This is a genomic window from Achromobacter veterisilvae (genome assembly GCF_037619525.1).
Lineage (GTDB): Bacteria > Pseudomonadota > Gammaproteobacteria > Burkholderiales > Burkholderiaceae_B > Achromobacter > Achromobacter veterisilvae.
In genome coordinates, this window is sequence record NZ_CP148753.1 from 2,215,374 (window position 1) to 3,114,586 (window position 899,213).

The following is an 899,213-nucleotide window of genomic DNA, read 5'->3' on the forward strand; positions in this document are numbered from 1 at the left end:
GGAGGTTGTCGGGCATGCCTACGGTTCCGTCGAGAATGCCGGCTTCGGAGCGGCAGGATTGGGCGCCTGCTCGGCCAGCAGGCGTCTTTCCATGAGCCAGCGGAATTGGGCCAGGCCGGCGTCCGCCGCGATGGGATTCATCTTCCAATCGGCCGCGAATTCCAGGTTTCGTGCCTGGGCTTCAATCATGACGCGGTCCTCCTCGAACGCCGTGACGATATCCAGGAAGACGGTCTCCGTGACCTCGGTATTGTCTATGGCGAAGTTTCTCGGGACCGCGTAGAAATAATGGGTCGAGGCGGTGGTTTCCGGCGTAACCGCCTGGCAGCTTCTGAACTCGAGCGCTCCGGCAATGCGGCCCTCCGGCGCGCCCGTGCCGGTAGCCTGCACGCCGGAATGCATCACCAGCACGCCGGGCACGTGGAAATCATAGAAATGCCATCGGTCCACTCGTCCGGAAAACTGGGCCACGCGTGTATGGAAAGGAGCCGGCACTTCATCGAGCAACCAGCGTTCCACGCGCACCGAGTTTGCTGCGCGCGTCACCTTGGGCCGGTTCAGCGCGATGTTCTCGGTGCCTCCCAATGTGGTCGGATGCACATACCCGATGTGGGAGAAGTCCAGCAAGTTGTCGCAGATGAGCATGTGCGGCGCGGCGTAGTGGTAGTAGCCCGGCTTGTATGGCCATGCCGCGTGGCCGAGCGGCCAGGTATCGATGATGTCGGCCGCGTCCGCCATTTTCGGGTCGCCCATCCAGATCCAGATCCAGTTGTTGCGTTCGACGGTGGGATAGCTTCGAATGCAGAGCCCGGGCGGTGTTCTCTCCTGCGCTGGAACTTCGACGCAGGCGCCGGACTGGTTGAATTTCAAGCCGTGGTACATGCATCGAACGCTATCGCCCTCGATACGTCCGAGCGACAGGGGCGCGCCTCGATGCGCACAGCGGTCCGCGACGGCGACGAGCGTGCCCTCTGTATTCCGATACATGCATATCGGTTCGCCCAGGATGGTGCGCGTGAAAAGCGAAGTCGTGATTTCGTGACTCCAGGCGGCCACGTACCAGCAATTGCGGACGAAGAGATTAAGCGGGGTCATCTCAGTTCTCCAGTCTGATTCCGCGCTCTTGAATCAGGGCTTGCCAAAGCGCTGTTTCCGATTCAATGAAACGCTGCATGGTTGCCGGCGTGCTGGGCGTGACCTCCAGCCCGAACTCGGTCAGTGCGGCTTTGACGCGGGGATTTTCCAGCGACTTCTGAAGCTCGCTGGCCAGCCTTTCGCGAATGGCCGGCGGAGTTGCCGCGGGAACCACGAGCCCTTGCCAGGCATAGACTTCGACGTCATAGCCGAGCTCCTTCAGGGTGGGGACACCGGGGTAGATCGGCAGGCGTGACGCGGAGGCGACTGCCAGGGGCCTGAGCTTTCCCGCCTGGATGTGGGGCTGGGCGGTGGCGGTATCCAGCATCATGGCGGGAACGCGTCCCGCCAGCACGTCCTGCACGGCAGGCGCCGCGCCTTTGTAAGGGATGTGCTCGGCTTGGAAGTCCGCGCGTGCCTTGAGCAGTTCCATCGCCATGTGGTGGGGGCCGCCGGCACCCGGGGAGGCGAATTGAATCAGCAAGGGATTCTTCCTGGCGGCGTCTATCAGTGCTGCCGCAGTCGCATATGGGCCAGCGCTGTCGGTCACGAGCAGAAGAGGAAACCGGGCCATCAATCCGACGGGCGCAAAGTCGCCGGCTTTGTAAGACAGCCTGGAATGCAGGGCGGGATTCAGGATCAGGGATCCATTGTCCGCGGTGAACAGCGTGTAGCCATCGGCTGGCGCGCGGGCCGCGGCTTGTGCCGCGATGATCGTGGATGCGCCAGGCCTGTTTTCGATGATCACCGGCTGCCCCAGTTGGCTGCCCAATTGCTGCGCCACTTTGCGCGCGAGGAAGTCGGAGCCGCCGCCGGCGGGATACCCCACGATCCAGGTCGGGGGCCGATCCGGATAGGGCTCCGCGGCAAGGGAAGGGGCCGTCAGCCCTGTACAGGCGAATAGTCCCCACGCGACGGCGCTACAGGCTTTCCTGACAATCATATGTATCTCCACGGTCATGTCGTTGTTGTGGTGGGCCATTCTCATGCCGGCTATCGGGGAAGCCAATCTGCATTTACCATTGGTAAATGACGAAGAAAATTCAGCGAGGCGTCGCTTCCGTGGAGGTTGCCGGCGCGATCCTTCAAATCCTGCGTGGCTCGGCTCGCAGCATGGAGTTGCGGGAGCTCGCCCTGATAGGGGGACTGAGCGCTTCGCGGCTGCATCATTATTTGGTGAGCCTGGTCCGCCTGGGGCTGGTCCACCGCGATCCCGCAACCGCACGGTACGAGCTCGGCCCTTTCGCCATGGAGCTGGGCCTGGTGGCCGCGGATGAATTGCCTGCCCAGCATGCCAGCGCGCCCTGGCTGCGCAAGCTGTCCGAGGAGACTGGCGAATCCAGCTTTTTCGCCGTGCCTTCACCGCGTGGCGCCTTGATCGTCCGATGGGAGCAAGGGGCGCACCCTTTGACTGTGCACGCTCGCCTGGGAACGATCATGCCCATCCTGACTTCGGCCACGGGCCTGATCTGGCTCGCTTTTGCTGAACAGCAAAGCAGGGCGGTGTTCGAGGGAGAGCTCAGGCGGGTCTCGCCCGCGGCCCGGAAAAAAGTGCAGCGGGAACGGCTAGCGCAAGCCGATGAGGTGCGCCGCCAGGGCATGGCGGCGGCCAGGGGAACCATGATTGCCAACGTCAATGCCGTTGCATGTCCGGTCATGGGCCGTAGCGGCGCATTGATCGGCATCCTCACCGTGCTGGGACTTGGTCCCGGCTTCGATTCGTCCGCGCAGGGCGATATTGCGAAGCGGCTCCGGCACTGCGCCCTGGCTTTCGGGAGCAGGCAGGCCTAGCGCTTTTCGTTACCCTGCCAGCGCAGATAAGCCGAGCGGGTCGCGGCAGACACCGAATCCAGGACTTTCCGATGATTGACCTGATGCCGCAGCATCAGCCGCGCATCGGCCACGGCGCGGGATTTGCAGAACCAATGGCAACTGTGCTGCAGCAGGTACAACTCCGCCGAGAGATGGTATGCGCGTTTTTTTGCATCCCACTGCGCTTCGTTGTCCACCACATGGCGCAAGCCGGCCGCATGGATATGCAGCAGTTCGCGAAAATCCCGTGTCATTGCAGGAAGGAAACGCTCGATGTACGGCACGCACAACGAAAGCGTGGACATGCGGGCGGCTTGCGGGCTTTCCTTTTGCATGGCGTCGGCGAGCGAGCGCACCTGCGCCGCCACGGCGCGTTCGGTCGGGGCGAAGGTTTCCAGCACTTGTAGCTGGCGCGCTTCGGATTCCTCGCGGATGGCGCGGGTGTAGCCCTGCGTCAGCGTCTCCATGTGGCGCTCGAGCTGCAAGCCGCCCAGATGACGTCCCAGCAAGGCAATGCGGCCGCGCTGGTAGCGCACGCGCAGGGCCTGCCACACCACGACAACCATCAGCAGGGTTAGTGCACTATCCATCGCCTGCGTTCCTTTGCGTTCCTGCCGGCGCAAGCCGGCGCGCAAAACAAAAGGCCCAAACCGAAGTCTGGGCCCTTTTCGAATCTGGAGCGGGAGACGAGTCTCGAACTCGCGACCTCAACCTTGGCAAGGTTGCGCTCTACCAACTGAGCTACTCCCGCATGGGTTCCGTGCTGCATTGCTGCGATTGCCCAGAACCGGTTTCTTATTCACTCCGATCAACTTGGTTATCGATCGGAAGGCGCGCATATTACATGATTTTTTCGAGCTTGTCATTTGGCCTGTGTGGCCCGGCCTTGTTCACTGCATGCAGTTTTCGAACAAACCCGGAAATTCAGGGCAAGCAACTTGGGGAAAAAAGCTCAACCATGCTCAATAAAGTAATATGAGCGAAGACAGAAACTATAGCATACCTAGTTGTACCCATGTCAAATCCACCTGCCGAAGGCGCTGCGCTCCATTCCTTGTCCCCGGCCATCCAGGACCTTACCCGGCTGAATACGCTGGGCCTGGTTTCGCGGGCCGACGCTTTCGTGACACTGACCGATCCGGCGCAGTTGCCAGCGGTATCGCGCCTGGCGAGGGACGCGTCTTCCTTGCTGGTGCTGGGCGGGGGCAGCAATCTGGTGCTGCCCGAGCGGGTGGCGGGGCTGGTGGCGCGGGTTGCGTTCAAGGGCGTGCGGCTGCTGGAGGCCCGGCCCGATGCCTGGTTGGTTGAGGCGGCGGGCGGCGAGACCTGGCATGGTTTCGTCGAAACCTGCGTCGGGCAGGGATGGGACGGGCTGGAGAACCTGGCGTTGATTCCCGGGACGGTCGGCGCGGCGCCGGTGCAGAACATCGGCGCCTATGGCGTCGAGCTGCAGGAACGCTTCCATAGCCTGACCGCATGGGACGTGCGCGAGGGCCGCTACGTCGAAATGAGCGCGGCGGACTGCCGGTTTTCCTATCGTGACAGCGTCTTCAAGCATGGCGAACCGGGGCGCTGGATCATCGTGAGCGTGCGGTTCGCCTTGCCGCGGCCCTGGCGGCCGGTGCTGGGCTATCCCGACCTGCAGCGCCATGCGCGGCTGGCGGCGGGCGCGCCCGCGGCGCGACAGGTCTTCGACGCCGTATGCGAGATCCGCCGAGCCAAACTGCCCGATCCGGCGGTGACGGGCAATGCGGGCAGCTTTTTCAAGAATCCCATCGTCTCGGCCGACACGCGCGATGCGCTGGCCGGCCGCTTTCCCGGCCTGGTGTCCTACGCGCAAGCGGACGGCCGCTGCAAGCTGGCCGCGGGCTGGCTGATCGACCAATGCGGCTGGAAGGGCCGGACGCTGGGCGCCGCGGGCGTTCATGACCGGCAGGCGCTGGTGCTGGTCAACCGCGGCGGCGCCGGCGCGGCCGACATCATGGCCTTGGCGCGCGCCATACAGGACGCGGTGTTCGAGCGCTACGGCGTGAGGCTCGAGCCGGAACCCGTGGTGGTTTGACCCGGCGACGCGCGCCGGGCGCCCAAAAAAAAGGACCCGGTTGGGTCCTTTTCTGTTTCCGGGGCGGCGTCAGAGGCCCAGGACGGATTGCATGTCGTACAGGCCGTTGTGCTTGCCTTCCAGGAAGCGGGCGGCGCGCAGCGCGCCTTCCGCGTAGGTGGCGCGGCTGGAAGAGCGGTGCGTGATCTCGACGCGTTCCCCGATGCCGCAGAAGGACACCGTGTGGTCGCCCACGATGTCGCCGCCGCGCAGGACGGAGAAGCCGATGGTGCCGGGCTTGCGCACGCCGGTGTCGCCGTGGCGGCTCCAGGTGGCGATGTCAGGCAGGGCGACGTCCCAGGCCGATGCGATGGTCTCGCCCATTTTCAGGGCGGTGCCGGAGGGCGCGTCCACCTTGTTGCGGTGGTGCGCTTCGAAGACTTCGACGTCGTAGCCGGCGTTCAGGATGCGCGCGGCCATGTCGAGCAGCTTGAGCGTGGCGTTGACGCCCACGCTCATGTTGGGCGCGAAGACGATGCCGATCTTCTGCGCGGCGACCTCGATCGCGGCGCGGCCGTTGTCGTCGAAGCCGGTGGTGCCGATGACGGCCTTCACGCCATGCTTCACGCAGGCCTGCAGATGTTCGAGCGTGCCTTCCGGGCGGGTGAAGTCGACCAGGCAGTCGGCCTGGGCGAGCGCGTCCAGGTCGTCCGTGATGGCCACGCCGGTCTGCTTGCCCAGCGGCGCGCCGGCGTCCTGGCCCAGCGCGGCCGAATCCTTGCGGTCCAGCGCGACCGCGAGCTGCAGGCCGGTGGCGTTCAGGACGGCGTCGATCAGCATCTGGCCCATACGGCCGCTGGCGCCGGCGATTGCGATACGCATGGCGGAATCCTTGGAATTAATTGAGCGGCTCGGGCGTGTTGCCCGGTTGGCCTGGGTACTGGTTCAGCGGGTTGACGGGGGCGGCGGAGTCGCGCCGGCTTTCGGCGTCTTCTTCCTTCTGGCGGGCTTCGTCCTCGTTCAGGCGTTTTTCCGTCTTTTCGTCGGAAATCGCATTGGGCGTGTTGATCTGGTAGGGCTGGAGGTCGGGCTGCTTGTCGCCTTCCCAGCGGACCAGACGGTCGTTTTCGAACCAGACGGTGAATTTGCGCTCCTGCGCGTCGCCGTAGCCGGGCTTGAAGTAGTAGGGGTAGTCCCAGCGGTTGGCGTGCAGCACGCTGGTCAGCGTGGGGCTGCCGAGCGCGAAGCGCACCTGCTCGCGGGTCATGCCCGGCTGCAGCAGGGCGACCTGTTCCTGGGTGATCCAGTTTCCTTGCTGGACGGGGGCCTTGTACGGGAAACCCCACTTGTCCCCCGTGCATCCGGCCAGGGCGACGGCCAGGGCGGCGACGGCCAAACCGGTCTTGAGCGAGCGGGAGGGAATTCGTGCAATCATGGACACTACGCGCCCCTATTATTTGGAAGCAGACAAAACCGTTATCATAAAGGTTTCATAAGGATAGTTCCGCGTGGCGGCATGAATTCGGTGAGCCGGCTTGCGGTGCACCCATCCTTGCCCATGCCAACGCGGACGGAGAGCGATTACACCATGAGCGACCAAAGCGAACTGAAGAACATGGGTTTGAAGGCGACGTTCCCGCGCCTGAAAATTCTTGATATTTTCCGGAAATCGGACCAGCGGCACCTCAGCGCCGAAGACGTGTACCGCGCCCTGATCGGCGAAAACGTCGAAATCGGCCTGGCTACCGTATACCGCGTCCTTACCCAGTTCGAACAGGCCGGCATCCTTGCCCGCAGCCAGTTCGACAGCGGCAAGGCGGTGTTCGAACTCAATGACGGGGACCACCACGATCACCTGATCTGCACGAATTGCGGCAAGGTGGTCGAGTTTTCGGACCCGGAGATCGAAAAGCGCCAGCAGAAGATCGCCAAGGATAATTCCTTCGCCCTGGAGAGCCACGCCATGGTGCTGTACGGCATCTGCGGCAGTTGCATGAAAGGACGCTGATCCCCGGGCGTTAGCCCCTCGGCCCGCGGCAGCGCTCGCAGCGGGTCCGTAAGATCCAAAGCCCCTTCCATTAGAAGGGGCTTTTTTTGTTGCGCGAGCGGTATCGGGTGTCGGGCACTCGTATCCCCCGCCCCCTGGGCCGAGCGCTATCTTTCGAAGCCTTGCAGCATTTCGCGCGCATGTTCGCGCGTGGTGGCGGTGAGCTTGATGCCGCCCAGCATCCGGGCGATTTCCTCGACGCGGGCCTGGGCATCCAGTTCTTCGATGCTGGAGCGCGTGGTGCCCCGCGATTCGGCCTTGCTGACCAGGAACTGGTTGTTGGCGCAGGCCGCGACCTGGGGCAGGTGGGTCACGCACAGCACCTGGTGGCGTTCGCCGAGTTCGCGCAGCAGCTTGCCCACGACCTCGGCCACCGCGCCGCCCACGCCGCTGTCGACTTCGTCGAAGATCAGGGTGGGCACGCGCGCGGCGCGGCTGGCGATGACGGACAGCGCCAGCGAGATCCGCGACAGTTCGCCGCCCGAGGCCACCTTGGCCAGCGGGCGCGGCGTCGTGCCGGCATGGCCGGCCACCAGGAATTCCACCTGTTCGTTGCCATGGGCGGACGGCGCCGAGGCGCCGAGCACGGGCTCGAACTTGCCGCCCTGCATGGCCAGCGTCTGCATCGCCTGGGTGACCAGCTTGCCCAGGTCCTTGGCGGTCTTGCGGCGCGCCGCCGTGAGTTTCGCGGCGGCCGCGTCGTATTGCGCCTGCGCGGCCAGCGCCTGGGCGCGCAGCGCCTCGACGTCGCCCGCGGCCTGTAGCGCGGAGAGCTGGGCGTGCAGCGTTTCGCGCAGTTCGCACAGGGCGTCGGGGTCGACGCGGAACTTCCGGGCGGTCTCGAACACCAGGCTCAGCCGGATTTCCACGGTGTCCAGCCGCTGCGGGTCGAGCTCGACGCGGCTGACGTAGTTGTTCAGGTCGGACACGGCCTCGGTGATCGCGATGCGCGCGGATTCCAGTTCTTCGTACACGCCCCGCAGTTCGGGGTCGCGGCGCAGCATGTGCTGGATTTGATTGTCGGCCTGGGCGAGGCGGTGGTGCGCGGAGTCGCCTTCCCCGTCCAGCGCTTCCAGGATCCGCGTGGCGCCTTCCAGCAGGGATTGCGCGTGCGACAGGCGCGTGTGCTCGGACTGCAGCGATTCCCATTCGTCGGGGCCCAGGGCCAGTTGGTCCAGTTCGTCGACCTGCCATTGCAGGCGGTCGCGTTCGGTGGCCAGGCTTTCGGCGTCCTTTTCGGCGGATTCGAGCTGGCGCGCCAGCGCGCGCCACTGCTTCCAGGCCTGGCCGACCGCGTGCCGCAGTTCGCCATGGCCGCCATGGGCGTCCAGGAGGTCGCGCTGCGCGTCGGGGCGCATCAGGCTTTGGTGCGCGTGCTGGCCGTGGATGTCGACCAGGCTGTCGCCCAGCTCGCGCAATTGCGCGACGGTGGCGGGCGTGCCGTTGATGTAGGCGCGGCTGCGGCCCTGCGCGTCGATGACGCGGCGCAGGGACAGCTCGGCGTCGGCGTCGATCTCGCGTTCTTCCAGCCAGGCATGCAGCGCCTTGGGCGTGTCGAAGACGGCGGTGATGTCGGCGCGCGCCGCGCCTTCGCGCAGCATGCTGGCGTCGCCCCGTTCGCCGAGCGCCAGCGCCAGCGCGTCCACCAGGATGGATTTGCCCGCGCCGGTCTCGCCGGAGAAGACGGTGAAGCCGGGACCGAAATGGATCTCGGTCTGCTCGACGATGACGAAGTCGCGGATATGCAGGGTGCGCAGCATGTCGGGGCGCTTACTACTCTACGTTGTCGGTGGCCTGGGGCATCAGATTCCAATGCAGCTTGCGGCGCAGGGTGGAGAAGAAACTGTAGCCTTCGGGGTGCACGAAGCGGATGGCATAGGGCGCGCGCTGCACGACGATGCGGTCTCCCGGCTGCAGGTCGGACCAGGTCTGCATGTCGAAATGCACGCTGGCGCCGACTTCCACGCGGCCCATGGCCGTCAGCGTCATGTTGAGCACGCCCGTGTCGGGGATCACGATGGGGCGGTTGGACAGCGTCTGCGGCGCCACGGGCACCAGCACCATGGCGTTCATGCCCGGGTGCAGGATGGGGCCGTTGGCCGACAGCGCGTAGGCGGTGGAGCCGGTAGGGGTGGCGATGATGAGGCCGTCGGCGCGCTGCGTGTACATGAAGGCGCCGTCCAGTTCGACCCGCACTTCGATCATGCCGCCGCGCCCCGCGCGGTTCAGGACCACGTCGTTCAGGGCGGTGGCGGAATACATCTTCTGGTCGCCGCGCCACACGCTGCCTTCGAGCAGCGTGCGTTCTTCGATCTGGAAGCTGCCTTCGAGCACGCGCGCCAGCGCGCCATGCGCGTCCTGCAGCGCGATGTCGGTGATGAAGCCCAGGCGCCCGTGGTTGATGCCGATCAGCGGCACGCCATAGGGCGCCAGGTGGCGGCCCGCGCCCAGCACGGTGCCGTCGCCGCCCATCACGACGGCCAGCGACGCGGTCTTGCCGATTTCCTCCAGCGTGGCGACGGGGTATTCGGTCAGCCCGGTATTGCGCGCCGTGTCCGCATCGATGAGCACGTGCCGGCCCGCCTGCGCCAGCGCGTGGGCAAGTGCTCTCAGCGGTGTATCCAGGCCGGTGTCCTGGTATCTGCCGATCAGGGCGACGGTAGGAAAGTGCATGGCTGCTTGCGAATCCAAAAAAGGCGGGCCCGAGGCCGAAACCCGCCCGGAACGGGCCGTTTAGCCGATTATATGGGGCCGCATATCGGCTTGCGGGACAAAAATCGCCTCAATCGGAAAAGTTTCCCTAAAATACCTGTTATGGATGACCGTGCACGCGCACTACTGAAAGCGTTGATCGAACGCTATATCGCCGATGGGCAGCCAGTCGGCTCGCGGACGCTATCGAAAGTCTTCGACTTGTCCCCGGCCACGATCCGCAATGTGATGGCGGACCTGGAAGAACTGGGCCTGATACACAGTCCGCACACCTCCGCCGGCCGCGTTCCCACGCCGCGGGGCTACCGCATGTTCGTCGATTCCCTGCTGGCGGTGCAGTCCTACCAGCTTGAGCCCCACAACATGGGCGAGATGCTGGCGGCGGCCGAGCCCACCCGGGCCGTCAACGCCGCGGCGGCGCTGTTGTCCAACCTGACCCAGTTCGCCGGGGTGGTGCTGACGCCCAAGCGCGCGCAGGTGTTCCGCCAGATCGAATTCATCCGCCTGTCCGACAAGCGGGTGCTGCTCATCATCGTCACGCCCGACGGCGACGTCCAGAACCGCATTCTTTTCGTCCAGCGCGACTACGCCGAGACGGAATTGCTGGAAGCCGGCAATTTCTTCAACATGCACTTCGCCGGCAAGTCCTTCAACGTCGTGCGGCAAACCCTGTCCACCGAACTGGCCCAGTTGCGGGAAGATATTTCCCGCCTGATGCAGGCGGCCGTCGAGGCCAGCGCGGAAGCGGCCGAGGACGGCGACGCCATGGTGATTTCCGGAGAGCGCAAGCTTCTGGACGTGACCGACATCGCGTCCGACATGGACCGCCTGCGCAAGATGTTCTCGCTGTTCGAGAAAAAGACCGATTTGCTGCAACTGCTGGACGTCTCCAGCCGCGCCCAGGGCGTGCAGATCTACATCGGCGGCGATTCGCAGCTAGTCCCGATGGAGGAAGTCTCCGTCATCACCGCGCCCTACGGCGTGGACGGCAAGGTGGTGGGCACGCTGGGCGTGATCGGTCCGACGCGCATGGCGTACGAGCGCGTGATCCCCATCGTGGACATCACGGCGCGCCTGCTGTCCAACGCCCTCAGCCACAACCAGTAGGTCCATTCAAAGCGACATCCTCCTGTTGGAGGAAGGGGAGTTTTTGTGTTTCTTCGCCTGTTCAAGTACTTGTGGCCTGAACGGTACCTGCCCGAGCCCGAGCAGGACGACCCCTTCGACGAAGATCCGCCGCCGCGCGGGTCCGGCAAGACCGGCGTGCTGCTGGTGAACCTGGGCACGCCGGACACGCCGGGCAAGCAGGACATACGCAAGTACCTGGGTGAATTCCTGTCCGATCCCCGGGTGATCGAGATCCCCCGCTACCTGTGGAAGCCGATCCTGCACGGACTGGTCCTGACGATGCGGCCCAGGAAACTGGAGCCGCGCTACGCCGGCGTCTGGATGAAGGAAGGCTCGCCGCTGATGGTGTACAGCCAGCGCCAGGCCGACGGCGTGCGCGCCGCGCTGCGGGAGGCCGGCATCGACGCCGTGGTCGAACTGGGCATGCGCTACGGCAATCCGTCGATCCCCGACGCCATCGCGAGCCTGCGCCGGCAAGGCTGTGAACGCATCCTGACGGTGCCGCTCTATCCCCAGTACGCCGCCAGCACCACCGCCACGGTGGTGGACGCGGTGACCCGCCACGCGGCCCGCCTGCGCGACCAGCCCGAACTGCGCTTCATCAAGCGCTTCCATGAAGAGCCCGCCTACCTGGACGCGCTGGCGGGCCGCATCGAGCGCTACTGGCAGGAGCACGGCAAGCCGCAGAAACTGGTCATGAGCTTCCATGGCCTGCCGCGGTATTCGATCGAACTGGGCGATCCGTACTACCGCGATTGCATGGATACGGCGCGGCTTTTGTCGCAGCGCCTGTCGTTGCCGCGCGAGCAGATCGAAGTGACCTTCCAGAGCCGTTTCGGCACCGCCCGCTGGCTGGAGCCCTATACCGAGCCCACCTTGAAGGTGCTGGCGGCGGCAGGCACGACGGAGGTCGATGTGGTGTGCCCGGGTTTTGTGGCAGACTGTCTGGAAACCCTGGAAGAGATCAGCCTGGAATGCCGCGACGCCTTCATCGGGGCGGGCGGCCGGCAGTTCCGCTACATTCCGGCGATCAACGACGATCCGGCCTGGATCGCAGGGCTGGCCGGCCTGGTGGAACGGCACTTGCAGGGATGGCCCACGCACATCACGGACTTGAAGGAGAAGGCGCATGCACCATGATCCCAAGACTGGCAAGGTAGTAAAAAAGGGGACGGTAAGCACTCCCGTGCATGAGGATCAGGTCGAGCACGAACTCGACGAGGCGCTTGCCGAGACCTTTCCGGCCAGCGATCCCATCGCGATTAACCCTGAACCGGAAGACGACGACGAGCGCATGGACCGCGCCTTGAAGGAAAGCTTTCCGGCCAGCGATCCGGCCGCCCCCGCGCAACCCAAGAAGAAGTAGGCGGCCGGGCCGGCGGGCGCACCCCCTGGGGGCCTCCAGGGAATATTTCGCTTTCCCGGGCTTGAAATAGGGGTATTGGCCCCCATTCATGTCTGCGAAAGCCATTCTTTTTGGAGGATTCCCCATGACGGCACCGAACGAGCCTGTAGATCAGACGCCCGAGACCGGCGGCAACGCCGGCGCGGCCCCCGCCGCCGAGGACGCCGCGCAGGCCGAGCTGAACGAGTTGCGCGCCCAGCTTGACGCTGCCCAGGCGACCGTCAACGAACAGCATGATCAACTGTTGCGGGCCCATGCCGAAGCCGACAACGTGCGCCGCCGCGCCCAGGAAGACGTGTCCAAGGCCCGCAAATTCGGCATCGAGTCGTTCGCCGAAAGCCTGGTGCCCGTGAAGGACAGCCTGGAGGCGGCCCTGGCGCAGCCCGACCAGACCGTGGAAACGCTGCGCGAAGGCGTGGAAGTGACCCTGAAGCAGCTCACCGCCGCCTTCGAGCGCAACCTGCTCAAGGAAATCGCGCCGGCCCAGGGCGACAAGTTCGATCCCCACCTGCACCAGGCCATTTCGTCCGTCCCGGCCGAACAGCCTGCCAATACCGTGCTGCAACTGCTGCAGAAGGGCTATGCCATCGCCGACCGCACGCTGCGTCCGGCACTGGTGGTGGTGTCCGCCGGCCAGAGCTGAATCCGGCCCTTCGCGCCATGAGCGACCCCCGTTTCGATCCCTCGCAGGTATTCCAGGCGTTCGGCATGCGCCATGTCGATTCCCAGGGTTTCGACGCGGCCGTGGTCCAGGCGCCCGGGGCCGACCTGCGCTGCGTGTTCCTTTGGGGGCAGGATTGCTATAACTGCAATCTCTTCAAGCAGGCGGCCCTGATGCACCGCGAGGCGCTGCTGGAACTGGGCCTGACCTGGTTCGAGGCGGACGTCTACGCCGACGAGCCCCTCGGACGGCGCTTCTCGCTTCATGGCGTCCCCACTTTTGTACTGTACCGGTCCGGGAAGCGGCTGGGCCGTATCACGGGCTGGCCCGGGCTGCCCCAGTTCACGGCCGCGGTCCGGCACCAGCAGGAAATTGCCGAAAATTCCGGCCAGGCGTCTTGAAAAACCCTGCCCACAGCCCCAGTTATGGGGGGACAGGAAATTTCTCTCCAATTTCATAGATTTATTCAAGGTAACCCACCATGAGCAAAATTATCGGCATTGACCTGGGCACGACCAACAGCTGCGTGGCTGTCATGGACGGTGGGCAGGTCAAGATCATCGAAAACGCGGAAGGCGCCCGCACCACCCCCTCCATCGTCGCCTACATGGACGACGGCGAGACCCTGGTCGGCGCGCCCGCCAAGCGCCAGGCCGTGACCAACCCGCGCAACACCCTGTACGCGGTGAAGCGCCTGATCGGCCGCAAGTTCGAAGAAAAGGCGGTGCAGAAGGACATCAACCTGATGCCCTACGCCATCGTCAAGGCCGACAACGGCGACGCCTGGGTGGAAGTGCGCGGCAAGAAGATGGCGCCTCCCCAAGTGTCGGCCGACGTGCTGCGCAAGATGAAGAAGACCGCCGAGGACTACCTGGGCGAAGAAGTGACCGAGGCCGTCATCACCGTGCCCGCCTACTTCAACGACAGCCAGCGCCAGGCCACCAAGGACGCCGGCCGCATCGCGGGCCTGGAAGTCAAGCGCATCATCAACGAACCCACCGCCGCGGCGCTGGCGTTCGGCCTGGACAAGACCGAGAAGGGCGACCGCAAGATCGCCGTCTATGACCTGGGCGGCGGCACGTTCGACGTGTCCATCATCGAAATCGCCGACGTCGACGGCGAAAAGCAGTTCGAAGTGCTGTCGACCAACGGCGACACCTTCCTGGGCGGCGAAGACTTCGACCAGCGCATCATCGACTACATCATCGCCGAGTTCAAGAAGGAACAAGGCGTTGATCTGTCCAAGGACGTGCTGGCCCTGCAGCGCCTGAAGGAAGCGGCCGAAAAGGCCAAGATCGAGCTGTCCTCGGCCCAGCAGACCGAAATCAACCTGCCGTACATCACGGCGGACGCCTCGGGTCCGAAGCACTTGAACCTGAAGATCACGCGCGCCAAGCTGGAAGCGCTGGTCGAAGAACTGATCGAACGCACGATCGAGCCCTGCCGCGTGGCCATCAAGGACGCCGGCGTGAAGGTTTCCGACATCGACGACGTGATCCTGGTCGGCGGCATGACCCGCATGCCCAAGGTCCAGGAAAAGGTGAAGGAATTCTTCGGCAAGGATCCGCGCAAGGACGTGAACCCCGATGAAGCCGTCGCCGCTGGCGCCGCCATTCAAGGTTCCGTGCTGTCGGGCGACCGCAAGGACGTGCTGCTGCTGGACGTGACGCCTCTGTCGCTGGGTATTGAAACCCTGGGCGGCGTGATGACCAAGATGATCCAGAAGAACACGACCATCCCGACCCGGTTCTCGCAGACCTTCTCGACCGCTGACGACAACCAGCCGGCCGTGACGATCAAGGTGTTCCAGGGCGAGCGCGAAATCGCCGCGGGCAACAAGGCCCTGGGCGAGTTCAACCTCGAAGGGATCCCGCCGTCGCCGCGTGGCATGCCGCAGATCGAAGTCACGTTCGACATCGACGCCAACGGCATCCTGCACGTGTCCGCCAAGGACAAGGGCACCGGCAAGGAAAACAAGATCACCATCAAGGCCAACTCGGGTCTGTCGGAAGACGAGATCCAGCGCATGGTCAAGGATGCCGAGGCCAACGCCGAGGAAGATCACCGCGTCGCCGAACTGGCCCAGTCGCGCAACCAGGCCGACGCGCTGGTGCACGCCACCCGCAAGTCGCTGACCGAATATGGCGACAAGCTCGAGGCTTCCGAAAAGGAAAGCATCGAAGCCGCCATCAAGGACCTGGAAGACACGCTGAAGGAAGGCGACAAGGCCGCGATCGACGCCAAGGTGGAAGCCCTGTCCACGGCATCGCAGAAGCTGGGCGAAAAGATGTACGCCGACATGCAGGCGCAGCAAGCCGCCGGCCAGCAGCAAGCGGCCGACAACGCGAAGCCGGTGGACGACAACGTCGTCGACGCCGACTTCAAGGAAGTCAAGCGCGACCAATAATGGCCGGACGCTGACCTGCCTTTGCCGCCCGGTAGCCGGAGAAATCCGCCTACCGGGCGTACTCATTCTGTAGCACTGAAAAGAAGGCTCGTTTTCGAGCCCACGGATCATGGCAAAACGCGACTATTACGAAATCCTGGGCGTTGCAAAGAACGCCTCGGACGACGATCTCAAGAAGGCCTATCGAAAGCTGGCCATGAAGTACCATCCGGACCGCAATCCGGACAGCAAAGAAGCCGAAGAGAAGTTCAAGGAAGCCAAGGAGGCCTACGAGGTCCTGGGCGATGAGCAAAAACGCGCCGCGTATGACCGCTACGGCCATGCGGGCGTGGATCCCAACGCCGCTGGCATGGGCGGCGGCATGGGCGGCGGTTTCGCCGACGCCTTCGGCGATATCTTCGGCGAAATCTTCGGCGGCGGTGGCGGCGGGCGCCGTGGCGGCGGCCCGCAGGTCTACCGCGGCGCCGACCTGAAATACGCGCTGGAAATCACGCTCGAGCAGGCCGCGGCGGGTTTCGACACCGAGATCCGCGTGCCTAGCTGGGAACACTGCGACACCTGCCACGGCTCGGGCGCCAAGCCCGGCACCTCGCCCAAGACCTGCCGCACCTGCGGCGGATCCGGCGCCGTGCGCATGCAGCAGGGCTTTTTCAGCGTGCAGCAGACCTGCCCGACCTGCCATGGCAACGGCAAGGAAATCACCGACCCGTGCCAGGCCTGCGACGGCGTGGGCCGCATCCGCCGCAACAAGACCCTGCAAGTCAAGATTCCGGCCGGCATCGACGACGGCATGCGCATCCGCTCCAGCGGCAACGGCGAGCCGGGCATCAACGGCGGTCCTCCGGGCGACCTGTATGTGGAAATCCACATCAAGCAGCACAAGATCTTCCAGCGCGACGGCGACGACCTGCATTGCGAATTGACCATCCCGTTCACCACCGCGGCCCTGGGTGGCGAACTCCAGGTGCCGACGCTGGGCGGCAAGGCCGAGATCTCGATCCCCGAAGGCACGCAGTCGGGCAAGACCTTCCGCCTGCGCGGCAAGGGCATCCGCGGCGTGCGCGGCAGCTACCCGGGCGACCTCTACTGCCACGTCGTGGTGGAAACGCCGGTGCGCCTGAGCGACGACCAGAAGAGCATCCTGCGCCAGTTCGAGGCTTCGCTGAACGACGGCGGCGACCGCCATTCGCCGCAAAGCAAGTCCTGGACGGACCGGGTGAAGGAATTCTTCAGCTAGACCGCCGCGAGAGGGAACGAAGAAAACCGCGACAGCCGTCGCGGTTTTTTTTCGGCAAACAAAAACCGCGGCTTTCGCCGCGGTCGTACTGCTGCTTCCACTTCTACTGCTATTTCAACTTCAACTTCAACTTCAACTTCGACTTCTACTGCTACTTCAAGTATTGCTACTGCTACTTCAAGCGCCGCTGTCGCCGGAAAAAACCGGCCTCAAGCCATGATGCCGCCCGAGGCCGGCCGGGCCACAGCAAGCAGCTCACCGGGCGATCGGCGGGTATTCCAGTTCGCCGAACGTGTATTGGCCACTGGCCTTGGCTTGCGACAGTTCGGCCTGGACGTCGGCGCGCGATTTGCCGCCGGCCGAAACCGCCGAAACGGGCGGGTATTCGAGTTCGCCGAACGTGTATTGGCCGCTGAACTTGGCCTGTTGCAACTGGGCTTGCACGTCGTGCGAGCTCAGGCTGGCCGCGTGGGGCTGGGCGGGCGGATAGTCCAGTTCGCCGAAGGTGTACTGGCCGCTGGCCTTGGCCTGTTGCAGTTCGGTCGCCACTTGGGCGCTGCTCTTGGCTTGTTCGATGCCGGCCGCCTGGGCGCCGACGCCCGCCAGGGCCAGGGAAAGCAGAAGGGTGGTGGCTAGGGTTTTCATGGTAGACCTCCAATTCGTCTTGAGTGGGGACCGAATCCGGCGGCCCTCCGTCGTGGTTCGTTGTTTGTTCCCGATGACTGAATTGTGATCTCTATCCCACCTGGGATAAACCCGTATTTCTTGAAAACATCTTTCCAAATAGCCGAGTAATTGTATGTTTATCCTCTATTTCTGCTATGGGTGGCATTATTGCGCGATTTTCCGCGTGCCACGGAGGGGAATACGCAGGGGGGAAGTGCCAAAAAAAGCCCCGCCATGGCGGGGCTTGCGGACAATGGCGGGGAGGATCAGGGCGCGGTCTTTTTCTTGAAATCGCCGGCAACCGCCGTGCTGAAGCCATCCGGGCGCAGGTACTTGCGCAGCGCGGCGTTGACCGCCTCGGGCGTCAGCGCGGAGATCTTCTTGTCCATCTCGGCGGACCAGGCGAACGTGCGGCCGCGCTGGATATAGTCCAGCCAGGTGCTGGCCAGGACGTCGTCCTGGGCGCGCGCCAGGTTGCGGTAGTTCAAGAGGGCAGTGATGCCGTCCGAGATTTCCTTGTCCGTGAAACCGTCCTTCAGCACGCGGGCCAGTTCCTCGCCGACCGCCTTTTCGAGGCGTTCGCGGTTCTGCGGCGCATAGATCGCGTACATGGTCCAGTTGGCCGCGGGCTCGAACGAGGACACGGACAGCGAGCTGCGCACGTTGTAGGACAGGCCCTCGGTCTCGCGCACGCGGTTCCACAGGCGCGAGGTTTCCGACGCGCCGAACAGGTAGTTGCCCAGGTACAGCGCCGCGTAGTCGGGGTCCGTGTCCTGCAGTTTCAGCGGCATGCGCGACATATAGAAGGCATTGGCCTTGTCGGGCGTATCGATGTCGAACTGCCTGGCGGGGATGTCGCGGTACGGGTTGGGTACGCGGGTGTAGGCGGGCGCCTTCTTCCAGCCGGCCAGGCCGGTCTTGAGCGCTTTTTCCACCGCCGCGGGCTCGAAGTCGCCGACGGCCGAATACTCGATATTGCCCGCGCCGTAGAACTTGGCGTGGAACTTGGCCAGGGCGTCGCGGTTGAGCCCGCGCGCGCTGGCGAGGGCTTCCTCGAAGGTCGGCACGTAGCGCAAGTCATCGGCGGGCCACGGATTGTCCTGGCGGGCCAGGGCGCGTCCGGCCAGGGCCGAAGGCTCGGTCATGGCGTTCTGGATCGACGTTTCCATCTGGCGCTGGTATTCCTCCAGTTGTTCCTTCGGGAAGTTGGCGTTGCGCACGATATCCAGCGCCAGCTCGGTGAGCGCGGGCAGGTTCTCGCCCTTGGTCGACATGGCGATCTTCAGCGTGGTGCCGCCGCCGCTGAAGCCCAGTTCGGCCTGCAGCGCGTCCAGGCGGTCCTGGATGTCCTGGCGCGACAGCTTGGCCGTGCCGCGCGACAACTGGTCGGCCACGGCGCTGGCGTTCACGCGCTGGCCGCGCAGGTCTTTCTCGTTGCCGAACTGGATCAGCATCTGCGCCTGCACGCGGTTGCCGCGCGTGGCCTTGGGCAGCAGCGCCAACTGGACGGGGCCGTTGGGCAGGTCCAGCTTCTTGCGCTGCGTCAGCTTGTCGATATTTTCAGGAGAGGGGTCGAAGGCGGAAGCGGCCTTGAAGTCGGAGTCGCCCTTGTAGTCCTTGAAGACGGCCGTCAGGTCCACGCGCTGCGCCAGCGGGGCGCGCACGGGTTTTTCCGTGGGGATGTAGCGGCCCTCGATGCGGTTGCTCTGCACCAGGTAGGCCGTCGCGGCGCGCTGCACTTCGGCCAGCGTGGCCTGGCGGGCGCGGTCGCGCTGCAGGAAGAACAGGCGCCAGTCGCCGGCGGCGATGGCCTCGGACAGCGCGACGCCGACTTGTTCGGGATCGCTGTAGGTCTGTTCCCACGAGGTCAGCCACTTGCTGCGCGCGCGGTCCAGTTCCTGCTGGGTGAACGGCTTCTTGCCCAGGGATTCGAGCGTGCCGGTCAGCGCCGTCATCGCGGCGTCCAGGCTCTTGCCGGGGGGCAGTTGCGCGGCGAACATCGCCAGGCCGGGGTCCAGGTTCTCCATGGTGAAGCCGAACACGCCCGAGGCCAGCTTGGTCGGGACCAGGGCATGGTACAGGCGGCCGGAGGGCGTGTCGGCCAGGATGGTGGCGGCCAGATCCAGCGGCACGAAATCGGGGCTGCCGGCCGCGGGAATGTGGTACATCGCGGCCACCAGCGGCGTGCCGCCCGCGCGGCGCAGCGTCACGGCGCGTTCGCCGTCCTGCGCGGGCTCGACGGTGTATTCGGGCGGAAGCTTGCGGTCGGGCCTGGGCAGCTTGCCCAGCGTTTCCTCGATATCGGCCAGCGTCGCCTGCGGGTCGAACTTGCCGGCCACGATCAGCACCGCGTTGTCGGGCTGGTAGTACTCGTGATAGAAGGCGCGCAGTTGGGCGATGTCGACGTTTTCCACGTCGGAGCGGGCGCCGATGGTGTTCTTGCCGTAGCTGTGCCACTGGAACGCCGCGGACTGCATCTTCTGCATCAGGATGCGGAAGGGGCTGTTTTCGCCGCTTTCCATTTCATTGCGGACCACGGTCATTTCCGAATCCAGGTCTTCCTTGGCGATCAGGGAATTGACCATGGCGTCGGCCTGCCAGCCGAGGTACCACTTGAGGGTGTCGGGGTTGGCGGCGAAGCTGGCGAAATAGTTGGTGCGGTCGCTGGAGGTCGAGCCGTTGGCCTGCAGGCCGCGGCGCGAGAATTCGCCCATGGCGTTGCGGGTGGTGGACGTGCCCTTGAACAGCATGTGTTCCAGCAGGTGCGCCATGCCCGTCTGGCCGTAGTTTTCGTTGCGCGAGCCCACCAGGTAGGTCATGTTGACGGTGGTGGAGGGCTTGGATTCGTCGGGAACCAGCAGCACCCGCAGGCCGTTGGCCAGGCGGTATTCGGTGATGCCTTCGATCGAGGCGGCCTCCGAGACGCCGGCCGGCAGGCTGGCGGCCCCGGCCTGGAAGGCCAGGAAGGAGGAAAACAGCAGCGCGCCCAGCGGGCGCGGCAGCTTCGATAGGGACAGGCGCATGGCGGACAATTCCTTTGGCATGGCAGAATCCGTTGGAGTGTATACGTAGGCAATGGTTCAGGGGCCGCCGGGCGATCGTGTCCCGGACGCGTCCTCTGGCCGCAAGGCAAGGAAGCCCGGCATGTCTTTATCCATCGAGGTCGAAACGCCGCGCCTGGTGCTGCGCCAATGGCGGGGGGCCGACCGCCAGCCGTTCGCGGCGCTGAACGCGGACCCCCTCGTCACCGAATACCTGCTGCCCCTGACCGGGCCCGAGAGCGACGCGCTGGCCGACCGGCTGGCCGCGGGCATCGACGAGCACGGCTGGGGGTTCTGGGCGGTGGAGGCGCCGGGCGTCGCGCCCTTCATCGGCTTCGTGGGCATCAAATCCTTGCCGCCCGCGCTGCCGTTCGCGCCGGGCGTGGAGATCGGCTGGCGCCTGGCGCGGCCGCACTGGGGCAAGGGCTATGCCAGCGAGGCGGCCCGGGCCGCGCTGAAAGTGGGGTTCGAGCAAGTGGGGCTGGACGAGATCGTGGCCTTCACCGCGACGGGAAACTTGCGGTCCCGGGCGGTGATGGAGCGCCTGGGCATGGCGGCGGACCCGGATCCCTTCGACCATCCCGCCGTGCCGGAGGGCAGCCCGCTGCGCCTGCACGTGCTCTACCGCATCGGCCGGCAGGACTGGCGCGGGCTAGAAAACGGTGACGCAGCCCCAGGCGGAACGCCGGTTGCAGCCGCGTAGAAGGGCCGATTTGAGGTCTTCCGGCTTGCGGGTGTAAGCTTTTCAGCACGTAGTAGCAGTCCGCCGACGGGATGCGCGATAGCCGCCTACAGGCTTCCCGTCCAACGCCAGGCGCCGCCTCTTGCAAGCGGCGCTGGCGCTTGTCGTTCGCGCCTTCGCTGCTGGCATCCTGCCGGCGCATCTTTCGGAGGAACGACCCATGCTGACCGAGATCGTCACGCGTGCGCTGTCCCAACTGACCGGAGCCCCCCTGAGCGGCGATGGAATCAAAGGGCAGTTTCAGTACGCCTATGCCAGCGATGACGGCCAATTCGTGGCCATACTGACCCACGACATGACCACCTATGTGGTGGACTTGAGCGCACAACGGTATTTTGCGGAATGCGGCGGTTCGCCCAGGGGGTTCGCCGGGCATGTGCTCGAGATGGAGGGCGTCGCGGCGCGCAGCCATCCCTGGCCCGCCGCGAACGACCTCTTCGACCTGGACATGGATGCCGACGAGCTGTCGTGGCGCCAGTGCCCCGGCCTGCGCCAGGCCCCTCCCGCCGACCGATCTGTGGAGAGCCGCGCCGCCTGAGAGTGGCCAGAAGCGGCAGAATCTCACTGAACCGGCGGGCATCGCCGGTTTTTTTTTGGGGTGTCTGACACCCGGGAGAGATTGGCGTCAACTTGCGCGGGCATTTCATGGGGTGTCAGACACCTGGGCACAGGCTGCCGCTACAACCTGGGCAGGCTGTCGCTACAATTTGCGCCATGACTACGCACGCTGAAACCCGCGCCCCGGACGGCGCCATCCTGGTCGAATGCACGCACGAGCGCCATGCGGACCAGATACTGGCCATTTTCAATGACGCGATCGCCACCTCGACCGCGCTGTACGACTACAAGCCGCGGCCGCGCGAGGCGATGGCGGGCTGGTTCCAGGCCAAGCGGCAGGGCGGTTTTCCGGTGGTGGGATTCGAAAACGAGGCGGGCGAGCTGATGGCGTTCGCCAGCTACGGCACGTTCCGCGCATGGCCGGCCTACAAGTATTCGGTCGAGCATTCCGTCTACGTGGACGGGCGCTTTCGCGGACGGGGGCTGGGCGAGGCGCTGATGCGCGAACTGATCGCGCGGGCGCGGGCCAATCAGGTGCACGTGCTGGTCGGCGGCATCGACGCGGCCAACCAGGGCAGCATCCGCCTGCACGAGAAGCTGGGCTTCACGCATGCGGGCACGATCCGCGAGGCGGGCTTCAAGTTCGGGCGCTGGCTGGACCTGGCGTTCTACCAGTTGACGCTGGATACGCCGGAGCGGCCGGTGGATGGTTGAGGGCCGATGCGATGGGTTGCGCGCGCTTGAGATGGGAGTGCTTGCTCAAGAACTCTCGCGCTGCACCCATCCTACTTTGACAGGACGCGCATGGCCTGTTCCAGGCCGGCGACGGTGACCGGGTACATGCGGCCCTGCATGATGTCGCGCAGCAGGGCGATGGACTGGCGGTACTGCCAGGACGCCGTGGGCTCCGGATTGAGCCAGACCGATTTGGGCCAGGCCTCAAGCAGGCGGCGCACCCATTCCGCGCCGGGTTCCTTGTTGTAGTGTTCGACCGAACCGCCAGGCTGCAGGATTTCGTAGGGGCTCATGGTGGCGTCCCCGACGATGATCAGGCGCCAGTCCGGGTTGTACTTGCGCAGCACGTCCCAGGTGTCGAAGCGCTCGTTCTGGCGCCGGCGGTTGCTCTGCCACAGGCTTTCGTACGGGCAGTTGTGGAAGTAATAGACTTCCAGGTGGCGGAATTCGCTGCGGGCCGCCGAGAACAGTTCCTCGACGCGGCCGATGTGATCGTCCATGCTGCCGCCCACGTCCAGCAGCATCAGCACCTTGACCGTGTTGTGGCGCTCGGGGACCATGCGCAGGTCCAGGTGGCCGGCATTGCGCGCGGTGCTGGCGATGGTGTCGTCCAGGTCCAGTTCCATTTCCGCGCCTTGCCGCGCGAAGCGCCGCAGACGGCGCAGGGCGACCTTGAAGTTGCGCGTGCCCAGTTCGACTTGATCGTCGTAGTCCTTGAACTGGCGCATGTCCCAGACCTTGACCGCGCTGCGGTTGCCGGCGGAGTCGCCGCCCACGCGGATGCCCTCGGGGTGGTAGCCGCCATTGCCGAAGGGCGAGGTGCCGCCGGTGCCGATCCACTTGCTGCCGCCGGCATGGCGTTCCTTCTGTTCTTCCATCCGCTCCTTGAAAAGCTCCATCAGCTTGTCCCAGCCGTGCTTTTCGATGGCGGCCTTTTCCTCGGCGGTGAGGCTTTTCTCGAACTGCTTGATGAGCCAGTCCAGCGGGATTTCCTTGCCCGGGGGCAGGGCGGCCGCTATGCCCTTGTAGTACGCGCCGAACGCCTTGTCGTAGCGGTCGTAGAGGGCTTCGTCCTTGACGAGCGTGGCGCGCGCCAGGAAGTAGAAGTCGTCCAGCGTGGGCGCCATGAGGTCCTGGCGCAGGGCGTCCACCAGGGTCAGGTATTCCTTGACCGAGACGGGGAGCTTGTGCGCCCTGAGGTGGTAGAAGAAATCGATCAGCATTTGCAGAGGCCGCCCGTGGATGCCGGATCAGCGGCGCTGGCCGCCGCGCGTCATGGCCGCCAGGCGTTCCAGCAGGTGCACGTCCTGCTCGTTCTTGAGCAGCGCGCCGGCCATCAGCGGCACGGCCGTGGCGGTGTGCGCGTCGATCTCGGCGGCGGTGGCGTTCTCGGCCAGCAGCAGGCGCAGCCAGTCCAGCAGCTCGGAGGTGGAGGGCTTCTTTTTCAGGCCCGGGGCGTCGCGCAGCGCGAAGAAAGTGTCCAGCGCCGCGCGCAGCACGTCCTGCTTCAGGTCCGGATAATGCACGGCCACGATGTCGCGCATCGTCTCGCGGTCGGGGAAGCGGATGTAGTGGAAGAAGCAGCGCCGCAGGAAGGCGTCGGGCAGGTCTTTTTCGTTGTTGGACGTGATGATGACCAGCGGACGGTGCCGCGCCGAGATGGTCTCGCGCGTTTCGTACACGTGGAATTCCATGCGGTCCAGTTCGCGCAGCAGGTCGTTGGGGAATTCGATGTCGGCCTTGTCGATCTCGTCGATCAGCAGCACCGCCGGTTCCGGCGACTGGAACGCCTGCCACAGCGTGCCCTGCACGATGTAGTTGCGGATGTCGCGGACCTTTTCGTCGCCCAGTTGCGAGTCGCGCAGGCGCGACACGGCGTCGTATTCGTACAGGCCCTGGTGCGCCTTGGTGGTGGATTTGATGTGCCACTGCAACAGCGGCCGGCCCAGCGCGCGCGCCACTTCTTCGGCCAGCATGGTTTTCCCGGTGCCGGGTTCTCCCTTGATCAGGAGCGGGCGCTGGAGGATGAGCGCGGCGTTGACGGCGAGTTTGAGGTCATCGGTGGCGACATAGCTGTCGGTCCCGTCGAAGCGGTCGGGCGAGGCGGAAGTGGCGGACTGGGCTGCGGACATGGTCGGATGGCGTCTAGGTTTGATGGTGATCAAATACCGTCTTAAGGTATTAATCCTGAGCAATTATCGTACAATCAGGCGGTTTTGCTTTGGGTTCGACCCGCAACATGTTTGCCGAGGGCCTTTTCTAGCGAGCTGGCCCTAGTCCTTAGCCATACGAAGAAGAGCCACTCCAATGAAGTTGCGAACCTCTCTGAAGTACACGCTATCCGTATTGGCCGCAATCGCATCCTGTGCGATCGCCGGCCAGGCTGTTGCCGCGGATGCAGCAGTGGTCGGTAATGTCCAGAACGCCCGTGACAAGGTTTCCATGTGCATCGGTTGCCACGGCATCGAAGGCTACAAGGCGACGTTTCCCGAGCTATACCACGTTCCGATGATTGCTGGCCAGAACGCCAAGTACATCGAAACGGCCCTGAACGAGTACAAGAAAGGCGCGCGCAGCCATCCCACGATGGACGCCATCGCCGGCAGCCTGTCCGACCAGGACATCGCCGACCTGGCAGCGTACTACTCGAATCTCAAATAAGGGGCAAAACCATGAATCGCATCATGCTTGCCTTCGCGGGCGCGACCCTGGCAATGGCGGGCTCGGCCGCCCAGGCCCAGGATCTGGCGGCCGGCAAGGCCGTCTTCGACAAATTCAATTGCGCGTCCTGCCACGGCGCGGACGCCAAGACGGCCGTGGATCCGGCCTATCCGACGCTGGCCGGCCAGCACGCCGATTACCTCGTCCATGCCCTGAAGGCATACAAGCGCGGCGCTTCCGGCAGCGCGGCCACGGCCAACGTGCGCAAGAACCCCATCATGGGCGCTTTCGCCACGCAGTTGTCGGACCAGGACATTTCCAACGTGGCGGCATGGCTCTCGGCGCAGCCGAGCGACCTGGGCGTGCGCAAGTAGGTTCCGTCCAGCCCGGAAGCAAAAACCCTCGGCATGCCGAGGGTTTTTTTGTCGCCGGGCCGCCCCAAGACAAAATGCCCCCCGAGGGGGCATTTCCTTTCGCCGGGCCACCGAAGGCGCGGCGCTCAGCGTCCGGCGCGCTGGCGGATCAGGTCGATGTAGGTGTCGCTGTCCAGCGGGGTGCCCAGCCGCTGGGCTTCCCAGACCACCTGGCCCAGGCATTCCATGATCTCGTGCGCCGCCTGGTGCGCGTCGGTGCGCGCCACCAGTTGCTGGTAGGCCTTACGGATGCCGGGCGGGTGGTCGATGGACAACTGCTCGGCGATGGCCAGGTGCATGGACAGGTGCAGGAAGGGGTTGGTGCGCCCCTTTTCCACCGAGTATTCCGCCGTCATGGCCTCGGGGCTTTCCAGGTCGCCGTGGTATTCGGGATGCTCGATGATCCAGTCCAGCGCGATGGCTTCGAGCGGCGTCAGGACTTCGGCCGCGCGGTGCTTGCGCCAGGTTTCGATGAAGAATTCGCGGACTTGGTCGCGGGAGGGATTGAACATCTGCGGGGGAGGGAAAGCGGGATATCGACGGATTATTTTACCCGCCCGTCGCGGCCCGCCGGGCCGGGCGGCCTTTTTGCGATATAGAATGGGTTGCTATCCGCCATCCGGTGTGCGGTTCTCGAGGACGGTATTCCCCGCGGAATCGGACGCTTCCCGATGCCGGCGCGTGCAGAATAATCACCCGGAGCAAATGGAGCATTCATGTCCTACCAACATATCAAGGTTCCCGCTGGCGGCCAGAAGATCACGGTCAACGCCGATTTCTCGCTGAATGTGCCCGAGCAGCCCATCGTTCCCTTCATCGAAGGCGATGGCACGGGCGCCGACATCACTCCGGTGATGATCAAGGTCGTTGATGCCGCGGTGCAGAAGGCCTACGGCGGCAAGCGCAAGATCCACTGGATGGAAGTCTATGCCGGCGAAAAGGCCACCAAGGTCTACGGCCCGGACGTGTGGCTGCCCGACGAAACCCTGGAAGTCGTCAAAGACTACGTGGTGTCCATCAAGGGGCCCCTGACCACCCCGGTCGGCGGCGGCATCCGCTCGCTGAACGTGGCGCTGCGCCAGCAACTGGACCTGTACGTCTGCCTGCGCCCGGTGGCCTACTTCAAGGGCGTGCCTTCGCCGGTGCGCGAACCCGAGAAGACCAACATGGTGATCTTCCGCGAGAACTCGGAAGACATCTATGCCGGCATCGAATACATGGCGGAAAGCGAGCAGGCCAAGGAGCTGATCCAGTTCCTGCAGACCAAGCTCGGCGTGAAGAAGATCCGTTTCCCGAACACCTCGTCCATCGGCATCAAGCCCGTGTCGCGCGAAGGCACCGAGCGCCTGGTGCGCAAGGCCGCGCAATACGTCATCGACAACGACCGCACGTCGCTGACCCTGGTGCACAAGGGCAACATCATGAAGTTCACGGAAGGCGGCTTCCGCGACTGGGGCTATGAGCTGCTGCAGAAGGAATTCGGCGCCCAGTTGATCGACGGCGGCCCGTGGTGCAAGTTCAAGAACCCGAAGACGGGCCGCGAAATCATCGTGAAGGACGTCATCGCCGACGCCTTCCTGCAGCAGATCCTGCTGCGTCCGGCCGAATACGACGTGATCGCCACGCTGAACCTGAACGGCGACTACATCTCGGACGCGCTGGCCGCGCAGGTGGGCGGCATCGGCATCGCCCCGGGCGCGAACCTGTCCGATTCGGTCGCCATGTTCGAAGCCACCCACGGCACCGCGCCGAAGTACGCCGGCAAGGACTACGTGAACCCCGGTTCCGAAATCCTGTCGGCCGAAATGATGCTGCGTCACATGGGCTGGACCGAAGCCGCCGACCTGATCATCTCCAGCATGGAGAAATCCATCCTGTCGAAGAAGGTCACGTACGACTTCGCCCGGCTGCTCGAAGGCGCGACCCAGGTGTCGTGCTCGGGTTTCGGCCAGGTCATGATCGAAAACATGTAATTCGCGGCTTACCGCAAGCCAGTCCCGCAAAACCCGCCCGCCGTCATGGCGGGCGGGTTTTGTCTACCTGTCCAGCATGACGCATGCTGCTTTCACTTCGTTTCTTACCAGGTTGATCGTTGTGCCCCGACTGTACGTTTCCTTGGCCACCTGGCTGGTGCTGCTGGTTCCCGCGCTGGCGCTGACCAGCCCCGTAGGGGGACCTGCAATTATTTATCTCACAGGCCTGATCGCGCTGACGGCGATCGCCGCGAATGCGATCCGGCACTATGAGCCGATGGATTTCCGGGCCCTGTGGCCCATGGCGCTGGCGCTGCTGCTGCCGCTGGTCTGTATGGCCGTCACGTCCACCGCGCTAGGCGTGTGGAGCGGTTCGGAACAGGAGAAACTGCTCCGGTTCGCGCTGGCGGTGCCGGTGCTGTGGCTCTTGCTGAGAGCGCCGCAGCGGTGGCTCAAGCAGATCCAGTGGAGCATCCTGGCCGGCGCGCTGGCCGGTTCGGCGATGCTGATCGTCACCATGACGTGGTGGGACCGCGCCATGGTCGCGCAAATCGGCGGGCGCTATAACGCGGTCGCCTTCGCGAATCTGACGCTGCTGTTCGGCATGATGTCGCTGCTGTCGATCGGCTGGGGCGCCAGCACGCGCTGGCCGCGCGCGGAAACCGCGCTCAAGGTGCTGACCGCGGCGCTCAGCATCTGGGCCACCTGGGCGTCCCAGACGCGCAGTAGCTGGATGCTGCTGCCCGTGGTGGCCGTGGTTTTCCTGCTTGGACTGGGCGGCTGGAGCCGGCGCCACAAGATGTATTGCGCGCTGGGGCTCAGCCTCGCGCTGGCCGTCACCGCGGCCGGCATCTGGAACTTCAGCAGCCGCATGCACGCGATCAAGACCGACCTGCAGGGATTCACTACGTCGACCGACCGGGACACCTCGTTCGGTATCCGGCTGCAGTTGTGGCAGGCTTCTCTGATGATGTTCGAAAAAAGCCCCCTCGTGGGCGTGGGGCCGAGCAATTTCCGTGGCGAACTCCTGGAACTCGAGAAGCAGGGAATCGTGTCCCACACGGTCGTCGAAGGCTATGGCGAGCCTCACAATGACCTGCTCGCGGCCCTTTCGGGATACGGGCTGCTGGGCCTGGCGGGCATCCTGGCGCTGTATCTGCTGCCGGCGGCGGTCTTCCTGCGCAGGCTGGCCAGCGACGATCGCGTCATACGCGTCGGCGCGCAGATGGGGCTGCTGTTCTGCCTGGGCTACTGCGCGTTCAGCCTGACGGAAATGATGTTCCGCAATATGCGCAGCGTCCCCACCTATTCGCTGATCGTCGTGGCGCTGATCGCGCTGACGACGCCGCGGCCGGGTCAGTCCGCGAAACGATAGCCCACGCCCACCTCCGTCAGCAGGTGGACGGGCTGCGCGGGATCGGCTTCCAGCTTCTGGCGCAGGTGGCCCATGTAGATCCGAAGGTAGTGCACGCTCTCCACGTGCGCGGGCCCCCACACCGCGCGCAGCAGTTCGCGGTGCGTCATGACTTTGCCGCGATGCGCCAGCAGCGCCGCCAGCAGCCGGTATTCCATGGCGGTCAGGTGCACGTGCCGGCCGCCGCGTTCGACCACGCGCTTCGCGAAGTCGACGCGCACGTCGCCGAAGGCGATTTCGGCCGCATTGCCCGCGCCGCCCCTGGCGTGGCGCCGCAATAGCACGCGCAGCCGCGCCAGCAGTTCGCTGACGCCGAAGGGCTTGGTCAGGTAGTCGTCCGCTCCGGCGTCCAGCGCGGCGACCTTGTCGGCTTCGGCGCCGCGCGCGGACAGCACCAGCACCGGCACTTCGGTCCAGCCGCGCAGTTCGCGGATCAAGGCCATGCCGTCTTCGTCCGGCAGCCCCAGGTCCAGTACGACCGCATCGGGCTGCCGGGTGCCGGCCTCGATCAGGCCGCGCTTGACAGTGTCGGCCTCGTGGACGGCGCAGCCCTCGCTTTCCAGGACCTGGCGGACAAAGCGCCGGATGCTGGCGTCGTCTTCGACGATGAGGATGGTAGGCTGGTAATCGAACATGCTGCGCGGCGGTCAGGGGATTTCGGGCTGGATCGGGGGCGGCGCGCCCAGGGGCAGCGTAAAGACGAATTGCGCGCCGGATTCCCGGCCCGGCGCGTGCTCGACCCAGATTCTCCCATGGTGGGCGGCGACGATGGCCTCGCACACCGCCAGCCCCAGGCCGACGCCGGGAGTGGCGGATTCGCGGTCCCCGCGCGTGAACTTCTCGAAGATGCGGCGCGCTTCGCCGGGAGGGACGCCGGGGCCGTTGTCGCTGACCGCCACGCGCAATTCGCCTTCGTGGACGGCCGCGTGCACGCGCAGCGCGCTGCCCGCGGGCGTGTACTTCGCGGCGTTCTCCAGCAGGTTGCACAGCACGCGCTCGATCAGCACGCCGTCGCATTCCACCAGGGGCAACTGCGACAGGCTGTCCACGGTGACGCTGTGCGCGGCCAGCGGTTCCCGCAAGTCGGCGAGTGACGCGCCCACCAGTTCTTCGATGGATTGCCACTCCAGGCGCAGCGGCGTGTCCCGGCTTTGCAGCCGCGCCATGTCCAGCAGATTGGCGACCAGCGCATGCATGCGCTGGGCCTGGTCGCGCATGGCGCGGATGGTGCCGTGGATGGCCGGCGGCAAGGCCGCCTGCTGGCGCATCAGCGTGTCCGTCATGCCGACCAGGCTGGTCAGCGGGGTGCGCAGGTCGTGCGACACGGCGGCCAGCAGCGAATTGCGCAGCTTCTCGGATTCCATGCTGACCAGCGCCTGCTGCGCCACTTCCACATAGTGCAGGCGCTCCAGCGCGATGGCGATCAGGGTGGCGTAGGCCTCGATCTGGCGGCGCGAATCGGGATTCGAAAACAGGCTGCGGCGCGGAGCGGCCAGCGCCAGCACGCCGCGGGTGCGCATGGGCGCCTTGAGCGGCAGGTACAGCAGGTCGCTGTTGGACAGGGTGGCGGTGCCCGCGCCCGCCGGCTGCCCGTGGTCGTAGACCCACTGGGCCAGCGCCGATTCCAGCGGTGGCATGTCGTCGGCGGCGGGCGAGGCCAGCTTCAGCCTGTCGTCCATGCCCAGCAGGTACAGCGCGCAGCGCGAGCCGAAGGTGGCGTGCACGAACGCGCCGGCCAGGGCGACGATCTGTTCCGGCAGCAGCGCGGAGGACAGCTCGCGCGCGAACTCGTAGAGGCTGCGCGCATCGGCCTCCCGCTTGACCGACGCTTGTGCCTGCAGCCGCAGGCCGGCGGTCAATTGCCCGATGAGCAGGCCCACGGCGAGCAGCACGCCGAAGGTCAGCAGGTATTGCACGTCCGACACGGCGAACGAGGTCAGCGGCTGCACGAAGAAGAAATCGAACAGCCCGACGCTGACGACCGAGGCCAGCGCCGCCGGCCCGCGGCCGTGGCGCAGCGCCACGGCCACCACCGCCAGCAGGAACAGCATGACGATATTGGTCTGGTGCAGCACCGGGAAGGCCAGCATGGACAGCGCCGTGGCGGCCGCGCAATAGCACAGCGCCCAGGCATAGCCCGCAAGCGGCCGCGGGTTGCGTTCGTCGGCGGCGCTGCGCCCCAGCGTGAGCGGATCGCGGCCGGGGGCGGAGCTGGCAGGCAGCGGGGGCGCGCCCAGGCGGATGACGTCGATCTCGGGGCAGCCCGCGGCCAGCATGTCGGCGAAGCTGTGGCGGCGCCACAGCCAGCCCGGCGAGAGGGCCGCTGACAGCGCGGCGGACAGCGACAGGCGCAGGCGTTGCAGGCCGCCGGCGCGGGTCCGGCCGAGGACGGCCTTGGTGATGTTGTGGCGGCGCACATAGCGCACCACGGCGTCCACCATGTCGCCTCCGGCCAAGGTTTCGCTGCGGGCGCCCAGCGAATCCGCCAGGGCCAGGCTGCGCTGCATGCGGTCTTGTTCCGCCTGGGGCGGCGGGGCCGCGCGCGGCGTGTCGATGGTGACTACGTGCAGGTCGCATTCCAGTTGCTGGCTCAGGCGGTGGGCGCTGCGGATGACGTAGTCGGCGTCGACGTCCGGGCCGATGCAGGCGACCACGGCCTCGCGCGTGCGCCACACGGGCTCGATGGCGCGGTCGCGGCGGTAGGCCTGGACGTCGTCGTCCACGTGGTCGGCGGTGCGGCGCAGCGCCAGTTCGCGCAGGGCGATCAGATTGCCCTTGCGGAAGAAGTTGCGGGTGGCGCGGCGGGCCTGCTCGGGCAGATAGACCTTGCCTTCCTTCAGGCGGCGCAGCAGCTCGTCGGCGGACAGGTCGACCAGGATGACTTCGTCGGCCGAATCGAAGACCTCGTCGGGCACGGTCTCCCAGACCCGCACGCCGGTGATGCTGCCCACGGCCTCGTTCAGGCTGTCCAGGTGCTGCACGTTCAGGGTGGTCCAGACGTCGATGCCGGCCGCGAGGAGTTCCTGGATGTCCTGCCAGCGCTTGGCGTGGCGGGAGCCGGGGGCGTTCGAGTGCGCCAGTTCATCGACCAGCACCAGGTCCGGGCGCCGGGACAGCGCGCCGTCCAGGTCGAACTCTTTCAGGGCATGGCCGCGATACGAGACGTCCTTGAGCGGGAGGACGGGCAGGCCCTCCAGCAGCGTCGCGGTCTCGCGCCTGCCGTGGGTTTCGACGATGCCCGCCAGCACGCCGACGCCCTGCGCGGCCTGCGCGCGGGCCGCCACCAGCATGGCGTAGGTCTTGCCCACGCCGGCGGAAGACCCGAAATAGACGCGCAGCCTGCCGCGCACCGCCTGCCGCGCGGCCTCGTCCAGGTTCTTCAAGAGCGCGTCGGGATCGGGACGCTCGCCAGCGATATCAGCCATGGACGCGCAAGAGGGATGGGAGAACCGGTGGCAATACTATACGCCGCGCCATCAGCGCGGCGCTCCCTGCCGGTCCAGCGCCAGGTTCAGCATCAGCACGTTGACCGCGGGAGCCCCCAGCACGCCCAGCCAGGGTTTGTCGGTATGCGCCTGGATCAATGCGTCGATCTGTTCGCGAGGCAGGCCGCGCGCGCGCGCCACGCGCGCGGCCTGGTAGGCCGCCGCGGCGGGGCTGATGTGCGGATCCAGCCCGCTGCCGGACGCCGTGGCCAGATCCACCGGGACGGGCAGGGGGTTGCCCGGATCGGCCGCTTTCAAGGCCGCGATGCGCGCCTGGATGGCTTCGGCCAGCGCCGGATTGCGAGGCCCCAGGTTCGAACCGCCCGAGCCCGCGGCGTTGTACGGCATGGGTGCGGTGGCGGAAGGGCGGCCCCAGAAATAACCGGGCGAGCTGAACGATTGGCCGATCAGTTCCGAGCCGACGAGACGGTCGCCTTGCCTGATGAGCGATCCGGCGGCCTCGTGGGGGAAGACGGCGGCGGCGATGCCGGAAGTCAGGAAGGGATACGCAAGGCCGGTCGCCAGGGACAGGACGGTGAAGACGGCCAGCGCGGGGCGCAGGATGCCGCCCTGGCGCGGCGAGGAGGCGGAGATATTCATGGTGGGTTCCTTTGGTGTCGGCTAGGCCCAGCCCAGCGCGGCGAGCGCCATGTCGATCAGCTTGATGCCGGCAAACGGCACCAGCAGGCCGCCCAGGCCGTAGATGAGCAGGTTGCGGCGCAGGAGCACCGATGCGCCCAGCGGGCGGTAGCGCACGCCCTTGAGCGCCAGCGGGATCAGCGCCACGATGATCAGCGCGTTGAAGATCACGGCCGACAGGATGGCCGAAGCCGGCGTGGCCAGGCCCATGATGTTCAGCACGTTCAGTTGCGGATAGACCGTGGCGAAGGCGGCTGGAATGATGGCGAAGTACTTGGCCACGTCGTTGGCCACGCTGAAGGTCGTGAGCGCGCCGCGGGTCATCAGCATCTGCTTGCCGATCTGGACGATCTCGATCAGCTTGGTGGGGTTGGAATCCAGGTCCACCATGTTGCCCGCCTCCTTGGCGGCCTGGGTGCCCGAATTCATCGCCACCGCCACGTCGGCCTGGGCCAGCGCGGGCGCGTCGTTGGTGCCGTCGCCGGTCATCGCCACCAGCCGGCCCTCGGCCTGGTAGGCGCGGATCAGCTTGAGCTTGGCTTCGGGCGTGGCTTCCGCCAGGAAATCGTCGACGCCGGCTTCGGCGGCGATGGAGGCGGCCGTGAGCTTGTTGTCGCCCGTGATCATCACGGTCTTGATGCCCATGCGGCGCAACTCGGCGAAACGCGACTGGATGTCCGGCTTGACGATGTCCTTCAGTTCGACGACGCCGAGCGCGCGGTTGCCGTCGCTGACCATCAGCGGCGTGCTGCCGCGGCGGGCCACGTCTTCGGCCAGTTGCAGCGCCTGCGCGGGAACCGCCGAGTCCTGCGCGGCCAGCCAGGACTGGACGGCGTCGACCGCGCCCTTGCGGATCGTCCGGCCGTCCAGATCCACGCCGCTCATGCGCGACTGCGCGGTGAAGGGCACGAATTCCGCGCCAGGCATGAGCCCGGCCGGCGCGTGGAGGGCCTTGTCGGCCAATGCGACGATGCTGCGGCCCTCCGGCGTGTCATCGGCCAGCGAAGCCTGGCGCGCGGCATCGGCCAGTTCGCGCGGCGATACGCCCGGCGCGGGCAGGAAGGCCGATGCCTGGCGATTGCCGAAGGTGATGGTGCCCGTCTTGTCCAGCAGCAGCACGTCCACGTCCCCCGCGGCTTCGACGGCGCGACCCGACGTGGCGATGACGTTGGCGCCCATCATGCGGCTCATGCCCGCCACGCCGATGGCCGACAGCAGGCCGCCGATGGTGGTGGGAATCAGGCAGACGAGCAGGGCGACCAGCACCGTCACCGTGACCGCGGCGCCGCCGCCGGCGGCAGCCACCGCGTAGATCGAGAACGGCATCAGGGTCACGACCACCAGCAGGAACACCACCGTCAGTCCCACCAGCAGGATGGTGAGCGCCAGTTCGTTGGGCGTCTTCTGGCGCTTGGCGCCTTCGACCATGGAGATCATGCGGTCCAGGAAGCTCTCGCCCGGATCGGCGGCGATGCGCACGAAGATCCAGTCCGACAGCACGCGGGTGCCGCCGGTGACAGACGAAAAGTCGCCGCCGGATTCGCGGATCACCGGCGCGGATTCGCCCGTGATGGCGCTTTCGTCCACCGAGGCCACGCCGGCCACGACCTGGCCATCGCCGGGGATGGTCTCGCCCGCTTCCACCAGCACCACGTCGCCGCGGCGCAGCAGGCCGGAGGGCTGGCCGACGGCCTGGCCGCGCCAGTCGGCCGGTTGCGCCCGGGCGGCGTCCGCGTCGCGGAAACCCTTGAGCAAGCGGGCTTCTATGGTGGTGCGCAAGCCGCGCAAGGTGGCCGCCTGCTGTTTGCCGCGGCCTTCCGCCAGGGCTTCGGCGAAATTGGCGAACAGCACCGTGAACCAGAGCCAGACGCCGATCGCCAGGATGAACCCGGCGGGAGCCTCGGCCTGGCCGCGCAGGGCCATGACCCACAGCGCGGTCGTCAGGATGCTGCCCACGTAGACCACGAACATCACGGGATTCTTCAGTTGCGCGGCGGGCGACAGTTTGCGCAGGCTGTCCAGCACCGCGGGGCCCGCCAGGGCGCGCGACCACATGCCGAACCGGCGTTCATGGGCGCCGCTGGCCGCGGTGCGGGCGGCGGCGCCCATCGTAGAGGTTTCGATCTTGGCCATTTTCTTTCCTAGCCTTTCGTTTGCAGGTGTTCCGCGACCGGGCCTAGGGCAAGCGCGGGCACGTACGTCAGCGCGCCCACCAGCAGCACCGCGCCAATCAGCAGCGCCACGAAAAGCGGACCGGCCGTGGGCATGCTGCCGGGGCCGGCGGGCAGGCGGCGCTTGGCGGCCAGCGAGCCGGCCATCGCCAGGACGGCGACGATCACCGCGTAGCGGCCGAACCACATCGCGACGCCCAGCAGCACGTTGTAGAAGGGCGTGTTGGCGGACAGCCCGGCGAAGGCGCTGCCGTTGTTGTTGGCGGCGGACGTCAGGGCGTAGAGGATTTCCGAGAATCCGTGGATGCCGGGATTCAGCGCTCCCGCCTGGCCTGCCGGCACCGACACCGCCAGCGCCGTGCCGCCCAGCACCAGCAAGGGCGTCGCCAGGATGACGATGGACACCATCTTCATGTCGTAGGCCTCGATCTTCTTGCCCAGGTATTCGGGGGTGCGGCCGATCATCAGGCCGGCGATGAAGACGCCCAGGATGGCGAAGGCCAGCATGCCGTACAGGCCGGAGCCCACACCGCCGAAGACGACTTCGCCCAGTTGCATCAGCAGCATCGGCGCCAGCCCGCCCATGGCGTTCAGCGAATCGTGCATGCCGTTGACGGCGCCGCAGGACGCCGCCGTGGTGACGGTGGCGAACAGCGAGGTGGCGGCGATGCCGAACCGGGTTTCCTTGCCTTCCATGTTGCCGCCGGGCGAGAAGGCGCTGAGCGCGCTGTCGGCGCCGGCCTGGGCCGCCATCGGATTGGGCTGCTGCTCGAAGTAGGCGGTGGACAGCGCGAATACCGTGAATAGCAGCGTCATCGCCGCCAGGATCGCGATGCCCTGGCGCCGGCTGCCCACCATTTCGCCGAAGGTGAAGCACAGCGCGGCGGGGATCGCCAGGATGGCCAGCATTTCCAGGAAGTTCGCCAGCGGCGTGGGGTTTTCAAAGGGATGCGCCGAATTGGCATTGAAGAAGCCGCCGCCGTTGGTGCCCAGCAGCTTGATCGATTCCTGCGACGCGACCGGGCCCATGGCCAGGACCTGGGTCCGGCCGATGGCGGGATCCGTCACGGCGTGCCCCGTCGCGTCCAGCGCGGGCCGGCCCTGGGCATCCAGGCGCGGCTGGAGATAGCGCACGGGTTCGACCGTCTGGGCCTCCTGGTAGGGACTGAAGTTCTGGATCGTTCCCTGGCTGACCAGCGCAAGCGCCAGCACGAAGGACAGCGGCAGCAGCACATAGAGCGTGCAGCGGACCATGTCGGTCCAGAAATTGCCCACCGTGGCCGAGCAATGGCGCGACAGGCCGCGGATCAGCGCGAACAGCACGGCGATGCCGGTGGCGGCCGAGACGAAGTTCTGCACGGTCAGCGCCAGCATCTGCGTCAGGTAGCTCATCGTCGACTCGCCGCCGTAGCCCTGCCAGTTGGTGTTGGCGGCGAAGCTGATCGCGGTGTTCAGGGCCGAGTCCGGCGGCACCGCGCCCAGGCCCGCGGGGTTGAGGGGCAGCATGCCCTGGACGCGCTGCAGGCCGTAGACCGCCGCGACCCCCACGATGTTGAAGGCCAGCACGGCCAGGGCATACCGCTTCCAGCCCATTTCGGCCCGCGGGTCGATGCCCGCCAGCCGGTAGATGCCGTGTTCCAGCGGGCGGCCCCAGGCGGTCAGCCGGGATTGCCCGTCTTCCATGGCGATGCGGATGTAGCGTCCGAGGAACGGCGCGACCGCGAGCAGGACCGCCAGGTACGCGGCCAGCAAACCGATGAATTCGGCGGTCATCAGAATTTCTCCGGTTTGAACAGCGCGGCCAGCAGGTACGCGAACAGCAGGGCGGCCGTCAGGCCGCTCAGCCAATAGAGCCAGCTCATGGTTGTTCTCTCGAGGACAAGGCCTCGCAGAACCGGAGCAAGGCGAAAGTCAGCCCGGCCATGGCGGCGAAAATGGCGATATAGAGGGCATCCACGTTTTTCCTCCCGGGAGCGGGGCTCCCTTCGAACGACGGCCTGCGCGGCAAAAGCGGATGCGCGCCGGGCAGGGGGGGCGACCAATCAGGACACCGGCAGGTTACGGAGCGGGGGGTAAAAACGGGGTATAGGTTTGGGAGCGGGAGATAAAGGAAACGTAAAAAACGGCCCGGGCGGGGCATGCCCGGATATGGGCATGGCCGCGCTCCCGCCATGCCCGGCTTTGGCGATCGGCCCGCGCACGGGCCTGGGCGAAGGAAAAGTCCGGGCACAAACGCCGGCCAATCCTGGGGAAAATCCCAATATTTAGAACTTCCGACCCAAAATGCACTTATATGGTGCAGGGAATATGTAAATGAATGCTCCGTCTTAGGGCATTCCCCTAGTGTGACGATCCCGCATCTGGTGCAGAATCTCATCCCATGCAGGTGAGGAGACAAAGCCCTGCATGGGCAAATACCGGCGGCACCGGTACATAAAAAAAGTAGGCAGTACCCAGAAAAAAAGCAAAACGCACAGCGGCTGGCACCTGGTAGTGCCAGCCGTTGTCGCATAAAAAGCCGGCATTGCTTCCGCAGGGGCTTTTCAAGCGCCGCGTTTCGCGATATTTAGGTAGGGCCACGCTCATCCTAGCTATGCCGGAATCGCGCCTTTCACATCCCAAACCCGCATCGACTCCCTATTGGCGCCGCAATCTGCGGCTGATCCTGTTGCTGGCCGCCGTCTGGGCGGCGCTGACGTTCGTCCCTTCGTATTTCGCCCGCAGCCTGGTCTTCGACTTCATCGGCTGGCCCTTTGCCTTCTGGATGGCCGCCTACGGCGCGCCGCTGGCCTATCTCATCATCATCGCCGTCTACGCCCGGATCATGAATCGCGCCGATGAGCGCGCCGACGAGGCCGGGGAGAACCGCTGATGCCGTTTTTCAGCGGAGACACACCCCAGCAATTCCGAGTCCGGCTGCGGCGGATCTACGTGCTGTACACGGCGGGCTTCGCGCTGATGATCCTGCTGATGGCGCTGGCCGAGATCCTGGGCATGCCGCGCAACTGGATCGGCTATGTGTTCCTGCTGGTCACGGTGAGCCTGTACGCGGGCATCGGCATCGTCTGCCGCACCTCGGACCAGGAGGAGTACTACGTGGCCGGCCGCCGCGTGCCCGCCGTCTACAACGGCATGGCCACGGCCGCCGACTGGATGTCGGTGGCTTCCTTCATCGGCGTGGCCGGCACGCTGTACCTGACGGGCTATGGCGGGCTCGCCTACATCATGGGCTGGACCGGCGGCTACGTGCTGGTGGCGATGCTGCTGGCGCCCTATCTGCGCCGCTTCGGCCAATACACCATTCCCGACTTCATGGGCGCGCGCTATGGCGGCAACATGCCACGCCTGGCGGGCGTGGCGTGCGCCATCCTCTGCTCCTTCACCTACCTGGTGGCGCAGATCTACGGGGTGGGCATCATCACCACGCGCATGACCGGCATTTCGTTCGAACTGGGCATCTTCGTCGCGCTCGGCGGGATGCTGGTCTGTTCGTTCCTGGGCGGCATGCGCGCCGTCACGTGGACGCAGGTGGGCCAGTACATCATCCTGGTCATCGCCTACCTGGTGCCGGTGATCTGGCTGTCGATCAAGCACACCAACGTGCCGGTGCCGCAGATCTCGGCGGGCGTCGTGCTCCAGCAGGTGACCGAGAAGGAGGTGTACCTGCAGAACGACCCCTCCGAAATCGAGGTGCGCCGGCTGTGGCAGCAGCACGCCGACGAAATGGCGCGCCGGGTGGCGGCCCTGCCCGAATCCTGGGCCCTGGAAAAGGACAAGCTGCGCAGCCGGCTGGCCCAGTTGAACGCCAGCGACGCGCCCATGGTCGAGATCCGGTCCGCCGAGCGCGAACTGGCCGGCTACCCCGTCAACGTGGAAGAAGCGCGCATCGCGTGGTCGCAGTCGAAGGCCTCCTTCGAGGCGCGGGCCGCGCCGCCCACGCCGCACGCGGAGCCCTTTCCCGCCAAGGATCCCGAAGAGCGGCGCAACATGCGCGTCAATTTCCTGGCGCTGGTGCTCTGCCTGATGCTGGGCACCGCGGGCATGCCGCACATCCTCATGCGTTCCTACACCACGCCGTCGGTCATCGAGGCGCGCCGCTCGGTGTGCTGGTCGCTGCTGTTCATCCTGCTGCTGTATTTCATGGCGCCCGCGCTGGCGCTGCTGGTGAAGTACGAGGTCTATACGCAGGTGGTGGGATCCAGCTTCCTCAGCCTGCCCAACTGGGTGCACGCCTGGAGCGCGGTCGACAGCAACCTGCTGGACGTCACCGACGTCAACCGCGACGGCATCGTGCAACTGAGCGAGATCAGCATGGGCGCGGACGTGGTGGTGCTGGCCATGCCGGAGATCGGCGGGCTGCCCTACGTGATCTCCGGCCTGGTGGCGGCGGGCGGGCTGGCCGCGGCGCTGTCCACCGCCGACGGCCTGCTGCTGACCCTGTCCAATTCCCTGTCGCACGACATGTGGTACCGGGTGGTGTCGCCGCGCATGTCGGCGGCGCGCCGCGTGATGGTGTCCAAGATACTGCTGCTGGTGGTCGCGTTCGGGGCGGCCTGGGTGGCGGCGCGCAAGCCCGCGGACATCCTCTTCATGGTGTCGGCGGCGTTTTCCTTCGCCGCCTCGTCGTTCTTCCCGGCGCTGGTCATGGGCGTGTTCTGGCGGCGCGCCAACAAATGGGGGGCGACCCTGGGCATGGCGGCCGGGCTGGCGGTGACGTTCGCCTACATGACGCACACGCATCCGTGGCTGCGCGAATGGGTGCTGGGCGTGTCCCGTACTCAGCCGGTGGACCTGTGGTGGGGCATCCAGCCGATCGCGGCGGGCGTGTTCGGCGCGCCGGTGGCTTTCCTGACCATCATCGTCGTGTCCCTGCTGACGCCCCCGCCCGACCGGGCGACGCTGGCGCTGGTGGACTATCTGCGCAGTCCGGGCGAGGCCCGGCCCCAGGGCGAAAACGCCTAGGGGCGCGCGGCCGCTACGGAAGCGGACAGGCCGCGGCTCAATGCGCGACCGATTTCGAGAACACGTTCATCACCACGACGCCGGCGATGATGAGGCCGACGCCGATCAGCGCCGGCGTATCCAGGTGCTGCTTGAAGAACACCGCGCCGACGATGGAGATCAGCACGATGCCGACGCCGGACCAGATGGCGTACGCGATGCCCACGGGGATCTCGCGCAGCGTCAACGACAGGAAATAGAACGAGATCAGGTAGCCGGACACCGTGACGATGGACGGCACCAGGCGGGTGAAGCCCTCGGACCCCTTGAGCGCGCTGGTCGCGAAGATTTCGGCGACGATCGCCACGCCCAGGTAGAGCCATTTCATTTGCGGGTTCCTTCCGATTGTCGCAGGAGCACCAGCAGGGCGCCCGCGCCGCCTTCGCGTTCGGGCGCCTCGGAAAACGCCAGCACGTCGTTCTTCTGCACGAGCCAGGTGCGCGCCTTGTCTTTCAGCACCGGTTCCAGCCCCTGCGAGCCGTAGCCCTTGCCGTGCACGACGCGCACGCAGCGGATGCCGTGTTCCAGGCACTCGTCCAGGAATGACAGCAGGGCATGGCGGGCCTGTTCCACGCGCAGGCCGTGCAGGTCCAGTTCCGCGCCGGCGCGCCACTGGCCGCGGCGCAGATTGCGCGCGGTGTCGGGCGCCGCGTCGCCGCGCACGAAGGCGGTGCCGCCTTCGGACAGCAGGTGCGTGATTTCGCCGCCGTCGGAGACCCCGGCGTCGGCGCGGCTGGGCGTTTCGCCCAGCGCGTTGGCGCGGCGCAGCGCCGGGGCGGGCTGCGCCGCCGGCTTGTGCTCCACGCGCGCGGCCTGCTTGATCGGCTGCACGGACTTCATGGTGCGCCGGAAGGCGGCCATGTCGTCGGCGGGGTCGGAATCGGGCGCGGGCGCCGTCTTCTTCAGCGCCGCCACCCGCTGGGCGAGGGCGGCGCGCTCTTGCTCGGCCTGAAGGTCTTTCTTCAGGCGTTTCAGGTCGGCCAGGCCGACCTTACTGCCCCGCATTCTCCAGCCACCGTTGTGCGTCCAGCGCCGCCATGCAGCCCGTGCCGGCGCTGGTGATGGCCTGGCGGTAGACGTGGTCCTGGACGTCGCCGGCCGCGAACACGCCCGGGACGGAGGTCATCGTGGCCAGGCCGGACAGGCCGCTCTTGGTGACGATGTAGCCGTCCTTCATTTCCAGTTGGCCCTGGAAGATCTCGGTGTTGGGCTGGTGGCCGATGGCGATGAACGCGCCGGTGACCGGCATGTCCTCGGTGGCGCCGGTGTCCACGTGGCGTACGCGCACGCCGGTAACACCGCTGTCGTCGCCCAGCACTTCGTCGAGCGTGTGGAACAGCTTCAGTTCCATGTTGCCGTTTTCGACCTTGCCCATCAGCTTGTCGACCAGGATGGGTTCGGCGCGGAATTTGTCGCGGCGGTGGATCAGGGTGACCTTGCGGCAGATGTTGGACAGGTACAGCGCTTCTTCCACGGCGGTATTGCCGCCGCCCACCACGACCACGTCCTGGTTGCGGTAGAAGAAGCCGTCGCAGGTGGCGCAGCCCGACACGCCGCGGCCCATGAAGGATTGTTCCGAGGGCAGGCCGAGGTACTTGGCCGAGGCCCCCGTGGCGATGATCAGGGCGTCGCAGGTATAGACCTTGCCGGTGTCTCCCGTGAGGGTGAACGGCCGCTTGGACAAATCAACCTTGGCGATGTGGTCGAAGAGCATTTCGGTGTTGAAGCGTTCGGCATGCTTCTGGAAGCGCTGCATCAGGTCCGGGCCCTGCACGCCATCCGCGTCCGCCGGCCAATTGTCGACGTCCGTGGTGGTCATGAGCTGGCCGCCTTGGGCCAGACCTGTAACAAGAACAGGGCTCAGATTGGCGCGTGCCGCATAGACGGCCGCCGTGTAACCGGCGGGGCCGGAACCGAGTATCAAAACTTTAGCGTGCGTAGGCGTGGACATGGGCGGGTATCTTTAGGTTAACGCCCAATTATAATGAGCCGCATGCCGCGTATCTCGACTGCTTCTCCGCGCGCTTCGCGCAATACCCGAAACGGGCCCTCGCCCCTGCAGACGCGCCTTTCCGCGTTGCTGCGCGAAGCCCGCTGGATCCTCTTCGCCGCCCTGGCGGCGTGGCTTACCCTGGTGCTCGCCACCTGGAGCCCGGCCGATCCAGGCTGGTCGCATTCCGTCCCCGCCGGCGTCATCCACAACCGCGGCGGGACCCTGGGCGCCTATCTGGCGGACATCCTCCTGTATCTCTTCGGTTTTTCGGCCTGGTGGTGGGTCGTCCTGCTGCTGCACCGGGTGCGCGCGGGATATCGCCGCCTGGCCAGCCATCTTCGAGTAACCAATAGTAAACAACCGGAAGTGTTGCCCCGCGTCCACTGGGAAGAGGGCATCGGTTTCTTCCTGCTGCTGGTCGGTTCCCTGGGCATGGAGGCCTTGCGCCTGGCCAGCCGCGGCACGCACCTGCCGGGGGCGTCGGAAACCGCCAGCGGCGCGGGCGGCGTCATCGGCCACACGCTGGCCGATCTCATCGGCCGCAGCATCGGCTTCACCGGCAGCACGCTGGCCTTCCTGGTCATGCTGGCCATCGGGCTGAGCCTGTTCTTCTCGTTCTCGTGGCTGTCCGTCGCCGAACGGGTGGGCGCGTGGCTGGAAGGCCTGGTGCGCCGCGTCCGCAATTCCTACGCCGCCCGCGAAGACCGCAAGGTCGGCGAGGTGGCCAAGGCCGTGCGCACAGAACAGGTCGTGGCCAAGCAGGAAAAGCTGGTCCACGACCAGCCGGTGCGGATCGAACCCGCCATCACCGTCGTTCCCAAGTCCGAACGCGTCGAAAAGGAAAAGCAGCAATCGCTGTTCTTCGCGCCGTCGGGCGGTGCCGAGGGCGACCTGCCGGCCATCAGCCTGCTGGATCCGCCGCTGGCCAACCAGGAAACGGTGTCGGCCGAAACCATCGAATTCACGTCGCGCCTGATCGAAAAGAAACTGGCCGACTTCGGCGTGTCCGTCACGGTGGTGGCGGCGCAGGCCGGCCCGGTCATCACGCGCTACGAAATCGAGCCGGCCACCGGCGTGAAGGGCAGCCAGATCGTCAATCTGGCCAAGGACCTTGCGCGCGCGCTGAGCCTGGTCAGCATCCGGGTGGTGGAAACCATTCCCGGCAAGAACCTGATGGGGCTGGAACTCCCGAACCCGCGCCGCCAGATGGTGCGCCTGTCCGAGATCCTGGGTTCGCAGACCTACCACGCCAGCCATTCCGTCGTGACGATGGCGCTGGGCAAGGACATCGCGGGCAACCCGGTGGTGGCCGACCTGGCCAAGATGCCCCACCTGCTGGTGGCGGGCACGACCGGCTCGGGCAAGTCCGTCGGGATCAACGCCATGATCCTGTCCCTGCTGTACAAGGCGGACGCGTCCCATACCCGCGTGATCCTGATCGATCCGAAGATGCTGGAAATGAGCGTCTACGAAGGCATCCCGCACCTGCTGGCGCCGGTCGTCACCGACATGCGCCAGGCGTCCAACGCGCTGAACTGGTGCGTGGGCGAAATGGAAAAGCGCTACCGCCTGATGAGCAAGATGGGCGTGCGCAACCTGGCCGGCTACAACGCCAAGATCCGCGACGCGATCAAGCGCGAGGAACCGATCCCGAACCCGTTCTCGCTGACCCCCGACCAGCCCGAGCCCCTGGCGCCGCTGCCCACCATCGTGGTGGTCATCGACGAACTGGCCGACCTGATGATGGTCGTGGGCAAGAAGATCGAAGAACTGATCGCCCGCCTGGCGCAGAAGGCGCGCGCCGCCGGCATCCACCTGATCCTGGCCACGCAGCGCCCCAGCGTGGACGTCATCACCGGCCTGATCAAGGCCAACATCCCGACGCGCATCGCGTTCCAGGTGTCGTCCAAGATCGACTCGCGCACCATTCTCGACCAGATGGGCGCGGAAACGCTGCTGGGCCAGGGCGACATGCTCTACATGCCGCCGGGCACCGGCCTGCCGGTGCGCGTGCACGGCGCCTTCGTGGGCGACGATGAAGTGCACCGCGTGGTGGAAAGCCTGAAGGCGCAGGGCGAGCCCAACTACATCGAAGGCCTGCTGGAAGGCGGGCTGGACGGCGACGGCGAAGGCGCCAGCAGCGTCACCGGAATCGGCGGCGACGCCGAGTCCGATCCGATGTACGACCAGGCCTGCGAAGTGGTGCTCAAGCACCGCCGCGCCTCCATTTCGCTGGTGCAGCGCCACCTGCGGATTGGTTACAACCGTGCGGCGCGGTTACTGGAGCAGATGGAGCAATCGGGTATGGTGTCGGCGATGCAGTCCAATGGCAACCGCGATATCCTGGTCCCCGCGGCGGCCGCCCGAGAGGAAGCCTGATGAAGACGTTTCGCCGACTGGCCGCCGTCGCGGCCTTGACCCTGGCGCCCGCCGTGGCGCTGGCCGCCAGCGCGCAGGAGCAATTGCGCGCGTTCGTCGCCACGGTCACGGCCGCCACCGGTTCGTTCTCGCAGTACACGGTGAACAACCAGGGCCGCACGCAGCCGGCCCAGACGGGCGTGTTTTCGTTCCAGCGTCCCGGCAAATTCAAGTGGGCGGTGCAGAAGCCCTATGAACAGCTCGTGGTTTCCGACGGCCGCAAGGTATTCCAGTTCGATCCGGACCTGGCGCAGGTGACGGAACGCAAGGTGGACGCCGCCATCGGCACCTCGCCCGCCGCGATCCTGTTCGGTTCGGGCTCGCTGGAGCAGTCGTTCGAGGTGTCGGCCCTGCCGGCCAAGGACGGGGTCGAATGGCTGCGCGCCAAGCCGCGCACCGCCGACGCGGGTTTCTCGCGGGTCGATATCGGCATGAAGGACAATCTGCCGGTGCGCGTGGAACTGCTGGATTCGTTCGGCCAGACGACCCGGGTGGACCTGTCCGGCATCGCCGCCAACCCGCAGCTTTCCGCGAAGGAATTCGAATTCGTCGCGCCCAAGGGCGTGGATGTGGTGAGGATGTAGGATTTCTCCCGGGGGTGTCTGTGTCTGACACCCGGGGAGATGCGCTGCAATCTGTGCGGGCGGTTCGTGGGGGTGTCAGACACCTGCGCCGCGTCTGTGTCAGTGCCTGCACCCATGCATCGTCTGTGTCTGACACCCGAGGAGAGGCTCTGCAATTTGCAAGGGCGTCTCATGGGGTGTCAGACACGTGAGTTCCCTTTATAAGCGATACAGTCCACTTCGACCTTGGCGTCCACCACCAGCGACGACTGCACGCAGGCGCGGGCTGGGGGATTCTCGCCGAAATATTCCCTGAACACCTTGTTGAACGACGCAAAATCGCGCGCGTCGTCCAGCCATACGCCGCAGCGCACGACGTGTTCGGGCCCGTAGCCCGCTTCCTTCAGGATGGCCAGCACCTGCTCGATGGCCTTGCGGCTCTGGGCGACGATGCCGCCTTCGATGACTTCCCCGTTTTCCATCGGCACCTGGCCGGACACGTGCAGCCAGCCGTCGGCCGCGACCGCGCGGGCGAACGGCATGTGCGAACCGCCCTGGCCCGTGCCGCCTGCGACGCCGTAGCGCGTAATGCCGTTCTTGTCGGGAGTGGGAATGGTGGTCATGGGAGATTCCTTGGAAGAGGGGATGAATTCGGAAGGGGGCCGGTCACAGGAAGTTCTTCCGCAGGTCGCCGTTGCGCGGCAGCCAGCGGCCGGCGCGGTCGCCGGTGGGCTGGCCGTGGCGGTACGACAGCGCGCCATTGACCCACACCGCCTCGATGCCCGCGGCGGTCTGCACCGGGGCGGCGAAGGTGGCGCGGTCGATCACGGTGGCCGGATCGAACAGCACCAGGTCCGCGTGGTAGCCCTCGCGCACCAGGCCGCGTTCGGCCAGGCCGAAGCGGGCGGCGGACAGCCCCGTCATCTTGTGCACGGCCTCGGCCAGCGGGAACAGGCCCACCTCGCGGCTGTAGTGGCCCAGCACGCGCGGGAAGGCGCCCCAGAGGCGGGGATGCGGCATGGGGTCGTTGGGCAGGCCGTCGGAGCCCACCATCGTCAGCCGGTGCGACAGCACGCGGCGCACGTCGTCCTCGTGCATGTTGTGGTACACCGCGCCCGCCGGCTGCAGGCGAGCGGCGGCTTCCATCAGGCTCACTCCCCAGTCGGCGGCGATGGCGGCCAGCTTGCGGCGGGCCTGCTCCGGATGCGGCACGGACCAGGTGATGTCGATGTCGAATTCGTCCGTGACCTGCTTCAGGTCCAGCGTGGAAGAACTGGCGGAGTACGGATAGCAGTCGCAGCCCACGTGCTGCAGGCGGCCCGCGGTCTCCAGCGTGGAAAGCACTTCCCGGGTGCGGCCCCAGTTGCCGGCGCCGGCGCATTTCAGGTGCGACACCACGACCGGCACGCGCGCATGCCGGGCGATGTCGAAGGCTTCCTGCATGGCTTCCAGGATGGTGGCGAATTCCGAGCGCAGGTGCGTGGTGTAGAGCGCGCCGAACTCGTCCAGTGCTTCGGCCAGCAGCTTGACTTCGTCCGTGTCTGCCTCGAAGGCGGAGGCATAGGCCAGCCCGGTGCTCAGGCCGATGGCGCCATGGGCCAGCGCGTCGCGCAATTGGGCGCGCATCGCCAGGACTTCGTCGCGCGTGGCGGGCCGGTCCAGGCGGTCCATGTGGTTGCTGCGCAGCGCGGTGTGGCCCACCAGCGCCGCCACGTTCACCGCCGGCCGCGCCGCCTCGATGGCGCGCGTATAGTCCGCGAACGTGGGGTAGCTGAAGTCTTCCCGCCCGCCCAGCAGGTTCATCGGGTCCGGCGGCTCGCCGCGCAGGGCGACGGGCGATGCGCTGATGCCGCAGTTGCCGACCACCACCGTGGTCACGCCCTGGGACAGCTTGGGCAGCATGCCCGGGGTGCGGATGACGTTGGTGTCGTCGTGGGTGTGCACATCGATGAAGCCGGGCGCCAGCGCCAGGCCGGCGCCGTCGATGGCCTGGCGCGCCGCCGCGCCGGGCAGCTCGCCGATGGCGGCGATGCGGCCGCCGTCCAGCGCGACGCTGGCGCGGTACTCGGCGCCGCCGGTGCCGTCCAGGACCAGCACGTTGCCTATGAGGGTGTCGTACATCTCGTGTTCCAGGTTCAATCGCCCAGCGGCAAGCGGTTCGGGCCGCCGCGGTGTTCGTCCAGCGCCAGCTTGATGCGGCGCAGGCGTTCGCGGTTTTCCTCTTGGTTCAGCATGGCCAGCTCCGTCGAGAGCAGGTCGATCGCAAGCATCATCGCGTAGCGCGATGCCGAGGGTTTGTAGATGAAGTCCGTTTCGTCCGTCCGGATCGGCAGCACCACGTCGGCCAGCTTGGCCAGTTCGGAGGTGGCGTCCGTGATGGCGACGAGGCGCGCGCGGTACTGCTTCACGATGCGCGCCGCGCCCACGATTTCGGGCGTCAGGCCGGAGGCCGACAGCACCAGCACGGCGTCGCGCTCGTCCAGGGTGGCGGCGACCATGCGCAGCAGCACGGCGTCGCTGTACACGGCGATGGGGTAGCCCAGCCGCACCAGGCGGGACTGGACTTCCTGCGCCAGCACGGCGGAGGCGCCGCCCATGCCGAACACATAGATCATGCGGGCGCTGTCCAGGGCGGCGGCGGCGGTCTCGAACAGCGGTTCGGTGAAGACGGGCAGGTGCGCGCGCAGCGTGCTTTCGATGTCGGCGTAGATGCGCGCGTAGAAAGTGCTTTCATCGGCGGACGCGCCCGGGTCCAGGAACCGGCTGCCCACCGTGCTGGCCTGCGCCAGCTTCATCTTCAGGTCCCGCGTGTCGTCGCAGCCGACGGTGCGGGCAAAGCGCGAGATGGTGGCGATGCTGACGCCGGCCTTGGCGGCGAGCTGGTCGACGGTGGCGCTGGCGCTCCAGATGATGTCGTCCAGGATGGCGTCGGCGACCTTGCGTTCGGTCACGCTCAACGCGTCCCGCCGACTGCGTATCTGGAAGACGATGTCGCGGATGATGTTCATGGGGATTCCTGGGTTACTGGGCCAGTTCGGGGTCGTCTAGGCGCGAACAGGCCGCGTAGTGGCCCGGGCCGACGCTGACGGCCTGCGCTACGGTCGTCCCGCAGGCCTCGATCGCATGCGGGCAGCGGGTGCGGAACACGCAGCCGGAGGGCGGATTGACCGGGCTGGGGATGTCGCCCTTGAGCAGGATACGCGAACGCGGGGCGCGCGGATCCGGCACGGGCGCGGCGGACAGCAGCGCGCGGGTATAGGGATGCCTGGGGCGGGCGTATACCTCGCGGGTGGGGCCGCTCTCCATGACGCGGCCCAGGTACATCACCACGACTTCGTCGCACAGGTAGTCCACCACGGCCAGGTCGTGGGCCACGAACAGCATGGTCAGGCCCAGGTCGCGCTGCAGGTCCTGCAGCAGGTTCAGCACCTGCGCCTGCACCGACACGTCCAGCGCGGACACCGGTTCGTCGGCCACGATGAAGTCCGGCTCCACCGCCAGCGCGCGGGCGATGCCGATGCGCTGACGCTGGCCGCCCGAGAACTCGTGCGGATAGCGGCGGGCGTGGTCGGCGTTCAGGCCCACGCGCTCCAGCAGCTCGCCGATGCGGGCCGAGCGCCGGTGCTGCGCCAGCTTGTGGGTGTCCAGCGCCTCGCCCAGAATCTCGGCCACGGTCATGCGCGGATTGAGGCTGGCATAGGGGTCCTGGAACACGATCTGCATGCGGCGGCGCCACGGCAGCATCTGTTTTTCGGACAGCGTGGTGATGTCCTGCCCGTCGAACAGGATGCGGCCGGCGGTCGGGGCGAACAGGCGCAGCAGCGCGCGCCCCGTGGTGGTCTTGCCCGAGCCGGATTCGCCGACCAGGCCGACGATGGTGTTGCGCGGCACATCGAAGCTGATGCCGTCCACCGCCCGCACCACGGGCGCGTTGCGCGACTGCGACGTGGGGAAATGGACTTTCAGGTCCTGGATCCGGACCAGCGGCGCTTCGGCGCGGATGGGGGCGGGTCTGTTCGTCATATCGGGTTCACCTTGATGCAGCGCGCGCGGTGTTCGGCCTGCACCGGCACGAGTTCGGGCACGGCGGCAAGGCAGTCGCTGGCGGCCAGCGGGCAGCGCGGCGCGAAAGTGCAGCCCGCCGGCAGTGACAGCACGCTGGGCACGTTGCCGGGAATGGCGCGCAGGCGCTCGCCCGAGGCCAGCAGGGCGGCGGTGGGGAGACAGGAGAGCAGGCCGCGGGTGTAGGGGTGCGTGGGCTTTTCGAACAGGTCATAGACGCCCGCGTCCTCCACCACGCGCCCCGCGTACATCACCGCCACCCGATGCGCGATCTCGGCCACCACGCCCAGGTTGTGCGTGATGAACAGGATGCTCATGTTCATTTCGGCCTGCAGCCGGCGCAGCAGGTCCAGGATCTGCGCCTGCACGGTCACGTCCAGCGCGGTGGTGGGCTCGTCGGCGATCAGCACGGCCGGGTTGCAGGCCAGCGCCAGCGCGATCATCACGCGCTGCCGCATGCCTCCCGACATCTGGTGCGGGTATTCGTTGACGCGGCGGTCGGCGGCCGGGATCTCCACGCGCTCCAGCATGTCGCGGGCGCGCCGGAGCGCCGCGGCATGGGATCCGCCTTCGTGCTGCAGCACGGCTTCGGCGATCTGGTCGCCCACCGTGTACAGCGGGTTCAGGCTGGTCATGGGCTCCTGGAAGATCATGGCGATCTCGGCGCCCCGGATGCGGCGCAGCGTGGCCGGCGAGGCCTGGGCCAGGTCGTGCTGCGCGCCCTGGCGGTCGCGGAACAGGATCCTGCCGTCTTCGATGCGGCCCGCCGGCTTGGGCAGCAGGCCCATGATGGACAGGCTGGTCACGGACTTGCCGGAGCCGGATTCGCCCACGATGGCCAGCGTTTCGCCGCGGGCCAGGTCGAAGGTGACGCCGTCCACGGACTTGGCGATGCCGTCGCGGCTGTGGAACCAGGTCTTGAGCCCTTCCACGGACAGCACGATGTCTCGGGTGCTTGCGGTCATGATCACAGTTCCTTGCGCAGGCGCGGGTCGAGTACGTCGCGCAGCCCGTCGCCCACCAGTTGCAGCGACAGCACGGACAGCACGATGGCGATGCCGGGGAAGATCATGATCCAGTCGGCCGAGCCCATGTACTGCTGGCCGGCGTTGATCATGGTGCCCCAGGTCGGGATGTCGGGCGACACGCCGACGCCGAGGAATGACAGGCCGGCTTCGGCCAGGATCGCGTAGGCGAAGATGAACGTGCCCTGCACCAGGATGGGCGACACCAGGTTGCGCAGCACGTGCACGGTGACGATGCGCCAGGTGGGCACGCCGAGCGCGCGGGCCGCTTCCACGAAGGGCAGTTCGCGGATCACCAGCGTCGAGGCGCGCACGATGCGGGCCAGGCGCGGCGTGTAGACGATGCCCAGCGCGATCACCACGTTGATCAGCGAGGGCCCCAGCGCCGCCACCAGCGAGATCGCCAGCAGAATGTCGGGGAAGGCCATCATGGCGTCGATCAGCCGCGACACGAACTTGTCCGCCGACCGGAAGAAGCCGGCGACGAGGCCCAGCGCGATGCCCAGCACGCTGGACAGGATCACCACGGAAAAGCCCACCATCAGCGACAGGCGGCCGCCGTAGATGACGCGGCTGAACACGTCGCGCCCAAAGTCGTCGGTGCCGAACCAGTGCGCGGCGCCCGGCGACTTCAACCGGTTCATGATGGACAGCTTGAACGGATCGTAGGGGCTGATCCACGGCGCCAGCAGCGCGGCGGCGACCAGCACGACGATCACGATCAGGCTGATCAGCACCGTCTTGCGCGACACCAGCAGGCGCAGCACCTGCCAGCGGTCGACGCCGGCACTTACAGTCGTTGCGCTTGTCATTTCAGTTGCTCCACTTCCGGTGCATCGAATCGGGGCCGCGTGGAGCCGGCTTTGCCGGGCCGCAGGCGGCGCCTCCTTGAGGGGGAAGCGCCGCAGGCGCTTCGGGGGTGGGCCTCATCATCATCAGTAGCGCACCCGAGGGTCGACCAGCAGATACAGGAGGTCGATGAACAGATTGATCAGGACATAGATGGCCGCGATGATCAGCAGCGCGCCCTGGATGACGGGATAGTCGCGGCGCAGCACCGCCGACACCACCAGGCTGCCCACGCCGGGCAGGCCGAACACCGTTTCCGTGACGACGGCGCCGCTGATCAGCAGGGCGGTTGTCAGGCCCAGCACGGTCAGGATGGGGATCAGCGCGTTGCGCACGGCATGCTTCAGGATCACCTTGCTTTCCGGCAGGCCCTTGGCGCGCGCGGTGCGGACGTAGTCGTCGCGCAGCACGTCCAGCATGCTGGCGCGGATGAAGCGGGTGATCAGCGCCGAATTCACCAGGCCCAGCACCACGGCGGGCAGGATCAGGTGCGACAGGCGGGTGGCCAGCGACGCGTCCGGGCCGCCGTAGCCGGCCACCGGCAGCCATCCCAGCTTCACCGAGAATAGCTGCATCAGCAGCAGCCCCAGCCAGAAGCTCGGCACGCTGGAGGTGAACATCGAGAACGACAGCACGGACTGGTCCAGCGTGGTGCCGCGCTTGACCGCGGAAAGAATGCCCACCGGCAGGGCGATGGCGCTGGCGATCAGGAGCGACATGAGCGTCAGCAGGAGGGTGGGCTCGGCCCGGTCGGCCAGCGCCGCCAGCACGGGCTTGTTCATGAAGATGGACTGGCCCAGGTCGCCCTGGGCGAGCTTGCCCAGCCATGACAGGTACTGCACGGCCAGCGGCCGGTCCAGCCCCAGTTGCGCGCGCAGCGCCGCGATGTCCTGCTGGCTGGCCTGGGGGCCCAGCATCACGGCGGCGGGGTCGCCGGGCGTGACGCGGATGATCACGAACACGATGGTCGCGACGATGAACATCACGGCCACCAGCCCGACCAGCCGGTTCAAGAGATAACGCAACACGATGAGTGTCCTAGAAAATATTCGGGGCGTAGGATGGGTGGAGCGCGGCAGTCCCTAGGTAAGAACCCAGGTGCTGAACGCGCGAAACCCATGCTGCCGCAAGAGCGTGTTTTCCGGCCGCGGCAGGGCACCGTCTGCCCACGGCCGCATGGGTTTCGCGCGCTGGATACCTGAGTTCTTCTTTAAGAACTCTCGCGCTCCACCCATCCTACTTGGCGGACTTCCACGCGTTCCAGAAGAACGGCCACGGCACGGCCTTGGTGCCTTGCAGCGACGGCGAGCGCGCGGCCTGCGCGTTGAAGTCGCCGACCTTGATGAAAGGCACTTCGTCGTACACGGCCTGCTGCACGTCGGCCCAGCGCTTCACGCGCTCTTCCTGGGAGCTGGCCTGGTTGAAGGCGTCCAGCACCTGGTTGCGGCGCGGCGTGTCCCACCAGCCCGGCGCGTCCTTGGACGGGAAATCGATCAGCGCGGGTTCGGGCAGGAAGGGGCTGTGGGTAATGAAGATGTCCCAGACGGCCGGATCCTGGCGGCGCTGGGTCAGGGTGGCCCAGTCCACCACCTGCATGTCGACGGTGAACCCGGCGGCCTTCAGGTATTCGGCGGCCACAAGCGCCATCTTGTAGTGGAATTCGTACTGCTGGCTGGTCAGGATGCGGATCTTGCGGTCCTGGACGTTGGCGCCGTCCACCAGTTTCTTCGCCGCGGCGGCGTCGGCCTTGTTGTAGACCTTGCCGCCCAGGGACGTGGCCCAGGGGTAGCCCTCGGGATACAGGTCGCCGCTGAGCTTGTAGAAGTTCTTGTCGCCGAACGCGGCGTAGAGCATGTCCTCTTCATTGAGCGCCAGTTGCACGGCCTGGCGGACCGCCTGGTTGGACATGATGCCCTGCTTGGTGTTGAGCACCAGCCGCGGCCAGCCGAAAGGCTTGAGCATCACCGGATCGGAGCGGCCGTTCTTGAGCTTGGGCAGGGATTCCACCGGCAGGGAGTCGACATAGTCGAACTGCCCGGCCACCGCGCTTTCGACGCGGGTGTTGGCGTTGCTCACCGGAACGAAACGGATTTCGTCCAGGTACTGCTTGCGCGCGCCGCCGTAGCCGTCCGGCTCGCCTTCGCGCTGCTTGTAGCCTTCGAAGCGGACCAGTTGGATGTACTGGTCGGGCACGCGCGCCTTCAATTGATAGGGCCCGGTGCCGACGAACTCGGCCAGCGTCGGGGCGATCTTGCCCTTGGGCATGATGACGGCGGCGCTATTGTTCATCGCCAGCAGGGCGGTCAGGGGCGCGTAGGGCTGCTTGAGCGTGATGCGGACCGTGTTGGCGTCCGGCGCTTCCATGCCGGCGATGATATTGGCGGCCATCTTGCCGCGCGTGGCGGTCTCGGTCCAGCGCTTCAGCGAGGCCAGCACGTCCGACGAATCCATCTTGGAGCCGTCGTGGAAGGTAATGCCCTGGCGCAGCGGGATCGTGTAGGTCAGCCCGTCGGGCGAGACCTCGGGCAGCTTGTCGGCCAGCAGCGGCGTCAGGTTCCACTTGGCGTCGAAGGTATACAGCGTTTCGAAGAAATGCTGCGTCAGGATGCCCACCAGGTCGGCCGTGCTGGTCATCGGATCCAGCGTCGGCGGCTCGCCGATGGTGGCGACCGAGATCGTGCCTCCCTTGACGGGCGCGGCACAGAGGGCGGGGGTCGACAATGCGGTCAAGCCAATTGCGCCGGCCAGCAGCAGGCTATTGAGCCCACCGCCTCGCCGGGAGGTGCGGAAGTTCATGATTCTCTCTCCAGAGGGTCAAAAACGGATGTCGCGTGGGTAAGTCGGGATCGCGCCGGGGGGCGGGGGTCAGAAGAAGGTTTCGGCCACGTCGATAACGCGGTACTGCTCGTCCACCAGCAGCACCTGGCGCCACTTGTCGAAGGTCAGGCAGGGGTGGGAGATGTCGAAGGCGATCATGTCGCCGACCTGGATGTCGTCGCCTTCGCCGATCTGCATGAAGGCGTGCTGGTCCATCATGGCCGTGAGCTTCCAGTGCGCGGGCGCCGCGCCGGGAGCCTGTCCGCCCGGGCGGTACAGCAGCGCGGGCGTGGGCAGGCCGGCGTCGAACGCGGCGTCGCGCTTGCCCAGCGCGACGATGGCGCGGCCCGGCTCGGGCAGCGATTGCACATAGGCCCAGACCTGAAGAGCGGGTTGCAGCCCGGGCTCCATTTTCCGGGCGACGGGATTGTGCGCATTGATGCGTTCGGCCGCCGACCGGTAGATGCCCACGTCGTGCGACAGGTAGCAGCCCGGGCGCAGCACGATTTCCAGCGGCGCGCCGATGTCGAGCTGCGAGAATTCCTCGGCGACCACGTCGAACCAGGCGGAGCCGGCGCCCGAGATCAGCGCCGGGCCGCTCTTGCGCAGGCGGCCGGCGGCGGCCAGGCTGCGCAGCGCGTCCGTGGCGCGGCGCAGGAAGGCGCGGATGGCGCCTTCTTCCTGCAGCACGCCTTCATAGACCTCGATGCCGGCCAGGGCCAGGCCCGGCCAGCGGCCGATTTCCTCGGCCACCGCCTGTAGCTGCGCGTCGTCGCGCACGCCCGTGCGCCCGCCGGCGGGGCCCAGTTCGATCAGCACCGGCAGGACCAGGCCCTGGTCGCCGAAGTAGGCGCCCAACTGGGCGGCGTTGGCGGGCGAGTCCACGATGCAGAAGAAGGTGAAGGCCGGGTCGCGCAAGAGCTGGGCAATGATCGCCATGTTGGCGCGGCCCACCAGTTGGTTCGCCATCAGGACCCGCCGGATGCCGTGCCGGTAGGCGGCCTGCACCTGCGGCGCGGTGGCCAGCGTGATGCCCCAGGCGCCGTTGTCGATCTGGCGCTTGAACAGGGCTGGGCTCATGGTGGTCTTGCCGTGGGGCGCCAGCTTGACCCGGTACGCTTCCATGAAACGCTGCATCCATTGCAGGTTGTGGCGCACCCGGGCTTCGTACAGCACCGCCACGGGCAGGCTCACGTCCTCGCGCAGCAGGTTCCACTGCAGCGCCGCCACGCCCGAGGTGGTACAGGATTCGGGAAAGGCGCCCAGGCCTTTGCCGTTCGGGTCCAGGGCGGCGGCGGGGGAGGAGGAAGTCGTCATGGCGGGCGCCTATTTTGGAAAATATTTACTTTGAAATATGGTTTTAGACATTATCCTGAAAGAAATTTACAGGCGGCAGCTAGGAGTTTCCCGTAGTCAGCATAGGTTCGCGGATGGCGCGACAATGGTGAAAACCACCTACACGAGGAAAGCGCCATGCTGAAAGTTGCCCTGGGCCAGTTCGCCGTCAGCCGCGTCTGGGAAGAAAACGCACAAGTCTGCATCGACCTGATGGAACGCGCCCGCGCCGGCGGGGCCGGCCTGCTGGTCCTGCCCGAGGGCATCCTGGCGCGCGACATCACCGATCCGCAGATCGTCCTGAAGGCCGCGCAGCCGCTGGACGGTCCCTTCATGAGCCGGCTGCTGGAAGCCAGCCGGGGATCCTCCTTGTCGACGATGATGTGCGTCCACGTCCCGACGGGCGAGGGCCGGGTCTGGAATACGCTGGTCACGCTGCGCGACGGCCAGATCCTGTCGCAGTACCGCAAGCTGCACCTGTACGACGCCTTCACCATGAAGGAGTCCACCAACGTCACGGCCGGCAACGACATCCCGCCCTTGCTCGACATCGGAGGACTGCGGGTCGGCCTGATGACCTGCTACGACGTGCGCTTCCCGGAACTGGCGGGCCGCCTGGCGCTGGACGGCGCCGACCTGCTGGTGCTGCCGGCCGCCTGGGTCCGCGGCCCGCTGAAGGAAAAGCACTGGGAAGTGCTGGTCACGGCCCGCGCGCTGGAGAACACCTGCTATGTGGCGGCCACGGGCGAATGCGGCGAGCGCAACATCGGCTGCAGCATGGTCGTGGATCCGCTGGGCGTGGTGACGGCCCGGGCGGGCGAGGCGCCGGCGCTGGTGTTCGCCGATATCGACCCCGAACGCCTGGCCCATGCGCGCAAGGTGCTGCCGGTGCTGGCCAACCGCCGCTTCGCGCCGCCGCGGTTGGGCTAGCGGCATGGTGTAATACTGACTTGATTTACTTGCTGTCTCCCCCCATCTGCTGCCAATGAGCAACGATCTCTTCGCGGCCGATCCCGCGCATCGGCCCTATGTTCCCCTGGCCGAACGGCTGCGCCCGCGCACCTTGTCCGACGTGGTCGGGCAGTCGCACCTGCTGGGTCCGGACAAGCCGCTGCGCGTCGCTTTCGAATCGGGCCGGCCGCATTCCATGATCTTCTGGGGGCCTCCCGGCGTGGGCAAGACCACGCTGGCCCGCTTGATGGCCGATGGCTTCGACGCCCAGTTCATCGCCATCTCGGCGGTGCTGGGCGGGGTCAAGGACATCCGCGACGCCGTGACGGTGGCCCAGGTGGCGCAAGGGCAGGGACGCCGCACCATTCTCTTCGTCGACGAGGTCCACCGCTTCAACAAGGCGCAGCAGGATGCCTTCCTGCCCTATGTGGAAAGCGGGCTGTTCACCTTCATCGGCGCCACCACGGAAAACCCGTCGTTCGAGGTCAACTCGGCGCTGCTGTCGCGGGCGCGGGTCTACGTGCTGCAATCGTTGACGCCCGAAGAACTGCAACTGCTGGTCGACCGGGCCGAGCAGGCCTTGAACGACGGGCGGGACGAGGGCGAGATCATCCGCATCGACGCCGATGCGCGCGAGCAACTGGCGGCCTGGGCCGACGGCGACGCGCGCCGCCTCATCAGCGCGGTCGAAGTGGTGGCGGAGTCCGCGCAGTCGGCCGGCCGCGACACGGTGGACGCGGCCTGGCTGGAAATCTCGCTGTCGCAGAACCTGCGCCGCTTCGACAAGGGCGGCGACGCGTTCTACGACCAGATCAGCGCCCTGCACAAATCGGTGCGCGGCTCCAACCCCGATGCCGCGCTGTACTGGTTCTGCCGCATGATCGACGGCGGCGCGGACCCGAAGTACCTGTCGCGCCGCCTGGTGCGCATGGCGGTGGAGGACATCGGCCTGGCCGATCCCCGCGCCACGGACCTGGCCGTGAACGGCGCCGACATCTACGAGCGCCTGGGCTCGCCGGAAGGCGAGCTCGCGCTGGCGCAGGCCGTGGTCTACATGGCCTGCGCGGCCAAATCGAACGCCGTCTACAACGCCTACAACCAGGCGCGCAAATTCGCGGCCGAGCACGGCAGCGCGCCGGTGCCCATCCACCTGCGCAACGCGCCCACCAAATTGATGAAGCAACTGGGCCACGGCAAGGCCTACCGCTATGCGCACGACGAGCCCCACGGCTACGCCGCCGCCGAGCAATATTTTCCGGATGGACTGAATCCCTCCTTCTATCGGCCGACCGATCGCGGCCTGGAGGCTAAAATCCAGCAAAAGCTGGCATTCCTGCGCGAGCTGGACGCGCAGGAACGTGCCAGGAAACGGTAACGGGCCGCGCCCGTTGCTTCACGCAACCTCACCGACTACACCATGCTAGACCCGATACTGCTGCGCAAAGACCTGCAAACCGTCGTAGACCGCCTCAAGACCCGCGGCGTGTCCTTCGACACGGAACGGTTCAACGACCTGGAGTCCCGCCGCAAGGCCGTCCAGACCGAAACCGAGTCCCTGCAAGCCCGCCGCAACGCGCTGGCCAAGCAGATCGGTCAGCTCAAGGCCAAGGGCGAAGACGCCAGCACCGTAATGGCGGAATCCCAGGCCGTGCCCGTGCGCCTGAAGCAACTGGAAGAAGAGCTGGCCGCCTTGCAGCAGCCGCTCAACGACCTGCTGATGTCGGTGCCCAACCTGCCGCACGCCAGCGTGCCGGTGGGCGAGTCCGCCGACGACAACGTCGAAGTGCGCCGCTGGCTGCCCGGCCCCGCCGGCGCCGACGGCAATCCGCCGGCCCTGCCATTCGAGGCCCGCGACCACGTCGCCGTGGGCGAGCCCCTGGGCCTGGATTTCGACATGGCCGCCAAGCTGTCCGGCGCCCGCTTCTCGTTCATGCGCGGCCCCATCGCGCGCCTGCACCGCGCGCTGTCGCAGTTCATGCTGGACCTGCAAACCGGCACGCACGGCTACACCGAGTGCTATACGCCGTACATCGTGAACGCCTCGACGCTCTATGGCACGGGCCAGTTGCCGAAGTTCAAGGACGACATGTTCGCGGTCTCCAAGGGCGGCGGCGACGACGATCCCAAGCAGGACGACCAGGGCAAGCCCTATGTCCGCGAAGACCAGTACCTGATCTCCACGTCCGAAATCACCTTGACCAGCGTGGCGCGGGACACCATCCAGGCCGCCGCGGACCTGCCGATCAAGCTCACGGCCCATACGCCTTGCTTCCGTTCCGAGGCCGGCAGCGGCGGCCGCGACACGCGCGGCATGATCCGCCAGCACCAGTTCGACAAGGTCGAAATGGTGCAGATCACGCATCCGGAGCAATCTTACGAGGCCCTGGAAGACATGGTCGGCCATGCCGAACGCGTGTTGCAGTTGCTGGGCCTGCCGTACCGCGTCGTGCTGCTGTGCACGGGCGACATGGGCTTCGGTTCGGCCAAGACCTACGACCTGGAAGTGTGGCTGCCGGCGCAGAACACCTGGCGCGAGATTTCCTCGGTCTCCAACTGCGAGACTTTCCAGGCCCGCCGCATGCAGGCGCGTTTCCGCAACGCGCAGGGCAAGCCGGAATTCGTGCACACGCTCAACGGTTCCGGCCTGGCTGTCGGCCGGGCGCTGGTGGCCGTCCTGGAAAACCACCAGCAGGCCGACGGCAGTGTGCTGGTTCCCGAGGCGCTGCGGCCTTATATGGGCGGCCAGACAGTATTGAAACCCTGACGGACGACGCGTCCATCCTCCATTAGACGGATAAAAAGACGGAGCCCTCGGGCTCCGTTTTTTTCTATCATATCGACATATTCCTGTCGTTTTGGGTCATTAACCTGACGGCATGAGTGTCTGATTTTGATGTGAGCAATTGTGTATTCGAATAAAAGGGCCAGATAGTTGCGGCACAATACACCATGTGTTCTACACGCTTCATTCACTTATATAACAAGGAGTTGTCCATGACTTCAAGAATGATTGGAGATTTTCGTGTGAGATGCTCTGTCGCTCGCGAAGACGACGAGGGTTACCGCGTGCAGATATGGACCCGCCGGATCGGCGGCACCGCGCCGGAAAAATGCTGGACCGTGCCCGGACAGGCGCCGTTCATGAGCTTGCACGAAGCGGAACAGGAGAGCCTGCAATTGTTTCAAGGCATCAATGGCGTGCGTTTCAACGGTGAACCGGAGTTTGCTCATGCGTCCGCATAATGGCTGGTGGCGGGCGTCCAGCGCGCCGCGCCGATGGATCGACCTTGTCCAGGAATCGCCCCGCTGGGCCGATGGCAAGGCCGCGCAGGCGCCGCAGCAGCCGGCCGCCCTGGCCGGAAAGCCCGTCCAGGCCCCCTCGGCCTGACGGTGTTCCAGACAGGGCACCGGACATTGCCCTGCTTGCCTTCGGTGCCGCCCGCGGGCGAAAAAAAGGCCACTCTTGCGAGTGGCCTTTGCGTTTTCCGGCGGCTTGGGGATCAGTCGCGGCCGTGTCCGCGGCCGCGGTGGTGGTCATGCCCGTGCCCGCGGCCATGGTAGTGGCCGCGATCGTAGTAGCGGCCGCCGCGGTAGTACACCGGCGCCGGATAGACCACGGGCGGCGCGACATAGACCGGCGCGGGGCGGTAATAGACGGGCGGAGGCGGCGCCACGTAGACGGGCTGGGGCGCCACGTATACCGGCGCCGGGTACACGATGCCGGGCACGCCGATGGAAATGCCGACGTCCACACGGGCCAGGGCGGCGCTGGAGATCAGCAGACCCGCGGCACCGACACCAGCGATAAGCCATTTTTTCATGTTGCACCTGCCTACTGCATGACGCAGCAAAGTTGAGTATTCGTTGACGCTATTTTCGGTCTTTTCCGTCAGCCATTGGTAAGCGGCCCGGCCTCAATCGCGACAATCCGCAACTGTCCCCAAAGAAATCGCCCATTTCTTGCTGCCTTGCAGCAACTGGCGCCCGCTCTGGGAAAGCCCGGGTTGAAATGGATTGAAATCGGGTGGAATGCGATGAAGCCCGGCGCCGGGGTTACAGGTGGTCACTCTTGCTGGCGGCGAAATTCGACCACCCATACCCAGGGATTGGCGGCCCAGGCATGCGCGCCGTAGCGTTCGCACCACGTCAGGGCGAACGCGGTCTGCAGCGGAACGCCCGGCAGCAGGGACGACGACTGGTAAAGGGCGAGGATGCCTTCGGCCCGGGCGTCGGCCTCGGACAGGTTCTGCAGCCGCTGGATGCGCACGCCCACGATCACGGCCGTGGCGAATGGATTGCCGGCCTCGTCGGTCAATACGATGCTTTCGCCCGATTTCCCGTAAGGGCAGCGGACCCAACTGGAGGTCTTGCGCAATTCGGAAGGGTGGTCCTGGGAAGGACCCATGGCCACCCATCTTCCGGAATCCGAGGCGTCGGCATACCAGATGGTGGTGGGTTTGCTGGGCTGCGGTTTCAGGATGCGCCGGCTTTGCACTTTGCCGCCGTTCAAGACAGCCTGTTTAAGCGGCTCGCTGAATTGAAGTGGTTGCCTTTTCATACGCTCGCGGTTCCTCTCACGATCAAGGCATATGGGCCATTGCGGCAATCGCCCAGCGGGCGCATGCCGATTGCGCTCGGTTTGGGCCTGGCATCGGACAGTATGCCGTGTCGCGCCCATCATGTCAGGCGTCCGCCCGGATTTATGTGTCTTTTTGAATACGGCGGGGGGAAGTTTGTATACTCGAAGCATGAATACAGACCTGCACGATCTCAAGCCGGGGTACTACTGGTACACCATGGCAAATGACCCGCTGGCCATCATCCACATCCATGAAGATGGCGGCGCCACGCTCATGGGCACGGACTACCGCATCGGCGCCGAAGGCGTGGCCGACATGGTCCGCCAAGGCGAACGCTTTTTCTGGATCGAACCGCCCCAGGTGTGAACCCTGGCGGCGGTTCTGCCCGGCTCGCCCCGACACCATGACCGACCTGTTACTGAAGAATGTCCGCGTTCCGCAAGGCGGCGCCGCGGACGTGCTGGTGCGCGACGGGCGCATCCGGCAAATCGGCCCCGCGCTTGGCGCGGATCCCGGCATGGCCGTGGAAGACGGCGGGGGCGCCCTGCTGCTGCCCGGCCTGGTCGAAGGCCACGCCCACCTGGACAAAACCACCTGGGGTTCGCCCTGGTACGTGAACGAGGTGGGGTCGGCGCTGACCGACCGCATCCACAACGAACGGCAATGGCGCGCCAGCACCGGCCATGATGCCGCCAGCCACGCGCGCGCCCTGGCGCTGGCGTTCCTGCGCGAAGGCACGACCCGCATCCGCACCCACGTCGACGTCGATACCGACGCCGGGCTGCGCCACCTGGACGGCGTGCACGCCACGCGCCGGGAACTGGCGGGCCTGGTCGAGATCCAGACGGTGGCCTTTCCCCAATCGGGCCTGCTGGTCCGTCCGGGCACCGCCGAATTGCTGGACGAGGCCCTCGCGCGCGGCGCGGACGTGCTGGGCGGCCTGGATCCGTCCGCCATCGACCGCGATCCCGCCCGCTCGCTGGACGTGCTGTTCGGCATCGCCGACAGGCACGGCAAGCCCGTGGACATCCACCTGCACGAGCCCGGCGAATTGGGCGCCTTCACGATGGAACTGATCCTGGACCGCACCCAGGCGCTGGGCATGAACGGCAAGGTCGTCATCAGCCATGCCTTCTGTCTGGGCGGCGTGGACGCGAAGCGGCTGGGCGGGCTTCTGCAGCGGCTTGCGGCGCTCGACGTGGCGCTGCTGACGACGGCGCCGCCGTCGCGTCCGGTTCCCGCCGTGCGCGCCTGCCGGGAGGCGGGCGTGACCATTTTCGGCGGCAACGACGGCATCCGCGACACCTGGACGCCCTACGGCAACCCCGACATGCTGGCGCGCGCCACGCTGATCGGCCTGCGCAACGACCTGCGCCGCGACGACGAGGTCGAATGGGCGTTCGATTGCGTGACCGCGGCCGCGGCCCGCGCCTGCGGGTTCGCCGACTACGGCCTGGCGCCCGGCGCGCGCGCCGACCTGGTGCTGGTCGACGCCAGTTGCGTGGCGGAAGCGGTCGTGAAACGGGCGCCCCGCCGCCTGGTGGTGTCCGGCGGCGCGGTCGTGGCCCGCAACGGCCAGGACGCCGCCGGCCTGGGCTGAGCCGCCGGGGCTTCAGGCCAGGCCCAGCTCGGTCTCGGTCAGTTCCACGAACGCCCGCATCAACGCCGAGCGCACCCCCGAACGCAGCCAGATCGCGCCCACGGTGCGCGCGGGGCAGGGCGCGGGCAGCGGCCAGCGCCTGACGCTGGCGGACGGCTCGCCCGAGGCGGCCCAGTCGGGCAGCAGCGCGACCCCCAGTCCCTCCGACACCAGCCTGGCGATGGAATCGATTCCATCCAGTTCGAACCTCACGTGCGGCCGCAGATTGCGCGCCCGCAGGTAGTCTTCGGCCATCTTGCCGCCCACCACGCTGCGGTCGTAGCGGATGTAGGGCTCGCGCGCGAGGACGGCCAGCGGGTCGCGCACCTTCATGCCGGCCGGGGTGACCAGCACCAGCGGCTCTTGCCGCAGATCGCGCCAGACGCAGGTCTTGGGGATCGAAAACAGCGGATGCACCAGCAGCGCCCCGTCCAGTTCGCCGGCCAGCACCTTGCTGTAGAGCAGGGTGCTGGGGGCGGGCTCGATGTAGATTTCGATGTGCGGATGGCGCGCCACCCAGGTGCGCAGCACGGGCGGCATGATCCCGGTCAGGGCGGTGGGCGTGGCGCCCAGCCGGAGCGGGCCGGCGGGCAGTTCGGTGTCCGAGGCGGCGGAGCGCAGGTCCCGCACGTCGCGCAGGATCGCGCGGGCGCGCTCCAGGATCCGGGTGCCGGCCGGCGTGGGCTTCACGGTGCGGCCCGAGCGCGCGATCAGGGCGCTGCCCACGTCCGCCTCCAGCGCGCGCAGCCGCTGCTGCACGGTGGCGGGAGTCAGCCCCTGGTGCCGCGCGGCCTGGGCGATCGAACCCAGCTCCACCACGTGCACATAGGTTTGCAGAAAGCGCGAGTCCATGGCGGCCTGTCTCCAAAAGATGCTTTTTTCATATTCTAAAGATGGGTGAAGATAATTGTTGTTTTCTTTGGCCGCGGCAAGAATACGTCCGGGGCGTCAAGGCAGCGCGAAGCCGCGCCGGCGGCGCCCAGTCGGAACCTTCCAGCCACCAAGGAGCCTGTTGTGCCCATCATCGAATCCATAGACGTCTGCGCCGCCGCGGTGCCCCTGGATAAAGTCACCTCGTTTTCGAACCGCAGCGTCTCGACGCGGCACTATGGCCTGGTCAAGATCCGTTCCGCCGACGGCGTGGAAGGCATCGGCTTCTGCTACGTGGGCAGCGCCGGCGGGGCCATCTTCGAGGCCGCGGTCCAGGGCCTGCTGGCCCCGGTGCTGCTGGCCAAGGACTCGCACGCCGTCGAAGGGCTGTGGCAGGCCATGTACCAGGAAGCCCTGCTGCAAGGCCGCCAGGGCACCGTGATGCGGGCGCTGAGCGCGCTGGACATCGCGCTGTGGGACCTGAACGCCAAGACGGCGGGCCTGCCGCTGCACCGCTACCTGGGCGCGGTCGAGCTTGAATCCGTGCCGGCCTACGCCAGCGGCGGCTACTACCTGGACGGCAAGACGCCGCGGCACCTGGGCGAGGAAATGGCCAGCTACGTGGAGAAGGGTTTCCGCGCGGTGAAGATGAAGACGGGACGCCTGTCCCCGCGCGAGGAAGAGGCGCGCCTGAAGGCGGCGCGCGAGGCGGTGGGCCCGGACGTCGAACTGATGATGGACTGCAATAACGCGTGGCAGGACGTCACCCAGGCCATGCAGTACGTCCGCCGCTTCGAACAGTACGACCCCTACTTCATCGAGGAGCCCTTCAGCCCCGACGACATCGACAGCCACGCCAAGCTGGCGCGGCTGACGCGCCTGCCCATCGCGACCGCCGAAATCGGCTACGGCCGCTGGTACCACAAGGAACTGCTGGACAAGGGCGCGGCGGGCATTCTCCAGACCGACGCCGCCGTCTGCGGCGGCATCACCGAATGGAAGCGCATCGCCGCCACCGCCGCCAGCTATGGCGCCGTGGTCTGCCCGCACTGGTTCCACGACGTCCACGCGCCGCTGGTGGCGGCGACGCCGAATGCGCGCTATGTTGAATTCTTCTGGGACGACCAGGTCCTGAATTTCCGCAGACTGGTCGACCGCCAACTGAGCCACAGGCAGGGCCGCGTGGTCCTGCACCAGGAGCCCGGCCTGGGATTCGGCTTCGATGAACGCATGGTCGAGCGCTACGGCAAGTGGACGCGCGTCGGCCGCTGATCACAGGAGAGCCCGCATGAGCACCGCTGCCCCCGTCCGCCCGCAAGGCGTCTATTCCCCCGTGCTGACGCCGTTCAACGAGGATCTATCGCCCAGCGCTGCGCGCTTTGTCGAGCATTGCGGCGCCCTGCTCGAACAGGGCGCGGGCCTGGCGATCTTCGGCACCAACTCCGAGGCCAATTCGCTCACGGTGGCCGAAAAGCGCCAGTTGCTGGACGCCTTGCTGGACGCGGGGCTGCCCGCCGCGCGCATGATGCCCGGCACGGGCGCCTGCGCCTTGCCCGACGCGGTGGAACTGACGAAGCACGCCGTCCGGGCGGGCTGCGGCGGCGTGCTCATGCTGCCGCCGTTCTACTACAAGGGCGTCAGCGACGAGGGCTTGTTCCGCGCCTTCGCGCACGTCATCGAGCAGGTGGCCGACGAACGCCTGCGCATCTACCTGTATCACATCCCGCCGGTGTCCGGCGTGCCGATCAGCCTGGCGCTGATCGAGCGCCTGCTGGGCGAATTTCCCGGCATCGTCGCGGGCGTCAAGGACAGTTCGGGCGACTGGGCCAATACGGAAGCGATGCTGCGCGACTTCCAGCCGCGCGGTTTCGAAGTGTTCGCCGGCACGGAGACGGTGCTGCTGGATACCCTGCGCGCGGGCGGCGCCGGCTGCATCACCGCCACCGGCAACGTCAACGCCGGCCCCATCGTCGAACTCTATCGCCATTGGCGCGAAGACGGCGCCGAGGACCGGCAGCGCGCCCTGAACGAAACCCGCGCGATCTTCCAGTCCTATCCCATGATTCCCGCCATGAAGGCCGCGATCGCGCAGCGCCGCGCAGATCCGGCGTGGGCGACCGTGAGGCCGCCGCTGGTGGAGTTGAACGAGATCCAGGCCGCGCAACTGGCGCAGCGGCTGGCAGTGCTTTCATAACCAATCGCCGGCGGCACGATCGGCATGGTGGGGCCGGGCAGCATGCGGCCCGCCATGGTCCAGCGCATGAACCAGGATATCGACAGGGTGCTGGCGATGCCGGACGTGCAGGAAAAGCTGGCGCAGGTCGGGGCGGAGGACGGCGGCGGCAGCGTCCGGCGCTTCGCCGACTTCATGAAGCAGGAACAGGAGAAATACGCCAAGACCATCAAGGACGCGAAGATCGTCGCCGAAGGCTGAGCCCGCCGCCGGGGCGCCTCGCCGGGGCTTGCTCCTAGGGGCGGCCTCAAGGCAAAAATTCACGAAGACACTTGCCCTCCAAAAGTGTAAAAAGATATAACTTCGCCAGGTCGGCGATCCCAGGGGGCAGGCTTCGATGCCGCGCACGTATGTAATCGGAATCGCCATCGCTTTCGCCGCCGCCGCGGCGTTGCTGCCCATCGGTTTCGCGCTGCACATGTCCTGGTCCCGCGCCGTCGCGGTGGAGCAGGGCGACCTGCAGGCGCAGGCCCGGCGGACCCTGGCGCACGTCCAGGACCTGCTGGACCAGACGGTGGCCATGCTGCGCAGCGTGGACGAGATGCCGTTCGAACCCTGTTCGCCCCAGCACATCCGCCACCTGAGGGCGCTGGTCCTGCGCGACCGCGCCGTCGACGAACTGGCCTACGTGGCCGGCAATAGCGTGAAGTGCACCACCTGGGGCATTCCCGGCTATGAAGAACCGCTGGCCCCGGCCCAGTTCGAACTGGCCAATGGCGGCCTGCTGGTGCTGGACCCGGTGCCGGTCGTCAGCCCCGGCATCCGCATGGTGGCCGTGCGCTACGGCGATTACAGCGCCTTGCTCGACCCAACCCGCTTCACCGAAAAAGGCCCGGCCGACGGCGTCCAGTTGGCGGTGGTCCTGCCGGGCGTGGGCATGCTCGGAACCCGCAACCATCCGGACCTGGTGCTGGTGTCCCAGGCGCTGAACGGCGGCAAGCTGGACATCGACGAGGCCTACCTGAGCGCCTCCGCCCGCAACGACGACCTGGCGGTCGTCCTGCTGGAACCGCAAAGCGAGGCGCTGGGCGCGCTGCGGCGCGAAAGGCTGTTCTGGCTGCCGATGGGAATGCTGGCGGCCGCGCTCATGATCGGCGTGGTCGTGTGGCTGTCGCGCCGGCGCCTGTCGCTCGCCGGCGAACTGGCCATCGCCGTCAGGCGGCGGGAGTTCGTCGTCCATTACCAGCCCATCATCGACCTCCAGAGCGGCCGGTGCGTGGGCGCGGAAGCCCTGGTCCGGTGGATCCGGCCCGGCGGCAAGACCCTGAGGCCGGACCTGTTCATTTCCATCGCCGAGGAGAACGGGCTGATGACCCGCATCACCGAGGAGGTGTTCCGCCTGGTGATCCGGGACATGGAAGACCTGCTAGCCGAGGACCGGGGCATGCACATCTCCGTCAACCTCAGCGCGTCCGACCTGAAGGACGGCAAGGCGTTGCGCGTGCTGCAATGCATGCTCGCGGGCACCGCCATCGACGCCCGGCAGATCTGGCTGGAAGCCACCGAGCGCGGATTCATGGACGTGGACAAGGCGCGCGGCATCATCGAACAGGCCCGGGAGCAGGGGCACGCGGTGGCGATCGACGATTTCGGCACCGGCTATTCCAGCCTGTCCTATCTGCAGCGGCTGCCGCTGGACACGCTGAAGATCGACAAGTCCTTCGTCGACACCATCGGCACCGATTCCGCCACCCACAAGGTGACCGACCACATCATCGACATGGCGAAATCGCTGAACCTGCTGACCGTGGCCGAAGGCATCGAACGCCAGGAACAGGCGGACCACCTGAAGGCGCGCAACGTGGATTTCGGCCAGGGCTGGCTCTACGGCAAGCCCATGCCGGTGCCGGAATTCATCCTCTACTACCGCCGGAACGTGGCCGCCACGCAGCCGCCCCGGCGGCTGCCGGACGCGGCGGCATGAGCCTGGCGGCGGCGCTCAGCGCGCCTGCGGCTCCACCCAGCCGGCCGTGGCCGAGATCGAGCGGGCCTTTTCGCTGAGCAGCCGCGCGGTGTCGGACTGTAGATCGTCGTCGATGGCGCCCACCGGGCCCATCAGCGTGATGGCGGCCTTCATTTCGCCCAGCATGTCGAAGATGGGCGCCGACAGCGATGTAAAGTGCGGCAGCAGCGCATCGCGGCAGCGGCTGAGGCGGTGCTTGCGCACTTCGTCGCGGATGGCCTGCACGTCCCGCGGCGTATAGGAATTGCCGGCCGCGCCGCCATGCCCTTCGGGCACGGACGAGGCCATCTCCTGCTCCAGCAGTTCGCGCGTGCTGGCTTCCGGCAGGTGGGCCAGGAAGTTCCGGCCCAGCGCGGACGACAGCAGCGGCAGCACGCTGCCCACCCGCAATTCCAGCAGCGGGCGGCTGCGGCTGCCTTCCACCCGGTAGACGATGGTGGGTCCCTTGTTGCCCCATACGCCCAGGAACACCGTGTGGCCGGTGATCGCGGCCACTTCGGCCATGATGGGCCGGGCGGTGGTGAACACGTCGAACTGTTCAAGGGCCGCCAGGCCCAGCCGCAAGGCATAGGGCCCCAGGCCGTAATGGCCGGTGTCGGCGTGCTGCTGCACCACGCCCACCTTCTGGAAGCTCACCAGGTAGTAATGGACATTGGGCACCGTCAATTCACAGGCGTCCGCGATTTCCTTCAGGGGCATCGGGCGGCCGGTTTTGCGGATCACGTCCAGGATCCGGAACCCCACTTCGATCGACTGGATGCCCCTGCGCGCAGCGGTTGGCGTCTGTTCTGCGTTCTTTTCGACCTTGCCGGCGGGCCTTGCCATTACTGCCTCCACTGTGTTTCTGGCGGGAGTGTAGCAGCGGCGGCAGCGGGCTTCCGCCTGGAGAGAAAGCGTCGCCGCCGGGTTTTCCCTAGCTTTTTCATGCCCGGATTTAAGTTTGATAATAGTTAATGAATACAGCAATATCAATCTAAAGCGATTGGGGAAAAAAAGCATGGAAGCGAATGTCGCAATGCAGCACATCGGCGCGGAGCAGACGCTCAGCCGGAAAGAGGAGCGCCAGGTGGTGGTGGCGTCGACCTTGGGCACCTTGTTCGAGTGGTACGACTTTTTCATCTACGGGACCCTGGCCGTCTTCATGAGCCAGGTGCTGTTCCCGCAGGACAACCCCACCGTGGCGCTGCTGGCCGCGCTGGGCGCGCTGGCGGTGGGCTTCATCATCCGGCCGCTGGGCGCGGTGCTGTTCGGCTACCTGGGCGACAAGCTGGGCCGCAAGTACACCTTCCTGATCACCGTGGTGATGATGGGGGGCGCGACCGTGCTGATCGGCTGCCTGCCCACCTATGAATCGGCGGGCCACCTGTCCTGGATCCTGCTGCTGACCTTGCGGGTCATCCAGGGCCTGGCGGTGGGCGGCGAATACGGCGGCGCGGTGATCTACGTGGCCGAACACTGCGAACCCCGGCGCCGCGGGCTGCTGACGGGCTGGATCCAGATCACCTCGTCGGCGGGCCTGATCCTGTCCTTGATCGTGATCCTGTGCACGCAGGCCTCGATGAGCGCGGAAGACTTCCGGCAATGGGGCTGGCGCCTGCCCTTCATCCTGTCGATCGTGATGCTGGCCGTCTCCATCTACGTGCGCGCCAAGCTGCACGAGTCGCCCGTGTTCACGCGGATGAAGCAGCAGAACCGCCTGTCGAAGAACCCGGTCAAGGAGACCTTCGGCCAATGGCCCAGCCTGCGCCTGGTGCTGCTGGCGCTGATCGGCGTCACCGCCGGCCAGGGCGCGACCTATTTCACGGGCCAGTTCTACGTCATGATCTTCATGCAGCAGGCCGTGCAACTGGACCAGACCAGCGTCTACACGCTGATCCTGATCGGTTTCATCATCGGCGCGCCGACCTTCGTGCTGTTCGGCTGGCTGTCCGACCGCATCGGCCGCAAGTGGATCATGATGGCGGGCCTGTTCGTCGCCGCCCTCGGCTACCACTCCATGTTCGACGCGCTGCTCAAGGCCGGCAACCCCGCCCTGGCGCAAGCCATGCAGAGCACGCCGGTGCGCGTGCACGCCGACGTGAGCGGCGGCGCCTGCGATTTCGGGCTGCAGGCCGCGATGATCGGCAGCCACGCCGACCACAAGAAAGTGTGCGTGCAGGCCAAGAAGTTCCTGGTCGGCAAGGGCATCAACTTCGAATACGCCGCGCCGCTGCCGGGCCAGGAGATCGCCATGAGCGTGGGCGGCAAGACGGTCGACGGCTTCGATCGCGCCGGCTACGCGGCCGCGCTGACCGCCGCTGGCTATCCCGACCGCGCGGACCCCGCGCGCGTCGACAGCGCGGCCATCGTCCTGATCCTGGTGCTGATGACAGCCGTGGTCGCCATGGTCTACGGCCCGGTCGCGGCCTACCTGGTCGAACTGTTCCCGGCCCGCATCCGCTATACGGCGCTATCCTTCCCGTACCACATCGGCGCCGGCATCTTCGGCGGTATCGTGCCCTTTACCGCCACCTACCTGGCCCAGGCCAGCGGCAATATCTTCGGCGGCCTGATGTATCCGGTCGCCGTGACGGCGGTGGTCGGCGTCATCGGCAGCCTGTTCCTGCCGAACACCCGCGCCCGGGCCATCGACGAAGACCCGGCGCTCTGAGATAAAGGAGAGACATGTCCGCGCAACAAAGCTTCAAGGCCGCCGTCATCCAGGCGGCGTCCATTCCCACCGACAGCGTCGCCTGCGCCCAGAAGGCGGCCTCCCTGATTCGCCAGGCGGCGGAGCAGGGCGCCCGGGTGCAGGTGTTCCCCGAGGCGTTCCTGGGGGGCTACCCCAAGGGCAACTCCTTCGGCGCGCCGATCGGCATGCGCAAGCCCGAAGGCCGCGACGCCTTCGCCAGCTATCACCGCCAGGCCGTCCGGCTGGACGGCGAAGAGGTCGCGCTGATCGCCCAGGCCGCGGCCGAGACCGACAGCTTCGTGGTGATGGGCTGCATCGAGGCCGACGGCGGCACGCTGTACTGCACCGTGCTGTACTTCAACGGCCAGCACGGGCTGGCGGGCAAGCACCGCAAGCTGATGCCCACGGCGGGCGAACGCCTGATCTGGGGCTTCGGCGACGGCTCAACCCTGCCGGTCTTCGATACCCCCTACGGCAAGATCGGCGCGGTCATCTGCTGGGAAAACTACATGCCTATGCTGCGCATGTACATGTACAGCCAGGGCGTGGCGCTGTATTGCGCGCCGACCGCCGACGACCGCGATTCGTGGATCCCCAGCATGCGCCACATCGCGCTCGAAGGGCGCTGCTACGTGCTGACGTCCTGCCAGCACCTGCGCCGCGACGCCTATCCCGACGACTTCGAGTGCGCGCTGGGCGACAAGCCGGACACGGTGCTGATGCGCGGCGGCAGCGCCATCATCGGCCCCCTGGGCGAGGTGCTGGCGGGCCCTGACTTTTCGGGCGAGACCATTCTTTACGCGGACATCGATCCCAACCAGATCCTGCGCGGCAAGTACGATTTCGACGTCTCGGGCCACTATGCCCGCCCCGACGTCTTCCAGTTGCAGGTCGACACCCGCGCAAAGCGCGCGGTGTCCGCCATCGACACCGCCGGCCAGCAGCAGGAGGCTTGAGCCATGCATTTCGATTTCAGCGCCTTGCCAGCGCAGACGGTCTACAACGTACTGACGTCGACCGTCACCCCGCGCCCCATCGCGTGGGTCACCACCGTATCCGGCAAAGGCGTCGTCAACGCGGCTCCCTTCAGCTTCTTCAACGTCATGGGGCATCAGCCGCCCACGGTCGCCATCGGGCTGATGCGGCACGCCAACGGGGAACTGAAGGATTCCGGCGCCAACATCATCGAGAACGGCGAGTTCGTCGTTAATCTGGTTCCGGAGTCGCTGGTGCAGCAGATGAACCAGACCTGCGCGGACTATCCGCCGGACGTGGACGAACTGGCCGCGGCCGGCCTGGCCGCGAAGCCGGCCGTCCACGTGCGCCCGCCGCTCATCGAAGGCAGCCCGGTTTCGCTGGAATGCGTCAGCCAGGCAACCGTGGTGACCGGCCCGCGCCAGATCGTGGTGATCGGCCGGGTCCTGGGGGCGCACGTCGACGACGCCTATGTGCAGGACGCCGCGCGCGGGTATGTGGACACGCCTTCCATGGCGCTGATCGCGCGCATGCACGGGGGCGGCTGGTATGCCCGCAGCACGGACCTGTTCCAACTGGCCCGGCCGACGGCGCCGGCCTGAAAGAAAAAAGGCCAATCCCGAGGGATTGGCCTTTTTGAATACTGGCGGAGAGGGTGGGATTCGAACCCACGGTACGGGGATACCGTACGCCTGATTTCGAGTCAGGTACATTCGACCACTCTGCCACCTCTCCTTTCCGCTACGGGGTTTCGAAAACGGCGGAAAGATTCGTTTTAGGATTCATTCCACGCAAGATCCCTGGTCGGAAGGATCTTCGTTGTCGAAGTAGCGAAGCCCGCAATTCTACAGGATTTTTTTCACTTGTGTAAAGAGGCGCCTGAAAGCGGCCCATCGCGGGTTTCAACTGACTTCCGGCGGCGGCATTCTTTGCCCAGAATCTCCCTCATGCCGGCCTTGCGCGCCGGCCTCTTCCGCAGCTCATCGCCTTCATGGATCTCATCCTCATCCTCCTGCTCGCGGCCGTGCTGTGCGTGCCCGTCACCCAGCAACTGGGCCTGGGCGCCATTCCGGGCTATCTGATCGCGGGCGTGCTGGTGGGGCCGTCGTGCCTGAAGCTGGTCACGAACGTGGACACCATGATCGGGGTGTCCCAATGGGGCGTGGTGATGATGCTGTTCATCATCGGGCTGGAACTCTCGCCCAGGCGCCTGTGGGCCATGCGCAACGAAGTCTTCGTGCTGGGTTCCCTGCAGATGCTGGTCTGCGGCCTGCTGCTGGGGGTGGTGTTCGGCGCGGCGTTGCGGCACCTGGCCGGGATGGGATGGCAGGCGGCGGTGCTTTGCGGCCTGTCGCTGGCGCTGTCGTCCACGGCGGTGGCCTTGCGCCTGCTGGAGGAGCGCGGGCTGACGCGCATGCCGCTGGGGCGGTCGGCCCTGGGGCTGCTGCTGTTCCAGGACATGGCGGCGATCCCCATGCTGGTGGCGGCCGGCCTGCTGGGGTCCGACGGCTCGTCGGCGCCGTCCTTCAAAGAGGCCTTGATCGCCGTCGTCGTGGTCGCGCTGGCCTACCGCTTGCGGCTGCTGGGCTGGGCGGCCAAGGCGCAGTTGAACGAACTGTTCACCGCCGCGGCGCTGCTGATGGTGGTGGGCGCCGCCCAGTTGTTCGACTACGCCGGCCTGTCGGCGGGCCTGGGTGGATTCCTGGTGGGTGTGCTGATGGCCGAATCCCGCTACCGGGACGAACTGGAAAAGGCCATCGACCCGTTCAAGGGCCTGCTGCTGGGCCTGTTCTTCGTGGCCATCGGCATGTCCGTGAACCTGGGGGTGGTCGAACACCACTGGCTCTTCATTATCGTCGGCGTGACCGCGCTGCTGCTGGTCAAGGGCCTGGTGCTGTACGGCTTTGCGCGGTTCCTGGGGCTGCCCCGCTACCACCGCCTGCTGTTCGCGGTCGCGCTGGCGCAGGGCGGCGAGTTCAGCTTCGCGATCTTCAACGAAGCCTGGGACAACCATCTTATGAACCTGGAGCAGCGCGACGTGCTGTCCGTGGTGGTCGCGATCTCGATGGGCGTGGTGCCGGTGCTCATCAAGCTGCTGGAGCGCATACCCGAGAACCGGGGAGGCATGGCGGACCTGCCGGCTGCCGGGCCCGCGGCGCCGCCTTCCGGACCCGGGGACAAGCCGCCCGCGGCCTGACCCCGCCGGCGGCGCGGACATGGCATGATTGCCGTCTTGCCGGGCAGCTACACTTGACGCCTGCCTTGCTTCCCGTCCCACGTGCCAGATCACAGGAGAACGCTCATGCTTAAAGGAAAAGTCGCCCTTGTCACCGGTTCCACCAGCGGCATCGGGCTGGGTATCGCCACCGCCTTCGCCGAGCAGGGCGCCGATATCGTCTTGAACGGTTTCGGCGACGCCGCCGAGATCGAGAAAGTCCGCGCCGGCCTGGCCGGCAAGCATGGCGTGAAGGTGATCTACGACGGCGCGGACCTGTCCAAGGGCGCGGCCGTGCGCGAACTGGTCGAGAACGCCGTGCGCCAGATGGGCCGCCTCGACATCCTGGTCAACAATGCCGGCATCCAGCACACCGCGCAGATCGAGGATTTCCCGGTAGAAAAGTGGGACGCGATCCTGGCGCTGAACCTGTCGGCGGTGTTCCACGGCACCGCGGCCGCGCTGCCGCACATGAAGAAACAGGGCTACGGCCGCATCATCAACATCGCCTCGGCGCATGGCCTGGTGGCGTCGGCCTACAAGTCGGCCTACGTGGCGGCCAAGCACGGTGTGGTGGGCTTCACCAAGGTCACGGCGCTGGAAACGGCCGGGCAGGGCATCACCGCCAACGCCATCTGCCCGGGCTGGGTCCGCACCCCGCTCGTGGAAAAGCAGATCACCGCGCTGGCGGAGAAGAACGGCGTGGACCAGGAAGCCGCCGCGCGCGAACTGCTGGGCGAAAAGCAGCCCTCGCTGCAGTTCGTCACGCCGGAACAACTGGGCGGCACCGCCGTGTTCCTGGCCTCGGACGCCGCCGCGCAAATCACTGGAACGTCCGTCTCGGTCGATGGCGGCTGGACGGCGCGCTGAACAAAGGAATCCCGCCATGCTGTTTCTGCTTTCCCCCGCCAAGAAACTGGACTACGACTCGCCGCTGCACGTCGAGACGCATACCCAGCCGTTGTTCGTGGACCAGGCCGCCGGCTTGATCAAGGTGCTGAAGACCAAGTCGGCCGAGGATATCTCCGACCTCATGAGCCTGAGCCCGGCCCTGTCCGAACTGAACGTGCAGCGCTACGCCCACTGGAAGCGCAGCTTCACGCAGGCCAATTCGCGCCAGGCGGTGCTGGCCTTCAACGGCGACGTATACGAAGGGCTGGAGGCCTCCACCCTGTCGGCCAAACAACTGGACTGGGCGCAGGAGCACGTCGCCATCCTCAGCGGCCTGTACGGCGTCCTGCGTCCGCTGGACCTGATGCAGCCGTACCGCCTGGAGATGGGCACGCGCCTGGCCACGCCCAAGGGCAAGAACCTGTACGAGTACTGGGGTTCAACCATCGCCGGCTACCTGAACGAGCGCCAGGCGGGCCAGAAGGTGCCGGTGATCGTCAACCTGGCGTCCGAGGAGTACTTCAAATCGGTCGACCTGAAGACCCTGAAGGCGCGCGTGGTGCAGTGCGTGTTCCAGGACTGGAAGAACGGCGCCTGGAAGATCATCAGCTTCCACGCCAAGCGCGCGCGCGGCCTGATGGCGCGCTACGCCATCCTGCACAAGGTGTCCAAGCCCGAAGGCCTGCAGGGCTTCGACCTGGAAGGCTACGCGTATGACGCGTCGGCCTCGTCGGAAGACAAACTGGTGTTCAGGCGCAAGGCGTAGGATGGGTGGAGCGCGAGAGTTCTTAAGAAAGAACTCAAATATCGAACGCGCGTAACCCATCAGGCGGCGCCAGCCGCCGTTTTTCGTGGCAAGCGCAAAGATGCCGGCTTGCGCCGCCTGATGGGTTTCGCGCGTTCAGCAATAGCGTTCTAGCTTAAGAACTCCCGCGCTCCACCCATCCTACAACTCTCGCGCTCCACCCATCCCACAACTCCCGCGCTCCACCCATCCCACAACTCCCGCGCCGCACCCATCTACGTACACCTACCGGGATTCAGGCCGCCGCCGCCACCGGCGGCGCATGCCGCGGGTCGGCCAGCGCGTGCAGTTCCTGCCGGATCATGTGGGCGGCCTTGAGCATCTGCTTGACCGGATAGACCAGGGCCGCCTGTTCGCCTTCCGTCTCGAACTGGGTGGGCAGGTTGGCCGGCGGCTGGGCGCGCTTTTCGTCCAGCAGGTCCACCATGCCGGTCAGCGCCCGCTGCACGGCCTCGGGCGTTCTGGGCAGGGCCGCCAGGATGGGGATGGCCGCCGTGATCTGCGAGGCCAGGATGTGGTTCTGGATCAGCAGGTTGTTCAGCTCGGGCACGCTCACCTGGTGCGACTTGGGCTCGCTCATCATCCGGTAGAAGGCTTCGGCGAAATTGCTGAACGAGATGTGCACATTCTTGCGCGCCAGCCGCCACGCCAGGTCGGCGTCGGTGACCGCCGGGGTGTCGCCGGCGGCCGCGCCCACCGGGGCGCCGTGGGCCTGCATGGCCTCGACGTAGCGCAGGCCCGCCATCAGGTATTCGCGGTTGGCGCGCGTGGCCGCCGCCGCCAGCGGCTTCAGATAGCGGGCTTCCCACCAGGGCAGGATGTAGCTGCAGACCAGCGCCAGCGCGCAGCCCAGCAGCGTGTCGATGGCGCGTTCGCCGATCACCGCCATGGAGACGGTGCCCGGCGACACGAAATGGAACACCAGCACCACGAACAGCGTGTTGAAGATGGCGCTGGCCATGTAGTTCAGTTGGACCAGGCTGTTGCCCATGATGCAGGCGCCCAGCAGCACGGCGAACAGGATTTCGGGCCGTTCGGTCAGGTGGAACAGCAGCAGGGCGCAGAAGCAGCCGATCACCGTGCCCATCAGCCGCCAGCCGTTGCGCTGGCGCGTCAGCGCGAAGCCCGGCTTCATGATGATGACGATGGTCAGCATGATCCAGTAATTGTGCGCGGAGAACTCCGGCGACAGCCAGCGGCTGGCGAGCGTCATGGCGATGGCGGCGGCGGCCGTCACGCGCAGCGCGTAGCGGAAATGCGGCGAATCCAGGCGCAGGTTGCTGGTCAGCAGCCCCACGCGGAATTCCTGGCGCGAGATGAAGCGCGTGAGCGACTTGTTGATGCGCAGCACGTCGGTGGGCTTGGCGTCCGGCGAGGCGGCGGTGTGGTCGGCCAGCCGGTCCACGATGCGCGCCGAATTGCGCAGGCGGCGCAGCACCTGGACGATCAGCGCCAGCATTTCCGGTTCGCGTTCGCCCAGCCCCTGCTGCTTGAGCTGTTCGATCTCGTATTCGATGGCGCGCAGTTCGGCGCGGGCGCTGCTGCGGTACTGCACCTTGCGCCCGCGCGACACGTCCAGCGCGATGCGGTTGAGTTCCAGCGACATCTTCACCAGCGCGTCGCGCATGAACATCAGGCAGTCGTTGCCGGCCAGCGTGCGGCGCAGGGCGGCGTAGTCGGTATGCGTGGCCACCAGCGTGTCCAGCAGTTGCAGCATGTCCACGAACATATTCCAGATCATCACGCGCTGGCGGTCGCCCAGGCCCTTGCCTCGGGGCAGGGCGCGCAGCACCATGTCGCGCGCCGCCTGGTGTTTTTCCGTCATGACGGACTGGCGCTGGATCAGCGCGCGGTAGGCCTCGTCCAGGTCCGCCGTGTCGTCGTAGAAGGCGGCGCGGGCGGCGACGTAGTCGGCGGTGGCGAACAGCGCCACCGACATGGCCTGCTGTTCCTCGCGCAGCCAGAACAGGCGGGAAAAGCCCAGGCTGAACGCCACGTAGAACAGCGCGCCGCCCAGCGTGGCGGCCGCATGCGCCAGCACTTCGTGGGGTTCGAGCGGCGAATGCATGGTCAGCGTCATCAGCAGCAGGCCGGCGAAGCCGATCAGTCCGCCGCGCTTGCCGAAGACCGTGAACATGGAATAGACGAAGCACTGCGCGATGACCGCCAGCCAGATCAGCACCGGATGCGAGGACGCCAGCCCGGTAATGACGACGGTCAGGGTGCCCAGCGCCGCGCCGCCCAGCATTTCATTGGTGCGATGGCGCTGCGGGCCGCCGGGCTGGTCGATGATGGCCAGGCACTGCGCGCCGAAGGTCGCCACCAGCCCCGTGGTGTAGTTGCCGAAGACACCGCCCAGCACCAGCACGGGCAACAGCATTCCCACCCCCTGGCGCACCCCTCCGAAGAAGTAATGGCTGTAGAGGAAGCGGCGGATGCTGGCAATGCGCAAATCCATGGGTGGCGGCTCGGTTCTGGGCGACGCCACAAGTATATAGATGGGGCCAGTGGGATTTTTTGCCGCCGGGCCGCCCCAAGGCAAAAAACGCCCCCTCGGGGGGCAGCAAGCGCGTAGCGCGCGGCGTGGGGGCTTTTTTCGGGGCCAGATGGTTACCGAACCTTCCCCGCAACAGTCCTGGAAAGGCCGATTTGCCACCTTTGACGCAACGCGGTAAATTCCTCCACTTGCGCCGGCCTGCCTATCCGAAGCCGGTGCGTTGAGGCGGATGGCCAGGGACACCTCCCATCCATCCCGCAGCAGTTACACCTGCCGTTGGCCGCGCCACAAGCGTGTGTTGCCAAGGCTTCCATTTCGACCTCCAGCGTCCCCCAGGGGCGTTCGCACTGCGTTCTGTCGAGCGTGTGCCGGGTCGGCAAGGTGTCCGGGTGGCGTGGCTCCGTGAGCCGCTAAGCGCCGGATCATGTTGTCGTAGCCGGTATGGGTTCAGTTGCCGCCGTATCCGGGCGAGCAGCAGGCAGGGTTTGCAGGGCCGGTTTTGAAAGGAATGACAACATGGAACTGAATGGCGCCGATATCGTCGTGCGCTGCCTGGCCGAAGAAGGCGTGGAACACGTTTTCGGCTACCCCGGCGGCGCGGTGCTTTACATCTACGACGCGATTTTCAAGCAAGACAAATTCCAGCATATCCTGGTGCGCCACGAGCAAGCCGCCGTGCACGCCGCCGATGCCTATTCGCGCTCGTCGCAGAAGGTCGGCGTCTGCATCGTGACCAGCGGCCCGGGCGTGACCAATGCCGTCACCGGCATCGCCACCGCCTATATGGATTCCATCCCGATGGTCATCATCAGCGGGCAGGTGCCCACTGCGGCCATCGGCGAGGACGCCTTCCAGGAGTGCGACACCGTCGGCATCACGCGTCCCTGCGTCAAGCACAATTTCCTGGTGCGCGACGTCAAGGACCTGGCCGAGACCATGCGCCGCGCGTTCTACATCGCGAGCACCGGCCGCCCCGGTCCGGTGCTGGTGGATATCCCCAAGGACATCACCGTCGCGCAGTGCAAGTACACCCCGCCCAAGGGCGAGATCTCGATGCGCTCCTACGCGCCCGTCAACAAGGGCCACCAGGGGCAGATCAAGAAGGCCGTGCAGATGCTGCTGTCGGCCGAACGCCCGATGATCTACACGGGCGGCGGGGTCATCCTGTCGAATGCCGCGCCCGAGCTCAACAAGCTCGTTTCGCAACTGGGCGCGCCCTGCACCAGCACCCTGATGGGCCTGGGCGGTTTCCCCGCCAGCAGCGGCCAGTTCGTGGGCATGCCCGGCATGCACGGCACGTACGAAGCCAATATGGCGATGCAGCATTGCGACGTGCTGCTGGCCATCGGCGCCCGCTTCGACGACCGCGTGATCGGCAACCCCAAGCACTTCGCGCAGAACGCCCGCAAGATCATCCATATCGACATCGACCCCTCGTCGATCTCCAAGCGCGTGCGCGTGGACGTCCCGATCGTGGGCAACGTGAAGGACGTCCTGGCCGATCTCAGCGCGCAGTACGACATCGCCTCGGCCGAGCACAAGCCCGCCTCCATCGCCAAGTGGTGGGAGCAGGTCGAAGCCTGGCGCGGCAAGGAATGCCTGAAGTTCGCCAACTCGGACGAGGTCATCAAGCCGCAGTACGTGGTGGAGAAGCTGTGGGAAGTGACCGGCGGCGACGCCTTCGTCACGTCCGACGTGGGCCAGCACCAGATGTGGGCGGCCCAGTACTACAAGTTCGACAAGCCGCGCCGCTGGATCAATTCCGGCGGCCTGGGCACCATGGGTGTCGGCCTGCCGTACGCCATGGGCGTGCAGATGGCCAATCCTGGGCACGACGTGGCCGTCATCACCGGCGAGGCGTCCATCCAGATGAACATCCAGGAACTGTCGACCTGCCACCAGTACCGTCTGACGCCGAAGATCGTCTGCCTGAACAACCGCTTCCTGGGCATGGTCCGGCAGTGGCAGCAGATCGACTACGGTTCGCGCTATTCCGAGTCCTACATGGATTCGCTGCCCGATTTCGTCAAGGTGGCCGAGGCCTATGGCCACGTGGGTCTGCGCATCGAGCGCCCGGCTGACGTCGAGCCCGCGCTGCGCGAGGCGTTCAAGAAGCACAAGGACCGCCTGGTCTTCCTGGACTTCATCACCGACCGCACCGAAAACGTGTGGCCGATGGTCAAGGCCGGCCGCGGGCTGACCGAAATGCTGCTCGGCTCTGAAGACCTGTAAGGAGGCCACCCATGAAGCACGTGATTTCCGTCCTCCTCGAAAACGAACCCGGCGCGCTGTCGCGCGTGGTGGGCCTGTTTTCCGCGCGGGGCTACAACATCGAGACCCTGACGGTGGCGCCCACCGAGGACTCCACGCTGTCGCGCATGACCATCGTGACCACCGGTTCCGACGAGGTGATCGAGCAGATCACCAAGCACCTGAACCGCCTGGTGGACGTGGTCAAGGTCGTCGACCTGACCGAAGGCGCGCACATCGAGCGCGAGCTGATGCTCGTGAAGGTGCGCGCCGTGGGCAAGGAGCGCGAAGAGATGAAGCGCATGGCGGACATCTTCCGCGGCCGCATCATCGACGTGACCGACAAGTCCTACACCATCGAATTGACGGGGGTGCAGGAAAAAGTACAGGCCTTCCTGGAGGCCCTGGACCGCAGTGCCATCCTTGAAACCGTGCGCACCGGCGTGTCCGGCATCGGACGCGGTGAACGGATTTTGAAGATTTGACCCGGCCTTCCAGGCCAAGCCGCACCCTACATCTGAATTAAACAAATATCCAAAATACTGGAATCTGGAGCACAACATGAAAGTTTTCTACGACAAAGACTGCGATCTCTCCCTCGTCAAAGGCAAGACCGTCGCCATCATCGGCTATGGCTCGCAAGGCCATGCGCACGCGCAGAACCTGCATGAATCGGGCGTGAAGGTCGTGGTCGGCCTGCGCAAGGGCGGCGCCTCGTGGAACAAGGCCGCCAACGCCGGCCTGGAAGTCAAGGAAGTCGCCGACGCCGTCAAGTCCGCCGACATCGTCATGATGCTGCTGCCCGACGAGAACATCGCTTCCGTCTACAACAAGGAAGTGCACGCCAACATCAAGCCGGGCGCCGCGCTGGCGTTCGCCCACGGCTTCAACGTGCACTACGGCCAGGTCGTGCCGCGCGAAGACATCGACGTCATCATGATCGCGCCGAAGGCCCCGGGCCACACCGTGCGCAACACCTACAAGCAAGGCGGCGGCGTGCCCCACCTGGTGGCCGTGTACCAGGACAAGTCGGGCGCCGCGCGCGACGTGGCCCTGTCGTACGCCAGCGCCAACGGCGGCGGCCGTGCCGGCATCATCGAAACCAACTTCCGCGAAGAAACCGAAACCGACCTGTTCGGCGAACAGGCCGTGCTGTGCGGCGGCACCGTCGAACTGATCAAGGCCGGTTTCGACACGCTGGTGGAAGCCGGCTACGCGCCCGAAATGGCGTACTTCGAGTGCCTGCACGAACTGAAGCTGATCGTCGACCTGATCTACGAAGGCGGCATCGCCAACATGAACTACTCGATCTCGAACAACGCCGAGTTCGGCGAGTACGAAACGGGTCCGAAGATCGTCACGGACGAAACCCGCAAGGCCATGCGCCAGTGCCTGACGGACATCCAGACTGGCGAATACGCCAAGAAGTTCATCCTGGAAAACGCCGCCGGCGCCCCGACGCTGACCTCGCGCCGCCGCATCAACGCGGAATCGCAGATCGAAGTGGTGGGCGGCAAGCTGCGCGCCATGATGCCCTGGATCGCCGCCAACAAGCTGGTGGACAAGTCCAAGAACTGATCCATGCCGATGCGCGGGGCCGGCCCCCGCGCAACCAGGGTCAAAGCGGCATGCCTGCGAGGGCATGCCGTTTTTTTTGTCCGGGGAGCCGCTATTCCCCGGTGTCTGACACCCGGGGGAGAGGGGCGTTGGCTCGAGGCGGTGGTTCAGGGGTGTCAGACACCTTGCCGCATAGCTATTCCCTGGTGTCCGACACCTCACCCCATCGGCATGCCGCTTTTTCTTGGCCGATTGCGCAGGCACGCCCCTTGCTCCGGCCCGCAAGCGGGGCCAGATGGGTTAACCTTTCCATGTCCGTTGTAAGTTATTGAGACCATGCCCAATTTTTCCATGCGCGATTCCGAGAACCGCCACCGAAGCATTTACCTGCTGCCCAACGCGTTCACCACCGCGGCGTTGTTCGCGGGGTTCTACGCCGTCGTGCAGGCCATGAACGACCGCTTCGAAGTCGCCGCCATCGCCATCTTCGTGGCCATGGTGCTGGACGGCATGGACGGCCGGGTGGCGCGCCTGACCAATACCCAGTCCGCCTTCGGCGAGCAGTACGACTCGCTGTCCGACATGACGTCCTTCGGCGTGGCCCCCGCGCTGGTCATGTACGAATGGATCCTGAACGACCTGGGCCGCTGGGGCTGGCTGGCCGCGTTCGTTTACGTGGCGGGCGCCGCGCTGCGCCTGGCGCGCTTCAACACCAACATTGCCGTGGTGGACAAGCGCCACTTCCAGGGCCTGCCCAGCCCGGCCGCCGCCGCGCTGGTGGCGGGCTTCGTCTGGCTGGCCGTGGACAACAAACTGCCCATCCACGACAGCCTGATGGCCTGGGTGGCGTTCGCGCTGACCATGTACGCCGGCATCACCATGGTGTCGAACGCGCCGTTCTTCAGCGGCAAGAGCTTCGCGCTGGGCCGCAGCGTGCCGTTCTGGGGCATCTTGCTGGTGGTGGCGGTGTTCGTCTTTATCTCCAGCGATCCCCCGGTCGTGCTGTTCGGCCTGTTCGTGCTGTACGGCCTGTCCGGCTGGATCACCTGGGCCTGGCGCTGGAACCGGGCGCGCCGCCTGACGCAGGAGCGCCGCGGCCACTCGTCCTGACCGGCCCCCGCCATCAGAAAAGCAAAAACCCGCCGCGGCGGGTTTACCGCCACATGAACTTGTCGTCGTCGTACATCGGGTCCGGGCCAGGGTGGAAATGCGTCACCTTGCTGCCGTCGCGGCCCATGTACACGTACATGAGCGAGTTCCAGACGCTGTTCTCCTTGTAGCGGTACGACCACACCACTTCGCGCTTTTCGCCCAGTCCGGATTCCTCGATGACGGCGGGCGGGCCGAATTCGCAGCGCACGCGCTCGGGGCCCCAGTCGCCTTCGGCCAGCACCTTGAAGTGCGCGTCCGTCAGCAGCGGCACCACGCGGTCCACGCGGCCGTCGGTGCCGACGTTGGTACCCCAGGCGTACTGGCCCATGGGCTGCTGGGTCCAGATGACGCGGCTTCCGCCATTGGCCAGCGGGCATTCGAAATTGGGGCGGCCGAACTGGGTCAGGACGTCGGCGTAGGGCGCGCCGGGGGGGATCTGGGCCAGGTTCGCGCAGGCGGTCAGGCCGGCCAGCGCCGCGGCGGCTAGCGCGGTGCGGGCGGTTTTGTAATATTTGGACATGTCTCTCTCCTGCGGAGGCGGGGGGCGGCCATCCGGCCCAGGGAAGGGGACGGCCGGCGCATTGGGGTAATTCTAGCGAATCGGCTATAATCATCGAGCTTTATCAAGTGTATTGATTCTGCAAGATACTTTGCGCTGGCCGCGGAAGCCTGAGGATGGGACTGGACCCCCGGGGTGTAAGTCCCAGGATTTAGACCCGAGCGTCAAGCTCGTTCCAGGTTGCTGTTTGAGTCATCAATGGCAGCAGTGAGAAAGCGAATTCAGCCAGGTTCGCGCAAATTTTTTCCAAACCACGTCAGGGCGCCTCGGCCCTGTCGCATGTCCGAAGAGGTCATCAATGTCTGTAGCTGACATCAAGAAATCCGATATCGTTGCGCAATTCCAACGCGCTCAAGGCGATACCGGCTCCCCCGAAGTCCAGGTGGCTCTGCTCACCGCCCGTATCAACGAACTGACCGGTCACTTCAAAGAACACATGAAGGACCACCACTCGCGCCGCGGTCTGCTGCGCATGGTCAGCCGTCGCCGCAAGCTGCTCGACTATCTCAAGGGCCGCAATCCCGATTCGTACCGCGCACTGATCGAAAAACTCGGTCTGCGCAAGTGATCGACGGGGCTGGCTCCCCATGACGCAACCGTGGTCGGTGCGACGCATGTCGCGACGGCCACGGTTTTTCATTTGTAAGGAATAATCGTCATGTTCAATAAAGTGACAAAATCGTTCCAGTACGGCCAGCACACGGTCGTCCTGGAAACTGGCGAGATCGCTCGCCAGGCCTCCGGCGCCGTGGTGGTGTCGATCGAGGACACCGTCGTCCTGGCCACCGTCGTGGCTTCCAAGAAGGCCAAGCCGGGTCAAACGTTTTTCCCGCTGACCGTCGACTACATCGAGAAGACCTACGCTGCCGGCCGTATTCCGGGCGGGTTCTTCAAGCGCGAAGGCAAGCCGTCCGAAAAGGAAACGCTGACCTCGCGCCTGATCGACCGTCCCCTGCGCCCGCTGTTCCCCGAAGACTTCTACAATGAAGTCCAGGTGGTCATCCACACGCTGTCGGTCAATCCCGAGATCGATCCCGACATCGCCGCCATGATCGGCGCCTCGGCCGCGCTGGCCATTTCGGGCATCCCGTTCAACGGCCCGATCGGCGCCGCGCGCGTGGGCTACATCGATGGCCAGTACGCCATCAACCCGACCGCCTCGCAACTGAAGTCGTCCAAGCTGGACCTGGTCGTCGCCGGCACCGAAAACGCCGTGCTGATGGTGGAATCGGAAGCGCAGCAACTGTCCGAAGAAATCATGTTGGGCGGCGTGGTCTACGGCCACGAGCAAATGCAGGCCGTCATCAACGCCATTCACGAACTGGTCAAGGACGCCGGCAAGCCCGATTGGGACTGGCAAGCGCCCGCCAAGGACGAAGCCCTGATCGCCGCCGTGACCTCGGCCGCCCAGGAAGGCCTGAACGCCGCCTACCAGATCCGCGAAAAGCAGGCCCGCACCGCCAAGCTGCGTGAAGTGTCGGCCGACGTGTCGGCCAAGCTGGCCGCCGCCGCCGCTGAAAAGGGCGAGTCCGCCCCGGACGCGGTGACCGTCGACAACATCATGTTCTCGCTGGAATCGGCCATCGTCCGCGGCCAGATCCTGAACGGCGAACCGCGCATCGACGGCCGCGACACCCGCACCGTGCGCCCCATCAGCGTGCGCCTGGGCGTGCTGCCCCGCGCGCACGGCAGCGCGCTGTTCACCCGTGGTGAAACGCAAGCGCTGGTCGTGGCCACGCTGGGCACCAAGCAAGACGAACAGATCATCGACGCGCTCATGGGCGAGTACCGCGACCGCTTCATGATGCACTACAACATGCCTCCGTTCGCCACCGGCGAAACGGGCCGCATCGGCGTGCCGAAGCGTCGCGAAATCGGCCACGGCCGCCTGGCCAAGCGCGCGCTGATCCCGCTGCTGCCGGCGCCTGAAGACTTCCAGTACACGATCCGCATCGTGTCGGAAATCACCGAGTCCAACGGCTCGTCGTCGATGGCTTCGGTCTGCGGCGGCTCGCTGGCCATGATGGACGCCGGCGTGCCGGTCAAGGATCACGTGGCCGGCGTGGCCATGGGTCTGATCCTGGACGGCGGCAAGTTCGCCGTGCTGACGGACATCCTGGGCGACGAAGATCACCTGGGCGACATGGACTTCAAGGTCGCGGGCACCGAAAACGGCGTCACCGCGCTGCAGATGGACATCAAGATCCAGGGCATCACCAAGGAAATCATGCAGGTGGCGCTGGCCCAGGCCCGCGAAGGCCGCCTGCACATCCTGGGCAAGATGAAGGAAGCGCTGGACGGTTCGCGCGGCGAACTGTCGGCTTTCGCCCCGCGCATGCTGACCATCAAGATCAACCCCGAGAAGATCCGCGACGTGATCGGCAAGGGCGGCGCCACCATCCGCGCGCTGACCGAAGAAACCGGCACGCAGATCGACATCTCCGACGACGGCACGATCGTGATCGCCAGCGTCGACGAAGCGCAGGCCAAGGAAGCCCAGCGCCGCATCGTCGAGCTGACCGCCGACGTCGAAGTGGGCCAGGTCTACGAAGGCTCGGTGCTGCGCCTGCTGGACTTCGGCGCCATCGTGCAGGTGCTGCCGGGCCGCGACGGCCTGCTGCACATCTCGGAAATCGCCAACTACCGCATCGCCAACATCAATGATGTGCTGAAGGTCGGCCAGCAGGTCCGCGTCAAGGTCATCGAGGCCGACGACAAGGGCCGCCTGCGCCTGTCCATCAAGGCCATCGGCGGCATCGAAGCGCAGCAACCCGCTGCCGCTACCGAAGCCGCTCCCCAATCGGAACCGCAAGCCGAATAAGCTTGCAGGCTGATTGACGAAGAACGGCGCCGCAAGGCGCCGTTTTTCTTTTGGGGGGGCGTTGTGCTGTGCCGAGACTCTGGCGACGACGACGTAGGATGGGTGAAGCGCGAGAGTTCTTAGGCTAGAACTCTGACATCCAGCGCGCGCAACCCATGCGGCCGTGAGCAGACAGCGCCTGGCATCGGCCATGGGCAGACGGCTCCCCGCATCGGCCATGGGCAGACAGCCCCCCCCGCATCGGCCGAAAAAACAGTCGATTGCAGCCGCATGGGTTGCGCGCGTTCAGCGTCTGATTTCTAGCTTAAGAACTCTCGCGCTCCACCCATCCTACGAATCCCGGGATTCCTGTAAAGTCTGGCGCGAAGGGGGAAATCGGATGAGCCAAGCATGAATAGATGGCTGACAACCACAGTTATGTCGGTGCTGCTTGCCATGCTGGCCGGCTGCATGGGCAGCCCCGGTCCTGGCCAGCGCGGCCCCGCCGGCGAAGACATGTCGGCCGACCAGTTCGCCCAGACCGATTTCAACCGCACGGTCACCCTGGAAGTCCGCGACAACCTCACGAGCCTGTATTCCCTCCTGGACAAGCTCTACCGCCGCAATCCCCGCGAATGGCGCAAGAACGGCGTGGCGGACCAGAAGACGGCCGTGAATCGCGTCAAGCATGCCATCGAAGTCCGCGTCCCGCCCGGCGATCTGGCCGGCCTGCGCGACATCCAGATCCTGGCCGTGTCGCTTGACCCCAACTACACGGGCGACCGCGTCGGCGCCTTCATCTACGGCCTGGCCGACACCATCATCGCGGCTCACAACGGCAAGACCCGGCTGTATGCCACCGACGCGCTGGATGGCCAGCGGGTCTACAATGCCGCACGGAATGTCGAGGCCGCCGCCTGGTTGCTGGCGTCGCGCCGCAACAATCAAGGCGAACCGCTGTTGCTGGCCAATGAAATGTCCCCCAACGCCACGAATCTGAGCTTCGAGCGGGAGTTCGGCGCCATCATCGGCCGGCTGGACCTGATCGCCAACCTGCTGGGTGAAAACTCGCGGCGCATCGGGATCAACTATGCGCAGGGCCTGCTGCTGTTCAATTTTCTGCCTGTCCGCTAACCGGATCTACCCATCGTGATCGATATCGCCTCCATCCAGACCGCCCGCGAAAACCTGCGCGGCCAGGTGCTGAAGACCCCCTTTACCCTGTCGCGTACGCTGTCCGACATTTTCGGCGCCGAGATCTGGCTGAAATTCGAGAACCTGCAGTTCACCGCGTCGTTCAAGGAACGTGGCGCCTTGAACCGCATGCTGACCTTGTCCGACGAAGAGCGCGCCAAGGGCGTGATCGCGGTGTCGGCCGGCAACCATGCCCAGGGCGTGGCCTACCATGCGCAGCGCATGGGCGTGCCGGCCGTGATCGTGATGCCGCGCTTCACGCCGACGGTCAAGATCGCCAACACGCGCCGCTTCGGCGCCGAAGTGGTGCTGGCGGGCGACACCTTCGACGACGCCAAGGCCCATGGCTATGAACTGGCGAAATCGCGCGGCCTGATCATGATCCATCCCTATGACGACGAGGCCGTCATTTCTGGGCAAGGCACGGTGGCGCTGGAAATGCTGGAGGACCAGCCGCAACTGGACACGCTGGTCATCGCCATCGGCGGGGGAGGCCTGATTTCGGGGATCGCCACCGCGGCCAAGGCGCTCAAGCCCGGCATCGAGATCGTCGGCGTGCAGACCGAACGCTTTCCGTCCATGTACGCGGCGGTCAACGGCGTGTCCATGCCGCAGGGGCTGTACACCATCGCCGAGGGCATCGCCGTGAAATCCCCCGGCGCGCTGACGCAGCCGATCGTGAGCCAACTGGTCGACCGCATCGAACTGGTCTCCGAAAGCGATATCGAGCACGCCATCGTGGTGCTGCTGGAAATCGAGAAGACGGTGGTCGAAGGGGCGGGCGCCGCGGGCCTGGCCGCGCTGCTGCATGCGCAGAAAGACGGCAGCGACCGCTACAAGGGCAAGCGCATCGGGCTGGTGCTGACCGGCGGCAACATCGACCCGCTGATGCTGGGCGAGCTGATCGAGCGGGGCATGGTGCGGGCGGGGCGGCTGGCCCGCATCCGCGTGGACCTGCGCGACCTGCCGGGCGCGCTGGCGCACGCCACCAAGCTCATCGCCGACGCGCAGGCCAACATCACCGAGGTGCACCACCAGCGCGCATTCACCTCATTGCCGGTGCGCAATGTCGAAGTGGACTTCGTCCTGCAGACGCGCGGGCACGAGCATATCCAGGAAGTGATCGCGGTGCTGAACGCGGCGGGCTTCGCCGCCAGCAATCACGACCACTGAGGGCGCCTCAGGCCGCGCCGGCCGGGGCGGCGTCGCGCGCCAGCAGGTTCTTCAGGCCATACAGCCGTTCCCGGTGCAGGGTCGCCGACAGCGGCTCGGGCTCGCGCCCCAGCGCGACGTAGTCGGCGGGCACCTGCGCCACCGCCTCGCGGATGCTGTCCGCGCGGGCCTGCCACCATTGCACCAGCATGCGGTCGGGGTTGTAGACGTCCAGCCCCTGGCGCCGCAATTCCGAGCGGTTGAAATCCTTCAGGTTCCAGGTCAGCACCTGCACCACGGGCGGCTGCTGCAGGCCGCAGCGGGCGCGGCGCGCCAGGCCGGCCGCGATCACGTGGAAGTCCTTGGGATCGCTGTAGCGCAAGGAGGCCTCGTAGACCTGCGTGTCCGTTTCGCGGGCGGCGGGAAAGCGCGCATTCATGTCGTCCCACATCTCGGTCATGACCTCGGGCGGTATCTCCCAGATGCGCGACGCGTTGCGGCGCCATTCCTCGCCGATGCGGTCGGTCCAGACCGGCACGAACACGCCGGCCTCGGCCAGCCGGAGCAGCAGGCGGCGCAGGATGCCGGACATGAGGACGCAGGCGTCGAGGACGATGAAGGGCGGGGAGGCGTTCGGGATGGTCAAGGCTGTCGAGGCGTTCGGGGCGGTCGGGATAAGACCGCGACCGTGCAGTGTAAGCGTTCCCGCCGAAACGCCGGGCTTCAAGGCTGGACCGTCACCTCCAGGGCCCTTTCCAGCGATGCGCGGATCATCTCGCCGTGGCCGAACTGCGGGAAGGCTTCGTAGGTGGCGTCGGCGCCCGCCGCCTTCAGGCCCTGAGCCATCTCGCGCACCGCGGCGCGCGGATCCTCGCCCGCGGCCGGCTCCGCGCCGCCGGGCTGGGGGCGGCCGGGGTCGCGCGGCTTGGTGCCCACCAGGACGGCCACCCGTTTGCCGGCGGCTTTGCGGGCGTCGAACTGCCGCCACTCCTTGACCAGCGCGCCGTCGTGCCACCAGGCCGAGGGGTCGCCGACGACGTAGCGGGCGAACGCCTGCGGCTGCGTAAACAGCACGTGCAGGGTGAAGAGGCCGCCGTACGAATGCCCCCACAGGTATTCGCGGCCCGGGTCGATGGCGGCGCGCTCGCGCACCAGCGGCTTTACCTTGGCGCGGATGAACTCCAGGAAAACGTCGGCGCCGCCGCCGACGCGGCCGCGCACCACGGGGCCGGGCACGGGCTTGCCGTTCTCGAACACCGGCGGGGTGTAGTCGTAGGCCCGCGACACGACGTCGTTGCGCGTGGCCACGTCGTAGCCCAGCGCGACCAGCACCGGCGCGCGGCCCTGTCCCAGCTTGTCCAGATCGGACGGCGTCAACGTGGCCAGGGCGGCGTTGCCGTCCAGCATATAGAGCGCGGGGCTGCCGCCGCTCTGGGGCGCATTCCTGGGAATGGCGATCTGGATGCGGTAATGGCGCTTGCCGTCGTCCGAATCCAGCCTGTGCGTCTCGAACCGGTAGACCGCCGAGGGGCGGTCGGCCACGGTTTCTCCCAGCGGCTGCATGCCGGGTCGCACCGGCGAGTCGGGCGCCGCCGTCTGCGCCTGCGCCGCCGCGGCCAGGATGCACGCCAGCACGGCGGCGGAAATCGGGCGCGAAATCTTGTGTGTCATGGGGTCTACCAGGTGTAGTTCAAGTTCGCCGAAATATTGCGCCGGGCACCGTAGTAGCAACTGGCGTTGCCCGAGCAGCTTGCCAGGTATTCCTTGTCGGTCAGGTTGCTGGCATTGAGGGAGAATTTCAGGCCCTTCAGGCGGGGATCGACCGCGCCCAGATCGTAGCGTATGGCCGCGTCGATCAGGTTCGCCGAGGGGCTGCGGTAGTCGTTGGCGGTATCGCCGTAGCTGCTGCCGGTATGGCGCACGCCGGCCCCGATGCTCAGGCCGGGCGCGATATCCAGCGGCAGGCGGTAGTCCACCCACAGGTTGTAGCTGCGGCGCGGCACGCGCGGCAGTTCATTGCCCCGGTCCGTGCCGTTGCTCTTGGTGACTTCGCTGCGCATCAGCGTCGCCGAAGCCACCACGGTAATGCTGTCGGTCAGCGCGAAATTACCTTCCAGCTCCAGGCCGCGGACACGGCCTTCACCGGTCTGGACCTGGCATTGGCTGCCGTTGCACAGATGCGTGGGGTCCGGGTCCGGCGTGGTGATGTTCTGCTGTGTGATTTCATACGCCGAGAACGTAATCATGCTGCGCGAACCCGGCGGCTGGTACTTGATGCCGACCTCGGCCTGCTTGCCTTCGGTCGGCTTGAAGGGCTGGTCTTCGAAGCCGGCGCCGTTGACCGGCTCGAACGAGGTGGCATAGCTGGCATAGGGCGCCAGGCCGTTCTCGAACAGATAGACCGCGCCGGCGCGCCACGTGGTGGCTTCGTCGTCATAGCGCGTCTTGGCGCCCGTGGCGCGCACCAGCGAATTATCCCGCGACCAGTCGTGGCGCACGCCCAGCGTGGCGGCCCATTGTCCCCAGCGGATCTGGTCCTGCGCATAGACGCCGGTCTGTTCGCTGTCGCTGCGCCGGCTGGGCGCCATGGCGCCCATCACGACCGGGCCGCCGTAGACCGGGTCGAATACGTCGAGCGGGGGCGCGGTGCCGGAAGCTTGCGCCACGCGGATCGTCTGGGTGCGGTAGTCCAGGCCGGTGAGCAGGGTGTGCGCGGTCTGGCCCAGGCCGAAATCGAACTGCGCGTTATTGTCGACCGTGAAGCCTTCCGAGCGGATCTCGTTACTGGACGCAGTGCGCCGCAGGGTGCGGCCGTCGGCCTGCAGATCGCCCTGCCGCGAGACCCCGTCGTTGTCGGTGTCCACGCGCATGTAGCGCAGTTTCTGGCCGAGTTTCACATGGTCGGTCAGGGCGTGGCTGAATTCATAGCCGATGGCGTATTGCGTGCGGTCGTAGCGGTTGAAGCCGGGCTCGCCCAGGAATCGGTCGGAACCGAAACGGCCATAGGCCGTTCCGTAGTACGTGCCGTGCGAAGGCAGGAACTGGTAGGTGCTGCCTCCGCGGTCCTGCTGATAGTTGGCCAGCAGCGTCAGCGAGGTGCGGGCCGACGGCCGCCACGTCAGGCTGGGCGCCAGCATCACGCGGTTGAGTTCGACGTAATCGACCTGGGTGTCGCTGTGGTAGGCGGTCCCGACCACGCGGTACAGCCATTCGCCCGAGGCATCGACCGGCCCGCTGACGTCGGCGTTCAGGCGCGCCAGGCCATAGTTGTCGGTGCCCACCCCGATCTCGCCGCGCGCGTAATCGGTGGGCCGTTTGCTCACCACGTTGATAAGGCCGCCCGGCGCGATCTGGCCGTACAGCACCGACGACGGACCGCGCAGCACTTCGACGCGATCCAGGCCGAAACCGTCGAACTGGGTGGCCGAGGCGGTGGCGCCGCTGCTGCTGCCGGGCGGACGCAGGCCGTCGAGGTAGAGGTTGTTGGCGAAGCTGCCGGTGCGGAAGCCGCGCACGGAAATCTCGTCGACGCGGCTGTCCACGCCATACGAGCCTACCGAAACGCCAGCGCTGTAGCGCAGGGCTTCGGCGGTGGTCTTGGCGCCGATCATGTCCATCAGGTCGCGGTTGACCACCGATACCGATTGCGCGGTCTCCATGATGGGCGTGTCGGTCTTGGTGCCCACGCTGCTGTCCAGGGCGAGCGGGCCGATGTCGCCGGCGCCCAGTCCGGTCACCGTCACCGCGGGCAGCATGGCCGCGCCTTCCCCGACAGGCTCGGGCGCGCGCTCGATGCGGTATCCCTCGCCATTGGCGTTGGGCACCGCCCGCAGGCCGCTGCCTCGCAGCAATTGCCGCAGCGCCTGCGTCACCGATCCCTGCAGATGCACGGCGGGCGCCTGCTTGCCCGCCGTGAGCGGCGGCGCGCTGATGATGGTCACGCGGGCGGCCTGGCCCAGCCGCAAAATCGCGTCTTGCAGGGACAGCGCCGGCAGGGCGATATCCACCGCGGCGCTTTCGGCCGCGGATACCGGGGGCGCTGCGGTCAGCGCGGCGGCGCACAGAAGCAGGCAAAGCGTGGCGGGCTTGAAGCGGCGGACCTGGCCGTCATGGGAGATTCGTTGGGACATCGGTATGGGTTCTTGGGTTGGGGCCCGGGCAGCGGGCTTCAACCTATCCAAACGAGCGGGCGCCGCGAACCTGCCGGATATTTACATATTGTTTCAATATCAGGCCGATTCGACGCGGACCCAGTAGCGCGTGCGGTACTGGATCCGCAGGCCCAGCGTGGCGGCCAGCGCTTCCAGGACCTGGTCCGTGTCCTTCAGCCGGAAACTGCCGTTCACGCGCAGGGCGGCCGCGCGATCGTCGCACTGGATCAGGCCCGGCCGGTAGCGCGCCAATTCCGCCAGAAATGCGTCCAGGGGCATGTCGTCGGCGATCAGCATGCCTTGCACCCAGGCGAACTCGCGCCCGGCCCATCCCGTGACCTCCGCGATCTGGTGGGCCGAGAAGCGGCGGACGTCGCCCGCGCGCAGTTCTTGGTTGAGGTCGCCGCGCGTGGCGATGGCGGCCTGTCCCGCTTCGAGCGCCACGCGGGTCTGCGGGCCTTGCGCGCGCACCACCAGGCGGGCGCGCGTGGGCACGATGCAGCCTCCACGGGTCAGGATCCGCACCGCCGGGTCCGCCGCGCGGGTGTCCAGCATGATCTCGCCTTCGCGCAGGGCGATGTCCAGGCGGCGTCCGTCGCGCGTCACGTCCAGGGCGGTGTCGGTATTCATCATCAGCGCGACGTCATTCAGCGCCAGGCTGCGCTGTTCGCCGGTGGCGCTGCGGTAGGCCGCGAGCCAGCCCGCTTCTTGCGCCCGGCCGTAGAGCAGCGGGCCGCCCAGTCCTATCCCGGCGCCGGCCACCAGCAGTTTGAGGGCGCGGCGGCGGCCATGCTGGAAGTCGATGGCCCCGAGCGCGGCGGCGGCGGCGCCGTTTGCGGGCACGGCCTCCTGGAGCAGCGCGAAGCGCTGCCAGACCGCCGCGTGCGAGGGGTCCGCCGCGTACCAGCGCTGCCAGGCCTCCCGCGTGGCGGCGCTGTCGTCCCGCTCCAGGCGCACCAGCCAGCCGGCCGCCTGGGCGACCGCGTCAGGTTTGCGCGGGTCAGGGCGTGTCGACATCGAGCGTGTGATAAAGGCGTTGCCAGGCGTGGACCATGTCCTTTTGCACCACGTTGACCGTGAGCTTCAGGCGGTCCGCGATCGCCTCGTAGGACAGGCCCTGTAGGCGCGCCAGCAGAAACACCCGGCGCATGCGCGGCGGCATGCGGTCGAGCACGGCGCATACGGCCAGCAGTTGCTGCGACACCTGGGCCAGCATTTCGGGCGACGGCGAGAGCGGCTCGGGCTGTTGCGCCAGCGCCGCCAGATAAGCGGCTTCCAGCGCGCGGCGCCGGTGGCGGTCGATCAGCAGGCGGCGGGCGATGGTGGCCAGATAGCCGCGACTCCAGCCGCGTTGCTCCAGGTAGGTCTGGCGCAACAGGCGTTCAAAGGTGTCCTGCACCAGGTCCCAGGCGTCGGCCGGGTGTTCGCCCGCGTGGCGCCGCACCAGCGCGAACAGCCAGGCGTGATGCTCGCGGTACATCGATGCCACCGCGGTGCGATCGGCTGGCGCAGGGGTCGAGGGCGCTTCCACGTTGAAGAAAATGGTTTGCGAATAAGAATCAGACGCAATTCTAGCCGCCGCATGCCCGCATGGGAAGCGGGCGGAACGCGAGGAGGTTTGCGCGGACGCGCTGCAAAAGAAGAGAAAGCCGAGGCGCGCGCCATTGAGGCGGGCGGGTGGTGCCCGAGACCGGAATCGAACCGGTACGGCCGCGAGGCCGAGGGATTTTCTTACCACTTCGGCTTTCGCCGCCAGCGCGGGGGCGCCGTTCGTGGTCTGGAGCACGCCTTCACCGTAGCCTTGCGGCCTTAGGTGCCCGCCGTCTGCTCTCTACACCTTCCCGGGCTTTTCGGCCTGGGCTTGGCTCGGCGTCGGCTCGGAACGGGTCCAGGGCATTCGCCGAGTTTGACGGGCTACACCTTTGGAGTTTCCTCCGAAGGGCTCAAATTAGTTCAAGTCCCTTGTGTCTACCAATTTCACCACTCGGGCGTTGCGCGGCCCCGGAAGGGCCGGCAGCGGCGTGACTATACCATCCCGCCGGGGCCGCCGGTCACGACACGAAACGCACGGGCGGGCGGGGCCGTTCGTCCACGGTCAGCGAGAAGATGTCCGGGCGGGAGTAGTGTCCCACCACGTCGAAATCGTAGCGCGCGCGCACCAGTTCGTCCGTGTCCACCTGGGCGGTCAGCAGGCCGGCCTTGCCGCGCAGCGGGCCGGCCAGCACGTCGCCCATCGGGCCGACGATGACCGATCCGCCGTTGATCAGCGGCCGGGCGGCGTCCCAGCCGGGCACGTCCACGCCCAGGTCGGCGGGCGAGGGCTGCACCTGGCAGGCGCTGACGACGAAGCAGCGGCCTTCGTGGGCGATGTGCCGCATCGAGCATTGCCAGATGTCGCGCTCGTCCACCGTGGGCGCGCACCAGATCTCGACGCCCTTGGCGTACATGGCCGTGCGCAGCAGCGGCATGTGGTTTTCCCAGCAGATGGCGCCGCCGATGCGGCCGGCCGCCGCGTCGATGACGGGCAGGGTCGAGCCGTCGCCCTGGCCCCAGATCAGGCGTTCCGTGCCGGTCGGCATGAGCTTGCGATGCTTCGCGGCCAGTCCGGCCGCGGGTTCGAAGAAGAGGGCCGTGCAGTACAGCGTGTTGCCGCCGCGTTCGATCGCGCCCACGACCAGGCTGGCGCCGGTGCGCTGCGACAGCCCGGCCAGCGCTTCCGTCTCCGGGCCGGGCACGTCGATCGCGTTCTCGTAATAGCGGGCGTAGGCTTCCCGGCCTTCGGGCAGGCGGTAGCCCAGCCGGGTGCCGAAGATCTCGCCCTTGGGGTAGCCGCCCAGAAGCGCTTCGGGCATGACGACGAGCGAAGCGCCGGAGGCGGCGATCTCGCTTTCGTAGGCCAGTATGTTCTCCAGGGTCCGGCCCTTGCCTTCCGGCGAGGAGCCGATCTGCAGCGCGGCGATGGTTTTGGTGGTCATGGCCAGGTCTCGGTGCGTGGGGGGAGGAATGCCGATGCGTCCTAGTGTCCGGCGGGCTCTAAAATCAATCAATCCCGCCCAGAGATAAATGATATGAACAAGATTGATATCGAGTCGACGGACCTGAACCTGTTGAAGGTCTTCGAGGCGATCTACGACGAGGGCGGCGCCGGCCGCGCGGCGTTGCGGCTGGGCGTGACGCAGTCGGCCGTCAGCGCGGCGCTGGGCCGCTTGCGCGCGCTGTACGGAGACGCCCTGTTCACCCGCACCGGGCGGGGACTGGCGCCCAGTCTGCGCGCGCGCGAACTGCGGCCCGTCATCGGCGAGGCGCTGGACAAATGCCGGCAGAGCCTGGCGCTGGCGCGGCCGGGCGCAACGGACTTCGCGGGCAGGTCGGTGACGCTGGGCCTGTCGGACGATTTCGAGATCGCGCTGGGACGGGACGCGATCCGGGCGGTCGCGCAAAGCGCGCCTGGCCTGCGCATCATCTTCCGGCAGACCCACAGCCGGCTGGCCGCGGACATGCTCATGGCGCGGGAGGCCGACCTGGTGATCGCCTCGGGCGGCCTTGCCGCCCATGCCCTGCAGCGCGTGACGGTCGGGCAGGGCGGCTATGCCTGCCTGGTGGATCCCGCGAGCCTGGCGCCCGGCCAGGCGGCCCTGTCGGTGGAGGAATTCATCCGCCGCCAGCACGTCCTCGTGTCCTCGGGCGGCTTCATCGGCGTGGTGGACGAGGTGCTGCACGGCCTGGGGCTGGCGCGCCGGGTGCGGGCCTCGACCACGCATTTCTCCGCCCTGGCTTTCCTGCTGCGCGGCGGCGATTCCGTTTCGACCCTGCCGGCGCATGCGGCGCGCGGCCTGGCCGCGGCGGCCGGCCTGCGCATGCTGCCCTGCCCGGTCGCCATGCCGGGCTACGCCGTCGAAATGGGATGGCGGGCGGACGCGCTGCGCGACGAGGCGGTGGCGGCGGTCAGGCGCTGCGTGCTGGGCCTGCTGGAAGGTTTCGACTGGACCGATTGCGCACCGCCGCCAGGCGCGGGACACTTGCGGCCATGAAGCCCGCCCAGCCCGTTTCCCTGCCGCGCGATATCGACCTGGTGTCGCTGCGCCTGTTCCTGTCCGCCCTGGAAGAGGGCAGCCTGGCGCGGGCCGCCGCGCGCGAGAACATCGTGCCGTCCGCCGTCAGCAAGCGCATGTCGGAAATGGAGGAGGCGTTCGGGGTGCTGCTGCTGGACCGCGGCGTCAAGGGCGTGCAGCCCACGCCCGCCGGCACCGCGCTGGCCGCGCACGTGCGCCGGCTGCTGCAGGACATGGAGCGCATGCATCGGGAAATGGCGGGATACGTCACCGGCGTGCGCGGACGCGTCAGGCTGGCGGTCAGCGTCGCGGCCCTGTCGGGCGATTTGCCGGAGCGGATCCAGTCCTTCCGGCGCGCCCATCCCCAGATCGACATCCTGTTGCAGGAGGACACCACGCAGGCCGCTTTCCGCGCCGTGCTGGAAGGGCAGGCGGACGTGGCGGCGGGGTCGGACTTCGGCCACGACGGCTTGCAGGTATATCCCTGCGGCCATTGCGAGCTGGCGGCCGTGGTGCCGGGCCAGCACTTGCTGGCCGAGCGCGAGACGCTGGACTATGCGCAGCTACTGCCTTTCGAGCTGGTCGAGCTGAACCGCGACAACGGCATCAGCAGCGTCTTCGAGCAGGCGGCCCAGGCCGCGGGCGTGACGCGGCGCATCAGCGCGCGGGTCAGCGCGCACGAGACCATCTGCACGCTGGTCGCGCGGGGAATGGGCGTGGCCGTGGTGCCGCTGTACCTGAAGGCCCGCTATGCGCACCTGGACATCCGCTTCATCCGCCTGACCGGCCCGTGGTCCAGCACGCCCATCTGCATTGCCGTGCGGGATCCGGACGCGCTGGCGCCCGCGGCGCGCACCCTGCTGGCCCACCTGGGCGTGCTGCCCTAGGGCTAACCCGGACGTTCCGAAACGAGAATGCCCCGGTGCTGAAAGACCGCTACCCGCGATGCCGCGGCGGCGGCGATCATGGGCGCATTCCGGCAGCGGCAAGCCCGGTCTTCCACTTGCCCGCGCCGATCCATCCATCCGGCAGGCAAGAGGAAACACCGATGAGCGCAGTACCGGCTTCACCCTTCATGGACAGCAGCGAACTGCCCTTGCGCGGCATCAAGGTGCTGGAACTGTCCCACATGATCATGGGGCCGGCGGCCGGCCTGTCGCTGGCCGACCTGGGCGCCGAGGTCATCAAGGTGGAACCCATCGAGGGCGACCGCACGCGCCGGCTGAAGGGCTCGGGCAGCGGCTACTTCCCCGTCTTCAACCGCAACAAGCAAAGCCTGGCCATCGACCTGAAGGCGCCGGAAGGGCAGGCCGCGGTGCGCCAGTTGGCCCTGCGGGCCGACATGCTGGTGGAGAACTTCCGCGACGGCAGCCTGGCGCAGTACGGCCTGGATTACGAATCGCTGTCCGCCGAGAACCCGGGGCTGATCTATGTGTCGCTCAAGGGGTTCCTGTCCGGCCCCTACAAGCACCGCACCGCGCTCGACGAAGTGGTGCAGATGATGGGCGGGCTGGCCTACATCAACGGCGGCGAGGACACGCCGCAGCGGGTGGCGGCGTCGGTCAACGACATCCTCGGCGGAACCTTCGGGGTGGTGGGCGCGCTGGCGGCCCTGCACGACCGCCACGCCACGGGACGCGGCCGGCACGTGCGCTCCGGCCTGTTCGAGAACAACCTGCTGCTGGTCGCGCAGTTCATCGCCCAGTACCAGTTGACCGGCGCGGCGCCCAAGCCCATGGGCTCGGAGCGCAGGCCGCCTTGGGGCGTGTACGACATCTTCGAGACGGCGGACGGCCGGGTGTTCGTCGCCGTCGTCGGCGACGCGCAATGGCGCAATTTCGCCCAGAAGTTCCTGCCGCCCGAATGGGCCGCCGATCCGCGGCTGGCCACCGCCGTCGATCGCGAGGCCGCTCGGCCCTGGCTGGTGCCGGGCGTGGGCGAGATCCTCAAGACCTGGAAGACCGACGAACTGTGCGCGGCGCTGGAAGCCGCCAACCTGTCGTACGGGCCCATCCGCCAGCCGCACGACCTGCTGGACGACGCCCACCTGAACGCGGGCGGCGCGCTCCTGAAGACCCGGCTGCCGGACGGCGGCGAGATCGACGCGGCCGCGCTGCCCATCGAGTTCGACGGCCGCAAGGCCGGCAAGCGCTCCGACCCGCCCGCGCAGGGCGGCGATACGCAGGCCATCCTGCGCGGCCTGGGCTGGGATGCCGCGCGCATCGACGCCCTGCGCGCGGCGGGAGTCATTGCATGACCGGGCGCTAGCGCCCGACCCCTGTCGAGGCGGCAGCAGACCGCCAAGACGTCCATCAAAGAGGAGACAACCCGAGATGATCCGCAAACTTCTGGCGGTGGCGGCCCTGGCCGCCGCTTGCACGGCGCACGCGCAGGACTACCCCAGCAAACCCATCCGCATCATCATTCCGTCCACCCCAGGCGGAGGCACCGACTACATCGGCCGCCTGATGAGCACCAAGCTGCATGAACTCAACGGCTGGTCCGTCATCCCGGAGAACAAGCCCGGCGCGGGCACGGCGCTGGGCCTGGCCGAGGCGGCGCGCTCGCCTGCCGAGGGCTACGACCTGGTGATCGGGCAGTCCGACAACGTCACGCTGATTCCGCTCTTGATGAAGGTGTCGTACGACCCGGTCAAGGACCTGGCGCCCGTGGCGCTGGTGGCCACCACGCCCATGGTGCTGCTGGTGGCCGACGGTTCGCCGTACAAGACGCTGCCCGAAGTGATCGAGGCCGCCAAGAAGGAACCCAACAAGATCTCCTACGGCACCTCGGGAACCGGGGGCGGCGTGCACATCGCCATGGAAATGCTGCAACACGAGGCCGGCTTCAAGATGCAGCACGTGCCGTACAAGGGATCGGCCCCCGCGCTGGCCGACCTGATGGGCGGGCACCTGCAGTTCGCGGGTTCGTCGATCTCGTCGGCGGCGATGCTGATCAAGTCCGGCAAGGTGCGCGCGCTGGCGGTGACCTCGCCCAAGCGCAATCCCGCGCTGCCGGACGTGCCCACCGTCGCGGAACTGGGCTACAAGGATTTCAGCGTGGTCACCTACTACGGCGTGCTGGCCCCGGCCAAGACGCCGGCCGCCGTCGTGTCGCGCCTGAACGGCGACTTCAACAAATTGCTGGCGCGCAAGGACGTGCAGGAAGCGCTGGCGTCGCAGGGGCTGGAAACCGATCCGGTCTCCACGGAACAGTTCGCCGCGCTGATCCGGTCGGACATCGGCAAGGCGCGCCAGACGATCCAGAGCGCGGGCATCGTGGTGCAGCAATAGCCCCGGCGCAGACCACAGGACACAGCCATGAACCAGGAAGTGAGGCTTTGCGAGGTCGGCCCGCGCGACGGGCTGCAGATGGCCAAGGGCATGATGCCCGCCGCCGACAAGCTGCGCTGGATACGGCAGTTGGCCGACGCCGGCCTGCGCGAGATCGAGGTGGGCAGCTTCGTGTCGCCGCGGCTGGTGCCGCAGATGGCCGATACCGGCGCCATCCTGCCCGAAGTCCTGAAGATGGACGGCCTGACCGTCTGCGCGCTGGCCTGCAACCTCAAGGGCGCCATCGCCGCCCACGAGGCGGGTGCGCACGTGCTGTCGTTCCCGGTCTCGGTCAGCGATACGCACAGCCGCGCCAACGTGGGCAAGGGAACCGACGCGCAATTGGAGGTGCTGGCGTCCATCGTCGATTGGGCGCAGTCGCAGGCCCGGCCCATGCGCATCGACGCGGCCGTGGCCACGGCCTTCGGCTGTTCGATGGAAGGCGCGGTGCCAGTGCGGCGGGTGGCGCAGGTGGCCGCCGCCGCCGCGCGGGCGGGGGCGGACGAAATCGCGCTGGCCGACACCGTGGGCTACGCCTATCCCTCGCAGGTCCGCGACGCGGTGCGCGCCACGCAGGACGCCGTGGGCGAGCGGCTGGCCAAGCTGCACCTGCATGACACGATGGGCCTGGGCCTGGCCAATGCGCTGGCGGGCCTGGACGAGGGCATCCGCGGTTTCGACGCCTGCCTGGGCGGGCTGGGCGGCTGCCCCTTCGCGCCGGGCGCGTCGGGCAACATCGTTACCGAGGATCTCGTGTTCATGCTGGAAAGCATGGGGTACCGCACGGGTGTCGACCTGCCCAGGCTGCTGGCCGCGCGCGCCTTGCTGGCCAGCGCGCTGCCGCAGGAACGCCTGCGCAGCGGCGTGGCCGCCGCGGGCATTCCCAGGACCTTCCGGGCCTAGCCGGCTTCAGCGGTACACCAGTACCGGCAGCGTGGAGTGCGCCAGCACCTTTTGCGTCTGGCTGCCCAGCAGCATGGCCGCCATGGCGCCATGGCCCCGCGACGACATGGCGATCATGTCGCAGCCCTGGGTCATGGCCAGGTCGATGATGGCCTGGTAGGGGTTGCTGCTTTCCCGCATTTCCGTCGTGCACTCCACGCCCGCGGCCTTTGCGCGGGCCGCCGCCTCGGACAGGTATGACTGCGCCAGATCCCGGGCGTGGCGTTCATATTCCGAGCGCACGCCTTCAAGCTGCACGCTTTCCATTGAAATCGTCTGGAAGGGGCTGTAGACCGTCAGCACCGTGACGCTGGCGCCCAGCGCGCGGGCAAGGCCCAGGCCTTGTTCCAGGCCGGCGGCGGCCAGGGCGGATCCATCGATGGGGATAAGGATGTGCTTGTACATGACGACCTCCTGAGGGTGAAGAGGACGGCGCGAGCCCGCCGGCCTCCAAGGAGCGTGAACAGCAACCGCTTCGCCCATACTACCCCTTGCCGCGGCAATTTGCGCGGCTTCAGCCTACTTTTCGTTCCTCGTCCGCCCAGTGCGCGTCCCGCAGTTGTTTGCGCGCCAGCTTGCCGTTGGCGTTTTTCGGCAGTTCGGCCACCAGTTCGATGCTGCGGGGCTTCTTGAAATCCGCCAGGTGCTTGCGGCAGTGCTCGATCAGGTCGGCCTGCGTGGCGGTTTCGCCCGGCTTGAGCACCAGCATCGCCTTGACGGTCTCGCCCCACAGCTTGTCGGGCACGCCGAAGACGCAGGCTTCGTACACGGCCGGATGCTGATACAGGGCTTGCTCGACTTCGGTCGGATAGATGTTGAACCCGCCCGATATGATCATGTCCTTCTTGCGGTCCACGACATAGAGGAAGCCCTCGTCGTCCATCCGCGCCAGGTCGCCCGTATGCAGCCTGCCGCCGCGCAGGGCCTGCGCGGACAGCTCGGGCTCTCGCCAGTATCCGGCAAAGACGTCCGGGCCGCTGACGGTGATTTCGCCGACGTCGCCCGCCGCGGCTTCCTGGCCGTCGTCGCCCAGCAGGCGCACCTCGCTTTCGCCGAACGGGCGGCCGCAGGACAGCAGCCGTTCCGGGTGGCGCGACAGGGCTTCGGCATGGTCCAGGGCGCTCAGCAGCACCAGGCCGCCCGTGGTTTCGCCCGCGCCATAGCCCTGGCTCAGCTTGGGCCCCAGCGCTTCCCAGGCTTCCCGGATGCGTGCCGGCGCCATCGGCGCGCCGCCATACGAGATCTGCCGCAGCGCGCTCAGGTCGTGCTGGCGCAGCCGCGGGTGCGCGATCAGCATATTGACCATCGTGGGCACCATGAAGCTGAAGGCGGCGCGGTGCCGTGCCGCGGATGCGAGGAAGCTTTCCGGTTCAAAGCGGTCGTGCAGCAGGATCGTGCCGCCCTGGAACAGGAACGGCTGCATGAACATGCCGCTGGCGTGCGTAATCGGCCCGGCCAGCGCCAGCACTTCGCCGGGGTTGGCGCGCATGCGGCCCATCACGACCTTGCGCAGCGAGGCCAGGCGGTTGCCGACTGTCTGCATGGCGGCCTTGAGCTTGCCCGTCGATCCGGACGTAAAGTGCAGCACGGCCAGATCGTCGGCCTGCATCGGGACGTCCGGATTGCGGTCCGCGGCCGCTTCCAGCAGCCGCTCGTACGATAGCCAGCCCCCGATGTCGCGGGTCCCCGTCACCAGTCTGTGCCGCACGCCCTCCAGCGCGTCCAGGATCGATTCCGCCCCTTCCACATGGGCCGGGTCCACGATGAATGCCGATGCCTGGGCATTGTTGACCGAGTCCAGCGCTTCCTGGTTGGACAGGCGCGCATTCAGCGCCACCTTGACCAGCCCGGCCTTGTAGAGCGCGCATTCCAGTTCGATGAGTTCCGGACAATTCCAGGCCAGAATGGCAACCCGGTCGCCCTTTTTCAGCCCGAGCCCCAGCAGCGCGTTGGCCAGGCGGTTGGAGCGGGTCTCCAGTTGTCCGAAACTCAGCGTCCGGTCGCCAAAAATGACGGCGGGGCGGTCGCGCCAATAGCGGGCGTTGCGGGTGGTGTATCGGCCTTGGTTCATGAGGTATCCGTGTCAGGGGTTTGCGTACCGCTATCCTGCGGGGCCGGCGGCCGCAAGCGGATAACGGAGACGCGAATCCTCATGCCGCCTCGTTATCGCGGCGGCGCGATTCCCGGGCGTTATGGAATTCGCCCGATACGGCATCATGTTCCGGCGGCCCGCGGGTTACCTCTATGCGAAAGCGGGCCCGCGCCGGGCCACGCCTTGTACAAGAACAGGAGACAAAGTGGATAAGCGAAATTCCCGCCTCTGGGGCAGGGCGGTCCGTTGCCTGGCGTCGGCCAGCCTGGGCTTGGCGGCCTTCCTGGCCGCCGCGCCCGCGCAGGCCTCCGGCGCGGCGGCGTCCGGCTACCCCGACAAACCCATACGCCTCATCGTTCCGTTCTCGGCGGGCGGCCAGTTCGACTACATCGCCCGGCTGGTCGCCGTGCCGCTGGGCAAGGAACTGGGCCAGAGCATCATTGTCGAGAACGTGGGCGGGGGCGGCGGCAACCTGGGCGGCGCCAAGGTCGCCAACGCGCCCGCCGACGGCTACACCCTGCTGGAGTACGGCGGCAACTTCGCGATCGCCAAGCACCTCACGCCCAATCTGTCGTTCGACCCGATCGCGGACCTGGCGCCGGTGTCCGGGCTGAGCATCGCGCCCCACGTGGTCCTGGTCAGCAGCGCCCTGCCGGTGAAGACCTTCGCGGAACTGCTTGCCTACGCCAAGGCCCATCCCGGCAAGCTGAGCTACGGCAGCCCGGGCGTCGGCTCTTCCATGCACCTGACGTTCGAGACGATCAAGCAGCATTTCGGCCTGGACGCCATCCATGTGCCTTATCGGGGCGGCAGCAACGCGCTCAATGATCTGGCCGGCGGACAGATCGACATGGGCATCGTGGCGGTGGCGCCCGCCATGCCTTTCCTCGCGTCGGGGAAAATCCGCGCGCTGGCGGTCACCAGCGCCAGGCGCGCCGTGTCCCTGCCGGACGTGCCCTCGGTGGCCGAGCTGGGCTACCCCGGGTTCGACAGCGGCAGTTGGGCGGGAATCGCCGTGCCGAAGAATACGCCGCGCGGCATCGTGGACAAGCTGGCGGCCGCCGTCGGCCGCGCCATGCAGGACCCCCAGGTGCTGCGGGCGCTGGAGTCGCAGTCGTTCACGCCCATCAGCGGCACGCCGGAGCAACTGCGCGCGCTCATCGATGAAGAGTCCGCCCGCTATGGGCCGCTGATCGAGAAACTGGGACTGCATGCGGACTAGGCCGGCCCGCGCGCAGGCATGCGCGCGCTACGCCGCGGCCCTGGCCCGGGCGTGCTCGCGCAGGATCTCCAGCAGCCGCTGCGTCAGCGGCGACTGGTAGCTGTTGCGCCGCGTCAGCACGCCGATCTGGCGGTGCCAGGTCATTTCGTCCAGGGGCAGGACGCTCAGGCCCTGGCCGGCGTGCGCCGACAGGGTGATCTCGCTCACCAGGGTCAGGAGGTCCGTGCTGTGCAGGATGCCCAGCAAGCCCGACACCGACGCGTTGGACTCGATCATCACATTGGGCGGGGCCGAGCCGTGCTGTTCGAATTTGGCTTCCAGCCAGCGCCGCGACGCGGTTTGCGGGCCCGGCAGCATCCACTGGTAGGCCATCAGGTCGGCAAAGCGGATCTTGCGGCGGTCCAGCAAAGGATGCCCGGGACGAGCGGCGACGAAGAGCTTGTCGGAGAACAAGGGTTCCCGGTCGAATTCGCCGGCGGTCGCGGACTCGAACAACGAACTGATGGCGAAGTCCACGTCCCCCTGGCGCAGGGCGGGAATCAAGGCGTCGTTCAGGCTGACCATGACCTGGACCTTGGCCGCCGGCCGTTGCGCCAGCAGTTCGATGCAGGCCGGGTTGAAGAAGGGCTCGGCCAGCAGCGGCGTGACGCCGACGCGCAGCAAGCCGATGCTGCCCCGGTGCAGGTCGCCGGCTTCCTGCATCGCGTCATCGAGTTCGCGCCTTGCCTGTACCGAGCGCTGATAGAAGGCCCGCCCCGGCACCGTCAGATCCATGCCCTTGGGCGTGCGGACGAAGAGCTGCAGCTTCAGCTCTTCTTCCAGCCGGCGTATGCCTTTGGTCAGCGCGGGCTGGCTGACGCCGATGCCGTCGGCGGCCCGTCCCACGTGCCCCAGCCGGGCGACAGCCAGAAAGTAGTCCAGGTCTTCCAGTCTCATGATTCCGCCCGGTTATCAAAAACGAAGAAAAGATAATTACGAGGATGCCTGGCGCTGTCAAGCTTGGAACCACTGAGAGGAGACGACATGCCCCAAGAAACAAGCCCGGCGCTGGCCGGCCTGCGCGCCCGGTTGCAGCAATATTTGCAGGACGAACTCATTCCGCTCGAGCAGTCGCTGGGGCTGGGGTACGAAGACAAGTTCGCGCGCGATTTGGTGAAATCCGTGTGGAAGCGATGCCGCGAGCTGGGGTTCTATGGCGCCCAGCTCCCCCGCGAGATCGGGGGGCAGGGGCTGTCCTACCGGGACCTGTGCGTGCTCAAGGACGACGTCGCCGCGTCCGGCGCGATCCTGTTCCCCCATGTGCTGGGAGACTGGGGCGGCCCTTCGCGCATCGGCAACCTGATCCAGTACGCCACGCCCTATCAGCGGGACCGCTACATCATGCCCGTGGTCAACGCCGAGCGCGGGGCCTGCTTCGCGATGACCGAGCCGCAGTCAGGTTCGGACGCCACCCGGCTGCAGACCGCGGCGGTGCCGGACGGCGACGACTACATCGTGACCGGCACCAAGCACTACATCACCGCCTCGATGTTCGCCGACTTCGCCATCACGATGTGCGTCACGGATCCCGCGCGGGGCGCCGACGGCATTTCGGCGATATTCATCGACCTGGACAGCCCCGGGGTGAGCCTGGTGCATGACTGCGTGCCGATGACCGGGCAGTACGTCGACGCGGACATCGTGTTCGACCGGGTCCGGGTGCCGAAGAAAAACCTGATCGGCCAGGAGGGGCAGGGCTTCAAGATCGCCATGAACCGCATCAGCGTGAACCGCTTGCTGCATTGTCCGACCATGATAGGCCTGGCGCGCCAGGCCTTCAGGCTGGCGGTGGACTATGCCAAACACCGCCAGCAATTCGGCGGCCCCATCAGCCGCTTCCAGGCCATCCAGCACATGCTGGCCGACATGGCGACCGCGCTCTATGCCTGCGAACACATGGTGCTTGCCACGGCCGCGCGGGCCGACGCCGGCGAGGACGTGCGCGATGCCGCTTCGATGTGCAAGCTGTTCGTGTCCGAGCGCTGCTTCGAAATCGCCGACAAGGCCATGCAGATCCACGGCAACGTCGGCGTGACGAAGAACCATCCGGTGGAGTTCATCTTCCGGCGGCTGCGGCTGTACCGCATCGTCACCGGCACCAGCGAGATCCAGCGCAACACCATCGCCAAGGGGATACTCGCGTGAGCGCCGGCGCGGCGGGCTATCTGAGCGGCCTGACGGTGCTGGACCTGGGGCAATTGCATCCCGGCCCCTACACCGCCCTGCTGCTCGGCCAGTTGGGGGCGACGGTGATCAAGGTGGAAAAGCCGCAAGGCGACACCGCGCGCCAACTGGGGGCGGAGACCTTCGCCAAGTACAACCGCGGCAAGCAGTCCATCTGCCTGGACCTCAAGCGCGGCGAAGACCAACGCATTTTCTTGCAGTTGGTCGAACGCTGCGACGTCGTGGTGGAGGGGTTCAGGCCCGGGGTCATGGCCAGGCTGGGCCTGGACTACGCGCGGCTGGCGCGCGCCAATCCGCGCGTCGTGCTGTGTTCCATTTCGGGCTTCGGCCAGACGGGGCCCTATGCGCAGCGCCCCGGCCATGACGTGAACTACATGGCCCTGGCGGGATACTGGGCGGTGCCGTCGCAGGTGCGCGACGTCATGGCGAGGCCCCGCCTGCGCCTGTCGGATTACTGCGCGGCCATGCATGCCGCGCTGGCCATCCTGGCCGCCGTGCAGGATGCGCGCGCCTCGGGCGCGGGCCAGCACCTGGACGTGTCGATCCACGACACGCTGATGGCGTGGATGGCGCCCGCCCTCCATGCCATGAACGGTCCCGCCGGCGCCGCCATTGAGCAGATGGCGCACGTCATGCCCGACAACGATGTCTTCGAGACGGCGGACGGCCGGCATCTTGCGCTCGGTATCCTGGAGGAAGCCTTCTGGCGCAACCTGTGCGCGGCGCTTGCGCCGTCCTGCCCCGGCCTGGCCGCCGCGCGCTATCGGACCCGGGCGGGGCGGATGCGGGAGAAGCGGGCCCTGAACGATCTCCTGCGCGCGCTGTTCAAGAGCCGCGGCCTGGCCCATTGGGAACGCGTCTTCGACGGGCACGATATTCCCTGGGCGCCCGTCCTGCGGCATGACGAGGTGTTCGAGGATCCGCATGTGCGGCACCGCGCGGTCACCTCCGATACGCCCGAAGGGCGCCTGGTCGGCTTCCCGGTGAAGTTCTCCAAGCCTTTGCCGCCTTCGGCATCCGGCGTCCCCGCCCTGGACCAGCACCGCGAGGAGATCCTGGCACGCCTGAGGGCGGGGGAGCAGGCCGGGCCGCGACAGGCCGGGCCGCGGGAGGCCGGGCCGCGCGGCCAGGCATGACGCGCCCCGGAAGCCGCCGGCCTACCAGCGGTACGCCAGCGTGCCGATCACACTGCGCCGCGGACCATAGAACGCGCCATAGGAATAGGACGCGACATAGACGCGGTCGGTCAGGTTGTTGGCATTGAGCGTGAACTGCCACGGTCCGGCGTCGTAGCTCATCATGGCGTCCACGATCGTGTAGGACGGCACCTCGATCGCGGTGTTGAAAAGCCCCAGCGTGGACCCGATATAGCGCACCCCCGCGCCGATCCGCATCCGGGGCAAGCCCAGGGCGGCCAGCCGGTAGTCGCCCCACAGCGATACGGTATTGCGCGGCGTCATTCCCCGCCGCTGCCCCACCTCGGCCGGGTTGTTGCTGCGCGTGATTTCGGCATTGGTGTAGGCATAGGACGCAATGATGCGCCCGTGCGCGCCGACGGCGCTGCGCGCCTCCAGCTCGAAGCCGCGCGAACGCACTTCGCCGGTCTGGACCTGGAAATCCATGGGGAACAACGGATCCGGCGTCAGCACGTTCTTCTGCGTGAGCTGGTAGACCGAGGCGGAAATCAGCGTATCGCTGCCGGCCGGCTGGTAGCGCACCCCGGCCTCGTACTGCTCGCCGCGGGTGGGCTTGAAGGGCGACCCGCCGCGGTCGACGCCGCTGGTCGGTTCGAACGATTGGCTGAAGCTCACGAACGGCGCCAGGCCGTTGTCGGCCAGATAGACCAGGCCCGCGCGGCCGGTGAAGGCCTCGCTGTCCGTCTTTTCCTTCGCGTCGAAGAAGATTGCGTTGGTGCGTTCGCTGGACCAGTCATAGCGTCCGCCCAGCAGCAGGACCCACTTGTCGGCGATCTTCACCTGGTCCTGCAGGTACACCCCGAGGCGGTCGTCGCTGGAAGTGGAACTGTTGAGCGCCGGCACGCGGACGCCGGGCTCGGCTCCGTAGACCGGGTGGTACAGGTCCAGCGGCGCCAGCGTGCGGTTGTAGCGCTCGGAGCGATGGCGCCGGTGCGCATAGTCCACCCCCGCCAGCAGCGTATGGGCGAGCGGCCCGGTCAGCCCCTTGAACTGGAGCTGAGTATCGACCACGAAGTTGTCGGAATGGTCCACGCGGTCCTGCGCGCCGCGATCGATCACGGTGTCGCCGGTGCCCGGCACGAAGCCTCCCAGGTTGACGGACGGCAGTTCGTTGCGGGACGAGAAGTAGCGCAGGTTCTGCCGCACCGTCACCGCGTCGTTGAACGCGTGTTCGAAGCGATAGCCGATGTCGTAGAACCGGGTCTCCGACTTGTCGTAGCCAGGTTCGCCGGTGAAGCGCCGCGTGGGGATCCTGCCCTGGGACGAGTCTTCCAGCGTGCCGATTGCCGGCAGGCCATAGACGTAGGCCGTGCGGGTCCGCTGGTAGGTGCCCAGGAACGTCATCGACGTGGCGGCCGAAGGCTGCCAGCGCAGCGCCGGCGCGATGTACGTGCGATCGTCCGGAACGTAGTCCACCATCGTGTCGCTGTCCCGCGCGAGGGCGGTGAGCCGGTAGGTCCAGGTGCCGTCCTCGGTCAGCTTGCCGCCGTGGTCCGTGGCGAGTTCGTAGCGCGAATGGTTGCCGAGCGACGTGCGTAGCTCGTGCAGCGGCTCCGCGGTGGGCAGCTTGCTGGTCACGTTGACCAGCCCGCCCGGCGAGGCCTGGCCATACAGCACCGATGCCGCGCCGCGCAGCACCTCGACGCGCTCCATGCCGTAGGGCTCCTGCGTGCCGTCGTAGACGTTGCCCATGTACTTCATGCCGTCGCGGTAGATGCCGCCGTAGCCGGAAAGCTGGAACCCGCGCATGACGAAGCCGTCCGTGGTGCGGTCGTTGCCTTCCTGCGACAGGATGCCGGCGGTGTAGCGCAGCGCTTCGCCCAGGCTGGCCGCCCCGGTGTCCTCGATCTGCTCGCGGCTGACCACCGAAATGGACTGCGGCGTCTCGATCAGCGGCGTATCGGTTTTGGTGCCGGTGGCGCTGCGGCGCGCCACGTAGCCGCCCACGGGCCCCCATGCCGTCTCGGCGGCGCCGTGCACGGTCACCGCCGGCAAGGTCGTCGCGCCTTGCGGCTCCGGACGCAGCGTGTAGCTGCCGTCGGACCTGCGCTGCGGCGTCAGTCCGCTTCCTGTCAGCAAACGCCGCAATCCCTCTTCGAACGGATAGCTTCCGCTCAGGCCCGCCGTGTGCAGCCCTTGGGTCAACGCCGGGTCGAACGACAGCAGCACGCCGGCGTTCGCGGCATAGGCCGCCAGCGCGGCGCCGAGCGGTCCCGGGGAGATGGCGACACTGGCCGAGCCCGTCGGCGCCTGGGAGTGTGCGGGCGCCGCGCCCGCCAGCGGCAGGGCGAACGCGATGGCGCAGCGCAGGGCGAGACGGGAGCGGCGCGCGCGCCGAGGAGGAATACGCGAGGACATGAAAGACACTCCAATCGTTGGTCTTGCCTTCATAGCCAGACGAAACGCGAAAAGTGCCAGTCGCTGTTACAAAAAAGCCGTGCCCGCGCGCTCCGCGGCATCCCGCGGCAGCACCGAGACCCAGTAGCGGGTGCGGTAGCGCAGGCGCAGCGGCAGCGTGTCGGCCACCGCGGCCAGCACCCGATCGGTGTCGGCCAGCGGGAAGGAACCGGAAATCGGCAGGCGAGCCACTTCGGGCGCGCAATCGATCCAGCCCGTGCGATAGCGTTGAAGCTCTTCGAGGAACTCCGCCAACGGCATGCCGTCCACCTGGAGCATGCCGCGCGACCAGGCCGAGGGATCGCCGGCCAGCGCCTCGGGCGAGGCCGCCCGCGCCGCGGAAAACTTCAGCCCGAAACCCGCGGGCACGATGCTGGCGCTGGATGCGCCCAGCGGCTGCACGCGCAGTTCGCCCTCCAGCACTTGCACCGAGGACGTGCGGTCGTCGTGCCGCGCCACGAAGCGGGCGCTCGACGTCGCGATGCGGCCTTCGCTCGTGCGAATCACGAAGGCACGAGGGTCGGGTTGGCGGTCCGGCACGGCATCGACCAGGATTTCCCCGGCGTGGAGGGCCACCAGGCGCTGCGTCCTGTCGAACAGCACGTCGATCGCCGTGCGGGTATTGAGCACGATGCGGGATTGGTCGGCCAGCACCAATTCGCGCCTGCCGCCGGCCGGCGTTTGATATTGAGCCGTCCAGGCTTGCCAGGGGGCTTCGCGCCAGGCCGACCAGCCCACCGCCCCCGCGCCCGCGAGCACGGCCAGCTTGGCCAGGGCCCGTCGGCGCCCGGGCGAGCGGGGACGAGCCAGCACGGGTAGCGCGCCTTCCGGCAGGGCCTCGAAGCGGCGGGTCAGCGCTTCGGTGCGCTGCCAGGCGCGCTCGTGTTCCGGGTCTGCCTTGCGCCAGGCCAGCCAGGCGGCCTGGTCGGCGTCGGTCATGGCGCCGGACGTCAGCCGCAGGAACCATTCGACGGCGCCGTCCAGCGCGCGCGGGTCGATGCGCGCGGCTTCCCTCGCGCTCACGCGGCAAGCTCCAGGCACTGGCGCAGGGCGCGGGCGATGTACTGCCGCACCGATCCGACCGACACATGCAGGCGTGCGGCGATCTCCGCATGGGTGAGGCCTTCGAGCTGGCACAGCAGGAAGGCCCGCCTGACGGCTGCCGGAAGCCCGTCGAGCAGCGTGTCGATTTCCTGAAGCGCTTCCAGCGCCAGCGCGCGCGCCTCGGGCGACGGCGCCGCGGAAGCGGGCAGGCGCGCCAGCGTTTCCAGGTAGGCGCGTTCCAGGTCCTTGCGCTGCAAGTGATTCACCATCAGGCCGTGCGCCACCGTGGCCAGATAGGAGCGCGGCTCGTGGATGCCGGACAGCTCGCGGTGCGCCAGCACGCGCGCATAGGTATCGTGCACCAGGTCGGCCGCGTCGAAGGCGCAGCCCAGCTTCTTGCGCAGCCATCCCTGCAGCCAGCCGTGATGGTCGCGATAGAGCGCGTGCGCCAATTGCTGCGCGGTCGGATCGAGGGCGGTCATGGACGGGGCGGGCGGGCCGGAAAAATTGAGGATGAGAATTATTCTAGCTTCGGGCACGGCCGCATGCCAGCCTGGCGTGCGCTCTGGGGCGAAACGAGGCGCCGCCTGGCGGCGGCAGGCTGTCGGGGGCGCAAAAATAGGAGAAGATGGGCCGGGCGGCGCGCGATGGACAGTGCCGGCAGCCCAGGGAGATGGCGGCGATCGGCATGCCAATCCCGCAAGCCGTTGATTTTGTTCTTGTTCTGGCGGAAGCGGTGAGATTCGAACTCACGAACGGTTGCCCGTTGCCGGTTTTCAAGACCGGTGCAATCGACCACTCTGCCACGCTTCCGGGTACTGCCTTGACCGCGTATTGTCCGGCAATCCGGCCATCTGGCAAACAATCTGCCCGAAGCGGACGCGATCCGCAGCAAAGGGCGCAATAATAATCCATTTGCTGCAAAGGAGGCACGCGATGCACGCCGTAGAAATCTCTCGCCCTGGTGGCCCCGAGGTCCTGGTTCCCGTGGAGCGTCCCACGCCGGAAACCGGCGCGGGTGAAGTTCTGATCAAAGTGAGCGCCGCCGGGGTCAACCGCCCCGACGTGTTCCAGCGCAAGGGCAACTACGCCCCGCCGCGCGGCGCCTCGGACCTGCCGGGCCTGGAAGTGGCCGGCGAGATCGTCGGCGGCGACCTGGCCGGCAGCGGCTTCGCCGTGGGCGACAAGGTCTGCGCCCTGGTGGCGGGCGGCGGCTACGCGGAATACTGCGTCGCGCCCGCCGCGCAATGCCTGCCCATACCCAAGGGCCTGTCCGACATCGAGGCCGCGGGCCTGCCGGAAACCTATTTCACCGTCTGGAGCAACGTGTTCGACCGCGGCCGCCTGTCCGAAGGCGAGGCCCTGCTGGTGCACGGCGGCGCCAGCGGCATCGGCACCACGGCGATCCAGCTAGCCCGCGCCATGGGCCACAAGGTCTACGCCACGGTCGGCAGCGACGACCGGGCGCGCGCCGTGGAAGCCCTGGGCGCGGAGCGCGGCATCAACTACAAGACCCAGGACTTCGTGAAGGAAGTGCTGGATGCGACCGGCGGGCGCGGCGTGGACGTGATCCTGGACATGGTGGCCGGCGACTACATCGCCCGCGACATGCAGTGCCTGGCCGACGACGGCCGCATCGTCATCATCGCCCAGTTGGGCGGTTCGCACGCCAATGTGGACACGGCCCAGGTCATGCGCCGCCGCCTGACCATCACCGGCTCCACCTTGCGTCCCCGCCCGGTCGCCTTCAAGGGCGCCATCGCCCGCGCCCTGCGCGAGCACGCCTGGCCCTTGCTTGAAAAAGGGGACATCAAGCCCATCGTGCACGCGACGTTCCCGCTGGCCGAGGCCTCCCGCGCCCATGCCATGATGGAAAGCGGTGAAAACATCGGCAAAATCATCCTGACAATGTAAGAATCGCGGGCCGCTCGGCGTAGCGTCCCGCAACAGGATACAATCTCGGGTTTCGCCTGGAATTTTTTCCAGGCAGGCCCGTGGGCGCTTGCCGCCGCCCGCAATCCCTCTAGGCCCCTCTCTAGACAATTCGCCATGACTTCAGTCGAAAACCGCGCCCGCCTCGTGCTGGGCAACTGGAAGATGCACGGTAACCTGGCCGAGAACGCCGCGTTGCTGACGGAGCTGCGTGCCGCGGATGCTGCGAGCCACTGCGAAATCGGCGTCTGCGTTCCGTTCCCCTATCTGGCGCAGGCCGCCTCGGCCCTGACCGGAAGCAGCGTGTCCTGGGGGGCGCAAGACGTCAGCGCGCACGGCAAGGGCGCCTACACCGGAGAGGTTTCCGGCGCCATGCTGAAAGAGTTCGGCTGCCGCTGGGCGCTGGCCGGCCATTCCGAGCGCCGTGTGCTGCATGGCGAAACGGACGAAGCCGTTGCCGCCAAGGCCCAGGCCGCCCTGGCCGCCGGCCTGACCCCGGTGGTCTGTGTCGGCGAATCCCTGGCCGACCGCGACGCGGGCAATACCCTCGCCGTCATCGAGCGCCAGCTCAAGCCCGTGCTGGCCCTGGGCGCGGCGGAAGTGTCCCGCATGGTCCTGGCCTACGAGCCCGTCTGGGCCATCGGCACGGGCCGCAGCGCCAGCCCCGAGCAGGCGCAGGAAGTCCACGGCGCCATCCGCGCCGCCTTGCGCGCGCTGGGCGCCGGGCAGGTGCAAGTGTTGTACGGCGGCAGCGTAAAAGCTGCCAATGCTGCCAGTTTGTTCGCCATGACTGATATCGACGGGGCCCTGGTCGGCGGCGCGTCGCTCGTGGCCGAAGAATTTTTGCGAATCGCCGCCATCTAAGTTTCCGTTCCGGAGTCTGCAATGCCCTTGATGCTCAAACTTCTGCTGGCCGTCCAAGTGTTCTCGGCGCTGGCTATTATCGTCCTGGTCCTGCTGCAGCAGGGCAAAGGCGCCGACATGGGGTCCGCCTTCGGCAGCGGCTCGGCCGGCAGCCTGTTCGGCGCCACCGGCGCCGCGAACTTCCTGTCGCGCGCGACCAAATGGGCCGCCGTCGTCTTCTTCGCGTCCACCGCCGGCCTGGCCTACGTCAGCCACAAGGGTTCGGCTGGCCCCGCCGTCGATTCGGGCGTGATGCAGAGCTTCCCGGCCGACCGTTCGGTTCCGCAGGTGCCGGGTTCGGTGCCCGCCGCTCCGTCCGGCGCATCGTCCGTGCCGGGCGCCGGTTCGGTTCCGGCCGCGCCGGCCCAGCCCGACGCGTCGGTGCCCTCGGTGCCGGCAGCGCCCGCCGCTCCGGCTCCGGAAGGCGGCAAGCCGGCCGAAACGCCCGCGAAGTAAGCCACAGCACACGAAAAGGCCGGCGCATGCCGGCCTTTTTCATTGGCGCGCGATTCTCGCAAAGGCATATTCGGATCGGCCCCCAGCCCGCGTTCGGCGCGCGCAGGCTGATTCCGCGCCTGCGGCGCTTCCTGGCCGCGCATCCGGACGTCCAGGTGAGGGGGGCGCAGCGAGACCCGCCCCTTCGATGCCCAGCGGCCTGTCCCGCCGCCCGAAGGGGAAAGAGGGGATTCCTGTGGCGAGATTGGCTGGGTTCACCCGAATTCCGATTTGCGTGATAGAATGTTCGACTTTCCAGGAAAGCACGCTTTTCTGGTCAGTTCAGCCGACGTGGTGAAATTGGTAGACACGCTATCTTGAGGGGGTAGTGGCGAAAGCTGTGCGAGTTCGAGTCTCGCCGTCGGCACCAAGAATTTGTTCCGGGATCGCTCCTGGAAGAGTAAAGAACCCGCATCTCTCCTATGAGGATGCGGGTTTTTTGTCGCCCCAAGACAAAAAGCGCCCCCTTGGGGGGCAGCAAGCCGAAGGCGCGGCGTGGAGGCTTTTTTCTGTCGCCCGGCGAGCCCGCCGCCGTTTCGCCGAATTCGTTGTATTGCCATCCCGCGCGTCGCGCGATCGTCCTGAGTTTCAAGGATTCAGATATTGCCTGAAGCTCGGGTAATTAATGTCAACGCGAAATCAATAAAAACAAATAGGTTGATCGCGGATATTTATTGCGGAATGCGAGCCATTTTAAATGGCGCGGCACGGTTTTATTTCTTGAGCGGAATTCATATATTGATTTAGCGCGTATTGCCGTTCATTGCCATTCCCGGATGTGGAAATTTTCTTTTCGGCAGGCCTCACAGAGTACAACGATTGTGTTTAAATATAAAAACACATACGTGTAGGGCAGTATGCCCTGGAAGGCTGCCGCGCGCGGTTATGGTCCCTCACCCATGATCGCGCGCGGCTGGCTTACCGTTCATGTTCAAGAATCAGGTGCGGCATTGGTCGGTCGGTCACAGCCAGGACATCCGGCAAACGGCCTGAGTACGAATCGGGGCGTCCTCATCGACGTGGAAGGTCTTGAGGTAGATCCATGTATCAGCTTCGCTGCGCTTTGGGATGTACTCCATGATTCCGTCGATAGAAACGAGCCGGGTCGATGCCCAGTGGGATGCGTGCCCCTATTTGAGAGTCCGGATAGTCAATTTACGGGACATTGAACTCGCGTATGGGCTCGACGTAGCCGTCGCTGTAAGGCGGGAGCTGTGGACGCGCCTGGCCCTTGTGGGCGGGCCGGAGATTCCGGTCTGGCGCGAGAACGATGTGCTGACGGTAAGTTTGGGATATGCTGCCCAGACGTGGGAAGGCTTGGCTGACGGCATCCTCAATTACGAACTGAGCCAGCGGACGGCACTTAGCATGCCAATCGAAATAACGCCTGATTCGTGGGTATGTCCGCTGATCGCCACGGAACTCTTGTCCGTTGGTGCCGGCAGGCCTTGCGGCGCCATACCGTCCGGCGCGGACGAGGCCGGAGTTCCAGGAACGGAGGGGATAAGCGGCGAGCCGGCGCGGGCTGGGCAATTTCGTGACGACATGGCCAAGGCATCGTATCTGCTGGAGAGCCTTCGAACCGGCCAGTTGCCGTTGGCGTTCCAGCCCGTGGTCCTTATTCAGGATCTGTCTTCGGTCCTGTACGACGAGTTGTTGCTTCGTCCCGCCGTGGGCGGGCCCGGGCAGATCGCTATCGCCCTGGAAAGGCTGGGGATTGCCTGGTTACTGGATCGTAGCATCGTCTGGACAGCGATCGAGGTGCTGGAGGCGCATCCGACGCGGCACCTGGCATGTAATGTGTCGGCGTTTTCCTTTTATCCGGATCCATGGTGGTTCGAGGTGATGGATTTTTTGCAGTCGCGCCCCTCTGTTGCCGCGCGTCTCATCATTGAGATAACAGAGACCGGGGTGCTGCGGGATTTAAGAAAATCGCTGGGTTTGATTTTGCGATTGCGCAAGGCGGGCGTAAGAGTTGCGCTTGATGATGTGGGAGTGGGTAACTGCACCTTGGCGTTCCTGCTGGAAGCCTCTCCGTGCATCATAAAAATCGACCGTTTGATGTTGCAGCGGGCCGCGCAATCAAAAGAGGGGGGGCGGCGATTTCAGGCGCTGATCAAGCTGTGTGCCAGTTGCAGCCCTTGCGTGGTGGTCGAAGGGATAGAAAATGAGGCGGAGTTGAATCTGGCCAGGGCCGGTGGAGGCGTGTCCGCCGTGCAAGGCTTCGCCATCGCCATGCCGGACAGGGCTCCTCCGTGGCTCAATAGTACGTCACAATTTGTATCATTGCGATGAAATGTTGCGATCTAAGCTTAAAATTGAATAAGTCGCGCCGTTTCATATGATATATACCGCCGAATATGTTTAACTGCTGTGGCCGATAAGGCGCCCGCGTTAATAGAGATATTCAAAAGGATTCAAAGAGAAACATTTCTTAACTTATTCCTCGCGGTCGCGTTGGAGGGGCTTTAGTTAGCTAAGATTGAGATTAAAATTGAAATGGCTTGCCTGCATCTTATGCGGCGATCTGCGAATGGAAAAGAACTAGAACTGTGGATACCTTCGGCAATAGAGTGCGGAAAATGCGGCTGCGTCTTGGATGGACACAAAAGGACTTGGCACTCGCCAGTGGCCTCACGCAGAGCGCAATCGGCAATTATGAGAGCGGGCAGAGAGTTGAGCCTTCCGGCCAGGCGTTGGTCGGCCTTGCTCAGGCGCTGAAGGTAAGTCCGGGCTGGCTGAGCCATGGGGACGAAGGGCCTGGAGCAGACGGCGCCACCGCAAGAAAGGCATCCAGGAATCCCCTGGACAGTTCGCCGGTGCGTTGGCCGTTCAGGGAAGTGAGCCTTGAGGAATACTTGTCCCTGAGCGCATCCGAGAAGAAAATTCTCTCGAGCATGGTTGCAACGTATATTCAAGCTTGCCAGCATAAACGCTAGTTGCCGTTTACGAATGCCGTATTTTTCGTGCGCCTGCCAAAAATAAATTTCCTAATATTGGCGACACCGTTTCCTTTGAAATTGCTCGCATGAACCGCCCGGGGAATCCCAGGAGTATTCAATACTCTTGGGCCTTGGGGGTTTCACCTATATTCCCCCTGGAACAGGCGGCCGTATACGGCGGCTGCCATCGGCGCATTTATCCGGCTCCTCTTGGGCAGTATCCAAGGTTTCAATGATCGGGGACTTTGCCTCGGCGCAGGGCAGATCTGTTCCGTGCCTGATCGTCCCCAGGCCGGGCACGCGCATCCGTCGCCTTGACGGTATATCACAATAGTCGGAGTCCAGCCGGCCAGCGAATGGCCGGGAGGGGCATCGGGCCCTGTAGAGCGGTTTCGACTGCCATGGCAATATCTCGCCCGGGCTTTAAACAGTTCTAATAAAACCGAGGCCGTCTGTGTGCCTGCCTCGGGATGTTTCGGCCAACAAATTGCCGCGTGCAACGCATTCGGCAGGCTGAAAAGCGGCTGTTACTTTAGTCAACGCGTCTTCACCGGCGGCGCAGCGGCCACATTGCCATGCCCTGGCCTGGCGGAAGAATTGACATAAAAGTCATCCTCTTCCCGAGGCCGCGTTCCGTGCATCCCCATCATACGCGCCTGACTAACACAAGTGAAGTATTTTTTGTATTCACTTAATCCTGATGCTGATAAGCACTTAGGTAAATATAGTCTAGAAATAAGGTATTGTGCGAGAATTTAAAAAAGAATACAAACACAATTGTGTTTAGAACATGGTGGTTGGGCGGAAGGGGACTGTTGTCGAGACGGGAGCGGGGGTTAATGGTATCGCCGCCGGCTATTCCTCAACCATGAGGGATGGTTGTCAGGGACACCGCGCGCCTCTTCCTTGCCGGACATTGAAATTAACGGTAATAAAGTAACGGTGGGAAATATGGGAATTGGCGATGAGTTTGGTGAGCCTCGTGGAGGGCGGTTTGACCGCGCAACCTATGAAGCAGCCAGCCGAAAAAAATTGGATGCTGTTCCATTGTTGCAGACGCTGGAGACAACCCGCAATTTGGCTTGCGGAGTCGCATCGCTGCTGGTGCTGCTCAAGACACACGGCGTTCCAGAGGGCGGGCAATCGAACGACGTCCTTATCAATCATATGCAGGTGGATGAGCTTTTATCGCTCTGCATTGAATCCATGGGCCTGCTGAACGACAGGATCGAGAAACTCGCAGACCACATGACCCACCGGCACGATCCTGACTTCGGAGGGGATTAGAATCCGCCCCGGATGCGTGTCCAGGCCAACGGACAAAACGGTCGCGGACGAACAGGCCGCGCGCATCGGTGGTCCGAACCGGGGCTAGAAAGGCTCTTCAGCGACGAAGACGTAGCCGACGCCGCGAATGCTCTTGATCGGAAGACGGATAGAGTGCTCAGCGGCTTTTTTTCGCAATCGACTGACCGCAACATCGAGGTTGCGGCTCACGCGGTCGTTCACGCCGTTGGCGGCGTGGCTGGAACGCATAAGCGGCCTATCGGACTTTTCGATGAGGTCCCGCATGATTTCCCGCTCTATCTGATTCAGCTCGATTGCCGTGCCGTTGGGCGAATTGAGCGTCCAGCCGTCATTGGTCAGGTTCCATGCCTTGAATTGGCGGGCCTCTGCGGCCTGCGGCGCCGCTTTGCGCATTCCCTGCCGTGGTTCCCGTCTTCGGGCCGCGGCCAAAACGGTGGCGGCCAATTCCAGAGAGTCCAGCGAGGCGTCGGCGCACGTATCCGCTCCCGCCAGCATCGCCGCGACGCGAGAGACCTTGTCCGGGAACTCTGAAGTCACAATCAACCAGGCCGAAGGAAGCAGCGATCGCAGGCGCGCGACGCCCAGCAGGGCCGTGGCGGGACTTGCATGGAGCACGACGATCGGGATTCCCCCAGGCTCGAGGGTCTCCAGACCGGCCCATAGCCTGTCGGAACATATCTTTACGTCGAATCCCAGGAGCCTGAGGCTCTCGACCTGACGCTGGCTGTCCACGTCCCCCACCGCGAAATAGCTGATGTTGGAACCTTGGCCGCCAAGGAGCGGGAACGCCGTCTCCCTTGCGCGCTGGCGAAGGCCGCGGCTGGCGCCGTCGTCGGGAAGAGGATGGCGCGGCAGCCAACCCTCCGGCAGCCCGCCATCGGAGGCCGCCGAAACGCTGACAGTGCTTTGATCTTCGGAAATCATCTTCACGCGTGGTTTCACCGCAACTCCCACACAATTAATCACAAGTGTGTTTATAATTTAAACACGACGAAACTTGTTGGATCAAGCGAATTTTTTTTAAGTCAATGATTTTTATAAGAAAAATTAAATTCGTCGGCCTGTTTCGAAAACTTTTAACACAATCTGTGTCACAGCATGCTGATGAGCCCGAGGGGCTCGGGAGGGACTTTGATGTCAAGGATCAATTGGTCGAGAAGCGCGCCGACGCTTGTTTTGAGCACGTTGACGGTTGCTTTGTTGCTTGCCTTTCCGCAAGCCCATGCGGAGCCCAGCCGTGACGTGACGGCTTCGGGCCGCGACAAGGTCACACTGAAGCGGGGCAAGGACTACACCAGCCTGACCGCGACGCACGGGGGCTCGATCCGCGGGTCGCGCGTAGATGTCGAGGGCCGCTCCGGCGAACTGGTGAAAGCCATCGACGGCGGGAAGATCGAGCTGGTGGACACCGATGTCTCCGCCGATGGGAAGAGCCGGCATAGCCACCACGTCCAGCAGGGACCCGCCGTCAGCGCGACCAGCAATGACAATCGCCACTCCCGGGGCCGCGAGACCGAGGTGTCGCTCAAAGGCGGCAGCGTGACCACGCAGGCTTCAAATTCGCCCGCGCTCCAGGCCTCGGGCCGCAACGCCACGGTCAGCGCGGACGGCACCCGACTGAAAACCTATGGCAACGGCAGCGATGTCGCGAAGGCGGTGTCGGGCGGCACGGTCGAGTTGCGCAATGTTTCGATCAAGAGCCAGGGCAGGGACGCGGATGGTGTGGCGGTACACGGCAATCGCTCCAGCGCCACGTTGTACCGGACGGAAATCGAAACGCGCGGCTCGAACGCCGATGGCGTCGAGGTCACCGACGGTGGCCAGGCGCGCGTGGACCGCAGCGAAATCAAGACGTCCGGGGCCAGCGCCGCCGGATTGCGTGTCGACGGACGGAATTCCGATGCGGAGCTGAAGCGCTCGGAAATCCGTACCCGCGGGGCCTCTTCCAGCGCGGTTGAAGTCAGCCGTGGCGGCGACGTCGAGATTGAAGACAGCGAACTGTCGACGTCGGGTTCCGGCAGCGCCGGTATCCGCGTGGACGGGCGCGGCAGCGACGCGAGCGTCCGCAAGACGGAGATCCGTACTTCCGGCTCTGGGGCCACCGGCATCGTCCTGTCCGACAAGGCGCAGGCCAATGTCTCGCGCAGCTCCATCAGCACCTCGGGCCGCGACAGCGATGGCGTGGCGGTCGGCAGCGGCGCCGAACTGCGGATGTCGCGCAGCCACATCGGCACCAGCGGCCGCAGCGCCGACGGCCTGTCGGTGCAAGGCAGCGGTTCCAAGGCTGTCGTCGACGATCTGAAAATCTCCACCACCGGCAAGGACAGCAAGGCGCTGTCGGTCAAGAACGGCGGCCTGGCGGTCGTTACCGACAGCGAACTGTCGACGTCGGGTTCCGGCAGCGCCGGCATCCGTGTGGATGGGCGCGGCAGCGACGCGAGCGTCCGCAAGACGGAGGTCCGCACGTCCGGCTCCGATGCCAGCGGCATCGTCCTGTCCGACAAGGCGCAGGCCAATGTTTCGCGCAGCTCCATCAGCACCTCGGGCCGCGACAGCGATGGCGTGGCAGTCGGCAGCGGCGCCGAACTGCGGATGTCGCGCAGCCAGATCGGCACCAGCGGCCGTAGCGCCGACGGCCTGTCGGTGCAAGGCAGCGGTTCCAAGGCTATCGCTGACGATCTGAAAATCTCCGCCTCCGGCAAGGACAGCAAGGCGCTGTCGGTCAAGAACGGCGGCCTGGCGGTCGTTACCGACAGCGAAATGTCGGCGAATGGGGAAAATGGCATCGCCGCGGCGGTCAGCGGCGAGGGCGCCCGAGCCCTCATCCTCGACAGCGAATTGACCGCGAACGGCCGGGATGGCCAGGCGCTGGAGATCAAGTCTTCCGGTTTCGCCTATCTGGCCGACAGCGTCGCGGTCGGGTCGGTGGCCGGCGCAACCGTGACGGGCAGCGGCAGCCTGCTGGTTGCCAAGAACAGCCAGATTTCGGCGCAGGCCCAGGAGAATATCTATGGCCGGGGTCGCTACCAGCCCGAATCCCCTATTGGATTGAATGTCACGAAGGGCGGCAAGGCCCTCGTCCTGGGCGGCGACGTGCAGGCGCAGGGCGATGATGCGCGCGGCATAAACGTTTCCGGCAAGGGCAGTTCGGTCTGGACGGTTGGCACCGACATCGCGGCGACCGGACAGGACAGCCAAGGGGTGGTCATCAGCAAGGGCGCCGGGGCGGCCCTGCTGGGGTCGACGGTGTCGGCCGATGCCATCGGCATCAGTGTCGACGGCCGGGACAGCACCCTGCTGGCCATCAACACCACGGTGCAGGCCGGCACCGACACGCAGATTTATACAAGGCGCAGCGATCCGGCCCCCGGGGTTGGCATCGCGGTCTCCGGCGGGGCGACCGCCGCGGTGCTGGGCGGCCAGGTCACGGCGCTGGGCGACGGCGGCGCGGCGGTGAAGGTCGAGAATAGCCTGGCGCTTCTGAAGGACGTGACCCTCGACGCGACGGGCAACGACGCGAACGCCTTGATCGTGCGGACCACCCGGGACAACGACGACCGCCGCGGCCGCCGTGGCCATGATCGCGACCGCAACGAAGCCGGGGCCTGGGTGTCCGGCGCCACGGTGTCGACTTCGGGCGACCGCAGCGACGCCGTGCTGGTGCAAGGAAGGAAGAGCGTCGCGCTGATCGAGGAATCGACCATCACGACGACCGGCGAGCAAGCCTCGGGCCTGTCGGTGCAAGATGGCGGCCAGGTCGGCCTGGCCGACAGCCGTGTCAGCGCGTCGGGCGCGGGCGCGGCAGCCGCCCGCGTGGGCTCGGTCGTCAGCCGGCACCACAGGGCGGTGTCGTCGCTCGAGATCTCCGGAAGCACACTGAGCGCGAGCGGCGAGAACGCGTCGGGCATCGTGCTGGAGAATTCGGCGAACCTGAGCATCGCGAACTCCGTCGTCCGATCCACCGGCGCCAGCCTGACGTCGCGCCTGGATACCGCTGGACAGCGCCAGAACATCTCGATCGACAGCGGCGCCACGCTGGTGCAGAACAACGGCACGCTGCTGCAGGTGGAACGCAGCGAGGAAGGCCGGGATGGCCGGGTGAACCTGGATCTCAAGGACGGTTCGGTCACCAAGGGCAATATCGTCGACATTCAGCAGGACCTGGTCGGAGACGGCGGCACGTACGTGCGTCTGGGCGCGTTGGCTTCGTATGACGGCCTCATGCAAGGCGTGCGGGAAGTCGTGACCGAGGGGGGCAATCAGACCCTGCATTTCGCCGCCGGCAGCACGCTTGGCTCGCTGTTGATCGACAATCATGCCGTCTCGAGCGGCGGCACGGTCGATAACCGGATCTCGGCCAGTGGCGACGTTGTCGTGGACAACGCGACCCTGGGCGGAAACTGGAAGATCGGCGGCACCTTGACGGGCCGCAATGGCGCCATCATCCGCCCGGGCAACTCCGTCGGCGCGATCACGACGAACGCCATCAATTGGCAGGCCGGCTCGGTCTATCAGGCGGAAATCAACGCCCAAGGCCAATCCGACCTGGTGGAAGTCACCGGCAGCGGCGGCGCGGACATCAGCAAGGCCAGCCTGGTGGTCAAACCCGAGAACGGCGTGGGCCGCGTCCTTCTCAATCACGACTACACGGTGCTCACCGCGGCGTCGGGCGTGCAGGGGAAATTCACGGCTACGTCCTGGGACGGACAGGCCTATCCCTTGCTTGCGCTGAGCACGATCTATGCGCCGCAATCGGTGGCCGTCCGCATGGCGCCGGACACCGGGGCCATCAAGAACTACGGCTTCTCGCGCAACCAACGCGGGGCGGCCTTGGGTTCGGCAACGCTGGCCGGCTCCAACGCGAGCGTGGACGAGGCCTTCTTCTCGGCCAACCCCAGGAACGCGTTCGACCAGCTTTCGGGTGAAGTCCACGCGAGCGTGCGGTCCATTCTCTTTAACGACATGCTGTCGACCAGCGCGGCGATGCAGGGCCAGATGCGCGCAAACCTGGGCGCGCAGATGCTGCCCGGCCAGCCGACCGCCTCGACCGACGCGGCTTCGCCGGATGCCATGCCGGTCAGCGGCGCCTATCCCTTGTGGGCGAGTTTCAATGCGGCGGGAATGACGACGAACGATGACGGCAATGCCGCATCCACGCGCTATTCGACCACCCGGCTGCTGGTGGGCGGCGACGCGGCCATCGGCGGCGGCTGGCGTCTCGGCGCCGCGGCTGGCGTCAGCAGCGGCGATTTCAAGCTCAACGACCGCAACTCGGACGGCAGCGTCAACAACTACACGATGATGCTGTATGGCGGCAACGCCTGGAAGGCCGGCCCGGGCAGCCTGAAGCTGCTGGTGGGCGGCGGCTACACGCGGCACAACATCGACACCAGCCGCACGGTCGACCTGGCCGGTTCGCAGGACCTGGACGCCGACTACAACGGATCGACCTGGCAGCTCTTCGGCGATCTGGGCTATGCGATTGCGCTGGGTGACAACTATTCGGTTGAGCCGTATGTGAACGTCGCCTGGTTCAAACAGCGCCTGCGCGGCTTTGACGAGTCGGGCGGAGACGCCGCGTTGAAGGCGGGCTCGTCGCGCGAGGACCTCGGCACCTACACCTTGGGTCTGCGCACGGCGCTGGTCTACCCCGGGAAGACCAATCCGTTCACGCTGCGAGGCCATGTGGGCTGGCGCCATGCCACGGGCGATCGCGATCCCTCGCGTTCGATGTCGTTCGTCCAGGGCGGCGGCAGCGCGTTTTCGGTCTACGGTTCGCCGATAGCCAAGAACGCCGCGGTCGTAGGGCTGAGCGGTGAAGTCGGCCTGGACAAGAACTTTGCCCTGGGGCTGAGCTATGACGGCCAGTTCGGCAGCGGCAATACCGACAATGCCGGTTCGCTGTTCATGAAAGTCCGCTTCTGATCGGCAGTCGTCATTCAAAGCAATCGCCGGAGGGACGTTGAGTCTCTCCGGCCAGTAACCACCCCGCGAAACGAATGCAGATTCCTCGCCTTGGTCGCTTGTTCGCTTCCGACAATGTCAGGCCCGCCAATGTGTCGGGTCTGGCGGATTTTTTCGAAGCTTCCGATGCATTCAGGAAGTCAGGCATTCCCAAACCACGACGATTCGGATCCATGAAAGACACCGCCGACATCACCTCCATGCAAGAAGACGTGCTAACGCCGATCAATGAGCTTATACGGCCGCGCACGGAGGCGGAGACGCTGTTGCTGCGCATGCGCATTTCCCAGAAGTGCCGCTACAACGCGTCCGTCCGCCTGCGACGTTCCTATCGATTCCGGCTTTTCACCTCGATGATGTTCGCGGTGGGGCTGATGATCATTCCGCTGCTCCAGAACTCCCCCATTACGCTGGGCTTCAGTCCCGCCGTGATGGCGATGGTCCAGGTCCTGCTGGCCGTCGGTATCCTGGTGTTCACCGTGATCGCGGGCAAGGCCGGCTTCGAACTGCGGGCCGACAAGCTCAATCAGGAGGGCGATTCCCTCAAGGACCTGAGCCGTCGCCTGACCCGGTACATGGCGGGGGGTTCGGAAGTGCGGCTGGAAGAGTATCACCAGGAATATGCCGCGCTGACCTCCGGCAAGGAGGCGCACTCGCGCTCGGATTATCTCCAGGCGCAGCTCGAGATGAAAGAGTATTTCCCGATGTGGCCGGGCAAGCGCCTGGCCTTGCGGGTGGGGCTCGGCATCTCCGTACTGTCCAACTACGTCATTCCGCTCTTGCTCATCCTGATGGAGATGGCGTTCGTTTCGGACATGCTGACGCTGACCGCGCTCTACCCGAATGTGCTTCATCTGCCTGGCCTCGCCCGCTAGTGAGAACCGGCGATGATGCAATTTCTCCGTCATAGATTCGCAACGGATCTGGCGATCGATCTAGGCACGGCGAATACCCTGATTTATGCGCGAGGAAGAGGAGTAGTGCTGAATGAACCGTCCGTCGTCGCCCTCCGGGACGACGGATCCGGGATGGGAAAGCGGGTCATCCAGGCAGTCGGCCAGGCCGCGAAGCAGATGCTGGGGCGCGTGCCGGGGAATATCGAGGCCATCCGGCCGATGAAGGACGGCGTCATCGCGGACTTTTCGGTCACCGAGCAAATGCTCAAGCAGTTCATCCGCATGATCCATTCGAGAAGCCTGTTCGCGCCCAGCCCGCGCATCATCGTCTGCGTTCCCTGCGGGTCGACCCAGGTGGAGCGGCGGGCGATCCGGGAGTCCGCGCTGGGCGCGGGAGCGTCGCGCGTCTATCTGATCGAGGAGCCGATGGCGGCAGCGATCGGGGCGGGCCTGGATGTGGCGGAAGCGTCCGGATCGATGGTGGTCGATATCGGCGGGGGCACGACGGAAGTGGCCGTCATCTCGCTGGGCGGCATGGTCTACAAGGGATCGGTCAGGGTCGGCGGAGACAAGTTCGACGAGGCGATCGTCAACTACATCAGGCGCCACTACGGGATGCTGATCGGCGAGCCCACCGCCGAACTGATCAAGAAGGAAGTGGGCGCCGCCTATTCCGGAGCGCCACTGAAAACGATGGAGGTCACCGGGCGCAATCTTGCCGAGGGCGTGCCGCGCAGTTTTTCCGTGTCGTCCGCGGAGATTCTGGAGTCCTTGACGGATCCGCTGAACCAGATCGTATCGGCGGTGAAGATCGCCCTGGAACAGACCCCGCCGGAACTCGGCGCCGACATTACCGAACGCGGCATTGCGCTGACCGGGGGGGGATCCCTGCTGCGCGGCCTGGACCGATTGCTCCAGGAAGAGACGGGATTGCCCGTCTTCGTGGCCGATGACCCCCTGACCTGTGTCGTGAAAGGCTGCGGCCAGGCGCTGGAGCATTTGGAGAAGCTGAGCGCAATTTTCGCTAACGACTAGCCGGGCGCGGCACGGTTGTTGTCCGCGCACGTCCCGAAGTAACACATTTGTGATTTGAATTCAAACACAAGTTTCGTCGCACCTGACATCAGGTGGTCACCCGGCATCGCGTGGGGACGCGGCCGGCAAGGCTTTCAGCACGGTGTCCGGCGAACAGTTCCCGGCCCAAGCGCATCAATGGAGAAAACGGTGAAATCAAGACTTCAGTCAAGACGCATGCAGCGGACGGCCTTGGTCGTCGCGCTGACGGGGGCGTTCGGCTACGCATCGGAAACGAGCGGGCAGACCACGGTGGACAGCGCCCAGGACATCAGCTCGCAAACCGTCAACGGCGCGTTGAATGTCGTGTCGGGGGGCGTGCTGACGGGCGATTCCAGCATCATTTCCGGCGGGGCGTACGACCTGCTGAAGATCAGCGCCGGCGGCCAGGCGGTGCTGGATAACCTGATGATCACCAACAACCTGGACAGCCCGACCGGGCAGAACGGCCGGGCCGTGTTGGCCACGGGCGCGGGTGCTTCCGCGACGTTGAACAACGCCACGATTTCGGTCTCGGCGTACTCGACCAATAACGGGACGGATTACGCGCACGCGTTCACCGCCGGCGTGGGCGCTTCCGGCGGCGGCAACGTCAGGTTGAATGGCGGAACCGTATCGGTGGAGGGCAGCAAGCGCACCGTCGGCCTGCAGGCCAACGACGGCGGGTCTATCGACGCGGTTGGCGTGCAGGTCACCACGGCCAACCATTTCGGCCATGCCATCGTGGCTTACCGCACGCCCAACGACCCGGAGCAACTGACCCGCATCACGCTGGACGGGGTCTCGGTGGAAACGCTGGGCGACAGCTACGCCGTCGGGATCCAGGCGGCCAACAAGGGCGCCGCGGTCGAGGCCCAGGACACCTCCATTACGACGCACGGCGCCGGCAGTTTCGGGGCGGAAGTCTTCAACGGCGCGACCCTCTCTTACCTGGGGGGCGATATCCAGACGGAAGGCGTGGGGGCCGCCGGGATCCGAGCGTACGGTGGCAGTCTGGGCGCCGGCCAGGTATCGCTGCAGAATACGACGATTTCGACCACGGGCGCGGGCGCCGCGGGAGTGGTGGCGGGCGACTCCTCCGAACCCACGGCAGGCGAGATCACGCTGCAGTCGGTGTCGATCGCGACGCAAGGCGATTACGCGTCGGGCCTGGCGTCCGCCTACGGCAGCACGGTCGACAGCACCGGCTCTTCGATCACGACGCAGGGCGCGAACGCGCACGGCGCCACGGCGCAGAACGGCGGCAGCCTCACCCTGAATGGCGACACCTTCGTCGTCAACGGCAACCAGGCGTACGGCATGCTCGCCGACGGCCTGAACTCGTCGATCGCGGCGACCGGCGTATCGGTCGAGACCAACGGGCTCTACGGTTACGGGGCGCGCGCCCAGGCGGGCGGCAGCATCGCCATCAGCGGCGGCAGTATCAGTACGGCCAATACCAAAGGCCGCGATGCGCAGGACGGCGACGGTTCGCGAGCCTACGCGTTGACGGCGGATGGCGCGGGGTCGACGATCAGTGTGGCCAATGGCACGGCGATCTCCACGCAAGGCCAGCGCGCCTACGGCGCCTACGCCACCAATGGCGGCGAGATCACGCTGCAGGACGCGAGCGTGCAGACCAATGGCTTCATGGCCTACGGCCTGTACGCAAGCGGCGCGGGTTCCACGGTGGACGCGTCCAATGTCGTCGTGCGCACCTCGGGCAGCGTCGGCGATGCGATCTGGGCCTACCAGGGCGGCCTGGTCACGCTGAACGGCGCCAATATCGACGTGGCCGGCAATCCCAACGCGAACAGCCCCTACGAGACGGCCAACGGGCTGGTGGCCGTGGGCGGGACGCAGGGCGTGGGGAACGGCACGATCAGCGCGCGCAACATGACGCTGGTCACGCATGGCGCCGATAGCGTCGGCGCGAAGGTCGGCGGCGCGGTGGGCGACAGCCTCACCTCCGGCACGGTGGAACTCTATGACAGTTCGGTGACGGTCAAGGGAGACCGCGCCGTCGCCGCCGAGGTCAATTACGGGAGCAGCTTCCAGGCGCAGAATTCGACGCTGATCTCGAAAAAGGGCGACGGCATCGTCATCAACGACAGTGGCACGGTCAACCTGGTCAACACGCGATTGGAGTCGGCCGGCGCGTCGCTGGTGTCCAACCTGAATTCGGCCGAGCAGGTACAGCAGATCGTCCTGGGCAGCGGTACGGACGCGACGCGCAACAATGGCGTCCTGCTGCAGGTGAACCGCAACGAAGCCGGCATGGACGGCATCGTGAATCTGACGTTGTCCGCCGGCTCGTCGGCCTATGGCGACGTCGTGGACCTGGACGGCCTGTCGGAGTCGGGCAGCCGCGCCGGCACCACCAATTTCACGGTCGAGGCCGGGGCCAACTGGAGCGGCCTGGTGCGCGGCATCAATGACGCGACCACGGAAGCCGGGGGGCAGTTCGTCGATAATGGCGGAGCGCCGATCAGCGGCAACGTGTCGGGCGCGCAGAACGCCACGATCGTGTTCAATAACGGCGCGACCATCGGCGGCGGCGTGTCCGTGGCTGAAGGCGGGCAGGCCGTCTTCCACGGCAATACCTCGGTGGCGGGCAATGTCGTGAATACCGGCGCCACCATGAGCTTCTCCGGTCCGACGACGCTGCAGTCCAACGTGGCCGCTTCCGGCGGCGCGCAGATGACGTTCCAGGGGCCATTGGTGATCGGGCAGTCCGTCTCGGGCAGCACCGGCGCCGCCTTTGTATTCCAGGGGACGGCACAGATCGCGGGCGGCGTGAGCGGCGATGGTTCGAACTTCCTCTTCAGCAAGACGCAGGGAAGTTCCATCGGCGGCGATGTGGCGTTGAGCAACAGCGCCACGCTGGCGGGCGGATCGGTCGGGGCCCCCATCGTCGTCCAGGGCAATGTGACCGCTTCCAGCGGGTCCGTTCTTGGCGGCAACCTGAGTGTCCGCGGAGACGTCAATGCCGCCGGCGCGACCCTCAGCCCGGGCAACTCGATCGGCGTGCAGACCTACGGCTCCATCAGCAATTTCGGCAGCACCTACAAGGCCGAAGTCAACGCGGCGGGCGCTTCCGACCTGATCAGGGCTTCCACCGGCAACGTCGATATCTCCGCGACGAACCTGATCGTCGCCCAGGAAAACGGGAACGGCGGCTACCGCCTGGGCCACGACTACCGCATTCTGCAGACGGTAGGCGGAAATGTCGTCGGCACGTTCGCCAGCAGCGGGCTGGACAGCAGCTTCGCCAATACGCTGGTCCGCCTGGATCCCGTCAAGTACGGCAGCAAGGATGTCTTCGTCAGCCTTTCGGTCGATCAGTCCAAGGTCGCCGCCGTGCGCCAGGGCCTGACCTCGAATCAAAGCCATACCCTGGATGGCGCGCTGTCGGTCGCCGGCATGAACAGCGCCGCCGATGCCGCGTTTGTGTCCTCGAGCCCCGCCAGCGCGCTGAACCAGCTCAGCGGCGAGATCCACGCCAGCACGCAGTCCGCGCTGTTGCAGTCGACCAGCCTGGTGCAGCGCGCAGTCCTGGGACGGGCCGGCGCCTCGCCCGCGCAGGGTTCGCCGTTGTGGGCCCAGGTGCTTGGCGGCGAATACCGGCTTGGCGCCGACGGAGCCGGGGCCGCGTCGGCTAAGACGCGCCAGGGCGGGCTGTTGGTCGGCGGCGACGTCGAGATCTCCGACGGCTGGCGCGTCGGCGGGGCGCTGGGCTATGTCGACGGCAAGACCACCGTGGACGACCGGTCTTCCCACGCCAACACCGAAAGCTATACCGCGGCGCTCTATGGCGGCAAGCGCTGGAATCTGGGCGGAAACAGCATGAATCTGCGCGTGGGGGCCGCGTATACCCACCACAAAGTGGATTCGACGCGCCATATCGACCTGGCCGGCGGCCAGTCCCTGAAGGCCGATTACAGCGTGAACAGCATGCAATTGTTCTCGGAGCTCGGCTATGACGTGCACGTCAATGACGACACCCGCGTCGGACCCTACGCGCAGCTCGCCTGGACTTCGCAGCGCGCCGGCGCCTTCCAGGAAAGCGGCGGATCGGGCGCATTGAAGGGCGAGAGCCAGCGGGATGGGGTCCTCACCAGCAGCCTGGGCGTGCGGGGGGCGACGTCCTTCACGCTATTCAAGCAGCCCGCCGCGCTGCGGGGAAGCCTGGCCTGGGTGCACGCCGATGGCGATGTGGATCAGCGCAGGAGCCTGGCGTTTATCCAGGGGCAGGGCAGCAATTTCCACATCAGCGGCGTGCCGTTGGCCCGCGATAGCGCGGCCCTGGAGTTGGCTGCCGAAGTCAAGGCCGGCGAAGCCACGTCCTTCGGTGTCGGCTATGGCGGCCAGTTCGGCTCCGGCCTGAGCAGCCATGCGGCTTCGCTGTATCTGCAGACGCGCTTCTAGCGCCGGCTGGGGAAGCGTTCCGGCCTGAACCCGGGGCGCTTCGCCGTGGCGGATATGCGGAAAGCCCGTAAGAACCAAGGTTCTTACGGGCTTTTTTTCGTTCGCGGGCAAGGCGGGCCGGCCGCCGTCAACCGCGGGACACGATAAAGTCGCTGCCCAGTTCAGCCACGTCGCGGCAGCCCAGGAGGCCCAGGTTGCGGTCGATTTCGGTTCCCAGAATGTCGATGACGCGCGCCACGCCGGCTTGTCCGGCGACGGATGCGCCATAGAGAAACGGACGCCCCAGGAACACCATGCGCGCGCCGAGCGCGAGCGCCTTGAGGATGTCGGTGCCGCGCCGAAAGCCGCCGTCGACCATCACGGGGAACGTGGACGCGACGGCCGCCACCACATCGGGCAGGGCATCGAGCGACCCCTGCGCGCCGTCGAGCTGACGCCCGCCGTGGTTCGAGACGATGACGCCATCCAGCCCCATCCGTTCGGCGATCTGCGCGTCGCCGGGGTGGGCCACGCCTTTGAGGACGATGCGGCCGGGCCAGGCTTCGCGCATCCACGCCAGGTGCGACCAGTCCAGCCGGTCGCGGCCGCCGCGCAGGCCGCCCTTGGGTTCCTCGGTGATGCGGTAGCCGCGCGCGTCCGCGACCACGTTGCGGAAACGCGGTATTTCCCGGTCGGAGAGCAGGGTGCGGGCAAACACGTTGGCGGACCAGCGGGGATGGCGGATGCCGTCCCAGAGCAGGCCGCGGCTGAACTTGAATGGAATGGTGAAGCCGTTGCGCTGGTTGTTCTCGCGATTGGCGCCCAGGGGCGTGTCGATGGTCACGACCAGGACATCGACGCCGTTGGCTTGCAGCCGCCGCATGAGCGGTTCAATGACCTCCCTGTCTCCGGGGAGGTAACCCTGGTACCAGAAATCGGCGTCCGCCTTGCGCACGGTTTCCATCGCAAGCGTGGACAGGCCGCTCAGCACGAACGGGATTTCCGCGTGCGACGCTGCCTTGGCCAGGTCCCATTCGCAGCGATGGCGGCACATGGCCGTCACCCCCATCGGCGCAATCCCGAAGGGATGCCGGTACCGGCGTCCCCAGAGTTCGACGGCCTGCGTCCGGTCGGCCACCCCGACCAGGCCGCGCGGGCGGAACTGGACCGAGCGGAACGCGTCCCTGTTGGCGGCGAGCGTGTGGCAGTCTTCCGTGCCGCCGTTGACGTAGCCGAAAACCGCGCGCGGCAGGACGGACTTGGCCGCGCGCTCGAAGTCCCCGACGGACAAGAGTTTTCCCGGATTCATTGGAGCTGGATGTTCGCTTCGGTGATTTTCGCTTTCCAGAAGTCCCGTTCCGCGCGCACGCGCTGGGTGAAGGCGGCGGAAGAGGTTCCGGTGATCACAAAGCCGAGCGACTCCATCTTTTCCTTGAATTCGGGGGTCTTCTTGACTGCGGCAATGCCGTCTTCCAGTTTCTTCAACACCGCGGGCGGCAGTTTCGCCGGACCCATCACGCCCGTCCAGCCCCCGACATCCACGCCCTTGAAGCCGCTTTCTTCCATGGTGGGAATGTCGGGCAGCGCGGAGTTGCGTTCCCGCGAGGTGATGCCCAGCGCGCGCACCTTGTCGCTCTTGGCAAGGCCGATGGCGGCATCGGTCTGGGCGAAAACGAAACTGACCTGCCCCGCCATGACATCGTTGAGCGCCGGCGCATTCCCTTTGTAGGGCACGTGCAGCATGGGCGCGTTGGCCGACCGCGAGAACAGTTCGCCGGCAAGATGGTTGGTGCCGCCCAGGCCCGAGGATCCGTAAGTCACGGCCGTCGGGTTCTGCCTGGCGAATTCCACCAGTTCCTTGAGGTTGGCCGCCTTGGTCTGCGGGCCGGCGAGCAGGACCAGGGCGTAGTCCACCAGAGCGGATACCGCCGTGAAGTCCTGGGTCACGTCATAGCGGAAGTTGGGTTGCGTGAGCGGCGCGATGGCCGTCACCGGAGACACCATGATACCCAGCGTATAGCCGTCCGACGGCGCGCGCGCCAAGGCCGTCAGGGCGACGATGCCGCTGGCTCCGGTGCGGTTCTCGACCACCACGGGCTGCCCCCACAGCTTGCCCAGGCCGAAGGCAAGCTGACGCGCTATCAGGTCGGTGGGGCCGCCGGCGGCATAAGGCACCAGGAAAGTCACCTGTTTGGCGGGATAGGCGCCGGCGGCCTCGTCCCTGGCGTGCGAAGGCGAACCCGCCATGCCCGCCGCCGCCACGGCCAGGGCCAATCCCGCCTTGATGGCGGAACGTCGATTTGCTTGCATTCTTGTCTCCGTGTTCTTAATCGATCGTGATGTTCGCGGCCCGCACCGTCTTGCCCCACATATCCGCTTCCTGAAGGATAAAGCGCTGGAACTCTTCAGGCTGCATGGCGCGGGGCGTCACGCCCATTTCCGCGAAGCGCTGGACCACGCCGGGCGCGGCCAGCGCCACCGCCATCGCCTGATGCAGCTTGTCTATGACTTCCTTCGGGGTGCCGGCCGGCGCCACCATGCCATTCCATGCCGAGACGTCGAAGCCCGGAATGGTCTCGGCGATGGAGGGCACGTCCGGCGTCATGGGGGAGCGCTGGGCCGTCGTGACCGCAATGGCCTTGAGCTTGCCCGCCTTGACGTGCGGAAGCGCGGAGATCATCGTATCGAAGCTGAGTTCGCACACGCCGGCGATGGTATCCGTGATCGCGGGGGCGCTGCCCTTGTAGGGCACGTGGGTCATCTGCACTTGCGCGCGGTTGCAGAACAGTTCGCCCGCCATGTGGGTGGAGTTTCCGGTTCCCGACGTGGCGAAGTTCAGCCGGCCCGGACGGGCCTTCGCGTACGCGATGAACTCCGGCAGCGTATTGACCGGCAGGCTGGGGTGCACCACCAGCATGATGGGGCCTTCCTGGAGGAAGCCGATGGGCGAGAAGCTGGTCTTGAGGTCGTAGCCGGGCTTTTTGTACAGCCAGCTATTGATCGGATGCGCCGTGGTGAGAATGCCGATCGTGTAGCCGTCGTTGTCCGACCTGGCCAGGGCCTCCAGCCCCAGGTTCCCGCCCGCGCCCGGACGGTTCTCCACCACGAAGGTCTGCCCCAGCGAGCGGCCCATGCCTTCGGCCGCCAGCCGCGCCGCGATGTCGGTCGAGCCTCCTGGGGTGAAGGGCACGATGACCCTGATCGGCCTGCGCGGCCAATCGCTGGTTGCAAACGCCCGCGGAGCAAAAGCCCCCATCAGTGCCGCGGCGGAAAGCTGCTTGAGCACGGTACGTCGAGAGTCACGCATGTATTCAGTCTCCTTGTATTTGAACCTTGGCGGTCCAGATAGGCAGAGCCATCGTCGCCTAGCTCTGCTACTCGACCGCATAAACAAAGTCACATCATTGAACGAAATTAATTATTCATTCATTGAAAGTTTTATTTCTTTATTGTATTTTTCGTGCATCATCATTCAATTCGGAGAAGAACGCAAGTGCCTATCCACCAAGGAACCCGCCCCGACACCTCCCCCGCGCTGATCGACGCATTCAAGGGGCTCGCCACCAGCACCATCGGAAACGTGCTCGACGATCTCGGCATCGGCAGCATCGGCCTGAACCTCAGGCCCGTCGCGCCGGGAATGCGATTCGTCGGCGCCGCGCTCACCGTCAAGGAGGTGACCGGCGCAAAGAACGCCTACAAGCCATCCGAGTTCGGACTGGGCGCGGTCATCGACATGTGCCAGCCCCTGGATGTCGTCGTGATCGACAACGGCGGCCAGCAAGTGTCCACCTGGGGCGGCGTGGCCTCGGTGGCCGCCGTGCAGAACGGCGTCGCCGGGCTGGTGGTGGACGGAGGCGTGCGCGACGCCGACGAGATCATCGAGCAGGGCTTTGCCGTTTTCTCGCGCCACGTCGTGCCGCTGTCGGGCAAGACACGGGTGAAGGTCATCGAGATCAACACCACCGTCAAGATCGACGGCATGCCCGTGCATCCCGGCGATATCATCGTCGGGGACGCCAGCGGCCTGGTGGTGGTGCCGCGCGATCGCGCCGAGGAAGTCGCGCGGCTCGCCGGCGAACTGGAGCAGCAGGACAGGAAGGCCAGCGAGGAAATCCGCGCGGGACTTTCGTTCACGGAAGCCCTGCGCAAGTACGCTAAACTCTGATCCAGACTATGCCAAGACCACGCAAAAATCCTGCACCCTCCGCCGTCGCCGAGACGGACACCGATAGCGCCAAGGGCAGCGGGCCGCTGGCCGGCACCCTGCTGCGCGGCCTGGCCCTGCTGGATACGCTGATCGCGGCAAGCCATCCGATGACGCTCGCGGAACTGGCCGCCGACGTCAAGCTGGATCTCAGCACCACGCTGCGCCTGCTGAGAACGCTGGAAGACGCCAAGCGCGTCATCCGCATCGGCGATGGCAAATACTATCTGGCTTCGCCGTCCACCCTGCGTCCGCTGGCACTGAAGCATCCGCTTGAAGAGTTGCGCCGCCAGGCCGATCCGCTGGTGCGCGGCCTGGCAAACAAGGTGGGCCAATCGGTGGTCCTGGTGGCCTACATAGGCGGCGAGCGCGTGGTCGTGGACGTCATGCAGGCGGGCACTTCGCTCAACCCGTACTACACGACCTGGCTGCATGGCCCGCTGCATGCGTCGGGTCCGGGCAAGGCCCTGCTGCTCGCCTCCGACCCGGCCAGGCGCGAGGCCTTGCTGGGCAAGCCTCCGTATGTGGCGCGCACCAATAAAACCCTGACCACCAAGGCCGAGCTGGACGCGGACCTGAAACGGGCCGCCGAGAACGGCTATGTGCTGGTGCGCGACGAGTACTACGATGGCCTGAGCGCCGTGGCCGCCAATTTCCATTCCTGGGACAAGACCGCGCTCGGCTGCCTGGCGATCACGGCCTATTCCGAAAGCTTCGACGACGAGACCGTCGCTTTCGTCGCCAAGGAACTACTGGCCTGCACCCGCTTGATGCCGCTCCAGGTGCCCGCCCTGCAGCAGATCGCGCAACTGTCCGGCCGCTGAAGCCGGCCGGACTCCACGATCGCGCGGTCAATCCTGGGGCTGGATGCCGGCGGCGGCGGCGACGCTCTTCCAGCGCTGGTTCTCGGCAACGATGAAGCGGCGGAATTCCTCGGGGGTGGAAGGCGAGGGCTGCACGCCCGACGCCGAGAAATTCTGCTTGATCTCATCGGACGCAAGAATCTTCACCAGGGCGGCGTTCAGTTTCTGGACGATGTCCTTGGGCGTTCCCGCCGGAGCGAGCAGGCCCTGCCACGACGAGGCCTCGAATCCCGGCACCCCTTCCTCGATCACCGTCGGCAATTGCGGCGCGGCATCGGAACGCTTGTCCGCGGTCAAGGCCAGCGCCTTCACTTTTCCGGCCTTGACCAGCGGGCCCATGGTGGAATAGGGGTCGATCATGAAGCCGATCTGCCCGCCCAGCATCGCCTCGATGGCCGGGCTCGTGCCCTTGAAGGGAACATGGGTCATCTTCACGCCCAACTGCGCGTTGAAGGCTTCGGTGATCAGTTGGTAGGAACTGCCGGAGGTGCCATAGAACATGTCTCCTGGCGGGCGCTGTTTCAGATAGGCGGCGAGTTCCCGGATGTTGTTCGCCGGCACCGCGGTGCTCAGCGCCACGACCAGCGGCTGCTTGGCCACCAGCCCGATGTGTTCGTAGCTCTTGACCGGGTCGTACCGGATCTGCCGATACATCACGGGGTTCGTTCCCAGGGGGGCGATGCCCGCCATCAACAGGGTATAGCCGTCGGGCGCGGCCTTGGCGGCCGCCTCGCAACCTATCATGCCGCTGGCGCCGGGCTTGTTGTCCACGATGACGGGCTGCCCCAGTTCGGTGCTGAGATGGTTGGCGATCGTGCGCCCCATCACGTCGGTTATGCCGCCGGCGGCGAACGGGACGATGATGCGGATGGCGCGCTGCGGATAATCCGCGCCATGCGCTGAAGCCGCCAACACGACCGCGGGGAACAGAAAAAGGCGGGTGATCAGTTTTTTCATCTTTTTGTCTCCTTCAGGGGATGGGAACCGCTCCTCGCGGCGTCGGCGTCACGCGGACGTGTACGCCGTCTTGACGACGGTATAGAAGTCCACCGCGTACTGGCCTTGTTCGCGCGGCCCGTAGGAGGAAGCCTTGGATCCGCCGAACGGCAGGTGGTAGTCCAGGCCGCTGGTCGCCTGATTCACCTTGACGATGCCGGCCTGCGCCTGCCGCTTGAACCGGGACGCGTGGCGCAGGCTGGTCGTGCAGATGCCGGCGGCAAGCCCGAACTCCGTGTCGTTGGCGATATGCAGCGCCTCGTCGAAATCGCGCGCCCGCGTGACCGACGCGACCGGCCCGAAGATCTCTTCCCGCGCGATCCGCATGGACGGGCCGACGTCGACGAACAGGGCGGGCTGCAGGTAGAACCCCGGCGTGTCCCGTTCCAGGACCTCGCCGCCCCAGGCCAGGCGGGCGCCTTCCTGCTTGCCGATGTCGATGTATGACAGATCGGTGTCGAGCTGCTTTCGGTCAACGACCGGACCGATATGCGTGTCCGCCCGCAAGGCGTGGCCGACGCTTACCGCCTCGAGCCGCTGGACCACCGCCCGCACGAAGCGGTCGTGTATGCCGTCGGTCACGATGAAACGGGACGAGGCCGTGCACCGTTGGCCGGTGCTGAAGAACGCGCCCTGCACGGCGCACTCCACCGCGACATCGAGATCCGCGTCATCCAGGACGATCAGCGGATTCTTGCCGCCCATCTCGAGTTGCATGCGCTTCATGCGCGGGCCGCCCACGCAGTCGGCGGCGATGCGGCGGCCGGTCGGGACCGAGCCGGTGAAGCTGATCGCGTCGACCTGGGGATGCGAACACAGCACGCCGCCGATCTGGCTGCCCGAACCCATCACCAGATTGAGCACGCCATCCGGCAATCCCGCGCGATGCAGGATATCCACCAGCGCCCAGGCCGAGGCGGGCACCAGCTCCGCCGGCTTGAACACCACGGTGTTGCCGTAGGCCAGCGCCGGCGCGATCTTCCAGGCGGGGATGGCGATCGGAAAATTCCACGGAGCGATCACGCCCACCACGCCCAGGGGTTCGCGGGTGACTTCGGCGTCGCTTCCGGGTTGCAGGCCGGGAAGGCGGTCGCCGCGGATGCGCAGCGCCTCTCCGGCCATGAAGGCCAATACGTTCGCCGCGCGTGCCACTTCGCCGATGCCTTCGGGCAGCGTCTTGCCCTCTTCGCTGGAAAGCAGGCGCCCCAGTTCCTCCTTGCGCGCCAGCAGTTCCTGCGCCGCCCGCGCGAGGATGTCGTGCCGCAATTGCGGCGAGCTGTCGGCCCATGCGGGAAATGCGGCGCGCGCCGCCTCTACCGCGCGCTGCGCGTCGGCCGCGTCGCCGCGTGCATACAGCCCCACGGTTTCCCGGGTGTCAGACGGATTGATATTCCGGATGGCGTCGGCCGGTTCGCACCATTCGCCTCCGATCAGGTTGCGATGCACGGTTTTTGCTGTGTCCACGATGGCGTCCTCCGGGCGGTGGGTCAGGCGCGGCCGCGGCCGGCGGCCAGGGCGGACTCGCGCACTTGCGAGAGCGTGAAGGCGGGACTGATGGCCTCCGGATCGATCACGCAATGCAGAATCGCCGGCAGGCCCGATGCCCGCGCGCGTTCGAAGGCGGGCGCGAAATCCTCCGTCTTCTCGACGCGCTCGCCGTGGCCGCCGAAGGCGCGGGCGTAGGCGGCGAAGTCGGGGTTGCGCAGCGCCGTGGCGCTGACTCGGCCCGGATACTCCCGCTCTTGATGCATGCGTATCGTGCCGTACATGCCGTTATCCACCACGATGACGATGATGGGCAATTGGTACTGCACGGCCGTCGCGAATTCCTGGCCGTTCATCAGGAAACAACCGTCTCCGGCGAACGCGACCACGGTCTTGTCCGGGAAGACGCGCTTGGCGCCCACGGCGGCGGGCACGCCGTAGCCCATCGAGCCCGAGGTCGGCGCCAGTTGCGTGCCGAAGGCGCCGTAGCGGTAGAAGCGGTGGATCCAGGTGGCATAGTTGCCCGCGCCGTTGCATACGATGGCGTCTTGCGGAAGCACCTCGTTGAGATGCTCCATCACCTTGGCCATCTGCAACGTGCCGGGCGTCACCACGTCATCGGTGCTGCGCCATTTTTCATAGATGGCGCGCAGATCGGCGGCGTATGCGGCCCGCGATTCCGAGGCGGGCAGCGGCTGGGAGCCGAGCGCCTGGACGAAGGCCGAGGGGGTCGCGCAGATGCCCAGCGTGGGCGAGTAGACGCGGCCGAGTTCGGCGGCATCGGGAAAGACATGGATGAGTTTCTGCCTGGGGACCGGAATGTCGAGCAGGGTATAGCCCTGGCTGGGCGTCTCGGACATGCGGCTGCCGATCAAGACAATGAGATCGGCCTGCTTGACCTGTTCCACCAGCGCCGGGTTCGGGCCGAAGCCGAGGTCGCCGACGAAGGACTCGTTGCCGGTGGGGAAGAGCATCTGGCGGCGCAGCGAGACCGTCACGGGCAGCCGCGATGCGCGGGCCCATTGCGCGAAGCGGTTCACGGCCTCGGCGTTCCAGCGCGTGCCGCCGAGCACCACCAGGGGCCGTCTGGCCTGGGCCAGAAGCGCCAGCGCGCTGGCCATCTGTTCGGCGCCGGGGTTGGCTTGCACCGCTTGGGCCGGTTGCGCGTCGGCGCATTCGACGCGGTCGACGAGCATGTCCTCGGGCAACGCGACCAGGACCGGACCGGGCCGGCCGGACATGGCCGTATGGACCGCGCGCGATACGATCTCCGGTATGCGGCGGGCATCGTCGATTTCGGTGGCCCACTTCGCGAAGTGGCTGAACGCGGCGCGGTAATCCAGTTCCTGAAGCGCGCCGCGCTCGCGCACGCCGCGCTCGATCTGGCCGACGAATACCAGCACGGGGGTGGAGTCATGCGTCGCGATGTGGATGCCGGGCGTGGCGTTCGTGGCCCCCGGGCCGCGCGTCACGAAACAGGCGGCGGGCCGCCCCGTCAGCTTGCCGTGCGCCTCGGCCATCATCATGGCCCCGCCTTCCTGGCGGCATACCGTCACATTGATGTCGGCATCGTGCAATGCGTCCAGCACCGCGAGATAGCTTTCCCCGGGAACGCAGAAGACATGGTCGATTCCATGGATGCGGAGTTGATCGACCAGAATCTGCCCGCCGGTACGGGACCGCGATATCGACGCGTGGGCTGTGGATGTTGCGCTCATTGCTTCTCGGATGGTTGCGTGAAGGGAAGGGAATGCCCGGGGACCCGGACGGTATGCGGATACGCCCCTTGGACACCGCTCCCGGGAGAGAGCGCCCGTTTGAGTTGAATCATAATAATGAAATTTAAATTTCACAAGCAGCAAAATTTATTTTGATAGATACTTAATCCAGTAGCATTTGAACCGAACGTCACGTCGGCCGACAAAGAGGAGAGGACTATGGATCTGGGTATTTCCGGAAAGCGGGCGCTGGTATGCGCCGCGAGCAAGGGGCTGGGTTACGCCTGCGCCGAGGCGCTGGCGCAGGCGGGCGCGCATCTGGTGATCGTGGCGCGCAACGAGGCGCCGCTGCGGGCCGCGGCCGAGCAACTGAGATCGCTGGGACCGGCAACCGTGGAGGCCGTCGCCGCCGATATCACGACCGGGGAAGGGCGCGCGAGCGCGCTGGCCGCCGCCGCCAGGCTGCCCGGCGGCGGCGCAGTCGAATTCGACATCCTCGTCACGAACGCGGGAGGGCCGCCGGCGGGGGACTTCCGCGATTGGGACGACGCCATCTGGCACCAGGCGCTGAATGCCAATATGCTTACGCCGATCGCGCTGATGCGCGAGACGCTGGATGGCATGATGTCCAGAGGCTGGGGGCGGATCTGCAATATCACCAGCACGGCTGTGAAAGCGCCCAGCCCCTATCTGGGCCTGTCCAACGGCGCCCGCAGCGGTCTCACGGGTTTCGTCGCGGGGCTGGCGCGCCAGGTGGCGGGCAGCGGCGTCACCATCAACAATCTGCTGCCCGGAACGTTCGACACGGACCGGCTCAGGTCCAATCTGGCCGCGGCCGCGGGGCAGGCCGAGATGGCGCTGGATGCCTATACCGCCAAACGCCTCGACGCCATTCCCGCGCGGCGCTTCGGACGGGCGGATGAGTTCGGCGCGGCCTGCGCCTTTCTCTGCAGCCAGCAGGCCGCCTACTTCACCGCGCAGAACCTGTTGATCGACGGCGGGGCGTATCCCGGCACCTTGTAATCCATTCACCGAGAAAGAGGAGATTCCATGACTTCAGCCATCGTCATGCGCGCCGCGGGGGGACCTGAGGTCCTCCAATGGGAACCCGTCGCCGTCGCGGAGCCGCAAGCGCATGAAGTGGTGCTGCGCCACACCGCCATCGGCGTGAACTTTCACGACGCCTATGTGCGGTCCGGCCTGTACAAGACGCTGGCCTTGCCGGGCATCCCCGGTATCGAGGCGGCGGGCGTCGTCGAAGCCGTCGGACGGGACGTGCGGGATTTCAGGCCGGGCGATCGCGTCGCCTACGTGACCCGCCAGTACGGCGCCTATGCGGAACGGCGCGTCATCGGCGCGGATCTTCTGGTGCCGCTGCCCGACGGCATGTCCGACATCATGGCGGCGTCGTCGCTTCTCAAGGGCTTGACCGCGCAGATGCTGGTCCAGCGCGTCTATCCCATCCAGAAGGGCGATTGGGTGCTGGTGCACGCGGCGGCCGGCGGCGTCGGCACGCTCCTGTGCCAGTGGGCCCGGCACCTGGGGGCCAACGTGATCGGCACGGTGGGTTCCCCCGAAAAGGTGCCCCTGGCGCTTGCCGCGGGCTGCCATTCGGTGGTGCGCTACCGCGAGGAGGACTTCGTGGCGCGCGTGCACGAAATCACCGGGGGCGCCGGCGTCCAGGTCGCCTATGACGCGGTCGGCAAAGACACCTTCTTCGGCTCGCTGCAATGCCTGGCACCCTTCGGGCACCTGGCGAACTACGGCCAGGCATCCGGCGCCGTGCCCGCCTTCGAAGTGTCGATGCTGTTTCCGAAATCCAATTCACTTTCTCGTCCCAGCGTTTTCCAGCATGTGCGCACGCCCGAGCTATTGCGCGAGGCCGCCAAACGCTACTTCGACGCTTGCCTGAAAGGCGCTTTGGACATCCAGGAAAGCCAGGAACTGCCGCTGCGCGATGCGGCCAGGGCGCACGCCTTGCTGGAAGACCGCGCCCGCCTCCGGCCCCTGGTGCTGCGACCTATTGAGGTTCCAGGCCCGCCTGCTTGACGATATCGCCCCAGCGCGGCAACTCTTTGCGCAGCATGGCCTCGAAGCCTTCCGGCGTGGTCGTATGCGCCACCACGCCCAGCCCCTCCAGCTTCTCGATCACTTCCTTGTCCTGCAGTACGGCGTTGAACACGCCGTTCAGCTTCTGGACCACCGCGGGCGAGGCGCCCTTGGGCAGGAGGAAACCGATCCAGACGTGGGCCGGCACGCTGCCAAAGCCGCTTTCCTTCATGGTCGGCACTTCCGGGAACAGTTTGAGGCGCTGTTCCGAGCCGATGGCCAGCCCCTTGAGTTTGCCGGAGCTGACGAAGGCCTGCACGGCCGGCACGGTGTCGAAAGCGATGTCGACCTGTCCGGCCAGCAGGTCGGTCATGGCGCGCGCGCTGCCCTGGTACGGGATGTGCTCGATGCGCAGCCCGTTCTGCTGCTTCAGCGTTTCCATCGCCAGGTTGGACGAGGTGCCCGTGCCCGGGCTGGCGTAGTTCAGCTTGCCCGGATGCTGCTTGGCATAGGCGACCAGGCCGGCCACGTCGTTGAACGGCATGCCCGGGCGGGCCACCAGCACGAGGGGCAGGTCGGCCACCAGGCCGACCGGCGTGAAGTCGTCCGGGGTCTTGTAGTTCACCGTCTTGTACAGAAAGTGATTGGTGACCGCGGCGCCGGTCGCGGCGATCGTCAGCGTATAGCCGTCCGGGGGCTGGCGCACGAACGAGGACAGCAGCACGCTGCCGCCCTGGCCGGGCTTGTTTTCGACGATCACGGGCTGGCCCAGCCGGGCCGCGGCGCGTTCGGCCAGCATGCGGGCCACGGTGTCGGTGGCCTGGCCCGGCGGGAAGCCGAGCTGCAGCGTGATCGGTTTTTGCGGATAGTTGTCCTGGGCCGCGTGCGCGGCCAGCGGCGCCGCGGCGATGCTCGCGGCCATGATGAGGCGGATTGCCGACTGCTTCATGTTGTCTCCCTCCTTCCTGTACGCCGGCTTGGGCGTTGTTCGTTATTCGGTTGGGCGCTTTCTCAGCAGGTAGGTCTGCGACCCTTCCATTACGGTTTCGCCACGCTGGTTCACCACGCGGGTCGCCATGCGGACCGTGCCCGTGGTCCGGCCGGGCTTGAGTTCCACGATTTCCAGCGAGCTGTACAGCGTGTCGCCCACATAGACCGGGCCCACGAAGCGCGAGCTTTGCTCGATGAAGCCCTTCATCGACGCTTCGGTCATGTGCGGGAACAGCCCGGCGCCCGCGGCCGTCTGGATCGCCACCTGGAAGCCATGGGCCAGCATGTGCGGCATGCCGTTGGCGCGGCAGTACTCGACGTCGTAGTGGATCGGGTGGTTGTCGCCGCTGGCTAGCTGGAATGCGGCGAACAAGGCGTCGGTCATCGTGCGCGACGGCAGGACGAAGCGCTCGCCCACCTTGAAATCGTCGAAATAGCGTTGTTCGCACATTTGGTGCGCGGTGGGGTCGAAGCCTGTGCTTGGCATGGGTCGTCGTCTCCTGTCCATGGGGTTGAAAGTCGGGTCAATGTACATTACGAAAATGATTTTCGCAATGATCCGATGAGAGCGTCTGTTGGTTGAGCAAGTCAATTAAACGGGCCTTGTTGCCACTACGAAGGTTGTTCGGATATATTGCGGAAATCATTTCTGCATTTATGACCGTTGGGGCGAAAGCCCTTGCCAGGGTGCGGCGCGGCAGCGCCGTCCCGTCCTGCAACACAAGATTGGAGACATGGATGGATTTGGGATTGGAGGGGAAAGTGGCCGTCGTCACGGGCGGCGGCAGCGGCATCGGCGCCGCGATATGCGCACAACTGGCCCGCGAAGGCGCCACGGTCGTCGTCGCGGACATCAACGGCCAGGCCGCGCAGGCCCAGGCCGACGCGTTGGCGCGAGAGGGCGGCCGCGCCCATGCCTGCCAGGTGGACGTCACCGACGAAGCCTCCGTGCTCAAGCTCTTCGAGCGGGCGGGCGCCGAGTTCGGCGGCGTGGACATCCTGGTGAACAATGCCGGGTTCACGCGCGATATGCGCATCACCAGGATGGGCCTGGAGGACTGGGATAGCGTCGTCGACGTCATTCTCAAGGGCGCCTTCCTGTGCACCCGTGAAGCGGCGCGGCATTTCGCCGAGAAGAAATGGGGCCGCGTCATCAATATCTCGTCGCGCGCCCATCTGGGGAATGCCGGCCAGGCCAATTACTCGGCCGCCAAGGCCGGCCTGATCGGGTTTACGCGCGCCATGGCCCTGGAACACGGCCGCCACAACGTGACGGTCAATGCGGTGGCGCCGGGCATCATCGATACCGAGGCGGTGCGGCGGCTCCCGCATTACGAAAAGATCCGCGAGGCGGCCCAGGCGACCACGCCCATTCCCCGCATCGGCCACGTGAACGACGTGGCCAGCGTCGTCGCTTTCCTGGCGTCGGAGCCGGCCGGCTACCTGACGGGGGATGTCGTCCACGTCACCGGCGGCCGCTACTGACCGCGCCAGGAGGAAGCACACCATGTCCATCAAGCCTCTTGCGGGCATACGCATTCTGGACTTCAGCAAAGTGCTGGCCGGCCCCATCTGCACCCAGGCGCTGCAGGACCTGGGCGCCGAAGCCATCAAGGTGGAAGCCGCCGACATCGGCGACGACACCCGCGGCTGGCCGCCCTTCAGGAACGGCGAAGGCGCGGTCTTCCACTATGCCAACCGGGCCAAGCGCAGCATAGCGCTGGACCTGAAATCCGCCGACGCGCTGGCGGCGGTGCACAAGCTGGTCGAAAGCGCCGACGTGGTCGTCGAGAGTTTCGGCCCTGGCGTGGCCGAACGGCTGAAGATCGACTTCGAAACGCTTTCCGCCATCAACCCGCGGCTGGTGTATTGCAGCATCTCCGGCTACGGACGCAGCGGCCCGCTGGCGCACGGCAAGGGCTACGACATGATTCTGCAGGCCTTCGTCGGTATGTGCTCGATCATGGGAGAGCAGGGCAGCGGTCCGGTGCGGGCGCCGTTTTCGCCGGTCGATCAGGGCACCGGCATGCAGGCGACCAGCGCCATCCTGGCCGCATTGATGCAGCGCGGCCAGACCGGCGAAGGATGCCGCATCGAAGCCTCGCTGTTCGAAACCGGCATGGCGTTCCTGGGCTACATGTTCCAGAGCTTCTGGGAGCGGGGAACGGAACCGCAGCGCTACGGCTGCGCACACGAATCCCTTTGCCCCTACGAGGCCTACCAGGCGCGCGATAAACAGATCCTGATCGGCGTGGCCAGCGAAGCCCTGTGGCGGCGCCTGTGCGACGTGCTGGGCCTGGAAGACATGCGCGACGATCCGCGCTTCGAGAGTAATGCCAAGCGCGTGCAGCACCGCGGCCTGGTCGCGCAGCGACTGAACGAGGTGCTGGCGGGGCAGGACGCGGCGCATTGGCAGGGCCTGCTGCTGGACAACGGCATCCCGGGCGCGCAGATCAACACCTTCGCCGATGCCCTGAACCATCCGCACACCCTGGCCAGCGGCATCCTGGTCGACGTGGACAGCGAGCGCCACGGTCCCATGCGCACGGTCGGGCAGCCGGTCAAGTTCAACGGCCAGCGCAGCATGGCCAAGGGGCCGGCGCCCGCGCATGGCGAACATACGCGCGCGATCCTGGGCGAACTCGGATACGCCGACGAACAGATTGAAGCCCTGCGCCGGCAGGGCGCGGTCAAGCTGGCCTGACGCGCCAGCCACACAGACAGAGAGAAATATGAGCGAGACATACATCGTAGGCATAGGCATGACGCCCCTGGCCAAGCACCTGAGCCTGAGCGTGAAGCAGTTGTCGGCCATGGCCGTGGACAAGGCCCTGCAGGATGCCGGGCTGGAACGCGGGGCCGTCGAGGCGGCCTGGTTCTGCAATACGCGCCAGGGCGCGCTGGAAGGCCAGCATGGCGTGCGCGGGCAATGCTCGCTGCGCGCCTACGGCTTCGAAGGCATCGCCATCTTCAATACCGACAACGCCTGCGCGAGTTCGAGCTCGGGCCTGCTGCAGGCCCACGCCGCGGTCAAGGCCGGGCTGTACGACGTCGCCCTGGTGGTGGGCGCCGAAAAAATGAACTACCCCGAAAAGCGCGAACAGATGTTCGAGGCCTTCAAGGGCAGTTGGGACCGCGACCTGGCCGAGCAGCACATGCAGGCGCTGCTGGCCATGGGCGCGGGCATGGAGCTTCCGCCCGAGGCGCTGGCCGAGACGGGCGAGCGCTCGGTCTTCATGGACATCTACGCCGCGCAGGCTCGCTTCCACATGAAGACCTTCGGCACCACGCAGCGCCAGATTGCCGCCGTGGCCGCCAAGAACCACTGGCATTCGCAGTTCAACCCGCTGGCGCAGTACCGGACGCCCATGACCGTGGAGGAAGTGCTGGCCGACAAACTCGTCGCCTGGCCGATGACGCGCTCGATGTGCGCGCCGATGAGCGACGGGGCGGCCGCCCTGGTGGTCGTATCCGAAAAAATGCTCAAGCGGGTCGACGCCCGCCGGGCGGTGCGGATCCGCGGCATCGCCGCGAGCAGCGGCTCGCAGCGCACCGCCGAACAGGTCGACCGCCATCTCACCCGGGTCGCCGCCGGGCGCGCCTACGAGGCGGCCGGCGTTGGACCGCAGGATATCTCGCTGGCCGAACTGCATGACGCGTCGGCCATCGCGGAGATCCTGCACAGCGAGAACTGCGGCTTCTGCGACTACGGCGACGGGGGCGCGCTGGTCGAAAGCGGCGCGACGCGCCTGGGCGGCCGCCTGCCGCTGAACGTATCGGGCGGCCTGCTTTCCAAGGGGCATCCGATAGGCGCCACCGGGGCCATCCAGGTGCACGAGATCGTGACGCAACTGCGCGGCGAAGCGGGGCAGCGTCAGGTTCCCGGCAATCCGCGCCTGGGCATGACCGAGAACGGCGGCGGCTTCTACGGGCTTGAAGAAGCCGCCTGCGTGGTCGGCATCTTCGAAGCGCCGTCGCGCCCATAAGGCGCGGCCACCAGGAGCCTGGCGATGCCCATCGACCGAGAACAGTTACTGAACTGGACCATCCCCGAAGTCCGGCACACCTATACCGAGCGCGACACCATGCTGTACGCGCTGGGCCTGGGCGTCGGCGACGATCCGCAATCTCCGCAAACCTTGCGCTTCGCCTACGAACGCGATCTGCGGGCGCTGCCCACCATGGCGGTGGTGCTGGGCTACGCCGGCCTGTGGATGCGCGATCCCGCGCTCGGCCTGCAATGGCACAAGATGCTGCATGGCGAGCAAGGCATGGCGCTGTACCGGCCCCTGCCTACTTCCGGCACCGTGATCGGCCGCACCCGGGTCACCGAGGTGTACGACCGCGGGCCGGAAAAGGGCGCGGTGGTGCATAGCCGGCGCGACGTCGTCGACGCGGCGACGGATGAACTACTGTGCAGCCTGTTCGTCACCTCCATGCTGCGCGCCGACGGCGGCTTCGGCGGGCCGCCGCCGCCGGCCCGTCCGAACACGGCCATGCCCGGGCGCGCGCCCGACTACGTGCGGGACCAGGCCATCCTGCCGCAGGCCGCCTTCATTTATCGGCTGTCGGGCGACTACAACCCCCTGCACGTGGACCCGCGATTGGCGGCGGACGCGGGTTTCCAGGCCCCGATCCTGCACGGCCTGTGCACCTTCGGCATGGCCGGGCGCGCGCTGCTCGACGCGGCCTGCGGGAATGAGCCGCAACGGCTGCAATCCATGGACGTGCGTTTTTCGGCGCCGGTGTACCCTGGCGAAACACTGCGCACGGAAATCTGGATCGACCATGGCGCGGCGGTGTTCCGCAGCAGCGCGCTGGAACGGGGCGCCGTCGTGCTGAACAACGGCAGCGCCACGGTGGGGGCATGACATGACGTGGCACAAGGAGAAAGCAATGGGTCCCCTGGCTGGACTGAAAGTGGTGGAGTTTCCGGCCATCGGCCCGGTTCCGATGTGCGGCATGCTGCTGGCCGACCTGGGCGCCACCGTCATACGGCTGGAACGGCGGCAGCCCGCGGCCGACCTGGGGGTGGAGCGCCCGCTTAAATACAACCTGCTGCTGCGCAATCGCCCCAGCATCAGCGTCGATCTGAAAGCGCCCGACGGCGCGCGCTTCGCCATGGAGTTGCTCGACTCCGCCGACGCGCTGCTCGAGGGCTTCCGGCCCGGCACGATGGAGCGCATGGGGTTCGGGCCGGAACCTTGCCTGGCGCGCAACCCCAGGCTGGTCTATGGCCGGATGACCGGATGGGGGCAGACCGGCCCCTACGCCGCCATGGCCGGACACGACCTCAACTACATCGCCATGACCGGCGCGCTCAATGCCATCGGCCGCCGGGGGCAGCCGCCCACGCCGCCCCTGAACCTGGTCGGCGATTTCGGCGGAGGCGCCCTGTACCTGGCCCTGGGAGTCATGGCCGCGGTCTTCGCGGCGCGCGGCGGCGGCAAGGGGCAGGTGGTCGACGCGGCCATGGTGGACGGGGCCGCCTCGCTCATGACGCCGTTTTTCGGCATGGCCGCCGCCGGGCTGCTCAATCCCGAGCGCGGCACCAACGTCCTGGACTCGGGCGCGCCGTACTATGACGTGTACCGCTGCGCCGACGGCAAGTACCTGTCCATCGCGCCCATCGAGACCCGCTTCCGCAGGGTCTTCTTCGACAAGCTGGGGATGGGCGGCGATTCCATGGACGGCGACGCGAAAGCCGGCTGGGATGCCTTGCGCGAGGAGATCGCGGCGCGCATCGCCACCCGTACCCAGGCCCAATGGTGCGCCGTCTTCGACGGCACCGACGCCTGCGTCGCGCCCGTCCTGTCCATCGCCGATGCGCCCGCCCACCCGCACAACCGCGCCCGCGGCACCTTCATCGATATCGACGGCGTCGCCCAGCCCGCGCCGGCGCCGCGCTTCGGCGGCACCCCCACGGCCACGCCCCGTCCGCCCGAGCCCGTCAACAGCCGCTACGAGCAATGCCTGCGCGGCTGGGGCTGGTCCGACGCGGCCATTTCCCAGTGGCAAGGCAACCCCGCCGTCGGCCCCGGCGCCTAGGCGGAAGCGCCCGACCCGTCTGCTAGACTCATACGCCTGAATCCGGACCCTCCCATGAGCAAGACTGACCCCCACCCCGCGCCCGCGAACGGCCGGCGCCGCAAGGCGATGGAAGCCAGCCCGGCCGGCCTCTCGGCCGCCCGCGACGACCTGAAAGACAGTTCCGACCGGCAATTCGTCGTGGCCCTGGCGCGCGGCCTCGATATCCTCAAGGCTTTCCGGCCGCGCGAAGGCCCGCTGGGCAACCGCGAACTGTCCGAGCGCACCGGCATGCCGGCCGCCACGGTTTCGCGCCTGGCCTATACCCTGTGCCGCCTCGGCTACCTGGAATTCAATCCTCGCCAGGAAAACTACGAACTGGGCAGCAGCACGCTGGCGCTGGGGCAGGTCGCGCTGGCCCGCCGCAACATACGCAAGGTGGCCGCGCCCCTCATGCAGGAACTTGCCGACCGCACCAACGGCAACGTCGGCCTGGGCATCCTGCACAAGCGCATGATGCTGTACATCGAAACCTGCGAAGGCTCGGGCCTGATCGGCCTGCGCCTGTTCAACGGCTCGCGCATTCCCATCATCACCAGCGCCATGGGCCGCGCCTACCTGGCCCGCATGGAAGAGGGCGAGCGCGAACGCCTGCTGGAAGTCCTGCAGCCCCAGTTCGGCGCCGACTGGGCGACCGCCATGGTCGGCCTGCAAAAGGCCATGCGCGACATGGACCGCTACGGCTTCTGCACGTCGCTGGGCGAATGGCAAAGCTATATCCACGGCGCCGGCACCGCCATACGGCTGTCCGACGGCAGCCTGTACGGCCTGAACCTGGGCGGCGCGGCCTATCTGCTGCCCGAGCGCGAACTGGTGGAAGTCTACGGCCCGCAATTGGTGGAAGTGGCCGAGAAAATCCGCAAGGCCATGAGCGTGCCGGACGAGGCGTGATACGGGGCGGCGCCCCGAGGCAGGAGGAACGTCGCATGGCCACGCCTGAATTCCGGCGCTGGAGGCGATCGGCTACGTCCTGGCGCTGCGCGAGCCTTCCTGGCACCAGCACCGCCTGCTGCAACTGGACGAGCCGCGGGTGAACCTGCACGTGTTCGGCCCGGATTGCCCGGAGATGGAGGTGATGGCGTACAACAAGCGCAAGGAAGCGACGCTGCGCGGGATCTACGAACGCATGTTCCGCGCCGCCGGCTTCCGGTGATGGGCGTTCAGGCGCCCGGCAGCATGTAGCGCGCGGACACGGCCAGGATGCGTTGGGCGGATTCGCGCAGCAGGCGCGCTTCGCGATAGGCCTGCAGCGACACGACGGCATCGTAGCGGCGCGAGCTGCGCGGGCCGGCCAGCAAGGCCGGGCGGCGGGTCAGGATTGGGGATATCAAGCGTTGCATGTCGGAATTCCTGCGGGCTCCAGGCCCGGTATATGCCAGGCATCGTAAGCCGGCCTGGAATGCGCGCCAACGATTTACCTTTCATATGGATATCCGGGCTTTCCCGGAGGGATCGCCGGGATCTGCGCGCATTGCGCCGCCAGTATCGCCGCCGCATGTGACAGTCTGATGCCAGCATCGGCGGGTTCTTGCGAATTCTGATACTACGCGGTAGCATTAAAAAAAGAATACTGGATTGGAGACAGGAATGCCGTTGCCCTTGGAAGGTCTGTTGGTGATCGCTGTGGAACAGGCCGCCGCGGCGCCCTATGCTTCGTCGCGGCTGGCCGACGCCGGCGCGCGCGTGATCAAGATCGAACGCGCGGCCGGCGATTTCGCGCGCGGCTACGACGGCGCGGTCATGGGCGACAGTACGTATTTCGTGTGGCTCAACCGCGGCAAGGAGTCCATCGTGCTGGACTTCGCGCAGCCGGAGGACATGGCGCTGCTGCGCACGCTGATCCTCCAGGCCGACGTGCTGATCCAGAACCTGGGGCCGGGCGCGGCGGCGCGCGCGGGCTTCGGCTGGCAGGAAATGCGCGCCGCCAATCCGCGGCTGATCACCTGCGACATCACCGGCTACGGAGAGACGGGGCCGTATGCGGACATGCGCGCCTACGATCTGCTGGTGCAGGCCGAATCGGGCGTCGCCTCGGTGACCGGCACGCCGGAAGCGCCCGGGCGCATCGGCATTTCCGCCTGCGATATCGGCACCGGCATGTACGCGCACGCCGCCATTCTCGAAGCGCTGCTGCAGCGCGAGCGGACGGGGCAGGGCAGCGCGCTGCACGTGTCGCTGTTCGATGCGATGGCCGACTGGATGACCGTGCCCTTGCTGCACTACGACTACGCCGGCACGGTCTGGCCGCGCGTGGGACTGGGGCATCCCACCATCGCTCCCTACGGCGCGTTCGCCTGCGGCGACGGGCAGCAGCTCCTGATCGGGGTGCAGAACGACGGCGAGTGGCGCCGCTTCGCCAGCGACGTCCTGCGGCGGCCTGAATGGGTCGACGACGCGCGCTACCGCAGCAACCAGGATCGCGTGCGGCACGCCGACGGGCTGAAGGCCGAGATCGAATCGGTGCTGCGCGGAATGGATCTTGCCGAACTGCGGCAGCGCCTGACGCAGGCGAAGATCGCGTACGCGTCCGTCAACGGCGTCAAGGAATTGTCGGCGCATCCGCACCTGCGCCGCGTGAACGTGCGCACCGCGCACGGCGAGGCATCCATCGTGGCGCCGCCCGTGCAGGTGCGCGGCGAACCGCGCGAGTTGGGCGAGGTGCCGGCCATCGGCGCGCATACGCAGGCCATCCGCGCGGAATTCGGCGGACGGCCCTGAGGGTAGAATTTCGCGTTTATTTTCGGCACAGCAAGGACACCATGGGACGGCCAAGCCTGATCGACAGTACGGAAGGAATCGAGAAGCGCCTCGCCATTCTCGACGCCGCCGCGTCCGTATTCATGAACCTGGGCTTTTCCGCGGCCTCGCTCGACGACATCAGCGACGCGTACGGCGCCACCAAGGGCATCATCTATTACTACTACCGCAACAAGTCGGCGCTGTTTTTCGCCGTGCAGCGGCGCGCCATGGAATTGACCCGCGAGGCGATCGAGCCTCACGCCCTGGCCGGCGGAAGCCCCGCGGCCCGGTTGCGCGGGATGGCGCATGACCACACGCTGCTGATGATGGAGCACCTGGCGTATCTCCGGGTGGCCGCGCAGGGCCTGGAGCTGCACCTGACGGGCCGCACCACGGCTTCCGAACGCGCCGAGCTGGAAGACATCCTCAAGCTGCGGGCGGCGAACGAAGCCCTGTACATGCGCGTGATCGAAGAGGGCGTGCAGTCCGGCGATTTCCGCCCCATGGATCCCAAGCTGCTGGTCAAGCCGCTGCTGGGCGCATTGAACTGGACGTCGCGCTGGTATCACCCGCGCAAGAACGAAACCGCGAAGGACCGCGAGCGCGTCGCCGATGAACTGGCCGGCTTCGCGGTCAGCGCGTTGTTGCCGCATCCGCAGTAAGCGCTGGACCGCGCGGGCGACGGACCCGCGCGGTTTTTTTTAATCCATTTTGATACTAATCGGTATTATTTAAATAACAGGACGACAGCGATCTATGGCTCCGAAAATCCTGGTGGAACGCACCGGCTTTGTGACGACGGTGATCATCAACCGGCCCGAAGTGCGCAATGCGCTGGATCGCGAAGCGGCGGCCGGGCTGGCCCGCGCCATGCGCGAATTCGACGCCGACGACGAAGCGCGCGTCGCCGTGCTGTGCGGCGCGGGCGGGGCTTTCTGTTCCGGCGCCGATCTCAAGGAACTGGCGGGCGGCACCGATTACGAGCCGTGGGCGGGCAGCCCGGAAGGTCCGCTGCACGCGCCGCTGTCCAAGCCCGTGATCGCGGCCGTGGCCGGCCATGCGTGCGCCGGCGGGCTGGGCGTGGCCCTGTGGTGCGACCTGCGGATCGCGGAAGAGAGCGCCTCGTTCGCCGTGCTGTCGCGCCGCTGGGGCGTGCCCATGAGCGACGGCACGACCGTGCGCCTGCCCCGGCTGATCGGCATGAGCCGCGCCCTGGACATGCTGTTGACCGCCCGCATCGTGTCCGCGGCGGAGGCCGAGCGCTACGGGCTCGTCAACCGCGTCGTCCCGGACGGGCAGGCGCGCGCGGAGGCCGAGGCGCTGGCGCACCAGATGGCGCAGTTCCCGCAGATCGCCTTGCGTTCCGACCGCCAATCGGCCTATGCCCAGGCGGGCATGGCGGAACGGGACGCCGTGGCGGCCGAAATGGCCTATGCCGCCGAGGCGCGCCGCCTGGAGGCGAGGGCGGGCGCGCAACGTTTCCAACAGGGCGCGGGCCGTCATGGCGCCTTGCCCGATGCCGATTAGGAGCCCCGCATGCGAGCCGTGATTTGCCGAGGGCTGGACGATCCCAGCCAAGTCAGCGTGGAAGTCTGCGCCGCGCCGCCCATGATTCCTGGCGGCGTGCGCATCGCCGTGCATTCCTGCGGCGTGAGCTTCGCCAATCTGCTGGTGCTGCAAGGCAAGCACCAGAACCGGCCGGCGCTGCCCCTGACCCCGGGCACCGAGGTCGCGGGCATCGTCACCGAATGCGCGCCGGACGTCACCCTGTTCCGCCCGGGAGACCGGGTGGTGGCCGGCGTGCGTTCGGGAGGCTTCGCCAGCGAGGCGGTGGCCCCGGAGGACACCACGTTCGCCCTGCCCGACGGCGTGGACTTCGACAGCGCCGTGCAGTTCCCGACCATCTACGCCACGGCCTACGGGGCGCTGTGCTGGCGCGCGCACCTTCAGCCCGGCGAGACCGTGCTGGTGCACGGCGCCAGCGGAGGCAGCGGGCTGGCGGCCATCGAAATCGCCAAGAGGATGGGCGCGAGGGTCATCGCTTGCGCCAGCACGCAAGCCAAGCTCGACGCGGCGCGGGCCCATGGCGCCGACGCCGGGCTGAACTACCGCGACGGCGACTTCCGCGATGCCGTGCTGTCGCTGACCGGCGGCCGCGGCGCCGACGTGATCTTCGATCCGGTGGGCGGCAAAGTCTTCGACGAGTCGATGCGCTGCGTGGCCCCGGAAGGGCGGCTGATCCCCATGGGTTTCGCCGGCGGCGATATCCCGCAGATTCCCGCCAATATCCTGTTGGTCAAGAACGCCACGGCCATCGGCATCTACTGGGGCTACTACATGGGCTGGGGCCGCGTGCCGGTCCCGCCCGAACGCCGCGCGGCGGTGCGCGCCGCGTTCGCGACACTGTTCGGCTGGGTGGTCGAGGGCGCGCTGAAGCCCCGCACGCAGCGGACCTTCGCGCTGGAATCGTACGAAGAGGCGCTGGCCGTCCTGGCGTCCCGCGAGGTGATCGGGCGCGTCGCCCTGCATCCGCAACCCTCCCCCTGACAACGGGCGCAGACCCGTGTATCCCAACAACCAACGACAAAGCACTATCAAGGAGCAGGAGACATGAAACGATTGATCAAGCTGTTCATCGGCGTCACGCTGGCCGTGGGCGCGCAGGCGAGCTACGCCTTTCCCGACAAGCCCATCCGGCTGATCGTTCCCTATCCGCCGGGCACCGGCACCGACACGCTGGCGCGCTTCACCGCCCGCCAACTGGAGGCCAGGCTGGGCCAGCCCGTGATCGCCGAAAACCGGCCGGGCGCAAGCGGCATCATCGCGACCCAGACGGTGGTATCGGCCGCGCCGGACGGCTACACGCTGCTGCTCGCGGCCAATGCGCCGGTGGCGACCAACGTGGCGGCGTTCGCCAAGCTGCCCTACGACCCCTTGACCGACCTGGCGCCGGTGGCGGTGCTGGCCCAGGCGCCGATGGGCTTCTACGTCTACCAGGATTCGCCGTACAAGTCCGTGGCGGACCTGGTCGCGGCCGCGAAAAAAGATCCGAAGAAGCTGAACTACGGTGCGGGCAGCGCGACCTACCAGATCGCCACGGAATGGTTCCTGTCGCTCGCGCAGGCCAGCGCCAATGGCATTTCGTACAAGGGCGCGGGCCCGGCGCTCAATGACCTGGCCGGCAAGCAGGTGGATTTCGTGATCGCGGAATACAGCGGCGCGCAGGCCCTGGTGCAGGCGGGCAAGCTGCGGCTGCTGGCGGTGACGACGAACGAACGGCTGGCCAGCGCGCCGGACGCGCCGACCTTGCAGGAGCTGGGATACAAGGACTTCTTCAAGGTGGCGTGGTGGGCCATGTTCGCGCCGGCCAAGACGCCCGCCCCGGTGATCAAGACCTTGCAGGACGCCCTGCTGGCGATCTATGCCGAGCCCAAGACGCGCGATTTCCTGGCGCAGAGCAATTTCATTTCCTTCATTGGCGACGCGGAAGCGCTGGCCAAATTCCAAAGGAAAGAAATCGAGCTCGAGATCGCCACGGCGCAGACCGCCAACATCCCCAAGCAGTAATCCGGCACCCACGACAGGACGTTACGCGATGGATATGCAAGCGACGCTCGCGTTGCCCTTCTTCGGTGCGGAGCACCAGGCGGTGCTGCGGCAGGCCGAGGACTGGCTGTCGGCTTTGCCTGCCTGGTCCGCGCCGCAGGGCCGGCTCGAACTGGACCGGGCGTGCCGGGAGCTGGCGGCGCGGATGGGGCAGGCGGGCCTGCTCGCGCATGCCGTGGCGGATCCGGCCCAGGCCGGCGCGCGCATCGACACGCGCGCGGTCTGCCTGCTGCGCGACAGGCTCGCGCAGCAGGGCGCGCTGTTCGATTTCGTATTCGCCATGCAAGGGCTGGGCTCGGCCGCCATCTCGCTGGACGGCTCGCCCTCGCAGCGCGAACGCTACCTGGGGCCGACCCGCGAAGGGCGCTACGTGGCGGCCTTCGCGCTGTCGGAGCCGCAGGCGGGCTCCGACGTGGCCGCGCTGGCGTGCACCGCCAGGCGGGACGGCGACACCTATGTCCTGGACGGCACGAAAACCTGGATCTCCAACGGCGGCATCGCCGACTACTACGTCGTCTTCGCCCGCGAGCCCGGCAGCGCGGGCGCCAAGGGCATCTCGGCGTTCATCGTGGACGCCGGCACGCCCGGCCTGGAGGTATCGGAGCGCATCGACGTCATTTCTCCGCATCCGCTGGCTACGCTGGCGTTTTCCGCTTGCCGCGTCGATGGCGGCCAGCGGCTGGGCGAACCGGGCCAGGGATTCAAGCTGGCCATGCGCACGCTGGACATCTTCCGCGTTTCGGTGGGCGCGGCGGCCCTGGGCTTTTCGCGCCGCGCGTTGGCCGAGGCCACGCGATACGCGCTGGAGCGTGAGATGTTCGGCAAGACGCTTGCCGACTTCCAATTGTCCCAGGCCAGGCTGAGCCAGATGGCGACCCTGACGGACGCCTCGGCGCTGCTGGTCTACCGCGCCGCCTGGGCGCGCGACGCGGGCCAGGGATCGCCGCGCGCGGCGGCCATGGCCAAGCTGGCCGCCACCGAGCACGCCCAGCAAGTCGTGGACGCGGCGCTGCAGATGCACGGCGGCCTGGGCGTGCGCGAGGGCCACATCATGGAACGGCTGTACCGCGACGTCCGCGCGCTCCGGATCTACGAAGGCGCGACCGAGGTGCAGCATCTCATCATCGGGCGCGACCTGCTGCGCGAGGCGCGCGAGCGGCTCGCTCCCGCCCCGCCGCGGGCCGTGCCCATCCCGGGCCCGTCCCGGGCGATACCCAACCAGGAGCAGATATGACAGGTCCTTTGGCCGGCATGCGCGTCATCGACGCCAGCAATTTCGTATTCGGGCCGATGGCGACCCAAATGCTCGCGGACATGGGCGCCGAGGTGATCAAGGTCGAGCCGCCGCAGGGCGATCCCATGCGTATGGTCGGCACGTCGCGCAACCCGAAGATGGGGTCCTTCTTCCTCAACCTGAACCGCGGAAAGCGCAGCGTGGTGCTGGACCTGAAGGACGCCGGCGACGTGGCGCGCCTGGACGCGCTGCTGGCCACGGCCGACGTCTTCGTGCACAACATGCGTCCGGCCGCGGCGCGGCGGCTGGGCATCGCCTACGAAGACCTGGCCCCGCGCCATCCGCGGCTGGTCTATGCCGTGGCCCTGGGTTTCCACCAGGACGGCCGCTACGCCGAGCGCCCCGCCTATGACGACGTGATCCAGGGCATGAGCGGGGTATCGGGCCTGCATGCGCGCATGTACGGCGAGCCCGGCTTCGTGCCCATGCTTTTCACCGACAAGCTCTGCGGCGTCTACCTGGCCGGCGCGATTGCGTCGGCGCTGGTGGCGCGCGCGGCCAGCGGGCAGGGGCAGCAGGTGGAAGTGCCCATGTTCGAAACCATGGCGTCCTTCAATCTGGTGGAACACCTGGCCGACAGCATTTTCAGCGGCGCACGGGCGGAGGCGCCGGCGCGCGGCTACGAACGGGTCTTCAGCCGCTACCACCGGCCCCTGAAGACCCGCGACGGGCACGTCTGCCTGGTCGCCAATACGGACGCGCAATGGCAGCGCCTGTTCTCCCTGGTGGGCCGGCCCGAGTTGGCGGCGGACCCGCGCTTCGCGACGATGGGAGACCGCATCCGCCACGCGGAACCGCTGTACGAAGAGATCAGCGAGAGCCTGCTGGCGCGCAGCGCGGCCGAATGGCTGGCGCTCTTTCTTGAGCACGACATTCCCGCCGGGCCGGCCAACGGCCTGGACGAGCTGCTGAACGATCCGCACCTGGCCGACGTGGGTTTTTTCCAGGACGTCGAGCACCCGACCGAGGGCGCGCTGCGCTGCGCGCCCACGCCGTTCCGCTTCTCAGCCAGTCCGCGGGCGGCCGCCGGCGGGGCGCCGGGGCTGGGGGAGCACAATGGGGAGATCCTGGGGTAGGCGCGGGCTGCCGCGCTCGCGCTCAGGTCGCCTTCAGGCGCGAGGGCACCTCGTCCGTGTCGCTGCAGACCGCCAGGACTTCCGCCGGCTTCCTGCTCAGCGACAGGTAGACGTGCCCGATGCTGCTGTCGAAATAGGCGGTTTCGAGCTTCCCGAGCACCACGCTGTCGCCGTTCTCGAACTGGATGCGTACCTTGCCCGACAGCACCACGGCGAATTCCTGGCCCGGGTGCCGGATATAGTCCTCGAACTCGACCACCTCGCGCGCGTCGATCAGGGCGAACATCGGGGTCATCTTCTTGCCGGGGTATTCGCCCATGAGCAAGCGGTAGTGATAGTTCTCCGTGACGTAGTCGCGGGCGTCGCCGAGCTTGTTCTTGATGAAGGTGGGAGCGACGGCCGCCTGGGGGGTGTCCCCCAGCATGAACATGCGGGTCATGTCGATGTCCAGCGCCCGCGCCAGCGCGGCGAACTTTTCGTAGCTCAGGGCGATCTGCCCCAGCTCGGCCTTCGAGAGCGTCGACACCGCGATGCCGCTGGCGCGCGACACGGCCTGCAAGGTCAGTTTCCTTGCCTTGCGCTCGGCCCGCAGGCGAGCGCCCATTTCTTCCTTGCCCACGATCTCGGGCGGGACGGTCTTGCCGGAAAGGGCCATGTAGCGGTGTGGCATCAAGGGGTTGAGGGCTGGGGCAGGGCCCGCAAGCCCCGCCGCGCATGCCGATTGTAAAGGTTGCGGCCGCTCAGGCGGAGCGGTTCAGCACCCGGCCCGCGTGCCGGCCGGTGAAGGCCTGGTCCTGCCAGACCGGCGCGCCGTTGACGTAGACGGAATGGATGCCGGCGGCGCGCTCCGTGGGGCGCTCGAACGTGGCGGAATCGGCCACGGTCGCCGGGTCGAAGACCACCAGGTCCGCGAAGTAGCCGGGCTGCACCTGTCCACGCCCGGCCAGGCCGAACTTGGCGGCGGTCAGGCCGGTCATCTTCCAGACCGCGGTTTCGAGGGGGAAGAGGCCCAGGTCGCGGGAGTAGTGGCCGAGCACGCGGGGGAAGGTGCCCCACAGCCGCGGGTGGGGGCGTTCGTCATGGGGCAGGCCGTCCGAGCCGATCATGGTGGGGCCGAACGCCAGGATGCGCTGGACGTCGGGCTCGTCCATCATGAAATAGATGGCGCCGGCGGGCTGCAGTTCCTGCACCACGTCGTACTTGGACTTGCCGCGCTCGGCGGCGACTTCGTCCAGGTCGCGTCCGCTCAGTTCGGGGAAGGGCTTGCACCAGGTGATGAGGGTGCGCCCGGCAAGCAGGACGCGGTCCTGCTTGAGCATGGTGGAGCCCGCCACGTAGGGATAGGCGTCCAGCGAGACGTCCTGCGCGGCCATGGCGGCTTCGATCAGGCGCAGCGTTTCCCTGGAACGTCCGAAGTTCGGCTTGCCCATGACTTTGTGGTGCGAGATGACGACGGGCACGCCCAGTTCGCGGCCGATGCGGAAGGTCTCCTCCAGGGCCGGCACGATGTGCTCGCCTTCGTCGCGCATGTGCGTGGCGTAGATGCCGCCGCGCGCGCCGAGCGGGCGGCAGACTTCGATGATCTCCTCGGTGCTGGCGCTGGCGGCCGGCGGGTAGAACGTGCCGGTGGAGATGCCGATGGCGCCGCTGGCCAGCGCGTCGTCGGCCAGGGCCCGCATGGCCCGCACTTCGGCGGGCGTGGCTTCGCGCTTCAGGTCGGCCATGACCGCCGCGCGCAGCGTGGAGTGGCCCACCATGCAGGCGGCGTTGACGGCGGCGGGCGCGGCGCGCAGGGCGTCCAGATAGTCGGAGAAGCGCTCGAAGCGATAGGAGCCGCCTTCGTCCAGCAGGTCCAGCGGCGCGGGCGGGTTGGCGTGCGCCAGCGGCGCCAGGCTGATGCCGCAATTGCCGGTGACGACCGTGGTGACGCCCTGCGAGATCTTGGGCGTCATGTCGCGGTGCCTGAGCAGGTAGTTGTCGTCGTGCGTGTGCGAATCGATGAACCCCGGCGCCACCACCTTGCCGGCGACGTCGATGCGCAGCCCGGCGGCGCTGCCGCTCAGGTCGCCCACCGCGGCGATCCGGTCGCCGCGCACGCCGACGTCGGCCCGGCGGCCGGGGACGTTGGCGCCGTCGATGACGGTGCCGCCGGCAAGAATGTAGTCGAATGGGGGGGCGTCGGGCTGGTTCATGCGTATCTCCGGCTAGGCAAAGTGGCAGGCGACCTGCTGTTCGGGGGCGATGTGGCGGGGCGGCGGGGTTTCCTGGGCGCAGCGGGGCTGGGCCATGGGGCAGCGGGTGCGGAACGCGCAGCCCGAAGGCGGCGACAGGGGGCTGGGGATTTCGCCCTTCAGCACCTCGACCGGCGCGCGCTCTCCCTGGCGCGCGGACGGCACCGCCGCCAGCAGGGCGCGGGTGTAGGGGTGGGCGGGGCGCCCGAAGATGGCGTCGCGCGTGCCGATCTCCACGATCCGGCCCAGGTACATCACCGCGACCCGGTGGCTGATGTGGCGCACCACGCTCAGGTCATGGGAGATGAATACGTAGGTCAGGCCCAGGTCTCGCTGCAGGTCCATCAGCAGATTGATGACCTGGGCCTGGACCGAGACGTCCAGCGCGGACACGGGTTCGTCGCAGACGATCAGGCCCGGGTCCAGCGCCAGCGCGCGCGCGATGACGATGCGCTGGCGCTGCCCGCCCGAGAATTCGTGGGGGTAGCGGTCGGCGGCGTCGGGGCGCAGGCTGACCCGCGCCAGCAGTTGCGCGACGCGTTCCCGGATCGCGGCGCGGCCGTGGCCGAAGTTGCGCAGCGGCTCGCCGATGATGTCGCGCACGCGCATGCGCGGGTTCATGGACGAAAACGGGTCCTGGAAGATGAACTGCATCCGCTGGCGCATGGCGCGCAACTGGCTGCCGTTCATCGCCGCCAGGTCGTGCCCTTCCAGCAGGATGCGGCCTTCGGTGGGCTCGGCGAGCCGGATCAGGCACTTGCCGGTGGTGGACTTGCCGCAGCCGGATTCGCCGACCAGGCTCAGGGTCTGGCCGCGCGGGACGGACAAGGACACGCCGTCGACGGCGCGCAGCACTTTCGCGCCGCCGTCGACGGGGAAGTGCTTCCTGAGGCCGACGACTTCGAGCATGGGCAAGGCCTCGGCGGCGGGCGCAAGGGGGGTGTCGTGCAGGTTCATGTCGGGTCTCACGCAGTCATGGCGTCGGCTACGGGCGCGGCCTCGCGGGCCCAGCACCAGACGCGGTGCCGGCTGCCGGCGTCCACGGCGGGCGGGGCGGCTTCGACGCAGCGCGGCTGCGCCTGGGAACAGCGCTCGGCGAAGGGGCAGCCGCGCGACGCCGGCGTCATCACCGGCACGATGCCGGGCAGCTCGGCCAGCCGCGCGCCATGGCCCTGGCCGTCCACGAACTCGGGCAGGGAGCGGATCAGCGCCTGGGTATAGGGATGCTGCGGGCGGTCCAGGACGTCGTCGACGCTGCCTTCCTCCACCTTGCGGCCGGCGTACATCACGATGACGCGCTGGCACATCTGCGCCACCACGCCCAGGTCGTGCGTGATCAGCACGATGGCGGTGCCGAGCCTGGCCTGGATGTCCCGCAGCAGGTGCAGGATCTGCGCCTGGATGGTGACGTCCAGCGCCGTGGTGGGCTCGTCGGCGATCAGGACTTTGGGCTGGCAGGCGAGGGCCATGGCGATCATGGCGCGCTGGCGCATGCCGCCCGACAACTGGTAGGGATACTCGCGGACGCGGCGGGCGGGGTCGGATATCTGCACCAGGTCCAGCAGCTTCTCTGCCTGCGCCAGGGCGTCGCGGCGCGACAGGCCCTGGTGCAGCATGAGCGATTCGCTGATCTGCCTGCCGATCGTGAACACGGGGTTCAGGGAGGTCATCGGTTCCTGGAAGATCATCGAGATCCGGTTGCCTCGGATCTTGCGCATGGCCTTCTCGGGCAGGGCGAGCAGGTCGCGCCCGTCGAATTCGATCCGGCCGCCCGCGACGCGCCCGGGGGCGCGCAGCAGGCGCATGATGGACAGCGACGTGACGCTCTTCCCGCATCCGGATTCGCCGACCAGGCCCAGGGTTTCGCCGGGCAGCAGGTCGAACGAGAGGCCGTCCACGGCAACCACCGTGGTGTCGTCCCCGTCGAAGCAGGTGGTGAGGTCGTGCACGCGCAAGACAGGTTGGGGTTGCATGGGCGCTCCTACAGCTTTTTGGCCAGGCGGGGGTCGAGCATGTCGCGCAGCCCGTCGCCCACGAGATTGACGGCCAGGACGGCCACGCCCAGGAACAGGCCCGGATACAGGATGATGTGGAAGGCCACGGCGACGAAGTTGCGGCCCTCGGCCATGATGTTGCCCCAGCTTGGGGTCTGGGGCGGGATGCCCACGCCCAGGAAACTCAGCACGGCCTCCGTCAGGATGGCCGAGGCGGCGATGAAGGTGGCCTGCACCATCAGCGGCGCGAACAGGTTGGGCAGGATGTGGCGCAGCAGTATGGCGGGCACGCGGGTGCCGGAGGACACGGCCGCCTCGATATAGGGCTGTTCGCGGATCGTCAGCACCAGCGCGCGCACCAGACGCACGACGCGCGGCACTTCAGGAATGACGATGGCGATGATCACCGTGCCCAGGCCGCCCTTGAGGGTGGCCATCAGCGCGATCGCCAGCAGTACGCCGGGGATGGCCATCAGACCGTCCATGATGCGCATGATCGCGGCGTCCAGGCGGCGGAAGTAGCCCGCCGCCATGCCCAGCGCGACACCGCCCACGGTGGCGACCGCCGCCACCACGATGCCGACCACCAGCGATATGCGGGCGCCCCAGACGGTGCGCGAGTACACGTCGCGGCCCAGCGCGTCGGTGCCGAAGAAATGCTCGGACGACGGCGGTTTCATCCGCGCCATCGGGTTGATGTCCAGCGGATCGACCGTGGCCAGCCAGGGGGCGGCCAGCGCGATCGCGGCCAGGGCCAGCAGGATGGCGCCGCCCACGTACAGCATGGGGTGGCGGCGCAGCGATTTGAGGACCCGGCGGTAGCGCGGGCGCCTGGCGGGCAGAGGCAGGGTGGCGGTAGTCATGCGTGTCCCCCTTCAGTAGCGGATGCGAGGATCGAAGAGCCGGTAGCTCAGGTCGACCAGCAGATTGATCAGTACGTAGATGCCGGAAGCCACCAGCAGCACGCCCTGGATGACGGGGTAGTCGTGGCGCAGCACGGCGTCGATGGTCAGGCGGCCCAGGCCGGGGATGGCGAACACGGTTTCGGTGACGACCACGCCGCCGATCAGCAGGGCGACGCCGACGCCGATGGTGGTGACGATGGGATTGGCGGCGTTCTTCAGCGCATGCCACACGACGGGGGCCGCCGACAGGCCCTTTGCGCGGGCGGTGCGGATGTAGTCTTCGGACAGGGCTTCCAGCATGGTGGCGCGCGTCATGCGGGTCAGCAGCGCCATATAGACCAGGCCCAGCGACAGGCACGGCAGCACCAGGTGGCGGAGATAGGGCGCCACGCCGGCGGACAGCGGCTTGTAGCCCTGCACGGGAAGCCATCCCAGCTTGATGGAGAAGCCGTAGACCAGGCTGTAGCCGATCAGGAAGACCGGCACCGAGAAGGCGCAGACCGCGCCGACCATGACCAGCCTGTCCAGCCAGCGTCCCGCGTTCCAGGCCGCCAGCACGCCCAGCGGCACCGCCGCGATCACGGCGAACAGCATGGTGAATATGGCGATGGACAATGTGGGGCCCATGCGCTGGCCGATCAGTTGCGACACCGGCATTTGCGTCGCGATCGAGGTGCCCAGGTCGCCGGTGGCGATGTGGGCCACCCAGATGCCGAACTGCTGAAGCAGCGGCTTGTCCAGGCCCAGGTTCTGGCGGATTTTCTCCACGTCGTCGGCGGTGGCATTGTCGCCCGCGATCACGGCCGCCGGATCGCCCGGCGACAGGTGGATCAACAGGAACACCACGACCGCGACGACGGCCATGACGGGAATGACGGCCGCGATGCGGCGCAGGATGTATTTCACGCTGGTTTCCCCCGGGCTTGCGGCCGGGCGCGAGAGGCGCCCGGCGTCTGCCTTACGGTTTTTCGATGTTCCACATCACCGGGATGCCGGTCTTCAACAGCTCGGTGTGCTTGAGGCCGCGCACCGCGGACACCGGCTTGAACTCGCCGAACATGACGTATGGCACGGTCTGGTAGGCGCGCGCCTGCATCTGCGCGGCGATGTCCTTGCGCTTGGCCGGATCCGTCTCGCGGATCCAGTCGGTGCGCAGCGTGTCGAGTTCCTTGTCGCAAGGCCAGCCGGGCAGGCTGTTGCCGCAGGCGGCCGACAGCCAGGGATTGGTCACCGGCGTGCTGGCGTCGTAGTAGCCGCCCCAGGTCACGAAGACGCTCCAGCCGCCTTGCTCGGGCGCGTCCTTCTTCAGGCGGCGCGCGGCCAGCGAGGCCCAGTCCATCGACTGCAGGTCGACGTTGATGCCGGCCTTCTTCATGTTCTGCGCCAACACCATGACGGCGGGGGCGCTCAGGTGGTCGGTCGGGTACAGGACCACGACCTTCTCGCCTTTGTAGCCGGCTTCCTGGAGCAACTGCTTGGCGCGCGCCGGATCGGGCTTGGCGTAGGGCGCGGCGCCGGCGTCGGTGGCCAGCGGCGAGCCGCAGATGTAGAGGGTGGCACAATAATCGACCCGGTACTTTTCCGGATAGCCCATGGCCGACAGCATTTCCTTCTGGTTCACCAGGTGGTACAGCGCCTGGCGGGCCAACGGGTTGTTGAACGGCGGGTGCAGCGAGTTGACGATGACCATGCCCTGGGACGCCACCGAGGTGCCCAGCGTGATGTCGGGATTGCTTTCCAGGACGGGCAGGAAGTCCGGCGTGGTCTGCTCGATCATGTCGACTTCGCCGTTCATCAGCGCCGCCGTGGCCGTGTTCCCGTCGGGGATGTAGACCCATTCGACGCGATCAACCTTGACGTTCTTGCCGCCCGCCAGGCCGTCGGCCGGTTCGGCGCGCGGCACGTAGGCGGGATTCTTCACATACACCACCTTGTTGCCCGGCACCCACTCGTCGCGCTTGAACAGGAACGGGCCGGAGCCGACCATTTCGGTGACCTGCTTGTTCGGGTCCGTCATGGCCAGACGCTTGGGCATGATGAAGGGCGGCATGCCGGACGGCTTGGACAGGGCGTCCAGCACCAGGCCGAAGGGTTCCTTCAAGGTCAGCGTGAAGGTGTCGTCGCCCGTGGCGGCGAGTTCGGCGCCGGCGGCCATCAGGGCCTGGCCGAGCGTGTCCTTCTTCGCCCAGCGCTGGATCGAAGCGACGCAGTCCTCGGCCTTCACCGGGGTGCCGTCATTGAACTTCAGGCCCGCGCGCAGAGTGAAGGTCCAGGTCTTGCCGTCTTCGGACGTGGTCCAGGTGTCCACCATCTGCGGTTTGACCTGGCCCTTGCCATCCTGCGAGAACAGGGTGTCGAACACCATGTAGCCGTGGTTGCGCGTGATGTAGGCCGTGTTGAAGAGCGGGTCCAGCGTCTTGAGGTCCGCGTGCGGCACCAGGCGCAGGGTCGTGGGCTCGGCGAGCGCGCCCGTGGCGGCGCCCATGGCCAGCAGGGCGGCCGCGCCCAGCAAACTGAAACGTCTGATCATTCTTGTCCCCTTGGTCATTCCGAAGCCCGTCTCGGGCGGCGATGGATGGCGCCTCATGCCGTGAACGGCCATTTCGGCAATTTGCGTTTGGTGTAAGGCAGTGCGTTGTAGTCCTGCGTGATCGCGCCCGGCGTCTCGACGTAGATGACGTGGCGGCCGACCTGCGAATACGAGGCGTAGAAGTGCTGCGACGACTTCACGATGATGAGCTTCATGGCCCGCAGGTCCACGCCGAACTGCGTGAACAGGTCGGTGCCCATGGCCTGGGTGCGGTTGGTGGTCAGCACGATGGTCACGCCCTGGCTGCGCACGACCGCGGTGTCGCCCAGCAGCGCGGGGGTGCCGGCCAGGCCGGTCATGACGGCGTCGCGCTTGAGCGCCAGGATTTCGCAATCCAGGTCCAGCGGCATGCCGGAGACCGGGGCCACCTTCCCGCCGATGCGCAGTTTGATCCGCGCGCCTTCGCCCGCTTCGAAGCAAAGCTGCACGGCGACGGGATCCCAGAAGGGTCCGGTCGCGACGTCGCGGATGCCGCGCGCCAGCACGCGTTCCAGGATGAAGGTGGCGTCGCTGGGCGCGCCGCCGCCCGCGTTGTCGGCGGAGTCCGCCAGCACGACCGGGAAATCGTCCAGCGCCAGCGCCTGGTCCAGCGCCTCGTCGGCGCCGGGGTAGGGGGGCGCCAGCCGGTCGCGAAAGCCGATGATCTCTTCGCCCAGCGCGCGGGCCAGCGCGTCGGCCCGGGCCTGGTCGCCGTCGGTGTAGACCAGCACCTTGGACCCCATGTCCGGCGTGTCGCCCCAGGGGAAGCCATGCGCGATGGAAATCGACAGCACGCCTTCCTTGCCCTCCATGGCGAGCAGGCGGTCCACGAAGCCGCGCATGGGCTCGCGGCTGGTATGCATGATGGAGATCATCTCGCAGTCGTACACGGCGCGCGCGGGCTGGATGCGCCCTTGGGCGCGCGCCACGCACAGGTCCACCAGGTCGTAGGCGCGCTCCAGGATGTCGGTGTGCGGGTATTCCTTGAAACAGACCAGGAAGTCGGCGCTGTCGACCATGGCGGCCGTCATGTGGCAATGCGGATCCAGTTCGGCGCCGATCACCGTATCGGGGCCGACGATCTCGCGCGCGCGGCGCAGCAGGTCGCCTTCGCAATCGTCGTAGCCGTCGGCCACCATGGCGCCGTGCAGGCCGAACAGGGCGATGTCGACCTTGCCCGCGCGGCGCAGGTCCTCCAGCAGTTCGTCCCGCAGGGTTTCGTAGGCGTGGCGGGTGGTGACGCCGGCCGGCGTGGCGCCTGCCGTCATGCCTTCGATGAGCGTCCAGTCCGTGCCCTGCGCGCGATGGCGGGCGGCCCAGAGCGGGCCGGAGAACATCTGCATGCGGTCGGGGTGCTGGCCCGCGGGGAAGTAGCCGCGCGCACGGTAGGCGGACAGCCCGGTCGGAATGGGAGAAAAGGTGTTCGTCTCGGTCGCGAGGGACCCGGAAAATATTTTCATGCTGCCGCTCCGCGTAAAGGATGGACGGGGCGCGGGCGTTGCCGCGCGCGCCAGGGAAATACCGCAGTGCGCGGCATCCGCGCCGCGCGGTGTACAGGCAATCCGGCCAGGCGGGCCGGCTCAGGCTTCGGAGACGGGGCCCGGCGCCGAAGAGGCTCCGGAGGCATAGTGCGGCACTGAAGACTGATGGGCCGGCGTGCCTCCCAGCCAGGCCTGCACTTCGATCTCCACGTCCACGTCCATGGCCAGCTTGGCCTCGACCGTCGAACGCGATGGAAAGTCGGAGGGGAAATGGCTGCGATAGGCGTCGTTGAATTGCGCGAACAGGTCCAGGTCGGACAGCCATACCGTCACGCGCACCACGTCCTTGAGCGTGGCGCCGGCCAGGGCCAGCGTCTCTTCGATGCGGGCGAGCGCGGCATGGGTCTGTTCGCCGATATCGCCGCGCACGACCTGCCCGTTGGCGTCCATCGGAATCTGCCCCGACAGGAACAGGAAGCCGCCCGCGCGGGTAGCGCGCGAGAAGGGCAGGGGCAGGGGGCTGGGATAGCGGGTGATGGCGTTCATGGTGGCGTCCGGGGTGGAGGGTCAGCGCAGGCGCGCGGGGCGCACGGCATCGGCATTGACGCCATGCGCGTGCAGGTGGGCGGGCACCGGCTGGCGCATGAGCAGCGCGGCGGCGAGTTCGGAGGTGGCGGCGGCGGTCTGGATGCCGTAGCCGCCTTGCGCCGCCAGCCAGAAAAAGGCCGGCGCTTCGGTATCCCAGCCCACCACGAAGTCCCCGTCGCGCACGAACGAGCGCAAGCCGGCCCAGGTGTGCCTGGGACGGCGGATGGTGAGCGAGGTGGCGTTTTCGATGCGATGGATGCCGGTGGCGACGTCCAGTTCTTCGGGCACAACGTCGTGCGCGGCGACCGGGTCGGCGTTGGCGGGCGAGCCCAGCAACTGGCCGGCGTCGGGCTTGAAGTAGTAGCTTTCGTCGACGCCGACGACGGCGGGCCAGCGGGAGAAGTCCACGTCCTCGGGGCCAGAGAAGGTGAACGCCGTGCGGCGGCACGGCTGCAGGCCGACGGGGCGCGCGCCGCACAGGGCGGCGGCATGGTCGGCCCAGGCGCCGGCGGCATTGACCAGCGCGCGAGCGCGCAGGCGGCGGCCGTCCGCCAGGGTCAGCGTCCAGGCCTCGCCGGCATGGGCGGCCGATACGACTTCGGCGTTGTTGTGCAGCACCGCGCCTTGGCGGCCCATGCCGCGCAGGAAGCCCTGGTGCAGCGCGTGCACATCGATGTCGCGGGCGTCGGGTTCCTCGATGGCGCCGCAGATCTGGTCGCCGCGCAGGCACGGCACGCGTTCGACCGCCTGCGCGGCGTCGATCAGCGCCACGTTGGGCGACTGGCTGTGGAAATCTTCGTAGACCTCCCGCAGCAGGTCTTTCTGGTCAGGGGTCGCGACGTACAGCACGCCGCGCGGACTCAGCAGGGGGTGTTCGCTGAATCCTTGCGGCGGTTGCTCGTAGAAGGCGCGGCTGGCTCGCGTGAGCGCCTTGATCTGCGCGGTGCCGTAGGTCTCCATGAACATGGCCGCCGAGCGGCCGGTGGAGTGATAGCCCGGCTGGGCCTCGCGTTCCAATACGACGACCGACGCCGTGGCGCTCAGCCGGTAGGCCACGGAAGCGCCGGCGATGCCGGCGCCGATCACGGCGTAATCGAATAGGGGTTCTGCTGTCATTTTGTCGGAAGCGAGAATTCTCTTATTTGATAATTATCGAATACGATAGTTTTTTGGCGGCAGGCGGGTAATAGGGGAATGCCCTGATGGCGCGGGACGGAACGTCAGGCAGGGAGGGCGCCGGCGCGGGAATGCGCGCCGGGCGCGCGTGATGGAAGGGTCGGAGGAGCGCGCGGCGTCAGGTCAGGCGCGTGCCGTTGGGCACCTCGCCGTCCGGGACCCCCAGCACAATGCCGCCTTCCGCGTCCGCGAAGCCCAGCACCAGGACTTCGGATTTCACGGGGCCGATCTGGCGCGGCGGAAAATTCACCACCGCCATGACGCGTTTGCCGGGAAGGTCATGCAGCGCATAGTGCGCGGTTATCTGCGCGGAGCTTTTCCTGATGCCCACGCCCGCGCCGAAGTCGATCGTCAGTTTGTACGCGGGCTTGCGCGCTTCGGGGAAGGCTTCCGCCGATTGGATCGTGCCGATGCGGATGTCGACCTTGAGAAAATCGTCAAAGCCGATGGCCGGGGCGGCGGGAGAGGCGGGGTCCTGCGTGAAGTGCATGCGTGCTCCGTAATATCGAGGATTTGCCGCATGGGTGGAACAGTTTGTTCCGTCCAAAATTGCGGCTTTATGGCTGGGACATGTGCTTTGCGCGATTGCCCGCCGGTAGAATTCCTCCGTGCATTTTCCTCTATCTACCAGTCGGAAGGCTATATCGTTATGAGCAACGCTTATCTCGACGCTCTGAAGAAGCGTCGCACGCAGTATTCGCTGGGCCGCAACCTGTCGACCTCCAAGGAGGAACTGACCTCCCTGATCCAGGAAGCGATCAAGAACAGCCCCTCGTCCTTCAATTCGCAAAGCTCGCGCGCGGTGATCCTGTTCGGCGCGGAAAGCGAAAAGCTCTGGGACCTCGCCATCGAGGAAGTGCGCAAGGTCGCGCCGGCCGAAGGCTTCGACAAGACCGAGGCCAAGCTCAAGAGCTTCGCCGCCGGCGCGGGCACCGTGCTGTTCTACGAAGACCAGGACGTGGTGCGCAGCCTGCAGGAGAAGTTCGCGCTGTACGCGGACAACTTCCCGATCTGGTCGGAACAGGCAGGCGGCATGGCCCAGTTGTCGGTCTGGACCGCGCTGGCCAATGCCGGCGTGGGCGCCAGCCTGCAGCACTACAACCCGCTGATCGACGCCGCCGTGGCGAGCCAGTGGAACGTGCCGGCCTATTGGAAGCTGCGCGCGCAGATGCCGTTCGGCTCGAACGAAAACGGCTTCGGCGAGAAGCCGTTCATGGATGACGCCGAGCGCTTCCGCGTGTTCGGCTGATGTGCGGGGGCGCCGGTCAGGCGTCCCAGGCCCTGTTTGCAAAAGCCCGCGTTTCCTCAGGAAACGCGGGCTTTTTTCTGGCTGGCGCGCCCGCGGCCTGGACCGATCCGCGGGCGGACTGCCGGGGCGTCAGAGAATGACGCCTCCGGCCGAGTCGATCTTCTGGTCGGACTTGGGCGGCGCGGCGCGCTTGGGCGGCGCTTTCTTGGCCGGCTCGGCGGGCGGTGCGGCCATCCGCGCAATCGAACCCTTGGCGATCGATTCCAGTTGGCCCGTCAGCAAGGCGCCATAGGCGACCTTGGCCTTGATTTCGCCGATCTTGATCGAAGCCACTTTTTCCTCGGCCGCGCCCAGTTTCTCGCCCGTGTCGGGATCCACCAATTCTTCGCCGGTGGCGTAGATGTCGTAGACCTGGCCTTCGGCCACGCTGCCCATGCCGCGGTTGATGATCACGCGGCCGTTCTGCACCGCCACGACCTTGGCCGGATTCACGATCTCGATGATGTCGCCGACCATTTTCGCCTGGAACTGTTCCATGGCGGCGCTGATCTTGTTGCCGCCCGAAGAGAACGACGCCGAGTCCGACCACTTCACCGCGCGGGTCGCGGCCTCGACCAGCGTGTAGCGCACCGAGGCCCGCGTGGACTGCGAGACTTCGCGGGTGGATTCCCCGGTCAGGTCGATGTTGTTCTCCTGTACCCGCGTCGATACGGCGGCCTGGGTCAGGTCGATGATCAGCAGGAAATCCGCGCCGGCCGCCTGGCCCAGCCGGGCCCGCTGTTGATCGGACACGTTGTCGCTGGCCAGGAAGTCGTTTTCCTTTTCGAATGCGGCGTCGTTGCTGCGGTCCAGCACGGTAAACCGCCCGCTCTTGACCAGCTTGTCGGTGACCGATTGCCGCATGTCGGCCGACAGCGCGCTGCGGCGCAGCTTGCCGGTCGTGACGATGGCGATGCTATCGCGTTCCAGCTTGGGCGTCTTTGCCTGGTATTCGAACTTCTCGATCGTTACCGACAGTTCGACCATGCAGCCCTTGCTGCCGCCGCATTCCTGCCTGGTCACCGAGTAGCCCTTCACCTTGCCTTGCGCGCGCACGTCGTTCGTGCTGCCGACGCCGGCTTCGACCGTGGTCTTGCTGGACATCTCGGCCTGCGACGAGGCGCTGGCGTTCAGGTTCTGCTCGTTGTTCGTGACCGTGTCCTTGATCAGGCCGCTTTGCGTGTCCTGTTCGGTGCGCTTGGCATTGAGTTCGGCGGAAGCCTGGCCCTCGGCATCCCGCTTGACCTGCACATAGGCCTTGGGGCTGGCCGAACGCGTGGCGACGGCCGCGCCGTTGACTTGCTTGATGGCATTGCCCAGGGCCGACTCGACGGCCTGCTCGAACGTGTCGCCATACCCGACCGCGGGCACGGTGACGTCTTCGGCGTTCGCCGCGTGGGCGGCGCAGAACAGCGCCGCGCCCAACATCCATTTTTTCATCATGAATCTGCTCTCGAAAAAAAGACCGCCTGCTTGCGGGCAGGCGGTCCATTCAGCCATGACCGTTACCAGGTCACCGTGCGGTTGTCGCCGCGCTTGATGATGGCTTCTTCGCCTTCCCAGTACGCCAGCCCGTCGTCCAGGTTGGTGAGCGTCAGTTGGAAGTAGTAGTCGACCTGCTGCGTGCGGTTGTCGACGCGGTTATTGCGCTGCATGATCTTGCCGGAGAGCGAGAAGTCCGGGGCGATGACGCGGCCGTCCTTCTTCACGGTGGCCTGGTTCACCATCTTCGAACCCTTCAGCGCCCGCGATTTGGCGGTCATGGCGTCTTCGGGGCCGTTCAGGCCGACCGCCGTGGTGATCACGAAGCGGCCCGAATTGAGCAGGCTCACGCGGATCTTCTTGGTCAACTGGTCGGTGTCGATGCGCTGCGCCGTGTCGTTGGTGATGTTGGACATCGCCACCACGAAACGTCCGCCCTGGGCGGCCTTCGGGTGCACCATCAACGGCGAGTTCAGCATGTCGTTGACCATCTTGTTGGCGGCCGACTCGAAGTCCTTGTAGTCCAGGCCCATTACCGCGACGTTATCGTTCTTCTGGTCGACGTATTGGGTGGTGGTGGCGCAGCCGGCCAGCGTCGCCGCCAGCAATGCGGCCGAAAGAGAGAGCTTCAGGCTCATGATGTTCCTTGTAGATCGTTATTTGGAAGCGAGGATGTCGACGCGAGGCGGCGTCGCGGCGTTCAGCGCGCGGACGTACACGACAACCGGCCTTTTTTCCTGGGGCAGATCGACCACGAGGTCTTCGTGGCCGGGGAAGCCCAGCTTCAACTGGTTCGACTGGGGATAGGGCACGGTCATCAGTTGGAAGTTGTGCGGCAGGGTCGACCACGAACGCAGGTCGGCCTGCGTCGAAGCGGCCTGGGCGATCGCGGCCAGCGAGCCCAACAGCGGACTGGAGTCGTTCAATTGCTTCTGCACCACGGTCTTGGCCGTGGCCCGCACGATTTCCTTGATCAGGATGGCGTTGAAACGGGTCTTGAACTCGCCGCGGATGATGGTGTCCATGTCGGCCAGCATCTGCGTCTGCTGGCGGCCGACGGTCAGGTAGGGATAGGCGGGGGTGCCGTCGCGCATCACCGGCAGCGCAATGCCGGTGTATTTGACGTTGCCGCTCACCAGGAACAGGGGCAGGTCGATCCGGAATTGCTCTTTGTGCGCCGCCGTGCCGTTTTCGAACACGATCCAGACCGCGGGCTTGAGCTTGCCGCCCTTGCGCTGGGCGGCCGCCATATCGATCTTGACCTGGGTGTTCTTGGTCAGCGCATAGACCCGCTCCAGGCTCTTGCGCGCTTTGTCGGCGTCGGCTTGTTGTTCGCCGTTGAACAGGAAGTACAGGCCATGAAGGTAGAGCGCCGCCGGATTCACGTAGCCCGCGTAAGGCGCCCATTGGGACAGGTCGACGCCGGCCTTGAGCAGGGCTTCGTCCGTGCCGGACAGGCTGCGATTGACCAGATCGGCGTTTTCGTCGCTTTTCACTTCATCGCGCTGTTTGGCGATTTCGGCTTCGAAGTGCTCGGCGGCGCGGCGCTGGCGGTCGTCGCTGCGGTTCCATTCGACGCGCGCATTGGCATAGTCGCCCAATTGCCAGAAATTGAGGGCCTTATAGGTATTGAGCATGACCGTGTCGTACACGGCCGGCGTATAGGGCAGGACGTTGTCGTTGGCCACGAGCGACAGGGCATGATTGCCGGCGCTGGCCGCGACGTTGCGCGTGTCGTCGTCTTTCATGAGGTCTTCGGCGCCGTCCAGCATCTGCGTGGAACGTTCGGACAGCCCGCTATACCGCAGGAGGGCGCCCGCTTCCAGGGCCCAGGGCAGGTCGGTGGGGGCGGCGTCCAGGGGGCCTGCCGCCTGTACCGCGCTACTGGTGGCGGCAGGGAGATTGCCGGCCGCCAGATCCCGTGAAAAGTCCTTTCGTGCTTGAGGATTGGCGCAACCCGCCAGTACCAAAGCCAAACCTGCCACTGCTGCCCACTTCATCGCTTCTCCGTCAAATGATACTATATGTTATTAAAAGTGAACTTTTATTGTATTTTGTTCACATTTAATCACAATATCAAATTCTGAGCAATTTATTGACTCTTTTGGTCTTATATTGTTTGATTTTCCGCAGTCGGAATCCGGAATCTCGATCCCGCGAGCGACGGTCGTTGGTTATTTCGCGTTATCCGGCGGTCTGCGGAACTCGAGGAGGAAGTATGAAAAAGTGTTTCTCCGCCGGTTTGATGGCCATTGCCGGCAGTGTGCTCGCGCCTGCGGCCGCGATGGCTTTTGGCGAGGCGGGGCAGTGGTCCAGCGGGTGGGGCCAGGGGGTATCGGAATACACCGCCGTCGATGCAAAGAAAAATGCGCTTTATATTGCCTGCAGCGAAGACCGTCCCGTGGCCATGACACTGACCGTGGCGGGCCAGGAATATGGCGGCGACGGCAAGGATTTCAGCCTGATTATCGACGGCAAGGAAATATCGCAGCCCTATGAAACGAGTTCGCGGGTGGGCGCGAATAACTTTTATTTTGCCTGGGACGCCATGCGCAAGGCCAAGCGTCTGGAGGCCAGGACGAGCGACGGCAAAGTGGTGAATCTGCCCGTCAAGGGCATCGCCAAGGCTCTGCCTTCGACTCAGTCAAAAGGGTTTCCCTGCCAAGTGGATTTCTAGGCGGGAAATAATGCCGCCCGTCGACGAGGCGGCCGCGACGGCGCGGCGCAGGCAGGTCCGGGCGGGTTCGCCGGCCAGCCTCACGAAAGTTTCATGACTTCGCCGGCCGCGCGAGGGTCGCGCGGGGCCCAGCGTCCAGCCTCGACGGCGGCGATGAAGTCCAGCACGGCCCGGTTGAACGCTTCGGGCTCTTCCAGGTTCAGTGTGTGGCCGGTCTTGGGCAGCATCAGCAGGCCGCTGGCGGGCAGGGTCCGTTTGAGGAACAAGGCGGGCTCCAGGGCGTGGTCGTCCTCGTCGCCGGCGATGATGAGGACGGGAGCGGCCAGCTCGGCGAGCGGGCCGGCCAGCGTATCCAGGGCGGGGCGCGCCGCCTGGACGCCGCGCAAGGTCAGCGCGGCGCCGGTGGCGTCGTGGCCGCACAGGGCGTCGGCGAAGGCCTGCCAGCCGCGCGGGTCCTTGTTCTGATACTGGACCCGGGCGGCGCCGGCGGCATAGGTCGGGCCGTATCCTGCGCTGCCCAGCGTTTCGAAGCGTTCGGCGGCCTGCAGCGAAGCGTCGCGGAACGCGGCGTGGCCGGACGCGAGCGCGCCGTAGCCCACGCCGGCGATGGTCAGCGAGCGGACGAGCCTGGGGTGGGCCAGGCCAAAATGCAGCGCCGCGAAACCGCCCATGGACAGGCCGACGATATGGGCCCGGTCGATACCGCGGGCCGCCAGCACCGACGCGAGATCCCGGACGGCGTTCTCCTGCGAGTAGGCGGCCGGATCGGCCGGCACGTCGGACGGGGGGTAGCCGCGGGCGGCATAGGCGACGCAGCGATGGCGGCGCGCGAAAGCCCGCAACTGGGGTTCCCAGCTCCGGTGGTCGCCCGCGAACTCATGGACGAAAACGACGGGCGATCCTTGCCCGGTCTCTTCTACGTGCAGGCGATAGCCGTCATGGGCGATAGCGGTAGGCATGGGAATCAAGGGGCGGGAGTGGGAAGGGGGCGGCGCTGCTTGAACCAGTCGGCGATCTGGCTGCCGGTCATGAAATCGACCTTGGGATGGCCGGCCAGCAGGTCCAGCATTTCCTCGAAATAGCCGTAGCGGTGCGGAACGCCCATCAGGTGCGGATGCAGGCCGAGCGCGAGCACCCTCGGTTGTGTTTCGCATTCGCGCTCGAACAGCGCCAGGGTGCGCGTCAGCCGCAGCAGGAATTCGGGCGAGGAATGTTTTTCGACGGCATAGATGACCGAGTCGTTCAGCTCCAGGTTGTAGGGCATCTGGATCAGCGAGCCGCGCTTGACGCGCATCCAGTTGGGCAGGTCGTCCAGCACCCAGTCGCACACGTATTCGACGCCGGCATCGGCAAGCAGGTCGGGGGTGTCCGGCGTTTCGCGCAGGCCGGGACTGAGCCAGCCGCGGGGACGGCGGCCGGTGAAGGCGCGCAGTTTTTCCAGGCACGCGCCGATGAGTTCGGCCTCGGCGTCCGCCTGGTTCAGGGTTTTCTGGTGCATGCCGTGCCCGATGAATTCCCACCCCGCCGCGAGCATGGCCTCGGCCGCGCGCGGGTAGGCGTCGATGACGCTGGCGTTGCAACTGGTCGAGGCGGGCAGGCCGCGGGACTGGATCGCGGCGAGCATGCGCGGCAGGCCGGCGCGCATGCCGTATTCGGCCCAACTGAAGTTGGGCACGTCCGGCACGGTCTCGCGGCCGTGCGGCGGGGTGATGATGGTGCGCGGCATGGGCTGGTCGAACGGCCAGTGTTCGACGTTGATGACCAGGTGCACCATGATCCTGCCTTGCCCCGGTTCGGCCAGGGCGGGCGGATCGGCGGAGAACGCGTAGGGGATACGGGGAGTCGTCATGATGGGTCCGCGGGTCAGTGCCGCATTTGCTTGAGGATTTCGCGCTTGAGCCCGTTGAACGCTTCGCCGGTGATCAGGTCCAGCGAGCGCGGGCGTTCGATGGGGACCGTGATGCGCGTGGCGATGCGTCCCGGGCGGGCCGACATGACGTAGATCGTGTCGGCCAGCAAAATGGCTTCGTCGATGTCGTGGGTGACGAAAACCACCGTGGTCCGCAGCTTCTGCCACACCGACAGCAGCAGCTCCTGCATGGTGAGCCGCGTTTGCGCATCGAGGGCGCCGAACGGCTCGTCCATCAGCAGCACCTTGGAGCCCAGCGTGAGCACGCGCGCGATGCCTACCCGCTGGCGCATGCCGCCCGAGAGCTGGATGGGCAGGTGGCGGGTGAACGCCGACAGGCCGGTGATGCGCAGCATCTCTTCGGCGCGCTCGGCGTATTCGGCCTTGGACAGCCCCGCGATCTTGGGGCCGAAGACGACGTTCTCCCATACGTTCAGCCAGGGGAACAGCGCGGCTTCCTGGAACACGACGCCGCGTTCCGGGCCGGGCCGCGTCACGGGCTCGCTGTCGACGGTCAGCGCGCCCGAGGTGGGCGATTCGAAGCCCGCGATCAGGTTCAGCAAGGTGGACTTGCCGCAGCCGGACGGCCCCAGCAGGGCCACGAACTCGCCGGCGGGAACGTGCAGGTCGATGCCGTCCAGCGCTTGCACCGGGGTCGCTCCCGGATAGGTCTTGCTCAGATTCGTGACGGAAATATCAGACATGGCACCCTCAATGATTCTGCAGCATGCGCCAGACCAGGACCCGGCGTTCGATGATGACGATCAGGCGGTCGCTGAGAAAGCCCATCAGGCCGATGGAGACCATGTCCGCCAGCACGATGTCCATGCGGCCGACGTAGTAGGCGTCCCACAGCACGTAGCCCAGGCCGGATTTCACGGCCACCATTTCCGAGACGATCACGGCCGTCCACGAGATGCCCAGGCCGATGCGCAAGCCGGTGAAGATGGCCGGCATGGCGGCCGGCAGCACGACCCGGCGCAGCAATTGCGTGGAAGAGGCGCCCATCATGCGCGCCGCGCGCACCAGGTTGCGGTCGACGTCGCGCGCGCCCTGCGTGGTGTTCACGACGATGGCGTAGAAGCCGCCCAGGAAGATCAGGAAGATGGAGCCCATGTCGCGAATGCCGAACAGGGCAATCGAGAAAGGCAGCCATGCCGTGATCGGTATCGGCCGCAGGCCTTGTATCAGCGGGTCCAGCGTCTGGGACGCGAGCCGGCTCCAGCCGATGGCCAGGCCCAGCGGAATGCCCAGCAGCATCGCCAGCGCGAAACCCTGGATCACGCGCATGGCCGAGTACTGCACATTGCCCGCCCAGGTGCCCTGGTAGGGGTTGAGTCCCATCCCCGGCGGGCCGAAGATCCAGGCATACCACGCGCGGGCCACCTGCACCGGCGTCGGCACCACGCCGGCCATGTCGGGCGACTGCCCCACCAGTTGCCAGACGATCAGGATCAGGATGGGCACGGCCAGTCCGAGTCCCGCCTGGCCGATCGCGCGGCGGGAGCGGCGGATCGGCGTTGCGCATTTCAATGTTGAAGCGTTCACCAGCATCTCCTTGGTTTGCGGGCCGGCAGGCCGGCCCGCAAGCCGCGCAATCACATGACTTCCTTGAGCAGCTCGGCATCCCATACCGTGTCGATCTGCCCGCTCACGTCTTTCGGAATGACGCCCAGTTCATTGAAGGTCTTGGCCTGGCGGCGCATCTGGTCCAGGTCCAGCACGCCGCCCAGCTTGATCAGCTTGGCCGATTCCCGCGTGACGTTCAAGGGCAGTCCGGTGTACTTGGAATAGGCTTCGGCGAACGCCTCGGGATCCTTGGAGAGCTTTTCCTCGGCGTTCTTGTAGGCCCACAGGAAGCACTTCACGGCCTCGCGCTTGTCGCGCAGCGCGTCGCGCGTGGTGGCGAGCAGGCCCAGTTCAGCGCCCACCGCCTTGCTCTGGCTGTATTCCAGGTTCTTCGCGAAGAAGGCGGTGCCGTCGGCGACCAGTTGGGATTCGAACGGCTCCCACAGGGCGACCGCGTCGACGTCGCCGCGCTGCAGCGACTGGACGAACGCGGTGCCGCCGCCCTGGATGTTGACGGCGGTGAACGTGTTGTACGGCACGCCCTTTTCGGACAGCATGGCCGCCCATTGGAACCAGACGGCCGATCCCGGAGCGATGCCGATGCGCTTGCCGGCCAGGTCTTTCCAGTCGTCCATCTTCACGCCCTTGCGCGTCACCAGGTACTTGGGCGAGGACGCGACGCCGGACAGGCCGACCAGCTTCTGGCTGCCCTGGGCGAGCGCGATCGCCAGGTCGGCGGGGCCGATGCCGGACACGTCCACCGAGCCGGACAGCAGGGCGGTGCGCGCGTCGGCATAGCGGACGAATTCGACGGGCTTGACCTCGACGTTGCAGGCCTTCAGTTCATCGGCGACGAAGATGATGGGCGAGAGATGGCCGACCTTGACGTAGCCCACCGTCAACACCTGCTTCTGCGGCGCGGGCGCCGGCCGAGGGCCGACGGCGTGGCTGCCCGCGGCGTAGGCGCAGAGCGCGCCGGCGAGGGTCATCCTGTAGAGCGTTTTCATGCATTTTCCCCTTGTTGCTTGATAAACACTGCGAGCGGCGCGGCGGCGCCGCGCCAGGAAGAAGCCGAGCCGGACCGCGCTCAGCTTCCGGTAAATACAGGCTGCCGTTTCTCGCGGAAGGCTTGCTGCCCTTCCTGGTAGTCCCGGCTGAGAAAGCACGCGCGGACGGCTTCGTCCACGGCTTCGGCGGACGGGGCGGACGGCTCGCCGGCCAGATGCCGCAGGGCCATTTTCGCGGCGCGCAGGGTGAGCGGGGCATTGCCCGCGACTTCGCCGACGCGCCTGGCCACGGCCTCGTTGAACGCGTCTTCGGCATAGGCTTCCTGCACCAGGCCGATGCGCGCGGCCTCCTGGCCGTCGAGCGTCCTGGCCGTCATGAACAGGTCGGCGGCGCGGGCCGCGCCCAGCGTGTCGCGCATGCGCTTGAGGCCTTCCATCGCATAGCCCAGGCCCAGCCGCCCGGCGGGCATCCGGAAGCGCGAGCCCTGCGTGCAATAGCGCAGGTCGCAGGCCAGCGCCAGCGCCATGCCGCCGCCCATGCAGATGCCGCGTATCGCGGCGATCACCGGCAGGGGGCAGGCGCTCAGGGCGCGCATGGCGCCCGCCACCGCGGCGTCGTAGCGGGCGACCTGCCCGGGATCCTTGCGCTGCGAGGCGAATTCGGAAATGTCGGCGCCGGACACGAAGGCGCGGTCGCCGTCGCCCGCCAGCACGACGGCGCGCGCGCCTTCCCGGTTGCCGGCTTCCCCCAGGGCGCGCGCTAGGTCTTCCCACATCGACAGGGACATGGCGTTGTAGCGCGCGGGGTTGACGATGCGGACGCGCACGACGTTGCCGTCCAGGGCCACGTCGAGGCGGCCGGGGGCGGGGGATGAGGAGGTCAGGGTCATGGAGAAACTCCGCGTGGGCAGTCGTATCAGATCGCGCGGGCGTCGCGCAGCCGTTCGATATCCTCGCCAGCGTAGCCGGCCTCGAGCAGGATTTCCTCGGTATGTTCGCCCCAGCCGGGAGCGGTGCGCGCGATGTCGGCGGGCGTGCGGGCCAGGGTGACCGGCTGCGTGATCAGCGTGCGCTCGCCGCCTTGCCACGCGGGGCAGGTCCGGGCGGCCCCCAGGTGCCGCACCTGCGGGTCCTCGAACATCTGCGGCACGGAATAGACGGGGCCGGCGGGCACGCCCGCTTCATTGAGCAGCGTCACCCAATGGTCCACGTCCGCGTTCAGGAACATGGCCTGGATTTCCCGGTTCAGCCGCTGGCGGTTGGCCACGCGCAGCTTTTCGGTCGCGAATTCCGGGTCCGACTCCCAGTCGCGCCGTTCGAGCGCGGCGCAGAAGCGCTTCCAGTTGCCTTCGCCGGCGGCGCCCAGGTTGAACATGCCGTCCTTGGCGTGGAACAGGCCCATGGGGCTGCTGGTCGGGTGATCGTTGCCTTCCTGGCGGGGGACGTCGCCGTCGTTCAGATAGCGCGCCGCCTGGAAATCCATCATGGCGATCTGGGAATGCAGCAGCGAGGCGTGGACCCACTGGCCCTGGCCGGATTGTTCGCGTTCCAGCAGCGCGGTCAGGATGCCCAGCGCGGCATACAGGCCGGTGCTGGAATCGGCGACCGCCAGGCCGGCGCGCACCGGCCCCTGGCCGGGCAGGCCGGTGACCGACATCAGTCCGCCCATGCCCTGGATGATCTGGTCGAAGCCCGGCCGGCCCGCGTAGGGGCCGGTCTGGCCGAATCCGGAGATGCTGGCGAGGATCAGCCGGGGGTTGATCCGGCGCAGCGATTCATAGTCGACGCCCAGCCGCTGCTTGACGTCCGGGCGCCAGTTCTCGACCACCACGTCGGCCTCGGCCGCAAGGCGCCTGAACACCTCAAGACCCTCCGGCGTTTTCAGGTTGAGGGTCAGCGAGCGTTTGTTGCGGTTCAGGTTCTGGAAATCGCCGCTCCAGCGGTCGGCCGCGAACATGGCTTCGTTGGGATCGACGCCCGGCGGAGGCTCTATCCGGATCACGTCAGCGCCGAAGTCGGCGAGCATGCGCACGCAGGTGGGGCCGGCCCGCACGCGGGAGAGGTCTAGCACGCGGAAGCGCCGCAAGGCTGGCGAGGCGGAGAGTTGTGGCATGGTCTCGGCTTCAAAGAGAAGAGGGAAGGAAAGAAGCGGCGTGCGGACGCGCCTGCTCCACGTGGCGGGCGAATGCGAGCAGCCGGGCTTCCTGTCCGGGGCGGGCGATCGCCTGGATGCTGATGGGGCGCTTGCGGCCATCCAGTCCGATGGGGAAGACGATCGCGGGCAGGCCCAGGTAATTGACGAAGGACATCCAGCAGAACATGTCCAGCAGCCGGCGCGGTTCGAACGCCTCGCCGCCGGTCAGGACCTGGGGCCAGTCGGGCACGCCGCGCGGCAGCGCGGGCGTCAGGAGCAGGTCGGCGCGGCGCAGCGCCTGCGCGATGAACTGGCGGGCATGGGCGCCGCGCTGGCGCAGCGCGTCGAGATACCAGACGGCCGGCAGCGCCGCGCCCGCCAGCGCCACCGTGCGCGTGAGGGGAGTCAGGGCGGGCGCCTCTTCGCGCAAGGCGGCCTGGTGGGTGGCGGCGGCTTCGGCGTGCAGCAGGGTGTCCGCGAGCCGGCTCCAGGCCGGCAGGCCGGCAAGCGCGACGGGCGCTTGTACCGTGCCGGCCGGCAATGCGTCCACCAAACCTTGCAGGGCGTCGCGGACCTCGGCGTCCAGTTGCACGGCGGGATTCGGATGCTCCCAGCAGGCCGCGACGCGCCAATCGATTTTCCCGGGCGGGCCGGCCAGGGCGCCGGCGCCTTGCGGAAAGAGCCGCCGCGCCTGGGCCGGGGCGACCAGGTTTTCAAGGATCAGGGCGGCATCGGCGGCATCGCGGGCGAGAATGCCCGCGGTGTCCAGGCTGGGAGCCAGCGGCGCGATGCCGTGCGCGGGCAGCAAGCCTCTCGTGGGCTTGAGTCCCAGGATGCCGCAGGTGGCGGCGGGAATGCGCACCGATCCGGCGGTGTCGGTGCCCAGCGACCCATAGCACAGGCCGGCGGCCACCGCGACCGCCGAGCCGCTGGATGAACCGCCCACGGCCGCCCGCGCGTCGACCGGGTTCAGGGGCAAGGGGTAGTTCGGATTCTCTCCGGTCGCGCCGCAAGCATGTTCCGCCATGGCCAGCGCGGCCAGCGGCTGGCTGCCCGCGGCGTCCAGGCGGCGGATCAGCGTCGCCGCCGGGCCGGGCCGGCGGCTGGCCGACGCGGCCCGGTCCGTGCCGCAGCCGGGCGCGCGGCCCGGCAGCATGAAGATGTCCTTGTGGGCCAGGCCCACGCCGGCCAGGGGCAGAGACAGATCGGGCAATTGCTTGGGCGGGGCGAACACGCTGACGGCGCTGTGGCGCGAATCCGCGGCGAATGCCGCGCGCTGCCTGGACAGCGCGTCGCCCAGGCCGACGTCGCCCCGCAGCAGGGCGGCGCGCAGCGCCGCGATTCCGGCGGGCAAGCCGGCCGGCGTCATCGCAGGGGCTCCTGGCGGCGCGCCGGCGGCGCGAGGCGGACGAGGGTCTTGGCGACGCCGCGGATTTGCGCCTCGCTTGCCGGGATGCCCTGAAGCGCAAGGAGTTCGCGCACGCCAAGGGCCAGGGGCGGCAAACCGGCCCTGTCGTCCTGCAACGGCTCACCTCTGTCGGGAATACGCATTGCCACCCCTTCTTGTATTATTTGACGACTTATAAATATATTTATAGAACAAGCGATAATTTACAGCAACCAAATTTTTATACGTGGGCAGAATGAAAGTCAGTGAACGCATCCGCCTGGCCGTCGAGGAGGACATTCGCGCCGGCGTCCTGAAACCCGGCGACGCGATCGACGAGCAGGAGCTCGCCGCGCGTTTCGGCGTGTCGCGGACACCGGTGCGCGAAGCGTTGATCCAGTTGAAGGTGCAGGGCATGCTCGAGAGCCAGCCGCGCAACGGCATGGAAGTGGCCAGGATGGACGTGCAGGAATTGCTGGCCATCTGGGAGCTGATGGCGGAGATGGAAGGCGTGTGCACGCGGATGGCCTGTCAGCGCATGTCCGACGAAGAACGCCAGGAACTGGCGCGAATCCATCGCGACGCGGCCGCGCTGGTGGAGGCCGACGACGCCGAGGGATGGCGCGAGGCCAACCACGCGTTCCACGAGGTGCTTTACCGCGGCTGCCGCAATCCGTACCTGCGGCAAGAACTTCTGAGCCTGCGCGCCCGCACGGGCGCCTACCTGCGCCACGCGTTCAGCGCGGTGGGGCGGGTGCGCGCCTCGTACGAGCAGCACGGCGAACTGCTCGAGGCGATCCTGGCCCACGACCCGGAGCGCGCCCATCGGATGATGATGCGCCACATCAGCCTGGCCCAGGGCGCCAAGGGCCTGGCCGACTTCCTGATCAATCTGCCGCGCTCCATGGTCAAGAACTGAGGGGCCGGCGCCTCCACCGAGACGGATATACAAATTCCGCGATACGGCCGTTCTAGCGCCGTACCGGGATCTGCGGGAAAGTACCGACCGATGCCACTCATGGTTGGGAGCCCGCTATGTACCTCATATCCCTGGGCGCCGGCGTGCTCGTCGGCGTGATCTACGGGCTCATCCACGTCCGGTCGCCCGCGCCGCCGGCCATCGCGCTCGTCGGCCTGCTCGGCATGCTGATCGGCGAGCAACTCGTCCCCATCGCAAAACGCGTCATTCACCGGGAACCCGTATCCGTGTCCTGGTTCAGCAACGAATGCGCGCCAAAAATCACCGGATTGCCTCCCAGGACGGAGGGCAAGGACGGCGGCCAGGGCAATCCGCCCGCCGCCTGAGGGCGCGCGCCCGCGGCGCGGCGGCGCCAATGGGCGGCCGCCAGGCCTGCGCACCCGGCTCAATCCGGCATTCACGGCGATGTTTCGCCACAACCCGCTCGACCAAGGAGCTTTCCATGTCCAACCCGAAACTAGAACTGCTGACGCCGCGCAACTGCCAGATCATTTTCATCGACCACCAGCCCCAGATGGCCTTCGGGGTGCAGTCGATAGACCGGCAGGTGCTGAAGAACAACACCGTCGCGCTGGCCAAGGCGGCCAAGGTCTTCGGCATTCCCGCGATCATCACGACGGTGGAGACCGAGAGCTTCTCCGGCCATACCTATCCCGAGCTGCTGGACGTGTTTCCCGACCAGAAGCTGCTGGAGCGCACGTCGATGAATTCCTGGGACGACCAGAAGGTGCGCGACGCCCTGAAGGCCACCGGCCGCAAGAAGGTGGTCGTCTCGGGGCTGTGGACGGAAGTCTGCAACAACAGTTTCGCGCTCGAAGCCATGGACCAGGGCGGCTACGAGATCTACATGGTGGCCGACGCCTCCGGCGGGACGTCCAGGGAAGCGCACGACTACGCCATGCAGCGCATGGTGCAGGCCGGCGTCGTGCCGGTCACCTGGCAGCAAGTGATGCTGGAATGGCAGCGCGACTGGGCGCGCCGCGATTCCTATGACGCGGTCATGCAGATCGTCAAGGACCACTCGGGCGCCTATGGCATGGGCGTGGACTATGCCTATACGATGGTGCACAAGGCGGCGGAACGCACGGCGTCGAAGCACGAAGTCCTGGCGCCGGTCGCCGCCGGCAAGTCCTGATCCCTGAACCCGCCGCGGCGCGCGCGCCGCGGCATGCCAAAGCGAGCAAGACATGACCCAGGCAGCCACCGCCCGCCCGCAGGACGAGAAAGGCCCATCGCCGTTCGCTTCCCGCAACTTCACGGTCCTGTGGGTGGCGACCGTGCTCTCGAACGTCGGCACCTGGATGCACGACGTCGGCGCGGGATGGCTGATGACGTCGATGTCGCCGTCTCCGATGATGGTCGCGATGGTGCAGACGGCGACGTCGCTGCCGGTGTTCCTCCTGTCCCTTCCCGCGGGCGCGCTGGCCGACATCGTCGACAGGCGCCGCCTGCTGCTGCTGGTGCAGGTGGGGCTGTGCGCCGTGGCGGCCGCGCTTGCCTGGCTGGTCTGGGCCGGCCTGGCCACGCCCGTCGCGCTGTTGCTGTTCACGCTGGCGATGGGCACGGGCACCGCGCTGATCGCGCCCGCCTGGCAGGCCATCGTCCCCAGCCTGGTGCCGCGCGCATCGCTCCAGCAGGCGATCGCCATCAACAGCGTGGGCGTGAACATCAGCCGCGCCATCGGCCCCGCGCTGGCCGGCTTCCTGATCACGGCGGTGGGGCTGGCGGTGCCGTTCGCCGTCAACGCAATAAGTTTTCTCATCGTGGCGGTGGCGCTGCTGTGGTGGAAGCCGGCAACGGACCGCGGCAACTCGCTGCCCCCGGAACAGCTCTGGGGCGCGATGGCGGCCGGCCTACGCTACGCCCGCAACAGCAGCGCCTTGAAGGCCACGCTGGTCCGCGCCGTGGCGTTCTTCGTGTTCGCGAGCGCGTTCTGGGCGCTGCTGCCCCTGGTCGTGCGCACCGTGCTGCGGGGCGGGGCGGAGCTGTACGGCATCATGCTGGGCAGCGTCGGGCTGGGGGCGGTGCTGGGCGCCTTCCTGCTGCCCCGCATCAGGAAGGCTTGCGGGGCGGACCGCCTGGTCATGCTGGGCACCTGCGGCATCGCGGTCACGCTTGCCGTCGTGGCGCTGGTGCCGGTGCCGGCGGCGGCCATCGCGGCCAGCCTGCTGGCGGGCGCGTCCTGGATCGCGGTGCTGTCCTCGTTGAACGTATCCGCGCAGACGGCGCTGCCCGACTGGGTGCGCGCGCGGGGCCTGTCCATCTTCGTCACGGTGTTCTTCGGTTCGATGAGCGCCGGCAGCCTGCTGTGGGGGCAGGCGGCAAGCCTGTTCGGCATTCCGCAGGCGCTGCTGGCGGCCGCGATTTGCGCGCTGCTGGCCATTCCCCTGACCTGGCGCTGGAAACTTCAATTGGGCGCCCAACTGGATCTCGCCCCGTCGATGCACTGGCCGGCGCCCGTGCTGAGCACCGGCGTGCGCCACGACCGCGGGCCGGTCATGGTCACCGTGGAATACCGCGTCGACGCGGCGTCGCGCGAGGCTTTCCTCGACGCCATGGACAAGGTCGGCGAGCAGCGCCGGCGGGACGGGGCCTATGCCTGGGGAATATTCGAGCACACGGGCGAACCCGCGCACTACATCGAGTACTTCCTGGTGGCGTCCTGGGTGGAGCATCTGCGGCAGCACGACCGCGTGACCGTGTCGGACCAGGACCAGCAGGTTTCCGTGCGCCACTTCCACCAGGGCGACGCGCCACCGGTGGTTCGCCACTATCTGGCGCCCGACAGGGCGCGCAAGGAATGACCCATGACGGCATTCGACCGCAACCGCAGGACCACCGTTAAAACACTGGTCGCGTTGGGCCTGGCGCCCGGCGCGGCCCTGGGAAGGAGCGCATCCATGAAGACCGAACCCGATCTGATCCTCCACGGAGGCAAATTCACGACCCTGGACCCGTCCCGGCCCGAGGCCGAGGCGGTTGCCGTCAAGGACGGCCGCTACGCCGCGGTGGGGACGGCGGCCGAGATCCTGCCGCAAGCGGGGGCGGGCACGCGCGTCATCGACCTGGGCGGGCGCCGCGTCATTCCGGGCCTGATCGACAGCCACACCCACGTGATCCGGGGCGGCCTGAACTACAACATGGAATTGCGCTGGGACGGCGTGCCCAGCCTGGCCGACGCCATGGCCATGCTGAAACGCCAGGCGCAGAACACGCCGCCGCCGCAATGGGTCCGGGTCGTGGGCGGCTTCACGCGACACCAGTTCGCCGAAAAGCGCCTGCCCACGCTGGATGAAATCAACGCGGCCGCGCCGGACACGCCGGTATTCATCCTGCACCTTTACGACCGGGCGCTCCTGAACCGCGCCGCGCTGCGCGTCGTGGGCTATACGCGCGACACGCCGAACCCGCCGGGCGGCGAGATCCAGCGCGACGCCAACGGCGAGCCCACCGGCCTGCTGATCGCGCAGCCCAATGCGACCATCCTGTACTCCACCCTGGCGAAGGGGCCGAAGCTGGATCCGGACATCCAGCTCAATTCCACCCGCCATTTCATGCGCGAGCTGAACCGGCTGGGCGTGACCAGCGTGATCGACGCCGGGGGCGGCTTCCAGAACTATCCCGAGGACTACCAGATCATCGAGAAGCTGCACGCGGACGGCCAGCTCACGCTGCGGCTGGCCTACAACCTGTTCACGCAGAAGCCCAAACAGGAACTCGCCGACTTCCAGGGCTGGGGCAAGCAGGTGCGGCCGGGGCAGGGCGACGACCTGTACCGCCACAACGGCGCGGGCGAGATGCTGGTCTATTCCGCCGCGGACTTCGAGGACTTCCGCCAGCCGCGGCCGGAAATGCCGCCCAACATGGAGGCCGACCTGGAACCCGTGGTCCGCCAACTGGTGTCGCAGCGGTGGCCCTGGCGGCTGCACGCCACTTACGACGAAACCATCTCGCGCGCGCTGGACGTGTTCGAGAAGGTCAACGCCGACCAGCCCTTCGACGGCCTGCACTGGTTCTTCGACCACGCCGAGACGGTCAGCCCGCGCAACATCGACCGCATCGCGGCGCTGGGCGGGGGCATCGCCGTCCAGCACCGGATGATGTACCAGGCGGAGGATTTCGTGGAGCGCTATGGCGCGCCGGCGGCGGAGCAATCGCCGCCGATTTCGAGGATGCTCGCGGCCGGCGTGCCGGTGGGCGCCGGCACCGATGCCACGCGCGTGGCGTCCTACAACCCCTGGGTCTCGCTCAGTTGGCTGGTCACCGGGCGCAGCCTGGGCGGCCTGCGCATGTATCCCGCCGCGCAGCGGCAGAGCCGCGAGACCGCGCTGCGCCTGTGGACCGAGGCGAACACCTGGTTCTCCAACGAACAGGGGAAGAAGGGCCGCATCGCGGCGGGCCAACTGGCCGACCTGGTGGCGCTGGACCGTGACTACTTCACGGTGCCCGAGGACGAGATCATCGCCATCGAGAGCGACCTGACGCTGCTGGGCGGCAAGGTGGTCTGGGGGACAGGCAGCTTTGCCAAGGACGCGCCCGAGGTGCCGCCGCCGGCGCCGGACTGGTCGCCGGTGCGGGCCTTCGGCGGCTATTTCTCGCGCAAAACGGCCAGCCAGAACGGCTACCTCGCGTCGGTGGCGGCCCGTTGCGGGTGCGCCAGCGCCTGCGCCGTGCATGGCCACGCGCACATGGCGGCGGCAAGCCGCGACATGCCGGTATCCGACGCGGCTTCCTTCTGGGGCGCGCTGGGTTGCGCGTGCTGGGCGGTCTAGGGGCGGCGCCATGACGACTCATCCTGGCGCGGCCTGGCCTTCGTCGCCGCTGCGGGGCCGTCTGGCCCGGCTCGTCCTGACCCTGCCGTTCTGGTGGAGCGGCGTGAGCAAACTGCTGGACTTCCCGTCCGCGCTGGCCGAGGCCGCGCATTTCGGCCTGCACCCGCCGGCGCTGTACGCGGTACTGGTGATCGCCGTGCAGTTGGGCGGTTCCATCCTGCTGGTCGCCGGGGCCTGGCCCTGGCTGGCGGCGGGCGTGCTGGCCGCGTTCACCCTGGCGGCATCGGTGATGGGCCACGCATTCTGGAACCTGCCGGACCCGCAGGCCAGGTTTCATGACATGAACGCCTTTCTGGCGAACCTGGGCCTGATCGGCGGATTGGCGCTCGGCGCCCTGACAGCGCGGGCCGCCGGGAAACGCTAGCGCACTAGCTAGCGCACTACGCTTCCAGGCTTTCCGTCATGCGCGCGTAGCGGCCTTCCAGGAACTCGACGAACGCGCAGATATTCGTCGATTGCTGGCGGTGCTGCGGGTAGACCGCGCTGACGGGCAGCGGCCGGGGAGCGTGGTTTTCCAGCACCGCGACCAGTTCCCCGCTGCGCAGCGCCCCGCCCACGATGAAGCGGGGCAATAGCGCGATTCCCAGGCCGGCGATGGCGGCGTCGCGCACGACTTCTCCGTTGTTGGAAAGCAAAGGCCCGCGCGCCTCGAACGACTGCTGTTCGCCATCCACGGTGAACGGCCAGCCGTTCTTGGCCTCCCGGCCGTACAGCAGGCAATTGTGGCGCTGAAGGTCCAGGGGCGTCAGGGGCAGGCCGCGTTCCCGCAGATAGGACGGGCTGCAGCAGGCCACCATGCGCAGTTCGCCCAGGCGGCGAGCGATCAGCGTGGAATCGGGCATGGCGCCGATGCGCAGCGCCATGTCGAACGCCTCGCCGACCAGGTCGACGTGGCGGTCGTCCAGGATGGCCTGCAATTGCAGGGCGGGGTGCTGGGCCAGGAACTCGGCAATCAGCGGGGACAGATGGCGCAGCCCGAAGGACATGGGCGTGCTGACTCTGAGCGTTCCGTGCAGTTCGGTGCGCCGCAGCGCCATGGCCTGTTCCGCCCTGGCCACGTTGTCCAGTATGCGCTGTGCATGCGCGTAGAACTCCCGGCCCGATTCGGTCACGGTGAGCTTGCGCGTATTGCGCACCAGCAGCCGGACCCCCAGCGATGCCTCCAGGCCCGCGATCCGCCGGCTGACGAATTGCTTGGACAGCAACAATTTCTCTGCGGCGGCCGTGAAACTGCCGGTGTCGACCGCGGCGGCGAAGATACGAACGTCGTCGAATTGCATAGCGCCCGCTTGAATCGATGGCCGGCCATTTTACCCAGGGCGGATGCGCGGCGGGCGCATTCTGCGTCAACCGGAGGGCGACAATGAATCGCGCGCGGCCTACTTGTCACGATGAGTGGCTAGGGTACAGTTCCACAACATTGGAGCGCATCACCAACGGAGGTACCCATGCAGCCTACCGAGAAGTCGCTGGCCGCTCCGGTCACGCATCCTCCTCACTGCATCGCGGCCCTGCGCACGCCCCTGCTGGCGGCGGCCAGGTTCCGGCACGTGGGCGACCACGCCGATGCGCATGTGCAGGCCATTCCCCAGGCCCGCGCGTATTCGGTGATCTTCCAGATGCAGGATTTTGCATCGCACAAACTGTGGGTGGATCAACGACTCGTCCATGCCGGCGGCCACTCCAAGGCCTCCATGGCGTTGACCGACCTGACCAACGCCTACGCCTGCCAGCACCTGTCGGACTATGACAACGTGCGGCTCCAGATCCGCAACGACGTGCTCGACGAATTGGGTGGCGAACTGTTCGCCGGCAAGGTGCCCGGGCTGCGTCAGCAGCAGGGCACGGAGGACGCGACCATGCGGTTGCTGGTCCAGGCGCTGCTGCCCAGCCTGATGCGCCGCGAATCGGGCGACGAAATGTTCATCGAACATCTGACGCTGGCCATGGTCGCGCATCTGCTGCGCCGATACGGACAGGCCGGCCTGCGGGACGCCGAGGGCCGGTCCGCGGGCAAGCTGAGCGGGCGGCAACTGGCCAGGGCGACGGAATATGTCGAGGCGCACCTGGCGCAGAACATCGCGCTGGCCGATATCGCGAACCATTGCGGCATGTCGCGGGCCACGTTCGCCAGGGCGTTCAAGAGCGCGATGGGCATGACGCCGTTCGCGTGGGTGCGCGAACGGCGGCTGGAGCATGCAATGGGACTGCTCAGGCGGTCCGACCTGAGCCTGGCGGACATTTCGGCCGAGTGCGGCTTTTCCGACCAGAGCCACTTCGCGCGGATCTTCACCCGGAATGTCGGGGTCGCTCCGCGCGCCTGGCGGTCGGAACAGCGGAAATAGCGGTGCTTTCGGCCAGTATCCATTCGGCCAGGCGGGTAGCCGCTTCCGTGGGCGGGTCTTCCTCGCGCACGCACAGGTAGTAGTCCAGCCCCGTGTCGAGGCGCTGCTCGAACGGCTGCGTCAGGCGGCCGGCGGCAAGTTCCCCTTCAATCAGCGCCAGGCGCATCAGCCCCACCCCAAGGTCCGCCAGGACGGCGCCCAGCGTGAGCTGCGCATCCTCCAGCAGCGGACCGTTCAGCCGTTCCGGCCGCACGCCCGCCTGCGCGAACCAGGCGGCCCAGCGCGCGCGGTCGCCATCGTGCACCAGCGGCGCCTGCGCCAGGTCCCGCGCATGCTTGAACGGCCCATGGCGATCGGCAAAGGCCGGCGTGCAGACCGGCACCACGGCGCCCGCCAGGAGGCGCGTGGCCTGGCAGCCGGGCCAACGGCCGGCGCCAAAACGGATGGACAGGTCCGCCGAATCGCTCGGATACGTGCCGTGCATGGCGTAGACCACGTTGATGCCGATGTCCGGATGTTCCCGCATGAAGCGTCCCAGCCGCGGCAACAGCCAGCCGGTGCCCAGCAGGCCCGTCACGCCCACGGTGACCTGTGTCAGCGTGGCGCGTTCCTGCGCCTGGCGCGTGGCGCTGCGCAACACGGTGAATGCCGTGTGGATCGAGCGGTAGTAATCGCGCCCTTCGTCCGTGAGGCAAAGCGAACGGCCCTTGCGCATCGTGAGCGGCGTCTGGATATAGCTTTCCAGCAGATGCAGTTGATGGCTGACGGCGGACGGCGTGATGTTCAGCTCGGCGGCGGCGTCGGCGATGGAACCATGCTGGGCGAACGCTTCGAATGCGCGTATCGCCCGCAGGGGCGGCTCGGGGGTATCGCGTTCGGAGATCATGGGGATTCACTCAAAAAATTCATGTATTGAATTTCAATCAGTTGTTTGCGGATTTGCTGCCCTATAGTCACCACGAAAACAAGCCGTGCTTATATTGTTCGGTTCAAAGCATATATGAATTTTTTCGATGTGAATTGACCGATAGGCATCCAACTCGATTCATGATTCAAGGGGAACACAATGAAGGCGAAGGTATTGGGCGGCATGATCCTGGCTTGCGTGGCCGCCGGCGCGCAGGCCGATGGCGGCAGCATCACCCTGGCTTCCTGGGGCGGTTCGTTCCAGAAGGCGCAGCGGGAAGCCTGGTTCACACCCGCCGAAAAAGCGCTGGGCCTCACCATCAGGGAAGACACCACATCCGGCCTGGCCGATGTGCGCACCCAGGTCGCGTCCGGCAAGCCCGCGTGGGACATCGTGCAGCAGGGCAACCAATCCTGCCCCTTGATGGAGAAGGAAGGCCTGCTGGAAAAGCTGGACCCGGCCATCGTCGATACGACCGGCATTCCCGACAACATGAAGTCGGACTATTGGGTCGCGGACGTCGTGTACGGCGTCGTGATCAGTTGGAACAAGGAGGCCCTAAAGGGGGCGCCGCCGCAGAATTGGAAGGACTTCTGGAACACGCGCGAATTCCCGGGCATGCGTTCCCTGAGGCGTTCCCCCCTCTACAACATCGAGGCCGCGCTGCTGGCCGACGGCGTGGCGCCTTCGGACATCTATCCGCCCGATGTCGATCGGGCCTTCCGCAAACTGGCCGAGCTAAAGCCCAGCGTGGGCGCATGGTGGGGGTCGGGCGCCGAATCCGTGCAGCTCATGCAGCACGGGGAAGTCGATATGTCCGGGATCTGGAACGGACGCATCCAGGATCTGATCACCGAAGACCCGAGGATGGACTTTTCGTGGAACCAGCAGATCGTGCTGTACGACTGCCTGGCGATTCCCAAAGGGGCGAAGAACAAGGAAGCCGCGATGAAAGTGCTGGCTTATCTCGTCAAGCCCGAAACGCAGGCGCGCCTGTCCACGCTGATCAACTATGCCCCGGCGAACGAAAAGGCCTATGAAACCGGCATTATCAGCCCGGAGCTGGCGGCCCGGCTGCCGAACTCGCCGGAGAACCGCGCGGGCGCCGTGGTGCTGGATACGCAATGGTGGGCGCAGAACTATGACGCCATGTCCAAGCGCTTCGACCTGATGCTGCAACGCTGAAGGCGGGGACAGCCATGACGGATGCGAAACAGCGGGGCCTGCCCATCGCGGTGGAGGGCCTGTGCAAAGCCTATGGCGCGCAGACAGTGCTGGACCAGGTGGACCTGGAGGTGCGCGGCGGGGAGTTCCTGACCCTGCTGGGCCCGTCGGGCTCGGGCAAGACCACGCTGCTGATGGCGCTGGCCGGCTTCGTGCAGCCGGACGTCGGCGATCTGCGGTTCGGCGGCCGCAGCATGGTGTCCGAGCCGGCGCACCGGCGCAACATCGGCATGGTGTTCCAGAGCTATGCGCTTTTTCCGCACATGACCGTGGGCGAGAACATCGGCTACCCCTTGCGGCTCAGGAAATGCGCCAAGGCCGAGATCCGCGAGCGGGTCGCCGGCGCGCTGGAACTGGTGCGCCTGCCGGGCGTGGCCGACCGGCGCGTGAGCCAGTTGTCCGGCGGACAGCGCCAGCGGGTGGCGCTGGCGCGAGCGATCGTCTTCGAGCCCGCGATTTTGCTCATGGACGAGCCGCTCTCGGCGCTGGACAAGCAACTGCGCGAGCAGATGCAGCGCGAAATCCGGCAACTGCACGACCGCCTGGGCGTCACGACCGTGTACGTCACGCATGATCAGCGCGAAGCGCTGACCATGTCGGACCGCGTCGCGGTGATGAACCGCGGCCGCATCGAGCAGATCGCCGGCGCGCGCAGCATCTACCAGCGGCCCGCCACGCGCTTCGTGGCGGACTTCATCGGCGAATCGCATTTCCTGCCGGTCAGGCGCGAGGGCGGCCGGCATCTGGTGTCCGGGCGGCCGCTGGCGCTGCCCGCGGGGCAGGATGCGCCGGGCGGCGACGAGGCATGGCTGATGTTGCGTCCGGAGAATCTGATGCTGGCGGACGCCGCGCCGGATCCGGCCTGCAATCTGTTGAGCGGCGTAGTGGCGGATACGGTCTTCCAGGGCGAAAGCTCCCGCCTCTTCGTCCGCCTGGATGACGGCCTGGAGGTGTCGCTGCGCCTGGGGCCCACGCAGATCCGCGAGTCCGGTGTCGCGACCGGCCAGAAAGTGACCCTGGCCCTGCACGTCGAAGACACCGTGCTCATTCCCAAGGAGGCCCATGATGGCCGCTGACGCGACCTTGCCGCGCGCCCAGGCCTCCCGCGCCGCGCGGGCGCGCCATGGCCAGTGGCGCCTGCTGCTGCTGGCCGCGCCGGCGCTGCTGTTGCTGGCCGTGGTGCTGCTGGGCCCGATCCTGTGGCTGTCGGCCCTGTCCGTCATCGGCCCGGACGGCCTGACCTTCGCGAATTACGAGCGCCTGTGGCACGGCGCCTTCCTCTACAGCTTCCGCACGACTTTCGAACTCGCCTTGCTGGTGACGGCGGTTTGCGCGCTGCTGGCCTATCCCCTGTGCTACCTGATGGCGCGGGTATCGGCGCGCGCGGCGGCGCTGCTGATGCTCTGCGTATTGCTGCCGTTCTGGACTTCGCTCCTGGTGCGCACCTACGCGTGGCTGATTCTCTTGCAGCGGCGCGGGGTCATCAACGGCTGGCTGGCCGACCTGGGCCTGACCGACACGCCGCTGCGCCTGGTCCACAACTTCACCGGGACCGCCATCGGGATGATCCACATCATGCTGCCCTTCATGGTGCTGCCGCTCTACGCCAGCATGCGCGCCATCGCCGCCGACTACATGCAGGCGGCGGCCAGCCTGGGCGCCACGCCGGGGCAGGCTTTCCGCCAGGTGTACCTGCCCCTGTCCCTGCCGGGGCTGGCCGCCGGCTCGGTGCTGGTCTTCGTGCTGTCCCTGGGTTTCTACGTCACGCCGGCGGTCCTGGGGGGCGGCCGGGTCGTCATGTGGTCCATGCAGATCGAACGCAACATCTCGCTCTACGGAGACTGGGGCGCCGCCAGCGCCCTGGGCGTGGTGCTGCTGGCCGTGACCTTGCTGTTCATCTGGCTGCTGGGCCGCGTGTTCGGTCTTGAAAAACTCCTGGCGAGGTAGGGCGATGCAGAATTCTTTCCACACGCGCGCGCCTTGGTGGCTGACGCCCGTCTGCGCGCTCATCGTCCTGTTCCTGGTGGCGCCCACGCTGGTGGTGATCCCCATGAGTTTCTCGGATTCGCGCTTCCTGACCTTTCCGCCCAGCGCCTGGTCGCTGCGCTGGTATCTGGAGTACTTCCAGAGCCTGGAGTGGCGCGAGGCCACCTGGGTGTCGCTGCGGGCGGCGGCGGGCACCACGGTGCTGGCCACGCCCCTGGGCCTGGCGGCCGCCTATGCCGCGGCCCGCGCGACGGCCGGCCATGCGCGCTGGCTGCGGCTGGTGTTCCTGCTGCCGCTGGCCCTGCCGGTCATCCTGTGCGGGGTAGGGGTGTTCCTGCTGTATGCGCGCCTGGGGCTGAACAACACGCTGCTCGGGCTGGTCCTGGCGCATACCTGCCTGGCCCTGCCGCTGGTGTTCATTACCGTCAGCGCCGCCTTGGCCAGCTTCGACTTCAGCCAGGAGATGGCCGCGCGCAGCCTGGGCGCGCATCCGCTGCGCGCGTTCCGCGACGTGACGCTTCCGCAGATCCGCTTCTCGGTGATGGCCGCGGCCATCCTGGCCTTCATCACCTCGCTGGACGAAGTGGTGGTGGCGCTATTCATCGCCGGCGGCCCGAGCGCCACGCTCACCAAGCGCATGTTCAATTCCCTGCGCGATGAAGTGGATCCGGCCATCGCGGCGATCTCCACCCTGCTCATTCTCGTGTCGGTGGCGCTGCCGCTGGCCGCGCGGGCCCTGCAGCGGCGCCGTTGACGTCGAACCGTCTTCTTCCACAACGACTTACCTCCGGAGACCCCACAATGGCGCTACATTTTCCGCGCGAGACGTTTTTCGACCGCATACGGGCAGCGCGCAAGCGCATGCAGGCGGAAAACCTGGATGCCTTGCTGCTGTTCGCCCAGGAAAGCCACTACTACCTGACCGGGTTCGACACGGCGGGCTACGTATTCTTCCAGTGCACGATCCTGACGGCGGACGACCGGCCTCCCATCCTGCTGACCCGCCGCCCCGACCTGGTCCAGGCCCAGCGCACCTCCATCGTCGACGACATCCGCATCTGGTACGACAATGAGGGCGCGGATCCCAGCATCGACCTGAAGGCCATCCTGGAGGAATTGGGGCTGGCCGGCAGGCGGGTCGGCATGGAAACCGACAACTTCGGCCTGGTCGGCAAGAATCATGCGCGCGTGCAGGCCCGCCTGGCCGACTGGTGCAGGCTGGTCGACGCCTCGCACCTGGTGCGCGCCTTGCGGGTGGTGAAATCGGAAGCGGAACTGCGCTACGTGCGCGAAGCCGCGAGCCTGGCCGACGACTCCCTGCTGGCGATGCTGGAAGCGGCGCGGCCGGGCGCGTTCGAAGGCGATATCGCGGCGGCGGGGGCGGCGGTGCAGTTCCGGGGCGGCGGCGATCCGCCTCCGGGCGGCCCGGTGCTCGGATCCGGCGATCGCGCCTTGCTGGTGCGCACCGCCACCGGCTATCGGCACCTGGACGAGGAAGACCAGCTCACGCTGGAGTTCGCCGCCAGCTACCGGCACTATTGCGCCTGCCTGATGCGCACGGTGGCCATCGGGAAGCACGATCCGCGGCAGGAGCGCATGTTCGACATCACGCTGGAGGCGCTGACCGCGATGACGGCCGCCGCGCTGGCGGGCAATCCGTTGGGCGATATCGACCAGGCCCACCGCCGCGTGTTCGACCGGCACGGCTACGGCCATGCGCGCATGGCGGCTTGCGGCTATTCGCTGGGAGCGACCTTCCGGCCCAGTTGGATGGACGTGCCGCCGCTGCTGTTCGCCGAGAACGGCACGCTGGCCGAACCGGGCATGGTGCTGTTCCTGCACGCCATCCTGATCGATACGCCCAACAACCTCGCCATGTCGCTGGGCCACACCCTGGTGGTGTCGGAGAGCGGCGCGCCCGAGGTCCTGAGCAAGCTCAAGCCGGCCTACCGCGTGTGCCGCTAGCGGCGCAGGGGGGGGGCTCAGTCCGTCTTCCAGCCCCACTTCCGGAAGATGGCCCTGCCCTCGGGCGCCGCGAGGAAATCGGCGAAGGCCCGCGCCTGCGGATTGGCCTTCCCCTTTTTCGTCACCACGACGCCCGCGTCCCGGTAGATGCGGTACGGCTCTTCGATCTCGACCACGCTGGCCAGATCGGGATTCGACACCTGCCAGATGTTCCAGATCAGCCAGGCGTCGATGGTCTGGTCCTCGGTCCACTGCTTGCGGGCCTGCGCGCTGTTTCCCGCTTCGGGCAGGACCAGGTTGGCGCGGAAGGCGCGGACGGTTTCGATATCGCCCAGGCGGCCGGCCACGTCTTCCCACAGGCCCGTCTGCCCCGCGCCCGACACCGCCATGACCTTGATGCCCGGTTTCAGCAAATCCTTGAAGCCGCCGATGCGCTTGGGATTACCGGGGCGCACCAGGATGGCCGACGGCCGCAGGTACAGCGTGCGGGCGTCCCGCAGCTCGAACACGCCGGGCAGCGCCGACGCGAAGCCGCTCATCATGTTCTCGGCCCCGCTATAGATCACGTCGGCATCCTGCCTGGCCTGTTCGGCCCAGGCGGGCGTGGGGCCCGCGGTGACCTCGACGCGGATGCCGTGCTGCTTGCCGAACGCCTCGGCGGCTTCCTTCATGGCTGGGGCGGGGCCGCCGGGGCCGTACACGTTCAGATCCTGCGCGGCCCACGCGGCATGGGCGGCCAGGCAGACCACGGCGGCCATGCCGCAGGCAAATTTTCCGATCGACTTCATATCAAGCATTCCCGCTCTGCGCCGATGCGCGCGGTAGAGGACGCCGCGGACGGCGCGATCGGCAGGTTGGTCTGGACGCCATGCCGCGCGGTCGTGCTGCGCGGCGCGGCGTTTGCGGCATGTCATTGGGATGGACGCGCAAGAGGAGACGAATATTCCCCGAGCGACGCTGCCAGCAGAATGTCTTTTGGTCGCGGCGGAATCGGCGTTATGGTCAGGATGGCTTGTAACTCTGTGTCAAAATCCAATGCTTAACGTATTAAAAGCACATCCGGAATTGAAAGGGACGCGTTGGCATGGCAGCTATGACAAATGAGGATGGGGCTCGTTCCAAGGATCAAGAGGCACTCTCCGCTCTGAGGCTTTGGCAGACTTTTGAATATCTCAGTCCGCAAAAGCCGCCCGTTCCGGAGCTTCGCAAGGATCATTGCGTATGGGCGCTTTCTCCTCAGGCGCCGGGCGACGATCAAATGCCCTGGAAAGACCCGCAGAAGCTCGAACGTCTGCGAACGTTGTTCCGCCATCGCAAGCGTTTCCTGCTTTTTGGCGGTATTGTCCCGGGCGCTGATTTCATCGAATCCGCGCGGACCTTGTTGGATGCGCCCGTACTGGATCTTTCCGAACAACGAGCGCCGGCGGACGCAGCGGCGTTCGTTATTCCCATCGACGAGAACGGATATGTTTCAGGCAGGATTTTCATCAGTTCCGTTCCCTGGGCCATGGGGTGCATGAGCGCTGCGCAAGCCGGCGCCGCACGCTTCAATTTTTCGGGGTTCTTCGGTGCAGACGGGGTATACGAGAAAATCGCCGCCAAAGTGGATTTGCTACTTGTCGCACGCCAGTTGATCCTGGAGCCGGAAACGGGCAAGGAGGCCATAAAGCGCGCCGAAGAAGAACCGATTGAGCCAAGAGTGAAACGGCGTCCGCTTGATGCCGCAGATGTCCGTGATATCTCGGATCTGGTATTCGAAGCATGTGGCTGGGCGCCGCAGAGCCAGAGCGACTGGATCATCCAGGCGCAAAAGGTATCTGAGAAATCGGATGCCAAACGGCCTGAAGATCCCTTGAACAGCTTCTTCGCGGAAGAGCTGGAGCGGGTCGAGCGCGAGTATGTCTCCCGCACTTGCGGCAACGCCTTGACCCAGTATCTGGAGATGCCCAGGCATCCCGAGCGTGTCGATGTGGATGCCGCGCGCGATTGCCTGGTCGACGGAGTGCATCCCCGCTTTATGCCGTTGTCGTGCTGGCCCGCCAAGTTTCCGCTGGTGACGGCCCAACAGTTTGCCGTGAACGCCGTTATGCGCGATCTGGCGGAGCAAGGGTTGTTCTCGGTGAACGGCCCGCCCGGGACTGGCAAGACGACCATGCTCAAGGACATTGTCGCATCCGTGGTGCAGCAGCGTGCGGATGTCCTGTACGAGTTCAATGATCCTCTGCAGGCATTCAAGCAGAAGCTCGAAGTGGAACGCCACCAGTATCCGGTGTGGGAACTCGACGAGCGACTGCGCGGCTTTGGCATCGTCGTCAGCAGCGCAAACAATGGCGCTGTGGAGAACATTAGCAAAGAGCTTCCGGGGGTAGGCGCAATCGATCCGAGGATTGATATCGACTACTTTTCGGAAGTGGCGGATTCCGTGGGATTGCGTGAGCGTGACAAGGAACGCCAGCCTCAGCGGCAGCGCTGGGGGATGGTTTCCGCGGTGCTGGGCAGCCAGGCAAATCGGGGCGCCTTTCTCAGCCGATTCTGGTATGGCATTCGCGATAACGCGCCTGCGGGAAAATCGGCAGAGGCGGATCCACCCAAGGCGCCCAATCCATTGCGTCCCTTCACGCTGCCGGAGTGGGTAGAGGAATTTGGCGCCCAAGTTCCTTCCTGGACCGAAGCGAGATCCCGTTATGCCGAAGCTAGGGCGAAGGTCCGCAGCGCGTTGGAGCGGGCGGGCACATTGGCGACCCAACTGAGGGAAACCGAACGGCTCTTGCCCGAAATCGAGCAGCTCAAGCAGTCCCGAACCATGCTCGAATCAGCCTATCGGGCGGCGATGAGCGAGGAGGCGAATGCTCGCGCAGCGCTGGACGCGGCCAGTGGCGAGTTTGAAGCGTCCAAGCGGGCGCTGGTGTTGTTCGAAAATCTGCACTCGGCTCGGGATGCCTTCAACCAGGCCCAGGAGGCCCACGCGGCGCTCTTGCGCGACAAGCCGGCAAAGACCCCTGACGAGTTCCAGCAGATACTCGCGCACCTGCGGATGGACGTGGAGGTATTGCGAGATGACCGCCAAGCGCATCAAGCGATACAGCCAGGCCTGATGAAGTCGATCTTCAATCGTGCATCGGCCAGAGCTTGGCAGGCCCGCTATGACGATCTCAATGCAAGAATCGATGAAAAGCATCGGCAGATAAGCGCTCTGCGGTCCGAGGAAACCGGGGCCTCCACCTGGCATGATCGGGCGGCCCGCCTGGAGCAGGAAGTCCTTCGGGCGCAGGCCGTTTACGATGCCGCCGTCAACTCACTGAGCGAGCGGATCGCCGACCCTTCGACCGCTTTCGATTCCGCCCTGAAAGCGGTTCAATTGGCGGAAGACGCTTATCGGCACTGCCTCACGGTAGCGGAGATCCGCAGCCAGGCCGTCGTTGAGCGTAAGGGCGCCTGCGCCCAAGCGGAACAGGCGCTGCACGGCAAGCAGGCCTTGCTGGCCCAGTATCGGCAAGCGCTGGTCGACGCCGGTTTGGGAGACCCCCCAAGTGCCGCCTGGAACTTGTTCGGCGTATCGCGAGACGTTTTTCATAGCAGCTCGCCCTACCAGGATGAGGAAGTATTCAAAGCCAGGCGCGAGCTTTTCGTGGCGGCAATGGAGCTGCACAAGGCTTTTGTTGTGGCGGCGTGGCGCAAGCTGAAACCCACGCTATACGCTTTCGCGTCCCTTTTGCAGGGGCAGATCAACGCCAACCAGTTCCGTTCCGGCCCCATGCCGCTGTGGGACACCTTCTTCCTGGTTGTCCCCTTGATATCGACGACGTTTGCGTCATTTCCAAGGTTGTTTCGAGGCGTGCGGGAGGAGCAATTGGCATGGGTGCTCATCGACGAGGCTGGACAGGCCGCGCCTCAACAGGCCGTGGGGGCCTTGTGGCGTGCCAAGCGGGCAGTGATCGTAGGCGACCCCCTCCAGTTGGAACCGGTGGTGGGCGTGCCGAAAGAGCTTACCGAACCGTTGCGCGAACGCTGCGGCGCGGATATTCGCTACGTTCCCCCCGCAGCGTCTGCGCAGACGCTGGCGGACCATTCCAATCGGTTCGGCACGTACCTGGATCGGGATGGCACGGACAATCGGATTTGGCTGGGAGCGCCGTTGGTGGTGCACCGCCGTTGCCTGAATCCCATGTTCGATATTTCCAACAAGATCGCCTATGGCGGAAAAATGGTTTACGGTGCGGGCAAGGACAGCCTCGACGAAGCCGTGCCCGACAGCCAGTGGATCGATATGCCGGTTCACGGCGCCGATGGGCATTGGATCCCGGACCACGGCGGGCGTGCCATGTCCATGGTCGAAACGCTGATAGAAGGAAACCTGCGAGACGCCGAGGGCAAACTCAAGGTCTATATCGTGACGCCCTTCAAACGGGTTGCCGAACAGATGACCGATCTGCTCGAACCCCGTTATGGCCGGAAGAATTCCGATGAAATGTGCGGCACTGTTCACACCTTTCAAGGCAAAGAAGCCGACTATGTCATTTTCCTGCTGGGCGGAGATCCTTTGAAGCCGGGCGTTATTTCCGGTTTCGCGGGGAAAACCCCCAATCTGGTCAACGTTGCCGTGACGCGCGCGAAGAAGCGCTTGTATGTCATTGGAAACCTGGCTTACTGGACCGGGTCTTCGGATGTTCACGGCTACTTCAAAGGCATGGCCGAGGCATTGGCCGCTGACTTCTAGTGTTCCGACTGCCGTAGACCCCGCGCGAATCGATTCGCGGCGCGTAGTGCCAACATCGTTTCCAACTGTAATCTCCCTGGTTTATCGCTATGGCGGGTCGGCAAGATTTGGAAACGGTCTGGCGGCCAGTCCGCCAGATCCGTCCATGCCCCGGACGTAGAATGCCGCTTTTCATCAGTGCCATCCGGCTGAAAGGACCCACCATGAAAAGAACCATCCTCCTTGCGTCCGTATGCGCCGCGCTGCTGCAAGCTTGCGCTCCGGCTTCCTCTCCTCGCGAAGGATCGTCCTCCATGCCTACCAACGCCGCCACCTCGCCCGCCAGCCCTGCCGTGACCCTGCCCGCCTATTACTGGCGCCTGGCCTCGGCCACGGATGCTTCGGGCAAATCCATCGCCGCGCTCCAGGCCGGGGTCGAACACCCGTTGCGCCTGGCGTTCACCAGCGACGCCTTGAACATCCGCGGCGGCTGCAACGCGCAATTCGGCGGATACACCTATAAGGATGGCGTGCTGCACGTTGCAAACCTGGCTTCCACGATGAAGGCGTGCGAACAAAGCCTGATGCAGTTGGACGCCGAAATCGGCCAGCGCATGAAAGGCGACCTGCGCGCGACGCTCAGCGGCGATGCCGCCGAACCCGGGCTGGAACTGGTGGCCAAGGACGGCAGCGTGCTGACGTTCGTCGGCGAACCCACGCCCGAAACCCTCTACGGCAGCGCCGGCGAGATCCGGTTCCTGGAAGTCGCCGCGAAAAAGGTGGAATGCAGCCACCCCATGATTCCCGGCTACCAGTGCCTGATGGTGCGCGAGCGCCGCTACAACGAGGCGGGCATACAGCAACCCGCCAAGGACAAGTGGCATCCGCTGTACCAGTCCATCGAAGGCTATGAGCACCGCGATGGCGTGCGCACCGTGCTGCGCGTGAAGCAGTACGACTGGAAGAATCCGCCCGCGGACGCGCCGTCGAAGGTGTACGTGCTGGATATGGTGGTGGAGCAGGACGCTTCCGGCAAGAAGTAGGCGCCTCAGGCGCCGCCAGGGGCCGGCGGCTCCGCCTCGCCGGCCCGGCAGAAGGTGATCTGGAAACTGCCCGGCAGTTCGAACGCCACGTGGTGGCGGACCTGGGGCTCGATCACCACCTGCTGCCCCGCCGCCAGCACCACTTCGGTGTGCGGCGGGTCATCCAGCGTGTAGCGCAGCACGCCCGCATGCACCTTCAATAAACCCCAGGTCCCGTCCTTGGTCGTATGCGCCGAGCGCAGCCCGGCCGGCAGGTTGTCGGGCGTGAACACCGGGCTTTCCCGATAGGGCCGCACGCCTTCCGGCAGCGTGTCGGGCAGGCGCGGCAGCGACTGCCGCGTCTGCCACACGCTCCAGAGCTTGGCCGCGATGCGCTCGGCCATGGCGTCGGCCTGCGCCTGCAGGGCCGGGTGGTCCAGCCCGGCGGTGACGCCGTGGAACAGGGCCAGCCAGCGCTGGAACAAAGGCCATGACAGGTCCGGGATGCGCGCATGCGCCGGGATCGGCGCGCCCTTGAAGCGGCGCGTGCCCAGCAGCAGCGAAGACCAGAAGTCGCACAGCATCTCCAGGTGATGATCCCAGTCCGCCACGCGCGCGTTGAAGATCGGCCCCAGCGTTTCGTCCTGGCGCACCTGCGCATAGAAGCGGTGCACCAGCCGCCGGATAGCTTCTTCAGTGATCGGCGGGGAGGCGGGAGCGGGGGCGGACAGGGGCATGGCGGGGCAGGGGAGACGATCTGTCCGCATTGTCCGTTGCCGCCGCCGCCGCGCCGATGACAAAAGTCATTGGCGCCAGGCCGAGTCCCCGCTTCAGAACGGCCGCTTCGCCGTCGTCGCCAGCCTGGCCAGGTGCGCGGGGTCATGCACGGCCCATTGGCGGCGCTTGCCGCTGATATAGCCCTGCGTCTGCCAGTCGTTGAGCAGGCGGCTCAAGGTTTCGGCGCGGATGCCCAGGTGCGCGGCGAGCTGGCGCTGGTTCAGTGGCAGCGTCACCATCGCGCCCTGGCGCTCGTGCAGTCCCATCAGGTAATTGGCCAGCCGTTCGGGCGCGGAGCTGGAGGTCATCCAGTCCACCTTGTTCACCTGGTCGTACAGGCCCTTGCTGAGCGCGGCCAGCAGCTTGAGCGCCAGGTCCGGCCAGCGCCGGCAGGCGTCGTGCAGCGAGCGGCGGCTCAGCCGCCAGCCCAGCAGCGCGCTGCGGGCGCGCGCCTGCATCGGATAACGGCCGTGAGGCATGAACATGGCCGCCTCGGCCATCAACTGGCCGGGTTCGAACACGCGGAACACCCGTTCGTCGCCGTTGTAGCCATAGCGCACGACTTCGGCCTGGCCGCTTTCGATCAGCAGATAGTGGAGCGCCTCGTCGCCTTCGCCGAACAGGACCTGCCCCGCCTCGGCGCGCAGCGGGCTGGCGCCGCGCAGCAGGTCGGCGGCCACTTCGGGAGCCATGCCGGACGGCAGGCCCTGCAGCAGCGGGTGCCTGGCCAACAGATCGGCCGGGCCCGGCCCGGGCAGATTGATATTTGTCATTCTGGGTCTTTCAGCGTGAATGGGAGAATCTTAAACGATAACAATTCTTATTTGAAATCCAATGAAAGTCTCGCCTACGCGCCGCCGCTTGTGCGCCGCCGCACTTGGGGCAGCCCTGCTGCCCATCCTGCCCGCCGCCCGCGCGGCGGCGCCGCGCCGCCATGACGTGTTGACGCTGGCCGGCCCCGGCGCCGTGGTCAGCTACCCCTTGATGCACATGGCGGCCACCGGCGCGCTGGCCGAGCGCGCGGGCCAACTGCGCTTCCGCCTGTGGCAGACCCCGGACCAGTTGCGCACGCTGCTGGTCAACGGGGAGCTCGATTTCAGCGCCGCGCCCTGCACGCTGCCCGCCTTGCTGCACAACCGCGGCATGCCGGTGCGCCTGCTGAATATATCGGTCTGGGGCATTCTATGGCTGGTCAGCCGCGATCCGGCCGTGCAGACCTTCGAAGACCTGGCCGGCCGCGAACTGGTGGTGCCGTTCCAGCGCGACCTGCCGGCCGTGCTGCTGGATACCTTGCTCGAAGCCCATGCGGCACGCGGCCTGGCGCCCGTGGCGCTGCGCCGCACCCGCGACGGCCAGGACGCGATCGCGCTGATGCTCAATGGCCAGGCCGACCAGGCGCTGCTGGTCGAACCCATGGCCTCGCTGCTGCTGTGGCGCGCCGGCCAGACCGAAGGGGCGCCCGCGCTGCACCGCGGCCAGAGCCTGGAGCAGGCCTGGCGCGGCGCCTTCCCGGCTCAGCCCTCGCTGCCCCAGGCCGGCGTCATGGCCTCGGCCGGCGTGGCGGGCGACACGGAACTGTGCCGCGCCGTGAACCAGGCCTACGCCGCCTCCGCCCGCTGGTGCGCCGAACATCCCGCCGACTGCGCCGCGCTGGTGCGCGAGCACCTGCCGCACCTGCCCCAGCCGGCCATCGAGACCGCCATCCGCGGCACCCGCCTGGACACCCGCAGCGCCCAGGACGCGCGCCCCGAGCTCGAGGCCTTGTATAGCCTGCTGGCCGGCCGCTACCCGCAAGCCATCGGCGGCAGCCTGCCGCCCGCCGGGTTCTACGGACCATGAGCGCCGATCCGATGAACGCGTCCGCAAAGGGCCCCGTCCTCGCCGCGCCCGCGCGCACCTCGCGCGCCTGGAGCGCCGCCGGCGTATTGCTGCTTCTGCTGGCCTGGCACGTGGCCGCGCGCCAGCTCGGCCCGCTGCTCATGGCCACGCCCTGGGAGGCGCTGCGCGCCGTCGGCCCGCTGGTGCGCAGCCCGCAGTTCTTCGCCAATGCGGGCGTCAGCCTGATGCGCATCGGCGTGGGCGTGCTGGCGGGCGCCTCCATCGGCTTCGCGCTGGGCGTGCTGGCCGGGCACAGTGCCCGCCTGCGCGGACTGATCGAGCCGCTGCGCTGGCTGCTGATGGCCATGCCGCCGGTCGTAGTCGTGGTGCTGGCCATGCTGTGGTTCGGGCTGGGTTCGCCCATGGTGATCTTCATCACCACGCTGATGATGGCGCCCGGCATGTACGTCAACACCGTCAAGGGCATGCTGCACGTGGACCGCAAGCTGATCGAGATGACCCACGTCTACCGCTACGGCCCCTGGCTGCGCCTGCGCCACCTGTACCTGCCTGCGCTCAGCGCGCCGCTCCTGGCCGCGCTGTTGATCGCGGCCTGCGGGGGCGTGCGGCTGGTGGTCATGGCCGAAGTGCTGGGCGCCGAAAACGGCGTGGGCTACGCGCTGGCCAATGCCCGCAGCACCTTCGACACCGCCGAACTCTTTGCCTGGGTGCTGCTGATCCTGGGCCTGGTGGCCCTGCTGGAATTCGCCTTCCTGCAGCCGCTGCAACGCCGGCTGGGCCGCTGGATGGAGCCCAGCCATGCTTGACATGCAATCCCTTTCCCTGCGCTATGGCGCGCAGACCGTGTTGCGGGACGTGGATCTGCGCTTGCGGCCCGGCGAGCGGCTGGGCCTGATCGGCCCCAGCGGCGCCGGCAAGAGCAGCCTGCTGCGCCTGGCCGCCGGCCTGGCGCGCCCCAGCGGCGGCGCGCTGCGCAACGGCTTCCGGCTTCCCGTGCTGATGTTCCAGGAACCCCGCCTGCTGCCATGGCGCCACGCGCTGGACAACGTCGCCCTGCCTTTGCGCGGAGCGGGGCATCCGCCCGCCAAGGCCCGCGCCCTGGCCGCGCAGTGGCTGGCCCGCGTCGGCCTGGACGGCGCCATGCACGCCTGGCCCGGCGAATTGTCCGGCGGCATGGCGCAGCGCGTGGCGCTGGCCCGCGCCCTGTCCATGTCACCGGACCTGCTGATGCTGGACGAGCCTTTCAGCGCGCTGGATCCGGCGCTGCGCCGCCAGCTCGCCGCGTGCTGCGGCGAGGAACTGGCCCGCAGCGGCGCGGCCCTGCTGTGCATCAGCCACGACCCGGAGGAGCTGCTGGGACTGGTCGACCGCTGCGTCATGGTCGAGCGGGGGCGCGTCACGCCCATCGCGTTGGAGGGTGCTTCCGGCGGCGGCGGCCGGACCGACGCGCAGCGCTTGCGCGAACTGCTGCTGGAGGCTGGCGGCCCTTCCTGAGACGCCGGCCCGACTTCCTGTTTCCGACATTGGAGTATCGCTATGAATTCCTATCCCTTCCTGCTGGTCGTGCATCTGTTCGCCGCCTTCGTTTTCGTAGGCACCGTCACTTTCGAGGTGCTGTTCATGGAGCCCGTGCAGAAGCGGCTGCCCGTCGAGGTGCGCAAGGCGCTGGGCGCGCAGCTTGGCCCGCGCGTGCGCGCCGTCGTGCCCTGGGCCGTGCTGGTGCTGTACCTGGCCGGCCTGGGCATGGCCTGGCAACACCGCGCCGCGCTCGCGAGCCCGGGCAGTTCGCCTTTCGGCCTGCTGCTGTCGATCAAGATCGCGCTTGCCACCAGCGTGCTGATCCACGTCGTCATCGCCATGACGCTGGCGCGCCGCCAGCGCCTGCGCGGCGTGGTGCGCAGGCGGGTGCACATCAGCGTGTTCTGTCACATGGTCGGCATCGTGCTGCTGGCCAAGACCATGTTCCATCTGTCCTGGTAAACCGGCCCGCGCGGTCCAGTCCGCGCTACAGACCCTTTCTCCAGCCCATTTCCCGCTCTACATGGAAGCTCTCCCATGACGTCCTTCGTCCTGCGCCAATTGGCGTCCAGCCTAGCCCTCGGCGCCCTCGGGCTGTCGTCGGCCTACGCCCAGCAAACCGCGCAAGCCCCGGCCCCGCAGGCCGTGCCTTCGCTGGCCCCCGTGGTGGTGTCCGGCGATTCCCTGACGCGCGCCCTGGACCCCGGCCCGCAGCAGGCCGCGGCCGAATTGAAGACCGTGCCCGGCGGCACCAACCTGATCCAGCCCCAGCAGGAAGTGCGCCTGATCACCTTGCGCGACGCGCTGGACTACCAGCCCGGCGTCGTCGTGCAGGAGTTCTTCGGCGGGCTGGACCAGCCGCGCCTGAACATCCGCGGCTCCGGCATCCAGAGCAATCCCCTGAGCCGCGGCATCCTGCTCATGCAGGACGGCTTGCCGCTCAACGATGCCGACGGATCCTTCATCATCAGCCTGCTCGAGCCGCGCAACGCCGGCCTGGTCACCGTGCGGCGCGGCGCCAACGCGCTGTCGCCCGGCGCCAGCACGCTGGGCGGCGAAGTCGACTTCCAGTCCCTGACCGGCGTGCAGAGCGACGTCATCCGCCTGGGCGGCGGCAGCTTCGGCACGCGCAACCTCACGCTGTCCAAGGGCTTCGAGGACGAACGCATGGACGGCCGCTTCAGTTTCGGCTATGACAAGTCGGACGGCTACCGCCACCATTCCTCGTCCGAGCGCTCCAGCTTCCAGGGCAACCTGGGCTTTCGCCGGGGCACCTTCGAGAACCGCACGTACCTGTCGTACACGGATCTGAAGTTCGACATCCCGCAGCCCATCCCGAAGGCGCGCATGTACGAAGATCCCCGCAGCGTGCTCGGCGACGGCAATACGCCGCAGGACCTGTCCAACAACGTCTACAAGCGCGATCCCCACCGCGACAGCAGCCAGTTCCGCATCGCCAACCGCAGCTACTGGGGCACCGATGCCCTGAACCAGACGGCCGGCATCTACTGGCAGCGCACCAACGACGACTTCACCAATCCGCAGGTCGCCAACGTGACCGACGGCGATACCTACGGCCTCGTGTGGCAACTGGCCGGCAAGGCGGGCAGCGTGGACTACCGCGTTGCCCTGGACTGGCAGCGCAGCGACATGGACCGCGACCTGTACGCCATCCGCCCCGCCGACGGCAGCCGCCTGCAGCGCTTCGGCGCCTATGACCTCAAGGCCGAGAACCGCAGCGCGCTGGTCGGCGTGGACTGGCACGTCACGGACCAGCTCAGCCTGGTCGGCGATTTGAAGTACACCCAGGCCGTGCGCGACGCGCGCGAGCGCAATACAGGCAAGAGCCTGGACCAGGACTGGGACTACGCCACGCCGCGCGGCGGCATCGTCTGGCGGCCGGCGGCCACGCAGCGCTGGTACGCCAACGTCAGCCGCAGCAACGAAGCGCCCACCTTCTGGGAAATCGTCAACGGCGAAGTTCCCGCGCCCATGAACCCCGCCAGCGCCGTCACCTCCATGAGCAAGCTCGACCTGCAACGGGCGCTCACCTATGAAATCGGCGGAGACGGCAGCTTCAACGTCGCGGGCCGCGACCTGAACTGGACCATGTCGCTGTACCGCAGCAACGTCGAAGACGAACTCATGTCCGTCACCAACGCCAACGGCACGCCCGCCGGCACCTACAACTATGCGGGCCGCACCCGGCACCAGGGCATCGAAGCCGGCATCAGCGGCAGCCTGCCCTCGCCCGGCGAAGGACTGTTCGACTACCGTATCGCCTACACCTTCAGCGATTTCCGCTTCCGCAGCGGCGAATACCAGGGCAACCGTATCGCCGGCGTGCCGCGCCACCTGCTCAGCGCCGAGGTGATGTACCGCCTGGGCGGCTGGCGTTTCGGCCCGAACCTGCGCTGGCTGATGAGCGACACCGAGACCAACCACGCGAACGCGCCGGGCACGCAGCAGAACGCCTATGCGCTGCTGGGTTTCAAGGTGGCCTACGAGCATGACGCGCACTGGAGCGGATACGTGCAGGCGGACAACCTGACGGACAAGACCTATGCCAGCAGCTACGCCATCCGCAACACCGCCACGCCCGCCATGCCGATCTTCCTGCCGGGCAACGGACGCTCGTTCAGTGCCGGGGTGGCATACCGGTTCTAGCAAAGGGGGCTGGCCGGCTTGATGTATCTCATCCCCAGGCGTTCCGCCTGGGTGAGACAATCAAGGGCAACGGAGCTTTCCAGCCATGAATACCTATCCCCTGCTGCTGATCCTGCACCTTCTGGCCGCCTTCGTCTTCGTCGGCACCGTCACCTTCGAGGTGCTGTTCCTGGAACCCGTGCACAGGCGCCTGCCTCCGGACGTGCGCAGGGCGCTGGGCGGCCAGCTCGGCCCGCGCGTGCGCTCGGTGGTTCCCTGGGCCGTGCTGGTGCTGTACCTGGCCGGCCTGGGCCTGGCCTGGCAGTACCGCGGCGCGCTCGCCAGCCCGGCCAGTTCGTCCTTCGGCATCCTGCTGACCCTCAAGATCGCGCTGGCCCTCAGCGTGCTGGCGCATGTCGTCACCGCCCTGGTGCAGGCCAGGCGCAAGCGCTTGACCGGGGAATTGCAGCGGCGGCTGCACATCAGCGTGTTTTGCCACATGGTGGCCATCGTGGTGCTGGCCAAGGCGATGTTCTATCTGGCCTGGTAGGGCTTCAATAATAGTGTCAGACTACAATTCCGCTCACGTCCAAGTCTCCAGCCGCCAGCACCAGCGGCGCATGTAGCTGCCGGGATGGGCAATACTGCACTGGACCGCGAGGCGGTACCTTCTGCTATTCAGGCAGCGGGGAGAAATCCTATCTCAGGAAGTGAATCGCCGAGTTTGCGGCCTGCCTCCCATTTTTTTCTCCGCAGGCGCCGCCGCGCGATTTCCGTGGCCGTGTCTCTCGCTGCGTAGATAGATAACCGTGAATAAACGCCATTAAATGCGGCTTTTGTGTGGGATTAGTTAGATTATCCCCCGGGCTATGATTGGCTCAGCCTCGCGCCGAAGACTCTCCCGCATGACCAATGGATAAACGGCGGTTCATCGTGAAAGTCCCGGGGCTGCAGAATAAAGATGGTCACGAGCAGTCATCCATACTATCTCTTCCCCCGTTTCGGGAGATATCTGGAAGCACTGACACGCCCTGTCAGTGATGGGCTTTAGAGTCGCGGCTAACGTTCATCAGAGTTGTTTCATGGCTGTCAACACGCACGACACACTGGCCTTGCGTCTCGCGGAAATTCTCCGTCTCCTGCATTTGGGAGAGCAATTGGCGCGCCAGGAACTGGCCACGCGCTTCGGTGTCAGCGAACGCACGATCTATCGAGACCTAAATCGCCTGGGGGACATGGTGGTGCCGCTGTCCGATGGCCGTTATCGGCTGGCTGACGAATACCGCAATCGGCTGAATCCTGGCGATTTGCATGTCTTTGCACAGATAAGCGGCGTCGAGAAAATGTTCCCCGCCGGGCCAAACTGGTCCTGGCTGGAGCTGCTGAAATCGGGCAAGTCCGGGCTGCTGGTACGGGATGCGCATTTCGAAGGGGATCGCCCCGACGTCTGGAGTTTCCGCGAACTGAAACGAGCCGTCGAGAACAATCGGCGCTGCGCCATGATGTATACGGGGCGCCGGCGACTGCTTGAGCCATATCGGCTGATTCAAAACAAGGGCGTCTGGTATTTGGCCGCCATCGACGACGGCCGGCTGAAGAGCTTTGCCCTGAACCGGATTGCCGATCTACAGGTATTGGATGAAACATTCATTCCCGACGACGGCATTCATGCCCAGATCGACGACGACGAGGATGTCTGGTTCGGACAGTCGCGCTTGGCCGTCACGGTCAGGGTCGCCCGGTCCGGCGCCTACTACTTCAAACGCCGGCATGTCCTGCCGCATCAGGAACTGATCGAAGAGCGGGACGACGGCGGATTGCTGCTTCGCTGCCAGGTCAACCATCCAAACCAATTGTTGCCGATCCTCCGCTATTGGATCCCTCATGTACGGGTGGTAGAGCCCTCATGGCTGCAACAGCAGCTACATGACGAACTGAATCACTACTTGCAGTCAACATTGTCTGAATAGGATCAAACCCATGAATCAAGCTGTAGAAAAACCTCGCAATGACGAGGGCGTCGACGAACAGGCGCTGGAGCAAGATCAGATTGCGCAGGCGGAAAACGCGTTTTTTGAAGACAAGGAAGCCGCCGAGAAAACCACGGCCCTCATCAGCTCGTTTGTGGCTTCCTGCAACGAGCGTGGCGAAAAGCCCCTTGAACAGTGGTTGAGCGATGAATTCCGTAAGTACCCGGCGATATGGGGCAGTGAAGAGGAGCTTCTGCAAAGCACGCGGGAGATCATGGCATCGACCGGCGCTTTCAACCGTTCGCGCGAATCGCTGCAGCAGCATTTGGACAAGGGGCAGAGCAAGGCCTCCTGGCTGGCCCGCGAAATAGAGAAAAATGCGGGGCTGGCGGGGTCGGCAAATGTAGGGCAGTACGCCAGCGGCATCGACCAGGCGCTTAGTGAAGCCAACTATAACGCGCGTCATGTCATCATGACGCGGACCGGCAATGTCAGTCTCAACTGGAATCTCGACGGCTTCATTGCCGAGCAGCATCATGTCGATACGTTCAACATCGACGCAGCGGCAAAGGGTAGTGGTTACCGCGCACGAATGGTCAATTCGCGTGACTTGAATTCCGTGGATATCGAGATCGTCGATACCAAGGGGAATGTTGTCAACAAATATCAGTCCAAGTATGGCTCAGACGCCAATCAGACTGAAAACTTGTTCGAGCGAGGCGACTATCCGGATCAGGAGCGCCTGGTGCCGGAAGGCCACGGGGCCGACGTACCAAATAGCACGGAGCGTATTGAAGCTGACGGAGTGCAATCCCGGCCCCTTTCCAAGGAAGAGGCAAAGCGGCTCCAGGAAGATGCGCAGGCCAGGGAGGAGTCGCGCCAGTATGAATGGAACGACACCAATCGCATCGAAGTGGCCAAGCAGATCGGCAAGCAGGCGCTTCTAGGCGCCTGCATCGCCGCGGGCATGCAAGGCGCCCGTATATTGGGTCGACGCGCGTGGAACAGCCTGAATGGCCGGGAAAATCCCAGTGTCGACGACGATCTGAAAGAGTTTTTTGAAAGCTCCTTGCGTACGGCCGGAAACGTCGCGGCGCAAGTGTCGGTGTCCGGCGCCTTGGTCGTGGCAGTGAAGAACGGTTGGCTCGGCGCCGCGTTGCGCAACACGCCGGCCGGCCTGATCGCCAATATCGCCTGCGTGGGACTGCAGAACGCCAAGGTGCTTTACAAACTGGGCAAAGGAGAACTCACCCAGGCCGACGCGTTGGACGAGATCGGCAACACCACCGTTACGGCCACTGTCGCCATCATGGGGGCGACCAAGGGCGCCGCCCTTGGCGCCGCGCTGGGCACAGTCTTCGGTCCCGTCGGCACCCTGGTCGGCGGTTTCGTCGGCGGCGTGGCGGGCGGTATTGCTGGCGGACATATTGGCGAGAAGGTTTATTCCGCCGGCAAGGCCGTCTCCAAGACGGCCATTGGCCTTCTATCCAAGGCTGCCCAAGGCGCCGGACGCGCCATGGAGTCGGCGGGGCGTGCGTTGCAGTCCATTGGTTCGGCTATTGCCTCGCTCTGGTAAAGACCATGAACCAGCTCGAACTCAAGGAAAAGATAAAACGGCATCTGATCGCCGGCTACCCGGGGTTGTTCATCCAATCGGGGGAAGAAAGCCGCGTCGACACCGTGATGGCGGACGTTGCCGCCGACCTTCAGCTCAGCCCCAAGGAATGGAACCTGGGGTACGGTTGGGTCGATTTCTTCAACAAGCAGCCCCGCGGTGGCCAGGAACCAAGCACCGACTTGGCTCACAGCCTGCCGGTGTTGCTGGATGATGACCTGGATGGAAAACTGATCATCATCAAGGATGCGCGCAGCGCCCTGGAGAATCAGCCGCTGGCTACGGCGCGCCTGAAGCAGTTGCTCAATCGCATCCAACGGCATCATCGCGCCAAGGCGGCGGTCGTCCTGGTATCGGAAACGCTCCATATTCCCCCCTCGGTTGAGGCGCAGATCACCTTGTTGCCTTTGATGCTTCCACGGGGAGACGAAATCGCAGCGCAGATCGATACGGTCAGCCAGGCGCTTGAACTGCGCATCCCTGAAACGTTGCGGCAGCGCTTGAACGCGGCCTGCAGCGGCCTGAGCCACGAGGAGATCCGATCTGCCTTGGCCATGGTGGGGCAACAGTGCGAGCAGGTCGATGAGACTGCGCTGGCGCTGATCCAGCGAGAAAAGGAACAGATCATCGCCAAGAGCGGTGTCTTGGAAATGATCAAGGTCTCGGAAAGCGCCGACGATATCGGCGGCTTGGAAAACCTGAAGCTCTGGCTCAACCGGCGGGCGGAGATTTTTCGCCGCCTGGACAAGGCTGCCGTTGCGGGTATCCCTTCGCCCAAGGGCGTATTGATCGCCGGGATGCCGGGTTGCGGAAAATCCCTGACGGCGAAGGCCGCCGCGGGCGTGTTCCAACTGCCGCTATTGCGTCTGGATATCGGTTCGTTGCTTGGGAAGTACGTTGGGGAGAGCGAGCACAACATGCGTCGCGCTTTGACCATGGCTGAAACCGTCAGCCCGTGCATTCTCTGGATAGACGAACTGGAAAAAGCATTCGTCGGCATGAACAGCAGCGGCGGATCCGAAGTGTCATCAAGACTCTTCGGGTATTTCCTTACCTGGATGCAAGAGAAGAGCGGCGCGGTCTTCGTCATCGCGACTGCCAACAACATCACGGCGCTCCCGCCTGAATTGCTGCGCAAGGGACGCTTCGACGACGTGTTCTATGTGGGTTTTCCGAATGCCGGCGAGCGCGGCGAGATATTGAATATCTATCTTAGGAAGGATGGCCTGGAACTCACTTCGGAACAGCACAACGCGCTGGTTGCGCAATGCCGCGACTATGCGGGTGCAGATATACAGAACGCAATCAACGAAGCACGGGAAGCGGCGTTCCTCAGCGAGACGAAGCTGGGATTTGAGCATATCGAGTCCGCCATCCAGCGTACCGTACCGTTGCGGGAAACCCTGCGAGAGCAGGTGAACAAGTACGAAGAGCTTTTCGAACGACTCAAGCTCAAGCCGGCCTCGAAGGTGGATGGTCTGAGCGTCGCGCAGATGATCAAGATGGTGGACGATCCCAATGCCTTGCGTCGCCGCGATGTGGCTCGTAATCCGGATTGTCCCGACGATCTGCTGGAAAAGCTGGCCCACGACCCGGAACTCGATATTCGGAAAGAGGTTTATCAGAACCCCAACTGTCCAGAGCGCCTGCTGACACTGCGCATCAATATCCTGGAGAATCACGCCGAATTCGATCTCGACCTGTTGCATCTGGCCTGCATGCATCCGCATGCGCCGCATGATCTGCTGGCTTTGCAGTTCGATCGTCTGAAGCTTACAAGCGACCATCGGCTATTGCTGGCCGGGCGAAGCAGCCACGATGCTCTGCATATCCGTCTGCTTGCCGACAAGAATCCCGCTATTCACAGGCGCCTGGCGCGCAACCGGGCCTTGAGTTCGGATGTACAGAAGCGGCTGGCAACCGAATCAAAATCGGAAATTCGCGAAGATCTTGCCACCAACGAGACATTGCATCCCTACATCCAGGAACTGCTGAGCCGCGACGGCGATTTCCAGGTTCGCGAAGCGCTTGCCGACTTGAAATCACTGGCCGAAGCCGTCCAGCTCGCCATGACGAAGGACGACAATATCGAGGTCAGAATCCGGTTGGCGCAGCGCAGCCATTCGGCGTTCCTGCCAGAGGCAGTTCAGTTGGAACTCGCCAAGGATGATCCGGAAGTGCGCCGCGCGCTGGCGAGAAACGAAAGCCTTGGCGCCGGCGCACAAAAGACTCTGGCGCAGGATCCGAAGGAAGACGTGCGCCGGGACCTGGCCCGGCACCCCAACCTGGCCAGCGCCACTCTTCAATTGCTCGCCGCAGACACGGAATCCGTGCAAGGAGAGCTGGCGGGAAATCGGCATCTTGGCGCAACGTTGCAGATGAAATTGAGCGAGAGCGAAGCCGAAGACGTCAGGGCCGCTCTGGCGGACAATGCCCAGCTTTGCAGCGAAGTGCAGGCCCGGTTGGCGCGCGATCCAAGCGTGGAGGTGCGCAGAAATCTTGCTGCCAATCAAGCCACGCTGGATGCAGCCCTCGAGATACTGATGCGCGATGAGAATGACAGCGTGCGCGAGCGTCTGGTGCGTTGGGGCCGTACTGTGCCCGCAATCGTTCAGAGACACCTGGTCCAGGATTCCAACGCCGACATTCTCGTCAGCCTGGCGGCATCTTCTGATCTTGCGGCCGATGTGCAGCAATCGCTGAGCAACGCCCTCCCGGAAATCAGGCGCGCCCTGGCCGCAAACCGCGCTATTTCAGTCCAGACACAACAGCAGTTGCTTGAAAGAGGGGACATTGAGACACGTCGTTGCCTTGCTGCCAATCGGGGATTGGACGCACCATTGCAGGCCAGGCTGGCGGAAGACGGCGACAAGGAGGCGCGCCGCGCCCTGGCCGGGAATCCGGCTCTTGCTATGCCGGTTGCGGAAAAGCTCATTAACGATGTCCTGGAAGTCCAGGAAGCGCTGGCCGGCAACGACAATTTGAGCGAAGCGCAGTACAACCGCTTGTTCAAGCAAGGCTCGGACGAGGTGCGTCTGCTGTTGGCAGGAAATCCGCATATCGGCGAAGCCTTGATGGCGAATATTCTCAGACAGCCTCTCACCGCCGGTGCCGCGGAAAAGCTCAGATTTGCGTTGGCTCGGAATCGCAAGCTTCCGGCGGCCCTGCAAGGCAAGGCTTTGGCGCTGGGTGATGGCTCCGATGCATTCCTCATTGAGCTGGCGGGCAATCCGTCTTTGTCCGAGGGTGCGCAGGAAGCGCTTTCCGGACATACGAGTACCCGGGTTCGCGAAGCCTTGGCGGCCAATGAGCATATCAGCCTGAAGGTCCAGAAAATCCTGCTAAAGGATGAGGCCGTCCTGGTACGCAGCGGCCTGATCCGCAAGGATGGATGGATGGACGCGGAAGTGGAGCGACAGTTGTCGGAGGACGAAAACGCTTCCGTCCGCCTTGCCCTGGCCGCTTGCGATGGCTTGCGCAAGCGTACGCAGTTGTTGCTGGCCCAGGACTCCGATGCAAAGGTGCGAGCGCGCCTGGTTGATCAGCGCGGCGATTTTGTCTTTCGGGGTATCGGCCGCATGGCGCAAGAGATTCTTGCCCAGGATCGAGACGAAAAAGTCCGGTATGCGCTGGCCGCATACGCCGGATTGGTGCCGTCCGCGCAACGGATATTGGCGACCGACGCGTCAGCGAGTATCCGCAAACGACTGGCCAAAGCAGGCAGTAGCCCTCTTTTCACGCGCCTGAGCGACGATGTGCAGTTGATCCTGGCCAAAGACAAGGACACGGAGGTACGCCTGGAACTGGCGGAACAGCCGGGGCTTTCGTCGGATACGCAGTCCCAACTGGCAATTGATCTCGACAAGGGAGTAAGACTCCGCCTGCTTCAGACGCATGACTTTCTCCATCCCCTGTCCATCCCCGCTCAACTGCGATTCGCCCGCGATCCGGATCCCGAAATTCGGGGTGCTCTGATCGATACCCTGTTCGGTATCATCGACGTGCCGAGCGCCGAGGAGGTCTATTTTGCGCTCACTGAGGACCAGGAAGAGCGGGAGAAAATTATCGGGAACCTGATGTTCTTCAACCGTTGGGGCAGGGCCAGCGAATCGCTCAAGGATCGACTGTTGAAAGATGCACCTGCAGGCAGAAGGGCTTCTCTCGATGCCACCGCGCACGACTCGGAAGGCGTTCGGGACGAGGCCGAAACGGGCCAGGGCTAGGTCACGGCCTATGGCCTGTTCCGGAAGGGCTTATCGACGAGAATGCGGTCCGAGGTCGTTCCTCAGCCGCCCCGGAATCTTGTCGGCAACGACAAGATTCTGGGGCCCGCGGTGGCAAACAGCGCCTCGATCTGGGCGCGCCGGAGCGAGCCGAAATCGATGAATCGGACATCGGCGCGCTTCAGGTCCGGCACAGGCGGACGTGGGCGTCACCATCCCGGCCGCTGGTTCGCACCAAAAAAACCGCCCACTCCAAAAAAATTCCATCCGAAGGTGATACCTTTTCCCTTCTCGACTGGCATACAAGGCATCCACCCCAGTTCGAGAGGCTCTACCCATGCGTTCCCCCTCCGCCCGGCGCCGTCGCGCGATCTCCCTGGCCGTGCTGGCCGGCTCCCTGGCCGCCGCCTCGGCCTACGCCCAGGCTCCCCAGTCTCCCGCCGGCATCCACGCCCGCCAGGTCTATGACATTCCGCCCGGTCCTTTGGGCAAGACCATCGCCAGCTTTGCGCTGGCATCGGGAATTTCGCTGGCCTTCGAACCGTCCTGGACCGATGGCCTGCAAAGCCCGGGCGTATCAGGCGAATTGAGCCGCGCGGAAGCGGCGCGGCGGCTGCTGGCGGGCAGCGGGCTGGAGATGGCGGCGCGCGCCGATGGCAGCTATACGCTGCGCAAGACGGTGTCCGACGCGGCGACGCTGCCCGCGATCACGGTGACGGGGGCGGCCGGCTACGCCGGCACGAATCCGTACCTGGTGGGCGGCGCCACGACCGCCACCAAGACCGCCACGCCGCTGATGGAGACGACACAGTCGATTTCGGTGGTGACGCAGGAGCGCATGGCGGTGCAGGGCGCGCAGACCGTCAGCGATGCGCTGAGCTACACCGCCGGGGTCTATGCCAACGTGGCGGGGGACAATCCCACCGACAACACGCTGATGGTGCGCGGCTTCCAGCAGATCTCCGCCAATGCCTATACGGACGGCCTGCGCAACAGCAATACCGGGTACTTCGCGCCGGAGCCTTACGGCATGGACCGCATCGAGGTGCTGAAGGGGCCGTCTTCCGTGATGTACGGCCAGGGTTCGCCGGGCGGGATCGTCAATTTCGTGTCGAAGCGGCCGTTGTTCGAGTCGCACCGCGAGGTCGGCCTGTCCACGGGCAGCAATGACCGGATCCAGGGTTCGATGGACATCGGCGACGTGGCCGATGCGCAGGGCACGCTGGCCTACCGGCTGGTGGCGCTGGGCCGCAACGCGGACAGCAATATCGACGGCATTCCGGACGACCGGGTGTACGTGGCGCCGAGCCTGACCTGGGCGCCCAGCGCGCGCACGTCGGTGACGCTGCTGGCGTCGTACCAGAAGAACCGCAACCTGTTCACCAGCAACCTGCCGTATTCGGTGCTGGACGGTTCCAATCCCAATGGCCGGGTGCCGCGGCACCGCTCCGTCAACGAGCCGGGCTTCGACAAGGAGCAGGGCGAGCTGAGCAACATCGGCTACGAATTGAGCCACGCCTTCTCCGACGCGTGGACGTTCCAGCAGAATTTCCGCTACGGCCATTTCAAGGGCTATGAAGACCAGCTCTTCCGCAACAGCGGGGTGATCGACGACACGGACATCGCGCGCTATTACCAGTTGCGCGACTACGACAGCGACACGTACTCGGTGGACAACCGGCTGGTCGGCAAATTCGTCACGGGCGCGCTGGACCATACCGTGCTGGCGGGGCTGGACTACCAATACACCCGCCGCACGGCCGACACGCAGACGGGCGACGCGCCGCCGATCAACATCTACCATCCCACGCGCGTCAGCATCGATACGTCGCGCTACACGTCGCTGCTGAGCACGGATGAAAGCAGCCGCCAGTTGGGCCTGTATCTGCAGGACCAGGTCAAGCTGAACAACTGGGTCGCCACCTTGGCCGGCCGCTACGACTGGGTCGACCAGCGTACCCGGAACCGGCTGCTCGACACGCGCACCGACAGTGCCGCCGAAGATTTCACGGGCCGTGCCGGCCTGGGGTATGCCTTCGACAGCGGCTTCTTTTCCTATGTGAGCTACAGCGAATCCTTCTCTCCGCTGACGGGCACCGACATCAACGGCGCGCAGTTCAAGCCGGAAAAGGCGAAGCAATACGAGGTGGGCGTGAAGTACCAGGCGCCGGGCTCGGACAGCTACGTCACGCTGGCCGCCTTCGACCTGCGGCGCCAGAATGTGCTGACGCCCAACCCGCAGAATACGTCGTTCAGCGTGCAGGAAGGGGAAGTGACCTCGCGCGGGATCGAACTGGAGGGCGTGCTGCGCCCGGTGCGGGGCCTGAACCTGATCGCCTCCTATACCTACAACGACGTGGAAGTGACGGAGGACAATCCCAATTTCATCGGCATCAGCAACAAGGGCAAGGTGCCCGTGCGCGTGCCCAGGCATCTTCTGTCCTTGTGGGCGGACTACACCCTGGCCGGCGGCGCGCTGGAGGGCCTGACGCTGGGCGCGGGCGTGCGCTACACGGGCACCACCTTCGGCGATGCGCAGAACACCTTCAAGGTTCCCGCCTACACGCTGGTGGACGCGATGGTGGGCTACGACTTCGGCCGCGCCGATCCGTCCTTGAAGGGCCTGAGCGCCGCGCTCAATGTCAGGAACCTGACGGACAAGTACTACGTCGCGGGCTGCTTCCTGAACAATGCGTGCCTGCTGGGCGCGGGCCGCAGCGTGGTGGCCAACGTGACGTACCGGTGGTGACGGCGCCGGGCCCCGCCGCGCTTCAGGCAGGACCCAGCGTGATCCAATAGCCGCCCAGGCGCGAGGCGACCGCCACCGGATAGGTGGCGGCCAGCATGGCCAGCGTGCGGTCGGTGTCGGCCAGCGGGAAGGTGCCGGACACGCGCAGGCCGGCGATGGCGGGGTCGCAGCGCAGGACGCCCTTGCGGTAGCGGGCCAGTTCGGCAACCAGGTCGCCCAGCGGCATGCCGTCGGCCAGCAGCATGCCGCGCGTCCAGGCGGTGGCGGCGGGGTCCAGCGCGGCGGCGGCGCCGATGCCGCGCGCGGAGAAGGCGGCCTGCTCGCCGGCGTTCACGATGCGCGCGTCCTGGTCCGTGGCGATGCGCACGGCGCCTTCCTGCACGGCCAGCCGGGTCTGGCCGTCCTGTTGCAGCACTGTGAACCGCGTGCCCAGGGCCCGCAATCTGCCGTCGCGCGTATGAACCTCGAAGGGCCGGGGATCGCCGGCCGTCTCAATGTAGATCCCCCCCGCGCGCAGCACGACCAGGCGTTGCCCGGCGTCGTAGCGCACGTCGACGGCCGAGGCCGTGTCCAGCATCAGGCGGGTGCCGTCGGCCAGGCGGAGTTCGCGCCGTTCGCCGGTGGCGCTGCGGTAGTCGGCGGTCCAGCCCTCGTTCTCGGACCAGCGCCAGGCGCCCCAGGCCGCCGGCGCCACGGCCAGCAGCGCGGCCAGCTTGGCCAGGGCCGCGCGGCGCGAGTGCGGCCGGTCCAGCGCCGGCATGGCCAGCGCGGCGGGAATCCCGCCGAAGGCGCCCATCAGCCGTTCGGCGCGCTGCCAGGCTTGTTCATGCGTGGCGCTGCGCGCGCGCCACGCCATCCAGGCCTGGCGGTCCTCGGCCGAGACGGCGCCGGCGTTCATGACGACCAGCCACTCGGCGGCTTCATCGAGGATGGCGTTGTCCAGGGCGCTCATGGGCTATTCCATGCAGGCCAGGCACTGCTTGAAGGCGCGGGCCATGTAGCGTTTGACGGTAATGAGCGAAACGCCGATCTCGCGCGCGATCGCTTCGTAGGTCAGGCCTTCGATCTGCGAGAGCAGAAAGGCGCGCCGCACCGGCGCGGGCAGGGCGTCGAGCATGGCGTCGATTTCATGCAAGGTCTGCAGGATCAGCAATTGGCGCTCGGGCGAGGGCGCCTGTTCCTCGGGCAACTGCGCCAGCGCTTCCAGATAGGCCTGTTCCAGCGCGCGGCGCTGGTACCAGTTGACCAGGATGCCGCGCGCCACCGTGGTCAGGTAGGCGCGCGGCTCGTGCAGGACGGCGGGCAGGCGCGAATCCAGGATGCGGGCGAAGGTGTCGTGCGCGAGGTCCGCGGCGTCGCTGACGTTGCCCAGGCGGCGGCGCAGCCAGAGTTGCAGCCAGGCATGATGATCGCGGTAAAGCGTGTGGACTTGTTGCCGCGGATCGCAGTTGTCAGCTTCCATGGGTTTCTCCCGGGGCTGATGGTCGCAGCCTAAATGCAAATAAGAGTGTTTCGCATTTTATGGTATGCGCGGACGCGGGGCAATCGGGTTTCGCGTCCGGGCGCGCCGGCGTTGCGCCTTGTTGCGCGCCTGCGCAGGAGCGGACGTTATAGTCAAACGCACCCCTCTTACAGGAGCGTCTCATGCAGACCCATGAAATCCATCGTGGCCGGCTGATCGACCACATTCAACTGGTGGTGCGGGACCTGTCCGCCAGCCAGCGGTTCTACCAGGCGGTCTTCGACGCCTTGAAGGTGCCGATGGGCGGCGCCGGCGACGATTATTTCTGGGTGGACGAACTGTTCGTGTCCACGGCGGACAGCAAGGCCGCGCTGGGGCAGTTGACGGGCCGCCATCATCTGGCGTTCCAGGCGCGGGACCAGGCGATGGTGGACGCGTTCTACCGGGCGGCGCTGGACCACGGCGGCAAGGACAACGGGGCGCCCGGCTTCCGGGACTATCACCCGGGCTATTACGGGGCCTTCGTCCTGGATCCGGACGGCAACAACATCGAAGCGGTATTCCACGGCGAGGCGCGGCGCAGCGCGCCATCGGTCAAGGTGACCTTCTGACGGCGCGCTGCGCGTGCGGGATTCCGGCGGGTCGCGGGCCGGGATCAGTTCTCCAGCTTGACCGCGCCGCTGTCCAGCAGCTTCTTCCATTTGGCGCTGTCCGCCCGGATGAACGCCTGCAGCTCTTCCGGAGAGCCGCCGCCCGCGACCATGCCTGCGTTGTCGACGGCGGCCTTGAATTCGGGCGCGCGGATGGCGGCCTGCAGCGCCGCGTTCACCTGCTTTAGCTGCGCCGCGGGGATGGCGTTGCCGGCCGCGACCGAGAACCACTGGGTGGCCGCGTAGCCCTTGAATCCGGACTCTTCCACCGTCGGCACGCCGGGCAGGCTGTCCAGGCGGTAGGGCGTCGTGACCGCGTAGGCCTTCAGCGTGCCCGCCTTGATCTGCGGCATGACCGGAGCCGACCCCAGGATGGCCAGCGGAATCTGGCCGCCGGCCACATCCGCCACGGCCTGCCCGCCGCCCTTGTAGGGCACGTGGACGATGCGGGTGCCGGCGTATTGGTTCAGCAGTTCGCCAGCCAGGTTCTGCGAAGTGCCATTGCCGGAACTGCCGTAGCTCCAGGCTTCGGGCCGCCGCTTCGCGTCCTCCAGCACGTCCTGCAGCGACGCCCGCGCGTCCTTGGCGGGGCCGACGATGACCATGGGGCCCTGGGCCATCAGGATGACGGGCGACAATTCGCGGCCGATCTCGGGCTGGGGCGTGGGGTAGATCAGCGGCCCCGGCACGGTCAGCAGGTAGCCGTCGCCGGCCTTGCTGCGCGCCACCAGTTGCAGGGCGATGGCGCCCGCGGCGCCGGGACGGTTCTCCACGACAACGTTCAGGCCGCTTTGCCGGGCCAGTTCCTGCGCCGCGATGCGGGTCAGGACGTCTGCCGTGCCGCCAGGCACGAAGCCGACCACCCACGTGATCTGTTTGGCGGGCCAGTCCAGCCTGGCGTCCGCCGCGCCGGCGCTGGCGGATGCGGCGGCGCCGAGCAGCAACGCGCCGCAACGGATAGTGAACTTCATTTCTTTCCCCTGGTGTTTTTCTGTCGGTCGGTCCGCCTGGACGTCAACTGGGATCCAGCTTGCCCGGCGGGGTATTCGGATGCGCGATGCACGACTGGTTGAACGCCTGCACCATTTTCAGGATGGGGCCGAGCACCCAGGTGTTGAAGATCAGGATGTCGCTTTCTTCCTTGGGATCCTGTTTCAGGTTGAACAGGTACGGGGATTCCAGCTTGCCCTTGCCCTCATTGACTTCCGGCTCCCAGTAGAAGTGCAGTTTCCAGTCGCGCCATTTGACCGCGCGAAGCTCGTTCTTGATGTAGAACAGGAAGCCTTCCCGCAGCGACGCCGGGCTGGCGCCGGTGAAGAAGTCGGTCTGGTCGATGCCGTCGATGGGCCGGTCCTGCGGGATGGGAGCGCCGCCGATCCGCGACAGCGTGGCGTACAGATCGGTGACGTGGACGATTTCGTTGGAGACCTGTCCCGGTTTCACCTTGCCGGGCCACCGGATGATGAAAGGCACGCGCAGGCTGCCTTCCATGGCGGTGTGGTAGGTGCCGCTCCAGGGGCCGGCGGTGCCGCGGTAGGGTTTGCGGAATTCCGGGCCGTTGTCGCTGCAGAAGATGAAGACGGTGTCGTCGCGCAGGTTCAGTTCGTCCACGGCCTGGGCGATCTGTCCGACGCGGTGGTCCATTTCCACCATGGAATCCGCGAAGTCGCCGGCGCCCGTGCGCCCCGCGAAGTCGGGGTGCGGCAGGGTGGGGAAGTGCAGGTGGACCAGCGGCAGGTACAGGAAGAACGGGCGGCTCGTCTCGGCGTGCCTGCGCATGAACCCGATGGAGCGGTCGACCAGCTCGGCGTCGATGCCGCGGCGGGTGTCCAGGTCGTAGACCTTGACGTTCTCCGAAGGCTCGCCTGCCCGGCCCTGCATGATGTGGGGGATGTCGGCGACGGACGGATCGAAGCCGATCGAGGACGTGAACTGGCTTTCGTCGGTGGTGCGCGGAATGCCGTACCACTCGTCGAAGCCGCGGTCGGACGGGTAGCGGCCCGGGATGTCGCCCAGGTGCCATTTGCCATAGTGCGCCGTGGCGTAGCCCTGGGCCGACAACTGCTGCGCCAGGGTGATCTCGTCGCGCGCCAGCCCCTGCGGCAGCCCCGGCGGGACGGATTGCAGGCAGCCGGTGCGGATCGGGTGGCGGCCGCTCATCAGCGCCGAGCGCGTGGGCACGCAGTCGCTTTCGACGTTGAAATTCTGCAGCAGCAGGCCTTCGGCGGCCAGCCGGTCGATGTGGGGCGTGGGGGCGCCGCGCAAGGCGCCGCCGCCGTAGCAGCCCAGTTCTCCCCATCCCAGGTTGTCGGCCACGATCAGTACGATGTTGGGCTTCTTGTCCATGCGCTGCGCCTTCCGTTTGTCTTCGGGTATAGGCCAGGAATTCTAGGGGGAGGTTTGCGGCGTTATATTCCTGAAAGTATGGATAAACATAAATATTGTTCATGAATCTTTCGCTGCGGGACATCGAGTATTTCCTGGCCGCCGTCGAGCACGGCAACCTGGGCCGGGCCGCGGCCGCATGCGATGTCAGCCAGCCCGCGCTGTCCAAGTCCTTGCAGCGCCTGGAGGCGGACACGGGCCTGGCGCTGCTGGACCGCAGCGGACGCGGCCTGCGGCTGACGTCGGCCGGGCTGGTGTTCCTGGAGCATGCCAGGAAGCTCTGGGCGGAATACCGCGACGCGGTCAGGCACGCCATGGAATTGCGGGTCGGGGAGGCGGGGCTGCTGCGCGTAGGGGCGACGGGAGCGACGGTGGACAGCTTCGTGATGCCGGCGCTGCGGCTGCTCCTGCCGCGCCGGCCCGCCCTGCGCATCCAGTTGACGCAAGGGCTGTCGGACGACCTGAACGAACGGGTCGCCAGCGGCGGGCTGGACCTGGCGGTGGCGCCCGTCTATGCCGACGTGCCCGCGGCGCTGCGGCAGGAGCCCATAATCGAAGACCGGCTATGCGTGGCCGCGAGCCGAAAGCACCCGCTTGCCGCGCGCAGGAAACTGTCGCTGCACGATCTACAGGGCCAGCGCTGGATACTGCCCGCGTCCACCTCCGTCGCCCGCAAGGCGTTGGACGCTCGCTATGCCGAGGCCGGCCTGGGCCTGCCGGCGGCCGCGCTGGAGGTCGAGCATTTCTCGAAGGGGACGCTCGAACTCCTGGCTCGATCCGAACTGCTGGCCGTCGCGCCGCAGAGCGCCCTGGCCGCGGACCGGAACATCGCGGTGCTGCCGGTCGTCCTGGGCAGGCCCTTGCAGCGCCACATTGCGCTGATTTCGCGCCACGCCACCACCTGGTCGCCCCTGATGACGGAGTTCCGCGCCGCCATCCTGGACAGCGCGGGGCTGGCCTCCGGTCACCCGGCTTGAGGAAAGCCGCCGTAGGGCGCCCATCCCGATCCTGCGATGACGCCGCCATCGCAGGGGATGGTGGCGCCGGTGACGACGGCGGACGCGGGGGACAGCAGGAAAAAGACGACTTCCGCGATCTCTTCGGGCCGCATCAGGCGGCCCAGCGGCGTGGCGCGCAGGATGGGCGTCATGTCGCGTTCGCCCTGCCGCTCCTTGGGCCTGAGGAACGGCGTGTCGGTCCAGCCGGGCGCGATCGCGTTCACGCGCACGCCCTGGCGCGCCCACTGCACGGCGAGCGCCTCGGTCAGGTTCACCACGGCGGCCTTGGCCGGACCGTAGGCCAGGACCGGGCCGGGGCGGAACGACAGCACCGATGCCACGTTGACGACGGCGCCGCGTCCGCGCGCGGCCATGGCCGAGCCGAAGACGCGGCAGGCCGTGTAGGTGCCTTTCAGGTGTGAATCCACCACCCGCGCCCATTCCTGCACCGGATAGTCTTCGATCGGGGTGGGCACCTGCGCGATGCCGGCGCAGTTCACCAGCCCCGTGATCGGCGGCAGGCGGGCGGCCAGCGCTTCGTCCGCGGCCCGCAGGCCGGCCTCGTCGAGCACGTCGCCGGGAGCGGCCGCGGCGCGCGGCCCCAGTTCCCGCGCCAGCGCGGCGGCGGCGTCATGGTCGAGGTCCAGGATGGCGGCGTGGCCGCCCGCCTGGACCACGCGCCGGCACACGGCCGCCCCGATGCCGCTGGCGCCACCGGTGACCACCACCGACAGCGCGCCTTCCGTTGTTTCCTGGTTCATCTAGCGTCCCCAGCGCGCCTTCAGGCGCTTTTCAAAAGTGCGCAGCGCCACGTCGATGCAGATGCCGACGATGCCGATGGCGATCATGCCGGCCATGACGATGTTGGTGGCGATGTTGAGCTGGCCCTGCACCATCATGTAGCCGATGCCGTTGCCCACCACGATCAGTTCCGCGCCCACCAGCGATTGCCAGCCGATTCCGGCGCTGACCCGCAGGCCCGCGAGGATGGATGGCAGCGAGGCCGGCAGCAGCACTTCGGCCACGATGCGCGGGCCGCTGGCGCCCAGGGTGCGGGATGCCTCGAGCAGGCGCGTGTCCACGAACTTGGCGCCGCGGTAGGCGCTGATCAGGCAGGGGGGAAAGGCGCCGGCGAAGATGATCAGGGTCGGACCGCCGATGCCGGTCCCGAACCACAGGCCGGCGAACGGCACCCAGGCGATGGGCGCCACGAAGCGCAGCGCGTCGAAGAACGGGCTGACGATGTCGTCCAGCCAGCGGTACCAGCCCATCAGCAGGCCCAGCGGAATGCCGATGGCGGCCGCCAGCAGGAAGCCGCAGGCGAAGCGGTAGAGGCTGGCGCCCAGGTGTGTCCACAGCGTAGCGCCGGAATAGGGCTCGCCGCTGAACTGCACGATGGTCCGCAGCACGGCCAGCGGCCCGGGCAGGTAGTTGGGCGGGAAGAGGCCGCCCACGCTCAGCAGGTGCCAGGCCAGGAAGAAGCCCGCCAGGCCCAGGCAGGACAGGCCGAAATTAAGGGCGGGCGCGTCTCCCGCCGTGCGCGTCAGGGTAGCCATGGCAGTGCCCTTTTTTCGATCCATTCCAGTCCGCGCGTCATCACCGCGCCCAGCAGGCCCACCCAGATCATGGCGTACAGGATCATGCCCGGCCGGATGTCCAGCGCGGCGGTGTCCAGCACTTTGCCCAGGCCGATGAAGGCGCCGATGAGTTCGGCCGCCACCAGGGTCATCCAGGCGGTCTGCAGCGACAGGCGCAGGCCGGTGAAGATCATCGGCAGCGAGCCCGGCGCCAGCACTTCGCGCAGCATGCGCGCCGGGCCGCCCGCGCCGTGCACGCGCGCCGCTTCGATCAGCGTGGGATCGATGTTGCGCACGCCGGCGTAGGTATTGATGACGGCCGGGGTGAACGAGGACACCCAGATCAGGAAGATCTTCGCGGAGTCGCCCAGCCCCAGCCAGAGAATGGCCAGCGGAATCCAGGCCAGCGGCGGAATCGGGCGCAGCAAGGAGAAGACCGGCCCGATCAGGGCGTCGAAGCGCTTGCTGAAGCCCATCAGCAGGCCGAGCGGGACGCCGGTGGAAATGGCGACCAGAAAGCCCAGGAACACCAGGCGCAGGCTGTGGCCGATATGCTGGAACAGCGTGCCTCCGGCATAGCCGGAGTCCCGCGACAGTTGGACGGCGGCCTGCCAGGTGGTGGCGGGCGTGGGAAAGCGCGCGCCGTTGACCAGGCCCAGGGCCGAGACGGCCCACCAGGCGGCGAAGGCGATCGCCACGGCGGCGACCCCGACGGTGACGCGCCGGCGCGAGGCGCGCGGGCGGCGCGCCGGCAAGGTTGCGATGTGTTCACTCATGGCGTGGCCTCACGGGAGCGCGGCGCCGCGCTCCAGGTGCGCGACGTCTTCGAGCAGCAGCAGCATGGCGGTGCAGTCCTGTTCCTGCCTGCCCCAGGATTTGGCCAGCGCGAACATCTCGCGGGCATAGCCGCCGAGCCCCAGGGGGGCGCCCACGGAAGCCGCCAGGTTCATCGCCAGATTGATGTCCTTGTAGCCCATGCGCATGGGGAAGTCGGGACTGATGTCGCCGGCCAGGACCTTGCCGGGAAAGTTGGTCAAGAGCTGGCCGCGCCCCGCCGTGGTGTTGGACAGCACCTTGACCACGGTGGCGCGGTCCAGGCCGAGCTTCGCGGCGAACATCAGCGCCTCGCCAGTCAGCACCATGCCGACCATGGACATGTAGTTGTTGACGAGCTTGAGCCGGATGCCGGAGCCGAAACCGCCCACGTGCACGATCTCGTCGGCCATGGCCGCGAAGATCGGGGCCGCCTGGTCGAAGTCCGCCTGGGCGCCGCCCGCCATGATCAGGGCCTTGCCCTGCGCGGCTTCGCGCGGGGTGCGCCCGACGGGGGCGTCGATGCAGCGCAGGCCCCGCGCGGCGAGGTCCGCCGCGATGCGGTCGGTTTCGACGGCGTCGCCCGTGCTCATTTCGATGACCAGGGCGCCTGGGTTGAGTCCCGTGGCCGCGCCGTCCGGGCCGAACAGCGCCTCGCGCACGTGGGAGGAGGTGGGCAGCATAGTGATGGCCACGTCGCAGCCCAGCGCCGCGTCGCGAGGCGTGGCGGCTCGCCGGAAGCCGGTGTCGGCCAGGCGGTCCATGGCGGCGGGAACGACGTCGTAGCCTGCGACTGCATACCCGCGCGCGGCCAGGTTGCGCAGCATCGCGCTTCCCATGACGCCCAGGCCCAGGAATGCGATGCGGGGTGTTTCGGTGTTTTCCATGGGGCTCTCTTCCGGTGGACTTAACTGTTGTGGCGCGCGCCGGTGCTGCTCTGGGGCGGCGCGGTGGTATCGCGGACGATCAGTTCGAGTTCGATGCAGACGTTTTCCGGCGGCGTGTCGGCGTCGGCCGCCAGCAGGATGTTCGCGGCGCGCTGGCCCAGCTCGAAGGCCGGCACGTTCAGGGTGGTGATGCCGGGCCGGCAGTGCGCGGCCATTTCGATGTTGTCGAAACCGGTGATGGAGATCTGCTCGGGCACGCGCAGGTTCTGCCACAGGCATTCCTGCAGGGCGCCGTAGGCCAGGATGTCGTTGCCGCACATCACGGCGGTGGGCGGCTCGGGCAGGCGCAGCAGCGCGGCCATGGCGCGGCGGGCCTCCGGCACGGTGTAGGGTTTTTCGATGACGTATTGCGGCGGCAGGTCGATGCCGCGGCGCTGCAGCGCGCGGGCGAAGCCGGCGACCCGGTCCGCGGCGCGGTCGTTGTCCTTGGAAACGCCGGCGATCACGCCCAGGCGGCGGTGGCCGATGTCCAGCAGATAGCCCGCGATGCGCTGCGCGGCGGCGGCATTGTCCCAGCCGACCATCGGCCAGGGTTCGGAGGCGTCGTAGTGGCAGGTGGTGACGAAGGGGATGCCCTTGGACCGCAGCAACTCGTATAGCTCGGGATCGCGGCTGCGGCCCACCAGCATCATGGCGTCGACGCCGCGCTCGATCAGCGCGCGCACTTCGCCCGCTTCGCGGGCCGGGCTGTAGTTGGTGCTGGCCAGCAGCAGTTGGTAGCCGTGTTCGTGGATGGTCTGCTGCATGCCGTCGACCAGCTTGGCGAACAGCGCGCTGTCCACGGTGGGGATGATGGCGCCCATGGTGCGGGTCTTGCGCGAGGCCAGCGAACGGGCCGCGCCGTGCGGGACGTAGCCGGCTTCGGCAAGCAGGGCCATGGCGCGCGCGCGCAGGTCGGGGCGCACCTTTTCCGGATGGTTCAGCACGCGGGACAGGGTGGCCGAGGAAATGCCTCCGCTGGCGGCAATCGATTTCAGCGTGTCGCCCGAGATCGGTTGGGTTTTTCGCTTCATGTTTGAAAGCGCTTTCAGAATTTTGATGTTGTGAATATACAGTTATTGGAACGCTACGGTCTATCTCTAGGGTTTTCTCGGGGTTGAATGCGATTTCCACGCGCTTATTCTCTGTATGCGCTTTCAAGAATGAGCTCGGACACAGACCCGAGCCTGCCATCCGGGGAATGACGCGGCAGCTCGCGCATGCACACCGGAATCCGCCAAACTGGAGACAAAGCATGTCGAAAATCCCCCGTCGCATCCTGAGCCTGTGCCTGGCGCCGCTGGGCGCGCTGCTGGTCAATCCCCCCGCGTCGGCCCAGGCGCCCACGCCCATCAAGGTCAGCTACCAGATCGCCTATTGGGCGCTGCCCATCTACATCGCCACGGAAAAGAACTGGTGGGCCGAAGCGGGCCTGAAGCCCGAGTTCGTGGTCTATCCGGCGGGCGCGCAGCAGATCGCGGGCGCCGCGTCGAAGTCCTGGGACGTGGGCGGCACCGGGTCCCCGCCTGCGGTGCTGGGCGCGCAACGCTACGGCATCGTCACGCTGGGCATCACCAACGACGAATCGACCGCCAACGGCGTGATGGCGCGCAAGGACAACGCCGCGGCGGTGCGCAGCAACGCGGCCAAGGAAGTGAAGGGCAAGCAGATCCTGCTCAGCCCGAATTCCACGGGCGAATACGCCACCATGGCCTGCCTGAAGAAATGGGGCATGCAGCGCAGCGACGTCAGCGTGGTGACCCTGGCGCCCGCGCAACTGGTCTCCGCCTTCATCGGCGGCAACGGAATGCTGGCCGGCACCTGGGCGCCCAATTTCTACACCCTGAACGAACAGAGCGGGGCGGAAGTGGTGTGCAGCGGCAAGGACGCGGGCGTGATGATTCCCGGCGCGCTGGTGGCGCGCGGCGAATTCGCCAAGCAGAACCCGGAGGCCGTGGCCAAGTTCCTGGCCGTGTACCTGCGGGCGGTGAGCTTCGAGAAGAGCAACAAGGCCGAGGCCATGGGCTACCTGCGCAAGCTGTTCGACGCCAACGGCATCAAGCTGAACGACGGCTACCTGGAACAGGAACTGGCGCGGCCGATCTTCACGCTGGAGGAACAGCTCAAGCTGATGTCGCGCACGGGCGGCAAGTCGTCCCTGGACCAGGCCTATGAATCGCTGTCCGCCTACCTGAAGGGCGTGGGCACGCTGACCGAGGTGCCGGATCCGGCAACCTACATCACCGACGACTACATGAAGCGCGTCGACCAGGCCCCGGCGCTCAAGGCCTTCGCCAACAACGCCAACTGAGTCCCGTCCCCTCTCTTATTCGAGGCCGAAACGATGGCAGTGAACAAGCTCAAATCCGCGTCGAAGCAACCCCAGGGCAACGAGGCCGCCGCGCGCGAGGTCGCCGCGGAAATGCTGGCGAACATCAAGTCCGGCGGCGAGGCCGCGGTGCGCGACTACGCCAGGCGGCTGGACAAATGGGAGGGGGACATCCTGGTGTCCGCCGCCGAGATCGAACGGCGCACCGCGTCCATTCCGGCGGGCATCAAGCGCGACATCGAGTTCGCGGCCGGCCAGGTGCGCAAGTTCGCGCAGGCGCAGATGGCATCGGTGCGGGAATTCCAGATCGAACTGTCGCCGGGGCTGGTGGCCGGGCAGCGGCTGATTCCGGTCAATGTGGCGGGCTGCTACGTGCCCACCGGGCGCTATGCGCACATCGCGTCGGCCTACATGAGCATCGCCACCGCCAAGGCGGCCGGCGTGCCCACGGTCATCGCCTGCTCCACGCCCTATCGCGGCGAGGGCATCCATCCGCAGGTGCTGTACGCGATGAAGGTGGCGGGCGTGGACGCCGTCATGACCCTGGGCGGCGTGCAGGCCATTGCCGCCATGGCCTATGGCCTGTTCACCGGCAAGCCGGCCGACATCATCGTCGGTCCCGGCAACAAGTTCGTGGCCGAAGCCAAGCGCATGTTGTTCGGCAGCGTCGGCATCGACGTCTTCGCCGGCCCGTCGGAGGTCTGCATCATTGCCGACGGCTCGGCGGACCCGGCCATCGTCGCGTCGGACCTGGTGGGCCAGGCGGAACATGGCCACGAGTCCCCCGCCTGGCTGATCGCGACCGACCGGGAACTGGCCGAAGCGGTGCTGCGCCGGGTGCCCGAACTGATCGAGGCGCTGCCGCCCACGGCGCGCGACGCGGCCTCCGCGGCCTGGCGCGACTATGGCGAGGTGGTGCTCTGCGATACGCGGGAAGAGGCGGCCCAGGTGTCCGACGGCTACGCCAGCGAACACCTGGAAGTCCATTGCGGCGATCTGGACTGGTGGTTCGGGCGGCTGAGCTGCTACGGCTCGCTGTTCCTGGGCGAGGAAACCACGGTGGCGTTCGGGGACAAGGCCAGCGGCACCAACCACATCCTGCCCACCAAGGGCGCCGCGCGCTATTCGGGCGGCCTGTCCGTGCACAAGTTCATCAAGACCGTGACCTGGCAGCGCATGACGCGGCAGGCCAGCCGCGACACCGCGCAGGTGACCGCGCGGATCTCGCGCCTGGAGGGCATGGAGGCGCACGCGCGCACGGCGGACGACCGCCTGGCCAAGTATTTTCCGCAAGAATCCTTCGAACTGGGCGAGCCCGTGCGCGAGTGAGGACCACATGCAGAATCACATGTCCCGTCTGTTCGGACTGGAAGGCCGCGTCGCGCTGGTGAGCGGCGGCAGCTCCGGGATCGGCAAGGCCATTGGCCTGGCGCTGGCGCGCGCCGGCGCCCGCGTGGTGCTGGTGGCGCGGCGCGAGCCTGAACTGGCCGGCGCCGTGGCCGAATTCGCGGCGGAAGGGCTGGCGGCGCGGGCGCTGCCCTGCGATCTGGCGGACCGCGAGGCGCTGCGAGGTTTCGCGCAGCGGGCCGCCGAGCCGTTCGGCGCGCCCGGCATCCTGGTCAACGCGTCGGGCATCAACGTGCGCAAGCCATTCGAGGACACCGGCGACGAAGACTGGGACCGTTCGCTGGCCATCAACCTGACGGCGCCGTTCCTGCTTACCCGCGCGCTGGCGCCGGCCATGCGGGAACGAGGCTGGGGGCGGATCATCAACATCACCTCGCTGCAATGCGTGCGCGCCTTTCCCGACAGCGCGCCCTACGGCGCCTCCAAGGGCGGGCTGATGCAGTTGACCCGCGCCATCGCCGAGTACTGGTCCCGCCACGGGGTGACCTGCAACGCGATCGCGCCCGGCTTCTTCGAAACGCCGCTGACGGCCGCGGTCATGAGCGATCCGTCGCGCGTGCAGGCGCTGGCCGGGAGCACCATGATCGGCCGCAACGGCCGGCTGGATGATCTGCACGGCGCCGCCGTGTTCCTGGCGAGCGAGGCGTCGGCCTACATCACTGGCCAGACGCTGTTCGTCGACGGCGGCTTTTCGGCCCGCTGACCGGACATTCCCAGGGAGCCCCGCCATGAAAGCCCTCGTCTACACCGCGCCTCGGCAGATCCTGTTCCAGGACGAGCCCGAACCCGCCCCGGCGGTTGGCGATGCGCTGCTGCGCATCGAGGCCGTGGGCATCTGCGGGTCGGATATGCACGCCTACCACGGGCACGATCCGCGCCGCAATCCGCCCCTGATCCTCGGCCATGAATTCGCGGGCGTGCTGGTCGGCGGCCCCCGCGCGGGCGAACGGGTCACCGCCAATCCGCTGATCCCCTGCGGCGAATGCGGTTTCTGCGTGCAGGGCCGCAACAACCTGTGCCGCAACCGCGGCATGGTGGGCATGACGCGTCCGGGCGCGTTCGCCGAACTGATGACCATTCCCGAGCGCTGCCTGGTCGCGATTCCGCAGGACATGCCGGCCCGCGCGGCGGCGCTGACCGAGCCGGCGGCCACCGCCCTGCACGGCGTGATGCTGGCGCAGCGGGCGCTGTTCCGGCCGCTGGCCGAAGCCCGGGCGCTGGTCATCGGCGGCGGCGCGATCGGGCTGCTGTCGGCGCTGCTGCTGCGCAGCCAGGGCTGCCGTGTCAGCCTGGCCGAGACCAACCCCCTGCGGCGCGCGTCCGCGCAACGGCATGCGGGCTGCGCCGCCTTCGATCCCCGCGAGACCCAGCCGGCGCCCGGCGGCTTCGAACTGGTGATCGACGCGGTCGGCGGAAAGGCCACGCGCCCGGCCGCGCTGGCCGCGGTCCAGCCGGGTGGCGTCATGTTGCACATCGGGCTGCAGGACTGGGCCAGCGAGATCGACATGCGCCGCCTGACGCTCGACGAGATCACCCTGATCGGGGCGTACACCTACACGACGGCCGACATGCGCGCGGCCGTGGACGCGCTGAACCGGGGCGTGTTCGGCGACCTGGCGTGGGTCGAGGAGCGCCCGCTCGCGGCGGGCGCCCAGGCCTTCTCCGACCTGGACGGCGGGCGCTCGGCGTCGGCCAAGATCGTGCTGAGGACGCATTGAAATGGCTCTGCTTCCCCTTTCCCGGCGCGCGGTTCCCGGCGCCCCGGCACTGCTCGACCGGACCGCGGCCATGACCGCCATCCCCCCGGCCGCCGCCGCGCCCGCGCCGTCCCGGCGCCCGCGCCTCTCGCTGCGCTGGCTGGTCAGCGGCGCCTCCGTGGCCGCGCTGCTGCTGGCCTGGTACCTGGCCACGGGGCCGCTGGAACTGCTGAGCGCGATGCAGTTGCCGTCGCCCGCCGACGCCTACGACGCCCTGCTGGAGATCGCCGGCGCGGGCTACGCCGACGGCACGCTGTGGCAGCACATCGTGGCGAGCACCGGGCTGGTGCTCTACGGCTTCGCGGCGGCGGCGCTGACCGGCGTGCCGCTGGGCATCCTGATGGGGCGGAGCCGGCTGGTCGAGGCCTACGTCAATCCCGTCTTCCAGATCGTCCGGCCGATCGCGCCGATCGCCTGGATCCCGTTGACGATCCTGTGGTTCGGGCTGGGCACGAGCGCGAAGGTCTTCGTGATCTGGCTGGCCGCGTTCGCGCCGACCGTGATCAATACCCATACCGGCGTGCGCAACATCGACGACACGCTGCTCCAGGCGGCGCGCGTCAACGGGGCGGCCGGCCGCCTGATGCTGCTGGACGTGGTCGTGCCCGGAGCGCTGCCTTCGATCTTCACCGGCCTGCGCACTTCGCTGCAGGCCTGCTGGATGGTGCTGGTGGCGGCCGAACTGGTCGGTTCATTCGTCGGGCTGGGCCATGTGCTGATCATCGCCACGCGCGATCTGAACTCCGGAATGATTCTGGTGGCCATGGCCGCGGTGGCGGCGATGGGCATGCTGATGTCCGCGCTGCTGGCGCAGGTCGAACGCAAGGTGATGCCATGGAAAGCCTGAGCACGGCCGGCCGGGGCGGCCGGCGCGCCATGCTGTCGCGTCGCGCGATGGAACGCTGGGCGATGCCGGCGCTGGGAATCGCGACGCTCTTCGGCGGCTGGGCGCTGCTTTCCGGGCTGGGCCTGGTGTCCCCCGCCTTCCTGCCCGGCCCGCTGACGGTGCTGCGCAGCATGGCGGAGCACACCCGCGAACCCTACGCCGGGTCGGTCCTGCAGATGCATCTGCTGGCCAGCCTGGAGAAGTTCCTGATCAGTTTCTCCATCGCGGTCCTGCTGGGCGTGCCGCTGGGCCTGTTCATGGGCCGCTTCCGGGCGCTGGACTGGGCGGTGGCGCCGGTGTTCGAAGCGTTCCGCTTCATTCCCCCCATCGCCTGGGTGCCATTCGCGATCTTCTGGTTCGGCACGGGTTTCCTGTCGCCCACGCTGGTGATCTTCGCCGGGGCCTTCGCGCCCTGCGTGCTCAACGCCTACCGCGGCGCCAGGCAGATCGACCGCGCGCTGATCGAGGCCGGCCAGATGCTGGGCGCCGGCCGGTGGGCCACGCTGACCGAGATCCTGCTGCCGGCGTCCCTGGCGCACATCGTCGCCGGCATCCGGGTCGGGGCGGGGTTCGGCTGGCAGTCGCTGATCGGCGCGGAGCTGATCGTCGGCTCCACCGGGCTGGGCTACATGATCGTGCAGGGCGGCAGCAATCTGGAGCCCGCCATCGTGATCAGCGGAATGATCACCATCGGGCTGATCGGGGCGGGCATCGACTGGGGCATGCGCGCCTTGCAGCGGCGGGTCCAGCGCGACTGGTCCCGCTGAGGGGCGCGGCGTCCCGAGGCCATTGACAGAGGAGGGCGAACGGAAGGGCAGTGCAGTGGCGGCAATCCATCTTGGAGAGAGACAATGAAACACTACAAAGGCCTCAAGGCCTTGGCAGCGCTCGCCATCGGGTGCTGGCTGGCGGCGCCGGGGGCGGCGGCCGCCCAGGCCGCGCCGGCGGGCGAGGAACTGTTCAACATCCGCATCGGGCAGCAGCCGCAGCGGTGGGCGCTGGAGTGGTACATCGCCAGCGAGAAAGGCTGGTGGAAAGAGGTGGGCCTGAATCCGGTGATCTCGACTTTCGCCTCGGGCGCGGTCGAGATCGCGGCAGGCGCCTCGGGTTCTTGGGACGTGGGCGGCGCGGGCAATATCCCGTCGCTGCTGGGCGCGTCCAAGTACGGCCTGCAGACCATCGGCATCGCCGACGGCGAGGCGGCGATCATCACGGTGATGGCCACCAAGGACCGGGCGGATGAATACCTCAAGAACCCGGCGCTGCTCAAGGGCAAGACCATTCCTGTCACGAGCAATTCCACGGGCCAGTGGGGCGCCGCCGAATGCCTTTCGAAGAAGTTCGGGCTGAAGGCGGACGACTACCGCTTCGTGAACCTGTCGCCGCCCGACATCAACGCGGCGGTGATGAGCGGCCAGTACGACGTCTCGTCCGTGTGGGCGCCCAACACCTACATCCTGGAAGAGGCCATCGGCGCCAAGGTGATCTGCACGGGGGCGGAGCTGAACATGCCCATCCACAGCTATCTGTTCACCACGCCGCAGTTCGCCAAGCAGCATCCCGACAAGGTCGCGCGGTTCCTGGCGGTCTACCTGCGCGCGGTGGCATGGCAGCGCGCGCATCCCGAAGAGGCCCGCGCCTACCTGAAAGCCTTCTTCGGCAGCGTCGGCGTGAAGTTCCCGGACAAATACCTGGCGCAAGAACTGCGCGACCGGCCGGCGTTCGATCTGGCCGAACAGGCGAAGCTGTTCGGTCCCAATGCCGCCGGCAGTTCGGACATCGTCGACTGGTGGAACAGCGTGGGGGAATTCATGGTGTCGGTGGGCGTCATCAAGAAGATCCCCGATTCCAAGACCATGGTCACGGGCAAGTATCTCAAGATGATCCAGGACGATCCTAAGCTCAGGGCATTCGTCGCCGACGTTTCAAAGTAGACAAAGGAACGCAAGCATGAGTCAGATCACTTTCGAACGGGTGCAGCGCGCCTTCAGCCGGGGCGGAGAGCGCTTCCTGGCGCTGGACGACGTCAGCTTCGAGGTCGGCGAAAGAGAGTTCGTCTCCATCGTTGGGCCGTCCGGCTGCGGCAAGACCACCTTGATGAGAATGGCGGCGGGCCTGGAGTTCCCGTCGTCGGGCAGCGTGCGCGTGGGCGGGAAGGAGGTGGAGCAGCCCGGCCCCGACCGCGCCGTGGTGTTCCAGCAGTTCGCGCTTTTCCCATGGAAGACCGTGACGGAGAACATCGGTTTCGGCCTGAAGTGCAAGGGCGCCTCGCGCGAGGCGCGGGCGGAAACGGTGGCGCGCTACATCGACCTGATGGGCCTGGCGGGCTATGAACAGGCGTATCCCCACCAGCTCTCCGGCGGCATGCAGCAGCGCGTGGCCATCGCGCGCAGCTATGCGCTGGATCCCGACGTGCTGTTGATGGACGAGCCCTTCGGCGCGCTGGACGCCCAGACCCGCGTGGTCATGCAGGAAGAGCTGGTCAAGTTGTCCCGGCTCAATCCGCGCACGGTGCTGTTCATCACGCACAGCGTGGAGGAAGCCGTGTACTTGTCGGACCGGGTCGTGGTGCTGACGGGCCGGCCGGGGCAGATCAAGGAAATCATCAACGTCGCCGACGTGCGCAAGCGTGAGGAGTGGGACAGCATGGAACGGATCGAGGACGTAATGGACATGGAGGCGTTCGTGCACCTGCGCACGCATATCTGGAAGCTGCTCCGCGCGCAGGAAACGGAGCCCCTGGACGCCGCCCTGGCCGCGGCGCATTGAAGGAACGCGACGATGAAGCATATCGATGATGGCGCCGCGCCGGCGTCCTCGGCGGGCACCGCCGGCAAGCGCCCGGCGTCCGGCACGCCCCCCCGATCTGGAGACGATGCGATGACCTCCCGGCTTGCCGCCCTGAAGACCAAGACTCCGTGGTGGCGGCTCAACGTCTCCGCGGCCGACGCGCGGGCAATCGAGCCCCGGGAAATGACCGCGATGCTGGAGCAGTTGATACTGATCCGGCGCTTCGAGGAAAAGCTCCTGAAGCTGAGCGTGGCCGGCATTCTGCATGGTCCGGCGCATTCCAGCATCGGGCAGGACGGCGCTGCGGTGGGCGCCATGTCGGTGCTGGGATCCGCGGACAAGATCAACGGCACGCACCGGATGCACCATCAGTTCCTGGCCAAGGCGCTGAACCATGCCACGCCGGCGGACTATGCGCCGCTGGCCTCGGCCACGCTGGACGCGCATCGCGAGGTCGTGCATCGGACCTACGCCGAGATCCTGGGCCTCACGCCCGGCTACTGCGGCGGACGGGGCGGCTCCATGCACTTGCGCTATCCCGAGGCGGGCATCTACGGTTCGAACGCCATCGTGGGCGGCAACCCGTCGCACGCCGTGGGCTACGCGTTCGCGGACAAGCTGCGCGGCCACGACCACGTGTCCGTGGCGTTCTTCGGCGACGGCGCCATGCAGAGCGGCGCGGCGTACGAGGCCATGAACCTGGCGGCGCTCTACGGCACCCCCACGATCTTCTTCGTGGAGAACAACCTGTACGCGGTGTCCACGCACGTCTCGGAACAGACCCGCGAAACCCGGCTGTCCGCCCGCGGCCTGTCGCTGGGCGTGCCGGCCATCGAATTCGACGGCATGGACGTCGTGGCCGCGCGCCTGGCCATGCAGGAGGCGCGCGCCATCGTCCGCCGCGACGGCGGGCCCGTGCTGCTGGAGGCGCAGACCTACCGCTACCTGCACCAGTCCGGCGCCTTGAAGGGCAGCGCTTTCCGCTATCGCGACAAAGAGGAGGAAGAAGCCTGGCAGGCGCGCGATCCCATCCTGACGTTCCCCGCGCAGTTGAAGGCGCTGGGCGTGATCGACGACGCCGGCATCGCGGCGCTGGAGCGCCGGGCGGACGAGTTGATCGACGGCGCGCTGGAGCGGCTGCTGGAGCACTACGGGGACGAGAAGTCCCAGCGCATCCGTCCCGAACTGTGGCCGGATCCCGCGAGCGTGGACACCGGCATCCGGGGCGACCTCGGAGAACTGGCGGGCCAGCGCGCAGTTGAACTCGAAGACCAGGCGCCCGCCGGCCTGGTGGACGCCAAATTCCAGGACGTGATCGCGCGCGCGATGCTGCTGAACATGCAGCGCGACGACGGCATCTTCATCCTGGGCGAGGACGTGCATCGCCTGAAGGGCGGCACGGCCGGCGCCACCAAGGATATCGGCGACCATTTCCCGGAGCGGCTCATCGGCACGCCGATCTGCGAAAACGGCTTCACCGGCCTGGCGCTGGGCGCGGCCCTGAACGGCATGCGCCCGGTCGTGGAAATCATGTATCCGGATTTCGCGCTCGTCGCGGCGGACCAGTTGTTCAACCAGATCGCCAAGGTGCGCCACATGTTCGGCGGAAAGTTCGCCGTGCCCGTGCTCGTGCGCAGCCGGGTCACGGCCGGCACCGGCTACGGCTCGCAGCACTCGATGGACGCCAGCGGCCTGTTCGCGCAGTACCCCGGCTGGCGCATCCTGGCGCCGTCGCGCCCCTACGACTACATCGGGCTGCTCAACGCCGCGCTGCGCTGCGACGATCCCGTCCTGATCGTGGAATACAACGATCTCTTCAAGAAGGTGGACAAGGTGCCCGCGGGCGACTGGGACTACATCGTTCCCATCGGGCGCGCGCGCGTGGCCAGGGAAGGCGCGCGCTGCACCATCCTGACTTACGGCGTCATGGTCGAGACGTGCTGCCAGGCCGCGGAACGGACCGGTATAGACGCGCAGGTGATCGACCTGCGCACCCTGGATCCGCTGGGCATCGACTGGGAAACCATCGAGGCGGGCGTCAGGCGCACGCAGGCGCTGATGATCGTCGAGCAGACCACCCGCGGCACCTCGATCGGATCCCGGCTTGCCAGCGACGCGCAGTCCAGGCTGTTCGATTGGCTGGACCACGAGATCGTCCACGTCACGGGTTCCAACTCGTCGCCGGTCGTCTCCAAGGTGCTGGAGCGGGCCGCGCTGGCGGACGCTCAGGCCGTGGAGACCGCGCTCCGGTCCCTGGATGCCCGCCGCGGCGGGTCCCGTTGATGCAGGCGCCCGCGCCTGGGAGACAGAACAAATGCTGAAAGACAGACTGCTTGCCGCGCACCACACGGCCGTGTGCGTCAACGATTTCGAGCGCGCCCGGAATTTCTACACGGATTTCCTCGGCTTCGAGCTGGAGGGGGAAATGGACCACCGGTCGGAGCCCGCGCTGGGCGAGGTGGTGGGGCTGCCGGGGGCGACCATCCGCTGGGCGATGCTGCGGCATGGCGCGCATCGGGTCGAACTGTTCAAGTACTACACGCCGGACGGCGACAAGCGGCCGCGCCGGCAATGCGATTTCGGCTACAGCCACATGGCGTTCGAGGTCGAGGACGTGGACGCCGTGTACGAACAGGCCACCCGCGCCGGCTATGAAAGCGTGTCGTCGCCGCGCGTCATGCGGCAGGGGCGCACCAAGGTGTTCTACCTGATGGAGCCCGAGGGCGCCATCACGGAGTTCATCCAGTTCATGAAGGAAAAAGCATGACGAGAACGCTAGACATGGTCGTCCCGCCGACCGGCGAGGCGCTGGACGCGGCCCGCCTGGTCGCCTGGATCGTGGCGCCGGGGCAAGCGTTCAAGGCGGGCGAGGTGCTGGTCGAGATCGAGACGGACAAGTCCATCATCGAGGTGCCGGCGCATGAAGACGGGATCATGGTCGAGCACGTCGTGGCCGTCGACGGCATCGTGAATGCGGATACCGTCATCGCCCGGGTCCGCGTGGAAGGCGAAGCGCCGCCCGCCGAGGCTCCGGCTGCCGCCCCTCCCGCTGTGTCCGAGCCCGCCGAGGCCGCCGCCAAGGCGCCGGCGGCGCGGCCGCCGCAAGCGGCGCCGCAGGCCGCGCCGCCCGGCGCGCGCAAGTTCGCCACGCCCGCGGCGCGGCGCGTCGCGGCCGAGCGCGGCATTGCGCTGGACGCGGTCCAGGGATCCGGCCCGAACGGCCGCGTGACCGTGGCGGATATCGGGCAGGCCCGGCCGCAAGCCCGCGACGGCGGCCAGACGAACCCGAGGGAAGCCTGGGCGGCGACGCGGCACGGGGACGTCCGCCTGAGCCTGTGGGAGGGCGGAGCCCGGTCGGGCAGCCCGACGGTCGCGCTCGTCCATGGAATGTTCGGGGACCGGGATACCTGGGCCAGCCTGGCGCACGCGCTGAGCCGGGCCGGCGTGCGCGTGCTGGCGATGGACCTGCCTTGCCACGGCGAAACGCGTTCGCAGGCGACGCGGTTCGAGGACGTCGTCGACGCGGTGGCGGACGCCATCGCTTCCCAGTGCGTCGGGCCGGTGACGCTGGTGGGCCATTCGTTCGGCGCCGCGGTCGCGGCCAGGGCGGCGTCGCGGCCAGGCATCGGGGCGGAAGCGCTGATCCTGATCGCGCCGGTGGGGCTGGGCACCGAAATCGACCAGAGCTTCCTCACGGGCATGACGCACGCCGCCACCAACGAGGCGGCGCAGCGCGAGCTGGAGAAGCTCACGGTCTCGGGCATGACGCCGTCGGCAGCCTTCATCGACGCACTGCGCCAGGGCACGCAGGCGCGCCGCGAAACGCTGATCGAGTTGTGCCGGTCGGTGGGCTGGAACGGCGTGCAGCAGGTGCACATCGGCCCCGACCTGGCCAACGCGCCCTGCCGCTGCACCATCATCCACGGACGGCGCGATGCGATCGTTCCATGGAAGCATGCCTTGAACGCGCCGCCCAGGACGGCGCTGCACCTGCTGCCCGACGCCGGGCACATGCCGCAATGGGAATCCGGCAAACTGGTCGCGGAGATCGTGCTGGAGGCCGTGCCGGCCCCGCGCTGACGCGTCGTGCCGTTCAGCCCCCCGGCACCAGCGTTTCCATGTGCTTGTTGAAGCGTTCGCCCTCGACCATGAGCCAGTCGCAGAACGTCTTGAGCAGCGGGTCGTGGCGGCGCTCTTCGCGGACGATGAGAAAGTAGCCCGGCGATTGCACGGTGAGCGGCCCGAACGGCGCCACCAGCCGCCCGTCCTCGATGTCGCTGGCCACCAGCGAGGAATAGCCTATCGTCATGCCCAGGCCGTCCAGCGCGGCCTGCAGCGCGAAATACAGGTGTTCGAGCTCCAGCGATTCGGCCGGCACGACGCGGCTGTGCTGCACGCTGGCGAGCCAGTCGTTCCAGGCGCTGCGCCGGGCGCGGCAGTGCAGGAACGTGTGGCGCGACAGATCGGTGATGCGCGCAAGCGGCAGGCGCCGCAGCAGTCCCGGCGCGCATACCGGAAAGAAACTCTCGTTCAGCACACGGCGCTTGTAGAGCCCGGGCGCCGGCTCGGCTTCGCGCCGGATCACCACGTCCAGGTTGGAAGGCAGGCGGCTGAAGGGTTCCAGTCCGGTGGAGATCTCCACTTCCACTTCGGGGTACTGTTCGCGGAACTTCGCCAGCCGGGGAAACAGCCAGCGCATGGTGAAGGTGGGCAGCGCATTGACGCGCAGCACCTCGCGCGAGCGCAGGCTGCGCGAGGCCGAGGCGATGGCGTTCAGCGCGGGGCTGATGGTGTCGAGATACAGCCGCCCCTGGTCCGTCAATTCGATTTTCTTGCCCAGGCGGCGGAACAGCTTCACGCCCAGCCAGTCTTCCAGCGCCTTGATCTGGTGGCTGACCGCGCCATGCGTGACGGACAGCTCGTCGGCCGCCTGCGTGAAGCTCAGTTGGCGGCCGGCGGATTCGAAGGCGCGGATGGATGTCAGCGGCGGTAGTCTGGGCTTCATTGTGAATTTACCTCACAGCAGTCGCGAGAAATGATGCCTGGCCCTTGCGCGCGCCCCGTGCTGGAATACGCCGCATGGTTGCAGAACCGGGAATCGCGGCGGCGGATGCCGTGCCGCGAAACGCTGTGAATTTAACTCACCGGAGGGTGGCGGGCATGCTGCAGGGCAAGGTCATACTGGATCTGACGTGGGTGCTGGGCGGGCCGTTCGCCGGCCAGTTGCTGGCGCAACTGGGCGCCGAGGTCATCAAGGTGGAACCGGTGGGCGGCGACTACGCCCGTTCCGTGCCGCCGGTGTCCGATACGCAGGATTCGCCGTTCTTCCTGTCAGTGAACCGGGGCAAGCGCAGCGTGGCGTTGGACCTGAAGCATCCGCTGGGCCGCCAGGCCTTCCAGGACCTGGTGCGCGAAGCGGACGCGGTGATCTACGGCTTCGCGTCGGATGTGCCGGCGCGGCTGGGCCTGGACCACGGCACGCTGGCCGCGATCAACCCCCGCATCGTCGTCGGCCAGTTGATCGGACTGGACGATAAGGGGCCCTACGCGGGGGCGCCGGCGTTCGACCTGATGTTGCAGGCCATGTCCGGGCTGATGAGCATTACCGGCGAGGCCGGCGGCAAGCCGGTGCGGGTGGGCTACCAGGTGGCGGATCTGGCGGGCGGGCTCTACCTGGCGCTGGGCGTGGCGGCGGGCCTGGTGCAGGCGCAGGCCACCGGCGCGGGCGAACGCGTCCAGGTGTCCCTGTTCGACGCGCAGATGGCCATGCTGACCTGGCAGGCGCAGGGCTACCTGCAAGGCGGCCCGGCGCCGCGCGCCAGTGGAGCGCGCCACGCGATGATCGCGCCCAGCGATATCTACCGCACGTCGGACCGGCGCTGGATCGCCCTGGCGCCCACGGGCGATGCATTCTGGCAGGCCTTGTGCGAGGCCATCGGGCTGCCCGGGCTGGCGGCGGACGCCCGCTATGCCACCGCGGCGGCGCGCGTGGCCAATGTCGACGCCCTGACCGAAGACCTGGCGGGCGCCATCGGCCGGCGCACGGCGCAGGCATGGCTGGACATTTTCGAGGCGCGGCGGGTGCCCGCCGCGCTGGTGCTGGGCGTGGACGAAGCGCTGGCGCATCCGCTGGCGGCGTCCCGCGGCATGGTGGAAGCCGTGGCCAGGCCGCAGGGCGGCGAGCCGGTGCGCATGCTGGGCAATCCCTTCAAGTTCGCCGGCCAGCCGAGCCTGGGCTATCCGCCGGCGCTGGGGCAGGACACGGCGGCGCTGCTGCGCGGCATGGCGGGCTACGACGACGATAGCCTGGCCGCCCTGCAGGCGGCCGGCGCGATCGGGACCGGCGCCGCGCTGGCGGGAGCGGCGCAATGACGGCCGCCGTGGACGAGCGCGACGCGGGGCTGGGCGAGGACGCGCGCGCGCTCTTGAACGGCGTGGCGGCTTTCGCGCAAAGCGAGGTGGCGCCCTTGGCGGCGGCGGGCTGCGGCGCGCAGCCCTGGGCCGGCGGCCTGATCCGGCGCGCGTGCCGGCTGGGTTATGGCGGCATCGAGGTCCCGGCCGGCGACGGCGGGCTGGGCCTGCCCTACCGCATGCGCGCCAGGGTGGCGGAAACGCTGGCCGCGGCCGACTTCGCGTTCGCCTTCGCCTTCATCAACCAGCACAACGTGGCGCTGCGCATTGCCGAACACGGCAGCGCCGCGGCCCGCGCGCGCTACCTGCCGGGGCTGCTGGCGGGAGACCTGGTCGGCGGCACCGCGATGTCCGAGCCGCGCGCCGGCAGCGATTTCGCCGCCATCGCCACGCGGGCTCGGCGCGGCGAGGGCGGAGGCTGGCTCCTGGACGGCGAGAAGGCCTGGGTGGCCAATGCCGCGGGCGGCGAGCTGGCGCTGGTTTTCGCGCAGACGGATCCGGCCCGCGGGCCGGGGGGGATCGCCTGCTTCATCGTCGACCTGCGCGCGCCGCAATGCGAGCGCGTGGACGGCGCGCCGCTGGAGGGGCTGGGCGCGGCCGGCATCGCCGGCATCCGCCTGGCGGGCTATCCGGCCGAGGACAGCGACATGCTTTACGCGCCGGGCCAGGGGTTCCCCATGGCGCTGGCCGGCGTGAACAAGGCGCGCACGCACATCGCGGCGATGGCCGCGGGCCTGCTCGACAGCGCGCTGCGGCTGGCGGTGCGGCACGCCTCCACGCGCCAGGCTTTCGGCCGCCCCATCATCGAACAGCAGGGCCTGCGCTGGTCGCTGGCGGACGTGTCGACGCGGCTGCAGATCCTGCGGATGCTGACGGACCGCGCCGCCGGCCTGATCGACGCGGGATCCGGCGAAGCCGTGCCCGCGGCCGCCATGGCCAAGAAGTACGCCGGCGAAGAATGCCTGGACGCCGTCGCCGCGTGCGCGCAGGCCTTGGGCGCGGGCGGGCTGCTGCCGGACCAGGGCATGGCGCGGCGGCTGCTGGCCGCCAAGGCGCTGTGCTTCGCCGACGGCACCACGGAAATGATGAACGAGCGCATCGCGGCCGGGCTGGCGTCGCGGTTCGCCACGGCGCCGCGCGCCATCGCGCCCGGCGCCGCCACTGACGGGGAGAGGGGAATGCCGTACCAGGCATTGAAACTGACGCGCGGCGAAGACGGCGCCACGCAGGCGCGGCTGGAGCGGATCGCCGAGGACGAGCTGCCCGAGGGCGAGGTGCTGGTGGACGTTGCGTACTCGTCGCTGAACTACAAGGACGCCCTGGCGATCACCGGCAAGTCGCCCGTGGTGCGCAGCTTTCCCATGGTGCCGGGCATCGATTTCGCGGGCACGGTGCGCCGGAGCGCCGATCCGCGCTTCAAGCCGGGCGACGCCGTGCTGCTCAACGGCTGGGGCCTGGGCGAAACGCGCTGGGGCGGCTTGGCGCAGGCCGCGCGCGTGCCGGCCGACTGGCTGCTGCGCCTGCCCGCGGGCATGGACGCCCGCCAGGCCATGGCCATCGGCACGGCCGGCTATACCGCGATGCTGTGCGTGATGGCGCTGGAACGCCACAACGCCACGCCCGAAGGCGGGCCGGTGCTGGTCACGGGCGCCAACGGCGGCGTCGGGACCGTGGCCATCGCGCTGCTGGCGGGCCAGGGCTATGCGGTTACGGCCAGCACCGGGCGCCCTCAGGAAGCGGATTACCTGTATAGCCTGGGCGCCAGCGGCATCCTGGACCGCGCCGCGCTTTCGGGGCCGGGCAAGCCCCTGCAGAAGGAGGCATGGGCGGCGGCCGTCGATTGCGTCGGCAGCCATACGCTGGCCAATGTGCTGGCCGGCATGCGCTACGGCGCGCCCGTGGCGGCCTGCGGCCTCGCCCAGGGCATGGACCTGCCCGCTACGGTGGCGCCGTTCATCCTGCGCGGCGTGACCCTGATCGGCGTGGACAGCGTCTACGCGCCCATGGGATTGCGCGAGGAGGCGTGGCGCAGGCTGGCCGGGGAACTGCCGCGCGGCATGCTGGAGGCCAACACGCGCGAGCTGGGGCTGTCGGAGATCGCGGCCGCCGCGGAGCCGCTGCTGGAGGGCAGGATACGAGGCCGCATCGTCGTCGATGTGAACCGATAAGGGCCGCAGCATAGCGGCCCGCATACCACCAAAGGAGACTGGGCATGATCAAGCAACGATGGCGTTCCGTCATCGCTGCGGCGGCGCTTTGCGCCGCCGCGGGGGCGGCATGGGGGCAGGGCTATCCGGACAGGCCGGTGCGGCTGATCGTGCCGTTTCCGCCGGGCGGCTCGGTGGACTACGTGGCGCGCAACATCGCGCCGGTGCTGTCGCAGAAGCTGGGGCAGACCGTGGTGGTGGACAACAAGGGCGGCGCGTCCGGCACCATCGGCACGGCCGAACTGGCACGCGCGCCGGCCGACGGCTATACGCTGATGCTGGCCTTCGATTCGCATGCGGTCAACGGCTCGCTGTACAAGAACCTGCAATACGACACGATGAAGTCGTTCGACTACATCAGCCTGATCGGCACCATGCCCGCGGTGCTGTTGACCGCCAAGAAGACCGGCATCACCACCTTGCAGCAATTCCTGGACTATGCGCGCGCGCATCCGGGGCAGGTGAACTACGGTTCGTCCGGAGTGGGAGGCTCCAATCACCTCAACCTGGCGGCCCTGGCCGCGCGCACGGACATCAAGTTGACGCACGTGCCTTACCGCGGAGGCGGACCGATGTTCAACGCGGTCCTGGGCGGCGAGGTGGACGTGGTGATCGCCAGCCTGCCCACCATCATCGGTTTCGTGCAGGGCGGGCGGCTGAACGCCCTGGCCATCGGCACGGAACAGCCCGCGCCCGCGCTGCCGGACGTGCCCCCCATCGCCAAGCTGGTGCCGGGTTTCGAGGCCTATTCCTGGGTCGGCATGCTGGCGCCGGCGGGCCTGCCGCCCGAGGTGCGCCAGCGGGTGCGGCAGGCGCTGAGCGATACGCTGGCGGCGCCGCAGGTCAGGAACAGCATGGAGCAGGGCGGCTTCAACATCGTGTCCAGCACCCCGGAAGAATTCCGGCAACGGGTGCAAACCGAATCGCAGCGCTGGGACCGGCTGATACGGGATACGGGCATCAAGATCGAGTAGGCGCGCGGCCGCCTTGCGCGGCGCGCTTTTAGCGCGCGAGCTTCATCGACACGTCGACGTGCGTGCCGCGATCCAGGTCGGCGCCCAGGGGCATGCTGCATTCGGGCAGGCTGAGCAGCTCTTTGCCGATGTCCCCGGCTTCGATGCGGCGGGCGATGTCGTCCAGAAGCAGGGTGCGCGTGGCGAAGCCTTGCCCTTGCAGGTTCTTCGCGTACAGCCGGTAGGTCAGATTGGGTTCGGAGCCCTTCATCACTCCCAGGTCCAGCACCACGCCTTGTTCGTTGCGCAGCAGCAGGTGGCCCGGGCGGGCGTAGATGCGGTAGATGCGCCAAGGCGAAGAGATGGCCGCGTGGGTGGGGCGCGAATCGCGCTGCGCGTCGCGCTTGCGTCCGCCATCGGGGGGTGTCGAGCTGCCAGGCAGCAGCTTGACGCAAGCGTTCGCCAGGCGCGCGATCGAGCGCCTGACGGCGCTCGCGTATAGCGGTTGCGTATTCATTGCCGTACTCCTGTATGGCGGTACGGCGAGGCGACGCGCGTTCAAACACCACCGGTCCAGCATACGCGCATTATCCGGAGGGTGCCGTGAAAATGGGGCGATCGTTACGTATTAACCGTAAATACCCAGAAAAACAGGCATTTACAGGGCAGCAGGCAGCTTCGAAACAGGACAATGATTCAACAAGGTGCTAATTGGAAACGTGCATTGACTTTCACCAACCCTGCGCCCATAGTGGTCAAGAAGCTTTTCGAGCATCGTGATTTTCGTCCGGTCTTGCTCCCTCTGTGGCGCTTTATTGTTCGCTGTCCTTTCCTTGACTGGCTCAATTCGCGGGTGTGCCCGCAGCATATAAAGGAAAGAGATCATGGAAACCGGAATCGTCAAATGGTTCAACGACGCCAAGGGCTTCGGCTTCATCATGCCCGAGGATGGCGGCAAGGACCTGTTCGCGCATTTTTCAGAAATCGTCAGCGACGGCCATAAAGTGCTCGTCGAGAATCAGCGTGTCAGCTACGTGACGGCGCAAGGCGCGAAAGGGCCGCACGCCACGCAAATCCGCGCTTTGTGAGTCAAGGGCCCGCAGGGCCCTTTGATCGCGCAGGGGGTTTTATGTTTCACAACAATATGGTTTACAAGGGCTACCGGCTTACCGCCCGCGTTTCGCGGATTTCAGTCGGGGGCTCCGATCGGCCCGCATTTACCGCGACGGTCGCCGTCGAATACGCGGGAGACCAGGACAAACTGGGCGAATCCCACGCCGTGCCTTTGTTCGAATCGGGAGGATTCGTTTCCACTCCCGGAATGGCGGTGGATGCCGCAATCAATCATGGCCGTCGCATGGTCGACGCGCACGCCAGGCCCGCATGATTTCCAGCGGCGCGTCGCGCCGCTTTACGGCTTGAGCCCGAGGCGCCGCGCCAGTTTGTGCAGGTTGCTGGGATCCACGTCCAGCGCGCGCGCGGCGACGGCCCAGTTGCCCTGATGCGCCGCCAGCGCGCGGCGGATCGCTTGGCGCTGGCAGGCATCGACCGCGTCGCGCAGCGATTGGTCGGGGCCCGACGGCGCCGGCGCGTCGTTTTCTTCGTCCGTCTCCGCCAGATCCATGCCGCCGTCCGACAGGTCCAGCAGCTTGGCGCCCAGCGTCACGATTTCGTTGCGGCTGGCGCCATGGCTGACCGCCTTGATGGCGGCGCGGCTGATGACGTGCTCCAGTTCGCGCACGTTGCCCGGCCAGCGATACCGGCGCAGCATTTCCTCGGCCTCTGTCGACAGTCTCAGGCTGCGCAGCCCCAGGCGCGCGCGGTTCAGCTCCAGGTAGCGGCCGGCCAGCAGCAGCACGTCGTTGCCCCGGTCGCGCAGGGGCGGGATCGGGATCGGGTAGACGGACAGGCGGTGATAGAGGTCGGCGCGGAAATCGCCCGCGCGCACCAGGTCGCGCAGGCTGCGGTTGGTGGCGGCGACGATGCGCACGTCCACCCTGCGCGGACGGTCGTCGCCCAGCCGCTGGATTTCGCCGTTCTGCAGGGTGCGCAGCAGCTTGGCCTGCACCAGCAGCGGCAGTTCTCCCACTTCGTCCAGGAATAGCGTGCCGCCGTTGGCGGCCTCGAAGCGGCCCGGGCGGTCGGCGACCGCGCCCGAGAAGGCGCCCTTGGCATGGCCGAACAGTTCGCTTTCGGCCAGCGATTCGGGCAGCGCGGCGCAGTTCACGTGCACCAGGGGCTTGTCGCGGCGGCGCGAAAGGCGGTGCACGCGGTGCGCGAACAGTTCCTTGCCCACGCCGGTTTCCCCCAGCAGCAGGATGGGCAGTTCGGAGTCGGCCACCACTTCGATCTCGTGCAGCAGCCGGCCGATGGATTCGCTCTGGCCCAGGATCTCGTTGCTGTCGGGCGCGGCGCTGTCCGCCGGCTCGGCCCCCCGCGCCACGCGCAGCGCCCGGATCTCGGCTTCGAGCCGCGTGGTCCGCAGCGCCGCTTCCAGCAGCACGATGTAGTCGCGCAGGTCGGATTGGGCCTCGGTGTCGAAGGTGCCGACTTCCAGCGCGTCCAGGGTCAGCACGCCCCAGGGCCGGCCTTCGATGTGCAGGCTGGTGCCCATGCAGTCGTGCACCGGCAGCGGTTCGCCCGCCATGCCGTTGATCAGCCCGTCGTAGGGATCGGGCAGGGTGCTGTCGTGGTGGAAACAGGTGACGCCGCGCCGCGCCAGGATCGCCGCCAGCCGCGGATGCTGCTGTACGGCGAAGCGCCGCCCCAGCGCGTCCTGCGTCAAGCCGTCCACCGCGATGGGGCGCAGATGGTCTTCCTCCAACTGCAAGAGCGCCACGGCGCCGCAGCGGAAGTGCGTGCGCAGGCTGGAGACCAGCCGCTGCAGGCGCACGGCGGGGGGAAGGTCGGCGACCAGATCGGCGAGCAGGAGATTTTGCATAGGGTGAATTCTACCTTGCGGCGGTGAATATAACCCTTATCGCCCAGGGTGATATTCACCCTTTAATTTACAGATACTTGATAAATCACAACTTTTTCCTGGCACGGTTTTCGCTCTTCTCCTAGTACCCGTCATGATCAATGGAGAACACGATGAGCATGGTTGAGCAATCCCTGGGACAGTTGGCGCGCAGCATTCCTGGCGCCACACAGGTTTTTCACGAATACGAACTGGATTTCTGCTGCGGCGGCAAGAAGAGCCTGGCCGAGGCGGCGGCCCAGCGGTCGCTGGACGCGGCGCAGATCGAAGCGCGCCTGATCGCGCTGGCGCAGAATCCCTCACAGGAAACGGACTGGGGCCTGGCCTCGCCGGCCGAGCTGATCGACCACATCCTGGAGCGCTACCACGAGGTGCACCGCCAGCAGTTGCCCGAACTGATCCGGCTCGCGCTGAAGGTGGAGCAGGTGCATGCCGACAGCCCGGACTGCCCGGCCGGCCTGGCGGACCATCTGCGCGTGATGCAGCAGGAACTGGAAAGCCACATGCAGAAAGAGGAGCAGGTGCTGTTCCCGATACTGGCCCGCGGGCACGGCGCCATGGCGGCCATGCCCATCCAGGTCATGCGCATGGAGCACGACGACCACGGGGTGGCGCTGGAGCGCCTGCTGGCCTTGACCAACGGCCTGACCTTGCCGCGCGCCGCCTGCAATACCTGGCGGGCGTTGTACCTGGGCATACGGACCTTCAAGGAAGACTTGATGGCGCACATCCACCTGGAGAACAACATCCTGTTCGAGAACGCCGCCGGTCCGGGCGGACAGTTGCGCGGCCAGCAGGCGGCGGGCTGAAGACGGCGCGCGGGGCGGGGTGGCCCGCCCCGCCGCTCAAGTATGGGAATCCAGGCATGAACATCGACAAATTCAAACAGCAACACGTGGATATCCTGCAGGGCATCGCGTCGCTGCGCCGGTTGGCGCACGCGGGCGTGGCCCGCAACGCGGCGGCGATCGCGCACGGCATCGTGTCCATCAGCGCGACGATCAAGCTGCATCTGGCCGTCGAGGACCGGGCCCTGTATCCGGCCCTGGCGCGTTGCGCGGATACCGACCTGGCGCGCGCGGGCCGCGCGTTCCAGGAGGAAATGGACGAGATCGCGCGAAGCTACGAAGATTTCGCCCGGCGCTGGAACAACGCGGGCAGCCTGGAACGGGACGAGGCCGGCTTCCGGGCGGACGCCAACATCGTGCTGCGCCGGGTCCACGAGCGCATGCAGCGCGAAAACCGCGATCTCTATCCGCGCATCGAGGCGATGTAGGCCCGGCGCCTGGCGTTCCTCGGCCGAACGCCTTCCAGGCCGCGCCGCGGGTCCGCCTGTACACTCGGGAAATCTCTCGGGGCGACAGGGGATGCCCAATGGCCGGAAGCAGTTTCTTCGCACTGTTCGACGACATCGCCTCCATCCTGGATGACGTGTCCGTCATGACCAAGGTGGCCGCCAAGAAAACCGCCGGGGTGCTGGGCGACGACCTGGCCCTCAATGCGCAGCAGGTCACCGGCGTGCCCGTCAACCGCGAGCTGGCGGTGGTCTGGGCGGTGGCCAAGGGCTCGTTCGTCAACAAGCTGATCCTGGTGCCGGCGGCGCTGCTCATCAGCGCTTTCGCGCCCTGGGCGATCACGCCGCTTTTGATGCTGGGCGGGGCCTTCCTCTGCTACGAGGGCGTCGAGAAACTGGCGCACAAGTACCTGTCGCACGGCGACTCGCCCGAAGGCCACCACGCCGCGCGCGCCGAAGCCCTGCAGGACCAGGCGGTCGACATGGTGGCGTTCGAGCGCGGCAAGATCAAGGGCGCGGTGCGCACCGACTTCATCCTGTCGGCGGAAATCATCGTCATCAGCCTGGGGGCGGTGGCCGGCGCCGACTTCACCCGCCAGGTCATGGTGCTGTCCATCATCGCCGTCGCCATGACGGCCGGCGTCTATGGCCTGGTGGCCTGCATCGTCAAGCTCGACGATCTGGGCCTGTACCTCAGCCGCAAGCCCTCCCGGCCGCTGGCCTGGCTGGGCCGGCGCGTCGTGGGCGCCGCGCCCTATCTGATGAAGGCGCTGTCGGTGGTGGGCACGGCCGCCATGTTCATGGTCGGCGGCACCATCCTGACGCACGGCATCGCGCCGGTGCATGCCGTCATCGAACGCGCCGCCGCCGCCGTGGGCGGAGGCGGCGTGGTCCAGGCGCTGGCGTCCACCCTGCTCAACGCCCTGTTCGGCATCGTCGCCGGAGCCGTGGTGCTGGGGGCGGCCGGCCTGGCCAAGCGGCTGCTCAGGAAGGGCTGAGGCGCGGCCGCCAGCCTTAGCCCGGGCGGGCGCGGCGCCGCCCTAGGGAATCCCCTGCCTTGTTGATCCGGAACAGTGGCGCCTAAAATTGGCGCCAATTTATGTGATCATTGTTTCGACCACCGGCATAGACCATGGCACGCCGACACGGCCATGGAAACGAGGAAATCATGCAGTCCGACGCAGCACTCGCCATCCAACCCGACGCCGCCCGCGCCCGGGCCATCTACGATCTGGGCCACAGCACCGTTTTCGCCGCGCGCACCGACCCGCGCTTTTCCTATTGCATGTATGTGCCGCCGCACATCGACGCGGCCAGGCATCCGATGGAGCTGGTGGTGATCATGCACGGCACGGGCCGCGCCTTCGTGGAATACCGCGACGCGTTCGCGGAATTCGCCCGCTGGAACGATTGCATCGTGCTGTGCCCGCTGTTCCCCGTCAGCCCGCTGGGCGACGGCAACCGCGACGGCTTCAAGCAACTGCGCGAAGGCGACATCCGCTATGACCAGATCCTGCTGGACATGGTGGCGGAAGTGGGCGAGAAGTTCGACCGCGATTTCAAGCAGTTCGCCCTGTTCGGCTATTCGGGCGGCGGCCAGTTCGTGAACCGTTTCGCGCTGCTGCACCCGGAACGCCTGTGGGCCGTGTCGATCGGCGCGCCGGGCTCGGTGACGCTGCTGGATCCGGAGCAGGATTGGTGGGTGGGCGTGCGCGACGCGGAAACCCGATTCGGCAAGCGCATCGACGTGGATGCCCTGCGCAAGGTGGCCGTGCACATGGTCGTGGGCAAGGCCGACCTGGAAACCTGGGAAATCACCCACCGCGAAGGCGGCAAGTTCTTCATGCCGGGCGCCAATTCCGCCGGCAGGAACCGCCCGGAGCGCCTGGAATCGCTGCGCCGTTCGTTCGAGGCGGCCGGCGTGGACGTGACGCTGGACCTGGTGGACAACGTGCCGCACGACGGCCTGAAGTGCGTCGGCCAGGTCCAGGATTTCCTGGCCGGGGCGCTGGCCACGCTGCGCAATGCGTAACACCGCAATCTTGAAGAGCGCGCGGCGCGGACGCGTCCGCGCCGGGAACTAGGAGAGGGCCATGCTGCGTTTCGCGCTATCCCGTATCGTCATGGCCGTGCCCACGCTGCTGATCGTGGCGGTGGCCGTGTTCGTGATGATCCGGCTCATCCCCGGCGATCCGGCCCAGTTGCTGCTGGGCGACCTGGCCACGCCGGCCGCGCTGGCGGACCTGCGGGCGAAGCTGGGCCTGGACCAGACCTGGGCCACCCAGTTCGGCATCTGGTTCGGCAACATGCTGCACGGCGACCTGGGCACTTCCATCAATACCGGCCAGCCCGTGCTGCCGCTGGTGTGGGACCGCTTCCTGATCAGCGGCCGCGTGGTGCTGGTGGCGGTGCTGTTCGCCGCGCTGGTGGCCGTGCCGGCCGGCATGGTCGCGGCCTGGAAGCAGAACAAGGCGCCGGACCTGTTCCTGGTGGGAACGGCCACGCTGCTGGTGTCCATCCCGACCTTCTGGCTGGGCCTGCTGCTCCTGATCTTCTTCGGCCTGAAGCTGCAATGGCTGCCGGTGGTGGGCTACGTGTCCATCGGCGACGACTGGAAGGCCGGCCTGCTGTACCTGGTCATGCCCATCGCGACCCTGTTCCTGCACGAGATCGGCGTGCTGATGCGCATGGCGCGGGCCAGCACGCTGGAAGTGCTGCGGCTGGACTACATCACCCACGCGCGCGCCAAGGGGCTGTCCGAATCGGCCGTGCTGATGCGCCACGCCTTCCGCAACGCCTTCGGCCCCACCTGGACGCTGATCGGCCTGGTGCTGGGCAACCTGCTGGGCGGCATCGCGGTCGTGGAAACCGTGTTCACGATCCCCGGCCTGGGGCGCCTGCTGGTGGATTCGATCTTCGCCCGCGACTACCCCGTGATCCAGGGCTGCCTGCTGTTCGTGGGCGTGGTCTACGTGATCGTGAACCTGCTGATCGACCTCTGCTATCCCATCTTCGACCCGAGAGTGACCGCCGAATGAAAAAGCGAATCCCCGCCAACGCGCTGCTGGGCGGCGCGATCGTGGCGCTGATGATCGCCGCGGCGATCATGGGCGCCTTCTGGACTCCCCACGATCCGCTCAAGATCAACTTCGCGGCCCGACTGCGGCCGCCCGGCGCGGAATTCCTGCTGGGCACGGACGAATTCGGCCGCGACGAACTGTCCCGCCTGCTGGCGGGGGCGGCAAGCAGCGTCTGGATCAGCCTCCTGACCGTGACCTTCGCCATCGTCGCGGGCACGGCCATCGGCACCCTGACGGGCTTCGTGCGGGGCTGGACCGACCGCATCATCATGGCCTTCAACAATGCGCTGCTGGCCTTTCCCGGCCTGCTGCTGGCGCTGGGCCTGCTGGCCGTGGTGGGCGCGAACAAGTACGGCATCATCCTGGCGCTGGGCCTGGCCTACACGCCTTCGGTGACGCGCATCGTGCGCGGCACGGTGCTGTCCCTGCGCGAAAAGGAGTTCATCGAGTCCTCCCGGGTGCTGGGCAACTCCGAGCTTTACACCATGTTCCGCCACGTGCTGCCGAACTGCGTGGCGCCGCTGACGGTGCTGGCCACCTCCATGTTCGGCTGGGTGATCCTGGCGGAAAGCGCGCTGTCCTTCCTGGGCCTGGGCGTGCCGCCGCCCGCGCCCACCTGGGGCAATATGCTCGCGGCGGCGCGGCCGTTCATGGCGCAGGCTTCCTATCTTTCCATTCTTCCCGGCCTGGCCATCGCGCTCGCGCTGCTGGGGATCAACCTGCTGGGCGACGCGGTGCGAGACCGCTTCGATCCCCGCATGAGGGGCGTGCAATGAGCGCACTGGTATCCGTATCGAATCTGTCGCTGACGGTAGGCCTGGGCGGACGCGAGATCGTCAGCGGGGTGTCCTTCGACGTGGCGCCCGGCGAGATGGTCGGCATCGTCGGGGAATCCGGCAGCGGCAAGACCCAGGCCGCGCGCGCCATCATGGGCCTGACCCCGCCGCCGCTGGCGGTGGCGGGCGGCTCCATCCTGTTCGAGGGCGTGGACGTCACGAAAGCGAGCCCGGCTGTGCTGCGCAAGCTGCGCGGGGCGCGCATCGGCATGGTGTTCCAGGAACCCATGACTTCGCTGAACCCGTCCATGCCCATCGGGCGCCAGTTGGACGAGGGCCTGAAGCTGCACCGCAGGGACCTGCCGGCCGCCGCGCGCCGCGAACGTATCCTGGAGATGCTGCGCCGCGTGGGCATCCGCGATCCCAAGGCGGCGATGGAGGCCTGGCCCCACGAGTTCTCGGGCGGCATGCGCCAGCGCATGATGCTGGCCTCGGTGATGCTGCTGGAACCCGCGCTCCTGATCGCGGACGAGCCCACCACGGCGCTGGACGCCGTGGTGCAGCGCGACGTGCTGGAACTGATGGTGGACCTGACCCGCGAACACCATACGGCCGTGCTGATGATCAGCCACGATCTGCCCATGGTGGCGCGCTACACCGAGCGCATGGTGGTGATGCAGCACGGCAAGGTGCTGGAGACGGGCACCACGGCCGGCATCCTGGAGCGCCCGCAGCATCCCTATACCCGCAAGCTGCTGGACGCCATGCCGCGCCGGCTGGCGGCGCGTCCGCAGACGAAGGAAGCGCCCATCGTCGAAGTGAAGAACCTGGTCGTGGACTACGCGGGCCACCAGCGGCTGTTTTCCCGCACGGGCGCCAAGCGCGCGCTGAACGGCATCGACCTGCACGTGAAGCCGCGGGAAGTGGTGGCGGTGGTGGGCGGCTCGGGCTCGGGCAAGACGACGCTGGGCCGGGCCATCGCGGGGCTGCTGACGCCTACGTCCGGCCAGATCCTGTTCCGGAACCAGCAGGTCGGCCGCCGTTCGCCCGCGTGGCGCGACTACCGGCTGAATTGCCAGATGGTGTTCCAGGACCCGTATTCCTCGCTGGACCCGCGCATGACCATCGGGCAACTGGTGGGCGAGGGCCTGCGCATGCTGGACGACATGCCGGCCGCCGACAAGCGCCGCCGCGTGGACGAGGTGCTGGCGGAAGTGGGCCTGGGGTCCGAATATGCCAGGCGTTTCCCGCATGAGCTGTCCGGCGGCCAGCGCCAGCGCGTGGCGATCGCGCGCGCCGTGGTGCGGCGGCCCGCCTTCGTGATCGCCGACGAGCCGGTTTCCGCGCTGGACGTGACGGTGCGCGCGCAGGTGCTGGACCTGTTCGCCGACCTGCAGGAGCGCCATGGATTCTCCTGCCTGTTCATCAGCCACGACCTGGGCGTGGTCGAGCAGGTAGCCGACCGCGTGGTGGTGATGCGCGACGGCGGCATCGTGGAACAGGGCACCCGGGACGAGGTGTTCGACCGTCCGCAAGAGGACTACACCCGCAGCCTGCTGTCCGCGATCCCGGCGCTGGAATCCACCGAAGCGGGCGGAGTCCGCCTGCGCTGGCGGCTGGAGGGGCGGGAGGCCTTGCAGGCGACCGCGTAGGCCCTGGGGACGCCGCCGCCGCGAGCGGGCGCTGGCGCGGCGCGCACTTGCCCCTAAAATACGCGCTTCGGATTTGATTGACGGGAGGGGTCCATGCCGAAAGCGGCGGCGACACGGCCCGGCCTGGTTGATCGTATTGCCCATGATATCCAAGCGGGCGTATATGGTCCCGGCGCCTGGCTGAAACAGATCGACCTGCAGGAACGTTACGAGGCCAAGCGCCTGGACGTTCGGCGGGCGCTAGACCAATTGGCCGCCAAGCGGCTGATTGCGCACATCCCGAACCGGGGCTACCACGTGTACGCCATGGATCCCGACCTGCACCTGCAGATCCGGGATATACGCATCCTGCTGGAAACCGGCGCGGCGGCGGATCTGATGCCCAACGTCACCGCGGCCAAGGTGCGAGCGCTGCGCACGCTGGCCGAGCGCTTCGCCAAGCTGCTGCAGGACGGCACGCTGCTGGAACAGTACGAGGTCAACCTGGCTTTCCACGCCGGCATGTACGACATGTGCCGCAACCGCGAGCTGGCCGCGCTGATCCAGGAAACCCGCGCCCGCGGGCCCGCCGCGCCCGCCAAGGAATGGGTGACGCGCTCGCGCATCGAGATGTCCGCGCGCGAGCACTTCGACATGGTCGACGCGCTGGAGGCGCGCGACGTGAAGCGGCTGCAGAAAATCATCGCGGCGCACGTGGGCCAGGACATCTCCTGAGGGCATTCCTGCCCAGCCATCGCGGCGGCCATCCTGAAAAGGAGGCCGCCGCGATGCATTTGACGCTCCGTTTCAGGGATACCCCGTATGGCGGCGGCCGGCAGACCGTCCATAATTGTCGGATTATTTTGGCGCCAATATATGCGTGAATTTCGCGCCGCACGCCGGGGAGTCTTTGCATGCACCACGTTTTCGTTCCCAGAGCGCTCGCGCTCAGCCTGGCGCTGGCCGCCATCGGTTCGGCCCAGGCCGAACTGCTGACCGTCGCCCAGCCTGCCGACATCCGCTCGACCAACCCCGGCGTCAACCGCGACAACACCACCGACGGCGTGGTGCTCAACATCGTCGAAGGCCTGGTCGGCTACCGCGAAAACGGCACCGTGGGCCCCTTGCTGGCCAAGTCGGTGGACCTGTCGGAAGACGGCCTGACCTACACCTTCAAGCTGCGCGAAGGCGTCAAGTTCCACAACGGCGCGCCGTTGACCTCGGCGGACGTGCTGTGGAACTGGCAGCGCTATATGGATCCGAAGACGGATTGGCGCTGCCGCAGCGACTTCGACGGCCGCAACGGGCTGAAGGTGACCGAGGTGTCCGCGCCCGACGCCCAGACCGTGGTGATGAAGCTGGACCGCAAGTCCGCCGTGTTCCTGGATTCGCTGGCGCGCACCGATTGCGGCATGACGGCCATCCTTTCCAAGGATTCCGTCGCGGCCGACGGCTCCTGGATCAAGCCGGTGGGCACCGGCCCGTTCGCGCTCAAGGAATGGAAGCGGGGCGAATACACCCTGTTGTCGGCCTTCAAGGACTACGTCTCGCCCGCCGGCGACAAGCCGGACGGCTACGTCGGATCCAAGCGCCCGCTGGTCGACGAAGTGAAGTTCCTGGTCGTGCCGGATCCCTCCACCTCGAAGGCGGGCCTGATGTCCGGCGCCATCGACGCCGGCCAGATCACGAGCACCGACGTCGCCGAACTGAAGAACGCGCAGCGCCTGACCGTGTTCAGTCCGCATGACGCGACCAAGCACACGCTGCTGTTCCAGACGCAGGACCCGGTGCTGAAGAACGTGAAGCTGCGCCAGGCCATCGCGGCTTCGCTGGACATCCCGCAAGTGGTGGCCGCCGCCTCGGAAGGGCTGGGCCAGTTGAACAACTCCGCGGTGTACGCGGGTTCGGCCTACTACAAGGACGCCGAAAAGCGCACCTACAAGTACGACCCGGCCCGCGCGCAGCAATTGCTGAAGGAGGCGGGCTACAAGGGCGAACCCATCGTCATCTACGCCAACAAGCGCGCCCACGTGCCGAGCTACCAGGTGGCGGTGATGGCGCAGGCCATGATGCAGGCCGTGGGCATCAACGCCAAGATCGAAGTGCTGGAATGGGCCACGCAACTGGACCGCTACAACACCGGCAAATACCAGATCAGTTCCTTCACCTATTCGTCGCGGCTGGATCCGGCGCTGAGCTTCGAGCAGTTCGCCGGCGACAAGGCCAAGCAGCCGCGCAAAGTCTGGGACGACCCCGCCGCGCAGAAGCTGATCGACGAGAGCTTCCTGGAATCGGACCCGGCCAAGCGCCAGGCCCTGTTCGACCAATTGCACGCGCTGATGCTGGAGCAGACGCCGCTGCTGGTGCTGTACAACGGGGCCGACGCCTGGGCGAACAGCAAGCGCGTGCAAGGTTTCTCCGTCTGGGAAGGTAAGCCGCGCGTGTGGGAGACCAAGGTGGTCGGCGGGAAGTAACGGGAGTCGTTGGAACGTTGAGTTCTTGAGGCGCCGGCCGCGTCGGCGGCCCGGGGCGCGGGTCAACGATTGCGGTCCGGAGCCTTCGCTCCGGACTTCCCCTGCGTCATCCTCGTTGTCGCCTGCGGCGACTGCCTTCGGATTCCCTCGGGCTTATCGACTCCCCGCGCGCCCCAGGCCGCCGACGCGACCGGCTCTGTTCGTAGAAACCTGGCGGATGCCAGGGAGGGCGGTGTGCTTGGGGTTCCCTCCGACGGGGGAGTGGGGCGGAAGATCTTGCGGGGCCCGCCCCATGCCGGCCGCGCGGGCGGCGGGCATGAGGCTTACGCGGCGTCTTGCGGCTGGTGATGACGCTGCGCGCTGTTGTGGGGGGCGGTTGGTGTCTGACACCCCGATACGCTGCTTCAGGGCTGTAGCGTCTTGCCGTACGGGTGTCAGACACTTTGCCCTCGAGGGGTGTCAGACACCCGTACGAGACGGCCTACGGTTTGCGCCATTGCTTCCCGGGTGTCTGACACCCGTTCCGAGTAAAGCGCCACGCCCAATAACCGTCATTTCAACCCCGATGCCGGATGGGTGGCGCATACTGGCCTTTGCAAGCCGCCATTCGTCGCGCGCCACCCATCACCATCCCTCCCCAAAACCGCGCGAGCCATTGGTTATCCGCTCCCCGCACGCGCGCCAGCGCACCCAGCCCCAACATCAAAAAACGCGTATGCCCTTGGCGGCCGCCGGCGCGGCTGCCAAGGGCGGGCACAGTCAATCCCTGAACAGCACACAGGTCCAGCAGCGCTACAAGCCAATATGGAGGTAGCGCGTGGGCGGGGGCGCCAGGGTTGCGAGCAACCTCGATGCGCCCGAGGGAATCCGAAGGGAAGGCCGCAGGCCTGGACGAGGATGACGATGGGGAAGTCCGGCGCCTGCGCGCCGGACCGCGATCGTGGGCGCGAGCGGCCCTGACGCCCCCGCCCACGCGCGGCCTACGAAGCGACGACAAAGCCAAGAAGCCAAGAAGCCCGGCGGCAAAAAGCCAAACCGCCGAACCGCCAGCCTCCCGGCAATCCTCAATGCCCCGCGACCCTTTCCACTTCCCATGCCCGCGGCTTCTTCACCGCCCAAGGCTGGTATCCCTTCACATCGGCCCGATAAGCCCCGATATCCAGGCCGTTGTACAGCGGAATACTCGGCACGTCCGCCAGGAACAACTTGTGCAACTGATCGAACGCCGCCTGCCGCTTCGCGTGGTCCGTGTCCACCGACGCCGCGTCGATCAGCTTCAGCGCTTCGGGGCTATCCCAGACCTTGCGCGGCTGCTTCGCCTTGTCGCCCGTCACCATCTCGTAATTCAGCGCCGCGTCCAGGCGCGCGGAATAGGGGAAGGCCATCATCTGGTAGGTGCCGGCGTTGTAGCGGTCCAGTTGCGTGGCCCATTCCACCACCGACAGGCGCGCGTTGATGCCCACGGCCTGCAGCATGGCTTGCAGGATCACGGCCGAGTTGTACGACTGCGGATAGCGCTTGGTCGTCATCAGCACCAGTTCCTGGCCCTTGTAGCCCGCTTCCTGCAGCAGCTTCTGCGACAGCGCCGCGTCATAGCTCCAGCCCTGCTTCTGCGCGGCATCGTAGTAGGGCGACACCAGCGGCACGATGGAATTGTTGGGCTGGGCCAGCCCTTCGGTCACGGCGCCGGCCAATTGGGCGTAGTCGATGGCGTGGGCCAGCGCCTGCCGCATCTTGGGATTGGACAGCAGCGGGTCCTTGGTTTGCAGCAGCAGCGCCGTCATGCTCATCACGGGCGCGTACGCCACCTTGATGTTCGGCGTCTTTTGCAGCACCGGCACGTCGCTGTTGGACAGGTCCTCGATGATGTCGATGTCGCCGCGCTCCAGCGCGGCCTTGGCCGTGGAGTCGTCGGGAACGATGACGAACCGCACTTCGTCCACCAGCGGACGCTTGGATCCCGTATAGCCGTCGCGCGCGCCGCCTCGGTTGGCGTAGCCGGCGAACTTCGTCAGGCGCACGTATTCGCCGCGCTTCCATTCCGCTAGCGAGAAGGGGCCGGTGCCGATGGGCTTGTCCCAACTGCCGTCGGCCTTGACCGAATCCTTGTGCAGGATGCCCGTGCCGCCGCAGTCCGTGCGGGCCAGCGACGCCAGGAACAGCGCGCTGGGCTTTTCCAGCCGATACACGACCGTGTGGGCGTCCGGCGCTTCCACGGCCGCGACCTTCACGGTGCCGCGGCCGTCGAACTCGCTGGCGCAGCGCCAGCCCGATTTTTCCGCGGTGTAGTGCTGCCAGCTCCACAGCACGTCCGCCGACGTCAGCGGCGCGCCGTTATGGAACTTCACGTCTTCGCGCAGCTTGAAGGTGTAGGTCTTGCCGTCCGGGCTGATGTCGATCGACTTGGCCAACAGCGGGCGGACCTCCGCGTCCTCGCCGTAGGCGACCAGGCCTTCGACGATGTGCAGCACGACCGCGTCGCTGTTGCTGTCCCGGTTGACGCCGGGCTCGGTGGAACGGATGTCGGCCGTCAGCGAAATGCGCAGCGGCGCGGCTGCCTGTGCCCATGCCGTGCCGGACATGCCGCCCAGCGCCAGCGCAACCGCGGCGCTCAATAGGTGGATTTTCATGGCGATGTCTTCCTCGGGTCGCGCTGGCGTCCGCCTGTTCAGGCGGCGGCCAGCAGTTCGGGTTCGGCGTTCAGGCTGTACCGGGTGAAGCTGCGGCTCAGGGCGGGCAGCGGAGCGACCTCCATCAGGCCGGCGGCGGGCTCCATGATCACCATGGCGACCGTGGCCGACAGGTTGTCGTGGCTGCCCGGACGCGGCGGGCGGCACACCGAATAGGGGGTGCCGAAGTCGTCGAACAGGGCGCGCTTGAGGTCTTCCCGCGTCAGTTGCTGCTTTTCATTGAGCAGGCGGCGCACGCGCCAGTCGCGGTAGGCGCTTTCGGGCGTGCTGGCGCGGCCCGTGTCGCGCAGCTTGCCCAAGGCCACTTCGCTGACCCAGTGGTTGGCGTGGACGATCAGGTCGTCGCTGCCCGGGTAGATGGGGAAGGCTTCGTCGGTGGTGCATTCGTAGTCCACGCCGAAGCCCGCGGCCATGCCGATCATGATGTTGTTGGAGCAGGACTTGGGGGTGGTGGCCACCGCCTTGATGGCGAGCGCGAAATGCTCCTGCTCCAGCACCTTGCGACGGATCAGCGACAGCGGCACGCCCAGTTGGCGGAAGTCGCGGTCGGATTCCAGGTAGTTGGCGGTGATGGACACGCCCGCGCTGTTCAGGCCGCTGCGCGCCAGGCCGCCCGCTTCCACGAAGGTCAGGATGTCGGGGCCGTTATCGTTGCGCACGCGCAGCACGATGGCGGTCTCGGCGCATTCGGCGCGCCAGTCCCAGTTCTGGCCATGGATGAGACGGCCGTTGGCTGAGCGCGTGGGCAGGATCAGGGCGCCGGTGCAGCCGTCGCCCGGTTCGAGTTCGGCGGCCTTCTTCTTTTCGGCGCGCGCCTTGGCGATGACTTCGGTGCGCGCGTTGACCATGACGATGTCCTCGAAGGGCACGTCGGCGCCGGCGGCGATGCCGCGCATTTCTTCCAGGTAGTGCGGGGCGAAGCTCTCGATTTCGCGGGCGAAGCTGGCGATGAGCTGGGTGCGCGCCATGGCGTCATAGCCCAGGTCGACCAGCGTCTGGCCATACATGGCGGCGCTCTTGCGCACGCGGTCGGCGGCTTGCTGGCCATAGGAGCGGCCGCGGGCTTCGGGCGAGCCCGAAACCGATACGAAGGGAAATTGGGTGATCTGGGTCATGGACGGATGGCGGCGCGGCGCGCCTTGGGGTCGGGAGGTGGGAAATGTTTGCCGAAAAAATGTTAGCTTATTTTGGCGCCAATATTGCTCAGGGTTTACCAGGGCAAGAGGAGGGCCGGGCGTCGCGCGGACGCCCCGCGCCCTGTGGGATCAGCCGGCCGCGGCGCGCCGGGCCGCCAGGTCGGCGCAGGTCGTGAAGGCGGCGCCCGCCGCGCGGAAGCGTTCCAGCAACTGTTCGACTTTTTGCAGCCGCGCCGCGCGGCCGACGCCGTTGTCCGCGCGCGGGTGCAGCGTCAGGCAGGCGTAGCCGTCCGCCGCCAGCAGGGCATCGCCTTGCTCGACCCAGTGCGCGTAGGCGCGGTCCTGGGTGACGCGGCGGCTGAAGTGGGTGGCGTCGCACAGGCCTTCGCTCCAGGGCAGTTCCACCATGCCCGGCCCGCCGTCGGCGTCGAGTTCGTAAGGGGCGTCGTCGTCGATGGCGCTGCTGTCGTAGCGATAGCCCAGCCGGTGCAGCAGCGGCACGGTGCGGGGCGTGAAGGCGCTGCCCGTATAGCGGAACCCCTGCGGCGCGCGGCCCGTCAGCCCGGCCAGGCGGTCGCGGGCCCGTTCCAGGATTTCTCCTTCCCGGTCGCCCAGCGCGGCCAGGTCCTCGAAGGCATTGCCCTGGGAGGCCGCTTCGTGTCCGTCGCGCAGGCTTTGTTCCAGCAGGCCGCGGCAGCGCTCGGCCTCGAACGCGGGCCAGAACAGGGTGGCGCGGATGCCCTGCCGGCGCAGCATGTCCAGCACGCGCGCCAGTCCGCCGCCGTAGGTATAGCGGCCATGCGCGTCGCGGCCATGCAGCGAGGATTCGGGCTGGGCGGCGGCTTCGGGGCCGATGCCCTGCACGTTCAGGGTGACCAGTACGGTTTTGTCGGCGCTCATGCGCTTCTCCAGGCGTCGGGGCGGGCAAGACAGTGGCGGGCCAGCGCTTCCAGCGTCATGACGTGCACGTCGGGCTGGGCGGCGACGTAGGCCAGGAAACGGTCCAGCGCGGCGGCGCGGGCGGGCGTGCCGGATCCGCCGGCGGCCTTGGGATGCACGGTCAGGTGCACATAGCCTTCGGCCCGGCGCAGGGCCTCGAATTCCTGCACCCAGTTGTCATAGGCCTCGGCCGCGAGGCTGTGGCCCGTGAAATAGAACGGATAGTCATCCAGCGAGACGGTGTTGTTGGGCAGCATGACGAAGTCCGCCGCGCTGTCCGCGCCGTCCGGCAAATAGGGGCGGTCCTGGTCTTTCTCGCTGGCGTCGTAGCGGTAGCCCAGCTTTCGCAGCGTGGGCAGGGTGCGGTGGCTTTTGCGGCCGGACGGCGAGCACCAGCCCACGGGCGTCACGCCCAGTTCCCGCTGGATGATGCGGTGGGTTTTCTCCAGCAGCGCGGGTTCGTCCTCGCCCAGGTCCCAGGCTTCGTGCAGGTAGCCGTGCGCGGCGATTTCGTGCCCCGCCGCAAGGATGCCGCGGAACAGGTCGGGGTAGTGCTCGACGTCGTAGCCGCAGGCGAAGAACGTGGCGGGCATGCCGTGGCGGGCCAGGATGTCGAGGTGCCGGGGCACGCCTCGCCGGATGGCATAGCGGCCCGCGGTATAGGGGCCGGCGGGAAACTGCTTGCGGCCGACTTCGACCGCCGGGCCGTCGACGTGGACGGTGACGCAGAGCACCGCCCGCACCGGCGCCGCGTCCGCGGCGCGCAGGCCCTGGGCGCGCAGTTCACGGTCCAGCGGCAGCCAGGGGTTGGGGCAGGCGTCCGGCGGGACGCCGTAGGGAATCCGCTGCATTAGGTGGCCTTGATGTTGGCGTTCTTGATCAGGGCGCGCCATTTTTCGCTTTCGGTGGCGACGAAGCGGCCCAGTTCCTCGGGCGTGCCGCCGTGCAATTCCAGCCCGTTCTGCGTCAGTTGCGCCAGGGCGGGCTGCTTGAGCGCGCTTTGCACGGCGGCGTTGAGCGCCTGGACGATGGCCGCCGGCGTGCCCGCGGGCGCGAACACGCCGTTCCAGCCGATGGCCTGGTAGCCGGGAAAGCCGGATTCCGCCACGGTCGGTACCTCGGGCAGCGCCTGGGCGCGCTGCGCCGAGGTCACCGCCAGCGGGCGCGATTTGCCGCCCTGGATGAACTGTTGCTGGTTGATCACCACGTCCATCAGGATCGGGAACTGCCCGCCCAGGAAGTCGTTGACGGCCGCGGCGGCGCCCTTGTACGGCACGCCGGGCAGGTCCAGTCCCGCCGTGGCCTTGAGCAGTTCCATGGCCAGGTGCGCCGAACTGCCGTTTTGCGTGATGCCGTAGAAGTACTTGCCCGGATTGGCCTTGATGATCGCGACCAGCTCCTGGAGGTTGCGCGCCGGGAACGAGGGGTGCACGACCAGCACGTTGTTGTAGTAGCAGACCATCGATACCGGTTCGAAGTCCTTGACCGGGTCGTAGGCGATGTTCTCGTACAGGCTCTGGTTCACCGTGTGCGTGCCGGTGGATCCCAGCGCGATGGTGTAGCCGTCGGGAACCGACCGCGCCGCTTGCTGGGTGCCGATGATGCCGGCCGCGCCGCCCTTGTTGATGACGACGACGCTTTGCTTGAGCGCCTCGCCGATGCCCTGGGCCAGCGGGCGGGCCACCAGGTCGGTTCCGCCGCCCGCCGGGAAGGGCACGATGAACTGGATCGGGCGTTCGGACGGATAGCCGGCCGCCCAGGCGCTGCCGGGCCGGGCCAGCGCCGCGCTGGCCACGGCGGCCGCCGTGGCGCCCAGGAAATGCCGGCGGCTGATCCCGCCTTTGGTGCCGCAGGATTGCTTCATAGGTGTTCCCCTTATCGTGGTCCGCACACCCGCGTCCTCGGGATCAGGGGTGTGTGTTCGTTGATTGCGTAAATATCATTATTCGATAAAAATTTAGTCTTTCAAAGTTAAATTTATCTTTATTCGATAAAAATTCGATATTCGATAGATTGAAGAATGGGCGATGGGAAGACCCGATAGGCAGACTCGATCATGCCGGGTCCGGGCTCCGGCGCCTGTGATACGCTGCGCCCGACCCCGCGTTGTTCCTGCCCCGATCCCATGTCCACCCTGAAGCGAGCCCTAGCGATCCTTGACCTCTTCAGCCTCGAAACCCCGGTGCTGACGGCGGAAGAGATCATTTCCCGCCTGTCGTATTCGGCGCCCACCGGCTACCGGTACATCCGGGACCTGTCGGACCTGGGCTATCTGCTGCGCATGACGGGAGGGGGCTACAAGCTGGGGCCGCGCATCATCGAACTGGACCACCTCATCATCGACGGCGATCCGGTGCTGGGCGTGGCGCGGCCGATCATGCGGGAAGTGGTGGACCAGGTGGGCGGCGACGTGCTGCTCAGCGTGATCCACGGCCTGCGGATCCTGAACATCCACCACGAGCGCGGCCCGGACGAACTGGGCATTCCCCACGGGCGCGGCCGCGCGCATCCGCTGTTTCGCGGCGCCACGGCCAAGACCATCGTGGCGTTCCTGCCGCGCAAGGACCAGCGCCGGCTGTACGACGCGCACCCGGACGAGATCCGGGAACTGGGGCTGGGCGGGACGCTCGCCGAATTCACCGGCAACCTGGACAAGATCCGCGTGCAGGGCTTTTACTTGGGCGTGGGCGAGATTTCACCGGAGCGCGCGGGCATCGCGGTGCCCGTATTCCAGGAAGACCGCCGCATCTTCGGCGCGTTGACGGTCACCTTCCTGGCGACGCGGCTGAACACGATTGCGCAGGACAGGACGGCGGCGCTGCTGCAATCGGCCGCCCGCCGCATCGAATCGCTGGCGCTGGCCACGCGCATGAAGGAACAAGCCCCCGCGGCGTGACGCGCCGGCGCGCCGCGGCTATCGCTGCGCGGCTTCCCGCGGCGCGCGCACCGGAGACCCCATCGCCTGGAACAGCGCCGCCGTTTCGGTCAGGCGCGCATCGGCATAGTCGATCTCGCGCAGCCGGGCGGCGACGTAGTGCTGTTCGGCCGCGTACTCGGTATACGGAGGCAGCGCGCCCAGGCGGACGCGGCTGGCCGTATTGCGGTAGGACTGCTCCGCGGCCCGCCGCGACGCTTCGGCCGAGGCCAGCGCCTGCCCGCCCGCGTCCAGGCGGGACAGCGTGTCGGCCACGTCGCGGAACGCCGTCAGCACCGTTTGTTTGTATTGCAGCAGGGACGCCTCGTAGCGTTCCTTGGCCGCGTTGCGTTCGGCCAGCAGCGCGCCGCCATGGAAGATGGGCTGCGTCAGCGACGCGCCGATGGCCCAGATGGAGCCGGCGCCCGACATGGCCGTGGCCCAGTTGAAGCCGGCCTGGCCCATGGATGCCGATAGCGACAGGCTGGGGAACAACTGCGCCGTGGCCGTGCCCACGTCGGCGGCCGCGGCCTGCACCACGGCGTCGGCCAGCAGGATGTCGGGGCGCGAGGCCAGCAGCTCGGACGGCACCGCCACCGGCACCTGTTCCGGCACCGCCAGCGCGCCGAAGGCCAGGTCGGGCGGAGCCTGGTCGGGGTTGCGGCCCAGCAGCACGGCCAGCGCGTGCCGCGTGGCATGCCAGCGCGCGCGCAGTCCGGGCAGCGACGCTTCCAGCGTGGCGGCGTCCTGGTCGGCGTCCAGGGCGTCGTTCTGCGACGCGGCGCCCAGTTCGTAGCGGCGCTGCGTATCGCGCGCCACCTGCCGCGCCAGCACCGCCTGTTTTTCCGTCAGGGCCACGCGTTCGGCCAGCGCGGAGGAGGCGATGGCGCCGGTGACGATGTTGCCCGCCAGGGAGCGGCGGGCGGATTCGAGCCGGAAGGCCTGCTGCGCCACCTGCGCCGCCAGCGACAGGTTGGCGAAGCGCGCCGCGCCGAACAGGTCCAGGTCGTACCTGGCCTGGATCTGGCCGGTGAAGACGTTGTAGCGGGCCGTGGGTTCGGGCAGGTTCGGCATCGTGAGCGCGCGCCTGCGCGAGGCGTCCGCGCCCGCGTCCACCGAGGGCAGCAGGGACGAATTCACCTGCCCGCGCAGTTGTTCGCGCGCGCCGGCAAGATTGCGTTCGGCGGCGGCCAGGTCGGGGCTGTTGGCCAGGCCCTCTTCCACCAGGGCGTCCAGCGCGTCGGAACGGTAGCGCTTCCACCATTCGGGCACCGGCCGGGCGCCCGGTTCGAAGCGCTGCGCCACGCCCTGGGCCAAGGCGCCCGTGGCGGGCGCCGGCTCCACGCCATACTGCGCGGGCTGCGCCACGGCGGGCGGTTTGCCGCTGGGCGCGAAGGCGCAGGCGCCCAGGGCCAGCACCAGGGGCAGGGCGGCGAGGCGGATCGGGAATCGGGTCATGCTCATTGGATTACCTCCACGCTGCGCATTCCGGTATTCGCCCTTGGGGCGGCCCGGCGGGCTCATGTTCCCCGCTCCACGGTGTCGCCGGCGTTCGCGCCCGGCGGCACGCCTTCGGGTTCGTCGCGCTCGTCGTGGCGGACGCGGAACCAGGCGGCGTACAGCGCCGGCAGGAAGAACAGCGTCAGCACCGTGGCGCTGGTGATGCCGCCCATCAGAGCGGTGGCCATGGGGCCGAAGAAGTTGCTGCGCAACAGCGGGATCAGGGCCAGCACGGCGGCCGCGGCGGTCAGCGTGATGGGCCGGAAGCGCCGCACGGTGGCGCCCACGATCGCGTCCACGCGCTTGTGGCCGGCGGCGATGTCCTGTTCGATCTGGTCCACCAGGATGACGGAGTTGCGCATGATGATGCCGAACATCGCGATCACGCCCAGCATGGCCACGAAGCCGAAGGGCTTGCCGAACATCAGCAGCGCGGCGACCACGCCGATGAGGCCGAGCGGGGCGGTCAGCACCACCATCAGCACCCGGGCGAAACTCTGGAGCTGCACCATCAGCAGCGTCAGCACGGCAATCGCCATCAGCGGCATCTGGGCATTGATGGACGACTGGCCCTTGCCGCTTTCCTCCACCGGTCCGCCCACTTCGACGCGGTAGCCGACGGGCAGGCCGGCGCGCAGGGTGTCGAGCTTCGCGTCGATGGCGCGGGTGACGTCGATGCCCTGGGCGCCGCCGGTCACGTCGGCCTGCACCGTGATGGTGGGCTGGCGGTCGCGCTCCCAGACGACGCCATATTCCAGGCCGTAGCGGACGTGGCCCAGGCTGCCCAGCGGCACCGCGCCGTTGGGGGTGGGCATGGCCAGGGTGGCCAGGCGCGCGGGGTCGACCCGTTCGGCAGGCGGCGCGCGCAGGCTGACGTTGATCAGCTTGTCGCGCTCGCGGTACCGCGTCACCGCGTAGCCCGACAGCGTCATGGCGAGGAAATCGGAAATGTCGCTGGAACCGATGCCCAACTCGCGCGCCTTCTGCTGGTCGATCTCGAAGCGGACCGAACGCTCGGAGGGCTCGTCCCAGTCGAACTGCACGTTCGTCGACCGCTTGTCGGCGCGGACTTCGGCGGCCACCTGTTCGGCCACCGCGCGCACTTCAGAGATCTGGTCGCCGCTGACGCGGAACTGCACCTGGAAGCCCACGGGCGGCCCGTTCTCCAGGCGCGACAGGCGGGTGCGGATGGCGGGGAACGCCTCGCGCAGCATGGGTTGCAGCCATTGCGCCAGTTTTTCCCGGTCTTCCACGGAATGGGTGGTGATCACCAATTGGGCGAAGTTGGGGGTGGCGAGCTGCTGGTCCAGCGGCAGGTAGAAGCGCGGCGCGCCGGTGCCGACGAAGCTGACCGAATGCTTGATCTCGGGGCGTCCCTCCAGCGCCTTTTCCAGCCGCTCCACCTGGCGCAGCGTGGCCGCGAACGAGGCGCCTTCCTGCAGGCGCACGTCCACCAGCAGTTCGCTGCGGTCGGAACTGGGGAAGAACTGCTGAGGCACGAGCCCGAAGCCGGCCATGGATACCGCGAACGCCAGCACCGTTCCTCCCAGCACCAGGTAGCGCCGGTCCACGCACCACGCCACCCAGCCGCGCAGACGCAGGTAGAAGCGGGTGTTGTAGATGTCGTGTTCGTGGTCGTCGGGCAGATGGGCTTCGCGCTTGCGCTCGGGCAGCATCCGGTAGCCCAGCAGCGGAATCAGCACCACGGCGGCGAACCACGAGGTGATCAGCGCGATGGCCGACACCTGGAAGATCGAGCGGGTGTACTCGCCCGTGCTCGATTTGGCCAGCGCGATCGGCAGAAAGCCCGCCACCGTGACCAGGGTGCCGGTCAGCATGGGAAAGGCGGTGCTGGTATAGGCGAACGCCGCCGCGCGCGCGCGGCTCCAGCCCTGCTCCAGCTTCACGGCCATCATTTCGACGGCGATGATCGCGTCGTCCACCAGCAGGCCCAGGGCCAGCACCAGCGTGCCCAGCGATACCTTGTGCAGGCCGATGCCGAACATATCCATGAACAGCGCCGTGACCGCCAGCACCACCGGGATGGAAATGACCACCACCATGCCGGTGCGCAGCCCCAGCGAGACCAGGCTCACGATCAGCACGATGGCGACCGCTTCCGCCACCGAGCGCAGGAATTCGTCGACCGAATGCGACACCGCCCGCGGCATGCTGGACACTTCCTTCAACGCGAGGCCGGCGGGCAACTGGGCCCGCAGTTCGCCGAACTTGGCGGTCAGCGATTCGCCCAGGCGCACCACGTCCTGCCCGGGCTGCATCGTGATGCCGATGCCCAGCGCCAGGCGGCCGCCCAGCCGCATCTGTTCCACGGGCGGGTCGTCGTAGCCGCGGCGGATCGTGGCGATGTCGCCCAGCCGCACCGACTTGCCGTCGATCCGGATCAGCGTGTCCGCCAGTTCCCGGGTGTTCGCGTACTGGCCGGTGGGCCGCACGAACACGCGGTCGTCGGCGGTGGTCAGCGTGCCGGCGCTCGCCACGGCGTTCTGGCTGTTGATGGCCTGCGCGATCTGCTGCGGGGACACGCCCAGCCGGCTCAGTTGCGTGTTGGCGATTTCGACGTAGACGTGTTCGGGCTGTTCGCCGAAGTAGTCCACCTTGGCCACGCCGGGCACGCGCAGCAGCACCGTGCGCAGCTTGTCCGCGTAGTCGCGCAGTTGGGCGGGCGAAAAGCCGTCGCCCTGCAGCGTGTAGATGTTGGTATAGACGTCGCCGAATTCATCGTTGAAGAACGGGCCTTGCACGCCCTGGGGCAGCGTCGCGGCGATGTCGCCGACCTTCTTGCGGACCTGGTACCACTGCTCGGCCACGGTGCTGGCGGGCGCGGAGTCCTTCATGGTGTAGAAGATCAGCGATTCGCCCGGCCGCGAGTAGCTGCGCATGAAGTCGGTATTGGAGGCCTCTTGCAGCTTCTTGGCGATGCGGTCGGTGACCTGTTCCTGCACCTGCTGCGCGGTGGCGCCGGGCCAGAGCGTCTTGATGACCATGACGCGGAAGGTGAAGGGCGGGTCTTCGGACTGCGCCAGTTTCGAATACGACAGCACGCCGAACAGCGTCACCAGCGCGATGAGGAAAACGACCAGCGGCTGGTGGCGTAGCGCCCACGCCGACAGGTTGAAGCGGCCTTCTTCGTGGCGCCGGGCCGGCGCGTCCAGGTCGGCGCGGCTCATGAAGCGTAGTCCTCGGGATGCAGCGGCGGAACGGGGCGCACTTTTTCGCCGGCCGTCACGGTGTGCACGCCTTGCCATACGACGCGCTCGCCCGCCCGCAGTCCCTGGGCCAGGGTGACGGTGCGCGCGTCGTAGCGCAGCACGCCGACGCGGCGCAGCTCCAGGGTGTCGTCGCCGGCCTTCACGATCCAGACCGCGGGCGCGGGTCCGTCATGGAACAGCGCGGTGGCGGGCACGGTGTAGGTGGCCGGCCCGTCGCCGGACCGGTTGTCGAAGCTGATATTGGCGGTCATGCCCAGGCGCACGTCCGGCGTGGGCGCTTCCAGGGTGAGCTTGGCGCGATAGGTGCGGCTGCGCGGGTCCGCGGCCGGCGAGATCTCGCGCAGCACGGCGGAATACGTCCGGCCGGGCAGGGGGCCGAGCGCGACGCTGGCCCGCTGGCCGATGGACAGGCCTGCCAGCACGCTTTCCGGCACGTCGCAGATGGCGTCGATGTCGCCGGACCAGGCCAGGCTGTACACCGGTTCGCCGGCGGCGACGTTCTGGCCGGTGTCGGCCTGCTCCGCGGTGATGACGCCCGCGTGGTCGGCCTGCAGCGTCGTGTACTTCAACTGGTCGGCCGACAGCGCGGCCTGCTGCGCGGCCTGGTCGCGCTGCGCCAGCGCCGCGGCGTAGGCGTTGCGGGTCTGTTCCAACTGGGTCGCGGCGATCAGGTTTTCGCGGGCCTGGGCGCGGTCGCGGTCCAGTTGCTGGCGCGCATAGTCGAGCTGATGCTGGGCGGCCGACAACTGCGCGCGGGCGCTGGCCGCGTTCTTGCTGGCATCGGCCGGGTCCAGCCGGGCCACGGCTTGCCCGGGTTCGACCGTATCGCCCAGTCTGACGCTGCGTTCGATGATCTTGCCGCCCACGCGGAACGACAGCGGCGTGCTGTAGCGCGCCTGGACCTCGCCCGGCAAGGTCCAGACCGGCAGGCGTTCGTCGGCCTGCGCGGGCATGGCGACGACGGGGCGCGGAGCGGGCGGGGGGGCTTCGTGGCGGCCGCAGCCGGCCAACGCCAGCGCCAGCGCCGCCGCGGAGGATAGCGCCAGCATGCGGGGCCGGCCGCGGGCGGGAAGGGAGGGCGCCGCGTCGGCAGCGGAGTTGCGGGCGGCTGGGCGCGCGCAAGGGCCAGGGCAATTCACGGAACACCTCGCGGCGCGGAAAAGGACGGGAAGGGGGCCGGATCTGGCCCGATACGGCCTGGATTCTAATACAGGTATGTATTTGGATTCAATATTGAATCTGAAATAGGACCGAATGCTAAACTCGCGCCATGTCAAAAGTCCGTCTTACGCGAGAGCAAAGCCGTGATCAGACGCGGCAGCGTCTGTTCGACGCCGCGCAATCGATTTTTCTTGCCAAAGGGTTCATGGCCGCCAGCGTCGAGGACATCGCCGAGCAGGCGGGGTACACGCGCGGGGCGTTCTATTCCAACTTTTCCAGCAAGTCGGAACTGTTCCTGCAATTGCTCAAGCGCGACCACGAAAGCGTGATGGCCGACATGCGCGCCATCTTCGAGGACGGCGAATCGCGGGCGCAGATGGAAGCCCGCGTGCTGGAGTACTACTCGACGCACTACCGCGAGAACGATTGTTTCCTGCTGTGGATGGAAGCCAAGCTGCAGGCCGCCCGCGACCCGGATTTCCGGGTGGGCTTCACGACCTGTCTGCGCGAACTGCGCGAGGCCACCACGGAATACATCCGCCAGTTTTCGGCGCGGGTGGGCACGCCGCTGCCGTTGCCGGCGGAACAACTGGCGCTGGGCCTGCTGGCCCTGTCGGACGGCATGCAGTTCAGCTACGCCTTCGATCCCCAGGCCGTCACCCCGGAAATGACCGAGGCGGTGCTGGCGGGCTTCTTCCGCCGCGTGGTCTTCGGCGACGCCAGCCCGCAATAACTACGGCAGCAGTTCCGATATCTCGATCAGGTTCAGGTCCGGGTCGCGCAGGTACACCGAGCGGATCCTGCCGGTCGCGCCGGTGCGCGGCACGGGGCCTTCGATGATGGCGGCGCCCGCTTGGCGCAACTGGGCGATCACGTCGTCCAGGGGGCGGTCGGCGATGAAGCACAGGTCCAGCGCGCCCGGCACCGGCAGGTGGGCCTTGGGCTCGAATTCGCGGCCGCGCACGTGCAGGTTGATTTTCTGGTTGCCGAAGCGCAGCGCCTGCCGGCCTTCGCCGAAGGTTTCCAGGCGCATGCCCAGGACGCGGGTGTAGAAATCCACCGTGGCGCCGGGGTCGGTGCAGGTCAGGACCAGGTGGTCCAGGCGATCGATCATGAACGTCTCCGTATGTCAGCCAGCCTCAGGGCGTGATAGTAATCCTCGCGGAACCCGGCCACCCGCCGCTGTCCGCGCCAGCTTTTCCGCCCGTCCCGCCGCCAGATTCCTGGCGGCTTTTTGCTTTCTGGTTCCGCCAATAACCCTGCGCTATCGCGGGGATTGTGCAAGCCATTTTGACGAAATCGCGGATATCATTGATTATTCCAAGAATAATCTTTGATAAATAGCGAGCGGATCATGAAGTCGAATTCAGGAGCGTGGACGGCGGGGGCCGTCGCACTGGCGGTGGCGCTGGGCGGCGGCCTGTACTGGAAGTACGGCGGCGCAAAGCAGAACGGCGGCTGGACCATGGCGCCGGCCAGGGTCGCCGTCGCGGCCGCCGAGCAGGCGGACTTTCCCATGGCCCTGGGCGGCATCGGCTCGCTGGAGGCCACGCGCCAGGTGCAGGTGGCGGCCGAGGTGGACGGCAGGGTGGCGCAGATCCTGTTCGCGCCGGGCGAAAGGGTGAAGGCCGGCCAGTTGCTGGTGCAGTTGAACGACGCGCCCGAACAGGGCGAACTGGCGCGGCTGCAGGCGCAGGCGCGCAATGCCCGCGCCCTGCTGGAACGCACCCGCCGCCTGCTGCCGCAGCAGGCGGCCACGCGCGAACAACTGGACCAGGCCCAGGCGGACTACGACCAGGCCGCGGGCGATATCAAGCGCGTGCAGGCGCTGATCGAGCAAAAGCGCGTCAAGGCGCCGTTCGACGGCGTGCTCGGCGTGCGGGGGGTGAACCTGGGGCAATTCGCCCGGGCGGGCGATCCGCTGGTGTCCCTGACCGACGGTTCCGTCATGTACGCCAACATCACGCTGCCCGAACAGGCCCTGGGCGCGCTGCGCGTCGGCCAGCCCGTGGCGGTGACGGTGGACGCCCATGCGGGGCGCGTCTTCGGCGGCGAGGTCACGACGGTGGAGCCGCAGGTGGATCCGGGCTCGCGCACCGTGCGCGTGCAGGCGACCCTGCCCAACGCCGACGGCGCCCTGGCGGCCGGGATGTTCGCGCATGGCGAAGTGGGCCTGCCCGCCCGGCCGGGCGTGATCACCGTGCCGGAAACCGCCGTCAGCTACAGCGCCTATGGCGATTCCGTCTATGTGCTGACGCCGCCCAAGCCGGGGCAGGAGCCCGCCGGGCCGACCGTGCGGCAGGCCTATGTGAAGACCGCGGAGCGCGTGCGCGGGCGCGTCGTCGTGACCGAAGGCCTGCAGGCCGGAGACCGGGTGGTAACCTCGGGCCAATTGCGCCTGCACAACGGCGCGGCGGTGGAGGTCGGCGCCGAGGACACGGTGGCGCTGGGCGGTTTGCCGCAAGCCGTGGCGCAGGCCCGGTGAGGGCGCGGGAGCGAACATGAAATTCACCGATCTTTTCGTGCGCCGGCCGGTGCTGGCCCTGGTGGTCAGCACCCTGATCCTGCTGCTGGGCCTCAAGGCCCTGAGCGGCCTGCCGGTGCGGCAGTACCCGCTGACCGAAAGCACCACCATCACGATCACCACGCAGTACCCGGGCGCTTCGCCCGACCTGATGCAGGGCTTCGTCACCCAGCCCATCGCGCAGTCGGTGGCCACCGTGGAAGGCATCGACTACCTGTCTTCGTCGTCCACCCAGGGGCGCAGCGCGATCACGGTGCGGATGAAGCTGAACGCCGACTCGAACAAGGCCATGACCGAGGTGATGGCCAAGGTCAACGAGGTCAAGTACCGGCTGCCGCGGGACGTCTACGATCCCGTGCTGGTGAAGTCCGCCGGCGAGGCGACCGCCGTGGCCTATGTGGGGTTCTCCAGTTCGACCCTGTCCCTGGCCGCGCTGACCGATTACCTGTCGCGGGTGGTGCAGCCGCAATTGTCGTCCATCGACGGCGTGGCCAGCGTGGAACTGTACGGCGGGCAGAAGCTGGCCATGCGGGTGTGGCTGGATCCGAACCGGATGGCCGCGCGCGGCATTTCCGCCGGCGAGCTGGCCGACGCCCTGCGCGAGAACAACGTGCAGGCCGCGCCGGGGCAGGCCAAGGGCCTGTACGTCGTGTCCAACATCCAGGTCAACACGGACCTGGTCAACGTGGCGGAATTCCGCGACATGGTCGTCAAGCGCGACGGCGACGCCATCGTGCGGCTGGGCGACGTGGCGACGGTGGAACTGGGCGCGGCGTCCACGGATTCCAGCGGCCTGATGGACGGCGAGCCGGCGGTGTACTTCGGCCTGAACGCCACGCCGGTGGGCAACCCGCTGGTCATCGTGAAGCGCCTGAACGAGCTGCTGCCCAACATCAAGCAGAACCTGCCTCCGGGCACCAGCGTGCAGGTGCCGTTCGAACTGGCCCGCTTCATCAGCGCGTCCATCGACGGCGTGGCGCATACGCTGATCGAGGCCATCGCCATCGTGGTGGCGGTGATCTTCCTGTGCCTGGGATCGCTGCGCGCCGTGCTGATCCCGGTGGTGACCATTCCCCTGTCCATGCTGGGCGGGGCGGCCATCATGGCCCTGTTCGGCTTCAGCGTGAACCTGCTGACCTTGCTGGCCATGGTGCTGGCGATCGGCCTGGTGGTGGACGACGCCATCGTGGTGGTGGAAAACGTGCACCGCCACATCGAGGAGGGCAAGTCGCCCGTGCGCGCCGCCCTCATCGGCGCGCGCGAGGTGGCCGGGCCGGTGATCGCGATGACGATCACGCTGGCCGCGGTCTATGCGCCCATTGGCCTGATGGGCGGCCTGACCGGCTCGCTGTTCAAGGAATTCGCCTTCACCCTGGCGGGCGCGGTGGTCGTCTCGGGCGTCATCGCGCTGACCCTGTCGCCCGTGATGAGCTCGTTCCTGCTGGACAGCCGCGTCTCCGAGGGTTGGATGGCGCGCCGGGCCGAGCATGTCTTCGGGCGCCTGGGCGACGCCTACGGCCGCTTGCTGGACGTGTCGCTGCACCACCGCTGGGTGACCGGCCTGGTCGCGGTGGCGGTGCTGGCGAGCCTGCCGTTCCTGTACAACGCCGCGCAGCGCGAACTGGCGCCGGTGGAGGACCAGTCCACCGTGCTGACCGCGATCAAGTCTCCGCAGCAGGCCAACATCGACTACGTGGAGAAGTTCGGCAAGAAGTGGGACGACGTGATGAAGACGCTGCCCGAACAGAACGGGCGCTGGCTGATCAACGGCTCCGACGGAGTGTCCAACAGCATCGGCGGCGTGGACTTCGTGTCCTGGGAACACCGCAAGCGTTCGGCCGACGAAATCCAGGCCGACATGCAATCGATGGCCAACCAGGTCGAGGGCAGCAACATCTTCGCCTTCCAGTTGCCGTCCCTGCCGGGCTCCACCGGCGGCTTGCCGGTGCAGATGGTCCTCATGAGCGCCTCGGACTATCCCGTGGTCTACGAGGCTATGGAAGGGCTGAAGAAGGCGGCGCGCGAGAGCGGCCTGTTCATGGTGGTCGACAGCGACCTGGACTACAACAATCCGGTCGTGCAGTTGAAGGTGGACCGGGCCAAGGCCAACAGCCTGGGCGTCACCATGAAGGCGATCGGCGACACGCTGGCCGTGCTGGTGGGCGAAAACTACGTCAACCGCTTCGGCATGGACGGGCGTTCCTATGACGTCATTCCTCAGAGCCTGCGCGAACAGCGCATTTCGCCCGAGTCGCTGGCGCGCTATTACGTCAAGAGCGCCAGCGGCGCGCAGGTGCCGCTGTCGAACATCGTGACGGTGTCCATGGGAGTTGAACCCAACAAGCTCACGCAGTTCAACCAGCTCAACGCCGCCACCTTCCAGGCGATTCCCATGCCGGGCGTCACCATGGGCGACGCGGTGCAGTTCCTGGCCCGGCAGGCGCAGGCGCTGCCCGCGGGCTTCAGCTACGACTGGCAGTCGGACGCGCGCCAGTTCACCCAGGAGGGGACGGCGCTGATGGTCACCTTCATCTTCGCCATCATCGTGATCTACCTGGTGCTGGCCGCGCAGTACGAAAGCCTGCGGGATCCGTTCATCATCCTGGTGAGCGTGCCCATGTCCATCTGCGGCGCGCTGATCCCGCTGGCGCTGGGCATGGCCACGGTCAACATCTATACCCAGATCGGGCTGGTGACGCTGATCGGCCTGATCAGCAAGCACGGCATCCTGATGGTGGAATTCGCCAACGAGATGCAGGTCAGCCACGGGCTGGACCGGCGCGCCGCCATGGAGCAGGCCGCCCGGATCCGCCTGCGCCCGATCCTGATGACGACCGCCGCCATGGTGATGGGGCTGATCCCGCTGCTGTTCGCCACCGGCGCCGGGGCGCACAGCCGCTACAGCCTGGGCCTGGTCATCGTGGTGGGCCTGCTGGTGGGCACGCTCTTCACGCTGTTCGTGCTGCCCACCGTCTACACCGTATTCGCCCGCGACCACCGGGCCGCGAACGACACGCCGCGCGCCCGGGAACTGGCGCTGGCGCAGGCCGAGGACGCCGTCGCGCCCGGCGTCTCCGCCTAGAAGGAACCGACCATGAACGATTTTTCCCTGTACCCGCGTCTGCGCGGCGCCGCCGCGGCGCTGCTGGCCGCGCTGGCGGCCGCCGGCTGCGCCGTCGGGCCCGATTACCAGGCGCCGCGGCCCCCGCCGGTTGCCCTGGCCAGCCCCGAGCAATCCCTATTCTCCACGGACCGGGTGCAGCGCGATTGGTGGAAACAGTTGCGGGACCCGCGGCTGGACCGTCTGATCGAACTGGCGCTTGCGCGCAACCTGGACATCCGCATCGCGCAGGCGCGCCTGGCCGAATCGCGGGCGGCGCTGGACGAAAAGGAGCTGGACCGGCTGCCCGCGGTCACGCTGGATGGCGGCTACGAGCGCAGCCTGTCCCAGGCCAACCCCGGCGCCGCCGGGCGGCGCAACCTGGCCGAAAGCTACCGGGCGGGCTTCGACGCCACCTGGGAACTGGACCTCTTCGGACGCCTGCGCCGGGCGGCCGAGGGCGCGGCGGCGCGCAGCGAGGTTCAGGCCGCGGACCTCGCCCAGGCCCGCATCGTGGTGGCCGCCGAGGTGGCGCGCAACTACTTCGAATTGCGCGGCGCCGAGCAGCGGCTGGCGGTGGCGCGCGCCAACCTGGCGAGCCAGCGCGACAGCCTGCGGGTCATCCAGGCCATGGTATCGGCGGGCCGCGGCGACGAAGGCGACCTGGCGAGCGCGCGGGCCGAACTGGAAACCGTGCAGGCCAGCGTGCCGGTGCAGATCGCGGCGCGGCGGCTGGCGCAGTACCGGATCGCGGTGCTGGCGGGCCTGAGGCCGGTGGAACTGGGCGAACTGGAGGCGAGCGGGCCGCTGGCCCCCCTGGATGTCCGCCTGCCGATCGGCGACGTGAGCGCCTTGTTGTCCCGTCGTCCGGACATCCGCGCGGCCGAGCAGGGCATGGCGGCGGCCAACGCGGACGTGGGCGTGGCGGTCGCGGAACTGTACCCGCGCATCGACCTCGGGGGATTCCTGGGCTTCATCGCGCTGCGCGGCGCGGACTTCGGCTCGGCGGCCAGCCGGGGATTCAGCGTGGCGGCCGGGGCGAACTGGCCCGCGTTCCACCTGCCCACGGCGCTGGCGCGCAAGCGCGGCGCGGTCGCCCGCTATGAAGGAGAGGCGGCGCGCTACGAACAGACCGTGCTGCGCGCGGTCGAGGAACTGGAATCGGCGCTGACCGAGTACGGGCAGACCCAGCAGCGCCTGGGCAGCCTGGCGCAGGCGGCCGCGCACAGCGGCAGGGCGGCCGAACTGGCGCAACTGCGCTACCGCGAAGGCGGCGCGCCCTATTTGACGGTGCTGGACGCGCAGCGTACGCTTTTGCGCGCCCAGGACGCCGTCGCCGTCGCGGAGACCGAGTCCTATACCCGCCTGATCGCGCTCTACAAGGCGCTGGGGGGCGGCTGGGAGGCGGGCGGGGAAGCCCCGGCCGCCCCGGGCTGACCGGCCGCCGCCGTTCGTGGCACCATAGGAAAACCTCCGGAGCATCATTCCCCCATGTCCGACAGCCTGTCTCATCCCGTCGCCTGGCCGCAGCAGCCCGCGGACCGCGTGCTCATGACCCTGAAGACGCGCGGCCCGCAGTCGGTCGCGGTCATCGCGAAGGCCATGGACGTGACGGCCGAGGCAGTGCGCCAGCAGATGGCCCGCCTGCACGCCGACGGGCTGGTCGATTCCGAAAGCCGCAGCGCCGGCCGGGGCCGGCCCACCCAGATCTGGTTCCTCACCGAGGCCGGCCATGCCCGCTTCCCGGACACGCATGCCGAGATGACGGTGCAGATGATCGGCGCCATACGCCAGGTATTCGGCGACGATGGCGTGGACAAGCTGATCCAGGTGCGCGAAGCCGCCATGCTGAGCAGCTACCGCGAGGCCATGCGGGGCGCCAGGAACCTGAAGGGCCGGCTGGAGCGCCTGGCGGAGATCCGCTGCGCGGAAGGCTATATGGCCGAACTGCGTAAGGAAGGCGCGGACTTCCTCTTCATCGAGAACCATTGCCCGATCTGTTCCGCGGCCAAGGCCTGTATGGGCTTTTGCCGCAGCGAACTCGACCTCTTCCACCTGGTGCTGGGCGACGATGTCCAGGTCCATCGCGAAGAGCACATCCTGACGGGCGCGCGCCGCTGCGCCTACCGGATCCGCGCGCGCGATCGTGACGGGCGCGCCCGGGCATGACCCTCAAGCAACTCGAAGCCTTCTACTGGGCCGCCACCTGCGCAAGTTTCGCGGTGGCCGCCGAACGCCTGCACCTGTCGGTGTCTTCGCTGTCCAAGCGCATCGCCGAACTCGAGGAGGCGCTTGGCCAGCCGTTGTTCGACCGCAGCGGGCACAAGGCGGTGCTGACCGACGCCGGCCAGCGCCTCTTGCCGCAGGCGCGCGACCTGCTGGCCGCGGCCGAGCGGGTGCGGGCCTCGCTCGCGGAAAGTCCGGGGCTGCGCGGCCGCTGCCGTTTCGGGGTGGGCGAACTGACCGCGCTGACCTGGCTGCCCCGCCTGATCCGGGGCGTGCGCGCGGCCTACCCGGACCTGGTGCTGGAACCCTATGTGGACATCGGGCAGGTGCTGGAACAGCGCGTGGCCGACGGCGAACTGGATTTCGCGGTGATCGCCGGCCGCTCGTCGCGGCCGGGCATCGCGTCCGAGCCCATCGGCCAGGCCGGCTTCTCCTGGGCCGCCTCGCCGGCCGTGCTGGATGGCGCCGTCCGCATGGTCCCCGAACTGCTGGAGCGCCTGCCGCTGGTGACGCTGCCGGCGGGGGCGGGCACCACGCGCATCATCGACGACTGGCTCGCGGGCCGGCACGCCGGCGGCGAACGCCTGTGCTGCAACAACTGGGGCGCGGTGGTCGGGCTGCTGATCGAAGGCACCGGCGTCGGGCTGCTGCCCAGCCATTGGGCCAGGGCGCTCCAGGCCGAAGGCAGCCTGCGCCTGCTGGACTGCGAGCCCGCCCTGGCGGCCTTGCCCTACGCCTTCCAGTACCGGCGCGACGACACCCGGCCGCTGGTCGGCAAGCTGCGCGACGAGGTCCGGGCCGCCGTGGATTTCTCGGCGCCCTGCCGGATTCCCTGACCGCCGGGGGAAATTTAGGCTTCCGACAGCCCCGCTCTATACAATCGCTGCGCGCCTGGCGCAGAATCCAACAAGAACGTGCGCGGCGGGGGATGGACCCGGCGGCGCGGCACGGCTCGGGTCTGTTCCTCCATGCCGGGCGGCGTGCCGGCGGCGCGCGGGGAAGCAGGCCGACCTGAATCGACGGAGATATTCATGCGTAAACTTTGCCTTGCCATGGCCATGGCGGGAATGCTGGCCGGCGGATTGGCGCAAGCCCAGTCCACCCTGCGTATCGGCCTGCAGGACGATCCCGATGTGCTGGACCCGGTGCGCGCCCGCACTTTCGTCGGCCGCATCGTCTTCGCCTCGCTGTGCGACAAGCTGGTGGAGATCACGCCGGACCTGAAGATTGTGCCGCAACTGGCGCAATCCTGGACCATCAGCCCCGACAACAAGGTGCTGACGTTCAAGCTGCGCACGGACGCCGTCTTCCATGACGGCACGCCGATGAACGCGGCGGCCGTCAAGGCCAACCTGGACCGCGCCCGGACCCTGCCCGACAGCAACCGCAAGAGCGAACTGGCCACGGTGGCCAGCGTCGAGGCGCCGGACGCCCAGACCGTCGTGCTGAACCTGTCCGAGCCGGACGCTTCCCTGCTGTCGCAGTTGTCGGACCGCGCCGGGATGATGATGTCGCCCGCCACCTTCGACAAGGATCCGGGCGGCAAGCCTGTCTGCTCGGGTCCGTACCAATTCAAGGAGCGCGTGCAGAACGACCGCATCGTGCTCGAGAAATTTCCCAAATACTGGGATGCGGCCAACTACCACTTCGACCGCCTGGTCTACACGCCGATCCCCGACAACACGGTGCGCCTGAACAACCTGCGCGCCGGCGACCTGGACATCATCGAACGCGTGGCGCCCAGCGACGCCAAGGCCGTGAAGGACGACAAGAACCTGCGCCTGGCGCCGGTGACGGGCCTGGGCTTCCAGGCGATCTCGGTCAACCTGGCCAATGGCGCCCGCGCCGACAATCCGCTGGCCAAGGACAAGCGCGTGCGCCAGGCGCTCGACCTGGCGATCGACCGCGACGTGCTGAACCAGGTGATCGGCGAGGGCATGTTCCAGCCCGCCTACCAGCCGTTCCCGCCGGCCAGCTTCGCCTACAACACCGCTTTCGAGCACAAGGGCCGCGATCCCAAGAAGGCGCAGGCCCTGCTGAAGGAAGCCGGCTTCGACCGCGTCAAGTTCGAGATCACCTTCGGCAACAACACGACCATGCAGCAGGTGTTCGAGCTGGTGCAGGCCATGGGCGCCGAAGCGGGCTTCGACATCACCCTGCGTCCGGTGGAATTCGCGTCGCTGCAGTCCTCGCTCGCCCGCGGCGATTTCGAGGTGGGCCAGAGCGGCTGGTCCGGCCGGGTCGACCCCAGCGGCAACATCCACCAGTACCTGAGCTGCAAGGGCAACCTGAACGACGGCAAGTTCTGCGACCCCGCCGTGGACAAGCTGCTCAACGACGCCCGCGCCGAATCCGACAACGCCAAGCGCCGCGCCCTGTACGACCAGGTGCTCGCGGCCATGCAGGACCAGCGCCCCATCGTCTACCTGTTCTACCTGCCGTGGACCTTCGGCGTGCAGAAGAAACTGGAAGGCTTCGTGCCTTATCCCGACGGTTTGATCCGTCTGAAGGGCGTAACCGTCGCCAAGAAGTAAATCAGTCAGGTCCGGTGTCTGGCACCCGGCGAGCGCCGTCGCGGATCGACGCGCGTCTCGTGGGAGTGCCAGACACTGCGTATCTCTATCGGGGTCCTTCCTGATGTTTGACACCTTTTGTGAGGTAGAACGTGGATATGCCATCCAGCGCGCCGCATGCGCAAGTGAACAACAGTACCTACGTAGCGGGCAGGGGGTGAGCCATGTTCACGACTCGCCCGGAAATCCTCGGCACCTTCGGTGTCGTGACCTCCACCCATTGGCTGGCCAGCGCGGCCGGCATGTCGCTTCTTGAGCGCGGCGGCAATGCCTTCGACGCCTGCGTCGCCTCGGCCTTCGTGCTGCAGGTGGTCGAGCCCCACCTGGTGGGCCCGGCCGGCGAAGTGCCCGCCGTGTTCTATTCCGCGCGCACCGGCCGCGTCGAGGTCCTGTGCGGCCAAGGCACCACGCCGGCCGCGGCCACGCTGGAACGCTACCGCGCCGAAGGCCTGAAGCTCATCCCCGGCAACGGCCTCCTGGCCACCGTCATCCCGGGCGCCTTCGACGCCTGGATGCAGCTATTGCGCGACCACGGCACGATGCGCGTGCGCGACGTGCTCGAACCCGCTATCTATTATGCGGAGCACGGCCACGCGCTGATGCCGCGCATCTCCAACACCATCGCCGGCCTGAAGGACTTTTTCGAGACCCATTGGCCGACGACGGCCCAGGTCTACGTGCCGGGCGGCAAGGTGCCCGAAGCCCGCAAGCTGTTCCGCAATCCGGCGCTGGCCCGCACCTGGACCCGCGTGCTGAAGCAGGCCGAAAGCGCAGGTTCGGACCGCGAACGCCAGATCGAGGCGGCGCGCGATGCCTTCTACCGCGGCTTCGTGGCCGAAGAAATCGACAAGTTCGCGCGCGGCACCGACGTCATGGACGAGAGCGGCTCCACCCACCGGGGCGTCATCACCGCCGACGACCTGGCGGGCTGGTCCGCCAGCTACGACACGCCGGTCACCTACGACTACCACGGCTATACCGTGGCCAAGGCCGGTTCCTGGAGCCAGGGGCCGGTCTTCCTGCAGACCCTGGCGCTGCTCAAGGACATGGACCTGGCCGGCGTCGGCCCGACCAGCGCCGAGTTCGTGCACCGGGTCACGGAAGCCATGAAGCTGGCCTTCGCCGACCGCGAGGCCTATTACGGCGATCCGGCTTTCGTCGACGTGCCGCTGGACCACCTGCTGTCCGACGCCTACAACGCCGAACGCCGCGCGCTGATCGGCGAGACGGCGTCGCAGGACCTGCTGCCCGGCCAGGTGCCCGGCTTCGAGGCGCAGGTGGCGCGGGTCATGGACACGCTGGAGCGCCTGTCGCAGGTCTCCGCGCCCGGCAGCGCCACCAACGAGCCCACGCTGGCCGACATGCGCGCCTCCGCCAAGCGCGGCGACACCACGCACGTGGACGTCATCGACCGCTGGGGCAACATGATCTCGGCCACGCCGTCGGGCGGATGGTTCCAGTCGTCGCCGGTGATCCCCGAACTGGGATTCGGCCTCAACACCCGCGCTCAGATGTTCTGGCTGGAAGAGGGCCTGCCCGGCACGCTGGCGCCGGGCAAGCGTCCGCGCACCACGCTGACGCCGTCGCTGGCGCTGCGCGACGGCAAGCCCTACCTGGCGTTCGGCACGCCGGGCGGCGACCAGCAGGAACAATGGCAATTACTGTTCTTCCTGCGCCACGTGCACCACGGGCTGAACCTGCAGGAAGCGATCGACCTGCCCATGTCCCACACCATGCATTTCCCCACGTCGTTCTATCCCCGGGACCGCAAGCCCGGGCATCTGGCGGTGGAGGCCAGCTTCGGGGCCGAGGTCATCGAGGCGCTGCGCCAGCGCGGGCACCGGATCGAACAGGTGCCCGAGTGGTCGGTCGGCCGCCTGACCGCGGCGTCGCGCGATGCCGACGGCCTGCTGCACGCGGCCGCCACGCCGCGCCTGATGCAGGCCTACGCCATCGGCCGCTGATCCGCCGCGACCCGGGCCGCGGGCTTTGTTGCGGCGCTTTGCCGGCATGGGGTATGTTTGACCCATGACGCCATCCCAGCAGAGCCCCGCGGCGGGGGTCCGATCCCTGACGGGACAAGAACCGCTCTTCATCGTCCTCAACACCGGATCGGGGCGCGGCGACGCGCAGGCGCTGCAGGACACCGTGCGCCGCATCCTCGATGCGGCCGGACGGCGCTACCAGTTGATCCCCGTGGAAGACCCGTCCCGGCTGGCCGAATCGGCCCGGGCCGCGGTCCGGCGCGCGCAGGACGAGCAGGGCGTCGTGATCGCCGCGGGCGGCGACGGCACGCTCAGCGCGGTCGCCGGCGCCGTGCTGGGCCAGGGCGTGCCGTTCGGCATCCTGCCCCAGGGCACCTTCAATTACTTCGGCCGCAGCTACGGCATTTCCCAGGACACGGAAACGGCCTTGCACGGTTTCCTGCAAGGCCAGCCCAGGCCGGTGCGGGTCGGCCTGCTCAACGGCCGGCTGTTCCTGGTCAACGCCAGCCTGGGCCTGTATCCGCAATTGCTCGAAGACCGCGAGGCCTACAAACAGAAGTACGGCCGCAGCCGCCTGGTCGCCCTGTGGTCGGGCCTGGTCACGCTGCTGCGCGCGCCGCGCCAGTTGACCCTGATGCTCGACTACGAAGGCAAGGCCCGCAGCCTGCGGTCCCCCACCTTGGTGGTGGGCAACAACAAGCTCCAGCTCGAACACGTCGGCATCCCTTCCGAGGAACTCGGCCAGGACCGCCTGATCGCCATGGCCGCGCGGCCGGTCGGCACCCTGGCGCTGTATGGCCTGCTGCTGCGCGGGCTGGCCAGCCGGCTGGGCGACGCGGAGCATGTCGTCAGTTTCGCCTTCGACCGCCTGACGGTGGGCGTGCGGGGGCGCCGGCGCGTCAAGGTGGCGATGGACGGCGAAATCTCCTGGATGGATACGCCGCTGGAATTCAAGGTGGCGGCCGACCGGCTGCCGCTGGTGGTGCCGGCGGACCCCCAATACCTGGACCGTTCATGACGCGCATCCTGCATCTTTCCGACACCCACTTCGGCACGGAACGCAAACCCGTCGTCGAGGCGGCGCTGGACCTGGCCCGCTCGCTCGCGCCCGACCTGGTCGTGCTCAGCGGCGACATCACGCAGCGCGCGCGCCGCGGCCAGTTCGCCGCCGCCCGCAAATTCATCGAGCGCCTGTCGCTGCCGGTGCTGGCCGTGCCGGGCAACCACGACATTCCCCTGTTCAACCTGTTCGCGCGCGCGCTCAATCCCTACGGCAACTACAAGCGGGCGCTGGGCGCGGTGCTGGAACCGGTGTTCGAGAACGACGGCCTGCTTGCGATCGGCGTGAACACGACCCGGCCGCGGCGGCGCAAGGACGGCGAGATCTCGGGCGGGCAGATCGCCCGCGTCGCCCAGCGCCTGCGCCAGGCCCGGCCCGGGCAGTTGCGCGTCGTGGTGGCGCACCACCCGGTCCGCGCCAAGGTGGAATCGGACCTGTCCAACCTGCTGATCGGGCGCGAGCACGCGCTGGACGCCTGGAAACAGGCCGGGGTCGACCTGGTCCTGGGCGGCCACATCCATCTGCCCTACGTGCTGCCGCTGGACCCGTCGGCGCCGGCCGGCGGCTGGATCGTGCAGGCCGGGACCGCCTGCTCGCATCGCGTGCGCGGCAACGTTCCCAACTCGGTGAACGTCATCGCCCGCGACGGGGAGGGCGGCTGCCATGTCGAGCGTTGGGATTACGCTGCCGGGACGCATGCGTTTGCACCGGTCGACAGGACGCTGGTCGCGTTGTAGCGTGGCCTGCGGCGGGAATCTCTTCATGGGCGCTTGCAAATGACCGATGTCTATGCGGCGTGGGCCGCGGGCCACGCCCTGCTGCTGTTCATCGCGCTGCCGCTCCTGAGCGGCGCGGGGGCGCTGCTGTTCGCGCGCTGCTATCCGGGCTTGTCGCGCCGCGGCCGCGCCGCGTGCTTCGCGCTCGGCACCTGCGCCTCGTTCGCGCTGTTCCTGGCCCTGGCCCGCGCGGTGGGGCGCCAAAGCGCCGTGGTGGAATTCGACAAGGCCCTGGCCGGCGCCCTGAGCATGTCCATGCCGGTCCCCCTGTTGTGGCTGCTGTCGTGGTTCACCTACCTGGGCGACCGGAACTTCCTCACGGGCGTGAGCGTGCTGATGACGCTGTTCCTGCTCTGGAACCGGCAATGGGGGCTGGCGGTGTTCTGCGCCGTGGCCACCGGGGCGGGAGGCGCGCTCAACTGGCTGCTCAAGCACGGTTTCGAGCGGATCCGCCCGGACCACGACCACGGTTATGCCAGCGCGGCGGGATGGAGCTTTCCCAGCGGCCACTCCTCGGCCGCCATGACGGTCTACGGAGCGGCCTGCTACCTATTGTGGCGGCTGGCGCCGCCGGCCTGGCGGCTGCCGGGCATCGCGATCCTGGCGGCGCTCATCATGGCGATCGGACTCAGCCGCATCCTGCTGCAGGTCCATTTCGCCAGCGACGTGCTTGCCGGCTTCGCGGTCAGCCTGGGCTGGCTGGCGCTGTGCGTGGCGGCGGCGCGGCGCTGGGGCGCGTCAGGCGACGAGCGCCAGCGCCTTCAATAGGCGCGCCTCGGCGGCGCCGGCGGCCGAGGCCGCCTGCAGGGGCGCGCAGGCGTAGCGGCCGCCCGCCGCGACAATCGCCTGGTCCAGCCTGCGCGCGCGCTCGGCGGACGGCGGTTCCAGGTCCACGATCAGCTTGCCGGCCACGGGCGCCGTGACGTTGCCGTCGCTGAAGCGCTCCAGCGTGCGGTCGATCTCGCGCTCGCGCGGCAAGGCCAGCACGATGGTGTCCGATTCCGCCAGCGCCTCGCGCGCGGACGTGGCCAGGGTGGCGCTGCCGCGAAAGTCCTCGCAACGGTCCGGTTCGATGTCGTAGAGGGTCAGCGCGATGTCCGGCTCGGCCTCCAGAAGGCGCCGGGCGGCCCGCGTGCCGGTGCTTCCCATGCCGACGATGCTGACGCGCAGGTTCATGGCTTGGGCACCGACCAGGTGCTCACGATATGGGCGAGGGGCTCGTCCGAGCCTTCGCCGGTCAGGATGACTTCCCCCGCGGACAGCCGGCCCACCTTGAGCAGCCGGGCGTCGGCGTAGATCGCGCCGGCGGGGCTCTTGCGCAGGAAATTGATCGTCAGGCTGGCCGTGACGGCATGCGCCTGGCCGGTGGCGCCCACCACCGCGGCGTACATCGTCAGGTCGGCCAGGCCCATCAGCATCGGGCCGGCGACGATGCCGCCCAGCCGCTGGTGGGCATCGCGCGCGGGCAGCACGGCGCGGGCCGTGCCATGGCCGATGCGCAGCACGTCGATGCCGAGCAGCATCGAGAAGGGATGCTGGTCCGCCAGCAGGATATGGAAATCGGCCAGGCTGATCAGCGGGGCCTCGGTCCGGGTGTCCAGGTCGGTTGCGGTCATCGTTGTTCCAGGGCGTGGCAGTAGTTGTCCAGCAGCGCCTCCGCGCGCTGGCCCAGGGATTTCAGGCGATGGGTGTGCTGCAGGAGCAGCAGCCCCATCAGGTAAGTGAAGAGGTTCATCTGTTCGACCTCGACCGTGGCGGCCTCCCAGGACTTGGTCCTGGAGAGGGCCAGGCCCAGCAGGTCCACGCACTGGCGCAGGCGGGCATTGAGCCGTTCGTCCATGTCGCGGCCCAGCCCGCGCGGCCCCAGTCCCTGGAACAGGTACATGCCCAGCGAGAAATCGGTCCGGCGCTCGGCGTAATAGCCGAAAAAGGCGTGGATCGCGCCGCGCGCGGCGGTCCGGGCGTCGCCCGTGGCGGCGGCCTCGCTCAGGCAGGCGTGCAGCCGCTGCAGCGATTCCTCGAGCAGCGCGCCATAGATGGTCTCCTTGCCGGCGAACCAGGGGTAGATGGCGCCGGTGGTGCAGCCGGCCTCCGCGGCGATCGCGCGGATCGTCGTCTTTTCCAGGCCGTCGCGTTCGAATACGCGCTGGGCGGCGTCGAGGATGAGCTGCCGGCGCAGGGCGTTCAGGCGTTCACTGCGGCCGGAGCGGGCGGAAGGAGAGGGCATGGCGCGGGGCGAGAGGATCGACACGCTCGATCATATCGGCGATTTTTATTCATAACAATGTTATTTTCCGGCTTCCCGCCGCTCGCCCTCTTATGGGGCGGCCCGGAAGGCCGGCGAGGGCGAATGGCGCTTGCGGGTCGCGCCGGAGGGCGGACAGGAGGGCGGGAAATACGGTGGAAGGGCGGACGCCGGAAATGGCCAGATAATTAGGGGCAGGGCTGAAAGTCGCATGAATAGGACCTGTCCTGATTCGTAAGGGTAAGCCCCTAGCGCACTCGGCGGGCGGCCGGCGAGATGTTGCAATATCCCAACAAGCCTGTCGCAAACCTGCACTTTTCTGATGCCGACCATAGCCAGTCCCCCTGATTTTTGATGCAATAGCGTCAACTTCCCTTCGCGGAGTTAGGGGGGCGGCAGGCTGGTTTGCTGGATTGCTGCTCTTGTCACTCAAATCAACGGAGATTTCTTAAATGAAAAAGACTCTGCTCGCTGCCGCCCTGCTCGCCGGTTTTGCCGGTGTCGCCCAGGCAGAAACGTCTGTCACCCTGTACGGTATTATCGATACCGGTATCGGCTACAACAAGGTTAAGGGTCCGGATGGCTACAGCGCCAGCCGTGTTGGCATGATCAACGGCGTGCAGAACGGTTCGCGCTGGGGTCTGCGTGGTTCGGAAGATCTGGGTGATGGCCTGCGCGCTGTTTTCCAACTGGAATCGGGCTTTGATTCGGGCAACGGCAACTCCGCTCAAGGTGGCCGTCTGTTCGGTCGTCAAGCCACGATCGGTCTGGCCAGCGATAGCTGGGGTCAACTGGACTTCGGTCGCCAAACCAACATCGCGTCGAAGTACTTCGGCTCGATCGACCCGTTCGGCGCCGGCTTCGGTCAAGCTAACATCGGCGTTGGCCTGAGCTCGACCAACACCGTCCGCTACGACAACATGGTCATGTACCAAACCCCGTCGTTCAGCGGCTTCCAGTTCGGCATCGGCTACTCGTTCAGCGCCGACGACACCAAGACGACCAAGGACGGCTGGGTCAATGATCCGGTTACCGGCACCCCGACGTGGACCCGCAACGGCGCCCCGGGCCAAGTTGGCTTCCGCACCGCCGACAACACCCGCGCCATCACGGCTGGCCTGCGCTACACGAACGGCCCCCTGAACGTCGCTCTGTCGTACGACCAACTGAACGCCGCGAACACCCTGTCGCAAGCTGCCGTCGATGCTACCCCGCGTAGCTACGTCATCGGTGGTTCGTACGACTTCGAAGTGGTCAAGCTGGCTCTGGCCTACGGTCGCACGACCGACGGCTGGTTCGGCGGTCAAGGCAGCGTGACGGGTTCGGGCATCCCGGGCTTCGGCGGCAACATCTTCGCTGACGGCTTCAAGTCGAACTCCTACCTGCTGGGTCTGTCGGCCCCCATCGGCGGCGCCAGCAAGCTGTTCGGTTCGTGGCAAATGGTTGACCCGTCGAACGACAAGCTGACGGGCGGCGACGAGAAGATGAACGTCTTCTCGCTGGGCTACACCTACGACCTGTCCAAGCGCACCAACCTGTACGCTTACGGTTCGTACGCCAAGAACTACGCCTTCATCGACGAAGTCAAGTCGACCGCCGTCGGCGTCGGCATCCGCCACCGCTTCTAATCCACAGCAGGGCGCAAGTCCTGCCTGGATTCAAAGCGTGCGAACGGGCTTCGGCCCGTTCGCATGAAGCCACCCTTCGGGGTGGTTTTTTTTCGTCTTGCCGCCGGGTTTTCGGGGTTGGGCGAGGCGTGGTTGGATCAAGTGTTGTAAGCTTGCCTTGTTGTTCCGAAAGCAGCGACTGTTCCATTTGAGGAATGCTGTCTTTCACCTGCTGTTCAAGCTACAGAGTTCAGCCAGAAGTAACCACGCGAATGCTACAATCCTAAGGTTTGCGCATTTGACGGACGCCTGAATGAACCTGCAACAGTATTTCCCCGTCCTGCTGTTTATCGTAGTGGCCACCCTCATCGGGTTCGCGCTTCTAACGGCGGGCTCCCTCCTTGGTCCGCGGCGTCCGTACGCCGAGAAGCTCTCGCCGTACGAATGCGGTTTCGAGGCCTTCGAAGACGCCCGCATGAAGTTTGACGTGCGCTACTACCTGGTGGCGATCCTGTTCATTCTTTTCGACCTCGAAATCGCGTTCCTGTTCCCGTGGGCCATCGCCCAGGGCACGGTCGGGCTCGTCGGCTTCTGGACGGTCATGGTTTTCCTGGCCGTGCTTACCGTCGGCTTCATCTACGAATGGAAAAAGGGCGCGCTGGATTGGGAATAAGCCCCAGGCTTTCTCCTACACAGCACGCTATCAGAGACGAATATGGCTATAGACGGCATTCTCAAGCAAGGGTTCATCACAACCAGCGCCGACAAGTTCCTTAATTGGGCGAAGACCGGCTCCATGTGGCCCATGACCTTCGGTCTGGCCTGTTGCGCGGTTGAGATGATGCACGCGGGCGCGGCCCGCTACGACCTGGACCAGTTCGGAATCATCTTCCGGCCCAGTCCGCGCCAGTCCGATCTGATGATCGTCGCCGGCACGCTGTGCAACAAGATGGCGCCCGCGCTGCGCAAGGTCTATGACCAGATGCCCGAGCCGCGCTGGGTGGTTTCGATGGGCTCCTGTGCCAACGGTGGCGGCTACTACCACTATTCGTATTCGGTGGTCCGTGGCTGCGACCGCATCGTACCGGTAGACGTCTACGTGCCGGGCTGCCCGCCCACGGCCGAGGCGCTGGTCTACGGCTTGCTGCAAATGCAGAACAAGATCCGCCTGACCAACACGATTGCGCGCTGAACCTTCGCCCCGCCTCGCGGCAGTCCCTGCCGCCGGCCCCGCGAAGCCAGCGTATCGGTTCACCTAAGCGTACAAGATGATGACCAGGCTCGAAACCCTGAAAAACAATTTGCAGACCACCCTCGGCGCGGATATCGCGCTGACCGAGGCGCTGGGCGAGCTGACGCTCGAAGTGCCCGCGCAACAGTGGTTCTCGGTCTGCAACAAGCTGCGCACCGAAGCCGGCCTGCGCTTTGAAACCTGTATCGACCTCTGCGGCGTCGACTACCTGACGTGGGGCAACGGCACCCGCCAGTTGCCCGAGGAAGCGAACGCCAAGATCCACCGCGCGCGTTTCGCCGTGGCCGTGCACCTGCTTTCCATCCAGAACAATTGGCGCCTGCGCGTGCGCACCTGGGCCGAGGACGACGAGTTCCCGGTGGTCGCCTCGCTGATGGAGTGCTGGCCGGCCGTGGGCTGGTTCGAGCGCGAAGCCTTCGACCTGTACGGCATCGTCTTCGAAGGCCACCCCGACCTGCGCCGCATCCTGACCGACTACGGCTTCATCGGCCACCCTTTCCGCAAGGACTTCCCGTTGTCCGGCACGGTCGAAATGCGCTACGACCCCGAACAACGCCGCGTCATCTACCAGCCGGTCACGATCGATCCGCGCGAGATCACCCCGCGCGTGGTCCGCGAAGACTCCTACGGCTTGGGGCGTTAAATCATGGCAGAAATCAAGAACTACACGCTCAACTTCGGCCCCCAGCATCCGGCCGCGCACGGTGTGCTGCGCCTGGTGCTCGAGCTCGACGGCGAAGTGATCCAGCGCGCCGATCCGCACATCGGCCTGCTGCATCGCGCCACGGAAAAGCTGGCCGAGCACAAGACCTACATCCAGGCGCTGCCCTACATGGACCGCCTGGACTACGTGTCCATGATGTGCAACGAGCACGCCTACGTCATGGCCATCGAGAAGCTGCTGGGCGTCGAAGCCCCGCTGCGCGCGCAGTACATCCGCGTGATGTTCGACGAGATCACCCGTCTGCTGAACCACCTGATGTCGCTGGGTTCGCACGCGCTGGACGTGGGCGCCATGGCGGTGTTCCTGTACGCCTTCCGTGAACGCGAAGACCTGATGGACTGCTACGAGGCGGTCTCGGGCGCGCGCATGCACGCGGCCTACTACCGCCCGGGCGGCGTCTACCGCGACCTGCCGGACTCGATGCCGCAGTACGGCGACACCAGCAAGTATCGCGGCGACAAGGAAGTGCGCCTCATGAACGACGCGCGCTCGGGTTCGCTGCTGGACTTCATCGAAGACTTCACCAACCGCTTCCCCGGCTGCGTGGACGAATACGAAACGCTGCTGACCGACAACCGGATCTGGAAGCAGCGCCTGGTGGGCATCGGCGTGGTCGATCCCGACCGCGCCAAGGCGCTGGGCTTCACCGGCCCGATGCTGCGCGGCTCGGGCGTGGCCTGGGACCTGCGCAAGACGCAGCCCTACGAAGTCTACGACCTGCTCGATTTCGACATCCCCGTGGGTGTCAACGGCGATTGCTACGACCGCTACCTGGTCCGTGTCGCCGAAATGCGCGAAAGCAACCGCATCATCCGCCAGTGCGTGGAATGGCTGCGCAACAACCCGGGCCCGGTCATGATCGAGAACCACAAGATCGCCCCGCCCAAGCGCACCGCCATGAAGACCAACATGGAAGAGCTGATCCACCATTTCAAGCTCTTCACCGAAGGTTTCCACGTGCCCCCGGGCGAGGCGTATGCCTCGGTGGAGCATCCCAAGGGCGAGTTCGGCATCTATCTGGTGTCGGACGGCGCCAACAAGCCTTACCGCCTGAAGATTCGGGCCCCCGGCTTTGTCCACCTGCAAGCGCTGGACGAAATGTCGCGCGGTCACATGATCGCCGACGCCGTCACCATCATTGGTACGCAGGACATCGTTTTCGGCGAGATCGATCGCTGATCCGCCCAGACAGTCACGAGCACGCCCGCATAACCCGGATTCAAACTATGCTGCTTTCCGAACAGGCCTACCAGAAAATCGACCGAGAACTCGCGAAGTTCCCGGCCGACCAGCGGCAGTCCGCCATCATGGCCTCGCTTGCCATCGCGCAAGAAGAGAAGGGCTGGTTGGCTACCGAAATCATCGAAGATGTGGCCAACTACATCGGCGTTCCGCCTATCGCGGTCCAGGAAGTCGCCACTTTCTACAACATGTTCGACGTCAAGCCCGTCGGCAAGAACAAGATCGCCGTCTGCACGAACCTGCCCTGTGCCTTGCGCGACGGCGAACGCGCCGGCGACTACCTCAAGCGCAAGCTGGGTGTCGACTACCGCGAGACCACCGCCGACGGCCAGTTCACTCTGGTCGAGGGCGAGTGCATGGGCGCTTGCGGCGATTCGCCCGTGCTGATCGTGAACAACAAGCATATGTGCGTGCGCATGACCGAAGAAAAGCTGGACGCGCTGGTCGCGGCCCTCAAGGCGCAAGGAGAGTCGGCATGAACGCGCCCGACCTGTACAAGCAGTTCGCGCAGGGGCTGGACCCCAACCCGCTGAACGACCTGTCCAATTCGATGTGCCTGCACGGCCGGCACATCCAGCCGCAGATCATGGCCGATGTCGACGGCGCCAACTGGCGCCTGGCCGACTACGTCAAGCGCGGCGGCTACGAAGCCCTGAAGAAGATCCTGACCACCGGCATGAAGCCGGAAGACGTGATCGCCGAAGTCAAGGCGTCCGGCCTGCGCGGCCGCGGCGGCGCGGGCTTCCCGACCGGCCTGAAGTGGAGCTTCATGCCGCGCGCCTTCCCGGGCCAGAAGTACCTCGTCTGCAACTCCGACGAAGGCGAGCCGGGCACGTTCAAGGACCGCGACATCCTGCGCTTCAATCCGCACATCGTGATCGAAGGCATGGCGATCGCGGCCTACGCCATGGGCATCAGCGCCGGCTACAACTATATCCACGGCGAAATCTTCGAAGTCTACGAGCGCTTCGAGGAAGCGCTGGAAGAGGCGCGCGCCGCCGGCTTCCTGGGCGACAGGATCCTGGGTTCGGACTACAGCTTCCAGTTGCACGCGTTCCACGGCTACGGCGCCTACATCTGCGGCGAAGAAACCGCGCTGCTGGAATCCCTGGAAGGCAAGAAGGGCCAGCCGCGCTTCAAGCCGCCGTTCCCGGCCAGCTTCGGCCTGTACGGCAAGCCCACCACGATCAACAACACCGAAACGTTCGCGGCGGTGCCCTGGATCATCCGCAACAGCGGCCAGGCCTACCTGGAAGTCGGCAAGCCGAACAACGGCGGCACCAAGCTGTTCTCGATCACCGGCGACGTCGAGCGTCCCGGCAACTACGAGATCCCGCTGGGCACCCCGTTCTCGACCCTGCTGGAACTGGCGGGCGGCATGCGCGGCGGCAAGAAGCTGAAGGCCGTGATCCCCGGCGGCTCCAGCGCCCCGGTGCTGCCGGCCGACATCATGATGGAAACCACGATGGACTACGACGCCATCGCCAAGGCGGGTTCCATGCTGGGTTCCGGCGCCGTGATCGTCATGGACGAGACGCGCTGCATGGTGAAGTCGCTCTTGCGCCTGTCGTATTTCTATTTCGAGGAAAGCTGCGGCCAGTGCACGCCGTGCCGCGAAGGCACCGGCTGGCTCTACCGCATGGTGCACCGCATCGAGAACGGCCAGGGCCGCCCGGAAGACCTGGACCTGCTGGACAACGTGGCGAGCAACATCATGGGACGCACCATCTGCGCCCTGGGTGACGCCGCCGCCATGCCCGTCCGGGGCTTCCTCAAGCATTTTCGCGACGAATTCGCGCACCACATCGAGCACAAGTCTTGTGTGGTCCCGCAATATCTGTAGGTCTCAGGAACAGCAATGGTTGAACTAACCGTCGACGGCAACAAGGTCGAAGTGCCCGAAGGCAGCATGGTCATGCATGCCGCCCAGAAAGTCGGGCTTTACGTGCCGCATTTCTGCTACCACAAGAAACTGTCCATCGCGGCCAATTGCCGCATGTGCCTGGTTGAAGTGGAAAAGGCGCCCAAGGCGCTGCCCGCCTGCGCCACCCCGGTGACCAATGGCATGGTCGTCCACACCTGCTCCGAGAAGGCGCGCGCCGCCCAGAAGTCGGTGATGGAATTCCTGCTCATCAATCACCCCCTCGACTGCCCGATCTGCGATCAGGGCGGCGAATGCCAGTTGCAGGACCTGGCCGTGGGCTACGGCGGCTCTTCCTCGCGTTACCAAGAGGAAAAGCGCGTCGTCTTCCACAAGGACCTGGGCCCGCTGGTTTCCGCCGAGGAAATGAGCCGCTGCATCCACTGCACCCGCTGCGTGCGCTTCGGCCAGGAAATCGCCGGCGTCATGGAGCTCGGCATGTTGGGCCGCGGCGAGCACTCCGAGATCACGACGTTCGTCGGCCGCTCGATCGAGTCCGAGCTGTCGGGCAACATGATCGACATCTGTCCGGTGGGCGCGCTGACCTCGAAGCCCTTCCGCTACAGCGCGCGTACCTGGGAACTGGCGCGCCGCCGTTCGGTCAGCCCGCACGACAGCCTGGGCGCCAACCTGGTGATCCAGGTCAAGGGCGACCGCGTCATGCGCGTGGTGCCGTTCGAAGACGAAGCCGTCAACGAATGCTGGATCAGCGACCGCGACCGCTTCTCGTACGAAGGCCTGAACAGCGAAGACCGCCTGTCCGCCCCGATGATCAAGGGCACCGACGGCAAGTGGCAGGAAGCCTCCTGGGCCGACGCGCTGCAAGCCGTGGCCCAGGGCCTGTCGCGCGTGCGCGACAGCTTCGGCGCCGGCCAGATCGGCGCGCTGGCTTCCGAATACGCCACCACCGAGGAATACGCGCTGCTGGGCCGCCTGGTCCGCTCGCTGGGTTCCGAGAACATCGACTTCCGCCTGCGCCAGACCGACCCGGCCTTCGACGCCGCGCTGACCGGCGCGCCGTGGCTGGGCATGCCCATCGCCGAACTCGACAACCTGGACCGCGTCCTGATCGTCGGTTCGTTCCTGCGCAAGGACCACCCGCTGATGGCGCAGCGCCTGCGCCAGGCCGCCAAGCGCGGCACGCAGATCCTGATGGTCGACAGCGCCGCGGACGATCCGCTGATGCCCGTGGCCGCCCGCAGCACCGTGGCGCCGTCCGAACTGCCGCGCGCGCTGGCCGAAGTGGCCGTCGCGCTGGCCCAGGCCAAGGAACAGGCCGTGCCGGCCGAGTTCGCCTCGGTCGTCCCGGGTGAAAACGCCAAGATGATCGCGGCCAGCCTGGCTTCCGGCTCGAACACCGCCGTGCTGATGGGCAACCTGGCCGTGGCCAGCGCCCAGGCCTCGACCCTGGCTGCCAACGGCCGCGCCGTGGCGGATCTTGCCGGCGGCAAGTTCGGCTTCCTGACCTCCGGCGGCAACACCGTCGGCGGCTACCTGGCCGGCGCCATCCCGGGCAAGGGCGGCAAGAACGCCGCCGCCATGCTGGCCGAGCCCCTGAAGGCCTATGTGGTCCTGCACGCCGAGCCGCTGCTGGACGCCGACAACGGCCAGCAGGCCATCGCCGCGCTGCGCGGCGCGCAATTCGCCGTGGCCCTGACGCCTTACCGTTCGGCCGCCGCCGAATGGGCCGACGTCATGCTGCCGGTGTCGCCGTTCACCGAAACCTCGGGCACCTTCGTCAACGCGCAAGGCCTGGCCCAGAGCTTCAAGGGCACGGTTTCGCCGTTCGGCCAGACGCGTCCGGCCTGGAAGGTCCTGCGCGTGCTGGGCAACGTCCTGCACCTGGCGGGCTTCGACGACGAAACCTCCGAGTCCGTGCGCGACGTCGCGCTGGCCGGCGGCATCGAAAGCCGCCTGTCCAACGACATCAAGGCGCCGCTGGGCCTGGGCCAGGCCGCGACCGGCCTGGAACGCGTGGCCGACGTGCCGATCTACCGCACCGACGCCATGGTCCGCCGTTCGGAGCCGCTGCAAGCCTCCCCGGCCTCGAAGAAGCCGGCTGCCGCCATGAACGGCCGCACGTTGACCAGCCTGGGCCTGACGGCCGGGGTCAAGGTTCGCGTCGCGGGCGCCCAAGGCGCCGTCGAACTCGAAACCGTGCAGGACGATGCCGTGGCCGACCGCGCCGTGCGCATTTCGGCTGCCTTTGAAAACACCGCGGCCCTGGGTGGCGCATTCGGTCAAATCAGCGTGGAGCGTGCCTGATGGAATGGCTTAATGTTCTTGAGAGCCAGGGATCGGCATTGCTGGGCCCGACGGTCTGGATGGTCCTCTGGACCCTCATCAAGATTGTGATCATCGCCGTGCCCATCATCCTGTGCGTGGCCTACCTGACGTACTGGGAACGCAAGATGATCGGCGCCATGCACGTGCGCATGGGTCCGAACCGCGTCGGCTTCAAGGGGTTGCTGCAACCGTTCGCCGACGTGTTCAAGCTGCTGACGAAGGAAGTCGTCGTCCCCAGCCAGGCCAACAAGGTGCTGTTCATCGTGGCCCCCGTGGTCACGCTGATGCCCGCGCTGGCCGCCTGGGCCGTCGTGCCCTTCGGTCCGGAAATCGTGCTGGCCAACGTCAACGCCGGCCTGCTGTACATCATGGCCATCACGTCCGTCGGCGTGTACGGCGTGATCGTCGCCGGCTGGGCGTCCAACTCCAAGTACGCCTTCCTGGGCGCGCTGCGCGCATCGGCCCAGATGCTGTCGTACGAACTGGCCATCGGCTTCGTGCTGGTGACGGTCCTGCTGGTCTCCGGCAGCCTGAACATGTCCGAGATCGTGCATGTGCAGAACCGCGGCTGGTTCGCCGAAAAGGGCCTGACGTTCCTGTCCTGGAACTGGCTGCCGCTCTTGCCGCTGTTCGTGATCTACGTGATTTCGGCCGTGGCCGAAACCAACCGCCACCCGTTCGACGTGGTCGAGGGCGAATCGGAAATCGTGGCCGGCCACATGGTCGAATACTCGGGCATGGCGTTCGCGCTGTTCTTCCTGGGCGAATACGCCAACATGATCCTGCTGTCCTGCATGGCGTCGATCATGTTCCTGGGCGGCTGGGCTTCCCCGATCGATATCGCGCCGCTGACCTGGATTCCGGGTTGGATCTGGCTGGGTCTCAAGACGTTCGTCGTGGTCTCGTTGTTCGTGTGGTTCCGCGCGTCGTTCCCGCGCTACCGCTACGACCAGATCATGCGCTTGGGTTGGAAAATCTTCATCCCGCTGACCGGCGTTTGGCTGGTCGTGGTGGCGATCTGGATGCAGACGCCCTGGAACATTTGGCGCTAAGCCGCCAGGCAGAGGCAGGATATGGAAGCGATCAAGGATTTCTTCGGCAGCCTGATGCTGACCGAATTGCTCAAGGGCATGCGCCTGACGGGCAAGTATTTTTTCAAGCGCAAGGTCACCTTGCGCTACCCCCAGGAAAAGACGCCCGCGTCGCCGCGTTTCCGCGGCCTGCATGCGCTGCGCCGCTACCCCAACGGGGAAGAGCGGTGCATTGCGTGCAAGCTGTGCGAAGCGGTGTGCCCGGCGCTGGCGATCACCATCGAGTCCGACCAGCGCGACGACGGCACCCGCCGCACCACGCGCTACGACATCGATCTCACCAAGTGCATTTTCTGCGGCTTCTGTGAGGAAAGCTGCCCGGTGGATTCCATCGTGGAAACGCACATCCACGAATACCACGGCGAAAAGCGCGGCGACCTGTATTTCACCAAAGACATGCTGCTCGCCGTGGGCGACCGCTACGAAGCCGACATCGCCCAGCGCCGGGCCGAAGACGCTCCCTATCGTTGAAGCCCAGGGTCTGATCCATGACTTTTACCACTGTCCTGTTTTACATACTGGCCGCCGTGCTGGTGATCGCGGCCTTCCGCGTGATCACCGCGCGCAGTCCGGTCACCGCCGTCCTGCACCTGATCCTGGCGTTCGTCAACGCGGCCATGCTGTGGATGCTGCTGGGCGCCGAATTCCTCGCGCTGCTGCTCGTGCTGGTGTACGTGGGCGCCGTGATGGTGCTTTTCCTCTTCGTCGTCATGATGCTGGACATCCGCATGGATGCGCTGCGCCAGGGCATGAAGACCTACCTGCCGCTGGGCCTGGTGATCGGCCTGGTCATGGTGCTGGAAATGGCCTTCGTGCTGGGCTCGACCTGGTACGGCTCCGGCCCGCAAGCCCCGGTCGCCGGCGACTACAACAACGCCCGCGCGCTGGGCGAAGCCATGTACACCCAGTACATCTACGCGATTGAAGTGGGCGCCGCGCTGCTGCTGGTGGGCATGGTCGCCGCCATCGCGCTGACCCTGCGCCGCCGCCGCGACGCCAAGTACAACGACCCCGTCGCCGCCGTCCGCGTGCGCGCCAAGGACCGTTTCCGCCTGGTGAGCATGCCCGCCCAGAGCGAGCGCGCCCAGTCGCAGATCGGTGCCTCGTCCGCCGCCGCGCCCCAAGGAGAACAAAAATGACGCTGACGCTGGCCCATTACCTGATCCTGGGGGCGATCCTGTTCGCCATCGGAATCTTCGGCATCTTCCTGAACCGCCGCAACCTGATCATTCTCCTGATGTCCATCGAGCTGGTGCTCCTGGCCGTCAACATGAACTTCGTGGCGTTCTCCAGTTGGTTCGGCGACACCGCCGGCCAGGTGTTCGTGTTCTTCATCCTGACCGTGGCCGCCGCCGAGGCGGCGATCGGCCTGGCCATCCTGGTGCTGCTGTTCCGCAACCTGAACACGATCAACGTCGATGATCTCGATCGCCTGAAGGGCTGACGGGGTATTGGAAGAAAATGTCTAGCTCACCCAACCTCTATTTGCTCATCGCGCTGGCGCCGCTGGCCGGGGCGATTCTCGCGGGCCTCTTCGGCACCGGGTTCCTGGGCCGCCCGATCGGCCGCCGCGCGTCGCACGTGATCACGATCCTGGGCGTGCTCATCTCCACCATCGGTTCGGTGGTGGTGCTGAACGACGTGCTCAACGGCCTGCGCTTCGACGGCGCGGTCTACACCTGGAGCCTGATCGGCCAGACCAAGCTGGAAATCGGCTTCCTGATCGACCCGCTGTCCGCCATGATGATGGTCGTGGTCACCTCGGTGTCGCTGATGGTGCACATCTACACCATCGGCTACATGGCCGACGATCCCGGCTACCAGCGCTTCTTCTCGTACATTTCGCTGTTCACGTTCTCCATGCTGATGCTGGTGATGTCGAACAACATGGTGCAGTTGTTCTTCGGCTGGGAAGCGGTGGGCCTGGTGTCGTACCTGCTGATCGGCTTCTGGTACACGCGGCCCACGGCGATCTTCGCCAACATGAAGGCGTTCCTGATCAACCGCGTCGGCGACTTCGGCTTCGTGCTGGGCATCGGCCTGCTGTTCGCTTACGCCGGCACGATGCACTACGGCGAAGTCTTCGCCCAGGCCGACAAGCTGGCCGCCCTTACGCTGCCCGGCTCGGACTGGATGCTGCTGACGGTCGCCTGCATCTGCCTGTTCATCGGCGCCATGGGCAAATCGGCCCAGGTTCCGCTGCACGCCTGGCTGCCCGACTCGATGGAAGGCCCGACCCCGATCTCCGCGCTGATCCACGCCGCCACCATGGTGACGGCCGGCATCTTCATGGTCGCGCGTTTTTCGCCGCTGTTCGAACTGTCGGACACCGCGCTGTCCTTCATCATCGTGATCGGCGCCATCGGCGCGCTGTTCCTGGGCATCCTGGGCATCATCCAGAACGACATCAAGCGCGTCGTCGCGTATTCCACGCTGTCGCAACTGGGCTACATGACGGTCGCGCTGGGCGCGTCGGCCTACTCGGTGGCGATCTTCCACCTGATGACCCATGCCTTCTTCAAGGCGCTGCTGTTCCTGGGCGCGGGCTCGGTCATCATCGGCATGCACCACGACCAGGACATCCGCAACATGGGCGGCCTGCGCAAGTACATGCCCATCACCTGGATCACCTTCCTGCTGGGCACGCTGGCGCTCGTCGGCACTCCGTTCTTCTCGGGCTTCTACTCGAAGGAACACATCATCGAGGCCGCCGGCGCCGCCAACGTCTGGGGCGCGACCTTCGCCTACTACGCGACGCTGATCGGCGTGTTCGTGACCTCGCTGTACTCGTTCCGCGTGTATTTCCTGGTCTTCCACGGCAAGGAACGCTTCGACACCGGCGACCACGGCCATGACCACCATCACCATGCGGCCGACGTCGACGAAGAGCCCGACGGCCACGGCCATCATGGCGGCAAGCCGCATGAATCGCCCTGGGTGGTCACGCTGCCGCTGGTGCTGCTGGCGATCCCGTCGGTCGTCATCGGCGCCTGGGTGGTCGACCCGATGCTGTTCGGCAAGTTCTTCGACGGCGTCATCAAGGTGCTGCCGCAGCATCCCGCCATGCACGAACTGCACGAAGAATGGCACGGCTGGGTCGCCTTCGGCCTGCACGCCTTCCAGACGGCTCCGTTCTGGCTGGTCGTGGCCGGCGCCGTCATCGCCTGGTACTGCTACCTGATCAATCCCAAGGTCCCGGCCGCGATCAAGTCCAGCCTGTCCGGCGTCAACAAGGTGCTTGAAAACAAGTACTACGTGGATTGGGTCAACGAGCAGATCATCGCCCGCGGCCTGCGCTGCCTGGGCCGTGGCCTGTGGCAGACCGGCGACCGCGGCATCATCGACGGCCTGCTGATCAACGGCAGCGCCCGTGTGGTGGGCTGGGTGGCAGCGGTCAGCCGCCACCTGCAGTCCGGCTTCATCTATCACTACGCGTTCGCGATGATCATCGGCATCATGGCGCTGGTGACTTTCTTTGTGCTGATTCCCCAATGATGGCAAGCGAGATGGCATCCAACACTTTCCCCTGGCTCACGCTTGCGATCTTCGTTCCGATCGTATTCGGCCTGCTGGTGCTGGCGGTGGGCCGTGACGACCGTCCCGGCCTGACGCGCGGCCTGTCGCTCGTCGGCTCGATCGCCGGTTTCCTCGTCACGATCCCGCTCTATACCGGTTTCGATTCCTCCACGGCCGCCATGCAGTTCGTGGAGAAGGCGTCCTGGATCGAGGCCTTCAACGTCAATTACCACCTGGGCATCGACGGCATCTCGATGTGGTTCGTGCTCCTGACCGCCTTCATCACGATCATCGTGGTGCTGGCCGGCTGGGAAGTCATCACCAGCCGCGTCGCCCAGTACATGGCCGCCTTCCTGATCCTGTCGGGCCTGATGGTCGGCGTGTTCTGCGCGCTGGACGGCATGCTGTTCTACGTGTTCTTCGAAGCCACGCTGATCCCGATGTACATCATCATCGGCGTCTGGGGCGGCCCGAACCGCGTGTATGCAGCCTTCAAGTTCTTCCTGTACACCCTGATGGGCTCGCTCCTGACGCTGGTCGCGTTCGTGTACCTGTGGAACGCTTCGGGCGGTTCGTTCGACATCCTGACCTGGCAGCAGACCAAGCTGGGCTACACCCCGCAGATCCTGATCTTCGTGGCGCTGCTGGCGGCCTTCGCGGTCAAGGTGCCGATGTGGCCGGTCCACACGTGGTTGCCGGATGCCCACGTCGAGGCGCCCACGGGCGGCTCCATCGTGCTGGCCGCGATCATGCTGAAGCTGGGCGCCTACGGTTTCCTGCGCTTCTCGCTGCCGATCGCCCCCGACGCCTCGCACAGCCTGGCGGGCATGATGATCGCGCTGTCGCTGATCGCCGTGATCTACATCGGCCTGGTCGCGATCGTCCAGGACGACATGAAGAAACTGGTGGCCTATTCGTCGGTCGCCCACATGGGTTTCGTGACGCTGGGCTTCTTCATCTTCAACACGGCCGGCGTCGAAGGCGCCATCGTGCAGATGATCTCCCACGGCTTCGTGTCGGGCGCCATGTTCATGTGTATCGGCGTACTCTACGACCGCATGCACTCGCGCCGCATCGCCGACTACGGCGGCGTGGTCAACGTGATGCCGCGCTTCGCCACGTTCTTCATCCTGTTCTCGATGGCCAACAGCGGCCTGCCGGCCACCAGCGGTTTCGTCGGCGAGTTCATGGTGATCATGGGCGCGGTCGAGCATAATTTCTGGATCGGCCTGCTGGCGGCGACCGCCCTGATCCTGGGCGCCTCGTACTCGCTGTGGATGGTCAAGCGCGTGGTCCTGGGCGACGTCGCCAATGACCATGTGCGCGAACTGACCGATATCAACCGCCGCGAGTTCGTGATTCTTGGCGCGATGGCGATCGCCGTGTTGTACATGGGGATCTATCCCAAGCCCTTCACCGACGTCATGCACGTTTCGGTGGAGGCCCTGCTGCAACACGTTGCCGTCTCGAAACTGTAAGACAAGACAATGATGCAATCCCAAATCGATTTCGCCCTGGCGACACCGGAAATCCTCTTGCTGGTTTTCGGCCTGGCTATCCTGCTCGTCGACGCGGTCAGCAATCACCCCGAGCGCAAGCCGACGTTCCTGCTGACCATGCTCGCGTTGGGCGTACTGACCGTCGTGTCGGCGCTGCAATGGAAGAATGGCGTGGTCGGGTCGACCTTCAACGGCCTGTACGTCACCGACGAGCTGTCGCACCTGCTGAAGATCGCGTCGTACATCGCGGTGGCCGCGACCCTGGTGTATGGCCGCGTCTACGCGCAAGTGCGCGACATGCTCCGGGGCGGCGAGCTCTACGTGCTGACGCTGTTCGCCCTGCTGGGCCAGATGGTCATGATCTCCTCCGGGAACCTGATCTCGATCTACCTGGGCCTGGAGCTGATGTCGCTGGCGCTGTACGCGCTGATCGCGCTGCGCCGCGACAACGTCGTGGCCACCGAAGCCGCCATGAAGTACTTCGTGCTGGGCGCGCTGGCCTCGGGCTTCCTGCTGTACGGCATGTCCATGGTCTACGGCGCCACCGGCCACCTGGACCTGGGCGAAGTCGCCAAGGTCATCGCCGCGGGCAAGGCCGAGAAGCTGGCGCTGGTGTTCGGCATCGTGTTCCTGGTCTCCGGCCTGGCGTTCAAGCTCGGCGCCGTGCCGTTCCACATGTGGGTGCCCGACGTCTACCAGGGTTCGCCCACCGCCGTGACCCTGATCCTGGGCGCCGCGCCCAAGCTGGCCGCCTTCGCCATCACGTTGCGCCTGCTGGTGGACGGCCTGCACGGCCTGGCCGCCGACTGGCAGCCGATGCTGATGATCCTGGCGGTGCTGTCGCTGGCCATCGGCAACCTGACCGCCATCGCGCAGACCAACTTCAAGCGCATGCTGGCCTATTCGACCATCTCGCACATGGGCTTCGTGCTGCTGGGCCTGATGTCGGGCTCGGTCGAGGGCAAGCCGGACCTGTCTTCCGCCGCCTACGGCGCGTCGCTGTTCTACATGCTGACCTATGTGCTGACCACGCTGGCCAGCTTCGGCATCGTCCTGCTGCTGTCGCGCCAGGGCTTCGAGTGCGAGCACATCGACGACCTGAAGGGCCTGAACCGCCGCAGCCCGTGGCATGCCGCCATCGTGCTGCTGCTGATGTTCTCGCTGGCCGGCATCCCGCCGCTGGTGGGCTTCTACGCCAAGCTGGCGGTGCTGCAGGCGCTGATCAGCGCCGGCCACGTCACGCTGGCCGTGATCGCGGTGCTGTTCTCGCTGATCGGCGCGTTCTACTACCTGCGCGTGGTCAAGGTCGTGTACTTCGACGAACCGGCGGCCGATGCCGCGCCGATGGTGGCCACCTGCGGCCAGCGCGGCGTGCTGTCGATCAACGGCGCCCTGATCCTGATCCTGGGCATACTGCCCGGCGGCCTGATGGCCCTGTGCGTGCAGGCCATCCGCAGCTCGCTGAGCCTGTAGGCGGAAACCGGAGCCATGAACCAGACACTGGCGGTATGGCTGCTGATCGCGCTGGCCCTGGTCAGCGCGAATCTCCCGTTCCTGACGGAGCGGGTGTTCGCCATCCTGCCCTGGAAACAGGGCGGGGCGGCCGCGGTCAAGCCGTTCTGGGTCCGCCTGATCGAAGTGCTGGTGTTCTATGCCATCGTCGGCGCGCTGGGTTTCGCTTTCGAATCCGCGCTGGGCAACCGGTTTTCCCAGACTTGGGAGTTCTACGCGATCACGCTGAGCCTGTACCTGGTGCTGGCCTATCCGGGGTTCGTGTACCGGTATCTGTTCAAGCGGCATCCCCGCCTGCGGACCTGAATCCGTCCCCTGTGAAAAACGCCCTGTGGGGCGTTTTTTTTTGTGGACATGGGAATGTGCCGGCCCATTAAGGAAGTTCGTCCAGCGGCCGTTTGCATGCGCCTGGGCCGTGTTCCCGCGGCCGAGGGACGCGCGCCAGGCGGATGCGGCGCGGCCTTTCGGGAAAGGCGGGGCGCTGCCGCAATGCTTCGCTCCAAATCGAACGATATTCAGATTTTCGTCAGACATTGGAACCGGTTTAAGGGTCCGACCCTGCCGCGCAGAAGGCAGCGATAACCCGCATAAAACCCGTGCCGAATGTTGTTTTTTCATCTTTTAGATGAATTTGTACATTGCATTCAGGTTTCATTCAGCGGCCCGGTTCAGAATCGCAAACGTTGAAAAAAACAAGAATCGTTGCTATTTAGAATTGGAGAAGCCGGTTTGAAGCCCCAAGACTCGTATTCGCTGAATACGCTCACTACCTCCCTGGCCGCCGCCATCGCAGTTCCCGCGCTGTTCATCAGTCCGTATGCCTCCGCCCAGTCCGCGGATGGCGTGACACAGCTTTCGCCGGTGCGCGTGGAAGGCGAGGGGTCTTCCTACCAGACCACGACGGTGCCGTCGCCGAAGATGACCGCGCCCCTGCTGGACACCCCGCGCACCGTGCAGGTGGTGCCGAAGCAGGTGATCCAGGACCAGTCGGCGTCCACGCTGCAGGACGTGCTGCGCAACTCGCCGGGCATTACCTTCGGCGCCGGCGAGGGCGGACGCCCCGGCGGCGACCTGCCCATCATCCGCGGCCAGAACTCGGCGGGCAGCATCTTCCTGGACGGTATCCGCGACTCCAGCACGCAGGTGCGCGATACCTTCAACCTGGAAGAGGTGGAAGTGATCAAGGGCCCGGACTCCGTGTACTCGGGCCGCGGCGGCGCGGGCGGCAGCATCAATATGATCAGCAAGACGCCCAAGGCCGCGGACTTCACGGAAGGCACCGTCCAGATCGGCACGGACAACAACTACCGCGCCACGATCGACAGCAACTGGCGCCTGGACGAAAAGGCCGCCTTCCGCCTGAACGTGATGGGCACCAAGGGCGACGTGCCGGGCCGCGACAATGCGGTGGATTTCGAACGCTGGGGCGTGGCGCCGTCGCTGACGCTGGGCGTGGGCACGCCGACGCGCATTACGCTGAGCTACTACCACTACCAAGACGACAGCATGCCCGACTACTCCATCCCGTATGACCCGAAGACGGGTCAGCCGGTGACGGAGACCATGGGCGTGAGCCGCAAGAGCTTCTACGGCCTGACCGGCCGCGACTTCATGAAGACGCGCGACGACGTCGCCTCCGTCGATCTCCAGCACGACTTCTCCGACAAGCTGCAACTGCGCAGCGTGCTGCGCTATGGCCGCGGCACGACCGACTTCGCCGCGACCAATCCGGACGACAGCAAGGGCAACGTGCCCAAGGGCCTGGTGTACCGCGCGCTCAAGTCGGGCTATTACGTCACCAAGACCTTCGCCAGCCAGACCGACCTGACCGGCGAGTTCGAGACCGGCAGTCTGAAGCACTCGTTCGACCTGGGCTTCGAGTACAGCAACATCAAGCAGGACAAGGACGGCTATACCGAGTCGGGCGTTCCGACCAACGGCAATTGCACCCAGGTCTCGACCATGTGCGCGTCGCTGTGGGATCCGGATCCCCACGTCTCCTATCCGGGCTCCCTGCAGCGCAACGGCAATCCGGCGCGCTACAACACCGATACCGTGGCGGTCTACGGCTTCGACACCATCAAGTTCAACGAGCAGTGGCAGGCCAGCCTGGGCCTGCGCTGGGACAACTACCGCACCAGCGGCAGCAACATTGCGCGCGGCCGCAACGATCCGGCCAGCGCGCCGGCGATCTACAGCACCAGCCGCGAGGACAATCTCTTCAACTACCAGGTCGGCGTGGCCTACAAGCCCATGCCCAACGGCACGATCTACGCCACCTACGGCACGTCGTCGACGCCGTCGGCCATCGCGTCCAGCGCGGTCAGCGACGCCGCCACGTTGACGAGCCAGTCGCTCGAGCCGGAAAAGAGCCGCACGGTCGAAGTGGGCACGAAGTGGCAGGTGTTCGATGACCGCCTGACGCTGTCGGCGGCCGCGTTCCAGGACATCCGCAAGAACACCAGCGTGGCCGTGTCGGCGACCGAGACCGAACAGGTCGGCGAGGCCAAGGTGCGCGGTATCGAACTGGGTTTCTCGGGCAGCATCACGCCCAGGTGGAACGTGTTCGGCGGCTACACCTTCATGAACAGCGAACTGACCAAGGGCGCGTTCAATAGCGGCGCCGTTGGCCAGGACCTGCCCAACACCCCGCGCAACGCCTTCAGCCTGTGGACCACCTACAAGGTGCTGCCCAAGCTGACGGTGGGCGGCGGCGCCTACTACGTGGACAAGGTGTACGGCAATTCGGACTCGGCGAAGAACGCCGACGGCACGCCGAAGACGCGTTGGGTGCCCTCGTACTGGCGCTTCGATGCCATGGCGGCCTACGAGTTCAACGAAAATGTGTCGGCCCAGTTGAACGTGCTGAACATCTTCGACGAAACGTACTACACCAAGGCCTATGCCGCGCACTATGCCGCGCTGGGCACCGGCCGCGCCGCGCTGCTGTCGCTGCGCATGCGCTACTGATCCCGGTCCCGGGAATGGAAAAAGCCACCGCGAGGTGGCTTTTTTCTTTCTGCCGGGAGGGTGTCAGACACCTGTGCAGGGCGCTTCAAGCTTGCCGCGCCTCGTCATAAGGGTGTCGGACACTTGGGGGAGGGCGGTTCGCGGGTGTTGGACCGCCTCGCAGGTGTCTGACACCCGATGAGACGCCCGCGCAAGTTGAAGCGCATTTCTCGTGGGTGTCAGACACCCGTGCAGGGTGCTTCAAGCTTGTCGCGCCTCGTCATAAGGGTGTCGGACACTTGGGGGAGGGCGGTTCGCGGGTGTTAGACCGCCTCGCAGGTGTCTGACACCCGATGAGACGTCCGTGCAAGTTGAAGCGCATTTCTCGTGGGTGTCAGACACCCGTGCAGGGTGCTTCAAGCTTGTCGCGCCTCGTCATAAGGGTGTCGGACACTTGGGGGAGGGCGGTTCGCGGGTGTTGGACCGCCTCGCAGGTGTCTGACACCCGATGAGACGTCCGTGCAAGTTGAAGCGTATTTCTCGTGGGTGTCAGACACCCGTGCAGGGTGCTTCAAGCTTGTCGCGCCTCGTCATAAGGGTGTCGGACACTTGGGGGAGGGCGGTTCGCGGGTGTTGGACCGCCTCGCAGGTGTCTGACACCCGATGAGACGTCCGTGCAAGCTGAAGCGCATTTCTCGCGGGTGTCAGACACCCGTGCAGGGTGCTTCAAGTTTGTCGCGCCTCGTCATAAGGGTGTCAGACACCGGAACCGTGGGTGTCAGCCACCAGAAAACTGCCGCTCAGCTTTCGAACCAGTTGAGCACGCCGTCCAGCCCGGACACGTTGAGCGCGTAGCGCGTCTGCTGGCGCACCAGCGGTTTGGCGTGGTAGGCCACGGGGAAGCCCGCCGCGCCCAGCATTTTCAGGTCGTTGGCGCCGTCACCCATGGCGATGATCTGTTCCTTGGTGGCGCCGTGCTGGCGGGCGAATTCGCGCAGGTGCACCGCCTTGGCGTCGGCGTCCAGGATGTCGCCGACCACCTTGCCGGTCAGCACGCCGTTGGAGATTTCCAGGGTGTTGGCGTGCGCGCTGTCCAGGTTCAGCCGTTCGCGCAGGCGGTCCGTGAAGAACGTGAAGCCGCCGGAGACGAGCAGCACCTTGATGCCGACGGCCTGGGCCGTGGAGATCAGCCGTTCGGCGCCCGGGTTCAGGCGCAGTTTTTCCGCGTACACCCGTTCCAGCGCGTCGGCGGGCACGCCCTCCAGCAGGGCGACGCGGCGGCGCAGGCTCTCGGAGAAGTCCTTGATTTCACCCCGCATCGCGGCCTCGGTGATTTCGGACACCTTGTCTTTCACGCCGACCACGCCCGCGATCTCGTCGATGCATTCGATGTTGATCAGCGTGGAGTCCATGTCCATGGCCAGCACTTTGCAGGCCGACAGTTTCAGGCCCGCGGGCAGGAAGGCTGCGTCGACGCCGTGGCGTTCGGCCCAGCCCACGACTTCGGCGCGGGTCTCGCCATCGTGCTGCACGTCGAGCAGGCGGGCCGCGGTGGCGCTGATGCGCGCGATGCCCTGCGCCTGGGCCAGGGCCGCCAGTTGTTCCGCATGTTCGGCGCTCAGGCCCGGGGATTGGACGACAAGATGATGGGTAGTCATAAAAATGTGAGTAATGGGTGCGGTTACTTCAAGGCGCGCAGCACGGCGCGCACGGCGTCGGCGCGGGCCGGAACCTGCGCGGCCTTGATCTCAACCCGCAATTTATCCTGTCCGGCGAGTTTGATGTGGCGCTGGCGCTGCACGAGCTCGATGATGCGGGCGGGATCGACGGAGGTCTTGGGGCCGAATTGCAGCAGCGCCTGCGTTTCGCTGGCGTCGATTTTGACGATGCCCAGGGGCTGGGCGGCCAGACGCAGGCGGTGCGTGGCGAGCAGCGTCTGCGCGGCTTCCGGCAGCTTGCCGAAACGGTCGATCAGTTCTTCCTGGATGCGGATCAGGTCGTCTTCGTCGGCGGCGTGCGCCAGGCGCTTGTAGATGCCCAGGCGGGCGTGCACGTCGGCGCAATAGTCCGAAGGCAGCAGGGCGGGCGCGTGCAGGTTGACTTCGCAGGCCAGGTTGAAGGGGGCGTCGAGGTCGGGCTCTTCGCCGGCGCGCAAGGCGCGCACCGCCTCGTTGAGCATCTCGTTGTACATCGAGAAACCCACTTCCTGGATGTTGCCCGACTGCGAATCCCCCAGCACTTCGCCCGTTCCCCGGATTTCCAGGTCGTGCATGGCGAGGTAGAAGCCCGAGCCCAGTTCCTCCATGGCCTGGATGGCTTCGAGGCGCTTCTTGGCGTTATTGGTGATGGCGTCTTCGCCAGGCGTCAGCAGGTAGGCGTAGGCCTGGTGGTGGGACCGGCCGACGCGGCCGCGAAGCTGGTGCAACTGGGCCAGCCCGAAGCGGTCGGCCCGGTGGATCACGATGGTGTTGGCGCTGGGCACGTCGATGCCCGTCTCGATGATGGTGGTGCACAGCAGCACGTTGTAGCGCTGCTGGTAGAAGCCCTTCATCACCTGTTCCAGCTCGCGTTCGGGCATCTGGCCGTGGGCCACCGCGATGCGAGCCTCGGGCACCAGCTCTTCGAGGCGGGCGCGGCGGTTGTGGATGGTTTCGACCTCGTTGTGCAGGAAATAGCACTGGCCGCCACGCTTGAGTTCGCGTAACAGGGCCTCGCGCAGGGTGCTGCCGTCCTCGCGCCGCACGAAGGTTTTGATGGCCAGGCGCTTTTGCGGGGCGGTGGCGATGACGGAGAAGTCGCGGATGCCCTCCAGCGACATGCCCAGGGTGCGCGGAATGGGCGTGGCGGTCAGCGTCAACACGTCGACCTCGGCGCGCAGCGCCTTCAGCGCCTCTTTCTGGCGCACGCCGAAGCGGTGTTCCTCGTCGATGATGACCAGGCCCAGGCGCTTGAACTTCACGTCCTTGGACAGGATCTTGTGGGTGCCGATGACGATGTCGACCCGGCCGTCGTTGATGCCTTCGATGGCGGCGGCCACTTCCTTGGCCGAGCGGAAGCGCGACAGTTCCACGACGCGCACCGGCCAGTCGGCGAAGCGGTCGGAGAAGGTCTGCGCATGTTGTTCGGCCAGCAGCGTGGTGGGGCAGAGCAGGGCGACCTGCTTGCCGTTGGCCACGGCCAGGAAGGCGGCGCGCAGGGCGACTTCCGTCTTGCCGAAGCCCACGTCGCCGCACACCAGGCGGTCCATGGGGCGGCCGGAAGTCATGTCGGCGATGACGGCCTCGATGGCGGCCGCCTGGTCGACCGTTTCTTCGAAGCCGAAGCCCTCGGCGAACGCCTGGTAGTCATTCAGCGGCAGGTTGAAGGCAAAGCCTTCGCGCGCGGCGCGCTGGGCATACAGGGCCAGCAGTTCGGCGGCGGTGTCGCGCACCTGTTTGGCGGCCTTGCGGCGCGCCTTGTCCCACTGGCCGGAGCCCAACTGGTGCAGGGGCGCGGCTTCCGGGTCGGCGCCGCTGTAGCGGGCGATCACGTGCAGTTGCGAGACGGGCACGTACAGCGTGCTGCCGTTGGCGTATTCCAGATGGAGGAACTCCATCCCGCCTTCGCCCATGTCCATGTTGACCAGGCCATGGTAGCGGCCGATCCCGTGCTGCGCGTGGACGACGGGGTCGCCCTCCCGCAGTTCGGACAGGTCGCGCACCATCGCTTCGACGTTGCTGGCGCGTTCCTGGTCGCGCTTGCCGCGGCGGCCGGTCGTGGCCAGGCCCGGGTACAGGTCGTTCTCGGTCAGGAAGGCCAGGTTGGCCTGGGGCAGCTCGAAGCCGGTGGACAGGGGCGCCGCGACGATGCCGAAATGCGCGTCCGAGGCCAGGAAGGCCTCGATGGCGTCGGGCTGCGCGTCCGGCGTGACGCCGAATTCGTTCAGCATCTGCACCAGCGTTTCGCGCCGGCCCGCGGAATCCGCGCACAGCAGCACGCGCGTGCGGCCCGTCTGCACCAGCGCGCGCAGCTTGGCGATGGGGTCCTCGGACCGCCGGGCCACGCTGACGTCGGGGGCGGCGCGGAAATCGGGATGGGGCTGGCCGGCGGCCAGCGACAGCCGGCGGAAGGCCTTCAGGCGGGAATAGAGCGCCTCGCTGTCCAGGAACAGCGAAGACGGCGGCAGGACCGGGCGTTCGCGGTCGCTCTTGAGGAAGCCGTAGCGGCTGGCGGTGTCCTGGTTGAAGCGCTGGATCGCATCGTCGATGTCGCCGACGGTGACGGTGACCGTGCCGTCCGTCAGGTAGTCGAACAGGGTGGCCGTTTCCTCGAAGAAGAGCGGCAGATAGTATTCGACTCCGGCGAACGGGATGCCGTTGCCGATGTCCTTGTAGGGCAGCGCGCGCGACGGGTCGCCTTCGAAGACTTCGCGGAAGCGGGCGCGGAAGCGGGTGCGCGAATCCTCGTCCATCGGGAATTCGCGGCCGGGCAGCAACTGCACCTCGCGCACCGGATACAGGCTGCGCTGCGTATCCACGTCGAAGCTGCGGATGGTTTCGATTTCGTCGTCGAACAGGTCCAGGCGGTAAGGCAGCGCCGACCCCATCGGGAACAGGTCGATCAGCCCGCCGCGCAGGCAGAATTCACCGGGCGCCGTCACCTGGGTGACGTGGTTGTAGTTGGCCAGCGTCAACTGGGCGCGCAGCGCCGCTTCGTTCAGCTTGTCCTTCTGCTTGAAGGAAAAGGTGTAGGCCGCCAGGAACGAGGGCGGGGCCAGGCGGTACAGCGCGGTCGTGATCGGCACCGTCAGCACGTCCACCGACTTCGTCATGAGCGAATGCAGCGTGTGCAGGCGTTCCGAAATCAGGTCCTGGTGCGGCGAGAACGCGTCGTAGGGCAGGGTTTCCCAGTCCGGAAGCTGGCGCACGCGCAGGCCGGGGGCGAATAGCTGGATTTCTTCCGCCAGGCGCTGGGCCTCGAGCGGCTCGGCCGTCAGGACGACCAGCGGCGCCGACGCCTGGCGCGCCAGGTCGGCCAGCAGCCAGGCGTCGCCCGAGCCCGGAGGCCTCGGTTGCGCATAGCGCGCGCCCGGTTTGAGCGCGGACAGGGTGGGGGCCGTCGCGGGGACGGAGGGCGCGGCTGTGGCGGGGATAGAGGGGGCGGGCATCAGGCTGGCAGCAGGCATCAAGCGGAAGATTATAAAATCACCGCACCATGTCTGCCTCCATCATTGCAATCGTGCCCGCCGCGGGCGTCGGCGCCCGCGCCAGCCGGCCCGGGCACGAGACCGTTCCCAAGCAATACCGTCCGCTGTCCGGACAGCCCATGCTGCGCCACGCGGTAAGCGCGCTGCTGGCCGATGAGCGGGTATCCCAAGTGCGCGTGGCCGTGACGCCGGGTGACGGCTGGGTGGACGCGGCGCTGGCCGGGCTGCCCCGCACGGTGTGGCGGGCCTGCGGCGGCGCGACGCGCGCCGATACCGTGGCCGGCGCGCTGGCTGAAAGCGGCGTCGCCGACGATGCCTGGGTACTGGTGCACGACGCGGCGCGGCCGGGCCTGCCCGCCGACGCGCTGGGCCGCCTGATCGACGCCTGCCTGGCGGATCCCGTGGGCGGCCTGCTGGCCCTGCCGGTGGCGGATACGGTCAAGGCGGGTCATGAGCGCGTGGAACGCACGCTCGACCGCAATGGCTTGTGGCTGGCGCAGACCCCGCAGATGTTCCGGGCCGGCGTGCTGCGCGACGCGCTGACGGCGGCCTCCGTGAGCGGCGCGGCCGTCACCGACGAGGCGTCGGCCATCGAGGCGGCCGGCTACGCGCCGCTGCTCGTTCCCGGCGCCATGCGCAATTTCAAGGTGACGTGGCCGGATGATTTCGAACTGATGGAAAAATGGCTATGAGCATTCCCTTTCGCGTCGGGCAGGGCTTCGACGTGCATGCGCTGGTCGAGGGCCGCCCGCTGATCATCGGCGGCGTCACGATCCCCCATACACACGGCCTGCTGGGCCATTCCGACGCGGACGTGCTGCTGCACGCGGTCACCGACGCGCTGCTGGGCGCCGCCGGCCTGGGCGACATCGGCCGCCACTTCCCCGATACCGACCCGGCCTTCAAGGGCGCCGACAGCCGCGTGCTGCTGCGCGAGGCGATGGCCCGCGTGCGCAAGGCCGGCTGGGCCCCGGTGAACATCGACGCGACGGTGCATGCGCAGGCCCCCAAGATCGGCCCGCACGCGCCGGCCATGGTGAAGAACATCGCGGCCGACACGGGGCTGGCCGAAACCGATATCAACATCAAGGCCAAGACGAACGAAAGCCTGGGGTACCTGGGAAGGAAAGAAGGGATCGCGGCGACGGTGGTCGCGTTGCTGGCGAAAGCGGGATAGCAATGGTGCCAGGCACTTAGGGCGTCTGGCACGCGTGAAAGAATACGGGCGGTGTCAGACACCGAAGGTGTCTGACACGCGCGGTATTAGGATTTACCCTGCGCCGCCAGCGCCAGGGCGGCGGCGTTGACGACAGCGGCGATGCGGCCGGCGTCGCGCAGTTGTTCGGTCGACAGGCCGTCGTTCTTCAGGTTTTCGTAGTGCGAGGCCACGCAGAAATGGCACTTGCCGATGATCGACGCCGCCAGCGCGAACAGTTCGAAGCGCTTCTTCTCCACGCCGCCGTGGGTGGCGTAGGCGTTCATGCGCAGTTGCGCCGGCAGGCTCTTCAATTGGGCGTCGCCGGTCATTTCCACGTAGGGATACCAGGTGTTGTTCATGCCCATGAGGGCCGAAGCGGTCAGGGCGGCGTTGGCGTCGGCTTCCGACAAGCCGCTCTTGAAGGCTTCGACCAGCGCCGGGCTGCGCGCGGCGTAGGCGGCCGACAGGGCGGTGCCGACGGCGTCCTCGGGGGCCAGCGTCGAGCGGGCGATCACGGCGTCCAGATTCAGGCGGATGTCCTTGGCCCAATCCGGTAGCTGTTCCTTAATGGTCGTAAGAAATTCCATAGTTTTTACCTATAATCTAGAGCAGTTAAAGCCCAGCGCGGGACCTGCTGGGCAGGCCCCTGGCCGGGCTGGAAATTACAGCGTGGCGCCGCCAACCGTACGGTTGCACGGGCACAGCTCGTCGGTTTGCAGACCGTCGAGCAGACGCAGGACTTCTTCCGGGTTACGGCCGACGTTCAGGTTGTTCACCGAAACGTGCTGGATCGTGTTGTCCGGATCGACGATGAACGTGGCGCGCAGGGCAACGCCAGCGCCCTTTTCACGCACGCCCAGTTGGTCGATCAGGGCGCCGGTGGTGTCGCCGAACTGATAGTGGCCCAGCTTGTTCAGGTCCGGGTGCTCACGGCGCCAGGCCAGCTTGACGAATTCGTTGTCGCTCGAACCGCCCAGCAGGACGGCGTCGCGGTCTTCGAAATCCTTGGCCAGCTTGTTGAAGCCGACGATTTCGGTCGGGCACACAAACGTGAAGTCTTTCGGGTAGAAGTAGATCACCTTCCACTTGCCGGGGAACGAGCTTTCGGTGATGTCTTCAAACGCCGACACGCCGTTTTCTTCGTGCTGGTTGAAGCCGGGCTTGACGCCGGTGACCTTGAAGGGCTCGAGTTTGTCGCCAACAGTTTTCATGTTTACTCCCAGTTGTTGGTGGAATTAAGGCTGTGCCTCAAACCATAAATTCTACGCTATGGATTATCGTTGTCTAATTGATAATTCCTAAATCGAGCTTTGGGTAACTCTATCCTGGCGGTCAGGCCGCCGCCCTCTCGGGGAAGCATGCGCAAAGAGCCGCCGACGTGCTTGAGCAGGCGTTCGACGATGGCCAGGCCCAGCCCCGCGCCGCTGACGCCGGTGCGCGCCGCTTCCCCGCGCGAGAAGGGCCGCAGCAGGCGGTCGACGTCCTCGGGGGCGATGCCGGGTCCGCGATCGGACACCTCGATCGCGATCATGGCGCCGTCAGCTTGCAGTGTCATGACCAGATGCGCCATGCCGTCGGTGGAGCGTCCGTAGCGGCGGGCGTTCTCGATCAGGTTGCTGACGATGCGCTTGAGGTCCAGCGCGGTGATGCGGGCGCGCAGGCCCGGCTCCAGCGAGGCTTCCAGTTCTCCGCCCACCGAAGCGGTGTGGCTGCGTTCGCGTTCGTAGAGTTCGGCCAGGACCGCGGAAATGTCCGTGGCCAGTTGCGGCAGCGTGCCGGCGGGGCGCGCGTATTCCATCAACTGCCCGATGCTGTGGTCGATCTGGCCCAGGTCTTCGTCGATGGCCTGGCGGGCGTCCTCGGAGACGCCGCTCAGTTCGATTTCCAGCCGCATGCGCGCCAGCGGCGTGCGCAGGTCGTGCGAAATCCCCGCCAGCATCAGTTCCCGGTCGGCCTCGGCCTGCCGGAGGTCCTTGGCCATGCGGTTGAAGGATGCGTTCAGGTCGCGGATCTCCAGCGGCCCCTGCTCGGGCAGGGCGGCGGGCGTCTCGCCGCGCGACAGCACCTGGGCGGCCCGCGCCAGCCGCGACAGCGGCCGGTTGACGAAGCCCACGCTGACCGCGGCCCCCACCAGGGACAGCAGCAGCGCCGTGGCGCCCCAGCCCAGCCATTCGATCCCGCCGGTCAGTCCGATCTGCTCGCGTTCGAACACCAGCCAGTAGAGGTCTTTTTCTATCTGGAAACTGACCCAGAAGCCGGGCACCTGGTTCACGCCCCAGGCGATCTGCGTCTCCGGGCCGAAGCGCGTGCGGATGTGCTGGGCGACGCGTTGCCAGTAGTCGTCGTCGGGGAGGGCTTCGGCGAAGTCGGTCACTTCGCGCGGATAGACCTGGATCCCTTCGTTGGTGGCCAGGTCCAGCAGGAGCTTGCTGCGCTCGTCGTTATGCGAGTAGATCAGCGCCGTGCGCGTGATATTGACGGCCGTGATCACCCGCTGCGCCATTTGATTGGCGCGCGGGCCCAGCTCCATGCTGAAAAAGACTTGTAGCCACGCGCCCAGGCTGACGAGCATCAGCGCGGCGAGCAACAGGAACGTGCGGCCGAACAAGCCGAGCCGCAGTCGTGATGTCAGGTTCCTGAAGGTTCTGCGCAAGCGGGGCACGAAGCTGCGCTCCTGCCCGGGGCGGGCGAGCCGGTCAACTGCCACCGTCCGGCACGAACACGTATCCCAGACCCCAGACGGTCTGGATGAATACGGGCTTGGACGGATTGGGTTCGATCAGCTTGCGCAGGCGCGAGATCTGGACGTCGAGGCTGCGATCGAAGGCTTCGTATTCGCGGCCGCGGGCCAGTTCCATGAGCTTGTCGCGCGACAGCGGGATCTTGGGGTGGCGTGCGAACACCTTGAGCACCGAGAATTCGCCCGTGGTGATGGGCACCTGTTCCCCGTTGCGCGTGAGCGTGCGGGTGGACAGGTTCAGCACATAGGGGCCGAAGGCGATGGATTCGTTCTCCTGGCTGGGGGCGCCGGGGTGTTCCTCGGTGCCGCGGCGGCGCAGGATCGCGTTGATCCGCGCCAGCAGTTCCCGGGGGTTGAACGGCTTGGACAGGTAATCGTCCGCGCCCATCTCCAGGCCGACGATGCGGTCGATCTCTTCCGCCTTGGCCGTCAGCATGATGATGGGAGTATTGTCGTGGCCACCGCGCAGCCGGCGGCAGATGGACAGGCCATCTTCGCCAGGCAGCATCAGATCCAGCACGAGCAGGTCGAAGTGCTCGCGTTGCCAGAGTTTGCCCATCTCTTTGGCGTCTTCGGCGACGAAAACGTTGAATCCCTGCTCGGACAAATACCGGCGCAGCAGATCGCGCAAGCGCGGATCATCGTCGACGACGAGGATTTTTCGGGTGGGGGTGGTGTTTTGCGTATTCATGGCCGGAAATGTAACAGTGACAAGAACCAGCGGCTAGTGGGCGTTCACAAGATATTACACATTGCGATCCATCGTTGAAATCCCCCTGATAACCGGGGGCGGAGCCGCGGTATTTCGTACAATCTGCATCTATGGAACTAAACCTGCTGGCCCTGGAAACTTCTTCGTCCCGTTGCGGCGTGGCTCTCTTGCGCGCGGCCGGCGGCCGCCTGGAGGTCAGCGTGCGGGAACACGAGGGCTCCCAGGAACACGCCGAACGGCTCCTGCCCATGGCCAATGAACTGCTGGCGGCGTCCGGGCTGGGCCCGGCGTCCCTGCATGCCGTGGCTTTCGGCCAGGGCCCGGGCGGCTTCACGGGCCTGCGGGTGGCTTGCGGCGTGGCGCAGGGCATGGGGCTCGGGCTGGGCATTCCGGTATTGCCCATTGTCTCTCATCAGGCGGTCGCCGCCCAGGTGGAAGCGACCCCCGCCGACACGATCGTCGTGGCGCTGGACGCCCGCATGAATGAAGTCTACCTGGCCGTGTACCGGCAGGCCGGCGTTTCGGATGGCGAAATCGCCTGGGAAACGCTGCAGGCGCCGCTGCTGATCGCGGCGGCCGAGGTCGTGCCCTGGACCGCGCATCACCTGCCGGACTGGTCGGCGCGCGCCGGCCGTCCGCTGAACGCGGTGCTGGCCGGCGACGCCTGGGATGCCTATGCGGCCGACATGGCCCCGCCCGGCGCGTGGCGCCGCGCCGCCGGCGCGCAGCGGCCGGAAGCGGCCAGCGTGGCGCGCCTGGCGCGGCAGGGCTGGATGAGGGGCGAGGCCGTGGCGCCCGAACTGGCCGCGCCGCTCTACGTGCGCGACAAGGTGGCCTTCACCACCGCCGAGCGCATGCGCGGGGAGGGCGGCAATCCCAAGGCCCGCTCCACGCTGGTTCCCTGGGTGCCCCAGCCGATGTCGGATGCCGACCTGGACGAGGTGGTGGAGCTGGAAGCGCAGGTGCAGTCCTTCCCCTGGACCCGCGGCAATTTCGCCGACGCCCTGGCGGCGGGCTACGGCGCCTGGGTGCTGCGGCGGGACGGAAAGCTGGCGGGATTCTGCATCGTCATGTCCGCCCCGGACGTGGCGCACCTGCTCGTGATCGCCGTGGCCAGGAAGCTGCATCGCCAGGGCCTGGGCGGCATCCTGCTCGATTGGTGCGAGCAACAGGCGCGCGAACGCGGCCTGGAGGGCGTGCTGCTGGAAGTGCGCCCGTCCAACGAGCCGGCCATCGGGTTCTACAAGCGGCATGGCTATCTGCAGATCGGCGTGCGCCGCGGCTACTATCCGGCCGAGAAGGGCGGCCGCGAAGACGCCCTCGTCATGCAGAAGCGGTTTGCGGCCGCTGCCGGAGAGGCCGCATGATCCAGTCCGCCACTCCTCCTAACCCGGCCGCACCTCAGCCGGCCGCACCTCGCGTCAATCCGCTGCAGCGCATCTGGCTGCGCGAGATCGGCATGGAACGGCTGTGGCTGCGTCCCGCGCCGGCCCCCAGCCGGCCGGCCGCCGAGCCCCAAGCCCTTGTTTCCAAACCGGTTTTGCCGGCGGCCGCGCCGCCGGCCGAAGTGTCGGCGCGGCCCGCCGTTGTCGCGCCCGTCGTCGCGCCGGCCGCGGAGCCCGCCGCGGCCCGCCCCGGCATGCCGGCTTCCATCCTGAACCGCAACGGCCCGCCGCCACGCCCGGCCCCCAAGGCGGCGGAGGAAGCGCCGGCGCCCGCGCCGATCCCGGTGGCCGAGGCCATCCGGAATTCCAGCCTGGACGAGATGCGCGAACAGGTCGTGGCCTGCGAGGCCTGCGGCCTGTGCAAGGGCCGCCGCAACGCGGTGTTCGGCCACGGCGGCCAGCCGACGCGCTGGCTGGTGGTGGGCGAGGCGCCGGGCGAACAGGAAGACCGGCAGGGGCAGCCCTTCGTGGGCCGCTCGGGCCAGTTGCTGGACGCCATGCTGTCGGCGGTGTCCATGAGCCGCGAGCGCGACGTTTTCATCACCAACGTCATCAAGTGCCGTCCGCCGGGCAACCGGAACCCCAAGCCGGAAGAGATCGCGGCCTGCAGTCCTTACCTGATGCGGCAGATCGCCTTGCTCAAGCCGGAGCGGATCCTGGTGCTGGGCCGTTTCGCCGCCCAGACGCTGTTGGGCACGGACGCCACCATCGGCAGCCTGCGGGGCCGCATCCACCAATTGAAGACGGACGAAGGCCTGCAGATTCCGGCCGTGGTCAGCTATCACCCGGCCTATCTGCTGCGCAGCCCCGTTGAGAAGGCGCGCGCCTGGCAGGACCTGCAACTGGCGGCCCGGATGGGCTGAGGCGGTATCGGCAGGAATGAAAAAACCGGGCGCAGGCCCGGTTTTCATTGGAAGATCAAGCGCTTAGTGCGAAGAATCCAGCGCGCGGCCGTGGCCTTCCTGGCCGATCTGGTCGTGGAGTTCCGGGTTGGCCTGCAGGTTGCGCTTGCTCCAGCGCATGAAGACCACCATCAGCACGGCGACCACGGTGCCGAAGATCACGATGATCACGTTGATCGGCAGTTGCAGCCACAGCAGCACCGTGTACATGGCCACCATCAGCAGGATATTGAGTTGTTCGTTGAAGTTCTGCACGGCGATGGAGTGGCCGGCCGACAGCAGGACGTGGCCGCGGTGCTGCAGCAAGGCGTTCATCGGGACCACGAAGAAGCCGGCCAGGCCGCCCGTGATCAGCAGCAGCAGGTAGACGCTCCAGGGCGAATAGACCAGCGGCATCAGCAGGACGACCAGGCCCATGGCCGCGCCGACCGGCAGCACGGACAGCGCGCGCCGCAGCGGGATGCGGCCCGCCAGGATGGAGCCGACCACCGTGCCCAGGGCGGCGACGCCCATCAGCATCGAGGCCTTGTCCAACTGGTATCCCAGGTGGCTGCGGCCCCATTCGATGACGATCAGTTGCAGCGTGGCGCCGGCGCCCCAGAAGAGGGTCGTGACGGCCAGCGAGATCTGGCCCAGCTTGTCCTTCCAGAGGACGCGGACGTAGCCCCAGAAGGTGCGGACCAGGCGGATGGGGCTTTTCTGCTGCGGCGGATAGCGCACGTGGGTGTGCGGGATCATCAGGTTGCACAGGGCCGCCAGCAGGTATACGAAGGCGATGACGAGGATCGCGGCCTCGGCCGGGGTATGGACCAGCTTGCCGATGAACGAGTGGCTGAGCAGCGTGGTGGAAACGGAGGACGAAATGAGCAGGCCGCCCAGCACGGTGCCCAGGATGATGGAGAAGACCGTCAGGCCCTCGATCCAGCTATTGCCCTTGACCAGCATGGCGGGGGGCAGCATTTCGGTCACGATGCCGTACTTGGCCGGGGAGTAGGCCGCGGCGCCGATGCCCACGATCCCGTAGGCCATGCAGACCAGATAGGTCTGGTACTGGGCGGCGACGCCGATGTTGGCGTAGGAGAACATCAGCATGCAGCCGGCCACTTTCAGCGCGTTGGTGGAGAACATCACGCGCCCCTTGGGGAAGGAGTCCGCCAGCGCCCCGACAAAGGCGGCCAGGACGACGTATGCCAGCGCGAACGACCATTTCATCATGGGAGCCAGCCAGTCCGGCCCGTGCAGTTCCTGTATCAAGGCGATGGCTGCGATGAACAGCGCATTGTCCGCCAATGACGAGAAGGCCTGCGCGGCCATGACCAGATAGAAACCACGTTTCAAGAATGTCCCCGTTCTTCGGCCTGAGCCCGGCCAGTCCGCGTGAAAATTTATGTGTCGTGCCAAAAAGTGTCAGGGAGTATAGCCGGAGCCCCGACGGCGGCCTGTGCGCGTTTGCCCGCGGGTTGACGGTTGCTGACTTCGGGGACGGACTGCCTGCGGTATCATACGAGCCATATGAGAGCCGGCCCTCCAGGGGGCCGGTTTGCAATCTGCGCGGCAGGTCCGTTAACGCCTTTCGTTCAACCCACCCCGTCGTCATCGTACTGTGCGTCTTACTCAGCTCAAACTCGCCGGCTTCAAGTCCTTCGTCGATCCTACCGTGATTCCCGTGCCCAGCCAGTTGGTGGGCGTGGTGGGTCCCAACGGCTGCGGGAAGTCGAACATCATCGACGCCGTGCGTTGGGTGCTGGGCGAGGCCAAGGCCTCGGAACTGCGCGGCGAGTCCATGCAGGACGTCATTTTCAACGGGTCCGGCAACCGCAAGCCGGCCGCCCGGGCGTCGGTCGAAATGGTGTTCGACAACAGCGAGGGCCGCGCCGCCGGCCAATGGAGCAGCTACGCGGAAATCGCCGTGCGCCGCGTGCTGACCCGCGACGGAACCAGCAGCTACTTCGTCAACAACCAGCAGGTCCGCCGCCGCGACATCCACGACATCTTCCTGGGCACGGGCCTGGGCGCCCGCGGCTACGCCATCATCGGGCAGGGCATGATCAACCGCCTGATCGAGGCGCGCCCGGAAGAACTGCGGGTGTTCCTCGAGGAAGCGGCCGGGGTGTCGCGCTACAAGGAACGGCGCCGCGAAACCGAGAACCGCCTGTCCGACACGCGCGAAAACCTGACCCGCGTCGAGGACATCCTGCGCGAGTTGACCAGCCAGTTGGAAAAGCTGGAAGCGCAGGCCGAAGTGGCCACGCGCTACCGCGAGCTTCAGGCCGACGGCGAAAAGAAACAGCATGCGCTGTGGTTCCTGAAGGAAACCGGGGCGCGCGAAGAACGCGCCAGGAAGGCCCAGGAAATGGCGCAGGCCCAGAACGAACTGGAAGCCGCCATCGCCGGCCTGCGGGCGGGCGAGGCCGCGCTGGAATCCCGGCGCCAGGCCCACTACGCGGCCAGCGACACCGTCCACACGGCCCAGGGCGCGCTGTACGAGGCCAATGCCCAGGTGAGCCGCCTGGAAGCCGAGATCCGGCACGTCGTGGATTCCCGCAACCGCCTGCAGGCGCGCCGCGAGCAATTGCAGCAGCAGATCGCGGAATGGACCTCCCAGCGCGAACACTGCACCGAGCAGATCGCCCAGGCCGAGGACGACCTGGCGACCGGCGCCGCCCGCACCGAAGAGGCGCGCGCCAAGGCCGAGGACGCCCAGGCCGCCTTGCCGTCGGTGGAGCAGCGCGTGCGCGAAGCCGCCTCCGGCCGCGACGAGATGCGCGCCGCGCTGGCCCGAGTCGAACAGAACCTGGCCCTGGTCGCCCAGACGCAGCGCGACGCCGACCGCCAGATGCAGACCCTGGAGCAGCGCCGCGAGCGCCTGCAGCAGGAACTGCGCGAATTGCACAGCCCCGATCCCGTCCGCCTGGAACAGTTGGCCGGCGACCGGCTGGCCGGCGAAGACCAGCTCGAGGAAGCCCAGGAAGAACTGGCCACGCTGGAAGGCCGCGTGCCGGAAGCGGACGCCGAGCGCAGCCGCGCCCAGGCCGCCGCCCAGACCGACGCGCAGAACCTGGCGCGCCTGGAAGCCCGCCTGTCCGCGCTGGTGAAGCTGCAGGAAGACGTGCAGAAGCAGGGAGCGCTGGAACCCTGGCTCGCCAAGCACGAACTGGCCGGGCTGACCCGCCTGTGGCAGAAGCTGCACGTCGAGCCCGGCTGGGAGACCGCCCTGGAAGCCGCCTTGCGCGAACGCATGGCCTCCATGGAAGTGCGCAGCCTGGACTGGGCCCGCGCCTTTGCCGAGGACGCGCCGCCGGCCCGCCTGGCGTTCTATCAATTGCCGGCCGCCGCGCCGGCGCCGGCCGCCCCGGCCGGGCTGACCCCGCTAGCCAGCCTGCTGCGCATCACCGACCCCGACCTGCGCACGCTACTCAATGAATGGCTGGGCGGCGTCTACACGGCCGTCGACCTGACCCAGGCCCTGTCCATGCGCGCCAGCCTGCCCGCCGGCAGCGCCTGCGTGGTCAAGGCCGGGCACCTGGTGGATGCGCACAGCGTGCGCTTCTACGCCCCGGATTCCGAGCAGGCCGGCCTGCTGGCCCGCCAGCAGGAAATCGAAAACCTGCAGCGCGAGATCAAGGCCCAGCAACTGATCGCCGACCAGGCGCGCGCCGCGGTCGCCCGCGCCGAGACCGCCTGGCAGCAGGTGTCCCAGGCCATCGCGCCGGCCCGCCAGCGCGTGGCCGAAGTCACGCGCCGGGTGCACGACATCCAGTTGGAACACTCGCGCCTGCAGCAGCAGGCCGAACAGTCGGGCGAGCGCGCGTCGCGCCTGCGCCAGGACCTGGAGGAAATCAAGGTCCAGGAAGAAGACCTGCGCGCCACCCGCGAAGAGGCCGAGGCGCGCTTCGAGGCGCTGGACGAAGAACTGGCCGAACATCAATCCCGCTTCGCCGATGCCGAAATCGACGGCGAAACCCTGGCGGCGCAGGCCGAGGCCGCCCGCGCCGGACTGCGCGAACTGGAACGCGCCGCCCAGGAAGCCGAATTCGCCGAGCGCAGCATCCAGGTCCGGATCACCGACCTGCAGCGCAACCAGCTATTGGCGGCCGACCAGAGCCAGCGCGCCAGCGTCGAACTGGAGCAGTTGCAGGTGGACCTGGCCGAACTGGACGCGTCGGCATCCCAGGCCGGCCTGCAGGACGCCCTGGAAGCGCGCGCCGAACGCGAGGAGGCGCTTTCCCGCGCGCGCCAGGAAATGGAAAACCTGGCGGCCCTGCTGCGCGGCGCCGACGAAGACCGCCTGCAGCAGGAGCAGACGCTGGAGCCGCGGCGCGCCCGCATCATGGAATTGCAGTTGCAGGAACAGGCCGCCCGCCTGGCCGAAGAGCAGTTCACGGAACAACTGAACGCGCGCGAGGTCGACCGCGAGGCCCTGGCCCAGGAATTGGCCAACCAGCCGGACGAATGGCGCCGCGCCAGTTGGCTGCAATCGGAAGTCGGCCGCATTTCGCGGCAGATCGAGTCCCTGGGGTCGGTCAACCTGGCCGCGCTGGACGAACTGAATACCTCGCGCGAGCGCAAGGGCTTCCTGGATTCGCAGCACCAGGACCTGATGACCGCCATCGAGACCCTCGAAGACGCCATCCGCAAGATCGACCGCGAAACCCGCGAGTTGCTCCAGGAAACCTTCAACGTCGTCAACGGCCACTTCGGCGAACTGTTCCCCAAGCTTTTCGGCGGCGGCGAGGCCCGGCTGAGCATGACGGGCGAGGAAATCCTCGACGCCGGCGTGCAGGTCATGGCCCAGCCTCCCGGCAAGCGCAACAGCACCATCCACCTGCTGTCGGGCGGCGAGAAGGCCCTGACCGCGACCGCCCTGGTGTTCGCGCTGTTCAAGCTCAATCCGGCCCCATTCTGCCTGCTGGACGAGGTGGACGCGCCGCTGGACGACGCCAACACGGAACGCTATGCCAACCTGGTCGCCAACATGAGCGAGCAGACCCAGTTCCTGTTCATCTCGCACAACAAGATCGCGATGCAGATGGCCAAGCAGCTCATCGGTGTAACCATGCAAGAGCAAGGGGTTTCGCGTATCGTTGCGGTAGATATAGATTCGGCCGTGCAGATGATGGCCTCCGAAGCGGCATAAACCAATATTCAGAAGGGCGCCGGGCGTTTCGGCGCGGGATTGATACATGAGTGATTTGCAGATCGGGCTGATTGCCCTGGGCGTCCTGCTGATACTGCTGGTGCTGGGATTCAACTGGTGGCAGGATCGGCGCGTCCGGCGCAAGATGCAGACCCATTTCCCCGCCTCCGAACAGGATCCGCTCCTGGGAGCGGGAACCGTCTCCGGCGCCGCGAACGCCGGCGGCGGCCCGGCGTCCCGGCGCGAGCCGGGCATGGGCGGCGAGTCGCTGCGCGCGCAGTCCGGCCAGCCGGCCCCGGTCGATCCGGGCACCGACGCCGACGACGCCGAAGAACCCGATCCCGCCTGCGAAGTGGTCATCGAGATCAATTTCGCCGAACCGGTGCGCGGCGCCGACCTGCTGCCCTACATGCAAAGCCTGCGCCACGTCGGCCGCAAGCCCATGCGCGTGTTCGCCGAGACCGATCAGCGCCGCCACCGCGCGCGCGTCCACGCCGGCGAGTCCTACGCGTCGATGCAACTGGCCGTGTTGCTGGCCAACCGCAGCGGCCCGCTGACCGCCATCGAATGGTCGCAGGCCTGGGCTCGCGCCCAGGACATGGCCGAGCGCTTCGACGCCACCATCGAAGGCCCGGACCAGCAGGCCGTGCTGGAGCAGGGCGCCCGCCTGGACGATACCTGCGCCGCCCTGGACACCCAGGTCGGCCTGACCCTGCTGCTGGGCACGGCCCAGCCCGCCGCCGAGGTCCTGGCCGTGGCGCGCGACACCGGCTTCGTCCCGGACGGCAACCGCCTGGCCTGGCCGGCGGAGAACGGCGTGGCCCGCTTCACGCTGGCGCGGGCCGACGGCGCGGCGTTCGATGCCGGCATGGGCGGGATCGAACGCCTGTACCTGTTGCTCGACGTGCCGTGCAGCCCCGCGGACAGCCGCGCGTTCGGCCGCATGGTCGACGTCGGCCGCGACCTGGCCGCCCGCTTGCGCGCGGAACTGGTAGACGACCAGGGCAAGCCGCTGGCCGATGGTTCTGAAACGGTCATCGACGAGCGGCTCCAGGTGCTGTTCGGCCAGTTGGAGCAGGCGGGCCTGCCCGCCGGCAGCGAACGCGCCCAAAGGGTGTTTGCCTAAATGAGCGGCGTGTCCGGCAGTGAAAACGCGGCGCAAGCCGCGGCGCGCTTGCGCGCCGAGATCGAACAGCACAACGTCCGCTATTACGTCTACGACGATCCTTCCGTCTCGGATGCCGAGTACGACGGGCTGATGCGGGAGCTGCAGGCCCTGGAGGCCGAGCATCCGGAACTCGTGACGCCGGAATCGCCCACGCAGCGCGTGGGCGCGGCGCCCGTGTCCGCATTCGGCGCCGTGCGCCACGCGGTGCCCATGCTGTCGCTGGGCAATGCCTTCGACGAGGAAGACGTGGTGGCGTTCGACCGCCGCGTGACCGACACGCTGCGCGGCGCGGGCCTGTTGGGGCCGGCTCAGCAGGCGGACTATTTCTGCGAACTCAAGCTGGACGGGCTGGCGATCAGCCTGCGCTACGAGGACGGCCGCCTGGTGCAGGCCGCCACGCGCGGCGACGGCCAGACGGGCGAGGACGTCACGTCCAACATCCGCACCATCAAGGCGATTCCGCTGCAGCTCAAGGGCGCCGCCCCGAAGGTGCTGGAAGTGCGCGGCGAGGTGCTGATGAACCGCGCCGACTTCGAGAAACTGAACCAGGCCCAGGCCAGGCGCGACGAGAAGGTGTTCGTCAACCCGCGCAACGCGGCCGCCGGCAGCCTGCGCCAACTGGATCCGCGCATCACGGCCAAGCGGCCGCTGCGCTTTTTCGCCTACGGCTGGGGCGAGGTGCACGGCCTGCCGGGTTCCCAGGGCGGCCTGTTCGCCGAGGCCTCGGCGGGCGCGGCCGAAGCCTCGCAGTTGCCCGAGAAATCCCACGGCGCGATGCTGGAATGGCTCGCCTCGCTGGGCCTGCCGGTCAATGTAAAGCACAACCACCGCGCCACCGGCGCCGAAGGCCTGATGGCCTTCTATGCCAAGGTGGGCGCAATGCGCGCGGAACTGCCCTACGACATCGACGGCGTGGTCTACAAGGTGGATTCGCTGCCGGCCCAGAAGGTGCTGGGCTTCGTGGCGCGCGCGCCGCGCTTCGCGCTGGCGCACAAGTTCGCCGCCGAAGAGGCCACCACCACGCTGCTGGACATCGAGGTCCAGGTCGGCCGCACCGGCGCCATCACGCCGGTGGCCCGACTGAAGCCGGTGTTCGTGGGAGGCGTCACCGTCACGAACGCCACGCTGCACAACGAAGACGAGATCCGCCGCAAGGACGTGCGCATCGGCGATACGGTCATCGTGCGCCGCGCGGGCGACGTGATTCCCGAAGTGCTGGCCCCGGTGCTGGAAAAACGGCCGGACGACGCCCGCGAATTCGTCATGCCGACCGCCTGTCCGGTCTGCGGCTCCACCATCGAGCGCCTGGAAGATGAAACCATCGCGCGCTGCACCGGCGGCCTGTTCTGCGGCGCCCAGCGCAAGCAGACGCTCTGGCACGCGGCCAGCCGCAAGGCGCTGGATATCGAAGGCCTGGGCGAGAAACTGGTGGATCAACTGGTCGACAGTGGCCGCGTCAAGACGCTGGCCGATCTATATGGCCTGCGCCCGCTCGAACTGGTGGGGCTGGACCGCATGGGCCAGAAGTCCGCCGACAACCTGGTGGCCGCCATCGAAAAGGCGCGCACGCCCGGGCTGGCCAGGCTGCTGTTCGCGCTGGGCATCCGCCACGTGGGCGAGACCACGGCGCGCGACGTGGCGCGCCACTTCGGCAGCATCGACGCCATCATGGACGCCGACGAAGAGGCGCTGTCCGCCGTGCCCGACGTGGGGCCGGTAGTGGCGGCGTCGATCCGTCACTTCTTCGCCGAACAGCACAACCGCGACGTGATCGGGCAACTGAAAGCGCAGGGCGTGAATCCGGTGGCCGAAGCGGCGCCGCAAGGCACGACCCTGGCCGGCAAGACTTTCGTGCTGACGGGCACCCTGCCCAACTGGACGCGCGAAGAGGCCTCCATGCACATCCAGGCGGCCGGCGGCAAGGTCAGCGGCTCGGTGTCGAAGAAGACGGCCTACCTGGTGGCCGGCGAAGAGGCCGGCAGCAAGCTCACCAAGGCCCAGGAACTGGGCGTGGCGGTGCTGGACGAAGACGGCCTGAAAGCCCTGCTGGGGATGGCCGGCTGAACTTCGGCCCTCGGCCCTGGCGAAAAAAAACTGCCCGCATGAAGCGGGCAGTTTTCGTTTGCGCGGCCAGGATTACTGGACCTTGGCCTTTTCGCGCAGTTCCTTCTGGTAGTCGGCCAGGGTTTGCTGGCGCAGCATTTCTTCCAGTTGCGTGCGCACCTGGTCGAGCGGGGGGAATTCCACCGGACGAGTGTCGTCGACCATGATGATGTGCCAGCCGAATTGGGTCTGGACCGGCTTGTCGACCAGTTCGCCCTTCTTCAACTGGGTCACGGCTTGCGCGAACGGCTGGACGTAGTTGGTCGGGGGAGCCCAACCCAGGTCGCCGCCCTTTTCGGCGCTGCCGGGGTCCTTCGAGTTCTTCTTGGCCAGATCGTTGAACTTGCTCTTGTTGCTCTTGATCTGGGCCAGCAGGTCGTTCGCCGTCTTCTCGTCTTCGACGAGGATGTGGCGGACCTTGTATTCCATCTTGCCGGCTTGTTCTTTCTTGATCTTCTCGTATTCGGCGGTGACCTTGGCTTCCGACACCGGGTGCTTGGCCAGGTAGTCGGCCATCAGGGCGCGGACCAGGATGCCTTGGCGGGCTAGCTCGATTTCGGTCTGGACGTCGGCCTGCTTGGCGATGCCGCCGGTTTCGGCGGCCTGCACGAAGATCTGGCGGTTGATCATTTCCTGCTTGACCTGTTCGCGCAGTTGCGGCGAATCGGTCGCACCCTGGCTGACCAGCAGCTTGACGAATTGATCCAGGCTCTTTTGCGAAATGGCCTTGCCGTTGACGGTGGCCACGTTCTGGGCAAAAGCCGGCACGGCGATGACGCAGGCCGCAGCCAGCATGACGATGCGTTTCATGAATATCCTTTTACTTTCTATTTGGGAGCCTGGGCATCTAGCGCAAGCGCATGAATCGGATAGGGGATCAAATCTTGCAAATGATGATACACCAGCCGATGCCGCGCGACGGGCGAGAGCCCCGCAAAACAGGACGCAACAATGATCACGCGATAGTGGCCGGCGCCGTTTTTACTGCCTTCGTGGCCGGCGTGCAAATGCGAGTCGTCCAGGATGTCCAGGCTGGCGGGTTCCAGGACGGCGAGCCGTTCCCGGATCAGGGCGATGCGGTCGGTGGTGTCTGACATGGCGGCGGATAGGAAAGTTCCGGCGCGCGGGCGCCGGACGGGAGAGGGGGGCGGTTCAGGGCTTGCCGGCCGGCGTATCGGGGCCGGAGGGCGTTTGTTCCTCGGCCTGGATGTGCTTGCCCAGCCAGACCGACTGGCCGATCACGAAGACCACCATCAGGCCCATCAGGCCGAAGGCCTTGAAGCTGACCCATTGCGACTCGGTGAAATGGCCGGAAAACGCCACGTACAGATTGAGCGCGCCGGCGATCAGGAAGAAGGCGGCCCACACCAGGTTCAGCCGTTCCCAGGCCGCATCCGGCAACTGGATCTGCTTTTCCATCAGGCGGCGGATCAGGTTGCGGCCGAAGAACAGGCGCGCGAAGACCAGCGCGCCGCCGAACAGCCAGTACAGCACCGTGGGCTTCCACTTGATGAAGACGTCGCTGTGCAGCCAGATGGTCGCGCCGCCGAACACCAGGATGACCGTGAGGTTGACCCAGTGCATGGCCTCGGTGGCGCGTCCGGTGGCCTTGAGCCAGACGATCTGCGCGACGGCCGCGGCCATGGCCACGCCCGTGGCGGTGAAGATGTCCGTGTACCGGTAGGCGATGAAGAAAAGGAACAGCGGAAACAGGTCGAACAGGAACTTCTTCATTCAATCTTCTACGGGTTCAAACGTCATCGACAGGGAATTGATGCAGTAGCGCAGGCCGGTGGGCTCGGGGCCGTCGGGAAAGACGTGTCCCAGGTGCGAGTCGCAGACGTTGCACAGCACCTCCGTGCGGACCATGCCGTGGGTGGTGTCCCGTTCTTCGCGCACCTTTTCCGGGTCCAGCGGCTGGAAATAGCTGGGCCAGCCACAGCCGGCGTCGAACTTGGTGTCCGACGCGAACAGCGCCGTGCCACAGCCCACGCAGCGGTAGATGCCATGCGAGAACGTATTCCAGTAACGCCCGGTGAATGCGCGTTCGGTACCCTTTTCGCGGGTGACGACGTATTCTTCGGGGGAAAGCTGGGCCCGCCATTCGGCGTCGGATTTTCGTACTTTGTCCATATGAGCTCTTGGAGTCCCGATGCCCGAAATGGTTCGGGCATAATCCCGCCCCATGTTAATCGAGTTTGACCAGGCGATTGTATCCACGCCCCAGGCGGAAGTGCTGCGCGGGGTGAGCGCGACGCTGGCCGAGCGCCGCGTCGGCATCGTCGGCCCCAACGGCGCCGGCAAGAGCACCCTGGCGCGCCTGGTCAACGGACTGGTGCTGCCGTCGTCGGGCAGCGTGCGGGTGGGCGGGCTGGATACCCGGCAGGACCTGAAGGCGGTGCGCCGGCAGGTCGGGTTCGTTTTCCAGAACCCCGAAAACCAGATCGTCTTTCCCATCGTGCGCGAGGACCTCGCGTTCGGGCTGAAACACCTGGCGCCGGACCGCCGGCAGCGCGAAGACCGCATCGAGGCCCAGTTGGACAGCCTGGGCGTGGGGCACCTGGCCGACCGCAGCAGCCACACCCTGTCGGGCGGCGAGCGCCAACTGGTGGCGCTGGCGGCGGTGCTGGTCATGGAGCCCGCGCTGATCGTGTTCGACGAACCCACCACCCAGCTCGACCTGCGCAACCGCAACCGCGTGCGCGACGCCATTGCCGGCCTGCCCCACGACGCCATCGTCGTCAGCCACGATCTGGAACTGCTGGAGGACTTCGACCGGGTGCTGGTCGTGCGCGACGGCAATATCGCGGCGGACGACAATCCGGCCGCGGCCCTGCGCTGGTACCGGGAGCACTGCGCATGATGGAGCCGCTATATGTGCCGGGCGGCACGCTGCTGCACCGCCTGCCGGCCTGGCTGAAACTATTGGCGCTGATGGCGGCGGGGGCGGGGCTGTTCCTGCTGCGCGACCCCCGCTGGCTGGCGCTGGCCTGCCTGGCCGCCGCCGTGCTGGTCTGGTCCACGGGAGTGGCCGCCGCCGCGGTCTGGCGGCAACTGAAGGGGCTGGCCTGGGTATTGCTGGCCGTGGGCGGCTTCACCGCCTGGTTCCAGGGCGGGATGGAGGCGCTGGCCGTGCTGCTGCGCGTGGGGGCGCTGGTGGGGATGGCGCTGGCCGTCACGCTGGCCACCCGCACTTCCGACCTGATCGCCGTCTGCGAAAAGGCGTTGAAGCCGCTTGAGCGCGCCGGGCTGGTCGATGCCGGCAAGGTCGCGCTGGCTCTGGCCCTGGCCTTGCGCTTCGTGCCCGAGATCTGGCGCAATTTCCAGGAAATCCGCGAGGCGCAGGCCGCCCGGGGCCTGGGCGCCAATCCCGTCGCCCTCATCGTGCCATTGATCGTGCTGACCCTGAAAAGGGCCCAGGAAGTCGCCGAAGCCATCGACGCGCGCAGCGCCTGAGCGCCGCGCGCCTTAATCCACCTGCAAGGGGAAAACCGTGAAATCCAGCAACACCGTGCTGATCGCGCTGTTCGCGGCGCTGATAGTCGTCCTGAGCCTGATCCCGCCCATTCCATTGCCCGCCATCCCGGTCCCTATCACATTGCAGACGCTGGGCGCCATGCTGGCGGGGGCGATGCTGGGGCCGGTGCGGGGCGCGCTGGCCTGCCTGCTGTACCTGGCGCTGGCGGCCATCGGGCTGCCCGTGCTGCCAGGCGGGCGGGGCGGGCTGGGCGCGTTCCTCGGGCCGACGGGCGGCTTCCTCGTCGGCCTGGTGGCCGGCGCCTTCGTCACGGGCTGGCTGGCGCGCCGCCTGGCCGCCCGCGCCGCGGGCGCGAAGCAGGTGGCCGGCTACATCGTCGCGTGCGCCGTCGGCGGCATCGCGGTGGTGTATGCCTTCGGCGTGCCGTGGCTGGCCACGGTCGCGAAGATGGACCTGTCCAAGGCCGCGCTGGCGGTGGCCGTGTTCCTTCCCGGCGATGCGGTCAAGGCCGTGGTGGCGGCTTGGGTCGCGTCGCGGGTGGAGCGCGTGTGGCCGATGCTGGAACGCTGAAGTGGGCCAAGGGAATCCCCCAACTGACGCCTACCCGCCTTTTCTAGTACAAGTTCGCCATTAACGAATGCGTTTGCTAAACACTTTGATATGGCGCATCAGGGATTTACCGGAGTTGCGCGTAGTCATCTGATACTGTTTTAACCCTATAATATTTTTTTCTGTATAACTTTAACTAGGCTCGCCCTTGCCTCGGTCGAGGCGCCTTTGAGCCACCACAGGAGACAAAAATATGCGCAAGCACTTCGGCTTGTCCGCGGCGGCTGCCGCTGTTGCCCTGACTCTGCCGCTCCTGGCGAGCGCGCAGGTCAAGGTCGGCGTCACGGTGTCCAGCACCGGTCCCGCCGCGTCGCTGGGGATTCCCGAGCGCAACACGGTGGCGCTCTTGCCCAAGGAAGTGGCCGGCCAGAAGATCGAATGGATCGTCCTGGACGACGCCACCGATACGACGCAAGCCGTCAAGAACTCGCGCAAGCTGGCCTCCGACGACAAGGTCGACGTGCTGATCGGCACCTCCGTCACGCCGGGCTCGCTGGCCATGGTCGACGTGGCCGCCGAAGCCAAGGTTCCCATGATCAGCGTGGCCGCCAGCGCCAAGATCGTCGAACCCGTGGACGAGAAGCGCCGCTGGGTCTTCAAGACCCCGCAGAACGATGCGCTGATGGCCGGCGCCCTGGCTGACGCCATGGCCAAGTCCAAGGTCAAGACGCTGGGCTTCATCGGCTTCGCCGACGCCTACGGCGACGGCTGGCTGGACGTGATGCAGAAGGCCGCCAAGGCCAAGGGCATCGAGATCGTCGCCATCGAAAAATACAGCCGCACCGACACCAGCGTGACGGGCCAGGTGCTGAAGCTGGTCGGCGCGAAGCCCGACGCCATCCTGATCGCCGGCGCGGGCACCCCCTCGGCGCTGCCGCAGAAGGAACTGAAGGCCCGCAACTACGGCGGCACCATCTATCAAACGCACGGCGCCGCCAACAACGACGTGCTGCGCGTCTGCGGCAAGGACTGCGACGGCATGCTGCTGCCGGCCGGCCCGCTGCTGGTCGCGGCCCAGCTTCCGGACAGCAACCAGGTCAAGAAATCGGCCCTGGCCTACGTGGAATCCTACGAGAAGGCCAACGGCGCGGGCTCCACCAACACGTTCGGCGGCCACATGTGGGACGCCGGCCAGTTGGTCGTGGCCGCGCTGCCGGTGGCCCTGAAGACGGGCGCCAAGCCGGGCACGCCGGAGTTCCGCGCCGCCATGCGCGACGCCCTGGAAGGCGTGAAGGACCTGGCCGCCTCGCAAGGCGTGTTCAACATGTCGCCGACGGATCACGCCGGCTTTGACGAGCGCTCGCGCGTCATCGTCAAGGTGGAAGGCGGCAAGTGGGTCTACCAGCCCGACCTGTAAATCCACCGGATCGCCCGATCCACGGGTGCACAATGCGGCGGCGCCGGCCAGGCGCACGTCCGCGGCACCCGGGCAATGCTTCGCACCGGCCTTTCCGGCCGGTGTGTCGTATCAGTGTCCCGGACGCGGCCTGGACACCAAGAAACCACAAGGTAGTTGTTAGATGGATTCCTCAATTGCGCTGATCCTGCTGCAAGACGGTGTCGTCAACGGCGCCATCTATGCCCTCCTGGGCATGGCTCTGGTGCTGGTATTCGCCGTCACGCGAGTCATTTTCATTCCCCAGGGCGAGTTCGTGGCGTTCGGCGCCCTGACCCTGGCCATGCTGGTGGATGGCAAGGTGCCCGGCACCGCCTATCTCTTGCCGCTGCTGGGCGTCGTGTGCCTGGCGCTCGAATTGCTGCGCGCGCTGCGCGCCCGCAGCGCCGCCGGCCTGCCCAAGGCCCTGGCGACCTGCGTGGTCCTGCCCCTGGCGCTGCTTTGGCTCACCGTGACCTACGCCGCGCCCGGCAATTCGCTGTGGCTGAACATGCTGCTGACGCTGCTGCTGGTGATCCCGATGGGGCCGATGGTCTATCGCATCGTCTACCAGCCGCTGGCCGAAGCCACCGTGCTGGTGCTGTTGATCGTCTCGGTCGCGGTGCACTTCGCGCTGACCGGCCTGGCGCTGGTGTTCTTCGGCGCCGAGGGCTGGCGCACGCCGGCGTTCGTCAGCGGGCAAGTCGATCTGGGCTTCACGACCTGGTCCGCGCAAAGCCTGTTCGTGGTCGCGACCTGCGCGATCCTGATCGTCGGCCTGTGGCTGTTTTTCGGCAAGACGCTCTATGGCCGCGCTCTGCGCGCCACCGCCGTCAACCGCCGCGGCGCGCGCCTGGTGGGAATCAGCACCACGATGTCCGGCAGCCTGACCTTCACGCTGGCGATCGCCATCGGCGCCATGTCCGGCATGCTGATCGCGCCCATCACCACCGTCTACTACGACACCGGATTCCTGATCGGCCTGAAGGGCTTCGTCGGCGCCATCATCGGCGGCCTCGCCAGCTACCCCGTGGCGGCCGCGGGCTCGCTGCTGGTGGGCGTGCTGGAATCCTTTTCTTCCTTCTGGGCCAGCGCCTATAAGGAAGTGATCGTCTTCACCTTGATTATCCCGGTTCTGGTCTGGCGTTCGTTCAGCACCCATCACGTGGACGAAGAGGAGTAAACGCCATGAACCGCATTCTGCTTGCCGTCTTCATCGTCGTCCTGGCGGGCCTGCCCCTGGTGCCGGCCACGCCCGAATTCTGGGTGACGCAACTCAACTACATCGGCCTGGCCAGCCTGGTCGTGCTGGGCCTGGTGCTGCTGACCGGCGTGGGCGGCCTGACCTCGTTCGGCCAGGCGGCGTTCGTGGGCCTGGGCGCCTACACCACCGCTTTCCTGACCACGCAGTACGACGTGTCGCCCTGGCTGGCCCTGCCGGCCGGCTTGGTCCTGACCGCTGCCGTGGCCTACCTGCTGGGCGCCATCACCCTGCGCCTGTCGGGCCACTACCTGCCGCTGGGCACCATCGCGTGGGGCCTGTCGCTGTACTTCCTGTTCGGCAACATCGACTGGCTGGGCAAGCACGACGGCATCGCCGGCATCGAACCCATCAGCATTTTCGGCATGTCGCTGGCCAGTGGCCGCCACATCTATTACCTGATCTGGGTGTTTGTGCTGCTGGCGCTGTGGGCGACCCGCAACCTGCTGAACTCGCGTCCGGGGCGCGCCATCCGCGCGCTCAAGAGCGGCGCCGGCATGGCCGAGTCCATGGGCGTGAACACCGCCGCCTACAAGGTCGTGATCTTCGTCTGGGCCGCCTTGCTGGCCTGCATGTCGGGCTGGCTGTACGCGCACATGCAGCGCGCCGTCAGCCCCAGCCCCTTCGGCGTGAACTACGGCATCGAATACCTGTTCATGGCCGTGGTGGGCGGCGCGGGCTACGTGTGGGGCGCCTTGCTGGGCTCCAGCGTCATCCTGGTGCTGAAGGACCAGTTGCAGAACCTCCTGCCCAAACTGCTGGACACCAACGCCAACTTCGAGATGATCGTCTTCGGCGTGCTGCTGATCCTGATGCTGCAATACGCCCGCAACGGCCTGTGGCCGATCCTGGCCGGCTGGTGGGACAGCGTCACAGGCGCCGACGGTTCGCGCCGCAACCTGGCGCCGCCCGCGCCGGCGCCGGCGCTGCCGACGCGCGCGCGTCCGCAGGCCGGCCAGGTGGTGCTGGAAGTGGACGCCATCCGCAAGGAATTCGGCGGCCTGGTCGCGGTCAACGACATCACGTTCAAGGTCAGCTCCGGCGAGATCATGGGCCTGATCGGCCCCAACGGCGCCGGCAAGAGCACGACCTTCAACCTGATCAGCGGCGTGCTGCCGGTGACGCGCGGCAAGGTCACGTTCATGGGCCAGCGCATCGACAACCGCTCGGCGCGCGAGATCGCCAAGCTGGGCGTCGGACGCACCTTCCAGCACGTGCAGTTGCTGCCCGGCATGACGGTGCTGGAGAACGTGGCGCTGGGCGCGCACCTGCGCTCCGACGTCGGCGTGCTGGCGGGCGCGCTGCATTCGGACCGGGCCCGCGAAGCCCAATTGCTGCACGAGGCCGCCGAACAGATCAAGCGCGTGGGCCTGGGCGAATACCTGTACGAACAGGCGGGCAACCTGGCGCTGGGCCAGCAACGCATCCTGGAAATCGCGCGCGCCCTGGCCGCCGACCCGGTGCTGCTGCTGCTGGACGAGCCCGCGGCCGGCCTGCGCTACAAGGAAAAGCAAGACCTGGCCCGCGTGCTGGAGCAACTGCGCGCCGAGGGAATGAGCATTCTGCTCGTCGAACACGATATGGATTTTGTGATGCGCCTGACCAACCACCTGGTGGTGATGGATTTCGGCACCAAGCTGGCGGAAGGCGTGCCGGCCGACGTGCAAAAGAACCCGGCGGTGCTGGAAGCCTACCTGGGCGGCATCGATGACGACCTGCCCGAAGCGGACCAGGCCAAGCCCGTGTCGGCGGGAGGCGTGTGATGAGCGCGACGCAATCCCCCGTCCTCGAAGTCAGCAAGCTGTCGGCCCGCTACGGCAAGGTCGGCGCGCTGGTGGGCGCCACGCTCACCGTGCCCGCCGGCAGCATCGTCACGGTGATCGGCGCCAACGGCGCCGGCAAGTCCACCATGCTGAACGCCATCATGGGCTCCTTGCCCCAGACCGGCCATGCGGCCGGCACCGTGCAGTACGCCGGCACCGACGTGTCGGGCTGGCAGGTCGAGCGCCGCGTCGGGGCCGGCATGTCGCTGGTGCCCGAGCGCCGCGAACTGTTCGGCACCATGTCGGTGGAAGACAACCTGCTGCTGGGCGGCTTCCGGCGCTACCGCGCCCGCGAGAGCGGCTGGCACGATACCTTGAACGAAGTCTTCGATCTGTTCCCGCGCCTGCGCGAGCGGCGCGGCCAGCAGGCCGGCACCCTGTCCGGCGGCGAGCGCCAGATGCTGGCGGTGGGCCGCGCGCTGATGGCCAAGCCCAACCTGCTGATGCTGGACGAGCCCAGCCTGGGCCTGGCCCCGCGCATCGTGCGCGAGATCTTCCACATCATCGCGCGCCTGCGCGAAACCGGCGTGGCGATCCTGCTGGTCGAGCAGAACGCGCGCGCGGCGCTGCAGGTGGCCGATTACGGCTACGTGCTGGAAACCGGCGAAGTCATCCTGCACGGCCCGGCGCGCGAATTGGCCGGGGATCCCAAGGTCATCGAAAGCTACCTGGGCCTGGGCAAGGGCGGCGAGCAGGCCGGCGAGGCCTGACGCTTCCCGCGGCGCGCGGGCCGGTTCAGGCCCGCGCGCTCCACTCCAGTATCGCTTCCCGCCCCATCGCGGGATCGGAGGTGGACGGCCGGCCCGTTTCGACCCGCCCGGCCAGCCGGCGCACGAAGGCGGGATCCTCCGCAATGCGCACGGTGAAGTCGTACCAGCCGCCGTTGTCCTCCAGCGGCCAGGCGTAAGCGGCTTCCAGGCCTGCTTCGATGGCCTGCGTGGCGGCGGGCCTTCCATAGGCCTGGTCCTCGATCGTGAACGTACAGGCCCGCGCGCCGGTATTGCGGACCGACAGGCGCAATTCCGCATCGCCGCTTCCATACGCGGCGCGGACCTCCAGCGCGTATTGCGCGTTCGGCGCAATACGGCCCGCGCAATGGCGATGAAAGCCGTTGGGGCCCAGCACCCAAAGATCGTAGCGGCCATCGTCCTCGGCCGTATCCCATGAACCCGCCAATTGCTTGCCCGCTTCCACCGTATAGCGGCGCGGACCGCGCTCGAGGCGCAGCCGGTCGTAGACGTGCAGCACGGCGCCGGCCGTGCCGGCATTCTCGAAGTCCAGGGCGATCCGCTGGCCGGCCGCGCTGGCGTGGACGTGCAGCGCGTAGGGCAGGGCCCGCGAGGGCCGCGTGCCGGCCTCCTGGCGCGCCGCGCCGGGCTGCGCGGGCGCGGGCGGGGTGACGGTGCCGGGCAGGGCGGCCGCGCGCGCCGCGGCGCCGGCGGTGGGCGGCAGGCCGCGCAACAGGTCGTCGTCGTTGGGCGTGGCGAAGTTGAAGATCGAGGTCAGGTCGCCGCAGACCGCACGGCGCCATGGGGAAATATTCGGCTCGGCCACGCCGAAGCGCCGTTCGATGAAGCGCAGCACCGAGGTGTGGTCGAATACCTCGGAATTGACCCAGCCGCCGCGGGTCCAGGGCGACAGCACGTACATGGGCACGCGCGGGCCCAACCCATAGATGCCGTGCAGGTGAGCGGCCGTATCGTCCTTTTCGGCGCCGGTGACGATCTCGTGGTATTCCCCCGCCGTGTCCACGGTGGACGCGCCGGCCAGCGCGCCGGCGCGATCGCGCGAGGGCGGCGCGGGGGGCGGCATATGGTCGAAGAAACCGTCGTTCTCATCGAACATCAACAGCAGCACCGTCTTGCTCCAGACCTCCGGATTGGCGGTCAGCGCATCCAGTACCCGCGCCGTGTAGTCCGCGCCCTGCGCCGGGCTGGAAGGGCTGGGGTGTTCGGAGCCGGCCTTGGTGGCGCAGATCCAGGACACCTGCGGCAGCTTGCCGTCCAGCACGTCCTGGCGCAGCGAATCCAGGCCGCGCGTGGTCAGGGCCTTGTCCTTCAGCGCGGCCAGCGAGCCCGGCGCCCCATGGTAGGCGTCGCGGTAGGCCTTGAAGCCCGCCGTGGGGTTGAGCGAATAGTTGTCCGCCATGTCCTGGTAGATGCGCCAACTGACGCCGGCCGCCTCCAGCCGCTCGGGGTAGGTCGTCCAGGTGTACCCGCCCGCCGGGTCGCCGCCCGACAGCTTGTTGTAGAGGTTGCCCAGCGCCGGGCCGTGCCCGCGGCCCAGGCCGTCGTTGGTGCCGGTCCACAGGAACAGCCGGTTGGTGTTGGTGCCGCCGGTGAACGAACAGTGATAGGCGTCGCACACGGCGAAGGCGCGCGCCATGGCGTACTGGAAGGGCATGTCGCCTTCCGTGAAGTAGGCCATGGAATGGTTCTTCTTGGCCGCGGGCCACTTGCCCATGCGGCCGCCGTCCCAGGCCGCCTGCGCATTCGACCAGGTATGCGGCGTGCTGGCGATGCGCATGTACTCCGTCACCTTGCGCGTGTCCGCGTGAAAGGGCAGGACGGTGCGCGGCCCTTCGCCGGCCTGGTCGTTGTACTGCGCCCAGACCGTGCGACGAGCGCGTTCGGGGCTGTCGGGCACGGGGATCGGGAACCGGTCGCCGAAGCCGCGCACGCCCGCCAGCCCGCCGAAATAATGGTCGAACGAGCGGTTCTCCTGCATGAAGATCACGATGTGCTCCACGTCGCGGATCGTGCCCGTGCGGCGGGCGGCGGGAATCGCGAAGGCGCGGCGCAGCGGCGCCGGCAGCAGGGCCAGGGCGCTGCCCGCGGCGGCGAGGGAGGCGCTGTTGCGGAGGAAGTCGCGGCGTGTGTGCATGGAGTTCCTGCGCATGGCTCTGGGGGATGTTCAGCTTGCGGGGTTATCTGCCCGATGGCCAGCGTCCGCCCAGCGCCTGCGTCGCGGACGCCGCGGCCTCCTGGGCCAGCTTGGCCATTTTCTTGACGGCGGCGGGAGTGAAGCGTTCTTTCGGCCCGGACAGGGAAATGGCGCCGCAGATGTCGTCGTCGGGGCCGAACACGGGGCTGGCCACGGCCGCGCAGTTCGGGTCGCGTTCGCCCATGGAGGTCAAGGACAGGCCGGCCTGCGCGGACGCTTGCCCATCGATCAGGTAGGCGGTGATCAGCCGGCCCGCCGCGCCTTTGTCCAGCGGCAGGAGGTCGCCCACTCGGATGCGGTCGAGCGTGGAATGATGGGAGTCCACGCGCAGCAGGCACACGCGCGATTGCGCGTCGTGATAGACGTGGAACGATGCGCTCTCCGTTCCCTTGTCCACCAGCCCCTGCAGCAGGGGCAGGATGGTTTCGGTCAGCCGGTAGGTGGCCTCGTACGCGCGTCCCAGTTGATGGGCATACGGGCCCAGGGCATAGCGCCCGTCGGCGCGGCGCACCACCAGGGCGGCTTTTTCCAGCGATGCGATAAGCCGCAAGAGCGTGCTCTTGTAAAACCCCGTGGCTCGGGAAAGGTCGGCAAGTGTGATGGGGTCGGTGCGTTGCGCGACGGCCCCGATGATTGCCAGGGCGCGTTCGACGGCCGCGACGCCGTCGGTGGAGTTTTCCTGAGTGGGGGTACGGCTCATTGGAATGGTAAGGGGGTGATTTGGCGGTGGTTCCCTACTCCGCGTCGATCACCCGGCTGATGACCGGGAAGTAACGGTTGCCTTGCCCCTGGACTAGCGCCGCATCGAACCAGACATCCACGTTGCGGGCGCCAAGCGCTTGCACGCCGGTCTGTTCCGCCAGGGCCAAGGCATAGCGCAGGTCTTTGCGGGCGTAGTCCACAGGGAAGGCTTTTTCGGGAAAATCTCCAGGCAGAATAGCCTTTAAGCCGTGGTTGCGCAACGCGAAGCTATCGGCCGATCCGCGGGTGAACGTCTCCAGCAGGACCTGGGGGTCCACCCCGGAACGGCGGGCGATGGCGCGGGCTTCGGACAGGGCGACCACGGTCTCGAACAGCACCATATTGTTCAGGATTTTCACCACCTGGCCGCTGCCGATGGGGCCGCAATAGGTGATCTCGTTGGCGAAAGCGGAGACCAGCGGCTTGACGGACTCGAAGGTCTGCCGATCGCCGCCGATCATGACCGACAGGGTGCCGGCTTCCGCCGCGGCGCGGGTGCGGGCCACGGGGGCGTCGATGAAGGTCGCGCCCTTCGCCGCGAACTCGCGCGCCAATTCGCGCGTCACGTCCACCGGCGAGGTGCTCAGGTCGACGATCAACTGGCCGGGCCGCGCATGCGCCAGCAGTCCGTCGGCGTCGCGCGATAGCTGCGCGACGACTTCACCGGACGGCAGGGACAGGAACACCACGTCGCTTTGCCGCATGATCTGCGCGGCCGTTGCCGCGGTCACGCCATGCGGCGCCAGCCGTTGCAGGGGGGCGGAGTCGTTGTCGCAGCCGAATACCGGCAGTCCGCTCTTGACGGCCAGGTTGCGGCATATCGGTTCGCCCATGACGCCCAGGCCGATGAAGCCGACGCGTTGAAATTCAGCCATATAAGTATCTCCGATAGGAAGAGGGGGGAGGACCGCAGCCGCGGCCGGGAATGGAACGAGGGGGACGCTGGGCTACATGCCGAAGTAGATGCCCTTGGATTGCTGGTACAGCCGCAGTCCGCTCACGCCTTTCTCGCGGCCGATGCCGCTTTGCTTGAAGCCGCCGAAGGGCGTGGATATCGATAGCTGCTTGTAGGTGTTGATCCACACGCTGCCCGCTTCGAGCCGTCCGGCCACGCGCCAGGCGCGGCGGTAATCGGCGGTCCAGATGCCGGAGGCCAGGCCGTAGGCGCTGTCGTTCGCCTGGTCGACCAGATCGTCTTCATCGTCGAACGTCAGCGCGCACAGCACCGGCCCGAAGATCTCCTCGCGCACGACGTGCGCGTCGCGCGAGAGCCCGCCCAGCACGGTGGGGCGGTAGAACGCGCCGGCCGACAGCCTGGTGCCATCCGGCCGTTCGCCGCCGAGCAGCACGTGCGCGCCTTCGCGGCGCGCCGACTCCACCATGCTCTCGATCTTGCCGCGATGGGCGAAAGAGGCGATCGGCCCCATCTGCGCGCCCTCCGTGTCGGGCAGGTCGACTTTCAGTTGGCCCGCGCGGGCGACCAGCTTTGCGATGAAGGATTCGGCGATGCCGCGCTGCACGTACAGCCGGGAACCCGCCACGCACGACTGCCCGCTGCCTTCGAAAATGCCGCCGATGACCCCTTCGATCGCCGCGTCCTGGTCCGCGTCCGCGAACACGATGTGCGGCGATTTCCCGCCCAGCTCCAGCGCCACCGGCATGAGTTTCTCCGCCGCGGCATGCGCGATCGCGCGGCCGCTGGCGGTCCCGCCGGTGAACGACACCATGCGCACGCCAGGATGCTCGACAAGGCGGCGGCCCACCGTCGATCCCAGTCCGGTGACCACGTTGAGGATGCCGGGAGGAAGGCCGGCCTCGAGCGCGATGCGGCCCAGCACCAGGGCGGGAGACGACGTGACCTCGGAGGGCTTGAGGATCACGGCATTGCCGGCCGCGAGCGCGGGCGCCACTTTCTGCGCTTCCATCGTGAGCGGCGAATTCCATGGCGTGATGGCCACGACGACGCCATACGGCTCGTAATGCGTCATGGAAAGGTAGTTGCCGCGAGGCGGCGTGACTTCGGCGCCAAGCGTTTCGCAGACGCCGGCGTAGTAGCGGAAGGTGGCCGCCGCGCTGGCGACCTGGGCCTTGCACTCCGCCCATACCTTGCCGTTCTCGATCATCTGCAGCCGGGCCAGGACGGAAGCGTTCGCGTCCATGCCGTCCGCGATGCGGCGCAGGATTGCCGCGCGCTGGTGCGGCAGCATGTTGCGCCAGGCCGGTTGGCGCTGCGCCTGCCACGCGGCTTCGACTGCCTGGTCCACCTGCGCCTCGGACGCTGCGCTGACGAGGTAGTTGCGTACGCCCGTCGCGGGGTTGATGGATTCGAACGCGCTGGTTTCCTGCGCAATCCATTGTCCGCCTATCAGCATGGATTTCAGGGTATCCGGGGTATCGGACATGATGCTCTGCTCCTCTCTCGGTGGGGCTTCCCGGGTTGGTCCCAAATCCCGGAAAACACCTATTCATTGACATATCGGGTTTGAAAAAATATAAAATAGAATAAGCGTTCTGTCTACTGGAACGATAAAAAGTACGCTCAAACCGAAGACGAGAGGAGACATTCCGATGCGATGCAAGTGGTTGCCCGCCCTGGCCTGTGCCGCGGCGCTGTTATCCGGAGCGGCACAGGCCGACTCATACCCCGCGAAGCCCGTGACGATGATCGTGCCTTATCCGGCGGGAGGCGCCACGGACGTGGTGGCGCGGGCAGTTGCGGAGAAGTTGACGCAGTCCTGGGGCAAGTCGGTCATCGTCGAGAACCGTGCCGGCGCCGGCACGACCATCGGCGCCAGCGCGGTGGCGCGCGCCCAGGGCGACGGCTATACGCTGTTCATGACCACGTCGGCCCACACCATCAGCGGCCATCTCTACACCAAGCTCAACTACGACCCGGTCAAGGACTTCGCGCCCATCACGCTGGTCACCAAGGTTCCGCTGGTGCTGGTGGTCAATCCGGCGGTTCCCGCCACGAACCTGCAGGAATTCCTGGCCTACCTGAAGCAGGACGGCGCGGCGGTCAATTTCGCGTCGCCGGGCAACGGCACGGCCCAGCACCTGAGCGGCGAACTGTTCAAGATCGCCACGCAGTCCGCCATCACTCACGTGCCGTACCGCGGAGACGCGCCGGCCTTCACCGACCTGGCCGGCGGCCAGGTGCAGATGATGCTGGCGACGATCACCTCGGCGCTGCCGCTGATCCAGTCCGGCAAGCTGCGCGCGCTGGCCGTGGCCAACGGCAAACGCGTCCAGGCGCTGCGCGACGTGCCCACCTTCGCAGAGGCCGGCATGCCCGGGTTCGAGGCCGCCACCTGGTTCGGATTGCTGGCTCCGTCGTCGCTGCCGCCGGCTCGGGCGCGGCGCATCTACGAGGACGTATCGAAGATCGTCGCCACGCCCGACATGCAGGCGCGGATCGAGGGGCTGGGAGGAGAGGTCGTCAATAGCACGCCCGAAGCCTTCGCCGTATTCATGAATCAAGAGCAGGAGAAGTGGGGGCAGGCCGTCAAGGCTTCGGGCGCCGTCGCGGCGCAATAAGCACCCGCGCGCCCGCGGCTCGCGCGTTCCGAACGGCAGAAGCGGGCGCGGCAATGGAACTTGTCTCGTCCGGTTCCGTGTTGACACGGCAAGTTTTCGATCGATAGAATGTTCTTATAGAAAGAATAATCGTTCTGTTGAAAAGAACGATAACAGAGGAGGCACCATGGAAATCCCATCCGTTCCCGCTGAAGACAGCCGCGGCGCGCAGTTGGCCCGGCGATTCTGCCGCCTGGCGCCGTCGTTTTCGCGCCGGCGGGCCGTCCATCTGGACATGCTGCTGCGGTTCGGCGCGCATCCGGTGCTGGTGCGCGTGCGGGACGGACGCGTGGCGTCGGCGGAAACGCCTTCCCTGCCGCTGCCGTCCTGCGACTTTGCTGTGCGGGCGTCGGAGGAGGCCTGGTCGCGTTTCTGGCAGTCCGTGCCGGCCGCGGGCTGGCACGACATCTTTGCGCTCGGCAAGCGGCGCGAACTCGTCATCGACGGCAATCTGCAGCCGCTGATGGCCCATCTGCAATTCATCAAGGACCTGCTGGCGGTAGGCCGGGAGGCTCAAGCATGACGGCGGCCCTGGAACCCATCGTCGGCCGCTACGTGTCGTTCGATATCGCCGGCAAGACTTGCCGCGTCTATTTCGAAGAGGCCGGCAGCGGCATCCCCCTGGTCTGCCTGCATACGGCGGGCGCGGACAGCAGACAGTACCGGCACATGATGTGCGACGCCGACATCACGTCGCGGTATCGCGTCATCGCGTTCGACCTGCCCTGGCATGGCAAGTCCTATCCGCCGGAAGGCTGGCAGGACGAGGAATACCGCTTGTCGACGGAACTTTACGTCGAGACCATATTGGCGTTTTGCGACGCGCTGGCGCTGGACCGCCCCGCCTTGATCGGCTGCTCGATCGGCGGGCGCATCGTGCTGCAGCTCGCCCATCTGCACGGGGAGCGCTTCCGCGCGTTGATCGGCGTGGAGGCGGCGGACTTCCAGGAACCCTGGTACGACACCGCATGGCTGCACCGGGGCGATGTGCACGGCGGCGAGGTTTGCGCCGCGCTGGTCTCGGGCCTGGTCGCGCCGCAGTCGCCGGCCGTGCATCGCCACGAGACGCTCTGGCAGTACATGCAGGGCGGGCCGGGCGTGTTCCGCGGCGATCTCTACTTCTATCGCGTGGACGGCGATCTGCGCGGCCGGCTGGACGGCATCCGCACCGACCGGTGCCCGCTCTATCTGCTCACGGGCGAGTACGACTTTTCCTGCACCCCTGAAGACACTTTGCGGACCGCCGCCGGCATACCCGGCGCGCAAGTCACCGTCATGCGCGAGTTGGGGCACTTCCCGATGAGCGAAAACCCGCGGCAGTTCCGTGGCTACGTGCTGCCGGTACTGGACGCCATCGCCCGCCGGTAGAGCGGACGCAACCGACGGGCAGCCACTGCCCGCGCACCCACAGGAGACATCATGCGTTATCCGATCATTCTGGCCGGCCTCGTGGCCCTGGCCACGTTGCCCGCCGCGCAGGCGCAGGAGACCCTTAAACTGGGCGCGCTGGTTACGCTGTCCGGCGCCGGCGCCGCCTGGGGGCAGGGCATGAAGAATGCCGCAGAGGTGGCGGCCGACCAGGTCAACGAGGCGGGCGGACTGGAGGTCGGCGGCAAGAAGTACCGTGTCCAGGTCGTTGCCTACGACGACAAGTACCAGGCCAACGAAGCCGTGACCGTGGCCAACCGGCTGGTGTTCGAGGACAAGGTCCGCTACATCGTGGGGCCGGTCGGCTCCGCGCCGGTCCTGGCGATCCAGCCGATGACCGAAAAGAACAAGGTCATCCTGCTGACGCTCGGGTTCACCGCCAAGGCGCTGTCGGCCGACAAGCCCTACACGTTTCGTCCCAATGTGACCACGGCCGAGGTTTCGCAGCCGCAGATCGACTGGTTCGTGAAGGCGCAGGGGTTGAAGAAGGTGGGCGCGCTGTTCCCCAACGACGAGACCGGGCAGCAGATCGCGCTGGACCTCGAAGCCGCCTACAAGAAAGCGGGCGCGGCGCTGTCGACGAAGGAATTCTTCGAGCGCGACCGCGTAGATTTCGTGCCGCTGCTGACCCGCATGATGGCGCGCGGCATCGACGCGATCGAACTGGACGGAAACTCTCCCACCACGGCCGGCCTGATCGTCAAGCAGGCGCGCGAGCTCGGTTTCGAGGGGCGCATCGTCCGCACCGGCGGACCCGCTACCCAGGAGATCGTGAACGTGGCCGGAAAACAGGCCACCGAAGGCATGCTGGTCCACACGCCGATCGATCCGGACCTGCCCGCGACCAAGGCCTACGCCGAACGGTATGCGGCCAAGTACAAGCATTCCATGAACGGCTTCAGCCCGGCGTTCTACGACGGCACGCTCATGCTGTTCGAGGCCATGCGTCGCGCCGGCACCGTCGAAGACACCGAACGCGTGCGGGCCGAGATGGAGAAGCTCGACGGCTTCGAGGGTTCCCTGGGCAGGCTGAGCTGGACCGGGCGCGCCATGTACGGCATCGACCACCAATTGAACGCGCCTTTCTATGTCGCCGAGGTCAAGGACGGCCGCGAAGTCATACGGGCGCGCTGCACCGTCGAGGGGTGCCGCTGAGGCGGCGGAGGATCGACGTGGACTGGAGCATTCTGTTGACGCAGGCCACGATCAACGGCTTGATCGTGGGGCTGCTGTACCTGCTGATGGCGGTGGGATTCACGCTGGTGTTCGGCGTAATGAGGATGGTGAACTTCGCGCACGGCGAGTTCTACATGCTCGGCGCGTTCGGGGCCTATTTCCTGACCACCCAGGCAGGCCTGTCTTTCCTGCCGGCGGTGGCCTTGACGTTCGCGCTGGCGGTCGCCGGGGGCGCGGTGCTGGAATGGGGCGTGCTCAAGCCGTTTCGCCGGGACGAACTCAACGGCATGATCGCGACCATCGGCCTGGCGATGATTCTGCAGAACGTCGCCCTGATGTTCTTCGGGCCCGATCCGCTGTCCATGCCGGCCGTCGCCCAGGGCACCGCCAGGTTCGACAAGGTCGTCGTCCCTTTGTCGCGCATCTATGTGGTGGCGTTCGCGCTGCTGGCCTTGGCGCTGCTTTACGGGTTTCTGCGCTATTCCCGCCCCGGCCGGGCGCTGCGGGCGGTGGTGGAGGATTTCGAGATCGCGGCCATACAGGGCATCCGCTCCCGCATCTACTACCCGCTGGGTTTCGGCCTGGGGGTCGGCCTTGCGGCCGTGGCGGGGGCGTTGATGGCGCCGCTGTTCTCGGTGTCGCCGTTCGTCGGCGCCACGCCCTTGCTCAAGGCGTTCATCGTGGTGATCCTGGGCGGGCTGGGCAGTATCCCCGGGGCGGCCGTGGCCGGCCTGGCGCTGGGCCTGGCCGAGAGCTACGGCAGCCTGATGTTCGAAAGCAGCACCGCGGACATGTTGATTTTCGCCATTGTGATCGTGATGCTGGTCGTGCGGCCCAAGGGGCTGCTGGGCCGGGGGGAGGCATAAGCCATGACGGAACTTTCTCTTGCGTCCGGCCCGGCGCGGCCCGCGCCGCTGCGCTGGCTGCTGTGGGTCGCGCTGGCCGCGGCCGCGGTGGCGCCGTGGTTCGCCGGGCCTTTCGTCCAGCACTTGGCGGTGTTGACCTGCCTCAATGTGCTGATCGTCAACGGCCTGGCCTTGATCGCGCGCTGCGGCCAGCTTTCGCTGGGGCACGCCGCCTTCGTCGCCGTGGGCGCCTATGGGTCGGTGCTGGCCGCGCGCTATCTGGGGCTGGGGTTCCTGTCCGGGGCGCTGGCCGGCATTGCGCTGACGGCGCTGGTCGCGCTGGCGCTGGGGGCGGTCATCCTGCGCCTGAAGGGCGTGTATTTCGTGCTCGTCACGTTCGCATTCGGGGAGTTGCTGCGGCTGATCCTGCTTGACGGCGCCTCCTGGTCCGGCGGGGCCAACGGCATCGCGGGTATCGAGCCCGCCTCCATCGCGGGACTGGCGTTCGACTCCCGCGCCCGGTTCTACGGACTGGCGCTGTTCATCGCATTGGGCTCGGTCGGCTTGTTGAGCGCGCTGGCGCGGCGGCCGTTCGGCCATGCGATCGACGCGGTGGCCGAGAACCCGGCGCTGGCCGAATCCACCGGACTCGGCGTGCGCCGTATCCAGTTGTGCGCGTTCGTGGGCGGTTGCGCGCTTGCCGCGGCGGGGGGCGCGCTGCAGGCGCGCTACGTGGGCTACGTGTCGCCGGAATCGTTCAATGCCAGCATCTCCATCGGCTTCATCATCATGCTCGTCATCGGCGGAAGGCGCTCGGTATGGGGCGGGCTGATCGGCGCCATGGTGCTGACGCCATTGCCGGAACTGTTCCGCGGCGCGGTGCAGACGCAACACATTTTCTATGGCGCGGCGCTGATCCTCATCCTGCGCTTTTTGCCGGCGGGCCTGGCGGGCCTGCCGGGCCCCTGGCAAGCCCGCGGCGGCAAGGAGTCCCAATGAACCAGTCCTTATTGCAGGTCGAGGGCCTGTCGCGCAGCTTCGGCGGCCTGGCGGCCCTGCGCGGCCTGAGCTTTTCCGTGGCCGAGGGCGAAATCGTCGGGCTGATCGGCCCGAACGGAGCGGGCAAGACCACGGCGTTCAACGTCATCAGCGGCACCATGCCGCCCAGCGCCGGCCGCGTGCGTTTCGACGGCCGCGACATTTCGGGCGGCCCGCCCAGCCGGGTGGTCGTGCAAGGCCTGGCACGCACCTTCCAGTCCACGTCGACCTACCCTGACGCCACGGTGGCGGAGAACATCCGGCGCGGCATGTTGTCGCGTGTCCGGCATTCCTGGCTGCGCCGGCTGGCTGGGCGCAGCCACGATCTGCTGGACGATGCGCAGATCGCGCACGAGGTCGACCGCCTGTTGGCCTTGCTGGATCTCCAGGCCTGGCGCGACGCGCCAGCGGGGGCCCTGGCCTACGGCCTGCAGAAGAAGCTGGGGATCGCGGTGGCGCTGGCCTGCCGTCCCCGGATGCTGCTGCTCGACGAGCCCGCGGCCGGGCTGAACCACGAAGAGTGCAACGAACTGGGCCGGCTGTTGCGCAGGCTGCGGTCGGAGGAGGGCCTGACGATGCTGCTGGTCGAGCATCACATGGCGCTGGTCATGGAGTTGTGCCATCGCATCGTCGTTCTGGTCCAGGGAGAGAAAATCGCCGAAGGCGCGCCGCAGGCCATACGCGAGAACCCCGCCGTCATCGAAGCCTATCTGGGAGCCCCCGACTATGCCCATGCTTGAAGTCCAGGACCTGAAGGTGCGCTATGGCCGGCTGGAAGCCGTGCGCGGAGTCAGCTTCGCGGTGGAGCGCGGCCAGATCGTGGCGCTGGTCGGTTCCAACGGAGCGGGCAAGAGTTCCACCTTGAAAGCGCTGATCGGCCTGGCGCCGGCGGCGGCCGGCCGGATTCTGTTCGACGGCCGCGATATCGCCAGCCTGGGATCCGCCGCCCGAGTGGCCGGCGGCCTGTCCCTGTCGCCCGAGGGGCGCCGGCTATTCGGCCGCATGACCGTAAAGGACAACCTGCTGGCCGGCGCGCACGCGGTCCGTTCGCCCGCCGGCGTGCGCAGCCGGCTGGACGAAATCTACGCGCTGTTTCCGCGGGTGCATGAACGCCGGGCCCAGTTGGCGGGGTCGCTGTCCGGCGGCGAGCAGCAGATGGTGGCCATCGGCCGCGCAATGATGGCGCAGCCGCGCTTGCTGATGCTCGACGAACCCTCGCTCGGCATCGCGCCGAAGATCGTGGCGGAGATCGCCGGCGCGATCGAACGCATCAACCGGGAAAGCGGCATCGCCATCATGCTGGTGGAGCAGAATGCGCGGCTTGCGCTGCGCCTGGCCCACCAGGCATACGCTTTCGAGCACGGCGAAGTCGTGCGCAGCGGCAGCGGGGCCGATCTGCTGGCGGACCCGTTCGTGCAGAAAGCCTATCTGGGAGTCTGACTTGAACGATCGGAGGCCGGGCGCCACGCCCGAATACGAAGTCTATGCCATCCGCTATGCGCGGATGCCGCGGCGGCGGCGCGACAACTTCCTCGGCGGGGATCCGCATGACGGCGACATGCCCATGGATTTCTTCGTATGGTTGCTGCGCGGCGCGGAAGGCATCGTGCTGGTCGACACGGGGTTCAACGCCGATATGGCGCGGAAGCGCCGCCGCGAGCTGATCCACTGTCCCATCGAGGCGCTGGCGCCCCTGGGCGTGCGCCCCGAGGACGTGCAGCACGTGGTGCTGACGCATCTGCATTACGACCATGCCGGCAATCTCGACCGCCTGCCGCAAGCGCGTTTCCATGTACAGGATGCCGAGATGGACTATGCCACCGGCCGGTGCATGTGCTTCGAACCGCTGCGGCACGCCTATGCGGTCGAGGATGTGGTCGCGCTGGTCAGGCGCGTCTATGAAGACAGGGTCGTATTCCACGACGGCGATTCGGTGCTGCTGCCCGGCATCGAACTGCTGAAGATCGGCGGCCACACCAAGGGCTTGCAGGCCGTGCGCGTGCACACGGCGAGAGGCTGGGTTGTGCTGGCTTCGGACGCAAGCCACTACTACGAAAACATGGGGGCGGGGCGCCCCTTTCCCATCGTGTACAACACGGTCGAGATGCTGTCGGGATACGCCAAGCTGTCGGCCGCGGCGCAATCCGAGGCACACGTCGTGCCCGGACACGATCCGGAGGTGCTGGCGCGCTACCCCCGCTGGCGGGAGTCGCCGCATGTGGCGGTGCTCCATGCGCCGCCCCGGGATTCCTGATCCCGGGAGCGGCTGCCGGGCGCGTCAGCGGCGGCCGGTGCTTTCCGCGTAATCCATGTACAGCTTGTGCGCGCGGCGCGCCATCGGGCCGTATTCCAGGGCGCGGTCTTCGACGCGGTTCACGTGCACGACCTTGCCGTAGTTGCCCGAAGAGAAGACTTCGTCGGCGGCTTCGACGTCGGCCCGCGTGAGGCTGCGTTCCTGCACCTCGACGCCGTCGGCCTTCAGCAGGGCCAGCACGCGGCGGCGGGTGATGCCGTTCAGGAAGGTGCCGTTGTCCACGGGCGTGGACACCACGCCGTCCTTGGCGATCCAGAGGTTGCTGGTGGCGAATTCGGCGATGTTGCCCGCGCCGTCCAGCATGATGGCGTTGTCGTAGCCTTTCTCCGCGGCTTCGCGGATGGCGCGTTGGCCGTTGGGGTAGAGGCAGGAGGCCTTGGCGTCGGTGGGCGCCATGTTGGGCCAGGACCGCGCGAAGCTGGAGAAGCAGGCGGAAAAGCCCTGGTCGCCGGGCATCGGGACCTTGAACACGTGCAGCACGAACTGCGTCTTGTCGGCGTCGGGCAGCAGGAAGCCGTCGGCGCAATAGAACATGGGCTTGATGTAGAGCTCGGTGCCCGGCGGGAACTTGGCCACGGCCTGCAGGCACAGCGATTGGATGTCTTCCCAGCCGATCTGCGGTTTCATCAGCATTTTCTCGGCCGAGCGCACCACGCGCTGGCAGTGCAGGTCCAGGTCGGGCGTCAGGCCGCGGAAGGCGCGGGCGCCGTCGAAGACCATGCTGGCCATCCAGAAGGCGTGGTCGGCCGGGCCGAGCAGTTTGGGATTTTCGGTGGTCCAGCGACCGTCGTGCCAGTACAGGGCGTCCATGGTTGTTTCCTTCGCTTGTATGGGGGGGCGCGTCGACCGCGCCGAAACGTCAGGATACATGAGCCGGGGAAGGGCGGCGGGCCGGGCCGCCGCCCTTATTCCTTCGCCAGCGCCGCCTGTACGCGCGCGGCGGTTTCGGCCGGCATCCATTGCCGCCAGACTTCGCCGTACTGCTTGAGGAAGTAGCGGGCGGCGTCCTCGGGTTCCTTGCCTTCGTTTTCCAGCCAGCCCAGGGTGGCGTCGATGGCGTCCTCCGGCACGGCCAGCTTGGCGAAGAAGGCGGCCAGTTGCGGCGCTTCTTTGGCGAAGCCGGCGTTCAGGCCCGTGACCACGGGGTTGGGCTTGAATTCCGTGGCGACCGGGTTGGCGCATTTCGGGTCGGTCATGCAGGTGTAGGCCCGCTGGTCGAAGGGCGGCAATTCCAGCTTGACCAGGTCCAGCGCGCCCACCAGCGAGGTCGGCGTCCAGTAGTAGAAGACGATGTCGCGCTTGCGCTTGTAGGCCGAGACGATGGCGGCCTTCTGGGCGGCGCCCGAGCCGGGCGCGAAGAGCGCGTAGTCGCGGTCCAGGCCCAGCGCGCGCAGCAGGTTGTCGTTGAGCGTGCCGCAGGCCCAGCCGGCGGGGCAGCCGTAGATGCGGCCGCGCCCCGGGTCCTCGGGGTCGGCGAACACCTCCTTGAAGCGCGTCAGGTCGGATGCGGCCTTCAGGCCGGGGTGGCGCTCCACGGTGTAGCGGGGCACATACCAGCCTTCGCCGGCATCGTAGACGTGGCCCACGCCCAGCACGCGGCCGCTGGCCAGCGCCTTCTTCCAGGCGCCCTCGATCTGTCCCGGCCAGACCTCGGGGGTGACGTCCACGTCTCCGCGCTGCAGCGCCGCCAGCATGGGCAGCGTCTCGCCGATCTCGACCGAGGTCTTGCAGCCGTAGCCGTGTTCGAGGACGTAGCGTTCGATGCCCGCCAGCACCAGGTTGGATTCCCAGTTCAGGCCGCTGAAGCGCACCGGGCGATCGACTTCGCAGGCCGGGGGCGAAGAGGGCGAGGCCTGGGCCGCCGCGGCGGACGGCATGGCCGCGGCCAACGCCAGGGCGCAAAAGGCGGAGGCGATGTGCAAGTTGCGCATGGTCGGGCACCTGTCGGGTTGGGTGCCTGTCATTGTACGGGGCCGGCGGGAGGCGGCCGCGGGGCCGCAATGCAAACGGGGCCGCATGCGGCGGCCCCGTCCGGTCATGGGGTGTGCGTTCTAGGCGCGGGCGGCGCGCCGGCGGTTCACGAACGCGCCGATCTCGCCCACGATGCCGCGGCGGAACGCCAGCACGCAGATCACGAAGATCAGGCCGATCACGATCGTGACGGATTCGCCCAGGCGCAGGAACCAGTCCACGCCGGTCAGGCTGGCCATGGCCTGGCCGAAGTCGCCCACCTTGTTCTCGAGCAGCACGACGATGAAGGCGCCCAGGATGGGGCCGGTCAAGGTGCCCAGGCCTCCGATCAGCGTCATGAGGATCACCAGGCCGGACATCTGCCAGGTGGCGTCGGACAGGGTGGCGGACACGAACACCAGCGTCTTGGTGGCGCCGGCGAGCCCGGCGATGGCGGCGGACAGCACGAAGGCGAGCAGCTTGAAGCGGTCGACGTCGTAGCCCAGCGAGATGGCGCGCGGCTCGTTCTCGCGCAGGGCCTGCAGCACTTGCCCGAAGGGCGAGTGCACCGTGCGCCAGATGATGAAAAAGCCCAGCGCGAACACGCCCATCACGACGTAGTACAGGTTCAGGTCCTTGGACAGGTCGACCAGGCCCAGCAAGGTGCCGCGCGGCACGCTTTGCAGCCCGTCTTCGCCGCCGGTGAACTTGGCCTGCAGGAAGAAGAAGAACACCATCTGCGCCAGCGCCAGGGTGATCATGGCGAAATAGATGCCGCTGCGGCGGATGGCGAGCGCGCCCATGGCCAGGCCCAGCAGCGCCGCGACGGCCACGCCGAACAGCAGGCCGATCTCGGTGGGAAAGCCCCAGACCTTCATGGCGTGCCCGGCGGCATAGGCCGCGCTGCCCAGGAAGGCGGCATGGCCGAACGACAGGAGCCCGGTGAAGCCCAGCAGCAGGTTGAACGCGCAGGCGAAGAGCGCGTAGCACATGACCTTCATGGCGAAGATCGGATACACCCCGACGAAGGGAAGAATGGCCACCACGATGGCCAGCGCCGCATAGCCCAGGAATTGACGATTCATTTCTCTTTTCCGAACAGCCCGGCCGGGCGAATCAACAGAACAATGGCCATGATGATGAAGACGACCGTGCTGGAGGCTTCGGGCCAGAACACCTTGGTCAGGCCTTCGATGACGCCCAGGCCCAGCCCGGTGACGATGGCGCCCATGATGGACCCCATGCCTCCGATCACGACGACCGCGAACACGACGATGATGAGGTTGGACCCCATCAGCGGGGAAATCTGCAGCACGGGCGCGGCCAGCACGCCGGCGAAGCCCGCCAGCGCCACGCCGAAGCCGTAGGTCAGCGTGATCATGCGGGGCACGTTGACGCCGAAGGCCTCGACCAGCTTCGGGTTTTCGGTGCCGGCGCGAAGCAGCGCGCCCAGCCGGGTGCGCTCGATCACGAACCAGGTGGCCAGGCACACGATGATGGAAGCCGCCACGACCCAGCCGCGGTAGTTCGGCAGGATCATGAAGCCCAGGTTGGTCGCGCCGCGCAGGGCGTCGGGCGTGGGGTAGGGCTGGCCCGACACGCCGTAGAAACTGCGGAACAGCCCCTCGATGAGCAGCGTCAGCCCGAAGGTCAGCAGCAGCCCGTACAGGTGGTCGAGCTTGTACAGATGCTTGAGCAGGAGTTTTTCGATGATGATGCCGAACAGCCCCACGATCAGCGGCGCCAGGATCAGCATGACCCAGTAGTTCAACCCGAAGTACGACAGGCCCATCCAGGCGACGAACGCGCCCAGCATGTAGAGCGCGCCGTGCGCGAAGTTGATGACGTTCAGCAGCCCGAAGATGACGGCCAGCCCGAGGGACAGCATGGCGTAGAAGGAGCCGTTGACCAGGCCTAGCAATAGCTGGCCGAACAAGGCCTGTATGGGGATGCCGAAAAAGTCAGTCATCTTGTAAAAATCCTGCGCGTACGGATGGATGCGGGCGATTCGGGATGCTGCCCGGCGGGTGGCCGGGCAGCATCAGGGACAAATGGGCTGGATTACTTCTTGACCAGCTTGCAGGTGGACTCGGACAACTTGGTGTAGACCTCGTCGCCGGGCAGCGTCGCCACGACCTTGTAGTAGTCCCACGGACCCTTGGACTCGGCAGGCGTCTTCACCTGCATCAGGTACATGTCGTGGATCATGCGGCCGTCTTCGCGCACGTAGCCGCCCTGGGCGAAGAAGTCGTTGACCTTGTTCGACTTCATCCACTTCATCACCGCGTCGGCATCGTCCGTGCCCGTGGCCTTGACGGCGTTCAGGTAGAAGGACGCCGCCGAGTAGTCGCCGGCCTGCAGCATGGAGGGCTTGCGGCCCACCTTGTCTTCGAATTTCTTGGACCAGGCGCGCGACGCGTCGGATTGATCCCAGTACCAGCCGTCGGTCAGGTACATGCCTTGCGTGGCTTGCAGGCCCAGCGAGTGCACGTCGTTGATGAACACCAGCAGGCCGGCCATCTTCATGGTCTTGGTCACGCCGAATTCGTTGGCGGCCTTGATGGTGTTGATGGTGTCGCCGCCGGCGTTGGCCATGCCGAGGATCTGGGCCTTGGAGGCTTGGGCCTGCAGCAGGAAGGACGAGAAGTCCGAGGCGCCCAGCGGCGCGCGCACCTGGCCCTTGATCTCGCCGCCCGCGGCCTTGACCACGGCAATGGTGTCGCGCTCCAGCGCATGGCCGAACGCGTAGTCGGCGGTCAGGAAGAACCAGCTCTTGCCGCCGTCCTTCACCACCGCGGAACCCGTTCCGCGCGCCAGCGCGACGGTGTCGTAGGCGTAGTGGACGGTGTAGGGCGAACATTGGGCGTTGGTCAGGTCGGACGCGCCGGCGCCCACCGCGATGAAGGGCTTCTTCTTTTCGGCCGCGACCGCGGCCATGGCCAGGCTGGTGGCCGAGTTGGTGCCGGCGACGATGACGTCGACCTTCTGCTGGTCGAACCATTCGCGCGCGCGGGCGGAGGCCACGTCGGCCTTGTTCTGGTGGTCAGCGGACACCACTTCGATCTTCTTTCCGTTGATGGTGCCGCCAGCGTCTTCGATCGCCATCCGGATCGCGTCCAGACCGGCCTTGCCGTCGATGTCGGAATACACGCCCGACATGTCAGTGATGAAGCCGATGCGGATGACATCGTCGGAGATACCTTGCGCGTGGGCGGTTGCCCCCGCAAATCCCAGGCCCGCCAAGGCCAGTGCAGCAGTGATGGTGTGCAGCTTCATGGGATGACTCCTCTTCCCTACGGTGTAGTGTTGCCGGGGTTCCGGCGGATGACAGGTTTTTTACACGCCCAGCAGTTCGTTGAGCGTGTCCTGTTTTTCTGAAAGTTCTGCGGCTTCGAAGTGCTCGACGATCTGGCCGTGCTCCATGACGTAGAAGCGGTCGGCCAGCGGCGCGGCGAAGCGGAAGTTCTGTTCCACCATGACGATGGTGTAGCCCCGCTGCTTGAGCGCCGTGATCATGCGCGCGAGCGCCTGCACGATGACGGGCGCGAGGCCTTCGGAGATCTCGTCGAGCAGCAGCAGGTTGGCGCCGGTTCGCAGGATGCGCGCGACGGCCAGCATCTGTTGTTCGCCCCCGGACAGGCGGGTGCCGGGAGAGTTCCGGCGTTCCTGCAGGTTGGGGAACATGTCGTAGATCTCGGCCAGCGACATGCCGCCGCCCAGCGAGCCGACGACAGGAGGCAGCAGCAGGTTCTCTTCGCACGACAGGCTGGCGAAGATGCCGCGTTCCTCGGGGCAATAGCCCACGCCCAGGTGGGCGATCTTGTAGGTGGGCAGGTCGATGGCCTCGGTGCCGTGGATGCGCACCGAACCCTTGCGCGATCCCGTCAGGCCGAGAATGGCCCGCAGGGTCGTGGTGCGCCCGGCGCCGTTGCGCCCGAGCAGGGTGACCACTTCGCCTTGCCCCACGCGCATGTCCACGCCATGCAGGATATGCGATTCCCCGTACCAGGCCTGCAGGCCCGAAATTTCCAGTGCCGGGGTGCTCATGCGTGCGCTCCTTGAAGTTCGCCCTCGGTGGTGCCCATGTAGGCCTGCATCACTGCCGGATGGCGGGAGACTTCGGCGTAGGATCCTTCGGCCAGCACGGAACCGCGAGCCAGCACGGTGATGGTGTCGGCGATGGAGGACACGACATTCATGTTGTGTTCCACCATGAGGATGGTCCGTCCGGCGCTGACCCGCTTGATCAACTGCGTGACGCGGTCCACGTCTTCGTGGCCCATGCCCTGGGTGGGTTCGTCCAGCAGCATCAGTTCGGGCTCCATCGCCAGCGTGGTGGCGATTTCGAGCGCGCGCTTGCGGCCGTACGGCAGGTTGACGGTGGTTTCATTGGCGAACGCGCCCAGGTCCACCTGGTCGAGCAGGGCCCGCGCGGGCTCGTTCAGCGAGGCTAGCTGCCTGTCGCTTTTCCAGAAGTGGAACGACAGGCCGGTCTTGCGCTGCAGGCCGATGCGCACGTTCTCCAGCACGGTCAGGTGGGGAAACACCGCCGAGATCTGGAATGAACGGATGATGCCGCGCCGCGCGATCTGCGAGGGCCGTTCGCCGGTGATGTCGACACCGTTGAACTTTATGCTTCCCGAAGTGGGAGAGAGAAACTTGGTGAGCAGGTTGAAGCATGTGGTCTTGCCGGCGCCGTTAGGCCCGATCAAGGCATGAATCTCGCCCCGCTTGATACGCAAATCGACCCCATTGACCGCGACGAAACCGCGGAATTCCTTCGTGAGGCCTTTTGTCTCCAGGATCGTGTCGTCCATATTCGCTGCACCAGCGTTGTATTTATTGGTCTGCACCTGCCGTGATTGCGGCAGGTCCCCGCGGGGTCGGAAAGACTGCGAAGTGCCGCAGTTTTACGATGAGTTGCCGGCGAGTATGCGCACCTATTTATCAAAATTCCATGAGGGTTTGTCATAGGTTTTGCAGTGCGGAAAGGGGAATTGTCGGCAGGCCGACAATGCTTGCACCTTAAGGGGAGAAAACGTTTCCAGAATGGAAATGCATCGCAGCAAATACGCGTTGACCGACATCAATGCGTCACATTTTCCCGGGCGAGGGAAAACCCGGTTTTCCCTTTCCCGCTGCGGCGGATGCGCCCCGGCGCGCGCCGTTCAGGCGGGCGTTTTCTGCTTGAATTCGCAGAGATCGGAAATGCCGCACTGGGGGCATTTGGGCTTGCGCGCCACGCAGACGTAGCGGCCCAGCAGGATCAGCCAGTGGTGCGCGTCCTGCATGTATTCGGCGGGCACGAATTTCTCGAGCTTCCGTTCGACTTCCAGCACGTTCTTGCCGGGGGCGATGCCGGTGCGGTTGGACACGCGGAAGATGTGCGTGTCCACGGCCATCGTGGGTTGGCCGAAGGCGGTGTTGAGCACCACGTTGGCGGTCTTGCGGCCCACGCCGGGCAGGGCTTCCAGCGCCTCGCGGGTCTGCGGCACTTCGCCGCCGTGCTGTTCGATCAGGATCCTGCACGTGGCGATGGTGTTCTTCGCCTTGGTGCGGTAGAGCCCGATGGTCTTGATGTAGTCCGCCAGCCCTTCCTCTCCCAGCGCCAGCAGGCCTTGCGGCGTGCCGTGCGCGGGGAAGAACTTGCGCGTGGCGATGTTGACCGATTTGTCGGTGGCCTGCGCCGACAGCAGCACGGCGATCAGCAACTGGAACGGCGTGTCGTATTCCAGTTCGGTCGTGGGGTGCGGATTGGCCGCTTGCAGGCGGGCGAAGATTTCTCGGCGTTTGGCGGCGTTCATTGTTTCGTCGCGTTGCGGCGGGCCCGGGCGCGGGCCAGCGCGGATTCGATGGCGGAGCGCTTGCGCTCCTCGTTGCCGGCGTCGTCGGCGGGCGCGGGGGCGCTGGGCGCCGCTGGCGCCTCGGGGGCCATCAGGCGCGCGTTGTCGGCGGCCAGGCGTTCCGCCCGCGCCAGGTGGCTGCGATGGCGCTGGCGGCTGATCGCGGCGTCCTGCTCGCTCCAGCCGCGTTCCGCGGGGACCATTTCGATACAGTCCACCGGACAGGGGGCCACGCACAGGTCGCAGCCGGTGCACCAGTCGTCCAGCACGGTATGCATGTGCTTGTTGGCGCCCACGATGGCGTCCACCGGACAGGCCTGGATGCACAGCGTACAGCCGATGCAGTGGGATTCGTCGATGCGGGCGACCAGCAGCGGGCCGGGTTCGCCGCGGGCCGTGTCCAGCGGCAGGACAGGGGTGCCGAGCAGGGCGGACAGCGCGGCGATGCCTTCGTCGCCGCCGGGCGGACAGCGATTGATCGGGGCGGCGCCGCCGGCGATGGCGTCGGCGTAGGGCCGGCAGCCGTCGTATCCGCACTTGGTGCATTGCGTCTGGGGAAGCAAGGCATCGATGCGGTCGGCTAGAGAGCGACAGGACATGATAGGAAAACAGAAAGCCGTGGGATGGGTGGCGCGCGGGAGTTCTTAAGCAAGGACACGAACGCCCAACGCGCGTAACCCATGCTGCCGCAATAGACTGTTTTCCGGCCGGAGCCGGGCACAGTCTGCCCACGGCCGCATGGGTTACGCGCGCTGGATACCTGAGTCCTTGCTTAAGAACTCTCGCGCTTCACCCATCCTACGCAGATTGCCGGATGAATTCGGCAATTTTAGGACAGATCATTTCGCGCCAGCGGCGGCCCGAGAAAATCCCGTAGTGGCCGCAGTCGGGCGCGGTGTAGTGCATCTTGCGATCGGCCGGGATGTTCCTGCACAGCTTGATGGCGGCGCGCGTCTGGCCCTGGCCGGAGATGTCGTCCAGTTCGCCCTCGATCGTGAAGAGGGCGACCTTCTTGATGTCCGCGGGGCGCACGGGCTTGCCGTCCACTTCCCAGGTGCCGTTGGGCAACTGGAAGTCCTGGAACACCATGCGGATCGTGTCCAGGTAGAACTCGGCCGGCATGTCCAGCACGGCGTTGTATTCGTCGTAGAAGCGGCGGTGCGCCTCGGCGTCGCTGTCGTCGCCGCGCAGCAGGTCCAGGTAGAAGTCGTAGTGCGACTTCATGTGGCGGTCCGGGTTCATGGCCATGAAGCCCGCGTGCTGCAGGAAGCCCGGGTAGACCTTGCGGCCCGACCCCGGATAGCGCGGCGGCACCGGATGGATGACCTGGTTCTCGAACCACGAATAGGGCTTGGTCGTGGCCAGGCGGTTCACCTGCGTGGGCGACTGGCGCGGGTCGATGGGGCCGCCCATCATCACCATGCTGCGCGGCTGGCAGGGATCGTCGGCGGAGGCCATCAGGGATACGGCGGCCAGCACCGGCACCGTGGGCTGGCAGACGGAAATGACGTGCACGTCCGGGCCCAGGTGGCGGATGAAGTCCTGCACGTAGCGCACGTAGTCGTTCAGGTGGAACGGGCCGGCCGACAGCGGCACCATGCGGGCGTCGATCCAGTCCGTGACGTAGACGTCATGGGCGGGCAGCAGGGCGCGCACCGTGTCGCGCAGCAGGGTCGCGTGATGGCCGGACAGCGGCGCGACCAGCAGGACCTTGGGGTCGTCGCGGTGGGCGTGGCGGACGTCGCGGTGGAAGTGGATCAGGCGGCAGAACGGCTTGTCCAGCACCAGGCCTTCGGTGACGCGGACGGATTTGCCGTCGATCTGGGTGGTGGGCAGATTCCAGGCCGGCTTCTGGTATTCCTTGCCGATACGCGTCATCAGCTCGTACCCGGCCGCCATCTGGCGGGAAATCGGGGTATAGGCGAGAGGGCTGTAGGGGCTGGAAAACAGTTGGGAGCCGGCGTCCGTAAATGCAGCGAACGGAGTCAGGAAGGCGCGCTGCATTTCGTGCAATTGATACAGCATTTGGGAAAATCCTTCTGGGTCGTGCGTGTGCCCCGATTATTGCTCCGGGGACTAACGATATTTCGAAACAGCCTGAAGAAACGCCGTCAAAAAAAGCAAATATGTTGCTAAAAAACGACCCGATATCCGTTAGGCACCAGTTTAGGGCGCTTCTTATGCCCCAAGGCAATACCCAAATGGGGGATTTATGCACTACGCCGGACGGCGTGGCGTCACCAGTAGTTTTCGACCGCCAGGTTGCCGGGGATGCCGCGGCGGCCCGGCTTGAAGCCGCGCTCGCCCAGCAGCTTGCGGGCGTCCGCCAGCATGTCGGGATTGCCGCAGAGCATGACCTTGGCATGCTCGGGATCCAGGGGCTGGCCGGCCAGTTGCTCCAGGCGGCCGTCGGCGATCAGCGTGGTGAGGCGTTCCTGCGGCATGCCGGGCAGGGGCTCGCGCGTGGCGATGGGCAGATAGACGAGTTTTTGCGGATCCGCCGCGAACAGCTCGGCCAGGCCGGGCTGCTCGCGCCAGGATTCGATCTCTTCGCGATAGGCCAGCTCCGCGGCGGTGCGCACGCCGTGCACCAGGACGATGCGGCGGTAGGCGCGCCAGACGGCGGGGTCGCGCAGGATGGACAGATAGGCCGACAGCCCGGTGCCGGACGCCAGCAGCCACAGGTCTCCCCCCGGGGCGAAGCGCTCCAGGGTCAGGAATCCGTAGGGGGCCTTTTCCACGTACAGCGAGTCGCCGGGCTGCAGCCGGGCCATGCGCGGGCTGAACAGTCCCTCGGGGACCACGATGGAATAGAACTCCAGCCAGGGCTCGTGCGGCGCCGAAACCATGGAGTAGGCGCGCCACAGCGTGGGGGCGCCGTCGGGGGCGCCGGCTTCCGGCAGACCGACACGCGCGAACTGGCCGGGCAGGAAGGTGTACGCGTCGTCGCGCGTCACGCGCACGGAGAACAGCTTGTCTGGCACCCAGGTGTGGACGTGGGTTACGGTCTGGCGCGTGTATTTGGAGTCGTCGGTCATCGGGGCATCGCGCGATGCCGGCCGCCACGCGGGGGCCGGCGTTCGCGGATTATTTTTCCAGGTATTGCAGCTTGTCCTGCTTGCCGTTCCACTCGTCGGCGTCGGGCAGGGGCTTCTTGGCGCGGCTGATGCTGGCGAACTCGGGCGAGAGTTCCGCGTTCAGGGCGATGAAATTCAGTTGGTCCTGCGGCACGTCTTCTTCGGCGTAGATCGCGTTGGCCGGGCATTCCGGAATGCAGACGGCGCAATCGATGCATTCGTCGGGATCGATCACGAGGAAGTTCGGACCCTCACGAAAACAGTCCACCGGGCACACGTCTACGCAATCGGTGTACTTGCATTTAATACAGTTTTCGGTGACAACGTGGGTCATTCAGGAACTCCGGGATCGGCGGCTTTTGTGTCTTGTTGCGCCGATTTTACCCAATGCCGCGCGGATGTGCCGGCAATACCCGTATTGACATAGTGGCCCTTCGGCGCTTGCGGCGCGCGCGCTATGCTATGGTGTCGCGAAACGAAACGCGCAATCATGATAATTACCTCGCTGCTCGACACCGACCTGTATAAATTCAGCATGATGCAGGTGGTTCTGCACCAGTTTCCCGCTGCCCAGGTCGAGTACCGTTACAAATGCCGTACTCCCGGGGTCGACCTGCGTCCCTATCTGGACGAAATCCGCGAGGAAGTGCACCAGCTATGCCAATTGCGCTTCACCGAAGACGAACTTAAATATCTCGGCGGCTTGCGTTTTATCAAAAGCGACTTCGTCGATTTCCTCGAACTGTTCCACATGCCCGAGCGATGCATCCATATCGGCGAGGGCGAGGGACCCGGTGAAATCAGCATCGAGGTCAAGGGGCCGTGGCTGCACACGATCCTCTTCGAAATCCCGGTGCTGGCCATCGTCAACGAAGTCTATTTCCGCAATACGCGCAAGAGCCCCGACTGGGAAGAGGGCCGCAAGCGCCTGCAGTCCAAGATGCACCTGGTGCTGGACGATCCCGCGCTGGCGGATTTCCGCGTGGCCGAATACGGCACGCGCCGCCGCTTCTCCAAGGTCTGGCACGAGGAAATCGTGTCCACCATGAAGGCGCAGATGGGCCCGCATTTCGCCGGCACCAGCAACGTGCTGTTCGCCAAGCAGCACGAGGTCCTGCCGCTGGGCACGATGGGCCACGAATACCTGCAGGCCTGCCAGGCGCTGGGTCCGCGCCTGCGCGATTCGCAGGTGTTCGCGCTGGAAGTGTGGGCCAAGGAATACCGCGGCGACCTGGGCATCGCGCTGTCCGACGTCTACGGCATGGACGCCTTCCTGCGCGACTTCGACATGTATTTCTGCAAGCTGTTCGACGGCGCGCGGCACGACTCCGGCGACCCGTTCGTCTGGGGCGAGCGCCTGCTCGAGCACTATCGCAAGAACCGCGTGGATCCGCGCGCCAAGACGCTGGTGTTCTCGGATTCGCTGACCTTTCCGCGCGCCATCGAACTGGCCCGCCAGTTCTCCGGCCGCTGCAAAGTGTCGTTCGGCATCGGCACCAACCTGACCAACGACCTGGGCCACGAGCCCTTGCAGATCGTCATGAAGATGGTCCGCTGCAACGGCCAGCCCGTCGCCAAGGTGTCGGATGCGCCGGAAAAGACCATGTGCGACGATCCGGCCTACCTGGCCTACCTGCGCCAGGTCTTCCAGTTGCCTCCCGCCTGACGGCGGCTCGGGGTAAATTGCGGGTTTCCTTGCGTTGTTTCACCCAACCCACTCGATCCTAGGGGAATATTCATGAGCAGCATCAAGCGCTTCCACGTCGACAAGCGCCTGTCGGACATGGCCGTGTACAACGGCGTCGCGTACCTGGCGGGCCAGGTGCCGGACGATGCCACACTGGACATCACCGGCCAGACCGAGCAAGTGCTCGCGACGATCGACCGCCTGCTGGCCGAAGCCGGCACGGACAAGACCAAGATCCTGATGGCCCAGATCTACGTGGCCAACATGAAGGAATTCGACGGCATGAACAAGGCGTGGGACGCCTGGGTCGCGGCCGGCAATTCGCCTCCGCGCGCCACGGTCGAGGCCCGGCTTGCGAATCCGGATTACAAGGTCGAGATCGTCGTTACGGCGGCGGTCTAGAACCCTTTGGGTGTCTGGCATTCATTCGATGGGTGTCAGACACCCATGAGATGGCGGTGCATGGCGGAGTCCGTCTCCTCGGGTGTCTGACACCTGCCGCCCGCCTGCCGCCTCGCCTGCCGCGGCCGCCTCTCCGCCCGCTACCCCAGCAGCAGCGTCCCGGCCAGCAATCCCCCCAATTCCTCGCATTTCGCAAGGTCCGCCTGCGCCACGGTTTTGGGCGCCAGGATCTGCCGCGCCGTCTGCGCGCCCATGTTGACGATGAGCGCGGGCGCCACCGCCTTCAGCCGCCATCCAGTGCAGATGCGTTCCGCCTGCCGCGCCGCGCCCGCGCCGTCGCTGCCCGCGCTGATCGCGCAGGCATAGGGCAGCCCCTGTATCCGGTCCAGCACCGCGTAGTAGTTGCGGTCGAAGAATTCCTTCATTTCCCCGCTCAGCCCCGCCAGGTTCTCGGGGGCGCAGAACAGATAGCCCTGGCTGGCGAGCAGTTCGCCGGCCTCGGCGTCCGCGGCGCGCCGCAGCACGACGCGCAAATCGGCATCCTGTTCGAGCTGCGCGGCGGCGGACCGCGCGCCGCGGGCCGCGGCCTCGGCCATTTGCCGCGCGGCGCCGGTGCGGGAATGCCAGACGATCAGCAGTTGTTTCATGCGTGGCGTTCCAGGGGATCCTGCCGGTAGTAGGCCTTCAGCAGTTCATACCATTGCGGCAGGGCCTGCTGCATGGGGTAGGGGTCCACGAAGAAGTGTTCCGAGCTGACCGCGAAGAATTCGGCTTCGTCGGTGGCGGCGTACGGGTCCATCGGCAACTGGCCGTACCAGGCGTCCGCCTCCTCGCTGTCGGGATCGACGTCCGGCGGGATGGCCGCCTCCACCGCGTCGAGGGCGGCGATGAAGCGGTCCATGCTGTCGTCCAGGACGCGGCGCCAGGTCCGGGGCGTCAAGTCGGGGTGCGCCGCCAGCGACGGCATCCCGTCGGCGAAGCCGGAGCGCAGGTCCAGCTTGTGGGCGAATTCGTGGATGACCACGTTGAAGCCGCCTTCGGAGAGCTGTGTGTCTTCCCAGGACAGGACCAGCGGCCCGCCGTCCCAGGCCTCGCCGGCGGCGTCCTCGATGTATTCGTGCACCACGCCGTCCTCGTCCTGGCGCGATCGGGGAACGCGGAAGCCGGCCGGATACACGATGATCTCGTCCCAGCCTTCGTACAGTTCGGGCGCCAGATTCAGGATGGGCAGGCTGGCCTGGGCCGCGATCGACAGGCGCATGAAGTCGGATACTTCCAGCCCCTGCGCGCCATTGATGTTCTTGCTGGCCAGCAGCCAGGCCGCGCGCGCCAGCAACTGGGTGGCTTCATCGGCGTTCAGCGCCGCCAGGAACGGGTAGGCGTCCAGCACCTGCCGCCACAGTCCGGGCGAGATGCGGGACTGCATTTCGGCCACCGCGGACGGGCGGGCGCCGCGCCCCTTCAGCCAGCGCAACATAAGCTCGGGTTCCTTCCATATGCCGCGGATGGCGGCGTCTTTTGGGGTTGATACACGCTAGTGTAGAGTGTCGGCATATCAACCAATAACGCTTTCCGCCCGTCATGCCCGCCCCGCCTGTACTCGACGCGCCTTCGCCCTTCGACGCCGCCTGGCGCGAGGAGGTGGGGGCTGGCCTGGATCCCGACGGACTGGCGTTGATCGACCGGGCCGTCGCCTGGGCCGAGCCCCGCTTCGAAGGGCAGCACGCGCTGACGGGCGAGCCCCTGGCCGGACACGGCGCGGGCGTGGTCCGCGTGCTGGCGGGCCTGCACACCGACGCCGCGACGCGGGCGGCCGCCTTGCTGGCCGCCTTGCCGACCGACCTGATGGCGCCCGCGCCGTCCTTGCGCAGCGACCCGGTCGCGGCCGCGTTCGGCGCCGAGATCGCGCGGCTGGTGCAGGGCACGCGGGCCCTGCTGCGGCTGGGCGTGGTGGCCCGGCAGGCCAGCGACGCCGAAGCCGAAAGCGGTTCCCAGAAGGAAATGCAGCGCAAGATGCTGCTGGCCATGGCGGCCGACCTGCGCATCGTGCTGATGCGGCTGGCGTCCCGGCTGCGCAGCCTGCGCTGGCACGCGGAAAGCAAGACGCCGTGCTCCACCGCCTTCGCCCGGGAAACCCTGGACCTGTACGCGCCCCTGGCCAACCGCCTGGGGATCTGGCAGATCAAGTGGGAAATGGAAGACCTGGCGTTCCGTTTCCTGGAGCCGGAAAAGTACAAGCAGATCGCCCGCCTGCTGGAAGAAAAACGGGCCGAGCGCGAGGCCTTCATCGCCAGCGCCATCGAGCGCCTGCAGGCGGCGCTGGCCCGAAGCGGAATCGAGGCCGAGGTCAGCGGCCGGCCCAAGCACATCTACAGCATCTGGAACAAGATGCGCGTGAAGGGCCTGGATTTTTCCCAGATGTACGACCTGCGCGCGCTGCGGATCATCGTGGACGACGTGCGCGCCTGCTATACGGCGCTGGGCATGGTGCACGAGATGTGGACGCCGATCTCCGAGGAGTTCGACGACTATATTTCCCGGCCCAAGCCCAACGGCTACCGTTCCCTGCACACGGTCGTGACCGACGACGACGGCCGCCCGTTCGAAGTGCAGATCCGCACCCGCGAGATGCACCAGTTCGCCGAATACGGCATGGCCGCGCACTGGCGCTACAAAGAGGCGGGGTCCAAGGGCGGCCAGGTGGCGGCCTCCAGCGAATACGACCGCCAACTGGCGTGGATGCGCCAGTTGCTGGCCTGGAACACCGAGGTCGAGGGCGGCGGCGAACCCGCCGGCCCGGCCCCCGGCAAGCCCGCCGGCAAGGGCCGCAACGCGGCGGCGGCGCCGGCGCACACCGACGAACGCATCTACGTGCTGACGCCCCAGGCGCGCGTGATCGAGCTGCCCGCGGGCGCCACGCCGGTCGACTTCGCCTATCACTTGCATACCGACCTGGGCCACCGCTGCCGCGGCGCCCGCGTCGACGGCCAGATGGTGCCGCTGCAGACGCGGCTGTCCACCGGCCAGACCGTCGAGATCATTTCCGCCAAGTCGGGCGGCCCGTCGCGAGACTGGCTCAATCCCCAGTTGGGATTCCTGGCCAGCCCCCGGGCCCGCGCCAAGGTGCGCATGTGGTTCAACGCGATCGAACTGCAGCAGCGCATCACCCAGGGCCAGGCGCTGGTGGAAAAGGAATTGCAGCGCCTGGGCAAGACCGCCGTCAATCTCGAACAGTTGGCGCAGAACCTGGGCTTTGCCCGCGCCGACGACCTGTACGTGGCGGCGGCCAAGGAAGAATTCAGCCTGCGGCAGATCGACACGCTGTTCCAGCAGCCGGCGCCCGCCGCCGAGCCGCAGCCGGCCGCGCTGCGCAGCGCCAGCGCGGGCAGCGCCGAAAAAAGCGGCAAGAGCGGCGTGCTGGTGGTAGGGGTGGGGTCGCTGCTGACCCAACTGGCGCGCTGCTGCCGTCCGGCGCCGCCGGACGCCATCGCGGGCTTCGTCACGCGGGGGCGCGGCGTGTCCATCCACCGCAGCGACTGCCACAGCTATCTGGCCCTGGCCGCGCGCGAGCCCGAGCGCGTCATCGAAGTGGCGTGGGGCGAGACGTCCGACACCTTCTATCCGGTGGATATCAGCGTGCGCGCGCACGACCGTTCCGGCCTGTTGCGCGACCTGTCCGAGGTCTTTGCCCGGCTGCGCCTGAACGTGGTGGGCGTGAACACGCAGAGCCGGCAGTCGCTGGCCCATATGGTGTTCACGGTGGAGGTGCGCGGCGGAGAGTCCCTGTCGCGCGCGCTGGACGCGCTGGCCGAGGTGCAGGGCGTGTCGTCGGCGGCGCGCCGCTGAGCCTCCGCGGCGCGCGAGGCCGCCTGGCGCTCTTCTTCCTTGATCTGCTTGAAGACGTCGGTTTCGTCGACGTTGCGGCGGATATAGATGGCGATCGGCAACGATGATCAGGCCGAAGGCGAAGGGCAGGCGCCACGCCCAGTCGGCGATCTGCTGCGGCGTGAAGAACTCGGTGATGAGCGTGCCGCGGGCGGCGCCTGGCTTTACACTGCTCTTTTTCCCCACGAGAGTAGTGACATGAACGCGCGCACCTGGCTGGAAACGCTGGTCGGTTTCGACACCACCAGCCGCAATTCCAATCTTGCCCTGATCGAAACCGTCCGCGATTGGCTCAAGGGCCAGGGCGTCGACGCATGGCTGGCGCACAATCCGGAGCGCACCAAGGCCAACCTGTTCGCCACCCTGCCGGGGCAGGACGGCGGCCTGCAGGGCGGGATCGTCCTGTCGGGCCATACCGACGTGGTGCCCGTGGACGGCCAGGACTGGAGCACGGATCCGTTCAAGCTCATCGAAAAGGACGGCCTGCTCTATGGCCGCGGCAGTTGCGACATGAAGGGCTTCATCGCCGGTTCGCTGGCGATGGTGCCGGAATTCCTGGCCATGCCCCGCAAGAAGCCGATCCACCTGGCGTTCTCCTACGACGAGGAAGTGGGCTGCGCCGGCGCGCCCTACATGCTGGCCGACCTGCACGACCGCGGCATCCGGCCGGAAGGCTGCGTGGTGGGCGAGCCCACAGGCATGCAGGTGGTGGTGGCGCACAAGGGCATCAACCTGTTCCGCTGCAAGGTGCATGGCAAGGCGGCGCACTCGTCCCTGACCCCGCGCGGCTGCAACGCCATCGAATACGCCGCGCGCCTGATCTGCCGCATCCGCGACCTGGCCGACAGCTTCAAGGCCAAGGGTCCGTACGACCAGTTCTACGACGTGCCGTTCTCGACCATGACCACCAACCAGATCCACGGCGGCATCGCGGTCAACACCATTCCGGAATCCTGCGAATTCAGCTACGAATTCCGCAACCTGCCTGGCATGCAGCCCGACGAGATCCAGGCGGAAGTCGAGAAATACGTGCGCGAAGAGCTCCTGCCGCGCATGCAGGCCGAGTTCGAGGGCGCCAGCATCGAGATCGAAACGGGCGCCGCGGCGCCGGCGCTGGAAGCGTCTGAAGAGGCCGCCATCACCCAGTTGGTGCGCGCCCTGACCGAAGACCGCGAGACCCGCAAGGTCGCCTACGGCACCGAGGCCGGCCTGTTCCAGGGCATCGGCATCCCGACGGTCGTCTGCGGCCCGGGCCACATCGAACAGGCCCACAAGCCCGACGAATACGTCGCGCTGGACCAATTGGCGTCCTGCGAGACCTTCCTGCGCCGCCTCGGGCAGTCCCTCTGAGGCCGCCGCGGTCGTTTGCGGAGCGGACGCGCGGCCGCTTCCGCTCCCGGCCGCAGCCGGCGTCAGGTAAAATACCGGGTTGCAAACCGGATTTGCGGCGGGCAGTGGCCTGCCGCGATGCCGGGGGAGATGCTTGGTGAAACCTTACGACTTTCCGGATGCCAAGGGCCATTTCGGCCCCTATGGTGGCGTTTTCGTGGCGGAAACGCTGATGCACGCGCTCGACGAGCTGCGCGCGGCCTACGACCGATATCGCGTCGACCCCGCCTTCCAGGAAGAGTTCAACTACGAACTCAAGCATTTCGTGGGCCGGCCCAGCCCGGTCTACCACGCCCGCCGCTGGTCTGAACAACTGGGCGGCGCCCAGATCTGGTTCAAGCGCGAAGACCTGAACCACACCGGCGCCCACAAGGTGAACAACTGCATCGGCCAGGCGCTGCTGGCCAAGCGCATGGGCAAGCCCCGCGTCATCGCCGAGACCGGTGCCGGCCAGCACGGCGTGGCCACCGCCACGGTGGCGGCGCGCTACGGCATGGAATGCGTGGTCTACATGGGCAGCGAAGACGTCCGCCGCCAGGCGTCGAACGTCTACCGCATGAAGCTGTTGGGCGCGACGGTCGTGCCCGTCACCTCCGGTTCGCGCACCCTGAAGGACGCGCTGAACGAAGCCATGCGCGACTGGGTCACCAACATCGAGAACACGTTCTACATCATCGGCACGGTGGCGGGTCCCGACCCCTATCCCCGCATGGTGCGCGACTTCCAGACCGTGATCGGCAACGAATGCCTGACGCAGATGCCCGAGGCCGTCGGCCGCCAGCCCGACTACGTCGTGGCGGCGGTGGGCGGCGGCTCCAACGCCATGGGCATCTTCCATCCCTACATTCCGTATGAAAACGTGCGCCTGATCGGCGTCGAGGCGGCCGGCGAGGGCATGGACACCGGGCGCCATGCCGCGTCCCTGGCCGCCGGCCAGGTGGGCGTGCTGCACGGCAACCGCACCTACGTCATGCAGGACGCCGACGGCCAGGTCCAGGAAACGCATTCCGTGTCGGCCGGCCTGGACTATCCCGGGGTCGGCCCGGAACATGCCTGGCTGAAGGACTCCGGCCGCGCCGAGTACGTCGGCATCACGGACGAAGAAGCCCTGAAGGCCTTCCACGACTGCTGCCGCATCGAGGGCATCATGCCCGCGCTGGAGTCCTCGCATGCCATCGCCCAGGCGGTGAAGATGGCGGCCACGCTGCCGCGCGACACCGTCATCCTGGTCAATTTGTCGGGCCGTGGCGACAAAGACATGCATACCGTGGCCGAAAAGGCCGGTATCGAGCTTTAAGGGCCGACCATGGCAACTCGCACCGACCGCATCGCCGCCGCCTTTGCGCGCACCGCCGAATCCGGCCGCGCCGCGGCGCTGATTCCCTATATTGCCGCGGGCGATCCCTCGCCCGAGACCACCGTTCCCCTGATGCATGCGCTGGTCGAGGCCGGCGCCGACGTCATCGAGCTGGGCGTGCCGTTCTCCGACCCCATGGCCGACGGCCCCGTCATCCAGCGGGCCGCCGAACGCGCCATCGCGCAGGGCGTGGGCCTGGCCCGCGTGCTCGAAATGGTGGCCGAGTTCCGCCAGCGCGACACTGCCACGCCCGTGGTGCTGATGGGCTACGCCAACCCGATAGAACGCATGGGCCAGGAGCGGTTCGCGCGCGAAGCCGCGCAGGCCGGCGTGGACGGCGTGCTGGTGGTGGACTATCCGCCCGAGGAAGTCGTCGAATTCGCCGCGGCGCTGGGCGGGCAGGGCATTGCCCCCATTTTCCTGCTGGCGCCCACCTCCACCGAGGAACGCATCAAGGCGGTCGCCGAGGTGGCCCGCGGCTACGTGTACTACGTGTCGCTCAAGGGCGTGACGGGCTCGGGCTCGCTGAACACCGATGACGTGGCCGAGCGCGTGGCCCTGATCCGCCGTCACGTGCGCGATATTCCGGTCGGCGTGGGCTTCGGCATCCGCGACGCCGAAAGCGCCCAGCGCGTGGCGCGCGCGGCCGACGCGGTCGTCATCGGCAGCAAACTGATTGAAACCATGGAGCAGGCGGTGGCGGACGTCCCGGCTGCCCGGAAAACCGATGCCGCAGTCGCCGCCGCCAGCGGCTGGCTGCGCACCATCCGGCAGGCGCTGGATCTAGTGAAACGAGAAAACGCGTCGGCCTGAACGGCGGGCGCGACCTCATACGGGATGAAAAAACAATGAGCTGGATCGAAAAACTCCTGCCTCCTCGCATCAATAAAACCAGCGACAGCGGCGCCCGCCGCGTTCCCGAAGGCCTATGGGTGAAATGCCCGTCGTGCGAATCGGTGCTGTACAGCGAAGACCTGGCCGCCAATCTGCATGTGTGCCCCAAGTGCGACCATCACATGCGCATCGGCGCCCGCGCCCGGATCGATTCGCTGCTCGACCTGGAAGGCCGCGTTGAAATCGGCCAGACCACGCGTTCGGTCGACACGCTGAAATTCAAGGACACGCGCAAGTACCCCGAGCGCCTCCAGGAGGCGGTCAAGCAGACGGGTGAAACCGACGCCCTGGTGGTCATGAGCGGCTCGATCCGCGGCGTGCCGGCGACGCTGGCCTGCTTCGAATTCGAATTCATGGGCGGCTCCATGGGGTCGGTGGTTGGCGAGCGCTTCGCGCGCGGCGCCCAGGCCGCCCTGGACAACAAGACGCCCTTCATCTGCGTGGCCGCTTCGGGCGGCGCGCGCATGCAGGAAAGCCTGCTGTCGCTGATGCAGATGGCCAAGACGAACGCCATGCTGACCCGCCTGTCGGCCGCCGGCCTGCCTTTCATCAGCGTGCTGACCGATCCCACCATGGGCGGCGTGTCGGCCAGCTTCGCCTTCATGGGCGACGTGGTCATCGCCGAACCGAAGGCGCTGATCGGCTTTGCCGGCCCGCGCGTGATCGAGCAGACCGTGCGCGAAAAGCTGCCGGAAGGCTTCCAGCGCGCCGAGTTCCTGTTGCAGAAGGGCGCGATCGACATGGTCGTGGACCGCCGCCAGTTGCGCGAGGAAATCGCCCGCCTGCTGGCGCTGCTGACCAATCAGCCGGCGGACGTGGTCACGGCCTGACGAAACCGTTGCGGCCACCCCGGTCAACCGCTACTAGGCGGGCCGGGCTGGCGGTGGCAATATGCCGTCGGAGGCCTGGGCCCCGGCGGCTTTTTCATGCGCGCGGCCCGCGGGGCGCCCGGGCACGCGCCTTGCGGAGCTGGCGCGCATGTTTTGCGGAACAGTGTTTTCCATCCGCAATGTTGCCTGCGTGCGACACAAATCAAGTCGTGTGGCCCGTATTTTGCTATGTTGCGTTCTAGAGTTGAAATCTACGGAGTGATCCCAATGCAGTCGACCAAGAAGAAAATGCTTACGCGCCTTGTCGGGCTGGCCCTGGCGGCTACCGCGACGTTCGCCAGCGCCCAATCGTCCAACGGCACCCAGGGCGGCGTGAGCCTGCACTACGGCATTGGAGACCACTATCAGCGCCTGACGCTGAACTACGAAACGCCTTCGGTCTGGACCTACCAGTTCGGCGGCAACTGGGGCCGCCTGGACCTGACGCCCGAGTTCGGCGCCTCGTACTGGTGGGCGGATGGTTCGCGTTCCCCCGGCCACGTCTGGCAGTTCAATGCCATCCCCATGTTCCGCTGGTGGACGGGCGAACGCTTCTACCTCGAAGCGGGCATCGGCGCCACGCTCTTCTCCAGCACGCGTTTCGCCGACGAGAACATCAGCACGGCCTTCCAGTTCGGCGACCACGTCGGCCTGGGTTTCCTGCTGACGCCGAACAACCGCATCGGCGTGCGCTATTCGCACTTCTCGAACGCCAGCATCAAGCGTCCGAATCCCGGCCTGGACGTGGTGCAGTTGACCTACACGTACCAGTTCTGAACCGGCTGACGCCGCTACGAAAAACCCTCGGAGATACCGAGGGTTTTTTTTCGCGCTTGGTGCCCCCCAAGGGTTTTTCTTGTCGCCGGGCCGCCTTAAGACAAAAAAAACCCCCGCCGAAGCGGGGGTCTTGCACAGCTTGCGCGCTTAGTGGCGCGTCTCGACCTGAACCAGGGGTTCGTTGGAGACGGGCGCGACCGGCTTGCGCTCGCGGCCCAGGCGGACCGGCGTGTGCGTGGCGGCAATGCGCAACTGCGTCTGGGCGTGGCGGTCCGGATCGGTTTCCACCCACTGCAGGCCGGCGGCGTTCACCACGTCGTGCAGGGCTTGCGCCTTGGCCGACGGTGCGGCGGCCGGCACCACGATGGGCTGCTGCGCGCTGGCCGAGGCTGCCGCGGCGGGAGCCGGGGCGGGCGCGGCGGCCGGAGCCGGAGCTTCCTGCGGAGCCGGGGCGGCGGGAGGCGTCGCCACGGGTTCGACGGTGGCGGCTTCCACCGGAGCCGCCGGCGCTACGGGCGCGGAGACTTCGCTGGCGGGCTGCACGGCGACCGGCTGCGTCGTTTCGACGGCGGGGGCGGCTTCCTGCTCGGGTTCGGCGGTTTGCGCCTGCACGGGTTCGGCCTGCTGCGGGGCTTCGGCCTGAACCGGCGCGGCTTCCACCTGAACCGGCGCGGCTTCCACCTGAACCGGAGCGGCCTCAACCTGAACCGGCGCGGCTTCAACCTGAACCGGCGCAGCTTCGGCCTGCTCGGCCTGTGCCGGCGCGGCGTCGGATGCCGGAGCCTGGACCGGTTCCGCGGCTTCAGGCTGTTCGCCGGCTTCTTCGTCGCTGCCGTCTTCGAGCTGATCGTCGCCGGCGGCCAAGCCGGATTCTTCCTGGCTGCGGCGGCCACGGCGGCTGCGGCGGCGGCGGCGCTTGCGTTCCGGATCGACCGCGCCTTCCGCGCCTTCGGCGGGAATCGCATCCGCCGATTGCTCGACGGCGTCCGCGGCTTCCAGGGAGGCTTCCGCGGCCGGCTGAGCGGTGTCAGGCAGGGCGGTGGCGACCGTCTGGGCCAGCGCGGCGACCATGCTTTCCTGTTCGCTCATCGGGGCGTCGGATTGGCCTTCCTCGCGGCGGTTGCGGCCACGGCCGCGGCGGCGGTTGCGGCCGGCGCCGGCGTCTTCCCCGGCGGCCTGTTCGGCTTGCTCGGGGCGGTTGGACGCCAGGGCCGACTGCGTGGCCTGGGTGTCGCGGTCGCCGCGGGCTTCATTGCGGTTGTGGCGCTCGCCGCGTTCCGGACGATCGCCTTCGGCGCGGCGGCCGCCGCGCACGTGATGGCGGCCGCTTTCGCTGCCTTCCGCGCCTTCGCCGCGCGATTCGCCGCGGCGGTTGCGGTTGCGGTCGGAACCATGGCGTTCGCCACGGCGTTCCTGGCCGTCATGGCCGGAGCGGCCCTTGCCGCGGCCGGAGGCGGCGCGCTTGGCGCTGTCTTCCTGGGCGGCGGGAGCGGGCTTGGCCGTTTCGGCGCCGCCGGTCAGCCAGCCGACCAGGCGCTTGAACAGGCCGCCCAGGCCGCCGGAGGCCGCCGGAGCGGGCGCGGCGGGGGCGGGAGCCGGCGTCGAAACGGGGGCGGGTTGCGAGGGCGTGATGCCCTTGACCAGCGCTTCCGGACGGGCCTTGACCTCGTGTTCGCGGGGCTGCCAGGGGGAGTCGGTGGCGGGGGCCTCGACCAGCTCGAAGCTGGTCTTCAGCTCTTCGAGGCGGGGGTCGTCGTGGCGCAGGCGCTCGATGTGGTGATGCGGGGTCTCCAGGTGCTTGTTGGGGATCAGCAGCAGGTTGACCTTCAGGCGGGCTTCCATCTTGGTGATGTCGGCGCGCTTTTCGTTCAGCAGGTAGGTGGCCACGTCGACCGGCACTTGGGCGTGCACGGCGGCGGTGTTTTCCTTCATCGCCTCTTCCTGGAGCAGGCGCAGCACGTGCAGCGCGCTGGACTCGGCGTCGCGGATCACGCCGGTGCCGTTGCAGCGCGGGCAGGTGATGTGCGAGCCTTCATTCAGGGCGGGGCGCAGGCGCTGGCGCGACAGTTCCATCAGGCCGAAGCGCGAGATCTTGCCCATCTGGACGCGGGCGCGGTCGAAATGGAGGGCGTCGCGCAGGCGCTGTTCGACGGCGCGCTGGTTCTTGCTGTCCTCCATGTCGATGAAGTCGATGACGATCAGGCCGCCCAGGTCGCGCAGGCGCAACTGGCGGGCCACTTCGTCGGCCGCTTCCGAGTTGGTGCGCAGCGCGGTTTCCTCGATGTCGGCGCCGCGGGTGGAGCGGGCCGAGTTGACGTCCACCGACACCAGCGCTTCGGTGTGGTCGATGACGATGGCGCCGCCCGAGGGCAGTTGCACGGTGCGCGAGTACGCCGTCTCGATCTGGTGTTCGATCTGGAAGCGCGAGAAGAGCGGGATGTCGTCGCGGTAGCGTTTGACGCGCTGGACGTTGTCCGGCATCACCACGCTCATGAAGGCGGTGGCCTGGTCGGCGATCTCGTCGGTATCGATGAGGATTTCGCCGATTTCCGGGGAGAAGTAGTCGCGGATGGCCCGGATGACCAGGCTGGACTCCAGGTAGATCAGGATGGGCGCGGAGTTGTCGCGCGCGGCGCCGTCGATGGCCGTCCAGAGCTGCAACAGGTAGGACAAGTCCCACTGGAGTTCTTCGACGTTGCGGCCGATGCCGGCGGTGCGGGCGATGATGCTCATGCCCTGGGGCAGATCGAGCTGCTCCATCGTGTCGCGCAGTTCCTGGCGGTCCTCGCCCTCGACACGGCGCGAAACGCCACCGCCGCGGGGGTTGTTGGGCATCAGGACCAGGTAGCGGCCGGCGAGCGAGATGAACGTGGTCAGGGCGGCGCCCTTGTTGCCGCGCTCTTCCTTTTCAACCTGGACGATCAGTTCCTGGCCTTCGCGCAGGGCGTCCTGGATGCGGGCGCTGCGGACGTCCACGCCTTCCTTGAAGAAGCTGCGCGCAACTTCCTTGAAGGGCAGGAAGCCGTGGCGGTCTTCACCGTAGTTGACGAAGCAGGCTTCGAGGCCGGGTTCGATCCGGGTAATGACACCTTTGTAGATGTTGCCTTTGCGTTGTTCGCGGCCGGCAGTCTCGATGTCGAGGTCGATGAGTTTCTGCCCATCGACGATAGCGACGCGTAATTCTTCCTGATGCGTCGCATTGAACAGCATGCGCTTCATGAGAGGGGTTCTCCGTTGTCATGACGCGCCGATATCGGCGCGTGACCTCGGGTCACTCGGGCTGCGGGCTGAAGCGGGCAAGAAAGAATGCGGACCGTACCTGGGCGGCGCCCAGGCGTATCCGCCGCGGGTCAGGCGGGCACGTCGTGCCGTGGGGCACGGGGTTCTGTCAGCAGGAGGGTCAGCTTCACTGAATGTGGTTTGACGGAAAAATTGCTGTGAACGGCAGTTGCAGCCGGAATGGTTGCCGACGCGCAACTGGTGCTTTAAATATGCGACGATTCTTGCAGTGCTTCAGAGCCGCTTGCGGCATGCAACGGACCTGCTGGGACAGCGGGCAAAATGAATGCCACACCACTATCCGGCAGGGCGCGGTTGCGCCGGCGACCAAGAGACCCAGGGACTGAACGAGCAGGCAGTACAATGGCGGCCCACGCGCTCGACGGAGTTGCGTACAGTTGCACCTCTACGTCAGGCGGCTGGTTCAGCCCCTTAAGGCTGTCCCGATTATATGTCGCTTTCCGCAATGCGCAAAGAAACTTCCTCCCCTGCCTCTCCCTCTAAAGCCGCCCCCGCCGTCCGCATGGTCGAGGTGGGCGCCGAACACGCCGGCCAGCGCCTGGACAATTATCTGGTCCGCCTGTGCAAGGGCGTCCCCAAAACGCATATCTACAAAGCCATCCGCGGCGGCGAGGTGCGGGTAAACAAGGGACGTATCTCGGCCGACTACCGCATCGCCGAGGGCGATATCGTGCGGATCCCGCCGCTGCGGCTGCCGGATCCGGGCACGCCGCGGCCGGTGCCGGGCGCGGAATTCCCCATCGTCTTCGAGGACGACGCCCTGCTGGTGGTGGACAAGCCCGCCGGCGTGGCGGTCCACGGCGGCAGCGGCGTGTCCTTCGGCGTGATCGAACAATTGCGGGCCGCCCGGCCCGACGCCAAGTTCCTGGAGCTGGTGCACCGGCTGGACCGCGAAACCTCGGGTTTGCTGATGGTGGCCAAGAAGCGCAGCGCGCTGCTGGCGCTGCACGCCATGCTGCGCGAAGGAAAAGGGGACAAGCACTACCTGGCGCTGGTCGAGGGCGATTGGGTCAACGACCGCCAGCATATCAAGCTGGGCCTGTCCAAGTGGACCACGCAGTCCGGCGAACGCCGCGTCAAGGTGGACCCGGACGGGCAGTCGGCGCACACCATCGTCACGCTCAAGCGGCGGTTCGGCGGCTACAGTCTGGTGGACGCCGAACTGCGCACCGGGCGCACCCACCAGATCCGGGTGCACCTGGCCGCCAGCGGGTTTCCCATCGTGGGCGACGACAAGTACGGCCACGACGAGGTGCGGGCGCACTTCGCGCGCATGGGTTTCGGCAGGATGTTCCTGCATGCCCACCGCTTGACCCTGGCCCACCCCGCCACGGGCGAGCCCCTGACGCTGACCGCCGAGCTGCCGCCGGCGTGCCTGAAAATACTGAAACAACTGGAGTCGGTCTGATATGTCGTATTCGCTGGTCGTTTTTGACTGGGATGGCACCTTGATGGATTCCACGCACAGCATCGTGGCCGCCATCCAGGGAGCCTGCCGCGACCTGGAACTGGCGGTGCCGTCGGCCTCCGACGCCAGTTGGGTGATCGGCCTGTCCCTGGAAAGCGCCTTGCGCCGGGCGGTCCCGGAACTGACGCAGGCCATGCTGCCGCGCTTCCTGGAACGCTACCGCACGCATTACCTGCTGCGGGATCCGGAACTGCGCCTGTTCGAGGGCGCGCGGGAACTCCTGACCGAACTGGCCGGGCAGAACGTCCGCTTGGCGGTCGCCACCGGCAAGAGCCGCGTCGGCCTGACCCGCGCCCTGGCCGCGACCGGCCTGGGGCCGCTCTTCGACGCCACCCGCACCGCCGACGAAACGTTCAGCAAGCCGCACCCCGCGATGCTGCACGAATTGATGCAGGAACTGGACGTGGCGCCGGGCCGCGTGGTGATGATAGGGGATACCTCGCACGACCTGCAGATGGCGGCCAACGCCGGAGTCCATGGGCTGGGCGTGACCTACGGCGCGCATACGTCGAAGGAACTCGAGGGCTGCGGTCCCCAGGCGGTGCTCGACAGCGTGCCCGGGGTGCGCGAATGGCTGCTGCCGCGGATCTCGGCCGGTACCGGGCTGTAGCGGCCCGGATTTCCGGGCGCGGAACGCCTCGCTTGCGGACGGGTCTATAAGAAATACCCGCAAGAAATAGCCGCAAGCACCGCATCCGCCGCGGAATATCATGGAGCCCCGCGTCGTCCATGGGTTGCGCGGGGCGCGATCCCGCAGGCGCCACACCGGAGACCATGATGCTGATACGCAAGCCCGACGATATCCTTCCCTCCGAGATCACCTCCGAGGCCGTCTGGCGGTCGCGCCGCGAACTGATCCTGCGGGCCGGGCTGGCCGCCGCGGCGGCGGGCCTTCCGGGTTGGGCCGCGCGCAGCGCATTCGCGCAGGATGCCGGCGCCTTGCCGGGCAAGGCCGACCCCGCCTTGAGCGTCATGGACAAACAGACCTCGTTCGCCGACGTCACGTCCTACAACAATTACTACGAGTTCGGCGTCGATAAGGGCGATCCGGCCGAAAATGCCGGCAAGTTGCAGACGCGTCCCTGGGCCGTGAGCGTCGAGGGCGAGGCCGGCAAGCCGCGCACCTTCTCCATCGACGAACTGCTGAAGCTGGCCCCCCTGGAAGAGCGCGTCTACCGCCTGCGCTGCGTCGAGGGCTGGTCGATGGTCATCCCCTGGGTGGGCTATTCGCTTTCGGCGCTGCTCAAGCAGGTCGAGCCCACGGGCAACGCCAAGTATGTGGAATTCGTGACGGCGGTGCAGCGCGAGAACATGCCGGGCGTGCGCGCCGCGATCCTGGAATGGCCCTATGTCGAGGGGCTGCGCATCGACGAGGCGATGAATCCGCTGGCCATGCTGGTCTTCGGCGTCTACGGCAAGGTGCTGCCCAACCAGAACGGCGCGCCGCTGCGGCTGGCCGTGCCCTGGAAATACGGTTTCAAGTCGGCCAAGTCCCTGGTGAAGATCCGCCTGGTCGAGAAGGCGCCGGTTTCCTCGTGGATGCGGGCCGCGCCGCAGGAGTACGGTTTCTACGCCAATGTGAACCCCGGCGTGCCCCATCCGCGCTGGAGCCAGGCCACGGAGCGCCGCATCGGCGAGGACGGCCTGTTCTCGCCCAAGCGCAAGACCCTGATGTTCAACGGCTACGGCGAGCAGGTCGCATCGCTCTACCAGGGCATGGACCTGAAGGCCAACTACTGAGGCGGCCATGCCCGATGGCATTTCGCAGGCGCCGCCGCGCAAGGCGCAGCTTTCCGCCAAGGCGGTCGGGCGTTTCAAGCCCGTTCTGTTCCTGTTGGGGCTGGCGCCGTTCGCGCGCTGGTTCTGGCTGGGCGCGAACGACGGCCTGACCGCGAACCCGGTCGAGTTCCTGACCCGTTCCTCCGGCACCTGGACGCTGGTCTGCCTGCTGGTCACGCTGGCCATTACGCCGCTGCGCCGCCTGGCGGGGCAGCCGGCCCTGGTGCGCCTGCGGCGCATGTGCGGGCTCTTCGCCTTTTTCTATGGCGCTATGCATTTCATGGCCTGGGTCTGGTGGGACCGGGGCCTGGATCCGGCGGCAATGCTGCGCGACATCGGCGAACGCCCCTTCATCACGGCGGGATTCGCGGCGTTCGTGCTCATGACGGCATTGGCGGCCACCTCCACGCAATGGGCCATGCGCAAGCTGGGAAAACGCTGGCAAAGCCTGCACCGCGCCGTCTATGCCATCGGCCTGCTGGCGGTGCTGCATTACTGGTGGCACAAGGCCGGCAAGAATGATTTCGCGCAACCCTTGATCTATGCCTCCGTCCTGGCCCTGCTGCTGGGCTGGCGGGTGGTGGCATGGCTGCGGCGCCGCCGCTGACGGGGCCCCGCCCTACAGCATCGCCAGCATGATGGCGGCGGTTTCCGCGTCCGGCTGGCCATCGTGCAGGGCCGGGCGGTAGTGCATCTGGAACGCCGCCAGCGCGTTGATCGTGGCCTTGTCCAGCACGCCGTCCTGCGGGCAGGCGTAGCCCAGCCGCTGCAATTGTTCCTGGAACCACACGACGTCGGGGACGCCTTGCGATTGCAGGCGGGCCAGGTGCTGGGCCGCGCCGGCTTCGTCGTACCAGCGCCCGATGCCGGCGGCGGCCAGGGCTTTCCACGGGAAGAGGGGGCCGGGGTCAACCTTGCGCTGCGGCGCGATGTCGCTGTGGCCCACCACGTTCTCGGGCGCGATGCCGTGGCGCTGGGCGATGTCGCGCAGCAGGATGGTCAGCGCGCGCAGTTGGCGGTCGTTGTAGGGATGCCACATCGGCTTGCCGTCGGGGCCTTCGGTCCAGCCCGGATTCACGACTTCGACGCCGATGGACGTGCTGTTCATGGCGATGTTGCCGTACCAGGAACTGGCGCCGGCGTGCCAGGCGGCGCGGCTTTCGTCGACCAGCCGGTAGGTCCGCCCGGAATCGGTCACCAGGTAGTGAGCGCTGACTTTGCCCTTGGAGAGCAACTGCATCGAGCGGGCGTCGTCGACGGAGGTGTAGTGCAGCACGATGGAGCGGACCCGGCTGGCCTGGCTGACGGCCGTGACCGAGGTGTCGAGGTCCAGGCCGGCGGGGCCGCGCGCGGCGCATCCGGCCAGGACTGCCGTGGCCAGCAGCGCGGAAGTCAGGCGGAGCATGGTTCAGCGGGCCAGGTAGAGGAACAGCGTGGGCAGCTTGTCGAGCTGGGGCGCGGGCTGCCGCTTCCAGTCGGCCACGCTGCGGGTCGCGATCCATTCGTCGGCGGTGGTCACCGAGCGGGCCACGCACAGCTTGGTATCGCCTTTCAGGCTGGCCAGCAGCGTGGCGAACATGGCGGCGTTGCGGTAGGGGGTCTCGATCAGGAGCTGGGTCTGGTTGTGCTTGGCCGAATGCTGTTCCCAGGCGCGCAACTGCCTGGCGCGTTCGGCCGGGTCCACGGGCGCGTAGCCGTGGAAGGCGAAGCGCTGGCCGTCCAGCCCGCTCGCCATCAGGGCCAGCAGGATGGACGAGGGGCCGACCCAGGGCTTGACGGTCATGCCCAGCCGGTGGGCGGCGTCCACGACCTTTGCGCCCGGGTCCGCGACGGCGGGGCAGCCGGCCTCGGAAACCAGTCCGATTTCCGCGCCGCTTTGGATGGGATCCAGCCAGGCCTTGATCTGGGCGGCGTCCACCTTGTCGCTCAGGGTGTGGATGGTGATTTCCTGGAGCGGCCGGGCGGTGCCGATCAGCTTGAGGAACGCGCGGGCGGTCTTGGCGTTCTCCGCGATATAGGTGTCCAGCCGGCCGGCCAGGGCGCGGACTTCGGCGGGCAGCCAGCGTTCGGGCGGGGCGTCGCCCAGGCCGACGGGGATCAGGTGCAGGGCGCCTTTTGCTGAGGTGCCTTCGCGCTGGCGCGCTGCGGCGCCATGAGCCTGCGGGGCGGCCGGGTGGTGGCTCATGCGGGCGCTCCGGGGGCGTCCAGCGGGTCCAGCCCGAATCGCGCCAGCATGCCGGTCAGCGCGATCAGCGGCAGGCCGATGATGGCGGTCGGATCGTCGCTCTGGATGCTCTCCATCAGGGCGATGCCCAGGCTTTCCGCCTTGGCGCTGCCTGCGGTATCGTAGGGTTCCTCGGCCCGCAGGTAGGCTTCGATCGCCTGGTCCGTCAGGCGGCGGAAGCGGCAGCGCGTGACGACGTCGGCTTTTTCCACGCGCTGGCCGTCGGTGACCGCCAGCGCGCTGTGGAATTCCACTAGCTGGCCCGACAGGGCCCGCAATTGGGCCAGGGCGCGCGGAAAGTCGCCGGGCTTGCCGATGGGCTGCCCGTCCACGGTGGCCACCTGGTCCGAGCCGATCACGATGCTGCCGGGGCGGTTCGCCGCCACCGCCATGGCCTTGGCCACGGACAGGCGCAGGGCCAGGGCTTCGGGCGTTTCGCCCGGTTGTGGCGTTTCGTCCACATCGGGAGAAATGGCGATAAAGGGCAGGCGCAGGCGGGACAGCAATTCTTTGCGGTAACGCGAGCTGGACGCGAGGATCAGGCTAGGCTTCAGGGGCATGCGATATTTGACGATGGTGCGTAAGTCACAGTATTATCTAACGTTTTGCGGCATTTTTGCAGGGACATCGGCACGGAAGTGTGTTGCCCGCCCAGGCAGGAAGCCGTGAATGCAAAGGACTGAATCATTAAGCGCATCGATGCATTCGCATTCGCCCATATGGGCAAGGAAGCGCATGGCACCATACCTCTTGTGCGGCTTTCGCGCGCGGTTGACGGATTACCCGAACAGCCGCTGGGCGATGCCGGGCTTGTGACGTGGTCTGTGCGCGGCGAAATGGGCAAGTCTGGCTTGTTGCTCGGCCGGCCGCTCCTGCATGTCCATGTGCAAGCGAATCCGGTGGTGGTATGCCAGCGTTGCAATGCGCCGTTTGCGTATCCGGTCGATAGTGAAGTTCTTTTGCAACTGGTCAAGTCCGAAGCCGATCTCGACGACGATACTTCCTACGGGGATCAGTCCGACGAGGACGACGAAGACGAAGAAGGAAAAGGTTTTGTGTCCAACCTGCCTGAAAAGGTGGTGGGTTCACATCATTTCGATCTGCTGGCCCAGATCGAAGATGAGCTCATTCTGAGCGTTCCGTATGTGCCCAAGCATGATGTATGCCCGGGCGCGCAGGCCAATGCCGGCGAAGCTTCTCCCGAGGAGCCCGCTGTCAAGCGTCCGTCGCCGTTTGCGGTGCTGGAACAACTGAAGCACAAAGATTGAGATCAACATCGGGCCGCATCGCGTACAATGCGCCCCGTTTCTAGGAGTCATCATGGCCGTTCAACAAAACAAGAAGTCCCCGTCCAAGCGCGGTATGCACCGTTCGCACGATTTTCTGGTGAACCCGCCGACCGCGATCGAGCCCACCACGGGCGAAGCGCATCTGCGCCACCACATCAGCCCCAACGGCTTTTACCGCGGCCGCAAGGTCCTGAAGACCAAGGCCGACGAATAAGGCCCCCGGGCCGAACTCGTACTCGGACCATTTCGGCTGAGCGCTGATACCTGGCACCCGTGATACGCATCGCCATAGACTGTATGGGCGGAGACTTCGGTCTGCCCGTCACGATTCCGGCTGCGATCGAGTTCGCCCGGCAATTTCCGGATACCCGGCTATTGCTGGTCGGGCTTCCCGACGCCATCGAAGCGGCGCTCTCCGAGCACCGCGGCGTGGCGCGCGATCGCCTTGAAATCGTGGCGGCTTCCGAAGTCGTCACCATGGACGACCCGGTCGAGGTCGCCCTGCGCCGCAAAAAAGACTCCTCCATGCGCCTGGCCGCCCAGTCCGTCAAGGACGGGCGCGCCGACGCCTGCGTTTCCGCGGGCAACACCGGCGCCTGGATGGCCATTTCACGCTACGTGCTCAAGACGCTGGACGGCATCGACCGCCCGGCGATCGCCACGTCCATTCCGAACCAGACGGGCCGCGCCACCACGGTGCTGGACCTGGGCGCGAATGTGGACTGCACGGCCGAGCACCTTCTGCAATTCGCCATCATGGGCGCCGCGCTGTCGCAGGCGGTGGACCATCGCGAGCGTCCCTCCGTGGGCCTGCTCAATATCGGCGAAGAAGTCATCAAGGGCAACGAAGTCGTCAAGGAAGCCGCCGAACTGCTTCGCAACAGCCCGCTCAACTTCTACGGCAACGTGGAAGGCAACGACATTTTCAAGGGCACGGTCGACGTCGTCGTCTGCGACGGTTTCGTCGGCAACGTCGTGCTCAAGTCCGTCGAGGGGCTGGCGAAGATGCTCTCCAGCGTCATCCGCGAAGAGTTCAAACGCAATCTGATCACGCTGCTCGCCGGCGCGGTGGCCCGGCCGGTGCTCAACCGGCTGCGCACCCGCGTCGACAACCGGCGCTACAACGGCGCCGCGCTGCTGGGCCTGCGAGGCGTGGTCATCAAGAGCCACGGCTCCGCCGACGTCTACGCCTACGGTTTCGCCTTGCAGCGTGCCCGCGAAGCCGTAGTGAGTAAACTGCTGGAGCGCACCGCTCAGACGGTCGCTCAGATTACCAAGCGCGTTCAATCCGGCGACGTCCCTTCGGCGCCGCCGCAAAACGTGGCTGGGGACACCGCTTGATGGATACCGCAATGAAATATTCCGTGATCGCGGGCACCGGCAGCTTCCTGCCGGAACGCGTGGTTTCGAATGACGAACTGGCAGCGGAACTGGCGACGCGCGACATCGCCACCTCCGACGAATGGATCGTCGAGCGCACTGGCATCCGGCAGCGCCACTTGGCCGAACGCGGCGTCACGACCAGCCAACTGGCCACCGAGGCGTCGCGCCGCGCGCTGGCCGACGCGGGCGTGGACGCGTCCGAGATCGACCTGATCGTCCTGGCCACCTCGACGCCGGACTTCGTCTTCCCGAGCACCGCCTGCATCGTGCAGGCCAACCTCGGCGCCAAGGGTTCGGCGGCCTTCGACGTGCAGGCCGTGTGCAGCGGTTTCGTCTACGCGATGACCACCGCCGACAGCTTCATCCGCGCCGGCCGCGCGCGTTGCGCGCTGGTCATCGGCGCCGAAGTCTTTTCGCGCATCCTGGACTGGAACGACCGCGGCACTTGCGTGCTGTTCGGCGACGGCGCGGGCGCCGTGGTGCTGAAGGCTTCCGACAAGCCGGGCATCCTGGCCGCGCAACTGCATGCCGACGGCAGCCAGGGCAAGATCCTGAACGCCGCGGGCAACGTGGCCTACGGCGACGTGACCGGCGACCCGTTCCTGCGCATGGACGGCCAGGCCGTGTTCAAGCAGGCCGTCACCGTGCTGGACCGTTCCGCGCGCGACACCTGCGCCGAGGCCGGCGTCGACCTCAGCGAAGTCGATTGGCTGATCCCGCACCAGGCCAACGTGCGCATCCTGAATTTCCTGGCGCGCAAGCTGTCCGTGCCGGTCGAGAAAGTCGTCATCACCGTCGACAGCCACGCCAATACCTCCGCGGCAAGCGTGCCGCTGGCCCTGGACGTCGCGCGCCGCGACGGCCGCGTCAAGCCGGGCCAACTGGTCCTGATGCAGGGCGTGGGCGGCGGATTCACCTGGGGCTCGGTCCTGGCCCGCATGTAGGGGCGAGCCCGGCCGGAGGCGGCGCGCGCGCCGCAACCGCCGGGATGATGCGCCCGACATTCCACACAGACACTGAATCAATCCATACGGTCAACCATGAAAATCGCTTTTGTCTTTCCTGGCCAAGGTTCTCAAGCTGTCGGCATGCTGGACGCCTGGTCCGGCGTCGCCGCCGTCGCGGACACCGTGGCGCGGGCGTCGCAGGCCCTGGGGCAGGACCTGGGCGCGCTGATCGCGCAAGGCCCCGCGGAGCAACTCAACCTGACCACCAACACCCAGCCCGCGATGCTGACGGCCGGCGCCGCGGTGTACGCGGCCTGGTGCGCCGCGGGCGGCCGCAAGCCGGACGTCGTGGCGGGCCACAGCCTGGGCGAATATGCCGCGTTGACGGCGGCCGGCTCGCTCTCGCTTGAAGACGCCGTGCGCCTGGTGCGCGTGCGCGCCGACGCCATGCAGGCCGCCGTGCCGGTCGGCACCGGCGCAATGGCCGCCATCCTGGGCCTGGACGACGACGCCGTGCGCGCAGCCTGCGCCGCCGCCGCCCAGGGCGAGGTGGTCGAGGCCGTGAACTTCAATGCGCCGGCCCAGGTCGTGATCGCCGGCCACAAGGCCGCCGTCGAGCGCGCCTGCGAACAGGCCAAGGCCGCCGGCGCCAAGCGCGCGCTGCTGCTGCCGGTGTCCGCGCCGTTCCATTCCAGCCTGCTCAAGCCCGCCGCCGAGGTGCTGGCTGGCGCGCTGGCCGGCGTCGCGGTGTCGGCCCCGCAGGTGCAGGTCATCAACAACGTGGACGTGGCCTCGCCGGTCGAACCTGGGGCAATCCGGGATGCGCTGGTGCGCCAGGCATGGCATCCTGTGCGCTGGGTCGAAACCCTGCGCGCGATGAAGGCACAAGGCGTCACGCACGTCATCGAATGCGGTCCCGGCAAGGTGCTGGCCGGTCTGACCAAGCGCATCGATCCCGAACTCACGGGCATGGCCATCACCGATCCGGCTTCGCTCGAAGCCGCGCTGGCCGCCGTCAACGGAAACCAATGAACATGGACAACACCTCGATCGAACTGCAGGGCAAGATCGCGCTGGTGACCGGCGCCACGCGCGGCATCGGCCGCGCCATCGCCCAGGAACTGGCGGCGCGCGGCGCCACCGTCGTCGGCACCGCCACGTCCGAATCGGGCGCGGCCGCCATCACCGAAGCGCTGGCGCCGTTCGGCGGCCGCGGCGTGGTGCTGGACGTGACCGACGCCGCGGCCTGCGACGCCCTGATCGACGCGCTGGGCAAGGAAGGCGGCGGTCCGCACATCCTCGTCAATAACGCCGGCATCACGCGTGATACGCTGGCGATGCGCATGAAGGACGAAGACTGGTCGGCCGTCATCGACACCAACCTGGCGTCGGTGTTCCGCCTGTCGCGCGCGGTGTTGCGCAGCATGATGAAGGCCCGTTGGGGACGCATCATCAACGTCACCTCGGTGGTGGGCTCCAGCGGCAACCCCGGCCAGGCCAATTACGCGGCCGCCAAGGCCGGCGTGGCCGGCATGGCGCGCGCGCTGGCCCGCGAACTGGGCAGCCGCAACATCACCGTGAATTGCGTGGCCCCCGGTTTCATCGACACGGACATGACGCGCGCCCTGGGCGAAACCCAGACCGCCGCATTGTTGCAGCAGATTCCGCTGGGCCGCCTCGGTTCGCCGGCGGACATCGCGCACGCGGTGGCCTTTTTGTCCGGGCCGCAGGCGGGTTACATTACCGGCACCACCCTGCACGTCAACGGCGGGATGTACATGCAATAAATCACGAATCGCGCGAAGGCGGCCCCGGCCGCCGCGCCGCCGCCGGATGATGGGCGGGGCAATGCGCGGTTCAACCGGAAACGCTGCACACGGGTTTCCTGCGCCATTTCGGGCGACAGATCAAGTGCGCAGTGTTATTTTTGTCACGGCCAGGCGTCGCAATACTCCGCGCTTGGCTATAATTCGCGGGATTTTTCCCAATTGGAGATCTGCATGGAAAGCATCGAACAGCGCGTCAAGAAGATCGTCGCTGAACAACTTGGCGTCAACGAAGCCGAGATCAAGAACGAATCCTCCTTCCTTGACGACCTCGGTGCCGATTCGCTCGACATGGTCGAACTGGTCATGGCGCTCGAAGACGAATTCGAGACCGAGATCCCCGACGAAGAGGCCGAAAAGATCACGACCGTGCAACAAGCGATTGACTACATCAATTCGCACGGCAAGCAGTAAGCTAGGCCTATACCCTTCCGGTGGCCCGAGGACGGACTTCGGAGCCTGCCGGAAAATCGGGGCGGTTTCAGGAATTTGCCGTGTGGTCCGCATGCGGGAAGGGCGTGGTAAAGCCCGACCCGCTTTTGCGTGGGCCGCACGTGCAGCGCATCCCGAAAACCGCCTTTCTTTTGTCTGTTTGAGGAGTCATCCGTGAAGCGACGTGTCGTCATCACCGGCCTGGGTATCGTTTCTCCCGTGGGGAACGACCTGACCACCGCTTGGGACAATATCGTCAACGGACGTTCTGGCATCAGCCGCATCACCCGTTTCGATCCCTCGGCCATCACCACGCATATCGCCGGCGAAGTCAAAGACTTCGACATCAGCACCTATATTTCGGCCAAGGAAGCCCGCCAGATGGATACGTTCATCCATTACGGCCTGGCTGCCGGAATGCAGGCATGGCGCGATAGCGGCCTGGAAGTCACCGAAGCCAACGCCGAACGCATCGGCGTGATCGTGGGTTCCGGCATCGGCGGCCTGCCGCGCATCGAGGAGACCCAGGTCGAATACCTGGCCAAGGGTCCGCGCCGCATTTCGCCGTTCTTCGTGCCGGGTTCGCTGATCAACCTGATCTCCGGCCACTTGTCCATCGCGTATGGCATGAAGGGTCCGAGCTACGCGGTCGTGTCGGCTTGCACCACCGGCCTGCATTGCATCGGCGATGCCGCGCGCCTGATCGAATACGGCGATGCCGACGTCATGGTGGCCGGCGGCGCCGAGTCGACCGTGTCGCCGCTGGGTATCGGCGGCTTTGCCGCCATGCGCGCCCTGTCGACCCGCAACGACGATCCCGAGACGGCTTCGCGTCCCTGGGACCGCGACCGCGACGGTTTCGTGCTGGGCGAGGGCGCGGGCGTGCTGGTGCTGGAAGAGTACGAACACGCCAAGAAGCGCGGCGCGCGCATCTACGGCGAGCTTGCAGGCTACGGCATGAGCTCCGACGCGCACCACATCACGGCCCCCGACAAGGACGGCCCGCGCCGCGGCGTCCTGAACGCGCTGCGCAATGGCGGCCTGAACGCGGAAGACATCCAGTACGTCAACGCCCACGGCACCTCGACGCCCCTGGGCGACAAGAACGAGACCGACGCGCTGAAGCTGGCCTTCGGCGACCACGCCAAGAAGCTGGTGGTCAACTCGACCAAGTCCATGACCGGGCACCTGCTCGGCGCGGCCGGCGGCATCGAGGCGGTGTTCACCACCCTGGCCGTGTACAACCAGGTCTCGCCTCCGACGATCAACATCTTCAATCAAGATCCCGAATGCGATCTGGATTACTGCGCCAACGAAGCGCGGCAGATGAAGATCGACGTGGGCCTGTCCAACTCGTTCGGCTTCGGCGGCACCAACGGCTCCATGGCCGTTCGCCGGGTCTGATTTGGAAGACCCGGTCGGGGGGCGCTGGTCGTTCCGCGTGCCTGTCTCGCATCCGAGGGGCGCCAAGGTGATTTACGCCCTGGCGCTGGCCTCGGCCGCGGGCAGCGCGCTGACGGCCGCGTCCTGGCACGGCCTGCCCTGGGCGGCGGGCGCGGCGGCCGCGCTCCTGCTTGCGTTGGCAGGGCTGTTACACTCGGCACGGAGCGGCCCGTCCCCGGTATCGGCGCTGCGTACGGCGGCCGGGGCAGGGCGCTGGCAGTTGCGGCTGCCGCAAGGCTGGCAGGACGCAAGTCTCCTGGACCGGCAGCGCGGCCCCCGCTGGCTTACGCTCACTTTGCAGCCCTTGCCCACCGGGAGTACGGCCTTTACCCCTAGCAAAATCACTCTCACCGTCTGGCAGCGGACGTTGCGACCCGAGTCCTGGCGGCGCCTTTGCCTGCTGACGGGCACGGCGCGGCGCGCGCTGCCGGCGGCCCGCCCGCGGGAGGCCTCATGAGCGAGCGCGAAGTCGACGCCGAGCTTGTCGCGCGCGTTCAGCGGGGCGACAAGAAGGCATTCGACCTGCTGGTGCTCAAGTACCAGCGCAAGATTCTCCGTCTGCTGGCCCGGATGATCCGCGACCCCGCCGAAATCGAGGACGTGGCCCAGGAAGCATTCATCAAGGCCTATCGCGCCTTGCCCCAGTTCAGGGGGGAGAGCGCCTTCTACACCTGGCTGTATCGTATCGCCATCAATACGGCGCGGAACTGGCTGGCCTCCCAGGGTCGGCGCCCCAGCGCGCCCAACGCGATAGAAACGGAAGACGGTGAAACTTTTAACGAAACCGACAACCTAACCGATATAAGCACGCCGGAATCCATGGTCGCCAGCCGCGAAATCGCCGAGACGGTGAACGCGGCTATCGAGGAATTGCCTGAAGAATTGCGCACCGCAATCGTCCTGCGTGAAATCGAAGGTATGAGTTACGAAGACATCGCCCAGAGCATGGATTGCCCGATAGGTACGGTGCGTTCCCGCATTTTTCGTGCGCGTGAAGCCATCGCCACCAAATTGCGCCCATTGCTAGGCACCGATGCCGAGCGTCGCTGGTAAGGAGTGGCAGTCATGCAAACAGCAGCCAAATCCGTCGTGATCTCCGAGTCCTCCTGGGAGGAGTCGGTCTCCGCCTGGATGGACGGAGAGGAATCCGACGATATTTTTCCCGGCTTGTTGTCCCGAGAGGGACGCCAGACCTGGGACACCTATCACTTGATCGGTGATTCCCTGCGCAACGCCGATCTGGCGCTGACCCCCAGCGCGGCTTTCCAGTCGCGGCTGGCACGGGCCCTGGATGCGGAATTGCCCATCGTTGCGGCGCCTCGGCGCCGTTCGCCTTTGCGCCTGGGCCTGTCCGGCCTGGCCGTGGCCGCCGCGGTGGCTACCGTCGCCTGGGTGGCGCAGCCCTATCTGACCGGCGAGCCGGGCGGGGAAGTGCGCGTGCTGGCCGACGCCAGCTCGCCGGCATCGGCGTCCGCCGCGGACGATTCGGGCTTGCGCGACTACCTGGAGGCCCACCGCCAGATGGCCGGCCCCAGCGCCGTCCGGCAGGTGTCGTTCGACATGGGAGCGGGGCGTTGATGGCGCTTGTGCTTCCATCACGTTGGCCGGTACTGGGTCTGGGACGCGCCGCTACGCTGCAGGCCCATCGAGCCGGCTGGTTTGCCGCAACGCTCCTGGCCGCTTTCCTGGCGGCGCACGAACCGGCGCGAGCCGCCGACGCGGCGCCCGCCGCCGATGACGTGGTCCAGTTGCTGACCCGCATCCAGCAGGCGGCGCGCAAGCAGGACTACGCGGGCGTCTTCATGTATCAGCAAGGCGAGACGATCCAATCCTCGCGCCTGGTGCACGTCCTGGACGGCACCGGCGAGCGCGAGCGCCTGGAGATCCTCGACGGCCAGCCCCGCGAATACCTGCGCCACAACGACGACGTGCAGTGCCTGATCCCCGAGCGCAAGACGGTGCTGATCGAGCGCCGCCGGGGCGACCGCTTTCCCGGGCTGCTGCTCGGAGACGCGGCCAATCTGCCCGAAAACTACAAGATCCGCGCCGAACCCGCCCTGCATCGCGTCGCCGGCCGGGAATGCCGCCTGATCACGATAGAACCGCTGGACAAGCTGCGCTACGGCTACCGGCTGTGCGCGGACGTCGAAACCAATCTGCTGCTCAAGGCCCAGACCCTGAACGCCGCGCGCGGCGTGGTGGAACAGGTATCGTTCACCTCGCTGCGCCTGGGCCCGGAAGTCGATCCCCAGCTCCTGACCTCGCGCTGGAGCACGCGCGACTGGAAGGTGCTCGAACCCTCCATGAAGCCGGTGGACCTCGCCGCCCAGGGCTGGCGCATCCCGGCCCCCAAGGGCTTCAAGACGGTCATGCAGGTGGCTCGGTCCATGGGGCGCGGCGCCACGGTCAGCCAGATGGTGCTGTCCGACGGGCTGGCGGCCATTTCCGTGTTCATCGAACCCTACGACAGCCAGCGCGGCCATCGTCCGCCGCATGGCGCCGCGCAACGGGGTTCCATTACCGTCTATGGCACGCGCATCGCGGATTTCTGGCTGACCGCCGTGGGCGAAGTGCCCGTGGCCACGCTGGAACAGCTTGCCGAGTCCACAGAATACGTGCCTGCCGCCGGGTCCAAGTGATCCGCCGGGCGCGGCGCGCAGCAATTTCGGAGTAAGTCTATGAAAGCAATGACAGTGTCGAACGCGTTTTTCCGGCGCTTTCTGGCGGCGGCGGCGCTGGGCGTGACGATGGCCGTCGCCCAGGCGCCCGCGGCCCACGCCGAGTCGCCCGGAGTGATGCTGCCCGATTTCACGAGCATCGTCGAAAAGGCCGACCCCGCGGTCGTGAACATCCGCACCACGGCGACCGTGCCGGTGCGCGGGATGGGGCCCGGCGGCGGCAATGACCCGTACGAACTGTTCCGCTGGTTCTTCGGCCCCGAATTCCAGCCCCCGGGCGGCGGTGGCGGCGCGCCGACGCCGCGCCAGCGTCCGCAGCCCCAGCCCGAAGAGCGCACCGTGCCGCGCGGCGTGGGCTCGGGCTTCTTCATCTCCGAAGACGGCTACATCCTGACCAACAACCACGTGGTCGTGGACGCGACGGACATCTACGTCACCCTGACCGACGGCCGCGAGTTCAAGGCCAAGGTGATCGGCACGGACGAACGCACCGACGTGGCGCTGATCAAGATCGAAGCCAAGGACATGACCCCGCTGGTCATCGGCGACCCCAAGAAGCTCAAGAAGGGCCAGTGGGTGCTGGCCATCGGTTCGCCGTTCGGCCTGGACTCCACCGTAACGTCGGGCATCGTCAGCGCCATCGGCCGCGATACCGGCGAATACCTGCCGTTCATCCAGACCGACGTGGCGGTCAACCCCGGCAATTCGGGCGGTCCGCTGATCAACCTGGACGGCGAAGTGGTGGGCATCAATTCCCAGATCATTTCGCGCAGCGGCGGCTTCATGGGCATTTCGCTGGCCATCCCGATCGACGAGGCCATGCGGGTCGTGGACCAGTTGCGCGCCACGGGCAAGGTCACGCGCGGCCGCGTCGGCGTGCAGATCGGCGAAGTGGGCAAGGACGTGGCCGAAGCCATCGGCCTGCCCAAGGCCGAGGGCGCGCTGGTGAGCAGCGTGGAAGCCGAAGGCCCCGCCGAGCAGGCGGGCGTGCAGCCGGGCGACGTGATCCTGAAGTTCAACAATGAACCGATCAAGCGCTGGTCCGACCTGCCGCGCATCGTGGGCGAAACCAAGCCGGGCACCCGCGCCGACATGCAGGTGTGGCGCAAGGGCAAGACCCTGACGCTGAGCGTCAAGGTCGGGGAGATCCCGACCGAGAAGACGCCCGCCGCGGGCAAGCCGGGCGCCGCGCCCGCGCCCGAGGCCACCAACGCGCTGGGCCTGGGCGTGGCCGACGTGCCCGCCGACGTGCAGAAGAAGCTGCGCATCAAGGGCGGCGTCCAGGTGAAGGTCGCCGAAGGCGCGGCCGCCAAGGCGGGGTTGCAGGAAGGCGACATCGTGCTGGCTCTGAACGACACCGACGTCACCGGCGCCAAGCAATTCGGCGAACTCGTCTCCAAGCTGGACAAGGGACGGGCCGCGGGCCTGCTGGTCCGCCGCGGCGACCAGACGCAATGGGTGGCGGTGCCGGCGTCGAAGTGATGCGCGTGCGGCCCCTCCTTCGGCAAGAGGGAGGGAGCCTGTTTTTTGCCTTGGAGCGGCCCAACGGCAAAAAAGGCCCAAGAACGGCTAAAATGCCTGATTGCCGCAAGAGGGGGCGCATGGCGCCCCCTCGTTTTGCCCGGGCTATGCCCACAGGCACCCCTCACGTCAGCCGTGCGTACTCCGGCGGCGGTGTCTTCCGGCCCTGTGCCGAGTGTTCCGTCCCCTTATAATTTCAAGCATGCAGCATATCCGCAACTTCTCCATCATTGCCCACATCGATCATGGCAAATCGACCCTGGCCGATCGCCTGATCCAGCGCTGCGGGGGATTGGCGGACCGCGAAATGTCGGCGCAGGTCCTCGACTCGATGGAAATCGAGCGCGAGCGCGGCATCACCATCAAGGCGCAGACGGCCGCCCTGCACTACAAGGCGCAGGACGGCAAGGTCTACAACCTGAACCTGATCGATACCCCGGGGCACGTGGACTTCTCGTATGAAGTCAGCCGTTCCCTGTCGGCGTGCGAAGGCGCGCTGCTGGTGGTCGACGCCTCGCAAGGCGTCGAAGCCCAGACCGTGGCCAACTGCTATACCGCGATCGAACTGGGCGTGGAAGTGCTGCCGGTGCTGAACAAGATGGACCTGCCGCAAGCCGACCCCGAAGGCGCGCGCCAGGAAGTCGAGGACGTGATCGGCATCGACGCGTCGCAGGCGGTGCTGGCCAGCGCCAAGACCGGCATGGGCATCGACGAGATCCTGGAAATGGTCGTTGCCCGCGTGCCGCCTCCCAAGGGCGATCCGGAGGCGCCGCTGCAGGCGTTGATCATCGATTCGTGGTTCGACAACTACGTGGGCGTGGTGATGCTGGTGCGCATCATCAACGGCGTGCTCAAGCCCAAGGACAAGATCCTGCTGATGGCCTCCGGCGCCACCCACCTGTGCGAGCAGACCGGCGTGTTCACGCCGAAGTCGCAGCAGCGCCCGCACCTGTCGGCGGGCGAGGTGGGCTTCATCATCGCCGGCATCAAGCAACTGGAAGACGCCAAGGTGGGCGACACGGTCACGCTGGCCAGCAAGCCGGCCGCCTCGCCGCTGCCCGGCTTCAAGGAAGTCAAGCCGCAGGTGTTCGCCGGCCTGTATCCGGTGGAAAGCTCGGAATACGACCAACTGCGCGATTCGCTCGACAAGCTCAAGCTGAACGATTCGGCGCTGATGTTCGAGCCCGAAGTCTCGCAGGCCCTGGGCTTCGGCTTCCGTTGCGGCTTCCTGGGGCTGCTGCACATGGAAATCGTGCAGGAGCGCCTGGAGCGCGAGTTCGACATGGACATCATCACGACGGCGCCGTCGGTGGTGTACGAGGTCGAGCAGCGCGACGGCTCCGTGATCACGGTGGAAAGCCCGTCGCGCATGCCGGAAGTGGGCAAGATCGCCGACATCCGCGAGCCCATCGTGAAGGTCACGCTGTTCATGCCGCAGGACTACGTGGGCCCGGTCATGACACTGTGCAACAACAAGCGCGGCGTCCAGGTCAACATGAGCTACCACGGCCGCCAGGTCCACCTGGTGTACGAGATCCCGCTGGCCGAGATCGTGCTGGACTTCTTCGATAAGCTGAAGTCGGTCTCGCGCGGCTACGCCTCCATGGACTACGAGTTCCTGGAATACCGCTCCGCCGACGTGGTGCGCGTGGACCTGCTGATCAACAACGACCGCGTCGACGCGCTGGCCGTGATCGTCCACCGCAGCAATGCGCGCCATCGCGCCCGCGACGTGGTCACGCGCATGCGCGGCCTGATTCCGCGCCAGATGTTCGACGTGGTCATCCAGGCCGCCATCGGCGCGGAGATCATCGCGCGCGAAAACGTGAAGGCGCTGCGCAAGAACGTGCTGGCCAAGTGCTACGGCGGCGATATCTCGCGCAAGAAGAAGCTGCTTGAAAAGCAGAAGGCCGGCAAGAAGCGCATGAAGCAGGTGGGTAGCGTGGAAATCCCGCAGGAGGCGTTCCTGGCCATCCTGCAAGTGGAAGACAAATAGAACCAAAAGAAGGCGGTTAGCTGATGAGTTGGAACTTTGCCCTGATCCTGTTTGTGTTGCTGGTGTTGACCGGCATTATCTGGGTGCTCGATCTGGCAGTGCTGCGCCGAGGCCGGGAGCGCCGGGCCCAGGCGGCGATGGCGCAATACGATGCGGCCCTGGTCGGAGACGCCCAGGAAGCCGAACGGCTGCGCCGCGAGGCGGGCGACGCCGCGCGCCGCATGCCCTGGTGGGTCGAATACGCGGTCAGCTTCTTTCCCGTCATCCTGTTCGTGTTCGTGCTGCGTTCGTTCGTGGTGGAGCCGTTCCGCATCCCGTCGGGCTCGATGCTGCCGACGCTGCAATCGGGCGACCTCATCCTGGTGAACAAGTTCAGCTACGGCCTGCGCCTGCCGGTCATCGACAAGAAGGTCATCGAGGTGGGCAAGCCCCAGCGCGGCGACGTCTTCGTGTTCCGCTACCCCGTGGATCCGGACGTCGACTACATCAAGCGCGTCGTGGGCCTGCCGGGCGACGAGATCGCCTACCTGGACAAAAAGCTGTACATCAACGGCGAATTGGTGCCGCATGTGCGCGACGGGGACTATTTCGAACCCGATCGTGTCTCTTATATTGCGCAATATAAGGAGAAGTTGGGCGACGTTGAGCACAAGATATTGCTGGATGAGGGTAAACCCCAGGAATACGCGCCGATGTGGCAATTTCCCAACCGCCAAAACTGCCAATACAGCCGCAATGGGGTACGCTGCAAAGTACCCGAAGGCCAATTTTTCGCAATGGGCGATAATCGGGACAACAGCGCGGACAGCCGATACTGGGGCTTCGTTCCGGAATCCAATATCGTCGGGCGCGCATTCTTCATCTGGATGAATTTCAGCGATCTCAGCCGCATTGGCCGGTTCAACTGATTATGTCGCTAGCCACGCTAGAAAACCGCCTGGAGCACCACTTCGGTGATCCGGCCTTGCTTGAACAGGCGCTGACGCATCGCAGTCACGGTGCGCGCCACAACGAGCGATTGGAATTCCTGGGGGATTCCGTGCTGAACTTCGTCGTCGCGGCGATGCTGTTCGAGCGCTATTCCAAGATCGACGAAGGCGACCTGTCGCGCCTGCGGGCCAATCTGGTCAAGCAGGCTTCGCTGGCGGATATCGCCCAGCGGCTGGAATTGTCGCAATACCTGCGCCTGGGCGAAGGCGAATTGAAGAGCGGCGGTTTCCGCCGCCCCTCCATCCTGGCGGACACGGTCGAGGCGCTGTTCGGCGCCGTTTTCCTGGACGCCGGTTTCGATGCCGCCCGCCGCGTGATCGTGCGCCAGTACCAGCCGGTGCTGGCGTCCGTGGATCCCAAGACCCTCGGCAAGGACGCCAAGACCTTGCTGCAGGAATTCCTGCAGGGCCGCAAGCTGGCGCTGCCGCTGTATACGGTGGTGGCCACGCACGGCGCGGCCCACAGCCAGCAGTTCGAAGTCGAATGCGCCATCCCGGCGCTCGAAATCAAGGTGACGGCGCCCGGCGCCAGCCGCCGCGCCGCCGAGCAATCGGCGGCCAAGCTGGCGCTGGAGGCCGCGTTGGCCGTCAGCCCGGCCGCCAAGGCTGCCCGCAAGTCGGGCAAGGCGCGCAAAACCGCGCAATTGTCGCTGCCCGTGGCAGTGGCTCAAGAGACTAAATGAGCGATACCCCTTTCCGTACCGGCTTCGTTGCCATCGTCGGCCGTCCCAACGTGGGCAAGTCCACGCTGACCAACGCCCTGATCGGTTCCAAGATTTCCATCGTGTCGCGCAAGGCGCAGACCACGCGCCACCGCATCCATGGGGTGCTGACGCGCGAACACGAGCAATTCGTCTTCGTCGACACCCCCGGTTTCCAGACACGCCACGGCGGCGCCATGAACCGCATGATGAACCGCGTGGTCACGCAGGCCCTGGCCGACGTGGACGTGGTCGTGCACGTGGTGGAAGCAGGCAAATGGTCCGAAGGCGACGCCAAGCTGCTGCCGCTGCTGCCTTCGCCGGAGCGCACGATCCTGGTCGTCTCCAAGATCGACGCGCTGAAGAACCGCGACGACCTGTTCGCGTTCGTGTCGAAGATCATGGCGCTGCATCCGTTCGGCGCCGTGGTGCCGGTCAGCGCCACCAAGAACCAGCAACTGGACCAGTTGCTGGAGGAAATCGCGTCCCGCCTGCCGGAAGGCGAGGCGATGTTCGAAGAGGACACGCTGACCGACCGCCCCATGCGCTTCATCGCGGCCGAACTGGTGCGCGAGAAGATCTTCCGCCTGGTGGGCGACGAGCTGCCCTATGGCTGTACCGTGGTCATCGAACAATGGGAAGAGACCAGCAAGGGCGCGAGCATCAACGCCTGCGTGGTGGTCGAACGCGACAGCCACAAGCCGATCCTGCTGGGCACGGGCGGCATGCACATGAAGCGCATCGCGACGGAGGCGCGGCAGGACATCGCCAAGCTGCTGGACAAGCCGGTGCACCTGGAGGTCTACATCAAGGTGCGCAAGGGCTGGTCCGACCGCGAGGGTGCGCTGCGCGACCTGGGCTATGAGTAGACGGGCGCCTCGCGTCCAGGATCGCCCGGGATATATGCTGCACGCCACCGCGTGGCGTGAGACTTCCCTCATCGTTCAGACTTTCTCGCGCGAGCACGGCTGTGTGGCCATGGTCGCCAAGGGCGCGAAGCGCCCGTACTCCGTGCTGCGGCCGGTGCTGTCCGCGTTCCAGCCCCTGCTGCTGTCCTGGACCGGCAATGGCGAAGTCAAGACGCTGACGCGCGCCGAGATCGCCGGCATCCGGCCCCTGACCGGCACCGCGCTGATGTCGGCCTGGTACATGAACGAACTGCTGCTGCGGTTGCTGCCGCGCGAAGACGCCCATCCGCTGCTGTTCGACGCCTACGACACCGCCCTGCAGCAGTTGTCGGGCGGCACCCGCGCGGCCGGCGCGCTGCGCCGCTTCGAATGGACGCTGCTGCGCGAGACCGGCTATGGCGTGGACGAAGCGCCGCCCGATTTCGACGATCCGGCGATCGAACCCGCCTTGCGCCGCGACCTGCGCGAGCGGCTGGCCGAAATCCTGGCCGGCCGGCCGCTGTCGACCCGGCGCGTGCTGCTGGACCTGCAGCGCATTTGAGCGCATCGTGTCCCGGCCATGACTTTCACGCTCAAGCAGGTCGAGACCTTCCGCACCGTCTACGAGACGGAAAGCGTCACGGCCGCCGCCAGGCGGCTGGACGTGTCGCCGGCGACCGTCAGCGCGACCCTGGCCGCGCTGGAAGCCAGCATCGAACTGCGCCTGTTCGAGCGAGTGCGCCAGCGCATGCAGCGCACGCCCGAGGCGACGCTGCTGTACGAGGAAATCCGCCGCCTGAACGTCGGCCTGGAAACCCTGGGGCGCAAGATCCGGGCGATCCGCGGCGCCGCGCAGCCGCGGCTGCGCATCGGCTGCATCCACGCCTATAGCGGCGCGGTCGTCAGCGACGCCATTTCCCGCTTCCGCTCGCGCTATCCCGATACCGCGCTGTATTTGCAGATCCGGGATTCCAACACCTTGCGCGACATGGTGGTGTCGGGCGAACTGGACCTGGCCGCGGTCGCGGACGAGTCGGAACTGGAAGGGCTGCGGGGCCACCGGCTGGCCAGCCTGCGGGCGGTGGCCGTCTTTCCCAAGGGACATCCGCTGGCGCGCCTGGAACGCGTGGAGTTCCCGCACCTGGCCGGCGTCGACGTGATCGCGCTGAATGCCGAGGACGGTTCGCGCAAACGCCTGGACGCCCTGCTGGCGCAGGCGGGACAGCACCTGAAGGTGGCCATCGAGACGCCGTATTCCAGCACGGTGTGCCAGTTGGCGCTGGCGGGCCACGGGGTCGGCATCGCCAACCCCGCGACGGCGGTCGGCATGGAGGCGGCGGGGCTGTGCTACCGCCCGCTGGCGGCGCCCGTGCATTTCGAATGCCACATGATCCTGCACGGCAGCCGCCCCTTGTCCGAGGCGGGGAAGTACTGGGCCACCTGCCTGCGGGGCGCGCTGGCGCCGCTCGTGGATAGCTTCGGCGTCTAGCGGGCGGCGCGGCCGCTAGCCGCGGCGCCCATCCGAGGTCAACAGCAGCACGACGGACGATTCCGCATCCAGCAGGCCCGAGCGGCTGAGCGGGGACACGGCGGCCAGCGCCGCGGCGGAGGAGAGTTCGGCGGCGAACCCCATCCGTTCGAGCCGCTGCCGCGCCTGCGCGGCGGCCGCGTCGGAGATTTCCACGGGCGAGCCGCCCGAGCGCGACAGCACTTCCAGCGATTGCAGCGTGCACGTGCTGCCCGCGATCGAATACTGCTCCGTCACGCCTTCCCAGTTCTTGCGCGCGTCGCCCGAGGCGCGGGCGCGCGACAGGCGGGCATAGGGCTCCACCGCGTGCATCCGGGGCAGGCGGTCGATGCGCCCGGTCTGCAGCAGGTGCCGCCAGCCCAGGAAGATGCCCCAGAACAGGTCGCCGCGCGCCACCGGCACCACGATGTCGGTCGGAACGCCGCAGGCGTCGAAAATCTCCTGGGCGATGGGTTTGTAGCCTTCCACGCCGTAGGCATGCGTGCCCACCGGCGGATTCAGATAATTGGTGCCGGCGAACGCCCCATGGTTGCGGCACAGGTCCGCGATGTAGGGCCAGCGGCTCAGGCTGTCCTCGAAGGCGCGGAGCCTGGCGCCGAAACGCTCCATGGCTTCGCGCTGCAAGGGCGGGCAGTCGCGGGTGATGGCGATGTCGGCTTCCAGGCGCGCCGCCGCGCAATAGGCGGCCAGCGATACGCCCGCGTTGCCGCTGGAGGCCGCGGCCACGCTCGTGGCCCCCGCCAGGCGGGCGCGCGACACCAGTTGGGCCGCCATGCGGTCCTTGTGGCTGCCCGTGGGATTGGCGCTTTCGCACTTGAGCCACAGCCGGCCGACGCCTTCGGCCTGCGCCAGCGCCGGCGCGGCGAGGCAGGGCGTGGCGCCTTCGCCCAGCGTGACGGGATCCAGCACGGGCAGCGGCATGGCCGGGTCCGCGGACAGTTCGTAGCGGCATTCCAGGGAAGCGGGGTGGCCGGCCTCCAGGCAACTGGGGCAGCCTTCGGGGTAGTCGGCCGGAGGCCACAGGCTGTCGCAGCGGATGCAACGCAGGCCGGACAATCTCGGGTTCATCTGCATGGTTCTTCAATACCTCGACGAGAGGGAGTCCAGGGGAAGGGCGGGCGCGATCTGGACCAGGCAATCGCCGTCGCCGCTGCGGGCGATGGCGCGCAGGCAGACGACGGTGCCTGCTTGCGGGCTGACCAGCGCGCGGGCGGGGGTGTCGGGGCGGGCCGGCTCGATCAGCCGGCCGATGCGCTGGCGGGCGGCCACCGACTGCCCCAGTTCGACGCCGGGGACGAATACGCCGGGTTCGCGGGCGCGCAAGGTGGCGGCCGGCGCGTCGAGATCGTAGAGCCGGATCTCCGGATTGCGCGGCGGAGGGCTGCCCGGCAGCAGGCCCAGTTCGCCGAGGCAGCCCAGCAGGCCGTCGCGGCAGCTTTCGACCAGGCCGCCGCTCGTTTCCCGGCCGCCGCCGATTTCCGCGCTCTGGCGCAACACGCCGTGGCGGCTGGCGGCGGCGGGCATGGAGCCCGCCTCGCCGCCGCGGAAGAACACGCAATGCGCCAGCCCGAAGGCGCGCGCCAGCGCGGGCAGGCGCGCATCGTAGGGGTCGTCGCCGTAGCGCGTGATGACCGAGGAGGGCAGGTAGCGCAGCGAGGCGCCGCCGCTGTGCACGTCCACCAGCGCCTGTATGCGCGGCAGCAGCCGGGCCTCCAGCGCGGCGGCCACGCTTTCCGTGTAGCCGCACGCCGGCGCGCCCAGGAAGGCGCGGTTCAGGTTGCCGCCGTCGGAAGGCGACAGCCGCGTGCCGGCCAGCGAGGCCTCGGCGTTGACCGCGGGCAGCAGGTAGACCGTGCCGCGCTGCAGGATGCCAGGCAGGTGGTGCCACAGGTCCAGGATGGCGGCCTGGCCTTCCCATTCGTCGCCGTGCACGCCCGCCATCAGGGCGACGGCCGGTCCCGGCCCGGCTTCGATCTTCAGCACCGGGACCGTGACGCGCCGGTAGGCCGACTCGTTCGTGGCCGCGGCGCAGGAAAAGTCCTCGCGGCTTACCATGGCCATGCGGGGCCTCCCAGGCGCGGCGGGGTTTCGATCAATCCAGCGTCGTGCCGGCGGCCTTGATGATGCCTTCCCATTTGGGCAGCTCCTTGCGAATCTGGGTCTGTACGTCTTGCGGCGTGCCGCCCAGGGGCTCCTGGGAGCGGCTGCGCAGTTCCTTGCCCACGCTGTCCGAGCGCAGCGCCTGGTTCATCGCCGCGTTCAGGCGGGCGATGACGGCCGGGGGCGTTCCGGCGGGCGCGACCAGGGCGCTCCAGGCCGATTGCTCGTAGTCGGGATAGCCTTGTTCTGCCACGGTCGGCACGTCGGGGTTGGAGGCGGCGCGGGTCCGGGTGGTGACGGCCAGCGCGCGCAGCCGGCCGTCCTTCAGGTTGCCGATCAGGGGCGGCAGGTTTTCCATCATGGAATCGACGTGGCCGCCGAGCAGGTCGGACAACTGAGCGGCGGTGGCTTTGTAGGGGATCTGGCGCACGGCGGCGCCGGTCTGGGCGATGAAGAGCTTCACGCCGACCTCGCTGGTCGTGCCGGGATCCGCCGAGGTCATCGTCAGGCGTTCCGGCTGGGCGCGGCTGGCGTCGATGAAGCTCTTCAGGTCGCGGTAGGGCGAGGCCGCGTTCACCACGATGACGTTGGGCGTTTCGGCCACCAGGCCGATCGGCGCGATGTCGCGGTCCAGGTCGTAGAGCTGCTGCTTGAACAGGAAGCGGTGCAGCACGAGCGTGCCGACGTGGGCGTAGCCGATGGTGTAGCCGTCGGCCGCGGCCCGCGCCACGGCCTGGGTGCCGATGCGGCCGCCCGCGCCGACGCGGTTCTCCACGACCACCGGCTGGCCAAGCTGGCGGCCCATTTCCTGGCCGATGAGGCGGGCGGTGATGTCGGCATTGCCGCCCGCGGCGGCGGGCACGATCAGCGTGATCGCGCGTTCCGGGTAGTCGGCCAGCGCGAGGGGCGCGGCCAGGCAAAGCGACAGGGCGGCAATGCGGGCGGTGGCGGTGCGGTTCATGGCGGTTCCCATGGCGTTGAGGGCGGTGCCATTGTGCGGCGGCGGCCCGGGGAATCCGTTTGGTCCAGTGATATGCGTATTCGATAAAACCTAATAATCGACGGGCTTGCGCGCGTCGGCGCGCTTCCCCAGCCCATAGCCCACCGCGGCGGCGCCCAGCGCGCAGGCGGTGCCCAGCAGCGCGATCAGCGCCGCCCCGTAGCCCAGCATGTCCACGCCCGCCTTGACCCAGCCGCTGGCGGCGTCGCCCGCCCGGTAGACCACCGTGTCGATGACGTTCTTGGTCTTGTATTTGTCTTCCGGCGGCACCGCGGTGAACAGCATTTCGCGGCCCGGCTTGATCAGCGCGTACTCGCCGACGCGGCGCAGGACCATGGCCGCGGCCAGGACGCCGAACACGGGATAGGCCGCCAGGACCAGGAACCCGGCCGCCACCGCCAGCGGCACGGCGGTCAGCAGGAAGCGCAGCCCCAGCCGCGCGGCGACGCGGCCGGTGATGAAGACCTGCGACAGCAGCGACAGCGCCTGCACCGCGAAGTCCAGCGTGCTGAAGACCCGGATGCGCTGCGCCGTGTCGGGGAAGGCGTGGGCCACGAGCCGCGCCTGCTCCATGTACAGGAAGGTGCTCAGCGTGGCCAGCAGGATCACCAGCAGCGAGATCCCCATCAGGTAGGGGGACTGGAAGATGCGCGATATGCCGGCCAGGACGGCGCCCTCGATGGGGCGCGCCATGTCGTCCGGCGCCGTGTCCTCGCGGTTGGCCGCGCGCCAGCGCAGCAGCCACCGCTTGAGCGGCAGCGTGGCGGTCAGCAGCAGCGCGGACAGGAGCAGCAGGCCGGCGGGGCCCAGGACGCCGGCCAGGAGGCCGCCCAGCAGCGGGCCGGACAGCCCGCCCGCGCTGGCGCCGGCGGCGATCAGGGCGAAGAGGCGCTTCGCGGAATCCATGCGGAACACGTCGGCCATCAGGCTCCAGGCGATGGACACGACGAACAGGTTGAACACCGACAGCCAGACGTAGAACGTGCGCGCCGCCCACACGCTGCCGGGCCGCAGATGGAGCAGCACGGCGAAACCCGCCATGGTGAGGGCGAAGACGGCGTAGACCCAGGTGACCAGCGTGGCGCGCGGCACGCGGGCGGACAGCCAGCCGAACAGCGGCACGACGGCCAGCATGGCGACGAAGGTGGCGGTGAACAGCCATTGCAACTGGTCGACGCCGGCCTGGATGCCCATCGTCTCGCGGATGGGGCGCAGCATGAAATAGCCGCAGAACAGGAAGAAGAAAAAAGCGAAGCCGCAAGCCGCCGGGGCCAGTTCGCCGGCGCGTATGCCCAGCGCTTGCGCCGCCCGGCCCCGCAGGGTGCTCTGGGCCGCCATGGCTTCAGGCCAGCAGGGCGGCGATGCGTTCCCGCAGGGCGGCGTCCGGCTGCCGCCCGAACCCCGCCCGGGCGTTGTCCGCCATGTTGGCCGGCTTGGAGGTGGCGGGGATGACGGCCGTCACGGCGGGATGGCCGATGATGAACTTCAGGAAGAGCTGCGCCCAGGACGTGCAGTCGATCTCGGCCGCCAGCGCCGGCAGCGCCATGCCCTTGACCTGGCGGAACAGCGCCCCGTCCTGGAACGGCCGGTTGATCAGCACCGCGACGCCGTTGGCCTGGCACGCGGGCAGCAGGCGTTTTTCGGCGTTGCGGGCGCCGACCGAGAGGTTGACCTGCAGGAAATCGGGCCGCTCGCGCTCGACCAGCGCCGTCAGTTCGTCGTGCGCATACTCGGTGTAATGGGTGATGCCGACATAGCGGATGACGCCTTGCCGCTTCAGGTCGCGCAGCAGGGCCAACTGGTTGGCGGTGTCGATCAGGTTGTGCACCTGGACCAGGTCCAGTTTGTCGCTGCCCAGCGCCTTCTGGGACTGCCGTAGTTGGCGCATGGCCGATTCGTGCCCTTGCGTGCTGACCTTGGTGGCCAGGAAGGTCCGCGGCCGCAGGCCGCCGCCGCGGGCCAGCAGCACGCCCGTGACGGCCTCGGCCTGGCCATAGCTGGGCGCGGTGTCGATGAGGGTGCCGCCGGCCTGCAGGAAGGTGTCCAGCACCTGGGCCAGCGGCGCCATGGCGGCGGCGTCGCCGGGCGGCACGTTGAAGGTGTCCGCGGTGCCCAGGCCGATGACGGGCAGCGCCTCGCGGGTGGAGGGGATGGTCCGGGCCAGCATCGGGCCCGGCTGGCCGAGCGCGCGGGCGGCCCAGGACGGGCCGATCAGGGCGGCACCGGCGGCGGTCTGGAGGAAGCGGCGGCGGTCTGGCATGGCTTGTATAAAAAAAAGGCCTACATGCGAATGTAGGCCCTTTGAGCAGGTTTGGCTGCTGGCGATTACTCGCGGTTGCCGCCGAAAATGCCCAGCAGCATCAGCAGGTTCGAGAAGACGTTGTAGACGTCCAGGTAGATGGCCAGCGTGGCGGACACGTAGTTGGTTTCGCCGCCGTTGACCACGCGCTGCAGGTCGACCAGCATGAACGCCGAGAAGATGACGATGGCCATGACCGAGATGGTCAGCATCAGCGCCGGCAGTTGCAGGAAGATGTTGGCCAGGGCCGCCACAATGATGACGACCGCGCCGATGAACAGGAATTTCTGCATTCCCGAGAGATCGCGCTTGATGGTCGTGGCCAGCGTGGCCATCGTGCCGAACACGACCGCGGTGCCGCCGAAGGCCGTCATGACGAGCTGCGAGCCGTTGCTCATGCCCATGACGAAGCCGAGCAGGCGCGACAGCATGACGCCCATGAAGAAGGTGAAGGCCAGCAGCAGCACGACGCCCAGCGAATTGTTCTTGTTCTTTTCGATGGCGAACATCATGCCGAACGCGCCCACCAGGAACACGATCGCGGACAGGCCGGGGCTGGCGCCCATGACGCGGTTGACGCCCGTGTACAGGCCCACGGCGGCGCCCAGCACGGTGGGGATTAGCGAGAGCGCCAGGAGCCAATAGGTGTTGCGCAGGACTTTGTTGCGCGCGACCTCGCCCGGCGCGCCGGCCATCGCGCCGGAACGGTTAAAAGGGGACGGACGATATTCGTTCATGGAGAACTCCTGTGTGCGGCAGAGTAATGGTTGCCCAGTAGGCTTAGAGGGGAAGGATACCTTACAGTTCCCTGAAGAATCCAGTTTTTGCCAAGAATTAGACCAGAGGCCGGGCCGAGGTTCCAGAGGGGTCAACCCGGCCTTACGTCCCGCAGCACGCGGGCGACGATGTCCGGCAGCTCCGCGTCCATGCGGGCCTGGATCCGCTCGACGGCGTCGGCCAGGGCCTCCCGCATGAGCTGCTCCACCTCGGCTTGCAGGCGGGCGCTCAGGACGGCCGTGTCGGGTGGCGCCGCGCCGGCGGGCTCCGCCACTTCGGTCAGCACCGGAAACGCATCTTCAGGGTACTCCGGCCCGGCGCCGCCGGCCAGTTCCGTCAGTACCGGCGCCTGCGCGCCGCCGCCGGCAGAAGGGACGTGGAGCACGGGCTCGGCCCGCTGGGTCAGGGTGGGGATGCCGGGGTCGTTGAGGCGAGAGGGCATGGGAATTCCCGAAAGTCGAGATGGCGCGGCGGGCGGGGGCGCGCCAGCGCCGGTGAGGCGATCAGCCGTCCGGCTGCTGGCGGCTGAGGTCGTGGCTGTGCGGCGTATGGCCGGCGCCCTGGTAGACGCGCCAGCGCTGGCGCGCGGCCTGCTTGTCCTCGGGATCGTCGGAGACGATTTCCAGCAGGCGCTCGAAGGCGTCGAACCCGGGCGGGCAGTCGTTGTCCAGGTTCAGCAGCCAGGAGGGCGGGGGCTGCCCGCCCTGGCTTGCCGCCGCCGCGGCCTGCTGCGGATCCCCCGCGGTCAGCACCACCGGCGTTTCAGCCGCCAGCGGGTCGTTGGCCAGCACGTGCGGCACGAAGGACGTATCGTCGAACGCCCACAGCATGCGGTCGAACGCGGCCAGGCGGCTGCCGTCCTTACAGTACACCACCAGCCGCTGGCCCGCCAGGTAGCGCTTGCGCACGACCTGGCAGGCCATGCGCAAGCGGTCGGGCGCGCCGAAGGCGAAATCGATGCGCGTCATGCCGGATACCGTTCCAGGTAGGTCAAGCCTGGTCCAGCAGGTACTGCATCAGCAGCGGCACGGGGCGGCCGGTGGCGCCCTTGTCCTTGCCGCCGCGCCAGGCCGTGCCCGCGATGTCCAGGTGGGCCCAGGGATAGGCCGTGGCGAAGCGCGACAGGAAGCAGGCCGCCGTCACCGCGCCGGCCGGAGGGCCGCCGATGTTGGCGAGGTCGGCGAAGTTGGACTTGAGCTGTTCCTGGTAGGCGTCGTCCATGGGCATGCGCCAGGCGGTGTCCAGCGATGCGCGGCCGGCGGCGGCCAGCGCGTCGGCCAGGGCGTCGTTCTTGGAGAACAGGCCGCTGTTGACGTTGCCCAGGGCGACCACGCAAGCGCCGGTCAGGGTGGCGATGTCGATGACGGCGGACGGCTTGAAGCGTTCGGCGTAGGTCAGGGCGTCGCACAGGACCAGGCGGCCTTCGGCATCCGTGTTCAGGATTTCGATGGTCAGGCCGGCCATGCTGGTGACGACGTCGCCCGGCTTGTTGGCCTTGCCGCTGGGCAGGTTCTCGCAAGCGGGGATCAGGCCGACCACGTCCAGCGGGAGCTCCAGTTCGGCCAGGGCGCGGAACGAGCCCAGCACGCTGGCGGCGCCGCACATGTCGTACTTCATTTCGTCCATGGTGGCGGCGGGCTTGAGCGAGATGCCGCCGGCATCGAAGGTGATGCCCTTGCCGACCAGCACGATGGGGCCCGGCGCGGCCTTCGCGCCTTTCTTGGCGGCCTTGTTGCCGGCGTGGCGCAGCACGATGAAGCGCAGCGCTTCGTCGGAGCCGCGGGCGACGGACAGGAACGAGCCCATGCCCAGCGCCTCGACCTGCTTCCTGTCCAGCACTTCGACCTTCAGCGACTTGAACTCGCGCGCCAGGCGCTTGGCCGTTTCGCCCAGGTAGGCGGGCGTGCAGATATTGCCCGGCAGGTTGCCCAGCGTGCGGGTCAGGTCCATGCCGTTGGCGATGGCGCCGCCTTCGCGCAGGCCCTTCTGGGCCTGGGCGGCGTCGGCGCGTTCGACGACCTGGACGATCTTCTTGAGCTTGGGGCGGGCGTCGCGGTCGGGTTTGCCGAAGCTGGCGTCGTAGTGATAGGCGGCGTTGCCGGCCGCGATGGCCGCGCTGCGCGCGCGGGCGACGATGGCGACGTCGGCGATGGGGTTGGCGGCCAGCGTGGACACGCCTTCGGCGAGCTGGGCGGCCACGCAGGCCGAGGCGAAGGCCTGCTCGGCGGAGGCGTGGGCGCGGGCCGAATATTCTTCCTGCTTGCCCAGGCCCACCAGCACCACGCGCTGCGCGGTCACGCCGGGCAGGTTGCGCAGCGTCAGGGTGGAGCCGGCGCGGCCGCGGAACTCGGCCTTGACCACCGAGCGCACCGCGCCGTTGGAGGCGCGGTCGATGAGGTCGGCGGCGGGGCTCAACACGCCTTCCGCATACACCCCGACGGCCAGGGCGGCGGTTTTGACTTGGTGCAGGGAAGCGGTGGTCTGTGTGCTAAATTCCATGAGGGTTTCCCGTGTGCGTCTGTGTATGATGCGGTCGATTATCCCGCATATTCTCCCATGTCTCTATTTAAACGCTCCGTCGTCAGCGAGATCATCAGTCACGCTGGCGTTGTCTTTTCCACGTTGCTCGTCGTGTGGCTCAGCGTGTTGCTCGTGCGCTTGCTCGGCGAAGCCGCGGGAGGCAGCATCGGAGCCGACGTGGTGCTGGTGCTGGCCGCGCTGTCGACCATCACCGCCTTGCCGACCATCCTGGCGGTCTCCGTCTTCATCGCGGTCCTGACCACCGTCACGCGCAACTACCGCGAATCCGAAATGGTGGTGTGGTTCGCCAGCGGCCTGTCCCTGGCGGATTGGCTCAAGCCCGTGCTGCGCGTCGCCGTTCCCGTGGCACTGGCCGTGGCGGGGCTGACGCTGGTGGCGGCCCCCTGGGCCTACCGCCAGATCGGCGAATACCACGAACGTTTCGAACAGCGCTCGGACCTGTCCAAGGTCACGGCCGGGCAATTCGCGGAATCGTCCGGCGGCAACCGCGTGTTCTTCGCGGAAGACCCCCTCGAACCCAGCGACGAACTGGGCAACGTGTTCGCGCGCGAAATCGGGCCCGAATGGCTGAGCGTGCTGACCGCCAGCAGGGCGCACAGCGAAACGCTGCCCAACGGCGACCGCTTCCTGGTGCTGGGCGAAGGCCACCGCTACGACCTGAAGCCGGGCACGCCCGAGATCCGGCTGGTGCATTTCGACAAGTACGGGCTGCGCCTGGAAAGCAAGGCGGGCGGCGATCCGGTGGCCGAGGCCCGCGCCGCCGCGGAGCGGTCCTCCAAGGCGCGCGCCACCATGCAACTGATGGAGGACAACACCGACAGCAGTTGGTCGCAGGTGATGTGGCGGATCTCGCTGCCGCTGGCCGCGCTGAACCTGGCGCTGCTGGCGATCCCGCTGGGCGCGGTGAACCCGCGCCTGGGGCGTTCGGGCGATTTGCTCATCGCCGGCCTGGTGGGCCTGCTGTATATGAACCTCATCAACCTGTCGCGCGCCTGGATCTCCAGCGGCAAGCTCAGCTTCGGCGTGGGCGTGTGGGCCATCCACGGGGCGGTGGCCATGTTGACCGTCTTCCTGCTGATGCGGCGCCTGCGGGTGAAGGCGCCCAAGAACAGCGCGTAGCGGTTCCGGGCCGCCCTGGGGCGGCCCGCGGCGGTCACGGCAGGTACTTCATCGCGCCGCGCCTGCCGGCCAGCAGGTCGGCGTTCTTCAGCACCGACTTGCGGATGAACTCCCACAGGACCGTCACGCGCTTGAGCTTGCGCAGGTCTTCATGGCAGTACATCCAGAACGAACGCGTGATCTCCACTTCGTTTTCCAGCACGGGCGTGAGCCGCGGGTCCTGCGCGGCGATGAAGCAGGGCAGGATCGCCAGCGACTGGCCTTGCAACGCGGCGTGGTACTGCGCGACCACGCTGGTGCTGCGCAGCACCACCTTGCTGGCGGGCAGCAGGTCTTCCAGGTAGCGCAGGCGCTCGCTGAACAGCAGCTCGTCCACGTAGCCGATGAAGGTATGGTCGGCCAGGTCCGCGCGCGACGCGATCGGCGGGTGGCGGGCGAGGTAGCCGGGCGTGCCGTACAGGCGCAGCGTGTAGTCGCACAGCTTGCTGCATACATAGGGGCCGCGCTGGGGCCGTTCGATGGTGATGGCCAGGTCGGCCTCGCGCTTGGACAGGCTGACGAAGCGCGGCACCGGCAGAATGTCCAGCGTGATGTGCGGATAGCGCCGCTGGAAATCGGCGGCCAGGGGCGTCAGCACGTAGCTGCCGAAGCCCTCGGTGGCGCCGATGCGCAGGTGGCCCGATAGCGCCTGGCCGATGCCCGACAGGTTCTCGCGGGCGGAATGCACCGTGCTTTCCATCTGTTCCGCGTGGACGAAGAGGCGCTGGCCGTCTTCCGTCAGCATGAATCCGGCGCTGCGCGACTTCTCGAACAGCAGCGTCTCCAGCTCGGCTTCCAGCGCGCGGATGCGCCGCGACACCGTCGTGTGTTCCACCCCGAGCTTGCGCGCGGCCGCGCTGACCCGCTGCGTACGGGCCACTTCGAGGAAATACCGCAGGCTGTCCCAGTCAAGCACGATCCGGCGCTCCAGGCCCCCGCGGCTCGGTGCGCGGCGGGCCAGAAATTCTATTGGTTATTTTTGCACAAGGAATGTGCATTTCTGGTGTTGCTCGTTGATTTTCACACATCTACACTGGGTTGGCAGACCCTGGGGCGATGTTCCGGGGGACCGCAGGCCGCAAAGACGGCGCCATAACGCATAAAACTCAGGAGACAAATCCATGAAATTGCACGCACGCGGGCTGGCCGTAGGTTTGTGTCTGGGCGCCGCCCTGGTTGCCCAGGCGCACGCGGCGGACAAGCCGCCAGTGAAGATCGGCATTCTGACGGACATGTCGGGCACCTATGCCGGCATGGGGGGCGCGGGTTCGGTGGCGGCGGCGCAGTTGGCGATCGACGACTGCCTGGCCGCGGAGTGCAAGGGGATGAAGATCGACCTGGTGTCCGCGGACAACCAGAACAAGGCGGACGTGGGCGCGGCCAAGGCGCGCGAATGGTTCGACCGCGACGGCGTCACCGCCATCGCCGACCTGACCAACTCCGCCGTGGCCCTGGCGGTGCAGGGGATCGCCCGCGAAAAGAACAAGGTCGTGATGTTCTCCGGCCCGGCCACGACGGCGCTGACCAACAAGGAATGCTCGCCCGTCGGCTTCCACTGGATGTTCGACACCTATTCGCAGTCCGCCGGCGGTGCCAAGGCCACGGTGAGGGCGGGCGGCAAGTCCTGGTACTTCATCACCGTGGACTACGCCTTCGGCCACTCGCTGGAAGCCGACACGGCCAAGGCCGTGCAAGCGCTGGGCGGCACCGTGGCCGGCAGCGTGCGCCATCCCCTGAACGCGCCCGACTTCGCGTCCTACCTCCTGCAAGCGCAGGCCTCCAAGGCCCAGGTCGTGGCGCTGGCCAACGGCGGCCAGGACACGGTCAACGCGGTCAAGCAGGCGCGCGAATTCGGTATCGTGGCCGGCGGCCAGCGCCTGGTGTCGCTCCTGATCTTCCTGTCGGACCTGCGCGCGCTGGGCCTCGAAAGCGCCCAGGGCCTGTCCTACGTGGACGGCTTCTACTGGGACTACGACGACGCCACGCGCCAGTGGTCCACGCGCTTCGAGAAAGCCTTCCGCGGCCTGAAACCCACCATGACGCAGGCCGGCGTGTACTCCAGCGTGCGGCACTACCTGCGCTCGGTCGCCGCTTCCGGCAGCACCGACGGCAAGGTGGTGGCCGACAAGATGCGCGCGCTGCCCATCGAGGATCCCATCATGCGCAACGCTTCCATCCGTCCCGATGGCCGCGTGATCCACGACATGTACCTGTATGAAGTGAAAAAGCCGTCCGAGTCCAAGGGCGGCTGGGACTATTCCAAGCTGGTGGCCACCATTCCGGCCGCCGAAGCCTTCCAGCCGTTGGCGGATTCGAGCTGCCCGCTGGTCAAGAAGTAAACCCGGGGGCGCCGGCAGGCCATTGCCGCCGGCGCCCCAATATCCATGTACGCGGATTCCATCCGCATCGACCATGCAGTGTGAGGAGCATCAAATGAGTGAAGTCCCGCGCGTTCCGCTATTGATCGGCGGCAAGCTAGTGCAGTCCAAAACCACCGAATGGCGAGACGTGATCAATCCCGCCACCCAGGAGGTCGTCGCCAAGGTTCCCTTCGCCACCCGCGAAGAACTGGACCTGGCCGTCTCCAACGCCAAGGAGGCCTTCCAGACCTGGCGCAACAGCGGGCAGGGCATGCGGATGCGCGTCATGCTGAAGTTCCAGGAGCTGCTGCGCGCCAATACCGGCAAGCTGGCCGAGATGATCACCCGCGAGCACGGCAAGACCCTGCCGGACGCCGAGGGCGAGGTCGGCCGCGGCCTGGAAGTGGTCGAGCACGCCTGCTCGATCGCCAACCTGCAATTGGGCGAATACGCCGAAAACGCCGCGTCGGGCATCGACGTCTATACGCTGATCCAGCCGCTGGGCGTGTGCGCGGGTATCACCGCGTTCAACTTCCCCGTGATGCTGCCCTGCTTCATGTTCCCGATCGCCGTGGCTTGCGGCAATACCTTCGTGCTCAAGCCCTCCGAACAGGATCCGACGGCCTCGCTGTTCCTGGCGCAGCTTGCGCTGGAAGCCGGCCTGCCGCCGGGCGTGCTGAACGTCGTGCACGGCGGTCCGGAAACCGCCAACGGCCTGTGCGAACACCCCGACATCAAGGCCGTGTCGTTCATCGGCTCGACCCGCGTGGGCACCGAGATCTACAACCGCGCGTCGGCCGCGGGCAAGCGCTGCCAGTCCATGATGGGCGCCAAGAACCACTGCGTGGTCCTGCCGGACGCCGATCCCGAAGTCGCCCTGAACCAACTGCTGGGCGCCGCCTTCGGCGCGGCCGGCCAGCGTTGCATGGCCTCGTCGGTGGCCGTGCTGGTCGGCGACGCGCGCAATTGGCTGCCCGACTTCGTCGAGCGCGCGAAGAAGCTCAAGGTCAATTCCGGCACCGACCGCGCGGCCGACCTGGGCCCGCTGGTTTCGCCCAATGCCAAGAAGCGCGTCGAGAGCCTGATCCAGAAAGGCGTGGACGAGGGCGCCAAGCTGCTGCTGGACGGCCGCAACCTGCAAGTGCCGGGCTTCGAGCAGGGCAACTTCGTGGGCCCGACGATCTTCGACGGCGTCAGCGAAAACATGACCATCTACACCGAAGAGATCTTCGGCCCGGTCCTGTGCGTGGTGGGCGCCGAAACGCTGGAGGACGCGGTGGCGTTCATCAACCGCAACCCCAACGGCAACGGCGTTGCGCTGTTCACCCAGGACGGCGGCGCGGCCCGCTACTTCCAGAACAATATCGACGTGGGCCAGGTGGGCATCAACGTGCCGATTCCGGTGCCGGTGGCCTGGTTCAGCTTCACCGGTTCGCGCGGCTCCAAGCTGGGCGACCTGGGGCCCAACGGCAAGCAGGCGGTGCAGTTCTGGACGCAGACCAAGACGGTCACCGCGCGCTGGTCGGCCCATGCCAAGAGCGTGAATACCACGATTACGATGCGCTGAAAGGGGGACGTCTTGCACCTAAGCTTATACAAATAAGTCATATAACAAGGCGTCCTTATTACTTATAATTGGTCCGTCTATCAGGGGCCAATTCATGAACCTGCAGCAATTTCGTTTCGTGCGGGAAACCATCCGGCGCGACTTCAATCTGACCGAAGCCGCCCGGATGCTCTACACCTCCCAACCGGGGGTATCCAAGGCGATCATCGAGTTCGAAGACGAACTGGGCATCAAGATCTTCGAACGGCATGGAAAACGCATCAAGGGGCTGACCAAGCCGGGCCTGGCGGTATCGCAGGTCATCGACCGCATCATGCGCGAAGTGGACAACCTCAAGAAGGTCAGCGACGAGTTCGCGCGCCGCGACGAGGGCGGGCTGGTGATCGCTTGCACGCACACCCAGGCGCGCTACCTGCTGCCGCGGGTCATTCCCGCGTTCCGCAAGCAATTCCCCAAGGTGCACCTGTCGCTGGCCGAAGGCAGCCCCGCGCAACTGGCGGAAATGGTGCTGCACGAACAGGCCGACCTGGCGCTGGCGACGGAATCGCTGGCGCTCACGCCCGGCCTTGCGACGCTGCCGGTCTATGCCTGGGAGCACACCGTGGTGGTGCGTCCGGACCATCCGCTGGCCGAACTGACTTCCAGCGCAGCCAAGCGGCTGTCGCTGGCGCAACTGGCCGAATTCCCCATCGTGACCTATGACCGCGCCTTCACCGGACGCAGCACCATAGACGAGATCTTCGCGAACCAGGGCATCCATCCGGACATCGTGCTGGAAGCCATCGACGCCGACGTGATCAAGACCTACGTCGACGTGGGCCTGGGCATCGGCATCATCGCCGGCGTGGCCTACGATCCGCGGCGCGACTCGAACCTGGTGGGGCTGCCCGTGGGCCATCTGTTCGGCACGCATACGACCCGCGTGGGCGTGAAGGCGGGCGTGTTCCTGCGAGACTACGTCTACACCTTCCTGGAAATGCTGGCGCCGTCCCTCACCCGGGCCGTGGTGACGGAAGCCGTGCAGGGCACGTCCAAGTAGCCCCGCGGACTTCCCGCATGCGAACCAGCGCGGCGCCTTCGGGCGCCGTTTTTTTTTCCGGCGGCGCGAGATCTCGCTATCCCTCTACGCAGGCTCATAAAAATAATTAAATAAGAACTGATCTCATTTAAGTTGACTAAACAATAGGAATCATTATCATTACACCTAGTCTCAACGACCCAGTGAGGTTCATCATGACGGCAGGACTCAGTGCAGTGGTAGTGGGGGCCGACCGCCTCGGCAACATTCCCGACCTTCTCAAAGGACACAATATTTCGATCACGCACCACATCAGCGGACGTGATCCTTCGCATCAAAAGAAGACGCTGCAACTGCCTTCGGGCACCCAGTTGGTCATCCTGCTGACCGACTTCCTGGGCCACAACGTCATGAAGACCTTCCGCAACGCGGCGCAGCGCGGCGGCATCCGGGTCGTGGCTTGTCGGCGTTCGGTATGCAGCATGCAGCAGGCCTTGCAGCAATGCGGCCTGTGCTCGCGCGCGGGCACGGTGCACTAAGCAGCGGCCGCCGCCTGCCGCGGCCGGACAAGAAAACTGGGGAGGCCGAAACGGCCTGCGGCCTATAGGCCGCGAAGAGAAACGAAAACGCCGCCGGACTGGAAAGTCCGGCGGCGTTTTGCTTGTCTTGTACGAAGAGCCGGGCGCGGGGGATCAGTTGGCCGCGCGGGCGGAGGCCATCAGGCTGTTGTCCAGGCGGCGCGCGCCGTTGTAGCGCTTGGCCCAGTAGGTCATGGCCATGCTTTCGACGCGGACCACGCCGCCGGCGCTGGGCGAGTGCACGAAGCGGTCGTCGCCCAGGTAGATGCCGACGTGCGAATAGCGGCGGCCCAGCGTATTGAAGAAGACCAGGTCGCCGGCCTTCAGTTCGTTCTTGTTGACGGCGATGCCCTGTTGCGCCATGTCGGCGGCATTGCGCGGCAGTTTCAGGCCCAGCGAGCGTTCGACCGTGTAGCTGACCAGCCCGCTGCAATCGAATCCGGTATCGGGGGAAGTGCCGCCGAAGCGGTAGCGGATGCCCAGGTAGTTCAGGGCTTCGCTGACCATGGCGTTGTCGCTGTTCACGCCCGTGTGGGCCTGCTGGCGTTCGCGCTTGAACTTATGCACCACCAGCATGCCGATGGGGTCATCGGCGGTGGCGACCCACTCCATTTCGTAGGGGTCGATCTCCGACGTATAGGCGGTTGACTTTTGGTTCGTACCGGCACAACCTGCCAGACCCGCCACGCACGCCACCAGCGCCAGCAAACGCAGACCGCGAGTTGCCTGGCCAGTGGATGAATTCTGTCGCGCGCGTGTGGAGTGTCGATGCATTCGCCAGGGGATGATTTGCGGATAACGGCAAAAAACACGGGATGCGCCGTGAATCTGGCCGAGATGTCAGCAAAATCAACATTTTTGTACAACTTCGCGGGGATTCTACCAAACTTTCAAGACCGGTTCGTTACGTTACCGGCTTAAATGTCCATGCAGCGTGGACGCCTGGTGGAACTTTTTGACTTGCGGCAAGCCTCGTGCAAGGTTCGCCTACCAAAATGACCGAAAGATCCAAGAAGAAAGCAATCAGCCTTAAGGCTTACGAACGATAACAGGAGACATAAATGCAAAAAACCCGGGATTTCCATTACCGCTCGGTGCACGATCGCGATGCATTCTGGCGGGAAGAGGCCGGCCGCATTCATTGGGAGACGCCGTTCGAGTCTGTGCTGGATTTCTCCCGGCCGCCGTTCGCCAAATGGTTCACGGGCGGCCGGACCAACCTCTGCTACAACGCCGTCGACCGCTGGCTGCCGACCCAGGCCGACGCGCCGGCCCTGATCTGGGTGTCCACCGAGGTGGACCGCGAGCGCGTCTATACCCGCCAGGACGTCTTCGAAGAGGTCAATGCCGCCGCCGCCATGCTCAAGGAACTGGGAGTGGGACGGGGCGACCGCGTGCTGCTCTACATGCCGATGGTGCCGGAGGCGGTGTTCACGATGCTGGCCTGCGCCCGGATCGGGGCGGTGCATTCCGTCGTGTTCGGCGGTTTCGCCTCGGTCAACCTGGCCCAGCGCATCGACGACGCCGCGCCCAAGGTCGTCGTCTGCACCGACGGCGGGTCGCGCGCCGGCAAGGTCGTGCCCTACAAGCCGCTGCTGGACCGGGCGCTGGCCCTGGCCAAGACGCCGCCGGCCTCGGTCGTGGTGTTCGACCGCGGCCTGGCCCCGTTCGAGCCCGTGGCGGGGCGCGACCTGGACTACGCGACCCTGCGCGAACGCCACCGCGGCGCCCGGGTGCCGGTCGAATGGCTGGAATCGTCCGAACCGAGCTACATCCTCTATACCTCCGGCACCACCGGCCGGCCCAAGGGCGTGCAGCGCGACACGGGCGGCTACGCCGTGGCGCTGGCCTCGTCCATGGAATACATCTTCAACGGGAAGGCGGGCGATACGTTCTTCTGCACCAGCGACATCGGCTGGGTGGTGGGCCATTCCTATATCGTCTACGGCCCCTTGATCGGCGGGCAGGCCACGGTGCTGTACGAAGGCACGCCGGTGCGGCCCGATGGAGCGATCCTGTGGAAGCTGGTGGAACAGTTCGAGGTCAACACGCTGTTTTCGGCGCCGACCGCGGTGCGCGTGCTCAAGCGCCAGGATCCGGCCTTGCTCAAGCAGCACGACCTGTCGTCGCTGCGCGCGGTGTACCTGGCGGGCGAGCCCCTGGACGAGCCGACGGCGCAATGGATTTCCAGCGGCCTGGGCAAACCCATCATCGACAATTACTGGCAGACGGAATCGGGCTGGCCGATCCTCTCGGCCCAGCCGGGCGTGGAGCAAGTGCCCACCCGCTACGGCAGCCCGTCCTTTCCCGTGTACGGCTTCGACGCGCGCATCGTCAGCGAATCCACCGGCGAGGACCTGGGCCCCGGCCAGAAGGGCGTGGTGGCCATCGTGCCGCCGCTGCCGCCGGGGGCGATGTCCACCATCTGGGGCGACGACGAACGCTTCGTGCAGACCTACTTCACGTCCATCCCCGGGCGCCAGGTGTATTCCACGTTCGACTGGGGCCTGGTGGACGATGACGGCTACTGGTTCATTCTGGGTCGCACGGACGATGTGATCAACGTGGCGGGCCACCGGCTGGGCACGCGCGAGATCGAGGAATCCGTCAACAGCCATGCCCTCATCGCCGAATGCGCGGTGGTGGGTGTGGCGGACGCGCTCAAGGGGCAGGTGGCCATGGCGTTCGCCGTGCTGAAGAATCCCGCCGGCGCCGAAACGCCGGAGGGGGCAAAACAACTGGAAGGCGATATCATGCGGCTGGTGGAAGATCAGCTCGGAGCGGTGGCCAGGCCCGCCCGGATCCGGTTCGTGGGCGCGTTGCCCAAGACCCGTTCCGGCAAGGTGCTGCGCCGCGCGATCGTCGCGGTATGCGAAGGACGCGATCCCGGGGACCTGACGACCATCGAAGACCCAACCGCCCTGGAACAGATCAAGGAGTCGCTGCAATGAATACCAAACCCGTGCTGAGCGCCGAAGACGTCAAGAAAGTCCTGGCCGCGGCCGAAGCACACGCCCTGCAGAACAAGTGGGCCGTCACCATCGCCGTGGTCGACGATGGCGGCCACCTGCTGGGCATGCTGCGCCTGGACGATGCCGCCCCGATCTCGGCGCACATCGCTCCCGCGAAGGCCAAGACCGCCGCGCTGGGCCGCCGCGAGTCGCGCGTCTATGAAGAAATGATCAACAACGGCCGCTACTCGTTCCTGTCGGCCCCGCTGATCGACGGCCTGCTGGAAGGCGGCGTGCCGGTCGTGGCCGGCGGCCACGTGGTGGGCGCGGTCGGCGTGTCGGGCGTGAAGTCGACCGAAGACGTGCAGATCGCGCAAGCAGGCATCGCCGCCCTGGGGCTATGAGCCTGCCGGGGCAGGACGCCGGGGCGGGGGGCGACAGCCCCCTGAATCCGGGCGTGGCCAAACGCGAAGTCTGGGCCTGGGCCATGTACGACTTCGCCAATTCCGGCTACACCACCGTGATCCTCACGGCGGTGTTCAGCACCTATTTCGTCGGCGTGGTGGGCGGGCGCGCCCCGTGGGCCACGCTGGCCTGGACCGCGGCCCTGTCGCTGTCCTATCTGCTCATCATGCTGACCATGCCCAGCCTGGGCGCCCGCGCGGACGCGCGCGCGGGCAAGCGCCGCCTGCTCTACACGAGCACGGTGGGCTGCGTCGCCGCCACCCTGGTGCTGACCCAGGCGGGGCCCGGCGACGTCTGGCTGGCGCTGGCCGCCATCGTCATCTCCAATTACTGCTATTGCGTGGGCGAATCCGTGGTCGCGGCCTTCCTGCCCGAACTCGCCAAGCCCGCCGCGCTGGGGCGGGTGTCGGGGTGGGGCTGGAGCTTCGGCTATTGCGGCGGCATGCTCACCCTGGGCCTGTCGCTGGTCGTCGTGACGCTGGCGGAGGCGCGCGGGGCGACGGCCGAGCATTTCGTGCCCTGGGTCATCGTCGTCACCTGCTCGGTGTTCGCGCTGGCGGCGCTGCCGTCGTTCTTCCTGTTGCGTGAACGCGCGAAGCCGCAGGCCGGCCAGCCCGAGGCGCTGCACATGTTCAAGCGCCTGGCCTATGCCTGGCGCGAAACCGGGCAGCACTTTCCGGAATTCCGCCGGCTGCTCATGTGCATCGCCTGCTACCAGGCCGGGATTTCGGTGGTGATCACGCTGGCGGCCGTGTACGCCTCGGAAGTCATGGGCTTCACCACGCCCCAGATCATGCTGCTGGTGTTCACCGTGAACATCGGCGCGGCGGCGGGGGCGTTCTCGTTCGGCTACGTGCAGGACCGCATCGGGCACAAGCCCGCGCTGGCCATGACGCTGGTCGGCTGGATCGCGATGGTGCTGGTGGCCTACGCCGCCGTCACGGCGCCGGTGTTCTGGGTGGCCGCCACGCTGGCCGGGCTGTGCATGGGCACCACCCAGAGCGCGGGCCGGGCCATGACCGGCGCGCTCGCGCCCGCGGGCCGGCTGGCCGAGTTCTTTTCGCTCTGGACCTTCTCGGTGCAACTGGCCGCCGTGATCGGCCCGCTGACCTACGGCCTGGTGACGTGGGCCACGCACGGCAACCACCGGCTGGCGATCCTGGTGACCGGCCTGTTCTTCGTGGGCGGCCTCATCCTTTTGTCGCGCGTGGACATGAAGCGCGGCCTGGCCCGGCAGGCGGCGTGAAGCCCGCGGCTCGCGGAAGCGGGGCCGCGGCTGCTATCCTTACGGTCTGCCCAGCGGCGCCGCTTTCGCTACGCGGCGCCGGCGCGCAGTTTGCTTGTGCATGCCGCCAGCTCGATGCCTTCCGGCCTGTCTCGCCCGAGACCGGCATTGCCGAAGCTCCGCGCTCCTGCGCCATTGCGGGCTCCGGCCCGCATTTTGCGTAAGGTGCCCGTAAGAGCGTGGCGATACGGTTGCAGGTGGGTAATAAAAAAGCGGCATAAACAACAGAATCACCGATTGGAGACAAAGATCATGTCGAACGCTATTGAGTCCGTCTTGGTGGAAACCCGCGTTTTTCCGCCGCCCGAGCGCGCGGCGCGGGGCGCCGCCATTCCCAGCATGGAAGCCTATAACGCGCTGTGCGCGCAGGTCGAGAACGATTTCGACGGATTCTGGGCCGGGCAGGCCCGCGACAATCTGCAGTGGACCAAGCCGTTCACGCAGGTCCTCGACGAATCCGACGCTCCGTTCTACCGCTGGTTCGGCGACGGCGAACTGAACGTCTCGGCCAACTGCCTGGACGTGCACCTGACCAATGGCAACGCCGACAAGACCGCCATCGTCTTCGAATCCGACGACGGCAAGGTCGACAAGGTCACCTATCGCGAACTGCTGGCCCGCGTGTGCCGCTTCGCCAACGGCATCGCCGCGCTGGGCTACAAGAAGGGCGACCGCGCCATCATCTACATGCCGATGTCGATCGAAGCCGTGGTCGCCATGCAGGCCTGCGCGCGCCTGGGCGTGACGCACTCGGTGGTGTTCGGCGGCTTCTCGGCCAAGAGCCTGCAAGAGCGCATCATGGACGTGGGCGCCTCGCTGGTCATCACCGCCGACGAGCAGGTGCGCGGCGGCAAGACCATTCCGTTGAAGCCCGCGGTCGAAGAGGCCTTCACGATGGGCGGCTGCGAGGGCGTCTCCAAGGTCATCGTGTACCGCCGCACCGGTGGCAAGGTGCAGTGGAACGAAGGCCGCGACCTCTGGATGCACGACGTGGAAGCCGGCCAGGCCGACACCTGCGAGCCCGTGCCGGTCAACGCCGAGCACCCGCTGTTCATCCTCTACACCTCCGGCTCCACCGGCAAGCCCAAGGGCGTGCAGCATTCGTCGGCGGGCTACCTGCTGTGGGCGCTGCTGACGGTGAAGTGGACCTTCGACGCCCGCAAGGACGACGTGTACTGGTGCACGGCCGACGTGGGCTGGGTCACCGGCCACACCTACATCACCTACGGCCCGCTGGCGGCCGGCCTGACGCAGGTGGTGTTCGAAGGCGTGCCGACCTACCCGAACGCCGGCCGCTTCTGGGACATGATCGCCCGCCACAAGGTCACCACGTTCTACACCGCGCCCACCGCGATCCGTTCGCTGATCAAGGCGGCCGAGGCCTCGCCCGAAGCGCATCCGAAGAACTACGACCTGGACAGCCTGCGCATCATCGGCACGGTGGGCGAGCCCATCAACCCCGAAGCCTGGATGTGGTATCACAAGAACGTGGGCCGCGAGCGCTGCCCCATCGTGGATACGTGGTGGCAGACCGAGACCGGCGGCCACATGATCACCCCGCTGCCGGGCGCCACGCCGACCAAGCCGGGTTCGTGCACCTTGCCCCTGCCGGGCATCGCGGCGGCCATCGTCGACGAGACCGGCGCCGACGTCGAACAGGGCAATGGCGGCTTCCTGGTGATCAAGCGGCCGTGGCCCGCGATGATCCGCAACATCTGGGGCGACCCGGAGCGTTTCAAGAAAAGCTATTTCCCGCCCGAACTGCGCGGCTATTACCTGGCCGGCGACGGCGCGCAGCGCGACGCGGACGGCTATTTCTGGATCATGGGCCGCATCGACGACGTGCTGAACGTGTCGGGCCACCGCCTGGGCACGATGGAAGTCGAGTCGGCGCTGGTGGCTCACGAAATGGTGGCCGAAGCCGCGGTGGTGGGTCGTCCGGACGACACGACCGGCGAGGCCGTGGTGGCCTTCGTGGTCCTCAAGCGGACGCGTCCGGAAGGCGACGAGGCCCAGGCCATCGCCAAGACGCTGCGCGACTGGGTGGCCAAGGAAATCGGCCCCATCGCCAAGCCCAAGGACATCCGCTTCGGCGACAACCTGCCCAAGACGCGCTCGGGCAAGATCATGCGCCGCCTGCTGCGCGTGGTCGCCAAGGGCGAGGAAGTCACGCAGGACGTCTCCACGCTGGAAAACCCCGCCATCCTGGAACAGTTGTCCAAGCCCCTGTGAGCGCGTCCGGCCGCCGCCTGGCGGCCGCCCCGCGCGCAACAGGCGCATAATGTCAGGCGCCCGGCGCCGGCAATCCGCCGGCGCCGGGCGCTTTTTCTTTTTCCATTTCCGCACCTCCACGGAGCCATAGACGTGAGCCGCAGCAGTTTCGATCGGGCGGGGCTAGCCCTGATGTTCAGCACCATCCTGGTCTGGGCGGGTAGCTGGATCGCGATGAAACTGGTCGTGTCCTACATCGGCCCGTTCGATTTCGTGGCGCTGCGCTACGTGGCGGGCAGCCTGGTGCTGTTCGCGCTGGCGATCGCGACCCGCCGCCCGCTGGCCATGCCGCCGTGGAAGCTGACCCTGCTGATCGGCCTGACGCAGACGGCCGGCTTCCAGGGCTTCGTGCAGACGGCGCTGGTGACGGGCGGGGTGGGCAAGGTCTCGCTCATGGCCTACACCATGCCGTTCTGGGTGATCCTGTTCGCGTGGGGGCTGCTGCGCGAACGGCCTACCGCGAGGCATGGGCTGGGCATCGGCCTGGCGGCCGTCGGGCTGGTCTGTTTCGTGGAGCCCTGGAACGGCCTGGGCGACATCCGCCCGGTGGCGCTGGGGCTGGGCAGCGGCTTGAGCTGGGGCGTGGGCACGGTGTTGTCCAAGCGCATGTTCGAGCGCCATGCGCCGGACGTGATGACCTTCACCGCCTGGCAGATGCTGCTCGGCGGCCTGGCTATGGCGCCGCTGGCCTTCCTGGTGCCGCAGATGCCCGCGCAATGGGGCTGGCAGCTCTGGACGGGCATGGTCTACATCGTGCTGATCGCGACGGCGGCGGGCTGGCTGCTGTGGCTGCAGGTCGTGCGCCGCGTGCCCGCGTCCATCGCCGGCCTGTCGAGCCTGGGCGTGCCGGTCGTGGCCATGCTGTTCGCCTGGGCGCTGTTGTCCGAGCGGCCCACGCCGGCCGAACTGGGCGGCATGGTGCTGATCCTGGCCGGCATCTGGGTGGTGAGCCGGGCCGCGCCCGCGCCGCGCGCCGGCTGAGCGGCTTCCTGAATTCCATTTCCTCTCCAAGGATTTTCCATGATCGATCTGCGCAGCGACACCGTTACCCGGCCCTCCGCCGCCATGCTCCAGGCGATGGTCGCCGCGCCCCTGGGCGATGACGTGATGGGCGACGACCCCACCGTGATCCGCTTGCAGGAAGCGGTAGCCGAGCGCGCCGGGAAGGCGGCCGGCCTGTTCTTTCCCTCCGGCACGCAAAGCAACCTGGGGGCGCTGATGGCGCACTGCGACCGGGGCGACGAGTACCTGGTGGGACAGCAGGCGCACACCTACAAGTACGAAGGGGGCGGGGCGGCGGTGCTGGGCAGCATCCAGCCGCAGCCGGTCGAGCACGCGGAAGACGGCTCGCTGCCGCTGGAGAAGCTGGCCGCGGCGCTCAAGCCCACGGGCGATCCGCACTTCGCCCGCACCCGCCTGCTGGCCCTGGAGAACACCTTCCACGGCAAGCTGATCCCGGCGTCCTATGTGCAGGCCGCCACCGCGTGGGCCCGCCAGCACGGCCTGGTGACGCATCTGGACGGCGCGCGCGTCTGCAATGCGGCCGTGGCCAGCGGCAAGCCGGTGGCGGATCTGTGCGAGTCCTTCGATTCGGTGTCGATCTGTTTTTCCAAGGGGCTGGGCGCGCCGGTGGGCTCGGTGCTGGTCGGCAGCGCCGAGCTGATCGCCCGCGCCCGGCGCTGGCGCAAGATGCTGGGCGGCGGCCTGCGGCAGGCCGGCGTGCTGGCCGCGGCCTGCCTGTATGCGCTGGAGCACAACGTCGAGCGCCTGGCCGAGGACCACGAGAACGCCCGCCTGCTGGCCGACGGGCTGCGCGGCATTGCCGGCGTCAAGGTGCTGAGCCAGGACACCAACATGGTGTTCGCGGAATTCGAGCCTTCGCGCTGCGAAGCGCTGACCGCCGCGCTGGCGGGCGACGGCATCCTGATGCGGGCCGTCTACGGCGGGCCGACGCGCCTGGTCACCCACCTGGACGTGTCGGCCGGCGACGTGCGGCGGGTGGTCCAGGCGGTGGCGCGGCACCTCGCCTGACTAGGCGGCCGCGCGCAGCACGTCCGACAGGACCGAAAACAATTCGTCGATCTGGGCGCGCTCGATGATGAGCGGAGGCGACAGCAGCATCGTGTCGCCCGCCGAACGGATCAGGCAGCCGCGTTCCAGGCAGGCCTGGTGCGCGGCATAGGCGCGCTGGCCGGGCTTGCCGTCCAGCGGCGCCAGTTCGATGGCCGCCAGCAGCCCGATGTTGCGGATGTCCACCACGTGCGGCAGGCCCTTCAGGCTGTGCGCGGCGTCTTCCCAATAGCGCCAGAGTTCGCGGCTGCGCTGGAACAGGCCTTCGCGGCGGCAGATGTCCAGCGTGGCCAGGCCGGCGGCGCATGCCACCGGATGGCCGGAATAGGTATAGCCGTGCGATAGCTCGATGGCGCTGTCCGGGCCCTGCATGAAGGCATCGTGGACATGCCGCTGCACCAGCGTGGCGCCCATCGGGATCGCGCCGTTGGTCAACCCCTTGGCGCTGGTGATGATATCCGGCGTGACGCCGAAATGCGGCGAGGCGAAGGCGCCGTCGATGCGGCCGAAGGCGCAGATGACTTCATCGAAAATCAACAGGATGCCGTGGGCGTCGCAGATCTGGCGCAGTTTCTGCAAATAGCCCTTGGGCGGCACCAGCACGCCGGTGGAGCCCGCCACCGGTTCCACGATGACGGCCGCGATGGTGGACGCGTCGTGCAGCGCGACGATGCGTTCCAGTGTATCGGCCAGGTGGGCGCCCCAATCCGGCTGTCCCCGCGTGTAGGCCATCTGGTTGCGGTCGTACGTGTGCGGCAGGTGGTCCACGTAGGGCAGGAGATTCCCGAAGGGCTTGCGGTGGCCGGCGATGCCCGACACCGACAGGCCGCCGAACCCCACGCCGTGGTAGGAGCGCTCGCGTCCGATCAGGCGCACGCGCTGGCCCTGCCCGCGCGCGCGGTGGTAGCCCAGCGCGATCTTCAGCGCCGTGTCCACGGCTTCGGAGCCGGAGTTCGAGAAGAACACGTTGGAGAATCCCGGGGGCGCTTCCTGGCGCAGGGCCTCGGCCAGCTCGAAGGCCAGCGGATGGCTCATCTGGAACGACGGCGCATAGTCCAGTTCATGGGCGGTGCGGGCGATGGCGTCGACGATTTCGGGGCGGCGATGCCCCGCGTTCACGCACCACAGGCCCGCGATGCCGTCCAGCACGCGGCGGCCGTCCGGGCGGATGTAGTGCATGCCTTCCGCGGCGGTGAACAGCACGGGCGCGCGCTTGTACCGCCGGTTCGCGGTAAAGGGCATCCAATAGGCTTCGGCGTTGAGGGCGGGAGTGGGGTGGGGCGCTGACGAGGACATGGGGAGCCTGCTTCGGGGTGGTTCGGGTTTTCTATTTTGTATTAATACAATTAAAAATACAATACAGGATGGACCTGGGGTGGCGGGGTTAGTGTCTTTGGGGGTGTCAGACACCCGGGGGGCGTGCGCTTCAGCATGCCGGGCGGGGCGTAGGGGTGTCAGACACGGGGTTGGTGCCAGACACAAGGTTGGTGTCAGGCACAGGGCTGGTGTTGGGCACAGGGCTGCGCTTGCCGGGAAGGACAGCGTCCTTCGGCAAAGTGGGCCCCTCGAAAGGGGGGCGTGAAGCGGGTGAGTCTTACGACACTTGCAGCGAGGTCTTCAGGTGGCGGCGCATGAGTTGGGAAGCCCATTCCTGGTCGCCGACTTCCAGGGCCTCGATGATCTGCAGGTGTTCGCTGCCGGAATTGGCGTAGCGCGCGTCGCGGTGGAACGCGGCATGCTCTTCCAGCCGGCGTAGCTGGTTCTGCTGCTGCACGGCCTGCAGGATGTAGCGGTTGCCCGAGAAGCGGGCCAGCATCTCGTGGAACGAGGCGTTGAGGTTGAAGAACTCGGTGGCCGAGATGTCGGCGTCGCTGCGCGCGGCCAGGGCTTCATGCGCGGCGCGCATGCGCGCCAGGGCCTCCCTGTCCAGCCGGAACGTGGGTTCCAGCAGGCCCGCGCATTCGACCGTCATCCGGAAACGGTAGCTCTCGTTGAGGGCGTCGCGGTTCTCCAGCGACGGCGCGAACTGCCAGCCGTGGCCCTTGCGCTTTTCGATCAGGCCGTCCGCCGAGAGTTGCAGCAGCGTCTTGGCCAGCACGCTGCGCGGCGCCGGATAGCGCTGCTGCAGGTCGCGTTCGGTGAAGGTTTCCGGCAGCGCGCGCGAGGCGCGGTCGTCGATCAGCCGCCGGTACAGCTCGTCCTGCGTGGGGCCCGCGCCCGCGATGGCGGGCGCGCCCGCGGCGGCATTGTCGGCCACGGTGTAGCCGCTGTTGGGGCGGTGCGTGATCAGGCCTTGCGCGGCCAGCAGCCTGAGCGCGCCGCGCACGGGCGTGCGCGACACCTCGTAGGCCGCCGCCAGCGCTTCCTCGGACAAATGGTCGCCCGGCGCATAGCGCCGGGCCACGATGTCTTCCGCCATGTGGCGTGCCAGGTCGACTTGCAGCGGAGTGGGGCGGGCGGGTGCGGCGTTGGGCATGGACGGGGGCGGGCGCTAGGAGCGGCGGATTGGGAATGGTACCGGAGAGCGTTGTGGCGAGGGCGGCTGGCCAGTGGTGTCGGTGGAAACCCTTATATTGAACTTTTTTCTATATTAGTACAAAATTTGTCGGTCTGAATGAACTCGCACCGGAGCCTTGCGCCGTGACTTTGCCTACCCCCTTTCCCCTGGTCGACGTACAGGGCAGTCCTTATGAGCGGGGGCGCCAGCATGGCGCCGCCGTCCCGGAGCGCGTGGCGCGCAGCGTGGCCCTCTATCGCGGCCAGCTCGAGCGGCGCGGCGTGGGCGCGGACCGCCTGAAGGCGCTGGCCGCCGCCATGGTGCCCGTGGTAGGCGATTACGACGCCGCCTACCTGGAAGAACTGCGCGGGATCGCGGACGGTTCGGGCCAGGCGCTGGAAGACGTGGTGGTCATCAACTGTCGCACCGAGATGATGTTCGGCCATGCCGAACTGGCCCGCGCCCGCAAGGGGCTGGACGACGGCTGCACCGGCCTGGTCGTGCTGCCGGAGGCCGCGGCCGGCGGCAAGCTCATGCATGCGCACAACTGGGACTGGCGCGAGGAATGCGCGGACACCGGCATCGTGCTGCGCATGCGCCGCGAGGACGGGCCCGATCTGCTGATGTTCACGGAGGCGGGCAGCCTGGCGCGCCACGGGTTCAACAGCGCGGGCGTTTCGCTGTCCGGCAACTTCCTGTCCTGCGAGCACGACTATCAGCGCCCCGCCGAAGTGCCGCTGGTGCTGGTGCGGCGCAAGATGCTGGAAGCCTCCAACCTCTGCAACGCCATGAAGGTGCTGTGGGCGTCGCGGCGCTTCTGCTCCAACAACCTGATGCTGGCGCAGGCGCAAGGCGAGGCCGTCGACCTGGAATGTTCGCCCGACGAAATCTTCTGGATCACGCCGGAAAACGGCCTGCTGGTGCATGCCAACCACTGGATCAGCGCGCCCGCGCGCGCCAAGCTGTTCGACAAGGGGCTGGCCGCCAATCCGGACTCGATCTATCGCCAGCGCCGCGTGCAGGACGGGCTGGCGCGCGCCGCCGGCGGGATCGACTGGGCCGCGGTCAAGCGCATCCTGGCCGACGACTTCGCCGCGCCGGACGGCGTGCTGCGTTCGCCCAAGCCCGCCAGCTTCGACAGCATTTCGGCCACGGTGGCCACCACGCTGATGGAGCCGGAAAGCGGCGTGATGTGGATCGCCCGCAAACCGTACGAAGGACGCAACTACGCGGAGTACCGGCTCTTCTGAGCCGGCCCTGGACCTGTCCGCGGCGAACGCCGCGCCTGGAGTGACCCTATGAATTCGCATGGTTCGCGCGTCAAGAGCGCGCTGCTGTTTTCCGCCGCGCTGGCGGGCGCCATGGCCGGCATGCCGGCCGCGGTCCGGGCGCAGGCCGCCCTTCCCGAAATCCGCTACGCCGAAGGCTCCGGCACGCCGACCACGCTGCCCGGCGGACGTTCGCGCAACACCTCCACCGACAATGTGCTGGCGCACGTGGTGGAGTCCCTGGTGGCGCTGCGCGCCGACATGAGCGTGGCGCCCATGCTGGCGGACGGCTGGACGCTGTCGGACGACAAGCGGGCCTACACGTTCAAGCTGCGCCAGGGCGTGACGTTCCACGACGGCTCGCCCATGACCTCCGCCGACGTCAAATGGAGCTACGACTACCTCAACGGCGCCCAGTCCGAGTATTCGTGCAAGAACCTCTACGACGGCAGCAAGGGAGCCAAGGTCGTGGCGGTGGAAACGCCCGATCCGGCCACGGTGGTGTTCCGGCTGGAACAGCCCTACGCGCTGTTCCTAGATCAGATGGCCAGCGTGCAATGCCCGATGCCGGTGCTGAGCCCGAAAAGCGTGGACGCCGACGGCAAGTGGGTCAAGCCCGTCGGCACGGGGCCCTATGTCCTGGCCGAATGGAAAAAAGAACAATACGTGCTGCTGACGCCGTACGCGGGCTATAAGCCCCGCGGCGAGGCGCCCAGCGGCATGGCCGGCAGGAAGGCCGCGCAGGCCAGCGTGCGCTTCGTCGTGATCCCGGACGCCGCCGCGCAGAAGGCGGCCCTGATGGCCGGGCAGGTCGACGCCTACAACGCCGACGAAGACAATCTGCCGGCCAAGGACCCGCGCTGGAACATCGTGACCGAGCAGGGGCTGGACACCGTCAACCTGTTGATGCAGACGCGCGCGCCCTTGCTGTCCGATGTGAACATGCGCCGCGCCATCGCGCTGGCGCTGGACTTCCCGGGCATCGCCCGCGCGCTGAACAACGGCCAGGCCGCCTACAACCCGTCGCTGGTGCCGGCGGCCAGCGCCTACTACTCCGAGGCGGACCGGGCCGGCTACGAGAAGAACCTGCAAGAGGCCAAGCGCCTGCTCGAGGCCGCCGGCTACCGCGGCGAACCCCTGAAGCTGCAGGCCAACAAACGCTATCCCTACCTGTACCGGGTCGCGGTCGTGACGCAGCAGCTACTGGGCAAGGCCGGCATCAAGGCCGAGCTGGACATGCTGGAATGGGGCACGCAGGTGACCAACTTCCGCGAAGGCAAGTTCCAGCTCATGGCTTTCGCCTATTCGGCGCGCACCGAACCCGCGCTGATGTTCCGCGACGTGATCGGCGACAAGTCCAAAACGCCCATGGCGCAATGGGAAAGCCCGGAGGCCGCGGCCATCCTGGAAGGGATCGAGGCCGAGTCCGATCCGGCGGTGCGCAAACAGGCGTTCGACAAGCTGCATGCGCTGATGCTGCGCGACACCCCGCTGCTGATGTACTACAACAAGCCCGGCTACGTGGTGGTGTCCAGCAAGCTGCAAGGCTTCACGGGCTGGCCGCTGCGCAAGCCGCGCTTCTTCAACGTCACCAAGAACTGAGGCGCCGTGCTGGGCTATCTACTCAAGCGCATCGCGGCGTCGGTGCCCACCGTGATCGTGGTCACGGTGCTGGTGTTCGCGCTTATCCGCGCCATCCCCGGGGATCCGGCCTCGCTGATGCTGGGCGATATCGACAATCCGGCGCTGCTGGCGGAAATGCGCCACGCGCTGGGGCTGGACCGCCCCGTCGGCGAGCAGTTCCTGATCTGGGTCGGGAACGCTCTGCGGGGCGATCTGGGCATGTCGATCGCGCGGCGCGAGCCGGTGATGCACCTGGTGCTGACGCACTTCGCCGTGACGGCACAGGTGGTGCTGACCGCCACGCTGCTGGCCTGCCTGGTTGCGGTGCCCGCCGGCATGGTCGCCGCCTGGCGCCAGAACCGCCGCGCGGACACCGCCATCGTGTCGACCTCGATCCTGTTCGTGTCGATGCCGAGCTTCTGGGTGGGCATCCTCCTGATCTGGCTGTTCGGCGTAAAGCTGAACTGGCTGCCGGTGTACGGCTTCGAATCCATCGCCCAGGGCGGCCTGGGCGCGGCGCGCTACCTGGTGCTGCCGGTGTGCGCCATCGTGCTGACCGAGATCGCCGCCATCACCCGGATGATGCGGGCCAGCACCATCGAGACCCTGCGGCTCGAATACGTGGCGCACGCGCGCGCCAAGGGCCTGCCCGAAAAGCGGGTGATGCTGCGCCACGTGCTGCCCAACTCGTTCGGCCCCACGCTGACGGTGATCGGCCTGATGCTGGGCCATCTGCTGTCGGGCGCCGCGGTGATCGAGACCGTGTTCACGCTGCCGGGCATCGGCCGCCTGCTGGTCGAGAGCATTTATGCGCGGGACTATCCGGTGGTGCAGGGCTGCCTGCTGTTCATCGCGCTCCTGTACGTGGCGGTCAATCTGGCGGTGGATCTGCTGTATCCGCTGTTCGATCCGCGCGTGAAGCTTCAATAGGATCATCATGGGCTTGAAAAATACCAATGCCGTCCTGGGCGGCGCGCTGGTCGGCGGCGTGGTGCTGCTGGCCCTGGTCGGGCTGGTCTACACACCGCACGACCCGCTGGAAGGCGACCTGCTGGCGCGCTTTTCGCCGCCGTCGGCGGAGTACTGGCTGGGCACCGACGAGTTCGGCCGCGACGTGCTGTCGCGGCTGATGGCGGGGGCCGGGGTCAGCGTGGCGGTCAGTGTGTTCTCCGTGCTGCTGGCGCTGGTGCTGGGCACCACCGTCGGCGTCGCGGCGGGCTACGCGGGCGGCTGGGTCGACCGCGGCATCACGGTCCTGGTGGAATCGCTGATGGCGTTCCCGGGCCTGCTGCTCGCGCTGGGCATCATGACGGTGCTGGGCCCGTCAAAATGGGGCGTGGTGCTGGCGCTGGGCCTGGCGTATTCGCCGTCGGTGTCGCGCATCGCGCGCGGCGCCGCGCTGTCGCTGCGCCAGCGCGATTTCGTCGTCGCTTCGCGCGCCACCGGGCATGGCGGCCTGTGGACGGTGTTCCGCCACGTGCTGCCCAACTGCCTGCCGCCGCTGCTCATCTTCGCGACCTCCATCTTCGGCTCGGCCTTGCTGGCCGAGAGCGCGCTGAGCTTCCTGGGCCTGGGCGTGCCGCCGCCGCTGGCCACCTGGGGCGGCATGCTGTCCGAAAGCCGCAACGCCATGGACCAGGCCATCTGGCTGGCCGTGTTCCCCGGCGCCATGATTTCGCTGAGCCTGCTGGGCATCAATCTGCTGGGCGACGCCGTGCGCGACCTGCTGGATCCGCGCATGCGGGGGGTGACGGCATGAGCGTGCCCCTGCTGTCCGTGCGCGACCTGGAAATCCGTTTTCCCGGCAGGCGCGATGCGGCGCCGGTGGTGAACCGGGTGTCGTTCGACCTCCATGCCGGCGAGTCGCTGTCCATCGTCGGGGAATCCGGCAGCGGCAAGACGCTGATCGGCAAGACGCTGCTGGGCCTGCTGCCGGACGCTGCGCGCATCGCCGGCGGGCAGGCGCTGTTCGAGGGTCGGGACCTATTGCGGCAGGCGCCGCAGGATTGGCTGGCGATGCGCGGCACGGGCATCGGCATGGTGTTCCAGGAGCCGATGGTGTCGCTCAACCCCGCGTTCCGCGTGGGCGAACAACTGATCGAAGCGCTGGTGCTGCGCCGGGGCATGGCGCGCCGCGATGCCTGGGAGGCCGCGGTCCGGATGCTGGAGCGGGTGCGCGTGCGCGACGCGCGCGACTGCATGAAGCGCTATCCGCACGAATTCTCGGGCGGGATGCGCCAGCGCATCCTGCTGGCGGGCGTGATGCTGCTCAAGCCGCGCCTGCTGATCGCGGACGAGCCGACCACGGCGCTGGACTGCGTGGTGCAGAAGGAAGTGCTGGACCTGATGTGCGAACTGACGCGCGAGCAGGGCACCGCGCTGATTTTCATCAGCCACAACCTGGCCCTGGTGGCCGCGTACACGCAGCGCGTGCTGGTCATGTGCCGGGGCCGGGCGGTCGAGACCGGCCCGGTGGCCGAGGTGCTGTCGCGGCCGCGGGACGCCTATACGCTCAGCCTGCTGGACGCGCTGCCCAAGCGCGGGCCCGCCCGGGCGGCCGCGGACCGTCCGCCCATCCTGCGGGTGGACGAGCTGGCGATCGACTACACGGTCCGCGACGGCTGGTTCCGCAAGCGCGCCCTGCGGGCGGTCCATCGCGCGGCCTTCGCGGTGGCGCCGGGGGAAACGCTGGCCATCGTCGGCGAATCGGGCAGCGGCAAGACCACGGTCATGATGTCCATCCTGGGCCTCGTGCCGCAGGCGCGGGGGCGCATCGAACTGGATGGCCGGGCCTTGCCCGCGGGCGGCTCGGGCCAGGCATGGCAGGCGGCGCGCCGCCGCATCCAGATGGTGTTCCAGGATCCCTATTCGTCGCTGGATCCGCGCATGACCATCGGCGCCCTCGTGGGCGAGGGCCTGCGGCTGGAGCCCGGATTGACGGCCGAGGCCAGGAGCAGGCGCGTCGAAGAGGCGCTGCGCGACGTGGGCCTGGGCGAGGGCTACGCGGAGCGCTACGCGCACGAACTGTCGGGCGGGCAGCGCCAGCGCGTCGCCATCGCGCGGGCGCTGGTGCTGAGGCCCGAAGTCATCATCGCGGACGAGCCGGTGTCTGCGCTGGACGTCACCGTGCAGAAGCAGGTGCTGGAAACGCTGATGTCGCTGCAGAAGTCTCACGGCTTCGCCTGCCTGCTGATTTCGCACGACCTGGGCGTGGTCGAGCAGATCGCGGACCGCGTGGTGGTGATGCTGCGCGGCCATATCGTCGAAGAAGGCTCGCGCGACGAAGTGTTCGACCGGCCGACACATCCCTACACGCGCCGGCTGCTGCGGGCGGTGCCGGAATTGCGGGGCAGTCCGGCCGAGGGCTTCCGTGTTGAGGTGCGCGACCTGCCGGCCGGGCAGGGGCGCGACGAGTCCGACTATTTCGATCCTTCGACAGCCATGGGCCCGCCGGCCATGACGGCGGTGTTCGAATCCGGCGCCACGCACCGGGTGGCGCTCGCGGCGGCCGCGGCCGGAGCCTGAGGCGGCCGGGCCTCAGCCGTGCCGTTCGCGGCTGTCGGCAGGGGCTTCGCCGCGTTCTTGCAGGCCGTAGTCGCGCAGCACCTGCGCGACGCGCAGGCGGTAGCCCGAGAAGACGCCGCCGCGCCCGGCCTCCTGCGCGCGGCGGTGCGATTCCAGCGTGCGCCAGCGCCGCACGGCTTCTTCGTCCCGCCAGAACGACAGCGACAGCAGCTTGCCCGGGTTGGACAGGCTCTGGAAGCGTTCGACCGAGATGAACCCGTCCACGGCTTTCAGTTCTTCGATGAGGCCGGCGGCGATGTCCAGATAGGGCTGGGGGTTGCCGTTGGCGGGTTCGACTTCGAATATCACGGCGATCATGGGGTGTTGTCCTCGGGAAAATCAAACTGGGGCACGCGCGCGTTGGGCAGCGGCCGGTATCGGAAACGGGCCGCCAGCGCGGGAGCGTCGGCGCCCGCGCGCAGCAGGTGCGCGAGCGCCGACGCCGCGTGGCGGCGGGCGAGGCCGGCGCCGGGACAGGCATGGCCCAGCGCGCCGAACGGCCAGCCCGCCTCGGGTTCGGCCATGGCCGCGGCGGCCAGCACCAGCAGCACGGTCTGGCCGGCCTCGATGCGCTGGCCGCCGGTCTCGATGCCGGCAGCCAGGAAGCGCCGGGTGTTGTGCACGGGCGGATCCTTGCGCAGGACCTCGTCCACCAGCGCCTGGGCGTCCGCGTCCGTGACGGGGCCACGGACGCCTCGGCGCCCGGCCAGGACGAGCGCATTGCCCAGCAGGCCGGCGCCGGCCTCGCAGGACTGGAACAGCAGGCCGGCCAGGTTCGCCGCCAGCAGCGCGGGCGCAAGACCGGCCCGTTCGCCGGCTTCGCGCAGCCGGCGCAAGGCGGGCGCCGCCTGCGGCGCCAGCAAGTGGGACTCCAGGCGGAACTGCAAGCGTTCGGCCGCGGCGTGCGCGGCGGCGGCCTGCGCGCTGCCGGCGGTCCCGGGCAGGGCAGATATGAAAGCGCCGATGTCGGCCGCGCAATCGGCGTGGAGGGCGGGCGGCAGGCCGAGGAACGCGGCCTGCGCGTGCACGGGAGCGGCGGCCAGATAGCGGTCGACGGCCGCCGCATGTGGCGGTCCGGCCTCCGGCCATGCCGGCGGGGAAGGCCGCGCGCCCTGTTCCTGGATGAAGTCGGCCAGCAAGGCCTTTGCCCGCGCGTGCGCGGCGCCGTCGTTCATGCGCACGAAGCGGCCGAACAGCGTTCCCGCCGGGCCCGGGCACAGCGCGGGCGGCACCGGCGCATCGGCGGGCCGCACGCGCGCGGCCGGGTGGCCCATGACGGCCCGGATGGCGTCCGGATGACAGGCGATCCACAGGCCGAGCGCCGGCTCCCGGTACAGCGGCCTGCCGCGAGCCAGCGCGGCGTAGTACGGGTAGGGGTCGGGGTGAGTGACGGCTGCGAGAGGATCGGCAGGAAACATGGCGACGGCCGGCAGTGACGAAGGACGCCAGTATCCGGCAGGCTTGCGGCCGACGATTCGGCGCGGGGCGAACTATGCCTGCGGCACGCCGTCCCGGTCCGCCAGCAGCGCCGCATAGCCCAGGCGCGAGTCCGGCCATCGCGGCGTGAATCCGCTGGCGCGCAGGCGGGCGTTGCTGAGCTTCTTGCTGCCGACATGGGCGGGGGCGGGCGCCACGCCGGGCGCGGGCGCGCCCGCGAGCCTGGCCAGTTCGGCGTACAGCGCATGCAGGGGCAGGGGCGTATCGTCGCAGCCGATGTACACCGGCGCCGCCTCGGGCAGGAGCGCCAGGTGGACCACGGCCGCGGCGGCGTCGTCGATGTGCATGCGGTTGGCCCAATGCTCGGGCTGGACCGGCGCGCCGGCCCCGCCGCCGCGCAGCCTGTCGATCAGTTGCAGGCGGCCGGGACCGTACAGGCCCGCCAGCCGCAGCGCCGTGGACGGCAGGCGCCGGGCCGCCAGCGCGGCCTCGGCCTCCAGCAGCACGCGGCCGTTGGCGCCCAGCGGGGCGGGCGGCGTGTCTTCGGTCACCCAGTCGCCATGGTGTTCGCCATAGACGGCGCTGGACGAGACGAACACGACGCGTTCGAGCCGGGAGGCGTCCAGCGCGTCCAGCACGTTGGCCAGGCCGTCGATGAATACGCCCCGGTAGGCGGCGTCGCCGCGCGCGCCGGGCGCGGGCAGATGGATCAGGCGGGTCACGCCCTGGGGCAGCGCGGGAAGCCCGCCCGGGCGCGCGATGTCGCCGCGCAGCCAGCGGATGCCTGGCGGGCCGCCCGCGGGCGGATTGCGGCGCAGGGCGTGGACCTCGTCGCCGCGCGCGAGGAAACGCTGGGCGACGCGCTGGCCCAGGTCGCCGCAGCCGATGAGGAGTACGCGTTCGGTCATGGAATGTCCTGCGGCCCGGGGGGCAGTCAGGCGCCCCGCGGGGCGCCTGCCCGTTACATGCCGCTGTAGACGGGGCCTTCGCCGCCTTGCGGGGCCACCCAGACGATGTTCTGGGTGGGGTCCTTGATGTCGCAGGTCTTGCAGTGCACGCAGTTCTGCGCGTTGATCTGCAGGCGGTCCTCGCCGTGGTCGTCCTTGACGAATTCGTACACGCCCGCCGGACAGTAGCGCGACTCCGGCCCGCCGTACTTGGCCAGGTTGACCTGCACGGGAATGTTGGGGTCCTTCAGCGTCAGGTGGACGGGCTCGTTCTCGTCGTGGTTGGTGTTCGAGATGAACACCGAGCTGAGCTTGTCGAAGGTGAGCTTGCCGTCCGGCTTGGGGTAGTCGATGCGCGCGCATTGCGACGCCGGCTGCAGGCAGGCGTGGTCGGGCTTGCTGTGGCGCAGGGTCCAGGGCATCTTGCCCTTGAACAGCAGTTGTTCGACGCCGGTCATCACCGTGGCGATGGTGCGGCCCTTCTTGAACCACTGCTTGAAGTTGCGCGCCTTGTTCAGTTCGGCATGCAGCCAGGACGCCTCGAACGCCCGCGGATACGCGGAGAGTTCGTCCTGGCGGCGGTCGGCGGCCAGGGCGTCGAAGGCGGCTTCGGCGGCCAGCTTGCCCGACTTGATGGCCGCATGGCTGCCCTTGATGCGGGAAGCATTCAGGAAGCCGGCCTCACAGCCGACCAGCACGCCGCCCGGGAACGCCAGCTTGGGCAGCGACAGCAGGCCGCCGGCCGTGATGGCGCGCGCGCCGTAGGCGATGCGCTTGCCGCCTTCGAACGTGCCGCGGATGGCGGGGTGGGTCTTGTAGCGCTGGAATTCGTCGAACGGCGACAGCCAGGGGTTGGCGTAATCCAGGCCGACGATCATGCCCACCGCCACCAGGTTGTTGTCCAGGTGATAGAGGAACGAGCCGCCGTAGGTATCGGAATCCAGCGGCCAGCCGGCGGTGTGGATGACCAGGCCGGGCTTGGACTGGGCCGGGTCGACTTCCCACATTTCCTTGATGCCGATGCCGTAGGACTGCGGGTCGCGGCCGTCGTCGAGCTTGTAGCGCTCGATCAACTGGCGGCCCAGTTGGCCGCGCGCGCCTTCGGCGAACACCGTATAGCGCGCATGCAGTTCCATGCCGGGTTGGTAGTGGTCGGTGTGGCTGCCGTCGCGGGCCACGCCCATGTCGCCGGTGGCCACGCCGCGCACGGCGCCGTTCTCGTCGTACAGGATTTCAACCGCGGCGAAGCCCGGGAAGATGTCCACGCCCAGGGCTTCAGCCTGTTCGCCCATCCATTTCACGACGTCGCCCAAGCGGACGATGTAGTTGCCCTCGTTGTGGAAACAGGGCGGCAGCAGCCAGTTGGGCGTGCCGCGCGCGCCGGTCTCGGACAGGAACAGGAACTTGTCCTGCGTGACGGGCACGGTCAGCGGCGCGCCTTTTTCCTTCCAGTCGGGAATGAGCTCGGTCAGCGCCAGCGGGTCCATGACGGCGCCGGACAGGATGTGCGCACCCAGTTCCGCGCCCTTTTCAAGTACGCAGACGCCGATTTCCTGATTCTTCTCAGCGGCTAGCTGCTTAAGACGGATAGCGGTGGCCAGGCCGGCGGGTCCACCGCCAACCACGACCACGTCATATTCCATCGACTCGCGTTCAGACATTTGCAAAGCTCCCCGTATGTATTCCATATATGGCTGGAAGTATTATCGGCGATTGTATTGCAGGCGGCGCCCTGCATGCCTTCGTATTTCATTCAGCCATCAGGAGCCATTGGTGAACCCGGACAATATGTCTGCACGGATTCTTGCGGTAGGCGATATCCATCAAATCGAATTGCCTTTGCGTTGGGGCGACTCGGACGCCTTGAACCATCTCAATAACACGCTGTATTTCAGGCTCATGGAAGAGGCCCGGATGCAGATCCTCTACGGGGCGGGCTTCCAGTTGCCCGCCGACGAGGGGCCCATCCTGGCCCACGCATCCTGCGATTTCCTGCGTCCCCTGACCTATCCGGCCACTGTGCGCGTTACGCACAAGGTCACCCGCATCGGCCGTTCCAGCGCGGACTTCGAACTGCTGCTGGAAAAGGCGGACGATCCCGCGGGCCCCTATGCCCGCGGCCGCAACGTGCTAGTCTGGCTGGATTACGTGGCCAACGCGTCTACTCCGTGGCCGCCGGAAGTGCTGTCGCAAATGGGCGCCATGTTCCAGCCCGCGGCCTGAGGCGTTCGCGCCGCGGCGAGGAGACCGGCAAAATAGGGCGTGCGTAGTCCCGGCATGCCGGTAAAATCTAGCGCAAAAGCACAAAAGCAACAGGAAAAACAGGGCTCATCCCGATTTTTTCGATCCCCGGGCGGGACGGGCTCTCTTCAGTTCGACCTTAACTAGGAGTTGGAGCGATGGACAAGGTTTATGCAAGCGCCACGGAGGCGCTGGCAGGCATCGTCAAGGACGGTCAGATGATCGCCGTGGGCGGTTTCGGCCTTTGCGGCATTCCCGAGGCCCTGATCGCCGCGTTGCGCGATTCGGGCGTCAAGGACCTCACCTGCGTCAGCAACAATGCCGGCGTCGACGGCTTCGGCCTGGGCCAGTTGCTCAACACGCGCCAGGTCCGCAAGATGATCGCGTCCTACGTGGGCGAGAACAAGGAATTCGAACGCCAGTACCTGTCGGGCGAACTCGAACTCGAATTCACGCCCCAGGGCACGCTGGCCGAAAAACTGCGCGCCGGCGGCGCCGGCATTCCGGCGTTCTTCACGCGCACCGGCGTGGGCACGATCGTGGCCGACGGCAAGGAAATCCGCGAGTTCGACGGCCAGCAGTACGTGATGGAGCGTTCGCTGGTGCCCGACGTGTCGCTGGTCAAGGCGCACATCGCCGACCGCAGCGGCAACCTGGTGTTTCGCAAGACGGCCCGCAACTTCAACCCGAACGTCGCCATGGCGGGCAAGTTCACGGTGGTCGAAGTCGAGGAAATCGTTGAGACCGGCAGCCTGGATCCCGACCAGATCCACCTGCCCGGCATCTATGTGCAACGGATCGTGCTGAACGCCACGCCCGAAAAGCGCATTGAACAACGTACCACTCGCCCGGCCTAAGGAGAACAGACATGGCATGGTCCCGCGATGAAATGGCGGCTCGCGCTGCGCGCGAACTGCAAGACGGTTTTTACGTGAACCTGGGCATCGGCTTGCCGACCCTGGTGGCCAACCACGTGCCCAAGGGCGTGGAAGTGTGGCTGCAATCCGAGAACGGCCTGCTGGGCATCGGCCCGTTCCCCACCGACGACGAGGTCGACGCAGACCTCATCAATGCCGGCAAGCAGACGGTCACCACCCTGCCGGGCTCCTCGATCTTCTCGTCGGCGGATTCGTTCGCGATGATCCGCGGCGGCAAGATCAACCTGGCCATCCTGGGCGCGATGCAGGTCTCCGAAAAGGGCGACCTGGCCAACTGGATGATCCCGGGCAAGATGGTCAAGGGCATGGGCGGCGCCATGGACCTGGTGGCCGGCGTGGGCCGCGTGGTGGTCCTGATGGAGCACGTGGCCAAGAAGAAGGACGGCACCGAAGACATCAAGCTGCTGCCGGAATGCAATCTGCCGCTCACCGGCGTGGGCGTGGTCAACCTGATCATCACCGACCTGGGCGTGATGGAAGTCACCGAGAACGGCCTGAAGCTGCTGGAAACGGCGCCCGGCGTGACGGTGGACGAAATCCAGTCCAAGACGCTGGCCAAGCTGGACGTGTCGGCGGTCAAGTAAACCGGCTGCCGTTGTCTCGCTGAGAACGCCCCGCAAGGGGCGTTTTTCATTGCCGTGCAAGTGAACCCCAGGTGTCTGACACCCGAGGGAGAGGAGTACCGGCTTGAGGCGGTGCTTCAGGGGTGTCAGACACCTTCCTTTCATCGGGCGTCGACATGCCAGGATGAACCCCAGGTGTCTGACACCCGAGGAGGCGGAGTACCGGCTTGAGGCGGTGCTTCAGGGGTGTCAGACACCTTTCCCTCATCGGGCGTCGGCATGCCGGGACGAGAACCCCAGGTGTCTGACACCCGAGGAAGAGGAGTACCGGCTTGAAGCGGTGGTTCAGGGGTGTCAGACACCTTCCTCTCATCGGGCGTCGGCGTGCCAAGATGAACCCCAGGTGTCTGACACCCGAGGAAGCGGAGCACCGGTTTGAGGCGGTGCTTCAGGGGTGTCAGACACCTTCCTCTCATCGGGCGTCGGCATGCTGGGATGAGAACCCCAGGTGTCTGACACCCGAGGAAGAGGAGTGCCGGCTTGAGGCGGTGGTTCAGGGGTGTCAGACACCCGCCGCGCCAGCGAAACCTGGATTCAGGCGGCCTCGTCCAGCCGCATCCCCACGTGCGGGATGCCGTCTTCGATGTATTCCTCCGTGACTTGAACGAAGCCGTGTCCGCCGTAGTAGTTGCGCAGCCGCGCCTGCGCGCCCAGGTACATCGCGCGTCCCGGCCAGCGCTGGCGCACCTCCGCCATGGCATGGCGGATCAACTCATGGCCCAGCCCCTGTCCGCGCGTCCATGGCGCCGTGATGACTCGCCCGATCTCGATCTGCCCATTCTTCAGCGACGGGTCCAGGATCCGGCAATAGGCGGCCAACTGGCCGTCCTGCCACGCCATCAGATGGGAGGTCCGGCCCGTCAAGTCCTTGCCATCCATGTCCTGGAAGATGCACTGCTGCTCGATGACGAACACCTCCGTGCGCAGCCGCAGGATCGCGTAGATCTCCGGTACGGTCAGTTCCTGGTGGGGCTTGCAGATCCAATCGGGCATTGCGTCAATCCAAGGCGGCGGGGTGAAAGACAGGGGCGAGAAGCAGGGGTAAGAACGGCGGCGTTAGCGTACCTCAAACCCGGCCCCGATTCTTTTGGAAGTACTGTTACATAAATTCACGGGTATACCCTTAGTATGAAAATGAATTTTCTTATCTAAAATTTGCGTGTAAACAGATTTACACAAACACCCGCTACGACCCCACCCCCCGAATCGATGAACAAGGCCGCACTAACGATCGCTGATCGGATCGCCCGGGCTCAGCCCGCGCTGAGCCGCACGCAGCACAAGATGGCCGAGTACGTGCTGGCGCATCAGTTCCGCGCTGCGACGATGACCATCGACGAATTCGCGGCGGCGGTCGGGGTGTCGGTCGCCACCGCCAACCGTTTCGCGCGCGCCCTGGACCTGCCGGGCTACCCCCAATTCCGCGCCGAACTGGCGCGTGGATTCGAAGCCGCGCTGGAACCCGTTGAAAAGCTGCGCACCGAACTGGCGCATTCCGCCAGCGCCGTGCAGATCTTCGCCGCCACGCTGGAAGAAGACATCCGCAACGCGCAGCGCAACCTGCAATCGCTGGATTCGGCCGCCTGTGAGCAGGCGGTAGAGGCCATTCTGGCCGCCGACCGCGTGTTCATCATCGGTTTTGGCGCCAGCGGCTTTCTGGCTGGCCTGCTGCAACGCGGCCTGTGCATGCACCTGCATTCGGTCGAATCGCTGGCCGGCCCGGGCGGGGTGTCGCACGCGGCGCGCCAGATGTCGCGCATGACGTCCAAGGACCTGGTCATCGCCATCGGCTTTCCCCGGTATCTGGCCGACACGGTCACGCTGGCCGCGGCCGCCAAGCAGGCCGGCGTGCCGGTGCTGGTGCTGACCGACAAACCCACGTCTCCGCTGGCGCCCACGGCTTCCGTGGTGCTGTACGCGTTTTCCGCGCGCCAGTTGATTCCCAATTCCGAAACCGCCGCGCTGGGGCTGATCGAAGCCTTGTCCGCCGCGGTGGCCTATCGGGCCAAGAATTCCGTCGCGGCCGCCGCTGGGGTCACCCAGTCCGTGATGCCGTGGCTCATCCATGGAGTAGGTAAACGATGATTCAACCCGTGATCGCCATTCACGGTGGCGCCGGCGCGATGTCCCGCGCGGCCATGTCGCCCGAGAAAGAACAGGAATACCTGGCCGCCCTGGAGTCCATCCTGACCGCCGGCCAGGCCGTGCTGGCCAAGGGCGGCAGCGCCATCGACGCCGTCACCGAAGCCGTGCGCCTTTTGGAAGACTGTCCGTTGTTCAACGCGGGCCACGGCGCCGTGTTCACCAGCGCCGGCACCCACGAGCTGGACGCCGCCATCATGGACGGCGCCACGCTGCGTTCGGGCGCCATCGCCAACGTGAACTGCGTGCGCAACCCGGTGTTCGCCGCGCGCAAGGTCATGGAAAACAGCAAGCACGTGCTGTTCGTGGGCGAGGGCGCCGAAGCCTTCGCCAAGGAACAGGGCCTGGACATCGTCGACCCGTCCTATTTCTCGACCGAAGCCCGCCGCGAACAACTGCTGCGCGTGCAACGCGAAACGCCGGACGCGGCCGTCCTGGACCACGACGGCCAGGCAATGGTCGCGCGCGGCCAGCCCGCGCCGGCCGATCCGCTGGACGCCGACAAGAAGTTCGGCACGGTGGGCGCGGTGGCGGTGGATGCCCAGGGCAACCTGGCCGCGGCCACGTCCACCGGCGGCATCACCAACAAGCAGGTCGGCCGCGTGGGCGACGCGCCGCTGATCGGCGCCGGTACCTATGCCAGCAACAAGACCTGCGCCGTGTCCACCACGGGCACGGGCGAAATGTTCATCCGCATGGTCGCCGCCTACGACGTGGCGGCGCAGATGGAGTACTGCGGCGCGTCGCTGGAAGCGGCGGCCGACCGCGTCGTGATGGAAAAACTGCCCACCATCGGCGGCAAGGGCGGCCTGGTGGCCGTCGACGCCCAGGGCAACGTGGCTTTGCCGTTCAACACGGAAGGCATGTATCGGGGTTACGCCCGCGTAGGCGAAAAGCCGGTCACCGCCATCTATCGATGAGCGGCGACGGGTTCTGTATTGATATTGGGGATTAATAAAGATGGTTGATCGCGCAAACAGCCTGGCGCTGCCGGATAACCGCGTGGTCCAGGTCGACGACCTGACGGTGCGCTTCGTGGGATCCGAGCGCACGGTCGAAGCCGTGCGCAACCTGTCGTTCCATGTGGACCGGGGCGAAACCCTGGCCATCGTGGGCGAATCGGGTTCGGGCAAATCGGTGACGTCGCTGGCGCTCATGCGTCTGGTGGAGCATGGCGGCGGACGCATCGCCCAGGGCAGCATGGCCCTGCGCCGGCGCAACGGCGCCGTGATCGACCTGGTCGGTTCCAGCCAACGCGTGATGCGCAATGTGCGCGGCGCGGACATGGCCATGATTTTCCAGGAGCCGATGACCTCCCTGAACCCGGTGTTCACGGCCGGCGACCAGATCGCCGAATCGATCCGCCAGCACCAGGGCAAGGACGCCGCGTCCGCGCGCGCCGAGGCGCTGCGCATGCTGGAGCAGGTCCGCATTCCGGAAGCGAAGTCGGTGCTGGACCGCTATCCGCACCAATTGTCGGGCGGCATGCGCCAGCGCGTCATGATCGCCATGGCGCTGGCCTGCAAGCCGGCGCTGCTGATCGCCGACGAACCCACCACCGCGCTGGACGTCACCATCCAGGCGCAGATCCTGCAACTGATCCGCCAGTTGCAGGAAGAAATGCACATGGGCGTGGTGTTCATCACCCACGACATGGGCGTGGTCGCCGAAGTGGCGGACCGCGTGCTGGTCATGTACCGCGGCGACAAGGTCGAGGAAGGCCCGTCGGACCAGGTGTTCGCCTCGCCGCAGCACGCCTACACCAAGGCGCTGCTGTCGGCCGTGCCGAAGCTGGGCGCCATGCAGGGCACCGACCTGCCCGCGCGCTTCCCGCTGCTGCAGGTGGACGGCCAGGCCCGGCCGGAGGAGGCGCCCGCCGCCGCCAGCGCGCCGCAGGCGTCCGCCGGCAAGCCCGAGCCCATCCTGAGCGTGCGCAACCTCGTCACCCGCTTCGACCTGCGCGGCGGCATCATGAGCCGCGTGCAGCGCCGCGTTCACGCCGTGGAGCAGGTCAGCTTCGATCTGTACCCCGGCGAAACGCTGTCTCTGGTGGGCGAATCCGGCTGCGGCAAGTCCACGACCGGCCGCTCGCTCCTGCGCCTGGTGGACAGCCAGGGCGGCGAGATCCGCTTCGGCGGGCGCGACATCGTGCGCCTGAAGAACAATGAGCTGCAATCCCTGCGCCGCGACATCCAGTTCGTGTTCCAGGATCCCTTCGCCTCGCTCGATCCGCGCGTGACCGTGGGCTTCTCCATCATGGAGCCGCTGCTGGTGCACGGCGTGGCCAAGGGCCGCGACGCCGAACGCCGCGTGGCCGAACTGCTGGAACGCGTGGGCCTGCCGCCCGAGATGGCGCAGCGCTATCCGCACGAATTCTCCGGCGGCCAGCGCCAGCGCATCTGCATCGCGCGCGCCCTGGCCCTGAATCCCAAGGTCGTGATCGCGGACGAATCCGTGTCGGCGCTGGACGTATCGATCCAGGCGCAGATCGTGAACCTGCTGATCGACCTGCAGCGCGACATGGGCATTTCGTTCCTGTTCATCTCGCACGACATGGCGGTCGTGGAACGCGTCAGCCACCGCGTGGCCGTCATGTATCTGGGCCAGATCGTAGAGATCGGTCCGCGCCGCGCCATTTTCGAGAACCCGCAGCACCCGTACACCAAGAAGCTGATGTCGGCCGTCCCGATCGCCGATCCGGCGCGCCGCCACCTGAAGCGCACCTTGTTGTCCGATGAAATCCCAAGCCCGATCCGCAAGCTGGGCGACGACCCGGTGGTGCAGCCGCTGGTGCAGGTCGGAACGGATCACTTCGTCGCCCGCCATCCGGTCGGCGGAGCGTATTGAGTCAGTTGTCGTACTTGTTTTTCTTCCACCAAACCCCCTAATTCCATTTTGGAACCAGGAGTTGCAATGATGAAAGTTCTGCGCCCCACCAAGCTGATGGCCGCCGCCGCGGTGGCCTTCGGCATGCTCAGTTCGCCGCTGGCGCACGCTGCCAAGGACGTGACGTTCGCCGTCTCCATCGCGCTGGAAACGCTCGATCCGTACAACACCAACAGCACCCTGAACCAGGCGGCCGGCAAGGCCTACTACGAAGGCCTGTTCGAGTTCGACAAGGACCTCAAGGTCCAGAAGGTGCTGGCCACCGATTACACCGTCAGCGAAGACGGCCTGGTCTACACGTTCAAGCTGCGCCCGGGCGTGAAGTTCCACGACGGCACCGATTTCAACGCCGAAGCCGTCAAGATCAACTTCGATCGTCCGGCCAATCCGGACAACCGCCTCTCGCGCTACATCCAGTTCAGCGTCATCGAAAAGACCGAAGTGGTCGACCCGATGACCGTCAGGATCACGCTGAAGAAGCCGTTCTCGGCCTTCATCAACGCGCTGGCCCACCCGGCCGCCATGATGATCTCGCCCGCCGCCCTGGCCAAGTACGGCAAGGAAATCGGCTTCCACCCGGTGGGCACCGGCCCCTTCGAATTCGTCGAATGGAAACCGGCCGAATACCTGAAGGTCAAGAAGTTCGACGGTTACTGGAAGACGGGCTATCCCAAGGTCGACACCCTGACGTTCCGCACCGTCACGGACAACAACACCCGCGCCGCCGTGGTGCAGACGGGCGAGGCGCAGTTCGCCTTCCCGGTGCCGTTCGAGCAGGCCGCCGTCCTGAAGAAGAACGAAAAGCTGGACGTGGTCGACCACCAGAACTCGATCATGGCGCGCTACCTGTCGATGAACACGCAGCAAAAGCCCTTCGACAACGTCAAGGTGCGTGAAGCCATCAACTACGCCATCAACAAGGAAGCCCTGGCCAAGGTCGCTTTCTCGGGCTACGCCACCGTCGTCGACGGCGTCGTGCCGAAGGGCGTGGACTTCGCTCACCAGACGGGTCCGTGGCCCTACGACATCAAGAAGGCCAAGGCCCTGCTGGCCGAAGCCGGCTACCCCAACGGCTTCGAAAGCCAGCTCTGGTCCGCCTATAACGACGGCACCTCGGTGAAGGTGGTCCAGTTCCTGCAGCAGCAACTGGCGCAGGTCGGCATCAAGGTGTCGGTGGAAGTGCTGGAATCGGGCCAGCGCGTGCAGCGCGTGCAGCAGGTGCAGAAGCCTGAAGACGCCAAGGTCCGCATGTACTACGCCGGCTGGTCGTCCTCGACCGGCGAGGCCGACTGGGGCCTGCGTCCGCTCCTGACCACCGCCGCCTTCCCGCCGGTGCTGAACAACGTGTCGTACTACTCGAACAAGTCGGTCGACGACGGCATCCAGCAGGCCCTGGCCACGACGGACCGCGCCAAGAAGACGGAAATCTACAAGAACGTCCAGGAAACGATCTGGAAGGATGCCCCGTGGGCCTTCCTGGTGACCCAGAACAACCTGTACGTGCGGTCGAAGAACCTGTCGGGCGTGTACGTTGAGCCGGACACCTCGTTCTGGTTCGGCGACATCGACCTGAAGCAGTAACCCTTGCAGTAATCCGCGGGGCCGCGAGGCCCCACAGTAAGGCCGCATGCGGCGGGGACGCGGTGTCCCCGCCGATGTCGCAGGAATTTCAATGCTGACCTACATCGTCAAACGTCTTTTGGGCATGATCCCCACGCTGCTTCTGGTGGCCGTGGTCGTGTTCCTGTTCGTGCACATGCTTCCGGGCGATCCGGCTCGTCTGGCCGCCGGCCAGGAAGCCGACCAGGCGACCGTCGAACTCGTGCGCAAGGAACTCGGGCTGGACCTGCCCCTGCCGCAGCAGTTCGTGCGCTACTTCAGCCACATGCTGCAAGGCGACCTCGGCACCTCGCTGCGCACCAAGCGCCCCGTGTCGACGGAAATCGCGGACCGCTTCATGCCCACGTTGTGGCTCACCGTCGCCAGCATGGTCTGGTCGGTGACTTTCGGCATGATCATCGGGATCGTGTCCGCCGTGTGGCGCAACCGCTGGCCCGACCGCCTCGGCATGACGCTGGCGGTGTCCGGCATTTCGTTCCCCGCCTTCGCGCTGGGGATGATGCTGATGCAGGTGTTCTCGGTGAATCTCGGCTGGCTGCCGACCGTGGGCGCCTCCAGTTGGAAACACTACATTCTGCCGTCCATCACGCTTGGCGCCGCCGTCGCCGCGGTGATGGCCCGCTTTACCCGCGCCTCTTTCGTGGAAGTCATCCAGGAAGACTTCGTGCGCACCGCCCGCGCCAAGGGGCTGACGGAGCGCCGCGTGGTGATCAAGCATGCCTTGCGCAACGCGCTGATCCCCGTGGTGACCATGATGGGCCTGCAGTTCGGCTTCCTGCTGGGCGGCTCCATCGTGGTCGAGACCGTGTTCAACTGGCCCGGCCTCGGCCGCCTGCTGGTGGACGCCGTGACCCAGCGCGACTATCCGGTGATCCAGGGCCTCGTGCTGCTGTTCTCGCTGGAATTCATCCTGATCAACCTGATTGTCGACGTGCTCTACGGCGTCATCAATCCCAGCATCCGTTACAAGTGAGGCGGCCATGAGCAATACGACACCCGCCGCGACCCTCGCCGCCACGCCCAAGAACGACGTGCGCACGCCCGCAACCGAGTTCTGGCGCAAATTCAAGAAGCAGAAGCTGGGCGTGGGCGCCGGCATCTTCGTCCTGCTGCTGGTCCTGGTGGCGGTCTTCGCGCCCTGGATCGTGCCGTTCGACGCCGAGAACTTCTTCGACTACGAAGCGCTGAACGCCGGCCCGTCCGCTACCCACTGGCTGGGCGTGGACTCGCTGGGCCGCGACATCTTCAGCCGCATCCTGATGGGCGCCCGCATCTCGCTGGCCGCCGGCTTCCTGTCCGTCGCCATGGGCGCCATCGTGGGCACCTTCATGGGCCTGATGGCCGGCTACTACCAGGGCTGGTGGGAACGCATCACGATGCGCATCTCCGACGTGCTGCTGGCCTTCCCGGGCATGCTGCTGGCCATCGGCGTGGTCGCCATCCTGGGTTCCAGCATGGTCAACGTGATCGTGGCCGTGGCCGTGTTCAGCGTGCCGGCCTTCGCCCGCCTAGTGCGCGGCAACACGCTGTCGATCAAGCAGATGACCTACGTCGAGGCCGTCAAGAGCGTGGGCGCGTCCGACTGGACCATCATCATGCGGCACATCCTGCCCGGCACGATCTCGCCGATCGTGGTGTACGGCACGATGCGCATCGGCACCTCGATCATCACGGCCGCCAGCCTGTCCTTCCTGGGCATGGGCGCGCAGCCTCCCACCCCGGAGTGGGGCGCGATGCTGAACGAGGCCCGCGCCGACATGGTGATCGCGCCGCACGTGGCGATCTTCCCGGCCCTGGCCATTTTCCTCACCGTGCTGGCGTTCAACCTGCTGGGCGACGGCCTGCGCGACGCGCTCGATCCCAAGATCGACCGCAAGTAATCCCGCCGCCGGGGCGGCAAGCCCCCGGCAGGACGGTGTACTTCTCGCCGCCGCCGTCCTCGCCCGCCCGGCGAAGACGGCGGCGTTTCGCATTCTGGAGCGTGGCGACACGCAGCAAGCATGGATAGACAAGCGCTGGAAATTCCCCGCATCGGCGTGCGGCCCTCGGGGCCGCTGGATTCGATCTGCGACGTGGGCGACGTGACGGTGGGGCACTGCACCCTGTCCGACGGCGCCGTGCAGACGGGCGTCACCGTGGTGCGTCCGCATGGCGGCGACCCCTACCTGGACAAGGCGCCCGCCGCCGCGACCGTGCTCAATGGCTTTGGCAAGAGCACGGGCCTCGTGCAGGTGCAGGAACTGGGCGTGCTGGAAACGCCGATCGCGCTGACCAACACCTTCGGGGTGGGAACCGTGGCCAATGCGCAGATCCGCGCGGCGGTGGCGGCCAACCCCGGCATCGGCCGCGGCCTGCCCACGGTCAATCCGCTGGTGTTCGAGTGCAACGACGGCTATCTGAACGATATCCAGGCGCTGGCGGTGCAGGAATCGCATTACGCCCAGGCCCTGGCCGGCGCGGGCAAGGCGATGGAGCAGGGCGCCGTGGGGGCGGGGCGCGGCATGTCGTGCTTTTCGTTCAAGGGCGGCATCGGCTCGGCCTCGCGCATCGCCGAGATCCAGCCGGGCCAGCGCCATCTCGTCGGCGCCCTGGTGCTGGCGAACTTCGGCCGCCTGCCCAACCTGACCGTGGCGGGGCGGCCGTTCGGCCGCCGGCTGGCCGACAGGCTGGACCGCGGGCTGGACCAAGGCGGCGAGAATGCCGCGATCGTCCCCGAAAAGGGGTCCATCATTTTGCTGCTGGCGACGGACGCGCCGCTGGATGCGCGCCAACTGCGCCGCCTGTCGCTGCGCGCGGGCGCCGGGCTGGCGCGCACCGGTTCGGTGTTCGGGCACGGCAGCGGCGACATCGCGCTGGCGTTCTCCACCGCCTACACGGTGCCGCAACTGGCCGAGCGGCCGATGCCGGCCATCGCCATGCTTCACGAAACCCGCATCGACCCGCTGTTCGAGGCCGCCGCCGAGGCGTGCGAACAGGCCATCATCGCCGCGTTGTGGCGGGCGGAAGGCGTGCACGGCCGCGACGGGCACCACCGCGCCGCCCTCCGGGAGGCCGCTCCCGACTGGCGGCAGTGGCTGTCGGACACCGAATTCTGAATTTCAAAGGCGCTTACCCATGAAAATCCTCATCTCCACCGATATCGAAGGCGTCGCCGGCGTCTTCCACGCAGAGCAGGTCCGCGCCGGCAACGGCGAATACGAGCGCGCCCGCGCCTGGATGACCGCCGAGGCCAACGCGGCCGTGCAGGGCGCCATCGCCGGCGGCGCCGAGGAGATCCTGGTCAACGATTCGCACGGCGGGTTCCGCAACCTGCTGCCCGACGGCCTGGACGAGCGCGCCCGCCTGGTGCTGGGCAAGCCCCGCTACCTGGGCATGATGGGCGGGCTGGAAGAGGACTGCGACGCCGTCTTCATGATCGGCTACCACTCGCGCTCGCAAGGCCGCGGCATCCTGGCCCACACCATCAACAGCTTCGCGTTCGCCCGCGTGCTCATCAACGGCATGGAACTGGGCGAGGCCGGCCTGTACGGCGCGCTGGCCGGCGAAATGGGCGTGCCGGTCATCCTGGGCACCGGCGATGACGTGTTCATCGCGGAAACCCGCGACACCTTCCCGGGCGCCGAATGGGTGCAGACCAAGGTCGCCCACGGCCAGGGCAGCGGCATCACCTTGTCGCCCGCGGCCTCGCGCCGCGCCATCGCGGCCGCGGCCGAGACCGCCGTGCGGAACCTGAAGAAGCAGGCCCCCGTTCCTTTCCGCATTCCCGCCCCTATAGAATGCCGGTTGCAGACCCAGAGTTCGGCCCTGGCCGACCTGTTCTGCATGTGGCCCACGCTGGAACGCGTGGACGGCGTCACCTTGCGGTTCACCACGGACAGCATGCAGTCCGCCGTCCGCACGCTGAACAGCCTGGCCGCCATGTCCTTCATGTTGCGCTAAGGATCACTCCCTCCCATGTCTAGCACCGACGCCCGTATCGCCCAATTGCGGCAGGCCATGCGCCGCCGCGGCCTGTCCGCCTATATCGTTCCCTCTTCGGACCCGCACCTGTCCGAATACCTGCCGGCGCGCTGGCAGGGGCGCCGCTGGCTGTCGGGCTTCACGGGATCGGTCGGCACGCTGGTGGTCACCGCCGATTTCGCTGGCCTGTGGGTGGACAGCCGCTACTGGGTGCAGGCGGAAGCGCAATTGGCCGGCACCGGCGTGCAGTTGATGAAGATCGCCCTGGCGTCCACGCCCGGCCACGTGGACTGGCTGGCCGCCAATACCAAGGCGGGCGAGGTCATCGGCGTCGACGGCCAGGTGCTGGGCCTGGGCGCCTTCCGCGCCTTGTCCGCGGCCGCCGCGAGTTCGGGCGCCGCGCTGGAGATCCGCGAGGACCTGCTCGACGAGATCTGGCCCGAACGCGCCGGCCTGCCCGCCGCGCCGATCTACGAACACGTGGCGCCCGAGGCCTGCGTCTCCCGCGCCGACAAGCTGGCGCAGGTGCGCGAGGCCATGCGCGGGCATGGCGCGGACGCGCATTTCATCAGCACGCTGGACGACATCGCCTGGCTCTTCAACCTGCGCGGCGCGGACGTGGACTACAACCCGGTCTTCGTCGGCCATGCGCTGGTCGGCCTGGATCACGCCACGCTGTTCGTGGCCGGCGGCAAGATCGACGGGGCGCTGCGTTCCGTCCTGGCCGCCGATGGCGTCGACGTGGCGGACTACGTCCAGGCCGCCGACGCGCTGGCCTCGCTGGAGCTGGACCAAAAACTGCTGATCGACCCGGCCCGCGTGACCTGCGGCGTGTTCCACGCCATGGATCCGGCCGTGCCGCGAGTCGAGGCCATCAACCCGTCCACGCTGCTGAAGTCCAGGAAGACCGACGCCGAACTGGCCAACGTGCGCCAGGCCATGGCGCAGGACGGCGCGGCGCTGTGCGAGTTCTTTTCCTGGTTCGAGGGGGCGCTGGGCAACCAGACCATCACCGAACTGACGATCGACGACCGGATCACCGCCGCCCGCGCTCGCCGCCCCGGCTACGTCTGCCCCAGCTTCGCCACCATCGCCGGCTTCAACGCCAACGGCGCGATGCCGCACTACCGCGCCACGGCCGAGGCGCACGCCGTCATCGAAGGCGACGGGCTGCTGTTGATCGATTCGGGCGGCCAGTACCTGGGCGGCACGACCGACATCACGCGGGTGGTCGCCGTGGGCACGCCCAGCGCCGACCAGAAGGTGGATTTCACGCTGGTGCTCAAGGGCATGATCGCGCTGTCGCGCGCCTCGTTCCCGCGCGGCACGCCGTCGCCGATGCTGGACGCCATCGCGCGCGCCCCGATCTGGGAAGGCGGCGCGGAGTACGGCCATGGCACGGGCCACGGCGTGGGCTATTTCCTGAACGTGCACGAGGGGCCGCAGGTCATTTCCTATCGCGCCGCGCCGGGCCCGCACACCGCGATGGAGCCGGGCATGATCACCTCCAACGAGCCGGGCATCTATCGTCCGGGCCGCTGGGGCGTGCGCATCGAGAACCTGGTGGCCAACCGCGCCTGGCTGACCTCCGAGCTGGGGGAATTCCTGTGCTTCGAGACGCTGACGCTCTGCCCGATCGACACCCGCTGCATCGAACCCGCGCTGATGCGCGCCGACGAGATCGCCTGGCTGAACGATTATCACAAGACGGTGTTCGAACGCCTGTCGCCCCTGGTCGAGGGCGAGGCGCTGGCCTGGCTGGAGCGCCGCACCGCGGCGATCTGAGCGGACAGGGCCGGGATGCCCGCCAGAAACGGGGACGTAGAACGTGCGCGGCGGCGGCTTCGGCCGCCGCGGGAGTGCTGCCAAATGTTACTCCTCCTCGCTAGGGGAAAACCCAAATAACTTTCGCCTCCCGGCTATAATCCAAATTTCCCGCACGCGCCCGCTCGTCCCGGGTGCTCATTACGATGACCAAATACGTATTTGTCACCGGCGGTGTGGTGTCTTCCCTGGGCAAGGGCATCGCCGCTGCGTCGCTTGCCGCCATCCTCGAGTCGCGTGGCCTGCAAGTCACCATGCTGAAACTCGATCCGTACATCAACGTCGACCCGGGCACCATGAGCCCGTTCCAGCATGGCGAGGTTTTCGTCACCGAAGACGGCGCCGAAACCGACCTGGACCTCGGCCACTACGAGCGTTTCATTTCCGCTCGGATGCACAAGGTGAACAACTTCACCACCGGCCAGATCTACGAATCGGTGCTCCGCAAAGAGCGCCGCGGCGACTACCTGGGCAAGACCGTCCAGGTCATTCCGCACATCACCAATGAAATCCAGGACTTCATCGCCCGTGGCGCCGACGCCGCCTGGAACGGCAACACCGACGTCGCCATCGTCGAAATCGGCGGCACCGTGGGTGACATCGAGTCCCTGCCGTTCCTGGAAGCCGCGCGCCAGATGAGCCTGCGCATGGGCCGCAACAATGCGGCGTTCGTGCACCTGACGCTGGTGCCGTTCATCGCGTCCGCCGGCGAACTGAAGACCAAGCCCACGCAGCACTCGGTGCAGAAACTGCGCGAAATCGGCATCTACCCGAACGCGCTGCTGTGCCGCGCCGACCGCCGCATCCCGGACGACGAGCGCGCCAAGATCTCGATGTTCTCCAACGTGCCCCTGGACGCCGTGGTTTCCGTCTGGGACGCCGATTCGATCTACAAAATCCCGGCCATGCTGCACAAGCAGGGCGTGGACAACATCGTCTGCGAAGCGCTGGGCCTGACCCCGCCGCCGGCCGACCTGTCCATGTGGGACAACCTGGTCGAAGCGCTGGAACACCCCCAGCACGAGCTCACCATCGGCATGGTCGGCAAGTACGTCGACCTGACCGAATCGTACAAGTCGCTCACGGAAGCCCTGGTCCACGCCGGCATCCATACGCGCTCGAAGATCAAGATCGAATACATCGACTCGGAAGACATCGAGACCCGCGGCACCGACCAGCTCAAGCACCTGGACGCCATCCTGGTGCCGGGCGGCTTCGGCAAGCGCGGCACCGAGGGCAAGATCGCCGCCATCCGCTACGCCCGTGAAAACGGCGTGCCGTACCTGGGCATCTGCCTGGGCATGCAACTGGCCGTCATCGAGTTCGCGCGCCACGTCGCCGGCCTGGGCGGCGCCAACAGCACGGAATTCGATCCCTCCGCCCCGCACCCCGTGGTGGCCCTGATCACCGAGTGGATGGACCGCGAAGGCAAGGTCGAAAAGCGTGACAATTCCTCCGACCTGGGCGGGACGATGCGCAAGGGCGCGCAGCGCGTGCCGATCAAGCCCGGCACCCGCGCGCAGGCCATCTACGGCGACGAGGTGAACGAGCGCCACCGCCACCGTTACGAAGTCAACAACGTCTACGTGCCCCGCCTCGAAGAGGCCGGCATGGTGATCAGCGCCCGCACGCCGACCGAGAACCTGCCGGAAATGATGGAATTGCCCAACCACCCGTGGTTCGTGGGCGTGCAGTTCCACCCGGAGTTCACGTCCACCCCGCGTGACGGCCACCCGTTGTTCTCCAGCTATATCCGCGCCGCCATCGAGCAGAAGGCTCGCCGCGGCCAGGAGGCGTAATGGGCGCCTGCGGTCTCGAGTTCCGCGTGCGGATCTTCGGGACCGCGGGCCGCCGCCCCAGCGCCGCCCTGTACGGCGGCGCTTCTTTCAGATACAACCGATTAGCATCGGATATGTGTCGCCGGGTCGCCTGCGCGACACTGGCGGCATCGCCGTATCCGGCGCCAGACCGAAACCAACGCAACTGTCCTGAAGGAACCCCATGAGTGCTTACCTCATCGCCGACGTCACAGTGACCAAGCCCGCGCAATACGAGGATTACAAGCGTCTGTCCACGCTCGCCATGCGCGCGTACGATGCAAAGATCCTGGCGCGCGGCGGCGAGTCCAAGCACCTGGAGGGCCGTAAGCCTGGCCGCACCGTCGTCATGGAGTTCCCCTCCATGGCCGCCGCCCAGGCCTTCTACGACTCCTGGCAGTACCGCCGCGCCCGCAATGCCCGCGAAGGCGCGGCCGTGATGAATATGTTTATCGTTCAGGGAATGTAAAGTCATGAGTGCAATCGTCGATATCATCGGCCGCGAGATTCTGGATTCGCGCGGCAACCCCACCGTGGAATGCGATGTGCTGCTGGAATCCGGCGCCATGGGCCGCGCGGCCGTGCCGTCGGGCGCTTCCACCGGCGCCCGCGAAGCCATCGAGCTGCGCGACGGCGACAAGAGCCGTTATCTGGGCAAGGGCGTGCTGCGCGCCGTCGAGAACCTGAATACGGAAATCTCGGAAGCCCTGATGGGCCTGGACGCCCAGGAACAGACCTTCGTCGATCGCACGCTGATCGAGCTGGACGGCACCGAGTCCAAGGAACGCCTGGGCGCCAACGCGATCCTGGCGGCCTCGATGGCCGTGGCCCGCGCCGCCGCCGACGAATCCGGCCTGTCGCTCTACCGCTATTTCGGCGGCAGCGGCCCCATGAGCATGCCCGTGCCGATGATGAACGTCATCAACGGCGGCGCGCACGCCAACAACACGCTCGACCTGCAGGAACTGATGATCCTGCCGGTGGGCGCGGGCAGCTTCCGCGAAGCCCTGCGCTGGGGCGCCGAAGTCTTCCACATGCTGAAGAAGCTGATCCACGCCCAGGGCATGTCCACGGCCGTGGGCGACGAGGGCGGTTTCGCGCCCAACGTGGCCAGCCACGAAGCCGCCATCCAGTTGATCCTGAAGGCCATCGCCGAAGCCGGCTACGAGCCGGGCTCGCAGATCGCCCTGGGCCTGGATTGCGCCAGCTCCGAGTTCTACCGCGACGGCAAGTACACGCTGGCGGGCGAAGGCGGTATTTCGCTGTCCTCGCAGGAGTTCACCAACCTGCTGGCGACCTGGTGCGACAAGTACCCCATTATTTCCATCGAAGACGGCATGGCCGAAAACGACTGGGAAGGCTGGAAGCTCTTGACCGACCAGTTGGGCAAGAAGGTGCAACTGGTGGGCGACGACCTGTTCGTCACCAACACCAAGATCCTGCGCGAAGGCATCCAGAAGGGCGTCGCCAACTCGATCCTCATCAAGATCAACCAGATCGGCACGCTGACCGAAACCTTCGCCGCCATCGAAATGGCCAAGCGCGCCGGCTACACCGCCGTCGTGTCGCACCGTTCGGGCGAAACCGAAGACTCGACCATCGCCGACATCGCCGTGGCGACCAACGCCATGCAGATCAAGACGGGTTCGCTGTCCCGTTCGGACCGTATGGCCAAGTACAACCAGCTCCTGCGCATCGAGGAAGAGCTGGCTGAAGTGGCGTCGTATCCCGGCCTGGAAGCTTTCTACAACCTGCGTTGATATGAAGCGCGGCCCGGGGGCGCAAGCCCGGGGCCGCATCCACGCCACGACTGCTGAGGGTTCTCGCGTATGCGCCTGTTGTTCCTGGTGCTGTTCGTGCTGCTAGGCCTGATCCAATACCCGCTGTGGCTGGGTAAGGGCGGCTGGTTCAAGGTCTGGGATCTGCAACGCCAGGTGGCGGAGCAGCGCGAGACCAACGAAGGCCTGCGCGCGCGCAACGCCGCGCTCGAAGCGGAAGTGCGCGACCTGGAAGGCGGCTCCGGCGCCATCGAGGAGCGGGCCCGCGGTGAACTGGGCATGATGCGCGAGGGCGAAGTGTTCGTGCACATCCTGCCGCAGAACACGCCCGCGCCCGCGGGCGGCGCGTCCCTGGCGGCCGAACCCGCCGCCAGGCCCGCCGCGCGCGCCGGCGCGCCGGCCACCCGGGCGTCCGCCCCGGCGCCCAAACCCTCCAATCCGGCGAACGCGCGGCACTGACCGCCGCCCGCGTTCCCGCGTCCATTTTCCGTTCCGCTCAGCCGCAGCGCACGCTGCGGCACTCGCCGTACACGATGCCGGCGGGCGGCGGCGCCCTGCGCGCCCAATCGGCCGGATGCGAGTGCATTTCCGTTTCCAGTTCGACCTGAATGGGCAGCAGGCCCCGGGCCCGCGCGCGGCCCGCGTAGCTGGCGTCGTCGCGCCCCAGCGCCGCCAGCAGGGCCCGCAGCGGCGGCAGCAGCGGCTTGTGCAGATAGGTCAGCCGCAACTTCAGCGTGTTGGCCTGGAATATGCTCTGGCCGCCCGGCGGGGGCGGCCGGCGGGCATGCTGTAGGTCCTGGTAGTCGTTGTCGATCGCCCGCAAGCCTGCTGCGGCGGCGATGCGCAGGCCTGGCCGGGCATGTTCGCGGAAGGAGCGCTCGTCCGGAAGCAGCACTTCGATGCGCCAGGGGTGCATGCCTGAAATGGCCGCGAGCCCGGCCTGGGCGTCCGCCTGGCGGCGCCGGGCGTCGGCCGGGCCCCGCGAGGACGCATGGCGCGGCAACAGGGCTCGCAGAAAGGCCGCGCGCATGCGCGTCGGGTCGCCGTGAGCGGTGGCGCCGGCGCGCGCCGCTTCCGTCAGCGCCAGGTGGGCCATCTGGCGCGCGCCCTGCCAATGGGCGGCCTCGACCGCCAGCAGGCCCAGCAGCAGCACGACGGCCGCCGCCACCGCGAACTCGATGGCGGCGGCGCCGCGTTGCCGGCGGCGGGGCGGGGCAGGAAAAAAGGCGGTCATGGCTGCGCAGTCTGGCGCGGGCATGACCGCCTGTCGATGAGGACAATCCGGTGTGATGGAAACGCCGCGGCGGCGGGGCCGCCGGCGCGCGTCAGTGGACGGTGGGAGGCGCGTCCCCGGCGGGAGGCGGGTTCGGCGAGAACAGGGCGGCGCAGTCGACGGCGTCGAACTTGTACGGTTTGCCGCAGAAATCGCAGGACACGTCCACTTCACCGCGTTCGGCCAGGATGTCCTGGATTTCCTCTTCGCCCAGCGAGCGCAGCATGTTCGCCACGCGTTCGCGGGTGCAGGGACAGTGCCAGCGCACCTCCAGCGGATCGAAGGCCAGCAGGGTCTCTTCCCAGAACAGGCGGTGGACCAGTTTGTCGATCTCGGTGGCCAGCAGTTCGTCGCGCTGCAGGGTGCCCGCCAGCGCGCAGACGCGGTCCCAGGTTTCGGCGGCGTCCTGCGGGGTCAGCACGGGCGCCTCGGAGCCGCCGTGGTGCGGCAGGCGCTGGGCGAGCATGCCGGCGGCATGGCCGGCATCGGCCGCCAGCCACAGCCGGGTGTCGAGCTGTTCGGAGGCCTTCATGTAGTGTTGCAGCGCCTCGGCCACGGTGTCGCCTTCCAGGGGCACGATGCCCTGGTAGGCCTGCTGGCCGGGGAGCTTGCGCTGGGGGTCCAGCACCACGATGAAACGGCCGTTTCCACCCGGGTTCAGCAGGCTTTGCATATCGCCGTCGGTGGGGACTTCGTGCCCCTCGCGCATCTTGACGGTGGCGCGCAGGCTGAGGTCGTGGCGGCATTCCACCACCAGCAGGGCGATGGGGCCGTCGCCCTGGATCTGCAGCACCAGCGAGCCGTCGAACTTGATGTTGGCGGCCAGCAGGGTGGACGCCGCCACCAGTTCGCCCAGCAGGTTGGTGATGGCGGGCGGGTAGTCGTGGTTGGCCTGCACGGCCTTCCAGGTCGCTTCCAGGCGCACGGCCTGGACGCGGACGCTGCGGTCTTCGGTAAGGTATTTTTTGAGCTGATCGGTCATGGGGGAATGTTAGCCGATCGGGCGGGCCAAATTCCCCTGCCGGCAGCAGGGGCTGGGGCGCCGCGGGGGAGCGTTCAGGCGATCCGCTTCAGGGCGGTCTTGTAGTGTTGGCCCCGCGCCACGTAGTGGGCGGTGTTCTTGTGCATGTTGGCGATTTCCTCGTCCGAGAGTTCGCGGACGACCTTGCCGATGCCGATCACCAGGGAATTGTCCGGGATGACGCGGTCTTCGGGGATGATGGCCCCGGCGCCGATCAGGCAGTTGCGGCCGATGACCGCGTTGTTCAGCACGATGGCCTGCATGCCCACCAGCGCGCCCTCGTGGATGGTGCAGCCGTGCAGCATGGCCTGGTGGCCCACCGTGACGTTGGGGCCGACGGTCATGGGACAGCCCGCGTCCACGTGCAGCACGCTGCCTTCCTGGATATTGCTGCCCTGGCGGATCAGGATGGCGTCGTTGTCGCCCCGGATCGACACGTTCGACCAGATGCTGACGCCGGCCTCCAGCGTGACGTTGCCGATGATGTCGGCGCTGTCGGCCACGTAGGCCGCGGGGTCGATGCGGGGGATCAGGTCGTCGAGCTGGTAGATGGGCATGCCTTGGGTCTCTCCGGTTGCGGCGTCAGGCCTGCGGGGCCTGCGGCGCGTCTGTAGTGTCTGCGGCGGTCCGCGCGAGGTCTTCTTCGCGCTGGCGCAGGATGCGGCGTTGGATTTTACCGGTGGTCGTCATGGGCAGCTCGTCGACGAATTCGATCTCCTTCGGGTACTCGTAGGGGGCCAGGCGCTCGCGCACGTGTTCCTGCAGGTTCTCGATGATGTCGTTGCGGTCGCGCTGCGCGAATTCCGGGGTCAGCACCACGTAGGCCTTGACCAGGGCGCCGCGTTCGGCGTCCGGCTTGGGCACGACCGCGGCGTTGGCGACGGCGGGGTGCCCGACCAGGCAGCTTTCGATCTCCCCGGGGCCGATCCGGTAGCCGGCGGACTTGAAGACGTCGTCCGCCCGGCCCGCGTACCAGAGGTAGCCGTCGGCATCCACGGTGGCGAGGTCGCCCGTCAGGCACCAGTCGCCCTTGAACTTGGCCTGCGTGGCGGCTTCGTTGCGCCAGTAGCCCAGGAACATCACCGGGTCGGGGTAGCCGTGGATGTCCAGGCGGTTGACGGCGATCTCGCCGGTGCCGCCGGGGGCCACCGGCTTGCCGTCCTCGTCCAGCACCGCGACGTTGTGGCCCGGATAGGGACGGCCCATGCTGCCGGGCTTGGCGGGCCAGCGTTTCTGGCTGTTGCCCACCACGTAGTTCATTTCGGTCTGGCCGAACATCTCGTTGGGCGTCACGCCCAGCGCGGACTGGCACCATCCGAACACGCTTTCGCCCACGCTTTCGCCGGCGCTCATGATGGAACGCAGCGCGAGCTGGTAGCGGTTGCGCGGCTCCGGCACCGCCTTCATCATCATTTTCAGCGCGGTGGGGAACAGGAAGGTATTGGTGACCTGGTAGCGCTCCATGAGTTCGAACGCGCGCTCGACGGAAAAGCGGCCGCGCGTGCCGACGATGGCGTGCCCGAAGTAGAGCGTGGGCAGCAGGGCGTCCATCATGCCGCCCGTCCAGGCCCAGTCGGCGGGCGACCAGAACACGTCCCCGGGCTTGGGGAACCAGTCCTGCGAGGCCACGAAGCCCGGCAGGTTGCCGATCAGCACGCTGTGCGGCAGCAGGGCGCCCTTGGGCGCGCCGGTGGTGCCGGAGGTATAGAGCAGGATGGCCGGATCCGACGAGCGGGTCTGGACGGCCTTGAATTCGCTGGGCTGGCGGGCCAGCAGGCTGCGCCAGGGCAGCACGCGTTCGTCCGCGAAGCCGATGCCGATGATTTGTTGCAGGGCAGGGCAGTCGTCGCTGACGGACAGCAGGTTCGCGCTGGAGGCGTAGTCCACGATCGCGACCCGGGCTTCGGAGTCGCGCAGGCGGCTTTCCAGGGCTTCCGGGCCGAACAGGGCGGACAGCGGCAGCACCACGGCGCCGACGCTGTAGATGGCCATGTGGGCGACGACGGTCTCGGGGCGTTGTCCTAAAACCACACCCACCCGGTCGCCGCGGCCCACGCCCATTTTGATCAGGCCGTTCGCCAACTGGTTGGCCGCTTCCGCCAGACGGGCATAGGTCCAGACCTCGCGGTTGCCGGATTCGTCTTCGTAGTAGATGGCGATGCGCCGCGCATCCGGACTGCTGGACGCCCAGCGGTGGCAGCACGCTTCCGCGATGTTGAACTGGGTGGGTACCAGCCAGCGGAATGTTTGGTAGAGCGCCTGATATTGGTCGTTCATGGCCCTATGTTGTGAGCATGTTGCAGCGTGAACGGGTCAGATCGCCCGTTGCCCCAGATGCAAGCATGACCTAGAGGGCCGTGAACTGCAACATCCCCGTTGCGTAACGGGGACGCATACGGGTTATCACGGATGTTTGCCTTGGCGGCGTAGTGCGGAGGGCAGGGCGGGCAGGGTCAGGGAGCGCGGAGGGCGGGGGGCCGGCCCGGCCCGGCGCTCGGCCTGGATGGCGCCCCAGTCCAGTAGCTGGAGCTGGCCGTCGTGGGTTTCGCCCAGCGCCGACAGGCTCTCCACCCAGTCGCCGTCGTTGCAGTAGAGGATCCCGCCCACGTCCCGCAGCTCGGCCTTGTGGATGTGGCCGCAGACCACGCCGTCCAGGCCGCGGCGCCGCGCTTCGCCGGCCAGCGCTTCCTCGAAGTCGGTGATGAAGGACACGGCGTTCTTGACCTTGTGCTTCAGGTATTGCGACAGGGACCAGTAGTGCAGCCCCAGCCGGTGGCGCAGCCGGTTGAAATGGTGGTTGATCCACAGCGCCAACTGGTAGAGTCCGTCGCCCAGGTGCGCCAGCCAGCGGCTGTGCTGGATCACCCCGTCGAACTGGTCGCCGTGCAGCACCAGCAGCCGCAAGCCCTTGGCGGTGACGTGCACGTCCTCGTCGAGGATCTCGATGTCGCCGAAGGCATAGCCGGCGAATTCACGCGCGAATTCGTCATGGTTGCCGGGGATGAACACGACCCGGGTGCCGTTGCGCGCCTTGCGCAGGATCCGCTGGATGACGTCGTTGTGGGCGCGGGGCCAGTGCCAGTGCTTGCGTAGCTGCCAGCCGTCGACGATGTCCCCCACCAGGTACAGGGTGTCCGAATCGTTGTGGTCCAGGAAATCGAGCAGGAATTCCGCCTTGCACCCGGCGGTGCCCAGGTGAATATCGGAAATCCAGAGGGCGCGCCAGTGCGCAGGGTGGATTTCGTTCACGGTCGCTTCCCCAAGGGCTGTGGTCATGCCTGGGAATGAAACCACCCGGCGATGACCGGGATATGAAGAATCCGTGACGCTGTTGTGACGGCTCGCCGCGGGCGGGCCGGCTCAGGCCTTGCCCATGCCCGCCTGGCGCGTCTTGTTGCGCTGCGGCGCATTGCGCAGCCGCGTGCCCAGGATGCGGTCATGCAGGAACTGGCCGTCGGGGTCGAACCAGGACCAGATGAAGATAGTGAAGGGCGCGGCGACGATGAACATGTCCATCGACGGCCAGTCGCTGGCGCTGGCCGCCGCCCAGACCACGGCGGCGCCGGCCAGCACCAGGGGCCAGACCAGGATATAGCGCAGGACGAGCCGGGAGGTGGACGGGGTATTGCCGTCGCGGTCGACCAGCCGGATGTTCCAGGTCTTCATGGGCAGCGTCTGGCCGCGGCGGCGCCAGCAGAGCACGAAGTACGCGCCGATCGCGACGAACAGCCAGGCTTGCCGGACCGGACGCAGATCCAGGGCGTTCTTGCTCTGGGTGAGGGTGTCCATCAGGTATCCGGCAAGGAAAACCACGCCGAACAGCAGCACGGCTTCGTACATCATGCAGGCGAATCGGCGCAGCCGATTGGGAGTCTGGTCGAGATGGGCGTCGGTCATGGACGCGTATTATGCCCGGGAATGCCGGGCCGTCCCAAGGCGGGGCAAGTCCCCCTTTGAGGGGCGGCAAGCGCGCAAGGCGCGCGTGGCGTGGGAGGCCTATCCGGCCTGCGCAAAAATGGCCGGCCCGCCGCCGGGCCGCCCCAAGGCGGGCCAGCCCCCCCGGGGGGCAGCAAGCGCGCAACGCGCGCGCGGCGTGGGGGCCCCATTCAGGCGAAAAAAAACCCGCCGGTAAGGGCGGGTCTATAAAAGGGGCTGTGCAGCCCCCAAGGGGAAAACTGTTCAGGCCCGAAGGCCTGGGGCCTTGCTCAGGCGGCGGAGTGCGCGTTCTTGGCGCTCGTCTTGCCGGCCAGGGCCTTGACGCCGTGGGCCAGCTTACGCAGGCCTGCGGCCAGCGCCCGCATCGGGTGCGGACGGAATTGTTCTTCAATAGCCTGGAGCATCAGTTGGCGCTCGAGTTCGTCGGTCAGGCGGATGGTGTTGTTCGGGTTGATCACAATAGCCTCCACGGGCTTGCACATTTGTTTAGCTACTAGGGATAACCCGAATTATAGGGTTAACCCTGGTCGTGTGCAAGGGGCCGGTGCATATTGGCAACACCTTGGTTCGATGATGCCCCAAAACGGCGCCGCGGGGCACCATAAGCAAAGATACGCGCACCATGTTGCGGCGCTTTTACAACGCGTGGCGGGGATGGCGCGAAGGGGGCGGCGCCAGGGCCGCCCCGCGAGACGGCGGCGCTCAGGCGTCGCGGTAGCCGGCCGCCACCAGTTCGAAACCGAACAGGCGGCAGTCCAGCGAACCGTTGTGCAGGGGCACCCGGCGCTTGGGCTTCAGGCGCATCTGGTTGGGCAGGGTCATGTCGCTGGTGATGGCATGTAGCTGCCAGCCGGCGAAATTGCGCTTCAGGCAGGCCGCCCAGTCGCGCCAGAGGTCCGGGTCCTGTTCCGTCCCCATGCGTTCGCCGTAAGGCGGGTTGGTGACGATCCAGCCATGGTCGGCGGGAGCCGTGATGTGGCGGGCGTCGCCGACTTCGAAGCGGATCGAATCGGCCGTCAGCCAGGCGCGCTCGGCGTTGTTGCGGGCGAATTCGATGGCCTGGGGGTCCAGGTCGTAGCCGACCAGCGGCGCGTCCAACTGGGGCAGGATGCGCGAGCGGGCGTCGTCCTTCAGATCGCGCCAGCGGTAGGCGTCGTGGCCGCGCAGGCGTTCGAAGCCGAAGGGGCGGGAGATGCCGGGAGGCACGCCCAGGGCGATCCAGGCGCCCTCGATGAGGATGGTGCCCGAGCCGCAGAACGGGTCCAGCAGCGGGGCCGACGGGTCCCAGCCCGCCAGCGCGAGCATGCCGGCGGCCAGGTTCTCGCGCAGCGGCGCCTCGCCCTTGTCCAGGCGCCAGCCGCGCTTGAACAGGGATTCGCCCGAGGTGTCCAGGTACAGCGTCGCGGTGTGGCCGGTCAGGAACAGGTGCACGCGCGCGTCCGGCCGCACCGTGTCGATGCTGGGGCGCTCGCCTTCGAGTTCGCGCAGGCGGTCGCAGATGCCGTCCTTGGCGCGCAGATTGCAGTATTGCAGGCTTTGCACCGGGCTCTTGATGGCCGAGGTGTCCACGCGCAGCGTCTGTTCGGCGCCGAACCAGCGCTCCCAGGGCGTGTCGCGGGCCAGGTCCAGGATGTCGTCTTCGTGGGAGATCTCGGCATGCGCGACCTGCACCAGGATGCGGGTCGCCAGGCGCGAATACAGGTTGGCGCGCTGCACGCCCGACCAGTCGGCGGTGAAGGAACAGCCGGCGCGGCCGACCTGCGCGTCTTCGAAGCCCAGCGCCTGCATTTCCGCCGTCAGCGCTTCTTCCAGCCCCTGGGGGCAGGGGGCGAAAATCGGGAACACCTCCGCCTGGCGCGTTTCGCGCGGGCGGCGGCCGCGGATTTCCACGACGGGTTCGCGTTCGCCGGCGGGTTCCGCCGCGTGTGCGTCTTCGGGTTCCGCCAGGTATTCGGGCGCGGGGCCGTCGTCCTCGAACGGGTCGTAGAAGCGTCCGGCCGGCGTGGCGGGCGCGATGTACTGGTCGTCCAGGCGCGGCGCGCGCTGCGGTGCGCGGCCGGAACGCGAACCGGGGGCATCGTCGCGCCGCGGGCTGTCGCCGCGGCGGCCATCGGCGCGGCTCGCGGGGCCGCGGGCATCCTGCTCCCGGCCGGCGGGGCCGCGCTTGCCCGGGGCCGGGGACTTGCCCGGGCCGCGCGCGGATTCCTGCTGGCGGCGTTGATAGCCTTCAGGGTCTTTCTGGCGCTCGAGGTTGTCCTTGGTGCGCTCGTTCTGCGCGACCAGGCGGGCGCGGGCTCCGGTGCGCACGCGCTTGGGCGCGGCTTCGGCATGCGCGTCGCGCGCGGTTTTCTTGATCGTCAGCGTCTTGCGCGGACGGTCCTGTTCATCTGAGGACATACGAATCCTGGCGAATGTGCAGAGGTAGGGGGAATCAGAAGGGTTTGACGACGACCAGCGCCACCACCACCAAGAGCAGCAAGACGGGAACTTCGTTGAACCAGCGATAGAACTTGTGCGAACGGGTGTTTTTGCCCTGTTCGAATTTGCGCAGCATCGAGCCACAGGCGTGATGGTAGCCGATCACGAGCAGGACGAAAAAGAGCTTGGCGTGCATCCAGCCGTTGCCGGGGCCCACGCCGATGCCGTAGCCCAGGTACAGCCACATGCCGAACAGCACGGCGACCACGGCCAGGATGGTGGTGAAGCGGTACAGGCGCCGGGCCATGCCCAGCAGCGTCGCCTGCACCGAGGGGTCGGACTGCTGCGCCAGGTTCACATAGATGCGCGGCAGGTAGAACAAGCCGGCAAACCAGGAGGCGATAAAGACAATATGAAAGGTCTTGACCCAAAGCATGGCCATGGCGCGATCCGTCCGAGGAAAGCAGCATTGTAAGGCCGGCGCTGTGGATGCTTCCGGTGCGCGTAGGATGGGTGGAGCGCGGCAGTTCCTGGGCAAGAACTCAAGTATCCAGCGCGCGCAACCCATGCGGCCGCAATCGACTGTTTTCCAGCCGATGCAGAGCACCGTCTGCCCGCGGCCGCATGGGTTGCGCGCGTTCAGCATCGAGGTTCCTACCCAGGAACTGCCGCGCTCCACCCATCCTACGATCCTTCCCATGGGTCGTGGCGGTGGCTCAGATGACGTACAGGTCCACGTATTCGTGCACCGGCATGGCTTCCAGCGTCTGCTGGTCCAGCGACGCGTCCAGGATGCGGTTTTGCTGCCGGGCCGGGAACATGCGGGCCAGATTGGTGCGGAACTTGGCCTCCAGCAGCGGGATGCCTTCGGCGCGGCGGCGCTTGTGGCCGATGGGGTATTCGCAGACGACCTCGTCCAGGCGGGTGCCGTCGTTGAACTCCACGGTCAGCGCGTTGGCGATGGAGCGCTTGTCGGGATCGTGGTAGTCCCGGGTGTAGGCCGGATCCTCGACGCAGACGATCCGGTCGCGCAGCGCGTCGATGCGCGGATCCCGGGCGACCGAGTCTTCGTAGTCGCCCGCGGTCAGGCGCCCGAACAGCACCGGCACGGCCACCATGTACTGGATGCAGTGGTCCCGGTCGGCCGGGTTGGCCAGCGGACCCTGTTTGTCGATGATGCGGATGCAAGCCTCGTGGGTGCGGATCGTGATCTTCGCGATGTCCTCGGGGCGCTTGCCCGCGGCCTGCAGTTGCCGGTGGATGTCCATGGCGCATTCGACGGCGGTCTGCGCATGGAATTCGGCCGGGAACGAGATCTTGAACAGCACGTTCTCCATCACGTAGCTGCCGTAGGGGCGCTGGAACTTGAACGGCTGGCCCTTGAAGAGCACGTCGTAGAAGCCCCAGGTCCTGGCCGTCAGCACGGACGGGTAGCCCATTTCGCCGGTCTTGGCGATCAGCGCCAGGCGCACCGCGCGGCTGGTGGCGTCGCCGGCGGCCCAGCTCTTGCGGCTGCCGGTGTTGGGCGCGTGGCGGTAGGTGCGCAGGCTCTGCCCGTCGACCCAGGCGAGCGATACCGCGTTGATCACTTCGTCGCGGTCCAGGCCGAGCATCTGCGCCACGACGGCGGTGGACGCCACCTTGACCAGCACGACGTGGTCCAGGCCGACCTTGTTGAAGGAGTTCTCCAGCGCGATGCAGCCCTGGATTTCGTGCGCCTTGATCATGCCGGTCAGCACGTCGCGCATCAGGAGCGGCGGCTTGCCGGCCGCGACGGCGGTGCGCGACAGCCAGTCGGCGACGGCCAGGATGCCGCCGAGATTGTCCGACGGGTGGCCCCATTCGGCGGCCAGCCAGGTGTCGTTGAAGTCCAGCCAGCGGATCATCGCGCCGATGTTGAACGCGGCTTGTACCGGGTCCAACTGGAACTGGGTGCCGGGCACTTTGGCGCCGTGGGGCACGACGGTGCCCGGCACCACCGGCCCCAGCAGTTTCCTGCAAGCCGGATACTCCAGCGCTTCCAGGCCGCAGCCCAGCGTGTCGATCAGGCAGTTGCGGGCGGTCTCGTAGGCCAGGCCGCCCTGGATTTCATAGTTCAGTACGTAGTCCGCGATATCGACCAGGACCTGGTCGGGATCGGGACGGACGTTGGATATCGGGGCAGACATGTCGGTACCTCTCCTGAAATGGTGTACAGGAGGTCCCGGGCCCGCGCGGCGCCGCTTTGTTTTCCGACGACGGGCCCATGGGTTGCCTTACTTCCGCTTTTCGATCGGCACGAACTTCTGATCTTCCGGACCCACGTAGTTGGCGGTGGGGCGGATGATCTTGTTGTCGATGCGCTGTTCGATGATGTGGGCCGACCAGCCCGCCGTGCGCGCGATGACGAACAGCGGGGTGAACATGGCGGTGGGCACGCCCATCATGTGGTAGCTGACGGCCGAGAACCAGTCCAGGTTGGGGAACATCTTCTTGATGTCCCACATGACCGTTTCCAGGCGTTCGGCGATGTCGAACATCTTGGTGCTGCCGGCCTTCTTGGACAGCTTCTTCGCCACTTCCTTGATGACCTTGTTGCGGGGGTCGGACACCGTGTAGACCGGGTGGCCGAAGCCGATGACGACTTCCTTGGCTTCCACGCGGCGGCGGATGTCGGCCTCGGCCTCGTCGGGGGTCTCGTAGCGCTTCTGCACTTCGAAGGCGACTTCGTTGGCGCCGCCGTGCTTGGGGCCACGCAGCGCGCCGATGGCACCGGTGATGGCGGAGTACACGTCGGAGCCGGTGCCGGCGACGACGCGGGCGGTGAACGTGGACGCGTTGAACTCGTGTTCGGCGTACAGGTTCAGCGAGATGTGCATGGCCTTGACCCACTCTTCGCTGGGCTTCTCGCCGTGCAGCAGGTGCAGGAAGTGGCCGCCGATGCTGTCGTCGTCGGTCTGCACGTCGATGATGCGGCCGTTGTGGCTGTAGTGATACCAGTACAGCAGCGCCGAGCCCAGGTTGGCCATCAGGCGGTCGGCGATGTCGCGTGCGCCCGGGGTGTTGTGGTCGTCCTTTTCAGGCAGCACGCAGCCCAGCACCGATACGGCGGTGCGCATCACGTCCATGGGGTGGCTGGCGGCGGGGAGGGCTTCCAGCGCGGCCTGCAATTGGGCGGGCAGGCCGCGCAGGCTGCGCAGCTTTTCCTTGTAGGCCTTCAGTTCGGCCTTGTTGGGCAGCTTGCCATGGACGAGCAGGTGCGCGATTTCCTCGAACTCGCTGGTGTGGGCGATGTCCAGGATGTCGTAGCCGCGGTAGTGCAGGTCGTTGCCGCTGCGGCCGACCGTGCACAGTGCGGTGTTGCCGGCGACGACGCCGGACAGCGCAACCGACTTCTTGGGCTTGAAACCGGCTTTTTCTTCCGGCTTGGCGTCCGTTTTCGCTTCCTGCTTCTTGGGAGCCGTGCTCATGTCTCTACTCCTTTCCTTACGCGGTGGTCGTTGCAATAGGGTGGCATGCATGGCGCCGCGGCGGCGGCCCCGGCGCCGGGTATCGCAGGCTTACGCCTTGCCCTTCTGGAAAAGCGCGTCCAGCTTCGATTCGAATTCGTGGTAGCCGATGCGGTCGTACAGTTCCTCGCGCGTCTGCATCAGGTCCACCACGTTCTTCTGGTGGCCGTCGCGGCGGATGGCGGTGTAGACGGCTTCGGCGGCCTTGTTCATGGCGCGGAAGGCCGAGAGCGGGTACAGCACCATGCCCACGCCGACGCTCTTGAGTTCCTCGACCGAGAACAGCGGGGTCTTGCCGAATTCGGTGATGTTGGCCAGCACCGGCACCTTGACGGCCTTGACGAAGCGGTCGTAGGTGGGCAGGTCGTAGGCGGCTTCGGCGAAGATGGCGTCGGCGCCGGCTTCCACGCAGGCCAGCGCGCGCTCGATGGCGGCGTCCACGCCGTGCGAGGCGATCGCGTCGGTGCGGGCGATCAGGTAGAAGTCGCTGTCGGTGCGGGCGTCGGCCGCGGCCTTGACGCGGTCGGCCATTTCTTCGGTCGAGACGATTTCCTTGCCGGGGCGGTGGCCGCAACGCTTGGCGCCGACCTGGTCTTCGATGTGGCAGGCGGCCGCGCCGAACTTGATCAGGCTCTTGACGGTGCGGGCGATGTTGAACGCCGACGGGCCGAAGCCGGTGTCGATGTCCACCAGCAGGGGCACGTCGCAGACGTCGGTGATGCGGCGGACGTCGGTCAGGACGTCGTCCATCGTGTTGATGCCGAGGTCGGGCAGGCCCAGCGAACCGGCCGCGACGCCGCCGCCGGACAGATAGATGGCGCGATAGCCGGCGCGCTTGGCCAGCAGGGCGTGGTTGGCGTTGATGGCGCCGATGATCTGCAGCGGGCTTTCTTCGGCCAGCGCGCGGCGAAAGAGGGCGCCGGCGGATTCGGGTCTGGACATGGTGGGTCTCCGTAGAATAAATCTGTCCCCTTCGCGACAATTCTTTGCGCGGGCGCAAAGAGACAGATTTATGTTGCGGACCGACAGGGAAGCCCCATTCATTGGGCTTCCCCTAGGAATTGGGCCCGCGAACGGGCCCAATCCTTTGCTCAAGCGCTGCTTACTTCAGCAGGTCCTTCACGCCGTCGCGCTCTTCGAGGAGCTCTTTCAGCGTGAAGTCCAGGCGTTCGCGCGAGAAGGCGTCGATTTCCAGGCCTTCGATGCGCTTGTATTCGCCATTTTCGGTCGTGACCGGCACGCCGTAGATGATGCCTTCGGGGATGCCGTAGGAGCCGTCGGACGGGATGCCCATCGTGACCCACTTGCCGTTGCTGCCCAGGACCCAGTCACGGACGTGGTCGATGGCGGCGTTGGCGGCCGAGGCGGCCGAGGACAGGCCGCGGGCTTCGATGATGGCGGCGCCGCGCTTGCCCACGGTGGGGATGAACGTGTCGCGGTTCCAGGCGTCGTCGTTGATCAGCTTGGACAGCGACTCGCCGCCGACGGTGGCGAAGCGGTAGTCGGGGTACATGGTGGGCGAGTGGTTGCCCCACACGACCAGCTTTTCGATGTCGGCGACGGCCTTGCCCGACTTGGCGGCCAGTTGCGACAGGGCGCGGTTGTGGTCCAGGCGCAGCATGGCGGTGAAGTTCTTGGCGGGCAGGTCCGGCGCCGACTTCATGGCGATGTAGGCGTTGGTGTTGGCGGGGTTGCCCACGACCAGCACCTTGACGTTGCGGCTGGCCACGTCGTTCAGGGCCTTGCCCTGCGCCGTGAAGATCTGCGCGTTGACGGACAGCAGGTCCTTGCGCTCCATGCCGGGGCCGCGCGGACGGGCGCCGACCAGCAGGGCCACGTCGGCGTCCTTGAAGGCGGTGCGGGGATCGCTGTGGGCGGTGACTTCCTGCAGCAGCGGGAAGGCGCAGTCATCCAGTTCCATGATGACGCCCTTCAGGGCCTTTTGCGCTTTCTCGTCGGGGATTTCCAGCAGTTGCAGGATGACGGGTTGATCTTTACCCAGCATTTCGCCCGAGGCGATGCGGAATAGCAGTGCGTAACCGATTTGGCCGGCGGCGCCGGTGACGGCGACACGCAAGGCAGGCTTGGACATGGACGTTCTCCGTAATGGTTTGGCGAGAAAAAAATCTCACCAATCAGTGTAATCGTTGGGCGTGAAAATCAACGCGCGCAAGGCTGGGCGCGCGGCGCCCGGGCAGCGGTGAATCCTAGATTGATTTTACGTATGCGTCAATTGCTCTTCTATCTTATATAAGACATAAGACGTTGGACAGCGTCCCTCGCGGTGTGCCACAATAGAGCGTTTATTCGAATGCGCCGCAGCCTTGCTTGGCCGCGCGCCTGTATCAAGCCAGAAGACTGGCGGCAGCGGCGTATTGCGGATGGGTTCGCGTCCCTTGCGCCGCCTTTCCATCCACCCGGATAAACATGACACAACCAAGAAGATCCATGGCAGAGCCCCGGCCCGAAACCTCCTTACGCACTCGCGCCGCCCGTCCGTCGGGCGAGGGGGCCGCTTTCAGTCCGCTCTACCGGCAGATCAAGGATCTGCTGGTCCAAAGCCTGGAGCGCGGCGAATGGAAGCCGGGCGAACTCATCCCCAGCGAAATCGACCTTGCCGCCCGTTTCCAGGTGAGCCAGGGCACGGTGCGCAAGGCGGTCGACGAGCTTGCCGCCGAGCACATGCTGCTGCGCCGCCAGGGCAAGGGCACGTTCGTCGCCACCCACCACGAAGCCCGCGTGCGCTACCGCTTCCTGCGCCTGGCCCCCGATGACGAGGGCGAAGCCGGCCGGGCGGAAAGCCGCATCCTGGAATGCCGCCGCCTGCGGGCGCCCGCCGAGATCGCGCGCGCCCTGGACCTGCGGGCCGGCGAAACCGTCGTGATGATCCGCCGCCTGCTGTCCCTGGGGCATGCGCCCACCGTCGTGGACGACATCTGGCTGCCCGGTTCCATTTTCCGCGGGCTGACCCTGGAGCTGCTGACCGCCAACAAGGCGCCGCTCTATGGCCTGTTCGAATCCGAATTCGGCGTGAGCATGGTGCGCGCGGACGAGAAGCTGCGCGCGGTGCCCGCGCCGGCCGAAGTCTGTCCGCTGCTTAATGTTGCCGTCGGGACGCCGTTGTTGCAGGTGGATCGGGTGTCCTACACCTACGGTGACCGCCCCATGGAAATCCGCCGGGGCTTGTACTTGACCGATCGATACCATTACCGCAATAGTTTGAATTGATGAGCTTTTTGACTACGATTTGATACCGACCCTATCTCTGGGCGAAAATACCGTGTTTGCCCGCAAGGGCCACGGCATTCTTGCCGTCACGATTCCCTAGTTCCGAAACACCGAGGCCGTCATGTCCGACACCGCTGCCAAGCCACGTCCGCAGTTTCGCAATATTGGCATTGCGCAACTCGCCAGCTACCGCCTGCCCCTGGCCGGCAAGCTGTCCATCCTGCACCGCGTCAGCGGCGCGCTGCTGTTCCTCTGTCTTCCCTTGGTCATTCTGCCGCTGTTCGCGGCCAGCGTGGCCGCGCCGCAGACGTTCGCCGCCGTGGCCGCGTACGCCGGCAACCCGATAGTCAAGCTTGTCTTCCTGGTCCTGGTCTGGGGCTACCTGCACCATTTCTGTGCCGGCATCCGCTACCTGCTGCTGGACCTGCACATCGGCATCGACAAACTGTCGGCCAAGAAGAGCGCCGGCGTGGTTTTCGGGGTGAGCCTGGCGCTGACCCTGGTGTTCGCCCTCAAACTGTTCGGAGCGCTGTAATGGCCGACGTCAAAAACTACGGACCCAAGCGTCTGGTCGTGGGCGCCCACTACGGCGTCATGGATTTCATCATCCAGCGCGTCACCGCCGTCATCATGGCCGTGTACACGCTGGTGCTGCTGATCGGCATCCTGGCGATGCCGGCCTTCACGTACGAACACTGGACCTCGCTGTTCAATTTCTACGTGGGCGTTCTTCCGGTCGGCCAGATCCTGGCCACCCTTGCATTCGTTGCGCTGGCCTGGCACGCCTGGATTGGCGTGCGCGACATCTGGATGGACTACGTCAAGTCGGTGGGCGTGCGCCTGCTGCTGCAAGTGCTGACGATCCTCTGGCTGGTCGGTTCGGTCGTTTACTTCGCGCAAATCCTCTGGAGCATTTAAGCCGTGGTCTCTGTCCTGAAATCCCTGCCGCGCCGCCAGTTTGATGTGGTGGTCGTCGGCGCCGGCGGAGCCGGCATGCGTTGTTCGCTGCAACTGTCCCAAGCGGGCCTGTCCGTTGCGGTGCTGTCCAAGGTGTTCCCCACGCGTTCGCACACGGTTGCCGCCCAAGGCGGCGTGAGCGCCTCGCTGGGCAACATGAGCGAAGACAACTGGTACTGGCACATGTACGACACCGTCAAGGGTTCGGACTGGCTGGGCGACCAGGACGCCATCGAATTCATGTGCCGTGAAGCGCCGAACGCCGTGTACGAACTCGAACACTTCGGCATGCCGTTCGACCGCAACCCCGACGGCACCATCTACCAGCGTCCGTTCGGCGGCCACACCGCCAACTTCGGCGAAAAGCCGGTCCAGCGCGCCTGTGCCGCTGCCGACCGCACCGGCCACGCGCTGCTGCACACCCTCTACCAGCGCAACGTCGCCGCGCGCACCCAGTTCTTCGTCGAATGGATGGCGCTGGACCTGCTGCGCAACGAAGCCGGCGACGTCGTCGGCGTGACCGCCCTGGAAATGGAAACGGGCGAGATCTACATCCTGGAAGCCAAGACCACGGTGCTGGCCACCGGCGGCGCCGGCCGCATCTGGGCCGCGTCCACCAACGCCTTCATCAACACCGGCGACGGCCTGGGCATGGCCGCCCGCGCGGGCATCCCGCTGCAGGACATGGAATTCTGGCAATTCCACCCGACCGGCGTGGCCGGCGCCGGCGTGCTGATCACGGAAGGCGTGCGCGGCGAAGGCGGCATCCTGCTGAACAAGGACGGCGAACGCTTCATGGAGCGCTACGCGCCCACGCTGAAGGACCTGGCCCCGCGCGACTTCGTGTCCCGCTCGATGGACCAGGAAATCAAGGAAGGCCGCGGCTGCGGTCCCGACGGCAGCTACGTGGTCCTGAAGCTGGACCACCTGGGCGCCGACGTGATCAACAAGCGCCTGCCCTCGATCCGCGAAATCGCCATCAAGTTCGGCAACGTGGACCCGATCAAGGAACCGATCCCCGTCGTCCCGACCATCCACTACCAGATGGGCGGCATCCCGGCCAACTACCACGGCCAGGTGCTGACGCGCGAAAACGGCGAGAACAAGATCGTCAACGGCCTGTACGCCATCGGCGAATGCGCCGCGGTGTCGGTGCACGGCGCCAACCGCCTGGGCACGAACTCGCTGCTGGACCTGATCGTGTTCGGCCGCGCCACCGGCAACCACATCGTGAATTCGCATCCGGAACGCCAGCACGCGCACCAGCCCGTGCCGCAGCAGGCCGTCGAATTCTCGCTGGACCGCGTGAACAAGCTGGAATCGCGCACCTCCGGCGAAAAGACGCAGGACATCGGCAACGCCATCCGCTTCTCGATGCAGCGCCACTGCGGCGTGTTCCGCACGCTGGACCTGCTGAACGAAGGCGTGGAGCAGATCGAGGACCTGGCCAAGCAAGCCGACAACATCTACTTCAAGGACAAGTCCAAGGTGTTCAACACCGCGCGCGTCGAGGCGCTGGAACTGGCCAACATGACCGAAGTGGCCCGCGCCACCATCAAGTCGGCCGCCAACCGCACCGAAAGCCGCGGCGCCCATGCGCTGGACGACCACCCGACCCGCGACGACGAGAACTGGCTGAAGCACACGCTGTGGTACTCCGAAGGCAGCCGCCTGGATTACAAGCCCGTGCAGATGAAGCCTCTGACGGTCGAGTCCTTCCCGCCCAAGGCGCGTACCTTCTAAGTCCGGATAGAGTCCTACTATGAGCACCAAGAGAATCGTCAAGTTCGAAATCTACCGCTACGATCCGGACAAGGACGAGCGCCCGTACATGCAGAAGCTGGAAGTCGAACTCCAGCCCACCGACAAGATGCTGCTCGATGCGCTGGTGCGCATCAAGAACGACGTCGATGACAGCCTGGCCCTGCGCCGCTCGTGCCGTGAAGGCGTGTGCGGTTCGGACGCCATGAACATCAACGGCAAGAACGGCCTGGCCTGCACGACGAACCTGCGCGAACTGAAGGAACCGATCGTCCTGCGTCCGCTGCCCGGCCTGCCGGTCATCCGCGACCTGATCGTGGACATGACGCACTTCTTCAACCAGTACCACTCGATCCGCCCGTACCTCATCAACGACACGCCGCCGCCCGAAAAGGAACGCCTGCAGTCGCCCGAGGCGCGCGAAGAGCTGGACGGCCTGTACGAGTGCATTCTGTGCGCGTGCTGTTCCACTTCCTGCCCGTCGTTCTGGTGGAATCCGGACAAGTTCGTCGGCCCGGCCGGCCTGCTGCAAGCCTACCGCTTCATCGCCGACAGCCGCGACGAAGCCACGGGCGGCCGCCTGGACAACCTGGAAGACCCGTATCGCCTGTTCCGTTGCCACACCATCATGAATTGCGTCGACGTCTGTCCCAAGGGCCTGAACCCGACCAAGGCGATCGGCAAGATCAAGGAACTGCTGGTTCGCCGCACGGTCTAGTATCAAGCGGTGTGTTTTTATCGCCGCGCCGCCTCTTGAATGGGCATGTCCCCTTTAAAGGGGCGGCGCGTCTGCCTGGCGGACGTGGCGAGGGACTTTTTATTTAGGTGTAACGATGAGCAGGCTTACTGAACTAGAGCGGGCGCGTTTGCGTTGGCGGGCGCGCCGCGGTCTGCTCGAAAACGACTTGATCATCACCCGGTATCTGGACGCCCACGAGGCCGAACTTACCGACGATGACGTAGCCGCATTGACGCAGTTGTTCGAAATGGGAGACAACGACCTTCTCGACCTGCTGCTGGCTCGCAAGGAACTCGAGGGCGCGCTGGACACGCCCAGGCTTCGGAGCATTATTGGCCAGATGCGCGCGCTCTGATTAATTGAGAGGAAAAAACATGAACCTGTCTGACAAAAAAGCCACGCTATCCTTCTCGGATGGCAGCGCCCCCATTGAGTTCCCTGTCTACAAGGGCACGGTCGGTCCGGATGTGATCGACATCCGCAAGCTTTACGGCCAGACGGGCATGTTCACGTTTGACCCGGGCTTCATGTCCACCGCCGCCTGCGAATCGGGCATCACGTACATCGATGGCGACAAGGGCGAGCTGCTGTACCGCGGCTTCCCCATCGAGCAACTGGCCGTGAACTGCGACTTCATGGACATCTGCTACCTGATCCTGAACGGCGAACTGCCGAACAAGGACCAGAAGGCCGATTTCGACTCGCAAGTGACCCATCACACGATGGTGAACGAGCAACTGCATTTCTTCCTGCGCGGTTTCCGCCGCGACGCGCACCCCATGGCCGTCCTGACCGGCCTGGTCGGCGCGCTGTCCGCGTTCTACCACGACTCCACCGACATCACGAACCCGCAGCATCGCCACATCTCGGCCATCCGCCTGATCGCCAAGATGCCGACGCTGGTCGCGATGGCGTATAAGTACTCGCAAGGCCAGCCTTTCATCTACCCGCAGAACGACCTGTCCTACACGGGCAACTTCCTGCGCATGATGTTCGCCACGCCGTGCGAAGACTACAAGGTCAACGAAGTCGTCGAGCGCGCGCTGGACCGCATCTTCATCCTGCACGCCGACCACGAGCAGAACGCGTCGACCTCGACCGTCCGCCTGTGCGGCTCGTCGGGCACCAACCCCTTCGCCGCCATCTCGGCCGGCGTGGCTTGCCTGTGGGGCCCGGCTCACGGCGGCGCCAACGAAGCTTGCCTGCAGATGCTGGAAGAACTGCAAGCCAACGGCGGCATCGACAAGGTCGGCGAGTTCATGGAGAAGGTCAAGGACAAGAACTCGGGCGTGCGCCTGATGGGCTTTGGCCACCGCGTCTACAAGAACTACGACCCGCGCGCCAAGCTGATGCAGGAAACGTGCAAGGAAGTGCTCTCGGCCCTGGGCCTGGAAAACGACCCGCTGTTCAAGCTGGCCATGGAACTGGAACGCATCGCCCTGTCGGATCCGTACTTCGTGCAGCGCAAGCTGTACCCGAACGTGGACTTCTACTCGGGTATCGTCCAGCGCGCCATCGGCATCCCGACCTCGCTGTTCACGGCCATCTTCGCGCTGGCCCGCACGGTGGGCTGGATCGCCCAGTGGAACGAAATGCTGTCGGACCCCGATTACAAGATCGGCCGTCCCCGCCAGTTGTTCACCGGTTCGGTCACGCGCGACGTGCCCCCGATGGACAAGCGCTGATCCGTTGCCAAGTCTGAACAAGAAACCGCTTCTGAACTGACCCCCAGAAGTTGGACGGTCAGCTAAAGCCCGAAGGCCTGAGCTCGGTATTGCACCGGGCTCAGGCCTTTTAGCTTGAGCTTGATGCGGTCGTGATTGTAGTAATGGATGTACCGCCGGATGTCGGCCTGCAACTGCTCGACGCTCTCGAAGCGGTTCAGGTGGAAGAACTCAGCCTTGAGCGTGCCGAAGAAGCTTTCCATGGCGGCATTGTCCAGGCAGTTGCCCTTGCGTGACATGCTCTGCGTAATCGAACGTACTTGCAGCATCCGCCGGTAATGGGGTTGCTGGTATTGCCAACCCTGGTCGGAGTGCACAACAGGACGGTCCCCTGGCCTGAGTCGAGCCAACGCTTTCTTCAGCATGTTGCCCACAAGCTGGAACAGCGGCCGGCGGCTGGTCTCGTAGGCCACGATCTCGCCGTTGTACAGGTCCATGACCGGCGACAGGTACAGCTTCTCACCGTGTACATTGAACTCGGTCACGTCGGTGACCCACTTCTGGTTGGGCCTGTTGGCCTCGAACTGGCGTGCCAACAGGTTCGGCACCACGCGGCCTACCTCGCCTCGGTACGAACGATATTTCTTCGGGCGCACCAAGGACCTCAGCCCGAGCGTCTGCATCAGTTTTTGCACCGTCTTGTGGTTCACACACTGCCCCGTCTGGCGCAACACGGCTGTGATGCGCCGGTAGCCGTAGCGACCCTTGTGGCGTACGTAGACAGCACGGATCCTGTCTTTGATCTCGGCATGCTTGTCGGCAGCTTCAGCCACCTTGACCTGGTAGTAATACGTGCTGCGCGCCAGGCTGGCCGCCTTGAGTAAGGCTGCCAACGGATGTTGCTGCCTCAACCCAGTCACGACTTGCGCTTTTTCTGCGCAGCCGCACGCTTCTTTTCCTGGATCAAGGCATCGAGTTTTTTTAAGTACGCGACCTCGGCGCGCAACTCGATCAACTCCTGGTTCTGCCGGGCAATGATCTGCTTGTCGTCCAGATCGGTGAGGGGTACGTCGGGCTTGGTGGGCTTGGTGCTCATGGTCTTGGGACGACCCTTGCGAAGGGGCCGCAGTGCGTCGATACCTCCAGCATGATACTGGCGCGCCCATTTACCAATGTGAGCTGCGCAGCGAATGTCGAATGCTGTCGCCGTCTGGGCCTGGGACCAGTGCTCGCGCCACATCCGCTTGAGCACCTTCAGTTTGAACGCCGCGTCATAGCTTGTACCCTTGCCGCGCAGCGCTGCAATGCCGTGGGCTCGGTAACCGTTCACCCACCGCCTGACCGTTGCGTAATCAAGTCCATGACGGGCAGCAATCGACTTGCTGCCCCCTGAACCAGACAGATACTGCCTGACTACCTTGAGCTTGAAGCTCTCCTCGTACTTCGCCATGCAAAAACCCCCGAAGGTCGGATTTAGTCCAACTTTCGGGGGTCAGTTCATTCGGGCGGTTTTTTGTTGCCGGGCCGCCCCAAAACAAAAACGCCCCCTCGGGGGGGCAGCAAGCGCGCGCAGCGTGCGCGGCGTGGGGACTCTTTTTCTTTGCCGCGCGGGGCCGAACAGGGAGGATTTGGCGTTTATCATCCTGCCCATGATTCCCATCGCATTGCCTTCCGCCGGCTTCTACATTTTTGTTTCCCTCGGCTTTCTTGCGGGCCTGGTATTGCTCGGTTGTGCATTGGTCATGGTCGCCAGCGGGGGCGCGCGCCGCGCGGTACGCAAGTACTGGAAGACTTCCACGCTGATATTCGTCGTGCTGGCCGTGCCGTTCGCTTTCTATGCCTGGGTCCAGACCGTGATCTGGCAAGTGGAGCGGGAAAGCGCGCGTGCGCAGGTTGCCCGCAAAGTCACCCTGCAGGACGCCACGACGGTTGGCGGCATCGTCATGCCGGCCGGAACGCGGCTGACGCTGCAGGACGAGGGGCTGCTGGAAACCTATCTCGAAGCCGAGTTTCCGCAGCCCGTTGCCATGTATGGGGTACAGGCGTCCAGCGCAAGGCGCTATCTGCATTCCGACTACGACAACGAAACCTACGCCTTGCGGGGCCGTTATCCGCTCAACGTCATCCTGCGCGGGCAGGGAAGCCAGGCGGTGCTGGGCTGGCAGTGCGACGCCGCGCAGGGCATCGAATTCGACGTGGCGAGCGACGGCGCCATGACGGCTTTGAACAAGTGCGTGCTGGGCCCCGGCAATCGGATCGAAGCCCTGGACCTGGCTCCGGGCTCCATCGTCTACGGTTCGAGCGGCACGGTCTATACCGATGGTTCGCGGGACCCCGATAGCTGGCGCATCGAGGTCAAGAATCCGGTGGCGGTCAGGATATTCGGGCTGCCCTTGAGCGAACCCCGGCTATATCTGGACGAGGCGCGGCGACTGTTGCGCGTCAGCGATGCGGAGCTGGCCTGCCCGACGCAGTTCGGCGGCGTGAGCTATGCCGCCGGCACGCAGGTCAAGTCGGCGCGGCGCGGCCGCGGCGATGATCGCGAGCCGTACCCGGGCGTGCTGGTCCTGAGTCCCTGGGACGGCCAGGTCGCCAAGCGCGAGGGAGGAGCCGACGTGCCAGAAGGCATGTCGGTGATGCAGACGCTGGCCGGAAAGGTCCTGGACGTGGTCGAGAACGATACGGTCGGCGTCTTTCACTTCGCCACCATCATCGTCGGCGACGAGGCACCCCAGGTCAGCCGCGCGTCCTGCCGCTGAGCCGCGCGGGCCTGGAGCCTGGCCTTATGCGCCGATGCCGCGCGCCATCAGGACGGCGAACAGCGGCAGGAAAATGAACAGGTGCGATTCGATCATGACCCAGCGGCGGGCGCGCTTGATGTCGGCCGCCGGGGGCACGAAGCCTGGCTGCTGGCGGGACTGCTTCGCCCAGCGCAGGAACGTCATCGTCGGGGGGATCGAACAGAGGCCGATGACGACGAAAAGCGTGATCTTCGCGTGGAACCACGGATTGGCCATGTAGAAGGCGGCGCCCTTGATGCCGAGGGTCAGGCGCAGCACGCCGGTAATCAGCACCACCAAGGCGCTGGCCAGATAGAGGCGGTCGTAGATGGCCAGGCGCTTGACGCCATTGGCCGTGAGTTCGGGCCGCAGCAGCACGGCTTCGGCCGTCAGGACCACCACGAGCAGGAAAATGGCCAGGTAGTGAAACCAGGCATACAGGGCGTCGGCCAGCATGTGGACTCCGGAAAACAAGGTTGAACTTGGTTTTTACCATCAGCACGGGCCGGCGGGCTATCGCGATGAGCGGGTCGCGTGCAATGAAAAAGGGCGCCCCGAGGGGGCGCCCTTGGCCTTGGCGGCAATCGTCGATCAACGGCGCTTCTTGGCGGCCTCGGCGGCTTCCTGCTGCGCGTCCACCACGGCCAGGGCCGTCATGTTGACGATGCGGCGCACGGTGGCGCTGGTGGTCAGGATGTGCACGGGACGGGCCGCGCCCAGCAGGATCGGGCCCATCGCGATGCCGTTGCTGCCGGTCATCTTCAGCATGTTGTACGTGATGTTGCCGGTGTCCAGGTTCGGCATGACCAGCAGGTTCGCGCGGCCCTTCAGCGTGCTGTCCGGGTAGGCCAGGACGCGGATTTTCTCCGACAGGGCGGCGTCGGCGTGCATTTCGCCGTCGACTTCCAGGTCGGGCGCGCGCTCCTGCACCAGCCTGGCCGCCGCGGCCATTTTGCGCGACGATTCCGTCACGCGGCTGCCGAAGTTGGAGTGCGACAGCAGGGCGATCTTCGGCACCACGCCAAAGCGCAGCATTTCGTCGGCGGCCTGGATCGTGATGCTGGCCACTTCTTCCGACGTCGGATTTTCGTTGACGTGGGTGTCGGTGACGAACAGCGTCTGGTCGGGCAGCATCAGCACGTTCAGGGCGGCGTAGGTCTGGCCTTCCTTCTTGCCGATGATTTCGTCGATGTACTTGAGCTGGTTGTCGTACTTGCTGGCCACGCCGCAAAGCAGCGCGTCGGCGTCGCCGCGGCGCAGCAGCATCGCGCCGATCAGCGTGTTGTGCTTGCGGATCATCGCCTTGGCGATGGCCGGCGTCACGCCTTCGCGGCCCTTGAGCTGGTAGTAGGCGCTCCAGGTTTCATTGAAGCGGCTGTCGTCCTCGGGATCCACGATCTCGAAATGCTGGCCGGCGACCAGGCGCAGGCCGAACTTCTTGATGCGCATCTCGATCACGGCCGGGCGGCCGATCAGGATCGGGAAAGCCAGCTTCTCGTCGGAGACGGTCTGCACCGCGCGCAGGACGCGTTCGTCTTCGCCGTCGGCGTAGATGACGCGCTTGGGCGCCTTCTTGGCCTGGGCGAACAGCGGGCGCATCAACTGGCCGGAGTGGTACACGAAACCCATCAGCTTCTGGCGGTAGGCTTCGATGTCCTCGATGGGACGCGCGGCGACGCCGGAGTCGGCGGCGGCCTGGGCCACGGCCGGCGCGATCTGGACGATCAGGCGCGGGTCGAAAGGCTTGGGGATGATGTAGTCGGGGCCGAACGACAATTCCTGGCCGGCGTAGGCGCGGGCCACTTCATCGTTCTGCTCGGCTTGCGCCAGTTCGGCGATGGCCTTCACGCAAGCCAGCTTCATTTCTTCCGTGATGCGCGAGGCGCCGGCATCCATGGCGCCGCGGAAGATGAACGGGAAGCACAGCACGTTGTTGACCTGGTTCGGGTAGTCCGAACGGCCGGTGGCGATGATGCAGTCCGGGCGCGCCGCCTTGGCGATTTCCGGGCGGATCTCGGGCTCCGGGTTGGCCAGGGCCAGGATCAGCGGGCTGGCGGCCATGGTCTTGACCATGTCGGCGGTCAGCACGCCGGCGGTCGAGCAGCCCAGGAACACGTCGGCGCCGTTGACCACGTCGGCCAGCGTGCGCGCGTCGGTTTTCTGGGCGTAGCGCTTCTTGTTGGCCTCCATGTTTTCATCGCGGCCGTCCCAGATCACGCCGCGGGAGTCCACCACGTAGATGTTCTCGCGCTTGACGCCCAGGTGGACCAGCAGGTCCAGGCAGGCGATGGCGGCGGCGCCGGCGCCCGAGCAGGCCAGCTTGACCGTGCCGATGTCCTTGCCCACGACCTTCAGGCCGTTCAGGATGGCGGCCGACGAAATGATGGCGGTGCCGTGCTGGTCGTCGTGGAAGACGGGGATCTTCATGCGCTCGCGCAGCTTCTTTTCAATATAGAAGCACTCGGGCGCCTTGATGTCCTCGAGGTTGACGCCGCCCAGCGTGGGCTCCAGCGCCGCGATGATGTCGACCAGCTTGTCGGGGTCGTTCTCGGCGAGTTCGATGTCGAACACGTCGATGCCGGCGAACTTCTTGAAGAGGCAGCCCTTGCCTTCCATGACCGGCTTGGCCGCCAGCGGACCGATGTTGCCCAGGCCCAGCACGGCGGTGCCGTTGGTGATCACGCCCACCAGATTGCCGCGCGAGGTGTACTTCGAGGCGGCGTCGTCGCCCTGGTCGAAGATGGCCATGCAGGCGGCCGCCACGCCGGGGGAGTAGGCCAGGGACAGGTCGTCTTGGTTGGCGAGGGTCTTGGTCGGGGTGACCGAGATTTTGCCGGGAGTGGGATAGGCGTGGTAGTCCAACGCCAGTTTGGTGAGAGTTTCGTCCATGGGATACAGGCCTTTGGGGCGTAAAACGGAAAGACAGAAAAGGAAAACGGACTGCAAAAGGCGGGCTCGCGGCCCGCCTTCATCTATTTGGCAATGCTTGAGAACACCCGTATTTCAACAGAAAGCGGGGGAGCTTGGTTGTTGCACCGCAACGAATGGCCGGTTTTTACAGCTCCCAGGGCGGAGTCCGGCGGGCGCGGGCGTTCAATCGGGCCCGCAGCGCCTGGGCGTCGTCCTGCCGGCCCAGGCTGTCCAGCGCGTACAGGGCGATCCAGTCGGCGCTGACTTCGAAGAAGTCGCGCAACTGGGCGCGGGTGTCGCTGCGGCCGAAGCCGTCGGTGCCCAGCGTGCGGTAGGAAGCCGGCACCCAGGCGCGGATCTGTTCGGGCACGGCGCGCACGTAGTCGGTGGCGGCGACCACCGGCGCGTTGCTGGCGCCCAGGCAGGTCCGCACCCAGTCCGCCGGGTCGCGGGTTTCCAGCCCCAGCACGCGGGCGCGCTCGGCTTCGCGGCCGTCGCGGGCCAGTTCGGAAAAGCTGGTCACGCTCCAGACCTCGGCGTCCACCCCGTAGTCGGCCAGCAGCCGCTCGGCCGCCGTTTCGGCCTCGCGCAGCATGGGGCCGGCGCCCAGCAGGCGCACCTGGGCCTGGCCGCGGGCGGGGCGCAGGCGGTACATGCCGCGCAGGATGCCTTCGCGCGCGTCCTCGCCCGCGGGCATGTCCGGCTGCGCCAGGTTTTCGTTGGTGACGGTCAGGTAGAAGAACTCGTCGCGCTGCTCGTCGAGCATGCGGCGCATGCCGTGCTCGACGATGACGGCGACCTCGTACGCGTAGGCCGGGTCGTAGGCGCGGCAGTTGGGAACGGCGGCGGCCATGATGTGGCTGGAACCGTCCTGGTGCTGCAGCCCCTCGCCGCCCAGCGTGGTCCGGCCGGAGGTCGCGCCGATGAGGAAGCCGCGCGTGCGCTGGTCGGCCGCCGCCCAGATCAGGTCGCCGATGCGCTGGAAGCCGAACATCGAGTAATAGATATAGAAGGGCAGCATGGGCAGCCCGTTGACCGAGTAGCTGGTGCCGGCCGCGGTCCACGAGGAAATCGCGCCGGCCTCGGTAATGCCTTCCTCCAGGATCTGGCCGTCGCGGGCTTCGCGGTAGTACAGCACCGAGCCGATGTCCTCGGGTTCGTAGAGCTGCCCCTGCGCCGAATAGATGCCGATCTGCCGGAACAGATTGGCCATGCCGAAGGTGCGGGCCTCGTCCGCGACGATGGGCACGATGCGCGGGCCCACGGCGCCGTCCTTGAGCAGCGCGGTCAGCATGCGCACGATGGCCATGGTGGAGGACATTTCCTTGCCGTCCGCGGCCAGCGCGAAGCGCGCCCATTGTTCTGCGTCCGGCGGCGCCAGGCGGGGCGCCTGGGTGGCGCGGCGGGGAATGTGCCCGCCCAGCGCCGCGCGGCGCGCCTGCAGGTGGCGCAGTTCGGCGCTGTCCTCGGCGGGGCGGTAGAACTTCAGCGCCAGGCAGTCGGCGTCCGAGATCGGCAGCGCGAAGCGGTCGCGGAAGGCCAGCAGCGCTTCGTCGTCCAGCTTCTTCTGCTGGTGGGTGGTCATCTTGCCCTGGCCGGCCGCGCCCATGCCGAAGCCCTTCTTGGTCTGCGCCAGGATGACGGTGGGCTGGCCGCGATGGCGGACGGCGCGGTGGTAGGCGGCGTGGATCTTCACCATGTCGTGGCCGCCGCGGTGCAGCCGGTCGATGGCTTCGTCGGTCCAGTCGGCCACCAGGGCGGCCAGCTCGGGATTCTGGTTGAAGAAGTGGGCGCGGTTGAAGGCGCCGTCGTTGGCGGCGAAGGTCTGGAACTGCCCGTCCACCGTGTTGGCGAACGCGCGGGCCAGCGCGCCGCCGGTGTCGCGGCGCAAGAGGGCGTCCCAGTCGCTGCCCCAGACCAGCTTGATCACGTTCCAGCCCGCGCCGGCGTACAGCGTTTCGAGTTCGTCGATGATGCGGCCGTTGCCGCGCACCGGGCCGTCCAGCCGCTGCAGGTTGCAGTTGACCACGAAGACCAGGTTGTCGAGCTTTTCGCGCGCCGCCAACGTCAGCGCGGCGATGGATTCGGGTTCGTCCATTTCGCCGTCGCCGAAGATGCCCCAGACCTTGCGGTCGCCGCCGGGCACCAGCGAGCGGTGTTCGAGGTAGCGCATGAAGCGCGCCTGGTAGATGGCGTTGATGGGGCCGATGCCCATCGAGCCCGTGGGGAACTGCCAGAAATCGGGCATCAGCCACGGGTGCGGGTACGAGGACAGGCCGCGCAGGCCGCGCGCGGTGGCGGTGATTTCCTGCCGGAAATGCGCCAGGTCGTCTTCGCCCAGGAATCCTTCCAGGTAGGCGCGGGCGTACACGCCCGGCGCCGAGTGCGGCTGCATGTAGACCAGGTCGCCCGGGCCTTCCGCCGTCCGCGCCCGGAAGAAATGGTTGAAGCCCACCTCGAACAGATCGGCCGCCGAGGTGTAGCTGGCGATGTGGCCGCCCAGTTCGCCATGCGCCTGGTTGGCGCGCACCACCATGGCCAGCGCGTTCCAGCGGTTGATGCGGGCGATGCGTTCCTCGACCGCCAGGTTGCCGGGAAACGGCGGTTCCTGGTCGGCGGGGATGGTATTCAGATAGGCCGTGCGGATCTGGCCGCTGGCGCGCAGGCCCAGCGAGGCGGCGTGGCCCAGGAGATTGTCCAGCACGTAGCCCGCCCGTCCGGCGCCTTCCGCCTGGACCAGCGACTGCAGGGCGTCGCGCCATTCGGCGGTTTCGGCGGGGTCGAGGTCGTGTTCCGTGTCGTGCCCGGGACGGAGGGGGCTGGCGTCGCGCATAGTGGTGTTGTCTCCTGGTTTAGGGCCCATGCTAGACCCTTGCCCCAGGCATGGGTGATCGAAATTTTGGAGGAATCGCGTCGGTTTCAGCATAATCTTTTGCAGGGCGCGGTGCCCGCGGCAGCTTATGCCGCGGAAACGCCCAATGGCCGCCTCCGGGCCCTCAGCCGGCGAGGCGCTAGAATTCGCGGCTAGCAGACAGGGAGATTTCCATGACCCAACCCACCCGCGTCCCCGCAGAGGTCACGCTGCCGGAACTGACGTTCCGCGGCGTCCTGCTGGGCGCCCTGATCACCGTCATCTTCACCGCTTCCAACGTGTTCCTGGGACTGAAGGTGGGCCTGACGTTTTCGTCCGCCATTCCGGCCGCGGTGATCTCGATGTCCGTGCTGCGCCTGTTCAAGGACGCGAACATCCTGGAAAACAATATGGTGCAGACCCAGGCCTCGGCGGCCGGCACGCTGTCTTCCATCATCTTCATCCTGCCGGCCCTGGTCATGATGGGGCACTGGCAGGGCTTTCCGTTCTGGCAGACGCTGGGCATCTGCGCGGCCGGCGGGATGCTGGGCGTGATGTTCACGATTCCGCTGCGCCACGTGATGGTGGTGCAGAGCGACCTGCCGTATCCGGAAGGCGTGGCGGCCGCCGAGATCCTGCGGGTGGGCAGCGCCGAACGCGCCCAGGATGCCGCCGAGGACGCCGGGCGGGCGCCGGCCAAGGCCGCCACGGGCATGGGCGACATCGTCGCCGGCGGCCTGGCCTCCGCCGCGGTCAGCTTCGCGGCCAGCGGCCTGCGGGTGCTGGGCGACAGCGTCAGCGGCTGGTTCGCGCTGGGCGGCGCGGTGTTCCGGCTGCCGATGGGTTTCTCGCTGGCGCTGCTGGGCGCCGGCTACCTCATCGGCATCGTCGCGGGCCTGGCCATGCTGACCGGGCTGGTCATTTCCTGGGGGATCGCCGTGCCCGTCCTGAGCGCCATGGGCGACATGCCCGCGGGCCAGTCGCTGGCGCAGTACGCGACTGGCCTGTGGTCCTCGCAAGTACGCTTCATCGGCGCGGGCGTGATCGGCGTGGGCGCCATCTGGACGCTGGCGACGCTGTTCATGCCGATGGCGCGCGGCGTGAAGGCCTCGTTCGCCGCCCTGGGCAAAGCCGGCGCGGCCGGCGCCGGGAGCGCCCCGCGCACCGAGCGCGACCTGTCGGCCGGATGGATCTCGGCGGTGACGCTGGTGCTGGTGGCGGTCCTGGTCGTGACGTTCCAGGTGTTCCTGTCGGGCGCGCCGCTGTCGGCCGCCGCGATCTGGAAGCTGGTGGCCTACGCGGTGCTATTCGCCTTTGTGTTCGGCTTCCTGGTGGCCGCCGCCTGCGGCTACATGGCCGGGCTGGTGGGTTCGTCCACGAGCCCGATCTCGGGAGTGGGCATCGTCGCCATCGTGCTGGTGTCGCTGCTGATGCTGGCGCTGGGCGGCGAATTGCTGAGCGTGGAGAACGGCGTGCAGATGGCCATCGCGCTGTCTATCTTCAGCACGTCCGCGGTGGTGGCCGTGGCCTCGATTTCCAACGACAACCTGCAGGACCTGAAGACCGGCTGGCTCGTGGGCGCGACGCCGTGGCGCCAGCAGGTCGCGCTGCTGATCGGCTGCGTGGCGGGCGCGGCGGTGATTTCTCCGGTGCTGGAACTGCTGTACAACGCCTACGGCTTCGCCGACGCGATGCCGCGCGCCGACATGGATCCGGCGCAGGCCCTGTCGGCGCCGCAGGCGACGCTGATGCTGGCGATCGCGCGCGGCATCTTCACGCACCAGCTCAACTGGTCGATGATCCTGATCGGCATGGCGGTCGGCGTGGGCCTGATCCTGGTGGACCAGGTCCTGATGCGCACCTGCCGCGTGGCCCGGATTCCGGTGCTGGCGGTGGGCATCGGCATCTACCTGCCGCCGACCGTCGCCGCGCCCATCGTGGCCGGCGCGGTCCTTGCATGGCTGCTCGAGCGCGCCCTGCGCCGCCGCGCCGCCGCGGCCGGCAAGCCCTACGAACAGTTCGCCGACGCGCCCAACCGCCGCGGCGTGCTGATCGCCTCCGGCCTGATCGTGGGCGAAAGCCTGGTCGGGGTGCTGATGGCCGCCATCATCGGCGCGGCGGGCTCCGACGCCCCGCTGGCCATCGCCGGCGAGGACTTCGCGCCGACGGCGTCGTATCTCGGGCTGGCGGTTTTCGTGTTCGTGGCGGTGCTGTTCTGGCGGCGGGTGTTGAAGCTGGCGTAGCGCGCTTGCAAATCGTCGATGCGAGGGGCGGGGCTGCGGCAGGAGCCTGGCTGCGGCAGTGTCTGACACCCGTACGAGGTGAGGGCACGCGCAGTGTCTGACACCCGTACGGCAAGGCGCTCAAGCTTGAAGCAGCGCTTCCCGGGTGTCTGACACCCACACACATGGTGTCAGACACCCGGGAAGATCTGCTTCAGCCTGAAAGAGCATCTCGTACGGGTGTCAGACACCGGGCAGCGCGTGCCCTGCGCGGGGGTGTTCCCGCCTCAAGCCGGCGCGAGCAGGTCCGCCAGCGTGCGGGCGATGACCTTGGTGGCGCGGCGCAGGTCTTCCATGACCACGCGTTCGTCGTTGCGCTTGGCGTGCGATTCCAGCACCGTGCGCGGCCCCGCGCCATAGATCACGCCCGGGATGCCGGCTTCGGCGTACAGGCGCACGTCGGTGTAGAGCGGGGTGCCCATGGCGGGTATCGGTTCGCCGAACAGTTCCTGCCCGTGCTTCTGGATGGCTTGGACCAGCGGCTGGCTGCCGGGCAGGGGGCGCATGGAATTCGCCAGCAGCAGGCGCTTGATGTCCACCGCGATGCCGGGCCGGGACGCGGCGGCGTCGCCGATGACGCGGCGGATGTCCGCCTCGACCTCGGCGGCGTTTTCCTCGGGAATCATGCGGCGGTCCAGCTTGAACACCACTTTGCCGGGAACCACGTTGGTGTTGGTGCCGCCTTCGATGCGCCCGATGTTCAGGTAGGGGTGGCTGATGCCCGGCACCCGGGACCGGATGTTCCGGTAGCGCGCGTTCTGCGCGTACAGCGCTTCGAGGATCCCGACCGCGGCCTGCAGCGCGTCCACGCCGCTGTCGGGGATGGCGGCGTGCGCCATCTTGCCGTGGACGGTCACTTCCATCTGCAGGCAGCCATTGTGCGCGGTCACGACTTCGTAGCTGAAGCCCGCCGCGATCAGCAGGTCGGGCCTGGTCAGCCCTTGCGAGAGCAGCCAGCCCGGCCCCAGCAGGCCGCCGAATTCCTCGTCGTAGGTGAAGTGCAGTTCGACCGCGCCTCGGCCTGGCCTGGCGACGGCCTCCAGCGCGCGCAGCGCGAAAGTGAAGCTGGCGAAGTCGCTCTTGCTGACGGCGGCGGCGCGGCCGTAGAGGCTGCCGCCGTCGATTTCGCCGCCGTAGGGATCGTGCTGCCAGCCGTCGCCGGGAGGGACCACGTCGCCGTGGGCGTTCAGCGCGATGCGCGGGCCGCCCGCGCCGTATTCGCGCCGCACGATGAGGTTGGTAATGGATTGCAGCCCGTAGTCGCGGACTTCCTGGGCCGGCACCGGGTGGGCCTCGGCCGGCAGGCCGAAGCCTTGCAGCAGTTCGGCCGTGCGTTCGGCGTGGGGCGCGTTGTCGCCCGGCGGCGTGTCGGTGGGCACGCGCACCAGTTCCTGCAGGAAGCGGACTTCCTCGTCGAAGTGGGCGTCGATCCAGGCGTCGAGCCGGGCGTAGTCGGTCATGGTCGTCATTTCGTGTCGTCGGCGAGCGCGTCGAGCAAATGCAGCATCGCCTGCGCGGCGAGCTGGATGTCGTCGCTGGAGGTGGATTCGCGGGGGCTGTGGCTGATGCCCGAGTTCTGGCCGCGCACGAACAGCATGGCCTGCGGCATGACTTCATGCAGTTTCATGGCGTCGTGGCCCGCGCCGCTGGGCATGCGGTGGACCGGCAGCCCCAGCGCGTCGACGGCCCGTTCCCAGCGCCGCTGCCAGGCGGGGTCGCTGGGCGCCGCGGCGGCGCGCATGCTTTCTTCCAGCGCATAGCGCAGGCCGCGCCGCTGGCAGACGGCCTCGAGTTCGGCCAGCACGTCGCGGGCCAGCGCATCGCGCTGGGCGTCGCTGGGCGCGCGCAGGTCCAGGGTGAAGCGGCACTCGCCGGGCACCACGTTGGTCGAGCCGCCGGGCACTTCCAGCATGCCGACGGTGCCGACCGAGTTGCCGTCGCGGGCGGCGCGCCGTTCCACATACAGGACCATCTCGGCCGCCGCGGCGGCCGCGTCGCGGCGCCGGTCCATCGGCGTGGTGCCGGCATGGCAGGCCATGCCCAGGATCTGGACCTGGTAGCGCAGGCAGCCGTTGATGGATGTGACGGCGGCCAGCGGCAGCCCCATTTCATACAGCACGGGCCCCTGCTCGATGTGGACTTCGACGAAGCCCAGGTAGCGGGCGGGATCCCGGCGCAGCGCCGGGATGTCCTCGGCGCGCAGGCCGGCGCGTGCCATGGCGTCGCGCATGCTGATGCCGTCCGCATCCTTCTGGTCCAGCCATTCGGGCCGGAAGCCGCCGACCAGGGCGCCCGAGCCCAGGAAGGTGGCGCGGTAGCGCTGGCCTTCCTCTTCGGCGAAACCGACGACCTCCAGGTGATAGGGCAGGCGCCTGCCGCGCCGGCGCAGTTCGCGCACGCAGGCCATCGGCACGAAGATGCCCAGCCGCCCGTCGTACTTGCCGGCGTTGCGCACCGTGTCGTAGTGGCTGCCGGTCAGGAGTGTGGGGGCGTCGGCGCGGCCGGCCAGGTAGCGGCCCACCACGTTGCCCACGGCGTCGATCCCGACCTCGTCGAAGCCGCAGTCGCGCATCCATTGCGAAAGCTGCTGCGCGCAGGCGCGGTGCGCGTCGGTCAGGTAGGTGACGGTCAGCAGGCCTTTTTCCGCATAGCCCGGATCGCTGTGGGCGGCAAGCTGTTCGCCCCAGTCCCAGATATCGTTGCCCATGGCGGGCGCGTCGCCGAACCTGTCTTGCAGCCGGATTTCGGCGATGCGGTGGAGGTGTTGCAGCGCCTCCTGGAGTTCGGCGTCGGGCGGGTTGTCCAGGCGGCGCGCGAGTTCGTCGACGACCTGCGGGCGGGACAGCCCGGTCCCGCGCGGGCCGCGCAGGGCCAGGACGAAGGGGAAGCCGAACTTGGCGCCGTAGGCCGCGGCCAGCTCGCCGAGGCGGGCCTGCTCGTCCGCCGTTCCTTGCGCCAGCCCGGCCATTTCCTGTTCGCGGGCCGATTCCCCGCCGGGCGCCGGGCCGGCCAGTTCGGGCTGGGCGCGCACGAGGGCCAGGCGGGCCTGCGCGTCCGCGTCGCCCACGGCCTGGCGCAGGCGTTGCCGCAGGTCGGCCAGGGAGCGGAACGGGCGGGATTGCAGCGCGCGCTGGGCGATCCAGGGCGCAGGCCCATACAGGCCGTCGAGCATGGCGGCGGCATCGGCGGGCGATGCCGAGTTGAGATGGGCTAGGGTGTGGGCCATGGCCGTCCTGTTCATGTTTTGTGCGGAAGTCATGTACATGATGGGTGCCGACCGCCCGGGCTGGCAAGCCCGGGAAGGCCGCAAGCCGGGCCGGCGCTTTCAGCGCAGGTCGCCGCTGGGCCAGCCCAGGGGGCCGTAGGCGCCCTTATCCGTTGCGGTACAGAAAGCTGTAGGCGTTGATCGCCGGCACCCCTCCCAGGTGCGCGTACAGGACCCGGGAGCCGGCGGGGATCTCGCCGCGGCGGACGAGGTCCATCATGCCCTGCATGGATTTTCCCTCGTAGACGGGGTCGGTCATCATGCCCTCCAGCCGGGCGCACAGGCGGATGGCCTCGTTGGTTTCGGCCGAGGGCAGGCCATAGGCCGGATAGGCGTAGCGCGTGTCCAGCACCACGTCCTCGTCCCCGATGGCGCGGCCCAGCCCGACCATGTCGGCGGTGCGCCGCGCGATGCGCAGGATCTGCGCCCGGGTCTGGTCCGGCGTGGCGGAGGCGTCTATGCCGATGACGCGGTCCGCGCGCCCGTCGGCCGCGAAGCCCACCACCATGCCGGCCTGCGTGCTGCCGGTGACGGCGCACACGACGATATAGTCGAACTTGAACCCCAGTCCGGCCTCCTGGCGCCGCACTTCCTCGGCGAAGCCCACGTAGCCCAGGCCGCCCAGTTCGTGGTCGGACGCGCCGGCCGGAATGGCATAGGGCTTGCCGCCGCGCCGTTTCACGTCTTCCAGCGCCTCTTCCCAACTGCGCCGGAAGCCGATGTCGAAGCCCTGGTCGACCAGGCGCACGTCGGCGCCCATCAGGCGGCTCATCATGATGTTGCCGACCCGGTCGTAGACCGCATCCGAATAGTCCACCCAGTTTTCCTGCACCAGCACGCAGGCGAGCCCCAGCTTGGCGGCCACCGCGGCGACCATGCGGGTGTGGTTGGACTGGATGCCGCCGATGGTGACCAGCGTGTCGCAGCCTTGCTCCAGGGCTTGCGGGATCAGGTATTCGAGCTTGCGCAGCTTGTTGCCGCCGAAGGCCAGGCCGCTGTTGCAGTCTTCGCGCTTGGCGTAGATCTCGACCTTGCCGCCCAGGTGCGCGGACAGGCGTTCGAGCTTTTCTATCGGGGTGTCGCCGAAGGTCAGGCGATGGCGGGGAAATCGTTGAAGATCCATGCTGGCTCCTGTGGGTCTTGCCGTGCCGGCCGGGATGGCTCGGATGGAAAAATCATAGGAATTGCCGGAACCCTGGGTCAATTGCGTATTTTTATCGTCTTTCGCTATTAATATTTTCAAAAACAGAGAATAGAGAATTATTATTTGGTGCAGAAAATGAACCAAGAAATCTAATTTTCAGGGACATATGAAATGGCAGCCCTTTCCGGCCTGGACCGCATCGACCGCCAGATCCTGCGCGCGCTGCAGCAGGACGCCCAGATCACCAACCTGGAGCTGAGCGCGAGGGTCCACCTGAGCCCCGCGGCCTGCCTGCGCCGCGTGGAGAAGCTGAAGGGCGAGGGCATCATCAGGAAGACGGTCGCCCTGCTCGAGCCCGCCGAGGTGGACATGGCCACGCTGGTCATCGTGGGCGTGGTGCTGGACCGCTCCACGCCCGAGTCCTTCACCGATTTCGAAGAGGCGGCGCGCGGCATCAGCGGCTGCCTGGAGTGCCACCTGGTGGCGGGCGAATTCGACTACTTCCTGATGCTGCGCATACGCGACCTGGAACGGTTCAACAAGCTGCACGCGGGCGAGATCATCAAACTTCCCGGCGTACGCCAGATCCGCACCTTTTTCGTATTGAAAGAGATACTGTCGACGACCGAGCTGCCGGTGTAATCGCGGCGAACGCGCAACACTTGTTTTGCACCGCACTAAAAATGACGCGCCGCCGCATTTTGGATTGACGGAATTTGATGGCAAGTAGACGGCGCAATGAACGGGGTTCGCTGGACATTCCACTGCCGCATGGAGGCATTCCCAATAGGCTTTTGCGTCACGCAAACGCAAGAAGACGCCCGTAAACTCAAAGGGTTATACTTTCGGCCATACGGCTTTCAAGGCTTGTACGCGCCTTCTGCCCCTGCTATCCGCTAAACGGGAAGCCCGTGTCGCGGAAGGTTTTCCCTGCATCGTGTCGAGTGAAGCACTCGTAAAGGTGAAGCGATATGTCTTCGGAAATAGAATCCCTATCCACGTCTTACTTGTTTGGGGGGAATGCCCCCTACGTCGAGGAGCTTTACGAAGCCTACCTCGACAATCCCGGTTCGGTACCTGACAACTGGCGCGAATACTTCGACCAGTTGCAGCACGCTCCCGCCACCGACGGCCAGGAATCCACCCGCGACCGGGCCCACGCTCCCATCGTCGAATCGTTCGCCCAGCGCGCCAAGGCCAACGCCTTCGTGCAGCGCTCCGCCGAACCCGACCTGAGCGTCGCCAGCAAGCAAGTCTCGGTGCAATCGCTGATCGCCGCCTACCGTTCGCTGGGTTCGCGCTGGGCCGACCTGGATCCGCTCAAGCGCCAGGAACGTCCGCCGATCCCCGAGCTCGATCCCGCCTTCTACGGCCTGACCGAAGCCGACCTGGACCAGACCTACTCGGCCACCAACACCTACTTCACGACCGCCAGCACCATGACGCTGCGCGACATCCTGAAGGCGCTGCGCGACACCTACTGCCGCAGCATCGGTGCCGAATTCACGCACATCTCCGACCCCGCCGCCAAGCGCTGGATCCAGGAACGCCTGGAAACCACCCTGGGCGCGCCCGCCTACTCGGCCGAAGAAAAGCGCCACATCCTGCAGCAACTGACCGAGTCCGAAGGGCTCGAGCGCTTCCTGCACACCAAGTACGTCGGCCAGAAGCGCTTCTCGCTGGAAGGCGGCGAAAGCTTCATCGCCTCGATGGACGAAGTGGTGAACCACGCCGGTGAAAACGGCGTCCAGGAAATCGTGGTCGGCATGGCCCACCGCGGCCGCCTGAACCTGCTCGTGAACATCATGGGCAAGATGCCCGGCGACCTGTTCGCCGAGTTCGAAGGCAAGCACGCCGAAGGCCTGACCGACGGCGACGTGAAGTACCACAACGGCTTCTCGAGCGACCTGTCCACCCGTGGCGGCCCGGTCCACCTGTCGCTGGCGTTCAACCCGTCCCACCTGGAAATCGTCAACCCCGTGGTCGAAGGCAGCGTGCGCGCCCGCCAGGAACGCCGCGGCGACGCCGAAGGCAAGCAAGTGCTGCCGGTGCTGGTGCACGGCGACGCGGCCTTCGCCGGCCAGGGCGTGGTCATGGAAACGCTGAACTTGGCGCAGACCCGCGGCTACGGCACGGGCGGCACGCTGCACATCGTCATCAACAACCAGATCGGTTTCACCACGTCCGACCCGCGCGACTCGCGTTCGACGCTGTATTGCACCGACGTGGTCAAGATGATCGAAGCCCCGGTGTTCCACGTCAACGGCGACGATCCCGAAGCCGTGGTGTTCGTCACCAAGCTGGCGCTGGACTACCGCCTGCAGTTCCGTCACGACATCGTCGTGGACATCGTCTGCTTCCGCAAGCTGGGCCACAACGAGCAGGACACCCCGTCGCTGACGCAGCCCCTGATGTACAAGCGCATCGGCCACCACCCCGGCACGCGCAAGCTGTACGCCGACAAGCTGACCACGCAAGGCGTGCTGGCCGAAGGCGAAGCCGACCAACTGGTCAAGGACTACCGCCAGTTGATGGAAGACGGCCAGCGCACCATCGAACCGGTGCTGACCGACTACAAGAGCAAGTACGCGATCGACTGGTCGCCGTTCCTGGGCGCCAAGTGGACCGACCAGGCCGACACGGCCGTGCCGCTGGCTGAATTGAAGCGCATCGGCGAACGCATCACCACGGTGCCGGAAGGCTTCACGGTGCACCCGCTGGTCGCCAAGCTGCTGAACGACCGCCGCACCATGGCCAAGGGCGAAATGAACCTGGACTGGGGCATGGGCGAACATCTCGCCTTCGCCACCCTGGTGTCCTCGGGCTACGCCATCCGCATCACCGGCCAGGACTCGGGCCGCGGCACGTTCACGCACCGCCATGCCGTGCTGCACGACCAGAACCGCGAACGCTGGAACGACGGCACCTACATTCCGCTGCAGAACGTGTCGGAAGGCCAGGCTCCGTTCACCGTCATCGACTCCGTGCTGTCCGAAGAGGCGGTGCTGGGCTTCGAATACGGCTATTCCAGCGCCGAACCCAACACGCTGACCATCTGGGAAGGCCAGTTCGGCGACTTCGTCAACGGCGCCCAGGTCGTGATCGACCAGTTCATCAGCTCCGGCGAAGCCAAGTGGGGCCGCCAGTCGGGCCTGACCCTGATGCTGCCGCACGGCTACGAGGGCCAGGGCCCCGAGCACTCGTCGGGCCGCATCGAGCGCTTCCTGCAACTGTGCGCCGACAACAACATGCAGGTGATCCAGCCGACCTCCGCGTCGCAGATCTTCCACGTGTTGCGCCGCCAGATGATCCGCCCGTTCCGCAAGCCGCTGGTGCTGTTCACGCCGAAGTCGCTGCTGCGCAACAAGGACGCGGGCTCGCCCCTGACCGATCTGGCCGGCGGCAGCTTCCGCCCGGTCATCGGCGAGGTCGACGAGGCCATCGACGCCGCCAAGGTCAAGCGCGTGCTGGCTTGCTCGGGCAAGGTCTACTACGATCTGGTCAATGCCCGCCGCGAACGTGGCGTCGACAACGTCGCCATCGTCCGCGTCGAACAACTGTATCCGTTCGCGCACAAGGCTTTCGAGACGGAACTGCGCAAGTACCCGAAGGCAACCGAGGTGATCTGGGTTCAGGACGAGCCCCAGAACCAAGGCGCCTGGTTCTACGTTCAGCATCACGTGTACGAGAACATGGTCGAAGGCCAGAAGCTGGGTTACGCCGGCCGCGCCGCGTCGGCTTCGCCGGCGGTGGGCTACCTGGCCAAGCACCAGGAGCAGCAGAAGGCCCTGATCGAAGCGGCTTTCGCGCCCAAGTTCAAGGTCATGTTGACGAAGTAACCCTCGCCCGATGCGTGCGCTGCGCGCGGCAGGTTTCAGAAATCCCTTTCGAAGCTTGCCGCGCCGCGCGATCAGAACACAAACCTCTACGGAACAAACAAAATGGCTATTACCGACGTCGTCGTCCCCCAACTCTCCGAATCCGTCTCCGAAGCGACGCTGCTGACCTGGAAGAAGCAGCCGGGCGCTGCCGTCGAAGCGGACGAAATCCTGATCGAAGTCGAAACCGACAAGGTTGTGCTGGAAGTGCCGGCTCCCGCCTCGGGCGTGCTGGCTGAAATCGTTAAGGGCGACGGCAGCACCGTCACCTCGGGCGAAGTGCTGGCCCGCATCGACACCGCCGCCAAGGCCGCCGCCGCCGCCACCGCGCCCGCCGAGGCGCCCAAGGCCGCCGAGCAGGCCGCCGCCGCTCCCTCCGCGGCGCCCGCTGCGTCGGCCGCCGCCGGCGTGGCTTCGCCCGCCGCCGCCAAGATCCTGGCCGAGAAGGGCGTGGACGCCGCCAGCGTTGCCGGCTCCGGCCGCGACGGCCGCGTGACCAAGGGCGACGCCCTGGCCGCCAGCGCTCCCGCCAAGGCCGCCCCGGCCGCCGCTCCCGCCCCGACCACGCTGTCGCTGGACGGCCGTCCGGAACAGCGCGTGCCGATGAGCCGCCTGCGCGCCCGCATCGCCGAGCGCCTGCTGCAGTCGCAGCAGGAAAACGCGATCCTGACGACCTTCAACGAAGTGAACATGCAGGCCGTCATCGACCTGCGCACGAAGTACAAGGACAAGTTCGAGAAAGAGCACGGCATCAAGCTGGGCTTCATGTCGTTCTTCGTCAAGGCCGCCGTGGCCGCGCTGAAGAAGTACCCGCTGATCAACGCCTCGATCGACGGCAAGGACATCATCTACCACGGCTACTTCGACATCGGCATCGCCGTGGGCAGCCCGCGCGGCCTGGTGGTGCCGATCCTGCGCAACGCCGACCAACTGTCGATCGCCGACATCGAAAAGGCGATCGCCGACTTCGGCCGCCGCGCCGCCGACGGCAAGCTGGGCATCGAAGAAATGACCGGCGGTACGTTCTCGATCTCCAACGGCGGCGTGTTCGGTTCGATGCTGTCGACCCCGATCATCAACCCGCCGCAATCGGCCATCCTGGGCGTGCACGCCACCAAGGACCGCGCCGTGGTTGAAAACGGCCAGATCGTCATCCGCCCGATGAACTACCTGGCGCTGTCCTACGACCACCGCATCATCGACGGCCGCGAAGCCGTGCTGGGCCTGGTCGCCATGAAGGACGCCCTGGAAGATCCGCAGCGCCTGTTGCTGGACCTGTAATCTCGACGCCCCGGCCCGGCGCCCGCGCGCGGCGCCCGGCCGGCTTCCGGCCGGCCCGCAGGGCGGGGCGTGCTTTACTCAATACCTCACCGCGAGAACACTATGTCCAAACAATTTGACGTCGTCGTGATCGGCGCCGGCCCCGGCGGCTACATCGCCGCCATCCGCGCGGCCCAACTCGGCATGTCGGTGGCCTGCATCGACGCCTGGCAGAACGGCCAGGGCGGCCCGGCCCCCGGCGGCACCTGCACCAACGTCGGCTGCATCCCGTCCAAGGCGCTGCTGCAATCGTCCGAGCACTTCGAACAGGCCAACCATCACTTCGCCGAGCACGGCATCGAAGTCAAGGGCGTCAGCCTGAAGCTCGACACGCTGATCGGCCGCAAGAACACGGTGGTCAAGCAGAACAACGACGGCATCCTGTACCTGTTCAAGAAGAACAAGGTCACCTTCTTCCACGGCAAGGGCGCGTTCGCCGGCCAGGTGGAAGGCGGCTGGGCCATCAAGGTCACCGGCACCGCCGAGGAAGACCTGGTGGCCAAGCACGTCGTGGTCGCGACCGGTTCGTCGGCGCGTGAACTGCCCGGCCTGCCGTTCGACGAAAAGGTCGTGCTGTCCAACGATGGCGCGCTGAACATCGGCGCCGTGCCGAAGACGCTGGGTGTGATCGGCGCCGGCGTGATCGGCCTGGAAATGGGCAGCGTGTGGCGCCGCCTGGGTTCCGACGTCACCATCCTGGAAGCGATGCCGGAATTCCTGGCCGCCGCCGACCAGCAAGTGGCCAAGGAAGCCCTGAAGGCCTTCACCAAGCAGGGCCTGAACATCCAGATGGGCGTCAAGATCGGCGAGATCAAGGCCACCGCCAAGTCGGTGACCGTGCCCTACGTCGACGCCAAGGGCGCCGAGCAGAAGCTGGTGGTCGACAAGCTGATCGTCTCGATCGGCCGCGTGCCCTACACCGGCGGCCTGAACGCCGACACCGTGGGCCTGAAGCTGGACGAACGCGGTTTCATCGCCGTGGACGGCGACTGCAAGACCAACCTGCCGAACGTCTGGGCGGTGGGCGACGTGGTGCGCGGCCCGATGCTGGCGCACAAGGCCGAGGAAGAGGGCGTGGCGGTTGCCGAGCGCATCGCCGGCCAGCACGGCCACGTCAACTTCGACACCGTGCCGTGGGTGATCTACACCTCGCCGGAAATCGCCTGGGTGGGCAAGACCGAACAGCAGCTCAAGGCCGAAGGCCGCGAGTACAAGGCCGGCAGCTTCCCGTTCCTGGCCAACGGCCGCGCCCGCGCGCTGGGCGACACCACGGGCTTCGCCAAGGTGATCGCCGATGCCAAGACCGACGAAGTCCTGGGCGTGCACATCGTGGGCCCGATGGCCTCGGAGCTGATCTCGGAAGCCGTGACCATCATGGAATTCCGCGGCGCCGCCGAAGACATCGCCCGCATCTGCCACGCGCACCCGACGCTGTCGGAAGCCGTGAAGGAAGCCGCATTGGCCGTGGACAAGCGCGCGTTGAACTTCTGATCGACGCGTAGCCGATGCAAGAGGGGGGCGGGTTCAAGGATCCGCCCTTTTTTCATTTTGCTTTACCTGCCCCTCACATGAACGTCAGCGAATACTACGAACACGCCTTGGCCGAACGCGGCTACCGGCCCGACGAAGCGCAGAAGAAGGCGATCGACCGGCTGCAGCGCTACTACGACGAATGGGTCAAGTTCAAGTCGATGCGCTCGAACGCGCTGAAGAAGCTGCTGAACCGCCCCGACGTGCCGCGCGGCGTCTACCTGTGGGGCGGGGTCGGCCGGGGCAAGAGCTTCCTGATGGACGCCTTCTACGCCACCGTGCCCGTGGTGCGCAAGACGCGCCTGCACTTCCACGAATTCATGCGCGGCGTGCACCGCGAACTGGAAGAAGTGAAGGGCATGCAGGACCCGCTGGACGAAGTGGCCAGGCGGGTGGCCAAGCGCTACCGCCTGATTTGTTTCGACGAGTTCCACGTGTCCGACGTGGCCGACGCGATGATCCTGCACCGCCTGCTGCTCAAGCTGTTCGAATACGGCACGTCGTTCGTGATGACCTCCAACTACGAGCCGTCGACGCTGTACACCGACGGCCTGCACCGCGACCGCGTGCTGCCCGCGATTGCGCTGATCCAGTCGCGCATGGACGTCATGAACGTGGATGCCGGCGTCGACTACCGCCGCCGTTCGCTGGAGCAGGTGCAGTGCTACCACACGCCGCTGGACGAACACGCCCGGCAGGCGCTGCAGAGTGCTTTCGACACGCTGGCCGACACGCCGCCCCAGGAACCGCTGCTGCATATCGAGCACCGCGAAATCCGAGCGCTGGCGCTTGCGGGCTCGGTGGTGTGGTTCGACTTCGCCACGCTTTGCGGCGGCCCGCGTTCGCAGAACGACTACCTGGAACTGGCCAACCGCTTCCACGCGGTGATCCTGTCGGGCGTGCCCCGGATGGGGCCGCGCCAGGCGTCCGAGGCGCGCCGCTTCACCTGGCTGATCGACGTGTTCTACGACCATCGCGTCAAGCTCATCATGTCCGCCGAATGCGAGCCCGAAGAGATCTACACGGAAGGCGCGCTGGCCAACGAGTTCCACCGCACCGTCTCGCGCATCCTCGAAATGCAATCGCGCGAATATCTGGAGTCCGAGCGCCGGCTCACCGTGTCGTTGTAGTTATGCCGCATCCGCCCGGATTTTCCGGGCGGCGTGCACATAGCATTAGTAATGCAAGTCATTATCAATTAAGATTTTGAGACTTCTGGTCCAGCGCCGCAGTCTCTACCGTGTCCTCCCCCTTCCTGTCTTCACCGGCCTCGTGCGCGGAGGCTTCGGCCGCGCCCGTCGATGGCCTGTACCGCGATCACCGCCCCTGGCTGTTCGGATGGCTGCGCCGCAGGCTGGGCTGCGAGCATCGCGCCGAGGACCTGGCGCAGGACGTGTTCCTGAGGGTGATCCAGGGCCGCAAGGCGGTGCGCGCCAGCGACGCGCGGGCGCTGCTGACCACGATCGCCAAGGGCCTGGTGGTGGACCACCAGCGGCATGCCGCGCTGGAGCGCGCCTATCTTGCCTATCTGGCCGCGATCCCCGAGGCCTATGCGCCGTCTCCCGAGGCCCAGGCCGAACAACTGCAATCGCTGGCGGAACTGGACCGCCTGCTGGACGGCCTGCCGCCCAAGGCGCGCTCGGCCTTCCTGCTGTCGCAACTGGACGGCCTGACCTATCCCGAGATCGCCGAGCACCTGGGCGTTTCGCTGAGTTCCGTGCAGCAGTACATGGTGCGCGCAATGTCCGCATGCTATGCGGCGTTCTATGGATAGCGCCGGCGCGCCGCCGGACGCCGTCGTAAGCCAGGCGATCGCCTGGTGGGCCAGGCTGCAGTCGGGCGTGGCCGGCGCGGACGAGCGCCGGGAATGGGAAGCCTGGCTGGCGCAGGACCCCGCGCACCGCCAGGCCTGGGACCGCCTGCAGCGCATCGGCCGGGATGCGCGCCGGGTGCCGGCCGCGCTGGCGCATGCGGCGCTGGCCGCGCCGCGGTCGGCGGGCCGCCGGACGATTCTGCGCGGACTGCTGGCGATCTCGGGCGTGGCCGCCTCCGGCTGGGCGGGCTACCGCCATGCCCCCTGGCAGCGCCTGGCCGCGGACCTGAGCACCCGCATCGGCGAGCGGCGCGCGGTGGCGGTGGCCGACGGGCTGCACATCACTTTGAACAGTGACAGCGCGGTGCGCCTGCACCTGCGGGGCGGGGCCCGCGGCATCGATCTGCTGCGCGGCGAAATGCTGGTCCGCACCGAACCCCGCCCCGGGGTCGAAGCGCTGCGCGTGGATACCGGCTATGGCGAACTGCGCGCCGAAGCGGCGCGCTTCGACCTGAGGCGTACGGACGAGGGCGCGCGCGTGGGCGTCTACGAAGGCAGCGTCCAGTTGCTGCGCGCGGGCGCGACGACGCTGGCGGCCGCGGGCGAGCGCCTGACGTTTTCGGATAGCGGCGAAGTCGGCCGCCTGGCCGCCGATCCGGACCGGCTGGCCTGGGTCGACGGCATGGTGGTGGCCAAGGACTGGCGCCTGGACGAATTCGCGCGCTACCTGGCGCGCCAGCGGCTGGGCCTGATCCGCGTGGATCAGGCCGTGGCCGGGCTGCGGCTGTCCGGTGTATTCCCCCTGGACGACGCCGAGCGCGCGCTCAAGGCGCTGGAGCCCGCCTTGCCGATCAGCGTGACGCGGCATACGCAGTACTTGCTGTGGGTCGGACCCCGCGAGACCTGAGCGTTACAAATTTTCCGGCCTGCGCCTTGCAGGTTTTCGGATCCCGTACGGAAAGCAGGGATAGACATCACCGTACAGGGAGAGTTTCGTGTCCGTTTCATCTCACTCGCGCTTGCGCGCACCGTTGGCCGCCGGCCGCCTGGCCGTGCTGGCCGCCACCTGCGCGGGCGCGCTTGCCGCCGCCATGCCGCCGGCCCGGGCGCAAGCCGTCCCCGCCGCCGCCAACGCGCAGCGCAGCTACCAGATCCCCGCCGGCGCCCTGGCCGACGCCCTGACGCAGTTCGCGCGCAGCGCCGGCGTGATCCTGTCGTTCGATCCCGCGCTGGTGCGCGGCCGCCATTCGGAAGGCCTGGACGGCGCCTATTCGGTGGGCGCCGGATTTTCCCGCCTGCTGTCGGGCAGCGGCCTGCAGGCGCGCGCGCAATCGGGCAACGCCTGGACCCTGGTGCCGGCGTCTTCGTTCGAGGGCGGCACCACGACGCTGGCGCCCGTGACCGTATCGGGCATGTCCGACAGCGCGCTGGCGCCGACGGTGGGCTACGTGGCCAAGGCCAGCGCCAGCGCCACCAAGACCGACACGCCGCTGATCGAGACGCCGCAGTCCGTGTCCGTCGTCACCCGCGAGCAGATAACGGAGCAGGGCGCGCAGACGCTCAACCAGGTGCTGCGATACACGGCGGGCGTGGCCACGGAGACGCGCGGCGCCACGGCCACGCGCCTGGACCAGTTCAGCGTGCGCGGCTTCTCGGCCTCGACCTACCTGGACGGCTTGCGGGTGTTCGGCGGCCGCGACGCCTTGCCTCAGGTGGACGCCTATCGCCTGGAGCGCGTGGACGTGCTGAAGGGGCCGGCTTCGGTCATGTACGGCCAGGGCGGCCCCGGCGGCGTGGTGAACCAGGTCAGCAAGCGTCCGCTGGAAGAGACGCTGCGCGAGGTCGAAGTGCAGGTCGGCAACTACGATTACCGCCGCGCCAACTTCGACTTCGGCGGCCCGCTGGACGACGAGGGCAAGTATCTGTACCGCCTGGTGGGCTCGGGCTACCTGTCCGACGGCCAGGTCAAGGACACCAAGGAGCGCAGGTACTTCGTGGCCCCGGCCTTCACGTGGAAGCCCAATGGCGACACCACGCTGACCGTGCTGACGAACTTCCAGCGGGATCCCGACATGGGCTCGTACGGCAGCGTCTCGTCCATGCGCACGCTGCAGTCGGCGCCGGACGGCATCCGCCTGCCGGCCGACTACTACGACGGCGACGCCAACTTCGAAGAGAGCGACCGCAAGAGCTATTCGCTGGGCTATGTGCTGGACCACCGCTTCAACGACACGTTCAAGGCCTCGCAAAGCCTGCGCTGGACGCGTTCCGAAGCCCGGTACCGCAGCATCTACGGCGCGATGACGAACAACTACGGCTACACGGACAAAACGTACCTGTACCAGCAGCGCGCGTCGATCGCCACCGACGTCGACGTGGGCGCGCTGACGCTCGACAACAATCTGCAGGCGCGCTTCGACACGGGCGCCTTCGCCCATACCGTGCTGCTGGGCCTGGACTACCAGCACGTCAAGACCGATACGCTGTCGGGGTTCGGCACCGCGCCGGCCCTGGACGTCATGAATCCGGACAACCACCAGCACATTCCCGTGCCGGCGTTCTCGACGGACGCCACGTCCAGGCAATACCAGACCGGCCTGTACTTCCAGGACCAGATCAGGATCGACCGCCTGTCGGTGCTGCTGGGCGGGCGCTACGACTGGTCGCGCACCGTCGGCGAGACCACCACGCTCGCGACCGGCCGCGTCGCGCCCTCGTCGCTGAACACCGAAGCCTTCTCGGGCCGCATGGGCGTCATCTACAACTTCGACAACGGCGTGGCGCCGTACTTCAGCTACTCGGAGTCGTTCGAGCCGCAATCGGGCACGGGCTGGAACAACGCGCCGTTCAAGCCGATCGAGGGCAAGCAGTATGAAGTGGGCATCAAGTACCAGCCCCCGGGCAGCGCCACGATGCTGACGGCCGCCGCCTTCGATATCCGCCGCGAGAACATGACGACCACGGATCCGGATCCCACCCACGTCTGCGGGACGGCCGGCGGACGCTGCTCCATCCAGGCGGGCGAACTGCGCACGCAGGGGATCGAACTGGAGGCCAAGACCGAACCCCTGCGCGGGCTGACGCTGGTGGCGGCGTACTCGCTGATGGACAACGAATACTCGAAGGCCTATCCCAGCGTGACGGGGTTCAACCTGAAGGGCAAGACGCCCGTGGGCGTGCCGTCGCAACAGGCTTCCGCGTGGGCGCGCTATCAGTTGCAGGAAGGTCCGCTGGCGGGCCTGGGCGTGGGCGGCGGCGTGCGCTACATCGGTTCGTCGTACGCGGACGAGGCCAACACCCTGAAGGTGCCGTCGGTCACGCTGTTCGACCTGATGCTGGACTACGACCTGGGCCGCGCGTCTCCCGCGCTGAAGGGCATGCAGGTGGCGCTGAACGTGCAGAACCTGTTCGACAAGGAATACATCGCCTCGTGCGCCGGGGACTCCTGGTGCTGGTACGGCTACCAGCGCTCGATCAAGGCCAGCCTGCGGTACCGCTGGTAGGGCGGCGGCCGGCATTTTCGTGCCCCATCGTAGTGAGAATGGTTATAATTCAGGTCCCGCCGAATCGGATCCGGCCGCGGGGGCGGATCCGGCCAGGCGCCTGGACTAAAGGAAAATCAATAATGGCATTCGCAAGGACTTTGGCCGCCATCGCCCTCCTGGGCACGGCGGGCGCCGCGCAGGCGCATTTCGTTTGGCTGGAACGCAGCGCCGAGGGGCCGGCCAAGGCGTATTTCGGCGAGTGGGCCGACGACCTGCGCGAGAAGCGCGACGGCCTGCTCGGCAAGATCATGGTTTCGCCGGTCGTGACGGGCGCCGACGGCAAAGCGCTGAAGCCGTCGGGCGAGGGCGCGGATTTCATCGAGTTCGCCACGGCGGGCAAGGGCGACGTGCGCCTGCGCCAGCCCTACCAGTTCAAGGACACCCTGGTGCAGTATGGCGCCAAGGCCGGCCGCGAAGACACCGCCGCCAAGCTGGACCTGGAGCTCGTGCCGGCCGCCGCGGGAGCCAACGCCTTCGTGCTGCAATTCCAGGGCAAGCCGCTGCCCAAGACCGAAGTCACCGTGTTCGGTCCGCCGAAGTGGGAAAAGCGCTTCTGGAGCGACGAGAACGGCCGCATCGAAATCACCACGCCGTGGCCCGGCCAGTACGTGCTGGAAGCCGCCCACGTCGAAGAGAAGGCGGGCGAGGCCGACGGCAAGTCCTACGCCAAGATCCGCTACGTATCCACCCTGACCTTCAACGTGTCCAAGTGAAAGCTCCCGCTGCCGGCGCAGGCATGATGCGCTATCGTCTGGCCGTTTTTTCCCGGGTGGCGGCCGCCATCCTGGGCGGCTATGCCCTGGCCTCGGCGGCCGCGGCCTGCCTGGCCGTCTGGCTGCCCATGGGGCGGGCGGACGCCGTGACCACGGCGCAGATGTTGTCGTTCGTGTTCTACGCCTGCGGCGTGATCTGGGTCTTCGCCACGCGCAATGCGTGGCGCGCCTGGGCCGGCATCCTGGTGCCGGCCGCCGTGCTCGGCGGCCTGTTCCTGGCCGGCCGCGCGATGGGGGTGGCATGAAGGCTGGGAAAGCCAAGGCGCAGGGCGAAGAAGGCTTGCGCCAGTCCATGTCCTGGCTGCACACCTGGGCCGGCCTGATCTTCGGCTGGGTGCTGTTCGCGATGTTCCTGACCGGCACGCTGGCGTTCTTCCGGCCCGAGATCACGAGCTGGATGCAGCCGGAGATCCAGGCCCGGCCGACGCCCGCGGTGCAGGCGGTGGACCTGGCGCAGCGCTACCTGAACGAACACGCGCCGGACGCCAAGCGCTGGTTCATCACGCCGCCGTCGAACCGCGAGCCGCTGATCCAGATGCTGTACCAGGTGGCCAAGCCCAAGCCGGGCGAGCGCGGTTTCGTGCGCGTGAAGCTGGACCCCGTCAGCGGGCAGGCCGTCACCGGCCGCGAAACGCGCGGCGGCGATTTTTTCTACCGGTTCCACTTCGAACTGGAAACCGCGTTCCCGTGGGGGCGCTGGCTGGCGAGCATCGCGGGCATGTTCATGCTGGTGGCCATCATCAGCGGCATCATCACGCACAAGAAGATATTCACCGATTTCTTTACCTTCCGCCCGAAGAAGGGCGGACAGCGCGCCTGGATGGACGGGCATAACGTCTTGTCGGTGCTGGGGCTGCCGTTCCACCTGATGATCACGTTCAGCGGGCTGGTGTTGTTCATGATCATGCTGATGCCCGCCGGCATCCAGGCCGTCTATGAAAACCCGCGCCAGTACACCGACGAGGTCTTCAAGTCGTTCAAGATCACGCCGCCGCTGAACCAGCCGGCGCCGCTGGTCCAGATTGCGCCGCTGGTGGCCCAGGCCCAGGATCACTGGCAGGGCCGGGTCGGCCGCGTCACGGTCAACAACCCCGGCGACGCGGGCGCCACCGTGACCCTGGTCCGCGACGCCGCCGACGGGGTGTCGTATGGCCGGTTGGCGCCTTACATGCGCTTTGACGGCGTGACGGGCGCCTTCCAGGAAGGCGAGGACGACCTCAGCGCCACCGTGCAAACCGCCGGCGTCATCACCGGGCTGCATCTGGGGCTGTTCGCCGAACCGCTGCTGCGGTGGTTCTACTTCCTGGTCAGCCTGGCGGGCACGGGCATGGTGGGCACGGGGCTGGTCCTGTGGATCGCCAAGCGCCGCCAGAAGGCGCGGCCGGGCGACGTCCGCGAAGCATTCTCGCTGCGCCTGGTGGACGGCCTGAACGCCGGCACGATCGCGGGCGTGGTGTTCGGCGTGGCGGCCTTCTTCCTGGCCAATCGCCTGTTGCCGGCCGAGATGCCCGGCCGCCAGGTCTGGGAAGTGCGCGCGTTCTTCTCCGCCTGGGGGCTGTCGCTGGTCTACGCATTCCTTTTCCAGCGCCGCAAATGGCAGGATCTGCTGGCCATCGCCGCCGCCTCGCTCGCCTTGGTGCCGGTGGTCAACGCGTTCACCACGTCGCGCCATCTGGGCGTATCCCTGCCCGCCGGCGATTGGGTCATGGCCGGCTTCGACCTGACCTGCCTGGCCAGCGCGGCGCTGTTCGGCTGGATGGCGCGCAAGGCCGCTAGGGCCCGCAAGGCGCCGGCGAAGGCGTCCGCCAAGGCGCGCGCCGAACGCCCCGCCGCCAAGACCGTTTCCCCCCAAGTCGCGCAGGCTCCCGCGGCGCAGGCCGCTTCGAGCCACGTCGTTTATGAACCGAGAGGTGATACGCCATGACGCTCGCCGCCTTCTGCCTGGCCTACGCGGGGTTCTCCGCCTTGTGCCTGGGAATGGACCGCCACTATGAAGATCTCTTCGACCGCGCGCTGCCGCGGCGGCACCGCGTGCCGCTGCGCGTATTCGGCTGGGCCGCGCTGGCCCTGTCGCTGTGCGCCTCGGCGGCGGTCTGGGGCTGGAGCTACGGCACGGTCGAATGGATCGGCATCCTCAGCATCGCCGGCCTGCTGCTGATCTGGTTCCTGACGTTCCGGCCGCGCGCCGCGCTGACCGCCGGCGGCCTGTGCGCGCTGGCGGCGCCGCTGCTGGCTGTCCTGTAGCGGCGCGGGCGCGGCGCCCGTCCGGCACGTTACACTGGGTGTTTTCCCCAAAAACGCCTCGTCGCCTCATGAATACCCGCGTCCTCACCGGCATCACCACTTCTGGAACTCCCCACCTCGGCAACTACGCGGGCGCGATCCGTCCGGCCGTCCAGGCCAGCGCGCAGCCCGGCGTGGACGCATTCTTCTTCATGGCGGACTACCACGCGCTGATCAAGTGCGACGATCCGGCCCGCGTGGCGCGTTCCCGCCTTGAAATCGCCGCCACCTGGCTGGCGGTCGGGCTGGACCACGAACGCGTGACGTTCTACCGCCAGTCGGACATCCCCGAGATTCCCGAGCTGACCTGGATGCTGAATTGCGTCACGGCCAAGGGCCTGATGAACCGGGCGCACGCGTACAAGGCGGCGGTGGATCAGAACGAGGCGAAGGGCGTGGAACCGGACGACGGCGTCACGATGGGCCTGTTCTCGTATCCGGTGCTGATGGCCGCGGACATCGTGATGTTCAACGCGAACAAGGTGCCGGTGGGCCGCGACCAGATCCAGCACCTGGAGATGGCGCGCGACATCGCCCAGCGCTTCAACCATCTCTACGGCCGCGATTACTTCACGCTGCCGGAAGTGGTGATCGAGGAAGACGTGGCGACGCTGCCGGGCCTGGACGGCCGCAAGATGTCCAAGAGCTACAACAACACGATCCCGCTGTTCGAGGGCGGCGCAAGCGCGCTGCGCGCGTCGGTGATGCGCATCGTGACCGATTCGCGCCAGCCGGGTGAACCGAAGGACGCCGAGAACTCGCACCTGTACACGATCTACCGCGCGTTCGCCACGCAGGAGCAGTCCGCGGCGTTCCGCAAGCAACTGGAAGACGGGCTGGGCTGGGGCGATGCCAAGCAGGCGCTCTACGACCACCTGGAAAACCTGCTGGCCCCCATGCGCGAAAAGTATTTCGACCTGATGGCCAATCCCGGCCGCATCGAAGACATCCTGCAGGCGGGCGCCGCCAAGGCCCGCAAGCTGTCCATGCCGTTCATGCACGAGCTGCGCCAGGCCGTGGGCCTGCGCAACCTCGAGGCCGCGTCCGCGGGCGGCAAGGGCGCGCCGGTCAAGAAAGAAAAGGGCAAGGGCGCGCGCTTCGTCAGCTTCCGCGACGAAGACGGCGGCTTCCGCTTCCGCCTGCTGGCCGCCGACGGCGAGGAACTGCTGCTGTCGCAGCGTTTCGCCGACCCGAAAGAGGCCGGCGCCCTGATGCGCCGCCTGCAATCGGAACCGGCGGACTCGGTGCTGCAGGCCGACGGGCAAGGCTATGCGGCGGTGATCGACGGCGTGGCCGTGGCGGCCGCGCCGGCGGGCGCGCAGGCCGAACCGGGGGTCCTGCTGGCGCGCGCGCGCGAAGCGCTGGCCTCGCTGTCCCAGGAATAGGCGGACGGCCGGGCGCGGCGCAGGCGCCCGAAAAAAAAAGCCCGGCGCGTATGAAGCGCCGGGCCTTTTTGTCGTTTGGAGCCGCCCCCGTGCCAGGGGAGGGGCCAGCGCTCAGCGCTTGAGCTTGGCGAAGGCGTCCGCCATGGCGCTGTTCATCGCGCCCGCGCCGCCGCCCGCATTGCCGCGGCCGCCATCACCCTGGGCGCGGCGGTTGGAGCGGTCGCCGCCCTTGGGGGCGTCGCCGCTGCGGCGGGCGGGAGCCGCGGTGTCGTTCAGGCGCATGGTCAGCGCGACGCGCTTGCGGGCGGCGTCCACTTCCAGCACCTTCACGCTGACCGTCTGGCCCACGCGCACGACGTCGCGCGGATCCTTCACGAACTTCTCGGCCAGGGCCGAAATGTGGACCAGGCCGTCCTGGTGCACGCCGATGTCGACGAACGCGCCGAAGTTGGCCACGTTGGTCACCACGCCTTCCAGCACCATGCCCGGGTACAGGTCGTTCAGGGTTTCGACGCCTTCCTTGAACTGCGCCGTCTTGAATTCGGGGCGCGGATCGCGGCCGGGCTTTTCCAGTTCGGCGAAGATGTCGCGCACCGTGGGCAGGCCGAAGCGCTCGTCGGTGAAGTCGGACGGCGAAACGCCCTTGAGCGCGTCGCGCTGGCCGATGATCTGCTTCACTTCGGCCTTGATCTTGGCGACGATGCGCTCGACCACCGGGTAGGCTTCCGGGTGGACGGACGACGCATCCAGCGGGTTGTCGCCGTTGGGAATGCGCAGGAAGCCGGCGGCCTGCTCGAACGCCTTGTCGCCGAAGCGCGGCACCTTGCGCAGGATGTCGCGGGTGGGGAAGGCGCCGTTCTCGTCGCGCCAGGCCACGATGTTCTTGGCCAGCAGCGAGTTCAGGCCGGACACGCGCGCCAGCAGCGCGGCGGACGCGGTGTTCACGTCCACGCCCACGGCGTTCACGCAGTCCTCGACCACGGCGTCCAGCGAGCGCGCCAGCTCGCGCTGGTTGACGTCGTGCTGGTACTGGCCCACGCCGATGGCCTTGGGATCGATCTTGACCAGTTCGGCCAGCGGATCCTGCAGGCGGCGCGCGATGGACACGGCGCCGCGCAGGGTCACGTCCAGGTCGGGGAATTCCAGCGCGGCGGTTTCCGACGCGGAATACACGGACGCGCCCGCTTCGGAGACCACCACGCGGGTGACCTTGAGATCGGGGAAGCGTTCCATCATGTCGCCCACCAGCTTTTCGCTTTCGCGCGAGGCGGTGCCGTTGCCGATGGCGATCAGGTCGACCTTGTGGCGCGCGACCAGCGCGGCCAGGGTGTTGATCGTGCCTTCGCGGTCGCGGCGCGGTTCGAACGGGTAGACGGTGGTGGTGTCCACGACCTTGCCGGTCACGTCGATGACGGCGACCTTGCAGCCGGTGCGGATGCCGGGATCCAGGCCCAGCACGGCCTTGGGGCCGGCCGGCGCGGCCAGCAGCAGGTCTTTCAGGTTGGCCGCGAACACGCGGATGGCTTCGGCTTCGCCGCTTTCGCGCAGGCGGCCGATCAGTTCGCTTTCGAACGCCGTCAGCAGCTTGACGCGCCAGGTCCAGCGGCAGACCTCGCCGAGCCAGCGCGCGCGCGGCGTGGCGTCCAGCGCGAACAGGCCGTTGCCCAGCTTCAGGAAGCCGGCGATGCGGGCCACGCAGGGGTGCGGAAGCTGCGCTTCCAGTTCGGCTTCCAGGCCCAGGCGCAATTCCAGCACGCCTTGCTGGCGGCCGCGCAGCAGCGCCAGGATGCGGTGCGAGGGCAGGGTGCGCAGCGGTTCGTTGAAGTCGAACCAGTCGCGGAAATTGGCGCCTTCGGCTTCCTTGCCCTCGACCATCTTGGAATAGAGCAGGCCGGTGGACCACAGGTGTTCGCGCAGGTTGGCCAGCAGGTCGGCATTTTCCGCGTAGCGTTCGGCCAGGATGTCGCGCGCGCCGTCGAGCGCGGCCTTGGCGTCGTTGATGGACGCTTCGGGGTTCAGGTACTGGGCGGCCAGCGCGGCGGGATCGCAGGCCGTATCGGCCAGGATGGCGTCGGCCAGCGGTTCCAGGCCGGCTTCGCGGGCGATCTGGGCGCGGGTGCGGCGCTTGGGCTTGTACGGCGCGTACAGGTCTTCCAGGCGCTGCTTGGTATCGGCGGCGCCGATTTCCTGCTGCAGTTCGGGCGTGAGCTTGCCCTGCTGCGAAATGGATTCGAGGATGGCCCCGCGGCGCTCTTCGAGCTCTCGCAGATACCCCAGGCGCACTTCGAGGTTGCGCAGCACGGTATCGTCCAGGCCGCCGGTGGCTTCCTTGCGGTAGCGGGCGATGAAGGGCACGGTGGCGCCGTCGTCCAGCAGTTCTACCGCCGCGGCGATCTGGGAGGCGCGCGCTTCGAGCTCGGTGGCAAGCTGCGCGACGATGCGGGCGTTGTCGACGCCGGCGGCGACGTTCGTGATAGCGGAAGTTTCAGACATCTCTATACGACGACAAAAAGGGAAAACAAGGGGCGGATTGTGCCATAAGCGGCTGTTACAAAACGTGCCAGGGCGGACCGATACGTCTCTCTTGCGGCTGGCCGATGGCGGCTTTGCGGCGCGCGGGAGGCCGGGCAGCGGTATCATTTGGTTCTTTCCCACATAAGTGTCTGGCGCCCGAACCGTAACCGGCACCGGTTCACCGTTGACTCCGACCGACACTAGGCTGCCGTGATGCTGGACCTGGATATTTCCGAATTCTTCGACGAGGACGGGCCGTTGGCCACGGCCTTGCCCGGCTACAAGCCGCGACCCGCGCAAGTGGAGCTGTCCCAGGCCATCGGCCAGGCCATCCAGGAGCGCGCCACGCTGGTGGCCGAGGCCGGCACCGGCATCGGCAAGACCTGGGCCTATCTTGTACCCGCCTTCATCCAGGGCGGCAAGGTGCTGATTTCCACCGGCACCCGCACCCTGCAGGACCAGCTTTTCGCCCGCGACCTCCCGCGCGTGCGCGCCGCGCTGGCCGCGCCGGTGACCGCCGCGCTGCTCAAGGGCCGCGGCAACTACGTCTGCCACTATCACCTGGACCGCCTGCAGGGCGACGAGCGCGCCTTGAAGTCGCGCAGCGAGATCCAGCAGTTGCGCCAGATCCAGGTGTTCGCCGGCATTTCCAAGACGGGCGACCGCGGCGATCTCGCGCAGGTGCCGGAAGACGCCGAGATCTGGCAGCGCGTGACCTCCACCCGCGAGAACTGCCTGGGGCAGGAATGCCCGCGCATCCGCGACTGCTTCGTCGTGAAGGCCCGCCGGCAGGCCCAGGAGGCCGACGTGGTGGTCGTCAACCACGCCCTGTTCATGGCCGACCTGGTGCTGCGCGAAGAAGGCGTCACCGATCTGCTGCCGGAAGCGGATACCGTGATCTTCGACGAAGCGCACCAGCTTCCCGACACCGCCACGCGCTTCCTGGGCAGCAGCGTGTCCACGCACCAGTTGATGGACTTCGGCCGCGCGCTGGAAGTCGCCGGCCTGGCCTATGCGCGCGAAGCGGCCAAATGGAGCGACGTCAGCCGCCACCTGGAGACGGCCGCGCGCGAGCTGCGGCTGGTCTGTGCGCCGCTGGACAGGATGCCGGGCCGCAAGGCCACCTTCGAGGCCATTCCCAATCCCGAGGAGTTCGACGAGGCCCTGGGGGCGCTGCGCGAGGCCGTGGACAGCGCGGCGCAGGCCCTGGCCGCGGTCTCCGAGAAACATCCCGACCTGATGGCCGCCGCGCGCAGCGGCGCGGAGATTTCGGCGCGCCTCAAGCGCTGGGCCACGCCGGGCCGGGGCGGCGCGGGGCGGGACGACGAAGGCTGGGGCCGCGACGACCAGGCGCCCGAATCCGCGGCGCAGTCCGCGCTGGGAGACGGCCTGCCCACGCCGGCCGCCATCCTGGCGGGCGCCGCCGCGGCGGAGCAATGGTCCGGGCCGGCGGTGCGCTGGGTCGAGCACGGGCAGCACCACGTGCGGCTGCATTCGGCGCCGCTGTCGGTGGCCCAGGCCTTCTCCAAGTACCGCAAGCCGGGCCAGGCCTGGATCATGACCTCGGCCACGCTGTCGGTGAACGGCGAATTCACGCACTTCACCAGCCAACTGGGGCTGGACAGCGCGCGCACCGGCAAATGGGAATCGCCATTTAACTATCCGGAGCAGGCCCTGCTGTTCGTGCCGCGCGGCATGCCCGAGCCCCAGTCGCCGCAGTTCCTCGAGCGCTTCGTGCGGACGCTGATGCCGCTGCTGGAGGCAAGCCCCGGCGGGACGCTGGTGCTGTGCACGACGCTGCGCGCGGTGGACAGGGTCGCGAACCTGCTGGCCGACGAATTCGACGACGCCGGCCACGAATGGCCTTTGCTCAAGCAGGGGGACGGCACGCGCCGCGATCTGCTCGAGCGTTTCTGCCGGCTGGAGCATCCCGTGCTGGTGGGCAGCGCCAGCTTCTGGGAAGGCATCGACCTGCCCGGCGACGTGCTGACCCTGGTGGCGATCGACAAGCTGCCGTTCGCGCCGCCCGACGACCCCGTCATCGAGGCGCGCCTGCGGGCCTGCCGGTCGCAGGGCGGCAATCCGTTCTCGGAGTACCAGTTGCCCGAGGCGGCGATCTCGCTCAAGCAGGGCGCGGGCCGGCTGATCCGCACGGAATCGGATTGGGGCGTGCTCATGGTGGGCGACGGGCGGCTGGTCGAGAAGCCTTACGGCAAGCGCCTGTGGCGGGGGTTGCCGCCTTTCGCGCGGACCCGGGAAATCGAGGAAGTGCTGGCGTTCTACCGCCGCAAGGGCGAGGGCGGCGAGGCATAGCTGGCGCGCGGTTTCGCGCCGCGCGGCGGTAGCCCAAGGCAAAAAAAAGCTCCCCTCGGGGAGCTTTTTCCCATGCGGGAATCGGATCAGTCGAACGGATTCCACCAGCTCCTGTCGGCCTTCAGGCCGCGGGTGCGGAATTCGCTGTTGGGGAAGTTCTTGTCGTAGACGCGTTGCGAGTCGTTCTTCAGTTCGGTCATGCCGAGCTTGTCGTAGGACTCGACCATCAGATAAAGCGCTTCTTCGGTGGCGGGCGCGCCTTCGAAGTCGGTGATGACGGTCTGCGCGCGGTTGGCGGCGGCCACGTAGGCGCCGCGCTCGTAGTAGTAGCGCGCCACGTGCACTTCGTTCATGGCGATGGTGTTGACCAGCCATGCGACGCGTTTTTCCGCGTCGACCGAATACTTGCTGTCCGGATAGCGCTTGATCAGTTCGTTGAAGGCGTCGTAGGAAGCGCGCAGGCCCTTTGGATCGCGCTCGGCGGGATCCTGGCCGGTGATGTTGCTCATGAAGGCGCTGGCCGGCGTGAAGTTGATCAGGCCCTTCAGGTACAGCGCATAGTCGGTGCCGGGATGGTTGGGGTAGAGCTGCTGGAAGCGGTCGATGGCCGCGAGAGCCTGCTCGTTTTCGCCGTCCTTCCAGTTGACGTACGCCAGTTCAAGCAGGGCTTGCTGCGCATACACGCCGAACGGGTAGCGGCTTTCAATCGCGGTCAGGCGTTCGCGGGCTTCCTTCCAGCCACCCGAGGACATTTCCGACTTGGCATCGGCATAGAGCTGTTCGGCGCTCCAGTTCGTGGTCTTGTCGTACTTGTTGTCGGACGAGCCGCAACCGGCGATCGCGACGACGGCAACCAGCGCGATGACCACGCGCAAGATCGGCCCGCTGCGGGAGGCGGGATTCGAGGGAGCTGCGGGGTGGTGAATCACGAGAATCGTATCCTTGGTGGTAGCATGGCAGGCTGATTATATGATTTGTCTCCATGTCTGATACAGCCGCCGGCGCAGATCTCGTTTCCGACGACGAATTCCTGGGTCTTCCCGACGAAAATTCCAGGGGTGAACCGCAACTTGTAACCGTGCCTGACGGTACGCGGGCCGACCGGCTGGACAAGGTGCTGGCGGGTCTGTTGCCCAATCATTCCCGCAGCCGGCTGCAAGGCTGGATCGAGGCCGGCAATGTCCATGTGAACGGCGCGCCCGGCAAGGTCCGGCAGACCGTCGGCCCCGGCGACGAGATCGCCGTATGGCCCCAGCCCGCGCCCGAAACACTGGCCTTCGCGCCCGAACCCGTGGAATTCGCGGTCGTGGACGAAAGCCCCGACTGGATCGTCGTGAACAAGCCCGCCGGGCTGGTCACGCATCCCGGGGCGGGCAACTGGAGCGGCACCCTGCTCAACGGCCTGCTGCACCGCTATCCCGAACTGGCCCAGGTGGCGCGCGCCGGCATCGTGCACCGCCTGGACAAAGACACGTCCGGCCTCATGGTCGTGGCGCGCAACGAGACGGCGCAGACCCACCTCGTGCGGCAATTGCAGGCGCGCAGCATGGGCCGCGAGTACGTGGCGCTGGCGCATGGCTGGCTGGCCGGGGCCGGCAAGGCCGACCGCCCGATCGGCCGCGATTCCCGCGTGCCGGTGCGCATGAGCGTGGAACGCCCGGTGGCTCCCAAGCCCGCCGTCACCCACTATGCGCCGGCCCGCCGCGGGCAGGTGGACCCGGGCGGCCGCGTCACCGAAGTGGTGTGCCGCCTGGAAACCGGCCGCACCCACCAGATCCGGGTGCACCTGGCCAGCCTGGGGCATCCGCTGCTGGCCGACACGCTCTATGGCGGCAAGAACATCGCGGGCGCGCAGCGGCAGATGCTGCATGCGCGCGCCCTGCATTTCGACGATCCGGGCGGCCGCGGCGAGGCCGAATTCACCGCGGCCCCGCCCGCCGACATGGTCCTGGTACAGGAAAGCATCGCATGGAACGCGTAGCGGCAGGTCTGCCCGTGGTGACCGGCCCGCAATGGGCCGGCGTCAACTATTTCTGCACCACCCGCGCAGGCGGCGCGGGCGTCGCGCCGCACGACACCCTGAACCTGGGCCGCCGCGCCGGCGACGATCCCGGCACGGTCGCGGAGAACCGGCGCCGCGTGCGCGCCGCGGTGCCCGCCGAGCCCCTGTGGCTGCGCCAGGTCCACGGCAGCGAAGTCGTGGACGCCGACCGGGCGGACCTGCCGGACGAGCCGGCGGTCGACGCCAGCGTCACCGCGCGCCCCGGCCGCGTCCTGGCCGTCATGGTGGCCGATTGCCTGCCGGTGGTGATCGCCGACGCGGAAGGCAAGGTGCTGGGCGCGGCGCATGCCGGCTGGCGCGGCCTGTCGGGCGGCGTGCTGGAACACACGCTGGCGGCCATGCGGGCCAAGGCGCCGCGGGCCGCGGGCTGGCGCGCATGGGTGGGCCCGGGCATCGGCCCCCAGGCGTTCGAAGTGGGCCAGGACGTGCTGGACGCCTTCGAGGCGGACGATCCGGCCACCCGGCGCTACTTCACGCCGCGGCCGGGCCTCTCCGGAAAATGGCTGGCCGATCTCGCCGGATTGGCCGATTTCCGCCTGCGCCGGGCCGGGGTACAAGAGGTGTCCTTGAGCGGGATGTGCACCGTGGCCGAAGCGGACCGGTTCTTTTCGTACCGGCGCGATGGAGAAACCGGACGCATGGCCTTGCTTGCCTGGCTCGACCCGGTTTGATCCAGCGCAAGGCGGGCGCTTGCGCTTGCTGCGCACCCGGCAGGCCTCCTTGTATACCCGCATTGACAGGCCTGGACCCCGAATGCAACATCAATCGCGTAGTCTCGATAACAAGGTGTCGAAGTGAATGCCAATCTCTCCGCCGCAGGGCCCATTCCGGTGAGCGTGGCACCGGAAGTCCTGGCCGACATCCAGGCTGAATTCTCTCGCGAATGGCAGCGCCTTTGCGATGACGCCCGCCGCGGCGCGCTTGCGCCGCCGCCCGACCGCCGTTTTGCCGGCGAGGCCTGGGCCGCCAATCATTCGCACCTGTTGCTGGCGCATACCTACCTGTTGTCCGCGCGCGCGATGTCGCGCATGGTGGACGCCGCGCAGGTCAGCGAACCGATGCGCGACCGCCTCCGCTTTTCCATCATGCAGTGGGTCGACGCGTTGTCGCCGTCCAATTTCCTGGCGCTGAACCCGGATGCCCAGCAATCCATCGTGGAGAGCGCGGGCCGGGCGCTGAACGAGGGCCTGGCGAACCTGCTCGGCGACGTCAAGAAAGGGCGCATCACCCAGACGGACGAATCGCAGTTCGAGATCGGCCGCAACGTGGCGGTGACGCCCGGCGAAGTCGTATTCGAGAACGCGCTGTTCCAGCTCATCCAGTACGCGCCGTCCACCGCCGCCGTGCACGAAAGACCCCTCGTCATCGTGCCGCCGAACATCAACAAGTTCTACATCCTGGACCTGCAGCCCGAGAATTCCTTCGTGCGGCATGCGGTGGACCAGGGCTTCACGGTGTTCCTGGTTTCGTGGCGCAACCCGGTGTCCAGCGATACCGACGGCGTGGACCGCGCCACCTGGTCCGATTATCTCGACAACGCGGTGCTGCAGGCCCTGCGGGTGGCCAGCGACATCGCCAGGCAGCCGCAGGTCAACGCGCTGGGTTTCTGCGTGGGCGGCACCATGCTGGCGTCCGCGCTGGCGCTGGCCGAGGCGCGCGGCGAACATCCCGTGGCCTCGCTGACCCTGCTGACCTCGCTGCTGGATTTCCACGACACCGGCGTCCTGAACGTCTTCGTCGACGAGGCCCACGCGCTGCTGCGCGATCATCAACTGGGCAGCGGCGGGCTGATGCCCGGCCGCGAACTCGCCACCACGTTCTCGTTCCTGCGGCCCAATGAACTGGTCTGGAACTACGTCGTCGGCAACTACCTCAAGGGCCAGAAGCCGCCCGCCTTCGACCTGCTGTTCTGGAACGGCGACAGCACCAACCTGCCCGGGCCCTTCTTTTCCTGGTACTTCCGCAATACCTACCTGGAGAACAACCTGAAGGTGCCGGGCCGGGCGCAAGCCGCGGGCGTGCCGCTGGACCTGACGCGGCTGGAGATGCCGGCGTACATCTTCGGGTCGCGCGAGGACCACATCGTGCCCTGGGTGTCGGCCTATGCGTCCACGCAGGTCCTGCGCGGGCCGCAGCGTTTCGTGCTGGGGGCGTCCGGGCATATCGCCGGCGTGGTGAATCCGCCGGCCAAGAAACGCCGCAGCTACTGGGTGGCCGACGAGCTGGAGCGATCGGGCCAGCATCTGCCGGGCGATCCGAACACGTGGTTCGCGCAGGCGGCCGAGAAGCCCGGCAGTTGGTGGCCCGATTGGGCCGCCTGGCTGGCCGGCCATTCCGGCAAGCAGGTCAAGGCGCGAACGAAGTTAGGCAATGCCCGGCACCGGCCGATAGAACCGGCGCCTGGCAGATATGTGAAAGTCCGGGCCGCCTGAAACCGCGGCTTGCGGTTGGCCCAGGACAGTAAGTTAACCAACGAGGCGTCCGTCGCACACAGGAGGAAATCCAATGAGCGGAAAACTGGCTTACGTTACAGGCGGGATGGGCGGTATCGGCACCTCAATTTGCCAGCGCCTGGCCAAAGATGGCTTTCGCGTGGTGGCAGGCTGCGGCCCCAGCCGCAATTACCAGCAATGGCTGGACGAACAGGCCGCGCAGGGCTATACGTTCTACGCGTCCGTGGGCAACGTGTCCGATTGGGAATCCACGGTAGAGGCATTCGAACGGGTCAAGCGCGACCTGGGCCCGGTCGACGTGCTGGTCAACAACGCGGGCATCACCCGCGACGGCCTGTTCCGCAAGATGAGCGCCGACGATTGGCGCGCGGTCATCGACACCAACCTGAACAGCCTCTTCAATGTGACCAAGCAGGTGATCGAGGACATGGTCGAGCGCCAGTGGGGCCGCATCGTCAACATCAGCTCGGTGAACGGCCAGAAGGGGCAATTCGGCCAGACGAACTACTCCACGGCGAAGGCCGGCATCCATGGCTTCACCATGGCGCTGGCGCAGGAAGTGGCCAGCAAGGGCGTCACGGTGAATACGGTGTCGCCGGGCTACATCGGCACGGACATGGTTCGGGCCATCCGTCCCGACGTCCTGGAAAAGATCGTCGCCACCATTCCCGTGCGCCGCCTGGGCACGCCGGAGGAAATTGCATCCATTACGTCATGGCTGGCCTCGGATGAGTCCGGCTTTTCGACGGGAGCGGACTTCTCGCTCAACGGCGGCCTGCACATGGGCTGACGCATTGCCGGCCGCCAGGGGGCGGCCGACTGGCGCCGGACGGTCTCGGGGAGAGGGCCGTCCGGCATTACACTTAACCCTATCCGAAGTCTTAGAGATCGCCCGATCCGGGGACAAACATGACGCAAGCACAAACCGGCGCCAGCCTGCGCCTGATTAAAAAGTACCCCAACCGTCGTCTGTACGACACCCGGACCAGCACCTACATCACTCTCGCAGATGTCAAGCAACTGGTCCTGGCGAACGAGGAATTCCAGGTCGTCGACGCCAAGAGCGGGGAAGACCTGACCCGCAGCATCCTGCTGCAGATCATCCTTGAAGAGGAAAGCGGCGGCATGCCCATGTTCTCCTCGAACATGCTGTCGCAGATCATCCGTTTCTATGGCCATGCCATGCAGGGCATCATGGGTTCGTACCTGGAAAAGAACATCCAGGCCTTCATGGAGATCCAGCAGCGGATGGCCGAGCAGTCCAAGGGCCTGTACGGAAGCCAGTTCGGCCCCGAGGCCTGGGCCCAGTTCATGAACGTGCAGACGCCCATGCTGCAGAACATGATGAACAACTACATCGACCAGAGCAAGAACCTGTTCGTGCAGATGCAGGACCAGATGCAGGACCAGACGCGCGCGATGTTCTCGACGTTCCCCTTCACGCCCGGCGGCACGCCGGGCACCGGCCGCAAATAACGGCGCAACCGGGTCCGTCCCCAGATGAGCACGCCCCTTCGGGGGCGTTTTTTCGTTTGACCAAACGCAACGATCCGGCGATTTTTCCGTCCACGGGTTCAGGGATATGTCAGTTGTTTTGGTTACATTAATGAAAACGGTTCTTGTTTATATTTTTGGAACCGCCTTCCCATTCGTGTATCGAGGATTATGCACATGATCAAGAAAGCCTTGGCCCTGGCCATTGTCGCTCTGAGCGTTTCCGCCGCCCATGCGGCCGAATACCCCATCGGCAAACCGGTGGAAAAGGGCGGCATGGAAATCGGCGCCGTGTATTTGCAGCCGATCGAAATGGACCCTCCCGGGATGATGCGTCCCGCCAAGGATTCGGACGTGCACCTCGAGGCCGACATCCACGCGACCGCCGGCAACCAGACGGGCTTTCCCGAGGGCGAATGGGTGCCCTACCTGGTGGTGAAGTACGAGATCCAGAAGGTCGGCAGCCAGAACGTGCAGAAGGGCACCTTCATGCCGATGGTCGCCAACGACGGCCCGCACTACGGCGAGAACGTCAAGCTGGAAGGCCCGGGCAAGTACAAGCTGAAGTACTCGATCCTGCCGCCGACCGCGGACAAGATGAGCCACTTCGGCCGCCACGTCGACAAGGAAACCGGCGTGGGCCCCTGGTTCGAACCCTTCGACCTGGAATATGAATTCGTCTTTGCCGGCACCGGCAAGAAGGGCGGTTACTGATCGTGAGCCGCCTGCTTCGCGTTGCCGCCGCATTGCTGATCGGCCTGGCCGGCATGGCCGGCACGGCGCCCGCGCAGGCGGACGAGTTGCCGACCTTCACGCTGAAGTTCAAGCCCGACGGCACGTTCGAGCCCGCCACCCTGGAAGTGCCTGCGGGCCGTTTCAAGATCGAGCTCATCAACGAGAGCAACGAGCCTGTGGAATTCGAGAGCATTCCGCTGCGCAAGGAGAAAGTCCTGGGACCGGGGGTGAAGTCCTTCGTCGTGATCACCATTTCGCGCCCGGGCGAGTACCCCTTCTTTGACGACTTTCACCAGAGCGTGAAAGGCACCTTGGTCGTCAAGCCCAAGGAATAACGCGGTAGCAATACATGGAACAGGTCCTTTTCATAGTCTGGCGTGAAAGCGTCGAAGCCATGCTGGTGGTGGGCATCCTGTACACCTGGCTGCGCTCCACGCCCGAAGGCAAGCGCGGGCTCAACTACCTGTGGGGCGGCGTCGTGGCGGGCCTGGCGCTGGCCGTGGCGCTGGCGCTGGTGCTGCTGGGCGTGTCGTCCTGGCTCAGCGACGAAGGCCAGGAGTGGTTCCAGGCCATCATGTCGCTGGCCGCGTGCGTGCTGGTGGTGCAGATGGTCGTCTGGATGAAGAAGCACGGCCGCACGCTCAAGGGCGAACTCGAAAGCGGCGCGCGGGCTTCCGTCGCCAGCGACAACTGGTGGGGCCTGTTCGTGCTCGTGGCCATCGCCGTGGCCCGCGAAGGCAGCGAGACGGTGGTGTTCCTGTACGGCACCGTGTCCGCGGGCGACGGCGGCAGCGGCATGCTGATGCTGGCGCTGGCCGGCGTCGCGGGTTTCCTCGTGGCGCTGCTGACGTTCTGGCTGCTGCAACTGGGCGGCAAGCTCATTACCTGGCGCCGGTTCTTCCGCGTGACCGAAATCCTGCTCCTGCTGCTGGCCGGTTCGCTGCTGGTGGGCGGCCTGGACCACCTGATTTCGCTGGACGTCCTGCCCACCATCGTCGATCCGATCTGGGACAGTTCGTGGCTATTGAGCGACAGTACCGGCGTCGGCAAGGTCCTGGCCGACTTCGCCGGCTACCGCGCCCTGCCTGCGCTGACCTCGGTGCTGCTGTGGGTGGCATACTGGGCGATCGTCTGGGCGCTGCTGCGCTGGGTGGGCGGCAAAGCCGCCCCGGCGGCGGCCGCGGCCCGCGGCGCGTCCTGATCCGCACTTTTGCCGGACTGAATATTTGAAGGTTTGACCATGGCTGCTGTACTCGGGAGGGCAACCTCCCGTATCGCCGACTTCCTCCGTGACCATGCCCCGCTGTTGCGCAAGCTGCAGTGGGGCATTGTCGCGATGTACGCGTTTCTTCTGATCGTGCCCGCGGTCCTGCCCCTGCCGGACAACGCGTCCTCGGTGTTCAATAACCTGACGATCGTCGCGCAGTTCGCGTTCTGGGGCGTGTGGTGGCCGTTCGTGCTGATTTCCATGCCGATCCTGGGCCGCGCCTGGTGCGGCTGGCTATGCCCCGAGGGCATGCTGACGGAATGGGCCAGCGAACGCGGCAAGGGGCTGGCGATCCCGAAATGGATGCGCTGGGGCGGCTGGCCTTTCGTGGCGTTCGCGCTGACGACCGTCTACGGGCAGCTCGTCAGCGTGTACCAGTACCCGCTGGCGGTGCTGGCGGTGCTGGGCGGGTCCACGGTGGCGGCCATGATCGTCGGCTGGCGCTATGGCCGCAGCAAGCGGGTGTGGTGCAAGTACCTGTGCCCGGTCAACGGCGTGTTCAACCTGCTGGCCAAGCTGGCGCCCTGGCACTTCAAGGTCGACGAAGAAAAGTGGCGCCATCCCGTCATCCGCATCGAACCCATCAACTGTGCGCCGCTGGTGCCGCTGCGCCACATGAAAGGCGCCGGCGATTGCCACGTCTGTGGACGCTGCAGCGGCTACCGCGGCGCGATCGCGCTGACGCCGCGTTCGCCCGAAGAGGAAATCGTCCGCGTCGCGCAGGGCGATCCCTGGCAGACGGCGCTGCTGTGCTTCGGCCTGATGGGCATCGCGATCGGCGCCTTCCTCTGGAGCGCCAGCCCCTGGTACGTGACCGCCAAGCAGTGGGCCGCGACGTGGCTGGTGGAGCACGACATCCTGTGGCCGCTGATGGACAACGCGCCCTGGTTCATCCTGACGCATTACCCGGAAGTGAACGACAGCTTTTCCTGGCTGGACGGCGCCGGCATCCTGATGTTCGTCGTCGGCGCCACGGTCTGCGTCGGGGGCGCGAGCTTCCTGTCGCTGTGGATCGCCGACCGCCTGGCGCCGGCCGCGGCCGTGCCGGGGACGGCCGCCGGACGCTGGGGCCGGCCGGGCCTGCACAAGCTGGCCCAGGCCCTGATCCCGTCCGCCGGCATCGGCGTGTTCCTGGGCCTGTCGGCCACCACGGTCAACCTGCTCAAGCACGAAGGCGTGCAGGCCGCGTGGGCCGCGCCCGTGCGCTTCACCCTGCTCAGCCTGGCGGTGCTGTGGACGCTGCGCCTGTATGCGCGCCTGCTGAAGCCGCGCGAAGCCAGCGCCCTGCGCAAAGGCCTGGCATGGCTGGTGCTGCTGGCGGGCCTGGCGCCGTTCTGTCTGGCCTGGGTGCTGTTCTTCGCGGTCTGGTAGCCCCATGGCCTCCTACGCGTTCCGCCTGCTCAACGTTTTCGCTTCCGGGCCCTTCAGCGGCAACCAGCTCTGCGTGTTCGAAGACGCGCGCGGCATGGACGACGCCACCATGCTGAATCTGGCGGTGCAATTCAATCTGTCCGAAACCACTTTCATCCTGCCTTCGGACCGGGCGGACGCCCGGGTGCGCATCTTCACGCCCGGCTACGAGATGAAGTTCGCGGGCCATCCCACCATCGGCACCGCGCAGGTCGTGCGTGACCTGCTCAAGTCCGGCGATGCGCTGACGCTGGAATTCGCGGCCGGCATCGTGCCGGTCACGGCCCGGGGCGATGCCTGGACCTTCACCGCGCCCTGTCCGGACGGCGTGCGCACCGCGCAACCCGCGCTGGGCCGGGCGGAGATCGCCAGCCTGGCGGGCCTGGCCCCTGCTGACCTGCTGGACGATCCGGTGTGGGTGGACACGGGCGCCGACCAACTGCTGGTGCCGCTTGCCAGCGTGGACGCCGTGCGCCGCGCCGCGCCCGACGCGGCCCGGCTGGACCGCTGGCAGGCCAACAGCCTGGGCCGCAAGATCCTGTATGTCTTTGCGTTCGACGACGGCAGGACGCAGGACGGGCGGCAGGTCGCGGTGGCCCGGTACTTCTATGCCAAGGCGGGCGGCGGGGTGAACGAGGACGCCGGCACGGGGTCGGCCTGCGCCAACCTGGGCGGGTGGCTGCGGCACCGGGGCCACGCCTTGCCCGCCAGCATCCTGGTCGAGCAGGGCGACCTGATCGGCAGGCCGTGCCGGCTGCTGCTGGACGTCCTGGCCGACGGGCGGATCCAGGTGGGCGGGCGCGCGCTGGAGATCGGGCGGGGCACGGTGGACGTCTGAGGACGCGCGGCCTCTCCAGACAAAGCCCCGCAAAAAAAGACGGCGCCCGCGTATGCGGGCGCCGTTTCTGCTTCGGGGCCGGCCCGAAGCGGTACAAGCTCTATTGCTTGTTCTTGGCGGGGTCGACCTTGATGTTGTTCATCACCTGCTTCACGCCTTCGACGCCTCGCGTCACGGTAGCCGCATGATCGGCTTCGGCGGCGGTGCCCACGGTGCCGGTCAGTGTCGTGATGCCCTCATTGGTTTCCACGGCGATATCGAGGGCGCTCAGTTGCTTGTCGGCCACGAAGGCGGCCTTGACCTTGGTGGTCACGGTGGCGTCGGACGCGTATTCACCCACGGACTGTTTCGGCTTGCCGTCATCGGCGGCAAAGGCGATGGAAGTGAAGGCAGCGCCCGTGCCCAGTGCGGCGGCGGCGATCAGCTTGCGAAATTCCATAGTCATGCTCCTTGTTGGTGTGGTTCAGCGCGTTCGGGACGCAGCGGTTGTCGGGAGATCTTGGGGTACGGGTTCTATTTCTTGCGGAATGCGCCGCCCAGAATGGACAGCAGCGCCAGTACCAGGAAGACGAAGAACAGGATCTTGGCGATGCCCGCGGCGCCGGCGGCGATGCCGCCGAAACCCAGGACGGCCGCGATGATGGCAATGACGAAGAAAACTACGGCGTAGTGCAGCATGTCAGCTTCTCCTGGTGGTTGGCGGGGTCAGGGATTGCCGTCGAAGAAGTCGCGGACTTCTTTCTCCGCCTGTTCCCTGGTCTTGCCATAGCGCTCCTGGATCAGGCCCGCCAGGCGTTCGGCGTTGCCTTCCGTGCGGGTCAGCTCGTCGTCGGTGAGTTCGCCCCAGGCCGCCTTGGCCTTGCCTGCCAGTTGCTTCCATTTGCCAGCGATAACGTCGTTGTTCATGGTGACCTCTCCGTTTGCGTGCGGCGGCGGGTTCGTGGCCTGCGAACCTTGCCCCCGCGGTTTTGAGTGGGACACTGATCAGCCGGGCCTGCCTGCGTTGCGGCTGCTTTCGCGCCAGGCCCAGGTCTTCAACGTACGAGCCCCCGGCGAGGCCTGTCAAACCTTGCTGTGGGCAAATGTAACGGTGCTTCCCGGGCGGAAAAGCGCGTTTTCAGGCGGGCAGGGGTTGCAGGCGCACTAAGGGCGGACGTTACATTCCAGCAACGTCTTGTCCGCTTTTGCGGGGGGCTGGTAACGGGATCTGCGGGCGGGCGCGGGCAGGGCGCGCGCCGCGGCGGTATAGTCGTGACGGAACCCGCAGGGCGGTTCGATCACCAGGAACGGGAGAGAGGCACGCATGACGCAACGACTTTGCAGCGCGATCTTGTTGACGCTGGCCGCGCTGGCGGCGGTGGGATGCACGCACGTGACGGACAGGTACCAGGCCGCGGCGCCCGCCGTGGCGGCCAGTAGCTGAGCCGGCGGACGCCGCGCAAACATGGAAACGGGGCGCCCAGGGGCGCCCCGTTTCCTATTGGGCCGCCGCCGGGGCGGCTCAGGCCTGCGCGATGCGGCTTGCGATGTGCGCCAGCGCTTCTTCCACCTGGTCCACCAGGATCAGGCACAGGTCGCCGGGAGCAAGCCGGGCCAGGGCGGTGTCGATCGCCAGGAACTCGCCGTGGATTTCCTCGACGTGCTTGCTGCGGGTGGCGTTGGCCAGGCCCAACTGAAGCAGCGCCAGCACCTCGCCGTCGGCGCGGCCGCGCTGGCACTGGTCCTGGTAGAGCACTACGTCGTCGAAGGCTTCGCCGAGGATCTCGGTCTGCATGCGGATGTCTTCGTCGCGCCGGTCGCCCGCGCCGCTGATGACGGCGGAGCGGCGCCTGGCGGGCATGGCGTCCACCGCGCGGACCAGCGCGAGGATCGCGTCGGGATTGTGGCCGTAGTCCGCGATCACCGTGGCGCCGCGGTAATCGAACACGTTGAAGCGCCCGGGCGCGGTCTGCGCATCGTTGACGAAGGTGGCCAGGCCGCGGCGGATGACGTCCTGGTCCAGGCCCAGCGCCCAGGCCGCGGCGATCGAGGCCATGGCGTTCTCGACCTGGAAGGTGATCGCGCCGTCGCGGGTGAGGGGAATGCCGGCCAGCGGGTAGCGGATTTCTTCGGCGCCCTGCGCGGCCACGATCGCGTCGCCGTCGCGGTACACGGCGCGCAGGCCCTGGGCGCGATGCGTCGCCATCACGGGATGGTTGCGGTCCTCGGCGAAATACGTGATCGAGCCCGGGCAACTGGCGGCCATCTCGGCCACGATGGGATCGGCCGCGTTCAGGACCGCGGTGCCCGTGGGATGCACGTGCTGCACGATCACGCGCTTGACCACGGCCAGGTCTTCCACCGTGCTGATGTAGCCCAGGCCCAGGTGGTCGCCCATGCCGATGTTGGTGACGATGGCCACGTTGCAGCGGTCGAACGCCAGCCCTTCGCGCAGGATGCCGCCGCGCGCGGTCTCGAACACGGCCGCGTCCACGTCCGGATGCATGAGCACGCTGCGGGCGCTGCGCGGGCCGCTGCAGTCGCCCGTATCGATGCGCAGGCCGTTCACGTAGACGCCGTCGGAATTCGTCATGCCGACGCGGTTGCCGGCCGCGCCCAGCAGATGGGCGGTCAGCCGCACCGTGGTCGTCTTGCCGTTGGTGCCGGCCACCGCCACCACCGGAATGCGGCCGTCGTCGCCGTCGGCGTACATGTTGGCGATGATGGCCTCGCCCACCGGGCGGCCCTTGCCGAACGACGGGTTCAGGTGCATGCGCAGGCCGGGCGCGGCATTCACTTCCACCACGCCGCCATGCTGGTCCTCGAGCGGATACAGCACGCTTTCGGCCACCACGTCCACGCCGCAGATGTCCAGTCCGATCATGCGGGCCGCGGACACCGCGCGCGCCGCCATCTCGGGATGCACCTCGTCGGTCACGTCGGTGGCCGATCCGCCGGTGCTCAGGTTGGCGTTGTTGCGCAGGAAGATCAGCGTGCCGGCGGGCGGCACGGAGTCGGCGTCGAAGCCCTGCTTCTTGAGCGTGGCCAGGGCGATGTCGTCGAAGCGGATCTTGGTCAGCGAGGTCGCGTGGCCGTCGCCGCGCAGCGGGTCGGCGTTGACCTGCTCCACCAATTGGCGGATGGTCTGCTGCCCGTCGCCCGTGACCTGCGGCGGATCGCGGCGCGACGCCGCCACCAGCGCGCCGCCCACCACCAGCAGGCGGAAATCGTGGCCGGGGATATAGCGCTCAACGATGACTTCCGAGCTGATTTCCTCGGCGGCTTCGAAGGCCTGGATCACGCGTTCGCGCGTTTCGATGTTGACGGCGACGCCGCGCCCCTGGCTGCCGTCGCGCGGCTTGACGACCACCGGGCCGCCCAGCTCCTGGGCCGCGGCCCAGGCTTCCTCGGCGGTGGTGACCGACCGTCCCATCGGCACCGGCACGCCGGCGGCGTCCAGCAGCATTTTCGTCAGGTCCTTGTCCTGCGCGATGGACTCGGAGATGGCGCTGGTCAGGTCTGTTTCGGCGGCCTGGATGCGGCGCTGCCTGCTGCCCCAGCCGAACTGCACCATGCTGCCTTGCGTCAGGCGGCGGTAGGGAATGTTGCGCGCGACGGCGGCGTTCACGATGGAGCCGGTGCTGGGCCCCAGGCGCACGTCTTCGTCCAGGTCGCGCAGGCGCTTCAGCGCGTCGGCCAGGTCGAACGGCGCGTCGTCCAGCGCGGCGCGCACCAGCACCTGGGCCAGCTCCATCGCCAGCCTGCCGACCTCTTCCTCGCTGTATTCCACCACCACCTGGAACACGCCCGGCTCGATGGTGGAGGCGGTGCGGCCGAACGTGACGGGGCAGCCGGCGTGCGCCTGCATCGTCAGCGCGGCGATCTGCAGCACGTGCGCGATGGACACCGCGTCCTGGTGGCCTTCGGGGCGCAGCAGCCCGGTCTGCGGCAGCCGCGCGCGCAGGCGCGCTTCGAATTCCGGCAGGTTGTCGATGGAGCATTCGGCGTCGGCGCAAGAGACGATGGCCTCGATCGCCGTGTTCTTGCTCCACAGGTTGGGGCCGCGCAGTGCTCGGATACGGGAAACTTCCATGGCAGGTATTCCTGTCTAGCTCACGCGCGCCCGCGCTCTGGCGGGGCGCGAGGATATTGTCAGTATTGCTGAATCCAGCGGCGGACCAGGTCGATGGTGGGGCCGGAGAACGCCTCGTCCGATTGCAGCAGGACGAAGTCGCCCGCCGCGATGCCGTTGAGCTGGCTTTCGATGGCCTTGCCGTGGTCGGGCTCTTCCTGGACGTCCTTCACGCGGGCGCCTTGCGCCAGGCCCTGGCGCAGCAGCGCGCGCGCCTGGCCCGCCGGGCGCTTGCTGCGCACGGTGAGGTCGTCGTAGAGTACGACGCGGTCGAACGCGTCGCCCAGCAGCTTGCCCTGCTCGATCAGGTCCTGGTCGCGCCGGTCGGCGCCGCCCGAATAGACGGCGGCGCGCAGGGTCGCCGGGAACTGGTCGATCGCGGCGATCAGCGGACGCAGCGCCGAGGCGTTGTGCACGTCGTCCACCACCACGGTGCTGCCGTTGCGTTCGAACAGCGTGAATTGCCACGGCGCGTCGGCCTGGTCGATATCGAAGGTTTCGATGCCGGCGCGGATCAGTTCGACCGGGATGTCCAGCGCCCAGGCCGCGCCCACCGCGGCCAGCACGTTCTCGACCTGGAAGGCCACGCGCCCGCCATGGGTCAGCGGAATGGCGGCCACGGCGGCGAGCCTTTCCTCGCGGGTTCCCTGCGCCAGCACGATGCCGCCGTCGCGCACGAACACGGCGCGGCCGTCCTGCCGCAGGTGTTCGGCGATGGCGGGCAGGGCGGGGTCGATGCCGAAGAAGATCACGGCGCCGTCGCACAGCTCGGCCATCTCCACCACGCGCGGATCGCGCGCGTTCAGCACGGCCGCGCCGGTCGGCAGCACCACGTCGACCTGGGTGCGGAACACATTGAACATGCGGTCCGTTTCGTTGATGTCGAAATCGCCCAGATGGTCGGCGTCGTCGATATTGGTGACCACGCCCACTTGGCAGCGGTCGTAAGACAGGCCCTGGCCCAGGATCACGCCGCTGTCGTTTTCGATGACGGCGGCGTCCAGGTTGCGGTTCATCAGCAGCCGCGTGCCCGAGTCGAAATCGGCGCGGTCGCCTTTTTGCACCAGGCGGCGGTCGAGATAGAGGCCTTCGCTGCAAGCCAGGCCGGTGCGCTTGCCCGACAGGTACAGCAGGCGGGCCACCAGGCGCGCCACGACGGTCTTGCCGTTGGTGCCGGCCACGCCCACGATGGGGATGCGGCCGGTGTCGCCGTCGGGGAACAGGTGGTCGACGATGGCGCGGCCCACGGGGCGCGGCGCGCCGTCGGCCGGCTTCAGGTGCATCAGCAGGCCGGGGCCGGCATTGACCTCGACGATGGCGCCGCGCTGCTCGTCCAGCGGGCGGGAGATGTCCTCGGCCACCAGGTCCACGCCGGCGATGTCCAGGCCCACGATGCGCGCGGCCAGGGTCACGGTGGCCGCGACGCTGGGATGCACGCGGTCGGTCACGTCGAAGGCGACGTTGCCGCTGCGCTGCACCAGCACGCGCTGGCCCTCGGGCGGAACGCCGTCTTCGGACAGGCCCTGGCGCGCGATCTCCAGCCGGGCGGCCGAATCCAGGCGCACCGGGTTCAGCGGGTGGTTCTCGGTGCGGCCGCGTCGCGGATCGGTGTTGATCTGGCTGTCGATCAGTTCGATGATGGTGGACTTGCCGTCGCCCGTCACCCAGGCGGGCTCGCCGGCGGCGGCGGCCACCATGCGGTCGCCCACGACCAGCAGGCGGTGCTCGTTGCCCAGCACGAAGCGCTCGACGATCACGCCGCTGCCTTCGTCGACGGCCACGCGGTAGGCCGACACCACTTCCTCGCGGGTGGTCAGGTTGGTGAACACGCCGCGGCCGTGGTTGCCGTCATAGGGCTTCACGACCACGGGCAGGCCGATGTCCTCGGCCGCTTCCCAGGCGTCTTCCTCGCTCTCGACCAGGCGGCCTTCGGGCACGGGCACGCCGCAGGTCGACAGCAGTTCCTTGGTCAGGTCCTTGTCGCGCGAGATGCCCTCGGCGATGGCGCTGGTGCGGTCGGTTTCGGCGGTCCAGATGCGGCGCTGGGCCGACCCGTAGCCGAACTGCACGAGGTTGCCCTCGAACAGCCGGATATAGGGGATGTCGCGGTCGTCGGCCGCGTCCACGATGCAGGCGGTGCTGGGGCCCAGGCAGTGCCTGTCGATCAGGCCGCGCAGCTTCGAGACGGTGGCGGGGACGTCGAAAGGACGGTCTTCGATGGCGGCCATGACCAGGTCGCGGGCTTCGTTCAGGGCGGCGCGGGTGACCTGTTCCTGCCAGGCGCGCACGACGACCTTGTATACGCCGCGGGTGGAGGTCTCGCGGGCCTTGCCGAAGCCGCCGCGCAGCCCGGCCAGGTTCTGCAGTTCCAGCGTGACGTGTTCGAGAATGTGGCCCGGCCAGGTGCCTTCCTTCACGCGGGACAGGAACCCGCCCCGCACCCCCGGACTGCAGCGGTGCTCGATCAGCGTGGGCAGCCATGCGGTCAGGCGTTCGTAGAAGCCCGGGATGGTGTTGGAGGGGTAGTCTTCCAGCTCACCGATATCCACCCATGCTTCCAGGACCGGGCGATACGTCCAAATGTTCGGGCCGCGCAAAGCCACGACATCGAGAAATTCAATGTCTTTCTTTTTCATGTTTTAATTTGCTGAAGAAGCAGGTTGGCACGCGCGGACGCCCCTATGCAAGACCGCGAATTTATTGGGGTTGCGACTTTAGAATAATGCCAACGAGTGGGGGATCCCAGATATTCCTAATTAGAAAAATCGGCTGATACTATACGACGCCTTCAAGGCGTGAACTCGTTGTGTTGTAAGGAAGGGACACGTTTCCCGCCTCCCGGTGGCGAACCGGTTGCCTAGTAGGGCAGAGTCCTGGCCCGGTATGCGTACCAATGAAAAAACCACACCTGCTTTCCGGCCTTGCCGAAGCCTTTCCTGCCCGCTGGCGGGATGAAATCCGCGCCGAACTGGCCGATGGCGAAACACTGCTGGCCTGGGTTGAAATAGACCTGGATCAGCGGTTGAAGTTCCAACCGGGCCTGGTCGCCGCCACCGACCGCCGCTTGCTTGCCCGCCGCCCCGACGATGCCGGCTGGGAATCCTGGGCATATGGCCCCCAATTAAAGCTCAGCCTGACCGACCACGCCGGCGCCGCGCTGCTGGAATTGCACGACGATGCCGCCCGCCTGGGCGTGTGGCGTTTCACCCTGGCCCGCAACCCGGCCGCGCTGCGCCTGCTGGCCCAGTTCGAAACCCAGCAGGCCATCCGCCTGTCCGGCCTGCAGGCCGAGGAACCGGCGGAACGCCACTGCACGATTTGCAATAACGTTATTCCGGCGGGCGCGGAAGAGTGCCCCGCCTGCAACCAGGAACAGGCGGCGCCCTCGACCACCTGGGCGCTGCTGCGCCTGTGGCGCTTCGCGCGGCCCTACCGCGGCCCCCTGCTGGCCGGGTTCCTGCTGACCCTGATGGGCACGGCGGCCACCCTGGTGCCGCCGTACCTGACCATGCCGCTGATGGACGACGTGCTGATCCCGTTCCAGAACGGCGCGCCCATCGACTACGACAAGGTCCGCCTCTACCTGGGCGGCCTGCTGGCGTCGGCGTTCCTGGCCTGGGGGCTGGGCTGGGCCCGGACCTACATCCTGGCCTGGGTCAGCGAGCGCATCGGCGCAGACCTGCGCACCACCACGTACGAACACTTGCAGCAGTTGTCGCTGGAGTATTTCGGCGGCAAGCGCACCGGCGACCTGATCTCGCGCATCGGCAGCGAAACCGACCGCATCTGCGTGTTCCTGTCGCTGCACCTGCTGGATTTCGCCACCGACATCCTGATGATCGCGATGACGGCGATCATCCTGATATCCATCAACCCATGGCTGGCGCTGGTCACGCTGGTGCCGCTGCCCTTCATCATCTGGATGATCCACGCCGTGCGCGACCGGCTGCGCCACGGGTTCGAAAAGGTCGATCGCATCTGGTCCGAGATCACCAATGTGCTGGCCGACACCATTCCCGGCATCCGGGTGGTCAAGGCGTTCGCGCAGGAAAAGCGCGAGGTCGCGCGCTTTCGCGAAGCCAACAACCGCAACCTGGAAGTCAACGATCGCGTCAACACCACCTGGTCGCTGTTCTCGCCCACCGTCACGCTGCTGACCGAGGTTGGCCTGCTGGTGGTGTGGATCTTCGGCATCTGGCAGGTGTCGCAGAAGCAGATCACCGTCGGCGTGCTGGCCGCCTTCCTGGCCTATATCGGGCGCTTCTACATGCGCCTGGATTCGATGAGCCGTATCGTGTCGGTCACGCAAAAAGCGGCCGCCGGTGCCAAGCGGATCTTCGACATCCTCGACCACGTGTCCAGCGTGCCGGAGCCGCAGAATCCCGCCAGGCTGCCGCAGGTCAACGGCCGCATCGAACTGCGCGACGTGGGTTTCCGCTACGGCAACCGCCAGGTCATCCGCGGCCTGAACCTGAACATCGCCCCGGGCGAGATGATCGGCCTGGTGGGCCACAGCGGCTCGGGCAAGAGCACCCTGATCAACCTGATCTGCCGTTTCTACGACGTGTCCGAAGGCGCGGTGCTGGTGGACGGCGCCGACATCCGTTCGGTGCGCGTGGCCGACTACCGGCGCAACATCGGGCTGGTGCTGCAAGAGCCGTTCCTGTTCTTCGGCACCATCGCCGAGAACATCGCCTACGGCAAGCCCGAAGCCACGCGCGACGAGATCGTGGCGGCGGCGCGCGCCGCGCACGCCCACGAATTCATCCTGCGGCTGCCCCACGGCTACGACTCGCTGGTCGGCGAACGCGGCCAGGCGCTGTCCGGCGGCGAACGCCAGCGCATCTCGATCGCGCGCGCGCTGCTGATCGATCCGCGCATCCTGATCCTGGACGAGGCCACCTCGTCGGTGGACACCACGACCGAAAAGGAAATCCAGAAGGCGCTGGACAACCTGGTGCGCGGACGCACCACGATCGCCATCGCCCACCGCCTGAGCACGCTGCGCAAGGCGGACCGCCTGGTGGTGCTGGATCGCGGCCAGATCGTCGAGCAGGGGCCGCACGAAGCGCTCATGGCCAGGGAAGGCGCCTACTATCGGCTCTACCAGGCGCAGGCGCGCCAGGCCGAGGCCGACGCGCAAGCGTCGGGCAGCGAAGACATGGCCGCCGTGGCCTGACGCGGAACCCGGATTATCGTCATGACCTTGCCGTCCTTTCAGTTGCGCCGCAACGCCTTCGGGCGTCTGGAATTCCAATCCGCCGACGGCGATATCCACGAGGGGGTCATCCCCGTGCGCGCATTCCCGATCAGCGAGGCGGGCCGAGGCCTGTCGCTGGTGACCGGCGACGGGCGCGAACTGGCCTGGATCGAGCACCTGTCCGACGTGCCGGCGCCGCAGCGGGCGCTGATCGAGGAAGAGCTGGCGAGCCGGGAATTCATGCCCGAGATCCGCAGGCTGGCCAGCGTGTCCACGTTCGCCACGCCCAGCACCTGGAAGGTCGATACCGACCGGGGCCCCACCTCGTTCACGCTGCGCGGCGAAGAAGACATCCGCCGCCTCAGCCCGCAGACGCTGCTGATCGCGGACAGCCACGGCATTTTCTATCTGGTGCGCGACATCCAGTCGCTGGACAAGCACAGCCGCAGGCTGCTCGACCGCTTTCTGTAGGCGGCCGCGGCGCGGCCTAGCCTTGCGCGGGCCGCTTGAACGGCGTGTGCGTTTCCAGTTCGCCCAGGTAGTCCGCCACCGCCGCCGTTTCCTCGTCCAGGAACACGCGGATCGCATCGGCGAATCCGGGATGGGCCACCCAGTGCGCCGACCAGGTGGGCGTGGGCAAAAGCCCGCGCGCCATTTTGTGCTCGCCCTGGGCGCCGCCTTCGAAGCGCGCGATGCCGTGCGCGATGCAATAGGCGATGGCCTGCATGTAGCAGGTCTCGAAATGCAGCCCCGGCACGTATTCGGTCGCGCCCCAGTAGCGGCCGTAGAGCGCATCGCCTCCCGCCAGGTTCAGCGCCGCCGCCACCGGCCGGCCGTCGCGCTCGGCCAGGATCAGCACGAACGCCTCGGCCTGTTCGCGGTGCGCCCGCTGGAAGAAATCGCGGCTCAGATAGGGCGGGTTGCCGTGGCTGAAATAGGTGCGGCAATAGCATTCATAGAAGAAACCGAGTTCGGCCGCGCCGATCTCCACGCCGCGCAGCCAGCGGTACGACAGCCCGGCCGCGGCGACCTTCTTGCGGTCCTGCCGGATCTTCTTGCGCTTGTCGTGGCTCATGGCGGCGAGAAAGCCGTCGAAGTCGGCGTAGCCCGGGTTGGTCCAGTGGAACTGCACGCTTTCCCGGATCATGAAACCGGCCTCGCGCAGGGCGCGCATATCGGCATCCGCGGGAAACAGCAGGTGCAGCGAGGACACCTGGATCTGTTCTGCGAAGGCGACCAGCCCGCGCACCAGCGTGTCGCGGTCTTCGTCGGTGCGCGCCAGAAGCCGGGGGCCGGTCACGGGGGTGAACGGGACGGCCGACAGCAGCTTGGGGTAATAGCGCAGCCCGTGGCGCTGGAAGGCGTCGGCCCAGGCGTAATCGAACACGTATTCGCCGCGCGAATGCGACTTCAGGTAGAGCGGGGCCGCGGCGGCCAGCGTCTCGTCCCGCCAGAGCGCCAGATAGTGCGGCGCCCATCCGGTTTCCGGCGTGGCGCAGCCGGTTTCGTGCAGCGCGCGCAGGAATGCATGGCGCAAGAAGGGCTGGTCGCCCGCCAGCGCGTCCCATTGCAGGGCGTCGATGCGGGACAGGTCGGTTTCTACGGTCAGGCTCAGGGAATCCATCCGCGAATGATAAAGTCTCCGTGATTGCGCGGCGCTGAAACCGCCGCGGTTTTTCCTCGGGGCGCGCCCCGGCACGGGATCGAGTATGGATATCAAGACGGTCCCGCCTGCGGGCGGGGATGGGCAGGATTGCCTGCGCGGACTGGCGCTGGCGGCGCTGGCCGCCACGGCGTGGCGGGACAAGCTGGCCGGGGTGCGGGCCATCACCGACGCCGCCGCGCTGGACTGCGGGCGGACCTTCACGCCTCCCCCCGGGCTGCCGGGCCGTCCGCCGCTGCCGGAACTGGTGGCGCCTTCCCAGGTCCCGCAGCGGTCCATGGCCACGCAGGAAGGGCGCGCGGCGCTGCTGCACGCGCTGGCCCATATCGAATTCAATGCGGTGAACCTGGCGCTGGACATCATGTGGCGCTTCGCGGGCATGCCCGAAGCCTTCTACCGCGACTGGCTGCGCGTCGCGCGCGAGGAAGCGCACCACTTCGACCTGCTGCGGCGGCGGCTGGAGGCCCTGGGCCACGCCTATGGCGACTTTCCCGCCCACAACGGCCTGTGGGAAATGGCCGAGCGGACGCAGGACGACCTGCTGGCGCGCCTGGCGCTGGTGCCCCGCACGCTGGAGGCGCGCGGCCTGGATGCCTCGCCCATGATCCGGAACAAGCTGGCGGGCGCCGCGGACAAGGAAAGCGCCGCCATCGTCGACATTATCCTGGCCGACGAGATCGGCCACGTCGCCATCGGCAACTTCTGGTACAAGCGCCTGTGCGGGCAGGCGGGCAAGGACCCCGTCGCCTGCTATGCGGAACTGGCGCGGCGCCACGGCGCGCCCCGCCTGCGCGGCCCGTTCAACCTGGAGGCGCGCCGCGCCGCCGGCTTCGACGACGCCGAACTCGCCGCGTTGCAGGAGGGGTGAGGACATGGCCATGCGACTTCGCATCGACGCGCTGCTGGCCGGCGCCGCCCTGGCCTTGCTGGCGCCGGCGGCCCAGGCCGCCGAGCCGTTCGCCGCCTGCCTGGCGCAATTGCGCGGGCCGGCGCTGAAGGCGGGCGTATCGGGCGCCACGTTCGACACCCATACCGCGGGCCTGGCGCCGGACATGGCGGTGATCGGCCTGCTGGACGCGCAACCGGAATTCAAGACGCCCATCTGGGACTACATGGCCGGCCTGGTCGACGACGAACGGGTGGCCGACGGCCAGGCCGGCATGGCGCGCTGGCAGGCCGAACTGGACCGGGCCGCGTCGCGCTACGGCGTGGATCCGGCCACGGTCGCGGCCGTCTGGGGCGTGGAAAGCAACTATGGCCGCACGCTGGGCGGCAGGCCGCTGCTGACCTCGCTGTCGACCCTGTCCTGCTTCGGCCGCCGCCAGGCCTATTTCCGGGGCGAGTTCTACGCCACCCTGAAGATCATCCAGGACGAACACCTGGCGCCCGAACGCCTGACGGGATCCTGGGCCGGCGCGTTCGGCCAGACCCAGTTCATGCCGTCGACCTATCTGCGGCTGGCGGTGGATTTCGACGGCGACGGCCGCCGCGACCTGGTCGACAGCGTGCCGGACGCGCTGGCGTCGACCGCCAACTTCCTCAAGCGCGCGGGATGGAACGGCGCGCTGGACTGGGGCTACGAAGTCCGGCTGCCCGCCGGCCTGGACACGTCCGGGGCCGGCCGCAAGAACAAGCGCCCGATGTCGTCCTGGGCCAGGCAGGGAGTGGCGCGCGCCGACGGCCGGCCCCTGCCGGCGGGCGACACGCCCGCCGGCCTGCTGCTGCCCGCGGGCAGGGGAGGCCCCGCCTTCCTGGTCACGCGCAATTTCGACGCCCTGTATTCCTACAACGCGGCGGAAAGCTATGCCCTGGCCATTGCCCACCTGTCGGACCGGCTGAGGGGCGCCGGGCCGCTGGTCCAGGCCTGGCCGACGGATGACCCGGGCCTGTCGCGGGCGCAGCGGCGCGAACTACAGCGCCTGCTGATTGCCCGGGGCTATGACGTGGGCGAACCCGATGGCATGATCGGCGCCCGCACCCGGACCGCCCTGCAGGCGGCGCAGCGCGAACTGGGCCTGCCGCCGGACGGCCGCGCCGGCCTGAAATCGCTGCGGGCGCTGCAGGCGGGCAGGGCGGACTGAACCGGCAGCGAAAGACAATCTTTGCAAAGCGCCGCCGCCGGGGCCGCCGGAGGGCGCGCGCGGCCCCGGACATGGGCCTATACTGGTTTTCCGACTTTTCAGGAGCACGATGATGAGCCTATTGGATACCTTGGCCTCGATGGCCGGCGGCGGTCAGCAAGGGGGCTCGGCGTCGCTGTTGCCCGCGCTGATCGAGCAATTGAACAAATATCCGGGCGGCCTTTCCGGCCTGATCGCCAGCTTCCAGAAGGGCGGCTTGAGCGAGATCGTGGCGTCGTGGGTGGGCACGGGCCAGAACCTGCCCGTCAGCGCCAGCCAGCTCGGTTCCGTGCTGGACCCGGGCGTCGTGAGCGAGCTGGCCGCCAAGACCGGCCAGGACACGGATTCCGTGCTCGGCTCGCTGTCCTCGCTGCTGCCGCAGTTGGTGGACAAGGTCACGCCCGACGGCGCGGTCCCGGCCAACCCGCAGTTCAATCCGGCTGACCTGCTGGCTTCGTTGTCGGGCCTGTTCGGCAACCGCGCCGGGTAGCAAACCGCGTCGCGGCGGCGGCGCGCGCCTACGCGTCTTGCGCCGCCGGCCATTGGAATTGCTGCGGCGCCTTGTCCAGATAGCGGCGAGCCGCGATGCGATGGTAGTCGGTGGAGCGCGCCACGCCCTGGCCGGCGGCTTCCAGATCCAGCATTGTGTTCAGGTCGCTATTGAGCGATGCGTTCAGGCCGCGCTTGGTCAGCGATAGCGCGACGGCCGGAAGCTCGGCCATGGACAGCGCGAGTTGCCGCGCGCGTTCGTCGATCCGGTCCTGCGCCTGGATCTCGAACACGATGCCCATATCCTTTGCCTCCCGGGCCTGGAATTCCCGCGTGGAAAAGGCGAGCTCCTTGGCCCGCTGCACGCCCACGATGCGTGGCAGGGTGTAGAGGGTGGCGCAGTCGGGAATGGCGCCCAGCCGCAGGAACGACAGGCAGAACCGCGCCCGCGGCGACGCCAGGATCAGGTCGGCGGTCAAGGCCAGGCCCAACCCGGCGCCATAGGCCGGACCGTCGACCTTGGCGATCACCGGCCGATCCAGCGTGATCAGTTCCTCTATCGTCAGGAGCAGGGCGGCCATGCGCTCCCGCGCCGCTTCGGCCGAGGCGCCGGAATCCATCGTGGCGATGTCGCCGCCCGCGCAGAACGCGCCGCCGGCGCCGCCCAGGATCAGCACTTTCACGCCGCGGTCGCGCCGAATCGCGCCGACGGCCTGGGCCAGCTCTTCGCGCATTTCCATGTCGAGCGCGTTTTTCCGGGCAGGCCGGTTCAGGGTGAGGGTGGCGACGCCGCCTTCCACGGAATAGAGCAGGGTCTTGAACTCGCTTGGGCTGGATTGCATCGGATTCGTCCCCATGTCTTCGTTCCCATGATGACCCGGCCGCGGGACCCGAGGCCGGGCTGAAGCTGGCTCCATGGCCTCAGGCGATGGCGCCGCGTTCGCGCAAGGCCCGGATGTCGGCGTCCGCGAACCCCAGTTCGGCCAGCAGCGTTTCCGTGTGCTCGCCGGGCGCGGGAACCGGGCGGGCCTGTCCCGGCGTGCGCGAAAACCGCGGCGCGGGTGCCGGATGGACGACGCCGCCGGTTTCGATGAAGCCGCCGCGGGCCTGGTTGTGCGGATGCCGCGGCGCTTCCTCGAAGTCGAGCACGGGCGCGAAGCAGGCATCCGTGCCCTCCAGCAGCGCGCACCATTGGTCCCGGGTGCGGCTGGCGATGAGCCGCTCGAGCTTGCCGCGCAGCAGGGGCCATTGCGCGCGGTCCCATTGCCGTTCGAAGTCGGGGTCCTCGATACCGCACAGTTCCAGCAACTGGCGGTAGAACTGCGGCTCGATCGCGCCGATCGAGACGTACCTGCCGTCGGCGCAGGTGTAGCAGCCATAGAAATGGGCGCCGCCGTCCAGCATGTTGGACTGGCGCCGGTTGATCCAGTCGCCGCTGCGCAGCTTGCCGTGGTAGGCGCTGGCCAGGAGCGAGGCGCCGTCGCAGATCGCCGCGTCCACCACCTGTCCCTTGCCGGTGCGGCCGGCTTCGAGCAGGCCGCAAAGCACGCCGAAGGCCAGCATCATGGCGCCGCCGCCCATGTCGCCGACCAGGTGCAGGGGCGGCGCGGGCGGATGGCCGGCCAGCCCCATCGCATGCAGCGCGCCGGTGAGGGCGATGTAGTTCAGGTCGTGGCCGGCCGCCTGGGCCAGCGGGCCATCCTGGCCCCAGCCGGTCATGCGCCCGTACACCAGGCGCGGATTGCGCGCCAGGCAGGCCTCGGGCCCCAGGCCCAGCCTTTCCATCACGCCCGGCCGGAATCCCTCCAGCAGCGCATCGGCCTTGTCCAGCAACCGCAGCACGACGTCGGCTGCGCCGGGCTTCTTGATGTCCAGCGCGATCGTGCGGCGGCCGCGGTCGATGATGGTGCCTCCGCCGCCAAGGAAACCGGGCGTGAGGCGGTCAATGCGGATCACGTCTGCGCCCATGTCCGCCAGCATCATGGCGCAGAATGGGCTGGGGCCTATCCCGGCCATTTCCACCACGGTAAATCCGTTCAAAGGGCCTGCCATGTCTGTCGCCGCTCCGTGTGCCGGGTTGCTCAGGAATCGAAGAATTCGGTCCGCGCGTCCAGGATGATCTGGATGTACTTCTCCATGTTGGCGTCCATGCGGTGGGTCGGGCCGACGATGGACAAGGCCGTCAACTGGGCCCCCACGCGGCCCGCGATACCGATGGCCGATACGCCTTCATTGCCTTCGTCGCGGCTGTGGAAGTATTTCTTTTCCAGTTGGGACTCGATCTGCGCGCGCAGGGCGGCGGGGTCGGTGATGCTGCTTGCCGTGACGTGCCCGAACGGAAGCGTGTCGATCACCGCGTCGCGTTCAGCCGCGTCCATCTCGCCCAGCAGCGCCTTGCCCAGCGCCGCGACCTGCAGGTCGAAGGTGGTGCCGGGCTGCACGACATAGCGCAGCGCGCGCGGGCTTTCCTGGCTGGCGTAGATCTTGACCTTGTTCCCGTCCAGCAGCCCGCACATCGAGGATTCTCCCGATTGGCGGGTCAGGATTTCGAGTGCCTCCGAGGCGAAGGCCTGCAGCGGATCGGCCGCCGAAATACCCTGCGCCACGTCGAGCAGCCTGCCGGTCGGATGAAAATAGCGCGACTTCGGCGTGCGCAGCAGGTATCCGGCCTGGCGCAGCGTGTACAGCAGGTCGGAGCAACTGCTGTCGGCCAGGTCCAGGAAGCGCGCCATTTCGGAATTCGTCAGGGGGCGGCGCTCCCGCGCGTAGACTTCGAAGACTTGCAGTACGCGCTGGGCGGTGGGGAGGATTTGCGGCATAGAGTGTCGGAGTGAGAAGTGATGAACCGGCCCGGCTCTTCGCGTGGCCGGTCATTTCAACGCGGATATGCCTAAGACGCTTTGCGCCATGAGCAGGGCCTGAATCTGGTTGGTGCCTTCGGCGATGCTCAGGTGGCGGGCATCGCGGTAATGGCGTTCGACGGGGAACAGGCTGGTATAGCCGGCGCCGCCGTGCACCTGCATCGACATCTCCGCCACGCGCAGCACGGCATCGGTGGCGTGGCGCTTGGCCATCGAACATAGCATCTGGCTGTCGGGGGCGCCACGATCCAGCGCATCGGCGGCGCGCCAGCACAGCAGGCGAGAGGTCTCGACCAGCGTCATCATGTCGGCGACCAACTGCTGCACGAGCTGGAATCCGCCTATCGGCCGGCCGAACTGAACTCGATCGCCCGCGTATTTTACCGCCGCCTCATAGGCCGCCTCGGCGATGCCCAGGGCGGAGAAGGCGACCACGCAGCGGCCGATATTGAGGTATTTCTTGGCCAGCGCGAAGCCCTTTCCTTCGGTTCCGATCAGGTTGGCCGCCGGGATCTCGACGTCCTCGAACAGCAGCTCGCCCAGCGGGCAGCTCAGCATGCCCATCTTGGAGATGGGGCTGGACGAGAAGCCGGCCATGGCGCGTTCGAACAGCAGGCAGGACACGCCGCGCTCGCCGCTCTTGCGCTGGGTCTGCACGAATACCACGCCCAGTTCGCACACGGTTCCCAGGCTGATGTAAAGCTTGCGGCCGTTGACCCGCCAGCCCGTTTCCGTTTCGACCGCGCGGGTTTCGATATTCGCCGCGTCGGAGCCGATGTTGGGCTCGCTCAGCGCGAAGCTGGCGATCGCCTCGCCGGACAGCACGCGCGGCAGGTATTTTTCCTTCAGGTAGGGCGAGCCGCCGTCGCTGAGCACCGACGCCGCCAGGTTGCTGGTGCTGACGATGCTGCGCAGCGAAGGCCACACGCGCGCCAGTTCGGCGATCAGCATGCCGTACGTCATCATGGGCAGGCCATAGCCGCCGTCCTTTTCCTGCAGCATGCCGCCCAGCAGGCCGAAATCGCGCATGGCCTCGACCATTTCCTGCGGCACCATGCGGGCTTCGGCTTCGTAGCGGTTGACGATGGGCGCCACTTCCGCCGCCAGGTAGCGGCGCAGCGAGTCGCGCAGTTCGGTCTGGGTAGAGTCCAGTGAGAAATCCATGGCGTATCCTGGGTTGGGGCCTGTGCGAGGCTGCTTCGAGAGTTGACGGGCCCTAGCCGGCGTAGCCGATCAGCGCGTCCAGCGGCATTGCGCCCTGTCCCGCCGCGCCGACCCATACCGGGTTGAGTTCCATCTCGTGCAGGACTTCGCGATGTTGCCAGGCGAAGTCCGAGACCCGCACGATCAGGTCTTCCAGGGCGTCGAAATCGGCCGGCGCCTGCCCGCGCACGCCTTCCAGTATTTCGACGTATTCGATCTCCCGCACGAGCGCGCGGGCATCGTCCCGCGACAGGGGAATCATGCGGTGCGCCACGTCGCGGATGGTCTCGACGAAGATGCCGCCCAGGCCGAACGTCAGCACGAGGCCGAACGCCGCGTCCCGGTGCACGCCGACCAGCACCTCGCGGCCTCCGGGCGGCAGCATGCGCTCGACCAGAATGCCGTCGACTTTCGCTTCGGGGCAGCGGCGCGCCACCGAGTCCAGGATCGCCGCGTGGGCCTCGCGGGCCGCGCCGGCGCTGGCGATGTTCAGCCTGACGCCACCGGCCTCGGTCTTGTGCGCGATCTGCGCGCTGACCACTTTCATTACCACGGGAAAGCCCAGGCGGGCGGCCTGCTCGGCCGCTTCTTCCGCGTTTGCGACCACCACGCCCTGCGGAACCGGCAGGCCGGCTTCGCGCAGCAGGGACTTGGCGGCCGCTTCGCTGAGCATGCGGCCTCCGCTGGCCGCTGCGGCCGCTGGAGGACTGGAGGGCGCGGGCTGGACCGCCGGCGTTTTCCAGGGGACGGCCTTGGCCAGGACCGCGATCGCGTCCGACAGCGCCAGGAAGGGCAGCAGGCCTTCCGTTTCCAGCAGTTGGAAGCCGCCGCCCAGGCGCCGGCTCATCCAGACCGGGACGATCAGCGTGTCGGTCTCGGCCGCCACGGTGGCGATGGCCTGGGCCATGCCGTCGGTGATGGCGCCGTAGTCCATCGGGATCGGGAACAGGACCGTGCCGACGCCCGGGTCGGCGCACAGGATCCGCAGGCATTCGACCGAGGCCTGTTGGTTGCGCAGGATATCGGCGGTGGTGTCGACCGGATTGTCGATGCTCGCGAAGTCCGGCAGCAGCTTGCGCAGGGCCGCCTTGGTGGCGGGGGCGAACGCCGCCATCGGCAGGCCGGCTCCGCCCGCGATATCGGCTGCAAGCGCGGCGGTTCCGCCCGAGAAGGTGTAGATGCACAACCCATTGCCGCTCTTGGGCGTGATCCGGGTCAGCAGGCGGGCCGTCGCCAGCAGTTGGTCCAGATCGTCCACCTCGATCGCGCCGAACTGGCGGAACACGGCGCTGTTGACGGCGGCCGAGCCGGCCACCGACGCGGTATGCGACTGGGCGGCGCGCACGCCGGCTTCCGAATGGCCGATCTTCAGCACGACCACCGGCTTGTTCCGCGCGCGGGCCAGTTCCAGCGCCGAGGTCAGGCGGCGGCCGTTCTTGACGCCTTCCATCAGCAGGGCGATCACGCGGATTTGCGGATCGTTGGCCATGTGCGCGATGAAATCGGGAATCTCCAGGTCGACCTCGTTGCCGGCGGAGAACCACAGCCCCACGCCCTGGCCATGGGACAGGCCCTGCAGCAGATTGCGCCCCAGCCCGCCGCCCTGCGTCGCCAGGCCGATGGCGCCCGCGTTCAAATCGTCTTTGAAGGCCGGCGAGAACGTCATGCCGAGCCGGTCGCGCACGTTGACGAAGCCGGGACAGTTCGGCCCGTAGACGTGCAGGCCCGTGGCGCGGCACAGCTCGGCGATTTCGCGTTCGAGGCGCTGGCCTTCCTCGCCTGCTTCGGAGAAGCCGGAAGTCATGACGACGGCGAATGGAATGCCGCGCGCCGCGCATTGCTTCAGGGCGTCGAGCACCAGCGAGGCGTTGATCATGATCAGGGCCACGTCGATGTCGGCCTCGGGCAGCGCGCTGATCGAAGGCCAGCAGGGCCGCCCGCCGATTTCCCCGTAGGCGGGATTGACGGCGAAAACCTCGCCCGGCACGGCCGAGTGCAGAACCAGGTTGTCGTACAGGCGGCGTCCCTGGCTGGCCTCGCGGGCGGACGCGCCCACCACGGCCACGTTGCGCGGGTTGATGAAGCGGGTCAAGTCTGCGAAGGGCTTCATGCGTTTGCCTCCATTGGCCGCATCAGCATTGCGAAGTTGGCCTGGACCACCACCTCGCCGCGTTGGTTGATGGCTTCGCGCCGGAACACCACCTTGTCCTTGCCGGGCCGGTATTGCGCGGTTTTATCCACCACGCTCACCCGGACGACGATGGTATCGCCGATGAACGTGGGCTTGGGGAACCGGCAATTGATGTCGATCAGCGCCAGCACATAGGGTTCCAGGCGGCGGTAGCCGTCGGACTGGGTGGTCAGGCCCGAAAGGATGGACAGGACCAGAAGGCCGTGCGCGATCCGCTGGCCGAACGGCGTGCCGCTGGCGTACTCCCGGTCGACGTGCAGGCGGTTGAAATCGCCCGACAGGCAGGCGAAGTTGACGATGTCGCTCTCGGTGACGGTGCGCCCGGCCGATAGGAAAGTGTGGCCGACTTCCAGCGCTTGCGGGGCGGAACCGGCCGGAAGCGCTGGCGGGCCGGCGGAGGGAAGGCTTTGCATGATGGCGTATCGGATTCCGGGGAGGGGGGGTTACGAAGCGTAGCGGCCGCCGGTCACGTGCAGCAGTTCGCCGGTAATGAAGGAGGCCCGGCCGGAAGCCAGGAACGCCACCGCGTCGGCGATGTCCTCGACCGCGCCCAGCCGTCCCACCGGCTGGCGCGCCAAGGCGTTGGCGCGCAGCGTTTCATACGTGGACAGGCCACGCACCAGGGGGGTCTCGATCAGGCCCGGCGCGATCGCATTGGCCGTGATGTTGAACTTGCCCTGCTCCAGCGCGAGCGAGCGCGTGAAGCCGATCAGGCCTGCCTTGGCGGCGGAATAGTTGGTCTGGCCGGGGTTGCCCCAATGCGCCCGCGAGGCGATGTTGATGACGCGGCCCCAGCGGTTTTCCATCATCGAGGGCAGGGCTGCCCGGGTGCAGTAGTACGCGCCCTTGAGAATGGTGTCCACCACCGAATCCCAGTCCTCGACGGGCATCTTGAGCAAGTACTTGTCGCGGGTGAACCCGGCGTTGTTGACCAGGATGTCGATGCTGCCGAATTCACGGACCGCCTGTTCGGCCATCGCCTGCACCTGCCCGGGATCGCAGACGTCGAGCACGGCGCCGATGGCGGCGTGGCCGGCCTCTTTCAGGCTGCCGACCGCCTGCTGCACCGATTCAGCGTTGATGTCGGTGATGACGATGCGCGCGCCTTCCCGGGCCAGGGCCAGCGCCGATGCATAGCCGATTCCGCGGCCGGAACCCGTGATGACGGCGACTTTGCCGGTGAGTTGCAGGTCCATGTCGATTCCCCTCCTGTAGCGAATGGTGTCCGGCGTGCCCGGGCCCGGAATCCGATCTTCCGAGCTACGGCGGTGCCGGAATAGTATGGAATTTATTCCGAGGTTCCGAACAAATATACACACCACCGGAAAAATTCACAATTAATATCGACATGTCGTTATACTCTTCGGCATGTCGGAATAAGTTGGCCCGACATTCCCATCTCTCTATAAAAAATGAAGGAGACGACTCATGACTACGTTGAAGGGATTGTTGGCCGCCGTACTGAGCCTGGCCGTCGTCGGGACGGCCAGCGGCGCCGACGCCTATCCCGACAAGCCGGTGCGCCTGTACGTGGGCTTCGCGCCCGGCGGCGCCACCGACCTGCTCGCCCGCCTGTACGCCAGGAAACTCGGTGAACGGTTCAACCAGACGTTCATCGTGGAGAACCGTCCCGGCGCCGGCGGCAACATCGCGATCCAGGCCCTGACGCAGGCCCCGGCCGACGGCTACACGATCGCAATGGCCGCCAATTACGTGGCGGCCAACGCCGCCATGAAGCGCAACCCCTACGACTGGGAGCGCGACCTCATGCCGATCGGCATGGTGGCTTCCACCCCCAACATCCTGGTCGTGCCGCCGGGCTCCAGCCTCAACAGCGTCGACGACCTGATCCGGCAGGCCAAGCGGCCCGGCAACAAGCTGACCTTCAGCTCGGCCGGCATGGGATCGTCCATCCACCTGGCGGGCGAACTGTTCAAAGTCATGGCCGGCGTCGACATGACCCATGTCCCCTACAAGGGCGTGTCGCCCGCGGAAGTCGACCTGATGGCCGGCACGGTCGACATGATGTTCGGCAGCGTCTCCACGGCGATTCCGCTGGTGCAGACCAAGAAGCTCAAGGCGCTGGCCGTGACCGGCCGCGAGCGCATGAAGGCAATGCCGGACCTGCCGACCATCGAGGAAGCCGGCCTCAAGGGCTACGACGTGGAGGCGGTCTACTTCATGGCGGCGCCGGCCAGGATCCCGGCGCCCGTCCTCGAACGGCTGGCCGACGCGGTCGCCGATATCAACAAGCAGCCCGACGTGCAGGAATTCATGGACCGCATCTATGCCCGTCCGCTGACGGGCGGCCCGGAAGAGGCCAGGGCGTTCCTGAAAGCCGAAGTGCGGAAATGGCAAGGCGTGGTCGACGCCACCGGCATGAAAGTGGATTGACACAGGAGACTCCCATGAAGACTCGCAGGCAAGTTGCGCTGGCGCTGCTGGCCGGCCTGACGGCATTTCTCGTCCCGACGCTGGCTTCCCACGCGGCCGAGGGCTACCCCAACAAACCGCTCCGGCTGATCGCGCCCAGTTCCCCGGGGGGAATCCTCGACATCACCAGCCGAGTGGTCGGGAAAAAACTGTCCGAGCGGCTCGGGCAGCCGGTCGTGGTCGAGAACGTACCCGGCGCGGCGGGCATCCTCGGCATGCAGGCCATGTTGCGAGCGGAGCCGGACGGCTACACCATGGTCATGGGCAGCAGCGGGCCGAACGCGGTGAACTACACCCTGTACAGCAAGCTGCCCTACGGCATGTCCGACTTCGCGCCGGTGGTCCGCGTCATCACCATGCCGAACGCCCTGGTGGTCAACGCCGATTCGCCGCTCAAGACGCTGGCCGAGTTCCGCGCCTACGCCAGGAAAAAGCAGGGGAACCTGTCGATGGCGGTGTCCATGCTAGGGACGTCCGGGCACCTTGGCGGGGAACTGCTGAAGAACCGCCTGGATTTCACCGCCGTCACGGTGCCGTACAAGGGCGCGGCGCCCGCGACCAACGACCTGGTGGCGGGCCAGGTGGATTTCACGGTCGAAAACGTGATCACGGTCGCGCCCCTGGTAAAGGCGGGCCGGCTGCGGGCATTGGCGGTCACCACGCGGGAGCGCAGCCAGATCCTGCCGGACGTGCCGACGCTGGCCGAGCAAGGCTATCCGGACATCGACGTCGGCGCCTGGCTGGGCGTGCTCGTGTCGGCCCGCACGCCGCCGGCCATCGTCGCGCGGCTGAATGCCGAACTGAACGCGGTGCTGGGCGACGAGGAAGTGAAGAAGCAGTTGGCCCAGCAGGGCGGAATCACGCTCGGCGGCACGCCGGCGGAATTCGACGGTTTTATCAGGTCCGAGAAGGATCGCTGGGAAAAAATCATCAAGGCCGCCGGCATCAAGGTGGAGTGACCAGAATGCCGGCGGCGCGCAGGCGCCGCCGGCACCCAAGGAGGCATGAGCGATGGCAATCGACTATCACAATCTGCGCAACTGGAAATTCGAGGATCGCGTCGACCGCTATACGGCGCGCGATTGCATGATCTACGCCCTGGGCCTGGGCTATGGCGGCGATCCGGCCGACGACGACGAATTGCGCTACGTGCATGAAGAGGGGACGGCAGTGGTGCCTACCTTCCTGGCCACCCTCGGCGCGCCCAACGGCTGGGCCGCGGACCCGGCCACCGGCATCGACTGGGTAAAGATCCTGCACGGCGAGCATCGCATGACTTTCCACGCCCCGCTGGCCGCGGCCGGCGCCGTGCGCAGCCAGACCCGGGTCACGCGCGTGGTGGACAAGGGCGCGGGCAAGGGCGCGCTGGTGGTGACGGTGCGGGACATTTCGGACGCCGGCAGCGGCAGGCCCCTGGCCACGGTGGAGCACGTGTCGTTCTGCCGGGCCGACGGCGGCTTCGGCCAGGGCGATGAGCCGCCGCAGGCCCTTCCGCCCGTTCCGGACCGCGAGCCCGACTGCGCGGTGCTTTTGCCGACGCTTGCGCAGCAAGCCTTGCTGTACCGGCTGAACGGCGACCTCAACCCGGTCCATGCCTTGCCGCACATGGCGCGCGCCGCCGGTTTCGACCGGCCCATCCTGCACGGCCTGTGCACCTATGGCATGGCGGCGCGCGCCTTGCTGCGGGCCTGCGCGCCGGCGGGGACCCAACGGCTCGCCGGCATCTCCGCCCGATTTTCCGCTCCGGTCTTTCCGGGCGAAACGCTGCGCGCGGAGATCTGGCGCGACGGCGCCCACCTGCAATTTCGCGTCCTGGCCCACGAGCGCAATACGGTGGTGCTGAGCAACGGGGTCGCCGGCCTGGCGCAGTAACCGACAACGAGGTCAACCATGTCACCACTCGAAGCCCATGCCCGGGAAATGCCGGAACGCATTGCCTACCGCATGATCCCCTCCGGAAAGACCGTCACCTGGCGCGAACTGGAGTTGCGCAGCCGCAAGTGCGCGGCGGCCCTGCTGGAAGCCGGGCTGCAACCCGGCGACGTGATCGCGGTCTTCCTGGAAAACCATCCCTGCTATTTTGAACTGCTCTGGGCCGCCCATCGCATCGGCCTGTACTACACCACCATCAGCCGCCATCTGAAGCGCGAAGAGGCGGGCTATCTCATCGAGAACAGCGATGCGCGGGCGCTGTTCTATTCGGAATGCACCCGCGGCGAAACGGATGCGCGCGGCCTGGACGCGCGCGGCGTGCTGCGCATCTGCGTGGACGGCGCCGATGCCGGCGCGGTGGAATACGAAGCCTGGGCCGGCCGCCATGCCGACGACGTCCGCTTGCCGCAGACCCCTGAAGGCACGGATTTCCTGTATTCCTCGGGCACCACTGGCCTGCCCAAGGGAATCAAGCGGCCGCTGTCGGTCGCGAACCGGTACTTCCGGGTCGGCGACGCGCCCAGCAGTGCCTGGAAGGCGTTCGACCGCAATACGGTCTATCTTTCCACCGCGCCGTTCTACCACGCGGCGCCGGTGCGCTGGAACATGGCCGCGCTGCGGGCCGGCGGCACTTGCGTCATGATGGAGAAATTCGACCCCGCCGGGGCGCTGGCGGCCATCGCCGCCCACGGCGTCACCCATTCCCAATGGGTGCCGACCATGTTCATCCGCCTGCTGCGCCTGCCCGAGGCGGAGCGCGCGCGCCACGATCTGTCTTCGCTGCGCTACGCGGTGCATGCCGCCGCGCCGTGCCCGGCCGAGGTCAAGGAGGCCATGATCGGATGGTGGGGGCCGATCCTGTACGAGTACTACAGCGGCACCGAACTGGTCGGCCGGACCTCGCTCGGTTCCGAGGAATGGCTTGCGCACCGCGGTTCGGTCGGCCGGCCGGAATTCGGCCAGGTGCACATCATGAGCGAGGACGGCCTGCGCGAATTGCCGCCGGGGCAGCCGGGAGTCATCTACTTTTCCGGCGGCGGCACCTTCGAATACCACAAGGATCCGGAAAAGACGCGCGGCGCCCACAACGCGCGCGGCTGGGCGACTTATGGCGACATCGGGCACCTGGACGCGGACGGCTACCTGTACCTGACCGACCGCCTGTCCAACATGATCGTGTCGGGCGGCGTCAACATCTATCCCCAGGAAGCGGAGAACCTGCTGTGCCTGCATCCGGCGGTGGCCGACGTCGCGGTGGTCGGCGTGCCGAACGACGAATTCGGTGAAGAGGTCAAGGCGGTGGTGCAGCTTCGCGATCCTGCCTCCGCCGGCCCGGACCTGGCGCAGCAGTTGATCGCCTATTGCCGCGAGCGGATCTCGCCCATCAAGTGCCCCAAGAGCGTGGATTTCTCCACCGACATGCCGCGCACCGAGACGGGCAAGCTGCTCAAGCGCCTGGTCAAGCAACGCTACTGGCCGTCCCCGAAAGGCGGCGCCCGATGACGCGCCAGGAGGCACGATGAATCCGCAACGAAAGTTCTTCTCGCCCGAGCATGACATGTTCCGCGATACGGCCGCGCGCTTCATCGCGGAAGAAATCACACCCCACCACTATCGGTGGGAGCAGGAGGGAATGGTGCCGCGCGAGCTGTGGCGCAGCGCGGGCCGCGCGGGCATCCTGCTGCCCAGCACGCCGGAAGAGTACGGAGGCGGGGGCGGGGACTTCCTCCACACCATCATCGTGGTGGAGGAAATCGCCCGCGCGCTGGCCACGGGCGTCACGGGGTTCACGACCCACTCCGACATCGTCGCGCCGTACCTGCTCAATTTCGGGTCCGAGCGCCAGAAACTGCGCGACCTGCCCGCCATGGCGCGCGGCGACGTGGTCGCGTCCATCGCCATGACCGAGCCCGGCGCCGGCAGCGACGTCAAGGCGATCCGCACGGTGGCGGCCAGGGCGCAGGGCGGCTACGTCGTCAATGGCCAGAAGACCTTCATCACCAACGGGTTCCACGCCGACCGGGTGCTGGTGGTGGCCAAGACCGATCCCGGCGCGGGCGCGCGCGGCATCAGCCTGTTCTGGGTCGACGCGGCGACGCCGGGCTTCTCCCGGGGGCGCCTGCTGGACAAGGTCGGGCAGAAGGCGCAGGACACGGCCGAACTGTTTTTCCAGGACATGTTCGTCCCCGAGGAAGACCTGCTGGGGGAACCCGGCCAGGGCTTCGGCTACCTGATGAAGGAGCTGGTGCGTGAACGCCTGATGATCGCCGTGCGCTGCGCGACGGCGCTGGAAAGCGCGCTGCAATGGACGGTGGACTACACCAAGGAAAGGCGCGCTTTCGACAAGGCGCTGATCGACAACCAGTACATCCGCTTCAAGCTGGCCGACATCAAGACCCTGGCCGCCGCGACCCGCGCTTTCGTCGACGGCTGCGTGCGGCAATACCTGGATGGCGAACTGGACGCCGGCGGCGCGGCCATGGCCAAGCTGTGGGCGGCGGAGGCCACGCGCGCCATCGACGACCTGCTCCAGTTCCACGGGGGCTACGGCTACATGCGCGAATACCCGATCGGCCGCGCCTATACGGACGTGCGGCCGAACCGCATCTATGGCGGCGCCTCGGAGGTCATGCGCGAGCTGATCGCCAGGACGCTGTGAACCCGCTTTCTCAAGCTTCGACAGGAAACGATCCATCCATGACCAAACATCTTTCGAAATCGGTCGCCATCGTCGGCGCCGCCGAATCCGAGCTGGGGAAAGTCCCCGGCATGACCGCGCTGGACCTGCAGGCACAGGCGGCCGGACGGGCGTTGCGCGACGCCGGCCTGTCGCTGAAGGACGTCGACGGCGTATTTGCCCACGTGGACGACCGGTTTGCCGGCCTTCAACTGGCGGAATACCTGGGCATCCGGCCGCGCTACGTCGATTCGACCAGCGTCGGCGGCATGTCCAACGTCATGCATATCCGGCACGCGATGGCCGCCATCGAGGCCGGCATGTGCGAAGTGGCGCTGGTCGCCTACGGCAGCACCCAGTTGTCGGACGGAACGCGCAAGGTCGGCGGCACCCCCGAGGACATGCGCATGCCGCGCGGGCAGTTCATCACCCCCTACGGGCAATTGAGCCCCATCGGCTACTACGCGATGGTGGCGCAACTGCACATGCACCGCTACGGCACGACGCCCAGGGACCTGGCCGAGGTGGCGGTGGCGGCGCGCAAGTGGGCGCAGCTCAATCCCAAGGCGTACCGGCGCGAAGAAACCTCGATCGAGGAAGCGATGGCATCCAGGATGATCGCCGATCCCCTGCGCCAGCGCGACTGCTGCCTGGTGACCGACGCGGGCGGCGCGTTCATCGTCACCACCGCCGCCCGGGCCCGCGCGCTGAAGCGGCCGCCGGTTTACGTGATGGGCATCGCGGAATCCTTCTCGCATCATTACACCCCCTTCGGCACCGCGGACTGGCTGGACACCAATGTGGCGCAGACGGCAGAGCAAGCGCTGGCGATGGCGGGCGTCACGCGCCAGGACATCGACGTGGTGCAGATCTACGACCATTTCACGATAGGCGTGATCCAGTCGCTGGAGGAACTGGGTTTCTGCAAGCGCGGCGAGGGCGGCGCTTTCGTGGCGGGGGGGCGGCTTGCTCCCGGCGGCGATTTTCCCATCAATACCTCGGGCGGCGGCCTTTCGTACAACCACCCCGGCCAGTTCGGCATGCTGCTCCTGCTCGAAGCCGTGCATCAGTTGCGCAAAGAGTGCGGAGAGCGCCAACTGCCCAAGGCGGAACTGGCCCTGGTGCACGCGCCGGGCCTGGTCTTCTCGTGCAACACCACCTTGATTCTCGGAGTCTGACCATGGACCACATTCAACGCCCGCTGCCGCAACCCACCCTGATCACCCAGCCATACTGGGACGCGGCGAGAGCGCATCGACTGGTGATCCAGGAGTGCGCCCACTGCAAGACGCGGCAGTTCTATCCGCGCGAATTCTGCACCGCCTGCCTGTCCGGGGATATCGAGTGGATCGAATGCGGCGGCAAGGGCGCCGTCTACACTTACACCATCAACCGCCGCGCCAGCAACGCGGCGCTGAGCGACAAGGTTCCTTATGTGGTGGCCTCGATCGACCTGGACGAAGGTGTGCGGATGATGGCCAACATCGTCGGCTGCCCGCCCGAGGCGGTCCGGATCGGCAGCCGGGTGCGGGTCTGCTTCGAGCAAGTGTCCGACGAGATCACTTTGCCGCAATTCACCCTGGAAGCCTGAACATGGCGCTGTTCAAAAGCTCACCGCCAGTCCGACCGAGAACCCCGAGACGTTGGTGCCGAAAACGTACCGTCCCACCACGCGGGTGCGCGTGATGAACACGTCGTAGGCGCTCGAGTCCAGCTCCAGGCCCGCGCCGATGGAGGTCAGCCGGTCAAAGCCCAGGATGCCGCGCTGGTCGCCCAGGAACTCCGAATGGGTCAGTTCCAGCACGTAGCGCAGCGGCCGCTGCAGCAGGATCGCGCCCGTGGGCGCGCGGTAGCGGGCCCACAGGTTCGCGGACTGCGCGGTGGCGCGGCCGCGGACCGCCGCGGAGCTGTCGAAACTCTGCAGGCGCATGTCGGAATAGCGCAGCTCCACGTCCACTTCATAGCCGGGCCGGTAGTGCTCGTAGTCCAGCATCAGCGAGCCGCCCAGCCCGTAGGCGTTGAGCGAGCCTTTGTCGAGGAAGTCGACGTCCGAGTCGGTCTTGCGCCCGACATACCAACTGGCCGCGCGCAGGTCGCTGGTGACGTTGCCCAGCGCGAAGTTGAAGATGGGGCGCAGCTTCAGTTCGTCGGTCAGCTTGAAGTCCCAGCCGATGCCGCCGGTGGCCGACAGGCTGTTCCACTTCGTGGGGATGCGGCGGGACTCCGCGCCCTGCGTGGCGATGAAGGTCGGATCGTAGCGGCTGGCCGCCAGCACGCCTTCCAGATAGATGGGCACGGAGTCGGAAATGGTGTCCCCGCCTCCCAGTTGCGTCATGAAGAACTCGGTCGAGCCGCTGGTCGATCCGCCGCCGCTGCCGATGTTCAGCGAACTGGTCGTGATGTCGGGCACGATGGAAAACGACATCAGGGCAAGCACGCCGTTGGCGCGCTTTTGCAGGTCGTCCTGGGTCAGCCGCAGGCCCTGCTGTGCCTGCGCCGCGCCGGCGCAGCAGGACAGCACGCCGAGCAGGCCGAAAAGACGCCGCTTCACCCTGCAAACGGAATCTCGCATGCGAATCTCCGAATGAACGCGTTGCCAATGCGATGCGGCCAGGCTTGCGGCCCGGACGGCCGGGGGCCCGCTTGGGCAGATTACACGGATGTCCGCAAGGGCTCAAGAATCGCGCGCGCTTCCGTGTGCGGTTCCCGCCCGCTCAGCCCAGCGAATCGAGCGCCTCGTCGTTCTCTTCGCCCAGGAAACCGCCGCTCTGGTGCCGCCACAGCCGCGCGTAGATGCCGTTCTTCGCCAGCAATTCGGCATGGGTTCCCTGTTCGACGATGCGTCCCTGGTCCATGACGATGAGCCGGTCCATGGCGGCGATGGTGGAGAGGCGGTGGGCGATCGCGATGACGGTCTTGTCTTCCATCATTTCGTCGAGGCTGTCCTGGATGGCGACCTCCACTTCCGAGTCGAGCGCGCTGGTGGCCTCGTCCAGCAGCAGGATGGGGGCGTTCTTGAGCATGACGCGGGCAATGGCGATGCGCTGGCGCTGTCCGCCCGACAGCTTGACGCCGCGTTCGCCCACCAGGGTGTCGTAGCCGGTATGGCCTTGCGGGTCGCTGAGTTCGCGGATGAAGCCGTCCGCCTGGGCGTGCGCGGCGGCTTCGCGGATTTCCGCGTCGGTGGCGTCCGGGCGGCCATAGGCGATGTTGTCGCGGATCGAGCGGTGCAGCAAGGAGGTGTCCTGGGTGACCATGCCGATCGCGCCGCGCAGGCTGTCCTGCGCCACGCGCGAGATGTCCTGCCCGTCGATGCGTATCTGGCCGCTGTCCAGGTCGTAGAAGCGCAGCAGCAAATTGATCAGCGTGGACTTGCCGGCGCCGGAGCGGCCCACCAGGCCGATTTTCTCGCCGGGGCGCACCGTGAGGTCCAGGCCGTCGAGCACCTGGCGTTCGCCGTTGTAGTTGAAGCGGACGTCGCGGAATTCGACTTCGCCGCGGGTGATCTCCAGCGCGGGCGCGCCGGGCGCGTCCTGGACCTTGGCCGCGCGCGTCAGGGTGGCGATGCCGTCCTGCACCGTGCCGATGCTCTCGAACAGCGAAGCCATTTGCCACATGATCCAGTGCGACATGCCGTTGATGCGCAGGGCCATGGCCGTGACCGCGGCCACGGCGCCGGTGCCCACTTCGGCGGCCTCCCACAGCCACAGCGCATAACCGCCCGCCGCGAGGATGAGCGCCACCACCAGCGTCTGGTTGACGATCTCGAATTGGCTCACGAGGCGCATTTGGCGAAAGCCGGTTTCCTTGAAATCCTCCATCGCCGCGCGGGCGAAGTGGGCCTCGCGCCTGGTGTGCGAGAACAGCTTGACGGTGGTGATGTTGGTGTAGGCGTCGGTGATGCGCCCCGTCATGGACGAGCGGGCATGGGCCTGTTCCTGCCCGACCTTGCCCAGGCGCGGAACGAAATACAGCATGGCAAGCCCGAACAGCAGGATCCAGGCGATGAAGGGCAGCATCAGGCGCGGGTCGAAGCCGCCCGCCAGCGCGATGATGGTGATGAAGTACACCCCGATGCCGAGCACGATCTCGACGAAGGTCAGCAGGACTTCCCGCACGGCCAGCGCCGTCTGCATGACCTTGGTGGTGACGCGCCCGGCGAACTCGTCGGAAAAGAACGACAGGCTCTGCCTCAGCATGAGGCGATGGAAATCCCAGCGCAGGCGCAGCGGAAGGTTGATGGCCAGCACCTGGTGCTGCACCATGGTGCGCAGCGTGACCAGGACGATGCTCGCCAGCAGCACGATGGCGATGCCCCACAGCACGCCGCGCTCCTGGCCGGCGGCGTCCTGGCCGGCGCGCCAGGCCGTGAGCAGGTCCACTATCTGTCCAAGAAAGGAGAACAGCCAGGCTTCGTACACGGAAACGCAGGCGCTGAGTACGGCCAGCGCGGCGATATAGCGGCGCGCCCCGCGCGTGCAGGCCCACAGGAAGGAAGCCAGCCCCTTGGGCGGCAGCGGCGCTTCGTCCGGGGGGAAGGGGTCGAGAAGGCGTTCAAACGAACGGAGCAAGGTGGCCTCCGAAACGGCAAGAAAAAGGAAGAACCGCCGTCGTCGAACGGCAGGAAGGCGGCTGACGGTTGCCGCCAGCCTGGATAGTAAAGGCAGCGGCCGGAAAACGCCGCGAGCCGGTACGCCGATATCGGAATTGCCTCCGAGGGAGCCCCGGCAAGGCCGACTCTTGTCGGAGATCATGCGCGGGCGCAAATCGCCGTCGCGACGCCGCGTTGCGCGGGGTGTTCGCCCCATTGCGCGTGATACCATCTGCGGCGACCAAGGGATGCAAATGTACACAGGTGCCAACGCCAGGAGACGATGTGTCGCGCTAGCCGCGGCGCTTCTATTCGTCTTTCAGGCCCTGATCGCATCCTCCGCCCTGGCCGCATCCGGCATGGCGCCGGGCAGGGCGGGCGCCACCACCATCATCTGCACGGCCAGCGGCCCGCGCGTCGTCACCCTGGACGTCCAGAGTCCCGCGCAGGACACCCAGCAGCACAGCGGCGCCTTGCCGCATTGCTGCGTGGCGGGCTGCGCCATGCTCGGCGGCGCGACGCTTCCGGAACTCTTCGTCCTTGCCTGGCTGCTGCCCGCGGCGGTGCCTGCCGTCGTGCCGCGGCCGGACATCGAGGTCCATTTCTCCAGCGCGGTGGCCCGGCTGCCGCAGAAATCGCGCGCGCCGCCCCTGCTGGGCTGACCCGCTCCCCACGTTATCGGCGCCTATCGCGCGCGGCCTGCGGCCGGGCACGGAATGACGCGCGTCTGCCCGCTTTCCGCCGTTCCCGGGCGGCGCCGGCGCCAGCCGATCACGCATTCTTCGCACTCGCTCTGGATTTCGGCCCCGCCTGCGCCGCAGGCCCCGGGGGGCCGCCCGCGGGTGCCGGTCCAAGACTTCCCTATAGAACCCAGACATGCACAAGAAAGACGAATTCCTGCGGATGAGCTGCCTCGCGGCCGCGCTGACCGCCACGTTTCCCGCCTGGCCGCAAGCGGCGGACGCGAACGCCGTCGCCACCATGGATCCGGTGGTGATCACGGGCGTGGCGCCCAGCGCGCCGCTGACATTCACGACGGACCCGAAAATTCCCCGCCAACCCTTGCCGGCAAGCGACGGCACGGACTACCTCAAGACCATCCCCGGATTCTCCTCGATCCGCAACGGCGGGACCAACGGCGATCCGGTGCTGCGCGGGATGTTCGGCTCGCGCCTGAACCTCCTGACCAACGGCACCTCCATGCCGGGCGCCTGCCCCGCCCGCATGGACGCGCCCAGCTCCTACATTTCCCCCGAGAACTTCGACCAGCTCACGGTCATCAAGGGGCCGCAGACGGTGTTGTGGGGGCCCGGCGCATCGGCCGGCACGATCAAGTTCGATCGCGACACGCCCCGTTTCACCGAGGCGGGCGTCCGCTTCGACGGCAGCCTGCTGGGCGGTTCGTTCGGCCGCAACGATCAGGCGGCCGACCTGACCATCGGCAATGAAAAGGTGTACACCCGCATCACGGCCAACCACTCCCATTCCCAGGACTACAAGGACGGCGACGGCAACAAGGTGCCGTCGCGCTGGGACAAATGGAACGCGGACGTCACGCTGGGCTTCACCCCGGACGCCGATACCGTCTACGAACTGACGGCCGGCACCGGCGACGGCGAGGCGCGCTACGCGGGGCGCGGCATGGACGGCTCGCAGTTCAAGCGCGAGAGCTTCGGCCTGCGCTTCGAAAAGCGCAACATCGGGACGGTCTTGAACAAGGTCGAGGCGCAGATGTACTACAACTACGCCGACCACGTCATGGATAACTTCACGCTGCGCGCGCCCGACCCGATGAGCGCCATGCCCATGGGCATGGCTTCCGACGTCGACCGGGCCACCTGGGGAGGGCGCTTCGCCGGCACCTGGAACCTTTCCCCGGATGCCGATCTGGTGACCGGCCTGGACTTCCAGCAGAGCCGCCATCGGTCCCGCAGCGGCTCGGAGGCCGTTTCCTATCGCAGCCAGTCCTGGGTCAAGGACGCGGACTTTTCCAATACCGGGCTGTTCGGCGAGCTGACCTGGCGCGCCGCGCCCGGCAGCCGCGTCATCGGCGGCGCGCGCGTGGACTGGGCGTCCGCAAAGGACTTCCGCCAGGACGATGGGGGAATGATGATGCCCATGCCCAACCCGACGGCCGGCGAGCGCCGCAGCGACACGCTGCCCAGCGGCTTCCTGCGGTACGAGAGGGACCTGGAGGCCGTCCCCGCTACCGTCTACATCGGCCTGGGGCACGTAGAGCGCTTCCCGGACTACTGGGAGCTGTTTTCACCGGACCGCGGTCCGGCGGGTTCCGTCAATGCCTTCAAGGGCGTGAAACCCGAGAAGACGACCCAATTGGACTTCGGGGCGCAGTACAGGACGGAAACGCTGGACGCCTGGTTCTCGGGCTATGCGGGCTACGTCGATGACTTCATCCTGTTCAACTACACCTCGGGCGGCATGATGGGGGCCTCGTCCCGGGCCACCAATGTGGACGCCAGGATCGCCGGCGGCGAACTCGGGGCGTCGTACAAGGTCGCGCCGAGCTGGAAGCTCGGCGCCACGCTGGCCTATGCCTGGGGGCAGAACCGCAGCGACGGCAGGGCCCTGCCGCAGATGCCGCCGCTGGAAGCCAAGCTCAGCGTGGCCTACGACGACGGCACCTGGTCGGCCGGCGCCCTGTGGCGCATCGTGGCCGCGCAGAAGCGCTATGCGTTGAACGAAGGCAACGTCGTCGGCAAGGATTTCGGCCCCAGCGCGGGATTCGGCGTCTTTTCCCTCAACGGCGGCTATGCGGTCAACAAGCAGGTCCAGGTGTCGCTGGGCGTGGACAACCTGTTCAACAAGACCTACAGCGAGCACCTGAACCTGGCGGGCAACGCCGGCTTCGGCTACGCCGCCAATACGGCGGTGAACGAGCCGGGCCGCACGGTCTGGGCGCGGGTGAGTTTCAAGTACTGACGGGAAAAGAAAAAGCCGCCAGGCGTAATGCCAGGCGGCTTTTTTAGCGTTGGCAGCCAGCGCAGCGCTGCCATGAGACTTGCCAATTTGGTGGAGCCGGGGGGAATTGAACCCCCGTCCGCAAGCCCTCCGCAACCAGTTCTACATGCGTAGTCGATTTATTTGGATTTAACCCTGGACTTAGCCAACCGACAGGCCGGAACAGAGCGATTCACGTAATTTAAATTTGAACCGTGTGACCCCAGTTCAAACCGATTCCTTGTGAATGTCGCTGCTGCGGTTCGAGGGTTGCCCCCCTAGGAAGTTGCCTTCCTCCGCCTGACCCAAGGACAGATCAGTGCAGCGGCTCACCGCTTAAGCGGCGAGAGCGAAACGCTCGTCGTTGGCGTTTGTAGTGTTTCCAGTGGTTTAACGAGCGAACTGGTGCTCGGCATGCCCTGAGTTGTTTTGCGACCCACGTCGAATCCGGATCGGCCCCAAGAACTTCTATTGTACTGGTAAATGCCATAGCCTGCTGTGTTCCTGGCGCCCGCCTGCCGTGGCGTGGCGCCGGGGACACAGCAGGGGGTCAGGCGGCGTTGGCGCAGGCCGCCTTGGACTGCGGGCGGGACCGCGACGCGGCCATCAGCAGGAAGGCCAGGCCCACGGAAACCGCGACGATGGCGGCGGCCGCCCAGCCCAGGGAAGCCAGGCCGTACTGGTCGATGACGTTCCCGCCGACCACCGCGCCCAGGCCGATGCCGATGTTGGCGCCCGAGATATTCAGGGACGCTGCAAACGCCGGCGCCTCCGGCGCGGACTTCATCAGGCGCACGTGGCAGACGATGAACAGCGCCGCCTGCGCGATGCCCCAGACGCCCAGGGCCACGGCCAGCAGTCCGTGCGACTGCATGACGGGGGCGACGAAGGCCAGTCCCGCCGCCATCAGCGAGGAAAACAGGGCGGTCGCGCCCAGCGGGCTACGGTCCACCATGCGTCCGCCCAGCGTGTTGCCGATCAGGCCGACGGCGCCGAACGCCATCATCGTCCAGCCGACGATCTGGCCGTTGAAGCCCGCCAGCCGTTCCAGCATGTCCGCCAGGTAGGTGTAGGCGGTGAACATGCCGGTGAAGACCAGCAGCGACAGCAGCACGTGGCCGACCACGATGGGATTGCGCAGGATGCGCAACTGCGTGACCAGCTTGACGCTGTCGGCCCGCAGGCGGGTGCTGGGAAAGGCGAACAGCAGCAGCAGGGCCTTGGCGAAGGCCACCGCCGACAGCACGGCGAAGGCGGCGCGCCAGCCGAAGGCGTCGGAAATCAGCACCCCGATGGGAATGCCGAACACGGTGGCGGCCACGATGCCGAACGCGACCGTGGAGATGGCGCGGCCGGCGCGGGCAGGCCCCACGAGTTCCACCGCCGTGGCGCTGGCCAGCGACCAGAACACGGGCAGGGCCAGGGCCGGAACGAAACGGGCGACGGCCATGACCCAGATGTTGGGCGCGGTGGCGGCCAGCGCGTTGGACAGGCCGAACAGCACCAGCACGCCGATGAACAGCCGCTTGCGTTCGACGTTGGCCATGAGCGCGGTCAGGAGGGGGCCGGTCGCCGCCACCGTGAAGGCGAACAGCGATACCAGCAGGCCGGCCTGGGAGACGGTGACGTCCAGGTCGCGGGCCAGGCCCGGCAGCAATCCGACGATCAGGAACTCCGTGGTCAGGATGGTGAAGCCGGCGGCGGAAAGCAGCAGGATGGGCAATAGCATAGGCATTCCTCTGGCGCGGCGCTGGGCGGCGGCGCGCGGGCAGGCGTTATCGATGAATAAAAGGTCTGGTGTGCGCGGGGCCTGGGCGCCCGGCACTGCGCCTGGGCCGCGGGGCGTAGGCGCGGAAGATCTGTGGCCGCGGGCGGCGTCGCCCGCGGCCCCGGCCTGGGCCGGGAAGGCATCGGGGAAACCCCGGGTGCCGTGCATGGGTCACACTTTAGGTGACTTCGGTTTCAGGATAAAGGCGTCGATTCCGGAAAGATTATTCGGCCTGGCCAACTAATTCTTGCGGAAAGGCGCCGGAAACCGAGCGGGCCGCGCGGCGGCCCCTCCAGCCTAGCGCAGGTCGCGGGGCAGCAGCGGTTCGATGGCGGGCCAGAGTTCGGCCGGAGAGTTGGCGCAGGTTTCCGCTTCCCAGGTCGTGATGTTGTCGTCTTCGCCGACGTAGCCGTATGCGGCGGCGACGGCGGGCATGCCCGCCGCGTGCGCGGCCTGGATGTCGCGCAGATCGTCGCCGACGTAGACGCAGCGGTCGACGGAGAAACCGGCTTCGCTAGCGGCGTGCTGCAGCGGCAGGGGGTGGGGCTTGGAATGCGCCGTCGTATCGCCGCAGACCAGCACGGCGCTGTCGCGCGTCAGGTCCAGGAACTCGACGATGGGCAGGGTCAGGTAGGTGACCTTGTTGGTCACGATGCCCCAGGACAGGCCGCGGCGCCCGATGTCGGCCAGGAGCGCCTCGATGCCGGGGAACAGCTTGCTGTGCACGGTGGAGCCGGCCGCGTAGTCCTCCAGGAACTGCAGGCGGGTGGGCTCGTAGTCGCGGTCGCCAGGCGCAAGGCCGAGCGCGACGCGCAGCAGGCCGCGGGCGCCCTGCGAGGCCACTGGGCGCAGCGCCTCGTACGCCATCGGTTCCAGGCCCTTGCGGGTGCGTTGGCGATTGGCCGCGGCGGCCAGGTCGGGGGCCGTATCGGCCAGCGTGCCGTCGAAGTCGAACAGGATCAGGGCGCTCATTTGCGGGTAGCCATCAGGTAGTTGACCGAGGTGTCGGACGACAGGGTGTAGATCTGGGTGATGGGGTTGTATTCCATGCCGCGCATGCTGGTGGGTTCCAGGCCGGCGCCGCGCGCCGCCGCGGACAGTTCGCTGGGCTTGATGAACTGTTCGTAGCTGTGGGTGCCGCGAGGCAGCAGCCGCAGGACGTATTCCGCGCCGACGATGGCGAACAGGAAGGACTTGGCGTTGCGGTTCAGGGTGGAAAAGAACACCCAGCCGCCCGGCTTGGTCAGGGCCGAGCAGGCGCGCACGATGGAGGCGGGATCCGGCACGTGTTCCAGCATTTCCATGCAGGTCACCACGTCGTAATGGCCCGGCCGTTCGGCCGCCAGTTCTTCGACGGGGACCTTGCGGTATTCCACTTTCACGCCGGACTCCAGTCCGTGCAGGCGCGCCACCTTCAGGGATTTGTCGGCCAGGTCGATGCCGGTCACTTCCGCGCCGCTGCGCGCCATGGCTTCCGACAGGATGCCGCCGCCGCAGCCCACGTCCAGCACGGCCTTGCCCGCCAGGTTGCCCGCGCATTCCTGGATCCATTCCAGGCGCAGCGGATTGATGGCGTGCAGGGGCTTGAACTCGCTTTCAGGGTCCCACCAGCGGCTGGCCAGGGCGCCGAACTTGTCCAGTTCGGCCTGGTCGGCGTTGACGGCGGGGCGGGCGGTGTCGTGAGTTTGCGTGGTCATGGGCGGTCCAGCGAAAAGCGGCTCTATATATAGAGGGGTCCGTCGCGCTAGGCGAGGAGGGGCGCGCGGTTGCACCAAATGGGTGCGGCGGCGGCGAAAAAAAGGGCCTCGCTATGCGAGGCCCCTTTATTGTAGCTAGTCCGGCAATTACTTGCGGCTACCCACGATTTCGATTTCAACGCGACGGTTCTGGGCGCGGCCCTCTTTCGTCTTGTTGGAAGCGATCGGGTTCAGCTCGCCCTTGCCTTCCGTGTAGATACGGTTGGGGTCGATACCCTTGCTGACCAGGTAGCTCTTGACCGAAGCAGCACGGCGCTCGGACAGCTTCTGGTTGTAGGCTTCAGTGCCGATCGAGTCGGTGTGGCCAACAGCAATGATGGTTTCCAGATCGATGCCACGGGCTTGCTGGGCGACTTGATCCAGCAGTTGGCGGCCTTCGGGCTTCAGGGTCGACTTGTCGAAGTCGAAGAACGTGTCAGCGTTGAACACGACCTTTGCCGCCATCGGGGCCGGCTTCGCCTTCTGTTGTGCAACCGGAACGCCGTCGCAGCCGGGGATGCCGGTGGCCGGGGTCCAGAAAGCATCGCGCCAGCACAGTTCGTTCGTGCCGTTCTTCCAAACGTCACCGAACGGATTGCGCCAGTTGTCCACCGTGTCGGGATAGGTCTGGGCCGAGGCTACACCCGAGGCCGTGACAGCGGCGAAGGCGAGCGCCAGAGCGAATTTGGAGGGTTTGTTCATGTTTCTCCTCGTTGAGCTTGAAGCTGGATAAGTGACTCGCAGCGAACCCCCGCCGCATATCAGGAAAACGGGGCCAGTATAGCAACGCCAAGAGCTGGTTCAAAGGAATAGCTACTGGGTTTCCTGCGTGCTGGAAACAATCTTAAGGCATTTGGGGGGCTTTGGCTTCCCTGGACAGGCGCATTAACGCTGGATATGACGTTTTCGGCACTCCATCGGTTTTCCATGTTGGTTTTTGGCAACAGGCCCGCCGGGCGCGGGTGGAGGCGCCGACGGCCGCGTTCCGATGTCGCCCGGTCCGGCCCGCCGTGGCGGCTCTTCGGACGGCCCTTCTGACCGCTCCGTGAATCGAATGATAGAATTTCCTGTTTACCCGGCCCGGGTTCCTCCTTACACGATTCTGTCGTTATATATATGGATTCCTTTGCCAAGGAGACGCTTCCGGTATCGCTGGAAGAAGAGATGCGCCGCAGTTACCTCGATTACGCGATGAGCGTGATCGTCGGGCGGGCGCTACCGGATGTGCGGGACGGCCTCAAGCCCGTCCACCGGCGCGTGCTCTACGCGATGCACGAACTGAACAACGACTGGAACCGCGCCTACAAGAAATCGGCGCGTATCGTCGGGGACGTCATCGGTAAGTACCACCCCCACGGCGACCAGTCCGTCTACGACACCATCGTCCGCATGGCGCAGGATTTCTCCATGCGCTACATGCTGGTCGACGGCCAGGGCAACTTCGGCTCGATCGACGGCGACAACGCCGCGGCGATGCGCTACACCGAAATCCGCCTGGCCAAGATCGCCCACGAACTGCTGGCCGACATCGACCAGGAAACGGTGGACTTCGGCCCCAATTACGACGGCAGCGAACAGGAACCGCTGCTGTTGCCGTCGCGCCTGCCCAACCTGCTGGTCAACGGCAGCTCGGGCATCGCCGTGGGCATGGCCACCAACATCCCGCCCCACAACCTCCAGGAAGTCGTCGACGGCTGCCTGTACTGCCTGCGCAATCCGGCGTGCTCGGTCGATGAACTCATGGAGCTCATCCCGGCGCCCGATTTCCCGACCGGCGGCGTCATCTACGGCATGTCCGGGGTGCGCGAAGGCTACCGCACGGGCCGCGGCCGCGTCATCATGCGCGCCAAGACCCACTTCGAAGACATGGAGAAGGGCAACCGCCAGGCCATCGTGGTCGACGCGATCCCCTACCAGGTCAACAAGAAGACGCTGCAGGAACGCATCGCCGAACTCGTCAACGACAAGAAGATCGAAGGCATCTCCGACATCCGCGACGAGTCCGACAAGGACGGCATGCGCCTGGTCATCGAGCTCAAGCGCGGCGAGGTGCCCGAGGTCGTCCTCAACAATCTGTACAAGAACACCCAGCTTCAGGACACCTTCGGGATGAACCTGGTGGCGCTGGTCGACGGCCAGCCCCGCCTGCTCAACCTGAAGCAGATGATCGACTACTTCCTGCAGCACCGCCGGGAAGTGGTCACGCGCCGCACGGTGTTCCAGTTGCGCAAGGCCCGCGAACGCGGCCACGTGCTGGAAGGCCTGGCCGTGGCGCTGGCCAACATCGACGACTTCATCGCCATCATCAAGGCGGCGCCGACCCCCCCGGTCGCCCGCCAGGAACTGATGGCGAAGTCGTGGGATTCGTCCCTGGTCCGCGAGATGCTGTCGCGCGCCGACGGCGATACGCCGGGAGGCCGCGCGGCCTTCCGCCCGGACGACCTGGGCGCCGAATTCGGCCTCCAGGGCGACGGCATGTACCGCCTGAGCGACACGCAGGCCCAGGAAATCCTGAACATGCGCCTGCAGCGCCTGACCGGGCTGGAGCAGGACAAGATCGTCGGCGAATACAAGGACATCATGTCCACCATTGCCGACCTGCTGGACATCCTGGCGCGCCCCGAGCGCATCACCACGATCATCAGCGAAGAGCTGCAGGCCATCAAGGCCGAATTCTCGACCAGCGCGAAGGACACGCGCCGCTCGGAAATCGAGCTGAACGCGACCGAGCTCGACACCGAAGACCTGATCACGCCGACCGACATGGTCGTGACCCTGTCGCACGGCGGCTACATCAAGAGCCAGCCGCTGTCCGAGTACCGCTCGCAGAAGCGCGGCGGGCGCGGCAAGCAGGCCACGGCGATGAAGGAAAACGACTGGATCGACCAGTTGTTCATCGCCAATACGCACGACTTCCTGCTGTGCTTCTCCAACCGCGGCCGCGTGTACTGGCTGAAGGTCTGGGAAGTGCCGCAGGGCACGCGCAATTCGCGCGGCAAGCCCATCGTGAACATGTTCCCGCTGGCCGACGGCGAGAAGATCACCGTGGTGCTGCCGGTCAAGGAATTCAGCGAAGACCACTACGTGTTCATGGCGACTTCGCGCGGCACGGTCAAGAAGACCCCGCTGTCCGACTTCTCCAATCCGCGCAAGGCCGGCATCATCGCCGTGGACCTCGACGACGGCGACTACCTGATCGGCGCCGACCTGACCGACGGCAAGCACGACGTCATGCTGTTCTCCGACTCCGGCAAGGCTGTGCGCTTCGACGAGAACGACGTGCGTCCGATGGGCCGCAACGCCCGCGGCGTGCGCGGCATGATGCTGGAAGAAACCCAGACCGTGATCGCGCTGCTGGTCGCCGGCGACGAAACGCAAAGCGTGCTGACTGCCACCGAAAACGGCTACGGCAAGCGCACGCCGATCACCGAGTACACGCGCCACGGCCGCGGCACCAAGGGCATGATCGCCATCCAGACCAGCTCGCGCAACGGCAAGGTGGTGGGGGCGGTGCTGGTCATGCCTTCGGACGAGATCATGCTGATCACCACCGGCGGCGTCCTGGTGCGCACCCGCGTCTCTGAAATCCGTGAAATGGGCCGCGCGACGCAGGGCGTCACGCTCATCAACGTCGACGACGGCAGCACGCTGTCGGGCGTGCGCCGGGTCGTGGAAAGCGACGCGGACGATGACGGCGACCTGGACGAAGACGGCCAGGACGCGGACGGCGGCGACGGCGCGGCGGATACGACGGATTCGACGGAACCTACGGAGCAATAATGGCCCGCCCCTGGAACTTCTCGGCAGGCCCCTCGGCCTTGCCCGAGGTGGTGCTGCAGCAAGCCGCTGCGGAAATGCTGGACTGGCACGGCAGCGGCATGTCCGTGATGGAAATGAGCCATCGCGGCAAGCACTTCGTGCAGATCTGCGATGAAGCGGAAGCGGATCTCCGCGACCTGCTGGGACTGCCGGCCGACTACGCCGTCATGTTCATGCAGGGCGGGGGTTCCGGGGAGAACGCCATCGTTCCCATGAACCTCATGGGGCGCCGCGGCGCGCCGGCGGCCGACTTCGTCGTGACGGGCCATTGGTCCAAGCGTTCGTACAAGGAAGCCGGGCGCTACGGCAGCGCGCAGGTCGCGGCAAGCAGCGAGCAGGCCATCCAGTTGGACGGCCGCGAGCAGGCGCCGCTGACCTGGGTGCCGCCGGTCGACACCTGGCAGGTGCGCAAGGAATCCGCCTACCTGCACCTGTGCAGCAACGAAACCATCGGCGGCGTCGAATTCATGGACTGGCCGGACACCGCCGCCCTGGGCGCGCCCGACGTGCCGCTGGTCGTCGACGCGTCCTCGCACTTCCTGTCGCGTCCCATGGACGTGACGCGCTGCGGCCTGCTGTACGCCGGCGCGCAGAAGAACGCCGGCCCGGCGGGCGTGACGGTCGTCATCGCGCGCCGCGACCTGATCGGCAACGCCTTGCCGATCTGCCCGTCCGCCTTCGACTACGCCAACGTGGCCGCCGAGCACTCGCGCTACAACACGCCGCCCACGTTCGCGATCTACGTTGCCGGCCTGGTGTTCAAGTGGGTCAAGGCCAATGGCGGCGTGGCGGGCATGGAAGCCGCCAACAAGGCCAAGGCCGACCTGCTGTACGGTTACCTGGACAGCTCCTCGTTCTACCGCAATCCCATCCACGCGCCCGTGCGCTCGCGCATGAACGTGCCGTTCGTGCTGCACGACGATTCGCTCAACGACGCCTTCCTGCAGGGCGCGGACGCCGCCGGCCTGACGCAGTTGAAGGGCCACAAGAGCGTGGGCGGCATGCGCGCCTCCATCTACAACGCCGTGCCCCTGGCGGGGGTGTCGGCGCTGGTCGAGTACCTGAAGGAATTCGAGCGTCGCTATGGCTGATGATCTGCAGCGCAAGCTGTTCCCCTTGCGTCAACGCATCGACGCGCTGGACGCGCAGATCCTCGAACTGCTGACGCAGCGCGCGCGCGCCGCGCTGGAAGTGGGCGAGGTCAAGCATGCCGCGCACGCCGACGGCCCGGTGCTGCGCCCCGAGCGCGAAGCCGAGGTCATCCGCCGCCTGCAGCAGACCAACCCCGGCCCGTTCCCGAACGCGGGCGTGGCGGCGGTCTGGACCGAGATCATCTCGGCCTGCCGCGGCCTGGAGCGCGGCATGACGGTCGCCTTCCTGGGGCCGCAGGGCTCGTTCTCGGAACAGGCGGCGATGGAGCATTTCGGCCACGCCGTGCAGAAGCTCCCGTGCGCGTCCTTCGACGAGGTCTTCCGCGCCGTCGAGGCCGGCCAGGCCGACGTGGGCATGGTGCCGGTGGAGAACTCCACCGAGGGCGCCGTCAACCGCAGCCTGGACCTGCTGCTGAACACCCCGCTGAAGATCCTGGGCGAACGGTCGCTCGTCATCCGCCATTGCCTGATGTCGCAGTCCGGCAGCATGGACGGCATCAAGACCATTTCCGCGCACCCGCAGGCGCTGGCCCAGTGCCAGGGCTGGCTGACGCGCAACTATCCCGACGTGGCCCGCGTGGCCGCGTCCAGCAATTCCGAGGCCGCGCGCGCGGCGGCGTCCGACCCCGGCATCGCGGCCATCGCGGGCGAGGTGGCCGCGCCCGCCTGGAACCTGCAGGTCGTCGCCACGGGCATCCAGGACGACCCCCACAACCGCACGCGCTTCCTGGCCATCGGCAGCATCGAGCCGCTGGCCAGCGGGCAGGACAAGACCAGCCTGATCCTGGCGGTGCCGAACCGCGCGGGCGCCGTCTACGAAATGCTGGCCCCGCTGGCGGCCAACGGCGTGTCGATGACGCGCTTCGAGTCCCGGCCCGCCCGTACCGGCCAGTGGGAATACTATTTCTACGTCGATGTGCTGGGCCACCGCAATGACCCGAACGTCGACCGCGCGCTTGCCGCCTTGCAGGCGCAGGTCGCCTACCTGAAAGTGCTGGGTTCCTACCCGGCGTCGTGAGCCCCTCCACCATGACCACCGCATCCAAGCCCCTCGTCGCTCCCGCGCACGTCAGCGCCATCGCGCCTTACCAGGCAGGCAAGCCCATCGAAGAACTGGCCCGCGAGTTCGGGCTGGATCCGGCTGGCATCGTCAAGCTGGCGTCCAACGAAAACCCGCTGGGCATGCCCAAGTCGGCGCGCGAGGCCATGCTGGCCGCCGCCGAGTCGCTGGCGCGCTACCCCGATCCCAACGGCTTCGACCTGAAGGCGGCGCTGGCCGAGCGCTACGGCGTGCCGATGAACTGGATCACGCTGGGCAACGGCTCCAACGACATCCTGGAAATCGCCGCGCTGGCGCTGCTGGAGCCCGGCGCCTCGGCCGTCTACGCACAGCACTCGTTCGCCGTGTACCGCCTGGCCACCCAGGCGCGCGGCGCGCGCCACATCGTGGTGCCGGCCAAAGACTACGGCCACGACCTGGACGCGATGTTCGACGCCATCGCCGACGACACGCGCCTGCTGTTCATCGCCAACCCCAACAACCCGACCGGCACTTTCGTGCCGGGCGACAGCGTCGCCGCGTTCCTGGAACGTGTGCACGCCGCCCATGGCGACCGCGTCACGGTGGTGCTGGACGAGGCCTATAACGAATACCTCGATCCCGAGTTCCGCTTCGACAGCACCGCGCTGGTGCGCCGCTATCCGAACCTGATCGTGTCGCGCACCTTCTCCAAGGCCTACGGCCTGGCCGGCCTGCGCGTGGGCTTCGCGGTGGCGCAGCCCGCCCTGACCGACCTGCTGAACCGCGTGCGCCAGCCGTTCAACGTCAACACGCTGGCGCAGGCCGCCGCCGTGGCCGCGCTGGGCGACGCCGCCTACCTGGAAGAGGCCTATGCCTCGAACAAGTCGGGCAAGGCGCAGTTGTGCGCCGCGTTCGACGCGCTCAAGCTGCGCTACGTGCCCAGCTATGGCAACTTCGTGCTGGTCCACGTGGGCGATGCGCCGCGCATCAACCTGGAACTGCTCAAGCGCGGCGTGATCGTGCGCCCGGTCGTCGGCGACGGCCTGCCCGAGTGGCTGCGCGTGTCCATCGGGCTGCCGGAAGAGAACCGGCGTTTCATCGACGCCCTGACCGCCATTCTGTCGTAATGAACGGCTCGCCACTGTCTTCCGATCAGGGGGCCGCTGGCCCCCTGATTCCTGTATTGGCCGTCGTCGGCGTGGGCCTGATCGGCGGATCCTTCGCCGCCGCGCTGCGCCGGGCCGGGCAGGCGGGCAGGGTGCTGGGGGCGGGGCGCAATGCGCAGTCCCTGGCGCGCGCGCTCGAACTGGGCCTGATCGACGAGGCCGTGTCCCTCGAAGAGGCGGCCGCGCGCGCCGACCTGATCCTGCTGGCGACGCCGGTGGGCGGGCTGGTGAACGTCCTGTCGCGCATGCTTCCGCACCTGGGCGCCGGCACCGTGCTGACCGACGCCGGCAGCACCAAGGCCGAAGTGGTCGCCGCGGCGCGCGCCGCCCTGGGCGGCCGGATCGCGCAATTCGTGCCCGGCCATCCCATCGCGGGCGCCGAACGCACGGGGCCTGAAGCGGCCGACGCCGATCTCTACCGCAAGCGCACCGTCGTCCTGACCCCCCTGCCCGAAAACGGGGAGGCCGCCCTGGACCTGGCGCGCCGCGCCTGGCTGGCGTGCGGCGCCGAGGTGATCGACATGGACGCCGATGCCCACGACCGGGTGCTCGCATCGGTCAGCCACCTGCCGCACCTGCTGTCGGCGGCCTACATGGAACAGGTGGCCACGGCCGCCGACGCCGCCACCCGCCTGGACCTGGCCGGCAGCGGTTTTCGCGACTTCACGCGCATAGCGGCGGGTTCGCCGGAGATGTGGCGGGATATTTTTCTGTCCAACCGCGACGCGATGCTGGCCGAGCTTGCCGACGTCCGCGCGGTGCTGGACCGTGCCGAACGCGCCATCGCCGATGGCGACGGCGCGGCTTTGCTGACGCTGCTGGAGACGGCGGCCCGCGCGCGCCGCAACTGGCGCAAGGAGTAGCTGACATGGGCGCTTTGCCTTATCTCGATCTGCCGCGGGTGCGGCAAGCGCGGGGCGTGATGGCCCTGCCCGGCTCCAAGAGCATTTCCAACCGCGTGCTGCTGCTGGCCGCGATCGCCGAGGGCGCCACGGTCATCACCGGCCTGCTGGATTCGGACGATACGCGCGTGATGCTGGCCGCCTTGCGCCAACTGGGCGTGCAGGTGTCCGAGCTGGAGGCGGGCCGCGTCACGGTGCAGGGTGTGCGCCGCTTCCCGGTGGAAAGCGCGGACCTGTTCATGGGCAACGCCGGCACCGCCATCCGGCCGCTGACCGCCGCCCTGGCGCTGATGGGCGGCGACTATCGCCTGTCGGGCGTGCCGCGCATGCACGAGCGTCCCATCGGCGATCTGGTCGACGCGCTGAACGCCCTGGGCGCGCGCGTCGATTACCTGGGCCAGCCGGGCTATCCGCCCCTGCATATCGGCCGCGGCGCCATCGCCGAGGACGCGGTGACGCGGGTGCAGGGATCCGTATCCAGCCAGTTCCTGACGGCCTTGCTGCTGGCCGCGCCGCTGCAGGCGCGCGGCAGCGGCAAGCCGGTGGCGATCGAGGTCGCGGGCGAACTCATTTCCAAACCGTACATCGAGATCACGCTGAACCTGATGGCGCGCTTCGGCGTGCAGGTGCGCCGCGACGGCTGGAGCCGCTTCGTCATCGACGGCGGGGCGGCCTACCGTAGCCCGGGGCAGATCGCGGTCGAGGGCGACGCGTCCACGGCGTCCTACTTCCTTGCGCTGGGCGCGATCGGCGGCGGTCCGCTGCGCGTGACCGGCGTGGGCGCCGACAGCATTCAGGGCGACGTCGCCTTCGCCGGCACGCTGGCCGACATGGGCGCCGCGGTCAGCTACGGCCCCGACTGGATCGAGGTGTCCGGCGCGCGCGTCGCCCAGGGCGAGCGCCTGAAGGCCTTCGACACGGATTTCAACCTGATTCCCGACGCCGCCATGACCGCGGCCGCCCTGGCCCTGTTTGCCGACGGGCCGTGCCGCCTGCGCAACATCGGAAGCTGGCGCGTCAAGGAAACCGACCGCATCCACGCCATGCAGACCGAGCTTGAGAAGCTGGGCGCGCGGGTGGAATCGGGGCCGGATTGGCTGCGGGTGACCCCCCCGGCCCAGGACGGCTGGCGCGACGCGCACATCGGCACCTGGGACGACCATCGCATGGCGATGTGCTTCTCGCTGGCGGCTTTCGGCCCGTCGGCGGTCCGTATTCTCGATCCGGGTTGCGTCAGCAAGACGTTCCCGGGTTACTTTGATGTCTACGCGGGCCTGGTTGCCTAGCGGATGTGCCCATGACTTCGAATTCCTCCGAAATCTCTCCCGCCGTCCCCGTCATCGCTATCGACGGCCCCACCGCGTCCGGCAAGGGCACCGTGGCCCACCGCGTCGCCAAGGCGCTGGGCTGGGCGGTGCTCGACAGCGGCGCGCTCTATCGCCTGACCGCGCTGGCGGCCCTGGGCCGCGGCCTGTCCGCCAGCGACGAGCCCGGCGTGGCGCGCGTGGCCGAAACGCTGGACGTGCGCTTCGACGGCCCCCACGTCTACCTGGAGGGCAGGGAGGTCGGCCACGATATCCGACGCGAGGAAGTCGGCAATTTCGCGTCCTGCGTGGCGGCGTTCCCGAGGGTGCGCCAGGCGCTGCTCGAGCGCCAGCGCGCCTTCCGCCTGCCTCCGGGCCTGGTGGCGGACGGGCGGGACATGGGCACGGTCGTGTTTCCGGACGCCCCCCTGAAGGTGTTCCTGGTCGCCGACGTGGTCGCGCGGGCGCAGCGGCGCTGTAAGCAGTTGATCGAAAAGGGAATTTCTGCTAATCTTGATGACCTTCTTCGGGATATGCGCGAGCGGGATGCCCGCGATATGGGGCGAACTACGGCGCCCTTGGCTCCCGCGGAAGATGCGCACGTGCTGGATTCGTCGGATCTGACGATTGCGGAAACGGTGCAGGCAATACTGGATTTCTGGAAGAACGCCAAAGCGGATTGATTGATCGGTCCGGGATTTCTTCACGAGTCCACCCGCGGATTTTCTGTTTTTTTTATCGGCCCTGTTCAAGCTAGGCGCAACCCCCACGGGCCACCCCGCAAGGGCGAACCGGCAAACAGGCATTTTGACTCCACTGTGGCGGGCAATCCGCTGCGGTGTGTTTTTAACGGCCATTTCGGCCCAATGGATTTCAACCCCATGTCTTCCGTTTCCACTACCGCCACCGGCGGCGAAAGCTTCGCCGACCTTTTCGCACAAAGCCTCAAGAGCCAGGACATGAAGTCCGGCGAGGTCATCAGCGCCGAAGTCGTGCGCGTCGACCATAATTTCGTCGTCGTCAACGCCGGCCTGAAGTCCGAAGCGCTGATCCCCCTGGAAGAGTTCCTGAACGACCAGGGCGAGCTCGAAGTGCAACCCGGCGATTTCGTCTCGGTGGCCATCGATTCCCTGGAAAACGGCTACGGCGACACCATCCTGTCGCGTGACCGCGCCAAGCGCCTGTCGGCCTGGCTGCAACTGGAAAAGGCCCTGGAAAACGGCGAGCTGGTCACCGGCACCATCACCGGCAAGGTGAAGGGCGGCCTGACCGTCATGACCAACGGCATCCGCGCGTTCCTGCCGGGTTCGCTGGTGGATCTGCGTCCGGTCAAGGACACCACCCCGTACGAAGGCAAGACCCTCGAATTCAAGGTCATCAAGCTCGACCGCAAGCGCAACAACGTCGTGCTGTCGCGTCGCCAGGTGCTGGAAGCCAGCATGGGCGAAGAGCGCCAGAAGCTGCTCGAAACCCTGCACGAAGGCGCAGTGGTCAAGGGCGTGGTCAAGAACATCACCGACTACGGCGCGTTCGTGGACCTGGGCGGCATCGACGGCCTGCTGCACATCACCGACATGGCCTGGCGCCGTGTGCGTCACCCCTCCGAAGTCCTGCAAGTGGGTCAGGAAGTCGAAGCCAAGGTCCTCAAGTTCGACCAGGAAAAGAGCCGCGTCTCGCTGGGCGTCAAGCAACTGGGCGAAGATCCGTGGGTGGGCCTGGCTCGCCGCTACCCGCAAGGCACCCGCCTGTTCGGCAAGGTCACGAACCTGACCGACTACGGCGCGTTCGTTGAAGTGGAAGCCGGCATCGAAGGCCTGGTCCACGTGTCCGAAATGGACTGGACCAACAAGAACGTCGATCCGCGCAAGGTCGTGACCCTGGGCGAAGAAGTCGAAGTCATGGTCCTGGAAATCGACGAAGACCGCCGCCGTATCTCGCTGGGCATGAAGCAGTGCCGCCAGAACCCGTGGGAAGAGTTCGCCACCAACTTCAAGCGTGGCGACAAGGTCCGCGGCGCCATCAAGTCGATCACCGACTTCGGCGTGTTCGTCGGCCTGCCCGGCGGCATCGACGGCCTGGTCCACCTGTCCGACCTGTCGTGGACGGAAGCTGGCGAAGAAGCCGTGCGCAACTTCAAGAAGGGCGACGAGATCGAAGCCGTGGTTCTGGGCATCGATACCGACAAGGAACGCATCTCGCTGGGCATCAAGCAGTTGGAAGGCGACCCCTTCAACAACTTCGTGGCCACCTTCGACAAGGGCGCCGTCGTTCCGGGCACCATCAAGTCGGTCGAAGCCAAGGGCGCCGTCGTGACGCTGTCCGTGGACGTCGAAGGCTACCTGCGCGCTTCCGAGATCTCCTCGGGCCGCGTCGAAGATGCCACCACCGTCCTGACCGCCGGCGAGAACATCGAAGCCATGATCGTCAACATCGACCGCAAGACGCGTTCGATCCAACTGTCGATCAAGGCCCGCGACAACGCCGAGACCGCCGAAACGATCCAGCGCATGTCCGATGCCAGCGCTTCGTCCGGCACCACCAACCTCGGCGCGCTGCTGAAGGCCAAGCTGGACCAACAGCGCAACGACGGTTAATTCGTGACCAAGTCGGAGCTGATCGCCGCCTTGGCGGCCCGCTATCCTCAGTTGGCCGCCCGCGACACCGATTACGCGGTCAAGACCGTGCTCGATGCAATGACCCAGGCCCTGGCCTCGGGCCAGCGCATCGAGATCCGCGGTTTTGGCAGCTTCTCGTTGTCGCAGCGGTCTCCCCGCATCGGTCGCAATCCGAAATCCGGCGAACAAGTGCTGGTGCCTGGTAAACAGGTGCCGCACTTCAAGGCGGGCAAGGAATTGCGCGAGCGGGTGGACTTGGCCGGCGGCAATGACGAGGACGCTCAATCCTCTGGATCGAGTGAACCGATGCCGTCGATGGTGGGTCTGCACGCCATGCATTGACGGCACGGCTGGAAGGCTGCCTTCGGGCGGATCGGACCGCGAACCAAGCCCCTTGAGAAATCAAGGGGCTTTGTTTTTTTGGGCCTGGGCCGCTCCGCGGCAAAGCGTCCCCCCGGGGGGCTCGGCGCGGCCGGCTGCCCGGGCGGGGTTTTTTCTCGCGGGAGGCGGGAGACGTCGCTTACAATTGAAAGTCTCGAATTCTTAGGAGCACGCGTCATGCGCTACCTAGTCTGGGCCCTGCGATTGCTCGTATTTGTCGCGGTATTGATGTTCGCCTTGAAGAACACCGATCCCGTCGCCGTGAAGTTCTACGCCGATTACGTCGTGCAGGACGTCCCCCTCATCGTCGTGATGCTGGTCGTTTTCGTGCTGGGCGCCTTGTTCGGTCTCTTGCTGACCGTGCCCGCCGCCATGCGCCGCCGCCGCGAGGCCGTGCGCCTGCGCCGCGAACTGGACCGCGTCCAGGCCGCGGTGAACGGCACCACGCCCGTCGTGCCGCCCGAGGCCGTCGCTCCGATGTCGCCGCTGTAATGCCGTTGCGCACTCCGCAGATCGCCTTTTCCGCACCGACTTACCGCAAGAGCCCGAACAGTGGATTTTGAACCTTGGTGGTTGATTTTCGTGCCGGTGCTGTTTGCGCTGGGCTGGCTGGCCGCGCGCTTCGACATCCGGCAAATGCTGCGGGAAACCCGCAGCCTGCCCGATTCCTATTTCCGGGGCTTGAACTTCCTGCTCAATGAAGAGCCGGACCGCGCCATCGACGCCTTCGTCGAAGTGGCCAAGCTGGACCCCGAAACCACCGAGCTGCACTTCGCGCTGGGAAGCCTCTTCCGCCGCCGCGGCGAGATGGAGCGCGCCATCCGCGTGCACCAGAGCCTGCTGAACCGGTCGGACCTGCCCTCCGCCGAGCGCGAGCACGCCCAGCATGAACTGGCGCAGGATTTCCTGAAGGCCGGCATGCTGGACCGCGCCGAAAACGGTTTCGAGCAGCTCAAGGACACCCGCTACGCGCTGCCGGCGCTGCGCTCGCTGATCCGCATCTTCGAATCGGAACACGACTGGCCGCGCGCCATCGAAGCCGTGAAGACGCTGCAAGGCCTGGTCGACGAACCGGTGCCGCAGATCGTGCACTATTACTGCGAGCAGGCGCAGTCCGCGCTGGGCGCCAAGCCGGCCGACATCGAGGCCGCCCACAAGGCGCTGGACGCCGCCGACCACGCCCTGTCGGCCACCCATGGCGCGTCGAGCCGCGGCGCCATGGTGCGCACCGCGATGTTGCGCGCCCGGCTGGCCCTGATCGAACAGGATCCGAAGCGCGAAAGGCTGTACCTGGAATCGGTCATGACCGACGCCCCCGAATACGCGGGCCTCGTGGCCGAACAGGTGCTGGCGAACTATCGCGGCGCCAACCAGGCGGAAGCCGGGCTGGAACTGCTGCAAAAGCAGTACGCGCGCCATGCTTCGCTGGACCTGTTCAACGTGCTGTTCCGCGAACTGCGCGTCCAGCAGGGGGCCGCGCTGGCGTGGGCCTTCGCCCGCACGGCTTTGCGCAGCCATCCGTCCCTGCTGGGCCTGGACCGCCTGCTGGAAGCCGAGCTGGCCAACTCCGAAGGCAGCACCGACCACGGCCCGGTGCCGGGCGCCGACCTGACGCTGCTGCGCAGCCTGATCCACAAGCATACGCAGCGGCTGGACCGCTACGCATGCCGCAGTTGCGGTTTTCAAGCGCGCCGCTTTTACTGGCAGTGTCCCGGCTGCAACGCCTGGGAAACCTACGCGCCGCGCCGTCTGGAAGAACTTGAATGAAATCTTTTCCCGCCGAAGCCATTTCGCATAGCCGCGTTCTCGTGGTGGGCGACGTGATGCTGGACCGGTATTGGTTCGGCGAGGTCGAACGCATTTCGCCGGAAGCGCCGGTTCCCGTGGTGCGCGTGGCGCGCCGAGAGGACCGCCTGGGCGGCGCGGCCAACGTCGCCCGCAACGTGGCGGCGCTGGGCGGGCACGTGACCCTGGTGGGCGTGCTGGGCGAGGACGAGGCGGGCGACAGCGTCCGCCGCCTGTCCGCCGACGCCGGCATCCAGGCCGACCTGATCGCCGACCCGTCCCTGCACACCACCCTGAAAATGCGCGTGCTGGGCAGGCAGCAGCAATTGCTGCGCGTGGACTTCGAGCAGCATCCGGCGCAGGCGTCGCTGGACAGCGTGGACGCCGCGCTGGCCCGCCACCTGGCCAACCACGACATCGTGGTGCTGTCCGACTACGCCAAGGGCGTGCTGACCCGGGTCGAATCCCTCATCGTCCTGGCGCGCGCCGCGGGCATCCCGGTGCTGGTGGACCCCAAGGGCGACGACTACGCCCGCTATCGCGGCGCGACCCTGGTCACGCCCAACCGGGCGGAAATGCAGCAGGCCGTGGGCCGCTGGAATTCCGAGGCCGAACTGACCGACCGGGCGCAGCGCCTGCGTGCCGACCTCGACCTGGAGGCCTTGCTCGTGACGCGTTCCGAGCAGGGCATGACTTTGTTTACCGACGCGGGGCGCGACCACATCGATGCGCAGGCGCACGAAGTGTTCGACGTGTCCGGCGCGGGCGACACCGTGCTGGCCACGCTGGCGGTATCGCGCGCCATCGACCTGCCCTGGGCCGAGGCCATGGGCTGGGCCAACAAGGCCGGCGGCATCGCCGTGGGCAAGCTGGGCACGTCCGTCGTCACCGCCGCCGAACTGGCAGGAGAATCCTCATGATCGTCGTTACCGGAGCCGCGGGCTTCATAGGCAGCAACCTGGTGCGCGGGCTCAACCGCCGCGGCATCGAGGACATCATCGCGGTCGACGACCTGACCGAAGGCGACAAGTTCGTCAACCTGGTCGACTGCAAGATCGCCGACTACCTGGACAAGGACGATTTCCGCCGGCGCATCGCCGACGGCAGCATCGGCGACGTCCGCGCCGTGCTGCACCAGGGCGCATGCTCGGACACGACCGAGCGCAACGGCCGCTACATGCTCGACAACAACTACCGGGTCACGCTCGAACTCTTCGAGTTCTGCCAGGCGCGCCGCATTCCCTTCCTGTACGCCTCGTCGGCCGCGGTCTACGGCGGCTCGTCGGTCTATGTGGAAGACCCCGCCAACGAAGGGCCGCTGAACGTCTACGGCTATTCCAAGCTGCTGTTCGACCAGGTCCTGCGCAGGCGTTTGGACAGCCTGACCGCCCAGGTGGTGGGCCTGCGCTATTTCAACGTCTACGGTCCGCACGAACAGCACAAAGGCCGCATGGCCTCGGTGGCGTTCCACAACATGAACCAGTTCCTGGAGCATGGGCACGTGCGCCTGTTCGCGGGCTGGGACGGCTATGTGGACGGCGGCCAGAGCCGCGACTTCATTTCGGTCGAGGACGTGGTCGCCGTGAACCTGCATTTCCTGGACCACCCCGAGCAGTCGGGCGTCTTCAATTGCGGCACGGGCCGGGCGCAGCCCTTCAACGACGTGGCCGCCGGCGTGGTGAACGCGCTGCGCGCCGAACGCGGCGAAGCCGAACTGACGCTGGCGCAACTGGTCGAGCAGGGCCTCATCCGCTACATCCCGTTCCCGGACGACCTGAAAGGCCGCTACCAGAGCTACACCCAGGCCGACGTCACGCGCCTGCGCGCGGCGGGTTTCCAGGCGCCGATGCGCGACGTGCGGACCGGCGTGTCCGAGTACGTGCGCTACTGGCGCGCCCGCAAGTAAGGCAGGCGCGCCGCCTGGCGGCTTGCCGAGGTGGATGTTTCCGTTCACCGCTTCGTCCAGAAGGCGGGGCGGCGGGCACGATGGAAGCGTGGCCCAACACTCGTTGCGCCCGGTCCTTCAGGAGACTTCCATGAACCCGTTTCTTCAACCCGTCGCGGCGCGGCCGTCCCCGTTCACCCAGTGGCGCAGCGCGCGCCGGCCGCGCCGGCTCCGCCTGGCCGGCGGCCCCGGCTCTTTGGCGAAGCCGCGCGCCTTGCGGCGGGCGCTGGGCATGCTGCTGGTGACGGCGGGCCTGGGCTTCGCGGCGCCGCCGGCGCATGCGGTGGACGTGAACCAGGCCAGCGCGCAGCAGTTGGAAGGCGTACGGGGCATCGGCCCGCGCACCGCCGAGATCATCGTGCGGGAACGCGAGCGCGGCGGCAAGTTCGAGTCGCTGGACGACCTGGCCGAGCGCGTGCGCGGCATCGGCATGAAAAAGGCGCAAGCCTTGCAGGCCGCGGGCCTGCAGGTGGGCGGCGCGGCCGCGCCCGCGGGTGCAGCCGCCGCCCCGGCGGCGGCCAGGCCGGCCGCCAAGCCCGCCGCGGCCCCGCCGTCCGGCGCAGCCGCGGCGCCGGCCCGCGCCAGGCCCTGACGGCGCCGCCCGGCGCGGGAAGCCCTGGCGGGAGCGCGGCTTTTGGCGGCGCCCGCCGCCAGGCGGAGTTATTATCGTCCGCATGACTACTACCTATCCCACTATCGAGCAAACCGTCGGCAACACGCCGCTGGTGCGCCTGCAGCGTATTCCCGGGGCCGCGGGCGCCGCGCGGGGCAACGTCATCCTGGCCAAGCTGGAGGGCAACAACCCCGCCGGTTCCGTGAAGGACCGTCCGGCGCTGTCGATGATCAAGCATGCGGAAGAGCGCGGCGACATCAAGCCGGGCGACACCCTCATCGAAGCCACCAGCGGTAATACCGGCATCGCGCTGGCCATGGCGGCCGCCATGCGCGGCTACCGCATGATTCTCATCATGCCGGACAACCTGTCGGTGGAGCGCCGCGCGGCCATGGCGGCCTATGGCGCCGAACTGATCCTGACGCCGGCGGACAAGGGCGGCATGGAATACGCCCGCGACCTGGCCACCGAGATGCAGGCCGAAGGCAGGGGAGTGGTGCTGGACCAGTTCGCCAATCCCGACAACCCCCGCGCCCACGTCGAGACGACCGGGCCCGAGCTCTGGAACCAGACCGACGGCCGCATCACCCATTTCGTGAGCGCCATGGGCACCACGGGCACCATCATGGGCGTGTCGACCTACCTGAAATCGCGCAATCCCGCGGTGCAGGTGGTGGGCGCCCAGCCCGCCGAGGGCTCGTCCATCCCCGGCATCCGCAAGTGGCCCGAGGCCTATCTGCCCAAGATCTTCGACCGCAGCCGCGTGGATGCCTACGAATCGATCGAGCAGTCCGAAGCCGAGGTCATGGCCCGGCGGCTGGCGTCGGAAGAGGGCATCTTCGGCGGGATTTCCTCCGCCGGCGCCCTGGTCGCCGCGCTGCGCGTGGCGGAGCGCGTCAATGACGCCACCATCGTGTTCATCGTCTGCGACCGCGGCGACCGCTACCTTTCCACGGGCGTTTTCAACTGACGCCGGGCCTTTCGGGGCCCGGACGCAAAAACACCGCCATGCCGGATTCGCTTCCGGCATGGCGGTGTGCTTTTTGAGGGGCGCGCGAGCCGCCGCGCCCGATGCCCGTCCCGGGCTTATTCGGGCTGGATGCCGGCGTCCTGCATCACCTTGATCCAGCGCTCGCTTTCCGCGAGGTTGAAAGCCTCCGCTTCCTGGTAGCTCATGGTGCTGGGCAGCGTGCCCTGCGACTTCAGCGCCTCGACCACCTTGGGCGACTGCGACGCTTCGATCATGACCTTGTTCAGCTTGGCGATGATGGGTTGCGGGGTGTCCTTGGGCGCCCACATGCCGTACCACGTGACGATGTCGAAGCCGGGCAGCACGCTTTCCGAGATGGTCGGCACATCGGGCAGTTCGGCCAGGCGAGTCTTGGTGGTGACCGCGATCGGATGGATCTTGCCGCTCTGGATCAGCGGCAGGGCGGGCGCCAGCGGCGCGTACATCAGGTCCACGTGGCCGCCGGCGACGTCGGTGAGCGCCGGGCTGCTGCCGCGATAGCCGACGTGGGTGATCCTGGCCTTGGTGGAGGTGTTGATCAGTTCACCGGCCAGGTGGGGCAGGGTGGCCACGCCGGGGGACGCGAAGGTCAGCGAACCGGGCTGGGCCTGGGCCTGCTTGATCAGATCGCCGAAGGTCTTGAACTTGGAGTCGGGCGGGACGACGGCCACCATCGGCACCGTGCCCAGCACGCCCACCATCCGGAAGTCCTTGATCGGATCGAAATTCAGATTCTTGAACTGGGCGGGGTAGATACCCTGCACGGAAGGGTTCATCAGCAAGGTGTAGCCGTCGGCCGGCGCCTTCGCCACCTGGGCCGTGCCGATGGTGCCGCTGGCCCCGGCGCGGGTTTCGATCACCAGCGGCTGGCCCAGGATTTCGCCCATCTGGACCGCGATCACTCGGCCGACGACGTCCGTGGGGCCGCCCGCCGCCCACGGCATGATCACGCGGATGGGCTTGTCCGGATAGTCCCCTTGCGCGTGGGCGCCTGCAACCGGCAGGGCCGCCGTCGCGATCGCCGAGCATGCCGCGGCGATGAAAGTGCGTTTGTTCATCTACTGTCTTCTCCTACAAAAGTGAGATTGGCCGAGGGCAGGGCCGTGTGCAGCATGGCCTTGACCTCGAGCAGTTGTTTTCCCGTGGTGGCTTCGTTCTTCTGCATGCGGCCCAGCGGGCCGGCCACCACAATGGCAAAGGGTTGTTCGTATGCCCGGAAGCCGAGCGAAATGGACATCACGTCCTCGACGTTTTCGCCTACCGAGCGCTGCCAGCCGCGCGCCATGCCCGCCTCCAGATCGCGGTCGAAGGCTTCCCGGCTGGTGAGGGTGCTGTCGGTGTAGGCGGCAAACCCGCTATAGGTCTTGAACCATTTCTGCCGCTCTTCATGCGACAGCATCGACAGCAGGGCCTTGCCGGAACTGGTGGCGTGCACCGCCTTGAAGCCGCCGGGCTGATGGGAGAAGCGGATCGTCTGCTTGGATTCGGCGACGATCAGGTACACGACCTTGTCGTCGGCCAGCTTGGCCAGCAGGGCGGTTTCCCCGGTGATGTCGCGCACCCGGGCCAGCACCGGTTCGATCACGGCGTTCAACGGGTCGCTGTGACAGATGAGGGTGGCCACGTGGATCAGCTTCTGCGTGGGGTAGTAGCCGTGCTTCTTGCCGATTTCATACAGATAACCGCGCGCCACCATCGTTTTCAGAAGGCCATGGCAGCTCGAGAGCGGAATCCCCATCTGGGCAGCGATTTCGCTGTACAGCAAGGGTTTCTGCTCTTCGGCGAAGAGGTTGAGGACATCCAGGACTCGGCCTGCGGTTTTCACATCCATGATGTTAGTATCCTATACGTGATAAAGTTGTGTCAATCTGCATTCAATCGCCAAGGAGCCGCTACGCATGAGATGGAAGAACCGTCCTGAGGGATCGAACTGGGGGGATTTCGGGCCTGACGACCAGCGAGGCTGTCTGAATTACATCACTCCCGCGAACGTGCTGAGCGGCATGCGCGAAGTCCGCGAGGGGCTGAGTTTCTGCCTGTCGCTGCCGCTGGACTACCCGGGCGGGAACGGTGTGAACGTCCGGCGCCACCCGCCCAAGCTGCGCCCCACCGAAAGGGATGGCGACCAGTACCTGAATTTCCCGCTGGGGCGTTTGCGTCCCGGCTGCGTCGACGTGCTCAGCGACGACATCGTCGAGATGAGCCTGCAGTACTCGACGCAATGGGATTCGCTGGCGCACGTCGGCGCGCTGTTCGACGCCAACGGCGACGGCCTGCCCGAGCGCGTCTACTACAACGGCTACCGGCCCAACGAGCATGTGGTCGGGCCGGTGGACTACGACGTCGACAACGGCTTCGCCAAGACCGACCTGGGCCAGGGGCCGGCCTCGAACGCCAGGAAACTGGACATCACCCAGCTTGCCGAGTCCTGCCTTCAGAGCCGGGGCGTAATGGTCGACCTGGCCCGCCACTACGGCCGGGAACAGAAGTCGGTGGGCTACGACGATCTGATGCGGATACTGGACGCGGACCGGATCGAGATCGAGCAGGGCGATATCGTGCTGTTCCACACGGAGTTCGGCGACGCGCTGCTGGAAAAGAACCGCGAGCCCGATCCGCACACGCTGCACGAGATCTGCGCGGGCCTGGACGGCAGCGACGAGAAGCTGCTGCGGTGGATTACGGATTCGAAGGTGGCGGCCATGGCGTCGGACAACCACGCCCTGGAAATCTATCCCACGCAGAAACCCAATGCCTGCTGCGCGGCGCTGCCGCTGCATCACCATTGCATCTTCAAGCTCGGCATGCCGATAGGCGAAATGTGGTATCTGGGCGCGCTTGCCCGCTGGCTCGCCGCCAACGGCCGCAGCCGCTTCCTGCTGACGGCGCCGCCGCTGAACCTGCCCGGGGCCGTGGGTTCGCCGGCGACGCCGGTCGCGACCGTGTAGCGCGGGCCGCGGCCGGCAAGCCGCGGCCTTGCCGGCCTTTCAGGGGGCGACGCGGGCTTCGATTTCGCCGGCCAGGTCCGCCACCGAGGTGGCGTAGAAGTAGCTGCGGTTGTACTTGGTCAGCGCGAAGAAGTTGGGCGTGCCGACCCGGTACTGCGCGGTGCCCCGGGCCTCTTCCACCAGGTCGACGACGCCCAGCGGCTGGCTGGTCCAGCCTTCGCCGGACGCGCCCGGCCGCAGGCGCGCGCCGGCGGCCGCGAGCGTGCCCCAGGTCTGCTTGGGCTCCAGGCCGCCGTCCACCAGCGGGGCGGGGTCGGCGGGCAGCGCCACGGGCGCGAATACCGGCAGGCCGCGCTGCCAGCCGTGCTGCGACAGGAAGCTGCCCACGGACATGATCGCGTCCCGGGTGTTGTTGCTGAGGTCGATATGGCCGTTGTCGTCGCCGTCCACCGCGTAGTGCATGACGCTGGTGGGCATGAACTGGGGCATGCCGATGGCGCCCGCATAAGAGCCGCGAGTGTCGAGGTCCAGCTTGTCGTGCATGACCAGGGTCAGGAAATCGGCCAATTGGCCGCGGAACATCGTGGCGCGTTCGGGCTTGGCGGGATCCGGGTAGTCGAAGGCCAGCGTGGTCAGGGCGTCCAGCACTCGGAAGTTGCCCATATTGCGCCCATACAGCGTTTCCACGCCGATGATCGATGCGATGATGGGCGCGGGCACGCCGAAGCGCTGGGCGGCCTGGTTGAGCAGGTCGCGGTTTTCATTGTAGAAGTCCACGCCCCAGCCGATGCGCTTGGGCTCGACGAAGCGCGAGCGGTACGTCAGCCAGCTTCGCCAGACCTTCTTGCCCGGCGGCGACGGCGCGATCAGGCGCGCCACCGTGGCGTTGTAGCGCGAGCTTTCCAGCGCCGCGACCATCGGGTCCAGCGGCAGCTTGCGGTCGGCGGCCAGGCTTTCCACGAATGACCGGACTTCCGGCCGCAGCGCGCCGTTGGCGCCCAGCGCGGCGGGTCCGTCGTCCGGCAGTTCGGGGCCCAGGGTCGGCGTACTGGGCCCGATGCGGGTGGGGGCGGGGGCGGATGAAGAGGCTGTGGCCGGCAGCGGAGCCGGGCTGGAAGCAGTGGGGGCGGTGGTGGAACAGCCCGCCAGCACGGCGGAAAGCGTTCCGAGTTGCAGTAATCGCCGACAGATGAACATAATCTTCCTTATGGAGACCATGTATCTTACCCACCCGGCATGCCGCCTGCATGAAATGGGCAGTTGGCATCCCGAAAGCCCACAGAGGCTGGACGCCATTTCAGACCAGTTGCTGGCCAGCGGACTGATGCCTTATCTGAATGACCGGCAGGCGCCCCAGGCATCCCGTCACGACCTGTTGCGCGTGCACACTGTCCAATATCTGAACAGTTTGCGCGAAAACACGCCGGAGCAAGGGTATTTCCCTATAGATCCCGATACGCTGATGAACCCGCACACCTACGAGGCCGCGCTCTACGCGGCCGGCGCGGGGATGGCGGCGGTGGATGCGGTGATGGGCGGCGAAGCCCGCACCGCGTTCTGCGCGGTGAGGCCGCCCGGGCATCACGCCTGCCGCTCGCAGGCAATGGGGTTCTGCTTTTTGAACAACGTCGCTATTGCGGCGCAGCACGCGCTGGACTTCCACGGTCTGGCGCGCGTGGCCGTGATCGATTTCGACGTGCACCACGGCAACGGCACCGAAGACGTCTTCGCCGGGGACGAGCGCGTGCTGATGTGCAGCTTCTTCCAGCATCCGTTCTTCCCGAACAGCGGCGCGGATCACCCGGCCGCCAACATGCTGAACGTGCCGGTCCCGGCCTACACGGGGGGCCCCGCCGTGCGCGCCATCGTGACCGACACGTGGCTGCCCAGGCTGGAGGCGCACCGGCCGGAACTGATCCTGATCTCGGCCGGTTTCGACGCGCACCGCGAGGACGACATGGGCCAGATGGGCCTGGTCGAAGCCGACTATGCCTGGATCACCGAAAGGCTCGTGGAGGCGGCGGATCGCCACTGCCAGGGGCGTATCGTCAGCACGTTGGAGGGCGGTTACAACTTGTCCGCCCTGGGGCGCAGCGTGGTTGCGCATATACGAGCGCTGGCGAAGCTGTAGAATCAGGAAAAAATTGTGCAATGCGATCCCGGCGCATGCCGGGTAATTATTTCCATTTGGAGGCAGCGGGATGAAGGTGTTGGTACCTGTCAAGCGCGTCGTTGACTACAACGTCAAGGTGCGCGTCAAGTCTGATCAGACTGGCGTGGATATCGCCAATGTGAAGATGTCCATGAACCCCTTTGACGAAATCGCCGTCGAAGAAGCGACTCGCCTGAAAGAAAAAGGCGCGGTGGCCGAAGTCGTGGCGGTGTCTTGCGGCGTTGCGCAATGCCAGGAGACGCTGCGCACGGCCATGGCCATCGGCGCCGACCGCGGCGTGCTGGTGCAGACCGACGCCGAACTGCAGCCGCTGGCCGTGGCCAAGCTGCTGAAGGCGCTGGTCGACAAGGAGCAGCCGCAACTGGTGATCCTGGGCAAGCAAGCCATCGACGACGACGCCAACCAGACCGGCCAGATGCTGGCCGCGCTGCTGGACTGGCCGCAAGCCACGTTCGCCAGCAAGGTCGAACTGGCCGACGGCAAAGCCACGGTGACGCGCGAAGTGGACGGCGGGCTGGAAACGCTGACGCTCAAGCTGCCGGCGATCGTCACCACCGACCTGCGCCTGAACGAGCCGCGCTACGTCACGCTGCCGAACATCATGAAGGCCAAGAAAAAGCAGTTGGACACCGTCACGCCTGAAGAACTGGGTGTGGATCCCGCGCCGCGCCTGAAGACGCTGAAGGTCAGCGAGCCGCCGGCCCGCAAGGCCGGCATCAAGGTGGCCGATGTCGCGGCCCTGGTGGACAAACTCAAGAACGAAGCGAAGGTGGTCTGATCATGACGACGCTGGTTATTGCCGAACACGATAACGCCCAGCTCAAGGGCGCAACCCTGAACGCCGTCGCCGCCGCCGCCAAGATCGGAGGCGACGTGCACGTGCTGGTCGCCGGCGCCAATGCGCGCGCCGTGGCCGACCAGGCCGCCGCCGCCGCGGGCGTGGCCAAGGTGCTGCTGGCCGACGCCCCGCAACTGGCCGACGGCCTGGCGGAAAACGTCGCGGCCCAGGTGCTGGCCGTGGCGTCGAGCTACAGCCACATCCTGTTCCCGGCCACCGCCTCGGGCAAGAACGTGGCGCCGCGCGTGGCCGCCAAGCTCGACGTGGCCCAGATCTCCGACATCATCGGCGTGGAATCCGCCGACACGTTCCAGCGTCCGATCTACGCGGGCAACGCGATCGCCACCGTGCAATCGGCCGACGCCGTGAAGGTCATCACCGTGCGCACCACCGGCTTTGACGCGGTTGCCGCGCAGGGCGGTTCGGCCGCCGTGGAAGACGTTGCCGCCGTCGCCGATTCGGGCCTGTCCACGTTCGTGGGCCGCGAGGTCGCCAAGAGCGACCGTCCGGAACTGGCCGGCGCGCGCGTAGTGGTCTCGGGCGGGCGCGGCCTGGGCAGCGCCGAGAACTTCAAGATCCTGGATCCGCTGGCCGACAAGCTGGGCGCCGCGCTCGGCGCCTCGCGCGCCGCGGTCGACGCCGGCTACGCGCCCAACGACTGGCAGGTCGGCCAGACCGGCAAGATCGTCGCGCCGCAGTTGTACGTGGCGGTTGGTATCTCGGGTGCCATCCAGCATCTGGCCGGCATGAAGGATTCCAAGGTCATCGTCGCCATCAACAAGGATCCGGAAGCCCCGATCTTCGGCGTGGCCGACTACGGCCTGGTGGGCGACCTGTTCCAGGTCGTTCCCGAACTGGCCAACGCTCTGTAAGCTTTCCGAAGCCTGCTTTGCGCAAAGCCCGCCAGCGTTCTCGCTGGCGGGCTTTTCCGTTTTGGCGGCAAGCGTTCGGCGTCGTTGGATTCCGATACTACAAATCTTTTGATTTATCGAAAGATTCTGATAATGTGTTTCGCGCGCAGCTCAATTCGCGCAAGTGCTTGACCTGGACAGAACGAAGGAGATTCGGGATGGAATGGTTCTTTGACACTCTGCGAAAATATCCGGAACTCGCGATATTCCTAACCTTGGGCTTGGGATATTGGATAGGCGCCAAGAAAATATTCGGGTTCAATCTGGGCGCGGTCACCGGCACCTTGCTGGTGGGCGTGCTGGTAGGGCAACTGGGCATCACGATCGCCCCCATCGTCAAGCAGGTCTTCTTCCTGCTTTTTCTTTTTGGCCTCGGCTACGGCGTCGGGCCTCAATTCTTCCGCGGCATGAAAAGCGACGGCCTTCCCCAGGTCATCTTCGCGGTCATCATTTGCGTAATCTGCCTGCTGGTCACATGGGGCACGGCGGTCGCCTTCGGCTTTGACGCCGGCACCGGGGCGGGGCTGCTGTCCGGCGCGCAGACCATTTCCGCGGTGATGGGGGTGGCGACGGACACGATCAACGGCTTGAACGTCGACGCGGCGACCAAGAAGCAATGGATCGACAGCATCCCGGTGGCCTACGCGGTCTGCTACATCTTCGGCACCGTGGGCAGCGCCTGGATCCTGGCTTCGCTGGGTCCGAAGCTGATGCGCGTGGACATCGTGAAAGAGTGCCAGGAGTACGAAGCCAAGATGTCCGGCGGCGCCGACTCCATGGAACTCTCGGGCTACCGCAAGTTCACGGCCCGCGCCTACAAGCTGGATCGCCCCGAGTTCGTGGGCAAGACGGTGGGAGAGCTGGAATCCCGCTTCGTCGAGGCCCGGGTCTTCGTGGAGCGCATCCGCCGCGGCGACCAGATCGTGGACAGCGATTCCAAGACCGTGCTGCAGGCCGGCGACGTGCTCGGGGTGACCGGCAGGCATGACGCCCTGGTCCTTCAGGCGCCGGGCCTCATCGGCAGCGAGGTCGAGGACCGGGACGTGATCAACCTGCCCGCCGAGATCGTCGAGGTGGTGCTGACCAACAAGAACCTGGCCGGCAAGACCGTCCAGGAAATCGCCCAGAGCGACAAGGTGCGCGAACTGGGCCGCGGCGTCTTCCTGCGCAAGGTCGTGCGCGGCGGCCACGAAATGCCGGTCAACTGGGGCCTGAAACTGGACCGCGGCGACCGGCTGTTCGTGCTGGGCGCCAAGCGCGACGTGGAGCGGGTGGTCGGCAAGGTCGGCTACGTGGACCGCGCCACCGACCAGACCGACATGGTGTTCGTGGGCTTCGGCATCCTGCTGGGCGGCCTGTTCGGCTCCCTGGTGCTGACCGTGGGCGGGATCCCCATCACGCTGTCGACCTCCGGCGGTTCGCTGATCTCCGGCCTGATCTTCGGCTACCTGCGTTCCGTGCATCCCACCTTCGGGCGCGTGCCGGAGCCGGTGCACTGGTTCCTGACGTCCGTCGGGCTGACCGCCTTCGTGGCGGTGGTCGGCATCTCGTCCGGGCCGGGCTTCGTGCAGGGCTTCCAGCAATTGGGAGCGAAGCTCTTCGTCGCGGGCATCATCGCCACCAGCGTGCCCATGATCCTGGGCGTGTACATCGCCCGCTACGTTTTCAAGTTCCACCCCGCCATTGCGCTGGGCGTCTGCGCAGGCGCCCGGACCACCACGGCCGCCATCGGGCAGATCACCGAAACGGCCAAGAGCCAGGTGCCCGCCCTGGGCTACACAGTGCCTTACGCGATCGGCAACACCCTGCTCATCATCTGGGGGATCGTCATCGTTTTGCTCATGACCTAGCGGGACATCCGCGGGCCGGCGGCCCGCGGGCAGCACAAGAAGGGCGGCGGGCGCACCCGCTCGCGCCCCGGCAAGCGCCTGTCACAACGCAAACCAGGAGTACTGAACAATGGCTTCCACCGCGCCCCTCACCATCAGCCTGGCCTCGGCCCTGAAAACGACCCGCTCGCGCCAGCGCGACCTCGAGCAGTTGTCCCCCTTCGAACTGAAGGACTACCTGATCACGCTGGCCAAGGACAACCAGCAGACCGCCGCGCTGACCATGCTGAACGCCGGCCGTGGCAATCCGAACTGGATCGCCACCGAGCCCCGCGACGCGTTTTTCCTGCTGGGCCAGTTCGCGATGAAAGAGGCGCGCCGGGTGCGCGACGAAGTCATCCTGGCGGGGATGCCGCCCAAGAAGGGCTGCGCCGACCGCCTGCGAAAATTCCTGTCCAAGCACAAGGGCGACGACGGCTACGACTTTCTCCTGGGCGTGCTGGAATACGGCGTGAAGATCAAGGGATTCGATCCCGACGCCTGGATCCACGAACTGACCGACAGCATCATCGGCGACAACTATCCCGTGCCGCCGCGCGCGCTGGTCCATATCGAACAGATCCTGCACGACTACCTGATCAAGGAAATGTGCGACGGCCGCCCGCCCAAGGGCAAGTTCGACCTGTTCCCGGTCGAGGGCGGCACCGCGGCCATGTGCTACATCTTCGATTCGCTGATGCAGAACGGCTTGCTGAAGCAGGGCGACACCATCGCCCTGTTCCTGCCGACCTTCACGCCCTACATCGAGATCGCGCACCTGGAGCGCTTCCAGTTCAAGATCGTGGCCATCAACGCCGACAGCCTGCGAGCCGACGGCACGCACGATTGGCACTATCCCGCGTCCGAAATCGCCAAGCTGGAGAACCCCAGGATCAAGCTGGCGGTCACGGTGAATCCCAGCAATCCGCCGTCCGTGGCGTTCAATCCGGTGGAGATGAAGCAGATCGTGCGCCTGATCCGCAAGAATCCGGACCTGGTGCTGGTGACGGACGACGTATACGGCACCTTCGTGCCGAATTTCCGTTCGCTGATGGCCGAGGTGCCGCACAACACGATTTGCGTGTATTCGTTCTCGAAGAATTTCGGCTGCACGGGCTGGCGCCTCGGGGTGATCGCGACCCACGAGACCAACACGATGGACCGCCGCATCGCCGAGCTGCCGGCGTCGTGGAAGAGGCGCCTGAACAAGCGCTATGGCGCCATGACGATGGAGCCCGAGAAGCTCAAGTTCATCGACCGGATGGTCGCCGACAGCCGGAACGTGGCGCTGAACCACACGGCGGGCCTGTCCCTGCCGCAGCAGGTGCAGATGGGCTTTTTCGCCTTGTCGCACTTGCTGGACCTGAAGGACGCCTACAAGCACCTGACGATGAAGATCGTGCGCGGCCGGCGCGACGCCCTGTGGCGCGGCCTGGGCATTCCGCTGCCGCCGGAAGACCCGATGCGCGGCTGGTACTACGTCGAACTGGACTTCATGGTCTGGGCCAAGATCATGTACGGGGACGGCTTTTGCAAGTACATGACGTCCAACTACGAACCGGTGGATTTCCTGTTCCGCCTGGCGGAAAAATCCGGCGTGGTGCTGATGGACGGCGGCGGCTTCGGCGGGCCGCCGTGGTCGATCCGGATTTCGCTGGCCAACCTGGACGACGGCGACTACGCCAAGATCGGCAAGTACATGGTCGAGGCCGCCACCGAGTACGTCGAGGCCTGGAAGCACTCCGAACTGGTGCGTTCGGGCCCGACCGCGGGCAAGGGCCAGAAGGTCAAGGCCTCGGCAGCCAAGCGGGCTGCGGGAGGCAGGAAAACCAGCGCCAGCGCGGCCCGGAAGGCGGTGAAGCAGGCGGTCGAGAAGGCGGACACGGCGGCCAAGTCCGCCAAGCCCGCCAGGAAGGCCGCGGCGCGCAAGTAGACGGCAACCTCAAGGGCGACATGACGACATGACTTGCTCGGTCGGGTTTTTCAATAGCGTACCCATCGCAGTGCTGTTCGTGACGGTGGGGTTGGGATACCTGATCGGCAAGCTCAAAGCCGGGCCGATCCAGTTGGGCGGCGTGTGCGGGACGCTCATCGTCGCCCTGCTGATCGGCCAGACGGGGTGCCAGATCCGCGGCGACCTGAAGGAAGTCGCGTTCGCCCTGTTCATTTTCGCGATGGGGTATTCGGGCGGCCCGCAGTTCTTCGCCAACCTGAACCGCTCCAGCCTGCGGTACATCGTGCTGCCCGTCATCGAAGCCTTGCTGGTGCTGACGATCGTGCTGGCCGCGGTGCCGCTGTTCGGCCTGGACGCGGGCACCGCCGCCGGGCTGGCGGCGGGCGCGGCCACCGAATCGGCGGTGGTAGGCACGGCGGCCGAGGCGCTCAAGCACCTGGGACTGGCGGATGCCGACGTCCAGCGCATGGAAGCCAACATCGCCACGGCCTATACGCTGACCTACCTGGTGGGCCTGATCAGCATCGTGTTCTTCACCAGCCAGGTCGCGCCGGCGCTGCTGCGCATCAACCTGCGCGAGGCGTCCAAGGCGCTGGAGGAAAAGCTGGGCGTGACGGCGGGCGAGAGCGAAGAGGCCAACATGCCCACGCTGCCGCGGCTCGTCGGACGCGCGCACGTCGTCAAGGATGCCGGCGCCTTGCGCGTGGCCGAGGTGGAGTCGCGGCTCGGCGGGCGCACCGTCATCAGCCGCATCCTGCGCAACGGCGAGGCGGTGGACGCCTCGCCCGACGACGTACTGGCCGTGGGCGATATCGTGGTGCTGCTGGGAATGCGGCGCTTCGTGTTGCGCGCGGGTTCCCTGATCGGGCCCGAGATCCAGTTGCCCGAGGCGCATGCCGACGACCTGCAACTGAGCGAGTTGGCCGTCATCGTCAACCGGAAGGCCGTCAACGGCCATACGGTCGGCGAACTGGCCAGGCGGCCGCGCGCCCAGCGAGCGCGAGGCGTCTTCCTGCAGTCCCTCGTGCGGTCGGGCCATTCATTGCCGATCACGCCATCCACCGTCGTGCAGTACGGCGACCTGGTCACGCTGGTGGGCGCCGAGCCCGAACTGTCGGAAGCCGGCGCGGCCCTGGGCAACGAGCTGCGGCGCAGCGGCGTGACCGACCTGGTGTTCCTGGCCTTCGGCATCCTGGCCGGCCTCTTGATAGGCAGCCTGAGCGCGCGGCTCTGGGGCATTCCGGTATCGCTGGGCAGCGGGGGCGGGGCGCTCGTCAGCGGCCTGGTCTGCGGCTGGATCAACGCCAAGCGGCCCGCGCTGGGCCACATCCCCGACCATGCGGTGCAGTTGCTGAAGGACCTGGGGCTGGCGATTTTCGTGGCTTGCGTCGGCTTGTCGGCGGGGCCGGAGGCCGTGTCGCTGATCCGCGAGCACGGCGCGGTGCTGCCGGTGATCGGCCTGCTGGTGTCGCTGGGGCCGGCCTGCCTGTCGCTCTGGCTGGGCCACAAGATCCTGAAGATAGAAGGCCCCTTGCTGGTGGGGGCGATCGCGGGCCAGCACGTCAGCACGCCCGCCATCAGCGCTATCCTGGGCGCCAGCGGCAGCTCGGTGCCGCTGCTCGGCTACACCGTGACGTATGCCATCGCCAACGTGCTGCTGCCGGTCCTGGGGCCGATCATCGTGTCGTTGGCGCATCACTTGAGCTAGAGCAGCGTGCACCCCTGCCACGCCTGGTCGTTGATCAGGCGTTTTATTTCGTCCGTGCACATCGCGATGACCTGGCTTACCGCCGGCGAGGGAGGCAGGCTCTCGCTGGCGCACAGCACCAGTTCGCGCGAAAGCGCGGCGTCGAGCGCGTGCGCGACGATGGATCCTTCCGCGATTTCGGGCTGAGCGGCCGAGCTGGGCAGGATGGTGGCGGCCATCGCGCTGCGCACGGCGGGGATCAGGATGGCCGAGGTGCTGGCTTCGGCGAACAGATTGCAGGTCAGGCCGGCGGTCAGGAAAGCGTGGTCCAGGCGCGCGCGCAGCGTGTTGGGCAGGCTGGGCAGGACCAGCGGCAGCGCGGCGAAGTCCGCGATGGCCAGGGTGCGGCGCGGCAGCGCGACGCTGGCGTGGGCCAGCAGGAACAGGCTTTCCCGCAGCAGCGGCGTGCGCAGCAGGCCCTGCATGGGCTGCTGGTCCGGAGACAGGGAAAAATCGATGCGCCCTTGCAGGACCAGCTTGGTCAGGTCCGCGCTGGGCACATCGACGATTTCCAGCACCACCGAGGGCAGCTCCGCCTTGACGCGGCGCATCAGCGGCAAAGCCAGCATGCGGGCGGTGCTGGAGGCCAGCCCGATCGACACCGTGCCGGTGACCTGGTCCGCCGTCTTCGACAGCAGGCTGCGGGTGCTGTCGACCTGGCGCAGGATGGTCTGCGCATGCCGGTACAGCAGCAGGCCTTCCGCCGTGGGCTGCACGCCTTTGGCGCCGCGCACCAGCAGCGCGACGCCCAGGTTTTCCTCCAGCAGGGACATCTGCTGGCTGAGCGCGGGTTGCGCCACGTGCAGGCTTTCCGCGGCGCGGGTCATGTTCTGCATTTCCACCACGCGGACGAAGTACTTGAGCTGACGCAGATTCATGGAATAAGAAAAACTTATTGGAGGATCGGAAAATAGTATTTTCTATGCTTCTGAGGCGCTGCCTAGAATGGGCCTCAACTCAGAAGAGGGTGACGGACATGAGCCTGCCATTGGCCGGACTGAAGGTGCTGGATCTGACTCGGGCGCTTTCCGGGCCTTTCTGCACAATGATTCTTGGGGATCTGGGCGCCGAGGTCGTTAAGGTGGAACCCATGCCGGCGGGCGAGATGGCGCGGCAATGGGGGCCTTTCGACGATGATATAAGTGTTTATTATCTTAGCGCCAACCGCAGCAAGCAAGGCATAGGCGTCGACTTCCGCAAACCGGAAGGGCTGGCGCTGCTGCGCCGGATGGCCCTGGCATCGGACATCGTGGTCGAGAACTTCAAGGTGGGCACGATGGACGCGATGGGCCTGGGGTACGCCTCGCTGGCCCAGGAGCATCCGGGCCTGATCCTGGCGTCGATTTCGGGCTTCGGCAGCAAGGGGCCGGCCCGCGACTGGGCCGGGTTCGACCAGGTGGCGCAAGGGTACTCCGGCTTCATGAGCCTGACGGGCACGCCGGAGTCGGGGCCGATGCGGGTGGGCGTCGCCATCGGCGACCTGACCGCGGGAATGTGGCTGGCCATCGGCATCTTGTCCGCCGTCGCGCAGCGCGCGTCCACCGGACGCGGGCAGCACGTGGAAACGTCGCTGCTGGCCGGGCTCATGGCGCTGCTCAGCGTGCAGGGCCAGCGCTATCTCAGCAAGGAAGAGGTGCCGCAGCCTTGCGGCAACGTGCATCCCGTGATTGCGCCCTACGGCACGTTCGAGACCGCCGATGGGCCGCTCAATCTGGCGCCGGCCACCCAGGCGATGTGGGTCAGGCTTTGCGGCATCCTCGGGCTTTCGCACCTGGTGTCCGACCCGCGCTTCCTCACGAATGCCGAGCGCATGCAGCATCGCTATGAATTGAAAGGGGAGCTGGAGGCGGGGCTCAAGCGCAGGACGCGCATGGAATGGACCGCGCTGATGATCGAAGGCGGCATTCCCGCGGGGCCGATCAATACCCTGGAAGACGTGTTCGCCGATCCGCAGGTGCAGGCTTGCGGACTGGTGCGGTCGTTGACGCATCCAGTGCTGGGAGAGTTGCGGCAGGTGGGCCTGCCGCTGGGCCTGAGCGGCGCGGAGGCGGCAAGCCACCGCGCTCCGCCCGTGTTCGGCCAGCATACGCGCGAAGTCTTCGCGCGCTACGGCATGGCGGACGCCGAGATCGACCGCCTGCTGGCCGACGGCGTGGCGCACCAGGCGGAGGCCGCCGCATGACCGCCGCCTCCGGTACGCCCAGCCTGTCCGTGGACGGCAGTATCGCGACCCTCCGCCTGCGCAGGCCCGGCCATGCCAACCGGCTCGGCCCGCAAGACCTGGATGTTCTCAGAGAGCATCTGGACGCGGTGAATGCCAATGACGCCGTGCGGGTGCTGCGCATCCTGTCCGAGGGCAAGTATTTCTGCAGCGGCTACGACATTTCGTCCCTGGCCTCGGACAGCGCGCCAAGCTCGCTCTATTTCGGCCAGACCATGGACCTGATCGAGGCGGCGAGGCCGGTGACGATCGCGGCGGTCCAGGGGGGCGCCTATGGCGGGGGCACCGATCTGTGCCTGGCCTGCGATTTCCGCATCGGCACGCCGCGGGCCGACATGTTCATGCCGGCCACGCGGCTCGGCTTGCATTTCTACGCGGGCGGCATGTCCCGTTACGTGACCCGGCTGGGCCTGGACCAGGCCAAGCGCCTGTTCCTGACCGCGGAACGGATCCAGGCCGACGAGATGCTGCGCATCGGATTCCTGACCGAACTGGTGCCGGAGGATCGCCTGCAGGACCGGCTGGACGCGCTGAGCGCGCAGATCGCGGCGATGGCGCCCATTCCTCTATTCGGCGTGAAGGCGCAGTTGAACCGCATTGCGCGGGGTGAATCCGATCCGGCCGGCATCGAACAGGCGGTATTGCGTTCGGAGCGGTCCCAGGACCTGGCCGAAGGCGCGAGGGCCTGGAAGGAGAAGCGCGCGCCGAATTTCACCGGCCGCTGACGCGGCCGGCGCATCAACGGAGGGCCGCGCCACAAGCGGCTCCGAATCCATCCAAGGAGACCTCGATGAAACCCGCTATTGCCGCCTGCGGCGCCCTGTTTGCCGCCGTTGCCTCGTTTTCCGCGATGCCGGACGGCGCGCATGCCGCCGCCCCGTATCCCTCCAAGCCCCTCACTCTGGTGATCGGATTTCCGCCGGGAGGCGGGGCGGACCAGGTGGGCCGCGTCTATGCGAACGCGCTGGCCAGGCAGCTCAGGCAGCCGGTCGTCGTCGAAAACCGGCCCGGCGCCGGTTCGACGATCGGCGCCAGCCTGGCCGCGCGCGCCGCCGCCGACGGCTATACGCTGTACCTGGGCAATTCCAGCGTCATGGGCAGCGACAGCGCCCTGTACAAGGTGGATTACACGCCGGATGACTTCGTGCCCGTGGCGCAGCTCACCACCGGTCCCATGGTCCTGATCGCGAACGCGAAGCTGGGTCTGAAAAGCGTGCAGGATCTGATCGACCGCGCAAAGCGCAAGCCGGGAGCGATCAATGTGGCGTCGTCCGGCAACGGCGTCATCACCCATCTGGCCGCGGTCGAATTCATGACGCTTGCCGGCGTGAAGCTGATGCACATCCCGTTCAAGGGGGGCGCCGCGGCGGCGCAATCCGTGGCGGCGGGCGACACCGATATCTCGTTCGCCACGGCGCCCTCGGCCAAGGCGGCGATCGATACGGGCAAGGTGGTGGCGCTTGCGGTAACGTCCGGCCAGCCCTCGCGGCTGCTGCCCTATCCGACCATCGGGCAGACCGTGCCCGGCTACGACGTCTCCAACTGGTGGGGAGTCTTTGCGCCTAAGGGCACGCCGCAGGAGGTGCTGGACGCGCTGTTCAAGGCCAGCAACGACGTGCTGGCGCTTGCCGACGTGCAGCAGGGCATGGCGGCCGGCTACGAGGAAGTCACGCCGTCCGCCTCCCTGGACGCGTTCGGCGCCTTCGCCCGCAAAGAGGGGGGCAAGGGTTTAAGATTGGCCAGAGAAAGCCTAGATACAGCCAATTGATGGAGACACCATGCCGTATGCAACCCCATTGCAGGACTTCCGCTTCGCCTTGCGGGAACTGGCCGGACTGGACGAGGTCCTGAAGCTGCCCGGTTTCGAAGAGGTGACGCCCGACCTGGTGGACGCCATCCTGGAAGAAAACGGCCGCTTCGTCGAGCAGGCCGTCGCGCCGCTGAACGTGCCGGGCGACACGCAGCCGCCGGTCTGGAAGGACGGCAGCGTCACTACCACGCCGGGCTATGCGGCGGGTTTCAGGGATTACGCCGCGGGCGGCTGGCAGGGCTTGCAGCACCCCGCGGCCTGGGGCGGGCAGGGGTTGCCCAAGCTGGTGGCGGCGGCGCCGGGCGAGAACATCCAGGCGGCGAGCCTGGCCTTCTCGCTGTGCCCGATGCTGACGGACGGCGTGATCGAAGCCATCCTGACCGTCGGCTCGGACGCGCAGCGCAAGCAATACGTGCCGAACCTGATCGGCGGCAAGTGGACGGGCACCATGAACCTGACCGAGCCGCAAGCCGGCTCGGACCTGGCCCAGGTGGCGACCCGGGCGGTGAAGCAGGACGACGGCAGCTACCGGCTGAGCGGCCAGAAGATCTTCATCACCTATGGCGAACACGACCTCGCCGAGAACATCATCCACCTGGTGCTGGCGCGGACGCCGGACGCGCCCGCCGGCGTGAAGGGCATTTCGCTCTTCATCGTGCCCAAGTTCCTGGTGCAGGCCGACGGCAGCCTGGGCAAGCGCAACGACGTCTGGTGCGCTTCCCTGGAGCACAAGCTGGGCATCCACGGCAGCCCCACCGCGGTGCTGCTCTACGGCTCGGGCAAGGGCGAGGTGGGCGAGGGCGCCATCGGCTACCTGGTCGGCGAACCGAACCGCGGCCTGGAATACATGTTCATCATGATGAACGCCGCCCGCTATTCGGTGGGGCAGCAGGGGATAGGCGTCTCGGAGCGCGCCTACCAGCACGCCCTGGCCTATGCGCGCGAGCGCGTCCAGGGCCGGGCCGTGGAAGGCTCCCCCGGCCCCGTGGCCATCGTGCGCCATCCGGACGTGCAGCGCATGCTGATGACGATGAAGGCGCTGACCGAGGCGGCCCGCGCCATCTCCTATGTGGCCGCCGCCGCCCACGACAAGGGCACGCACCACCCGGACCCGGAACAGCGCTCGCGCAATCGGGCCTTCTACGAATACCTGGTGCCCATCGTCAAGGGCTTTTCGACCGAGAACGCGGTCGAGGTCGCGTCGCTGGGCATCCAGGTGCATGGCGGCATGGGATTCATCGAGGAGACCGGCGCGGCGCAGTACTACCGCGACGCGCGCATCCTGCCCATCTACGAGGGCACGACCGCCATCCAGGCCAACGACCTGGTCGGCCGCAAGACGCAGCGCGACGGCGGCGCCACCGCGCATGCGGCCATCGCGGCGATGCGCGAAACGCTGCGCGCGGTCGAATCCGAGGCGACGCGCGCGGCGGCGGACGAGCGCGACGGCCTGCGCCTGCTGCGCGACAACCTGGATGGCGCCATCCAGGCGTACGAGGCAGGGGTGGCCTTCATCCTGGAGCAATCCGCGTCCAACGTCCGGGCGGCCTATTCCAGCAGCGTTCCCTACCTGATGCTGGCCGGCGTGGTGCATGGCGGCTGGCAGATGGCGCGCGCCGTGCTGGCCTGCCGGCGCCATCTGGCGGCCGGGTCCACCGATCCGTTCCATGCATCGAAAATGGCCATCGGCCTGTTCTACGCCGCGCACATCCTGCCGCGGTCGCTGGCCCTGTCGGCCGCCGTGCGGGCCGGGGTGGTGGCGGACGCCTGCGGCGCAGGCTTGAATATTGCATAAGGTTATATGTCTTGCGTATTTCCCCCGCTAAAGGTTTGATGGAAGAATCGATTTCCAGGCGGTAATCTCCGCCATGAAACGATTGCCCCGCGCTGCCCGCCCCGGGGGCGGGCGGCGCGGGCCTCCCCCCATCCGCATCCGCATACAGGAGACATCATGAGTCAACTACGCCTGGGCGACACCGCCCCCGATTTCGAACAGGAATCCTCGGCTGGACCGATCCGCTTCCATGAGTATCTGGGCAATAGCTGGGGTGTCCTGTTTTCGCATCCGGCCGATTTCACGCCCGTCTGCACCACCGAACTGGGCTACACCGCCAAGCTGGCCGATGAATTCGCCAAGCGCAACGTGAAGGTGCTGGCCCTGTCGGTGGACGATACCGATTCGCACACCCGCTGGATCGACGACATCAACGACACGCAGTCCACCACGGTCAATTTCCCGATTCTGTCCGACAAGGACCGCAAGGTTTCCGAGCTGTACGACATGATCCACCCGAACGCCAACGCGACGCTGACCGTGCGTTCGGTGTTCGTCATCGATCCCAACAAGAAGGTGCGCCTGACCATCACTTACCCGGCCAGCACCGGCCGCAATTTCAACGAGATCCTGCGCGTCATCGACTCGCTGCAGCTCACCGACAGCCACAGCGTGGCCACGCCGGTGAACTGGGAGGACGGCGACGACGTGATCATCGTTCCGTCCCTGCAGGACGAAGCCGTGATCAAGCAGAAGTTCCCGAAGGGCTACAAGGCCGTGCGTCCGTACCTGCGCGTTACGCCTCAGCCGAATAAGTAAATTCGGAAATCGCGGGGCCAGCCCCCGCGCAAGCGGAACCGCCGCCCCCCTTCGGGGGAGCGGCGGTTTCTTTTTGGGCCATTCCGGGACGGAACCCCCTCTTTGCGGGGCGGCGGGTTTCCCATTGTTGGGACATGGGTCCTATATGCCTGAGAGCGATGAGCAATCAAAAAATGATTCGTTCCGTTCAGATCGGGCAGCCCGCAAACTTGCTTCCACATTACCAAACACAGGGAGCAGGGATGTCTATCAGGAAAGCCGGTTGGCTGGCCGCCTTGGCCGCAGTGACGATGTCGTTCGCGGCGATCGCGCCCGCGCAGGCCCAGCAGAAGCAGACGCTGCTGAATGTTTCGTATGACCCGACCCGCGAGCTGTATCGCGCCATCGACGATGCGTTCGTCAAGCAATACAAGGAAAAGGCGAACGTCGACCTGACGATCCGCCAGTCGCACGGCGGTTCGGGCCGCCAGGCGCGCTCCGTCATCGACGGCCTGGAGGCCGACGTGGTGACCCTGGCCCTGGCGTACGACATCGACGCCATCGCCGACCGCGGCCTGCTGCCGGCGGATTGGCAGGCGCGCCTGCCGCAGAACAGCTCGCCCTACACCTCCACCATCGTGTTCCTGGTGCGCAAGGGCAACCCCAAGCAGATCAAGGACTGGGACGACCTGGTCAAGGACGGCGTGCAGGTCATTACGCCGAACCCGAAGACTTCGGGCGGCGCGCGCTGGAACTACCTGGCCGCCTGGGCCTATGCGCTGGAGAAGAACGGCGGCAGCGAGGACAAGGCCCGCGCCTTCGTGGGCGACCTGCTCCGCCACGTTCCGGTGCTGGACACCGGCGCGCGCGGCTCCACCACCACCTTCGTGGAACGCGGCGTGGGCGACGTGCTACTGGCCTGGGAAAACGAAGCCTTCCTGGCGCTCGAGGAACTGGGTCCGGACAAGTTCGACATCGTGGTGCCGTCGCTGTCCATCCTGGCCGAACCGCCCGTCGCGGTGGTCGACAAGGTCGTGGACAAGAAGGGCACCCGCGCCGCCGCGCAGGCCTACCTGGAATTCCTCTACACACCCGCGGCCCAGGAGATCATCGCCAAGAACTACTACCGTCCCATCGACAAGGCCGTGGCCGCCAAGTACGAAAGCAAGTTCCCGAAGGTGAAGCTCGTGACCATCGACGACAAGATCTTCGGCGGCTGGCGCAAGGCCCAGAAGGACCACTTCAGCGACGGCGGCACGTTCGACCAGATCTATCTGCCGCAGAAGAAGTAACCGCACAACGATCGGACGATGGCCATGACTTCAGCCTCGAACTCCGCGGCAATCGGCGCGCAAGCGCCTTTTGCCTTTCGCCGCAACAGCCCGGGCGTGCTGCCCGGGTTCGGCATCTCGATGGGCTACGCGGTGCTGTACCTGAGCGTGCTCGTGCTCATCCCGCTGGCCGCCCTGCCCATCAAGAGCGCGGGGCTGGGCTGGCAGGGCTTCTGGGACGCGGTGTCCGCGCCGCGGGTCGTGGCCTCGTACAAGCTCACCTTCGGCGCCTCGCTGCTGGCGGCGCTGGTGAACCTGGTGTTCGGCACCATCGTCGCCTGGGTGCTGGTGCGCTACCGCTTCCCGGGCAAGAAGATCCTGGACGCGCTGGTCGACCTGCCCTTCGCGCTGCCCACGGCGGTGGCGGGCATCGCCTTGACCGCGCTGTACTCGGAAAAGGGGTGGCTGGGCGGCCCGCTGGCCGAGTGGTTCGGCTGGAAAGTGGCGTTTACCCCGCTGGGCATCGTGATCGCCCTGATCTTCATCGGCGTGCCCTTCGTGGTGCGCACGGTGCAGCCCGTGCTGGAAGACGTGGAGCGGGAGATCGAGGAAGCGGCCGCCAGCCTCGGCGCCAACCGCTGGCAGACCATCCGCCGGGTGCTGCTGCCCATCATCCTGCCGGCCCTGATGACGGGCTTCGCGCTGGCCTTCGCGCGCGCGGTGGGCGAATACGGGTCGGTGGTGTTCATCGCCGGCAACATGCCCATGGTGTCCGAGATCACGCCGCTCCTGATCATCGCCAAGCTCGAGGAATTCGATTACGCCGGCGCCGCCGCCATCGCCACGGTGATGCTGCTGCTGTCGTTCGTGCTGCTCCTCATCATCAACCTGCTGCAAGGCTGGCAGTCGCGCCGCAACCTCGGGAGGCTGGCATGAGCGCGTCGGACCGTCCCGCCCACCTGACCGAGCCGCGCTGGGTGCGCGGCGTGCTGCTTGCCGTCGCGCTGGGATTCCTGGCGCTGTTCCTGCTGGTGCCGCTGGCCGCGGTGTTCGTCGAAGCCTTCAAGAAGGGTTGGCAGCTATACCTGGACGCCATCATTGAACCCGACGCGCTGGCCGCCATCCGGCTGACGCTGCTGGTGGCCGCGATCGCGCTGCCGCTGAACCTGGTGTTCGGGGTGGCCGCGGCCTGGGCCGTCACCAAGTTCCAGTTCCGCGGCAAGCAATTCCTGGTCACGCTGATCGACCTGCCGTTCTCGGTGTCGCCGGTGGTGGCCGGCCTGGTGTTCGTGCTGCTGTTCGGCACGCAAGGCTGGTTCGGCGGCTGGCTCCAGGACCACGACATCAAGATCGTCTATGCCGTGCCGGGCATCGTGCTGGCGTCGCTGTTCGTGACGTTTCCCTTCGTCGCGCGCGAGCTGATTCCGCTGATGCAGGCGCAGGGCAGCGAAGAGGAACAGGCCGCGCTGACGCTGGGCGCCAGCGGCTGGCAGATCTTCTGGCGGGTGACGCTGCCCAATATCAAGTGGGGGCTGCTGTACGGCGCCATCCTGTGCAACGCGCGGGCCATGGGCGAGTTCGGCGCGGTCTCGGTGGTGTCCGGGCAGATCCGGGGGCTGACCAACACCATGACCCTGCACGTCGAGATCCTCTACAACGAGTACCAGTATTCGGCGGCGTTCGCCGTGGCTTCGCTGCTGGCCCTGCTGGCGCTGGTGACGCTGGTGGCCAAGAACGTCGTCGAATGGCGCAACGCGCGCTTCCTGAAAGCCGCCGACCTGCCGGCCGAGAATCCCGGCCAGGCGGCCGCCATCAAACCGGCCGTCGCCTGAGACGGCCGGCACAGACGGAGACAAGCATGAGTATCGAAGTCCGCAATCTGTCCAAGCGTTTCGGCGAGTTCCGCGCGCTCAACGACGTTTCGCTGCATATTGAAACGGGCGAGCTGGTGGCGCTGCTGGGGCCCTCGGGCTGCGGCAAGACGACGCTGCTGCGCATCATCGCGGGCCTGGAGTCGGCCGATTCCGGCAGCGTGCTGTTCGCGGGCGAAGACGCCACCTCGGTGGACGTGCGCCAGCGCCAGGTCGGCTTCGTGTTCCAGCACTACGCGCTCTTCAAGCACATGACCGTGTTCGAGAACGTGGCCTTCGGCCTGCGCGTCAAGCATCGTTCGCAGCGCCCGTCCGAGGACCAGATCCGGCGCAAGGTGCACGACCTGCTGGGTCTGGTGCAACTGGACTGGCTGGCGGACCGCTATCCGGCGCAACTGTCCGGCGGCCAGCGCCAGCGCATCGCCCTGGCGCGCGCCCTGGCTGTGGAGCCCCGGGTGCTGCTGCTGGACGAGCCGTTCGGCGCGCTGGACGCCAAGGTGCGCAAGGAACTGCGGCGCTGGCTGCGGCGGCTGCACGACGAACTCCACGTGGCCAGCGTGTTCGTGACCCACGACCAGGAGGAAGCGCTCGAGGTGTCGGACCGCGTCGTGCTGATGAACGCCGGCCGCATCGAACAGGTGGGCACGCCGCGCGAGGTCTGGGAAGGCCCGGCCACGCCGTTCGTCTACGGTTTCCTGGGCGACGTGAACCAGTTGCAGGGCGTGGCCACGCGCGGCGTCTGGAGCGGCGCGGGCCTGTCGCTGCCGGCGCCCGAGCTGGCGCAGGCCGAGGGCCAGCGCGCCACCGCCTACGTGCGGCCGCATGAATTCGACATCGAACGCTACCGCGCGGGCGCCGACGGCATTCCGGTGCGCCTGGCGCACGCCTACCTGGCCGGCCCCAGCGCCTACCTGGAACTCGCCCGGGAGGACTCCGCTTCGCTTCTGGAGGCCGAGGTGCCCGAGTCCCTGTACCGGGAGCTGGGCCTGCGCGACGGCGAAATCCTCTTGGCGCGCCCGCGGCGGGCGCGCATTTTCGCGGTGCAGGCATGACGACGACCGATCTTTACCCCGAACTCGACGCGGCCCTTGCGGTCCGCTGGCGCGAACTGAACGCGCGCCTGGCCGACATCCAGCGGCGCTACCCCGACGCCGCGCTGGCGTCGTCGCTGGCCGCGGAGGACATGGTGCTGACGCATGCGCTGTATGGCGGCGGCCCGGACCTGGAAGTGTTCACCCTGGACACGGGCCGCCTCCATGCCGAGACGCTGGGCGTGCTGGAAGCGGTGCGCGAGCGCTACGGGCGCGAGGTGACCGTGTACCGGCCCGATGCCCAGGCGGTCGAGCGCCACGTCGCCGAGCACGGCGCCTACGCCTTCTACGAAAGCGTGGACCTGCGCAAGGCCTGTTGCCAGATCCGCAAGGTCGAGCCGCTCAAGCGCGCGCTGGCGGGGCGCGGCGCCTGGATCACCGGCCAGCGGCGGGCGCAATCCACGACCCGCGGCGAACTGCCGCTCGAAGAGGACGACAAGACCTTCGGCCTCTACAAGTTCAACCCCCTGGCCGAATGGAGCGAGGAGGAGGTCTGGTCCGTCATCCGGGCCCTGGGCATTCCGTACAACCCCTTGCATGACCAGGGCTACCCGTCCATCGGATGCGAGCCCTGTACGCGCGCGATCCGGCCCGGCGAAGACCTGAGGGCGGGGCGCTGGTGGTGGGAGTCCTCCGACTCCAAGGAATGCGGCCTGCATGCGGGCAACCGGGTCATCTCTGTCGTGGCGCGCGCCGAATGACGCCGGCCATGAATTCGAAATCTGTTTTAGTGGAGTAGTCATGTCTGCCGTGATCCAACGCAGCCACCTCGATTGGCTGGAATCGGAAGCGATATTCATCCTGCGCGAGGTCGCCGCGGAAAGCGAGAAGCCCGTCCTGCTGTTTTCGGGCGGCAAGGATTCCGTGGTGCTGCTGCGCCTGGCCGAGAAGGCCTTCCGCCCGGGCCGCTTCCCGTTCCCGCTGATGCACATCGATACCGGGCACAACTTCGAAGAAGTGATCGCCTTCCGCGACGCGCGCGCGGCCGAACTGGGCGAAACCCTGATCGTGCGCAGCGTCGAGGATTCGATCGCGCGCGGCAGCGTGGTGCTGCGCCGCGAAACCGATTCGCGCAACGCCGCCCAGGCGGTGACGCTGCTGGAGGCGATCGAGGAATTCGGCTTCGACGCCTGCATCGGCGGCGCGCGGCGCGACGAGGAGAAGGCGCGCGCCAAAGAGCGCATCTTTTCGTTCCGGGACGAATTCGGCCAATGGGATCCCAAGGCCCAGCGTCCCGAGCTGTGGAGCCTGTTCAACACCCGCGTGCACCGGGGCGAGAACATGCGCGTCTTCCCGATATCCAACTGGACCGAGCTGGACGTCTGGCAGTACATCCAGCGGGAGCGGCTGGCGCTGCCCTCCATCTACTACAGCCATGAGCGCGACGTGGTGCGCCGCAAGGGCCTGCTGGTGCCCGTCACCCGGCTGACGCCGCCGCAGGACGACGAGCAGGTGGAACGCCTGCAGGTGCGCTTCCGCACGGTGGGAGATATCTCCTGCACCTGCCCGGTGGCGTCCGACGCCGCCGACACGATGGCCATCATCGCCGAAACCGCGGTGACCGACATTACCGAGCGCGGCGCCACGCGCATGGACGACCAGACTTCCGAGGCCTCGATGGAGCGCCGCAAGAAGGAAGGCTATTTCTGATCGCACGAGACGCCGGCGCCTGCCGGCGGCAAGGGACGCACATGAACGCACTGAACGATTCTTTTCTCTCCGGCGCCGATACGGGCGTGCTGCGCCTGATCACCGCGGGGTCCGTGGACGACGGCAAGTCCACGCTGATCGGCCGCCTGCTGTACGACAGCAAGGGCGTGTTCGCCGACCAACTGGACGCGATCTCGCGCGCCAAGCACAAGCGGGTGGCGGGCGACGGCATCGACTTCTCGCTGCTGACCGACGGCCTGGAGGCCGAGCGCGAGCAGGGCATCACCATCGACGTGGCCTACCGCTATTTTTCCACGCCCTCGCGCAAGTTCATCATCGCCGACGCGCCGGGCCATGAGCAGTACACGCGCAACATGGTGACGGGCGCGTCGACCGCGGACGTGGCCGTCATCCTGATCGACGCCACCCGGGCGGCCGACGGCAAGCTGCTGCCGCAGACCAAGCGGCACAGCACGATCGCGCGCCTGCTGGGCATCCGCCATATCGTGGTCGCGGTCAACAAGATGGACCTGGTGGAATGGGACCGCGCCGTGTTCGAGCGCATCCGCGACGCCTATGCCGAGCTGGCCGGCAAGCTCGGCATCGCGCACTTCGACGCGTTGCCGCTGTCCGCGCTGAACGGCGACAACGTCGTCACGCTGTCGCCGAAGACGCCATGGTACGAAGGGCAGCCGTTGCTGGCCTTGCTGGAATCGCTGGACCTCGCCAGCGACGGCCGCACCGCGCCGCTGCGCTTCCCGGTGCAATGGGTGGCGCGCCACGACGGCGATCGCAAGGAGGACTTCCGCGGTTATGCCGGGCGCGTGGCCAGCGGCGTGCTGCGCCCGGGCGATGAAGTCGCGGTGCAGCCGTCCGGCGTGACGGCCGTGGTGCGCGAAGTGCGGGCCTTCGACCGCGCGCTGGACGAGGCGGTGGCGGGCGATTCGATAACGCTGGTGCTGGACCGCGACGTGGACGTATCGCGCGGCGACGTGATCGTGCACGCGGCCGCGCCCGCGCGGGTCGCGCGCGAGTTCGAGGCCGAGCTGTGCTGGCTCGATGCGCAGGCGTTGAATCCGGCGCGCAAGTACCTGCTGAAATCCGGAACGCGATTGACGTCCGCGAAGATACGCGCGGTGCTGTCGCATCGGGACATCCATGAACTGCAGGAAGTGGAGAACACCGAAGGCACGCTGCGCATGAACGATATCGGGCGCGTGACGTTCACGACCCGCGACTCGCTGGCGGTCGACCGCTATGCCGACGTGCCCGCGACGGGGGCCTTCATTCTGATCGACGAGGCCACGCACCAGACCGCGGCGGCGGGCATGCTGCGTTAAGCCGAAAGAGGCCGGAGAACAACGGATCTCCGGCCCGGATTTTGCTGTTGTTTTTCTGCCAAACCTAGTACTGGCGCGGGTTTCCAGGCGATATCGCCTGGTGAAACCGATTTGTCCGGACGGCGTCCGCGTCTTGCGGTAAAGTGGGGTTGTCTTACGAAAAGGCTTTTGGTGCTTGTCAAAACCACTGTGTTTTTGTACAGTAGTTTTCATGGCACGCACCGATCATTCTTTTCCCGCCGGTTCTGGGTCCCCGGCTGCCGCCCCCGCCGCCTTGCGCGGTCGGGGTGCGGTTACTAATGTTCGGCATCGCTTTCAGCGCGATGACCGCGTGCAGGTCGACGACGGCTGGTCCGCTTCCGGATTGCCCGCCGACTTCGTAGATTCCGTCCCCGATAATTTTTCCGACACCGCGCCCAGGGTCATCCCGATCCTGCCCGACACGCGCCATGCTCCTCCCGCGCCCAAGACCACGGTCACCGCGGAAGAGGCCCGCAAGATGCTGTCGCGCAATGATTCGCCCGACATTCCCTTCGACGTCGCCGTCAATCCGTACCGGGGCTGCGAGCACGGCTGCGTGTACTGCTACGCCCGGCCCACCCATTCCTACCTGGGCTACTCTCCCGGGCTGGATTTCGAGACGCGGCTGGTGGCCAAGGCCAATGCCGTCCAGGCCCTGCGCGCCGAACTCGGCCGGCCCGGGTACAAGCCGTCGCCCATCAACATCGGCTCGGCCACGGACCCGTACCAGCCCATCGAACGCGAATGGCGCCTGACGCGCGGCCTGCTGGAACTCATGCTGGAAACCCGGCATCCGCTCACCATCGTGACGAAGAACGGGCTGGTCGCCCGCGACCTGGATCTCCTCGCGGCGCTGGCCGAGCAGAAGCTGGTAGTGGTTTACATGAGCATCACCACGCTGGACGCCGGCATGGCCCGCACGCTGGAGCCCCGCGCCGCCGCGCCCTGGCGCCGCCTGGAAGCCGTGCGCAGCCTGACGGACGCGGGCGTGCCGGTGGGCGTGCTGGTGGCGCCCGTCATTCCGTTCATCAACGACGAATCCATGGAACACATCCTCCAGGAGTCCAAGGCGGCGGGCGCGCATTACGCCAGCTACACCGTCCTGCGCCTGCCCTGGGAGGTCAAGACCCTGTTCGAGGACTGGCTGAACGTCCATTTTCCCGACCGGGCCCAGCGCGTGCTGCATCGGGTCGAAGACCTGCGCAACGGGCGGCGCAACGATCCCAACTTCGGTACGCGCATGCGCGGAACCGGCGTCTGGGCCGACCTGCTGCGCCAGCGTTTCGCCGTGGCCACGCGCAAGCTCGGGCTGAACCGGCACCGCCTGGCCCTGGACTGCGACCGTTTCCTGCGTCCGGCCGGCGCCCCCGGCACGGCGGGAGCGGCTTCCGATTTCCTATCCCCGGTTGGCGCGCAAGCGTCTTCAGGGGTCCCTTTTCCTGCCGCACGGCCCGTTGCCGGCGGCGCGCGAGGGCGCGGAATGCGCCAGTTGCACGCCGCGGCCGCGGGCCAGTTGTCGTTGTTCGATTGACCGCCGGCTGACGCCGCGGAGGGTGGCCAGGGCGCCGTGTCTTGGCGCCGGTTCGTCTTTACTAGGAGTTCCTATGAACACCGCTGATATTTCCGTCCTGTCGGATGAGCTTGCCGTCTCGCTGAACCCGCTGCGCCGCGGGGCGCACCGCGCCCGTGCCGCTTGCGCCAGGCTGGCGGGGCTGGCCCTGCCCTGGAACGCGTCCTCGGCCGGCGCCGCGCCTCGCCAGCGCGCGCGTCCGGGCTCCACGCCCGCCCGTTGGCCGTTCCCGCCCGCGCCGGCCGAAGAGGGCCTGCTGGCTGGCAAGGGGCCGGCTCCGGTGTCCGTGCCGGCGCCCGAGGTCCGTCCCGCCGCACCGGCCGCACCCCTCGCGCCGGGCCTGGCGGCGGCGCCCGCCGCGCGCGAACGCAGCCTGGGCAACGCCACGGCCGAACCCGTAACGGCAGGCATGACCCGCAAGGCAATGCTGATCGACGTGGCGATGGTGCTGGCCTGGGGCGCCATCATCCCCGGGCTGATGTGGCTGGGCGCCGCCGCCGGTTTCTGAGCCGTCCCGGCGTTCGGGCGAAGCTGGAACCTAGAACGGATTCCTGGCGTTTAGCTGGATCCCAGCAGCACCACGCCCACCAGGATGGACAGGCAGCCGGCCAAGCGGCCCGGCCCCACTTTTTCGCGCAGCAGGAACATGCCCGCCAGGGTGCCCAGCATCATGGACATCTCGCGCGCAGGCGCAACCAGGCTCAGCGGCGCGCCGTTGCGCAAGGCGTACAGCACCAGGATGTAGCCTAGCGGCGACAACAGGCCGACCGCCAGCGCCAGGTGCCAATACCCGCGCATGGATTCCCAGGCCTGGGCCCGGCGGTGCAGCATATGGGGGGTCATCATGGCCGTGCGGGTCACGCAGGTGAACCAGTCGAACAGCACCGGGCTGATCAGCAGTACCTTCACGCCATAGGCATCCACGACGGTATAGGCCGCGATGAAAAGGCCGATCACCATGCCCCAGCGTACGCCGATCCAGGCCTGCGCCTGCTTGAAGATGGCCAGCCGGCCCTGCGTCGCGATGAGCAGCACGCCGATCACCACGCACAGCATGCCGGCGATGCCGGTGCCGGTGGCGGGTTCGCGCAGCAATAGAAAGGCCCCCGTGGTGGAGAGCAGGGGGCCGGTGCCGCGGGCAATGGGATAGACCACCGACAGGTCGGCCACCTGGTAGCCGCGCTGCAGGCACAGGCTGTAGCCCAAATGCAACAAGCTCGAGGTCAGGATGGCGCCGACCACGGGCCAGGTCCAGTTCATGCCGTCGTGCATCAGCACCCAGACGACCCACGGCGCATACAGCACCGAGGCGCACAGCCCATAGGCGAAGACAAACGGAGCGCCCACCATGGCCGCGCGCTTGGCGAGCAGATTCCACGTTGCGTGGGCCATCGCCGCCAGGACGACCAAAATCAGGGACGAGTACGACATGAGGGGAAACCGCGCCGTATGACGTGTTTGTTACAGAGAACGGAAGAGTACCCCAAACCGGGGCGGGCCGGGCTCATGTTACCTGAGGCTTGCCATGATTTTTGGTGTAGAATCATTGGTTTGCCAAATCTCATCCTCTGCTTGCGGCACATGTATCGGGGTCCGGCTTCATGCTGGGCGGCCATGCACACGCGATTAGGTGCAAACCACAGCGCGTGAACAACATCGAACGGCAAAAGTTTCAGTCCGCAACGACATGATGATCTAGGAGTTCTCATGAACCTTATCGCTATCCTGGAACAGGAAGAAATCGCCCGTCTGACCGGCGGCGTGGCCAAGCCTGAATTTGCTCCCGGTGACACCGTCATCGTGAGCGTGAACGTCGTTGAAGGCACCCGCAAGCGCGTGCAGGCTTTCGAAGGCGTTGTCATCGCCAAGCGCAACCGCGGCCTGAACTCCGCGTTCACCGTGCGCAAGATTTCGTCGGGCGAAGCCGTGGAACGTACGTTCCAGCTTTACTCGCCGCAAATCGCCGGCATCGAAGTCAAGCGCCGCGGCGACGTGCGCCGCGCCAAGCTGTACTACCTGCGCAACCGCTCGGGCAAGTCGGCGCGTATCAAGGAAAAGCTGGTCAGCAAGCAAGCCTCGGCGGCTTGATCGCTTATCGGTACACGGCCCTGCCAGTGTCGGACGCTTACGCCTTCCCGCGTTTTCGTCCGGCACGGGTTTCCGGGTTAAAAAGGCACCTGCGAGGGTGCCTTTTTCTTTTCAAAAAGCCGTATGTCTGATTCCTCGTCTTCCCCGCGGCCCCGGAGGCCGCTGGCGCGTCCCGGCTTCGATCCGGCGACGCAACCGTGGGTGCTGGCCAACGAGTCCCTGCCGGCTGTGCCTGCCCGCCTGCTGACCCCGGATTCGCTGCGGGGCACGCTCAGCCAGCCGTCCACCTGGACGCTGGAGCTGTCGCGCGACACCGACCTGCGCTATCCGGGCCGCGAAGGCGCGCCCGTGCCGGCCGCGGTGCTGATTCCGCTGGTGACGCGCGACAACGGCGTATCCATCATGCTGACGCAGCGCGCCGCCCACCTGCACGACCATGCAGGCCAGATCAGCTTTCCGGGCGGGCGCATCGAACTCAGCGACTCCACGCCGGAGGCGGCCGCCTTGCGCGAAGCGCAGGAAGAAACCGGCCTGCCGGCCAGCTATGTGGAAGTGCTGGGCAGCATGCCGCCGTACCTGACGGCGACGGGATTCTCCATCATCCCCGTAGTGTCGCTCGTGCGTCCCGGCTTCAATCTGGCGCCCGATGCGTTCGAAGTGGCCGAGGTGTTCGAGGTGCCGCTGTCGTTCCTGATGGATCCCGGCAACCACCGCCTGTACGAGGCCCGGCTGGACGACGGCCGGGTGCGCCAGTATTACGGAATGCCCTACGGCAAGCATTTCATCTGGGGGGCGACGGCAGGCATGCTGCGCAACCTCTACCACCTGCTGCGCCACGGCTTCACGCCGCGCTGACCCGCCGATTGCATGCGGGTGCCGGGCACCTTTACCAGGCGAGGTGTCTGACACCGGGTCAGTTCAATAACGCTGCTGCCCCGCCAGGTTCTCTTCCAGGATGCGTTGGTACAGCGCGTAGCGCGCCGGATCGATGGCGCCGGCCTCCAGGGCGGCGACCACGCCGCAGCCGGGTTCGTGCCGGTGGGTGCAGTTGTAGAAACGGCACTGTTCGATGGGTTGCGTGAATTCCGGGAAGCCGCGGATGATGTCCTCGCGGCTCAGGTGCTGCAGGCCGAAGGCCTGGAAGCCCGGGGAGTCGATCAGGTCGCCGCCCGGGGCGGGCAGGTGGTAGAGCCGGGTGCTGGTGGTGGTGTGCTTGCCCATGTCCAGGGCGGTGGAGTGTTCGCGCGTGGGCGCGGCCGCGTCCGGCACCAGGGCGTTGAGCAGCGTCGATTTGCCCATGCCGCTTTGTCCGAGCAGCAGGCTGGTGTGCCCGGCCAGGCGCGGCGCGAGCACGGCGTGCACTTTCTCGGGTTCCAGCGCGCTGAGTTCGATCACGTCCACGCCCAGCGCCGCGATCGGCGCCAGCCGCGCGCGCGCCGCCGGCAGCGCGTCCGCCAGGTCGGTCTTGTTCAGGACGACGATAGGCGCGATCCCGGCGCTCCACGCGCCGGCAAGGGCGCGCCCGGTCAGGTCGTCGGAAAAGGTGGGCTGCACGGCGATGACGATCAGCAGTTGGTCCACATTGGACGCGAACTGCTTGGAGCGCATTTCATCGGAACGGTACAGCAGGTTGCGCCGGGGCAGGATGGCGTCGATGGCGCCTTCGTCCTTGCCTTGAGGCGTGATGCGCACGAGGTCGCCCACGGCGGCCCCGGCCTTCTTGCCGCGCGGAAAGCACTTGCGCAGCGTGCCGTCGGCAAGCTCCACGGTGTAGTGGCGCCCGTGTGCCGCGATGATGCGGCCCTCGTTCGGCGCGGCGGCCTGCGCGCTGGCGTGTTGCCCGTTCTGGTAAGCGCCCTTGGGGCGGCTCGGGCCGCTCATGCGGGCGCCATCAGGTGGCGGATGCGCACGGCGGCGGGGGGATGGCTGTCGTAGAAGGCGGAATGCACGGGGTCGGGGGTCAGTGTGGCGGCGTTGTCGTCGTAGAGTTTGACCAGCGCGGAGACCAGGCGTTCCGCCGAACTCTGTTCGGCCGCATAGCGGTCCGCTTCGAATTCGTCGCGACGCGAGTACCAACTGGCCAGGGGCGTCAGCATGAAGGTGAATACGGGGATGGCCAGGAAGAACAGCAGCAGCGCCATCGCGTCGTTGCGTCCGCCCAGTTGCGGCAGCACGCCCAGCCCCACGTAGAACCAGGGCTGCTGGGAAACCCAGCCCAGGATGGCGAAGAACGCCAGCGCGGCGGCGAAGCTGAACACGATGCGCTTGACGATGTGGCGCTTGGCGAAATGGCCCAGCTCGTGCGCCAGCACCGCCTCGATCTCGTCGCCGTTCAGCCGCGCCAGCAGCGTGTCGAAGAACACGATGCGGCGCGAGCGCCCGAAGCCCGTGAAATAGGCGTTGCCGTGGGCGGAGCGGCGCGAGCCGTCCATCACGAACAGCCCGTTCAGCGCGAAGCCGCAGCGCTGCGCCAGGCGCTGGATGCGGCCGGACAGTTCCGGGTCGGACAGCGGGGTGAACTTGTTGAAGAGCGGGGCGATGAACATCGGGTAGACGATCAGCAGCGCCAGGTTGAAGACCGTCCACAGCGCCCAGGCCCAGATCCACCAGTACGCGCCGGCGCTGCCCATCAGCCACAGCACCGCCGCCGCCAGCGGCAGGCCCAGCACCGCGGCCACCGCCAGGCCCTTCAAGGCGTCGGCGGCGAACAACTGCGGGGTCATGCGGTTGAAGCCGAAGCGGGCCTCCAGCCGGAATTGCCGCCACAAGGTGAAGGGCAGGCCCAGCAGGCCCAGCAGCAGCGCCACGGCGACCAGCAACAGCATCTGCCGGAGGAAGTCGTTGCTGGTAAGCTGGCCTACCATCAGGTCGATGAATTGCAGCCCGCCCATCAAGGTCAGGCACACCAGCAGGACGGCGTCGTAGGTGCGCTCCAGCATGCCCAGCTTGACCCGCGCCACGGTGTAGTCGGCCGCGCGCTGATGGCTCGCCAGCCCGATCCGGTGGGAGAATTCGGACGGCACCTGGCCGCGGTTGAGCGCGACGTGGCGGATCTGCCGCGACGCCAGCCACAGGCGCACGGCAATATCGGTCAGCAGGAAGGCGACGAACAGCAAAGTGAACATGGGCGTTGCGGATGGCTTAATTAGGTATATGCGAAAATCGCGTGTTTTATAGGTAAATTATATGGCTGTGAATGAAAACCGCCTGGTCTGGCTGGATATGGAAATGACCGGCCTGGACCCTGAAAAAGAACGCATCATCGAGGTCGCCGTGGTGGTGACCGAGGCTGACCTGACGGTCGTGGCCGAAGGCCCCGTGCTGGTGGTGCACCAGCCCGACAGCCTGCTCGACGCCATGGACAACTGGAACAAGTCCACGCACGGCAAGAGCGGGCTGATCGACAAGGTCAAGGCGTCCACCGTGTCCGAGGCGCAGGCAGAGGATACGCTGTTGGCGTTTCTCGCGCAGCATGTGCCGGCCGGAAAGTCGCCGCTGTGCGGCAATACCATCAGCCAGGACCGCCGGTTCATGTTTGCTTACATGCCGCGCCTGGAGCAGTTCTTCCATTACCGCAACCTCGACGTCAGCACGCTGAAGGAACTGGCGCGCCGCTGGGCGCCCGCGGTCTACAAGGGCTTCGAGAAGAAGAGCCGCCACGAAGCGCTGGCGGACATCTACGAATCGATCGACGAACTGAAGTACTACCGCGAACACTTCCTGAAAGTGTAGCGGCCGCGTCCATGCCGACCGCCCCGTTCGCCTGCGAGCCGCTCATCGGCGACCATCCGTCGATGGCGGCGCTGCGCGATCTGGTGCGCCGGGTTGCGCGCAGCCGCGCCAGCATCGTCCTCATCTACGGCGAAACCGGCACCGGCAAGGGACTGGTCGCCCGCAGCCTGCATGCGCAGTCGGCGCGCGCGGACAAGGGCTATACCGAGATCAACTGCGCCGCCATTCCCGGCAATCTGCTCGAGTCCGAGCTTTTCGGCCACGAACGGGGCGCGTTCACCGGGGCCGTGGCGCGCAAGACCGGCCTGCTCGAGGCCGCCAATGGCGGCAGCGTGTTCCTGGACGAGATCCGGGAGCTGGATCCGGTCATGCAGGCCAAGATCCTGACGCTGCTGGACAGCCGGCGCTTCCGGCGCATCGGCTCGGTGCAGGAGGTCTCGATCGACGCCCGGTTCATCGCCGCTACCAACAAGATCCTGCTGGGGGAAGTCCAGGCGGGCCGGTTCCGGGACGACCTCTATTACCGGCTGCAGGTCGTGTCGATCAACCTGCCGCCCCTGCGCGAACGCGGCGACGACGTGCTGGTGCTTGCGCAGCGTTTCCTGGAGCGATACAACGCCACCCACGGCAGCGGCTTCACCGCCATCGATCCCGAGGTCCGGCGCATTTTCAGGACCTATGCGTGGCCGGGCAATGTGCGCGAACTGAGCAATCTGCTCGAACGGATCTGCATCCTGGAAGACGGCGACACCGTGCTGCCGCAACACCTGCCGCAGCGCATCCTGCGCGACGCGGGCAAGCCCGCGCCGTCGCCGGCGTCCCCCTCCGCCGGCGGCTACGCGGATCAGACCGCGCAGTTCCAGCGCGGCCTGATCCGCGCGGCCCTGCGGGCCGAGGACGGCAACCTGGGCCGCGCCGCGCAGCGCCTGGGCCTGACGCGGCATGCCCTGCGGCACCAGATGGTCAAGCTGGGGCTGGGGCCCGTCGACGCTATTCCGAACTGATGCCGTGCTTGCGGGCGATCCCTTGCCACAGGGATAGTTCATCGCGCACGCGCTCGCCGAACTCGGCGCTGGACTGGCGGGCCGGCACGGTGCCGTCGATGTCGAGCAGCGCCGACATCTCCGGCGAAGCCGAGATCTCGTTCAGCGCCGCATTGAGCCGATCGATGTAGGGCTGCGGCGTGCCCGCCGGCGCGAACACGCCCACCCAGATCTGCACCGAATAGCCCGGCAGGGTCTGCGCGGCGGGGGGCAGGCCGGGAAAGGCGGGTTGGGGCGCCTCCGCGGTCGTGGCCAGCAGCTTGACCTTCTTGCCCTGCACGACGGGGGCCAGCGTGCTGTAGTTGGACAGCATGACGTCGATCAGGCCGCCCGCCAGGTCCGAGGCCGCGTTGGCCGCGCCCTTGTAGGGAACGTGCGTCATCGCCGTGCCCGCCGCGTCGTCCAGCATGACCGTCGCCAGGTGCGCCAGCGAGCCGACGCCGGCCGAACCATAGTTCAGGGCGCCGGGCCGCTTGCGGGCCGCCTCCAGCAGTTGTTGCAGCGACCCGTAGGGCGTCTGCGCCGAGGTCGCGATGACCAGCGGGCCCTGGCCTATCATCGCGACCGGGGCGAATTGCTTCAGCGGATCGTAGGGCAGGTGCGGCTGGGTGGCGGCGGTGGTCAGGAAGGTGCTCGAAGTCAGGAGCAGCACCGAACCGTCCTTGGCCGAGCGCGCGACGTACTCGGAGCCGATCGCGCCGGCGGCGCCGCCGCGGTTCTCGACGATGACGGTGTTGCCGAACCGGGCGGCGAGTTGCGGCGCTATCGCGCGGGCGATCGCGTCGTTGCTGGCGCCGGCGGTGAACGGCACCACGATCTTGACCTGTTTGGGCACGTCGGGCTGGGCCGCGGCCGCCGCGCCGGCCAGGGCGGCCCCGGCCAGGAACAACAAGGTTTCTTTTAGCGCTTTCATGATCGATTCTCGAAGGAAGCGGAAAGGGGCGGGCGCCGTTCCCGGCGCCCGCGGCGTTCAGTCCGGCATGGGGACCGCGATGTCGAGCAGCGGCGCGTATTGCTGCGCCCCGAAGATATCGCCGTCGCCGGCGGATCCGCTGGGAGCCAGCCGGTAGATCGTGAACTTGATGGCCAGGCCGGGATCGTAATGCACGAAGTCGGAGATGCGGCCGTCCTCGATCCGGTACAGGGCCGCCACGCTGGCGCGCGTCACCGCGCCGGAGCGCTTGACCGCCTCGTAGACCGACGGATCCCGGAAGATGATGTCGAAGGTGATTTTGTTCACGCCCGCGTTCTTGCTGCGGATGGTCTTGGCCAGGGTGCTGAGTTTCTGGGTGCTCATGGTCTTGCCGGCTCAGGCGCCAGCCTCGGTGAGGTGGGTCGGGAAGAGTTCGCCGGCATTGTCCACCGGCAAGGTATGGTTCAGGGTCCAGCGGTAGGCCGCGCTCGTGCGCACCACTTCGTCCAGCGGGAACGACACCGAGCCGGCCGTGCCTTTCACGTCGGGCAGGCGGGCGTAGAACATCTGGCGCAAGCCCGTCAACGTCAGCTCTTCGGCCATGTCGCTCGTGGGGGCGACCCCCTGGACCATGACGCAGAGCTCATGGCCGGGCCGGTCCCGCAGCGGCTCCAGGTCGCCCATGACGCCGTCGCGCCCATACACCTTGTAGTGCAGCTCGTAGCCGGAATCGCCGAACCGTTCGCGCACTTTTTCGCGCGCCCAGCCGATGACGCGGTCCACGTTTTCGATGGTGTAGGGATCCCGTATGCCGCACAGTCCCATATAGCGTTCGCCGACCTTGCCGGAACCTTCCAGCTTCACGCGCACCTGGTCGGCGGGGTGGAAGCGCGAGCCGGTGATGCGGGTGGTCTTTTCGCTCAGTTGTTCATAGCTGCAATGGGTCATGTCCAGCTTGCCGCCCGCGAAATATTCTTCGTAGGGGTTGGACCGCTCGTACATCGCGTGGCCGGCGACCGACGCGATGGTGCAGCGCTGGTCGGGGTGCATGGCGGTGACGCGCACGTCTTCCGCCGAGATCTCGCCCATCACGGTTTCCTTGCCGCCATAGGGTTCGGCGCAGAAGGACGCGCATTCCAGCACCTTGCCGAGGTAGTAGGCCTTGTCCGCGTCGTAGCCCCGGTGCAGCGCGGGCGCGGCGAACACCGCGGCGTCCGAGCTGCGCCCGCCGATGATGACGTCCGCGCCGGCTTGCAGCAGTTCGAGATAGGGGTGCACGCCGGCCACCGCCACGATGCGGTCGGTGGCGTCGAGTTCCGCCTCCGTCAGGTCGGCGTAGCCGTCCAGCCCGGCCACCTGGGCGCCGTCGCGCAGCGCCTTGCGCACGCGCTCCTTGTCCACTTCGGAATAGAAGTAGCCGATCTTGAACGGCGCCAGCCCGTGTTCGGCGGCGATTTCCTTGATGAGCCGCACGTACAGGTCCACGCGGCTGTTGGAGCCGGTATCGCCGGCCGATCCCACGATCATGGGCACGCCCAGCTTGCGCGCGGCCAGGAGCATTTGCTCCAGGTCGTGGCGCTGCCACGCCTGCGGGCTGGTGGAAGTGTCGGAGCCCAGCGGCACCGGGCCCACGTCGTCGCTGCCCGAGTCGGCGGCGATGCAGTCCGGCCCGGCGGCAACGCCGCGCTGGAAACTCTCGGTACGCAGCGGGGCGAATCCTAAGTGCCCGTTCGGGCAGATGATGCTCATGGAACGCATTGGTATAGTCTCTTCGGTTGGGTCGTCCGGTATCGCTCGTACCGGCCCTGGCAATAACGCAAAATGCATGCCAGCCCAAAATGGCCGGGTCCCTGCCCGGGCGCCCCGCGAGTTTGCGGGGGCAGGGGCGCCGCCGGTTGCGCTATGTTGGAAAATTTTCACGCATTGCGTGAATTTCACGCACTCCCTTGCGGGCAGCCCGCCCGATACGCCAGGTATCCGCCATGCCTTCTTCCTATCCCGTAGCCCAGATCCGCGACGCCGAACGCCAGGCCCTGGCCGAGGGCAGGCGGTTGATGCCTTTGGCGGGGGCGGCCGCGGCCCGTTTCGTGGCGGAAAGGATCCAGCCCGGCACGGCCGTGCTGGCGTTGGCGGGCCCCGGCAACAACGGCGGCGACGCCCTGGTGGCGGCGACCCTGCTGCGCGCGATGGGCCACGACGCGCGCGTGCTGCTGCCCGCGGGCGCGCAGGGGCTGCCCGCCGACGCGGCCCGCGCGCATGCGGGGTGGACCGCCGCGGGCGGCGCGACGCTGTCCGCGCTCGAACCCGGCTTCGTGCCCGGCCTGGTCATCGACGGCCTGTTCGGCATCGGACTGAATCGGCCGCTGGGGGCCGACTGGCAGGCGCTGGTGGACACGGTCAACGGCTGGGGCGTCCCGGTGCTGGCGCTGGACGTGCCCAGCGGCGTGGACGCGGATACGGGCGAAGCCCTGGGGCGGCCGATCCGGGCGCGCTGGACCCTGTCCTTCATCGCCCGGGCCAGGGGGCTGGACCTGCCCGGGTCCGGCGCCGACGCCATCGGCGAATCGCACGTGGACACGCTGGGCGTGGCGATGCCGGCCGCGGGCGGCGAAGCCTGAGCGCAGCGGAAAGGCGGGGCGTCCGCCCAGCGCCTCAGGCGGGCCTGCCGCCGAAGCGCGACGCGATGTCGGCCGCCACCGGCGCGTACCGTTCGTTGTCGCGGCCGGCCAGGGCGTTCAGGTGGGCTTCCGAGGCATCGAACACCTGCCAATAGATGCGGCCGCAGATCTCGCGGGCCGCATGGCCGGGCCAGTTGTCGGGCAGCATGGGGCCGGGCAGTTGCGGATCGTGCAGCACGATCCGGCGCCAATTGTGCAGCAGCATGACGCGCACGATGAACGCCTCGGAAGGCGAAGGCGGGGTCTCCAGCAGCTTTTCCAGCGGGCCGAAGTTCTTCGTGAACTGCCGGTACTGCTCGGCCACGCCTTCCAGGTTCCAGCATTGCGAGGCCAGGCTGGCTATCGGCAGGCCGCCGGCGCCGGCGAGGTCGCGGGCCGACAGCACCAGCGCCCGGTCCGGGATGCCCAGCTTTTCCAGGATGTCGTGGGCCGCGCGCGCCTCGGTGTGCGGATGGGCGAAGAGCCCGGGCGCGATCATGCCGAATCCTTCCCAGACCAGTTCGCGGCGCAGTTCCGCGCGCTCGGCCAGGCCATTTCCGGTGCGCGGCAGCGCGACCAGCGTCCATTCCCCGTTCCATTCCTGCGGCGCGCCTTCATAGATGCGCTGGGAGGCGTGCGCGGTGTGGCGCAGGCCCTGTTCGGAGATCAGATAGAGGCTGCGCCGCCCGTGGCGTTCGGATTGCAGCCAGTTCTGGGCGACCAGCCGGAACACGCTGGTGCGCAGCAGGCGTTCATTGATGCCCAGCGGCGCCAGCAGTTCGATGAGGTCGCCCAGCCAGATGGCGCCGCCGTGTGGGGCCAGGGCGTCGCCCAGCAGGCTGACGCAGAGCGATTTCGCGCGCGGCGGATCGTTCTTGACCAGGCGGGACAGGAAGCGGTCCAGGGACGACTGAGGGTTTGCCATTAGAAGGGGCCGCGGGCGGCCGGTATCGGGTTCGGCAATATGATACATAAATCCAATGTGATACAGATTTGGGTTTGACAATGATTTTTTTGTATTAAATAATCCTCGTATGACATGACGGCACTGCGGAACGTTTGCTTTGCGTTTTCGCAAACCGTCTCAAGGAGACATACATGTACGCTCAACTCGTCGAAACCGGCGTCAAGCAGGTCAAGACCGCGGACCAGCTCGAAGGCCAGGAACAGGCGTTCCAGCGCCGCATCGACGACGGCATCCGCATCGAGGCCAAGGACTGGATGCCCGAGGCCTACCGCAAGACGCTCGTGCGCCAGATTTCCCAGCACGCGCATTCCGAAATCGTGGGCATGCTGCCCGAAGGCAACTGGATCACCCGCGCGCCTTCGCTCAAGCGCAAGGCCATCCTGCTGGCCAAGGTCCAGGACGAGGCCGGCCACGGGCTCTACCTGTACAGCGCTGCGGAAACTCTGGGCGTGTCGCGCGACGACCTGATCGACGACCTGCACGCCGGCCGCGCCAAGTACTCCAGCATCTTCAATTACCCCACGCTCAGTTGGGCCGACATCGGCATGATCGGCTGGCTGGTCGACGGCTCGGCGATCATCAACCAGATCCCGCTGTGCCGCTGCTCCTATGGCCCGTACGCGCGCGCCATGGTGCGCGTCTGTAAGGAGGAATCCTTCCACCAGCGCCAGGGCTACGACCTGCTGATGCAGATGTGCCTGCATGGCACGCCCGAGCAAAAGGCGATGGTGCAGGATTCCCTCAACCGCTGGTGGTGGCCCGCGCTGATGATGTTCGGCCCGAGCGATGCCGATTCCCCCAACAGCGCCCAGTCCATGGCGTGGAAGATCAAGCTCTTCTCCAACGACGAACTGCGCCAGAAGATGGTGGACCAGACCGTGCCGCAAGCCGAGTTCCTGGGCCTGACCGTTCCGGATCCCGACCTGAAGTGGAACGCCGAGCGCGGCCACTACGATTTCGGCGAGATCGACTGGAGCGAGTTCTACGCGGTGCTCAAGGGCAACGGCCCGTGCAACCGCGAACGCCTGGCGGCGCGCGTCAAGGCGCACGAGGACGGCGCCTGGGTGCGCGACGCCTTGGTCGCCTACGCCGACAAGCAGGCCGAGCGCAAGGCAGCTTGAGCCCGCGTTCGGGCTCCACTCTTCTTCACCACCATTGCAAACCGGAGCGCGCGGCGCGCGCCCGGCATTCGAGGACATCCATCATGAGCAAAGACTGGCCCCTGTGGGAAGTGTTCATCCGCAGCCAGCACGGCCTGGCCCACAAGCACGTCGGCAGCCTGCACGCCTCCGACGCCGAAATGGCGATCAACCACGCCCGCGACGTCTATACCCGCCGCAACGAAGGCCTGAGCATCTGGGTGGTGCGCGCTTCCGATATCTCGGCCAGCAGCCCGGGCGACAAGGACCCGCTGTTCGAGCCGGCCAACAGCAAGGTCTACCGGCATCCCACGTTTTTCCCGATGCCCGAAGAAATCAAGCACATGTAAGGCGGCGGGGGAGACATGGACAAGACTCTGTTTGAATACCTGCTGCGCCTGGGCGATTCCTCGCTCATCCTGTCGCAGCGCCTGGGCGCCTGGACCGGGCACGGCCCCATCCTGGAAGAAGACCTGGCGCTGACCAACACCGCGCTGGACCTGCTGGGCCAGGCCCGCATGTGGCTGACGCTGGCCGGCGAGGTCGAGGGCGCGGGCCGCGACGAAGATGCGCTGGCCTACCTGCGCGACGCGCACCAGTTCCACAACGCGCTGCTGGCGGAGCGGCCCAACGGCAACTACGCCGACACCATGGCGCGCCAGTTCCTGTTCGACGTCTGGCACTATTTCCTGCTGCAGCGCCTGGAAGGCTCGTCGGACGAGCGCGTCGCCGCCATCGCGGCCAAGTCCATCAAGGAAGTCACCTATCACGTGCGCCGTTCTTCGGACATGGTGGTGCGCCTGGGCGACGGCACGGCGGAAAGCCATGCCAGGATGCAGGCGGCCATCGATGACGCCTGGCGCTTCACGGGCGAACTGTTCGCCGACGACGCCATCGACCGGGACGTGGCGGCCCGCGGCATCGGCTGCGAGCTGTCCGCCCTGCGCCAGCCCTGGCTGGCCCACGTGCGCGAGGTGCTGGAGGAAGCCACCCTGGCGGTGCCGGACGAGGCCGCCGCCAACCACCTGGCCCACCGCGGCGGCCGCCAGGGCAGGCACACCGAGGAACTGGGCTACGTCCTGGCCGAAATGCAGTTCCTGCCGCGCGCCTATCCGGGAGCCAAGTGGTGAACGCGCTGGCGCCCGTTTCCGCCGACCAGGTATACGCCTGGCTGCAGGAGGTCCCCGATCCGGAGATCCCCGTGCTGTCCGTGGTGGACCTGGGCGTGGTGCGGGACGTGTCCTGGGACGACGGCGCCTGTGTCGTCGTCATCACGCCCACGTATTCCGGCTGTCCGGCCATGCGCGAGATCACCCAGGACATCCAGCAGACGCTGGCGCGCCACGGCGTCGCCGAGGTCCGCGTGGAAACCCGGCTGGCTCCGGCCTGGACCACCGACTGGATGAGCGAGAAGGGGCGCGAGGCGCTCAAGGGCTACGGCATCGCCGCGCCCGCCGAACGCGCCGTCGACATCTCCGGCATCAGCCGGCGCGCCGCCGGCCCCGCCATCGCCTGCCCGCGCTGCGGGTCGCGCGATACGCGCCTGGTCAGCAATTTCGGATCCACGTCGTGCAAGGCGCTGTATCGCTGCGTGTCCTGCCGCGAGCCCTTCGATTATTTCAAGACTCACTAAGAGCGGTTTCGAGATGAGCCAGAACCAATTCCATTCCTTGACGGTGGCGTCGGTGGCGCGCAATACGCGCGACGCCGTCGTCGTGACCTTCGACCTGCCCGAGACGCTGGCCGACGAGTTCGCCTTCCTGCCGGGCCAGTACCTGACCCTGCGCACCCGGCTCGACGGCGAAGAGCTGCGCCGCTCCTATTCCATCTGTTCCGCGCCGCACGACAAGCTGCTGCGCGTGGCGATCAAGAAGGTGGACGAAGGCGCGTTCTCAAGCTGGGCCAACCACGAGCTGCAGCCGGGCCAGACGCTGGAAGTCATGGCGCCGGCGGGCAATTTCACCGTCGATTTTTCTTCCGGGAACGAACGCCACTATGTGGCGTTCGCCGTAGGCAGCGGCATCACGCCGGTGTTTTCGCTGGTCAAGACCGCGCTGTCCACCGAGCCGCGCAGCAAGTTCACGCTGTTCTTCGGCAACCGCGCCTCGTCGGCGGTGCTGTTCCGCGAAGAAATCGAAGACCTGAAGAACCTCTATATGGAGCGCTTCTCGCTGGTCTACATCATGAGCCGCGAGACCCAGGACATCGAACTCTTCAACGGCCGCCTGGACGGCGACAAGGTCGACCAGCTCATGTCGGCCTGGATGAGTCCCGAGGATATCGATTACGCTTTTGTCTGTGGTCCGCAGACCATGACCGAAAGCGTGGTCGAGCGGCTGCAGGCCCGCGGCATCCCGAAGGCGAACATCAAGTTCGAACTCTTCGGCGCGCCGAAGGGGCCGCGCGCGTTGCGCACCGGCCAGGACGCCCGCCAGGCGCCCGGCAAGGGGCAGTGCGAGGTTACCGTGGTGCAGGACGGCCACAGCCGTATGTTCGTCATCGACAAGAACAAAGACAGCGTGCTGGATTCGGCGCTGGCGCAAGGGATCGAGCTGCCGTATTCGTGCAAGGGCGGGGTGTGTTCCACCTGCCGCTGCAAGGTCATCGAGGGCGAGGTGGACATGGACGCCAACTTCGCCCTGGAAGACTACGAAGTGGCGCGCGGCTTCATCCTGAGCTGCCAGAGCTTCCCGGTCAGCGACCGCCTGGTCATCGACTTCGACCAGGAAACCTGACCTGGCCCGCGCCAGGCAGAAAACCATATCCCCATTGGAGAGACGCAGTGTCCCAAGCATTCTTCGAACGCCACCAGCCCCTGCTGGAACAAGCCATGGCCGCGGCAGCGCTGCGCGGCTACTGGAGCCCCTACGCCGAATCGCCCAGCCCCCGCAACTATGGCGAGACCGCCAACGACGACGGGCGCGCCGCGTTCGAAGCCCTGCGCGGCAAGCCTTTCCCGCTGAACCTGCATGACGCCGACGGCACCGTGGGCGGCGAGCAGTCGCCCTATGGCTTCGACCTCGGGATCACCTATCCCCGTGTCCCGGCCGACAAGCTGGTTGCCGCCTCCAAGCGCGCGCTCGAGGATTGGCGCCGCGCCGGTCCGCGCGCCTGGGTCGGGGTGTCGCTGGAGATCCTGGCCCGCCTGAACAAGCTCAGCTTCGAAATCGCCTACGCGGTGCAGCACACGACCGGCCAGGGCTTCATGATGGCCTTCCAGGCCGGCGGCCCGCACGCGCAGGACCGCGGCTTCGAAGCCGTGACCTACGCGTGGCAGGAAATGTCGCGCATCCCCGGCGTGGCCATTTGGGAAAAGCCGCAGGGCAAGAACGACCCCATCCGCATGGAAAAGCAGTTCACCGTGGTGCCGCGCGGCGTCGCGCTGGTGATCGGCTGCTCCACCTTCCCGACCTGGAACGGCTACCCCGGCCTCTTCGCCAGCCTGGCCACCGGCAACACGGTCATCGTCAAGCCTCACCCCGGCGCGATCCTGCCGCTGGCCATCACCGTGAAGGTGGCGCGCGAAGTGCTGCAGGAAGCGGGGTTCGACCCCGACGTCGTGCTGCTGGCCGCCCATGAAGCCGGCGACGACACCGCGCAGAAGCTGGCGCTGGATCCGGCCGTCAAGATCATCGACTTCACCGGCAGTTCCGCCAATGGCGACTGGCTGGAGAACAACGCCCGCCAGGCGCTGGTCTATACCGAGAAGGCCGGCGTGAACCAGGTCATCATCGATTCCACGGACGACCTGAAGGGCGTGGCGCGCAACCTGGCGTTCTCGCTGGCCCTGTATTCGGGCCAGATGTGCACCGCGCCGCAGAACATCTACGTGCCGCGCGACGGCATCCAGACGCCGGAAGGCCGGGTCGGCTTCGACGACGTCGCGGCCGCCCTGGGCACGGCGCTGGACAAGCTCGGCGCCGACGCCGCGCGTGCCGTCGAACTGACCGGCGCCATCCAGAACGAGGGCATCGTCGAGCGCATCGAGAAGGCGCGCGCGCTGGGCCTGTCCGTGGTGGCCGACAGCAAGACGCTCGCCCATCCGCAGTTTGAAAACGCGCGCGTGCGCACGCCGCTGCTGCTGCGCGCCGAGGCCGGCAACGCCGCCATCGGCCAGGAATGGTTCGGTCCGATCGCCTTTGTGGTGGCCACCGATTCCACCGCGCACAGCATCCAGTTGGCGCGCGACAGCGTCATCCGCCATGGCGCGCTGTCCTTCTCCGCCTACACCACCGACAACGCCGTTGCCGAGCGGGTGCAGGACGCGGCGGAAGTGTCCGGCGTTTCGCTCTCGCTCAACCTGACGGGCGCGGTGTTCGTCAACCAGACCGCGGCCTTCAGCGACTTCCACGGCACCGGCGCCAACCCGGCCGCCAACGCGGCGCTGTCCGACTCGGCCTTCGTTTCGAACCGCTTCCGCGTGGTGCAAACCCGCCGTCATGTTTGATCCCACCCCCGAAGCGCTACGCGCTTCCCCCTTAGGCGGGCCCCCCTTAGGCGGGCCCCCCTCAGGCGGGCCCCCCTCAAGGGGGCGCCGCTGCGGCCCGGGGTGGGCGTTACGCATAATCTCTGATGCGAGTGATGTGCCCGCTATGGACAAATGATATGACCTATCAAGACATTCAATTCGACCTGTCGGACGGCATCGCGCGCCTGACGCTGAACCGTCCCGACAAGCTGAACAGCTTCACGGCCAACATGCATGGTGAAGTGGCTGATGCCCTGACCCGCGTTGAAACCGAAGGCGCGCGCGTGCTGGTGCTGACCGGCGCGGGCCGCGGTTTCTGCGCGGGGCAGGACTTGAGCGAGCGCAAGCCCGCGGAAGACGGCACGCCGCCCGACCTGGGCGAGACCGTCGACAAGTTCTACGCGCCGCTGGTGCGCCGCCTGAACGCCTTGCCCATGCCCGTCGTGGTGGGGGTGAACGGGGTGGCGGCCGGGGCGGGCGCCAACCTGGCGTTCGCCGGCGACATCGTCATCGCCAAGGCGTCGGCCAGCTTCATCCAATCGTTCTGCTGCCTGGGGCTCATCCCCGACACCGGCGGCACCTTCGCGCTGCCGCGTCTGGTCGGCCGCGCCCGCGCCATGGGGCTGGCCATGCTGGGCGACAAGCTCAGCGCCCAGCAGGCGCAGGACTGGGGCCTGATCTGGCAGTGCGTGCCGGACGAGGAGTTCGACGCCGCGCTGGATCGGCTGGCCCGGCATTTTTCCAAGGCACCCACGAAGGGGCTGGCGTTCACCAAGCAGGCCATCCAGGCCAGCCTGGGCAACGACCTGTCCACCCAACTGGACCTGGAACGCGACATGATGCGCGAACTGGGCCGCAGCGCGGATTACGCGGAAGGCGTGGCCGCTTTCCTGGGCAAGCGCGAACCGCAATTCAAGGGGCAATAAGAATGAACGCACACGTTCCCGCCGTCGAGGTGCCGAGCGATCCCCAGGAATTGGCGCAAGCCGTCGGCACCGCGATGTACGCCGGCGACGCCGCGTCGCAAGGCCTGGACATGAAGGTCGAGGAAATGGCGCCGGGCTACGCGCGCCTGACGATGCGCGTGCGCCCCGACATGCTGAACGGCCACAAGACCTGCCATGGCGGCTTCATCTTCGCCCTGGCCGACAGCGCCTTCGCGTTTTCGTGCAATTCGCGCAACGTCAGCACCGTGGCCTCCGGCTGCACCATCGACTACCTCGCGCCGGGCTTCGAGGGCGACCTGCTGACCGCGGTGGCGCAGGAGCGCTCGCTGGCCGGCCGCACCGGCGTCTACGACGTGACGGTCACCAACCAGGACGGGCGCAACGTGGCCCTGTTCCGCGGCCGCTCGTATCGCATCAAGGGCCAGATCGTCGGAGTCCCCACGGACGCTTGAGCCAACCACCCAACCAACCAAAGACAAGGCCGCCGGCCCTGCCATGCGCGCGCGGATTGCCCGCGCGCCGCGCGGCCGGGCCCGGCGTAGAGAGAGAATTTCAGGAGAGAGATAACCATGTCCAACACCATGAGCAAGCCGGGGCTGGACCCCATCGAGCATGCCAGCCAGGATGAGTTGCGCGCCTTGCAGCTCGAGCGGCTGAAGTGGTCGCTCAAGCACGCCTACGAGAACGTCCCGCATTACAAGAAGGCGTTCGACGAGGTCGGCGTGCACCCCGACGACCTGAAGCAGCTATCCGACATTTCGAAATTCCCCTTCACGACGAAGAAGGAATTGCGCGACAACTATCCCTTCGGCATGTTCGCCGTGCCGCGCGAGCGCATTTCGCGCATCCACGCGTCCAGCGGCACCACGGGCAAGCCGACGGTGGTGGGCTATACCAAGGGCGACCTGGACAACTGGGCCAACCTCGTGGCGCGCTCGATCCGCGCGGCGGGCGGCAAGCCCGGCGACACGGTCCACGTCGCGTACGGCTACGGCCTCTTCACGGGCGGCCTGGGCGCGCATTACGGCGCGGAACGCCTGGGCTGCACGGTCATCCCGATGTCGGGCGGGCAGACGGAAAAGCAGGTGCAACTGATCAACGATTTCCGCCCGGACATCATCATGGTCACGCCCTCCTATTTCTGCAATATTCTGGAGGAACAGCGCCGCCAGGGGATTGACCCGCGTCAAAGTTCGCTGCGCATCGGGATCTTCGGCGCCGAACCCTGGACCGGCCAGATGCGCGCCGACATCGAGACCGAGGCCGGCATCGACGCCGTGGACATCTACGGCCTGTCCGAAGTGATGGGGCCCGGGGTGGCCAGCGAATGCGTCGAGACCAAGGACGGCCCGGTGGTCTGGGAAGACCACTTCTACGCCGAGATCATCGATCCCGACACGGGCGAACCCGTGGCCGACGGCGAACCCGGCGAACTGGTGTTCACCTCGCTGACCAAGGAAGCGATGCCCATCGTCCGCTACCGCACCCGCGACCTGACGCGCCTGTTGCCGCCGACGGCGCGCAGCATGCGCCGCATCGGCAAGATCACCGGCCGCAGCGACGACATGCTGATCGTGCGCGGCGTGAATATGTTTCCGACGCAGGTGGAAGAACTGGTCCTGAAGATCGCCCAACTGGCGCCGCACTACCAATTGGTGCTGTCGCGCACGGGCAACCTGGACGAACTGGAAATCCTGACCGAGCTGCGGGCCGAGTTCTCGGGCCTGTCGGACGCCGAACGCGCGAACCTGGGCAAGCAGCTCCAGCACGCCGTCAAGACGCACATCGGCGTCAGCGCGCGGATCCAGGTGTCGGATTCGGGTTATGTCGAACGCACGCTGACGGGGAAGGCGCGCCGGGTGATCGACAAGCGGCCGAAGTAATCGATGGGGATGGGTGTCAGACACCCATGGGGCGCCGGCGTGCAGTGAAGGGCATCTCGTACGGGTGTCAGACACTGCACTGGTCTCAAGTGTCTGACACCCGTACGGGACGCTCTTCCACATCAACGCAAACCTTCCCGGGTGTCTGACACCCGCCCTAAAACTACACCCCGCCACTAACCCGCACAATCCGCCGATACCAATAGTGCAGTAGGCCCGCCGACAGCGCCAACCCAGCCATCGCCATCAGCCACATGCTGCCGGCGCCCTGGGGTGAACCGGGCACGAGGATCGCGCGTATGCCGTCCAGGCCGCCGCGGCCCGGGCCGAAGCCGAACCACCAGCCGCCGACCAGGCCCACCCCCGCCAGCGCGACCATCTGCAGCAACAGGGGCACCACCGCCACCTTGTAGGCGCGCAGCAGGTACGAGTTGATGCATTGCATTGAATCGAACAGGTGGAACAAGGGCAGCACGGCCAGCAGCGTGGTCGCGACGGCGGCTACGTCGGGGTTGTCGGTATAGGCCGCCAGGATGAGCGGCCGGCCGGCCAGCAGCACCGCCGCCGTCAGCAGGGCGCCCAGCAGGCCGAGCGTCAGGCCGGCCATGCCGGTGCGGTGCGCATGGGCGAAATTGCCGGCGCCGATGGCCTGCGCGGTCAGCGCGGCGGTGGCCACGCCCAGCGCCATGGGCATCATGTAGCAAAGGGCGGCCAGGTTCGACATGATCTGGTGGCCGCCGGTCACGAAAGTGCCCTCGCGCGCGACCAGCAGGGCCATGAAGGTGAAGGCGGACACTTCCACCAGATAGGACCCGCCCATCGGGATGCCCAGGCGCAGCAGTTCCTTGAGCGTCTTCCAGTCGGGCTTGCCGACCCGCAGCTTGAAGCGCCGGTAGTAGCGGTCGTGCGTGATGACCCACAATCCCAGGCCCAGGCTGATCCACGAAACCAGCGCGGTCGCGAGCCCGGCGCCGGTGGCGCCCATGGCCGGCAGGCCCAGTTTGCCGTAGATGAGCAGCCAGTTGAAGAAAGCCTTGAAGCCGATGGCCGTGAGGTTGATCGCCATGACCAGCTTGGGGCGCGAGACCGACGTGCCCAGCGCGTAGATGGTGCGGAACACCAGCGCGGCGGGCAGGGCCAGCACCAGGGCCTGCAGGTAGGAACCGATGCGTTCGCGCACGCCGGGGGCGACGTTGCCCGAAAAGGACAGCCACAAGTCCGGGAACAGCATCAGGACGGCGCCCACGACGGACAGCCCGAGGGCCAGCCAGACGCCCTGGCCCCAACTGCGGCCCACCTCGAGGTTCTGGCCCGCGCCGAAGTGCTGGGCCAGGATGGGGATCAGGGCATGCACCACGCCCATCAGGCCGACGAAAATGGTGATGTAGATGGACGCGGACAAGGCCATGGCGGCCAGGTCGTCGGCGCTGGAATGGCCCGTCATCGCGGTGTCCAGCACGCCGAACGAAATGCCGGCCCATTGGCTGACCAGCACCGGCCAGGCCTGCTTGGCGATGCCTCGCAGGGTGGCGCCGAAGGATATCGGCGCGGCGGCGGCCGCGGTCATCGGTTCGAGCCGACGCGCAGCAGACGGAATACTTCCTGCCGGTCCGCCCGCCGGCCGCCTTGCCACAGCACGTCGGCGCCTTCGCTATAGGCGGCGGTGTTGTCGCGCAGGCTCTGGTTGCTGGTCTGCTGCAGGATCAGGGTGCACTTCGCGTCGAACGTGAACGTCAGGTTGTTGAAGATCAGGAACGAGGCGCGCTGGCCGCTGCCCAGGCTCAGGCCGCGGACGCACTCGCCGGGGCGGAGGTTCTGTTCCAGCGCCTGCGCCAACTGGCCCGACACGGTGCGATAGCTGCGCGCGTAGTCGACCGCCGGCTGCCACAGCAGCACCAGCAGGATCCAGGTCACGGTCAGCCCGCCCGCCGACAGCACGGTGCCGCGCCACAGCGCCTGGGGCTTCACGCGCAGCCGCCACACCACCAGCGCGATCCAGGCCAGGGTGAACACCAGGGCCAGCGCGAAGGCGAGCCAGGAGATGACGGGCTCGTAGCCCGTGGTCTGGCGGGCGATGTTGCGCGAAATCTGCGCCGGCCAGTGGAAGTGCAGGGCGACCCAGCCCAGCCAGACGGTGGCCGCCGTCAGGGAAAAGCACATGACGGCGAACCAGTCCAGCGTGTTGACCACGCCGCGGCGCAGCGTCGGCAGCGAAAATGCCGCCAGCACGGCGCAGGGGACGGCCAGCAGGACGTACTCGGAGTCCGAGGCTTCGTCCAGGCCGAACAGCAGCAGCGTCGAGCACACCAGCAGCGTCAGGGGCAGCCAGATGTGGGGCGCGTAGATCCAGGAGCGCCAGCGCCAGACGGCCAGCACGGCCAGGGGCCAGGTCGGCCACAGGTACCAGGGCAGGTCGCGCAGCGTGCGGCCCATGTCGTGCCAGGTCGGCACCGCGAAGGACGACAGGTTCCAGATCTTCCAGTTGCGGACCCAGTATGCGCTGCCCTGGCTGGCGGGGATCCACCAGGCCAGGATCAGGACTGCGGTCACCAGCGCCGCCCAGGGCAGCCAGCGCCGGCAGCGCCACAGTTGGCTGCGCGGGTAGAAGGCCAGCAGCGCGCCGATCATGATGGGGGTCGCGCCGACCCAGCCGCGCGTGAGGAAGCTGGCGGCCAGGGCGATGCCCAGGGTCGTGCAGCCCGTGAACGGGCGGTCCACGCTGCGCGCCAGCGAATAGAAGGCAAGCGCCTGCCACGCCATGATGGCGGGCACGACGGTGGTTTCATGGGTGCGCTGCAGGATGCCGACCGTGGCAAGCAGCAGGAGCAGGGCGGCGTCCGCCAGCATGCGGCCGTAGTCGCGCGGCTCGGGTTCGCCGCCGAAGGGCAGGGCCAGCGGCTGGGCTTCGGCGCGGCGGCCCAGCAGATAGGTGCCGTACCACACGCTGGTGGTGGTGATGCCGAACCACAGCAGATTGGGCAGGCGGCCGGCGGTGATGTCGCCGATGAAGGGGCCGAACAGCCAGATGCAGATCGCGCCGACCCAGGTGATCAGCGGGCCTTCCTCGGCGTGGGCCAGCAGCCCCACCTGGGGCAGCAGCCAGGTGATGCCGCCTTCGCGGATCGCCGTGATCATGGTCGCCAGCCCGACCGCATCGTCCGTTTTCCACGGGTCGCGCATGAACAGGCCGGCCACGATATAGGCCAGCAACACGCCCAGCAGGATCAGCCTGGGCAGTTTCGCGGTGGCCACGGACGTCAGCCGGGCCGGTGTGGAAAAGGATAGTGGGGACACGGGCGTTAATGTAACCGAGTGGTCGGGTTGCGCTAGCCCCCAGCGTGGGAATAGGCTGCCAGGGAGGAAAAAAAAGCAGCCCGAAGGCTGCCTTTTTGCTGTGGCTCCTGCGGGAGCGACAGGATCAGGAAGCGGACTTGACCGTGCCGGCCGTACGGGCGAAACGGGCGCGGAACTTTTCCACGCGGCCGGTTTCGACGATACGGGTCTGGGCGCCCGTGTAGAACGGGTGCGATTCGGAGGTCACGTCGCACTTGAAGAGCGGGTACGTCTTGCCGTCGAGATCGATGGTTTCGCGCGTTTGCACGGTCGAACGGGTGATGAACTTGTTGCCCGTTTGCAGATCGGCGAAGACGACTTCGCGGTATTCGGGGTGAATGCCTTCTTTCATGGTGCTTTCCTAGGGCTCCTGCGAGCCTTCCTCGGTTGTTAGGGTCGCCAGCCTAGTAGGATGCCAAGCTTCCGGCATCGGCTCTAGCCACGTATCCAAAAAGTAACCCTGAATTCTAGCATGGGAAATTTCCCTGGGCCAAGGGGAAATGGGCGGCCCGGCCCCGGCGGGCGCCGCCCGCGTAAAAGGGGGCCGGGGCGCCTCCGGCCGTCAGAGGTCCGTGCGCAGCTTCCAGATCTCCGGGAACAGCACCACTTCCAGCATGCGCCGTAGGTAAGCCACGCCGGACGTGCCGCCGGTGCCGCGCTTGAAACCGATGACCCGTTCGACCGTGGTGACGTGGCGGAACCGCCACAGCCGGAACGCGTCTTCCAGGTCGGTCAGTTTTTCGCCCAGTTGATACAGGTCCCAGTAGCGGTCCGGTTGCCGGTAGACCGCCAGCCAGGCCGCCTCGACCCCTTCCGACGGCTGGTAGGGCTGCGTCCAGTCGCGCTGGAGATGGTCGGCCGGCACGTCCAGGCCCTGGCGCGCCAAGAGCCGCAGCGCTTCGTCGTACAGCGAGGGGGCCTCGTAGGCGCTCTGCACCTGGGTCAGCAGGTCCGCGCGGTGCCCGTGCGGCTTGAGCATGGCCGCGTTCTTGTTGCCCAGCAGGAATTCGATCTGGCGGTATTGGTAGCTCTGGAATCCGCTGGAGCGCGCCAGGTAGGGGCGCAGCGCCGAGTATTCGGGCGGCGTCATGGTCGCCAGCACGTCCCAGGCGTGGACCAGTTGTTCCATGATCTTGCTGACCCGGGCCAGCATCTTGAACGCGGGCTGCAGGCGGTCGGCCGCCACGTTCGCGATGGCGCCGCGCAGCTCGTGCAGCATCAGCTTCATCCAGAGCTCGCTGGTCTGGTGCTGGATGATGAAGAGCATCTCGTTGTGCTCGGGCGACAGCGGATGCTGCGCGCCCAGCAGGGCGTCCAGGTGCAGGTAATCGCCGTAGGTCATGTCGCGCGCGAAATCCAACTGCGCTTTTTCCTCGCGGACGATGTCTTCGGGGCGTTCGGTCTGGCTCATGCGCGGCCTCCCTGGCAGGGCGGCGCGGCGCGGCGGGCCGATGCGGGCTGCGCGCGCCAGCCTGGCGCGTGGAGGCGGGCGCAAGCGAGCGCCGCGCGCGGGGAAAGGTGGTGTCTCATGGTGGTGCTTCCTGAACGGAGCGGCGGAATTGCGTCCCGCCGCCCAAAGGCCGTCGGACCAGCCCCGGGCCTGTCAGCAGGCCCTACAGTTCGCGCAGGACCGCGCGAACCGGGCTGGCATCAGCCTGGACCAGCGCCAACGGCAACGCGATCAACTCGTAATCGCCCTCCGGCACGGCATCGAGCACCAGGTTCTCCAGTACCCGCATGTCGCGCCGCAGGATCGTGTGGTGGCTGTCCAGGGTCTTGCTGGACGCGGGGTCGATGCTGGCGGTATCCAGCCCGATCAGCATGACGCCGCGCTCGGCCAGCCATTCGATGGTCTGGGGCGCGTAGGCGGAGAAATCGTCGGTCCACCAGTCCTGGGCCGCATGCTTGGCCGTGCGGACCAGCACGCGGGGCGGCAGGTTCAGGGCGGCATGGGCAAGATGGTCGACCGTGATGAGCGGGCCGCAGTCGATGGCGTGGATGACGCGGCAAGGCCCCAGGAACGGTTCCAGCGCGACCGCCCCGATGGCGGCGGCGCCATTCTGGTAGTGCAGGGGGGCATCCGCGTGCGCGCCGATGTGCGGCGACAGCGTGATTTCGCTGACATTGACCGGACAGCCGGGCGCAAGCGACCATTTCCATTGCTGGCGGTACGGCGTGTCGCCTGGAAAGACAGGCGAAGCCGCGGAGACGGGCGGGGAAATATCCCACAGGCGCTTCATGTCGGGCGGAAAAGGTCGCGTGATGCCGGAATTAGGTTAAGCCTAAAGCAATAACGGGCGGTAGTCTAACGAAATCCGGCGCGCGGCGCTGCTTTTACAGGCTGCCCCGTTCGGCCATGGAAACCACGGTGCCGCCGGCGACGATGAGGTGGTCCACGAGCTTGATGTCCACCAGCGCCAGCGCCTTTTTCAGGTGTTGGGTGAAGCCGTGGTCGGCGGCGCTGGGTTCGGCCACGCCCGAGGGGTGGTTGTGGGCGACGATGAGGGCGGCCGCATGGTGGCGCAGGGCCTCGCGAACGACCTCGCGGGGGTAGACCGAGGCCTGCGACAGCGTGCCGCGCGCGAGTTCGCCGGTGGCGATCAGGCGCAACTGGTTGTCCAGGTAGAGGGCGATGCAGTGTTCCACCCTGCGGTGGCCCAGCGCCAGCTTGCAATATTGTTTCACCTGCAAGGGGTGGTCCAGGCTGCTGGCCCGGGGCAGTTCTTCCTCGATGGCCCGGCGGGCCAGTTCCAGCAGGGCCGCCAGCATGCAGGCCTTGGCGGCGCCCAGGCCGGGGGCCGCCATCAGTTCCTCGGGCGCGGCCCCCAGCAGGCCCCGCAAGCCGCCGAATTGCCTCAGCAGCCGGTTGCCCAGTTCCATGACGTGCAGGCCGGGAATGCCCGTGCGCAGGGCGATGGCGAGCAGCTCGGCGTCCTGGAGCGCGGCGGCTCCGTGGCGCAGCAGCCGCTCCCGGGGACGCTCGTGTTTTGGCGGCTGGACGGACAATTTCATAAGAGGCTCTAAAATCAAGGATTATTCAATTGCCTATACGGTGGCAGATCTTGAGCTCCGCCTCTAATGAAGTGAACGTTTTGGTCCGTCCGGATTCCTACCTGACGCTGCACTACCGGATTACGCTGGCCTCGGGCCCGGGCAAGGATTCGGTGTTCGCCGACACCTTCGACGGCCGGCCCGGCACGCTGCAGCTCGGCAGCGGCCAATGGGCGCCCGGCATGGAGGCGGCGCTGATCGGCCATGCCGAAGGCGAGCGCTTCAGCGTCACGGTGGCGCCGGCCGATGCCTACGGCGAGCGCAACCCGGAACTCATCCAGCGCGTCACACGCGCGATGCTCTCCGAGCATGCCGGCGCCGACGCCACGTTCGAGCCGGGCGATCTGGTGGAATTCACCGCGCCCAATGGCGGGCGCTATTCCGGCGTCCTGAAGGAAATCAACGAAGAATCGGCGCTGTTCGATTTCAACCACCCGCTCGCGGGCATCAGCCTGCGGGTCGACGTGGCGCTCCTGGGGGTCCTCTGATGAGCCAGGCCGTAACCGCTTCCGACGCCGAAGTCCTGCTGGCGCAGCCGCGCGGCTTCTGTGCCGGAGTGGACCGTGCCATCGATATCGTCGAGCGCGCGCTCGAATTGCACGGGGCGCCGATCTACGTGCGCCACGAGATCGTCCACAACCGCTACGTGGTGGAAGACCTGCGCGCGAAGGGGGCCGTTTTCATCGACGAACTGGACGACGCGCCCTCGGGCTCCATCGTGGTGTTTTCGGCACACGGGGTGTCCAAGGCGGTGCGGGCGGAAGCCGAAGCGCGCGGCCTGCAGGTCTTCGACGCCACGTGCCCGCTGGTCACGAAGGTGCACATCGAAGTGGCGCGCATGCGCGCGGCGGGCCGTGAAATCATCATGATCGGCCACAAGGGCCATCCCGAGGTCGAAGGCACGCTGGGCCAGGCCCAGGGCGGCATGTACCTGGTCGAGACGGTGGAAGACGTCGCCGGCCTGCGGGTGACGGACCCCGAGAACCTCGCCTACGTCACGCAGACGACCCTGTCCGTGGACGACGCGGCGGCGGTGTCCCGGGCCCTGAAGGCGCGCTTTCCCAGCATCGTCGAGCCCAAGAAAAGCGACATCTGCTACGCCACCCAGAACCGCCAGGACGCGGTCAAGGTGATGGCGCCGGACTGCGACCTGGTGCTGGTGGTCGGCAGCCCCAACAGCTCCAACTCGAACCGCCTGCGCGAGGTCGCCGAGCGCAAGGGCGTGCCCTCGCACCTGATCGACGGCGCGCAGTCCATCGACCCCGCCTGGCTGGTCGGCCGCAAGCGCATCGGCGTGACGGCGGGCGCCTCCGCGCCGGAGATCCTGGTGCAGCAGGTGATCGAACGCGTCAAGGAATTGGGCGCGGTGTCGGTGCGCACCATGCCGGGCCTGGAAGAGAACGTGGCGTTCCCGTTGCCCAAGGGCCTGTCGCGCAAGTCGGCGCAGACGGAATCGCTGGAATAGGCTGGCGGGCGCCGCCGAGGGCGGCCCCGGATCAGGACAAAGGAGACTTCATGCAGTTGTACAGTTACTTTCGCAGTTCGGCCGCGTACCGCGTGCGCATCGCCCTGAATCTGAAGGGGCTGCCCTACGAATACCTGCCGGTGCATCTGCTGAAAGACGGCGGCCAGCAGTTGTCGGCCGGCTACCGCAAGATGAATCCGACGGGGCTGGTGCCGACGCTGGTCGACGGCGACGCCGTCATCGGGCAGTCGCTGGCCATCATCGAATACCTGGAAGAAACGCACCCGCAAGTTCCCTTGCTGCCGGCCGACGCGATCGGCCGCGCGCGCGTGCGGGACCTGGCGCTGGGCATCGCCTGCGACACGCATCCACTGAACAACCTGCGCGTGCTGAAGTACCTGAAGCACACGCTGGGCGTGGACGAGGACGCCAAGACCGCCTGGTACCAGCACTGGGTGCGCCAGGGCCTGGAAGCCCTGGAAGCGCAACTGGCGCACTCCGGCGCCACCGGCCGCTTCTGCCACGGGGATGCGCCGACGATCGCCGACATCTGCCTGGTGCCCCAGGTCGCCAATGCGCAGCGTTTCGGCTGCGACCTGTCGGCCATGCCCAACGTGGTGCGCATCGACGCCGCCTGCCGCGAACTGCCGGCCTTCGACGCGGCCGCGCCGGGCAAGCAGCCCGACGCGGAATAGCGCCAGCCCCCTGGGAAGGGGGCTGCCCGGCGTCAGCCGATCTGCACCGGCACGAAGATCTTGTCTTCGCCGCGCTGCACCAGCAGCGCGACCGTCTTGCCGGCCTTGGACAAGGCTTCCTTGACCTGCCCGATGTTGTGCACGGGCACCCCGTTCAAGGACAGCAGCACGTCGCCCGGCTCGATCCCGGCCTTGGCGGCCGGCCCGGCGGACCGTTCGATCAGCAGGCCCTCGGCGCCCGCCGCCTGCTGTTCCTGCGGGCTCAGCGGCCGCAGCGCCAGGCCCAGTTGGCCGCGCTGCACTTCCTGGTCGCCCGCCGACGCCTGCGCCTTGTCCGCGGGGATGCCGCCCAGCGTGGCGACCAGTTCCTTGTGCGCGCCGTTGCGCCAGATGTCCAGCTTGATCTTCTCGCCCGGCGAGGCCAGCGTGATGGTGGAGGCCAAGTCCCCCGAGGACACGATGGTCTTGCCGTCGATCTGCCGGACCACGTCGCCGGGTTGCAGGCCTGCCTTGGCGGCGGCGCTGCCCTTTTCGACGCTGGACACCAGCGCGCCCGAAGGCGAGTCCAGCTTGAACGAGTCGGCCAGGTCCTGGTTCACTTCCTGCACCGTTACGCCCAGCCTGGCGTGCTGCACCTTGCCGTGTTCGAGGATCTGGTCCTTGATCTTGTAGGCCACGTCGATCGGGATCGAGAACGACAGGCCCTGGAACCCGCCGGTGCGGCTGTAGATCTGCGAATTGATGCCCACGACTTCGCCGCGGTCGTTGAACAGCGGGCCGCCGGAATTGCCGGGGTTGACCGCCACGTCCGTCTGGATGAAGGGGACCGACGTATCGTCGGGCAGCGAACGGCCCTTGGCGCTGACGATGCCCGCGGTGGCCGTGTTTTCCAGGCCGTAGGGCGAGCCGATGGCCAGCACCCATTCGCCCACCTGGAGCTGGCCGACGTCGCCCACCTTCACCGTGGGCAGGTTCCTGGCGTCGATCTTGATGACGGCCACGTCGGTCTGCGGATCCGAGCCCAGCACCTTGGCCTTGAATTCGCGGCGGTCCGTCAGCTTCACCGTGACTTCCTTCGCGTCCTGCACCACGTGCGCATTGGTCAGGATGATGCCGTCGCTGTTGACGATGAAGCCGGAGCCTTCGCCGCGCATGGGCACTTCGCGCGAAGGCATCTGCCCGCGCCCGCCCGGGAACTGGCCGAAGAATTGGGCGAACGGGTCGCCGTCGTCGGCGGATACCTTGCGGGTGCCGCTGACGCTGATGTTCACCACGGCCGGCCCGTAGTCGCGCGTGATCTGCGCGAAGTTGGGCGGGGTGGACTGACTGGCCGCCTGGAAGGGGGCGGAGGCGGCCGGCGCGCCGGCCGCCATCGAAACGCCGCCGATGACGGCGGTTGCGCCGGCGCCGCCGATGGCGCCGGCGGCCAGCAGCGCCATCACCAGGCGCGAGGGTTTCATTTGGGAGGTCTTCATGTCGGCTCCTGCGTTCATGTTGAAGGACATGGCGCTATGTTCGGGCCTGACACTTAGGGGAAACTTAAGCGGGAAAAACCACCTTCACGCGCAGGCCCTGGCCCGACGGCGCGTCTTGCAGCTCGATCGTCGCGCCGTGCCGGGTGGCGATGGCGCGCGCGATCGCCAGCCCCAGGCCGCTGCCGGGCTGGGTATTGCCCTCGACGCGGTAGAAGCGGTCGAACACGCGTTCGCGTTCCTCCGGCGCGATGCCGGGGCCTTCGTCGTCGATCAGCAGCGTGGCCTGCCCGGGCGCCTGTTCCAGCCGCAGGCGGATCCGCTTGCCGGCGGGCGTGTGCTTGACCGCGTTGTCCAGCAGGTTGCGGGCCAGCAGCGCCAGCGCGTCCCGGTGGCCGTGCACCCAGGCCTGCGGCGCGCCGTCCAGGTCCACGGCGATCGATTTCGCGTTGGCCTGGGGCAGCGTCTCGGACAGCGACTGCCGCAGCACGTCCGCCAGGTCCACGGGCTCGGCGGGCGCCTGGTCGGCCGCGCCTTCATGGCGCGCCATGGACAGCAGTTGCTCCACCAGGCGCGTGGCGCGGTCGATGCCGGCGGCCAGGCGCTGCTCGGCCAGCCGGCGCCCGTCCGCGTCGCCCGCGCGCTGCAGGGCCTGCAGTTGCAGGCGCAGCGCGGCAAGCGGGGACCGGAGTTCGTGCGCGGCATCGCCCACGAATTGCCTTTGCCGCGCGAAGGCGCCGCGCATGCGCTCCAGCAGCAGGTTCAGTTCCAGGACCAGCGGCCGGATTTCATCGGGCAGCCCCTGCACGCTGACGGGCGAGAGATCCTCGGGCTGCCGCGCCGCCACCTGCGCGCGTGCCCGTTTCACCGGCCGCAGCGACCAACTGACCACGCACCAGACGATCAGCATCAGCAGCGGGGCGGCGGCCGCGATCGGCGCGACGGTGCGCAGCGCCAGCGAGCGCGCCATGTTCTTGCGCACGTCCATGTCCTGGGCGACCTGGATCACCTGGAAGGGCGTGGCCAGGGAATACACGCGATACGTGCTGCCTTCCATCCTGGCGTCGGAGAATCCCAGGACGATCTGGTCGGGCAGCGGGCGGCGCGAGCGCGAATTGAAAACCCGCACGCCGTCTGGCGTCCAGATCTGGATGATGAGGTCGTCGGCCACCGGCGAGCCCGCGCCGCGCGCATGGCGCGGCCCCGCGCTGAGCAGCCCGTCGCCGGTGCCCAGCGACAGCGCGGTGCGCTGCAGCAGCGAATCGAAAATGTCGTCGGCCTGCGCCAGCGTGCTGCGATAGGCGATCGCGCCCTGCACCAGCGCGCCGACCACGATGGCGGCCAGCAGGAAGAAAAGCAGCCGGGCCCTCAGCGAATAGCTAAGCGGAATGCTCATGTTTTGGGGATGACATAGCCGACGCCTCTGACGTTCTGGATCAGGTTCGGACCCAGTTTCTTGCGCAGGCCATGAATATAAACCTCAACCGCGTTGCTGCTGACGCTGTCTTTCCAGCTATACAGTTTTTCTTCCAGTTGGGCCCGCGAGAAGATCATGCCGGGGCGCGCGATCAGCGGCTCCAGCACGGCCCATTCGCGGGCGGTCAGCGTCACGGGGGCGCCGTCCACCATGGCGGCATGGGACTGCGGGTCGATGGTGATGCCCTCGTGCTCGAACACGGGTTCGGCGCGGCCCGCGCTGCGCCGGATCAGCGCGCGCATGCGCGCCAGCAATTCGTCCACGTCGTAGGGCTTGACGATGTAGTCGTCGGCGCCGGCGTCCAGCCCGGCGACGCGGTCGCTGACCGCGTCGCGCGCGGTGGCGATCAGCACCGGCGTGCGGTCCTTGCGTCCGCGCAGGTCGCGCAGCAGCGCGAGCCCGTCGCGCCTGGGCAGGCCCAGGTCCAGGAGAACCAGGTCGTAGGCGTCGGTGCGCAGCGCGAGATCCGCGGCGTTGCCGTCCTTGACCCAATCGACGGCATAGTGCTCCGCGCGCAGGCAGTCCAGGACGCTTTCGCCGATCATGATGTCGTCTTCGACTAGGAGAATGCGCATGGCGGTGTCCGCAGGGATGGTCCGGCAAGTTGGACGCGCGGCGGCGGGCGGGAGTTCCCGCGGCGGGCGCGGGCAGGGGCGGAAATGAAAAAGCAGCCCGAGGGGCTGCTTTTGGAATTCTGGTGCCGGCAATAGGAGTCGAACCTACGACCTTCGCATTACGAATCGGGCCGTGCGTATCTTGCCATGATTTGGAATCAGACGCTCTGGGGCCGCTTACAACCAGAAAAATGCATGACTTAATGGCGTTTACCGGGTCCGCACGGTACGCCTGAACACAGCATCTTGTGGTCAGAAAGCGTGTTCGTGCCGTGGCCCACCAACAAGGAGCTGCTTCTATGTTCAGTCCCTAGTTAACGGCAAGCAGGTCCGCACGAAGCTCGGCGACCGCCCGGCGCTCGACGCCAAGCAGGCACGCCGACAGGCTCAAGGCGTGGGGCGAGGCCGTTCTGAAGCGGCCCCGTCCGGCGCGACCTGCACCTGTTCATGATCCTCACGGGGATGCGCCGTACGTCCACCTGCGAGTCGCCGCCGCCGAAGTTGCACAGGTCAACGTCCACGACCACTACGTTGGCGGGCAGGCGCACGCCCAGGTTCAGCCCCCCGACTTCGGGGGGGGGGGTAGGTGAGGCGAAGGAGCGCGGCCGCCTCCTGGGCGGTGGCGAGCGCGCCGTCGAGGAGGGCGTGCAGCTAGGCGAGCTGCTCGGTATCGGGGCCGACGCATCCCGGATGCGGCACGGGCCGCCTGGTGAGTTCGTGCGGCTATCCTAGACTTCGTCTGGTTCGAAGCCCGCCGCATCCGGCGGGGTCGGCTGCACTTGGCGACGGGCCGACAGGTCGGGAGTCTCCCCGTGCAGGAGCTTACCGTTCTCGATCACGTATTTGACGGGGATTTTCGGGTTATTGATGTCCTTATTCCCATCCGCGTGCCACTTTTCCTCCCACTTCTGGAAATAGAACTCGAGGTTCTCGGGCTCCAAGATGTACACGGCCTGGAGCGCGATATGGCGATAGATGGCGAAAACCCACGGAACCTGCCGATATTTAGCGATAATGACGGGGTTCATGTGGTGGTGGGTCGAGAAGCCCTTGGTCAGCTCGATGTTGACCGACTTCAGTTCGTACTCGCGCCCGTCGGCATCCACGGCATCATTACCCTCACGGCCGGGAATGATGCGGAGGCCGAGCAGGAGAAGGACCTGGAGCAGCTTGCCTCCGTTGTCCTGGAAGATGTCATCGATGCCATGCTTGGTTGCCAGTCGCTGGTATTCCTCGACAGAGGGCCATGCGGCTTGTAGGCGTTGGTAGTCTTCGTGCGGCTTGAGCGTCATTGGTTTGGTTTCTCCAGCAGTGAAGCGGGAGACACGTTCAGAGCAATGGCAAGCCGGTCGATGTTGTCGATGGAGATGTTTCGTTCACCACGCTCCACCGACCCGACGTAGGTGCGATGAAGTCCCGCCGCATCGGCCAGGGCCTCCTGCGACAAACCAAGTTGCTCCCGCATCCTCCGTAGGTTCAAAGCGACATATCGCCTCGATGCGGAGGAATTCTGTTTTTTCTCCATACGCGGGATAATCAACACATGATGACGATGAATCTACAGACTATGAGTAGCACACAACATGATTGACGCTTTTTCTCCGGCCTACTTCACCCAAAAGGGGGGAACCTACGTCGGCGACTCTCGCGAGCTCCTGGCCGCGCTTCCCGACAACAGCGTCAACCTAGTGATGACGAGCCCCCCTTTCGCTCTGCAACGGCAGAAGGAGTACGGGAACCTCGATCAGCACGAATACATCGACTGGTTTCTTGAGTTCGCGAAGCTAGTGCACCAGAAGCTAAAGGATGACGGGAGCTTCGTCGTGGACTTCGGTGGGGCCTACATGAAGGGAGTGCCCGCCCGCAGCCTTTACAACTTCCGCGTGATGATCCGCATGGTGGACGAGTTGGAATTCTTCTTGGCGGAAGACTTCTACTGGTTCAATCCTTCCAAGCTGCCGAGCCCGATCGAGTGGGTGAATAAACGGAAGCTGCGGGCGAAGGACTCGGTCAATACGGTGTGGTGGTTCAGCAAAACCGAGTGGCCTAAGTCTGACATCACCAAGGTTCTCGCGCCGTACAGCGATCGCATGAAGAAGCTGATCGAGGACCCGGATAAGTTCTACACGCCGAAAGTCCGGCCTTCGGGGCATGACATAGGCAAAGGCTTTGCAAAGGACAACGGGGGAGCGATCCCGCCCAATCTCCTGCAAATCTCGAACTCAGAGTCCAACGGGCAATACCTATCGGGCTGCAAGGCCGTCGGCATCAAGGGGCATCCGGCACGCTTCCCCGCGAAGCTGCCCGAGTTCTTCATCCGCATGTTGACTGATCCCGACGACCTCGTCGTGGACATCTTCGGCGGCTCGAACACCACGGGCCAGGTGGCAGAGGTGGAAGGGCGCCGCTGGATGACGTTCGAAGCCCTGCCTGAGTACGTGGGGGCCTCCGCCTTCCGGTTCCTCGACAAGGGCATGACGCCGGAAGCGATGAAAGAGCTCTATGAGCGGATCGTTGCGGGAGAGTCCATACCTCTGGACGAATACCGCCAGCAGTCCGTCCTGACGCTGTGATACCGTTGATACAGTGAAAAGAGCCGCATGACAGCGGCTCTTTTCATTCCCCATATGCAAAGCAAAAAGGGCCACCCGTTTGGGTGGCCCTTCTCACTTTTTTGGTGCCGCTTGCCGGATTCGAACTGGCGACCTTTTCATTACGAATGAACTGCTCTACCAACTGAGCTAAAGCGGCGAAACCTAAAACTCTAAACCGTGTCCGTACTATCTTGCCATCGGACCGCTGGCGGCCCGAAAGCCTTGTCGTGCTTACCTCGGGGGCCTCGCATCATAGCAATCGCGTTGCGATTACGAATGCGCTGCTCTACCAACTGAGCTATGCCGGCAAGACCATTTGCTTCGTTCCTGGCGATGCCCGAAACGGGGAAGCAAAACATCTTCGTTTTCTTGCTTTTTTCTTTCTCGTGCCCTTGTTTTTGGGGGGCGATCTGGAAAGACCGAAATCATATCAGAGTTTTTTGCCGATGTGAAACCGGGCGGACGAAAAATGCAAAAAAAGTGCGAACTTGCACGAGCCAAAAATTTCGTTCATAATCTCGTTTCTTAGCAGTTCCCCGATAGCTCAGTCGGTAGAGCGACGGACTGTTAATCCGCAGGTCGCTGGTTCGAGCCCAGCTCGGGGAGCCAAAGAATTCAGGGCCATTCACGCAAGTGAATGGCCCTTTTGGTTTTCGCCGCTTCGTGGCCGGAGCCGGGGCAGGGCCCATCGGAGGGTTCGTATGAAAGACGACAAGCAGGATGGCGACAAGCGCATCGGCGTAACGGTGATTTCCGGGTTCCTGGGCAGCGGCAAGACTACGCTTCTGAATCGCCTGCTGCGCGATCCCGCCTATGCCGACGCGGTCGTGATCGTCAATGAGTACGGCGACGTGGGCGTCGACCATCATCTGGTCCGGCAGGCGCGGGACAACGTCGTGCTGGTCGAGGGCGGATGCCTGTGCTGCGCGGTCAGCGGCGCGGTGGTGGATGCCTTGCGCGACCTGTTCATGCTGGCGCTTGGCCGCCGGATCAAGCCGTTTCGCCGCGTGCTGATCGAAACCAGCGGGCTGGCGGATCCCGCGCCCATCCTGTTCACGCTCAAGCACGACCGTTTCCTGTCCGAACGCTACGCGTACCGGGGGGCGATCGTTCTGGTGGACGCGCGCCATGGCGCGGAGCAACTGGCCGCGCAGCCCGAAGCGTCGCGGCAACTGGCTTTGGCGGACGCCGTGGTGTTCAGCAAATCGGACCTGGCCGACGCCGGGCAATTGCGCCGTGCCGAGCAGGCCGTCGTTGCCGTCAATCCTGGCGCGCAGCGCTGCGTGCAGCGGCTCGACGCGCCCCTGGCCGGCGTGCTGCGGGACGGGCCCGGTGCGCGCGCCCGGCGCGACGGCGCCGCGCTTTCGAATTGGCTGCGGCCCTTTTCCGCGACGCCGCCGGGCGGCCATGCGGAGGTGGCCAGCTTTTCGCTGGTCCTGGAAGCGCCCGTGGGCCGGGCGGCCTTTCTTGCCGGGATCTCGCGGATCCAGGAACGTTTCGGGTCGGGCCTGCTGCGGATGAAGGGGCTGGTGCGCTTCGAGGGCGAAGCCCTGCCGTGCGAGGTGCATGGCGTGCATGGCGAACTCTATCCGATCCTCACCCTGGCCCAATGGCCCGACGACGATCGCTCGTCGCGGCTGGTCTGCATCCTGCGCGGGCTGGATGGCGGCGAGGTCCGGGACGCTATTTGCGAGGCGCTGGGCCAACTGTCCGCCTGACCGTTGCCGGGGCGCTTCCTGATTTCCGATGTCGGTGTTGCACGGAAATACGGTATAACCGATCGGTCTGGTGCAAGAATCGAGACAATCATGGATCGTCTGAAAGCCATGCAGGTGTTCGTCGAGGTCGCCGACAGGGGCAGCCTGTCGGCGGCGGCGGTGCATCTGGACATGTCGCGCGCCATGGTGTCGCGCTATCTGGCGGAAATGGAGCAGTGGATCGGCGTGCGCTTGCTGCACCGCACGACGCGCCGCCTCAGCCTGACTCCGGCCGGCGCCGAGACATTGCCGCGGTGCCGGCAGATGCTGGACATGGTGGGGGACCTGCGCAGCGCGGTCGCCACGCCCGAAGATACGCCGCGCGGCCTGTTGCGCATCACCACCAGCATGTCGTTCGGTTCCCGGCACCTGGCCAGCGCCATCACCGAGTACGTCAAGCGGCATCCGGGCACGTCGGTGGACCTGATGCTGGTCGATCGCGCCGTCAACCTGGTGGAAGAACGCGTCGATCTGGCCGTGCGCATCACCAATGACCTGGATCCCAACCTGATCGCGCGCAAGCTGGCGGTTTGCCGTTCGGTGGTCTGCGCCTCGCCGGAATACCTGGAGCGCGAAGGCGTGCCGGCGCGAATCGAGGACCTGTCCCTGCGCAATTGCCTGACCCATTCGTATTTCGGCAAGAGCTTGTGGCGTTTCGAGCGCGACGGCGAACCCGTGGACGTGCCGGTAAGCGGCAACATCAGCGCGAACGAGGTGTCCGTCCTGGCGCGGGCTGCCCTGGAAGGCGCGGGCATAGCCATGCTGCCGACCTACTATGCCGCCGAAGATGTGGCGGCCGGCCGCCTGCGGGCCATCCTGACCCACAGCAAGCCCCAGGAACTGGGCATCTACGGCATTTATGCCTCGCGCCGGCAGATGCCGCTGATCCTGCGTTCCATGCTGGATTTCCTGGTGGAGCGATTGGAATCCACGCCGTGGGACAAGCCCGCCGCGTAACTGCCCGCCCCCGGGCGGCGGGGCGGGCGCTTGAGGGCGGAGTAGTTGACGGTATAATTTGGCGACGGCTTGAACGGGCCTGGCGCGGTTGGCCGGGCTGGAAAACATCTAAGAATCGTAGTTCGGCTCGGGAATGAGCCGCGGCATCGCGGAACCGGTTTCCGGATGCACGAGGGGAGGCGCATCGGGCTTTTCGGATTGTGGCGGTTCGCCCGCCGCGCCGCAGCGTCCATTGCCTGGCGATTCAGGTCCTTGATATCGATTGCCGCGAAAGGCGGCGCCGGGTTGCCGGCGTGCTTCGCAGGCTTGTTGGCAATTTGTGCCAGCTTTTCCGGAATTTGCTTAAGGTGTTCGCCGCGCACGGTCGCGGCGGGCATTCCGCCCAGGCTCGATCGCGCGGCCGTTTCGGCGCACGGCCGGGGCGGGTGGCGGTAAACACAGGAATCCATGAGAACTTCGCAAACCAACGCTGTCTGTTGCTGGCCCGCCATCGAGGCGGTGCGCCTGGCGGCGGCTGCGGGTTTGCGTGCGGGCTGTGTGCGGGTTTGTGCGTGGGTCTGTGCTTGGACCTGCGCGTGGGTTCGTGTACGGGTTTTTGTGCGTACACGGGCCGCGCAAATGAAAAAGGCCCGGCGAATTCGCCAGGCCTCGATCAATTTGGTTGCGGGGGCAGGATTTGAACCTACGACCTTCGGGTTATGAGCCCGACGAGCTGCCAGACTGCTCCACCCCGCGTCTGAGAAATGAATAGTAGCCTTATTTCCAACCCGGCGCAAGTTAGCCCTTTTGAATTTGAATGTCGATGAACGATAGCGAGGCAATAATCGTGCTGGAAACCGCGCTTCTGTGCGCGGCGCAGCCGATGCAACTGTCCGAAATGCGCAAGCTATTCGGGGACGATGAGCAATTCGACAATAGCGTGCTGCGCGCGCTGCTGGAGACGCTTCAGAACAACTGGGCCGATGGGGGCCTGGAGCTGGTGCAACTGGCGACGGGATGGCGCTTCCAGAGCCGTCCGCGCATGCAGCGCTACCTTGAAAGGCTCAACCCCGAGAAGCCGCCCAAGTATTCCCGCGCCGTGATGGAAACGCTTGCCATCGTGGCCTGGCGCCAGCCGGTGACCCGGGGCGACATCGAAGACATCCGCGGCGTGACCGTGTCTTCGCAGATCGTGAAGGCCCTGGAAGACCGGGGCTGGATCGAGGTCATCGGCCACCGCGACGCGCCCGGGCGTCCCGCCCTGTTCGGCACGACGCGCCAGTTCCTCGACGATCTGGGCCTGCGCGCGCTGGACGAACTGCCCGCGCTGGAGTCCGCGCAAGCGGCCGCGGCGCTTGCCGGCCTGGACCTGGGCGAAGTCCAGCAGGTGATGGGCGAGGCGCCGGTGGAAGAGGGCGCCGAGGCCGGCGGCGACGCCGCGCCCGAAGGCGAATCCGCGGCCGGCGGCGATGAAGAGGCCGACGCGGACGCTGGCGGCGGGGGCGAGGCCCTTGCCGAAACCGCCGAAGGAGAGGCGCCGGCAGCGGCTATTCCGGTTGCGGAATTGTCTGTTTCGGAACACGATATACCCATAGACCCGGCCGATAGCGTAGAATTCGCTGCTTCGCGCACAGAAGAAGGCGCGGATCCCGCAGACGAATCCACCGTCCGGGAGCAAGCCGAAGGCTTGTCCGATACGCCAGCCATGCCCGGTTTTCCCGACGGCGAGGCTGGCAGCGACATTTCCAATATGGCCGCCGACGCCCCAGAGGCCGGTGCTGCAAAGGAAAGCGTCGAGAACGCAAAACACGCGGAACCGACCGACCCGATTGACGAGACCGATACCGCGGCGCCTGCCGCTGCCGGGCATGAGCCCGCTTCCGGTCTTGCCGATCCTGTTCGGCCTGGCCCGGATGCCGCCTCCCCGGAATCGGACGAGGCAGGCCCCGAGCGGCCCGAGGCCGACCGAGAGCCGGTATCCCCAGATGATGACGAGCCTGCCCCCGGCAGGCCCCCCCAAGTTTGAAATTCGGAGCTGTCCCAGTGACAACGAATACAACAATGCAGGACGACGATCCCCGTTCGGATGATGCCGTTTCGAGCGGCCAGCCGGAATCTTCCGCGGCGCGCGAGCCCGCGGCCGAAGGCGAGGCCGGCGCGCGCGGGCGCGGCCGCAAGCTGAGAACGCCTTTCCGCCGCCGCCGCGGCGACGCTTCGGTCGAGCAGGCGCCCGCCGGTGATGCGCAGCCCGCCGCGGCCGAGGCCGCAGCCCCGGTCGAGTCCCCGGATTCCCGCGGCAGCGAGCAGGAAGCCGAGCAGGCCCTGGCGTACCTGGATACGGCGGACCGCATGGAGCAGCGGCTGGGCAAGTACCTGAACAGCGAAGCGGTCATGCCCAAGCTGCACAAGGTGCTGGCGGACGCGGGCATCGGATCGCGGCGCGAAATGGAAGAACTGATCGTCGCGGGCCGCGTGTCGGTCAACGGCGAACCGGCGCACATCGGCCAGCGCGTGGCGCCCAACGACCAGGTCCGCGTCAACGGCAAGCCCATCGTGCGGACGAACACCAAGAAGCCGCCGCGCGTGATCCTCTATCACAAGCCCGCGGGCGAGATCGTCAGCCACGACGACCCGGGCGGCCGCGCGAGCGTCTTCGCGCGCCTGCCCAAGCTGCGCACCGGCAAGTGGCTGTCGGTCGGCCGCCTGGACCTGAACACCGAAGGCCTGCTGATCTTCACGACCTCCGGCGACATGGCCAACCGCATCATGCATCCGCGCTACGGCACGGAGCGCGAGTACGCCGTCCGGGTGCTGGGCGAGATGGACGAGGCGCAGCGCCAGTCCCTGGTCGATGGCATCGAACTGGACGACGGCCTGGCCGCGTTCGGTTCCCTGGACTACCTGGGCGGCGACGGCAGCAACCGCTGGTACCGCGTCACCCTGCAGGAAGGCCGCAACCGTGAAGTCCGCCGCATGTTCGAGGCGGTGGGCGTCACGGTCAGCCGGCTGATCCGCACGCGCTTCGGCGATATCGTCCTGCCCCGCACGCTGCGCCGCGGCCGCTGGGACGAACTGGATCCTTCGCTGGTCACCGCGCTGATGGTCCAGCTTGGACTGTTGCGCGAAGACGACGATTCCGGCGGCAACCGCCGCCGCTCGAAGCAGCCCCAATCCCATGACAGCGCCTTGCCTCCGGGCTTCGGCACGATGGACCGCAACGGCATGAACGGCGCCCGCATCGGCCGCCGCGGCAAGCTGCAAGGCGGCCGTCAGGGCAGCGCGGGCCAGGCGGCGGCGTGTCCGTCCGATCCTTTCGGAACCGGCCTGATGATCGCGGGCGGTTATGCCAATGGCCATCCGCTCGCCGGAGAAGGCGGAAACCGCAAGAGCGGCGGCAAGCCCGCCGGCGGACGTCCGTCGGCCGCGGGCGGCAAGGCGGGCGGCCGGCCGGGGGGTAAATCCGGCGGCAAGGGGCAAGGGCAGGGGCGCGGTCCGCGCGCCGCGTCGGCCGGCGGCCCCTCGGGCAACGCCGCGTCCGGCAATGTCGCGGAGGCGCCGGCCGGCGCCGGCCGCAAGGCCGCCGGCGGTAAATCGGGCAGCGGCAAGCCGGCGGGTCCGCGCGGCGGCAATGCCGGCCGCGCTGGCAAGCCGGCCGCGGGCGGCCGCGGCGGAAACAAGGCCGAAGGCGCGCGCTCCGGCGGCAACAAGGGGCCGGGCGCTGGCGGCAAGCCGCGGGCGCAACGCAGCGGCGCCGCGCCGCGGGGCGACGATTGGCAGCCGCGGGGCGCTTCGGCTCACGAGTCCCGCCTTGGCGTGATGGGTGGGCGCAGCCACCGGGGACGTTGAGGCCCGCGGGCGGCGCGCTGGCCGCGCCGCCGGGGGCGATGTGTCCCATATAAACGTAAGCCCGTGACGAATCAGGCGTTTTTCCAGTTTATCTGGTAAAATCAATGGTTTTCATGGCTTCGCGTCTTTGCCTGTGCTTTGGCTGCATGGGCGGTTTGATCGACGAAGCCGCCGCATTGCGCTTTCCTGGAAAGCGGCGGGACAGCGCCGGCGATGCAGACGGCGGCGGACCGGGCGGCGCAAGCCAAAATTTAGGTCGCAATATAGGGCACTGCCCGGCATTGCTCCTTACGTGCAGTAGGGTAGCGGCTGGGCGCTGTGCAATACGGTGGGCTGGGCGTGCAGCCCATTTTTTTTGAGTATATGGCTGATTTATTCGCATTGACCAAAGAGGCTCTGGCCGGCATGGACGTCGAACTCGTGGACGTCGAGCGTGCCGCCCTGGGCCTTTTGCGCGTCACGATCGATCGGGTCGGCGGTGTGCGCATCGAAGACTGTGAGCAGGTGTCCCGCCAATTGTCGCGGGTGTTTGAAGTCGAGAACATCGATTACAAGCGGCTGGAAGTCGGTTCGCCGGGCGTGGACCGCCCGCTGCGCAACGAGGCCGATTTCCGCCGTTTCGCAGGCGAGCGCATCGAAATCAAGCTGCGCGAGGCATTGGACGGACGCAAGGTCTTTTCCGGCACGTTGACCGTGCCCGAAGACGACGGCGCCGCGGCCTCCGACGCGGCTGCTGGGGTGCACAAGACCGTGTTCGGTCTCGAATTTGAGGCAAAAAAGAACGAAGTCCAGGTGTTGAATTTCACGGTCGAAGACATCGAACGTGCAAAACTGGATCCCGTTCTGGATTTCAAGGGCAAAAAGCGATGAGTCGCGAAATTCTTCTGTTGGTCGATGCCTTGGCGCGTGAAAAGAACGTCACGCGCGACGTCGTGTTCGGCGCGCTGGAAAGCGCGCTGGCCTCGGCGATGAAAAAACGCTTCAAAGATGATGCGGACATCCGTGTCGCCATCGATAGGGAAACCGGCGATCACGAAGGTTTCCGCCGCTGGCTGGTCGTGCCCGACGAGGCGGGCCTGCAAGAACCCGACAAGCAGGAAATGCTGTCGGACGCGCAGGAAATCGTCCCCGGCATCCAGGAAGGCGAGTACATCGAAGAGCCGCTCGAACCCATCGAGTTCGGCCGCATCGGCGCGCAGGCGGCCAAGCAGGCCATCCTGCAGAAGATCCGCGACGCCGAGCGCGAACAGGTGCTGAACGACTTCCTGGAACGCGGCGAAACCATCGTGTCCGGCACCATCAAGCGCATGGACAAGGGCGACGCCATCATCGAGACCGGCAAGATCGAAGCGCGCCTGCCGCGTTCCGAGATGATCCCGAAGGAAAACCTCCGGGTGGCCGACCGCGTCCGCGCCTTTGTGTTGCGTGTCGACCACGCCGCGCGCGGCCAGCAGGTGATCCTGTCGCGCACCTCGCCCGAGTTCATCCGCCAGCTCTTCGAGAACGAAGTCCCCGAGATCGAGCAGGGTCTGCTGGAGATCAAGGCGGCCGCCCGCGACGCCGGGGTGCGTGCGAAGATCGCCGTGGTGGCATACGATAAGCGTATCGATCCGATCGGCACGTGCGTCGGCATGCGCGGTTCGCGCGTGACCGCGGTGCGCAACGAGCTGGGCGGCGAGCAGGTCGACATCGTGCTGTGGTCGGAAGACCCCGCGCAGTTCGTCATCGGCGCCCTGGCGCCGGCCAACGTCGAGTCCATCGTCGTCGACGAGGACAAGCACGCGATGGACGTCGTGGTGGACGAGGAAAACCTGCCCAAGGCCATCGGCGCCAAGGGTCAGAACGTCCGCCTGGCTTCCGAGCTGACGGGCTGGCAGATCAACATCATGACGCCGGAAGAAAGCCTGAACCGCCAGGAAGTCGAGCGTTCGGGCCTGCGCACCACGTTCATGAGCAAGCTGGACGTCGACGAAGAAGTCGCCGACATCCTGATCGATGAAGGTTTTACCGGTATCGAGGAAATCGCCTACGTTCCCATGCAGGAATTGCTGGAAATCGAGGCCTTTGACGAAGACACCATCAATGAATTGCGCGCCCGTGCCCGCAATGCGCTGCTGACCGAGGCGATTGCCCAGGAAGAGCGCCTTGAGACCGCACAGGATTTGCTTGAACTCGAAGGCATGACGCCCGAACTGGCTGCCAAGCTGGCCGAGCGTCAAGTGCATACGCGTGACGATCTGGCCGAATTGGCGACGGACGAACTGGCGGAAATCGCCGGCTTGACCGAGCAGGAAGCCAGCGACCTCATCATGCGTGCCCGTGCCCATTGGTTCGACGAAGAATAACCAAAAGGACACGGGTCTGCGGCGGGATGGATGCATTCCATTCTTCCGCAAGTTCACGTTGTTTGTAATAGCTGCCTATAGGGAAGAGAGAGCCTAATGTCGAGTAACACCGTCGCCCAGTTCGCTACCGAGCTGAAAATGCCTGCCAATGTGCTGCTGGATCAGCTGCGCTCGGCCGGCGTTGACCTCAAATCGGTGGACGATTCCGTCACCGACAGCGACAAGGCGAAATTGCTCGAATCGCTGCGCCGCGCCCACGGCGCAACCGAAGGCAAGAAGATCACCCTGACGCGCCGCCAGACCTCCGAGATCCGGCAGGCTGACGCCACCGGCCGCTCGCGCACGATCCAGGTCGAAGTGCGCAAGAAGCGCGTGTTCGTCAAGCGTGATCCCTCCGAAATCGCCCTGGAGCAGGCCGCCGCCGCGCGCGCCGAAGATGAAGCTTCCGCCGAAGAGGCTCAGCAGGTGTCCGCGCCGGCTGTTCCCGAGGCTCCCGCCGCGGCCGAGCTGCGCGAGGCCGCTCCCGTCCAGACGGAGGCCGCGGCCCCCGTCAAGGCGGAAGAGCCTGTTGCTGTAGAAGCGCCCGCGCCGGTAGAAGCGCCCGCGCCCGTTGAATCCGTCGCGGCCGAAGCGCCCGCCCCCGTCGAGGCGAAATCCGCCGAAGTCCAGGCCCAGCCTGAACCCGAACCGACGCCGGCGCTTGCTCCTGCCGAGCCCGTGGCCGAAGAGGCCAAGCCCGAAGTCAAGACTGAATCCACCGAGCCCAAGGCTGAAGAAGCCGGGTCGGAACCCGTTGTGCTAGCCAATAAGTCCGAACCATCCACCTCCCAGGCCGCCGCGCCTGTCGCCCAGGCTCAGCCTGCCGCGAAGTCCGAACCCGTCAAATCCGCCGCGAAGCCCGAGTCCGCCGCGCCCGCCGTCAAGGTTGGCAGCCGCGCGGACAACCGCCGCGCCGGCCCGCCTCTTGCCGCCTCCGCTACGTCGGCCGGCCGCGATGAGGCCCGCCGCGCCGCCGAGGCCGAAGCCGCCGCCCTGCGCGAGATGCTGAATCGCCCGCGCAAGGTGCTGCGCGCTCCCGAGCCGGAGGCGCCCGCCGCCGCCGCGCCGATTTCGGGCACGCTGCACAAGCCGGCCGGCAAGCCCGGCGCGACCCCCGGCGCGAAGAAGGACGCCAAGCCCGCCGCTCCCGGCAACAAGAAGACCATCAAGACGGCCGAAGTCGCTTCGACCTGGTCCGACGATGCTTCGCGCAAGAAGCCCGCTGACAAGCCGGCCGCTCCGGCCAGCCGCGACGGCTGGCGCGCGGGCGGCAAGGGCGGCAAGGGGGGCGGCCGAGGCGGCCGTCACCAGCAGAACGACCGCCGCAACGAGCCGGCGCCGCAGGAATTCATCGCGCGTGAAGTCCACGTGCCGGAAACCATCAGCGTGGCCGACCTGGCCCACAAGATGTCCGTCAAGGCCGCCGAAGTCATCAAGCAATTGATGAAGCTGGGCCAGATGGTCACCATCAACCAGGTCCTGGACCAGGAAACGGCCATGATCGTGGTCGAGGAACTGGGCCACGTCGCCATCGCCGCCAAGCTGGACGATCCGGAAGCCTTCCTGGACGAATCGGCCGCCGGCACCGAAGCCGAACAGTTGCCGCGCGCCCCGGTCGTGACCGTCATGGGCCACGTCGACCACGGCAAGACTTCGCTGCTGGACTACATCCGCCGCGCCAAGGTCGCCGCGGGCGAAGCCGGCGGCATTACGCAGCACATCGGCGCCTACCACGTCCAGACCGAACGCGGCATGGTCACGTTCCTGGACACCCCGGGCCACGAGGCGTTCACCGCCATGCGTGCCCGCGGCGCCAAGGCCACCGACATCGTCATCCTGGTCTGCGCGGCCGACGACGGCGTGATGCCGCAGACCCGCGAAGCCATCCACCACGCGAAGGCCGCTGGCGTTCCCATGGTCGTGGCGATGACCAAGATCGACAAGCCCAGCGCCAACCCCGACCGCGTCAAGCAGGAACTGGTCGCCGAGGAAGTGGTGCCGGAAGAATACGGCGGCGACGTGCCGTTCGTGTCCGTGTCGGCCAAGACCGGCGAGGGCATCGACGATCTGCTCGAAAACCTGCTGCTGCAGGCCGAAGTGCTGGAACTGAAGGCGCCGGTCGACGCGCCCGCCAAGGGCCTGGTCATCGAAGCCCGTCTCGACAAGGGCCGCGGCCCGGTCGCGACCATCCTGGTGCAAAGCGGCACGCTCAAGCGCGGCGACGTGGTGCTGGCCGGCGCGAGCTTCGGCCGCGTGCGCGCCATGCTCGACGAAAACGGCAAGCCCGTCCAGGAAGCCGGTCCGTCGATTCCGGTGGAAATCCAGGGCCTGACCGAAGTGCCGGCCGCCGGCGACGAACTGATGGTCTTGTCCGACGAGCGCAAGGCGCGCGAAATCGCGCTGTTCCGCCAGGGCAAGTTCCGCGACGTCAAGCTGGCCCGCCAGCAGGCCGCGAAGCTGGAGTCCATGTTCGACAACCTGGGCGAGGGCACGCAGACCCTGGCCCTGATCGTGAAGACCGACGTCCAGGGTTCGCAGGAAGCGCTGGTGCAGTCCCTGACCAAGCTGTCGACCGACGAAGTCCGCGTGCAGGTCGTGCACGCCGCCGTGGGCGGCATCTCGGAAAGCGACATTAACCTGGCCATCGCCTCGAACGCCGTCGTGATCGGCTTCAACGTCCGCGCCGAAGCCAGCGCCAAGAAGCTGGCCGAGAACAACGGCATCGACGTGCGCTACTACAACATCATCTACGACGCCGTGGACGAAGTGAAGGCAGCCATGTCGGGCATGCTGGCGCCCGAGAAGAAGGAAGAGGTCATCGGCCTGGTCGAGATCCGCGAGGTCTACAGCATTTCCCGCATCGGCAACATCGCCGGCTGCATGGTGCTCGACGGCATCGTGCGTCGCGATTCGCAGGTCCGCCTGCTGCGCAACAACGTGGTCCACTGGACCGGCCAGCTCGATTCGCTGCGCCGCTTCAAGGACGACGTCAAGGAAGTCAAGTCGGGCTTCGACTGCGGCCTTACGCTGCGCGGCAACAACGACATCCAGGTGGGCGACCAACTGGAAGTCTTTGAAATCAAGGAAATCGCGCGTACGCTGTAAGGCGTCGCGAGGCATTATTTCTAATGAGCCGTCACAAGTCCAAAGCCATCCCCGGCCGCAATCTGCGGCTGGCCGACCAGATCCAGAAGGATCTGGCCGGGATCATCCAGCGCGAGATCGACACGACCCGCGCTGGCTTGATCACGCTCTCTGGTGTGGAGCTGTCGACCGACTACGCGCACGCGAAGGTGTATTTCACGGTTTTGGGCGCCGAGCCCGAAGCCGCGACCGCGCTGCTGAACGAGAAGGCCGGCTGGCTGCATTCGCAGCTCTACAAGCTGTTGCACATTCACACTGTCCCCACTTTGCGTTTCATCCACGACGAGCAGATTGCCCGTGGCATCGAAATGTCGATCCTGATCGACCGCGCAAACCGGCCCGGCCCGCACTCGGGCGTGCCCGACGAACCTGAAGACCAGTCCTGATCGGGCTGTCGTCACTGCTTTACTACCGGATTCCGACGATGGCTAAACGACGCGGGCTTATGCTCGACGGTGTGCTGTTGCTCGACAAACCCGTGGGTCTGTCGAGCAACCATGCCCTGCAACGCGCCAAGCGCGCCATGGACGCGGCGAAAGCCGGCCATACGGGCACGCTGGATCCCTTCGCCACCGGGCTGCTGGTGTGCTGCATGGGGCGCGCGACGAAGATTTCGGGCGCCATGCTCAACGCCGACAAGGCCTATCGCGCTACGCTGCAATTCGGGTCGGAAACCGATTCCGGCGACCTGACCGGCAACGTGGTGTCCACGGCCGAGCCGGGCTTCGTGGTGGAGGAGCAGGCGCTGCGCGAAGCGCTGTCACGTTTCTCGGGCACGATCGAGCAGATTCCGCCGATGTATTCGGCGCTCAAGCGCGACGGCAAGCCCTTGTACGAGTACGCGCGCGCGGGCATCGAGCTTGAACGGCCGCCGCGCCAGATCACGATACACCGCATCGAACTGCTGTCCCTGAACGGGACGCAGGCAGAGATCGATGTGGCTTGCAGTAAAGGCACATACATCCGGACGCTGGCCCAGGACATCGGGCGCGTGCTGGGCTGTTACGCCCACCTGACGGCGCTGCGGCGCACGCACGTCGGGCCCTTTTCCCTGGAACGCGCCGTTGCGCTGGAAGCCTTGCAGGCCATGCCAGACCCCAAGCAGGCATTGCTTGCACTGAACGAATTGCCGGCGGGCTTGCTGCCCGCCACCTGACCTTAAAGGACTAGCTATGACTCGCGCCCTGCGCAACGTCGCCATCATCGCCCACGTCGACCACGGCAAAACGACCCTGGTCGACCAGTTGCTGCGCCAATCCGGCACCTTCCGCGAAAACCAGGCGCTGACCGAACGGGTCATGGACTCGAACGATCTGGAAAAAGAGCGCGGCATCACCATTCTGGCCAAGAACTGTGCCGTTGAATACCAAGGCACGCACATCAACATCATCGACACCCCGGGACACGCGGACTTCGGCGGCGAAGTCGAGCGCGTGCTGTCCATGGTCGACGGCGTGCTGCTGCTGGTGGACGCGGTCGAAGGCCCCATGCCCCAGACCATCTTCGTTACCCGCAAGGCGCTGGCCCTCGGCCTGAAGCCCATCGTCGTGGTCAACAAGGTGGACCGCCCGGGCGCCCGCACCGATTTCGTCATCAACGCCACCTTCGACCTGTTCGACAAGCTGGGCGCCACCGACGAGCAACTGGACTTCCCGGTGGTGTACGCCTCGGGCCTGTCGGGCTACGCGGGCCTGAGCGCCGACGTGCGCGAAGGCGACATGCGTCCCCTGTTCGAAGCCATCCTCGAACACGTGCCGCAGCGCGAAGACGACCCCAACGGTCCGCTGCAAATGCAGATCATCTCGCTCGACTACAACAGCTACGTCGGCAAGATCGGCGTGGGCCGCATCAACCGCGGCCGCATGCGCCCCGGCATGGAAGTGGCCTACAAGTTCGGTCCCGAGGGCCAGGGCGGCCGCGGCCGCATCAACCAGGTGCTGAAGTTCCACGGCCTGGAGCGCATCGTCGTGGACGAGGCCGAGGCCGGCGACATCGTGCTGGTCAACGGCATCGAGGAACTGGGCATCGGCTGCACCGTCACCGATACGGTCACGCAGGACGCGCTGCCGATGCTGCGCATCGACGAGCCCACCCTGACCATGAACTTCATGGTGAATACGTCGCCGCTGGCCGGCCGCGAAGGCAAGTTCGTGACCAGCCGCCAACTGCGCGACCGCCTGGACCGCGAACTGAAGTCCAACGTGGCGCTGCGAGTGCGCGACACGGGCGACGATACGGTGTTCGAAGTGTCGGGCCGCGGCGAACTGCACCTGACCATCCTGCTGGAAACGATGCGCCGCGAAGGCTACGAGCTGGCCGTGTCGCGCCCGCGCGTGGTGTTCAAGGACATCGACGGCGTGAAGTGCGAGCCGTTCGAATCGCTGACCGTCGACGTCGAGGACGCCCACCAGGGCGGCGTGATGGAAGAACTGGGCCGCCGCAAGGGCGATCTGCAGGACATGCAGCCGGACGGCCGCGGCCGCACCCGCCTGGAATACCTGATCCCCGCCCGCGGCCTGATCGGCTTCCAGAACGAGTTCCTGACGCTGACCCGCGGCACCGGCCTGATGAGCCACATCTTCCACGAATACGCGCCCATCAAGGAAGGCTCGATCGGCGAGCGCCGCAACGGCGTGCTGATCAGCCAGGACCACGGCGACGCCGTGGCCTACGCCCTCTGGAAGCTGCAGGATCGCGGCCGCATGTTCGTCAGCCCGGGCGATGCGCTGTACGAAGGCATGATCATCGGTATCCACAGCCGCGACAACGACCTGGTCGTGAACCCCATCAAGGGCAAGCAACTGACCAACGTGCGTGCCTCGGGCACCGACGAAGCCGTGCGCCTGGTTCCGCCGATCCAGATGTCGCTGGAATACGCCGTGGAATTCATCGACGACGACGAACTGGTGGAAATCACGCCCAAGTCGATCCGCCTGCGCAAGCGCTACCTGCTCGAAAACGAACGCAAGCGCGCCGCGCGCGAATCCGCCGTCTAAGCGGGTGGCGGGGCGCCGCCCCGCGTTGCCGCACAGCAAGAAGGCCGCACACTTCCGGGTGTGCGGTTTTTTTTCGCCGGCCGGCCGTGGCCCCGGTTCAGGCGCGCGAGGCGGCGGCGCCCGGCAGGCGCTGGGTGGCGGTCAGCAATCTGGCCGAAAACTCCAGCGCCGCCCGGCTGCGCGAGGCATCCCGGCGCCACAGGATGGCGGCGCGGCGGACCGTGGCGGGCTCGGTCAGGACGATGCTCTTCAATGCCGAGCCGGCCTCGTTCGCCGCCTGCTGCGCGGCGTGCTCGGCGGAGATCGTCGCCAGCGCGCCTTGGCGGCACAGGTGTATCAGGGCGTCCACCGATTCCATTTCCACCCGCACGTCGGGCTTCAGGCCCGCCGTGAGGCAGGCGGCGTCTATCATGCGGCGGGTCGCGAAGCTGCGCGGCAGCAACGCCAGCGGGACGCCTTCCAGTTCGCGCATGCGCAGGCTGCGGCGGGCGGCCAGCGGATGCCGTTTGCTCACGACCACCTGCAGCCGCTCTTCGAACAGCGGCTGGGCCTCGATTTCTTCGCGCAGCGCCGGGTGGAACGAAATTCCCAGGTCCAGTTGGCCCGCGATCAGCAGTTCCTCGATGGGGCCGGCCCGAAGGTCACGCACGTGTATCTGGACCTTGGGAAACGCCAGGCTGAACCCCGCCACGGCGTCGGGGACGAAGTGGGTCAGGAAGGTCGGAATGACGCCGATTGTGAGGGAGCCCGCCTGCAGGCCGGCCAGATCCGCGAGCGCCATCTTTCCCGCTTCGATCTCCTGCAGGGCCCGGCTCGCGTGATCGCGCAGCACCTTGCCCGCCTGCGACAGCCGCAGGCCCCGCCCGATGCGGTCGAACAGGGGCATGTTCAGCTCTTCCTCCAGTTGCCGCAGCCCGTGGGACAAGGTGGACTGGGTTACGTGCAGGGCGTCCGCGGAACGGGTCAGGTGTTCGGTTTCCGCCACGCTGAGGAAGTAGCGGAGCTGACGGATTTCCATGGTTTTTTCCTCGCGTAATCCCGGATGGACTGATGTATTTCCATCGATTATTGCTACCTGATCGTTCGATTCTATCGAATGTTCCATTGAAAATAAATCATTGGATGCAAACGGAGCCGAGTCCTAATCTGCGGGCATCATCCATGGCAGCAGACTTATGACCTCCGTTTCGACCCATGCGCCCACGCGGGCGCCGATCATGCAGAACGATTCGGCCTGGCGCATCGAGCGCATCCAGGCGCGGATCGTCGATATCCCGACCATCCGGCCCCACAAGTTTTCCTTCGGCGCGATCAATCGGCAGAGCCCTGTCATCGTGCAGCTCTGGCTGGCCAACGGCGCCTGCGGTTTCGGCGAGGCGGCCACCATCGGCGGGCCTTCGTGGAACGAAGAATCGCCCGAGACCATCCTGCACGCGATCCAGGAGTATCTGGCTCCGGCCGCGACGGGCGGTGACGCCCGCAAGTTCTGCGAGCACTTCGCGCGCTTCGAGGCCGTCTGCAAGGGCAATATGTTCGCCAAGAGCGCCGTGGAAATGGCGCTCGTGGACGCGGTGGCGCGCAGCCTGGACGTGCCCGCGTGGCAACTGCTGGGCGGCAAGCGGATTCAAAGCCTGCCCCTGGCATGGACGCTGGCCAGCGGCGATTCGCGGCTCGACCTGGAAGAGGCCGAAAAAATGCTCCAGTCGCGCCGCCACCGCTTGTTCAAGCTCAAGATCGGCGCGCGCAGCCCGGCCGACGACGTCGAGCACGTGGAGCGCATCGCGCGCGGCCTGGACGGCCGCGCCACCATGACGGTGGATGTGAACCAGGCGTGGGACGGCAACACCGCGCGCCGCTTCCTGCCCAGGCTGGTGGACGCCGGCGTGACGCTGATCGAGCAGCCCGTCGCCAAATGGAACGTGCAGGCACTGCGCGAAGCCACGCAGGCGCTGGGAGACACCGCCCTGGTCATGGCCGACGAGAGCCTGTGCTCGCCGCAGGATGCGTTCCAACTGGCGTCCCAACGCGCGTGCCACGTGTTTTCGCTCAAGGTCGCCAAGCACGGCGGCCTGCTGCGGACGCGCGAAGTCGCGGCGATCGCCGACGCGGCCGACATCGGCTGGTACGGCGGCACCATGCTGGAGACTTCGCTGGGCAGCGCCGCGTCCGCCCACGTCTTCGCCACGCTTTCGGACCGGCACCACGGCTGCGAACTGTTCGGTCCGCAACTGCTGGTCGACGACATCGTCGGGCAGCCGATGGAAGTGCGCGATTTTGAACTTCAACTGCCCGACGGGCCGGGTTTCGGCGTGGAGGTGGACGCAAAGCGTCTCGACCGCTACGACCGGGCCCGCCAGGGATTGGCGCCGAAGACCGTCGACTTCGGCCGCAGGCACGCGGAGTCCGGGAATTGACCCGCCGCTTTCTCGCTTACTACACAAAAGGAGACGCATCATGGCTGAATATACCCAGCAACAATTATTGGACCTGGTCAACAGTTCCCAGGTGAACCCCGGCAACGAACGGGTCAGGCAGATCTCGCAGCGCATCGTGTCGGACCTGTTTCGCGCGATCGACGACCTCGACATCAAGCCCGACGAGTTCTGGGCCGGCGTGAATTGGCTTGCCCGGCTGGGCGCCAGCGGCCAGATCGGCCTGATCACCGCGGGCCTGGGGTTCGACCGCCTGATCGACATCCGCGAGGAAGAGGCCGACGAGGCCGCCAATCGGGCCGCGGGCACGCCGCGCGCGATCGAGGGGCCGCTCTACATCGCGGGCGCGCCGCTGTCCGAGGGACAGGCGCGGCTGGACGAGGATCCGCCCCGCGGCGAGGTCCTGGTCATGGAAGGCCAGGTGCGCGACACGGACGGCAATCCCGTCGCCGGCGCGCTCCTGGACGTCTGGCACGCCAATGAACTGGGCCGCTATTCGCACTTCGATCCCGACCAGGAGGACTATCACCTGCGCCGCAAGATCCGGACGGACGCGCAGGGCCGCTACCGCTTCCGCAGCTTCATTCCCCCGGGCTATGCGATTCCGCCCGCCAGCCCGACTTCCGAACTGTTCGAAGCCCTGGGCCGCCATGGCAACCGTCCGGCCCACATCCATTTCCTGGTGGCCGCCGAGAATCTGCGCACGCTGACGACCCAGGTCAACATCCCGGGCGATACCTTCCTGGACGACGATTTCGCCTTCGCCACGCGCGACGGGCTGGTCGTCGAATTGCAGCCGGGCACGCCGCCCGCCGGCTACGAGAGCCTGGGCGTGAACGCGCCGTTCACGCGCGTCTGTTTCGACTTCGTGATGCAGCCGGCGCTGGACGCGGACGAGGCCCGGCCGGAAGCCCGGATGGACCGCGTCGCCGCCTAGATCCCGGCGGCGCCATTGTCCGGCGCCGCCTTCGCCCCATTCAAAAAATACCCGGCGCGGCGCCGATACCGCCGCGCCATGGAGACAAGCAAGATGAGCACTTCCTCCAGTTGGTCGATTCCGACGCTGATCGACCAGGAGCGCCTTGGCGCGTTCCAGTGGCGCGTCCTGATCCTGTGTTTCATGATCGCGCTGTTCGACGGATTCGACACGCAGGCGATCGCCTTCACGGGACCGGCCATCCTGGCCGCATTCAACCTGCAGGCGGGCGCGCTCGCGCCCATCCTGACGGCGGGCATCGTCGGCATGACGGTGGGCGCCATGACCCTGGGCCTGATCGGCGACCGCATCGGCCGCCGGCCCGCGATCATGATCGGCCTGGCCCTGTTCGGCCTGTCCACGCTGGCCACGGCCTGGGCGACCGACACCACCCACATCCTGGTGCTGCGCTTCATCGCGGGCCTGGGCATGGGCGGCTGCACTCCGGTGCTGCTGGCCCTGGCCGCGGAATACGGTCCGGCCCGCCTGCGCGGCGCCATCATGACGGGCGTCCTGCTGGGCTTGCCGGCCGGCGCCATGCTGGGCGGATTGCTGGCCGCCAGGATGCTGCCGGTCATCGGCTGGGAAGGCATCTTCGTGGTGGGCGGCCTGGCGCCTCTGGCCCTGCTGGCGGTCACCGCGCTGATACTGCCCGAGTCGCTGTATTTCAAGGCCACCCGCCGCGATCCCGACAGCCAGCGCTACATCGCGCGCGTCCTCTCCATGATCTCCCGCCGCAAGCTGGACGCCGACGCGCGCTTCACCGTGCCGGAAGAATCGGTCGCCAAGGCCAGCGTCAAGGCGCTGTTCTCGGGCGGGCATGGCGGCAAGACCGTGGCCATCTGGTCGGTGTACCTGTTGAACTGGGTCGCGTGGTTCATGCTGCTGTCGTGGCTGCCCACGGTGTTGAAGGCCGCCGGCCTGCCCGCCGCGCAGGCGCCGATGGGGACCGTGATCGTCAACGCCGTCTTCATCATCTGCGCGATTCCGCTGTCGTTCCTGCTGCCCCGCGTGAACACCCGGCGGCTGCTGGGCGCGATGTTCGCCCTGGGCATCGCGGTGGCCATCGGCCTGAGCTACGCGGGCGACAACTGGACGCTGGTGTTCATCCTGGTCGGCGCCGCCGGCCTGGGCATCGGCGGGCAGCAGATCGCGCTGAACTACCTGATCGTGGGCGCCTATCCCACCGCCTTGCGCGCCACGGCCGCCGGCTGGGCCATCGGCATGGGACGCGCCGGCGCGATCGCGGGATCCGCCATCGGCGGCTCGTTCCTGGCCTGGGGCGGCCCGTCGGGCTTCTTCCTGGCCCTGGCCGTGCCCCTGGCCGTCGCGGCGCTCGCGGTGCTGAGCATCAAGCTTTCCCACGCGCCTTCCAACGCGGCGCTGTCCGCTGCCCACTAACCCATGACGAGTCGCCATTCCATGTTTACGCATCAACGCTTCGAGGGGCAGGTGGCCCTGGTCACGGGCGCCGCCCAGGGCGTGGGCCGGGCCGCGGCCCTGCGCCTGGCCGCCGAGGGCGCGCAGGTCGTCGTCGTGGACCGCGCGGAGGTCCAGGGCGCCGCCGTGGCCGAAGAGATCCGCGCCGCCGGCGGGCGCGCCCGCTTTGTCCAGGCCGACCTGGAAACACACGAAGGCGCGCAGTCCATGGTCCAGTCCGCCCTGGAGATCAACGGCCGCATCGACGTGTCCGTGCACAACGTGGGCGGCACCATCTGGGCCAAGCCGTTCTGGGAATACACGCCGGAACAGATGCAGCGCGAGGTCAACCGCTCGCTGTGGCCCACGCTGTGGTCCTGCCGCGCCGTCATTCCGGTGATGCGCGAGCAGGGCGCCGGGGCCATCGTCAATGTGGGCTCCAACGCCACGCGCGGGATCTACCGGGTGCCGTATTCCGCGTCCAAGGGCGGCGTGCACGCGGCAACCGTCTGCATGGCGCTGGAGCTCGCGAAATCGGGCGTGCGGGTGAATTGCGTGTCGCCGGGCGCTCTGGACAACGGCGTGCGCGCCATTCCCCGCAACGCCGAGCCGCCGTCCGAGCAGGAGACCGCCTGGATGAAGGAGATGTACGTCTCCTGCCTGAAGGACACGCCGCAGGACCGGCTGGGCCAGGCCGACGAGGTGGCCGCGGCGATCTGCTTCATGGCCGCGCCCGAGGCGTCGTACATCACCGGCCAGATCATGTACGTGGCGGGCGGGGATATCGGCTGAGCCCCGCGGCTGAGCCCCGCGGCGGGGGGCGGCGCGGCGGTCAGCCGTGCTGGTGGCGGTATTCCTGCGTCGCCCCGCCGTATCCGTACGCCGCCGCGCGCGCGTCGATCACGTGCACGTACGAGCACTCGTGCAGTTCGCCCAGGATGTCCTGGAAGGCCGCGTAGACGTCCTTGATGAAGCGCGCCTTCTCGGCCTTGGTGTTGGTTTCGTCGGTGACGCTGATGTCCAGGTGGAAGGCATTCCTGCCCTGTTCGGACAGCGGCCGGCCGCCGATGAACCAGAGGTCGTGGGGAATGTGCTGCAGCGTGATCGCGATGACGGGCAGTTTCTTGCCCAGCACGGATTGGGTCAGCCCGGCGGCGGCGTCCACCACGCGGCGGTCGCGGGCGGCGTCGGGATGGCCGGAAAGGTGGATCACGATGTGGGGCATGGCGGAACTCCTGTCGGTGATGGGAATGCAGCCAGTCTAGGCGCCGCATTGACATCGGAAACGCGGGAAATTACGATTCCATCCATCGAAGAAACCGTTGGATAAGCCATGTCCGGATTCGACCTCGACCAATTGCGCACCCTGGTCGCCGTGCTCGATGCCGGCAGCTTGACGGCCGCCGCGCCGAGAGTGTTCCTGTCGCAGTCTTCGGTCAGCGAGCAGATGCGCAAGCTCGAGGAGCGCGCCGGGCAGCCCCTGCTGGTGCGCGGCAAGGGCGGCGTGGCCCCGACGCCGGCGGGGGAACGCCTGCTGGCCCACGCGCGCGCCATCCTGGCGCTGAGCGACGAGGCCTACCGCGACCTGCGCGGCGTGGCGCTGCGCGGCGAACTGCGCCTGTGCGTCACGGATTACTTCCGCCCCGGCGACGTGGCGCGCCTGTTGCGCAGGCTGAACGAGCAATATCCGCAAGTGCGCCTGCACGTCACCATCATGAAGAGCGGCGCGATCGAGGCGGCCTACGAGCGCGGCGAAATCGACGTCGGGATTTCGATGTCCATCCAGGAACGCGGCGCCGCGCGGGGCCGCGCCCAGGGCGCGCTGCTGCGGCGCGAACCGCTCTTGTGGATGGCGGCCGACGGGCGGGCGGCGGCATCGGGCGAGGAATTGCCGCTGCTGGTGCTGCCGGAAACCTGCGCGCTGCGGCAATTCGTCGAGCGCCTGCTGTCGCGCCGCGGCATCCCGTATTCGGTGGCCCACGTGGCCTCCGGCGTGGCGGGGCTGCAACTGGCGGTGGCGGCGGGGCTGGGCGTGGCCTGCCTGAACGAGTCCTCCCTGGCGCCGGGCATTGCGCGCCTGCGCGCGCCTGGCCTGCCGGCCTTGCCGGCGGTGGAGTTCCGTCTACTGCCCGCGCGGCCGGGCGAAAGCGAATTCGTCGGCCTGGCGCGCGAGGCCATCGTCAAGGCGATGGGCTAGGGCCCGTTCCCAGCCAGTCCAGGAAATCGCGGCCCGGTCCGCTGTCGCGGACGATCGCGCCTATCGGCAGGAACGCGCCGGGGGAGGCGATGTCCACGCGCTGGAAATGCCCGCGCTGCATGTACCAGCCGGCCAGGGTCCGCGGCACCATCGCCAGGGCCTGCTGAGCCTGCATGACGGCGATGAGCAGCGGCATGGGAGGCGCGGCGCTGGCCAGCCTGCACAGGCGGGGAACGACGCCGGCGCGCTCGAAGAAGGCCTTGAAGACCGCGTGGATGGCCAATTCCGGCCGGGGCTCGATCCAGAGCTGCGAGGCGGCCTGCGCGGCCGTGGGCGAGCAGCCCGGCTCCAGCAGGGGATGGCCCGCGGCCGCCACGATCAGCGCTTCGTCCTGTTGCAGCGGCACGAATTCCAGGCCGGCCGGCACCGCGTCGGGCTGCCGGCACAGCAGCATGTCCAGGCCGCCGTTGGCGGCCTGCGGCAGCAGGTGTTCGCGGCTGCCTTCCACGATTTCCACTTGCAGTCCGGGCCGCGCGTTCATGTAGGCGGGCAGGCGTTCGGCCAGCAGGCCGCCGCTGGCCGCAGGAATGGCGCCCAGCCGCAGGTAGCCGGTGGCGCCCTGGCGCAGGGCGGCCACGGAGTCGGTGGAGGCGCGCAAGGTCGTCAGCATGCCCCGGGCGCATTCGGCCATGAGCTGGCCGCTGCGCGTGGTCCGCATGCCGCGCGCATGGCGTTCGAACAGGCGCACGCCCAGCAGGCCTTCGATATCGGCCAGCGCGTGAGTGGCCGCGGGCTGGCTCATGCCGGCGTGGCTGGCCGCCTGCTGGATGCTGCCGAGGTCGGCGATGCCGGCGAGCAATTGCAGGTGCCGCAGCCGGCCCTTGGCGAGCAGGCGGGCCAGCAGGGTGGCGGGGGCGACGTCCATGAGAGGTGGTTCAAGATATTCAAAATTTGAATATATAACCCCATTAATGTATTTGAAATAAGGATATGCCCTGGCCACAATGCAGCGATTCCTTTCATTGCTTCCTTTCCCAAGGAGTGGCCCCGTCCATGAAGTACCGCCTGCTGCATGCCCTCGTCTGCGCCGTGACCCTCGGCGCGTGTTCCCTGGCGGCCGCCCAGGGCGGATATCCGTCCCAGCCCGTGCGCCTCATCGTGCCCTTCGCGCCCGGCGGATCCACGGACGTGCTGGCCCGCGCGGTGGCCGACGGCCTGCGCAAGGAACTGGGCCAGAGCGTGGTGGTGGAAAACCGCGCGGGCGCGGGCGGCCTGATCGGCATCGAGGCCGTGGCGCGGGCGCAGGCCGACGGCTACACGCTGGGCATGGCGACGGTCAGCACCATGGCCGTCAATCCGCTGCTGTACGGCACCCAGCGGGTCGATCCGGCGACGCAATTGAAACCGGTGGCGACGGTGGCGACGGTGCCGGTCGTGTGGATGGTGAACCCGGCGTTTCCAGCGCAGGACTTCGCGCAATTCCTGGCCGAACTCCGCGCGCATCCCGGCAAGTATTCCTACGGCTCGCCGGGCGTGGGCTCGCTGGGGCACCTGAACCTGGCGGCCATGAACGCCGACCTGAAAGTGGACGTGCTGCACGTGCCGTACCGCGGCATGGGGCCGGCGCTGACCGCGGCGGTGGGCGGGGAGGTGCAGGTGCAGCAGGACCAGTACGCGTCGGCGCAATCGCTGATCAAGGCCGGCAAGCTGCGCGCGATCGCCGTGTCCGCGCCCGGGCGGCTGGAGGGCATGCCGGAACTGCCCACCCTGGCGGAGCTGGGTTATCCGCAGTTGAACGCGCTGGGCCAGACCTGGTTCGGCCTGGTCGCGCCGGCCGGCACGCCCGACGCCGTGGTGCTGCGCCTGAACCAGGCCGTGGACCGCGCGCTGGCCGACCCCGCGCTGGTGCGACGCCTGGCGGCCCTGGGCGCGCAGCCGGATTCGGGCACGCCGCAGGCATTCGCCGAGCGCATCGCCCGGACGCTGGCCGCCAACCGGAAAATCATTGAAACTGCCGGGATCAAGCTCGACGAGTAAGCGGCCTTTCCCGCCGGGCCGCCCCGAAGGAACCCGGCTCACACGACCCCTGCCACTGGAGAAACCATGGGTGCCATCGACAAACTCGCGCCGTTCATCGACGCGCGCAGCGAGCGTTACGCGGACCTGAGCGACCGCATCTGGAGCCTGGCGGAATTGCGCTACGACGAGCACAGGTCCGCCGAACTGCACATCGCGATGCTGGAGGAAGCCGGCTTCCGCATTACACGGGACGCCGCCGGCATCCCCACCGCGTTCGTGGCCGAGGCCGGCAGCGGCGGCCCGGTGATCGGCATCCTGGGGGAATACGACGCGCTGTCGGGCCTGAGCCAGGAAAGCGGCGCGTACGCCTGCCAGCCCTCGCCGGAAACCCCCAACGGCAATGGCCACGGCTGCGGCCACCATCTGCTGGGCACGGCCGCGCATTTCGCGGCGGCGGCGGTGAAGGAGTTCCTGGAAGCCAACGGGCTGCCCGGCACCATCCGCTTCTACGGCTGTCCGGCGGAAGAGGGCGGTTCGGGCAAGACCTTCATGGCGCGGGCGGGGCTGTTCGACGACCTGGACGCGGCGCTGACCTGGCATCCCACCTCGCACACGGGGATCTTCCACCAGTCGTCGCTGGCCAACATCCAGGCCTATTTCCGCTTCCGCGGCATCGCCGCGCATGCGGCGAATTCGCCGCACCTGGGCCGCAGCGCGCTGGACGCGGTCGAACTGATGAACGTGGGCGTGAACTACCTGCGCGAACACATGGTGCCGGACGCCCGGGTGCATTACGCCGTGACCAACAGCGGCGGCATTTCTCCCAACGTGGTGCAGGCCCGCGCCGAGGTGCTGTACCTGGTGCGCGCGCCCATCAACGCCCAGGCGGCGGAACTGTACGAACGCGTGCAGAACGTGGCGCGCGGCGCGGCGCTGATGACCGGCTGCGAACTGGAGATCGTCTTCGACAAGGCCTGCTCGAACTACATCCCGAACCGCGTGCTCAACGAGGTCATGTATGCCAACATGCTGGCGCTGCAAGGGCCGTCGTACACGGACGGCGAGCAGCAGGCCGCGCGCCGCATGTGGGACGCGATTTCCGAAGACGACATCGACAACGCCGGCAAGAACCTGGGCGCGGTGCTGCGCAACCCCACGCCGCTGTTCCAGGGCGTGGCGCCGTACGATCCCGCCAAGGCCGAGATCACCTACGGGTCCACCGACGTCGGCGACGTGAGCTGGGTCGCGCCCACCGCGCAGTGCTGGGGCGCCTGCTACGCCTACGGCACGCCGTTCCACTCCTGGCAGATGGTGGCGCAGGGCAAGATGTCGCTGGCGCACAAGGGCATGGTGCATGCGGCCAAGATCATCGCCGCGACGGCCGCCGATCTGTACACGCAGCCGCAGGCGCTGGCGCGCGCCAAGGAAGAACTGATCGAAACGAGGCGCGGGCAGCCGTACGTCTGCCCGATTCCGGCGGACGTGCTGCCGTCTTTCATGAGAGGGTAGAGTGCAGGGGGCGGCGTTACGCCGCCCCTTTTCCCTCAGGCCGGCAGAGACGGCGCGTATTGCGCGTCCGAGATGACCTTCGCGTGGAATTCCACCACCTTGCGCACCACCTTGACCGGATCGTCTTCGACGATGAATAGATCCAGGTCGTGCGCGCCGATCATGCCGTTGGCCAGCACCTGGCTGCCCAGCCAATCGACCAGGCCGTACCAGTATTCGCTGCCCACCAGTACGATGGGGGCGGGCGGGACCTTGCCCGTCTGGATGAGCGTCAACGCTTCGAAGAGTTCGTCCAGCGTGCCAAAACCGCCCGGCATCGCCACATAGGCGAAGCTGTGCATGAAAAATGTAGCCTTGCGGGAGAAAAAATACTCGAACGACAGGCTGATGGTTTGGTATTCGTTATTGTGCGCTTCGTGCGGCAGGCTGATGTTCAGCCCGATGCTGGTGCCTCCTGCCTCGAATGCGCCCTTGTTTGCTGCCTCCATGATGCCGGGGCCACCGCCTGCGATCACCGCGAAACCGGCGTCGGCCAGGGCGGCCGAGATCGCGACGGTGGTTTCATAGTGGGGGGAGTTCCGGCTGACTCGTGCACTGCCAAAGACGCTGACCGCGGGCCCGATATGCGCGAGCTCGTCTGCCGCCGTCCGTATCTCTGACATAATCAGCGGAATTTGTTTGTTGGCGGGTGTTTCCGCAGTTATTGCCATATCTGCCTTTGTAACCATGAAAAAAACCTTATTACTGGTCGACGGTTCAAGTTACTTGTACCGCGCTTTCCACGCTATGCCTGATTTGCGCAACGCGCAAGGCGAACCCACGGGGGCGCTCTATGGCGTGGTGAATATGTTGCGCAAGCTGGTATCTGACCATAAGGCAGAGTATGCCGCATGTATTTTCGATGCCCGCGGCAAGACGTTCCGCGACGACATCTATCCGGAGTACAAGTCGCATCGCCCGCCCATGCCGGAAGACCTGGCGGCGCAGATCGAGCCCATCCACCGCGCCGTGCGGGCGCTGGGCTGGCCGGTGCTGGCCATCGAAGGGGTGGAAGCCGACGACGTGATCGGCACCCTGGCCAAGCGGGCCGCCGAACACGACGTGCACACCATCGTGTCCACCGGCGACAAGGACCTGGCGCAACTGGTCAACAGCCACGTCACCCTGGTCAACACCATGAGCGGCGAAGTGCTGGACGAAGCCGGCGTGGCCAGCAAGTTCGGCGTTCCGCCCGACCGCATCGTGGATTACCTGATGCTGGTGGGCGACACGGTGGACAACGTCCCGGGCGTGACCAAGGTGGGCCCGAAGACGGCCGCCAAATGGATCACGGAATTCGGCTCCATCGACAAGCTGGTCGAAGGCGCGGACGGGGTCAAGGGCGTGGCGGGCAACAACCTGCGCGACGCCATTCCGAAGTTTCCGCTTACGCGCCAGTTGCTGACCGTGAAATGCGACTGCGACCTGGCGGGCCACGTCGACAGCGTCGACGACCTGACGCCGCGCCCGCGCGACGACGCGGCGCTGACCGAAATCTATGAACACTATGGCTTTCGCACCTGGCTGCGCGAGCTGACCGGCGACGCCGAGCGCGTGCCCGCGGGCGACGCCCGCATCGCCCACGACGCGCCCGCCGCGCCCACGGAACTGGACTACCGGATCATTTCGGATTGGGCCGGATTCGACGCCTGGATGGAGAAGCTGGAAGGGGCGTCCCTGGTGGCGCTGGACACCGAGACCACGTCGCTGGACCAGATGCAGGCCAGGCTTGTCGGCCTGTCGCTGGCGGTGGAGCCGGGCGTGGCCTGCTACATCCCGGTGGCGCACCGCGGCCCGGACGGCGCCACCCAGTTGCCCAAGGCCGAGGTGCTGGCGCGGCTGAAGCCGTGGCTGGAAGACGCCACGCGCGCCAAGTTGCTGCATCACGCCAAGTACGACGCCCACGTGCTCGCCAACGAAGGCATCAAGCTGGCGGGCATTGCCGAAGACACGATGCTGCAAGCCTATGTGCTGGAATCGCACCGCGGCGTGGGCCTGAACGACCTGGCCCAGCGCTATCTGGGCCGCAGCGGCGTGTCCTACGAGGACTTGTGCGGCAAGGGCGCCAAGCAGATCGGGTTCGATGAGGTCGCGGTCGACAAGGCCGGCCACTATGCCGCCGAAGACGCCGACTTCACCTTGCAGTTGCATCGGGTGCTGCGCCCGATGGTGGCGGCCGACGAAGGCCTGAACCGCATCTACCGGCTGGAAATACAGGTGTCGGCGGTGCTCACCACCATCGAGCGCAACGGCGTGAAGGTCGATGCCGCCGAACTGGGCCGCCAGAGCCACAAGCTGGGCCAGGAAATGCTGCGGCTGGAGCAGAAGGCCTATGAGCTGGCCGGGCAGCCTTTCAACCTGAATTCGCCCAAGCAATTGGGCGAGATCCTGTTCGACCGCATGCAGTTGCCGGTCGTGCGCAAGACCGCCGGCGGCGCGCCGTCCACCGACGAAGACGTGCTGACCAAGCTGGCGCAGGACTATCCGCTGCCGCAGGTGCTGCTGGAATACCGCGGCCTGTCCAAGCTGAAGTCCACCTATACGGACAAGCTGCCGCGCATGATCAATCCGGACACGGGGCGCGTGCACACGCGCTATTCCCAGGCGGCCGTGATCACCGGCCGCCTGGCCTCGTCCGATCCCAACCTGCAGAACATCCCGGTGCGCACCGAAGCCGGCCGCCGCGTGCGCGAGGCGTTCATCGCCGAGCAGGGCATGCTGCTGTCCGCCGACTACTCGCAGATCGAACTGCGCATCATGGCGCACGTGTCCGACGACGCCAACCTGCAACGCGCCTTCGCCGCGGGCGAGGACATCCACCGCGCCACGGCGTCGGAAGTGTTCGGCGTGCCGCTGGCGGACGTGTCCACGGAGCAGCGCCGCGCGGCCAAGGCCATCAACTTCGGCCTGATCTACGGCATGGGGGTGTTCGGCCTGGCGTCCAACCTGGGCATCACGCGCGACGCCGCGCAGGCCTATATCGACCGCTACTTCGCCCGCTATCCCGGCGTGGCGATGTACATGGAAGACACCCGCCGCCGGGCGCGCGAACAGGGCTATGTGGAAACCGTCTTCGGACGCCGCCTGCAACTGCCGGAGATCCGCGGCGCCTCCGGCCCGCGCCGGCAAGGGGCGGAGCGGGCGGCCATCAATGCGCCCATGCAGGGCACGGCGGCCGACCTGATCAAGATGGCCATGGTCGCGGTGCAGGATTGGCTGGAAGCCGAAAACCTCCAGACGCGCATGATCATGCAGGTGCACGATGAACTGGTGCTGGAAGCGCCGGACGCCGAACTGGATCTGGTCAAGGAAACGCTGCCGCGCCTGATGTGCAATGTGGCGACCTTGCGCGTTCCGCTCGTGGCCGAAGTCGGCATGGGCAAGAACTGGGAGCAGGCCCACTAGGGCGGGCCGCCGCCGCGCCGGCGGAATCGACGGGCCGCCTCCCGGGGCGGCCCATTTCCGGTTTTGGGATTGCAACAATATAATGTTGCGCTTCCCCGCCTCTAAATACGTCCCCCAAATGTTGCTGCTCTGGGTTCTGCTTGCCACCGTCACCGGCGGGCTCATCGCCGTCCTTGTCGCCAGTTGGCTGGCCTACAAGGTCTTCGCGCAGTATCTGCACCACATGGTGAGCCTGTCGGTGGGGGTGCTGCTGTCGGTGGCCCTGCTGCACCTGCTGCCCGAGGCGTTCGAGACAGGCGTGGCCGACGCCCATGTGCTCTTCGGGCTGATGCTGGCGTCCCTGATCGGTTTTTTCGTGCTGGAGAAGATCGCGCTGCTGCGGCACAGCCACCATCACGAGGGCGACGGCCACCATCACCACAAGGGGCACGACCGCCACGAGGCGGGCCGGGGCGGCGTGCTGATCCTGGTCGGCAGTTCGCTGCACAATCTGTGCGACGGCGTGCTGGTGGCGGCGGCTTTCCTGACCGATCCGCTGCTGGGCGTGCTGACCGCCGCGTCCATCATCATCCATGAGGTGCCGCACAAGCTCGGCGACTTCGTCGTGCTGCTCAACGCCGGCCTGGCGCGCCGCCGCGCCTTCGCCCTGATCCTGTTCACCAGCTTGTGTTCAGCCGTGGGCGGCATAATAGGGTTCTTCGTGCTGCAGCAGGCGCAGGGCTGGGTGCCCTATATTCTGGTGGTTGCGGCCAGCAGCTTCCTCTATATCTCGGTGGCCGACCTGATGCCGCAGATGCACGAACGGGTATCCCTTGCCGACGCCGTCCCGCAGTTGCTGCTGGTCGGGGTGGGCGTGGCGCTGATCTACAGCGTGACCACGCTGATGCACCACGGGCACGACCATGATGCCGAAGCCGGCCATGGCGCGCCGCAGGCGGAGCACGTCCACCGGCATTAGGACGCTCCAGGGTATCCGGCCTTGTCGACCCCAACAGAGGAGTACTCCATGAGTTTTTCCGCCGCAGCCGGCAACGTCGCGCCCACCGTGATCCACACGGACACCCAGGGACTGGTCCACGGGGATTTCAAACTGCCCGTGGCCGACGGTTCGATCGACGCCTACTACGCCGCGCCCGAAGGCAAGCGCGACCTGTCCATCGTGCTGGTGGTGCAGGAGATCTTCGGTGTGCACGAGCACATCAAGGACCTGTGCCGGCGGGTCGCCAAGGCCGGCTACCTGGCCGTGGCCGCGAACCTGTACGAACGCCAGGGCGACGCCTCGGCCTATACCGACATCCCCAAGCTCATTTCGGAACTGGTCAGCAAGGTGCCCGACGAACAGGTGTACGCCGACCTGGACGCCAGCGTGGCCTGGGCCGCCCGCAACGGCGGGGACGCCAAGCGCGTGGCGGTGACGGGATTCTGCTGGGGCGGGCGCCTGACCTGGATGTACGCGGCCCACAATCCGGACGTGAAGGCCGCCGTGGCCTGGTACGGCAAGCTCAGCGTGGGCCACGGCCCGCTGATCAAGCGCATGGCCTTCGACGTGGTGAACGAACTTCACGGGCCGGTCCTGGGCCTGTACGGGGCCAAGGACGCCAGCATCCCGCTGGCCGACGTCGAGGCCATGAAGGCCAAACTGGCCGCCGGCAACGACAACGCCAGGCGGTCGGAGTTCGTGGTGTACCCGGAAGCCGACCACGCCTTCCTGGCGGACTACCGGGCCAGTTACAAGGCCGACGCCGCGCAGGACGGCTGGAAGCGCATGCTGGAGTGGTTCAAGCGCTATCTGTAATGCTGCAATGCAGGTGTCAGACATCCGCGTAATACAGGTGTCTGACACCCGTACGAGATGCCCATACAGGCTGAAGGCGGTGTCCCCGGGTGTCAGACACCAGGCTCGCACGGCGCGAGGTATACAACGACGACCTCCGCAAAAATGGCCGGCCCGCCCGCCGGGCCGCCCCAAGGGCGGGCCAGCCCCCTCGGGGGGCAGCAAGCCCGCGCAGCGGGCGCAGCGTGGGGGCCCTAATTCCCCGCTTCGCGCAGGCGGCTGGGCAGCAGCTCTCCATGGCGGGCCAGCAGCGGATACGCCGCGGCGCCCACCAGATGGGAGTTGATGCCCTTCATGTCGCGCAGGATGTCCAGATAAAGGGCGCCCACTTCGGCCGCATCGACCTCGCCGGCCTTGATCTTCTGCAGGTGCGTGTCGGCGGCGGTGGTTTCTATCGTGCGGAAGCGCGCCTTTTCGCCCGCCAGCGAGCGGGCCTGGCGCAGGTCGTCGTTGACGAACAGCGCGGCGGCCGTACGCTGGTTGGCGATGAGCTGGCCCAGCGTGTCGTCCAGGCTGGCGCGCTGCTCGGGCGAGAAGACCCAGCCCTGCTTGCGCAGCTTGGCGACGTGGCCTAGCAGGCCGTGGTGGGCGATGTCGCCCGCATGGCCGATGTTGCTGATGAAGGCCAGGATGTCGTCCAGGCGCTGCAGGTCCTCGCGCGTCATGTTTTCCTGGTCCAGCGTGGCCAGGTAGGTCGTGATGGCGTTTTCCAGCTTGTCCAGGGCGCTGTCCAGTTGGCGCGCCTGCACCATGCGGTGGCGGTTGTCGCGCTTGAAGCCCGCGCGGGCATAGAGCAGCAGCGTCTGCAGCATGTCGGCCATGCGCAGGCCTTCCCGGGCGGCGTTGCCCAGGGCCACGGCCGGCACGTCATGGGCCCATTCGTCCAGGTACTGGGGGCGGGACGGGTCGTTCGGGTCGGCGCGCTTGGGCAGCCAGCGGGTGAGCAGGGCGGCGTAGGGCGTCAGCAGCGGCAGGAACACCAGGGCGATGACCGCGTTGAACAGGGTGTGGAAGTTGGCCACGGCGCGGGCCGGGTCGTTCGCCAGCTCGCTCATCAGAGGCTGGAGGTAGGGCAGCAGTATCAGGCCGGCCAGCACGCCGATCACCCGGGTGAGCAGGTTGCCCAGGGGCAGGCGGCGTGCGGCGGGGTCGTCCCCGGTCACGCCTTCTATCATGGGGTTGATGGCGGTGCCCAGGTTGGCGCCCAGCACCAGCGCGAACGCCACGTGCGGCGCCACCATGTGGTGGCTGGCCAAGGACATCACCAGCACGACCACGGCCACGCTGGAGTGCGCCGCCCAGGTGAAGGCGGCCGACAGCAGCACGGCGGCCACCGGCTGGGTCGACAGGGCGTCCAGGATCATGCCCAGCATGGGCGCGGTCTGGAACGGCTGGAACAGTTCGACCAACTGGTGCAGCGACAGCAGCAGCAGCCCCAGCCCGATGAAGACGCGGCCCAGGTCGCGCGTGCGCCCCGGCGGGTAGCGGCGGAACATCCAGACGCCCGCCAGGATCAGGATCGGGGCGAGCGAGGTCAGGTCGAAGGACAGCAACTGGACGATGAGCGTGGTGCCCACGTTGGCGCCCAGCATGGCCGACAGCGCCGGCACCAGGCCGACGACCCCGCCGGCCGCGAAGCCGGTGATCATCAGGCCCGTGGCGGTGCTGCTCTGCAGCGCGGCGGTGATGCCCAGGCCGGCCGCGAAGGCCCGCAAGCGGGTGCCCAGCGCCCGGCCCAGCGCGGCGCCCAGCGCGGCGCCGAAGGCGCGTTGCACGCCTGTCTGGACCATGTGCACGCCCCACAGCAGGAGGGCGACGTAGCCGGCGAAGTCAAGCAGGGTGATAAGTCCGGACATCCGTTTCCATTCTTTTTATGACAAGAAATAATTCTGTAATGATCGCATGCGCGGCCAGGACAGGGAAACCTGTCCCCACAATACAGCATACGCCCGCCGGGGCTTTACTGCGCGCGGCATGGGCAGCGCGTATCATTGCCTGACCAACCTTAGAAGCACTGGAGTTTTGCGTGGCGGTTTCCGTATTCGACCTGTTCAAGATAGGCATAGGCCCGTCCAGTTCCCATACGGTGGGGCCGATGCGGGCGGCGCTGCTGTTCGCCCAGGGCCTGGAGCGCGACGGACTGATGCCGCGCGTGGCCTCCGTGCGCGCCGAGCTTTACGGGTCGCTGGGCGCCACGGGCAAGGGCCACGGCACCGACAAGGGCGTGCTGCTGGGCCTGATGGGCGAAGCGCCCGATACCGTGGATCCCGCCGCCATCGCCGGCATGATCGCGTCGGTGCGGGCCAGCCGCCAGTTGCCGCTGCTGGGCCGCTACGTCGTCCCGTTCGTGGAAAAAGAGCACATGATGTTCTACCGCCGCGAAGCCATGGCGGAACATCCTAACGGCATGAAGTTTCACGCATTTGACGCCGAGGGCGAGCCGCTGCGCGAATCCCGCTACCTGTCGGTGGGCGGGGGCTTCGTGGTGACGGCCGGCGCGTCGAACAGCCAGGTCATCGCCGCGCACGACCAATTGCCCTATCCATTCCGCATGGGCCGCGAATTGCTGTCCATGTGCCGCGACAGCGGGCTGTCGGTGGCCCGGCTGATGATGAAGAACGAGCTGACCTGGCGCGACGAGGCCGAGGTGCACGCCGGGCTCGACCGCATCTGGCAAGTGATGCAGGACTGTGTCTCGCGCGGCTGCGGCATCAATTACCCGGAAGCGGACGGCGAACTGCCGGGCCCCTTGCGCGTGCGCCGCCGCGCGCCCGAGCTCTACCGCAACCTGACGCAGCGCGCCGAACGTACGCTGTCCGACCCCCTGTCGGTCATGGACTGGGTGAACCTGTACGCCATGGCGGTCAACGAGGAAAACGCCGCCGGCGGCCGCGTGGTCACGGCGCCGACCAACGGCGCGGCGGGCATCATCCCGGCCGTGCTGCACTACTACGACCGCTTCGTGCCCGGTTCCAACCGCGAAGGCGTGCGGGATTTCCTGCTGACGGCGGCGGCCGTGGGGCTGCTGTACAAGTACAACGCGTCGCTCTCGGGCGCCGAGGTCGGCTGTCAGGGCGAAGTGGGCGTGGCGTGCTCGATGGCGGCGGGCGGCCTGGCCGCGGCGCTGGGCGGCACGGTGGAGCAGGTCGAGAACGCCGCCGAGATCGGCATGGAGCACAACCTGGGCCTGACCTGCGACCCCGTGGGCGGCCTGGTGCAGATTCCCTGTATCGAGCGCAACGCCATGGCCTCCATCAAGGCCGTGAACGCGGCGCGCATGGCGCTGCGCGGCGACGGCCAGCACTACGTGTCGCTGGATTCGGTCATCAAGACCATGCGCGAAACCGGCGCCGACATGAAGACGAAGTACAAGGAAACCGCGCGCGGCGGCCTGGCCGTGAATATCGTCGAGTGCTGATTCCGTTGGGGGGGTGTCTGACACCCCTTGGAATGGCGGCGCGATCTGAAGTCCGTCTCCCGCGGGTGTCAGACACCAAACGAGGCGGGAAGCCGGGCGCAGCTCAGATCACTTTGGCATGCTGCAGCGCGGCGATGCGGGCCGGAATCGGCGGGTGCGACGCGAACATGGCGGCGATGCCGCCCTTGCCGGTGATGCCCGAGGCCTCGAAGGACCTGGGCAGTTCGCCGGGTTCCAGGCCGCCCAGGCGGGCCAGGGCGCGGATCATGGGTTCGCGGGCGCCCATCAGGTGGGCCGAGCCGGCGTCGGCGCGGTATTCGCGCTGGCGCGAGAACCAGGCCACGATGATCGAGGCCAGGATGCCGAAAATGATCTCACAGACCAGTACCGTGACGTAGTAGCCCGGGCCGATGCCGCGTTCGTTCTTGAACACGACGCGGTCGATGAAGTAGCCGACCACGCGGGCCAGGAACACGACGAAGGTGTTCACGACACCCTGGATCAGGGTCAGCGTGATCATGTCGCCGTTGGCGATGTGGGCGACTTCGTGGGCCAGCACGGCGGCGACTTCCTCTTCGCTCATGCTTTCCAGCAGGCCGGTCGACACGGCGACCAGCGAGTCGTTCTTGAATGCGCCGGTGGCGAACGCGTTGGGCGCGCCTTCATAGATGGCGACTTCGGGGCGGCCGATGCCGGCGCGGTCGGCCAGTTGGTGCACGGTGTCGACCAGCCAGGCCTCGCGCTGGTTGCGGGGCGAGTTCGGGTCCAGCACCTGCGCGCCGGTGCTCCACTTGGCCATCGGCTTGCTGATCAGGAGCGAGATGATGGCGCCCGTGAAGCCGACGACCAGCGAGAAGATGAGCAGGGCGTTGAGGTTCAGGCCGTTGGCGGTGATGTAGCGGTCTACGCCCAGGATGCGCAGCGTGGCCGACAGCACGAGCATGACGGCCAGGTTGGTGATGACGAACAGGATGATGCGTTTCATGTTTTTTTGGTCCTCTGCGAGCGGGAATTGCCGGAATTCGACAAGGCGGCGGCCCGCCAGTTCCCCGAGCCGGCGGCACCGCTCCGGTGACGGAGAGTATAGTATCGCTTTCCCTTATTCCTCCTCACTCTTCCCTTAGCGCAGATCCCCCATGCAGGCTCTCTGGATGTTATTGGCGTCCGCCATGTTCGCCATTATGGGATCGTTCGTGAAGCTCGGTACCGAGCATGGCGCGTCGTTGCCGCAAGTGGTGCTTTTCCGCGGCCTGCCGTCGGTCATCCTGCTGCTGATCTGGGCCCGCGCCGGCCGCCAGTCCATCATCCCGACTAGCTGGAAGCTGCACCTGTGGCGCAATCTCTCCGGCGTCACCTCGATGTGGCTGGGTTTTTTCGCGATTTCCCACCTGCCGCTGGCCACGGCCACCAGCCTGAACTACACGGCGCCGCTTTTCATCGCCTGTTGGATGCTGGGCTGGGGCGGCGCGCAGCGCGACCCCGTGCGCATCGCGGCGGTGGCGCTGGGGTTCCTCGGGGTGATCGCCGTGCTGCGCCCCAGCATCAACGAAGACCAGTGGCTGGCCGCCTTGCTGGGCATGGCGGCCGGCGCCATGTCGGCCATCGCCATGATGCAGATCCGCCAGTTGGGCCGCATCGGCGAACCCGAATGGCGCACGGTGCTGTTCTTCTCCGTGGCCGTGTGCGTGTCCAGCATGGTCGGGCTGGCCTTCGAAGGCTGGGGCCGCGCCGACTGGACGGGCTACCTGTCGCTGGTGGGCGTGGGCGTGGCGGGCCTGTTCGGCCAACTGGCCATGACCCGGGCGTTCGGGGTGGGTTCGGCCCTGCTGACGGCGGCCCTGCAATACAGCACCATCATTTTCGCGGCCCTGCTGGGCATGGGCCTATGGGGCGACCATCTCGACGCCCTGGCCTGGGCAGGCATGGGCCTGATCATTTTCGCGGGCCTGCTGTCGGTATGGCGCACCATGCGCGACCCCAAGCCGGCCTGAGCCGCGGCCGACCCTATCCCATACAGGAGCACACCGAATGACGATGACACTGATTTCCGCGGCCGGCCTGGCCGAGCGCCTGAATGCCCCCGGCGTGCGCGTCTTCGATGTGCGCCACGACCTGACCAACCACTCGGTCGGCCGCCAGGCCTACGAGGCCGGCCATATCCCCGGCGCCCGCTACCTGGACCACGAGACCGAACTGGCCGCGGCCCGCACGGGCAGGAACGGACGCCACCCGCTGCCGTCGCGCGCGGCGTTCGGCGCGCTGATGGCGGCCCATGGCGTGACGCCCGAGACCCTGGTGGTGGCGTACGACGCCAGCGGCGGCATGTACGCCGCCCACCTGTGGTGGATGCTGCGCTGGCTGGGGCACGGGCAGGTTGCCGTGCTGGACGGCGGCTGGCAGGCCTGGACCGCCGCCGGGCTGCCCACGGCCGCCGAGGCCGAACCGGCCCCGGCGCCGGGCGCGGCGGTGGAACCCGGCGTTGCGCTGGCCGGATCCGTGGACGCCCGGGCCGTGCTGGACAACATCGCCCGCCCCTCGTTCACCGTGATCGACGCGCGCGCGGCCAACCGGTACCGCGGCGAGGTCGAGCCCATGGATCCCGTGGCGGGCCATATCCCGGGCGCGCTGAACCGCCCCAATGGCGAGAATCTCCAGCCGGACGGCCGCTTCAAGCCGGCCGAGCAACTGCGCGCCGAATTCGCCGGCTTGCTGGACGGACGCGATCCCGCGTCCATCGTGCACCAGTGCGGTTCGGGCATCACCGCCTGCCACAATCTGCTGTCCATGGAGATCGCGGGCCTGGCGGGTTCGCGCCTGTACCCGGGGTCCTGGAGCGAGTGGTGCAGCGACCCGTCCCGCCCGGTGGCCAAGGGCGCCTGATACCGGCAAACCCCGGACAGGCCGCCCTTACCAGACGGCGGCCAGCCTGACCCGCGCCGAGACGCCTTCGGCGATTTCCAGGAAGTGGTCCAGCGACGGGGTCGCCAGCCCGGGCACCTTGGCCATGTCGTCCCAGCGCCTCAGACGTATCGCGTCCGGCGCGCCCGGCACGCTCGCGAAATCCACCGCCTGGCCCGCATCGAAACCGCCCCCTTGCAGCGCCAGGCTGCGCTTCGAATCCTCCGAGAGCGACGCTTCATATTGCGGCTCCATATAGCAGAGGTAGCGTTTGGCCTCCACGTGCAGCCGGATCGGGTCCAGCACCTCGGGGCCGAACAGGCCGCGCAGGAACGGCAGCACGAAGTACTGATGCTTGTCGTCGATGCCGCGCAGGGTCGGCGTGCCCGGCCGGTCGGCGATGAGGTGGCCGAGGTCGTGCAGCAGGCAGGCCGTGATCAGGTGGGGGCCGGCGCCGTTGCGTTCGGCGAGCGCCGCCGTCTGCAGCGCATGCCGCAGATGGCTGACGGATTCGCCATGATAGGAGCGGTGTCCGCGCTCCAGGAAGATCTGTTCGATATCTTGCAGGGTCAAGGCCATGGTCGTCTCCAGGGTGGCCGCAAAGCGGAGGTGGCGGGCGGGGGCCGGTGCCGGTCAGTTCGCGGCCGGCGCCATCTCCAGAAAGCGCGCGATGAGCTGCACCGGTTGGCGCTCGCGCAGGCAATACAGGTATTCGTGCATCACGATGTCGGCGCCCTGGATGTCCAGGGCCGCCAGGTCGGGATGCGAGGGGATTTCGCGCGAGGGGATCAGGCTGATCCCCAGCCCGCACAGGATGGCTTGCCGGATCGATTCCCGGCTGCCGATCTCCAGCGTGCGGCGCACGGCGACGCCGGCCGCCCGCAGGGCGTCTTCCGTGAGCTGCCGCGTCATGGAACCGGGTTCGCGCAGGAGCAGGGCGTGTTCCGCCAGGTCGGCCAGGCGGACCTGGCCGCGGCGGGCCAGCGGGTGGTCGCGATGCGTCACCACGCGGATGGGATCGGCGGCGATCCTCCGCCGGTACAGGTGCCTGTCATCCATCAGAAAGGATGAGGTGGCAATCTCGATGCGGTAATCGTGCAGCGCCTGCAGCATGCTCTGCGAATTGCCGATCGTGAGGGTCAGGTCGATGCCCGGGTAGCGCTGGTTGTAGCTGCGCACCGTGTCCATGATGTAGAAGGGGCCGGTGGCGCCGATGCGCAGATTGCCTTCGCGCAGATCGCTGGCGTCGCGCAGGCGGAAGTCGATCTCGGTTTCCTGCTGGACCAGCTTCTCCACCATGGGCATCAGGCTGTGGCCCGCGTCCGACAGGCGCATGCCGCGCCCCTGCCGATGGAACAGTTCTACCCCGTAGCGCGACTCCAACTGGCGCAATTGCCCCGTCACCGTGGGCTGGCTGACGCCCAACTGGGCGGCGGCCTTGGTGACGGTGCCGCAGCGGGCCACGGCGTAGAAGGATTTGAGTTCGGCGACAAGCACGGTGTTTGGGGGTGGTAAATGGACGCAATGCGCAAGACCGCCAGTACACCAAAATAATTTGATGTTTTTATTACTGCATTTGCGCGAAGTGTCATAAACACTCAATACGCGCGTTCCATACTGCCTGCGTTCCCAAACCGGAGGCCCCATGGCCGCACGCGACAACGCATTTCTCTCCGTCAGGCATCTTGTGAAGCGGTTCGGCAGCCACACCGCGCTGTCGGACGTCTCGCTCGACATCCGCGCCGGAGAGCTGGTGTGCCTGCTGGGGCCCTCGGGCTGCGGCAAGACCACCCTGCTGCGCGCGATCGCCGGCCTGGAGCGCCAGGACAGCGGCGCGATCGTGCTGTCCGGCCGCGACATTTCGCACGCCGAGCCGCAAGCGCGCGACTACGGCATCCTGTTCCAGTCCTATGCCTTGTTCCCCAACCTGACCGTGGCCCAGAACGTGGCCTACGGACTGAGCGGCAAGCGCGCCCACCGCAGCCACGTCGCCAGCCGCGTCGAGGAAATGCTGACGCTGGTGGGCCTGGCGGGCGCGGCCGGAAAATATCCGGGACAGATTTCGGGCGGACAGCAGCAGCGCGTGGCCCTGGCGCGCGCGCTGGCCCCGTCGCCGTCCCTGCTGCTGCTGGACGAGCCCATGTCCGCCCTGGACGCCCGCGTGCGCGAACATCTGCGCATCGAACTGCGCGCCCTGCAAAAGCGCCTGTCGATCACCACGCTGATGGTCACCCACGACCAGGAAGAGGCCATGGTGATGGCCGACCGCATCGCCGTCATGAACGGCGGCGTCATCGAACAGTACGGCACCCCGAGAGAGCTTTACCGCCAGCCCGGCTCGGCCTTCATCGCCGATTTCGTGGGCGAGGCCAACTGGCTGCCGTTCGAGCGCGTGGACGCGCATCGCGCCCGCGTCGGCCGGCAGGAACTGGCCGTGGACGAGGCGCTGGACGCCGCCATGGGCAGGCTGTTCGTGCGGCCGGAAGCGGTGCGTGTGAGCACGGCGCGCCCGGACCTGCCCAACGCCATGCTGGCCGACGTGCTGGACGGCGTGTTCCTGGGCCGCGGCTACCGCCTGGCCCTGCGCCTGGAAGGCGTGCCCGGCGCGACGGTGCATTCCATCGTATCCCCTGAAATCGGAGACGCCCTGCTGGGCCCTCACGCCGCCAGCCGCTGCTGGGTGGAGCTGCCGCGCCATGCGCTACGCGCCTACGCTTGATCCCGCCATGGTCCGCTCCTCCGATGCGCCCATGCCGGCCGCTCCCGTTGCCGCGCCCGCGCCGTCGCTGGGCCGGCGCCCCTTGCCCGCCTGGATCGGCGCGGCCGGCCTGGCGGCCGGGCAGGGCGCGCTGGCGCTGGGCCTGCTGCTGTTCCTGGCCCTGCCGCTGGCGGCGATCCTGATCAAGGCCGTGACCGACGGCAACGGCGATTGGGCCGGGCTGTCGGTGGTCGCCGGCATCATCGGCGGCGACGGTTTCCTGGCCATGGTCGCGCGCAGCCTGGCGGTGGGCGCCGTGACGACGCTGCTGGTCGTGCCCTGCGCCTACGGATTCGCCTATGGCCTGACGCGCACGCGCCTGCCGGGCAAGGGGCTGCTGCGCACCGTCGCCCTGCTGCCGCTGCTCGCTCCGTCGCTGCTGCCGGGCATCGCGCTGGTGTACCTGCTGGGCAACCAGGGCCTGCTCAAGGGGCTGACCGGCGGCGCCACCATCTACGGTTTCTGGGGCATCGTCGCGGGCGAGGCGTTCTACACCTTCCCGCACGCCCTCATGATCCTGCTGACCGGGCTGGCCCTGGCCGACGGCCGCCTCTACGACGCCGCGCGCGCCATGGGCGCGGGCCCGTGGCGCACCTTCATGACCGTGACCCTGCCGGGCACCCGCTACGCCGTGTTCTCCGCGTGCTGCGTGGTGTTCACGCTGACGGTGACGGACTTCGGCGTACCCAAGGTCGTCGGCGGCGACTACAACGTGCTGGCGATGGAGGCCTACAAGGCCGTGGTCGGGCAGCAGAATTTCCCCAAGGGCGCGGCCATCGGCATCCTGCTGCTCCTGCCCGCCCTCCTGACCTTCGCGCTGGACCGCCGGCTGCGCGCCCGCCAGGGCGCCCAACTGAGCGGCCGGGCCCAGCCCTACGCGGCGGGCGCCGACCGCCGCCGCGACGCCGCGTTCCTGGCGCTGGCCGGCGTGCTGGCCGCGTTCCTGCTGCTGATCATCGGCGTGGCGGTCTGGGCGTCGTTCGTGAAGATGTGGCCCTACAACCTGTCGATGTCGCTGCGTTCCTATGACTTCGACAACATGGACGGCGGCGGCTGGCTGGCCTGGCGCAACAGCCTGCAACTGGCGTTCTGCACGGCGCTGGCGGGCACGGCCGTGGTCTTCACCGGCGCCTGGATGATGGAAAAGGTGCCGGCCCGCGGCGCCATGGCGCAGGGCCTGCGCGGCCTGCTCGGCATGCTGGCGCTGATGCCCATGGCCGTTCCGGGACTGGTGCTGGGGCTGGGCTACATCTTCTTCTTCAACAGCCCGATGAATCCGCTGAACGTGCTGTACGGAACGATGCCGCTGCTGGTCCTGTGCACCGTCGTCCACTTCTACACCAGCGCGCACCTGACGGCCGCCACCGCGCTCAACGCGCTGGACCCCGAGTTCGAGGCCGCTTCCGCGTCGCTGAAGGTGCCGCGCCTGACCACGTTCCTGCGCGTGACCCTGCCGATGTGCCTGCCGGCCGCGCTGGACGTCGCCCGCTATCTGTTCGTTTCCGCCATGACGACGGTGTCCGCCGTGGTGTTCCTGTACAGCCCGTCCACGGTGCTGGCCGCGGTCGCGGTGCTGAACATGGACGACGCCGGCTTCATCGGCCCCGCCGCCGCCATGTGCACCGTGATCATGGCCAGTTCGGCCGCCGCGGCGCTGGCCCTGCACCTGGCAAGCCGCGCGCTGGTGGCGCGCAGCCAGGCCTGGCGCCGCCCCGCGGCCCATTGACCGACTATTTTCCTGAAGGATGACCCTCATGACTGTTTCGCCTTTGCCCGTCCGCCTGGAAGCGGTGATCTTCGATTGGGCCGGAACGCTGGTCGATTTCGGTTCTTTCGCGCCCACCAAAGTGTTCGTCGACGCGTTCGCGCAGTTCGGCATGGACGTCTCGCTGGCGCAGGCCCGCGGCCCGATGGGCATGGGCAAGTGGGACCACATCCGCGCGCTGTGCAACGACATCGCCATCGCCGGCCAGTACCAGGCCCAGTTCGGCCGCCTGCCTACCGACGACGACGTGACCGCCATCTATGAGCGCTTCCTGCCGATGCAACTGGAGAAGGTCGCCCAGTATTCGGCGGCCATACCCGGCGCGGCCGAACTGCTGCGCGCGCTGCGCCAGCGCGGCCTGAAGATCGGTTCGTGCTCGGGCTATCCCGACAGCGTCATGCGCCGCGTGGTCGAGCGCGCCGCCGCGGAGGGCCTGGAGCCCGACTGCATCGTGGCCAGCGACGACGTGCCGCGCGCCCGCCCCGCGCCCGCGATGGCCCTGAAGAACGTGGTGGAGCTGGGCCTGTCGGACGTGGCCGCGTGCATCAAGGTCGACGACACCGCGCCGGGGATCGAGGAAGGGCGCCGCGCCGGCATGTGGACCGTGGGCCTGCTGCTCTCCGGCAACGCCGCCGGCCTGACGCTGGACGAATACCTGAGCCTGGACGACGCCGGCCGCCAGGAGGCGCGCGCCCGGGCCAGCGCCGAACTTTCGCCCGCCGCGCCACATTACCTGATCGACACCGTCGCCGACCTGCCCGCCGTGATCGCCGATATCGAATCCCGCTTGTCCGCGGGCCGGCGGCCCTAACCGCTCACCGACCCTTTACGCGCCGCATACGGGACCGGTTCGCGCCGGCCCCGGGGGCCCTTTTCAGCCTTTTTTCCGCTTATCCACGGAGTACTCCATGAATCGCTACAAGCTGCTTGCACTGGCCGCCGCCCTGACGGGCACGATGGGCGCCGCCTCCGCCGAGACCACCCTGACCGTCTACACGGCGCTCGAAGCCGACCAGATCAAGGCCTACCAGGCCGCGTTCGAGAAGGCCAATCCCGGCATCAAGATCCAGTGGGTGCGCGACTCCACCGGCATCATCGCCGCCAAGCTGCTGGCCGAGAAGAGCAACCCCAAGGCCGACGTGATCTGGGGCCTGGCCGGCACGGCGCTGGGACTGATGGACAAGGAAGGCATGCTGCAGCCCTATGCCCCCAAGGGCCTGGACCAGATCGCCGCCAACATGCGCGACGCCAAGGCCGAGCCGTCGTGGGTCGGCATGGACGGCTACGCCGCCGCCATCTGCTTCAACACCATCGAAGCCGAAAAGCAGAAGCTGCCCAAGCCCGCCTCGTGGCAGGATCTGACCAAGCCGGTGTACGCCGGCAAGATCGTCATGCCGAACCCGGCGTCCTCGGGCACGGGCTTCCTGGACGTGAGCGCCTGGCTGCAGATCTTCGGCGAAGAAAAGGGCTGGGCCTACATGGACGCCCTGCACAAGAACATCGGCTCGTACACGCACTCGGGTTCCAAGCCCTGCAACATGGCCGCCGCCGGCGAGTTCCCGATCGGCGTGTCGTTCGACTACCGCGCCGCGAAGCTGAAGGCCGACGGCGCGCCGGTCGAGGCCGTGTTCCCGTCGGAAGGCCTGGGCTGGGAAGTCGAAGCCACCGCCATCGTGAAGGGCACCAAGAACCTGGAAGCGGCCCGCAAGCTGGCCGACTTCTCGGCCAGCCGCGAGGCCAACGAACTGTACAAGGCCAACTTCGCGGTGCTGGCGATCCCGTCGGTGGCGACGGTCAATCCCAACCTGCCGGCCGACTTGACCACGCGCATGATCAAGAACGACTTCGTGTGGGCCGCCACGAACCGCGAACGCATCATCGCCGAATGGACCAAGCGTTACGACGGCAAGTCCGAGCCGAAGAAGAAGTAAGCCGCAATCCTTCGAGCAATATTCCAGAGATGAAGAACTTCGACGTAGTCGTAGTGGGCGCGGGCATGCTGGGCATCGCGCACGCCTGGGCGGCCGCCAAGCGCGGCCTGTCCGTGGCCGTGATCGAGCGCAGCCGCCAGGCGCATGGCGCCACGATCCGCAATTTCGGCCAGGTCATCGTTACGGGCCAGGCGCCCGGCACGATGCTGTCGCACGCCAGGCAGGCCCGCGAACTGTGGCTGGACCTGGCGGGCAAGGCGGGCTTCCACGTGCGGGCCAACGGCGCCCTGGTGCTGGCGCGCAACGCCGACGAGGCGGACGTGCTGCAGGAGTTCGCCGACACGCGCATGCGGCAGGAAGGCTATCGCGCCGAGCTGCTGTCGGGCCGCGACGTGGCCGGTCTGTATGGCGGCCGGCTGGCGCACCACTGCGCGGCCCTGCAGGGGCATGACGACCTGCAGATCTATTCGCGCGAGGCGCTACCGGCCATCACGCGCTACCTGGCCGGGTCGCTGGGCGTCGCCTTCGTCACCGGCACGCTGGCGCGCGCCGTGGAAGGCGGGCTGGTGTGCACCTCGGCCGGCGAATTCAAGGGCGAGCATGTGTTCGTCTGCCCGGGCCACGATTACCTGACCCTGCTGCCCGAACGGTTCGCGCCGCTGAACCTGGAGGTCACGCGCCTGCAGATGCTGCGAGCCGCGTTCGAGACGGCCCCCATCGCCTTGGACCGTCCTCTGCTCACGGGCCTGTCCTGCGTGCACTACGGCGCGTTCTCGGACCTGCCTTCGGCGCTGGCGCTGCGCGGCACGATCCAGGCGCGCGAGCCGATGCTGCTGGAAAACGGCATCCACCTGCTGGTCAGCCCCACGCCCTACGGCGAACTGATCATCGGCGATTCGCACCGCTACGGCCAGGACGCGCCGCCGTTCAACGACGAAGCCGTCGACGACGCGATGCTGGACCTGGCCTCGCGGGCCCTGGGGGCGCGCCTGCGCGTGCTGGAGCGCTGGCAGGGCGTCTACGGCGCGCGCGGACCGGCGCCGTTCTCGGTGATGCCGGTGGACCCGGCCACGACGGTGGCGGTCATGCATTCGGGGGTGGGCATGACGGTGGGGCTGGCCATCGGCGAGCGCACCGTGGCCGGGGTGCTGGGCCGCTGACCGCGGCGGGAAAAAGAAAGGCCTCGCGGATGAACGCGAGGCCTTTCCGTCTGGAGGAAGCGGCGCCGAAGCCCAGGGGCTTCAGGCCTTCTCCTGCATGATGCGGCGATACCATTCGTGGAAATGCTGCATGCCGTCTTCCATGGGCGACTGGTAGGGGCCGGTCTCGTTCACGCCGCGCAGCATCAGGGCCTTGCGGCCGGCGTCCATGCGTTCGGCGATCTCGTCGTCCTCGATGGCCGTTTCCATGTAGGCGGCGCGCTGCGCCTCGACGAACTCGCGCTCGAAGGCGGCGATTTCCTCGGGGTAGTAGAACTCGACCACGTTCACTGTTTCCTGGGGGCTCTTGGGGTACAGCGTGGAGAGCACCAGCACGTGCGGATAGAGTTCGATCATGTGGGTCGGGAAATACGTGACCCAGACCGCGCCGAAATCGGGCGCGTCGCCTTCGCGGAACGCCAGCAGGCGGTCATGCCACTGCTTGTAGACGTCCGAGCCCGGCTGCGCCAGCGCGTTGTGCACGCCGACCCGCTGCAGGCTGTACCAGTCGTTGAACTCCCAGGTCAGGTCGTCGCACGTGACGAAGCGGCCCAGGCCGGGGTGGAACGGGCCGACGTGGTAGTCCTCGAGGTAGACCTCGATGAAGGTCTTCCAGTTGTAGTTGCACTGGTGCACCTCGACGTGGTCCAGCACGTAGTCGCCGAAGTCGAACTCGGGCCGCGAGAACAGCGGGGCCATGTCGGAGGCCGGATCGCGCGGGCCTTCGAACAGCAGGCCGTGGCAATCGCGCAGGCGGAACTTCTGCAGGTTCATGCAGGGCGTGGTGTCGAACTGCGGCGCGCCCAACAACTCGCCCTGGTTGTTGTACGTCCAACGGTGCAGCGGACACACGATGTTGCCGCCGCTTGCCTTCAGATTGCCCTTCGTATTGCAGTTGCCGGCCACATCGCCGGCCTCGCCGCCAAGCATCAATGCCTGCCGGTGGCGGCAGACATTCGAGATGAGTTCGACGCCCTGCTGGTTGCGGACCAGCACGCGCCCACTGCTTTCCTGGACCAGCGTACGCCAGTCCCCGATTTCGGGCACCAATTTCTGGTGGCCGACGTATTGCGAGGATTGCTTGAAAATGAGTTCTTGCTCGCGGGCAAAGAGGGCTTCGTCAAAATACGCGCTGACGGGTAGCTGGGTGCGAGCTGGCACTACATGTGCCATCCGACCGATGTCGGTCATGATTCCCTCCGCTCGGATAAAAAAGCCAGGACGGTCGAGCTTTTTGCCCAGGGGCTTTGCCTGGCGGCCTTGCCCAGCGTGCAGCGCGGACCTGTCGGGCCGGGCCTTGGGGGCCTGGCCAAATCCGCCGGTTGAATTCCGCTGGGCAAATCCGCCAAGTGAAATCCGCTGGGTGAATTCCGTTCTGGCGCGAAGAAAAATCGGTGTCTGGCCGATCAAATAAGCCGTGAATTGTACCCCAAGCCCTTGCCCCGCGCCCGTGAAGATACGGCAAGCCCGGACGGCCCGCGGCGGAGCCGTTCCGGCCGGTGCCGGAACCCGGTTTCCGCCAGGCGGCGCAAGCCTTTCAGACGAGCCGGCGGGTGGCCGGATGCCGCCTCAGCAGCCAACTGCTGGCCGCCGACAGCGCGAACACGGTGGCGGCCAGCAAGGGCACCGCCCAGGCGTCGCTGCGCGAGCCGGCCATGGCGCCGGCGCGGCGCGCCAGGTCCAGGAACAGCGGATGGATCAGGTACACGCCGAAGGTCAGCGGTGCCAGCGGGGCCAGGCGCGGCAGGCGCGGCGAGGAGACGATCCACTGGAACGCGGCCAGCGACATGAACGGCACGGTCAGGCTGAAATAATCATAGAAATAAGTGTCCAGCGTGCGGCTGCTGGACATGGCATAGACGCCCAGCGCGGTCGCGGCCACGCTGGCCGCCAGCATCAGGCCGGGCCGCGGCACGCGCATCTGGCCGTCGAAGATTAGGCGGCCGGCCACGAAGTAGCCCAGATAGGGGAGGAACCAGGTCAGGAAGAAGCCGGCGGGCGCGCCGAGCGCGCGGCGGTAGAGCGCGTCCAGGATCGCCACGCCCAGGATGCCGACCACCCACAGCCCGCGCGCGCGCGGCGTGCTGCGCGCATACAGCAGCCGGGTCAGCGGGGCGAACAGGTACAGCCCCACGATCATGTAGAGATACCAGAGGTGGTAGTAGGGTTCGCCCTGGACGACCTTGCGCGGCCAGAACGAAAAATCGACGCGGCCGTCGTCCCACCAGTCCAGCGCCGTGCGCCATGCCAGGTAGAAAAGCGTCCAGAACAGCAGCGGCGCGCAGATCCGCGCCATGCGGCGGCTGTAGAACTGGCGCGCGTCCTGGGGCTTGTCGGGGTCCAGCAGCAGGGCGCCGCTGACCATGACGAAAACGGGCACGCACCAGCGGGCGGCGGAATCGTACAGATTGGCCGCCAGCCAGGCCCCGCCGCCGTAGGCGGACGGGTTGCTGACGATCATGGCCGCGCTGTGCAGCAGGACGACGGCCAGTGCCGCCAGCCAGCGGGCGGCATCCAGGCGTGAATATTTTTCTTCCAGGTACGGCATCGGACTCCCGGTTCGGTGTTTGTTTCACCATAGCAGCCGGGAGTGCGAGGCTTGTGTATCCAGGGGTTAGGGCCTGTTAACAACCCGTCACTGCAGGACGATGTTGGCCTGCTTGATCAGTTGCGAAACGATGGGCTGTTCGGTCTGGATCTGCTTGTCCAGTTCGGCCGGCGTGCCGGACCGCGGGTCGATGCCCATGTCCAGCATGCGCTTCTTCACCGCTTCGTCCTGGAGCGTTTCGGCCAGCGCCTGCTGCAGCTTTTCCATCGCCGGGGCGGGCGTGCCCTTGGGCGCCACGAAGCTGAACCAGGCGGTCATGTCGAACGAGGGGTAGCCCTGTTCGGACAGCGTTTCCAGCTTGGGCTGCGTGGCCAGGCGCGAGGGGCTGGTGATGGCGAACACCTTGACCTTGCCCGCGTCGGCCTGCGGCATGCCGGTGGCCACCATGTCGAAGAACAGGTCCACGTCGCCGCTGATGAGCGCGGGCAGCGCCTGGGTCGCGCCCTTGAAGGGCACGTGCAGGATGTCGATGCCGGCGCGCTCCTTGAAGAGTTCCCCGGCCAGGTGGGACGAGGTGCCGGGGCCGAACGTGGCGAAGGTCAGCTTGCCGGGGTTCTGCTTGGCGTAGGCCACCAGGTCCTGGGTGCTGTTGAACGGCCGCTTGGGGCTGGACAGCAGGACCAGCGGCCCCACGCCCACCATGCCGATCCGGGCGAAGCCGTCCGGGTCGTAGGGCAGTTCCTTGTACAGGTAGCGGTTCGTGACCAGCGTGGAGTTGGTGGCCATCAGGATGGTGTAGCCGTCCGGCGCTTCGCGCGAGACGAACGCCGCGCCGATGGAGGTGCCGGCGCCCGCCTTGTTCTCGACGATCATGGGCTGGCCCAGCGTCTTGGCCATGCGCTCGGCCAGGATCCGCGTCAGCACGTCGGTGGCGCCGCCGGCCGGGAAGGGCGAGACGACCTTGATCGGGCGGGAAGGATAGGTGTCGGCCTGGGCGCCCAGCGCCGCGGCGCCGAGAACCAGGGTGGCCAGCAGTTTGAAGCTCGTGCGTATCATGTTTTTTCCCCTTGATGTCGCATACAGGAGTGGATCGTCGGGCCTGGCCTCGCGCGTTGCCGCCGGGGCGGGGTCGTTGCGCTTGCCAGTTCACCTAGGATGTTTTAAATTCCGATAAATGAAATTTAATTTTGTTATTCGAAATAAACTATAAAAACGAAGCGAATAGAAATGCAATCTTTTTCTGACGGCAAGCGCATCGTCCATCCCGCCGCCAAGCCGGACGGCAAGGTCGAACTGAGCCTGCCCGCGCGCCGCAAGCGCGCCGCGGGCGGAGAGGGCGCCAGTTCGCCGGACTTCATTACGGCGCTGGCGCGCGGCCTGGACGTGCTGCGCTGCTTCCGCCATGGCGTGACCGCGCTGGGCAACCTGGACCTGGCGCGCCTGACCGGCCTGCCCAAGCCCACCATCAGCCGCATCACCTACACGCTGACCGAACTGGGTTATCTGCGCTATCACCCCGATACGGGCAAGTATTCGCCCGGCTACGGGGTCCTGGCGCTGGGGTTCGGCCTGCTGGCCGGGCTGGAAGTGCGCGAACTCGCCAAGGCGTCGATGACGGAACTCGCCCGCGGCACGGGCGGCGCGGTCGCGCTGGGCGCCTTCGACGGAGACGCCATGACCTATGTCGAGGCCATCCACGGATCCTCCGCCCTCTACCTGCGCCTGCCGGTGGGCTACCGCGCCAGCCTGGACAGCGCCATGGGCCGGGCCTACCTGGCCAGCCTGCCGGTCCCGGCGTGCGACGACGCATTGGCCCGCCTGGGCGAAGCAGCGCCCGCGGCCGCGGCCATCGAACGCGCCCGCGCGGAATTGCGGGAGTCGGGCTGCTGCTTCGCCATCGGCGAGTGGCAGTCGGGGATCAATGCCGCCGCGGTGCCGTTCTCGTCCGTCACGGGCGAAGGCGTCTTCGTCATGAGCTGCGGAGGGCCCGCCGGCCTGCTGCCCGAGGCGGAGCTGCGGGGGCGCGTGGCGCCTTTGCTGCGGGCGGCGATCGCGGGGCTCGCGGGGGCGTCCGCCTGAGTCGCGCGGGGCATCGGGACAGGGCCTGGGTATCTCGTACAATTCACGGATTGATCCACCCCTAGCGTCCTCGGAGATCCGTTTGGCCAAACCCTCTCAAGCCGACCCGCAGGTCGACGACCGTCCCTTGCCCCAGGATTTCGAAACGGCGCTGGCCGAGCTCGAATCGCTGGTCGCGGCCATGGAAGACGGATCGTTGCCGCTCGAGCAATCGCTGGCCGCCTACCGGCGCGGCGTGGCGCTCACCCGGGTCTGCCAGGATCGCCTGGCGCAGGCCGAGCAGCAGGTGAAGGTCCTTGAGGGCGACTTGCTGCGCCCGCTGGATCCGGCGGCGCTGGATGACGAATAAAAACCCGATGAAGCAAATCCAACTCGCCTTCCCGGAATGGCTGCAGGGCCGCGTGCGGCGCGTCGAAGACGTCCTGGACGATCTCCTGCCTCCCGCGGACGCGCTGCCCGCCCGCCTGCACGAAGCCATGCGGTACGCCGTTCTCGGCGGGGGCAAGCGGGTGCGGGCCGCGCTGGTCTATGCGGCCGGGCAGGCCTGCCCCGTCAGCGGCAGCGTCCTGGCCGTCGAGGCCTCGCTGGACCGCGCCGCCGCGGCGGTGGAACTGATCCACGCCTATTCGCTGGTGCACGACGACCTGCCGTGCATGGATGACGATACGCTGCGCCGCGGCCGGCCCACGGCCCACGTGCAGTTCGACGAAGCCACCGCCATGCTGGCGGGCGACGCGCTGCAGCCGCTGGCCTTCGACCTGCTGGCTTCCATGCCGATCGCGCCCGCGCTGATCGTGCAGGCGACCCAGTCGCTGGCGCGCGCCGCCGGCAGCCAGGGCATGGCGGGCGGGCAGGCCATCGATCTGTTCAGCGTCGGCCGCGCGCTGTCGCGCGACGAACTGCAGACCATGCACAGCATGAAGACGGGCGCCATGCTCGCGTGCAGCGTGGCCCTGGGCGGAATCGTGGCGGGCGCCAGCTCGGCCGCGCGCCAGGCGCTGGACGCCTACGCGCAGGCCGTGGGCCTGGCGTTCCAGGTCGTGGACGACATCCTCGACGTGACCGCCGACAGCGCCAGCCTGGGCAAGACGCCAGGCAAGGACGCGGCGGAGAACAAGCCCACCTACGTATCGCTCCTGGGCCTTGCCGAGGCGCGGGCGTTTGCCGAAGAATTGCGCGAGGACGCGCTGGCCGCGTTGGCGCCGCTGGGCGAGGCGGGATCGCGCCTGGCCCAACTGGCCGACTTCATCGTCCTGCGGGACCGCTGAGCCGAGACAAGCCCGGGCTGGATGCAGGCCGGGACAACGAACCAAATAAAAGCATGACGACAGATTTATTGGACCGCATTCAATCCCCGGCAGACCTCAAGCGCCTGGATCGCCGCGAGCTCAAGAAGCTTGCGGACGAGCTGCGAGGCTTCGTGCTGGAATCGGTATCCAAAACGGGCGGGCACCTGTCGTCCAACCTGGGCACCGTCGAGCTCACGCTGGCCCTGCACCAGGTATTCGACACCCCCCACGACCGCATCGTCTGGGACGTGGGCCACCAGTCCTACCCCCACAAGATCCTGACCGGCCGCCGCGCCGGCATGGCCCAACTGCGGCAGCAGGGCGGCATTTCGGGCTTTCCGAAGCGCAGCGAATCCGAGTACGACGCCTTCGGCACGGCGCACTCGTCCACGTCCATCTCGGCCGCGCTGGGCATGGCGGTCGCGTCGCGCAACGCCGGCGCGCAGCGCCAGCACATCGCCGTCATCGGCGACGGCGCGATGTCCGCCGGCATGGCGTTCGAGGCCATGAACAACGCGGGCGTCACACCCAACATCAACCTGCTGGTGATCCTGAACGACAACGACATGTCGATCTCGCCGCCGGTGGGGGCGCTGAACCGCTATCTGGCCCGCCTGATGTCGGGCCGCTTCTACGCGGCGGCCAAGAACGTCGGCCGCGCGGTGCTGCAGCACGTGCCGCCGGTGCTGGAACTGGCGCGCCGCTTCGAAGAGCACGCCAAGGGCATGGTCACGCCGGCCACGCTGTTCGAGGAATTCGGCTTCAACTACGTCGGCCCCATCGACGGGCACGACCTGGACGCCCTGGTGCCGACCCTGCAGAACCTGAAGGCCCTGCAGGGCCTGCAATTCCTGCACGTGGTGACGCGGAAAGGGCAGGGCTACAAACTGGCCGAGGCGGATCCGGTCCTGTACCACGGCCCGGGCAAGTTCGATCCCGCGGTCGGCATCCAGCAGTCCAAGGCGCCGGGCAAGCGCACGTTCACCCAGGTGTTCGGCAAGTGGCTGTGCGACATGGCCGAGCAGGACCCGCGCCTGGTCGCCATCACGCCCGCCATGCGCGAGGGCAGCGGGCTGGTGGAGTTCGAGCAGCGCTTCCCGCAGCGGTACTTCGACGTGGGCATCGCCGAACAGCACGCCGTGACGTTCGCCGCCGGCGTCGCCTGCGAAGGCCAGAAGCCCGTGGTCGCGATCTACTCCACCTTCCTGCAGCGCGGCTACGACCAGTTCATCCACGACGTGGCGCTGCAGAACCTGGACGTCACGTTCGCGCTGGACCGCGCCGGCATCGTGGGCGCGGACGGCGCCACGCACGCCGGCAACTACGACATCGCCTTCCTGCGCTGCGTGCCCAATATGGTGGTGGCCACGCCGTCGGACGAAAACGAAACCCGCCTGCTGCTGTCGACCTGTTATCAGCATCCCGGCCCCGCGTCGGTGCGCTATCCCCGCGGCGCGGGCTGCGGCGCCGCGGAAGCGCCCGGCCTGGAAACCGTCGAACTCGGCCGGGGCGTGGTGCGCCGCGAAGGCGCGCGGATCGCCATCCTGGGCTTCGGCACCCTGGTCCAGGCCGCGCTGGTCGCCGCCGAAAAGCTGGACGCGACCGTGGCCGACATGCGTTTCGCCAAGCCGATCGACCGCGAACTGATCCTGGACCTGGCCGCCCGGCACGATGCGCTGGTCACGCTGGAAGACGCGTCCATCATGGGCGGGGCGGGCAGCGCGGTGCTGGAGACGCTGAGCGCCGCGGGCGTGCAGATTCCGGTGCTGCAACTGGGCCTGCCCGACGAGTTCATCGACCATGGCGAGCAATCGGCCCTGCTGGCCGGCATCGGCCTGGATGCCGCCGGCATCGAGCGCTCGATCCGCGCCCGCTACGCCGATCTGCCGGGCTGAAGCTCCATGGGGCCCAGGCCCGGCGGCCTGGGCCCCATGGATGCAACACACTGTTCCGGCCCCGCCAACCTACGCGGAAAAGGGTTTTCCCTGGCGATTGCCGGCGTATGGGCGATAATGGCCCCCTTCTCTAGATTCCTGGGCGCGTGCGTATGCACGATTGAACGCCTAGACAGGTAAGCCGAAATGAATTCTCCGATCGACCCCGCCATCGTGATGCCCGACGTCCAGAGTTCGGCGGACACCCGGCACATCCCGATTCAGCGGGTGGGCATCCGTGGCGTGCGCCACCCCATGCTGGTTGAAAGCGGCGACGGTTCGCCCCAGGGCACCGTGGCCAACTGGACGCTGACGGTGGCGCTGCCCCCCGAAGAAAAAGGGACGCATATGTCCCGCTTCGTGGCCCTGCTGGAAAAGTACCGCAGCACGCCCATGACGCCGGCCCTGTTCCGCGCCATGGCGGCCGACATGCTGCCGCTGCTGCACGCCGAGCGCGGCGACATCACCGCGGCGTTCCCGTATTTCATCAACAAGTCCGCCCCGATCTCCGGCGTGCAGAGCCTGCTGGACTATGAAGTCCAGTGGATCGCCCGCGCCCAGGGCGACGCAGTGGAATTCGAACTGATCGTGCAGGTGCCCGTCACCAGTCTCTGTCCGTGCTCGAAGGCCATTTCCGAGTACGGCGCGCACAACCAGCGCTCGCACGTCACCGTGTCCGCCATCCTGAACGGCGACATCGGCATGGACAGCGTCATCCGCCTGATCGAAGAGGAAGGGTCGTGCGAACTGTGGGGCCTGCTGAAGCGCCCCGACGAAAAGTACGTCACCGAACGCGCCTACGACAATCCCAAGTTCGTCGAGGACCTGGTGCGCGACGTGGCGGCCCGCCTGAACGCGCACCCCGGCATCGCCCGCTATCGCGTGGAAGCCGAGAACTTCGAATCGATCCACAACCACTCGGCCTACGCCGTCGTGGAAGGCTGAGCCTCCCGTGCGCCATCCGGCGGCCAACGACTGGCCGCTCATCGCCGGACTGCAGGGTTGGGAATCGCGGCTGGCCGGCAATCTGGCCGGCCGCGGCCGTTTCGGCGTCGCGCTCTACGAGTTCTTCCGCTTCGGCGTGAAGCAGGCCTGGGCCTGCCTGTTCGGCGGCCTGATGTGCGCGCTGCTGCTGGGCACCCACTGGTGGTATCCGAAGGACGCCTTCCTGGCCCGCTACGATTTCCTGACCCTGGCGGCGCTGGGCATCCAGGCGGCGCTGCTGGCGCTGCGCATGGAAACCTGGAGCGAAGCCCGCGTGATCCTGATGTTCCACGTCGTGGGCACGGGGATGGAACTGTTCAAGACGGCGGCCGGCTCCTGGATCTATCCCGAGGCCAGCGTGCTGCGCGTCGGCGGCGTGCCGCTGTTCACGGGCTTCATGTACGCGGCGGTGGGCAGCTACCTGGCGCGGGTCTGGCGCCTGTTCGACTTCCGCTTCCGGGCGCATCCGCCGCTGGCGGCCACGGTGCTGCTGTCGGTGCTGATCTACCTGAATTTCTTCGCGCACCATTTCATCGCGGACTTCAGGCTCATCCTCTTCGCGCTGACCGCCGTCCTGTTCGCCCGCACCTGGGTGTACTTCCGGATCTGGCGCGACTACCGCCGCATGCCCCTGCTGCTGGGGTTCACGCTGGTGGCCCTGTTCATCTGGTTCGCCGAGAACATCGGGACTTTCGCCAACGCCTGGCGCTACCCAAACCAGTCCGGCGGCTGGGAATGGGTGTCCGCCGCCAAGCTGGGCTCGTGGTTCCTGCTCATGATCATCAGCTACGTGATGGTCAGCGTGGTCAACCGGCCCCGGGAAATCGATGTTGCCGATACGCCTCAGGCGGCGGGGCAGGGCGCGCGAAATAACGCGTCCCTTATTTCCTGACGGGTAGTCGGCTTGCGCCTGGCGGCCCAATCGGTGATAATCGAGAGCTTTCTTGCTCGACCGCCCATGGTTTTTGGGTAGCGGGCTGCCCCTTGCGGGCCGACGTCTTGCGTGCAAGCCACGACATCCGTGATGGAAAGCGCGGGTGCAAGACGCCAGGCCGGCGAGACATCCTCAAGGAGTTTTACTCATGCGTCACTACGAAGTAGTGTTTATCGTTCACCCCGACCAAAGCGAGCAAGTGCCCGCCATGGTCGAGCGTTACCAAGCGCTGGTCACGGGCCAAGGCGGCTCGGTTCACCGCCTGGAAGACTGGGGTCGCCGCCAACTGGCCTACCCGATCCAGAAGCTCGTCAAGGCTCACTACGTCTGCCTGAACATCGAGTGCGGCCAAGCCACGCTGGATGAGCTGGAACACTCGTTCCGCTACAACGACGCCGTTCTGCGCCACCTGGTCATCAAGACCAAGAAGGCCCAGACCACGCCCTCGATCATGATGAAGTCGGTCGAGCGCGAAGAAGCCCGCAAGGCTTCGGCGGAAGCGGCCGCGGCTCAGGCCGAGTAAGCAGGGCTCACGCAGAGCTCTTCCCATGTGGTCACCTTGGTGCCTGGCAGGATGAACAAGCTGGAACTCAGCGCCCGCGTTCTCGAATGCGAGCCTTTGCGCCACACTCCCGCCGGACTGCCAGCGCTGGAAATGCTGCTGGCCCACGAGTCCGAAGTCATTGAAGCCGGCCTTCCGCGCCGCGTCGAATTGACGATCACGGCCGTGGCGTTGGGCGATCTGGCGCTGCTGTTGAAGAACACCGCTTTGGGGTCCGAATTGCTGGTGCAGGGGTTTCTGGCTCCCGCGCGCAAGGACTCGGTGAAGGTCAAGCTGCATTTGCAGCAGGCGCGCAAGATCGGCGGCAGTGCGGGACGCGATCCGCAGGTGGCCTGAAGGGAATGAGCAAGAGGCGCGATGAGCGCCTTCTGAATACGGATAGGTTATGGGGATTCGGACCCGATTCGGGTAAAAACCGGCCCCCTCAAACAAAGAGGCACATATCATGGCTTTCTTCGGAAAACGCAAAGAAAAACGCAAATTCACGCAGCAGAACCCGCTCTTCAAGCGTCGCAAGTTCTGCCGCTTCACCGCCGCCGGCGTGGAAGAGATCGACTACAAGGATCTGGACACCCTGCGCGACTTCGTGCAAGAAAACGGCAAGATCATCCCGGCTCGCCTGACCGGCACCAAGGCAATCTACCAGCGCCAACTGGACACGGCCATCAAGCGCGCGCGCTTCCTGGCCCTGTTGCCTTACACCGATAACCACAACTAATCCGGGGCATTGAAATGCAAGTTATTCTGCTCGAAAAAGTCGTCAACCTGGGCAACCTCGGCGAAGTCGTCCGCGTGCGCGATGGCTACGCCCGCAACTTCCTGATTCCCCAGAAGAAGGCCCGTCGCGCAACCGACGCCGCCATGAAGGAATTCGAAGCCCGCCGCGCCGAACTGGAAAAGGCCCAGGCTGAAAAGCTGGCCGCTGCCCAAGCCCTGGGCGAGCGCCTGTCCGGCTTCCAGTTGAAGGTCGTCCAGAAGGCCGGCGTCGACGGCCGTCTGTTCGGCTCGGTCACCAACGCCGACATCGCCGAAGGTCTGAAGAAGGCCGGTTTCGAAGCCGTCGAAAAGGCGCAAGTGCGCCTGCCCAACGGCCAACTGAAGTCGGTCGGCGAGTTCCCGATCCAGGTTGCCCTGCACGCCGACGTCCTGGTCGACGTCACGGTTCTGGTCGAAGGCGAACTGTCCTAAGCCGGTACCGGCAGTGAAAAAAAGCCGGCCCGCGCGCCGGCTTTTTTTTGCCTAGTTTCCTGCCTAGCATCAGGCGCGGCGTTTTCCCAGAGGACCCCTTGACCCAGCCACCCGTTCATCACAACGCCCCTCCCGGCCTGCGAGCCTGGCTCGACAGCGTGGACGCGTCGCGTGAACCCTCGGTGCGGGACGTAACGATAGACGGCGTGCGCTGCATCATCAAGCGGCGGCGCCCCAGCATCGGCCGCGGCATCAGCTACGTCATGCGCTACACGCGCGCCCTGTTCCTGGGGGTGGGCTGCAAGCTGTTCCTGGGGGAATTCCCGCGGCCCGGCTTGCTGCTGCGCAACGGCCTTGCGCACGAGTCCCTGCGGCTCGGGCAACTGCTGAAGGCGGGCTGCCGCGTCCCCGAAGTATGGTGGCAGGAACAGGGCCTGCTCGTGCTGGAATACGTGGGCGAGGACCTGGCCGACCTGATCCGCAACGAAGAGACGACCTCCAGGCTGTGGCTGGCCCGGGCGGCCGCGGCCGACCTGGCCGCCTTCCATGCCCGCGGCATGTGGCATGGCGGCGCGCAGATACGCAACGTCACACTGCGCGACGGCGAACTGTGGCGCATCGATTTCGAAGAGAATATCGGTTCGACCCTGTCGCGCCCGCTTGCCCAGGCCTACGATCTGTTCCAGATGCTGTCTTCGCTGGCGTCTTTGCGCAAATTGCCGGACGACACTGCCCGGACCTTGGGTACACTGGCCCTCGACGTCTATTTCGAGCACAACCCCGATCCCGAGGTCAAGGCCCGCCTGACGCGCCTGGCGCGCCTGCTTTGCGGCACCGCCGCCCCCTTGCGCGCCGTGCTGGGCCGCCTGCCTTCCCGCGATATCCAGGGATTCTTCCGGGTCTCGGATATTCTGCAGCCGTTACTATTGAAGCCATGAACACACCCGCCGACTCCCAGCTCGAATACCTGCGCGTTCCTCCCCATTCCATCGAAGCGGAGCAGTCGGTGCTGGGCGGGCTGATGCTCGACAACGCGGCGTGGGACCGCATCGCCGACGTGCTGGTCGAAGAGGACTTCTACCGCCATGACCACCGGCTGATCTGGCATCACATCGCCAGGCTGATCGGGCTGGCGCGCCCGGCCGACGTCATCACCGTCCATGAATCGCTGGTCAGCGCCGGCAAGGCCGAGGACGCCGGCGGCCTGGCCTACCTGAACGCGCTGGCCCACAACACGCCGTCGGCGGCCAACATCCGCCGCTACGGCGAGATCGTGCGCGAGCGCGCGATGCTGCGCAAGCTGGTGTCCATCGCCGACGAGATCTCCTCCGCCGCCATGAATCCGCAGGGCAAGGAGGCGCGCCAGTTGCTGGACGAAGCCGAGTCCAAGGTGTTCCAGATCGCCCAGGAAGGCGCGCGCGGCGCCGCCGGCTTCCAGGAGATCCAGCCGCTGCTGACGCAGGTCGTGGAACGCATCGACGAGCTATACCACCGCGAGAGCACCTCCGACGTGACGGGCGTGCCCACCGGCTTCACCGACCTGGACAAGATGACCTCGGGCATGCAGGGCGGGGACCTGATCATCGTGGCCGGCCGCCCGTCCATGGGCAAGACCTCGTTCTCCATGAACATCGGCGAGCACGTCGCCATCGAAGAAGGCCTGCCCGTGGCGGTGTTCTCCATGGAAATGGGCGCCGTGCAGCTCGCCATGCGCATGCTGGGTTCGGTCGGCCTGCTGGACCAGCACCGCATGCGCACTGGCAAGCTGATCGCCGAGGACTGGCCGCGCGTGACCCATGCTGTGCAATTGATGCAGGACGCGCAGGTCTACATCGACGAATCCCCCGCGCTCAGCCCGATGGAAGTGCGCGCCCGCGCGCGCCGCCTGGCGCGCCAGTGCGGCCAGCTCGGCCTGATCATCATCGACTACCTGCAGCTCATGTCGGGCAATGGTTCGGGCGAGAACCGGGCTACCGAAGTGTCGGAAATCAGCCGTTCGCTCAAGGGCCTGGCCAAGGAACTCAACTGCCCGCTGATCGCGCTGTCGCAGTTGAACCGCAGCCTGGAACAGCGCCCCAACAAACGTCCCGTGATGAGCGACCTGCGCGAATCCGGCGCCATCGAACAGGACGCGGACGTGATTCTCTTCATTTACCGCGACGAGGTCTACAACCCCGATTCGCCGGACAAGGGCACCGCCGAGATCATCATCGGCAAGCAACGTAACGGTCCCATCGGCAGCGTGCGCCTGACCTTCCAGGGATCCAGCACGCGCTTCCTGAACTTCTCCGGCGCGCAGCCGCGGGACATGTACTGACCCAGGTGTCAGACACCAGTCAGGTGTCTGACACCCGTACGAGACGCGCTTACGGATTGAAGCAGGCCTCCCCGGGTGTCTGACACCCAGGCCCGCAGACACCCACCCACATTTCAGCCGTCAATGTCCGGCCGCTTGCCGAAGCGCGCGGCCAGCACGCCGCAGACCATCAACTGGATCTGGTGGAACAGCATCAGCGGCAGCACGATCGCGCCCACGGCGTGGCCGGCGAACAGCACCTGCGCCATCGGGATCCCGCTGGCCAGGCTTTTCTTCGAGCCGCAGAACAGCAGCGTGATGCGGTCTTCGACATTGAAGCCCAGCGCCTTGCCGGCCAGGGCAGACAGGCCCAGCGCCAGGGCCAGGATCGCGGCGCAGCACACGAGCAGCCCGAGCAGGGCGGGGATCGGCGTGGCGCTCCACAGGCCTTCGTTGATCGCCTCGGAGAACGCCGTGTAGACCACCAGCAGGATGGAGCCCTGGTCGACGAATTTCAGCATGGCCTTGCGCTTGTGGACCCAGGCCCCGATCCAGCGGCGCGCGAACTGGCCCAGCACGAAAGGCAGCAGCAACTGCAGCATGATCTTGCCGACGGCGTCGAACGAGATCGGCGCGCTGCCCGCGTTGGCCACCACGGTGCCCACCAGCAGGGGCGTCAGGAAGATGCCCAGCAGGCTGGAGGCCGAGGCGCTGCATACGGCGGCCGGCACGTTCCCGCGGGCCATCGAGGTGAAGGCGATGGCCGACTGCACGGTGGCGGGCAGGCAGCACAGGAACAGGATGCCCAGGTAGAGCTCGGGCGTGACCAGCGGTTCCAGCAGGGGCTTGAGCGCGAGGCCCAGCAGGGGAAACATCAGGAAGGTCGCCGAGAATATCGTCAGGTGCAGCTTCCAGTGCGTCAGGCCGGCGATGATCGCTTCGCGGGACAGCCGCGCCCCATGCAGGAAAAACAGCAGGCCGACCGCGATATTGGTGATCCAGCCGAACACGACCACGCCTTGCCCGTGGGCGGGCACGATGCTGGCGAGGATGACGGTGCAGATCAGGTAGAGGGTGAAGCGGTCGGGAAGAAGGCTGGCGAGACGTGACATGGAGGATCGGGGGACGGACGGAAAGCGCCGCGAGGCGCCGGAAACGGGGCGTATTGTAGACCCGGGCGGGGCGGGCTTCCTGACAGGCGGGTGTCGCCCCGCGCGGCGGCGGTTGCGGATTGTGCCGATGCGGACGCGGCGCGCGCCGCGTTCAGGGGGTCATCGCCAGCGCGAGGTCGAACGCCGCCACGAGCGAGGCGTGGTCGGCCAGGCCCTTGCCGGCGATGTCGAAGGCCGTGCCGTGGTCCACGCTGGTGCGGACGAAGGGCAGCCCCACCGTCACGTTGACGCCATGGTCCAGGCCCAGGTACTTCACCGGGATGAGGCCCTGGTCGTGGTATTGCGCCACCACGATGTCGAACTCGCCGCGCCGGGCGCGCATGAAGATCGTGTCGCCGGGCCAGGGGCCGCTGGCGTCGATGCCCTGCGCGCGGGCGGCGGCGATCGCGGGTTCGATGATGTCGATGTCCTCGCGGCCGAACTTTCCCCCTTCGCCGGCATGCGGGTTCAGGCCCGCCACCGCGATCCGGGGATGCGCGATGCCCATTTGCCGGCAGGCCCTGTCGGCCAGTCGCATGGCCGTCAGTTCCGCTTCCGGGGTGATGCGCGCGATCACGTCGGCCAGCGCGACGTGGATGGTCACCAGCAGCACGCGCAGTTCGTCGTTGGCGAGCATCATCGCGAAGTCGCGCGTGGCCGAGCGTTCCGCCAGGATCTCGGTATGGCCGGGGTAGTCGATTCCGGCGGCGTGCATGGATTTCTTGTTCAGCGGGGCGGTGACGATCGCGCGGATGCGGCCGGCCTGCGCATCGTCGATGGCCGCGCAAACGTAATCGTAGGCGCCGCGTCCGGCGGCCGCGCTGACCTGTCCCAGGGGCAGGTCGGCGGGCAGGGCGGGGCCGCAGGCGATGACGTCGATATGGCCCGCATCGCCGCTGGCCTGGCCCACGCCGGAAATCTCGGCGACCGTCAGCCGCGCGCCCAACTGGGCCGCGGCGCGGCGCAGCGCGCCGGCGTCGCCGTACACCACGCAAGGCGCGTTCAGGCCTTGCGCGCATGCCTTGACGACGATTTCGGGGCCGATGCCGGCGGCATCGCCCATGGTGATTCCCACGGGCAGGGAGCTGTTCACGGTGATTGGGGGCGGGGTTGCGATGCCGATAATGCTACACCCGTTCGCGGGCGCGCCCGCGGCGGGGCCGGCGTTACTGCTTGGCGTCCTTCGGCGGTTCGATGACGCCGCATTCGAAGGTGACGGTGGCGCGCTTGGAGCCCAGGCCGGTCGCGTGATTGGAGGTGATCTTCGGCTTCTGCAGCTTGCGCCCGGTGGACTGGCAGTACTGCTCGGCGCGCTGCAGCGTCTGGTTCTTGATCTCGACCCAGGTCAGCAACTGGGTGCCGGAACTGTAGGTGACGCTGTAGGTGTCCTTGCCGACGGATGTGACCTCGCTCATGCTGGAACAGGCGGCCAGAAGAGTGAGCAGGGCGGCGGCGGGGGCAAGACGAGCAAGCATGGAGGGTCCTGGAATCGCGATAGGCACCATTACACCATCATTTCACGGCGCGCCGACGGCGCTGCGGCGGTCGAGCTTGCGGCTGAGGACGATGGAAGTCTGGGTCTGCTTGACGCCGTCGATGAGGCCGATGCGGTCCAGCAGTCCGTCAAGCTGTTCGTGGGTTTCGCACCGCAGGAAGATCAGGTAGTCGTAGGGGCCGCTGACGGACGACACTTCCTCGACCTCCGGCATTTTCTCCAGTTCGCGGATCACGGCGGCCGGCGTCTTGGGCAGCACGCTGATGAAGCAATAGGCGCGCACCGCGGCTTCTTCCAGCAGGCGCCCCAGTCGCACGCCGTAGCCGGCCACGACGTGCTCGCGTTCGAGCCGCGCGATGCGCGCCACCACGGTGGTGCGGGCCAGCCCGAGCTTGCGCGCCAGGATGGCCGCCGGTTCGCGCGCATTGGCTTGCAGCAGGCTGAGCAGTTGCCGGTCGATGGCGTCGAGTCTTTCGTTCATGCGGCAGGCCGTGGCGTTGAGCGCGGGGGCGCGAGAGCCGACGGTACAGGCCCCGGCCGGCCCGCGTCAATGCGGGGTCCAGGCGCGGCGCTTTTTGACGCGGACACGCCTTAGCCGTCCGATTCCGGAGGAATGCCGCCCTGGTAGACGCGCCCGTCGAATTCGAAGCGCGTGATGGTCTTGCGCGCGGCGTCGAAGATGCGGTCGCGGCTCGCCGCGTCCAGGCCGTCGTGGTCGGCGAAGCTGAAGCGGCACAGGTCGATGTCGCTGTCGTAGAAGGCCGAGTGCACGAAGCGGCTGACGTCGAGTTCGTGCGCGAAATGCGCGAACTCGCGCAACTGTTCCATTTCGTGGAAGGAGCCGTTGCGGCTGACGAGCAGCATGCCGAACTTGCGTTCCTCGTCCGCCACGGGTTCGGGGGCGGGGGCAGCGTCGGCGGCCGGCGGTTCCGCGTAGTCGAAGCGGGCGCCGAATTCGTGCATGGCGGCCAGCACGCGCTGCCACGCCTCTTCGTCCAGGGCGAGGCGGGCGGCCACGAAGAACAGGCGTTGCCGGCCCAGCGAGCGCGGTTCGGGGCCGCCCACGTAACTGGACCAGGGGGTGGCGGCGTCCAGCCCGGCCAGCTCCGCCATGCGTGCGTCGCTGTATCCCAGCCTGTCCTGCAAGCGTCGCATGGACAGGGCGTCCGGGGGGGCATAGTTCTGGATCGTCTTCATGAGCGCGCTCCGTTTTGCTCCGGGCACCGCGGAAACGGGGCCGGCGGCGTGCGCCGGGGCGCCCTTGCGGCTACGCTTTCATGCTAGCGCGCCGCGCCGGGCTTGCCTAGCGCCGGCGGGGCCCGTGCTAGGATTTGCGCCGACTTTCATTGCCAGGAGGCTTACCCATGGACATCCAGGAACAAATCGCCGTCATCGTGCATACCATTTCGCACCAGGGCGGCCGTATCGACGCGCTGAATTCGACCCTGCTGTCGATGTTGCACCTGGTCAAGGCCTCGCCCGGCCTGCGCGAGGCGATCGAAGCCCAGTTGGAACAGAACTACTCCAGTCTGCTGGCCCGCTCCGAGAACCCGCAGTACGTGGCCGGATTCGAGAGCGTGCGCGACATGATCGCCGCGGCCCTGAAGTAGGCGCGGCAAACCGGTAAGTTACCCACAACTTCTGTGGACAAGCCTTGGGATAGCGCGGGCATAGCTGCGCAAATCCCTTTGATTACAAGGGCTTGGCCGAGGCGGTCAAAGGCGGCTCCAGCCGCGCATGCCGAGGCTTGGCCGCCCCGCCCGTCACGGGGCGTCCAAGCCGGGTAATATGCGCCCCCATGCGGAATCAGTATTCATTGGAAGGCCGGGACGGATCGATGATGGCGCGCGTTTCGGAAGCGGCAAAGCTGGCGGCATTCGACCCCGGCAAACTCTCGCCCGAAGCGCGCCAGAGCTGGGAGCGCATGGGGCACGGCTTCAAGGCCTGGCACGACTTCGATCAGCGCCATCCCATCCTGCGCCGCCTGGCCCGCTTGCCGCTGGTCGGCGCCTGGTACCGCAAGGCGCGGCGGCGCCACGTATTGCTGGCCAGCGGCCAATTGGTGTTCTGACGCCGCCGGGGCTATTTGCGGCGCCTGGCGTACAGATGGTAGGCGAGCCCGATGGCCGCGCCGATCGCGGCGGCCACCGCCAGCTTGGTCTCGACGCCATGCAGGCGGCCAAGCAGGGATTCGATCGTCTGCCCGAAAGCGTAGCCCAGCGCGCTGAAGCACACCGCCCAGATGACGGCCGCGATGGCGTTGAGCGCGAGGAACCGCAGCGGCGACACGCGCGACACGCCCAGGGCCACGGGGCCGACGGTGCGCAGGCCGTAGAGGAAGCGCAAGGCCAGGATGAAGCCGTGAGGATAGCGGTCGACCAGCGCCAGCGCCTTCGCGAAGGCGGGCTGCCCGCGGACCCGCCTGACGTAGCGGTTGTCGCGATAGCGCCGGCCCAGGTAGAACAGCAACTGGTCCGCCGCGAACGACCCCGCGAATGCGAACAGCATGACGTCGGGCAGGTGCAGAAGGCGCTGGTGCGCCAGGAACCCCGCGAGCACCACCACGCTTTCGCCTTCCAGGAAGGTGCCGGCCAGCACCGCCCACAGGCCGTAGTCGACGATGAATTGATGCAGCGTCGGATTCATCTGGGCCGCTCGCCGACGATGCGGGCCAGGGTCTGCAAGGCCATGGTGATGTCCGGCGTGGTGCGCTGCCCGCAACTGATGCGCAGGAAGTGGTCGTAGCGGGTGCCGTTCGAGAACATCGAGCCCGGCGCGACCCGGATGCCCTGGCGCAGGGCAGTCTCGAAGACGTCCAGGCCGGACCGGCCGCCGGGCATTTCCACCCACAGCAGCAGGCCGCCCTGGGGCACGCTCAAACGGGTGCCCGCCGGAAAATGCGCGGCGATGGTCTCGGCGGTCTGGTCGCGTTGAGCCTTCAGGTAGCGGCGCAGCCGCGACAGATGGCGGTCGTAGGCGCGGGACCCCATGAATTCCGCCACGGCCATTTGCGCGAGCGGTTCGTTGGGGCGGCTCTGGGCGAATTTCAGCATGGCGATGCGCGCCTTCCAGCGGCCGCCGATCAGCCAGCCCAGGCGCATGCCCGGGGCCAGCGTCTTGTGCATGGACGAACAATAGATGACGTTGCCGGTCGCGTCCCAGGACTTGGCCGCGGGCAGCGGCGTGTCGTCGTCGGTCAGCGCGCCGTAGGTGTCGTCTTCGATCAGCGGCACTTGCTGGCGTTCGCACAGCGCCACCAGCCGGGCTTTTTCCGCCTCGGGCATGACGCAGCCCAGGGGGTTGTGGAAATTGGGCACCACGACCACGGCGCGGATATCGCCGTGCGTCTGGAAGGCCAGGTCCAGCGCCTCGATCGACAGGCCGTGCTGAGGACTGGTGGGGATTTCCAGCGCCCGCATGCCCAGGCTTTCCAGAACCTGCAGCAGGCCGAAGTAGGCGGGGGATTCGACGGCGATGGTGTCCCCGGGCCGGGCCACGGCGCGCAGCGCCAGGTTCAGCGCTTCGATGCAGCCGTGCGTGACGATGACGTCGTCGGGCGCCGCATTGATGCCGTTGGCCAGCGCCCGGCGCGCGAGCACGGTGCGCAGCGCCGGATGCCCTTGCGGCGGGACCGTACTGACCAGCACCTCGGGCGACTGCCGCAGCGCGCGCGTCATCGCCTGCTTGAGCGCTTCCATGGGATAGGCCTCCGGCATCGCCGCGGCCAGCGCGAAATTGGCGCTGACCGGATGCGCGTCGCACTTGGCCACGAAGTCCGACACCCGGTCGTGGATGCCCACGTACTGGGCGGCGCCCAGCGTCTGGCGGATGTCGGGCTCGCCGACGGGGGGGATGCTGTTGCGCCGCGGCTTCAGGACGAAATATCCCGAACGCGGCCGGGCTTCGATCAGCCCGTCGTCCTCGAGCTGGCGGCAGGCCTGCAGCGCGGTGGAGAGGCTGACGTGATGGGTGCGCACCAGCGTGCGCACGGAGGGCATGCGCTGCGCCGGCGCCAGCACGCCCGCCTGGATGGCGCGCCGGTAGTGGTTGGCCAGGCGTAGATAGAGCGGTTGCGGATCCATGCGCCGATCATGCTCCCCGAGGTTGGAATGAGACTAGGCACAGATCCATGCAAAGTACACCATAACAGCCTGAAAATCGAGGATCTGCATCGGTACAGAAAGCAGAATTGTGTGGCTGTTGCGCATAGCAGGGGGCGGGTAGCCTGTAGTTGTCCGACAGGAGATGGCCATGAACTCGAATTTCGCCCCCGATATCCGCGCCCGCCGCTTGGCGCTTGCCGCCGGCGCCAGCCGGCAACTCGTCCTGCGCGCCGGCGCCACCATCGTCTGCGTCGACGGCAGCGTGCGGGTCGACGAACCGGTGATCGGCCTGGAAGCCGCGGGAGGATTGCCTGGCGCGGTCTCCGCGCGGGTCAACGCGGGCGAGGGGCACGGCCTGGCCTACGGGGGCGTGGCGCGGATAACGGCCATCGTGTCCGCGGAGGTGATTTGCCTGGACCGGCCGGGCCCGGCAAGCCGCCTGCTGCGCCATATGACCGCTTTTTTTTTGGCCCGGCATGGCGGAAAACCAAAAAAAAGTCCTGGGTGCGCTGCACAAGATTTCAAAATGATGTATGATTCACACATCAGACGCGGGGTGGAGCAGTCTGGCAGCTCGTCGGGCTCATAACCCGAAGGTCGTAGGTTCAAATCCTGCCCCCGCAACCAGTTTCAAGCAGGACCCGGGCACCCGGGCGGCGCATGCCAATGCGCCCTTCCTCGAAAAAAAGCCGCGATTCATATCGCGGCTTTTTTTTTGTTGCCGAGCCGCCCCAAGACAAAAAGCGCCCCCTCGAGGGGGCAGCCAGCGCGTAGCGTGGGGGCATTTTCTGTCTTTGCCGCCGCCCGGCTCGCGGCTTTCCGCCGGAAGCCTTGCCCTGGGTCAAACCTTTGTTCCATCCCGGGCTTTCCCGGGTACGCCACGGCCGCACACGGCGGCGGCCCTGCGCTACGATGGGGCACGCGCGCTAGGTTGCCGCATTCGAGGAGGGTCCATGGGAACAGCAAAATACGATCATCCCGGCTACGTCGCCGACACCGGCGCTGAAGGCAAGTACCACGTGGGCATCTGGTGCCCCCACGGCTATCCCGCCCATATCCATATCGGCCGCCCCGCGGAGCGCGGCGATCCCCAGGCGCTGCTGCGGCTGCGCATCCCGGACGGCGTCTTCCAGTCCTTGCCGGACGATCCCGAAACCCTCTGCCGCCGCGCGCTTGGCCAGGCGATGGGCGCGGGGCTGCTGCCTTCGGTCGCGGTGGACGGCGAATTCCAGGAATTGCGGTTCGAACTGGACTCCGAGCCCTGGTCGGGGCCGATGCAGGCGGCGGTCCGCGCCTAGTGCGCAAAGCGGCGCCCCGGGCCGCCCGGGGCAAAGTTGCCCACAGCGATTGTGGACAAGCCTTGGGATAGCCCTTGCGCATGTCCGCTTTTCCCCGCCATAACAAGCACTTGGCGCTTGCGCTCAATAAACGCCCTTCGGGGCGTTTATTGCGTCGGGGCGGCCGGCCGGCTGTGCGACAATCCTTGCCCGTCCCGCGCCCGCGTTTCCTCTCGATTTCTTTCCCATGCACCGTGCCTCACCTGTCCCTCCCGTCGGCCTGAAGGCGCCGGCGCCATGAGTCCGGCCGCCCAGCGCGTCGCCATCATCGGCGGCGGTCCGGCGGGCCTGATGGCCGCCGAAAGCCTGAGCGGGCATGCCGTGCAGGTGGACGTGTTCGATGCGATGCCTTCCGTCGGCCGCAAGTTCCTGATGGCCGGGCGGGGCGGCTTGAACCTGACCCACAGCGAGCCGGCCGGGCCGTTCCTGGCCCGGTACGGCGCCCGCGCGCCGCAGGTGGCGCCGTGGCTGGAGGCGCTGGACGCCGCCGGCTTGCGGGAATGGGCCCATGGGCTCGGCATCCAGACTTTCGTGGGGTCGTCCGGGCGCGTGTTTCCCGAGGAAATGAAGGCGGCTCCGCTATTGCGGGCCTGGCTTGCCCGGCTGCGCGCCCGCGGCGTGCGGCTGCACATGCGGCATCGCTGGCTGGGATGGCCGGCCGGTTCCCGGCCCCGCGCCGCGGCGCTGCGCTTCGATACGCCCGAGGGCGGGCAGACGTATGCGGCCGACGCCGTGGTCCTGGCGCTGGGCGGTGGAAGCTGGGCCAGGCTGGGGTCGGACGGCGCCTGGATGGCGGGCCTGCGGGCGCACGGCATCGAAGTCGCGCCGCTGCGTCCGGCCAATTGCGGTTTCGACGTGGCGTGGTCGGATCACTTCCGCGAGCGCAACGCGGGGCTGCCCGTGAAGTCCGTGGCCATGGCCTGCGAAACCGCCGCGGGCGAAAGGCTGGCCCGGCAGGGAGAATTCGTCATTTCGGAAACCGGCATAGAAGGCAGCCTGGTCTATGCGCTGTCGGCGCCCTTGCGGGACCGGATCGAGGCCGCCGGCGAGGCGACCGCCATGCTCGATCTGTTGCCGGACTGGCCCCGGGAAAAGGTGCTGGCGGCGGTGACGCATCCGCGTGGCGCGCGCTCCATGTCCAGCCATCTGCAGAGCCGCCTGGGGCTCAAGGGGGTCAAGGCGGGCCTGCTGCGCGAATGCGCGACGGCGGAAGATTTCCGCGATCCGGCGCGCCTCGGCCTGCGCATCAAGGCGCTGCCCCTGATATTGACGCGGCCGCGCCCCGTCGACGAGGCGATCAGCACGGCGGGCGGGGTGTCCTTCGATGCGTTGACGCCTGGCTTGATGCTGCGCTCGGCGCCCGGCGTCTTCTGCGCCGGCGAGATGCTGGACTGGGAGGCGCCGACGGGCGGCTATCTATTGACGGCCTGCATGGCGAGCGGCGTCGCCGCCGCCTCCGGCGTCATGGATTTCCTGGCGGCCGGGCAGCCAGGTCAGGAACTCGACGGGTAGGGCGCCATGCCCGCGGGCGCGCGCGGCGCAAGGTCGCCGACGACGTGGCCCACCACCGGCGGGCCGCCTTCGGGCTGCGTGATGATGCCGATGACCCGGGTAATGGCGCTGGCCGGGATGCCGGTGCCCTGCGCGGGATCCTGCACCAATTGCCAGATGGCGGCTTCCGCCATGCCGGATTCCTGGTCGGCCGAATGCGTGGTGTCCAGACAGCTACGGGCGAAAGAGGACCAATCGGCCGCGCTGCACGGCAGGCCGTGCGCGGTGGCCAGGCGGGCCAGGGCCTGGGGCGCGTCGGCCTGGCTGGCGGCTTGCTGGGCGGCGGCCCCCAGCGTGACATCCAGCGACAGCAGACGGAGAAACTCTACGACATTGTCGGTATTCATTGTGGGTCTCCTGCCATGGCTGTTCTGGTCCCTGGGCGCTTCAGCCGGCTTGGCCCAGCATCGACACCAATGACTGCTTCAGACGTGGCGAAAAAATCGGCACCGTATGGGATACGCCGTTACGGTCCACGCCTTCTTTGAGTTCGACAGACTGTCCAAGGAAAATATCCGGCGCGGCGCCGATTTCGTTGTAGCGGGCCACCAGTTCGTTCACGTCGCGTTGGGCGTCGGCCAGCGTGCTGCTGTCCGCCAGCTTGCCGGCGGCGTGAGCCTGCAAAATTCGATGCAGATCGTCGATGAACAGCGCCAAAGCCGCCTGTCCGCGACATTGAGGCTGTTCCCAGCCCCAGCCTTGAGGGGTGGAACCATTGCTCTGCGGTACGTGTTTCTTGATCATTTGCGCATCCTAATCCATTGCCGGCAATTTCGCGACAGGCGCGGGCCGGTCCGGGCGCCGCTGCGCCGCGGCCGAGCGGGGCGGCCGGCGCCATGAAACGCGCTGGCCGAGGATGCCCAAATCGGGGACTTTGCGGTATGCTGGGTTCCGCTTTCCTCGGCCAGACAGGAGATGTTCATGAAAAACAAGATTTTTCTCGTCATGCTGCTTTCGATCGCCGCGCTTTCGGCCGGCTGCAATACCGTTGCGGGCGCCGGCAAGGACATCCAGCGGGGCGGGGAAAAGATAGAAGGCGCGGCCACCAAGTAGGCAGCGCCGTCAGCCGCGACCCCGGCTCGAGGCCGCGCGTGGAATGCCCAGGCATTTCGCGCGCGGCTTTTTTCATTGCCAGGCCGTTCGGGAATGGAAGGTACGGCTGGGGCATAATCTCGAAAATCCGAATCACGAAGCGGGAAGTGTCATGCGCAAGTCTGTGTGGGTGGGAATGGCGGTCGCGGCTGTGTTGGCCGGCTGCGCGAGCAGGGGGGTCTACGAGTCCGATGCCGTCTTGAAGGAGACCTTCAGCGTCAATACCAACTACGAGGCCGCTTTCCGCCGCGCCGGCGAATACGTGCGCGTCTGCCACGTCCAGGTGCAGCATGCCTACAACGTGGCCTACGCGTGGCGCCACGTGAAGGGCGAAAAGGGCGCGCCCGACGAAGTGCAACTCTATAAAGTGACGGAGCCGGCCAAGGTGCTGGAACTGATCGCCGCCGAGACCGACACGCCTTCCACGTCCAAGGTGACCATCACGGTGCTGGGCGAAGGGCAATGGGATGCGGCGGAGATCGCCGCCGCCAAGGCGTCCATCCAGAGCGCCACGCCCGTGTGCCGCAAGGGCGCCGAAGGCTGATCCATGGACGCCCGCTCCCAGCAGATCCGCGCCGGCGCCCTGTCGTTCTCGCTGTTCGCCGGGGCGTTCCGCTTCCTGGGCTGGCTCAACGGCGTTGCCGCGCTGGCCTTGACCGGGTTTTCGCTGGGCATCGTGGGCGGCGACGTCGCCGCGCCCGATCTGCAGTGGCCGTTGGAATTGCTGCTGGCCGGCCTGCTGGCAAGCTGCCTGGGCGCGCTGTTCGCCTATCTGGCCCAGGTGAGCCTGTTGCGCCAAGGCTACACCGGGCACCTGACGCGCGCCCATTGGCCGGCGCAGGTGCTGGCCGCGTTGTGTTATGTGCTTAGCGCGCTGGCGTTCTGCGCGGCCTGCTGGCTGGCGGCCGGGCAGGCGGTCACGGATCCGCCCCAGATGACGGCCTACACAAGCCGCTGATTCTGCGGGTAAACCCATGTGCGCAAAAATGTTGGACTTGCGTTTGTGTTGAGAATAATATGCGCATTGCGTATATAAATCCTCCTCTTTGGGGCCCGTCATGACCATCTCCCAGCAAGCCTTTCTGCGCGACGCCATGCGGCGCCTGAACCTCACGCGCGACGTCTTCGCCACCCGCATCGGCGTCAAGCGCCGGGCGCTGGATACCTGGCTGCTGCCGGAAGGCTCGCAGGAGTTCCGGGCGATGCCGGAGGTGGTGCAGCGTTTCGTCAACGAAATCGTGCAGAACGGGGTGTTGCTGGAAAAATATACGCAGAGCGTACAAGACGGCCCCTTGCGCGAGCGCATCGCCGTGGAAGGCAAGCACCAGCTCCTGTCGGTGGACCAGTTCACCCGCGAGTCGGTCGAGGACCTGTTCCGCGTGGCCGACATGATGCAGCCGATCGCGCGCCGCCAGAAAGTGTCGCGCGTGCTGGAAGGCGCCGTGCTGGGCAATCTGTTCTTCGAGGCCAGCACGCGGACCCGCGTGAGCTTCGGTTCGGCATTCTGCCGCCTGGGCGGCTCGGTCTGCGACACCACGGGCTTCACGTTCTCGTCCATGGCCAAGGGCGAATCCATCTACGACACCAGCCGCGTCATGAGCGGCTACGTCGATGCCATGGTCATCCGCCATCCGGACCAGGGCTCGGTCGCCGAATTCGCCCGCGCCACCAACATCCCCGTGGTCAACGGCGGCGACGGCCCGGGCGAGCACCCGAGCCAGGCCTTGCTGGACCTGTACACGATCCTGACCGAGTTCTCGCGCCTGGGCAAGCTGCTGGACGGCGCGCACATCGCCATGGTCGGCGACCTGAAATACGGACGCACGGTGCATTCGCTCATCAAGCTGATGGCGCTGTACAAGAACGTGAAATTCTCGCTGGTGTCGCCCCGGGGCCTGGAAATGCCGTCCTACATCGTCGACCAGGCCAGCCGCAACGGCAACGTGATCGAACAGAAGAGCTCGCTGGCCGAAGGGCTGGCCGGCGCGGACGTCATCTACGCGACCCGCGTGCAGAAAGAGCGCTTCGCCAATGAAGAGAACGAAGGCTATACGCCCGACTTCCAGATCAACCGCGCCATCATCGATGCCTATTGCAGCCCCGAGACCATCGTGATGCACCCGCTGCCGCGCGACAGCCGTCCCGGCGCCAACGACCTGAGCGTGGACCTCAACCACGATCCGCGCCTGGCGATCTTCCGCCAGACCGACAACGGCATTCCCATCCGCATGGCGATCTTCGCGGTGCTGCTGGGCGTGGAAGGCCTGGTCCAGCACTCGATGCGCGACGTGACGTGGCAGCATCCGTCCCACGTCGGCCCGGACGATTCGACCTTCCACGGCCTGGATTGATCGCGACTTGGTCCGAATACCCCTGCTGCGGCGGCGCCCAGCCGGCCCGGGCAGGGGGATTTGAAGCATAATCCGCGCTGGCTTTTTTCTGTCGCGTGTCGCGTGTCGCTCCCGGGGCACGCCTTGGAGCCTTCGGGCGGATTATCTATGTCTTCAAGCAGTCCTGGCATTCCGTCTTCTGCTGGCCGGTCCGATGACGCGTCCGGCCGGGCGTGCTACCTGAGCGCATCCAATGAACAGGCCTGGGAGGCCGTCTACCGTTCGGTCGACGCCTATACCCGCGGGCAGGTCGCGGCGGTGGTGGCGGACAGCGTGTCGCAGTTGGTGGATACGTTCTATTCCGTCCTGCTGGCCGACGCCGAGGCGGGCCCGCGCCTGTCGCACGAAATCGTGGCCACCCGCCTGCACAGCGGCATGACCCGCTGGCTGAAGGGGCTGCTGTGCGTGCGCGAGCAGGGCGACGTTGCCACCTTGATGGCCACGCAGAAGAAAGTGGGCGAGGTGCACGCCCGCGTCCATATCCCCATGCACTTGGTGATGGCCGGGGCGCGCATCCTGAAGAACGAGATCGCCCTGCGCCTGCGCGCCAGCGACCTGGACGGCGCCGCCGCGTCCGTCGCTACGCAGTACGTGTGCAATCTGTTCGACCTGGCCGTCGAGCAGATGAGCCGCGCGTTCATGCGCGACATCAGCCGCGGCGCCCGCAACGACGAGGCCTACCGGCTTTTCGCCCTGGGGCAGAACATTTCCACCGAACGCGAGCGGCAGCGCGCGGCATTGCTGGAATGGAGCCAGGCCGTGCTGATCGGCCTGCACTACCGCGCGCCCGGGCAGGCGCTGCCGCGCCTGGCGGCGTCGGAATTCGGGCTGTGGCTGCAGCACAAGGGTGCGGCGATGTTCGAAAGCGCGCCGGCCCTGCAACAGGTCACCGAAGCCGTCGCGCGGCTGGACGAGGAGGTGCTGCCGCGGCTGTTGCGGGGCGAAACGCAAGGCCAGGTTTCCTCCATCCCGGATCACGTGCGTGAATTGCAGGAGCTGGTGGCGCGCATCAAGCATCTGCTCAACGGCCTGTTCGACATGGTGGCCGAGATCGAGAGCGGCAGCGACCCGCTGACCAACGTGCTGAACCGGCGGTTCCTGCCGTCGGTGGTCGGCCGCGAGATTTCGATCGCGCGCCGGCAGCGCACCGAGTTTTCCGTGCTGTTGCTGGACATCGACCATTTCAAGGCGATCAACGACCGGCACGGCCACTCCGGCGGCGACCAGGTGCTGCGCCAGTTCGCCCAGGTGCTGCACCAGTCGTGCCGTTCGAGCGACTTCGTGTTCCGCTATGGCGGCGAGGAATTCCTGGTGCTGCTGGTGGACGCGGGGCGGGAAGCGGCGCTGGCCGCGGCGCAGAAACTGGGCGCCGAGATCCGCCGCCAGGTGTTCACCTTGACCGAAGCCGGCCCGCTGCACATCACGGCCAGCATCGGCGTCGCGACGTTCGACGGGCATCCGGACTACGCTTACCTGATCGACCGCGCCGACAAGGCGCTGTACCGCGCCAAGCAGGCGGGCCGGGACCGCAGCGAGGCCGCGTAGCAGTGCCCGGGCAATGAAAAACGCGCCACTCGTGGCGCGTTTTTCGTCTGCGGGCGCAAGGCGGCTGCCTTGCCGCCGGCGGTTTACACCTTCTTTTCGCCGCCCAGCGCGTCGACCAGTTCGGCCATCATCTTGGCCAGCTCGCCCGTCATCAGCATCATGTCGGAATCGAACTTCTCGTCGTCGTTGGCGGCCACGCCTTCGTTGCCTTCCTTCAGCACGTCCAGGGGAGCGACGCGCTTGATGTCCAGGCCCTCGGTCAGCACGAACGAGATGCGGTCGGCCCAGGTCATGGCCAGGCGGGTGCATTGCTTGCCGGACTGGATGTGGCGGCGCACGTCGTCGGCGTCGATGGAGTGCTTGACGTAGCGGATGGCCGCGCCGCTTTCGCCCGAGGAGCGCAGTTCGGTGTCCTGGTCGATGGAGAAGTTGACCGGGGCCTCGTCTTCGGCCAGCCAGCCGGTCATCGCCGACGCGGGCGACTGCGCCACGTACAGGTTCTCGAGCGGGAAGGGGTCGATGCACTTGGCCAGCAGGCCGATGACTTCGTCGGCCTTGGCCGAGGCGGCGGCATCGACGACGAGCCAATGGTTCTGCGTGTCGATCCACACGCGGGTGTCGCGGTACACGCTGAAGGCGCGCGGCAGGAGTTCGTCCGTGACGCGCTCCTTGATTTCCTTCATCTGCTTGCGGCCGGGCTTGTAGCCCTGCTGCTCTTCGATTTCCTGGGCGCGCGCCTTGGCGACCTGGTTCACGACGGTGCCGGGCAGGAGCTTCTTCTCGGCCCGCAGGCTGAGCAGGATCTGGCCATTGATCACATGGGCCAGGCCGCCGTTTTCGCGCGGCGGAACCCAGCCCAGGCTTTGCATTTCCAGGTTGTTGCCGGACTGGTAGGCATGCCGCGCCAGCGTTTCTTCAAGCTGGTCGCCGATCAGCGTCCACGGCGAGGAGAGGCGGTAAATCTTGAGATTCTTGAACCACATGAGCGTCGGCCAAAAGGGGTGATTCTATACGACGCGGAGATATTGCCGAAGTGCTGCAATACGGGAGCGCGATGCGACACCTTCTGTCACTGACATCCGGTCGCCTATGCGCTAATGTCCGCCGCAGCAATGTCGAACTGGAGATAACAAATGAAGATCATAGGCATCGTCCTGATCGTCCTGGGCATCGCCGCCCTGGCCTACAAGGGCTTCAACTACAAATCCGAGGAGACCGTGCTGCAGATCGGCTCGGTGAAGGCCACCGCCGAGACCGAGAAGTCGGTGCCGATCCCGGCGTGGGCGGGCATCGCGGCCATCGTGGCGGGCGTGGTGGCGATCGGCGTGGGCATGCGCCGCTGATTCCCGCGGGCGCTGGCGGCCGCTATGCCGGCCAGTGGATGGCGGACGCGTCGCGGCCGCCATTTTTGCGTTCGTCCGCGCAAAAAAAAGCGGCCCGGCTCAATGAAGGCCGGGCCGGTACGGGAGCACACAATACCGCGTCATAAAAGGCTCGCGGGGAACGCGGTATCGGTGTCAGAACACTGGCCCTGCAATCGTCCGACAGGGGGATCAATCGTCGGTCGATCTGGCGCAAGGCCGTAATCTGAGCGCCCAGTCTAATGTCGATGGTCTGACATGGTCCTGAATCTCGGGGCAAAAAAAAAGCTCCATAAGGAGCTTTTAAAGGCCGGGCGGGCGCAGCAGTCCCGTCCGGCGGGGGATGGACGTTTAGGCGTTGATGTCGTTGTCCTTGCTTTCGCGCACGAACAGCGTGCCGATGACCAGGGTCATTACCGCGATGATGATCGGGTACCACAGGCCGTCGTAGATATTGCCGGTTGCGGCGACCACGGCGAAGGCGACCGGGGGCAGGAAGCCGCCGAACCAGCCGTTGCCGATGTGGTAGGGCAGGCTCATCGACGTGTAGCGGATGCGCGTCGGGAACATTTCCACCAGCATGGCGGCGATCGGGCCGTACACCATGGTCACGTAGATCACCAGGACGGTCAGCAGCACGACGACCATGACGTTGTTGGTCTGCGCCGGATCGGCCTTGGCGGGGTAGCCGTGGCTGCGGATCGCGCTGGTGAGCGCCTTGTCCAGTTCCGCGGCCTTGGCCTTGAAGTCGGCCGCCGGCATGGTCTTGCCGTCGAACGAGGCGAACTCGTCATTGCCGATCTTGACCTTGGCGACCGAACCCGCCGGAGCGGCTTCGTTCTTGTAGTTCACCGAGTTGCGGGCCATGAACGACTTGACCACGTCGCAAGAGCTGGTGAACGACGAGGTGCCCACGGGGTTGAACTGGAACGAGCACGTGGCCGGATCCGCGATCACCGTGACCGGCGCCGTGGCCTGCGCCTTTTCCAGCGCGGGGTTGGCGAAGTGCGTGAGGCCCTGGAAGAGCGGGAAGTAGGTGACGGCGGCGATCAGGCAGCCCGCCATGATGATGGGCTTGCGGCCGATCTTGTCCGACAGCGCGCCGAAGATCACGAAGAACGGCGTGCCGATCAGCAGCGCGAGCGCGATCATGATGTTGGCGGTGTTCGCGTCGACCTTCAGCGTCTGCGTCAGGAAGAACAGGGCGTAGAACTGGCCGGTGTACCAGACCACGGCCTGGCCGGCGGTCAGGCCCAGCAGGGCCAGGATCACGACCTTCAGGTTCTTCCACTGGCCGAAGGATTCGGCGATCGGCGCCTTGGAGCCCTTGCCTTCTTCCTTCATGCGCTTGAAGGTCGGCGATTCGCTCAGTTGCAGGCGGATCCACACCGAGATGCCCAGCAGGACGACCGAGATCAGGAACGGGATGCGCCAGCCCCAGGCCTTGAAGTCGTCTTCGCCCATGAACGTGCGGATGCCGAGGATGACCAGCAGCGACAGGAACAGGCCCAGCGTCGCGGTGGTCTGGATCCAGGACGTGTAGAAACCGCGGCGGCCGTGGGGCGCGTGCTCGGCGACGTAGGTCGCGGCACCCCCGTATTCCCCGCCCAGCGCCAGGCCTTGCAGCAGGCGCAGGACGATCAGGATGGCCGGCGCCGCCAGGCCGATGCTGGCGTAGCTGGGCAGCACCCCGACGAGGAAGGTCGACAGGCCCATGATCACGATCGTGACCAGGAAGGTGTACTTGCGTCCCACGAGGTCGCCCAGGCGGCCGAACACCAGCGCGCCGAAGGGCCGCACGGCGAAGCCCGCCGCGAAGGCCAGCAGCGCGAAGATGAAGCCGGCGGTCGGGTTCACGCCCGAGAAAAAGTGCTGCGCGATGATGGCCGCGAGCGAACCGTAGAGATAAAAGTCGTACCACTCGAAAACCGTGCCCAGCGACGACGCAAAGATGACGCGGCGTTCATCCTTGGTCATCGGGCGCGGACCCGCGGAGGGGCCGCGGCCTGCCATGGTTGTTGTGCTCATGATGTCTCCTCGTTTTTGTTGCCGGCGGTGGTCCGCCGTGCACCGCCCTCCGCCGGCGACACCGACATCGAGAGCTATACGCAACATTGGGGGGCGAGGCTGACGAGGTTCTGACGGGATACTTACTTGAATCTTAAAATTGAAACAAAAAGTTTCTTTTCCGGGGGGTGCTAGGGATAGTCCTAGCTCTCCGATGGCTCCGGCGGTTCCGCGTAGAGGGGAAAAACCACACGGACCCGCATGCCCGGCAGGGACGAATGCGCGGTCGGATGGTCGTGGATTTCGACGCTGGCCTGGTGCTTCTGCGCGATCTCCCGCACGATGGCCAGGCCCAGGCCGCTGCCGTCGGACATCGTGCCCAGCACGCGGTAGAAGCGGTCGAACACGCGCTCGCGCTCCTCGGGGGGGATGCCGGGGCCGGAATCTTCCACCTCGAGCACGGCGTGTCCGTGCAGGATCCGCACGCGCACGGTGATGTGGCCGCCGCGCGGCGTGTAGCGCAGCGCGTTGTCCACCAGGTTGTTCAGGAGTTCGGCCAGCAGCAAGGGGTTGCCGCTGATTTCCACGGGCGCGTCCGCGCCTTCGAAGCCCAGGTCGGTATTGAGCGACAGGGCCTGCGGCACCCAGTGCATGGCCTGCTCGTAGGCGATGGCGTTGATGTCCGTGCGGGTCAGTCCGATGGCGCTGGGGTTCTCGGCGCGGGCCAGCAGGAGCAACTGGTTCACCAGGCGCGTGGCGCGTTCCGAGCCGGTCACGAGCTGGCGCAGGCTGGACTGCATTTCCTCGGGGCTGGCGTCCCGCAGCGCCAGTTCGGCCTGGGTGCGCAGGCCGGCCAGCGGCGTCTTCAACTGGTGCGCGGCGTCCGCGACGAAGCGGCGCTGCGCCTGCACGTTGGAGGACAGCCGGTCCAGCAGGTCGTTCATGGCGGCCACCAGCGGCGCGATCTCGGACGGCGCGGCGCGCTCGTCGATGGGGGAAAGATCGTCGGGCCGGCGCGCGCGCAGGCGCTGCTGCAGCGCGTTCAGGGGCGCGACGCCGCGCGACAGCCCGAACCACACCAGCAGCACGGCGATGGGCAGCACCACGAACTGCGGAATGATCACGCCCTTGATGATGTCGTTGGCCAACTGGGTGCGCTTCTCGACCGTCTCGGCGGCGATCAGCAGCGCGGGTTGCGTGTTCGGCAGGTGCAGGTCGACCCAGGTGAACGCCAGCCGGATCCCGAAGCCGCGCAGGGTGGCGTCCTCGTATTGCACTTCGCCGGGCCGGGGCTGGCCCACGGTGGAGGGCAGGGGCAGCGCCCGGTCGCCGCCCAGGTACTCGCCGCGGCTGCCCAGCGCCAGCCAGAACACGCTGTCGGTTTCGTCGGCGTGCAGCACTTCGCGGGCGGCGTCGGACATCTTCAGCATGGCGCGCCCGTCCTGCGCATGGACCTGCCGGGTCAGCACGTGGAGATTGTTGGCCAGCGCGCGGTCGTAGGGCACGTTGGCGATGTTCTGCGCGACCACGTAGGTGATGGCGACGCTCATCGGCCACAGCAGGAACAGGGGCGCCAGCATCCAGTCGAGGATCTCGCCCAGCAGGGAACGCTGGGGCGGCGCGAAGCTCGGGCCCCTGGACCCGGCCTGCATGACATCCAGTGCTTCCTGATTGAGCGCCTCTGGATGCGCGGGGTCAGCTTGCGAGGTACGCGGCACCCTGGTCACGCTCAAGACAGTAGCCCAGGCCGCGCACGGTCACGATCTTCACGCCGCTGGGCTCGAGCTTCTTGCGCAGGCGGTGCACATAGACCTCGATGGCGTTGGTGCTGACTTCCTCGCCCCACTCGCAGAGGTGGTCGACGAGCTGGGTCTTGCTGACCATGCGGCCGCTGCGGGTCAGGAGGATCTCGAGCAGGCTGACCTCGCGGGCCGACAGGTCCAGCGTCTGGTCGTCCACCATGGCCACCCGGCCCGTCTGGTCGAACAGCAGGCGGCCGTGCTTGAGCAGGGTGGCGCCGCCGCCGGCGCCGCGCCGGGTCAGCGCGCGCACGCGGGCTTCGAGTTCCGACAGGGCGAAGGGCTTGGCCATATAGTCGTCCGCGCCCAGGTCCAGGCCCTTGACGCGCTGTTCGATGCTGTCGGCGGCCGTCAGGATGAGCACGGGCAGGGCGGAGTTGCGGGCGCGCAGGCGCCGCAGGACTTCCAGGCCGGCCAGTTGCGGCAGGCCGAGGTCGAGGATGAGCAGGTCGAAGGCCTGGGCCGCCAACGCCGAATCGGCCGCCAGCCCGTCGCGCACGGCATCCACGGCGTAGCCATTGTGCCGCAACGAGCGGGACAGGCCGTCGGCCAGGATGCTGTCGTCTTCGGCGATCAGGATACGCATGGGCTACAGTAAGAAGAAACGCCGCGGCGCAAAAAGGGGATGAAGCGCCGGATTCGTCTGGCATTCTGGCATACGGCCTTGCACTTGCCACTCAGGGTATACGTGCAAAATACTGGCACACTGGTTTTTTATACAGTATAATCCGGTGCCATAATCTGATCCGTAGCTCAAAGCATCCGCCAGCCCCGGTCAGCCAAACCCGGCCAGCCAGACCGCAATCCCCTTCGACACCAGATACGTTACAGACAGGACTCTACATGGACGACAAAACCACCAAGGCCGCCGCATCGGAAAAGGCCAAGGCGCTTGCCGCCGCGCTCTCGCAGATCGAAAAGCAGTTCGGCAAGGGCTCGATCATGCGCTATGGCGACAACGAGGTCTCGCATGACATCCAGGTGGTTTCCACGGGGTCGCTCGGGCTGGACATCGCGCTGGGCGTCGGCGGCCTGCCGCGGGGCCGCGTGGTCGAGATCTACGGTCCGGAATCGTCGGGCAAGACCACGCTGACCCTGCAGGTCATCGCTGAAATGCAGAAGATCGGCGGCACCTGCGCCTTCGTCGACGCCGAACACGCGCTGGACGTGCAGTACGCCTCCAAGCTGGGCGTCAACCTGACCGACCTGCTGATCTCGCAGCCGGACACGGGCGAACAGGCGCTGGAAATCACCGACGCGCTGGTGCGCTCGGGCTCGGTCGACCTGATCGTCATCGACTCGGTGGCGGCCCTGGTGCCCAAGGCCGAAATCGAAGGCGAAATGGGCGATTCGCTGCCCGGCCTGCAAGCCCGCCTGATGAGCCAGGCGCTGCGCAAGCTGACCGCCACCATCAAGCGCACCAATTGCATGGTCATCTTCATCAACCAGATCCGCATGAAGATCGGCGTCATGTTCGGCAACCCCGAAACCACCACCGGCGGCAACGCGCTCAAGTTCTACGCGTCCGTGCGCCTGGACATCCGCCGCATCGGCTCGATCAAGAAGGGCGACGAGGTGGTCGGCAACGAAACCCGCGTCAAGGTCGTGAAGAACAAGGTGGCGCCCCCGTTCAAGCAGGCCGAGTTCGACATCATGTACGGCGCCGGCATCTCGCGCGAAGGCGAAATCATCGACCTGGGCGTGGCCGCCAATGTGGTGGACAAGTCCGGCGCGTGGTACAGCTACAACGGCAACCGCATCGGCCAGGGCAAGGACAATGTCCGCGAATACCTGAAAGAGCACAAGAGCATGGCCATCGAGATCGAGAACCGCGTGCGCGAGAACCAGGGCATCGTCAGCCGCGCGGCCGAGTTCGTGCCCACGGCGGAAGACACCGCCGAGTAATCGAGACGGTCTCGGGCCGCCCGCGGGTTTCCGCCGACGGCCCGCACATCGCGCGGGCTGGGCCCGATCGCTTGCGGCAGGCGCCTCGATGGGCCTGCCGTTGTGCATAGCAAGCAGGAAACGCATGAGCTGGAAACCGCCCCCCGCGTCAGCCGACCGCCTTCGCGCCAAGCTGGATGACGAGTTCGAAACCGTCGCCAAGCCCCAGGGCTTGCGCCGCAGTTCGGATGCGCGCCGCGAGCAGGAGGCGGCGGCGCCCGCCGGCCCGCGGGATCAATGGCAGCGCAGCTCCGAAGAGCGCGGCGCGGGGCGCGGCCGCCGCGCCGCCGCCGCCGAAGGCGATGAGGCCGGCGACGACGGCAAGTCCGCCCGCAAAGGCCCGTCGCTGAAGATGCGGGCCGTGGGCTATCTGTCGCGGCGCGAACACGCCCGCGGCGAACTGGCGCGCAAACTCGCCGCCCATGCGGAAGACCCCTCTGAAGTCGAGGCCGTGCTCGACGCCCTGGAAAAAGAGGGCTGGCTGTCCAATGAACGCTTTGCCCAGGGCCTGGTCCATCGGCGCGCATCGCGCCAGGGCACGGCGCGCATCGTCCAGGAACTGCGCCAGCACGGCGTGGACGACGGCCAGGTCGCTGAATTGCGCGAGCAACTGCGCGCCACCGAATACGACCGCGCGCTGGAGGTCTGGAAGAAACGTTTCGACGCCAGGCCCGACGACCGCGCGGCCTACGCCAAGCAGGCCCGCTTCCTGGCCAGCCGCGGTTTTGCGCACGACGTTATCCGCCGCATCCTGGGCGAAGGCGACGACGATTGAGCGTTTCGGCGCCGGGGGGGCGAGTCGCCTGCGGTCTCCCCCGGTGTCTGACACCCAGGCGAGATACGCTTCAATTTGCCCGTACGCTTCAAGGGTGTCAGACACCTCGCCTGCGGTCTCCCCCGGTGTCTGACACCCAGGCGAGATGCGCTTCAATTTGCCCGTACGCTTCACGGGTGTCAGACACCTCGCCTGCGGTCTCCCCCGGTGTCTGACACCCAGGCGAGATGCGCTTCAATTTGCCCGTACGCTTCATGGGTGTCAGACACCTCGTCTGCGGTCTCCCCCCGGTGTCTGACACCCAGGTGAGATGCGCTTCAGTTTGCCCGTACGCTTCACGGGTGTCAGACACCTCGCCTGCGGTCTCCCCCGGGTGTCAGACACCTTCGCCACCAGACACCTCCACCCCGAGGCGCCATCATCCTTCGATTAGACCTTTCTATTTCGCGGACTTGATGCCCGACAAGGTCTTGAAGCAGACGTCGCGGGTGATGGTCAGGAATTCGTCGATGTACGACGCGTCCGTGTCCTCGCTGCGCACCGTGGCGTACAGCGTGCGCCACACGCCTTGCGGCCCCAGCCGGCACAGGCGCAGCCATCCCTGGTTCATGTATTCCGTCAGCGCCCAATTGGGCAGCGCCGCCACGCCCCGGTTGCTGGCCACCAGTTGCGCGATGATCGGCGTCAGCTCCGCTTTGCGGACGGCGGCCGGCTCCACGTCGGCGGGGTCCAGGAAGGCCGTGAAGATATCCAGGCGCTGCTTGTCCACCGGGTAAGTGATGAGCGTCTGGTCGGCCAGTTGCTCGGGCGTGACGAATTTGCTGCCGGACAGCGGATTGGAGTCCGATACCGCCAGCACCAGTTCGTACCTGAACAACGGCAGGTATTCCACGGCGTCCAGCGGCTGCGGGTCCGAGGTGATGACCAGGTCGAGATCGCCGCGCACCAGCGCGGGCAGGGGGGCGAACGAAAACGCCGCCGACAGGTCCAGCGCCACGTCCGGCCACTGTGCGCGGAAGGCGTCCAGGGCCGGCATCAGCCACTGGAAGCAGGAATGGCAATCGATCGCCAGGTGCAGCCGCCCCGTGCGGCCCGCGGCCAGCCGCTGCAACTCGCGTTCGGTCGCGCGGATGCGGGGCAGCACTTCGTCCGCCAGCGCCAGCACGCGCAGGCCGGCGGTGGTCAGGCGGGCCGGCCGGGTGCGGCGGTTCAGCAGGGGCGTGCCCAACCGGGTTTCCAGGTCGCGCAACTGGTGCGACAGGGCCGATTGGGTCAGGTGCAGGCGTTCGGCGGCCTCTTGCAGGCTGCCGCCTTCGCGGATGGCCGTCAGCGTTTCTAGGTGGCGGATTTCGAGCATGGGATTGCAGGGATGGGAAATGAGCTTATATTTTATGAGATTCTCTCATGTTATGGATGTAGACATTGATTTTGATTCATGTTGGTTTGGCCTCAGAATAGCCGTCACTTGAACAAATTTTGTCTTACGACGGTATTCACATGACTACGATTCATAATTTGGGGTTCCCCCGCATCGGCGCCCAGCGCGAACTGAAGCGCGCCGTCGAGGCCTATTGGGCAGGCAAGCAGACCGCTGAAGCGCTCGAACAGACCGGCCGCGAACTGCGCGCCCGGCATTGGAAGCTGCAGGCCGACGCCGGCCTGAAGTTCGTGCCCGCCGGCGACTTCGCCTGGTACGACCAGATCCTGGAATGGACCACGCTGCTGGGCGCCGTGCCCGCGCGTTTCGGCCAGAAGGACGGCGAGCCGGTGTCGCTGGACACCCTGTTCCGCATGGGCCGGGGCCGCGCGCCGTCCGGCAAGCCCGCCGCCGCCTGCGAAATGACCAAGTGGTTCGATACCAACTACCACTACATCGTGCCGGAACTGGTCCCCGGCCAGACTTTCCGCATCGCCCGCGAATCGCTGTTCGAACAGATCCAGGAAGCGCAGGCGCTGGGCTACGCCGTCAAGCCCGTGATCCCGGGCCCGCTGACCTGGCTGTACCTGGGCAAGGGCGACGCGTTCGCCGAAGGCGCCGCCGACGCCGGCAAGCTGAAGCTGCTTGCCGCGCTGCTGCCCGTCTACCAGGACGTGCTGGCGCGCTTCGCCAAGCAGGGCGTGCAATGGGTGCAGATCGACGAACCCATCCTGGCGCTGGACCTGCCCCAAGCCTGGCGCGACGCCTTCCGCGAGGTCTACGCCACGCTGTCGGCCAGCCCGGTCAAGCTGCTGGCGGCCACCTATTTCGACGGACTGAAGGACAACCTGCCCACGGCGCTGGGCCTGTCCGTCGCCGGCCTGCACGTGGACCTGGTCCGCGCGCCGGAGCAACTGGCGGAAGTGGTTGCCGGCCTGCGCGGCGACCAGGTGCTGTCGGCCGGCATCATCAACGGCCGCAACATCTGGCGCACCGACCTGGACGCCGCCATCGCCACGCTGGCCCCGATCAAGCAGCAACTGGGCGACCGCCTGTGGCTGGCGCCGTCGTGCTCGCTGCTGCACGTGCCGGTGGACCTGGCCCATGAAACCGAACTGGACGCCGAACTCAAGAGCTGGCTGTCCTTCGCCGCGCAGAAGCTGGATGAACTGAGCCTGCTGGGCCGCGCGCTGGACAGCGCGACGGACGCTTCCGTGCAGGGCGGCCTGGCGAAACAGCGCGCCGCGCTGGCCGCCCGGCGTGCCTCCGCCCGCATCCACAATCCGGTGGTCGGCCAGCGGATGGCCGCCGCCGCCGGCGTGTCGCGCGACCGCGCGCCGTTCGCCGGCCGCATCGCCCGCCAGCAAGAGCAACTGGGCCTGCCCGCCTACCCGACCACCACGATCGGCTCTTTCCCGCAGACCGCGGAAATCCGCGCCCTGCGCCGGGACTGGAAGGCCGGCGCGCTGACCGATTCGGCCTACGAGACCGCCATCCGCAAGGAAATCGAGGAAGTCATCCGTTTCCAGGAAAAGGTGGGCCTGGACGTTCTGGTGCACGGCGAACCCGAGCGCAACGACATGGTGGAATACTTCGGCGAACTGCTGGCCGGTTTCGCCTTCACTAAGAACGGCTGGGTGCAAAGCTACGGCTCGCGCTGCGTCAAGCCGCCGATCATCTTCGGCGACGTGGCCCGCCCCGCGCCGATGACGGTGGGCTGGTCGTCCTACGCGCAGTCGCTGACCGACAAGCCGGTCAAGGGCATGCTGACCGGCCCGGTCACCATCCTGCAGTGGTCCTTCGTGCGCGACGACCAGCCGCGCGAGCAGACCTGCCGCCAACTGGCGCTGGCGCTGCGCGATGAAGTCGTGGACCTGGAAGCCGCCGGCATCAGCGTCATCCAGATCGACGAACCCGCCATCCGCGAAGGCCTGCCGCTGCGCCGGGCCGACTGGCAGGCCTACCTGGACTGGGCCGTGGATTGCTTCCGCCTGTCGACCGCCGGCGTGCGCGACGAAACGCAGATCCACACCCATATGTGCTATTCGGAGTTCAACGACATCATCGAGTCGATCGCCGCCATGGACGCGGACGTGATCACCATCGAAACCTCGCGCTCCAATATGGAGTTGCTGAAGGCGTTCGAGGACTTCCGCTACCCGAACGACATCGGCCCCGGCGTGTACGACATCCACTCGCCCAACGTGCCCGAGGTGGACTGGATGGTCGGCCTGATGGAAAAGGCGGCCGCCCGCCTGCCCAAGGAACGCCTGTGGGTGAATCCTGACTGCGGCCTGAAAACGCGCGCCTGGCCCGAAACCGAAGCCGCGCTGATCGGCATGGTGCAGGCGGCCCGCGCCCTGCGCCAGGCGGCCTAGCCGATACGCCCGGCGCCGCGGCGCCGGGCGGCGGCCATGCAAGACCGGCTTGCGCCATCGTGGCGCAAGCTTTTTTTTGCGTTGAGAGAGCCGCGGGGCGGAAACCGGCCCTCGGGAGGCGGCAAGCCCAGGCGGTCGATGAAGAGCCGCCTGCGCTATACTTTCAAGGTTTTGTTGCCGCGCACCATGCGCAGGCCCTCTTCGCCTCGCAGGCCCCCCAGCATGCCCTTGCCACCGCCGGACTATCCTCGCCAGCCACTGCATACGCGTTCCATACGCGTGCAATCGTATGCGCGTGATGATGGCCTATGGGACCTGGAAGCCGAGTTGATCGACGTCAAGGCGTACGATTTTCCCAAGCGCGACGGCGAGATGTTCAAGGCCGGCCAACCCATCCACCATATGCACCTGCGCATCACCATCGACGAGAATTTCTCGATCGTGGCCGCGCAGGCCGTCTATGACGCCGCCCCCTATGGGGCGCATTGCATGGCCATCGAGCCGGCTTACACTGATCTCATCGGCATGAACCTGCTCAAGGGGTTCCGTCAGCAGGTCAAGGAGCGGTTCGGGCACGTGGAGGGCTGTACGCACATGACCGAGCTGTCGCAGGTGCTTCCCACCGCGGCGGTCCAGACCATGGCCAATCGCCGGCGGCAGGAAAACAACCCGAACCGGCGTCCATTCCAACTGGACGGCTGCCATGCGCTCAGCACCGGCGGCCCGGTGGTGGCTGAGCACTATCCCAAGTGGTACACGGGGGATAGCGCTGAGGCATCGGCCGATTCGTCTACCGATTCACCTTCTCTTACTCATACGTCCTGACAGGTAACACATGAAAATCCACGAGTATCAAGGCAAGGAACTGCTGAAGCAATTTGGCGTCCCCGTGCCGCGCGGGATTCCCGCTCTTTCCGTCGACGAGGCCGTGGCTGCCGCTGAAAAGCTGGGTGGACCGGTCTGGGTCGTTAAGGCGCAGATCCACGCGGGCGGCCGCGGCAAGGGCGGCGGCGTGAAGCTGGCCCGCTCGATCGACGACGTGCGCAAGCTGGCCTCCGAGATCCTGGGCATGCAACTGGTCACGCACCAGACCGGTCCGGAAGGCCAGAAGGTCCGCCGCCTGTACATCGAAGACGGCGCCGACATCCAGAAGGAATACTACGTGTCGCTGGTCACCGACCGCGCCACCCAGAAGGTCGCCTTCATCGCCTCCAGCGAAGGCGGCATGGACATCGAGGAAGTGGCCCACTCCACGCCCGAAAAGATCATCACCGAATACATCGATCCGCTGACCGGCCTGTCGGCCGAGCAGGCCACCAAGATCGCCAACGCGATCGGCCTGCCCGCCGATTCCACCGCCCAGGCCGTGGACGTGTTCCAGAAGCTCTACAAGTGCTACATGGACACCGACGCCTCGCTGGTCGAAATCAACCCGCTGAACCGCGACAGCAAGGGCAACATCATCGCCCTGGACGCCAAGTTCAACTTCGACTCCAACGCCCTGTTCCGCCATCCGGAAATCGTCGCCTACCGCGACCTGGACGAAGAAGATCCGGCTGAAATCGAAGCCAGCAAGTTCGACCTGGCCTACATCCAGCTCGACGGCAACATCGGCTGCCTGGTGAACGGCGCCGGCCTGGCCATGGCCACCATGGACACCATCAAGCTGTTCGGCGGCGAGCCGGCCAACTTCCTGGACGTCGGCGGCGGCGCCACGGCCGAGAAGGTCACGGAAGCCTTCAAGATCATGCTCGGCAACAAGAGCGTGAAGGCCATCCTGGTCAACATCTTCGGCGGCATCATGCGCTGCGACGTCATCGCCGAAGGCGTGATCGCTGCTTGCAAGGCCGTCAACCTGAACGTGCCGCTGGTCGTCCGCATGAAGGGCACCAACGAAGAACTCGGCAAGAAGATGCTGGCCGACTCGGGTCTGCCGATCATCAGCGCCGACACGATGGCCGAAGCCGCCACCCGCGTCGTAGCAGCCGTCAAGTAAAAATTCCAAGGATTCACAAATGTCGATTCTGATCAACAAGGACACCAAAGTCATCACCCAGGGCATCACGGGCAAGACGGGCCAGTTCCACACCCGCATGTGCCGTGAGTACGCCAATGGTAAAGCTGCCTTCGTGGCCGGCGTGAACCCCAAGAAGGCGGGTGAAGACTTCGAAGGCGTGCCGATTTTCGCTTCGGTGAAAGACGCCAAGGCCGACACCGGCGCGACCGTGTCGGTCATCTACGTGCCGCCCGCGGGCGCCGCCGCCGCCATCTGGGAAGCCGTCGAGGCCGAACTGGATCTGGTGATCTGCATCACCGAAGGCATCCCGGTCCGCGACATGCTGGAAGTCAAGAACCGCATGAAGGCCAAGGGCAGCAAGACCCTGCTGCTGGGCCCGAACTGCCCCGGCCTGATCACCCCCGACGAAATCAAGATCGGCATCATGCCCGGCCACATCCACCGCAAGGGCCGCATCGGCATCGTCAGCCGCTCCGGCACCCTGACGTACGAAGCCGTGGCGCAGGTCACCGAGCTGGGCCTGGGTCAATCCAGCGCCGTGGGCATCGGCGGCGATCCCATCAACGGCCTGAAGCACGTCGACGTGCTGAAGATGTTCAATGACGATCCCGACACCGACGCCGTCATCATGATCGGCGAAATCGGCGGCCCGGACGAAGTCAACGCCGCGCAATGGGCGAAGGACAACATGAAGAAGCCGGTCGTCGGCTTCATCGCCGGCGTCACCGCCCCTCCCGGAAAGCGCATGGGCCACGCCGGCGCGTTGATCTCGGGCGGCGCCGACACGGCCGACGCCAAGCTGGAAGTCATGGAAGCCTGCGGCATCCGCACCACGCGCAACCCCTCCGAAATGGGCAAGCTGCTCAAGTCGGTGCTGTAATCCTCGGTTTCGCGCAAGGAAAAGCCCGCTTCGGCGGGCTTTTTTTTTGGCAATCCTAGGGTAATCCCGTGTCCATGTCGCGGCCTGGAAACCATACGGAAAGCTGAACGAAACTATAATGACAGCAAATCCATCGCGTACCCAGCAAGAATGCCGTCGGGCTCGCACCAAGACGGTCAGTACGTTTTCATCTTATTCACCCATTCATTTGGTTCGTCCTAGGGGGATCACACCTAGGAAAGAGAGGCATGGAACTTAGTTCAGCGGCATTCTGGATAGCGTTGCTCCAGATCATTTGGGTCAACATCCTGCTATCGGGCGACAACGCCGTGGTCATTGCGCTGGCAGCGCGTTCGCTGCCCCCGGCCCAACAGAAGAAAGCGATCGTGATCGGCTCCGCCGCCGCGATCATCATGCGTATCGTGCTGACGCTCGTCGCCGCCAAGCTGCTGTTGCTGCCGTGGCTCAAGCTCATCGGCGCGCTGCTCCTGGTCTACATCGGCGTGACGCTGCTGTTGCCGGAAGGCGAGGAAGGCGGCGCGGGCAAGACGCAGGGCAATCTGTTGACGGCAATCCGCACGATCATGATCGCCGACCTGGTCATGAGCCTGGACAACGTGGTGGCTGTCGCCGCCGCCGCGATGGGCGACACGACCTTGCTGGTACTGGGCCTGGCCATCAGTATTCCGCTGGTCATTTTCGGCAGCACGCTGCTGTTGAAGGTCATCGAGCGCTTCCCGGTCATCGTCTGGGTGGGCGCGGCGCTGCTGGGTTTCATCGCCGGCGAACTGCTGGTGGGCGACCCGGCCTTGCAGGAACCGGTGGCGCGCATCGACGCGGCCCTGGGCGTGACGCAGCACAGTTTCGCGCTGATGACGGGCGCGCTGGGCGCGGTGCTGGTCCTGGCCATCGGCAAAGTTTTGCTGATGCGCCAGAAAGCTGACTGAAAGCTGAATTATACTAATACGTTGTACTGAATGACCCCGCCGCGCCCTGCGCGGCGGGCTGGCCGGCTCGGGACCGGCCATTCTTTTCATAATGTTCTCCGGGGGTTCATAGTGCTTGAGTTTTTCCAGACGCTGAGTTGGGCAGCGGTATTCCAGATCATCCTCATCGATATCCTGCTCGGCGGCGACAACGCGGTCGTGATCGCCCTGGCTTGTCGCAACTTGGCGCCCAAGCAGCGCATGCAGGGCATCCTGTGGGGCACCGCGGGCGCCATCATCCTGCGCGTCGTGCTGATCGCCTTCGCCCTGACGCTCCTGTCGATCCCGTTCCTGAAGGTCGTGGGCGGCGCGCTGCTGCTCTGGATCGGCATCAAGCTCCTGATTCCCGAAGACGACGCGCATGGCAACGTGAAGGGCGGCACGTCCATCGTCGCCGCCATCAAGACCATCATCATCGCCGACTTCGTGATGAGCCTGGACAACGTGATCGCCATTGCCGGCGCGGCCCAGAACGCCCACGCCGACCACCAGATCGGCCTGGTCGCCTTCGGCCTGATCGTCAGCGTGCCGATCATCATCTGGGGCAGCACCCTGGTCCTCAAGCTGATCGACCGCTATCCGCTGGTCGTCACCTTCGGCGCGGCGCTGCTCGGCTGGATCGCCGGCGGCATGCTGGTCACCGACGTTATTGTCGAACGTCAATTCGGCGTTCAGCCGACTGCGGTTAAAATCGGCGCAGAAATCATTGGCGCCTTGCTCGTTGTTGTCGTTGGACGGTGGCTGGCAAGCCGCAAAACCACCTCCAAGGAATCAGCACATGAGTCTGCGTAGATCCGCCGATCCCCAGCAATCCGAATCGGGCCTGAGCCTGCTCCAGGGCCTGTTCGTGCTGGCCATCCTCGGTGTCGTCGCGACGGTCATCGTCTCCAACTTCGTTTGATGACGCCTCGTGTCCCTACCGCAACGCCTGGTCATCGCGACCCGCGCCAGCCGGCTTGCCCTGTGGCAAGCCGAGCATGTGCGCGACCGGCTGCGCACGCTGTACCCGGCGTGCGCGGTTGAACTCCTTACTCTGACGACCCGGGGCGACCAGATCCTCGACCGCACGCTGTCCAAGGTGGGCGGCAAGGGATTGTTCGTCAAGGAACTCGAAAACGCGCTGCTCGACGGGCGCGCCGATCTCGCCGTCCACTCCCTGAAGGACGTGCCGGTGGATCTGCAGGCCCCGTTCGAACTCTGCGCCGTCCTCGACCGCGCGGATCCGCGCGATGCCTTCGTCTCCAATCGCTACGATACGCTGGCCGACCTGCCCGCCGGGGCGGTGGTCGGCACGTCCAGCCTGCGCCGCGAATCCCAGATCCGCGCGCGCTACCCGGAATTGGCGGTCAAGCCCCTGCGCGGCAACCTCGACACGCGCCTGGGCAAGCTGGACAAGGGCGAATACGACGCCATCGTGCTCGCCGCCGCCGGCCTGGAGCGCCTGGGCCTGGGCTCGCGCATCCGCAGCCTGCTCGATCCGGCCGACAGCCTGCCCGCCGCCGGGCAGGGCGCCCTGGGCATCGAGATCCGCGAAGACCGCGGCGACGTGCGCGCCTGGCTGGCGCCGCTGGCCAGCGCGGACACCACGTCCTGTGTCGTGGCCGAGCGCGCCGTGTCCCGCAAGCTGGGCGGCTCCTGCCAGGTGCCCCTGGCGGCGTATGCCGAGATCGCGGCGGGCACCTTGTCGCTGCGCGCGCTGGTGGCGTCGCCCGATGGCGCGCGCATGGTCCATGCCGCGCGCAGCGGTCCGGTGGCCGATGCGCAGGCCATCGGCGAAGCCGCGGCCCAGGAACTGCTGGACGCGGGCGCGCAGGCCATCCTCCGCGAACTGCTGCAAGACGACGCCCGGCCGGACTGATGGCCATGGCGTCCGTAGCCGCCGAATCGCCGCGAGTCGCCGTCCTGACGCGGCCGGAAGGGCGCAACGAGGCGCTTGCCGCCCGCCTGCGCGCCGCCGGCTGGCTCCCCTGCATCCTGCCCGCCCTGGAAATCCAGGCGCTGCCGGCCGCGGCGCAGGCGCTGCCCCGTCCGGCCGACTACGACATGGTCGTATTCGTCAGCGGCAACGCGGCCCGGCAATACCTGGACCAGTGCGTCCAGGCGGACGGCCCGTTCGCCTGGCCCGCGGGCGTCATCGCCGCCACCGTGGGTCCCGCCAGCGCCCAGGCGCTGCGCGAATCCCCCTGTTTTGGCGCGAATACAACAGTTCTGCATCCTCCCGAAAGCGCGCCCAGCCACGATTCCGAGGCCCTGTGGGACGTGCTGCGGGGGCTGCCCCGCCTGCCGGCCCGCGTGCTGCTGGTGCGCGGCACGCAGGGCAGGGACTGGCTGGGCGACAAGCTCGAGGCGCACGGCGCGGCCGTGACGCGCCATGCGGCCTATCTGCGCCGTCCCGCCGACTGGGACGCCGGCCAGGTGGCCCTGCTGCGGCAGTGGGCCGGCGCCGGGCTGCGCGCCACCTGGCTGATCACCAGCGGGGAGGGCGCGGACGCGGTGCGGGCCCGCCTGGACGAGGCCGGCCTGGCGGCCTGGTGGGAGCAGTGCGGCTTCGTGCTGACGCATCCCTCCCTGGCGCGGCGCGTGCCGGCGGTCCGTCATGACGCCGGCGCCCCCGCAATGGTAAAAATCTGCTTGCCCAACGACGAGTCGATATTCCAGGCCTTTGTTGCTGCTTGATTCGTTGCTTCGGACCGACACCGAATACAATCGCGTCATGACAGACAAGACTCCCGCTACCGATCCGGTCGTTCCGACGGCCGTTCCGGGCGCAAGCGCGCCCGCATCGGCCCCGGCCGACCCCGTCAAGGCCCGTCCGGCCAAACGCGGCAGTGGCCCCCTGGTCACCGCCCTGATCATCGTCGTCCTGCTGGCTGTCGGCCTGGGCTACGCCCTGTGGAAGCAGCGCACGCAGTTCGTGTCCGCCGGCCGCGAGGTCGCCTCGCGGCTCGACACGCTGGCCTCCGACGTGGCGCAGGCCCGCAAGGACACGCGCGAAGCCCTGGCCCTGGCGCAGGCGCAGGCCGGCCGGGTGGCCGAGCTCGAAGACACCGTGCGCGAAACGCAAAGCCAGTACAACGCGCTGCAACTGGCCTGGCAGAACTTCAACGACAGCGCCAGCGACGAACTGCTGGCCAACGACGTCGAACGCCTGCTGACCATCGCCAGCCAGCAACTGCGCCTGGCGGGCAACGTCTCCAACGCCATCGTGGCCCTCGAAACCGCGCAATCGCGCCTGGCGCGCGCCGACCGGCCGCGCTTCTCCAGCCTGCAGCAATCCATCAACGGCGACCTGGACCGCCTGCGCGCGGTGTCCACGGTGGACATCCCCGCCCAATCGGCCCGCATCGAGCGCCTCGTGGCGCTGGTCGGCAAGGCGCCGCTGCTGGTGCCCGACGCCGCCGCCCCGGGCGTCACGCCCGCCGGCGAGACCCGGCCCGCCGCTCCCGCGCCCGCGGTCGACCCGCAGGCCGGCCTGCCCGCCGACGCGCCCTGGTGGCAGCGCTGGCGCGCCGAGATGGCCTCGTGGCCCGGCCGCGCCGGTTCCGCCCTGGCGCACGAACTGGGCGGCCTGATCACGATCCAGCGCGTGGACGAGCCCGCGGCCCTGCTGCTGTCGCCCGAACAGGCCGATCTGGTGCGCGGCGCGCTGCGCCAGCGCCTGCTGACTGCCCAACTGGCCATGCTGATGCGCCAGTCCGCGGTCTGGAAGAGCGAACTCGACAACGTCGGCACGACCTTGGCCAAGTACTACGACAGCCGCTCCCCCGACACTGTCGCCGCCCAGGGGCTGGCGCACGAACTGGCCCAGACCGACATCGCCGTGCGCCTGCCGGACGTGGCCGACAGCCTGGCTGCCGTGGCCGCGCTGCGGGCGGCGGGTTTCAAGACTAGCGAGCAGGACTGAGGCCTATGCGTACCTGGTTCTGGACTCTGCTGCTGGCCGTTGTCGCCGTCGCCCTGGCGGTGGTGCTGCGCACGCATTCCGGCAACGTGCTGTTGCTGGTCTGGCCGTGGCGCATCGGGATGTCGCTGACGCTGGCCGTCCTGCTGATCGTGGCCGCCTTCATCGTGCTGTACGTGGGCTTGCGCCTGCTGGCATGGCTGCTGGCCATCCCCGACCGCGTGCGGGCCTGGCGCGGCAAGCGCGCGCAGGCGCGCGATCATGAATTGCTGGAGCGCGGCTGGATCGGCCTGCTAGAAGGCCGCTACACCACCGCCGAAAAGGATCTGACCAAGCTGCTCGAGCAGACCAAGGTCCAGACCCGCCGCGTGCTGGCGGCGCTGTCCGCCGCCCGCGCCGCGCACGGCCTGGGCGAGTTCGACCGCCGCGACCGCCTGCTGGCGATGGCGCAGGAACAGGCGGGCGCCGATCCCGGCCTGGTCGAGGCCACCGCCACCGTCTCCGCCGACATGCTCCTGGACCAGGGCCGCGCCGAGCGCGCGCTGACGGTGCTGGAACCCCTGGCCGACGGCGGCGCGCGCCATCTGCATACGATGCGCCTGCTGTTGCGCGCGCACACCGCGCTGCACCACGACGAACAGGTCTTCACGCTGGCCCGCGGCCTCGTGCGCCGCAATGCCCTGGCCCGCGCCGAAGCCGACCATCTGGTCGACGCCTCGGGCGCGGCGCGCCTGCGCGCCGCCGGCGGCGAGGCCTGGCGCGCCATCTGGAAGGACCTGAAGGCCGAAGAGCGGCTCCTGCCCGAAATCGCGCTGGCCGGCGCCGCGGCCTTCGAGGCCGCCGGCGAAGCCAACGAGGCGGCGCGTGTGCTCGAAGCCGCGATCGCCGTGAAGTTCAACCCGGCCCTGGTGGCGGCCTATGCGCGCTGCGAGGCCGATCAGGTGTCGCGCCGGCTGGCCCGCGCCGAGACCTGGCTGCAGCAGCGTCCCACCGACCCCGACCTCCTCACCGCGCTGGGCATGCTGTGCCTGAACGGGCAGTTGTGGGGCCAGGCCGAACGCTATCTGCTGCGCGCCCTCAGCCGCCGCAGCGACGCGCAGACGCATGCCTTGCTGGGCAGCCTGTACGACCGCCTGGACCGTCCCGCCGACGCCGTGCGCCACTGGCGCCTTGCGACGGCGGCCAGCATGGCGCTGCCGGTCCTGGCGTCGGACGCCGCGCTGCCGGCCGCGGACACCGGTTCGGATCCCTACCGCGTGGATGCCGAAGGCGGCTATGCGGTGGGCCTGTCCGACACCGACAGCGATACCGACGTCGGCGGCGATTATCCGGCGCTGCCGCCGGCCGTGGCGGCGTCCGCCTCCGACTACGTGCTGGACCCGGACGCGCGCGTCAGCAAAGAGCAGCGCGAACGCGCGCTCGCGCCCGAGGATGCGCCGCTGGCCGGCGGCAGCACCGCCGATATCGACGAGTACTTCGACAGCGCCCCGATCCCGGCGGCGGCTTTCGACGAGCCGGTGCCCACGTACGCGCCGGCTCCGCCCGCCGGGCCCAAGCCCGCGCCGGCCGCCGCGCCCGTGCCGGCGACCAAGCCGCCGTTCAAGGACGACGGCTCGATTTGAATATTCCTTCAGACAAACAACAAGGTTGAATCATGAGTCTCGATCGCGTCTCCCCTGGCAAGAAGCTGCCGGAAGACTTCAACGTCATCATCGAAATCCCCATGAACGCCGACCCGGTGAAGTACGAGGTCGACAAGGACTCGGGCGCGATTTTCGTTGACCGCTTCATGCTGACGGCCATGCACTACCCGTGCAACTACGGCTACATCCCGCAAACCCTGTCCGAAGACGGCGACCCCGCCGACGTGCTGGTGCTGACGCCGTTCCCGATCCAGATCGGCGCGGTCGTGCGCTGCCGCGCCATCGGCGTGCTGGAAATGGACGACGAGTCGGGCGGCGACGCCAAGCTGCTGGCCGTGCCGATCGAAAAGCTGTACCCCCCGTACCGCAACATCAAGTCCTACGAAGACCTGCCGGCGGAAGACATCGCCCGCATCCAGCATTTCTTCGAACACTACAAAGACCTGGAAAAGGGCAAGTGGGTCAAGGTCAAGGGCTGGAAGGGCCTGGACGCCGCGCACGAGGAAATCGTCCGCAGCGCCGAGCGCTACGCCAAGGGCTGATCAGGCTATTTCTTTTGTCGAGCCGGCGCTGTGCCGGCCGGCGCTTTCAGGCGGCGCGGCCGCGACGGCATGATGCCGATCGCCGCCGCGCCGTTGCTTTGCGGGGCCTGCAAATTCAGCGAAACCTCCGCGGCCGCGACCTGGATGCGCGCCCGCAGGATTTCCAGCCGCTCGGCCGAGGTGCGCGCCTCGGCGGCGATGAACACCAGGCTGCCGACCACCTTCTGCTCGGGGCTGAAGATCGCCGAGCCTATCCCGATCAGGCCGGGATCGATCTCGCCGTGCGATACATATACGCCCGCGTTGCGCAGGCGCTTCAGGTTGGCGCGGAATTCGTCCCAGTCTTCGCCCAGTCCGGCTTCGCGGATTTCCGCGCTGTGCCAGAGCATCAGATTGCGTAGCTGGTAGGGGGGCAGGTTGGCCAGGATGGGCTTGGCCGTGGCCCCGTGGAACATGGTGTAGGGACGGCCGCGGGCATAGCTGGACTCGATGGAATCGTCCGTCCAGTAGCGGTCCACGCACATGACCTTGTCGCCGTAGTAGCTGCACAGCATCAGGTTGGCGTGCAGCTCGTCGCCGGTGGCGCGCATGACGCCGCGCGCCGCGCGCATCAGGGGATCGTGCTGGCGCAGGTGGCGGTCCAGTTCGATGATGCGCGATCCCAGCACGTAGGCGCCGCCCGCGGTGGGCGCCAGCAGGCCGCTTTCGGTCAGCGACTTCAGGTAGCGGTACGCCGTGGCGCGCGAACACTCCAGATGCGCCATGACGTCTTCCTGGAACGCGGCGGTGGTGTCGTCGCGAAAGAGGTCGAGAATGGACAACATGCGGTCTGGAGTGCTCATTGCGGGATGGCGCGCCTAGTGAATGTGGAAGCCGCCATTGACGTCGACCACGATGCCGGTTGAATAGGAGGACAGGTCCGAGGCCAGGAAAAGAATGGCCTGGGCGACTTCGGCGGGCGAGCCGAAACGTTGCAGCGGAATGCCCTGTTTGAGTTCTTGTTCCCAATTTTCGCCGAATTTGCCCAGCGTCATATCGGTTTCGATGATGCCCGGCGCCACGCAGTTGGCCCGGATGCCGCGCGGGCCCAGTTCGCGGGCCAGCGCCTTGGTGAAACTGATGACGCCGCCCTTGGAGGCCGCATAGTGCGACCCGCCCAGCAGGCCGCCGCCGCGCAGCGCGGCGGTGGAGCCCAGGTTGACGATGGCGGGGCGCCGCGGGCTGTCCAGCAGGGCCGGCAGCGCCGCGTGGGTAATGTTGTAGGTGCCCGTCAGGTTCACCTCGACCATGCGGCGGAACTCGTCTTCGGGCAGGTCCCAGATGCGGGTGGCCGCGACGATGCCGGCATTGTTGACCAGCACGTCGATCCCGCCGAGCGCGGCCTTCGCCCGCTCGATCGCCGCCTTGCAGGATGCCGCGCTCGACACGTCGCAATGCAGCTCGACCCGGCCCGCCGCGAGCGCCGCGGCGGCGCCTTCGGGATAGGCCCGGTCCAGCACGGCGACGGCCGCGCCCTGGGCGATGAACAATTCCGCGACGGCGGCGCCGATGCCCCGGGGGTTGGCGCCCCCCGTGACAATGGCGCGCTTGCCGGCCAGCAGTCCAGGCGCGCCGTCCATCACGGCTTCACCAGCGGGCAGCCGCCGTCCTTCAGCGGACGGAACGCCTGTTCGGCGGGAATCTTGCGGACCAGATTGTAGTAGTCCCAGTCGCGCTTGGATTCCGACGGCTTCTTGACCTGGAACAGATAGAGGTCGCGCATGACGCGGCCGTCTTCGCGGATCCGCCCGTTCTCGGTCATGAAGTCGTTGATGGGGGTGTCATGCATTTTCTTCAGGACCGCCTCGGAGCCGTCGGTGCCGGCCGCCTTGATGGCGTTCAGGTAGTGCATGGTGGCGCTGTAGTTGCTGGCCTGCACCATCGAGGGCATGCGGCCGGTGCGCTTGAAATAGCGCTCGGACCATTGCCGGGCCTTGTCGTCCTGGTCCCAGTAGAAAGGTTCCACCAGGTTCAGGCCCTGCGCGTACTCCAGGCCCACGCTGCGCACGTCCACGATGCTCATGAAGAGCGCCGCCACGCGCTGCTTGCTGCCCATGATGCCGAACTCGAACGCCTGCTTGATGCTGTTGATGGTGTCGCCGCTGCCGTTGGCCAGGCCGATGACCTGGGCCTTGGAAGCCTGCGCCTGCAGCAGGAAGGAAGAAAAGTCGGCGCTGGCGATGGGGTGGCGCACGCTGCCCACCACTTGTCCGCCCTTGGACTTCACCACCGCCATCGCGTCGCGCTCCAGCGAATGGCCGAACGCATAGTCGGAGGTGATGAAGTACCAGCTCTTGCCGCCGTCCTCCATGACGCCATTGGCCACGCCGGTGGCATAGGCATAGGTGTCGTAGGTCCAGTGCATGCCGTTGGGCGAGCAGGCCTTGCCGGTCAGGTCGGCCGAGCCGGCGCTGGTGAAGATCACCACGCGCTTCATCTGGCGGGTGAGGTCCTGCACGGCCAGCGCGATGGCGGAATTGGGCACGTCGAGGATCAGGTCGACCTTGTCGTTCTCGTACCAGCGGCGGGCGGTCGACACGCCGATGTCCACCTTGTTCTGGTGGTCGGCCGAAACGATTTCGATGGGCTTGCCCAGCACGGTGCCGCCGAAATCCTCGACGGCCATTTTCACGGCTTCGACGCCGAACTTGCCGGACAGGTCGGCCATCATGCCGGACTGGTCGCCCAGCACGCCGATCTTCACGACGTCATCCGACACTTGCGCCTGGGCGGACACGGACAGGGCGCCCAGCACGCAGGCGGCAAGGCTGTTCTTCAAACGGGTCTTCATGGGGGATGTCTCCTCGGGGGCTTCGGTTCCTGCGCGCCGGCCTGTGCCGGACGGTCGCGCGAAAAAGTGCCTCCACGCCGCGCCTTCGGCTTGCTGTCCCCGAAGGGGCGCTTTTTGCCTTAGGGCGGCCTGGCGGCAAAAAAAGGGCTTATTCCAGTGTCTGGCCGGCGTAGGCGTCGATGAACAGGTTGGGTTTCAGGAAGAAGCTGAGCACCAGGGCGCCGTTGGGCGAGCGCGCCACGTGCTGGTTGCCGCGCGGGCGCCAGACGTAGTCGCCGGCGCATACCTCGCCTTCGGCGTCGACGATGGAGCCTTCCAGCACGTAGGTCTGTTCGACCTCCACGTGCTCGTGCAGCGGCAGTTCCGTGCCGGGCTGCCAGCGGAACAGGGCGGTGAGCAGGCCGGACTCCTTGTCCTGCATCAGGATCTTCATATCGATGCCTTCGACCTGCGTGGGTTTCCACGGCAGGTCGGCGACTTTCAGGAAGCGCGAGGCCAAGGGCGGCAGCGCGTTGGCTGCGGGGCAGCCGGGGGTTTCGAGGGCCATGATTGTCTCCTAACCAAAACTCTTTATAAGAGATCAAGAAAAAATCTTGTTATTGAGTATTAGCAAATAGTCGCGTATATTGAGATTTATGTCAATTACGTTTTCACGAAGGGGAAACGCGAAGCGACACAGGCCGGGCCCAGAGATCCGGTCGCATACGAGATCTAGGAGACAAGCTTGAAACACGACTATCTGGACCGGACGTTCGGTCTGGCGGGGCGCGTCGCGCTGGTGACCGGCGCGGCACGGGGATTGGGCTACGCCATTGCGCAGGCCCTGGGCCGGGCGGGCGCGCAGGTGGTGATCAACGACCTTTCCGCGGACGCCTGCGAGGCGGCCTGCGAACGCCTGGCGCAAGAGGGCATCAAGGCCCACGGCGCGCCTTTCGACGTGGCCGACGGCCGCGCGGTGGCCGAGGCCGTGGCCAGGCTGGAGGACGCGGGGCTGGCGATCGACGTGCTGGTCAGCAACGCCGGCAACCAGAACCGCAAGCCGGTGGTGGAGATGAGCCCCGCCGAATGGCAGGCGCTGCAGAACGTCCACGTCAACGGCGCTTTCCATTGCGCGCGGGCCGTGCTGCCCGGCATGGGCAAGCGCGGCTTCGGCCGCATCGTCCTGATGTCGTCCGTGGCGGGGCAGGCGACCATGCCGAACATCGCCGCCTACGCGACCGCCAAGGGCGCGATCGCGGCCTTCGCCCGGGCGCTGGCGGTGGAGCACGGCGCCAGCGGCATTACCTGCAATGCGCTGGCCCCGGGCTTCGTGCGCACCGATTTCACGCAAGGGCTGCAAGAGAACCCCCAGTTCCAGTCCTTCCTGTCCACGGCGGTGCCCGCCGGCCGCTGGGCCGCGCCGGAAGACATCGCGCCGGCCGTGGTCTATCTGGCGTCGCCGGGCGCGTCGTTCGTCAACGGACACGTCCTGGCGATCGACGGCGGCCTGCTGGCCCGCATGTAGGAGCGCCGCCATGAACACCCAAGCGGTCCTGTCCGCCCGGGGGCTGGTCAAGCGGTTCGGCGGCTTCAATGCCGTCGACGACGTGTCCCTGTCCCTGCGCGAAGGCTCCATCCACGCCCTGATCGGCCCCAACGGCGCGGGCAAAACCACCTGTTTCAACCTGCTGACCAAATTCCTCACGCCGGACGCGGGCGCCATCCACTACCGGGGCCGCGACATCACGGCGCTGGCGCCGGAGCAGATCGCGCGGCTGGGCATCGTCCGTTCGTTCCAGATATCGGCGGTGTTCCTGGGCCTGACGGTGCTGCAGAACATGCGCGTGGCGCTGATGCGCCAGCATGGCGACGGCTGGCGCTTCTGGCGCAGCCGCCGCAGCATCGACCGGCTGAACGGGCGCGCGATGGAACTGCTGGACGCGGTCGGCCTGTCCGCGCTGGCGGACACCACCGCCGCCTTGCTGCCCTATGGCCGCAAGCGCGCGCTGGAAATCGCGATGACCCTGGCGCTGGAGCCGGAAATCATGCTGCTGGACGAACCGATGGCGGGGCTGGGGCAGGAGGACGTGACGCGCATCGCCGCGCTGATCCGCAGCGCGTCGGCCAACCGCAGCATCCTGATGGTCGAGCACAACCTCTCGGTGGTGGCCGACCTGTCCGACACGATCACGGTGCTGGCGCGCGGCGCGGTGCTGGCGCAGGGGGACTACGCCACCGTGTCGCGCGACGAGCGCGTCATCACGGCCTACATGGGCTCGGACGAGGAGGCGCACTGAGATGCTGTCGATCAAAGACCTCAACGCCTGGTACGGCGAATCGCACGTGCTGCACGGCGTGAACCTGGACGTGAACCGCGGCGAACTCGTCACCATCCTGGGCCGCAACGGCGCGGGCAAGACGACGACGCTGCGCGCCATCATGGGCATCCTGGACAAGCGCCGCGGCTCCATCCGGCTGAACGGGCAGGAGACCGTGAACATGGCGCCGCACCGCATTCCGCGGATGGGCGTCGTGTATTGCCCGGAAGAGCGTGCCGTGTTCCGCAGCCTGAGCGTGACCGAAAACCTGATGCTGCCGCCGCGCCTGGCCGAAGGCGGCATGTCGCTGGACGAGATCTACACCCTCTTTCCCAACCTGCGCGAACGCAGCGCCAGTTCCGGCGGAAACCTCTCCGGCGGCGAACAGCAGATGCTGGCGATCGCGCGCATCCTGCGCACGGGCGCCCAGCTCATCCTGCTGGACGAACCCACCGAGGGCCTGGCGCCCGTCATCGTGCAGCAGATCGGGCATGCCATCCGCACCTTGAAGGAGCGGGGCTTCACCATCGTGCTGGTCGAGCAGAACTTCCGGTTCGCGACCAAGGTGGCCGACCGCCACTACGTCATGGAGCATGGCTGCGTGGTCGATCAGTTGTCGGCGGAAGAGGCGCGCAACGATCCCGAGCGGATCACGCGCCGCCTGGGTGTCTGAGGGGAGAATCCACGTGTTCGAAATTTTCGGCGTGCCGTCCACGGCACTATTCGGCCAGTTGCTGCTCGGCCTGATCAACGGTTCGTTCTACGCCTTGCTCTCGATCGGGCTGGCGGTGATCTTCGGCCTGTTGAACATCATCAATTTCGCCCATGGCGCGCAGTACACCGCGGGCGCGTTCCTGGCCTGGATGCTGCTGAACTACCTGGGCGTGAACTATTGGGCGGCGCTGGTGCTGGTGCCGCTCATCATGGCGGCGTTCGCCATCGTGGTCGAGCGCCTGCTGATCTCGCGCACCTACCGCATGGACCACCTGTACGGCCTGCTGCTGACCTTCGGCATCGCATTGCTGATCGAAGGCGGCCTGCGCCAGGCCTACGGCGTGTCGGGGCTGCCGTACACCATACCCAAGGCGCTGACGGGAGGCATCAACCTGGGCTTCATGTTCCTGCCCTGGTACCGCGGCTGGGCCGTGGCCGTGTCGCTGGTGCTGTGCCTGGCCGTCTGGGTGCTGATCGAGAAGACCCGCGTGGGCGCCATGTTGCGCGCCGCCACGGAAAACCCCACGGTGGTGCGTTCGTTCGGCATCAACGTGCCGCTGCTCATCACGCTGACCTACGCGCTCGGCGTGGCCCTGGCCTCGGTGGCGGGCGTGATCGCCGCGCCCATCTACCAGGTCAGCCCGATGATGGGCTCCAACCTGGTGGTGATCGTGTTCGCGGTGGTGGTGATCGGCGGCATGGGATCCATCATGGGGGCCATCGTCAGCGGATTCGGGCTGGGCATCATCGAAGGCCTGACCAAGGTGTTCTATCCCGAGGCCGCCAACCTGGCGATCTTCATCATCATGGTGCTGGTGCTGCTGTGCAAGCCGGCCGGGCTGTTCGGCAAGCCCCTGCAGGTGCAGAACGTGCTGGCCGCCGAGGCGACGCGCGAGCCGGTCCAACTGAGCCGCCGCGGCATGCGCGTGGCGATGGCGGCGCTGGCGGCCGCGGCGCTGGTGGCGCCGTGGTTCATCTACCCGACCTTCCTGATGAAGGTGCTGTGCTTCGCGCTGTTCGCGGCCGCCTTCAACCTGCTGGTGGGCTACGTCGGCCTGCTGTCGTTCGGCCATGCCGCGTTCTTCGGCGCGGCAGCCTACGCCACCGGCATCGTCATGAAACTGCTGAGCGCCACGCCCGAACTCGGCCTGCTGGCCGGCGTGCTGACGGGCGGCCTGCTGGGCCTGGCGTTCGGCGCCATCGCCATCCGGCGCCAGGGCATCTACTTCGCGATGATCACGCTGGCGCTGTCGCAACTGGTGTACTTCATCGCCGTCCAGGCCGGCTTCACCGGCGGAGAGGACGGCCTGCAGAGCGTGCCGCGCGGCAAGCTGTTCGGCCTGTTCGACCTGGAAGGCGTGATGCCCATGTACTACTTCACGCTGCTGGTGTTCGCGCTGGGCTATGCCTTCGTGCTGCGCGTGCTGAACTCGCCTTTCGGGGAAGTGATCCGCTCGGTGCGCGACAACGAGCAGCGGGCCCGCTCCCTCGGGTATTCCACCTCGCGCTACAAGCTGATGGCGTTCACCCTGTCGGCGTCGGTGGCGGGGCTGGCCGGCGGCCTGAAGGTGCTGGTGTTCGGCGTGGCGTCGCTGACGGACGTGCATTGGCACGCCAACGGCGAGGTGGTGCTGATGGCGCTGCTGGGTGGCATCGGCACGGTGTTCGGCCCGCTGGCCGGCGCCTTCACTTTCGTGTCGCTGCAGAACTACCTGGCGCCGCTGGGATCCTGGGTGCTCATCGTCCAGGGCGCGATTTTCGTCCTCTGCGTCCTGCTGTTCCGCGACGGCATCATGGGGCTGGTCGCGCGCGCCTGGCTGGCCCTAACCCGCGCGAAAAAGGAATCCTGATGTTCTTGCATGTCGTAATGCTGCAACTATCCGAAGCCGCCGACGCGCGGTTCCATGACCGGGTCCAGGGCTATTGCCAGCGGATCCTGGCCGAATGCGACGGGGTCAAGGGATACGCCTTCCGGCCGAACCAGGCCGGCCGCTCGGACGGCCTGACCCACGCCGTGGTGGCGGCATTCGCGGACAGCCCCGCGCACGACCGCTACCAGGTGTCGCCGGCGCACCAGGAGATGAAGGCCTACATGGCCGGCTTCATCGAGCGCCTGGTGGTGTACGACGGGGAAATCCCTACGTTCGCCTGAACGCGCGAGGGCCGCGCCGCGCCGCGCGGAAAGGGATAAACTCGCGAATGGTTTTTCATTGCCGGGCCGCCCCTGGGGGAAACCGCCTCCTTGGGGGGCAGCCCCGTCCACGCAAGCGGGCGCGGCGCCGGGGTAACTTGTTTTTCCGGTTTCCGGTCACGTATTCGTCATAGGTTGAGTGAACATGGACTACGTATTGCCCCCCCAGCCGCCCATCGCGGTTCCCGTTGCCGGCAGCGCCGCGCTGTTCCCGGTGCGCCGTGTCTATTGCGTCGGCCGCAACTACGCCGAGCACGCCAAGGAAATGGGCTTCACCGGCCGTGAAGACCCGTTCTTTTTCTGCAAGCCCGCCGACGCGGTGCTGAGCGTGGCCGACGGCGAAACCGGCAAGATGCCGTATCCGCCCAAGACCTCCAACCTGCACTACGAGATGGAGCTCGTCGTGGTGCTGGGCAAGGGCGGCCGCGACATTCCGGTCGACAAGGCCAACGAATGCGTGTGGGGCTATGCGCTGGGCCTGGACATGACCCGCCGCGACCTCCAGGGCGAAATGAAGAAGCAGGGGCGCCCCTGGGAAATCGGCAAGGCGTTCGACCTGTCCGCGCCGCTCGGCCCGATCCACCCGCGCAGCGTCGTCGGCACCCTGGACAAGGGCGCCATCTGGCTCGACGTGAACGGCCAGCGCAAGCAGTCCAGCGACATCTCGCAGATGCTGTGGAACGTGCCGGAGAGCATTTCCTACCTGTCCGGCCTGTTCGAACTCCAGCCCGGGGACATCATCTTCACCGGCACGCCGGAAGGCGTGGGCGCCGTGCTGCAGGGCGACGTCATCACCGGCGGCGTCGAAGGCCTGGGTGAACTCCGCGTCGAAATCGTCTAAAGTACGCGCCGGAACCGTTTCACCACTACAGGAGCGCCAGCATGCGCAGCAAGATCGTGCTGACCGCCTTCGTCGTGTTCGGCTTTGTCCTCGCCGGTTGCAACACCGTCGCGGGCATGGGCAAGGACATGTCCAAGGCCGGCAACGCCATCACCAACGCCGCCGACAAATAACCGTCGCCAGCGATAAAAAAAGCCCCTTGAAGCAATTGCTCCAAGGGGCTTTTTCCTTTTCTGGCAAGGGGTTACAGCACATCCCCCGCGTAGTCGGCCAGGCGCGAGCGTTCGCCGCGCTGCAGCGTGACGTGGCCGGAGTGCGGCCAGCCCTTGAAGCGGTCGACCACGAAGGTCAGGCCGGAACTGCCTTCGGTGAGGTAGGGCGTGTCGATCTGGGCGATGTTGCCCAGGCAGATCACCTTGGTGCCCGGGCCGGCGCGCGTCACCAGCGTCTTCATCTGCTTGGGCGTCAGGTTCTGCGCCTCGTCGATGATCAGGTACTTGTTCAGGAAGGTGCGGCCGCGCATGAAGTTCAGGGACTTGACCTTGATGCGCGAGCGGATCAGGTCCATGGTGGCCGCGCGGCCCCAGTCCCCGTTGCCTTCGCCATCGCCCATGTTCAGCACGTCCAGGTTGTCTTCCAGCGCGCCCATCCAGGGCAGCATCTTTTCTTCTTCCGTGCCGGGCAGGAAACCGATGTCTTCGCCGACCGGCACCGTGACGCGGGTCATGATGATTTCGGTGTAGCGCTTGGTCTCCAGCACCTGCGTGATGCCGGCGGCCAGCGCCAGCAGCGTCTTGCCGGTGCCCGCCTGGCCCAGCAGCGACACGAAGTCGCACTCCGGGTTCATCAGCAGGTTCATGGCGAAGTTCTGCTCGCGGTTGCGCGCGGTGATGCCCCAGACGTTGTTCTTGCCGTGGGTATAGTCGCGCAGCGTGGCCAGCACCGCCATCTTGCCGCTGACCTCGCGCACCTGCGCGTACAGCGGCATCTGGCCTTCGAAGTAGACGAACTGGTTGACGACGAACTGCGAGCACAAAGGCCCGTGGATGCGGTAGAAGGTGGTGCCGCCCTGTTGCCAGGATTCGACGTCCTTGCCGTGCTTGTTCCAGAAGTCCTCGGGCAACTGCATGACGCCCGAATACATCAGGTCCGAATCTTCGAGGACGTGGTCGTTGAAGTAGTCTTCGGCGGCCATGCCCAGCGCGCGCGCCTTCAGGCGCATGTTGATGTCCTTGGACACCAGCACGACTTCGCGCTGCGGGTACTTTTCCTGCAGGGCCCGGACGACGCCGAGGATCTGGTTGTCGGCCTTGCCCATGGGCAGGTCGGACGGCAGGGTGCTGTGGATGGCGGTGGTCTGGAACATCAGGCGCCCGGTGGCGTCCTTGTTGCCCAGCTTGGCCAGTTCCAGCCCTTCGTCGAGCTGCGTGGCATCCTGCACCAACGCGTCCAGCGAACGGCTGACCTGGCGCGCGTTGCGCGCCACTTCCGACATGCCCTTCTTTTGATGGTCCAGTTCTTCGAGCGTCATCATCGGCAGGAAGATGTCGTGCTCTTCGAAGCGGAACAGCGAACTGGGATCGTGCAGCAGCACGTTCGTATCCAGGACGAACAGCTTGCGCGGCTCGTTCTGGGCGCGCGGCTTGGCGCGCTTGGCGGGCGCGGCGGCCGGCCTGGCCGGGCGCTGTTCCGCGCGCGCGGCCGGCGCCGCGGGCGGCGGCACCTGGCGGGCGGGAACGGGCGCCTGCGCCTTGCGGGCCGGGGCGGCCATGCCCTCGAGTTCGGGCTGGACGGTCAGCGTGTCTTCGTCGTCCTCGGCGAGGGCGGCGTGGGAGTTGGACCGCGCAGCGGCGGTCTTGGTGCTGCGGGCCTGCGCCCGGGCTGGCTCGCCCGAGGGGAAGGTCAGGATGGCTGCGGGACGGGTGGGCAACTTCGGAAGCGGCATATGCGTCACTCTCCAGTGTGGGCCGGCTATAGCGCCTGACGGGTCTACCTGTGCTTGCGGCTAGCCGATGCTCTTCGCGGCCTGCAGGACTTCCTTCGCGTGGCCCGGGACCTTCACCCCGCGCCACTCCTGCACCAGCACGCCATAGGCATCGATCAAGAAAGTGCTGCGTTCGATGCCGCGCACCTGCTTGCCGTACATATTCTTCTGCTTGATGACGCCGAACAGATTGCACACGGTTTCGTCGGCGTCGGAGATGAGAGGGAAAGGAAGTTCGTATTTGTTCTTGAAGTTCTCGTGCGATTTCAGCGAATCGCGCGAGATGCCGATGACCACGGCGCTGGCCGCCAGGAAGTCGGCGTGCAGGTCGCGGAAGTCCTGGCTTTCGGTGGTGCAGCCGGGCGTATTGTCCTTGGGGTAGAAATACAGGATCACGGCGCGGCCCTGGCATTGCTCGAGGCTGATCGGGCCTATGGTGCTTTCAGCGGTGAACAGCGGGGCGGGCTTGCCTATGGTCGGCGTCATTGCTGGGATTCTCCGGTGGGGGGGGATGAGGGCCACGACGACGCGCCGGCCCTCCGCCATCAGGATGTTGTAAGTGCGGGAGGCGGCGTGGGTGTCCATGATCTCGACGCCGATGCCCAGCGCCAGCAGGGGGCGCAGCACATCGGGACGCAGGAACTGTTGCCGGGCGCCGGTTCCGACCAGCAGCACTTCGGGCGCATTCGCCGGGCGGCCGGGGGCGGCTTCAGGCTCGTCCAGAAACGCCATGGGGTCGCGGACGGGCTCGGACAGGCCGGCCGCCTGGAACAAGAGGGTAGGGGTGATGTCGGCCGGCGACTCGACGGGCCATTTGGTAACTTCGCCCTCGGGGCCGAACGCGACCGACGAGGAAAAACGTACCTGGTTGACCTCGATATAACCCTCACCATAGGCGGTGACGGTATTCAGGGCGGCCGTCGCAGGATCGGTATGCAGCTTCAATAAAAACTCCAGCTTTATGTGCCTGATAATAGCGCATCAGCATGTCGCCATGTTGCCGGAAAGGAGCGGAAAACGGCCCCGATTTACGCCCATTTGCCGCCCGGGCGTCCTTGCGCTAGATTACAGGGTTTTGCTGCGCTGCAAACGTGTGGTGGCGCGGCCGTTTGGCTCCCTTTCCCCTTCGCGCGACCGCGCCCTGGTTTTTTTGCCCATTTTCCGCCCCTAAGGATTCCCATCATGAGGAAGTTCTCCCGCATCGAGCGTTTGCCCCCGTACGTTTTCAACATTACCGGCGAGCTCAAGATGGCGGCGCGTAGGCGCGGCGAAGACATCATCGACATGTCCATGGGCAATCCGGACGGCGCGACCCCCAAGCACATCGTCGACAAGATGGTGGAAGCCACCACGCGCCCGACCACGCACGGCTATTCGGTGTCCAAGGGCATCCCGCGCCTGCGCAAGGCGATCTGCGACTGGTACCAGCGCCGCTACGCGGTCGAGTTCGACCCGGATTCCGAAGCCATCGTCACCATCGGCTCCAAGGAAGGCCTGGCCCACCTGATGCTGGCCACGCTGGACCGCGGCGACACCGTGCTGGTGCCGAACCCCAGCTACCCGATCCACATCTACGGCGCCGTCATCGCCGGCGCCAACATCCGCTCCGTGCGCATGACGCCGGGCGTGGACTTCTTCGAGGAACTGGAACGCGCCGTGCGCGAATCCATCCCGAAGCCCAAGATGATGGTGCTGGGCTTTCCCAGCAACCCGACCGCGCAGTGCGTGGACCTGTCGTTCTTCGAACGCGTGGTGGCGCTGGCCAAGGAACACGACATCCTCGTCGTGCACGACCTGGCCTACGCCGACATCACCTTCGACGGCTACGTGGCCCCGTCCATCATGCAGGTGCCCGGCGCGCGCGACGTCGCCGTCGAGTTCTTCACGATGAGCAAGAGCTACAACATGGCGGGCTGGCGCATCGGCTACATGGTCGGCAACCGCGAGCTGGTCAACGCGCTGGCGCGCATCAAGAGTTATCACGACTACGGCACGTTCACGCCGATCCAGGTGGCGTCCATCGCCGCCCTGGACGGCCCGCAGGATTGCGTGAACGAGATCGTGGCGCAGTACCAGAGCCGCCGCGACGTGCTCGCGCGCGGCCTGCATGAAGCAGGTTGGAATGTGGAGATTCCCAAGGCGTCCATGTACATCTGGGCGCAGATCCCCGAACCCTACAGGGCGATGGGCTCTTTGGAATTTGCCAAGCGCGTCCTGTCGGATGCGAAAGTGGCCGTGTCCCCCGGGATCGGCTTCGGCGAGTACGGCGACGAATACGTGCGCTTCGCTCTTATCGAAAACGAGCAGCGCACCCGCCAAGCGGTGCGAGGCATCAAAGATATGTTCCGCAAGGACGGATTGCTAAGGTAGGGCTCCCCCCCGCAGCGCTGCGCGCTTCCCCCCCCGGGGGCGCCGCAGCGGACCGGCGAAGCCGGCTCCGCGCGGCCGCGCTTGATGCTGCCAAGCATGGTGTCCCTTGCACAGCAGTTATGGAGAACTGAAATGAATTCCCCTCAACGCCCGCCCGCGGAGGGCGCCGCGATGAACCCCATGAAAGTCGGCTTGCTCGGCCTGGGCGTGGTGGGCGGCGGCACGTGGTCCGTGCTGTCGCGCAACGCCGAAGAAATCGCGCGCCGCGCCGGCCGCCGCATTGAAGTCACCCGCGCCGCCGTGCGCGACGTGGCCAAGGCGCGCGCGCGCGTCGGCGATTCGATCCTGGTCGATACCGACGTGCACGCGCTGGTGCGCGATCCGGAAATCGACATCGTCGTCGAACTGATCGGCGGCGACACGCTGGCGCGCGAGCTGGTGCTGGAAGCCATCGCCAACGGCAAGCATGTCGTGACGGCCAACAAGGCGCTCCTGGCCAAGCACGGCAACGAGATCTTCGCCGCGGCCCACGAGCGCGGCGTGATGGTGACGTTCGAGGCCGCCGTCGCCGGCGGCATCCCCATCATCAAGGCGATCCGCGAGGGCCTGACGGCCAACCGCATCCAGTGGGTGGCCGGCATCATCAACGGCACCACCAATTTCATCCTGTCCGAGATGCGTTCGCGCGGCCTGCCGTTCGCCGACGTGCTGGCCGAAGCGCAGCGCCTGGGCTACGCCGAAGCCGATCCCACGTTCGACGTGGAAGGCGTGGACGCCGCCCACAAGCTGACTTTGCTGGCCTCGCTGGCCTTCGGCGTGCCGGTGCAGTTCGACCGCGCCCATATCGAAGGCATTTCGCAACTGGCGGCCGAGGACATCGAGCACGCCGAGCGCCTGGGCTACCGCATCAAGCTGCTGGGCATCACCAAGCGCCGCCCCGACGGCATCGAACTGCGCGTGCATCCCGCGCTGGTGCCGGCAGAGCGCCTGCTGGCCAATGTCGAAGGCGCGATGAACGCCGTGCTGGTCAAGGGCGACGCCGTCGGCCCCACGCTGTACTACGGCCAGGGCGCCGGCGAAGAGCCCACCGCCTCGGCCGTCGTGGCCGACCTAGTCGACGTCACCCGCCTGCATACCGCGGACCCGGGCAACCGCGTGCCGCACCTGGCCTTCCAGCCGGACGCCATGTCGGACACGCCGATCCTGCCGATCGAGCAGGTCAGCACCTCGTATTACCTGCGCCTGCGCGTGGACGACCAGCCCGGCGTGCTGGCCGACATCGCCCGCATCCTGGCCGATCGCTCCATCTCGATCGGGTCGATGATCCAGCAGCCGTCCCACATCGGCGGCGCGGACATCATCTTCCTGACGCACGAAGCGGTGGAAGGCAACGTCAACCAGGCCATCGAGCGCATCGAGGCCTTGCCGTTCGTGCGGTCCAAGGTCACGCGATTGCGCGTGGAGAATCTGGTGTGAGCAAGGCCCACCTCCGAAGCGCCCGCGGCGCTTCCCCCTTTGGGGGGCGCCGGCAGCGGCCCGGTTTGGTGAGAGCGCAGTGCACTGTGGAGTCAACGACATGAAATACATCTCTACGCGGGGGGGCATGGCGCCCCAGCCGTTCTCCGACATCCTGCTGGAAGGCCTGGCGCCGGACGGCGGCCTGGCGGTGCCGGAACAATTGCCGCTGGTGTCGGCCGAGACGCTCGAATCGTGGCGCGGGCTGTCGTACGCCGACCTGGCGTTCGAGGTGCTGTCGCTGTTCGCCACCGACATTCCGGCAGACGACCTGCGCCGCCTGACCCGCGCCGCCTACACGCAAGGGACGTTCAGCAGCGAGGACATCGTCCCGCTGCGCCCCCTGGACGGCGGACTGTCGCTGCTGGGGCTGTCCGAGGGGCCGACGCTGGCCTTCAAGGACATGGCCATGCAGTTCCTGGGCCAGGTGTTCGAGTACGTGCTGGACAAGCGCGGCACCACGCTGAATATCGTGGGCGCCACCTCCGGCGACACGGGCTCGGCGGCGGAATACGCGCTGCGCGGCAAGCGCGGCGTGGCCGTTTTCATGCTGTCGCCCCACGGCCGCATGAGCGCCTTCCAGCGCGCGCAGATGTATTCGCTGCAGGACGAGAACATCCACAACATCGCCGTGCGCGGCGTGTTCGACGAAGCGCAGGACATCGTCAAGGCGCTGGCGGGCGACCTGGCGTTCAAGACCAAGTACCGCCTCGGCGCCGTGAACTCCATCAACTGGGCGCGCATCGCCGCCCAGGTGGTGTACTACTTCCACGGCTGGTTGCGCGCCACGGACAAGCCGGGCCAGCAGGTCTCGTTCGCCGTGCCCTCGGGCAATTTCGGCAACATCCTGTCGGGCCATATCGCGCGCAGCATGGGCTTGCCCGTCCGCCGCCTGGTGCTGGCCACGAACGAGAACAACGTGCTGGAAGAGTTCTTCCGCACGGGCGTCTACCGTCCGCGTCCCGCCGAACAGACCTACGCCACCTCCAGCCCGTCGATGGACATCTCGCGCGCCTCGAATTTCGAGCGTTTCGTGTTCGACCTGGTGGGCCGCGACGCCGGCCGCGTCAAGGCGCTGTGGGAAGCGCTGGCGCGCGACGGGTCGTTCGATCTCTCCGATCTGAAACCGCAGTTCGAGGCCCGCTACGGCTTCGTGTCGGGCGCAAGCTCGCACGACGACCGCCTGGCCACGATCCGCTCGGTCTACGACGCGACCGGCGTGCTGGTCGATCCGCACACCGCCGACGGCGTCAAGGTCGCGCGCGACTTCGTCGAGCCCGGCGTGCCGATGCTGGTCCTGGAAACCGCCTTGCCGGCGAAGTTCTCGGAAACGATCGAGGAGGCGCTGGGCCGCCCGGCAACGCCGCCGGGCAACCTGGCCGACCTGGAGTCCCTGCCGCAGCGCGTGGAAATCATGGACTGCGACCAGGCCGAAGTGCGCCGTTTCATCGAGGCGCACGCCAAGGTGTAAAGGCCGCTTGCCGCTTGTGTAAGTATGCAACCCCTCGCGGGCCGGGCCTGCGAGGGGTTTTTCGTTTTCGGCCCAGGAGAGCGCCCCAAGGGCGAAAGAAGGCCCGGCCGGGGCAGCGCGCGGATTACGTTCTTACGCATTTTGACCACAACCCGTCACGTCTGGGGCTGTTGCGTCAGATACAGTAAATGCACATTCACACTCGGAGAACACGCCCATGAACCTGAAGACCATGACGCTTGCCCTGGCTGTGACCGGATTCGGAGTACTGGCCGGATGCTCGTCCCCCTCGGTCATTCAGCAGCGGGACGGCAGCTCGACCGTGACGCCCGACGAGCCCAAGTACGACAAGGATTCCGGCATGTACGAATACGACAAGGACGGCAAGAAAGTCCAGATCAACAAGGACGATGTGAAGACGATAGAAGAGGTCAAGTAAACGCCCTCGCAGTACGCAGAATGCAAAAGCCCCGGCTCGCGAGCCGGGGCTTTTGCGTTTCACTAATCCTACGCCGCGTCTTCGGCGTGGTAGCGGGCCACGCGCTCGACCTCGTTCTTCGAGCCCAGGATGACGCTCACGCGCTGGTGCAGCTTGTCGGGCTGGATGTCCAGGATGCGCTGGACGCCGTTGATCGCCGCGCCGCCGGCCTGCTCGATCAGGAAGCTCATGGGATTGGCTTCGTACATCAGGCGCAGCTTGCCGGCCTTGCCCGGTTCGCGGGCGTCCCAGGGATACATGAAGATGCCGCCGCGGGTCAGGATGCGATGCACGTCCGCCACCATCGAGGCGATCCAGCGCATGTTGTAGTCCTTGCCCAGGGGGCCGGTCGACCCAGCCAGGCAGTCGTCGATGTAGCGCTTGACCGGGGCGGCCCAGTGGCGCATGTTCGACATGTTGATGGCGAATTCCTTGGTGTCTTCGGGCACCCGGATGTTCTCGTGCGTCAGCACCCACGAGCCCATTTCGCGGTCCAGCGTGAAGCCCACGACGCCGTTGCCGACGGTCAGCACCAGCATGGTCTGCGGACCGTAGACGGCGTAGCCGGCCACGACCTGCTTGTCGCCGGGCTGCAGGAAATCCTGTTCGCAGACGGGCGCGCCCGACACGTTGTGCGGCGCGTGCAGCACCGAGAAAATGGTGCCGATCGAGACGTTCACGTCGATGTTCGACGAGCCGTCCAGGGGATCGAACAGCAGCAGGTATTCGCCCTTGGGATAGCGGTTCGGAATCAGGTGGATGGTTTCCATTTCCTCCGACGCCATGGCGGCCAGGTGGCCGCCCCACTCGTTGGCTTCGAGCAGGATCTCGTTGGACAGCACGTCCAGCTTCTTCTGCACTTCGCCCTGGACGTTCTCGCTTTCCAGGCTGCCGAGGACGCCGCCGAGCGCGCCCTTGCTCACGGCGTGGCTGATGGCCTTGCAGGCGCGCGCCACCACTTCGATGAGCAGCCGGACTTCCGGCGCGATGGCTTGGGCGGAGCGCTGCTGCTCCACCAGGTATTGGGTCAGTGTTTTGCGTTTCAAAAGGATCTCCCTATGCTGCGAATTCTAATGCCTTGGATACGATTTCCTGCACGTTGCGCGACAGGCCCTCGTGCGCGCGCACCTGTTGCAGGGCGGTTTGCATGGGCGAGCGCAGGGCGGGCACGAAGCGCGACCAGTTGTCCAGCGCGCGGGCCAGGCGGGCGGCGATTTCCGGATTGAGCGCGTCCAGCGCCAGCACCTGTTCGGCCCAGAACGCGTAGCCCGAACCGTCGGGGTGGTGCATGCCGCGGGCGTTGTTCAGGCAGAACTGGAAAATCAGCGCGCGGGCGCGGTTCGGGTTGCGCATCGTGAAGGCGGGATGCCGCATCAGTTCGCGGGCGGTCTGCACCGTGGTCGAGCGGGCGGACGCCTGCAAGGCGAACCATTTGTCCACCACCAGCGGATTGTCGCGCCATTTGTCGTAGAACGCCGCCAGCGCCTGCTGCGGAAATTCGCCCTGTCCGAAATTGATCAGGGCGGACAGCGCGGCCATGCTGTCGGTCATGTTGCCCGCCTGGCCGTATAGCTGTTCGGCCAGGCGCTGGGCGTCGGGTTCGCCGGCGGCCATGAGATGGCCGAGCGCGAGGTTCTTCAGGGCGCGCTTGCCGGCCGGGACCGGGGCGGGGCTGTATTCGCCCGGGGTCTGGCTGGCCTCGAAGGCCTGGCGGAACTCGGCGGCCAGTTGGCGGCCCAGTTCGGCGCGCAGAAAGTCGCGGGCCACGGCGAGGGCGGGCGGATCCACCTGCCGCATGCGTTCGGCCAGCGTCTTTTCCGAGGGCAGGGCCAGGGCGCGGGCGCGGTAGGCGGCGTCGATCGCGGGATCGGTCAGCAGCGCGCGCCAGGTGTCGATGAAGGCGGCGTCGGCGTGCAGCGTCCGGCCGGCCTGGCGGGCCTCGGCCAGGGCGAGGATCTGCCGGGTGGCGAACTCCTGGCCGGCTTCCCAGCGCGCGAACGGGTTGCTGTCGTGGGCCGACAGCAGGGCAAGTTCCTCGTCCGTCCAAGCGTACTCGACGATGACGGGAGCCGAGAAATCGCGCAGCAGCGACGGCACCGGGCGGTCGGCGATGTCCTCGAAAACCCATTGCCGGCTTTGCGTGCTCAGTTCCAGCAGGGCGGTTTCGCTGGCCTCGCCCTCGTGGCGCAGCGTCAGCGCGCGGCCTTCGCGGTCCAGCAGGCCGATGGCGAACGGGATGTGATAGGGCGCCTTGACGTAATCGGCGCCGGCCTTTTTCTCGACGCCGACCAGCGGGCATTCCTGGGTGAGCGTCACGGTGCAGCGGCGCGCGGCCGCGTCGTGGTCCAGCTTGACCGACACGCGCGGCGTGCCGGCCTGGCGATACCAGCGGCGGAACACGGACAGGTCGCGGCCCGGGTGCTGGCGCACGTAGACGGATTCCATGGCGGCCACGAAGTCGTCGCAGGTCACGGCCTGGCCGTCGTGGCGGCGGAAGTACTCGTCCATGCCGGCGCGGAAGCCTTCCTCGCCCAGCAAGGTGTGCTGCATGCGGATGACCTCGGCGCCCTTTTCGTACACGGTGGCGGTGTAGAAGTTGCCGATCTCCTGGTAGCTTTCCGGGCGGATGGGGTGGGCCATGGGGCCGGCGTCTTCCGGGAACTGGGCGGCGCGCAGCGCCACCACGTCGTCGATCCGCTTGACGGCGCGGGCGCTGGCGGCTTCGGCCGCGTCCATGCCGTCGGCCATCATGTCGGCGCTGAATTCCTGGTCGCGGAAAACGGTCAGGCCTTCCTTCAGGCTCAGTTGGAACCAGTCGCGGCAGGTTACGCGGTTGCCGGTCCAGTTGTGGAAGTACTCGTGCCCGATGACAGATTCGATGCCTTCGTAGTTGGCGTCCGTGGCGGTGTCCGCGTCGGCGAGGACGTAGGCGGCGTTGAAGATGTTCAAGCCCTTGTTTTCCATCGCCCCCATATTGAAATCGTGGACGGCCACGACCATGAAGCGGTCCAGGTCCAGCTCCAGGCCGAAACGGCTTTCGTCCCAGCGCAGCGCGCGCACCAGCGAATCCAGGGCCCATTCGGTCTTGGTCTCGGAACCGGGGTCGCTATAGACCTGCAGCAGCACGTCGCGGCCGCTGGCGGTCTTCACGGTGGTTTCGCGGTGCGTGAGCTTGCCGGCCACCAGCGCGAACAGATAGCAGGGTTTGGGGAACGGGTCTTCCCATTCGACCTCGTTGCGGCCGTCGGGCAATTGGCGCGAGGCGACCAGGTTGCCGTTGGACAGCAGCACCGGGTAGTCCGGCAGGGCGCGCAAGGTCACGCGGTAGCGCGACATGACGTCGGGCCGGTCGGCGAACCAGGTAATGCGGCGAAAACCTTCGGCTTCGCACTGCGTGAAGAAATTGCCGCCGGACACGTACAGGCCCATCAGCGTGGAATTGGCCGAGGGCTTGCAGCGGCTGACGATTTCCACCGCCGCGCTGGCCGGCAGGCCGTAGAGTTCGAGGCGGTGGTCGGAAAGGCGGTAACGGTCGGCGGGCAATGCCGCGCCATCCACCCCTACCGAGACGAGTTCCAGGTCTTCTCCGTCCAGGACCAGGGCGGCGTCGGCGCTGGCCCCGGGCTTGCGCCGCACCTGCATGGCGCAGCGCACTTCGGTCGCGTCGGGCGCGAGATCGAAGGCGAGGGCGACTTCCGGAATGTCGTAGGGGTAGGGCTGGTAATCCTTGCGAAATACGGTAACGGGCGTGTCTGTGCGCATGGGATTGCAGTCCTGTATGAACGAGGGTTCTATTGTAGTGGCTGGGGCATGACGCGCCGCCTGGGCCTTATGGGCTAGCGTAAACTTTTCGGAGCCGCGCCGGTCAAAGCTGAGTATCATGGCGCCGTTGCGCGGAAGGAGTCGCAGAATGTCGAGGTCGTCTATGTTCAATGCCGCTGGCCGCTGGGCCGGCGTGCTGGCCGTACTGGGGGCGGTCGCGTTGACGGGTTGCGCCGCGCCCACGGTGTCGGCGCGAGTGACGTCCTTCCAGCAATGGCCCACGGGCGTGGAGGGGCAGACTTATCAATTCGTGCCGGCCGAACCGTCGCAAAACAATAATCTCGAATACCAGTCCTATCAGGACATGGTGCGCGCCGGAATCGGCGCAACCGGCCTGGTCGAGGCGCAACCCGGCGCCAAAGGCCGTTTCGATGTTTCGTTCCGCTACGGAACCACGCAAACCCAGGTAATGGTGCGCCGTCCGTATGACCCGTATTTCTACGGCGGCTATGGCTACGGGTATGGCGGTTTCTACGGTCCGCGTCCCTGGGGCGCCGGTTACGGCTATTGGGGCCCGGATTGGGTTGACGTGCCGATGGTGGTCCAGCGCAATTCCCTGACGCTGCAGATCCACGATACGCAGCGCGGCGGCGCCGAGGTATACCGCTCCACTGCTTTCATATTGAGCGAGCGCGACGATTTCCTTCGCACCATGCCCTATCTGGTTCGCGCAATATTTGATAATTTTCCGGGAAATAATGGCGCGGAGCGCCAGATCCAATTCCCCGTTCAATGAGTCCGGCCGGTATTCGCGGCGGATTGCGTAAATAAAATCGGCGCACCAAGATGGTGCGCCGATTTGTTTCTTACTGCCGGATAGGTTTTATTCTTTGATAAGAAAACTGTCGCGCGTCGCGCCGGCCGCTTCCTCGGCGGCAAGCCAGCGGGGGGCCTTGCCGCGGCCGCTCCAGGTTTCCCCGGTTTGGGGGTGACGGTATTTGGGCGCAACGGCGCGTTTGGCGGCGTTGGCGGGGCGGGCGGCGGGGCCGGCCTTGCGGCGGCCGGTGGCGGCGCGGCCGGGTTTGGCGGCGCCATAGGCTGCAACGATTTCCTCGGGCGTGATGTCGTACTCGCGCATCGACGTGATGATCGACGAGATCACCGGCTTGCGGCGCTTGGTTTGGAGGACTTCAGCCTTCTTTTGTAGCTTGTTGATTTCCTTTTCGATCTTTGCTTGCAGTGCTGCGTAGGTTTCTCGGGCCATGGTTTATTCCTGATTATGGAACTGCTTTTAATCGCCGGCGAAGTTATGTGTATTTGTTGTGCTTCGCATAATACAGAAATTACGCCTTGACTTCCCGGTTTTAGGACTAATTACTTTGTATCAAAGAGCCGGTGGCCGTTTTGGCTTATTCGCGGCCCCGCGGGCAAATATTGAGAACGATGTTTCCATATTTGGGACAACTTGAAACAAATCCGCTTTTAGTTCACGAGGTGGACGAATTGCGCCACGTGCCTTCTGCGGCGGGCCGCAGTCCCAAAGGGCGACGGCTGGAATCCGGCGGTTGGAAAAGGCGGCAGGCTTTCGCCAAGTAGTCTGATGACTCGTCGCGCCGGGCCGTCGGTATCGCCGACGGCCCCGCATTTCTGCATTCCCGTTTTTCGAGAGGACGGCGGCGATCATAATCCTGCCGTGCATTCGCCTGATTTCATTTTCATGTCAGGTTGTATGACGAGTTGCCGCGAATTCGAAGGGCAGGTGAAACGCCGCGGCCGGGTCCGGAAAAGGCACTCCATGAAACAGCGTTTGATGGAAAGTTTCTTAACTTGATAGGTAATATTCCGCCCCCATGTAATCTTGCAGAGATAATCCGCGCCCCGTTTTTTTGCGCTCCGGCCGGCCGCGGCGGACCGCGGCTTTCCGGCTGGGCCGGGACGCCGGGGCTGTGTCGGCGTTACGATACGGTCTTGAGCGCCATTGCAGGCGCGCGCTCCCGCGCCGCCGCCCCTGAACAGAGTCCCATGAAAATCATCGATCCCGCCATTGCTTCCCTCGCCACCGCCAAATCGCTGCTGCTCGACCCCTGGGGGCTGACCGAGGCGGACATGGCGCGCGCGCTGGGCGAGATATTCACCCACAAGGTCGACTATGCCGACCTGTATTTCCAATACACGCGCAGCGAGGGCTGGAGCCTGGAAGAAGGCATCGTCAAGACCGGAAGCTTCTCGATCGGCCAGGGCGTCGGGGTGCGGGCCGTGAGCGGCGAGAAAACGGCCTTCGCCTATTCGGATTCGCTGTCGCCCGAAGCGCTCTTGTCGTCGGCCCATGCCGTGCGCGGCATCGCCCGGCGCGGTGCCGGCAAGGTGAAAGTGGCGGCCCAGGTCGAAGCCGAGATCGGCCGCAGCCTGTATGCCGATATCGATCCGGTGGCTTCGCTGAGCGCGCCCGAGAAAGTCGCCCTGCTCGAACGCGTGGAGCGCATGGCGCGCGCGCGCGATCCGCACGTGATCCAGGTCATGGCGGGCCTGGGCGCCGAATACGACGTGGTCCTGGTGGCCGGCAGCGACGGCCGCCTGGCCGCGGACGTGCGCCCCCTGGTGCGCCTGTCCTTGACCGTGATCGCCGAACGCAACGGCCGCCGCGAGATGGGCCATGCCGGCGGCGGCGGACGCCTCGGCCTGGCGTATTTCACGGACGAGATGCTGCAGGGCTACGTCGAGCGCGCCGTCCACGAAGCCATGGTGAACCTGGAGGCGCGCCCCGCGCCGGCGGGCGAGATGACCGTCGTGCTGGGCTCGGGCTGGCCGGGCATCCTGCTGCACGAGGCGGTCGGCCACGGGCTGGAAGGCGACTTCAACCGCAAGGGTTCCAGCGTGTTCTCGGGCCGCATCGGCGAACGCGTGGCCTCCAAGGGGGTGACGGTGGTGGACGACGGCACGATCCCGGATCGCCGCGGCTCGCTCAACATCGACGACGAAGGCAATGCCACCCAGCGCAACGTCCTGATCGAAGACGGCATCCTGCGCGGCTACATGCAGGACACGCTCAACGCGCGGCTCATGAAGACCGCCGCCACGGGCAACGGCCGCCGGGAATCGTTCGCCCATCTGCCGATGCCGCGCATGACCAACACCTACATGCTGGCCGGCGACAAGCCGGCCGAGGAAATCGTGTCTTCCGTCAAGCGCGGGCTGTATGCCGTCAATTTCGGCGGCGGCCAGGTCGACATCACGAACGGCAAGTTCGTGTTCTCGGCATCCGAGGCCTACATGATCGAAAACGGCAAAGTGACCTACCCGGTCAAGGGCGCCACCCTGATCGGCAACGGCCCCGACGCCATGAACCGGGTCACCATGATCGGCAACGATCTGCAGTTGGACTCCGGCGTGGGCACCTGCGGCAAGGACGGCCAGAGCGTTCCCGTGGGCGTCGGTATGCCGACGGTCCGCATGGAAGGGCTGACGGTCGGCGGTACGGCGTAGGTGCCCCCCACGCCGCGCCCGCTGCGCAGGCTAGCTGCCCCCCGAAGGGGCGGCCCGGCGGCGGGGCGGCCATTTTTGCGAAGGCCGTGTTGTCAGCCCGATGCCGCGTCCACGAAAAAATTCTGACGGGCGGGGAAAATTGTGCTAGAGTCGTTCCCCATGAAATTCGCGTCCCCCGCTTTTTATTTTTACTTTTATGGTTTTCTGAAGCCGCTGGCGGAGGAAGGGACGCGCTCAATCTGAAGTTTGGAAAGAATCCCCCCAAAAAAGCCGCCAGCGAACTGGCGGCTTTTTTTGTGCCGCTGGTTGAGGAAACCCGGAGGACGTCCCCCGGGAAGACCTCGGGAGCCACCCCATGGCGGGCAACCCAGGAGCAGTACCGTGTCACACAATACCGACGACCTTCGCATTCGAGAAATCAAAGAGCTGAACCCGCCCGCGCACGTCATGCGCGAGTTCGCCTGCACCAAGGAGGCGTCCGACACCGTGTTCGCCGCCCGCCAGGCGATGCACCGCATCCTGCACGGCATGGACGACCGGATGATCGTCGTGATCGGTCCCTGCTCCATCCATGACACGCGGGCGGCCATCGAATACGCGAAGCGTCTGAAGCCCGTGCGCGACCGCCTGAGCGCCGACCTGGAAATCGTGATGCGGGTGTATTTCGAGAAGCCGCGCACGACGGTGGGCTGGAAGGGCCTGATCAACGATCCGGGCCTGGACGGCAGCTTCGACATCAACAAGGGCGTGCGCGTCGCCCGCGAACTGCTGCTGGACATCAATAGCCTGGGGCTGCCCGCGGGTTGCGAGTTCCTGGACATGATTACCCCGCAATACATCGCGGATCTGGTCTCCTGGGGGGCGATCGGGGCTCGGACGACGGAAAGCCAGGTGCATCGCGAACTGGCTTCCGGGTTGTCGTGTCCGGTGGGATTCAAGAACGGCACGGACGGCAATGTGAAGATCGCCGTGGACGCCATCAAGGCGGCGTCGCAGCCGCACCATTTCCTGTCGGTGACCAAGGGCGGCCATTCCGCCATCGTGTCGACGGCCGGCAACGAGGACTGCCACGTCATCCTGCGCGGCGGCAAGGAGCCGAACTACGACGCGCAGAGCGTGGAGGCGGCCTGCCAGGACATGGCCAAGGCCGGGCTGGCGCAACGCGTCATGATCGACGCCAGCCACGCCAACAGCAGCAAGAAGCCCGAGAACCAGCCGCTGGTCATCGACGACGTGGCGCGCCAGATGGAAGCGGGCGATGCGCGCCTGGTCGGCGTCATGGTGGAAAGCCACCTGCTCGGCGGCCGCCAGGACATGGTGCCGGGCACGCCGCTGGTCTACGGCCAGAGCATCACCGACGGCTGCATCGACTGGGACGCCTCCGTCGCCGTGCTCGAGCGCCTGGCCCACGCCGTGCGCGAACGCCGCCGGGTGGCGCTGACCTCCGGCAAGTAAACGCGGGGAATCGCGCCGCGGACCGCCAGTGCGGCGGTTTGCGGCGCAGCATGCGCGGCGGCGTAGAATATTCGGATTACCGAACCCGAGAACACGCTGATCATGAACGCTCCCCTGCACGCCGAAACATTGCGCCGTCCGGTGCCGGCCGCCTGTCTGGATGCCTTGCGCGCGCGCTTTGGCGACCGCCTGTCCGAATCCGCCGCCGTGCGCGAGCACCACGGCCGCGACGAATCCCCGTATCCGGCCATGCTGCCGGACGCCGTGGTCTTCGCGCAGACGACCGAGGAGGTGGCGGAGGTCGCCAAGCTGTGCAACGAGCACCGCGTTCCGCTGATTCCCTACGGCGCGGGCTCGTCGCTGGAAGGCCACATCCTGGCGATCCAGGGCGGCATCAGCCTCGACCTGTCGCAGATGAACAAGGTGCTGGCGGTCAACGCCGAAGACCTGACCGCCACCGTGCAGGCGGGCGTGCTGCGCAAGCAGCTCAACGAAGAGATCCGCGACACCGGCCTGTTCTTCCCGATCGACCCCGGCGCCGACGCCAGCCTGGGCGGCATGGCCGCCACGCGCGCTTCCGGCACCAACGCCGTGCGCTACGGCACCATGCGCGAAAACGTCATGTCCCTGACCGTGGTGACGGCCGACGGGCGCATCGTCCGCACGGCCGGGCGCGCGCGCAAGTCGTCGGCCGGCTACGACCTGACGCGCATCTTCGTGGGCAGCGAAGGCACGCTCGGCATCATCACCGAGGTCACGGTGCGCCTGTATCCGCAGCCCGAAGCCGTGTCCGCCGCGGTCTGCAACTTCCCCACGCTCGACGCCGCCGTGCAGAGCGTGATCGAAATCATCCAGATGGGCGTGCCGGTCGCGCGCGTCGAGTTCATGGACGCCGCCAGCGTGCGGTCGGTGAACCTGCACAGCAAGCTGAGCCTGCGCGAAACCCCGCTGCTGGTGTTCGAATTCCACGGCAGCCCGGCGGGCGTGCAGGAACAGGCCGAAACCGTCCAGGCGATCACGGCGGACCATGGCGGCATGGACTTCGAATGGGCCGAGCGCCCCGAAGACCGCAGCCGCCTGTGGACCGCCCGCCACAACGCCTACTTCGCCGGCCTGCAACTGCGCCCCGGTTGCCGCGCCAGCACCACCGACGTGTGCGTGCCGATCTCGCGCCTGGCGGATTGCGTGCGCGACACCGTCGAGGAACTGGACCGCGCCAGCTTTCCCTACACGATCGTGGGTCACGTCGGCGACGGCAACTTCCACGTGCTGATGCTGCTCGATGCCGACAGCGCCGAAGAATGGCAGGAGTCCGAAGCCATCAACCACAACCTGGTGCGCCGCGCGATCGCGGCCGACGGCACCTGCACGGGCGAGCACGGCGTGGGCCTGCACAAGATGCAGTTCATGGCCGAGGAACATGGCGAGGACGCGCTGGAACTGATGCGCAGCCTGAAGCATGCGTTCGATCCGAACAACATTCTGAACCCGGGCAAGATCGTTTCCTGGCAGGCCTGAGACGGCTGCGCCCTCCGCGTTCGAAACCGACGGACATCCGTCGGTTTTTTTTCGCCATAGGGCGCTCCCAGGCGAAAACCGCCCGCCGGGGGCCGTGGAACGCTCCGCCGATTACGGCTGGTTACTTCTCAACGCGTCGGCGGACTGCCGGATGCGGGTAAATCCCGGCCTGCTTATAGCGGGCGCTCGCGCTATTGTTGCGCTCATGAATTCATTGGTCGAAACCGGCCTGGCACAAGTGCAGGCGCCTTATTCTTTGCAGCAGCTCATCGAGGCCCTGTCGGCGGCGCTGCCCGCGCACTGCGTGCTGTTCCGCGAAGAGGACACCCGCCCTTACGAGTGCGACGGCCTTTCCCTCTATCGCGCGTTGCCGGCGGTCGTGGCCCTGCCCGAAACCGAGGAACAGGTGCAGGCCGTCATGCGCATCTGCAAGCGGCTGAACGCGCCCGTGGTGGCGCGCGGCGCCGGTACCGGCCTGTCGGGCGGCGCCATGCCGCACAGCCGCGGCGTGCTCCTCGGGCTGTCGAAATTCAATCGCATCAAGCACATCGACCTGGCAAGCGGGACGGCCATCGTCCAGCCGGGGGTGCGCAACCTGGCCATCTCGGAAGCGGCGGCGCCTTACGGCCTGTACTACGCGCCCGATCCTTCCAGCCAGATCGCCTGTTCCATCGGCGGCAACGTCGCCGAGAACTCGGGCGGGGTGCATTGCCTGAAGTACGGGCTGACCGTGCACAACGTGCTGCGCGTGCGCGTGGTGACCATCGACGGCGACGTCGTCGAACTGGGCTCCGAGGCGCCGGACGCGCCCGGCCTGGACCTGCTGTCCGTCTTCATCGGATCCGAGGGCATGCTGGGCGTGGTCACGGAAGTGACCGTCAAGCTGATACCCAAGCCGGCCTGCGCGCAGGTCGTCATGGCCAGTTTTTCCAGCGTCGAGGCGGCCGGCAACGCGGTCACGCAAGTCATTGCCGCGGGCATGATCCCCGCCGGCCTGGAAATGATGGACAGGCGCGCGACGCACATGGTCGAACCTTTCGTGCGGGCGGGCTACGACATGGACGCGCAGGCCATCCTGCTGTGCGAATCGGACGGCACGCCCGAAGAAGTGGCGCACGAGATCGCGCGCATGGAGGCCGTGTTCCGCGAGGCGGGCGCCACGCGCTGCCAGGTGTCGGCGTCCGAGGCCGAACGCCTGAAATTCTGGGCGGGCCGCAAGAACGCGTTTCCGGCGGCGGGGCGGGTATCGCCCGATTACTATTGCATGGACGGCACGATTCCGCGCCGCCATCTGGCGCGCGTGCTGGGCGCCATCGAGCAGATGGAAGACGAGTTCGGATTGCGCTGCGCCAACGTGTTCCACGCGGGCGACGGCAACCTGCATCCGTTGATCCTGTTCGATTCGAACAAGCCTGACGAGGTGGAGCGCGCCGAGAAATTCGGCGCCGCCATTCTTGAACTGTGCGTGCAGGTGGGAGGAACCGTGACTGGAGAGCACGGTGTGGGAATGGAGAAAATAAATCAAATGTGCGTGCAATTCTCTCGCGAAGAACTCGACGCGTTCCTGGCGGTAAAGCGGGCCTTCGATCCGCCGTGCCTGCTCAATCCCGAAAAGGTCATTCCCACGCTGGCCCGCTGCGCCGAATACGGCAAGATGCATGTCCATGCGGGCGAGTTGCGCTTCCCCGATCTCGCTCGCTTCTAGGACGCATCCCCCATGGATTTTGTCCTGTCGGAGTTGTGCGACCAGGTCATGACGGCCCGCGCGGGCCATAAACCCCTGTTCGTGATGGGCGGAGGCAGCAAGGCGTTCTATGGCAATTACCGTCCGGTAACGCCGCAGGACGGGCACTGCCTGCTGGACATGACGCCCTACCGGGGCATCGTCAGTTATCACCCGTCCGAACTGGTCGTGACGGTGCGCGCAGGTACGCCGTTGGCCGAGCTCGAGGCCGCGCTGGCCGAAAACGGGCAGATGCTGGCTTTCGAGCCGCCGCATTTCTCGCCGGCCGCCACGGTGGGCGGCTGCGTGGCCGCCGGCCTGTCGGGGCCGCGGCGCATGAGCGCCGGCGCGCTGAAGGATTTCGTGCTGGGCGCGCAACTGCTGGATTCGGAAGGGCGCATCCTGTCGTTCGGCGGAGAGGTCATGAAGAATGTGGCCGGCTACGACGTTTCGCGCCTTCTGGCCGGATCGCACGGCATCTTCGGCGCCATTCTCGAAGTGTCCTTGAAAGTCGCGCCCCGTCCGATGGAGGAACTGACGCTACTGCTGCCCGCCACGCAGGCGCAGGCGCTGGCCAGCTTCGCCCTGTGGCGCGGCAAGCCCCTGCCGATTTCGGCCACCAGTTGGGCCGGCGACGACGGGCGGGCCGAGGGCGCGATGACCGTGCGCCTCTCGGGCGCGCCTCCGGCCATCGCCAGCGCCCGCCAACTGATCGGCGGCGATCCGCTGGCGCCCGAAGCGGCGGCGGCCTGGTGGCGGTCGCTGCGCGAGCAGACGCATGCCTTCTTCCGGCCGGGCCAGCCTTTGTGGCGCCTGGCCCTGCCGCCCACGGCCGCCGCGCTCGGGCTGGGCCCGACCCTGCTGGAGTGGGGGGGAGGGCAGCGCTGGTTGTCGGGCGCGCACGACGCGGCCACGCTGCGCGAGGCCGCGGCGCGGCTGGGCGGGCATGCGACGCTGTTCCGGGCCGGCCATGACAAGCCGCCGGCCGACGGCGTATTCCATCCGCTGGCGCCGGGGATCGCCTCGATCACGCGCCGGCTCAAACAAGAGCTCGATCCGGCCGGCTTGTTCAACCCCGGCCGGTTGGTCCTGGAGCTATAGGGCATCATGCAAACCAAGCTGGCATCCTGGGCACGCGATACCGATCTGGGCAACGAGGCAGACGCCATTCTCAGGCGCTGCGTGCATTGCGGCTTCTGCACGGCGACCTGTCCGACGTATCAGGTGCTGGGCGACGAACTCGACAGCCCGCGCGGGCGCATCTACCTGATCAAGCAGGTGCTGGAGGGCGCCGAGCCCACCCAGTCCACGCAGCAGCATCTGGACCGCTGCCTGACCTGCCGCAATTGCGAAACCACGTGCCCCTCGGGCGTCGAGTACGGGCATTTGGTGGATATCGGCCGCAAGATCGTGGACGAGCGCGTGCCGCGCTCCTGGGGCGACAGGACGAAGCGCACCCTCTTGCGCAAGGCCATGATGTCGCCGCTGTTCGCGCCCGCGATGCGGCTGGGGCAGGCCGTGCGCGGCCTGCTGCCGGAGTCGCTCAAGCGCAAGGTGCCCGAACGCCGCGACGCGGGCGCGCTGCCCGACATTGCCAGGCATGCCCGGCAGGTATTGATGCTGGCCGGCTGCGTGCAGCCCGCCATGATGCCGACCATCGACGCCGCCACCATCCGCGTGCTGGACGCGGTCGGCATAGGCGCGCGCATCGCGCCGGGCGCCGGCTGTTGCGGCGCGGTCAGCTTCCACCTGGATGCGCAGGATGCCGCCCTGGCGCAGATGCGCGCCAACGTCGACGCATGGTGGCCGCTGGTGCAGGACGGCAAGGTCGAGGCCATCGTCATGAACGCGTCGGGTTGCGGCGCGATGGTGAAAGAGTACGCTCATCACTTGCGGCATGACCCGGCCTACGCGCAGAAGGCCGCGGACATCGTGGCGCTGGTGAAGGACGTGGCCGAGATCGTCGCGCCGCATGCGGGGCAACTGCGCGCGCGCCTGCCCGACGGCGCCCGGGCAGCGTTCCATCCGCCCTGCACCCTGCAGCACTGGCAGGGGCTGCGGCCGTTGTCCGAGCAACTGCTTGCGGACCTGGGCTTCGAATTGCTGCCCTTCGCCGACAAGCACCTGTGCTGCGGCTCGGCCGGCGCCTATTCCGTGCTGAATCCCGATATCGCCCTGCAACTGCGGGACCGCAAGCTGAGCGCCATCTCGGCCGGCGGGCCGGACGTGATCCTGTCCGCCAACATCGGCTGCATCGGCCATCTGCAAAGCGGGACCGATACGCCGGTGCGGCATTGGATCGAGGTCGTGGACGAGCGCCTGCGGTCCGTTGCGGGGGGCTGAGGCGCGGGGAGGGTGTCAGATCAAGCCTGACGTTCTGCCAGTAAGGGTGTCAGACACGGGCAAATTCCAGTGTCTGACACCCGTACGAGACGCCCTTCCGAATCGAAGCAGGCGCCCCACGGGTGTCAGACACCCCCCCCAATCGACAAAGCTATTCCACCGCCTTGACCATGTCTTCCAGCACCTTCTTCGCGTCGCCGAAGACCATCATGGTGCGGTCCATGTAGAAAAGCTCGTTGTCCAGCCCCGCGTAGCCGGACGCCATCGACCGCTTGTTCACGATCACCGTGCGCGCCTTGTAGGCCTCCAGGATGGGCATGCCGGCGATCGGCGACTTCGGGTCGTTCTTGGCGGCGGGGTTGACCACGTCGTTGGCGCCCAGCACCAGCACCACGTCGGTCTGGGCGAACTCGCTGTTGATGTCCTCCATTTCGAAGACCTGGTCGTAGGGCACCTCGGCCTCGGCCAGCAGCACGTTCATGTGGCCCGGCATGCGGCCCGCGACCGGATGGATGGCGTACTTGACCGTCACGCCCCGTTCGGTGAGCTTCTCCGCCAGTTCCTTCAGCGCATGCTGCGCGCGCGCCACCGCCAGGCCGTAGCCGGGCACGATGGTCACGCTTTCGGCGTTGGTCATCAGGAAGGCGGCATCGTCGGGGCTGCCCGACTTGACGCTGCGCTGCTGCGCGTCGCCGGCAGCCGCGCCCGCGCCCGCCTGGCCGCCGAAGCCGCCCAGGATCACGTTGAAGAACGAGCGGTTCATCGCCTTGCACATGATGTAGGACAGGATGGCGCCGGAGGACCCCACCAGCGAGCCCGCGATGATCAGCATCGGGTTGTTCAGCGAAAAGCCGATGCCGGCCGCGGCCCAGCCGGAGTAGCTGTTCAGCATGGACACGACCACGGGCATGTCCGCGCCGCCGATCGGGATGATGATCAGCACGCCCAGCACGAAGGCAATGGCCGTCATGATGACGAAGGGCGTCCATTCCTGCGTGAGCATGAACCAGATGCCGCTGGCCAGCATCAGCAGCGCCAGCGCCAGGTTCAGCATATGCTGGCCGGCGAACGCCACCGGCGCGCCCTGGAACAGCCGGAACTTGTACTTGCCCGACAGCTTGCCGAAGGCGATGACCGAGCCCGAGAAGGTGATGGCGCCCACGAAGGTGCCGATGAACAGCTCGAAGCGGTTGCCGGTGGGGATGGGCATGCCGGCCGGCGCGACGCCGAAGGCATGCGGTTCGGCCACGACCGCGACGGCGATGGCCACCGCGGCCAGGCCGATCATGCTGTGCATGAAGGCGACCAGCTCGGGCATCTTCGTCATTTCGACGCGCTTGGCCATCAGCGTGCCGATGGAGCCGCCCACCAGCAGGCCCAGCACGACCCATCCCAGCCCGATCGTGGCGGCGCCGTCGCGGGCCAGCCCGACGATGAGCGCGGCCGTGGTCAGCACGGCGATGGCCATGCCGGCCATGCCGAACAGGTTGCCCAGGCGCGAGGTGGTGGGATGCGACAGGCCCTTGAGCGCCTGGATGAAGCAGACCGAGGCGACGAGGTACAGCAGCGTGACGAGGTTCAGCGAGATCATTGCGCGCCCTCCTTGCCCGGCTTCCTGTCTTTCTTCTTGAACATTTCGAGCATGCGCCGCGTGACGAGGAATCCGCCGAACACGTTGACCGCCGCCAGCGCCACGGCGAATACGCCCATGCCGCGCGCCAGGCCGCCTTCGGTCAGCGCGGCGGCCAGCATGGCGCCCACGATGATGATGGCGGAAATGGCGTTGGTCACGGCCATCAGCGGCGTATGCAGGGCAGGGGTGACGTTCCACACGACGTGGTAGCCGACATAGACGGCAAGCACGAAGATGATGAGGTTCATCAGGGTGGGGTTGATCGCTTCCATGATTCAGGTTCTCCGCGTCACGTTGCCGCCTTCGCACACGAGGCAGGCCGCGACGATTTCATCGTCGCGCTGGATGGCCAGCGCGCCGTCGGCATTGATGATGAGCTTCAGGAAATCCAGGATGTTGCGCGCGTACAGCGCCGACGCGTCGGTCGCGACCAGGCCCGGCAGGTTGGTCAGCCCCACGATCGTCACGCCGTGCTTCTCCACGATCCGGCCTTTTTCGGACAGGGGGCAATTGCCGCCGCGCTCGACGGCCAGGTCCACCAGCACCGAGCCCGGCTTCATGGCCGCGACGGTTTCCGCGGAAACCAGCGTGGGCGCGGGACGGCCCGGGATCAGGGCCGTGGAGATGACGATGTCGGCCTGCTTGCAGCGCTCGGAAACCAGAGCCGCCTGCCGCGCCATCCAGGCGGGCGGCATGGGGCGGGCGTAGCCGCCCGTGCCTTGGGCGATCTCGCGTTCTTCGTCGGTTTCGAAGGGCACGTCGATGAACTTCGCGCCCAGCGATTCGACCTGCTCGCGCGCGGCGGGACGCACGTCCGAGGCCTCGACCACGGCGCCCAGCCGCTTGGCCGTGGCGATGGCCTGCAGGCCGGCGACGCCGGTGCCGAGCACCACGGCGCGGGCGGCCTTCAGGGTGCCCGCGGCGGTCATCATCATGGGGATCAGGCGGCCGTAGTGGTTCGCGGCCAGCAGCACCGCCTTGTAGCCGGCCAGGTTGGCCTGCGAGGACAGCACGTCCAGGCTCTGGGCCCGCGTGATGCGGGGCGCGGCCTCGAGCGCGAATCCGACCAATCCTGCCGCGGCCATCTGCGCAAGGCCGTCGGCGTCGAAGGGATCGAGCATGCCGACGACGACCGTGCCCGGCTTCATGTGCGCCAATTCGGCGGAATCGGGCGCGCGGACCTTCATGACCAGTCCGGCGCCCAGGGCCTCCTGGGCGGTCCCGAGCGTGGCGCCCGCGGCCTCGTAGGCGTCATCGGGATAGCGGGCGGCGTTGCCGGCCCCGCGCTCCACGACGACGGTGTGTTTGCCGCCCACGTACTTCTTGACGGTCTCCGGTGTTGCTGCGACACGGGTTTCCCCGTCTCGGGTTTCTTTTGGTATCCCGATGTGCATCTACGCCTCTCCTCAGAAGGTTCGCCGTAGTTATACACGGGAATATGCCCCCACGCCGCACTCGCTGCGCTCGCTTGCTGCCCCCCGAGGGGGCTGGCCCGCCTTGGGGCGGCCCGGCGGCGGGCCGGCCATTCTTGCGGAGGTCGTTGTTGTACACCTCGCGCCGCGCGCGCTGTGGGTGCTGGCTGTCCCCGCGGCGGGCAAAAAAAACCCCATGGCGAACCATGGGGCAGGGTCTTTCGACCCATTGTTCCGGCCAGGCTTACCACGCCGCTGGCCGGCACTGCGCGCAAACGTCCGGCGTCAAGCCGTTTGCGCGCGAGTCCAGGTGATCAGCGCGGCGGTGAGGTCGCGCAGGTCGGCTTTCAGGCGGCCGTAGTTCTCGGACGGGCGCAGCGTGACTTCGTCCATGTAGAGCTTGCGGTTGATCTCGATCTGCAGGCTGTGGCGGCCCTCTTCGGGGCGGCCGAAGGCGCGCACCAGTTCCACGCCCTTGTAGGGATCGTTCACGGTGACATCGTAGCCGCGCTCGCGCAGCCAGGCGGCGATGAATTCTCGGAATGCGGGGTCGCTGGTGCTGCCGTCGCGGTCGCCCAGCACGAAATCGGGGTGGACCAGGCCGGGGCGGTCGGTGGCGAAGGCGCCAGCCACGCTGGGCATGGAGTGGCAGTTGATGTGCCAGACCTTGCCGAACTTCCGGTGGGCGTCGTCCAGCACGCGGCCCAGGGCGGCGTGATAGGGCTTCCAGCAGGCGTCGATGCGGTGGCGGACTTCGTCGACCGTCAGCTTGCGGTCGTACAGCGGCGTGCCGTCATCGAGCATGCGCCAGATCAGGCCCTTGCCCAGCTTGACCTTGGGCGAGGCGTTGAGCGCGTCGGGCCAGGGTTGGTCCAGCAGCAGTTCGTCGATCTCGTCGGGCGCGCGGTTGGCATCGATGTAGGCGCGCGGGAAGGCGGCGGCGATCATGGGGACGCCCATTTCGATGGCGTCGCCCCAGAGGTCGTCAACCCAGGTGTCCTCGGCAGTGCGCAAAGCGCCAAAGTCCACCGCGGCCGCGAAATCGGGAGGGTAGGCGGTGCCGCTGTGCGGGGAGTCCAGCACGAGCGGGGCCGAGGATTCCGAATCCGGATACTGCTGCGGAAGGTCGAGCCGGTAAGACAGGGGTTGGGTAATTCGCATAAGGGGGTGGTGCGTTCGTGAATCGGGGGCCTCCGCGCCCCGGAGGGCGGCGGAGGCCGAAGATCGATCAGTCGATCTTCACGTTGGCTTCTTTGGCGATGCGCTTGTTCTTGGCGATTTCAGCCGAGATCTGCGCGCCGAATTCGGCCGAGGTGTTGGCGGCCGGGGCGGCGCCCAGCGCTTCCAGGCGAGCCTTGACGTCGGCTTCGGCGCTGACCTTCTGCACCGCGGCGTTCAGCTTGGCCAGGACCGGCGCCGGCAGCTTGGCCGGGGCGACCAGGCCGAACCACGATGCGTCGTTCACCGCCGGCAGGCCGGCTTCGGCGAAGGTGGGGACGTCGGGCAGGGACGCCACGCGCTGGGGCGCGGCGACGGCCATCGCGATCAGGCGGCCGGACTGCACATGCGGCAGCGTGGAGGGCAGGTTGTCGTACATGACGTCGACCTGGCCGGCCAGCGCGTCGTTCAGCGCCGGGCCCACGCCGCGGTACGGAACGTGCATCAGGTTGGTGCCCGACGCCATCTTGAACAGTTCGCCCATCATGTGCGAGACCGAGCCGTTGCCGGCCGACGCGTACGTCAGCTTGCCCGGTTCGCTCTTGGCCAGCTTGATGAAGTCGGCGATGTTCTTGGCCGGGACCTTCGGATTGATGGTCATGATGTTCGGCACGGCGGCCAGGTTCGAGATGGGCGTGAAGTCCTTCTCGCCATCGAACGGCAGGTTCGGGTAGATGGCCGGGTTGATGCCGTGCGTGCTGACCGTGGCGATGCCCAGGACATAGCCGTCGGGCGCGCTGCTGGCAACGAACGCGCTGCCGATCGAGCCGCCGGCGCCGCCGCGGTTTTCCACCACGACGGTCTGGCCCAGTTCCTTGCCCAGCTTGTCGGCGAACAGGCGGCCGACGATGTCGGTGGTGCCTCCGGGCGGGAAGGGAACGATCAGGCGGATGGGTTTGGACGGGTACGCATCTTCAGCGTGCGCGATGCCCGAGGTGAGCGGCGAAGCCAGGGTCGCGGCGGCGACACACAGGCTCAGGACAACTTTACGGCGTTGCATGGATTCCCCTAATGAATTGGAAAGCGGATGCGCAAAGGCAGACGCAAACGCAACGATTCTTTCCTGGCGGCCCCGTTTGCGCAAACGAAAGTTTCTCCGTAAGCTATGACTTTTTTTCATGCCTCTTTTGGCGGCGGCCGTCCGAGCCGCTGTTTTTGCCGCGAAAACTGAAACAATCTGTGTTCGCGGCGGGGCGCGGCACTGCCCATGCCGGGCCGTCCCGAGAAAAGCGCCCCGCACCGGGCAAGGAGCCCACGGCAGCCGTGGGAGCGATATTTATGCGGCGTTTCTGTCCCTCTTTAACGGATCTCCAGGCGTTCGAAGTCGCCGCTCGGCACAGCAGTTTTACGCGCGCGGCGCAGGAACTGTGCGTGACGCAGGGCGCGGTCAGCAAACAAGTGAAACATTTGGAGGAGTTCGTCGGCATCGAGCTATTCCTGCGGATCAGGCAAGGCCTGGTCCTGACCGAAGCCGGACGCAGCTATCTCACCAAGATCCAGGCCGGCCTGGGCCAGATCGAGGCCGCCACCGTGGAGCTGATCGCCCACCAGGGGCAGGGAGGCACGCTCAACCTGACCTGTATGCCGACCTTCGGAGCGCGCTGGCTGATCCCGCGGCTGACCGCCTTCATGCGCCTGCGGCCGGATATCCACGTGGAATTCCTGCCCCACCGCCAGGGCTACGATTTCTCCACGCCCGAACTGGACGCCGCCGTGCGCTTCGGCGAGGGCATCTGGCCGGGCAGCGGGGCGGACTACATCGTCGGCCGCGAAATCCTGCCGGTGTGCAGCCCGCGCCTGATCCCGGGGGGCTGTGCGGCGCCGGCGGACCTGCTGGCGTACCCGCTACTGCACCACACCTCGGCGCTGGAAGGCTGGCGCGACTGGTTCGAGCAGGCCGGCTGCGACACCCGGCGCAGCCTGGAGGGCGCCCGCTTCGACCAGTACGCGCTGCTGTCGCAGGCCGCCGCGGCGGGTTTCGGGGTGGCGCTGATACCGCGCTGCCTGATCGAGGACGAACTGCGCGACGGCAAGCTGGCCGTCGCCATCCAGTTGCCCATCCGGGCGCGCATGGGCTATTACCTGTGCTACCCCGAACAGAAGGCCAACCTGCCTACGCTGCAGGCCTTCCGCGCGTGGCTGATGGAAGTGTCGCGCGCCGCCGAGCCGCAGCCGCAGGAAGACACCCTGTCCGATTTAAAATAGCGCCATCATGATTCAAAAATCCGAGAAGAGCCCCCACGCCGCGCCTTCGGCTTGCTGCCCCCCGGAGGGGGCTTTTGCCTTGGGGCGGCCCGGCGGCAAAAAGAAAGGCCGTGTCGTCGTCGGCATGTCCGGCGGGGTCGATTCTTCGGTCACCGCCTGGCTGCTCAAGCAGCAAGGCTATGAAGTCATTGGCCTGTTCATGAAGAACTGGGAAGATGACGACGATTCCGAATACTGCTCCACCCGCCAGGACCTCCTGGACGCGGCCAGCGTGGCGGACCTGGTGGGCGTCGAGTTCGAGTTCGTCAACTTCGCCGCCGAATACAAGGACCGCGTGTTCGCGGAATTCCTGCGCGAGTATTCCGCGGGCCGCACGCCCAATCCCGACGTGCTCTGCAATGCCGAGATCAAGTTCAAGGCCTTCCTGGACCACGCCATGGCGCTGGGCGCCGAGCGCATCGCCACCGGCCACTACGCGCGGGTGCGCGAGGTGCCGGCGCAGGGCGGCGGCACGGAGTTCCAGTTGCTCAAGGCGCTGGACGCCTCGAAGGACCAGAGCTACTTCCTGCACCGGCTCAACCAGGCGCAGTTGTCGCGCACGCTGTTCCCGCTGGGCGAAATCCACAAGACCGAGGTGCGGCGCATCGCGCACGAGATCGGCCTGCACAACGCAGCCAAAAAGGACTCCACGGGGATCTGCTTCATCGGCGAGCGACCGTTCCGGGAATTCCTGAACCGCTACCTGCCGACCGAGCCAGGCTCGATCATGACGCCCGAAGGGCAGACGGTCGGCCGCCACGAGGGGCTGTCGTTCTATACGCTGGGCCAGCGCAAGGGCCTGGGCGTGGGCGGCGTGAAGGGGCGGCAGCGCGAGGACGGCACGGCCGAGGCCTGGTACGTGGCCCGCAAGGACCTGGAGCGCAATGTGCTGTACGTGGTGCAGGGGCACGACCATCCCTGGCTGCTCTCGGGCGGATTGCGCGCGCAGGACGCCAGTTGGATCGCGGGCCGCCCGCCCGCGTCCGGCGCCTATGGCGCCAAGACGCGCTACCGGCAGGCGGATGCGGCGTGCCGCCTGGACGGCGCCACGGACGCGGTGTTCTCGCTGGATTTCGCCGAGCCGCAATGGGCGGTGACGCCCGGGCAGTCCGCCGTGCTTTACGATGGCGAAGTCTGCCTGGGCGGCGGCATCATCGTCTAAACGATGCGCCGGCCGCGGCCGGCGCTTTTCCAAGGCCCCTGGGGCGCTGCCCCAGGGGCCTTGTTCATGACCAAGAAGAAATAGGAGACCGTTGTGGATGTAACGATGTTGATTTGCCTGCTGGTGCTGGGCGGCGTGGTCGGCTTTGCCGCGGGCCTGCTGGGCATCGGCGGCGGCATGCTGCTGGTGCCGTTCCTGACGATGCTGTTCGCCTGGCAGGGCATGCCCGCCGAGCTGGTGGTGCACGCGGCCATCGCCACGTCGATGACCTCGATCCTGTTCACCTCCATCTCCAGCGTCCGGGCCCATCAGCAGCGAGGCACGATCAAGTGGAGCATCGTCTGGGCGATGGCGCCGGGCATCATCATCGGCGGCCTGCTGTCGGGCGGCGCCGTGTTCGCGGCGCTCAGCACCCTGTGGCTGTCGCTGTTCTTCGCGCTGTTCGTCGGGTATTCCGGCTGGAGCATGCTGCGCAACAAGAAGCCCAAGCCCAGCCGCCAGATGCCCGGCGTCGTGGGCACCAGCGCGGCCGGGGCGGGCATCGGTTTCCTGTCCGGCCTGGTGGGCGCGGGCGGCGGCTTCCTGTCGGTGCCGTTCATGGTCTGGTGCAACGTGGCCCTGCACAACGCCGTATCGACGTCGGCGGCGCTGGGATTTCCCATCGCGCTGGCCAACAGCGTGGGCTATGTCGTGTCCGGCCTGGCCTCGGGCGAATCGCGTCCGGGCATGCTGGGCTATATCTATTGGCCGGCGCTGCTGGCGCTGGTGTGCACCAGCGTGCTGACGGCGCCGCTGGGCGCGCGCATGGCGCACCGCCTGCCGGTGCAGACCCTGAAGCGGGTGTTCGCATGCCTGCTGTTCGCGCTGGCCGGATACATGCTGTTCAAGGCCTGGCAGACCTTCACCGGCTGAGCCGGCATGGCCCCGCCCGGTCAGGGGGCGGGGCCGCACGAATGAACGCGGCTCTGCCAGAAGAAGAGAGCGGGGCCGCACGGATCCGGCTCCGCCGGTCCGTAGCGGCGCCCCCCTGGGGGGGGAAGCGCGCAGCGCTTCGGGGGGGTCAGCCCGGTATTGTGTCGATGAACGATTGCCGCTGCGACAGCTTGTCGTACAGGCGGGCCAGGTTCAGATGGTTGGCGCGCCAGTCGAGCGTGGCGAAGCGCAGGTCCAGGTAGCCCAGCGCGCAGCCGACGGCGATGTCCGCCAGGCTGTAGTTGATGCCCATGCAGTGCGCGTTTTCGCCCAGGCTCTTGTTCATGGCGTCGAGGCTGGCGTGGATCTTGGAGTGCTGGCGCTCGATCCATTCGGGGCTGCGCTGGGCCTCGGGACGCTGGTTTTCCTTGACGATGGTCACGCACGCGTCCAGGACGCCATCGGCGATGGCTTCCCAGCATTTGACGGCCGCGCGGTCGCGTCCCGGCTGCGGAATCAGGCGGGCGACCGGAGACAGGGTGTCCAGGTATTCGACGATGACGCGCGAATCGAAAAGGGCGCCGCCGTCTTCCATGACCAGGCAGGGGACCTTGCCCAGCGGGTTGTACGTTTGGATCTGCGTGTCGGCGGACCAGACGTTTTCGAGTTCGAGCCGGTAGTCCAGCTTTTTCTCGGCCATGACGATACGCACTTTGCGCACGTAAGGACTGGTAAGCGAGCCGATCAGTTTCATGGAGTCACAAGCGGAGTCGGAAAGCGGCCGAAGTATAGCAGGCCGCATGACGGTCAGACCGTCCGCAGGCCGAAATCTTCGCCAGTTTGCCACAATGTTGCATGCTCCCGGATGATAAAATCGCCCGATTCGCCCATTCCCCGCTTTTTCTTTTCCAGACCATGCAAATCGCCGATCAGCTTAGCCAACTCAACGCCCTTTCGCCATTGGATGGCCGGTACGCTTCCCGGGGCGACGCGCTGCGCGGCCTGCTGTCGGAGGCGGGCTTCATGGCGCACCGCGTCGAAGTCGAAGTGGCCTGGCTGGTCGCGCTGTCCGACGCCGGCCTGCCCGAGCTGCCGGCTTTTTCCGACACCGCGCGCGCTCGCCTGCAACAATTGGTGCGCGATTTCTCCGAGTCGGATGCCGCCCGGATCAAGGACATCGAACGCGTCACCAATCATGACGTCAAGGCCGTCGAATACTGGCTGAAGGAAAAAGTCGCGGATGACGCCGAACTGGCCCGCGCCGCCGAGTTCATCCATTTCGCCTGCACGTCCGAGGACATCAACAACACCTCGCATGCGCTGATGCTGACCCGCGCCCGCAACGAGGTCGTGGTGCCGCGCCTGCGCGAACTCGCCGCCAAGCTGAACGAAATGGCCATCGCCCAGGCCGACCAGCCCATGCTGTCGCGCACGCACGGCCAGCCCGCCAGTCCGACCACGCTGGGCAAGGAATTCGCCAACGTGGCCGCGCGCCTGAACCGCGCCATCGCCGCCGTCGAAGCCGTCGAACCGCTGGCCAAGCTGAACGGCGCCACCGGCAACTACAACGCCCACCTGTCCGCGTACCCCGAGATCGACTGGCCCGCCTTCAGCCAGCGCGTGCTGGCCGGCCTGGGCCTGACCCAGAACCGCCACACCATCCAGATCGAGCCGCACGACTGGATGTCGGCCCTGTTCGACGCCGTCACGCGCGCCAACATCATCGTGCTGGACCTGGACCGCGACATCTGGGGCTACGTGGCGCTGGGCTACTTCAAGCAGCGCCTGAAGGAAGGCGAGGTCGGCTCGTCCACCATGCCGCACAAGGTCAACCCGATCGACTTCGAAAACTCCGAAGGCAACCTGGGCCTGGCCAACGCGGTGCTGCGCCATCTTTCCGACAAGCTGCCGATCTCCCGCTGGCAGCGCGACCTGACCGATTCCACGGTGCTGCGCAACCTGGGCGTGGGCCTGGGCTATTGCCTGGTGGCCTGGGACGCGTGCATGCGCGGCCTGGGCAAGCTGGAAGTCAATGCCGCCGCCATCGACGCCGACATCGACGCGTGCTGGGAAGTGCTGGCCGAGCCGGTGCAGACCGTCATGCGCCGCTATGGCCTGCCGCAGCCGTACGAACAGCTCAAGGCCTTGACCCGTGGCAAGGGCATTACCGAGGAAGGTCTGCGAGAATTCATCCAGGGCCTGGCGCTGCCTGAAGAGCCGAAGGCCCGCCTGCTGGCGATGACCCCGCGCTCGTACATCGGCCTGGCCGCCGTGCTGGCTCGGGCGGTATAGTCGCCGTGCCGCGCGCAATGCGCGCGGCGTCTTGTTTGACCTTACGGGAGATAGCAATGAAGAAGTTGTCCACGCTTGCCGCGTTGGCCTGTATGACCGTTGGGCCGCTGCTGGCGACGAATGCGTCCGCCCAGTTCGCCAAGCCCGAGGACGCGGTCAAGTACCGCCAGTCGGCGCTGACGCTGATGGCCTCGCACTTCGGCCGCATGGCGCCGGTGGTCAAGGGCCAGGCGCCGTATGACGCCGCGCAGATCAAGGCCAACGTGGAAGTGCTGAAGACGCTGTCGGCATTGCCGTGGGCCGCGTTCGGCGCGGGCACGGAAGGCGGCGACGCGCGTCCGGAAGTCTGGAGCGACGCGGCCGGCTTCAAGCAGAAGCAGCAGGCCTTCCAGGACAACATCGTCAAGCTGTCGGCGGCCGCCGATGCCGGCGACCTCGACAAGCTGCGCGCCGCGTTCGGCGACGTCGGCGCGAGCTGCAAGGCTTGCCACGATTCTTACCGCAAGAAGAAATAAGCCGCCGGCCGTCCGCGGGCGGCCCGACGACAAAAAAAGCCCGGCAGTTCAAGAACTGCCGGGCTTTTTCGTTTCCTGGGCGCGATCAGGAAAAAGACATGTCCGCCGCCACTTCCAGCGACCGGATCCATAGCACCAGGCCGGTCACGCAGGCTCCCAGCAGCAGGGCGCGCAGCCATACCGCAAAACCGTCCTGCGTGGGCGGCGTGCCGGCGGGCACGTCCTTGGCGTCGACCTTGCCCGTGATGATCGCGCGCACCAGCCGCTTGCGGCGCACCAGCGCGTACCAGGCCACGGCCGCCAGGTGCAGCGCGACCAGGCCGATGATGATCCACTCGTTGAGCTTGTGCCAGGACGTCATGGCGCCGGAGAAGGCCTCGCTGACGTGTCCGAACAGCGGGCCTTGCGTCATGATGTCGTCGGTGGCGAACAGGCCGCTGACCGCCTGGAACCCGATGGCCAGCAGCAGCGCGACGACCGACAGCGCGCCCAGCGGATTATGGCCGGCGGGCGCGGCCGCGCCCTTCAGGTAGCGGGCCACTGCGGCCGGGCCTCGCAGGAACTGCGAGAAACGGGCGTAGCGGGGGCCGAAGAAGCCCCACAGCAGCCGGAACAGGATCAGGCCCAGGGCCATACAGCCGAAGCGCACGTGCCAATCCATGTACAGGCCGCCGAGCTTCACGCTGACGAAGGCGCCGACGATACAGACGACGAGCGCCCAATGGAATAAGCGGGTGGGGAGGTCCCAGATGTGGACCGCGTGACGGTTGTTCTGCATGTCGGGATCGCCAAGGCCTGGTTGCCAGGGACTTTATCACGCACGGGCCGCCCCGCCGCCGGGCAGGCGGGAGGGGCGGGACGGGTTCAGCGGGCGCCGCGGCGCACCGGTTCGATGCGATGCACGTGCTCGTGGCGGAAGCGGATGCGCTGGCCCGGGGCCTTCTGCGCGGGTGCGCCGCAGGGCACGACTTCGGTCGTGTAGGTGATCGTTCCGTCGATCGGCGCATTGAAAATGACCGTCGCGCGGATTTCCGGGCCGTCGGCCGGCCGCAGGTAAACGATGTCGCCGACGTGGATCGGCATGTTGTCCAGCTTGGTATGGGCGGGACGTCGGATCAGGTCCGAGGTGGTGAAGCGAGTATTCATGGTGTTTGTTCTCTTGGTTTCTAGTTATGGGAAAAGCCGGGCCGGCCATGGCCCGCGGGTTTGTCACGACACTACAGCATGACTGCCGCGGGCTCTTTGCGCATTCTCATGGTTTCGCGCTCGGGATCGGGTCGCGATGCCATTGCATGCCCAGCATTTCGGGCATTGCGGCGCTGCGCCGCGAATCGGAGGGATGTCCGGCCGGCTTGTGGCCGCGATGTCCGTACATGCCCCGCGCGTTCCGCGCAAAGTGGCCTGGCCTTGGGTTTTGCCGGAAAGCGTCGCGCAAGGCGGGCGATACGGCTGGTTTTCGGTGCCGCTGGCTTGCAGGGCCGTCCGATTTTGCGCCGTTTTGTTTTCAGGTGGAAATTGGCGCGAAAAGCGGTCTTGCTGCCAGGTTTTGGCGGTCCGCAGTCTAGGGTTTGCTGCCTAGGGTGTGTTACCCGGTTTTTTTTACCGGGCTTTTACCTGGCGGACCTTGCCTTGGGCGTACCGCCATGAACATGTCGGGGGGAACGCCTGGTGCAGTTGGGTTTTGCTGTTTTGTTTGGCACCCAACAGGCAATGATACTGCGAGTTGGCGTGTTTTGCAAGCATTTCGTGGTCGGGGGGCGGAGGGCGGGCGTTGCCGCCCCGGTCCGCCGCCCGGTTTCCCCCTTTCAATGGGTCGCGGGACGGGCCTGGCGCTGGGCTTCGATGATCAGGCCTTCCAGGCGCGCGGACATGCGCAGCGCCACTTGCGCGCCCATCCGGCCGTCCGGTCCGCGCTCCGTTTCCAGCGCGAGCGCGATCCGCTCGTTGTCGAAGGCCTCCGGCGCGGCCTTGATTTCGACGTAGCGGTCCAGCAGGGCGTCGACGGCCTTCTGCGCATCGGCCAGCGCTTCGTCCGACAGGTGCCCCTGGCCCAGGTACTGATTGACCACGCGGGCAAGGTCGTTCATGAAAAACAGCAGGGCGGCCGCGCCGCGGCAATCGGGATGGGCGAAGCCCCAGGAGTCGGGGGTAGCGTTCTGAGTCATGGGAAAGCAAGCCAGCGTTACGGGAGGCCGGAAGGGCCGAAAGCGCTATTTTATGGGAATGGGCCGCAAGCCCGCATGGTGCATACTTCGACGCCTATGATCAGACTTGCACGACCTGCCGACCTGGCCAGCCTGGCCGATATCGAACGTTCCGCCGGGAAGCGCTTCCTGGGCACCGCCATGGCCTGGGCCGCCGACGACGATCCGGTGCCGCTGGCCGCGCTGGAACAGGCGCAGGCGGCCGGCCTGCTGTGGATCGCCGACGCGGAGGACGCGCGGCCCGCCGGATTCGCGCTCGCCCGGCCCATGGACGGCGATCTCTATCTCGCCGAGATGGCGGTGTCCCTGCCGCGGCAGGGGCGCGGCCTGGGGCGGGCCCTGCTGCTTGCCGTGCGCGCGCATGCGAGCGCCGCCGGCTACCGGTCGGTGGTGCTGAGCACCGACCGCGAACTGCCCTGGAACGCGCCTTTCTACCGGCGGCACGGTTTTTCCGAATTGCCGCCGGACAGGCTGCCGGCGCAGCTCGCGGCGCGCCTGCGCCATGAGGCGGAAGCGGGCTTCGATCCGGCGCGCCGGTGCGCGATGGTTTGCCCTGTGCGGGCGTGACGCGCGTGCCCGGCCCTGTGTCAACACGCTTCGATGGCAACAAAATCCGCCCGCCGGCGGCGGGCGCGGGGCGCTTCGGGATATTCTGCCGGGATGCGGCCGCTCCGGAACGGGGCCGCGCCGCTTCCGCAAACCCGCATGCAAGGAGGATCGGCATGGCATTGCTGCGAGCTTGCCTTCTGGGCCTGGCGACGGCATCGATGCTGTTGCTCGCGGCCTGCGTCAACAAAGAGCCGCAGGAGCGCGCGGCGTTCATCCAGTTGCTGCAATCGCGGATGAACAGCGCGTCGCTCGTGCCCCTTGCCGGGCTGAGCGAACCCGAAAAGGAAGCGGTGGGGGGCTACGCCGACGCCTATGAGGTGATCACCGATTTCCAGCAGGCCATGGCGAAGGCGGCCGCGCCCATGCGCGACGTGCTGGCGGTGGAGACCCTGCGCTCGGTGGGCGAGATCGTGGAACGCAGGGCGCGCTTCGAGGCGGCGCGCAAGACACTGGCGGAGAACGCCGCGCGGCTTCAGGACGCCCGCGCCAGGGCGGACCAGGCGCGGGCCGCCCTGGCGCTGCCGCCCGACCTCGCGCCCGTCTACGACGGGGTCTACGATGAGGCGGTGAGCGCGCCCGCCGCCGATCTCATGGAGGCGGCTTCGAAATTGGACGCGGTCGCGCGCGACGCCCTGGGCGTGGCGGATTTCGTGGCGGCGCACGCGGGAGACATCCTGCTTGCGGACGGGCAGGCGCGCGTCGCGACGCCGACGCTTCAGCAGGAGCTGAACCTGCGTCTGCAAGGGCTGAACGCGCAGTCGGACGGCCTGGAGCGCGCCCGCGCCGCCGTGTCGCAGGCGGCCGGCCCGGCGCGCGACGCGCCCTGAGCCAGCGCTTTGTACAATGCGGATCTCGCGGCGCTTGCCGCGCCTGGGACGGAACATGAGCCAATCTTCCAGCGTGCACTACAGAACCTTTCTGCTCCTGCTGGTCGTGGTCACCATCGCGTTCGGGTGGCTGCTGTGGCCTTTCTACGGGGCCGTCTTCTGGGGCACCATCCTCGCGATCATTTTTGCCCCCTTGCAGCGCCGCCTGGTGCCGCGCATCGGGGGGCGGCGCAACCTGGCCGCGCTGATCACCCTGCTGCTGGTGCTGCTGCTGGTGATCCTGCCCTTGGTGGCCATCAGCGGATCGCTGGTGCGCGAAGGGGCGAACCTCTATCAAAGCATCAAGTCCGGACAGATCAATTTCGGCGCGTATTTCCAGCAGGCCATGGCGGCATTGCCGCCGTCGGTGCATGACGTGCTGGCGCGCTTCGACCTGGCCGACATCCCCAGCCTGCAGGAAAAGCTCAGCGCGGGCGCGATGCAGGCCAGCCAGTTCCTGGCCACCCAGGCGCTGAGCATCGGGCAGGACACGTTCCAGTTCGTGATCAGCTTCGGCATCATGCTGTACCTGCTGTTTTTCCTGTTGCGGGACGGCCCGCAGTTGTCGGCGCGGCTCAAGCGCGCCATGCCCTTGAGCGACGCGCACAAGCAGCATCTGTTCCGCAAGTTCACCACCGTGGTCCGCGCCACCGTGAAGGGCAACGTCGCCGTCGCGGCGGCGCAGGGCGCGCTGGGCGGCATCATCTTCTCGATCCTCTCCATCCAGGGCGCCTTGCTCTGGGGGGTGATCATGGGGTTCCTGTCGCTCTTGCCGGCCGTGGGCGCCGGCCTGATCTGGGCGCCGGTCGCGATCTACTTCCTGCTGACGGGCGCCACGGTCAAGGGCATCGCGTTGATCCTGTTCGGCGTGCTGGTCATCGGCATGGTGGACAACGTGCTGCGCCCCATCCTGGTGGGCAAGGACACCAAGATGCCCGATTACGTGGTGTTGATTTCCACGCTGGGCGGCATGGCCCTGTTCGGCTTGAACGGCTTCGTGATCGGCCCGCTGATCGCCGCGCTGTTCATGGCCAGTTGGGATCTTTTCGCACCCTTGCCGGAAGGCATGCCAGGCGCCGCCGAGGAGCGCCGGCCAGCGGGGAAATAGGCCCGGCCGACGGCGAGGATGGCCGCCGCGCCATCCGCCCGCCCCGATACGGGTGTATGGTGTAGCAGCGCCCGGCCCCCACGACGGGGCGGGCCTTTCGTGTCGACTTCGCCTTTCAGGAGCGTGCTGCATATGGAATGGAAACTGCATCGGTCGGGCTGGATCGAAGAACGCAACTTCGACATCGAATTCGCCGAAATCCCGGAGGGGTTTCGCACCCGGGTGCGGGTCTTCGGATTTCCGGTACTGGAAGACACCAAGCACGTATTTCCCAACGAGGCGCTGGCGGAGAAGGGCGCCCTGACCCTGCTCAAGAGCCAGTTCACCGGCACGCCGGACCTGGAAGAGCAATAGCGGCCGGCGGTTCCGGCGCCACGCCGGAATACGGGGACACAAGAATTCTGACCACGCCTCATCCGCCGCTCCGCGCGGCGGATTGTGTAATTGCGAGCTTCTGTAATAATTTCTGAATTCCGTCCGTGCGCCGGCGATGGGCCGGGCCGGGCGTATCGGGAGGCGCATGAACCCAATGGTGTCGGTCCGATCGCAGCCCCGCGGCTTGCGGGCTGCGCCGAGCGAGTCGGCCCATGGCTGACGGCCGGAACATCGCCGGCGCGCGCGTCCGCCGTCCGCGCCGGTACTCCATGCGCACGGGCCTGCTGGCCCTGGTGGTCGCCTGTATTGCGCCGGCGCTGGTCGTGGCGTCGGTGGCGGTGTACGAAAGGTACGTCGTCCAGAAAGAGCGGATCTTCCGCGACACGATCTTCCTGGCGCGCAATCTCTCCGCGATCCTCGACCGCGAACTGACCGGCGTCGAGGCCGGCCTCCAGATGCTTGCGTCCTCTCCCGACCTTCGCGCCGGGGACCTGGCGGGTTTCCAGGAGCGCGCGGGCGAGCTGATGCGGTTCCAGATCGTCGACAGCTACGTCCTGACGGACAGAGAGGGCCGCCAGTTGGCCCACACGCAAGCGCCTGTCGGCGAAGCCTTGCCGATGAGCGGCGCGTCGGCCGAGCTGGCGCGCGTGTTCCACACGGGCGCTCCGGTCCTGACGGGGCTGTTCGGGGGAGGCGCCAGCGACAGTCCCGCCCTTGCGCTGTGCATGCCGGTGCTGCGCGGCGACAAGGTCGTCTACAGCCTCAACGTCAGAATCCTGCCCGAGCGCATCGGCGGCGTGCTGGGCCGCCGCTCCCTGCCGGACGGCTGGGTCGCCGCCGTGCTGGACGGCGCCGGCACCATCGTCGCCCGCACGCGCGACGCGCCGCGGTTCGTCGGGCAGAAGGCCGTTCCCGCGCTGGCCCGCGCGGTGCAGCAGGAAAAGGAAGGGTCGTTGGAGACCGTCACGAAGGAGGGCGCGCCCGTCTACACTGCGTTCAGCCGGTCGTCGCTGTCGGGCTGGACGGTCGCCGCGGGCGCGCCGATGAGCCTGGTGACCACGGACCTGTACCGCGCCATCGCCTGGGTCGCCTTGGGCGCCTTGTTCGCCGTCGGCCTGGGCCTGTGGCTGGCCCTGCGGCTGGCGAACCGCCTGACATCGGCGGTGCAGGGGCTGGTCGCGCCCGCGCTCGCGCTGGGCAAGGGCCGCGCGGTGGATCTGCCGGGCACGCGGGTCAAGGAAGTGGCCGAGGTGGGAGGCGCCTTGCAGCGCGCTTCGCGCATGCTGGCGCGCGCCCAGCACCTGGCGCACTACGATCCGCTGACCGGGCTGTGCAACCGGGTGCTGTTCAGCGAACTGGTGCTGCGCGAACTGGCGGTGGCGCAGCGCAGCGGCGAGCCTTTCGCCATCCTGGCGATCGACCTGGACGGGTTCAAGGCGGTCAACGATACGCATGGCCATGCGGCCGGCGACGCGGTGCTCAAGGAGGCGGCGGAGCGGATGGCCGGCGCGATCCGCGTGTCGGACGTCGCGGCCAGGCTGGGGGGCGACGAGTTCGCGGTGCTGCTGATCGGAGCCAACAGGGAGAATGCGCGCCTGGTCGCCGAAGCGCTGGTCGAGAGCCTGTCGCAGCCGTATCCCGGCGTCCGCGCCGCCGTGTCGGCCAGCGTGGGCGTCGCCGTGTTTCCGCAATCCGGCATGACCTTGCGGCAATTGCTGGAGCGCGCCGACGTGGCGCTCTATAAGGCGAAGGAGCAGGGCAAGCGGAGGGTGGAGTCGGACCTGTGAGCGTCCTCCGCCGGGCCCGTTCAGGCCTCCTGGCCCGGTGGCGCAAGGGCGGTCAGGACTTCACCCGACTTCAGGCGATACCGGTTGCGGTCCAGCCGCAGCACGCATTCTCCGTCGGAGGTCCGGAGGATGTAGCGCGCCGCGTCGGGAGGCAGCGCCGCGGCGTCCGGACCGTCGGCCCGCAGGAAAACCTCTATCCGATAGAGCCGGCCCGATTCCGTGCTGGCCAGCACGTCGCTCAATCTGCGTATCGATATGGTCATGCGGCTTTCTCTCCCTTTCGTTGCCCGGACGGGGATGACGCTTCGGGCCGGAGGCCCCCTGCAAGCCTGCGGGGCGCCAGGAGGCGCCCGGATTTTCGCTAAACTCCCCGCCTTGGCGTCCGGGACTGTGCGCGGACCATGACGGGCAATCGGAAACGGTAATGCAATTTTCCCCCGGCCGGAATACGGCCACCTCCTTGGGCTTGCTGGCGGTCCTGCTGTGGGGCACGGTGGTCGGCCTGATCCGCGGCGTCAGCGAAAGCTTCGGCCCCGTCGGCGGGGCCGCGCTCATCTATACGGTGGGCTCCGTCTTCCTGGTGCCGCTGCTGGGGTTTCCCAGGCTGCGGACCTTTCCCCGGTCCTACCTCATCGTCGGCAGCCTGCTTTTCGTCGCCTACGAGATCTGCCTGTCGCTTTCACTGGGATTCGCGGCCAACCGGGGGCAAGCGATCGAGCTGGGCATCGTCAACTACCTCTGGCCCTGCTTCACGGTGGTTCTCGCCATGCTCATCAACGGCCAGCGGGCCAGCGCATGGGTGGTGCCGGGCATCCTGCTGTCGCTGGGCGGCATCGTGTGGGTGGTCGGCGGATCCGGCGGGCTGTCGTGGGAGCGCACCGTTGCGAACGTTTCCAGCAATCCCCTGAGCTACGGACTGGCGTTCAGCGGCGCCATCATCTGGGCCCTGTACTGCAACGTGACGCGCCGGTTCGCCGACGGCAAGAACGGCGTCGCGCTTTTTTTCATGCTGACCGCGGCGGCCCTGTGGACCAAATACCTGCTTGGCTCGGAGCCCGCGCTGACGTTCACGGTGCCGGCGACGCTCGAATTGTGCGTGACGGGCGGCGCCATGGCGGCGGGCTATGCATTGTGGAACGTGGGGATACTCAAGGGCAACCTGACCCTGCTTGCCACCGCGTCGTATTTCACGCCCGTGTTCTCGACCTTCTTCGCGGCCGTATGGCTGTCGACCCGCCTGACCGCCTCGTTCTGGCAGGGCGTGGCGATGGTGACCGCCGGTTCGCTGATCTGCTGGGCGGCAACGCGCGGCAGGCCGGCCCGGAACGGTTAGCCCCGGGGCGCGCCTGTCGCGGAAAAGGCGTGGGAAAGGAATCGCTCGATCAGAGCACGGATTGCGCGACCGCGTATCCAAGCGGGATCAGCAGAAGCGAAGCAAACAGGGAACTGACGATCGCCGCCGATATTTTCAGCCAGGGCTCGGGCCCTGCGCTTTGAATGGTTTGAATCACCAACGCGACGATACCCATAACCATCAAACAGCTAATAACCACTGCTACGTGAGTCATGTTGTCTCCGTCCTCGCCTGATTAAAGGGATTCGGCGCCGCTGAGCGGTCTGAATGTTTGTCTCGATTGTGCGCCCGTATTCGCGCGGCGGGCCCTAGGGTTTTCCAGGCGCAATGAGCGGTTTGTGGCGTATTTGCCTCGGGGCGTGCAGCATGAATTCCATGTGCGGACGCAGCATTTCCGATTGCGTTCCGGGCATCGTGGCAGCGCCCGGTTTGCGCTACGATGGCGGCGTCGAATCACTCAAGGGGCTGCCAGATGCCGCAGAAATTGCGCCCGGGTACGCGCGCCACGCTGCAGGTCAGGCAATTGGTGCCGGGCGAGTTCGCCTGGATCGTCACCTTGTTCGATCCCGAGACCGGCAATGTGCGCAGCACCAATTACTCGGAAAAGCGCTACGGCAGCCAGGACGAGGCTTCCGCCGCGGGAAAGACCGCCGTGGTGGAATTCCTGGGCAGCGGCGGCCAGACCGGCCCGGAACCGGGCAAGGACGGCAAGCCCAAGTCCTGAAGCGGCCGGCCCCAGCCCCCGCAAAGCCCTCGCCAGAGGGCTTTTTCTTTGCCCGGCCGCGGGCCGTGAACCGCGGCGGCCTCGGCCGGGAACGCCGTTTGCTGGGAAGGCGGCGGCGCATTTGGCGCCGATCGAGGAGAACCCGCCATGTCCCCATCCATGCATCGAGAACCCGGCCTGCCGGACGATCTGCCGCCGGACGACCCTTCGCTTCCCGGCAACCTGCCGTCCGACGATTCCGTGCCCCTGCCCGACCCGCCGCCGGAGGATCCCGACGATGCCGATCCCGTTCCGCGCAGGCCGGATCCGAGCGATCCGCGCACGATAGACCTGGCTTGACCGCCATTCACCCGCGCAATGCGCAAGACATGCAAGGAGGTCCACATGCGTTCCATCCTGTTGTGGCTGCTTGGCGTACCCATCCCCATCATCATCCTGCTGGCGCTTTTCTGGCATTGACGCCGGCCGTTTCCCGCTGCGGCGGCGCAGCGCGGCCGCCCCATCCGCAATGAACGAGGAAGAGTCCATGGAAAACGAATCGATGTCGAACCAACCGTACGCCGACGGCGTGCCCCCGCGGGAATCCGCGCTCTCCGCGGTCTCGTGGGCCGCCGTGTTCGCGGGCGCGGTCATCGCCGCCGCCCTGTCCCTGGCCCTGTTCGCCGGCGGCGCGGGCCTGGGCTTTCTGTCGGTATCCCCATGGGAGGACGAAGGCATGTCGGCGCCCGCCGTCGGCATCGGCGTCATCGCCTGGATGCTGTTCACCCAGATCGTCGCCTACGGCATCGCCGGCTATGTCGCGGGTCGCCTGCGCACCAAATGGGTCGACGTGCATTCGGACGAAGTCTATTTCCGCGACACCGCGCATGGCTTCCTGGTGTGGGCGTTGAGCGCGGTGGTCAGCGCGGCTCTCCTGGGCGCGTCCATCGCCACGCTGGCCTCCGGCGTGGCGAAGACGGGCGCAACCGTGGCGGCGGGCGCGGGCGCGGCGGCCACTGCGACGGCGACGGCCGCCGCGGGATCCGGCGGCGGGACGTCGCAGGCTAGCGACTACTTCGCCGACGTCCTCCTGCGAACCGACCGGCCCGATGCCGGAGGCGACCGGGCGGGCGCGCGCGCCGAAGTGGGCCGCATCGTGGCGATGAGCCTGGCGCGCGGCGGCATGGCGCAGGAAGACCGCGACTACGTGGCGAAGGTGGTGGCCGCGCAGGCCGGCATCGAGCCCGCCGTCGCGCAGCGCCGCGTCGAGCAGGCGATCCAGGATGCGAAGAAGGCGGCCGACGAGGCCCGGCAGAAAGCCAAGGAAGCCGCGGACAGCGCGCGCAAGGCCGCGGCCGCATTCGCGCTGTGGGGATTCGCGTCGATGCTGATCGGCGCTTTCGTGGCGAGCCTGGCGGCGACCTGGGGCGGCAGGCGGCGCGACGCCTAGCGCCTGCCGGTTGCGGTTTTTCAGTTGTGTTTTCTTATCCGCGCGGCAAAACAAAAGGCCCGCAAGCGATTGCGGGCCTTGAAATTCCTGGTGGCGCATCCCTGATTCGAACAGGGGACCTGCGGATTATGATTCCTCGATATATTTATTATTTTTCAACTGCTTAGGTGTTCAATCTACTCCGCAATCATGCATGGTTTATGCCCTTGAGAGCCGCACCAGCAATACGGGCCCGGCCGTTTGCGGAGCATTTTAGCGGGTAGGTTTTACCTTGTCGCCACGCCGCGCGCGCACGTAATGCTCGGTCATTTGGATCGAGCTGTGGCCGAGTTGCTGCTGTGCCTGCCTGATGTCGCCAGACTCGGTCGTATCCGTGCCGGCCTTGGCCCGCAGGTCGCGGAACTGGAAGGCATCAGGATCCAGGCCGGCCGCCGCCCGAGCCTTGTGGAAGCGCTGCCGTAGAGCCTCATAGGTGAGGCGCTGGCCGCTTTCGTTCACCACCAGCGCGGTGGAAGAAACCTTGTATCCAGCCTTGCGCGCTCGGATTCTTGCGATGACCTGGGCAAGCTCGCCGGTGACCGCAATGCGCAGCTTCTTGCCAGTCTTGTTCTGGCCCACGTTGAGCAGCTCGTCGCGGATGTCGCGCTCATCGAACTTCAGCACATCGGCCGGGCGCTGGCCAGAGAGATAGATCAAGTCCATAGCGTCCCGGGTCGGCTGGTCTGCCTCCTTGTAAACGACCTGGAACATCTCATCCTCCACGTAGACGTCGCGGCCGTCTTCGCGATTTTTGCGCACGCCCGCGCAAGGGTTGGGAGCGTCCGTTATGCCCGTCTCCCGCGCGTAGTTGAAAATGTGGGAGAAGAGGGCAATTTCTCGATTGGCTCTGACATGCCCTGGGTTGGGAGGCACTTCCCGGCCCATCTTGACGTACCAGGCCCGGGCTTTTTCGGCGCGCCAGCCGAAGTACAGCTTGATGTGCTGGGGGCGGATCTGGTCCAGCGGCGCGGGCGGATTGTCGAAGTACTCGTAGAGGAATGCCAACTCCTTCAGGTTGTCGGTCTGCGTGCGTGCAGCCTTCATGGGCAGCACGTCGCGCACATACCGCTGTGCCGCGTATCGGAAGGTGGCGACGGGCGAGCCTGCCGGAGCGGTGGACCGCTCCAGATCCGCCCACTTGCGAACGGCTTCCACCAGGTCGGCGCCGAGCGGGATTTCCTTGCGGGGGCGTCCGCCGACGTCGTAGTAATAAAACGTCCGGCCGCTTTTCTGGCGGCGTGCGCGCATGCGAGGAGGAAGGTTGAGGTTCTTGTATGGCTTGCGGCCCATGGTTCTATGTGTTGCGGATTACTCGAGGTTGCCAGGCAGGGGCGGCTTGCTGAGCCGCGGCCGCCTGCCTGGCACCGATGACATTTGCGCGGACAATGACGGGGCGCCCGCGCGCGCTGACGACGAAAGGTATGCCGGCGGTGCGCAGCCATTCGATCTGCAATTCTTCCCTGGTGACCTTGCGGCCGCCGACCGTGCGCCCCGTCCGTATATCGGACATTTCGGCCACCTCTTCGGGCGACAGGAACGTGCTTTCCTCCATCAGGCCTCCTTCGCGCCGACGGGGCGAAACTCCACCACCCAAACCCAGGGGTTTGCGTCCCAGGCGCCGGCGCCGTTGATCTGTTCCCACAGCGCGCGGAACATGGCGCGCGGCAGGGACTCGCCGGGTGGCACGGTCATGGGCACTTCGGCAGCCGAGGGATTCAGGCCGACACCTTCGGCCAGGGCATCCATGTGGTTGATGGCCTGGAGCCGTTCCACGCGCACGCGCGTGACCTCGAGCGTCAGCCGGCAGGCCCAGCGCGGCATAAACCGGGCATGGCGATACCGGCCGGGTTTGGGCGGCCCGTCATGGGGCGGCGAGCCGGTGTGCATCCAGTCACGCCTCGCGCCGTCGGCCTCGTACTGGATCGGCGCCCAGGGCACGTTGTAGCCGGCGTCCAGGCACCGGTCGGCCATTTCGCTGCCGCTGTACTTGTCCAGGTCGGTGGTGCTGCGCCAGGGCTCCCGCACCCGCAGTCGGTCGCCGGGGCGGCCATGGGGGCACGCGCGGTCAATTACATGCTGGGGCTCACGCTCCAATACCAGCGCGCCGGGGGCGTACAGGTTGCCGAGGTCGGGATGCTTTACCGGCATGGCGATTCGCCGCGTCTGCGTCTTGTCGCCGGCCAGCACGGCGCGCACCATGGGGGCGTTGAAGAGGATCAGTCGTTCTTTCACAGTTCCACCTCCCTGAACTCTTCGGGGATGACGGGGTAGTCGGCCTCTTCCCCTTTCAGCTCGACGACAACGGGCCCGTGGCGCATGTCGCCGGTCATCTTGCCGTCCAGGCTCGTGCGCTCGTGCGGACGCAGGTTGCTCCATTTGGCAATGACGTAGGGGCCAACCGCCAGCCCGCGCGGCTGGGCTCGCTCCATTGCGCCGACCGAGATATCGCGCTCGCGGCACCATTGCTCGGCCTCGCGGCAAGCTTCGAAGTTGCCGCCCAGGGTATCGAATACCTTTCTCATCGCGGCACCTCGTTCCATTCGCGGCCATCCAGCAGGCGGCCTGAAAGTGCTTTCAGCGCGCTCATGAACGCGCGGACGCATTCCGGGCAGTTTTCCGGGCCTCTGCCCACCGTATTGGAGCAACCCCTCCGGAACTCGGTCAGAATTTCTTCCAGGCTCATGGCGCGCCGCTGGCGGTCGGCCAGGACGGCCGCGCGGGCATAGGCGAGCATCTGCGAGCCGGCGAACATGGCATGACCTCGATGCTGTGGCGGGGAGGGGAGCGGCGGCAGTGCCACGGCATCGGTGTGTCGGGCGCCACCGTCAAATCCAGCATTGGCGCGGCTCTCCGGCCGATTCTGGGGCAACTGGGCGCCGTCCTTGTCCGCCTGGGGCTGCTTGAGGGCGCGGATGGCCCGAGCGGCATCGGCAGAGGTGCCGGGAACGTAGGTGTCGCCGTCTCCCGCGCCGACGGGGCGGCCGACTCGCGCAGCAGCCTGCGCCGCTTCCTCCAGCGCTGCGTTGCGCGCTTCGGCCCGGAGGGCCGCGCTATCAGCAGCAACTTCCCGCGCGACGTCCTTAAGGTCTTGCATCGTTGCGGGCTCGGCGCTGGCCCTGGGTCCGGTGTAGAGCAAAGTCCCGTCGGGCAGACAGCGATTGAACTTGGCGTGCTGGACGCGACGGCCGCCGGGCACCAAGGCCTCCATGGAATAGACATGGCCCACCGCCTCCCCGGCTACAGGGGCGCTATGCAGCTCGATGATGCGTTTCAGGTCCGACACCGTAACGCTGATCGTCTGCGGGCCTTCATCGGCGGGGTCCAGTTCGCACACGTCGCGGATGATTGCAGCCGTGTCGGCTACAGGGGCGCTTGCCAGGGCGGCAGGGTCGCCCATGCGCATCGGGCCGTTCTCGGCATTCAACTCGGCAACCAGGCGCGACGACGTTTCCCGCTCTGCGCGTAAGTCGCGCTCGGCTTCCAGGGCGCGCCGTTTCCAGATGGCCAGATCCTCGCGGGCACCCTCATAGGCGTCGGCATCCGCAGGCTTGCGCCAAAGCTGTGCGGCCAAGAACGGGTCCTTTTCCATCTGCGTCACCGAAACGCCTTGAGGGTTGCAGGCGCTGCATGGAATCGACTGCGGGTAGCCGGTCGTGTGACTGGCGTACCAGCCGGGGCCGCCGCACCGTTTGCACAGCTCATCGGCTACAGGGGCGCGCAGCTTGGACAGCAGGGCCAGTGCGCCAGCCAGAACGTATTCGCCGGGCTGGGTGGCGTCAGATGGGCCGCTCATGTTGTGCGCGTGCTTGACGGCAGCGCGGATTTCGTCGCCCGTCAGCACGGGCTGGGCGGTGTTGTGCGGGTTGGTCATTTCATCCACCATTGAGCATGAGTTCGTGATACGCGGCGCGCAGCAGCTCGCGGCCGCGCCTTTTGAGCGCACCCTTTTCGTTGATCAGATCCATGTAGATCATGATGCGAGTCAGCGTGTGACCGCAGCAGTAGCCGGCCGCCTTCTTGAGCACGCCGATTTCGATCAGCTTTCGGTGATCGGCGCCACCAAAGTCCGTTCCGGCGAACGCAACGATCAAATCCTGTTCGCTGACAACCTTTGTTGTGTCGGCCATGGTCACCTCCCCGTGCCCTGGCCGCTCTGTTGGGCGGCATCCGGCGCCGGCAGGAGGTTGGCTGCCGTTGCATGCTCAAGCACGGTGCGCCCGGTGGGCAACATGATCTGGCCCAGAAACGCGCCTTCGAATGACAGGATGCCCGTCTCGATGGCCATGATCTGGCCTTTGATCCAGTCGCGCAGGATCGAATAGACGGCGACGCTCGCCACATCCATGGCCTTTTTCTCATACTGGGCCCGTGTGCCGGTGCGGCGATGGCTCCACGGGTTCTCCTTGAGCCACGCCGCCGCGTAGCCCTTCGTCGACGCCTTCACGGACACCTGGCGGCCTCGGTATTCGAACTGCACCAGCAGCTCGCCAGCGCCGTCGTCGACCATGCTGCCGAACTTGCTGCACCCGAAGGCGCGCAGCAGCTTCTGGATCTCGCCCAGTGCCTTTTCGCCGCTGGTCGAATTGCTGTAGGGCAGGGCCATCATGCCCCCCCTTTGCCCTGCTGGGCGGCGATCTGCGCATCGCCGGGGGCAGCACCGGGGCGAAAGGTAAATAGCAACTCCTGCACCGCGCTCCGAAACAGACTCCCATTACTACTGGCTGCGTGAACCATATCGAACACGGTGAGGGCAGGGATAGCGACCTTTCCGTCGATAATCGGGAACGGGCCAGCAATTCCGGTCCGGGCGAAGTCGATCAAGACTTCCTGCGCGCCAGCCGTGGAAGCGGGGGGAGGGGGAGCCGCGGCGATCATGGCGGCGTAGCATAAGCGGGCCTTGTGTGCAGCCTTTTGGCAGCCCGTCATGGCTTCGTAGCGTTTCCATTCTTGTTCCGAAGAAAATGCCAGGTCAGGCGCTGATTCGAAGCCAGCAACGACCATCGTTTCGGTCGGCTCAATTGGCACCAGCTTGAAGCCGGCGGGGATCATGGTCATGTCAGGCTCCCTTGAGGTTGGGCCAGCGCGGCCAGAAGCAGTACATCGTCCGTCCAGGCCGGGTACGTCGGCTCGCCGCCGGCGTGCGTCTCCTGACCGTAGATCGCCCGCGTTTCCTGCGCGAGCTTGGTCAGGCGCGCCGCCGCCGCCCGCAGTTTCGGCGCCGGGCAGGTCGGGCTGTCCAGCGCGCCATGGGTGATGACGCCGGCCTGGCGCAAGTCGGCGTCCAGCCGGTCGATAACGTGGAGCGCGGTGCGCAGGTCTTCACGGCGCACCCGGCAGGTGTTCGGGTTCTCTCCCGTGGCCGGCGCCCCGTAGGACGCTTCGCGCAGGCGTGCGATGCTGGTGTGAAAGCTCATGCTGCGAGTTCCCTCCAGGTGACGACGTTGCTCGCCGCGGCGATGAGCGGCGGCTGAACGGCCGCGGCGCGCGCGGCGATGGTGCGCATGGCCAGGTCGTAATGCATCGGGCGACGCGCCACGGGCCGGTAGGGCGGCGGCGTGGCGCCGGCGCGGCTGATATCCAGAAAGCGCCGGAGAAAGGGCAGCAGGGCGGCAGGCGTGGACGCCGGCGCGGTCCAGCCCGTGCGCTCGGCGATCATGTCGGCCATCTGCGCGACGGTGGTCGAGCCCTTCACGGGCGCGCCGATCCGGCGCAGTTGCTCGGCGGTCATTCGGCGCGCGGCCTGCATTTCGGTGGAGTGGTAGCGGGCGGCCGTCATACGGCCTCCGCGCTCGGGCCGAACTCGGCGTCAACCAACGCGCCGGGTGCCCCGTTGCGCATGTCCTGGATGGCGAAATAGACGTCCATGCAGCCGCGGACGTCGGCCATGGCGCTGTGGGCGTTCTCCAGGGGTTTGCCGGTGAAGAACTGCACCGCCTCGCTCAGGTTCGGGGTCTTGTAGTGCGTGCGGTTGGCGGCCAGCATCTTTGCCGTGGGGGGGCACTTCACAATAGGCGTTGCCAGGCGCGCGGTGCATTCCGCGGTGCCAGACTTCCACTGGTCCAGGTCGTGGTCCAACTCGCCGGCGCGGTGCTGGGCAATCCGGACGATGCGGGCGTCGAACGACTCGTTGTGCGCGATCCGCGTGCGCCCGCCCCACAGTTCCAGGAACATGAAAAGGGCCAGGGATTCCGGCACGCCGACCGCCGCGGCATGTTCGGTGGTGATGCCATGGACGGCGGCGACCTCGTCCGGAATGATCCAACCATCCGGCCGCACGATGACGTCCATGCTGGCGATCGTTTCGCGACTGTCCATGTCCACCAGGGCCGCCGCCAATTGGACAATGTGCGGCTGGTCGGGGTGCTCGGACGGATCCTTGAACAGGGGCAGGCCGGTCGTTTCGGTGTCGTAGAAGAATTTCAGGTTTTGCATGTTGTGGTTCTCTCTTAGGCGGCGGCGCGGAGCTTCGGCTGCTCGGTGGTGCCGTTGTCGATCCAGAAGGTGGTGAAGGCGTCGGAGGGCGCTGCCGGCGCGGCCTTGAGCGTGCCCAGCACCAAGATGGTGTCCAGGTGGCCGTCGGCGCCCAGGGCATCGAGCATGCCCAGCGCGTCGCCGCGGCCGGGCAGATCCAGGCAGTCGAAGCGGTCCAGGATCAGCATGCGCAGGCCGGAGATTTCGGCCAGCGCGGCGCCGACCATGGCGTCCACGCGCCAGCGCTCCGATTCCGACAGGAGCCGGTACGGCCGGCCGCCCCAGGTGATGGTCATGTCGCCGGACACGGCGGGCGCGAGCCAGCCGGCCAACTCGGCCAGTTCCGCCAGCTTGGCGTTGAAGGGCTGCAGGGCCTCGGCCAGAATCTCACCCGGAATGCCGTCAGGCGACAGTGCGTCGCTGATCGCCAGCCACGCCAGGACGTTGCCGTGGTAGCGCGTAGCATTCGCAGTACGCTCCGCGGCGCTGGCCGCGGCCTGCTTGGCATTCATCACGGCTTGCACGCGGTCGTCCACCGCCTTGCGCTCGGCGCGCAACGCGGTCACCTTGGCGCGCGCGGCCTCCACGTCGGCGGGCTGGATCACCTCCGGCGCGCCCTCGTCCTGCAGTTGGGCGGCTGCCGCTTCGGCCGCAGCGATGTCGCGGCGGTCGTTTTCGACGCTGCGCGCCATCATGTCGCGGGCCCCAATGGCCTTGGGCAGCGCGGCCGAGGCCTCGGCGTCGCCGATGGCACCGATCTTGCCGAATTGATGCTCATACTGTGTGAGGGCAACCAAGGACTTGCCGTGCAGGGTCACCGAGAAATGATCGTGGGCCAGCGTGTCGAAAGCCTCTCCCAAGCATTCCGCAAGCGCGTGCACAAGTCCGACGCGCGGCCCGGTACCGGCCTTAGCCTCCAACTCGTTCACGCGCGCGGTCAGCTTGCCGTGTTCTTCCTGGTCGAAGTGCAGCTTGTCGCGCAGCGCCGGCAGCTTGGCGGCTTGTGCCTGGCGGGCCGCGACCTGGTCGCGCGCCGCGGCATAGGTGGCTGCCTTCTGCTCCAGCGCGCCCAGGGCCTTGGTGTTCTGTTCCAGCTTGGCGTCCACGCCGGCCAGCGCCGCGCGCTCGCCAACCAGGGCGGCCTGGTCGAACGGCGGCACGTCCGCGGCCCAGACCTCGGCCTTCTGGCTGCCCCATTGCTCGCCGGTGGCGGCCTTCCATGCCCCCTTGGCCTCGGTGGCCTGCTGCTTTGCATACTCGGCGCCGGCGGCGAAGCCGCTGCGCAAGATCGGCTTGATCCCAGGGACCAGGAGAGGGTCGCACCCGCGGGCAAGCAGGCGGCGCTCGATCTCGTCGGCCTTCACGTTCGTTCCCGTCAGCGCGAACAGCAGGGTGCGGCGCTCGTCCGGCTTGGCCGCGGCGAACCGCTCCGGTGCCAGCACATACGGCAAGGCGGGAGATTGCGGCACGAGGGCTTCGCCCGATTGCGTGCCCTTCGGCAGGCTGATACCGACGGTGCCTCCGTCCAGGTCCAGCGCGACGGCGCCGACCTTCGCGCCCTCGGTCACCAGGGCGCCGAATTCCTTTTTCAGGCCCACGCGCTCGGGCGCGCCCAGGAACGCGAGGCGCACGGCCTCGGCGATGCTGGACTTGCCGGCGCCGTTCGAGCCGGCGATCAGCGCCACCGGCGTGCCCAGCTCCAGGTCCACGGCGCGCACGCCCTGGAAGTTCTCGATGGTGATACGGTTGATTCGCATGTTCGCTCCTTAGGCGCGCAGCTCGCGGCTGCCGTTGGACTGCATGGCCGTGACCAGCCCGGCAAGCTCCATGGATTCCAGGAGACGGGCGGCGCGGTTGTAGCCGATGCGTAGATGGCGCTGGACGAGGGAAATTGAGGGGCGGCCGTGCCTGCGCACCACCATGACGGCCTCGGTGTAGAGCGGGTCGATAGCGTCGCCGGCGTCGTCGCTGTCATCGTCGCCTTCGAGCGGCAACTGGCCCGCCGTCGGCGCGGTCGCGGCGGATTCCTGGAGTAGCTTCTCGCCGCCCAGCGCGTAGACCAGCTCGGCCAGCAGCTTGGCGATTTCGCCGGCCATCAGCAGAAATTCCGCGTCGAAGACTTCGGCGTCGGTGTCGCTGGCCGGGTGGTTCTCTTTCAGCACGTCCAGCGCGCGGATCTTGCGGATGTCCAGGTCTTCGGTCAGCTCAAAGGAGATCCTGTCGGCCCAGGTCATGGCCAGGCGGGTGCATTGCTTGCCGGACTGGATGTGGCGGCGCACGTCGTCGGCGTCAATGGAGTGCTTGACGTAGCGGATGGCCGCGCCGCTTTCGCCCGACGCGCGCAGTTCTGCGTCCTGGTCGATGCTGAAGTTGGCCGGGGCCTCGTCTTCGGCCAGCCAGCCGGTCATGGCGGACGCCGGCGACTGCGCCACGTACAAGTTCTCGAGCGGGAAGGGGTCGATGGCCTTGGCCAGGAGCCCGATGACCGTATCCGCTTTGGACGGCGTGCTGGTGTCGATGATCAGCCAGCGTTCGACGGGGTCGATCCACAGGCGGATATCGTCGTACTGCGTCAAGGCCGTGGGCAGCTTCTCGTCGATGATCTGCTCGCGTATCTCCTTCATCTGCTTGCGGCCGGGTTTGTAGCCCTGCTGTTCCTCGATCTCGCGGGCGCGGGCGGCCGCGGCCTGGTTGATGGCCTTGCCGGGCAGCAGCTTGGATTCGGCGCGCAGCGTCAGGATGATCTTGCCGGTGACGGCGTGGGCCAGGTCGGCACCCTCGCGCGGCGGCACCCAGCCGATCGACTCGCGTTGCAACTGGCCGGCGGGCACGTAAGCATGAGCCGCCAGGTTCTCGTTCAGGGCGTCGAGGTTCCAGAAGGGCAGCGCGGACGTGAGCCGGTAGATCTTTGCGTTCTTGAACATGGCGGCGTCCCCTTATTCCGGCGCGGCCATGCGGCGGCGGGTGGTGCCCGCCGGGCGCTGCTGCTGTTGCTGCTGCGCCTGCGCTTGCTGCTGGGCGTGCTGCTCAGCCTGCCGGACCATGGCAATGCGCCGCTCCTGGTAGATCTGGTGCAGGCGCGCGCGCTGGCCCAGGTCCAGCACGCCGTCGATCGAGTCGCTGGCCAGGTCCAGGACCTGGACGTCCTTGGCGTTGAGGATCTGCGATTCGACCTTGGCCGGGTCCAGGCCCGGATCTTCGGCGCCGGCGCCCGGCAGTGCGCCCTGCTGGCCGCCGGCCGGCTCCGCCTCGGCGGCAGGGGCGGCCGCTGCCGCGTCCTGCGCCGGGTTACCGGCCTCGGCTTGCGCCTTCGCGGGGGAGGTGTCGGTGTGTGCGGCGGGGTCGCGGGCTTCCAGGTCCGTCGCATTGGCCTGCGCTGCCGCGGGCTGACGCTGGGCCGGCTGGGCGGTTTGGCGCAGCTCATCCACGTTGACGCTGATGGTGCCGTCGGGCGCGGTGGTGGCCTCGATGATGTCCTGGGCTTCCTCGACCGTTTGCAGGCCCATCAGCAGCTCGGGCGCGTAGAGCTTGCCGAAGAATGACGCCGTGCGGTACCGCAGCATGACCTCGTCCATGGTCTGCCACTTGCTGCCGTTCTTCGTGTACCAGCCTTCGAGCACGGCCATCTCGATCGACACGGCCGGCGACTCGATCACCTCGCCGGTCTCCTTCTCGATCGCCCAGGCCACGCACACCTTGTCGTTGATCTTGACCTTCTCGACCTTCGTGTGCCGCTGGTTGTTCTCCCAATAGGTCGACTTGTATTCGACCTCGCGCTCACCGCGGCTTTCGATGCGAAAACGCAGGGGCGAAAAACGGCCGCAGCCGTTGATCGCGGCGATGATCCACTGCGACGACCAGGAAGGCCGGCCCTCTACGATGTAGAGGTTCTGCATCACCATCAGCGGGTCGGCGCCCATGCGCTGCGCCATGTTCAGCGCGACGACCGAATTCGCAAGGGCGTTCGGATTTTCGCGGCTTTCCTTGACATTGCCGTAGCGGTCCAGCTTCTCGATCGTCTGGCGGTAGGCCACGGGCACAAGGGTGCTGCTGGAAAGCAGGCGGGCGGCCCGCTGCATCAGTTCGAAGCCTTGCAGGCTGCTGAAGCCAGGGGCCACGACGGGCATCTGCGACTCGGGCGCGGCGCGCAGGCTCTGGACGGTGGTGTTCTGGGTCATGATCAGTGTCCTTTCTTCTGCTGGTTGCGGTAGGCCTGGTACTCGGCGGCCGTGGCCATGGCGACGCTCTGGCGCGCCTCGGGCTCGGCATACTTGTCGTACTGCTCGACCTGGCTGACCAAGAACGAGGCCGGATCCCAGGCCAGGTGCTGGGTCACGACCGATTTGCCGGCCTGGTCTGTGCGCCGGACGTACACGTCGCGGCTGACGGGGTGAAGGGACATGCGGGGCTCCTCTGGTTATCGGAAAAGGCAGGTGGCCCAGCGTGCGCAGTACTTCGGGCTGCACAGGACGCTGGAGGGGTTCGGGGGGAAAAGGCCGGTGCGGAACATGGCCGCGGCGTGCTCGATCAGGCCGGGCTGGCCCTCGTCGCCGACCATCACGCGGCGGGCGTCGAAAATGGGGCTGACGGCGGTGGCGGCAGTGGCGCCAGTGGACAGCGCGATGATCTGGGAGCCGACCGTGCGCACCTTCTTTGTCTGCTCGTACATGAGCTGGTAGGTCCCCGTCTGCGGGGCGCGGCCCTGCGTGACGGCCTGGCCGTCCTGGATCACGCGCAAGCCGGTCTTCACGTCGGGGATGACGATGCCGCCCTCGGTTTCGGCGACCCGCGCGCGGTCCATCGTGCCGGTCAGGCGCACGACCATGCCGCGGCCGCAGTCGATATCCAGCGGGTCCAGCTTCGTTTCGACGTCGATGTACGTGAACTGCGGGGCGACATCAGCGCAGTACTTCACAAGGGCGGTCAGCGCGATGCGCTCGGCGTTTGCCAGCGTCAGGCCATCCTGGGCGTGATCGACCTCATAGGCCGGGTTGTGCAGTTCGTCGACCAGCACGTCGGCGGCCTCGTCGGGCGTGCAGGGCTTCCCCTCCAGGCGGGCCAGGTCGTAGGCGGCGGTGCCGGCGTGGACGGCCGTGCCCAGCAGCGCGCGCATGCCGGCGGGCTTCTTCATGCCCAGGATGTGCGTGCCTTCCCAGGCGTGGGCGCAGTCGAACAGGCGGCCCCAACTGGAAGCCCGCACGGTGAAAACGTTGGGTTGCATGGTGACGGCTCCGGTCATTTGGAGGCCTGCTGCTGGGCGCCGGCGCGCAGGGCGGCAGCTTCGTCTGCCTGCTGGACGTAGCCGTAGGCCAGGACGGCGGCGAGGACGGCGACGGCCGCGACGGCGTCGTCGCGATCGAGGATGGCGAGGAGGCGGCGGATCATTGGACGTCTCCCTCGGCCGGCGACGGGAAGCAGCCTTCGACGTCGCGGCGCTCCTGATAGGCGCGGTGCTGTCCGGTGCGAGCCTCCTGCTTGCGGGCCTTGCAGGACTTCGAGCAGAAGCGAGCCCAGCCGCGGGCGCGGTCGGCCGTCCGGGCAGTGAAGGTGCCGCCGCATGCCTGGCATTTGTATTGGGCGGTGGAGGTCATTGCTGCCCCCCCTTGGCCTTGGCGATGGCGGCGCGCCCGACAGCTACAGCAGCTTCCACGCGGGGTCCGCGCTGATAGGCCACGTCCATACCAAGCAGCGCTTCCAACGCCTCCAGCAGCTCCGGCGCGGCGATGGCCCGGAGCGCGGCCGCCGCGATGGCGTGGCTGGAACCATTGCCATGGGCGTACTGCTGGCAAGCGGCCTGGAATGCCTTGTCGAGCGCGGCCCGCTCGATCATGCGGTCGGCGCTCATGCGTGCCTCGCATAGTCGGAGTCGGGCACGATGATGACATCGCCGCGGATCTGGTGGGGAACGCCGCGGGCGTCCTGGTACAGGCGCGTGGCCGCCGGGTTGACGGGCAGATTTTTCGACACGCCGTCGTCGTCGACCAACATGACGTGCACGCGGTCGGCCAGGCTGACGGTGTCCAGGGCGTCGGCGCCGATCATCTGGCACACGTCAGCCAGCGCGTGCGGGCCGTGCAGCTCGGCTTCGGCGCCGTCGGCGCGGATCAGCTTGCGGATGGGCTTCATGATTGCGCCTCCCGCTCGGCGTCGAGCGCGGCCTGGGCGATCTGCGCCAGTTCGGTGTCGCGGTTCAGGTAGCCGGTGGCGCCGCCCGCGACCTGAGCTAGGGCGGTGCGCAGGCGGGCGTTGGCCAGGCGCAACTGGTAGTACTTCGCCTGCAGCACCGCCTCGCTGACCATCTTGGGCTGGTCGTGTTCAGAGGCGACATAGGGCCGGCCCTGCAGCGCGGCTTCGGCGCGGCTGGCGATCCAGCGCAGGCGGCGCGTCTGCGTCGAGCTGGCCCGCGCGGTGCGCATGATGTGGTCCAGGGCATCCTGCAAGATGTCCGCAGTGGACGGCAGGGGGATAGGGGCGTTCATAACGGGCGGTTCTCCAGGGTGGGCGCCACGCCGGCGCTGACCTGCCGCGAGGGCATGCAGTCGAACGTGACGCGGGTGGTGGGCGGGAAGACGGCCAGGACGTCGAGGCATTCGGCCTGGGTGGCGAAGCGCTCGATCACCATGACGGGCGGGCGGTCGTGGGTGGCGGGCAGGAAGGCCAGCAGGACCCACAGGGTGGCGGCGGTCATGCGCGGCTCCCGAGCTGGGCGCGGCATACGTCGGCGGCGCGGTCGGCCTGGTCGTGGCCGAACATGCCGAAGTGGCAGATCGACGGCGCAATCCCCAGGGCCTTCGCCAGCCAGGCGTACGCGGCGGTGCGGTTGTTCGCGAAGCGCTCCTTGGTCAGGCGCTGGAATAGGAATTTCGCGTCCTTGCGCGCCTTGATGGTCTCTTTCGAGGCCATGATGCCCAGCGGCAGATCCGTGTCGGGGTGCAGGCCCACGTAGGCCTGGCACTGCGTGCAGCGATACACGTAGGGCCATTCCCCAAAAGATTGCCCGGCGTAGATGTCCCGGTTGTTGGTCAGCTTCACCGGCCCGCGGCAGCAGTGGCAGGCCGTAGGCGGCGCGATGCGATCGCGCACGCGCGCCAGGGCGCGGCGCGACACATGGGGGAGAGGGGCGGGCGCCTGCAGCTTTTGCTTGCTCCGGCTGCGCGGGTCCACGCCAAGAACGGTGATGCTCATGCTCGTGCACTCCAGGGATCAGTGCGGCGGCGATAGGCCGCGAACGCGTCGATGGCGCGGGCCATGCCGTACGCGATGGGCAAGAGGAGCAGGGCGGCGGCGATCACAGGACGGCCTTCCCGGTGTCGCGCAGCGACTTTGCGATCAGGATGCGAGCGCGCAGCAGGAGCAGGAGGCGTAACGTTTCGATGCCGTCGTCGCACCGATCCGGGGAATGGCATTCACCCCAAAACGCCGCCACTACGACGCCCGCCGCTTTCTCGGGCGGCATATCGCACTGGAACGACTCGGACCACCATTCGAGGTTTTGGCCCAGGACCGTCTCGCGCTTGCCGGCGAACATGTCGCGCAGCGCGACAAGAATGTCGGTGTCGGAGAAATTGGGATCGCGCACGGCTGCTTCGCCAGGGAAATAGCCGTGGTCCGCAGTACGGGCGGGGTCGTCGGGAAGGACGGTGAGCGCGACCATGGTCAGACCCCGGCTTCCAGTTGGTCGGCCGGGCGGGCGTAATCGAGGCCGGCGTGCCACGGCATGGTGGCGCCGCGATAGGCGAACTGCGGATCCTCCAGGGCGCCCCAGGTCTGGTCGGCCGTCTCGCCGTCCCAGGCGTCGCCGCTCCAGGCGCTGCGGTCGAAATCCGCCGCGCAGTCGATGCCGTCGTCCAGATCGAAGCAGACGGGGGCATCGTCCAGCAGCGCGGCGCCCAGGTTCGACCCGATTTCCAGCACGGCGCCGGGCGCTGCGGCGCGCAGCAGCTCAGCCAGGCGGGCCATGTATGCGGCGTAGGTGTGTTCCATGGATTTCTCCTAGCCCCGGCACCCGGGGCGGGTGGGGGTTAGGCGACGCGCGCGTCGATCGCGGCCTTGGCGCCGTTGATGCCGGCGCGTTGGTGCACGCACACGCCATCGACGACGATGTCGAAGCACTGCGGGAGACGTTGGTAGATCAGATGGCCGCGGTACTCGATCGGCTTGACGTCGGTCTCGAAGTTCGCCGGGCCGCACGCCGGGCTATGCGGCTTGTGCCAAGGATTCGTGTAGGTGGCCATGCTGTTCTCCCTGTTGCTCCCCGGTTGGGGATGCGTTGATCAACCCATATTTGGGCTGTTGGGAGAATATTGAGCCCATAAATGGGTGTTGTCAACCCATATTTGGGTTAATGGATGGAAGAAAATCCGCCCAAAGGCGGCCACGGACCACAAAAAAGCCACCCGAAGGTGGCTGGTGAATTCACTTAGGCTGTACTGCCAGGTGGGCAAAAATCTATTGCGCGTTGACCGAAGCCAAGCTGGGCGAGAATTCGCCGTTTCATCGATAGGCATTCGGGCTTAACGTCCTTGCCCTCGGCGGCGTCTTGTTCATCTTGGCACAATTGCGCAAGGCCACGTAACTGCGGCGGTTCATCAGCCTCAACCACATGGAATTCGTGGCGAAGCCGCCTGACCTCTTCTGCCGCGCCCTCCACGAGCACTGCTTGTGAAAGAATAGCGTTGAACCGACTGGCGAGGCTGCCATGTTTGCTGGCCATGCCTGGACAATCCACCACGATAGTAGCGATAGTAAACACGCCGCTGACGATCGCAGCCGTCATCGTAAATAAGTTCGCGTCGAACCCTATGGATGCGAGCGCAATCAGCGACATCGCTTTGGAAGACGCATCCAAAATTCGGTAGAAACTCTCCCGCTTTCGGTGATAGTTAATGCTGAATTTCGCGTCGTACTGGATATCGTTGATTGTGTCGCTCATGCGCTTACCGTCCGTTAGAGCTGCCTCCGGAGCCATTTCCGTTGCCGCTACCGTCTCGTCGGGGCTGAACCCGCGAGACGGTGGAATCACTGCGCTCGCCGCGCTCGATTCGACCGGGAGCCGGAGTTGGCCGTTGGTCTTGCCCGAACCCGCTATCCCTGTGGTTGGGTACCGGTGATTTTGTGTTGCCGCCAGAGCCAGGTTTTGATGCCATTATTGCTTCTCCTGTGCAAAATTGCTATGCGCCGTTTTCCGCGCTTTTGTTAATGTCCAACTGGAGCAGTTTTCCGCAAGTAATCAAGATCGGACCAACTGCCCCGCCTCATCATCCCGGCGCGTGGCGCCTATTGATACTTTCGATAGGAAGGGCTCCGGCATGTGTTCTTGCCGGTTTCCATGGAAGCCCGGACAGCCTGCAATTCGCCTTCGTCCCAAATGCCAACTCCCCAGACGGTGATGGTCACTTGAGAACGCCCGTCTGATATTTCCTTGATCTCAATTACTTCTAGCGGCTTTCCAGACGCCGGGCTGTTCACCCTTACAACTCCCTGTTTGATGTCGTGATAGAGGTTGCCCGTCACGATCTGGTCGGGTAGTTGCAGGCAGTGGCGAGGATAGGCGTCGGCTCTGCGATAGGCCTCCTGGTAAGAAGTCGGAACGTCGAACGTCTGCGTAGGGTCGGTGCCATCGTTTGATATGCCGAACGCGCATCCACCCAGGACAGCGACGGCAGCACAAAGAATTATTTTTCTCATTTCGTCACATGCTTCCTAAAAATTTGCCGCAGGACCATACAAGCGAAAGTTGCCGTGGGTCAGGCGGCTTTCTTGGGCGGGCCGCTTTTTGTAGCGGTGACCTTGTGACGTTGAACCTTGGACCGAGCGAGCGACACAACTTCGTCTCGCTCATCCGGAGGGATGAGCTGGAAGTCATCAGAGGATATCCCGGGGAGCGGCCAATCGTTTGGGGCGCGATTAGGATCTTGCCGTCGAACGCTCTCAGGGTCCGGGTGCAACAGTTCCCACGGCTCCATATCGCAGGCGCGCGCCAATTCGGCCAGGTTATCGACCTTCAGCGCCACTTCGGCGCGGCGCGCACGATCAATCGTAGACCGCCCGACGCCTGAAGCCTTCGCGGCGGCTTCGTTTGAGCCGAATTTCAGCCCTGGGCCGATGAGCCGGTTCAGATTGTCTGCAAGGATTCTCATAGCGTGTTTACCCATATTTGGGAATATGCCGGGATTTATAGCCCAAGTGTGGGTTGACGTAACCCATAAATGGGTTGAGAATGGGCGGAATGGAACATACCGAAATCCTTCCCCCCGTTCTGTCCCGGCTCCGTGAGCTCAAACACTCCGACCTCGCCGAGGTTGCGCGGCTCTCTGGTGTGCCCGAAAGCACTCTGCGAAAGCTGAGATACGGCGAGGTCAAAAACCCGCGTGTCCAAACCGTGCAAGCGCTGCGCGATTACTTCGCGGGCATCGATATGGCGCCATCCACCGAGCTCGTGGTGACTGACCATCAGGAGGCGGCGTGATGGGAAATCTCTATGCACGGTTCGTCCTGTGGCTGATCCGGCCGGCGTTGGAGCGCCATGCGCGCGAGCTAAACACCCGGCAAGACTGGGATCGTCGGTTGGCGGAATCGCTCATCAAGAGCGTTTCCCCGGCGCGGAAGGGCCTCTGATGTTGTCGATCAGCTTATCTGTCGTCTCGTGGAACGCGGACAGGTATTCCTGCTGCTGCGGGTCAAGCGCCGGAGGATTCGAGCTATTCGCGCGAGCAGCTTGCAGCAGGCTATCTGCGAATCCCCGAAGCCGCTCGCTTTCCTCTACGCGCGCGTCCTCGGTCTTGCATGCGGCCCGGATTTGCTTTCCGAGTGCGAAGGTGAGTGCGTCAAGATGGCCTTTCAGTTGCGCGTCCATGCCCAGCTCCTTTCCCAAGAACGGTGTGTGTGCGAGCCACCAGTTTACGGGGAGGGAGCAGGGCGCCCAATTTGGGGCAGGCCGTTGGGCCACCGTTGGCGCGGCGGCTTTAGTGAACCGTTACCGGCTCAGCGGACGCCGGCTCCGGACCGCACAGGTCCTGCTCGTCGCACAGGCGCGCGAACAGATGCATCACCGTCTCCTGCGTCGGATCGGGGAAGGCGCGCCATGCAATCTCCCGCGCTTCGCGCAGCAGTTCTTCCGTTTTCGTCATTCCGTTTTTCCCCCTTGTTCGCAGGAGTCGGCCGCCGCCGTCGGCGGCAGCTCGTCCTCGGGTTTTTGTTCCGCCTGAGCGGGTAGCTGCGTGACCTCGAGGCGGGCAAATAGGTGCGCGCGGGTCACGGTCTTGGGAGGTTGGTCGTTTTCCATGCATCGAAATTTAAGTCTTTATCCGGAGCCCGTCATGCGACATGAATCGCACAAAACCCTGATCGCCATTCTGCGGGAACACACGTCTGCCTGGCGCAAGTCCCAGGACTGGTCCCGCGAGACGTTGGCGGAGAGCATCGTCTGCGCGCACGAGCGCCTGAATGGCGCGGCCACCACCGGCATCCGATTCGAACCGAACACGCAGGACACCTTCGGGCGCCTGAAAGTGAACGCGGACCGCGTGTTCCGGTGGCTCGACGACGAGTCCAAGGATTCGAACCTGCTGCCGGCTAACTTCATCCCCTCCATCCTGGCCGCGATGCCGCACGACCGGCGCCGGCACTGCGTCGATGACATGCTGCGCCCGCTGGGCCTGGCCGTGCGCACGCTCGCGTTCGACGTAGAGGAAGGCCTCGCCCAGGACCAGGTGACCAATCTCATGCGCGAGCAGACCGAGGCGGCCGCCGCCGCGGTGGCGCTACTCGACGCGAAGGCCACGCCCGCGCAACTGGTGAATGCCCACCGCGAGCTGTCGGAATCCATCGTGGCCGCGCGCGGCGTTCGCGCCTCCGTGGAAAGCCAGATGGCGCGCGCCGGCGTCGACGTCCCGGCGAAGGAGGCGGATCCGTCATGATCTCCGACATCAACCATTTCCATCTGTTCTTCGGCCTGGGCGGCGGCGCGGCGGGCTTCCAAGAGGCGCGCCCCGAGATCCCGGGCCTGCAGGGCCGGATGGTCTGCGTGGGCGGCATGGACGTCGACCCGGCGGGCGCCGAGGACTTCTACCGCTTTACGGGCGTGCGCGGCACCGTGCGCGACCTGTTCGACCGCAGTCAGTACCTGGCCTTCCATGGCCGTGAGCCGGCACCTGGCTGGGTCGAGGCGACGCCGGCGGACGTGCGCGCTGCGGCACACGGCAGGGTGCCCAATATCGTGTTCCTGTCGGCGCCGTGCAAAGGATTCTCCGGCCTGCTGTCGGAGACGCGCAGCACCACGGCCAAGTATCAGGCACTGAACCGCCTGACCTTGCGCGGCGTCTGGCTGATGCTGGAGGCCTGGGCTGATGACCCGCCCGACACCATCCTGTTCGAGAACGTGCCGCGCATCGCCACGCGCGGCCGGCATCTGCTCGACCAGATCACCGGCATGTTGCGCCACTACGGCTATGTCGTACGCGAAACCACGCACGATTGCGGCGAGCTGGGCGGCCTGGCCCAGAGCCGCAAGCGCTTCCTGCTGATCGCGCGCCACGCCGAGAAGGTGCCGCCCTTCATCTACGAGCCGCCGAAGCGGCCGCTGCGCTCGGTCGGCGAGGTCCTGAGCCGCTACGGCCGGCCGGGCGACCCGGCCATGGGCCCCATGCACCGCATTCCCAGTCTGAACTGGAAAACCTGGGTGCGCCTGGCCTTCGTCGAGGCCGGCAAGGATTGGCGCAGCCTGAACCGCCTGGCTGTCGAGAACGGCCACCTGCGCGACTACCTCATCGTGCCCGAGGCGCACCATGGATTCCTGGGCGTGCAGCACTGGGAGGCGTCCAGCGGCACGATATCCAGCCGCTGCGGCCCGACCAATGGTGCCTACAGCGTCGCGGACCCCCGCCAGGAGGTCTATTCGGCCGGCTACGGCGTAAACACCTGGGAGACACCCACAGGAGCCGTGGCTGGAGAATCGCTGCCCAGCAACGGCCGGTTTGCCGTTGCAGATCCGCGCGCGCAGGACGGCGCCGCCCAATACCAGCAGTACGGCGTCATGAGCATGTCGGACACGGCCGGCGCGGTCATCGGCGTGAAGTCGCCCGGGCAGGGCACCTTCAGCGTGGCCGACCCGCGAGGCTACGGCACAGACACCCACAAGAACGTCTACCGGGTCGTGCCTTGGGAAGGCGCCGCCGGCGTCGTCAGCAGCGGTCACGGGCCCAGCTCGGGCGGCCAGGCCGTGGCGGACCCCAGGCACGCTGGCCCGGCGAAGCATTCGAACGAATTCCGCATCGTGCCCTTCGACGGCCAAGCCCGTGCTGTCACGGGTGCGCATGGCACGGGCCAATGCGTGGCGGACCCGCTGGGCGGCCGCTTGCCGGCCGAGCAGCACGGCAAGTACCCGGTGTCGGACTGGTGCGAGCATTCGCGGGCGGTCATCGCCGGCAACGCCAACGGCGCTTACGCCGTGGCCGATCCGCGCCCCGGGATGGTCCAGGACCGCGACTATCTGACCGCCGGACACTATGGCGTGGTCGACCCGGCCGAGCCGTCAGGCGCGGTATCGGCGTCCGCCTGCCACGACAACGGCCGCTGGAGCGTCGCCGACTGGAGGCTGCCGGAAGCCACCGACAAGCTGGTTTGCGTCATCCGCGCGCTGGACGGCACCTGGCACCGCCCGTTCACCACGCTCGATCTGGCCGCGCTGCAGAGCCTATATGACCCCGACGATTACGCCGAGGCCGCCGAACAGTTCGTGCTGCACGGCGGCTCGGACCAGGCCTGGCGCGAACGGATCGGCAACGCCGTTCCGAAGAAGGCCGCCCGCGCCATGGCCGAGGAAATCGGCCGCGCCATCCTGCTGTCGCGCGCCGGCGAATCCTTCCAGCTTTCGTCCACGCCCATCTGGGTGCGGCCGATTGCCACAGCGTTGGCCGTGCGCGGCGGGGAGGTCGTATGAGCGCTCAACCGGTTGCTCGGCTATTGTTGGATCTCGCCTGCCGCGATTTTCTTGTTCAAGGACTCCTGAAGCGACTTGTATCGTTCGGAGGGCTCCATGATGCCCTGAACAGGGGGGCGGATGATGTGCTGATACTCTTCATCGTCGATCTGCAACGCGATGCACAGAGATATTTGGATGCGCTCGATCAGGCGGAGACTCTCGTCAAGCCCCGATTGTGCAAGATGCGTATCTCCTTCGCCCCGGTAATGGGCGGCCATCTGCAGCGCTTCCCCAAGCAGCCCGAGAGTGCCAACGGCACGAGCCAGAGCGGCGGCCCTTCGTTCGCCCAAGGCGCCGAATTGTTCGACATACTTCCGAGTCTCAACGAGAGCCGGTCTAGATCCATACGTCCGGGCGCTCTCAAGCGCCAAGATGCTGCTGGCCCGGTTGAAGCCCATCGCTCTGACTGCGTCGTGCAACTGCCGCGCCACCTGCAATTGCTTTATCAGGGCTTCGGCCTCAGGGCGAATGAGGGCGGTGAATATGGCTTCGTCGACGCTGTTCTTCTGATGACGCCAATTTCCTTCGCGCAGGCCCAGCCATACCGCAGCAGCGGCCGCCGCGGCGGTCCCGACAGCGGAGGCCCAGGCAGCAGTCGCCGAATCGGCGAAGAAAGTGCGAAAGGCGGGGGAAAGTATCGCAGCAAGGGCCAGCACGATGGCTATTGCGCTACCCACCACCACCCACCCGCGCCAATCAAACCAGTCTCGAATGGATTCCTTCATGGTGGATCTATTCCTCGTTGGTGCATCGCGGGATCGTATTCCACTGACGGGGGAATGTCAGCATGAAATTCACCCACAACGCGCTGGCCGACGACCTGGCCGGCCACCTGCGCGAGCGCACGGGCCGCGTCGTCTGGACGGACATGCAGTTGGGCCCGGCGGGCTCGCCGCGCCCCGACGTGTACACGCTGGAGCCGTCCTTTGCGAAATTCTGCCCCATGGCCTACGAGGTCAAGGTGTCGGTCAGCGACTACCGCCGCGACGTGACCGCGGGCAAATGGCAGACCTACCTGCCGTTCGCCGCGGGCGTCACTTTCGCCGTGCCGGCCGGCCTGATCGACAAGGCCGTGCTGCCCGAGGGCTGCGGCCTGATGGTGCGGGGCCCGGAGGGCTGGCGCACCGTGAAGGCGCCGACCCTGCGCGCCATCCAGACGTTGCCCCATACGGCCTGGATCAAACTGATGATCGACGGGCTCGGCCGGGAGGCAGATCGCCGCGCGGCGGCGGCGGCGCCCGGCTTGCGCAACGAATGGAGCCTGCGTCGCCAAGTGGGCCTGAAGCTGGGCGCCGAGGTCGAAGAGGTGCTGGCGGACCGTCACCAGGCCGAATCCGCGTTTCAGCGGCGAACGGAGGATCTGCGCAAGGCCGAGCGAGGGCTGTCGGTGCGGCTTCAGGAGCTTGAGAAGCGGTTGCGCGAGCGCGCTGACGAACAGGCCCAACTGATCGACGGCGTCCGCGCCAACCTGGCGGCCGCCTTGGGCCTGCCGGTGTCGGCTCAGCTCTTCGCCATTCGCAGCGCCGCCGAAGACCAGGCCGCGCGCCTGGATCGTGATGTCGAGGTCCAGCGCTTGCGGGTAGCTCTGCGCGCGGTGGAACGGACCCTGCAGGACGCCCTGCGGCCGCCGCACATCGCGCTGGGGGCAAGGGAGGCTGCATGACACCTAAGCGTCCCTTGATCCGCTACCACGGCGGCAAATGGCGCCTGGCGCCCTGGATCATCCAACATCTGCCGCCACACCGCTGCTACGTCGAACCATTCGGTGGCGGAGCGAGCGTACTGTTTCGGAAGCTGCGCGCCTACGCAGAGGTCTACAACGACCTGGACGGCGAGATCGTGAATCTATTCCGCGTGGCGCGGGACGACGGCGAGCGGCTGGCCAGGGCCTGCGAATTGACACCGTTCGCCCGGGCCGAGTTCGACGCAGCCTATGACCCAGCCGACGATCCACTCGAGCAGGCGAGGCGTACGGTGTTTCGTAGCTTCTCGGGCTTCGGCTCAGCGGCGGCTTCAGGCCAGTCCAGCGGATTCCGAGCCAATAGCAACAGGTCGGGTACCACGCCGGCGCACGACTGGATGAACTATCCGGACTGCCTGCGCATGCTGATCCAGCGCCTGCGCGGCGTCGTGATTGAAAACCGCAATGCTCTCGACTGCATGACGCGTCACGACGGTCCGGAGACGCTGCATTACGTCGACCCCCCGTATGTACATTCGACGCGTTCATTCCGCGCGCGGGCTCATTGCTATCGCCATGAGTTGAACGACGAGCAGCACGAAGCGCTGGCCAGCACGCTGCGACGGCTTAAAGGCATGGTGGTCTTGAGCGGTTACCGCTGCGACCTGTACGACCATTTATACCAAGGCTGGACGCGCGTTGACGGCCGAGCCCACGCCGACGGCGCCCGGCCACGTGTTGAGTCGCTATGGCTGTCCCCCGCGGTGCCCAGGGGCGGCCTATTTCCATCGGAGGGCACATGACAGTTTTTGAAGGGTTGCCGGCGCCTCTGACCCCGCCAGATTGTGACCTGCGGGACTTCGCATTCATGCCCCTGGACGTGGCACGCTTGCGCGATAGCGACTTGGCTATCCAGGTAGGAGCCGAGGAATTCCGCTCGGCGGTTCTGCTGTGGTGCGCGGCCTGGCACCAGGTGCCGGCGGCGAGCCTGCCGGATGACGACAAAGCCCTGGCCGCGCTCGCCGGCTACGGCCGTGTCGTGGCCGAATGGCGGAAACACCGCGACGGCGCGCTGTACGGCTGGGTGAAGTGCGATGACGGACGTCTGTACCACCCGGTGGTGGCCGAAAAGGCCCGTGACGCGTGGCTGGCCAAGCACAAGCACGCCCACGACAAGCTGGTGGACCGCGTCCGGAAAGCCAACAAGCAGCGCGAGCAGCAGCAGCTTCTGCCGTGGGCTGTTCCGTCGCTTGAGGACTGGATCGCCGCCGGCTTTCCGCTGGAAAGTGAACTTTTTCCGGCGGAAAGCGATTGCGGTTCCGGCGGAAAGAACCTGAAAGGGCGAAAGCGTTCCGCCGGAAATCCACCGGAAAACCCTCTTAAGGGAGAGGGACAGGGAGAAGGATATAAAAAAGATATAGCGGCGGCGGCTTTGCATTCCCCCGCACGCGACCCTGTGGATAACTCGCCGCCGCCGTCGGAAGCCCAATGGCGTGCCGCTCAGGAGGAGTGTGCCGCTGGCTACGCCAAGCTGCTGAACAGCCTGGAGCAGGTGCGTGGCAAGCGGTCGAAATTCGTCAGCACCGACATCCGGCTGGTCGCCTGGGAACGGCTGGGCTTGACCCGCGAAAAGCTGGTCGAGGCGTACCACCTGGCCGTGGCCGAACGAGAGGCGGCGGAAGACCCCAGCCCGGTCAACGCGGGGTTCCTGGACGTCTTCGTCGCCAAGGTGCTGAACCCGGCGGAAGGCGAAAGCGTCGCCGGCGCCAGGCCCGCCACCGGCGATCCGCTGGCCTGGGCGGCCACGGCATCAGGCATCGCCGCCAAGGGCGCCGAGCTGGGCATCGTGCAGGACGATGGCGAGCAGTTCCCCGCGTTCAAGCTCCGCGTCCACGCCGCAGCGAACCTCTCCGACCAGGATAGGGCCCGCCTGCTGGCCGATTACGGGGTCCGCACATGACCACCACGACCGTGCAATGCGTCGCCTGCGAGTGGTTCACGCTGCGCGAATTCCCGAAATACGCCGAGCTGGGGCTGGGCCGCTGCGCCCTCATGGTCGAGCGTCCCGGCAGCTTCGTCAGTCCGAACTATCCCCGGCAGTGCCGGGACCACGAACCCGCGCCGGCGGACAAGACCGCGGCGCGTATCGAATGGCTGCGCGATCTGCGCAGCGAAGGAGCATGATGTCGAATCAGATCACTTTCCATGTGCCGGGCTTGCCCAGGGGGAAGGGCCGTGCGAAGTCCAGCTCGCGCATCGGCCGGGATCCGAAGACCGGCGAGCCGCGTGTGTTCACGCGTCACTACACGCCGGAGGCCACGGCCGCCTACGAAAGCCTGGTGAAGCTGGCAGCCTCTCAGGCGATGGCGGGGCGTGCGCCCTATACCGGGGCGATACAGATGCACCTGCACATCGTCAAGCCGATCCCGCAGTCCTGGTCCGGCGTGCGCCAGCGCCGCGCCGCGGCTGGCCAGATCGTGCCCACCGTGAAGCCGGACAGCGACAACGTGGAAAAGGCGGTCAAGGACGGTTGCAACGGCGTGGTGTACCGCGACGACGTCCAGGTCGTGAAGGACAGCAAGGAAAAGGTCTACGGCCCGGTGCCCGGTGTCACGGTCGTCATAACCTTCCGCGACGACCTGGAGCCCGCACAGGGCCGGCCGCGCGGCACGGCTGCACCAGCGCGCCCGGCCGAACGCAGCGAACAATCCGATCTGCTGGGGGCCAACTGATGCAAACCGCAGCCGCAGTTCACCGCGACGTGCTGGCCGCCACGGCTGGCGAGCCGCTTTTCTCCAGCGCGCACGCTGCGCTGACCTTCGCGTTCAACCACTCCACCCAGGTCTACGACCGGCCTCTGATGGCCCGATTGGCTGCCACGCCGCGACCCGGCAGCGGCAAGGGCTTGGGGGGCACGGCCGGCGCGGGCCAGGCTGGCATGGTGCTGGCGAAGCTGGACGGTATGTCCGAGCTGCACCAGTTGATCGTCTTCGCCCGGTTCCTGCCCAAGACCGTGGCGTGTCCGTGCTGCGCCAGCGAGGTATGGGACGCGGACTGGATGGCCGTGGTCCGGAAGATATCCGACACGGCCATGCAGGTGGGCGTGCTGTCCGGGCACTTGGTGCACCGCAGCGTGCGCGACGGCCTGGTCGCGCGGTACTTCGCCGGCAAAGAAGGCCGCGCGCGGATCTCGCCGGGCGCGCTGGCGCTTAAGGCCGGCATCAGCGACCGGACGGTGACCGACCAGAACAGCAAGATCACGCTCTGGCTGCGCGGGTCGAAACTGACCCGCAGGGGGAAGGGCGTCGCGCCAGAAGCAGGGGTAATGGGCGAGGAACAGCGCGCCATGAACCGCATCGAAGCGCTGCTGCTGGCGGGCGGCACGATAGGCGGGAGTTGACACGCTGTAAATTCACCCGCAAAATCCGGCCTATTCTGTCAAGGTGCATAATTGCGCCTGAAGCAAGCCCCGAGCGAAAGTCGGGGCTTTTTGTCTTGTTGGCCCGGGAGATTCGATGCGACGCCTGTGCACGCAGTTCCGTCTGTTGCTGGCCGAATCCATGCTGGGCTGGACGTTGAAGCTCGCGCCGAAAGGGGCGGATGGCGAACGGATTGTGCAGTTGGTCGCCGAGTACTTCCGAGCTTGCAAGAAACCCTAGACAACCGCCTTCGGGCGGTTTTTTCATGCGCAAATCCGGCGCGCTTCCCTGCCGTCCTGGCCGTCAGGCCCTGGCAACTATCCGCGCGCCTTTGCCCGGACAGGCCGGCGAGTGCCCGCAACAACCCCGGCAGCGCGCCATGTGACGCTACGACGAAGCTCCGCGTCGAGAAGGGCGGCAGGGGCGCGCAATCCTATCGTCAAGGAATCCATCATGCGAGATCGTTCGGTGCTTGTGCGGCCCGCGCCGCCACGGAATCTTGCAATCTTCGCGCCCGCGCCCGAGCTGCTGGCCTGGGCGGAACAGACCATCTTCGCTCCGGCCGGGCCGCTTCACAATCCGGACCACATCCACCTGGTCGATGCCGACCTGGCATTCCTCTGGGCACCGGGCGCGTTCGAAAAGGCCGGGCGTACGGTCCTGGGCCAGGCCGAACAGGTCATGTTCCGGGCCGGCGGCTGGCAGAAGGCCCGCCAGGAACAGCAGATGGTGGAATGGTTCGGCAGTGTGCCGGAGTTCCTGATCACGCTGGCGGCGGACTACTGCGCCATCTGCAGCGACGCGGAATTCTGCGCCCTGGTCGAGCACGAGCTGTACCACGTCGGCCACGCGCGGGACCCGTTCGGCGCGCCGGCCTTCGACAGGGAGGGCCGGCCCAAGCTGCGGATCGTCGGGCACGATGTGGAGGAGTTCGTCGGCGTCGTGGCGCGCTACGGGCCGTCCGAGGACGTGCAGCGCCTGGTGGCTGCCGCCGGCGCGCAGCCCGCCGTGGCGCGATTGAACATTGCTCGGGCCTGCGGGTGCTGCCTGAAGGTAGCCTGATCGCGCATCACCGAATCAGCTTCTGGTCGGAGTTCCGTTCGATGCGGGGCGAGGTGGAGCTGCATTCGATTCCAAGTAATCAAGGAGCCGCTTGTACAACGTTCGGCCTTCCTCGAATAGCCGTGCTCGGCAATCAGTGAGTGTCGCTCCGGCGACCACCATGGTCAACGCCGCGGTGCCTATCGCATTGGCTATATACACGGCGGACTGCTTCGAAGGCCCGTAAATCGCAATGAACTCCGATTCATCCACGTCATCACGCGTCGTCAACCGAGTGTGGAGCGAGATGGATGGTTTGTTCGGATGGGCGCCCAGGGCGATAAGGGCTTCGTAGTTGGCTTTGAGTTGGACGTGCTCATCGATTCCCTCCTCCTTTAGGAACCTAAACGCCTCCGATGCGCGGACCTTCTTCTTGGAATCTTGTGGTGGATTCTTCCAGCGCCCGAAATGGTCTTCGCCTCGAGATATCACATATCCGTACAGCGCGGCTTCGAGCGCCGCGCGAACTGTTGCGTGGACCGCGGATGTGTGCCCGCTAAAGGCTAGCTGAAAGGCGCTCATGAACGTCGTCATGGAACTTTGAAAGAGCAGTTGGGGCACGGGATTTCCCCTTGTCGGGAGCCTGACAAACTCACTCATTTTGTCGCTATACAGCTCCGCCAACTTGAATAACTCTTGCATCTGAGGATGCGCAAGGTGTCTCTGATACGACGCGTTGGAGATGTTTATGTACCGGTGAAGCTCGGACATAGCGCTTCCCTTTTTCATGGTTGTAGATCGGATTATTGCGCATGGCGAAGCTGACTGACACCCACAAGCGCGTCATCGTGCAGGCGCTGGCCTGCTGGGACAGCCCAAAGGAGGTTTCCGAGGCGCTGCGCGAGCACTTCGGCATTGACGTGCCCCGCATGCAGGTGGCGCAGTACGACCCCACGAAGGTGGCGGGGAAGGCCTTGGCCAGGAAGTGGCGAGACCTGTTCGACGCCACGCGGGAGGCGTTCCGCGCCGAAGCAGCCAAGATTCCCATCGCCGAACAAGCATTCCGGCTGCGCGCGCTGGGCAAGATCTACAGCCGGCACATGGAGCGCGGCAACTTGGTGGGCGCCGCTGCGGTGCTCGAGCAGGCCGCCAAGGAGAGCGGCGGCATGTTCACGAACCGTCAGCGCTTGGAGCATACCGGCGAGGGTGGCGGGCCGGTCATGATGGCCACGCTGACGAGGGAGGAATACCAGAAGGCCCGCCGCGAGATGCTCGCGAATGACGACTGCTAATCAGCAGGCCTACGCGCGGCGCGTGGAATGCGAAGAGGACGGGCTGTACTTCGCCCGCTATTTCTTCAAGCAGCGCATGGGCAGCAAGATGATCGTTGCGCCGCACCACAAGGTCATCCAGGACACCCTGGACCGGGTGGTGGGGGGCGAGATCACCCGGCTGATCATCAACGTCCCGCCCGGCTACACCAAGACGGAGATGGCCACGATCAACATGATCGGCCGTGGCTTGGCGCTGAACAACCGCGCCCGCTTCATGCATCTGTCGTACTCGCACAACCTGGCGCTGCTGAATTCCAGCACCGCGCGCGGCGTCGTGAAATCGGCGGCGTATCAGGCCATGTGGCCGATGACGCTGCGCGACGATGCCGACAGCAAGGCCATGTGGTGGACCCAGCACGGTGGCGGCGTGTACGCCTCGTCGGCCGCCGGCCAGGTGACAGGCTTTCGCGCTGGCCATATGGAGCCGGGTTGGCAGGGCGCGCTGATCATCGACGACCCGGTGAAGCCAGACGATGCGCACAGCGAGACCGTGCGCGACGGCATCAACGACCGCTTCAACGAGACGATCCGGAGCCGTCTGGCGATCGAAGCGACGCCAATGATCGTCATCATGCAACGGATCCACTACAAGGATCTGAGCGGCTATCTCCTGCGCGGCGGGTCCGGTGAAAAGTGGCATCACCTTTGCCTCCCGGTCATCATCGACAACAGCGATTTGTATCCGGAGGAAAATACCCACGGCATCCCCGTGGAGCATGGCCTGCCTGACGGTTGGCTCTGGCCATACAAGCACAACGAAAGCCACCGGACCGCGCTGTTTTCGCATCGGCGCACCGCTGAGGCCCAATACCTACAGCGTCCCAAGCGCTTCAACGCCGAGGGCGCGCTCTGGAGCGAGGCGCTGATCGCCGCGGCCCACGCCCTGCAGATCCGGCAGGACTTGGCCAGGACGGTGATAGCCATCGACCCCCAGGCCACGAACAGCGACGAAAGCGACGAGACGGGGATCGTGGCGGCCAGCTCCTATGGTGGCGGCGACGTGCGCCAGTTCACGGTCGACGGCGACTACAGCGGGAAATTCAGCCCGGCGGGCTGGGCTAAGAAGGCCATGGCGGCGCACGACCAGCACAACGCTGACGCCATCGTGATTGAGACGAACCAGGGCGGCGACATGGCCGAGGAAACCCTGCGCAATGCGGGCTTCAAGGGCCGGATCATCCGGGTCCACGCCAGCAAAGGGAAATTCTCCCGCGCGGAGCCGATATCGGCGCTCTACGAGCAGGGCCGGGTCGCGCATCGCGGCGCGCTCTACGTGCTGGAGAACCAACTCATGGAGTACATCCCGGCCACGGCGAAGAAATCGCCGGACAGGCTGGACGCGATGGTGTATGCGCTGACAGAACTGGGAGGTGTGCAGGCTGCCGGCGTGTTGCTCCCGAAACGACTGCAGGGACGGTAATGGCGATTTTCAAACTGGCGGCGCTGGACGGCTCCGTGGAGATGGTCGTCCGCGCACGCTGCATTAGCTGCGCCCGCACCGTGGCGGTCGATCATGCCGGCCCGGAAGGCACGCGGGTGTGGCGCGATCCCAGCCTGTCCAGCGTCGAGCTGGTGCGCGAGGCGGATAAGACGGCCCTGATCCTCAGGGCGGAGCGGAAATGACGGACAAACTTCAACTGGCGGTCAACCATGCATTGGATGACCTCCGGACGGCGCGCGCCCGCATGGGGCTGCTCAACCCTGGCGGGCTCGGCCTGGACCAGAAGCGCAGCATGGCCTGGTGCGAGTACGGTTTCCCGGAAAACGTCAGCTATGACATGCTGTTCAACCTCTACAAGCGGGGTGGCATCGCGCACGGCGTAGTAAACAAGCTCGCCGGCCATTGCTGGAAGACGCCGCCGGAGGTTATCCAGGGCGGAAAAGACGAGCGGTCCAAGCAAGAAACGGCCTGGGAAAAAGAAGCGTCTGCAGTGCTGACGCCGTCCATGTGGCGGCAGTTCGCCGATGCCGACCGGCGACGGCTGGTGGGCCGCTATGCGGGCATCATTCTGCGCCTGCGCGACAACCAGGAGTGGGACCAGCCCGTCCAGGGCGGTGCCAAGGCGCTTGCCGGCGTGATCGTGTCATGGGCCAGCGCGCTTACCGTGGCGGAATGGGAAACCGACACCAAGTCGGACGCCTACGGCAAGCCCAAGATGTGGCAGTACGTGGAGGCCGGAATCAGCGGCCAGCCGGCGCGCAACGTGCGAATCCACGCGGACCGCGTGTTCACCCTGGGCGACTACTCCGCCGACGCGATCGGCTTCCTGGAGCCGCCTTACAACGCATTCGTTAGTCTGGAAAAGGTCGAGGGCGGCTCAGGCGAGGCGTTCCTGAAGAACGCTGCCCGTCAGGTGGCGGTCAACTTCGACAAGGAAGTAGACCTGCGGTCGATTGCCTCGGCCTACGGGGTCAAGGTCGAAGAGTTGCAGGAGCGGTTCAACGATGCGGCCCGCGAAATCAATCGCGGCAATGACACCATGCTGATCACCCAGGGCGCATCCGTCGAACCGCTGGTGTCGCAGGTGCCTGACCCCCAGCCGACCTACAACATCAACTTACAGACGGTGTGCGCGTCGATTGATGTGCCGTCTCGCATTGTCGTTGGTAATCAGCAAGGTGAGCGTGCCAGCACTGAGGATCAGAAGTACCTCAACGCCCGGTGCCAGTCGCGCCGGACCAATGAGCTGTCCTTCGAGATCCACGACTTCGTCACGCATCTGATCCGCATCGGCGTGCTGAAGGCCCAGACCGAATACTCGGTGATCTGGGACGACCTGAACGAGGCGACGCCGGCAGACAAGATGGCCAGCGCCAAGCTGATGAGCGAGGTCAACACGGCGGCGATCGGCACCGGCGAGCAGGTGTTCGACACGAACGAGATTCGTACGGCCGCTGGCTTCGAGCCGCGCGACGAGGCCGACCCGCTCCCTGACGATGATGAGGACGAGGATGGCCCGGGCGCCAATCCTGCCGACGAACCACGCCGATCCGACCGGCGTTGATCGGCTGGAGCGGGGCGCGATCCGCGAGCTGGCGCGCCGGGTCGCGCTGGTCCGCCGGGCCTATGTCAGCGCCATCCAGCACTTCCAGCCTGGGCTGGCGGTCAACAAGCGCTACACCTTCCGCCTGGATCCGGCCATCCTGGCCAGGGTCTATGACGACCTCGATCGCCTGACGGACTCGGTGTTCCTGCAGGGCGGGCAACAGCAGCTCTGGTTCTTCGACAGCTACGTCGGCGTGGCATACCTGCGCGGTACCGCCCAGGAATTCGCCAACCTGGCGCAGCAGTCCCCGGCGTACCAGGCCGGCCGCCAGGACCTGGCCAACCTGCTGCGCAGCCGGCCCTACCAGGACCGGATCGCGCTTATCCGGGCGCGCGAGTTCGAGGAAATGAAGGGGCTGTCCGGCCAGGTGAAGGCCGACATGGGGCGCGTGCTGTCGGACGGCATGGCCCGCGGCCTGAATCCTCGGGAGATTGCCCGGAACTTGTCCGACCAGGCGGGCGTCGAGGAGCGCCGGGCGAAGAAGATCGCCCGCACCGAGATCCCGACTGCACTGCGCCGCGCGCGGATGGATGAGGCGGACGACGCCGCCGACTCCTACGGCACCCAGGCCATGCAGATGCACATGTCGGCGCTCAGCCCGACGACGCGGCCACACCACGCCAGCCGGCACGCCAAGCTGTTCACGACCGACCAGCAGCGCGCCTGGTGGGCCAAAGACGGCAATTCCATTAACTGCAAGTGCAGCACGGTCACCGTGCTGGTCGACGCTGACGGCAAGCCCCTGGTGCCCGGCATCGTGGAGCGGGCTCGCAGGAACTACCAGGTCATGAAAGCCAAGGGTAAGGGCACTTGGACGGAGGAATGATGAAGATAAAACGCATACTGCTGGCCCTCGGCCTGGCGCTGCCGGGAATCGGGCAGGGCGGGGTCGCCCTGCAGGTCAATTCGGGCGGCACGGCCGATCGCATGCAGGTGAATGTCACCACGCAGGTGAACAGCAAGGCGATCCGGCGCGAGATGCACAACGGCCGCGAACACTGGGTGGTGCCGAGCTACACGCTGCCCGCCGACGTCGTGATGAACGGCGGTCTGTATCCCGCCGCGGAGATCGACGCCCACTACCAGAAGCTCGAGGGCACGCTGGCGCCGCTGGGCCATCCCCAGGTGGACGGCAAGTTCGTGTCCGCTTTCAGCCCGGAAGGGATCAACGTCGGTCACGTCGGCGCCTGGAACCGCAACGTCAAGAAGTCTGGCAACCGCATCTACGTCGAAAAATGGATCGACATTGAGGTCGCGGGCCAGAGCGAGGGCGGAAAGCGGCTGCTTGAACGCCTGGAGGCGCTGGAGCGGGGCGACGACGTGCCGCCGATCCACACCAGCGTGGCGGTGCTTCTGGAGCGGATCGACGCCACGCACGCCGACGGCAGCTTCGACTGGATCGCCAAGATCCACGGCATGGACCACGACGCCATCCTGCTGGACCAGGTCGGCGCGGCCACGCCAGAGCAGGGCGTAGGTTTGATGGTCAACGCCGACCTGGCCGTGCCGCTGGCCGCGAATGCTGGCGTGCTAGTGGGCGAATCCTTCCGCGAGAAGGAAGCCCGCATCCAGGCCGCGGCCAAGGCGCGTTTTGCGCCGGGCCCGGACGAATACGTCTGGGTGGCGGATTTCACGGACATCCAGGTCGTGATCGTCAAGAACGGCGGCGCGGCCGAGGCCTACGGCTACTCGTCCGAGGGCGGAAAGATCGTCTTCGACGACACCGGCAGCCCGGTCGTGCGTCAGGAATCCTGGGTCGCCGCCGCATTCAATTCCCTGAAACGAGCTTTCAACCAGCAGGCCCGGCCTGCGCAACTCAAGGAGGGCGATATGCCTCTCACCGCTGAAGAAAAGGCCGAGCTGACCACCGACATCAGCAAAGCCATCACCGCGAACATTGGCCAGGCGATTGCCGAAGCCATCAAACCGGTCTCCGCCGCCATGGAAACGCTGCAGGCGAACCATCATGCGCTGGCCGAGACCCTGACGGCCAACGCGCGCGCCGAAGAAGCTGACAAGCGCAAGGCCGTGGCCGCCAAGCACGGCGAAGTGGTCGCCAACGCGCTGTCCGGCGAGGCGCTGGACGCGATGTTCAAGTCGCTGGGCGACGCCGCAGCGCTGGCCGGCAATTCCGGCCAAGGCCAGGTCACCGGCCTGACCGCGGACGTTGCCAACCTGCCCAAGGAGTAAGCCATGAGCCGCTACCGCCGCGTCAATATCGACGGCCAGTCGCTGTACAAGACCGAAACCCGGCTCACCGCTGCCGCGCTGCTGCCGGGCACCTTCGCCGTCCTGAACGGCGCCGACAAGTTCGCCCAGGCCGCCGAAACGGTCGGGCGCCTGTACGTCATCGACTGCGCCTATCACCAGGGCCTGGGCATCCGCGACGCCGTTCCCGCTGGCAATTCCGCCGTCGGCAACTACGTCGAGGAAGGCCGCGAACTGGCCATTCTGTGCCCTGCCGGCACCTACGCCAAGGACACGCCCATCAAACTGGGCGTCAACGGCCTGGGCGCCATCGCCACGGACGACACCGATACGGTGCTGGGCTACAGCCAGGACGATGCCGTGATCGCCGCCAGCACCACCGACTTCATCCGCGTGCGCTTCCGCGTCGGCACCGTCGCCGCGGCCGCCGGCGAGCCTTAATCCGAGGAGAAGGCAACATGTATCTGACTCAATCCGCAATCGCCGCGCATCCGCGCCTGATGGCCCACTATCAGCACCTGCAGGCCAACCGCAACATCTGGAATCTCCAGAACGCGGCCATGATCGCCGCCAATCGGGCGGTCATGACGCCGGACATGCTGGCCTGCAACGCGCTGGCCGGTTTGGGCCGCGAGTTCTGGGCCGAGATCGACAACCAGATCGCCCAGTACCGGAACCAGGAAACTGGCATGGAGATCGTGCAGGACCTGCTGCGCGTGCAGCAGGTGCTGAATATCGGCAAGACCGCCAAGCTCTACAACGTGGTGGGCGACATCGCCGATGACGTCCAGGTCTCCATCGACGGCCAGGCGCCGTATTCGTTCGACCATACCGAATACAACTCGGATGGCGACCCGATCCCGGTATTCTCGGCTGGCTACGGCGTGAACTGGCGCCATGCCGCCGGCATGTCCACGGTCGGCATCGACCTGGTGCTGGACTCGCAGGGCGCCAAGCTGCGCAAGTTCAACAAGCGCCTGGTGTCGTACGTCCTGGACGGCGACAAGGACATCCAGGTGCAGAACTACCCGGCCCAGGGCCTGCGCAATCACCGCAACACCGTCAAGGTGAACCTGGGCAGTGGCGCCGGCGGCGCGAACATCGACCTGACGACCGCCACCCAGCAGCAGTTGATCGACTTCTTCACCAAAGGCGCTTTCGGCCAGGCCGCGCGCGCCAACAAGGTGGATGCCTACGACGTCGTCTGGGTGTCGCCCGAGATCATGGCCAATCTGGACGGCGACTATGTAAACGGGGGCGTCGTCAACGGCACCATCCGTGACCGCATTCTCGCCCGGGCGAAGATCCGCGAATTCCGCGAATCCTACGCCCTGTCGGGCAACGAGTTCCTGGGCTACCAGCGCCGTCAGGATGTGGTTTCGCCTCTGGTCGGCATGTCGACGGGCACCGTGCCGCTGCCGCGGCCGCTGCCCCAGACGAACTACAACTTCCAGGTCATGGCCGCCATGGGCCTGCAGATCAAACGCGACGACGAAGGCCTGTCGGGCGTGATCTACGGCGCCAATCTGGCGTAAGGAGCGGACATGCCCAAGGTAGAAGTTATCCGCCCCTGGAACGGGGTGCAGCGCGGCCAGGTGCTGGTGCTGAAGGAAATCCCCGCGGCGCTGCGGGCCAACGTCCGCGAGATAGTCGACCAGGCGGCGGCCGCTGGCCCCGTCGAGATCGACATCCAGCGCCATATCGACGAAGCAGTCCGGCAGGCGCTCGACGGGACGCGGAGCGACATCAACCGCATGCTGGACAACGCCCGCCGGGAGGCCGACGCAATCGTGGTCGCAGCTCACGAGGAGGCGGGGCGGATCCGCGCCGCGGCCCAGGCAGCCGCCGCGCCGGCGGGACAGTTGACCCCGGCCACGCCCGGCGCGGTAGCCGGGGCCGGCTTGCCGGACAAGGAGCGGAAGGCCCTCATCACCGCGCGCCTGAAGGAGCTGAAGGTCGATCACGACGGCCGCAAGAGCGCCGACGAGCTGGCCGCGCTGCTGCCGCCGGACGAGCTGGCGGCCTTGTTCCCCGGCGAGTAAGCCGCCTCCGGGCGGCTTTTTCACATGGCCCCGCCGCGCGCGGGGCCATTTTCATTCTGAGAGCTGGATATGGTGACGGTTGAACAAGCGAGGCAATACCTGGAAGGACAGGGCATCGTCCTGCCGGATTTCGTGCTGGCCGCGCTGGTCGAGCAGGCCAACACGATCCAGCCGTGTCTGGAAGATCACTACGCGCCGGCGACCGCGCTGCTGATCCAGCTCTATGTCCTGGCCTTGATGGGCCTGGGCCAGGGTGACCGGTACATCAGCAGCCAGACGGCGGCCAGCGGCGCATCGCGCTCGTTTCGATACCAGGCCTTCGCGGATCGCTGGCGCGGCGCGCTGGCGCTGCTGCGCGGCCTGGATACCTTCGGCTGCGCTGATGGCCTCATTCCGCCCGACCCGACCCAGACGGCGCACGCCGGCATCTGGGTGGCGAAGGGCGGCTGCATGTGCGGGGACGGCTGATGTCCGCCACCGCGAACTGGAGCTATACGGCCACCGCGCAGGTGCGGCCGTTTGTATCCCGTGACCAGTGGACCGGCGAAGCCGTCTACGGCGACGCCTACGACATCGCCTGCACCTGGACCGCAGACAACAGCCAGGAGCGGATGGCCGGCGGCCAGGGCGGCTCACAGGGGGCCGAGTTCATCGCCAAGCACACCATCTTCACCGAAGACCCGCGGCCCCAGTATCTCGATCTGATCATGTTCGACGGGTCGGATGGCTGGGAAGAGATCCGCGCCGTGATGACGTGGGATATGTCGCCGTTCGGCGAAGCCCCCGACTACAAGCTGGTGACCTGATGCCTGTTCGTGGAATCGAGCGCGTGCGACGCGGCTATCGGGTGGCCGTGTCGAAGATCGCCGGCAGCACGACCGAACAGGCCGTCTACGAGATCCTCAGCCAGGTCGGCGCCATGGCAAACCAGATGGTTCCCATGGACACGTCCACCCTGGTGAACAGCCAGTACGCGCCGCAGATCGAGCAGGAACACGGCAAGACCACGGGAAGCATCGGCTACACGGCCGAATACGCGGCCGCCGTGCACGACGCGCCCGGCACGCTGCGCGGACAGCCGCGTGACCCGAACGATCCGAGCCGCGGCGACTTCTGGGATCCGAACGCGGAGCCGGGATTCCTGACGAAGGGCGGTGACGAAGTCCAGCCTGCGGTGCCGGCCATCCTGAAACGCCACTACCGGGTCTGAGCATGTTCGAACAGTTCAAGCAATGGGTGGCGCTGACCGTGCCGGCCTCGACCTACGCATTCAGCCGCGGCATGTGGCAGGACGGCCCCGATGTCGCGCAGCAGTGGTTTTGCGCACTGCTTCAGATGGCCGGGCCGGCGCCAGACGTGGACGACCGACGCCCGCGCTATCGCGTGCTGCTGCTGGGCCCGCGCAATGGGCGCGAACACGCCGGCGCCATCCAGACGACCGCCGAGGCCTTGGTCCAGGCCGCGCTGGGCGACATCGCGCCGTGCGGTGCTGCTTCCGTCCGTGCCATCGGGGAGCCGGTGGGGCCCGGATATACCGCCGAGAACCGCCCCTGGTACTCGGTTGATTTTCAAGTCCTTTTTTGAACAGGAGGCCACACGATGGCTTGCAATAAGACCAAGTACGTCGGCCGCGACGTCGTTCTCGAGTATGTCATCGGCTGCGGCGACACGCTGCCGCTGCCGGCCGAATGGAAGCGCCTGGGTTCCATGCGCACCAAGGAATTCTCCCTGGAATGGGAAACCACGGACGCCACGGCGGACGATTCGGTCGGCTCCCTGCGCGAGAACCTGGCGACGTTCCAGACGCTGAGCATTTCGGGGGATGGCACGCTCAAGCATGCCGGCGCGGGCGGCGCGAACCTGACGGAGATGACCAAGCACGTCGCGAACCCGGTTGCGACCGGCGGTCAGCCGACCGCCTGGTTCCGCATGACCTTCCCGGACCTGACCTTCATCGCCTTCATGCTGGTGTCGAACATGAGCCGTTCGGCCCCGCACGACAATGTCTCCACGTACAGCTTCGAATCCAGCGCGACGGCCAGCGACTTTGGCTTGCTGGTCGAAGACACGCCGGACCCGGACGCACCGGACGTCACGTCGGTGACCGTGACGCCGGACACCGCGTCGATCGAGGAAGGCGCCACCCAGCAACTGGCCGTCACGGTGGCGCCGGCCGGCGCGCCGCAGGGCGTCGTGTGGCAGTCGTCCGACACGGGCGTCGCGACCGTCAGCCAGAATGGCCTGGTGACCGGCGTGGCGGCCGGCACCGCGGACATCACCGTCACCAGCACGGTGGACGGCACGAAGAGCGACGTCGCGGCCATCACCGTCACGGCGCCCTGATGATCCTTACCGAAGTCGGCGAGATCGGCGTGCATGTCGACGGGCGCGATTACGTCTTGCGCCCGTCGCTGTACGCCATGTCCCGCCTGGGGGATCCGCGCGAGATCGTGGGCATCTACGGCGACGTGATGGGAGAGGCGGTCAACGATGTCGGGCGCCGCCAACAATTCAGCGGGGCGCTTTCGGTCATCTTCTGCTGCACCGACGACGACGTTTGCGACGTCTTCGGGTACTGGACGGACGAAGGATATGTGCCCGGCCGCGTTCCGCCCGGCCACCTCCTGCCCCTGGCCCGGTGCCTCCTGAAACACGGCGTGGTCGGTGCGCTCCCGGATCCGCCGCGGCGGGCCGACGACGAGCCGACCTACACGCACGAATTCGACGCCCGCGGCTATGTCTCCCTGGCCATGGCGCATCTGAGCCTGACCGAGCGCGAGGCGTGGAATCTGACCATGACCGGCCTGATGGGGGCCCTGCGCGCCAAGTTCCCGCCGCAGGAAAGCGACGCGCCTGGAGCCAAGGCGCCGACGAAGGAACAGCACGAAGCCACGATGGAATGGTTCGAGCGAATTGAGGCGAAGCGCCGGAAATCGCAGGGGGGGCACTGATGGCCGGGGAAAACGTCGGTTCGATCTATTACACGGTCGAGGCAGACACCGCAAAGCTGGTCGACAGCACCACGTCTGTCGATTCGGCCCTGGATGGCATGAACCGGCAGTTCGGCAAGACCGACAAGGCCGCGAAGTCGGCCGAGTTCCAGATGACGAAGACGGCCACGGCCGTGCGCAGCCTGGGCCGGGATTCGGCGGCGGCGACATCCTCCATGGGCGGCCTGGCCAAGGTGATTGGCGGCATCATGACGCTGCAGGGCGCCCGCTCCCTCATCGACATGGCCGAAGCCTACGGCGAGATGAGCGAGCGGGTCCGGATGGCGTCCGCCAGCCAGGAAGAATACGAGATGGTCCAGCAGCGGCTGCTGGCCAGCGCCAACAGCACCTATCGGTCCCTCTCGGAGGCGTCGGAAACCTATATTCTCACTGCGGATTCCGTGCGCGCGCTCGGCTACACGACCAGCGGCACGCTGGATGTGGTCGATTCGTTGAGCTACCTGTTCGTCACGAACGCGACCAGCGCGGACCGCGCGAACAACGCCATCAGCGCGTTCACCAAGGCCCTGAACAAGGGGAAGGTGGAGGCCGACGGCTGGGAATCGCTGCTGGCCGCCGTGCCGAGCGTGATCCAGGACATCGCGGCGGCGAGCGGCAAGACGACGGACGAAATCCGGCAGATGGGCGTGTCTGGCGAAATCACGGCCCGCATGTTGACCGAAGGCCTGGCCCAGGCGCTGGAGAAGAACCGCGAGGCTTCCGCCAACATGGCCACCAACCTGAAGGACGCGGCCCGGTCATTCAGCAATAGCCTGTCGGTCTATCTGGGCGAGGCAAACAGCGCCAGCGGCGCTACGAGCCTCCTGTCAGGCGCCATCATCGCGCTCGGCAACAACATCGAGACCATCGTCACGCTGATGACGGCCGCCGGCGCGTATGCGCTGGCCCGATATATCAGCCAGATGGGCGCCGCCGCGATGGCGAGCGCAAAGGCTACCTTCGGTGCGCAGTTGCACGCGGCGGCGCAGCTTAAGCTCGCAGAGGCCGAAGAGCGCGCAGCCAGAATTGCCCTGGCGCAGATCAACACGAACTCGAAGCTCGCCTCCGTGCAAACGGCGGCGGCTGCGGCGACGGCGCGTCTCACCGCTGCACAGACCGCATTGACCGCCGCGCAGCGCGCTACGACCTCGACCGGCGCTACCCTCCTGTCTCTGGTGGGCGGTCCGATTGGCGCAATCAGCCTAGCGCTGTCCGCTGGCGTGGGCGCCTGGATGGCCTTCGGCGGAGCGTCCAAGACGGCCGCCGACGACACGTCGCGCAGCGTCGCTTCCATGAAGGGCGACCTGGACGGGCTGATCGAGAAGTTCGGCGCCCTGAACAAAGCCCAGCGCGAGCAGGTCATCAACCTGCGCACCGACGAGCTGCAGCAGCAGGTCCGCGCGGCGGAGGCGGCTGTCGCCAGCCTCGTTGCCGCGTTGCCGGCGGTGATGAGCAAGGGCACGCGAGCGGCGGCGCAGTTCCGCGCCCAGTTCTCATCGGAGATTCGCGGCATCGTCGCGGATTCCACCCTCAGCCAGCAGGAACTGGCGGAGCAGTTGGTCGGCATCGTCGATCGCTCTGTCGAAGCGGCCGGCGCGTCGGAGGATCACCGCCGCAAGCTGATCGACCTGGTGGTGGAGGTGGCGCGCACCGCGGGCGGTGTCCGGGACCTGAGCACGGCGCTGGCCGAGCTGCAGAGCCGACAGGGCGCCGCCGCGGCGGGTGCTGCCGGGACGGTCAACCAGTTGGTGCAGCAGCAAGCCGCGCTCGCCCGTTTCATGAAGGAATACGCCACCGATCAGGAAAAGTTCAACGACGCAGTCAAGCAGGCCAAGGAGGAGTTGGGGCCGCTGTACGGCCCGGACGTCGAAAAGCGCCTGCGTGATCGTTTTATCAAGAAGTCGGGCGCCAGCGGCGCGAAGGACGACGCGGGCGTCCGTCAACTGGCGCAGTTGCGCGAACAGGAGGCGGTCCTACGCGCCCAGTTGGACACGACCGAGGGGATGGGCGAGGCGGAGAAGGCCCGCGTCAAGTTCGTCCAGCAGATTGCGGACTTTCAGGAAAAGAAGGTGCTCACCGCCGAGCAGAAGTCCCTGGTCGCCAAGAAGGACGAGATCCTCCGGCAGTTGGACATCAACATCGGGCTCGAACGTCAGAACAAGCTCGAAAAGGAGCGCGTCGACCTGCTGGGTATCCAGCGTGCGGCCCAGCTCCAACTGGAGGCCGACCGCCAGAAATACGGGAACTCACTTGCCGGCTACGGCATGGGCGACAAAGACCTGCAGCGCCTGCAAGAGGCGCAAGCCTTGTTCCAAGACTATCAGCGGGACTACAAGAAGGCGGCGGACGACCTGGCCAAGGGCGATCTCACGCAGGACGGATTTACCGCCCAGGTGGACGAGTATCGCCAGCTTTACGCAGCGCGCCTGAACCTGCTGCAAAACTTCCACGCCGAGGCCGACGCTGCCGAGTCCAACTGGCTGAATGGCATGACGAAGGCGATCGCCAACTACGGCGACGAAGCCGCGAACATGGCCAGGCAGTCGCAGGAGGCCTTCAGCAGCGCCTTCGGAAAGATGGAAGACGCGCTGACCACCTTCGTCACGACCGGGAAGCTGAGCTTTGCCGACCTGGCACAGAGCATCATTGCCGACCTCGTCCGAATCCAGGTGCGCGCCGCTGCATCGGGGATCTTTCAGTACCTGGGCACAGCGATTATTGGCGGCATGTTCGCGGCAGGCGGCGGGGCCACGGCCGGCCAGGTCGCGGGCGCCACGCAGGGCGTCAATGCGGGCCTCCCGCTGTCGCTGTCCGGTGGCGGCTACACCGGCGACGGCGGGAAGAACGAGCCCGCCGGCATCGTGCACAAGGGCGAGTACGTGCTCAACCAGCAGGCGACCCGCCGCCTGGGAATCCCGCAGTTGAACCGCTGGAACAAGGGCTACGCCAGCGGCGGCCCGGTCGGCGTGTCGTCTCCGATGGCCGGCGTCAGCCAGGGCGATGGGCTCCGGATCGAACTCATCAACAAAGGTACGCCCCAGCAGGTTACCGGCGCTTCGTCGACCTTCGACGCCAAGGGCATGGTGATATCCATCGTCGTCGATGACATCAGGCGAAACGGCCAGTCGGCACGTGCGATTCAAAGTTTGGTCAGGGGGTGAAATGGCAGTTTTTCCAAGCTATGCAGCCATCCTGAAAGGCGGCAGGACACAGAAATCGGACTTCGGCGTCTTGCGGACGGAAATGGACGGAGGCATTGCGAAGCAGCGGTCGAGGTGGACTACGCCTATCGTCACGCGGCAGGTGACGATCCAAGTCCGATCCACGACGGATCGGGAACGCTTCGATTCATGGATGGCCGTCGATCTGAACGGCGGAGCGGGCTGGTTCGACTGGTGGGACCTGGACGGCCAGATCAAGCAGGGACGCTTTGTGGGCGGGAACCTGGAATGGGAGCGCGCCGGCGCCTCGCTCTGGAACGGGCAGGCGCAGTTGGAGACGGTGGGCTGACATGGCGCGCAATTTCTCCCTCCAAGCCAAGCGCAACATCAACGCGACCAGCGCCGATGAACCGCTCCTGGTGCTGGTTGAGATCACGCATGCGGACCTGGCGGTTCCTGCGCGCTTCGTCAACGACACGGCGGACATCGACGTAGAAGGCCATGCCTTCCTGGCGTGTCGTTTCGACCTTACGCTGCCCGACGACCAGGATGAGCAAGTTCCTGGCGCCAAGCTGGAAGTGGACAACATCGGCCGCGACCTCACGCAGTGGTTGGAGTACAGCGGCGGCGGCAAGGGCGCCAGATGCCGGCTGATCATGGTCCTCCGTTCGAACCCGTCGAATCTGGAGTTCGATATGACGATGGATTTGTCTGGCCTTGTCGTGACGAACTTCCGGATCGGAGGAGATCTGGGCTTTAAGAACACGCTCATGCAGTCAGCCTGCACCATGCGGTTCGATCCTACGACATCACCTGGGATTTTCTAAATGCACTGGACGGACAAGTATATCGGGCAGCCCTATGTTCCCGAGAGCGGAGACTGCGCGGCGTTTGCCGAACGGGTCGCGCGCGAGTACCTGGGCATCACGCCCGGTTTGCCGGACGCGCACGAGGTGAAGCTGCGCGCTCAGGCGGCACAGATCCGAGCACATCAGGCTGAGTTCGTTGAGCAGATGCCTGCACCGACTGAAGGGCATCCGGTGCTGCTGCGGTCGCGCGGCGATCTTTTCCACATCGGCGTCATGACCTTTCTGGCCAATGAATGGTGGGTGGTGCATGCCGACCAGAGCTTCGGTGCGGTCGTGCGGCAGCGCCTGCGCGACATGCTGCGTGTCGATTACAAGCTTGAGGGGTACTTCCGGTGGAAGACGTGAAAAAGATCGAATCGGTGGGACCGATTCGCTCGCCCTCGGTGGTCGTCTATCCGCGCCCATTCGCGCAGGGTGATCGCGTTGATTGCTACGCGGAGTTCATGCCCGGGGAGACGCTGGGAGCGTTCATGAAGCGCACGGGCCTTGCAGTTCCGTCGCGCGTCGTTTCCGTATCCCACAACGGACGTACCGTGCCTCTGGCCCTGTGGGATCGCTTGATCCCGCGCCAAGGTGACTTGGTCGTCATCAGCGCACGCGCGCTGGGCGGAGGCGGCGGGAACAAGGTGCTGCGCACGGTGGCGATGATCGCGGTGGTTATCGCTTCCGTATACACGGGCGGAGCAGTAGGCGCGGCCTATGGGGCGGCTTGGGGGGCGGTGGCCCAAGGTGCGGTCATGCTCGGTGGGTCCCTGCTGGTGAACGCACTGTTGCCGCCCCTCACGCCCACCGCGGCGAAGCTTGGCATAGGGCAGAAGTACGAAAGCAGCCCCACCTATTCGATCCAGGGCGGGCGCAACCGGCCCCGGCCGTGGGAGCCGATGATTCTGGTATTCGGGCGCCACAAGGTCGTGCCCGATCAGGGGGCAAAGCCCTTTACGCGGCAGTTGAACAACGATCAATATCTCAACCAGCTATTCCATTTTGGCCTCCAAGGTTCCGCGCTGTCGATCACGGATATACGGATCGGAGACACGCCGATCGCGAACTTCCAGGGGGTGCAGACCCAGATCTCGGGCCCGGACGGCCGGATCGGGATGTTCCCCGGCAACGTCGACACGCTGCAAGGTTTCTCTCTCAACCAGTCCAACGGCTGGATCATGCGTACGACGCCAGCCGACACGATCCAGATTTCGGTCGAGCTGGCCGCCAGGCTTTTCCGGATTGCGGATTCTGGCGCCATCGAGGGGCGCTCGGTGGACGTTCGTATCCAATATCGGCGTGTCGGCGACACCGCATGGATCGAGCATGGGACGATCGGCGCAGTCTTCGCCACGCACTACTGGGCCGGCATCATCTATCCGGACCAGGTACAGGTCGAATACGGGTCAACGAATCCGGCTGATCATGTGGACGGGAGTACGTATTTCTATACCGATCCGAACACCGGAATCGTGCGCAGCGGGCAATGGCGATGGCGTCCCCACCCCTATCAGCTTGGGCAGCCGTGGCAGGGCATTGCACCGAATCCGGTGATCTCGGCGGCGGCGCCAGGGGTCAGGATCTCGGGCCAGCAACAGGAGCCGGTACGCTGGCCGGTGTCGTGGAGCGTGCCGCAAGGGCAGTACGAGGTTCGCGTCATGAAGGTGACGGCAGACATCAGCAGTTCGCGCGAGTCTAACGAAACGGCGGTGAGCCAGATCCTGGTTTATCAGTACGACTCCGCCGACTATACCGGCCAGTCCCGCCTGGCGGTGCAGATCAAGGCCTCGGGCCAGCTCAACGGCGCGATCGACGAACTGAATGCAATCGGATCTGCATCATGCCCCGTGTGGGATGGCACGGCATGGGTGACGAAGGAAACGAGCAATCCGGCCTGGTGGTACTTGTGGTTCGCGCGCGGCATGCGGGACGAAAAGGGACGCCGATTATTCGGGGGAGGATATGCGGACGCTCAGATTGACATCGAAGGGCTAAAGGCCTGGGCGGTCTGGTGCGACAAGAAGAAACTCACCTTCGATTTCGTGCTGGATCAGAAGATGAGCGCCGCCGCGGTGCTTCAGATGATCGCGCGGGCAGGGCGAGCATCGTTGACGCATCAGACAGGGAAACTTGGCGTGGTGTGGGACGCCGAGGACTTGCCGGTCACCGCCATGTTCGGCCCGTTCAATGTCAAGGCCGGCTCCTTCAAGATCGAGTATGTGAATGAAGGAACGGTCGATGAAGTGGTTTTGAACTTCATCAATTCGGAGGCCGGCTGGGTCATGGACGAAGTCCGTGCGAAGGTCCCCGGCGCAACCGCGACGAACAACCCACTGCAATTGGATCTTGACGGCTGCGTGCATAAGGACACGGCCGGGCGCGAGGCGAACCTGATCGCTGCCTCCCAGGTATGGAAGCGTCGAAAGATCACATGGGAAACCGATATCGAGGGCCTGGTGTGCACGCGTGGAGATGTGGCCTCCTTCTCGCACGACCTGACGGTATGGGGCTACTCCGGTCGGATGATGCCCGGCAGCGGCGGTGTCACGATCAAGCTGCAGAACAAGGTGCCGAGCGCCGGCAGCGGGATTGCACTGCTGCGTGATCCCGACGGCAACATGGAGACGGTCTCGGTCATTTCGGCGGTGGGCGACGTTGACGAGTTCACGATTACGACGGACCTGGAAGGCTTCCCGATGCCCGGTGATCCGGGCTATGAGGAGTGCGCCCCGTTTGATTGGGCATGGCAATTCGATCCGCTTGCGACGCCGGGGCGCCGCTTCAAGGTGACGGGGGTTGTGGCGGCCGGCGATGGTCTTCGCTTCGAAGCCGCGGACGATGACCTGGAGTATTACCAGTGCGAGTCTAACCCTTATCAATACACGCCGCCGCGTGACGGCGCGCTACTGTCCGGCGTAGTACTTGCGATCACCGGGACGGAGCAAATTGTCAGCGTCACCGGCGATCAGATCCTGGTTTCGTTCAGTTGGGTGATTTCCCGAGAGATGCCCGCGCTGGTGTCCGTGCTGGTCAACGGCGTGGAGCGCCTGTCGCAGGTGGTCTCCGGTCGCCGCGCGGAGCTGACGGTCGCCACGGGCGACGAGGTCCAGATCACGGTCACGCCCAAGGGGCCGATCAATTCAGGCATGCCCAAGACGATCAATTTCGTGGTCGAGGGCCTCTTTGCTGCGCTGCCGCCCGTCCAGGGCCTGACGAGCGTGTTCCGCGATGGCCTGACCGCGCTGGTGTGGGATCGAGTGGTGGACATTCGCCAGCCGGCCTACGAGGTCCGGATCGGGCCCGACTTCGCCAATGCTCGGACGGTCGTGATCACCTCGGCGCTCGAAACCCTGGCTGTTGGCAACGGTTTGTACTGGGTGGCGGCTCGCTTTCAGTCTGGCGCGCGTGTCATTTACGGGCCGCCCGACAGCCTGCTAGTGGCCGGCGCCGTGCTGGTGCGCAACGTTCTGATTGAGGTCCACGAACACCCTGACTGGACCGGCAACCTGTCGGGCGGCGCCATCGTTCATAACGACGAACTGACCCTGGTGGGCAGCGGCGACATTCTGGCCGCTTCGAATGTGCTAGGGCTTGACGACACTCTGTTCTACGGCGGCGCGGTCAGCAGCGGCGCGTACGAGACCAATGAAGCCAACGTCGTCGATATTGGCTACGCCGCGCCGGTGCGCATCGACTTCATCATCGACGAGTATGCCTTCAATTTTGGGGAAAACGTCCTGGCCATGGAGGATGTCTTTGCGGTGGGCGACATCCTGAATGGGGCCAACCGGCAGTTCTACCAGGTCGTTCCGCAGATCCGGCACGCGCAGCTCGAGGGCGACTGGACCGAGTGGCGCGACTACGTGCCGGGCTCGATCAACGCCCGGTACTTCGACGTGCGCCTGGTGCTGCGCACTGAGGATCCGCTCATCGTCCCCTTCGTCAGGGCCTTCACCTGGACGATCGACGTGCCCGATTTGGTGCAGCAGGGCACCGAAATCACGGTGCCCGCCGATGGCATGCGCATCACGTTCCCCAAGCAGTTCCATGCCAAACCAAATATCCAGGTGACCGCTTTGGACGCGCTGGACGGTGACCGCGCGGTCATCACCAACACCAACTTGGAAGGATTCGACATACAGATGTTCAACGTAGCTTCGCCCGTGGATCGGGTAATCAACTGGATCGCTCAAAGGTACTGACATGACGCAAGAAAGAACTTCCGTCTCCACGACGCCGCCACTTCCCGGCCTCGAGTTGGTGCAGCAGATCAACGAGGCGCTGGCGACCGTGGCGAGCGACTTTGCGGGAGATGATGACCCTGCCGCACTGGCGATGCCCTATGCGCGGTGGGCAGACACCGGGACAGGGCGGTGGCGCATGCGGAACGCCGCAGGCACCGCGTGGATCGACCTGGGGCCGCTGGCGGCCGAAGATGCCGTGCCCGTGGATGGCGCGGTGCTGGCATCTCAAGCTTGGGTTCTGGCGCGCACGATGCCGACTTTTTTGGCGGGGACTGAGCCCACGACGAACGCGGGTGACATCTGGATCAACGGCGTTGGCGCCTGCCGCTGGGATGCGGGTGACGCGCGCTACTGGCTGATCCCGACCTACACGAATTCAATCCTGGTTACGGCGTCCGGTACCGTGGCTCGGCCCGGCGCCTATGTGAAATACGGCCAGTGGGATGGGTGCGGCGGCGGAGGGTCGGGTGGACGTGGTTCGACGGTCGGCAGCGGCCGATCTTCCGGCGGTGGCGGTGGTGCAGCGATCTTTCGCGAGGCCTTCACCTTCTCCGATACTCCGATGTCGATCACGATCGGGGCCGGTGGAGCTGGCCCGGGCGGAGCATCATCGCCGACGGCCGGAAATGATGGTGGAGCCACCGTCTTCAACGGCGTGACGCTCGGCGGGGGCAAGGCTGGCGCTTCCAGCAACACCCTGAACGTGGAGGGTGGCGAGGGCGGTACATCCGCATCGCCACGAACTGTTCCCGGCCAATTCGGCGATTACGCGAGCACCAGCAATCTTCTCAGCTCGGGCGGATCATCAGGGTTTGGCTTCGGCTTGGGCGGTCGCAATGGCCGACCGAACACTACTGGCACCGCATGGCCGGAGGGCTATGGTGCTGGCTCGGGTGGTGTTGGTGGCTCGAACACCAACGCGGCGGCGTCGGGTTTCATTCGCATCTGGTACTGAGGCAACTATGCGCGCGCACATCATTGAAGGCGGGAAGGTCATCAATTCCATCGAGGTCGAAGAGCTTGATTTCCCGGTCGGCCCCGGCCAGACGGTTATCGCTGGCGACGTCGGCGGCATTGGCTGGCGCTATGTGGCCGGCGAGCTGCTACCGCCCGATCCCATCGAAGAGCCCGCGGGCCCGGCGCCCAAGGTGGTTACCGCGGCGCAAGGCGGCATCGCGCTGATCCGCGCAGGCAAGATGGAGGCGGTACTGGCTGCGGCCAATGCGCCAGACACGCCGCCCGAAGTGAAATGGGCGTTCGAAAAGGCCACGGAATGGAACCGCGACAGCGCGGCGTTCAACTACCTGGCGGATAAAGCCGGCATTACAGAGGCCGAGAGGGATGAGTTCTTTGCCGAGGCTGCGGGAATTGTTGCTTGACACCGCCGAGTCGAATTACGCCCGCTTCGGCGGGCTTTTTTTTGTCTAAGGGGAAGGGACATGGCAAGAATTTCAGAGCAGGAGGCCGGCGGCCGCAACGTGGTTGCGTTCCTGGACATGCTGGGCGTGTCCGAAGGGACCAATGACGGCCGGCAGGAGACGAAGGATGACGGCTACGACGTGCTGGTGGGGGGCAAGCTGTTCACCGGCTACGCGGACCATCCTAACGTGCTGGTCAAGCTGAGCCCCTCGCTCTCGTCGACCGCGGCGGGCCGATACCAGATCCTGTACCGGTATTGGCCGCACTACCGGGCGCTGCTGAAGCTGCCCGACTTCGGGCCGCTGTCCCAAGACCGGTATGCGATTCAGCAGTTCAAGGAGCAGCGCGCCATCGCGGACATCCAGGCCGGCCGGTTCGATGAGGCCGTCGCCAAGGTTCGGAACATTTGGGCGAGCCTGCCGGGCGCCGGGTACGGCCAGCATGAGCAGAAAATCGAGCGGCTGCGCGATGCCTATTTACGCGCCGGCGGCACGCTCGTGGAGGCATGATGCAGGAGAACCTAGGATTCATGCTGTCTGTGGTCGGAGCGGATGCGATGAACGCTGCTGCCGCTGGCGAACCGCTCACCCTGTCCCAGATCATCGGCTACCTGGTCGCTGCGCTCGTCGGTGGCGGCGCGATGTGGAAGGTGCTCCCCATCCTGATGGCGCGCCTGGCGGTCTCTGCGGCGGGCGCGAAGTCGGAGAAGGACGCCATCGAACGTCTGGAGGGCCAGCTCGCCGTGGAGCGGCAGGCCGCCGCCGACGCGCGGAATGCAGCCAATGAAGCCTACAAGCAGCGCAACGACATATACCTGGACCTGGCCAAGGTCCAGGCCCAGCTTGCCGCGCTGAATGAGCGGTCTACACACCAGGCGCAGACCATCGAACGGCAGAACACGTTGATCGCCGAACTCACCGAGCAGGTGCGTGCACTACAGGGAGAGGTCCGTGGAAAAGTTGCATGAATGGTGCCTGTGCAGGCATCCGAAGTTGGCGCGTGCGCTGCGCATGGTCTACGCGGTCGTGCTGGTGGCGGCCATCTTCGGCGGGGGATACTCGCTGGGCAGCTTGCTCACCTGGAAGAGCGCGGCTGCGGCCTTGGCCGAACAGGCGGAGGTGAACCGGCAGCAGCGCGAGGACTACCGCGAGGCCCTGGCGGCGGTGTCGGCCGCGGTGGGCCGGGCCGCCGGCACGGCCGAGCAGGCGGCGGACCGTGTTGGCCAGGCCGCCGAGGCGGCCGAAGGCGCGATAAAAGCGGCGAAGGGGGCGGCCACCAGGGCGGGCACGGCCGCAACGAAGGCCAGCGCGGCGGCGAAGTCGGCCAGCACGGCGGCCCAGAAGGTGGAAGAAGTACTGGCCCCGCCAGCGCCGCCAGCACCCCGGCGCGTCCCTGACTGGTTGAACACGCCATGATCGCCGCCGCTATCAAGTCGCTGACGGGCTGGCGCGGCTACGCGGCGGCGGCGCTGGCCGGCGGTCTGTTCCTGGGCGCCGCGGCCTGGACCGCGCAAGGGTGGCGCTGGGACGCGAAGCTGGCCAGGGCCGAGACCGCACGCGCGCAGGAACGTGACGCCCAGGCCCAGGCCACGATGACCGCCATCGAGGCGGCCCGAGATGAAGGAAGGCGGCGAACGGCCGCAGTGGGGAAAGCCCGTGATGATGCCCAGAACCAAGCCGCTGCCGCGGCTGCTGATGCTGCTGGCCTGCGTGCTGAGCATGACGGGCTGCGCGCCCGCGTCAACGCGCTGGCTCACGCCGCAGCCGCCCGAGATCCCGGCGCTGCCGAAGGAAGCCCAGCAGGGACCGACGCCGTCGATCTGCTTGCCTACATGCTCGGCAGGGTTAGCCGTCGAGCTGAAGAGCTTGCGGGAATTGCAGACCGCGCCCGCATCGCGGGACTGACGTGCGAGCGTATCCATAATTCGCTCCGCTCGAAATGAAGGGCCGGCCAACGAAAAGCGCCCCAACTTGGGGGCGCCTTCTCGGGACTGTCTTACGCCCTGCGTTCGTAGACGGCCTTGGCTGCCTTTTCTGGCGGCCTTCGAACCTTCATCTCGCCGGCCCAGCCGGCTTCCCATGCTTCAATCCTGGCGCGCCACTCTGCCCTCGACTCGCCCGTGTGTCCCGGCATGGTGTTCGCCTTGAGGTAAGGGCAGTCCAATAAAGTCAATCCTTGGCGGGCGGCCAGCGCTCCCTGCTTTCGGATGTCATCATGCATTTCAGCACCCTCCAAAAGTAGACGGTCGGATGGGCAGTATGAAATAGACGGAATGGGGACGCAATAGTATTGCAGCACCAGTCGAGAGGGGGAACTTCAACTTTTCCCGTGGGCACAAAAACGCCCCAACCCTTGATGGGCCGGGGCGAGTCCCCTACAGCGGCCGGCTGGGACGCTGTAGGGCGGCGGAAATCTAGCATAGATTGTGGCTACCGTGGAGCCATCCCCTTGCGGGGCTTGCCCGGCATGTCCAGCAGTTCGCGGGTTACTTGATCCCGCTCCAGCACACAGGGCTCGGCGTGGATCTGCTGAATCCAGTCATCGAAGACTGTTCCTAGGATCCCATGTGGGCGCTGCAAGTCGCCGGAAAGCTGGTTTGCACGTAGGATGAACGAGCGCAGGCGGCTGATCTCCCACAGCAGGGCGACGATGTCGGAGTTCCAAGGCTGGCGCGCTTTGATGGCGCTCAACTGTTCGGCGGTAAGGGGATCTTTGAACGGCATGGTGGAAAACACTGGTTGAATATCCAGTATATTCGAGTAGAAATCGGGGTCAGTTTTCAGGCTTTCCCGCGGGCGCCGTTCGTATGCCATTGTGGCGTTGCAGTCGAATCTCGGCGACGTAAGCCAGAACGATCGCTTCCAGCAATTCCCGATCGGCCTTGGCCAGTTGGTCGATCTGCTTGAGGATGATAGGGTCGAAGGGCTTGAGGTCCATGTCAGCTCTCCCTCCTACCTGACCACAGGCGCCGTGTCCGTCAGTAGCCAATTTCCGGCCGATTGGCCTCTTGTTGGAGAACGCAGCGTCTGGCACATGGAACCCCCGAAGGATGATAGCGACGCCCACTATCAGCACATACCATGCCTGGAAGGATGGTGGATACCGCGATGTGCCCTGCCAAGGCTTAAACGCTTACCTTGCGCTCGGAGGGGCCGGGCACGGCTTCCGGCCCATGCTCGAGGTAGTAGACCAGCGCGCGGACGATCAGCGCGATCTGCCGCTGCTGGGCAATCGGCAGGGCGGCGAATTCCGCGACTGTGAAGTATTGATCGTAGGGCCAGGGTTTCATGCAGGCACTTTACCGTGGCATCTCTGCCGCGCGCGAAAGGCCGAGGACATATCGGACCTGTTCCAAGCCGAAACGCAGAATTGCGGAGCGGTTGCCAGATTGCGGAGCAAAACAAAAGGCCCGCAATTGCTTGCGGGCCTTGAAATTCCTGGTGGCGCATCCCTGATTCGAACAGGGGACCTGCGGATTATGATTCCGTCGCTCTAACCGGCTGAGCTAATGCGCCACGTTTTCGTCTTGTTCACCAGCAAGTGGTGATTAACGAAGAACAAAATTCTAGCATGAAAATTTTCCGGCGTGCAAGCGGCCGGCAATCGAAATTTTCGGGAACGCGCCTTACGCGTCCCGCGCCAGGCGGATGCCGGAGAACTGCCAACGGGCTTCGGGCGGGAAAAAGTTGCGGTAGCTCGGCCGGATGTGGTCCCTGGGCGTGGCACAGGAGCCGCCTCGCAGCACGTACTGGTTGCACATGAACTTGCCGTTGTATTCGCCGACGGCGCCGGCGTCGGGCTTGAAGCCGGGATAGGCATCGTAGGCGCTGCACGTCCATTCCCAGGCGTCGCCCAGGAGCTGCACCGGGCCGCCCGAACCATTGCGCATCGGGGCGGGGCGGGGATCCAGGTGGCCGTTTTCGAGCATGTTGGCGCGGCCGGCCAGGACGCCCTCGGGCAACTGGCGGGCGGCATGTTCCCATTCCGCTTCGCGCGGCAGGCGCACGCGCGCCCAGCGGGCATAGGCGTCGGCCTCGAAGTAGCTGACGTGGGTCACCGGCGCCTGCAGTTCCAGGTCCTGCATGCCGCGCAGCGTGAACACGCGCCAGTCATCGCGTTGGCCTTCCCAGTAGAGCGGCGCCCGCCAGCCTTCGGCGCAGACGATATCCCAGCCCAGCGACAGCCACAGTTCCGGCCGCCGGTAGCCGCCGTCGAGGATGAACGCCAGGTATTCGTGCTGCGTCACCAGGCGGTCGGCCAGGTGGAACGGGGCCAGCAGCACGTCGTGCGCGGGGCCCTCGTTGTCGAAGCCGAAGCCGCGCCCGTCGTGGCCGATGCGGGCGATGCCGCCGGCGTAGCGGGTCCAGCCGGCGGGCGTGGCCGGGGGCAGCGCGGGCTGGCCCGGCGCCACGTAGGCGGGCCGCAGCGGATTGGCCGACAGCATGTGCTTCACGTCGGTCAAGATCAGTTCCTGGTGCTGCTGCTCGTGGTTCAGGCCGAGTTCCAGCAAGGCGTCGAAGTCCGGATCGTTGCCGCCCAGCCGCGAGATCAGTTCGTGCATGGCGCCGTCCACGTGCTGGCGGTATTGCCGTACCTCGCTCAAGGCGGGGCGCGACAGCAGGCCGCGCCGCGGGCGCGGGTGCTTGGCCCCGATGGCGTTGTAGTAGGAATTGAACAGCATGCGGTACTGCGGATGGAACACCCCGTGGGACGGATGAAAGCGCGTCAGCAGGAAAGTCTCGAAGAACCAGGTGGTGTGCGCCAGATGCCACTTGACGGGGCTGCAGTCCGGCATGGATTGCACTTGGCAATCCTCGGGGCTGAGGGGGGCTGCGAGGGCCGCGCTGGTCGAGCGCACGGCATCGTACCGGTCGTGCTGGCCGGCCTGGCCGGCCGCGTACGGTCCGGTGGCGGGATGGGTCAGCAGGCAGGCAGGTTCCATGGCGATCCTCCAGTGGCGTCGTGGGGAAGCCCGCGTCAGGCGCGGGCGCTGAAAATAGAGAACCAGCCGCGGGAATCGGACCAGTGCGCGACGTCGCGATAGCCGGCGCTGGCGAGCAGGCCGGCAAAGGACTGGGGGGTGAACTTGTAGGAATTCTCGGTGTGGATGCGTTCGCCGGCGCTGAATTCGCGTTGGCCGCCGGGCCAGGCCACGCGGACCGCGCGCAGCGCTTCCAGGTGCATTTCGATGCGCGATCTGGTGCTGTTGAAGAGCGCCACGTGGCGCCAGTCGTCCACGTGGAAATCGGCGTCCAGCACGCTGTTCACGTGCCGCAGCAGATTCAGGTTGAACGCGGCCGTCAGGTGCAGCGCGTCGTCGTAGGCGGGTTCCAGCACCTGCCTGGGCTTGACGCGGTCCACGCCGACCAGCAGCCCGCCGCCTTCGCATTGCCCGCGGATCCGCTGCAGCATGGCATGCGCGTCCTCGGGGCTCAGGTTGCCGATGCTGGAGCCGGGATAGAAGAACAGCCGCTGCTCGGCGGGGATGCTGGCCGGCAGGGCCAGCGCATGCGAGAAGTCCTGTCCGAGGGCGGTGATGCGCAGGCCGGGATACGAGAGCCGCAGCCGGCGCACCGCGGACTGCAGGTAGTCGGCGGAGATGTCGATGGGCACGTAGTGGCGGGGGCGCAGGCTGGGGAAAAGGCGTTCGGCCTTGACGCAATCGCCCGCGCCCAGGTCGATCATCGATTGAACGGGACCGATGTGCCGGGCGATGTCGCCGCCGTGGCGCTGGAAGATCTCCGCTTCGCACCGGGTCGGGTAGTACTCCGGCAGTTGGGTGATGGCGGTGAAGAGCGCCGAACCGAGCGCGTCGTACAGGAATTTGGGATCGACGTGGGCCGGATGGTCCATCAGCCCGTCGCGCAGTTCGATCTGTTCGGGGCTGGGGTGCTGCAGGTGCTGCGCGATGAATTCCGGAGCGGCGGGAGCAAACAGGGTGGAAGGAGAAACCATGCGTTCAGTTCCTTTTTTGAGAGCTTGAAGCGCATTGCAAAAGTCTATTGTGGCGGCTAGTGGGGCCAAGGTGTCAAGCGCTAAGCCGCTGAGTGCAATGGACTTTTACGAAATCGGGCCGCAGGCGCCCGGCGCCGCGCATCTCCGGGCCCCGTGGGCGCGCGGCCGCGGGCGCGGACGCGCCAGCCCGCGGCGCTTCTCGCCTGAAATATCGGATTACCGCTGGTTGCCAAAGCTCGGGCGGCGCGCGCGGATGGCGGCCACAATGGCCATTCGGCCTGCGCGGCGCCCGCGGCCGCGGGTGGGAGCAGGCCCCCACACCCCCAATAACCAGAAGGAGCGACCATGAACCGAAAGCACCAACGCGCCGAAATGGCATTGCACCGCGAACGGGTGAGCGACAGCTTCCAGGAACTGCTGGCGGGCACGGAAGACCTGCTGCGTTCGACGGCGTCGTATACGGGCTCCGAGGTCGAGGCGGCGCGAGCGCGCCTGCGGCGCCAACTGGACGAGGCGCGCGAGTCCGCGGGCGAATGGGAGGGCGTGGCGCGGGAACGCGCGCGCCGGGCCAGTGCCTATGCCGACGAGTACGTGCATGAGCATGCCTGGAAGTCGGTAGGCGTGGCGGCCCTGGTCGGCGCGTTGCTGGGGTGCTGCCTGATGGCGGGCGGCCGGCGCTAAGCCATCGCATCATGAGGCCGCCTCCGGCCGTGCGCCGGGCCCTTTCGCGGCCGGGCGCGTTTTCGTGGCTGTCCGGCATCCGCCGGTGGACGCGGGCGCTGCCGCTGGCCTGCGCCGTCCTGCTGGCGGCCTGCGCCAGCGTTCCGGACGCGCAGGAGCGCCAGGCCCGCCAGGCGCAGGCCAGCCTGTCCGCCGATGCGGCGCTCGACAGCTACCGCCGCGGACAAGGCATCGTCTCGGATCCGCGGACCCCCAAGGACGATTTCCTGGCGCGCCATCTTGCCGTCGAACAGGCGGTCAGCGGCGCGCCCCTGGTGGCGGGCAACCGCGTCGGGCTGCTGGCGGACGGGCCCACCACCTATCGGGCCATGCTGCGCTCGATCGGGCAGGCGCGCCGCTACGTGCACATGGAAACCTATATTTTCGATGACGACGCCGAGGGCTCGCGCTTCGCCGAAGCGCTGATCTCGGCGCGCAACCGCGGGGCCGAGGTGTCCTTGATGGTCGATGCGGTCGGCACGATCAAGACGCCCGACGCCTTGTTCGCGCGCCTGCGCGACGCGGGCGTGCAGGTGGCGATCTTCAATCCGGTCAATCCGGTCCGCGCCCGCGCCGGCTGGTCGCCCAACCAGCGCAATCACCGCAAGGTGCTGGTGGTGGACGGCAAGGTGGGATACCTCGGCGGCATCAACGTCAGCAGCGTGTACGAGTCTTCGCCGGGGGCGGGATCGGGATCCGGGCCGGGATCGGGCGCCGGGAAGGCGGATGCGCCGGCGGCCGGCGATGCCCAGGCCGCGCCCTGGCGCGATACGCACCTGCGCATCGAGGGGCCCGCGGTGGCGCAACTGGAAGCGGTCATCCGGGCGGGCTGGGAGTCGCAGGCCAAGGAGCCGATCAAGGGCGGCGATTCGCACGTGGCGCCGCCTTTGGGCTCGACGAGCGTGCGGATACTGGCCAACCAGCCGGACCGCAGCGACGGCTACACCGTCTACCTGACGCTGATGTCGGCGTTCGAAAGCGCGCAGCGCTCCATCCACATCACCATGGCGTATTTCGTTCCGGACCCCGCCTTCATCGAGGTCCTGACCGCCGCCGCGCGGCGCGGGGTCGACGTGGTGCTGGTGCTGCCCGGCTTCAGCGATTCGTCATTGGTGTTCCACGCCGGGCGTTCGCACTACGCCGACCTGCTGGAAGCCGGAGTCAAGCTCTACGAGCGGCGCGACGCCCTGCTGCATGCCAAGACCGCGGTGGTGGACGGCGTGTGGTCCACCGTCGGGTCGAGCAACATGGACTGGCGCAGTTTCGCCTTGAACTACGAAATCAACGCCGTGGTGCTGGGGCCGGAATTCGCCGGTGAAATGGAGGCGCTGTTCCAGCGCGACGTCGCCGATTCGGTGCGCATCACGCCCGAGGCCTGGAAGGACCGGGGCGTGGGCGACCGCTACATGGAGTTCTTGTCGCGCATGTTCGAGCGCTGGCTGTAGCGCGGCCGGCTCAGGCGCGGGGCCGGCTTAGGCGTGGCCGGCCGGGGCCGGCGCGGCGTGGGCGGCGTGTTCCTGGGCCAGGGCCGTGGTGATGTCGTAAGTCGGCTGGAACGACTGGGCCTGCGCCATGGCCCAGCCGGCGCGGAATACCTGGTGGCGGAATTCGCCGCGCAGCAGTTCCCCGGGCGCCAGTTCGGGAAACAGCGCGGACAACAGCCGGATCTCGCTGGGCGAGATGCGGCGCGCGATGTGGTGGGGGCGAAGCTGGCCGGGGTGCGTCAGGCCGGCGGCGGCCAGCAGTTCGGCCAGGGCATGCAGCGTGTTGTGGTGGAAGTTGGCCACGCGCTGCGCCTTGTCCGGCACCACCAGCGCGCGCTGGCGCAGCGGATCCTGCGTGGTGACGCCGGTGGGGCATTTGCCGGTATGGCAGGCTTGCGCCTGGATGCAGCCGATGGCGAACATGAAGCCGCGCGCGGCGTTGCACCAGTCCGCGCCCATGGCCATGACGCGGGCCATGTCGAAGGCGGTGATGACCTTGCCCGACGCGCCCAGTTTGATGCGGTCGCGCAGGTTCACGCCGATCAGTGTGTTGTGGACCAGGCGCAGCGCTTCGCGCAGCGGCGTGCCGACGTGGTCGACGAACTCCACCGGAGCGGCGCCCGTGCCGCCTTCGGCGCCGTCGACCACGATGAAGTCCGGCGTGATGCCGGTTTCCAGCATGGCCTTGACGATGGCGAACCATTCCCAGGGATGGCCCACGCAGAACTTGAAGCCCACCGGTTTGCCGCCGGACAGTTCGCGCAGGCGCGCCACGAATTTCATCAGGCCGATGGGGGAGTCGAAGGCGGAGTGGCTGGCCGGCGAGTTGCAGTCCTGCCAGGGGGCGACGCCGCGCGCCTCGGCGATCTCCGGCGTGACCTTGCCCGCGGGCAGGATGCCGCCGTGCCCGGGCTTGGCTCCCTGCGACAGCTTGATTTCGATCATCTTGACCTGCGGCGTACAGGCGTTCTTCACGAAGGCTTCTTCCGAGAACGCGCCGTGCTCGTCGCGGCAGCCGAAATAGCCCGAGCCGATATTCCAGACCAGGCTGCCGCCCGGCTGGCGGTGGTAGCGGCTGATGCCGCCTTCGCCGGTGTCGTGCGCGAAATTGCCCTGGCGGGCGCCCTCGTTCAGGGCCAGCACGGCATTGGCCGACAGCGCGCCGAAGCTCATCGCCGATACGTTGAAGGCCGACATGGAATAGGGCTGCCTGCACTCGGGGCCGCCCACGGTGACGCGGAAGTCGGTATCGTCGATGCGCGAGGGCGACATGGAATGGTTGATCCATTCGTAGCGGTCGCCGTAGACGTCTTCCTGGGTGCCGAAGGGGCGCTTGTCGATCTCGCGCTTGGCGCGCTGGTAGACGATGGAGCGTTGCGCGCGCGAGAACGGCGCGGCCTGCGTGTCGTCTTCGAGGAAGTACTGGCGGATCTCGGGGCGGATGAATTCGAACAGGAAGCGCAGATTGCCCAGGACCGGATAGTTGCGCCGGATGGCATGGCGGGGCTGGATCAGGTCATACACGCCCAGCGCGCCCAGCAGCGCCAGCGGCACGGCGACCCACAGCCACCAGGGCGAGCTTGCGTAGGCCAGGGCGGCGGTGACCGCCGCGCCGGCCAGGGTCAACAGAAAGGCCGTGTAGCGGCCGAAAATCCAGCTCATGTCCATCTCCGTATTTCGGGATGGAGCAACCATACACCAGCTACCGTCCCCCGCGCCGGAGGGACGTGCCTGGAATACTGTTTCTCAGCAACTGGACGCCAGCGGCGTCTTCTCGACCGCGAGGCCGAATGCCGGGCGCAGGCGCACGCCGAGGGCGCTGCCGGCGAAGGCGGCGGGCAGCCACAACCAGGCATGCAGGCTGCCCGACAGGATGCCGCTGAAGTAGGCGCCGATGTTGCAGCCGAAGGCCAGCCGGGCGCCGTAGCCCAGCAGCAGGCCGCCGATGACCGCGCCGGCCAGCGAGCGCGCCGGCACCTTCCAGATGGGGGCGAACTTGCCGGCGGCGCTGGCGGCGGCAAGCGCGCCCAGCATCAGGCCGATGTCCATCACGGTCGTGACGTCCTGGCGCAGCGGCGCGGCCAGCGAGGGCTGCTTGCTCCAGTAGGCCCAGGTGGCCACGTCGCCGCCGAAGGCGTCCAGGGCCTTGGCGCCCCACAGCGCGAAGGCGGAGGTGATGCCCCAGGGCCGGCCGGCCAGCGCCAGCGTGGCGAAATTCAGCACGACCAGCGCCACGCCGCCCCAGATCAGCGGCCAGGGGCCTTGCAGCAGGGAGACCGGGCGCGCGGTGCGCGAGGCGAACGAGATCACGTGGCCGTGGCGGCGCTTCTCCAGCGCCGTGACCGCCCAGGCGATCAGCGCGAAGACGGCCAGGTTGGCGATGAGCGCGGGCGCCAGGCCCCAGGTCTTGATGAGCGACGTGGGGGCAAGCGCGGGCAGGCTGGACCACCAGCCGAAGTTCGCGGTGGCGATGACCGAGCCGACGATGAAGAACAGCAGCGTGACCAGCATGCGGGTATTGCCGCCGCCGACCGCGAACAGCGTGCCCGACGCGCAGCCTCCGCCCAGTTGCATGCCGATGCCGAACAGGAAGGCGCCCAGGATGACTGACACGCCAGGCGGCGACACGAAGCCGCTGACCGGCTGGCCGAACAGCGTTCCCGCCGCCAGGAAGGGGAAGAACAGCAGCACGCCCGCGCCCAGCATGAGCATCTGCGCCCGCAGGCCCGCGCCGCGGCGGTCCGACACGAAGACGCGCCAGGCTTGCGTGAAGCCGAAGGAGGCGTGGTAGAGCGTGACGCCCAGCAGGGCGCCGACGATCCACAGCGCGCCCTGGCGCCAGCCCACGGTCTGGTTCAGGTACAGCGCGCCGGCCAGCACCAGCAGCAGGGCGATCCATAGCGGCTTGCGATTGATGCGGATCGGCGGCAGGGCCGAGGAAGGAAGGGGAAGGGTCGAGGCGTCGATGCTCATGGGCGGGTCCCGGAAGGGGCGGATGCGTGGAAATGCAAACGGGCGCGAGAACGCACCCGTGGGATGCTGGAAGTCTAAGTCGGGCGGCAAATCTCTCAAAGCATCAATTCATGCGTTTTAAATAACTAAAAGTAATATTGAAGCGAGGGGGCCGGGCTTATTGCAGACGCCACACCAGCGCCGCCAGCGTCAGCAGCAGCACAGGCAAGGTCAGCACGATGCCGACGCGGAAGTAGTAGCCCCAAGTGATGCGCAAGCCCTTGCGCGCCAGCACGTGCAGCCACAGCAGCGTCGCCAGGCTGCCGATCGGCGTGATCTTGGGCCCGAGGTCGCTGCCGATGATGTTGGCGTAGATCATGGCGTCCTTCACGGCGCCCGTGGCGCTGGTGTCCGCGATGGACAGCGCGCCCACCAGGACCGTCGGCAGGTTGTTCATGATGGACGACAGGAAGGCGGTGATGAGGCCGGTGCCCAGCGCCGCGCCCCAGAGGCCGTATTCCGCGCAGCGGTCCAGCACCTGCGCCAGGTGCGCGGTCAGGCCGGCGTTGCGCAGCCCGTACACCACCAGGTACATGCCCAGCGAGAAGACGACGATGTGCCAGGGGGCGTCGCGCATGATGCGCCGGGTGCCCACGATGTGTTGCCGGCCCGCGATCAGCAGCAGGCCCAGCGCGCCCGCGGCGGCGATGGCGCTGACGGGGATGCCCAGCGGCTCCAGGATGAAGAAGCCCGCCAGCAGCAGCGCCAGCACGACCCAGCCGGCGCGGAACGTGGTGAGGTCGCGGATGGCGGAGGCGGGGGCGGGCAACTGGCTCACGTCGTAGCGCGGCGGGATGCTCCGGTGGAAGAACAGCAGCAGCACGGCCAGGGTGGAGGCCACCGCCATCAGGTTCACCGGCAGCATCACCGAGGCGTACTCGCCGAAGCCGATGCCGAAGAAATCCGCCGAGACGATGTTGACCAGGTTGGACACGATGAGCGCGATGCTGCCCGTGTCCGCGATGAAGCCCGCGGCCATCACGAAGGCCAGCGAGGCGCCGGGCCCGAAGCCCAGCGCCAGCAGCATTTCCATGACGATGGGCGTGAGGATCAGCGCCGCGCCGTCGTTGGCGAACAGCGCGGACACGGTGGCGCCCAGCAGGACGATGAGGACGAACAGCAGGCGGCCGCGTCCGCCGCCCCAGCGCGCCACGTGCAGCGCCGACCATTCGAAGAAGCCGGCTTCGTCCAGGATCAGGCTGGTGACGATGATGGCGATGAAGGTCGCGGTGGCGTTCCAGACGATGCGCCAGACGTCGGCGATGTCGGCCGGGTGGACCACGCCCGTGGCCAGCGCGAGCGCGGCCCCGAGCACCGCGCTCCAGCCGATGGACAGGCCCCTGGGCTGCCAGATGACCAGCGTGATGGTAAGGACGAATATGGCGGCGGCGAGCAGCATGGAGGCGGTGTCAGGGTAGCGGGTGCGCGCTGATCCAGGCGACCAGCAGGCTGACGGTCAGCACCGATGCCACGGTGGAGACCAGGATGGCGCGCGAGGTCACGCGCGCGTCGCGGCCGTACATCGCGGCCAGCATGAAAGGGCCGGTGCCGATGGGCAGCGCGCTCATCAGCACGGCGGTCCAGGCCCACATGGGCGGCATGGGGAATACGTAGAATGCCAGCACCGCGGTGACGGCGGGCTGCAGCAGCAGCTTGCCGGCGACCAGGCGCAGCACGCCCGGCCCCGAGCTGGACGTTTCGGTCTGCGCGAGGAACAGGCCTATCGTGACCAGCGCGCACGGGCTGGCGGACGCGCCCAGCAGGGAGACGTAGCGGTCCAGGCCTTCCGGCAGGGGCACTCCGGTGGAGGCCCAGGCCAGGCCCAGCACCGGCGCGGCCAGCAGCGGATTGCGCAGCAGCGCGCGTCCGACCTTGAGCAGGGTGGAAGGCAGGCTCGGCGCCTGCTGGCGGTCGAACTCGATGAGCGCGATGGCGAAGCCGAACAGCACGCTGGCGGTGAGCAGGGTGGTGAACGTGGCGGGCGCCAGGCTTTCCGCGCCGAACAGCGCCAGGCAGAGCGGGATCCCCATGTAGCCGGCATTGGCGTAGGACGCGGCCAGGCCCTGGATGCTGCGGTCGGTGAGCGCCTTTTGAGTGCGCCGGGCGCCGAGGAACGCCGCCAGGAACGTGGCGGCGATGCCGCCCGCGAAGGCGGCGGCGAAGCCCCAGTGCGCCGCCTGCGCCAGGTCCACCTGCGTCATGGCGCGAAACAGCAGCGCCGGCAGGGACAGGTAGACCACGTAGCGGTTCAGCGCATCGGTGGCGGCCGGGCCCAGGATGCGCCAGCGGGCGGCCAGCCAGCCGGTCAGGATCAGGGCGAAGACCGGCAGGGCGGCGGTAATGACGGCGTTCATGGGTGCGGGTGCGGGAAGGCGCCCATTCTAGCGTGCGCCGGAGGGCTTGGCCCGCGTGACGAGCAGGATGCCGAGCGCGGCCAGGGCCATGCCCGGCCACGCAAGCGCGGGAATGGGTTCGTCCAGGATCGCCAGTGCGATGACGGCGGTGCAGGGCGGGACCAGGAAAAACAGCGCCGACACGCGCGAGGCCTCGCCGTGGCGGATCATGGTCAGCAGCAGGGTGATGGCCACCAGCGAATTGCCCACGACCAGATAGGCCAGCGACGCCCAGAGCGGGCCGGTCCATTCGATGCGCATCGGTTCCAGCCAGAAGGCCAGCGGCGCGGTGACGGCCAGGCCGACCGCATACTGCACCAGGTTGGAGGTGGCCGGGTGGGTCTGCGTGCCGAAGCGCTTTTCATACAGGGTGCCGCCGGTGATGCAGAGCAGGGCGCTGACGGCGAACAGCAGGCCCAGCGGCGACAGCACGTCGATCGAGGCCTTGGCGACGATCACCAGCGCGGCGCCCGACACCCCCAGGCCGAGGCCCGCCCAGCGCCGGGCGTCGACGCGCTCCTGCGCGATCGCGGGCGCCAGCAGGCCGATCAGGATGGGTTGCAGCGAGGTGATCAGCGCGATGCCGCCGGCCGACATGCCCTGCTTCAGCGACAGGTAGGTGAAGCAGAAGTAGCCAGCCTGCAACAGCAGTCCGACCATCGCCAGGTGGCCCCAGGCGCTGGCGCCGCGCGGCAGCGGCGGGCGCAGGACCAGCAGGACGGGGGCCAGGATCAGCACCACGCAGGCATAGCGCAGCGCCAGGAAGGTCATGGGATCGGCATAGGCCAGCCCCACCTTGAGCACGACGAAGCCGCTGGACCAGAGCAGCAGGAAAAGCGCGGGAGCGGCTTTCAGCCAGGCGGGGGGAGCGGCAGGCGGCATGTCGGAACACGGGCGGCGTGGGCAAGCCGCGATCGTACCCCCCTTTTGGGCCGCCTTCATCCCTGCGAAAATGCGGCGTAGGATTCTTTACTTCATTTGCTGCACGCGAGGGATGGACATGTCGACCAACAAACAAGCAACGGTGCATATCGCGCTGGGAACCTGGGACCGTTTGCGCGAGGATGCCTATTCGGTGCGCCACGAGGTGTTCGTCGTCGAACAGAAGGTGCCGCCCGAAATCGAACTGGACGACGACGACGCGGTGTCGGTGCACGCCGTGGCCTACGGGCCCGACGGCACGCCGATAGGCACCGGACGGCTGCTGCCCGATGGCCATATCGGCCGCATGGCGGTCCACAAGCGGGCCCGCGGGATGGGCGTGGGCGGCCAGTTGCTGGATGCGCTGATCGAGCAGGGGCATGGCGACGGCCACCGCATGCTGGTGCTGCACGCGCAGACGCATGCGGCGGGCTTCTACAAGGCGCACGGATTCACCGTGGAAGGCGAGGAATTCGTCGAGGCCGGCATTCCGCACGTCGTCATGACGCGCGTGCTGAAGTAGGGCGCGGCGCGATCCGCCAGGCCGCGCGCGGAAAGCGCCCTGGCGGACAAGGCGGAATGCGCGAGGCAAAGAAAAAACCCCGGACGCTTCCGCGTTCGGGGTTTTTTTGGCGCATCACGCAGGTACCTCGTGATGTAATAATTGGTGCCCAGGAGAGGACTCGAACCTCCACACCTTGCGGCACATGGACCTGAACCATGCGCGTCTACCAATTCCGCCACCTGGGCTTTTTTACTTCTTACTTCTTTTTCTGCCAGTGCTTTACCCGTCGCTTCGCTTTCGCGTTGTTTCGTGTTCAGCAGCAGAGGAACGAGATTATGCATACTTTTTTTGAAGTGTGCAAGTCGTGTGGCATTTTTTTCACTTTTTTTGGGGGCGAGGGCCGCCTTCGACTTTCGATATAGTGTCGCCCCATGTCTCGTCCTCTTTGCACGCGCTGCCTGCGCCCCGGATCGCACTGCCTGTGCGCGCTGATTCCCTCGCTTTCGTGCCGTACCCGCGTGGTGGTGCTCCAGCATCCCAGCGAGGCGCGCCATGCCTTGAACACGGCTCGGCTGGCCGTGCTGGGCCTGGCCGGCGCGCGGCGCGTGGTGGGCGAGTACTTTTCGCGGGAGGGCTGGGCCGAGCCCGGCCATGCGCCGCGCCTGCTGTTTCCCGGCGAGGGCGCCGAGGTGCTGTCGCCCGGCTATGGGCAGGACCTGGACATGCCCATACAGTTGATCGTGCCCGACGGCACCTGGGGGCATGCGCGCAAGCTGCTGCACATCAATCCCGGCCTTGCGGCCCTGCCGCGCGTGATGCTGCCCGCGGGACTGTCGACCCGCTACCGGGTGCGCCATGCCGACGTGGCCGGCGCGCTGTCCACGATCGAGGCCGTGACGCATGCCTTGAACGCCATCGAGGCGCCGCGCAATTTCGATGCCTTGCTCCAGCCGTTCGAGGCGCTGATCGACGGGCAGATCGCCGGCATGGGCGCGGACCTGTATGCGCGGCACCACCTGAACCGCAAGGTGCCCTGGCGTTAAGCGAAAGGGCGGGGCGGCGGAAAACCGGACGCGAAAAAGCGAAAGCCCCGAAAATCTTGCGATTTTCGGGGCTCTTCAGCCGTTGCTATCGAGACAAATGCATTGTCCCGATTGGAATTCCGTGGTGCCCAGGAGAGGACTCGAACCTCCACACCTTGCGGCACATGGACCTGAACCATGCGCGTCTACCAATTCCGCCACCTGGGCACTGAGAGATACTGTCAGAATGATGTGCTACGCTGCGGCTCTGGTTGCATCGGTTTAGTTAAAACACATTAACTAAATAATATGCGTTAAAAGCGCAGTTGGTTTTACAATCGGGTTTCAAGATCCTGGGTTTTAACATCCAGGTCCTGGGTTTATCATCCAGCTTGCAACCCTCTGACCATTTTCTGCTTCAGTGTTCAGCCTTGGGCGAACCACAGAAGCTGCGCATTATATACGGAAATTTTAGCTTTGGCAAAACGATCGAATAACGAATCGAATAACAACAGATCAACACCCTTGCCCGAAGCGCCGCCGGACTTCGACCCTGATGTACCGTCTCGTGAAGCCATCCTGAAAGCGCTGCGTGCCGCGGGCTCGCCGCTGTCCCCGGTGGAGCTGGCCGAGCGCATGGGCGTCGAGCGCGCCGCAACGATGGTGGGATTCGAACGCCGGCTGGGCGCCATGGAGCGCGACGGGCAATTGATGCCCAACCGCAAGGGCGTGTTGCTGCTGGCCACCAAATTGGATTTCATTCCCGGCAAGGTGCTGGGGCACCGCGACGGCTTCGGCTTCCTGCTGCGCGACGACGGCGGGCCCGACCTGTTCCTGTCGCCGCGCGAAATGCTCAAGGTGCTGCACGGCGACCGCGTGCTGGTCAAGCCGACGGGCGAATACCGCGGCAAGCCGGAAGGCACCATCGTCGAGGTCATCGAACGCCGCACCAACAAACTGGTGGGGCGCTTCCTGCATGAGCACGGGCTGTCCATCGTCGTCCCCGAAGACCAGCGCATCAAGCACGACATCCTGATTCCTCCCAGCGATACCAACGGTGCCCAGCACGGGCAGGTGGTCGCGGTGGAAATCATGGAGCAGCCGACCCGCCACACGCAGCCGCTGGGCCGCGTGGCCGAGGTGCTGGGCGAAATCGACGACCCCGGCATGGAAATCGAGATCGCGGTGCGCAAGTTCGACGTGCCCGTCGAATTCTCGGAAGCCGCCCGCAAGCAGGCCGCGCGCCTGCCGGACGTGGTCAGGAAGGCCGACCTCAAGGACCGCATCGACCTGCGCGACGTGCCGCTCATCACCATCGACGGCGAGGACGCGCGCGACTTCGACGACGCCGTGTATTGCGAACCGGTCGAACTGGGCACGGGCCAGCGCAAGCGCCCCGGCTGGCGCCTGCTGGTGGCCATCGCGGACGTGAGCCACTACGTGCGCCCGGGCGACGCGCTGGACGACGACGCGATCGAGCGCGGCACCAGCGTTTACTTCCCGCGCCGGGTCATTCCGATGCTGCCCGAATCGCTGTCCAACGGCCTGTGTTCGCTGAACCCGGACGTCGACCGCCTGGTGCTGGTCTGCGACATGGTCATCCCCGCCAGCGGCGCGAAGGCCGGCACGGTCACGGCCTACCAGTTCTACAACGCCGTCATGCACTCGCATGCGCGCACCACCTATACGAATATCTGGGCCGCCCTGCAGCAGCCCGGCGGCCCGGCCGCGCACGCCATGCGCAGCGTCATGCCGCAGGTCCAGCACCTGTATGAACTCTTCCAACTGCTCTCGCAGGGGCGCAAGAAGCGCGGCGCCATCGACTTCGACACCGTCGAGACCAAGATCGTCTGCAACGAACTCGGCCGCATCGAGCAGATCGTGCCGTCCGTGCGCAACGACGCCCACAAGCTGATCGAAGAGTGCATGCTGGCCGCCAACACCTGCGCGGCCGACTTCACGACCCGCAGCAAGCACCCCGGCCTGTACCGCATCCACGAGGGGCCCACGCCGGAACGCCTGCAATCGTTGCGCGAATTCCTGCGCACGATGGGCCTGTCGCTGGGCGGCGGAGACATGCCCACGGCCAAGGACTACGGGGAATTCCTGGAGTCGGTGCGCGGACGCCCCGACTACCAACTGCTGCAGACCATGTGCCTGCGCTCCATGCAGCAGGCCGTCTACAGCCCCGACAACATGGGCCACTTCGGCCTGGCGTATCCGGGCTATAGCCACTTTACGTCGCCGATCCGCCGCTATCCCGACCTGCTGACGCACCGGGTGATCAAGGCCCTGCTGGCCGGGCAGCGCTATGTGCCCAGCCTGGACGACCAGCCGGTGGTCATCGGCCGCACGCAGCGCGAGCACGAACACGCCATCTGGGAAAAGATGGGCCTGGTGCTGTCGGCCAGCGAGCGCCGCGCCGACGAGGCCTCGCGCGACGTCGAGGCCTGGCTCAAGTGCTGGTTCGTCAAGGAGCGCGTGGGCGAGGACTTCAGCGGCACCGTCACGGGCGTGGCCAGCTTCGGCATCTTCGTCACGCTGGACACCCTGCACGTCGAGGGGCTGGTGCACGTGTCGGAACTGGGCGGCGAGTACTTCCAGTTCAACGATGCCCTGCACGAGCTGCGAGGCGAACGCACCGGCATGCGCTACCGTCTGACCGACAAGGTGCAGGTGCAGGTGTCGCGCGTGGACCTGGAGGCGCGCCGCATCGAGTTCCGCCTGGTGCAGGGCACCAGCTTCGACGCGCTGCGCAAGGCGGCGGCCCGCGGGTCGGACGAGCCGGCGCGCCGCGTAAAGAAGGCGGCCGCTCCCAAGCCGGCCGCCCTGAAGGGCCAGACCGCGAAGGAACGGCGGGCCGAGGCCAAGAAGGCCAGCAAGCCGCCCAAGGCCCCCAGGGCATCGAAGCGCGCCGCGCCCGCCAAGAAGGCGGTGCACAAGCGCCACTGATCCGCCTTATGGCCAAGCCGTCGTTTGGCGGCGAGGCCATACGGAGTAACATTGCATTCATGGCCGGCTTGGTCCGGTGGCCCGCCCCACTCTGGGGCGGGTATTCGTTTATCTAAAGGTATTTGCATTTATGGCGTCGACCCAAGTCCTGGCCGGGTTTCACGCGGTTGTCGCGCGGCTGCGCCACGCCCCCGAATCGATCAGGGAAATCTATGTAGAGGCATCGCGCCGCGACAAGCGCATGCAGACGTTCATCGAACAGGCCGAGAAAGCCGGCCGCCGCCTGCATCCGGTGCCGATGGAACGCCTTGACGGCCTGTCCCGCGGCACCCGCCACCAGGGCGTGGTGGCGCTGGCCGACGAGCGCCAGTTGGCGGTGGACGTGGACGAGGTGCTCGACGTGATCGAGGGCCCGCCGCTCCTGCTGATCCTCGACGGCGTGACCGATCCGCACAACCTCGGGGCCTGCCTGCGCACGGCGGATGCCGCCGGCGTGCACGCGGTCATCGCGCCGCGCGACCGGGCCGTCGGCCTGAACGCCACCGTGCAGCGCGTGGCTTGCGGCGCGGCCGACACGGTCCCCTACCTGATGGTGACCAACCTGGCGCGCACGATGCGCGGCCTGAAAGACCGCGGCGTATGGCTGGTGGGCACCGACGACCAGGCAACCGACAGCATGCACCAGATCGATGCGCGCCAGCCGATGGCCTGGGTCATGGGCGCCGAAGGCGAGGGCATGCGCCGCCTGACCCGCGAAACCTGCGACCAACTGGTGAACATCCCGATGCTGGGTTCGGTCGAAAGCCTGAACGTCAGCGTGGCCAGCGCCGTCTGCCTGTATGAAACCGTGCGCCAGCGCCGGTCCTGATTTGTCCGCACCGCCAGTCCAGTAGATCACCTTCCTATCGCGTCACCCCATCATGCACGAGAACGGCTTTACCACCACGATCCTCCATTCCGACCGCAAGCAATCCGTCGAGCACGGAGCGGTGCACAAGCCGATGCATCCGTCGTCGGAGTTCGCGTACGACGACGCGCGCGAACTCGCCGCGGTGTTCCAGGGCAAGGCGGGTTTCACCTACGCGCGCCAGGGCACGCCCACCACGACCGCGCTCGAAGCCAAGATCAGCCAGATGGAAGCTGGCAAGGGTACGGTCACCTTCGCGACCGGCATGGCCGCGCTGGCCGCCATCTTCACCACGCTGCTGCGCCGCGGCGATCATCTGGTTTCCAGCCAGTTCGTGTTCGGCAACACCAACAGCCTCTTCGGCACGCTGCAGGAGCTGGGCGTCGAGATCACCTTCGTGGACGCGACCGACTCGTCGCAGGTGCGCGCCGCGATCCAGCCCAACACGCGCATGGTCTTCACCGAGACTATCGCCAATCCGGGCACGCAGGTCGCCGACCTGGCCGTGATCGGCGAGATCTGCCGCGAAAAGGGGCTGGTCTACGTCGTGGACAACACGCTGACCTCGCCCTGGATGTTCCGTCCCGCGTCGGTGGGCGCGTCGCTGGTGATGAATTCGCTGTCCAAGTACATCGGCGGCCACGGCAATGCGCTGGGCGGCTCGGTGACGGACACCGGCCTGTACGACTGGTCGGGCTATTCGAACATCTACGAGGCCTACCGCAAGGGGCCGGCCACCGGCTGGGGCCTGACGCAGATCAAGAAGAAGGGCCTGCGCGACATGGGCGGCACGCTGGCGGCCGAACCGGCGCACCGCATCGCGGTGGGCGCCGAGACGCTGGCCCTGCGCATGGCCAAGCACTGCGCCAACGCGCTGGCGCTGGCGCGCTTCCTGGAAGAACATCCCGGCGTGGCCCGGGTGCATTACCCCGGCTTGGCCGGCCATCCGCAGCATGCGCGCGCCGCGGCCCTGCTCGGCTCGCGTTTCGGCGGCCTGCTGGGCGTGGAGCTGGCCGACGGCGTGGACTGCTTCGACTTCCTGAACCGCCTGCGCGTGGTCCTCATGGCGACCCATCTGGGCGACACCCGCAGCCTGGCGCTGCCCGCCGCCCACACCATCTATTACGAGATGGGCGCCGAACGCCGCAAGCAGATGGGGATCGCGGACAGCCTCATCCGCGTGTCGGTGGGCATCGAGGACGAGGCCGATCTGCTGTTTGATTTCGATCAGGCGCTCAACGGCTGCCTGAAGGGATAATGCGGCATGCGCGGGCCTCGCGGCTGCGCGTGCCCGAGAATGCAAACGGGGTAGGGCCCATGCTCATACAGATAGCAGAAGTTTTCACGCCTGAAGAGGCCGCGGACATCCGGGTGCGGCTGGATGCCGCCGATTGGGTGGACGGCAAGGTGACGGCCGGCTACCAGTCCGCCGAGGTGAAGCGCAACCGCCAGTTGCCCGAACAGCATCCCCTGGCGCAGGAACTGGGCAACCTGATCCTGCAGCGCCTGGCGGGCAACAACCTGTTCATGTCGGCGGCCCTGCCGCGCAAGATCTTTCCGCCGCTGTTCAACCGCTACGAAGGCGGAGAGGCTTTCGGCTACCACGTGGACAACGCCGTGCGCGGCATCGCCGGCACCGCCGAGCGCGTGCGCACGGACCTGTCCGCCACGCTGTTCTTCTCCGAGCCCGATTCCTACGACGGCGGCGAACTCGTCATCGACGACACCTACGGTCCGCGCGCGGTCAAGCTGCCGGCGGGGCACATGGTGCTGTATCCCGGCACCAGCCTGCACAAGGTCAATCCGGTGACGCGCGGCGCCAGGGTGTCGTCCTTCTTCTGGATGCAGAGCCTGGTGCGCGAAGACAGCCAGCGCGCCTTGCTCCTGGACATGGACGTGGCCATACAGCGCCTGAACCAGGACGCCGCGGGGCACCCCTCCATCGTGCAGCTAACCGGGATTTACCATAATCTGCTGCGCCGGTGGGCCGACGTTTGATGCAATATTGATGCGCCGTGGCGCCGGGCCGCGCAAACCTCGAATTGCGCGTTTCTGTTTATTGCGAAAAAGGCTAAAAGCTAGTATTGGCGCGGGTTATGGTGAGGTTTTCGCTTGACAGCCGCGCTACGCCAAGGCCTAATACACGTCTGCGTCGCTGACGGTTCGAAGGCTTTTGCCCTTGGATCCTAAGCGGCGCAGCAGTTTAAAAGTTGTGCTTTGCAGCGCAAGAAAAAGTTTATCCACTGTCTGTTCGTCGTTTGTCGGGTCTTGCGTCTTCCGTGGCGTCCAATCATGACGGCCATGGACTGCAGCTCCGGCAGACTCCACACCTTGTGAGGGGTACACCTGCATGAACAAAACCGAACTCATCGATCACATCGCCAGCAAGGCCGACATCTCCAAGGCTGCTGCGGGCCGTTCGCTCGACGCCCTGATCGGTGCCGTCAAGACCACCCTGAAGAAGGGCGGTACGGTTACGCTGGTTGGCTTTGGTACGTTTGCCGTGTCGGCCCGCGCCGCTCGCACCGGCCGCAACCCGCGCACGGGCGAAACCATCAAGATCAAGAAGGCCAAAGTGCCGAAGTTCCGTCCGGGCAAGGCCCTGAAGGACGCCGTCAACTAAAGGGCGGCGGGCAGGTCGCGGGGCGTGCCGCCCGGCGATTTGCCGACAAGTGCGCGGTCCGGTATACTCCGGCCCGCGTATTGCTTTTGAGTGCCCCCGGTTGGCAGTTGCTTGTACGGATTTTCGCGAATTTCGTCTTGAGGCTGCATCAGAATGGGTGCTTAGCTCAGTTGGTAGAGCGGCGCCCTTACAAGGCGTAGGTCACAGGTTCGACCCCTGTAGCACCCACCAAAAGCACCATGCAGCACCATGCTCCGGCACCGCATTCCGCAGAAAACCCGCACACCTCAACGTGGCGGGTTTTTTTGTTCTGGGGCCGCCCCAGGCAAAAAAACGGCCTCTTGGGGGACAGCCTGGCCCGTAGGCGCGCGGCGTGGGGGCGGCAAGTCCGATGGCGGCGGCACGGGAGTATTTTCCTGGTTTGCGCGTCCCTTTTTTCCTGGGGTTCGTCGCGTCTGGTTTGACTTCGATCAGCGGTGTTACGCCGCTGCCGGCGAAATAGGACGTGCGAATCATTCGCATTTAAGATATTATTATTGGCTTGTACCGGCCAGCCGGCGCCGCCTTTGCGTGCGCGTCTTTCTTCTTCTGGCCGGATAAGTCAATGCACCCTGGCTGATTCATGCCTAGTCTTCAACGCGGTTGGAATTCTTCTTCGCGGTCTTCATTCGGTATACGCGCAGGCGCTGGCCTCGCGGTCCTCGCCCTTCATGCAGCGGTGATCGGCGCCATCTTCATGGCGCCCGAGAACCGTCCCGAACTGGAAGAGCCCGAGGCAATCATGGTGAGCGTGGTGGACGCGCCCATCCCCCAGATCGCCAAGGCCGAACCCACACCGGAAGTACCGCAGCCGGTCACGGAACCGCCGCCCGAACCGCAACCCGAGATCGAGCCCGAGCCTGAGCCGGAACCCGAACTCAAGCCCGAGCCGGAGCCCGAACCCGAACCCGAGCCGGTGGTTGAAAAACCGCCCATGCCGGCGCCCAAGCCTCCTCCGCCCAAACCCAAGCCGAAACCCAAGCCCCAGCCCAAGCAAGAGGTCAAGCCCGAACTCAAGCCGGAAACGCCGCCCCAGCAGACGCCGCCCAGCGGCGCGCCGGAAGGCACCCAGGCGCCCCAGGGGCCGCAGCAAGGGCCGCCGCCCGATCAGCCGGTGCTGGTTTCCAGCATCGAATTCCAGGGCGCGCGTCCGATGCCGAATTACCCTATGGCTTCGCGCCGCATGCGTGAAGAGGGCCGGGTAGTGGTGCTGGTGGAGATCAATACCCAGGGGCTGGTCGAGCGCGCAACCATCGATGCGTCCTCGGGCTTCCCGCGCCTGGATGAATCGGCGCTGGCGGCCGCCCGCAAGGGCCGTTTCAAGCCTTATACCCGTAATGGCGTGGCCTATCCCGCCAAAGCCAAAATTCCGTTCGATTTCGTCATGAGGAACTGAGATGTCCAACGCACTGCATAGCGCCACCCTGGTGGCGCAGGCGACTACCAGCCCGGCAGCGCCGGCTGCCGCCGCCGCCGCGCCCGCCGCCGCCGCGGCTGCGCCCGCGGCCCCCCAAGCCGCTTCGGCGGTCGGCGAGGCGGCCCAGCAGGCCGCCGGCGCGCTCCAGCAATCGGCCGACGCGCTGCACAGCGCCGCCGCCGCGCTGCCCGTCGCCCCGGTCCCCGTCGCCACCCCCGACATGGGATTCCTGCACTTCGTCGCGCAGAGCGACTTCGTGGGCAAGAGCCTGTTCGTCATCCTGATCCTGATGTCGCTGGTCACCTGGTACCTGATCCTGGTCAAGGCCGCCAGCAACGTCAGCATGCGCAAGCGCGCCCAGGATTTCCTGAACAAGTTCTGGAACGCCAGCTCGCTCGAACAGGTCGAAAACGAAATCGTGACGCACGGCGCGCGCGACCCGTTCTCGCACCTGGCCAGCCACGCCATGCACGCCCAGGCGCACCACAACAAGTTCGGCGCGACCAAGCTGGAAGAATCCGGCAGCAACTCCGACTTCGTCACGCGCACCATGCGCAAGGTCATCGACGAAGAAACCGCAAAGCTGGAAAACGGCCTCACCGTGCTGGCCTCGGTGGGCTCGACGGCGCCTTTCGTGGGGCTGTTCGGCACGGTCTGGGGCGTGTACCACGCGCTGGTCGGCATCGGCCTGTCCGACGGCGTGACCATCAACCGCATCGCCGGCCCCGTGGGCGAAGCGCTGATCATGACGGGCCTGGGCCTGGCCGTTGCCATTCCCGCGGTGCTGGCGTACAACACTTTCGTGCGCAACAATCGCGTGTTCCTGTCGCGCCTGGACGCCTTCGCGCATGACCTGTTCGCCTTCCTGACCACCGGCCAGCAAGTCGAACTGTCCGACGGCAAGGTGCGCGCCCTGCGCCGCCAGCACGGCAACGGCGCGGCGGCTCAACGCGGGAGCGAATAATGGCCTTTGGCAGCTTCGAGGGAAAGGGATCCGGGAGCCATACGGTTTCCGAGATCAACATGGTGCCCCTGATCGACGTCATGCTGGTGCTGCTGGTGATCTTCATCATCACCGCGCCGCTGCTGGCGCACTCGATCAAGATCAACATGCCCCAGGTGGCCGCCGAGCAGATCGAGGAAGAACCCAAGACAATCGACCTGGCCATCGACGCCAGCGGCGCGCTGTTCTGGGATGAAAAACCGGTCAATATCGACGACCTGCCCAACCGCTTCAAATCGGTCGCCGGCACCAAGCCGCAGCCCGAGATCCGCATCCGCGCCGACCAGAACACCCGTTACGAAACGCTGGCCAAGGTCATGGCTTCGGCGCGCCGCTCGGGCATGACGCGCATCGGGTTCGTCACCACCCCGCCTTCGGGCGGCGCGCCCGCGGGCGAGGCGGCACCCGCCCCGGCCGGGGCCGCCCCGGCGCCGTCCGCGCACTGAACGAATTCCGGCCCGGGGGCGCACTTCGCGCCCCCATCCGGCCGGGATCGCGCTAGAATCGCGGCATGCGAGTTCTGGTAATCGAAGACGACACCACCCTGGGCCATGCGCTCCAGGAATTCCTGGCCGACCAGGGTTATGCGGTCGACTGGCTGACCGAAGGCGACCGTGTCCTGGGCGCCCTGGCTGGCCAGCCGTACGACCTCATGCTGCTCGACCTCAACCTCCCGGGCATGAGCGGACTGGACGTGCTGCGCCAGTTGCGCCAGGACGGCAACCAGGTTCCCGTGCTGATCCTCACCGCCCGCGACGGCCTCGACGACCGCGTCGCCGGCCTGGATGCCGGCGCGGACGATTACGTCACCAAGCCTTTCGAACTGCCCGAGCTGGCGGCGCGGGTGCGCGCCTTCGGCCGGCGCCGCGCCGGGCAGGCGCAGCCCCTGATCGAAGTCGGCCCCCTGGTGTTCGACACCGTCGGACGCGAAGTCCGCGCCAACGGCCAGCGCCTGTCGCTGTCGGTGCGCGAACTCTCGGTGCTGGAAATGCTGATGGCCCGCGTCGGCCGGGTCGTGACCAAGCGCCAGATCGTCAACTCGCTTTCCGCATGGGACGCCGATTTCAGCGAAAACGCGGTCGAAGTCTACGTGTACCGCCTGCGCAAGCGCCTGGAAGGCACGGGTGCCAGTATCCAGACGGTGCGCGGCTTTGGCTACATGCTGGATGTCGAGACGGCCTGAAGGCCTGACGGCCCGGCGGCGGCCGCAATATGCCGGCCGAGCGCATCCCATCGCCTGAGCAAGGGCATCGCGCCATGACGCAGGAACGCACTCCCAACGCCCCCCCGGCCTCGCGCCCCTTACTTCCTTCCCGTTCGCTTGCGCGGCATCTGGTCATCCGGCTGATGCCGCCGATCCTGCTGCTCGTCCTGCTGGACCTGGCGGCGACCTGGGTCATCACGCACAAGATCGACATGTCGCTCTGGATGCTGGAGGACTTCTTCTGGCTGATGGTGGTGGGGCAGGTCGCGCTGATTTCCCTGTTCACCTGGGTGGTGGTGCAGGGCGTGCGGTCGGGCCTGCGGTCCGTGAACCACTTGTCCGAGGAAATCCGGCAGCGTTCCATCGACGACATGCAGCCCCTGGAAGTGGTGGGCGTGCCGGTGGAGATCGAGCCGCTGGTGACCCACACCAATGACCTGCTGCTGCGCCTGGATGCGTCGCTGGCGGCGCAGCGGCGTTTCATCGGCCACGCGGCGCACCAGTTGCGCACCCCCTTGTCCGGCCTGCGGCTGGAATCGGAACTGATGCTGGCGCGGCCCCTGCCCGACGACGTGCGGGCGCGGGCGGAGCGCATCAAGGCGGTCAGCGACCGCATGATCCGGCTGGGCCAGCAGTTGCTGGTGCTGGCCCGGGCCGATCCCAACGCCCGCCCGCAGGACAGCTTCGTGCGCATCGACCTGTGCGAATGGGTGCGGGCGCATGGCGCCGAATGGTTTCCGCGCGTGCGCGAAGCGCGCTACGAACTCGACCTGGTGGCCCCCGACGCGCCCATCTGGATCGACGCCGATCCCCTGCTGTTGGCCGAACTGCTGGGCAACCTGATCGACAATGCCTTGCGCTACGGCAACGCCACGGGCCGCATCACGCTGATCGTGGGCGCCAATCCGCCGTCGCTGACGGTCGAGGACGACGGCCCCGGGATCCCGCCGGAAGAGCGCGACCGCGTGTTCGAGGCGTTCTACCGTTCGCCGACCGCCACCGCCGGCGGCTCGGGCCTGGGGCTGGCCATCGTGCGCGAGATCGCGCATGCGCACGGCGCCTGGTGGAAGCTCACCAGCCGCCCCGACTTTCCCGGCACACGGCTGTCCGTCGTGTTTCCCGGCCCCCGCAAAGGGGCCCAACTTACTCGCCAAGAACCCACACCATGAGCCAGGATACCGTCGGCGCCCCCTCTCCGGGCGGCGCGCACGCAGGCGGCGCGCATGCGCCATCGTCGCGGGCGGCGCTGATCCTGGGGGCGCTGGGCGTGGTGTACGGAGACATCGGCACCAGCCCGCTCTATACGCTGCGGGCTTGTCTCACGGGCCTGAGCGTGCACACCGACCTGGAGCCGCCGCACCTGCTGGGCGTGCTCTCCATCCTGTTCTGGATGCTGATGGTGGTGGTGTCGTTCAAGTACGTGACGCTGGTGCTGCGCGCCGACAACCGCGGCGAAGGCGGCACGCTGGCGCTGCTGGAGCTGGCGGTGCGCGCCCGCGAAGGCAGGCTGCGCTGGGTGCTGATCGTGCTGGGCATTTTCGGCGCCGCGCTGTTCTATGGCGACAGCATGATCACGCCGGCGATTTCCGTGCTGTCGGCGCTCGAAGGGATCGGCATCGTGTCGCACCAGTTGGACGACTGGGTCGTGCCGATCGCGCTGGTGGTGCTGATCGGGCTGTTCATGATCCAGTCGCACGGCACGGGCGCGATGGGCAAGCTGTTCGGTCCGGTGATGCTGCTGTGGTTCGGCACGCTGGCCGCGCTGGGTGGCTGGCAGATCTGGCAGACGCCCGAGGTGCTGGCGGCGCTGAATCCCATGTGGGGGCTGCGTTTCGTCGTCGACTTTCCCTGGATCAGCTTCGTGCTGCTGGGCGCGGTGGTGCTGGCGCTGACGGGCGCCGAGGCGCTGTACGCCGACATGGGCCATTTCGGCCGCCCCGCGATCCGCAGGGCCTGGTTCAGCATGGTGTTGCCGGCGCTGACGCTGTGCTATTTCGGCCAGGGCGCGCTCCTGCTGCGCGACCCCGCCGCCATCCGCAACCCGTTCTTCATGATGGCTCCCGATTGGGGGCTGGCGCCGTTGGTGGCCCTGGCCACGATCGCGACCATCGTGGCGTCGCAGGCGGTGATTTCCGGCGCGTATTCGGTGACGCGCCAGGCGGTGCAACTGGGCTTCTGGCCGCGCATGCAGATCCTGCATACGTCGGCGATCGAGAAGGGGCAGATCTATCTGCCGCAGGTCAACGCGCTCTTGCTGTGCGCGGTGCTGGTCCTGGTGCTGCTGTTCCGCAATTCCGACAACCTGGCCGCCGCCTACGGCTTCGCGGTGACCGGCACCATGCTGACGACGTCGGTGCTCGCCTTCGCGGTGCTGCCGCGAGGCAGCACGGGCGTGAAGCGGATGATGTGGCTCCTGGCGCTGGGCCTGCTGCTGATGTTCGACGTGCTGCTGTTCTCGGCCAACGTCTTCAAGATCCACGAAGGCGGCTGGCTGCCGCTGCTGGTGGCGATCGTGGTGTTCACGCTGATGATGACGTGGCGCCGCGGCCGCCGGCTGCTGTCCGAGATGCAGCAGCGGGACCGGCAGCCGCTCAAGGAGTTCATGGCGCAGTTGGAGGAATACCCGCCGTCGCGGGTGCCCGGCACCGCCATTTTCATGACGATGAACTCCGGCAACGTGCCGCCCGCGCTGCTGCACAACCTGAAGCACAACAAGGTGCTGCACGATCACGTGCTGTTCCTGACCATCCTGGTGGCGGACGTGCCATACGTGTCGCCGGAAGAGCGTTTGAGCGTGCAGAAGATCAGCGCTTCCAGTTGGCAGGCCACGATCACCTACGGCTTCAAGGAGGACCCCGACGTGCCGGAAGGGCTGCGCCTGGTGGCCGAGGCCTATCCGGAAATCGACCTGGAGCCGATGCGCACGTCGTACTTCCTGTCGCGCCAGACCGTGGTGGCGGCGAAGAAGCCGGCGTTGTGGCGCTGGCGCCGCGCGGTGTTTTCCTTCATGGCGCGCAACTCCACCCGCAGCACCAAGTTCTTCAAGATCCCGGCGAACCGGGTCGTCGAGATGGGGATGCAGGTCGAGCTGTAGGATGGGTGGAGCGCGAGAGTTCTTAAGCCAGAACACCGCCTTCCAACGCGCGAAACCCATGCTGTTGTGAGCAGACGGTGGTTGATGCAGGTGTCTGACACCCCTGGAACGCCGGTGCAAGCCGAAGCCTTCTCTCCTCGGGTGTCAGACACCCCAGTCTTCCACGGCAGCATGGGTTTCGCGCGTTGAAGGGCAGCATTTTTGTGCAGAGGATCTCGCGCTCCACCCATCCTACGTCCTGCCTGCCGCCCTCGCGAGATGGCTTTATCTTGGAACAGCCAAAAAAAAACCCTCCGCAGCGGCAAGCTGCGGAGGGTTTCTTTCGAAGAAGCGATTACTTCTTCTTGGTGTCCTTCAACTGGGGCAGCGAGGTGCCCGAAGAGGCCAGCAGGCCCGTCTTCACGTAGGTGAACAGCTTTTCGCGCGTGTCGACGATGTCGAGGTTGCGCATGGTCAACTGGCCGATGCGGTCCGCCGGGGTGAAGGGGGCGTTCTCTACCTTCTCCATGGACAGGCGCTCGGGCGCGTAGGTGAGGTTGGGCGATTCCGTGTTCAGCAGCGAATAGTCGTTGCCGCGGCGCAGTTCGAGGGTGACTTCGCCGGTGATGGCGCGCGCCACCCAGCGCTGGGCGGTTTCGCGCAGCATGATGGCTTGCGGGTCGAACCAGCGGCCCTGGTACAGCAGGCGGCCCAGCTTGCGGCCGCTTTCGCGGTACTGCTCGATCGTGTCTTCGTTGTGGATGCCGGTGACCAGGCGTTCGTAGGCGATGAACAGCAGGGCCAGGCCCGGGGCTTCGTAGATGCCGCGGCTCTTGGCTTCGATGATGCGGTTTTCGATCTGGTCGCTCATGCCCAGGCCGTGGCGGCCGCCGATGCGGTTGGCTTCCAGCAGCAGCTCGACGGGGTCGCTGTATTCCACGCCGTTCAGGGCGACCGGCTGGCCTTCCTCGAAGCGGACCGTGACTTCCTCGGCCTTGACGGCCACGTCGTCGCGCCAGAAGGCCACGCCCATGATGGGCTTGACGATCCGGATACCGGAGTTCAGTTGCTCCAGGTCCTTGGCTTCGTGGGTGGCGCCCAGCAGGTTGGAGTCGGTGGAGTAGGCTTTTTCGGCCGACATTTTGTAGTCGAAGCCGGCCTGGCGCATGTATTCGGACATTTCCGAACGGCCGCCCAGTTCGTCGATGAAGCGCTGGTCCAGCCAGGGCTTGTAGATCTTCAGGTCCGGATTGGTCAGCAGGCCGTAGCGGTAGAAGCGCTCGATGTCGTTGCCCTTGAAGGTGCTGCCGTCGCCCCAGATGTTGACGTCGTCTTCCTTCATGGCGGCCACCAGCATCGTGCCGGTGACGGCGCGGCCGATGGGGGTGGTGTTGAAGTAGGTGATGCCGGCGGTCGAGATGTGGAACGCGCCCGCTTGCAGGGCGGCGATGCCTTCGGCGACCAGTTGCGCGCGGCAGTCGATCAGGCGGGCCTTTTCGGCGCCGTAGGCCAGGGCCTTGCGGGGAATCTCATCGTAGTCGGACTCGTCGGGCTGGCCCAGGTTCGCCGTGTAGGCGTAGGGGATGACGCCGTTGTTGCGCATCCACAGGAGAGCCGCGCTGGTGTCGAGGCCGCCGGAAAAGGCGATGCCGACCTTCTGGCCGGTGGGAAGGTTCGGGAGGATAGTGGTCATTGTTTGAAATGAGACGCCAACAGGACTTTGACAGCAGACTTTGACTGCAGCTAGCCGCCAAACAAGAAAAATTTGACCCTATTTTAACTCTTTTGGCTGGCGCGGGCCGCGCAAGGGGCGGGGCGGCCCGCGGCGCCGGGGCATCCGTCCCCGGCAAGGCTTGCCCCAGGGAGAACCGGGCGAACCTGTCCATTTTGTCAGGATGCGGACAGCGTGGAGTCCCGGAGGCTTTTCTACAGTGGGGCCATATCGACTGTAGGCCGGGCAGCCGGCGCCGCAAATGAACACAAGGAACCGCAACGGGCCGCGCTGGGCGGCGGCAGGGCTGGCGGCCGCAATGATGCTGGCCGGCTGCGCCGCGGGGCCCGACTACTCCCGTCCGGCAATGGACCTGCCCGGCGCCTACAAGGAGGCCGGACCCTGGAAAACGGCCCGGCCGGGCGCGATCGACAGCAATCTGCGATGGTGGGAGGCGTATGGGGATCCCGCGTTGAACCGCCTGGTCGAGGCGGCCAACGCGGCCAATCAGACCATCCAGCAGGCCCAGGCGCAGTACCGGCAGGCGCGCGCCGTCGCGGACGCCGCGCGCGCCGGGTTCTGGCCCACCTTGGGCGTCAGCGCGTCGGCGGGGCGGGCGCGGAGCAATACCGGCGGCGTGATGGCGGTATCCGGCAGCTACGCCGCGGCGATCGATGCCTCATGGGAACCCGACCTGTGGGGCGGGGTGCGGCGCCAGGTGGAGGCCAGCGATGCGTCGGCCCAGGCCAGCGAAGCCAGCCTGGCCGCGGCGCGCCTCAGTATCCAGGCGGCCGTGGCCCAGGACTACCTGCAATTGCGGGCCGTGGACCGCGAGAAGGATCTGTACGCCCGGACCCTGGACGCCTATGCGCGCACGCTCAAGCTGACTCGCAGCCAGTACGACGCCGGGGTGGCGCTGCGCTCGGACGTGGCGCAGGCCGAGGCGCAACTGAAGACCGCGCAAGCCCAGTCGATCGACCTGGAAGCGGCCCGCAGCCAGTTGGAACACGCGATCGCGATCCTGACGGGGCGGGCGCCGGCGCAGTTCAGCCTGCCGCCGCTGCCGGCCGGCCAGCCCTGGATGTTCCAGGTGCCGCCCACACCCACCGGCCTGCCGTCGGACTTGCTGGAACGCCGGCCCGACATCGCCGCGGCCGAGCGGAACGTGGCGTCGGCCAATGCGGGCATCGGGGTGGCGCGCGCCGCGTATTTCCCGGCATTGGTGCTGTCGGCAAGCGGAGGCTTCGGCGCCGCCAGTTTCGCGCAATGGTTCGACGCCCCCGGCCGCGTCTGGTCGCTGGGGGCGCTGCTGGCCGAGACGGTCTTCGACGGCGGCCTGAGGAAAGCGCGCGATGCGCAGGCGGTGGCGGCATTCGACGCCAGCGCGGCCCAATACAAGCAGACGGTGCTGGGCGCCTTCCAGGAGGTGGAGGACAACCTGTCCACGCTGCGGGTCCTGGACGACGAGGCGCGCGCGCAGGACGAGGCGGTGGCCGCGTCGCGGCTGAGCGAGCAATTGGCGCTGGCGCAATACCGCGCCGGCACCACCACGTTCCTGACCGTGGCGGTGGCGCAGGCGCTGACCCTGTCCAACGAGCGCACCGCGGTCCAGTTGCGGGGCCGGCAACTGGTGGCCAGCGTGGCGCTGGTGAAAGCGGTGGGCGGCGGCTGGAGCGCCGACGCCCTGGCGGCCCCGGACGCGCAGGCGCTTGCCGCGGCGGGCCAGCCGCCGGCCGCGAACCCATCCATCAACAAGAACGAGTGAGTCCATGGACAAGGCGGTGACTTCCCTTGATCGGCATCCGGTATTGCGGACCGGCGCCGTGGCGCTGGCGGTTGCGGCGTGCGCGCTGGCGGCCTGGCTGTTTCTGCGCGGCGGCGCCGCGCCACCGGCCGCTTCCGAATCCGCGGTGCCGGTGGCGACCGCGCTGGCGCGGCGGCAGGACGTGGCGCGCTACCTGACCGGCGTGGGCACGGTGACGGCGGCGGCCAGCGTGACCGTCAAGGCGCGCGTGGACGGCCAACTGGACAGCGTGGGGTTCGTCGAAGGGCAGGACATCAAGGCCGGGCAGGTGCTGGCCAACATCGACCCGCGCGCCCTGCAGGCGCAACTGGCCCAGGCGCAGGCGCAGCGGGCGAAGGACCAGGCGACGCTGTTGAACGCCCGCCTGGACCTGCAACGCTATACCCGCCTGCAGCGCGAGGACGCGGCCACGCAGCAGACCCTGGATGCGCAGCGCGCGCTGGTGGCGCAACTGGAGGCCGCGACGCAGACCGACGACGCGCAGATCAGCTATGCCAAGGTGCAGTTGGACTACACGCGCATCGTGGCGCCCATCGCGGGTCGGGTGGGCGCGCGGCTGGTGGATCCGGGCAACATCGTGCACGCGGCCGATGCCAACGGCCTGGTCGTGATCAACCAGATCGATCCAATCACCGTGCTGTTCTCGCTGCCCGAAGAGGCGGTGCCGGCGATCAACGCCGCGATGGACCGGGGCCGGCCGCTGCCGGTCGTGGCGTATGCGCGCGACAGCAATGAGCCGCTGGAGACGGGAACGCTGGTGCTGTTGAACAACCAGATCGACACCGCCACCGGCACGGTGCAGCTCAAGGGCCGTTTCGACAATCCCCGGCATCGGCTGTGGCCCGGCCTGTACGTCAACGCTCGCCTGGTGCTGGATGCGCGCGAAAGCGCGCTGACCGTGCCGGCCGCCGCCGTGCAGCGCAGCCAGACGGGCACCTACGTGTACACCGTGGACGGCAACGGCGTGGCGCGGCCATCGCCGGTGAAGGTCGAGCGGATGCAGGACGGCCTGGCGGTCATCCAGGAAGGGCTGGCCGACGGGCAGCGCATCGTGGTGGACGGGCAGTACAAGCTGAAGCCGGGCAGCAAGGTGCGCGAGCTGGCCGCGGCGGGGAAGACGCAATGAGCATCTCGGCCAATTTCATCAAGCGCCCGATCGGCACGTCGCTGCTGGCGCTGGCGATCCTGCTGGTGGGGATCGCGGCATGGCCGCTGCTGCCCGTGGCGCCGCTGCCCCAGGTGGATTTCCCCACGATCCAGGTGCAGGCGAACCTGCCGGGCGGCAGCCCCGAGACGATGGCGTCCAACGTGGCGCAGCCGCTGGAACGGCAGTTTTCGCTGATCGCCGGCCTGTCCCAGATGACGTCCGTCAGCGCGATCGGCAATACGCAGATCACGTTGCAGTTCGACCTGAACCGCAGCATCGAGTCGGCGGCCGTGGACGTGCAGGCGGCGATCAACGCCGCCACGGGGCAGTTGCCGGCGAACCTGCCGAATCCGCCCACGTTCCGCAAGGTCAACCCGGCCGACGCGCCCATCATGGTGATGGCGGTGCAGTCCGATACGCTGCCGCTGATCCAGGTGAACGACTACGCCGACAACATCCTGGCGCAGCAGATCTCGCAGATTTCCGGGGTGGGGCTGGTGAACATCGGCGGCCAGCAGAAGCCCGCGGTGCGCATCCAGGTGGATCCGGGCAAGCTGTCGGCACTGGGCCTGAGCCTGGAGGACATCCGGGGCGTGATCGCGACCACCACGGTCAACCAGCCCAAGGGCACCATCGACGGCGCGCGCCAGAGCTTCACGACCTATACCAACGACCAACTGCTGTCGGCCGCGCAGTGGAACGACATGGTGCTGGCCTACCGCAACGGCGCGCCGATCCGGGTGCGCGACGTGGGCGTGGCGGTGGACGGGCCCGAGAACACCAAGCTGGCGGGCTGGGCCTACGCGGGCAAGGCTTCGCCGCCCGACAATACGATCACCAACGGCCGTTCGATCGTGCTGCAGATCAGCAAGCAGCCGGGCGCCAATGTGATCGACACCGTGGACCGGATCCGCGCGGCGCTGCCCCGGCTGGAGGCCTCGATCCCGCCGTCGGTGCACGTCAACACCATCATCGACCGCACCCAGACGATCCGCGCATCGGTCACGGACGTGGAGTTCACGCTGACGCTCACTATCATCCTGGTGGTGCTGGTGATCTTCCTGTTCCTGCGCAACGTGGCGGCCACGCTGATTCCGTGCGTGACGGTGCCGCTGGCGCTGATGGGCACGGCCGCCGTGATGTACGTGGTGGGCTTCAGCCTGGACAACCTGTCGCTGATGGCGCTCACGATCGCGGTGGGTTTCGTGGTGGACGACGCCATCGTGATGCTGGAAAACGTGTACCGCCACGTGGAGGCCGGGATGCCGCCGATGGAGGCCGCGTACAAGGGCGCCGGCGAAATCGGCTTTACCATCGTGTCGATCTCGGTCTCGCTGATCGCCGTGTTCATTCCGCTGCTGCTGATGGGCGGCATCGTCGGCCGTCTGTTTCGCGAGTTCGCCGTGACGGTGACCCTGGCCATCGTGGTATCGGTGCTGGTGTCGCTGACGCTGACGCCGATGCTGTGTTCGCGCTATCTGAAAGACCATCACGGCGACCGGCACGGCCGGCTGTACCAGCTTTTCGAGAGCGGCTTCGACGCCATGATGCGCGGCTACGAGCGCGGGCTGAAGCTGGTCTTGCGGCATCAGTTCGCCACGCTGTGCGTGTTCCTGGCGACGGTCGCCTGCACCGCGGCGCTGTTCGTGGTGATCCCGAAAGGTTTCTTCCCGCAGCAGGACACCGGCTTCATCTTCGGCTTTGCGGAGTCGGCCCAGGATTCGTCGTTCGCGCTGATGAACCAGCGCATGATCCGCATGGCCGAGGTGATCCGGCAGGATCCGGACATCGCCAGCTTCGGGTTCAACGGCAGCCAGAGCACCTACAACACCGGCAACTTCTACATCGGCCTGAAGCCCAAGGATGAAGGGCGCACGGCGTCGGCCGACGAAGTGATCGCCCGGCTGCGCCCGCGGCTGGCCGAGCTGGAGGGCGTGACGCTGTTCATGCAGGCGGGGCAGGACATCAATGTGGGCGGACGGCTGTCGCGCACCCAATACCAGTACACGCTGACGGACGCCAATCTGGACGAACTGAACGTCTGGGCGCCCAAGCTGCTGGCGACGTTCCGCGGTTTGCCGCAGTTGGCCGACGTGGCGTCCGACCAGCAGAACGCGGCGGCCACGGCGTCGTTGACCATCGACCGCGCGCGGGCTTCGTCGTTCGGCATATCGCCCGCGCTGATCGACGCGACGATCTACGACGCGATCGGCCAGCGCCAGGTGGCGCAGTACTTTACGCAGATCAACAGCTACCACGTCATCCTGGAGGTGACGCCGGCGCTGCAGCAGGACCCCGGCCTGTTTTCCAAGCTGTACCTGACCTCGCCGCTGACCGGGCAGCAAGTGCCCTTGTCCACCTTCGTGAAGCTGGACACGGACAAGACGGCCTATCTGTCGATCAGCCACCAGGGCCAGTTCCCGGCGGTGACGATTTCGTTCAACCTGGCGCCGGGGGCGTCGCTGGGCGAGGCGGTGCAGGCGATCCAGCAGGCGCAGAGCGGCATGGGCGCGCCCGCCAGCCTGACGGGCGCGTTCCAGGGCACGGCCAAGGCCTTCGGCGATTCGCTGTCGACCCAGCCCTACCTGATCGCGGCGGCGCTGATCGCCGTGTACATCGTGCTGGGCCTGCTGTACGAAAGCTACATCCATCCGCTGACGATTCTGTCCACGCTGCCGTCCGCGGGCGTCGGGGCGCTGCTGATCCTGATGCTGGGAGGCTACGACCTGAGCGTGATCGCGCTGATCGGCATCATCCTGCTGATCGGCATCGTCAAGAAGAACGGCATCATGATGATCGACTTCGCGCTGACCGCGGAACGGGAGCACGGCATGGCGCCGGCCGAGGCGATCTACCAGGCTTGCGTGCTGCGCTTCCGGCCCATCATGATGACGACCATGTGCGCGCTGCTCAGCGGCTTGCCGTTGATGCTGAGCCATGGCCAGGGATCGGAGCTGCGCCGACCGCTGGGCTACGCGATGGTGGGCGGCCTGATCGTTTCGCAGGCGCTGACCCTTTTCACGACGCCCGTGGTCTACCTGTACCTGGACCGCGCGCATTATTGGTACCTGGAGCGCAAGGCGGCGCGGGCCGCCAGGAAGGCGGCCCGCGCCGGCGGAGAAATCCCGCAGCCGTCGCGCCGCCCGGCGGAGTTGGGTCAAAATAGGGGTCAACCGTAGGGACTTGCGGGGCGGCACATGAAAATCCTGATAGTCGAAGACGAGCTGAAGACGGCGGATTACCTGCGCAAGGGCCTGGGAGAGCAGGGGTGCGCGGTCGACGTCGCGCACAACGGCATCGACGGCCAGCACCTGGCCCTGGAGCACGACTACGACGTGATCGTGCTGGACGCCATGCTGCCGGGCATGGACGGCTTTGCCGTGCTGCGTTCGCTGCGCACCGTGCGGCAGACGCCCGTCATCATGCTGACCGCCCGCGACGGCGTGGAAGACCGCATCCGCGGCCTGCACGACGGGGCGGACGATTATCTGGTCAAGCCCTTCTCCTTTCTGGAACTGCTGGCGCGCCTGCAGGCGCTGACCCGCCGCGGCCGCGCCCAGGAACCCGTGCAACTGCGCATCGCGGATCTACAGATCGACCTGATCAGCCGCAAAGCCTGGCGGGCGGGCACGCGACTGGACCTGACCGCCAAGGAATTCGCGCTGCTGGCCGTGCTGGCCCGGCGCCAGGGCGAGATCCTGTCCAAGACGGCGATCGCCGAACTGGTCTGGGACATGAATTTCGACAGCAACGTCAATGTGGTGGAAGTCGCCATCAAGCGGCTGCGGGGCAAGGTCGACGCGCCGTTCGGCCGGCGCCTGCTGCACACGATCCGCGGCATGGGCTATGTGCTGGAGCTTCGCGACGACGGGGCCGCGGAATGAGGGGCGCGCGGTGAGAACCCCGTTGAAGTTCTCTTTGAAGGCCCGGCTGGTGGTCTTATACGCGGTGGCGGCCGCGGTGACTTTCGCGCTGACCGGCATGGCGCTGTACGGGGTGCTGGACCGCCAGCTCGACCGCATCCAGCAGGACGCGCTGCGCACCACTGTGCAGGAGGTCAGCTATTCCCTGACCCGCAGCAACGACCCCGAGCGCTGGGGCCGGTTCAAGACCAAGCTGGACACCCTGACGCCGGTCGACGGCAGCCTGCGCTTCTGGGTGCTGTCGGACGATCCCGCCTACGAGTACGGCAAGGGGCTGGCCGACATCAGCAGCCTGGAACGCCATCCCGACGGCATGGGCAAGATCATGCTGCCGGACCGCGAGGACGCGTTGCGCACCCTTACCGTCACGGTCGATCCCAGCCAGGCCCGGCCCCAGGTGCGGCTGATCGTCGGCATGGACTCGGCGCCCTATGCGCATACGTTGCGCTACTTCCTCTGGGCGATGGCGGGCTTGTCGCTGACGGCCATCCTGCTGGTGGCGCTATTGGGGTTCTGGGTGACGCGTCTGGGGCTGCGGCCGCTGAACCGTCTGTCGGCCGAGGCGCGCGCCTTGCGGCCCAGCGCCTTGTCGCAGCGCCTGAGCATGGCCGAGCTGCCGGTGGAGCTGGAAGACCTGGCCACGTCGTTCAACGGGGCGCTGGCCCGCCTGGAGGGCGCCTACAACCAACTGGAAGCCTTCAACGCCGACGTGGCGCACGAGCTGCGCACGCCGGTGACGAACCTGATCGGCCAGACCCAGGTGGCCTTGTCCCGCCGCCGCAGTTCGGACGACCTGCAAGAGGTGCTGCAATCCAACCTGGAGGAACTGGACCGTCTGCGGGCCATGATCAACGACATGCTGTTCCTGGCGCGCGCCGATCAGGGGGAGGCCGCCACGGGGCGGATCCAGGCGGTGCTGGCGGACGAAGTGAACAAGACGGCCGAATTCTTCGAATTCCTGCTGGACGAGTCCGGCATGCGGGTGCGCATCGACGGCGACCGCGAGGCCAGCGCGCTGATCGACACCGCTTTGTTCCGGCGCGCGGTCACCAATCTGTTGCAGAACGCGATCCAGTATTCCGCCGCGGGGGCGGAGATCGCGGTCGGCATCCAGCGGCGCGGCGAGATGCTGGAGGTGGCCGTCAGCAACGCCGGGCCGCCGATCGCGCCGGAACACCTGCCGCACCTGTTCCAGCGCTTTTACCGCGTGGACGCGGCGCGCCGCGGCGACGGGGCGGAACACAGCCACGGCCTGGGGCTGGCCATCGTGAAGGCCGTGGCCGCCATGCATGGCGGCACGGTATCGGCCAGCAGCGAAGGCGGGATTACGCGCGTCGCGTTCAGCGTGGACGCGCGGCCGCCGCGCCAGGCGGGGCAGCCCTAGTGTCCGGTCCCGCAGGTACGCCCGCATGAACCCTCCCGGCCAGGCCAGGGCGTCAGACCGCTAAGCGGCCGGCGCGAACAGCTCGGCCAGTTTCAATCGGCGGATCAGCAGGCCGGTGGCCGCGGCCAGGCGCGTGGCCGGCCGGTGGCGGGCGCTCGCCAGCACCAGGTTGTTGGTGATCTTGGGCGAAACGATGTCGCAGAGCGACAGCGCGTGTTCGGCGGCGGGGCCCCGGGCGGCGGAGCGCGGCAGGATGGCATAGGCATCGCCCTGGGCCGCCAGTTCCACGATGGTCTGCACGGCGTCCACTTCGGCCGCCACCTTCAGGCGCACGCCCTGGGCGCGGCAGACGCTTTCCACCAGGGTGCGGATGGCGTTGGGCAGGCTGGGCAGCACCAGCGGATAGTCGCCCAGCCGCGCCACGGCGACGCGGGCCGGCAGCGGCGGTTCGTGGCCGGGAGCCGCCGCCAGCACCAGGTCTTCCCGGAACAGCGATTCATAGGCCAATTGCGGCGATGGGGCCGGATCGTAAAGCAGCGCCAGGTCCACCCGGCCGGCCAGCAGCCATTCGCGCACCTGGGCGCTCAGGCCCTCGGCCACGGCGATGGACGCGTCGGGGAAGCCGCGGCGGAACGCCTGCACCAGCGGCGGGGTGAGCACGCGGGCGATGCGCGGCGGCAATCCCACCACCACCTTGCCGGCCGGGGTTTCGCGCAATGTCTGCAGGTCTTCCTTGGCGCGCTCGGCCAGGGTCAGCAGGGCGCGGGCGTGTTCCAGGAAGCGCAGGCCGGCTTCCGTGGGCTCGGCGCCGCGGCCGTTGCGGTAAAGCAGATGCTGGCCCAGTTCCAGTTCCAGCAGGCGGACCTGCCGGCTGAGCGTGGGTTGCGCCACGTCCAGCATTTCGGCGGCGCGCGAAAAACTGCGCCGTTCGGCGACCCTGACGAAGTACTCGATCTGCTTGAGGTCCATTGGATATTTGATTTTTCTATATCTGAAATCAAAGATATAGCATTGTTAGGCAGCCCGCAATCCGGGACGATGTCGCTTTCACCGCTGGAAGCCGTCTGTGCCCGATTGCCGTCCCCCGCTTGCGTCCGTGTCCCGTCCCCGCCATGCGCTCCCGCCCGGCGCTTGCGATGCCCATTGCCACGTCTTCGGGCCGGGCGACGTATTCGCGTACGCCGAGGGCCGTTCGTATACGCCGCCCGACGCGCCCTATGCGAAGCTGGCGGAGCTGCACGCGCGCCTGGGCGTGTCGCGGGCGGTGGTGGTGCAGGCCAACTGCCATGGCTCGGACCACGGCGCCCTGCTGGATGCGCTGGCCCGCGGCGGCGGCCGCTATCGCGGCGTGGCGCTGCTGGGCGCGGAGGCCTCTGCGGCTGGCATCGAGCAGCTCCATGCGGGCGGCGTGCGCGCCGCGCGCTTCAATTTCGTGCCGCATCTGGGCGGCGCGCCCGATCCCGCGGTGTTCGACCGTGTCGTTTCCCTGATCGCGCCGCTGGGCTGGCACCTGTGCCTGCATGTGGACGGCGCGATGCTGCCCGGCCTGCTGCCGCGGCTGCGGGCGCTGCCGGTGCCGTTCGTGGTGGACCACATGGGCCGGCTGAAGGCGGCCGACGGCCTGGAGTCGCCGGCGATGCGCGCCTTGCTGGGCCTGGCCGGCGTGCCGCAGGCCTGGGTCAAGGTCTCGGGCATCGACCGCATCGCGTCCGGCCGGCGCCCGTTCGCCGAGGGCATCCCCTTCGTCCGCGCGCTGGCCGAGGCGATGCCGGACCGTACCTTGTGGGGCACCGACTGGCCGCACCCGAACGTGGCGGGCGATATGCCCGACGACGGCGAATTGGTGGACACGTTCTTTGAAGCGTGTCCGGACGCCGGGCTGCGCCAGCGCGTGCTGGTGGACAACCCGGCGCGGCTGTACGGGTTCGCCTAGGGCGGCCCCGGCGAAAAGAACATTCCATTCAACGAGGAGACACCATGTTCAAGAAAATTCTCTCGGCCGCCGTGCTGAGCCTGGCCGCGCTGGGCGCGGCGCGCGCCGACGGCCCCGTCCGCCTGATCATCGCGTTCCCGCCCGGCGGTCCGGTGGACCTGGTGGGGCGCGTGCTGGCCGAGCAACTGGGCAAGGAGCTCAAGCAGCAGGTCATCGTCGAGAACAAGGCCGGCGCCAACGGCAACATCGCCGCCGCCTACGTGGCCAAGGCGCCGGGCGACGGTTCGGTGCTGTTCCTGACCAGCGTCGGCGCGGTGGCGATCAGCCCGGCGCTGTACAAGGACCTGCCGTACGATCCGGTGCGCGATTTCGCGCCGGTGTCCAAGGTCGTGAACAACGCCACGGTGTTCGTGGTGAACCCCTCCAATCCGGCGGCGGACGCGGCCGATTTCGTCAAGAAGTCGCAAGCCGCCACGCAGTCGGTGGCGATCGGCTCGTCGGGCATCGGCAGCATTCCGCACCTGACGCTGGAAATGTTCGCCGACGCCAGCAAGGCCAATGTGCTGCACGTGCCGTACAAGGGCGCCGCGCCCGTCATCAACGACGTGATGGGCAACCAGGTGGCGGGCTTCTTCGGCGACGTGCCGGGCCTGATCGGCCACATCCAGGGCGGCAAGCTGAAGCCCCTGGGGATCGCCGCGCCGACGCGCCATCCGCTGCTGCCGGAGGTCAAGACGCTGGCCGAGCAGGGCATCGCGGGGGTGGAATCCAACAACTGGTACGGCATCGTGGCTCCCGCCGCGACGCCGCCGGCCACCATCGACAAGCTGAACCAGGCCGTCCGCGCCGCCTTGGGCGACGAATCCGTGCGGGCCAGGCTGGAGAAGTTCGGCGCGCAGGCCGCTCCCGGTTCGCCGCAGGAACTGGCCGCCTTGATCGCGTCGGATCGCGAGAAGTGGACCGCGCTGATCCAGCGCAAGAACATCCGTCCGGAGTAATCATGAGCGCAAGCCGAGTCTCGCCCGTCGTGCCGGGCACCCGCCCGGGGCTGGCCGCGCTGGAGGCGCGCATCGGCGCCGCGCGCGGCCGGATCTCGCCGCTGTACCAGGTGCTGTTGAACAGCCCCGCCGTGGTGGAAGGCTGGGAAGCCATGCTGACCGCCATCCGCCAGAAGACCTCGCTGGCGCCGCGCCTGCGCGAGCTGATCATCCTGCGCGTGGCGACCTTGAACAACGCGCCCTATGAGTTCGAGGCGCACGTGCCGCACGCGCTGGCCGGCGGCATGCCGCAGGCGGTGATCGACGCGCTGCGCGGCAACCCCGCGCCGGAGACGGTAGAAGGGTTGGCGCCGGGAGAGGCCGAGGTGCTGGCGCTGACCGACGCGATGACGCGCGATATCGAGGTGCCGGACGCGGTGTTCGCGCCCTTGCGCGCCCGCTACGACGACGCGCAACTGGTGGAATTGACGGCGACGGTAGGGGCGTACAACATGGTGTCGCGCTTCCTGGTGGCGTTGCGCGTCGGCCATTGAAAGGAGAAGACTGTGCAGGAAACGGTATTGCTGGTGTCGCTGGGCGAACGATTCGATGAAGCGCGCGCGGCGGATATGGCCCGGCGCTTGACCGAAGGGCTGGCGGGCGTCGCGGTCAGCGCGTTCGCGGCGGTGGAAGACGAGGACACCTACGTGTACCTGCGTGGCGCGCCGGAGGCGTTGCCCGAGATCCAGGCGCGCCTGGCGGAGAGCTTTCCCGGCGCGCGGGCGCGTGTGCTGCACAAGACGCTGGACCTGCCGGGCGCGTCGGCCGGGCAGGATGCGCCCTGGCACTACATCGTTGAAACCGATGTGCTGCCCGAGGCCGAGGCGGACCTGAACGCCTGGTACGACCAGGAGCATCTGCCTGGCCTGGCCTCGGTGCCGGGCACGGTGCGCGCGTTGCGCTACGAATGCCGCGACGAAGCGCCGCGCTATCTGGCCTGCTACGACCTGCACACCCGCGAAACCTTCGGCAGCCCCGCCTGGCTGGCCGTGCGCGCAACCGACTGGAGCAGCCGGGTGCGGCCGTCGTTCCGCAACACCCGCCGCACCATGTTCCGAAGAGTTTTGTAGGATGGGTGGAGCGCGGCAGTTCCTAGGTAAGAACCCAGGTGCTCAACGCGCGAAACCCATGCGGCCGTGGGCAGACTGTTTTTTTCGGCCGATGTCGGGCACACAATCTGCCCACGGCCGCATGGGTTTCGCGCGCTGGAGGGCGGTGTTCTAGCTTAAGAACTCTCGCGCTCCACCCATCCTACGCCTGTCCCAGCAGCAGGAATTCCATCAGGGCCTTCTGCACGTGCAGGCGGTTCTCCGCCTCGTCCCAGACGACGCTTTGCGGCCCGTCGATGACTTCGCCCGCGACTTCCTCGCCGCGGTGGGCGGGCAGGCAGTGCATGAACACGGCTTCGGGGTCGGCGGCCGCCATCATGTCGGCGTCCACGCACCAGTCGGCGAAGGCCGCGCGGCGCTCTTCGTTCTCGGCTTCATAGCCCATGCTGGTCCACACGTCGGTGGTGACGAGGTGGGCGCCCTTGCAGGCTTCCATGGGGTCCTTGAACTGGCGCAGCACCTTGTCGGACGGCGCGCCGATGCGCGAGGCTTCCAGTTCGTAGCCGGCCGGCGTGGACACGTGCAGCGTGAACCCCAGCATCTCGGCGGCCTGCAGCCAGGTGTAGGCCATGTTGTTGGCGTCGCCCACCCAGGCCACCGTCTTGCCGGCGATGGGGCCGCGGTGCTCGATGTAGGTGAAGATGTCCGCCAGGATCTGGCAGGGGTGGAATTCGTTGGTCAGGCCGTTGATCACGGGCACGCGCGAATGCGAGGCGAAGCGCTCGATGCGGGTCTGTTCGAACGTGCGGATCATGACGATGTCGACCATGCGCGAAATCACGCGCGCGGTGTCCTCGATGGGCTCGGAGCGGCCCAGTTGCGAATCGTTGGAGGTCAGGTTGATGACCGAACCTCCCATCTGGTACATGCCGGCCTCGAACGACACGCGGGTGCGCGTGCTGGCCTTTTCGAACACCATCGCCAGCGTGCGGTCGTGCAGCGGCATGTGGGGTTCGTAGCGCTTGAACTTGTCCTTGATCAGCCGCGCGCGGTCCAGCACGTAGGCGATCTCGGCGGACGAAAAGTCCTTGAATTGCAGGAAGTGCCGCAACGGGCCGTTTTGAGTCGTGGGAGGAGTCATGGTGATGTCGCAGGTCATTGGGCCCGGCCAGGCTCGTGGCCCGGACGGGACGTTGATTATGGTTGTTCGGCCAGGAATTGTTGGATGAGGGGAACCAGGATGGCGACGATACGGTCGGCCTCGTCGCGGTTCAGGATCAGCGGCGGCAGCATGCGGATGACGCGGTCGCGCGTGACGTTGATGAGCAGCCCGGCCTCCATGGCGCGCATGGCCAGGACGCCGCAGGGGCGGGCCAGCTCGATGCCCAGCATCAGGCCGCGGCCGCGGATGTCGGCGACGCCGGGCGTGCCGGCCAATTCCCTGGCCAGCGAATCTTTCAGGTGGGCGCCCACGGCATGGGCGTTGTCCAGCAGTTTTTCGGATTCCAGCGCGTCCAGCACCGCCAGCCCGGCCGCGCACACCAGCGGACCGCCGCCGAAGGTGGTGCCGTGGCTGCCGGGCGTGAGGACGCCGGCGGCGGGGCCGGCGGCCAGCATGGCGCCGATCGGCACGCCGCCCGCCAGGCCCTTGGCCAGGGTCATCACGTCGGGCCGGATGTCCGCCCACTGGTGGGCGAACCATTTGCCGGTGCGGCCGATGCCGGACTGGACCTCGTCGATCATCAGCAGCCAGCCGCGTTCCGTGCACAGGCGGCGCAGTTCCTGCAGATAGGCGATGTCGGAGGGACGGATGCCGCCTTCGCCTTGCAGCACTTCCAGCAGCACCGCGACCGTGCGCGGTTCGGCGTCGCCCGCGGCGCGCACCGCGTCCAGTTGGTTGTAAGGAACCTGGATGAAGCCCGAGGGCAGGGGTTCGAAGCCCTTGCGCGCCTTGTCGCTGCCGGTGGCCGCCAGCGTGGCCAGGGTGCGGCCATGCCAGGACGAGTCCATGGTGATGATGTGGGCGTGCTGGTTGCCCCGCTGGTAGGCGTAGTAGCGGGCCAGCTTGATCGCGGCCTCGTTGGCTTCGGATCCGCTGTTGTTGAACGCGACTTCCTGCATGCCGGACAGCTCGGTCAGGCGGGCGGCCAGCGCGGTCTGCTGCGGGACTTCATAGATGTTCGAGGTATGGATGAGCCGGGCGGCCTGCTCGCCGATGGCGGCCACCAGCTTCGGGTGGCCGTGGCCCAGGCAGGACACCCCGATCCCGGCCAGCGCGTCCAGGTACTTGCGGCCCCCGGCATCCCACAGCCAGACGCCCTGGCCGTGCGTGAACGATACCGGCAGCCGGGCATAGATATTGGCCAGAGGCGAGGTCATCGCGGATCCTCCTGGGGGATGGGCGGATCGAGCCGGGGCCGGCTCGCAACCGGGCCCTCTCGCGCACGCGCTTCCCCGGGGGGAATCGGCGTTTGAAAGAGGGCAAAGGATCAATCATATACAATTCGCGGCGCAGGGCGCATGTTTGATCACGCCGAAGATCCGGCTTTCGTGAAAGGCGCGCTGTAGTGAAGAACTCATGGCAACTCGCGTCAGACAATTCGTAATTCATGGCGTTACCGAAAGCGGTAGCCGCTTCCGCCCCAGCGACTGGGCGGAACGGCTCGCCGGCGTAATGGCACAGTTCCGGCCCGCCGGCTGTGCCGGTAACCACCTCACTTATTCGCCCTATGTGCTGCCCGTCGTGATCGACGGCGTGCGCGGGATCGTGGTCGATCAGCGTTTGCGCGACCTGGAACCGCTGGCGTACAAGTTCGTGGTGGATTTCGCCCGCGACAACAACCTCAAGACGGAAGAACGCGAAATCTAGGCCCCCAGAATCGAAAAGCGCCCAAACGGGCGCTTTTTCATTGGCAGGCCCGCGCCTGCGCGCGGCCAAGGTTTCCAGGCGGTGTTCCAGTGGATGGAGCACGCGCCTTTTGTCGCGCGCGCGTTTCTGCGGGGAGGGGTGTCAGACACCCGGGAAGGGCGGTCCAGGTTTGACGTTCTGCCCGTAAGGGTGTCAGACACGGCGAACGCGGTGAACGCGCGCGTTCCCAGTGTCTGACACCCCTACGAAATGGCGGTACGGCTTGCAGAGGCCTTCCCGGGTGTCTGACACCCTTGTATCTTGGTCCCCATCACTTCGCGTAGACCAGGTCGCGCAAGCCCAGCGACAGCCCCGGCCAGTACGTAATCACCATCAGGCACACGATCACCACCCCCACGAACGGGACCAAGGGCTTGATCAAGCGCTCCAATGGCAGCTTCGCCACCGCGCAAGCCGCGAACAGGTTCACGCCGAACGGCGGCGTGATCATGCCCAGCGCCAGGTTCACCACCATGATGATCCCGAAGTGCACCGGCTCCACGCCGAACTTCAGCGCCACCGGCAGCAGCAAGGGGGCCAGCACCACGATGGACGCCGAGGTCTCGATGAACATGCCGATCACGAACAGCGCCGCGTTCACGCCCATGAGGAAGGTGAACTTGGTGTCGAAGATCTGCGCCAGCCAGACGCCCAGCGCGTCCGGGATGCCCGCGCGGTTGAGCAGGAAGCTGAAGATGCCCGCGTTGGCGATCACGAACATGATCACGGCGGTGGACACCACCGATTTGTGCAGCGTGTCGGACAATTGCTTGAAGCTCAGGCGGCGGTAGATGAACTTGCCCACCACCACGGCGTACATGACCGCCACCACCGAGGCTTCCGTCGGGGTGAAGACGCCGCCATAGATGCCGCCCAGGATGATGACCGGCATCAGCAGCGCCAGCCAGGCGCTCTTGAAGGCCGGCCACAGCGGCAGGCGGCCTTCGCCGTCGCGCTTGCCGAGGTTGTTGCGCTTGGCGTAGAACCACACGTAGAACATCAGCGCCACGCCGATCAGGATGCCGGGCATGACGCCGGCGATGAACAGTTCGCCGGTCGAGGTGTCGGTGGACACGGCGAACAGAATCATCGGGATGGACGGCGGGATGATCACGCCCAGCTCGGCCGCGCTGGCCTGCAGCGAGGCGGCGAAGGGCGCGGGGTAGCCGTGCCGGATCATGGCCGGGATCAGGATGGCGCCGACGGCGAAGGTGGTCGCCACGCTGGATCCGGCCACGGCGGCGAAGATCATGCAGGTCAGCACGCAGGTGCAGGCCAGGCCGCCCTGGATGCCGCCCACCACGCTCTTGGCGAACTCCACCATGCGTTCGGAGATGCCGCCGGCCTCCATCAGATTGCCGGCCAGGATGAAGAAGGGAATCGCGACCAGCGGGTACTTGTCCAGCGCGGCGAACAACTGCTGGGCGACCACCAGCCAGGGCAGGCCGGAGGCGCCGACTCCCGCCAGGCTGGCCAGGCCGATCGACACGGCGACCGGCACGGACAGCCCGAAGAAAATCAGCATCGAGACAATCATTAATTGGGACATGGCGATATCTGCTGCTTATGTTCGATAGGGGGCGGCTCAGCCTTGCGCGTCGTTGCGCACGGGCACGTCTTCTTCCTCGCCGGCGCACCAGCGGGCCAGCACGGCGATGGCGGCCAGCGTGGCGCCCACGGGGATGGCCAGGTAGATCCAGGAAATCGAAATGTCCAGGCTGGGCACGTTCTGGAAGCGCACGCGGTAGGTCATGTTGCCGCCGATCCAGGCCAGGAAGCCCAGGAAGCCGGCGCAGGTCAGGCCGATGACCGCTTCGAGCGCGCGGCGGCGCGCGCCGCCCAGCAGGTTGCGCAGCAGTTCCACGCTGATCATGGCGCCGTGGCGGAAGGCCAGCGCCACGCCCAGCAGCACGGTCCAGATCAGGAGGGCGCGGGTCAGCACCTCGCTCCAGTCGGCGGGCGAGTGCAGCACGAAGCGGGCGATGACCTGGTAGAAGGCGGCGGCCGCGGCGGCCACCAGCAAGAGTTGGGCAAGAATGGAGACCAGCTTGAACAGCCCGCGGTCAAAGGCGCAGAGCAAACGCATGATGTATCCCGTTGGCGGTGTACGCGAAGGATGGGGGACGAAAAACGGCGGGATCTCGATCCCGCCGCCAGGGCAGAGGCGCCCCGGGTAGGGGCGCGCCCTGTTTACTTGGTGTCGCGGATCGAGTCGATCAGTTTCTTGTCGAACTTCTTGTAGTACTCGGGGTAGGCGGGTTCGACGGCGGCGGCGAAGGCGGCGCGGTCCACCTCGGACACCTGCATGCCTTCCTTCTTCAACTGCTCGACGCCCGTTTTCTCGATGTTGTCCACGTAGGCGCGCATGGCCTGGGCGGATTCCTTGCCTGCCTTGTCGAAGTTGGCCTTGTCCGCGGCGGACAGGCCTTCATAGACGTTGGCCGACATCAGCACCAGGGCCGGGCCATAGACGTGGCCGGTCAGCGACAGGTACTTCTGCATCTGCGACAGCTTGGCCGAGGTGATCACCGACAGCGGGTTTTCCTGGCCGTCGATGGTGCCCTGCTGCAGGGCGGTGGCCACTTCCGGCCACGCCATGGGCGTGGGCAGGATGCCGATCTGGCGGAAGGCCGTGATGTGGATCGGGTTTTCGGTGGTGCGGATCTTCAGGCCCTTGGCGTCGGCCGGGGTCGCCACCGGACGCACGTTGTTGGTCAGGTGGCGGAAGCCCTGTTCGCCCCAGGCCAGGGCGACGATGCCGCGGCTGGGGAACTTGGCCAGCATGTCCTGGCCGATCTTGCTGTCCAGCACCTTGCGGGCGTGGTCCAGGTCGCGCAGCAGGAAGGGGATATCGAAAACCCCGGTTTCGGGAACAAAATTCAGGGTAGCCCCTGTCGAAACGATGGCCAGGTCGATGGTGCCGATCTGCAGGCCTTCGATCACCTCGCGTTCGCCGCCGAGCGCGCTGTTGGCGAATTGCTGTACCTTGTACTTGCCGCCGGTGGAGGCTTCGACGGACTTGGCCATGGCGTCCGCGCCGGCGCCGTAGTGCGACGACGTGGACAGGGCGTAGGCCATCTTCAGGGTAGTCTGCGCCGCCGAGGGCAGGGAGGTTGCGGCCGCGCAGGCGGCCAGAATCGTGGCGGCAAGCCAGGATTTACGCATTGTCTTCTCCAGGTGTGGTTCTTTATTCATGGGCGGCACTGCGCCCCGCCCCGGGATGATATCGGGATTCGGCCCCGATATCGGGCGTTGGTTAACATTGTGGAATGATGGATTTCCCTGATATGTCACGGGCCAGGCGCCCCGGTTTCTGGTCCACCCTGCGCCTGGGCGCCAGGATGATGATGCGCGACGCCCGCGCCGGAGAGCTGCGCCTGCTGGTGCTGGCGCTGGTCGTGGCGGTGGCCGCGGTGACCAGCGTGGGCTTCCTGGCCGACCGGGTCGGCCGGGCGCTGGAGCGCGACGCGGGGCAGATGCTGGGCGCCGATCTGGTCCTGGATGCCGACGAGCCCGTGCCGGCGGCCTTCATGGACGAGGCCCGCGGGCGCGGCCTGGCCGTGTCCAGCACCTGGCAGTTCCCGTCCATGGTGGGCGCGGGCGACGGCGCGCAACTGGCCGCGCTGAAGGCCGTCGAGCCGGGCTATCCGCTGCGCGGCGCCCTGCGGGTGACGGACGCGCCGTTCGCGCCCGAGGCCGCCACGCGCGACATCCCGCCCGAGGGCGCGGTGTGGGTGGACGGGCAACTGTTGTCGCTGCTGAACCTGAAGGTGGGCGACAGCCTGAACGTGGGCGACGCCCACCTGCGCATCGACCGGGTGATCACCTACGAACCCGACCGCGGCATGCAGTTCGTCAACGTGGCGCCGCGGGTGCTGCTGCGGGCCAGCGACCTGCCCGCCACCGGCCTGATCGCGCCGGGCAGCCGCATCGGCTATGCCCTGCTGGTCGCCGGCCAGCCCGACGCCGTGGCCGGCTATTCGGCCTGGCTCAATCGGAACCTGAAGCGGGGACAGAAGGTGGCCACGCTGGAATCCGGCCGGCCGGAGGTGCGCCGCACCCTGGACCGCGCACAGCGGTTTCTGTCGCTGGTCGCGCTGCTGGCCGTGCTGATATCGGCGGTGGCGGTGGCGCTGGCGGCCGGCCGCTACATGGCGCGCCATCGCGACGGCGTGGCCGTCATGCGCTGCCTGGGGGCGGTGCAGTCGCAGGTGTCGCGCATGCTGACGCTGGAATTCACCCTGGTGGGCCTGTTTTCGTCGGCCGCGGGCTGCCTGCTGGGCTACGCGGTGCACCAGGTGCTGGTCATGCTGCTGGGGTCGCTGATCGACACCGCCTTGCCCGCGCCCTCGGCCATTCCGGCCCTGCAAGGGCTCTTGACCGGCCTGCTGCTGTTGCTGGGTTTCGCCCTGCCCGCGCTGGCCCAGTTGCGCCACGTGCCGCCCGCCCGGGTGCTGCGGCGCGACGCGGACGCGCTGAGCGCGCGCAGCGCCTTCGGCTACGCCCTGGGCGCAACGGGATTCGCGCTGCTGATCTGGTGGTTCGCCGGCGACGCCAAGCTGGGCGCGGTCGTGGCGGGCGGTTTCCTGGGCGCATTCGCGGTGTTCGCGCTGGTGGCTTGGCTGTGCATTCTGGGCCTGGCGCGCGTGCGCGGGCTGGCCGCCGGCCTGCCCGCGCTGCGTTTCGCGCTGGCGGGCGTGGTGCGCCGGCGCGCCGCGACCATCACCCAGGTGTGCGCGCTGGCGGTGGGCCTGATGGCGCTGCTGTTGCTGACGATGACGCGGACCGACCTGATCCAGGGCTGGCAGCGGACCCTGCCGCCCGACGCGCCCAACCGTTTCCTGATCAATGTGCAGCCGGACCAGCGCCAGGCCGTGACCGACGCGCTTACCCGCGAGGGGCTGGGCCGTATCTCGCTGTCGCCGATGGTGCGCGGCCGGCTCATCGCCGTCAACGGCAAGCCCGTGGGCCCGGACGATTACGAAGAACCCCGCGCCAAGCGGCTGGTGGACCGCGAGTTCAACCTGTCCTACGGGGATGCGCTGCCCTCGTCCAACCGGATCGAACAGGGCCGCTGGCTGGCGCCCGGCTCGTCGGAGGTGTCGCTGGAGTCCGGCCTGGCCAAGACCCTGGGCATCAAGCTCGGCGACAGCATGACCTTCGACGTGGCTGGCCAGCAGGTCGTGGCGTCCGTGTCCGGCACGCGCCGGGTGGACTGGGATACGATGCGGGTGAATTTTTTCGCCATCCTGACCCCCGCCTCGCTGGCCGACATGCCCCAAAGCTGGATCACCTCGTTCTACCTGCCGCCGGAAAAGGCGGCGGTGCTGCCCGCGCTGGTGCGAGAGTTTCCCAACCTGACGGTGTTCGACGTGGGCGCCATCCTGCAGCAGTTGCAGTCCGTGCTGAACGAAGTGGGCCGCGCGGTCCAGCTACTGTTCCTGTTCACGCTGGCGGCGGGCGTGCTGGTGCTGTCGGCCGCGCTGACGGCCACGCGCGACGAGCGCATGCGGGAAGCCGCGGTGTTGCGCGCGCTGGGCGCGACCCGCAGCCAGTTGGCCCGGTCCCAGCGCATCGAGCTCTGGGCCGTGGGCGGCCTGGCCGGCCTGCTGGCCGCCGCGGGGGCAACGGCCATCGCTTGGGTTTTGTCAACCCAGGTGTTCGATTTCACGATTACTCTCAGCCTCTGGCCATGGGTGGCAGGCATAGTCGCGGGCATGCTGGGCGCCTGGGCGGGCGGCGCGCTCGCCTTGCGCGGCGTATTGCGCACGCCGCCTTTGGTCACCCTCCGAGAAACCTGATGACGTCCCGCGTCCACTCCATTACCGAACCCGTGGAAAACTCCCACAGCATTTTCGATCTCCTCGGCGGCGAGGCCGGCGTGCGCGCCCTCGTCGACCGCTTCTATGACCTGATGGACATGGAGCCCGACCTGAAAGAACTGCGCGCCGCCCATGGCCCCAGCCTCGACGAGGCGCGCGACAAGCTGTTCTGGTTCCTGTGCGGCTACTTCGGCGGCCCGGACCACTATATCGAGCGCTTCGGCCATCCGCGGCTGCGCGCAAGGCATCTGCCGTTCTCGATCGGCGAGGCCGAGCGCGACCAATGGGTGACCTGCATCGGGCGCGCCATGGAAGACCAGGGCGTCGAGCCCGCCCTGGTGGACCGGCTGCTGCAGTCCTTCTACGGCGTCGCCGACTGGATGCGCAACCGTGAAGGCTGAGGACGACCGCCGCTCGGGCGCGCGGCGCCAGGCCTGGCCCGGCCCGCTGGCCGGGGCCATGCTCAGCGACGCCTCGCGGCTGCCCGAGGCGGGGCCGGAACTGTTCAACCCCGGCCACTACGGCGACCGGGCCCGGCCGGTGGACGCCGGCGGGCGCCAGGCGGCCTGGTTCGTCCAGGGGCAGGGCTGGCAGGGCGTGCTGCGGCGCTACCGCCGCGGCGGGATGATCGCCCGCGTCAGCCGCGACGCCTACGTCTGGAGCGGCGAGGACCGCACCCGCAGCTTCCGCGAATACCGCCTGCTGGCCGCCATGCGCGCCCAGGGCCTGGCGGTGCCCGCGCCGCTGGCCGCCGCCTATTGGCGGCAGGGGCCGATCTACCGCGCGGCCATCGTGGTCGAGCGCATTCCCGGCGTCCGGCCCCTGGCCCAAGCGCTGGCCGAGCCGATCTGGCGGGCGGCTGCCGAGGCCATCGTCCGCATGCACCGGGCGGGGGTATGGCACGCCGACCTCAACGCGTTCAACATCCTGGTCGGCAACGACGGCCAGGTCTGGCTGATCGATTTCGACCGCGGCACGCAAGGCGCCTTGTCCGAACGGCAGCGCCAGGGCAACCTGGACCGCCTGCGCCGTTCGCTGCGCAAGGTGGCCGGAGAGGACGGCGAGCGCTTCTGGCTGCGCCTGCGCGACAGTTACTGGACGGCCTGGGGCGTCGGAATCCAGCCCTGACGGCTCCCTCGCGGCCGGCCCGCGCGCCCGCCCGGGCCGTATTCGCGCCAGCCCCCCGAAGTTGGGCTGGTCGCCGCCAAAAAGCTTTATCATTTCGCCTTTTGGAACTCCTGTCACATACGGCATAACGCAAGGGGGGCTGGTAATGAAACTACGGGCGGGTATGCGCTGGGCGCTTGGGGCGATGTTGGCCGCGGCGGCGGCATCGGCGGCGGTCGCGCAGAACAAGGTCGTCAACGTCTACAACTGGGCCGAGTACACGGCCCCGGACACGATCCCCGGTTTCGAAAAGGAAACCGGCATCAAGGTCCGCTACGACGTCTACGACAGCAACGACACCCTGCAGGCCAAGCTGCTGGCCGGCAAATCGGGCTATGACGTCGTTGTCCCGTCCACGCATTACGCCTCGCGCCAGATCGAGGCCGGCCTGTTCCAGAAGCTGGACAAGTCCAAGATCCCGAACTGGAAGTACCTGGACCCCGAAGTGATGGCGCTGGTCGCCTCCGTCGATCCCGGCAATGAATACGCCATTCCCTGGGGCTACGGCACCAACGGCCTGGGCTACAACGTCACCAAGGTCAAGCAGATCATGGGCGACGGCGTGGACCTCGCCAACTGGGACATGATCTTCAAGCCCGAGAACGCGGCCAAGCTGAAAGAGTGCGGCATCTCCATGCTGGACGAAGCCGCCCAGGTGTTCCCGGCCGTGCTGAAGTACCTGGGCAAGGACCCCAACAGCACCAACGCGGACGACTACAAAGCCGCGCTGGAGGTGCTGATGAAGATCCGCCCGTACATCCGCCAGTTCAGTTCGTCGGGCTATATCGACGAGCTGGCCGTGGGCGACCTGTGCATGGTCTACGGCTTCTCGGGCGACGTGATGATCGCCCGCAAGCGCGCCCAGGACGCCAAGAAGTCCTACGAAGTGAACTACTTCATCCCGAAGGGCGGCGCGCCCGCGTGGTTCGACCTGATGGTCATCCCGAAGGACGCCCCGCATCCCGAAGAGGCGCTGGCGTTCATCAACTACATCGAAACGCCGAAGGTGCACGCCGCCATCACCAACACCATGTTCTATCCCAACGCCAACAAAGAGGCGCGGCAGTACGTGGTGAAGGACGTGGCCGAGAATCCCATGATCTACCCGCCGGCCGAGGTCTCCAAGACCCTGTACGTGATCAAGGCGCTGCCCTTGAACATCCAGCGCCTGCAAAACCGGATGTGGTCCGAGCTGAAGTCGGGAAGATAGTCATCATGAGCGAAAGCCGTTACTCGGCGCAGCATTCGGCGGACCCGGACGAGTTCGTCCGGATCTCCGATGTCGTAAAGATCTTCGGCGACGTGGTCGCCGTCCGTTCCGTCAATCTGTCGGTCAAGCGCAACGAGATCTTCGCCCTGCTGGGCAGCTCGGGCAGCGGCAAGTCCACGCTGCTGCGCATGCTGGCGGGATTCGAAGAGGCCACCTCGGGCCAGATCCTGCTGGACGGCGAGGACATCACGCACGTGCCGCCGTACCGGCGGCCCGTGAACATGATGTTCCAGTCCTATGCGCTGTTCCCGCACATGACGGTCGAGGCCAACGTGGCCTTCGGCCTCAAGCAGGAAGGCGTGGACCGCGCCGAAATCCACGACCGCGTGTTCGAGGCCCTGGACCTGGTCCAGATGGCCGGCTATTCGCGCCGCAAGCCCAACCAATTGTCGGGCGGCCAGCAGCAGCGCGTGGCCCTGGCGCGCAGCCTGGTCAAGCGTCCCAAGCTGCTGCTGCTGGACGAGCCGATGTCCGCGCTGGACAAGCAGATCCGCCAGAAAACGCAGATCGAACTGGTGAAGATCCTGGAGCAGGTCGGCGTGACCTGCATCATGGTCACCCACGACCAGGAAGAAGCCATGACCATGGCGCACCGGCTGGCCGTCATGACCGAAGGCCAGATCGTCCAATGCGGCTCGCCGCAGGATGTCTACGCCTTCCCGAATTCGCGCTTCGTCGCCAGCTTCATCGGCTCGACCAACATGTTCACCGGCATCATCGTGGTGGACGAACCCGACCACGTCGCCATCGAATGCGGCGAACTGACCCGGCCGCTCTTCGTCAACCACGGCGTGAGCGAACCGCTGGGCATGGAAGTGCACGTCTCCATCCGCCCCGAGCGGCTGGTGGTGTCGCGCGAACAGCCTGAAGGCGAATACAACTGGGCCCACGGCATGGTCAGCCACATGGCGTGGATGGGCAGCTACGCGCTCTACCAGATCCGCCTGGATTCCGGCAAGACGGTGGAGGCCAGCGTGCCCAGCCTGCTGCTGGCCCAGATGGACGCGCCCGGCATCGACGAGGAAATCTTCGTCAGTTGGGACTCCGACAGCGCGACGGTGCTGGCGTCATGATCCGGTTTTCGCCCCGCGACTGGTTGCCGTCGGGCCGCGCGCTGGCGGTGGTGCCGCCGTTCGCCTGGCTGGTGCTGTTCCTGCTGGTCCCGTTCCTGCTGGTCTTCAAGATCAGCTTCGCCGAACTGAAGTTCGGCATTCCGCCGTATACGTCGCTGGCTGAATTCAAGGACGAAGCGGTGCAGTTCAGCCTGCACCTGCGCGGCTACATCCTGCTGTTCACCGACAGCCTGTACTTCGCCACCTACCTGAACTCGGTGAAGATCGCCGCGATCACCACGCTGTGCTGCGTGCTGATCGGCTATCCCATCGCCTACTACATCGCGCGTTCGTCGCCCGCCATGCGCAACCTGCTGCTCTTGGGCGTGATCCTGCCGTTCTGGACCTCGCTGCTGCTGCGCGTGTACGCCTGGGTGGGCATCCTGCGCAACGACGGCCTGCTCAACAACCTGCTGCAGGGCCTGGGCATCATTTCCAGCCCGCTGGAAATCTACCGCACCGATGTCGCGGTCTATATCGGCATGGTCTATGCCTACCTGCCGTTCTTCATCCTGCCGCTGTACGCCACGCTGGTGAAGATGGACCTGCGCCTGCTGGAAGCCGCCTACGACCTGGGCGCCAAGCCCTGGCAGGCGTTCTGGCAGATCACCGTGCCGCTGTCGCGCCAGGGCGTGATCGCGGGCGCCATGCTGGTGTTCATCCCCGCCGTGGGCGAATACGTGATCCCGGAAATGCTGGGCGGCGCCAATACGCTCATGATGGGCCGCGTCATGTGGAATGAATTCTTCAACAACGCCGACTGGCCCATGGCCTCGGCCGTGACCTGCGTGATGGTGCTGTTGCTGCTGGTGCCGCTGGTGGTCTTCCAGTACAACCAGGTCAAGCAGCAGGAGCAGGCGGGCGGAGGCCGCAAATGAACGGGCCCAATAAGACTTTGCGCGCCGCCGTGCTGGGGCTGGGGTACTTCTTCCTGTACGTGCCCATCCTCAGCCTGATGGTGTTCTCGTTCAACGAGTCGCCCACCGTCACGTCCTGGACCGGATTCTCGTTCCGCTGGTATCACTCGCTGTTCAACGACGACGCGCTGCTGCGGGCGGCCTGGCTGTCGTTCCGCATCGCCGCCATGACCGCCACCGCCGCGGTCGTCATCGGCACGTGGGCGGGCTACGTGCTGGGGCGCATGGGGCGCTTCCGCGGCTTCGCGCTGTACGTGGGCATGCTCAGCGCGCCCCTGGTCATCCCCGAGGTGGTGCTGGGCATTTCGCTCTTGCTGATGTTCGTGGAACTGCGCGGCAGCCTGGGCTGGCCCGCCGAGAACGGCGTCTTCACGATCTGGGTGGGCCACGTGACCCTCTGCATGGCCTTCGTGGCGGTCATCATCCAGACGCGCATCCGCGACCTGGACCGTTCGCTGGAAGAGGCCGCGCTGGACCTGGGCGCCACGCCCATCACCGTGTTCTTCCGGATCACGCTGCCGCTCATCGCGCCGGCGCTGGCCTCGGCCTGGCTGCTGTCCTTCACGCTGTCGCTGGATGACGTCGTCCTGGCGTCGTTCCTGTCCGGTCCCAGTTCCAGCACGCTGCCGATGGAAGTTTTCTCGCGGGTGCGCCTGGGCCTGAAACCCGAGATCAACGCGCTGGCTACACTGTTCATCCTGGCGGTGGGCACCTGCGTGATCCTGGCCAACCGCATGCAATGGCGCAAGGAGTCCGAACCCAAATGAAGCAAACCACCCTGTATGGCCTGACCAAGTGCAGCACCTGCGTCAAGGCGCGCGACTGGCTGACCGAACATGGCGTCGACCACGCCTTCGTCGATTACCGCGACCATCCGGTGCCCGCCGCCACCCTGAAGTCCTGGGCCGACAAGGTCGGCGGATGGGAAAAGCTGGCCAACCGCGCGTCCATGACCTGGCGCAACCTGCCCGAAGACCGCAAGACCGCGCACACCGACGCCCAATGGAGCCAGTTGATCGCCGAGTACCCGGCGCTGGTGCGGCGCCCGGTCACGGTGACCCCGGATGGCGAGGTGAGCGTTGGCTTCAGTGAAAAGCGCTACGGCGAACGCTTCGCCTGAGGCGGCCGGCCCGGCGCTGCCCGACGCGTTCTTCGACCGCGACGCGGCGCAACTGGCGCGCGAACTGCTGGGCAAGGTCATCCGGCACCGCGTCGGCGGCCTGTGGCTGTCGGCCCGCATCATCGAGACCGAAGCCTATTACCTCGAAGAGAAGGGCAGCCACGCGTCGCTCGGATATACCCACAAGCGCCGCGCGCTGTTCATGGACGGCGGCACCGTCTACATGTATTACGCCCGCGGCGGGGATTCGCTGAACTTCAGCGCGGCCGGCCCCGGCAATGCCGTGCTGATCAAGTCCGGCTACCCCTGGACGGACGCGCTGTCCGGCCCGCAGGCGCTGGCCCGCATGCAGGAACTGAACCCCGACGCGCAAGGGCGGCCCAGGCCGCCCGCCAGTCTGTGCGCCGGCCAGACGCTGCTGTGCCGCGCGCTCGGGCTGAAGGTGCCTGACTGGGACGCGCGCCGCTTCGATCCCCGCGCCCTCTACGTCGAAGACGTGGGAGAAGCGCCGGCCCCGCTGATCTGCACCACGCGCCTGGGCATTCCCCTGGGCCGGGACGAGCACCTGAGCTACCGCTTCGTGGACCCGGCCTACGCCGCCTTCTGCACCCGCAATCCGCTGCGGCGCGGGCAGCGCGCCGGCCACGACTACGTGTGGGTGGACCGCCAGGGCATCGTGCTGCCCGAGGCGCCCTAGCTAGCCGGCGGGCGTTGCGAGGCGCCTGGCCAGCGACGCGCGCATTTCCGCGTACTTGCGCCGGATGCGCCGTCGGTTCAGGCGCTTGCTCCAGGCGTACAGCGGGATGAGGGGCAGCACCCCGAAGCCGTCGATCAGGTACAGGCCCGGCTTGCCGTCGGCATTCAGGCCGCAGGCGATATTGCTGGCGGACACGTCGTGCATGACGACGTGGGCGTCGGCGAGGTCGTCGAAGAATTCGTCCAGTTGCGCGCTCAGCGCCGCATCGAACTTGCCCTGGCGCGCCAGGTCGGCGACGGTGGGGGCGATATTGCCCTCGCCGTCGCGGATCTTCTCGACCACCAGGCCCAGGCCCAGCGTGGTTTGCGCCACGCCCAGGATGCGCGCCATGGGCACCTGCCACACGCCGGAAGGGCGGGTGGTGGTGGTCACGTATTCCGAGATTTCGTTCAGGTAGACCCGATAGGCGCTTTCGCGCTGGTACTGTTTGTACCAGCGCTTGAAGGGGCGCGCTTCCAGGTACACGGCGCGGGCGCGCATGTCCATGACCTTGACCAGCAAGGACGGCATGTGGGGATGCTGGAAGATGTGCCGGTCGCCGCCGGTGGCAAGCGGGACTTCGCCATCCAGGTTCAGCGGGCCGAATACGGACTGGAACGACGCCGCGGGCGTGCCGGAAGAGAGATCAGCAGGGTTCAAGGGGGTGTGAGGCCGGTTTGGATGGGCGAGAGTTTAATCCGCTTATCTCCCGGCGGGCAGCCGGGCAAGTCCCGATCCGGCTTTCTTTCGCCGCGGCGGGCGGGGCAGGGGTCCTACAATCCAGGCTTTGGAGATGCATCCGTTGAACGATATTCTGCTTTGGGCCGCCGCGGGCGGCGCCGTTCTGGCCTTTCTCGCGGCGCTGCTGGCCTGGTTGCGCCCGTCCGCCGCCGATGCCCGCCTGGACTCGCTGCTGGAGGGGCTGGAAAGAACCGAACGCGCCCTGCGCGCCGATATCGCGGAGGGCCAGCGCGGCCTGCGCAGCGAATTCTCGGAATCGGCGCGCGCCTTGCGGGCGGAGTTGGCGCAGACCCAGGACGAACTGCGCGCCGGGCTGTCGCGCGACGCGCAGGCCGCGCGCGCCGAGTCGGCGGAATCGCTGGCGCGCTTCGCCGCGGGCTTCGCCGAGCAGTTGCAGGGCCTTATCCAGATCAACGAGCGCCGCCTGATGGAAGTGCGGGCCACGGTGGACCAGCGTCTGCAATCGTTGCAAACCGACAACAGCGCCAAGCTGGATGAAATGCGGCGGACGGTGGACGAGAAACTCCACGCCACGCTGGAACAGCGCCTGGGCGAGTCCTTCAAGCTGGTGTCGGACCGCCTCGAAGCCGTGCACAAGGGGCTGGGCGAAATGCAGGCGCTGGCCGCGGGTGTCGGCGACCTGAAGCGCGTGCTGACCAACGTGAAATCGCGCGGCACCTGGGGCGAGGTGCAACTGGCCCGGCTGATCGAAGACAACATGACGCCGGACCAGTACGCCAGCAACATCAAGCCGGTGCCGGGCAGCGAAGCGGTGGTCGAGTTCGCCATCCGCCTGCCCGGGCGCGGCGACGGCGCCGGGCCGGTCTGGCTGCCGATCGACGCCAAGTTCCCCAAAGAGGAATACGAACGCCTCATGGACGCGCAGGACGCGGCGGACGCCGAAGGCGTCAAGAACGCCGGGGCCGCGCTGGGCCGCGCCGTCGAAGTGCAGGCCCGCTCGATCGCGGCCAAGTACGTCGCGCCGCCGCACACCACCGACTTCGCCATCATGTTCCTGCCCACCGAAAGCCTGTACGCCGAGGTGCTGCGGCGGCCGGGCCTGCTGGACAGGCTGCACGACCTGCGCGTCAACGTGGCGGGCCCCAGCAACCTCGCGGCCCTGCTGAACAGCCTGCAGATGGGGTTCCGCACCCTGGCGATCGAACAGCGTTCGTCCGAGGTCTGGCAGGTGCTGCGGGCGGTCAAGACGGAATTCGGCAAATTCGGCGACGCGCTGGCCAGCGTCAAGAAGACGCTGGACACCGCCAGCAACAAGATCGGCCAGACCGAGGTGCGCACCCGCGTCATGCTCAGGAACCTGAAGGACGTGGAGGCGCTGCCCGATGCCGATGCGCGGCTGTTGCTGGGCGAGGCCGGCGAAGAGGCCGGCGATCCGGAGACGCCGTCCGCCGGCGCCGACTGATCCGCCCGGAGGGACGGAGCAGGCGCCGGGCGTGGCCGCCCGCGCTTGTTGCCCGCTCCGACAGCCGATATCCTGGCATGTGCGGCAATTCGCCGCCGATACCTGGAGCATCGCAAGCATGAGCACCGCTGAACGCCATGATTCCTCTACCCTCGACGCGACGGCGCTGGGCGCCGATATCGCACTAGGGGTCACGACGGCGCTTGCCGCAATGCAGCAGGCGGTGGACCGGGTGGCGGCCCGCAATCCCGCGATCAACGCGGCTTGCGGCGTGCAGGCGGAAGCCGGCCTGCGCCTGGCCAAGGCGCTGGACGACGAACTGGCGGCGCTGCCGCCGGAACAACGGCAGGCGCAACTGCGCCACCGGCCGTTCCTGGGCGTGCCCACCTTGCTCAAGGACCTGGGCACCGCCGCGCTGGGCCTGCCCAGCGCCATGGGGTCGGTGCTTTATGGCCAGGTCGAATGGAATGTCGACGCCGAGATCGTCAAGCGGTACCGCCGCGCCGGCCTGATTCCGTTCGGCCGCACGACCAGCGCCGAACTGGGCCTGAGCCCCACCACCGAATCGCCGGTGTACGGCCCGGCCACGCAGAACCCCTGGAAGGCCGGCCACAGCGCGGGCGGCTCCAGCGGCGGCGCGGGGGCGGCGCTGGCCAGCGGCATGGTGCGCATCGCGCACGGCAGCGACGGCGGCGGGTCGATCCGCATCCCGTCTTCCTGCTGTGGCGTGCTCGGCCTGAAGCCGTCGCGCGGCCTGATGCCGCTGGGGCCGCTCAAGGGCGAGGGCTGGGGCGGGCTAGCCACGGAACACATGATGACGCTGTCGGTGCGCGACTGCGCGGCATCGCTGGACATCAGCGCGGGCGCCGACGTGGGCGCGCCGTACGCGGCGCCGGCCCAGCCCGCGGAATCGTATCGCGGGGTCGTGGCGCGCGTGGCGGCCGATCCGCAAGCGGCGGCGCGCCGCCGCATCGCGTTCATCGATACGACCTACGAAGGCGAAGCCATCCACCCCGAGGTGGCGGCCACCCTTGACGAGGCCGCCCGGTTCTTCGCGTCGCTGGGCCACGAGCTGGTGCGGGCCGCGCCGCCCGTGGGGTCGGAGGAAGTGCTGTCGCCCATGCTGCCGCTGATCGCCAGCGCGGCGGCCAACGCCATCGACGCCTTCGTCGGCGGGCGCGGCCGCCGCCTCGCCGCCGATGAACTGCAGCCCACCACGCTGGGCGCGCGCGAATATGCCCGCGCGATCTCCGGCGCGCAATACGTGGCCTGCGTGGACACCTGCCACGACATCACGCGCCGCGTCGGCCGTTTCCTGGAGCGCGACGGCGCGCAGGGGCACGACCTGTTCCTGAGCCCGGTGCTGGCGCAGCCGCCCGCGCCCATCGGCCGCTACGCCATGGACAACGCGGATTATCTGGCCTACCGTCTGGGCAAGAAGGGCGTCATCGGCTATT

844 protein-coding genes, 13 tRNA genes, 1 other RNA gene and 6 pseudogenes (2 of these 864 cut by a window edge) are annotated in these 899,213 nt (G+C 67.0%); 526 read left to right on the forward strand and 338 right to left on the reverse strand.

The features are described from left to right. The 3 genes in view from WHX56_RS10245 to WHX56_RS10255 are tightly spaced (at most 2 nt apart) and all read right to left on the reverse strand, a layout consistent with a single transcriptional unit that may run on beyond the window. Positions 1–16, reverse strand: the beginning of a protein-coding gene (locus tag WHX56_RS10245; protein WP_338881131.1) for a PDR/VanB family oxidoreductase. It extends 965 nt beyond the left edge of the window; the window shows 16 of its 981 coding nt (coding positions 1–16); its start codon is at positions 14–16; the stop codon falls past the left edge of the window. Between the two features lie 2 nt (positions 17–18). Beyond that, on the reverse strand, positions 19–1,095 hold the full coding sequence (locus WHX56_RS10250) for an aromatic ring-hydroxylating dioxygenase subunit alpha (protein ID WP_338881132.1): 1,077 nt from the start codon (positions 1,093–1,095) through the stop codon (positions 19–21). Between the two features lies 1 nt (position 1,096). Further along, positions 1,097–2,116, reverse strand: coding sequence for a tripartite tricarboxylate transporter substrate binding protein (locus tag WHX56_RS10255; RefSeq protein ID WP_338881134.1), 1,020 nt, complete (start codon positions 2,114–2,116; stop codon positions 1,097–1,099). Positions 2,117–2,163: 47 nt separating this feature from the next. Here WHX56_RS10255 and WHX56_RS10260 point away from each other — a divergent pair, with 47 nt between their 5' ends. Continuing rightward, the gene (locus tag WHX56_RS10260) at positions 2,164–2,925 is read left to right on the forward strand and encodes an IclR family transcriptional regulator (RefSeq protein ID WP_338881136.1); all 762 of its coding nucleotides are present in this window, start codon (positions 2,164–2,166) and stop codon (positions 2,923–2,925) included. Here WHX56_RS10260 and WHX56_RS10265 read toward each other — a convergent pair. Together WHX56_RS10265 and WHX56_RS10270 are read right to left on the reverse strand one after the other, a co-directional pair. After that, positions 2,922–3,569 carry a hypothetical protein gene (locus WHX56_RS10265; protein WP_287755371.1) on the reverse strand — a complete coding sequence of 216 codons (648 nt, stop codon included), beginning with the start codon at positions 3,567–3,569 and terminating at the stop codon, positions 2,922–2,924. The genes WHX56_RS10260 and WHX56_RS10265 overlap by 4 nt on opposite strands. Before the next feature lie 52 nt (positions 3,570–3,621). Beyond that, positions 3,622–3,697: transfer RNA gene (locus WHX56_RS10270), tRNA-Gly, on the reverse strand. Between the two features lie 264 nt (positions 3,698–3,961). Between WHX56_RS10270 and murB the strand changes: the two genes are divergently transcribed. Further along, positions 3,962–5,008 carry a UDP-N-acetylmuramate dehydrogenase gene (gene murB / locus WHX56_RS10275; RefSeq protein WP_338881138.1) on the forward strand — a complete coding sequence of 349 codons (1,047 nt, stop codon included), beginning with the start codon at positions 3,962–3,964 and terminating at the stop codon, positions 5,006–5,008. Positions 5,009–5,077: 69 nt separating this feature from the next. Here the strand turns inward: murB and dapB are convergent, their stop codons facing one another. Continuing rightward, complete coding sequence (gene dapB / locus WHX56_RS10280) at positions 5,078–5,869, reverse strand: 4-hydroxy-tetrahydrodipicolinate reductase (RefSeq protein WP_129243655.1); 792 nt, start codon at positions 5,867–5,869, stop codon at positions 5,078–5,080. A 16-nt stretch (positions 5,870–5,885) separates the two neighbouring features. After that, complete coding sequence (locus WHX56_RS10285) at positions 5,886–6,422, reverse strand: outer membrane protein assembly factor BamE (protein ID WP_338881140.1); 537 nt, start codon at positions 6,420–6,422, stop codon at positions 5,886–5,888. 153 nt (positions 6,423–6,575) lie between these two features. On the opposite strand from WHX56_RS10285, the gene fur reads away from it, so the two are divergent. After that, entirely contained in the window at positions 6,576–6,995 is a 420-nt protein-coding gene (fur, locus tag WHX56_RS10290; protein ID WP_043543731.1) for a ferric iron uptake transcriptional regulator, read from the forward strand. A gap of 146 nt (positions 6,996–7,141) precedes the next feature. On the opposite strand, the gene recN is transcribed toward fur, so the two are convergent. Then, positions 7,142–8,794 carry a DNA repair protein RecN gene (recN, locus tag WHX56_RS10295; RefSeq protein ID WP_129243661.1) on the reverse strand — a complete coding sequence of 551 codons (1,653 nt, stop codon included), beginning with the start codon at positions 8,792–8,794 and terminating at the stop codon, positions 7,142–7,144. Positions 8,795–8,807: 13 nt separating this feature from the next. Beyond that, entirely contained in the window at positions 8,808–9,707 is a 900-nt protein-coding gene (locus WHX56_RS10300; protein ID WP_129243664.1) for an NAD kinase, read from the reverse strand. A 141-nt stretch (positions 9,708–9,848) separates the two neighbouring features. On the opposite strand from WHX56_RS10300, the gene hrcA reads away from it, so the two are divergent. The 7 genes from hrcA (at position 9,849) to dnaJ (ending at position 16,584) form a co-directional block, all read left to right on the forward strand. After that, entirely contained in the window at positions 9,849–10,853 is a 1,005-nt protein-coding gene (hrcA, locus tag WHX56_RS10305; RefSeq protein WP_129243667.1) for a heat-inducible transcriptional repressor HrcA, read from the forward strand. A 45-nt stretch (positions 10,854–10,898) separates the two neighbouring features. Next, a complete protein-coding gene (gene hemH / locus WHX56_RS10310) occupies positions 10,899–12,014 on the forward strand; it encodes a ferrochelatase (RefSeq protein ID WP_338881141.1) in 1,116 nt (371 codons plus the stop codon). After that, positions 12,004–12,240, forward strand: a complete 237-nt coding sequence (locus tag WHX56_RS10315) for a hypothetical protein (RefSeq protein WP_129243671.1) — start codon at positions 12,004–12,006, stop codon at positions 12,238–12,240. The genes hemH and WHX56_RS10315 overlap by 11 nt, the downstream gene beginning before the upstream one ends. Positions 12,241–12,364: 124 nt before the next feature. Beyond that, positions 12,365–12,922 carry a nucleotide exchange factor GrpE gene (gene grpE, locus WHX56_RS10320; RefSeq protein ID WP_129243675.1) on the forward strand — a complete coding sequence of 186 codons (558 nt, stop codon included), beginning with the start codon at positions 12,365–12,367 and terminating at the stop codon, positions 12,920–12,922. 17 nt (positions 12,923–12,939) lie between these two features. Continuing rightward, on the forward strand, positions 12,940–13,341 hold the full coding sequence (locus WHX56_RS10325) for a thioredoxin family protein (RefSeq protein WP_338881142.1): 402 nt from the start codon (positions 12,940–12,942) through the stop codon (positions 13,339–13,341). 80 nt (positions 13,342–13,421) lie between these two features. Then, a complete protein-coding gene (dnaK, locus tag WHX56_RS10330) occupies positions 13,422–15,347 on the forward strand; it encodes a molecular chaperone DnaK (protein WP_056321286.1) in 1,926 nt (641 codons plus the stop codon). Positions 15,348–15,456: 109 nt separating this feature from the next. Beyond that, a complete protein-coding gene (gene dnaJ / locus WHX56_RS10335) occupies positions 15,457–16,584 on the forward strand; it encodes a molecular chaperone DnaJ (RefSeq protein WP_129243681.1) in 1,128 nt (375 codons plus the stop codon). A 255-nt stretch (positions 16,585–16,839) separates the two neighbouring features. Here the strand turns inward: dnaJ and WHX56_RS10340 are convergent, their stop codons facing one another. After that, complete coding sequence (locus WHX56_RS10340) at positions 16,840–17,229, reverse strand: DUF4148 domain-containing protein (RefSeq protein WP_129243684.1); 390 nt, start codon at positions 17,227–17,229, stop codon at positions 16,840–16,842. A gap of 287 nt (positions 17,230–17,516) precedes the next feature. Next, positions 17,517–20,273, reverse strand: a complete 2,757-nt coding sequence (locus WHX56_RS10345) for a M16 family metallopeptidase (protein WP_129243705.1) — start codon at positions 20,271–20,273, stop codon at positions 17,517–17,519. Between the two features lie 121 nt (positions 20,274–20,394). Here WHX56_RS10345 and WHX56_RS10350 point away from each other — a divergent pair, with 121 nt between their 5' ends. The 3 genes from WHX56_RS10350 (at position 20,395) to WHX56_RS10360 (ending at position 22,305) form a co-directional block, all read left to right on the forward strand. Further along, positions 20,395–20,994, forward strand: a complete 600-nt coding sequence (locus tag WHX56_RS10350) for a GNAT family N-acetyltransferase (RefSeq protein ID WP_129243687.1) — start codon at positions 20,395–20,397, stop codon at positions 20,992–20,994. Between the two features lie 199 nt (positions 20,995–21,193). Further along, positions 21,194–21,571 (forward strand): hypothetical protein, encoded by a 378-nt coding sequence (locus tag WHX56_RS10355; protein WP_129243690.1) that lies wholly within the window; start codon positions 21,194–21,196, stop codon positions 21,569–21,571. Positions 21,572–21,747: 176 nt separating this feature from the next. After that, the gene (locus tag WHX56_RS10360) at positions 21,748–22,305 is read left to right on the forward strand and encodes a GNAT family N-acetyltransferase (protein WP_129243693.1); all 558 of its coding nucleotides are present in this window, start codon (positions 21,748–21,750) and stop codon (positions 22,303–22,305) included. A gap of 71 nt (positions 22,306–22,376) precedes the next feature. Here WHX56_RS10360 and WHX56_RS10365 read toward each other — a convergent pair whose 3' ends face one another. Then, the gene (locus WHX56_RS10365; protein WP_338881143.1) at positions 22,377–23,549 is read right to left on the reverse strand and encodes a vWA domain-containing protein; all 1,173 of its coding nucleotides are present in this window, start codon (positions 23,547–23,549) and stop codon (positions 22,377–22,379) included. 27 nt (positions 23,550–23,576) lie between these two features. After that, the gene (locus WHX56_RS10370) at positions 23,577–24,458 is read right to left on the reverse strand and encodes an AAA family ATPase (RefSeq protein WP_129239771.1); all 882 of its coding nucleotides are present in this window, start codon (positions 24,456–24,458) and stop codon (positions 23,577–23,579) included. Positions 24,459–24,633: 175 nt separating this feature from the next. Here WHX56_RS10370 and WHX56_RS10375 point away from each other — a divergent pair, with 175 nt between their 5' ends. Next, a complete protein-coding gene (locus tag WHX56_RS10375; protein WP_129239770.1) occupies positions 24,634–24,987 on the forward strand; it encodes a c-type cytochrome in 354 nt (117 codons plus the stop codon). A gap of 11 nt (positions 24,988–24,998) precedes the next feature. After that, complete coding sequence (locus WHX56_RS10380) at positions 24,999–25,361, forward strand: cytochrome c (protein WP_338881144.1); 363 nt, start codon at positions 24,999–25,001, stop codon at positions 25,359–25,361. 125 nt (positions 25,362–25,486) lie between these two features. On the opposite strand, the gene WHX56_RS10385 is transcribed toward WHX56_RS10380, so the two are convergent. Then, positions 25,487–25,912, reverse strand: a complete 426-nt coding sequence (locus WHX56_RS10385) for a DUF1841 family protein (protein WP_129239768.1) — start codon at positions 25,910–25,912, stop codon at positions 25,487–25,489. Positions 25,913–26,116: 204 nt separating this feature from the next. Between WHX56_RS10385 and icd the strand changes: the two genes are divergently transcribed. Next, entirely contained in the window at positions 26,117–27,373 is a 1,257-nt protein-coding gene (gene icd, locus WHX56_RS10390; protein ID WP_006217809.1) for an NADP-dependent isocitrate dehydrogenase, read from the forward strand. 121 nt (positions 27,374–27,494) lie between these two features. Continuing rightward, the gene (locus tag WHX56_RS10395; protein ID WP_338881145.1) at positions 27,495–28,748 is read left to right on the forward strand and encodes an O-antigen ligase family protein; all 1,254 of its coding nucleotides are present in this window, start codon (positions 27,495–27,497) and stop codon (positions 28,746–28,748) included. On the opposite strand, the gene kdpE is transcribed toward WHX56_RS10395, so the two are convergent. From kdpE to WHX56_RS10430, 7 genes are all read right to left on the reverse strand, one after another. Next, positions 28,730–29,422, reverse strand: coding sequence for a two-component system response regulator KdpE (gene kdpE / locus WHX56_RS10400; RefSeq protein WP_129239766.1), 693 nt, complete (start codon positions 29,420–29,422; stop codon positions 28,730–28,732). The genes WHX56_RS10395 and kdpE overlap by 19 nt on opposite strands. Positions 29,423–29,434: 12 nt before the next feature. Then, the gene (locus WHX56_RS10405) at positions 29,435–32,212 is read right to left on the reverse strand and encodes a sensor histidine kinase KdpD (RefSeq protein WP_338881146.1); all 2,778 of its coding nucleotides are present in this window, start codon (positions 32,210–32,212) and stop codon (positions 29,435–29,437) included. A 51-nt stretch (positions 32,213–32,263) separates the two neighbouring features. Continuing rightward, positions 32,264–32,872 carry a potassium-transporting ATPase subunit KdpC gene (kdpC, locus tag WHX56_RS10410; RefSeq protein WP_338881147.1) on the reverse strand — a complete coding sequence of 203 codons (609 nt, stop codon included), beginning with the start codon at positions 32,870–32,872 and terminating at the stop codon, positions 32,264–32,266. Positions 32,873–32,893: 21 nt separating this feature from the next. Beyond that, complete coding sequence (kdpB, locus tag WHX56_RS10415) at positions 32,894–35,020, reverse strand: potassium-transporting ATPase subunit KdpB (protein ID WP_338881760.1); 2,127 nt, start codon at positions 35,018–35,020, stop codon at positions 32,894–32,896. A gap of 32 nt (positions 35,021–35,052) precedes the next feature. Beyond that, on the reverse strand, positions 35,053–36,855 hold the full coding sequence (gene kdpA, locus WHX56_RS10420; RefSeq protein ID WP_338881148.1) for a potassium-transporting ATPase subunit KdpA: 1,803 nt from the start codon (positions 36,853–36,855) through the stop codon (positions 35,053–35,055). After that, the gene (gene kdpF / locus WHX56_RS10425) at positions 36,855–36,944 is read right to left on the reverse strand and encodes a K(+)-transporting ATPase subunit F (protein ID WP_129239761.1); all 90 of its coding nucleotides are present in this window, start codon (positions 36,942–36,944) and stop codon (positions 36,855–36,857) included. The genes kdpA and kdpF overlap by 1 nt, the downstream gene beginning before the upstream one ends. 511 nt (positions 36,945–37,455) lie before the next feature. Next, complete coding sequence (locus WHX56_RS10430; protein WP_129239760.1) at positions 37,456–37,668, reverse strand: hypothetical protein; 213 nt, start codon at positions 37,666–37,668, stop codon at positions 37,456–37,458. A 7-nt stretch (positions 37,669–37,675) separates the two neighbouring features. Between WHX56_RS10430 and WHX56_RS10435 the strand changes: the two genes are divergently transcribed. Both WHX56_RS10435 and WHX56_RS10440 read left to right on the forward strand, forming a co-directional pair. Further along, positions 37,676–37,954 (forward strand): DUF4212 domain-containing protein, encoded by a 279-nt coding sequence (locus tag WHX56_RS10435; protein ID WP_129239759.1) that lies wholly within the window; start codon positions 37,676–37,678, stop codon positions 37,952–37,954. Beyond that, positions 37,954–40,044, forward strand: coding sequence for a sodium:solute symporter family protein (locus WHX56_RS10440; RefSeq protein ID WP_129239758.1), 2,091 nt, complete (start codon positions 37,954–37,956; stop codon positions 40,042–40,044). Before WHX56_RS10435 ends, WHX56_RS10440 begins: the two co-directional genes overlap by 1 nt. Positions 40,045–40,081: 37 nt before the next feature. On the opposite strand, the gene WHX56_RS10445 is transcribed toward WHX56_RS10440, so the two are convergent. Genes WHX56_RS10445 through trxB form a run of 3 tightly spaced genes read right to left on the reverse strand, consistent with a single transcriptional unit; the run spans position 40,082 to position 42,034 of the window. Next, positions 40,082–40,411, reverse strand: a complete 330-nt coding sequence (locus WHX56_RS10445) for a DMT family transporter (RefSeq protein WP_338881149.1) — start codon at positions 40,409–40,411, stop codon at positions 40,082–40,084. Beyond that, positions 40,408–41,088 (reverse strand): Smr/MutS family protein, encoded by a 681-nt coding sequence (locus WHX56_RS10450; protein WP_129239756.1) that lies wholly within the window; start codon positions 41,086–41,088, stop codon positions 40,408–40,410. The genes WHX56_RS10445 and WHX56_RS10450 overlap by 4 nt, the downstream gene beginning before the upstream one ends. Next, positions 41,075–42,034 carry a thioredoxin-disulfide reductase gene (trxB, locus tag WHX56_RS10455; protein WP_129239755.1) on the reverse strand — a complete coding sequence of 320 codons (960 nt, stop codon included), beginning with the start codon at positions 42,032–42,034 and terminating at the stop codon, positions 41,075–41,077. The genes WHX56_RS10450 and trxB overlap by 14 nt, the downstream gene beginning before the upstream one ends. A 42-nt stretch (positions 42,035–42,076) precedes the next feature. Here trxB and WHX56_RS10460 point away from each other — a divergent pair, with 42 nt between their 5' ends. Together WHX56_RS10460 and lolA are read left to right on the forward strand one after the other, a co-directional pair. After that, positions 42,077–44,455: a DNA translocase FtsK gene (locus WHX56_RS10460; RefSeq protein ID WP_129239754.1), complete on the forward strand. Its 2,379-nt coding sequence runs from the start codon at positions 42,077–42,079 to the stop codon at positions 44,453–44,455. After that, positions 44,455–45,078, forward strand: a complete 624-nt coding sequence (lolA, locus tag WHX56_RS10465) for an outer membrane lipoprotein chaperone LolA (protein WP_129239753.1) — start codon at positions 44,455–44,457, stop codon at positions 45,076–45,078. The genes WHX56_RS10460 and lolA overlap by 1 nt, the downstream gene beginning before the upstream one ends. A gap of 179 nt (positions 45,079–45,257) precedes the next feature. Here lolA and WHX56_RS10470 read toward each other — a convergent pair whose 3' ends face one another. The 9 genes from WHX56_RS10470 to WHX56_RS10510 all read right to left on the reverse strand — a co-directional run bounded on the left by WHX56_RS10470 (position 45,258) and on the right by WHX56_RS10510 (position 55,127). Continuing rightward, complete coding sequence (locus WHX56_RS10470) at positions 45,258–45,680, reverse strand: RidA family protein (RefSeq protein WP_129239752.1); 423 nt, start codon at positions 45,678–45,680, stop codon at positions 45,258–45,260. Between the two features lie 43 nt (positions 45,681–45,723). Next, a complete protein-coding gene (locus WHX56_RS10475) occupies positions 45,724–47,178 on the reverse strand; it encodes a D-aminoacylase (protein ID WP_338881150.1) in 1,455 nt (484 codons plus the stop codon). A gap of 14 nt (positions 47,179–47,192) precedes the next feature. Next, on the reverse strand, positions 47,193–48,065 hold the full coding sequence (locus WHX56_RS10480) for a MurR/RpiR family transcriptional regulator (RefSeq protein ID WP_287755458.1): 873 nt from the start codon (positions 48,063–48,065) through the stop codon (positions 47,193–47,195). Between the two features lie 13 nt (positions 48,066–48,078). After that, positions 48,079–49,080 carry an ABC transporter ATP-binding protein gene (locus WHX56_RS10485; RefSeq protein WP_338881151.1) on the reverse strand — a complete coding sequence of 334 codons (1,002 nt, stop codon included), beginning with the start codon at positions 49,078–49,080 and terminating at the stop codon, positions 48,079–48,081. Beyond that, positions 49,077–50,084 (reverse strand): ABC transporter ATP-binding protein, encoded by a 1,008-nt coding sequence (locus tag WHX56_RS10490; protein WP_338881152.1) that lies wholly within the window; start codon positions 50,082–50,084, stop codon positions 49,077–49,079. Before WHX56_RS10490 ends, WHX56_RS10485 begins: the two co-directional genes overlap by 4 nt. A gap of 2 nt (positions 50,085–50,086) precedes the next feature. Next, positions 50,087–50,956, reverse strand: a complete 870-nt coding sequence (locus WHX56_RS10495; protein WP_338881153.1) for an ABC transporter permease — start codon at positions 50,954–50,956, stop codon at positions 50,087–50,089. A gap of 123 nt (positions 50,957–51,079) precedes the next feature. Further along, positions 51,080–52,021 carry an ABC transporter permease gene (locus WHX56_RS10500; RefSeq protein ID WP_129239746.1) on the reverse strand — a complete coding sequence of 314 codons (942 nt, stop codon included), beginning with the start codon at positions 52,019–52,021 and terminating at the stop codon, positions 51,080–51,082. Positions 52,022–52,229: 208 nt separating this feature from the next. Continuing rightward, entirely contained in the window at positions 52,230–53,789 is a 1,560-nt protein-coding gene (locus WHX56_RS10505; RefSeq protein ID WP_338881154.1) for an ABC transporter substrate-binding protein, read from the reverse strand. Between the two features lie 69 nt (positions 53,790–53,858). Next, positions 53,859–55,127, reverse strand: coding sequence for an amino acid deaminase (locus WHX56_RS10510; protein WP_338881155.1), 1,269 nt, complete (start codon positions 55,125–55,127; stop codon positions 53,859–53,861). Between the two features lie 156 nt (positions 55,128–55,283). On the opposite strand from WHX56_RS10510, the gene WHX56_RS10515 reads away from it, so the two are divergent. From WHX56_RS10515 to WHX56_RS10535, 5 genes are all read left to right on the forward strand, one after another. Beyond that, positions 55,284–56,075, forward strand: a complete 792-nt coding sequence (locus WHX56_RS10515; protein ID WP_129239743.1) for a deaminated glutathione amidase — start codon at positions 55,284–55,286, stop codon at positions 56,073–56,075. 55 nt (positions 56,076–56,130) lie between these two features. Next, positions 56,131–57,471 carry a replication-associated recombination protein A gene (locus WHX56_RS10520; protein ID WP_129239742.1) on the forward strand — a complete coding sequence of 447 codons (1,341 nt, stop codon included), beginning with the start codon at positions 56,131–56,133 and terminating at the stop codon, positions 57,469–57,471. Positions 57,472–57,513: 42 nt separating this feature from the next. Beyond that, positions 57,514–58,860 carry a serine--tRNA ligase gene (gene serS / locus WHX56_RS10525; protein ID WP_338881156.1) on the forward strand — a complete coding sequence of 449 codons (1,347 nt, stop codon included), beginning with the start codon at positions 57,514–57,516 and terminating at the stop codon, positions 58,858–58,860. A 230-nt stretch (positions 58,861–59,090) separates the two neighbouring features. Then, on the forward strand, positions 59,091–59,339 hold the full coding sequence (locus WHX56_RS10530; RefSeq protein ID WP_129239740.1) for a hypothetical protein: 249 nt from the start codon (positions 59,091–59,093) through the stop codon (positions 59,337–59,339). After that, positions 59,326–59,484 carry a hypothetical protein gene (locus WHX56_RS10535; RefSeq protein WP_165360097.1) on the forward strand — a complete coding sequence of 53 codons (159 nt, stop codon included), beginning with the start codon at positions 59,326–59,328 and terminating at the stop codon, positions 59,482–59,484. The genes WHX56_RS10530 and WHX56_RS10535 overlap by 14 nt, the downstream gene beginning before the upstream one ends. 112 nt (positions 59,485–59,596) lie before the next feature. On the opposite strand, the gene WHX56_RS10540 is transcribed toward WHX56_RS10535, so the two are convergent. Beyond that, complete coding sequence (locus tag WHX56_RS10540; RefSeq protein WP_129239739.1) at positions 59,597–59,917, reverse strand: virulence factor; 321 nt, start codon at positions 59,915–59,917, stop codon at positions 59,597–59,599. Between the two features lie 242 nt (positions 59,918–60,159). Further along, on the reverse strand, positions 60,160–60,654 hold the full coding sequence (locus tag WHX56_RS10545) for a hypothetical protein (RefSeq protein ID WP_129239738.1): 495 nt from the start codon (positions 60,652–60,654) through the stop codon (positions 60,160–60,162). A 190-nt stretch (positions 60,655–60,844) separates the two neighbouring features. On the opposite strand from WHX56_RS10545, the gene WHX56_RS10550 reads away from it, so the two are divergent. Continuing rightward, entirely contained in the window at positions 60,845–61,042 is a 198-nt protein-coding gene (locus WHX56_RS10550) for a hypothetical protein (RefSeq protein ID WP_043543675.1), read from the forward strand. A 37-nt stretch (positions 61,043–61,079) separates the two neighbouring features. Further along, on the forward strand, positions 61,080–62,276 hold the full coding sequence (locus WHX56_RS10555; RefSeq protein ID WP_287755452.1) for an amidohydrolase family protein: 1,197 nt from the start codon (positions 61,080–61,082) through the stop codon (positions 62,274–62,276). 12 nt (positions 62,277–62,288) lie between these two features. On the opposite strand, the gene WHX56_RS10560 is transcribed toward WHX56_RS10555, so the two are convergent. Then, positions 62,289–63,167, reverse strand: a complete 879-nt coding sequence (locus WHX56_RS10560; protein WP_338881159.1) for a LysR family transcriptional regulator — start codon at positions 63,165–63,167, stop codon at positions 62,289–62,291. 162 nt (positions 63,168–63,329) lie between these two features. Here WHX56_RS10560 and WHX56_RS10565 point away from each other — a divergent pair, with 162 nt between their 5' ends. The 4 genes from WHX56_RS10565 (at position 63,330) to WHX56_RS10580 (ending at position 67,342) form a co-directional block, all read left to right on the forward strand. Further along, complete coding sequence (locus tag WHX56_RS10565; protein ID WP_338881160.1) at positions 63,330–64,457, forward strand: mandelate racemase/muconate lactonizing enzyme family protein; 1,128 nt, start codon at positions 63,330–63,332, stop codon at positions 64,455–64,457. 16 nt (positions 64,458–64,473) lie between these two features. Then, positions 64,474–65,379, forward strand: a complete 906-nt coding sequence (locus tag WHX56_RS10570) for a dihydrodipicolinate synthase family protein (RefSeq protein ID WP_338881161.1) — start codon at positions 64,474–64,476, stop codon at positions 65,377–65,379. Positions 65,380–65,421: 42 nt separating this feature from the next. Then, complete coding sequence (locus WHX56_RS10575; RefSeq protein ID WP_422393644.1) at positions 65,422–65,619, forward strand: hypothetical protein; 198 nt, start codon at positions 65,422–65,424, stop codon at positions 65,617–65,619. A 136-nt stretch (positions 65,620–65,755) separates the two neighbouring features. Further along, positions 65,756–67,342 (forward strand): EAL domain-containing protein, encoded by a 1,587-nt coding sequence (locus tag WHX56_RS10580; protein WP_338881164.1) that lies wholly within the window; start codon positions 65,756–65,758, stop codon positions 67,340–67,342. 15 nt (positions 67,343–67,357) lie between these two features. On the opposite strand, the gene WHX56_RS10585 is transcribed toward WHX56_RS10580, so the two are convergent. Further along, complete coding sequence (locus tag WHX56_RS10585; RefSeq protein WP_129239732.1) at positions 67,358–68,206, reverse strand: IclR family transcriptional regulator; 849 nt, start codon at positions 68,204–68,206, stop codon at positions 67,358–67,360. A gap of 172 nt (positions 68,207–68,378) precedes the next feature. Here WHX56_RS10585 and WHX56_RS10590 point away from each other — a divergent pair, with 172 nt between their 5' ends. From WHX56_RS10590 to WHX56_RS10600, 3 genes are read left to right on the forward strand one after another with little or no spacing between them, the layout of a single operon-like run. Further along, the gene (locus WHX56_RS10590; protein WP_338881165.1) at positions 68,379–70,031 is read left to right on the forward strand and encodes an MFS transporter; all 1,653 of its coding nucleotides are present in this window, start codon (positions 68,379–68,381) and stop codon (positions 70,029–70,031) included. Positions 70,032–70,045: 14 nt separating this feature from the next. Further along, positions 70,046–71,008: a carbon-nitrogen hydrolase family protein gene (locus WHX56_RS10595; RefSeq protein WP_129239730.1), complete on the forward strand. Its 963-nt coding sequence runs from the start codon at positions 70,046–70,048 to the stop codon at positions 71,006–71,008. Positions 71,009–71,011: 3 nt separating this feature from the next. Beyond that, complete coding sequence (locus WHX56_RS10600; RefSeq protein WP_129239729.1) at positions 71,012–71,629, forward strand: flavin reductase family protein; 618 nt, start codon at positions 71,012–71,014, stop codon at positions 71,627–71,629. 42 nt (positions 71,630–71,671) lie between these two features. Here the strand turns inward: WHX56_RS10600 and WHX56_RS10605 are convergent. After that, positions 71,672–71,762, reverse strand: a tRNA-Ser gene (locus WHX56_RS10605). 256 nt (positions 71,763–72,018) lie between these two features. Between WHX56_RS10605 and WHX56_RS10610 the strand changes: the two genes are divergently transcribed. The 3 genes from WHX56_RS10610 (at position 72,019) to yaaA (ending at position 74,899) form a co-directional block, all read left to right on the forward strand. Next, the gene (locus WHX56_RS10610) at positions 72,019–73,224 is read left to right on the forward strand and encodes a cation:proton antiporter (RefSeq protein ID WP_338881166.1); all 1,206 of its coding nucleotides are present in this window, start codon (positions 72,019–72,021) and stop codon (positions 73,222–73,224) included. A gap of 105 nt (positions 73,225–73,329) precedes the next feature. Then, entirely contained in the window at positions 73,330–74,112 is a 783-nt protein-coding gene (locus WHX56_RS10615) for a 3-hydroxybutyrate dehydrogenase (protein WP_129239675.1), read from the forward strand. A gap of 16 nt (positions 74,113–74,128) precedes the next feature. After that, positions 74,129–74,899, forward strand: coding sequence for a peroxide stress protein YaaA (gene yaaA, locus WHX56_RS10620; protein ID WP_338881167.1), 771 nt, complete (start codon positions 74,129–74,131; stop codon positions 74,897–74,899). A gap of 274 nt (positions 74,900–75,173) precedes the next feature. On the opposite strand, the gene WHX56_RS10625 is transcribed toward yaaA, so the two are convergent. Continuing rightward, complete coding sequence (locus tag WHX56_RS10625; protein WP_129239673.1) at positions 75,174–77,396, reverse strand: FUSC family protein; 2,223 nt, start codon at positions 77,394–77,396, stop codon at positions 75,174–75,176. Between the two features lie 480 nt (positions 77,397–77,876). Between WHX56_RS10625 and WHX56_RS10630 the strand changes: the two genes are divergently transcribed. The 4 genes from WHX56_RS10630 (at position 77,877) to pssA (ending at position 82,352) form a co-directional block, all read left to right on the forward strand. Further along, a complete protein-coding gene (locus WHX56_RS10630; RefSeq protein ID WP_167507609.1) occupies positions 77,877–79,667 on the forward strand; it encodes an acetolactate synthase 3 catalytic subunit in 1,791 nt (596 codons plus the stop codon). A gap of 11 nt (positions 79,668–79,678) precedes the next feature. Continuing rightward, complete coding sequence (gene ilvN, locus WHX56_RS10635; RefSeq protein WP_006223608.1) at positions 79,679–80,170, forward strand: acetolactate synthase small subunit; 492 nt, start codon at positions 79,679–79,681, stop codon at positions 80,168–80,170. A 76-nt stretch (positions 80,171–80,246) separates the two neighbouring features. Further along, positions 80,247–81,263, forward strand: a complete 1,017-nt coding sequence (gene ilvC / locus WHX56_RS10640) for a ketol-acid reductoisomerase (protein WP_129239671.1) — start codon at positions 80,247–80,249, stop codon at positions 81,261–81,263. A 315-nt stretch (positions 81,264–81,578) separates the two neighbouring features. Next, the gene (pssA, locus tag WHX56_RS10645; protein WP_287754906.1) at positions 81,579–82,352 is read left to right on the forward strand and encodes a CDP-diacylglycerol--serine O-phosphatidyltransferase; all 774 of its coding nucleotides are present in this window, start codon (positions 81,579–81,581) and stop codon (positions 82,350–82,352) included. A 43-nt stretch (positions 82,353–82,395) separates the two neighbouring features. Here the strand turns inward: pssA and WHX56_RS10650 are convergent, their stop codons facing one another. Next, complete coding sequence (locus tag WHX56_RS10650) at positions 82,396–82,914, reverse strand: hypothetical protein (protein WP_338881168.1); 519 nt, start codon at positions 82,912–82,914, stop codon at positions 82,396–82,398. A gap of 337 nt (positions 82,915–83,251) precedes the next feature. Here WHX56_RS10650 and rpsO point away from each other — a divergent pair, with 337 nt between their 5' ends. The 4 genes from rpsO (at position 83,252) to WHX56_RS10670 (ending at position 88,120) form a co-directional block, all read left to right on the forward strand. Further along, on the forward strand, positions 83,252–83,521 hold the full coding sequence (gene rpsO / locus WHX56_RS10655) for a 30S ribosomal protein S15 (RefSeq protein WP_006223612.1): 270 nt from the start codon (positions 83,252–83,254) through the stop codon (positions 83,519–83,521). Positions 83,522–83,611: 90 nt separating this feature from the next. Continuing rightward, entirely contained in the window at positions 83,612–85,774 is a 2,163-nt protein-coding gene (gene pnp / locus WHX56_RS10660; protein ID WP_129239668.1) for a polyribonucleotide nucleotidyltransferase, read from the forward strand. 390 nt (positions 85,775–86,164) lie between these two features. After that, complete coding sequence (locus WHX56_RS10665) at positions 86,165–86,887, forward strand: hypothetical protein (RefSeq protein WP_338881169.1); 723 nt, start codon at positions 86,165–86,167, stop codon at positions 86,885–86,887. 15 nt (positions 86,888–86,902) lie between these two features. Beyond that, positions 86,903–88,120, forward strand: a complete 1,218-nt coding sequence (locus WHX56_RS10670; protein WP_287754908.1) for a threonine ammonia-lyase — start codon at positions 86,903–86,905, stop codon at positions 88,118–88,120. 7 nt (positions 88,121–88,127) lie between these two features. Here the strand turns inward: WHX56_RS10670 and WHX56_RS10675 are convergent, their stop codons facing one another. The 6 genes from WHX56_RS10675 to WHX56_RS10700 form a co-directional block, all read right to left on the reverse strand. Beyond that, positions 88,128–88,691 carry a PIN domain-containing protein gene (locus tag WHX56_RS10675; protein WP_338881762.1) on the reverse strand — a complete coding sequence of 188 codons (564 nt, stop codon included), beginning with the start codon at positions 88,689–88,691 and terminating at the stop codon, positions 88,128–88,130. Between the two features lie 131 nt (positions 88,692–88,822). Further along, entirely contained in the window at positions 88,823–89,770 is a 948-nt protein-coding gene (locus tag WHX56_RS10680; RefSeq protein WP_338881171.1) for an alpha/beta hydrolase, read from the reverse strand. 5 nt (positions 89,771–89,775) lie between these two features. Continuing rightward, a complete protein-coding gene (locus tag WHX56_RS10685; RefSeq protein ID WP_338881172.1) occupies positions 89,776–92,229 on the reverse strand; it encodes a TonB-dependent siderophore receptor in 2,454 nt (817 codons plus the stop codon). A gap of 99 nt (positions 92,230–92,328) precedes the next feature. Continuing rightward, on the reverse strand, positions 92,329–93,267 hold the full coding sequence (locus WHX56_RS10690) for a DUF4880 domain-containing protein (protein WP_338881173.1): 939 nt from the start codon (positions 93,265–93,267) through the stop codon (positions 92,329–92,331). Beyond that, the gene (locus WHX56_RS10695; protein WP_338881174.1) at positions 93,251–93,730 is read right to left on the reverse strand and encodes an RNA polymerase sigma factor; all 480 of its coding nucleotides are present in this window, start codon (positions 93,728–93,730) and stop codon (positions 93,251–93,253) included. Before WHX56_RS10695 ends, WHX56_RS10690 begins: the two co-directional genes overlap by 17 nt. Positions 93,731–94,301: 571 nt before the next feature. Continuing rightward, entirely contained in the window at positions 94,302–95,225 is a 924-nt protein-coding gene (locus tag WHX56_RS10700) for a carbon-nitrogen hydrolase family protein (protein WP_129239660.1), read from the reverse strand. Positions 95,226–95,318: 93 nt separating this feature from the next. Between WHX56_RS10700 and WHX56_RS10705 the strand changes: the two genes are divergently transcribed. The 5 genes from WHX56_RS10705 (at position 95,319) to WHX56_RS10725 (ending at position 100,537) form a co-directional block, all read left to right on the forward strand. After that, positions 95,319–96,281, forward strand: a complete 963-nt coding sequence (locus WHX56_RS10705; protein ID WP_338881175.1) for a LysR substrate-binding domain-containing protein — start codon at positions 95,319–95,321, stop codon at positions 96,279–96,281. Then, positions 96,278–97,189, forward strand: a complete 912-nt coding sequence (locus WHX56_RS10710) for a LysR family transcriptional regulator (protein ID WP_338881176.1) — start codon at positions 96,278–96,280, stop codon at positions 97,187–97,189. The genes WHX56_RS10705 and WHX56_RS10710 overlap by 4 nt, the downstream gene beginning before the upstream one ends. 161 nt (positions 97,190–97,350) lie before the next feature. Then, positions 97,351–98,559 (forward strand): CaiB/BaiF CoA transferase family protein, encoded by a 1,209-nt coding sequence (locus WHX56_RS10715; RefSeq protein ID WP_287754919.1) that lies wholly within the window; start codon positions 97,351–97,353, stop codon positions 98,557–98,559. A 76-nt stretch (positions 98,560–98,635) separates the two neighbouring features. Further along, positions 98,636–99,595 (forward strand): Bug family tripartite tricarboxylate transporter substrate binding protein, encoded by a 960-nt coding sequence (locus WHX56_RS10720; RefSeq protein WP_287754920.1) that lies wholly within the window; start codon positions 98,636–98,638, stop codon positions 99,593–99,595. 27 nt (positions 99,596–99,622) lie between these two features. Further along, positions 99,623–100,537: a hydroxymethylglutaryl-CoA lyase gene (locus WHX56_RS10725; RefSeq protein WP_338881177.1), complete on the forward strand. Its 915-nt coding sequence runs from the start codon at positions 99,623–99,625 to the stop codon at positions 100,535–100,537. A gap of 6 nt (positions 100,538–100,543) precedes the next feature. Here WHX56_RS10725 and WHX56_RS10730 read toward each other — a convergent pair whose 3' ends face one another. Further along, complete coding sequence (locus WHX56_RS10730) at positions 100,544–100,981, reverse strand: universal stress protein (RefSeq protein ID WP_129239654.1); 438 nt, start codon at positions 100,979–100,981, stop codon at positions 100,544–100,546. A gap of 109 nt (positions 100,982–101,090) precedes the next feature. Beyond that, on the reverse strand, positions 101,091–102,647 hold the full coding sequence (locus tag WHX56_RS10735; protein WP_338881178.1) for an AMP-binding protein: 1,557 nt from the start codon (positions 102,645–102,647) through the stop codon (positions 101,091–101,093). Between the two features lie 226 nt (positions 102,648–102,873). Between WHX56_RS10735 and WHX56_RS10740 the strand changes: the two genes are divergently transcribed. Continuing rightward, a complete protein-coding gene (locus tag WHX56_RS10740; protein WP_338881179.1) occupies positions 102,874–103,890 on the forward strand; it encodes a tripartite tricarboxylate transporter substrate binding protein in 1,017 nt (338 codons plus the stop codon). Between the two features lie 27 nt (positions 103,891–103,917). On the opposite strand, the gene WHX56_RS10745 is transcribed toward WHX56_RS10740, so the two are convergent. Then, positions 103,918–104,826, reverse strand: a complete 909-nt coding sequence (locus WHX56_RS10745) for a LysR family transcriptional regulator (protein ID WP_338881180.1) — start codon at positions 104,824–104,826, stop codon at positions 103,918–103,920. Between the two features lie 87 nt (positions 104,827–104,913). Here WHX56_RS10745 and WHX56_RS10750 point away from each other — a divergent pair, with 87 nt between their 5' ends. Continuing rightward, positions 104,914–106,074 carry an acyl-CoA dehydrogenase family protein gene (locus WHX56_RS10750; protein ID WP_338881181.1) on the forward strand — a complete coding sequence of 387 codons (1,161 nt, stop codon included), beginning with the start codon at positions 104,914–104,916 and terminating at the stop codon, positions 106,072–106,074. Then, positions 106,071–107,249 (forward strand): CoA transferase, encoded by a 1,179-nt coding sequence (locus WHX56_RS10755; RefSeq protein ID WP_338881182.1) that lies wholly within the window; start codon positions 106,071–106,073, stop codon positions 107,247–107,249. Before WHX56_RS10750 ends, WHX56_RS10755 begins: the two co-directional genes overlap by 4 nt. A gap of 21 nt (positions 107,250–107,270) precedes the next feature. On the opposite strand, the gene WHX56_RS10760 is transcribed toward WHX56_RS10755, so the two are convergent. The 4 genes from WHX56_RS10760 to WHX56_RS10775 form a co-directional block, all read right to left on the reverse strand. Next, positions 107,271–109,667: a TonB-dependent siderophore receptor gene (locus WHX56_RS10760; protein WP_338881183.1), complete on the reverse strand. Its 2,397-nt coding sequence runs from the start codon at positions 109,665–109,667 to the stop codon at positions 107,271–107,273. A gap of 66 nt (positions 109,668–109,733) precedes the next feature. Then, positions 109,734–110,729 carry a FecR family protein gene (locus WHX56_RS10765; protein ID WP_338881184.1) on the reverse strand — a complete coding sequence of 332 codons (996 nt, stop codon included), beginning with the start codon at positions 110,727–110,729 and terminating at the stop codon, positions 109,734–109,736. Next, complete coding sequence (locus WHX56_RS10770) at positions 110,726–111,232, reverse strand: sigma-70 family RNA polymerase sigma factor (RefSeq protein WP_338881185.1); 507 nt, start codon at positions 111,230–111,232, stop codon at positions 110,726–110,728. The genes WHX56_RS10765 and WHX56_RS10770 overlap by 4 nt, the downstream gene beginning before the upstream one ends. Before the next feature lie 243 nt (positions 111,233–111,475). Further along, positions 111,476–111,563 (reverse strand) — tRNA-Ser (locus tag WHX56_RS10775). A gap of 123 nt (positions 111,564–111,686) precedes the next feature. Between WHX56_RS10775 and WHX56_RS10780 the strand changes: the two genes are divergently transcribed. The 7 genes from WHX56_RS10780 to WHX56_RS10810 all read left to right on the forward strand — a co-directional run bounded on the left by WHX56_RS10780 (position 111,687) and on the right by WHX56_RS10810 (position 118,309). Continuing rightward, entirely contained in the window at positions 111,687–112,664 is a 978-nt protein-coding gene (locus tag WHX56_RS10780; RefSeq protein ID WP_338881186.1) for an NAD(P)H-quinone oxidoreductase, read from the forward strand. A 135-nt stretch (positions 112,665–112,799) separates the two neighbouring features. Beyond that, entirely contained in the window at positions 112,800–113,546 is a 747-nt protein-coding gene (tpiA, locus tag WHX56_RS10785) for a triose-phosphate isomerase (RefSeq protein ID WP_129239644.1), read from the forward strand. A 21-nt stretch (positions 113,547–113,567) separates the two neighbouring features. After that, complete coding sequence (secG, locus tag WHX56_RS10790; protein WP_338881187.1) at positions 113,568–114,041, forward strand: preprotein translocase subunit SecG; 474 nt, start codon at positions 113,568–113,570, stop codon at positions 114,039–114,041. Between the two features lie 324 nt (positions 114,042–114,365). Next, positions 114,366–114,450 (forward strand) — tRNA-Leu (locus WHX56_RS10795). Positions 114,451–115,157: 707 nt separating this feature from the next. Next, positions 115,158–116,375, forward strand: coding sequence for an EAL domain-containing protein (locus WHX56_RS10800; RefSeq protein ID WP_338881188.1), 1,218 nt, complete (start codon positions 115,158–115,160; stop codon positions 116,373–116,375). Positions 116,376–116,653: 278 nt separating this feature from the next. Continuing rightward, complete coding sequence (locus WHX56_RS10805; protein WP_279636180.1) at positions 116,654–117,019, forward strand: helix-turn-helix domain-containing protein; 366 nt, start codon at positions 116,654–116,656, stop codon at positions 117,017–117,019. A 909-nt stretch (positions 117,020–117,928) separates the two neighbouring features. Beyond that, positions 117,929–118,309, forward strand: coding sequence for a hypothetical protein (locus WHX56_RS10810; protein ID WP_129239641.1), 381 nt, complete (start codon positions 117,929–117,931; stop codon positions 118,307–118,309). Between the two features lie 84 nt (positions 118,310–118,393). On the opposite strand, the gene WHX56_RS10815 is transcribed toward WHX56_RS10810, so the two are convergent. Further along, on the reverse strand, positions 118,394–119,254 hold the full coding sequence (locus WHX56_RS10815; protein ID WP_338881763.1) for a winged helix-turn-helix domain-containing protein: 861 nt from the start codon (positions 119,252–119,254) through the stop codon (positions 118,394–118,396). A 318-nt stretch (positions 119,255–119,572) separates the two neighbouring features. Between WHX56_RS10815 and WHX56_RS10820 the strand changes: the two genes are divergently transcribed. From WHX56_RS10820 to WHX56_RS10835, 4 genes are all read left to right on the forward strand, one after another. Continuing rightward, positions 119,573–124,255, forward strand: coding sequence for an autotransporter domain-containing protein (locus tag WHX56_RS10820; protein ID WP_338881189.1), 4,683 nt, complete (start codon positions 119,573–119,575; stop codon positions 124,253–124,255). 212 nt (positions 124,256–124,467) lie between these two features. Further along, positions 124,468–125,169 carry an SLATT domain-containing protein gene (locus WHX56_RS10825; RefSeq protein ID WP_165360085.1) on the forward strand — a complete coding sequence of 234 codons (702 nt, stop codon included), beginning with the start codon at positions 124,468–124,470 and terminating at the stop codon, positions 125,167–125,169. Positions 125,170–125,181: 12 nt separating this feature from the next. Then, the gene (locus WHX56_RS10830) at positions 125,182–126,225 is read left to right on the forward strand and encodes a rod shape-determining protein (RefSeq protein ID WP_338881190.1); all 1,044 of its coding nucleotides are present in this window, start codon (positions 125,182–125,184) and stop codon (positions 126,223–126,225) included. Between the two features lie 189 nt (positions 126,226–126,414). Then, positions 126,415–130,671 (forward strand): autotransporter domain-containing protein, encoded by a 4,257-nt coding sequence (locus WHX56_RS10835; protein WP_338881191.1) that lies wholly within the window; start codon positions 126,415–126,417, stop codon positions 130,669–130,671. A gap of 127 nt (positions 130,672–130,798) precedes the next feature. Here the strand turns inward: WHX56_RS10835 and WHX56_RS10840 are convergent, their stop codons facing one another. The 3 genes from WHX56_RS10840 to WHX56_RS10850 are packed head-to-tail and all read right to left on the reverse strand — an operon-like array spanning position 130,799 to position 133,957. After that, entirely contained in the window at positions 130,799–131,941 is a 1,143-nt protein-coding gene (locus tag WHX56_RS10840) for an alpha-hydroxy acid oxidase (protein WP_338881192.1), read from the reverse strand. Positions 131,942–131,955: 14 nt separating this feature from the next. Beyond that, positions 131,956–132,960 carry a tripartite tricarboxylate transporter substrate binding protein gene (locus WHX56_RS10845; protein WP_338881193.1) on the reverse strand — a complete coding sequence of 335 codons (1,005 nt, stop codon included), beginning with the start codon at positions 132,958–132,960 and terminating at the stop codon, positions 131,956–131,958. Positions 132,961–132,976: 16 nt separating this feature from the next. After that, complete coding sequence (locus WHX56_RS10850) at positions 132,977–133,957, reverse strand: Bug family tripartite tricarboxylate transporter substrate binding protein (RefSeq protein WP_129239633.1); 981 nt, start codon at positions 133,955–133,957, stop codon at positions 132,977–132,979. Between the two features lie 186 nt (positions 133,958–134,143). Between WHX56_RS10850 and WHX56_RS10855 the strand changes: the two genes are divergently transcribed. Then, positions 134,144–134,818: an RraA family protein gene (locus WHX56_RS10855; protein ID WP_338881194.1), complete on the forward strand. Its 675-nt coding sequence runs from the start codon at positions 134,144–134,146 to the stop codon at positions 134,816–134,818. An 8-nt stretch (positions 134,819–134,826) separates the two neighbouring features. Continuing rightward, positions 134,827–135,681: an IclR family transcriptional regulator gene (locus WHX56_RS10860; RefSeq protein WP_129239631.1), complete on the forward strand. Its 855-nt coding sequence runs from the start codon at positions 134,827–134,829 to the stop codon at positions 135,679–135,681. 27 nt (positions 135,682–135,708) lie between these two features. On the opposite strand, the gene WHX56_RS10865 is transcribed toward WHX56_RS10860, so the two are convergent. The 3 genes from WHX56_RS10865 to WHX56_RS10875 are packed head-to-tail and all read right to left on the reverse strand — an operon-like array spanning position 135,709 to position 139,919. After that, positions 135,709–136,677: a tripartite tricarboxylate transporter substrate binding protein gene (locus WHX56_RS10865; RefSeq protein ID WP_338881195.1), complete on the reverse strand. Its 969-nt coding sequence runs from the start codon at positions 136,675–136,677 to the stop codon at positions 135,709–135,711. A gap of 48 nt (positions 136,678–136,725) precedes the next feature. Further along, the gene (locus tag WHX56_RS10870) at positions 136,726–138,162 is read right to left on the reverse strand and encodes an aldehyde dehydrogenase family protein (protein ID WP_338881764.1); all 1,437 of its coding nucleotides are present in this window, start codon (positions 138,160–138,162) and stop codon (positions 136,726–136,728) included. A 41-nt stretch (positions 138,163–138,203) separates the two neighbouring features. Further along, the gene (locus tag WHX56_RS10875) at positions 138,204–139,919 is read right to left on the reverse strand and encodes a thiamine pyrophosphate-binding protein (protein ID WP_287755942.1); all 1,716 of its coding nucleotides are present in this window, start codon (positions 139,917–139,919) and stop codon (positions 138,204–138,206) included. A gap of 219 nt (positions 139,920–140,138) precedes the next feature. Here WHX56_RS10875 and WHX56_RS10880 point away from each other — a divergent pair, with 219 nt between their 5' ends. Then, positions 140,139–140,942 (forward strand): SDR family oxidoreductase, encoded by an 804-nt coding sequence (locus tag WHX56_RS10880; protein WP_338881196.1) that lies wholly within the window; start codon positions 140,139–140,141, stop codon positions 140,940–140,942. Positions 140,943–140,969: 27 nt separating this feature from the next. Further along, entirely contained in the window at positions 140,970–141,968 is a 999-nt protein-coding gene (locus WHX56_RS10885; protein WP_338881197.1) for a quinone oxidoreductase, read from the forward strand. On the opposite strand, the gene WHX56_RS10890 is transcribed toward WHX56_RS10885, so the two are convergent. Together WHX56_RS10890 and WHX56_RS10895 are read right to left on the reverse strand one after the other, a co-directional pair. Further along, a complete protein-coding gene (locus WHX56_RS10890) occupies positions 141,940–142,917 on the reverse strand; it encodes a Bug family tripartite tricarboxylate transporter substrate binding protein (RefSeq protein WP_129239625.1) in 978 nt (325 codons plus the stop codon). The two genes, WHX56_RS10885 and WHX56_RS10890, sit on opposite strands and share 29 nt — an antisense overlap. A gap of 42 nt (positions 142,918–142,959) precedes the next feature. After that, a complete protein-coding gene (locus WHX56_RS10895) occupies positions 142,960–143,445 on the reverse strand; it encodes a MaoC family dehydratase (protein WP_129239624.1) in 486 nt (161 codons plus the stop codon). A 251-nt stretch (positions 143,446–143,696) separates the two neighbouring features. On the opposite strand from WHX56_RS10895, the gene fabG (WHX56_RS10900) reads away from it, so the two are divergent. From fabG (WHX56_RS10900) to WHX56_RS10930, 7 genes are all read left to right on the forward strand, one after another. Continuing rightward, the gene (fabG, locus tag WHX56_RS10900; protein WP_338881198.1) at positions 143,697–144,443 is read left to right on the forward strand and encodes a 3-oxoacyl-ACP reductase FabG; all 747 of its coding nucleotides are present in this window, start codon (positions 143,697–143,699) and stop codon (positions 144,441–144,443) included. 22 nt (positions 144,444–144,465) lie between these two features. After that, positions 144,466–145,662 carry a CaiB/BaiF CoA transferase family protein gene (locus WHX56_RS10905; RefSeq protein ID WP_287755947.1) on the forward strand — a complete coding sequence of 399 codons (1,197 nt, stop codon included), beginning with the start codon at positions 144,466–144,468 and terminating at the stop codon, positions 145,660–145,662. A 28-nt stretch (positions 145,663–145,690) separates the two neighbouring features. Beyond that, positions 145,691–146,944 carry a thiolase family protein gene (locus tag WHX56_RS10910; RefSeq protein WP_338881199.1) on the forward strand — a complete coding sequence of 418 codons (1,254 nt, stop codon included), beginning with the start codon at positions 145,691–145,693 and terminating at the stop codon, positions 146,942–146,944. 24 nt (positions 146,945–146,968) lie between these two features. Continuing rightward, positions 146,969–147,829, forward strand: coding sequence for a MaoC/PaaZ C-terminal domain-containing protein (locus WHX56_RS10915; protein WP_338881200.1), 861 nt, complete (start codon positions 146,969–146,971; stop codon positions 147,827–147,829). A gap of 25 nt (positions 147,830–147,854) precedes the next feature. Then, positions 147,855–149,006, forward strand: coding sequence for a CaiB/BaiF CoA-transferase family protein (locus WHX56_RS10920; RefSeq protein ID WP_338881201.1), 1,152 nt, complete (start codon positions 147,855–147,857; stop codon positions 149,004–149,006). 54 nt (positions 149,007–149,060) lie between these two features. Continuing rightward, positions 149,061–149,936: an IclR family transcriptional regulator gene (locus WHX56_RS10925; RefSeq protein WP_129239618.1), complete on the forward strand. Its 876-nt coding sequence runs from the start codon at positions 149,061–149,063 to the stop codon at positions 149,934–149,936. 139 nt (positions 149,937–150,075) lie between these two features. Further along, positions 150,076–150,198: a hypothetical protein gene (locus tag WHX56_RS10930; RefSeq protein WP_338881202.1), complete on the forward strand. Its 123-nt coding sequence runs from the start codon at positions 150,076–150,078 to the stop codon at positions 150,196–150,198. 7 nt (positions 150,199–150,205) lie between these two features. Here the strand turns inward: WHX56_RS10930 and WHX56_RS10935 are convergent, their stop codons facing one another. Further along, positions 150,206–150,385, reverse strand: a complete 180-nt coding sequence (locus tag WHX56_RS10935; RefSeq protein WP_043543579.1) for a hypothetical protein — start codon at positions 150,383–150,385, stop codon at positions 150,206–150,208. A 247-nt stretch (positions 150,386–150,632) separates the two neighbouring features. On the opposite strand from WHX56_RS10935, the gene WHX56_RS10940 reads away from it, so the two are divergent. The 7 genes from WHX56_RS10940 (at position 150,633) to WHX56_RS10970 (ending at position 157,760) form a co-directional block, all read left to right on the forward strand. After that, the gene (locus tag WHX56_RS10940; protein ID WP_338881203.1) at positions 150,633–151,763 is read left to right on the forward strand and encodes a CaiB/BaiF CoA-transferase family protein; all 1,131 of its coding nucleotides are present in this window, start codon (positions 150,633–150,635) and stop codon (positions 151,761–151,763) included. A 41-nt stretch (positions 151,764–151,804) separates the two neighbouring features. Continuing rightward, on the forward strand, positions 151,805–152,446 hold the full coding sequence (locus WHX56_RS10945) for a TetR family transcriptional regulator (protein ID WP_338881204.1): 642 nt from the start codon (positions 151,805–151,807) through the stop codon (positions 152,444–152,446). Positions 152,447–152,540: 94 nt separating this feature from the next. Next, a complete protein-coding gene (locus tag WHX56_RS10950) occupies positions 152,541–153,311 on the forward strand; it encodes a crotonase/enoyl-CoA hydratase family protein (RefSeq protein WP_287755951.1) in 771 nt (256 codons plus the stop codon). Positions 153,312–153,320: 9 nt separating this feature from the next. After that, positions 153,321–154,331, forward strand: a complete 1,011-nt coding sequence (locus WHX56_RS10955; RefSeq protein ID WP_129239613.1) for an NADPH:quinone oxidoreductase family protein — start codon at positions 153,321–153,323, stop codon at positions 154,329–154,331. 63 nt (positions 154,332–154,394) lie between these two features. Further along, positions 154,395–155,351 carry a tripartite tricarboxylate transporter substrate binding protein gene (locus WHX56_RS10960; RefSeq protein WP_338881205.1) on the forward strand — a complete coding sequence of 319 codons (957 nt, stop codon included), beginning with the start codon at positions 154,395–154,397 and terminating at the stop codon, positions 155,349–155,351. 28 nt (positions 155,352–155,379) lie between these two features. Then, the gene (locus WHX56_RS10965; protein WP_338881206.1) at positions 155,380–156,624 is read left to right on the forward strand and encodes an acyl-CoA dehydrogenase family protein; all 1,245 of its coding nucleotides are present in this window, start codon (positions 155,380–155,382) and stop codon (positions 156,622–156,624) included. Next, positions 156,621–157,760, forward strand: a complete 1,140-nt coding sequence (locus WHX56_RS10970) for a CoA transferase (RefSeq protein WP_338881207.1) — start codon at positions 156,621–156,623, stop codon at positions 157,758–157,760. Before WHX56_RS10965 ends, WHX56_RS10970 begins: the two co-directional genes overlap by 4 nt. A gap of 22 nt (positions 157,761–157,782) precedes the next feature. Here WHX56_RS10970 and WHX56_RS10975 read toward each other — a convergent pair whose 3' ends face one another. The 11 genes from WHX56_RS10975 to WHX56_RS11025 form a co-directional block, all read right to left on the reverse strand. After that, positions 157,783–158,430 carry a helix-turn-helix domain-containing protein gene (locus WHX56_RS10975; protein WP_287755310.1) on the reverse strand — a complete coding sequence of 216 codons (648 nt, stop codon included), beginning with the start codon at positions 158,428–158,430 and terminating at the stop codon, positions 157,783–157,785. A gap of 70 nt (positions 158,431–158,500) precedes the next feature. Then, on the reverse strand, positions 158,501–159,952 hold the full coding sequence (locus WHX56_RS10980; protein WP_338881208.1) for a D-aminoacylase: 1,452 nt from the start codon (positions 159,950–159,952) through the stop codon (positions 158,501–158,503). 12 nt (positions 159,953–159,964) lie between these two features. Next, positions 159,965–160,948, reverse strand: a complete 984-nt coding sequence (locus WHX56_RS10985) for a dipeptide ABC transporter ATP-binding protein (protein WP_338881209.1) — start codon at positions 160,946–160,948, stop codon at positions 159,965–159,967. Between the two features lie 8 nt (positions 160,949–160,956). Beyond that, the gene (locus WHX56_RS10990; RefSeq protein ID WP_338881210.1) at positions 160,957–161,964 is read right to left on the reverse strand and encodes an ABC transporter ATP-binding protein; all 1,008 of its coding nucleotides are present in this window, start codon (positions 161,962–161,964) and stop codon (positions 160,957–160,959) included. An 8-nt stretch (positions 161,965–161,972) separates the two neighbouring features. Beyond that, positions 161,973–162,848 (reverse strand): ABC transporter permease, encoded by an 876-nt coding sequence (locus tag WHX56_RS10995; protein WP_338881211.1) that lies wholly within the window; start codon positions 162,846–162,848, stop codon positions 161,973–161,975. A 12-nt stretch (positions 162,849–162,860) separates the two neighbouring features. Beyond that, positions 162,861–163,796, reverse strand: a complete 936-nt coding sequence (locus WHX56_RS11000; protein WP_129239604.1) for an ABC transporter permease — start codon at positions 163,794–163,796, stop codon at positions 162,861–162,863. 52 nt (positions 163,797–163,848) lie between these two features. After that, positions 163,849–165,420: an ABC transporter substrate-binding protein gene (locus WHX56_RS11005; RefSeq protein WP_338881212.1), complete on the reverse strand. Its 1,572-nt coding sequence runs from the start codon at positions 165,418–165,420 to the stop codon at positions 163,849–163,851. Between the two features lie 53 nt (positions 165,421–165,473). Next, positions 165,474–166,919 carry a M81 family metallopeptidase gene (locus WHX56_RS11010; protein ID WP_338881213.1) on the reverse strand — a complete coding sequence of 482 codons (1,446 nt, stop codon included), beginning with the start codon at positions 166,917–166,919 and terminating at the stop codon, positions 165,474–165,476. 120 nt (positions 166,920–167,039) lie between these two features. Then, the gene (locus WHX56_RS11015) at positions 167,040–167,486 is read right to left on the reverse strand and encodes a RidA family protein (protein ID WP_287753958.1); all 447 of its coding nucleotides are present in this window, start codon (positions 167,484–167,486) and stop codon (positions 167,040–167,042) included. A gap of 21 nt (positions 167,487–167,507) precedes the next feature. After that, complete coding sequence (locus WHX56_RS11020) at positions 167,508–168,644, reverse strand: NAD(P)/FAD-dependent oxidoreductase (protein ID WP_129239600.1); 1,137 nt, start codon at positions 168,642–168,644, stop codon at positions 167,508–167,510. A gap of 178 nt (positions 168,645–168,822) precedes the next feature. Beyond that, complete coding sequence (locus WHX56_RS11025; RefSeq protein WP_338881214.1) at positions 168,823–169,194, reverse strand: tRNA-binding protein; 372 nt, start codon at positions 169,192–169,194, stop codon at positions 168,823–168,825. A gap of 159 nt (positions 169,195–169,353) precedes the next feature. On the opposite strand from WHX56_RS11025, the gene WHX56_RS11030 reads away from it, so the two are divergent. Next, positions 169,354–169,953: a nitroreductase family protein gene (locus WHX56_RS11030; protein WP_129239598.1), complete on the forward strand. Its 600-nt coding sequence runs from the start codon at positions 169,354–169,356 to the stop codon at positions 169,951–169,953. Between the two features lie 129 nt (positions 169,954–170,082). Here the strand turns inward: WHX56_RS11030 and WHX56_RS11035 are convergent, their stop codons facing one another. The 3 genes from WHX56_RS11035 to WHX56_RS11045 all read right to left on the reverse strand — a co-directional run bounded on the left by WHX56_RS11035 (position 170,083) and on the right by WHX56_RS11045 (position 173,450). Further along, positions 170,083–171,435: a CsgG/HfaB family protein gene (locus WHX56_RS11035; RefSeq protein ID WP_338881215.1), complete on the reverse strand. Its 1,353-nt coding sequence runs from the start codon at positions 171,433–171,435 to the stop codon at positions 170,083–170,085. A gap of 62 nt (positions 171,436–171,497) precedes the next feature. Beyond that, positions 171,498–172,112, reverse strand: coding sequence for a penicillin-binding protein activator LpoB (gene lpoB, locus WHX56_RS11040; RefSeq protein ID WP_338881216.1), 615 nt, complete (start codon positions 172,110–172,112; stop codon positions 171,498–171,500). Positions 172,113–172,130: 18 nt separating this feature from the next. After that, positions 172,131–173,450 (reverse strand): COG3014 family protein, encoded by a 1,320-nt coding sequence (locus tag WHX56_RS11045; RefSeq protein WP_129239595.1) that lies wholly within the window; start codon positions 173,448–173,450, stop codon positions 172,131–172,133. 242 nt (positions 173,451–173,692) lie between these two features. Between WHX56_RS11045 and WHX56_RS11050 the strand changes: the two genes are divergently transcribed. Continuing rightward, positions 173,693–174,151, forward strand: a complete 459-nt coding sequence (locus WHX56_RS11050) for a hypothetical protein (RefSeq protein WP_338881217.1) — start codon at positions 173,693–173,695, stop codon at positions 174,149–174,151. A gap of 80 nt (positions 174,152–174,231) precedes the next feature. Here WHX56_RS11050 and WHX56_RS11055 read toward each other — a convergent pair whose 3' ends face one another. The 9 genes from WHX56_RS11055 to WHX56_RS11095 all read right to left on the reverse strand — a co-directional run bounded on the left by WHX56_RS11055 (position 174,232) and on the right by WHX56_RS11095 (position 182,321). Next, positions 174,232–175,110 (reverse strand): alpha/beta hydrolase, encoded by an 879-nt coding sequence (locus WHX56_RS11055; RefSeq protein ID WP_338881218.1) that lies wholly within the window; start codon positions 175,108–175,110, stop codon positions 174,232–174,234. Between the two features lie 5 nt (positions 175,111–175,115). Beyond that, positions 175,116–176,000, reverse strand: a complete 885-nt coding sequence (locus tag WHX56_RS11060; RefSeq protein WP_338881219.1) for a polysaccharide deacetylase family protein — start codon at positions 175,998–176,000, stop codon at positions 175,116–175,118. Between the two features lie 14 nt (positions 176,001–176,014). After that, entirely contained in the window at positions 176,015–176,764 is a 750-nt protein-coding gene (locus WHX56_RS11065) for an ABC transporter ATP-binding protein (protein WP_062679650.1), read from the reverse strand. A gap of 7 nt (positions 176,765–176,771) precedes the next feature. After that, positions 176,772–177,614 carry an ABC transporter permease gene (locus tag WHX56_RS11070; protein ID WP_338881220.1) on the reverse strand — a complete coding sequence of 281 codons (843 nt, stop codon included), beginning with the start codon at positions 177,612–177,614 and terminating at the stop codon, positions 176,772–176,774. Between the two features lie 44 nt (positions 177,615–177,658). After that, positions 177,659–178,636, reverse strand: a complete 978-nt coding sequence (locus WHX56_RS11075) for an ABC transporter substrate-binding protein (RefSeq protein ID WP_338881221.1) — start codon at positions 178,634–178,636, stop codon at positions 177,659–177,661. An 80-nt stretch (positions 178,637–178,716) separates the two neighbouring features. Beyond that, a complete protein-coding gene (locus tag WHX56_RS11080) occupies positions 178,717–179,520 on the reverse strand; it encodes an enoyl-CoA hydratase (RefSeq protein WP_338881765.1) in 804 nt (267 codons plus the stop codon). Between the two features lie 32 nt (positions 179,521–179,552). Continuing rightward, entirely contained in the window at positions 179,553–180,749 is a 1,197-nt protein-coding gene (locus WHX56_RS11085) for a CaiB/BaiF CoA transferase family protein (protein WP_129239588.1), read from the reverse strand. A gap of 10 nt (positions 180,750–180,759) precedes the next feature. After that, on the reverse strand, positions 180,760–182,139 hold the full coding sequence (locus WHX56_RS11090) for an amidase (RefSeq protein ID WP_338881222.1): 1,380 nt from the start codon (positions 182,137–182,139) through the stop codon (positions 180,760–180,762). Further along, complete coding sequence (locus WHX56_RS11095) at positions 182,136–182,321, reverse strand: hypothetical protein (protein WP_338881223.1); 186 nt, start codon at positions 182,319–182,321, stop codon at positions 182,136–182,138. The genes WHX56_RS11090 and WHX56_RS11095 overlap by 4 nt, the downstream gene beginning before the upstream one ends. Positions 182,322–182,413: 92 nt before the next feature. Between WHX56_RS11095 and WHX56_RS11100 the strand changes: the two genes are divergently transcribed. From WHX56_RS11100 to WHX56_RS11125, 6 genes are all read left to right on the forward strand, one after another. Beyond that, positions 182,414–183,076 (forward strand): GntR family transcriptional regulator, encoded by a 663-nt coding sequence (locus WHX56_RS11100; RefSeq protein ID WP_129239585.1) that lies wholly within the window; start codon positions 182,414–182,416, stop codon positions 183,074–183,076. Positions 183,077–183,192: 116 nt separating this feature from the next. Continuing rightward, complete coding sequence (locus WHX56_RS11105) at positions 183,193–183,462, forward strand: XapX domain-containing protein (protein ID WP_129239584.1); 270 nt, start codon at positions 183,193–183,195, stop codon at positions 183,460–183,462. A gap of 116 nt (positions 183,463–183,578) precedes the next feature. Further along, a complete protein-coding gene (locus WHX56_RS11110; RefSeq protein WP_129239583.1) occupies positions 183,579–184,271 on the forward strand; it encodes a hydrolase in 693 nt (230 codons plus the stop codon). Between the two features lie 52 nt (positions 184,272–184,323). Beyond that, positions 184,324–185,940 (forward strand): MFS transporter, encoded by a 1,617-nt coding sequence (locus tag WHX56_RS11115; RefSeq protein ID WP_338881224.1) that lies wholly within the window; start codon positions 184,324–184,326, stop codon positions 185,938–185,940. Positions 185,941–186,036: 96 nt separating this feature from the next. Further along, entirely contained in the window at positions 186,037–187,908 is a 1,872-nt protein-coding gene (locus WHX56_RS11120) for an amidohydrolase (protein ID WP_338881766.1), read from the forward strand. Positions 187,909–187,918: 10 nt separating this feature from the next. Beyond that, a complete protein-coding gene (locus WHX56_RS11125; protein ID WP_338881225.1) occupies positions 187,919–188,332 on the forward strand; it encodes a DoxX family protein in 414 nt (137 codons plus the stop codon). 16 nt (positions 188,333–188,348) lie between these two features. Here WHX56_RS11125 and WHX56_RS11130 read toward each other — a convergent pair whose 3' ends face one another. Beyond that, the gene (locus WHX56_RS11130) at positions 188,349–189,248 is read right to left on the reverse strand and encodes a LysR family transcriptional regulator (protein ID WP_129239580.1); all 900 of its coding nucleotides are present in this window, start codon (positions 189,246–189,248) and stop codon (positions 188,349–188,351) included. Between the two features lie 168 nt (positions 189,249–189,416). Between WHX56_RS11130 and WHX56_RS11135 the strand changes: the two genes are divergently transcribed. Beyond that, positions 189,417–190,313 (forward strand): AraC family transcriptional regulator, encoded by an 897-nt coding sequence (locus tag WHX56_RS11135; protein WP_338881226.1) that lies wholly within the window; start codon positions 189,417–189,419, stop codon positions 190,311–190,313. Here WHX56_RS11135 and WHX56_RS11140 read toward each other — a convergent pair. Continuing rightward, positions 190,258–191,199 (reverse strand): LysR substrate-binding domain-containing protein, encoded by a 942-nt coding sequence (locus WHX56_RS11140; protein ID WP_129239578.1) that lies wholly within the window; start codon positions 191,197–191,199, stop codon positions 190,258–190,260. The two genes, WHX56_RS11135 and WHX56_RS11140, sit on opposite strands and share 56 nt — an antisense overlap. Positions 191,200–191,379: 180 nt before the next feature. Here WHX56_RS11140 and WHX56_RS11145 point away from each other — a divergent pair, with 180 nt between their 5' ends. From WHX56_RS11145 to WHX56_RS11165, 5 genes are read left to right on the forward strand one after another with little or no spacing between them, the layout of a single operon-like run. Then, positions 191,380–192,405: an ABC transporter substrate-binding protein gene (locus tag WHX56_RS11145; RefSeq protein WP_287755069.1), complete on the forward strand. Its 1,026-nt coding sequence runs from the start codon at positions 191,380–191,382 to the stop codon at positions 192,403–192,405. A 14-nt stretch (positions 192,406–192,419) separates the two neighbouring features. Beyond that, complete coding sequence (locus WHX56_RS11150; RefSeq protein WP_338881227.1) at positions 192,420–193,520, forward strand: ABC transporter ATP-binding protein; 1,101 nt, start codon at positions 192,420–192,422, stop codon at positions 193,518–193,520. Next, positions 193,507–194,391: an ABC transporter permease gene (locus WHX56_RS11155; protein WP_287755068.1), complete on the forward strand. Its 885-nt coding sequence runs from the start codon at positions 193,507–193,509 to the stop codon at positions 194,389–194,391. The genes WHX56_RS11150 and WHX56_RS11155 overlap by 14 nt, the downstream gene beginning before the upstream one ends. Positions 194,392–194,395: 4 nt before the next feature. Continuing rightward, positions 194,396–195,184 (forward strand): ABC transporter permease, encoded by a 789-nt coding sequence (locus WHX56_RS11160; RefSeq protein WP_129239574.1) that lies wholly within the window; start codon positions 194,396–194,398, stop codon positions 195,182–195,184. 47 nt (positions 195,185–195,231) lie between these two features. Beyond that, complete coding sequence (locus tag WHX56_RS11165; RefSeq protein ID WP_338881228.1) at positions 195,232–196,395, forward strand: Xaa-Pro peptidase family protein; 1,164 nt, start codon at positions 195,232–195,234, stop codon at positions 196,393–196,395. 17 nt (positions 196,396–196,412) lie between these two features. Here the strand turns inward: WHX56_RS11165 and WHX56_RS11170 are convergent, their stop codons facing one another. Continuing rightward, a complete protein-coding gene (locus tag WHX56_RS11170; RefSeq protein WP_338881767.1) occupies positions 196,413–197,183 on the reverse strand; it encodes an extracellular solute-binding protein in 771 nt (256 codons plus the stop codon). A gap of 296 nt (positions 197,184–197,479) precedes the next feature. Between WHX56_RS11170 and WHX56_RS11175 the strand changes: the two genes are divergently transcribed. Both WHX56_RS11175 and WHX56_RS11180 read left to right on the forward strand, forming a co-directional pair. After that, the gene (locus tag WHX56_RS11175) at positions 197,480–201,112 is read left to right on the forward strand and encodes a DEAD/DEAH box helicase (RefSeq protein WP_338881229.1); all 3,633 of its coding nucleotides are present in this window, start codon (positions 197,480–197,482) and stop codon (positions 201,110–201,112) included. Between the two features lie 293 nt (positions 201,113–201,405). Further along, positions 201,406–202,134 (forward strand): META and DUF4377 domain-containing protein, encoded by a 729-nt coding sequence (locus tag WHX56_RS11180; protein ID WP_208742347.1) that lies wholly within the window; start codon positions 201,406–201,408, stop codon positions 202,132–202,134. A gap of 5 nt (positions 202,135–202,139) precedes the next feature. On the opposite strand, the gene WHX56_RS11185 is transcribed toward WHX56_RS11180, so the two are convergent. Together WHX56_RS11185 and WHX56_RS11190 are read right to left on the reverse strand one after the other, a co-directional pair. Beyond that, positions 202,140–202,850 carry a DUF1971 domain-containing protein gene (locus tag WHX56_RS11185; RefSeq protein WP_338881230.1) on the reverse strand — a complete coding sequence of 237 codons (711 nt, stop codon included), beginning with the start codon at positions 202,848–202,850 and terminating at the stop codon, positions 202,140–202,142. Positions 202,851–202,943: 93 nt separating this feature from the next. Then, positions 202,944–203,663 carry a Crp/Fnr family transcriptional regulator gene (locus tag WHX56_RS11190; RefSeq protein ID WP_129239567.1) on the reverse strand — a complete coding sequence of 240 codons (720 nt, stop codon included), beginning with the start codon at positions 203,661–203,663 and terminating at the stop codon, positions 202,944–202,946. Positions 203,664–203,724: 61 nt separating this feature from the next. On the opposite strand from WHX56_RS11190, the gene WHX56_RS11195 reads away from it, so the two are divergent. The 10 genes from WHX56_RS11195 to WHX56_RS11240 all read left to right on the forward strand — a co-directional run bounded on the left by WHX56_RS11195 (position 203,725) and on the right by WHX56_RS11240 (position 219,450). Continuing rightward, positions 203,725–204,729, forward strand: a complete 1,005-nt coding sequence (locus WHX56_RS11195; protein WP_338881231.1) for an ABC transporter substrate-binding protein — start codon at positions 203,725–203,727, stop codon at positions 204,727–204,729. Positions 204,730–204,740: 11 nt separating this feature from the next. Continuing rightward, complete coding sequence (locus tag WHX56_RS11200) at positions 204,741–205,535, forward strand: ABC transporter permease (protein WP_129239565.1); 795 nt, start codon at positions 204,741–204,743, stop codon at positions 205,533–205,535. Further along, a complete protein-coding gene (locus tag WHX56_RS11205) occupies positions 205,528–206,223 on the forward strand; it encodes an ABC transporter ATP-binding protein (RefSeq protein ID WP_338881232.1) in 696 nt (231 codons plus the stop codon). The genes WHX56_RS11200 and WHX56_RS11205 overlap by 8 nt, the downstream gene beginning before the upstream one ends. A 42-nt stretch (positions 206,224–206,265) precedes the next feature. Next, positions 206,266–206,709 carry a hypothetical protein gene (locus WHX56_RS11210; protein ID WP_338881233.1) on the forward strand — a complete coding sequence of 148 codons (444 nt, stop codon included), beginning with the start codon at positions 206,266–206,268 and terminating at the stop codon, positions 206,707–206,709. A gap of 75 nt (positions 206,710–206,784) precedes the next feature. Then, positions 206,785–208,914: a TonB-dependent receptor family protein gene (locus tag WHX56_RS11215; RefSeq protein ID WP_338881234.1), complete on the forward strand. Its 2,130-nt coding sequence runs from the start codon at positions 206,785–206,787 to the stop codon at positions 208,912–208,914. Positions 208,915–208,999: 85 nt separating this feature from the next. Next, on the forward strand, positions 209,000–209,443 hold the full coding sequence (locus WHX56_RS11220; RefSeq protein ID WP_338881235.1) for a hypothetical protein: 444 nt from the start codon (positions 209,000–209,002) through the stop codon (positions 209,441–209,443). Positions 209,444–209,975: 532 nt separating this feature from the next. Continuing rightward, positions 209,976–210,863: a helix-turn-helix transcriptional regulator gene (locus WHX56_RS11225; RefSeq protein WP_338881236.1), complete on the forward strand. Its 888-nt coding sequence runs from the start codon at positions 209,976–209,978 to the stop codon at positions 210,861–210,863. A 10-nt stretch (positions 210,864–210,873) separates the two neighbouring features. Continuing rightward, positions 210,874–212,439, forward strand: coding sequence for a hypothetical protein (locus WHX56_RS11230; protein WP_338881237.1), 1,566 nt, complete (start codon positions 210,874–210,876; stop codon positions 212,437–212,439). Between the two features lie 5 nt (positions 212,440–212,444). Next, positions 212,445–216,701: an AAA family ATPase gene (locus WHX56_RS11235; RefSeq protein WP_338881238.1), complete on the forward strand. Its 4,257-nt coding sequence runs from the start codon at positions 212,445–212,447 to the stop codon at positions 216,699–216,701. Between the two features lie 337 nt (positions 216,702–217,038). Then, on the forward strand, positions 217,039–219,450 hold the full coding sequence (locus WHX56_RS11240; protein WP_338881239.1) for a TonB-dependent siderophore receptor: 2,412 nt from the start codon (positions 217,039–217,041) through the stop codon (positions 219,448–219,450). A 22-nt stretch (positions 219,451–219,472) separates the two neighbouring features. On the opposite strand, the gene WHX56_RS11245 is transcribed toward WHX56_RS11240, so the two are convergent. Continuing rightward, on the reverse strand, positions 219,473–220,402 hold the full coding sequence (locus WHX56_RS11245; protein WP_338881240.1) for a FecR domain-containing protein: 930 nt from the start codon (positions 220,400–220,402) through the stop codon (positions 219,473–219,475). 3 nt (positions 220,403–220,405) lie between these two features. Next, entirely contained in the window at positions 220,406–220,912 is a 507-nt protein-coding gene (locus WHX56_RS11250) for a sigma-70 family RNA polymerase sigma factor (RefSeq protein ID WP_338881241.1), read from the reverse strand. A gap of 182 nt (positions 220,913–221,094) precedes the next feature. On the opposite strand from WHX56_RS11250, the gene WHX56_RS11255 reads away from it, so the two are divergent. After that, on the forward strand, positions 221,095–221,523 hold the full coding sequence (locus WHX56_RS11255) for a VOC family protein (RefSeq protein WP_338881242.1): 429 nt from the start codon (positions 221,095–221,097) through the stop codon (positions 221,521–221,523). 44 nt (positions 221,524–221,567) lie between these two features. Here WHX56_RS11255 and WHX56_RS11260 read toward each other — a convergent pair whose 3' ends face one another. Continuing rightward, on the reverse strand, positions 221,568–222,533 hold the full coding sequence (locus WHX56_RS11260) for a tripartite tricarboxylate transporter substrate binding protein (protein WP_129239555.1): 966 nt from the start codon (positions 222,531–222,533) through the stop codon (positions 221,568–221,570). 43 nt (positions 222,534–222,576) lie between these two features. Then, positions 222,577–223,908: an arylsulfatase gene (locus WHX56_RS11265; RefSeq protein WP_338881243.1), complete on the reverse strand. Its 1,332-nt coding sequence runs from the start codon at positions 223,906–223,908 to the stop codon at positions 222,577–222,579. 101 nt (positions 223,909–224,009) lie between these two features. Here WHX56_RS11265 and WHX56_RS11270 point away from each other — a divergent pair, with 101 nt between their 5' ends. Next, positions 224,010–224,924 (forward strand): LysR family transcriptional regulator, encoded by a 915-nt coding sequence (locus WHX56_RS11270; RefSeq protein WP_129239553.1) that lies wholly within the window; start codon positions 224,010–224,012, stop codon positions 224,922–224,924. Here the strand turns inward: WHX56_RS11270 and WHX56_RS11275 are convergent. The 5 genes from WHX56_RS11275 to WHX56_RS11295 are packed head-to-tail and all read right to left on the reverse strand — an operon-like array spanning position 224,912 to position 229,295. Then, complete coding sequence (locus WHX56_RS11275; protein ID WP_338881244.1) at positions 224,912–225,706, reverse strand: SDR family oxidoreductase; 795 nt, start codon at positions 225,704–225,706, stop codon at positions 224,912–224,914. The two genes, WHX56_RS11270 and WHX56_RS11275, sit on opposite strands and share 13 nt — an antisense overlap. Next, positions 225,707–226,501: an ABC transporter permease gene (locus WHX56_RS11280; RefSeq protein ID WP_338881245.1), complete on the reverse strand. Its 795-nt coding sequence runs from the start codon at positions 226,499–226,501 to the stop codon at positions 225,707–225,709. Next, on the reverse strand, positions 226,489–227,298 hold the full coding sequence (locus WHX56_RS11285; protein WP_129239550.1) for an ABC transporter permease: 810 nt from the start codon (positions 227,296–227,298) through the stop codon (positions 226,489–226,491). The genes WHX56_RS11280 and WHX56_RS11285 overlap by 13 nt, the downstream gene beginning before the upstream one ends. 9 nt (positions 227,299–227,307) lie before the next feature. Continuing rightward, positions 227,308–228,321, reverse strand: coding sequence for an NAD(P)-dependent oxidoreductase (locus tag WHX56_RS11290; RefSeq protein ID WP_338881768.1), 1,014 nt, complete (start codon positions 228,319–228,321; stop codon positions 227,308–227,310). Then, positions 228,243–229,295, reverse strand: coding sequence for a substrate-binding domain-containing protein (locus WHX56_RS11295; protein ID WP_338881246.1), 1,053 nt, complete (start codon positions 229,293–229,295; stop codon positions 228,243–228,245). Before WHX56_RS11295 ends, WHX56_RS11290 begins: the two co-directional genes overlap by 79 nt. A gap of 221 nt (positions 229,296–229,516) precedes the next feature. On the opposite strand from WHX56_RS11295, the gene WHX56_RS11300 reads away from it, so the two are divergent. The 11 genes from WHX56_RS11300 (at position 229,517) to WHX56_RS11350 (ending at position 241,510) form a co-directional block, all read left to right on the forward strand. Next, positions 229,517–230,572 carry an ABC transporter substrate-binding protein gene (locus WHX56_RS11300; protein ID WP_287755107.1) on the forward strand — a complete coding sequence of 352 codons (1,056 nt, stop codon included), beginning with the start codon at positions 229,517–229,519 and terminating at the stop codon, positions 230,570–230,572. A 33-nt stretch (positions 230,573–230,605) separates the two neighbouring features. After that, positions 230,606–231,919, forward strand: coding sequence for a histidinol dehydrogenase (gene hisD, locus WHX56_RS11305; RefSeq protein ID WP_287755106.1), 1,314 nt, complete (start codon positions 230,606–230,608; stop codon positions 231,917–231,919). Between the two features lie 19 nt (positions 231,920–231,938). Next, positions 231,939–232,700 (forward strand): SDR family NAD(P)-dependent oxidoreductase, encoded by a 762-nt coding sequence (locus WHX56_RS11310; protein ID WP_338881247.1) that lies wholly within the window; start codon positions 231,939–231,941, stop codon positions 232,698–232,700. A 25-nt stretch (positions 232,701–232,725) separates the two neighbouring features. Beyond that, entirely contained in the window at positions 232,726–233,715 is a 990-nt protein-coding gene (locus WHX56_RS11315; RefSeq protein ID WP_338881248.1) for an alcohol dehydrogenase catalytic domain-containing protein, read from the forward strand. Positions 233,716–233,785: 70 nt separating this feature from the next. Further along, positions 233,786–234,601: an ABC transporter permease gene (locus WHX56_RS11320; protein ID WP_338881249.1), complete on the forward strand. Its 816-nt coding sequence runs from the start codon at positions 233,786–233,788 to the stop codon at positions 234,599–234,601. After that, on the forward strand, positions 234,589–235,407 hold the full coding sequence (locus tag WHX56_RS11325) for an ABC transporter permease (RefSeq protein ID WP_287755141.1): 819 nt from the start codon (positions 234,589–234,591) through the stop codon (positions 235,405–235,407). The genes WHX56_RS11320 and WHX56_RS11325 overlap by 13 nt, the downstream gene beginning before the upstream one ends. 84 nt (positions 235,408–235,491) lie before the next feature. Further along, positions 235,492–236,574 (forward strand): ABC transporter substrate-binding protein, encoded by a 1,083-nt coding sequence (locus WHX56_RS11330; RefSeq protein ID WP_338881250.1) that lies wholly within the window; start codon positions 235,492–235,494, stop codon positions 236,572–236,574. A 16-nt stretch (positions 236,575–236,590) separates the two neighbouring features. Continuing rightward, positions 236,591–237,409 carry an ABC transporter ATP-binding protein gene (locus WHX56_RS11335; RefSeq protein WP_129239540.1) on the forward strand — a complete coding sequence of 273 codons (819 nt, stop codon included), beginning with the start codon at positions 236,591–236,593 and terminating at the stop codon, positions 237,407–237,409. Positions 237,410–237,421: 12 nt separating this feature from the next. Beyond that, positions 237,422–239,713, forward strand: coding sequence for an alpha-ketoacid dehydrogenase subunit alpha/beta (locus WHX56_RS11340; protein WP_338881251.1), 2,292 nt, complete (start codon positions 237,422–237,424; stop codon positions 239,711–239,713). Between the two features lie 31 nt (positions 239,714–239,744). Continuing rightward, on the forward strand, positions 239,745–240,197 hold the full coding sequence (locus WHX56_RS11345; RefSeq protein WP_129239539.1) for a VOC family protein: 453 nt from the start codon (positions 239,745–239,747) through the stop codon (positions 240,195–240,197). Beyond that, positions 240,194–241,510: an alpha/beta fold hydrolase gene (locus WHX56_RS11350; protein ID WP_338881252.1), complete on the forward strand. Its 1,317-nt coding sequence runs from the start codon at positions 240,194–240,196 to the stop codon at positions 241,508–241,510. The genes WHX56_RS11345 and WHX56_RS11350 overlap by 4 nt, the downstream gene beginning before the upstream one ends. A 13-nt stretch (positions 241,511–241,523) precedes the next feature. Here the strand turns inward: WHX56_RS11350 and gcvA (WHX56_RS11355) are convergent, their stop codons facing one another. Beyond that, a complete protein-coding gene (gcvA, locus tag WHX56_RS11355; protein WP_129242976.1) occupies positions 241,524–242,435 on the reverse strand; it encodes a transcriptional regulator GcvA in 912 nt (303 codons plus the stop codon). A 155-nt stretch (positions 242,436–242,590) separates the two neighbouring features. On the opposite strand from gcvA (WHX56_RS11355), the gene WHX56_RS11360 reads away from it, so the two are divergent. From WHX56_RS11360 to WHX56_RS11375, 4 genes and pseudogenes are all read left to right on the forward strand, one after another. Continuing rightward, complete coding sequence (locus WHX56_RS11360) at positions 242,591–243,802, forward strand: CoA transferase (protein ID WP_338881253.1); 1,212 nt, start codon at positions 242,591–242,593, stop codon at positions 243,800–243,802. Next, positions 243,799–244,941: pseudogene (locus tag WHX56_RS11365) on the forward strand (acyl-CoA dehydrogenase family protein); the annotation flags it as partial. The gene WHX56_RS11360 and the pseudogene WHX56_RS11365, both read left to right, overlap by 4 nt. Positions 244,942–245,019: 78 nt before the next feature. Beyond that, the gene (locus WHX56_RS11370; RefSeq protein WP_338881769.1) at positions 245,020–246,009 is read left to right on the forward strand and encodes an MDR family oxidoreductase; all 990 of its coding nucleotides are present in this window, start codon (positions 245,020–245,022) and stop codon (positions 246,007–246,009) included. Positions 246,010–246,053: 44 nt separating this feature from the next. Further along, a complete protein-coding gene (locus WHX56_RS11375) occupies positions 246,054–247,022 on the forward strand; it encodes a tripartite tricarboxylate transporter substrate binding protein (protein WP_338881254.1) in 969 nt (322 codons plus the stop codon). 28 nt (positions 247,023–247,050) lie between these two features. On the opposite strand, the gene WHX56_RS11380 is transcribed toward WHX56_RS11375, so the two are convergent. Further along, positions 247,051–247,518 (reverse strand): hypothetical protein, encoded by a 468-nt coding sequence (locus WHX56_RS11380; protein ID WP_287752679.1) that lies wholly within the window; start codon positions 247,516–247,518, stop codon positions 247,051–247,053. A 367-nt stretch (positions 247,519–247,885) separates the two neighbouring features. Here WHX56_RS11380 and WHX56_RS11385 point away from each other — a divergent pair, with 367 nt between their 5' ends. Both WHX56_RS11385 and WHX56_RS11390 read left to right on the forward strand, forming a co-directional pair. Next, positions 247,886–248,089, forward strand: a complete 204-nt coding sequence (locus tag WHX56_RS11385) for a cold-shock protein (protein ID WP_129242965.1) — start codon at positions 247,886–247,888, stop codon at positions 248,087–248,089. Between the two features lie 41 nt (positions 248,090–248,130). Further along, the gene (locus WHX56_RS11390; protein ID WP_129242963.1) at positions 248,131–248,388 is read left to right on the forward strand and encodes a hypothetical protein; all 258 of its coding nucleotides are present in this window, start codon (positions 248,131–248,133) and stop codon (positions 248,386–248,388) included. 24 nt (positions 248,389–248,412) lie between these two features. On the opposite strand, the gene norR is transcribed toward WHX56_RS11390, so the two are convergent. Beyond that, positions 248,413–249,942: a nitric oxide reductase transcriptional regulator NorR gene (gene norR / locus WHX56_RS11395; protein ID WP_338881255.1), complete on the reverse strand. Its 1,530-nt coding sequence runs from the start codon at positions 249,940–249,942 to the stop codon at positions 248,413–248,415. A gap of 152 nt (positions 249,943–250,094) precedes the next feature. Here norR and ytfE point away from each other — a divergent pair, with 152 nt between their 5' ends. From ytfE to WHX56_RS11440, 9 genes are all read left to right on the forward strand, one after another. Further along, positions 250,095–250,790 (forward strand): iron-sulfur cluster repair protein YtfE, encoded by a 696-nt coding sequence (ytfE, locus tag WHX56_RS11400; RefSeq protein WP_287752676.1) that lies wholly within the window; start codon positions 250,095–250,097, stop codon positions 250,788–250,790. 56 nt (positions 250,791–250,846) lie between these two features. Beyond that, positions 250,847–251,257, forward strand: a complete 411-nt coding sequence (locus WHX56_RS11405; RefSeq protein WP_129242957.1) for a hemerythrin domain-containing protein — start codon at positions 250,847–250,849, stop codon at positions 251,255–251,257. 98 nt (positions 251,258–251,355) lie between these two features. Further along, the gene (locus tag WHX56_RS11410) at positions 251,356–252,273 is read left to right on the forward strand and encodes a DUF808 domain-containing protein (RefSeq protein WP_338881256.1); all 918 of its coding nucleotides are present in this window, start codon (positions 251,356–251,358) and stop codon (positions 252,271–252,273) included. Positions 252,274–252,443: 170 nt separating this feature from the next. Beyond that, positions 252,444–253,307: an alpha/beta hydrolase gene (locus tag WHX56_RS11415; RefSeq protein ID WP_338881257.1), complete on the forward strand. Its 864-nt coding sequence runs from the start codon at positions 252,444–252,446 to the stop codon at positions 253,305–253,307. Between the two features lie 61 nt (positions 253,308–253,368). Continuing rightward, entirely contained in the window at positions 253,369–254,313 is a 945-nt protein-coding gene (locus tag WHX56_RS11420) for an ABC transporter permease (protein WP_129242950.1), read from the forward strand. Then, the gene (locus WHX56_RS11425) at positions 254,310–255,131 is read left to right on the forward strand and encodes an ABC transporter permease (protein ID WP_287752671.1); all 822 of its coding nucleotides are present in this window, start codon (positions 254,310–254,312) and stop codon (positions 255,129–255,131) included. Before WHX56_RS11420 ends, WHX56_RS11425 begins: the two co-directional genes overlap by 4 nt. Then, positions 255,128–256,783, forward strand: coding sequence for an ABC transporter ATP-binding protein (locus tag WHX56_RS11430; protein WP_287752669.1), 1,656 nt, complete (start codon positions 255,128–255,130; stop codon positions 256,781–256,783). Before WHX56_RS11425 ends, WHX56_RS11430 begins: the two co-directional genes overlap by 4 nt. Before the next feature lie 93 nt (positions 256,784–256,876). Beyond that, positions 256,877–257,497: a GntR family transcriptional regulator gene (locus WHX56_RS11435; RefSeq protein ID WP_338881258.1), complete on the forward strand. Its 621-nt coding sequence runs from the start codon at positions 256,877–256,879 to the stop codon at positions 257,495–257,497. A gap of 179 nt (positions 257,498–257,676) precedes the next feature. Continuing rightward, a complete protein-coding gene (locus tag WHX56_RS11440) occupies positions 257,677–259,236 on the forward strand; it encodes an ABC transporter substrate-binding protein (protein WP_287752620.1) in 1,560 nt (519 codons plus the stop codon). 1,064 nt (positions 259,237–260,300) lie between these two features. Here the strand turns inward: WHX56_RS11440 and WHX56_RS11445 are convergent. The 5 genes from WHX56_RS11445 to WHX56_RS11465 all read right to left on the reverse strand — a co-directional run bounded on the left by WHX56_RS11445 (position 260,301) and on the right by WHX56_RS11465 (position 265,865). Continuing rightward, entirely contained in the window at positions 260,301–261,866 is a 1,566-nt protein-coding gene (locus tag WHX56_RS11445; protein WP_129242940.1) for an ABC transporter substrate-binding protein, read from the reverse strand. A gap of 38 nt (positions 261,867–261,904) precedes the next feature. Beyond that, positions 261,905–263,041 (reverse strand): C45 family peptidase, encoded by a 1,137-nt coding sequence (locus WHX56_RS11450; protein WP_338881259.1) that lies wholly within the window; start codon positions 263,039–263,041, stop codon positions 261,905–261,907. 150 nt (positions 263,042–263,191) lie between these two features. Next, positions 263,192–263,962, reverse strand: coding sequence for a polysaccharide deacetylase family protein (locus WHX56_RS11455; RefSeq protein ID WP_338881260.1), 771 nt, complete (start codon positions 263,960–263,962; stop codon positions 263,192–263,194). Continuing rightward, positions 263,959–264,852 (reverse strand): polysaccharide deacetylase family protein, encoded by an 894-nt coding sequence (locus WHX56_RS11460; RefSeq protein ID WP_129242934.1) that lies wholly within the window; start codon positions 264,850–264,852, stop codon positions 263,959–263,961. Before WHX56_RS11460 ends, WHX56_RS11455 begins: the two co-directional genes overlap by 4 nt. Next, positions 264,852–265,865 carry a tripartite tricarboxylate transporter substrate binding protein gene (locus WHX56_RS11465; protein ID WP_338881261.1) on the reverse strand — a complete coding sequence of 338 codons (1,014 nt, stop codon included), beginning with the start codon at positions 265,863–265,865 and terminating at the stop codon, positions 264,852–264,854. Before WHX56_RS11465 ends, WHX56_RS11460 begins: the two co-directional genes overlap by 1 nt. A 261-nt stretch (positions 265,866–266,126) precedes the next feature. On the opposite strand from WHX56_RS11465, the gene WHX56_RS11470 reads away from it, so the two are divergent. After that, entirely contained in the window at positions 266,127–266,897 is a 771-nt protein-coding gene (locus WHX56_RS11470) for an IclR family transcriptional regulator (protein WP_129242931.1), read from the forward strand. Between the two features lie 18 nt (positions 266,898–266,915). On the opposite strand, the gene WHX56_RS11475 is transcribed toward WHX56_RS11470, so the two are convergent. The 3 genes from WHX56_RS11475 to WHX56_RS11485 form a co-directional block, all read right to left on the reverse strand. Continuing rightward, positions 266,916–268,373 (reverse strand): efflux transporter outer membrane subunit, encoded by a 1,458-nt coding sequence (locus WHX56_RS11475; protein WP_422393659.1) that lies wholly within the window; start codon positions 268,371–268,373, stop codon positions 266,916–266,918. Positions 268,374–268,435: 62 nt separating this feature from the next. After that, positions 268,436–271,603, reverse strand: coding sequence for an efflux RND transporter permease subunit (locus WHX56_RS11480; RefSeq protein ID WP_338881263.1), 3,168 nt, complete (start codon positions 271,601–271,603; stop codon positions 268,436–268,438). Further along, a complete protein-coding gene (locus WHX56_RS11485) occupies positions 271,600–272,694 on the reverse strand; it encodes an efflux RND transporter periplasmic adaptor subunit (RefSeq protein WP_338881264.1) in 1,095 nt (364 codons plus the stop codon). Before WHX56_RS11485 ends, WHX56_RS11480 begins: the two co-directional genes overlap by 4 nt. Before the next feature lie 221 nt (positions 272,695–272,915). On the opposite strand from WHX56_RS11485, the gene WHX56_RS11490 reads away from it, so the two are divergent. Beyond that, positions 272,916–273,539: a TetR/AcrR family transcriptional regulator gene (locus WHX56_RS11490; protein WP_338881265.1), complete on the forward strand. Its 624-nt coding sequence runs from the start codon at positions 272,916–272,918 to the stop codon at positions 273,537–273,539. On the opposite strand, the gene WHX56_RS11495 is transcribed toward WHX56_RS11490, so the two are convergent. Continuing rightward, positions 273,540–273,920 carry a VOC family protein gene (locus tag WHX56_RS11495; protein ID WP_129242921.1) on the reverse strand — a complete coding sequence of 127 codons (381 nt, stop codon included), beginning with the start codon at positions 273,918–273,920 and terminating at the stop codon, positions 273,540–273,542. On the opposite strand from WHX56_RS11495, the gene WHX56_RS11500 reads away from it, so the two are divergent. From WHX56_RS11500 to WHX56_RS11550, 11 genes are all read left to right on the forward strand, one after another. Next, positions 273,919–274,143: a hypothetical protein gene (locus tag WHX56_RS11500; RefSeq protein ID WP_338881266.1), complete on the forward strand. Its 225-nt coding sequence runs from the start codon at positions 273,919–273,921 to the stop codon at positions 274,141–274,143. The genes WHX56_RS11495 and WHX56_RS11500 overlap by 2 nt on opposite strands. Before the next feature lie 17 nt (positions 274,144–274,160). Further along, positions 274,161–275,291: an efflux RND transporter periplasmic adaptor subunit gene (locus WHX56_RS11505; protein ID WP_338881267.1), complete on the forward strand. Its 1,131-nt coding sequence runs from the start codon at positions 274,161–274,163 to the stop codon at positions 275,289–275,291. A 16-nt stretch (positions 275,292–275,307) separates the two neighbouring features. Next, entirely contained in the window at positions 275,308–278,412 is a 3,105-nt protein-coding gene (locus tag WHX56_RS11510; protein ID WP_338881268.1) for a MexW/MexI family multidrug efflux RND transporter permease subunit, read from the forward strand. 12 nt (positions 278,413–278,424) lie between these two features. Next, positions 278,425–279,867: a TolC family protein gene (locus tag WHX56_RS11515; protein ID WP_338881269.1), complete on the forward strand. Its 1,443-nt coding sequence runs from the start codon at positions 278,425–278,427 to the stop codon at positions 279,865–279,867. Positions 279,868–279,921: 54 nt separating this feature from the next. Next, positions 279,922–280,599 carry a helix-turn-helix transcriptional regulator gene (locus WHX56_RS11520; RefSeq protein ID WP_129242913.1) on the forward strand — a complete coding sequence of 226 codons (678 nt, stop codon included), beginning with the start codon at positions 279,922–279,924 and terminating at the stop codon, positions 280,597–280,599. Continuing rightward, positions 280,596–281,492 (forward strand): LysR family transcriptional regulator, encoded by an 897-nt coding sequence (locus tag WHX56_RS11525; protein ID WP_129242911.1) that lies wholly within the window; start codon positions 280,596–280,598, stop codon positions 281,490–281,492. Before WHX56_RS11520 ends, WHX56_RS11525 begins: the two co-directional genes overlap by 4 nt. Before the next feature lie 195 nt (positions 281,493–281,687). Next, positions 281,688–283,190, forward strand: coding sequence for an ABC transporter substrate-binding protein (locus tag WHX56_RS11530; RefSeq protein ID WP_338881270.1), 1,503 nt, complete (start codon positions 281,688–281,690; stop codon positions 283,188–283,190). A gap of 203 nt (positions 283,191–283,393) precedes the next feature. Further along, positions 283,394–285,193 (forward strand): gamma-glutamyltransferase family protein, encoded by a 1,800-nt coding sequence (locus tag WHX56_RS11535; protein ID WP_129242907.1) that lies wholly within the window; start codon positions 283,394–283,396, stop codon positions 285,191–285,193. A gap of 64 nt (positions 285,194–285,257) precedes the next feature. Beyond that, positions 285,258–286,232, forward strand: a complete 975-nt coding sequence (locus WHX56_RS11540) for a diacylglycerol/lipid kinase family protein (RefSeq protein WP_338881271.1) — start codon at positions 285,258–285,260, stop codon at positions 286,230–286,232. Beyond that, on the forward strand, positions 286,229–287,011 hold the full coding sequence (locus WHX56_RS11545) for a metallophosphoesterase family protein (protein WP_338881272.1): 783 nt from the start codon (positions 286,229–286,231) through the stop codon (positions 287,009–287,011). The genes WHX56_RS11540 and WHX56_RS11545 overlap by 4 nt, the downstream gene beginning before the upstream one ends. Before the next feature lie 39 nt (positions 287,012–287,050). Beyond that, entirely contained in the window at positions 287,051–287,818 is a 768-nt protein-coding gene (locus tag WHX56_RS11550) for a phosphatase PAP2 family protein (RefSeq protein ID WP_338881273.1), read from the forward strand. Here WHX56_RS11550 and WHX56_RS11555 read toward each other — a convergent pair. The 3 genes from WHX56_RS11555 to WHX56_RS11565 are packed head-to-tail and all read right to left on the reverse strand — an operon-like array spanning position 287,789 to position 289,277. Next, on the reverse strand, positions 287,789–288,226 hold the full coding sequence (locus tag WHX56_RS11555) for an NAD(P)-binding domain-containing protein (protein WP_129242895.1): 438 nt from the start codon (positions 288,224–288,226) through the stop codon (positions 287,789–287,791). The two genes, WHX56_RS11550 and WHX56_RS11555, sit on opposite strands and share 30 nt — an antisense overlap. After that, positions 288,223–288,666 carry a PaaI family thioesterase gene (locus tag WHX56_RS11560; protein ID WP_129242893.1) on the reverse strand — a complete coding sequence of 148 codons (444 nt, stop codon included), beginning with the start codon at positions 288,664–288,666 and terminating at the stop codon, positions 288,223–288,225. The genes WHX56_RS11555 and WHX56_RS11560 overlap by 4 nt, the downstream gene beginning before the upstream one ends. Then, entirely contained in the window at positions 288,663–289,277 is a 615-nt protein-coding gene (locus WHX56_RS11565; RefSeq protein WP_338881770.1) for a TetR/AcrR family transcriptional regulator, read from the reverse strand. The genes WHX56_RS11560 and WHX56_RS11565 overlap by 4 nt, the downstream gene beginning before the upstream one ends. A gap of 470 nt (positions 289,278–289,747) precedes the next feature. Between WHX56_RS11565 and WHX56_RS11570 the strand changes: the two genes are divergently transcribed. From WHX56_RS11570 to WHX56_RS11650, 17 genes are all read left to right on the forward strand, one after another. Then, positions 289,748–290,923: a porin gene (locus tag WHX56_RS11570; protein ID WP_129242889.1), complete on the forward strand. Its 1,176-nt coding sequence runs from the start codon at positions 289,748–289,750 to the stop codon at positions 290,921–290,923. 292 nt (positions 290,924–291,215) lie between these two features. Further along, positions 291,216–291,575 (forward strand): NADH-quinone oxidoreductase subunit A, encoded by a 360-nt coding sequence (locus WHX56_RS11575; RefSeq protein WP_006217959.1) that lies wholly within the window; start codon positions 291,216–291,218, stop codon positions 291,573–291,575. Positions 291,576–291,617: 42 nt separating this feature from the next. Beyond that, entirely contained in the window at positions 291,618–292,094 is a 477-nt protein-coding gene (locus WHX56_RS11580) for a NuoB/complex I 20 kDa subunit family protein (RefSeq protein ID WP_006217960.1), read from the forward strand. A gap of 76 nt (positions 292,095–292,170) precedes the next feature. After that, the gene (locus tag WHX56_RS11585; RefSeq protein WP_129242887.1) at positions 292,171–292,797 is read left to right on the forward strand and encodes an NADH-quinone oxidoreductase subunit C; all 627 of its coding nucleotides are present in this window, start codon (positions 292,171–292,173) and stop codon (positions 292,795–292,797) included. A 3-nt stretch (positions 292,798–292,800) separates the two neighbouring features. Next, on the forward strand, positions 292,801–294,057 hold the full coding sequence (locus WHX56_RS11590; RefSeq protein WP_129242885.1) for an NADH-quinone oxidoreductase subunit D: 1,257 nt from the start codon (positions 292,801–292,803) through the stop codon (positions 294,055–294,057). Between the two features lie 47 nt (positions 294,058–294,104). Beyond that, positions 294,105–294,599 carry an NADH-quinone oxidoreductase subunit NuoE gene (nuoE, locus tag WHX56_RS11595; protein ID WP_043543414.1) on the forward strand — a complete coding sequence of 165 codons (495 nt, stop codon included), beginning with the start codon at positions 294,105–294,107 and terminating at the stop codon, positions 294,597–294,599. Then, complete coding sequence (gene nuoF / locus WHX56_RS11600) at positions 294,596–295,963, forward strand: NADH-quinone oxidoreductase subunit NuoF (RefSeq protein ID WP_129242883.1); 1,368 nt, start codon at positions 294,596–294,598, stop codon at positions 295,961–295,963. Before nuoE ends, nuoF begins: the two co-directional genes overlap by 4 nt. Before the next feature lie 15 nt (positions 295,964–295,978). Further along, positions 295,979–298,306 (forward strand): NADH-quinone oxidoreductase subunit NuoG, encoded by a 2,328-nt coding sequence (gene nuoG, locus WHX56_RS11605; protein ID WP_338881274.1) that lies wholly within the window; start codon positions 295,979–295,981, stop codon positions 298,304–298,306. Next, on the forward strand, positions 298,306–299,379 hold the full coding sequence (gene nuoH / locus WHX56_RS11610; RefSeq protein ID WP_129242878.1) for an NADH-quinone oxidoreductase subunit NuoH: 1,074 nt from the start codon (positions 298,306–298,308) through the stop codon (positions 299,377–299,379). The genes nuoG and nuoH overlap by 1 nt, the downstream gene beginning before the upstream one ends. A gap of 21 nt (positions 299,380–299,400) precedes the next feature. Further along, positions 299,401–299,889 carry an NADH-quinone oxidoreductase subunit NuoI gene (gene nuoI / locus WHX56_RS11615; RefSeq protein WP_129242876.1) on the forward strand — a complete coding sequence of 163 codons (489 nt, stop codon included), beginning with the start codon at positions 299,401–299,403 and terminating at the stop codon, positions 299,887–299,889. 17 nt (positions 299,890–299,906) lie between these two features. Then, the gene (locus WHX56_RS11620; RefSeq protein ID WP_287755266.1) at positions 299,907–300,557 is read left to right on the forward strand and encodes an NADH-quinone oxidoreductase subunit J; all 651 of its coding nucleotides are present in this window, start codon (positions 299,907–299,909) and stop codon (positions 300,555–300,557) included. Continuing rightward, positions 300,554–300,862, forward strand: a complete 309-nt coding sequence (gene nuoK, locus WHX56_RS11625; RefSeq protein ID WP_025137065.1) for an NADH-quinone oxidoreductase subunit NuoK — start codon at positions 300,554–300,556, stop codon at positions 300,860–300,862. Before WHX56_RS11620 ends, nuoK begins: the two co-directional genes overlap by 4 nt. A 17-nt stretch (positions 300,863–300,879) precedes the next feature. Further along, on the forward strand, positions 300,880–302,913 hold the full coding sequence (gene nuoL, locus WHX56_RS11630; protein WP_129242872.1) for an NADH-quinone oxidoreductase subunit L: 2,034 nt from the start codon (positions 300,880–300,882) through the stop codon (positions 302,911–302,913). Continuing rightward, the gene (locus WHX56_RS11635) at positions 302,910–304,412 is read left to right on the forward strand and encodes an NADH-quinone oxidoreductase subunit M (protein ID WP_129242870.1); all 1,503 of its coding nucleotides are present in this window, start codon (positions 302,910–302,912) and stop codon (positions 304,410–304,412) included. The genes nuoL and WHX56_RS11635 overlap by 4 nt, the downstream gene beginning before the upstream one ends. A gap of 9 nt (positions 304,413–304,421) precedes the next feature. Continuing rightward, positions 304,422–305,906: an NADH-quinone oxidoreductase subunit NuoN gene (gene nuoN / locus WHX56_RS11640; RefSeq protein WP_129242868.1), complete on the forward strand. Its 1,485-nt coding sequence runs from the start codon at positions 304,422–304,424 to the stop codon at positions 305,904–305,906. Positions 305,907–305,921: 15 nt separating this feature from the next. After that, complete coding sequence (locus tag WHX56_RS11645; protein ID WP_287755264.1) at positions 305,922–306,251, forward strand: DUF2818 family protein; 330 nt, start codon at positions 305,922–305,924, stop codon at positions 306,249–306,251. Between the two features lie 423 nt (positions 306,252–306,674). Next, positions 306,675–308,915, forward strand: coding sequence for a TonB-dependent receptor (locus WHX56_RS11650; protein ID WP_287755263.1), 2,241 nt, complete (start codon positions 306,675–306,677; stop codon positions 308,913–308,915). 779 nt (positions 308,916–309,694) lie between these two features. On the opposite strand, the gene serB is transcribed toward WHX56_RS11650, so the two are convergent. Continuing rightward, on the reverse strand, positions 309,695–310,552 hold the full coding sequence (gene serB / locus WHX56_RS11655; RefSeq protein WP_338881275.1) for a phosphoserine phosphatase SerB: 858 nt from the start codon (positions 310,550–310,552) through the stop codon (positions 309,695–309,697). 23 nt (positions 310,553–310,575) lie between these two features. Then, a complete protein-coding gene (gene mfd, locus WHX56_RS11660; protein ID WP_422393645.1) occupies positions 310,576–314,058 on the reverse strand; it encodes a transcription-repair coupling factor in 3,483 nt (1,160 codons plus the stop codon). A gap of 29 nt (positions 314,059–314,087) precedes the next feature. Here mfd and ispD point away from each other — a divergent pair, with 29 nt between their 5' ends. Beyond that, positions 314,088–314,771 (forward strand): 2-C-methyl-D-erythritol 4-phosphate cytidylyltransferase, encoded by a 684-nt coding sequence (gene ispD / locus WHX56_RS11665; protein WP_338881277.1) that lies wholly within the window; start codon positions 314,088–314,090, stop codon positions 314,769–314,771. Further along, complete coding sequence (gene ispF / locus WHX56_RS11670; protein ID WP_287755260.1) at positions 314,768–315,256, forward strand: 2-C-methyl-D-erythritol 2,4-cyclodiphosphate synthase; 489 nt, start codon at positions 314,768–314,770, stop codon at positions 315,254–315,256. Before ispD ends, ispF begins: the two co-directional genes overlap by 4 nt. A gap of 86 nt (positions 315,257–315,342) precedes the next feature. On the opposite strand, the gene WHX56_RS11675 is transcribed toward ispF, so the two are convergent. The 4 genes from WHX56_RS11675 to ompR all read right to left on the reverse strand — a co-directional run bounded on the left by WHX56_RS11675 (position 315,343) and on the right by ompR (position 318,708). Continuing rightward, a complete protein-coding gene (locus tag WHX56_RS11675) occupies positions 315,343–315,864 on the reverse strand; it encodes a carboxymuconolactone decarboxylase family protein (RefSeq protein WP_338881278.1) in 522 nt (173 codons plus the stop codon). A gap of 75 nt (positions 315,865–315,939) precedes the next feature. Then, entirely contained in the window at positions 315,940–316,488 is a 549-nt protein-coding gene (locus tag WHX56_RS11680) for a peroxiredoxin (RefSeq protein ID WP_006389231.1), read from the reverse strand. A 56-nt stretch (positions 316,489–316,544) separates the two neighbouring features. Beyond that, on the reverse strand, positions 316,545–317,939 hold the full coding sequence (locus WHX56_RS11685; RefSeq protein WP_165360257.1) for an ATP-binding protein: 1,395 nt from the start codon (positions 317,937–317,939) through the stop codon (positions 316,545–316,547). Between the two features lie 34 nt (positions 317,940–317,973). Continuing rightward, positions 317,974–318,708 (reverse strand): two-component system response regulator OmpR, encoded by a 735-nt coding sequence (ompR, locus tag WHX56_RS11690; RefSeq protein WP_003813882.1) that lies wholly within the window; start codon positions 318,706–318,708, stop codon positions 317,974–317,976. 131 nt (positions 318,709–318,839) lie between these two features. Between ompR and tsaB the strand changes: the two genes are divergently transcribed. Both tsaB and WHX56_RS11700 read left to right on the forward strand, forming a co-directional pair. Then, positions 318,840–320,096, forward strand: a complete 1,257-nt coding sequence (gene tsaB, locus WHX56_RS11695; RefSeq protein ID WP_338881279.1) for a tRNA (adenosine(37)-N6)-threonylcarbamoyltransferase complex dimerization subunit type 1 TsaB — start codon at positions 318,840–318,842, stop codon at positions 320,094–320,096. Further along, complete coding sequence (locus tag WHX56_RS11700) at positions 320,093–321,037, forward strand: uracil-DNA glycosylase (RefSeq protein WP_338881280.1); 945 nt, start codon at positions 320,093–320,095, stop codon at positions 321,035–321,037. The genes tsaB and WHX56_RS11700 overlap by 4 nt, the downstream gene beginning before the upstream one ends. Positions 321,038–321,100: 63 nt before the next feature. Here the strand turns inward: WHX56_RS11700 and lplT are convergent, their stop codons facing one another. Beyond that, a complete protein-coding gene (lplT, locus tag WHX56_RS11705) occupies positions 321,101–322,414 on the reverse strand; it encodes a lysophospholipid transporter LplT (RefSeq protein WP_129242848.1) in 1,314 nt (437 codons plus the stop codon). Positions 322,415–322,679: 265 nt separating this feature from the next. On the opposite strand from lplT, the gene smc reads away from it, so the two are divergent. Genes smc through ligA form a run of 3 tightly spaced genes read left to right on the forward strand, consistent with a single transcriptional unit; the run spans position 322,680 to position 329,445 of the window. Next, complete coding sequence (gene smc / locus WHX56_RS11710) at positions 322,680–326,213, forward strand: chromosome segregation protein SMC (RefSeq protein ID WP_338881281.1); 3,534 nt, start codon at positions 322,680–322,682, stop codon at positions 326,211–326,213. Positions 326,214–326,259: 46 nt separating this feature from the next. Continuing rightward, on the forward strand, positions 326,260–327,339 hold the full coding sequence (locus tag WHX56_RS11715; RefSeq protein WP_129242844.1) for a cell division protein ZipA C-terminal FtsZ-binding domain-containing protein: 1,080 nt from the start codon (positions 326,260–326,262) through the stop codon (positions 327,337–327,339). Beyond that, positions 327,340–329,445 (forward strand): NAD-dependent DNA ligase LigA, encoded by a 2,106-nt coding sequence (ligA, locus tag WHX56_RS11720; RefSeq protein ID WP_129242842.1) that lies wholly within the window; start codon positions 327,340–327,342, stop codon positions 329,443–329,445. Positions 329,446–329,517: 72 nt separating this feature from the next. Here ligA and WHX56_RS11725 read toward each other — a convergent pair whose 3' ends face one another. Genes WHX56_RS11725 through msrB form a run of 4 tightly spaced genes read right to left on the reverse strand, consistent with a single transcriptional unit; the run spans position 329,518 to position 331,617 of the window. Further along, a complete protein-coding gene (locus WHX56_RS11725; protein ID WP_129242840.1) occupies positions 329,518–330,294 on the reverse strand; it encodes a peptidylprolyl isomerase in 777 nt (258 codons plus the stop codon). 17 nt (positions 330,295–330,311) lie between these two features. Next, positions 330,312–330,581: a BolA family protein gene (locus WHX56_RS11730; protein ID WP_129242837.1), complete on the reverse strand. Its 270-nt coding sequence runs from the start codon at positions 330,579–330,581 to the stop codon at positions 330,312–330,314. 55 nt (positions 330,582–330,636) lie between these two features. Next, the gene (locus tag WHX56_RS11735) at positions 330,637–331,218 is read right to left on the reverse strand and encodes a septation protein A (RefSeq protein WP_129242835.1); all 582 of its coding nucleotides are present in this window, start codon (positions 331,216–331,218) and stop codon (positions 330,637–330,639) included. Next, entirely contained in the window at positions 331,219–331,617 is a 399-nt protein-coding gene (msrB, locus tag WHX56_RS11740; RefSeq protein ID WP_129242833.1) for a peptide-methionine (R)-S-oxide reductase MsrB, read from the reverse strand. It lies immediately after the preceding gene. Between the two features lie 52 nt (positions 331,618–331,669). Here msrB and WHX56_RS11745 point away from each other — a divergent pair, with 52 nt between their 5' ends. The 7 genes from WHX56_RS11745 (at position 331,670) to WHX56_RS11775 (ending at position 338,740) form a co-directional block, all read left to right on the forward strand. Then, positions 331,670–332,347 (forward strand): ABC transporter ATP-binding protein, encoded by a 678-nt coding sequence (locus tag WHX56_RS11745; RefSeq protein WP_338881282.1) that lies wholly within the window; start codon positions 331,670–331,672, stop codon positions 332,345–332,347. After that, positions 332,344–332,940 carry an energy-coupling factor transporter transmembrane protein EcfT gene (locus WHX56_RS11750; RefSeq protein WP_338881283.1) on the forward strand — a complete coding sequence of 199 codons (597 nt, stop codon included), beginning with the start codon at positions 332,344–332,346 and terminating at the stop codon, positions 332,938–332,940. Before WHX56_RS11745 ends, WHX56_RS11750 begins: the two co-directional genes overlap by 4 nt. A 37-nt stretch (positions 332,941–332,977) precedes the next feature. Continuing rightward, entirely contained in the window at positions 332,978–333,532 is a 555-nt protein-coding gene (locus tag WHX56_RS11755) for a biotin transporter BioY (protein ID WP_129242826.1), read from the forward strand. 232 nt (positions 333,533–333,764) lie between these two features. Continuing rightward, on the forward strand, positions 333,765–334,928 hold the full coding sequence (locus tag WHX56_RS11760) for an ABC transporter substrate-binding protein (protein WP_338881284.1): 1,164 nt from the start codon (positions 333,765–333,767) through the stop codon (positions 334,926–334,928). Positions 334,929–335,091: 163 nt separating this feature from the next. After that, a complete protein-coding gene (locus WHX56_RS11765; protein ID WP_129242822.1) occupies positions 335,092–336,129 on the forward strand; it encodes a branched-chain amino acid ABC transporter permease in 1,038 nt (345 codons plus the stop codon). Positions 336,130–336,134: 5 nt separating this feature from the next. Then, the gene (locus WHX56_RS11770) at positions 336,135–337,970 is read left to right on the forward strand and encodes an ABC transporter permease subunit (RefSeq protein ID WP_129242820.1); all 1,836 of its coding nucleotides are present in this window, start codon (positions 336,135–336,137) and stop codon (positions 337,968–337,970) included. Beyond that, positions 337,970–338,740 (forward strand): ABC transporter ATP-binding protein, encoded by a 771-nt coding sequence (locus WHX56_RS11775; protein WP_338881285.1) that lies wholly within the window; start codon positions 337,970–337,972, stop codon positions 338,738–338,740. The genes WHX56_RS11770 and WHX56_RS11775 overlap by 1 nt, the downstream gene beginning before the upstream one ends. A gap of 25 nt (positions 338,741–338,765) precedes the next feature. Here WHX56_RS11775 and WHX56_RS11780 read toward each other — a convergent pair whose 3' ends face one another. The 4 genes from WHX56_RS11780 to WHX56_RS11795 form a co-directional block, all read right to left on the reverse strand. Further along, positions 338,766–340,913 (reverse strand): phosphocholine-specific phospholipase C, encoded by a 2,148-nt coding sequence (locus WHX56_RS11780; protein ID WP_338881286.1) that lies wholly within the window; start codon positions 340,911–340,913, stop codon positions 338,766–338,768. A gap of 43 nt (positions 340,914–340,956) precedes the next feature. Then, positions 340,957–341,673, reverse strand: a complete 717-nt coding sequence (locus WHX56_RS11785; protein ID WP_129246956.1) for an IclR family transcriptional regulator — start codon at positions 341,671–341,673, stop codon at positions 340,957–340,959. Positions 341,674–341,707: 34 nt separating this feature from the next. Continuing rightward, positions 341,708–342,589, reverse strand: a complete 882-nt coding sequence (locus WHX56_RS11790; RefSeq protein ID WP_338881287.1) for an NAD(P)-dependent oxidoreductase — start codon at positions 342,587–342,589, stop codon at positions 341,708–341,710. 72 nt (positions 342,590–342,661) lie between these two features. After that, complete coding sequence (locus WHX56_RS11795; protein WP_422393646.1) at positions 342,662–344,116, reverse strand: aldehyde dehydrogenase; 1,455 nt, start codon at positions 344,114–344,116, stop codon at positions 342,662–342,664. A gap of 259 nt (positions 344,117–344,375) precedes the next feature. Here WHX56_RS11795 and WHX56_RS11800 point away from each other — a divergent pair, with 259 nt between their 5' ends. From WHX56_RS11800 to WHX56_RS11840, 9 genes are all read left to right on the forward strand, one after another. After that, positions 344,376–345,251, forward strand: a complete 876-nt coding sequence (locus WHX56_RS11800; protein ID WP_338881772.1) for a tripartite tricarboxylate transporter substrate binding protein — start codon at positions 344,376–344,378, stop codon at positions 345,249–345,251. A gap of 166 nt (positions 345,252–345,417) precedes the next feature. Further along, positions 345,418–345,813: a hypothetical protein gene (locus WHX56_RS11805; protein ID WP_338881288.1), complete on the forward strand. Its 396-nt coding sequence runs from the start codon at positions 345,418–345,420 to the stop codon at positions 345,811–345,813. Then, positions 345,810–346,658: an alpha/beta hydrolase gene (locus WHX56_RS11810; RefSeq protein ID WP_338881289.1), complete on the forward strand. Its 849-nt coding sequence runs from the start codon at positions 345,810–345,812 to the stop codon at positions 346,656–346,658. Before WHX56_RS11805 ends, WHX56_RS11810 begins: the two co-directional genes overlap by 4 nt. A 51-nt stretch (positions 346,659–346,709) precedes the next feature. Beyond that, the gene (locus tag WHX56_RS11815; RefSeq protein ID WP_129246944.1) at positions 346,710–347,873 is read left to right on the forward strand and encodes an ABC transporter substrate-binding protein; all 1,164 of its coding nucleotides are present in this window, start codon (positions 346,710–346,712) and stop codon (positions 347,871–347,873) included. A 17-nt stretch (positions 347,874–347,890) separates the two neighbouring features. Next, positions 347,891–348,760: a branched-chain amino acid ABC transporter permease gene (locus tag WHX56_RS11820; RefSeq protein ID WP_338881290.1), complete on the forward strand. Its 870-nt coding sequence runs from the start codon at positions 347,891–347,893 to the stop codon at positions 348,758–348,760. A 3-nt stretch (positions 348,761–348,763) separates the two neighbouring features. After that, the gene (locus WHX56_RS11825) at positions 348,764–349,738 is read left to right on the forward strand and encodes a branched-chain amino acid ABC transporter permease (RefSeq protein WP_129246940.1); all 975 of its coding nucleotides are present in this window, start codon (positions 348,764–348,766) and stop codon (positions 349,736–349,738) included. Further along, positions 349,735–350,517 carry an ABC transporter ATP-binding protein gene (locus WHX56_RS11830; protein WP_129246938.1) on the forward strand — a complete coding sequence of 261 codons (783 nt, stop codon included), beginning with the start codon at positions 349,735–349,737 and terminating at the stop codon, positions 350,515–350,517. The genes WHX56_RS11825 and WHX56_RS11830 overlap by 4 nt, the downstream gene beginning before the upstream one ends. Next, positions 350,504–351,217: an ABC transporter ATP-binding protein gene (locus tag WHX56_RS11835; RefSeq protein ID WP_129246936.1), complete on the forward strand. Its 714-nt coding sequence runs from the start codon at positions 350,504–350,506 to the stop codon at positions 351,215–351,217. The genes WHX56_RS11830 and WHX56_RS11835 overlap by 14 nt, the downstream gene beginning before the upstream one ends. Before the next feature lie 64 nt (positions 351,218–351,281). Continuing rightward, a complete protein-coding gene (locus WHX56_RS11840) occupies positions 351,282–352,031 on the forward strand; it encodes an N-acyl homoserine lactonase family protein (RefSeq protein WP_338881773.1) in 750 nt (249 codons plus the stop codon). Positions 352,032–352,055: 24 nt separating this feature from the next. On the opposite strand, the gene WHX56_RS11845 is transcribed toward WHX56_RS11840, so the two are convergent. The 12 genes from WHX56_RS11845 to fdxA form a co-directional block, all read right to left on the reverse strand. Beyond that, entirely contained in the window at positions 352,056–352,901 is an 846-nt protein-coding gene (locus WHX56_RS11845) for a branched-chain amino acid aminotransferase (protein WP_129246934.1), read from the reverse strand. 95 nt (positions 352,902–352,996) lie between these two features. Beyond that, complete coding sequence (locus WHX56_RS11850; RefSeq protein WP_338881292.1) at positions 352,997–354,022, reverse strand: ABC transporter substrate-binding protein; 1,026 nt, start codon at positions 354,020–354,022, stop codon at positions 352,997–352,999. A 120-nt stretch (positions 354,023–354,142) separates the two neighbouring features. Continuing rightward, on the reverse strand, positions 354,143–355,126 hold the full coding sequence (locus WHX56_RS11855; RefSeq protein ID WP_129246930.1) for a branched-chain amino acid ABC transporter permease: 984 nt from the start codon (positions 355,124–355,126) through the stop codon (positions 354,143–354,145). Then, a complete protein-coding gene (locus tag WHX56_RS11860; protein ID WP_129246928.1) occupies positions 355,123–356,010 on the reverse strand; it encodes a branched-chain amino acid ABC transporter permease in 888 nt (295 codons plus the stop codon). The genes WHX56_RS11855 and WHX56_RS11860 overlap by 4 nt, the downstream gene beginning before the upstream one ends. Before the next feature lie 92 nt (positions 356,011–356,102). Beyond that, the gene (locus WHX56_RS11865; RefSeq protein WP_287754641.1) at positions 356,103–357,317 is read right to left on the reverse strand and encodes an ABC transporter substrate-binding protein; all 1,215 of its coding nucleotides are present in this window, start codon (positions 357,315–357,317) and stop codon (positions 356,103–356,105) included. A gap of 60 nt (positions 357,318–357,377) precedes the next feature. Further along, positions 357,378–358,088, reverse strand: a complete 711-nt coding sequence (locus WHX56_RS11870; protein ID WP_013392192.1) for an ABC transporter ATP-binding protein — start codon at positions 358,086–358,088, stop codon at positions 357,378–357,380. After that, positions 358,085–358,858, reverse strand: a complete 774-nt coding sequence (locus tag WHX56_RS11875) for an ABC transporter ATP-binding protein (RefSeq protein ID WP_129241885.1) — start codon at positions 358,856–358,858, stop codon at positions 358,085–358,087. The genes WHX56_RS11870 and WHX56_RS11875 overlap by 4 nt, the downstream gene beginning before the upstream one ends. A 351-nt stretch (positions 358,859–359,209) precedes the next feature. Then, positions 359,210–359,845 carry an endonuclease III gene (gene nth, locus WHX56_RS11880; RefSeq protein ID WP_129241886.1) on the reverse strand — a complete coding sequence of 212 codons (636 nt, stop codon included), beginning with the start codon at positions 359,843–359,845 and terminating at the stop codon, positions 359,210–359,212. Beyond that, entirely contained in the window at positions 359,842–360,483 is a 642-nt protein-coding gene (gene rsxB, locus WHX56_RS11885) for an electron transport complex subunit RsxB (protein ID WP_338881293.1), read from the reverse strand. Before rsxB ends, nth begins: the two co-directional genes overlap by 4 nt. Before the next feature lie 199 nt (positions 360,484–360,682). Continuing rightward, complete coding sequence (locus WHX56_RS11890; RefSeq protein WP_129241888.1) at positions 360,683–361,909, reverse strand: polyhydroxyalkanoate depolymerase; 1,227 nt, start codon at positions 361,907–361,909, stop codon at positions 360,683–360,685. Between the two features lie 212 nt (positions 361,910–362,121). Further along, positions 362,122–362,922, reverse strand: a complete 801-nt coding sequence (locus WHX56_RS11895; protein ID WP_338881294.1) for a ferredoxin--NADP reductase — start codon at positions 362,920–362,922, stop codon at positions 362,122–362,124. Between the two features lie 49 nt (positions 362,923–362,971). Further along, complete coding sequence (gene fdxA / locus WHX56_RS11900; protein ID WP_006389264.1) at positions 362,972–363,295, reverse strand: ferredoxin FdxA; 324 nt, start codon at positions 363,293–363,295, stop codon at positions 362,972–362,974. 156 nt (positions 363,296–363,451) lie between these two features. Here fdxA and pncB point away from each other — a divergent pair, with 156 nt between their 5' ends. Both pncB and WHX56_RS11910 read left to right on the forward strand, forming a co-directional pair. Further along, a complete protein-coding gene (gene pncB / locus WHX56_RS11905) occupies positions 363,452–364,627 on the forward strand; it encodes a nicotinate phosphoribosyltransferase (protein WP_165360205.1) in 1,176 nt (391 codons plus the stop codon). 72 nt (positions 364,628–364,699) lie between these two features. After that, on the forward strand, positions 364,700–365,050 hold the full coding sequence (locus WHX56_RS11910) for a RidA family protein (protein ID WP_062679502.1): 351 nt from the start codon (positions 364,700–364,702) through the stop codon (positions 365,048–365,050). Positions 365,051–365,190: 140 nt separating this feature from the next. Here the strand turns inward: WHX56_RS11910 and WHX56_RS11915 are convergent, their stop codons facing one another. Then, complete coding sequence (locus WHX56_RS11915; RefSeq protein WP_129241891.1) at positions 365,191–365,697, reverse strand: flavodoxin family protein; 507 nt, start codon at positions 365,695–365,697, stop codon at positions 365,191–365,193. After that, positions 365,694–366,527 carry a zinc-dependent peptidase gene (locus WHX56_RS11920; protein ID WP_129241892.1) on the reverse strand — a complete coding sequence of 278 codons (834 nt, stop codon included), beginning with the start codon at positions 366,525–366,527 and terminating at the stop codon, positions 365,694–365,696. Before WHX56_RS11920 ends, WHX56_RS11915 begins: the two co-directional genes overlap by 4 nt. 104 nt (positions 366,528–366,631) lie before the next feature. Between WHX56_RS11920 and WHX56_RS11925 the strand changes: the two genes are divergently transcribed. Next, positions 366,632–368,896: a bifunctional (p)ppGpp synthetase/guanosine-3',5'-bis(diphosphate) 3'-pyrophosphohydrolase gene (locus WHX56_RS11925; RefSeq protein ID WP_338881295.1), complete on the forward strand. Its 2,265-nt coding sequence runs from the start codon at positions 366,632–366,634 to the stop codon at positions 368,894–368,896. On the opposite strand, the pseudogene WHX56_RS11930 reads toward WHX56_RS11925, so the two are convergent. Beyond that, positions 368,890–369,097, reverse strand: a pseudogene (locus WHX56_RS11930) (MFS transporter); the annotation flags it as partial. The gene WHX56_RS11925 and the pseudogene WHX56_RS11930 overlap by 7 nt on opposite strands. Positions 369,098–369,133: 36 nt before the next feature. Between WHX56_RS11930 and argE the strand changes: the two are divergent. The 5 genes from argE to WHX56_RS11955 all read left to right on the forward strand — a co-directional run bounded on the left by argE (position 369,134) and on the right by WHX56_RS11955 (position 374,221). Continuing rightward, positions 369,134–370,285 (forward strand): acetylornithine deacetylase, encoded by a 1,152-nt coding sequence (gene argE / locus WHX56_RS11935; RefSeq protein WP_338881296.1) that lies wholly within the window; start codon positions 369,134–369,136, stop codon positions 370,283–370,285. Positions 370,286–370,421: 136 nt separating this feature from the next. Beyond that, positions 370,422–371,621 carry a tryptophan synthase subunit beta gene (trpB, locus tag WHX56_RS11940; RefSeq protein ID WP_129241895.1) on the forward strand — a complete coding sequence of 400 codons (1,200 nt, stop codon included), beginning with the start codon at positions 370,422–370,424 and terminating at the stop codon, positions 371,619–371,621. A 9-nt stretch (positions 371,622–371,630) separates the two neighbouring features. After that, entirely contained in the window at positions 371,631–372,494 is an 864-nt protein-coding gene (gene trpA / locus WHX56_RS11945; RefSeq protein ID WP_129241896.1) for a tryptophan synthase subunit alpha, read from the forward strand. A gap of 35 nt (positions 372,495–372,529) precedes the next feature. Then, positions 372,530–373,405, forward strand: a complete 876-nt coding sequence (accD, locus tag WHX56_RS11950; protein WP_129241897.1) for an acetyl-CoA carboxylase, carboxyltransferase subunit beta — start codon at positions 372,530–372,532, stop codon at positions 373,403–373,405. A gap of 267 nt (positions 373,406–373,672) precedes the next feature. Further along, on the forward strand, positions 373,673–374,221 hold the full coding sequence (locus WHX56_RS11955; RefSeq protein WP_129241898.1) for an acyloxyacyl hydrolase: 549 nt from the start codon (positions 373,673–373,675) through the stop codon (positions 374,219–374,221). A gap of 147 nt (positions 374,222–374,368) precedes the next feature. Here the strand turns inward: WHX56_RS11955 and WHX56_RS11960 are convergent, their stop codons facing one another. Further along, entirely contained in the window at positions 374,369–377,440 is a 3,072-nt protein-coding gene (locus WHX56_RS11960; RefSeq protein WP_338881297.1) for an Rne/Rng family ribonuclease, read from the reverse strand. Positions 377,441–377,951: 511 nt separating this feature from the next. On the opposite strand from WHX56_RS11960, the gene WHX56_RS11965 reads away from it, so the two are divergent. From WHX56_RS11965 to msrQ, 4 genes are all read left to right on the forward strand, one after another. Next, positions 377,952–378,929, forward strand: a complete 978-nt coding sequence (locus tag WHX56_RS11965; RefSeq protein ID WP_129241900.1) for an RluA family pseudouridine synthase — start codon at positions 377,952–377,954, stop codon at positions 378,927–378,929. A gap of 1 nt (position 378,930) precedes the next feature. Beyond that, positions 378,931–379,599, forward strand: coding sequence for an HAD family hydrolase (locus WHX56_RS11970; RefSeq protein ID WP_338881298.1), 669 nt, complete (start codon positions 378,931–378,933; stop codon positions 379,597–379,599). A gap of 167 nt (positions 379,600–379,766) precedes the next feature. Beyond that, positions 379,767–380,729, forward strand: a complete 963-nt coding sequence (gene msrP / locus WHX56_RS11975; protein WP_338881774.1) for a protein-methionine-sulfoxide reductase catalytic subunit MsrP — start codon at positions 379,767–379,769, stop codon at positions 380,727–380,729. A 7-nt stretch (positions 380,730–380,736) separates the two neighbouring features. After that, positions 380,737–381,375, forward strand: a complete 639-nt coding sequence (gene msrQ / locus WHX56_RS11980) for a protein-methionine-sulfoxide reductase heme-binding subunit MsrQ (RefSeq protein WP_287754652.1) — start codon at positions 380,737–380,739, stop codon at positions 381,373–381,375. A 12-nt stretch (positions 381,376–381,387) separates the two neighbouring features. On the opposite strand, the gene WHX56_RS11985 is transcribed toward msrQ, so the two are convergent. The 3 genes from WHX56_RS11985 to WHX56_RS11995 are packed head-to-tail and all read right to left on the reverse strand — an operon-like array spanning position 381,388 to position 383,552. After that, a complete protein-coding gene (locus WHX56_RS11985) occupies positions 381,388–382,173 on the reverse strand; it encodes an N-acetylmuramoyl-L-alanine amidase (protein WP_338881299.1) in 786 nt (261 codons plus the stop codon). A gap of 3 nt (positions 382,174–382,176) precedes the next feature. Further along, complete coding sequence (locus WHX56_RS11990; protein ID WP_338881300.1) at positions 382,177–382,953, reverse strand: SAM-dependent methyltransferase; 777 nt, start codon at positions 382,951–382,953, stop codon at positions 382,177–382,179. Beyond that, positions 382,950–383,552, reverse strand: a complete 603-nt coding sequence (locus WHX56_RS11995) for a Maf-like protein (protein ID WP_338881301.1) — start codon at positions 383,550–383,552, stop codon at positions 382,950–382,952. The genes WHX56_RS11990 and WHX56_RS11995 overlap by 4 nt, the downstream gene beginning before the upstream one ends. Positions 383,553–383,711: 159 nt before the next feature. On the opposite strand from WHX56_RS11995, the gene WHX56_RS12000 reads away from it, so the two are divergent. The 18 genes from WHX56_RS12000 to WHX56_RS12085 all read left to right on the forward strand — a co-directional run bounded on the left by WHX56_RS12000 (position 383,712) and on the right by WHX56_RS12085 (position 400,573). After that, positions 383,712–384,260, forward strand: coding sequence for a YceD family protein (locus WHX56_RS12000; RefSeq protein WP_129241905.1), 549 nt, complete (start codon positions 383,712–383,714; stop codon positions 384,258–384,260). A 52-nt stretch (positions 384,261–384,312) separates the two neighbouring features. After that, the gene (gene rpmF / locus WHX56_RS12005) at positions 384,313–384,495 is read left to right on the forward strand and encodes a 50S ribosomal protein L32 (protein ID WP_043543314.1); all 183 of its coding nucleotides are present in this window, start codon (positions 384,313–384,315) and stop codon (positions 384,493–384,495) included. A 59-nt stretch (positions 384,496–384,554) separates the two neighbouring features. Then, a complete protein-coding gene (gene plsX / locus WHX56_RS12010; RefSeq protein WP_129241906.1) occupies positions 384,555–385,622 on the forward strand; it encodes a phosphate acyltransferase PlsX in 1,068 nt (355 codons plus the stop codon). Further along, positions 385,622–386,608 (forward strand): beta-ketoacyl-ACP synthase III, encoded by a 987-nt coding sequence (locus WHX56_RS12015; protein ID WP_129241997.1) that lies wholly within the window; start codon positions 385,622–385,624, stop codon positions 386,606–386,608. Before plsX ends, WHX56_RS12015 begins: the two co-directional genes overlap by 1 nt. A 96-nt stretch (positions 386,609–386,704) precedes the next feature. Continuing rightward, positions 386,705–387,643 (forward strand): ACP S-malonyltransferase, encoded by a 939-nt coding sequence (gene fabD / locus WHX56_RS12020; protein WP_129241907.1) that lies wholly within the window; start codon positions 386,705–386,707, stop codon positions 387,641–387,643. 2 nt (positions 387,644–387,645) lie between these two features. After that, positions 387,646–388,398, forward strand: a complete 753-nt coding sequence (gene fabG, locus WHX56_RS12025; protein WP_129241908.1) for a 3-oxoacyl-ACP reductase FabG — start codon at positions 387,646–387,648, stop codon at positions 388,396–388,398. A 213-nt stretch (positions 388,399–388,611) separates the two neighbouring features. Continuing rightward, positions 388,612–388,851 (forward strand): acyl carrier protein, encoded by a 240-nt coding sequence (acpP, locus tag WHX56_RS12030; protein WP_003813816.1) that lies wholly within the window; start codon positions 388,612–388,614, stop codon positions 388,849–388,851. A gap of 192 nt (positions 388,852–389,043) precedes the next feature. After that, positions 389,044–390,273 (forward strand): beta-ketoacyl-ACP synthase II, encoded by a 1,230-nt coding sequence (gene fabF / locus WHX56_RS12035; RefSeq protein WP_129241909.1) that lies wholly within the window; start codon positions 389,044–389,046, stop codon positions 390,271–390,273. Between the two features lie 492 nt (positions 390,274–390,765). After that, the gene (gene rpoE / locus WHX56_RS12040; RefSeq protein ID WP_006389292.1) at positions 390,766–391,365 is read left to right on the forward strand and encodes an RNA polymerase sigma factor RpoE; all 600 of its coding nucleotides are present in this window, start codon (positions 390,766–390,768) and stop codon (positions 391,363–391,365) included. Positions 391,366–391,377: 12 nt separating this feature from the next. Further along, complete coding sequence (locus WHX56_RS12045) at positions 391,378–391,890, forward strand: sigma-E factor negative regulatory protein (protein WP_129241910.1); 513 nt, start codon at positions 391,378–391,380, stop codon at positions 391,888–391,890. After that, positions 391,890–392,951, forward strand: a complete 1,062-nt coding sequence (locus WHX56_RS12050) for a MucB/RseB C-terminal domain-containing protein (RefSeq protein WP_129241911.1) — start codon at positions 391,890–391,892, stop codon at positions 392,949–392,951. Before WHX56_RS12045 ends, WHX56_RS12050 begins: the two co-directional genes overlap by 1 nt. Before the next feature lie 39 nt (positions 392,952–392,990). Further along, positions 392,991–394,472, forward strand: coding sequence for a DegQ family serine endoprotease (locus WHX56_RS12055; protein WP_129241912.1), 1,482 nt, complete (start codon positions 392,991–392,993; stop codon positions 394,470–394,472). A 241-nt stretch (positions 394,473–394,713) separates the two neighbouring features. Continuing rightward, positions 394,714–396,507: a translation elongation factor 4 gene (gene lepA, locus WHX56_RS12060; protein ID WP_338881302.1), complete on the forward strand. Its 1,794-nt coding sequence runs from the start codon at positions 394,714–394,716 to the stop codon at positions 396,505–396,507. A gap of 23 nt (positions 396,508–396,530) precedes the next feature. Next, entirely contained in the window at positions 396,531–397,415 is an 885-nt protein-coding gene (lepB, locus tag WHX56_RS12065) for a signal peptidase I (protein ID WP_129241914.1), read from the forward strand. A 2-nt stretch (positions 397,416–397,417) separates the two neighbouring features. Next, positions 397,418–398,179, forward strand: coding sequence for a ribonuclease III (gene rnc, locus WHX56_RS12070; protein ID WP_129241915.1), 762 nt, complete (start codon positions 397,418–397,420; stop codon positions 398,177–398,179). After that, on the forward strand, positions 398,176–399,066 hold the full coding sequence (era, locus tag WHX56_RS12075; protein WP_129241916.1) for a GTPase Era: 891 nt from the start codon (positions 398,176–398,178) through the stop codon (positions 399,064–399,066). The genes rnc and era overlap by 4 nt, the downstream gene beginning before the upstream one ends. Next, entirely contained in the window at positions 399,059–399,646 is a 588-nt protein-coding gene (gene recO / locus WHX56_RS12080) for a DNA repair protein RecO (RefSeq protein WP_129241917.1), read from the forward strand. Before era ends, recO begins: the two co-directional genes overlap by 8 nt. Positions 399,647–399,664: 18 nt before the next feature. Further along, positions 399,665–400,573, forward strand: a complete 909-nt coding sequence (locus tag WHX56_RS12085) for a LysR family transcriptional regulator (RefSeq protein ID WP_129241918.1) — start codon at positions 399,665–399,667, stop codon at positions 400,571–400,573. 15 nt (positions 400,574–400,588) lie between these two features. On the opposite strand, the gene WHX56_RS12090 is transcribed toward WHX56_RS12085, so the two are convergent. The 9 genes from WHX56_RS12090 to WHX56_RS12130 form a co-directional block, all read right to left on the reverse strand. After that, positions 400,589–401,686 (reverse strand): pyridoxal-phosphate dependent enzyme, encoded by a 1,098-nt coding sequence (locus tag WHX56_RS12090; protein WP_338881303.1) that lies wholly within the window; start codon positions 401,684–401,686, stop codon positions 400,589–400,591. 6 nt (positions 401,687–401,692) lie between these two features. Beyond that, a complete protein-coding gene (locus tag WHX56_RS12095; protein ID WP_338881304.1) occupies positions 401,693–402,673 on the reverse strand; it encodes a succinylglutamate desuccinylase/aspartoacylase domain-containing protein in 981 nt (326 codons plus the stop codon). A 31-nt stretch (positions 402,674–402,704) separates the two neighbouring features. Then, complete coding sequence (locus WHX56_RS12100) at positions 402,705–403,673, reverse strand: tripartite tricarboxylate transporter substrate binding protein (protein ID WP_338881305.1); 969 nt, start codon at positions 403,671–403,673, stop codon at positions 402,705–402,707. Between the two features lie 90 nt (positions 403,674–403,763). After that, positions 403,764–405,050: an NTP/NDP exchange transporter gene (locus WHX56_RS12105; RefSeq protein WP_338881306.1), complete on the reverse strand. Its 1,287-nt coding sequence runs from the start codon at positions 405,048–405,050 to the stop codon at positions 403,764–403,766. A 4-nt stretch (positions 405,051–405,054) separates the two neighbouring features. Then, positions 405,055–405,972, reverse strand: coding sequence for an aldo/keto reductase (locus WHX56_RS12110; protein ID WP_338881307.1), 918 nt, complete (start codon positions 405,970–405,972; stop codon positions 405,055–405,057). 65 nt (positions 405,973–406,037) lie between these two features. Beyond that, positions 406,038–406,748, reverse strand: a complete 711-nt coding sequence (locus WHX56_RS12115) for a Bax inhibitor-1/YccA family protein (RefSeq protein ID WP_338881308.1) — start codon at positions 406,746–406,748, stop codon at positions 406,038–406,040. 131 nt (positions 406,749–406,879) lie between these two features. Further along, positions 406,880–407,230, reverse strand: coding sequence for a hypothetical protein (locus WHX56_RS12120; RefSeq protein WP_338881309.1), 351 nt, complete (start codon positions 407,228–407,230; stop codon positions 406,880–406,882). Positions 407,231–407,291: 61 nt separating this feature from the next. Further along, entirely contained in the window at positions 407,292–407,756 is a 465-nt protein-coding gene (locus WHX56_RS12125) for a DNA polymerase III subunit chi (protein ID WP_129241926.1), read from the reverse strand. A gap of 22 nt (positions 407,757–407,778) precedes the next feature. After that, the gene (locus tag WHX56_RS12130; RefSeq protein WP_287754283.1) at positions 407,779–409,287 is read right to left on the reverse strand and encodes a leucyl aminopeptidase; all 1,509 of its coding nucleotides are present in this window, start codon (positions 409,285–409,287) and stop codon (positions 407,779–407,781) included. Between the two features lie 57 nt (positions 409,288–409,344). Here WHX56_RS12130 and lptF point away from each other — a divergent pair, with 57 nt between their 5' ends. Continuing rightward, positions 409,345–410,448 carry an LPS export ABC transporter permease LptF gene (gene lptF, locus WHX56_RS12135; RefSeq protein WP_129241928.1) on the forward strand — a complete coding sequence of 368 codons (1,104 nt, stop codon included), beginning with the start codon at positions 409,345–409,347 and terminating at the stop codon, positions 410,446–410,448. Between the two features lie 34 nt (positions 410,449–410,482). On the opposite strand, the gene WHX56_RS12140 is transcribed toward lptF, so the two are convergent. After that, entirely contained in the window at positions 410,483–411,403 is a 921-nt protein-coding gene (locus WHX56_RS12140; RefSeq protein WP_338881310.1) for a LysR family transcriptional regulator, read from the reverse strand. Positions 411,404–411,608: 205 nt separating this feature from the next. Between WHX56_RS12140 and WHX56_RS12145 the strand changes: the two genes are divergently transcribed. The 4 genes from WHX56_RS12145 (at position 411,609) to WHX56_RS12160 (ending at position 415,971) form a co-directional block, all read left to right on the forward strand. After that, positions 411,609–412,826 (forward strand): ABC transporter substrate-binding protein, encoded by a 1,218-nt coding sequence (locus tag WHX56_RS12145; RefSeq protein WP_129241930.1) that lies wholly within the window; start codon positions 411,609–411,611, stop codon positions 412,824–412,826. A gap of 94 nt (positions 412,827–412,920) precedes the next feature. Continuing rightward, complete coding sequence (locus tag WHX56_RS12150; protein ID WP_129241931.1) at positions 412,921–414,414, forward strand: CoA-acylating methylmalonate-semialdehyde dehydrogenase; 1,494 nt, start codon at positions 412,921–412,923, stop codon at positions 414,412–414,414. A gap of 94 nt (positions 414,415–414,508) precedes the next feature. Next, positions 414,509–415,453 carry a CysB family HTH-type transcriptional regulator gene (locus WHX56_RS12155; RefSeq protein WP_129241932.1) on the forward strand — a complete coding sequence of 315 codons (945 nt, stop codon included), beginning with the start codon at positions 414,509–414,511 and terminating at the stop codon, positions 415,451–415,453. A 194-nt stretch (positions 415,454–415,647) separates the two neighbouring features. Next, positions 415,648–415,971 carry a DUF2325 domain-containing protein gene (locus WHX56_RS12160; RefSeq protein ID WP_039883953.1) on the forward strand — a complete coding sequence of 108 codons (324 nt, stop codon included), beginning with the start codon at positions 415,648–415,650 and terminating at the stop codon, positions 415,969–415,971. 153 nt (positions 415,972–416,124) lie between these two features. Here the strand turns inward: WHX56_RS12160 and WHX56_RS12165 are convergent, their stop codons facing one another. Then, positions 416,125–416,784, reverse strand: coding sequence for a C40 family peptidase (locus tag WHX56_RS12165; RefSeq protein ID WP_338881311.1), 660 nt, complete (start codon positions 416,782–416,784; stop codon positions 416,125–416,127). Positions 416,785–417,071: 287 nt separating this feature from the next. Between WHX56_RS12165 and WHX56_RS12170 the strand changes: the two genes are divergently transcribed. The 6 genes from WHX56_RS12170 to ltaE all read left to right on the forward strand — a co-directional run bounded on the left by WHX56_RS12170 (position 417,072) and on the right by ltaE (position 425,013). Beyond that, positions 417,072–418,961: a propionate--CoA ligase gene (locus WHX56_RS12170; RefSeq protein ID WP_338881312.1), complete on the forward strand. Its 1,890-nt coding sequence runs from the start codon at positions 417,072–417,074 to the stop codon at positions 418,959–418,961. Then, entirely contained in the window at positions 418,958–419,365 is a 408-nt protein-coding gene (locus tag WHX56_RS12175; protein ID WP_129241934.1) for a heme-binding protein, read from the forward strand. Before WHX56_RS12170 ends, WHX56_RS12175 begins: the two co-directional genes overlap by 4 nt. Then, positions 419,362–420,672 carry an MFS transporter gene (locus WHX56_RS12180; protein ID WP_287751798.1) on the forward strand — a complete coding sequence of 437 codons (1,311 nt, stop codon included), beginning with the start codon at positions 419,362–419,364 and terminating at the stop codon, positions 420,670–420,672. The genes WHX56_RS12175 and WHX56_RS12180 overlap by 4 nt, the downstream gene beginning before the upstream one ends. Positions 420,673–420,963: 291 nt before the next feature. Then, positions 420,964–422,943: an acetate--CoA ligase gene (gene acs / locus WHX56_RS12185; protein ID WP_129241936.1), complete on the forward strand. Its 1,980-nt coding sequence runs from the start codon at positions 420,964–420,966 to the stop codon at positions 422,941–422,943. A gap of 132 nt (positions 422,944–423,075) precedes the next feature. Further along, complete coding sequence (locus tag WHX56_RS12190) at positions 423,076–423,963, forward strand: DMT family transporter (RefSeq protein WP_338881313.1); 888 nt, start codon at positions 423,076–423,078, stop codon at positions 423,961–423,963. Positions 423,964–424,002: 39 nt separating this feature from the next. Next, entirely contained in the window at positions 424,003–425,013 is a 1,011-nt protein-coding gene (gene ltaE, locus WHX56_RS12195) for a low-specificity L-threonine aldolase (protein WP_338881314.1), read from the forward strand. Here the strand turns inward: ltaE and WHX56_RS12200 are convergent, their stop codons facing one another. Next, entirely contained in the window at positions 425,014–426,348 is a 1,335-nt protein-coding gene (locus tag WHX56_RS12200; RefSeq protein ID WP_338881315.1) for an aspartate aminotransferase family protein, read from the reverse strand. It lies immediately after the preceding gene. A gap of 298 nt (positions 426,349–426,646) precedes the next feature. Then, positions 426,647–427,528, reverse strand: coding sequence for a GntR family transcriptional regulator (locus WHX56_RS12205; protein ID WP_338881316.1), 882 nt, complete (start codon positions 427,526–427,528; stop codon positions 426,647–426,649). A 164-nt stretch (positions 427,529–427,692) separates the two neighbouring features. Here WHX56_RS12205 and WHX56_RS12210 point away from each other — a divergent pair, with 164 nt between their 5' ends. Genes WHX56_RS12210 through WHX56_RS12230 form a run of 5 tightly spaced genes read left to right on the forward strand, consistent with a single transcriptional unit; the run spans position 427,693 to position 433,965 of the window. Next, positions 427,693–428,799 carry a C45 family autoproteolytic acyltransferase/hydolase gene (locus WHX56_RS12210; protein WP_287751791.1) on the forward strand — a complete coding sequence of 369 codons (1,107 nt, stop codon included), beginning with the start codon at positions 427,693–427,695 and terminating at the stop codon, positions 428,797–428,799. A 48-nt stretch (positions 428,800–428,847) separates the two neighbouring features. Beyond that, positions 428,848–430,419 carry an ABC transporter substrate-binding protein gene (locus WHX56_RS12215; protein ID WP_338881317.1) on the forward strand — a complete coding sequence of 524 codons (1,572 nt, stop codon included), beginning with the start codon at positions 428,848–428,850 and terminating at the stop codon, positions 430,417–430,419. Between the two features lie 6 nt (positions 430,420–430,425). Further along, positions 430,426–431,370, forward strand: coding sequence for an ABC transporter permease (locus WHX56_RS12220; RefSeq protein ID WP_129241943.1), 945 nt, complete (start codon positions 430,426–430,428; stop codon positions 431,368–431,370). A 7-nt stretch (positions 431,371–431,377) separates the two neighbouring features. Next, a complete protein-coding gene (locus tag WHX56_RS12225; RefSeq protein ID WP_338881318.1) occupies positions 431,378–432,199 on the forward strand; it encodes an ABC transporter permease in 822 nt (273 codons plus the stop codon). Continuing rightward, positions 432,196–433,965, forward strand: a complete 1,770-nt coding sequence (locus tag WHX56_RS12230; protein ID WP_338881319.1) for an ABC transporter ATP-binding protein — start codon at positions 432,196–432,198, stop codon at positions 433,963–433,965. The genes WHX56_RS12225 and WHX56_RS12230 overlap by 4 nt, the downstream gene beginning before the upstream one ends. Before the next feature lie 12 nt (positions 433,966–433,977). Here WHX56_RS12230 and WHX56_RS12235 read toward each other — a convergent pair whose 3' ends face one another. From WHX56_RS12235 to WHX56_RS12250, 4 genes are all read right to left on the reverse strand, one after another. Further along, complete coding sequence (locus WHX56_RS12235; RefSeq protein ID WP_129241946.1) at positions 433,978–434,322, reverse strand: antibiotic biosynthesis monooxygenase family protein; 345 nt, start codon at positions 434,320–434,322, stop codon at positions 433,978–433,980. Beyond that, the gene (locus WHX56_RS12240; protein WP_338881320.1) at positions 434,319–435,422 is read right to left on the reverse strand and encodes a cytochrome; all 1,104 of its coding nucleotides are present in this window, start codon (positions 435,420–435,422) and stop codon (positions 434,319–434,321) included. Before WHX56_RS12240 ends, WHX56_RS12235 begins: the two co-directional genes overlap by 4 nt. Positions 435,423–435,494: 72 nt before the next feature. After that, positions 435,495–436,349 carry an NAD-dependent epimerase/dehydratase family protein gene (locus WHX56_RS12245; protein ID WP_338881321.1) on the reverse strand — a complete coding sequence of 285 codons (855 nt, stop codon included), beginning with the start codon at positions 436,347–436,349 and terminating at the stop codon, positions 435,495–435,497. Between the two features lie 53 nt (positions 436,350–436,402). Beyond that, on the reverse strand, positions 436,403–438,049 hold the full coding sequence (locus tag WHX56_RS12250) for an electron transfer flavoprotein-ubiquinone oxidoreductase (RefSeq protein ID WP_338881322.1): 1,647 nt from the start codon (positions 438,047–438,049) through the stop codon (positions 436,403–436,405). A 112-nt stretch (positions 438,050–438,161) separates the two neighbouring features. Here WHX56_RS12250 and WHX56_RS12255 point away from each other — a divergent pair, with 112 nt between their 5' ends. The 3 genes from WHX56_RS12255 to WHX56_RS12265 all read left to right on the forward strand — a co-directional run bounded on the left by WHX56_RS12255 (position 438,162) and on the right by WHX56_RS12265 (position 440,151). Then, the gene (locus WHX56_RS12255; protein ID WP_287756395.1) at positions 438,162–438,611 is read left to right on the forward strand and encodes an acyl-CoA thioesterase; all 450 of its coding nucleotides are present in this window, start codon (positions 438,162–438,164) and stop codon (positions 438,609–438,611) included. 176 nt (positions 438,612–438,787) lie between these two features. After that, entirely contained in the window at positions 438,788–439,486 is a 699-nt protein-coding gene (locus WHX56_RS12260; protein WP_129241950.1) for a CoA transferase subunit A, read from the forward strand. A gap of 11 nt (positions 439,487–439,497) precedes the next feature. Then, on the forward strand, positions 439,498–440,151 hold the full coding sequence (locus tag WHX56_RS12265) for a CoA transferase subunit B (protein ID WP_129241951.1): 654 nt from the start codon (positions 439,498–439,500) through the stop codon (positions 440,149–440,151). A gap of 573 nt (positions 440,152–440,724) precedes the next feature. Here WHX56_RS12265 and WHX56_RS12270 read toward each other — a convergent pair. Continuing rightward, the gene (locus WHX56_RS12270; RefSeq protein ID WP_129241952.1) at positions 440,725–441,183 is read right to left on the reverse strand and encodes a GNAT family N-acetyltransferase; all 459 of its coding nucleotides are present in this window, start codon (positions 441,181–441,183) and stop codon (positions 440,725–440,727) included. Between the two features lie 216 nt (positions 441,184–441,399). Here WHX56_RS12270 and WHX56_RS12275 point away from each other — a divergent pair, with 216 nt between their 5' ends. The 13 genes from WHX56_RS12275 to ftsB all read left to right on the forward strand — a co-directional run bounded on the left by WHX56_RS12275 (position 441,400) and on the right by ftsB (position 456,676). Continuing rightward, positions 441,400–442,275, forward strand: coding sequence for a MurR/RpiR family transcriptional regulator (locus WHX56_RS12275; RefSeq protein WP_129241953.1), 876 nt, complete (start codon positions 441,400–441,402; stop codon positions 442,273–442,275). Continuing rightward, the gene (locus WHX56_RS12280) at positions 442,272–443,252 is read left to right on the forward strand and encodes an isoaspartyl peptidase/L-asparaginase family protein (protein WP_287756393.1); all 981 of its coding nucleotides are present in this window, start codon (positions 442,272–442,274) and stop codon (positions 443,250–443,252) included. Before WHX56_RS12275 ends, WHX56_RS12280 begins: the two co-directional genes overlap by 4 nt. 40 nt (positions 443,253–443,292) lie before the next feature. Continuing rightward, complete coding sequence (locus WHX56_RS12285) at positions 443,293–445,179, forward strand: dipeptide ABC transporter ATP-binding protein (RefSeq protein WP_338881323.1); 1,887 nt, start codon at positions 443,293–443,295, stop codon at positions 445,177–445,179. Positions 445,180–445,245: 66 nt separating this feature from the next. Beyond that, the gene (gene gsiB, locus WHX56_RS12290) at positions 445,246–446,799 is read left to right on the forward strand and encodes a glutathione ABC transporter substrate-binding protein GsiB (protein WP_129241956.1); all 1,554 of its coding nucleotides are present in this window, start codon (positions 445,246–445,248) and stop codon (positions 446,797–446,799) included. Between the two features lie 91 nt (positions 446,800–446,890). Beyond that, positions 446,891–447,811 carry a glutathione ABC transporter permease GsiC gene (gsiC, locus tag WHX56_RS12295; RefSeq protein ID WP_129241957.1) on the forward strand — a complete coding sequence of 307 codons (921 nt, stop codon included), beginning with the start codon at positions 446,891–446,893 and terminating at the stop codon, positions 447,809–447,811. A 7-nt stretch (positions 447,812–447,818) separates the two neighbouring features. Next, a complete protein-coding gene (gene gsiD, locus WHX56_RS12300; RefSeq protein ID WP_129241958.1) occupies positions 447,819–448,718 on the forward strand; it encodes a glutathione ABC transporter permease GsiD in 900 nt (299 codons plus the stop codon). A 120-nt stretch (positions 448,719–448,838) separates the two neighbouring features. After that, positions 448,839–449,933, forward strand: coding sequence for a P1 family peptidase (locus WHX56_RS12305; RefSeq protein ID WP_338881324.1), 1,095 nt, complete (start codon positions 448,839–448,841; stop codon positions 449,931–449,933). A gap of 19 nt (positions 449,934–449,952) precedes the next feature. Then, positions 449,953–450,777, forward strand: coding sequence for a M55 family metallopeptidase (locus WHX56_RS12310; protein ID WP_338881325.1), 825 nt, complete (start codon positions 449,953–449,955; stop codon positions 450,775–450,777). Positions 450,778–450,792: 15 nt separating this feature from the next. Beyond that, a complete protein-coding gene (locus WHX56_RS12315; protein ID WP_338881326.1) occupies positions 450,793–452,583 on the forward strand; it encodes an aminopeptidase P family protein in 1,791 nt (596 codons plus the stop codon). A 185-nt stretch (positions 452,584–452,768) separates the two neighbouring features. Continuing rightward, on the forward strand, positions 452,769–454,421 hold the full coding sequence (locus WHX56_RS12320; protein ID WP_129241962.1) for a CTP synthase: 1,653 nt from the start codon (positions 452,769–452,771) through the stop codon (positions 454,419–454,421). A gap of 202 nt (positions 454,422–454,623) precedes the next feature. Further along, positions 454,624–454,908, forward strand: a complete 285-nt coding sequence (locus tag WHX56_RS12325; protein ID WP_129241963.1) for a DUF1330 domain-containing protein — start codon at positions 454,624–454,626, stop codon at positions 454,906–454,908. Positions 454,909–454,912: 4 nt separating this feature from the next. Further along, positions 454,913–456,199, forward strand: coding sequence for a phosphopyruvate hydratase (eno, locus tag WHX56_RS12330; protein ID WP_287756388.1), 1,287 nt, complete (start codon positions 454,913–454,915; stop codon positions 456,197–456,199). A 69-nt stretch (positions 456,200–456,268) separates the two neighbouring features. Beyond that, positions 456,269–456,676, forward strand: coding sequence for a cell division protein FtsB (gene ftsB, locus WHX56_RS12335; protein WP_129241965.1), 408 nt, complete (start codon positions 456,269–456,271; stop codon positions 456,674–456,676). A gap of 37 nt (positions 456,677–456,713) precedes the next feature. Here ftsB and WHX56_RS12340 read toward each other — a convergent pair whose 3' ends face one another. The 13 genes from WHX56_RS12340 to WHX56_RS12400 form a co-directional block, all read right to left on the reverse strand. Continuing rightward, positions 456,714–457,451 (reverse strand): TadE/TadG family type IV pilus assembly protein, encoded by a 738-nt coding sequence (locus tag WHX56_RS12340; protein WP_338881327.1) that lies wholly within the window; start codon positions 457,449–457,451, stop codon positions 456,714–456,716. Positions 457,452–457,542: 91 nt separating this feature from the next. Further along, a complete protein-coding gene (gene hslO, locus WHX56_RS12345; RefSeq protein ID WP_129241967.1) occupies positions 457,543–458,472 on the reverse strand; it encodes an Hsp33 family molecular chaperone HslO in 930 nt (309 codons plus the stop codon). A gap of 74 nt (positions 458,473–458,546) precedes the next feature. Further along, positions 458,547–459,068 carry a gamma carbonic anhydrase family protein gene (locus WHX56_RS12350; RefSeq protein WP_129241968.1) on the reverse strand — a complete coding sequence of 174 codons (522 nt, stop codon included), beginning with the start codon at positions 459,066–459,068 and terminating at the stop codon, positions 458,547–458,549. A 25-nt stretch (positions 459,069–459,093) separates the two neighbouring features. Next, positions 459,094–460,788, reverse strand: coding sequence for an acyl-CoA synthetase (locus WHX56_RS12355; RefSeq protein WP_129241969.1), 1,695 nt, complete (start codon positions 460,786–460,788; stop codon positions 459,094–459,096). Positions 460,789–460,914: 126 nt separating this feature from the next. Continuing rightward, positions 460,915–461,787 (reverse strand): UDP-2,3-diacylglucosamine diphosphatase, encoded by an 873-nt coding sequence (locus tag WHX56_RS12360; RefSeq protein ID WP_129241970.1) that lies wholly within the window; start codon positions 461,785–461,787, stop codon positions 460,915–460,917. An 84-nt stretch (positions 461,788–461,871) separates the two neighbouring features. Further along, the gene (locus WHX56_RS12365) at positions 461,872–462,408 is read right to left on the reverse strand and encodes an RDD family protein (protein ID WP_338881328.1); all 537 of its coding nucleotides are present in this window, start codon (positions 462,406–462,408) and stop codon (positions 461,872–461,874) included. A gap of 308 nt (positions 462,409–462,716) precedes the next feature. After that, positions 462,717–462,929 carry a hypothetical protein gene (locus WHX56_RS12370; protein WP_244235071.1) on the reverse strand — a complete coding sequence of 71 codons (213 nt, stop codon included), beginning with the start codon at positions 462,927–462,929 and terminating at the stop codon, positions 462,717–462,719. A 220-nt stretch (positions 462,930–463,149) separates the two neighbouring features. Beyond that, a complete protein-coding gene (locus WHX56_RS12375; protein WP_338881329.1) occupies positions 463,150–464,844 on the reverse strand; it encodes a THUMP domain-containing protein in 1,695 nt (564 codons plus the stop codon). A 34-nt stretch (positions 464,845–464,878) separates the two neighbouring features. Further along, positions 464,879–465,307, reverse strand: coding sequence for a CopD family protein (locus WHX56_RS12380; RefSeq protein WP_208742400.1), 429 nt, complete (start codon positions 465,305–465,307; stop codon positions 464,879–464,881). Positions 465,308–465,581: 274 nt separating this feature from the next. After that, on the reverse strand, positions 465,582–467,033 hold the full coding sequence (locus WHX56_RS12385; protein WP_338881330.1) for a bifunctional 2-methylcitrate dehydratase/aconitate hydratase: 1,452 nt from the start codon (positions 467,031–467,033) through the stop codon (positions 465,582–465,584). Between the two features lie 87 nt (positions 467,034–467,120). Next, positions 467,121–468,314, reverse strand: coding sequence for a bifunctional 2-methylcitrate synthase/citrate synthase (gene prpC / locus WHX56_RS12390; protein ID WP_129241974.1), 1,194 nt, complete (start codon positions 468,312–468,314; stop codon positions 467,121–467,123). 90 nt (positions 468,315–468,404) lie between these two features. Continuing rightward, positions 468,405–469,295: a methylisocitrate lyase gene (prpB, locus tag WHX56_RS12395; RefSeq protein ID WP_043542890.1), complete on the reverse strand. Its 891-nt coding sequence runs from the start codon at positions 469,293–469,295 to the stop codon at positions 468,405–468,407. Between the two features lie 160 nt (positions 469,296–469,455). Next, a complete protein-coding gene (locus WHX56_RS12400; RefSeq protein ID WP_013392305.1) occupies positions 469,456–470,445 on the reverse strand; it encodes a malate dehydrogenase in 990 nt (329 codons plus the stop codon). A 356-nt stretch (positions 470,446–470,801) separates the two neighbouring features. On the opposite strand from WHX56_RS12400, the gene WHX56_RS12405 reads away from it, so the two are divergent. The 7 genes from WHX56_RS12405 (at position 470,802) to WHX56_RS12435 (ending at position 476,723) form a co-directional block, all read left to right on the forward strand. Further along, a complete protein-coding gene (locus tag WHX56_RS12405) occupies positions 470,802–471,581 on the forward strand; it encodes a GntR family transcriptional regulator (RefSeq protein ID WP_129241975.1) in 780 nt (259 codons plus the stop codon). Between the two features lie 121 nt (positions 471,582–471,702). Continuing rightward, positions 471,703–472,116 carry a succinate dehydrogenase, cytochrome b556 subunit gene (sdhC, locus tag WHX56_RS12410; RefSeq protein ID WP_129241976.1) on the forward strand — a complete coding sequence of 138 codons (414 nt, stop codon included), beginning with the start codon at positions 471,703–471,705 and terminating at the stop codon, positions 472,114–472,116. Next, a complete protein-coding gene (gene sdhD, locus WHX56_RS12415) occupies positions 472,116–472,499 on the forward strand; it encodes a succinate dehydrogenase, hydrophobic membrane anchor protein (RefSeq protein WP_129241977.1) in 384 nt (127 codons plus the stop codon). The genes sdhC and sdhD overlap by 1 nt, the downstream gene beginning before the upstream one ends. Positions 472,500–472,502: 3 nt before the next feature. Further along, positions 472,503–474,281, forward strand: a complete 1,779-nt coding sequence (gene sdhA, locus WHX56_RS12420; RefSeq protein WP_129241978.1) for a succinate dehydrogenase flavoprotein subunit — start codon at positions 472,503–472,505, stop codon at positions 474,279–474,281. Positions 474,282–474,300: 19 nt separating this feature from the next. Continuing rightward, the gene (locus WHX56_RS12425) at positions 474,301–475,017 is read left to right on the forward strand and encodes a succinate dehydrogenase iron-sulfur subunit (RefSeq protein WP_129241979.1); all 717 of its coding nucleotides are present in this window, start codon (positions 474,301–474,303) and stop codon (positions 475,015–475,017) included. A gap of 115 nt (positions 475,018–475,132) precedes the next feature. Beyond that, entirely contained in the window at positions 475,133–475,393 is a 261-nt protein-coding gene (locus WHX56_RS12430) for a succinate dehydrogenase assembly factor 2 (protein ID WP_129241980.1), read from the forward strand. Positions 475,394–475,412: 19 nt separating this feature from the next. Beyond that, on the forward strand, positions 475,413–476,723 hold the full coding sequence (locus tag WHX56_RS12435; protein ID WP_062684931.1) for a citrate synthase: 1,311 nt from the start codon (positions 475,413–475,415) through the stop codon (positions 476,721–476,723). Between the two features lie 62 nt (positions 476,724–476,785). Here WHX56_RS12435 and WHX56_RS12440 read toward each other — a convergent pair. Further along, positions 476,786–478,152, reverse strand: a protein-coding gene (locus tag WHX56_RS12440) for an IS3 family transposase (RefSeq protein ID WP_338880157.1) whose coding sequence is annotated in 2 segments (ribosomal slippage) — positions 476,786–477,678 and positions 477,678–478,152 — 1,368 coding nt in all. Because the reading frame shifts where the segments join, the coding sequence is not laid out codon by codon here. A 199-nt stretch (positions 478,153–478,351) separates the two neighbouring features. Between WHX56_RS12440 and WHX56_RS12445 the strand changes: the two genes are divergently transcribed. Next, entirely contained in the window at positions 478,352–479,461 is a 1,110-nt protein-coding gene (locus WHX56_RS12445; protein ID WP_338881331.1) for a hypothetical protein, read from the forward strand. Between the two features lie 24 nt (positions 479,462–479,485). On the opposite strand, the gene WHX56_RS12450 is transcribed toward WHX56_RS12445, so the two are convergent. From WHX56_RS12450 to mdeB, 3 genes are all read right to left on the reverse strand, one after another. Further along, positions 479,486–479,938, reverse strand: coding sequence for a DUF2214 family protein (locus tag WHX56_RS12450; RefSeq protein ID WP_338881332.1), 453 nt, complete (start codon positions 479,936–479,938; stop codon positions 479,486–479,488). Positions 479,939–480,073: 135 nt separating this feature from the next. Then, a complete protein-coding gene (locus WHX56_RS12455) occupies positions 480,074–482,371 on the reverse strand; it encodes an NADP-dependent malic enzyme (protein ID WP_129241988.1) in 2,298 nt (765 codons plus the stop codon). A 166-nt stretch (positions 482,372–482,537) separates the two neighbouring features. Further along, positions 482,538–485,225 (reverse strand): alpha-ketoglutarate dehydrogenase, encoded by a 2,688-nt coding sequence (gene mdeB / locus WHX56_RS12460; protein ID WP_338881333.1) that lies wholly within the window; start codon positions 485,223–485,225, stop codon positions 482,538–482,540. A gap of 212 nt (positions 485,226–485,437) precedes the next feature. On the opposite strand from mdeB, the gene WHX56_RS12465 reads away from it, so the two are divergent. Then, entirely contained in the window at positions 485,438–487,486 is a 2,049-nt protein-coding gene (locus WHX56_RS12465) for an OPT family oligopeptide transporter (protein ID WP_338881334.1), read from the forward strand. 266 nt (positions 487,487–487,752) lie between these two features. Here the strand turns inward: WHX56_RS12465 and WHX56_RS12470 are convergent, their stop codons facing one another. From WHX56_RS12470 to WHX56_RS12480, 3 genes are all read right to left on the reverse strand, one after another. Continuing rightward, entirely contained in the window at positions 487,753–488,985 is a 1,233-nt protein-coding gene (locus WHX56_RS12470; RefSeq protein WP_338881775.1) for a M20 family metallopeptidase, read from the reverse strand. Between the two features lie 5 nt (positions 488,986–488,990). After that, positions 488,991–490,751, reverse strand: a complete 1,761-nt coding sequence (gene uraD, locus WHX56_RS12475) for a 2-oxo-4-hydroxy-4-carboxy-5-ureidoimidazoline decarboxylase (protein WP_338881335.1) — start codon at positions 490,749–490,751, stop codon at positions 488,991–488,993. A gap of 145 nt (positions 490,752–490,896) precedes the next feature. After that, positions 490,897–491,913 carry a 1-aminocyclopropane-1-carboxylate deaminase gene (locus WHX56_RS12480; RefSeq protein ID WP_129241992.1) on the reverse strand — a complete coding sequence of 339 codons (1,017 nt, stop codon included), beginning with the start codon at positions 491,911–491,913 and terminating at the stop codon, positions 490,897–490,899. Positions 491,914–492,105: 192 nt separating this feature from the next. On the opposite strand from WHX56_RS12480, the gene WHX56_RS12485 reads away from it, so the two are divergent. From WHX56_RS12485 to WHX56_RS12545, 13 genes are all read left to right on the forward strand, one after another. Next, the gene (locus WHX56_RS12485; protein WP_129241993.1) at positions 492,106–492,576 is read left to right on the forward strand and encodes an Lrp/AsnC family transcriptional regulator; all 471 of its coding nucleotides are present in this window, start codon (positions 492,106–492,108) and stop codon (positions 492,574–492,576) included. 329 nt (positions 492,577–492,905) lie between these two features. After that, on the forward strand, positions 492,906–495,773 hold the full coding sequence (locus tag WHX56_RS12490; protein ID WP_129241994.1) for a 2-oxoglutarate dehydrogenase E1 component: 2,868 nt from the start codon (positions 492,906–492,908) through the stop codon (positions 495,771–495,773). Positions 495,774–495,875: 102 nt separating this feature from the next. Next, positions 495,876–497,093, forward strand: a complete 1,218-nt coding sequence (odhB, locus tag WHX56_RS12495) for a 2-oxoglutarate dehydrogenase complex dihydrolipoyllysine-residue succinyltransferase (RefSeq protein ID WP_338881336.1) — start codon at positions 495,876–495,878, stop codon at positions 497,091–497,093. 102 nt (positions 497,094–497,195) lie between these two features. Continuing rightward, positions 497,196–498,623, forward strand: coding sequence for a dihydrolipoyl dehydrogenase (gene lpdA / locus WHX56_RS12500; protein WP_129243898.1), 1,428 nt, complete (start codon positions 497,196–497,198; stop codon positions 498,621–498,623). A gap of 77 nt (positions 498,624–498,700) precedes the next feature. Beyond that, positions 498,701–499,792, forward strand: coding sequence for a cell division protein ZapE (zapE, locus tag WHX56_RS12505; RefSeq protein ID WP_129243894.1), 1,092 nt, complete (start codon positions 498,701–498,703; stop codon positions 499,790–499,792). Between the two features lie 110 nt (positions 499,793–499,902). After that, positions 499,903–500,436, forward strand: coding sequence for a sigma-70 family RNA polymerase sigma factor (locus tag WHX56_RS12510; RefSeq protein ID WP_338881337.1), 534 nt, complete (start codon positions 499,903–499,905; stop codon positions 500,434–500,436). Further along, positions 500,429–501,382, forward strand: a complete 954-nt coding sequence (locus tag WHX56_RS12515) for a FecR domain-containing protein (RefSeq protein WP_244235123.1) — start codon at positions 500,429–500,431, stop codon at positions 501,380–501,382. Before WHX56_RS12510 ends, WHX56_RS12515 begins: the two co-directional genes overlap by 8 nt. 184 nt (positions 501,383–501,566) lie before the next feature. Continuing rightward, entirely contained in the window at positions 501,567–503,978 is a 2,412-nt protein-coding gene (locus WHX56_RS12520; RefSeq protein WP_338881776.1) for a TonB-dependent siderophore receptor, read from the forward strand. Positions 503,979–504,100: 122 nt separating this feature from the next. Then, on the forward strand, positions 504,101–504,733 hold the full coding sequence (locus WHX56_RS12525) for a DUF4198 domain-containing protein (RefSeq protein WP_338881338.1): 633 nt from the start codon (positions 504,101–504,103) through the stop codon (positions 504,731–504,733). Positions 504,734–504,756: 23 nt separating this feature from the next. Next, positions 504,757–505,038, forward strand: a complete 282-nt coding sequence (locus tag WHX56_RS12530; protein ID WP_129243883.1) for a DUF3649 domain-containing protein — start codon at positions 504,757–504,759, stop codon at positions 505,036–505,038. Then, the gene (locus WHX56_RS12535) at positions 505,035–506,717 is read left to right on the forward strand and encodes a PepSY-associated TM helix domain-containing protein (protein WP_129243880.1); all 1,683 of its coding nucleotides are present in this window, start codon (positions 505,035–505,037) and stop codon (positions 506,715–506,717) included. Before WHX56_RS12530 ends, WHX56_RS12535 begins: the two co-directional genes overlap by 4 nt. Continuing rightward, complete coding sequence (locus tag WHX56_RS12540; RefSeq protein WP_129243878.1) at positions 506,714–507,037, forward strand: DUF3325 domain-containing protein; 324 nt, start codon at positions 506,714–506,716, stop codon at positions 507,035–507,037. The genes WHX56_RS12535 and WHX56_RS12540 overlap by 4 nt, the downstream gene beginning before the upstream one ends. Positions 507,038–507,105: 68 nt before the next feature. Continuing rightward, positions 507,106–508,461 carry a tryptophan--tRNA ligase gene (locus tag WHX56_RS12545; RefSeq protein WP_338881339.1) on the forward strand — a complete coding sequence of 452 codons (1,356 nt, stop codon included), beginning with the start codon at positions 507,106–507,108 and terminating at the stop codon, positions 508,459–508,461. Between the two features lie 111 nt (positions 508,462–508,572). Here the strand turns inward: WHX56_RS12545 and tex are convergent, their stop codons facing one another. Next, complete coding sequence (gene tex / locus WHX56_RS12550) at positions 508,573–510,954, reverse strand: RNA-binding transcriptional accessory protein Tex (RefSeq protein ID WP_129243873.1); 2,382 nt, start codon at positions 510,952–510,954, stop codon at positions 508,573–508,575. Positions 510,955–511,188: 234 nt separating this feature from the next. On the opposite strand from tex, the gene WHX56_RS12555 reads away from it, so the two are divergent. Then, positions 511,189–513,288 carry an ATP-dependent DNA helicase gene (locus tag WHX56_RS12555; protein ID WP_338881340.1) on the forward strand — a complete coding sequence of 700 codons (2,100 nt, stop codon included), beginning with the start codon at positions 511,189–511,191 and terminating at the stop codon, positions 513,286–513,288. 86 nt (positions 513,289–513,374) lie between these two features. Here the strand turns inward: WHX56_RS12555 and WHX56_RS12560 are convergent, their stop codons facing one another. After that, positions 513,375–514,163, reverse strand: coding sequence for an outer membrane protein assembly factor BamD (locus WHX56_RS12560; protein ID WP_129243907.1), 789 nt, complete (start codon positions 514,161–514,163; stop codon positions 513,375–513,377). Positions 514,164–514,270: 107 nt separating this feature from the next. Here WHX56_RS12560 and WHX56_RS12565 point away from each other — a divergent pair, with 107 nt between their 5' ends. The 10 genes from WHX56_RS12565 to WHX56_RS12610 all read left to right on the forward strand — a co-directional run bounded on the left by WHX56_RS12565 (position 514,271) and on the right by WHX56_RS12610 (position 523,547). Further along, entirely contained in the window at positions 514,271–515,269 is a 999-nt protein-coding gene (locus tag WHX56_RS12565) for an RluA family pseudouridine synthase (RefSeq protein ID WP_338881341.1), read from the forward strand. Next, positions 515,257–516,021 carry a peptidoglycan editing factor PgeF gene (pgeF, locus tag WHX56_RS12570; RefSeq protein ID WP_338881342.1) on the forward strand — a complete coding sequence of 255 codons (765 nt, stop codon included), beginning with the start codon at positions 515,257–515,259 and terminating at the stop codon, positions 516,019–516,021. Before WHX56_RS12565 ends, pgeF begins: the two co-directional genes overlap by 13 nt. Before the next feature lie 123 nt (positions 516,022–516,144). After that, a complete protein-coding gene (phaC, locus tag WHX56_RS12575) occupies positions 516,145–517,782 on the forward strand; it encodes a class I poly(R)-hydroxyalkanoic acid synthase (RefSeq protein ID WP_338881343.1) in 1,638 nt (545 codons plus the stop codon). Positions 517,783–517,855: 73 nt separating this feature from the next. Next, the gene (phbB, locus tag WHX56_RS12580) at positions 517,856–518,593 is read left to right on the forward strand and encodes an acetoacetyl-CoA reductase (RefSeq protein ID WP_129243857.1); all 738 of its coding nucleotides are present in this window, start codon (positions 517,856–517,858) and stop codon (positions 518,591–518,593) included. A gap of 119 nt (positions 518,594–518,712) precedes the next feature. Beyond that, positions 518,713–519,279 (forward strand): polyhydroxyalkanoate synthesis repressor PhaR, encoded by a 567-nt coding sequence (gene phaR, locus WHX56_RS12585; protein WP_129243854.1) that lies wholly within the window; start codon positions 518,713–518,715, stop codon positions 519,277–519,279. A 195-nt stretch (positions 519,280–519,474) separates the two neighbouring features. Next, the gene (locus WHX56_RS12590) at positions 519,475–520,011 is read left to right on the forward strand and encodes an iron transporter (RefSeq protein ID WP_129243850.1); all 537 of its coding nucleotides are present in this window, start codon (positions 519,475–519,477) and stop codon (positions 520,009–520,011) included. Between the two features lie 53 nt (positions 520,012–520,064). Then, positions 520,065–520,367 carry a cupredoxin domain-containing protein gene (locus WHX56_RS12595; RefSeq protein ID WP_287755829.1) on the forward strand — a complete coding sequence of 101 codons (303 nt, stop codon included), beginning with the start codon at positions 520,065–520,067 and terminating at the stop codon, positions 520,365–520,367. A gap of 14 nt (positions 520,368–520,381) precedes the next feature. Continuing rightward, complete coding sequence (locus WHX56_RS12600) at positions 520,382–521,233, forward strand: FTR1 family iron permease (RefSeq protein WP_129243846.1); 852 nt, start codon at positions 520,382–520,384, stop codon at positions 521,231–521,233. Between the two features lie 39 nt (positions 521,234–521,272). Then, positions 521,273–522,670, forward strand: coding sequence for a 4Fe-4S binding protein (locus tag WHX56_RS12605; protein WP_129243843.1), 1,398 nt, complete (start codon positions 521,273–521,275; stop codon positions 522,668–522,670). A 4-nt stretch (positions 522,671–522,674) separates the two neighbouring features. Further along, a complete protein-coding gene (locus WHX56_RS12610; protein WP_338881344.1) occupies positions 522,675–523,547 on the forward strand; it encodes a PhzF family phenazine biosynthesis protein in 873 nt (290 codons plus the stop codon). Between the two features lie 100 nt (positions 523,548–523,647). On the opposite strand, the gene WHX56_RS12615 is transcribed toward WHX56_RS12610, so the two are convergent. The 5 genes from WHX56_RS12615 to cphA (WHX56_RS12635) all read right to left on the reverse strand — a co-directional run bounded on the left by WHX56_RS12615 (position 523,648) and on the right by cphA (WHX56_RS12635) (position 530,294). Then, positions 523,648–523,986 carry a BON domain-containing protein gene (locus WHX56_RS12615; protein WP_129243837.1) on the reverse strand — a complete coding sequence of 113 codons (339 nt, stop codon included), beginning with the start codon at positions 523,984–523,986 and terminating at the stop codon, positions 523,648–523,650. Positions 523,987–524,060: 74 nt separating this feature from the next. Continuing rightward, positions 524,061–524,225: a DUF1328 domain-containing protein gene (locus WHX56_RS12620; protein ID WP_006389411.1), complete on the reverse strand. Its 165-nt coding sequence runs from the start codon at positions 524,223–524,225 to the stop codon at positions 524,061–524,063. Between the two features lie 27 nt (positions 524,226–524,252). Next, positions 524,253–524,453: a CsbD family protein gene (locus WHX56_RS12625; protein ID WP_129243834.1), complete on the reverse strand. Its 201-nt coding sequence runs from the start codon at positions 524,451–524,453 to the stop codon at positions 524,253–524,255. 595 nt (positions 524,454–525,048) lie between these two features. Beyond that, on the reverse strand, positions 525,049–527,619 hold the full coding sequence (gene cphA, locus WHX56_RS12630; RefSeq protein WP_338881345.1) for a cyanophycin synthetase: 2,571 nt from the start codon (positions 527,617–527,619) through the stop codon (positions 525,049–525,051). Between the two features lie 59 nt (positions 527,620–527,678). Further along, entirely contained in the window at positions 527,679–530,294 is a 2,616-nt protein-coding gene (gene cphA / locus WHX56_RS12635) for a cyanophycin synthetase (protein WP_338881346.1), read from the reverse strand. Between the two features lie 257 nt (positions 530,295–530,551). Here cphA (WHX56_RS12635) and WHX56_RS12640 point away from each other — a divergent pair, with 257 nt between their 5' ends. Then, positions 530,552–532,837 (forward strand): ABC transporter ATP-binding protein, encoded by a 2,286-nt coding sequence (locus WHX56_RS12640; RefSeq protein ID WP_338881347.1) that lies wholly within the window; start codon positions 530,552–530,554, stop codon positions 532,835–532,837. Positions 532,838–532,858: 21 nt separating this feature from the next. After that, a complete protein-coding gene (locus tag WHX56_RS12645; protein ID WP_287752082.1) occupies positions 532,859–533,329 on the forward strand; it encodes a DUF1854 domain-containing protein in 471 nt (156 codons plus the stop codon). 16 nt (positions 533,330–533,345) lie between these two features. On the opposite strand, the gene WHX56_RS12650 is transcribed toward WHX56_RS12645, so the two are convergent. Further along, entirely contained in the window at positions 533,346–534,482 is a 1,137-nt protein-coding gene (locus WHX56_RS12650; RefSeq protein WP_338881349.1) for a GNAT family N-acetyltransferase, read from the reverse strand. An 85-nt stretch (positions 534,483–534,567) separates the two neighbouring features. Between WHX56_RS12650 and WHX56_RS12655 the strand changes: the two genes are divergently transcribed. The 3 genes and pseudogenes from WHX56_RS12655 to WHX56_RS12665 form a co-directional block, all read left to right on the forward strand. Further along, positions 534,568–535,389 carry a ferritin-like domain-containing protein gene (locus WHX56_RS12655; RefSeq protein WP_338881350.1) on the forward strand — a complete coding sequence of 274 codons (822 nt, stop codon included), beginning with the start codon at positions 534,568–534,570 and terminating at the stop codon, positions 535,387–535,389. Positions 535,390–535,399: 10 nt separating this feature from the next. Then, complete coding sequence (locus tag WHX56_RS12660; RefSeq protein ID WP_338881352.1) at positions 535,400–536,602, forward strand: lytic murein transglycosylase; 1,203 nt, start codon at positions 535,400–535,402, stop codon at positions 536,600–536,602. 64 nt (positions 536,603–536,666) lie between these two features. Beyond that, positions 536,667–537,131, forward strand: a pseudogene (locus WHX56_RS12665) (YidB family protein); the annotation flags it as partial. Positions 537,132–537,159: 28 nt separating this feature from the next. On the opposite strand, the gene WHX56_RS12670 reads toward WHX56_RS12665, so the two are convergent. The 7 genes from WHX56_RS12670 to WHX56_RS12700 all read right to left on the reverse strand — a co-directional run bounded on the left by WHX56_RS12670 (position 537,160) and on the right by WHX56_RS12700 (position 544,581). Beyond that, positions 537,160–537,972, reverse strand: coding sequence for an enoyl-CoA hydratase/isomerase family protein (locus tag WHX56_RS12670; RefSeq protein ID WP_244235122.1), 813 nt, complete (start codon positions 537,970–537,972; stop codon positions 537,160–537,162). A gap of 79 nt (positions 537,973–538,051) precedes the next feature. Further along, positions 538,052–539,182: a CaiB/BaiF CoA-transferase family protein gene (locus tag WHX56_RS12675; RefSeq protein WP_338881353.1), complete on the reverse strand. Its 1,131-nt coding sequence runs from the start codon at positions 539,180–539,182 to the stop codon at positions 538,052–538,054. A gap of 29 nt (positions 539,183–539,211) precedes the next feature. Further along, complete coding sequence (locus WHX56_RS12680) at positions 539,212–539,949, reverse strand: IclR family transcriptional regulator (RefSeq protein WP_129243801.1); 738 nt, start codon at positions 539,947–539,949, stop codon at positions 539,212–539,214. 51 nt (positions 539,950–540,000) lie between these two features. Continuing rightward, positions 540,001–541,155 (reverse strand): acyl-CoA dehydrogenase family protein, encoded by a 1,155-nt coding sequence (locus WHX56_RS12685; protein ID WP_129243798.1) that lies wholly within the window; start codon positions 541,153–541,155, stop codon positions 540,001–540,003. 52 nt (positions 541,156–541,207) lie between these two features. Further along, complete coding sequence (locus tag WHX56_RS12690) at positions 541,208–543,304, reverse strand: acetate--CoA ligase family protein (RefSeq protein WP_338881356.1); 2,097 nt, start codon at positions 543,302–543,304, stop codon at positions 541,208–541,210. Next, complete coding sequence (locus WHX56_RS12695) at positions 543,301–543,798, reverse strand: MaoC/PaaZ C-terminal domain-containing protein (protein ID WP_129243792.1); 498 nt, start codon at positions 543,796–543,798, stop codon at positions 543,301–543,303. Before WHX56_RS12695 ends, WHX56_RS12690 begins: the two co-directional genes overlap by 4 nt. 30 nt (positions 543,799–543,828) lie before the next feature. After that, positions 543,829–544,581, reverse strand: a complete 753-nt coding sequence (locus tag WHX56_RS12700) for a beta-ketoacyl-ACP reductase (protein WP_129243789.1) — start codon at positions 544,579–544,581, stop codon at positions 543,829–543,831. A gap of 232 nt (positions 544,582–544,813) precedes the next feature. Between WHX56_RS12700 and WHX56_RS12705 the strand changes: the two genes are divergently transcribed. Genes WHX56_RS12705 through WHX56_RS12735 form a run of 7 tightly spaced genes read left to right on the forward strand, consistent with a single transcriptional unit; the run spans position 544,814 to position 552,018 of the window. Then, positions 544,814–545,779 (forward strand): Bug family tripartite tricarboxylate transporter substrate binding protein, encoded by a 966-nt coding sequence (locus WHX56_RS12705; RefSeq protein WP_129243786.1) that lies wholly within the window; start codon positions 544,814–544,816, stop codon positions 545,777–545,779. Between the two features lie 14 nt (positions 545,780–545,793). Beyond that, positions 545,794–546,777, forward strand: a complete 984-nt coding sequence (locus WHX56_RS12710) for a tripartite tricarboxylate transporter substrate binding protein (RefSeq protein WP_338881357.1) — start codon at positions 545,794–545,796, stop codon at positions 546,775–546,777. A 52-nt stretch (positions 546,778–546,829) separates the two neighbouring features. Further along, positions 546,830–547,690 (forward strand): MaoC/PaaZ C-terminal domain-containing protein, encoded by an 861-nt coding sequence (locus WHX56_RS12715; protein ID WP_287756220.1) that lies wholly within the window; start codon positions 546,830–546,832, stop codon positions 547,688–547,690. Between the two features lie 18 nt (positions 547,691–547,708). Beyond that, positions 547,709–549,253, forward strand: a complete 1,545-nt coding sequence (locus WHX56_RS12720; protein ID WP_129243778.1) for an AMP-binding protein — start codon at positions 547,709–547,711, stop codon at positions 549,251–549,253. 16 nt (positions 549,254–549,269) lie between these two features. Further along, a complete protein-coding gene (locus tag WHX56_RS12725; RefSeq protein ID WP_338881358.1) occupies positions 549,270–550,409 on the forward strand; it encodes an acyl-CoA dehydrogenase family protein in 1,140 nt (379 codons plus the stop codon). Between the two features lie 38 nt (positions 550,410–550,447). Then, positions 550,448–551,605 carry an acetyl-CoA acetyltransferase gene (locus WHX56_RS12730; protein WP_338881359.1) on the forward strand — a complete coding sequence of 386 codons (1,158 nt, stop codon included), beginning with the start codon at positions 550,448–550,450 and terminating at the stop codon, positions 551,603–551,605. 2 nt (positions 551,606–551,607) lie between these two features. Next, positions 551,608–552,018, forward strand: a complete 411-nt coding sequence (locus WHX56_RS12735; RefSeq protein WP_338881360.1) for a Zn-ribbon domain-containing OB-fold protein — start codon at positions 551,608–551,610, stop codon at positions 552,016–552,018. Between the two features lie 12 nt (positions 552,019–552,030). Here the strand turns inward: WHX56_RS12735 and WHX56_RS12740 are convergent, their stop codons facing one another. Both WHX56_RS12740 and WHX56_RS12745 read right to left on the reverse strand, forming a co-directional pair. Further along, positions 552,031–552,999: a hypothetical protein gene (locus WHX56_RS12740; RefSeq protein WP_129243767.1), complete on the reverse strand. Its 969-nt coding sequence runs from the start codon at positions 552,997–552,999 to the stop codon at positions 552,031–552,033. A 142-nt stretch (positions 553,000–553,141) separates the two neighbouring features. Then, on the reverse strand, positions 553,142–554,998 hold the full coding sequence (locus tag WHX56_RS12745) for an ABC transporter ATP-binding protein (protein WP_129243764.1): 1,857 nt from the start codon (positions 554,996–554,998) through the stop codon (positions 553,142–553,144). Positions 554,999–555,272: 274 nt separating this feature from the next. Here WHX56_RS12745 and WHX56_RS12750 point away from each other — a divergent pair, with 274 nt between their 5' ends. Further along, positions 555,273–555,680, forward strand: a complete 408-nt coding sequence (locus tag WHX56_RS12750) for a DUF2946 family protein (protein WP_338881363.1) — start codon at positions 555,273–555,275, stop codon at positions 555,678–555,680. 214 nt (positions 555,681–555,894) lie between these two features. Beyond that, positions 555,895–557,958: a TonB-dependent copper receptor gene (locus WHX56_RS12755; protein ID WP_287756215.1), complete on the forward strand. Its 2,064-nt coding sequence runs from the start codon at positions 555,895–555,897 to the stop codon at positions 557,956–557,958. An 88-nt stretch (positions 557,959–558,046) separates the two neighbouring features. Here WHX56_RS12755 and ssrA read toward each other — a convergent pair. From ssrA to ompA, 5 genes are all read right to left on the reverse strand, one after another. Next, positions 558,047–558,436, reverse strand: a transfer-messenger RNA (tmRNA) gene (gene ssrA / locus WHX56_RS12760). Positions 558,437–558,526: 90 nt separating this feature from the next. Then, a complete protein-coding gene (locus tag WHX56_RS12765; RefSeq protein ID WP_338881365.1) occupies positions 558,527–559,705 on the reverse strand; it encodes an MFS transporter in 1,179 nt (392 codons plus the stop codon). A 336-nt stretch (positions 559,706–560,041) separates the two neighbouring features. After that, positions 560,042–560,716, reverse strand: a complete 675-nt coding sequence (locus tag WHX56_RS12770; RefSeq protein WP_129243751.1) for an HAD-IA family hydrolase — start codon at positions 560,714–560,716, stop codon at positions 560,042–560,044. After that, entirely contained in the window at positions 560,713–561,441 is a 729-nt protein-coding gene (gene ubiG / locus WHX56_RS12775; RefSeq protein ID WP_129243748.1) for a bifunctional 2-polyprenyl-6-hydroxyphenol methylase/3-demethylubiquinol 3-O-methyltransferase UbiG, read from the reverse strand. Before ubiG ends, WHX56_RS12770 begins: the two co-directional genes overlap by 4 nt. Before the next feature lie 147 nt (positions 561,442–561,588). Further along, complete coding sequence (gene ompA / locus WHX56_RS12780; RefSeq protein WP_129243745.1) at positions 561,589–562,182, reverse strand: outer membrane protein OmpA; 594 nt, start codon at positions 562,180–562,182, stop codon at positions 561,589–561,591. 414 nt (positions 562,183–562,596) lie between these two features. On the opposite strand from ompA, the gene gyrA reads away from it, so the two are divergent. The 15 genes from gyrA (at position 562,597) to cysM (ending at position 579,152) form a co-directional block, all read left to right on the forward strand. After that, positions 562,597–565,260 carry a DNA gyrase subunit A gene (gene gyrA, locus WHX56_RS12785; protein WP_129243742.1) on the forward strand — a complete coding sequence of 888 codons (2,664 nt, stop codon included), beginning with the start codon at positions 562,597–562,599 and terminating at the stop codon, positions 565,258–565,260. Next, positions 565,260–566,390 (forward strand): 3-phosphoserine/phosphohydroxythreonine transaminase, encoded by a 1,131-nt coding sequence (serC, locus tag WHX56_RS12790; RefSeq protein ID WP_338881367.1) that lies wholly within the window; start codon positions 565,260–565,262, stop codon positions 566,388–566,390. Before gyrA ends, serC begins: the two co-directional genes overlap by 1 nt. After that, positions 566,383–567,468 (forward strand): prephenate dehydratase, encoded by a 1,086-nt coding sequence (gene pheA / locus WHX56_RS12795; protein ID WP_338881369.1) that lies wholly within the window; start codon positions 566,383–566,385, stop codon positions 567,466–567,468. Before serC ends, pheA begins: the two co-directional genes overlap by 8 nt. A gap of 11 nt (positions 567,469–567,479) precedes the next feature. Next, positions 567,480–568,598 (forward strand): histidinol-phosphate transaminase, encoded by a 1,119-nt coding sequence (hisC, locus tag WHX56_RS12800; protein WP_338881371.1) that lies wholly within the window; start codon positions 567,480–567,482, stop codon positions 568,596–568,598. Further along, on the forward strand, positions 568,598–569,500 hold the full coding sequence (locus WHX56_RS12805; protein ID WP_129243730.1) for a prephenate dehydrogenase: 903 nt from the start codon (positions 568,598–568,600) through the stop codon (positions 569,498–569,500). The genes hisC and WHX56_RS12805 overlap by 1 nt, the downstream gene beginning before the upstream one ends. 5 nt (positions 569,501–569,505) lie before the next feature. Next, positions 569,506–570,825, forward strand: coding sequence for a 3-phosphoshikimate 1-carboxyvinyltransferase (gene aroA / locus WHX56_RS12810; RefSeq protein ID WP_338881373.1), 1,320 nt, complete (start codon positions 569,506–569,508; stop codon positions 570,823–570,825). 11 nt (positions 570,826–570,836) lie between these two features. Then, a complete protein-coding gene (gene cmk, locus WHX56_RS12815) occupies positions 570,837–571,526 on the forward strand; it encodes a (d)CMP kinase (protein WP_338881375.1) in 690 nt (229 codons plus the stop codon). A 198-nt stretch (positions 571,527–571,724) separates the two neighbouring features. After that, on the forward strand, positions 571,725–573,437 hold the full coding sequence (rpsA, locus tag WHX56_RS12820) for a 30S ribosomal protein S1 (protein ID WP_062682962.1): 1,713 nt from the start codon (positions 571,725–571,727) through the stop codon (positions 573,435–573,437). Positions 573,438–573,440: 3 nt separating this feature from the next. Next, a complete protein-coding gene (locus tag WHX56_RS12825) occupies positions 573,441–573,800 on the forward strand; it encodes an integration host factor subunit beta (protein ID WP_129243721.1) in 360 nt (119 codons plus the stop codon). A 216-nt stretch (positions 573,801–574,016) separates the two neighbouring features. Beyond that, positions 574,017–574,331 carry a LapA family protein gene (locus tag WHX56_RS12830; protein WP_129243717.1) on the forward strand — a complete coding sequence of 105 codons (315 nt, stop codon included), beginning with the start codon at positions 574,017–574,019 and terminating at the stop codon, positions 574,329–574,331. A gap of 60 nt (positions 574,332–574,391) precedes the next feature. Further along, on the forward strand, positions 574,392–575,606 hold the full coding sequence (gene lapB, locus WHX56_RS12835) for a lipopolysaccharide assembly protein LapB (RefSeq protein ID WP_129243713.1): 1,215 nt from the start codon (positions 574,392–574,394) through the stop codon (positions 575,604–575,606). Continuing rightward, positions 575,603–576,544: a D-glycero-beta-D-manno-heptose-7-phosphate kinase gene (gene rfaE1, locus WHX56_RS12840; RefSeq protein WP_338881378.1), complete on the forward strand. Its 942-nt coding sequence runs from the start codon at positions 575,603–575,605 to the stop codon at positions 576,542–576,544. Before lapB ends, rfaE1 begins: the two co-directional genes overlap by 4 nt. Beyond that, entirely contained in the window at positions 576,541–577,530 is a 990-nt protein-coding gene (rfaD, locus tag WHX56_RS12845; protein ID WP_338881380.1) for an ADP-glyceromanno-heptose 6-epimerase, read from the forward strand. The genes rfaE1 and rfaD overlap by 4 nt, the downstream gene beginning before the upstream one ends. 130 nt (positions 577,531–577,660) lie before the next feature. Then, on the forward strand, positions 577,661–578,161 hold the full coding sequence (locus tag WHX56_RS12850) for a ComEA family DNA-binding protein (protein WP_338881381.1): 501 nt from the start codon (positions 577,661–577,663) through the stop codon (positions 578,159–578,161). Positions 578,162–578,243: 82 nt separating this feature from the next. Then, positions 578,244–579,152, forward strand: a complete 909-nt coding sequence (gene cysM, locus WHX56_RS12855; RefSeq protein WP_129247249.1) for a cysteine synthase CysM — start codon at positions 578,244–578,246, stop codon at positions 579,150–579,152. Positions 579,153–579,268: 116 nt separating this feature from the next. On the opposite strand, the gene WHX56_RS12860 is transcribed toward cysM, so the two are convergent. Both WHX56_RS12860 and WHX56_RS12865 read right to left on the reverse strand, forming a co-directional pair. Then, positions 579,269–580,249, reverse strand: coding sequence for a Bug family tripartite tricarboxylate transporter substrate binding protein (locus WHX56_RS12860; RefSeq protein ID WP_287756026.1), 981 nt, complete (start codon positions 580,247–580,249; stop codon positions 579,269–579,271). Further along, the gene (locus WHX56_RS12865; protein ID WP_287756027.1) at positions 580,246–581,022 is read right to left on the reverse strand and encodes an IclR family transcriptional regulator; all 777 of its coding nucleotides are present in this window, start codon (positions 581,020–581,022) and stop codon (positions 580,246–580,248) included. The genes WHX56_RS12860 and WHX56_RS12865 overlap by 4 nt, the downstream gene beginning before the upstream one ends. A 67-nt stretch (positions 581,023–581,089) precedes the next feature. Between WHX56_RS12865 and WHX56_RS12870 the strand changes: the two genes are divergently transcribed. Further along, positions 581,090–582,139, forward strand: coding sequence for a cyclase family protein (locus WHX56_RS12870; protein ID WP_129247255.1), 1,050 nt, complete (start codon positions 581,090–581,092; stop codon positions 582,137–582,139). 39 nt (positions 582,140–582,178) lie between these two features. Here WHX56_RS12870 and mltB read toward each other — a convergent pair whose 3' ends face one another. Then, positions 582,179–583,336, reverse strand: coding sequence for a lytic murein transglycosylase B (mltB, locus tag WHX56_RS12875; protein ID WP_338881382.1), 1,158 nt, complete (start codon positions 583,334–583,336; stop codon positions 582,179–582,181). A gap of 10 nt (positions 583,337–583,346) precedes the next feature. Between mltB and WHX56_RS12880 the strand changes: the two genes are divergently transcribed. The 6 genes from WHX56_RS12880 to aspT (WHX56_RS12905) all read left to right on the forward strand — a co-directional run bounded on the left by WHX56_RS12880 (position 583,347) and on the right by aspT (WHX56_RS12905) (position 591,591). Beyond that, complete coding sequence (locus WHX56_RS12880; RefSeq protein WP_338881383.1) at positions 583,347–584,270, forward strand: histone deacetylase family protein; 924 nt, start codon at positions 583,347–583,349, stop codon at positions 584,268–584,270. A 70-nt stretch (positions 584,271–584,340) separates the two neighbouring features. Beyond that, positions 584,341–585,090: an electron transfer flavoprotein subunit beta/FixA family protein gene (locus WHX56_RS12885; protein ID WP_042792533.1), complete on the forward strand. Its 750-nt coding sequence runs from the start codon at positions 584,341–584,343 to the stop codon at positions 585,088–585,090. Positions 585,091–585,092: 2 nt separating this feature from the next. Continuing rightward, on the forward strand, positions 585,093–586,022 hold the full coding sequence (locus tag WHX56_RS12890) for an electron transfer flavoprotein subunit alpha/FixB family protein (protein ID WP_338881384.1): 930 nt from the start codon (positions 585,093–585,095) through the stop codon (positions 586,020–586,022). A 197-nt stretch (positions 586,023–586,219) separates the two neighbouring features. Further along, the gene (aspT, locus tag WHX56_RS12895) at positions 586,220–587,911 is read left to right on the forward strand and encodes an aspartate-alanine antiporter (protein ID WP_129246757.1); all 1,692 of its coding nucleotides are present in this window, start codon (positions 586,220–586,222) and stop codon (positions 587,909–587,911) included. A 109-nt stretch (positions 587,912–588,020) separates the two neighbouring features. Continuing rightward, positions 588,021–589,862 carry a bifunctional aspartate transaminase/aspartate 4-decarboxylase gene (locus WHX56_RS12900; RefSeq protein ID WP_287753733.1) on the forward strand — a complete coding sequence of 614 codons (1,842 nt, stop codon included), beginning with the start codon at positions 588,021–588,023 and terminating at the stop codon, positions 589,860–589,862. A 28-nt stretch (positions 589,863–589,890) separates the two neighbouring features. Further along, positions 589,891–591,591: an aspartate-alanine antiporter gene (aspT, locus tag WHX56_RS12905; RefSeq protein ID WP_338881386.1), complete on the forward strand. Its 1,701-nt coding sequence runs from the start codon at positions 589,891–589,893 to the stop codon at positions 591,589–591,591. Here the strand turns inward: aspT (WHX56_RS12905) and WHX56_RS12910 are convergent. Then, positions 591,588–592,508, reverse strand: a complete 921-nt coding sequence (locus WHX56_RS12910; protein WP_129246751.1) for a LysR substrate-binding domain-containing protein — start codon at positions 592,506–592,508, stop codon at positions 591,588–591,590. The genes aspT (WHX56_RS12905) and WHX56_RS12910 overlap by 4 nt on opposite strands. A gap of 98 nt (positions 592,509–592,606) precedes the next feature. Here WHX56_RS12910 and WHX56_RS12915 point away from each other — a divergent pair, with 98 nt between their 5' ends. From WHX56_RS12915 to WHX56_RS12980, 14 genes are all read left to right on the forward strand, one after another. Further along, entirely contained in the window at positions 592,607–593,812 is a 1,206-nt protein-coding gene (locus tag WHX56_RS12915; RefSeq protein ID WP_129246748.1) for a CaiB/BaiF CoA transferase family protein, read from the forward strand. Further along, positions 593,809–594,576 (forward strand): enoyl-CoA hydratase/isomerase family protein, encoded by a 768-nt coding sequence (locus tag WHX56_RS12920; protein WP_338881387.1) that lies wholly within the window; start codon positions 593,809–593,811, stop codon positions 594,574–594,576. Before WHX56_RS12915 ends, WHX56_RS12920 begins: the two co-directional genes overlap by 4 nt. A gap of 65 nt (positions 594,577–594,641) precedes the next feature. Further along, positions 594,642–595,619, forward strand: a complete 978-nt coding sequence (locus tag WHX56_RS12925) for a tripartite tricarboxylate transporter substrate-binding protein (RefSeq protein ID WP_338881388.1) — start codon at positions 594,642–594,644, stop codon at positions 595,617–595,619. A gap of 10 nt (positions 595,620–595,629) precedes the next feature. Continuing rightward, complete coding sequence (locus tag WHX56_RS12930; RefSeq protein ID WP_338881389.1) at positions 595,630–597,456, forward strand: acyl-CoA dehydrogenase; 1,827 nt, start codon at positions 595,630–595,632, stop codon at positions 597,454–597,456. Between the two features lie 156 nt (positions 597,457–597,612). Next, positions 597,613–598,254, forward strand: coding sequence for a peroxiredoxin (locus WHX56_RS12935; protein ID WP_129246739.1), 642 nt, complete (start codon positions 597,613–597,615; stop codon positions 598,252–598,254). Between the two features lie 290 nt (positions 598,255–598,544). Beyond that, a complete protein-coding gene (locus tag WHX56_RS12940; RefSeq protein ID WP_244235187.1) occupies positions 598,545–599,525 on the forward strand; it encodes a sulfate ABC transporter substrate-binding protein in 981 nt (326 codons plus the stop codon). Positions 599,526–599,549: 24 nt separating this feature from the next. Then, positions 599,550–600,440 carry a sulfate ABC transporter permease subunit CysT gene (gene cysT / locus WHX56_RS12945; RefSeq protein WP_165360350.1) on the forward strand — a complete coding sequence of 297 codons (891 nt, stop codon included), beginning with the start codon at positions 599,550–599,552 and terminating at the stop codon, positions 600,438–600,440. Further along, positions 600,437–601,336, forward strand: a complete 900-nt coding sequence (gene cysW, locus WHX56_RS12950) for a sulfate ABC transporter permease subunit CysW (protein WP_129246731.1) — start codon at positions 600,437–600,439, stop codon at positions 601,334–601,336. Before cysT ends, cysW begins: the two co-directional genes overlap by 4 nt. Positions 601,337–601,362: 26 nt before the next feature. Continuing rightward, a complete protein-coding gene (locus tag WHX56_RS12955) occupies positions 601,363–602,427 on the forward strand; it encodes a sulfate/molybdate ABC transporter ATP-binding protein (RefSeq protein ID WP_129246729.1) in 1,065 nt (354 codons plus the stop codon). Then, positions 602,424–603,167, forward strand: a complete 744-nt coding sequence (locus WHX56_RS12960; RefSeq protein ID WP_338881392.1) for a phosphoadenylyl-sulfate reductase — start codon at positions 602,424–602,426, stop codon at positions 603,165–603,167. Before WHX56_RS12955 ends, WHX56_RS12960 begins: the two co-directional genes overlap by 4 nt. A gap of 40 nt (positions 603,168–603,207) precedes the next feature. Further along, positions 603,208–604,116 (forward strand): sulfate adenylyltransferase subunit CysD, encoded by a 909-nt coding sequence (gene cysD / locus WHX56_RS12965; protein ID WP_287751592.1) that lies wholly within the window; start codon positions 603,208–603,210, stop codon positions 604,114–604,116. Positions 604,117–604,157: 41 nt separating this feature from the next. After that, complete coding sequence (locus tag WHX56_RS12970; RefSeq protein ID WP_287751591.1) at positions 604,158–605,456, forward strand: sulfate adenylyltransferase subunit 1; 1,299 nt, start codon at positions 604,158–604,160, stop codon at positions 605,454–605,456. 211 nt (positions 605,457–605,667) lie between these two features. Next, entirely contained in the window at positions 605,668–607,008 is a 1,341-nt protein-coding gene (locus tag WHX56_RS12975) for a PA0069 family radical SAM protein (RefSeq protein ID WP_338881397.1), read from the forward strand. 73 nt (positions 607,009–607,081) lie between these two features. Beyond that, the gene (locus tag WHX56_RS12980) at positions 607,082–607,555 is read left to right on the forward strand and encodes a hypothetical protein (RefSeq protein ID WP_338881399.1); all 474 of its coding nucleotides are present in this window, start codon (positions 607,082–607,084) and stop codon (positions 607,553–607,555) included. A 50-nt stretch (positions 607,556–607,605) separates the two neighbouring features. On the opposite strand, the gene WHX56_RS12985 is transcribed toward WHX56_RS12980, so the two are convergent. Next, on the reverse strand, positions 607,606–608,478 hold the full coding sequence (locus WHX56_RS12985; protein WP_287751587.1) for a DMT family transporter: 873 nt from the start codon (positions 608,476–608,478) through the stop codon (positions 607,606–607,608). A 276-nt stretch (positions 608,479–608,754) separates the two neighbouring features. Here WHX56_RS12985 and rplS point away from each other — a divergent pair, with 276 nt between their 5' ends. Both rplS and WHX56_RS12995 read left to right on the forward strand, forming a co-directional pair. Next, a complete protein-coding gene (gene rplS / locus WHX56_RS12990) occupies positions 608,755–609,135 on the forward strand; it encodes a 50S ribosomal protein L19 (RefSeq protein ID WP_043543023.1) in 381 nt (126 codons plus the stop codon). 123 nt (positions 609,136–609,258) lie between these two features. Next, positions 609,259–609,990: a CoA pyrophosphatase gene (locus tag WHX56_RS12995; RefSeq protein WP_129246241.1), complete on the forward strand. Its 732-nt coding sequence runs from the start codon at positions 609,259–609,261 to the stop codon at positions 609,988–609,990. 63 nt (positions 609,991–610,053) lie between these two features. Here WHX56_RS12995 and rsgA read toward each other — a convergent pair whose 3' ends face one another. Both rsgA and WHX56_RS13005 read right to left on the reverse strand, forming a co-directional pair. After that, positions 610,054–611,016: a ribosome small subunit-dependent GTPase A gene (gene rsgA / locus WHX56_RS13000; RefSeq protein WP_287751583.1), complete on the reverse strand. Its 963-nt coding sequence runs from the start codon at positions 611,014–611,016 to the stop codon at positions 610,054–610,056. Next, positions 611,013–612,260, reverse strand: a complete 1,248-nt coding sequence (locus WHX56_RS13005; RefSeq protein WP_338881402.1) for a M48 family metallopeptidase — start codon at positions 612,258–612,260, stop codon at positions 611,013–611,015. The genes rsgA and WHX56_RS13005 overlap by 4 nt, the downstream gene beginning before the upstream one ends. A gap of 61 nt (positions 612,261–612,321) precedes the next feature. Here WHX56_RS13005 and orn point away from each other — a divergent pair, with 61 nt between their 5' ends. Both orn and WHX56_RS13015 read left to right on the forward strand, forming a co-directional pair. Beyond that, a complete protein-coding gene (gene orn / locus WHX56_RS13010) occupies positions 612,322–612,867 on the forward strand; it encodes an oligoribonuclease (protein WP_043543026.1) in 546 nt (181 codons plus the stop codon). Between the two features lie 11 nt (positions 612,868–612,878). Beyond that, complete coding sequence (locus WHX56_RS13015; protein ID WP_338881403.1) at positions 612,879–613,871, forward strand: sigma-54 dependent transcriptional regulator; 993 nt, start codon at positions 612,879–612,881, stop codon at positions 613,869–613,871. On the opposite strand, the gene WHX56_RS13020 is transcribed toward WHX56_RS13015, so the two are convergent. The 3 genes from WHX56_RS13020 to WHX56_RS13030 are packed head-to-tail and all read right to left on the reverse strand — an operon-like array spanning position 613,858 to position 616,581. Continuing rightward, a complete protein-coding gene (locus WHX56_RS13020; RefSeq protein WP_129246235.1) occupies positions 613,858–614,823 on the reverse strand; it encodes a tripartite tricarboxylate transporter substrate-binding protein in 966 nt (321 codons plus the stop codon). The two genes, WHX56_RS13015 and WHX56_RS13020, sit on opposite strands and share 14 nt — an antisense overlap. Positions 614,824–614,880: 57 nt before the next feature. Continuing rightward, a complete protein-coding gene (locus WHX56_RS13025; protein ID WP_129246233.1) occupies positions 614,881–615,207 on the reverse strand; it encodes a DUF4387 domain-containing protein in 327 nt (108 codons plus the stop codon). A gap of 12 nt (positions 615,208–615,219) precedes the next feature. Continuing rightward, a complete protein-coding gene (locus tag WHX56_RS13030) occupies positions 615,220–616,581 on the reverse strand; it encodes an acyclic terpene utilization AtuA family protein (protein ID WP_129246231.1) in 1,362 nt (453 codons plus the stop codon). A gap of 224 nt (positions 616,582–616,805) precedes the next feature. Here WHX56_RS13030 and WHX56_RS13035 point away from each other — a divergent pair, with 224 nt between their 5' ends. Beyond that, positions 616,806–617,441: an NAD(P)H-hydrate epimerase gene (locus tag WHX56_RS13035; protein ID WP_338881405.1), complete on the forward strand. Its 636-nt coding sequence runs from the start codon at positions 616,806–616,808 to the stop codon at positions 617,439–617,441. Positions 617,442–617,475: 34 nt separating this feature from the next. On the opposite strand, the gene paaX is transcribed toward WHX56_RS13035, so the two are convergent. Then, entirely contained in the window at positions 617,476–618,405 is a 930-nt protein-coding gene (paaX, locus tag WHX56_RS13040) for a phenylacetic acid degradation operon negative regulatory protein PaaX (RefSeq protein ID WP_129246227.1), read from the reverse strand. Between the two features lie 173 nt (positions 618,406–618,578). Between paaX and paaA the strand changes: the two genes are divergently transcribed. The 6 genes from paaA to paaN all read left to right on the forward strand — a co-directional run bounded on the left by paaA (position 618,579) and on the right by paaN (position 624,033). After that, complete coding sequence (gene paaA, locus WHX56_RS13045) at positions 618,579–619,568, forward strand: 1,2-phenylacetyl-CoA epoxidase subunit PaaA (RefSeq protein WP_043543032.1); 990 nt, start codon at positions 618,579–618,581, stop codon at positions 619,566–619,568. Between the two features lie 83 nt (positions 619,569–619,651). Beyond that, positions 619,652–619,936 (forward strand): 1,2-phenylacetyl-CoA epoxidase subunit PaaB, encoded by a 285-nt coding sequence (paaB, locus tag WHX56_RS13050; RefSeq protein WP_013392438.1) that lies wholly within the window; start codon positions 619,652–619,654, stop codon positions 619,934–619,936. Between the two features lie 15 nt (positions 619,937–619,951). Next, positions 619,952–620,716 (forward strand): 1,2-phenylacetyl-CoA epoxidase subunit PaaC, encoded by a 765-nt coding sequence (paaC, locus tag WHX56_RS13055; protein ID WP_338881406.1) that lies wholly within the window; start codon positions 619,952–619,954, stop codon positions 620,714–620,716. Beyond that, positions 620,713–621,219, forward strand: a complete 507-nt coding sequence (gene paaD, locus WHX56_RS13060) for a 1,2-phenylacetyl-CoA epoxidase subunit PaaD (protein WP_129246221.1) — start codon at positions 620,713–620,715, stop codon at positions 621,217–621,219. The genes paaC and paaD overlap by 4 nt, the downstream gene beginning before the upstream one ends. Before the next feature lie 13 nt (positions 621,220–621,232). Then, complete coding sequence (gene paaE, locus WHX56_RS13065) at positions 621,233–622,321, forward strand: 1,2-phenylacetyl-CoA epoxidase subunit PaaE (RefSeq protein WP_129246219.1); 1,089 nt, start codon at positions 621,233–621,235, stop codon at positions 622,319–622,321. Positions 622,322–622,368: 47 nt separating this feature from the next. Continuing rightward, the gene (gene paaN / locus WHX56_RS13070) at positions 622,369–624,033 is read left to right on the forward strand and encodes a phenylacetic acid degradation protein PaaN (protein ID WP_338881408.1); all 1,665 of its coding nucleotides are present in this window, start codon (positions 622,369–622,371) and stop codon (positions 624,031–624,033) included. Here paaN and WHX56_RS30480 read toward each other — a convergent pair. Then, positions 624,024–624,116: pseudogene (locus tag WHX56_RS30480) on the reverse strand (pentapeptide repeat-containing protein); the annotation flags it as partial. The gene paaN and the pseudogene WHX56_RS30480 overlap by 10 nt on opposite strands. A gap of 75 nt (positions 624,117–624,191) precedes the next feature. Here WHX56_RS30480 and paaG point away from each other — a divergent pair. The 3 genes from paaG to paaK all read left to right on the forward strand — a co-directional run bounded on the left by paaG (position 624,192) and on the right by paaK (position 626,884). Then, positions 624,192–624,980: a 2-(1,2-epoxy-1,2-dihydrophenyl)acetyl-CoA isomerase PaaG gene (gene paaG / locus WHX56_RS13075; RefSeq protein ID WP_338881410.1), complete on the forward strand. Its 789-nt coding sequence runs from the start codon at positions 624,192–624,194 to the stop codon at positions 624,978–624,980. 2 nt (positions 624,981–624,982) lie between these two features. Continuing rightward, on the forward strand, positions 624,983–625,453 hold the full coding sequence (paaI, locus tag WHX56_RS13080; protein ID WP_338881412.1) for a hydroxyphenylacetyl-CoA thioesterase PaaI: 471 nt from the start codon (positions 624,983–624,985) through the stop codon (positions 625,451–625,453). Between the two features lie 117 nt (positions 625,454–625,570). Further along, positions 625,571–626,884 (forward strand): phenylacetate--CoA ligase PaaK, encoded by a 1,314-nt coding sequence (paaK, locus tag WHX56_RS13085; RefSeq protein ID WP_129246211.1) that lies wholly within the window; start codon positions 625,571–625,573, stop codon positions 626,882–626,884. Between the two features lie 163 nt (positions 626,885–627,047). Here paaK and WHX56_RS13090 read toward each other — a convergent pair whose 3' ends face one another. The 6 genes from WHX56_RS13090 to radC form a co-directional block, all read right to left on the reverse strand. Then, positions 627,048–628,451 (reverse strand): MATE family efflux transporter, encoded by a 1,404-nt coding sequence (locus WHX56_RS13090; protein WP_338881414.1) that lies wholly within the window; start codon positions 628,449–628,451, stop codon positions 627,048–627,050. Then, entirely contained in the window at positions 628,448–630,178 is a 1,731-nt protein-coding gene (locus WHX56_RS13095; RefSeq protein WP_129246207.1) for an ArnT family glycosyltransferase, read from the reverse strand. The genes WHX56_RS13090 and WHX56_RS13095 overlap by 4 nt, the downstream gene beginning before the upstream one ends. Positions 630,179–630,302: 124 nt before the next feature. Then, positions 630,303–630,569: a type B 50S ribosomal protein L31 gene (locus WHX56_RS13100; protein WP_043549053.1), complete on the reverse strand. Its 267-nt coding sequence runs from the start codon at positions 630,567–630,569 to the stop codon at positions 630,303–630,305. 210 nt (positions 630,570–630,779) lie between these two features. Further along, positions 630,780–631,628: a tryptophan 2,3-dioxygenase gene (gene kynA, locus WHX56_RS13105; RefSeq protein WP_338881418.1), complete on the reverse strand. Its 849-nt coding sequence runs from the start codon at positions 631,626–631,628 to the stop codon at positions 630,780–630,782. 202 nt (positions 631,629–631,830) lie between these two features. After that, positions 631,831–632,457, reverse strand: a complete 627-nt coding sequence (gene kynB / locus WHX56_RS13110; RefSeq protein WP_129246203.1) for an arylformamidase — start codon at positions 632,455–632,457, stop codon at positions 631,831–631,833. A 94-nt stretch (positions 632,458–632,551) separates the two neighbouring features. Then, the gene (gene radC, locus WHX56_RS13115; RefSeq protein ID WP_129246201.1) at positions 632,552–633,229 is read right to left on the reverse strand and encodes a RadC family protein; all 678 of its coding nucleotides are present in this window, start codon (positions 633,227–633,229) and stop codon (positions 632,552–632,554) included. Positions 633,230–633,279: 50 nt separating this feature from the next. Between radC and WHX56_RS13120 the strand changes: the two genes are divergently transcribed. From WHX56_RS13120 to maiA, 3 genes are read left to right on the forward strand one after another with little or no spacing between them, the layout of a single operon-like run. Next, positions 633,280–633,756: an FKBP-type peptidyl-prolyl cis-trans isomerase gene (locus WHX56_RS13120; RefSeq protein ID WP_129246199.1), complete on the forward strand. Its 477-nt coding sequence runs from the start codon at positions 633,280–633,282 to the stop codon at positions 633,754–633,756. Then, positions 633,756–634,733, forward strand: coding sequence for a 4-hydroxy-3-methylbut-2-enyl diphosphate reductase (ispH, locus tag WHX56_RS13125; RefSeq protein ID WP_129246196.1), 978 nt, complete (start codon positions 633,756–633,758; stop codon positions 634,731–634,733). Before WHX56_RS13120 ends, ispH begins: the two co-directional genes overlap by 1 nt. Positions 634,734–634,783: 50 nt before the next feature. After that, complete coding sequence (maiA, locus tag WHX56_RS13130; protein WP_338881421.1) at positions 634,784–635,428, forward strand: maleylacetoacetate isomerase; 645 nt, start codon at positions 634,784–634,786, stop codon at positions 635,426–635,428. 32 nt (positions 635,429–635,460) lie between these two features. On the opposite strand, the gene WHX56_RS13135 is transcribed toward maiA, so the two are convergent. The 5 genes from WHX56_RS13135 to WHX56_RS13155 form a co-directional block, all read right to left on the reverse strand. Further along, entirely contained in the window at positions 635,461–636,903 is a 1,443-nt protein-coding gene (locus tag WHX56_RS13135) for a DegQ family serine endoprotease (protein ID WP_338881423.1), read from the reverse strand. A 64-nt stretch (positions 636,904–636,967) separates the two neighbouring features. Continuing rightward, on the reverse strand, positions 636,968–638,296 hold the full coding sequence (locus tag WHX56_RS13140) for an ATP-binding protein (RefSeq protein WP_338881425.1): 1,329 nt from the start codon (positions 638,294–638,296) through the stop codon (positions 636,968–636,970). Then, positions 638,293–638,952, reverse strand: a complete 660-nt coding sequence (locus tag WHX56_RS13145; protein WP_338881426.1) for a response regulator — start codon at positions 638,950–638,952, stop codon at positions 638,293–638,295. The genes WHX56_RS13140 and WHX56_RS13145 overlap by 4 nt, the downstream gene beginning before the upstream one ends. Before the next feature lie 767 nt (positions 638,953–639,719). Next, on the reverse strand, positions 639,720–640,283 hold the full coding sequence (locus WHX56_RS13150) for a restriction endonuclease (protein ID WP_338881427.1): 564 nt from the start codon (positions 640,281–640,283) through the stop codon (positions 639,720–639,722). Further along, positions 640,280–640,516, reverse strand: a complete 237-nt coding sequence (locus WHX56_RS13155; RefSeq protein WP_129246184.1) for a helix-turn-helix domain-containing protein — start codon at positions 640,514–640,516, stop codon at positions 640,280–640,282. The genes WHX56_RS13150 and WHX56_RS13155 overlap by 4 nt, the downstream gene beginning before the upstream one ends. A gap of 58 nt (positions 640,517–640,574) precedes the next feature. Between WHX56_RS13155 and WHX56_RS13160 the strand changes: the two genes are divergently transcribed. Then, positions 640,575–641,564: a DNA-methyltransferase gene (locus tag WHX56_RS13160; protein WP_129246182.1), complete on the forward strand. Its 990-nt coding sequence runs from the start codon at positions 640,575–640,577 to the stop codon at positions 641,562–641,564. A gap of 102 nt (positions 641,565–641,666) precedes the next feature. Here the strand turns inward: WHX56_RS13160 and WHX56_RS13165 are convergent. After that, positions 641,667–641,742: transfer RNA gene (locus WHX56_RS13165), tRNA-Thr, on the reverse strand. A gap of 376 nt (positions 641,743–642,118) precedes the next feature. Between WHX56_RS13165 and WHX56_RS13170 the strand changes: the two genes are divergently transcribed. The 3 genes from WHX56_RS13170 (at position 642,119) to WHX56_RS13180 (ending at position 644,299) form a co-directional block, all read left to right on the forward strand. Continuing rightward, a tRNA-Asn gene (locus WHX56_RS13170) sits at positions 642,119–642,194 on the forward strand. A 92-nt stretch (positions 642,195–642,286) separates the two neighbouring features. Beyond that, positions 642,287–643,303: a GTP-binding protein gene (locus WHX56_RS13175; RefSeq protein WP_338881428.1), complete on the forward strand. Its 1,017-nt coding sequence runs from the start codon at positions 642,287–642,289 to the stop codon at positions 643,301–643,303. Between the two features lie 90 nt (positions 643,304–643,393). Further along, positions 643,394–644,299, forward strand: a complete 906-nt coding sequence (locus tag WHX56_RS13180; protein ID WP_338881429.1) for a LysR family transcriptional regulator — start codon at positions 643,394–643,396, stop codon at positions 644,297–644,299. A 658-nt stretch (positions 644,300–644,957) separates the two neighbouring features. Here the strand turns inward: WHX56_RS13180 and WHX56_RS13185 are convergent. Beyond that, positions 644,958–645,034: transfer RNA gene (locus tag WHX56_RS13185), tRNA-Met, on the reverse strand. Positions 645,035–645,095: 61 nt separating this feature from the next. Between WHX56_RS13185 and scpB the strand changes: the two genes are divergently transcribed. From scpB to typA, 8 genes are all read left to right on the forward strand, one after another. Beyond that, positions 645,096–646,304 carry an SMC-Scp complex subunit ScpB gene (gene scpB, locus WHX56_RS13190; protein WP_287751829.1) on the forward strand — a complete coding sequence of 403 codons (1,209 nt, stop codon included), beginning with the start codon at positions 645,096–645,098 and terminating at the stop codon, positions 646,302–646,304. Positions 646,305–646,339: 35 nt separating this feature from the next. Continuing rightward, positions 646,340–648,124: a 23S rRNA pseudouridine(2605) synthase RluB gene (gene rluB, locus WHX56_RS13195; RefSeq protein ID WP_338881430.1), complete on the forward strand. Its 1,785-nt coding sequence runs from the start codon at positions 646,340–646,342 to the stop codon at positions 648,122–648,124. Between the two features lie 363 nt (positions 648,125–648,487). Further along, the gene (rimP, locus tag WHX56_RS13200) at positions 648,488–648,994 is read left to right on the forward strand and encodes a ribosome maturation factor RimP (RefSeq protein WP_287752540.1); all 507 of its coding nucleotides are present in this window, start codon (positions 648,488–648,490) and stop codon (positions 648,992–648,994) included. Beyond that, positions 648,991–650,469 carry a transcription termination factor NusA gene (gene nusA / locus WHX56_RS13205; RefSeq protein WP_129242641.1) on the forward strand — a complete coding sequence of 493 codons (1,479 nt, stop codon included), beginning with the start codon at positions 648,991–648,993 and terminating at the stop codon, positions 650,467–650,469. Before rimP ends, nusA begins: the two co-directional genes overlap by 4 nt. A gap of 96 nt (positions 650,470–650,565) precedes the next feature. Then, positions 650,566–653,613 (forward strand): translation initiation factor IF-2, encoded by a 3,048-nt coding sequence (gene infB, locus WHX56_RS13210; RefSeq protein ID WP_338881431.1) that lies wholly within the window; start codon positions 650,566–650,568, stop codon positions 653,611–653,613. Between the two features lie 23 nt (positions 653,614–653,636). Continuing rightward, on the forward strand, positions 653,637–654,038 hold the full coding sequence (gene rbfA / locus WHX56_RS13215; protein WP_102774817.1) for a 30S ribosome-binding factor RbfA: 402 nt from the start codon (positions 653,637–653,639) through the stop codon (positions 654,036–654,038). Positions 654,039–654,076: 38 nt separating this feature from the next. Then, a complete protein-coding gene (gene truB / locus WHX56_RS13220; RefSeq protein WP_287752538.1) occupies positions 654,077–654,808 on the forward strand; it encodes a tRNA pseudouridine(55) synthase TruB in 732 nt (243 codons plus the stop codon). A 16-nt stretch (positions 654,809–654,824) separates the two neighbouring features. After that, positions 654,825–656,648: a translational GTPase TypA gene (gene typA, locus WHX56_RS13225; RefSeq protein WP_287752537.1), complete on the forward strand. Its 1,824-nt coding sequence runs from the start codon at positions 654,825–654,827 to the stop codon at positions 656,646–656,648. 97 nt (positions 656,649–656,745) lie between these two features. Here typA and cynR read toward each other — a convergent pair whose 3' ends face one another. Continuing rightward, positions 656,746–657,666, reverse strand: a complete 921-nt coding sequence (cynR, locus tag WHX56_RS13230) for a transcriptional regulator CynR (RefSeq protein WP_129242645.1) — start codon at positions 657,664–657,666, stop codon at positions 656,746–656,748. A 199-nt stretch (positions 657,667–657,865) separates the two neighbouring features. Between cynR and WHX56_RS13235 the strand changes: the two genes are divergently transcribed. The 4 genes from WHX56_RS13235 to WHX56_RS13250 all read left to right on the forward strand — a co-directional run bounded on the left by WHX56_RS13235 (position 657,866) and on the right by WHX56_RS13250 (position 662,267). After that, positions 657,866–659,062: a muconate/chloromuconate family cycloisomerase gene (locus WHX56_RS13235; protein WP_338881778.1), complete on the forward strand. Its 1,197-nt coding sequence runs from the start codon at positions 657,866–657,868 to the stop codon at positions 659,060–659,062. Between the two features lie 40 nt (positions 659,063–659,102). Next, on the forward strand, positions 659,103–660,017 hold the full coding sequence (locus WHX56_RS13240; RefSeq protein WP_129242647.1) for a dioxygenase: 915 nt from the start codon (positions 659,103–659,105) through the stop codon (positions 660,015–660,017). A gap of 93 nt (positions 660,018–660,110) precedes the next feature. Then, positions 660,111–661,457 (forward strand): MFS transporter, encoded by a 1,347-nt coding sequence (locus WHX56_RS13245; protein WP_287752534.1) that lies wholly within the window; start codon positions 660,111–660,113, stop codon positions 661,455–661,457. A 21-nt stretch (positions 661,458–661,478) separates the two neighbouring features. Next, complete coding sequence (locus WHX56_RS13250; RefSeq protein WP_338881436.1) at positions 661,479–662,267, forward strand: 1,6-dihydroxycyclohexa-2,4-diene-1-carboxylate dehydrogenase; 789 nt, start codon at positions 661,479–661,481, stop codon at positions 662,265–662,267. Between the two features lie 40 nt (positions 662,268–662,307). On the opposite strand, the gene WHX56_RS13255 is transcribed toward WHX56_RS13250, so the two are convergent. Further along, the gene (locus WHX56_RS13255) at positions 662,308–662,700 is read right to left on the reverse strand and encodes a tautomerase family protein (protein ID WP_129242652.1); all 393 of its coding nucleotides are present in this window, start codon (positions 662,698–662,700) and stop codon (positions 662,308–662,310) included. Positions 662,701–662,808: 108 nt separating this feature from the next. Between WHX56_RS13255 and WHX56_RS13260 the strand changes: the two genes are divergently transcribed. Next, positions 662,809–663,672 carry a LysR family transcriptional regulator gene (locus tag WHX56_RS13260; RefSeq protein ID WP_129242654.1) on the forward strand — a complete coding sequence of 288 codons (864 nt, stop codon included), beginning with the start codon at positions 662,809–662,811 and terminating at the stop codon, positions 663,670–663,672. Here WHX56_RS13260 and WHX56_RS13265 read toward each other — a convergent pair. Beyond that, positions 663,656–664,597, reverse strand: coding sequence for a LysR family transcriptional regulator (locus WHX56_RS13265; protein WP_338881438.1), 942 nt, complete (start codon positions 664,595–664,597; stop codon positions 663,656–663,658). The two genes, WHX56_RS13260 and WHX56_RS13265, sit on opposite strands and share 17 nt — an antisense overlap. Before the next feature lie 128 nt (positions 664,598–664,725). On the opposite strand from WHX56_RS13265, the gene WHX56_RS13270 reads away from it, so the two are divergent. Both WHX56_RS13270 and WHX56_RS13275 read left to right on the forward strand, forming a co-directional pair. Further along, on the forward strand, positions 664,726–665,709 hold the full coding sequence (locus WHX56_RS13270) for a Bug family tripartite tricarboxylate transporter substrate binding protein (RefSeq protein ID WP_338881439.1): 984 nt from the start codon (positions 664,726–664,728) through the stop codon (positions 665,707–665,709). Between the two features lie 66 nt (positions 665,710–665,775). After that, positions 665,776–667,200, forward strand: a complete 1,425-nt coding sequence (locus WHX56_RS13275) for a M20 family metallopeptidase (protein WP_338881441.1) — start codon at positions 665,776–665,778, stop codon at positions 667,198–667,200. A 35-nt stretch (positions 667,201–667,235) separates the two neighbouring features. Here the strand turns inward: WHX56_RS13275 and WHX56_RS13280 are convergent, their stop codons facing one another. Continuing rightward, positions 667,236–667,862, reverse strand: a complete 627-nt coding sequence (locus tag WHX56_RS13280; RefSeq protein ID WP_287754542.1) for a TIGR00730 family Rossman fold protein — start codon at positions 667,860–667,862, stop codon at positions 667,236–667,238. 64 nt (positions 667,863–667,926) lie between these two features. On the opposite strand from WHX56_RS13280, the gene polA reads away from it, so the two are divergent. The 3 genes from polA (at position 667,927) to WHX56_RS13295 (ending at position 672,439) form a co-directional block, all read left to right on the forward strand. Then, positions 667,927–670,644: a DNA polymerase I gene (polA, locus tag WHX56_RS13285; protein ID WP_129242662.1), complete on the forward strand. Its 2,718-nt coding sequence runs from the start codon at positions 667,927–667,929 to the stop codon at positions 670,642–670,644. 118 nt (positions 670,645–670,762) lie between these two features. After that, positions 670,763–671,602, forward strand: coding sequence for a ZIP family metal transporter (locus WHX56_RS13290; protein ID WP_129242664.1), 840 nt, complete (start codon positions 670,763–670,765; stop codon positions 671,600–671,602). A 48-nt stretch (positions 671,603–671,650) separates the two neighbouring features. Continuing rightward, entirely contained in the window at positions 671,651–672,439 is a 789-nt protein-coding gene (locus WHX56_RS13295; RefSeq protein ID WP_338881443.1) for a dienelactone hydrolase family protein, read from the forward strand. Between the two features lie 233 nt (positions 672,440–672,672). Here WHX56_RS13295 and WHX56_RS13300 read toward each other — a convergent pair whose 3' ends face one another. Further along, positions 672,673–674,334, reverse strand: coding sequence for a Na/Pi cotransporter family protein (locus tag WHX56_RS13300; RefSeq protein WP_129242668.1), 1,662 nt, complete (start codon positions 674,332–674,334; stop codon positions 672,673–672,675). Between the two features lie 170 nt (positions 674,335–674,504). Between WHX56_RS13300 and WHX56_RS13305 the strand changes: the two genes are divergently transcribed. Next, the gene (locus tag WHX56_RS13305; RefSeq protein ID WP_129242670.1) at positions 674,505–675,896 is read left to right on the forward strand and encodes an L-serine ammonia-lyase; all 1,392 of its coding nucleotides are present in this window, start codon (positions 674,505–674,507) and stop codon (positions 675,894–675,896) included. A gap of 103 nt (positions 675,897–675,999) precedes the next feature. Here the strand turns inward: WHX56_RS13305 and htpX are convergent, their stop codons facing one another. Then, positions 676,000–676,881: a protease HtpX gene (gene htpX, locus WHX56_RS13310; RefSeq protein WP_129242672.1), complete on the reverse strand. Its 882-nt coding sequence runs from the start codon at positions 676,879–676,881 to the stop codon at positions 676,000–676,002. A gap of 151 nt (positions 676,882–677,032) precedes the next feature. On the opposite strand from htpX, the gene WHX56_RS13315 reads away from it, so the two are divergent. Beyond that, the gene (locus WHX56_RS13315; protein WP_129242674.1) at positions 677,033–677,887 is read left to right on the forward strand and encodes a DMT family transporter; all 855 of its coding nucleotides are present in this window, start codon (positions 677,033–677,035) and stop codon (positions 677,885–677,887) included. Between the two features lie 37 nt (positions 677,888–677,924). Next, positions 677,925–678,776 carry a sulfurtransferase gene (locus tag WHX56_RS13320; RefSeq protein WP_338881445.1) on the forward strand — a complete coding sequence of 284 codons (852 nt, stop codon included), beginning with the start codon at positions 677,925–677,927 and terminating at the stop codon, positions 678,774–678,776. A gap of 27 nt (positions 678,777–678,803) precedes the next feature. On the opposite strand, the gene WHX56_RS13325 is transcribed toward WHX56_RS13320, so the two are convergent. Further along, a complete protein-coding gene (locus tag WHX56_RS13325) occupies positions 678,804–679,373 on the reverse strand; it encodes a phosphonate degradation HD-domain oxygenase (protein ID WP_129242678.1) in 570 nt (189 codons plus the stop codon). A gap of 54 nt (positions 679,374–679,427) precedes the next feature. Further along, positions 679,428–680,291 (reverse strand): LysR family transcriptional regulator, encoded by an 864-nt coding sequence (locus tag WHX56_RS13330; protein WP_129242680.1) that lies wholly within the window; start codon positions 680,289–680,291, stop codon positions 679,428–679,430. 148 nt (positions 680,292–680,439) lie between these two features. Between WHX56_RS13330 and WHX56_RS13335 the strand changes: the two genes are divergently transcribed. The 5 genes from WHX56_RS13335 to WHX56_RS13355 all read left to right on the forward strand — a co-directional run bounded on the left by WHX56_RS13335 (position 680,440) and on the right by WHX56_RS13355 (position 686,408). Further along, entirely contained in the window at positions 680,440–681,513 is a 1,074-nt protein-coding gene (locus tag WHX56_RS13335; RefSeq protein ID WP_338881447.1) for a putative 2-aminoethylphosphonate ABC transporter ATP-binding protein, read from the forward strand. Positions 681,514–681,544: 31 nt separating this feature from the next. Next, the gene (locus tag WHX56_RS13340; RefSeq protein ID WP_422393660.1) at positions 681,545–683,278 is read left to right on the forward strand and encodes a putative 2-aminoethylphosphonate ABC transporter permease subunit; all 1,734 of its coding nucleotides are present in this window, start codon (positions 681,545–681,547) and stop codon (positions 683,276–683,278) included. A gap of 28 nt (positions 683,279–683,306) precedes the next feature. Continuing rightward, entirely contained in the window at positions 683,307–684,128 is an 822-nt protein-coding gene (gene phnX, locus WHX56_RS13345) for a phosphonoacetaldehyde hydrolase (RefSeq protein WP_422393647.1), read from the forward strand. 97 nt (positions 684,129–684,225) lie between these two features. Continuing rightward, complete coding sequence (locus WHX56_RS13350; RefSeq protein ID WP_338881449.1) at positions 684,226–685,248, forward strand: putative 2-aminoethylphosphonate ABC transporter substrate-binding protein; 1,023 nt, start codon at positions 684,226–684,228, stop codon at positions 685,246–685,248. Between the two features lie 29 nt (positions 685,249–685,277). Continuing rightward, entirely contained in the window at positions 685,278–686,408 is a 1,131-nt protein-coding gene (locus tag WHX56_RS13355; protein ID WP_338881451.1) for a TIGR03364 family FAD-dependent oxidoreductase, read from the forward strand. A gap of 81 nt (positions 686,409–686,489) precedes the next feature. Here the strand turns inward: WHX56_RS13355 and WHX56_RS13360 are convergent, their stop codons facing one another. The 3 genes from WHX56_RS13360 to WHX56_RS13370 all read right to left on the reverse strand — a co-directional run bounded on the left by WHX56_RS13360 (position 686,490) and on the right by WHX56_RS13370 (position 690,051). Continuing rightward, positions 686,490–687,638 (reverse strand): aromatic ring-hydroxylating oxygenase subunit alpha, encoded by a 1,149-nt coding sequence (locus WHX56_RS13360; RefSeq protein WP_129242691.1) that lies wholly within the window; start codon positions 687,636–687,638, stop codon positions 686,490–686,492. 346 nt (positions 687,639–687,984) lie between these two features. Beyond that, positions 687,985–688,995 (reverse strand): acyltransferase, encoded by a 1,011-nt coding sequence (locus WHX56_RS13365; RefSeq protein ID WP_129242693.1) that lies wholly within the window; start codon positions 688,993–688,995, stop codon positions 687,985–687,987. A gap of 87 nt (positions 688,996–689,082) precedes the next feature. After that, on the reverse strand, positions 689,083–690,051 hold the full coding sequence (locus tag WHX56_RS13370; protein WP_287754529.1) for a Bug family tripartite tricarboxylate transporter substrate binding protein: 969 nt from the start codon (positions 690,049–690,051) through the stop codon (positions 689,083–689,085). Positions 690,052–690,222: 171 nt separating this feature from the next. Between WHX56_RS13370 and WHX56_RS13375 the strand changes: the two genes are divergently transcribed. From WHX56_RS13375 to WHX56_RS13430, 12 genes are all read left to right on the forward strand, one after another. Then, positions 690,223–691,074 (forward strand): IclR family transcriptional regulator, encoded by an 852-nt coding sequence (locus tag WHX56_RS13375; protein WP_129242697.1) that lies wholly within the window; start codon positions 690,223–690,225, stop codon positions 691,072–691,074. 82 nt (positions 691,075–691,156) lie between these two features. Then, positions 691,157–691,423 (forward strand): exodeoxyribonuclease VII small subunit, encoded by a 267-nt coding sequence (locus WHX56_RS13380; protein ID WP_129242699.1) that lies wholly within the window; start codon positions 691,157–691,159, stop codon positions 691,421–691,423. A 7-nt stretch (positions 691,424–691,430) separates the two neighbouring features. Then, positions 691,431–692,342 carry a polyprenyl synthetase family protein gene (locus tag WHX56_RS13385; protein ID WP_129242701.1) on the forward strand — a complete coding sequence of 304 codons (912 nt, stop codon included), beginning with the start codon at positions 691,431–691,433 and terminating at the stop codon, positions 692,340–692,342. A 53-nt stretch (positions 692,343–692,395) separates the two neighbouring features. Next, a complete protein-coding gene (gene dxs, locus WHX56_RS13390; protein WP_287754530.1) occupies positions 692,396–694,258 on the forward strand; it encodes a 1-deoxy-D-xylulose-5-phosphate synthase in 1,863 nt (620 codons plus the stop codon). Between the two features lie 186 nt (positions 694,259–694,444). Then, complete coding sequence (folE2, locus tag WHX56_RS13395; RefSeq protein WP_129242705.1) at positions 694,445–695,242, forward strand: GTP cyclohydrolase FolE2; 798 nt, start codon at positions 694,445–694,447, stop codon at positions 695,240–695,242. 7 nt (positions 695,243–695,249) lie between these two features. Further along, positions 695,250–696,173, forward strand: coding sequence for a DUF817 domain-containing protein (locus WHX56_RS13400; protein WP_287754532.1), 924 nt, complete (start codon positions 695,250–695,252; stop codon positions 696,171–696,173). A gap of 190 nt (positions 696,174–696,363) precedes the next feature. Continuing rightward, entirely contained in the window at positions 696,364–696,738 is a 375-nt protein-coding gene (gene rpsF, locus WHX56_RS13405; RefSeq protein WP_129242709.1) for a 30S ribosomal protein S6, read from the forward strand. Positions 696,739–696,789: 51 nt separating this feature from the next. Beyond that, entirely contained in the window at positions 696,790–697,113 is a 324-nt protein-coding gene (gene priB / locus WHX56_RS13410; protein ID WP_129242711.1) for a primosomal replication protein N, read from the forward strand. 109 nt (positions 697,114–697,222) lie between these two features. Next, on the forward strand, positions 697,223–697,495 hold the full coding sequence (gene rpsR, locus WHX56_RS13415; RefSeq protein ID WP_006218308.1) for a 30S ribosomal protein S18: 273 nt from the start codon (positions 697,223–697,225) through the stop codon (positions 697,493–697,495). A 14-nt stretch (positions 697,496–697,509) separates the two neighbouring features. Beyond that, entirely contained in the window at positions 697,510–697,965 is a 456-nt protein-coding gene (gene rplI, locus WHX56_RS13420) for a 50S ribosomal protein L9 (RefSeq protein WP_129242712.1), read from the forward strand. Positions 697,966–698,063: 98 nt separating this feature from the next. Then, positions 698,064–698,903 carry a hypothetical protein gene (locus tag WHX56_RS13425; RefSeq protein WP_338881453.1) on the forward strand — a complete coding sequence of 280 codons (840 nt, stop codon included), beginning with the start codon at positions 698,064–698,066 and terminating at the stop codon, positions 698,901–698,903. Further along, a complete protein-coding gene (locus tag WHX56_RS13430; RefSeq protein ID WP_129242716.1) occupies positions 698,900–700,282 on the forward strand; it encodes a replicative DNA helicase in 1,383 nt (460 codons plus the stop codon). Before WHX56_RS13425 ends, WHX56_RS13430 begins: the two co-directional genes overlap by 4 nt. 113 nt (positions 700,283–700,395) lie before the next feature. On the opposite strand, the gene WHX56_RS13435 is transcribed toward WHX56_RS13430, so the two are convergent. From WHX56_RS13435 to WHX56_RS13455, 5 genes are all read right to left on the reverse strand, one after another. Continuing rightward, positions 700,396–701,373 (reverse strand): bile acid:sodium symporter family protein, encoded by a 978-nt coding sequence (locus WHX56_RS13435; protein ID WP_338881455.1) that lies wholly within the window; start codon positions 701,371–701,373, stop codon positions 700,396–700,398. Positions 701,374–701,524: 151 nt separating this feature from the next. Beyond that, on the reverse strand, positions 701,525–702,505 hold the full coding sequence (gene pdxA, locus WHX56_RS13440) for a 4-hydroxythreonine-4-phosphate dehydrogenase PdxA (protein WP_338881456.1): 981 nt from the start codon (positions 702,503–702,505) through the stop codon (positions 701,525–701,527). Positions 702,506–702,578: 73 nt separating this feature from the next. Further along, positions 702,579–702,887: a hypothetical protein gene (locus WHX56_RS13445; protein ID WP_129242723.1), complete on the reverse strand. Its 309-nt coding sequence runs from the start codon at positions 702,885–702,887 to the stop codon at positions 702,579–702,581. A 42-nt stretch (positions 702,888–702,929) separates the two neighbouring features. Next, entirely contained in the window at positions 702,930–703,388 is a 459-nt protein-coding gene (locus tag WHX56_RS13450; protein WP_129242725.1) for an Lrp/AsnC family transcriptional regulator, read from the reverse strand. Positions 703,389–703,498: 110 nt separating this feature from the next. After that, positions 703,499–704,104 carry a hypothetical protein gene (locus WHX56_RS13455; protein WP_129242727.1) on the reverse strand — a complete coding sequence of 202 codons (606 nt, stop codon included), beginning with the start codon at positions 704,102–704,104 and terminating at the stop codon, positions 703,499–703,501. A gap of 167 nt (positions 704,105–704,271) precedes the next feature. On the opposite strand from WHX56_RS13455, the gene WHX56_RS13460 reads away from it, so the two are divergent. Further along, complete coding sequence (locus WHX56_RS13460) at positions 704,272–704,517, forward strand: hypothetical protein (protein WP_043548951.1); 246 nt, start codon at positions 704,272–704,274, stop codon at positions 704,515–704,517. A gap of 227 nt (positions 704,518–704,744) precedes the next feature. After that, entirely contained in the window at positions 704,745–704,978 is a 234-nt protein-coding gene (locus WHX56_RS13465) for a hypothetical protein (protein ID WP_129242729.1), read from the forward strand. An 11-nt stretch (positions 704,979–704,989) separates the two neighbouring features. Here the strand turns inward: WHX56_RS13465 and WHX56_RS13470 are convergent, their stop codons facing one another. Both WHX56_RS13470 and WHX56_RS13475 read right to left on the reverse strand, forming a co-directional pair. Then, on the reverse strand, positions 704,990–705,553 hold the full coding sequence (locus WHX56_RS13470) for a DedA family protein (protein WP_287754538.1): 564 nt from the start codon (positions 705,551–705,553) through the stop codon (positions 704,990–704,992). Next, entirely contained in the window at positions 705,550–706,989 is a 1,440-nt protein-coding gene (locus tag WHX56_RS13475) for a PLP-dependent aminotransferase family protein (RefSeq protein ID WP_129242733.1), read from the reverse strand. The genes WHX56_RS13470 and WHX56_RS13475 overlap by 4 nt, the downstream gene beginning before the upstream one ends. 571 nt (positions 706,990–707,560) lie before the next feature. On the opposite strand from WHX56_RS13475, the gene WHX56_RS13480 reads away from it, so the two are divergent. The 3 genes from WHX56_RS13480 (at position 707,561) to WHX56_RS13490 (ending at position 709,859) form a co-directional block, all read left to right on the forward strand. Beyond that, positions 707,561–707,637: transfer RNA gene (locus WHX56_RS13480), tRNA-Met, on the forward strand. 326 nt (positions 707,638–707,963) lie between these two features. Continuing rightward, positions 707,964–708,308, forward strand: a complete 345-nt coding sequence (locus tag WHX56_RS13485) for a hypothetical protein (RefSeq protein WP_129242735.1) — start codon at positions 707,964–707,966, stop codon at positions 708,306–708,308. Between the two features lie 276 nt (positions 708,309–708,584). Beyond that, positions 708,585–709,859, forward strand: coding sequence for a TIGR03862 family flavoprotein (locus WHX56_RS13490; RefSeq protein WP_338881458.1), 1,275 nt, complete (start codon positions 708,585–708,587; stop codon positions 709,857–709,859). Here the strand turns inward: WHX56_RS13490 and WHX56_RS13495 are convergent. Both WHX56_RS13495 and WHX56_RS13500 read right to left on the reverse strand, forming a co-directional pair. Beyond that, positions 709,841–710,245 carry a hypothetical protein gene (locus WHX56_RS13495; protein ID WP_129242738.1) on the reverse strand — a complete coding sequence of 135 codons (405 nt, stop codon included), beginning with the start codon at positions 710,243–710,245 and terminating at the stop codon, positions 709,841–709,843. The genes WHX56_RS13490 and WHX56_RS13495 overlap by 19 nt on opposite strands. Before the next feature lie 40 nt (positions 710,246–710,285). Then, on the reverse strand, positions 710,286–710,642 hold the full coding sequence (locus WHX56_RS13500) for a hypothetical protein (RefSeq protein ID WP_129242740.1): 357 nt from the start codon (positions 710,640–710,642) through the stop codon (positions 710,286–710,288). A 177-nt stretch (positions 710,643–710,819) separates the two neighbouring features. Here WHX56_RS13500 and WHX56_RS13505 point away from each other — a divergent pair, with 177 nt between their 5' ends. The 5 genes from WHX56_RS13505 (at position 710,820) to WHX56_RS13525 (ending at position 714,925) form a co-directional block, all read left to right on the forward strand. Further along, positions 710,820–710,951: an entericidin A/B family lipoprotein gene (locus tag WHX56_RS13505; RefSeq protein ID WP_129242742.1), complete on the forward strand. Its 132-nt coding sequence runs from the start codon at positions 710,820–710,822 to the stop codon at positions 710,949–710,951. Positions 710,952–711,102: 151 nt separating this feature from the next. Next, the gene (locus tag WHX56_RS13510) at positions 711,103–711,534 is read left to right on the forward strand and encodes a BPTD_2524 family lipoprotein (RefSeq protein WP_129242744.1); all 432 of its coding nucleotides are present in this window, start codon (positions 711,103–711,105) and stop codon (positions 711,532–711,534) included. A gap of 3 nt (positions 711,535–711,537) precedes the next feature. Then, complete coding sequence (locus WHX56_RS13515; protein ID WP_338881460.1) at positions 711,538–711,948, forward strand: hypothetical protein; 411 nt, start codon at positions 711,538–711,540, stop codon at positions 711,946–711,948. 100 nt (positions 711,949–712,048) lie between these two features. Further along, complete coding sequence (locus WHX56_RS13520) at positions 712,049–713,341, forward strand: aspartate carbamoyltransferase (RefSeq protein WP_129242748.1); 1,293 nt, start codon at positions 712,049–712,051, stop codon at positions 713,339–713,341. 147 nt (positions 713,342–713,488) lie between these two features. Continuing rightward, complete coding sequence (locus tag WHX56_RS13525) at positions 713,489–714,925, forward strand: diguanylate cyclase (RefSeq protein WP_338881461.1); 1,437 nt, start codon at positions 713,489–713,491, stop codon at positions 714,923–714,925. A gap of 83 nt (positions 714,926–715,008) precedes the next feature. Here the strand turns inward: WHX56_RS13525 and WHX56_RS13530 are convergent, their stop codons facing one another. Further along, on the reverse strand, positions 715,009–715,908 hold the full coding sequence (locus tag WHX56_RS13530; RefSeq protein WP_129242752.1) for a recombination-associated protein RdgC: 900 nt from the start codon (positions 715,906–715,908) through the stop codon (positions 715,009–715,011). Between the two features lie 150 nt (positions 715,909–716,058). Here WHX56_RS13530 and WHX56_RS13535 point away from each other — a divergent pair, with 150 nt between their 5' ends. Beyond that, the gene (locus WHX56_RS13535; protein WP_129242754.1) at positions 716,059–716,268 is read left to right on the forward strand and encodes a hypothetical protein; all 210 of its coding nucleotides are present in this window, start codon (positions 716,059–716,061) and stop codon (positions 716,266–716,268) included. A gap of 369 nt (positions 716,269–716,637) precedes the next feature. Here WHX56_RS13535 and WHX56_RS13540 read toward each other — a convergent pair whose 3' ends face one another. From WHX56_RS13540 to WHX56_RS13550, 3 genes are all read right to left on the reverse strand, one after another. Next, entirely contained in the window at positions 716,638–718,299 is a 1,662-nt protein-coding gene (locus WHX56_RS13540) for an MFS transporter (RefSeq protein ID WP_165360255.1), read from the reverse strand. Positions 718,300–718,496: 197 nt separating this feature from the next. Further along, on the reverse strand, positions 718,497–719,873 hold the full coding sequence (locus WHX56_RS13545) for a sensor histidine kinase (protein WP_129242811.1): 1,377 nt from the start codon (positions 719,871–719,873) through the stop codon (positions 718,497–718,499). 115 nt (positions 719,874–719,988) lie between these two features. Continuing rightward, on the reverse strand, positions 719,989–720,678 hold the full coding sequence (locus WHX56_RS13550; protein WP_062684519.1) for a response regulator transcription factor: 690 nt from the start codon (positions 720,676–720,678) through the stop codon (positions 719,989–719,991). A gap of 257 nt (positions 720,679–720,935) precedes the next feature. Here WHX56_RS13550 and recA point away from each other — a divergent pair, with 257 nt between their 5' ends. Together recA and recX are read left to right on the forward strand one after the other, a co-directional pair. Next, positions 720,936–721,997 carry a recombinase RecA gene (gene recA / locus WHX56_RS13555; RefSeq protein WP_129242758.1) on the forward strand — a complete coding sequence of 354 codons (1,062 nt, stop codon included), beginning with the start codon at positions 720,936–720,938 and terminating at the stop codon, positions 721,995–721,997. Positions 721,998–722,121: 124 nt separating this feature from the next. Further along, positions 722,122–722,811: a recombination regulator RecX gene (recX, locus tag WHX56_RS13560; protein ID WP_129242760.1), complete on the forward strand. Its 690-nt coding sequence runs from the start codon at positions 722,122–722,124 to the stop codon at positions 722,809–722,811. A gap of 439 nt (positions 722,812–723,250) precedes the next feature. Here the strand turns inward: recX and WHX56_RS13565 are convergent, their stop codons facing one another. Next, positions 723,251–724,168, reverse strand: a complete 918-nt coding sequence (locus tag WHX56_RS13565; RefSeq protein WP_129242762.1) for a LysR family transcriptional regulator — start codon at positions 724,166–724,168, stop codon at positions 723,251–723,253. Positions 724,169–724,308: 140 nt separating this feature from the next. On the opposite strand from WHX56_RS13565, the gene metE reads away from it, so the two are divergent. From metE to ppa, 12 genes are all read left to right on the forward strand, one after another. Further along, positions 724,309–726,606, forward strand: coding sequence for a 5-methyltetrahydropteroyltriglutamate--homocysteine S-methyltransferase (gene metE / locus WHX56_RS13570; protein ID WP_338881462.1), 2,298 nt, complete (start codon positions 724,309–724,311; stop codon positions 726,604–726,606). A 222-nt stretch (positions 726,607–726,828) separates the two neighbouring features. Next, entirely contained in the window at positions 726,829–727,431 is a 603-nt protein-coding gene (locus WHX56_RS13575; RefSeq protein WP_129242766.1) for a DUF2889 domain-containing protein, read from the forward strand. Positions 727,432–727,441: 10 nt separating this feature from the next. Then, the gene (gene sucC, locus WHX56_RS13580; RefSeq protein ID WP_129242768.1) at positions 727,442–728,602 is read left to right on the forward strand and encodes an ADP-forming succinate--CoA ligase subunit beta; all 1,161 of its coding nucleotides are present in this window, start codon (positions 727,442–727,444) and stop codon (positions 728,600–728,602) included. A gap of 19 nt (positions 728,603–728,621) precedes the next feature. Then, positions 728,622–729,503 (forward strand): succinate--CoA ligase subunit alpha, encoded by an 882-nt coding sequence (gene sucD, locus WHX56_RS13585; RefSeq protein ID WP_006388410.1) that lies wholly within the window; start codon positions 728,622–728,624, stop codon positions 729,501–729,503. A gap of 248 nt (positions 729,504–729,751) precedes the next feature. After that, positions 729,752–730,450, forward strand: a complete 699-nt coding sequence (locus WHX56_RS13590) for a TerC family protein (protein ID WP_129242770.1) — start codon at positions 729,752–729,754, stop codon at positions 730,448–730,450. A gap of 111 nt (positions 730,451–730,561) precedes the next feature. Beyond that, positions 730,562–731,281: a TerC family protein gene (locus WHX56_RS13595; RefSeq protein WP_129242772.1), complete on the forward strand. Its 720-nt coding sequence runs from the start codon at positions 730,562–730,564 to the stop codon at positions 731,279–731,281. After that, entirely contained in the window at positions 731,268–731,390 is a 123-nt protein-coding gene (locus WHX56_RS13600; protein ID WP_020924500.1) for a hypothetical protein, read from the forward strand. The genes WHX56_RS13595 and WHX56_RS13600 overlap by 14 nt, the downstream gene beginning before the upstream one ends. Positions 731,391–731,399: 9 nt before the next feature. Further along, positions 731,400–732,347: a hydroxymethylbilane synthase gene (hemC, locus tag WHX56_RS13605; RefSeq protein ID WP_287752964.1), complete on the forward strand. Its 948-nt coding sequence runs from the start codon at positions 731,400–731,402 to the stop codon at positions 732,345–732,347. Continuing rightward, the gene (locus WHX56_RS13610; protein ID WP_338881463.1) at positions 732,347–733,165 is read left to right on the forward strand and encodes a uroporphyrinogen-III synthase; all 819 of its coding nucleotides are present in this window, start codon (positions 732,347–732,349) and stop codon (positions 733,163–733,165) included. Before hemC ends, WHX56_RS13610 begins: the two co-directional genes overlap by 1 nt. 37 nt (positions 733,166–733,202) lie before the next feature. Beyond that, a complete protein-coding gene (locus tag WHX56_RS13615; protein ID WP_338881464.1) occupies positions 733,203–734,393 on the forward strand; it encodes a uroporphyrinogen-III C-methyltransferase in 1,191 nt (396 codons plus the stop codon). 5 nt (positions 734,394–734,398) lie between these two features. Beyond that, positions 734,399–736,012, forward strand: a complete 1,614-nt coding sequence (locus tag WHX56_RS13620) for a heme biosynthesis HemY N-terminal domain-containing protein (RefSeq protein WP_129242780.1) — start codon at positions 734,399–734,401, stop codon at positions 736,010–736,012. Between the two features lie 32 nt (positions 736,013–736,044). Beyond that, the gene (ppa, locus tag WHX56_RS13625; RefSeq protein ID WP_129242782.1) at positions 736,045–736,575 is read left to right on the forward strand and encodes an inorganic diphosphatase; all 531 of its coding nucleotides are present in this window, start codon (positions 736,045–736,047) and stop codon (positions 736,573–736,575) included. 5 nt (positions 736,576–736,580) lie between these two features. On the opposite strand, the gene WHX56_RS13630 is transcribed toward ppa, so the two are convergent. The 4 genes from WHX56_RS13630 to WHX56_RS13645 all read right to left on the reverse strand — a co-directional run bounded on the left by WHX56_RS13630 (position 736,581) and on the right by WHX56_RS13645 (position 739,952). Next, complete coding sequence (locus tag WHX56_RS13630) at positions 736,581–737,417, reverse strand: IclR family transcriptional regulator (protein WP_129242784.1); 837 nt, start codon at positions 737,415–737,417, stop codon at positions 736,581–736,583. Between the two features lie 15 nt (positions 737,418–737,432). Then, complete coding sequence (locus WHX56_RS13635) at positions 737,433–738,194, reverse strand: SDR family NAD(P)-dependent oxidoreductase (protein WP_129242786.1); 762 nt, start codon at positions 738,192–738,194, stop codon at positions 737,433–737,435. Continuing rightward, positions 738,194–739,405 carry an ABC transporter substrate-binding protein gene (locus WHX56_RS13640; RefSeq protein ID WP_129242788.1) on the reverse strand — a complete coding sequence of 404 codons (1,212 nt, stop codon included), beginning with the start codon at positions 739,403–739,405 and terminating at the stop codon, positions 738,194–738,196. The genes WHX56_RS13635 and WHX56_RS13640 overlap by 1 nt, the downstream gene beginning before the upstream one ends. 148 nt (positions 739,406–739,553) lie before the next feature. Continuing rightward, a complete protein-coding gene (locus WHX56_RS13645; protein WP_129242790.1) occupies positions 739,554–739,952 on the reverse strand; it encodes a cupin domain-containing protein in 399 nt (132 codons plus the stop codon). 177 nt (positions 739,953–740,129) lie between these two features. Here WHX56_RS13645 and WHX56_RS13650 point away from each other — a divergent pair, with 177 nt between their 5' ends. From WHX56_RS13650 to WHX56_RS13680, 7 genes are all read left to right on the forward strand, one after another. Next, a complete protein-coding gene (locus WHX56_RS13650; RefSeq protein WP_287754757.1) occupies positions 740,130–740,909 on the forward strand; it encodes an SDR family NAD(P)-dependent oxidoreductase in 780 nt (259 codons plus the stop codon). Positions 740,910–740,919: 10 nt separating this feature from the next. Continuing rightward, a complete protein-coding gene (locus tag WHX56_RS13655; RefSeq protein ID WP_129242795.1) occupies positions 740,920–741,681 on the forward strand; it encodes an ABC transporter ATP-binding protein in 762 nt (253 codons plus the stop codon). A 1-nt stretch (position 741,682) separates the two neighbouring features. Further along, complete coding sequence (locus WHX56_RS13660; protein ID WP_338881465.1) at positions 741,683–742,375, forward strand: ABC transporter ATP-binding protein; 693 nt, start codon at positions 741,683–741,685, stop codon at positions 742,373–742,375. Positions 742,376–742,388: 13 nt separating this feature from the next. Next, a complete protein-coding gene (locus WHX56_RS13665) occupies positions 742,389–744,266 on the forward strand; it encodes an ABC transporter permease (protein ID WP_338881466.1) in 1,878 nt (625 codons plus the stop codon). Next, on the forward strand, positions 744,266–744,568 hold the full coding sequence (locus WHX56_RS13670; protein WP_129242800.1) for a Dabb family protein: 303 nt from the start codon (positions 744,266–744,268) through the stop codon (positions 744,566–744,568). Before WHX56_RS13665 ends, WHX56_RS13670 begins: the two co-directional genes overlap by 1 nt. A gap of 184 nt (positions 744,569–744,752) precedes the next feature. After that, entirely contained in the window at positions 744,753–745,448 is a 696-nt protein-coding gene (locus WHX56_RS13675) for a fumarylacetoacetate hydrolase family protein (protein ID WP_129242802.1), read from the forward strand. 41 nt (positions 745,449–745,489) lie between these two features. Next, positions 745,490–745,621, forward strand: coding sequence for an entericidin A/B family lipoprotein (locus tag WHX56_RS13680; protein WP_042792660.1), 132 nt, complete (start codon positions 745,490–745,492; stop codon positions 745,619–745,621). A gap of 71 nt (positions 745,622–745,692) precedes the next feature. On the opposite strand, the gene WHX56_RS13685 is transcribed toward WHX56_RS13680, so the two are convergent. The 3 genes and pseudogenes from WHX56_RS13685 to WHX56_RS13695 form a co-directional block, all read right to left on the reverse strand. Next, on the reverse strand, positions 745,693–747,393 hold the full coding sequence (locus WHX56_RS13685; RefSeq protein WP_338881467.1) for a PhoH family protein: 1,701 nt from the start codon (positions 747,391–747,393) through the stop codon (positions 745,693–745,695). Between the two features lie 60 nt (positions 747,394–747,453). Then, on the reverse strand, positions 747,454–747,918 hold the full coding sequence (locus tag WHX56_RS13690; RefSeq protein WP_129245135.1) for a peroxiredoxin: 465 nt from the start codon (positions 747,916–747,918) through the stop codon (positions 747,454–747,456). 21 nt (positions 747,919–747,939) lie between these two features. Continuing rightward, a pseudogene (locus tag WHX56_RS13695) lies at positions 747,940–748,377 on the reverse strand (Mth938-like domain-containing protein); the annotation flags it as partial. 237 nt (positions 748,378–748,614) lie between these two features. On the opposite strand from WHX56_RS13695, the gene alaC reads away from it, so the two are divergent. From alaC to WHX56_RS13715, 4 genes are all read left to right on the forward strand, one after another. Beyond that, positions 748,615–749,802 (forward strand): alanine transaminase, encoded by a 1,188-nt coding sequence (gene alaC, locus WHX56_RS13700; protein WP_043544338.1) that lies wholly within the window; start codon positions 748,615–748,617, stop codon positions 749,800–749,802. 171 nt (positions 749,803–749,973) lie between these two features. Beyond that, the gene (locus tag WHX56_RS13705; protein WP_338881779.1) at positions 749,974–751,278 is read left to right on the forward strand and encodes a homoserine dehydrogenase; all 1,305 of its coding nucleotides are present in this window, start codon (positions 749,974–749,976) and stop codon (positions 751,276–751,278) included. Positions 751,279–751,378: 100 nt separating this feature from the next. Beyond that, positions 751,379–752,788: a threonine synthase gene (thrC, locus tag WHX56_RS13710; RefSeq protein WP_287756128.1), complete on the forward strand. Its 1,410-nt coding sequence runs from the start codon at positions 751,379–751,381 to the stop codon at positions 752,786–752,788. A 217-nt stretch (positions 752,789–753,005) separates the two neighbouring features. Beyond that, positions 753,006–753,227, forward strand: a complete 222-nt coding sequence (locus WHX56_RS13715) for a YgdI/YgdR family lipoprotein (RefSeq protein WP_129245125.1) — start codon at positions 753,006–753,008, stop codon at positions 753,225–753,227. A 68-nt stretch (positions 753,228–753,295) separates the two neighbouring features. Here the strand turns inward: WHX56_RS13715 and WHX56_RS13720 are convergent, their stop codons facing one another. After that, positions 753,296–754,312 carry a class 1 fructose-bisphosphatase gene (locus tag WHX56_RS13720; RefSeq protein WP_129245123.1) on the reverse strand — a complete coding sequence of 339 codons (1,017 nt, stop codon included), beginning with the start codon at positions 754,310–754,312 and terminating at the stop codon, positions 753,296–753,298. Between the two features lie 10 nt (positions 754,313–754,322). Next, positions 754,323–757,028 carry an aminopeptidase N gene (pepN, locus tag WHX56_RS13725; RefSeq protein WP_338881469.1) on the reverse strand — a complete coding sequence of 902 codons (2,706 nt, stop codon included), beginning with the start codon at positions 757,026–757,028 and terminating at the stop codon, positions 754,323–754,325. A 148-nt stretch (positions 757,029–757,176) separates the two neighbouring features. Here pepN and WHX56_RS13730 point away from each other — a divergent pair, with 148 nt between their 5' ends. Beyond that, positions 757,177–757,824 carry a DUF4136 domain-containing protein gene (locus tag WHX56_RS13730; protein ID WP_129245139.1) on the forward strand — a complete coding sequence of 216 codons (648 nt, stop codon included), beginning with the start codon at positions 757,177–757,179 and terminating at the stop codon, positions 757,822–757,824. Positions 757,825–757,911: 87 nt separating this feature from the next. Here the strand turns inward: WHX56_RS13730 and WHX56_RS13735 are convergent, their stop codons facing one another. Further along, positions 757,912–758,292, reverse strand: coding sequence for an H-NS family nucleoid-associated regulatory protein (locus WHX56_RS13735; RefSeq protein WP_129245119.1), 381 nt, complete (start codon positions 758,290–758,292; stop codon positions 757,912–757,914). A gap of 758 nt (positions 758,293–759,050) precedes the next feature. Between WHX56_RS13735 and tldD the strand changes: the two genes are divergently transcribed. From tldD to glcF, 6 genes are all read left to right on the forward strand, one after another. Next, positions 759,051–760,511, forward strand: a complete 1,461-nt coding sequence (tldD, locus tag WHX56_RS13740) for a metalloprotease TldD (protein ID WP_129245117.1) — start codon at positions 759,051–759,053, stop codon at positions 760,509–760,511. Between the two features lie 381 nt (positions 760,512–760,892). Continuing rightward, positions 760,893–761,966 carry a 3-deoxy-7-phosphoheptulonate synthase AroG gene (gene aroG / locus WHX56_RS13745; RefSeq protein WP_338881470.1) on the forward strand — a complete coding sequence of 358 codons (1,074 nt, stop codon included), beginning with the start codon at positions 760,893–760,895 and terminating at the stop codon, positions 761,964–761,966. A gap of 102 nt (positions 761,967–762,068) precedes the next feature. Beyond that, on the forward strand, positions 762,069–763,484 hold the full coding sequence (locus WHX56_RS13750; protein ID WP_129245114.1) for an FAD-binding oxidoreductase: 1,416 nt from the start codon (positions 762,069–762,071) through the stop codon (positions 763,482–763,484). Between the two features lie 205 nt (positions 763,485–763,689). After that, positions 763,690–765,189, forward strand: coding sequence for an FAD-linked oxidase C-terminal domain-containing protein (locus WHX56_RS13755; RefSeq protein ID WP_129245112.1), 1,500 nt, complete (start codon positions 763,690–763,692; stop codon positions 765,187–765,189). Positions 765,190–765,201: 12 nt separating this feature from the next. Next, positions 765,202–766,308 carry a glycolate oxidase subunit GlcE gene (gene glcE / locus WHX56_RS13760; protein ID WP_338881472.1) on the forward strand — a complete coding sequence of 369 codons (1,107 nt, stop codon included), beginning with the start codon at positions 765,202–765,204 and terminating at the stop codon, positions 766,306–766,308. A gap of 6 nt (positions 766,309–766,314) precedes the next feature. Continuing rightward, complete coding sequence (gene glcF / locus WHX56_RS13765; RefSeq protein ID WP_338881473.1) at positions 766,315–767,550, forward strand: glycolate oxidase subunit GlcF; 1,236 nt, start codon at positions 766,315–766,317, stop codon at positions 767,548–767,550. Between the two features lie 151 nt (positions 767,551–767,701). Here glcF and WHX56_RS13770 read toward each other — a convergent pair whose 3' ends face one another. The 5 genes from WHX56_RS13770 to WHX56_RS13790 form a co-directional block, all read right to left on the reverse strand. Continuing rightward, entirely contained in the window at positions 767,702–769,141 is a 1,440-nt protein-coding gene (locus WHX56_RS13770; protein WP_338881474.1) for an NAD(P)(+) transhydrogenase (Re/Si-specific) subunit beta, read from the reverse strand. Beyond that, positions 769,138–769,455 carry an NAD(P) transhydrogenase subunit alpha gene (locus tag WHX56_RS13775; RefSeq protein ID WP_102774726.1) on the reverse strand — a complete coding sequence of 106 codons (318 nt, stop codon included), beginning with the start codon at positions 769,453–769,455 and terminating at the stop codon, positions 769,138–769,140. Before WHX56_RS13775 ends, WHX56_RS13770 begins: the two co-directional genes overlap by 4 nt. A 3-nt stretch (positions 769,456–769,458) precedes the next feature. Next, positions 769,459–770,577 carry a Re/Si-specific NAD(P)(+) transhydrogenase subunit alpha gene (locus WHX56_RS13780; RefSeq protein WP_287756133.1) on the reverse strand — a complete coding sequence of 373 codons (1,119 nt, stop codon included), beginning with the start codon at positions 770,575–770,577 and terminating at the stop codon, positions 769,459–769,461. A 303-nt stretch (positions 770,578–770,880) separates the two neighbouring features. Continuing rightward, positions 770,881–771,756 carry an N-formylglutamate amidohydrolase gene (locus WHX56_RS13785; RefSeq protein WP_338881475.1) on the reverse strand — a complete coding sequence of 292 codons (876 nt, stop codon included), beginning with the start codon at positions 771,754–771,756 and terminating at the stop codon, positions 770,881–770,883. A 67-nt stretch (positions 771,757–771,823) separates the two neighbouring features. Further along, positions 771,824–772,813, reverse strand: a complete 990-nt coding sequence (locus WHX56_RS13790; RefSeq protein WP_129245099.1) for a Bug family tripartite tricarboxylate transporter substrate binding protein — start codon at positions 772,811–772,813, stop codon at positions 771,824–771,826. Between the two features lie 278 nt (positions 772,814–773,091). Between WHX56_RS13790 and gcvA (WHX56_RS13795) the strand changes: the two genes are divergently transcribed. From gcvA (WHX56_RS13795) to WHX56_RS13805, 3 genes are all read left to right on the forward strand, one after another. Further along, positions 773,092–774,018 (forward strand): transcriptional regulator GcvA, encoded by a 927-nt coding sequence (gcvA, locus tag WHX56_RS13795; RefSeq protein WP_129245097.1) that lies wholly within the window; start codon positions 773,092–773,094, stop codon positions 774,016–774,018. 79 nt (positions 774,019–774,097) lie between these two features. Next, the gene (mnmA, locus tag WHX56_RS13800) at positions 774,098–775,219 is read left to right on the forward strand and encodes a tRNA 2-thiouridine(34) synthase MnmA (RefSeq protein ID WP_338881477.1); all 1,122 of its coding nucleotides are present in this window, start codon (positions 774,098–774,100) and stop codon (positions 775,217–775,219) included. 93 nt (positions 775,220–775,312) lie between these two features. Further along, positions 775,313–776,131, forward strand: a complete 819-nt coding sequence (locus WHX56_RS13805; protein ID WP_129245093.1) for a sulfite exporter TauE/SafE family protein — start codon at positions 775,313–775,315, stop codon at positions 776,129–776,131. 148 nt (positions 776,132–776,279) lie between these two features. Here WHX56_RS13805 and WHX56_RS13810 read toward each other — a convergent pair whose 3' ends face one another. Beyond that, on the reverse strand, positions 776,280–776,885 hold the full coding sequence (locus tag WHX56_RS13810) for a glutathione S-transferase (protein ID WP_129245091.1): 606 nt from the start codon (positions 776,883–776,885) through the stop codon (positions 776,280–776,282). A gap of 53 nt (positions 776,886–776,938) precedes the next feature. Then, complete coding sequence (locus WHX56_RS13815) at positions 776,939–777,073, reverse strand: hypothetical protein (protein WP_279636209.1); 135 nt, start codon at positions 777,071–777,073, stop codon at positions 776,939–776,941. Here WHX56_RS13815 and purB point away from each other — a divergent pair. Further along, positions 777,047–778,423: an adenylosuccinate lyase gene (gene purB, locus WHX56_RS13820; protein WP_338881478.1), complete on the forward strand. Its 1,377-nt coding sequence runs from the start codon at positions 777,047–777,049 to the stop codon at positions 778,421–778,423. The genes WHX56_RS13815 and purB overlap by 27 nt on opposite strands. A gap of 56 nt (positions 778,424–778,479) precedes the next feature. Then, a complete protein-coding gene (locus WHX56_RS13825; protein ID WP_129245087.1) occupies positions 778,480–778,938 on the forward strand; it encodes a c-type cytochrome in 459 nt (152 codons plus the stop codon). 85 nt (positions 778,939–779,023) lie between these two features. On the opposite strand, the gene WHX56_RS13830 is transcribed toward WHX56_RS13825, so the two are convergent. The 3 genes from WHX56_RS13830 to WHX56_RS13840 all read right to left on the reverse strand — a co-directional run bounded on the left by WHX56_RS13830 (position 779,024) and on the right by WHX56_RS13840 (position 781,103). Then, a complete protein-coding gene (locus WHX56_RS13830; protein ID WP_129245085.1) occupies positions 779,024–779,716 on the reverse strand; it encodes a cytochrome b/b6 domain-containing protein in 693 nt (230 codons plus the stop codon). A gap of 86 nt (positions 779,717–779,802) precedes the next feature. After that, complete coding sequence (locus tag WHX56_RS13835) at positions 779,803–780,084, reverse strand: hypothetical protein (protein ID WP_129245083.1); 282 nt, start codon at positions 780,082–780,084, stop codon at positions 779,803–779,805. Between the two features lie 659 nt (positions 780,085–780,743). Further along, a complete protein-coding gene (locus WHX56_RS13840) occupies positions 780,744–781,103 on the reverse strand; it encodes a hypothetical protein (RefSeq protein ID WP_129245081.1) in 360 nt (119 codons plus the stop codon). Between the two features lie 96 nt (positions 781,104–781,199). Between WHX56_RS13840 and WHX56_RS13845 the strand changes: the two genes are divergently transcribed. From WHX56_RS13845 to WHX56_RS13865, 5 genes are all read left to right on the forward strand, one after another. Then, on the forward strand, positions 781,200–781,709 hold the full coding sequence (locus WHX56_RS13845; RefSeq protein ID WP_338881480.1) for a GNAT family N-acetyltransferase: 510 nt from the start codon (positions 781,200–781,202) through the stop codon (positions 781,707–781,709). A gap of 155 nt (positions 781,710–781,864) precedes the next feature. Continuing rightward, entirely contained in the window at positions 781,865–782,578 is a 714-nt protein-coding gene (locus WHX56_RS13850; protein WP_129245076.1) for a DUF3053 family protein, read from the forward strand. Positions 782,579–782,633: 55 nt separating this feature from the next. Continuing rightward, positions 782,634–783,725, forward strand: coding sequence for an AI-2E family transporter (locus tag WHX56_RS13855; RefSeq protein WP_338881481.1), 1,092 nt, complete (start codon positions 782,634–782,636; stop codon positions 783,723–783,725). Between the two features lie 132 nt (positions 783,726–783,857). Further along, positions 783,858–784,079 (forward strand): hypothetical protein, encoded by a 222-nt coding sequence (locus WHX56_RS13860; RefSeq protein WP_129245071.1) that lies wholly within the window; start codon positions 783,858–783,860, stop codon positions 784,077–784,079. A gap of 233 nt (positions 784,080–784,312) precedes the next feature. Next, a complete protein-coding gene (locus WHX56_RS13865) occupies positions 784,313–785,887 on the forward strand; it encodes a GGDEF domain-containing protein (protein WP_129245069.1) in 1,575 nt (524 codons plus the stop codon). Positions 785,888–785,907: 20 nt separating this feature from the next. Here WHX56_RS13865 and WHX56_RS13870 read toward each other — a convergent pair whose 3' ends face one another. Continuing rightward, entirely contained in the window at positions 785,908–786,150 is a 243-nt protein-coding gene (locus tag WHX56_RS13870; RefSeq protein WP_129245067.1) for a 6-phosphofructokinase, read from the reverse strand. A 161-nt stretch (positions 786,151–786,311) separates the two neighbouring features. Between WHX56_RS13870 and yddG the strand changes: the two genes are divergently transcribed. Beyond that, positions 786,312–787,220 (forward strand): aromatic amino acid DMT transporter YddG, encoded by a 909-nt coding sequence (yddG, locus tag WHX56_RS13875; RefSeq protein WP_338881485.1) that lies wholly within the window; start codon positions 786,312–786,314, stop codon positions 787,218–787,220. Positions 787,221–787,269: 49 nt separating this feature from the next. Here the strand turns inward: yddG and WHX56_RS13880 are convergent, their stop codons facing one another. Beyond that, positions 787,270–787,455 carry a hypothetical protein gene (locus tag WHX56_RS13880; RefSeq protein WP_062684001.1) on the reverse strand — a complete coding sequence of 62 codons (186 nt, stop codon included), beginning with the start codon at positions 787,453–787,455 and terminating at the stop codon, positions 787,270–787,272. Positions 787,456–787,713: 258 nt separating this feature from the next. Between WHX56_RS13880 and WHX56_RS13885 the strand changes: the two genes are divergently transcribed. The 3 genes from WHX56_RS13885 (at position 787,714) to WHX56_RS13895 (ending at position 789,394) form a co-directional block, all read left to right on the forward strand. After that, positions 787,714–787,965, forward strand: a complete 252-nt coding sequence (locus WHX56_RS13885; protein WP_129245064.1) for a hypothetical protein — start codon at positions 787,714–787,716, stop codon at positions 787,963–787,965. 147 nt (positions 787,966–788,112) lie between these two features. Then, entirely contained in the window at positions 788,113–788,304 is a 192-nt protein-coding gene (locus tag WHX56_RS13890) for a hypothetical protein (protein WP_129245062.1), read from the forward strand. Between the two features lie 187 nt (positions 788,305–788,491). Beyond that, entirely contained in the window at positions 788,492–789,394 is a 903-nt protein-coding gene (locus WHX56_RS13895) for a hypothetical protein (RefSeq protein WP_287755965.1), read from the forward strand. A 252-nt stretch (positions 789,395–789,646) separates the two neighbouring features. On the opposite strand, the gene WHX56_RS13900 is transcribed toward WHX56_RS13895, so the two are convergent. The 30 genes and pseudogenes from WHX56_RS13900 to WHX56_RS14045 all read right to left on the reverse strand — a co-directional run bounded on the left by WHX56_RS13900 (position 789,647) and on the right by WHX56_RS14045 (position 806,043). Then, positions 789,647–790,723: a tyrosine-type recombinase/integrase gene (locus WHX56_RS13900; protein WP_338881488.1), complete on the reverse strand. Its 1,077-nt coding sequence runs from the start codon at positions 790,721–790,723 to the stop codon at positions 789,647–789,649. A 4-nt stretch (positions 790,724–790,727) separates the two neighbouring features. Further along, a complete protein-coding gene (locus WHX56_RS13905) occupies positions 790,728–790,985 on the reverse strand; it encodes a DUF4224 domain-containing protein (protein WP_338881490.1) in 258 nt (85 codons plus the stop codon). Next, a complete protein-coding gene (locus WHX56_RS13910) occupies positions 790,985–791,665 on the reverse strand; it encodes a hypothetical protein (protein ID WP_338881491.1) in 681 nt (226 codons plus the stop codon). The genes WHX56_RS13905 and WHX56_RS13910 overlap by 1 nt, the downstream gene beginning before the upstream one ends. Continuing rightward, on the reverse strand, positions 791,662–791,955 hold the full coding sequence (locus WHX56_RS13915; RefSeq protein WP_338881493.1) for a hypothetical protein: 294 nt from the start codon (positions 791,953–791,955) through the stop codon (positions 791,662–791,664). The genes WHX56_RS13910 and WHX56_RS13915 overlap by 4 nt, the downstream gene beginning before the upstream one ends. Then, on the reverse strand, positions 791,952–793,304 hold the full coding sequence (locus tag WHX56_RS13920; RefSeq protein ID WP_338881494.1) for a hypothetical protein: 1,353 nt from the start codon (positions 793,302–793,304) through the stop codon (positions 791,952–791,954). The genes WHX56_RS13915 and WHX56_RS13920 overlap by 4 nt, the downstream gene beginning before the upstream one ends. A gap of 1 nt (position 793,305) precedes the next feature. Further along, positions 793,306–793,560 (reverse strand): hypothetical protein, encoded by a 255-nt coding sequence (locus WHX56_RS13925; protein ID WP_338881496.1) that lies wholly within the window; start codon positions 793,558–793,560, stop codon positions 793,306–793,308. A gap of 2 nt (positions 793,561–793,562) precedes the next feature. After that, positions 793,563–794,039: a hypothetical protein gene (locus WHX56_RS13930; protein ID WP_338881498.1), complete on the reverse strand. Its 477-nt coding sequence runs from the start codon at positions 794,037–794,039 to the stop codon at positions 793,563–793,565. Next, on the reverse strand, positions 794,036–794,488 hold the full coding sequence (locus WHX56_RS13935; RefSeq protein WP_338881500.1) for a hypothetical protein: 453 nt from the start codon (positions 794,486–794,488) through the stop codon (positions 794,036–794,038). The genes WHX56_RS13930 and WHX56_RS13935 overlap by 4 nt, the downstream gene beginning before the upstream one ends. Next, entirely contained in the window at positions 794,485–794,847 is a 363-nt protein-coding gene (locus WHX56_RS13940) for a hypothetical protein (RefSeq protein ID WP_338881502.1), read from the reverse strand. The genes WHX56_RS13935 and WHX56_RS13940 overlap by 4 nt, the downstream gene beginning before the upstream one ends. After that, complete coding sequence (locus WHX56_RS13945) at positions 794,844–795,209, reverse strand: hypothetical protein (protein WP_338881503.1); 366 nt, start codon at positions 795,207–795,209, stop codon at positions 794,844–794,846. The genes WHX56_RS13940 and WHX56_RS13945 overlap by 4 nt, the downstream gene beginning before the upstream one ends. Next, a complete protein-coding gene (locus WHX56_RS13950) occupies positions 795,206–795,865 on the reverse strand; it encodes a 3'-5' exonuclease (RefSeq protein ID WP_338881504.1) in 660 nt (219 codons plus the stop codon). Before WHX56_RS13950 ends, WHX56_RS13945 begins: the two co-directional genes overlap by 4 nt. A gap of 14 nt (positions 795,866–795,879) precedes the next feature. Continuing rightward, positions 795,880–797,661, reverse strand: coding sequence for an AAA family ATPase (locus tag WHX56_RS13955; RefSeq protein WP_338881505.1), 1,782 nt, complete (start codon positions 797,659–797,661; stop codon positions 795,880–795,882). 9 nt (positions 797,662–797,670) lie between these two features. After that, a complete protein-coding gene (locus WHX56_RS13960) occupies positions 797,671–797,898 on the reverse strand; it encodes a DNA translocase FtsK (RefSeq protein ID WP_338881780.1) in 228 nt (75 codons plus the stop codon). A 36-nt stretch (positions 797,899–797,934) separates the two neighbouring features. Further along, positions 797,935–798,828, reverse strand: a pseudogene (locus WHX56_RS13965) (recombination-associated protein RdgC); the annotation flags it as partial. Positions 798,829–798,840: 12 nt separating this feature from the next. Beyond that, positions 798,841–800,082 carry a hypothetical protein gene (locus WHX56_RS13970; RefSeq protein ID WP_338881506.1) on the reverse strand — a complete coding sequence of 414 codons (1,242 nt, stop codon included), beginning with the start codon at positions 800,080–800,082 and terminating at the stop codon, positions 798,841–798,843. Positions 800,083–800,084: 2 nt separating this feature from the next. Beyond that, positions 800,085–800,306 carry a hypothetical protein gene (locus WHX56_RS13975; RefSeq protein WP_338881508.1) on the reverse strand — a complete coding sequence of 74 codons (222 nt, stop codon included), beginning with the start codon at positions 800,304–800,306 and terminating at the stop codon, positions 800,085–800,087. 15 nt (positions 800,307–800,321) lie between these two features. Beyond that, positions 800,322–801,125 (reverse strand): RecB family exonuclease, encoded by an 804-nt coding sequence (locus WHX56_RS13980; RefSeq protein WP_338881509.1) that lies wholly within the window; start codon positions 801,123–801,125, stop codon positions 800,322–800,324. A gap of 14 nt (positions 801,126–801,139) precedes the next feature. Next, positions 801,140–801,289: a hypothetical protein gene (locus tag WHX56_RS13985; RefSeq protein ID WP_338881511.1), complete on the reverse strand. Its 150-nt coding sequence runs from the start codon at positions 801,287–801,289 to the stop codon at positions 801,140–801,142. Further along, positions 801,286–801,495 carry a hypothetical protein gene (locus tag WHX56_RS13990; protein ID WP_338881513.1) on the reverse strand — a complete coding sequence of 70 codons (210 nt, stop codon included), beginning with the start codon at positions 801,493–801,495 and terminating at the stop codon, positions 801,286–801,288. Before WHX56_RS13990 ends, WHX56_RS13985 begins: the two co-directional genes overlap by 4 nt. Continuing rightward, positions 801,492–801,749 (reverse strand): hypothetical protein, encoded by a 258-nt coding sequence (locus WHX56_RS13995; RefSeq protein ID WP_338881514.1) that lies wholly within the window; start codon positions 801,747–801,749, stop codon positions 801,492–801,494. The genes WHX56_RS13990 and WHX56_RS13995 overlap by 4 nt, the downstream gene beginning before the upstream one ends. Continuing rightward, positions 801,746–802,030: a DUF3846 domain-containing protein gene (locus WHX56_RS14000; RefSeq protein WP_338881515.1), complete on the reverse strand. Its 285-nt coding sequence runs from the start codon at positions 802,028–802,030 to the stop codon at positions 801,746–801,748. The genes WHX56_RS13995 and WHX56_RS14000 overlap by 4 nt, the downstream gene beginning before the upstream one ends. Then, a complete protein-coding gene (locus WHX56_RS14005) occupies positions 802,027–802,383 on the reverse strand; it encodes a hypothetical protein (RefSeq protein ID WP_338881517.1) in 357 nt (118 codons plus the stop codon). The genes WHX56_RS14000 and WHX56_RS14005 overlap by 4 nt, the downstream gene beginning before the upstream one ends. Then, on the reverse strand, positions 802,380–802,592 hold the full coding sequence (locus WHX56_RS14010; protein ID WP_338881519.1) for a hypothetical protein: 213 nt from the start codon (positions 802,590–802,592) through the stop codon (positions 802,380–802,382). Before WHX56_RS14010 ends, WHX56_RS14005 begins: the two co-directional genes overlap by 4 nt. Further along, positions 802,589–803,089, reverse strand: coding sequence for a zinc-finger-containing protein (locus WHX56_RS14015; protein ID WP_338881521.1), 501 nt, complete (start codon positions 803,087–803,089; stop codon positions 802,589–802,591). Before WHX56_RS14015 ends, WHX56_RS14010 begins: the two co-directional genes overlap by 4 nt. Before the next feature lie 103 nt (positions 803,090–803,192). After that, positions 803,193–803,558, reverse strand: a complete 366-nt coding sequence (locus tag WHX56_RS14020) for a hypothetical protein (protein WP_338881522.1) — start codon at positions 803,556–803,558, stop codon at positions 803,193–803,195. Positions 803,559–803,560: 2 nt separating this feature from the next. Then, entirely contained in the window at positions 803,561–803,887 is a 327-nt protein-coding gene (locus tag WHX56_RS14025) for a hypothetical protein (RefSeq protein WP_338881524.1), read from the reverse strand. A 38-nt stretch (positions 803,888–803,925) separates the two neighbouring features. Then, positions 803,926–804,138, reverse strand: a complete 213-nt coding sequence (locus tag WHX56_RS14030; RefSeq protein WP_338881526.1) for a hypothetical protein — start codon at positions 804,136–804,138, stop codon at positions 803,926–803,928. Between the two features lie 185 nt (positions 804,139–804,323). After that, positions 804,324–804,836, reverse strand: coding sequence for a hypothetical protein (locus WHX56_RS14035; RefSeq protein WP_338881527.1), 513 nt, complete (start codon positions 804,834–804,836; stop codon positions 804,324–804,326). A 344-nt stretch (positions 804,837–805,180) separates the two neighbouring features. Then, positions 805,181–805,591 carry a BPTD_2524 family lipoprotein gene (locus WHX56_RS14040; RefSeq protein ID WP_338881529.1) on the reverse strand — a complete coding sequence of 137 codons (411 nt, stop codon included), beginning with the start codon at positions 805,589–805,591 and terminating at the stop codon, positions 805,181–805,183. Positions 805,592–805,650: 59 nt separating this feature from the next. Beyond that, on the reverse strand, positions 805,651–806,043 hold the full coding sequence (locus WHX56_RS14045; RefSeq protein ID WP_338881530.1) for a helix-turn-helix transcriptional regulator: 393 nt from the start codon (positions 806,041–806,043) through the stop codon (positions 805,651–805,653). Positions 806,044–806,132: 89 nt separating this feature from the next. Between WHX56_RS14045 and WHX56_RS14050 the strand changes: the two genes are divergently transcribed. Continuing rightward, a complete protein-coding gene (locus WHX56_RS14050) occupies positions 806,133–806,372 on the forward strand; it encodes a helix-turn-helix transcriptional regulator (RefSeq protein ID WP_338881531.1) in 240 nt (79 codons plus the stop codon). Positions 806,373–806,486: 114 nt separating this feature from the next. Here WHX56_RS14050 and WHX56_RS14055 read toward each other — a convergent pair whose 3' ends face one another. The 3 genes from WHX56_RS14055 to WHX56_RS14065 form a co-directional block, all read right to left on the reverse strand. Then, positions 806,487–806,759 (reverse strand): hypothetical protein, encoded by a 273-nt coding sequence (locus tag WHX56_RS14055; RefSeq protein WP_338881532.1) that lies wholly within the window; start codon positions 806,757–806,759, stop codon positions 806,487–806,489. A gap of 109 nt (positions 806,760–806,868) precedes the next feature. Continuing rightward, a complete protein-coding gene (locus WHX56_RS14060) occupies positions 806,869–807,033 on the reverse strand; it encodes a hypothetical protein (protein WP_338881533.1) in 165 nt (54 codons plus the stop codon). Next, a complete protein-coding gene (locus WHX56_RS14065) occupies positions 807,030–807,188 on the reverse strand; it encodes a hypothetical protein (protein ID WP_338881534.1) in 159 nt (52 codons plus the stop codon). Before WHX56_RS14065 ends, WHX56_RS14060 begins: the two co-directional genes overlap by 4 nt. A gap of 34 nt (positions 807,189–807,222) precedes the next feature. Here WHX56_RS14065 and WHX56_RS14070 point away from each other — a divergent pair, with 34 nt between their 5' ends. After that, positions 807,223–807,822 (forward strand): hypothetical protein, encoded by a 600-nt coding sequence (locus tag WHX56_RS14070; RefSeq protein ID WP_338881535.1) that lies wholly within the window; start codon positions 807,223–807,225, stop codon positions 807,820–807,822. Next, positions 807,819–809,843 carry a DNA cytosine methyltransferase gene (locus WHX56_RS14075; RefSeq protein ID WP_338881536.1) on the forward strand — a complete coding sequence of 675 codons (2,025 nt, stop codon included), beginning with the start codon at positions 807,819–807,821 and terminating at the stop codon, positions 809,841–809,843. Before WHX56_RS14070 ends, WHX56_RS14075 begins: the two co-directional genes overlap by 4 nt. Before the next feature lie 20 nt (positions 809,844–809,863). On the opposite strand, the gene WHX56_RS14080 is transcribed toward WHX56_RS14075, so the two are convergent. Beyond that, positions 809,864–810,610 carry a hypothetical protein gene (locus tag WHX56_RS14080; protein ID WP_338881537.1) on the reverse strand — a complete coding sequence of 249 codons (747 nt, stop codon included), beginning with the start codon at positions 810,608–810,610 and terminating at the stop codon, positions 809,864–809,866. A 62-nt stretch (positions 810,611–810,672) separates the two neighbouring features. On the opposite strand from WHX56_RS14080, the gene WHX56_RS14085 reads away from it, so the two are divergent. The 8 genes from WHX56_RS14085 to WHX56_RS14120 all read left to right on the forward strand — a co-directional run bounded on the left by WHX56_RS14085 (position 810,673) and on the right by WHX56_RS14120 (position 816,047). After that, positions 810,673–811,548: an MmcB family DNA repair protein gene (locus tag WHX56_RS14085; RefSeq protein ID WP_338881539.1), complete on the forward strand. Its 876-nt coding sequence runs from the start codon at positions 810,673–810,675 to the stop codon at positions 811,546–811,548. After that, positions 811,545–812,369 carry a DNA adenine methylase gene (locus WHX56_RS14090; RefSeq protein ID WP_338881541.1) on the forward strand — a complete coding sequence of 275 codons (825 nt, stop codon included), beginning with the start codon at positions 811,545–811,547 and terminating at the stop codon, positions 812,367–812,369. Before WHX56_RS14085 ends, WHX56_RS14090 begins: the two co-directional genes overlap by 4 nt. Continuing rightward, complete coding sequence (locus WHX56_RS14095) at positions 812,366–813,526, forward strand: DUF1376 domain-containing protein (RefSeq protein WP_338881543.1); 1,161 nt, start codon at positions 812,366–812,368, stop codon at positions 813,524–813,526. Before WHX56_RS14090 ends, WHX56_RS14095 begins: the two co-directional genes overlap by 4 nt. Then, positions 813,523–813,750: a hypothetical protein gene (locus WHX56_RS14100; protein WP_338881544.1), complete on the forward strand. Its 228-nt coding sequence runs from the start codon at positions 813,523–813,525 to the stop codon at positions 813,748–813,750. The genes WHX56_RS14095 and WHX56_RS14100 overlap by 4 nt, the downstream gene beginning before the upstream one ends. Next, the gene (locus WHX56_RS14105; RefSeq protein ID WP_338881546.1) at positions 813,747–814,298 is read left to right on the forward strand and encodes a RusA family crossover junction endodeoxyribonuclease; all 552 of its coding nucleotides are present in this window, start codon (positions 813,747–813,749) and stop codon (positions 814,296–814,298) included. Before WHX56_RS14100 ends, WHX56_RS14105 begins: the two co-directional genes overlap by 4 nt. Next, a complete protein-coding gene (locus WHX56_RS14110) occupies positions 814,298–814,966 on the forward strand; it encodes a hypothetical protein (protein WP_338881548.1) in 669 nt (222 codons plus the stop codon). The genes WHX56_RS14105 and WHX56_RS14110 overlap by 1 nt, the downstream gene beginning before the upstream one ends. Before the next feature lie 115 nt (positions 814,967–815,081). Then, positions 815,082–815,225 (forward strand): hypothetical protein, encoded by a 144-nt coding sequence (locus WHX56_RS14115; RefSeq protein ID WP_338881550.1) that lies wholly within the window; start codon positions 815,082–815,084, stop codon positions 815,223–815,225. Between the two features lie 213 nt (positions 815,226–815,438). After that, complete coding sequence (locus WHX56_RS14120) at positions 815,439–816,047, forward strand: putative metallopeptidase (protein WP_338881552.1); 609 nt, start codon at positions 815,439–815,441, stop codon at positions 816,045–816,047. Between the two features lie 15 nt (positions 816,048–816,062). Here the strand turns inward: WHX56_RS14120 and WHX56_RS14125 are convergent, their stop codons facing one another. Further along, positions 816,063–816,647: a hypothetical protein gene (locus tag WHX56_RS14125; RefSeq protein ID WP_338881553.1), complete on the reverse strand. Its 585-nt coding sequence runs from the start codon at positions 816,645–816,647 to the stop codon at positions 816,063–816,065. Positions 816,648–816,838: 191 nt separating this feature from the next. Between WHX56_RS14125 and WHX56_RS14130 the strand changes: the two genes are divergently transcribed. The 26 genes from WHX56_RS14130 to WHX56_RS14255 all read left to right on the forward strand — a co-directional run bounded on the left by WHX56_RS14130 (position 816,839) and on the right by WHX56_RS14255 (position 839,264). Then, on the forward strand, positions 816,839–817,318 hold the full coding sequence (locus WHX56_RS14130) for a DUF2280 domain-containing protein (protein ID WP_338881554.1): 480 nt from the start codon (positions 816,839–816,841) through the stop codon (positions 817,316–817,318). Then, positions 817,305–818,780 carry a hypothetical protein gene (locus tag WHX56_RS14135; RefSeq protein ID WP_338881555.1) on the forward strand — a complete coding sequence of 492 codons (1,476 nt, stop codon included), beginning with the start codon at positions 817,305–817,307 and terminating at the stop codon, positions 818,778–818,780. Before WHX56_RS14130 ends, WHX56_RS14135 begins: the two co-directional genes overlap by 14 nt. Next, on the forward strand, positions 818,780–818,983 hold the full coding sequence (locus WHX56_RS14140) for a hypothetical protein (protein ID WP_338881557.1): 204 nt from the start codon (positions 818,780–818,782) through the stop codon (positions 818,981–818,983). Before WHX56_RS14135 ends, WHX56_RS14140 begins: the two co-directional genes overlap by 1 nt. Further along, entirely contained in the window at positions 818,980–820,365 is a 1,386-nt protein-coding gene (locus WHX56_RS14145) for an anti-CBASS protein Acb1 family protein (RefSeq protein WP_338881559.1), read from the forward strand. The genes WHX56_RS14140 and WHX56_RS14145 overlap by 4 nt, the downstream gene beginning before the upstream one ends. Beyond that, a complete protein-coding gene (locus WHX56_RS14150) occupies positions 820,313–821,233 on the forward strand; it encodes a phage minor head protein (RefSeq protein ID WP_338881560.1) in 921 nt (306 codons plus the stop codon). The genes WHX56_RS14145 and WHX56_RS14150 overlap by 53 nt, the downstream gene beginning before the upstream one ends. Continuing rightward, positions 821,230–822,597 carry a hypothetical protein gene (locus tag WHX56_RS14155; protein ID WP_338881562.1) on the forward strand — a complete coding sequence of 456 codons (1,368 nt, stop codon included), beginning with the start codon at positions 821,230–821,232 and terminating at the stop codon, positions 822,595–822,597. Before WHX56_RS14150 ends, WHX56_RS14155 begins: the two co-directional genes overlap by 4 nt. Before the next feature lie 3 nt (positions 822,598–822,600). Beyond that, entirely contained in the window at positions 822,601–823,056 is a 456-nt protein-coding gene (locus WHX56_RS14160) for a phage cement protein (RefSeq protein ID WP_338881563.1), read from the forward strand. A 17-nt stretch (positions 823,057–823,073) separates the two neighbouring features. Next, a complete protein-coding gene (locus WHX56_RS14165; RefSeq protein WP_338881564.1) occupies positions 823,074–824,150 on the forward strand; it encodes a major capsid protein in 1,077 nt (358 codons plus the stop codon). Positions 824,151–824,159: 9 nt separating this feature from the next. Next, positions 824,160–824,657 carry a hypothetical protein gene (locus tag WHX56_RS14170; protein ID WP_338881565.1) on the forward strand — a complete coding sequence of 166 codons (498 nt, stop codon included), beginning with the start codon at positions 824,160–824,162 and terminating at the stop codon, positions 824,655–824,657. Positions 824,658–824,726: 69 nt separating this feature from the next. Beyond that, on the forward strand, positions 824,727–825,125 hold the full coding sequence (locus WHX56_RS14175) for a DUF7370 family protein (protein WP_338881566.1): 399 nt from the start codon (positions 824,727–824,729) through the stop codon (positions 825,123–825,125). Continuing rightward, the gene (locus WHX56_RS14180) at positions 825,125–825,463 is read left to right on the forward strand and encodes a hypothetical protein (RefSeq protein ID WP_338881568.1); all 339 of its coding nucleotides are present in this window, start codon (positions 825,125–825,127) and stop codon (positions 825,461–825,463) included. The genes WHX56_RS14175 and WHX56_RS14180 overlap by 1 nt, the downstream gene beginning before the upstream one ends. Then, on the forward strand, positions 825,463–825,867 hold the full coding sequence (locus tag WHX56_RS14185; RefSeq protein ID WP_338881569.1) for a hypothetical protein: 405 nt from the start codon (positions 825,463–825,465) through the stop codon (positions 825,865–825,867). Before WHX56_RS14180 ends, WHX56_RS14185 begins: the two co-directional genes overlap by 1 nt. A gap of 2 nt (positions 825,868–825,869) precedes the next feature. After that, positions 825,870–826,241: a phage tail termination protein gene (locus tag WHX56_RS14190; RefSeq protein ID WP_338881571.1), complete on the forward strand. Its 372-nt coding sequence runs from the start codon at positions 825,870–825,872 to the stop codon at positions 826,239–826,241. Positions 826,242–826,256: 15 nt separating this feature from the next. After that, positions 826,257–827,000, forward strand: a complete 744-nt coding sequence (locus tag WHX56_RS14195) for a phage tail protein (protein ID WP_338881573.1) — start codon at positions 826,257–826,259, stop codon at positions 826,998–827,000. Then, complete coding sequence (locus tag WHX56_RS14200) at positions 827,000–827,608, forward strand: DUF6246 family protein (protein WP_338881574.1); 609 nt, start codon at positions 827,000–827,002, stop codon at positions 827,606–827,608. The genes WHX56_RS14195 and WHX56_RS14200 overlap by 1 nt, the downstream gene beginning before the upstream one ends. Beyond that, on the forward strand, positions 827,608–830,808 hold the full coding sequence (locus tag WHX56_RS14205; RefSeq protein WP_338881575.1) for a phage tail tape measure protein: 3,201 nt from the start codon (positions 827,608–827,610) through the stop codon (positions 830,806–830,808). The genes WHX56_RS14200 and WHX56_RS14205 overlap by 1 nt, the downstream gene beginning before the upstream one ends. A gap of 193 nt (positions 830,809–831,001) precedes the next feature. Next, complete coding sequence (locus WHX56_RS14210) at positions 831,002–831,157, forward strand: hypothetical protein (RefSeq protein ID WP_338881576.1); 156 nt, start codon at positions 831,002–831,004, stop codon at positions 831,155–831,157. 1 nt (position 831,158) lies between these two features. Beyond that, positions 831,159–831,635 carry a DUF1833 family protein gene (locus tag WHX56_RS14215; protein WP_338881577.1) on the forward strand — a complete coding sequence of 159 codons (477 nt, stop codon included), beginning with the start codon at positions 831,159–831,161 and terminating at the stop codon, positions 831,633–831,635. Then, the gene (locus WHX56_RS14220; protein WP_338881579.1) at positions 831,636–832,022 is read left to right on the forward strand and encodes a hypothetical protein; all 387 of its coding nucleotides are present in this window, start codon (positions 831,636–831,638) and stop codon (positions 832,020–832,022) included. It begins immediately after the preceding gene. Next, a complete protein-coding gene (locus WHX56_RS14225; protein WP_338881581.1) occupies positions 832,019–835,861 on the forward strand; it encodes a host specificity factor TipJ family phage tail protein in 3,843 nt (1,280 codons plus the stop codon). The genes WHX56_RS14220 and WHX56_RS14225 overlap by 4 nt, the downstream gene beginning before the upstream one ends. A 1-nt stretch (position 835,862) precedes the next feature. Continuing rightward, positions 835,863–836,858, forward strand: a complete 996-nt coding sequence (locus WHX56_RS14230) for a glycine-rich domain-containing protein (RefSeq protein WP_338881582.1) — start codon at positions 835,863–835,865, stop codon at positions 836,856–836,858. A gap of 7 nt (positions 836,859–836,865) precedes the next feature. Beyond that, positions 836,866–837,282 (forward strand): hypothetical protein, encoded by a 417-nt coding sequence (locus WHX56_RS14235; protein ID WP_338881583.1) that lies wholly within the window; start codon positions 836,866–836,868, stop codon positions 837,280–837,282. Positions 837,283–837,342: 60 nt separating this feature from the next. Next, positions 837,343–837,831, forward strand: a complete 489-nt coding sequence (locus WHX56_RS14240; protein ID WP_338881585.1) for a glycoside hydrolase family 104 protein — start codon at positions 837,343–837,345, stop codon at positions 837,829–837,831. A 20-nt stretch (positions 837,832–837,851) separates the two neighbouring features. Beyond that, positions 837,852–838,289: a hypothetical protein gene (locus WHX56_RS14245; protein ID WP_338881587.1), complete on the forward strand. Its 438-nt coding sequence runs from the start codon at positions 837,852–837,854 to the stop codon at positions 838,287–838,289. Then, entirely contained in the window at positions 838,273–838,737 is a 465-nt protein-coding gene (locus WHX56_RS14250; RefSeq protein WP_338881589.1) for a hypothetical protein, read from the forward strand. The genes WHX56_RS14245 and WHX56_RS14250 overlap by 17 nt, the downstream gene beginning before the upstream one ends. After that, the gene (locus tag WHX56_RS14255; protein ID WP_338881591.1) at positions 838,734–839,264 is read left to right on the forward strand and encodes a DUF2514 family protein; all 531 of its coding nucleotides are present in this window, start codon (positions 838,734–838,736) and stop codon (positions 839,262–839,264) included. The genes WHX56_RS14250 and WHX56_RS14255 overlap by 4 nt, the downstream gene beginning before the upstream one ends. A 53-nt stretch (positions 839,265–839,317) precedes the next feature. Here the strand turns inward: WHX56_RS14255 and WHX56_RS14260 are convergent, their stop codons facing one another. The 7 genes from WHX56_RS14260 to egtD form a co-directional block, all read right to left on the reverse strand. Next, on the reverse strand, positions 839,318–839,542 hold the full coding sequence (locus WHX56_RS14260) for a CrpP-related protein (protein ID WP_338881592.1): 225 nt from the start codon (positions 839,540–839,542) through the stop codon (positions 839,318–839,320). Between the two features lie 209 nt (positions 839,543–839,751). Further along, on the reverse strand, positions 839,752–840,135 hold the full coding sequence (locus WHX56_RS14265) for a hypothetical protein (RefSeq protein WP_338881593.1): 384 nt from the start codon (positions 840,133–840,135) through the stop codon (positions 839,752–839,754). Further along, a complete protein-coding gene (locus WHX56_RS14270; protein ID WP_338881594.1) occupies positions 840,095–840,259 on the reverse strand; it encodes a 2'-5' RNA ligase in 165 nt (54 codons plus the stop codon). The genes WHX56_RS14265 and WHX56_RS14270 overlap by 41 nt, the downstream gene beginning before the upstream one ends. Positions 840,260–840,446: 187 nt before the next feature. Beyond that, entirely contained in the window at positions 840,447–840,611 is a 165-nt protein-coding gene (locus tag WHX56_RS14275; RefSeq protein WP_338881595.1) for a hypothetical protein, read from the reverse strand. A gap of 149 nt (positions 840,612–840,760) precedes the next feature. After that, positions 840,761–840,837 (reverse strand) — tRNA-Met (locus tag WHX56_RS14280). A gap of 110 nt (positions 840,838–840,947) precedes the next feature. Beyond that, positions 840,948–842,264 carry an ergothioneine biosynthesis protein EgtB gene (egtB, locus tag WHX56_RS14285; protein ID WP_338881596.1) on the reverse strand — a complete coding sequence of 439 codons (1,317 nt, stop codon included), beginning with the start codon at positions 842,262–842,264 and terminating at the stop codon, positions 840,948–840,950. 35 nt (positions 842,265–842,299) lie between these two features. Next, positions 842,300–843,277: an L-histidine N(alpha)-methyltransferase gene (gene egtD / locus WHX56_RS14290; RefSeq protein ID WP_129245050.1), complete on the reverse strand. Its 978-nt coding sequence runs from the start codon at positions 843,275–843,277 to the stop codon at positions 842,300–842,302. A 345-nt stretch (positions 843,278–843,622) separates the two neighbouring features. Here egtD and WHX56_RS14295 point away from each other — a divergent pair, with 345 nt between their 5' ends. Both WHX56_RS14295 and WHX56_RS14300 read left to right on the forward strand, forming a co-directional pair. Then, positions 843,623–843,958: a DUF883 family protein gene (locus WHX56_RS14295; RefSeq protein ID WP_287755962.1), complete on the forward strand. Its 336-nt coding sequence runs from the start codon at positions 843,623–843,625 to the stop codon at positions 843,956–843,958. A gap of 11 nt (positions 843,959–843,969) precedes the next feature. Next, positions 843,970–845,442, forward strand: a complete 1,473-nt coding sequence (locus WHX56_RS14300) for a phospholipase D-like domain-containing protein (RefSeq protein WP_338881599.1) — start codon at positions 843,970–843,972, stop codon at positions 845,440–845,442. A gap of 27 nt (positions 845,443–845,469) precedes the next feature. Here the strand turns inward: WHX56_RS14300 and WHX56_RS14305 are convergent, their stop codons facing one another. From WHX56_RS14305 to WHX56_RS14325, 5 genes are all read right to left on the reverse strand, one after another. After that, positions 845,470–847,143, reverse strand: coding sequence for an FMN-binding glutamate synthase family protein (locus WHX56_RS14305; RefSeq protein WP_338881602.1), 1,674 nt, complete (start codon positions 847,141–847,143; stop codon positions 845,470–845,472). Positions 847,144–847,227: 84 nt separating this feature from the next. Further along, positions 847,228–848,454 carry a YeeE/YedE family protein gene (locus tag WHX56_RS14310; RefSeq protein ID WP_165360307.1) on the reverse strand — a complete coding sequence of 409 codons (1,227 nt, stop codon included), beginning with the start codon at positions 848,452–848,454 and terminating at the stop codon, positions 847,228–847,230. Positions 848,455–848,611: 157 nt separating this feature from the next. Continuing rightward, positions 848,612–849,892, reverse strand: a complete 1,281-nt coding sequence (locus tag WHX56_RS14315; RefSeq protein ID WP_338881603.1) for an arsenic transporter — start codon at positions 849,890–849,892, stop codon at positions 848,612–848,614. Positions 849,893–849,902: 10 nt separating this feature from the next. Next, entirely contained in the window at positions 849,903–850,847 is a 945-nt protein-coding gene (locus tag WHX56_RS14320; RefSeq protein ID WP_338881604.1) for an AEC family transporter, read from the reverse strand. A gap of 27 nt (positions 850,848–850,874) precedes the next feature. After that, on the reverse strand, positions 850,875–851,768 hold the full coding sequence (locus WHX56_RS14325; RefSeq protein ID WP_129245037.1) for a DMT family transporter: 894 nt from the start codon (positions 851,766–851,768) through the stop codon (positions 850,875–850,877). Positions 851,769–851,880: 112 nt separating this feature from the next. Here WHX56_RS14325 and WHX56_RS14330 point away from each other — a divergent pair, with 112 nt between their 5' ends. Next, on the forward strand, positions 851,881–852,330 hold the full coding sequence (locus WHX56_RS14330; RefSeq protein ID WP_422393648.1) for a GNAT family N-acetyltransferase: 450 nt from the start codon (positions 851,881–851,883) through the stop codon (positions 852,328–852,330). A 142-nt stretch (positions 852,331–852,472) separates the two neighbouring features. Here WHX56_RS14330 and WHX56_RS14335 read toward each other — a convergent pair. Next, positions 852,473–852,557, reverse strand: a tRNA-Leu gene (locus tag WHX56_RS14335). Between the two features lie 186 nt (positions 852,558–852,743). Here WHX56_RS14335 and WHX56_RS14340 point away from each other — a divergent pair. Further along, a complete protein-coding gene (locus WHX56_RS14340; protein WP_338881607.1) occupies positions 852,744–853,355 on the forward strand; it encodes a tRNA-uridine aminocarboxypropyltransferase in 612 nt (203 codons plus the stop codon). Between the two features lie 122 nt (positions 853,356–853,477). On the opposite strand, the gene WHX56_RS14345 is transcribed toward WHX56_RS14340, so the two are convergent. Further along, positions 853,478–853,562 (reverse strand) — tRNA-Leu (locus tag WHX56_RS14345). Positions 853,563–853,811: 249 nt separating this feature from the next. On the opposite strand from WHX56_RS14345, the gene rnr reads away from it, so the two are divergent. From rnr to WHX56_RS14405, 12 genes are all read left to right on the forward strand, one after another. Continuing rightward, positions 853,812–856,286, forward strand: coding sequence for a ribonuclease R (gene rnr, locus WHX56_RS14350; RefSeq protein WP_129247237.1), 2,475 nt, complete (start codon positions 853,812–853,814; stop codon positions 856,284–856,286). 130 nt (positions 856,287–856,416) lie between these two features. Next, a complete protein-coding gene (rlmB, locus tag WHX56_RS14355; RefSeq protein ID WP_129247235.1) occupies positions 856,417–857,154 on the forward strand; it encodes a 23S rRNA (guanosine(2251)-2'-O)-methyltransferase RlmB in 738 nt (245 codons plus the stop codon). 52 nt (positions 857,155–857,206) lie between these two features. Beyond that, on the forward strand, positions 857,207–858,451 hold the full coding sequence (locus WHX56_RS14360) for a cystathionine gamma-synthase family protein (protein ID WP_338881609.1): 1,245 nt from the start codon (positions 857,207–857,209) through the stop codon (positions 858,449–858,451). Between the two features lie 59 nt (positions 858,452–858,510). Beyond that, positions 858,511–859,191: a Fe2+-dependent dioxygenase gene (locus tag WHX56_RS14365; RefSeq protein WP_287755955.1), complete on the forward strand. Its 681-nt coding sequence runs from the start codon at positions 858,511–858,513 to the stop codon at positions 859,189–859,191. A 352-nt stretch (positions 859,192–859,543) separates the two neighbouring features. Continuing rightward, on the forward strand, positions 859,544–859,816 hold the full coding sequence (locus WHX56_RS14370; protein ID WP_003812968.1) for an HU family DNA-binding protein: 273 nt from the start codon (positions 859,544–859,546) through the stop codon (positions 859,814–859,816). 155 nt (positions 859,817–859,971) lie between these two features. Next, a tRNA-Val gene (locus tag WHX56_RS14375) sits at positions 859,972–860,047 on the forward strand. A 391-nt stretch (positions 860,048–860,438) separates the two neighbouring features. Then, the gene (locus WHX56_RS14380; protein WP_129247229.1) at positions 860,439–861,251 is read left to right on the forward strand and encodes an energy transducer TonB; all 813 of its coding nucleotides are present in this window, start codon (positions 860,439–860,441) and stop codon (positions 861,249–861,251) included. A 1-nt stretch (position 861,252) separates the two neighbouring features. Continuing rightward, entirely contained in the window at positions 861,253–862,236 is a 984-nt protein-coding gene (locus tag WHX56_RS14385; RefSeq protein ID WP_338881610.1) for a MotA/TolQ/ExbB proton channel family protein, read from the forward strand. Continuing rightward, positions 862,236–862,721 carry an ExbD/TolR family protein gene (locus tag WHX56_RS14390; protein WP_129246650.1) on the forward strand — a complete coding sequence of 162 codons (486 nt, stop codon included), beginning with the start codon at positions 862,236–862,238 and terminating at the stop codon, positions 862,719–862,721. Before WHX56_RS14385 ends, WHX56_RS14390 begins: the two co-directional genes overlap by 1 nt. Positions 862,722–862,786: 65 nt before the next feature. Continuing rightward, positions 862,787–863,458 carry a response regulator transcription factor gene (locus WHX56_RS14395; RefSeq protein ID WP_129246652.1) on the forward strand — a complete coding sequence of 224 codons (672 nt, stop codon included), beginning with the start codon at positions 862,787–862,789 and terminating at the stop codon, positions 863,456–863,458. Between the two features lie 74 nt (positions 863,459–863,532). Further along, on the forward strand, positions 863,533–864,648 hold the full coding sequence (locus WHX56_RS14400) for a sensor histidine kinase (RefSeq protein ID WP_244235186.1): 1,116 nt from the start codon (positions 863,533–863,535) through the stop codon (positions 864,646–864,648). Continuing rightward, complete coding sequence (locus WHX56_RS14405; RefSeq protein ID WP_338881611.1) at positions 864,645–866,573, forward strand: potassium transporter Kup; 1,929 nt, start codon at positions 864,645–864,647, stop codon at positions 866,571–866,573. Before WHX56_RS14400 ends, WHX56_RS14405 begins: the two co-directional genes overlap by 4 nt. 334 nt (positions 866,574–866,907) lie before the next feature. On the opposite strand, the gene argG is transcribed toward WHX56_RS14405, so the two are convergent. Beyond that, positions 866,908–868,245, reverse strand: a complete 1,338-nt coding sequence (argG, locus tag WHX56_RS14410; protein WP_129246656.1) for an argininosuccinate synthase — start codon at positions 868,243–868,245, stop codon at positions 866,908–866,910. A gap of 280 nt (positions 868,246–868,525) precedes the next feature. On the opposite strand from argG, the gene WHX56_RS14415 reads away from it, so the two are divergent. The 5 genes from WHX56_RS14415 to WHX56_RS14435 are packed head-to-tail and all read left to right on the forward strand — an operon-like array spanning position 868,526 to position 876,521. Further along, on the forward strand, positions 868,526–870,028 hold the full coding sequence (locus WHX56_RS14415) for an efflux transporter outer membrane subunit (protein WP_338881612.1): 1,503 nt from the start codon (positions 868,526–868,528) through the stop codon (positions 870,026–870,028). 4 nt (positions 870,029–870,032) lie between these two features. Beyond that, positions 870,033–871,193 carry an efflux RND transporter periplasmic adaptor subunit gene (locus tag WHX56_RS14420; RefSeq protein ID WP_338881613.1) on the forward strand — a complete coding sequence of 387 codons (1,161 nt, stop codon included), beginning with the start codon at positions 870,033–870,035 and terminating at the stop codon, positions 871,191–871,193. Continuing rightward, on the forward strand, positions 871,190–874,393 hold the full coding sequence (locus tag WHX56_RS14425; RefSeq protein WP_338881614.1) for an efflux RND transporter permease subunit: 3,204 nt from the start codon (positions 871,190–871,192) through the stop codon (positions 874,391–874,393). Before WHX56_RS14420 ends, WHX56_RS14425 begins: the two co-directional genes overlap by 4 nt. 18 nt (positions 874,394–874,411) lie before the next feature. Next, complete coding sequence (locus WHX56_RS14430) at positions 874,412–875,098, forward strand: heavy metal response regulator transcription factor (protein WP_129246663.1); 687 nt, start codon at positions 874,412–874,414, stop codon at positions 875,096–875,098. A 22-nt stretch (positions 875,099–875,120) separates the two neighbouring features. Beyond that, the gene (locus tag WHX56_RS14435) at positions 875,121–876,521 is read left to right on the forward strand and encodes a heavy metal sensor histidine kinase (RefSeq protein WP_338881616.1); all 1,401 of its coding nucleotides are present in this window, start codon (positions 875,121–875,123) and stop codon (positions 876,519–876,521) included. Positions 876,522–876,581: 60 nt separating this feature from the next. Here WHX56_RS14435 and WHX56_RS14440 read toward each other — a convergent pair whose 3' ends face one another. Further along, a complete protein-coding gene (locus tag WHX56_RS14440; protein WP_338881618.1) occupies positions 876,582–877,490 on the reverse strand; it encodes a LysR family transcriptional regulator in 909 nt (302 codons plus the stop codon). 97 nt (positions 877,491–877,587) lie between these two features. Here WHX56_RS14440 and WHX56_RS14445 point away from each other — a divergent pair, with 97 nt between their 5' ends. Genes WHX56_RS14445 through WHX56_RS14460 form a run of 4 tightly spaced genes read left to right on the forward strand, consistent with a single transcriptional unit; the run spans position 877,588 to position 880,561 of the window. Further along, positions 877,588–878,454, forward strand: coding sequence for an amidohydrolase family protein (locus WHX56_RS14445; RefSeq protein ID WP_338881620.1), 867 nt, complete (start codon positions 877,588–877,590; stop codon positions 878,452–878,454). A 44-nt stretch (positions 878,455–878,498) separates the two neighbouring features. Further along, positions 878,499–879,452: a Bug family tripartite tricarboxylate transporter substrate binding protein gene (locus WHX56_RS14450; protein ID WP_129246671.1), complete on the forward strand. Its 954-nt coding sequence runs from the start codon at positions 878,499–878,501 to the stop codon at positions 879,450–879,452. Positions 879,453–879,454: 2 nt separating this feature from the next. Next, positions 879,455–879,985, forward strand: a complete 531-nt coding sequence (locus tag WHX56_RS14455; RefSeq protein WP_129246673.1) for a carboxymuconolactone decarboxylase family protein — start codon at positions 879,455–879,457, stop codon at positions 879,983–879,985. A gap of 12 nt (positions 879,986–879,997) precedes the next feature. Further along, positions 879,998–880,561 (forward strand): DUF4286 family protein, encoded by a 564-nt coding sequence (locus WHX56_RS14460; protein WP_129246675.1) that lies wholly within the window; start codon positions 879,998–880,000, stop codon positions 880,559–880,561. A gap of 181 nt (positions 880,562–880,742) precedes the next feature. Here the strand turns inward: WHX56_RS14460 and argF are convergent, their stop codons facing one another. Together argF and WHX56_RS14470 are read right to left on the reverse strand one after the other, a co-directional pair. After that, positions 880,743–881,681: an ornithine carbamoyltransferase gene (argF, locus tag WHX56_RS14465; RefSeq protein WP_129246677.1), complete on the reverse strand. Its 939-nt coding sequence runs from the start codon at positions 881,679–881,681 to the stop codon at positions 880,743–880,745. Positions 881,682–881,737: 56 nt separating this feature from the next. Continuing rightward, positions 881,738–882,424, reverse strand: a complete 687-nt coding sequence (locus WHX56_RS14470; protein ID WP_165360349.1) for an aminotransferase class III-fold pyridoxal phosphate-dependent enzyme — start codon at positions 882,422–882,424, stop codon at positions 881,738–881,740. Between WHX56_RS14470 and WHX56_RS14475 the strand changes: the two genes are divergently transcribed. Together WHX56_RS14475 and WHX56_RS14480 are read left to right on the forward strand one after the other, a co-directional pair. Then, positions 882,416–882,492, forward strand: a tRNA-Phe gene (locus tag WHX56_RS14475). The two genes, WHX56_RS14470 and WHX56_RS14475, sit on opposite strands and share 9 nt — an antisense overlap. A gap of 626 nt (positions 882,493–883,118) precedes the next feature. Further along, positions 883,119–883,409 carry a DUF3579 domain-containing protein gene (locus WHX56_RS14480; RefSeq protein WP_129246681.1) on the forward strand — a complete coding sequence of 97 codons (291 nt, stop codon included), beginning with the start codon at positions 883,119–883,121 and terminating at the stop codon, positions 883,407–883,409. A 310-nt stretch (positions 883,410–883,719) separates the two neighbouring features. Here the strand turns inward: WHX56_RS14480 and WHX56_RS14485 are convergent, their stop codons facing one another. From WHX56_RS14485 to WHX56_RS14495, 3 genes are all read right to left on the reverse strand, one after another. Beyond that, a complete protein-coding gene (locus WHX56_RS14485; protein ID WP_338881623.1) occupies positions 883,720–884,997 on the reverse strand; it encodes a TRAP transporter large permease in 1,278 nt (425 codons plus the stop codon). Positions 884,998–885,033: 36 nt separating this feature from the next. Next, on the reverse strand, positions 885,034–885,534 hold the full coding sequence (locus WHX56_RS14490) for a TRAP transporter small permease (protein WP_129245772.1): 501 nt from the start codon (positions 885,532–885,534) through the stop codon (positions 885,034–885,036). 104 nt (positions 885,535–885,638) lie between these two features. Further along, positions 885,639–886,613 carry a TRAP transporter substrate-binding protein gene (locus WHX56_RS14495; RefSeq protein ID WP_338881625.1) on the reverse strand — a complete coding sequence of 325 codons (975 nt, stop codon included), beginning with the start codon at positions 886,611–886,613 and terminating at the stop codon, positions 885,639–885,641. A gap of 104 nt (positions 886,614–886,717) precedes the next feature. Here WHX56_RS14495 and WHX56_RS14500 point away from each other — a divergent pair, with 104 nt between their 5' ends. The 9 genes from WHX56_RS14500 (at position 886,718) to WHX56_RS14540 (ending at position 895,553) form a co-directional block, all read left to right on the forward strand. Continuing rightward, positions 886,718–889,249 (forward strand): ABC transporter permease, encoded by a 2,532-nt coding sequence (locus WHX56_RS14500; protein ID WP_338881626.1) that lies wholly within the window; start codon positions 886,718–886,720, stop codon positions 889,247–889,249. Continuing rightward, entirely contained in the window at positions 889,249–889,671 is a 423-nt protein-coding gene (locus WHX56_RS14505) for a group II truncated hemoglobin (RefSeq protein WP_165360327.1), read from the forward strand. The genes WHX56_RS14500 and WHX56_RS14505 overlap by 1 nt, the downstream gene beginning before the upstream one ends. A gap of 58 nt (positions 889,672–889,729) precedes the next feature. Beyond that, positions 889,730–890,398 (forward strand): 3-deoxy-D-manno-octulosonic acid kinase, encoded by a 669-nt coding sequence (locus WHX56_RS14510; RefSeq protein ID WP_422393661.1) that lies wholly within the window; start codon positions 889,730–889,732, stop codon positions 890,396–890,398. A 145-nt stretch (positions 890,399–890,543) separates the two neighbouring features. Further along, a complete protein-coding gene (locus WHX56_RS14515) occupies positions 890,544–891,647 on the forward strand; it encodes a polyamine ABC transporter substrate-binding protein (RefSeq protein ID WP_129245764.1) in 1,104 nt (367 codons plus the stop codon). A 5-nt stretch (positions 891,648–891,652) separates the two neighbouring features. Further along, entirely contained in the window at positions 891,653–892,780 is a 1,128-nt protein-coding gene (locus WHX56_RS14520; RefSeq protein WP_338881628.1) for an ABC transporter ATP-binding protein, read from the forward strand. After that, entirely contained in the window at positions 892,777–893,697 is a 921-nt protein-coding gene (locus WHX56_RS14525; RefSeq protein WP_338881629.1) for an ABC transporter permease subunit, read from the forward strand. Before WHX56_RS14520 ends, WHX56_RS14525 begins: the two co-directional genes overlap by 4 nt. After that, the gene (locus WHX56_RS14530; RefSeq protein ID WP_129245758.1) at positions 893,694–894,503 is read left to right on the forward strand and encodes an ABC transporter permease subunit; all 810 of its coding nucleotides are present in this window, start codon (positions 893,694–893,696) and stop codon (positions 894,501–894,503) included. Before WHX56_RS14525 ends, WHX56_RS14530 begins: the two co-directional genes overlap by 4 nt. Next, positions 894,500–894,856: a Spx/MgsR family RNA polymerase-binding regulatory protein gene (locus tag WHX56_RS14535; RefSeq protein WP_129245756.1), complete on the forward strand. Its 357-nt coding sequence runs from the start codon at positions 894,500–894,502 to the stop codon at positions 894,854–894,856. Before WHX56_RS14530 ends, WHX56_RS14535 begins: the two co-directional genes overlap by 4 nt. Then, a complete protein-coding gene (locus WHX56_RS14540; RefSeq protein ID WP_338881631.1) occupies positions 894,825–895,553 on the forward strand; it encodes a DNA-3-methyladenine glycosylase in 729 nt (242 codons plus the stop codon). Before WHX56_RS14535 ends, WHX56_RS14540 begins: the two co-directional genes overlap by 32 nt. On the opposite strand, the gene WHX56_RS14545 is transcribed toward WHX56_RS14540, so the two are convergent. After that, entirely contained in the window at positions 895,554–896,252 is a 699-nt protein-coding gene (locus tag WHX56_RS14545; protein ID WP_338881632.1) for a YrbL family protein, read from the reverse strand. A 133-nt stretch (positions 896,253–896,385) separates the two neighbouring features. Here WHX56_RS14545 and rmuC point away from each other — a divergent pair, with 133 nt between their 5' ends. Further along, on the forward strand, positions 896,386–897,756 hold the full coding sequence (rmuC, locus tag WHX56_RS14550) for a DNA recombination protein RmuC (RefSeq protein ID WP_338881633.1): 1,371 nt from the start codon (positions 896,386–896,388) through the stop codon (positions 897,754–897,756). A gap of 118 nt (positions 897,757–897,874) precedes the next feature. Then, a protein-coding gene (locus tag WHX56_RS14555) for an amidase (RefSeq protein WP_338881634.1) crosses the window boundary here: on the forward strand, positions 897,875–899,213 show its 5' portion. 191 nt of this gene lie beyond the right edge of the window; 1,339 of the gene's 1,530 nt are visible here — the first part of the coding sequence; the start codon lies at positions 897,875–897,877; the stop codon falls past the right edge of the window.

Excerpts from the sequence above, each read along its gene's own strand:
- WHX56_RS14440 (WP_338881618.1), bottom strand. The coding sequence starts at position 877,490 with ATGGACCTCAAGCAGATCGAGTACTTCGTCAGGGTCGCCGAACGGCGC.
- WHX56_RS12285 (WP_338881323.1), top strand. The coding sequence starts at position 443,293 with ATGGTTGATCGCGCAAACAGCCTGGCGCTGCCGGATAACCGCGTGGTC.
- cysM (WP_129247249.1), top strand. The coding sequence starts at position 578,244 with ATGACTACTACCTATCCCACTATCGAGCAAACCGTCGGCAACACGCCG.
- WHX56_RS10555 (WP_287755452.1), top strand. The coding sequence starts at position 61,080 with ATGACCGACCTGTTACTGAAGAATGTCCGCGTTCCGCAAGGCGGCGCC.
- WHX56_RS11645 (WP_287755264.1), top strand. The coding sequence starts at position 305,922 with ATGAACCAGACACTGGCGGTATGGCTGCTGATCGCGCTGGCCCTGGTC.
- WHX56_RS13835 (WP_129245083.1), bottom strand. The coding sequence starts at position 780,084 with ATGAATACTCGCTTCACCACCTCGGACCTGATCCGACGTCCCGCCCAT.
- WHX56_RS13735 (WP_129245119.1), bottom strand. The coding sequence starts at position 758,292 with ATGGCCCGAGAAACCTACGCAGCACTGCAAGCAAAGATCGAAAAGGAA.
- WHX56_RS10385 (WP_129239768.1), bottom strand. The coding sequence starts at position 25,912 with ATGTTCAATCCCTCCCGCGACCAAGTCCGCGAATTCTTCATCGAAACC.
- nth (WP_129241886.1), bottom strand. The coding sequence starts at position 359,845 with ATGAACGCCGCCAAACGCCGAGAAATCTTCGCCCGCCTGCAAGCGGCC.
- WHX56_RS14030 (WP_338881526.1), bottom strand. The coding sequence starts at position 804,138 with ATGGCCACCTACACGAATCCTTGGCACAAGCCGCATAGCCCGGCGTGC.
- WHX56_RS13505 (WP_129242742.1), top strand. The coding sequence starts at position 710,820 with ATGAAAAACAAGATTTTTCTCGTCATGCTGCTTTCGATCGCCGCGCTT.
- WHX56_RS10450 (WP_129239756.1), bottom strand. The coding sequence starts at position 41,088 with ATGCGGGGCAGTAAGGTCGGCCTGGCCGACCTGAAACGCCTGAAGAAA.
- WHX56_RS14060 (WP_338881533.1), bottom strand. The coding sequence starts at position 807,033 with ATGACGAAAACGGAAGAACTGCTGCGCGAAGCGCGGGAGATTGCATGG.
- WHX56_RS10860 (WP_129239631.1), top strand. The coding sequence starts at position 134,827 with ATGCCAAGACCACGCAAAAATCCTGCACCCTCCGCCGTCGCCGAGACG.
- rpsO (WP_006223612.1), top strand. The coding sequence starts at position 83,252 with ATGTCTGTAGCTGACATCAAGAAATCCGATATCGTTGCGCAATTCCAA.
- WHX56_RS10495 (WP_338881153.1), bottom strand. The coding sequence starts at position 50,956 with ATGACAAGCGCAACGACTGTAAGTGCCGGCGTCGACCGCTGGCAGGTG.
- cysT (WP_165360350.1), top strand. The coding sequence starts at position 599,550 with ATGACTTCAGCCTCGAACTCCGCGGCAATCGGCGCGCAAGCGCCTTTT.
- WHX56_RS12265 (WP_129241951.1), top strand. The coding sequence starts at position 439,498 with ATGGCATGGTCCCGCGATGAAATGGCGGCTCGCGCTGCGCGCGAACTG.
- WHX56_RS10625 (WP_129239673.1), bottom strand. The coding sequence starts at position 77,396 with ATGGATTTGCGCATTGCCAGCATCCGCCGCTTCCTCTACAGCCATTAC.
- WHX56_RS11420 (WP_129242950.1), top strand. The coding sequence starts at position 253,369 with ATGCTGCGTTTCGCGCTATCCCGTATCGTCATGGCCGTGCCCACGCTG.
- WHX56_RS14170 (WP_338881565.1), top strand. The coding sequence starts at position 824,160 with ATGCCCAAGGTAGAAGTTATCCGCCCCTGGAACGGGGTGCAGCGCGGC.
- WHX56_RS14490 (WP_129245772.1), bottom strand. The coding sequence starts at position 885,534 with ATGCGTTTGCTCTGCGCCTTTGACCGCGGGCTGTTCAAGCTGGTCTCC.
- WHX56_RS13730 (WP_129245139.1), top strand. The coding sequence starts at position 757,177 with ATGTCGAGGTCGTCTATGTTCAATGCCGCTGGCCGCTGGGCCGGCGTG.
- WHX56_RS11680 (WP_006389231.1), bottom strand. The coding sequence starts at position 316,488 with ATGAAAACTGTTGGCGACAAACTCGAGCCCTTCAAGGTCACCGGCGTC.
- WHX56_RS12085 (WP_129241918.1), top strand. The coding sequence starts at position 399,665 with ATGACTTTCACGCTCAAGCAGGTCGAGACCTTCCGCACCGTCTACGAG.
- pssA (WP_287754906.1), top strand. The coding sequence starts at position 81,579 with ATGCCCAATTTTTCCATGCGCGATTCCGAGAACCGCCACCGAAGCATT.
- WHX56_RS12125 (WP_129241926.1), bottom strand. The coding sequence starts at position 407,756 with ATGACGCGCATCGATTTCGCCTTCGGCGCGCCCGACCGCTTGCGCATG.
- WHX56_RS10650 (WP_338881168.1), bottom strand. The coding sequence starts at position 82,914 with ATGTCCAAATATTACAAAACCGCCCGCACCGCGCTAGCCGCCGCGGCG.
- WHX56_RS11410 (WP_338881256.1), top strand. The coding sequence starts at position 251,356 with ATGGCCGGAAGCAGTTTCTTCGCACTGTTCGACGACATCGCCTCCATC.
- WHX56_RS10380 (WP_338881144.1), top strand. The coding sequence starts at position 24,999 with ATGAATCGCATCATGCTTGCCTTCGCGGGCGCGACCCTGGCAATGGCG.
- WHX56_RS12710 (WP_338881357.1), top strand. The coding sequence starts at position 545,794 with ATGAAGACTCGCAGGCAAGTTGCGCTGGCGCTGCTGGCCGGCCTGACG.
- WHX56_RS14415 (WP_338881612.1), top strand. The coding sequence starts at position 868,526 with ATGAACACAAGGAACCGCAACGGGCCGCGCTGGGCGGCGGCAGGGCTG.
- pnp (WP_129239668.1), top strand. The coding sequence starts at position 83,612 with ATGTTCAATAAAGTGACAAAATCGTTCCAGTACGGCCAGCACACGGTC.
- WHX56_RS12925 (WP_338881388.1), top strand. The coding sequence starts at position 594,642 with ATGAAACCCGCTATTGCCGCCTGCGGCGCCCTGTTTGCCGCCGTTGCC.
- WHX56_RS13325 (WP_129242678.1), bottom strand. The coding sequence starts at position 679,373 with ATGGCCTTGACCCTGCAAGATATCGAACAGATCTTCCTGGAGCGCGGA.
- WHX56_RS13750 (WP_129245114.1), top strand. The coding sequence starts at position 762,069 with ATGAACGCTCCCCTGCACGCCGAAACATTGCGCCGTCCGGTGCCGGCC.
- WHX56_RS10535 (WP_165360097.1), top strand. The coding sequence starts at position 59,326 with ATGCGTCCGCATAATGGCTGGTGGCGGGCGTCCAGCGCGCCGCGCCGA.
- WHX56_RS11155 (WP_287755068.1), top strand. The coding sequence starts at position 193,507 with ATGATGGCCGCTGACGCGACCTTGCCGCGCGCCCAGGCCTCCCGCGCC.
- WHX56_RS12275 (WP_129241953.1), top strand. The coding sequence starts at position 441,400 with ATGAACAAGGCCGCACTAACGATCGCTGATCGGATCGCCCGGGCTCAG.
- tpiA (WP_129239644.1), top strand. The coding sequence starts at position 112,800 with ATGACTTCAGTCGAAAACCGCGCCCGCCTCGTGCTGGGCAACTGGAAG.
- WHX56_RS11805 (WP_338881288.1), top strand. The coding sequence starts at position 345,418 with ATGGAAATCCCATCCGTTCCCGCTGAAGACAGCCGCGGCGCGCAGTTG.
- WHX56_RS11015 (WP_287753958.1), bottom strand. The coding sequence starts at position 167,486 with ATGAACGCCATCACCCGCTATCCCAGCCCCCTGCCCCTGCCCTTCTCG.
- WHX56_RS12700 (WP_129243789.1), bottom strand. The coding sequence starts at position 544,581 with ATGGACCTGCAACTCACCGGCAAAGTCGCCGTCATCACGGGTTCCGGC.
- WHX56_RS14430 (WP_129246663.1), top strand. The coding sequence starts at position 874,412 with ATGAAAATCCTGATAGTCGAAGACGAGCTGAAGACGGCGGATTACCTG.
- WHX56_RS13340 (WP_422393660.1), top strand. The coding sequence starts at position 681,545 with ATGCCGGCCGCTCCCGTTGCCGCGCCCGCGCCGTCGCTGGGCCGGCGC.
- WHX56_RS11370 (WP_338881769.1), top strand. The coding sequence starts at position 245,020 with ATGCCGTACCAGGCATTGAAACTGACGCGCGGCGAAGACGGCGCCACG.
- WHX56_RS14240 (WP_338881585.1), top strand. The coding sequence starts at position 837,343 with ATGGCAAGAATTTCAGAGCAGGAGGCCGGCGGCCGCAACGTGGTTGCG.
- recN (WP_129243661.1), bottom strand. The coding sequence starts at position 8,794 with ATGCTGCGCACCCTGCATATCCGCGACTTCGTCATCGTCGAGCAGACC.
- WHX56_RS10800 (WP_338881188.1), top strand. The coding sequence starts at position 115,158 with ATGATTCCGTCGATAGAAACGAGCCGGGTCGATGCCCAGTGGGATGCG.
- WHX56_RS10695 (WP_338881174.1), bottom strand. The coding sequence starts at position 93,730 with ATGTACCGCGAGCATCACGCCTGGCTGTTCGCGCTGGTGCGGCGCCAC.
- WHX56_RS14360 (WP_338881609.1), top strand. The coding sequence starts at position 857,207 with ATGCACGAGAACGGCTTTACCACCACGATCCTCCATTCCGACCGCAAG.
- WHX56_RS11295 (WP_338881246.1), bottom strand. The coding sequence starts at position 229,295 with ATGAAGCGAAAAACCCAACCGATCTCGGGCGACACGCTGAAATCGATT.
- WHX56_RS11815 (WP_129246944.1), top strand. The coding sequence starts at position 346,710 with ATGCGTTATCCGATCATTCTGGCCGGCCTCGTGGCCCTGGCCACGTTG.
- lepB (WP_129241914.1), top strand. The coding sequence starts at position 396,531 with ATGAGTTGGAACTTTGCCCTGATCCTGTTTGTGTTGCTGGTGTTGACC.
- WHX56_RS11865 (WP_287754641.1), bottom strand. The coding sequence starts at position 357,317 with ATGAAGCTGCACACCATCACTGCTGCACTGGCCTTGGCGGGCCTGGGA.
- typA (WP_287752537.1), top strand. The coding sequence starts at position 654,825 with ATGACTCGCGCCCTGCGCAACGTCGCCATCATCGCCCACGTCGACCAC.
- WHX56_RS10735 (WP_338881178.1), bottom strand. The coding sequence starts at position 102,647 with ATGAACCAAGGCCGATACACCACCCGCAACGCCCGCTATTGGCGCGAC.
- WHX56_RS13870 (WP_129245067.1), bottom strand. The coding sequence starts at position 786,150 with ATGACCATATCGATACGCAGATTGAGCGACGTGCTGGCCAGCACGGAA.
- WHX56_RS11535 (WP_129242907.1), top strand. The coding sequence starts at position 283,394 with ATGTTCACGACTCGCCCGGAAATCCTCGGCACCTTCGGTGTCGTGACC.
- radC (WP_129246201.1), bottom strand. The coding sequence starts at position 633,229 with ATGAAATTGTCCGTCCAGCCGCCAAAACACGAGCGTCCCCGGGAGCGG.
- WHX56_RS11480 (WP_338881263.1), bottom strand. The coding sequence starts at position 271,603 with ATGAGCCGCGCCGACCTGGACGCGCCGGCCCGGCGCCACGAAGAAGGC.
- WHX56_RS13995 (WP_338881514.1), bottom strand. The coding sequence starts at position 801,749 with ATGAGCGCCGACCGCATGATCGAGCGGGCCGCGCTCGACAAGGCATTC.
- WHX56_RS10445 (WP_338881149.1), bottom strand. The coding sequence starts at position 40,411 with ATGAAATGGCTCTACCTGGGCGTGGCGATCGTCGCCGAAATCTTCGCG.
- WHX56_RS13535 (WP_129242754.1), top strand. The coding sequence starts at position 716,059 with ATGAAGATCATAGGCATCGTCCTGATCGTCCTGGGCATCGCCGCCCTG.
- WHX56_RS12200 (WP_338881315.1), bottom strand. The coding sequence starts at position 426,348 with ATGTCCTCGTCAGCGCCCCACCCCACTCCCGCCCTCAACGCCGAAGCC.
- WHX56_RS10685 (WP_338881172.1), bottom strand. The coding sequence starts at position 92,229 with ATGTCCCAACGAATCTCCCATGACGGCCAGGTCCGCCGCTTCAAGCCC.
- WHX56_RS13575 (WP_129242766.1), top strand. The coding sequence starts at position 726,829 with ATGCCCTTGCCACCGCCGGACTATCCTCGCCAGCCACTGCATACGCGT.
- WHX56_RS13015 (WP_338881403.1), top strand. The coding sequence starts at position 612,879 with ATGCCGACCGCCCCGTTCGCCTGCGAGCCGCTCATCGGCGACCATCCG.
- phbB (WP_129243857.1), top strand. The coding sequence starts at position 517,856 with ATGAGCGGAAAACTGGCTTACGTTACAGGCGGGATGGGCGGTATCGGC.
- msrQ (WP_287754652.1), top strand. The coding sequence starts at position 380,737 with ATGCCCGATGGCATTTCGCAGGCGCCGCCGCGCAAGGCGCAGCTTTCC.
- WHX56_RS13630 (WP_129242784.1), bottom strand. The coding sequence starts at position 737,417 with ATGAGCACTCCAGACCGCATGTTGTCCATTCTCGACCTCTTTCGCGAC.
- WHX56_RS13600 (WP_020924500.1), top strand. The coding sequence starts at position 731,268 with ATGAGTCTGCGTAGATCCGCCGATCCCCAGCAATCCGAATCGGGCCTG.
- WHX56_RS13290 (WP_129242664.1), top strand. The coding sequence starts at position 670,763 with ATGTTGCTGCTCTGGGTTCTGCTTGCCACCGTCACCGGCGGGCTCATC.
- WHX56_RS13680 (WP_042792660.1), top strand. The coding sequence starts at position 745,490 with ATGCGCAGCAAGATCGTGCTGACCGCCTTCGTCGTGTTCGGCTTTGTC.
- WHX56_RS13335 (WP_338881447.1), top strand. The coding sequence starts at position 680,440 with ATGGCCGCACGCGACAACGCATTTCTCTCCGTCAGGCATCTTGTGAAG.
- WHX56_RS13565 (WP_129242762.1), bottom strand. The coding sequence starts at position 724,168 with ATGCTCGAAATCCGCCACCTAGAAACGCTGACGGCCATCCGCGAAGGC.
- WHX56_RS10595 (WP_129239730.1), top strand. The coding sequence starts at position 70,046 with ATGTCCGCGCAACAAAGCTTCAAGGCCGCCGTCATCCAGGCGGCGTCC.
- WHX56_RS13615 (WP_338881464.1), top strand. The coding sequence starts at position 733,203 with ATGACAGACAAGACTCCCGCTACCGATCCGGTCGTTCCGACGGCCGTT.
- WHX56_RS14295 (WP_287755962.1), top strand. The coding sequence starts at position 843,623 with ATGAACCGAAAGCACCAACGCGCCGAAATGGCATTGCACCGCGAACGG.
- WHX56_RS13640 (WP_129242788.1), bottom strand. The coding sequence starts at position 739,405 with ATGAAGACCCGTTTGAAGAACAGCCTTGCCGCCTGCGTGCTGGGCGCC.
- WHX56_RS11060 (WP_338881219.1), bottom strand. The coding sequence starts at position 176,000 with ATGACGACTCCCCGTATCCCCTACGCGTTCTCCGCCGATCCGCCCGCC.
- nuoH (WP_129242878.1), top strand. The coding sequence starts at position 298,306 with ATGGAATGGCTTAATGTTCTTGAGAGCCAGGGATCGGCATTGCTGGGC.
- WHX56_RS12225 (WP_338881318.1), top strand. The coding sequence starts at position 431,378 with ATGGGCTTGAAAAATACCAATGCCGTCCTGGGCGGCGCGCTGGTCGGC.
- WHX56_RS14260 (WP_338881592.1), bottom strand. The coding sequence starts at position 839,542 with ATGCATGATGACATCCGAAAGCAGGGAGCGCTGGCCGCCCGCCAAGGA.
- WHX56_RS14025 (WP_338881524.1), bottom strand. The coding sequence starts at position 803,887 with ATGGAACACACCTACGCCGCATACATGGCCCGCCTGGCTGAGCTGCTG.
- WHX56_RS11475 (WP_422393659.1), bottom strand. The coding sequence starts at position 268,373 with ATGACCCGATTCCCGATCCGCCTCGCCGCCCTGCCCCTGGTGCTGGCC.
- WHX56_RS13350 (WP_338881449.1), top strand. The coding sequence starts at position 684,226 with ATGAATCGCTACAAGCTGCTTGCACTGGCCGCCGCCCTGACGGGCACG.
- WHX56_RS14080 (WP_338881537.1), bottom strand. The coding sequence starts at position 810,610 with ATGAAGGAATCCATTCGAGACTGGTTTGATTGGCGCGGGTGGGTGGTG.
- WHX56_RS10770 (WP_338881185.1), bottom strand. The coding sequence starts at position 111,232 with ATGACCGCCCTCGATCCGACCGCGCAGCAATTGGCGCACGCGCTCTAT.
- WHX56_RS13155 (WP_129246184.1), bottom strand. The coding sequence starts at position 640,516 with ATGGAGAAAAAACAGAATTCCTCCGCATCGAGGCGATATGTCGCTTTG.
- WHX56_RS13090 (WP_338881414.1), bottom strand. The coding sequence starts at position 628,451 with ATGACCGCGGCCGCCGCCGCGCCGATATCCTTCGGCGCCACCCTGCGA.
- WHX56_RS14485 (WP_338881623.1), bottom strand. The coding sequence starts at position 884,997 with ATGTCCCAATTAATGATTGTCTCGATGCTGATTTTCTTCGGGCTGTCC.
- WHX56_RS12590 (WP_129243850.1), top strand. The coding sequence starts at position 519,475 with ATGATCAAGAAAGCCTTGGCCCTGGCCATTGTCGCTCTGAGCGTTTCC.
- WHX56_RS14365 (WP_287755955.1), top strand. The coding sequence starts at position 858,511 with ATGCTCATACAGATAGCAGAAGTTTTCACGCCTGAAGAGGCCGCGGAC.
- WHX56_RS14425 (WP_338881614.1), top strand. The coding sequence starts at position 871,190 with ATGAGCATCTCGGCCAATTTCATCAAGCGCCCGATCGGCACGTCGCTG.
- infB (WP_338881431.1), top strand. The coding sequence starts at position 650,566 with ATGTCGAGTAACACCGTCGCCCAGTTCGCTACCGAGCTGAAAATGCCT.
- WHX56_RS12640 (WP_338881347.1), top strand. The coding sequence starts at position 530,552 with ATGAAAAAACCACACCTGCTTTCCGGCCTTGCCGAAGCCTTTCCTGCC.
- WHX56_RS11090 (WP_338881222.1), bottom strand. The coding sequence starts at position 182,139 with ATGACGCCGGCCGGCTTGCCCGCCGGAATCGCGGCGCTGCGCGCCGCC.
- WHX56_RS14050 (WP_338881531.1), top strand. The coding sequence starts at position 806,133 with ATGGAACATACCGAAATCCTTCCCCCCGTTCTGTCCCGGCTCCGTGAG.
- WHX56_RS12535 (WP_129243880.1), top strand. The coding sequence starts at position 505,035 with ATGAAGGCTGGGAAAGCCAAGGCGCAGGGCGAAGAAGGCTTGCGCCAG.
- WHX56_RS14220 (WP_338881579.1), top strand. The coding sequence starts at position 831,636 with ATGCACTGGACGGACAAGTATATCGGGCAGCCCTATGTTCCCGAGAGC.
- WHX56_RS10475 (WP_338881150.1), bottom strand. The coding sequence starts at position 47,178 with ATGTACGACACCCTCATAGGCAACGTGCTGGTCCTGGACGGCACCGGC.
- WHX56_RS10845 (WP_338881193.1), bottom strand. The coding sequence starts at position 132,960 with ATGCAAGCAAATCGACGTTCCGCCATCAAGGCGGGATTGGCCCTGGCC.
- WHX56_RS10825 (WP_165360085.1), top strand. The coding sequence starts at position 124,468 with ATGAAAGACACCGCCGACATCACCTCCATGCAAGAAGACGTGCTAACG.
- WHX56_RS12100 (WP_338881305.1), bottom strand. The coding sequence starts at position 403,673 with ATGAACCGCACCGCCACCGCCCGCATTGCCGCCCTGTCGCTTTGCCTG.
- WHX56_RS12325 (WP_129241963.1), top strand. The coding sequence starts at position 454,624 with ATGAGTGCTTACCTCATCGCCGACGTCACAGTGACCAAGCCCGCGCAA.
- WHX56_RS11110 (WP_129239583.1), top strand. The coding sequence starts at position 183,579 with ATGTCCAACCCGAAACTAGAACTGCTGACGCCGCGCAACTGCCAGATC.
- WHX56_RS12675 (WP_338881353.1), bottom strand. The coding sequence starts at position 539,182 with ATGGCAGGCCCTTTGAACGGATTTACCGTGGTGGAAATGGCCGGGATA.
- WHX56_RS14045 (WP_338881530.1), bottom strand. The coding sequence starts at position 806,043 with ATGAGAATCCTTGCAGACAATCTGAACCGGCTCATCGGCCCAGGGCTG.
- WHX56_RS12880 (WP_338881383.1), top strand. The coding sequence starts at position 583,347 with ATGGAGACCATGTATCTTACCCACCCGGCATGCCGCCTGCATGAAATG.
- WHX56_RS12695 (WP_129243792.1), bottom strand. The coding sequence starts at position 543,798 with ATGCAAAGCCTTCCCTCCGCCGGCCCGCCAGCGCTTCCGGCCGGTTCC.
- WHX56_RS12310 (WP_338881325.1), top strand. The coding sequence starts at position 449,953 with ATGAAAATCCTCATCTCCACCGATATCGAAGGCGTCGCCGGCGTCTTC.
- WHX56_RS11750 (WP_338881283.1), top strand. The coding sequence starts at position 332,344 with ATGATGGAGCCGCTATATGTGCCGGGCGGCACGCTGCTGCACCGCCTG.
- WHX56_RS13915 (WP_338881493.1), bottom strand. The coding sequence starts at position 791,955 with ATGAGAAAGGTATTCGATACCCTGGGCGGCAACTTCGAAGCTTGCCGC.
- WHX56_RS12445 (WP_338881331.1), top strand. The coding sequence starts at position 478,352 with ATGATTCCCATCGCATTGCCTTCCGCCGGCTTCTACATTTTTGTTTCC.
- WHX56_RS12805 (WP_129243730.1), top strand. The coding sequence starts at position 568,598 with ATGAACGGCTCGCCACTGTCTTCCGATCAGGGGGCCGCTGGCCCCCTG.
- WHX56_RS13530 (WP_129242752.1), bottom strand. The coding sequence starts at position 715,908 with ATGTGGTTCAAGAATCTCAAGATTTACCGCCTCTCCTCGCCGTGGACG.
- WHX56_RS12765 (WP_338881365.1), bottom strand. The coding sequence starts at position 559,705 with ATGCTATTGCCCATCCTGCTGCTTTCCGCCGCCGGCTTCACCATCCTG.
- WHX56_RS13670 (WP_129242800.1), top strand. The coding sequence starts at position 744,266 with ATGTTCTTGCATGTCGTAATGCTGCAACTATCCGAAGCCGCCGACGCG.
- sucC (WP_129242768.1), top strand. The coding sequence starts at position 727,442 with ATGAAAATCCACGAGTATCAAGGCAAGGAACTGCTGAAGCAATTTGGC.
- WHX56_RS10730 (WP_129239654.1), bottom strand. The coding sequence starts at position 100,981 with ATGTACAAGCACATCCTTATCCCCATCGATGGATCCGCCCTGGCCGCC.
- WHX56_RS10505 (WP_338881154.1), bottom strand. The coding sequence starts at position 53,789 with ATGAACTTCCGCACCTCCCGGCGAGGCGGTGGGCTCAATAGCCTGCTG.
- rpmF (WP_043543314.1), top strand. The coding sequence starts at position 384,313 with ATGGCCGTTCAACAAAACAAGAAGTCCCCGTCCAAGCGCGGTATGCAC.
- WHX56_RS11970 (WP_338881298.1), top strand. The coding sequence starts at position 378,931 with ATGTCGTATTCGCTGGTCGTTTTTGACTGGGATGGCACCTTGATGGAT.
- lpoB (WP_338881216.1), bottom strand. The coding sequence starts at position 172,112 with ATGAGCCTGAAGCTCTCTCTTTCGGCCGCATTGCTGGCGGCGACGCTG.
- WHX56_RS13550 (WP_062684519.1), bottom strand. The coding sequence starts at position 720,678 with ATGCGTATCCTGATCGCCGAAGACGACAGCATCCTGGCCGACGGCCTG.
- WHX56_RS11430 (WP_287752669.1), top strand. The coding sequence starts at position 255,128 with ATGAGCGCACTGGTATCCGTATCGAATCTGTCGCTGACGGTAGGCCTG.
- WHX56_RS12230 (WP_338881319.1), top strand. The coding sequence starts at position 432,196 with ATGAGCGTGCCCCTGCTGTCCGTGCGCGACCTGGAAATCCGTTTTCCC.
- WHX56_RS10700 (WP_129239660.1), bottom strand. The coding sequence starts at position 95,225 with ATGACCACCAAAACCATCGCCGCGCTGCAGATCGGCTCCTCGCCGGAA.
- WHX56_RS14175 (WP_338881566.1), top strand. The coding sequence starts at position 824,727 with ATGGTGACGGTTGAACAAGCGAGGCAATACCTGGAAGGACAGGGCATC.
- kdpF (WP_129239761.1), bottom strand. The coding sequence starts at position 36,944 with ATGAGCTGGCTCTATTGGCTGAGCGGCCTGACGGCCGCCCTGCTGTTC.
- WHX56_RS10780 (WP_338881186.1), top strand. The coding sequence starts at position 111,687 with ATGCACGCCGTAGAAATCTCTCGCCCTGGTGGCCCCGAGGTCCTGGTT.
- WHX56_RS12690 (WP_338881356.1), bottom strand. The coding sequence starts at position 543,304 with ATGAAGCCCTTCGCAGACTTGACCCGCTTCATCAACCCGCGCAACGTG.
- WHX56_RS10575 (WP_422393644.1), top strand. The coding sequence starts at position 65,422 with ATGCGGCCCGCCATGGTCCAGCGCATGAACCAGGATATCGACAGGGTG.
- argE (WP_338881296.1), top strand. The coding sequence starts at position 369,134 with ATGAACGCGCGCACCTGGCTGGAAACGCTGGTCGGTTTCGACACCACC.
- egtD (WP_129245050.1), bottom strand. The coding sequence starts at position 843,277 with ATGGTTTCTCCTTCCACCCTGTTTGCTCCCGCCGCTCCGGAATTCATC.
- phnX (WP_422393647.1), top strand. The coding sequence starts at position 683,307 with ATGACTGTTTCGCCTTTGCCCGTCCGCCTGGAAGCGGTGATCTTCGAT.
- WHX56_RS14015 (WP_338881521.1), bottom strand. The coding sequence starts at position 803,089 with ATGAGCATCACCGTTCTTGGCGTGGACCCGCGCAGCCGGAGCAAGCAA.
- purB (WP_338881478.1), top strand. The coding sequence starts at position 777,047 with ATGCAAATCGCCGATCAGCTTAGCCAACTCAACGCCCTTTCGCCATTG.
- WHX56_RS10255 (WP_338881134.1), bottom strand. The coding sequence starts at position 2,116 with ATGGCCCACCACAACAACGACATGACCGTGGAGATACATATGATTGTC.
- WHX56_RS12360 (WP_129241970.1), bottom strand. The coding sequence starts at position 461,787 with ATGACCACAGCCCTTGGGGAAGCGACCGTGAACGAAATCCACCCTGCG.
- WHX56_RS11335 (WP_129239540.1), top strand. The coding sequence starts at position 236,591 with ATGAGTCAGATCACTTTCGAACGGGTGCAGCGCGCCTTCAGCCGGGGC.
- WHX56_RS13370 (WP_287754529.1), bottom strand. The coding sequence starts at position 690,051 with ATGATACGCACGAGCTTCAAACTGCTGGCCACCCTGGTTCTCGGCGCC.
- nuoE (WP_043543414.1), top strand. The coding sequence starts at position 294,105 with ATGCTGCTTTCCGAACAGGCCTACCAGAAAATCGACCGAGAACTCGCG.
- WHX56_RS12450 (WP_338881332.1), bottom strand. The coding sequence starts at position 479,938 with ATGCTGGCCGACGCCCTGTATGCCTGGTTTCACTACCTGGCCATTTTC.
- WHX56_RS11405 (WP_129242957.1), top strand. The coding sequence starts at position 250,847 with ATGAACATCGACAAATTCAAACAGCAACACGTGGATATCCTGCAGGGC.
- WHX56_RS13780 (WP_287756133.1), bottom strand. The coding sequence starts at position 770,577 with ATGCACATCGGGATACCAAAAGAAACCCGAGACGGGGAAACCCGTGTC.
- mdeB (WP_338881333.1), bottom strand. The coding sequence starts at position 485,225 with ATGCGCGACGCCAGCCCCCTCCGTCCCGGGCACGACACGGAACACGAC.
- WHX56_RS10440 (WP_129239758.1), top strand. The coding sequence starts at position 37,954 with ATGCCGTTTTTCAGCGGAGACACACCCCAGCAATTCCGAGTCCGGCTG.
- WHX56_RS12735 (WP_338881360.1), top strand. The coding sequence starts at position 551,608 with ATGGACCACATTCAACGCCCGCTGCCGCAACCCACCCTGATCACCCAG.
- WHX56_RS10435 (WP_129239759.1), top strand. The coding sequence starts at position 37,676 with ATGCCGGAATCGCGCCTTTCACATCCCAAACCCGCATCGACTCCCTAT.
- WHX56_RS10960 (WP_338881205.1), top strand. The coding sequence starts at position 154,395 with ATGAAACGATTGATCAAGCTGTTCATCGGCGTCACGCTGGCCGTGGGC.
- WHX56_RS11725 (WP_129242840.1), bottom strand. The coding sequence starts at position 330,294 with ATGAAACGCATCGTCATGCTGGCTGCGGCCTGCGTCATCGCCGTGCCG.
- WHX56_RS13610 (WP_338881463.1), top strand. The coding sequence starts at position 732,347 with ATGGCCATGGCGTCCGTAGCCGCCGAATCGCCGCGAGTCGCCGTCCTG.
- WHX56_RS11520 (WP_129242913.1), top strand. The coding sequence starts at position 279,922 with ATGTCCGACAGCCTGTCTCATCCCGTCGCCTGGCCGCAGCAGCCCGCG.
- WHX56_RS11965 (WP_129241900.1), top strand. The coding sequence starts at position 377,952 with ATGTCGCTTTCCGCAATGCGCAAAGAAACTTCCTCCCCTGCCTCTCCC.
- WHX56_RS13465 (WP_129242729.1), top strand. The coding sequence starts at position 704,745 with ATGATGGCGCGCGTTTCGGAAGCGGCAAAGCTGGCGGCATTCGACCCC.
- WHX56_RS11170 (WP_338881767.1), bottom strand. The coding sequence starts at position 197,183 with ATGAAGTCGATCGGAAAATTTGCCTGCGGCATGGCCGCCGTGGTCTGC.
- WHX56_RS10350 (WP_129243687.1), top strand. The coding sequence starts at position 20,395 with ATGTCTTTATCCATCGAGGTCGAAACGCCGCGCCTGGTGCTGCGCCAA.
- WHX56_RS12055 (WP_129241912.1), top strand. The coding sequence starts at position 392,991 with ATGAAAGCAATGACAGTGTCGAACGCGTTTTTCCGGCGCTTTCTGGCG.
- lepA (WP_338881302.1), top strand. The coding sequence starts at position 394,714 with ATGCAGCATATCCGCAACTTCTCCATCATTGCCCACATCGATCATGGC.
- WHX56_RS11220 (WP_338881235.1), top strand. The coding sequence starts at position 209,000 with ATGAATACCTATCCCCTGCTGCTGATCCTGCACCTTCTGGCCGCCTTC.
- WHX56_RS10680 (WP_338881171.1), bottom strand. The coding sequence starts at position 89,770 with ATGACACACAAGATTTCGCGCCCGATTTCCGCCGCCGTGCTGGCGTGC.
- WHX56_RS13300 (WP_129242668.1), bottom strand. The coding sequence starts at position 674,334 with ATGTCCGGACTTATCACCCTGCTTGACTTCGCCGGCTACGTCGCCCTC.
- ppa (WP_129242782.1), top strand. The coding sequence starts at position 736,045 with ATGAGTCTCGATCGCGTCTCCCCTGGCAAGAAGCTGCCGGAAGACTTC.
- WHX56_RS10365 (WP_338881143.1), bottom strand. The coding sequence starts at position 23,549 with ATGCTGATCGATTTCTTCTACCACCTCAGGGCGCACAAGCTCCCCGTC.
- WHX56_RS11340 (WP_338881251.1), top strand. The coding sequence starts at position 237,422 with ATGAAGCATATCGATGATGGCGCCGCGCCGGCGTCCTCGGCGGGCACC.
- WHX56_RS11285 (WP_129239550.1), bottom strand. The coding sequence starts at position 227,298 with ATGAGTGAACACATCGCAACCTTGCCGGCGCGCCGCCCGCGCGCCTCG.
- rbfA (WP_102774817.1), top strand. The coding sequence starts at position 653,637 with ATGAGCCGTCACAAGTCCAAAGCCATCCCCGGCCGCAATCTGCGGCTG.
- WHX56_RS13635 (WP_129242786.1), bottom strand. The coding sequence starts at position 738,194 with ATGGACGGCGCGCCTGGACTGCTGGCCGGCAAGCGCGCCATTGTCACG.
- WHX56_RS10915 (WP_338881200.1), top strand. The coding sequence starts at position 146,969 with ATGCCCATCGACCGAGAACAGTTACTGAACTGGACCATCCCCGAAGTC.
- rplS (WP_043543023.1), top strand. The coding sequence starts at position 608,755 with ATGAACCTTATCGCTATCCTGGAACAGGAAGAAATCGCCCGTCTGACC.
- WHX56_RS14110 (WP_338881548.1), top strand. The coding sequence starts at position 814,298 with ATGCAAACCGCAGCCGCAGTTCACCGCGACGTGCTGGCCGCCACGGCT.
- WHX56_RS14055 (WP_338881532.1), bottom strand. The coding sequence starts at position 806,759 with ATGGACGCGCAACTGAAAGGCCATCTTGACGCACTCACCTTCGCACTC.
- WHX56_RS10355 (WP_129243690.1), top strand. The coding sequence starts at position 21,194 with ATGCTGACCGAGATCGTCACGCGTGCGCTGTCCCAACTGACCGGAGCC.
- WHX56_RS11270 (WP_129239553.1), top strand. The coding sequence starts at position 224,010 with ATGAATCTTTCGCTGCGGGACATCGAGTATTTCCTGGCCGCCGTCGAG.
- WHX56_RS13005 (WP_338881402.1), bottom strand. The coding sequence starts at position 612,260 with ATGTTCACTTTGCTGTTCGTCGCCTTCCTGCTGACCGATATTGCCGTG.
- WHX56_RS13920 (WP_338881494.1), bottom strand. The coding sequence starts at position 793,304 with ATGACCAACCCGCACAACACCGCCCAGCCCGTGCTGACGGGCGACGAA.
- mltB (WP_338881382.1), bottom strand. The coding sequence starts at position 583,336 with ATGTTCATCTGTCGGCGATTACTGCAACTCGGAACGCTTTCCGCCGTG.
- WHX56_RS12885 (WP_042792533.1), top strand. The coding sequence starts at position 584,341 with ATGAAGGTGTTGGTACCTGTCAAGCGCGTCGTTGACTACAACGTCAAG.
- WHX56_RS13685 (WP_338881467.1), bottom strand. The coding sequence starts at position 747,393 with ATGCCGCTTCCGAAGTTGCCCACCCGTCCCGCAGCCATCCTGACCTTC.
- WHX56_RS11105 (WP_129239584.1), top strand. The coding sequence starts at position 183,193 with ATGTACCTCATATCCCTGGGCGCCGGCGTGCTCGTCGGCGTGATCTAC.
- WHX56_RS11550 (WP_338881273.1), top strand. The coding sequence starts at position 287,051 with ATGACCGATGTCTATGCGGCGTGGGCCGCGGGCCACGCCCTGCTGCTG.
- WHX56_RS14385 (WP_338881610.1), top strand. The coding sequence starts at position 861,253 with ATGTCCAACGCACTGCATAGCGCCACCCTGGTGGCGCAGGCGACTACC.
- WHX56_RS12610 (WP_338881344.1), top strand. The coding sequence starts at position 522,675 with ATGGCCTCCTACGCGTTCCGCCTGCTCAACGTTTTCGCTTCCGGGCCC.
- WHX56_RS13655 (WP_129242795.1), top strand. The coding sequence starts at position 740,920 with ATGAACACCCAAGCGGTCCTGTCCGCCCGGGGGCTGGTCAAGCGGTTC.
- WHX56_RS13445 (WP_129242723.1), bottom strand. The coding sequence starts at position 702,887 with ATGCTTGCTCGTCTTGCCCCCGCCGCCGCCCTGCTCACTCTTCTGGCC.
- WHX56_RS10325 (WP_338881142.1), top strand. The coding sequence starts at position 12,940 with ATGAGCGACCCCCGTTTCGATCCCTCGCAGGTATTCCAGGCGTTCGGC.
- WHX56_RS12320 (WP_129241962.1), top strand. The coding sequence starts at position 452,769 with ATGACCAAATACGTATTTGTCACCGGCGGTGTGGTGTCTTCCCTGGGC.
- WHX56_RS11350 (WP_338881252.1), top strand. The coding sequence starts at position 240,194 with ATGACGAGAACGCTAGACATGGTCGTCCCGCCGACCGGCGAGGCGCTG.
- WHX56_RS11835 (WP_129246936.1), top strand. The coding sequence starts at position 350,504 with ATGCCCATGCTTGAAGTCCAGGACCTGAAGGTGCGCTATGGCCGGCTG.
- WHX56_RS11445 (WP_129242940.1), bottom strand. The coding sequence starts at position 261,866 with ATGAAAATCCACCTATTGAGCGCCGCGGTTGCGCTGGCGCTGGGCGGC.
- murB (WP_338881138.1), top strand. The coding sequence starts at position 3,962 with ATGTCAAATCCACCTGCCGAAGGCGCTGCGCTCCATTCCTTGTCCCCG.
- WHX56_RS11635 (WP_129242870.1), top strand. The coding sequence starts at position 302,910 with ATGATGGCAAGCGAGATGGCATCCAACACTTTCCCCTGGCTCACGCTT.
- serC (WP_338881367.1), top strand. The coding sequence starts at position 565,260 with ATGGCCCGCCCCTGGAACTTCTCGGCAGGCCCCTCGGCCTTGCCCGAG.
- WHX56_RS10895 (WP_129239624.1), bottom strand. The coding sequence starts at position 143,445 with ATGCCAAGCACAGGCTTCGACCCCACCGCGCACCAAATGTGCGAACAA.
- WHX56_RS11745 (WP_338881282.1), top strand. The coding sequence starts at position 331,670 with ATGTTAATCGAGTTTGACCAGGCGATTGTATCCACGCCCCAGGCGGAA.
- WHX56_RS12890 (WP_338881384.1), top strand. The coding sequence starts at position 585,093 with ATGACGACGCTGGTTATTGCCGAACACGATAACGCCCAGCTCAAGGGC.
- paaC (WP_338881406.1), top strand. The coding sequence starts at position 619,952 with ATGGACAAGACTCTGTTTGAATACCTGCTGCGCCTGGGCGATTCCTCG.
- WHX56_RS11855 (WP_129246930.1), bottom strand. The coding sequence starts at position 355,126 with ATGAATCGTCAATTCCTGGGCTATGCGGCGCTGGCCATCGTGGTGGCC.
- WHX56_RS10890 (WP_129239625.1), bottom strand. The coding sequence starts at position 142,917 with ATGAAGCAGTCGGCAATCCGCCTCATCATGGCCGCGAGCATCGCCGCG.
- WHX56_RS10940 (WP_338881203.1), top strand. The coding sequence starts at position 150,633 with ATGCCGTTGCCCTTGGAAGGTCTGTTGGTGATCGCTGTGGAACAGGCC.
- WHX56_RS10760 (WP_338881183.1), bottom strand. The coding sequence starts at position 109,667 with ATGTCCTCGCGTATTCCTCCTCGGCGCGCGCGCCGCTCCCGTCTCGCC.
- WHX56_RS14390 (WP_129246650.1), top strand. The coding sequence starts at position 862,236 with ATGGCCTTTGGCAGCTTCGAGGGAAAGGGATCCGGGAGCCATACGGTT.
- WHX56_RS13755 (WP_129245112.1), top strand. The coding sequence starts at position 763,690 with ATGAATTCATTGGTCGAAACCGGCCTGGCACAAGTGCAGGCGCCTTAT.
- WHX56_RS11500 (WP_338881266.1), top strand. The coding sequence starts at position 273,919 with ATGAACGTCTCCGTATGTCAGCCAGCCTCAGGGCGTGATAGTAATCCT.
- WHX56_RS11465 (WP_338881261.1), bottom strand. The coding sequence starts at position 265,865 with ATGAAGCAATCCTGCGGCACCAAAGGCGGGATCAGCCGCCGGCATTTC.
- WHX56_RS10830 (WP_338881190.1), top strand. The coding sequence starts at position 125,182 with ATGATGCAATTTCTCCGTCATAGATTCGCAACGGATCTGGCGATCGAT.
- WHX56_RS13830 (WP_129245085.1), bottom strand. The coding sequence starts at position 779,716 with ATGCAGAACAACCGTCACGCGGTCCACATCTGGGACCTCCCCACCCGC.
- WHX56_RS14520 (WP_338881628.1), top strand. The coding sequence starts at position 891,653 with ATGAGCGAAAGCCGTTACTCGGCGCAGCATTCGGCGGACCCGGACGAG.
- aroA (WP_338881373.1), top strand. The coding sequence starts at position 569,506 with ATGGGCGCTTTGCCTTATCTCGATCTGCCGCGGGTGCGGCAAGCGCGG.
- paaK (WP_129246211.1), top strand. The coding sequence starts at position 625,571 with ATGTCCAACACCATGAGCAAGCCGGGGCTGGACCCCATCGAGCATGCC.
- gsiB (WP_129241956.1), top strand. The coding sequence starts at position 445,246 with ATGATGAAAGTTCTGCGCCCCACCAAGCTGATGGCCGCCGCCGCGGTG.
- WHX56_RS10675 (WP_338881762.1), bottom strand. The coding sequence starts at position 88,691 with ATGTCCGGCATCCTGCGCCGCCTGCTGCTCCGGCTGGCCGAGGCCGGC.
- WHX56_RS12705 (WP_129243786.1), top strand. The coding sequence starts at position 544,814 with ATGACTACGTTGAAGGGATTGTTGGCCGCCGTACTGAGCCTGGCCGTC.
- rpsA (WP_062682962.1), top strand. The coding sequence starts at position 571,725 with ATGTCTTCCGTTTCCACTACCGCCACCGGCGGCGAAAGCTTCGCCGAC.
- WHX56_RS11315 (WP_338881248.1), top strand. The coding sequence starts at position 232,726 with ATGAAAGCCCTCGTCTACACCGCGCCTCGGCAGATCCTGTTCCAGGAC.
- WHX56_RS11925 (WP_338881295.1), top strand. The coding sequence starts at position 366,632 with ATGCCCGCCCCGCCTGTACTCGACGCGCCTTCGCCCTTCGACGCCGCC.
- rfaE1 (WP_338881378.1), top strand. The coding sequence starts at position 575,603 with ATGAAATCTTTTCCCGCCGAAGCCATTTCGCATAGCCGCGTTCTCGTG.
- WHX56_RS11505 (WP_338881267.1), top strand. The coding sequence starts at position 274,161 with ATGAAGTCGAATTCAGGAGCGTGGACGGCGGGGGCCGTCGCACTGGCG.
- WHX56_RS11860 (WP_129246928.1), bottom strand. The coding sequence starts at position 356,010 with ATGACTGACTTTTTCGGCATCCCCATACAGGCCTTGTTCGGCCAGCTA.
- WHX56_RS12095 (WP_338881304.1), bottom strand. The coding sequence starts at position 402,673 with ATGGCCATGGTAAGCCGCGAGGACTTTTCCTGCGCCGCGGCCACGAAC.
- WHX56_RS11485 (WP_338881264.1), bottom strand. The coding sequence starts at position 272,694 with ATGCTGGCGCTATCCTCCGCGGCGGCGCTGGCGCTGGCGTTGGCCGGC.
- WHX56_RS10985 (WP_338881209.1), bottom strand. The coding sequence starts at position 160,948 with ATGAACCTGCACGACACCCCCCTTGCGCCCGCCGCCGAGGCCTTGCCC.
- ftsB (WP_129241965.1), top strand. The coding sequence starts at position 456,269 with ATGCGCCTGTTGTTCCTGGTGCTGTTCGTGCTGCTAGGCCTGATCCAA.
- WHX56_RS12980 (WP_338881399.1), top strand. The coding sequence starts at position 607,082 with ATGAACACCGCTGATATTTCCGTCCTGTCGGATGAGCTTGCCGTCTCG.
- WHX56_RS14300 (WP_338881599.1), top strand. The coding sequence starts at position 843,970 with ATGAGGCCGCCTCCGGCCGTGCGCCGGGCCCTTTCGCGGCCGGGCGCG.
- WHX56_RS11005 (WP_338881212.1), bottom strand. The coding sequence starts at position 165,420 with ATGATCAGACGTTTCAGTTTGCTGGGCGCGGCCGCCCTGCTGGCCATG.
- WHX56_RS13525 (WP_338881461.1), top strand. The coding sequence starts at position 713,489 with ATGTCTTCAAGCAGTCCTGGCATTCCGTCTTCTGCTGGCCGGTCCGAT.
- WHX56_RS11260 (WP_129239555.1), bottom strand. The coding sequence starts at position 222,533 with ATGAAGTTCACTATCCGTTGCGGCGCGTTGCTGCTCGGCGCCGCCGCA.
- WHX56_RS11455 (WP_338881260.1), bottom strand. The coding sequence starts at position 263,962 with ATGAGCGCCGACAAAACCGTACTGGTCACCCTGAACGTGCAGGGCATC.
- WHX56_RS14130 (WP_338881554.1), top strand. The coding sequence starts at position 816,839 with ATGGCGAAGCTGACTGACACCCACAAGCGCGTCATCGTGCAGGCGCTG.
- WHX56_RS11795 (WP_422393646.1), bottom strand. The coding sequence starts at position 344,116 with ATGTCCGATACCCCGGATACCCTGAAATCCATGCTGATAGGCGGACAA.
- folE2 (WP_129242705.1), top strand. The coding sequence starts at position 694,445 with ATGAATTCTCCGATCGACCCCGCCATCGTGATGCCCGACGTCCAGAGT.
- WHX56_RS12860 (WP_287756026.1), bottom strand. The coding sequence starts at position 580,249 with ATGAACAAACGCACTTTCATCGCCGCGGCATGCTCGGCGATCGCGACG.
- WHX56_RS10905 (WP_287755947.1), top strand. The coding sequence starts at position 144,466 with ATGTCCATCAAGCCTCTTGCGGGCATACGCATTCTGGACTTCAGCAAA.
- WHX56_RS14195 (WP_338881573.1), top strand. The coding sequence starts at position 826,257 with ATGGCTTGCAATAAGACCAAGTACGTCGGCCGCGACGTCGTTCTCGAG.
- WHX56_RS11230 (WP_338881237.1), top strand. The coding sequence starts at position 210,874 with ATGAATCAAGCTGTAGAAAAACCTCGCAATGACGAGGGCGTCGACGAA.
- WHX56_RS13100 (WP_043549053.1), bottom strand. The coding sequence starts at position 630,569 with ATGAAAGAAGGCATTCACCCCGAATACCGCGAAGTCGTCTTCGCCGAT.
- paaB (WP_013392438.1), top strand. The coding sequence starts at position 619,652 with ATGAGCAAAGACTGGCCCCTGTGGGAAGTGTTCATCCGCAGCCAGCAC.
- ltaE (WP_338881314.1), top strand. The coding sequence starts at position 424,003 with ATGATCGATCTGCGCAGCGACACCGTTACCCGGCCCTCCGCCGCCATG.
- WHX56_RS13145 (WP_338881426.1), bottom strand. The coding sequence starts at position 638,952 with ATGCGCATTCTCCTAGTCGAAGACGACATCATGATCGGCGAAAGCGTC.
- sucD (WP_006388410.1), top strand. The coding sequence starts at position 728,622 with ATGTCGATTCTGATCAACAAGGACACCAAAGTCATCACCCAGGGCATC.
- ligA (WP_129242842.1), top strand. The coding sequence starts at position 327,340 with ATGAGCGGCGTGTCCGGCAGTGAAAACGCGGCGCAAGCCGCGGCGCGC.
- hisC (WP_338881371.1), top strand. The coding sequence starts at position 567,480 with ATGACCACCGCATCCAAGCCCCTCGTCGCTCCCGCGCACGTCAGCGCC.
- WHX56_RS11345 (WP_129239539.1), top strand. The coding sequence starts at position 239,745 with ATGCTGAAAGACAGACTGCTTGCCGCGCACCACACGGCCGTGTGCGTC.
- WHX56_RS11490 (WP_338881265.1), top strand. The coding sequence starts at position 272,916 with ATGTCAAAAGTCCGTCTTACGCGAGAGCAAAGCCGTGATCAGACGCGG.
- WHX56_RS12770 (WP_129243751.1), bottom strand. The coding sequence starts at position 560,716 with ATGAGCGCCCTGATCCTGTTCGACTTCGACGGCACGCTGGCCGATACG.
- norR (WP_338881255.1), bottom strand. The coding sequence starts at position 249,942 with ATGCAAAATCTCCTGCTCGCCGATCTGGTCGCCGACCTTCCCCCCGCC.
- WHX56_RS11135 (WP_338881226.1), top strand. The coding sequence starts at position 189,417 with ATGCAGCCTACCGAGAAGTCGCTGGCCGCTCCGGTCACGCATCCTCCT.
- paaI (WP_338881412.1), top strand. The coding sequence starts at position 624,983 with ATGAACGCACACGTTCCCGCCGTCGAGGTGCCGAGCGATCCCCAGGAA.
- WHX56_RS13500 (WP_129242740.1), bottom strand. The coding sequence starts at position 710,642 with ATGATCAAGAAACACGTACCGCAGAGCAATGGTTCCACCCCTCAAGGC.
- WHX56_RS12455 (WP_129241988.1), bottom strand. The coding sequence starts at position 482,371 with ATGGACGAAACTCTCACCAAACTGGCGTTGGACTACCACGCCTATCCC.
- dnaJ (WP_129243681.1), top strand. The coding sequence starts at position 15,457 with ATGGCAAAACGCGACTATTACGAAATCCTGGGCGTTGCAAAGAACGCC.
- WHX56_RS13950 (WP_338881504.1), bottom strand. The coding sequence starts at position 795,865 with ATGCAAAACCTGAAATTCTTCTACGACACCGAAACGACCGGCCTGCCC.
- WHX56_RS12865 (WP_287756027.1), bottom strand. The coding sequence starts at position 581,022 with ATGGATGTGAAAACCGCAGGCCGAGTCCTGGATGTCCTCAACCTCTTC.
- era (WP_129241916.1), top strand. The coding sequence starts at position 398,176 with ATGAGCGATACCCCTTTCCGTACCGGCTTCGTTGCCATCGTCGGCCGT.
- WHX56_RS10665 (WP_338881169.1), top strand. The coding sequence starts at position 86,165 with ATGAATAGATGGCTGACAACCACAGTTATGTCGGTGCTGCTTGCCATG.
- WHX56_RS12935 (WP_129246739.1), top strand. The coding sequence starts at position 597,613 with ATGAGTCAACTACGCCTGGGCGACACCGCCCCCGATTTCGAACAGGAA.
- WHX56_RS13025 (WP_129246233.1), bottom strand. The coding sequence starts at position 615,207 with ATGAGCACCCAGAAACTCAGCACCCTGGCCAAGACCATCCGCAGCAAG.
- cmk (WP_338881375.1), top strand. The coding sequence starts at position 570,837 with ATGACTTCGAATTCCTCCGAAATCTCTCCCGCCGTCCCCGTCATCGCT.
- recX (WP_129242760.1), top strand. The coding sequence starts at position 722,122 with ATGAGCTGGAAACCGCCCCCCGCGTCAGCCGACCGCCTTCGCGCCAAG.
- WHX56_RS11035 (WP_338881215.1), bottom strand. The coding sequence starts at position 171,435 with ATGATGAAAAAATGGATGTTGGGCGCGGCGCTGTTCTGCGCCGCCCAC.
- WHX56_RS11325 (WP_287755141.1), top strand. The coding sequence starts at position 234,589 with ATGGAAAGCCTGAGCACGGCCGGCCGGGGCGGCCGGCGCGCCATGCTG.
- WHX56_RS10430 (WP_129239760.1), bottom strand. The coding sequence starts at position 37,668 with ATGAGCGTGGCCCTACCTAAATATCGCGAAACGCGGCGCTTGAAAAGC.
- WHX56_RS13545 (WP_129242811.1), bottom strand. The coding sequence starts at position 719,873 with ATGCTGGCGCCCCTGTTCCTGCTGTGGCCGATGAGCGTCGCCATCACC.
- yddG (WP_338881485.1), top strand. The coding sequence starts at position 786,312 with ATGCAATTTTCCCCCGGCCGGAATACGGCCACCTCCTTGGGCTTGCTG.
- yaaA (WP_338881167.1), top strand. The coding sequence starts at position 74,129 with ATGCTGTTTCTGCTTTCCCCCGCCAAGAAACTGGACTACGACTCGCCG.
- WHX56_RS12595 (WP_287755829.1), top strand. The coding sequence starts at position 520,065 with ATGGCCGGCACGGCGCCCGCGCAGGCGGACGAGTTGCCGACCTTCACG.
- WHX56_RS11010 (WP_338881213.1), bottom strand. The coding sequence starts at position 166,919 with ATGAAAATATTTTCCGGGTCCCTCGCGACCGAGACGAACACCTTTTCT.
- WHX56_RS13850 (WP_129245076.1), top strand. The coding sequence starts at position 781,865 with ATGGCATTGCTGCGAGCTTGCCTTCTGGGCCTGGCGACGGCATCGATG.
- WHX56_RS13470 (WP_287754538.1), bottom strand. The coding sequence starts at position 705,553 with ATGAATCCGACGCTGCATCAATTCATCGTCGACTACGGCCTGTGGGCG.
- WHX56_RS11200 (WP_129239565.1), top strand. The coding sequence starts at position 204,741 with ATGAACGCGTCCGCAAAGGGCCCCGTCCTCGCCGCGCCCGCGCGCACC.
- argF (WP_129246677.1), bottom strand. The coding sequence starts at position 881,681 with ATGACTCCTCCCACGACTCAAAACGGCCCGTTGCGGCACTTCCTGCAA.
- trxB (WP_129239755.1), bottom strand. The coding sequence starts at position 42,034 with ATGTCCACGCCTACGCACGCTAAAGTTTTGATACTCGGTTCCGGCCCC.
- WHX56_RS12850 (WP_338881381.1), top strand. The coding sequence starts at position 577,661 with ATGAACCCGTTTCTTCAACCCGTCGCGGCGCGGCCGTCCCCGTTCACC.
- WHX56_RS11565 (WP_338881770.1), bottom strand. The coding sequence starts at position 289,277 with ATGCCCTCTCCTTCCGCCCGCTCCGGCCGCAGTGAACGCCTGAACGCC.
- WHX56_RS11580 (WP_006217960.1), top strand. The coding sequence starts at position 291,618 with ATGGCTATAGACGGCATTCTCAAGCAAGGGTTCATCACAACCAGCGCC.
- WHX56_RS14035 (WP_338881527.1), bottom strand. The coding sequence starts at position 804,836 with ATGAGCGACACAATCAACGATATCCAGTACGACGCGAAATTCAGCATT.
- ilvC (WP_129239671.1), top strand. The coding sequence starts at position 80,247 with ATGAAAGTTTTCTACGACAAAGACTGCGATCTCTCCCTCGTCAAAGGC.
- WHX56_RS13660 (WP_338881465.1), top strand. The coding sequence starts at position 741,683 with ATGCTGTCGATCAAAGACCTCAACGCCTGGTACGGCGAATCGCACGTG.
- WHX56_RS11890 (WP_129241888.1), bottom strand. The coding sequence starts at position 361,909 with ATGCTGTATCAATTGCACGAAATGCAGCGCGCCTTCCTGACTCCGTTC.
- kdpC (WP_338881147.1), bottom strand. The coding sequence starts at position 32,872 with ATGAATATCTCCGCCTCCTCGCCGCGCCAGGGCGGCATCCTGCGCCCC.
- WHX56_RS11700 (WP_338881280.1), top strand. The coding sequence starts at position 320,093 with ATGATCCAGTCCGCCACTCCTCCTAACCCGGCCGCACCTCAGCCGGCC.
- WHX56_RS11530 (WP_338881270.1), top strand. The coding sequence starts at position 281,688 with ATGCGTAAACTTTGCCTTGCCATGGCCATGGCGGGAATGCTGGCCGGC.
- WHX56_RS14420 (WP_338881613.1), top strand. The coding sequence starts at position 870,033 with ATGGACAAGGCGGTGACTTCCCTTGATCGGCATCCGGTATTGCGGACC.
- WHX56_RS10750 (WP_338881181.1), top strand. The coding sequence starts at position 104,914 with ATGCCCCAAGAAACAAGCCCGGCGCTGGCCGGCCTGCGCGCCCGGTTG.
- WHX56_RS12145 (WP_129241930.1), top strand. The coding sequence starts at position 411,609 with ATGAAATTGCACGCACGCGGGCTGGCCGTAGGTTTGTGTCTGGGCGCC.
- WHX56_RS11875 (WP_129241885.1), bottom strand. The coding sequence starts at position 358,858 with ATGGACGACACGATCCTGGAGACAAAAGGCCTCACGAAGGAATTCCGC.
- WHX56_RS11280 (WP_338881245.1), bottom strand. The coding sequence starts at position 226,501 with ATGGCTACCCTGACGCGCACGGCGGGAGACGCGCCCGCCCTTAATTTC.
- WHX56_RS12600 (WP_129243846.1), top strand. The coding sequence starts at position 520,382 with ATGGAACAGGTCCTTTTCATAGTCTGGCGTGAAAGCGTCGAAGCCATG.
- dnaK (WP_056321286.1), top strand. The coding sequence starts at position 13,422 with ATGAGCAAAATTATCGGCATTGACCTGGGCACGACCAACAGCTGCGTG.
- WHX56_RS12385 (WP_338881330.1), bottom strand. The coding sequence starts at position 467,033 with ATGTCTGCCCCGATATCCAACGTCCGTCCCGATCCCGACCAGGTCCTG.
- paaX (WP_129246227.1), bottom strand. The coding sequence starts at position 618,405 with ATGGCAAACCCTCAGTCGTCCCTGGACCGCTTCCTGTCCCGCCTGGTC.
- WHX56_RS13020 (WP_129246235.1), bottom strand. The coding sequence starts at position 614,823 with ATGAAAGCGCTAAAAGAAACCTTGTTGTTCCTGGCCGGGGCCGCCCTG.
- WHX56_RS11125 (WP_338881225.1), top strand. The coding sequence starts at position 187,919 with ATGACGACTCATCCTGGCGCGGCCTGGCCTTCGTCGCCGCTGCGGGGC.
- prpC (WP_129241974.1), bottom strand. The coding sequence starts at position 468,314 with ATGAGCACGGCTCCCAAGAAGCAGGAAGCGAAAACGGACGCCAAGCCG.
- WHX56_RS13450 (WP_129242725.1), bottom strand. The coding sequence starts at position 703,388 with ATGAACGAAAGACTCGACGCCATCGACCGGCAACTGCTCAGCCTGCTG.
- WHX56_RS11185 (WP_338881230.1), bottom strand. The coding sequence starts at position 202,850 with ATGCCCCTGTCCGCCCCCGCTCCCGCCTCCCCGCCGATCACTGAAGAA.
- fabD (WP_129241907.1), top strand. The coding sequence starts at position 386,705 with ATGAAAATCGCTTTTGTCTTTCCTGGCCAAGGTTCTCAAGCTGTCGGC.
- WHX56_RS11095 (WP_338881223.1), bottom strand. The coding sequence starts at position 182,321 with ATGCGTATTCCCGACAGAGGTGAGCCGTTGCAGGACGACAGGGCCGGT.
- htpX (WP_129242672.1), bottom strand. The coding sequence starts at position 676,881 with ATGAAACGCATCATCCTGTTCGTCATCACCAACCTGGCCGTCATGCTC.
- alaC (WP_043544338.1), top strand. The coding sequence starts at position 748,615 with ATGAGGAAGTTCTCCCGCATCGAGCGTTTGCCCCCGTACGTTTTCAAC.
- WHX56_RS12995 (WP_129246241.1), top strand. The coding sequence starts at position 609,259 with ATGTCTGATTCCTCGTCTTCCCCGCGGCCCCGGAGGCCGCTGGCGCGT.
- rmuC (WP_338881633.1), top strand. The coding sequence starts at position 896,386 with ATGCATCCGTTGAACGATATTCTGCTTTGGGCCGCCGCGGGCGGCGCC.
- WHX56_RS13775 (WP_102774726.1), bottom strand. The coding sequence starts at position 769,455 with ATGGAAGCGATCAACCCCACCCTGATGAACCTCATCATCTTCGTGCTT.
- WHX56_RS14315 (WP_338881603.1), bottom strand. The coding sequence starts at position 849,892 with ATGCTGCTCGCCGCCGCCATATTCGTCCTTACCATCACGCTGGTCATC.
- WHX56_RS11085 (WP_129239588.1), bottom strand. The coding sequence starts at position 180,749 with ATGCCACAACTCTCCGCCTCGCCAGCCTTGCGGCGCTTCCGCGTGCTA.
- maiA (WP_338881421.1), top strand. The coding sequence starts at position 634,784 with ATGCAGTTGTACAGTTACTTTCGCAGTTCGGCCGCGTACCGCGTGCGC.
- dapB (WP_129243655.1), bottom strand. The coding sequence starts at position 5,869 with ATGCGTATCGCAATCGCCGGCGCCAGCGGCCGTATGGGCCAGATGCTG.
- WHX56_RS14120 (WP_338881552.1), top strand. The coding sequence starts at position 815,439 with ATGCGAGATCGTTCGGTGCTTGTGCGGCCCGCGCCGCCACGGAATCTT.
- WHX56_RS11715 (WP_129242844.1), top strand. The coding sequence starts at position 326,260 with ATGAGTGATTTGCAGATCGGGCTGATTGCCCTGGGCGTCCTGCTGATA.
- WHX56_RS10480 (WP_287755458.1), bottom strand. The coding sequence starts at position 48,065 with ATGAACATCATCCGCGACATCGTCTTCCAGATACGCAGTCGGCGGGAC.
- WHX56_RS11730 (WP_129242837.1), bottom strand. The coding sequence starts at position 330,581 with ATGTCAGACACCACCGACCGCATCGCCCTGATCCGGGAACGGCTCGCC.
- WHX56_RS12960 (WP_338881392.1), top strand. The coding sequence starts at position 602,424 with ATGACGACGACCGATCTTTACCCCGAACTCGACGCGGCCCTTGCGGTC.
- WHX56_RS11510 (WP_338881268.1), top strand. The coding sequence starts at position 275,308 with ATGAAATTCACCGATCTTTTCGTGCGCCGGCCGGTGCTGGCCCTGGTG.
- WHX56_RS10610 (WP_338881166.1), top strand. The coding sequence starts at position 72,019 with ATGGATCTCATCCTCATCCTCCTGCTCGCGGCCGTGCTGTGCGTGCCC.
- WHX56_RS10630 (WP_167507609.1), top strand. The coding sequence starts at position 77,877 with ATGGGTTCAGTTGCCGCCGTATCCGGGCGAGCAGCAGGCAGGGTTTGC.
- WHX56_RS11570 (WP_129242889.1), top strand. The coding sequence starts at position 289,748 with ATGAAAAAGACTCTGCTCGCTGCCGCCCTGCTCGCCGGTTTTGCCGGT.
- nuoG (WP_338881274.1), top strand. The coding sequence starts at position 295,979 with ATGGTTGAACTAACCGTCGACGGCAACAAGGTCGAAGTGCCCGAAGGC.
- WHX56_RS11360 (WP_338881253.1), top strand. The coding sequence starts at position 242,591 with ATGCTGCAGGGCAAGGTCATACTGGATCTGACGTGGGTGCTGGGCGGG.
- WHX56_RS10910 (WP_338881199.1), top strand. The coding sequence starts at position 145,691 with ATGAGCGAGACATACATCGTAGGCATAGGCATGACGCCCCTGGCCAAG.
- paaA (WP_043543032.1), top strand. The coding sequence starts at position 618,579 with ATGTACGCTCAACTCGTCGAAACCGGCGTCAAGCAGGTCAAGACCGCG.
- WHX56_RS10725 (WP_338881177.1), top strand. The coding sequence starts at position 99,623 with ATGAACCAGGAAGTGAGGCTTTGCGAGGTCGGCCCGCGCGACGGGCTG.
- WHX56_RS13715 (WP_129245125.1), top strand. The coding sequence starts at position 753,006 with ATGAACCTGAAGACCATGACGCTTGCCCTGGCTGTGACCGGATTCGGA.
- WHX56_RS11910 (WP_062679502.1), top strand. The coding sequence starts at position 364,700 with ATGAGCAGCATCAAGCGCTTCCACGTCGACAAGCGCCTGTCGGACATG.
- WHX56_RS12015 (WP_129241997.1), top strand. The coding sequence starts at position 385,622 with ATGGATACCGCAATGAAATATTCCGTGATCGCGGGCACCGGCAGCTTC.
- rluB (WP_338881430.1), top strand. The coding sequence starts at position 646,340 with ATGCAGGACGACGATCCCCGTTCGGATGATGCCGTTTCGAGCGGCCAG.
- WHX56_RS10485 (WP_338881151.1), bottom strand. The coding sequence starts at position 49,080 with ATGACGAACAGACCCGCCCCCATCCGCGCCGAAGCGCCGCTGGTCCGG.
- WHX56_RS11620 (WP_287755266.1), top strand. The coding sequence starts at position 299,907 with ATGACTTTTACCACTGTCCTGTTTTACATACTGGCCGCCGTGCTGGTG.
- WHX56_RS10550 (WP_043543675.1), top strand. The coding sequence starts at position 60,845 with ATGAATACAGACCTGCACGATCTCAAGCCGGGGTACTACTGGTACACC.
- rplI (WP_129242712.1), top strand. The coding sequence starts at position 697,510 with ATGCAAGTTATTCTGCTCGAAAAAGTCGTCAACCTGGGCAACCTCGGC.
- zapE (WP_129243894.1), top strand. The coding sequence starts at position 498,701 with ATGAACGTCAGCGAATACTACGAACACGCCTTGGCCGAACGCGGCTAC.
- nuoI (WP_129242876.1), top strand. The coding sequence starts at position 299,401 with ATGGAAGCGATCAAGGATTTCTTCGGCAGCCTGATGCTGACCGAATTG.
- WHX56_RS13035 (WP_338881405.1), top strand. The coding sequence starts at position 616,806 with ATGCCTTCTTCCTATCCCGTAGCCCAGATCCGCGACGCCGAACGCCAG.
- WHX56_RS12515 (WP_244235123.1), top strand. The coding sequence starts at position 500,429 with ATGGATAGCGCCGGCGCGCCGCCGGACGCCGTCGTAAGCCAGGCGATC.
- WHX56_RS10970 (WP_338881207.1), top strand. The coding sequence starts at position 156,621 with ATGACAGGTCCTTTGGCCGGCATGCGCGTCATCGACGCCAGCAATTTC.
- WHX56_RS14135 (WP_338881555.1), top strand. The coding sequence starts at position 817,305 with ATGACGACTGCTAATCAGCAGGCCTACGCGCGGCGCGTGGAATGCGAA.
- WHX56_RS12150 (WP_129241931.1), top strand. The coding sequence starts at position 412,921 with ATGAGTGAAGTCCCGCGCGTTCCGCTATTGATCGGCGGCAAGCTAGTG.
- WHX56_RS13945 (WP_338881503.1), bottom strand. The coding sequence starts at position 795,209 with ATGACGGCCGCCCGCTACCACTCCACCGAAATGCAGGCCGCGCGCCGA.
- phaR (WP_129243854.1), top strand. The coding sequence starts at position 518,713 with ATGACGCAAGCACAAACCGGCGCCAGCCTGCGCCTGATTAAAAAGTAC.
- WHX56_RS13690 (WP_129245135.1), bottom strand. The coding sequence starts at position 747,918 with ATGACGCCGACCATAGGCAAGCCCGCCCCGCTGTTCACCGCTGAAAGC.
- WHX56_RS10250 (WP_338881132.1), bottom strand. The coding sequence starts at position 1,095 with ATGACCCCGCTTAATCTCTTCGTCCGCAATTGCTGGTACGTGGCCGCC.
- rfaD (WP_338881380.1), top strand. The coding sequence starts at position 576,541 with ATGATCGTCGTTACCGGAGCCGCGGGCTTCATAGGCAGCAACCTGGTG.
- WHX56_RS11760 (WP_338881284.1), top strand. The coding sequence starts at position 333,765 with ATGCGCAAGCACTTCGGCTTGTCCGCGGCGGCTGCCGCTGTTGCCCTG.
- ispD (WP_338881277.1), top strand. The coding sequence starts at position 314,088 with ATGTCTGCCTCCATCATTGCAATCGTGCCCGCCGCGGGCGTCGGCGCC.
- ilvN (WP_006223608.1), top strand. The coding sequence starts at position 79,679 with ATGAAGCACGTGATTTCCGTCCTCCTCGAAAACGAACCCGGCGCGCTG.
- ispH (WP_129246196.1), top strand. The coding sequence starts at position 633,756 with ATGAGCCAGGCCGTAACCGCTTCCGACGCCGAAGTCCTGCTGGCGCAG.
- WHX56_RS14065 (WP_338881534.1), bottom strand. The coding sequence starts at position 807,188 with ATGGAAAACGACCAACCTCCCAAGACCGTGACCCGCGCGCACCTATTT.
- nuoL (WP_129242872.1), top strand. The coding sequence starts at position 300,880 with ATGTCTAGCTCACCCAACCTCTATTTGCTCATCGCGCTGGCGCCGCTG.
- rlmB (WP_129247235.1), top strand. The coding sequence starts at position 856,417 with ATGGCGTCGACCCAAGTCCTGGCCGGGTTTCACGCGGTTGTCGCGCGG.
- WHX56_RS10520 (WP_129239742.1), top strand. The coding sequence starts at position 56,131 with ATGAGCAACGATCTCTTCGCGGCCGATCCCGCGCATCGGCCCTATGTT.
- WHX56_RS11830 (WP_129246938.1), top strand. The coding sequence starts at position 349,735 with ATGAACCAGTCCTTATTGCAGGTCGAGGGCCTGTCGCGCAGCTTCGGC.
- WHX56_RS14380 (WP_129247229.1), top strand. The coding sequence starts at position 860,439 with ATGCCTAGTCTTCAACGCGGTTGGAATTCTTCTTCGCGGTCTTCATTC.
- WHX56_RS12485 (WP_129241993.1), top strand. The coding sequence starts at position 492,106 with ATGGCAGCCCTTTCCGGCCTGGACCGCATCGACCGCCAGATCCTGCGC.
- WHX56_RS12370 (WP_244235071.1), bottom strand. The coding sequence starts at position 462,929 with ATGTGCAAGCCCGTGGAGGCTATTGTGATCAACCCGAACAACACCATC.
- WHX56_RS13865 (WP_129245069.1), top strand. The coding sequence starts at position 784,313 with ATGGCTGACGGCCGGAACATCGCCGGCGCGCGCGTCCGCCGTCCGCGC.
- WHX56_RS13430 (WP_129242716.1), top strand. The coding sequence starts at position 698,900 with ATGAACACACCCGCCGACTCCCAGCTCGAATACCTGCGCGTTCCTCCC.
- WHX56_RS11195 (WP_338881231.1), top strand. The coding sequence starts at position 203,725 with ATGAAAGTCTCGCCTACGCGCCGCCGCTTGTGCGCCGCCGCACTTGGG.
- rpsR (WP_006218308.1), top strand. The coding sequence starts at position 697,223 with ATGGCTTTCTTCGGAAAACGCAAAGAAAAACGCAAATTCACGCAGCAG.
- pheA (WP_338881369.1), top strand. The coding sequence starts at position 566,383 with ATGGCTGATGATCTGCAGCGCAAGCTGTTCCCCTTGCGTCAACGCATC.
- cysW (WP_129246731.1), top strand. The coding sequence starts at position 600,437 with ATGAGCGCGTCGGACCGTCCCGCCCACCTGACCGAGCCGCGCTGGGTG.
- WHX56_RS11120 (WP_338881766.1), top strand. The coding sequence starts at position 186,037 with ATGAAGACCGAACCCGATCTGATCCTCCACGGAGGCAAATTCACGACC.
- WHX56_RS11870 (WP_013392192.1), bottom strand. The coding sequence starts at position 358,088 with ATGAGCACCCCGGCACTGGAAATTTCGGGCCTGCAGGCCTGGTACGGG.
- gsiD (WP_129241958.1), top strand. The coding sequence starts at position 447,819 with ATGAGCAATACGACACCCGCCGCGACCCTCGCCGCCACGCCCAAGAAC.
- WHX56_RS12565 (WP_338881341.1), top strand. The coding sequence starts at position 514,271 with ATGTCTGATACAGCCGCCGGCGCAGATCTCGTTTCCGACGACGAATTC.
- gcvA (WP_129245097.1), top strand. The coding sequence starts at position 773,092 with ATGCGGCGTTTCTGTCCCTCTTTAACGGATCTCCAGGCGTTCGAAGTC.
- WHX56_RS13360 (WP_129242691.1), bottom strand. The coding sequence starts at position 687,638 with ATGACCGACATCGGTCGGATGGCACATGTAGTGCCAGCTCGCACCCAG.
- fdxA (WP_006389264.1), bottom strand. The coding sequence starts at position 363,295 with ATGACCCACGTTGTCACCGAAAACTGTATTAAATGCAAGTACACCGAT.
- WHX56_RS12435 (WP_062684931.1), top strand. The coding sequence starts at position 475,413 with ATGAACCTGTCTGACAAAAAAGCCACGCTATCCTTCTCGGATGGCAGC.
- WHX56_RS13845 (WP_338881480.1), top strand. The coding sequence starts at position 781,200 with ATGATCAGACTTGCACGACCTGCCGACCTGGCCAGCCTGGCCGATATC.
- WHX56_RS14040 (WP_338881529.1), bottom strand. The coding sequence starts at position 805,591 with ATGAGAAAAATAATTCTTTGTGCTGCCGTCGCTGTCCTGGGTGGATGC.
- WHX56_RS13270 (WP_338881439.1), top strand. The coding sequence starts at position 664,726 with ATGAAGTACCGCCTGCTGCATGCCCTCGTCTGCGCCGTGACCCTCGGC.
- WHX56_RS11515 (WP_338881269.1), top strand. The coding sequence starts at position 278,425 with ATGAACGATTTTTCCCTGTACCCGCGTCTGCGCGGCGCCGCCGCGGCG.
- WHX56_RS13930 (WP_338881498.1), bottom strand. The coding sequence starts at position 794,039 with ATGATGGCCCTGCCCTACAGCAATTCGACCAGCGGCGAAAAGGCACTG.
- WHX56_RS10405 (WP_338881146.1), bottom strand. The coding sequence starts at position 32,212 with ATGGCTGATATCGCTGGCGAGCGTCCCGATCCCGACGCGCTCTTGAAG.
- WHX56_RS13825 (WP_129245087.1), top strand. The coding sequence starts at position 778,480 with ATGAAGAAGTTGTCCACGCTTGCCGCGTTGGCCTGTATGACCGTTGGG.
- WHX56_RS14495 (WP_338881625.1), bottom strand. The coding sequence starts at position 886,613 with ATGCGTAAATCCTGGCTTGCCGCCACGATTCTGGCCGCCTGCGCGGCC.
- WHX56_RS11165 (WP_338881228.1), top strand. The coding sequence starts at position 195,232 with ATGGCGCTACATTTTCCGCGCGAGACGTTTTTCGACCGCATACGGGCA.
- WHX56_RS12245 (WP_338881321.1), bottom strand. The coding sequence starts at position 436,349 with ATGACCGAACGCGTACTCCTCATCGGCTGCGGCGACCTGGGCCAGCGC.
- WHX56_RS13770 (WP_338881474.1), bottom strand. The coding sequence starts at position 769,141 with ATGATCTCGCTGAACCTCGTCACGCTGCTGTACCTCGTCGCCTCGGTC.
- WHX56_RS12315 (WP_338881326.1), top strand. The coding sequence starts at position 450,793 with ATGTCTAGCACCGACGCCCGTATCGCCCAATTGCGGCAGGCCATGCGC.
- WHX56_RS11180 (WP_208742347.1), top strand. The coding sequence starts at position 201,406 with ATGCCTACCAACGCCGCCACCTCGCCCGCCAGCCCTGCCGTGACCCTG.
- WHX56_RS11415 (WP_338881257.1), top strand. The coding sequence starts at position 252,444 with ATGCAGTCCGACGCAGCACTCGCCATCCAACCCGACGCCGCCCGCGCC.
- WHX56_RS11990 (WP_338881300.1), bottom strand. The coding sequence starts at position 382,953 with ATGAGCCACCACCCGGCCGCCCCGCAGGCTCATGGCGCCGCAGCGCGC.
- WHX56_RS12615 (WP_129243837.1), bottom strand. The coding sequence starts at position 523,986 with ATGGAATTTCGCAAGCTGATCGCCGCCGCCGCACTGGGCACGGGCGCT.
- WHX56_RS10875 (WP_287755942.1), bottom strand. The coding sequence starts at position 139,919 with ATGAGCGCAACATCCACAGCCCACGCGTCGATATCGCGGTCCCGTACC.
- tex (WP_129243873.1), bottom strand. The coding sequence starts at position 510,954 with ATGTCTGAAACTTCCGCTATCACGAACGTCGCCGCCGGCGTCGACAAC.
- WHX56_RS11735 (WP_129242835.1), bottom strand. The coding sequence starts at position 331,218 with ATGAAGAAGTTCCTGTTCGACCTGTTTCCGCTGTTCCTTTTCTTCATC.
- glcF (WP_338881473.1), top strand. The coding sequence starts at position 766,315 with ATGCAAACCAAGCTGGCATCCTGGGCACGCGATACCGATCTGGGCAAC.
- WHX56_RS12235 (WP_129241946.1), bottom strand. The coding sequence starts at position 434,322 with ATGATCGCCGTGATATTCGAAGTCGAACCCGCCAACGGCAACCCCCAG.
- WHX56_RS13860 (WP_129245071.1), top strand. The coding sequence starts at position 783,858 with ATGGAATGGAAACTGCATCGGTCGGGCTGGATCGAAGAACGCAACTTC.
- WHX56_RS10720 (WP_287754920.1), top strand. The coding sequence starts at position 98,636 with ATGATCCGCAAACTTCTGGCGGTGGCGGCCCTGGCCGCCGCTTGCACG.
- WHX56_RS12260 (WP_129241950.1), top strand. The coding sequence starts at position 438,788 with ATGGACAAGGTTTATGCAAGCGCCACGGAGGCGCTGGCAGGCATCGTC.
- WHX56_RS11245 (WP_338881240.1), bottom strand. The coding sequence starts at position 220,402 with ATGAGCGCCCTGGACAACGCCATCCTCGATGAAGCCGCCGAGTGGCTG.
- ompR (WP_003813882.1), bottom strand. The coding sequence starts at position 318,708 with ATGAATACGCAAAACACCACCCCCACCCGAAAAATCCTCGTCGTCGAC.
- WHX56_RS14450 (WP_129246671.1), top strand. The coding sequence starts at position 878,499 with ATGTTCAAGAAAATTCTCTCGGCCGCCGTGCTGAGCCTGGCCGCGCTG.
- WHX56_RS11775 (WP_338881285.1), top strand. The coding sequence starts at position 337,970 with ATGAGCGCGACGCAATCCCCCGTCCTCGAAGTCAGCAAGCTGTCGGCC.
- WHX56_RS11385 (WP_129242965.1), top strand. The coding sequence starts at position 247,886 with ATGGAAACCGGAATCGTCAAATGGTTCAACGACGCCAAGGGCTTCGGC.
- WHX56_RS10585 (WP_129239732.1), bottom strand. The coding sequence starts at position 68,206 with ATGGCAAGGCCCGCCGGCAAGGTCGAAAAGAACGCAGAACAGACGCCA.
- WHX56_RS12105 (WP_338881306.1), bottom strand. The coding sequence starts at position 405,050 with ATGGCGGCCCAGAGCACCCTGCGGGGCCGGGCGGCGCAAGCGCTGGGC.
- tldD (WP_129245117.1), top strand. The coding sequence starts at position 759,051 with ATGAAAATCATCGATCCCGCCATTGCTTCCCTCGCCACCGCCAAATCG.
- WHX56_RS12340 (WP_338881327.1), bottom strand. The coding sequence starts at position 457,451 with ATGACCGCCTTTTTTCCTGCCCCGCCCCGCCGCCGGCAACGCGGCGCC.
- WHX56_RS11190 (WP_129239567.1), bottom strand. The coding sequence starts at position 203,663 with ATGACAAATATCAATCTGCCCGGGCCGGGCCCGGCCGATCTGTTGGCC.
- WHX56_RS12525 (WP_338881338.1), top strand. The coding sequence starts at position 504,101 with ATGGCATTCGCAAGGACTTTGGCCGCCATCGCCCTCCTGGGCACGGCG.
- WHX56_RS12720 (WP_129243778.1), top strand. The coding sequence starts at position 547,709 with ATGTCACCACTCGAAGCCCATGCCCGGGAAATGCCGGAACGCATTGCC.
- aspT (WP_338881386.1), top strand. The coding sequence starts at position 589,891 with ATGACTTGCTCGGTCGGGTTTTTCAATAGCGTACCCATCGCAGTGCTG.
- WHX56_RS10315 (WP_129243671.1), top strand. The coding sequence starts at position 12,004 with ATGCACCATGATCCCAAGACTGGCAAGGTAGTAAAAAAGGGGACGGTA.
- WHX56_RS11845 (WP_129246934.1), bottom strand. The coding sequence starts at position 352,901 with ATGGACGCCCTGTACTGGCACGACGGTCGCTGGACCACCGAAAATCCC.
- rpsF (WP_129242709.1), top strand. The coding sequence starts at position 696,364 with ATGCGTCACTACGAAGTAGTGTTTATCGTTCACCCCGACCAAAGCGAG.
- cphA (WP_338881345.1), bottom strand. The coding sequence starts at position 527,619 with ATGGAAGTTTCCCGTATCCGAGCACTGCGCGGCCCCAACCTGTGGAGC.
- WHX56_RS10715 (WP_287754919.1), top strand. The coding sequence starts at position 97,351 with ATGAGCGCAGTACCGGCTTCACCCTTCATGGACAGCAGCGAACTGCCC.
- WHX56_RS11250 (WP_338881241.1), bottom strand. The coding sequence starts at position 220,912 with ATGGAAGCTGACAACTGCGATCCGCGGCAACAAGTCCACACGCTTTAC.
- WHX56_RS12205 (WP_338881316.1), bottom strand. The coding sequence starts at position 427,528 with ATGCCCAACGCCGCACCCGCCCGCCCCACTCCGCTGCAAGTCGACCTG.
- WHX56_RS10510 (WP_338881155.1), bottom strand. The coding sequence starts at position 55,127 with ATGACGACTTCCTCCTCCCCCGCCGCCGCCCTGGACCCGAACGGCAAA.
- WHX56_RS13620 (WP_129242780.1), top strand. The coding sequence starts at position 734,399 with ATGCGTACCTGGTTCTGGACTCTGCTGCTGGCCGTTGTCGCCGTCGCC.
- tsaB (WP_338881279.1), top strand. The coding sequence starts at position 318,840 with ATGGAACTAAACCTGCTGGCCCTGGAAACTTCTTCGTCCCGTTGCGGC.
- WHX56_RS11160 (WP_129239574.1), top strand. The coding sequence starts at position 194,396 with ATGCAGAATTCTTTCCACACGCGCGCGCCTTGGTGGCTGACGCCCGTC.
- ompA (WP_129243745.1), bottom strand. The coding sequence starts at position 562,182 with ATGAACAAACCCTCCAAATTCGCTCTGGCGCTCGCCTTCGCCGCTGTC.
- WHX56_RS12400 (WP_013392305.1), bottom strand. The coding sequence starts at position 470,445 with ATGTCCAAGCCTGCCTTGCGTGTCGCCGTCACCGGCGCCGCCGGCCAA.
- WHX56_RS12465 (WP_338881334.1), top strand. The coding sequence starts at position 485,438 with ATGACCCAACCCACCCGCGTCCCCGCAGAGGTCACGCTGCCGGAACTG.
- WHX56_RS10980 (WP_338881208.1), bottom strand. The coding sequence starts at position 159,952 with ATGAACCAGCCCGACGCCCCCCCATTCGACTACATTCTTGCCGGCGGC.
- WHX56_RS14105 (WP_338881546.1), top strand. The coding sequence starts at position 813,747 with ATGATGTCGAATCAGATCACTTTCCATGTGCCGGGCTTGCCCAGGGGG.
- msrB (WP_129242833.1), bottom strand. The coding sequence starts at position 331,617 with ATGGACAAAGTACGAAAATCCGACGCCGAATGGCGGGCCCAGCTTTCC.
- WHX56_RS11590 (WP_129242885.1), top strand. The coding sequence starts at position 292,801 with ATGGCAGAAATCAAGAACTACACGCTCAACTTCGGCCCCCAGCATCCG.
- WHX56_RS11765 (WP_129242822.1), top strand. The coding sequence starts at position 335,092 with ATGGATTCCTCAATTGCGCTGATCCTGCTGCAAGACGGTGTCGTCAAC.
- WHX56_RS14505 (WP_165360327.1), top strand. The coding sequence starts at position 889,249 with ATGACGTCCCGCGTCCACTCCATTACCGAACCCGTGGAAAACTCCCAC.
- rnc (WP_129241915.1), top strand. The coding sequence starts at position 397,418 with ATGTCGCTAGCCACGCTAGAAAACCGCCTGGAGCACCACTTCGGTGAT.
- WHX56_RS11240 (WP_338881239.1), top strand. The coding sequence starts at position 217,039 with ATGCGTTCCCCCTCCGCCCGGCGCCGTCGCGCGATCTCCCTGGCCGTG.
- WHX56_RS13355 (WP_338881451.1), top strand. The coding sequence starts at position 685,278 with ATGAAGAACTTCGACGTAGTCGTAGTGGGCGCGGGCATGCTGGGCATC.
- WHX56_RS13515 (WP_338881460.1), top strand. The coding sequence starts at position 711,538 with ATGGACGCCCGCTCCCAGCAGATCCGCGCCGGCGCCCTGTCGTTCTCG.
- acs (WP_129241936.1), top strand. The coding sequence starts at position 420,964 with ATGTCGAACGCTATTGAGTCCGTCTTGGTGGAAACCCGCGTTTTTCCG.
- WHX56_RS10375 (WP_129239770.1), top strand. The coding sequence starts at position 24,634 with ATGAAGTTGCGAACCTCTCTGAAGTACACGCTATCCGTATTGGCCGCA.
- WHX56_RS13315 (WP_129242674.1), top strand. The coding sequence starts at position 677,033 with ATGCAGGCTCTCTGGATGTTATTGGCGTCCGCCATGTTCGCCATTATG.
- WHX56_RS11675 (WP_338881278.1), bottom strand. The coding sequence starts at position 315,864 with ATGGAATTTCTTACGACCATTAAGGAACAGCTACCGGATTGGGCCAAG.
- WHX56_RS12930 (WP_338881389.1), top strand. The coding sequence starts at position 595,630 with ATGCCGTATGCAACCCCATTGCAGGACTTCCGCTTCGCCTTGCGGGAA.
- hslO (WP_129241967.1), bottom strand. The coding sequence starts at position 458,472 with ATGACCGATCAGCTCAAAAAATACCTTACCGAAGACCGCAGCGTCCGC.
- WHX56_RS11495 (WP_129242921.1), bottom strand. The coding sequence starts at position 273,920 with ATGATCGATCGCCTGGACCACCTGGTCCTGACCTGCACCGACCCCGGC.
- WHX56_RS10880 (WP_338881196.1), top strand. The coding sequence starts at position 140,139 with ATGGATCTGGGTATTTCCGGAAAGCGGGCGCTGGTATGCGCCGCGAGC.
- WHX56_RS12180 (WP_287751798.1), top strand. The coding sequence starts at position 419,362 with ATGAGCCTGCCGGGGCAGGACGCCGGGGCGGGGGGCGACAGCCCCCTG.
- pepN (WP_338881469.1), bottom strand. The coding sequence starts at position 757,028 with ATGCGCACAGACACGCCCGTTACCGTATTTCGCAAGGATTACCAGCCC.
- WHX56_RS14115 (WP_338881550.1), top strand. The coding sequence starts at position 815,082 with ATGCGACGCCTGTGCACGCAGTTCCGTCTGTTGCTGGCCGAATCCATG.
- truB (WP_287752538.1), top strand. The coding sequence starts at position 654,077 with ATGGCTAAACGACGCGGGCTTATGCTCGACGGTGTGCTGTTGCTCGAC.
- kdpE (WP_129239766.1), bottom strand. The coding sequence starts at position 29,422 with ATGTTCGATTACCAGCCTACCATCCTCATCGTCGAAGACGACGCCAGC.
- WHX56_RS12115 (WP_338881308.1), bottom strand. The coding sequence starts at position 406,748 with ATGAACGAATATCGTCCGTCCCCTTTTAACCGTTCCGGCGCGATGGCC.
- WHX56_RS13135 (WP_338881423.1), bottom strand. The coding sequence starts at position 636,903 with ATGAAGACCTCCCAAATGAAACCCTCGCGCCTGGTGATGGCGCTGCTG.
- ispF (WP_287755260.1), top strand. The coding sequence starts at position 314,768 with ATGAGCATTCCCTTTCGCGTCGGGCAGGGCTTCGACGTGCATGCGCTG.
- WHX56_RS13940 (WP_338881502.1), bottom strand. The coding sequence starts at position 794,847 with ATGAGCTTTCACACCAGCATCGCACGCCTGCGCGAAGCGTCCTACGGG.
- WHX56_RS14235 (WP_338881583.1), top strand. The coding sequence starts at position 836,866 with ATGCGCGCGCACATCATTGAAGGCGGGAAGGTCATCAATTCCATCGAG.
- WHX56_RS14500 (WP_338881626.1), top strand. The coding sequence starts at position 886,718 with ATGATGGATTTCCCTGATATGTCACGGGCCAGGCGCCCCGGTTTCTGG.
- WHX56_RS12355 (WP_129241969.1), bottom strand. The coding sequence starts at position 460,788 with ATGAACGACCAATATCAGGCGCTCTACCAAACATTCCGCTGGCTGGTA.
- WHX56_RS14200 (WP_338881574.1), top strand. The coding sequence starts at position 827,000 with ATGATCCTTACCGAAGTCGGCGAGATCGGCGTGCATGTCGACGGGCGC.
- WHX56_RS14140 (WP_338881557.1), top strand. The coding sequence starts at position 818,780 with ATGGCGATTTTCAAACTGGCGGCGCTGGACGGCTCCGTGGAGATGGTC.
- WHX56_RS12130 (WP_287754283.1), bottom strand. The coding sequence starts at position 409,287 with ATGGAATTTAGCACACAGACCACCGCTTCCCTGCACCAAGTCAAAACC.
- WHX56_RS14340 (WP_338881607.1), top strand. The coding sequence starts at position 852,744 with ATGTCTCGTCCTCTTTGCACGCGCTGCCTGCGCCCCGGATCGCACTGC.
- WHX56_RS13810 (WP_129245091.1), bottom strand. The coding sequence starts at position 776,885 with ATGAAACTGATCGGCTCGCTTACCAGTCCTTACGTGCGCAAAGTGCGT.
- WHX56_RS13240 (WP_129242647.1), top strand. The coding sequence starts at position 659,103 with ATGGCTGAATATACCCAGCAACAATTATTGGACCTGGTCAACAGTTCC.
- WHX56_RS11770 (WP_129242820.1), top strand. The coding sequence starts at position 336,135 with ATGAACCGCATTCTGCTTGCCGTCTTCATCGTCGTCCTGGCGGGCCTG.
- WHX56_RS14455 (WP_129246673.1), top strand. The coding sequence starts at position 879,455 with ATGAGCGCAAGCCGAGTCTCGCCCGTCGTGCCGGGCACCCGCCCGGGG.
- WHX56_RS12755 (WP_287756215.1), top strand. The coding sequence starts at position 555,895 with ATGCACAAGAAAGACGAATTCCTGCGGATGAGCTGCCTCGCGGCCGCG.
- WHX56_RS11985 (WP_338881299.1), bottom strand. The coding sequence starts at position 382,173 with ATGCTCCGCCTGACTTCCGCGCTGCTGGCCACGGCAGTCCTGGCCGGA.
- ytfE (WP_287752676.1), top strand. The coding sequence starts at position 250,095 with ATGAGCATGGTTGAGCAATCCCTGGGACAGTTGGCGCGCAGCATTCCT.
- WHX56_RS12155 (WP_129241932.1), top strand. The coding sequence starts at position 414,509 with ATGAACCTGCAGCAATTTCGTTTCGTGCGGGAAACCATCCGGCGCGAC.
- WHX56_RS11575 (WP_006217959.1), top strand. The coding sequence starts at position 291,216 with ATGAACCTGCAACAGTATTTCCCCGTCCTGCTGTTTATCGTAGTGGCC.
- WHX56_RS13705 (WP_338881779.1), top strand. The coding sequence starts at position 749,974 with ATGAACCCCATGAAAGTCGGCTTGCTCGGCCTGGGCGTGGTGGGCGGC.
- WHX56_RS13460 (WP_043548951.1), top strand. The coding sequence starts at position 704,272 with ATGGACATCCAGGAACAAATCGCCGTCATCGTGCATACCATTTCGCAC.
- uraD (WP_338881335.1), bottom strand. The coding sequence starts at position 490,751 with ATGGCCCACACCCTAGCCCATCTCAACTCGGCATCGCCCGCCGATGCC.
- WHX56_RS11560 (WP_129242893.1), bottom strand. The coding sequence starts at position 288,666 with ATGACCGCAACCGACCTGGACACCCGGACCGAGGCCCCGCTGATCAGC.
- WHX56_RS10285 (WP_338881140.1), bottom strand. The coding sequence starts at position 6,422 with ATGATTGCACGAATTCCCTCCCGCTCGCTCAAGACCGGTTTGGCCGTC.
- WHX56_RS12920 (WP_338881387.1), top strand. The coding sequence starts at position 593,809 with ATGACCGCCGCCTCCGGTACGCCCAGCCTGTCCGTGGACGGCAGTATC.
- WHX56_RS11115 (WP_338881224.1), top strand. The coding sequence starts at position 184,324 with ATGACCCAGGCAGCCACCGCCCGCCCGCAGGACGAGAAAGGCCCATCG.
- WHX56_RS11210 (WP_338881233.1), top strand. The coding sequence starts at position 206,266 with ATGAATTCCTATCCCTTCCTGCTGGTCGTGCATCTGTTCGCCGCCTTC.
- WHX56_RS10360 (WP_129243693.1), top strand. The coding sequence starts at position 21,748 with ATGACTACGCACGCTGAAACCCGCGCCCCGGACGGCGCCATCCTGGTC.
- WHX56_RS11225 (WP_338881236.1), top strand. The coding sequence starts at position 209,976 with ATGGCTGTCAACACGCACGACACACTGGCCTTGCGTCTCGCGGAAATT.
- WHX56_RS10885 (WP_338881197.1), top strand. The coding sequence starts at position 140,970 with ATGACTTCAGCCATCGTCATGCGCGCCGCGGGGGGACCTGAGGTCCTC.
- WHX56_RS10945 (WP_338881204.1), top strand. The coding sequence starts at position 151,805 with ATGGGACGGCCAAGCCTGATCGACAGTACGGAAGGAATCGAGAAGCGC.
- glcE (WP_338881472.1), top strand. The coding sequence starts at position 765,202 with ATGGATTTTGTCCTGTCGGAGTTGTGCGACCAGGTCATGACGGCCCGC.
- WHX56_RS14325 (WP_129245037.1), bottom strand. The coding sequence starts at position 851,768 with ATGCCGCCTGCCGCTCCCCCCGCCTGGCTGAAAGCCGCTCCCGCGCTT.
- WHX56_RS11540 (WP_338881271.1), top strand. The coding sequence starts at position 285,258 with ATGACGCCATCCCAGCAGAGCCCCGCGGCGGGGGTCCGATCCCTGACG.
- kynA (WP_338881418.1), bottom strand. The coding sequence starts at position 631,628 with ATGAGCCAGACCGAACGCCCCGAAGACATCGTCCGCGAGGAAAAAGCG.
- WHX56_RS12110 (WP_338881307.1), bottom strand. The coding sequence starts at position 405,972 with ATGCCAGACCGCCGCCGCTTCCTCCAGACCGCCGCCGGTGCCGCCCTG.
- dxs (WP_287754530.1), top strand. The coding sequence starts at position 692,396 with ATGACGACAGATTTATTGGACCGCATTCAATCCCCGGCAGACCTCAAG.
- WHX56_RS10460 (WP_129239754.1), top strand. The coding sequence starts at position 42,077 with ATGCCGCGTATCTCGACTGCTTCTCCGCGCGCTTCGCGCAATACCCGA.
- pncB (WP_165360205.1), top strand. The coding sequence starts at position 363,452 with ATGATAATTACCTCGCTGCTCGACACCGACCTGTATAAATTCAGCATG.
- WHX56_RS12375 (WP_338881329.1), bottom strand. The coding sequence starts at position 464,844 with ATGTCCTCAGATGAACAGGACCGTCCGCGCAAGACGCTGACGATCAAG.
- WHX56_RS12530 (WP_129243883.1), top strand. The coding sequence starts at position 504,757 with ATGATGCGCTATCGTCTGGCCGTTTTTTCCCGGGTGGCGGCCGCCATC.
- WHX56_RS11235 (WP_338881238.1), top strand. The coding sequence starts at position 212,445 with ATGAACCAGCTCGAACTCAAGGAAAAGATAAAACGGCATCTGATCGCC.
- WHX56_RS12555 (WP_338881340.1), top strand. The coding sequence starts at position 511,189 with ATGCTGGACCTGGATATTTCCGAATTCTTCGACGAGGACGGGCCGTTG.
- WHX56_RS12545 (WP_338881339.1), top strand. The coding sequence starts at position 507,106 with ATGAATACCCGCGTCCTCACCGGCATCACCACTTCTGGAACTCCCCAC.
- WHX56_RS11435 (WP_338881258.1), top strand. The coding sequence starts at position 256,877 with ATGCCGAAAGCGGCGGCGACACGGCCCGGCCTGGTTGATCGTATTGCC.
- WHX56_RS10955 (WP_129239613.1), top strand. The coding sequence starts at position 153,321 with ATGCGAGCCGTGATTTGCCGAGGGCTGGACGATCCCAGCCAAGTCAGC.
- WHX56_RS10580 (WP_338881164.1), top strand. The coding sequence starts at position 65,756 with ATGCCGCGCACGTATGTAATCGGAATCGCCATCGCTTTCGCCGCCGCC.
- WHX56_RS12975 (WP_338881397.1), top strand. The coding sequence starts at position 605,668 with ATGGCACGCACCGATCATTCTTTTCCCGCCGGTTCTGGGTCCCCGGCT.
- WHX56_RS12160 (WP_039883953.1), top strand. The coding sequence starts at position 415,648 with ATGACGGCAGGACTCAGTGCAGTGGTAGTGGGGGCCGACCGCCTCGGC.
- WHX56_RS10600 (WP_129239729.1), top strand. The coding sequence starts at position 71,012 with ATGCATTTCGATTTCAGCGCCTTGCCAGCGCAGACGGTCTACAACGTA.
- priB (WP_129242711.1), top strand. The coding sequence starts at position 696,790 with ATGAACAAGCTGGAACTCAGCGCCCGCGTTCTCGAATGCGAGCCTTTG.
- WHX56_RS10530 (WP_129239740.1), top strand. The coding sequence starts at position 59,091 with ATGACTTCAAGAATGATTGGAGATTTTCGTGTGAGATGCTCTGTCGCT.
- WHX56_RS10990 (WP_338881210.1), bottom strand. The coding sequence starts at position 161,964 with ATGCAACCCCAACCTGTCTTGCGCGTGCACGACCTCACCACCTGCTTC.
- WHX56_RS12430 (WP_129241980.1), top strand. The coding sequence starts at position 475,133 with ATGAGCAGGCTTACTGAACTAGAGCGGGCGCGTTTGCGTTGGCGGGCG.
- WHX56_RS10710 (WP_338881176.1), top strand. The coding sequence starts at position 96,278 with ATGAAGCCCGCCCAGCCCGTTTCCCTGCCGCGCGATATCGACCTGGTG.
- WHX56_RS10340 (WP_129243684.1), bottom strand. The coding sequence starts at position 17,229 with ATGAAAACCCTAGCCACCACCCTTCTGCTTTCCCTGGCCCTGGCGGGC.
- WHX56_RS13255 (WP_129242652.1), bottom strand. The coding sequence starts at position 662,700 with ATGCCCCACATCGTGATCCACCTTTCCGGCCATCCCGACGCCGCCCGC.
- WHX56_RS12540 (WP_129243878.1), top strand. The coding sequence starts at position 506,714 with ATGACGCTCGCCGCCTTCTGCCTGGCCTACGCGGGGTTCTCCGCCTTG.
- aspT (WP_129246757.1), top strand. The coding sequence starts at position 586,220 with ATGGAATGGTTCTTTGACACTCTGCGAAAATATCCGGAACTCGCGATA.
- WHX56_RS14145 (WP_338881559.1), top strand. The coding sequence starts at position 818,980 with ATGACGGACAAACTTCAACTGGCGGTCAACCATGCATTGGATGACCTC.
- WHX56_RS14155 (WP_338881562.1), top strand. The coding sequence starts at position 821,230 with ATGATGAAGATAAAACGCATACTGCTGGCCCTCGGCCTGGCGCTGCCG.
- WHX56_RS10540 (WP_129239739.1), bottom strand. The coding sequence starts at position 59,917 with ATGAAAAAATGGCTTATCGCTGGTGTCGGTGCCGCGGGTCTGCTGATC.
- WHX56_RS10260 (WP_338881136.1), top strand. The coding sequence starts at position 2,164 with ATGACGAAGAAAATTCAGCGAGGCGTCGCTTCCGTGGAGGTTGCCGGC.
- WHX56_RS12350 (WP_129241968.1), bottom strand. The coding sequence starts at position 459,068 with ATGCCCATCTACCAGCTCGACGACCTGATCCCCCGCATCGACCCCGCG.
- fur (WP_043543731.1), top strand. The coding sequence starts at position 6,576 with ATGAGCGACCAAAGCGAACTGAAGAACATGGGTTTGAAGGCGACGTTC.
- polA (WP_129242662.1), top strand. The coding sequence starts at position 667,927 with ATGAAAAAAACCTTATTACTGGTCGACGGTTCAAGTTACTTGTACCGC.
- nuoN (WP_129242868.1), top strand. The coding sequence starts at position 304,422 with ATGATGCAATCCCAAATCGATTTCGCCCTGGCGACACCGGAAATCCTC.
- WHX56_RS12405 (WP_129241975.1), top strand. The coding sequence starts at position 470,802 with ATGGCAGAGCCCCGGCCCGAAACCTCCTTACGCACTCGCGCCGCCCGT.
- WHX56_RS11215 (WP_338881234.1), top strand. The coding sequence starts at position 206,785 with ATGACGTCCTTCGTCCTGCGCCAATTGGCGTCCAGCCTAGCCCTCGGC.
- WHX56_RS14150 (WP_338881560.1), top strand. The coding sequence starts at position 820,313 with ATGGCCCGGGCGCCAATCCTGCCGACGAACCACGCCGATCCGACCGGC.
- WHX56_RS14320 (WP_338881604.1), bottom strand. The coding sequence starts at position 850,847 with ATGAACGCCGTCATTACCGCCGCCCTGCCGGTCTTCGCCCTGATCCTG.
- WHX56_RS14310 (WP_165360307.1), bottom strand. The coding sequence starts at position 848,454 with ATGAGCATCGACGCCTCGACCCTTCCCCTTCCTTCCTCGGCCCTGCCG.
- WHX56_RS10965 (WP_338881206.1), top strand. The coding sequence starts at position 155,380 with ATGGATATGCAAGCGACGCTCGCGTTGCCCTTCTTCGGTGCGGAGCAC.
- WHX56_RS14180 (WP_338881568.1), top strand. The coding sequence starts at position 825,125 with ATGTCCGCCACCGCGAACTGGAGCTATACGGCCACCGCGCAGGTGCGG.
- WHX56_RS13320 (WP_338881445.1), top strand. The coding sequence starts at position 677,925 with ATGACGATGACACTGATTTCCGCGGCCGGCCTGGCCGAGCGCCTGAAT.
- WHX56_RS14010 (WP_338881519.1), bottom strand. The coding sequence starts at position 802,592 with ATGACCGCCGCCACCCTGTGGGTCCTGCTGGCCTTCCTGCCCGCCACC.
- argG (WP_129246656.1), bottom strand. The coding sequence starts at position 868,245 with ATGACCACTATCCTCCCGAACCTTCCCACCGGCCAGAAGGTCGGCATC.
- WHX56_RS14210 (WP_338881576.1), top strand. The coding sequence starts at position 831,002 with ATGGCCGTCGATCTGAACGGCGGAGCGGGCTGGTTCGACTGGTGGGAC.
- WHX56_RS12175 (WP_129241934.1), top strand. The coding sequence starts at position 418,958 with ATGAATACCAAACCCGTGCTGAGCGCCGAAGACGTCAAGAAAGTCCTG.
- paaE (WP_129246219.1), top strand. The coding sequence starts at position 621,233 with ATGAGCCAGAACCAATTCCATTCCTTGACGGTGGCGTCGGTGGCGCGC.
- WHX56_RS12940 (WP_244235187.1), top strand. The coding sequence starts at position 598,545 with ATGTCGTTCGCGGCGATCGCGCCCGCGCAGGCCCAGCAGAAGCAGACG.
- WHX56_RS12985 (WP_287751587.1), bottom strand. The coding sequence starts at position 608,478 with ATGTCGTACTCGTCCCTGATTTTGGTCGTCCTGGCGGCGATGGCCCAC.
- WHX56_RS14275 (WP_338881595.1), bottom strand. The coding sequence starts at position 840,611 with ATGAAACCCTGGCCCTACGATCAATACTTCACAGTCGCGGAATTCGCC.
- sdhD (WP_129241977.1), top strand. The coding sequence starts at position 472,116 with ATGGCCGACGTCAAAAACTACGGACCCAAGCGTCTGGTCGTGGGCGCC.
- WHX56_RS13235 (WP_338881778.1), top strand. The coding sequence starts at position 657,866 with ATGCAGAACGATTCGGCCTGGCGCATCGAGCGCATCCAGGCGCGGATC.
- sdhC (WP_129241976.1), top strand. The coding sequence starts at position 471,703 with ATGTCCGACACCGCTGCCAAGCCACGTCCGCAGTTTCGCAATATTGGC.
- WHX56_RS10690 (WP_338881173.1), bottom strand. The coding sequence starts at position 93,267 with ATGTCGACACGCCCTGACCCGCGCAAACCTGACGCGGTCGCCCAGGCG.
- WHX56_RS12470 (WP_338881775.1), bottom strand. The coding sequence starts at position 488,985 with ATGACCGACTACGCCCGGCTCGACGCCTGGATCGACGCCCACTTCGAC.
- WHX56_RS14395 (WP_129246652.1), top strand. The coding sequence starts at position 862,787 with ATGCGAGTTCTGGTAATCGAAGACGACACCACCCTGGGCCATGCGCTC.
- WHX56_RS13510 (WP_129242744.1), top strand. The coding sequence starts at position 711,103 with ATGCGCAAGTCTGTGTGGGTGGGAATGGCGGTCGCGGCTGTGTTGGCC.
- WHX56_RS13150 (WP_338881427.1), bottom strand. The coding sequence starts at position 640,283 with ATGACGCTCAAGCCGCACGAAGACTACCAACGCCTACAAGCCGCATGG.
- WHX56_RS14405 (WP_338881611.1), top strand. The coding sequence starts at position 864,645 with ATGAGCCAGGATACCGTCGGCGCCCCCTCTCCGGGCGGCGCGCACGCA.
- WHX56_RS13180 (WP_338881429.1), top strand. The coding sequence starts at position 643,394 with ATGGATCGTCTGAAAGCCATGCAGGTGTTCGTCGAGGTCGCCGACAGG.
- WHX56_RS10545 (WP_129239738.1), bottom strand. The coding sequence starts at position 60,654 with ATGAAAAGGCAACCACTTCAATTCAGCGAGCCGCTTAAACAGGCTGTC.
- WHX56_RS11790 (WP_338881287.1), bottom strand. The coding sequence starts at position 342,589 with ATGGCTGAATTTCAACGCGTCGGCTTCATCGGCCTGGGCGTCATGGGC.
- WHX56_RS13260 (WP_129242654.1), top strand. The coding sequence starts at position 662,809 with ATGTCCGGATTCGACCTCGACCAATTGCGCACCCTGGTCGCCGTGCTC.
- WHX56_RS11850 (WP_338881292.1), bottom strand. The coding sequence starts at position 354,022 with ATGCGCAACTTGCACATCGCCTCCGCCTTTTGCGCCCTGGCGTTGGCC.
- WHX56_RS13490 (WP_338881458.1), top strand. The coding sequence starts at position 708,585 with ATGAGTCCGGCCGCCCAGCGCGTCGCCATCATCGGCGGCGGTCCGGCG.
- lptF (WP_129241928.1), top strand. The coding sequence starts at position 409,345 with ATGTCTCTATTTAAACGCTCCGTCGTCAGCGAGATCATCAGTCACGCT.
- WHX56_RS13925 (WP_338881496.1), bottom strand. The coding sequence starts at position 793,560 with ATGGCCGACACAACAAAGGTTGTCAGCGAACAGGATTTGATCGTTGCG.
- WHX56_RS13265 (WP_338881438.1), bottom strand. The coding sequence starts at position 664,597 with ATGGACGTCGCCCCCGCCACCCTGCTGGCCCGCCTGCTCGCCAAGGGC.
- WHX56_RS12170 (WP_338881312.1), top strand. The coding sequence starts at position 417,072 with ATGCAAAAAACCCGGGATTTCCATTACCGCTCGGTGCACGATCGCGAT.
- WHX56_RS14265 (WP_338881593.1), bottom strand. The coding sequence starts at position 840,135 with ATGGCATACGAACGGCGCCCGCGGGAAAGCCTGAAAACTGACCCCGAT.
- rpoE (WP_006389292.1), top strand. The coding sequence starts at position 390,766 with ATGAGCGAGCGCGAAGTCGACGCCGAGCTTGTCGCGCGCGTTCAGCGG.
- WHX56_RS12305 (WP_338881324.1), top strand. The coding sequence starts at position 448,839 with ATGGATAGACAAGCGCTGGAAATTCCCCGCATCGGCGTGCGGCCCTCG.
- WHX56_RS12730 (WP_338881359.1), top strand. The coding sequence starts at position 550,448 with ATGACCAAACATCTTTCGAAATCGGTCGCCATCGTCGGCGCCGCCGAA.
- WHX56_RS11450 (WP_338881259.1), bottom strand. The coding sequence starts at position 263,041 with ATGACCCAGATCACCCAATTTCCCTTCGTATCGGTTTCGGGCTCGCCC.
- cynR (WP_129242645.1), bottom strand. The coding sequence starts at position 657,666 with ATGGAAATCCGTCAGCTCCGCTACTTCCTCAGCGTGGCGGAAACCGAA.
- WHX56_RS14070 (WP_338881535.1), top strand. The coding sequence starts at position 807,223 with ATGCGACATGAATCGCACAAAACCCTGATCGCCATTCTGCGGGAACAC.
- WHX56_RS12605 (WP_129243843.1), top strand. The coding sequence starts at position 521,273 with ATGGCTGCTGTACTCGGGAGGGCAACCTCCCGTATCGCCGACTTCCTC.
- WHX56_RS11140 (WP_129239578.1), bottom strand. The coding sequence starts at position 191,199 with ATGATCTCCGAACGCGATACCCCCGAGCCGCCCCTGCGGGCGATACGC.
- WHX56_RS11100 (WP_129239585.1), top strand. The coding sequence starts at position 182,414 with ATGAAAGTCAGTGAACGCATCCGCCTGGCCGTCGAGGAGGACATTCGC.
- WHX56_RS11050 (WP_338881217.1), top strand. The coding sequence starts at position 173,693 with ATGAAAAAGTGTTTCTCCGCCGGTTTGATGGCCATTGCCGGCAGTGTG.
- WHX56_RS14370 (WP_003812968.1), top strand. The coding sequence starts at position 859,544 with ATGAACAAAACCGAACTCATCGATCACATCGCCAGCAAGGCCGACATC.
- WHX56_RS10300 (WP_129243664.1), bottom strand. The coding sequence starts at position 9,707 with ATGCACTTTCCTACCGTCGCCCTGATCGGCAGATACCAGGACACCGGC.
- fabG (WP_129241908.1), top strand. The coding sequence starts at position 387,646 with ATGGACAACACCTCGATCGAACTGCAGGGCAAGATCGCGCTGGTGACC.
- WHX56_RS13885 (WP_129245064.1), top strand. The coding sequence starts at position 787,714 with ATGCCGCAGAAATTGCGCCCGGGTACGCGCGCCACGCTGCAGGTCAGG.
- WHX56_RS11470 (WP_129242931.1), top strand. The coding sequence starts at position 266,127 with ATGTCCACCCTGAAGCGAGCCCTAGCGATCCTTGACCTCTTCAGCCTC.
- WHX56_RS12520 (WP_338881776.1), top strand. The coding sequence starts at position 501,567 with ATGCCGCCGGCCCGGGCGCAAGCCGTCCCCGCCGCCGCCAACGCGCAG.
- WHX56_RS12870 (WP_129247255.1), top strand. The coding sequence starts at position 581,090 with ATGAGATGGAAGAACCGTCCTGAGGGATCGAACTGGGGGGATTTCGGG.
- WHX56_RS14255 (WP_338881591.1), top strand. The coding sequence starts at position 838,734 with ATGATCGCCGCCGCTATCAAGTCGCTGACGGGCTGGCGCGGCTACGCG.
- acpP (WP_003813816.1), top strand. The coding sequence starts at position 388,612 with ATGGAAAGCATCGAACAGCGCGTCAAGAAGATCGTCGCTGAACAACTT.
- WHX56_RS10570 (WP_338881161.1), top strand. The coding sequence starts at position 64,474 with ATGAGCACCGCTGCCCCCGTCCGCCCGCAAGGCGTCTATTCCCCCGTG.
- WHX56_RS11825 (WP_129246940.1), top strand. The coding sequence starts at position 348,764 with ATGACGGAACTTTCTCTTGCGTCCGGCCCGGCGCGGCCCGCGCCGCTG.
- WHX56_RS12050 (WP_129241911.1), top strand. The coding sequence starts at position 391,890 with ATGGCGCTTGTGCTTCCATCACGTTGGCCGGTACTGGGTCTGGGACGC.
- rimP (WP_287752540.1), top strand. The coding sequence starts at position 648,488 with ATGGCTGATTTATTCGCATTGACCAAAGAGGCTCTGGCCGGCATGGAC.
- WHX56_RS10745 (WP_338881180.1), bottom strand. The coding sequence starts at position 104,826 with ATGAGACTGGAAGACCTGGACTACTTTCTGGCTGTCGCCCGGCTGGGG.
- WHX56_RS10560 (WP_338881159.1), bottom strand. The coding sequence starts at position 63,167 with ATGGACTCGCGCTTTCTGCAAACCTATGTGCACGTGGTGGAGCTGGGT.
- thrC (WP_287756128.1), top strand. The coding sequence starts at position 751,379 with ATGAAATACATCTCTACGCGGGGGGGCATGGCGCCCCAGCCGTTCTCC.
- WHX56_RS10815 (WP_338881763.1), bottom strand. The coding sequence starts at position 119,254 with ATGATTTCCGAAGATCAAAGCACTGTCAGCGTTTCGGCGGCCTCCGAT.
- WHX56_RS12380 (WP_208742400.1), bottom strand. The coding sequence starts at position 465,307 with ATGGCCATGCTTTGGGTCAAGACCTTTCATATTGTCTTTATCGCCTCC.
- WHX56_RS11175 (WP_338881229.1), top strand. The coding sequence starts at position 197,480 with ATGGCAGCTATGACAAATGAGGATGGGGCTCGTTCCAAGGATCAAGAG.
- WHX56_RS11145 (WP_287755069.1), top strand. The coding sequence starts at position 191,380 with ATGAAGGCGAAGGTATTGGGCGGCATGATCCTGGCTTGCGTGGCCGCC.
- cphA (WP_338881346.1), bottom strand. The coding sequence starts at position 530,294 with ATGAAAAAGAAAGACATTGAATTTCTCGATGTCGTGGCTTTGCGCGGC.
- WHX56_RS11995 (WP_338881301.1), bottom strand. The coding sequence starts at position 383,552 with ATGCCCCTGAAGCCTAGCCTGATCCTCGCGTCCAGCTCGCGTTACCGC.
- WHX56_RS14305 (WP_338881602.1), bottom strand. The coding sequence starts at position 847,143 with ATGAGCTGGATTTTCGGCCGCTACACGGCCTTTCTGTTGACCCTGGCC.
- WHX56_RS13520 (WP_129242748.1), top strand. The coding sequence starts at position 712,049 with ATGACCATCTCCCAGCAAGCCTTTCTGCGCGACGCCATGCGGCGCCTG.
- cysD (WP_287751592.1), top strand. The coding sequence starts at position 603,208 with ATGTCTGCCGTGATCCAACGCAGCCACCTCGATTGGCTGGAATCGGAA.
- gcvA (WP_129242976.1), bottom strand. The coding sequence starts at position 242,435 with ATGAAGCCCAGACTACCGCCGCTGACATCCATCCGCGCCTTCGAATCC.
- WHX56_RS11390 (WP_129242963.1), top strand. The coding sequence starts at position 248,131 with ATGTTTCACAACAATATGGTTTACAAGGGCTACCGGCTTACCGCCCGC.
- WHX56_RS14215 (WP_338881577.1), top strand. The coding sequence starts at position 831,159 with ATGGCGCGCAATTTCTCCCTCCAAGCCAAGCGCAACATCAACGCGACC.
- WHX56_RS13435 (WP_338881455.1), bottom strand. The coding sequence starts at position 701,373 with ATGTCACGTCTCGCCAGCCTTCTTCCCGACCGCTTCACCCTCTACCTG.
- WHX56_RS10850 (WP_129239633.1), bottom strand. The coding sequence starts at position 133,957 with ATGCGTGACTCTCGACGTACCGTGCTCAAGCAGCTTTCCGCCGCGGCA.
- WHX56_RS12250 (WP_338881322.1), bottom strand. The coding sequence starts at position 438,049 with ATGTCTGAACGCGAGTCGATGGAATATGACGTGGTCGTGGTTGGCGGT.
- WHX56_RS11585 (WP_129242887.1), top strand. The coding sequence starts at position 292,171 with ATGATGACCAGGCTCGAAACCCTGAAAAACAATTTGCAGACCACCCTC.
- WHX56_RS13935 (WP_338881500.1), bottom strand. The coding sequence starts at position 794,488 with ATGACCATGATCCCCGCCGGCTTCAAGCTGGTGCCAATTGAGCCGACC.
- kdpA (WP_338881148.1), bottom strand. The coding sequence starts at position 36,855 with ATGACCGCCGAATTCATCGGTTTGCTGGCCGCGTACCTGGCGGTCCTG.
- rsxB (WP_338881293.1), bottom strand. The coding sequence starts at position 360,483 with ATGTCCTGTCGCTCTCTAGCCGACCGCATCGATGCCTTGCTTCCCCAG.
- scpB (WP_287751829.1), top strand. The coding sequence starts at position 645,096 with ATGTCGATGAACGATAGCGAGGCAATAATCGTGCTGGAAACCGCGCTT.
- WHX56_RS14100 (WP_338881544.1), top strand. The coding sequence starts at position 813,523 with ATGACCACCACGACCGTGCAATGCGTCGCCTGCGAGTGGTTCACGCTG.
- WHX56_RS12670 (WP_244235122.1), bottom strand. The coding sequence starts at position 537,972 with ATGCAATCCAGCCCAAGCGAGTTCAAGACCCTGCTCTATTCCGTGGAA.
- WHX56_RS14160 (WP_338881563.1), top strand. The coding sequence starts at position 822,601 with ATGAGCCGCTACCGCCGCGTCAATATCGACGGCCAGTCGCTGTACAAG.
- WHX56_RS11130 (WP_129239580.1), bottom strand. The coding sequence starts at position 189,248 with ATGCAATTCGACGACGTTCGTATCTTCGCCGCCGCGGTCGACACCGGC.
- WHX56_RS14525 (WP_338881629.1), top strand. The coding sequence starts at position 892,777 with ATGATCCGGTTTTCGCCCCGCGACTGGTTGCCGTCGGGCCGCGCGCTG.
- WHX56_RS12045 (WP_129241910.1), top strand. The coding sequence starts at position 391,378 with ATGCAAACAGCAGCCAAATCCGTCGTGATCTCCGAGTCCTCCTGGGAG.
- WHX56_RS10345 (WP_129243705.1), bottom strand. The coding sequence starts at position 20,273 with ATGCGCCTGTCCCTATCGAAGCTGCCGCGCCCGCTGGGCGCGCTGCTG.
- orn (WP_043543026.1), top strand. The coding sequence starts at position 612,322 with ATGGCTGTGAATGAAAACCGCCTGGTCTGGCTGGATATGGAAATGACC.
- WHX56_RS13980 (WP_338881509.1), bottom strand. The coding sequence starts at position 801,125 with ATGCAACCCAACGTTTTCACCGTGCGGGCTTCCAGTTGGGGCCGCCTG.
- WHX56_RS13375 (WP_129242697.1), top strand. The coding sequence starts at position 690,223 with ATGCAATCTTTTTCTGACGGCAAGCGCATCGTCCATCCCGCCGCCAAG.
- WHX56_RS12660 (WP_338881352.1), top strand. The coding sequence starts at position 535,400 with ATGCGACTTCGCATCGACGCGCTGCTGGCCGGCGCCGCCCTGGCCTTG.
- grpE (WP_129243675.1), top strand. The coding sequence starts at position 12,365 with ATGACGGCACCGAACGAGCCTGTAGATCAGACGCCCGAGACCGGCGGC.
- WHX56_RS11840 (WP_338881773.1), top strand. The coding sequence starts at position 351,282 with ATGCCGCGGCGGCGGCGCGACAACTTCCTCGGCGGGGATCCGCATGAC.
- WHX56_RS14400 (WP_244235186.1), top strand. The coding sequence starts at position 863,533 with ATGACGCAGGAACGCACTCCCAACGCCCCCCCGGCCTCGCGCCCCTTA.
- WHX56_RS11255 (WP_338881242.1), top strand. The coding sequence starts at position 221,095 with ATGCAGACCCATGAAATCCATCGTGGCCGGCTGATCGACCACATTCAA.
- WHX56_RS10975 (WP_287755310.1), bottom strand. The coding sequence starts at position 158,430 with ATGCCACACCGCTACATGGCCCTTTCCGGCAAGACCGTCCCGCCCGAG.
- WHX56_RS13975 (WP_338881508.1), bottom strand. The coding sequence starts at position 800,306 with ATGTCCCTTCACCCCGTCAGCCGCGACGTGTACGTCCGGCGCACAGAC.
- WHX56_RS12650 (WP_338881349.1), bottom strand. The coding sequence starts at position 534,482 with ATGGATTCCCTGAGCCTGACCGTAGAAACCGACCTGTCCCGCATCGAC.
- WHX56_RS14535 (WP_129245756.1), top strand. The coding sequence starts at position 894,500 with ATGAAGCAAACCACCCTGTATGGCCTGACCAAGTGCAGCACCTGCGTC.
- WHX56_RS11075 (WP_338881221.1), bottom strand. The coding sequence starts at position 178,636 with ATGAAAACGCTCTACAGGATGACCCTCGCCGGCGCGCTCTGCGCCTAC.
- WHX56_RS14165 (WP_338881564.1), top strand. The coding sequence starts at position 823,074 with ATGTATCTGACTCAATCCGCAATCGCCGCGCATCCGCGCCTGATGGCC.
- WHX56_RS13365 (WP_129242693.1), bottom strand. The coding sequence starts at position 688,995 with ATGCCGTACCTGGAAGAAAAATATTCACGCCTGGATGCCGCCCGCTGG.
- WHX56_RS12090 (WP_338881303.1), bottom strand. The coding sequence starts at position 401,686 with ATGCAGATGAACCCGAGATTGTCCGGCCTGCGTTGCATCCGCTGCGAC.
- WHX56_RS10515 (WP_129239743.1), top strand. The coding sequence starts at position 55,284 with ATGCTGAAAGTTGCCCTGGGCCAGTTCGCCGTCAGCCGCGTCTGGGAA.
- WHX56_RS10370 (WP_129239771.1), bottom strand. The coding sequence starts at position 24,458 with ATGTCCGCAGCCCAGTCCGCCACTTCCGCCTCGCCCGACCGCTTCGAC.
- WHX56_RS11555 (WP_129242895.1), bottom strand. The coding sequence starts at position 288,226 with ATGAACCTGCGCGTCAGCATCGTCGGCATGGGAAGCACCGGCACGCGG.
- WHX56_RS12725 (WP_338881358.1), top strand. The coding sequence starts at position 549,270 with ATGAATCCGCAACGAAAGTTCTTCTCGCCCGAGCATGACATGTTCCGC.
- WHX56_RS11330 (WP_338881250.1), top strand. The coding sequence starts at position 235,492 with ATGAAACACTACAAAGGCCTCAAGGCCTTGGCAGCGCTCGCCATCGGG.
- WHX56_RS12480 (WP_129241992.1), bottom strand. The coding sequence starts at position 491,913 with ATGGATCTTCAACGATTTCCCCGCCATCGCCTGACCTTCGGCGACACC.
- WHX56_RS12280 (WP_287756393.1), top strand. The coding sequence starts at position 442,272 with ATGATTCAACCCGTGATCGCCATTCACGGTGGCGCCGGCGCGATGTCC.
- WHX56_RS12655 (WP_338881350.1), top strand. The coding sequence starts at position 534,568 with ATGGATATCAAGACGGTCCCGCCTGCGGGCGGGGATGGGCAGGATTGC.
- metE (WP_338881462.1), top strand. The coding sequence starts at position 724,309 with ATGACTACGATTCATAATTTGGGGTTCCCCCGCATCGGCGCCCAGCGC.
- WHX56_RS13985 (WP_338881511.1), bottom strand. The coding sequence starts at position 801,289 with ATGATCCGCCGCCTCCTCGCCATCCTCGATCGCGACGACGCCGTCGCG.
- hrcA (WP_129243667.1), top strand. The coding sequence starts at position 9,849 with ATGGATGACCGTGCACGCGCACTACTGAAAGCGTTGATCGAACGCTAT.
- WHX56_RS11030 (WP_129239598.1), top strand. The coding sequence starts at position 169,354 with ATGAGCAACGCTTATCTCGACGCTCTGAAGAAGCGTCGCACGCAGTAT.
- WHX56_RS14230 (WP_338881582.1), top strand. The coding sequence starts at position 835,863 with ATGACGCAAGAAAGAACTTCCGTCTCCACGACGCCGCCACTTCCCGGC.
- WHX56_RS13590 (WP_129242770.1), top strand. The coding sequence starts at position 729,752 with ATGGAACTTAGTTCAGCGGCATTCTGGATAGCGTTGCTCCAGATCATT.
- WHX56_RS13840 (WP_129245081.1), bottom strand. The coding sequence starts at position 781,103 with ATGACTCAGAACGCTACCCCCGACTCCTGGGGCTTCGCCCATCCCGAT.
- WHX56_RS13880 (WP_062684001.1), bottom strand. The coding sequence starts at position 787,455 with ATGACTCACGTAGCAGTGGTTATTAGCTGTTTGATGGTTATGGGTATC.
- WHX56_RS12830 (WP_129243717.1), top strand. The coding sequence starts at position 574,017 with ATGCGCTACCTAGTCTGGGCCCTGCGATTGCTCGTATTTGTCGCGGTA.
- WHX56_RS13895 (WP_287755965.1), top strand. The coding sequence starts at position 788,492 with ATGGAAAACGAATCGATGTCGAACCAACCGTACGCCGACGGCGTGCCC.
- WHX56_RS11275 (WP_338881244.1), bottom strand. The coding sequence starts at position 225,706 with ATGAACCAGGAAACAACGGAAGGCGCGCTGTCGGTGGTGGTCACCGGT.
- WHX56_RS13140 (WP_338881425.1), bottom strand. The coding sequence starts at position 638,296 with ATGAGCATTCCGCTTAGCTATTCGCTGAGGGCCCGGCTGCTTTTCTTC.
- WHX56_RS13385 (WP_129242701.1), top strand. The coding sequence starts at position 691,431 with ATGAAGCAAATCCAACTCGCCTTCCCGGAATGGCTGCAGGGCCGCGTG.
- WHX56_RS12970 (WP_287751591.1), top strand. The coding sequence starts at position 604,158 with ATGAACGCACTGAACGATTCTTTTCTCTCCGGCGCCGATACGGGCGTG.
- WHX56_RS10925 (WP_129239618.1), top strand. The coding sequence starts at position 149,061 with ATGAGCAAGACTGACCCCCACCCCGCGCCCGCGAACGGCCGGCGCCGC.
- WHX56_RS13495 (WP_129242738.1), bottom strand. The coding sequence starts at position 710,245 with ATGAATACCGACAATGTCGTAGAGTTTCTCCGTCTGCTGTCGCTGGAT.
- WHX56_RS12750 (WP_338881363.1), top strand. The coding sequence starts at position 555,273 with ATGTACACAGGTGCCAACGCCAGGAGACGATGTGTCGCGCTAGCCGCG.
- pgeF (WP_338881342.1), top strand. The coding sequence starts at position 515,257 with ATGGAACGCGTAGCGGCAGGTCTGCCCGTGGTGACCGGCCCGCAATGG.
- WHX56_RS12685 (WP_129243798.1), bottom strand. The coding sequence starts at position 541,155 with ATGGATTTCTCACTGGACTCTACCCAGACCGAACTGCGCGACTCGCTG.
- WHX56_RS10705 (WP_338881175.1), top strand. The coding sequence starts at position 95,319 with ATGAACAAGATTGATATCGAGTCGACGGACCTGAACCTGTTGAAGGTC.
- WHX56_RS14005 (WP_338881517.1), bottom strand. The coding sequence starts at position 802,383 with ATGAACGCCCCTATCCCCCTGCCGTCCACTGCGGACATCTTGCAGGAT.
- WHX56_RS10490 (WP_338881152.1), bottom strand. The coding sequence starts at position 50,084 with ATGACCGCAAGCACCCGAGACATCGTGCTGTCCGTGGAAGGGCTCAAG.
- WHX56_RS11425 (WP_287752671.1), top strand. The coding sequence starts at position 254,310 with ATGAAAAAGCGAATCCCCGCCAACGCGCTGCTGGGCGGCGCGATCGTG.
- WHX56_RS11960 (WP_338881297.1), bottom strand. The coding sequence starts at position 377,440 with ATGAAGCGCATGCTGTTCAATGCGACGCATCAGGAAGAATTACGCGTC.
- WHX56_RS11810 (WP_338881289.1), top strand. The coding sequence starts at position 345,810 with ATGACGGCGGCCCTGGAACCCATCGTCGGCCGCTACGTGTCGTTCGAT.
- WHX56_RS12425 (WP_129241979.1), top strand. The coding sequence starts at position 474,301 with ATGAGCACCAAGAGAATCGTCAAGTTCGAAATCTACCGCTACGATCCG.
- WHX56_RS13990 (WP_338881513.1), bottom strand. The coding sequence starts at position 801,495 with ATGACCTCCACCGCCCAATACAAATGCCAGGCATGCGGCGGCACCTTC.
- mfd (WP_422393645.1), bottom strand. The coding sequence starts at position 314,058 with ATGCCTGCTGCCAGCCTGATGCCCGCCCCCTCTATCCCCGCCACAGCC.
- WHX56_RS13890 (WP_129245062.1), top strand. The coding sequence starts at position 788,113 with ATGTCCCCATCCATGCATCGAGAACCCGGCCTGCCGGACGATCTGCCG.
- WHX56_RS14000 (WP_338881515.1), bottom strand. The coding sequence starts at position 802,030 with ATGAAGCCCATCCGCAAGCTGATCCGCGCCGACGGCGCCGAAGCCGAG.
- WHX56_RS12490 (WP_129241994.1), top strand. The coding sequence starts at position 492,906 with ATGTCTTCGGAAATAGAATCCCTATCCACGTCTTACTTGTTTGGGGGG.
- icd (WP_006217809.1), top strand. The coding sequence starts at position 26,117 with ATGTCCTACCAACATATCAAGGTTCCCGCTGGCGGCCAGAAGATCACG.
- WHX56_RS11025 (WP_338881214.1), bottom strand. The coding sequence starts at position 169,194 with ATGCACTTCACGCAGGACCCCGCCTCTCCCGCCGCCCCGGCCATCGGC.
- serB (WP_338881275.1), bottom strand. The coding sequence starts at position 310,552 with ATGACTACCCATCATCTTGTCGTCCAATCCCCGGGCCTGAGCGCCGAA.
- WHX56_RS14190 (WP_338881571.1), top strand. The coding sequence starts at position 825,870 with ATGTTCGAACAGTTCAAGCAATGGGTGGCGCTGACCGTGCCGGCCTCG.
- WHX56_RS11300 (WP_287755107.1), top strand. The coding sequence starts at position 229,517 with ATGTCGAAAATCCCCCGTCGCATCCTGAGCCTGTGCCTGGCGCCGCTG.
- WHX56_RS12680 (WP_129243801.1), bottom strand. The coding sequence starts at position 539,949 with ATGCCGCAAATCCTCCCCACCGCCCAGCGCGTACTGCAAGTCTTCGAA.
- secG (WP_338881187.1), top strand. The coding sequence starts at position 113,568 with ATGCCCTTGATGCTCAAACTTCTGCTGGCCGTCCAAGTGTTCTCGGCG.
- WHX56_RS10590 (WP_338881165.1), top strand. The coding sequence starts at position 68,379 with ATGGAAGCGAATGTCGCAATGCAGCACATCGGCGCGGAGCAGACGCTC.
- WHX56_RS11205 (WP_338881232.1), top strand. The coding sequence starts at position 205,528 with ATGCTTGACATGCAATCCCTTTCCCTGCGCTATGGCGCGCAGACCGTG.
- WHX56_RS13970 (WP_338881506.1), bottom strand. The coding sequence starts at position 800,082 with ATGACCCAGAACACCACCGTCCAGAGCCTGCGCGCCGCGCCCGAGTCG.
- trpA (WP_129241896.1), top strand. The coding sequence starts at position 371,631 with ATGGCAACTCGCACCGACCGCATCGCCGCCGCCTTTGCGCGCACCGCC.
- WHX56_RS12625 (WP_129243834.1), bottom strand. The coding sequence starts at position 524,453 with ATGAACAACGACGTTATCGCTGGCAAATGGAAGCAACTGGCAGGCAAG.
- WHX56_RS11070 (WP_338881220.1), bottom strand. The coding sequence starts at position 177,614 with ATGCTGGTGAACGCTTCAACATTGAAATGCGCAACGCCGATCCGCCGC.
- WHX56_RS14270 (WP_338881594.1), bottom strand. The coding sequence starts at position 840,259 with ATGGACCTCAAGCCCTTCGACCCTATCATCCTCAAGCAGATCGACCAA.
- WHX56_RS12215 (WP_338881317.1), top strand. The coding sequence starts at position 428,848 with ATGAATTCGCATGGTTCGCGCGTCAAGAGCGCGCTGCTGTTTTCCGCC.
- WHX56_RS11545 (WP_338881272.1), top strand. The coding sequence starts at position 286,229 with ATGACGCGCATCCTGCATCTTTCCGACACCCACTTCGGCACGGAACGC.
- WHX56_RS14205 (WP_338881575.1), top strand. The coding sequence starts at position 827,608 with ATGGCCGGGGAAAACGTCGGTTCGATCTATTACACGGTCGAGGCAGAC.
- WHX56_RS12645 (WP_287752082.1), top strand. The coding sequence starts at position 532,859 with ATGACCTTGCCGTCCTTTCAGTTGCGCCGCAACGCCTTCGGGCGTCTG.
- lpdA (WP_129243898.1), top strand. The coding sequence starts at position 497,196 with ATGTCCAAACAATTTGACGTCGTCGTGATCGGCGCCGGCCCCGGCGGC.
- WHX56_RS13030 (WP_129246231.1), bottom strand. The coding sequence starts at position 616,581 with ATGCGTTCCATGAGCATCATCTGCCCGAACGGGCACTTAGGATTCGCC.
- paaG (WP_338881410.1), top strand. The coding sequence starts at position 624,192 with ATGACCTATCAAGACATTCAATTCGACCTGTCGGACGGCATCGCGCGC.
- WHX56_RS12900 (WP_287753733.1), top strand. The coding sequence starts at position 588,021 with ATGGCTTCCACCGCGCCCCTCACCATCAGCCTGGCCTCGGCCCTGAAA.
- WHX56_RS12120 (WP_338881309.1), bottom strand. The coding sequence starts at position 407,230 with ATGCCCTCTCGCCTCAACGACCCCGGCATCCCCACCCTGACCCAGCGG.
- WHX56_RS11920 (WP_129241892.1), bottom strand. The coding sequence starts at position 366,527 with ATGTTGCGCTGGCTGAAGGGGCGCGGCGCCCGCCCGTCCGCGGTGGCC.
- WHX56_RS13955 (WP_338881505.1), bottom strand. The coding sequence starts at position 797,661 with ATGCGAATCAACCGTATCACCATCGAGAACTTCCAGGGCGTGCGCGCC.
- WHX56_RS12915 (WP_129246748.1), top strand. The coding sequence starts at position 592,607 with ATGAGCCTGCCATTGGCCGGACTGAAGGTGCTGGATCTGACTCGGGCG.
- WHX56_RS11265 (WP_338881243.1), bottom strand. The coding sequence starts at position 223,908 with ATGGACAAGAAGCCCAACATCGTACTGATCGTGGCCGACAACCTGGGA.
- serS (WP_338881156.1), top strand. The coding sequence starts at position 57,514 with ATGCTAGACCCGATACTGCTGCGCAAAGACCTGCAAACCGTCGTAGAC.
- WHX56_RS12240 (WP_338881320.1), bottom strand. The coding sequence starts at position 435,422 with ATGTTTCCTGCCGATCCTCTCGCAGCCGTCACTCACCCCGACCCCTAC.
- WHX56_RS11525 (WP_129242911.1), top strand. The coding sequence starts at position 280,596 with ATGACCCTCAAGCAACTCGAAGCCTTCTACTGGGCCGCCACCTGCGCA.
- accD (WP_129241897.1), top strand. The coding sequence starts at position 372,530 with ATGAGCTGGATCGAAAAACTCCTGCCTCCTCGCATCAATAAAACCAGC.
- nusA (WP_129242641.1), top strand. The coding sequence starts at position 648,991 with ATGAGTCGCGAAATTCTTCTGTTGGTCGATGCCTTGGCGCGTGAAAAG.
- WHX56_RS11895 (WP_338881294.1), bottom strand. The coding sequence starts at position 362,922 with ATGACCGACGACTCCAAATACACGCGCCAGACCGTAACCCACGTCCAC.
- WHX56_RS14185 (WP_338881569.1), top strand. The coding sequence starts at position 825,463 with ATGCCTGTTCGTGGAATCGAGCGCGTGCGACGCGGCTATCGGGTGGCC.
- WHX56_RS12715 (WP_287756220.1), top strand. The coding sequence starts at position 546,830 with ATGGCAATCGACTATCACAATCTGCGCAACTGGAAATTCGAGGATCGC.
- WHX56_RS13455 (WP_129242727.1), bottom strand. The coding sequence starts at position 704,104 with ATGAAGACGATCCAGAACTATGCCCCCCCGGACGCCCTGTCCATGCGA.
- WHX56_RS12740 (WP_129243767.1), bottom strand. The coding sequence starts at position 552,999 with ATGCGAGATTCCGTTTGCAGGGTGAAGCGGCGTCTTTTCGGCCTGCTC.
- WHX56_RS10935 (WP_043543579.1), bottom strand. The coding sequence starts at position 150,385 with ATGCAACGCTTGATATCCCCAATCCTGACCCGCCGCCCGGCCTTGCTG.
- recA (WP_129242758.1), top strand. The coding sequence starts at position 720,936 with ATGGACGACAAAACCACCAAGGCCGCCGCATCGGAAAAGGCCAAGGCG.
- WHX56_RS11800 (WP_338881772.1), top strand. The coding sequence starts at position 344,376 with ATGATCGTGCCTTATCCGGCGGGAGGCGCCACGGACGTGGTGGCGCGG.
- WHX56_RS13160 (WP_129246182.1), top strand. The coding sequence starts at position 640,575 with ATGATTGACGCTTTTTCTCCGGCCTACTTCACCCAAAAGGGGGGAACC.
- WHX56_RS12955 (WP_129246729.1), top strand. The coding sequence starts at position 601,363 with ATGAGTATCGAAGTCCGCAATCTGTCCAAGCGTTTCGGCGAGTTCCGC.
- WHX56_RS14095 (WP_338881543.1), top strand. The coding sequence starts at position 812,366 with ATGACAGTTTTTGAAGGGTTGCCGGCGCCTCTGACCCCGCCAGATTGT.
- WHX56_RS12910 (WP_129246751.1), bottom strand. The coding sequence starts at position 592,508 with ATGAATCTGCGTCAGCTCAAGTACTTCGTCCGCGTGGTGGAAATGCAG.
- WHX56_RS10470 (WP_129239752.1), bottom strand. The coding sequence starts at position 45,680 with ATGACCACCATTCCCACTCCCGACAAGAACGGCATTACGCGCTACGGC.
- WHX56_RS10950 (WP_287755951.1), top strand. The coding sequence starts at position 152,541 with ATGGCTCCGAAAATCCTGGTGGAACGCACCGGCTTTGTGACGACGGTG.
- WHX56_RS14330 (WP_422393648.1), top strand. The coding sequence starts at position 851,881 with ATGGACATGTCGACCAACAAACAAGCAACGGTGCATATCGCGCTGGGA.
- WHX56_RS13645 (WP_129242790.1), bottom strand. The coding sequence starts at position 739,952 with ATGGCCCTCGAAACCCCCGGCTGCCCCGCAGCCAACGCGCTGCCGCCC.
- WHX56_RS11065 (WP_062679650.1), bottom strand. The coding sequence starts at position 176,764 with ATGTCTGATATTTCCGTCACGAATCTGAGCAAGACCTATCCGGGAGCG.
- msrP (WP_338881774.1), top strand. The coding sequence starts at position 379,767 with ATGCTGATACGCAAGCCCGACGATATCCTTCCCTCCGAGATCACCTCC.
- WHX56_RS11915 (WP_129241891.1), bottom strand. The coding sequence starts at position 365,697 with ATGAAACAACTGCTGATCGTCTGGCATTCCCGCACCGGCGCCGCGCGG.
- WHX56_RS10920 (WP_338881201.1), top strand. The coding sequence starts at position 147,855 with ATGGGTCCCCTGGCTGGACTGAAAGTGGTGGAGTTTCCGGCCATCGGC.
- WHX56_RS13245 (WP_287752534.1), top strand. The coding sequence starts at position 660,111 with ATGAGCACTTCCTCCAGTTGGTCGATTCCGACGCTGATCGACCAGGAG.
- WHX56_RS10995 (WP_338881211.1), bottom strand. The coding sequence starts at position 162,848 with ATGACTACCGCCACCCTGCCTCTGCCCGCCAGGCGCCCGCGCTACCGC.
- WHX56_RS11320 (WP_338881249.1), top strand. The coding sequence starts at position 233,786 with ATGACCGCCATCCCCCCGGCCGCCGCCGCGCCCGCGCCGTCCCGGCGC.
- WHX56_RS14515 (WP_129245764.1), top strand. The coding sequence starts at position 890,544 with ATGAAACTACGGGCGGGTATGCGCTGGGCGCTTGGGGCGATGTTGGCC.
- WHX56_RS12365 (WP_338881328.1), bottom strand. The coding sequence starts at position 462,408 with ATGACCGACGCCCATCTCGACCAGACTCCCAATCGGCTGCGCCGATTC.
- recO (WP_129241917.1), top strand. The coding sequence starts at position 399,059 with ATGAGTAGACGGGCGCCTCGCGTCCAGGATCGCCCGGGATATATGCTG.
- WHX56_RS13175 (WP_338881428.1), top strand. The coding sequence starts at position 642,287 with ATGAAAGACGACAAGCAGGATGGCGACAAGCGCATCGGCGTAACGGTG.
- WHX56_RS12270 (WP_129241952.1), bottom strand. The coding sequence starts at position 441,183 with ATGCCCGATTGGATCTGCAAGCCCCACCAGGAACTGACCGTACCGGAG.
- WHX56_RS13295 (WP_338881443.1), top strand. The coding sequence starts at position 671,651 with ATGAGTTTTTCCGCCGCAGCCGGCAACGTCGCGCCCACCGTGATCCAC.
- WHX56_RS11460 (WP_129242934.1), bottom strand. The coding sequence starts at position 264,852 with ATGCAGCGGATTCCCTACGGCGTCCCGCCGGACGCCTGCCCCAACCCC.
- WHX56_RS14075 (WP_338881536.1), top strand. The coding sequence starts at position 807,819 with ATGATCTCCGACATCAACCATTTCCATCTGTTCTTCGGCCTGGGCGGC.
- WHX56_RS13790 (WP_129245099.1), bottom strand. The coding sequence starts at position 772,813 with ATGCAACGCCGTAAAGTTGTCCTGAGCCTGTGTGTCGCCGCCGCGACC.
- WHX56_RS11020 (WP_129239600.1), bottom strand. The coding sequence starts at position 168,644 with ATGACAGCAGAACCCCTATTCGATTACGCCGTGATCGGCGCCGGCATC.
- gyrA (WP_129243742.1), top strand. The coding sequence starts at position 562,597 with ATGGATTCCTTTGCCAAGGAGACGCTTCCGGTATCGCTGGAAGAAGAG.
- eno (WP_287756388.1), top strand. The coding sequence starts at position 454,913 with ATGAGTGCAATCGTCGATATCATCGGCCGCGAGATTCTGGATTCGCGC.
- gsiC (WP_129241957.1), top strand. The coding sequence starts at position 446,891 with ATGCTGACCTACATCGTCAAACGTCTTTTGGGCATGATCCCCACGCTG.
- WHX56_RS13250 (WP_338881436.1), top strand. The coding sequence starts at position 661,479 with ATGTTTACGCATCAACGCTTCGAGGGGCAGGTGGCCCTGGTCACGGGC.
- WHX56_RS13785 (WP_338881475.1), bottom strand. The coding sequence starts at position 771,756 with ATGCGAATTACCCAACCCCTGTCTTACCGGCTCGACCTTCCGCAGCAG.
- WHX56_RS14480 (WP_129246681.1), top strand. The coding sequence starts at position 883,119 with ATGGCAACTCGCGTCAGACAATTCGTAATTCATGGCGTTACCGAAAGC.
- WHX56_RS11310 (WP_338881247.1), top strand. The coding sequence starts at position 231,939 with ATGTCCCGTCTGTTCGGACTGGAAGGCCGCGTCGCGCTGGTGAGCGGC.
- nuoF (WP_129242883.1), top strand. The coding sequence starts at position 294,596 with ATGAACGCGCCCGACCTGTACAAGCAGTTCGCGCAGGGGCTGGACCCC.
- WHX56_RS14085 (WP_338881539.1), top strand. The coding sequence starts at position 810,673 with ATGAAATTCACCCACAACGCGCTGGCCGACGACCTGGCCGGCCACCTG.
- WHX56_RS11785 (WP_129246956.1), bottom strand. The coding sequence starts at position 341,673 with ATGAGCCGTACCCCCACTCAGGAAAACTCCACCGACGGCGTCGCGGCC.
- kdpB (WP_338881760.1), bottom strand. The coding sequence starts at position 35,020 with ATGGGCGCCGCCGCCCGCACCGCGGCCAGCGGCGCCCATGAACGCCGG.
- WHX56_RS13540 (WP_165360255.1), bottom strand. The coding sequence starts at position 718,299 with ATGGCAGGCCGCGGCCCCTCCGCGGGTCCGCGCCCGATGACCAAGGAT.
- WHX56_RS14020 (WP_338881522.1), bottom strand. The coding sequence starts at position 803,558 with ATGGTCGCGCTCACCGTCCTTCCCGACGACCCCGCCCGTACTGCGGAC.
- kynB (WP_129246203.1), bottom strand. The coding sequence starts at position 632,457 with ATGAAGCGCCTGTGGGATATTTCCCCGCCCGTCTCCGCGGCTTCGCCT.
- WHX56_RS11780 (WP_338881286.1), bottom strand. The coding sequence starts at position 340,913 with ATGCACACACGCCGCGACTTCCTCCGCAACAGCGCCTCCCTCGCCGCC.
- WHX56_RS11150 (WP_338881227.1), top strand. The coding sequence starts at position 192,420 with ATGACGGATGCGAAACAGCGGGGCCTGCCCATCGCGGTGGAGGGCCTG.
- egtB (WP_338881596.1), bottom strand. The coding sequence starts at position 842,264 with ATGGAACCTGCCTGCCTGCTGACCCATCCCGCCACCGGACCGTACGCG.
- nuoK (WP_025137065.1), top strand. The coding sequence starts at position 300,554 with ATGACGCTGACGCTGGCCCATTACCTGATCCTGGGGGCGATCCTGTTC.
- WHX56_RS12000 (WP_129241905.1), top strand. The coding sequence starts at position 383,712 with ATGGGCAAGGAAGCGCATGGCACCATACCTCTTGTGCGGCTTTCGCGC.
- WHX56_RS10615 (WP_129239675.1), top strand. The coding sequence starts at position 73,330 with ATGCTTAAAGGAAAAGTCGCCCTTGTCACCGGTTCCACCAGCGGCATC.
- WHX56_RS12620 (WP_006389411.1), bottom strand. The coding sequence starts at position 524,225 with ATGCTGCACTACGCCGTAGTTTTCTTCGTCATTGCCATCATCGCGGCC.
- WHX56_RS14245 (WP_338881587.1), top strand. The coding sequence starts at position 837,852 with ATGCTGTCTGTGGTCGGAGCGGATGCGATGAACGCTGCTGCCGCTGGC.
- WHX56_RS14510 (WP_422393661.1), top strand. The coding sequence starts at position 889,730 with ATGCTCAGCGACGCCTCGCGGCTGCCCGAGGCGGGGCCGGAACTGTTC.
- hisD (WP_287755106.1), top strand. The coding sequence starts at position 230,606 with ATGGCAGTGAACAAGCTCAAATCCGCGTCGAAGCAACCCCAGGGCAAC.
- WHX56_RS13905 (WP_338881490.1), bottom strand. The coding sequence starts at position 790,985 with ATGGAGGAAAGCACGTTCCTGTCGCCCGAAGAGGTGGCCGAAATGTCC.
- WHX56_RS10865 (WP_338881195.1), bottom strand. The coding sequence starts at position 136,677 with ATGAAAAAACTGATCACCCGCCTTTTTCTGTTCCCCGCGGTCGTGTTG.
- lolA (WP_129239753.1), top strand. The coding sequence starts at position 44,455 with ATGAAGACGTTTCGCCGACTGGCCGCCGTCGCGGCCTTGACCCTGGCG.
- WHX56_RS13275 (WP_338881441.1), top strand. The coding sequence starts at position 665,776 with ATGGGTGCCATCGACAAACTCGCGCCGTTCATCGACGCGCGCAGCGAG.
- WHX56_RS13855 (WP_338881481.1), top strand. The coding sequence starts at position 782,634 with ATGAGCCAATCTTCCAGCGTGCACTACAGAACCTTTCTGCTCCTGCTG.
- fabG (WP_338881198.1), top strand. The coding sequence starts at position 143,697 with ATGGATTTGGGATTGGAGGGGAAAGTGGCCGTCGTCACGGGCGGCGGC.
- WHX56_RS13485 (WP_129242735.1), top strand. The coding sequence starts at position 707,964 with ATGGGAACAGCAAAATACGATCATCCCGGCTACGTCGCCGACACCGGC.
- rsgA (WP_287751583.1), bottom strand. The coding sequence starts at position 611,016 with ATGAGCGGCCCGAGCCGCCCCAAGGGCGCTTACCAGAACGGGCAACAC.
- WHX56_RS13475 (WP_129242733.1), bottom strand. The coding sequence starts at position 706,989 with ATGGATCCGCAACCGCTCTATCTACGCCTGGCCAACCACTACCGGCGC.
- WHX56_RS13900 (WP_338881488.1), bottom strand. The coding sequence starts at position 790,723 with ATGGGCCGCAAGCCATACAAGAACCTCAACCTTCCTCCTCGCATGCGC.
- WHX56_RS11055 (WP_338881218.1), bottom strand. The coding sequence starts at position 175,110 with ATGCCTACCGCTATCGCCCATGACGGCTATCGCCTGCACGTAGAAGAG.
- WHX56_RS14090 (WP_338881541.1), top strand. The coding sequence starts at position 811,545 with ATGACACCTAAGCGTCCCTTGATCCGCTACCACGGCGGCAAATGGCGC.
- WHX56_RS13675 (WP_129242802.1), top strand. The coding sequence starts at position 744,753 with ATGGACTACGTATTGCCCCCCCAGCCGCCCATCGCGGTTCCCGTTGCC.
- WHX56_RS14530 (WP_129245758.1), top strand. The coding sequence starts at position 893,694 with ATGAACGGGCCCAATAAGACTTTGCGCGCCGCCGTGCTGGGGCTGGGG.
- WHX56_RS13280 (WP_287754542.1), bottom strand. The coding sequence starts at position 667,862 with ATGTCAGAGATACGGACGGCGGCAGACGAGCTCGCGCATATCGGGCCC.
- prpB (WP_043542890.1), bottom strand. The coding sequence starts at position 469,295 with ATGTCCAGACCCGAATCCGCCGGCGCCCTCTTTCGCCGCGCGCTGGCC.
- WHX56_RS12165 (WP_338881311.1), bottom strand. The coding sequence starts at position 416,784 with ATGCATCGACACTCCACACGCGCGCGACAGAATTCATCCACTGGCCAG.
- WHX56_RS11440 (WP_287752620.1), top strand. The coding sequence starts at position 257,677 with ATGCACCACGTTTTCGTTCCCAGAGCGCTCGCGCTCAGCCTGGCGCTG.
- ubiG (WP_129243748.1), bottom strand. The coding sequence starts at position 561,441 with ATGACCACGCAAACTCACGACACCGCCCGCCCCGCCGTCAACGCCGAC.
- WHX56_RS11955 (WP_129241898.1), top strand. The coding sequence starts at position 373,673 with ATGCAGTCGACCAAGAAGAAAATGCTTACGCGCCTTGTCGGGCTGGCC.
- WHX56_RS11375 (WP_338881254.1), top strand. The coding sequence starts at position 246,054 with ATGATCAAGCAACGATGGCGTTCCGTCATCGCTGCGGCGGCGCTTTGC.
- WHX56_RS11380 (WP_287752679.1), bottom strand. The coding sequence starts at position 247,518 with ATGAATACGCAACCGCTATACGCGAGCGCCGTCAGGCGCTCGATCGCG.
- odhB (WP_338881336.1), top strand. The coding sequence starts at position 495,876 with ATGGCTATTACCGACGTCGTCGTCCCCCAACTCTCCGAATCCGTCTCC.